This is a genomic window from Coprococcus eutactus (assembly GCF_001404675.1).
Classification (GTDB): domain Bacteria; phylum Bacillota; class Clostridia; order Lachnospirales; family Lachnospiraceae; genus Coprococcus; species Coprococcus aceti.
Genome location: NZ_CYXU01000001.1, coordinates 230,686 through 1,018,350 on the forward strand (window position 1 = coordinate 230,686; position 787,665 = coordinate 1,018,350).

General features: G+C 44.0%; 661 protein-coding genes, 10 tRNA genes, 1 other RNA gene, 5 pseudogenes, 1 CRISPR repeat array, 1 riboswitch and 1 other annotated feature (1 of these 680 only partly in view). Of the genes and pseudogenes, 390 read left to right on the top strand and 287 right to left on the bottom strand.

The window, feature by feature from the left end; genetic code table 11:
- The 23 genes from ARA78_RS01040 to ARA78_RS01145 all read left to right on the top strand — a co-directional run.
- Positions 1-311, top strand: partial view of an FtsW/RodA/SpoVE family cell cycle protein gene (locus ARA78_RS01040; protein WP_242849634.1) — the end only. 802 nt of this gene lie to the left of the window's left edge; only the last 311 of its 1,113 coding nucleotides appear in the window; the start codon falls outside the window, past its left edge; its stop codon occupies positions 309-311.
- A gap of 24 nt (positions 312-335) precedes the next feature.
- Entirely contained in the window at positions 336-1,787 is a 1,452-nt protein-coding gene (locus ARA78_RS01045; protein ID WP_055279855.1) for a cell division protein FtsQ/DivIB, read from the top strand.
- A gap of 125 nt (positions 1,788-1,912) precedes the next feature.
- Positions 1,913-3,202, top strand: a complete 1,290-nt coding sequence (gene ftsZ, locus ARA78_RS01050; protein WP_022217215.1) for a cell division protein FtsZ — start codon at positions 1,913-1,915, stop codon at positions 3,200-3,202.
- A gap of 88 nt (positions 3,203-3,290) precedes the next feature.
- Positions 3,291-4,811, top strand: a complete 1,521-nt coding sequence (locus ARA78_RS01055) for an NAD(P)H-hydrate dehydratase (protein WP_055279856.1) — start codon at positions 3,291-3,293, stop codon at positions 4,809-4,811.
- A complete protein-coding gene (alr, locus tag ARA78_RS01060; protein ID WP_242849635.1) occupies positions 4,795-5,967 on the top strand; it encodes an alanine racemase in 1,173 nt (390 codons plus the stop codon). The genes ARA78_RS01055 and alr overlap by 17 nt, the downstream gene beginning before the upstream one ends.
- Before the next feature lie 103 nt (positions 5,968-6,070).
- The gene (locus ARA78_RS01065) at positions 6,071-6,415 is read left to right on the top strand and encodes a type II toxin-antitoxin system PemK/MazF family toxin (RefSeq protein ID WP_055144003.1); all 345 of its coding nucleotides are present in this window, start codon (positions 6,071-6,073) and stop codon (positions 6,413-6,415) included.
- Between the two features lie 30 nt (positions 6,416-6,445).
- Positions 6,446-7,246 (top strand): hemolysin family protein, encoded by an 801-nt coding sequence (locus ARA78_RS01070; protein ID WP_055279857.1) that lies wholly within the window; start codon positions 6,446-6,448, stop codon positions 7,244-7,246.
- A gap of 46 nt (positions 7,247-7,292) precedes the next feature.
- Positions 7,293-8,042: a YebC/PmpR family DNA-binding transcriptional regulator gene (locus tag ARA78_RS01075; RefSeq protein ID WP_015533161.1), complete on the top strand. Its 750-nt coding sequence runs from the start codon at positions 7,293-7,295 to the stop codon at positions 8,040-8,042.
- A gap of 187 nt (positions 8,043-8,229) precedes the next feature.
- Positions 8,230-9,966 (top strand): ABC transporter ATP-binding protein, encoded by a 1,737-nt coding sequence (locus tag ARA78_RS01080; protein WP_055279858.1) that lies wholly within the window; start codon positions 8,230-8,232, stop codon positions 9,964-9,966.
- Positions 9,959-11,719, top strand: a complete 1,761-nt coding sequence (locus tag ARA78_RS01085; protein WP_055272689.1) for an ABC transporter ATP-binding protein — start codon at positions 9,959-9,961, stop codon at positions 11,717-11,719. Before ARA78_RS01080 ends, ARA78_RS01085 begins: the two co-directional genes overlap by 8 nt.
- A gap of 209 nt (positions 11,720-11,928) precedes the next feature.
- Positions 11,929-13,149, top strand: a complete 1,221-nt coding sequence (locus tag ARA78_RS01090; protein WP_022217221.1) for an aspartate aminotransferase family protein — start codon at positions 11,929-11,931, stop codon at positions 13,147-13,149.
- Positions 13,150-13,208: 59 nt separating this feature from the next.
- Positions 13,209-13,703 (top strand): preQ(1) synthase, encoded by a 495-nt coding sequence (queF, locus tag ARA78_RS01095; RefSeq protein ID WP_015533158.1) that lies wholly within the window; start codon positions 13,209-13,211, stop codon positions 13,701-13,703.
- A 41-nt stretch (positions 13,704-13,744) separates the two neighbouring features.
- Complete coding sequence (locus tag ARA78_RS01100; protein ID WP_015533157.1) at positions 13,745-15,043, top strand: bifunctional folylpolyglutamate synthase/dihydrofolate synthase; 1,299 nt, start codon at positions 13,745-13,747, stop codon at positions 15,041-15,043.
- Positions 15,030-15,176 carry a hypothetical protein gene (locus tag ARA78_RS13985; RefSeq protein WP_015533156.1) on the top strand — a complete coding sequence of 49 codons (147 nt, stop codon included), beginning with the start codon at positions 15,030-15,032 and terminating at the stop codon, positions 15,174-15,176. The genes ARA78_RS01100 and ARA78_RS13985 overlap by 14 nt, the downstream gene beginning before the upstream one ends.
- 29 nt (positions 15,177-15,205) lie before the next feature.
- Positions 15,206-16,798: a tetratricopeptide repeat protein gene (locus ARA78_RS01105; protein WP_055279859.1), complete on the top strand. Its 1,593-nt coding sequence runs from the start codon at positions 15,206-15,208 to the stop codon at positions 16,796-16,798.
- A 104-nt stretch (positions 16,799-16,902) separates the two neighbouring features.
- Positions 16,903-17,250 (top strand): anti-sigma factor antagonist, encoded by a 348-nt coding sequence (locus tag ARA78_RS01110; RefSeq protein ID WP_015533154.1) that lies wholly within the window; start codon positions 16,903-16,905, stop codon positions 17,248-17,250.
- A 17-nt stretch (positions 17,251-17,267) separates the two neighbouring features.
- A complete protein-coding gene (spoIIAB, locus tag ARA78_RS01115) occupies positions 17,268-17,705 on the top strand; it encodes an anti-sigma F factor (RefSeq protein ID WP_015533153.1) in 438 nt (145 codons plus the stop codon).
- Positions 17,705-18,388, top strand: a complete 684-nt coding sequence (locus ARA78_RS01120; protein WP_055223915.1) for a sigma-70 family RNA polymerase sigma factor — start codon at positions 17,705-17,707, stop codon at positions 18,386-18,388. The genes spoIIAB and ARA78_RS01120 overlap by 1 nt, the downstream gene beginning before the upstream one ends.
- Before the next feature lie 57 nt (positions 18,389-18,445).
- Complete coding sequence (locus ARA78_RS01125; RefSeq protein ID WP_015533150.1) at positions 18,446-19,069, top strand: stage V sporulation protein AA; 624 nt, start codon at positions 18,446-18,448, stop codon at positions 19,067-19,069.
- Positions 19,059-19,475, top strand: a complete 417-nt coding sequence (locus ARA78_RS01130) for a stage V sporulation protein AB (RefSeq protein ID WP_022217224.1) — start codon at positions 19,059-19,061, stop codon at positions 19,473-19,475. Before ARA78_RS01125 ends, ARA78_RS01130 begins: the two co-directional genes overlap by 11 nt.
- Positions 19,476-19,515: 40 nt before the next feature.
- Positions 19,516-19,965 (top strand): SpoVA/SpoVAEb family sporulation membrane protein, encoded by a 450-nt coding sequence (locus tag ARA78_RS01135; RefSeq protein ID WP_015533148.1) that lies wholly within the window; start codon positions 19,516-19,518, stop codon positions 19,963-19,965.
- Between the two features lie 119 nt (positions 19,966-20,084).
- On the top strand, positions 20,085-20,465 hold the full coding sequence (locus tag ARA78_RS01140) for a DUF3783 domain-containing protein (RefSeq protein ID WP_015533147.1): 381 nt from the start codon (positions 20,085-20,087) through the stop codon (positions 20,463-20,465).
- On the top strand, positions 20,466-22,199 hold the full coding sequence (locus tag ARA78_RS01145) for a VanW family protein (RefSeq protein WP_055279860.1): 1,734 nt from the start codon (positions 20,466-20,468) through the stop codon (positions 22,197-22,199).
- 7 nt (positions 22,200-22,206) lie between these two features.
- Here the strand turns inward: ARA78_RS01145 and ARA78_RS01150 are convergent, their stop codons facing one another.
- Complete coding sequence (locus ARA78_RS01150) at positions 22,207-23,562, bottom strand: chloride channel protein (protein WP_330375965.1); 1,356 nt, start codon at positions 23,560-23,562, stop codon at positions 22,207-22,209.
- 165 nt (positions 23,563-23,727) lie between these two features.
- Here ARA78_RS01150 and spoVAD point away from each other — a divergent pair, with 165 nt between their 5' ends.
- Both spoVAD and spoVAE read left to right on the top strand, forming a co-directional pair.
- Complete coding sequence (gene spoVAD / locus ARA78_RS01155) at positions 23,728-24,753, top strand: stage V sporulation protein AD (protein WP_015533144.1); 1,026 nt, start codon at positions 23,728-23,730, stop codon at positions 24,751-24,753.
- Positions 24,754-24,759: 6 nt separating this feature from the next.
- On the top strand, positions 24,760-25,116 hold the full coding sequence (spoVAE, locus tag ARA78_RS01160) for a stage V sporulation protein AE (protein WP_015533143.1): 357 nt from the start codon (positions 24,760-24,762) through the stop codon (positions 25,114-25,116).
- Positions 25,117-25,180: 64 nt separating this feature from the next.
- Here spoVAE and ARA78_RS01165 read toward each other — a convergent pair whose 3' ends face one another.
- Positions 25,181-27,904: a transglycosylase domain-containing protein gene (locus tag ARA78_RS01165; RefSeq protein WP_055279861.1), complete on the bottom strand. Its 2,724-nt coding sequence runs from the start codon at positions 27,902-27,904 to the stop codon at positions 25,181-25,183.
- A 261-nt stretch (positions 27,905-28,165) separates the two neighbouring features.
- Here ARA78_RS01165 and ARA78_RS01170 point away from each other — a divergent pair, with 261 nt between their 5' ends.
- From ARA78_RS01170 to thiI, 13 genes are all read left to right on the top strand, one after another.
- Entirely contained in the window at positions 28,166-28,477 is a 312-nt protein-coding gene (locus ARA78_RS01170; RefSeq protein ID WP_015533142.1) for a hypothetical protein, read from the top strand.
- A gap of 92 nt (positions 28,478-28,569) precedes the next feature.
- The gene (gpr, locus tag ARA78_RS01175; RefSeq protein WP_015533141.1) at positions 28,570-29,472 is read left to right on the top strand and encodes a GPR endopeptidase; all 903 of its coding nucleotides are present in this window, start codon (positions 28,570-28,572) and stop codon (positions 29,470-29,472) included.
- A 92-nt stretch (positions 29,473-29,564) separates the two neighbouring features.
- Complete coding sequence (locus ARA78_RS01180; RefSeq protein ID WP_055279862.1) at positions 29,565-30,725, top strand: stage II sporulation protein P; 1,161 nt, start codon at positions 29,565-29,567, stop codon at positions 30,723-30,725.
- A 135-nt stretch (positions 30,726-30,860) separates the two neighbouring features.
- Positions 30,861-32,675 carry a translation elongation factor 4 gene (gene lepA, locus ARA78_RS01185; protein WP_015533139.1) on the top strand — a complete coding sequence of 605 codons (1,815 nt, stop codon included), beginning with the start codon at positions 30,861-30,863 and terminating at the stop codon, positions 32,673-32,675.
- Positions 32,676-32,826: 151 nt separating this feature from the next.
- Positions 32,827-34,125 (top strand): radical SAM family heme chaperone HemW, encoded by a 1,299-nt coding sequence (gene hemW, locus ARA78_RS01190; RefSeq protein WP_015533138.1) that lies wholly within the window; start codon positions 32,827-32,829, stop codon positions 34,123-34,125.
- Positions 34,126-34,278: 153 nt separating this feature from the next.
- The gene (gene hrcA / locus ARA78_RS01195; protein ID WP_015533137.1) at positions 34,279-35,319 is read left to right on the top strand and encodes a heat-inducible transcriptional repressor HrcA; all 1,041 of its coding nucleotides are present in this window, start codon (positions 34,279-34,281) and stop codon (positions 35,317-35,319) included.
- A 37-nt stretch (positions 35,320-35,356) separates the two neighbouring features.
- Positions 35,357-36,022: a nucleotide exchange factor GrpE gene (gene grpE / locus ARA78_RS01200; protein ID WP_015533136.1), complete on the top strand. Its 666-nt coding sequence runs from the start codon at positions 35,357-35,359 to the stop codon at positions 36,020-36,022.
- A gap of 72 nt (positions 36,023-36,094) precedes the next feature.
- Entirely contained in the window at positions 36,095-37,942 is a 1,848-nt protein-coding gene (gene dnaK, locus ARA78_RS01205) for a molecular chaperone DnaK (RefSeq protein WP_015533135.1), read from the top strand.
- A 26-nt stretch (positions 37,943-37,968) separates the two neighbouring features.
- Complete coding sequence (gene dnaJ, locus ARA78_RS01210) at positions 37,969-39,126, top strand: molecular chaperone DnaJ (protein ID WP_022217232.1); 1,158 nt, start codon at positions 37,969-37,971, stop codon at positions 39,124-39,126.
- Positions 39,127-39,137: 11 nt separating this feature from the next.
- The gene (gene prmA / locus ARA78_RS01215) at positions 39,138-40,100 is read left to right on the top strand and encodes a 50S ribosomal protein L11 methyltransferase (protein WP_015533134.1); all 963 of its coding nucleotides are present in this window, start codon (positions 39,138-39,140) and stop codon (positions 40,098-40,100) included.
- Positions 40,101-40,128: 28 nt separating this feature from the next.
- Positions 40,129-40,887, top strand: coding sequence for a 16S rRNA (uracil(1498)-N(3))-methyltransferase (locus ARA78_RS01220; protein WP_015533133.1), 759 nt, complete (start codon positions 40,129-40,131; stop codon positions 40,885-40,887).
- 77 nt (positions 40,888-40,964) lie between these two features.
- Positions 40,965-42,110, top strand: coding sequence for a cysteine desulfurase family protein (locus ARA78_RS01225; protein ID WP_015533132.1), 1,146 nt, complete (start codon positions 40,965-40,967; stop codon positions 42,108-42,110).
- An 8-nt stretch (positions 42,111-42,118) separates the two neighbouring features.
- Positions 42,119-43,306, top strand: coding sequence for a tRNA uracil 4-sulfurtransferase ThiI (gene thiI, locus ARA78_RS01230; RefSeq protein WP_015533131.1), 1,188 nt, complete (start codon positions 42,119-42,121; stop codon positions 43,304-43,306).
- 101 nt (positions 43,307-43,407) lie between these two features.
- Here thiI and ARA78_RS01235 read toward each other — a convergent pair whose 3' ends face one another.
- Positions 43,408-43,641: an HPr family phosphocarrier protein gene (locus tag ARA78_RS01235; protein ID WP_015533130.1), complete on the bottom strand. Its 234-nt coding sequence runs from the start codon at positions 43,639-43,641 to the stop codon at positions 43,408-43,410.
- 92 nt (positions 43,642-43,733) lie between these two features.
- Between ARA78_RS01235 and mtaB the strand changes: the two genes are divergently transcribed.
- From mtaB to ARA78_RS01280, 9 genes are all read left to right on the top strand, one after another.
- Positions 43,734-45,092: a tRNA (N(6)-L-threonylcarbamoyladenosine(37)-C(2))-methylthiotransferase MtaB gene (gene mtaB, locus ARA78_RS01240; protein WP_015533129.1), complete on the top strand. Its 1,359-nt coding sequence runs from the start codon at positions 43,734-43,736 to the stop codon at positions 45,090-45,092.
- Between the two features lie 66 nt (positions 45,093-45,158).
- A complete protein-coding gene (locus ARA78_RS01245) occupies positions 45,159-45,416 on the top strand; it encodes an IreB family regulatory phosphoprotein (protein ID WP_015533128.1) in 258 nt (85 codons plus the stop codon).
- A gap of 14 nt (positions 45,417-45,430) precedes the next feature.
- Positions 45,431-45,880, top strand: coding sequence for a Holliday junction resolvase RuvX (gene ruvX, locus ARA78_RS01250; RefSeq protein WP_015533127.1), 450 nt, complete (start codon positions 45,431-45,433; stop codon positions 45,878-45,880).
- A 59-nt stretch (positions 45,881-45,939) separates the two neighbouring features.
- Positions 45,940-46,218: a DUF1292 domain-containing protein gene (locus ARA78_RS01255; protein ID WP_015533126.1), complete on the top strand. Its 279-nt coding sequence runs from the start codon at positions 45,940-45,942 to the stop codon at positions 46,216-46,218.
- A 5-nt stretch (positions 46,219-46,223) separates the two neighbouring features.
- Positions 46,224-47,888: a ribonuclease J gene (locus tag ARA78_RS01260; protein WP_022217240.1), complete on the top strand. Its 1,665-nt coding sequence runs from the start codon at positions 46,224-46,226 to the stop codon at positions 47,886-47,888.
- A gap of 12 nt (positions 47,889-47,900) precedes the next feature.
- Positions 47,901-48,248, top strand: a complete 348-nt coding sequence (locus tag ARA78_RS01265; RefSeq protein WP_015533125.1) for a YlbF family regulator — start codon at positions 47,901-47,903, stop codon at positions 48,246-48,248.
- A gap of 45 nt (positions 48,249-48,293) precedes the next feature.
- Positions 48,294-48,734, top strand: coding sequence for an endolytic transglycosylase MltG (locus ARA78_RS01270; RefSeq protein ID WP_156327922.1), 441 nt, complete (start codon positions 48,294-48,296; stop codon positions 48,732-48,734).
- Positions 48,735-48,749: 15 nt separating this feature from the next.
- Positions 48,750-49,391: an O-methyltransferase gene (locus tag ARA78_RS01275; protein WP_015533124.1), complete on the top strand. Its 642-nt coding sequence runs from the start codon at positions 48,750-48,752 to the stop codon at positions 49,389-49,391.
- Between the two features lie 25 nt (positions 49,392-49,416).
- Positions 49,417-50,646, top strand: coding sequence for a peptidase U32 family protein (locus ARA78_RS01280; RefSeq protein ID WP_055144916.1), 1,230 nt, complete (start codon positions 49,417-49,419; stop codon positions 50,644-50,646).
- Between the two features lie 19 nt (positions 50,647-50,665).
- Here ARA78_RS01280 and sigK read toward each other — a convergent pair whose 3' ends face one another.
- Positions 50,666-51,286: an RNA polymerase sporulation sigma factor SigK gene (gene sigK, locus ARA78_RS01285; protein WP_015533122.1), complete on the bottom strand. Its 621-nt coding sequence runs from the start codon at positions 51,284-51,286 to the stop codon at positions 50,666-50,668.
- Positions 51,287-51,570: 284 nt separating this feature from the next.
- On the opposite strand from sigK, the gene ARA78_RS01290 reads away from it, so the two are divergent.
- The 43 genes from ARA78_RS01290 to ARA78_RS01500 all read left to right on the top strand — a co-directional run bounded on the left by ARA78_RS01290 (position 51,571) and on the right by ARA78_RS01500 (position 108,197).
- Positions 51,571-53,313, top strand: a complete 1,743-nt coding sequence (locus ARA78_RS01290) for a GspE/PulE family protein (protein WP_055279863.1) — start codon at positions 51,571-51,573, stop codon at positions 53,311-53,313.
- A gap of 74 nt (positions 53,314-53,387) precedes the next feature.
- Complete coding sequence (locus tag ARA78_RS01295; RefSeq protein ID WP_022217246.1) at positions 53,388-54,449, top strand: type IV pilus twitching motility protein PilT; 1,062 nt, start codon at positions 53,388-53,390, stop codon at positions 54,447-54,449.
- A 220-nt stretch (positions 54,450-54,669) separates the two neighbouring features.
- A complete protein-coding gene (locus tag ARA78_RS01300) occupies positions 54,670-55,878 on the top strand; it encodes a type II secretion system F family protein (RefSeq protein ID WP_055144038.1) in 1,209 nt (402 codons plus the stop codon).
- Between the two features lie 17 nt (positions 55,879-55,895).
- On the top strand, positions 55,896-56,312 hold the full coding sequence (locus tag ARA78_RS01305; protein WP_055144040.1) for a type II secretion system protein: 417 nt from the start codon (positions 55,896-55,898) through the stop codon (positions 56,310-56,312).
- A 145-nt stretch (positions 56,313-56,457) separates the two neighbouring features.
- On the top strand, positions 56,458-56,883 hold the full coding sequence (locus ARA78_RS01310; RefSeq protein ID WP_015533118.1) for a type II secretion system protein: 426 nt from the start codon (positions 56,458-56,460) through the stop codon (positions 56,881-56,883).
- A 560-nt stretch (positions 56,884-57,443) separates the two neighbouring features.
- On the top strand, positions 57,444-59,057 hold the full coding sequence (pilM, locus tag ARA78_RS01315) for a type IV pilus assembly protein PilM (protein ID WP_055279864.1): 1,614 nt from the start codon (positions 57,444-57,446) through the stop codon (positions 59,055-59,057).
- Positions 59,058-59,069: 12 nt separating this feature from the next.
- Positions 59,070-59,834: a hypothetical protein gene (locus tag ARA78_RS01320; RefSeq protein WP_055144044.1), complete on the top strand. Its 765-nt coding sequence runs from the start codon at positions 59,070-59,072 to the stop codon at positions 59,832-59,834.
- Positions 59,835-59,865: 31 nt separating this feature from the next.
- Entirely contained in the window at positions 59,866-61,188 is a 1,323-nt protein-coding gene (locus tag ARA78_RS01325; protein WP_055223930.1) for a prepilin-type N-terminal cleavage/methylation domain-containing protein, read from the top strand.
- A 3-nt stretch (positions 61,189-61,191) separates the two neighbouring features.
- Complete coding sequence (locus tag ARA78_RS01330) at positions 61,192-64,008, top strand: hypothetical protein (protein ID WP_055223932.1); 2,817 nt, start codon at positions 61,192-61,194, stop codon at positions 64,006-64,008.
- Between the two features lie 12 nt (positions 64,009-64,020).
- Positions 64,021-64,542: a prepilin-type N-terminal cleavage/methylation domain-containing protein gene (locus ARA78_RS01335; RefSeq protein ID WP_022216705.1), complete on the top strand. Its 522-nt coding sequence runs from the start codon at positions 64,021-64,023 to the stop codon at positions 64,540-64,542.
- A 12-nt stretch (positions 64,543-64,554) separates the two neighbouring features.
- On the top strand, positions 64,555-65,427 hold the full coding sequence (locus tag ARA78_RS01340) for a prepilin-type N-terminal cleavage/methylation domain-containing protein (RefSeq protein ID WP_022216704.1): 873 nt from the start codon (positions 64,555-64,557) through the stop codon (positions 65,425-65,427).
- A 17-nt stretch (positions 65,428-65,444) separates the two neighbouring features.
- Entirely contained in the window at positions 65,445-71,738 is a 6,294-nt protein-coding gene (locus ARA78_RS01345; RefSeq protein WP_055279865.1) for a DUF5057 domain-containing protein, read from the top strand.
- A gap of 119 nt (positions 71,739-71,857) precedes the next feature.
- On the top strand, positions 71,858-73,243 hold the full coding sequence (locus tag ARA78_RS01350; protein WP_015533569.1) for a shikimate kinase: 1,386 nt from the start codon (positions 71,858-71,860) through the stop codon (positions 73,241-73,243).
- Complete coding sequence (locus ARA78_RS01355; protein WP_055279866.1) at positions 73,243-74,334, top strand: M24 family metallopeptidase; 1,092 nt, start codon at positions 73,243-73,245, stop codon at positions 74,332-74,334. Before ARA78_RS01350 ends, ARA78_RS01355 begins: the two co-directional genes overlap by 1 nt.
- Before the next feature lie 251 nt (positions 74,335-74,585).
- Positions 74,586-75,143: an elongation factor P gene (gene efp / locus ARA78_RS01360; protein ID WP_055144922.1), complete on the top strand. Its 558-nt coding sequence runs from the start codon at positions 74,586-74,588 to the stop codon at positions 75,141-75,143.
- A gap of 195 nt (positions 75,144-75,338) precedes the next feature.
- Positions 75,339-76,271: a stage III sporulation protein AA gene (gene spoIIIAA / locus ARA78_RS01365; protein WP_022216699.1), complete on the top strand. Its 933-nt coding sequence runs from the start codon at positions 75,339-75,341 to the stop codon at positions 76,269-76,271.
- Between the two features lie 14 nt (positions 76,272-76,285).
- Positions 76,286-76,804, top strand: a complete 519-nt coding sequence (locus tag ARA78_RS01370; protein ID WP_015533565.1) for a stage III sporulation protein AB — start codon at positions 76,286-76,288, stop codon at positions 76,802-76,804.
- A gap of 17 nt (positions 76,805-76,821) precedes the next feature.
- Positions 76,822-77,022, top strand: coding sequence for a stage III sporulation protein AC (gene spoIIIAC / locus ARA78_RS01375; protein ID WP_015533564.1), 201 nt, complete (start codon positions 76,822-76,824; stop codon positions 77,020-77,022).
- 22 nt (positions 77,023-77,044) lie between these two features.
- On the top strand, positions 77,045-77,437 hold the full coding sequence (gene spoIIIAD / locus ARA78_RS01380; protein WP_082418022.1) for a stage III sporulation protein AD: 393 nt from the start codon (positions 77,045-77,047) through the stop codon (positions 77,435-77,437).
- Positions 77,427-78,635 (top strand): stage III sporulation protein AE, encoded by a 1,209-nt coding sequence (locus ARA78_RS01385; RefSeq protein ID WP_156329343.1) that lies wholly within the window; start codon positions 77,427-77,429, stop codon positions 78,633-78,635. The genes spoIIIAD and ARA78_RS01385 overlap by 11 nt, the downstream gene beginning before the upstream one ends.
- An 18-nt stretch (positions 78,636-78,653) precedes the next feature.
- Positions 78,654-79,127 (top strand): stage III sporulation protein AF, encoded by a 474-nt coding sequence (locus ARA78_RS01390; protein ID WP_015533562.1) that lies wholly within the window; start codon positions 78,654-78,656, stop codon positions 79,125-79,127.
- Complete coding sequence (locus tag ARA78_RS01395; RefSeq protein WP_022216696.1) at positions 79,127-79,735, top strand: stage III sporulation protein AG; 609 nt, start codon at positions 79,127-79,129, stop codon at positions 79,733-79,735. Before ARA78_RS01390 ends, ARA78_RS01395 begins: the two co-directional genes overlap by 1 nt.
- 12 nt (positions 79,736-79,747) lie before the next feature.
- Positions 79,748-80,380 carry a SpoIIIAH-like family protein gene (locus tag ARA78_RS01400; protein ID WP_015533561.1) on the top strand — a complete coding sequence of 211 codons (633 nt, stop codon included), beginning with the start codon at positions 79,748-79,750 and terminating at the stop codon, positions 80,378-80,380.
- A gap of 100 nt (positions 80,381-80,480) precedes the next feature.
- Entirely contained in the window at positions 80,481-80,900 is a 420-nt protein-coding gene (locus tag ARA78_RS01405; RefSeq protein ID WP_015533560.1) for an Asp23/Gls24 family envelope stress response protein, read from the top strand.
- Positions 80,901-80,936: 36 nt separating this feature from the next.
- The gene (gene nusB / locus ARA78_RS01410; RefSeq protein ID WP_015533559.1) at positions 80,937-81,416 is read left to right on the top strand and encodes a transcription antitermination factor NusB; all 480 of its coding nucleotides are present in this window, start codon (positions 80,937-80,939) and stop codon (positions 81,414-81,416) included.
- Entirely contained in the window at positions 81,400-82,680 is a 1,281-nt protein-coding gene (xseA, locus tag ARA78_RS01415) for an exodeoxyribonuclease VII large subunit (protein ID WP_022216695.1), read from the top strand. Before nusB ends, xseA begins: the two co-directional genes overlap by 17 nt.
- Positions 82,681-82,682: 2 nt before the next feature.
- Positions 82,683-82,916, top strand: coding sequence for an exodeoxyribonuclease VII small subunit (gene xseB, locus ARA78_RS01420; protein ID WP_015533558.1), 234 nt, complete (start codon positions 82,683-82,685; stop codon positions 82,914-82,916).
- Positions 82,913-83,797 carry a polyprenyl synthetase family protein gene (locus ARA78_RS01425; protein ID WP_022216694.1) on the top strand — a complete coding sequence of 295 codons (885 nt, stop codon included), beginning with the start codon at positions 82,913-82,915 and terminating at the stop codon, positions 83,795-83,797. Before xseB ends, ARA78_RS01425 begins: the two co-directional genes overlap by 4 nt.
- Before the next feature lie 21 nt (positions 83,798-83,818).
- Positions 83,819-85,696 (top strand): 1-deoxy-D-xylulose-5-phosphate synthase, encoded by a 1,878-nt coding sequence (gene dxs, locus ARA78_RS01430; protein WP_055144058.1) that lies wholly within the window; start codon positions 83,819-83,821, stop codon positions 85,694-85,696.
- Between the two features lie 11 nt (positions 85,697-85,707).
- Positions 85,708-86,511, top strand: coding sequence for a TlyA family RNA methyltransferase (locus ARA78_RS01435; protein WP_022216691.1), 804 nt, complete (start codon positions 85,708-85,710; stop codon positions 86,509-86,511).
- A gap of 10 nt (positions 86,512-86,521) precedes the next feature.
- Positions 86,522-87,376, top strand: a complete 855-nt coding sequence (locus ARA78_RS01440; RefSeq protein ID WP_022216690.1) for an NAD(+)/NADH kinase — start codon at positions 86,522-86,524, stop codon at positions 87,374-87,376.
- A gap of 1 nt (position 87,377) precedes the next feature.
- Positions 87,378-87,827 (top strand): arginine repressor, encoded by a 450-nt coding sequence (locus tag ARA78_RS01445; RefSeq protein ID WP_015533554.1) that lies wholly within the window; start codon positions 87,378-87,380, stop codon positions 87,825-87,827.
- 57 nt (positions 87,828-87,884) lie between these two features.
- Positions 87,885-89,570 (top strand): DNA repair protein RecN, encoded by a 1,686-nt coding sequence (gene recN, locus ARA78_RS01450; RefSeq protein WP_055279867.1) that lies wholly within the window; start codon positions 87,885-87,887, stop codon positions 89,568-89,570.
- 105 nt (positions 89,571-89,675) lie between these two features.
- Positions 89,676-90,788: a SpoIVB peptidase S55 domain-containing protein gene (locus ARA78_RS01455; RefSeq protein WP_055279868.1), complete on the top strand. Its 1,113-nt coding sequence runs from the start codon at positions 89,676-89,678 to the stop codon at positions 90,786-90,788.
- Positions 90,789-90,898: 110 nt separating this feature from the next.
- Entirely contained in the window at positions 90,899-93,016 is a 2,118-nt protein-coding gene (locus tag ARA78_RS01460) for a SulP family inorganic anion transporter (RefSeq protein ID WP_055279869.1), read from the top strand.
- A gap of 245 nt (positions 93,017-93,261) precedes the next feature.
- Entirely contained in the window at positions 93,262-94,065 is an 804-nt protein-coding gene (gene spo0A, locus ARA78_RS01465) for a sporulation transcription factor Spo0A (RefSeq protein ID WP_015533551.1), read from the top strand.
- A gap of 143 nt (positions 94,066-94,208) precedes the next feature.
- On the top strand, positions 94,209-95,021 hold the full coding sequence (gene spo0A, locus ARA78_RS01470; RefSeq protein WP_015533550.1) for a sporulation transcription factor Spo0A: 813 nt from the start codon (positions 94,209-94,211) through the stop codon (positions 95,019-95,021).
- Between the two features lie 160 nt (positions 95,022-95,181).
- Positions 95,182-96,120: a M14 family metallopeptidase gene (locus ARA78_RS01475; RefSeq protein WP_022216686.1), complete on the top strand. Its 939-nt coding sequence runs from the start codon at positions 95,182-95,184 to the stop codon at positions 96,118-96,120.
- Complete coding sequence (locus tag ARA78_RS01480) at positions 96,113-97,051, top strand: M14 family metallopeptidase (RefSeq protein WP_015533548.1); 939 nt, start codon at positions 96,113-96,115, stop codon at positions 97,049-97,051. The genes ARA78_RS01475 and ARA78_RS01480 overlap by 8 nt, the downstream gene beginning before the upstream one ends.
- Positions 97,052-97,220: 169 nt before the next feature.
- Positions 97,221-100,973, top strand: a complete 3,753-nt coding sequence (locus tag ARA78_RS01485) for a phosphoribosylformylglycinamidine synthase (protein ID WP_055279870.1) — start codon at positions 97,221-97,223, stop codon at positions 100,971-100,973.
- Positions 100,974-101,181: 208 nt separating this feature from the next.
- Entirely contained in the window at positions 101,182-102,846 is a 1,665-nt protein-coding gene (locus tag ARA78_RS01490; protein ID WP_055279871.1) for a DUF6541 family protein, read from the top strand.
- 10 nt (positions 102,847-102,856) lie between these two features.
- Positions 102,857-105,547: a YfhO family protein gene (locus ARA78_RS01495; protein WP_055279872.1), complete on the top strand. Its 2,691-nt coding sequence runs from the start codon at positions 102,857-102,859 to the stop codon at positions 105,545-105,547.
- Positions 105,548-105,581: 34 nt separating this feature from the next.
- Positions 105,582-108,197 carry a YfhO family protein gene (locus ARA78_RS01500; RefSeq protein ID WP_055279873.1) on the top strand — a complete coding sequence of 872 codons (2,616 nt, stop codon included), beginning with the start codon at positions 105,582-105,584 and terminating at the stop codon, positions 108,195-108,197.
- Here the strand turns inward: ARA78_RS01500 and ARA78_RS01505 are convergent.
- A complete protein-coding gene (locus ARA78_RS01505; RefSeq protein ID WP_055279874.1) occupies positions 108,175-109,272 on the bottom strand; it encodes a LysR family transcriptional regulator in 1,098 nt (365 codons plus the stop codon). The two genes, ARA78_RS01500 and ARA78_RS01505, sit on opposite strands and share 23 nt — an antisense overlap.
- Before the next feature lie 118 nt (positions 109,273-109,390).
- On the opposite strand from ARA78_RS01505, the gene leuC reads away from it, so the two are divergent.
- From leuC to ARA78_RS01670, 33 genes are all read left to right on the top strand, one after another.
- Positions 109,391-110,656: a 3-isopropylmalate dehydratase large subunit gene (gene leuC / locus ARA78_RS01510; RefSeq protein WP_022216079.1), complete on the top strand. Its 1,266-nt coding sequence runs from the start codon at positions 109,391-109,393 to the stop codon at positions 110,654-110,656.
- Between the two features lie 21 nt (positions 110,657-110,677).
- Positions 110,678-111,169: a 3-isopropylmalate dehydratase small subunit gene (gene leuD, locus ARA78_RS01515; protein WP_022216080.1), complete on the top strand. Its 492-nt coding sequence runs from the start codon at positions 110,678-110,680 to the stop codon at positions 111,167-111,169.
- A 64-nt stretch (positions 111,170-111,233) separates the two neighbouring features.
- Positions 111,234-112,316: a 3-isopropylmalate dehydrogenase gene (leuB, locus tag ARA78_RS01520; protein ID WP_055279875.1), complete on the top strand. Its 1,083-nt coding sequence runs from the start codon at positions 111,234-111,236 to the stop codon at positions 112,314-112,316.
- Positions 112,317-112,343: 27 nt separating this feature from the next.
- A complete protein-coding gene (ilvD, locus tag ARA78_RS01525; RefSeq protein WP_015533540.1) occupies positions 112,344-114,014 on the top strand; it encodes a dihydroxy-acid dehydratase in 1,671 nt (556 codons plus the stop codon).
- Positions 114,015-114,047: 33 nt separating this feature from the next.
- The gene (gene ilvB, locus ARA78_RS01530) at positions 114,048-115,721 is read left to right on the top strand and encodes a biosynthetic-type acetolactate synthase large subunit (protein ID WP_055279876.1); all 1,674 of its coding nucleotides are present in this window, start codon (positions 114,048-114,050) and stop codon (positions 115,719-115,721) included.
- 517 nt (positions 115,722-116,238) lie between these two features.
- Positions 116,239-117,321 (top strand): 3-phosphoserine/phosphohydroxythreonine transaminase, encoded by a 1,083-nt coding sequence (serC, locus tag ARA78_RS01535; RefSeq protein ID WP_015533539.1) that lies wholly within the window; start codon positions 116,239-116,241, stop codon positions 117,319-117,321.
- A 30-nt stretch (positions 117,322-117,351) separates the two neighbouring features.
- The gene (locus ARA78_RS01540; RefSeq protein ID WP_015533538.1) at positions 117,352-118,518 is read left to right on the top strand and encodes a phosphoglycerate dehydrogenase; all 1,167 of its coding nucleotides are present in this window, start codon (positions 117,352-117,354) and stop codon (positions 118,516-118,518) included.
- A gap of 26 nt (positions 118,519-118,544) precedes the next feature.
- The gene (gene asd / locus ARA78_RS01545; protein WP_055279877.1) at positions 118,545-119,636 is read left to right on the top strand and encodes an aspartate-semialdehyde dehydrogenase; all 1,092 of its coding nucleotides are present in this window, start codon (positions 118,545-118,547) and stop codon (positions 119,634-119,636) included.
- Between the two features lie 221 nt (positions 119,637-119,857).
- A complete protein-coding gene (locus ARA78_RS01550; protein WP_055279878.1) occupies positions 119,858-124,117 on the top strand; it encodes an Ig-like domain-containing protein in 4,260 nt (1,419 codons plus the stop codon).
- Between the two features lie 192 nt (positions 124,118-124,309).
- Positions 124,310-124,876 carry an AAA family ATPase gene (locus ARA78_RS01555; RefSeq protein WP_015533536.1) on the top strand — a complete coding sequence of 189 codons (567 nt, stop codon included), beginning with the start codon at positions 124,310-124,312 and terminating at the stop codon, positions 124,874-124,876.
- Positions 124,877-124,917: 41 nt separating this feature from the next.
- Positions 124,918-126,153 (top strand): DUF1015 domain-containing protein, encoded by a 1,236-nt coding sequence (locus ARA78_RS01560; protein ID WP_055279879.1) that lies wholly within the window; start codon positions 124,918-124,920, stop codon positions 126,151-126,153.
- A 19-nt stretch (positions 126,154-126,172) separates the two neighbouring features.
- A complete protein-coding gene (locus ARA78_RS01565; protein ID WP_022216085.1) occupies positions 126,173-128,056 on the top strand; it encodes a GlgB N-terminal domain-containing protein in 1,884 nt (627 codons plus the stop codon).
- Between the two features lie 15 nt (positions 128,057-128,071).
- Positions 128,072-128,980 carry a mechanosensitive ion channel family protein gene (locus ARA78_RS01570; protein ID WP_015533533.1) on the top strand — a complete coding sequence of 303 codons (909 nt, stop codon included), beginning with the start codon at positions 128,072-128,074 and terminating at the stop codon, positions 128,978-128,980.
- Between the two features lie 139 nt (positions 128,981-129,119).
- Positions 129,120-130,247 (top strand): CobW family GTP-binding protein, encoded by a 1,128-nt coding sequence (locus tag ARA78_RS01575; RefSeq protein ID WP_055223953.1) that lies wholly within the window; start codon positions 129,120-129,122, stop codon positions 130,245-130,247.
- Positions 130,248-130,278: 31 nt separating this feature from the next.
- On the top strand, positions 130,279-131,238 hold the full coding sequence (locus tag ARA78_RS01580; RefSeq protein ID WP_015533531.1) for a GTP-binding protein: 960 nt from the start codon (positions 130,279-130,281) through the stop codon (positions 131,236-131,238).
- A gap of 180 nt (positions 131,239-131,418) precedes the next feature.
- Positions 131,419-133,728 (top strand): hypothetical protein, encoded by a 2,310-nt coding sequence (locus tag ARA78_RS01585; protein ID WP_055279880.1) that lies wholly within the window; start codon positions 131,419-131,421, stop codon positions 133,726-133,728.
- A complete protein-coding gene (locus ARA78_RS01590) occupies positions 133,728-134,693 on the top strand; it encodes an ABC transporter ATP-binding protein (RefSeq protein WP_022216089.1) in 966 nt (321 codons plus the stop codon). The genes ARA78_RS01585 and ARA78_RS01590 overlap by 1 nt, the downstream gene beginning before the upstream one ends.
- The gene (locus ARA78_RS01595; RefSeq protein ID WP_055279881.1) at positions 134,671-135,561 is read left to right on the top strand and encodes an ABC transporter permease; all 891 of its coding nucleotides are present in this window, start codon (positions 134,671-134,673) and stop codon (positions 135,559-135,561) included. Before ARA78_RS01590 ends, ARA78_RS01595 begins: the two co-directional genes overlap by 23 nt.
- 120 nt (positions 135,562-135,681) lie before the next feature.
- Positions 135,682-137,214 (top strand): YifB family Mg chelatase-like AAA ATPase, encoded by a 1,533-nt coding sequence (locus tag ARA78_RS01600; RefSeq protein ID WP_055279882.1) that lies wholly within the window; start codon positions 135,682-135,684, stop codon positions 137,212-137,214.
- Between the two features lies 1 nt (position 137,215).
- The gene (gene dprA / locus ARA78_RS01605; RefSeq protein ID WP_055279883.1) at positions 137,216-138,295 is read left to right on the top strand and encodes a DNA-processing protein DprA; all 1,080 of its coding nucleotides are present in this window, start codon (positions 137,216-137,218) and stop codon (positions 138,293-138,295) included.
- Positions 138,296-138,372: 77 nt separating this feature from the next.
- Complete coding sequence (gene topA / locus ARA78_RS01610; RefSeq protein WP_055280059.1) at positions 138,373-140,457, top strand: type I DNA topoisomerase; 2,085 nt, start codon at positions 138,373-138,375, stop codon at positions 140,455-140,457.
- A gap of 321 nt (positions 140,458-140,778) precedes the next feature.
- A complete protein-coding gene (gene codY, locus ARA78_RS01615) occupies positions 140,779-141,543 on the top strand; it encodes a GTP-sensing pleiotropic transcriptional regulator CodY (RefSeq protein WP_022216094.1) in 765 nt (254 codons plus the stop codon).
- 38 nt (positions 141,544-141,581) lie between these two features.
- Positions 141,582-142,793 (top strand): DUF6115 domain-containing protein, encoded by a 1,212-nt coding sequence (locus tag ARA78_RS01620; RefSeq protein ID WP_055279884.1) that lies wholly within the window; start codon positions 141,582-141,584, stop codon positions 142,791-142,793.
- A 22-nt stretch (positions 142,794-142,815) separates the two neighbouring features.
- Positions 142,816-143,562, top strand: coding sequence for a hypothetical protein (locus tag ARA78_RS01625; RefSeq protein WP_015533522.1), 747 nt, complete (start codon positions 142,816-142,818; stop codon positions 143,560-143,562).
- Between the two features lie 30 nt (positions 143,563-143,592).
- Positions 143,593-144,408 (top strand): hypothetical protein, encoded by an 816-nt coding sequence (locus tag ARA78_RS01630; RefSeq protein ID WP_022216096.1) that lies wholly within the window; start codon positions 143,593-143,595, stop codon positions 144,406-144,408.
- 208 nt (positions 144,409-144,616) lie between these two features.
- Complete coding sequence (gene rpsB / locus ARA78_RS01635) at positions 144,617-145,351, top strand: 30S ribosomal protein S2 (RefSeq protein ID WP_015533520.1); 735 nt, start codon at positions 144,617-144,619, stop codon at positions 145,349-145,351.
- 182 nt (positions 145,352-145,533) lie between these two features.
- Positions 145,534-146,613, top strand: coding sequence for a translation elongation factor Ts (tsf, locus tag ARA78_RS01640; RefSeq protein ID WP_022216097.1), 1,080 nt, complete (start codon positions 145,534-145,536; stop codon positions 146,611-146,613).
- 402 nt (positions 146,614-147,015) lie between these two features.
- On the top strand, positions 147,016-147,702 hold the full coding sequence (locus tag ARA78_RS01645; protein WP_055279885.1) for a response regulator transcription factor: 687 nt from the start codon (positions 147,016-147,018) through the stop codon (positions 147,700-147,702).
- A complete protein-coding gene (locus ARA78_RS01650) occupies positions 147,699-148,958 on the top strand; it encodes a sensor histidine kinase (RefSeq protein ID WP_022216099.1) in 1,260 nt (419 codons plus the stop codon). The genes ARA78_RS01645 and ARA78_RS01650 overlap by 4 nt, the downstream gene beginning before the upstream one ends.
- A 400-nt stretch (positions 148,959-149,358) precedes the next feature.
- Positions 149,359-152,592, top strand: a complete 3,234-nt coding sequence (locus tag ARA78_RS14360; RefSeq protein WP_055279886.1) for a glycosyl hydrolase 53 family protein — start codon at positions 149,359-149,361, stop codon at positions 152,590-152,592.
- 198 nt (positions 152,593-152,790) lie between these two features.
- Entirely contained in the window at positions 152,791-154,248 is a 1,458-nt protein-coding gene (locus tag ARA78_RS01660) for an NCS2 family permease (protein ID WP_055144107.1), read from the top strand.
- 101 nt (positions 154,249-154,349) lie between these two features.
- Positions 154,350-154,421: transfer RNA gene (locus ARA78_RS01665), tRNA-Arg, on the top strand.
- A gap of 47 nt (positions 154,422-154,468) precedes the next feature.
- Complete coding sequence (locus ARA78_RS01670; RefSeq protein WP_055279887.1) at positions 154,469-155,521, top strand: hypothetical protein; 1,053 nt, start codon at positions 154,469-154,471, stop codon at positions 155,519-155,521.
- A 48-nt stretch (positions 155,522-155,569) separates the two neighbouring features.
- Here ARA78_RS01670 and ARA78_RS01675 read toward each other — a convergent pair whose 3' ends face one another.
- Positions 155,570-156,034, bottom strand: coding sequence for an Lrp/AsnC family transcriptional regulator (locus ARA78_RS01675; protein ID WP_055144111.1), 465 nt, complete (start codon positions 156,032-156,034; stop codon positions 155,570-155,572).
- Positions 156,035-156,348: 314 nt separating this feature from the next.
- On the opposite strand from ARA78_RS01675, the gene ARA78_RS01680 reads away from it, so the two are divergent.
- From ARA78_RS01680 to ARA78_RS01715, 10 genes and pseudogenes are all read left to right on the top strand, one after another.
- Positions 156,349-157,053, top strand: a complete 705-nt coding sequence (locus tag ARA78_RS01680) for a pseudouridine synthase (protein WP_055279888.1) — start codon at positions 156,349-156,351, stop codon at positions 157,051-157,053.
- A 35-nt stretch (positions 157,054-157,088) separates the two neighbouring features.
- On the top strand, positions 157,089-159,125 hold the full coding sequence (gene ligA / locus ARA78_RS01685) for an NAD-dependent DNA ligase LigA (protein ID WP_055279889.1): 2,037 nt from the start codon (positions 157,089-157,091) through the stop codon (positions 159,123-159,125).
- A 35-nt stretch (positions 159,126-159,160) separates the two neighbouring features.
- Positions 159,161-160,069: a homoserine O-acetyltransferase MetA gene (gene metA / locus ARA78_RS01690; RefSeq protein WP_022216104.1), complete on the top strand. Its 909-nt coding sequence runs from the start codon at positions 159,161-159,163 to the stop codon at positions 160,067-160,069.
- Positions 160,070-160,513: 444 nt separating this feature from the next.
- Complete coding sequence (locus ARA78_RS01695) at positions 160,514-160,687, top strand: TnpV protein (RefSeq protein ID WP_242849656.1); 174 nt, start codon at positions 160,514-160,516, stop codon at positions 160,685-160,687.
- Between the two features lie 175 nt (positions 160,688-160,862).
- Positions 160,863-161,525, top strand: a complete 663-nt coding sequence (locus ARA78_RS01700; protein ID WP_242849657.1) for a TetR/AcrR family transcriptional regulator — start codon at positions 160,863-160,865, stop codon at positions 161,523-161,525.
- Positions 161,522-163,033, top strand: coding sequence for a hypothetical protein (locus ARA78_RS01705; protein ID WP_055144119.1), 1,512 nt, complete (start codon positions 161,522-161,524; stop codon positions 163,031-163,033). Before ARA78_RS01700 ends, ARA78_RS01705 begins: the two co-directional genes overlap by 4 nt.
- Before the next feature lie 251 nt (positions 163,034-163,284).
- The gene (locus tag ARA78_RS14625) at positions 163,285-163,464 is read left to right on the top strand and encodes a hypothetical protein (protein WP_071849446.1); all 180 of its coding nucleotides are present in this window, start codon (positions 163,285-163,287) and stop codon (positions 163,462-163,464) included.
- Positions 163,439-163,576 (top strand): hypothetical protein, encoded by a 138-nt coding sequence (locus ARA78_RS14630; protein WP_420314938.1) that lies wholly within the window; start codon positions 163,439-163,441, stop codon positions 163,574-163,576. Before ARA78_RS14625 ends, ARA78_RS14630 begins: the two co-directional genes overlap by 26 nt.
- A 280-nt stretch (positions 163,577-163,856) precedes the next feature.
- Positions 163,857-164,015, top strand: coding sequence for a hypothetical protein (locus ARA78_RS13995; RefSeq protein ID WP_167530871.1), 159 nt, complete (start codon positions 163,857-163,859; stop codon positions 164,013-164,015).
- Positions 164,012-164,507: pseudogene (locus ARA78_RS01715) on the top strand (type IV secretory system conjugative DNA transfer family protein); the annotation flags it as partial. The gene ARA78_RS13995 and the pseudogene ARA78_RS01715, both read left to right, overlap by 4 nt.
- 205 nt (positions 164,508-164,712) lie before the next feature.
- Here the strand turns inward: ARA78_RS01715 and ARA78_RS01720 are convergent.
- Entirely contained in the window at positions 164,713-165,507 is a 795-nt protein-coding gene (locus ARA78_RS01720; protein WP_015533505.1) for a helix-turn-helix domain-containing protein, read from the bottom strand.
- 115 nt (positions 165,508-165,622) lie between these two features.
- Here ARA78_RS01720 and ARA78_RS01725 point away from each other — a divergent pair, with 115 nt between their 5' ends.
- Complete coding sequence (locus ARA78_RS01725) at positions 165,623-167,092, top strand: alpha-N-arabinofuranosidase (RefSeq protein WP_004853264.1); 1,470 nt, start codon at positions 165,623-165,625, stop codon at positions 167,090-167,092.
- Between the two features lie 144 nt (positions 167,093-167,236).
- On the opposite strand, the gene ARA78_RS01730 is transcribed toward ARA78_RS01725, so the two are convergent.
- The 4 genes from ARA78_RS01730 to ARA78_RS01745 all read right to left on the bottom strand — a co-directional run bounded on the left by ARA78_RS01730 (position 167,237) and on the right by ARA78_RS01745 (position 171,240).
- Positions 167,237-167,863 (bottom strand): TetR/AcrR family transcriptional regulator, encoded by a 627-nt coding sequence (locus tag ARA78_RS01730; protein WP_055279891.1) that lies wholly within the window; start codon positions 167,861-167,863, stop codon positions 167,237-167,239.
- A gap of 46 nt (positions 167,864-167,909) precedes the next feature.
- Positions 167,910-169,469, bottom strand: a complete 1,560-nt coding sequence (locus ARA78_RS01735; RefSeq protein ID WP_055279892.1) for an AMP-binding protein — start codon at positions 169,467-169,469, stop codon at positions 167,910-167,912.
- A gap of 68 nt (positions 169,470-169,537) precedes the next feature.
- A complete protein-coding gene (locus tag ARA78_RS01740; RefSeq protein WP_055222831.1) occupies positions 169,538-169,786 on the bottom strand; it encodes an acyl carrier protein in 249 nt (82 codons plus the stop codon).
- Between the two features lie 62 nt (positions 169,787-169,848).
- The gene (locus tag ARA78_RS01745; protein WP_055279893.1) at positions 169,849-171,240 is read right to left on the bottom strand and encodes a condensation domain-containing protein; all 1,392 of its coding nucleotides are present in this window, start codon (positions 171,238-171,240) and stop codon (positions 169,849-169,851) included.
- Positions 171,241-171,774: 534 nt separating this feature from the next.
- Between ARA78_RS01745 and ARA78_RS01750 the strand changes: the two genes are divergently transcribed.
- From ARA78_RS01750 to ARA78_RS01770, 5 genes are all read left to right on the top strand, one after another.
- Positions 171,775-172,221, top strand: a complete 447-nt coding sequence (locus ARA78_RS01750; protein ID WP_055279894.1) for a LytTR family DNA-binding domain-containing protein — start codon at positions 171,775-171,777, stop codon at positions 172,219-172,221.
- 11 nt (positions 172,222-172,232) lie between these two features.
- The gene (locus ARA78_RS01755) at positions 172,233-172,688 is read left to right on the top strand and encodes a DUF3021 domain-containing protein (RefSeq protein WP_004853253.1); all 456 of its coding nucleotides are present in this window, start codon (positions 172,233-172,235) and stop codon (positions 172,686-172,688) included.
- Between the two features lie 261 nt (positions 172,689-172,949).
- On the top strand, positions 172,950-173,180 hold the full coding sequence (locus tag ARA78_RS14510; RefSeq protein ID WP_015534180.1) for a type III toxin-antitoxin system ToxN/AbiQ family toxin: 231 nt from the start codon (positions 172,950-172,952) through the stop codon (positions 173,178-173,180).
- A gap of 185 nt (positions 173,181-173,365) precedes the next feature.
- Positions 173,366-173,926: an RNA polymerase sigma factor gene (locus ARA78_RS01765; RefSeq protein WP_044998344.1), complete on the top strand. Its 561-nt coding sequence runs from the start codon at positions 173,366-173,368 to the stop codon at positions 173,924-173,926.
- Positions 173,923-174,615 carry a hypothetical protein gene (locus tag ARA78_RS01770; RefSeq protein ID WP_004853247.1) on the top strand — a complete coding sequence of 231 codons (693 nt, stop codon included), beginning with the start codon at positions 173,923-173,925 and terminating at the stop codon, positions 174,613-174,615. The genes ARA78_RS01765 and ARA78_RS01770 overlap by 4 nt, the downstream gene beginning before the upstream one ends.
- A gap of 84 nt (positions 174,616-174,699) precedes the next feature.
- Here ARA78_RS01770 and ARA78_RS01775 read toward each other — a convergent pair whose 3' ends face one another.
- From ARA78_RS01775 to ARA78_RS01795, 5 genes are read right to left on the bottom strand one after another with little or no spacing between them, the layout of a single operon-like run.
- On the bottom strand, positions 174,700-175,782 hold the full coding sequence (locus ARA78_RS01775; RefSeq protein ID WP_242849636.1) for a nucleotidyltransferase family protein: 1,083 nt from the start codon (positions 175,780-175,782) through the stop codon (positions 174,700-174,702).
- A complete protein-coding gene (locus ARA78_RS01780) occupies positions 175,715-176,050 on the bottom strand; it encodes a winged helix-turn-helix domain-containing protein (RefSeq protein WP_055279896.1) in 336 nt (111 codons plus the stop codon). The genes ARA78_RS01775 and ARA78_RS01780 overlap by 68 nt, the downstream gene beginning before the upstream one ends.
- Complete coding sequence (locus ARA78_RS01785; protein ID WP_055279897.1) at positions 176,047-176,871, bottom strand: ABC transporter ATP-binding protein; 825 nt, start codon at positions 176,869-176,871, stop codon at positions 176,047-176,049. Before ARA78_RS01785 ends, ARA78_RS01780 begins: the two co-directional genes overlap by 4 nt.
- Entirely contained in the window at positions 176,868-177,881 is a 1,014-nt protein-coding gene (locus tag ARA78_RS01790) for a FecCD family ABC transporter permease (protein WP_242849637.1), read from the bottom strand. Before ARA78_RS01790 ends, ARA78_RS01785 begins: the two co-directional genes overlap by 4 nt.
- On the bottom strand, positions 177,853-178,938 hold the full coding sequence (locus ARA78_RS01795) for an ABC transporter substrate-binding protein (protein WP_242849638.1): 1,086 nt from the start codon (positions 178,936-178,938) through the stop codon (positions 177,853-177,855). Before ARA78_RS01795 ends, ARA78_RS01790 begins: the two co-directional genes overlap by 29 nt.
- Before the next feature lie 177 nt (positions 178,939-179,115).
- Here ARA78_RS01795 and ARA78_RS01800 point away from each other — a divergent pair, with 177 nt between their 5' ends.
- The 24 genes from ARA78_RS01800 to yihA all read left to right on the top strand — a co-directional run bounded on the left by ARA78_RS01800 (position 179,116) and on the right by yihA (position 209,873).
- On the top strand, positions 179,116-179,916 hold the full coding sequence (locus tag ARA78_RS01800; RefSeq protein WP_055279900.1) for an FAD binding domain-containing protein: 801 nt from the start codon (positions 179,116-179,118) through the stop codon (positions 179,914-179,916).
- Positions 179,907-180,377 (top strand): (2Fe-2S)-binding protein, encoded by a 471-nt coding sequence (locus ARA78_RS01805; RefSeq protein ID WP_055144146.1) that lies wholly within the window; start codon positions 179,907-179,909, stop codon positions 180,375-180,377. The genes ARA78_RS01800 and ARA78_RS01805 overlap by 10 nt, the downstream gene beginning before the upstream one ends.
- Before the next feature lie 12 nt (positions 180,378-180,389).
- The gene (locus ARA78_RS01810) at positions 180,390-182,684 is read left to right on the top strand and encodes a xanthine dehydrogenase family protein molybdopterin-binding subunit (protein WP_055279901.1); all 2,295 of its coding nucleotides are present in this window, start codon (positions 180,390-180,392) and stop codon (positions 182,682-182,684) included.
- Positions 182,685-182,751: 67 nt separating this feature from the next.
- Entirely contained in the window at positions 182,752-184,143 is a 1,392-nt protein-coding gene (locus tag ARA78_RS01815) for a uracil-xanthine permease family protein (protein ID WP_022216044.1), read from the top strand.
- A gap of 210 nt (positions 184,144-184,353) precedes the next feature.
- Positions 184,354-185,349, top strand: a complete 996-nt coding sequence (locus ARA78_RS01820; protein ID WP_055279902.1) for an ROK family protein — start codon at positions 184,354-184,356, stop codon at positions 185,347-185,349.
- Between the two features lie 25 nt (positions 185,350-185,374).
- Complete coding sequence (locus ARA78_RS01825; RefSeq protein ID WP_242849639.1) at positions 185,375-186,928, top strand: MATE family efflux transporter; 1,554 nt, start codon at positions 185,375-185,377, stop codon at positions 186,926-186,928.
- A 73-nt stretch (positions 186,929-187,001) separates the two neighbouring features.
- A complete protein-coding gene (locus ARA78_RS01830; RefSeq protein WP_055144162.1) occupies positions 187,002-188,537 on the top strand; it encodes a DNA methylase in 1,536 nt (511 codons plus the stop codon).
- A gap of 9 nt (positions 188,538-188,546) precedes the next feature.
- Entirely contained in the window at positions 188,547-188,975 is a 429-nt protein-coding gene (locus ARA78_RS01835; protein ID WP_055144164.1) for a hypothetical protein, read from the top strand.
- Positions 188,968-189,660 (top strand): glycerophosphodiester phosphodiesterase, encoded by a 693-nt coding sequence (locus tag ARA78_RS01840; protein WP_055279903.1) that lies wholly within the window; start codon positions 188,968-188,970, stop codon positions 189,658-189,660. Before ARA78_RS01835 ends, ARA78_RS01840 begins: the two co-directional genes overlap by 8 nt.
- 62 nt (positions 189,661-189,722) lie before the next feature.
- A complete protein-coding gene (locus ARA78_RS01845; protein ID WP_055279904.1) occupies positions 189,723-191,651 on the top strand; it encodes an EAL domain-containing protein in 1,929 nt (642 codons plus the stop codon).
- 15 nt (positions 191,652-191,666) lie between these two features.
- Complete coding sequence (locus ARA78_RS01850; RefSeq protein WP_022216037.1) at positions 191,667-192,593, top strand: AAA family ATPase; 927 nt, start codon at positions 191,667-191,669, stop codon at positions 192,591-192,593.
- A gap of 41 nt (positions 192,594-192,634) precedes the next feature.
- Positions 192,635-193,696 (top strand): DUF58 domain-containing protein, encoded by a 1,062-nt coding sequence (locus ARA78_RS01855; protein WP_055279905.1) that lies wholly within the window; start codon positions 192,635-192,637, stop codon positions 193,694-193,696.
- Entirely contained in the window at positions 193,689-196,049 is a 2,361-nt protein-coding gene (locus ARA78_RS01860) for a transglutaminase-like domain-containing protein (protein ID WP_055279906.1), read from the top strand. The genes ARA78_RS01855 and ARA78_RS01860 overlap by 8 nt, the downstream gene beginning before the upstream one ends.
- A gap of 40 nt (positions 196,050-196,089) precedes the next feature.
- The gene (locus ARA78_RS01865) at positions 196,090-196,791 is read left to right on the top strand and encodes a 5'-methylthioadenosine/adenosylhomocysteine nucleosidase (protein WP_022216034.1); all 702 of its coding nucleotides are present in this window, start codon (positions 196,090-196,092) and stop codon (positions 196,789-196,791) included.
- Between the two features lie 2 nt (positions 196,792-196,793).
- Positions 196,794-197,276 carry an S-ribosylhomocysteine lyase gene (locus ARA78_RS01870; protein WP_015534167.1) on the top strand — a complete coding sequence of 161 codons (483 nt, stop codon included), beginning with the start codon at positions 196,794-196,796 and terminating at the stop codon, positions 197,274-197,276.
- Between the two features lie 235 nt (positions 197,277-197,511).
- Complete coding sequence (locus ARA78_RS01875) at positions 197,512-200,751, top strand: SpaA isopeptide-forming pilin-related protein (protein ID WP_055279907.1); 3,240 nt, start codon at positions 197,512-197,514, stop codon at positions 200,749-200,751.
- Positions 200,752-200,854: 103 nt separating this feature from the next.
- A complete protein-coding gene (gene ptb / locus ARA78_RS01880; RefSeq protein ID WP_022216032.1) occupies positions 200,855-201,775 on the top strand; it encodes a phosphate butyryltransferase in 921 nt (306 codons plus the stop codon).
- Between the two features lie 33 nt (positions 201,776-201,808).
- Positions 201,809-202,876 (top strand): butyrate kinase, encoded by a 1,068-nt coding sequence (buk, locus tag ARA78_RS01885; protein WP_055279908.1) that lies wholly within the window; start codon positions 201,809-201,811, stop codon positions 202,874-202,876.
- A 132-nt stretch (positions 202,877-203,008) separates the two neighbouring features.
- The gene (locus ARA78_RS01890) at positions 203,009-203,215 is read left to right on the top strand and encodes an alpha/beta-type small acid-soluble spore protein (protein WP_015534165.1); all 207 of its coding nucleotides are present in this window, start codon (positions 203,009-203,011) and stop codon (positions 203,213-203,215) included.
- Positions 203,216-203,482: 267 nt separating this feature from the next.
- Positions 203,483-204,769, top strand: a complete 1,287-nt coding sequence (tig, locus tag ARA78_RS01895) for a trigger factor (protein WP_015534164.1) — start codon at positions 203,483-203,485, stop codon at positions 204,767-204,769.
- Positions 204,770-204,815: 46 nt separating this feature from the next.
- The gene (gene clpP, locus ARA78_RS01900; protein WP_015534163.1) at positions 204,816-205,397 is read left to right on the top strand and encodes an ATP-dependent Clp endopeptidase proteolytic subunit ClpP; all 582 of its coding nucleotides are present in this window, start codon (positions 204,816-204,818) and stop codon (positions 205,395-205,397) included.
- Between the two features lie 136 nt (positions 205,398-205,533).
- A complete protein-coding gene (clpX, locus tag ARA78_RS01905; RefSeq protein WP_022216030.1) occupies positions 205,534-206,844 on the top strand; it encodes an ATP-dependent Clp protease ATP-binding subunit ClpX in 1,311 nt (436 codons plus the stop codon).
- Between the two features lie 118 nt (positions 206,845-206,962).
- On the top strand, positions 206,963-209,266 hold the full coding sequence (lon, locus tag ARA78_RS01910; RefSeq protein ID WP_055279909.1) for an endopeptidase La: 2,304 nt from the start codon (positions 206,963-206,965) through the stop codon (positions 209,264-209,266).
- A gap of 10 nt (positions 209,267-209,276) precedes the next feature.
- Positions 209,277-209,873: a ribosome biogenesis GTP-binding protein YihA/YsxC gene (gene yihA, locus ARA78_RS01915; RefSeq protein WP_015534161.1), complete on the top strand. Its 597-nt coding sequence runs from the start codon at positions 209,277-209,279 to the stop codon at positions 209,871-209,873.
- A 100-nt stretch (positions 209,874-209,973) separates the two neighbouring features.
- On the opposite strand, the gene ARA78_RS01920 is transcribed toward yihA, so the two are convergent.
- Complete coding sequence (locus ARA78_RS01920; protein ID WP_015534160.1) at positions 209,974-210,507, bottom strand: DUF4364 family protein; 534 nt, start codon at positions 210,505-210,507, stop codon at positions 209,974-209,976.
- A gap of 276 nt (positions 210,508-210,783) precedes the next feature.
- On the opposite strand from ARA78_RS01920, the gene rho reads away from it, so the two are divergent.
- From rho to ARA78_RS01985, 13 genes are all read left to right on the top strand, one after another.
- Positions 210,784-212,364, top strand: a complete 1,581-nt coding sequence (gene rho, locus ARA78_RS01925; RefSeq protein WP_055279910.1) for a transcription termination factor Rho — start codon at positions 210,784-210,786, stop codon at positions 212,362-212,364.
- Between the two features lie 153 nt (positions 212,365-212,517).
- The gene (gene rpmE / locus ARA78_RS01930; protein WP_004853176.1) at positions 212,518-212,724 is read left to right on the top strand and encodes a 50S ribosomal protein L31; all 207 of its coding nucleotides are present in this window, start codon (positions 212,518-212,520) and stop codon (positions 212,722-212,724) included.
- 87 nt (positions 212,725-212,811) lie between these two features.
- On the top strand, positions 212,812-213,768 hold the full coding sequence (locus ARA78_RS01935) for a DUF1385 domain-containing protein (RefSeq protein WP_022216026.1): 957 nt from the start codon (positions 212,812-212,814) through the stop codon (positions 213,766-213,768).
- A gap of 39 nt (positions 213,769-213,807) precedes the next feature.
- Positions 213,808-214,647 (top strand): peptide chain release factor N(5)-glutamine methyltransferase, encoded by an 840-nt coding sequence (prmC, locus tag ARA78_RS01940; RefSeq protein WP_242849640.1) that lies wholly within the window; start codon positions 213,808-213,810, stop codon positions 214,645-214,647.
- Between the two features lie 52 nt (positions 214,648-214,699).
- The gene (gene prfA / locus ARA78_RS01945; RefSeq protein WP_015534158.1) at positions 214,700-215,776 is read left to right on the top strand and encodes a peptide chain release factor 1; all 1,077 of its coding nucleotides are present in this window, start codon (positions 214,700-214,702) and stop codon (positions 215,774-215,776) included.
- 1 nt (position 215,777) lies between these two features.
- Entirely contained in the window at positions 215,778-216,833 is a 1,056-nt protein-coding gene (hisC, locus tag ARA78_RS01950) for a histidinol-phosphate transaminase (protein ID WP_022216024.1), read from the top strand.
- A gap of 213 nt (positions 216,834-217,046) precedes the next feature.
- The gene (locus ARA78_RS01955; protein ID WP_015534156.1) at positions 217,047-217,946 is read left to right on the top strand and encodes a DUF5688 family protein; all 900 of its coding nucleotides are present in this window, start codon (positions 217,047-217,049) and stop codon (positions 217,944-217,946) included.
- A gap of 82 nt (positions 217,947-218,028) precedes the next feature.
- Complete coding sequence (locus tag ARA78_RS01960; RefSeq protein WP_022216022.1) at positions 218,029-218,616, top strand: TetR/AcrR family transcriptional regulator; 588 nt, start codon at positions 218,029-218,031, stop codon at positions 218,614-218,616.
- Positions 218,617-218,634: 18 nt separating this feature from the next.
- Positions 218,635-219,030: a response regulator gene (locus tag ARA78_RS01965; RefSeq protein WP_015534155.1), complete on the top strand. Its 396-nt coding sequence runs from the start codon at positions 218,635-218,637 to the stop codon at positions 219,028-219,030.
- Between the two features lie 96 nt (positions 219,031-219,126).
- Positions 219,127-220,443: a replication-associated recombination protein A gene (locus ARA78_RS01970; protein WP_055144185.1), complete on the top strand. Its 1,317-nt coding sequence runs from the start codon at positions 219,127-219,129 to the stop codon at positions 220,441-220,443.
- A gap of 1 nt (position 220,444) precedes the next feature.
- Positions 220,445-220,657: a hypothetical protein gene (locus tag ARA78_RS01975; RefSeq protein ID WP_015534154.1), complete on the top strand. Its 213-nt coding sequence runs from the start codon at positions 220,445-220,447 to the stop codon at positions 220,655-220,657.
- Positions 220,658-220,737: 80 nt separating this feature from the next.
- The gene (locus ARA78_RS01980) at positions 220,738-221,241 is read left to right on the top strand and encodes an SEC-C metal-binding domain-containing protein (protein WP_055144187.1); all 504 of its coding nucleotides are present in this window, start codon (positions 220,738-220,740) and stop codon (positions 221,239-221,241) included.
- Between the two features lie 96 nt (positions 221,242-221,337).
- On the top strand, positions 221,338-223,335 hold the full coding sequence (locus ARA78_RS01985; RefSeq protein ID WP_055279911.1) for an ATP-dependent helicase: 1,998 nt from the start codon (positions 221,338-221,340) through the stop codon (positions 223,333-223,335).
- Positions 223,336-223,346: 11 nt separating this feature from the next.
- Here the strand turns inward: ARA78_RS01985 and ARA78_RS01990 are convergent, their stop codons facing one another.
- A complete protein-coding gene (locus ARA78_RS01990; RefSeq protein ID WP_015534151.1) occupies positions 223,347-223,649 on the bottom strand; it encodes a DUF1292 domain-containing protein in 303 nt (100 codons plus the stop codon).
- A gap of 276 nt (positions 223,650-223,925) precedes the next feature.
- Here ARA78_RS01990 and cysS point away from each other — a divergent pair, with 276 nt between their 5' ends.
- The 5 genes from cysS to ARA78_RS02015 all read left to right on the top strand — a co-directional run bounded on the left by cysS (position 223,926) and on the right by ARA78_RS02015 (position 227,685).
- On the top strand, positions 223,926-225,317 hold the full coding sequence (gene cysS, locus ARA78_RS01995) for a cysteine--tRNA ligase (protein ID WP_015534150.1): 1,392 nt from the start codon (positions 223,926-223,928) through the stop codon (positions 225,315-225,317).
- The gene (locus tag ARA78_RS02000; protein ID WP_055144191.1) at positions 225,302-225,859 is read left to right on the top strand and encodes a Mini-ribonuclease 3; all 558 of its coding nucleotides are present in this window, start codon (positions 225,302-225,304) and stop codon (positions 225,857-225,859) included. The genes cysS and ARA78_RS02000 overlap by 16 nt, the downstream gene beginning before the upstream one ends.
- Positions 225,849-226,631: a 23S rRNA (guanosine(2251)-2'-O)-methyltransferase RlmB gene (gene rlmB, locus ARA78_RS02005; protein ID WP_015534148.1), complete on the top strand. Its 783-nt coding sequence runs from the start codon at positions 225,849-225,851 to the stop codon at positions 226,629-226,631. The genes ARA78_RS02000 and rlmB overlap by 11 nt, the downstream gene beginning before the upstream one ends.
- Before the next feature lie 11 nt (positions 226,632-226,642).
- Positions 226,643-227,233 carry a sigma-70 family RNA polymerase sigma factor gene (locus ARA78_RS02010; protein ID WP_055144193.1) on the top strand — a complete coding sequence of 197 codons (591 nt, stop codon included), beginning with the start codon at positions 226,643-226,645 and terminating at the stop codon, positions 227,231-227,233.
- 200 nt (positions 227,234-227,433) lie between these two features.
- Complete coding sequence (locus ARA78_RS02015; RefSeq protein WP_055144195.1) at positions 227,434-227,685, top strand: sugar ABC transporter permease; 252 nt, start codon at positions 227,434-227,436, stop codon at positions 227,683-227,685.
- A 283-nt stretch (positions 227,686-227,968) separates the two neighbouring features.
- On the opposite strand, the gene ARA78_RS02020 is transcribed toward ARA78_RS02015, so the two are convergent.
- A tRNA-Thr gene (locus tag ARA78_RS02020) sits at positions 227,969-228,041 on the bottom strand.
- Positions 228,042-228,242: 201 nt separating this feature from the next.
- On the opposite strand from ARA78_RS02020, the gene ARA78_RS02025 reads away from it, so the two are divergent.
- Positions 228,243-229,919: a glutamine--tRNA ligase/YqeY domain fusion protein gene (locus tag ARA78_RS02025; RefSeq protein WP_055144198.1), complete on the top strand. Its 1,677-nt coding sequence runs from the start codon at positions 228,243-228,245 to the stop codon at positions 229,917-229,919.
- A gap of 96 nt (positions 229,920-230,015) precedes the next feature.
- Positions 230,016-230,663 (top strand): hypothetical protein, encoded by a 648-nt coding sequence (locus ARA78_RS02030; protein ID WP_055144201.1) that lies wholly within the window; start codon positions 230,016-230,018, stop codon positions 230,661-230,663.
- Positions 230,664-230,717: 54 nt separating this feature from the next.
- On the opposite strand, the gene ARA78_RS02035 is transcribed toward ARA78_RS02030, so the two are convergent.
- Positions 230,718-231,437: a DUF6062 family protein gene (locus ARA78_RS02035; RefSeq protein ID WP_015534143.1), complete on the bottom strand. Its 720-nt coding sequence runs from the start codon at positions 231,435-231,437 to the stop codon at positions 230,718-230,720.
- Between the two features lie 147 nt (positions 231,438-231,584).
- Between ARA78_RS02035 and ARA78_RS02040 the strand changes: the two genes are divergently transcribed.
- From ARA78_RS02040 to recO, 8 genes are all read left to right on the top strand, one after another.
- Positions 231,585-232,460 carry a DNA-3-methyladenine glycosylase family protein gene (locus ARA78_RS02040; RefSeq protein ID WP_022216012.1) on the top strand — a complete coding sequence of 292 codons (876 nt, stop codon included), beginning with the start codon at positions 231,585-231,587 and terminating at the stop codon, positions 232,458-232,460.
- 170 nt (positions 232,461-232,630) lie between these two features.
- Positions 232,631-232,918, top strand: a complete 288-nt coding sequence (locus ARA78_RS02045; protein WP_015534141.1) for a co-chaperone GroES — start codon at positions 232,631-232,633, stop codon at positions 232,916-232,918.
- An 80-nt stretch (positions 232,919-232,998) separates the two neighbouring features.
- The gene (groL, locus tag ARA78_RS02050) at positions 232,999-234,630 is read left to right on the top strand and encodes a chaperonin GroEL (RefSeq protein ID WP_004853959.1); all 1,632 of its coding nucleotides are present in this window, start codon (positions 232,999-233,001) and stop codon (positions 234,628-234,630) included.
- A gap of 165 nt (positions 234,631-234,795) precedes the next feature.
- Complete coding sequence (locus tag ARA78_RS02055; protein ID WP_242849641.1) at positions 234,796-235,530, top strand: DUF4190 domain-containing protein; 735 nt, start codon at positions 234,796-234,798, stop codon at positions 235,528-235,530.
- A gap of 185 nt (positions 235,531-235,715) precedes the next feature.
- Positions 235,716-236,219, top strand: coding sequence for a cytidine deaminase (locus ARA78_RS02060; protein ID WP_015534138.1), 504 nt, complete (start codon positions 235,716-235,718; stop codon positions 236,217-236,219).
- A gap of 36 nt (positions 236,220-236,255) precedes the next feature.
- Positions 236,256-239,165, top strand: a complete 2,910-nt coding sequence (locus ARA78_RS02065; RefSeq protein WP_055279913.1) for an insulinase family protein — start codon at positions 236,256-236,258, stop codon at positions 239,163-239,165.
- A 140-nt stretch (positions 239,166-239,305) separates the two neighbouring features.
- On the top strand, positions 239,306-240,205 hold the full coding sequence (era, locus tag ARA78_RS02070) for a GTPase Era (protein WP_055279914.1): 900 nt from the start codon (positions 239,306-239,308) through the stop codon (positions 240,203-240,205).
- A 30-nt stretch (positions 240,206-240,235) separates the two neighbouring features.
- Entirely contained in the window at positions 240,236-240,979 is a 744-nt protein-coding gene (gene recO, locus ARA78_RS02075; RefSeq protein WP_022216007.1) for a DNA repair protein RecO, read from the top strand.
- A 69-nt stretch (positions 240,980-241,048) separates the two neighbouring features.
- On the opposite strand, the gene ARA78_RS02080 is transcribed toward recO, so the two are convergent.
- Positions 241,049-242,506, bottom strand: a complete 1,458-nt coding sequence (locus ARA78_RS02080; protein ID WP_055222783.1) for a PLP-dependent aminotransferase family protein — start codon at positions 242,504-242,506, stop codon at positions 241,049-241,051.
- Positions 242,507-242,801: 295 nt separating this feature from the next.
- On the opposite strand from ARA78_RS02080, the gene ARA78_RS02085 reads away from it, so the two are divergent.
- The 6 genes from ARA78_RS02085 (at position 242,802) to ARA78_RS02110 (ending at position 251,166) form a co-directional block, all read left to right on the top strand.
- A complete protein-coding gene (locus tag ARA78_RS02085; protein WP_022057995.1) occupies positions 242,802-244,199 on the top strand; it encodes a glycine--tRNA ligase in 1,398 nt (465 codons plus the stop codon).
- Positions 244,200-244,252: 53 nt separating this feature from the next.
- Positions 244,253-245,497: an aspartate aminotransferase family protein gene (locus ARA78_RS02090; protein ID WP_022216005.1), complete on the top strand. Its 1,245-nt coding sequence runs from the start codon at positions 244,253-244,255 to the stop codon at positions 245,495-245,497.
- A gap of 436 nt (positions 245,498-245,933) precedes the next feature.
- Positions 245,934-248,570 carry a pyruvate, phosphate dikinase gene (gene ppdK, locus ARA78_RS02095; RefSeq protein WP_015534133.1) on the top strand — a complete coding sequence of 879 codons (2,637 nt, stop codon included), beginning with the start codon at positions 245,934-245,936 and terminating at the stop codon, positions 248,568-248,570.
- A gap of 198 nt (positions 248,571-248,768) precedes the next feature.
- Entirely contained in the window at positions 248,769-249,716 is a 948-nt protein-coding gene (locus ARA78_RS02100; protein ID WP_055144244.1) for a cation diffusion facilitator family transporter, read from the top strand.
- Between the two features lie 49 nt (positions 249,717-249,765).
- Positions 249,766-250,533, top strand: a complete 768-nt coding sequence (locus ARA78_RS02105) for an alpha/beta fold hydrolase (RefSeq protein WP_055222776.1) — start codon at positions 249,766-249,768, stop codon at positions 250,531-250,533.
- A gap of 75 nt (positions 250,534-250,608) precedes the next feature.
- A complete protein-coding gene (locus tag ARA78_RS02110; RefSeq protein ID WP_055279915.1) occupies positions 250,609-251,166 on the top strand; it encodes an HD domain-containing protein in 558 nt (185 codons plus the stop codon).
- Positions 251,167-251,275: 109 nt separating this feature from the next.
- Here the strand turns inward: ARA78_RS02110 and ARA78_RS02115 are convergent, their stop codons facing one another.
- Entirely contained in the window at positions 251,276-252,529 is a 1,254-nt protein-coding gene (locus tag ARA78_RS02115) for a deoxyguanosinetriphosphate triphosphohydrolase family protein (RefSeq protein ID WP_055272807.1), read from the bottom strand.
- Positions 252,530-253,075: 546 nt separating this feature from the next.
- On the opposite strand from ARA78_RS02115, the gene ARA78_RS02120 reads away from it, so the two are divergent.
- The 9 genes and pseudogenes from ARA78_RS02120 (at position 253,076) to ftsH (ending at position 259,782) form a co-directional block, all read left to right on the top strand.
- Entirely contained in the window at positions 253,076-254,008 is a 933-nt protein-coding gene (locus ARA78_RS02120; RefSeq protein ID WP_242849643.1) for an RNA ligase family protein, read from the top strand.
- 149 nt (positions 254,009-254,157) lie between these two features.
- The gene (locus tag ARA78_RS14515) at positions 254,158-254,274 is read left to right on the top strand and encodes a tRNA(His) guanylyltransferase Thg1 family protein (RefSeq protein ID WP_238050312.1); all 117 of its coding nucleotides are present in this window, start codon (positions 254,158-254,160) and stop codon (positions 254,272-254,274) included.
- Positions 254,275-254,338: 64 nt separating this feature from the next.
- Positions 254,339-254,716 (top strand): hypothetical protein, encoded by a 378-nt coding sequence (locus ARA78_RS14160; protein WP_015535051.1) that lies wholly within the window; start codon positions 254,339-254,341, stop codon positions 254,714-254,716.
- A gap of 87 nt (positions 254,717-254,803) precedes the next feature.
- Positions 254,804-255,646, top strand: coding sequence for a TIGR02452 family protein (locus tag ARA78_RS02130; RefSeq protein ID WP_015535050.1), 843 nt, complete (start codon positions 254,804-254,806; stop codon positions 255,644-255,646).
- 102 nt (positions 255,647-255,748) lie between these two features.
- Positions 255,749-256,531, top strand: coding sequence for a metallophosphoesterase (locus tag ARA78_RS02135; protein ID WP_055279917.1), 783 nt, complete (start codon positions 255,749-255,751; stop codon positions 256,529-256,531).
- 126 nt (positions 256,532-256,657) lie between these two features.
- Positions 256,658-257,308, top strand: coding sequence for a hypothetical protein (locus ARA78_RS02140; protein WP_004854102.1), 651 nt, complete (start codon positions 256,658-256,660; stop codon positions 257,306-257,308).
- Between the two features lie 97 nt (positions 257,309-257,405).
- A pseudogene (locus ARA78_RS02145) lies at positions 257,406-257,496 on the top strand.
- A gap of 5 nt (positions 257,497-257,501) precedes the next feature.
- Positions 257,502-257,575: transfer RNA gene (locus tag ARA78_RS02150), tRNA-Cys, on the top strand.
- Between the two features lie 386 nt (positions 257,576-257,961).
- Positions 257,962-259,782 carry an ATP-dependent zinc metalloprotease FtsH gene (ftsH, locus tag ARA78_RS02155; RefSeq protein ID WP_015535048.1) on the top strand — a complete coding sequence of 607 codons (1,821 nt, stop codon included), beginning with the start codon at positions 257,962-257,964 and terminating at the stop codon, positions 259,780-259,782.
- A 98-nt stretch (positions 259,783-259,880) separates the two neighbouring features.
- Here the strand turns inward: ftsH and ARA78_RS02160 are convergent, their stop codons facing one another.
- On the bottom strand, positions 259,881-260,576 hold the full coding sequence (locus ARA78_RS02160; RefSeq protein ID WP_004854105.1) for a Crp/Fnr family transcriptional regulator: 696 nt from the start codon (positions 260,574-260,576) through the stop codon (positions 259,881-259,883).
- 402 nt (positions 260,577-260,978) lie between these two features.
- On the opposite strand from ARA78_RS02160, the gene pflB reads away from it, so the two are divergent.
- The 10 genes from pflB to ARA78_RS02210 all read left to right on the top strand — a co-directional run bounded on the left by pflB (position 260,979) and on the right by ARA78_RS02210 (position 274,449).
- Positions 260,979-263,255 carry a formate C-acetyltransferase gene (gene pflB / locus ARA78_RS02165; RefSeq protein ID WP_022216338.1) on the top strand — a complete coding sequence of 759 codons (2,277 nt, stop codon included), beginning with the start codon at positions 260,979-260,981 and terminating at the stop codon, positions 263,253-263,255.
- A gap of 210 nt (positions 263,256-263,465) precedes the next feature.
- Positions 263,466-264,308 (top strand): radical SAM protein, encoded by an 843-nt coding sequence (locus ARA78_RS02170; RefSeq protein ID WP_015535046.1) that lies wholly within the window; start codon positions 263,466-263,468, stop codon positions 264,306-264,308.
- Between the two features lie 286 nt (positions 264,309-264,594).
- Positions 264,595-265,812, top strand: a complete 1,218-nt coding sequence (locus ARA78_RS02175) for a 2-hydroxyacyl-CoA dehydratase (RefSeq protein ID WP_015535045.1) — start codon at positions 264,595-264,597, stop codon at positions 265,810-265,812.
- A gap of 235 nt (positions 265,813-266,047) precedes the next feature.
- On the top strand, positions 266,048-266,710 hold the full coding sequence (locus tag ARA78_RS02180) for a response regulator transcription factor (protein WP_015535044.1): 663 nt from the start codon (positions 266,048-266,050) through the stop codon (positions 266,708-266,710).
- 58 nt (positions 266,711-266,768) lie between these two features.
- Positions 266,769-267,785 carry a sensor histidine kinase gene (locus tag ARA78_RS02185; RefSeq protein ID WP_055279918.1) on the top strand — a complete coding sequence of 339 codons (1,017 nt, stop codon included), beginning with the start codon at positions 266,769-266,771 and terminating at the stop codon, positions 267,783-267,785.
- A gap of 198 nt (positions 267,786-267,983) precedes the next feature.
- On the top strand, positions 267,984-268,751 hold the full coding sequence (locus ARA78_RS02190) for an ABC transporter ATP-binding protein (protein WP_055280061.1): 768 nt from the start codon (positions 267,984-267,986) through the stop codon (positions 268,749-268,751).
- Positions 268,738-270,828 carry an FtsX-like permease family protein gene (locus tag ARA78_RS02195; RefSeq protein WP_015535042.1) on the top strand — a complete coding sequence of 697 codons (2,091 nt, stop codon included), beginning with the start codon at positions 268,738-268,740 and terminating at the stop codon, positions 270,826-270,828. Before ARA78_RS02190 ends, ARA78_RS02195 begins: the two co-directional genes overlap by 14 nt.
- A gap of 240 nt (positions 270,829-271,068) precedes the next feature.
- The gene (locus ARA78_RS02200) at positions 271,069-271,464 is read left to right on the top strand and encodes a C-GCAxxG-C-C family protein (protein ID WP_004854122.1); all 396 of its coding nucleotides are present in this window, start codon (positions 271,069-271,071) and stop codon (positions 271,462-271,464) included.
- Between the two features lie 69 nt (positions 271,465-271,533).
- Positions 271,534-271,986, top strand: coding sequence for a GNAT family N-acetyltransferase (locus tag ARA78_RS02205; RefSeq protein ID WP_015535041.1), 453 nt, complete (start codon positions 271,534-271,536; stop codon positions 271,984-271,986).
- Positions 271,987-272,259: 273 nt separating this feature from the next.
- Positions 272,260-274,449, top strand: coding sequence for a DUF6070 family protein (locus tag ARA78_RS02210; protein ID WP_156329348.1), 2,190 nt, complete (start codon positions 272,260-272,262; stop codon positions 274,447-274,449).
- On the opposite strand, the gene ARA78_RS02215 is transcribed toward ARA78_RS02210, so the two are convergent.
- Both ARA78_RS02215 and ARA78_RS02220 read right to left on the bottom strand, forming a co-directional pair.
- Entirely contained in the window at positions 274,437-276,275 is a 1,839-nt protein-coding gene (locus ARA78_RS02215; RefSeq protein ID WP_022216346.1) for a BlaR1 family beta-lactam sensor/signal transducer, read from the bottom strand. The genes ARA78_RS02210 and ARA78_RS02215 overlap by 13 nt on opposite strands.
- 3 nt (positions 276,276-276,278) lie before the next feature.
- The gene (locus ARA78_RS02220; protein ID WP_055279920.1) at positions 276,279-276,662 is read right to left on the bottom strand and encodes a BlaI/MecI/CopY family transcriptional regulator; all 384 of its coding nucleotides are present in this window, start codon (positions 276,660-276,662) and stop codon (positions 276,279-276,281) included.
- 173 nt (positions 276,663-276,835) lie between these two features.
- On the opposite strand from ARA78_RS02220, the gene ARA78_RS02225 reads away from it, so the two are divergent.
- From ARA78_RS02225 to ARA78_RS02260, 9 genes are all read left to right on the top strand, one after another.
- On the top strand, positions 276,836-277,270 hold the full coding sequence (locus ARA78_RS02225; protein ID WP_015535037.1) for a hypothetical protein: 435 nt from the start codon (positions 276,836-276,838) through the stop codon (positions 277,268-277,270).
- Between the two features lie 138 nt (positions 277,271-277,408).
- Positions 277,409-278,998 carry a family 43 glycosylhydrolase gene (locus ARA78_RS02230; protein ID WP_022216348.1) on the top strand — a complete coding sequence of 530 codons (1,590 nt, stop codon included), beginning with the start codon at positions 277,409-277,411 and terminating at the stop codon, positions 278,996-278,998.
- Positions 278,999-279,022: 24 nt separating this feature from the next.
- Positions 279,023-280,351, top strand: a complete 1,329-nt coding sequence (locus ARA78_RS02235) for a Na+/H+ antiporter NhaC family protein (RefSeq protein ID WP_022216349.1) — start codon at positions 279,023-279,025, stop codon at positions 280,349-280,351.
- Positions 280,352-280,516: 165 nt separating this feature from the next.
- Positions 280,517-281,932, top strand: a complete 1,416-nt coding sequence (locus ARA78_RS02240) for an alanine/glycine:cation symporter family protein (RefSeq protein WP_022216350.1) — start codon at positions 280,517-280,519, stop codon at positions 281,930-281,932.
- Positions 281,933-282,119: 187 nt separating this feature from the next.
- Positions 282,120-282,269, top strand: a complete 150-nt coding sequence (locus ARA78_RS14000) for a hypothetical protein (protein ID WP_015535036.1) — start codon at positions 282,120-282,122, stop codon at positions 282,267-282,269.
- Complete coding sequence (locus tag ARA78_RS02245; RefSeq protein ID WP_070097443.1) at positions 282,251-283,195, top strand: acyl-CoA thioester hydrolase/BAAT C-terminal domain-containing protein; 945 nt, start codon at positions 282,251-282,253, stop codon at positions 283,193-283,195. Before ARA78_RS14000 ends, ARA78_RS02245 begins: the two co-directional genes overlap by 19 nt.
- 18 nt (positions 283,196-283,213) lie before the next feature.
- Entirely contained in the window at positions 283,214-283,831 is a 618-nt protein-coding gene (locus tag ARA78_RS02250; RefSeq protein WP_022216354.1) for an L-2-amino-thiazoline-4-carboxylic acid hydrolase, read from the top strand.
- 134 nt (positions 283,832-283,965) lie between these two features.
- Complete coding sequence (locus tag ARA78_RS02255) at positions 283,966-284,235, top strand: hypothetical protein (RefSeq protein ID WP_055144294.1); 270 nt, start codon at positions 283,966-283,968, stop codon at positions 284,233-284,235.
- Between the two features lie 171 nt (positions 284,236-284,406).
- Positions 284,407-285,159, top strand: a complete 753-nt coding sequence (locus ARA78_RS02260; protein ID WP_004853039.1) for an alpha/beta fold hydrolase — start codon at positions 284,407-284,409, stop codon at positions 285,157-285,159.
- Between the two features lie 584 nt (positions 285,160-285,743).
- Here ARA78_RS02260 and carB (ARA78_RS02265) read toward each other — a convergent pair.
- From carB (ARA78_RS02265) to ARA78_RS02280, 4 genes are all read right to left on the bottom strand, one after another.
- A complete protein-coding gene (carB, locus tag ARA78_RS02265) occupies positions 285,744-288,971 on the bottom strand; it encodes a carbamoyl-phosphate synthase large subunit (RefSeq protein ID WP_055144296.1) in 3,228 nt (1,075 codons plus the stop codon).
- Between the two features lie 344 nt (positions 288,972-289,315).
- The gene (locus ARA78_RS02270; protein ID WP_004853032.1) at positions 289,316-290,140 is read right to left on the bottom strand and encodes an amino acid ABC transporter ATP-binding protein; all 825 of its coding nucleotides are present in this window, start codon (positions 290,138-290,140) and stop codon (positions 289,316-289,318) included.
- The gene (locus ARA78_RS02275; RefSeq protein ID WP_004853031.1) at positions 290,124-290,834 is read right to left on the bottom strand and encodes an amino acid ABC transporter permease; all 711 of its coding nucleotides are present in this window, start codon (positions 290,832-290,834) and stop codon (positions 290,124-290,126) included. Before ARA78_RS02275 ends, ARA78_RS02270 begins: the two co-directional genes overlap by 17 nt.
- 60 nt (positions 290,835-290,894) lie before the next feature.
- Positions 290,895-291,782, bottom strand: a complete 888-nt coding sequence (locus ARA78_RS02280) for a transporter substrate-binding domain-containing protein (RefSeq protein WP_055144298.1) — start codon at positions 291,780-291,782, stop codon at positions 290,895-290,897.
- A 246-nt stretch (positions 291,783-292,028) separates the two neighbouring features.
- Between ARA78_RS02280 and ARA78_RS02285 the strand changes: the two genes are divergently transcribed.
- From ARA78_RS02285 to sigG, 21 genes are all read left to right on the top strand, one after another.
- Positions 292,029-292,706, top strand: coding sequence for a TIGR00266 family protein (locus ARA78_RS02285; RefSeq protein WP_022216357.1), 678 nt, complete (start codon positions 292,029-292,031; stop codon positions 292,704-292,706).
- 311 nt (positions 292,707-293,017) lie between these two features.
- Entirely contained in the window at positions 293,018-294,301 is a 1,284-nt protein-coding gene (locus ARA78_RS02290; protein WP_055144300.1) for an aminotransferase class I/II-fold pyridoxal phosphate-dependent enzyme, read from the top strand.
- Between the two features lie 326 nt (positions 294,302-294,627).
- Entirely contained in the window at positions 294,628-295,080 is a 453-nt protein-coding gene (locus tag ARA78_RS02295; protein ID WP_055272840.1) for a 6-carboxytetrahydropterin synthase, read from the top strand.
- 69 nt (positions 295,081-295,149) lie between these two features.
- The gene (locus ARA78_RS02300) at positions 295,150-295,923 is read left to right on the top strand and encodes a Firmicu-CTERM sorting domain-containing protein (protein ID WP_015535029.1); all 774 of its coding nucleotides are present in this window, start codon (positions 295,150-295,152) and stop codon (positions 295,921-295,923) included.
- 47 nt (positions 295,924-295,970) lie between these two features.
- Complete coding sequence (gene xrtG / locus ARA78_RS02305) at positions 295,971-296,576, top strand: exosortase family protein XrtG (protein ID WP_015535028.1); 606 nt, start codon at positions 295,971-295,973, stop codon at positions 296,574-296,576.
- Entirely contained in the window at positions 296,548-297,954 is a 1,407-nt protein-coding gene (locus tag ARA78_RS02310; protein ID WP_022216359.1) for a TIGR03111 family XrtG-associated glycosyltransferase, read from the top strand. The genes xrtG and ARA78_RS02310 overlap by 29 nt, the downstream gene beginning before the upstream one ends.
- Positions 297,954-299,060, top strand: coding sequence for a hypothetical protein (locus tag ARA78_RS02315; protein ID WP_055222731.1), 1,107 nt, complete (start codon positions 297,954-297,956; stop codon positions 299,058-299,060). The genes ARA78_RS02310 and ARA78_RS02315 overlap by 1 nt, the downstream gene beginning before the upstream one ends.
- A 64-nt stretch (positions 299,061-299,124) precedes the next feature.
- Complete coding sequence (locus ARA78_RS02320; RefSeq protein ID WP_015535025.1) at positions 299,125-299,574, top strand: 6-carboxytetrahydropterin synthase; 450 nt, start codon at positions 299,125-299,127, stop codon at positions 299,572-299,574.
- Positions 299,571-302,042 (top strand): 6-pyruvoyl-tetrahydropterin synthase-related protein, encoded by a 2,472-nt coding sequence (locus ARA78_RS02325; protein WP_055279922.1) that lies wholly within the window; start codon positions 299,571-299,573, stop codon positions 302,040-302,042. The genes ARA78_RS02320 and ARA78_RS02325 overlap by 4 nt, the downstream gene beginning before the upstream one ends.
- Positions 302,043-302,102: 60 nt before the next feature.
- The gene (locus ARA78_RS02330; protein WP_022216363.1) at positions 302,103-303,596 is read left to right on the top strand and encodes a GGDEF domain-containing protein; all 1,494 of its coding nucleotides are present in this window, start codon (positions 302,103-302,105) and stop codon (positions 303,594-303,596) included.
- Between the two features lie 15 nt (positions 303,597-303,611).
- Positions 303,612-304,883: an ABC transporter substrate-binding protein gene (locus tag ARA78_RS02335; protein WP_082418034.1), complete on the top strand. Its 1,272-nt coding sequence runs from the start codon at positions 303,612-303,614 to the stop codon at positions 304,881-304,883.
- 97 nt (positions 304,884-304,980) lie between these two features.
- Positions 304,981-305,622, top strand: coding sequence for a TetR/AcrR family transcriptional regulator (locus tag ARA78_RS02340; protein ID WP_055279923.1), 642 nt, complete (start codon positions 304,981-304,983; stop codon positions 305,620-305,622).
- Positions 305,623-305,867: 245 nt separating this feature from the next.
- The gene (locus ARA78_RS02345) at positions 305,868-306,569 is read left to right on the top strand and encodes an ABC transporter ATP-binding protein (RefSeq protein ID WP_055279924.1); all 702 of its coding nucleotides are present in this window, start codon (positions 305,868-305,870) and stop codon (positions 306,567-306,569) included.
- Between the two features lies 1 nt (position 306,570).
- Complete coding sequence (locus tag ARA78_RS02350; RefSeq protein ID WP_055279925.1) at positions 306,571-309,294, top strand: FtsX-like permease family protein; 2,724 nt, start codon at positions 306,571-306,573, stop codon at positions 309,292-309,294.
- A gap of 235 nt (positions 309,295-309,529) precedes the next feature.
- On the top strand, positions 309,530-310,960 hold the full coding sequence (locus ARA78_RS02355; RefSeq protein ID WP_055279926.1) for an alanine/glycine:cation symporter family protein: 1,431 nt from the start codon (positions 309,530-309,532) through the stop codon (positions 310,958-310,960).
- Positions 310,961-310,980: 20 nt separating this feature from the next.
- Entirely contained in the window at positions 310,981-311,943 is a 963-nt protein-coding gene (locus ARA78_RS02360; protein ID WP_015535019.1) for an NYN domain-containing protein, read from the top strand.
- A gap of 171 nt (positions 311,944-312,114) precedes the next feature.
- Positions 312,115-314,685: a tubulin-like doman-containing protein gene (locus tag ARA78_RS02365; protein ID WP_055279927.1), complete on the top strand. Its 2,571-nt coding sequence runs from the start codon at positions 312,115-312,117 to the stop codon at positions 314,683-314,685.
- A 93-nt stretch (positions 314,686-314,778) separates the two neighbouring features.
- On the top strand, positions 314,779-315,525 hold the full coding sequence (locus tag ARA78_RS02370) for a 4'-phosphopantetheinyl transferase family protein (protein WP_172674879.1): 747 nt from the start codon (positions 314,779-314,781) through the stop codon (positions 315,523-315,525).
- 37 nt (positions 315,526-315,562) lie between these two features.
- Positions 315,563-316,063, top strand: a complete 501-nt coding sequence (locus ARA78_RS02375) for a helix-turn-helix transcriptional regulator (RefSeq protein WP_015535018.1) — start codon at positions 315,563-315,565, stop codon at positions 316,061-316,063.
- Between the two features lie 21 nt (positions 316,064-316,084).
- Positions 316,085-317,680 carry a peptide chain release factor 3 gene (locus ARA78_RS02380; RefSeq protein ID WP_055222719.1) on the top strand — a complete coding sequence of 532 codons (1,596 nt, stop codon included), beginning with the start codon at positions 316,085-316,087 and terminating at the stop codon, positions 317,678-317,680.
- 168 nt (positions 317,681-317,848) lie between these two features.
- Positions 317,849-318,631, top strand: a complete 783-nt coding sequence (sigG, locus tag ARA78_RS02385; RefSeq protein WP_022216377.1) for an RNA polymerase sporulation sigma factor SigG — start codon at positions 317,849-317,851, stop codon at positions 318,629-318,631.
- A gap of 86 nt (positions 318,632-318,717) precedes the next feature.
- Here the strand turns inward: sigG and ARA78_RS02390 are convergent, their stop codons facing one another.
- The gene (locus ARA78_RS02390; RefSeq protein ID WP_015535016.1) at positions 318,718-318,915 is read right to left on the bottom strand and encodes a hypothetical protein; all 198 of its coding nucleotides are present in this window, start codon (positions 318,913-318,915) and stop codon (positions 318,718-318,720) included.
- A gap of 5 nt (positions 318,916-318,920) precedes the next feature.
- Positions 318,921-320,330, bottom strand: coding sequence for an argininosuccinate lyase (argH, locus tag ARA78_RS02395; RefSeq protein WP_055222718.1), 1,410 nt, complete (start codon positions 320,328-320,330; stop codon positions 318,921-318,923).
- A 173-nt stretch (positions 320,331-320,503) separates the two neighbouring features.
- On the opposite strand from argH, the gene ARA78_RS02400 reads away from it, so the two are divergent.
- The 7 genes from ARA78_RS02400 to ARA78_RS02430 all read left to right on the top strand — a co-directional run bounded on the left by ARA78_RS02400 (position 320,504) and on the right by ARA78_RS02430 (position 324,128).
- A complete protein-coding gene (locus ARA78_RS02400) occupies positions 320,504-321,631 on the top strand; it encodes a transglutaminase domain-containing protein (protein ID WP_055222716.1) in 1,128 nt (375 codons plus the stop codon).
- 37 nt (positions 321,632-321,668) lie between these two features.
- A complete protein-coding gene (locus tag ARA78_RS02405) occupies positions 321,669-322,202 on the top strand; it encodes a DUF1700 domain-containing protein (protein ID WP_022216381.1) in 534 nt (177 codons plus the stop codon).
- Between the two features lie 92 nt (positions 322,203-322,294).
- Positions 322,295-322,367: transfer RNA gene (locus ARA78_RS02410), tRNA-Val, on the top strand.
- A 12-nt stretch (positions 322,368-322,379) separates the two neighbouring features.
- Positions 322,380-322,453 (top strand) — tRNA-Met (locus tag ARA78_RS02415).
- A gap of 59 nt (positions 322,454-322,512) precedes the next feature.
- The gene (gene ispF / locus ARA78_RS02420; RefSeq protein WP_022216382.1) at positions 322,513-323,067 is read left to right on the top strand and encodes a 2-C-methyl-D-erythritol 2,4-cyclodiphosphate synthase; all 555 of its coding nucleotides are present in this window, start codon (positions 322,513-322,515) and stop codon (positions 323,065-323,067) included.
- Positions 323,068-323,134: 67 nt separating this feature from the next.
- Positions 323,135-323,656 carry a DUF6106 family protein gene (locus ARA78_RS02425; protein WP_022216383.1) on the top strand — a complete coding sequence of 174 codons (522 nt, stop codon included), beginning with the start codon at positions 323,135-323,137 and terminating at the stop codon, positions 323,654-323,656.
- Between the two features lie 55 nt (positions 323,657-323,711).
- On the top strand, positions 323,712-324,128 hold the full coding sequence (locus ARA78_RS02430) for a putative ABC transporter permease (protein WP_022216384.1): 417 nt from the start codon (positions 323,712-323,714) through the stop codon (positions 324,126-324,128).
- A gap of 98 nt (positions 324,129-324,226) precedes the next feature.
- Here ARA78_RS02430 and ARA78_RS02435 read toward each other — a convergent pair whose 3' ends face one another.
- The gene (locus tag ARA78_RS02435; RefSeq protein WP_022216385.1) at positions 324,227-324,457 is read right to left on the bottom strand and encodes a hypothetical protein; all 231 of its coding nucleotides are present in this window, start codon (positions 324,455-324,457) and stop codon (positions 324,227-324,229) included.
- A gap of 164 nt (positions 324,458-324,621) precedes the next feature.
- Between ARA78_RS02435 and ARA78_RS02440 the strand changes: the two genes are divergently transcribed.
- The 5 genes from ARA78_RS02440 to ARA78_RS02460 all read left to right on the top strand — a co-directional run bounded on the left by ARA78_RS02440 (position 324,622) and on the right by ARA78_RS02460 (position 332,476).
- Positions 324,622-325,281, top strand: coding sequence for an epoxyqueuosine reductase QueH (locus ARA78_RS02440; protein WP_082418038.1), 660 nt, complete (start codon positions 324,622-324,624; stop codon positions 325,279-325,281).
- 192 nt (positions 325,282-325,473) lie between these two features.
- Entirely contained in the window at positions 325,474-326,547 is a 1,074-nt protein-coding gene (locus tag ARA78_RS02445) for a carbamoyl phosphate synthase small subunit (RefSeq protein WP_022216387.1), read from the top strand.
- Positions 326,547-329,753 carry a carbamoyl-phosphate synthase large subunit gene (gene carB, locus ARA78_RS02450; RefSeq protein ID WP_055144327.1) on the top strand — a complete coding sequence of 1,069 codons (3,207 nt, stop codon included), beginning with the start codon at positions 326,547-326,549 and terminating at the stop codon, positions 329,751-329,753. The genes ARA78_RS02445 and carB (ARA78_RS02450) overlap by 1 nt, the downstream gene beginning before the upstream one ends.
- A gap of 170 nt (positions 329,754-329,923) precedes the next feature.
- Positions 329,924-331,570, top strand: coding sequence for a putative manganese-dependent inorganic diphosphatase (locus tag ARA78_RS02455; protein ID WP_055279928.1), 1,647 nt, complete (start codon positions 329,924-329,926; stop codon positions 331,568-331,570).
- A 27-nt stretch (positions 331,571-331,597) separates the two neighbouring features.
- Positions 331,598-332,476, top strand: a complete 879-nt coding sequence (locus ARA78_RS02460; protein WP_022216388.1) for a TIGR01212 family radical SAM protein — start codon at positions 331,598-331,600, stop codon at positions 332,474-332,476.
- 5 nt (positions 332,477-332,481) lie between these two features.
- Here ARA78_RS02460 and ARA78_RS02465 read toward each other — a convergent pair whose 3' ends face one another.
- Both ARA78_RS02465 and ARA78_RS02470 read right to left on the bottom strand, forming a co-directional pair.
- Complete coding sequence (locus tag ARA78_RS02465; protein WP_015535008.1) at positions 332,482-332,925, bottom strand: helix-turn-helix domain-containing protein; 444 nt, start codon at positions 332,923-332,925, stop codon at positions 332,482-332,484.
- A gap of 60 nt (positions 332,926-332,985) precedes the next feature.
- Positions 332,986-333,387 (bottom strand): helix-turn-helix domain-containing protein, encoded by a 402-nt coding sequence (locus ARA78_RS02470; RefSeq protein ID WP_015535007.1) that lies wholly within the window; start codon positions 333,385-333,387, stop codon positions 332,986-332,988.
- Between the two features lie 155 nt (positions 333,388-333,542).
- On the opposite strand from ARA78_RS02470, the gene thyA reads away from it, so the two are divergent.
- The 18 genes from thyA (at position 333,543) to ARA78_RS13820 (ending at position 357,753) form a co-directional block, all read left to right on the top strand.
- A complete protein-coding gene (gene thyA, locus ARA78_RS02475; RefSeq protein WP_022216389.1) occupies positions 333,543-334,373 on the top strand; it encodes a thymidylate synthase in 831 nt (276 codons plus the stop codon).
- Positions 334,374-334,415: 42 nt separating this feature from the next.
- Positions 334,416-334,916, top strand: coding sequence for a dihydrofolate reductase (locus tag ARA78_RS02480; RefSeq protein ID WP_055279929.1), 501 nt, complete (start codon positions 334,416-334,418; stop codon positions 334,914-334,916).
- Positions 334,917-335,037: 121 nt separating this feature from the next.
- Positions 335,038-336,147 carry a heavy metal-binding domain-containing protein gene (locus tag ARA78_RS02485; protein WP_022216390.1) on the top strand — a complete coding sequence of 370 codons (1,110 nt, stop codon included), beginning with the start codon at positions 335,038-335,040 and terminating at the stop codon, positions 336,145-336,147.
- Between the two features lie 27 nt (positions 336,148-336,174).
- Positions 336,175-337,164 carry a rhomboid family intramembrane serine protease gene (locus ARA78_RS02490; protein ID WP_238050297.1) on the top strand — a complete coding sequence of 330 codons (990 nt, stop codon included), beginning with the start codon at positions 336,175-336,177 and terminating at the stop codon, positions 337,162-337,164.
- Positions 337,165-337,202: 38 nt separating this feature from the next.
- Positions 337,203-339,539, top strand: a complete 2,337-nt coding sequence (locus ARA78_RS02495; protein ID WP_055272910.1) for a tetratricopeptide repeat protein — start codon at positions 337,203-337,205, stop codon at positions 339,537-339,539.
- A 79-nt stretch (positions 339,540-339,618) separates the two neighbouring features.
- The gene (locus tag ARA78_RS02500; protein WP_242849645.1) at positions 339,619-343,128 is read left to right on the top strand and encodes a hypothetical protein; all 3,510 of its coding nucleotides are present in this window, start codon (positions 339,619-339,621) and stop codon (positions 343,126-343,128) included.
- 112 nt (positions 343,129-343,240) lie between these two features.
- Entirely contained in the window at positions 343,241-344,233 is a 993-nt protein-coding gene (locus ARA78_RS02505) for a rod shape-determining protein (protein ID WP_015535004.1), read from the top strand.
- Positions 344,234-344,237: 4 nt separating this feature from the next.
- Positions 344,238-346,217 carry a YgiQ family radical SAM protein gene (locus ARA78_RS02510; RefSeq protein WP_055272911.1) on the top strand — a complete coding sequence of 660 codons (1,980 nt, stop codon included), beginning with the start codon at positions 344,238-344,240 and terminating at the stop codon, positions 346,215-346,217.
- A gap of 140 nt (positions 346,218-346,357) precedes the next feature.
- Positions 346,358-347,542: an acetyl-CoA C-acetyltransferase gene (locus ARA78_RS02515; protein ID WP_055279930.1), complete on the top strand. Its 1,185-nt coding sequence runs from the start codon at positions 346,358-346,360 to the stop codon at positions 347,540-347,542.
- Between the two features lie 25 nt (positions 347,543-347,567).
- Positions 347,568-348,359 (top strand): enoyl-CoA hydratase-related protein, encoded by a 792-nt coding sequence (locus ARA78_RS02520; protein WP_004852940.1) that lies wholly within the window; start codon positions 347,568-347,570, stop codon positions 348,357-348,359.
- A gap of 154 nt (positions 348,360-348,513) precedes the next feature.
- Positions 348,514-349,386 carry a 3-hydroxyacyl-CoA dehydrogenase family protein gene (locus ARA78_RS02525; RefSeq protein WP_055279931.1) on the top strand — a complete coding sequence of 291 codons (873 nt, stop codon included), beginning with the start codon at positions 348,514-348,516 and terminating at the stop codon, positions 349,384-349,386.
- 42 nt (positions 349,387-349,428) lie between these two features.
- The gene (locus tag ARA78_RS02530; RefSeq protein WP_004852934.1) at positions 349,429-350,595 is read left to right on the top strand and encodes an acyl-CoA dehydrogenase; all 1,167 of its coding nucleotides are present in this window, start codon (positions 349,429-349,431) and stop codon (positions 350,593-350,595) included.
- 17 nt (positions 350,596-350,612) lie between these two features.
- A complete protein-coding gene (locus tag ARA78_RS02535) occupies positions 350,613-351,398 on the top strand; it encodes an electron transfer flavoprotein subunit beta/FixA family protein (protein ID WP_022058361.1) in 786 nt (261 codons plus the stop codon).
- A 27-nt stretch (positions 351,399-351,425) separates the two neighbouring features.
- Positions 351,426-352,487 carry an electron transfer flavoprotein subunit alpha/FixB family protein gene (locus ARA78_RS02540; RefSeq protein ID WP_015535002.1) on the top strand — a complete coding sequence of 354 codons (1,062 nt, stop codon included), beginning with the start codon at positions 351,426-351,428 and terminating at the stop codon, positions 352,485-352,487.
- A 600-nt stretch (positions 352,488-353,087) separates the two neighbouring features.
- A complete protein-coding gene (locus ARA78_RS02545; protein ID WP_055272913.1) occupies positions 353,088-354,575 on the top strand; it encodes an MATE family efflux transporter in 1,488 nt (495 codons plus the stop codon).
- Positions 354,576-354,739: 164 nt separating this feature from the next.
- Positions 354,740-355,921 carry a cysteine desulfurase NifS gene (nifS, locus tag ARA78_RS02550; RefSeq protein WP_055144345.1) on the top strand — a complete coding sequence of 394 codons (1,182 nt, stop codon included), beginning with the start codon at positions 354,740-354,742 and terminating at the stop codon, positions 355,919-355,921.
- A gap of 18 nt (positions 355,922-355,939) precedes the next feature.
- Positions 355,940-357,046 (top strand): tRNA 2-thiouridine(34) synthase MnmA, encoded by a 1,107-nt coding sequence (gene mnmA, locus ARA78_RS02555; RefSeq protein ID WP_055144347.1) that lies wholly within the window; start codon positions 355,940-355,942, stop codon positions 357,044-357,046.
- 317 nt (positions 357,047-357,363) lie between these two features.
- Complete coding sequence (locus ARA78_RS13820; RefSeq protein WP_055272917.1) at positions 357,364-357,753, top strand: hypothetical protein; 390 nt, start codon at positions 357,364-357,366, stop codon at positions 357,751-357,753.
- A gap of 149 nt (positions 357,754-357,902) precedes the next feature.
- Here ARA78_RS13820 and ARA78_RS02565 read toward each other — a convergent pair whose 3' ends face one another.
- On the bottom strand, positions 357,903-358,724 hold the full coding sequence (locus ARA78_RS02565) for a histidinol-phosphatase HisJ family protein (RefSeq protein ID WP_022216403.1): 822 nt from the start codon (positions 358,722-358,724) through the stop codon (positions 357,903-357,905).
- A 334-nt stretch (positions 358,725-359,058) separates the two neighbouring features.
- Between ARA78_RS02565 and gap the strand changes: the two genes are divergently transcribed.
- From gap to tpiA, 3 genes are all read left to right on the top strand, one after another.
- Positions 359,059-360,096 carry a type I glyceraldehyde-3-phosphate dehydrogenase gene (gene gap / locus ARA78_RS02570; protein WP_004852921.1) on the top strand — a complete coding sequence of 346 codons (1,038 nt, stop codon included), beginning with the start codon at positions 359,059-359,061 and terminating at the stop codon, positions 360,094-360,096.
- Between the two features lie 214 nt (positions 360,097-360,310).
- The gene (locus tag ARA78_RS02575; RefSeq protein WP_022216404.1) at positions 360,311-361,525 is read left to right on the top strand and encodes a phosphoglycerate kinase; all 1,215 of its coding nucleotides are present in this window, start codon (positions 360,311-360,313) and stop codon (positions 361,523-361,525) included.
- Between the two features lie 92 nt (positions 361,526-361,617).
- A complete protein-coding gene (gene tpiA / locus ARA78_RS02580; RefSeq protein WP_004852916.1) occupies positions 361,618-362,370 on the top strand; it encodes a triose-phosphate isomerase in 753 nt (250 codons plus the stop codon).
- Between the two features lie 133 nt (positions 362,371-362,503).
- Here the strand turns inward: tpiA and ARA78_RS02585 are convergent, their stop codons facing one another.
- On the bottom strand, positions 362,504-363,262 hold the full coding sequence (locus tag ARA78_RS02585) for a helix-turn-helix domain-containing protein (RefSeq protein ID WP_055279933.1): 759 nt from the start codon (positions 363,260-363,262) through the stop codon (positions 362,504-362,506).
- A gap of 224 nt (positions 363,263-363,486) precedes the next feature.
- Here ARA78_RS02585 and ARA78_RS02590 point away from each other — a divergent pair, with 224 nt between their 5' ends.
- The 36 genes from ARA78_RS02590 (at position 363,487) to ARA78_RS02760 (ending at position 414,072) form a co-directional block, all read left to right on the top strand.
- On the top strand, positions 363,487-367,122 hold the full coding sequence (locus tag ARA78_RS02590) for a carbohydrate binding domain-containing protein (protein ID WP_055144352.1): 3,636 nt from the start codon (positions 363,487-363,489) through the stop codon (positions 367,120-367,122).
- A gap of 266 nt (positions 367,123-367,388) precedes the next feature.
- On the top strand, positions 367,389-368,147 hold the full coding sequence (locus ARA78_RS02595; RefSeq protein WP_055144946.1) for an exodeoxyribonuclease III: 759 nt from the start codon (positions 367,389-367,391) through the stop codon (positions 368,145-368,147).
- A gap of 109 nt (positions 368,148-368,256) precedes the next feature.
- Entirely contained in the window at positions 368,257-369,801 is a 1,545-nt protein-coding gene (gene gpmI / locus ARA78_RS02600) for a 2,3-bisphosphoglycerate-independent phosphoglycerate mutase (protein ID WP_015534994.1), read from the top strand.
- Between the two features lie 145 nt (positions 369,802-369,946).
- Positions 369,947-370,366: a large conductance mechanosensitive channel protein MscL gene (gene mscL, locus ARA78_RS02605; protein WP_015534993.1), complete on the top strand. Its 420-nt coding sequence runs from the start codon at positions 369,947-369,949 to the stop codon at positions 370,364-370,366.
- 140 nt (positions 370,367-370,506) lie between these two features.
- Positions 370,507-371,328 (top strand): hydroxyethylthiazole kinase, encoded by an 822-nt coding sequence (thiM, locus tag ARA78_RS02610; protein ID WP_055144359.1) that lies wholly within the window; start codon positions 370,507-370,509, stop codon positions 371,326-371,328.
- 71 nt (positions 371,329-371,399) lie between these two features.
- A complete protein-coding gene (gene thiE, locus ARA78_RS02615) occupies positions 371,400-372,044 on the top strand; it encodes a thiamine phosphate synthase (RefSeq protein ID WP_201858981.1) in 645 nt (214 codons plus the stop codon).
- Between the two features lie 25 nt (positions 372,045-372,069).
- Complete coding sequence (thiD, locus tag ARA78_RS14430) at positions 372,070-373,551, top strand: bifunctional hydroxymethylpyrimidine kinase/phosphomethylpyrimidine kinase (RefSeq protein ID WP_082423590.1); 1,482 nt, start codon at positions 372,070-372,072, stop codon at positions 373,549-373,551.
- 110 nt (positions 373,552-373,661) lie between these two features.
- Complete coding sequence (locus ARA78_RS02625) at positions 373,662-376,322, top strand: YfhO family protein (RefSeq protein ID WP_055279934.1); 2,661 nt, start codon at positions 373,662-373,664, stop codon at positions 376,320-376,322.
- Positions 376,323-376,413: 91 nt separating this feature from the next.
- Positions 376,414-376,665 carry a preprotein translocase subunit SecG gene (gene secG, locus ARA78_RS02630; protein ID WP_015534991.1) on the top strand — a complete coding sequence of 84 codons (252 nt, stop codon included), beginning with the start codon at positions 376,414-376,416 and terminating at the stop codon, positions 376,663-376,665.
- 116 nt (positions 376,666-376,781) lie between these two features.
- Positions 376,782-378,965, top strand: a complete 2,184-nt coding sequence (gene rnr, locus ARA78_RS02635) for a ribonuclease R (RefSeq protein ID WP_055279935.1) — start codon at positions 376,782-376,784, stop codon at positions 378,963-378,965.
- Positions 378,928-379,401 carry an SsrA-binding protein SmpB gene (smpB, locus tag ARA78_RS02640; RefSeq protein ID WP_022216414.1) on the top strand — a complete coding sequence of 158 codons (474 nt, stop codon included), beginning with the start codon at positions 378,928-378,930 and terminating at the stop codon, positions 379,399-379,401. Before rnr ends, smpB begins: the two co-directional genes overlap by 38 nt.
- A gap of 154 nt (positions 379,402-379,555) precedes the next feature.
- Positions 379,556-379,903, top strand: coding sequence for a hypothetical protein (locus ARA78_RS02645; protein ID WP_015534988.1), 348 nt, complete (start codon positions 379,556-379,558; stop codon positions 379,901-379,903).
- A gap of 94 nt (positions 379,904-379,997) precedes the next feature.
- Positions 379,998-380,339: a transfer-messenger RNA gene (ssrA, locus tag ARA78_RS13505) on the top strand.
- Positions 380,340-380,714: 375 nt separating this feature from the next.
- Entirely contained in the window at positions 380,715-381,062 is a 348-nt protein-coding gene (gene rplS, locus ARA78_RS02650; protein ID WP_055144373.1) for a 50S ribosomal protein L19, read from the top strand.
- 110 nt (positions 381,063-381,172) lie between these two features.
- Positions 381,173-381,745 (top strand): signal peptidase I, encoded by a 573-nt coding sequence (lepB, locus tag ARA78_RS02655; protein WP_082418040.1) that lies wholly within the window; start codon positions 381,173-381,175, stop codon positions 381,743-381,745.
- A 10-nt stretch (positions 381,746-381,755) separates the two neighbouring features.
- Positions 381,756-382,604 carry a ribosome biogenesis GTPase YlqF gene (gene ylqF, locus ARA78_RS02660; RefSeq protein ID WP_015534986.1) on the top strand — a complete coding sequence of 283 codons (849 nt, stop codon included), beginning with the start codon at positions 381,756-381,758 and terminating at the stop codon, positions 382,602-382,604.
- Complete coding sequence (gene lepB, locus ARA78_RS14435) at positions 382,605-383,630, top strand: signal peptidase I (RefSeq protein WP_055144379.1); 1,026 nt, start codon at positions 382,605-382,607, stop codon at positions 383,628-383,630. It abuts the gene before it with no gap.
- A 64-nt stretch (positions 383,631-383,694) separates the two neighbouring features.
- Positions 383,695-384,450 carry a ribonuclease HII gene (locus tag ARA78_RS02670; protein ID WP_055279936.1) on the top strand — a complete coding sequence of 252 codons (756 nt, stop codon included), beginning with the start codon at positions 383,695-383,697 and terminating at the stop codon, positions 384,448-384,450.
- A gap of 37 nt (positions 384,451-384,487) precedes the next feature.
- Positions 384,488-384,850: a YraN family protein gene (locus ARA78_RS02675; protein ID WP_330375968.1), complete on the top strand. Its 363-nt coding sequence runs from the start codon at positions 384,488-384,490 to the stop codon at positions 384,848-384,850.
- 13 nt (positions 384,851-384,863) lie between these two features.
- Positions 384,864-385,712 (top strand): peptidoglycan editing factor PgeF, encoded by an 849-nt coding sequence (gene pgeF, locus ARA78_RS02680; protein ID WP_022216419.1) that lies wholly within the window; start codon positions 384,864-384,866, stop codon positions 385,710-385,712.
- Between the two features lie 59 nt (positions 385,713-385,771).
- Positions 385,772-387,082: a DUF512 domain-containing protein gene (locus ARA78_RS02685; RefSeq protein WP_015534981.1), complete on the top strand. Its 1,311-nt coding sequence runs from the start codon at positions 385,772-385,774 to the stop codon at positions 387,080-387,082.
- A 25-nt stretch (positions 387,083-387,107) separates the two neighbouring features.
- On the top strand, positions 387,108-388,430 hold the full coding sequence (der, locus tag ARA78_RS02690; protein ID WP_022216420.1) for a ribosome biogenesis GTPase Der: 1,323 nt from the start codon (positions 387,108-387,110) through the stop codon (positions 388,428-388,430).
- A 2-nt stretch (positions 388,431-388,432) separates the two neighbouring features.
- A complete protein-coding gene (plsY, locus tag ARA78_RS02695; protein ID WP_015534979.1) occupies positions 388,433-389,092 on the top strand; it encodes a glycerol-3-phosphate 1-O-acyltransferase PlsY in 660 nt (219 codons plus the stop codon).
- A gap of 375 nt (positions 389,093-389,467) precedes the next feature.
- Positions 389,468-390,457 carry an NAD(P)H-dependent glycerol-3-phosphate dehydrogenase gene (locus ARA78_RS02700; RefSeq protein WP_022216421.1) on the top strand — a complete coding sequence of 330 codons (990 nt, stop codon included), beginning with the start codon at positions 389,468-389,470 and terminating at the stop codon, positions 390,455-390,457.
- A gap of 217 nt (positions 390,458-390,674) precedes the next feature.
- Positions 390,675-401,330 (top strand): Cna B-type domain-containing protein, encoded by a 10,656-nt coding sequence (locus ARA78_RS02705; RefSeq protein WP_055279937.1) that lies wholly within the window; start codon positions 390,675-390,677, stop codon positions 401,328-401,330.
- A gap of 174 nt (positions 401,331-401,504) precedes the next feature.
- Entirely contained in the window at positions 401,505-402,971 is a 1,467-nt protein-coding gene (gene spoIVA / locus ARA78_RS02710) for a stage IV sporulation protein A (RefSeq protein WP_055279938.1), read from the top strand.
- Between the two features lie 122 nt (positions 402,972-403,093).
- The gene (locus ARA78_RS02715; RefSeq protein ID WP_022216424.1) at positions 403,094-403,852 is read left to right on the top strand and encodes a segregation and condensation protein A; all 759 of its coding nucleotides are present in this window, start codon (positions 403,094-403,096) and stop codon (positions 403,850-403,852) included.
- Positions 403,853-403,865: 13 nt separating this feature from the next.
- Complete coding sequence (gene scpB, locus ARA78_RS02720; protein ID WP_015534975.1) at positions 403,866-404,540, top strand: SMC-Scp complex subunit ScpB; 675 nt, start codon at positions 403,866-403,868, stop codon at positions 404,538-404,540.
- A 101-nt stretch (positions 404,541-404,641) separates the two neighbouring features.
- The gene (locus tag ARA78_RS02725) at positions 404,642-405,829 is read left to right on the top strand and encodes a D-alanyl-D-alanine carboxypeptidase family protein (protein ID WP_055144391.1); all 1,188 of its coding nucleotides are present in this window, start codon (positions 404,642-404,644) and stop codon (positions 405,827-405,829) included.
- Positions 405,830-405,889: 60 nt separating this feature from the next.
- A complete protein-coding gene (locus ARA78_RS02730; protein WP_055144393.1) occupies positions 405,890-406,807 on the top strand; it encodes a dipicolinate synthase subunit DpsA in 918 nt (305 codons plus the stop codon).
- A gap of 47 nt (positions 406,808-406,854) precedes the next feature.
- Positions 406,855-407,436 carry a dipicolinate synthase subunit B gene (locus ARA78_RS02735; protein WP_015534973.1) on the top strand — a complete coding sequence of 194 codons (582 nt, stop codon included), beginning with the start codon at positions 406,855-406,857 and terminating at the stop codon, positions 407,434-407,436.
- A gap of 232 nt (positions 407,437-407,668) precedes the next feature.
- Complete coding sequence (locus ARA78_RS02740) at positions 407,669-407,869, top strand: type II toxin-antitoxin system Y4mF family antitoxin (RefSeq protein WP_015534972.1); 201 nt, start codon at positions 407,669-407,671, stop codon at positions 407,867-407,869.
- Entirely contained in the window at positions 407,869-408,204 is a 336-nt protein-coding gene (locus ARA78_RS02745) for a HipA N-terminal domain-containing protein (protein ID WP_082418041.1), read from the top strand. The genes ARA78_RS02740 and ARA78_RS02745 overlap by 1 nt, the downstream gene beginning before the upstream one ends.
- On the top strand, positions 408,201-409,154 hold the full coding sequence (locus ARA78_RS02750) for a HipA domain-containing protein (protein ID WP_055279939.1): 954 nt from the start codon (positions 408,201-408,203) through the stop codon (positions 409,152-409,154). Before ARA78_RS02745 ends, ARA78_RS02750 begins: the two co-directional genes overlap by 4 nt.
- 160 nt (positions 409,155-409,314) lie before the next feature.
- A complete protein-coding gene (locus ARA78_RS02755) occupies positions 409,315-409,968 on the top strand; it encodes a TetR/AcrR family transcriptional regulator (protein ID WP_055279940.1) in 654 nt (217 codons plus the stop codon).
- A gap of 42 nt (positions 409,969-410,010) precedes the next feature.
- On the top strand, positions 410,011-414,072 hold the full coding sequence (locus ARA78_RS02760) for a leucine-rich repeat protein (RefSeq protein ID WP_055279941.1): 4,062 nt from the start codon (positions 410,011-410,013) through the stop codon (positions 414,070-414,072).
- A gap of 106 nt (positions 414,073-414,178) precedes the next feature.
- Here ARA78_RS02760 and asnB read toward each other — a convergent pair whose 3' ends face one another.
- The gene (gene asnB / locus ARA78_RS02765) at positions 414,179-416,035 is read right to left on the bottom strand and encodes an asparagine synthase (glutamine-hydrolyzing) (protein ID WP_055144402.1); all 1,857 of its coding nucleotides are present in this window, start codon (positions 416,033-416,035) and stop codon (positions 414,179-414,181) included.
- 210 nt (positions 416,036-416,245) lie between these two features.
- Between asnB and ARA78_RS02770 the strand changes: the two genes are divergently transcribed.
- The 7 genes from ARA78_RS02770 (at position 416,246) to ARA78_RS02805 (ending at position 423,499) form a co-directional block, all read left to right on the top strand.
- Positions 416,246-417,601: an MATE family efflux transporter gene (locus ARA78_RS02770; RefSeq protein WP_055144404.1), complete on the top strand. Its 1,356-nt coding sequence runs from the start codon at positions 416,246-416,248 to the stop codon at positions 417,599-417,601.
- Positions 417,602-417,710: 109 nt separating this feature from the next.
- Complete coding sequence (locus ARA78_RS14180; protein WP_082423592.1) at positions 417,711-419,021, top strand: GNAT family N-acetyltransferase; 1,311 nt, start codon at positions 417,711-417,713, stop codon at positions 419,019-419,021.
- Positions 419,022-419,095: 74 nt separating this feature from the next.
- Positions 419,096-419,384, top strand: a binding site (T-box leader).
- Positions 419,385-419,485: 101 nt separating this feature from the next.
- Positions 419,486-421,210: a biosynthetic-type acetolactate synthase large subunit gene (ilvB, locus tag ARA78_RS02785; RefSeq protein ID WP_055222683.1), complete on the top strand. Its 1,725-nt coding sequence runs from the start codon at positions 419,486-419,488 to the stop codon at positions 421,208-421,210.
- Positions 421,211-421,273: 63 nt separating this feature from the next.
- The gene (gene ilvN / locus ARA78_RS02790; protein ID WP_082418044.1) at positions 421,274-421,798 is read left to right on the top strand and encodes an acetolactate synthase small subunit; all 525 of its coding nucleotides are present in this window, start codon (positions 421,274-421,276) and stop codon (positions 421,796-421,798) included.
- Positions 421,799-421,879: 81 nt separating this feature from the next.
- On the top strand, positions 421,880-422,326 hold the full coding sequence (gene dtd / locus ARA78_RS02795) for a D-aminoacyl-tRNA deacylase (RefSeq protein WP_022216435.1): 447 nt from the start codon (positions 421,880-421,882) through the stop codon (positions 422,324-422,326).
- Positions 422,327-422,492: 166 nt separating this feature from the next.
- Entirely contained in the window at positions 422,493-423,155 is a 663-nt protein-coding gene (locus ARA78_RS02800) for a DivIVA domain-containing protein (protein ID WP_055279942.1), read from the top strand.
- Between the two features lie 14 nt (positions 423,156-423,169).
- On the top strand, positions 423,170-423,499 hold the full coding sequence (locus ARA78_RS02805; RefSeq protein WP_055144410.1) for a hypothetical protein: 330 nt from the start codon (positions 423,170-423,172) through the stop codon (positions 423,497-423,499).
- A gap of 109 nt (positions 423,500-423,608) precedes the next feature.
- Here ARA78_RS02805 and ARA78_RS02810 read toward each other — a convergent pair whose 3' ends face one another.
- Positions 423,609-424,637, bottom strand: a complete 1,029-nt coding sequence (locus ARA78_RS02810; protein WP_022216437.1) for a 3-deoxy-7-phosphoheptulonate synthase — start codon at positions 424,635-424,637, stop codon at positions 423,609-423,611.
- A 176-nt stretch (positions 424,638-424,813) separates the two neighbouring features.
- On the opposite strand from ARA78_RS02810, the gene ARA78_RS02815 reads away from it, so the two are divergent.
- The 38 genes from ARA78_RS02815 (at position 424,814) to ARA78_RS03000 (ending at position 463,647) form a co-directional block, all read left to right on the top strand.
- The gene (locus ARA78_RS02815) at positions 424,814-426,034 is read left to right on the top strand and encodes a D-alanyl-D-alanine carboxypeptidase family protein (RefSeq protein ID WP_242849646.1); all 1,221 of its coding nucleotides are present in this window, start codon (positions 424,814-424,816) and stop codon (positions 426,032-426,034) included.
- Positions 426,035-426,044: 10 nt separating this feature from the next.
- Entirely contained in the window at positions 426,045-426,899 is an 855-nt protein-coding gene (locus tag ARA78_RS02820; protein WP_055222678.1) for a metallophosphoesterase, read from the top strand.
- Positions 426,900-427,025: 126 nt separating this feature from the next.
- Positions 427,026-428,630 carry a L,D-transpeptidase family protein gene (locus tag ARA78_RS02825; protein ID WP_055279944.1) on the top strand — a complete coding sequence of 535 codons (1,605 nt, stop codon included), beginning with the start codon at positions 427,026-427,028 and terminating at the stop codon, positions 428,628-428,630.
- Positions 428,631-428,639: 9 nt separating this feature from the next.
- Positions 428,640-428,727 (top strand) — tRNA-Ser (locus ARA78_RS02830).
- Between the two features lie 68 nt (positions 428,728-428,795).
- Positions 428,796-429,611 (top strand): purine-nucleoside phosphorylase, encoded by an 816-nt coding sequence (locus ARA78_RS02835; RefSeq protein ID WP_242849647.1) that lies wholly within the window; start codon positions 428,796-428,798, stop codon positions 429,609-429,611.
- A 15-nt stretch (positions 429,612-429,626) separates the two neighbouring features.
- Positions 429,627-430,109 carry a ribonuclease HI gene (gene rnhA, locus ARA78_RS02840; RefSeq protein ID WP_022216442.1) on the top strand — a complete coding sequence of 161 codons (483 nt, stop codon included), beginning with the start codon at positions 429,627-429,629 and terminating at the stop codon, positions 430,107-430,109.
- Positions 430,110-430,126: 17 nt separating this feature from the next.
- Entirely contained in the window at positions 430,127-432,553 is a 2,427-nt protein-coding gene (locus tag ARA78_RS02845) for a homocysteine S-methyltransferase family protein (protein WP_022216443.1), read from the top strand.
- 186 nt (positions 432,554-432,739) lie between these two features.
- Entirely contained in the window at positions 432,740-433,216 is a 477-nt protein-coding gene (gene ilvN, locus ARA78_RS02850; RefSeq protein WP_015534958.1) for an acetolactate synthase small subunit, read from the top strand.
- Positions 433,217-433,286: 70 nt separating this feature from the next.
- Positions 433,287-434,312: a ketol-acid reductoisomerase gene (gene ilvC / locus ARA78_RS02855; RefSeq protein WP_015534957.1), complete on the top strand. Its 1,026-nt coding sequence runs from the start codon at positions 433,287-433,289 to the stop codon at positions 434,310-434,312.
- A 203-nt stretch (positions 434,313-434,515) separates the two neighbouring features.
- On the top strand, positions 434,516-435,013 hold the full coding sequence (gene greA / locus ARA78_RS02860) for a transcription elongation factor GreA (RefSeq protein ID WP_015534956.1): 498 nt from the start codon (positions 434,516-434,518) through the stop codon (positions 435,011-435,013).
- 9 nt (positions 435,014-435,022) lie between these two features.
- Positions 435,023-435,562 (top strand): anti-sigma factor family protein, encoded by a 540-nt coding sequence (locus ARA78_RS02865; RefSeq protein WP_022216444.1) that lies wholly within the window; start codon positions 435,023-435,025, stop codon positions 435,560-435,562.
- Positions 435,563-435,604: 42 nt separating this feature from the next.
- Entirely contained in the window at positions 435,605-438,250 is a 2,646-nt protein-coding gene (gene polA, locus ARA78_RS02870) for a DNA polymerase I (RefSeq protein ID WP_055279945.1), read from the top strand.
- 1 nt (position 438,251) lies between these two features.
- Positions 438,252-438,845, top strand: coding sequence for a dephospho-CoA kinase (gene coaE, locus ARA78_RS02875; RefSeq protein WP_055279946.1), 594 nt, complete (start codon positions 438,252-438,254; stop codon positions 438,843-438,845).
- Between the two features lie 132 nt (positions 438,846-438,977).
- The gene (gene pta / locus ARA78_RS02880; protein ID WP_015534954.1) at positions 438,978-440,009 is read left to right on the top strand and encodes a phosphate acetyltransferase; all 1,032 of its coding nucleotides are present in this window, start codon (positions 438,978-438,980) and stop codon (positions 440,007-440,009) included.
- Positions 440,010-440,066: 57 nt separating this feature from the next.
- Positions 440,067-441,260 carry an acetate/propionate family kinase gene (locus ARA78_RS02885; RefSeq protein WP_055279947.1) on the top strand — a complete coding sequence of 398 codons (1,194 nt, stop codon included), beginning with the start codon at positions 440,067-440,069 and terminating at the stop codon, positions 441,258-441,260.
- Positions 441,261-441,378: 118 nt separating this feature from the next.
- Entirely contained in the window at positions 441,379-441,894 is a 516-nt protein-coding gene (locus tag ARA78_RS02890; RefSeq protein WP_015534953.1) for a YceD family protein, read from the top strand.
- Between the two features lie 13 nt (positions 441,895-441,907).
- Entirely contained in the window at positions 441,908-442,090 is a 183-nt protein-coding gene (gene rpmF / locus ARA78_RS02895; protein ID WP_004850916.1) for a 50S ribosomal protein L32, read from the top strand.
- Positions 442,091-442,319: 229 nt separating this feature from the next.
- A complete protein-coding gene (plsX, locus tag ARA78_RS02900) occupies positions 442,320-443,330 on the top strand; it encodes a phosphate acyltransferase PlsX (RefSeq protein ID WP_055279948.1) in 1,011 nt (336 codons plus the stop codon).
- A complete protein-coding gene (rnc, locus tag ARA78_RS02905; RefSeq protein WP_022216448.1) occupies positions 443,330-444,019 on the top strand; it encodes a ribonuclease III in 690 nt (229 codons plus the stop codon). Before plsX ends, rnc begins: the two co-directional genes overlap by 1 nt.
- Before the next feature lie 3 nt (positions 444,020-444,022).
- Positions 444,023-447,580: a chromosome segregation protein SMC gene (gene smc, locus ARA78_RS02910; RefSeq protein ID WP_055279949.1), complete on the top strand. Its 3,558-nt coding sequence runs from the start codon at positions 444,023-444,025 to the stop codon at positions 447,578-447,580.
- A gap of 30 nt (positions 447,581-447,610) precedes the next feature.
- A complete protein-coding gene (ftsY, locus tag ARA78_RS02915; RefSeq protein ID WP_022216450.1) occupies positions 447,611-448,588 on the top strand; it encodes a signal recognition particle-docking protein FtsY in 978 nt (325 codons plus the stop codon).
- 103 nt (positions 448,589-448,691) lie between these two features.
- Positions 448,692-449,936, top strand: a complete 1,245-nt coding sequence (gene ilvA / locus ARA78_RS02920; protein WP_015534949.1) for a threonine ammonia-lyase — start codon at positions 448,692-448,694, stop codon at positions 449,934-449,936.
- A 15-nt stretch (positions 449,937-449,951) separates the two neighbouring features.
- Positions 449,952-451,391, top strand: a complete 1,440-nt coding sequence (locus ARA78_RS02925) for an ASKHA domain-containing protein (RefSeq protein ID WP_055280065.1) — start codon at positions 449,952-449,954, stop codon at positions 451,389-451,391.
- On the top strand, positions 451,388-452,185 hold the full coding sequence (locus tag ARA78_RS02930) for an MBL fold metallo-hydrolase (RefSeq protein WP_055222661.1): 798 nt from the start codon (positions 451,388-451,390) through the stop codon (positions 452,183-452,185). Before ARA78_RS02925 ends, ARA78_RS02930 begins: the two co-directional genes overlap by 4 nt.
- 73 nt (positions 452,186-452,258) lie before the next feature.
- Entirely contained in the window at positions 452,259-452,531 is a 273-nt protein-coding gene (locus tag ARA78_RS02935) for an ACT domain-containing protein (RefSeq protein WP_015534945.1), read from the top strand.
- Between the two features lie 36 nt (positions 452,532-452,567).
- A complete protein-coding gene (locus tag ARA78_RS02940) occupies positions 452,568-453,932 on the top strand; it encodes a PFL family protein (RefSeq protein WP_022216453.1) in 1,365 nt (454 codons plus the stop codon).
- A gap of 169 nt (positions 453,933-454,101) precedes the next feature.
- Positions 454,102-455,970: a TIGR03960 family B12-binding radical SAM protein gene (locus tag ARA78_RS02945; RefSeq protein WP_055144429.1), complete on the top strand. Its 1,869-nt coding sequence runs from the start codon at positions 454,102-454,104 to the stop codon at positions 455,968-455,970.
- On the top strand, positions 455,945-456,652 hold the full coding sequence (locus tag ARA78_RS02950; protein ID WP_242849658.1) for a TIGR03936 family radical SAM-associated protein: 708 nt from the start codon (positions 455,945-455,947) through the stop codon (positions 456,650-456,652). The genes ARA78_RS02945 and ARA78_RS02950 overlap by 26 nt, the downstream gene beginning before the upstream one ends.
- Positions 456,653-456,698: 46 nt before the next feature.
- Positions 456,699-457,865, top strand: a complete 1,167-nt coding sequence (locus ARA78_RS02955; protein WP_055144434.1) for a ribonuclease E/G — start codon at positions 456,699-456,701, stop codon at positions 457,863-457,865.
- A 156-nt stretch (positions 457,866-458,021) separates the two neighbouring features.
- Entirely contained in the window at positions 458,022-458,330 is a 309-nt protein-coding gene (gene rplU, locus ARA78_RS02960; RefSeq protein ID WP_004850943.1) for a 50S ribosomal protein L21, read from the top strand.
- A 28-nt stretch (positions 458,331-458,358) separates the two neighbouring features.
- The gene (locus ARA78_RS02965) at positions 458,359-458,685 is read left to right on the top strand and encodes a ribosomal-processing cysteine protease Prp (protein ID WP_015534943.1); all 327 of its coding nucleotides are present in this window, start codon (positions 458,359-458,361) and stop codon (positions 458,683-458,685) included.
- Between the two features lie 5 nt (positions 458,686-458,690).
- Entirely contained in the window at positions 458,691-458,978 is a 288-nt protein-coding gene (rpmA, locus tag ARA78_RS02970) for a 50S ribosomal protein L27 (RefSeq protein ID WP_004850948.1), read from the top strand.
- Between the two features lie 193 nt (positions 458,979-459,171).
- Entirely contained in the window at positions 459,172-460,467 is a 1,296-nt protein-coding gene (obgE, locus tag ARA78_RS02975; protein WP_055144437.1) for a GTPase ObgE, read from the top strand.
- Between the two features lie 14 nt (positions 460,468-460,481).
- A complete protein-coding gene (yhbY, locus tag ARA78_RS02980) occupies positions 460,482-460,769 on the top strand; it encodes a ribosome assembly RNA-binding protein YhbY (RefSeq protein WP_022216458.1) in 288 nt (95 codons plus the stop codon).
- Positions 460,770-460,781: 12 nt separating this feature from the next.
- Positions 460,782-461,405 (top strand): nicotinate (nicotinamide) nucleotide adenylyltransferase, encoded by a 624-nt coding sequence (nadD, locus tag ARA78_RS02985; protein WP_055222654.1) that lies wholly within the window; start codon positions 460,782-460,784, stop codon positions 461,403-461,405.
- Positions 461,406-461,474: 69 nt separating this feature from the next.
- The gene (gene yqeK, locus ARA78_RS02990; protein WP_082419750.1) at positions 461,475-462,053 is read left to right on the top strand and encodes a bis(5'-nucleosyl)-tetraphosphatase (symmetrical) YqeK; all 579 of its coding nucleotides are present in this window, start codon (positions 461,475-461,477) and stop codon (positions 462,051-462,053) included.
- 1 nt (position 462,054) lies between these two features.
- A complete protein-coding gene (gene rsfS / locus ARA78_RS02995) occupies positions 462,055-462,405 on the top strand; it encodes a ribosome silencing factor (RefSeq protein WP_022216461.1) in 351 nt (116 codons plus the stop codon).
- A 54-nt stretch (positions 462,406-462,459) separates the two neighbouring features.
- A complete protein-coding gene (locus ARA78_RS03000; protein WP_055222651.1) occupies positions 462,460-463,647 on the top strand; it encodes an HD-GYP domain-containing protein in 1,188 nt (395 codons plus the stop codon).
- 294 nt (positions 463,648-463,941) lie between these two features.
- Here ARA78_RS03000 and lexA read toward each other — a convergent pair whose 3' ends face one another.
- Positions 463,942-464,562, bottom strand: a complete 621-nt coding sequence (lexA, locus tag ARA78_RS03005; protein ID WP_055272991.1) for a transcriptional repressor LexA — start codon at positions 464,560-464,562, stop codon at positions 463,942-463,944.
- Between the two features lie 312 nt (positions 464,563-464,874).
- Here lexA and yneA point away from each other — a divergent pair, with 312 nt between their 5' ends.
- The 3 genes from yneA (at position 464,875) to ARA78_RS03020 (ending at position 467,292) form a co-directional block, all read left to right on the top strand.
- On the top strand, positions 464,875-465,204 hold the full coding sequence (yneA, locus tag ARA78_RS03010; protein ID WP_055279950.1) for a cell division suppressor protein YneA: 330 nt from the start codon (positions 464,875-464,877) through the stop codon (positions 465,202-465,204).
- Between the two features lie 273 nt (positions 465,205-465,477).
- A complete protein-coding gene (locus ARA78_RS03015) occupies positions 465,478-466,542 on the top strand; it encodes a tyrosine-type recombinase/integrase (RefSeq protein ID WP_055144446.1) in 1,065 nt (354 codons plus the stop codon).
- Positions 466,543-466,572: 30 nt separating this feature from the next.
- Positions 466,573-467,292 (top strand): tRNA 2-thiocytidine biosynthesis TtcA family protein, encoded by a 720-nt coding sequence (locus ARA78_RS03020; protein WP_055279951.1) that lies wholly within the window; start codon positions 466,573-466,575, stop codon positions 467,290-467,292.
- A 157-nt stretch (positions 467,293-467,449) separates the two neighbouring features.
- On the opposite strand, the gene ARA78_RS03025 is transcribed toward ARA78_RS03020, so the two are convergent.
- From ARA78_RS03025 to ARA78_RS03300, 56 genes are all read right to left on the bottom strand, one after another.
- Complete coding sequence (locus ARA78_RS03025; RefSeq protein ID WP_238050269.1) at positions 467,450-468,064, bottom strand: AAA family ATPase; 615 nt, start codon at positions 468,062-468,064, stop codon at positions 467,450-467,452.
- A 183-nt stretch (positions 468,065-468,247) separates the two neighbouring features.
- A complete protein-coding gene (locus tag ARA78_RS03030) occupies positions 468,248-469,171 on the bottom strand; it encodes an RluA family pseudouridine synthase (RefSeq protein WP_055279952.1) in 924 nt (307 codons plus the stop codon).
- Between the two features lie 3 nt (positions 469,172-469,174).
- Positions 469,175-469,693, bottom strand: coding sequence for a signal peptidase II (gene lspA, locus ARA78_RS03035; protein ID WP_015534938.1), 519 nt, complete (start codon positions 469,691-469,693; stop codon positions 469,175-469,177).
- Between the two features lie 23 nt (positions 469,694-469,716).
- Positions 469,717-470,802: a 3-dehydroquinate synthase gene (aroB, locus tag ARA78_RS03040; RefSeq protein ID WP_015534937.1), complete on the bottom strand. Its 1,086-nt coding sequence runs from the start codon at positions 470,800-470,802 to the stop codon at positions 469,717-469,719.
- 32 nt (positions 470,803-470,834) lie between these two features.
- Positions 470,835-471,551 carry a DivIVA domain-containing protein gene (locus ARA78_RS03045; RefSeq protein WP_015534936.1) on the bottom strand — a complete coding sequence of 239 codons (717 nt, stop codon included), beginning with the start codon at positions 471,549-471,551 and terminating at the stop codon, positions 470,835-470,837.
- A gap of 25 nt (positions 471,552-471,576) precedes the next feature.
- Positions 471,577-472,230 carry a cell division protein SepF gene (locus ARA78_RS03050; protein ID WP_015534935.1) on the bottom strand — a complete coding sequence of 218 codons (654 nt, stop codon included), beginning with the start codon at positions 472,228-472,230 and terminating at the stop codon, positions 471,577-471,579.
- Positions 472,231-472,242: 12 nt separating this feature from the next.
- Complete coding sequence (locus ARA78_RS03055) at positions 472,243-472,938, bottom strand: YggS family pyridoxal phosphate-dependent enzyme (RefSeq protein WP_055279953.1); 696 nt, start codon at positions 472,936-472,938, stop codon at positions 472,243-472,245.
- 22 nt (positions 472,939-472,960) lie between these two features.
- Positions 472,961-474,367: an HlyD family efflux transporter periplasmic adaptor subunit gene (locus ARA78_RS13830; protein ID WP_118649142.1), complete on the bottom strand. Its 1,407-nt coding sequence runs from the start codon at positions 474,365-474,367 to the stop codon at positions 472,961-472,963.
- 94 nt (positions 474,368-474,461) lie between these two features.
- Positions 474,462-474,881 (bottom strand): hypothetical protein, encoded by a 420-nt coding sequence (locus ARA78_RS03065; RefSeq protein ID WP_015534931.1) that lies wholly within the window; start codon positions 474,879-474,881, stop codon positions 474,462-474,464.
- A 73-nt stretch (positions 474,882-474,954) separates the two neighbouring features.
- Positions 474,955-475,950, bottom strand: coding sequence for a D-alanyl-D-alanine carboxypeptidase family protein (locus tag ARA78_RS03070; protein ID WP_242849648.1), 996 nt, complete (start codon positions 475,948-475,950; stop codon positions 474,955-474,957).
- Positions 475,951-476,002: 52 nt separating this feature from the next.
- Positions 476,003-476,398, bottom strand: coding sequence for a methylglyoxal synthase (locus ARA78_RS03075; protein ID WP_022216472.1), 396 nt, complete (start codon positions 476,396-476,398; stop codon positions 476,003-476,005).
- Between the two features lie 10 nt (positions 476,399-476,408).
- Positions 476,409-477,572, bottom strand: coding sequence for an FtsW/RodA/SpoVE family cell cycle protein (locus ARA78_RS03080; RefSeq protein WP_055279954.1), 1,164 nt, complete (start codon positions 477,570-477,572; stop codon positions 476,409-476,411).
- The gene (locus ARA78_RS03085; protein WP_015534928.1) at positions 477,523-477,852 is read right to left on the bottom strand and encodes a cell division topological specificity factor MinE; all 330 of its coding nucleotides are present in this window, start codon (positions 477,850-477,852) and stop codon (positions 477,523-477,525) included. Before ARA78_RS03085 ends, ARA78_RS03080 begins: the two co-directional genes overlap by 50 nt.
- Positions 477,853-477,868: 16 nt before the next feature.
- On the bottom strand, positions 477,869-478,660 hold the full coding sequence (gene minD / locus ARA78_RS03090; RefSeq protein WP_022216474.1) for a septum site-determining protein MinD: 792 nt from the start codon (positions 478,658-478,660) through the stop codon (positions 477,869-477,871).
- 25 nt (positions 478,661-478,685) lie between these two features.
- Complete coding sequence (locus tag ARA78_RS03095) at positions 478,686-479,390, bottom strand: septum site-determining protein MinC (RefSeq protein ID WP_055279955.1); 705 nt, start codon at positions 479,388-479,390, stop codon at positions 478,686-478,688.
- 46 nt (positions 479,391-479,436) lie between these two features.
- The gene (locus ARA78_RS03100) at positions 479,437-482,274 is read right to left on the bottom strand and encodes a penicillin-binding transpeptidase domain-containing protein (RefSeq protein ID WP_055279956.1); all 2,838 of its coding nucleotides are present in this window, start codon (positions 482,272-482,274) and stop codon (positions 479,437-479,439) included.
- The gene (gene mreD / locus ARA78_RS03105; protein ID WP_022216476.1) at positions 482,274-482,783 is read right to left on the bottom strand and encodes a rod shape-determining protein MreD; all 510 of its coding nucleotides are present in this window, start codon (positions 482,781-482,783) and stop codon (positions 482,274-482,276) included. Before mreD ends, ARA78_RS03100 begins: the two co-directional genes overlap by 1 nt.
- 22 nt (positions 482,784-482,805) lie before the next feature.
- A complete protein-coding gene (gene mreC, locus ARA78_RS03110; RefSeq protein ID WP_022216477.1) occupies positions 482,806-483,672 on the bottom strand; it encodes a rod shape-determining protein MreC in 867 nt (288 codons plus the stop codon).
- Complete coding sequence (gene radC / locus ARA78_RS03115) at positions 483,672-484,400, bottom strand: RadC family protein (RefSeq protein ID WP_015534923.1); 729 nt, start codon at positions 484,398-484,400, stop codon at positions 483,672-483,674. Before radC ends, mreC begins: the two co-directional genes overlap by 1 nt.
- A 59-nt stretch (positions 484,401-484,459) precedes the next feature.
- The gene (locus tag ARA78_RS03120; RefSeq protein ID WP_055279957.1) at positions 484,460-485,746 is read right to left on the bottom strand and encodes an aminotransferase class I/II-fold pyridoxal phosphate-dependent enzyme; all 1,287 of its coding nucleotides are present in this window, start codon (positions 485,744-485,746) and stop codon (positions 484,460-484,462) included.
- A gap of 2 nt (positions 485,747-485,748) precedes the next feature.
- On the bottom strand, positions 485,749-486,699 hold the full coding sequence (gene miaA / locus ARA78_RS03125) for a tRNA (adenosine(37)-N6)-dimethylallyltransferase MiaA (RefSeq protein WP_172674880.1): 951 nt from the start codon (positions 486,697-486,699) through the stop codon (positions 485,749-485,751).
- An 11-nt stretch (positions 486,700-486,710) separates the two neighbouring features.
- Positions 486,711-488,864, bottom strand: a complete 2,154-nt coding sequence (gene mutL, locus ARA78_RS03130; protein ID WP_055279958.1) for a DNA mismatch repair endonuclease MutL — start codon at positions 488,862-488,864, stop codon at positions 486,711-486,713.
- Positions 488,865-488,880: 16 nt separating this feature from the next.
- Entirely contained in the window at positions 488,881-491,478 is a 2,598-nt protein-coding gene (gene mutS / locus ARA78_RS03135; protein ID WP_082419759.1) for a DNA mismatch repair protein MutS, read from the bottom strand.
- 29 nt (positions 491,479-491,507) lie between these two features.
- Positions 491,508-492,959 carry a tRNA (N6-isopentenyl adenosine(37)-C2)-methylthiotransferase MiaB gene (miaB, locus tag ARA78_RS03140; RefSeq protein ID WP_055144470.1) on the bottom strand — a complete coding sequence of 484 codons (1,452 nt, stop codon included), beginning with the start codon at positions 492,957-492,959 and terminating at the stop codon, positions 491,508-491,510.
- Between the two features lie 53 nt (positions 492,960-493,012).
- Positions 493,013-494,044, bottom strand: a complete 1,032-nt coding sequence (locus ARA78_RS03145) for a patatin-like phospholipase family protein (protein ID WP_055279959.1) — start codon at positions 494,042-494,044, stop codon at positions 493,013-493,015.
- A 10-nt stretch (positions 494,045-494,054) separates the two neighbouring features.
- Positions 494,055-494,627 (bottom strand): 5-formyltetrahydrofolate cyclo-ligase, encoded by a 573-nt coding sequence (locus tag ARA78_RS03150; RefSeq protein ID WP_055279960.1) that lies wholly within the window; start codon positions 494,625-494,627, stop codon positions 494,055-494,057.
- A 13-nt stretch (positions 494,628-494,640) separates the two neighbouring features.
- Entirely contained in the window at positions 494,641-494,874 is a 234-nt protein-coding gene (locus ARA78_RS03155) for a DUF896 domain-containing protein (protein ID WP_015534916.1), read from the bottom strand.
- Between the two features lie 2 nt (positions 494,875-494,876).
- A complete protein-coding gene (gene proB, locus ARA78_RS03160; RefSeq protein WP_022216486.1) occupies positions 494,877-495,737 on the bottom strand; it encodes a glutamate 5-kinase in 861 nt (286 codons plus the stop codon).
- Complete coding sequence (locus ARA78_RS03165; RefSeq protein ID WP_055279961.1) at positions 495,730-497,373, bottom strand: NAD(P)/FAD-dependent oxidoreductase; 1,644 nt, start codon at positions 497,371-497,373, stop codon at positions 495,730-495,732. The genes proB and ARA78_RS03165 overlap by 8 nt, the downstream gene beginning before the upstream one ends.
- Positions 497,360-498,604 (bottom strand): aminoacetone oxidase family FAD-binding enzyme, encoded by a 1,245-nt coding sequence (locus ARA78_RS03170; RefSeq protein ID WP_055279962.1) that lies wholly within the window; start codon positions 498,602-498,604, stop codon positions 497,360-497,362. The genes ARA78_RS03165 and ARA78_RS03170 overlap by 14 nt, the downstream gene beginning before the upstream one ends.
- Before the next feature lie 37 nt (positions 498,605-498,641).
- Positions 498,642-499,034, bottom strand: a complete 393-nt coding sequence (locus tag ARA78_RS03175; RefSeq protein ID WP_156329354.1) for a hypothetical protein — start codon at positions 499,032-499,034, stop codon at positions 498,642-498,644.
- A 104-nt stretch (positions 499,035-499,138) separates the two neighbouring features.
- The gene (locus ARA78_RS03180; protein WP_015534912.1) at positions 499,139-500,236 is read right to left on the bottom strand and encodes a DUF3048 domain-containing protein; all 1,098 of its coding nucleotides are present in this window, start codon (positions 500,234-500,236) and stop codon (positions 499,139-499,141) included.
- Positions 500,223-500,735, bottom strand: coding sequence for an rRNA maturation RNase YbeY (gene ybeY / locus ARA78_RS03185; protein ID WP_015534911.1), 513 nt, complete (start codon positions 500,733-500,735; stop codon positions 500,223-500,225). Before ybeY ends, ARA78_RS03180 begins: the two co-directional genes overlap by 14 nt.
- 1 nt (position 500,736) lies before the next feature.
- Complete coding sequence (locus ARA78_RS03190; protein ID WP_022216489.1) at positions 500,737-501,759, bottom strand: PhoH family protein; 1,023 nt, start codon at positions 501,757-501,759, stop codon at positions 500,737-500,739.
- Positions 501,760-501,787: 28 nt separating this feature from the next.
- Positions 501,788-503,059: a sporulation protein YqfD gene (locus ARA78_RS03195; RefSeq protein ID WP_082423595.1), complete on the bottom strand. Its 1,272-nt coding sequence runs from the start codon at positions 503,057-503,059 to the stop codon at positions 501,788-501,790.
- A 4-nt stretch (positions 503,060-503,063) separates the two neighbouring features.
- Positions 503,064-503,339 (bottom strand): YabP/YqfC family sporulation protein, encoded by a 276-nt coding sequence (locus tag ARA78_RS03200; RefSeq protein ID WP_055279965.1) that lies wholly within the window; start codon positions 503,337-503,339, stop codon positions 503,064-503,066.
- Positions 503,340-503,451: 112 nt separating this feature from the next.
- Positions 503,452-503,628, bottom strand: a complete 177-nt coding sequence (gene rpsU / locus ARA78_RS03205) for a 30S ribosomal protein S21 (RefSeq protein WP_004851031.1) — start codon at positions 503,626-503,628, stop codon at positions 503,452-503,454.
- Between the two features lie 148 nt (positions 503,629-503,776).
- Positions 503,777-506,440: an alanine--tRNA ligase gene (gene alaS, locus ARA78_RS03210; RefSeq protein WP_055279966.1), complete on the bottom strand. Its 2,664-nt coding sequence runs from the start codon at positions 506,438-506,440 to the stop codon at positions 503,777-503,779.
- Positions 506,441-506,458: 18 nt separating this feature from the next.
- Positions 506,459-507,733, bottom strand: a complete 1,275-nt coding sequence (hisIE, locus tag ARA78_RS13580) for a bifunctional phosphoribosyl-AMP cyclohydrolase/phosphoribosyl-ATP diphosphatase HisIE (protein WP_082419752.1) — start codon at positions 507,731-507,733, stop codon at positions 506,459-506,461.
- Positions 507,734-507,750: 17 nt separating this feature from the next.
- Entirely contained in the window at positions 507,751-508,353 is a 603-nt protein-coding gene (gene hisB, locus ARA78_RS03220) for an imidazoleglycerol-phosphate dehydratase HisB (RefSeq protein WP_015534907.1), read from the bottom strand.
- A gap of 37 nt (positions 508,354-508,390) precedes the next feature.
- On the bottom strand, positions 508,391-509,683 hold the full coding sequence (hisD, locus tag ARA78_RS03225) for a histidinol dehydrogenase (RefSeq protein ID WP_055144485.1): 1,293 nt from the start codon (positions 509,681-509,683) through the stop codon (positions 508,391-508,393).
- Positions 509,684-509,897: 214 nt separating this feature from the next.
- Positions 509,898-510,548 carry an ATP phosphoribosyltransferase gene (hisG, locus tag ARA78_RS03230; protein WP_022216493.1) on the bottom strand — a complete coding sequence of 217 codons (651 nt, stop codon included), beginning with the start codon at positions 510,546-510,548 and terminating at the stop codon, positions 509,898-509,900.
- A gap of 58 nt (positions 510,549-510,606) precedes the next feature.
- Positions 510,607-511,857, bottom strand: coding sequence for an ATP phosphoribosyltransferase regulatory subunit (hisZ, locus tag ARA78_RS03235; protein ID WP_022216494.1), 1,251 nt, complete (start codon positions 511,855-511,857; stop codon positions 510,607-510,609).
- Between the two features lie 132 nt (positions 511,858-511,989).
- Positions 511,990-512,523, bottom strand: a complete 534-nt coding sequence (locus tag ARA78_RS03240) for a Holliday junction resolvase RecU (RefSeq protein WP_055279967.1) — start codon at positions 512,521-512,523, stop codon at positions 511,990-511,992.
- A complete protein-coding gene (locus tag ARA78_RS03245) occupies positions 512,524-513,528 on the bottom strand; it encodes an RluA family pseudouridine synthase (RefSeq protein WP_022216496.1) in 1,005 nt (334 codons plus the stop codon).
- Between the two features lie 6 nt (positions 513,529-513,534).
- Entirely contained in the window at positions 513,535-514,104 is a 570-nt protein-coding gene (locus ARA78_RS03250; RefSeq protein ID WP_015534904.1) for a hypothetical protein, read from the bottom strand.
- 60 nt (positions 514,105-514,164) lie between these two features.
- Positions 514,165-514,932 (bottom strand): SDR family NAD(P)-dependent oxidoreductase, encoded by a 768-nt coding sequence (locus ARA78_RS03255; RefSeq protein WP_055279968.1) that lies wholly within the window; start codon positions 514,930-514,932, stop codon positions 514,165-514,167.
- Positions 514,929-516,314 (bottom strand): RsmF rRNA methyltransferase first C-terminal domain-containing protein, encoded by a 1,386-nt coding sequence (locus tag ARA78_RS03260; RefSeq protein ID WP_055279969.1) that lies wholly within the window; start codon positions 516,312-516,314, stop codon positions 514,929-514,931. Before ARA78_RS03260 ends, ARA78_RS03255 begins: the two co-directional genes overlap by 4 nt.
- Before the next feature lie 11 nt (positions 516,315-516,325).
- On the bottom strand, positions 516,326-517,129 hold the full coding sequence (locus ARA78_RS03265; protein WP_055279970.1) for a GTP pyrophosphokinase: 804 nt from the start codon (positions 517,127-517,129) through the stop codon (positions 516,326-516,328).
- A gap of 27 nt (positions 517,130-517,156) precedes the next feature.
- Positions 517,157-517,975 carry a tetratricopeptide repeat protein gene (locus tag ARA78_RS03270; RefSeq protein WP_055279971.1) on the bottom strand — a complete coding sequence of 273 codons (819 nt, stop codon included), beginning with the start codon at positions 517,973-517,975 and terminating at the stop codon, positions 517,157-517,159.
- A gap of 186 nt (positions 517,976-518,161) precedes the next feature.
- Positions 518,162-519,340, bottom strand: a complete 1,179-nt coding sequence (locus ARA78_RS03275) for a phosphoribosylaminoimidazolecarboxamide formyltransferase (protein ID WP_015534899.1) — start codon at positions 519,338-519,340, stop codon at positions 518,162-518,164.
- 26 nt (positions 519,341-519,366) lie between these two features.
- On the bottom strand, positions 519,367-520,080 hold the full coding sequence (locus ARA78_RS03280; RefSeq protein ID WP_022216500.1) for an IMP cyclohydrolase: 714 nt from the start codon (positions 520,078-520,080) through the stop codon (positions 519,367-519,369).
- A gap of 112 nt (positions 520,081-520,192) precedes the next feature.
- A riboswitch (ZMP/ZTP riboswitch) is annotated at positions 520,193-520,288 on the bottom strand.
- 107 nt (positions 520,289-520,395) lie between these two features.
- Positions 520,396-520,551 (bottom strand): FeoB-associated Cys-rich membrane protein, encoded by a 156-nt coding sequence (locus ARA78_RS03285; RefSeq protein WP_004851061.1) that lies wholly within the window; start codon positions 520,549-520,551, stop codon positions 520,396-520,398.
- A 116-nt stretch (positions 520,552-520,667) separates the two neighbouring features.
- The gene (feoB, locus tag ARA78_RS03290) at positions 520,668-523,157 is read right to left on the bottom strand and encodes a ferrous iron transporter B (RefSeq protein ID WP_055279972.1); all 2,490 of its coding nucleotides are present in this window, start codon (positions 523,155-523,157) and stop codon (positions 520,668-520,670) included.
- A 131-nt stretch (positions 523,158-523,288) separates the two neighbouring features.
- Positions 523,289-523,510: a FeoA family protein gene (locus ARA78_RS03295; RefSeq protein ID WP_022216503.1), complete on the bottom strand. Its 222-nt coding sequence runs from the start codon at positions 523,508-523,510 to the stop codon at positions 523,289-523,291.
- 53 nt (positions 523,511-523,563) lie between these two features.
- Positions 523,564-523,773, bottom strand: coding sequence for a FeoA family protein (locus ARA78_RS03300; protein WP_004851067.1), 210 nt, complete (start codon positions 523,771-523,773; stop codon positions 523,564-523,566).
- 267 nt (positions 523,774-524,040) lie between these two features.
- On the opposite strand from ARA78_RS03300, the gene ARA78_RS03305 reads away from it, so the two are divergent.
- A complete protein-coding gene (locus ARA78_RS03305; RefSeq protein WP_022216504.1) occupies positions 524,041-524,415 on the top strand; it encodes a metal-dependent transcriptional regulator in 375 nt (124 codons plus the stop codon).
- A 115-nt stretch (positions 524,416-524,530) separates the two neighbouring features.
- On the opposite strand, the gene ARA78_RS03310 is transcribed toward ARA78_RS03305, so the two are convergent.
- The 3 genes from ARA78_RS03310 to ARA78_RS03320 form a co-directional block, all read right to left on the bottom strand.
- Positions 524,531-525,415 carry a phosphatidylserine decarboxylase gene (locus tag ARA78_RS03310; RefSeq protein WP_055279973.1) on the bottom strand — a complete coding sequence of 295 codons (885 nt, stop codon included), beginning with the start codon at positions 525,413-525,415 and terminating at the stop codon, positions 524,531-524,533.
- A 94-nt stretch (positions 525,416-525,509) separates the two neighbouring features.
- Complete coding sequence (locus tag ARA78_RS03315; protein ID WP_055144505.1) at positions 525,510-526,202, bottom strand: CDP-alcohol phosphatidyltransferase family protein; 693 nt, start codon at positions 526,200-526,202, stop codon at positions 525,510-525,512.
- A gap of 102 nt (positions 526,203-526,304) precedes the next feature.
- Complete coding sequence (locus ARA78_RS03320; protein ID WP_055279974.1) at positions 526,305-527,999, bottom strand: S8 family peptidase; 1,695 nt, start codon at positions 527,997-527,999, stop codon at positions 526,305-526,307.
- A gap of 283 nt (positions 528,000-528,282) precedes the next feature.
- On the opposite strand from ARA78_RS03320, the gene ARA78_RS03325 reads away from it, so the two are divergent.
- Positions 528,283-528,747, top strand: coding sequence for a sigma-E processing peptidase SpoIIGA (locus tag ARA78_RS03325; protein ID WP_082418048.1), 465 nt, complete (start codon positions 528,283-528,285; stop codon positions 528,745-528,747).
- Positions 528,725-529,462 (top strand): RNA polymerase sporulation sigma factor SigE, encoded by a 738-nt coding sequence (gene sigE / locus ARA78_RS03330; RefSeq protein WP_015534897.1) that lies wholly within the window; start codon positions 528,725-528,727, stop codon positions 529,460-529,462. Before ARA78_RS03325 ends, sigE begins: the two co-directional genes overlap by 23 nt.
- 102 nt (positions 529,463-529,564) lie before the next feature.
- On the opposite strand, the gene ARA78_RS03335 is transcribed toward sigE, so the two are convergent.
- From ARA78_RS03335 to ruvA, 10 genes are all read right to left on the bottom strand, one after another.
- A complete protein-coding gene (locus ARA78_RS03335; protein WP_015534896.1) occupies positions 529,565-529,786 on the bottom strand; it encodes a hypothetical protein in 222 nt (73 codons plus the stop codon).
- A 96-nt stretch (positions 529,787-529,882) separates the two neighbouring features.
- A tRNA-Leu gene (locus tag ARA78_RS03340) sits at positions 529,883-529,966 on the bottom strand.
- 45 nt (positions 529,967-530,011) lie between these two features.
- Positions 530,012-530,866, bottom strand: coding sequence for a class B sortase (locus tag ARA78_RS03345; RefSeq protein WP_022216508.1), 855 nt, complete (start codon positions 530,864-530,866; stop codon positions 530,012-530,014).
- A gap of 63 nt (positions 530,867-530,929) precedes the next feature.
- On the bottom strand, positions 530,930-531,382 hold the full coding sequence (locus ARA78_RS03350; RefSeq protein ID WP_022216509.1) for an NUDIX hydrolase: 453 nt from the start codon (positions 531,380-531,382) through the stop codon (positions 530,930-530,932).
- Positions 531,383-531,503: 121 nt separating this feature from the next.
- A complete protein-coding gene (locus ARA78_RS03355) occupies positions 531,504-532,955 on the bottom strand; it encodes a peptidoglycan D,D-transpeptidase FtsI family protein (protein WP_071849453.1) in 1,452 nt (483 codons plus the stop codon).
- Complete coding sequence (locus ARA78_RS03360; RefSeq protein ID WP_055279976.1) at positions 532,936-534,435, bottom strand: FtsW/RodA/SpoVE family cell cycle protein; 1,500 nt, start codon at positions 534,433-534,435, stop codon at positions 532,936-532,938. Before ARA78_RS03360 ends, ARA78_RS03355 begins: the two co-directional genes overlap by 20 nt.
- A gap of 23 nt (positions 534,436-534,458) precedes the next feature.
- Positions 534,459-536,813 (bottom strand): peptidase U32 family protein, encoded by a 2,355-nt coding sequence (locus tag ARA78_RS03365; RefSeq protein WP_055279977.1) that lies wholly within the window; start codon positions 536,811-536,813, stop codon positions 534,459-534,461.
- Complete coding sequence (locus ARA78_RS03370) at positions 536,803-537,204, bottom strand: cell division protein ZapA (RefSeq protein ID WP_015534892.1); 402 nt, start codon at positions 537,202-537,204, stop codon at positions 536,803-536,805. Before ARA78_RS03370 ends, ARA78_RS03365 begins: the two co-directional genes overlap by 11 nt.
- 13 nt (positions 537,205-537,217) lie before the next feature.
- On the bottom strand, positions 537,218-538,225 hold the full coding sequence (gene ruvB, locus ARA78_RS03375) for a Holliday junction branch migration DNA helicase RuvB (RefSeq protein ID WP_022216513.1): 1,008 nt from the start codon (positions 538,223-538,225) through the stop codon (positions 537,218-537,220).
- Positions 538,226-538,250: 25 nt separating this feature from the next.
- Complete coding sequence (ruvA, locus tag ARA78_RS03380) at positions 538,251-538,853, bottom strand: Holliday junction branch migration protein RuvA (protein WP_055279978.1); 603 nt, start codon at positions 538,851-538,853, stop codon at positions 538,251-538,253.
- A gap of 202 nt (positions 538,854-539,055) precedes the next feature.
- On the opposite strand from ruvA, the gene ARA78_RS03385 reads away from it, so the two are divergent.
- The gene (locus tag ARA78_RS03385; protein WP_055144524.1) at positions 539,056-540,114 is read left to right on the top strand and encodes a ribonuclease H-like domain-containing protein; all 1,059 of its coding nucleotides are present in this window, start codon (positions 539,056-539,058) and stop codon (positions 540,112-540,114) included.
- A gap of 71 nt (positions 540,115-540,185) precedes the next feature.
- On the opposite strand, the gene ARA78_RS03390 is transcribed toward ARA78_RS03385, so the two are convergent.
- From ARA78_RS03390 to ARA78_RS03480, 19 genes are all read right to left on the bottom strand, one after another.
- Entirely contained in the window at positions 540,186-542,135 is a 1,950-nt protein-coding gene (locus tag ARA78_RS03390) for a bifunctional 4-hydroxy-3-methylbut-2-enyl diphosphate reductase/30S ribosomal protein S1 (protein ID WP_022216516.1), read from the bottom strand.
- Between the two features lie 16 nt (positions 542,136-542,151).
- Positions 542,152-542,814: a (d)CMP kinase gene (gene cmk / locus ARA78_RS03395; protein ID WP_022216517.1), complete on the bottom strand. Its 663-nt coding sequence runs from the start codon at positions 542,812-542,814 to the stop codon at positions 542,152-542,154.
- 40 nt (positions 542,815-542,854) lie between these two features.
- Positions 542,855-544,114, bottom strand: a complete 1,260-nt coding sequence (locus ARA78_RS03400; protein ID WP_022216518.1) for an NAD(P)/FAD-dependent oxidoreductase — start codon at positions 544,112-544,114, stop codon at positions 542,855-542,857.
- A 98-nt stretch (positions 544,115-544,212) separates the two neighbouring features.
- The gene (locus ARA78_RS03405; protein ID WP_015534888.1) at positions 544,213-545,619 is read right to left on the bottom strand and encodes an oxaloacetate decarboxylase subunit alpha; all 1,407 of its coding nucleotides are present in this window, start codon (positions 545,617-545,619) and stop codon (positions 544,213-544,215) included.
- Positions 545,620-545,652: 33 nt separating this feature from the next.
- Positions 545,653-546,783 carry a sodium ion-translocating decarboxylase subunit beta gene (locus tag ARA78_RS03410; RefSeq protein WP_022216519.1) on the bottom strand — a complete coding sequence of 377 codons (1,131 nt, stop codon included), beginning with the start codon at positions 546,781-546,783 and terminating at the stop codon, positions 545,653-545,655.
- A gap of 41 nt (positions 546,784-546,824) precedes the next feature.
- The gene (locus ARA78_RS03415) at positions 546,825-547,205 is read right to left on the bottom strand and encodes a biotin/lipoyl-containing protein (protein WP_015534886.1); all 381 of its coding nucleotides are present in this window, start codon (positions 547,203-547,205) and stop codon (positions 546,825-546,827) included.
- 19 nt (positions 547,206-547,224) lie between these two features.
- The gene (locus ARA78_RS03420; RefSeq protein WP_022216521.1) at positions 547,225-548,202 is read right to left on the bottom strand and encodes an OadG family protein; all 978 of its coding nucleotides are present in this window, start codon (positions 548,200-548,202) and stop codon (positions 547,225-547,227) included.
- Positions 548,203-548,217: 15 nt separating this feature from the next.
- Entirely contained in the window at positions 548,218-549,633 is a 1,416-nt protein-coding gene (locus ARA78_RS03425; RefSeq protein WP_055273023.1) for an acyl-CoA carboxylase subunit beta, read from the bottom strand.
- A gap of 240 nt (positions 549,634-549,873) precedes the next feature.
- The gene (gene pgsA, locus ARA78_RS03430; RefSeq protein ID WP_015534884.1) at positions 549,874-550,398 is read right to left on the bottom strand and encodes a CDP-diacylglycerol--glycerol-3-phosphate 3-phosphatidyltransferase; all 525 of its coding nucleotides are present in this window, start codon (positions 550,396-550,398) and stop codon (positions 549,874-549,876) included.
- Positions 550,395-551,708: a 30S ribosomal protein S12 methylthiotransferase RimO gene (rimO, locus tag ARA78_RS03435; protein WP_055273025.1), complete on the bottom strand. Its 1,314-nt coding sequence runs from the start codon at positions 551,706-551,708 to the stop codon at positions 550,395-550,397. Before rimO ends, pgsA begins: the two co-directional genes overlap by 4 nt.
- A gap of 28 nt (positions 551,709-551,736) precedes the next feature.
- Positions 551,737-552,579, bottom strand: coding sequence for a bifunctional methylenetetrahydrofolate dehydrogenase/methenyltetrahydrofolate cyclohydrolase FolD (gene folD, locus ARA78_RS03440; protein ID WP_015534883.1), 843 nt, complete (start codon positions 552,577-552,579; stop codon positions 551,737-551,739).
- A 12-nt stretch (positions 552,580-552,591) separates the two neighbouring features.
- Positions 552,592-554,262 (bottom strand): formate--tetrahydrofolate ligase, encoded by a 1,671-nt coding sequence (locus ARA78_RS03445; RefSeq protein ID WP_055273027.1) that lies wholly within the window; start codon positions 554,260-554,262, stop codon positions 552,592-552,594.
- A gap of 19 nt (positions 554,263-554,281) precedes the next feature.
- A complete protein-coding gene (locus ARA78_RS03450) occupies positions 554,282-557,179 on the bottom strand; it encodes an FtsK/SpoIIIE family DNA translocase (RefSeq protein ID WP_055273029.1) in 2,898 nt (965 codons plus the stop codon).
- A gap of 21 nt (positions 557,180-557,200) precedes the next feature.
- A complete protein-coding gene (locus ARA78_RS03455) occupies positions 557,201-558,082 on the bottom strand; it encodes an undecaprenyl-diphosphate phosphatase (RefSeq protein WP_055222578.1) in 882 nt (293 codons plus the stop codon).
- 59 nt (positions 558,083-558,141) lie between these two features.
- Complete coding sequence (locus ARA78_RS03460) at positions 558,142-558,834, bottom strand: ClpP family protease (RefSeq protein WP_055144542.1); 693 nt, start codon at positions 558,832-558,834, stop codon at positions 558,142-558,144.
- A gap of 76 nt (positions 558,835-558,910) precedes the next feature.
- Positions 558,911-561,313, bottom strand: a complete 2,403-nt coding sequence (locus ARA78_RS03465; RefSeq protein WP_055222577.1) for a GH36-type glycosyl hydrolase domain-containing protein — start codon at positions 561,311-561,313, stop codon at positions 558,911-558,913.
- A gap of 158 nt (positions 561,314-561,471) precedes the next feature.
- Positions 561,472-563,568 carry a polyribonucleotide nucleotidyltransferase gene (locus ARA78_RS03470; protein WP_022216529.1) on the bottom strand — a complete coding sequence of 699 codons (2,097 nt, stop codon included), beginning with the start codon at positions 563,566-563,568 and terminating at the stop codon, positions 561,472-561,474.
- 305 nt (positions 563,569-563,873) lie between these two features.
- A complete protein-coding gene (gene rpsO, locus ARA78_RS03475) occupies positions 563,874-564,140 on the bottom strand; it encodes a 30S ribosomal protein S15 (protein WP_004851136.1) in 267 nt (88 codons plus the stop codon).
- A gap of 128 nt (positions 564,141-564,268) precedes the next feature.
- Positions 564,269-564,439, bottom strand: a complete 171-nt coding sequence (locus ARA78_RS03480; RefSeq protein ID WP_055144551.1) for a hypothetical protein — start codon at positions 564,437-564,439, stop codon at positions 564,269-564,271.
- 294 nt (positions 564,440-564,733) lie between these two features.
- Here ARA78_RS03480 and aroC point away from each other — a divergent pair, with 294 nt between their 5' ends.
- A complete protein-coding gene (gene aroC, locus ARA78_RS03485) occupies positions 564,734-565,831 on the top strand; it encodes a chorismate synthase (RefSeq protein ID WP_022216531.1) in 1,098 nt (365 codons plus the stop codon).
- A 196-nt stretch (positions 565,832-566,027) separates the two neighbouring features.
- Here aroC and ARA78_RS03490 read toward each other — a convergent pair whose 3' ends face one another.
- The 6 genes from ARA78_RS03490 to recA form a co-directional block, all read right to left on the bottom strand.
- Positions 566,028-566,876 carry a formate/nitrite transporter family protein gene (locus ARA78_RS03490; protein ID WP_055144554.1) on the bottom strand — a complete coding sequence of 283 codons (849 nt, stop codon included), beginning with the start codon at positions 566,874-566,876 and terminating at the stop codon, positions 566,028-566,030.
- Positions 566,877-566,910: 34 nt separating this feature from the next.
- Positions 566,911-567,789 (bottom strand): site-specific tyrosine recombinase XerD, encoded by an 879-nt coding sequence (xerD, locus tag ARA78_RS03495; RefSeq protein ID WP_055279979.1) that lies wholly within the window; start codon positions 567,787-567,789, stop codon positions 566,911-566,913.
- Between the two features lie 225 nt (positions 567,790-568,014).
- Entirely contained in the window at positions 568,015-568,569 is a 555-nt protein-coding gene (locus ARA78_RS03500) for an NUDIX hydrolase (RefSeq protein ID WP_055279980.1), read from the bottom strand.
- Positions 568,570-568,676: 107 nt separating this feature from the next.
- Entirely contained in the window at positions 568,677-570,230 is a 1,554-nt protein-coding gene (rny, locus tag ARA78_RS03505; RefSeq protein WP_022216535.1) for a ribonuclease Y, read from the bottom strand.
- 74 nt (positions 570,231-570,304) lie between these two features.
- Positions 570,305-570,934: a regulatory protein RecX gene (locus tag ARA78_RS03510; RefSeq protein ID WP_242849649.1), complete on the bottom strand. Its 630-nt coding sequence runs from the start codon at positions 570,932-570,934 to the stop codon at positions 570,305-570,307.
- Entirely contained in the window at positions 570,918-571,976 is a 1,059-nt protein-coding gene (gene recA, locus ARA78_RS03515; RefSeq protein ID WP_022216537.1) for a recombinase RecA, read from the bottom strand. Before recA ends, ARA78_RS03510 begins: the two co-directional genes overlap by 17 nt.
- 290 nt (positions 571,977-572,266) lie before the next feature.
- On the opposite strand from recA, the gene ARA78_RS03520 reads away from it, so the two are divergent.
- Positions 572,267-573,511: a nucleotidyltransferase family protein gene (locus ARA78_RS03520; RefSeq protein ID WP_055279981.1), complete on the top strand. Its 1,245-nt coding sequence runs from the start codon at positions 572,267-572,269 to the stop codon at positions 573,509-573,511.
- A gap of 63 nt (positions 573,512-573,574) precedes the next feature.
- On the opposite strand, the gene ARA78_RS03525 is transcribed toward ARA78_RS03520, so the two are convergent.
- Positions 573,575-573,820 (bottom strand): hypothetical protein, encoded by a 246-nt coding sequence (locus ARA78_RS03525; protein ID WP_133302885.1) that lies wholly within the window; start codon positions 573,818-573,820, stop codon positions 573,575-573,577.
- Positions 573,821-573,935: 115 nt separating this feature from the next.
- On the opposite strand from ARA78_RS03525, the gene ARA78_RS03530 reads away from it, so the two are divergent.
- Positions 573,936-574,478, top strand: coding sequence for a hypothetical protein (locus ARA78_RS03530; protein WP_156329360.1), 543 nt, complete (start codon positions 573,936-573,938; stop codon positions 574,476-574,478).
- A gap of 25 nt (positions 574,479-574,503) precedes the next feature.
- Here ARA78_RS03530 and ARA78_RS03535 read toward each other — a convergent pair whose 3' ends face one another.
- From ARA78_RS03535 to ARA78_RS03565, 7 genes are all read right to left on the bottom strand, one after another.
- Positions 574,504-575,250 (bottom strand): hypothetical protein, encoded by a 747-nt coding sequence (locus ARA78_RS03535; RefSeq protein ID WP_055279982.1) that lies wholly within the window; start codon positions 575,248-575,250, stop codon positions 574,504-574,506.
- 46 nt (positions 575,251-575,296) lie between these two features.
- Positions 575,297-575,785, bottom strand: a complete 489-nt coding sequence (coaD, locus tag ARA78_RS03540) for a pantetheine-phosphate adenylyltransferase (RefSeq protein ID WP_022216541.1) — start codon at positions 575,783-575,785, stop codon at positions 575,297-575,299.
- Positions 575,778-576,344 (bottom strand): 16S rRNA (guanine(966)-N(2))-methyltransferase RsmD, encoded by a 567-nt coding sequence (gene rsmD, locus ARA78_RS03545; RefSeq protein ID WP_055144569.1) that lies wholly within the window; start codon positions 576,342-576,344, stop codon positions 575,778-575,780. Before rsmD ends, coaD begins: the two co-directional genes overlap by 8 nt.
- Positions 576,345-576,448: 104 nt before the next feature.
- Positions 576,449-578,041: a cellulase family glycosylhydrolase gene (locus tag ARA78_RS03550; RefSeq protein ID WP_055279983.1), complete on the bottom strand. Its 1,593-nt coding sequence runs from the start codon at positions 578,039-578,041 to the stop codon at positions 576,449-576,451.
- 20 nt (positions 578,042-578,061) lie between these two features.
- Complete coding sequence (gene recG / locus ARA78_RS03555; protein WP_055279984.1) at positions 578,062-580,098, bottom strand: ATP-dependent DNA helicase RecG; 2,037 nt, start codon at positions 580,096-580,098, stop codon at positions 578,062-578,064.
- 42 nt (positions 580,099-580,140) lie between these two features.
- The gene (locus tag ARA78_RS03560) at positions 580,141-581,832 is read right to left on the bottom strand and encodes a DAK2 domain-containing protein (protein ID WP_055144575.1); all 1,692 of its coding nucleotides are present in this window, start codon (positions 581,830-581,832) and stop codon (positions 580,141-580,143) included.
- 18 nt (positions 581,833-581,850) lie between these two features.
- Positions 581,851-582,210 carry an Asp23/Gls24 family envelope stress response protein gene (locus ARA78_RS03565; RefSeq protein WP_015534873.1) on the bottom strand — a complete coding sequence of 120 codons (360 nt, stop codon included), beginning with the start codon at positions 582,208-582,210 and terminating at the stop codon, positions 581,851-581,853.
- Between the two features lie 224 nt (positions 582,211-582,434).
- Here ARA78_RS03565 and rpmB point away from each other — a divergent pair, with 224 nt between their 5' ends.
- Positions 582,435-582,620, top strand: coding sequence for a 50S ribosomal protein L28 (rpmB, locus tag ARA78_RS03570; protein WP_022059057.1), 186 nt, complete (start codon positions 582,435-582,437; stop codon positions 582,618-582,620).
- 320 nt (positions 582,621-582,940) lie between these two features.
- On the opposite strand, the gene ARA78_RS03575 is transcribed toward rpmB, so the two are convergent.
- From ARA78_RS03575 to ARA78_RS03600, 6 genes are all read right to left on the bottom strand, one after another.
- Complete coding sequence (locus ARA78_RS03575; protein ID WP_022216546.1) at positions 582,941-583,357, bottom strand: GerW family sporulation protein; 417 nt, start codon at positions 583,355-583,357, stop codon at positions 582,941-582,943.
- Position 583,358: 1 nt separating this feature from the next.
- A complete protein-coding gene (locus ARA78_RS03580) occupies positions 583,359-584,255 on the bottom strand; it encodes a DUF2953 domain-containing protein (protein ID WP_055279985.1) in 897 nt (298 codons plus the stop codon).
- 32 nt (positions 584,256-584,287) lie between these two features.
- Positions 584,288-584,611 (bottom strand): hypothetical protein, encoded by a 324-nt coding sequence (locus tag ARA78_RS03585; RefSeq protein ID WP_015534869.1) that lies wholly within the window; start codon positions 584,609-584,611, stop codon positions 584,288-584,290.
- 24 nt (positions 584,612-584,635) lie between these two features.
- A complete protein-coding gene (locus ARA78_RS03590; protein WP_055273441.1) occupies positions 584,636-586,063 on the bottom strand; it encodes a hypothetical protein in 1,428 nt (475 codons plus the stop codon).
- A gap of 47 nt (positions 586,064-586,110) precedes the next feature.
- Entirely contained in the window at positions 586,111-586,956 is an 846-nt protein-coding gene (locus ARA78_RS03595; RefSeq protein ID WP_022216549.1) for a hypothetical protein, read from the bottom strand.
- A 173-nt stretch (positions 586,957-587,129) separates the two neighbouring features.
- Complete coding sequence (locus ARA78_RS03600) at positions 587,130-587,465, bottom strand: LysM peptidoglycan-binding domain-containing protein (protein WP_022216550.1); 336 nt, start codon at positions 587,463-587,465, stop codon at positions 587,130-587,132.
- Between the two features lie 214 nt (positions 587,466-587,679).
- Here ARA78_RS03600 and ARA78_RS03605 point away from each other — a divergent pair, with 214 nt between their 5' ends.
- Positions 587,680-591,900, top strand: coding sequence for a 2-hydroxyacyl-CoA dehydratase (locus tag ARA78_RS03605; RefSeq protein WP_055279986.1), 4,221 nt, complete (start codon positions 587,680-587,682; stop codon positions 591,898-591,900).
- A 170-nt stretch (positions 591,901-592,070) separates the two neighbouring features.
- On the opposite strand, the gene ARA78_RS03610 is transcribed toward ARA78_RS03605, so the two are convergent.
- The 6 genes from ARA78_RS03610 to ARA78_RS03635 all read right to left on the bottom strand — a co-directional run bounded on the left by ARA78_RS03610 (position 592,071) and on the right by ARA78_RS03635 (position 600,114).
- Positions 592,071-593,435: an AAA family ATPase gene (locus ARA78_RS03610; RefSeq protein ID WP_055279987.1), complete on the bottom strand. Its 1,365-nt coding sequence runs from the start codon at positions 593,433-593,435 to the stop codon at positions 592,071-592,073.
- A 174-nt stretch (positions 593,436-593,609) separates the two neighbouring features.
- Entirely contained in the window at positions 593,610-595,208 is a 1,599-nt protein-coding gene (locus ARA78_RS03615) for a hypothetical protein (RefSeq protein ID WP_055279988.1), read from the bottom strand.
- Positions 595,209-595,211: 3 nt separating this feature from the next.
- On the bottom strand, positions 595,212-596,306 hold the full coding sequence (locus ARA78_RS03620) for a hypothetical protein (RefSeq protein ID WP_055279989.1): 1,095 nt from the start codon (positions 596,304-596,306) through the stop codon (positions 595,212-595,214).
- An 89-nt stretch (positions 596,307-596,395) separates the two neighbouring features.
- Positions 596,396-597,346, bottom strand: a complete 951-nt coding sequence (locus ARA78_RS03625) for a DUF1848 domain-containing protein (RefSeq protein ID WP_055279990.1) — start codon at positions 597,344-597,346, stop codon at positions 596,396-596,398.
- Positions 597,343-598,962, bottom strand: a complete 1,620-nt coding sequence (locus tag ARA78_RS03630; RefSeq protein WP_147360127.1) for a hypothetical protein — start codon at positions 598,960-598,962, stop codon at positions 597,343-597,345. The genes ARA78_RS03625 and ARA78_RS03630 overlap by 4 nt, the downstream gene beginning before the upstream one ends.
- Positions 598,963-599,064: 102 nt before the next feature.
- Positions 599,065-600,114, bottom strand: coding sequence for a hypothetical protein (locus ARA78_RS03635; RefSeq protein WP_055279992.1), 1,050 nt, complete (start codon positions 600,112-600,114; stop codon positions 599,065-599,067).
- A 284-nt stretch (positions 600,115-600,398) separates the two neighbouring features.
- Between ARA78_RS03635 and ARA78_RS03640 the strand changes: the two genes are divergently transcribed.
- Positions 600,399-600,872, top strand: coding sequence for an RNA polymerase sigma factor (locus tag ARA78_RS03640; RefSeq protein ID WP_004851201.1), 474 nt, complete (start codon positions 600,399-600,401; stop codon positions 600,870-600,872).
- A gap of 3 nt (positions 600,873-600,875) precedes the next feature.
- Entirely contained in the window at positions 600,876-601,640 is a 765-nt protein-coding gene (locus tag ARA78_RS03645; protein ID WP_055279993.1) for a hypothetical protein, read from the top strand.
- Between the two features lie 243 nt (positions 601,641-601,883).
- Here ARA78_RS03645 and hisF read toward each other — a convergent pair whose 3' ends face one another.
- From hisF to ARA78_RS03840, 39 genes are all read right to left on the bottom strand, one after another.
- Positions 601,884-602,645, bottom strand: a complete 762-nt coding sequence (gene hisF, locus ARA78_RS03650) for an imidazole glycerol phosphate synthase subunit HisF (RefSeq protein WP_055222526.1) — start codon at positions 602,643-602,645, stop codon at positions 601,884-601,886.
- Between the two features lie 3 nt (positions 602,646-602,648).
- Entirely contained in the window at positions 602,649-603,260 is a 612-nt protein-coding gene (gene hisH / locus ARA78_RS03655; protein ID WP_055222847.1) for an imidazole glycerol phosphate synthase subunit HisH, read from the bottom strand.
- Between the two features lie 69 nt (positions 603,261-603,329).
- The gene (locus ARA78_RS03660; RefSeq protein WP_055273462.1) at positions 603,330-603,593 is read right to left on the bottom strand and encodes a Txe/YoeB family addiction module toxin; all 264 of its coding nucleotides are present in this window, start codon (positions 603,591-603,593) and stop codon (positions 603,330-603,332) included.
- Positions 603,586-603,852, bottom strand: a complete 267-nt coding sequence (locus tag ARA78_RS03665) for a type II toxin-antitoxin system Phd/YefM family antitoxin (RefSeq protein ID WP_055279994.1) — start codon at positions 603,850-603,852, stop codon at positions 603,586-603,588. Before ARA78_RS03665 ends, ARA78_RS03660 begins: the two co-directional genes overlap by 8 nt.
- Before the next feature lie 130 nt (positions 603,853-603,982).
- Positions 603,983-606,259, bottom strand: coding sequence for a DNA gyrase/topoisomerase IV subunit A (locus ARA78_RS03670; protein ID WP_055279995.1), 2,277 nt, complete (start codon positions 606,257-606,259; stop codon positions 603,983-603,985).
- A 63-nt stretch (positions 606,260-606,322) separates the two neighbouring features.
- On the bottom strand, positions 606,323-608,224 hold the full coding sequence (locus tag ARA78_RS03675) for a DNA gyrase/topoisomerase IV subunit B (RefSeq protein ID WP_055273466.1): 1,902 nt from the start codon (positions 608,222-608,224) through the stop codon (positions 606,323-606,325).
- A 101-nt stretch (positions 608,225-608,325) separates the two neighbouring features.
- A complete protein-coding gene (locus ARA78_RS03680; RefSeq protein ID WP_055279996.1) occupies positions 608,326-609,936 on the bottom strand; it encodes a sensor histidine kinase in 1,611 nt (536 codons plus the stop codon).
- Positions 609,936-610,613: a response regulator transcription factor gene (locus tag ARA78_RS03685; RefSeq protein ID WP_022216567.1), complete on the bottom strand. Its 678-nt coding sequence runs from the start codon at positions 610,611-610,613 to the stop codon at positions 609,936-609,938. The genes ARA78_RS03680 and ARA78_RS03685 overlap by 1 nt, the downstream gene beginning before the upstream one ends.
- Positions 610,614-610,778: 165 nt before the next feature.
- Entirely contained in the window at positions 610,779-611,423 is a 645-nt protein-coding gene (locus tag ARA78_RS03690) for a hypothetical protein (protein WP_022216568.1), read from the bottom strand.
- A 138-nt stretch (positions 611,424-611,561) separates the two neighbouring features.
- Positions 611,562-612,287, bottom strand: a complete 726-nt coding sequence (gene trmD, locus ARA78_RS03695; RefSeq protein WP_015534852.1) for a tRNA (guanosine(37)-N1)-methyltransferase TrmD — start codon at positions 612,285-612,287, stop codon at positions 611,562-611,564.
- 49 nt (positions 612,288-612,336) lie between these two features.
- Entirely contained in the window at positions 612,337-612,879 is a 543-nt protein-coding gene (gene rimM / locus ARA78_RS03700; protein WP_015534851.1) for a ribosome maturation factor RimM, read from the bottom strand.
- Between the two features lie 168 nt (positions 612,880-613,047).
- Positions 613,048-613,275 carry a KH domain-containing protein gene (locus ARA78_RS03705; protein WP_004851223.1) on the bottom strand — a complete coding sequence of 76 codons (228 nt, stop codon included), beginning with the start codon at positions 613,273-613,275 and terminating at the stop codon, positions 613,048-613,050.
- Positions 613,276-613,377: 102 nt separating this feature from the next.
- Entirely contained in the window at positions 613,378-613,623 is a 246-nt protein-coding gene (gene rpsP, locus ARA78_RS03710; protein WP_004851225.1) for a 30S ribosomal protein S16, read from the bottom strand.
- Positions 613,624-613,648: 25 nt separating this feature from the next.
- Positions 613,649-614,995, bottom strand: a complete 1,347-nt coding sequence (gene ffh, locus ARA78_RS03715; RefSeq protein ID WP_055279997.1) for a signal recognition particle protein — start codon at positions 614,993-614,995, stop codon at positions 613,649-613,651.
- Positions 614,996-615,025: 30 nt separating this feature from the next.
- Positions 615,026-615,382, bottom strand: a complete 357-nt coding sequence (ylxM, locus tag ARA78_RS03720) for a YlxM family DNA-binding protein (RefSeq protein ID WP_022059475.1) — start codon at positions 615,380-615,382, stop codon at positions 615,026-615,028.
- Between the two features lie 199 nt (positions 615,383-615,581).
- On the bottom strand, positions 615,582-615,770 hold the full coding sequence (locus ARA78_RS03725) for a hypothetical protein (RefSeq protein ID WP_055144626.1): 189 nt from the start codon (positions 615,768-615,770) through the stop codon (positions 615,582-615,584).
- Positions 615,771-615,905: 135 nt separating this feature from the next.
- Positions 615,906-621,446 carry a DUF4132 domain-containing protein gene (locus tag ARA78_RS03730; protein WP_055279998.1) on the bottom strand — a complete coding sequence of 1,847 codons (5,541 nt, stop codon included), beginning with the start codon at positions 621,444-621,446 and terminating at the stop codon, positions 615,906-615,908.
- A 21-nt stretch (positions 621,447-621,467) separates the two neighbouring features.
- Complete coding sequence (locus tag ARA78_RS03735; RefSeq protein WP_156329363.1) at positions 621,468-621,869, bottom strand: hypothetical protein; 402 nt, start codon at positions 621,867-621,869, stop codon at positions 621,468-621,470.
- A gap of 50 nt (positions 621,870-621,919) precedes the next feature.
- Positions 621,920-623,986 (bottom strand): DUF262 and DUF1524 domain-containing protein, encoded by a 2,067-nt coding sequence (locus ARA78_RS03740; protein ID WP_055279999.1) that lies wholly within the window; start codon positions 623,984-623,986, stop codon positions 621,920-621,922.
- 13 nt (positions 623,987-623,999) lie between these two features.
- A complete protein-coding gene (locus tag ARA78_RS03745) occupies positions 624,000-627,176 on the bottom strand; it encodes a type I restriction endonuclease subunit R (protein ID WP_055280000.1) in 3,177 nt (1,058 codons plus the stop codon).
- Between the two features lie 78 nt (positions 627,177-627,254).
- Entirely contained in the window at positions 627,255-628,115 is an 861-nt protein-coding gene (locus ARA78_RS03750) for an FRG domain-containing protein (protein WP_055280001.1), read from the bottom strand.
- 38 nt (positions 628,116-628,153) lie between these two features.
- Complete coding sequence (locus ARA78_RS13585; RefSeq protein ID WP_082423598.1) at positions 628,154-629,365, bottom strand: restriction endonuclease subunit S; 1,212 nt, start codon at positions 629,363-629,365, stop codon at positions 628,154-628,156.
- A 7-nt stretch (positions 629,366-629,372) separates the two neighbouring features.
- A complete protein-coding gene (gene xerA / locus ARA78_RS03760) occupies positions 629,373-630,341 on the bottom strand; it encodes a site-specific tyrosine recombinase/integron integrase (protein ID WP_055280002.1) in 969 nt (322 codons plus the stop codon).
- 507 nt (positions 630,342-630,848) lie between these two features.
- Positions 630,849-631,418, bottom strand: a complete 570-nt coding sequence (locus ARA78_RS03765) for a restriction endonuclease subunit S (RefSeq protein WP_156329366.1) — start codon at positions 631,416-631,418, stop codon at positions 630,849-630,851.
- A gap of 8 nt (positions 631,419-631,426) precedes the next feature.
- Positions 631,427-631,903: a restriction endonuclease subunit S gene (locus tag ARA78_RS03770; protein WP_055280004.1), complete on the bottom strand. Its 477-nt coding sequence runs from the start codon at positions 631,901-631,903 to the stop codon at positions 631,427-631,429.
- The gene (locus ARA78_RS03775) at positions 631,893-633,395 is read right to left on the bottom strand and encodes a type I restriction-modification system subunit M (protein WP_055280005.1); all 1,503 of its coding nucleotides are present in this window, start codon (positions 633,393-633,395) and stop codon (positions 631,893-631,895) included. Before ARA78_RS03775 ends, ARA78_RS03770 begins: the two co-directional genes overlap by 11 nt.
- A 301-nt stretch (positions 633,396-633,696) precedes the next feature.
- Complete coding sequence (locus tag ARA78_RS03780) at positions 633,697-634,392, bottom strand: YczE/YyaS/YitT family protein (protein WP_055280006.1); 696 nt, start codon at positions 634,390-634,392, stop codon at positions 633,697-633,699.
- Positions 634,389-634,850, bottom strand: coding sequence for a MarR family winged helix-turn-helix transcriptional regulator (locus ARA78_RS03785; protein ID WP_055273486.1), 462 nt, complete (start codon positions 634,848-634,850; stop codon positions 634,389-634,391). Before ARA78_RS03785 ends, ARA78_RS03780 begins: the two co-directional genes overlap by 4 nt.
- A gap of 173 nt (positions 634,851-635,023) precedes the next feature.
- Positions 635,024-640,363, bottom strand: coding sequence for a glycoside hydrolase family 9 protein (locus ARA78_RS03790; RefSeq protein ID WP_055280007.1), 5,340 nt, complete (start codon positions 640,361-640,363; stop codon positions 635,024-635,026).
- 134 nt (positions 640,364-640,497) lie between these two features.
- Positions 640,498-641,469: a bifunctional riboflavin kinase/FAD synthetase gene (locus ARA78_RS03795; RefSeq protein ID WP_055273490.1), complete on the bottom strand. Its 972-nt coding sequence runs from the start codon at positions 641,467-641,469 to the stop codon at positions 640,498-640,500.
- A gap of 12 nt (positions 641,470-641,481) precedes the next feature.
- Positions 641,482-642,384, bottom strand: a complete 903-nt coding sequence (gene truB, locus ARA78_RS03800; protein WP_055280008.1) for a tRNA pseudouridine(55) synthase TruB — start codon at positions 642,382-642,384, stop codon at positions 641,482-641,484.
- Between the two features lie 84 nt (positions 642,385-642,468).
- A complete protein-coding gene (locus ARA78_RS03805) occupies positions 642,469-643,416 on the bottom strand; it encodes a DHH family phosphoesterase (RefSeq protein WP_015534839.1) in 948 nt (315 codons plus the stop codon).
- 33 nt (positions 643,417-643,449) lie between these two features.
- The gene (rbfA, locus tag ARA78_RS03810) at positions 643,450-643,863 is read right to left on the bottom strand and encodes a 30S ribosome-binding factor RbfA (protein ID WP_015534838.1); all 414 of its coding nucleotides are present in this window, start codon (positions 643,861-643,863) and stop codon (positions 643,450-643,452) included.
- A gap of 8 nt (positions 643,864-643,871) precedes the next feature.
- Complete coding sequence (infB, locus tag ARA78_RS03815) at positions 643,872-646,757, bottom strand: translation initiation factor IF-2 (RefSeq protein ID WP_055280009.1); 2,886 nt, start codon at positions 646,755-646,757, stop codon at positions 643,872-643,874.
- 3 nt (positions 646,758-646,760) lie between these two features.
- Positions 646,761-647,090: a L7Ae/L30e/S12e/Gadd45 family ribosomal protein gene (locus ARA78_RS03820; protein ID WP_082418050.1), complete on the bottom strand. Its 330-nt coding sequence runs from the start codon at positions 647,088-647,090 to the stop codon at positions 646,761-646,763.
- Positions 647,074-647,343 carry an RNase P modulator RnpM gene (gene rnpM, locus ARA78_RS03825; RefSeq protein ID WP_055144672.1) on the bottom strand — a complete coding sequence of 90 codons (270 nt, stop codon included), beginning with the start codon at positions 647,341-647,343 and terminating at the stop codon, positions 647,074-647,076. The genes ARA78_RS03820 and rnpM overlap by 17 nt, the downstream gene beginning before the upstream one ends.
- 49 nt (positions 647,344-647,392) lie before the next feature.
- Complete coding sequence (gene nusA, locus ARA78_RS03830; protein ID WP_055144675.1) at positions 647,393-648,574, bottom strand: transcription termination factor NusA; 1,182 nt, start codon at positions 648,572-648,574, stop codon at positions 647,393-647,395.
- A gap of 12 nt (positions 648,575-648,586) precedes the next feature.
- A complete protein-coding gene (gene rimP / locus ARA78_RS03835) occupies positions 648,587-649,009 on the bottom strand; it encodes a ribosome maturation factor RimP (protein ID WP_055144996.1) in 423 nt (140 codons plus the stop codon).
- Positions 649,010-649,193: 184 nt separating this feature from the next.
- The gene (locus ARA78_RS03840) at positions 649,194-649,832 is read right to left on the bottom strand and encodes a precorrin-2 dehydrogenase/sirohydrochlorin ferrochelatase family protein (RefSeq protein ID WP_055280010.1); all 639 of its coding nucleotides are present in this window, start codon (positions 649,830-649,832) and stop codon (positions 649,194-649,196) included.
- A gap of 99 nt (positions 649,833-649,931) precedes the next feature.
- Here ARA78_RS03840 and ARA78_RS03845 point away from each other — a divergent pair, with 99 nt between their 5' ends.
- Positions 649,932-651,164 carry a peptidoglycan-binding domain-containing protein gene (locus tag ARA78_RS03845; protein WP_055280011.1) on the top strand — a complete coding sequence of 411 codons (1,233 nt, stop codon included), beginning with the start codon at positions 649,932-649,934 and terminating at the stop codon, positions 651,162-651,164.
- Positions 651,165-651,230: 66 nt separating this feature from the next.
- On the opposite strand, the gene ARA78_RS03850 is transcribed toward ARA78_RS03845, so the two are convergent.
- From ARA78_RS03850 to ARA78_RS03905, 12 genes are all read right to left on the bottom strand, one after another.
- Positions 651,231-651,302: transfer RNA gene (locus tag ARA78_RS03850), tRNA-Glu, on the bottom strand.
- A gap of 41 nt (positions 651,303-651,343) precedes the next feature.
- Positions 651,344-651,415, bottom strand: a tRNA-Glu gene (locus tag ARA78_RS03855).
- A 130-nt stretch (positions 651,416-651,545) separates the two neighbouring features.
- Positions 651,546-656,363, bottom strand: a complete 4,818-nt coding sequence (locus ARA78_RS03860; RefSeq protein WP_082423599.1) for a PolC-type DNA polymerase III — start codon at positions 656,361-656,363, stop codon at positions 651,546-651,548.
- Between the two features lie 47 nt (positions 656,364-656,410).
- A complete protein-coding gene (gene ispG / locus ARA78_RS03865) occupies positions 656,411-657,460 on the bottom strand; it encodes a flavodoxin-dependent (E)-4-hydroxy-3-methylbut-2-enyl-diphosphate synthase (protein ID WP_022216771.1) in 1,050 nt (349 codons plus the stop codon).
- 58 nt (positions 657,461-657,518) lie between these two features.
- Positions 657,519-658,616, bottom strand: a complete 1,098-nt coding sequence (locus ARA78_RS03870) for a M50 family metallopeptidase (protein WP_055144682.1) — start codon at positions 658,614-658,616, stop codon at positions 657,519-657,521.
- Between the two features lies 1 nt (position 658,617).
- A complete protein-coding gene (gene dxr, locus ARA78_RS03875) occupies positions 658,618-659,760 on the bottom strand; it encodes a 1-deoxy-D-xylulose-5-phosphate reductoisomerase (RefSeq protein ID WP_055280012.1) in 1,143 nt (380 codons plus the stop codon).
- Between the two features lie 92 nt (positions 659,761-659,852).
- Entirely contained in the window at positions 659,853-660,650 is a 798-nt protein-coding gene (locus ARA78_RS03880; RefSeq protein ID WP_022216774.1) for a phosphatidate cytidylyltransferase, read from the bottom strand.
- 21 nt (positions 660,651-660,671) lie between these two features.
- Positions 660,672-661,400: an isoprenyl transferase gene (locus tag ARA78_RS03885; RefSeq protein WP_022216775.1), complete on the bottom strand. Its 729-nt coding sequence runs from the start codon at positions 661,398-661,400 to the stop codon at positions 660,672-660,674.
- A gap of 45 nt (positions 661,401-661,445) precedes the next feature.
- Positions 661,446-661,991 carry a ribosome recycling factor gene (frr, locus tag ARA78_RS03890; protein WP_015534829.1) on the bottom strand — a complete coding sequence of 182 codons (546 nt, stop codon included), beginning with the start codon at positions 661,989-661,991 and terminating at the stop codon, positions 661,446-661,448.
- A 45-nt stretch (positions 661,992-662,036) separates the two neighbouring features.
- On the bottom strand, positions 662,037-662,735 hold the full coding sequence (gene pyrH, locus ARA78_RS03895; RefSeq protein ID WP_055145001.1) for a UMP kinase: 699 nt from the start codon (positions 662,733-662,735) through the stop codon (positions 662,037-662,039).
- A gap of 250 nt (positions 662,736-662,985) precedes the next feature.
- Complete coding sequence (locus ARA78_RS03900) at positions 662,986-664,398, bottom strand: LCP family protein (protein WP_022216776.1); 1,413 nt, start codon at positions 664,396-664,398, stop codon at positions 662,986-662,988.
- Between the two features lie 120 nt (positions 664,399-664,518).
- Positions 664,519-665,331 carry a Cof-type HAD-IIB family hydrolase gene (locus ARA78_RS03905; RefSeq protein ID WP_055280013.1) on the bottom strand — a complete coding sequence of 271 codons (813 nt, stop codon included), beginning with the start codon at positions 665,329-665,331 and terminating at the stop codon, positions 664,519-664,521.
- Positions 665,332-665,453: 122 nt separating this feature from the next.
- On the opposite strand from ARA78_RS03905, the gene ARA78_RS03910 reads away from it, so the two are divergent.
- Positions 665,454-665,852, top strand: a complete 399-nt coding sequence (locus ARA78_RS03910) for a 23S rRNA (pseudouridine(1915)-N(3))-methyltransferase RlmH (protein ID WP_015534825.1) — start codon at positions 665,454-665,456, stop codon at positions 665,850-665,852.
- Between the two features lie 6 nt (positions 665,853-665,858).
- Here ARA78_RS03910 and ARA78_RS03915 read toward each other — a convergent pair whose 3' ends face one another.
- Together ARA78_RS03915 and ARA78_RS03920 are read right to left on the bottom strand one after the other, a co-directional pair.
- Positions 665,859-666,314 carry a 23S rRNA (pseudouridine(1915)-N(3))-methyltransferase RlmH gene (locus tag ARA78_RS03915; protein WP_015534824.1) on the bottom strand — a complete coding sequence of 152 codons (456 nt, stop codon included), beginning with the start codon at positions 666,312-666,314 and terminating at the stop codon, positions 665,859-665,861.
- A 15-nt stretch (positions 666,315-666,329) separates the two neighbouring features.
- Complete coding sequence (locus tag ARA78_RS03920; protein ID WP_015534823.1) at positions 666,330-667,778, bottom strand: hypothetical protein; 1,449 nt, start codon at positions 667,776-667,778, stop codon at positions 666,330-666,332.
- 272 nt (positions 667,779-668,050) lie between these two features.
- Between ARA78_RS03920 and ARA78_RS03925 the strand changes: the two genes are divergently transcribed.
- Positions 668,051-670,075, top strand: coding sequence for a Na/Pi cotransporter family protein (locus ARA78_RS03925; RefSeq protein WP_238050233.1), 2,025 nt, complete (start codon positions 668,051-668,053; stop codon positions 670,073-670,075).
- A 110-nt stretch (positions 670,076-670,185) separates the two neighbouring features.
- Here ARA78_RS03925 and ARA78_RS03930 read toward each other — a convergent pair whose 3' ends face one another.
- From ARA78_RS03930 to glgA, 16 genes are all read right to left on the bottom strand, one after another.
- Positions 670,186-670,848, bottom strand: a complete 663-nt coding sequence (locus tag ARA78_RS03930; protein ID WP_055280014.1) for a thiamine diphosphokinase — start codon at positions 670,846-670,848, stop codon at positions 670,186-670,188.
- Positions 670,849-670,870: 22 nt separating this feature from the next.
- Positions 670,871-671,533 (bottom strand): ribulose-phosphate 3-epimerase, encoded by a 663-nt coding sequence (rpe, locus tag ARA78_RS03935; protein ID WP_055144695.1) that lies wholly within the window; start codon positions 671,531-671,533, stop codon positions 670,871-670,873.
- The gene (gene rsgA / locus ARA78_RS03940; RefSeq protein WP_055145007.1) at positions 671,533-672,405 is read right to left on the bottom strand and encodes a ribosome small subunit-dependent GTPase A; all 873 of its coding nucleotides are present in this window, start codon (positions 672,403-672,405) and stop codon (positions 671,533-671,535) included. The genes rpe and rsgA overlap by 1 nt, the downstream gene beginning before the upstream one ends.
- A gap of 14 nt (positions 672,406-672,419) precedes the next feature.
- Entirely contained in the window at positions 672,420-674,630 is a 2,211-nt protein-coding gene (pknB, locus tag ARA78_RS03945; protein WP_055144698.1) for a Stk1 family PASTA domain-containing Ser/Thr kinase, read from the bottom strand.
- Positions 674,631-674,636: 6 nt separating this feature from the next.
- Positions 674,637-675,371 carry a Stp1/IreP family PP2C-type Ser/Thr phosphatase gene (locus ARA78_RS03950; protein ID WP_015534819.1) on the bottom strand — a complete coding sequence of 245 codons (735 nt, stop codon included), beginning with the start codon at positions 675,369-675,371 and terminating at the stop codon, positions 674,637-674,639.
- A gap of 83 nt (positions 675,372-675,454) precedes the next feature.
- Complete coding sequence (gene rlmN / locus ARA78_RS03955) at positions 675,455-676,531, bottom strand: 23S rRNA (adenine(2503)-C(2))-methyltransferase RlmN (protein WP_055144700.1); 1,077 nt, start codon at positions 676,529-676,531, stop codon at positions 675,455-675,457.
- Between the two features lie 30 nt (positions 676,532-676,561).
- A complete protein-coding gene (rsmB, locus tag ARA78_RS03960) occupies positions 676,562-677,899 on the bottom strand; it encodes a 16S rRNA (cytosine(967)-C(5))-methyltransferase RsmB (RefSeq protein WP_055280071.1) in 1,338 nt (445 codons plus the stop codon).
- A 35-nt stretch (positions 677,900-677,934) separates the two neighbouring features.
- Positions 677,935-678,861, bottom strand: a complete 927-nt coding sequence (gene fmt / locus ARA78_RS03965; RefSeq protein WP_055280015.1) for a methionyl-tRNA formyltransferase — start codon at positions 678,859-678,861, stop codon at positions 677,935-677,937.
- A 34-nt stretch (positions 678,862-678,895) separates the two neighbouring features.
- Positions 678,896-679,363 carry a peptide deformylase gene (def, locus tag ARA78_RS03970; protein ID WP_015534815.1) on the bottom strand — a complete coding sequence of 156 codons (468 nt, stop codon included), beginning with the start codon at positions 679,361-679,363 and terminating at the stop codon, positions 678,896-678,898.
- Between the two features lie 20 nt (positions 679,364-679,383).
- Entirely contained in the window at positions 679,384-681,642 is a 2,259-nt protein-coding gene (priA, locus tag ARA78_RS03975) for a replication restart helicase PriA (RefSeq protein ID WP_055280016.1), read from the bottom strand.
- Positions 681,611-683,164 (bottom strand): UDP-N-acetylmuramoyl-L-alanyl-D-glutamate--2,6-diaminopimelate ligase, encoded by a 1,554-nt coding sequence (locus ARA78_RS03980; RefSeq protein WP_070097445.1) that lies wholly within the window; start codon positions 683,162-683,164, stop codon positions 681,611-681,613. The genes priA and ARA78_RS03980 overlap by 32 nt, the downstream gene beginning before the upstream one ends.
- Positions 683,165-683,301: 137 nt before the next feature.
- Positions 683,302-683,541, bottom strand: coding sequence for a DNA-directed RNA polymerase subunit omega (rpoZ, locus tag ARA78_RS03985; RefSeq protein ID WP_015534811.1), 240 nt, complete (start codon positions 683,539-683,541; stop codon positions 683,302-683,304).
- Between the two features lie 77 nt (positions 683,542-683,618).
- Positions 683,619-684,257, bottom strand: a complete 639-nt coding sequence (gene gmk, locus ARA78_RS03990; RefSeq protein WP_015534810.1) for a guanylate kinase — start codon at positions 684,255-684,257, stop codon at positions 683,619-683,621.
- A gap of 27 nt (positions 684,258-684,284) precedes the next feature.
- Positions 684,285-685,163 (bottom strand): YicC/YloC family endoribonuclease, encoded by an 879-nt coding sequence (locus ARA78_RS03995; protein WP_055280017.1) that lies wholly within the window; start codon positions 685,161-685,163, stop codon positions 684,285-684,287.
- A gap of 95 nt (positions 685,164-685,258) precedes the next feature.
- Positions 685,259-687,004 carry an Rqc2 family fibronectin-binding protein gene (locus tag ARA78_RS04000; RefSeq protein ID WP_055280072.1) on the bottom strand — a complete coding sequence of 582 codons (1,746 nt, stop codon included), beginning with the start codon at positions 687,002-687,004 and terminating at the stop codon, positions 685,259-685,261.
- 94 nt (positions 687,005-687,098) lie between these two features.
- Positions 687,099-688,535 (bottom strand): glycogen synthase GlgA, encoded by a 1,437-nt coding sequence (gene glgA / locus ARA78_RS04005; protein ID WP_015534807.1) that lies wholly within the window; start codon positions 688,533-688,535, stop codon positions 687,099-687,101.
- Positions 688,536-688,717: 182 nt separating this feature from the next.
- On the opposite strand from glgA, the gene ARA78_RS04010 reads away from it, so the two are divergent.
- Positions 688,718-689,215 (top strand): DUF5721 family protein, encoded by a 498-nt coding sequence (locus ARA78_RS04010; RefSeq protein WP_055144706.1) that lies wholly within the window; start codon positions 688,718-688,720, stop codon positions 689,213-689,215.
- Between the two features lie 250 nt (positions 689,216-689,465).
- Positions 689,466-691,424: a molecular chaperone HtpG gene (gene htpG / locus ARA78_RS04015; RefSeq protein WP_055280018.1), complete on the top strand. Its 1,959-nt coding sequence runs from the start codon at positions 689,466-689,468 to the stop codon at positions 691,422-691,424.
- A gap of 122 nt (positions 691,425-691,546) precedes the next feature.
- Here htpG and ARA78_RS04020 read toward each other — a convergent pair whose 3' ends face one another.
- The 9 genes from ARA78_RS04020 to ARA78_RS04060 form a co-directional block, all read right to left on the bottom strand.
- Complete coding sequence (locus tag ARA78_RS04020; protein ID WP_055273503.1) at positions 691,547-692,419, bottom strand: methionyl aminopeptidase; 873 nt, start codon at positions 692,417-692,419, stop codon at positions 691,547-691,549.
- Positions 692,420-692,532: 113 nt separating this feature from the next.
- Entirely contained in the window at positions 692,533-694,638 is a 2,106-nt protein-coding gene (locus ARA78_RS04025) for an LTA synthase family protein (protein ID WP_055280019.1), read from the bottom strand.
- Positions 694,639-694,750: 112 nt separating this feature from the next.
- Complete coding sequence (pyrE, locus tag ARA78_RS04030) at positions 694,751-695,425, bottom strand: orotate phosphoribosyltransferase (RefSeq protein WP_055224141.1); 675 nt, start codon at positions 695,423-695,425, stop codon at positions 694,751-694,753.
- Positions 695,426-695,504: 79 nt separating this feature from the next.
- On the bottom strand, positions 695,505-699,041 hold the full coding sequence (locus tag ARA78_RS04035; protein WP_055280020.1) for an EAL domain-containing protein: 3,537 nt from the start codon (positions 699,039-699,041) through the stop codon (positions 695,505-695,507).
- 43 nt (positions 699,042-699,084) lie between these two features.
- Complete coding sequence (locus ARA78_RS04040) at positions 699,085-699,999, bottom strand: dihydroorotate dehydrogenase (RefSeq protein WP_022058307.1); 915 nt, start codon at positions 699,997-699,999, stop codon at positions 699,085-699,087.
- Positions 699,999-700,763 carry a dihydroorotate dehydrogenase electron transfer subunit gene (locus tag ARA78_RS04045; protein ID WP_055144778.1) on the bottom strand — a complete coding sequence of 255 codons (765 nt, stop codon included), beginning with the start codon at positions 700,761-700,763 and terminating at the stop codon, positions 699,999-700,001. The genes ARA78_RS04040 and ARA78_RS04045 overlap by 1 nt, the downstream gene beginning before the upstream one ends.
- A gap of 74 nt (positions 700,764-700,837) precedes the next feature.
- A complete protein-coding gene (gene pyrF, locus ARA78_RS04050) occupies positions 700,838-701,764 on the bottom strand; it encodes an orotidine-5'-phosphate decarboxylase (RefSeq protein ID WP_055280021.1) in 927 nt (308 codons plus the stop codon).
- Between the two features lie 30 nt (positions 701,765-701,794).
- Positions 701,795-702,658, bottom strand: a complete 864-nt coding sequence (locus ARA78_RS04055; RefSeq protein ID WP_055280022.1) for a chorismate mutase — start codon at positions 702,656-702,658, stop codon at positions 701,795-701,797.
- Positions 702,659-702,758: 100 nt separating this feature from the next.
- On the bottom strand, positions 702,759-703,310 hold the full coding sequence (locus ARA78_RS04060; RefSeq protein ID WP_015534779.1) for a VanZ family protein: 552 nt from the start codon (positions 703,308-703,310) through the stop codon (positions 702,759-702,761).
- Between the two features lie 161 nt (positions 703,311-703,471).
- Here ARA78_RS04060 and ARA78_RS04065 point away from each other — a divergent pair, with 161 nt between their 5' ends.
- Positions 703,472-704,467 (top strand): DUF6709 family protein, encoded by a 996-nt coding sequence (locus ARA78_RS04065; protein ID WP_055280023.1) that lies wholly within the window; start codon positions 703,472-703,474, stop codon positions 704,465-704,467.
- A 127-nt stretch (positions 704,468-704,594) separates the two neighbouring features.
- Here ARA78_RS04065 and ARA78_RS04070 read toward each other — a convergent pair whose 3' ends face one another.
- Positions 704,595-705,185: an NADH peroxidase gene (locus ARA78_RS04070; protein ID WP_015534780.1), complete on the bottom strand. Its 591-nt coding sequence runs from the start codon at positions 705,183-705,185 to the stop codon at positions 704,595-704,597.
- Positions 705,186-705,527: 342 nt separating this feature from the next.
- The gene (locus tag ARA78_RS04075; RefSeq protein WP_055224154.1) at positions 705,528-707,357 is read right to left on the bottom strand and encodes a GGDEF domain-containing phosphodiesterase; all 1,830 of its coding nucleotides are present in this window, start codon (positions 707,355-707,357) and stop codon (positions 705,528-705,530) included.
- 214 nt (positions 707,358-707,571) lie between these two features.
- Between ARA78_RS04075 and ARA78_RS04080 the strand changes: the two genes are divergently transcribed.
- Complete coding sequence (locus ARA78_RS04080) at positions 707,572-709,017, top strand: sodium:proton antiporter (protein ID WP_055280024.1); 1,446 nt, start codon at positions 707,572-707,574, stop codon at positions 709,015-709,017.
- A gap of 18 nt (positions 709,018-709,035) precedes the next feature.
- A complete protein-coding gene (locus ARA78_RS04085) occupies positions 709,036-709,653 on the top strand; it encodes a TerD family protein (protein WP_055280025.1) in 618 nt (205 codons plus the stop codon).
- An 89-nt stretch (positions 709,654-709,742) separates the two neighbouring features.
- Here the strand turns inward: ARA78_RS04085 and ARA78_RS04090 are convergent, their stop codons facing one another.
- The 26 genes from ARA78_RS04090 to ARA78_RS04215 all read right to left on the bottom strand — a co-directional run bounded on the left by ARA78_RS04090 (position 709,743) and on the right by ARA78_RS04215 (position 741,327).
- Positions 709,743-711,533, bottom strand: coding sequence for a DUF4153 domain-containing protein (locus ARA78_RS04090; RefSeq protein WP_156329369.1), 1,791 nt, complete (start codon positions 711,531-711,533; stop codon positions 709,743-709,745).
- Between the two features lie 38 nt (positions 711,534-711,571).
- Entirely contained in the window at positions 711,572-713,428 is a 1,857-nt protein-coding gene (locus ARA78_RS04095) for a hypothetical protein (RefSeq protein ID WP_242849651.1), read from the bottom strand.
- Positions 713,421-714,353, bottom strand: a complete 933-nt coding sequence (locus tag ARA78_RS04100) for a GTP-binding protein (RefSeq protein ID WP_015534783.1) — start codon at positions 714,351-714,353, stop codon at positions 713,421-713,423. Before ARA78_RS04100 ends, ARA78_RS04095 begins: the two co-directional genes overlap by 8 nt.
- Positions 714,354-714,382: 29 nt before the next feature.
- A complete protein-coding gene (locus tag ARA78_RS04105; RefSeq protein ID WP_015534784.1) occupies positions 714,383-714,676 on the bottom strand; it encodes an acylphosphatase in 294 nt (97 codons plus the stop codon).
- Positions 714,677-714,727: 51 nt separating this feature from the next.
- Positions 714,728-716,017: a dihydroorotase gene (locus ARA78_RS04110; RefSeq protein WP_055280028.1), complete on the bottom strand. Its 1,290-nt coding sequence runs from the start codon at positions 716,015-716,017 to the stop codon at positions 714,728-714,730.
- Positions 716,018-716,047: 30 nt separating this feature from the next.
- Complete coding sequence (locus tag ARA78_RS04115) at positions 716,048-717,229, bottom strand: PrsW family intramembrane metalloprotease (protein ID WP_055280029.1); 1,182 nt, start codon at positions 717,227-717,229, stop codon at positions 716,048-716,050.
- 208 nt (positions 717,230-717,437) lie between these two features.
- The gene (locus ARA78_RS04120) at positions 717,438-718,382 is read right to left on the bottom strand and encodes a DUF4097 family beta strand repeat-containing protein (protein ID WP_055144804.1); all 945 of its coding nucleotides are present in this window, start codon (positions 718,380-718,382) and stop codon (positions 717,438-717,440) included.
- Positions 718,383-718,384: 2 nt separating this feature from the next.
- Positions 718,385-718,978: a DUF1700 domain-containing protein gene (locus tag ARA78_RS04125; protein ID WP_055280030.1), complete on the bottom strand. Its 594-nt coding sequence runs from the start codon at positions 718,976-718,978 to the stop codon at positions 718,385-718,387.
- On the bottom strand, positions 718,956-719,291 hold the full coding sequence (locus tag ARA78_RS04130; RefSeq protein WP_022216808.1) for a PadR family transcriptional regulator: 336 nt from the start codon (positions 719,289-719,291) through the stop codon (positions 718,956-718,958). Before ARA78_RS04130 ends, ARA78_RS04125 begins: the two co-directional genes overlap by 23 nt.
- A 234-nt stretch (positions 719,292-719,525) precedes the next feature.
- Complete coding sequence (locus ARA78_RS04135; protein WP_055280031.1) at positions 719,526-720,398, bottom strand: aldose 1-epimerase family protein; 873 nt, start codon at positions 720,396-720,398, stop codon at positions 719,526-719,528.
- 135 nt (positions 720,399-720,533) lie between these two features.
- Complete coding sequence (locus ARA78_RS04140) at positions 720,534-720,758, bottom strand: beta-galactosidase (protein ID WP_070097446.1); 225 nt, start codon at positions 720,756-720,758, stop codon at positions 720,534-720,536.
- Positions 720,759-720,764: 6 nt separating this feature from the next.
- Positions 720,765-721,679, bottom strand: coding sequence for a quinolinate synthase NadA (gene nadA, locus ARA78_RS04145; protein WP_055280032.1), 915 nt, complete (start codon positions 721,677-721,679; stop codon positions 720,765-720,767).
- Between the two features lie 25 nt (positions 721,680-721,704).
- A complete protein-coding gene (locus tag ARA78_RS04150) occupies positions 721,705-722,229 on the bottom strand; it encodes a transcription repressor NadR (RefSeq protein ID WP_022058290.1) in 525 nt (174 codons plus the stop codon).
- A gap of 1 nt (position 722,230) precedes the next feature.
- Positions 722,231-723,085, bottom strand: coding sequence for a carboxylating nicotinate-nucleotide diphosphorylase (nadC, locus tag ARA78_RS04155; RefSeq protein WP_055280033.1), 855 nt, complete (start codon positions 723,083-723,085; stop codon positions 722,231-722,233).
- A 2-nt stretch (positions 723,086-723,087) separates the two neighbouring features.
- The gene (locus ARA78_RS04160) at positions 723,088-724,368 is read right to left on the bottom strand and encodes an L-aspartate oxidase (protein ID WP_055144816.1); all 1,281 of its coding nucleotides are present in this window, start codon (positions 724,366-724,368) and stop codon (positions 723,088-723,090) included.
- 150 nt (positions 724,369-724,518) lie between these two features.
- A complete protein-coding gene (locus tag ARA78_RS04165; protein ID WP_055280034.1) occupies positions 724,519-725,301 on the bottom strand; it encodes a hypothetical protein in 783 nt (260 codons plus the stop codon).
- A gap of 8 nt (positions 725,302-725,309) precedes the next feature.
- Positions 725,310-725,720, bottom strand: a complete 411-nt coding sequence (locus ARA78_RS04170; RefSeq protein WP_004853880.1) for a peptide deformylase — start codon at positions 725,718-725,720, stop codon at positions 725,310-725,312.
- 20 nt (positions 725,721-725,740) lie between these two features.
- On the bottom strand, positions 725,741-726,934 hold the full coding sequence (locus tag ARA78_RS04175) for a class I SAM-dependent methyltransferase (RefSeq protein ID WP_055280035.1): 1,194 nt from the start codon (positions 726,932-726,934) through the stop codon (positions 725,741-725,743).
- A gap of 66 nt (positions 726,935-727,000) precedes the next feature.
- On the bottom strand, positions 727,001-727,450 hold the full coding sequence (locus tag ARA78_RS04180; protein ID WP_055280073.1) for a YaiI/YqxD family protein: 450 nt from the start codon (positions 727,448-727,450) through the stop codon (positions 727,001-727,003).
- Between the two features lie 316 nt (positions 727,451-727,766).
- Positions 727,767-733,490: direct repeats of the CRISPR family, unit length 32 nt; unit sequence ATTTCAATCCACGCTCCGACGAACGGAGCGAC.
- 175 nt (positions 733,491-733,665) lie between these two features.
- Entirely contained in the window at positions 733,666-733,956 is a 291-nt protein-coding gene (cas2, locus tag ARA78_RS04185) for a CRISPR-associated endonuclease Cas2 (protein ID WP_055145032.1), read from the bottom strand.
- A gap of 10 nt (positions 733,957-733,966) precedes the next feature.
- Positions 733,967-734,998, bottom strand: coding sequence for a type I-C CRISPR-associated endonuclease Cas1c (gene cas1c / locus ARA78_RS04190; RefSeq protein ID WP_055280036.1), 1,032 nt, complete (start codon positions 734,996-734,998; stop codon positions 733,967-733,969).
- Positions 734,995-735,660, bottom strand: a complete 666-nt coding sequence (gene cas4 / locus ARA78_RS04195) for a CRISPR-associated protein Cas4 (protein ID WP_055144828.1) — start codon at positions 735,658-735,660, stop codon at positions 734,995-734,997. Before cas4 ends, cas1c begins: the two co-directional genes overlap by 4 nt.
- Entirely contained in the window at positions 735,660-736,571 is a 912-nt protein-coding gene (cas7c, locus tag ARA78_RS04200; RefSeq protein ID WP_055144831.1) for a type I-C CRISPR-associated protein Cas7/Csd2, read from the bottom strand. The genes cas4 and cas7c overlap by 1 nt, the downstream gene beginning before the upstream one ends.
- Positions 736,572-738,317: a type I-C CRISPR-associated protein Cas8c/Csd1 gene (gene cas8c / locus ARA78_RS04205; RefSeq protein WP_055280037.1), complete on the bottom strand. Its 1,746-nt coding sequence runs from the start codon at positions 738,315-738,317 to the stop codon at positions 736,572-736,574. It abuts the gene before it with no gap.
- A complete protein-coding gene (gene cas5c, locus ARA78_RS04210) occupies positions 738,314-738,976 on the bottom strand; it encodes a type I-C CRISPR-associated protein Cas5c (protein ID WP_055144837.1) in 663 nt (220 codons plus the stop codon). Before cas5c ends, cas8c begins: the two co-directional genes overlap by 4 nt.
- A gap of 209 nt (positions 738,977-739,185) precedes the next feature.
- On the bottom strand, positions 739,186-741,327 hold the full coding sequence (locus ARA78_RS04215; protein WP_055280074.1) for a CRISPR-associated helicase/endonuclease Cas3: 2,142 nt from the start codon (positions 741,325-741,327) through the stop codon (positions 739,186-739,188).
- A gap of 288 nt (positions 741,328-741,615) precedes the next feature.
- On the opposite strand from ARA78_RS04215, the gene ARA78_RS14185 reads away from it, so the two are divergent.
- The gene (locus tag ARA78_RS14185) at positions 741,616-742,047 is read left to right on the top strand and encodes an IS110 family transposase (protein ID WP_242849652.1); all 432 of its coding nucleotides are present in this window, start codon (positions 741,616-741,618) and stop codon (positions 742,045-742,047) included.
- A gap of 110 nt (positions 742,048-742,157) precedes the next feature.
- A complete protein-coding gene (locus ARA78_RS14190) occupies positions 742,158-742,790 on the top strand; it encodes a transposase (protein ID WP_242849653.1) in 633 nt (210 codons plus the stop codon).
- Between the two features lie 562 nt (positions 742,791-743,352).
- Here ARA78_RS14190 and ARA78_RS04225 read toward each other — a convergent pair.
- The 9 genes and pseudogenes from ARA78_RS04225 to ARA78_RS04270 all read right to left on the bottom strand — a co-directional run.
- Positions 743,353-744,075 (bottom strand): annotated as a pseudogene (locus ARA78_RS04225) (hypothetical protein); the annotation flags it as partial.
- A gap of 466 nt (positions 744,076-744,541) precedes the next feature.
- Positions 744,542-746,683: an ATP-dependent helicase gene (locus ARA78_RS04230; RefSeq protein WP_055280039.1), complete on the bottom strand. Its 2,142-nt coding sequence runs from the start codon at positions 746,681-746,683 to the stop codon at positions 744,542-744,544.
- A gap of 156 nt (positions 746,684-746,839) precedes the next feature.
- On the bottom strand, positions 746,840-755,143 hold the full coding sequence (locus ARA78_RS04235) for a leucine-rich repeat protein (protein ID WP_156329372.1): 8,304 nt from the start codon (positions 755,141-755,143) through the stop codon (positions 746,840-746,842).
- A gap of 187 nt (positions 755,144-755,330) precedes the next feature.
- Complete coding sequence (locus ARA78_RS04240; protein WP_015533113.1) at positions 755,331-756,029, bottom strand: zinc metallopeptidase; 699 nt, start codon at positions 756,027-756,029, stop codon at positions 755,331-755,333.
- A gap of 177 nt (positions 756,030-756,206) precedes the next feature.
- Positions 756,207-757,199: a GH25 family lysozyme gene (locus ARA78_RS04245; protein WP_015533112.1), complete on the bottom strand. Its 993-nt coding sequence runs from the start codon at positions 757,197-757,199 to the stop codon at positions 756,207-756,209.
- Positions 757,200-757,329: 130 nt separating this feature from the next.
- Positions 757,330-757,653, bottom strand: coding sequence for a hypothetical protein (locus ARA78_RS04250; protein ID WP_055144852.1), 324 nt, complete (start codon positions 757,651-757,653; stop codon positions 757,330-757,332).
- Between the two features lie 376 nt (positions 757,654-758,029).
- On the bottom strand, positions 758,030-758,314 hold the full coding sequence (locus tag ARA78_RS04255) for a hypothetical protein (RefSeq protein ID WP_055280041.1): 285 nt from the start codon (positions 758,312-758,314) through the stop codon (positions 758,030-758,032).
- Between the two features lie 761 nt (positions 758,315-759,075).
- The gene (locus tag ARA78_RS04265) at positions 759,076-760,086 is read right to left on the bottom strand and encodes a GGGtGRT protein (RefSeq protein WP_004853826.1); all 1,011 of its coding nucleotides are present in this window, start codon (positions 760,084-760,086) and stop codon (positions 759,076-759,078) included.
- Between the two features lie 29 nt (positions 760,087-760,115).
- Entirely contained in the window at positions 760,116-760,817 is a 702-nt protein-coding gene (locus ARA78_RS04270; protein WP_004853825.1) for an iron-sulfur cluster assembly scaffold protein, read from the bottom strand.
- 356 nt (positions 760,818-761,173) lie between these two features.
- On the opposite strand from ARA78_RS04270, the gene ARA78_RS04275 reads away from it, so the two are divergent.
- A complete protein-coding gene (locus tag ARA78_RS04275; RefSeq protein WP_022216212.1) occupies positions 761,174-762,091 on the top strand; it encodes a PHP domain-containing protein in 918 nt (305 codons plus the stop codon).
- 35 nt (positions 762,092-762,126) lie between these two features.
- Here the strand turns inward: ARA78_RS04275 and yajC are convergent, their stop codons facing one another.
- The 3 genes from yajC to ARA78_RS04290 form a co-directional block, all read right to left on the bottom strand.
- A complete protein-coding gene (gene yajC / locus ARA78_RS04280; RefSeq protein ID WP_015533108.1) occupies positions 762,127-762,501 on the bottom strand; it encodes a preprotein translocase subunit YajC in 375 nt (124 codons plus the stop codon).
- A gap of 22 nt (positions 762,502-762,523) precedes the next feature.
- Entirely contained in the window at positions 762,524-763,654 is a 1,131-nt protein-coding gene (gene tgt, locus ARA78_RS04285; protein ID WP_055280043.1) for a tRNA guanosine(34) transglycosylase Tgt, read from the bottom strand.
- A gap of 309 nt (positions 763,655-763,963) precedes the next feature.
- Positions 763,964-765,610, bottom strand: a complete 1,647-nt coding sequence (locus ARA78_RS04290) for a S1C family serine protease (RefSeq protein WP_242849654.1) — start codon at positions 765,608-765,610, stop codon at positions 763,964-763,966.
- Positions 765,611-765,791: 181 nt separating this feature from the next.
- Between ARA78_RS04290 and ARA78_RS04295 the strand changes: the two genes are divergently transcribed.
- From ARA78_RS04295 to ARA78_RS04310, 4 genes are read left to right on the top strand one after another with little or no spacing between them, the layout of a single operon-like run.
- The gene (locus tag ARA78_RS04295) at positions 765,792-766,064 is read left to right on the top strand and encodes a hypothetical protein (protein ID WP_015533105.1); all 273 of its coding nucleotides are present in this window, start codon (positions 765,792-765,794) and stop codon (positions 766,062-766,064) included.
- Entirely contained in the window at positions 766,065-766,730 is a 666-nt protein-coding gene (locus ARA78_RS04300; RefSeq protein ID WP_055224210.1) for an ATP-binding cassette domain-containing protein, read from the top strand.
- Between the two features lie 19 nt (positions 766,731-766,749).
- Positions 766,750-767,865 (top strand): ABC transporter permease, encoded by a 1,116-nt coding sequence (locus tag ARA78_RS04305; protein ID WP_082423601.1) that lies wholly within the window; start codon positions 766,750-766,752, stop codon positions 767,863-767,865.
- A gap of 18 nt (positions 767,866-767,883) precedes the next feature.
- A complete protein-coding gene (locus tag ARA78_RS04310; RefSeq protein WP_055280046.1) occupies positions 767,884-768,873 on the top strand; it encodes an ABC transporter permease in 990 nt (329 codons plus the stop codon).
- Here the strand turns inward: ARA78_RS04310 and ARA78_RS04315 are convergent.
- From ARA78_RS04315 to ARA78_RS04365, 12 genes and pseudogenes are all read right to left on the bottom strand, one after another.
- Positions 768,824-769,444 carry a YigZ family protein gene (locus tag ARA78_RS04315; protein ID WP_015533102.1) on the bottom strand — a complete coding sequence of 207 codons (621 nt, stop codon included), beginning with the start codon at positions 769,442-769,444 and terminating at the stop codon, positions 768,824-768,826. The two genes, ARA78_RS04310 and ARA78_RS04315, sit on opposite strands and share 50 nt — an antisense overlap.
- Positions 769,441-769,908: a transcriptional regulator NrdR gene (gene nrdR, locus ARA78_RS04320; protein WP_015533101.1), complete on the bottom strand. Its 468-nt coding sequence runs from the start codon at positions 769,906-769,908 to the stop codon at positions 769,441-769,443. The genes ARA78_RS04315 and nrdR overlap by 4 nt, the downstream gene beginning before the upstream one ends.
- 41 nt (positions 769,909-769,949) lie before the next feature.
- The gene (locus tag ARA78_RS04325; protein WP_055280047.1) at positions 769,950-770,735 is read right to left on the bottom strand and encodes an RnfABCDGE type electron transport complex subunit B; all 786 of its coding nucleotides are present in this window, start codon (positions 770,733-770,735) and stop codon (positions 769,950-769,952) included.
- 13 nt (positions 770,736-770,748) lie between these two features.
- The gene (locus tag ARA78_RS04330) at positions 770,749-771,321 is read right to left on the bottom strand and encodes an electron transport complex protein RnfA (protein ID WP_015533099.1); all 573 of its coding nucleotides are present in this window, start codon (positions 771,319-771,321) and stop codon (positions 770,749-770,751) included.
- Positions 771,322-771,866: 545 nt separating this feature from the next.
- Positions 771,867-772,613 (bottom strand): annotated as a pseudogene (rsxE, locus tag ARA78_RS14520) (electron transport complex subunit RsxE); the annotation flags it as partial.
- Complete coding sequence (locus tag ARA78_RS14525) at positions 772,613-773,257, bottom strand: RnfABCDGE type electron transport complex subunit G (protein ID WP_334291737.1); 645 nt, start codon at positions 773,255-773,257, stop codon at positions 772,613-772,615. The gene ARA78_RS14525 and the pseudogene rsxE, both read right to left, overlap by 1 nt.
- Positions 773,258-773,305: 48 nt before the next feature.
- Positions 773,306-774,238, bottom strand: a pseudogene (locus ARA78_RS14530) (RnfABCDGE type electron transport complex subunit D); the annotation flags it as partial.
- A 12-nt stretch (positions 774,239-774,250) separates the two neighbouring features.
- A complete protein-coding gene (rsxC, locus tag ARA78_RS04345; RefSeq protein ID WP_015533097.1) occupies positions 774,251-775,576 on the bottom strand; it encodes an electron transport complex subunit RsxC in 1,326 nt (441 codons plus the stop codon).
- A gap of 219 nt (positions 775,577-775,795) precedes the next feature.
- Complete coding sequence (locus ARA78_RS04350; protein WP_082423603.1) at positions 775,796-776,353, bottom strand: Gx transporter family protein; 558 nt, start codon at positions 776,351-776,353, stop codon at positions 775,796-775,798.
- Complete coding sequence (locus ARA78_RS04355; RefSeq protein WP_055280049.1) at positions 776,343-776,711, bottom strand: NusG domain II-containing protein; 369 nt, start codon at positions 776,709-776,711, stop codon at positions 776,343-776,345. The genes ARA78_RS04350 and ARA78_RS04355 overlap by 11 nt, the downstream gene beginning before the upstream one ends.
- Before the next feature lie 9 nt (positions 776,712-776,720).
- On the bottom strand, positions 776,721-777,770 hold the full coding sequence (locus ARA78_RS04360; RefSeq protein WP_022216222.1) for an FAD:protein FMN transferase: 1,050 nt from the start codon (positions 777,768-777,770) through the stop codon (positions 776,721-776,723).
- A gap of 18 nt (positions 777,771-777,788) precedes the next feature.
- Positions 777,789-779,585 (bottom strand): hypothetical protein, encoded by a 1,797-nt coding sequence (locus ARA78_RS04365; RefSeq protein WP_055280050.1) that lies wholly within the window; start codon positions 779,583-779,585, stop codon positions 777,789-777,791.
- A 238-nt stretch (positions 779,586-779,823) separates the two neighbouring features.
- Here ARA78_RS04365 and ARA78_RS04370 point away from each other — a divergent pair, with 238 nt between their 5' ends.
- Positions 779,824-781,761 (top strand): ABC-F family ATP-binding cassette domain-containing protein, encoded by a 1,938-nt coding sequence (locus ARA78_RS04370; protein WP_055280051.1) that lies wholly within the window; start codon positions 779,824-779,826, stop codon positions 781,759-781,761.
- Between the two features lie 218 nt (positions 781,762-781,979).
- On the opposite strand, the gene ARA78_RS04375 is transcribed toward ARA78_RS04370, so the two are convergent.
- The 4 genes from ARA78_RS04375 to ARA78_RS04390 form a co-directional block, all read right to left on the bottom strand.
- Positions 781,980-784,427 carry a hypothetical protein gene (locus tag ARA78_RS04375; protein ID WP_055280052.1) on the bottom strand — a complete coding sequence of 816 codons (2,448 nt, stop codon included), beginning with the start codon at positions 784,425-784,427 and terminating at the stop codon, positions 781,980-781,982.
- Between the two features lie 27 nt (positions 784,428-784,454).
- The gene (locus ARA78_RS04380; RefSeq protein ID WP_055280053.1) at positions 784,455-786,128 is read right to left on the bottom strand and encodes an ATP-binding protein; all 1,674 of its coding nucleotides are present in this window, start codon (positions 786,126-786,128) and stop codon (positions 784,455-784,457) included.
- Positions 786,129-786,130: 2 nt separating this feature from the next.
- Positions 786,131-787,243 carry a metallophosphoesterase family protein gene (locus ARA78_RS04385; protein ID WP_055280054.1) on the bottom strand — a complete coding sequence of 371 codons (1,113 nt, stop codon included), beginning with the start codon at positions 787,241-787,243 and terminating at the stop codon, positions 786,131-786,133.
- 301 nt (positions 787,244-787,544) lie between these two features.
- Positions 787,545-787,615: transfer RNA gene (locus ARA78_RS04390), tRNA-Trp, on the bottom strand.
- Positions 787,616-787,665: the final 50 nt, after the last annotated feature.

The window sequence follows — 787,665 nt, forward strand, 5'->3', positions numbered from 1 at the left end:
TGTGTGAGGAGCTCGGAATTGTTGGAGCGGCATTTATACTTATCATTTTTCTTATATTACTTAGGCGGATGGCTGTGACGGCCATGAATGCCAGAGACAGATTTGGAAGCATGCTCACAGCGGGAGTGATGGCACATGTGGCGGTCCAACTGCTGATAAATGTGAGTGTTGTCACGAATACCATTCCGCCGACAGGTGTGCCGATGCCATTTGTCAGTTATGGCGGAAGTTCGATAATTTTCATTCTGATGGAGATGGGGATAGTGATGTCCGTATCCAGAGGAATTTCGTATGACGAAACAGACATATGACAGATCCTTTAAAGGAAGATTTGAATGGAAAACAACAATAGACGAAATGTTAATAAAAATAGAATGAGCAGAAATGTTGATGTTGCGCAAACCAGACGTGAAAGCGGCTATGTGGATGTCATGACCGGAAAACGCCTCGACGGAAGGGTCAAGGTTCCGGTTGATAAGAGAAGACAGCAGACAGATAGCCGCAATGGACAGCGGAGAGCAGACGGAGATATGCGCCGCAGGACGGATGAGCAGACACGAAGAAGGCCTGATGGGGAGCACCGCAGAACAGGCGAACAGGCGCGCAGAAGGCCTGATGGGGAGCACCGCAGAACAGGCGAACAGGCGCGCAGAAGACCAGACGCAGAGCGTCGCAGATCTGACGAGCGGGTGCGCAGAAGACCAGACGGAGAGCGCCGCAGATCTGACGAACAGGTGCGCAGGAGACCAGATGGAGAGCACCGCAGATCTGATGAGCAGGTGCGCAGGAGACAGGATGGAGAGCGTCGCAGATCTGATGAGCAGGTGCGCAGGAGACAGGATGGAGAGCGTCGCAGACCGGATGACCGGATGCGCAGAGAGGATGCAGAAAAACGCAGATCCGAGGAGAGACGCAGGCGTAAGCAAGATCAGGCGGTTGCTGCAAAAAAGAAGAACAAGAAAAAACGCAAAAAAGAGCGCAGAAAGCTTACCCCGGAGGAGATAGAGAGAAAGAAGAAGCTGCAGGCGGAGAAACTTGCCAGAAGAAAGGCGAGACGTGAGAAGGCAGCAAGGATATTCAAGATAGTTCTCAAGATACTTCTCATTCTGGTGGTGCTGTGTGCTATAGCGTTTGTATACATACGTACATGTTATAAATTGAAGTCCATAAAAGTGACCGGAACTGATCACTACACTGACCAACAGATGGTCGATATCGTGACCGGCGGTAAGAATTATGGCAATACGCTGCTGTTTATACTTGAGAGCAGACTGAATCCTGCCCAGGATGTAACCTTTATAGATAAGATAGACGTCACATATGTGAACAGGAATTCAGTAGAGATCACGGTGTACGAGAAGGCCATGGCGGGCTGCATAAAGTACAACGATCAGTATGCATATTTTGATGGCGACGGTATCGTGCTCGAGATATCCGATGCAAAGCTTGATGATGTTCCTTGTATAGAGGGACTTACAAGTGACAGCGTGGAGCAGGGAAAGAAGCTTGATGTCGGCGATTCGGGATTCTTCCAGGAGATACTGACTATGACACAGCTCATTTACAAGAGCGGAATACAGATAGACAAGATTACTTATGACACAGATCAGAATCTCATACTTCACAAGGATGGAATAAAGATCAGGATCGGCGACGGTGAAAACCTGGAGACGAAATTCATGAATCTTGAGAGCATACTTGAGAGCGTGAAGGGTAAAAAGGGAACTCTTGATATGTCGAATTACAGTGAATCGCAGAGGAACGTTATCTTTAAAGAAAATAAATAAAAAATTTCTTGCGTAATGATATAAAAAATCGTATTATATAGGTACTAATGCGATAAAACGGTCAGCTTTTGAGCAGATGACAATGATTGATGGATAAAGAATAAGTATATAAGGAGGATGCAACCGTGCTTGAGATAAAATCAAATGACGAGAGAACACCGGCAAGGATTCTTGTAATTGGTGTCGGCGGTGCAGGTAACAATGCTGTTAACAGAATGATCGATGAGAATGTTGAGGGAGTGGAACTTATCGCTATCAATACAGATAAGCAGGCTCTTTCACTCAGCAGAGCTACAACAAAGATCCAGATAGGTGAGAAACTTACCAAGGGTCTTGGTGCTGGTGCAAAGCCTGAGATCGGTGCCAGCGCTGTAGAGGAGAATAGAGAAGAGATCGTAGACATCATCAAGGACGCCAACATGGTATTCGTAACATGTGGTATGGGTGGTGGAACAGGAACAGGCGCTGCCCCTGTCGTTGCAGAGATGGCACGTAACCTTGGTATCCTCACAGTCGGAGTTGTCACAAAGCCATTTGGTTTTGAGGGTAAGCCTCGTATGAGAAACGCGATCGAAGGTATAGAGAGACTTAAGGAGAATGTGGATACACTTATTGTTATCCCTAACGACAAGCTCCTTCAGATCTGTGATAAGAGAACAAGTATTCCTGATGCGCTGAAGAAGGCAGATCAGGTACTTCAGCAGGGTGTTCAGGGTGTTACAGACCTTATCAATAAGCCGGGTCTTATTAACCTTGACTTTGCAGATATACAGACAGTTATGAGAGATAAGGGTATCGCTCATATCGGTATAGGTTCAGCAAGCGGAGAGAACAAGGCTGTTGACGCCATCAAGGAGGCTATGGATTCACCACTTCTTGAGACAACCGTTTCAGGTGCAACAGATATCATCGTAAACTTCTCAGGTAACATTGGTATCGTTGAGGCTTATGATGCTGTTACATATCTTACAGAGCAGGCTGGAGATGGAGTCAACATCATCTTCGGTACAGTTGACAATGACAACATGGGTGAGGATATAAGCATCACGATCATTGCTACAGGTCTTGAGAGATCAGGCGAGAGCGATGTCACCGCAAGATATGCAGGTACTGCATCTCCTATGGGAACAATGACCACACCTAAGCCAGCAGTTACAACAACACCTGCTGCAGAGCCAAAGACTGCTACATATGCAGGCCAGAGTCTTGGAACACACAGCACTCAGACAAGCACAAGACCATCGTTCCTCGGCGGTCAGACAACTGAGACTGCTCCGGCAGCAAAGCCAGCATACACAGCACCTGTGACACCAGCACAGCAGACACCTGTAACATCAACACCAGTTGAGCCGGCACATGTGTCAAGACCAAAGACAGAGAGTATCAAGATTCCTGATTTCCTCAAGAAGAGATAAGGAAGAGATCGGAAGATTTTTATAGGTAAGTATAAAACGGGTAATTTCGAGAGAAATTATCCGTTTTCTTCAATAAGGAGGCAGAAATATGTTTTATGTTGCAGACCGAACAGAGATGCAGGAGATAGACAGGCTGACCATAGAGGAAAATGGTGTGCCAGGGATCCTGCTTATGGAGAGAGCTGCGATCACCGTGCTGGAGGAGATAAATTCCAGACTGAAGTCTATAAACGCGGACAGAAAATTAAAGTGCCTTGTGGTTGTTGAAGGCGGCAATAACGGCGGGGACGGACTGGCTCTTGCGAGACTCCTGTACCAGCAGGGAGATATTGTCCATGTCTGTTATATAAATGGAATATCGAGAGTAAGCGACAGCTTTTCATATCAGCTTGAAATAGCGAAAAAAATCGGCATACAGGTGACGGATCACATCATTGACAGTGATTACGATGTGGTTGTGGACGGAATATTTGGCGTCGGACTCAAGCGTGATGTGGCGGGAATATGGAGAGAGACCATAGAGACGATGAACGGACTTGGCGGCTTTAAGGTTGCCATAGATACCCCGTCAGGTGTGGATGCCAGCACGGGGCAGATCATGGGATGTGCATTCAAGGCAGGTATGACGGTCACATTTGGACTGAATAAAAGAGGGCTGATATTTTATCCCGGCTGCGAGATAAGCGGAGAGGTCGTTGTGAGAGACATAGGATTTGCACAGGCTGAAGTGGACAGAGTACACCCGGTGGCATATTCCTACAACAGAGACGATCTGTGCATGCTTCCGGGACGGAGTGATTCATCAAATAAGGGAACATATGGAAAGCTTGCGGTGATAGCTGGAAGTAGAGACATGTCTGGTGCCATGACATTTGCGGCGGAGGCTGCATACAGGATGGGAACAGGGCTTGTGAAGATATACACACATATCGACAACAAGGAGATAGCAGGAGTAAGAATTCCTGAGGCAGTGCTTATGTGCTATAGCAACAAAGATGAAGCGGAGCAGTGTGCAAGGGATGCCGTGGAGTGGTCGGATGCCATACTGATCGGTCCTGGTATAGGAAAAGGCGATGCGGCAAGGAGCATGGTGGAATATATTATGTGCGAGGCCGTGCAGACCGTGATCGCGGATGCGGATGCCTTGAACATAATATCCGAAAAGCCCGATATTCTTGGAAGACACAGAGGACCGGTGATCGTAACGCCACATATAGGAGAGATGTCAAGACTTACAGGCGCCGCCATACCGGATATAAAAAAGAATATATTAGAGGTGTGCAAAGACTTTTCGATGGAGTATAATGTTGTAAGTGCGCTGAAAGATGCCAGAACATGCGTAAGTGACGGCAGGGATGTGTACATAAACACATCCGGTAATAACGGTATGTCAACTGCGGGGGCAGGGGATGTGCTTGCCGGGATAATAGCTGGGCTTGTCTGCACCGGACTTGGTGCGTATGAGGCTGCGAAGCTGGGAGTATATATACATGGGTTGGCAGGAGATATGGCGGCAGAGCACAGAGGAAGAAATGCAATGATAGCCGGGGATATAGTGAGCGCTATATCGGAGGTTATAAAAGGAGCAGAACATGATGGACAACAGTAACTTTAACAGAGTGCAGGCTGTGATAAATCTTGACAATATAAGGGATAATATCACGGCTATGAAGAGGCTTATAGACGGTGATAAGAAGATGCTGGCGGTCATAAAGGCAGACGCCTATGGACACGGCGCTGTCGAGGTGGCAGAGGCACTTGATGATCTGGTGGATTTCTTTGCAGTGGCATTCATCGATGAGGCTTTGGAGCTCAGAAGAGCAAATATAGATAAGCCCATATTGATACTGGGCTACACAGATCCCTCGGATTACGAACTGATTCTCAGATATGATGTTAGACCTGCCATGTATGAGGTGGACGATGCACAGAAGCTCTCGGATCTGGCGGTGAGCATGAATACAAAGGCAAAGATCCATATCAAGGTCGATACAGGCATGGGAAGAATCGGATTCACATGTGATGAAGATGGCGTGAAGAACATAGAAAAGATCAGTCAGATGCCGGGCATAGAGATAGAGGGGATATTTACCCATTACGCAAAGGCTGATGAACTCGACAAGACCGCTGCAAATGGTCAGCTTGAGAAGTTCAGGTGGATAAACAGCCAGCTTGAGGCACTTGGAATACACATACCTGTAAGGCATATATCTAACAGTGCGGGTATCATGGAGATGGACAATTCGGATTTTGATATGGTCAGATCGGGAATAGTCACATACGGACTTTATCCATCAGATGAGGTAGATAAGAATATAGCGGCTTTGAAACCTGCTATGAGACTTATGTCCAAGGTTATATTTGTGAAGGACGTAAAAGCCGGAACAGGTATAGGATATGGATGGTCCTATATAGCGGATCATGATATAAAGGTTGCGACGGTGTCGGCAGGATATGCCGATGGATACCCAAGAGCACAGTCCAATATAGGCAGAGTTATCATCCATGGAGAGTATGCTCCGATCATCGGAAGGGTGTGCATGGATCAGTTCATGGTTGACGTGAGCCACATTGATGGTGTAAAAGTAAGAGATGACGTAACTCTCATCGGACAGGATGGAGACAGAGAGGTAACTGTCGAGGAGGTGGCAGCGCCTGCCAACAGCTTTAATTACGAGCTGGTATGTAACATATCAAGACGAGTTCCGAGAACATACATAAGGGACGGCAGAGAGCTTGGACAGGTAAACTATCTTCTGGATTAACGAATAACCGGTACTGTCATGGGCAATACTTTTTTTAGAGTGGAATACATACTATATAAGTATATAGCCACATTCAATGAAAGTATTTGTGGGGTGAACAGAATTGGTGATCAGACGTGGAGATATTTATTACGCGGATCTAAGACCGGTGGTTGGATCGGAGCAGGGAGGCATACGACCTGTTATAGTAGTTCAGAATGAGGCTGGGAACAGACACAGTTCCACGGTCATAATAGCTGCGATAACCAGCAAGATGAAGAGGCCAAAACTTCCAACACATATCATGCTTGATTCTTCAAGCTGTGATATAGCGAAGGATTCCGTCATATTGTTGGAACAGCTCAGGACTATAGACAAACAGCGCCTGAAAGAAAAGGTGTGTCACGTTGACGCTGATGTGCTGAGGCGCGTTGATGAAGCTCTGAAGATAAGTCTTGAACTGGCATAAAATAATATATGAGGTGATACAGACTATTATATGAAGATTTTTAACAAAAAATCAGAAGAGGAAAAGGTAGAAGAAGAGATCATATCCATGGTGAACGAGGGAAATGAGCAGGGACTTATAGAGGACGCTGAGGCCCAGTTTATTACAAACATATTTGAGTTCACTGACAAGGAGAGCAGAGATGTGATGACGGCCAGATTGAACGTCATGGCTATAGACAAGAACTCTGATCTGGACGAAGTCATGGAGATAATGATAGAGAATAACTATTCAAGATATCCGGTGTATGACGGTGATCTTGACAACATAGTTGGAATAATCTATTTCAAGGATTTTGTGAAGGAATATCTGCGCGATAAGACGAAATCACTGGCTGAGATCATGGTTGAGGCTACATTTGTACATCCTACGTACAACATAGCAAAATTGTTCCGCAGGATGCAGACAGCAAAGATACATATGGTCATAGTTGTGGATGAGTATGGTCAGACAGAGGGAATCGTGACCATGGAGGATATTCTGGAAGAGATAGTCGGCAACATACTTGACGAGTACGATGACGCCAGCGAGGATATCAAGAAGCGTGGCGATATGTACATAGTCAGTGGTAAGGCTGAACTGGATGAGCTGAGTGACGTTCTGGGGATAGAATTCCCGGATGAGGACTTCCAGACGCTGAACGGATTTCTGCTGTATGAGCTGGGGAGACTTCCATATGCGGATGAGGAGATAGAGATAGTGTATCAGAACTACAGATTCACTTCCCTGTCGGTAAATAACAACATGATCGGTGAGGTAAAGATCACAAAGGTTGAAAAAACACCGCAATAGTGTTAATATACGTAACTAGTAATCAAGAGAAAGAGGAGAATTAACGATGTCAGGACATTCAAAATTTGCAAACATCAAGCACAAGAAGGAAAAGAACGATGCAGCAAAGGGTAAGATCTTCACAATCATTGGTAAGGAGATCGTGGTAGCAGTAAAGGAAGGCGGAGCAAATCCTGAGAACAACAGTAAGCTTCGTGATGTAATCGCCAAGGCAAAGGCAAACAACATGCCTAACGATACTATCAAGCGTGGTATCGAGAGAGCGGCAGGAGATGCAAACTCAGTAAACTATGTAGTGAATACATATGAAGGCTACGGTCCTAACGGTACCGCCATCATAGTAGACACTCTTACGGACAATAAGAACAGAACAGCAGCCAATGTGCGTAACTGCTTCACAAAGGGTGGCGGTAACGTAGGTACAACAGGCTGTGTATCATATATGTTTGATCACAAGGGACAGATCATCATTGCAAAGGAAGACTGTGATATAGATGCAGACGACCTCATGATGATGGCACTGGATGCAGGAGCTGAGGATTTCTCAGACGAGGATGACAGCTACGAGATCATCACAGCACCTGAGGATTTCTCGCAGGTAAGAGAGAGCCTTGAGAAGGAAGGCATAAAGATGGCTGAGGCTGAGCTCACAATGATACCTCAGAACTATGTTGATATAGACGATCCTGAGGTTGTCAAGAAGTTCACAAGGATTATAGATATGCTTGAGGAGGACGATGACGTTCAGGCAGTATATCACAATGCAAATCTTCCGGAAGAGGACGATGAGGACTGATATATAATTGCAAGGGATATGATAACATTGGTAACAGACAATTACGCAGATAATCAGCGCCATTGCAGCATAGCTTGAAATAGAACTTCCGCACCTTATATATGGTGTGGAAGTTCTATTTGAGTAATGACGACATGGATGGTATCTGTGTCTGTTATATACGGAATGAGTATTGTTAGGAGAAGAGATGAAGGGAATACTTAGATATCTTAAGGGCTATAAGAAAGAGTCCATACTTGCCCCGCTTTTTAAGATGTTGGAGGCAACATTTGAATTGCTTATCCCGATCGTCATGGCGAATGTAATCGATGTCGGTATAGCAGGGCGTGACATAAGCTACGTTGTGAAGATGTGTCTCGTCATGATACTTTTGGGAATTATCGGTCTGGTGTGTTCTATCACCGCCCAGTATTTTTCGGCAAAGGCTGCTACAGGATTTGGAACAGCACTTCGAAATGATCTGTTCAGGCATATTACATCACTTTCATACACAGAGATCGACAGCATAGGAACATCCACACTGCTCACGAGAATGACCAGTGACACGAACCAGGTACAGACAGGAGTCAACATGGTGCTCAGACTGTTCCTCCGTTCACCGTTCATAGTGTTCGGTGCCATGATCATGTCATTCACCATCGACGTGAAGTCGGCCATGACATTTGTGGTGACCATACCGGCACTTTCAATTGTTGTGTTCGGTGTTATGGCACTCAGTATACCTCTGTTCAAGAAGGTGCAGAACAGACTGGACAGAGTCACACTGCTCACCCGTGAGGGACTTGAGGGCGCGAGAGTTATCAGAGCCTTCAACAGACAGGACAAGGAATTTGAGGAGTTTGACAAGTCCACGGATGACCTGATGAAGTTCCAGCTCCTTGCAGGACGTATATCAGCGTTCATGAATCCTGTCACTTATGTGATAATCAATCTCTCAACCGCAGCTATAATCTGGATTGCAGCGGGACAGACAGATGCGGGAATCATCACACAGGGAAAGGTCGTCGCACTTGTCAACTATATGTCACAGATACTCGTCGAGCTCATCAAGCTCGCAAACCTCATCGTGACGATCACCAAGGCTGTTGCCTGCGCAAAGAGAATAAATGCGGTCATGGATCAGCAGCCATCCATAACGGATGGATCAGGCAAGGCAACAGGATCACCGGCAAATGCTGTAAAGGTAAGCTTCAGGGATGCAAATCTCAGATATGCTGGGGCCGGAGCAGATTCCCTGTCAGATATAACATTTGACGTGGCACCGGGCGAGACTGTGGGAATCATAGGCGGTACGGGTTCAGGAAAGAGTTCTCTTGTAAACATGATCCCAAGATTTTACGATGCCAGCCAGGGAAGCGTGTGCATAGACGGAGTTGACGTAAAGGACTACACCCTGGACGAGCTCAGGCATAAGGTCGGAGTGGTACCGCAGAAGGCTGTATTGTTTGCCGGAACAATAGCAGACAATATCAGGTGGGGCAAGCAGGATGCGACTGAAGCAGAGATAGACGAGGCGCTTGAGATAGCCCAGGCCAAGGAGTTTGTAGACGGCAAGGAGAATGGAATATACTTCAAGATCACCCAGGGGGGCAAGAACCTGTCGGGTGGACAGAAGCAGAGGCTTACCATAGCCAGAGCGGTCGTCAGAAAGCCTGAGATACTGATACTGGATGACAGCGCATCGGCGCTAGATTTTGCAACTGATGCGGCTCTCAGAAAAGCGATCAGGGAGAAGACAAAGGGCATGACTGTATTCCTTGTGTCACAGAGAGCGTCGACCATCATGAATTCGGATAAGATCATCGTCATGGATGATGGTCAGATAGCCGGGATAGGAACCCATCGGCAGCTGCTTTCTAACTGTGAGATATACAGGGAGATATGTCAGTCACAGCTTTCGGAGGAGGAACTGTCTCATGAGTAAAGATAAAGGGAATAAATCAGTAAATAAAAAGACGATACTCAGAATACTGAAGTATATCAAGAGATACAGGTTCCTCGTGGTTCTGTCTCTCATATGTGCAGCCATATCGGTCGTGCTCACACTGTATGCACCTATCATCATGGGACATGCAGTTGACAGGGTCGTTGGACCGGGAAAAGTAGATTTTACAGGACTTAAGGGAATGCTTGCAAAGCTTGTGATTGTGGTCGTTATAACGGCTGTTGCACAGTGGGTCATGAACGTGCTCAACAACATGATCACATACAGGGTGGTTAATGATGTAAGAACAAAGGCATATGAGAAGCTTGGCAGCCTGCCGCTCTCATATGTGGATTCACATACACACGGAGACATAGTCAGCAGGATCATAGCTGACGTAGACCAGTTCTCAGACGGACTTCTGATGGGATTTACACAGCTATTCACAGGAGTTATGACTATAGTAGGAACACTGTGCTTCATGCTGTCGATCAACTGGATCATAGCCATTGTGGTCGTATGTATCACTCCGGTATCACTCTTTGTTGCGTCATTCATAGCAAAGAGAACATACAGTATGTTCAGGAAGCAGGCTGAGATCAAGGGGGAGCTCACATCCCTTGTAAATGAGATGGTTGAGAACCAGAAGGTAGTCACAGCATTCTCCATGGAGGATGAGACCTGCGACAGATTCCAGGAGGTCAATGGAAGACTTAATGTGGCAGGACTTCAGGCTACATTCTTCTCATCGATAACAAATCCTAGTACAAGATTTGTCAACAGCCTTGTGTACACAGGCGTTGGAATCATAGGTGCCATAACAGCTATAAAGGGCTTTATATCAGTTGGACAGCTCACAAGTTTCCTGAGCTATGCAAATCAGTACACAAAGCCGTTCAATGAGATATCAGGCGTTGTCACAGAGCTTCAGAACGCGCTGGCATCCGCTGCCAGAGTGTTTGAGCTTATAGACGAGGACCCAGAGGCTGCAGAGCCTGCTGGCGCACACGAGCTCACAGACGTTCACGGTGAGGTGGACCTTAAGAATGTTGACTTCTCATACAACAAAGATGTGGAGCTCATCAAGAACCTCAATCTGAACGTGAAGAACGGACAGAGAATAGCAATAGTGGGACCTACAGGCTGTGGTAAGAGTACAGTCATCAACCTGCTCATGAGATTCTACGATGTGGATGCCGGAAGCATATCCGTGGATGGATATGACATAAGAGAGGTCACAAGAAAGAGCCTCCGCGGCAATTACGGAATGGTACTTCAGGAGACCTGGCTTAAGAGTGGCACGATAAGGGACAATATAGCATACGGAAGACCGGACGCAACGGATGAGGAGATCGTCGAGGCTGCAAAGCAGTCACATGCACACAGCTTTATCAAGAGACTTCCTGATGGCTATAACACATATATAACAGAGGACGGAGGCAATCTGTCACAGGGACAGAAGCAGCTCCTATGTATCACAAGGGTTATGCTTGATCTTCCACCTATGCTCATACTGGATGAGGCAACATCATCCATAGATACAAGAACTGAGATAAGGATACAGAGGGCGTTTGCCAAGATGATGAAGGGCAGAACAAGCTTCGTGGTTGCACACAGACTGTCAACCATCAAGGAGTCGGATGTCATCCTCGTCATGAAGGACGGACACATCATCGAACAGGGAAATCACGAGACACTGCTTGCAAAGGGCGGCTTCTACACGAATCTGTACAATTCCCAGTTTGCAAGATAATACAGAGAAATGCATAAATATAAAAGGGCTGTGCTTTGAGGTATACCTCATGGTACAGTCCTTTTTAACGGTGGTTAAAGCATTTATCTGTTATATTTCACGAACGCTTGCCAGTGGCGGGCTTTGTGTATATAATGTATGCGGAATGCCTGTTATAATATGGGCGGATATTTGCAGATATACCGGAGAGTATACAAAAGGAGAGAAAGATGAAGGTTAGTGAATCAGGTTATACAAGAGAAGAACTTTTAGAGATAGTAGATACATATCTGGCAGAGCAGTCCAGAAGATGGGAATTCATAGAGGAGAAGGGCGATGGCATGTATGTGTACGCTGAGAACGGCGACAGATACCTCGACTTCTTCGCAGGAATAGCGGTAAGCAGCGCGGGAAATGCCAACAAGAAGGTTGCAAAGGCCATAGCTGACCAGGCGGCAAATGTAATACATGCATCAAACTATGCATATACACTTCCAATGATCCTCCTTGCAAAGAAGGTGTGCGACACCATAGGCATGGAGAAGATCGTGTTCCAGAACTCAGGAACAGAGGCAAATGAAGCCATGATCAAGATGGCTAGAAAGTACGGCGTGGACAATTACGGACCGGACAGATATAAGATCGTGACAGCGAAGAACAGCTTCCACGGAAGAACATACGGTGCACTGTCGGCAACAGGCCAGCCTGATTCGGCCTGCCACAAGGGATTTGCACCACTCCTTCCGGGATTCACATATGCAGAGTATAACAACCTTGAGGACTTCAAGAGCAAATGCGATGAGAACACCATAGGAATCATGGTAGAGCCTGTACAGGGCGAGGGTGGTGTATACCCTGCAGACCCTGAGTTCCTTAAAGGACTTCGTGAGTTCTGTGATGAGAAGAACATGCTCCTCATGTTCGACGAGGTTCAGACCGGATGGGGAAGAACCGGAGACATCATGGCATATATGACATATGGCGTAAAGCCTGACATGGTATCCATGGCAAAGGCCATCGGGGGCGGTATGCCTATAGGCGCGATGTGTACAAGCACCAAGATAGCAGCAGCATTTACACCTGGTGCCCACGGTTCAACATACGCAGCCAACCCTGTGTGCTGTGCAGCGGCGCTTGCAGAGATAGATGAGATACTGGATAACAAGCTCTACGAGAATGCAAAGGAAGTAGGAGCATACTTCATGGAGGAACTCAAGGCACTTCCTTGTGTCAAGGAGATCAGAGGACGTGGTCTTCTTATAGGCGTTGAGTTCAACAAGCCTATCGCATTTGAAGTAAAGCACAGAGCGTTTGAGAACAAGCTCCTCATAACAGCGGTAAGAGACAGCATCATAAGGATCGCACCTCCACTTATCGTTAAGAAGGAGCAATGTGACGAGGCTGTTAAGCTGCTCATCAAGTCTGTGACAGAAGCACTGCAGGAGCAGTAATACAGCGTGATCATATAGCAGAATAAGCATGAATCATAAAAGTAATATAGGAGACCATAATGGGAAGAAGTAAAGAAGAGATGGAGGGTGTGACCCTCCTTGGAAATAAAGACGTAAAGTACAGCATGGACTATGCACCAGAGATGCTCCAGACATTTGACAACAAGCATCCGGACAACGACTACTTTGTAAAGTTCAACTGTCCTGAGTTCACAAGCCTCTGTCCGATCACCGGACAGCCTGACTTCGCAACGGTGTACATATCATATGTGCCGGGCGAGAAGATGGTGGAGAGCAAGTCGCTGAAACTGTATCTGTTCAGCTTCAGAAATCACGGAGACTTCCATGAGGACTGTATGAACATCATCATGAAGGATCTCATAAAACTGATGGATCCAAAGTACATCGAGGTGTGGGGCAAGTTCACACCGAGGGGAGGAATCTCCATAGACCCGTACTGCAATTACGGCAGACCGGGAACAAAGTGGGAGGAGGTTGCCTGGAACCGTCTGGCAAACCACGACCTCTACCCTGAGAAAGTTGACAATAGATAATTGGGTCTGAGCAGCACGCACGGACGGATAGGAGAATCATAATGGCGGATTACAGAGAGACTGTGGATTATATATTGGGTATTCCGCTTTTTGCACAGAAGATTGGCAAGGAGAACCTTTCCAGTCTTTTGTGCCGTTTGGGGAACCCTGAGAAGGCTGTTCCTGCGATACATGTGGCGGGAACCAACGGCAAGGGCAGCACATGCCGCGCTCTGGCGCAGATGCTTGCAGCCCGGGGATACAGAGTGGGATTGTTCATATCACCCCATCTCGTGTCCATAAACGAGAGAATACAGATAAATGGTACAAATATATCCGATGACGATTTTGTGTCGGCATTTGAGACCGTAAAGGGGCAGTTCATGGAGCACCCTTCGTTCTTCGAGGTCATGTTTGCCATGGCGGCGGTGTATTTCAGACAGCAGAAGTGTGACTTTGCCGTATACGAGACAGGAATGGGCGGAAGACTGGATGCGACAAATGTCCTGACGCCGGAGCTTACGATCATCACGTCGGTGGGAATGGATCACATGGAGTATCTTGGCGACACGATAGAGAAGATAGCTTATGAGAAGGCAGGCATCATCAAGCCGGGTGTTCCGGTGATATATTTCAGGCGGGATGAGGCGGCTGCGCGGGTCATAGAAGATACTGCCAAAGAGCGTGGAGCGGACATAATTCCGGTCGAAAAATCAGATTATATAATAAATCATTTGGGGAACAAAACCATTGATTTTTCATTGCATAATCGGTATTATAGTTATTGCAATTTACAGATACAGAAGACATCACTGTACCAGGTGGAGAATGTCAGCCTTGCCGTGACAGCATTCAGGATGCTCATGGAGAGGCGGAATGTACCGGAACAGGATATAGAGAAGACCGTGAGGAATGCACTCCTGCAGTTCTACTGGGAGGGCAGGATGGAGGAGATAGCTCCCCATATATATGTGGATGGTGCCCACAATGTGGAGGCTGTAAATGCATATATAGAGACCATGAACAGGCTTCATGGGGAATATGACAAGATACTGGTATTTGCGGCGGTGAAGGATAAGGAGTATGACTCCATGATACATTTGCTTGCCGGAAATATTACGTTTGGCAGGATAATAGTCACAAGCGTTGACAGCAGCAGAAAGGCGGATTCCGCAAAGCTGGCGGAGATATTCTCGGCGTGTACGGATACTCCGGTCATGGTCAGCGATGAGATTGACGATGCCATGGATATGGCAGTGGAGCTCAGAGGAGACAGAGAGAATACCAACATATACTGCGTTGGTTCCCTGTATCTGGTGGGCGGTGTCAAGAGATGGAGGAACAGACATGATCAATTTTGATGAAGAGATAAAGAGGTTTAAGCCGGCACTTGAACTTGACCAGGCAGAGGATGCAATATACAACAATGATCTCAAGGACATCATGGATGTCATGCAGGAGATGATGAGGGTTGCAAAGGAAGCAGAGAAGTAAAGAACACAGATTGGTCGGGAGATTAAGATATGGCAGATGTACTGAATTGTAAGCACTGCGGTGGAGCGATAGCCGTCACAGGCTACTGTACCAGGTGCGGACTGAAGATAGATTACGTGAACAAGGCTCTCAACTCGTCAAAGTACTATTACAACATAGGGCTTGATAAGGCGAGGGTCAGGGATATGTCAGGTGCGGAGGAGGCGCTCAAGCTGTCTCTGAAGTATGACAAGATGAATATAGATGCCCGGAACCTTCTTGGACTGGTGTACTATGAGACCGGAGAGATAGTTCAGGCGCTCAGCCACTGGGTAGTGAGCGTGAATTATTTTGACGGCAAGAATGTCGCCAAGAGATACATCAAGGAGATAAAATCCAACCCACACAGGCTGGAGGCGGTGAACAATGTAACCAGAAAGTATAATCAGGCGCTGGTATATGCGAAGCAGGGCAGCAAGGATCTTGCCTTTATACAGCTCAGAAAGGTACTTTCCGACAACAGCAGATTTATACAGGGGTACCTGCTCCTTGCACTTCTGTTCATCGACGAGGGAAGATATGACAAGGCTCGCAAGGCACTCAAGCGTGTCATCAAGATAGACAGGACAAATCCAGTGGCGGTCAGATATTTCAATGAGATGGGCCACACTGATGAGGAGATCATGAACTTCAGGGATTATCCGCAGGAGGACTACGATGTGGATTCTCTGTTCGTGGATGACCAGAAGAAGCTCATAGCCGGCAACAGCGAGGTGGATTTTGATGGGGATCCGATTCCGGTTGGAAGATACAAGGACATCAATTTCTACAAATATTCCATCGCTTATATCATAGCGGGAGTTGTTCTGGGACTTGCGGCCATGTGGACGCTCATCATCCCGCACAGGGATAAGGCGGCTGACAATTCAGAGAGAGACCTGAAGGTTACATTCAGTCAGGAGATAGCGGATAAGAACGTGGCCATATCGGAGCTCCAGTCACAGGTGGACAGCATGACCACCAAGCTCACAAATGCTGAGACTGAGGCGAAAAACCTTCAGACACAGATAGATAAGTATGGCGATTACGCTTCACAGGTTCTGTCGGATGACAATAAGGCAAGGGTACAGTCAGCGATCTATAAGTACGAGACCATGACATATGAGGCTGCCATAGATGATCTGAACAGAGTCCTTCAGGATACACCTAACAGCGATGTGGCACTGTTCTACAAGGCGATGTGTTATCTGAAGCTTTCTGATGATAACAATGCCACACTGGTATTTAACCAGCTTGTTGAGAACTGTCCGAACTCCGTATACTACACGGTTGCGTGTGATTATGCGGATGAAGATGCCATACAGGCGGGACTTGAAAAGAAGAATTCTGCAAGTACAGCCAGCACGAACACGGGCGACGGAACAGATACAACCGACAGATCAAGCACAGGTGACGAAACAGGTACGACCGACAGCACGGACACAGGTGACGGAACAGATACAACCGACAGCTCGTATACAGGTGATGGAACGGATACGGATGATGGAACAGGCACCATCGACAATACGTATACAGGTGACGGAACAGACACGACCGACAGTTCGTATACAGGCGATGGAACAGATACAACTGACGGACAGTAACGAAAGACATATAAAAAGATTATAATTTATAGAAGGCACAAAAGAGACGGATAAGGATTAACCGTTTCTTTTGTGCCTTTTATTTTGTGACAGGGGGATTGAAGATGAATATCTACGAGAAAATGGGGGATACTATAATCGTATATATGCCCAGAGAGGTGGATGATTATGCGGCGGTGAAGATGACCGCAGGGATAGACGGAGTATTTGCCGAGGAGGTGGTGAGACATGCCATATTTGATTTTGGCAGGACAACGTTCATGGACAGCTCGGGGATAGGACTTATAACGAGAAGGTACAGACAGCTCCACGACAGAGGGGGAAGCGTTGGGGTGATAAATGTAAATGCGAGAATGGACAGGATACTGCTCATGTCCGGTATATACAGGATCGCGACAAGGCTGGACAGCGGTGTCCGGGATGAGGCTGAGGATTGGACAGATAAAATATAGATAACGAGGAGAATGGTATGGATAAGAACAGATTGATCATGGAATTTGGCTGTGATGCCCGGAATGAGGCTGTGGCGAGAGTCGTGGTGGCGGCTATGCTGACGAGGACAAATCCGACACTCAGTGAGGTGGAGGATGTCAAGACGGCGGTGTCGGAGGCTGTCACGAATTCGATAATACACGGATATGGATCCGGGGAGGGAAGCATAATCCTGGAGGCATACATAGAGGAGCGCACCCTGTACATAACGATCACAGATCACGGCTGCGGCATAGAGAATGTCGACAGGGCAATGGAGCCGCTTTACACCACTGTCACGGACGGAAGCAGATCGGGCATGGGATTTTCATTTATGGAGGCTTTCATGGATGAGCTAAAGGTAGAATCCCGCGTGGGTGAGGGAACCGTGGTAAATATGAAGAAGATAATAGGAAAAAGTCAGGAGATATATTGATGGCGGATAATCATCGTTTGCTTGAACTTGCAAAAGATGGAGACAGAGATGCCAGAGATAAACTTGTGACGGACAATATGGGACTGGTGGTCAGCGTTGCCAGAAGATATGTGGGGAGAGGACAGGAACTTGAGGATCTTATACAGATAGGGCTTATAGGCCTTGTAAAGGCCATAGACAGGTTTGATATGGACTATGAGGTAAAACTGTCCACGTATGCGGTTCCACTCATTCAGGGGGAGATTAGACGCTTTCTCAGGGATGACGGAATGGTGAAGGTCAGCAGAAATCTTAAAACGATATACTACAGGGCAGACAGATACAGACATGAGGTCGAAAAAAACAGAGGGACTGAGCCGGGAATGGAGGAGATATGTGAGGCTATAGGAGCGACTCCTGAAGAGCTTGTGATGGCGATGGACGCGGCATCGGATGTGACATGCATAGATGATCTTCACGCGGAGATGTGCGGCACGGAAGATGGAGACCGCATCGTGGACAGGCTGTGTGTATCGCAGCTTCTGGACACGCTCACGCCGGATGAGAGAAAACTTGTGGTGCTGAGGTATTTTCAGGACAAGACGCAGGGACAGACAGGGCAGATCCTTGGCATGAGCCAGGTGCAGGTGAGCCGGCTTGAGAAAAAGATACTCGGAAGACTCAGATGGAAAATATTGGAGTAATATCAGCCATATACATGGACAGACTATTCTTAGAATATAAGAACAGGGGACATGTATATGGCTGAACTTTTGTATTTGAAACTGTCGGAGAGCTGTCTGGCGGAGAAGCGAAAAGTCAAAATAAAAGATGTGGCGACGGTGCTGAGCCCGAATCCCGATATAAAATACGGCGTGGAGAAGCTGGAGCTCATGAGCTTTTCCGGAAGCAAGGAGCAGCAGGTCATATCGGTGATGTACATTCTGCAGGTGATACAGGAGCACTACCCGGACTGCCAGACACAGACCATAGGGGCAACGGACGTGGTTGTGTATTACAGGACATATGACACCAGCGACAAAGTAAAGCAGTTCTTCAAATTCCTGATGATATGCTTCATCGCATTTTTCGGAGCAGGCTTTTCCATCATGTCGTACAACTCGGATGTCAATATGGTTGGACAGCTTGACGTCATGCACAACATATTTGTGGGGCAGGGCAGGGATGCCTATCCTGTGGCGGGAATAGCATATTCCCTGGGGCTCTTCATCGGTATAATCGTATTTTTCAATCACGGTGCAAAGAAAAAATTCTCTGATGATCCTACACCGCTTCAGGTTCAGATGAGACAGTATGAACAGGAGGTCAACCAGACAGTCATAACGGATGCCTCCAGAAAGAAGGCGGAGAGAGATGCTGATTAGATACGCTATGCTTGCCATAGCCTGCTTTGCCAGCGGTGTGGCCATATCGGGCGGGTATTTTGCATTTATATCCATGATAGGAATATTCCCCAAGCTCCTTGAGAAGGTAAAGGGGGCAAGGTATTATCTGCTCATAGAGTGTCTGCTGGCATATGGTGCGGCGCTGGCAAATCTGATATATGTATTCAAAATATCGGTTCCGGTGACATGGGTGGGATATACCATCATATGTCTGTTCGGAGGGATATTTGTGGGATGCCTGGCGGGGGCGCTTACGGAGGTGTTGAATGTCATACCGATCGCGGCCAGAAGATTCAGTGTGAGAAGAAATCTCCCTTATGTCATATACGGCCTTGCCGCGGGAAAACTGGTGGGCTCGGTGCTGAGTGTCGTTCTGGGCATGTGATAAAGTCAAAATTATTTTGTGTGAAATGGAGGTATTTGTTATGAAGTTTGAACCTACAGAGAGTGATTACAATGAATATGTGGAGCTTGTGACACCAACATCAAGTGTGCCAAGAAACTGCCTGTGGGCGTTTCTTGTGGGCGGTGTGATCTGCACGATAGGGCAGGGGATATTTGACCTGCTGGTACACTTCGATGTGAAGGAAGACGAGGCGTATGCGTATGTATCGCTGATACTCGTTCTCGTAAGTGTCATCCTCACAAGTCTGAATCTCTACAAGAAGATAGCAAAGTACGGCGGTGCCGGAGCACTTGTGCCGATCACAGGATTTGCAAATGGTGTGTGTGCGCCCATAGTGGAATTCCAGACTGAGGGTGAGGTGTTCGGAAAGGGCGTGAAAGCGTTCACCATAGCGGGGCCTGTTATACTGTACGGTATATTTACAAGCTGGCTGCTCGGTGTTATATATTGGATAGTCTCAATATGGTGAAATGGGGTTTATTAAATTAAAAATCAACATATTTTCCCCACATCGGTTGACAATATTTGAAAAAATAACATAATGGGTATAGATTTGGACAAAAGAAGAAAGACAGGAGAAATGCTGACATGAAGAGGCTAATGACAGTCAATCTGGCACCTGAGCAGAAGAGTGCAGTACAGGATATATGCAGTGACATAGGTGCGGAGTGCGTTGACATTCAGAGAAAGCATTATGGTATGAAGGTCGGAAGTCTGTGCGACACGGCTGACATATCTGGCTGTGGAGATGAGACCGGACAGACGGAAGATCTCAGTATGGATATGCTCATATTTGACGGAGTGAGCAGCAAAGAACTTGATATATTTCTTGAAAGGTATAAGAAGACCGGGCTTCCGGCAGTAAGGCTGAAGTCGGTAGTGACACGGAGCAACAGGGAGTGGACTGTACAGCAGCTCTACTCGGAGCTTGCAAAGGAATATCTATTCTACAGGATGAGGGGAATGTAGATGGCAGACGAAAGAAGAAACGGACATACAACTGAAAATAGACTTGCGCAGAACAGGCAGAGAGCTTCAGGACGTTCAGGACGGCGTGCATCTGAGCAGTGGAGGAAGAGACAGCAGCGATACAGAGTGATAAGCTGGATACTCACGGCGGTGTTCATGGTGATATTTTATGCGCTAATATGTGCGTGTGTGGGCAACAGAAAGCTGTACAAAAAGACCACCATAAACGGATTAGACGTTGGCGGAATGAAATCTGCGGAGGCGGCAAAGAGCATAAATGACCAGTTCAGACGCGATTACAGCAGTGTGGGCATACAGGTGAAGCTGGATGACAAGACTTACACCCTGGATGTGTCGGCGGCGCTGGATATGGATTCTGAGAAGTCTGTGCAGAAGATACAGGATGACTCACACAGCTTCTGGAGAAGAGGCTATGGGCTTCTGGAATCATGGACACTTGGAAGCAGCTATGATATTTATCCATATATAGGCGACAGCGGCATCATAACGACCGCCATCGAGAGCAGTGATATGATGAAGGTCGATCTGGATATAGAGGATGGATACAGGATAGAGGACAAGAACCTCATTGTGACAAAGGGAAAGGGCAGCTACAGGATAGACACAGACAAGCTGGTAACCCGCATAAAGAAGCAGATAGCAAAAGGAGACTATGGCACTGTGGTGGAATGTCCTGTCGTGTCTGCTGACGTGGATCTGGACGAGGTATACAAAAAGGTACATTGTGAGCCGCAGAATCCAACGCTTGACCCTGACAAGAACTACGAGGTAGTTGAGGCCAAGGACGGTGTGGACTTTGATCTGGAGGCGGCAAAGAAGAGCCTTGAATCTGCCAAGAAGGGAACGGATGTGAGCATCCCGCTCACATACACCCCGGCGGATATGAGTACGGAAGGATACAGGAAGATGCTGTTCAGAGACGAGATGAGTTCATACAGCACAGAGGTTGAGGGTTCAGAGAACAGAAAGACAAATGTCAAGCTGGCGGCGCAGTATTGCGATGGAACCATACTCATGCCGGGAGAGTCATTTTCATATAACCTCGGAGTCGGAGAGCTCACCGAGGAGAGAGGCTTCCTTCCGGGCCCATCATATGCTGACGGACAGTCAGTCATGGACATGGGCGGTGGAATATGTCAGGTGTCATCCACCATGTACATGGCGTGCCTGTATGCGAATCTCGAGATAGATGAGAGACATTGTCATCCATACCCTTCATCGTATGTTCCTGCGGGACTTGACGCCACTGTGGCGTGGGGCGGATGTGACTTTGTATTTACAAATGACACGGATTACCCGATAAAGATAAGCACAAGCTACGATGGATATTCCACATCATGTACGATATGGGGCACCATCACGGAGCCGTTCAGCGTGGAGCTCTACACGGAGACCGTTGAGACAGAGCCATATGAGACCAAGTATGAGCTGGACAAGAGTCTTGGCAAGGATGAGCAGGTGCTTGACACAGTGGGAATAGAGGGCCTTACAGTGCAGTCCTACAGAAGAGTGTATGACGGCGATGGAAATGTCATATCGGACAATCCTGAGGCGACAAGCGTGTACTCTAAGCGTGACGAGGTGTACAAGGTAGGAAAGCTTCCAAAGGACAAGGATAAAGACAAAGATAAGGATCAGAACAAAGATAAGAGTGACAGCTCAGACACAGATAAGAAGACGACTGAGTCTGAGTCAGATACTCAGGAAGAGTAGCTGCCGGCTACTCCTCAATGTCGTCTGAGTCGTCCTCCCTGATCCTTATAAGGCCTTCCAGGAATCCCGGTTCCTTGGTCTTTATCTCCTGGTTGGTGTAGAGATTGACATAGTGAGGGCGGAGCTTTGAGTAGATGATCTTCTGCTCGTTGTACAGGCTGTAATAGCCGGACAGCATGTAGCTGACGGCACATCCTATGGTGAACAGAAGTATTCCGTGTGCTCCGAACAGCTCTATGCTCAGGAACAGAGATGTAAGAGGACAGTTTACCACGCCACAGAAGAAGCACACCATTCCGAGGGCAGCGGCAAAGCCCGGGTCGAGTCCCATGAGTCCACCCATGGCGCATCCAAATGTGGCACCGACGAAGAACGATGGAACGATCTCACCGCCTCGGAATCCACAGCCTATTGTTATGGCGGTGAACAGCGCCTTGAGAAGGAAAGCCGTTGGTTTTGCCTCTCCGTTGAGCGCCTGGGCGATGATGTTCATACCGGTTCCGTTGTAGTCGGTGGTGTTGAGTATTATGTTGAGCAGGACGAGCATCACGCCTCCTGCGAATACGCGCACATACTGGTTCTTGAAATATTTGCGGAAAAGCTTGTGCACAACGTTCATGAATATACAGAACAGACTGCTGAGCACTGCGCACAGGATAGCCAGACCGATGACCTTGATCACCAAAGGCACATCCACGGATGTCGGCATGCCGGCTATATTGTAGTGGTCGTGTACAACGTGAAGCTTTTTCGTTATTGCGTATGCGATGACTGACGAGAACAGACAAGGCACAAATGCGCAGTAGTAGAGGATGCCGATACTTATGACCTCCATACTGAAAAGTGCAGCCGTTATTGGCGTTCCAAACAGTGCCGAAAAGACAGCGCTCATACCGCACAGTGTGAGTATGTGCTTGTCGCTGTCATCCAGCTTGAATAGCTTGCCTATAGAGACACCGATGCTTCCACCTATCTGAAGGGCGGCACCCTCCCGGCCGGATGAACCTCCAAAGAGGTGTGTAATGACCGTCGATATGAAGATCAGCGGAGCCATACGGGAAGGAATCTCGTCCTCCACACTTCTTATGGAACCGATGACAAGATTGGTTCCCTTGGAATGTCTTATTCCACAGATCCTGTATATAAATACGATCACGATTCCCGCAAGCGGCAGAAAATATATTATCATATGATTGTTCTCACGGAAGCCGGTGGCGTACTCTACGCATATATGAAAAGCTGTTCCGACAAGCCCGCATATTGTTCCCATTATCAGTGAAAAAACTATCCATTTGAAAAAAGTCGTAGCATATCTGACACATCTGCTAAAACAGTTTACCCAGTATTCCTTTGTAAATTCCACGGCGATTCTCCATTCCTTTTTCTTTGTAAAGCAACTTTAGTAATGTTAAAGCAAATAAATGAATTTGTCCAGTGCTGAGATTAACAAAAACTACCATTATAATCTGCAGTGCATAAGGGAATTATAGTAACAGTTACATTTATCCATATAAGGGAGTTGCATGATATGAATGAGAAAAAAGGAAAACAGAGCATAAAATTTGGCAATCCCCCATATATACTGGGGGCAGCAGCGGTGGCGGGGCCGAAGGAGATAGACGGCCCCATGGCGAGATATTTTGACAGAGTGAGCGAGGATGCAACATTTGGCAAAGATTCCTGGGAGGAAGGCGAGAGCGAGATGGTGCGTCAGGCGGTGACCCTTGCCATACAGAAGGCGGGAATAGTCAAGCAGGATATAAGGTATATATTTGCCGGGGATCTGCTGGGACAGCTCATAGCGTCGACATTTGGAATCAAGGATATGGAGATACCGGTGTTCGGTCTGTATGGTGCGTGCTCGACGTGCGGGGAGGCACTGTCGCTTGCGTCCATGACTGTGGCGGCGGGGTATGCGGACAACGTCATTGCGGAGGCGTCAAGCCACTATGGAAGTGCGGAGAAGCAGTTCCGTTTTCCCTTGGAATATGGAAATCAGCGTCCCCTGTCAGCTACCTGGACGGTCACGGGAAGTGGTGCCTTTGTGGTGTCAGACAGAGAGTCAGATGTGTGTATCCAGGGCGTAACCACAGGGCAGATAGTGGACTATGGTGTGAAGGATTCCCTCAACATGGGAGCGTGCATGGCACCAGCGGCGGCTGCCGTTATATATCAGAATCTTCAGGACTTTGGAATAAAGCCCACATACTACGACAGGATAATAACCGGTGATCTCGGTAAGGTCGGCAAGACGATACTTGAGGATCTTCTGAGCATGAACAATGTGGATATATCGGCAAATCATATGGACTGCGGTATAGAGATATTTGAAAACGAGGAACAGGATACCCACTCTGGCGGATCGGGCTGTGGCTGCTCGGCGACCGTCCTCGCCGGATATATATTGAAGAAGGTGAGCTCCGGGGAGTGGAAGAGAGTTTTGTTTGTTCCGACGGGAGCCCTGCTTTCCACGGTGAGCTATAACGAGGGGCAGACCATACCGGGGATCGCCCATGCGGTCATGATAGAGCATCACGAAAAGAAAGGTGAGTAGATGTAAATGGATTATGTAAAAGCGTTTGTGGTTGGCGGAATAATATGTGTTCTTGCCCAGATATTGATGGACAAGACCAAGCTTCTTCCGGGAAGGATAATGGTCATACTCGTCTGTACGGGAGTTGTGCTTGGAGCGCTTGGAATATACAAGCCGCTTCTGGAATTTGCACAGTGCGGGGCATCGGTGCCGCTCACGGGATTTGGATATAATCTGTGGAAGGGCATAACTGAGGCGGTTGATAAGGATGGATTTATCGGACTGTTCCGCGGAGGCTTCCAGATGGCGGCGGTTGGAAGCTCGGCCGCACTGATATTTGGATATCTTGCATCGTTGATATTCAAGCCGAAGATGACAAAATAGAATAGAAGACAGGCAGGATATAAAAAGCCCCATCATACATTGAATTGTATGATGGGGCTTTCCGTCATTGAGTTGTATCGGTTGAATCATCCGAGCTTGGTTCCTCGGTTGTGGTTATCTCCGTTGAAGAGGTAGGTTCCTCTGACGTTGGTTCCTCAGTTGTAGGTTCCTCAGTCGTTGTAGGCTCCTCCGTTGTTGTATCCTCCGTTGTATCCTCCGATGTATCCTCGGTGGTCGTGGTTGCCTTGGTAGTTTTCTTTGTATCCTTCTTCTTGCCGTGGATGTTACAGTGCTCCTTGAGGAGTGATTCATCCCATGTGTAACCCTCAAGAACATATTCACCATCATCATTCAGCTTGTAGATGAAGGTTGTAGTCTCAGGACATTCCTTGTTGGCAAGCATGTGTGATTCGTTACATACGACAACCTTCTTGACACCTGGACAGTACTTTGTAGGAATCTTGGATGCGTCAAAGTAATCTGTTACGGTAGGACATCCATTCGATGGAAGAAGTCCTGTATCCGAACATACAGTGGCCTGTACGATTCCGTCCGGCATCTCAAATGTAGCTGATGTATCAAGTCCCTTCTTCTCAATGACCTGATCCATGATATCTCTCCACATATAGCACTTGATAGAACCAGGGCTGTATGTGATGTTCTCATCATTTCCAAGCCATATAGAAGCTGTGTAGTATGGGTTATAACCACAGAACCAGTTATCAAAGTCTCCTGATGTGGTACCTGTCTTACCTGCTGTATACATACCTGTGTAAGAGTTGGCACCTGAACCGGTACCTCCTGTTACAACGTCGTGCATGGCACTTGTGAGAAGCCATGCTGTCTGCTCTGATATGACACGTGTCTTCTCAGGCTCCCTGTTGTCTATCAGAAGATTGCCTTCATGGTCGTAAACCTCTGAGTAGAACACAGGCTTTATATAATTACCACCGTTGGCGATGGTTGCATATGCAGCTGTGATCTCCAGGTTGGTAATACCATTTGTCAGACCACCAAGTGCAAGTGACTGGTTGATATCTGACAGGATGAGACCATCGCTGTCAGTCTTTCTCTCAACAAGAGTTGTAAATCCAAGCTTCAGCAGATAGTCATATGCGAGCTGTGGAGTTACGTCTGTGATACACTTTACAGCTATGATATTCATAGACTCCATGATAGCATATCTTATAGTTTTAGGTCCCCAGTATCCGCCGTACCAGTTAAATACCTGATTACCATTCTCATAGTAGTAAGGTGCATCATCGTATACGGTGGCAAGAGACATGTTGCACGCGTCCAGTGCAGGAAGGTATGTGGCAACTATCTTGAAGCAAGAACCAGGCTGTCTGGTCGCCTCAGTTGCACGGTTGAATGATCTGTTCTCAGTTTTCTCTCCACGGCCTCCGACAAGTGCCTTGACCTGACCGGTGTTCTGGTTCATGAGAGTGAATGATACCTGTGGCTGTATGACAAGCTTGAATGTCTCCATGAAGACTTCGTCGCCGGTCTCGGCAACCATCGCATCCTTGAACTCGTCAGCCGCTGCACGGGCTTCATCCTCACTGTAATATCTTGCACTATAATCGTAGCCCTGCTGTTCAGCAAACCAGCTCTCGAGATTCTCTACACTGTAGTTTGTCTGGACCTTTGTCTCCTTGTCAGCAAGAGTGAGAGCGTAGTTGAGCTGATATACAGGCTCAGGCCAGTAGGATGTATCATTTACAACTGAGTCAGCGATCTCCTGGATCTCAGGATCCTGACAAACGATGACCTTGAGTCCGCCTGACCAGATCAGTGACTCTGCCTCGTCCTCTGAGTAGCCCTTGGCAACCAGATCATTCTGAAGCTGCTTGATGACCTCGTCAGTGTAGTAGGAGTTGACCTCTGTCTTCTGCTGCTTTTCTTCCTTCTTAGATACGGAAGCGATACGCTTGTAAACGTTATCGTTTATAGCCTCGTCATACTGCGCCTGTGTTATATACTCAAGATCCAGCATGTATTTAAGAACCTGGGTCCTTCTGGTCTTGTTGTCGTCAGGCGACAGGAGAGGATCGTATTTGGTAGGGTTCTGCGGAATTGCTGCGAGCACGGCACACTCAGATACCGATAACTGGCTGAGCCCCTTGCCGAAGTAAGTCTTGGCAGCGGTCTCAACACCGTAGCAGCCTTCTCCGAGATATATGGTGTTCAGATAATACTCGACTATCGACTTCTTGTCGATCTTCTTCTCCATATCCACAGCCAGGTACTGCTCCTGAACCTTACGCTCAAGCTTATCCAGGAAAGTTGACTCATTCAGTCCGACGTTGAACACGTTGTTCTTGATGAGCTGCTGTGTAAGAGTGGAAGCACCCTCATCGAAGTCTCCGCTTTTGAGACCCTTTATAAATGCTCTGGCGATACCCTGTACATCGATTCCGTTGTGCTCCCAGAAACGTCTGTCCTCTATAGCGACAAATGCATTCACAAGATCCTCAGGAATAGAGTCGTAATACACATACTCTCGGTTGGAGTTGGAATTGGCAAGTGTCGTGATCTCCTTTCCATTCTGGTATACAAGAGTTGTCTTGTATCCCTTAGGTATGAGAGCGTCAGCGTTGATGTTCGGCGTATCATCCAGAATACCCTTGAGGGCACCAAATCCGGCTCCGACACCGACTATCACAATGGCGAGCACCAGCACCAGTATAATCTTAAACACAGAAATGTTAAGCTTACGCCGGTTTCTTGGAAGCTTGGATACCAGCTCCTTCTGAGCCTTCACCGCTCCCTTCTTAGTAAAATCCATAAAAAGACCTCCTTAAAACCTGGGGGATAGATCCCCGCTATTTAATTGTAAAAGTAAATTCTAAATAAGGGCAGACTACTGCCGTTAATATACACTTCAAATTAGTATATCAAATAACAGTATAATAATAAAGAAAAAAATATTGCAACAAAACAAAAATTAATAAACGTGAACGAAAAAATCAGAAAGAGTAAATTGACAACGGTATGATTCAAAAGCATAATAAATATAAAAAAGTGCAGAATAAACAGGAGAAGATATATGTTTGCATCAATAGACGAAGCGGTTGAATACTGGAAGGACGAGCTGTCATATGTGGACGACGCAAAGGTGACAGGATATGTGGGAGGCTACCCGGTGGTGGAATTTACCATCAACAAAGCCGCCTGGGGACTTGTTAAGGACAAGAAGAAATTTGGAAGGATCGTAAGATCATCGGAGATGGAGGGCGGAATAGAAGTCGGTGTGTCGACATGCTTTTATCAGACGGCATCCCTGGAGTGGGAGCCACCTGTCCTCAGGGTGTGCGGATATCCTGAAGTGATCAACAGAATACTTGGCAAGGTAATGTAAGATTTACCGTGGAATGCCCCGGCGGATACATAAAAATGCATCCGCCGGGGTATTTTATTATACATGTAATGGGTTATGTAAGGAGGACGCATATGAACAGGGAGATACGTACGGATCTTGCGATAGAGCTCAGAGAAAATGTAGCCGACAGGAGAAATATGCCTGGGGTCAAGGTGAAGACGGTGGTGAATGAGGACAGGAGCATCAAGACCACCACCATAACGGTGCTGGATGAGATAGGGGAGAAAAATCTGGGAAAGGCAAAGGGACAATATATAACGATAGAGTGTTCCAAGCTTAAGGAATATGAGGAGTCCATACATGAACCTCTGAGGGCGGAGCTTGAGGGCAGACTCAGGGAGCTCATGGGGCATGCGGGAAATATACTGGTGGTCGGACTTGGCAACAGGCAGGTCACCCCGGATTCCATAGGCCCGCTGGTCATAGACAATCTGTATGTGACAAGGCACCTGGACACTCCGGGAAAGCCAGATCTGGTCATGAGTGCCATATGTCCGGGAGTCATGGCACAGACCGGAATAGAGACTGTGGATATAGTCAGGGGAATATGCGATGAGATAGACGTGGAGATCGTGGTTGCAATAGACGCCCTGGCGGCCAGAAGCAGCAAGAGACTCGGATGCACCATCCAGCTCACGGATACAGGTATAAGCCCCGGCTCCGGTGTCGGCAACAACAGAAAGACACTGAGCTCAGACAACCTTGGCAGACGCGTGATCGCAGTCGGTGTTCCGACAGTCATCTCCGTTCCATCCATCATAGACGATTCGCTGGATGAGGTGGCTGATGCATTTAACGAGACCTACGGGCGCAGGATCATGAGGGAGTTCACGGAGAAGCAGAGATACCAGATAGCGTGCAATCTTCTGGACGAGGATATGGCGGATATGTTCGTGACCCCGAAAAATATAGACGAGCTAGTGCGCCGCATCAGCTTTACGATATCTGAGGCGATAAATGCCATAGCGATGTAGAGAAAAATACAGGGAATCATTTGGCACGTACACTCATATATTTGAATAATGGATAACAGAGGCCATAGCATATTCAAAAGGGGTGGAAATATATGTCGGACAGAAAGCTTCATACGAAGACTGTGTATATACTTGCGTGGGTGATTCTGGTGTGCGCGGGGATATTGATAAGGACAGGGATAGCTGATGATGTGTGGAAGCTGGTGTACCGTGGGATATATGGCAGCTCTTCAGGAGATGCAGGCGGGAGCATATACAGCCCCGGTGCGGCTGAGCCGGATGTGTACTGTTACATGGATTACTGGGAATCCCAGGTCAGGGAGGTGTGCGAGGAGGGCAGGACATACCAGACGGAGGATGCGGATTCCGAAGGCGAGGCATCATCGCAGGCGGAGACTTCAGAGACTTCTGCGCCTGCCAGCACTGAGACCACAGAAGCTACGCAGAGATCCGCTGATGCCAGGACAGTGTCGGCCATGGCGGATATAACGAGCTCTTATATAGGTATGGACGCAGATACACTCCTTTCATATTGTTATAACGCCACATACCCTAAGTGCGTCAAAAAAGACGAGCTGGATGCGGAAAATCTGCTCGGCAAAGATCTGTCGCTGGATATGGACACGGGCGGATACAAGGTTCTGATATATCACACCCACGGCTCTGAGGCATTTGCGGACTCAAGACCGGGCGAGGTTGACGACACGGTGATAGGACTTGGCAACCGCCTGGCGGAGATACTCACGGATACATATGGCATACCGGTGTACCACGACACCATGGCATATGACATGATGACAGGGGTTCTTGACAGGAACGCTTCCTATGATTATTCGAGGGAAGGTGTGTCACAGATACTTAAGGACAATCCTGAGATAGAGGTCATCATAGATCTCCACAGGGATGGTGTGCCGGATGACACACATCTGGTTACAGATGTGGATGGAAAGCCCACAGCACAGATCATGCTGTTAAATGGTATGTGCCGTGACGAGGATGGCAACGATGTGGACTATTGGAGCAATGACAACAAGGTCGACAACATGGCATTTGCACTTCAGACCTATCTGGCGGGCAGGGCAAATTACGGCGACATGATGCGCAAGATATACATAAGTACGAGCCGGTACAACATGGATCTCATGCCGCACGCCATGCTGGCTGAGATAGGCGCACAGACTAACACGGTGGAGGAGGAATACAACGCCATCGAACCATTTGCCGCAATGCTTGCAAAGGTGCTCCTGAAGTGAGGATTAAGTGGCATATTGCCACTTGCAGTTATATGCTCATACATGTTATATTAACGTCAAATGCGAGTAAGACAAGTATAAGAATAAAAGAGCCTGCGCATACAAGGCGCGGGACATAGATAAGGATGTGAAGACATGGAGCATTTAGACCAGTCAAAGATAAGAAATTTCTGTATAATAGCGCATATAGACCACGGTAAATCAACACTTGCCGACAGGATCATAGAGAAGACCGGAACTCTGACCAGCAGGGAGATGCAGAATCAGGTTCTTGACAATATGGATCTTGAGAGGGAGCGTGGAATCACCATCAAGGCACAGTGTGTCAGGATCGTGTACAATGCCAATGATGGACAGGAGTACATATTCAATCTCATAGACACTCCGGGACATGTGGATTTCAATTATGAGGTATCTCGAAGTCTGGCAGCCTGTGAGGGAGCCATACTTGTGGTTGATGCCGCACAGGGCATAGAGGCGCAGACCCTGGCGAATGTATACCTGGCGCTGGATCATGACCTTGATGTCATGCCGGTCATCAACAAGATAGACCTTCCGTCAGCAGATCCGGAGAGGGTCGTGAACGAGATCGAGGATGTCATTGGAATAGAGGCACAGGATGCCCCAAGGATATCGGCAAAGAATGGAATTAATATAGAAGAAGTGCTTGAACAGGTCGTGAAGAAGGTGCCGGCACCGCACGGTGACCCTGAGGCTCCACTCAAGGCACTTATATTCGACAGTCTGTATGACTCCTACAAGGGAGTTATCATATTCTGCCGATTATTTGACGGCTGCGTGAAGAAGGGAACCACCATAAGGATGATGGCCACCGGAGCTGAGGCTGAGGTGGTTGAGGTCGGAATATTTGGAGCGGGAAGATTTGTCCCATGTGATGAGCTGTCAGCCGGTATGGTTGGTTACATAACAGCCAGCCTTAAGAATGTACAGGATACCACAGTGGGAGATACAGTCACACAGGCGGACAGGCCATGTGACGAGGCACTTCCTGGATACAAGAAGGCACAGCCTATGGTATACTGCGGACTCTATCCTGCGGATGGAGCAAAGTATCCGGATCTCAGGGATGCCCTTGAGAAACTTCAGTTAAATGATGCGGCGCTCAGCTTTGAGCCGGAGACATCCATAGCACTGGGCTTTGGTTTCCGATGTGGTTTCCTTGGACTGCTTCACCTTGAGATAGTTCAGGAGCGACTGGAGAGGGAGTTCAATCTTGATCTGGTAACCACAGCGCCAGGCGTTGTATATAAGGTACATACCACAGATGGGAATGTGATAGAGCTCACCAATCCGTCGAATCTGCCGGATCCATCCACCATAGAGTACATGGAGGAGCCATTTGTCGATGCGGAGATCATGGTCACAACAGAGTATGTGGGTGCCATCATGCAGCTCTGCCAGGAGAGACGAGGCGTGTACAAGAGCATGGAGTACATGGAGGAGACAAGAGCGCTTCTCAAGTACGACCTCCCACTGAACGAGATCATATACGATTTCTTTGATGCACTTAAGTCGCGTTCAAGGGGCTATGCTTCATTTGACTATGAGATGAAGGGCTATGTCCGCTCAGAGCTTGTGAAGCTGGACATCCTTATCAATAAGGAAGAGGTCGATGCACTCTCATTTATCATACACAAGGATACAGCGTATGAAAGGGGCAGAAAGATGTGCGAGAAGCTCAAGGACGAGATCCCGAGACATCTGTTCGAGATCCCGATCCAGGCGGCCATAGGCGGCAAGGTAATAGCCCGCGAGACAGTCAAGGCCATGAGAAAGGATGTCCTTGCCAAGTGCTACGGCGGAGATATATCCAGAAAGAGAAAGCTCCTTGAAAAGCAGAAGGAAGGAAAGAAGCGAATGAGACAGGTGGGCAATGTGGAGATACCACAGAAGGCATTTATGTCTGTCCTGAAGCTTGATGAGGAATAGAAAAGACCGGGAACACAGTGACACGGTTATATTAAATAAGAAATAATAGAATCGTAGAAAAGCCGTTAATGAGAGCATTCTGACAGGAGCATTCTTAGTAGCGGCTTTTTTCATGCGGTGACGATATTTGAAATAAAAAGGAAGGATACTAATGATAGATATAATAAATACCGAAAATTCAGATCGGGATTTCGGCGATGCAAATAATGACGAAGTTTTAGAGTCATATGAGAAGAAGCCGCTCAGCATATACATACATATCCCATTCTGTGTGAAGAAATGTGCATACTGCGACTTCCTGTCATTTCCGGTGGGGGCAGCCTGCATGTCGGGATATGGAGTGTACCGTGAGAAATACATCGAAGCCCTGTGCGAGGAGCTGAAAAGCTACTCGTATTTGGCGGAGACCCACAAGGTCAGGACAATATACATAGGAGGCGGAACCCCATCCATACTGGAGCCGGACGAGATCACACTTGTAATGACGACGGTGAGGAAGCTGTTCGATGTCGCAGAGGATGCGGAGATAAGCATAGAGGTAAATCCGGGCACCCTGACCAGCCGTAAGGCAGCAGAATATATAGCAAATGGCATAAACAGGATGAGCATAGGCCTTCAGTCCGCACAGAAAAATGAGCTGGAAGCTCTGGGCAGGATACACAATTATGACCAGTTCCTCGCCGCATTTGACATGGCTAGGGAGGCCGGATTTCGCAATATAAATATAGACCTGATGTCAGACATACCGGGACAGACCATGAGGTCATATCTGGACACCCTTGACAAGGTATTAAGGTGTAAGCCGGAGCACATATCGTCCTACAGCCTCATAGTGGAGGACGGAACTCCTCTGGCAGCAGATGAGAACCTGCTGTCACAGATCCCGGATGAGGACGTGGACAGGCAGATGTACGACATAACAAATAAGCTCTTAGGCACCGGCGGCTACCACAGATACGAGATATCCAATTACGCCAAAGCTGGCTACGAGTGCAGACATAACATAGTCTACTGGACCCTCGGGGAATACATAGGAATCGGAATCGGAGCAGCGTCCTTCCTGTACGGCAGACGCTACACCAACACATCCAGTCTGGAAGACTACATAGACGGCATGGCAAGACACAGGGAGCTCATGACATTCGGAGATCACGTCGCAAATTCGGGTAAGGCAAGAGATATAATAGAACACATGCGCAATGTGGAAGAAGAACTTGACGCAGACAGGCTGATGGAGGAATATATGTTCCTCGGCCTGCGTATGATATCCGGTGTGAGTGCAGAAAAATTCAACGACTACTTTGGACACTCCATCTACGACATATACGGCTCCGTCATAGATAAATACAAGTCCACCGGCCACCTCGAAGATGACCACGGCCTGATCCGCCTCACAAAAAAAGGCATCGACGTAAGCAACACGATCCTGGCGGACTTCTTAATAGAATAATACTGGCACGACCGTCCTTCAAAACATAAAAAAAACACAAAAACATTCGTTATTTTGTTGACAAAAGGGGGCGGCAGTGTTAGATTATGTTTAGTGGTTAGCACTCGGATATGTTGAGTGCTAATAAGACTAAAAGCAAAAAGGAATGAGAGTATGGAACTTGACGAGAGAAAAGTCAGAATTCTAAAAGCGATCGTTTCGAATTACCTGGAGACTGGAGAGCCCGTTGGATCGAGAACCATTTCCAAGCTGGCCGACATGAATGTCAGCCCGGCTACCATAAGAAATGAGATGTCAGATCTTGAGGACATGGGTTTTATATGCCAGCCACATGCATCGGCAGGAAGAGTTCCGACGGATGCAGGTTACAGGTTTTATGTTGACAGCATCATGGCAGACAGGAATGAAGAGAAAGCAGAGAATCAGACAGAGAGAGAGAATCTGCTGCAGAGAGTTGATAAGCTTGAGAAGCTTCTCAAGCAGGTGGCAAAGGTGCTTGCGACTAACACTCAGTACGCAACACTGGTTACGATGCCACAGTACAACAACACAGTAAAGTTCATCCAGTTGTCACAGGTTGATGAGACCACATTGCTGGCGGTCATCATGGTTGATGGCAATATAGTCAAGAATAAGCTGATCAAGACGACGTACAGCCTGAAGAATGAAGATATTTTAAAATTTAATATTCTGCTAAATACCTTCCTTCAGGGCGCGGCACTTCAGGATATCAATCTTGAACTTATACAGACCATGAAGGTTCAGGCAGGTGAATATGCAGAGATCCTTGAGACGATATTCCAGGGAATCATGGAGGCGATCCATGAGGCCGATGATCTCAAGGTTTATACCAGTGGAGCAACGAATGTACTCAAGTACCCTGAGTTGGCGAACACGTCATCCGCAGAGAAGCTGCTCGGAACACTGGAAGACATAGAGGACAAAGAAGAATTTGCAAAACATGTGGAGGATGTGATCCAGCAGGACAGCGACATACAGATCCTGATAGGACAGGAGAACAGCGATGAAAACCTGAAGGACTGCTCCCTTGTAACAGCAACATACAAGATGCCGGAGGGCGCAAAAGGAACGATAGGAATAATCGGACCGAAGAGGATGGATTACAAGAAAGTTGTGAGCATGCTCAAGGAACTCACCGGAGAGCTTGATGACATATTTAACAACAATGGATAGACAGATAAGATTATAACGATGAATAGGAGGATATGTAATGGCTGATAGCAATAACAGTACTGCATCCGACAAGAAGGTTAAGACAGAGCAGACAGCAGCCGAGACCATAGTTGGAGATGCTTCAGCAGAGATAAAGGATGGCGTTGAGTCAGAAGTCAAGGTCGATGAGACCGTTGACGTTCCGGAGGAGCAGGCAGAGGCTGCAAAGCCACAGCATGTTGCAAAGGAGAACAGACGTGGAGGCAAGGCTCTCCGTGAGGAGAACGAGAAGCTCAAGGAACGCTGCAAGGATGCAGAGACAAAGTACACAAGACTTCTTGCGGAGTGTGAGAACATCCGCCAGAGAAATGAAAAAGAGTCAGGCAAATTGTACGACATAGGTGCAAAGGGAGTTCTTGAGAAGCTCCTTCCTGTGGTAGACAATTTTGAGAGAGCAATGGCAGCCATTCCTGATGAGGATAAGGACAGACCATTCGAGTCGGGAGTTGCAAATATATATAAGCAGCTTATGACGTCATTGGAAAGCATAGGTGTAAAGCCTATGGATTGCGCCGGGGAACAGTTTGATCCTACATTCCACAATGCAGTGATGCATGTAGAGGATGACAACTACGAAGAGAATGTAATCGTTGAAGAGATGCAGAAGGGTTACATGTACAAGGATCAGGTGCTCAGATTTAGCATGGTAAAGGTAGCAAATTAAACTTCATAAGAAGGACCCACGGAGTGGGAGATTTCTTAATATTGTAAATTTTTTTTCTAGGAGGAAAAGACAATGGGTAAGATTATAGGTATTGACTTAGGTACAACAAATTCATGTGTAGCAGTTATGGAAGGTGGTAAGCCTGTAGTTATAGCTAACTCAGAGGGTATGAGAACAACACCTTCAGTAGTAGGTTTCCTGAAGACAGGAGAGAGAGTAGTAGGTGAGCCTGCAAAGCGTCAGGCAGTTACAAATGCAGATAAGACAATTTCATCTATCAAGCGTCACATGGGATCAGATTACAGAGTAGAGATAGATGGCAAGAAGTATTCACCACAGGAGATTTCAGCAATGATCCTTCAGAAGCTGAAGTCAGATGCAGAGGGATACTTAGGAGAGAAGGTTACAGAGGCAGTTATCACAGTTCCTGCTTACTTCTCAGATGGACAGAGACAGGCAACAAAGGATGCCGGTAAGATCGCAGGTCTTGATGTAAAGCGTATCATCAACGAGCCTACAGCAGCAGCTCTTTCATATGGTCTTGACAACGAGCAGGAGCAGAGAATCATGGTTTACGATTTAGGTGGTGGTACATTCGATGTATCTATCATTGAGATCGGTGAGGGTGTCATCGAGGTTCTTGCAACAGCCGGCGATAACAAGCTCGGTGGTGATGACTTCGATAACGCAATTACACAGTATATGCTTGATGAATTCAAGAAGGCAGAGGGCATCGACCTTTCAGGCGATAAGATGGCTATGCAGAGATTAAAGGAAGCAGCAGAGAAGGCAAAGAAGGAGCTGTCATCAGCTACAACAACCAACATCAACCTTCCTTTCATCACAGCAAACCAGGATGGACCAAAGCATTTCGATATGAACCTTACAAGAGCTAAGTTCGATGAGCTTACAGCAGATCTTGTAGACAGAACAAAGGGCCCTGTTAACACAGCACTTGCTGATGCAGGACTTACAGCAGCAGACCTTGACAAGGTACTTCTTGTCGGTGGTTCAACCCGTATCATAGCAGTACAGGAAGAGGTTAAGAGACTTACAGGTAAGGAGCCATTCAAGGGAATCAACCCTGATGAGTGTGTTGCTATCGGTGCTTGTATCCAGGGTGGTAAGCTTGCCGGAGATGCCGGTGCAGGCGAGATCCTTCTTCTGGATGTTACACCACTTACACTTTCAATCGAGACAATGGGTGGTATAGCTACTCACCTTATCGAGAGAAATACAACAATCCCTACAAAGAAGAGCCAGATCTTCTCAACAGCACAGGATAATCAGGATGCCGTTGATATCAACGTAGTACAGGGTGAGAGACAGTTCGCAAAGGACAACAAGAGTCTTGGCAGATTCAGACTTGATGGTATCGCTCCAGCAAGACGTGGAGTTCCACAGATCGAGGTTACATTCGATATCGATGCAAATGGTATCGTAAATGTATCAGCAAAGGATCTCGGAACAGGAAGAGAGCAGCACATTACTATCACATCAGGAACATCACTTTCAGATGATGATATCGATAGAGCAGTTAAGGAAGCAGCAGAGTACGAGGCTCAGGATAAGAAGCGTAAGGAAGGCATCGAGGCAAGAAATGAGGCAGATGCACTTGCATTCCAGACAGAGAAGGCACTCGGCGAGGTAGGAGATAAGCTTTCAGATTCTGACAAGGCTGGCGTAAAGGCAGATCTTGACTCCTTAAGAGCAGCAATAGACAGCACAGATGCAGAGAATATGAGCGATGCAGATGTAGATAAGATCAAGGCTGCAAAGGATAAGCTGATGGAGAGCGCACAGAACCTGTTCTCAAAGCTCTATGAGCAGAACGGTCCTGGAGCAAACGCAGGAACAGGTGCAGGCACACCTGATTACTCAGATGGCGATGTTGTAGATGGAGATTTCACAGAGGTTTAATATATAGAGGATGAAAGGTAAAGGCTATGGCAGAGACAAAGACCGATTATTATGAAGTCCTTGGTGTAACCAAGGGAGCCTCTGAAGCCGAGATCAAAAGGGCATACCGAGTGGTAGCAAAAAAATACCACCCGGATATGAACCCTGGTGATGAAGAGGCTGCAGAGAAATTCAAAGAAGCAGCTGAAGCTTATTCAGTCCTCAGTGACCCTGAGAAACGTGCAAAGTATGATCAGTTTGGCCATGCAGCATTCGACCAGAACGGCGGCGGTGCCGACGGATTTGGTGGATTTGACTTCGCAGACATGGGAGATATCTTTGGAGATATATTCGGAGATATGTTCGGTGGCGCAAGCCGTCAGAGAAATACAAATGGCCCTATGAAGGGCGCAAACATCAAGACCACCATCAGAGTAGCCTTTGAGGAGGCTATATTCGGAACCCAGAAGGAGCTTGAGCTCCCACTGAAGGATGAGTGTGATGTATGTAAGGGAACCGGTTCACAGCCGGGACACCAGCCGGAGGTCTGCGGCAAGTGCGGCGGTAAGGGCCAGATAGTGACAACACAGCAGTCACTTTTTGGAGTTGTACGTAATGTTCAGACATGTCCTGATTGTAGTGGATCTGGTAAGATCATCAGATACAAGTGCAGCAACTGTGCAGGAACAGGATATGTAAAGAGCAGAAAGAAGATACAGATAGCTATTCCACCAGGAGTAGACAATGGTACTAACATCCGAATCAAAGGAAAGGGTGAGCCTGGTATCAACGGTGGTGAGAGAGGAGATCTTACAGTTACCATACTTGTTGATCGTCATCCAAACTTCCAGAGACAGGAGTACAATCTGTATTCATCAGAGCCTATCACATTTACACAGGCAGCACTTGGTGGAGTTATCAAGATCAACACCATCGAAGGAGAGGTTGATTACACCATACCACCAGGAACACAGACAGATACACGTATAAAGCTGAAGGGCAAAGGAGTACCTAACCTCAAGAACCCAACTCAGCGAGGCGATCACTATGTAACACTTGTTGTACAGGTGCCGGAGAAGCTCACAGAGGAGCAGAAGAAGATCCTAAATCAGTATGAGCAGGCAACACTTGTAGAGACAAGACCTGCAACAGATTCAGCAGGACCATTTACATTTGGCGATCACAAGAGAAGAAAGAAAAAGTAGGTATAAAATATATGAAATGGACGAAGCTCACAATAGATACAACATGTGAAGCTGAAGACCTCATAAGCGCCTTCCTCGAAGAGGAAGGCGTTTTGGGTGTTCAGATAGAAGATAATATTCCCCTCACTGAGGAGGAGATGGAGACGATGTTTGTCGATCTCCTGCCGGATGATATGCCGGAAAATGATGGAACTGCAAAGGTGTCCTGTTTCCTTGACGATACATTTGACGTGCAGGAGATAAAGGATAAGGTGGCTGCAGAGATCAGGAGACTGTCAGAGTTCCTTCCTGTCGGAACAGGTGAGATAACCGAGAGTGAGACGAAGGAAGAGGACTGGAGAGACAACTGGAAGGCCTACTTCAAGCCATTCAGACTGTATGACAATATCATCATCAAGCCAACCTGGGAGGAAGTGCCGGAGGATGCAACGGATGAGGATATAGTAATTGAGATAGATCCCGGAACAGCATTTGGAACAGGTTCCCATGAGACGACGAGACTGTGCATAGGCCAGCTCAAGAAGTACATGAAGGATGGAGATGAGATACTCGATGCCGGAAGCGGAAGCGGTATCCTGTCATTTGTTTGCAATAAGCTGGGTGCAAAGCATGTTCTCGGTATAGACATAGATCCGATCGCTGTTGATGTGGCGGGAGAGAACAGAGATGTGAACCATATTCCTGCCGAGGCTGTGGAATTCAAGTGCGGAAATGTCCTTGAGGACCAGAAACTGGTAGAGTCAATAGGCGCAAATTATGATATAGTAGTTGCAAATATCCTTGCAGACGTTATAATTCCAATGTCGGCTGTAGTTCAGAAGTTTATGAAGGATGATGGTATTTTTATATCATCGGGCATTATAAACATAAAAGAGGATGAGGTCAGACAGGCTCTTCTTGACAATAACTTTGATATCGTAGATACTGTCTACATGAATGACTGGGTAAGCTTTGTCGCAAAAAAGCATGTATGAACCAGCGTGTGAGAGGAAATAATCAAATATGAACAGATTCTTTGTAGACGTAGATGGCAGAGATATAGGAACAGATATAAGTATAACAGGCGGAGACGTTAACCATATAAAGAACGTTCTCCGCCTTAAAGTGGGTCAGGAGATAACTGTCAGTAACGGCAGAGGAAGAGATTATACGTGCAGTATATCGGAGCTTGGCAGAGACGAGGTTCTGTGCCACGTCGAGGATGTGAATGATAACTTTGCAGAGCTTCCGGTGGAGGTTACCCTGTTTCAGGGATATCCAAAGTCGGATAAGATGGATCTTATAGTACAGAAGATGGTGGAGCTCGGTGTCTGCCGGATAGTTCCGGTATTCACTGCGCGCACCATAGTGAAGCTTGATGCAAAGAAGGCTGCAAAGAAGACTGAGAGATGCCGGATCATAGCGGAGTCTGCTGCAAAACAGTCCGGAAGGGGAATCGTCCCTGAGATCACGGAGCCGGTAACATTTGCACAGGCGATAGAGATGGCGAAGACTCTTGATATGAATATAATTCCATATGAGGAGGCGGAGGGACTTGCAAAGTCCAGACAGATCATCGCTGATGTGACAGCACCGTCCTCTGCCCGCAGAAGTCTGGGGGTATTCATAGGCCCGGAGGGTGGCTTTGCCAGGGAAGAAGTGGAACAGGCAATGGCGGCCGGGGCGGAATGTATAACTCTTGGACACAGGATACTGCGCACTGAGACGGCCGGACTGGCGGTTATGTCGATCATCATGTTCAGTGCCGACAGGGACAATTAGAACAATATTGTAGAGATTAGTGAAAGAAAGAAGCTTGAAGCCGGACGTATATCGGTTTCGGAATGGTGGAAGACAACATGGAAGCATATTTTGACAATTCAGCGACCACCCCGGTTTATCCAGAGGTGAGAGATCTTGTGGTAAAGTTAATGGAACAGGACTATGGCAATCCGTCATCACTGCACCAGAAGGGTGTGGATGCGGCCAGATACGTGAGCGATGCCAGGGATAAGATAGCCAGGCTGCTCAAGGTTCAGGCGAAGGAGATCGTGTTCACATCGGGAGGAACAGAATCCAACAACATGGCTCTGATAGGAGGCGCACTTGCCAACAGGAGAGCGGGCAACAAGATCATAACAACAGCAGTTGAGCATGCCTCAGTCGGCAGTCCGCTGACATTCCTTGAGGATATGGGATTTGATGTTGTCAGGATTCCGACTGGAAACGATGGTGTGGTCGATGTTGACCGGTTGGTAGATGAGGTCGACGACGACACGATCATAGTGTCAGTCATGTACGTCAACAATGAGATAGGAGCTGTCATGCCGGTGGAGGACATTGCCAGACGTATAAAGGAGAAGAATCCGAGTGTGCTCTTCCATGTGGATGCCATACAGGCATTTGGCAAATATGTGATATACCCGAAGCGTATGGGAATAGACATGATGTCCATAAGCAGCCATAAATTCCACGGACCAAAGGGCGTTGGAGCACTGTTCATAAAGGACAGAGTCAAGGTCAAGCCTGTGATATACGGTGGAGGCCAGCAGGGCGGAATGCGGTCAGGAACAGAGAATGTACCGGGAATAGCCGGAATGGCACTGGCTGCCGAGATGACCTACAGAGATCTCGATGCAAATGTAGCGCACATGAGAGAACTCAAGGAACATCTTATAGATGAACTCACACAGATAGACGATGTGTACAGTAATTCCGGGGATGCGCCCCATATAGCCAGCATAACCTTCAAGGGAGTGCGAAGTGAGGTCATGCTTCATGCTCTGGAAGAGAAGGGCATATATGTCTCATCCGGTTCAGCATGTTCGTCGAATAAACATTCCACAAGCAGCACGCTGAAGGCCATAGGTCTGCCACCTGAGAAGCTTGAGTCCACACTGAGATTCAGTTTTTCACCGGAGAATACAATGGAACAGATAGATTATGCAGTCGAGTGCTGCAAGGAACTTTTACCGATACTCAGAAGATATGTGAGGAAGAAATAGGAGGAAATATGCAGTACAAGGCATTTATGATAAAGTATGCCGAGATAGGCACAAAGGGAAAGAACAGATATATATTTGAAGACATACTCTGTAAGAACATCAACAGAAAGCTGAAGCCTTACGGAGATTTCTATATCCGCAAGGAGCAGGGAAGAATATTCGTTGAGTGCAAGTCGGATTACGACTATGAGGATGTGGTAAATGCCCTTGGAAAAGTATTTGGTATCGTTGGAATATGCCCTGTTGTGGTTGAGGAGAACACAGAGTTTGAAAACCTCAAGCAGAAGGTAATAGATTATGTTGAAAAGGCATACGACAGAAAGAACTTCACATTCAAGGTGTTCACCAGAAGAAATGACAAGACATATCCTATGACTTCCATGGAGGTAAGCGCCGAGCTTGGACATTTCCTCCTTGAGGCGTTCCCTGATCTTACAGTGGATGTGCACTCACCTCAGGAGATAATCAATGTGGAGATTAGAAAGGTAGCATATATCTATTCGATCACCATACCTGGCCCGGGAGGACTGCCGGTTGGAACGAACGGCAGAGGAATGGCACTTCTGTCAGGCGGTATAGACAGCCCTGTTGCGGCATATATGATAGCCAAGAGAGGAGTTGTTGTGGAGGCAGTATATTTCCACGCACCTCCGTTCACAAGCGAGAGAGCAAAGCAGAAGGTTATAGATCTGGCATGTCTTGTGGCCAACTACTCAGGAGCCATCAGACTCCATGTTGTCAACTTTGCCGATGTACAGATGGCAATATACGACAACTGTCCTCATGAGGAGCTCACGATCATCATGAAGAGATACATGATCAAGATAGCGGAGGAGCTGGCTGAGAAGAATGACTGTCAGTGTACGATAACAGGAGAGAGCATAGGCCAGGTTTCAAGCCAGACTGTGTTCAGCCTGAACGTTATCAACCAGGTCAGCACCATGCCGGTGTTCAGACCATGTATAGGCATGGATAAGCAGGAGATAGTAGACATATCAGAGAAGATCGGAACATACGAGACATCTATACTGCCATACGAGGATTGCTGTACGACATTTGTTGCAAAGCATCCGGTTACACATCCGGTTCTCTCTGCGATAGAGAAGTCGGAGGCAAAGCTCACAGGAATTATCGAGCCATTGTACCGCAAGGCTGTAGATACGGCAGAGGTCGTTATGTGTCGCGCAAAGCAGTAAAACAATATAAAACAGTGATAAAAGACAACAAAAAAGAGATGCTTCATAATAAGCATCTCTTTGATTATCAGATCCATATAACATACGGGGCAGAATAAATACTATTCTGCAAGGTATGGCTTCAGAGTAGCCATGATCTCATCGATACCGCTCTCTGCATGAATGTTAAGTTCGATAGGCTTTGAGATATCAAGACTGAAAATACCCATGATTGACTTTGCATCAATTACGTAACGTCCTGATACGAGGTCGAATTCTGCGTCAAATTTCGCAATGTCATTGCAAAAGCTCTTGACCTTATCGATTGAGTTTAAAGAAATCTTAACTGCTGTCATAAATAGTCCTCCTAACCCTTGTAAGTTTTTTATGTACTGTCATTATTATATTTTTATAGAATACAAAAGTCAATATAAGGAGTGTAAAATACATGCTAAAAGGAATGTCTGTGGCTGCCACAACACTTGGCTGCAAAGTCAATCAGGCGGAGACTGACAGCATGCTCGACATGCTGAAGGCTGCCGGTGCAAATATAGTGGAATTTGACGAAAAAGCAGATATATATATAGTAAATACCTGTTCTGTGACCAATATTGCGGACAAAAAATCAAGGCAGATGCTTCACAGAGCCAGAAAGATGAATCCTGATGGAATAGTGATAGCCGCAGGATGCTATGTGCAGTCAGCCAGAGAGATTCTCGAGCAGGATGAAGCTATAGATATAGTAATAAGCAACAATAAGAAGAAAAGTATCACAGAAATAGTTAATGATTATATTAATGTGAGAAACAATGAAAAAAATGCCCCGGGTAAAGATCATGAAGCCATGGAATACTTCGTGGATATATCCAGAGAGACTGAGTACGAGGAGATGGGCGGCCATGTCCCTGTGGGACACACAAGGGCATATGTCAAGATCCAGGACGGCTGCAATCAGTTCTGCTCATACTGCATAATCCCGTATGTAAGAGGAAGGATAAGAAGCAGAAGCCAGGAGGCGATCCTTGCAGAAGTATCAGAGCTTGCGGAGGCAGGAATAAAAGAAGTTGTGCTTACCGGTATACACATATCGTCATATGGCAAAGATAAGAATAATGAGGGAGCACTTATAGAGCTTATAGAGGCTATCTCAAAAATCAAAGGAATCAAGAGAATAAGGCTTGGTTCACTTGAGCCGGGGATAATAACAGAGGAGTTTGTGGAGAGGATTTCATCCAATTCGAAAGTATGTCCACACTTCCATCTGAGCCTGCAGAGCGGCTGTGATTCAGTGCTCAAGAGAATGAACAGAAAGTACACTTGCGAGCAATACTTTGAAAAATGTGACATGCTGAGAAAGGCGTATAAGTCCCCTGCGCTCACCACGGATGTGATAGTGGGCTTCCCGGGAGAGACTGAGGAAGAATTTGCAGAGACTGTCAGATATCTGACGGAGCTCAATCTGTATGAGATGCATATATTCAAGTATTCTCCGAGAAAGGGAACAGTCGCTGCCGCCATGAAAGAGCAGGTTGCCCCTGAGATAAAGAATGAGCGAAGCGATGTGCTGCTTAAGCTTGCCCATGACAACAAGACCGCATATGAAGCCCAGTTTGAGGGCTGTGAGCTTGAAGTCCTGGTGGAAGAGGTTGTAAAGAAGGACAATAAGACATATCTCAGAGGACATACGGAGAGATACATGGATATACTCATAGATGTGGGCGACATATCCATGCCGGAGAGTTTTGTGAACAGCTTTGTGTATGTGACATATACCCAAAATGGGGGAAACCTTCCTTTACTTTTGTAGTTTTTTATATTAGAATAGGAATGTTAATTGGCTCATGAGATAATAACAAGATGAGGACGTGATTTGATGAATAACGAAAGTACACAGAATATTGTTCCAATCAAGGACGCGACATTGGACGTACGCGAGATAATTGGAGAAGTATACGATGCACTTACCGAGAAAGGATATAATCCGGTAAGCCAGGTTGTTGGGTACATAATGAGCGGTGACCCGACATATATCACAAGCTACAAGAACGCGCGAAGCCTGATCATGAAGGTGGAGAGAGACGAGATCATTGAGGTTTTACTTGAGGACTACATCAAGAATAACCTCGTGTAAAGGAAAAGAATAGTATGAGAATATTGGGACTTGACTATGGAACCAAGACGGTGGGAGTTGCCGTGAGCGATCCGCTCAAGATGACTGCCCAGCCGCTGGAGACGATAGAGAGAAAGTCGGCGAACAAGCTGAGACAGACACTTGCCCGCATAGAGGCCATACTTGAAGAGTATGGAGCGGCAGGAGAGCGCGACCGCATAGAGCTGATAGTGCTTGGCTACCCGAAGAACATGAACAATTCAGAGGGAGACAGATGCGAGGCCACCCAGGCATTCAAGGAGGATCTTGAGCGCAGAACAGGACTTGAGGTTGTTCTGTGGGATGAGCGCCTTACCACTGTGGAGGCAGAGCGGATCCTTATGGACAGCGGAGTGAGAAGAGAGAACAGGAAGACGTACATAGACAAGATGGCGGCTGCGGTCATACTGCAGAACTATCTTGATGCGAAGTGCAGCAGTCTGTGATAGACACAGACCTTCTGCCTTTGTTTTGTGTACGCCTGAAGAAGTATTAAGAGGTTTATATGGCAGAGAACAGGAAGACGGACAACAGTATCATATTTGAAGCAGAAGATGGAACAGAAGTGGAATTCTCGGTTGTGGAGCAGACCACACTTGGCGGCGTGAATTATCTGTTCGTTATAGACAAGGCGGATGATGAATCATTCCTTATCCTTCGCGAGAACAACGGAGCTGATACGGAAGAGATGGCAGCATACGATATTGTGGAAGATGAAAATGAATTAGAGGCGGTCATCAAGATATTTGACGAGCTGCTTGAGGACGTAAATTTGGAGGTATAAGAAAATTGAATAAGAATAATAAAGAGACAGTGAAGATCATTCCTTTGGGCGGTCTGGAACAGATTGGAATGAATATCACTGCGATAGAGTATGAGGACTCTATCATAGTCATTGACTGCGGACTGGCATTCCCTGAGGACGACATGTTAGGAATCGATCTGGTAATTCCTGATGTCACCTATCTCAAGGAAAACGCGGACAAGGTCAGGGGACTCGTGGTTACCCATGGACATGAGGATCACATAGGAGCCATACCGTACATTGAGAAAGAATTAAACATGCCGATCTATGCGACCAAGCTGACCATGGGTCTTATAGAGAACAAACTGAAGGAACACAACCTTATGAACAACACCAGAAGAAAGGTTGTAAAGTATGGTCAGAATATAAATCTTGGGGCATTTAGAGTGGAATTTATCAGAACAAACCACTCCATAGCAGATTCGGCGGCCCTTGCCATATACACACCGGCCGGACTTATTGTCCACACCGGAGATTTCAAGATAGACTACACACCGGTATTTGGTGGAACCATAGATCTTCAGAGATTTGCTGAGCTCGGCAAGAAGGGTGTGCTTGCACTCATGGCTGACTCGACAAATGCTGAGAAGGAGGGCTTCACACAGTCAGAGAAGACAGTGGGAAGAACATTTGACAACCTGTTCAACGACAACAAGGATCACAGGATCATCATAGCGACATTTGCATCCAACGTTGACAGAGTACAGCAGATCATCAATTCAGCTTACAAGTATGGCAGAAAGGCTGTCATAGAGGGACGAAGCATGGTGAACATCATCACCACGGCGTCCGAGCTTGGATATATCAACATACCGGATAACACACTCATAGATATAAGCGAGATGAAGAACTACCCGGATGAGAAGGTTGTTCTCATCACCACGGGAAGTCAGGGAGAGAACATGGCTGCGCTGTCACGTATAGCTGCATCCATACACAATAAAGTAGCCATAAAGCCTGGTGATGTGGTCATTTTCAGCTCACATCCTATACCGGGAAATGAAAAGGCGGTATTCAAGGTTATAAATGAGCTCGAGGCGAAGGGTGCACACGTTATATTTGAGGATACACATGTATCCGGCCATGCCTGCCGTGAGGAGCTCAAGCTTATATATGCGCTCACAAGACCGAAATATGCAATACCTGTCCACGGTGAGTACAGACACCTCAAGAGACATGCAGAGCTTGCAGTTGAGATGGGAATCCCTAAGGAGAATGTCAAGATCATGACCACAGGCGATGTTCTTGAGATCGGCGAGGAGAAGTTCGACGTTGTCGGCAAGGTTCCTGCACAGGGAGTATTTGTGGATGGACTTGGAGTTGGAGATGTTGGAAATATTGTCCTCAGAGACAGACAGCTTCTGTCACAGAATGGTCTCATAATCATAGTTGTGACCCTGGACAGATACAGCAACCAGCTTGTTGCAGGACCGGATATAGTGTCAAGAGGCTTCGTGTACGTCAGGGAGTCTGAGACACTTATGGAAGACTGCAGGATCACATGTCAGGAGGCTCTCGACAGATGCCTGAGCCGCGGCGTGACAGACTGGGGTAAGATCAAATCCGTGATAAAGGATGACATGGGAGAGTTCCTCTGGAAGAGGACAAAGAGAAGCCCTATGATCCTTCCTATAATCACAGAGGTGTAGAAGGGTGAGAAAATGACAGATACATTGGAACTTAGCAGACAATTGAATGCGTGCATCAAGGATTCTGATGTCTACAAGAATTATCAGTATTGCAAGGATAAACTTAGACAGAAACCAGAAAAACTTCAGCAGCTCATGGAATTTCGTAAGAAAAATTATGAAATACAGAATAACGAAATGCTTGACAATCCATATGATGAAGTTAATAATCTATTCATGGAATATGACTCCATAGTCCATGATACTATAGTCAATGACTTTATCAGGGCGGAGCAGAAGCTGGTGAGAATGATGAAGCTTGTATATGAACAGATAGCGGACGATCTTGATTTCGATATCATAGATGAGGACGCCCGGTGATTCGCGCTGGCTGAGATGTATTTGTGAACAAGGAGAATAACGATTATGGCTTTAGATAGTGCTAGAAGTATGAAGAAGATTCTGAGATTCCTTTTTGGACTATTCATCAATGTATGTATTTTATTTATATTGGTAAAGGCTTTCTCATACTCGTATGATTTTGCGTATCAGGTGTTTGCCACAAGGGCTGCGGATCCGGGCAGCAACCGTAAGGCAACTATACAGATAACTCAGGACGAGCCGCTTCTTGATGTGGCGGATTCCCTTAAGACGGCGGAGGTCATCAAGGACAAATACGCTTTTATACTGAAGGTCAGAATAGGCGGATATGCAGATGATATCCAGCCTGGTACATATCAGATAGCACCGAGCGATACAAATCAGGAGATAATAGAGATCATAACGGGAAATGGCAAGAGTTCCTCGGGGGATAGCAACGGAGACAGCAGTGATGATTCCTCCGGTGAGGACAGTGCCGAGGAATAGACAGAGAGGATAATTATGGTATGTGATGAAAGACTTGCGTCATTTATCAATTCCTTCAATACAGACTACGATGAGGTTGTGACCTCGATCAGAAGAGAGGCAGAAGAGAACAGGGTACCTATCATAAGACGAGAGGCCGGAGAGTTCATCAAGATGTTGATTCTTATGAACAGGCCGAAGAAGATTCTTGAGATAGGTTCAGCCGTTGGCTTTTCTGCCATTTTTATGAGTAGATTTCTGGATGATGACGCACATATAACAACTATAGAGAATTATCAGCCGAGAATAGAAGAGGCGAAGAAGAATATAGTCAGAGCCGGGGCTTCAGACAAGATCACCCTGCTTGAGGGCGATGCACTGGAGATATTACCGGGTATGACAGAAAACTATGATATGGTGTTCATGGATGCAGCTAAGGGTCAGTATGGCAATTTTTTCACGGAGGCTATACGGCTGCTAGCTCCGAAGGGGGTATTGCTCTGCGACAACGTGCTTCAGGACGGAGATGTCCTTGAGAGCAGATTTGCAGTTACCAGAAGAAACAGAACGATACATTCAAGGATGAGAGAATACCTGTACGAGCTCACCCACAATGAACATTTGGAGACGGCCATACTCAATATAGGGGATGGAATGAGCCTTAGTATCAGGAAATAAACGAAAAATGGTTGGAGGAAACGATATGAGAGATAAGAAACCAGAGCTTCTTGTCCCGGCGGGCGGACTGGACACGCTCAAGGTGGCCGTGGACTATGGAGCTGACGCAGTGTATATAGGCGGACAGGCATTTGGCCTCAGAGCGAAAGCAGACAACTTTTCCATAGAAGAGATGAAACAGGGCGTGGAATATGCCCATGCACATAATGCTAAGGTGTATGTGACAGCCAATATATTTGCACACAACTATGATCTGGATGGAATAAGAGCTTATTTTGGCGAGCTGAAAGATACAGGTGTGGACGCTGTTCTTGTATCCGATCCGGGTGTGTTTACCATAGCTCGGGAGACTATGCCGGATATGGAATTACACATAAGCACACAGGCTAACAACACGAACTACATGACATACAAGTTCTGGTATGACCACGGCATAAAGCGGGTTGTGTCTGCCAGAGAACTGTCCCTTGCGGAGATATCACAGATAAGAGCAAACATACCGGACGATATGGAGATAGAGTCATTTATCCATGGCGCTATGTGCATATCATATTCAGGAAGATGCCTTCTCAGCAACTACTTCACAGGCAGGGATGCGAATCATGGTGCGTGCACCCATCCGTGCAGATGGAAGTATTCCATCGTCGAGGAGACCAGACCGGGAGAGTATATGACTGTCAACGAGGACGACAGAGGAACATATATATTTAACTCCAAGGATCTGTGCATGATAGAGTACATCCCGGAGATGATGGAAGCCGGAATAGACAGCTTCAAGATAGAGGGACGTATGAAGACGGCTCTGTATGTGGCGACCGTTGCCAGAACCTACAGAAAAGCCATAGATGATTATATGGAGTCAGAAGAGAAGTACAGAGCAAACATGGAATACTACAAGAGAGAGATAGCCAAATGCACATACAGGCAGTTCACAACGGGATTTTATTTCGGGAAGACAGACTCAGAATCACAGATATATGATAGCAACACATATGTAAAAAACTATACGTATATTGGAACTGTGAGAGAGGTTACCCCGGATGGCTGTGTATGCTTTGAGCAGAAGAATAAGTTCCTGGTGGGAGAGAAGCTTGAAGCCATGGGCTTTGATGGAACAAATATAGAGTGCGAGGTTCAGGCGATATACGACGAGAAAGAAAACAGCATGGACTCTGCGCCACATCCAAAGCAGAAATTGAGGGTGAAGCTTGATAAGGAGCTTGAGACCGGTATTATACTGAGAAGAAAAGAGTGATCATAAGGATGTCTGGATGTCAATCCAGGCATCCTCTTAATTTGCCAAGAGCCTTTTTCTCTATGCGCGATACATATGACCTGGAGATTCCGAGCATCCTGGCTACCTCCTTTTGGGTGAGAGGTGACTGCCCGTCAAGACCGTAGCGCATACATATGATCTCCCTCTCCCTGGATGAGAGGAGCGATGATATGCAGGAGGGAAGCAGGCACAGGTGGTCGTCCTGTATCATTTTGTCCAGAACGTTGACGTTCTCCGAACCTATGATGTCAAGGATGACGATCTCGTTACCCTCTTTATCAGTGCCGATGGGATCGTAGATCGAGACCTCACGCGCCTTCTTCTTCTCGTGGCGGAGAGTCATGAGAAGCTCGTTTTCGATACATTTGGCGGCATAACCTGACAGCTTACAGCCTTTGTCGGGCTTGTAGCTGTCTATGGCTTTGATGAGACCTATCGTGCCTATGGACAGAAGATCCTCGGGATCCCTCACGGCGGAATTGTACTTTCTGGATATGTGGGCGACCAGACGGAGATTGTACTCTATCAGAATGCTGCGGGCAGCCTTGTCGCCGGACAGGCACAGCGCAATATATTTTTTCTCTTCTTCGGGAGTTAGTGGGTTTTTAAACGCTTCCATATATGAACTGCTCCCGTAAATTGATTGTACCGGCTGTACATTTGCTGGACGGGCTATTTTACAATTAGTACAGTCAGCTTGCTTATATAATATGTTTATTGTGCAGAAATAGTGCCTATCCACCCTGTAAAAAAGCAAAAATCCGATAAAAGTGCAAAAAAATGTATCTAAATATGTACAAAATGTTTAAAATGTGAAAATACTGTGATATAATACGCTTTAGGTATTTGGATAATTCTGCCTGTGCGTAGAATTGCGAGAGACGTGAGGAGGGTATTTAGAGAATGCGATTAAGCGTGGGACGTAAGAAGATCAGAATTGGAGATGTCCTTGTAGCAGCGGGGGCTATCACGGAGGAACAGCTTCAGGAAGGACTTGCAAAGCAGAAGGAGACCGGCAGAAAGCTTGGTAACGCCCTGGTTGATCTGGGATTTATAAGTAACGACATGCTGATTACGGTACTTACAACCCAGTTGGGAATTGACTACATAGAGCTCAAGGGAGCTAAGATCGAGGAGAAGGTTATACACATGGTGCCTGAGAACATGGTCACCAAGTATCAGGCCATACCTATAGAGATAGATCCTGATAACCCGAACATCCTCAAGGTAGCCATGGCAGATCCAATGGATATCATGGCCATGGACGATATTGGTCTTGTGACAAATCTTCAGGTAGAGCCGATGCTCGCATCTGAGGAGGGAATCAGGAAAGCCATAGACAAGTATTACGGAAGCGCTCAGGCTATGGAGGCTGCTGAGGCCTACAGACAGGAGCAGCAGAATGTGCTCGGCGGAGGCGACGAGGAAGAGGGCAACGAAGAAATCGATAATTCCCCTATCGTACTTCTGGTTAAGCAGATCATCGAAGGCGGAGTAAGACAGAGAGCGTCAGATATACATATAGAGGCTCTGGAGAATAGCGTCAGAGTCAGATACAGAATAGATGGTGCACTTAAGCAGGTTATGTCATACGACCTCAGCATACTGGCAGGTATCACAGCCCGTATCAAGATCATAGGCGGTATGGATATAGCAGAGAAGAGAAAACCACAGGATGGTCGTATCACCATCATGGTTGACAGAAGAGAGTTTGATGTCCGTGTTTCTATCCTTCCAACAGTTTTCGGAGAGAAGACGGTTATGAGACTTACATCCAAGGACGGTCTGACAAAACCGAAGAGTGCCCTTGGTTTCGATGCAGAGCAGGAGAAGGTTTTCGATAATATCCTCAGCAACCCACATGGTATCATCCTTGTAACGGGACCTACAGGATCAGGAAAATCAACTACACTGTACACATCACTCAGTGAGCTTAACACAGAGGATGTTAATATCATCACCGTTGAGGACCCTGTCGAGGCGAACATCAACGGTATCAATCAGGTGCAGGTTAATAACAAAGCGGACATGACTTTCGCGGCAGCCCTCAGATCTATCCTTCGTCAGGATCCGGATATCATCATGATAGGAGAGATCCGAGACGGTGAGACAGCAGGAATCGCCGTACAGGCCGCTATCACAGGACATTTGGTTGTATCGACACTGCATACTAACTCAGCGGCTTCGACCATCACCCGTCTTATCGATATGGGTATTGAGTCATACATCGCCGGTGATGCTGTTGTTGGAGTTATTGCACAGAGACTTGTGCGAAGACTTTGTACCACATGTAAGCAGCCAAGACTTGTGGAGGATGATGAGAGAGTTCAGCTCGGTGTTCCGGCTGACGAGGAGGATGTCATCATCTACGAGCCACAGGGATGCCCACTGTGTAACGACACAGGCTATTCAGGACGAATCGGTGTATACGAGATGATGCCTGTATCAAGAGAGCTTCAGGCTGTTATCGCTTCCGGAGCTACAGCGGATGTCATTGAGAAGCAGGCCCTCAAGGAAGGAATGCTCACACTGAAGATGGGAGCTGCCAAGCACGTTCTTGATGGTATCACATCCATAGCAGAGATGAACAAGATTGTTCACAGTACAGTGACCGTGGCCGAGGGAGTGGACATGGGAGAGCTGTAAGATATAAGAGATATATAATGAGATTATATATAAATTGTAATTATTAATGCAAAAGGGAAAGGAAGGGACAAGTTATGTTAGACATGAAGGAATTACTTGCCTTCTCTGTAGAAGCAAAGGCGTCAGATGTTCATATAGCTGTAGGTATACCACCTAAGCTCAGAATCAACGGTAAGCTCACCGAGGTTGAGGTTCCGGCACTGTCACCTGCTGATGCGGCAGAGGCAATTGGATCTACTATGAAGGACAGGCATAAGGCCATACTTCAGGACAGAGGAGAGGTCGATTTCTCATTCGATTCACCTGAGACCGGACGTTTCCGTGTCAATGTATTCATGGACAAGGGAAACATGGCAGCAGCGTACAGACGAGTTGAGACACAGATCCCAAGACCTGACCAGCTTGGTATTCCAAGGGAGGTTGTTGAGCTCTACAAGAGAAAGAGAGGTCTGGTTCTCGTAACAGGACCTACAGGTTCTGGTAAGTCAACCACACTTGCATCTATTATAAACAAGGCGAATGAGAACCTTACGGATCACATCATCACACTTGAGGATCCTATAGAGTACATTCACCATCACAATAAGGCAATAGTTAACCAGCGAGAGGTTGGTATGGATACACTCAGCTATGCAAATGCACTTCGTGCAGCACTCCGTGAGGATCCTGATATCATCCTCGTAGGAGAGATGCGAGATCTTGAGACTATCTCCACAGCCATAACCGCTGCCGAGACAGGACACTTGGTATTCTCCACACTGCATACAATCGGTGCGGCAAGTACCATCGATCGTATCATAGATATCTTCCCTACAAACCAGCAGCAGCAGGTAAGAGTTCAGCTCGCGATGGTTCTTGAGGGAGTTATCTCACAGTCGCTTCTTCCTATAGCGAGCGGCAACGGACGAGTTGCAGCCTTCGAGGTAATGCTTGCATCACCTGCTATACGAAGTCTGATACGAGAAGCCAAGACTCATCAGATCCAGTCAACTATCCAGACAAGCAGAGCCTTAGGTATGATCACTATGGACGATGCATTGTATGAGCTGTATGCTTCAGGGACCGTCACAAGAGAGGTTGCCATGACATACGCACAGGATCAGCAGTACCTGAGAAAGAAGATCAACGGACAGTAAGATATATGGAATAATCGATTGCCATATGGAAAAATGTGGTATAATAACCAAGCCGCATTGTGCACATTGTCTAAAAAATAACGTGCAAATAATTAAATGTTGATTAAATCTGTGTGGTATAGTAAGATATTTTACATATAATTTATGTTGCATTATTGCGCTTTTAAAGTGCAGATACATGAAAACGTAAGAATATTAAGATTGGGTCGGAGGAGAGACAATGGCAGTATTTAATTACAAGGTTGTTGACAGAGATGGTAAGAATAAAAAAGGTACCATCGAGGCCCCTAACAGAGACGGTGCTGAGAAGAAGCTGAAGTCAGAAGGCTACTCGATCATGAGTCTGACGGAGCAGAGCAGCCCGCTCGGGGGTATAGGATTTAAGAAGAAGGTCAAGTCAAGAGACCTGGGTGTATTCTGTAAACAGTTCTCGGCGGTCATCAAGGCCGGTGTTACCATCATATCCGCACTGGAGCTGATGGGGGATCAGATTGAGAACAAGACACTGAGAAAGGCCATAGCAGATGCGCGTACATATGTAGAGAAAGGTGGAACTCTGGCGGATGCGCTCAGAGTTAACCCGGATGTATTCCCGCCTATCATGATCAACATGGTGTCGGCTGGTGAGATGTCTGGTAATCTTGAGATTTGCTTGGACAGACTGGTAGAGCATTTCGAGAAGGACAATGCATTGTCATCCAAGATCAAGGGTGCCATGACATATCCTATAGTAGTTCTCTGTGTTATGGTTATAGTTATCATAGTAGTGTTGGTAGCGGTTATACCAAACTTCTCAAGTATGTTTGAAGAGATGGGAACTCAGCTTCCACTCGCAACTCGTATGATGATGGCGGCGGCAGATTTCGTTATGTATAAGTGGTGGCTGCTCATAATCATAGTGGCAGCTATAGTGTTCGGTGTTAAGTTCTTCAAGAAGACACCGTTTGGCGAACAGCTCTTTGCGAACATAGGACTTAAGGCTCCAATATTCGGAAATCTGAATGTTAAGACAGCCTGTGCAAGATTTGCAAGAACCATGAGTACATTGATGGCGTCAGGTATATCGATGATAGATGCTGTTGAGCAGGTTGCAAAGATGATGGATAACAAGATTATCAGAGACGGCCTGATGGATGCTAAGGTTCAGGTGTCCAAGGGTGTACCGCTTTCAAAACCACTTAAGGATATGACGATGCTTCCACCGATGCTCTCAGCCATGACAAAGATTGGTGAGGAGACAGGAGATATAGAGGAGATGCTCAGCAAGGTTGCTGACTACTATGACGAAGAAGTTGAGGCGGCAACAAATGCGCTTACAGCAGCTATGGAACCTATGATTATGGTTCTTCTTGCAGGTGTTGTTGGCATGATAGTTGCAGCGGTATATGGACCTATCATGAGTATGTACGATGCTATGGATAATGTATAAACAAAAGAGGAAATTAGATGAATAGAAATAAAGGCTTTTCACTGGTGGAGCTTATCATAGTCATAGCTATCATGGCTATTCTCGCCGGAGCACTTGCACCGGCGCTCATAAAGTACATAGCAAAGTCAAGAAGATCGACCGATGTGTCGAACGCCCAGACTATAGCGACGGCAGTCGCCAATGCCTTATCGGTAGAGAAGGCATATGATGATGCCACACCTGGTGATTACCCGGTGAATACCGATGGCACACAGCTTGGCACATCGAATGCGTTCACATCAGAAGTCACAAGTCAGCTTGGGACAAGTACATTCAAGCCAAAGTATGACAAGGACAAGCAGTTCACTATCACAGTCAATAGTGATAAGGCTACATTCACCGTAAAGGTGGACAGCTCAGAGCTGTATCCGGATGTGTGTGATGCTTACAAGTAACATACGTCTGGTAGCTATTTGATATATCATGTATGACCTGCATGATAACTAAAAAGGTTAAACCCGGTAGAACGAGGATGCCGGTTTGATATAGTGCAAAGCACATAACAACACACAATAAACAACTAAAAAGGAGAGTAATATTATGAAGAAAAACAACAAAGGTTTCTCATTAGTAGAGTTAATTATCGTTATTGCTATCATGGCAATCCTTGCTGGAGCTCTTGCACCGGCACTTATCAAGTACATCGCTAAGTCAAGAAGATCAACAGATGTATCAAATGCACAGACAATCGCAACAGCAGTTACAAACGCACTTTCAGTAGAGGCAGCTTACGATGCAGCAGAAGCTGGTGATTATACATTATCAACAACAAAGCCTGTTGCAGTAAATGGAACTGGCGCTGCATTTACAAGCGAGGTTGTATCACAGCTTGGTTCAGCTGCATACAAGCCAAAGTATGATAAGGATCAGTCATTTATGTTTACACTTAGCTCAGATAAGTCTACTTTCACTGTAACAGTTAATGGTTCAGAGCTTTATCCAGATGTATGTGCAGAATACAAGTAAGATTCTGACAGACTTGTGTAAACTTACGGATTGTTCATGAGAACATGATTGATGTTACATAAGTGTAGCACAGACGGTGATTATACCTGTTGCAACCTCGTACAGGCAGTGAGTGTGATCATCGTCAGGTGCTGACACATTATCTACTATTTATATTTATAGTAGCTGGGGATTTTCCCCGGTTGCTATATCTTTACACAGAGCTGAATATGAAGGAAAGAATGTTATATAGAGTGTTATATAGTCTGATCCTTTATACTCACTCTTTCTTTGCAGTCAGCGGTTTTTTGTATATGTGACATGTCACATAGCATGACTTATGGCGGCAACTGGCTTACCTAGGTAGAGCTGGTACTTATTTTTCAGTGAGTTTCTTCTATATAAAAGGGTCATTATGTGGATGAGATGAGCTATTAAAAGGGTGACAGAATGTTGACCTTTATCCGGAAAGCACTTATCCGGAACAATTATATGAATGGGGTGAACAGCGGTAAGCTGGTACTCAAAGCAATGTGGAATTTTCCATACAAAACTACTGATTAGCGAGGGAGGCTATAAAAATGGCGAGTAATAATAAAGTCTTAACAATCGACATTACAAATGAAAGTATTACTATCGTTGAAGTTACACCTTCAAACAAGAAGCAGTCAACGATACACAACGCTATCATCTTCGAGACACCGGAAGATGCCTATGAGGATGGCGTGATCAGAGACAAAGAGAGAATAGCAGAGGCAATCAAGTCTCAGCTCTCAGCAAATGGAATAACAAACAAGAACGCGATATTCGTTCTTACCTCTACAAAGATCATTAACAGAGAGGTTCTTGTACCTTTCGTTAAGGAGAACAAAATTAAAGGAATTATTAATGCGAACTCATCAGAGTATTTCCCTGTTAATATAGAGGATTACGTAGTGTCTCATACAGTTCTTGAGACAGTTACTGATGAAGAGAATAACAAGCAGCTCAGAGTTCTTGCAGTCGCTGCACCAGAGAACATGGTAAGATCATACTATGATCTCGCAGCTATGGCTGGACTGAAAGTAGTAGCACTTGATTATATTGGTAATGCAATGCTTCAGTTGATCAAGACTCAGACAACAGAGGCAATGACAACTATGGTAATCCAGTTGGGCAGTGAATCAACAGTGCTCAACATCGTAAAAGGAGATACACTTCTCCTTCAGAGAACAGTTCCATACGGAACAAATGTTGTTGTGAATGAAGTTATGGATGCGAAGGGCGTGGATGCAACAACAGCCATGACATTACTTCAGAATGAAAGACTTCTCACGGTAGATTTCGACGACAACGCAATAACAGGAGCGTTCAGATATCTCATCAACAACATCGGTCGAGTTATGGACTTCTTCACATCAAAGAATCCTGATAAGCCTATTGATGATGTATTCCTCACAGGTGATGGAGCCCTTATCAAGGGAATCGACGGCTTGTTCAAGGTTCAGCTCAATGTATCAACCAGAGTAATGGATACATTGTATAACATCAAATTTGACCCAAAGATTGATCTTAAGATTTATAATCCTGTATATCTCATGGTTCCTATCGGAGCTGCCTTTGACCCTATGGGCTTCGAGCTTGGTGAGACTGGCAGCAAGGGCGGTGCAAGCAGTGTTGACACAACACCACTGGTTATAGCATTTATCATCATAGCAGTCATAGTTGCAGGTGGTGTTACAGCGTACTCGTTCATAGCTAAGAACAAGGCTCAGTCAAAGCTTGACCAGGTGAACAGAGATATTGATTCTATCAAGGATATAGAGCAGATCGTACAGGACTATGAGGATGCAGAGTCTGTATACATGGATGCTCAGAATATGTACAGCTACACAGAGAACCTCAATGAGAATGTTGGAACACTTATTGCGGAGCTTGAGGACAAGATGCCAAAGGGAATCAGTCTTACAGCGTTTGATTCATCTTCAACAGAGGTTAGTTTCACAGGTAACACGAAGTCGTACGAGGATATAGCTGCATTTGCAATAAACCTCAAGGATATAGAGTGCATAGACAATTCATTCGTTCAGTCTGTCACTGAGAATGTGGATAAGCAGAGCGGGGATACAACATACGACTTTACAGTTACATGTATCTACAAGGATGTAAATGCAGATGACACCGAGACTTCAACAGATGAAGTATCAGTTAATTAAGGAGGGACTATCATGGATTCAATCACAAAGGGCCAGAGAAATCTATTATTATTCATATTGGGAATTGCTATCTTAGTGCTTCCTATAAGATTCCTTGCCATGAGCAATTTTGATGACAAGAAGAGTATTGAAAGTCAGTACAACGAGAGACAGACATATTATAACAGCCTGCTTGAGAAGGATGCGAACAGACAGCAGTACATAGCTGACACTGAGAAGTACAAGGCAGACTATGAGGCTGTTCTTGCAGAATTTCCATCAGAGCTGTATCAGGATAACACAATCATGTATTTACAGGGTGTAAAGGATAAGTATAAGTTCAACTTTCCTAGTGTAACAATGGGTGAGGAGACACTTTTCTATACACTTGGCGCAGGCGCTGTGGGCGACGTTACCGTTGCTGATAATTCAAGTGCTTCAACAGATGCAGCAGCATCTGACGTGACTATAGATGATTCAGCAGCTACAGCATCAGGTTACAACTGCTATTCAGCATCATTCCCTGTCACATACGAGGGAGACTACAAGGATATCAAGGATGTCATCGACTACATCAAGAATGGTGATTACAGAATGACTCTTGACGATGTCACTATAGCATTCAACGAACAGACAGGAAAGTATGAGGGAGATATGACTATAACCTCATATGCAGTAAACGGTGATGACAGAACTACAGATCACGCAGATGTGAATGTACAGACAGGTACAAACAACATCTTTGGAAACCCAACAGTAAAGTCTACTACGACTACGACCACAACAACAGCCCAGTAGATGCATACACTTAAATGGAGTGAACAAATAAATGGTTAAATCAAACAATAAAGGATTTAGTTTAGTAGAGATTATAATCGCTGCTGCCATATTTGCCATTCTGATCTATCCGATAACCAATGCATTGATCACAGCCACGAAGACGGGTACTACATCGACGAAGAAGCAGTATGCAGTCGAGAAGGCTGAGGAGATCATGGAGATCTTTAAGACCGCTGATCTGTCAGGAAATGTGAATATTCCTGATGGCAATGGAACAAAGACATATTCCTTTACAAAGGGAACACCATCGGGAAAGTCTATTACATTGCCGAATTCTAAAACGGCGGAATATTCGGACACAACCTATACCTGCAACGATGTATCCATAGGAAAATCTTATGAGACCTACACCTGTCAGGTGGATGTGAATGATGCGGCATATCAGGTTCTTAAGAATGGATATGTGCTTGCAGGTCTTGATGGTGGTGCGACATTCAAGAGCGATGAAAGTGGCGCCATACAGACTAATGCTACGGAATCGGGAACTATCAGAAATCTGGACAGCAAACAGTCGGCTATCATTATAGGTGCCACCTATAATGTAGCCGCAACAGGCAGCAATCTTGATAATCTCGCATATCAGTATTTCCTGGATGCGAAGCTTGACGTGCTGAGAAAGTATGATGTGCAGTACAACCATTATCTTTCCGGTGGTGGAACATTCGATGAGGATCATTTCCAGAAGAATACCAAGATCAAGATATCAAAGCTGGGATCCACATATACAGTTGAGTGTTATGTGGAATACACAGATTATACAACGGTCTCAGTTATCAGATCACAGTATGAGAGCTCAGGCAAAAATGTATACAAGCCTACCACCTTATATGGTGATGGAATAGTATACAAGCAGGAGTTTACGAATGGTCTGCCACCTGTGTATCTTCTCTATGTTCCGGCGATATACAATGGTTCATACTGTACGACAGATACCATAACGGTGGATAATTCAGGAATATCTGAGAAGGCGGATGTGTATGTATTCGAGACGACAGCAGAGCTCAGCGATACATACAAGAAGATCATACGTGAGCAGTTCAATGTGGCGAACGTTGATGATCTTACATATACGAATGCAGGAAAGAACACCAAGATGTCAGATGTCAAGGTGAGACTTAAGCTGGCAGCGGGAGCAAAGTCGTCAGATCTTAATGTATATGCCAACTTTGATTTTGACAATGTTAATTCTGACTATCCTGTAGCTCGTTTGACAGAGGATCAGAGTGACAGTGTATATATGTACGATATAACAGTTACTTTGACAGATAGTAAAGGAAACAAGACGACGGTTACTGGAACAAGGGGGAAGTAACAGATGATTGAGAGATTAAAGCGAAAGCTTAGGCATAACGATGATCACGGTTCAAGTTTCGTCCTTGTAATAGTCGCAACCACATTTATGTGCATTCTTGCTTCAGCGATACTTATGGGAGCTATGATGACATACAAGCTCAAGTTTTATAAGCTGAATTCCCTGAATAACTTTTATGAGGTAGAAACTGCACTTGATGAGATGTATGCGGGGGTAGGCGCAGCGACCAATGAGCACCTTTATTCGGCGTACACAACTACGGCTGAATTGGTTGTTGTGTATGATACTAAGGCTCAGGCGTTTACTACCCTTGACAATAAATCGGCAAATGAGCTTTTCAAAAAGCTTTTCATGACAGGCTTTGTTGCAGATACAAACTATAAGAGCCTTAAGAACGTGACAGATACACTTCAGTCTTTCATATCTAATGAGTATGATGCGGTGGACAATCCGGATGGTGTCAGACTTGATACATCGAACATGAAGCTTATATATACTGATGTTAATAACAAGACAACAACTCAGTATTATAAGAATAATGGAGGAATTAAGACGGAGAAGCAGTCGGGTTACGAAAATGACAAGGTTCAGTCTGTCACATTCAAGAATGTGTGTGTTAAGAGAAGTGTGAATCTGCAAGGATCAACAGCAGGAACCTATGAGCAGTCTATCACTACGGACATTGTTCTCACGGAGCCTGAGTACAATGTTTCATTTGATACAAGCAGTGTATCAAACAATACATTGTATGAATATGCGATACTTGCGGATATGGGTGTCGAGGTAGGAGAGGACAACGACAACCGGACAACCGACGCACAGGTTAAGGGTAACATCTACGCAGCAAGCGATTATTACAATAAGGATTATAATGATGTAGCCGAGACAAAGGTTACGAACAAATATGAGAGTAAGCCTACCACAATGTGGGGTACAAAGGAAAGCAGTGCATACTCAGGAATATTTGTAAATGGTAAGAATTCCACACTTACACTCAACTCAGATGTGGTTGTGTGTTCAGGTTCTCTTGCCGCATATAACGGAGCTGAGATAAATCTGTCAGGTCGTACACAGACTTTATCAGAGCTTTGGGCAGATAATATCGTCATTGGAGGAAAAGACGGAGGCTCACTGAAAGCTTCTGCAGATGCGTATATCTTTGATGATACAGAGCTTAATGCAGAGAAAGCAAGCTTGAAATTTACTCAGGGAAGTTATTTTGGATATAGCTACAATGCACAGGATACAAGAAGTCTGAATTATCTCAGACAAAAAGGATATCTTGCAACAGGATATAAGCTCAGATCACACTTTAGTGATAGTGCAATTATTGTAAATGGTAAGAATTCAACACTTGACTTACAGGATCTTAATTCACTGTATATAGCAGGTAAGTCATATATCGAATTCTCAAAGATTGCTGCTTCAAGTGTTCCTGAGGACGATGAGAATATAACAGTTGATGAGAATGCAGATTACGCATTCACAACACTGAAGGATTATTCTACAGGACAGTCTCTTGATGTGAAGACAAATCAGCTTATGTTCCTTACCCAGTGGTCTGTAGTGAACAACACTGAGAAGGTTGACCCTGACACAGGAATCACTACAGTTACACTTCAGTTCCCAAAGACATTTGAGGCAGATGCGAACATACTTGATCTGTATGATGATTTCCTCAAGGATCTTGCTACAGAAGGAGAAAAGGGCGTAACAGCTATTAAGCAGACTGTTTCAGGACATGATTATTATTATCTGTATATTGAGGATGGAAAGGATTCATCCAATGTAAGCAATGCAGAGAAATTTGCTGAGAAATATTATAAGCTTCTCCAGGATTATGGCGATGAGATAAGCAGCAAGCTTTATAATGTACAGAAGTACGAGCAGTTCCAGGTTAAGCTGGTTCTTCCGGCAGAGGGCAAGATAAATGCAAGTGGTGCTGTCACAGATCAGAATAACGATGATTCGCTGTTCCTGAGAGCATCCACAACTACCACAATGGATGTGGCTACAGCTCTTGATAATGTTTCAACAGGCAAGGTGTTTACTAATATTCTTGGAAACAAGGGCACAGACAACAATAAAAAGGCATTTAATGATCTCAAGGCGGATGCACTTAAGCTTGCTGGTTCAGGAACTGCAAGTGACGAAGAACAGACAAGCACATTCCTTTCATATATGTATATTAATATGAAGGATCATCTGTCGGTTCTTAACAATGTGGATGATAAAACAAAGCGTACACAGAATGCGTGGGAAATAGCTAATTACACTTCCTCATCGGTAGGATATTTAAGCTCATATGATAAGGATAGAGATACATATTCATATGATTACAGTATCACTCCTTTAAACCACTACGTTGATTTGGCGTATGTGTTCAGCAAAAACCTTTCAATTGAGAAGACAATTGGAAATGCAACAGATAATGAGGCTAAAACCATAGTTATCAATTCTGGTGATGTTAAGCTCCAGCCAAACAATGGAGATGGATCATTCCAGGGAATTATAATTGCCGGTGGTAATGTAAGATTTGATGAGAATGTTAAGAGCTTCCGAGGTATGATAATCACTGGATCAAAGCTTATAATTGACCATAATATGTCAATATCAGCAGACGCTGCATTTGTTGCAAATCTTCTTGAACAGTGTTCAGAGAGCACAGACGAAAAGCTCAATACGCTTACAACAAAGGTGCTGAAGAACTATACATCATCCAAGAGCGAAGGTAACACAGAGGTAACAGGAGCATCAATATCAGACATCTCATACGAAGATATTCTTGTATTCCAGAACTGGAAGAAGAATGTTGAATAGGGGGTGTAGCTGATGAAGAATGGTATAAAATCAAATAATGGATACACGCTTATAGAGATGATAATTGTTATTGCTATAATTGCAGTAATGTCAGGCGTGGGCTTTCTCACTATATCATCAATAAGAGCGTCTCAGGCAACTGCTTCACTGCAGAAGTTTGACAGTGAATTGTCGGCGCTTGAGATGAGAACTAGGACGCAAAAAAGTGGAGAGGCGGTAAGGATAGTCCAGAATGGTGCTAATTACGATATTTTCTATGGTATATGCGCTGATGGAAGGGCGGAGTCATTTACTGCTAATTCATCTGCACCTGACAAGGTGCTGGAGAGAGTTACGATATATTATGCTGACGATTACGATGCAGATTCAGTGACTACTCCTCTTTCAGAGCAGGTTATTATTATCAGGAAATCTGACAGTCAGGTGCTGACTGGATATGGAGAGTATCGTTTCTGCAAGTATAACAGCAACAATACTGTTGGAAGGGTCAACCTGAACCAGTATACAGGCGGTCATACATATGGAAAGAATTAGGGGGTGTGAAGAATGATATGTAGAAATAAAGACAAGGGCTTCACATTCATAGAGCTTATACTGTATATGGCAATCTTGGGAATATTCATGGTTGCTGTCATGTCCCTTATATCTACAACTGTTGCGTCACATAAGAAGCAGTCGTCCAGACAGAAGCTTCAGTCTCAGGCGACTGAGACATATGATGCGATAGCAGACATACTGATGGGGGCAAGTGATATCAAGATTGATGGAACTGCTTACGTACAGACTGGAACATCATTCACTCAGGTTACAGGAAGCTTTATTGTTCCTGAGGATACGTATGTGAAATCCGCAGGATCGGGAAGCACACTCCGTAAGCAGGGAGGCGTTGCTGATGTAATCCAGGATATAGTGTCAGATAGCGGTGTGATAAAGAAAAAAAGCAATAGCTATGATATAGCGGATGTTAAGCCTTTTGGCGGCGCTGGTGCTTCAGAGGATGTGCACACATTTATAGATGCTGATTATCTGTGGGTTCAGTATTCATCTGAGCTAGATAAGACTGCATTCTGTACGATTACCTACAGCAAGACAGACAAGAAATTGTATGTTTTCAGACAGGAGATGAGTGATGAAACGCTTAATCAGGCAAAGCAGGATCTCAAGAGCAGCGATTCAGCAAAGGTAAATCAGGCACAGGCGGTGCTTTCATCGTGTACAAAGTATGTGGATGCAAGCTCCAAGAAAGGTACAGTGCTTGCTAACAACGTGAAAAGCTTTCAGCTTCAGGTCAATCCTGCAGACAATAGTGTTGCAGTGATTATTGGATTTGAAGACACAAAAACAAAAGAGACATATAAAGTAACAAGTGTAGTTGGACTCAGAAATTCATTCGTGCTCAAGAAGCATGAGTGGGATTAATAGAGGAGGAAAATACAGTGTTTAAGAATAAAAAAATAGTCTTATCATCTATAGCTATTATATTCGCACTTGTAGTCAGCTCTATATTTGTGAATTATACACTGGCTAACTCCGATTCTCAGGCTTCCCTGAGTGATGCGAACGGCAGCGGAAGCAAATCTACAAGTCTGACAGGATTGTCCAATATCGATCTGGCAGTCAAGAACTCCAACGATGCTGGCAAGAAACAGACAGGAGAGGACAAATTCAGAATCGTCCAGATAGTACCTGATTCATATAGTGGTAATGCAGATATGGATGAGAAGCTGAAGGAAACCGTCACTGATAGCAAGTTTTCAGGTGATGCGAAGAAGCTGACAGGATACGATTCAACAACATATCTCTGGAGATATGTGTATGCAGGTGAGTATTTTAGACTTGCAGTGTTCAATGGATATAAGACGATAAGCGATAACATGGCTGCCGGTGCGGTGACTCTTACAACTTGTACAGTCAGCGAGCTGAACAGCATGGATACAACAGCCCAGGGAATCCTCAATCAGGCGGATTTCATATATATTTGGGCGAATGGTGCCAGCGATTATGCCAGCAAAGCAAATGATATAAGCGAGGATCTGTATAACTGGTTGGATGCGTATGCTACAGCAAACTCACATCCTATAGCATTGTGTACAGGAACTCTGTGTACATCAGAGCCAGAGCTTATAACAGGAAATAATGATGATTACAGAATGGGTGCACTTGCATACAAGCTGATCACTAAGGGTGCTGTGGCAAGATATGATAATGTCCTTGTTACAGAGCCGGATTTCTTTAAGACACTTTATCAGGAGGCAGATGATAACAAGACGACTCCTGATATAAACAAGACAACAAAGACGATCTCTGACTTTATTCTTCAGGCAGAGAGAAAAGCCAGCGAGGGTGGTAGCGATTACCTTAACTATGGAACATACTATAAGTGGTATGAGGGTGTATCAATACTTGATTTCCTTGATGGTAACATACCGGATAATATCAAGGATTCCACATATGATAAGGCTGGTTCAAGATCAGGTCTTACAGGAGACAGAAAGTCGTGGAACTTTGATAATGCCAAGATACTTGTGATTTCAGAGGACGGAGCCGGCAGTGCAATGTTCAGTGAAATCACAGAGAAGAATAGCAGTGCTACACGTGGAGACATGGCTTCTGCTGATTACACATTCAATGCGAAGACAAATACATGGGAATCTGTACAGAAGGCTCCAAACAGCGATCTGACAGGACATATGTATGCGAATGGTACTTCAAGCAGTGGTACAGGTCTTTCAAGATATGTGCCAAGTGGTGCTGATGTTTATCTCATTGACAGTGCCGATCTTGTAGAGGCGATGACCAATGGCGGTAAGGCATTTAAGAATGACAACTTTGCAACATCATACTATAAGGATGTCAAGACAAAGTCAGTTTCCGGTACAGTGAGATGTACTGATGATGCAGGTGATGCAGTGGATCCAGCAGCAGATATGTATGCATATCTTGTAGTAGAAAATGGAACACAGCTTAATCTGGCAGGAACATCAGTAGATATTCTTATGAAGGCTCCTCTTGAGATGAAAGAGGTTCCGAAACTTGACGAGAATGGTCAGGAGATAAAGGATGCTGATGGCAACACAGTTATGGAGACTGTATACACATACAGCTTTGACAGACTCAGCCCTGAATATAGCTACAAGGTTGTAGTTGGAGGAGATGTCAGTGATGACCAGTTCTCTTATGATGATCTTGTGGTTGGAGTAGCTGATAATTCCGGTCTTGTTGACGGAAGTGATACTGATTATCAGTATGATTTCAATATTAAGACAGTTGACGAGGACAATGTATCAGGATACACATACAGAATAGACGCAGCAGGAACAGAAGATGAGAATGTTGTAGTTACATATCAGGATTTCCAGGAGAATGTTGGTAATGCAGATCTCAATTATGAGTATAAGAGTGATCTTGTATATACTAATCTGGATTTCTCAGATGCGGCAAAGGTTGTTTCGTATGTTACTGGTCTGCATGACAAATATCTCGAAACCCAGGCAGTATTCATGAATGGTACTTATGATAAGCTTGATCTCTCAGAGTATGACTTTGTATTTATTGACAAGGGTACATATAACAAGGAGATAGGCACAGCGGTATTCAAGGATCTGTGCAGTGCAGTCGAGAGTGGACAGTATTTTATAGTTTCTTCTAAGGCCGGTGACGGAAAGGGCTCAGGAGATGGCAGTGGCGATGATTCAGATCCAACCATTCCGGTAGTTGATTCACCATCGGCAAAGGCAGTGGCTGATGTTATCAATGCCAGTGTGTATCGCGATGGTTCTGATAACAAGTTCAAGGTACTTGAGATTCAGCCGGATTATCCGATTGATCTTGAGGTGGCAGCACTTCAGGATACCGTAAGTACAGCTTATACAACAAGAAGTGATGGAACAACTAAAATAACAGGAAACTATTATACAGTTCCATCTGATGTAGTAAGTGGTAAGTCTAAACAGGAGCTTGCGGCCAGAACAGAGTATTATGATTTTGATCTTACCAAGGCGAAGATAGCGTATGCTATCGATGGAATATCCATTGGAGATATTCAGCTCACTCAGGTTTCGACCGAGCAGCTCATTGGTATGAAGGAAGATATAGCAGCGACATACGATCTGGTATATATCGGTGGCGATATAAGTGCTATGGATAGAAATCCAGCGGAGATGTACAAAGGACAGAATGATATCGGTAATGCTACGCCGGGTTACACATATCAGATATTCCCAACATTCATCATGTATTACCACACAGGTACACTCAGTCAGTTGATGAATGCATCTACATATAGCCCAGATACAGCACCTATATCAGGATCAACAAATATGCTTGCATCACCAAAGGTTGGTGACAAGTATTACACAACAACATATCTTGCAGAGAATGGTAACGACCTGACAAATACAAAGTATCAGGAGCTTCTCACATACATGGCATCAGGCAGACCGATGATCATAAGTGATGAGCTTACCAGCGTATATGAGAATATGCAGGGTACAAATGCAAATGGTGATAAGCTTTCACAGGCTGAGCTCCTTCAGGGATATTGGTATAAAGATGGAAAGCTTGAGAGAAAGAATTATTATCTCGATCCATCATCAAGAATGTATCAGTTGGTAGATACCCTCTATGCAAGACATACAGGAGCAAATGGATCAAATATTCTGTGGGGATTCGATAAGGATGCAACACAGTATATAAGTGATAAGGATGGAATATACGGTAACAGTTTATGGACAAAGCGTGTTCAGTCACTTGCTGGAGGTAAGTTCAAGGAAACTGATTATATGGACTCAGACGTACAGGATCAGTCATGGTATAAGCGTCCGGGAACAGATACTGTATATTATAATTACAAGGTAGTCTATGATGATGCAACTTCAGCATCTCTTAACAGACTGGTGACAGGAAGTGCACATAGAACAAGACTTACTATCACTACAAAACCAGTTACATATCAGCAGGGAATACAGCAGACTTATATCAAGTCCAACAGACTACAGTTTACATTCCAGGTTGATGGTGACAAGTCAGTATATAACTACAAGTTGTTTGTAGATGTTGATAAGAATACAAAGTTCGAGAAGGGCGGCGGTGATTATTGTCTTGAGGACAAGATCACAAATGGTCAGGAGAAATCACTGACAGTAGCGCTTGACTCAGAATTCTTTGGATCAGCAGCATGGTATCTTGAGATAACAGATGAGGATGGCAATATAGTTGCTTCTTCTACAGGTCTCAGCAAGATAGTAAACAATAATGTATCAAAGAGTGAGATAAATGTTCTTCAGGTTCAGACAATGGCAGAGGGACAGACGGCAACCTCATGGGGAGCAACTGATACACTTTACTTTGATATTGAGTCACAGACAGCTCACAAGATTGCAAAGTACAATGTATTTGCAAACATGGCAGAGCTTGATAACGCTTCAACTACTCAGTATGCAGTTCTTGGAAGACATGAAAACAGATTCGGCGTATATGAGTTTGATACAAACACAGATGCGGATGATTATTATTCGAATCTTGCAGATGAGCTTTCAGAGGATTATGACATAAATCTTGATCTTGTGGTTGCTTCAAGTGATAGAGCTTCATTCAAGACAGGAGATGGAGTAGATGCTCAGTATGATTGCCTTGATACTATGGTAGAAGAGGCTGAGAAGCTTGCCAAGGGTGAGAAGGTTGATGGACATAGTCAGGAAGAGTACGAGAGCCTTGCCGCTGTTGCACTTACAGAATATTCAGCAGCGTCAGCAAAGGTTGCAACGCCAAAGAAGATTCTTGATAACTATCTCAAGAATGCAATAAACTATATTGATGGTAAATACACAGGAACTACAAATTACAGTACATTTATCAATAATTTCAGGACAAGCAATGCAGAGACAAAGAAAGTCCTTCAGTATATGCAGGATACAGGCGATTATTATCTGATATTCTGGCCAAAGTACAACACAATGAATCACTGTGAGGGTGACTTCAAAGCAGGAAAGATGTCAGATGATTTCGGAGCTGATTTTGCTAAGTATTATTCAGATTATGTGACAGCAAAGAACGCAGAGCTTGAGGCAAAGGATAAGTACAATACTTACCTCAGACGTTCATATGGTAAGAGCTTTATGAAGAACATGTACTCAATACTTGTTCTTGGACCATCGGATTCATTTGGTGGATTTAAGGTTGACTTCAAGAAGGAAACATGTCAGTACATACTTGACTATGTATCAGCAGGAGGAGATTTGTTCTTCTTCCACGATTCAATGTCACCATATGCAAATGCAGGTGCAGTTAATCTTACAAAGTCACTTATATCAGTAGTAGGAATGAACAGATTCCATGTTGATGTAACAGACAATGTTGTCAAGTATGACAATCCGCTTAAGCTTGGTAAGTATAACGTTAAGAGTGTTTCTTACAGCAAGGCTTCTGTTAATACAAGTACATTGGATGTTACATACACAGCAGATGGAACAGTCGATGATGTGACATATACATCACCGGATAGCAGCTTGTATTACCTGACACCATATGCAAATAATCCTACAGCGGGCGAAGGATTACTGAACAGTATGAATTCTAACATTATGGATGTATTTGTTGAGAAGAATGCATACTGGCAGCCATATCTTGGAAAAGATAAGAAGGTATATGTAAGTGCACTTGCAATGACAGCACTTTACTACAATGGTAATATGGCCGGTGCAACAACTACACTTCCATATGTATATGCACAGGAGTCATATAAGGCAGCAACAGCCTGGTCACAGGCAGCAAATCAGGATCAGTCAGCTTGTGCTGAGACAGTTAAGGCTACACAGCTTAACTCAGGTCTTGTAACATTGTATCCATACAACATAAGTTCATCACTGAACATATCGGGTACACATCAGCAGGCATTTGCACTTGATCTTGAGAGTGACAACATAACAGTATGGTATACTCTTGCAGGTTCAAATAACTCATCGAACAGTAAGATGCGTTCATCAAAGTATGCAGCGGATCCTGGAGATGCAATGGAGGCTTACTTCATCTACACTACAGCTTATGGCAGTGGTGCGATCACATATTGTGGTGCCGGACATTCATCAGTTACAGGTAGACGTACAAGAAACAATGATGAGAGAAAGCTGTTCATCAATGTTATTGTAAACAGTGCATCAGCAGTACCAGAGATGCCAACTATTAAGTGTTACGATCCAAAGCAGACATGGGCTGCAGAGGATGAGCTTCCAAAGGATGCAGAGGCACTTGCTTCGTCAGGAAAGACAGTATATGTTAAGGAAGTTGATTCAAAGACTGACGATCCTGACTTTGATTACAAGATTGGTATTCCAGAGAAGACAAAGGTAACAAAGGTTAACATTTACTATGATCTGGATTATGATGATTCCGATTACTCGATCAGACCAAGCTACACAGAGGATACTGATAGAATGATCAAGTCATACACAAAGATTGGTACAGCAAAGTTAACATCTATATCAGGCGACATAAAGGATATTGTGAGAAATGGTGATGATTCAGCTCTTACACCTGATGATTCGTGTTATGCACCATATGGTGGAAATTACACATACATCGTTGTGGAGGTATATTACCAGGGCAAGACAGTTCCTGTATATACAATGATCAAGGTTAAGGCCGCAGATCCATTGTTTGACCTGACAGACAATACTATAGACGTTCCGGCACTTGGAGATTTCATCGCCGAGAAGAAGAATGTATTTGCATAATGCGTATATAGTATAAATAATAGCAATAAACATAGAAACCGGGGTGGTTATATACTCCGGTTTCTTTTTGTGTTATACTAACTCTGTTTAAAATAACAGACTGAAGGATGGAGATACATATGGAGATAAATGGAAAGACAAGATTATTGGGTTTGCTTGGTGATCCGGTTCAGCACACCTTGTCACCGCTTATACACAACACACTCAGCGATATATTGGGGATAAATGAGGTGTATGTACCGTTCCACACCCATAAGGAGGGACTGGCGGATGCTGTAAAGGGTGCATTTGAACTGAATATACTGGGAATGAATGCCACTGTGCCTCACAAGAATGAGATAATGGCTTCACTTGTGGATATAGATGAGGGGGCAGCGGCAATAGGTGCGGTCAACACTCTTGTCAGGACTGCAAACGGTTATAAGGGATATAACACAGATATGATGGGGCTGTCCAGAGAACTGGAGTCCTACGGAGTGGAACTGGACAGTAAGAGGGTAATCATACTTGGCGCAGGCGGTGCAGCGAGAGCTGTGGCATATATGTGCATGAATAAGGGTGCGGATAAGGTATATATTCTTAACAGAACGATCGAGAAGGCACAGACGATAGCAGAGGACATGAATGGTCATTTTGGCAGAGAGACAATGACTGCCATGAGACTTGGTGATTATGGACAGTTACTGCAGGAGAATGTAGATGATAAGTTCGTGGTATTCCAGTCCACATCGATAGGTCTGGCACCGAACAATGAGGCTGTAGTCATCGATGATCCACATTTTTACGACAGAGTCAGTGTGGGAATCGATCTCATATATAATCCGTTTGAGACAAAGTTTATGAAGCTTTGCAGACAGGCTGGAGCATTGGCGTACAATGGTTTGCGTATGCTCCTTTATCAGGGAATAATTGCATATGAGCTCTGGAATGATATATCCATATCGGAGGATGTTGCTGATATTGTGTACGACAGGTTGCTGCAGTCAATCAGAGAAAATGTGATCCTCATAGGATTTATGGGATGTGGTAAGACAACTGTCGGAGAAGCTCTTGCGAGAAAGCTGAACTTTGATCTGCTGGATGTGGATTCTTATATAGAGGACAAGGCTGGTTGCAGCATAAAGCAGATATTTGCCGACAAGGGGGAAGAGTATTTCAGACAGCTTGAGACAGATACTCTTAAGGAATTGAACAGCCGGCTGTCACATACGGTTATATCCACTGGAGGTGGACTTCCTATGAGACAGGCGAATGTGGATGAACTCAGGCGAATGGGCAGGATCATATATCTGGATGTTAAGCCTGAGGAGGTAGTAAGGCGACTTGCGGGAGATACGACCAGACCTCTTCTGCAGGGAGAAAATGTAGATCAGAGAGTGAGGAAACTTATGGGACAGCGAGGACCGGTGTATGAAGCTGCCGCTGATATCATAGTTCCGGTTACAGGAATTGAAATAGATGAGATAGTACAGGAAATAAGTTCTTATATAGAAGGTGGGAGATGATGGTTATGGACACAGCAATTGCTTATGAAAAGGTCAGAAGGATAATAGATGAGATGAATCTTGATGCGATATTGATCACTGACAGGTACAACATGAGATATATAGCATCGTACCGCGGCGAGGGCGTTATAGTTCTGGCAGGATCAGGTAAGACAGTCATAACGGATTCAAGATATACGGAGCAGGTCCAGCGCGAGTGCGAAGGATATGAATGTGCGGATATTGCTGGAAAAGGATATGTTGCGTGTATTTCATCTATTCTTGATGGACAGAGAAAAAATTCTGGAAATCTGAGAGTTGGATTTGAGAATCTTAGCATCAGCTATAGAGAGTATTCGGAATATTCGACAGGAATATTCGGTGTGGAATGGATAAGCCTTGATGGTAAGCTGGATTCCTTAAGAGAGATAAAGACAGATGAGGAGATCGAGAATATCCATACAGCGGAGTCAATAGGAGACAAGGCATTTTCACATATACTGGAATATCTCAGACCTGGCATTACAGAGAAGGATGTTGCGCTTGAACTGGAGTATCATATGAAGAAAAATGGTGCGGAAGGCTTGAGTTTTGACACCATAGCTGCATCTGGAATGAATTCATCCATGCCGCATGCTATTCCTACGGATAAGACTCTGAATAAGGGGGACTTTCTCACTATGGATTTTGGCTGTATATATGAGGGATATTGTTCAGATATGACCAGAACCGTAGCAATAGGAAAGGCATCTGATTCAATGAAATATGTGTATGATACGGTACTCAAGGCTCAGACGGAGTCTATGAATATGATAAAACCAGGAGTCAGATGTAACGATGTTGATGCTGTTGCTAGACGTATAATAGCCGATGCCGGATATGGAGATTGCTTTGGACATGGACTTGGACATTCGGTGGGATTGTTTATACACGAGAATCCGAGATTTTCACCTAAGTGTGATGACATATTGAAACCTGGCATGGTCATAACGGTCGAACCGGGAATCTATATTCCTGGACAGTTTGGTGTCAGGATTGAGGATCTGGTTGCTGTGACGGAGGATGGTTATAGGAATCTTACAGGATCAGAGAAGAAGTTGATAGAGATTTAGTAGTGGCAGGCTATCACGATATAGAACTCAGGTATCATACCGCAGGTCTTATACCGGGAGCCATCATGAGTGCCGTGGGAGTATGTGCGTTTGTATTGCTGTGTATATACGACAGTAGAAAGCGCAGAAACGTAGACTTACCTGATAAAGGTTGGTGGTATGGTAAAAAATAGTTGAAAATTTATTTCATATATTATAAAATGTGACAAGAAGTTTATATCTTTAAGGAGGATAAGATAGTTATGGCAGAGATGATCTCAGCAGGCGATTTTAGAAACGGCGTTACAATCGAATTCGAAGGAAATATTTATCAGATTATAGAGTTCCAGCACGTTAAGCCAGGAAAGGGTGCAGCTTTCGTTAGAACAAAGCTTAAGAACATCAAGAGTGGCGGTGTTGTAGAGAAGTCATTCCGTCCAACAGAGAAGTGTGAGAAGGCTCACATCGAGAGAAAGGACATGCAGTATCTGTACAATGACGGAGATCTTTATTACTTCATGGATCCAGAGACATATGATCAGATTCCTATCAGCTCAGCAGCTATAGGTGATTCACTTAAGTTCGTTAAGGAGAACGAGATGTGTAAGATCTGTTCACACAATGGCAACGTATTTGCTGTAGAGCCACCTCTCTTCGTTGAGCTTGTTATCACAGAGTGCGAGCCAGGTGTTAAGGGTGATACAGCTACAGGTGCAACAAAGCCATGTACAGTTGAGACAGGTGCACAGGTATCAGTACCTCTCTTCGTTAACGAGGGTGACACGATCAAGATCGATACACGTACTGGCGAGTATCTTTCAAGAGTATAATAATTGTTACCAGCATTAGGATATAACTACCTACGATAACATATAAGAAGAATAAGAGTCCCGGTGATTCAGGATATTTGAATCGCCGGGACTTTTTTGCGCTGTAAGCAACCAAAGGTTCTAACCTCCCCACCCTCTGAATATACTTTTTATGTAGCTGTACAGACAGTGTTATATAGAAGAAGGACGATACATATGTGTGGAGAAGATATATTGCATCTGCTTCCCGTCAGGATCAGGTGCATGGTTGAGAAGCTGAGGCTTGATTATGGGAGACTGTGGGAGATACGTCTGAGGGTGAATAGTCCCTTTATACTTAGATACGAGGACTCGGAGATATATGTTGATTCCTGCGGATCAAGAACCTGTAATATGAAGGATGCGTACATAGTGACTGCCAGGGATGTGAACGACACTCTGGAATGTATCTGCAATCATTCCCTGTATGCCTATGAGGATGAGATACGTCAGGGCTTTATCACCGTGTGCGGTGGACACAGGGTAGGAGTTGCGGGCAAGATCATACTCGATGGAACAAGGATCAAATGCATCAGACACATATCATTTCTAAATATCAGGGTGGCACATGAGATCAAGGGATGCAGCGGTGATGTCCTGCCATACATATACGGTGATGGCAAGCTGATGAACACGCTCATAGTGTCCGCTCCGTGTCACGGCAAGACCACACTGCTCAGGGACATCATAAGAGTAGTGTCAGACGGAGGAATGACAGTTGGTGTGGTTGATGAGAGATCGGAGATAGCGGCGTGCTACAAGGGTGTTCCGCAGAATGATGTCGGCATGAGGACTGATGTTCTTGACTGCTGTCCAAAAGCTTCAGGAATGATGATGCTGGTTCGAACCATGGCGCCTGATCTCATAGCGGTCGATGAGATAGGAGGGCAGCAGGATGTCGATGCCATTTTCGGCGTGATAAACTGCGGATGCCGTCTGCTTGCTACTGCACATGGCTATTCTATGGATGATGTGAGAGACAGGGCAGGGATAAGGCGTCTTGTGGAGAATAGGGTTTTTGAGAGGTATGTCGTGCTTGGAGGCGACAAGGCGGGACAGATCTCTGATATATTTGACGTCCAGGGCAACCGGCTGTGCTGGTACGATTAGATGGGAGGCAGGACATGGTTAAGGCGATAGGAGGCTGTCTGATCGTATATGCCTCATTTATGGTGGGACATGCCATAGGGCAGTTGCATGGGTGCATGGTGAAGGAGATGGAGGAAATGCTGCTCTTCATACAACTGTTCAAGGGGCAGATCATGTATGCCGGATCGGAGCTCCCGGAGATACTCGCCGACAGTGCAAAGCGTCTCAAGGGAAATGTTGGTAAATGGGTGAACGGTCTGGCGGAGATGTCTGAGAAGAACAGGGACAGGCCATTTGCAGAATTGTGGACAGACTCACTGGCGATGCTGAGGCGGGACAGTGCCTTGAGCTTGGAGGTGCTGGCGGATGTGGACAGGCTTGGAAAGATAATGGGAGATATGGACGTTGAGGCACAGCTCTCAAGGATAAATCTTGTGGAAGATATAATTACGGACAGATACCAGCGGGAACGCGCCAGAAGTTCCGGGATAAAGAGGCTTGCCAATTCACTTGGGCTGCTTGGAGGCGTATTCATAGTTATATTGCTCATGTAGGTTAAGAGGGAGAGACGATGACGATCCAGATACTTCTAAAAATAGGTGCAGTGGGAATTCTGGTGGCACTGCTCAACCAGATACTAAAACATTCAGGCAAGGAGGAGCACGCCTATCTGCTCAATCTGGCGGGACTCATCATTGTGCTTTCCTGGGTTATCCCGTACATAAGTGACCTGTTCAACGAGATCATGGATATTGTAAATATAGGACAATAAATGAGAGTAGATGTGGGGGTAAATGATGAATCTCATGGCGGTTTCTCTGGCTGCGGTGATCGTGGTTCTGATAGCGGTGAAGATAAAAGAACTGGATTCCGGGTATGGGATCGTGTTGTCCATAGCCGGGTGTGTGATGCTCATGTATTTTGTGGTGAGCAGGTTCAGACTTATAGCTTCGTACATAGACAGGCTGACTGCGTACGTGTCGGTGAATATTTCATATATAGACGTGATCCTGAAAATGATAGGTATAGCGTATATATGCCGATTTTCATCAGATATCTGCAAAGATGCCGGCTGCAATGCCATGGCATCCCAGGTGGAGATGGCGGGAAAGATAACTCTTATTCTGCTCAGTATGCCCATACTCATGGGAGTTATAGATCTGGTGGTGACCATAGTTGAGGGGTAATTTGATAGTGGTGGTGCTGATGCTCTTTATGGGGGTGTCAGTGCCTGATGCGGCAAATGTGTGTAATGAGAGTAAAGTTGAATCATATGATACAGATATCAAATATTGTCCAGAATTTTATGCTGAGAATGAAAAGGAAAATACCACGGAAAGTGACTCTGATATTAACTCAGACATATTGGATGACGACTCCGTCATCGGAAGCCTCAATGAGATCACAAAAGACAAATCCGACGTGACATTCTACGACATATACGAGTCCCTAAAGAGTGGTGACGTGGATTCCACCATAGACATGGCACTAAAAGTGTTTTCCGACAGTGTCATATACGAGGTCAGGACAAGCAGGGGGCTGGCGCTGCAGATCATGGCTGTGATCGTGCTCGGAAGTACATTTGCCCAGCTTGCGGGAAATATGGGCGAGTATGTATCCGCCCATGGTTTCATGGTTACATACATGGTGTTGTTATCGCTGCTGCTGGGGGATTTCGTTCTAGTGCAGTCCATCGTGCAGGACACCATAGGAGATGTCACGGAGTTCATGAAAGCGTTCTATCCCATGTATGCCTCGTCTGTGTTATATGTGAGCGGTCCGGAGAGTGCCGGATATTCACAGTCGGTCATAATCCTGGTGATATACATTTGCCAGAATGTGATAATAAAGTTCATACTCCCCCTCATCAAATGCGGCGGGCTCATAGCACTCATAAATAATCTTGGAAGCGAGGATTATTTCTCCCGGATGGCGGGGCTTATGAAGAGCCTGGCGGTGTGGGGAATGCGGACAATGTTTGCGGTGGTAACCGGGATAAATGTGGTCAAGAGCATGATAGCACCGTCCATGGACAGGCTTTCAAGAAATGGCATACTCAGGACATTGGGAAAAGGTGCAGGTATGTCCACGGTGAGCGCTGTCATCAGTGTGATGGTGAGCACAGGAGAGTTTATCAGAAACTGTATGGGGATGGCGTGTACGATCATGATAGTCATACTGGCCGCAGTGCCAATGATCAAGATAATCGTCATCATGTTCATATTAAGGTTCATCGCCGCGGTGGTGCAGCCGGTCGGAGACAAAAGATATGCCGAGGCAGCAGGCATCATGGCGGAGACAGTGGAGCTGATGCTGAGGGCGTGCGGAATAAGCGTGATGATGTTCATCATAAGCATAGCCCTGATGTCGGTGAACATATCATAGAACGGATGGAGGATGTGCATGCTTGCTGAGTGGCTGAAAAATATAGTTGTGTGCAGTATACTTTTTTCTGTCGTGCTGTATATTGCCCCGGATCCGAAGATGCGCAGATATGTCCAGTCGGCTGTGGGATTTGTCATGATGATGGTCGTGATAAATCCTGTCATAGGCTGGCTTGGGTATGCGGACAGGATAGAGTTCAATACATACAGTGAATCGCTTGGAATGGACGTGGCCGAGGGCGATGATGAGATGTATGTCAGGGCCATGGAGGAGGTAGTGGAGCGGTTTATATCTGACAATTGTAATGCCGATGCGGTGGTGCGTATAGTCACCGGGGAGGAGCTTGGGATAGACAGCATGGAGATATACATACAGTCTGATAAAGTAGACACAGACGGACTGAGATCCGCAGTGTCAGAGGAATATGGTGTTGATGAGAACAGGATTACCATCAGGAGGGGCAATACAGATCATATGCAGGAGGGACTGTAGTGGAGGATTCTAAGAAAAAGGGAATATCGGGGATCATGAATATATTGAAGAGCAGCAACAACAGATTATACAAGTTGCTGCTCATTTTGCTGTCAGGGATTTGTCTGATGATAGTTGTGTGGCCGGCAAATAACAGCAAGACTGATAAAAATGACCTAAAGAGCGGATGGACCGGACAGTCCGATGAGACAGACGCGGATGTGACCGGCGGAAATGACCGGAATATGTCAGGGGATACCACGGATTATGTGGAGTATATGGAGGAGAGACTCACATCAGTGCTTGAGCAGGTGGACGGAATATCGGATGTGAGAGTGATGATAACGGTCAAGGACAGCGGTGAGAACATAGCACTCAAGGACTCCGGAAGCAGTTCCAGTGAGAACGGCGACAGCAGCCAGAGAAGCGTGTCGGAGGAGACGGTCATGGTGAGTGAGGGCAGTGGGAGCTCGCCGTATGTGGTCAGGTACAGGGAGCCGGAGACCGAGGGTGTGGTTATCATTTGCAAGGGGGCGGAAAATGGCGATACAACGCTGAAGATAACGAATGCAGTGCAGGCATTATTTGACGTGCCGACGCATAAGATTGTGATATTAGAAGCAAATTAATGTGGAGGGACTATGAAGAAATTCAGTGGAAAGAACAGACTGGCGGTCATCGCACTTGCAGTTATGATAGGGGTGGCCGGTTACATGAGCTTTGCGGATGCAGGAAAGGACAAGAAGAAGGAAAAAACTGACAAAAAACAGGTGGAGGTGATCAACTATGAGGATCTCTCGTCCATGGCGGAAAATGAGAACTCACAGGCGGTGAAGGATGAGAATGGCCAGACCGAGGATGTGGAGCTCAATGGCCAGGAGGATGAGATCGGTGACGCTGTACTCACCAGTGCACAGGTGACAAGCAATATGGCCGCGGCAAAGTTGAACCGTGAGCAGAGCAGATCAAGGAGCAAGGAAGCTCTGATGGATGTGATAGGTGATGAGGCACTCAGCGATTCGGCAAAGAAGGAGGCGACAGATACATATGTGAAGCTGAACGATACCATAGAGAAGGAGACAGATGTCGAGACAGTTCTGGCGGCAAAGGGGTATAGCGATGCCATAGTGACGATAAGTGATGAGGCTGTTGACGTGTCGCTGAATGTGGAATCGCTGTCGGATACCGAGAGAGCACAGATAGAGGACATAGTTATCCGAAAAACAGGGTATGATATAAGCAGTGTTGCAATATCTGTCATGGGTGGCAAATAGACAGCGGAAGGATAAGCCGTGAATCGCATATACTTGCAAAATAGCTGCCTTCAGATTATAATAAGATTCAAATAACCCATACGAAACGGGAGGTATGACCATGAGTGATAAGTTGAATGATGATATCGTGATTGAAGGCAGCGCGGTTCAGGATAATTCTTACAATATAGAAGAGAGCAATTCTCTGGGCAAAGTTCAGATAGCGGATGACGTAGTGGCTATCATAGCAGGGCTTGCAGCCGGAGAGGTTGAAGGTGTATACAGACTTACAGGCAACCTTCCAAATGAGCTTGCCTCAAAGTTCGGAAAGAAGAACCCTGCAAAGGGCGTTAAGGTAGAGCTTCTTCCTGGCAAGGTAAAGGTTGATATTGCGATAGAGGTTCTGTACGAGTACAGCATACCATCAGTATCAGGTCAGGTTCAGGATAAGGTCAAGCAGGCTATAGAGACCATGACAGGACTGAGCGTTGAGGAAGTCAACATAAGGATAGCCGGTGTACGTGTTGGAGATGGCAGATAGGATACAGATAAAGCTTTATATAGTGGAGAGGAAGATATGACTAGAAGAGATATAAGAGACAGGATATTCAAGATAGTATTTACACTGGAGTTCAATGACGCTGAGGGCATGCAGGATCAGCTTGATTTTGCATTTGACCCTGAGATGCCGGGAGATGAGGAGGACGATCCGCTTCTGTACGGAATAGTCAGCAATGAGGACAGAGATTATATAACCACCAAGGTTAAGAATATCATCTCTAAGAAAGCAGAGATAGATGAGATCATTTCACAGATATCAGAAGGCTGGAAGCTTCCTCGTATAGGCAAGGAGGAGCTGGCTATATTAAGGCTTGGTGTCTATGAAGTGAAGTACGATGAGAGCATACCGGAGAAGGTCGCCATCAATGAGGCGGTTGAGCTGGCAAAGAAGTATTGTGATGCATCGGCGAGCAAGTTCGTGAATGCACTTCTTGCAAAGCTTGTATCCGGTGATAAGGACAAGAAGGAGAGTGGCGCAGATGCCACAGCAGAATAACATATATACAGTCAAGGAACTCAATGAGAGGATACAGGAGTTGGTCAGCGGCGAGCCGTGGCTTGGCAGTCTGGGAGTTGAGGGAGAGATCACAGGACTCGGAACAGACAAGAGAGGTCATATGTATTTCAGTCTCAAGGATCCCAGCGGAGTTCTGGCGGCTGTTATGTTTGCGGGAAAACAGGTATATGGACTCAAGTTTGCTCCGAAGAACGGAGACAAGGTTCATGCATTTGGTCATATTGATGTCTTCGTGAGAGACGGAAAGTATCAGCTCTATGTAGACAGGCTGGTGCGTGTGGGTGACGGCGAGGTGAATGCCAAGCTGGAGAGACTCATAGCCAGACTGGACGGCATGGGGCTGTTTTCGCAGGAATACAAGAAGCCTATTCCCGCCTATCCGAGGCGTATTGGTATAGTGACGGCGGGGGCAAAGGCTGCGATAAGCGATATCCGTGCAGTGGCAAAACGGAGGGATCCGTATGCCCAGCTCTATTGTTATCCTGCGACCGTGCAGGGACAGTATGCGGCGGCGGATATATCCAGAGGAATCGAGATACTTGATTCCATGGGGCTCGACCTCATCATCGTCGGAAGAGGCGGAGGTTCCAAGGAGGATCTGTGGGCGTTCAATGAGGAGCAGGTGGCATGGGCCATATTCAATGCGGAGACACCTATCATATCGGCTACGGGGCATGAGATAGACACCACAGTTGCGGACATGGTTGCGGACAGGAGAGAATCCAATCCGTCCACGGCTGTCATGCATGCGCTTCCGGTGGTGGCAGAGACAGTTGCCGGATTTGACAGGAGACTTGAACAGCTCACCATGCTGATATCCGGCAGGATAGACAGACTTGCGAGGAGTCTGGATGGATATGACAGGCAGCTCAGACTCTTAAGTCCATCCGGAAGAATGGACAGTCAGAGGCAGCAGCTTGACAGAATAGAGAAACAGATAAATGAGCTGATGGCGGATAAGATAGAGGACAGATCTATGCGCTGCGACAGACTTCATGATAGGATGAAGAGCGCGATGGTCAGAAAGTACGACATGACAAGGAATGCCCTTGCGGTCATGACGGAGAGAATACATGGCCTTTCGCCTACAGCTAAGCTCATAAATGGATTTGGATATATTTCATCGGATGGTGAGCCTGTCAGATCTGTGGTAGGGATCACACCTGGGGATGATATAGAGATAACTCTTCATGATGGAAGAATACAGGCGGTCGTGGCTGACGTGACCGGGCAGGAGGAATAGATATGGCAGAAGATACACAGAATATGGATACAGCGGACACTCTTCAGGATGTGTCCATAGAGGAGGCTCTTGCCAGACTTGATGAGATAGCGGCTGCGCTTGAGAATACTGATACGGGGCTCAAGGAGTCCATGGAGCTTTATTCTGAGGGCGTCCAGCTCATAAACAGATGCAGGAATTACCTGTGCGATGTTGAGAAAGAGATGATAACACTTTCGGGTCAGGAGGAAGCATGATAGATAAACTTATAGCGGAGAAGGCGGTAAGGATCAACGATATAGTTGAGAGCTATCTGCCACCTGCAGACGGATTTAACAGGACAGTGTGTGAGGCCATGGCGTACTCGGTAGAGGCGGGTGGAAAGAGGCTTCGTCCAATGCTCATGGAGGAGACATACAGGCTGTTCGGTGGCAAATCAGAGGTTATAAAGCCGTTCATGGCTGCGATAGAGATGATACATACATATTCACTCATACATGACGATCTTCCGGCTCTGGACAATGACGATTACAGGCGCGGAAGAAAGACATCCCATGTGGTATTTGGCGAGGCGATGGCCATTCTTGCGGGGGATGCGCTGCTCAATTATGCATATGAGACCGCATGTAAGGCATTTGGCATGGGTGAGGATATACATGCTGTGGCGTCTGCGATGTGTGTGCTTGCGCAGAAGCCGGGTATAAACGGCATGATAGGCGGTCAGGTCGTCGATGTGGAGATGACCGGCAAGGAGCTCTCAAAGGAGCAGCTTGAATATGTGTATGAGAACAAGACCGGAGCCCTCATAGAGGCATCCATGATGATAGGCGCGATACTTGCGGGGGCAGACGAGGCTAAGGTTGCGGCGGTACACAAGATAGCATCGGACGTCGGCATGGCATTCCAGATCCAGGACGATATTCTGGATGTCTGTGGAGACAGTGCGCTCCTTGGAAAGCCGACGCTGAGTGATGAGGAGAATGGCAAGGTTACATATGTCACGATACATGGAATTGATGAATCCAGACGTTATGTGACTGAGCTGTCGGAGAGAGCAGTAAGAGAATTGGAAGAGATAGGCGGGGACAATGAGTTTCTGAAGGAATTGGTCATCTGGCTGATAAACAGGGATAAATAGGACTCCTCTCGTGGTGTGCATATGAATATACTGGATAGAATAAATAAACCAAACGATATAAAGGATATAGACAGGGAAGATCTGCCGGAGCTGGCGGATGAGATCAGAGAATTTCTGGTGTCGCATGTGAGCGAGACCGGTGGACATTTGGCTCCGAATCTTGGATGCGTGGAACTTACAATGGCACTTCACAGGGTTCTGGATTTCCCTGAGGATAAGCTTATATGGGATGTGGGACATCAGTCCTATGTCCACAAGATACTGACGGGCAGGAAGAATGAGATGGGCACTCTCAGACAGTTTGGAGGAATGAGCGGTTTCCCGAAGACCAGTGAGAGCCCGTGCGATGCGTTCAATACAGGACACAGCTCAACATCCATTTCTGCTGCGCTCGGAATGGCGTGCGCCAGAAGTATCAAGGGTACAAATGAGAAGATTGCCGCAGTGATCGGAGATGGCTCCTTCACAGGTGGTATGGTATATGAGGCCATGAATAATATGGCGGATATCAAGACCGGTTGCCTTGTTGTGCTGAACGATAACAATATGTCCATCGATCGGAATGTTGGCGGCATGTCCACATATCTCAGCAAGATACGTGTTGGGCAGCAGTACAATGATTTTAAGGGTAACGTGGAGAAGATCCTCATGAAGATTCCTGTGGCTGGAGAGCATCTTGCCAGAGGGCTGAAGAAGTCAAAGGATTCCATCAAGCAGATATTTGTGCCGGGTATGTTCTTCGAGGAGCTGGGTGTCACATATATAGGACCTATAGACGGACACGATATAGATGTGATGGAGGCCACTTTCCGCAAAGCGCTTAAGCTCAACAGACCGATCCTTGTGCATGTGAAGACTGTGAAGGGCAAGGGTTATACCCATGCCGAGAGACACCCGAGCTATTTCCACGGCATTGATCCGTTTGATATACAGACAGGAAAGGTCATGAAGGACAGGAAGGTCATGACAAACACAGGAGTGTTTGCCAGAAAGCTGGTGGAGCTTGGTAAGGCTGATCCAAGGATAACAGCCATAACGGCTGCCATGGGCAAGGGAACAGGAGTGGCGGCATTTGCCGCGGAGTTCCCGGACAGGGCTTTTGACGTGGGCATTGCGGAGGAACATGCGGTGACGTTTGCCGCGGGACTTGCTACGTCGGGACTGGTGCCTGTGGTTGCGATATACTCGTCATTTTTGCAGAGGGCATATGATCAGATCTTACACGATGTGTGCCTGCAGAAGCTGCATGTCATATTTGCCATTGACAGGTCAGGGCTTGTCGGTGCAGATGGCGATACACATCAGGGCATATTTGACACTGCGTTTCTGTCACATATTCCGAACATGACCATCATTGCGCCGAAGAACAGATATGAGCTCACCAGAGCGATGGAGTGGGCTGTTGCTTACGATGGTCCGGTTGCGCTCAAGTATTCCAGAGGAGAGGCTTATTACGGACTTAAGGAATACAATGTGGATATTGAGTATGGCAGGAGCGAGATGATCCACAGGGGACAGAAGCTTGCCATAGTGGCTGTTGGAAACATGGTCCAGGAGGCCGAGAAGGTGTATGACAGACTGCTGGCCGATGGAACAAATGTCACATTTGTCAATGCAAGATTCCTGAAGCCGATAGATACTGATATGATAGATGAGCTCAGCAAGGATCATAAACATATAGTGGTTATTGAAGAAGAGATAAAGCATGGCGGATACGGATCTCTGGTCGAGGAGTATGTCATGGACAGACATCTTGATGTGGATGTGACAGTGTGTGCCATTGAGGATACATTTGTACAGCATGGAAGCGTGGAGGAGCTCAGGAGGATGCTGAAGCTTGACGCGGATTCGCTGTATGACAGGATAAAACATATAATATCGACAGATTGTACAGAATAAGAGGAAGACAGATGAAGAAGAGACTTGATGTTCTCCTTGTAGAACAGGGACTGGCAGATTCACGAGAGAAGGCGAAAGCCATCATCATGTCAGGAATAGTGTATGTTGACAATAACAAAGAGGATAAGGCCGGCACGACATTTGACGAGACTGCTAAGATAGAGGTCAGGGGCAACACCCTCAAATACGTGAGCCGTGGAGGCCTGAAGCTTGAGAAGGCTATGGATCATTTCGGCGTGGAACTTGCGGGTAAGGTGTGCATGGATGTAGGTGCTTCCACTGGTGGTTTTACCGACTGTATGCTGCAGAATGGTGCGGTGAAGGTGTATTCCGTTGACGTGGGTCATGGACAGCTTGCATGGAAGCTCAGAAATGACGAGAGAGTTGTCTGTATGGAGAAAACAAATATACGATATGTCACACCTGAGGATATTGACGATAAGATTGAATTTGCTTCGATAGATGTGTCATTTATATCTCTTACAAAGGTGCTTCCAGCGGTAAAGGAGCTGCTTACGGATAGTGGAGAGATCGTGTGCCTTATCAAGCCGCAGTTCGAGGCGGGAAGAGAGAAGGTTGGCAAGAAGGGCGTTGTCAGAGAGCTTTCAACCCATATTGAGGTTGTGGAGATGATAGTCGGTTATGCCAGAAGTATAGGATTCCGCACACTGCACCTCAGCTATTCACCTATAAAAGGACCTGAGGGCAACATAGAATATCTGCTCCACATATCAAAGGACGAGTCGAAGACGGATGAGGAATTCGACATAAAGGCTCTGGTGGAGGAGTCCCACAACGAACTGAACAAGTCATAGAGGATACGATATGAAGAATTTTTATATAGTATATAACCCGGATAAGGATGAGGATAATCGTATAACGTCGGAGCTCACAGCGTATATTGAATCGCAAAATGGTGCGTGTAAAGCCATGGACTGCTACAGCTTCAGTGCATGTGACAAGCAGCAGGTTACGGATGAGCTTGAGAGCTTTGACTGTATACTTGTTCTTGGAGGGGATGGAACACTCCTCAATGTGGCATCCAGTGCCAGCCATGTGGAGATTCCTCTGTTCGGGATAAATCTTGGAACGGTGGGATTCCTCACTGAGGGGGAGATCACCAACTGGCAGACCATCATAGACAGACTGCTTGCGGATGATTATTCCATGCAGGACAGAATGATGATCAGGGGAACAGTCAGAACAGGAGACGGCAAGGAGTGCAGGAAGAGGGCACTCAATGATATAGTTATCAGCAGGGCAGGATTTTCAAGACTTATAGGCCTTGATGTCTATGTAAATGGAAGCTTTCTGAATGCCTATGAGGGAGATGGAATCATCATATCGACCCCTACTGGCTCCACGGGTTACAATCTATCAGCCGGAGGTCCGATCGTGGATCCTATGGCAAGACTGATGATCATCACTCCGGTATGTCCACATTCGCTGACTTCGAAGAGTATTGTGCTTCCTAGTGACGCAAAGGTTTCAATAGAGATCGCCAAGAAGCGGAAGACGCAGGACACCGAGGCGATAGTTTCATTTGACGGTGGAAATGATTTCGAACTGGCAGCAGGCGATGTCCTTGATATATGCGTGTCACAGAGAACCACGCAGCTCGTAAAGGCGAGTGACGTGAATTTCTACGAGATACTTAGAAACAAGCTTGGGGGAAAGTGATATGAAACAGAAGCGACAGGCGATGATTTTGTCGATAATCGAACAATATGATATAGAGACCCAAGATGAACTGCTGGAGAAGCTGGCCGAGGCGGGTTTCAATACGACCCAGGCCACCATATCGAGAGATATAAGAGAGATCAACCTCACCAAGGTTGCCGTGGCGGGTGGCAGGCAGAAGTACACTCTGGGAAAGTCGGCAACACATGAGTCCATAGAGTCGTACAGAAAGGTTCTCGGGGCTGGCATATTATCCATGGTGCCGGCGGAGAATCTGATAGTGATCAAGACAGTGTCGGGCATGGCTATGGCAGTTGCCGCAGCACTTGACAATGTGGAGATAAATGGACTCCTCGGAAGTATAGCCGGGGACGACACCATATTCCTGGCGGTCAGAAGCCGGGAGATGACCGATTCGGTCATGAAGACGATAGATAAGATGCAGAGATGACAGCTCTCTGTAATATGTTATGTGTAATAAAGTCTGTGCGTCAACAGGAGGATACAAATGTTACTTAATGTACATATCAAGAATATTGCACTCATAGACGATGCAAATGTTAATTTTACCGATAATCTCAACATACTTACCGGTGAGACCGGTGCAGGTAAGTCCATAATCATGGGAGCCCTGAAGATTGGTATGGGAGATAAGCTTCCGAAGGATATAGTCAGGGAGCCTGACAAGGAGGGCTTCTGTCAACTGCTTTTCCTGGTGGATGATCCCCAGGTGATTGAGCAGATCAGAGATCTGGGAGTGGAGCCATCGGAGGATGGCGAGATACTCATCACGCGGAGAATAAATAATTCCAGAACCATCAACACTATAAATGATATGGCGGTGACCGCCGCAAAGCTCAGGGAGGTATCTGCGCTTCTCATAGATATGCACACGCAGCACCAGCAGCAGACGCTCCTTAAGAAAGCGGAGCATATGAAGCTTCTGGATAAATATGGCAGAGCATCCATAGATCCCCTGAAGCAGAAGGTTGCAGAGTGTCACAGAGAGTACGTCACACTCAGGCGTGAGATGGACGAGCTCTCGATGGATGAGGCGGAGCGGAGCAGAAAGGTAGAATTCCTCAAGTATCAGATCGCGGAGATCGAGTCAGCAAATATAAAGACTGGTGAGGACGAAGATGTTGAGCATCAGTACAACAGGATGGTCAATTCACGCGATATAGTTGCGGCAGCTTCGGATGTATACAGCGTTACAGGTTATGAATCTTCTTCATCTGCGGGAAATGAGATCGGCAGAGCTCTGGCATCGATGAAGGGTATAAAGGATCTCGACGGAGAGATAGACGGTCTGTATAGCCAGTTGGAAAATATTGACGCGCTGCTGAATGATTTTAACGTTGAATTAAATGATTACATGCAGAGCATGGACTTTGACGATTCTGAGTTTAGAAGTGTTGAGTCCAGGCTTGACGTCATCAATGATATAAAGGGAAAATATGGAAGCACCGTGGAAGAGGTGTTCAAATATCTGGAGGACAGCAGGAAGGAATATGAAAGGCTGTCTGAATATGACGAATATATAGCAGGACTTTCAGACAAAATAAAAAAGGCGGAGAAAGCCATGCTCAAGGCAGCAGATGCGCTTACTGCTGAGAGACAGAAGCAGGCTGAGAATCTGTGCAGAGACATCAGAGATGCACTTGCTGATCTGAGTTTCATGGAGGTTCGGTTCGACATGGTATTTGACAGGCTTCCGGAGTGTACGGCAAATGGAATCGATGACTGCTATTTTGTCATTTCGACAAATGTCGGCGAGAAGATGAGACCGTTATATGACGTGGCTTCAGGCGGTGAGCTCTCAAGGATCATGCTGGCGATCAAATCCTGCATGGCGTCCGAGGACAATATCGGCACTCTTGTATTCGATGAGATCGATGTGGGAATAAGCGGCCGTGCAGCTCAGAAGGTTGCTGAAAAAATGGCAGTTATTTCCAGAAGCCATCAGGTTATAAGCATAACCCATCTTCCGCAGATCGCAGCGATGGCAGACAGTCATTATCTCATAGAAAAGTCTGCCGACGAGGGCAAGACAGTGACAAGGATCGTCCGTCTGAACGACGAGGAATCAACAGAGGAGATCGCAAGACTTCTCGGCGGCGTGACCATAACTGAGGCAGTCATGAGCAATGCCCGCGAGATGAAACAAATGGCAGAAAAGACAAAAAAATACTGATATAAAGTTATTCCTAACACAACATACTAAGAGTAACAGCCAAGGCTGTTACTCTTTTTTTATAAGCTATTAGTTGTTTTTAAGTATATGTAGGAGGAATAGATTATGAGGCGATATAAGAAGGTGATCATATGGGTGGCTGTGGCGGATCTGTTGCTCCTTGCAGCACTATTGGTTTTATGTGTGTTGGTGGACAGACGAGTGGATGTTGGAAGGTCAGAGAAGACAAGCTCAACACTTGATGGGGTAGTGTCAAGGGCGACCACGAAGGATGCGGAGTTTGGAAGAGATATATTTGACCGGCCTGTAGTTCCGTCCGGCGAGGCGATGGGAATCTATATGAAGACGGAGGGAGTCTTGGTGGTGGATGTGTGCAGCTTTAAAAATGAAAATGGCGAGTCCTGTTGCCCTGCTGATGGAAAGGTCTGTACAGGGGATTATATTGTGAGTGTAGACGGTATGGAGATATCTAAGAGGTTGGAGCTGCTTGATATTGTTGCTGAAAGCCAGGGTGATAGCTTGTCCGTGAGATATATAAGGGATGGGGAGGAGAAGGTCTGTAGCATCACGCCGGAAAAAAACGAGAATGGCGCTTATCTGCTGGGCGCGTGGGTGAAGGATGATGTGTCGGGAATAGGCACGGTTACATTTGTCGACGGAACAAATTTCATGGCTCTTGGACACAGTGTGTCGGATATAGATACGGGAGTTATGATGCGGTGCAGCACCGGTGGAGTGTACACAACGGATATTACAAATATAAGCAAGTCATACTCCTCGGAACCGGGAAGACTTCAGGGAAGCATCGCATATAGAAGATCTTTGGTCGGTATTATTGATGGCAACAGTGCCAGTGGAATATATGGACATCTGGACACCAGCTATTGCCAGGCGAAATACGGCGATGCGGAGCGTATGTATATAGCCAGAGGTCATGAAGTCCGCAAGGGGCAGGCTTATATATATTCCAGAATGAGCGGCGAGCTTGAGAAGTATGAGATAGACATAGAGTATGTGGACAGGAATTCATCCGACAAGAATATAGAATTCCACGTGACCGATGATGCCCTCATAGACCTGACGGGCGGAGTGGTACAGGGAATGTCCGGTTCCCCGATCATCCAGGATGGCAAGATAATCGGCGCCGTCACCCACGTATTCGTAGACAATCCAACCAGGGGGTATGGGATTTTTATTGAAAATATGCTGGAGGAGTGAAATTAATCCTGTTTAGTGATAAAATTAAGAACAGAAGTGCCGGACTTTAGCATAAGGCAGACCGGCACACACAAACATCCCAGGAGGGCAAGAAAATCAAGGTTTCAAAAATTTCATTATGTCATACACTAAAGAATTATAAAAAAGAGAATTTGCTTTCTGATCTTTTGACAGGAATTATCATAGCGGCGGTGTCCATACCGATATCGATGGGGTATGCACAGATAGCCGGGCTGCCGGCGGTATATGGATTGTATGGGTCGGTGTTCCCGATCATAATATTTGGATTGCTGTCCACGTCGAGGCAGTTCGTGTTCGGTGTGGATGCCGCGCCTGCGGCGCTGGTCGGAGCGGCACTGGTGACGCTGGGGGTTACGCCGGGAACAGAGCAGGCGATGCAGGTCGTTCCTGTGATAACATTCTTTACGGCGCTGTGGCTGCTGGTATTCTTCCTGTTCAAGGCGGGCAAGCTTGTAAATTACATATCGACTCCGGTCATGGGCGGATTCATATCAGGAATATGCACCACCATCATACTCATGCAGGTGCCGAAGCTCTATGGAGCCGGAGCGGGAACAGGAGAACTGTTCGAGCTTGTGGAACACATAGCAGAGACGATAGGAGATGTAAATGTGCCGTCGATAATCATGGGACTTACGGCTCTTGCGGTACTGCTTGTTTCAAGAAGATTCATACCAAAGTTTCCGATGGCGATATGCGTCATGGCAGCGGGAGCGTTGCTGTCCTGCGTGATAGATATGGATGAATACGGAATAGTATGTCTGTCGGAGGTGAGCAGAGGACTTCCACAGATCGTTGTACCACAGATAGATGAGAGGATGCTTCCAAATATCATGACGGTCAGTCTGTCGATAGCAGTAGTAATCATGGCGGAGACGCTTCTGGCTGAGAACAATTTCGCCCAGAAGAACAGATATAAGATAGACGATAATCAGGAGCTTCTGGCATTTGGAACGGCAAATCTTGCAGCGGCATTCACAGGCTGCTGTCCGATAAACGGTTCCGTGTCCAGAACCACAATGAGTGAGCAGTATGGAGGCAGGACACAGCTCACTGGAATATTTGCAGGAGTAGTGATGATCGTGATCCTCGTGTGTGGAACGGGATTTATAGGTTATCTGCCGGTTCCGGTGCTCACGGCAATCGTCATCTCCGCACTCTACAGTGCTCTGGAATTTGATCTGGCGGCAAAGCTGTGGAAGGTGAGTAAGGTGGAATTCTACATATTCTGCGGAGCTTTCCTAGGTGTGCTGGTACTTGGAACGATAAATGGAGTTCTTATAGGAATCATACTCTCATTTGCCGCAGTCATAAGGAAGGCTGCGGACCCTCCGAGAAGCTTCCTTGGACTGGTACCTGGACATGAGGAATTCCTTGCGCTCGAGAGGTTCAAGCATGCATACCCGATACAGAATATAGTTATTTACAGATTCAGCAGTAACCTGTTTTTTGCAAATATAGCCATATTCCAGAAGGATATCATGGATGCGGTGCAGGATGACACAAAGGCTGTAATAGTGGATGCGTCCGCCATGGGAAGCGTGGATGTGACGGCTGCCAAGACCCTCAGGATCATGTATGATACGCTGAAAGAGAAGGGGGTGAAGCTCTATATCACGGAGCATATAGGCCAGCTCAACGTCCAGCTCAGAAAGCTTGGACTTGGCGACATGATAGAGGTAGGATGCGTGAGACAGACCATGGAGAGAGCACTGTCAGACTGCGGCCTTGAGAGTCCATATCCATTGGTTGGTGTACATAACAGTTATCATGACATCAGGAGAAAGAGAGCGGAGCACATGGCTCAGGAGCTTGTGTGGGCATTTGGCGATGATGCGGAAGATGTCATAGAGAAGCACATCCGTGAATCCATAGGCAGTATGAAGAACGGAACCGGGGTTGAACAGCTCATGACCGGTTTCTGGAAGCGGATGGATATACAGGATGAGGAAGAATGGCTTGAGCATATGGAGGCCCACATAGAGGAGATCGTGAGGGCCACAGGCGAGGATGAGGACTCTGTTGCAGAGCGTATCGAGCGCAGGCGGAGCCAGCTTCTTCACAGGCTTGAGAGCGAGCATCCTGAATTTGTCGACAGATATAAGGCGAGAAGAAAACGAATGGATGAGCACCTGAAGGAGCACAATCCGGCGGCCTATGATGCGATCATAAGACTCAGAGAAAAAGAACATACAAAAGAGAAGTGATCATGCGCGGCATATCGACCCGAAAAGGGAAGATATGCCGCATTTTTTCATTAAATGTGCGTATGTGGTCTGCTGGTGTCAGTCGCAGTAGAAAAAATGTTTTCCGGAAGCTGATGCTGTCGTAACTTGCGAAGTTCTATATATTCCCAAGAAAACTACATTTATATATAATGTTCGTAGTGGAATAACAGGAATAAAAAAGTAAATATTGTTATTCCGTCACTATACTTGGGAAGGAGTATAACATGAGTCATGTTAAAGTTATGATGGTAAAACATGACAAAAGAGAAATTGAACAGCTAAAGCACGTATTTGAGGATATGCCTGATTATGAGTACATTGGATGTTGTGAGAAGGGTGACGAAGCTGTTAAGAAAATTGCAGAAGATAAGCCAGACATAGTGATCGCGGACGAGGTTATACCCGGTACGGATATCACGGATATGGTCGAGGGCGTATCTGGAAATAAGAACCTGAGAAATGTCAAATTTGTGCTCTGTTCATCGAAGCAGCACAGAAATTATCTGGACTTTGTATTTTCGACGATAGGTGACAAGGCAGTGGTGAGACTGCTTGAACAGCCATACGATGAGAAAAAGGTCAGAGGTGTGCTTGATGATGCATGTAAAGGACGCGGAAGCAATACAACCCAGCTTCTGAAGATGGATGAAAATGAGCAGAAGACGGACGAGCTGGAGGCGGTGGTGACCAGGATAATCCACGAGATAGGAGTCCCGGCGCACATCAAAGGCTACCAGTATCTCAGAAGCGCGATAGTCATAGCTGTGGGGGATATGGATATTTTGAATTCTATAACAAAGCAGCTTTATCCGACGATCGCCCAGATGTACGGCACAACTGCATCAAGGGTGGAGAGAGCCATAAGACATGCCATAGAGGTGGCCTGGAGCAGAGGAAAGATAGAGACTATCAACGAACTGTTTGGTTACACCATAAGTGCGGGCAAAGGAAAGCCTACGAACTCAGAATTTGTCGCTCTCATTGCCGACAAGATAAGACTGGAAGCGAAGATGAGAAATGCAGGGTAATTTGTAGTAAAATGTTGTCATAATATGTGATATTAAAAACGATATTAAAAGCACTTGACAAATTATATCATATTTAATATTATTATAAAGCAGTTGGGATAAGCGCTTAATCCTGTAAATTTATACATAACAAGGGAGATACTATGGGAAACAAAGGGATCGAAATTGTAATTGCTGATGGCGACAGCACACAGATAGCAAAACAGATCGCCACATATGCATCAAAGGACGAGATGAGAGTAGTTGATATGGTCAGCACCGGGGATGAAGCGGTGGAATCAATAAAGCTCTACAAGCCGGATATAGTGATACTAGACATTTGCCTTTCGGGAATGGATGGCCTGGGAGTGATGGAGCATATGAGTGAACTGCCTGAATATCAGAATACGATATTTGTGGTACTCACATCGGTGTCATCACAGAGACTTATAAGATGTGCATTTGAGATGGGTGCGACATATTATATCCTGAAGCCGTACAATCCGGTGCAGCTTGTGACAAGACTCAGACAGATGTATATGAAGAAGAAGGAGCTTGAGTCAGGGCTGAACGACAAGCTTACATGTCTCACAGAGAAGAGTATGGCACACAAGATAGAGAATACTATAGAGAGCGATGTGACGGATATCATCAGGGATATAGGTATTCCTGCAAATATAAAGGGCTACCAGTACATCCGTGAGGGCATCATCATGGCGGTCAACGATGTGAACATGCTGAACTACATAACAAAGCTTCTCTATCCGACGATAGCGAAGAAATATAAGACCACATCCTCCAGCGTGGAGAGAGCCATAAGGCATGCCATAGAGGTGGCGTGGAACAGAGGTCAGATAGACACCATCAACGATTTGTTTGGATATACAGTGAATGCGGGAAAAGGCAAACCGACAAATTCCGAGTTTATCGCACTCATAGCGGACAAGCTCAGAATAGAGTATAAGAAAAGGGCATAACAGGCTCACAGAGTAGGCAACATACCTTGAAGAACTGACAGTTATCATGTATAATAACTTAGGTACAAGAAGCAGGATACGGCAAGTACCCTGCTTTTCTTTATGTACCGGGATAATTTGCAAAATTACTAACGAATAAATAATACAAGGTGGACAAAATATGATAGAAACTGTAGTATCAGCTAACATGCTGATCGGGGAAGTCATGAGGGTGAAGAAGAACCATCTGGCTCCGGATTTCCCAACCGGAAATGAAAAGAGGCTGTGTATTGTGTCCGGTATACATGGGGATGAGGTCGCCGGTCAGTACATATGCTATGAACTTATCAGAAGGATCAAGAAGGATTTTGACAAGCTTACTGGAATCGTGGATGTATATCCATTTATCAATCCGATGGGACTTGAGGCGCAGTACAGGGATGTGCCGGTATTTGACATTGATATGAACACTCTGTTCCCGGGTTCCAAGGACGGAACTGTGGGAGAGTACACAGCGGCAAAGGTCATGAAGGACATAGAGGGGGCGGACATTTGTGTTGATGTCCATTCCAGCAGTGTGTACATCAAGGAGATCCCACAGGTCAGGGTTAATTCTGACGTGGCATCGGATCTTGCTCCGTATGTTGCGTGCATGAATGTGGATGTTGTATGGATACATCCGTCGTCTACGGTCATGGAGGGAAGTCTTGCACATGCCCTCAACGAGATCGGAGTCAAGAGTATGGTAGTGGAGTCCGGCGTTGCCCTCAAGATAGATTACGATTACTCGAACCAGATAGTGGACGGACTGTTCTCTCTTATGAAGAAGATGGGAATATGGCAGGGCGAAGTCGAGACTGCACATAAGCCTAAATTTGCAAAAGACAAGGATGTTGTATTTGTAAATGCTGAGAGCAGCGGAATCTTCCTTCCTGTGGCAAAGCACTCAGAATATATACAGCAGGGAGAGATCATAGGAAGAATTGTAAATGTGCTCACGGGCTCGGTGGAGGAGACCATCAGGTCGCCGAGAAGCGGCATTGTGTTCTCACTGAGAGAATATCCGGTTATAGAAGAGGGGTCACTTGTGGCCAGAATTTTCGGAGGTGGCCATGAATAAAGAGATCATATATTCCATGAATACAGCCTACAGAGGAGAGTACGAGATACAGGGATTTTCCTATGGCAGCGGAGACAAGGCTGCATGCATAGTTGGTGCCATGAGAGGAAATGAATTTCAGCAGCTCTACATAAGCTCACTTCTGGCAAAGAAGCTTGGGGAGCTGGAGGCGAGGGGCGCCATAGTATCGGGCAAGAAGATACTTCTGATACCATCAATCAATTACAGCTCGTTCAATGTGGGCAAGAAATACTGGATAACAGACAATTCAGATATAAACAGATCATTCCCGGGCAATCCTGAAGGTCAGGCGACAAGCCGTATTGCAGCGGCGGTGATGGAGAAGGTCACCGGCTACGCATACGGAATACAGTTTGCGAGCTTCTATATGGATGGTGAGTTTATACCACACGTCAGGATGATAGAGACAGGCAAGCAGAGCAATAGCCTTGCCAGCCAGTTCGGTATGCCGTATGTATTGACAGCGGAGCCTAGATCATATGATAAGGCAACGCTCAACTACAACTGGCAGATGCGCGGCACGGAGGCTTTCTCGGTATATTCGGGAGTTACCGACACCATCAATGGTGAGAGTGCCAATCAGGCGGTGTCCTCAGTGCTCAGATTCCTGACACGTATGGGCGTTATAAGATACAACTGCCATGCGGGATACATTTCCACCATCATGGATGAGGAGGATCTGCTCAGCATAAGGTCCGAGCATGCCGCCGGCTTCTTCAAGAAGCTTGTCCAGCCGGGAGATGAGGTTGTCCGAGGCGACATAATTGCAAATATCATCAATCCGATGACGGGCGAGAATACGACGGACATATACGCACCGACGGACGGAATCATATTCTACTGTCAGAATTCACCTATGATATACCAGAATTCGGTGATATTTAAGATGATACGAAGACTGCATAACTAGCATGGAAAAGTTATGACATATTTGGTGAAAATGCAGGGTTAAGATACAATTTTATGCTTAAATAAGCTGAAAATCGGTAAAAAGATAAAAACTACTACAAAAAAAACATGATAAATGCTATTATTAAAGAATTGAAATAACAAAAACGCTTTTACTATGGAGGTATGACATGAGTAAGGTCAAGAGAGTGTATGTTGAGAAAAAGCCTGACTATGCGGTCAAGGCGAAGGAACTTCACGAAGAGATTAAGAACTATCTGGGTATCAAGGCTGAGTATGTGAGAGTGCTTGTCAGATATGATATTGAGAACATATCAGATGAGACATATGCAAAGGCTCTTGAGACAGTATTTGCTGAGCCGCCTGTAGATGTGATCTATGAGGGTGAGCCTGAGCTTGCTGCCACAGATAAGGTGTTCTCAGTAGAGGCACTTCCAGGTCAGTTCGATCAGAGAGCCGATTCAGCAGAGCAGTGTGTAAAGCTTCTTGCAGAGGATGAGGAGCCTGTTATCAAGACTGCCACAACATATGTACTTTCGGGCGACGTGACAGACGAGCAGATGAAGGCTGTCATGGACTACTGTGTAAACCCTGTTGATTCAAGAATATGCGGTATGGAGATTCCTGAGACTCTGGTTACAGAGTTCCCTGAGCCAGCCGATGTTCATATATTTGACGGATTCAAGGACATGGCAGAGGCAGATCTTAAGGAGCTTTATGACTCACTTGGACTTGCCATGACATTCAAGGATTTCCTTCACATCCAGAACTATTTCAAGGGTGAGGAGAAGAGAGATCCATCCATGACCGAGATCAGAGTTCTCGATACATACTGGTCAGATCACTGCCGTCATACAACATTCTCAACAGAGCTCACAGATGTAGAGTTCGACGATGGAGATTACAAGGATCTTCTTGAGAAGACATTTGACGCATACAGAGCAGAGATGAAGGAGATGTACAAGGACAGAGATGACAAGTTTGTATGTCTCATGGATATAGCCCTTATGGGCATGAAGCAGCTCAAGGCAGCAGGCAAGCTCGATGATATGGAAGTGTCAGACGAGATCAATGCTTGTTCTATAGTTGTTCCTGTAGTTGTGGACGGAGTAGAGGAAGAGTGGCTCGTATTCTTCAAGAACGAGACACACAACCATCCTACAGAGATCGAGCCATTCGGTGGTGCTGCTACATGTCTTGGCGGTGCTATCAGAGATCCGCTCTCAGGAAGAGGTTACGTATACCAGGCTATGAGAGTTACCGGTGCAGCTGATCCTACAAAGTCTCTCAAGGACACAATGGAGGGCAAGCTTCCACAGCGTAAGATCGTGACAACAGCAGCCCACGGTTACAGCTCATATGGTAACCAGATCGGTCTTGCAACAGGTCTTGTAAATGAGATATATCATCCAGATTATGTTGCAAAGAGAATGGAGATCGGAGCAGTTATGGGTGCAGCTCCAAGACGTGCTGTAAAGCGTCTCACATCTGATCCGGGAGATGTAATCATCCTGCTCGGCGGACGTACAGGCCGTGATGGCTGTGGTGGAGCAACAGGTTCATCCAAGGCTCACACATCACACTCACTCGAGACATGTGGTGCTGAGGTTCAGAAGGGTAACCCACCTACAGAGAGAAAGATCCAGAGACTCTTCAGAAGAGAAGAGGTTTCATCTATTATAAAGAAGTGTAACGATTTTGGTGCCGGCGGTGTGTCAGTTGCCATCGGAGAGCTGGCAGACGGACTTGTGGTAGATCTTGACAAGGTGCCAAAGAAGTACGCAGGTCTTGACGGTACAGAGCTTGCAATATCAGAGTCCCAGGAGCGTATGGCTATAGTTGTCGATCCTAAGGATGTTGACACTATGCTCGGATACGCTGAGGAGGAGAACCTTGAGGCTGTAGTAGTTGCAAAGGTTACAGAGGAGCCTAGACTTATCCTCAAGTGGAGAGGCAAGGACATCGTGAACATCTCACGTGCATTCCTCAACACAAATGGTGCTCATCAGGAGACTCAGGTCAAGGTTGAAGTTCCAAGCAAGGCTGACAATTACTTTGATTCAGTTAAGGAGCCTGAGGATGTCAAGAAGACATGGCTCGATACACTGTCAGATCTGAATGTGTGCTCACAGAAAGGACTTGTGGAGATGTTCGACAGCTCTATCGGAGCAGGAACAGTCACAATGCCTTACGGTGGAAAGTATCAGCTCACACCTACACAGACAATGATCGCAAAGCTGCCTGTACTCAAGGGTAAGACAGACACTATCACCATGATGAGCTACGGATTTGACCCATATCTGTCAAGCTGGAGCCCATATCACGGTTCAGTATATGCGGTTGTTACATCAGCAGCCAAGATAGCTGCAGCAGGTGGAGATGTAAGCAAGATCAGACTTACATTCCAGGAATATTTCAAGAGACTTGGAACAGACCCATACAGATGGGGACAGCCACTGGCAGCACTCCTCGGAGCATATGATGTTCAGATAGGACTTGGACTTCCGTCTATCGGTGGAAAGGACAGTATGTCAGGTACATTCAATGATATAGATGTACCTCCAACACTTGTATCATTTGCAGTTGACGTGGCAAGCTACATGGACGTTGTGACACCTGAGCTCAAGAAGGCAGGCAATGTTCTTGTGGAGATGGATATAGAGAAAGACGAGAACGACATACCTGTATATGAGAATGTTCTGTACATGTATGACCTCCTGAACAAGAAGATCAAGGAGGGCAAGATCCAGTCTGCATACGCAGTTGGATTTGGCGGTATCATAGAGGCTGTCAGCAAGATGGCATTTGGAAATAAGCTCGGTGTTGAGCTTGAGGATACAGTCAGCAAGAAGGATCTTGTTGCCAAGAACTATGGCGCTATCATTCTTGAGGTTAAGGCAGCAGATCTTGATCAGCTCGGAATTCCTGTCAAGAAGATAGGTAAGGTTACAAAGGAGCCTGTATTTACATACAAGGATGTCACAATCACTATGGACGAGGCTCTTGCAGCATGGACAAAGACTCTTGAGAAGGTATTCCCAACAGAGTCAAATGTTCCACAGACAGAGATCAAGACAGGTCTCTTCGACGCCAAGACAGTTTACACGTCAAGGAACAAGGTTGCAAAGCCAAAGGTATTCATACCTGTATTCCCTGGTACAAACTGTGAGTACGACTCAGCAAAGGCATTTGAGAGAGCTGGCGCAGACGTACAGACGATAGTATTCAGAAATATGACAGCACAGGGAATCAGAGATTCAGTTGACGCATTTGCAAAGGCAATCAGCGATTCACAGATCATCATGTTCCCAGGTGGATTCTCAGCCGGTGATGAGCCAGACGGATCAGGTAAGTTCATCGCAACTGCGTTCCGTAATGCAAAGATCTCCGAGGAGGTCATGAAGCTCCTGAACGAGAGAGACGGACTTGCACTTGGTATCTGTAACGGATTCCAGGCACTCATCAAGCTCGGTCTTGTGCCTTACGGCGAGATCAGACCACAGACGGATGATTCACCTACACTGACAATGAACAGCATCGGACGTCATCAGTCCAAGATGGTATACACCAAGGTTGTAACAAACAAGAGCCCATGGCTGAAGAAGGCAGAGCTCGGCGGAGTATACACAATTCCTATCTCACACGGTGAGGGACGTTTCGTTGCAAGCAAGGAATGGTGCGAGAAGCTCTTTGCAAATGGACAGGTTGCAACACAGTATGTCGACATGAACGGCAACCCAACCATGGACGAGTACTACAACGTCAACGGTTCATACTATGCGATCGAGGGTATCACAAGCCCAGACGGACGTGTCCTTGGTAAGATGGGTCACTCAGAGCGTATCGGACAGGCTGTAGCTGTAAACGTATACGGCGACCAGAACCAGAAGATATTCGAGAGTGGTGTGGAGTATTTTAAGTAAGATGAAATCATGTCACACGGATTATATCCGGTGATATACCAATAAAAATAGCACAGATGTGCAGGAGTCATAAACAGTTTTAGATGACTGAGAATACGGGGACAGGTGAGAGTAGATTCCATACCTGTCCCCGTTTGTCTTTATATTTATGCGTACTGACTGCCGGGGATGATGTGGCAGAGCTTTGACGACCGGGAGGAGATTCTGCGTGAGAGAAAAAAAGAAAAACAGAATAGAGATTCTGGGAATTGCAATGCTGGTGCTTCTGATAAGTGGTGTATGTATGATCCCTTGTTTTAAGACAGGCCTGCCATACGGTGATGACCAGCAGGTTCATATGCTCAGGGTGGAGAGTATCCTCAAAGCGCTAAAGTCAGGGCAGGGATACCCTGTATATATATATCAGACTATGTTGGAAGGGTATGGCTACGGTATGGGAATATTTTACCCTGATTTGTTCTTGCTGCCAGCCGTTCTCTTCAGACTTCTGGGGGCATCACCGGAGATTGCAATGAAGATATATATATATGTACTGATGATATGTACGGGACTTACTGCGTATTATACAGGGCGGAGCATTGGCAGAAGCCGTTGCGCGGGTGTTGTCACTATGGTGCTTTACACAATGGGACATTATCATCTTGAGGATGTATATACCAGATTTGCACTTGGCGAAATTGCTGCCATGGTATTTATTCCACTGGCGTTTCTTGCTCTTTACGACCTGACTGAGATGGGACACAGTAGAAAAGGCCTTTTATGTGTATCATATTCGTGTCTTATGCTTTCACACACGATAAGCTTTGTATTATGTGTAGTAATGGGAATAATCTGGGTGTGTGCGAGATGGAAAAGAATTGCGGCTTGCAGAAGACTTATTGGGGCTGTGTGTATGGAAGCTCTTGCGTGTGCAGTACTTACATGTTATTATTGGCTTCCTGTACTTGAACAATTTGCAGATGGAAGGTTCTATGTAAGCAATGAACCGGCATTTTACACACATGAGGAGACTCAGACACTGCTCGCGATAGTGAGTGGAAAGTATTCGGTTGCATTCATTGAGATTGGAATACTGGCACTTATGGTATTTGTCAGTATATATAAAAAAGTATATAATAAAAAGGCTTTGATGTGCCTTGTGACAGCGGCGGTGCTTCTTGTATGCGAGACAAAGATTTTTCCATGGAAACTTATCGACAGAACTCCATTTGTCAGTATACAGTTTCCGTGGAGACTGAATATGTTCACAGAATTCTTTGTGGCGCTTGGTCTTGCACTTCAGTCAGTGGATATAATAAAGCTGTTGCCATCATACAGAAGAAATGCGTGTTTATGTGCGGCTGGAAGCATACTTATCGGTATTTTTAGCCTGAATATGGTATGGAATATAGAACTTGGTGGCTATGTGAACTATCCGGAAGGTTATGCGGATAATGCAGGAAGTACAGACAGCATAGGGTTCTGGGAGTGGCTTCCAGCAGAAGGGGATCTTGCAACATCTGTCGGAGCAGAAAGCAGCGGGATGGTAAAGTGTGAAGATACTTACATACGGGGGCGCTATGGATCAGACGGAAGCTATGAGTTTGATGCGGGTAAAACTGCGGGGGAGTGCATAGTTCCAAAGTATTATTATAAGGGATATGAAGCAATAATGGCTGATGGACGGAAACTGACGGTAAGCAAATGTCTAAATGATGGATTGGTAGAAATATCAGTTTTGCCAGAGGCAGGTAAAGTTGTTGTAAAATATAAGGGGACAAAGATTCAGCATTGGTCATGGAGAATAAGTATATCAGCGGTCTTGCTTATGTTATTGATACTTATAATGCAACATGCTGTCGAAAAAGGAAAAATACAAAGTTATATGGAGTGATGGAGTAATTATGGAAAAAAAGAAAATCAGGTCAAGAAAAATTGTTAAGTATGGAATGGCATTTCTGATTCCTATCATATGTATAGTGATACATATGATGATGACGGACTGTTATCCATTTGGAAAGAATACTATACTGCTTGGAGATTCTAATACCCAGTATTATGCGTTTTTTGTGGAATTATCAGGCAGGATAAGACAGGAAAAATCAATTTTTTTCAGTTGGGACATGGGACTAGGATATGATTTCTATACTAATTTCTTTTATTATCTGGCAAGTCCTGTCAATCTAATAGCAGTTTTGTTCGGCGGTTCACATATGGAGCTGGGAATGATCGTCAGTATGTGTATTCAGGTTGGACTTTGCGGAGTTACTATGACCTATTTCTTATCGCATACCAGCAGAAATAAAATGCAGCACGGATGGCTGAATGACATACTCTGTGTTGTGATGGGAATGGCTTATTCCATGTGCGATTATATGCTTGCATATCAGTATAATCTCATTTGGCTTATATGCCTTCTTCTCGTGCCTGTTATGATGCTTGGCGTTGAGAGACTTATTGAGGGCGGTGATGTGAGACTTTATTTTGTGATGCTTTTCATGTCATTTGTATTCAACTTCTATTTTTCGTGGTTTGTGGCTATGATAGCTGTGATATGGTTTATCGATGTGAAAAAGGATAGCTGGAAAATGTTTTGGAAGCGTGGAGTGAAGTTTGCACTCACATCTATGACGGCTGCACTCAGTGCATGTGTTGTACTTGTGCCGTGTTTCCTTGCGATAGTTGGAAGAGAAGGTGCAAGTTCACTCACAGAAGATATACCATTTAGCAAGTTTGGTAATTTTGCAAATTTGTTCCAGAGCTTTTTCTGGGGACATGATATAGATATAGCTGGAAGAACTCTGTATGCAAGGAATATGTATATGGGACTGTCTCTGCTTTTCCTTGCGGTTGTATATGTGTTTAACAGGAATATACAGCTTCGGGCAAGAGTTAAGAGACTGGTGGAGATAGCGCTGCTTGTTGCCTGTCTGAATCTGACAGGGGCACTGTATGTTCTTCATGGGTTCACATATCCACATCTATATTCTTACAGATATGCTTTTATTCTTGTCATACTTCTTATTGTTTCAGCTTTTGAGTGTGCTGTGAACTGGACGAAGCCGGGGATTCGGGAAGGGATACTGACCGGAGTTGTATTTCTGGTTTTCCTTGGGGGCGTTTTTCTGGCAAACAATGAGGTGCAAAATGTAGTCTGCTATATGGTCACGATTCTGCTTATTATATATTTGTTTATGGTATTTGTATTGCAGGCCAGAAACAGCATAAAGATAAATTCTCTGATTGTGAATTTTATAGTAATACTTTTTGTGGAACTGATATCCAATGCCGTATATGTGAATACGGATGCATATACTACGGGCAAGGAGCATCTAGGCGGGACTGACGGATGGAGAGCCATATATAATGAAAAGGACAACAGTGATCTTAATAGAAAGACATCCTGGATTTTGTCACAAAATAATACAGTCTATTCAGACACTAATATATTCTCTTCAATCATAAATACAAAAGTGACATGGCTTTTTGATGCGCTTGGAATGGTGTATCAGGAACACGGCGCTACATATGCATACAGAAATACTACACCGGTAACTGCGCTTATGTTCAATGTAAGAAATGTATTATCGGATGCAGATGCATATTATGGTGGATATACAAAGGAGCAAAGTTATAATCTGAAAAACGATGTGTACGATATAGATGATGAGATTGCATGGTATACAACAGACTATGCTGTGGGAGCGGGCTTTTCTACAGATGGCAGTATAAAAGATTGGAATGTGTCAGACGTAGTTCCGTTTGAGGTGCAGAATGAATTCGTGAAAGATGTGTCGGGAGTTGAAGGAGTGTTCACTCATGTTTCACCGGATGAACTGACTGATTTTGATGTGAAATATAGAGGATGCACTCCGGATAGACAGGTCTTGCCGGATGGAGTAACTTTGGAGAGAAAGACTGATAAAAATGCTTATACATATATGAATGTGTCGCTCGATGAAGATTACCATGCCACACAGATTTATACGTTTACAGCTCCGAGGGATATGCATTTGTATGTGAGCCTTGAGGATGCAAATAAGCTGTGTAATATTGTAACTGTAGACGGAAATGTGATAGCGGATATAAATGAGTATGACGCTTATCCCTCACCAAAGGATGTACTTGATCTCGGCGAGCTGAAGAGTGGGCAGAAGGTCGAGATACAGGCAGTCAATCTGTCCACAGTCCTTAAAAAAGGAGTAACGTGTATAGATTTCTATGAATATCACGATGACAAGATGCAGGAATGCAAGGAATCAATTAAGGATAGGACACTTTCACTTGACACAGTGACATCTACATATGTAAAGGGTACGGTGACAGCAAAGGAGGATGGTATATTGTATACATCAATTCCTTATTACAGAGGCTTTACAGCGTATGTTGATGGAAATAAGACCGATATAACACCGTTGGCAAACGGTGCGCTTGTGGGTCTGGAGCTGACAGCAGGAACACATACAATAGAATTCAGGTATGTAACATATGGCTTTAAGCTAGGGCTTATGTTATCTGCAGCAGGATGGCTCATAGTTGTATTATACATGGTGAATCTCAGACGCAGCAGGAAAAAGAAGGTACAGGCTGCATAGAACAGATAGCGCAATAAATTAAGTGGGGATTGATATGGGTACAAAGCAAGGAGAAGTAAACAAACATAAAAAGAGCGGGATTCTGTATGCGGCTGTATTCTTAGTTACATTTCTGATATATACAGTAATTCTGATTCTGCAGAAAGCATATCCGTTCGGAGATAAAAGTTTTCTGACGTATGATGCATATGTGCAGTATAAGAATATGTTTCATATGTTATTTGAATGGATTTCGGGAGGTGGCAAAGGAAGCTTTATCTGGTCGATGGGAATGGGAATCGATGCTGTACAGGAGTCACTGTATTACTGCCTGAGCCCGTTCAATATCATCGTTCTGATGTTGGGAGAGAGCAGGCTGGAACTTTCCATGGTATTGCTTATCATCATAAAATCCGCCTGCCTGCCGGTCACGGCGCTTTACTTTTTCAGACATACCAATAAGAAAAATATAGAGAATGGGTACAGCCAGACAGTTGCAACGTTCATAGAGCTGGCATGCAGTATGGCATATGGACTGTCCGGGTATGTCCTTGCATATGGACATAATATTATATGGCTTGATGGGCTTATTCTGCTTCCGATAGTGGCACTTGGCATAGAGCATCTGTCAGATGGAAAAGGATGGATGTTATACACGCTGTCTTTGGCAGCGTCTATCATATGCAATTTCTATTTTTCATTCTATATATGTGTGTTTGCCGTGATATATTTCTTGCTGGAAAAACGGGAAAATGTCAGAGATTTCCTATGCAGAGGACTTTCGTTTGCTGGCTGCTCGGTGCTATCTGCTCTACTCGCAGGAGTGGTTCTGATCCCTGCCGGACTGGTGGTCATGAGAGCTGCGTCTTCGGTGACTGATATGGGACTTGAAGGAACACAGATGTGGGGGCAGTTTGGAGCGTATATATCCTCGTTCTATCCACTGAAGGATCTGGAATGTGTATCTATGTTCAGCAATAACAGTTATTGTGGAAGTATTGTTGTATTTGCTGCCTGCCTTTTTCTTTTGTCTTATGTGAGTGACTGGAAGACGAGGGTGAAATACTGTATAGCCATGGCCGTGCTTGTGCTCGCCCTGAACTATCTCCCGCTTAATTATGTGTTCCATGGCATGACGATCACACATGGACTTGGAAACAGGTTTGCATTCATATTAACATTTATATTAATTGTTGCAACATATCGAATTCTCATGAATCTTGCTAAGTTGAGACTGAGGTATATTGCTGTAAGTACTGCGGTGGCAGGCGTAATATTTGTGGCAAGTCTTATTGACAGCAGAGAGATGAGTACCCCGCTTGGCTATGTTATATTTATGCTTATGCTGGCATTTGCAGCCATTCTGTGCGTGCTTTGCAGAAGAGGAAGCATAAAGCCGGGAGTGGCTGTGTGCATTATCTGTGGCTGCTGGATAGCTGAGATTATGGGAAATGCATTATATGTAATGCCGGGCAAGACGGAGGACTGTCTTCTGACAGATGCTGTAAGACTAGATCAGTGGGAATCAGTATACAATTCCCTGGATACAGAAAATGGCACCAGAAAGAGCGCTATGGTTTATGAGAATTATGCGCCATATTCTCAGACAAACTGGTATTCATCCATGGCAAATGGAAATACGATCAGAGCGTTTTCCAGTATGGGACTTGCCCACTTTGACAATGTTGAATATATATATTCGGGAACTACACCGCTTACAGCGCTCATGTACAATGTCAGATATGTGCTGAGTCCGGAGAATGGTACTTACGCAGGGTATAACCTTGTTGCTGAGAATGACGTATACAATCTGTATGAAGCAGAAACTCCTGAGATGATGGGATTTATGTTGGATGATGGTATCGTAGACTGGAAAGCAGACAGGACACCTCTTGAAAATCAGAATGATTTTATGAAGAGTGGCTGTGGTCTGTCGTCAGATGTATTTACAGAGATTGATATATCGGATTGGAGTACTTCTTATCTCAATCAGGACACACTTAGGGAATCAGTGGGTTATTGCATATACAGAACGTCAAATGCATTTGTGCCGATGACCCGGTATGAGTTTGATGCTGAATCTGATATGGATATGTATGTCTACAGTAAGGATAGCCGCGATCACTATGTGGAGATGATCGTGGACGGAGATCTCAGGGTATCGAATGGGTCATATGTTACAGAACAGTTGTCACATGTCGGCCTCGTAAAGAAAGGACAACATGTCAGGATAACTATAGGAGGTGCGACCAGCTCTAAAACAGGAAGTGTTGGAGAGCGATTTGTAAAGGTATACAATTACAATGCAGATGAATTTGAGAAAGCAGAAGAGAAGATACTTGATAGTCCGCTTGAGTGTACAGGATTTGTAAAGAATACTTTCTATGGAAGTGTGGATGTGAAAAATCCAGGTATCCTGTATATCGCATATCCATATGATGATGGGTTTAAGATATATGTGGATGGAGAGCCGGCAGAAAAAATTCGCCTTGGTAGAGGCAATATGGGGGTCCAGATATATGCGGGCAGTCACGATATAGAAATTGCATACAGAACACCTGGGCTTATGGCTGGCGCACTGGTTTCGCTGTTTGGAATATGCATCATGCTGTTTATGCTGAGGTGGGACAGTAAACAGAAGCATGTAATCACACCCCTACCCACTCCATAAATTTCTTCATAGCCGTGCTCTGATTCTTCATTCCTGAGTAAGCGAAGCCGACACTCCTGCTCGGAATAGGAGTGTCAAGCGGAAGTTCGGTTATAACACCGGATGAGAGCTGTTCCTGCGTGAATTCGCGAACCACGCTTGCGACGCCCATTCCTATGGCAGCGAAGTCGATGAGGAGATCCATGTTGTTGATTTCAAGTACCTGGCTGCAGCTTATGCCCTGTGAGCGGAGATACTCGTCCACGTGGGTACGGGTTACATTTGCCTCCTCAAGAACCATGAGGTTGGAGCCTTCAAGGATGTCAACTGTTGATATATTGGACATACCTGAGTTACTTGAGTTATGAATAGTGGTAGAAGCAGAGATGCCGGATGAATGTCCGGTATCTCTGCTTTTTTTATCCGCACTTTGATCTGTTGCATCGCCGTGTGTGGCAGAGGCTAAGCCTGAGTTTAGCAGCGGTATAATGTTACCCTTGATATTGCCTGAAAGCTCATCGGCAAAGCTGTATTGATCTCTGCCATTTGCGCGCTCGTAGAAATTATCCAGATATTCAGGGCTTGCCACAAATACGTCATGTATCTCCTTGACAGGAGAGTAGACTATCCCCTTTGGAAGCTCTGTGTTGCAAATCAGGCCTATATCTATATTTTCGTTTCTGAGAAGCTTGATGGTGTTCACGGTTGAGTGGCAGTCTATGCTGAACTTGATGTTTGGATTCTCCCTGATGAAGTCCTTCAGATAGTCCAGGAGTATGTGCTTGCACAGGGATGTGCTCACGCCGATTCTTATGTGACCGATTCCAAGCTCCTTGTAATTCTTCAGATTTTCCTCACCCATATTCAGAGAGTCAAATGCCCTCTCAACATATTCATAGAGAACCTGTCCCTCTTCAGTCAGAGTTACCCCTCTGGAACTTCTGTTAAAAAGCGCAGTGCCGAGTTCTTCTTCAAGTTTGGAAATAGCCTTGCTTATCGCGGGCTGACTGATGTAGAGCTGATTTGCGGCCTTGCTGATGTTGCCGGCTTTGGCAACTGTATGAAAAATAACGTAATTGTTCAGATTACTTATCATGATATTCCCCCAGGTTATAATAACTATTCTTTTTATATATTGTAATTATACCTAGATGAGTGATATTATCAAGAGTAAGAATTTGTATTTAGAAACAAATGATAGGAGGACTATAAATATGGGTATGACCATGACTCAGAAGATTTTAGCTGCTCATGCAGGACTGCCATCAGTTGAAGCAGGACAGCTTATCGAGGCAGATTTGGATTTAGTATTAGGAAATGACGTAACAACTCCGGTCGCAATTCACGAGATGGAGAAGTTCAACAAGAAGGAAGTATTTGACAAGAAGAAGATAGCACTTGTCATGGATCACTTCACACCTAACAAGGATATCAAGAGTGCAGAGCACTGTAAGTGTGTAAGACAGTTCTCAGCGGCAAATGAGATCGAGAACTATTTCGATGTCGGAGCAATGGGTATCGAGCATGCGCTCCTTCCGGAGAAAGGACTTATCGTGGCTGGTGAGACATGTATCGGAGCAGACTCACATACATGTACATACGGAGCACTCGGTGCATTCTCAACAGGTGTCGGAAGTACAGATATGGCAGCAGGAATGGTGACAGGCAAGGCCTGGTTCAAGGTTCCATCAGCCATCAAGTTCAACATCGTTGGAGAGAAGGCAAAGTGGATCAGTGGTAAGGACGTCATCCTTCACATCATCGGTATGATCGGTGTTGACGGTGCGCTTTATAAGTCTATGGAGTTTGTTGGAGAGGGAATCAAGAACCTCACAATGGACGATAGATTTACAATTGCGAACATGGCCATCGAGGCAGGTGCCAAGAATGGTATCTTCCCTGTCGATGAGCTTACAGAGGAGTACATGAAGGAGCACAGCACAAAGTCATATACAAAGTATGAGGCAGACGAGGACGCTGTATACGATGCAGAGTACACCATCGACCTGTCACAGCTTAAGCCGACAGTTGCTTTCCCTCATCTCCCAGAGAATACAAAGACTATCGATGAGGTCGGAGATATCAAGATCGATCAGGTAGTCATCGGTTCATGTACAAATGGACGTATATCAGATATGAGAATTGCGGCAGATATCATCAAGGGAAGAAAGGTTGCTGACGGTGTCAGAGTTATCGTCATCCCTGGAACACAGGATATCTACCTTCAGTGTATTGAGGAAGGCCTCATGACTATATTTGTCAAGGCCGGAGCAGTGGTTTCAACTCCTACATGCGGACCATGTCTTGGAGGACATATGGGCGTTATGGCAGCAGGAGAGAGAGCTGTATCAACAACCAATCGTAACTTCGTAGGACGTATGGGTCATGTAGACTCAGAGGTGTATCTTGCCAGTCCTGCTGTTGCAGCAGCTTCAGCTATCACAGGTAAGATCAGCAGTCCTGACGAACTTGGATTATAAAAGAGATAAAGGAGATAGACTATGAAAGCACATGGAACAGTACACAAATACGGTGACAACGTAGATACAGATGTAATCATCCCTGCAAGATACCTGAATTCATCAGACCCTGCAGAGCTCGCAAAGAGCTGTATGGAAGATATAGATAAGGATTTCGTAAAGCGCGTAAAGCCGGGCGATATCATGGTGGCAAGAAAGAACTTCGGCTGTGGATCTTCAAGAGAGCATGCACCTATAGCCATCAAGGCTTCAGGAATAAGCTGCGTAATCGCAGAGACATTTGCCAGAATCTTCTATAGGAATGCCATCAATATTGGACTTCCGATCATCGAGTGCCCTGAGGCAGCAGAGGCTATCCAGGCAGGCGATGACGTGGAGATCGATTTCGACAGCGGTATGATCTATGACAGAACCCAGGGAACAGAATTTAAGGGACAGGCATTCCCTCCATTCATGCAGGAGATCATCAAGAGCGAGGGACTCATCAACTATATCAATAATAAAAATAAATAGAGTATGAGCATGTTTGGCCAGAGTGAAGATATATCATGAAAGGCAAAACAGGAAGGAGACAAAAATGCAGTGTAATTTAGCCGTAATAAAAGGTGACGGTATCGGCCCTGAGGTAGTTACAGAGGCTATGAAGGTTCTCGATACAGTTGGAGAGAAGTTCGGACATACATTTGACTATGAGCAGATCCTCATGGGCGGATGTTCAATAGATGCGACAGGCGTGCCACTCACAGACGAGGCAGTGGCAGTTGCAAAGTCAAAGGATGCGGTTCTTCTCGGTTCAATCGGAGGAAATACATCCACATCACCATGGTATAAGCTCCCTCCAAATCTCCGCCCGGAGGCAGGACTTCTGAAGATCAGAAAAGAGCTTGGCCTCTTCGCAAACCTTCGTCCAGCCAATCTCTACGATGAGCTGAAGGAGGCATGTCCACTTAAGGCTGAGATCGCAGAGCGCGGATTCGATATGATGATGATGAGAGAGCTCACCGGTGGTCTCTACTTCGGCGAGAGACACACAGAGGAGGTTGACGGAGTTATGACAGCCGTTGATACCCTCACATACAATGAGAACGAGATCAGAAGAATAGCCATCAAGGCATTTGACATAGCTATGAAGAGAAGAAAGAAAGTCACATCCGTTGACAAGGCCAATGTCCTTGACTCATCAAGACTCTGGAGAAAGGTCGTTGAGGAAGTGGCAAGGGATTACCCTGAGGTTGAGCTTGAACACATGCTCGTCGACAACTGTGCGATGCAGCTTGTGAAGGATCCTGCACAGTTCGATGTGGTTCTCACAGAGAACATGTTCGGAGACATCCTCTCAGACGAGGCGTCCATGATCTCAGGTTCTATAGGAATGCTTTCATCTGCATCACTTAACGAGACAAAGTTCGGTATGTATGAGCCATCAGGCGGATCGGCACCTGACATAGCAGGCCAGAACAAGGCGAATCCGATAGCAACCATCCTGTCTGCGGCAATGATGCTCAGATACACATTTGACCTCGACAAGGAGGCAGATGCAGTTGAGAACGCTGTAAAGACGGTTCTCAAGGACGGATACAGAACAATAGATATCCACTCAGAGGGAACACAGCTCGTAAGCTGTTCCGAGATGGGTGATCTTATCTGCGAGAGAATATAGAAAGGACCATTATTGGAGGAGAATAAGATGAAGAGTGATAATGTTAGGGTTGGAATGCAGCAGGCACCACACAGATCTCTGTTCAACGCACTGGGCATGACAAAGGAAGAGATGGAGAGACCTTTAGTAGGTATCGTATGTTCATACAATGAGATAGTTCCAGGTCACATGAACCTGGACAAGATAGCACAGGCAGTAAAGATGGGAGTTGCCATGGCAGGTGGCACACCTGTTATGTTCCCGGCGATCGCTGTGTGTGATGGTATAGCAATGGGACACATCGGAATGAAGTATTCACTGGTTACAAGAGATCTGATCGCAGACTCAACAGAGGCTATGGCTATAGCACATCAGTTTGACGCGCTCGTCATGATCCCCAACTGTGACAAGAACGTTCCAGGACTTCTCATGGCAGCAGCCAGAGTAAATGTCCCAACAGTATTTGTATCTGGCGGTCCTATGCTTGCCGGACACGTAAAGGGAAATAAGACAAGTCTTTCAAGTATGTTCGAGGCTGTAGGTTCATACGCAGCCGGAACCATGACTGAGGAGGATGTATACGAGTATGAGTGCAAGACATGTCCTACATGCGGATCATGTTCAGGTATGTACACAGCAAACTCTATGAACTGTCTGACAGAGGCTCTTGGAATGGGACTTCCTGGAAATGGAACAATCCCTGCAGTATATTCAGAGAGACTTAAGCTTGCAAAGCATGCAGGAATGGCAGTTATGGATATGTACAGAAAGGGCATCAAGCCTAGAGACATCATCACAAAGGAGTCAATCATCAACGCTCTTACAGTTGATATGGCACTTGGATGTTCAACCAACTCTATGCTCCACCTTCCAGCCATCGCACATGAGATCGGTTTCGACTTTGATATCTCATTTGCAAATGAGATCAGCGCAAAGACACCTAACCTGTGTCACCTTGCTCCTGCAGGTCACACATACATGGAGGATCTCAATGAGGCCGGTGGTGTGTATGCGGTTATCAAGCAGCTTGCAGATGCAGGACTCATCAACAAGGACTGCATGACAGTTACAGGCAAGACAATAGGTGAGGCTGTTGCCAATAGTGTAAACAAGAATCCTGAGGTCATCAGACCTATGGACAATCCATATACAGTTACAGGTGGTCTGGCTGTACTCAAGGGTAACCTTGCACCAGACGGCTCTGTAGTAAAGCGTTCAGCAGTTGTGCCTGAGATGCTGGCTCACAAGGGCCCTGCAAGGGTATTTGACTGTGAGGAGGACGCAATCGCAGCTATCAAGGGCGGCAAGATCGTAGAGGGTGACGTGGTAGTCATCAGATACGAGGGACCAAAGGGAGGCCCTGGTATGAGAGAGATGCTCAACCCTACATCAGCCATCGCTGGTATGGGACTTGGCTCATCAGTTGCCCTTATCACAGACGGAAGATTCTCAGGAGCAAGCCGTGGAGCGTCCATCGGACATGTATCACCTGAAGCTGCTGTGGGCGGACCTATCGCTCTTGTTGAGGAAGGCGATATGATCGAGATCGATATCAACAACCTCAGCATCAAGCTCGATGTCTCAGACGAGGAGCTTGCAAAGAGAAAGGCTGCATGGAAGCCAAGACAGCCAAAGGTTACAACAGGCTATCTTGCAAGATACGCAGCTATGGTTACATCAGGCAACAGAGGTGCTGTTCTTGAGGTGCCAAAGAATTAATTGATCACAATTAAGGGAAAAGGAGAAAGTAAGATGTCAAAGATATCAGGTTCTGAAATTGTTATAGAGTGCCTTAAAGAACAGGGCGTTGACACCGTGTTCGGTTATCCGGGAGGAACTATCCTCAACGTATATGATGCCCTCTACAAGCACCAGGATGAGATCAACCATGTGCTCACATCACATGAGCAGGGGGCTGCCCATGCGGCAGATGGATATGCCAGAGCTACAGGCAAGGTCGGAGTATGTATGGCCACATCAGGTCCGGGTGCCACCAACCTTGTAACAGGTATAGCTACAGCATACATGGATTCCATTCCTGTTGTGGCAATAACAGCAAATGTAGGTGTAAATATGCTCGGTAAGGACAGCTTCCAGGAGGTAGACATTGCAGGTGTTGTTATGCCTATCACCAAGCACAGCTTTATCGTGAAGCACATAGATGATCTTGCACCGACCATCAGACGTGCGTTCAAGATCGCAAAGAGCGGCAGACCTGGCCCGGTGCTTGTGGATATAACAAAGGATGTAACCGCAGCGGAGACAGAGTATATACCAGAGACACCGGAGGTCATCGAGAGAAAGACAGACACCATCCGCGAGGAGGATGTGAACAAAGTCCTTGAGATGATCAAGGTTTCAAGAAGACCATTTATCATGGCAGGTGGCGGATGTATCATCTCTGACGCATCAGCAGAGCTTGCAGAATTTGCAGATAAGGTGGATGCACCAGTGTGCGATACACTTATGGGCAAGGGCGCATTTGACGGAAGAAGCGAGAGATATACAGGCATGATCGGTATGCACGGAACAAAGGTGTCCAACCTCGGTGTGTCAAGGGCAGATCTTGTGATCGTTGTTGGTGCCAGATTCTCAGACCGAGTTATCGGAAATGCATCCAAGTTCGCGCCAAATGCAAAGATCATACATATAGATATAGATGCAGCCGAGATAGACAAGAACATCCCTACAAATGCCAGCATAGTCGGCGACGCAAAGGAGGTCCTGAAGCTCCTCAACAGCAAGCTTGCCGCCCAGTCCAACAAGACATGGATGTCTGAGATCGAAGACCTCAAGAAGCAGAATCCTGACGTGTACAGCTTTGACACACTGAACGGACCTGCAGCTATCAAGAAAATCTACGAGCTTACAGATGGTGATGCGATCATCACAACAGATGTCGGACAGCATCAGATGTGGGCAGCCCAGAACTATATATTCAAGGAGCCTAGGACATTCCTGTCATCAGGCGGACTTGGAACCATGGGTTACGGTGTTGGCGCAGCTATCGGAGCAAAGTACGGCAGACCTGATAAGACAGTCATCAACATAGCCGGTGACGGATGCTTCAGAATGAATCTGAACGAGATAGCGACAGCTGCGAGATACAACGTGCCTATCATCCAGGTAGTCCTGAACAACCACGTACTTGGAATGGTAAGACAGTGGCAGACACTGTTCTATGACCACAGATATTCCAACACCGTGCTTGACGATTCGGTAGATTTCGTCAAGGTAGCAGAGGGACTTGGTGCCATGGGAATCAGAGCCAACACCCTTGATGAGTTCGAGGCAGCAATGAAGACAGCCCTGACAGCAGGCAGACCTGTGGTAATAGATGTAACAATAGCGGGAGACGACAAGGTATGGCCAATGGTAGCTCCGGGAGCAGCCATCGATACCTGTTTCTCAGAGGACGATATGTAATATATGTCAATATAAGCTCGGAAAGGCACCATATTTGTGCGCGTACAAAACATAGATATGGTGCTTATATATATAATCCCTACTTGCCGACAGGCGAAAAGAGTGCTATAGTACAGGGATATAAGCGATAATAAAGTTGTTTTACTTGATAATATAAGAATTTAGTAAAAATAACTTGTTAATCGCAAGCGAGATACACCAAAAGAACAAAGATAAGTCAGAATTTTCATATAAATGGGAACGAAGGACATTTTTGTTAAGTAAAATATCTCGCACACATTTTATTAGGTCATAAACAGATGATTTCGTCTTGAGCGAAGAACAAGATTGGAAATTGCTGTATTCCTTTCGCGGGGCATTTGAGGTCGCCGGTACTTGGCGATACAAAGTGAGCCTTAGTACCGCTGCAGACCGAAACGAGCGAGAGCGTCCCCAGAAAGGAATACAAGCATTGACAATCTGTTCGTCAGGAAGGAAAAATCATCGTCACAACTAAAAAGAAGGAGAGATAACAAAAATGGCAAGAGTGTACAACTTTTCAGCAGGCCCTTCAGTTCTTCCTGAGGTGGTATTAAAAGAGGCAGCAGAAGAAATGCTTGATTACAAGGGAACAGGCATGAGCGTAATGGAGATGAGCCATCGATCTAAAGCCTTCGACAATATCATCAAAGAGGCAGAGAAGGATCTCAGAGATCTCATGAACATACCTGACAACTACAAGGTGCTTTTCCTTCAGGGAGGAGCTTCACAGCAGTTCGCAGCAATTCCAATGAATCTCATGAAGAATGGCGTAGCTGACTACATCATCACAGGTCAGTGGGCAAAGAAAGCATACGAAGAAGCAAAGAAATATGGAAAGGCAGTTGCAGTTGCATCATCAGCAGACAAGACTTTCTCATATATCCCAGATTGTTCAGATCTTCCAATAGATGACGATGCTGATTATGTATACATTTGTCATAACAATACTATATATGGAACAACATACCACACACTTCCTAACACAAAGGGCAAGATACTTGTTGCAGATATGTCATCAGACATTCTCTCACAGCCTGTAAATGTTGAGGATTACGGTATGATCTACTTCGGAGTTCAGAAGAACGTTGGTCCTGCAGGCGTAGTAGTGGCTATCATCCGTGAGGATCTTATCAGAGATGACGTAATGCCATTTACACCAACCATGCTCAAGTACAAGACTCAGGCAGATGCAGACTCACTCTACAACACACCTCCATGCTACGGCATCTATATCTGTGGCAAGGTATTCAAGTGGGTTAAGGAGATGGGCGGCCTTGAGGCTATGAAGGCTCACAACGAGAAGAAGGCCAAGATCCTCTATGATTTCCTCGACAGCTCAGAGCTCTTCAAGGGAACTGTAGTAAAGGAAGACCGTTCACTCATGAACGTACCATTTGTAACTGGTGACGCAGACCTTGATGCAAAGTTCGTCAAGGAGGCTACAGAGGCTGGATTTGTCAACCTCAAGGGGCACAGAACAGTAGGTGGTATGAGAGCATCTATCTACAACGCAATGCCTATCGAGGGTGTTGAGAAGCTTGTAGAGTTCATGAAGAAGTTCGAGGCAGAGAACAAGTAATATATAGTAACAGAAAAGGGAGAAAAAGACATGTCAGTAAAGATTAATTGCTTAAACCCTATCGCCAAGTGCGGTATGGAGCTTTTACCTGATACATATGAAGTAACAGACAATTTCGCAGATGCAGATGCAGTTCTGGTCAGAAGTGCATCCATGCATGATCTTGAGCTGTCAGACAACCTTCTGGCAGTAGCCCGTGCAGGTGCAGGTGTCAACAACATTCCACTTGATAAGTGCGCTGAGAAGGGTATCGTAGTATTTAACACACCAGGAGCAAATGCAAATGGTGTTAAGGAGCTTGTAGTAGCAGCACTCCTCATGGCTTCAAGAGACCTCGTTGGCGGTTACAACTGGGTCAAGGACAATGCCGCTGAGGCAGATATCGCCAAGATGGTGGAGAAGCAGAAGAAGAACTACGCAGGCAATGAGATCCTTGGCAAGAAGCTCGGTGTAATCGGACTTGGTGCCATTGGAGCAAAGGTTGCAAATGTTGCACTTAAGCTCGGCATGCAGGTATACGGATATGATCCATATGTGTCAGTAGATGCAGCATGGGGACTTTCAAAGGATGTAAAGCACATCACAAATGTAGAGGATATCTACAGAGACTGTGATTATATAACAGTTCATGTTCCAGCTCTTGACAGCACAAAGGGAATGATCAATGCAGATGCATTTGCACTGATGAAGGACGGCGTGAAGATCCTCAACTTCGCAAGAGACGTACTGGTCAACGATGAGGATATGAAGGCAGCACTCGACTCAGGCAAGGTTGCAAAGTATATGACAGACTTCCCTAACCCAGCTATAGCAGGTTACAAGAACGTGGTAGCATTCCCACATCTTGGAGCTTCAACAGCAGAGTCAGAGGACAATTGTGCAGTTATGGCTTGTAAGGAGATCAAGGCATACATCAACGATGGAAACATCAAGAACTCTGTAAACTATCCAAACGTAAACATGGGACAGTGCAGTGATGTAGCCAGAGTTACTATCTGCCACAAGAACATCCCTAACATGCTCACCCAGTTCACAGGAGTATTCTCCAAGAAGGGCGGCAATGTATCAGGAATGATCAGCAAGGCAAAGGGCGATTACGCATATTCTATCCTTGATATCGGTGTAGAGCCAACAGCAGACGACATCGCAGAACTCTCAGCAATCGAGGGAGTTGTTAAGGTAAGAGTCATAAAGTAATAAAAGATAAATAGGAGAGAAGAAAAATGAGTGACAAGTTAAAGGTAGGTATCCTTGGCGCAACAGGTATGGTAGGTCAGAGATTTATCTCACTTCTTGAGAACCATCCTTGGTTCGAGGTCGTTACAGTTGCAGCCAGCCCAAGAAGCGCAGGCAAGACATACGAAGAGGCAGTTGGTGACAGATGGAAGATGGATACACCGATGCCAGAGGCAGTTAAGAAGCTTGTAGTATACAATGTCAATGAGGTAGAGAAGGTTGCTGCCACAGTTGATTTTGTATTCTCAGCAGTAGATATGACAAAGGATGAGATCAAAGCTATAGAGGAGGCTTATGCCAAGACAGAGACTCCTGTAGTTTCAAACAACTCAGCTCACAGATGGACTCCAGACGTTCCTATGATGGTTCCAGAGATCAATGCAGATCATGCAGAGGTTATCAAGTTCCAGAAGAAGAGACTTGGAACAGAGAGAGGATTTGTTGCAGTTAAGCCTAACTGCTCTATCCAGAGTTACGCACCTGTACTTACAGCATGGATGCCATTTGAGCCATACGAGGTGATCGTGAGCACATATCAGGCAATTTCAGGAGCAGGCAAGACATTCAAGGATTGGCCTGAGATGCTTGGCAACATCATCCCATATATCGGTGGTGAGGAAGAGAAGTCAGAGAAGGAGCCACTCAGAATCTGGGGTAAGGTAGACAAGGAGAATGGTGTGATCGTTCCTGCAGAGGGAATCACTATCACAAGCCAGTGTATCAGAGTCCCAGTTCTCAACGGACATACAGCAACTGTATTCGTAAAGTTCAGAAAGAACCCTACAAAGGAGCAGCTTATCGAGGCTATGACAAGCTTCAAGGGCGCGCCTCAGGAGCTTGGTCTTCCAAGTGCACCAAAGCAGTTTATCCAGTACCTTGAGGAGGACAACAGACCACAGGTTGCTCTGGACGTTGACTTCGAGAAAGGTATGGGTATCAGCGTTGGACGTCTCCGTGAGGATTCAGTATATGACTGGAAGTTCGTTGGCCTTTCACACAACACTGTAAGAGGTGCTGCAGGTGGTGCAGTTCTCTGTGCAGAGCTTCTGAAGGCTAAGGGATATATCACAAAGAAGTAATAAATTATATGGATATTTGAAGTGTCTGTGCTAACAATATCATAAAGATTTGCCGGGATAATGTTGCTGCTATGAAATGAGCATGTTCCGGCAATTTTTTTGTTTTGCATGGCGTTATATTATGCAGTATTATTGATAACATTATGTTGACATTGCACAAACAGGTATACTAAAATTAGATTAATTGTAAATAAACCATGAATTACTAAGGGAGGTATTTTATGAGAAAAGGGAAGAGATGGCTGGCAGCGGCTGTGAGTGCAGCGATGATTGTCCAGTCACTGGCCAGTGTTGGCCCGGTTTATGCAGCGGATGATGGCGTATCCATAGCTGACACGTTTACGGATTCGTCGTTTAGAAGCTATGTGTCGAGTAATTTCGATACAGACAGTAATGGTTATCTGTCAGATGCGGAGATCTCGAATGTAACATCTATAGATGTTTCGAAGTGTTCTCCTGCTATATCAAGTTTGAATGGCGTAGAATTGTTCACCAATCTGTCAAAGCTGGATTGTAATGAGCAGTCTATAAGGAATCTTGATATAGAGAATCTTGAGAATCTTGAATATATAGATGTCTCAAGTAACAGAATAGACAGTCTGACATTGCCGGTAAGTGCAGAGAAACTTACATATCTTGATATAAGTGGAAACAAGATCACAAGCCTTACATCTCTGGCTGATTACAATAATCTTGTACTGCTCAATGCCAATTCAACAAACCTTTCATCGATAGATGTCAGCAATATGAAGGGGCTTAAGGTGCTTGGCGTAAGTGGAACCACCATATCAACACTTGATCTTGGCTCAAACATGGAGCTTACAACACTTTATTGTGACAGCATGCGTTCACTGCCTGTCCTTGATGTGTCAGGTCATGAGAAGCTTAAGAATCTTTATTGTGCTGGAGCAAAGAGCGACAGTGGAGTTGTTGTTCGTTCGTCAATTACCAAGCTTGACGTATCCGGTGATATAGTCCTTGGTTCGCTTGATTGTTCAAATAGCTATGTGGCTGAGCTGAACATAGACAATACCCCGGCGCTTACAACACTTGATTGTTCTAACACGAGACTTACATCAATAGATGTGTCAAAGAACACAAGTCTTAGCTACCTTGATGTCAGCAGCAATGTTCTGGGTGCGGTGGATTTTACTGCGAATACAGCACTTAGAGAGCTTTATGTCAAGGATACTGGCATAAATAAGCTTGATGTATCTACTCTCACCAATCTGGTTAATCTTGACGCATCATCAAATTCTCTTGCAGAGCTTGATATAGCATCAAACAGTTTATTGGAGAAGCTTTATATTTCAGACAATAATATCCAGGGTATAAAGCTTGATGGTCATCCTGACCTTAAAGAACTTGAGATTGACAACAACAATCTTGTGGCCATAGATATATCAGTGTGTCCTAAACTTTATGGCGATGATGGTGTGTTCAGTTGCAGTGGGAATAGCAGGGATATAACACTTGATACTACGAACTATGATTATGATTTTAGCGATTTTTCAAAAGTCTATGGTTTGCATAAGGCGTGGTATGACTATGAACTTCCTGTTGCTGTAGATAACAACGGCAAGCCTTTAACGGATGATAATGGGGTTGAAATTCATAAACGAAACAGGAATACTACAGGATACGCAGGAATACAGGGCATAGATGCCAGCAATGAGGCGTCATCCGTGACTGGAGGACAGCTTGATGGATATATATTTACAGCGGAGCCGGATGCGGAGAAGATTACATACAATTACTATACAGGAGCAGGAATGGGGAAGGTCAAGTTCACACTCAACATTCTTAACCCGCTCAAGGTCACAGTATGGTATACAACTGATGGAAATGTTGTAAAGTCAGACAGTTCTACACTCAGCTTCAGAGTTGGTGATACGACTACACTTACAGCTACGGATGACGAAAAGAATCCACACAAGAACATAACATGGAGTTCGTCAAATGAAAGAGTTGCACAGATAGACAGGGAGACAGGAGAACTGACCTGTGTTTCGGCGGGAACAGCTCAGATTAACATTCTGCTGAATGATCGTGCTATAGGATATGTGAATATGGAGTGTCACAAGCCTGTTACCGGACTTTATCTTGTAGATCAGAACGAGAAGGATGATGCAGGCAACCAGATAACATACGAGAATGGCGCAGTCATCAACATGGACTGTGGAACATATCCAAGAAATGGCTCTAAGAAGCTGGATGTAAAGTGTGTTACCGAGGATGGTCTTGCGTCCAAAGAGATATCAGGATTCACTTGTAAGGTGACTGATGCGTATGGCAAAGAAAACAATAAGGTTTTGTCGTTTAATACATCAAGTAAGACTATAACAACAAGAGGTGCAGGAATCGCATTCCTTCATTTTACATCAACTGATAATCCTGATGTAGAGACAGTAATTCAGGTAAATGTTGAACAGAGAGTAAACAGCGTGACACTTTCACAGTCTAGAATGACGATCATTGCAGGTGGAAGCAGTAATCTCGTTGCTACGATTTCTCCAAATACTGCAGTGGAGCAGAGCGTTGTATGGTCATCATCAAATGAGAGCATTGCTACGGTCGATGCCGAGGGAAATGTGAAGGCTGTCAATCCGGGAGAAGCTGATATCATATGTACATCTGTTGATACTGAGCAGGTGTACGGCAAGTGTCATGTGACTGTACAGCCTCCTGTAAAAGGTTTGACTCTCAATATGAACAGTGCAGAATTGTTGCTCGGAGCAGATACGGAAAGCAGAACAGTATCACTTGAGGCTGTTATCGATGCGGATGATGCAAGTATTTACAAGAATTTGAAGTGGACATCGTCAGATACAAACGTTGCTTCGGTGTCATATAGTTCAACAGATAAGACAAAGGCTACAGTTACTGCCAGATCAGCAGGAACTGCTGTTATCAGATTTTCAATTTCAGATGATGAGTATGTGGATTGCAACATTACAGTAAAGCAGAGAGTTACAAGCCTTAGAATAAACAGAGACAAGACAACAATATATGCTGGTGATACACTGCAGGTAACAAGCACTGCATCCCCTGCAACTGCATCGAATCAGGAAGTCATCTGGGCATCATCAGACGAGAGTGTTGCAAGCATTGACAAGGATGGTTTGATAACAGCCCTCGACAGAGGAACCACAGTTATCACAGCTACAGCAGTTGATGGAAGTGAGAAAACAACATCATTCACTCTTACAGTAAAGAAGTATGTAAGTGCTATAACACTTGACAAGGAGAAGCTCACTCTGTATGTGGGTGAACGAGGAACTGTTAAGCAGACCGTACTTCCAGAAGATGCAAATGACAGAAATGTTATATGGCAGTCAAGTGATCCGGGTGTTGCAACAGTATCAAACGGAACAATAACAGGTGTTAAAGCCGGAACAACAAACATAACATGTACAGCTAGAGATGGCAGTGGAGTATCAAAAACATGTGAAGTTACAGTAGTCCAGCAGATATCATCAATAGTATTGGGTGAGAGCACTAAGACTGTGAATGTAGGTGATAAGTTTACCCCGAATGTGACTCTCAATCCGGAGAATGCTTCAAAAACAGAGCTGAAGTGGACAAGCTCGAGTGAAGCAGTAGCATCTGTAGATCAGAATGGAGAGGTAACAGCAAAATCCCGAGGTACAGCGACAATCACATGCGAGGCTGTCGAAGGCATTGAAGGAAGAAAGGCCAAGGCAGCTCTCAGACTTACAGTTAACCAGCCGGTTACAGGAATAAAACTTAATCAGACAAAACTGAATCTGTTTGTGGGTAAACAGGGCAGAATAACATCGACTGTAGCTCCTGCTAACGCAAATAACAGAAATGTTGAGTGGACAACTTCTAACAGCAAGGTAGCAACTGTAAACAATGGTACTATCACAGCAGTATCAAAGGGAACAGCAGTTATCACATGTAAGGCTAAGGATGGAAGCGGCAAGCTTGCAAAGTGTACTGTTACGGTTTCACAGCCTGTAACATCCATCAAGCTCAATGCAACAAACAAGACTATCAAGAAGGGTGCGACATTCACACTCAAGGCAACTGTAGGTCCTGCAGCGGCAAACAATAAGGCGGTTACATGGTCATCATCGAACACCAAGGTTGCAACAGTTTCGTCAACAGGAGTTGTCAAGGCTGTTGGAAAGGGTTCGGCAGTTATCACATGTAAATCAAAGGACGGAAGCAATATTACTGCCAAGTGTACAATCAATTCAGTTATTATGGTTTCTTCAATCAAGTTAAACAAGAAGACAGCAACCATAAAGAGAAAGGGAAAGATAACACTCAGGGCAACAGTAGGTCCTGCAACTGCAAACAACAAGGCAGTTACCTGGGTTTCTTCAAATAAGAAGATCGCCACTGTAACAACAAGAGGAACAGTAGTAGGTAAGAAGAAGGGGCGTGCGGTAATTAAATGTAAGGCTAAGGATGGCAGTGGTAAGTACGCAAAGTGTACAATCATAGTAAAATAAAATATAACAACATATAGTTGGAATATATGATCTTAATCGTCAGGCCTGCAAAACAGGTCTGACGGTTTTTTACGTATATTGTTCTTTGCTGTTCTTTATTTTTATTTAACGTTAAAAAATGTTGTAAGCAAATAGCAATTGTGATAAACTATTAGAAAAATTGATTTCATTTACATGGAGGCATTTATAGATATGAAGAAGCTTATTTTAGTTACATCACCACCAGCATGTGGAAAGACATTTATTTCAAAGCAGGTTGCAAAGGCACTTCACAATTGTGTATACCTTGACAAGGATACACTTATCGTGCTTTCAAAGCAGATATTTGTAGTTGCCGGACAGGAGTACAACCGTTCATCAGACTTCTTCCAGAAGGAGATCAGAGATTACGAGTATTACTGTGTGTTGGATCTTGCATTTGAGGCATTGGATTACAATGATACAGTTCTCATCAATGCTCCGTTCACAGAGGAGATCAGAGATGATGAGTATCTTGACAATCTTCGCGCTAAGCTTGCAGAGAAAGATGCAGAGCTCTTCGTTATCTGGGTAAATACAAGAAAAGATGTATGTCATGAGAGAATGATCAAGAGAGCTTCAGACAGAGATACATGGAAGCTTGAGCACTGGGATGAGTACATCAACAGCCAGAACTTCAATCCGCCTACAAACATCAAGGATCTCTTCATATTCGAGAACTCATCAGAGGAGGAATATGAGGATTCGATCAAAAAGGTTGTCAAGGCTGTGAGAGGTTAATTGGCACATACAATAAAATATTTATGACAGGAGTAGAGAATATGGCAACAATCAGAAGTTTTAGAGCCTATAGACCGAGACCAGATGTTGCAGGCAGAGTAGCTGCCTTGCCATACGATGTGTATAACCGTCAGGAAGCAGAGATAGAGGTCAAGCGCGAACCATTATCATTTTTGAAAGTGGACAGAGCAGAGACATCCTTTGGACCAGATGTGGATACATATGCTCCATGTGTATATGATAAGGCTGGTCAGCTGCTTCAGGGCATGATAGATGATGGAACATATATCATGGAGCGCAGACCAGTCTATTATATTTATGAGCTTATCATGGATGGCAGGCATCAGACAGGACTCGTGGCATGTCCTTCTATAGATGACTATATGAATGGAGTCATCAAGAAGCATGAGAATACCAGAGAGGACAAGGAGATAGACAGAATAAAGCATGTCGAGGCATGCGGAGCGCAGACGGGACCTATATTCCTTGCGTACAGAGCGATAGATAAGGTTGACGAGATCATCGATAGAGTGAAGAAGGGTGATAAGTTGTACGGCTTCACATCACCTGACGGGATCACTCACAACGTATGGATAATAGATGGCCAGGAAGATATAGACACCATCAGAGCTGCATTTGAAGGAGTGGACGATATCTATATAGCGGATGGACACCACAGGGCGGCATCGGCCGTCAAGGCGGGAATCCATATGAGAGAGAAGAATCCGGGATATACCGGGGATGAGGAATTCAATTATTTCCTCTCTGTACTTTTCCCTCATGACCAGCTTATGATCATGCCGTACAACAGAGTGGTAAAGGATCTCAACGGACATGACAAGCAGGAATTCATGGATGAGGTTTCAAAGATATTTGATGTGACAGCCAGTGATGTTCCGGTGGAACCACAGGTCAAAGGACAGGTGGGAATGTACATGGATGGAAGCTGGTACAGACTGGATGTCAGAGAAGGTATTGTTCCGGATGATGTCGTGGGCAGACTTGACGTATCGGTACTTCAGGACAATGTGCTTGCACCGATACTTGGAATACAGGATCCGAGAACCGATCAGAGGATCATGTTCGTAGGTGGAATCAGAGGACTTGCAGAGCTTGAGCGTCTGGTGGATGGAGGAATGGCGGTTGCATTCTCGATGTATCCGACATCCATCACTGAACTGTTCGACATTGCAGATGCGGGACTTCTCATGCCTCCAAAGTCAACGTGGTTTGAGCCAAAGCTCAGAAGCGGAATATTTATACACAAGATAGACTAACATTAGGAGAAGGGGTTTTATGGAGATATTTGTATTGAAATCAGATGAGGTTGCAGCGATAACAAGGGGTACGCATGGCAACCCTCATCATATTCTTGGTATGCACCAGTGTCTTAATGACTGCTATGTAAATGCATACCTTCCGAGGGCTACGGCTGCGTTTGTTCTCAGGATAAATGAAGAAACGGGCGAGCCGATATTTAAATATCCTATGACCGAGATAGGTTCACAGGGATTTTTTACAGTGAAGATCGAGGATAGCGGGGCATTTGCATATAAGCTCATAACAGAAGGCGAGCAGGCGGCTGAATTCTATGATCCGTATTCATTCGGATACAGCGTGGATCCGGTCAATGTCATGAAGGTGGTAAATGGAGACGATGGAATATTGTCGGATTTCCATGTAAAGGATCTGTTTGGAGCAAGACAGATCACGCTCGATGGTGTACAGGGTGTATCGTTCTGCATGAATATGCCGGGGGCAACCAGGGTCAGTGTGGTCGGAGATTTCAACGGATGGGATGGACGCGTGAATCCTATGAGAAGGATTGACTACACTGATATGTTTGAGCTGTTCATTCCGGGCGATCTCATGAATACCAGATACAAATTCGAGGCATTATACAGAGATGGAAATACAGATATATTTGCAGACCCTTACGCTGAGGTGTATGAGGTGGCACCGGGAAATGCATCGGTACTTGCAAAGCTTGAGTATAGCTGGTTAGACTCTTCATATATGAAGAAGAGAGGCAGTGTATCTGCCCCGGTAAATATATATGAGGTCCACATGCCGACATGGAAGAGAAACTCAGATGGATATCCTCTTAACTATCTCGAATTTGGCAAAGAGGCTGCCATGTACGTGAAGAATATGGGATACAACTACATACAGTTTATGCCACTTATGGAATATAGAGATGACAATGGCTGGGGCTATGATACCGTGGGAATGTTCGCTCCGACATCGAGATTTGGAACACCTACGGAGTTCATGGCTATGGTCGACCATTTCCACAGCAAGGGAATAGGCGTTATCATGGATATGGTATCTGTGAGGGATGTGGATTGCATCGCATATTGGATAGACACATATCATCTGGACGGAGTAAGGCTGGAGGACGAGGAACTTATCAGAGCATTGAGAACAACCCTCGGCACTGCAGGCGATGCTGTCATGACAGATCTCAGGTGGAATAATGAGGCTGTGTCCAGAGTGACAGATTTCATGATGATACCTCCAGTGAACAGAGGAAGCTTTACGGATTATACATGTGGTATACCATTTGACGAGAATGATGATACCGTATGGGCGCTCAGCCATGATGAGGTTGCATATGAGCGTGGAAGTTACGCATCCAAGATGTCGGGTGGCTATGAGGACAAGTATGCTGATCTCAGACTTCTGTTTGGTCTCACCATGTCACTACCGGGAAGAAAGCTGACGTTTATGGGACAGGAATTAGGCGGATTTGCCGGGTTTGACGGAAGAACCCAGATCGACTGGTCGGTTCTTGAGTTCGATGCAAACAGCTATTTTCAGAAATATATAAAGGAACTCAACAAATTATACGATACAAAGAATGCTCTGTGCGGTGATGGCAGGGACCTTGCCGGCAGTGCACTTGATATACAGGAGAAGGGACAGGTAATATCATTTGTAAGACATGGTTTGGATGTCGCAGATGATGTGTATATTGTCTGCAACTTCGGACTTAAAAATGTGACAGGATATAAGCTTCCGGTTGAGACGGATGGAAAGTACAGAGAGATCTTCTCAAGTGATAACCTGAAATACGGAGGCGAGGGCAACAATAACAAAGGATATGAGACTGCTGCGGATGGCGTGATAGAAGTGAGTGCTCCTGCACTGTCATTTGCAGTGTTTGCCCATGTAAAATAGGAGGAATAGACATTTATGCTATTGATTGGTGATCTGTATAACATGGCGGCTGATACTGCGACCACAGAGAGTGTGGTCGGGGATGCGGTGAAGGAGGCCACGGATCAGGTAAGTATCGTAGGGCAGTATATCCAGAAGCTTACAGACTGGTGTATGTCCAAGCTTGGCAGTATAGTTGTGGCTGTCATATTCATGGTCGTCTGCTTCAAGCTGGTGAAGTTGCTGCTCAGGATACTCAGGAAGAGTTTTGAGAGGTCAAAGTTGGATCCAAGCGTTGCTGGTTTTTTCATATCTGCGGTCAAGATTGTTCTGAATGTGTTGATCGTGCTCACTGCGGCGAGCATTGTGGGATTTCAGATCACTTCATTTATAACTATACTAGGCACAGCGGGGGTTACCCTCGGACTTGCACTTCAGGGAAGTCTGTCGAATCTTGCGGGCGGCTTGTTGATTCTCATATTAAAACCATTCAGGGTCGGTGACTATATTGTGGAGAACAATACCCACTGCGAAGGAACAGTCGTGTCCATAGACATATTCTATACAAGGCTGATAACTTTCGACAACAAATCAGTCGTCATACCGAATGGCAACATATCCAACACATCCCTTGTGAATGTGACAGAGCATGATATGAGGAGGGTGGATATACCATTTTCTGTTGCGTATGATTCTGATATGGAGAAGGTCAAGAGGGTTACCATTGAGACCATTAAGGATGTGGATGGTTATCTTCCGGATGAGCAGATTCTGTTCTATATAGATGAATTTGCAGACAGTGGGATCAATATGTATGTGAAGTTCTATGCGACGATAGAGAAGTTCTTTGATGCCAAGTGGGATGCCATGTGGAAGCTGAAAAAGGCATTTGACGAGAATGACATAGAGATTCCATTTAATCAGATGGATGTACACATGAAATAAATACTCAATAATCCACATATGATGTCTGATTTCTTGCAAAAATAAAAGCAATCGAGTATAATCATGTGGATGTAGATATCAAAGACCGTGTATTTAGTATACATGGTCTTAATATAAATTTGTTTAAGGAGTGATTGATATGACAAAGATTGATATTATCTCAGGCTTCCTTGGAGCTGGCAAGACAACGTTGATCAAGAAACTTATTGAGCAGGCATTTAAGGGAGAGAAGCTGGTTCTCATAGAGAACGAGTTTGGTGAGATAGGAATCGATGGCGGTTTCCTGAAGGATGCCGGCGTTCAGATCACAGAGATGAACTCAGGTTGTATCTGTTGTTCACTGGTCGGAGATTTCGGTACTGCACTTAAGCAGGTTATCACAGATTACACACCTGACAGGATCATCATTGAGCCATCAGGAGTTGGCAAGCTGTCTGACGTTATCAAGGCAGTAAAGGATGTATCAGGAGATCTTGATGTAGAGCTCGACAGCTACACAACAGTTGCCGATGTGTCAAAGGTTAAGATTTATATGAAGAACTTTGGCGAGTTCTTCAACAACCAGATCGAAAGTGCTAACACTATCATCTTGAGCAGAACACAGACTACTACACAGGACAAGATAGAGAAGGCTGTAGCCATGATCAGAGAGAAGAACGATCATGCAACCATCATTACAACTCCATGGGATGAGATCGATGGAGCAGCCATCAGAGAGGCTATGCAGAACTACAAGTCTCTTGAGGAGACAATGATGGATGAGGCTAAGAAGGGACATGATCATGACCACGACCACGGCGATGAGTGCACATGTGGCTGTCACGACCATGACCATCATCACGACCATGATGACGACCATGAGCATCATCACGACCACGATGAGCACGAGCATCACCACGACCACGATGACCACGATCATCATCATGATCACGACCATGGCGATGAGTGTACATGTGGCTGCCATGACCATGATCACCACCATCATCATGCAGATGAGGTATTTACAAGCTGGGGCAAGGAGACACCACACAAGTACAATGAGGACAAACTCAGAGAGATCCTTGACACTCTGGCTGACACAGAGAAGTACGGTGTTATCCTCAGAGCAAAGGGTATCGTACCTAGCGATGCAGGTGAGTGGCTGTACTTTGATCTTGTACCAGGCGAGTTTGAGGTCAGAAAGGGCAAGGCTGACATCACTGGTAAGCTTTGCGTAATAGGAAGCAAGCTTAAGGAGGACGACCTTGCAGAACTGTTCGAGGTTTAAGCAGGTTGTTCTATGATAAGGAGTTAATATGATGGGACGTCAGAATAAAGAGATACCTGTATATGTGTTCATGGGATTCCTTGAGAGCGGTAAGACAACATTTGCCAAGGAGACCCTGATGGACAGAGGCTTTACAGGTGGAGCCAAGACACTTCTTCTCGTCTGTGAGGACGGAGAGGAGGAGTATGATCTTGAGGCTCTGAAGAAGGCTAATATATATACAGAGTTCATAGAGGAAGATCAGCTCACCACAGACCATCTCCTTGACCTTCAGGACAAATACAATCCGGAACAGGTCATGATCGAGTACAATGGTATGTGGAAGCTCGATAAGATATTTGAGATAAGGGTTCCAAAGGGATGGACGGTTGTCCAGGTTATCTCATTTGTGAATGCGGAGACATACGATGTGTACTCACAGAACATGAAGGCAACCATGGTTGAGCAGTTCAACAGTGCGGACATGGTCATCTTCAACAGATGTGATGAGAATTCCAAGATCCCTGAGTGGAGAAGATCCATCAAGGCGGTGAACAGAAGAGCGCAGATCATCTTTGAGATGAAAGATGGCTCCATTGCACCTGAGACAAATGAACCTGAGGATCTGCCATACGATGTGAGCGCAGATGTGATAGAACTGCCGGATGACGATTTCGGTATCTGGTATGTGGATGCATCTGACATGAAAGAGAGATACGACGGCAAGAAGATCCACTTCAAGGCCATGGTATTTAGACCAAAGCAGTACGGCAGCAATGCATTTGTTCCTGGAAGATTCGCCATGACATGTTGTGTTGAGGATATCCAGTTTGTCGGATTCAAGTGCTATTATCAGGGTGCTAAGAATCTTGTGGACAGACAGTGGGTTGATGTCACAGCCAAGATAGGCTACGAGTATTACCCAGATTTTGAAGGTGAAGGACCTGTTCTCACAGCAGAGAAGGTCACACTCACAAGTGCACCTGATGAAGAGGTAGTATATTTCAGTTAAGAGTTGAGCAGCTCCCTGAATACATGATATTTGATGTATCCGGGGAGCTTTTTTTGCGCGGACGGGGAATGCCGGAAGAGCTTTGACGTGTCCTTACGAAAGTGTAAGTTGCGTTATTTACCGGCAGAATTTATTATAAGTTTAGTGTAAAAAATAAAGTCAAATTGGAAGGAAAGACTTATGATCAGATCGGCGAAACTTGCGTGTGGCGGTGCGGTTGCACTTATGCTGCTTGGAGGTATGATCTGTCCAGCTATGGCGGAAACGAACACAGATAGTGCATATGGACGGGTTGAACAGAGGATAATTGAAAATAACCCTGATTTTGATATACAGCTAAAGTATGGACTCAATGGATATGCGGTAAATGACAGAGGCAGTGTTATCAGGCTGGATATTGTGTGCGACACAGATTTTGCGGGAAATGTGTCTGTACAGACGAGCTATTCCGAAGGCTTTGGCACGAAGAATATGACATATGCCAGAGATGTGGAATTAAAGGCAGGAGAAAATACAGAGCTGGAATTCTGTGTCGATAATATGGGCTCCGGTATAGCAAAGGTTGAGATCAAGGACAGTGACGGAGAGCTGGTGTACTCAGAGCGGGATTCACTGAGTATAGAGGGCAATGATATGGTAGTTGCGGTGGGCGTGATGAGTGATAGACAGGATGCCATGTCTTATATAGAGGATGTCTCCATGGACAATGTGTATGATAATGCAAAGGTAGAGACTGTTGCATTATCACCCTCAGACATTCCTGAGTCCGAGGAGGGACTGGAGGCTATAGAGTACCTGTTGGTGGATGATTATGATCTGTCGGGATTGTTAGAGAAGCAGAGTGCTGCCATAAAACAATGGGTGTACAGTGGTGGAGCTATGATACTGGCCAAGTCGTCAGATGAAAATGAACTCAGCAGCTTTGACGGCGATTTTGTCTCCGCTGTGAATGACACACAGAAGGTACATGAGCTGGACGGCTCAGATGGGTACTATCTGAATATGGGATATGGCAGGATCGTGGTGCTCCCGTATTCGCTTGCACAGACGGATGAGAAGGATAAGACTGCCCAGGCGCAGGCTGCTCTGGAGGCAGGCTTTACGGATATGACACAGAACTGGATCGATGGAGGCTGGTATTATGGTGGCACATATTATGGATATGATGTGGCAAATGCAGCCAACAAGAGAAGCACCCCGTCACCTGTTGTCATTATGCTCGTGCTGATCATATATATCATTGTGTGTGGTCCTGTGGCGTACATCGTCCTCAGCAGGCTCAAAAAGAAGGAGCTCATATGGGGAGTTATCCCGGTATGTGCAATTATCGGTACAGGTGCCATATATATGGTAAGCCTCAAGTACAGAGTTACAAAGCCTATCGGACTTACATTTGTGGCTGCGGATATAAGCGGTGATACCAAGCGGGAGGATGCATATTCATATATAATAGGCGGCAGATCAGGCCAATACAAGATAGACATCAACAGCAAATATTCCAACATCGAGATGGATGATTCCATGGAATCCAGCTTTTATGACAATCTCAATGCGGTAAAAAATGATGGAAAAGATGGCGTTACACTGAATTATTACAGCAATCGTTCATTTGGCACTATATCAGCTAATGCAAGCTTTGCTGGAAGCAACGATATTGGAAGAATTCGGAAGAATTTGACATTATATACAGATGGCTTTGAGGGAACATTGACAAATGACACCTCGTACGATGTGGAGAATCTTGTGGTCATGTCCGAGGGATATTATTATGTTGCTGATGTCCTGAGAGCGGGAGATACCATACGGATAAGCAGGAAGAATACCCACAAATTTGACGGCGGCTCCATACTTGACGGAATGAGATCATATTACACGAAGAAGTATGGTGAGGATTATTTCGGAGATGATGAATCGTCGGCGGAATGGTCCAGAAATTATTACATGCAGCTCCGGCTTGCCCAGTACAGTAGACTCGCTGCAGATGACGGCGTTGTGGCTGTGTGGGGAACCATACAGCGGGATCCGGATATGATGAGTGATGCCGATACGGAAAATTATGGCAGCTATATGGTATACGACATAGATACCCTTAAATATGAGGATGTGGATGGAGTTTATTATTACAGCATTTATGACAGGGATGAGAATGGAATCGGCGGATCAGATTATGGTGATGACGATCTGTTGATGTATTCTGAAACCGTGGACGTTAACATCAGATTTGGCAAGAATGATGATATAACGGAACTGATATACGATAAGACCCAGGCGGGAAGCGGCAAGAACAAGGTCGTAGTGCAGATGCTCAACAGAGAGACCGGCGAATATGACACGGTATTTGCCGATGGACAGACGATCATAAAGGGGCAGGAACTTGACAAATATATGTCGGACGGATGCCTGGCTATGAGATTTATATCTCCTCAGCAGGGAGATTATTATGTGGACAGTTACCTTCCACATATCAGTGCGAGGGGAGGTGTCCGGTAATGGTTGATATAGAAGAACTCACCAAGAGATATGGAAAGTTTGTTGCGCTCGATCATATGAACCTTCATATTGATAAGGGCGAGATATTCGGATTTGTCGGACCAAATGGTGCCGGTAAGACGACAACCATGAGGATCATGTGCGGACTCCTTAAAGCCACATCGGGAAAGGTCACCATAGACGGTGTAGACGCACTTGGCAGACCTGCGGATGTGAAACGGAAGATAGGATATGTTCCTGACTTTTTCGGTGTGTACGACAATCTGAAGGTCATGGAGTACATGGATTTTTATGGCTCCATGTACGGCATGAGCAAGCGGGAAGTGGAGAAGGTCGCAGATAAATATCTGGAGCTTGTCGCCCTTCAGGATAAAAAGGACGAGTTCGTCGACAGCCTTTCAAGAGGTATGAAGCAGAGACTCTGTGTAGCAAGAGCGCTCATACATGATCCCGAGCTTCTGGTGCTCGATGAGCCGAGTTCGGGTCTGGATCCAAGGTCAAGACATGATATGAAGAATATACTGCGTGATCTGAAGGAGATGGGCAAGACCATCGTGATAAGCTCGCATATTTTGCCGGAGCTTTCAGAGATGTGTACGAGTATAGGTGTCATAGACCACGGAAAGATAGTGGCCAGCGGAAGCGTGGATGAGATTGTAAATGGTGATAAGAACATGCCTCCTGTAAGGATAAAGGGATATATGTTGGGACTTGATGCGGAGGCCTCAGCCAACAGGATATCTGTCATTGTGAAGGAAAGATTCAATGTGGATCGCATAAGTATACAAGATGGAGAAATTCTTGTCTATTATTCAGGCACGAGGGAGTCTGACGCCGAGCTTCTCAGAAGTCTTGTGGACAACGGTGTGCACGTTCATCAGTTTTTCAGGGAGAAGGAAGATCTGGAATCCCTGTTCCTTAAGATTACGGGAGGTGAGAATCGTGGCGCGAAGAACAATTATTAATCCCATATTGAAGAAGGATATTCTGGTAAATGCGAGAAGTGCCAGAATGGTCGTGACGATAACAGTCATCAACTGCCTGTTTGCGCTGGTTGTCGGAATGCTCTTCATGACGAGCAGAGGCTCAGCATATCAGGTATATTATTCAAATATTGCACAGATGTTTCCTGTGCTTGCGGTGTGTGAGCTGTGCATAATAGGACTCATAGTTCCGATAATCACATCCACCTCGATATCCGGTGAGAGGGAGAGACAGACGCTTGAGATCATGCTGACGACTCCGGTAAGACCTATATCGATAGTTGCCGGAAAGCTCTTGTCGGCAGTTGCCACCACGGCAATGTATGTCATAGCAACTCTTCCGTTTATGGCGGTTGCATTCATAGTTGGAGGAATGGGCTGGGACGAACTGTTCAAATACCTTGGAATGGTTCTCTTTATAGATATATACGTTGGTAGTATCGGAATATTTTACTCCTGCGTGAAGAGAACTTCTGTGTCGGCGGCCATATCAACCATAGTGACTATAGCGGCTGTTGTGTTTTTATCATATGCGATAGGAGAAGTTTTTGAATCCATGATGTATATGTCGGACGGTTCAAGAAGCAGTTATGCTGCTTATATGATGGGAAAGGCAGTGTGCTATGCAGTCAATCCTGCCATATGGATAGCAGAAAATTTCATCAGATTGCTCAAGGATGAATCTGTGGTGGAAACCATGACGGGATACGGTAAATACACGAATTTCGTGGTGGATCATATGGCCGTGATCTCAGTGTGTGTGAATCTTGCAGCATCATTTGTGCTGCTTAAGGTGGCTTCGGTGAAGCTGGTTAAGGGCAGTAGAAAAAGGGAAAAGTCAAGGATATGATATTCCAAACAGGTATACAAAATGGAGTTTGACTTGTGTTTGATTATGGGATATCCTTTTTAGTGTAATATGTGCTCCGATGGAGAGGCTGCTCGGCAGAGCAGGAAGGAGCACTTGCTTATGTATAGTAAAGTATTAAGTGGACTTGTACAGGGAATCGACGGGACGCTCATATCAGTGGAGACGGATATACACGATGGGCTTCCCGTTATGAATATGGTCGGATACCTGTCCTCCTGCGTGAAGGAAGCAGGAGAACGGGTCCGGACTGCACTGCGCAATTCCGGTTTCAACATTCCTCCGAAGAGAATAACGATCAATCTCTTTCCGGCGGATATCAGAAAGGAAGGCACTGCCTTCGATCTGCCCATCGCAGCGGGTATGCTGGCGTCCATGGGCGTTATTCCAACAGACAATATAAAGAACATACTTATCCTTGGAGAGCTGGGGCTTGACGGACATGTGAATACGGTGAGCGGTGTGCTGTCCATAGTTCACTCTGCGTACAGCGAAGGTGTGAGGAGCTGTATAGTGCCGGCGGGAAATTCCAGGGAGGCCGCCATTATACGTGGGATGACTGTTATACCGGTCACAAGTATAGGAGAGCTGGTCGATCACTTGAGTGGTATACAGACCATAGAGCCTGAATATGTTGATGTAGAAGCCATGCTGGATACGTCAGGGGATGAAGCTGAAGTGGATTTCTCTGAGGTAATGGGGCATGAATCCCTTAAACGTGGAGTGGAGATAGCCGCGGCGGGAATGCACAACATACTCATGACAGGCCCCGCCGGGGCAGGCAAATCCATGATAGCCAGACGTATCCCGACGATACTTCCGAGACTCAGCCTTGAGGAGAGTATAGAGATAACGAAGGTGTACAGTGTGGCGGGGCTTCTGGATGAATCCTGTCATATAATAAACCGCCGTCCATTCCGGGCACCTCATCATACGATATCCCTGCATGCCCTGTCCGGCGGCGGGCATAATCCGAGACCAGGAGAGATAAGTCTTGCACACGGTGGTGTGCTGTTTCTCGATGAGCTGCCGGAGTTTAACCGGAACGTGCTCGAGGTCATGAGACAGCCCCTTGAGGACGGTGAGGTCAGTATATCAAGGCTTGGTGGAATATACAGATTTCCTGCGGACTTCATGCTGGTTGCGGCGAGAAATCCATGCCCCTGCGGACAGTACCCGGATATGAACAGGTGTACATGCACGGTCAGGCAGATCAGGAATTATAATGCCAGGATAAGCAAGCCTCTGCTTGACAGGATAGATATAAATGTGGATGTTAGGAAGGTGGACTGCAGACAGTTATTTGGTGGCCGGACAGGGAAGAATTCAGCAGAAATGAGGGAGAGTGTGCTGAGAGCCCAGAGGATACAGAGTGAAAGGTTCAGCGGTGAAAATATACGGTTCAATTCCCAGATGGATTCGGCATTATGCAGTAAATATGTAGTGCTTGACGGCGAGGCAAAGAATTTCATGGAGGACTGTTTTGCCGATATGGATATGACTGCGAGAGGAGCATACAGGGTACTCAAGATAGCCAGGACTATTGCGGATCTCGATGGAGATCCTGAGGTCGGGATAAAACACCTGAGAGAAGCGGTGTTCTTCAGAAATGCGGACATTCAGGGAGGTGTGTGACATGACGGAGGAATTACTTTATCTCTGGTTTGGGATGATAAGCAGGATGACTCACACTGTGAAGATGAACGTTGCCATGAAATACGGAGGTATAAGAGGACTGTGGAACACTTCTGAGGAACAGCTTCGGGATGAACTCACACAGGCTCAGGCTGACGGATTCCTTGAACACAGGGATGCCGGGAAAGTTGCGGCATATGCAGAGGAGCTTCGAAGAAATGACATTACATATATTTATCCGGGACATAAGCTGTATCCCGGGAAGCTGTATGATATACCGGATCCCCCAATGCTTCTGTTTGCAGCAGGGGATGTGGATGTGCTGGCGGATCTGGACCCTGCGGTTGCGGTGGTAGGGGCAAGAAAGGCCTCTGTGTACGGAAGGGAAGCTGCCGACAGGCTGTCGGGGGAGCTTGCAGCATCAGGGGTTACTATAGTCAGTGGAATGGCACTGGGAATAGATGGCGCTGCGCACAGAGCTGCCATGAAGGCCGGAGGAAAGACTGTGGCTGTGCTCGGAAGTGGTATAAATGTTCCGTATCCGAGGGAGAACTATGATATATATCACGACATAAGAAATGGCGGCGGAGTAGTGCTGTCGGAATGTGGGCTTGACATAAGACCGGATGCTTTCAGATTCCCGTACAGGAACAGGATAATCAGTGGACTTTCGTCCGGTGTGCTCATCGTTGAGGCGAGGGAAAAAAGCGGTTCTCTGATCACTGCGGACCAGGCGCTGGAGCAGGGGCGGGAAGTGTATGCTGTTCCCGGGAGGATCACGGATTCGGGCAGCAGAGGCTGTAACGGACTTATCAGAATGGGGGCGGTGTGTGTCACACAGGTGGAGGATATACTTGATGAAATGGGCATAAACCGAGCTGAATCAAAGGCGTTTAACAAAAATTTACTTGCGCCTGCAGAGAAAAAAGTGTATAGTTGTGTACGTTTGGAATCAAGGCATATAGATGATATATGCTTCGAGACTGGGATTTCAGTGTCTGAGGTGACTCAGATATTGTATGAATTAGAACAGAAAAGATTAATAAAACAGTTGGTAAGAAATTATTATGTCAGAGCCTGACCATGAAAATGAACACTGCCGGAAGATGCTCTGGGATGATAAGAATTACAGGAAACCTACAGAAAGGACAGATAGCTATGGCAAAAAATCTTGTTATTGTTGAGTCTCCAGCTAAAGCTAAGACAATAAAAAAGTTTCTTGGATCAAACTATGAGGTGATTGCTTCGAATGGCCATGTGAGAGATCTGCCAAAGAGTCAGATGGGAATAGACGTTGATAATGATTTCGAGCCCAAATATATCACTATAAGGGGTAAAGGTGATATCCTTGCCGCTCTGAGAAAAGCGGTTAAGAAGGCTGACAAGATCTATCTCGCAACTGACCCGGACCGTGAGGGAGAGGCTATATCCTATCATTTGATGAAAGCACTTAAGCTGGAGAATAAGGATTACAAGAGAATTACGTTCAATGAGATTACAAAGAATGCGGTAAAGAATTCTATAAAGCAGGCAAGGGACATAGACATGAACCTTGTGGATGCCCAGCAGGCGAGACGAGTGCTCGACAGACTTGTTGGTTACAAGATCAGCCCGGTTCTCTGGGCAAAGATCAAGAGAGGTCTTTCTGCCGGACGTGTACAGTCTGTTGCACTCAAGCTCGTGTGTGACAGGGAGAAGGAGATAAATGATTTTATCCCACAGGAATACTGGACACTGGACGCGAATCTGACCGGCGGCAAGCTCAAGAAGCCTATCACGTTCAAGTTTACCGGAGATGGTAAGAATAAGGAAGAGATATCAGGCAGAGCGGCACTCGATGAGATACTCAGCGGTCTTCAAGATGGAGAGTACGTTGTAAAGTCCATAAAAGAGAGTGAGAGAAACAAGAAGGCACCGCTGCCATTTACAACAAGTACGCTGCAGCAGGAGGCTTCATCGAAGCTCAATTTTGCGACATCCAAGACGATGAGGATCGCACAGCAGCTCTATGAGGGAGTTGATATCAAGGGCCGTGGAACGATAGGTCTCATAACATACCTGAGAACAGATTCCACTAGAATATCAGAGGAAGCAGTTGCTGCTGCTGACAAATATATAACGGACAATTTCGGTGATATATATATTGGCGATTCAAATGGACGCGCCAAGACAGATAAGAAGATACAGGATGCTCATGAGGCTATCAGACCTACAGATGTGACTCTGTCACCGGTCATGGTAAAGGAACAGCTCTCAAGGGATCAGTTCAGACTGTATCAGCTCATATATAATCGTTTCCTTGCAAGCCAGATGGCGGGGGCGGTATATTCTGTCAAGAGTGTAAAGGTAAGCTGCGGCGATGCGACATTCCAGACATCCGCATCAAAGATAGCATTTGACGGATTCCTTGCTGTATACAATCTGGACAATGACAGAGGAGAGACAGTTGCGGGAATCAACAATCTTGCTGAGGGCGATGTGCTGGAGCTTGACGGCCTTGAGGAGAAACAGCATTTTACACAGCCGCCTGCAAGATATACAGAGGCATTGCTTGTCAAGACATTGGAGGAGCTTGGAATTGGAAGACCAAGTACCTATGCTCCAACCATATCGACCATACTTGCGAGAAGATATATAACGAAGGAACAGAAGAAGTTATATGTGACAGCCATAGGTGATGCGGTTAACCAGAGCATGGAGCAGGCGTTCCCGGTTATCATAGATGTGAATTTCACGGCTAACATGGAGTCCCTTCTCGATAAGATAGGAGAGGGAACCGTGGACTGGAAAGTGGTTGTCCGCAATTTCTATCCGGATCTCGACGAGGCGGTGAAGAAGGCGGAGGCAGAACTTGAGTCCATCAAGATAGAGGATGAGGTGTCCGAGGAAGTGTGTGACGTGTGCGGACGAAACATGGTCATCAAGTATGGTCCTCACGGCAAATTCCTGGCGTGTCCTGGATTCCCTGAGTGCAGATTTACAAAGCCGTTCTACGAGAAGATAGGTGTTACCTGTCCTAAGTGTGGCGGAGACGTGGTCATCAAGACGACGAGAAAGGGTAGAAGATACTATGGATGTATCAATGCACCTGAGTGTGATTTCATGTCATGGGCAATGCCAAGCAATGAGAAATGTCCTGAATGTGGAAAGTACATGATAGTAAAGGGCAATAAGCTGGTATGCTCAGATCAGGAGTGTGGTTATACCTGCAACAACAAGGCGGCGGAGACTGCTGATAAATAATTAAGATATAAGATATGTGACAGACAGATTCCTAATTGGAGACAATTAGTGAATTTGTCTGTTTTTTTGTTGAATTGTAGAAAAATTAAAAGAAGTGTATGGTTGTCATAATTATTAAAATTGTGTCGAAAAAAAGACTGACCACTATATGTTGTGGCTGAAAAATCCAGTAAAATCAACACTTTCTTAAATCTTTGTTTTTAGGACAACTTTACATAAAATATGGTTGTTATGTTAATCTTGTTGTGGTAGAATCACAAATAGTCATAATATTTCGAGCAAAAGATACTTTTTGTTACATAAAAAAATGGAGGATAACTTATGAGTGTACAATTGTTAGATAAAACACGAAAAATCAACAAGTTATTGCACAATAACAATTCACATAAGGTTGTTTTTAATGACATTTGTGATGTGCTCAGCGACATTCTTGCTTCAAACGTGATGGTAATAAGCAAGAAGGGCAAGATACTCGGACTCAAGAACAGAGAGGATATTCCGGAGATCCATGAGCTCATTGAGGGTAAGGTAGGAAGTCTCATAGACAACATGCTCAACGAGCGTCTTCTTCTCGTCCTGTCCACTAAGGAGAATGTTAATCTGACGACACTTGGATTTGATGGAAAGGATATAGACAAGTATCATGGTCTGCTCCTTCCTATTGATATAGCAGGAGAGAGACTTGGAACTCTGTTTCTGTACAGACTTCAGACTGAGTACGATATAGATGACATCATTCTTGGCGAATATGGAACCACCGTTGTGGGACTTGAGATGATGCGGGCGCTCAATGAGGAGAATGCTGAGGAGAACCGCAAGCTGGCCATAGTGAGATCAGCGATCAACACTCTGTCGTTTTCAGAGCTGCAGGCGATCAAACACATTTTTTCCGAGCTTGACGGCGAAGAGGGAATACTGGTGGCAAGCAAGGTCGCAGACAGGGTAGGCATAACAAGATCGGTTATAGTGAATGCACTCAGAAAGTTTGAGAGCGCAGGTGTTATCGAGGCGAGATCATCGGGAATGAAGGGCACGTACATAAAAGTGCTGAATGATGTGGTGTTTGATGAACTGAAGAATGCCTGAGAACAGAATTATAAATACATCGAAAAGGAGAGACGTATATGATACCGGCAATAGTGACATTGATAGTAGGTGTAGCGATAGTGATAGTAAGCTTTTTCTTCACTGACGGTCCAAAAGAGAATACAGAGAATTCTGTGATGGATGAGAGCAGGGAGAATCTGGAGAAGAAGCTTGATGAGTATTGTGACAGCCTTGTAGAGAAGAAGAAGAATGAGCTGAAGAAACAGGGCGAAGCTGTGAAATCAGACATGAAAAAGGGCCTTGATGAGGTCAGGGAGTCATCGAAAAAAGAGCTTGCTGAGATGAGAGAGAGTTCAAAGAAGGAAATGAGTGAGCTCATGGACAGCACAAGGAAGGAGCTGGATGAGTTCAGAGCCGGCACAGTCAAGGCAAATGAGACAGCCCAGGCTGATACCCAGAAGAAGATAGATGATGCAGTCAAGGCATACGAGGAGGGTATAGAGGCTGCAAAGAAGAAGATGCAGACAGAGCTTGAGGCTTGTGAGAAACAGTTGTCAGAGAAGGCCAAGAAGCAGATGATAGATTACATCAACCAGAGCCTTAAGGATGCATACGAGGCATATGATCCGGATGATACCAGCGAGAAAGAGCCTGTGACATACGATGAGCCTGAGACTGTAGATACTTCCGAGTCAGAGCCTGCGGAGGCAGATAACGGATCAGAGAAGACTGAGCCGGATGTAGAGAAAGCTCAGTCAGAAAATGATTCTCAGGCAGCAGATAAGACAGAGACAGCAGATGGAGCTGAGACTAAAGCTGATGCTGAAGCAGAAGCAGAAGATGACGTAAAGACATACGGTATCGCTGACAATGATAAGTCGGAGACATCCGAGGGTGAAGCGCAGAAAGAGAATACCGAGTCAGAGAGCAGCACTGAGGCTGCTGCAGATGCAGAGGCTGCCGAGAAAGCAGTCAGTGTGGAGGATGCACCGGTAACAGACAGTGCATTTACAGTGGTAGAGGCTGAAAATCCTGAGAAGGCAGCCGCAGCGATCGCTGAGAATAACAATGCTGCCAGATCTAGAAACAATCGTTCAAAGAAGAGAAAAAAGAAGAAAGCCGCTCAGAACAAGGTTGTTGATATATGGGATGAAGGCACAGATGTAGAGTCACAGGTTGCAGATCTGCACAAGAAGGGACTCAGCATCATGGAGATCGCAAACAAACTTGGAATAGGAGTTGGAGAGGCTAAGGTTATGATAGACAAGATCAATGAGGCTGACAAATAGTAATCAGTCCGGGAGGTAAGCTATGTATAAAAAAAGTTATTTCAGAGGCCTTGGTACAGGGCTGGTGATAGGAGCACTTACCATGACTGTTGCGTTTAATTTTGGAAATGCCGGAAAAACTGATTCAGGTCAGGGCAAGACGGCGGTCGTAAGTCAGCAGCAGGATAAGAGCACAGAGGATTCTTCCACAGAGACGACAACAGAGAAGAAGACTGAGGATAAGACGACAGAAAAGACAACGACACAGAAAGTAACCACGGAAAAGAATGCCAATGCTGATAAGACTACAACAGAGACAGGCAAGTCAGAAAATGGCAAGAGCGATGCAGAGAGCGGCAGCGGAAGCAACAGTGGTACGACCGGAAGCTCCGACAAGTCAAATGGAACCGGCACAACAGATAACAACGGAGGTCTTTCTGATAAGACAGAGAGAGTTCCATCTGCCAAGGACAACGGCTATACAGAGGATAAGAATTCGCAGACCGGTTCAGGAAGCAGCACAAATAAGACTACCGAGGCGGCGACAGAGGCTGTGAAAGCGAGTGCCATCAAGTATGACAATGGCGGCGGAGAGATCACATTTGGATCTGGAACATCTGCATACGAGATATGTCAGCTCCTGGCACAGATAGGGATAAGGGATGCGGATGAGTATTATGACTGGCTGCTCAGGTCAGGATATTCAGGCAGTCTTGTGCCTGGAACATATACATTCACCGGCAATGAGACAAATGGCGGAATAGTATGGATACTATTAGGTAATCAGTAAAGATACGAGAAAAGGGAGGAGTAATCAATTATGGGAGACAATATGAATAATGAGGAGATGGGATATCCGGGACAGCGTTTCAGTGCGGGTAGTGGTAGTAGTAGTATGGATCCGTTTGCGCCAAATCCGGCAGCCTTGCAGTATGTACCGAATGAATTTGGAATAACTCACAGTGAGACCAGTCCTATGTACCGGTATAACAATCCGGCTGAACCGGATAGTGGAGCTGCCTCACAGACGGACAACTATTATCCGGGACAGCAGTACGGTCAGAATCATCAGTATGGCCAGAACCAGATGTATGGTCAGAATCCACAGTATGGCCAGAACCAGATGTATGGACAGAGTCAGCCATATGGCCAGGGCTACGATCAGGAGACTATGAATCCACAGGGGAAAAAAGCAAAGAGTTCCGGATCAAATGTTCTGGCAGGACTGGTAGGAGCGTTTCTTGGATCACTGGTCGGAGTTGTGCTCTGGCTTGTTGTGTATAAGCTTGGTTATATCGCAGGCATATCAGGAGCGGTTATGGTCATATGTGCCATGATGGGGTACAACAAGTTTGGAAAGAAACTTGACCTGAAGGGCATAATAATCTGCGTAGTGTTGTGTATAGGAATGATATACATTTCAGAGAGACTGAGTGTCAGCATGGAATTATATCAGGAATTTAGTGATTATGGATATGATGTGAGCTTCTTTGACTGTTATAAGAGTATGTATGATGTGCTGGATGCTGCAGATACTATGAGTTCATTCTGGGGTGAGCTTGCGGTCGGTTATCTTCTGTTTGTTGTAGCCAGTGTTTCATATATAATAAACAGCATCAGGACAAGAGCAAAATAGAACACGGACCGGCAGACAGAATACTTCTTATAAAACATATATTTTCAGAAAAAAGTGCTTGAATGCACTTTTTTTTTGTGTTACAATGTCGATTGCGTGAGTGCGCATAACAAATATACATGCTGGTTGATAGTTGGCGTGGTGCCTGTGCTCGGGTGGTCCAAAGAGTTGATGCCGGCAGAAGATTTTAACCATGGAGGTAGAAAAAATGAGCGTTATTTCAATGAAGCAGTTATTAGAGGCAGGTGTACATTTCGGACACCAGACAAGAAGATGGAACCCTAAGATGAAGCCATACATCTACACAGAGCGTAATGGTATCTACATCATCGATCTTCAGAAGTCAGTAGGAATGGTTGACGATGCTTACAATGCAATCGGTGATTGTGTTGCAAACGGTGGAACAATCCTTTTCGTTGGTACAAAGAAGCAGGCTCAGGACTCAATCAAGAGCGAGGCAGAGCGTTGCGGTATGTACTATGTAAATGAGAGATGGCTTGGAGGTATGCTTACAAACTTCAAGACAATCCAGACAAGAATCGCTACTCTCAAGAAGTACGAGGAGATGGAGCAGGACGGTACATTTGACGTTCTTCCTAAGAAGGAAGTTATCCAGATCAAGAAGGAGATGGAGAAGCTCGAGAAGAATCTTGGCGGTATCAAGAACATGAAGAGAATCCCAGACATGATCTTCGTTGTTGATCCTAAGAAGGAGAGAATATGTATCCAGGAGGCTCAGTCACTTGGAATTAAGCTTGTTGGTATCGCTGATACAAACTGTGATCCAGAGGAGCTTGATTATGTAATCCCTGGTAACGACGATGCTATCAGAGCTGTAAAGCTTATCGTTTCAAAGATGGCAGACGCTGTTATCGAGGCTCAGCAGGGTGTTGATGCTGATTCAGTAGATGAGGCAGAGGCTGAGGAGGCTGCAGAGGAGTAATCTGTAGTTGATATTGATCATCATTGATTATAATTAATAAATGATTATAAAAGGTAACGGGGTAATATAAAAAGTATTATCCCGTGACTTTTAAAGAGACATATACAGGCTGAAAAAGCTTTAATAAAACGACATAACCATTATTATGATATGTCAATATTCAAATTTGGAGGTAAAATAAGATGGCAATCACAGCAGCTCAGGTTAAAGAGTTAAGAGAGCTCACAGGTGCCGGTATGATGGATTGCAAGAAGGCACTTGCAGAGACTGATGGTAATATGGAAGCAGCAGTAGATGTACTTCGTAAGAGCGGTGCAGTTAAGGCTGAGAAGAAGGCAAGCAGAATCGCAGCAGAGGGTATCTGCCGTGCAGCAGTTAATGGTACAACAGGTGTTGTTGTAGAGGTTAACTCAGAGACAGACTTCGTTGCTAAGAACGAGATATTCCAGACATTTGTTCAGCAGATCGCTGATCAGGCACTTGCTTCATCACTTGTTGGTGGCAAGGATGGCGAGGATGTTGAGGCACTTCTCGGAGAGAATGGTCTTAAGGAAGCCCTTGTTGACAAGACAGCAACAATCGGAGAGAAGTTATCATTCCGTAGATTCCAGAAGCTTTCAGGCGATGTAGTAGTTGACTACTTACACGGCAATGGAAGAATCGGTGTTATCGTAGCTGGTAACGGCGCAAGCGATGACGCTGCTAAGGAAGCACTCAAGAACGTAGCTATGCAGATCGCAGCTATGAACCCACAGTACATCAGCAGAGCTGATATCTCAGCAGACGCTATGGCTAAGCTTAAGGAGATCACAGTTGACAGTGCACTTAATGCACCTGATACACTTCCAAAGCCAATCCTTAACAAGCTTATCGCAAAGGCTGTTGACGGCGTATGGAGCGCAGAGGATGTAGCTATCTACGAAGAGAAGAAGAGCAACATGAACTTCTTATTCAACTTCCTTTCAAAGGAAGCAAAGGCACAGCTTGCAGAGCTTGCTATTGCTGATAAGGATGTTATCGTTGCAGATAAGATCTTCAATGGTCTTGTTGAGGGACGTATCTCAAAGCAGGTTAAGGAGATCAGCCTTCTTGATCAGGTATACGTTAAGGCTGAGGATGGCAAGCAGACAGTTGCCAAGTACCTTGAGTCAGTTAACAAGGATCTCAAGATCGCCAGCTTCGTTCGTTTCGAGGTTGGAGAGGGAATGGAGAAGAAGAACGAGGACTTCGCAGCTGAGGTTGCTAAGCAGATGAACGTTTAATCATATCCCGTATCTGAATATATGAATAATTGCCTTGCGGTTGGCTTTTGAGCTGGCCGTGGGGCTTTTTTATTGTCTGTTTCTGTTGATATCCGGCACTGTATAAAATATAATCTATGTAATTGCGGTTCAGATGATTGCAAACGAGCTGAGTAACGAGCAGGGACACATAGAATCGGCATCCGGGCTTTTGGTCGACCTTATGCTTGACGGTGTGGAGGCAGGGAAGCGGGTATGAATGCCCATCTTGCCAAGCCTATAGATATAGACAGACTTGTCCAGACAATTGTTGATGTCATGAAGGTTTAAGCTTTATTTAAGCTTGAGGGGTATAATACGAATTATAGATGGTTTGCGTGATATCTGGTGGAGACCATAATAATATGAGACGGAGATAAGATTATGAGATTGCTTCTTGCGGAGGATGAGAAAGCGCTTTCAAGCGCGCTTCAGGTTATATTGAAGCACAACAATTACTCAGTGGACGCTGTGTATAACGGACAGGATGCCTATGACTACATTATGGCAGGGGTGTATGACGGAGTCATACTTGATGTCATGATGCCAAAGATGGATGGCTTTACCGTGCTGTCAAAGATCAGGGCTGAGGGCTGCGATGTTCCGGTCATTATGCTCACGGCCAAGGCTGAGACTGATGACAAGATCAACGGCCTTGATCTGGGGGCGGACGATTATCTTGCAAAGCCATTTGAGACAAAGGAACTCCTGGCAAGGATACGCGCGATAACCAGAAGAAAGAGTGAGGCGGTCAGCACGGAGATGAAGTATGGCGACTGCACGTTAAACAGCCTGAATTATGAGCTCAGTTCATCTGGTGGAAGCGTAAAGCTGCAGAACAAGGAATATCAGATCATGGAACTGCTGATGGCAAATCAGAATGCGATAATATCAGCAGAGCTTATGATGGAGAAGATATGGGGCTATGACACGGATACGGAGATCAGTGTTGTGTGGGTCAATATCTCGTATCTCAGGAAGAAACTCAGTCAGATAGGCTCAGGGGTGTCCATTAAGGCAGTAAGAAATCAGGGATACACACTTGAGTATAAGGAAGCGGATAGAACATGATAAAGAATCTGAGAAAAAGATTTATATTTGCGGCAATGGCATCCACATTTGGAGTGCTGTTTGTCATAATGAGCATTCTCAACATAGCAAATTATGCCCGCATGGTTTCAAGGGCGGATGATACCTTAAGTGAACTGGTGGATAATAATGGACAGTTTGACCGCAGGGATTTTCTGAAAGAGAAGGTTAAGACCAATGCGGATTCCCAGCCACCTGATAAGCCTGATGGCAAGAGCAATGATAAGTTCTCACCGGAGACACCATTTCAGACAAGATATTTCTCCGTGGTCGTAAGTGATGGGGCTGTTGAGTCCTACAGCCTTGACAATATAGCTGCTGTTGATGAATCGGAAGCCGAGTCGTATGCTTTGAAGATACTTGGGGACGGTTCAGACAGTGGATTTACGGATATATACAGATACAGGGTAGCGGACTGTGAGGATGGAACCAGGATAATATTTGTCGACTGCCGTCAGGAGCTGGAGTCGTTCAGAAATACATTGGTATACAGTGTAGGAGTGTCACTTCTTGGATTCCTTGCGGTGTTCATGCTGGTGCTGTTCTGGTCAAAGAAGATATTCAAGCCGGTGGCTGAGAGTTATGCCAAGCAGAAGCGGTTTATCACCGATGCAAGCCATGAGATCAAGACACCCCTAACCATCATAGATGCAAATACCGAGGTCATAGAGATGGTGAACGGTGAGAGTGAATGGACGAAAAACACCAGGGATCAGGTCAAGAGACTGACAGCTCTCACAAATCAGATGGTGGCTCTCTCCAGACTGGATGAGAATCCTGAACCGAAGGAGAAGGCAAAGTTTGATCTGTCTGATGTGGCGTATGAGGTGATAGATCATTTCTCGTCTCTGTCGGAGGTTCGAGGCAAGAAGATCAGCGCGGATATCGAAGATGGAATAAAGTATGTCGGAGATGAGAATTCCATCAGGCAGCTCATAAGCATACTGGTGGATAACGCTATGAAGTATGCTGTTGAATCAGCGGATATAAGTATATCCTTGAAGCGTGATGGCAGAAAGGTGAAGTTTGTTCTCAAAAACCTCACAGATGGCATGGAAGAGGGCTCTCAGGATATATTGTTTGAGAGATTCTATAGACCTGACAGCTCAAGAAATTCGGAGACCGGAGGTTCGGGAATAGGACTTTCTCTCGCCAAATCGATAGTTGAGTCTCACAAGGGCAGGATAACAGCAAGATGTGACGGGGATGGATACATCACATTCCAAGTTACATTATAGAATAATACAGTGTGTATACGTTAAAACGCTCTGTTCATGATATGAAGTTTACATAACATATCATGGACAGGGCGTTTTCTTTGTATAAGCGTTGGGATTTATTGTGCATATTTGAAAATACATAACATAATATCATTCTGTTGCGCACAAAATTGCACACAAATTGCGCTTAAGTTGCGCTTTGACATATACAAAATACACAAATAATTCTTAAAAACATTGTCTACAAGCGACATGGTAACCAGAACTCAAATATGTTAATATATCAATATGAGGACAAACGGTTGCGCAACTGTTGATCAACATTATTATTGCAAGGAGGAATCCTTGTGATAATGCAGACGCCGCGCGGAGCGCATTGGGATGCGTCTGCGTAATAATACTTATTAGGAGGGCATATATGAGAAGAAAGAGAATTGTAAAGCAGATTGGCTGTGCAGTTCTTGCAGGAGCGCTTATGGTAGGGCAGATCTTTGGATCGGGAGCTTCACTGATAACAGCGAAGGCTGCGGAGAGCTGGGTGGACACACTCAAGGTTGCAAATGGTGATTTTGAAACAGGTGACAGCAGTAACTGGACTATAGAGAGTGGATCGGGAGCTGAGCTTGTTGTAAAAAACGGTGGAAGTAATGTAAACTCCACATATTATCTTAATATCTGGGCTTCAGATGCGGCTGATGTCAGCATCACACAGACTGTAGAGGCTGTTCCTGCGGGAACATACAAGCTGGAGTATGATGTCGAGGGCGATGCCCAGGATACAGGGCTCACAGTATCTGTCGCTGATAAGTCACAGGCTGTTGGAGCCACGACCGGATGGGATGCATGGGCGACAAATGAGACAGAAGAGTTCGTTCTTGAGGATACAACTGATGTCAGCATTTCATTCAAGGGCAGTCTTGCCAAGGGATATTGGGGCAAGATAGACAATGTAAAGCTCTGCAAGCTTACAGACGAGGAAGATGTAGTTGAGCCTGTGGAGGCTGGAATATATGTAGACCGCGTGAGTGATCTCATATACACAGATCTTAACGGAGAGAAGCAGTCATTTATCGAGGGTGTAGACGTATCATCCTATGTGTCACTGAAGAACAGTGGAGTTAAGTATTATGACTTCGATGGCAATGAGCTTGACGATATCGGATACTTCAAGTTCCTTGCTTCATGTGGAATAAATTATGTTCGTGTCCGTGTATGGAATGATCCATATGATGCAGACAAAAACGGTTACGGCGGCGGTAACAATGATTTGGAGACAGCCAAGAAGATCGGACAGTATGCAACAGCAGCCGGAATAAAGCTTCTTGTGGATTTCCATTATTCGGATTTCTGGGCTGATCCTGGCAAACAGCAGGTGCCTAAGGCTTGGGCTGACTTCACTCTTGACGAGAAGGTAGCTGCAGTTAAGTCATACACATCAGAGAGCCTTAAGACTCTGCTCGATGCTGGCGTTGATGTCGGCATGGTTCAGATCGGTAACGAGACGACCAACGGAATATGTGGTGAGACTTCAAAGAACTGGGAAAACATGGCAAAGATCTTCAGCGCCGGAAGTGAGGCAGTGAGAGCCATCGACAAGAATATCCTTGTTGCCATCCATTTCACCAATCCTGAGAGAAGTGGCAATTACGCAAATTTTGCAAAGAGACTTAATACATACAACGTAGACTACGATGTATTTGCATCATCATACTATCCTGTATGGCATGGCTCAACAGACAATCTCACATCGGTTCTCAAGAATGTGGCAGACACATATGGCAAGCTTGTCATGGTGGCAGAGACATCATGGGCATATACACTGGATGATGGTGATGGACATGAAAATACTGTCAGAAAAGGTAAAGATGATTCTACAACTTATGATTTATCAGTTCAGGGACAGGCCAATGAGATAAGCTCCGTTATAAAAGCAGTAAAGAATACAGGTTCTTCAGGAATCGGTGTATTCTACTGGGAGCCTGCATGGCTTCCTGTAAATGTGTATGATTCATCTGCAGAGAATGCAGCAGACGTCCTTGCAGCCAACAAGGAGGCATGGGAGAAGTACGGTTCAGGCTGGGCTTCATCATACGCAGGAGAGTACGACGCAGCAGACGCCGGCAAGTGGTACGGCGGTTCAGCAGTTGACAACCAGGCACTGTTTGACTTCACAGGACACCCACTTGAGTCACTCAAGACATTTGCCTATGTTCACACAGGAACAAAGACAAAGAGAGAGGTAGTCTCAATAACAGTTGATGATGTTGAGATCGAGATAACAGATATTGCAAATGTAGCTCTGCCGACTGCAGCAATAGTAGCTTACAATGATGGCAATTCAGAGAGCGCAGACATCACCTGGGAGGATGGAGCACTTGAGAAGGTAAAGAACTACGGTGCAGGAACATGTACTGTAAAGGGAACTGTGACAGTAAATGATGAGACTGTCGAGGTTCAGTGCAATGTAACAATATTAAAGGAGAACATCCTTGTAAATCCTGGATTTGAGTCAGGAAACGAGGGATGGACCATCGCTGATACAAGCAAGGGATTTGCAATCAAGACAAAGGAAGATTTTAGAAACGGTGCATATTGTGGTCACTACTACAATTCATCAGATTTTGCATATGATGTATATCAGACCATCACACTTGAGCCGGGCGAGTATGTGTTCAGCGCATATATTCAGGGCGGTGCAAATGGAGACAATGATGTATACGAGGTATATGCAAAGGCAGGAGACACAGAGCTTGCATCAGCTTCAGCAGCTCCACAGGGATGGAAGATATGGCAGCATCCTGAGATTAGATTTACAGTGGAAGAGACAACAGAGGTTGTTGTCGGAATGAGAGCAACCGCATCAGGTAAGGCATGGGGAACATGGGATGACGCATATCTCTACAAGGATGCGGATATCACACCGACACCAGATCCAAATCCAGATCCAACACCGGATCCAGATCCAACACCGGACCCATATCCAACACCAGACCCAGATCCGACACCGGACCCGGATCCAACACCAGATCCAATACCAACACCGGATCCAGATCCAACACCAGACCCAACTCCTTCTATTGATACAAGCAAGAATGGTCTTGTGAAGGAGAATGGAAAGACCTACTTCTATAAGAAGGGCGTGGTTCAGGAGAATTACACAGGATTTGTCAGGAGTGCCGGAGTCAACTACTATGTTGTAAATGGCGTGGTAAAGACAGGATACAAGGGACTTGTAAGGAGCCCTAAGACGGGAAAAACATATCTTGTAAAGAATGGCAAGATTTATACAGCATACACAGGTTTCTACAGAAATTCAAAGGGACAGCAGTGTCTCATAATAAAGGGCAAATTTGCAGAGAGCAAGACAGCCCTTGTCAGAAGCACTAAGAATAAGAAGTATTACTATGTAAAGAAAGGTATAATCCAGTCAGGTTATACAGGCTTCTTCAAGAGTACCACAACAGGTGCTAAATGCTATATCTACAAGGGTGTATTCCAGTCAGGCAAGACGGGAATAGTAAAGAGTCCTAAGAATCACAAGAACTACTATGTGAAGAAGGGCAAGATCGCCACAGAAGTTACCGGTATAGTTAAGATATCAGGTTCAAGATATAAAGTAGTGAGAGGTCTTGTTGTCAAAAAAGTAAAATAGTACAGAGTAATACATATATACGATAGTCCGATTGGGGAATACCCGGCCGGACTATTTTATTATTTGTTTATATGTTATTTAATTTTTGTAAGGAACATTAAGAAATTATTTGAAAGTAGTTGAAAAAGTATCATTAAGTGATATAGAATGGATAAGTATTTGTTTATATTATACTAAAACGAGAAAAGGAGAGTAATCATGGACAAATTCTTCAAAATCTCAGAGCGTGGGTCTACAATCAAGACCGAGATCATGGCAGGACTTACAACATTCTTCGCCATGGCATACATCGTTCTGGTCAATCCAAATCAGGTTGCAGGAGAAGGCAGCAATGGCTGGCTGGCAGGGGCAGTTCCAGACATGGCTGGTGAGCTTGGTACAGTATGGAATGCTGTATTCATCGCATCTATTCTTGTTGCAATAGTGGGAACACTTCTCATGGCGTTCCTCGCGGACATGCCATTTGCACAGGCCTGCGGAATGGGACTTAACTCATTCTTCTGTACTATCTTCGTAGCTGGTGCAGCATTTGCAGGTGTGAGTGTTATCAGAGGTTATCAGGCAGGTCTGGTAATAGTATTGATATCAGGTCTCGTATTCCTGATCCTTTCAGTGACAGGACTCAGAAAGTACATTGCAGTTGCAATGCCTGAGTGCCTTAAGAAGTCAATTCCGGCAGGTATTGGTCTGTTCATAGCTCTTATCGGACTGAAGAATGCAACACTTATCCAGGACAACCCATATACATTTGTTCAGTTCTTTGATTTCCACGGTGTGATCACAAGCGCTGGTAGCACAAAGGAGGCTATTGCACAGATCGCACCTCCTATAGTAGCATTTGTAGGATTTATAATAATTGCGATCCTTGCAAAGCTTAATGTAAAGGGTAACATTATCATAGGTATCCTTGCATCTACAGTATTATATTATGTTATGATGCTTCAGGCACCTAACTTTGATTTCTCATCGATCGGACAGTCATTCAAGGATTTCGGTTCAGTCGGATTCCTCGGAGTGTTCCAGGGACAGGCATGGAAGGATGCATTCTCTGCTGAGTATATCGGCGGTGTGTTCTCAGCAATCATGCTTGTTGTCAGCTTCTGTCTGGTAGATATGTTTGATACCATCGGAACTCTCTATGGTGCAGCTTCCCAGGCTAATATGCTTGACGAGAAGGGTGACCCAATGAAGCTTGACGAGTGTATGATGTGTGACTCTATAGGTACTGTATCAGGAGCTATTCTCGGTACATCAACATGTACAACATTTGTAGAGTCAGCTTCAGGTATCGCTGCAGGTGGTAGAACAGGTCTTACAAGTTTGGTTACAGCAATCTGCTTTGCAGTATGTCTGTTCCTCAGCCCTGTTGCCAACATCATTCCATCATGTGCAACAGCACCAGCACTTATCTTCGTAGGTGTACTTATGGCTAAGAACTTTGCAAAGGTTGATATGGAGGATATGCGCTCAGCAGTTCCTGCATTCGTGACATTCCTTATGATGCCACTGACATACTCTATTTCAAATGGTATCGGTCTTGGCGCTATCACATATGTTCTTATCACACTGTTCACAGGCAAGTATAAGAAGCAGGATATCGTAGTGACGATTATTGCACTCTTATTTATAGTAAAATTCGTTTCGGTAACTATGTAATTATTTAGTGACACAAGAGAATTCAAAGCGTTCCCGCATATAAGTGCGGGGACGTTTTTTTATTTGCCAAAGTGAGTTTTTTGTAGTATCATACCAACTGTGTACCAGTAGCCAATCGGATACGGCAATGGCCTCCGGAGCCATGACGGGCGGTTCGACTCCGCCCTGGTACGCTTTTTTATACTCTGATATTTATTTCGTAAAAGGATGATATGCAGTGATGAAGAAGAAAAAGAATTTGGAAGCGGAAGAACAGAATATAGAAAATGAAGAGCCGGAGTTGGATGGGAAATCAGAGATCGGTGGAGATTCAGAGACAGATGATGACTTAGATGACGGTGAAGAGCCGGAGTCAGACGATGAATCGGATGACAGTGGAGACTCGGGATTAGATGATGACTTAGATGACAGTGAAGATTCGGAGCTGGCTGATAACTCAGAGCTCGGCGGAGCTTCAGAGGTTGAGGAGACCCCGGCGAGACAGAAAAGGCCGTATGAGGATTATGTCATAGAAGATCCTGAGGATATGGATGATGCACCGGATACCGGAGATATGTTCGATGATGAAGAGCTGTATGGCGATGACGATTATTTTGCCGAAGAGAAGGCAAAGACGCGGAAAGGCCGAAGAAGATCCAGACATGGTGGGATCTCTGGTGGTGTTCTTGCCTTGCTGTGGGCGGTATTTCTGATACTTGTCGGAGTCTATGTGTATGTATTTTTTATAAACGATAAGCTGTTCACAGAGAACATAACCGGAAGAGATAACACGGTGAGACTGGAGATACCAGACGGAGCAAATTACAGGCTGTGTACGATCGATGAGATAAATCAGCTAGTGAACAATTATCTTTTGGCGAGAACAAAGGCAGATCAGACGACACTTCAGAGACTGGTCACAGATCCGTCGGAATTTGACGACATGAAGAGCATTGAGATAGCAGCGGAGTATATAACGGCGTACAACAAGACCACCTGTTATATAGCCAACGGATATACCGCAGATTCGTATATCGTGTACGAATTATCCAATCTGATGATAAAGGATGTCAACTCGGAACCGCTCGATATAAGGTCGTTATATGTGACGAAACAGTCAGATGGAAGCTACAAGATCAACAATTCGGCTTTGTCTGACAAGGAGAGCTCGTATATCAACACCATCAACTCATCTGGTGATATACAGGCGATATATGAACATGTAAAAGAAAACAATGATTATCTGCTTAGAACGGATGAGACATTTAGAAAGTTCCAGAATATGTATAATTAAAGAAAACGCAGGCTTTATGCCTGCGTTTTCTGCTGAACAGCTATTTTGTTACATAGCCTCTGAAGAGTCTACAGTATCTGTGTCGATCAAAATCCCTCTGGTAGGAACCGGTGTGGAGAATACTATCTGTGTCTCTGTGCTGCCAAATCTCTGGAGCTGTCCGATAAATGAGTCGAGATCCATGGTATTAGGAAAGCAGACTTTCATGAGCATGGAGTGCGCGCCGGTCACACAGTTGCATTCCAGTACATTTGGACATGCTTCAACAAATGGATAGAAGGTTGGCTTCTGTTTTGGATCAAGAGCCATGTGTATAAATGCTGTGATGTGATATCCGAGAGCCTCATGGTTGATGCTTGCGTGATACCCGGTCAGTATTCCTGCTTTTTCAAGCCTCTCTATTCTTGCTGAAACTGCCGGCGAAGAAAGGAAGACTTTGCTGGCCAGATACTTGAGTGGCGTTCTGGCGTTGCCCTGTAAAAGATGAATGATTTTTCTGTCGATGTTATCCATAATATGCACTTCCTTTTCCTAAAATAAAAAAAGGTGCGTTTCCGAAGAAACACACCTTTGCGTTTGTTTAAATATACATTAATTGATAAAAAAAATCAAGGACTTTTACAAAATTAATTTAACTGAATCTTTGCTGTGGGTTATACATGGTGTGATGAATGGTTCACAAAATGAAAAATAAATGGTATGATGGTTCTGCATATTGGTTAGAATTTACTGGCCTTGGTCTGGCTGATACATGGTGTATGCTGACCAGAAATTAGAATGTGAGATATGTATTAACAATATAGGAAAATAATAACAGAGGAAAGATTATGGCGGATGGAATAAGACTTAACAAATATCTCAGTGAGGCGGGCGTGTGCTCAAGGCGCGCTGCGGATACACATATAGAGAATGGAAAGGTTACGATCAACGGAGAGACTGCAGTCATGGGTCAGAAGGTCATGCTCGGGGATGTGGTGACATTCATGGGCAGGAAGGTTCAGCAGAAGGATAGGACAGTGATCCTGGCATATAATAAGCCGATAGGACTTACCTGTACAGCGAGTAAGGCTGATCCAGACAATATATTTGATCACATAGATTATCCGATCAGACTTCAGTACGTGGGAAGGCTGGACAAGGACTCCCAGGGTCTGCTTCTTCTGACAAATGATGGTGACCTGTCAAATGCCATCCAGAAGTCGGTGAACAACCACGAGAAGGAATACAGAGTGCGGGTGAACCGTGAGATAACAGAGGACTTCATCAGGAAGATGTCGGATGGAGTGCCTATACTTGATACAGTGACAAAGAAATGTAAGGTGCGAAAGATAGATGACAGGTCATTCATGATAGTGCTGACACAGGGCCTCAACAGGCAGATCAGACGAATGTGTGATGCATTGGGCTACAGGGTAGTGAACCTGAAGAGAGTCAGGGTCTGCAACGTGAAGCTTGGCAATATGAGACCTGGAGAGTTAAGGGAGCTCAGCCGCGAGGAAGAGGCAGAGCTGAGACGGATAGTGGGGATGTAGTAGAGAGTGTATATAGGATTTTTTGTGGGGTGTGTATGGAAGAGATTAGTAGAAATACCAGTGAAAATATTAAAGAAAATAATGACATCAGTGGCAATAACGATAATGGTAAGATAGCCAGAATTAAAGAACTTGTAAAGCAGCTCAACGATGCTGCAAAGAAATATTATATGGAAGATACAGAGATCATGAGCAATCTGGAATATGATGCTCTGTACGATGAGCTGAGTGCCCTGGAGAAAGAGACCGGGATGGTCATGAGCAACAGCCCGACGGTCAAGGTAGGATATGAGGTCGTCAGTGAGCTGCCGAAGGAGGCTCACGAGCATCCAATGCTTTCTCTTGACAAGACAAAGGATGTAGGTGCTCTTGTGTCATGGCTTGGCGGTCAGAAAGGCGTAATATCCTGGAAGATGGACGGACTCACAGTTGTTCTCACATATGAGAACGGAGAGATGATAAAAGCGGTTACCCGTGGAAATGGTGAGATAGGCGAGGTCATCACGAACAATGCGAAGGTATTTGCAAATGTACCTCATCACATCCCGTACAAGGGCAAGCTGACGATCAGAGGCGAGGCGGTCATCAAATACTCGGATTTCAATGCGATAAATGAGAAGATAACGGATGCGGAATCTAAGTACAAGAACCCGCGAAATCTGTGCAGCGGCTCAGTGAGACAGCTCGATAACAAGATAACAAAAGAGAGAAATGTACATTTCTTCGCTTTTAATTTAGTGGACGGTGAGGATGTGGACTTCCACAATTCATTCAAATATCAGCTTGACTGGTTGGAGCAGCAGGGATTTACCGTGGTAGAACACTACCTGACAGACTCGGCGGCACTTCCTGATAAGGTGAGGGAATTTTCAGAGAAGATAACGGAGAATGACTTCCCATCGGATGGTCTGGTACTCATGCTGGATGATTTGGCATACGGAAGGAGCCTGGGAACCACAGCCAAGTTCCCGCGAAATGCCATGGCGTTCAAATGGGCGGATGAGGAGGCAATCACCCACCTCCGCTATGTGGAGTGGAGTCCATCAAGAACTGGACTCATCAACCCGGTTGCTGTATTTGAACCGGTGGAGCTCGAGGGAACAACAGTAAGCCGTGCCAGCATACACAACGTAAGCATACTTAAGTCATTGGCGCTTGGCGAAGGTGATGAGATTGCAGTGTACAAGGCGAATATGATCATTCCGCAGATTGCAAGGAATCTAACCATGAGCGGTAACGTGATCATACCGGCTGCGTGTCCTGCATGCGGAGGAGAGACTGAGATAGTGAGGGAGGAAGGCGGTGCAGTGTCAGGAGTTGAGACTCTGTACTGCACAAACCAGTTCTGCCCTGCGAAGAAACTTAAGTCATTTTCACACTATGTGTCCAGAAATGCGTTGAATATAGATGGACTCTCAGAGGCGACCATAGAGAAGTTCATAGATGAGAAGATCCTCGAGGAGCTTCCTGATCTGTATAAGCTTGCGGCTCACAGAGAACATATAGTTGAACTTGAGGGATTTGGCGAGAAGTCGTACAACAAGCTTGTGGCTGCGGTGGACGCATCCAGACAGACGAACATGTGGCGTCTTGTCAATGGTCTCGGCATTGCAAATGTCGGAGAGGCGACAGCCAAGCTCATGGCAAAGCATTTTGCAAATGATATGGATGCCATGAAGAAGGCAGATGTGTCAGCATACGTTGAGATAGACGGAATCGGTCAGGTTATAGCAGAGGATATAGTCAGATACTTTGAAAATGAGAAGAATTGTGCTATCATAGATAGGTTGATGGTTGAGCTTACGTTTGTGGATGAGGTTTTTGATACGGAGCAGGATCTGGCGGGCAAGGTGTTCGTCATAACCGGTTCGCTCACCCATTTTGACAACAGAAATCAGCTCAAGGAACTGATAGAGAGCAGAGGAGGTCAGGTTACAGGTTCTGTATCTGCCAAGACCTCATATCTTATAAATAACGATGTGAATTCTACATCATCCAAGAACAAGAAGGCAAAAAGCCTTGATGTGCCTATCATATCTGAGGAGGATTTCTTAGAATTGATTGGACAGTAGGAGTAACTGTAGTAAATGGAAAGGAATGAATAGAGATGCCGATAAGAATAGATGATGATCTGCCGGTTAAGAAAACATTGGAGGACGAGAACATATTTGTCATGGGAACAGGAAGGGCGCACAGCCAGGACATAAGACCCCTTGACATCCTGATACTCAACCTCATGCCGCTGAAGGAGGATACAGAGCTGCAGCTCATGCGAAGCCTGTCAAACACCCCACTTCAGGTGAACATCACGCTTCTTAGAACCATGTCCTACGAGTCCAAGAACGTGACAAAGGGACACCTTGACAGATTCTACGAGGATTTTGACAGCGTAAAGAACCGCAAATGGGACGGTTTCATCATAACCGGAGCACCTGTTGAAAAGATGGAATTTGAGAATGTTGACTACTGGGATGAACTCCGCGAGATCATGGACTGGTCCGAGACAAATGTCACATCGACCATGCACATTTGCTGGGGCGCCCAGGCGGGACTCTACTACAGATACGGTGTGCAGAAGTTCGACCTTCCGCAGAAACTGTCAGGCATATACGAACATCACACCTTCCACAAGAGAACACCGCTAGTCCGCGGTTTCGACGATGTATTTTACGTGCCACATTCAAGATACACGGGCGTATCCAAGGAGGATATTGTAAACAATGAGCACCTTGAGATCGTAGCCGAGTCAGATGTGGCTGGCCCGTACCTCATAATCGGTGACGGCGGCAAGAACATATTTGTCACAGGACATCCTGAGTACGACGTGCTGACCCTTGACCAGGAGTACCACAGAGACCTCGCCAAGGGACTTAATCCACAGATTCCGGTGAACTATTACCCAGACAACGATCCTGAAAAGAAACCAGTGAAGAAGTGGAGATGCCACGCGAATACTTTGTATGCGAATTGGCTCAATTATTACGTTTATCAGCTCACACCTTATAAGTGGGATTGATAAAGCCCTTCAGACCGCATAAAACCTGAGGTTTTAAGCCAAATGCGTTACATATCAATAAAATCATAAATGTATGTAAAATGATGTGATTTTCTGTAATTTTATGATTTGGTGACGATTAATTGGTGTTTTTTCAAAATGCAGATGGTGTTTTTTTAAACGGCGTTAGGCAGGGAAGATATTATATACAAAATTAAAACACAGCACTATGTAGATGAGTGGTAGTTATCTATGTAGTGCTGTGTTTTTCGTTGTAATTTCTTAATCTATAGTATTTAGAAAGGCGAGTAATGCCTCTCTTTGTACAGAGTTGAGTCTATATATTCTGGTTGACAGTGGATCATTGATTAGAACCTTATTATCATCATCAAAAAAATCCCTTAATGAAATGTCAAGAGCTTTGCACAATTGGAAAAGAACTTCTATTATCACCGCAAGCAATCCGTGCAGAAAGCCGGAGAAGCAATATTTTCTCGGCTGGTAAAGCAGCTTTCCGAAAAAGAGGGTGTAACGGAAGCCCTCAAAGCGGAAAATCAAATGCTGTGGGTGCAGAGGATGAACAACAGACGGCGGCTTTTCCTTTTCAGGCAGTATTCAATAAGTCATAAAGTTCCGTGAGTAATGGAAGAAGCCAGCGTTTGCGGAAATGTCACAATTTACGGAGGTAAAGTTTCAAATTCCACTTGCCTTTTTGCACTTGTTATGATATTATTAGTATGCGTACTAGGATGCTCAAAGAGAGGTGATATATTTGCGGAGAGACAGCAGTGAAACAAAGAGGAAAATACTGACCGTGTGCGTCCGTCTCTTTTTGGAGCAGGGGTATAAAAACACCTCTGTCAGTCAGATTGTGGATGAAGCAGGTGTTGCAAGAGGAAGCTATTTGAATTTGTTTCCTACCAAGGACAGAATTTTGCTGGAATTGACCGAAACGATGTTCGGCGGACAGTTCGGCGTGGCAAGAAGCATTGCAGACAGCAAGCTGCCGCCGGTTTACGCTTATGCGGTGGAAACGGCGATTCAACTGACACTGACCGAGTTGAACGAGAACCTGCGGGAAATCTACATCGAAGCCTACTCCCTGCCCGAAACATCGGAATATATTTACCTGCATACCACAGCAGAGCTGAAACAGATTTTTGGTGAAAAATTTCCCGATGATACCGAGAGCGACTTTTACGAGATGGAAATCGGCACGGCGGGACTGATGCGCAGCTATATGGCGAGAAAATGTGATATTCATTTTCCGTTGGAACGCAAGCTCAGCCGCTTTTTGACGGCGGCTATGCGGGTGTATCGGGTACCGGAGGCAGAGCAGGCAAAGGTGCTTGCCTTTATTCAATCACTGGATATCAAGGCAATCGCCACCGAGGTAATGTATAAGCTGTTCGCCATGTTGGAAATGAAATATGACTTTAAGCTGTCAAAGGACAGCAAAGGAGAGGAGACTATATGAATAAGAAAATTTTGAGCGTTGTGCTCATACTGTGCCTGATGCTGGCTGTTATGCCTATGACGGCATATGCGGCGGATATTGCGTTATGTACTAAATGCGGCCAGAGACAAACGGTAAGGGTGACTCGTCAATACGCAAATGATAAATGGCATCGATGCGATCTTACATGCACGGTGTGTGATAATACATGGGATTACTGGGAGTCACACATATGGAGCGGAACGGCGACTTGCACAAGCGGAAGGACATGCACGCTTTGCGGCGGATCTTCCGAACCGCTTGGGCACGACTGGGGCGCTTGGACGCAGAACAGCGATGAAAAGACCCACACTCGAATCTGTAAGCGTGACACCAGCCATACGGAAACCGAGAATTGCCACGGCGGCACGGCGACCTGCATCGCCAAGGCTGTCTGCACGGTCTGCGGCGGCGAATACGGCGAGATGGCGGCACACAGCTTCACTGCCGAAAAAGCAGAGGCGCAGTATTTGAAGTCTGCTGCAACCTGTACCAAAAAGGCGGTCTACTACAAGTCCTGCGCAGTCTGCGGTCTGAGCTCAGAGGGCACGGCGGATGAGGCGACCTTCTTCTCCGGCAATGCGCTGGATCACGACTGGGGCGCTTGGACGCAGAACAGCGATGAAGAGACCCACACCCGAATCTGTAAGCGTGACACCAGCCATACGGAAACCGAGAATTGCCATGGCGGCACGGCGACCTGCACTGCCAAGGCTGTCTGCACGGTCTGCGGCGGCGAATACGGCGAGATGGCGGCACACAGCTTCACTGCCGAAAAAGCAGAGGCGCAGTATTTGAAGTCTGCTGCAACCTGTACCGAAAAGGCAATCTATTACAAGTCCTGCGCAGTCTGCGGTCTGAGCTCCGAGGGTACGGCGGATGAGGCGACCTTCTTCTCCGGCAATGCGCTGGACCACAACTGGGGCGCTTGGACGTCCAACGAAGACGGCGCCCATACCCGCACCTGCACCGTTGACGGATGCTCTGCAGGCACGCAAACGGAGAATTGCATCGATGCAAACAAAGACCACAAATGTGATATCTGCGATTATATAATCAGCGAGTGTGCAGACGATAACAAAGACCACAAGTGTGATTATTGCGGCAAGAAGCTGACTGAGCACACCGGCGGGAAAGCGACCTGCAAGGACAAGGCAAAGTGCGAAGTCTGCGGTGCGGAATACGGTGAGCTTGATGCGAAGAACCACACCAACTTAAAGCACTTCCAGGCAACTGCGGCGACCAAGACCACCGAGGGCAATATCGAGTACTGGTACTGCGAAGGCTGTGGTAAATATTACAGCGACAAGGACGGTACAAAGGAAATCAAAAAAGCCGACACCGTAACGGCGAAGCTGAAGGACGATTCCAAATCTCCGCAGACCGGCGATACAAGCAACCTTGCTTTGTGGATTGCCTTGCTGTTTGTCAGCGGCGGTGCAGCCATTGGCACAACGGTTGTCAGCAGAAAGAAAATGTACAACAGATAATTGAATAGCGTTCCCTTGCTCCATCTTCCGAGCAAGACAAAAGCGTCGTAGCGATACGGCGCTTTTTTGTTACCCGGAAGCGACAAACAGCGGCTTTTGAATGGTTGGCGGTAAAGGATACCGCCGCTAAAACAAAGCCGCTCATATCGAAAGAAAACGCCCAAAATCGCCCAGAAAAATGACAGTTCGGAGAGGTTTTGGGCATTTCTGCGTTTCGGGAGCAAATCGGCAGTGAAAAGGAGGTGCTCGCTATGCCCCGTATGCCGAAATACCTCAAGGAAGAATTGGCGTTCTTTCTTGATGAGCGTGGCAGGAAGAAATACAACGAGCTTTGCAGGAAATGCGAAAGGAGCTGCAAGCAGCGTTTCATACTATCAAAGACAGTATTTCAATGCGTCCTCTGTCGTGGAACGATTGCAGGAACGGTATGACCGGCTCAAAGAAAAATGCCAGCCGTTTTTGCAGGCACTGGAACACTTTCCAAAGCTGGTGGAGGTCTTTGTGAAGAAGGTCAAGGAGCTTTTCAGTATCAAGGAAGCGTAGGAGCGCAAGGAACGGGAGGACAGAGCAGCCGCCCGAAAAGAACAATCCAAACATCGTCGGGGCAGAAATGATTGGGAACGGCAATGCCGCCAAGCTGGACATTCAAGAGTAGCATCCGAACCACGAGCGCTGCGGGAAGGGTATCACGCTCACGGAGGACGAGGGCAGAAATCTTTACGCAGCACTCAAGGCAATCTATGAAAAGGAATAATCCTTTTTCGGCTGGTAACGGGGCGTTCGGAAACGGACGCCCCTATTTTTACGGAGGGAGGTGATGACCGTGGAGGATATGAAAACCGGCTTTGTAGAGAGAATCGGCGGCACCATTTTCGTTGTCAACGCAATGCCCGCAGAGAACGCAAAGCATACGCAGGAGGAGCTTGTAAAGGCTCTGATTGCAAGAGAAGCAATGGCTTTGCAGGAAGCAGATGTTGCCTGATTGCCAACACGACACCTAAAGGTGCCACCCCATCTGATCCGTTCTGGGAGAAAGCAGGGTAAGCCGTCAAAACTGGATACAAGAATGAAGTTTTTACAGGAGAACAATCCTCTTGGAGCTAATCATCCGGCGGTAAAGCAGTATAACAAATGTATGAGAGGTGCCGGAGATACCGTTCGTTCTATTATTATCAGTGCAAATTCCAGACTGGCATTTCTTGAAAATAAACAGGTACTCAGGCTGCTTTCAAAGGATGATCTTAATCTGCCTGAAATAGGGATAGGAGTAAATGGGGATGGTGAAACAAAGACAGCTCTGTTCTGTGTAATTCCAGATAGTGATAAATCATATAACTTCATTATCGGAATGTTATATACACAGATATTCCAGGAGTTATATTATCAGGCAGATTTCAATTGCGGTGGCAGATTACCGATTCATGTGACATTCATGCTTGATGAATTTGCAAATGTTGCATTGCCGGATGATTATATCCTTGACGAGATTGCCAAGTTTGTTGCTGTGCCACATAATTCCTGTCGGAGCTTTTCGGGGACAGCCGCTGTACGCCCAAGTCTTAATATCTGCAGGAGAGCCGACGATATATGTTTCCGTATCTTCCGTAAAGTCAACAATTATGCCAACCGAAGCAATATCCGCGCAATGTTCAAAAAAATTCATCATAAAAGTTTATTCCTTACCATATAAAGTTGTTTTTCAAATTATCATTCTTGGAAATTTTCCTGTACTCACTCGGTGTGATCCCTGTTCTTTTTTTGAATATCTTCATAAAGCATATCTCATTTCCGTATCCGCAGAGGTCGGATATTTCCTTAACGGTCATATCGGTGGTCGAAAGATAATATTGTCCTGTCTTGATCTTTGCGGATAAAATATCTTCATAGCAGCTTATCCCGAATTTCCGTTTGTATATTGCCTGAAGATATGACGGACTCAGATTCATTTTTTCAGCAAGCTGATATATATTGCTGTAGCTCCCTGCATTGCTGTAAATATCGGTGCGGAGCATTTCAAGAGCGGAAATGCGGCTTTTATCGCTGTCAGGATTTATGCTGCTTTCGGATATTTTCATAAGTATCATCTGCATAAGCATATTTTCGTACTGTTTCCTGTTGGTCGAACCGGCTACATTTTCACGGCATAATATCGTAAGCAACTCTTCAATTGCAGGAATATCCGCCGAGGTGATAAGCGTGTCAGTTTTTATCCCATTCATAAGCTCGGTATCGTCCGTATCAAAATGGACAAAGTGATTAACATAACTTCCGCACAGAGTTTTGTAATGCTGCATTGTTCCCTTGCTGTATAAAATGAGACTGTCGGGAGAAACGGTTATTTCTTCACCGTTTTGTATCAGAACAGCGGAGGTCTTGAAGATAACAAGAAGATTATCTCCCGAACCATCCGGTCTGCATATTTCAAAATTCCCTTTGTGTCTTACGTTCTGACAGACTGTGTTTATACTTATCATATCATCACCTCAAAGTACGAACGGTTAGTATAATAATATTATAAGTCATTGCAATACCAAAGTCAATGACTTATATATGATAATATAATAATTCAGTATGCGGCGGAGGTATAATATGAAAAAAATATCAATAGTAATAAATGCAGACGACAGGCTCGGACATATCTCTCCCGAGATATACGGACATTTTTCCGAGCATCTCGGAAGATGTATCTACAACGGTATATATGTGGGTGAAAATTCACCTATTCCGAATACAGACGGAATAAGGAATGATATCATCGAGGCGTTCAGAAATATAAAAGCTCCAGTTTTCCGCTGGCCCGGCGGCTGCTTTGCGGAAGAATATCACTGGCAGGACGGTATCGGTGAAAAAGCCTTGCGCCGAAAGATCGTGAACACGAACTGGGGCGGAGTTACGGAGGATAATTCTTTCGGTACACACGAATTTATGCGCTTCTGTGAGCTTGTTGGCTGCAAGCCTTATATAAACGTCAATGTTGGCAGCGGCAGTGTTCGTGAAATGTCCGAATGGATAGAATATATGACCTCAGATGCGGAATCGCCTCTCACAGAGCAGAGAAAGAAGAACGGCAGAGCCGAGCCGTGGAAACTCGAATACCTCGGTGTCGGCAATGAAAACTGGGGCTGCGGAGGAAATATGCGTCCCGAATATTACGCCGACGTTTATAAAAGGTATCAGACGTTTTGCCACAATTATTCGGGAAACAGACTTTACAGAATAGCCTGCGGTCCAAGCTCTGCCGACTATAACTGGACAGAAGTCATGATGAAAAATCTTGACAGCAATAATGTTGATGCTATCGACCTGCATTATTATACGATGCCCGTATGGCCCGAAATGGAATCAGCCACCGATTTTGACGATGAGCTTTATTATAAAACTATCGCTGCAGCGAACTTTTCCGATGAGCTTATCACAAGACATTCGGAGATAATGAATCGCTATGATCCCGAAAAGAAAATAGGACTTGTAATAGGCGAGTGGGGCTGTTGGCATAAGGTAGAAGAGGGTACGAACCCGGGATTTTTATATCAGCAGAATACTATGCGTGATGCTATCGTTGCTGCAATAGAGCTGAATGTTTTTAACAGACACAGCGACCGTGTTGTAATGGCAAACCTTGCACAGGCGGTGAATGTTCTCCAATCGGTCATTCTTACAGAGGACGATAAGATGATAAAAACGCCTACATATCACGTTTTCGACCTTTTTAAAACACACCAAAACAACGAGGCAGTTTACTGCTATACGCAGAACGAAAATATGTCGGAAGGCAAAAATGCTCCGATGATCTCGGTTTCCGCATCGGTGAACGAAAAGAGTATGACCGTTACCGCCGCAAACTGTTCGCTTACGGAAGAGGCTGCTGTTGAATGTAGCATTTTCGGATTTAAAGCATCATCGGTTTCGTGCAGGATACTTACAAACGAGGCGCACAGCTATAACGACTTCGACTGTCCCGACAGGGTGAGCATTACCGAGCATACGGCAGTCATCAAGGATAATGTTTTAAAGCTGAATATTCCGCCTTGTGCTGTTGTGGAATGTGTTGTTGACTAAATATTGGGGCATATTCACAGTGCATTTCGTCTTTATAATAAAAATATAAGCATAAGAGCTGCGTTTCATTAAAGAAGCGCAGCTCTTTATGTGAGAATGTATAAAAAACACATCTCCCCAACACCACTAGATGAAGAGATGTGCCTACACCCCCAAATACGGTCTCATACCATCCAGAAATGCTTCTGTCAGGAAAGCAGACACCTTGTCGCTGCTTTCCTGACAGTTATCCACCGCAAACTTGTGCAGGATACCAACCACGCCGCCTATTGCGTATGCTACGGCGTATGAGTATTTCTCCTGGGCCAGGCCTGTCTTGCTGGATTTTTCCAGAATTAATCGCACGTATCTATGGAACATTGTCAGTGCCTTTTCCACGAAATCATAAGCCTCAGGTGTGGCAAGGATGATCATGAGAAATTTATTTGCTTTCATGTATTCGCATAGAGACCTGAAGAACTGGTGGCAGATCTCAAGATTGCCTTCTGGTTTGAAGCTATTCATGATCTGAAATATTTCATCGACGATGCGGTCTTCCATGGCATTGATGAAAGCAGGCATGTCTTCGTAGTGGTTGTAAAATGTGCTTCTGGTCACACCTGTGAGTTTGGTTATCTCGGACACGCTTATTTTGTTCAGAGTCTTTTGACCTGCAAGTATCTTGAATGCATCTAGAAGGTCACTTTCAGTTCTATCATATCGGGAATCGGTTGAGTTGATCATGGCTGTCTCCTTTATCTGCTGCCTGGCTTGGTGCTGCAGTTTTGTCATTATCTAATACAGCAATGTTACAACAATAATGCGTGTGAGTCTATTGTTATACGAGATTTCTTTTGATCTTTTTAGTCGAACTTTTTTCAAATGGCTCTTTTCTTATATCCAGTGCCGAGATCCTTTTGTATGTTGGCTGGTTTTTGTTGAAGGTATCAATAATTTTTTGCAATTTTTCAGAAGTCCTGGCTACATCCATATGTTTCTTATCTACAAAATCCTGATCTGGATATATGTGAGCAGTGAGATGGTTGCCGTCGCCGGTAATGACTATTTCTGAAATAAGGGGCTCTACAGAAAGCTTTCCTTCCAGTTCCTCAGGGGATATGTTTTCACCATTTGCCAGAATGATTAGGTTCTTTTTCCTTCCGGTTATATACATGAAACCATCGGAGTCGAGATAACCAAGATCTCCGGTGCAGAGCCAGCCGTCTTGAAAAGCTTCTGCGGTCTCGTCTGGCATGTCGTAGTATCCGGACATGACGCTTGTGCCTTTTACCTGAATTTCCTCATCGACAAAACGAACAGCACAGTTGTCCAGGAGTTTGCCAACGGATCCGGGTCTGTTGTATCTGTGATTGTTGGAGCAAATTACAGGGGAGCATTCAGTCATGCCGTATCCCTGGAGTATGTCTATTCCGTATTTTTTGAATTCGGTAACATACATAGGATCCAGATATGCCCCTCCGCAGAATATATATTCCAGTTTACCGCCAAATGCTTCCTTTGCAACCAGCTTTTTAGGAAGGAGAGGGTTGACGTCTTTGAGTTTTTTGTAGATGGTTTCTACCATGAGAGGAACCATCAGCATGCCAACGGGCTGAAACCGTTTCATGTTTTTCAGCATGTGGAGCAACGAGTCATTGATGCAGATAGTGGCGCCCAGTGAAATGCCCTTCATCCATTCCATTGTCAGGCAGAAGGCGTGATGTATAGGAAGAACGCTCAGAATAGTTACACCAGGTTCCAGATTTACATATACATTTTCAACATTTTGTGCGAGATTGAATTGAGACAGCATGACGCCCTTGCTTTTACCTGTTGTTCCAGAGGTATACATAAGCGTACACATTTTATCCTTATCCTGATCGGCAAATGCAAAGTCAGCCGGTATGGTAATTTCGCTGCGGAGCTGTTCAAATGACAAAATTGCTAATTGTGGATTTGAATCTGCACCCTCCAGATGCTCTATATCGACTTTCTTTTCCATGGTGAATACAATATTCATTTCGGGACAATCGTCTGTCAGTTCTGTTATCACATCCTTTCTGGATGCTCCGCAGAATAATGCAATTGATCCTGACCGATTCAGAAGTTCATGTAATTCTGAAACTGACAGGTTTGCATCCAGCGGTACAGCAGTATTTCCCGTGAAAAGTATAGCCATGTAGGCGCAGATCCATTCATAAGAGCTGCTTCCCACCAGTGCAATATGTGTTCCGCAGAGTCCTTTATTCCGCAAAATGATAGCAGTTTTGCGAATGTCATCCCACAGATCTCCGTAGCTCTTTTCGACAATCTCTCTGTGAGACAGATATTTAACAGCTATTACATCTCTATGTATCCGACAGCTTTTTTCAACAATTTCCAGAATATTTTCTTCCATATATCATATCTCCATTTCTTTTATGTGAGGCAAAATGGGACATACTCCGTCGTCCCAGATTTTTAATGTTAAACCGATGCAGAAGAGCTTGTCAGGTTGTCAAGGTACTTGATGGCGTCTTCTATAGTGTGAATATTGATGATCTCATCTTCATCGATTTCCACGTCAAATGTATCTTCAAGGTCGCCGAGGAAAGTCATGAAATCAAGGGAGCTAAAGCCCAAATCTTCTATGAATCGCATATCATTAGTGATCTCATCAGCTGGTGTATTGCAGTATTCGGCAACAATGTTTAAAAATGTTATATTGTTATTCATATTAAAAATCTCCTTATTGAATTAATTAAATGGGGTCAGGCACCTCCGCCCCCAAAAAATAGTTAGATGCATTCGATGATTTCGCCCACGGTCATTTCTGGTTCGGCAATGCCTTTGAAGATTATCTTCATAAGGTAGTAGTAGAACAGTTCAATGTCCTGTTCGGAGAGACTTGCGGTCTGGTATCTGAAATAGAAATTCAAACCCAGATCATTTGCACTGTGCATGACGGTGAGATAGATCTTTTGTTTTGATGTACCATTTGGAATCCACATGCTCCTTACGGAAATGTTTTCGAGATGCGGATTTTTAAGCCTGATAGGAAGAGGCTGGTAAGTAAGCCCCACGCTCTCATAAGTAGTGTGTGGAGGAGTGTGGAACATTTCTTTCATCTGGTCAGACAAAAGTTCCGGGTCATAATTGCAGTGTCGGTATACATGATTCTGAACATCCTGAATCATGAAAACTGCATCCAGAAACTCTGTGTCCGGATCAATGATGGTTCTGCAAGGGTATGCCATTGCGCGAGAGCCACCTGATACCCACTCAGCATGGGTGGAACGTCTTGAAACATAATTCCTTATGGAGATGTCAGTCTGTCCGCCATTTGCCTTGGAGAGATAAGTTCGTATTCCCATGAGAATGAGGTTGGTCATGGATATGTGATTGTTCATACAAAAATCCAGGAGATTCTGGGTTGGCTCAGCATCCAGATGATAGTTCTTTGTAGCGACAGACAGGTTGTTAATCTCCTGATCTGCAGCGCGGAGTGACTTGTCATTGTGAAGGCGCCTGCTTTCCTGAAGTATCCGTTGTCCCTGTATATCGGAGTAAATAGGTTCTCCATTTTCCTCCAGCACATTTTGCCAGTACATGCGGTCTTTTGAGACACGTTTTTCGTCTGTGCTTTTTTTTAGATCACGTTCGACCATGTCAGTGAAACTTGCCATGTCCTCGGGATAAGGCGTGCCAAATTTGTAATGACAGTACAGTTCCATGATGTCATTCACCATGACGATAGCTCCACATGAATCCATGAGTCTGTGATCGATTTTGATGTACAGCCCATTGTAGCCACCCGGAAGCGAGATCATTTTTATCACATTCATTGGAATATTGTCCCCGTCAAATGGAATTCTGGACCATTCTTCCATGCGGTGATAAGCGTCATCACCGGAAAGCCATGAAAGGTTTTCGTAATCAATATCTCTGTCATCGTGAGAAACAACATATTGCCGTACCTCTCCATTTGGGTCAACTTTTGTAAAACGGATTCGCAGGCATTCGTATCTCTCGTATTCCAGTTGTATGCATTTTTTCAGCAAACCAAAATCAAGCGGCGCCTGCAGAGTCATACAAATGCTTATATTTGCGACTTGCTGAGTGCCAAATTCAATAATTGGTTTGAAATGTATCTTTTGTGAAGGTGTTAATGGATAATATTTTCTTGGCATAATTTACTCCTCCTGATGTTCTGATACGCTGTGGGAAAAGTTATCACAAGAAAAATAAGGATTCAATATGCCGGATCCGCTAATGGACACTTTAGATGAAATTGACCGGAAATCGGGGAAATCGGGGACGTTCCTTCTGTCACCAAGAGTGTCCCCCTGTAACGAATAAGACAGAGGGACACTCTTGGTGACAGAAGGAACGTCCCTACATGTATTAAAAATCAGAGCGATAAATTTGAAGTCTCACTTGAGGTATTTTAAGAAATTTAATAACTGTTATATTTGGTTATAGAAATCTCGGCAAACCCTTGAAAATACTAAAATTTTCGTGGGTGTCCTCCCCGTCACATCTTGTATTGTGTTATATCGTTTTACCCTTGTTTATGAACCCTCATAAGGGAAAAAACAAGGGAAAGAATCAACTGAGAAAACATTGTTTTTGACCAGTTAGGTAGAAAAAATGACCACCTATTGATAAAGTATAGATAATAATCCTAATTCAGATATACTATAAAGCAAGAAAGGAGGAAAATCATGAAACTGAATATTAATATCGATGCGGAAGCTAAAGAACCTGAAATTATGATTACAACAGCACAGATGACGGAAGAAGTTAACAGAGTTGTTGATTTTGTAAGCAGATTAGATGATGCTCCAACAATTATTTCCGGTATCAGAGAGGATAAGGTCGCACTATTAGATCCGGATCACATAGTAAAGATTTATGCAGAAGACAGTAATGTTTTTACCCAAACTGACAATGGTACGTATCAAATTAGATTGAGACTATATGAAGCGGAAGAAAGATTGGATAACAGTAAGTTTGTAAGGATATCAAATTCAGAAATTGTGAATCTTAAGAAGGTTAAAAGCCTTGATTTAAGCTTTGTAGGAACAATTTGTATGGAATTATCGAATGGGACTGTAAGTTATGTTTCCAGAAGATATGTTTCAAAGATCAAAAAAGTATTAGGATTATGAGGTGACTAAAAATGAAAAAAGAATTATTTTCTAGAATATTTGTTGGATTATTGGGTGGAATTGTAATTAGTTATTTGATTACAATTGGAATTTCACTTGCAATCGGTGATGGTAGTTACTATTCATGTGTTCCGAGTTTGATTGAACGATTTGGCAATGAGGTAACAGCGATTATCATACAGACTGTTTTAAGTGCCGTTCTTGGAGCAGGATTTGCAGGAGCATCTGTTATCTGGGAAATAGATAAGTGGAGTTTATTAAAACAAACAAGCATTTATTTTGGAATTGTATCTGTACTTATGATGACAGTTGCATATATTTGCGAATGGATGGAGCATTCTGTTAAAGGTGTATTAAGCTATTTTGCTATTTTTGTTGCAATATTTGTTGTAGTTTGGATAGTACAATATTTGATTTGGAAGATACGTATTTATAAGATAAAAGAAGGCATTCAAAAGAATAATTAGTCGAAATACACAGAGTACAAATCGAAGATTTGTGCGGTGGGTGTATTTCGCTCTACGAGGCTGAAAAATGATTTGTGCTAAATATAAAAAGATTATGAATTTTTAGAAATTCATTGACAAAAGAATGGCATTTGGTTCAATAATATTGAAGGAGGGTCCTGCCGATAAGTGGACGTTCAAAAAGCGTTAGGGTCGCTACGGTGACACTACATTCAAGGACTATGGAAACATAGTCCTTGAAATATTTTAAAGAAGAAATGAATGATTCAAGCACCATTAGAAGTATATCGTATTGATATGAAATACATCAGAAACTTACATAATATAGATGACAGAGTTTTATCGGTATCTCCTCAGATTGGTAAGGACGAGCGACCTTTTCTTGGAGTGCTTGTTATTTGTAATGAACATAAGTATTGTGTTCCCTTATCTAAGCCAAAGGAAAAGCATGAAAAAATGAGGGATAAAATTGATTTCAAAAAGATTGTATGAATTGTAATTTTCCGCATTGAATATTAAGAGACTTGTTGGTGTATGTCTTTTGCTGTTTTATTATATTCTTTCAAAAAATGAAAGCTAATCTTTGAATAAATATCTTTTGAATTTAAGTGACGCTTGACACATTTTCCCCGTCTATTAGAGTGAAAGGCCTTAATACAAAGGAGGAGGAGAAGCCTATGGATGATAAGCAGATATTAGATTTATATTGGGAGCGCTCCGAAGCTGCTATATCCGAAACTTCAAAAAAATACGGAAAGTATTGCAGATACATAGCCTTTAATATTCTTCACAATGACGAAGACAGCGAGGAATGTGTAAATGATACTTATTTAAGAGCTTGGAACAGCATACCGCCTAACCGTCCATCTGTCCTAAAAACTTTTTTAGGGAAGATTACTCGCAACTTATCTTTGGACAGGTACGAACTGCTCAATGCAAAGAAACGTAATGGCGGGCAAATGCCATTGATTCTTGATGAAATACAAGAGTGCATACCATCGTTGGATAGTACAGAAAACATTGTTGAAGAAATTGCTCTAACGGATATTCTCAACCGCTTTCTTTCTTCCCTGTCATTAGAACAGCGAAAAATCTTTATGAGAAGATATTGGTACTTATCGCCCATTAAAGAAATTGCAACGGAATATGATATGAGCGAGAGCAAAATCAAGATGTCATTATTTCGTTCAAGGAACGAACTTAAAAAATTGTTAGAGAAAGAAGGTATCTCTGTATGAAAGAAAAGAAACTTTTAAGGGCATTGGGAAATGTCGATAATCAGTATATTAAGGAGGCTGAACCTATGAAAAAAACAAGTAAAATAACTAATCGGCAAAAATGGGTGTCTGTTGCTGCTTGCTTCGTACTCGTTGCTGTGATTGGAGTGGGAGTTTTTCAAAGCAATCTGTTTGGTACAAAAAACGATATTGCCACGCTGGATGGTGGAGAAACAATTACTTTTGTTAAAAATGACTTATCACAATCTTCAATTAACTTAAATGTAACAACAAGGCCCTTGAGCGATGCTGAGATTGAAATGCTTTTTGCAGACTTGCCTGTTACCGCAGATGCTTACTTTGATGCTGACAATCATAATATTCTGGGTCTTGAGGGAAAAATTGGTGATACAAGAATGGTAGTATCTAAACAGGGTGTAAATCTATTAGATACTATCATTGATGGAAATACAATCACTTCAAGTGTAGACGGCGTTGATATCAATGCAGGATATTTCGTAACAAAGTCAAATAGTCAAGGTATCAAAACCGTAATATATTATGCAACCTTTGATATGGGAGAGAACACTATTTATGTAGAGTATTCTGGCGTTGAAAATGAAAGTGAAACTGTAAAAAACAACTTGGTAGACACAATTTTGAAGTTGATTGAGAACGGTGCATTTGATTTGAGTCAAATCCAAGAATAATCAGGGACGTTCCTTCAGTCACCAAGAGTGTCCCCCTGTAACGAATAAGACAGAGGGACACTCTTGGTGACAGAAGGAACGTCCCTACAGCCGCGCCATATCTGCTGGTGTGTCAATGTCCATCAATTCAGTCTTGCTGGTGACAGGTAGCTGCCTTACCTGAGATTCGTGACTGTGGACAACGACATTTCCGCCTTTTCCTTGTGGGAGAGACATAAGCTCATCAAAATATTCTTTTGGAAATATCACAGGTGCTCCTGGTGTTTTGTCATAACACGTTCTCCATATATATGATGGCTCATTTTTAGAACATAATAATAGTGATGCTATAGATTCCGTCTTTATGAGTGGCTGATCGGAAGGAATAAAAGCACAGCGGTCAATATAAGAACCAATTGTATCCAGACCAAGACGGATCATATCATTCCGATATGGAGAGGAGTGAAGGATTACCGGTATACTATATTCTGTGCAAAGCTTTTCAATATCCTGGTGTATGGTGACAACAAGTCGTCTGGCAAACAAATCTTTTGTTATATCAAGTATCCACTTTATGAGTGGCTGTCCGTGATATTCAGCCATGAGCTTATTGCTGCCAAAGCGCTTTCCCTGTCCTGAAGCCATGATGATACATCCGGAATTGCCAAATGGTCTGTCAAGGTCAACAAGGAACACATCTTTATGGCTGCACAGCCAGTTTAGAAATGAGAGATCTTGTTTTCGAACGACCATAATGATCCGCTTTTTATTCATGAGCCTTTCGAAAGCTTTTTGATAATCGTATGATGTGTTTTCAAGATATCCAATTTCGTCTACAGTAATCCATGGTGCTGTTGTGTCTGCTAGGCTTTCTAAAAAAGCAATACATGTGCTGTTAAAGGCATCTTTAATGGGCTGCATGAGGTTCTCGCAACCTGTGGCATCAGAGCAGAATCTGCCTATACGTACAACTTCACCGCTAGAGTTGTTTTTCATGTATACGCCTTCTTTTGGAACGGCCCATGATGTAACTCCGGGCATTTGTCTGTCGAAAAGTGAAGAGAGAAGTGTTGATTTGCCACTTTTCCTGTCACCGGTAATAACGATATGTTTCTTTTGACTAGTCAGAAAAGATCTCCATATACAATTGGCTTCCAGCCTGAATACAGGCTTCTCTGTATTGTTCATATTTTTTCAGCCATTCCTTTCCCTCTGGTGTTATCGTGCTTCCCCCACCTGACCTGCCACCTGTTGTGCGGCTTGTAAGTGAAAATCCCAGCGCTTCTTCAGCATTTTTTATCATGCGGAATGCTTTGCTGTAGGCAAGTCCCATGGACTGGGATGCGGAGCGGAGAGAACCGGTTTTTTCTATAGCCAAAAGAAGGCGGTATGGGCCTTCACCAAAGAATTTCTCATCATTATCATCAAAAAATGTTATTTTAATAGCAGCTCTCAATGCATATCATCCTCCTTCATCATGACAAGCTGGCGCTTTCCCTGACGGTTGCAAAGTTCTCTGATACTGATTGTACCATAAACTTTGGACAGAAGCATTTCCATTTCCTCAATGGGTGTTTTATCGGGATATATTTCACCGATCAGCTTGGATTCAGATAAAACCAGAAGAGTGTTGCAGTAATTTAATGCAAGTGATGAATCGTGAAGCGTTACCAGAGACACCGCGCGGTTTTGTTCAACATAGCTGCACAGAAGTTTCATGATCTGGTAGCGCAGTCTGAAGTCCAGTGCACTTTCCGGTTCGTCCAGGAGTAAAAGCTTCCGTTTGGCCACAAATGTACGTGCCAGCAGGGCAAGCTGTTTTTGCCCCTCGCTCAATGTCTGGAAATTATCGTTTATCCGTGAATCAAGGCCGACCATTGCAAGAACTTCATGAGCTTTTCCTTTCATGGTATCAGTAGGGGGCTGAAGCAGCTTAAGCTCTGGGTTAAATCCCATCATGACAACATCCAAGAGAGATATGTCTATGGATATGCCGCTTTTTTGAGGGATATATCCACATAGCTGTGCTAGTTTTTTGTGAGGAATATGTTCCAGCTGGAGATTATCTAACTCGCAGCAGCCACTATGTGGAATCAAATTGGCAATAGCTTTGATAAGGGTTGTCTTGCCACAGCCATTCTCGCCAAGTATACCAACAATTGTACCTTCTTCTGCAGAAAAGCTGATATTATTTATCACATTTTGCACATCTGGGGTGTTGGTGCGGCTGCTGTGGTGGTAGCCGGCTGACAGATCGCATATGTTTAATATACTCATTTTACAGGTTTCCTCCTTATGCATAGATAGATAAGAAACGGTGCTCCTACGATACTTGTGAATATACTGACCGGCAGTTCTGTGGAACATACACTGCGGGCAAGGATATCGCCGAAAGTGAGAAGACATCCACCTATAAGACCACTCAGAAGCATAGTTGATAAGCGGTTATTTTTGAGCAGCATTCTGGCTCCGTGCGGAGCAAGCAAAGAAATAAAGCTGATAAGTCCTGTCATGCTGATCACACTTGAAGTTGCCAGGGTTGCGATCAAAAGAACCAGCATTCGCATCTGGTTAACATGCACTCCAAGCATTTGGCCCTCTGCGTCATCAAGGGAGAGCATTATGATCTGCCTGTACAACAGGAACATTATCAGCAGACAGACAGCGCACAGTATTACATTTGAACCAATGGAATATATGCTTATGCCATTAAGACTTCCCATGATCCAGTATTCAATTGATGCTAATTGTTTTTCAGGGTCGGCAGTCAGCTTCAGACACACAAGAGCGGTCTGGGCAAGACTGTGTACTGCTATGCCTGCCAGTACTATGCTTTTTCCATCACGTTCATATGTCAGCGATGACAGAAGCAGAACCAGTATCACACAGCATATGGCTCCGGCAAAAGCAGATATGGTTACAGACATTGTTCCGGACAAAAACAGAATGCCAAATGCGGCACCTGCGCTTGCACCTGAGGATACACCTATGATGTCTGGAGAAGCCAATGGGTTCTTAAAGACAGTCTGATATACAAATCCTGCTATGCCGAGAACAAATCCCCCTATACAGCCGATGATTCCGCGGCTTGCGCGAAGCGTGAGAAATACACGCCACTGCATGTCATCACCTTGCAGCAATCCATTCAGTGTAAGAGGATATCTTCCGACAAAAAAAGAAAATATACTAAGAGCTGCCAGAATGACAGCTCCCAGTATAATAGTTATTGTTGCTTTGTTTTTATTTTTACGCTTGTTATTAGTTGTTGATTCCATAGAATGTTTCATAATAATTTGTCATTTCAGTTGTATATGTGTCAGTTGATACCTGATCAGGATGAAGGATCCCTGCAAGCCATACAGATGCCAGGATTCCTGCAGGTACCGGGCTGTCCAATGCTTCCATGTCTCCAGGAATAGCATATACGTGGCTGCTTTTTACAGCAGTGCATTCTGCAAGGTTTGGATCGTTCATTATGTCATCTACTGTATATTCGGCATCCGATGCGATTATTATATAAGAAGGATCCCATGCAAGAAGCTGCTCATAGCTTATCTCGGCCCAGTAGGTGTCTGTGATAGAATCAGCTGCATTTTTTCCACCGGCAAGCTCGATGATGCTTGACTGATACATAGAAGGACCGGCAGTAGACAAGAATGATGAGTTGCCGGCAAGGTATACACTTTCAGGTTCTACGCCAGACAGAGCTGAAGTAAGCATATCCTTCTGAGAATCTATATATGCGAGCAGCTTTGCAGCCTCTGAGTTGGTGTTAGTTGCCGTAGCTATGGTGTTGATCATTTCTGTCAGAAGATCCTGACTTTCAGGATTGACGAGCAGTACTGTGATACCGAGGTCTGTCAGGCTCTGGGCTGCATCCTTAAGCTTCATTGGCAGAATAACCAGATCAGGTGAAAGAGCAGCGCATGTCTCAAGGTTGAACTCTTTGGCAGTTCCAACATTCGGCAGCTCAGTCAGTTCTGGTGCAGCAAGCTTATAAATAGGGCGCTTGTCTGCTTTTGCTTCAATACCGACAACCTTATCCTTAAGACCAAGAGCGATCAAAAGGCTTGAAGAAATATAGTAGCCGCTCACGATAGAAGATGGCTCTTTTTCAATTGTAACTTCACGGCCAGCCTGGTCGGTAACTGTTACAGGGTAGACAGTCTGTTCAGCATCTGCTTCAGTGGAAGATTCTTCGGAAGATAATTCTTCAGATGATATTTCTTCTGATGCTTCTTCACTGGAAGCTGATTCGGATACTGAAGCAGCTGTGGTGCTTTCCGTAGTACTCTGTGTTGTTGTAGCACTGTCTGTACCACAGGCTGTAAGTACTGCCAGCATAGTACAGATAAGTATGATAGATAGTTGCTTTTTAAAAGTTGTTTTCATGAATTCAATGTTCCTTTCGTTATTCTTGAAATAATACAACGGTATTGTAACAAAGCATCTTTTCAAAGACAAGCTGTTTTAATATAATATATTTTGAAAAATTATGTTTATATGTTAAAAGGAGCTTTTATGGTAACAATACAGAATTATGTACGCGCACAAAGTATTGATGAGGCATATGAACTGAATCAGAAAAAGGGAAGCTGTATTATCGGAGGAATGCTCTGGACAAAAATGCAGGATCGCCTGATACAGACAGCCATAGATATGTGTGATCTGGGACTTGATAAGATTGAAGAAAAAGATGACGAATTCATTATTGGTGCAATGGCATCACTCCGTCAGATAGAGCTGCATGACGGATTAAACAAATATACACATGGTGCAGTATGTGAAGCTGTGAAGGATATTGTGGGGGTTCAGTTTCGGAATCTCGCCACGATTGGCGGAAGTATATGGGGACGTTTCGGATTTTCGGACATTCTGACAGTTTTTTTAGCTATGGATGCATTTGTGGAGCTTTATCATGGTGGTATGATTCCTCTCAGGGAATTTGTCAACATGAAGCAGGACAGGGATGTGATTGTACATCTGATCATCAGGAAAACTCCCGGGGTTTTTGCTTATGCATCAGTCCGCAATCAGAGAACAGATTTCCCTGTCATTGCCTGTTCAGCATCATGCGTGGATGGAGAATACCGTCTGGCTGTGGGCGCAAGGCCTGGAAGGGCGATACTTGTTCTGGATGAAGAAGGCTTGCTCACAGGGGGACTTTCAGATGATACAGAGAAAGCATTTGCCAATTGGGTTTCTGACAAGGTTCCGGTTGGAAGCAATCATCGTGCTGGCGCAGAATACAGAAGCCGCCTGATACGTGTGCTTGGACAGAGATTATTGAAAAAAATTGAGGAGGAGCAGCAGTGGAAATAAAAGTTAAATTAAATGGGAAATTTGTCTCGGGAAATATAGCTCCTGATATGCTCCTTATAGATTTCCTGCGAGATCATGGCTGTTATAGTGTGAAACGCGGCTGTGAGACGTCAAATTGCGGCCTGTGTACAGTGCTTATGGATCAGACTCCTGTCCTTTCCTGTTCGATGCTTGCTGCTAGGGCAGATGGACACGAGGTGCAGACCCTTGAGGGCCTTCAGGATGAGGCGGCAGAATTTGCCGGATTCATTGCTGATCAGGGTGCTGATCAATGTGGTTTCTGCAACCCGGGTTTTGTGATGAATACAATAGCTCTTCTCAGAGAAAATCCTGACCCATCGGATGATGAGATCAGGGCATATCTTGCCGGGAATCTGTGCAGATGTTCCGGATATGAGGGACAACTGAGAGGAATCCGGAATTACTTAGACAGTAGAATTCCTGCAGATGACAGACAGTAAAGGGGTGAACTCATGGAACATAAAAAATATAATGTAGTTAATAAATCCGTTAGAAAAAAAGATTCTATGCAGTTACTTCTTGGCAAACCGGTATATGTGGATGATATCACTCCCGGTGATGCACTTGTTGTGAAACTGCTTCGCAGTCCACATGCGAATGCCATTGTGGAGGATATAAATGTCTCCATAGCAAAAAAAATACCCGGAATAGTAGATATTTACACATGGCAGGATGTGCCAAATAGCCGGTTTGCAATAGCAGGACAGACATATCCTGAGCCGTCACCGTATGACAGACTCATTATGGACCGCCATGTGAGGTGTGTGGGCGATGTGGTTGCAATCATAGCAGCTGAGGATGAAAAGTCAGCAATCAAGGCTATGAAACTCATAAAGGTAAAATATAAAATCTTAGAGCCTGTTCTGGATTTCCGCAAGGCAAAGGATAATGATATATTGGTTCATCCTGAGGACGACTGGTTCCCACCGGTTCAGGTAGGAGGCGATCCGAAACGCAACCTGATAGCAAGCGATATAGGCGGTGATGGCGATGTTGATGCTGTTATAGCTGACTGTGATGAGGTGCTGGAGAACAGATATCATATGAGAGCCTTTAACCAGGCTATGATGGAGACTTTTCGAACGTATACACACCTTGACCGTTATGGAAGGCTTCATGTAATTTCTTCTACACAGATCGTGTTTCATGTACGTCGTATTTTGTCAAGAGCGCTTGGCATTCCAAAGAGCAGGATCAGAGTGGAAAAACCACGTATAGGAGGCGGATTTGGAGCAAAGCAGACAGCGGTAAGTGAGGTGTATCCTGCATTTGTGACCATGAAGACAGGACGTGCGGCCAAGATCATATTTACGAGACAGGAAAGTCAGATCGCAGGCTCGCCGCGCCATGAGATGGAGGTGAGAGTCCGTCTGGGAGCAGACCGCGATGGACATATAAGGGGACTTGATCTGTATACGCTGTCCAACACAGGAGCGTATGGGGAGCATGGACCTACAACAGTCGGACTTAGCGGGCATAAGTCAATTCCATTATATACGGGAGGTCTTGAGGCATATAGGTTTGGATATGATGTTGTATATACGAACACTATGGCGGCTGGTGCATACAGAGGCTATGGGGCTACACAGGGAATCTTCGCACTTGAGTCTGCGGTGAATGAACTTGCGGAGAAACTGGGGATAGATCCGACCGTGATCCGTGAGCAGAATATGCTGCGCGAGGGAATGAAGATGCCTGCGTATTATGGTGAAACGGCAAATGCGTGTGCTCTTGACAGATGTATGGCCAGATGCAAGGAGATATTTAACTGGGATGATAAATACCCTGTCAGGGACATGGGAAACGGAAAAGTCAGGGCTGCAGGAGTAGCAATGGCCATGCAGGGTTCTTGTATATCGAATGTGGATGTGGGATCTGCAACGGTCAAGCTTGCGGATGATGGTACATTTAACCTGATAATCGGTGCTGCAGATATGGGAACCGGATGTGATACTATCCTTGCACAGATGGTTGCGGAGTGCATGGACTGCTCGGTTGATGACGTGGCGGTATTTGGAGCAGACACAGATGCTTCACCGTATGATTCCGGCTCATATGCTTCATCCACTACGTATGTAACAGGAAAGGCTGTGGAGCTTGCATGTGATAAATTGAAAAAGAAGCTGTGCGCAATTGCAGCAGGAATGCTTGGATGTGAGCAGGATGAAATGTATTTCGAAAATGGCAGGGCATATCGGACAGGAACAGATCAAAGCGTTTCTTTGGCTGATATAAGTGTTAAGGATCAGGTCGCAAATGATATTGCTGCTGTAGCCACAGTCTCTCATTCATCTCCGGTTTCACCTCCTCCATATATGGTCGGAATGGTTGAGATAGAACTTGACAGATATACAGGAGAAGTGAAGATACTGGATTATGCTGCAGTCGTGGATTGTGGCATAGCCATAAACCCGGCACTGGCACGTGTTCAGGCAGAGGGAGGCATAGTCCAGGGAATAGGACACACTCTGTTTGAGAACATCACCTACAATGCGAAGGGATGCCCGATAGAGTCGAGTTTCATGCAATACAAGATACCAACCCGTCTGGATATGGGACATTTGAGAGTGGAATTTGAAAACAGCTATGAGCCTACAGGTCCTTTTGGAGCCAAATCGATAGGAGAAATAGTTATCAACACTCCGGCACCTGCTATTGCACATGCCATATACAGGGCGACAGGTGTATGGCACAGAGAACTGCCGATCACACCGGAGAAGATTCTTATGTCCATGCCGGAAGAGTGATTGGAGATAACATAAGCAGAATAACAGAATCTGTAATATGAAAAAAATATACAGGAGAAAACAACAGATGAAAAATAAGTTTAAACTTTCAGAAACAGCATTCCAGCTTGATGGAAGGATGCCTCTTTCCCAGGCGATACCTCTTGGACTTCAGCATGTCCTTGCAATGTTTGTCGGAAATTTGACACCATTATTGATTATCACAGGAGCATGCGGACTGGTCGGTGGTGAATTTGCTGATCTTCAGCTTTCACTGCTTCAGAACGCAATGCTCATCGCGGGAGTTGTCACCCTGATACAGCTTTTCTCAATAGGACCTGTTGGAGGAAAGGTGCCGATCATTATGGGTACATCTTCAGGTTTTATAGGAGTATTCAACAGCGTGGCGGCAACCATGGGCGGTGGAGTGCTTGCGTATGGTGCGATTATGGGCGCATCCATTATCGGTGGCTTATTTGAGACTGTGCTTGGTTTTTTCCTGAAACCTCTGCGCAGGTTTTTCCCGGCTGTTGTAACAGGTACAGTGGTTTTATCCATTGGACTCAGCCTTATATCGGTGGGAATAAATTCATTTGGAGGTGGAAATAATGCTGCAGACTTTGGCTCCATGGAGAACCTTCTGCTCGCATTATTTGTCCTTGTGGTCATCCTTTTCTTTAAGCACTGGACAAAAGGATTTTTAAGTTCGTCATCTATTCTTTTTGGAATAATCGCAGGTTATATCGCAGCGATCATAATGGGACTTGTTCTTCCGAGAACAGGTATAACTGCTGATGGTGTGGAATATACAAAAGCCTGGGTGCTGAACTGGGACAAGGTGAAAGATGCTTCCTGGTTTGCGATTCCACAGCTCATGCCTGTAAAACCGGTGTTTGATGTGCGAGCAATCCTTCCGGTGCTCATAATGTTTATTGTAACAGCGGTGGAAACTGTCGGTGATATATCAGGTGTTATGGAAGGTGGCCTTGGAAGGGAAGCCACAGATAAGGAACTTTCAGGTGGTGTGATGTGTGACGGTCTGGGTTCATCTCTTGCAGCGGTGTTTGGAGTCCTTCCAAATACATCGTTCAGCCAGAATGTGGGACTTGTAGCCATGACTAAGGTCGTCAACAGATTTGCGCTTGCAACAGGAGCGATATTCCTGATATTATGTGGTCTTTGCCCTAAACTTGCAGCACTGGTATCAATCATGCCTCAGTCAGTGCTTGGTGGAGCTGCAGTTATGATGTTTTCTTCGATAGTTATCAGTGGTATTCAGCTCATAACAAAGGAACCATTAAGCGCACGCAACCTGTCCATAGTTTCGGTAGCACTGGGCGTGGGCTATGGAATGGGAGCCAATCCTGGTATTCTAGCAAATGCCCCTCAGCTGCTCCAGCTTGTTTTTGGAGGCTCAGGAATTGTTCCTGCGGCAATGGTTGCAATTCTGCTTAATATTATACTGCCTAAAGAAAAGTAGTAATAAGGAACGTCCCTGTTATATATAACAAAAAGTTGCGCTACAAAAGTAGTTGTTGATAACAAAAAAATATGCTAACATAAAAATAGTAGTTTCCGAATGTATGTTCGACATAGTATAATATATACTGTATATACATTTGAGACTGCTATTTTTTAGCTTGAAGAAAAATATATAGTAATAAAACATATTCGGTATGGAGGAGAAGTTATGTACCTTGTGATAGACGTAGGCGGAACATTTATAAAGCATTGTGTGATGGACAGAGATGCTGAGATAATGGAGAAGAATAAATTCCCTACACCTGGAAGATTTGGGAATGGACTGGAGAACATACAACAGGGGCTGGATGCATTCCTTGATGCACTTCAGTCGATATATGATGGATATAAGAAAAGATATGATATACAAGGAATAGCTATATCACTTCCTGGACAGGTGGATGTGGACAACGGGATATGTTATGCCGGCGGAGCCTTGCCTTACCTTGACAAAGCGCATATAGGCGAGCTTGTAAGCGAGAGATGCGATGGACTTAAGGTGGCTCTTGAGAACGATGGCAAATGTGCCGCATTGTCGGAGATATGGCAGGGAAATGCAAAGGACTACAACAGTGCTGTTGTATTGGTATTTGGCACAGGTGTCGGTGGAGGAATAGTCATAGACAGAAAGATACTTCACGGCAGAGGTATGGTTGCCGGTGAGATGTCGTACCTGTTTGAGGATGTGAACAGGGATAATATAGACAAACTTGTACCGCTTGAGGCGAATCTCAAGAATACAAAGAAACATGTAAAACTTCCGGACAATGTCACCTGGACGATGCAGGCATCGGTAAGCTCACTCAGAAGAGAGGTGGCAGCAGTCAAGGGCATGAGGGAAGATGAAGTGTCAGGTGAGATGATATATGAGTGGGAGACTGCCGGTGATAAGGCGGTCATAGATGTGCTTGAGGACTGGTATCTGAACATCGCGAAGCACTGCATGAATATACATGTCATTCTTGCACCGGACATCATACTCCTTGGAGGTGGAATCAGTGCGGAACCGAGGTTCATACAGGGCGTGAAGAAGTACGTGGATAAGCTTGCAAAATTTTCAGTGATCTATAATGAGATGCAGGTTGGACTGTGCAAATTTGGCAACGATTCCAATCTCATAGGAGCACTTTTCAACTATCTTCAGAAGTATGAGGGTGCCCACTAGATAAGAAAACGGAGATCATATCAGGATGAAACACAATGACGGAAAAGAGACGGACATCAGAATGAAGCACAATGACGAAAAAGAGACTGACATCAGAATGAGCGCAGAAAAGAGTAAAGAAAGAAGCATAGAAAAAAGCATAGAAAAAGGCAAAGAAAAAGGCAAAGAAACGAATACAGAAAAGAACACCGATTATAGAAAAAAATCGCACGAGATGGATATGTTAAATGGTTCACTGGCGCTTAAGATGCTTATATTTGCCATGCCACTTGCCGCCAGCAGTATACTGCAGCAGCTTTTCAATTCGGCAGATGTAGCTGTGGCAGGAAGATTTGCAGGAAGTGATGCCCTGGCGGCCGTTGGAAGCAATGCGGCGGTTGTTGCCCTGTTTGTGAATGTGTTCGTGGGGCTTTCAGTGGGTGTGAATGTTCTTGTGGCCCATTATATAGGCCAGAACAAAAAAGATTCCATAAGCAGGTGTGTGCATACCAGCGTGAAGTTTGCCCTTATATGCGGAATAGTTATGCTTGTTGCGGGAATGTTTGTGGCAAGACCGATTCTTGAGGCCATAGATACCCCTGAGAGGGTGCTGGATCAGGCTGTACTTTATTTGAGGATATACTTTGTGGGAATGCCGTTTATCATACTTTATAATTTTGGAGCGGCTGTGCTCAGAGCTATAGGTGATACAAGGCGTCCGCTTTACTGCCTGATAGTTTCAGGTGTACTCAATGTTGTACTCAACCTGTTCTTCGTGTGTGTGTGTAAACTTGGAGTGGCAGGCGTCGGCATGGCAACGGTCATATCAAATGTTGTCAGTACGGGAATAGTCATGTATATATTGATGCATGAGGAAGGTCCACTCAGACTCGATATAAAGAATATACGAATAGATAAAGTGTGCCTGGGAAAGATACTCAGGATAGGAGCTCCATCAGCGATACAGACGGCAGTTTTCTCATTGTCAAATGTGCTGATACAGGGCGGAATCAACAGCTTTGGTCCTGATGCTGTGGCAGGCTCATCCACGGGTCTTAATTTTGAATATTTTGCATATTTTGTCATATCCGCATACGCACAGGCAGCAGTGACATTTGTGAGCCAGAATTATGGTGCAGGTGAGAAGGAGAGATGCAGAAAAGCTCTCAGGATTGCCATGTTAGAGGGCATGCTTATGACGGCTGTGTTCAGCAGTGCCATGATGCTTTCAGGGGATTTTCTTGTGAGATTTTATACAACAGATACAGAGGTTATAAAGTATGCACTTATAAGAATGAAGCATGTCATGCTCCTTGAGGCGATGACAGGAACATATGAGATGACAGCTGCGGCACTCAGAGGCCTTGGCAGATCCATGCTGCCGGCTATTATAACAGTTGTGGGTTCAGTAGTGTTCAGGATCATATGGATATATACGGTGTTTGCGCGATATCATTCTTTTGGCATGCTTTTGAACGTGTATATAGTTTCATGGATAATAACAGGTACGGCGATGATAATCGCCTACATACTCGTATCGAGGAAAGTGCTGGGGCATACACGGGCCGGCGGGAAAGCTGCTGAGACGGCTGCTGTATAGTATGTGACCCAAGGCACATAAGCATCAGAAAGAGAAGATTAAGACTGAGCAAGAAGTGACAGGGGGATTGGCTGTGGATAGGGATAAGAAAGATAGAACGTATATTGCGATAGATCTGAAATCCTTCTTTGCATCGGTTGAATGTGTTGAGCGCGGACTTGATCCACTGACCACCAATCTGGTAGTGGCAGATGCGTCGAGAACAGAGAAGACCATATGTCTTGCTGTTTCCCCGTCGCTGAAGAGCTATGGTATACCTGGAAGAGCCAGACTGTTCGAGGTGGTGCAGAGGCTTAAGGAGGTCAATGCCAGCAGGAGAACACTTTCACCCGGTGGAAACTTTTCCGGGGAGAGCTGCGATTCCAATGAGCTTGCGGAGCATAATGAATTTGCGGTTTCGTATATAGCCGCTCCGCCACGTATGGCATATTACATGAAGTACAGTACGGATATATATAACATCTATCTGAAGTATGTAGCACCAGAGGATATGCATGTGTATTCCATAGATGAGGTGTTCATGGATGTGACGGATTATCTTGGGATATATAAGATGAGTCCGCACGATCTTGCCATGACGATCATACAGGATGTGCTTGCACAGACCGGTATAACAGCAACAGCAGGGATAGGAACGAACCTCTACCTGTGTAAGATAGCGATGGATGTTGAGGCAAAGCATATAGCCCCGGATAAGGATGGAGTCAGGATAGCAAGTCTTGATGAAATGTCGTACAGACAGAAGCTGTGGAATCACAGACCGCTCACAGATTTCTGGAGAGTGGGAAAAGGATATGCGAGAAAACTTGAGAGTCATGGACTTTATACAATGGGTGATATCGCCAGATGCTCACTGGGACATGACGATGAGTATTACAACGAAGATCTGCTGTACAGATTATTTGGTATAAATGCAGAGCTGCTCATAGATCATGCATGGGGCTGGGAGCCTTGTACCATTGCAGATATCAAGGCTTACAAGCCGGAGAGGAACAGCATAGGTTCAGGACAGGTGTTGTCATGCCCATACGAATATGAAAAAGCCAGACTTATTATCCGTGAGATGACGGATCTGCTCGTGCTGGATCTTGTGGATAAGAATGTCAAGACAGATCAGATGGTCATAACAGTGGGGTATGATATAGATAATCTCAAAAAGAACGCTGCGGGAGCGAAATTTTCCGGAGAGATACAGACAGATATGTATGGGAGAAAGATACCGAAAAGTGCCCATGGAACGGTGAATCTTGGAGAGTATACATCATCTACAAAGGTCATCATGGATGCGGTGACCGGATTGTTTGAAGAGATCGTAGATCCTTTATTGTATGTCAGAAGGATATATGTCACGGCGAACAATATCATATCGAATACTGCGGCACATGAGAAACAGTCAGCAAGGCAGCTCAGTCTGTTTGATGATTTTGGAGACGGGGCAGCAGAGACGGAGAAAAAGCAGCAGGATATGAAGCGGGAGCAGAGCATGCAGAAAGCGATGATAGAGCTCAAGAAGAAATTTGGCAAAAATGCAGTCCTTAAGGGAATGAATCTTGAGGAGGGCGGTACGACGATAGAGAGGAACGGACAGATAGGCGGTCACAAGGCTTAGGAGGGGCTTATGGAAGATAATTACGATGACATAATACAGCTTCCACATCACGTGTCCTCTGTTCATCCGCACATGTCTATCCATGACAGAGCAGCACAGTTTGCCCCGTTTGCCGCACTCACAGGACATGGAGCAGCCATAGCGGAGACTGCAAGGCTCACCGATGAGAAGTTGGAGCTGGATGAGAGTCAGAAAATGGTTCTTGATCAGAAACTGTTGAATATAATGCATAATGCAGACAAAAAATGTGTGAGTATAGAGTATTTTGTAAAGGATGACAGAAAAGCTGGTGGAAGATACGAACATGTGTCGGGATATATACGCAATGTTGACGTATATGGGAAAAAGATAGTTATGGAAGACAGAACCGAGATACCGATAGATGATATATATGATTTAAATATTGATCAGAATGGAGATGTATATTTGCATGAATAGAGAGACTATGGTGATAGCACACAGAGGAGCGAGTGCCCTTGCGCCTCATGAGAATACACTTGAAGCGTTTCAGATAGCTATAGATCTGAAGGCGGATATGGTGGAGTTCGATGTGAGGAAAACCAGTGATAATATACTCATAGTATTTCATGATGGAACTATAGACGGCAGAAAGATAGGAGATATGACATACAACAGGATCAACGATATTGCATCAAAAGAAGGCTACAGAGTGCCTACGCTTGACGAAGTCCTGGAACTCTGCAGCGGAAAGATATGTCTTGATATAGAATTAAAGGAGAGCGGATACGAGAGGCGTGTCATAGATCTTGTCAAGGGGAGATTTGGATACGGTGAGTTCTCGATAAAATCCTTCAAGGACAAAGTGTCGTACAATGTGAAGGCCATAGACCCGAGGATAAAGACCGGACTGCTCGTCGGTAAGAAAAAGGCTAAGCTCGGTGTCAGATTGAATGAGTATTTTCCTGAGAGAAGAATGAGACGGTGTAAAGCGGATTTTATATCGCCGAATTATCTTCTCTGCACGAAGAAATTTGTGAAGAGAATGAAGCGCAAGCACATACCGGTATATGTGTGGACTGTGAATGATCCACACTGGATGAGACGTATGTGCAGACTGGGCGTAGATGCAGTGATAACAGACCGCCCGGATATAATGCGTTGAAAGACCTAGAAATATTTGTTATATTATTCTATAGGTGGAGGAGTTGTACATAGGAGGATAATATGAGCAAAGTACTATACTTTGATTACGCGGCATTCTGCGTGTTTACTCTTATCATGGTCTCAGTCATCATGAAGAAGATGACCAGAGGCAAATTAAACAGGCAGTTTCAATTTGTTCTGACCATTGCAATGGTTGCCACAGCGTTTGATATAGGCGCCATCGCATTTGACAATATGGGTGAAAGGCATGTAGTCACCCAATACATATTCCATACGGGATATCTCTTTTTCCATGTCGTTTCATCGGCTATGTATGCCGCTTATGTGGTGAACATAGTGGATGCCATACATATATTCAGAGGTAAAGTGAAGAGTTTCATACTGGCACTTCCAACGTTGCTGTGCATGATCATGCTCGGAGTTAATTTTTTCACTCCGTGTGTATTCAGTATAGGCGGACAGGGAGAGTACAGAAGAGAGTTTTTCATGACATTTCTGTATGCTGCCGGAATATTTTATATGATTCTGGGCTTCATGGTTGTTACGAGATATCACAGGAGACTTACAAGAGGAAGATTTGTATCAACCATAGCGATATTCCCATTGGTTGTTGTTGCGGCCGTATTTCAGATGTTTAACCCGGATATTCCGATTGAGATGTTTGCAAATGCGATTGGATTACTGTTCGTTGCGTTGCTGATACAGAGTCCGGAGCAGGTTATAAGCAGTGCCACGGGCCTGAACAAGATCACAAGATACATGGACGACGTGAGAAATTCTCTGGATAATGGCCTTGATATAACGGTAGTTATGATAACTATGGAGAATGACAAGACTCTTCGCGGGATTCTGGGAGTTGAGGAATATCATAAGCTGCTCAGGGAGATCTCTGAAGACTTTTTAGAGTGGAGCAGACCATACGGATATGATGTTGAGTGGTATTATCTGGGAACCGGAATGTTCAGATGTGTCATGAACCAGCGTATCAAGGATCAGGCTGAGGATTTTGCGGAGCGGATAAACGAGAAGCTGAAGAAGGGATATAAGTATAATGATATGTTTATAAATCTATTGCCGATAATATGTATCACCAGATGTCCTCAGGATATAGAGGATGTTGACAGTGTGATGCGGTTTGGCGGTGAGCTTGCTGAGCACGAGTATACAGGCCGTGTTCTCTATGCCAGAGATATCTATAACAAGGAAAGATATGATCTGATGCGGGACATGGACATGATACTTGATAAGGCATTTGCCGAGAACAGGTTTGAGGTTTACTATCAGCCGATATACAGCATAGATTCTGGAAAGTATAACAGTGCTGAGGCACTTCTGAGATTAAATGATGATATGTATGGATACATTTCGCCGGAGATATTTATCCCTGCTGCGGAGGAGAATGGAATGATCCATAAGATAGGTAAGTTCGTTCTTGAAGAGGTGTGCCGTTTCATAGCTGGAGAGAAATTCAAGAATCTCGGACTGGAATATGTTGAGGTGAATCTGTCGGTCATCCAGTGCATGAGCAGTGAGTTATCAGAAGACGTGCGGGCGGTGATGGAGCGTTACGGAGTCAGCAATGAGCAGATAAATCTTGAGATTACTGAGACTGCGGCTGCCTATGCTCAGACGACAATAATGGACAATATCAACAGTCTCACAGATTATGGTATTGCATTCTCACTTGACGATTTTGGAACAGGTTATTCCAATATGAAGAGGATAGCATCCATGCCGTTTGCGATAGTTAAGCTGGACAAGACATTTGCGGATATAGACACAGATGACAAGATGATGAAGGTTGTCAAGAACACCATAAGCATGGTTAAGGATATGAATATGAAGATCGTAGTGGAAGGCGTGGAGACGGAGGAATCCCTCAGGGAGTTCAGCAATCTTGGAGTGAATTACATTCAGGGCTATTATTTCTCAAGACCATTGCCACAGGATAAGTTCATATCAGAGGTGAAGAGAGTTAACCAGAGCTAAGAGAAAGGACGGCGTATGACAGATATAGAGAACCGGGTCGTTGATGAGGTAGAGAAGGTCGTAAAGGGAAAAAGAGATATAATAATCAAGGTCTATGCTGCCATACTTGCGGGTGGACATATACTGCTTGAGGATATCCCGGGTGTGGGCAAGACCACTCTTGCAACGGCATTTGCCAGAACTCTGGATATGAAATATAACAGAGTCCAGTTTACACCGGATGTTCTGCCGAGTGACATAATGGGATTTTCCATGTACAATGCAAAAAGCGGTGAGTTTGAGTACAGAGAGGGTTCAGCGTTCTGTAATCTGTTCCTTGCGGATGAGATAAACCGAACATCGCCTAAGACTCAGTCGGCACTCCTTGAGATCATGGAGGAAAAACATGTGACAGTCGATGCTGTTACAAGGGAACTTCCGCAGCCTTTCACGGTCATGGCAACCCAGAATCCGGTTGGTTCGTCGGGAACGCAGATGCTTCCGGAGTCCCAGCTTGACAGATTCATGGTGAGACTTTCCATGGGATACCCATCCCACGAGGCTGCGGTGCAGATACTTAAAGGTCAGGAATTTGTACCTATGGACAGTGTAGAGAGAATAGTGACGAGAGATGAACTGATAGGTCTTCAGGATAAGGCGAGAACTTTGAGTGTGCATGATTCAATATTTGATTACATAGTGACTCTGGTTGAGGCTACCAGGGAGAGTGAGCTCTTCTCGATGGGAGCAAGTCCGCGAGGCGCAAATGCACTTCTGCGGATGAGCAGAGCAATGGCGGTGCTCTCTGGAAGAGAATATGTTGTGCCGGGAGACATAGCAGAGGTGTTCAACGACGTGCTTGGGCACAGGGTAAAGCTTGCAGCCCGTGCCAGAGCTAATGGAATGACTGTCGCAGAGGCTCTGGATGAAGTGAGAAGTCAGGTTAAGGTTCCAAGGACTTAGAACTGAGAACATAAGAGATATAAGTAAAGGAGGATCAGCGGATGAAGTACGCATGGCATGTATTCAAATACATTCTCGTGTTTGTTATAAATCTGTTGATCCTTCTTTTTGTGCATTCATATTTTAATTTCATAGTTATGATACTGATGATAGTTCTGCCGGTCGTGTCAATAGTATGCACCTTTGTGCTTTCAAGGCATTTGACTGTAAAGTTTGGCGGCGGGGAGCAGAACCTTACGGTGGACTCGCCATTTCTCGTATCGGTTGTGCTCGACAACAGCAGCATTATTCCGAATATGAACACAGAGATAGAGATAAGCATGGAGAATGATCTTTTCCATACAAATGGCAGGCATACGCTGTGCATACCTGCATATTCGCGCAGTGCGAATGTGGTGGATTACCAGATAGCCCAGTCGTATGTAGGTGCACTGGAGGTGAAAGCGGACAGAATATGCGTTACTGACTGGCTTGGATTTGTGAGGATAAAGAGCAAATGCAACTCGGTAAAAGAGTACAAGGTTTTCCCTTCCGGAAAGGTTGATGTGAAGGCGGATATGACCGCGGTTTCACAGGGGATGAACGAGGCTGAGGAGAGCCGGAAAAAAGGTCATGATTTCTCCGAGGTTGTGGATGTGAGAGAATACCAGCCGGGGGATAAGCTTCAGAATATACATTGGAAGCTGTCAGCAAAAAAAGACGTGCTGATGGTAAAGGACAGAGAGAGCATGTCGTCAAGCCAGCTCATGATATTGGTAGAGCTTGCCGATGATGAGACACATATATTGAATGATGTACTGAAATCCGCCTACGGCATGGCTGTAAGTTTGTTGGATGAACAACTGCCGTTTACATTCTATTACTGGAGCGGCGCGCAGGGCGATATAGTCAGGACTTCGATAGACAGCAGGGATGATCTCGCTGAATGGATGGAGAAGATCTTTTATGAGCAGGCGTATGCAGATTTTGGCTATGGGTTATCGATGCTTGAGAAGAATCTGGATTCTGACAGAAGGATCATAGTTGTTTCCGGCGATATGAGAGCGGATGGCAATGTAGTGTTTACATATGGAGATCGTGTGAAAGGATACATAATTGGGTAGAATCTTTGGTAAAAAAAAGAAAACTGAAGACAGGAAAGCGGTAGAATTCTGTGAAGGTGTAAGGCTGCTCAACGATCCGGAGATCACAGATGGAGGCAGAGAAGGCGCGGATTACAGAAAAAGAAAGCTGCGCAGAAGAAAATCGGACAGCAGAGGTATTGCTGCAAAATGCCTGCTGGAGATATTTATCATAGGTGGTTCAATGTGCGGCTTTTTGTCGTGTATAGATATGGCGTACGGTGTTCCCGTTATATTTCTGGCGTATGCGCTGCTGGCCATGTACTTCTGTGGTCTGTTCAAATCAGGCAAGGTGTGGGTGAGAGATGTTGGATATGTCATATTTCTTGTCGCTTTTGTCCTGTTCATCATGCTTCTCAGACGTTATATAAACAGTGGATTTTATGCTATCGTAAATGAGTTTCTGGATCATGTGACTGATTATTATGGAGCCCAGGAGGTTAAGGTATTCTCCGAGACTTTGTCCAACAGGATGCTCACTGTTCCTGTGGCAGCCATCGCTATAGGCTGTGTAGAGATAATAATCCTCAACATTTTCCTTAACACGAATATGAGTGTGTTCTGGGCAGTGTGGTTTTCACTTCCTGTGTTTATATTACCATTGTTTTTCAGGCTTGAGCCGGATGTTATTTACATGTTCATGGTATCCACAGGACTTTTGGGAGTTATCTGCCTTAAGGGAAATGGTCACTTCCGTATAACTGACAAGGACAGTACGTTTGAATATGATGAGAAGAAGCGAAGATTCAGTTACAGGCATAGTGACAGGGCGTCTCTGCAGCTTGCGGTCGGTGTGGCGGCTGTATGTATATTGGTGGGAAGTGCGGTTATTCTTGTCAAGCCGCAGCAGACTTATCTGTACAGGTATCGTGATAGCTCGGCGAAGAACAAAATCGAAGGCCCGCTTGGAAACCTCATCATGTATGGATTTGAATCCCTAAGGAATTCGGCGAATACCGGAGGCCTGGCGAATGGAAAACTTGGTGGCGTGTCGGATGTCACACTTGATGGACAGACGGATCTGGTAATCACATTTGCACCATATAGCACAAACAGGATCTATCTGAAAGCGTTCGTTGGTGATGAGTATAGCTGGGATCATTGGGACAGAGATAAGGATGGCGACTATCCGTCACCGGTCAATTCTGAAGGACATGCCAGAGGACGAATGGATATACAGAACATAGATGGCGCCGGAGATCTAAAATATTACCCTTACTACACTGATATAGAAGCCATGAATACTTACAAAGAGGGCGATTCATTGTACAGTGTGGAGTACAGTCCATCCGCTTTGGCTGAGCCGGTTATGTCGTCGGTGGATGACAAGTATCTTGAGATTCCAGAGGAGAATATGGATTCAATACGAAGATTCTGTGAGAGCGCAGGAATCACGGAAAAAGACAGTGTGGATAATGTGCTGCAGAAGGTGTATATATACTTCCTGGAGAATTATCCGTACACACTGCATCCGGGAGCCACGCCGAGGGATGAGGATTATGTCAATTATTTCCTTGATACCACGAAGAAGGGCCTGTGTGCCAATTATGCCACTGCGGGGGCGCTGATCCTGAGATACATGGGGATACCCACAAGATATGTGGAGGGGTATGCCGTGGATTACACCGAGGTCCTTGACGGAACAATGCTCGATGAAGAACAGTTCAGTTACGATGATTATTATTCAGGCTCATCAGAGCTTGGAAGAACGGCTGTTGTTCAGGTGGATGTGGACGATGGCGGAGCTCATGCGTGGATAGAGGCGTTCATACGTGGCAGATGGCAGGTCGTGGAGCTGACACCTCCGTCGAGTGAAGATGAGGATGAGACCCAGGATGATTTCTGGTCCAGATTTGGAAGATGGCTCGTAGGTGATGACAGCGGAGATACCGGAACAGATACGACCGGTACAGCATTTTCACTTGGAAATGCCGTGTGGATAATATATGTTCTGGCGGGATGTATAGCATTTGCAGTGCTCTTGTTTGTGGGGCGTATAGCAGTCAGGAAGATAGTTCGTTTTGTGGGTTATCACAGGAGAGATAAGACTGGAAATGTGATAGCTTACTATAGGTATATGTGTGATTATGCAAGACTTGCGTCGGATGATTTTTCGAAGGCGGGAAATCACAGGCAGCAGCTTGAATATTTCTGTAAGGGCGCAGATCCGGCGGAGACTGAGGACCTTGCGACATATATGGAAGGCATAAGCTATGGCGGCGAGGTGTCCGGGGACGAATATGTACAGCGTATGGGAGAACTTCGGGTGCTGTTCAGGAGATTTAGGAGACAGGTTCCTTTTATGAAGAGGATATACATATTCCGAATGTTGTAGTATAGTTGACAGGTAGCAATGGATAATGGAGGTATAAGAGATGCTTGGAATCATAGGTGCGATGGACGAGGAAGTCGCAAGACTGAAAGAGATGATAGATGGGCTCCAGGTCACAGACAAGTGTGGCATGAGCTTCTACAAAGGACAGATAGAAGGAACGGATGTCGTGGTCGTAAAGTGCGGTGTCGGCAAGGTCAATGCGGCCATGTGTACCCAGTCGCTGATCGACATGTATGGAGTGTCAGCTATCATCAACACCGGAATAGCCGGATCACTGGATGCTGACATAGATATAGGAGACATCGTTCTGGCTACGGATACCGTGGAGCACGATATGGATGTATCCGCCCTTGGATATGAGCCGGGTGTGATCCCTGATACAGAGCTGAGCGTGTTCAAGACCAGCGATGAGCTGCTTAAGATAGCACAGGACTCAGTGGATGCAGCAAATATAGGAGTCAAGGTGTTCACTGGAAGAGTGGTGAGCGGCGATCAGTTTATCTGGAGCAAGGACAAGAAGAAATGGCTTGTGGAGACATTTGGTGGAAGATGTGCAGAGATGGAGGGCGCGGCCATAGGACATGTTGCAGTGCTGAATAAGGTTCCGTATCTTGTTGTCCGGGCCATATCGGACAAGGCTGATGACAGTGCAGAGATGGATTATCCTACATTTGCGGCAAAGGCTATAGAGAACAGTGTAAACATGATGACAGAGATAATAAAGAGATATGAGGTGAAGTAGACATGGATAAGATAGCAAGTTTTCAGATAAATCATCTTCTTCTGAATCCGGGCATTTATGTGTCGAGAAAGGATAAGGCAGGGGATCAGATCCTCACAACATTTGACATAAGGATGACAAAGCCGAATTATGAGCCGGTTATGAACACTGCGGAGGTTCATACCATAGAGCATCTCGGTGCGACATTCTTGAGAAATAATGAAGAGTATAAGGACAGGGTCATATACTTTGGACCTATGGGCTGCAGGACGGGATTTTATCTCATACTCGCAGGCGATTATGAGTCGAAGGATATAGTGGAGCTTATGATATCAATGTTCGAATTCATAAGACATTATCACGATCCGATCCCTGGAGCAAATCCAAGAGAGTGCGGCAATTACCTGGATATGAATCTCGGTATGGCGAACTATCTTGCAGAGAAATTCCTGTCACAGGTTCTGTATGATATAGATGACAGCAGACTTAATTATCCAGAGGGTTAAATTCCAATTTACAAATGGGATCAAAATATACAGACCATGTAAAAAACGGGTGATTTTCAGTGGAAATTCGCTTTGTTGAGGAATGTTTGCCATTCTATTGACAATGAAGCTTGCGTGCTTTTTAATGCACGTAAGCTTTTTTTGTGCACATAAAACAGCTAAACAGATTCATGAAGACGGCTCTTACCGGATACGGTTACGAATGGGCTGAAACTCAAACAGAAAGGAAGAGATTATGAAAAGATTGTATGTATATAAGATTCTGCTGGCTGTTCTTCTGGCCGTATGTGTGGCCGGTGTGGTTTTTTATCATAGGTTCAGTACAAGGTCAAGTGCTGACGAATTGTATGCCGGGGAGAAAAGCAGGCATACTGATGTTATGGCCACCTCAACGGATGGAATTGCGGCTATGGCCGGATATGAGATAAGTTATGAAGATGTGGACTGCATCCTAAGCGGCGATGTGGTGTTTTACAATGAGATGCCATACACGAGGCATTACACGGTGCATAAGGATGGTGTAGAGTACAGGGCATACTGCGGCGATCATAAGAAAAATGAAGTTAAGAGCACGGACAAGGTGGCATTTTCCGTGACAAATAACAGACTGCTTCAGAAAGCGTTTCTGTATGGACCGGGAAGTGAATATGCGTGGTCTGGTTTTAAGGGGGTGTCCGCAGATCACAGACAGCTCATCATGACATTGACTTTGAATTATATAAGACATGGACAGTATTTTGACATTATAGACGAATTCTATAAATACATATCGGAGACAAAGCGAGATGAGATCGTCCTTCAGGGAGATCAGGCAGATATAGAGATAATAGATGATGGAAGCAAAGAGAATTACGGTAATTATGTAAGTCTTAAGGATTATACCGGTTATGTGGACAAGAAGACTGGTGAGAAGAGAAGAAGAACCAGGATAATGAGGTGTAAGGCAGATGCTGAGAATGGAGTGAGGATCTCGGTACCGGCGGATACATGGCTCCATATCAGGAAAAGCGGAGAAAAGGAGTTCACCATCCACAAGACAGGTAAGGTAACTATAATGGGAGGCGACAGATTCTTTTTCAGTGCTGAGAAGGCTTATAAGGGAACGGGCACAGTAAAGTCTGGTAAAGGGATCCCCGGAGTTACAGTGTATACTGTAGATTCCACTCAGGTAGATGATGACCAGCAGTTGTTATTTGGAACGGTAGCTTCAAGCAGTATTTCTATGGATATTGAATGGACGGGAGAGAAGCCTGTTCTTGGAAAGTTCAGTCTGCACAAGACCGACAGAGATTCCGGCGCCGGTGTGGGAGAAGCTCTGTACAATATTGAGATGGAAGTGAAAAACGGCACACAGAGTCTGCGCACTCTGGTGGCTCAGATAGAGACTGATGAGAATGGACATGGTATAGTTGTGATGTCAGAATATGGCGGACTTGGAACCTATGAGATCACAGATATGCCGTTCGGAACATACAGGATATATGAGGAAAGGGCTCCGTACAACTATGAGAGAAACAGTGCTGTGGCACAGCTCGTTATAAACGAAGAAGGAGAATTCCTGTCCGTGGATGGCAAGGAGGTCAGTACATCCACGGAGCTTGAAATAAGCTGGGAGACTTGGGACAAGGTGATCTCAGGCAAGATTGATCTGAGCATATACAAACAGGATGCGGAGACGGGAGATAAATCTCAGGGAGATGCTGTCTTGTCAGGGGCTGAGTTTACAGTCAATTATTACAGGAATTTTTATAATTCCGTGGACGAGCTCCCAGAGAAGCCGGATCAGAGCTGGACGCTTAAGACGGATGACAGCGGTAAGTGCGGCCTTGAGGATGTGGTTTTGCAGACGGGAACAATCACGGTTCAGGAGACAAAAGCCCCAAAAGGGTACACGCTTGTGAATTCAATATTTAAAAGCGCAAAGGATGGCAATATTATAAAGGATAGTTCAGATGGAATATATCTGGACAGAATAGAACAGGATGGCGACACTGTTCGTCTGGTAAATGGCTACGAGCTTGTGGTCGGGAACCATGTCGTAAGAGGTGACTTCAAATTCAAAAAAGTGGATGCCGAGGATGGGACAGCGATCGCAAATGTGAGATTCTTCGTCGAGAACTCCGATGGCACCCAGTCTGCGGAGATAACAACTGATGCCAATGGCGAATACTCCAGTTCTGCGGATGATATCTGGTTTGGGGATGGAAAGCCGGACAAGACCAAAGGGTCACTGCCGTACGGAGAGTACACATTGACAGAGCTTCGTTGTGATGCAAATAAGGGAAAGTATAAGAGCATTGCTCCGATAAAATTCAAAATAGATTCAGATGAGTGCGTGCTTGATCTTGGGGACATAGTTGATGAGAGGATGCCGGAGATAGAATCTGTAGCGAAGAACAGTGAAGACGGATCGAAGTTCATTGATCCGGATGCGGAAACTGTAGATATCACGGACACGGTGAGTATGAAAGGGCTGGATATCGGGCACAGATACAAACTGAGCGGAAGCGTTGTCTCACAGGAGTCGGGCAGACCGCTTGGGGCAGATGGATCAACGTCAGAGAAATGTTTTACCGCAGATGCAGAGGAGATGACGGTGGATGTGAATTTCAGGTTTTCGACTGACAGCATAAGTGGTTCGGCTCTTGTCTGCTATGAGGTGCTTACGGATGAGGATTATGAGGGAGAGGTCGTAGCTTCACATGAGGATGTGAACCTTGCTTCACAGACAGTTTATACAAAAGAAAAAGAGAAGATCAGAGGGAGCATAAGTGTCCACAAGACGGATGATATTCTGGAGACACCTCTTGCGGATGCGGAGTTCACATTGTACAGGGCATCTGATCATGAAAAGCTCATGACAAAAAAGACTGACAAAGCCGGCAGTGTAGAATTCACCGGACTCGAGCCGGGAGAGTATTATATAAAGGAGACCAGAACTCCCAAGGGTTATATTGCCGACCCGGGGGTAAATTCCATACCGGTGAGCGTGCCGGAGAGTGCAGATGAGCCACCGGTGATAAATGTCAAAAATCACTATGGCATGGTGCATATACTCAAGACGGATCAGGAGGATGGCAGTCCGCTTGCCGGGGCTGTGTTTGGCATATATGATGACCGGGGGGCTCTGATCGCAAAAGCTGAATCGGAAGAAAATGGACAGGCTGTATTTTACGGACTTGCCAGAGGCACGTATAGCATAGAGGAGTTAGCTGCCCCGGAGGGTTACGAAAAAACAGACAAAAAAATTCAGATAGACACATCAAAAAGTGAATATACCATGGATGATCCGGTGATCATAACAAATCAGAAAATAAAAGAACATCCATCACCCGACACACCAAACACTCCTGATACGCCGGACACCGGAGATCGGGATCCTGTTTCGAAGGTCATACTGCTTATGTGCTTTGCCGTAGTTTCGGTTGCGGGAATCGTATTTTACAGGAAAAAATTTACCGGAGAATCAAAATGACAGTAATAATAACATGGGACAATGTGGTTGACCTTTAGATTTATAAGTGATAACATACAAAATGGACTTGTATAAATAATAAATATCACGTGAGGTGCGAAAGATGAGTAAAAGTTTTGATGATTTATTGGCAAAGGTTTCACAGTGCAGCAGAAAGACAGTTTCAGTTGCAGTAGCACAGGATGCGCCTATTCTTGAGGCTGTAAAGGCAGCAAAGGAGAAGGGAATCGCAGATGCTATACTTGTGGGTGACGAGGCAAAGATCAGAGAGGTCGCAGATCAGATCGGTATGGATCTTACAGGTTATGAGATCGTAAATGAGCCAGATGATATAGAGGCTTCACTTAAGGCAGTGAAACTTGTTCATGATCATAAGGCTGACATGTATATGAAGGGACTTCTCTCAACAAAGGATTTCCTGAAGAGTGTCCTCAACAAAGAGGTTGGTCTCAGAAATGGTAAGCCACTTTCACATGTATGTGTATTTGAGATCCCTGGTATTGACAGACTCCTGTACCTTACAGATGTTGCGTTCATGACTTATCCTTCACTTGAGGAGAAGAAGTCGATCATAGAGAACTCTGTAGAGGTTGCTCATGCGTGCGGAATACCTTGTCCAAAGGTTGCTCCACTTGCAGCAGTAGAGGTTGTAAATCCTAAGATGCCTGTAACAGTAGAGGCTGCTGAGCTCACAAAGATGAACGAGAACGGTGAGATCACAGGCTGTATCGTTGACGGACCTCTTTCAATGGATCTTGCGATCGAGCCAGAGGCAGCTATCCATAAGGGAGCTACAGACAGAAAGATCGTTGGAGATGCCGATATCCTTCTGTTCCCAGACATACATGCAGGTAACCTTGTATACAAGACACTTGTTCATACAACAAAGTGTAAGAACGGATGTATCATAACAGGTACAGATGCTCCTGTAATCCTTACATCAAGATCAGATACATTTGAGGTTAAGCTCAACTCAATAGCACTTGCAGCAGTTGTTGCAGAGTCACTTAAGGCAAACAAATAAGCCATACATAAAAAACATTTGGAGGTTTAAAAAATGTCATATAAGATTCTTATAATAAACCCAGGTTCAACATCGACAAAGATCGGTGTGTTCGAGGACGAGACACTTCTGTTTGAGGAGACACTCAGACATACAACAGAGGAGCTTGCAGGCTTCAATATGATAGTAGATCAGAAGGACTTCAGAAAGAAGGTTATTCTTGATGTCCTTGCTGAGAAGAACTTTGACATCAAGACACTTGATGTATGTGTAGGACGTGGCGGAATGCTCAAGCCAATCCCAGGCGGTACATACGCAGTAAGCGATGACCTTCTTGAGGATCTTAAGATCGGTAAGCAGGGCCAGCATGCATCAAACCTTGGTGGTATCCTCGCAAGAGAGATCGGTGATGAGCTCGGAGTTCCTTCATACATCGTAGATCCAGTCGTTGTTGATGAGCTTATGCCATCATCAAGACTTTCAGGAGTACCTGAGCTTCCAAGAATAAGCGTGTTCCATGCACTCAACCAGAAGGCAGTAGCCAAGAGATATGCAAAGGAAGTTGGCAAGAAGTACACAGACCTGAACCTCATCGTAGTACATATGGGTGGCGGTGTATCAGTTGGTGCCCATGATCACGGTAAGGTAGTAGATGTATACAACGCACTTGACGGTGACGGTGCATTCTCACCAGAGAGAGCAGGTGGCGTTCCTTCAGGAGCACTTGTAAAGATGTGCTTCTCAGGCAAGTATACACAGGCTGAGGTTATGAAGAAGCTCGTTGGAAAGGGCGGCTTCAACGCTTACATCGGAAGCAACGATGCAAGAGATCTTGAGAAACTTGTCAATGAGGGCGATGAGCATGCAAAGCTTGTTCAGGATGCATTCTATCAGCAGGTTGCCAAGGATATAGGTGGTATGGCAACAGTTCTCAGAGGAAAGGTTGATCAGATCATCCTCACAGGTGGAATCGCATATTCAAAGCACACATGCGAAGAGCTTGAGAAGAGAGCAGGATTTATTGCTCCATTTACAGTATATGCAGGAGAGGATGAGCTCCTTGCACTTGCTCAGGGCGCACTCAGAGTCATGAATGGCGAAGAGGAGCCAATGAAGTATTAAGAGAAAAGTGATTTTCAGATAAAAAGTGCATGGCACATAACAGAAATTGCCATTATAACATAAGCCATATTGTTAATAATACTAACAAGACGAAAGTCTTAAATAATTATTTCAATATGGAGGTACAGGGTTATGGCAAGTTCAAACTCTAACAAGACAAGTGTTCCAGAGGCAAAGAGTGCTATGAACAAGTTCAAGATGGAGGTAGCCAAGGAGATCGGTGTTGATCTTAAGGATGGCTACAATGGAGATTTAACATCAGCTCAGTCAGGTTCAATCGGTGGCGAGATGGTTCGTCAGATGATCAAGAGACAGGAAGAGCAGATGTCAGGAAGATAAGCCTGGCTTATAATCTCCGTTAGATCTACGAACAAAAAGAAGACCTGGTGTATGATCCATACATCAGGTCTTTTGTGTCGTGAAAACTTTCTATTATAATAATAGTATAATGGACTGGACAATCATTTGCACATTATGATATAATCGATGATTGATGTGGACTTTGTCCACACATATAAACAAGAAAAAGATAAATGGATGCTATCTGAGTGCCTTAATTGTAGGGCTTAAGGCACCATTTGCACATTTCAAGGAGGAAATAAAAAGATGAGTTTCACAGTAGAAAAGCTTGAGCACAGCATGGCAAAGCTTACAATCACAGTACCTGCAGCAGATTTTGACAAGGCAATGACAGCAGCTTACAACAAGACAAAGAACAGATTTAATGTTCCAGGCTTCCGTAAGGGCAAGGTGCCAATGGCATTCATCGAGAAGATGTATGGCCCGGAAGTATTCTATGAGGATGCTGCAAATGCAATGATCAACGAGTATTATCCAAAAGAGGCTGTAGCTTCAGAGCTTGAGATCGCATCACAGCCAGTTATTGACGTAATAGAGATGGGCAAGGGCAAGGATTTCGTATTCACAGCAGAGGTTGCTGTAAAGCCTGAGGTTACACTTGGCGATTACAAGGGAATCGAAGTTGAGAAGATCGACGTTGAAGTAACAGATGATGAGGTTCTTGAGGACATCAAGAAGGAGCAGCTTCAGAACGCAAGAAAGGTACTCGTAGAGGGAAGAGCAGCACAGCTTGACGACGAGGTTACTCTTGACTTCGAGGGTTTTGTTGATGGTGTTCCATTTGATGGTGGAAAGGGTGAGAACTACAAGCTCGTTCTTGGCTCACATTCATTCATCGATACATTTGAGGATCAGCTTGTTGGTAAGAACATCGGAGAGGATGTTGAGGTTAACGTAACATTCCCAGAGGATTACCAGGCTGAGGAGCTTGCAGGAAAGCCGGCAGTATTCAAGTGCAAGATCAACTCTATCACAGAGTCACAGCTTCCAGAGCTCAATGATGAGTTCGCAAGCGAGGTAGGCGGATGCGATACACTTGACCAGTACAAGGAAGAGGTAAAGCAGAAGATACTTGCAAAGAAGAACAGAGACGCTGCAAACGAGAAGGAAGCAAAGGTTCTTGACAAGGTTATCGAGAACGCAACTATGGATATTGCAGATGCACAGGTTGAGGATATGCAGAAGAGAATGAAGGATGAGTTCGCTCAGACACTTCAGTATCAGGGAATCAGCCTTGAGCAGTATATGCAGATCGTAAACGTTACAGAGGAGTCTCTCATGGAGAGAATCAAGCCGGACGCACTCAAGAGAATCCAGCAGAGAGCAGTTCTTGAGGCTGTAGTAAAGGCTGAGAACATTGAGGCTACTGACGAGGAAGTTGACGAGGAGCTTTCAAAGATGGCAGCTCAGTACCAGATGAAGCTTGAGGATATCAAGGGATTCATGGGCGACGCAGAGAAGGACAGCATCAAGAAGGATGTAGCAGTTAAGAAGGCTGCAAAGCTTCTTGTAGATGAGTCAAAGGAAGTTTAATATTTTAACAGACAGATTGGCTTGATATGTATTGGAGGTAGATAACATGGCATTGGTACCATACGTTGTAGAACAGACTAGCCGCGGAGAGCGAACATACGATATTTATTCTAGATTGCTGAAAGACAGAATCATCTTTCTTGGAGATGAGGTAAATGATGCAACTGCAAGCCTTGTTATAGCACAGTTGTTATTCCTTGAGTCAGAGGATCCTTCAAAGGATATCTCGTTATATATCAACAGCCCGGGTGGATCAGTTACAGCCGGAATGGGAATATATGACACAATGAGATATATCAAGTGTGATGTTTCAACAATATGCTGTGGAATGGCAGCGAGCATGGGAGCATTCCTTCTTGCAGGAGGAACAAAGGGCAAGAGATATGCGCTTCCAAACTCGGAGATCATGATACATCAGCCACTTGGTGGAACTCAGGGGCAGGCAACAGAGATAGAGATCGCAGCCAGACATATATTAAAGACAAAAGAGAAACTCAACAAAATGCTGAGTGAGAATACAGGAAAACCACTTGATGTTATCGCGGCAGATACAGATCGTGATAACTGGATGACTGCTGAGGAGGCTTGTGCATACGGCCTTATCGACAGCGTTATAACAAACAGATAATACAGATAGAGATATCTGATATGTAGAAGATGTATCAGTTGGTTGGAGCCAGCCTGCAGAACCGGCGGTGTATTCGCAGATTCTGGAAAAGACTGGCTCCAGACAATTATAAATAGTGAATAATCGAGGTATTGTAATGGCAGATCGTAGTGACGAGAGAAAACAGCTCAGATGTTCTTTCTGTAATAAGACACAGGATCAGGTTAGAAAACTCATAGCCGGACCTGGGGCTTACATATGTGATGAATGCGTAGAGATATGCTCAGAGATAATAGAAGAAGAACTGGTTGACGCAGGACTTGATTCAGATGGTGATATCAATCTGTTAAAGCCAAAGGAAATAAAAGAATTTCTTGATGAGTATGTAATAGGTCAGGAAGAGGCAAAAAAGGTACTGGCGGTTGCCGTGTACAACCATTATAAGAGAATACTTGCGCAGAAGGATTTTGAGGTTGAATTACAGAAGAGTAATATCCTCATGGTTGGCCCAACGGGATCAGGTAAGACATATCTTGCCCAGACCCTTGCAAAATTGTTAAACGTTCCTTTTGCAATAGCAGATGCTACAACTCTCACAGAGGCTGGATATGTAGGAGAGGATGTTGAGAACATTCTCCTGAAGCTTATACAGGCCGCTGATTATGACATAGAGAGAGCTGAGCATGGAATAATCTATATTGATGAGATAGACAAGATCACAAAGAAGAGCGAGAACGTATCCATAACCAGAGACGTGTCGGGTGAGGGCGTTCAGCAGGCTTTGTTAAAGATAATAGAGGGCACTGTGGCTTCAGTTCCACCTCAGGGTGGAAGAAAGCATCCGCATCAGGAGCTTATCCAGATCGATACGACCAACATATTATTCATATGTGGTGGTGCGTTCGAGGGACTGGAGAAGATCATAGAGAACAGAGTTGGCCAGAAATCAATTGGCTTTAATGCAGAGGTTATAGAGCAGTCAGAGCAGGACGTTGGACAGCTCCTCAAGCAGGTTATGCCACATGACTTTGTAAAGTATGGACTTATCCCTGAATTTGTGGGAAGAGTTCCTGTTGCAGTGACTCTGGATCTTCTGGATGAGGATGCACTTGTGAGAATACTGACAGAGCCAAAGAGTGCAATATGCAAGCAGTATAAGAAGCTTTTTGAGCTTGATGGAGTTCAGCTTGAGATAGAGGATGATGCACTCAGAGAGATAGCAAAGGAAGCTATGGAGCGTAAGACCGGAGCTAGAGGACTTCGAGCTATCATGGAGAATGCTACACTTAATCTTATGTACGAGATCCCTTCAGATCCAACTATAGAGAAGTGTGTTATTACCAAGGGTGTCATAACAGGCGATGAAGAACCTGTACTGACTTACAGAGATCCATCAGAGGATACAGACCTTCCTAAGAAAAAGGTAAGGAAGAAAAAGGCAAATACAGATAACGGCGAGAGTGCATAGTCATTATTGCCGAAATGAGACGTTACAACGCTGACATACATTTGCGCCCTTATAAGCCTTTAAATGTGCAGTGTTGATAACGTCTTATTTTTTAATGATATATACGGAGATAACAGGTATGAATGAGAAAATGTTAGAGATGACAATGATTAGTCTTGACGATGGCGTGGTTATGCCGGAATTGTCCTTCTATCTTGATGCGACAACGCGTGAAGCCTGCGAGGCGGTGGGACATGCAGTCAAGAATGAGGAATGTATATTTCTGGCAAATCCTGTTCATAAGAACGGCGATAAGACAGTTTCGTTTTATGAGATAGGTGTCATAGCCAGGATAAAGCAGTTTGTCAGACTTCAGAACAAGGGCATGAGAGTTCTCATACAGACTGAGAAGAGAGCGCGCCTTGTGGATTACAGCAAGGATAAATATTATGTGTGCCACGTGACAGATGTGGAGGAGACTAACGACATCAGCGAGGATGAGGAGAAGGCTATACAGAGCATACTCAAGGAAAAGCTTAAGGAAGCATTTGACGAGGGTATAGTGAAGAACAACGTTCTGTACAGGGAGATACGTTCATTCAAGTCTGTCAGAAAGCTGGTTGACAGCATGGCCGACTATGTGAATATATCTGATGACAACAGGCAGGAGCTTCTGGAGATGTTAGATGTCAGAAGCCGCGCTATGAGGTTGATACAGATAATGGAGGAAGTTCTCGGAATCGGCAAGATCAAGAAAGAGATCATGGAAAAGGTCAATCAGGAGACCGCTGAGAATCAAAGAAAGTATGTGCTCAGAGAGCAGATGTCCGTTATCCGTAAGGAGCTTGGTGACGACGGCGTAGATGCAAATGTCAGAGAATTCCAGAAGAGACTCGATGAGGCGGGCTGCAGCCAGGAAGTATACGATAAGATAGAAAAAGAGATAAATTACTATAAGGGCATACCTCAGAATGCAGTGGAGAGCAGTGTGTCGGCAAACTATATCGATGTGATGCTCAGCTATCCGTGGAATGTGTCAACGGAAGATAATAATGATCTGCAGTCAGCCATAGACATACTTGACAAAGATCACTATGGCCTTGAGGAGGTCAAAGAGAGGATCATTGATTATATTGCTGTTCATATATTGAGCAATAAGGGGAACCTTCCGATCATTTGTCTTGTGGGATCTCCGGGAACAGGAAAGACATCCATAGCAAGGTCGATAGCCCGTGCAACATCGAGGAAATATGTCCGCTTATCACTGGGCGGAGTCCACGATGAGGCGGAGATCCGAGGTCACAGGAAAACATATGTGGGAGCTATGCCTGGAAAGATTGTACAATCCATGATAAAGGCAAAGACGAACAACCCGCTCATGCTTCTCGATGAGATAGACAAGGTGAGCAGTGATTACAAGGGAGACGTGTCATCGGCACTTCTCGAGGTGCTTGATGGTGAGCAGAACAAAGAGTTCAATGATCACTATTTTGGAGTACCGGTGGATCTGAGCAATGTACTGTTCATAGCAACGGCGAACGACCTCTCCGGTATACCGGGGCCGCTCCTCGACAGAATGGAAGTTATAAATATATCGGGATACACGGAGAATGAGAAGTATCATATAGCAAAGCTGTACCTTGTGGAGAAGACCCGTGAGAAGAACGGACTGACAAAATCTCAGTTCAAGATAGATGCCGGTGCCATAAGGGAGATCATAAGCCACTACACGAGAGAGGCGGGAGTCAGAAGTCTTGAGAGAAATATAGACAAGGTGTGTCGGAAGGCCTGCCGCAAGATACTCACCGGTGAGATGGATGTGGTCAAAGTCACAAAGAAGAATATCCAGGATTTTCTTGGCCCATACAAATATAAAGATGAGAATGGAAATCTGAAGAATAAAATTGGCGCTGTCAGAGGCCTTGCTTGGACGGCGGTTGGCGGTGTCACTCTGGAGATAGAGGTCAATGTGCTTCCGGGGACAGGAACTCTTCAGCTCACAGGTAAGATGGGCGATGTTATGAAGGAATCCGCTTATGCGGGAATGAGTTATATCAGATCCCTCAAGGAATCACTGGCGCTTGGAGACGATTACTTTGCAAAGCACGATTTCCATATCCATATACCGGAGGGGGCAGTTCCAAAGGATGGTCCGTCTGCCGGAATAACCATGGCGACAGCGTTGTATTCAGCCATATTTAACGTGCCGGTTAATGGCAGAATAGCTATGACAGGAGAGATAACTCTCAGAGGAGAGGTGCTTCCTATTGGAGGCCTGAAGGAGAAGCTCCTTGCAGCCAAGATGATCGGTGTTAAAGATATACTGATACCGTCGAAAAATGAGAGCGATTATCTGGAGCTGGATGAAGAGATAACATCGGGAGTCAATATTCATTTAGTGGAAGACATGAGGCAGGTGCTTGACCTTGCCCTTGTCAGATAAGGAGAAGTATATGATAGTAAAGAGCGCTGAGCTTGAGACTGTGTGTGGAATTACAAGTAAATTACCTGATAACGATCTCCCGGAGATCGCATTTGCCGGCAAGTCAAATGTAGGAAAATCATCTCTGATAAATGGATTGCTTAACAGGAAGTCGCTTGCCAGAACATCCGCGCAGCCAGGTAAGACACAGACGATCAATTTCTATAATGTAAATAAAAATCTGTACTTTGTGGATCTGCCGGGATATGGATATGCAAAAGTATCGGTGGAGATAAGAGCAAAATGGGGCAAGATGATCGAGAGATACCTTCACGGTTCTCCGCAGCTCAAAAAGGTATTCCTGCTGATAGACATAAGACATGTGCCATCGGAGAATGACTGCATGATGTATGACTGGATCGTGGACAATGGCTATGAGCCGGTGATCATTTGCACAAAACTGGACAAGATCAAGAGAAGCCAGGTTCAGAAGAACTTGAAGCTCATACGTGAGAAACTGGATCTTGTTCCTGGAACAACGATGATACCGTTCTCCGCACAGACAAAGCAGGGAAGAGATGAGATCTGGAATCTCATAGAGGAGACACTGGCACAGGAGCAGCAGTAAAGTAATATGAACATATAGTCAGATAAATAGACAAAAAAATGACTGAGAATATCGAGGAGTATAATTCTTTTCGGTATTCTCAGTCATTTTTATGCTGATATTAGCTGGATGTGTTGGATGCCCATAACTGTTTTACGAGTATATCATATATCTCAGTGCTTTTCTGACGCCAGTTGTCACATATGGCAACAGCCACGGCCTGGGTAGGCACGCTGAACTTTATATCCAGCAGCGGCTCGTTCCTGTCGTTGATGACGCAGGAGACGGTATATTCATTGGAATCGTTGAGGTAGTAGTCAGACTGTATCTCAGTTTCCTTTTTGAGGTTGATCTGCTGTTTCTCAAAGAAATCCAGTATATCCTGTTTGATGGCATATGGGATCCTGTTCTCGAACATGCTCAGGGCTTCCTCACCTTTGTAGGTTATCTTATAATGGGATGCGCCTCTTATGCTTGATACATATACAAATTCGCTTTCTATAAGTCCGTTTATGGCTTCCTGAAGAGTGAAATAATTGGTGTAGCCCTTCTCCAGAACAAAGTCTGAAATCTGTGAATTGGTCAGAGTGAAGTTAACTCTGTCAAGCATATAGAGCACTATGAGTTTATATAATACAATAGATTCGGTTCCCATATCGTGTATCCTTTGTTAAAATGTTTGTCCGTGCTGATGAACGGACAACATTCATATGATAACATTAGTAAAATTTAAAATCAATATATTTACAATTGTTCTATTTATGTTATAATGAGCGGGAATAATATGCGTGCTTAGCGCATTTTTATTTTTTACCGTAATTGAATTTGATGTATCATTGAGAGACACTACTTATTTCTTAGAGTGTTTATATTCCCATAATACTTAATTTATTTGTTGATCATTGGTTTCAGTGAAAGGAGACAATTATATATGGATTTTAGTAAAGCTTCTCTTGCAGAGCTGCGTCAGTTTACCAAGGATAATGGTATAAAAGGCTGCTCGGGAATGAAGAAGGCGGAGCTTGCGCAGTTCCTCATAAAATATGTGGAGGAGCATGTGACAGCGGTTTCAGTGGAAAATAAGAAAAATGTGTCAGAGCCTAAGACCGAGCATGTGGTCAGAGAGACAGCCGGAGACACAGAATACAGAAAAACCAGGATAGTACATCACTCTGAGGGCTCGAGAGGTGATGATTCCAGGGAGAACAATGGACAGAGACGTATGAGAAGAATGGCTACATATCAGGATCACAGCCAGAATCAGGAGAGATACCAGGATAGAGGTCAGAATCAGGACAGAGGTCAGAGCCAGGAGAGATACCAGGACAGAGTCCAGTCAAATCAGACGGCACAGAACGTGAACGAGTATCTGCCGGAGCTCGACAGTGGAAGACAGGCTCACGGAATACTTGAGGTCATGCCTGAGGGATATGGCTTCATAAGAAGTGCAAACTATCTTCCGGGAGATCAGGATATATATGTGTCACCGGCACAGATCAGAAGATTTGGTCTCAAGACAGGAGATATAGTCACAGGTAATATAAGAAACAAGACACAGGGAGAAAAGTTCAGTGCCCTTTTATATGTGGCAAGCGTGAACGATGAGGATCCTGCGGTCATAGCGGCCCGCAAGAGCTTTGAGGAGATGACCCCTATCTTCCCTAATGAGAGGATAGAGCTTGACGGAGACGGTGCTCCTATCCCTATCAGGATGATCAATCTTCTTGCCCCTATAGGTAAGGGACAGAGAGGCATGATCGTTTCACCACCTAAGACAGGAAAGACGACTCTTCTCAAGCAGATCGCAAAGCAGATCAGCAGAAGATATGAGGATATGCACCTGCTCGTCCTTCTCATAGATGAGAGACCTGAGGAGGTAACAGACATAAGAGAGTCCATAGAGGGCCCTAATGTGGAGGTTATCTATTCAACATTTGATGAGCTTCCAGAGCATCATAAGAGAGTGTCAGAGATGGTCATTGAGAGAGCAAAGAGACTTGTGGAGTCCAAGAAGGATGTCGTGATCCTGCTCGACAGTATCACACGTCTGGCAAGAGCGTATAACCTCACGGTCGCTCCTAGCGGAAGAACTCTGTCAGGTGGTCTTGATCCTGCAGCGCTTCACATGCCAAAGAGATTCTTTGGCGCCGCCAGAAACATGCGTGAGGGAGGAAGCCTTACGATCCTTGCCACAGCGCTGGTCGACACGGGCAGCAAGATGGATGACGTTGTATTTGAGGAGTTCAAGGGAACCGGTAACATGGAGCTTGTGCTTGACAGAAAGCTCTCAGAGAAGAGGATATTCCCTGCCATAGATATAGCAAAATCCGGCACCAGAAGAGATGATCTTCTCCTCAACAAGGAAGAGCAGGAGGTTGTCACAGCCATTCACAAGGAGCTCATGGGAAGTAAATCAGAGGATATTCTTGAGGATGTCAGAAAGCTGTTTGTTCGTACCAGAAACAACAAAGAATTTATCCACTATGTAAAGCAGTCACTTCTCAGAAAATAACAGCAGGATTGTTGAGATGATTTTGTCAAAAAAATCAAAAAACTGCTTGCATTGTACTGGTCACTATGTTAGAATACAGAAGTTGTGTTATGAAGAACCTTGGCTTTATGCCTGTTCTCATATATAAATATATATGTAAAGAGGTGAAAAAGAATGCGTAAAGGAATACATCCAGATTACTATCAGGCAAAGGTTGTATGTAACTGTGGTAACGAGTTCGTTACAGGATCAACAAAGGAAGAGATTCACGTAGAAATTTGCTCAAAGTGTCATTCATTCTACACAGGTCAGCAGAAGGCAATCAAAGCACGTGGTAGAATTGATATGTTTAATAAGAAGTATGGCGTTCAGGCCAACTAATAAAAACGTTGATAGCTTGAGGTTATTTTACAATAATCTCAAGCTGTTTTTTTATTATCCAGTTAAATATACCGATAGGAGATTGGCGTGAAGAGAGTAAGAATAGGCGGTCAGGCTGTCATGGAAGGTGTCATGATGAAAAATGGCGACAGATATGCGGTGGCAGTCAGAAAACCGGATAAAGATATAGAAGTGAAAGTTGTGGATTATGTGTCCATGGCATCGAGAAGTGTATTTTTCAGAGTTCCTATAATCAGGGGAGTTGTCAATTTCGTGGAATCCCTCGTGATAGGAGTGAAGACCCTCACATACTCAGCATCGTTTTACGATGACGAGGAGCCTGAGAAGGCGGAGAAAGAGAAAAAAGAAAAGAAAAAAGAGAGGACACCTGAGCAGCAGAAAAGAGCGGACGATGCGGCGATGATAGGTACAGTGTTATTTTCACTTGTATTTGCCATCGCGTTATTCATGATGCTTCCTGCATTTATCGGGGAACTCATAGACAAGGTTATAGATAACAGGATCATCATGTCTGCCATAGAGGGAGTTATAAGACTTGGAATATTCCTGGGATATGTGGCACTTATATCGCTTATGAAGGATATACAGAGAGTGTTCATGTACCATGGGGCAGAGCACAAGACGATCAACTGTTTTGAGGCTGGGGTGCCACTGACTCCGGAGAACGTGAAGAAGTATTCAAGATATCATAAGAGATGCGGAACAAGCTTTCTGTTCATCGTAATGATAATAAGCATAATTGTTTTCATGTTTATAAGCGCAGATACGGCATGGCTCAGACTTGTCATAAGACTGCTGCTGGTTCCGGTAATCGCCGGTATATCATACGAATTTATAATGTTTGCTGGCAAGAGTGATTCAAAGCTTGCAAATGCGCTGTCAGTTCCGGGAATGTGGGTTCAGAGACTCACCACAAGGGAGCCGGATCTTGACATGATAGCAGTTGCGATAAAGTCCGTGGAGGCAGTTATAGACTGGGAGGCATACCAGGACGCCATGCACAAGGGCGAGATAGAAGATTAAAGGATTTCGATAGAGATGAAGCTGTGTGAACTTTTGAGAATGGGACGGGACAGGCTGGAGAAAAGTGATGTTCCTGATGCGGATATAGACGCTGATATATTGTGGCAGTACCTGTCGGGTATGAACCGTATGGATATGATCATGGCCAGAGAAGATGATGTGGATGATGATAAATCGGAAGCCTACATGAAGCTCATAGAAAAGAGGAGCACAAGGATTCCGCTTCAGTATATCACAGGTGAGCAGAATTTCATGGGATATGATTTTGATACTGCAGAAGATGTGCTCATTCCAAGGATGGACACAGAGACTCTTGTTGAGACGGCATTGAAGCTTGTAAAGGACGCTGACCATAACGTTGATGTTCTGGACATGTGCTGCGGTTCGGGCTGCATAGGAGTATCGTTTGGACTCTGGAACAAGAACAGCAGGATCGTACTTGCCGATGTATCTGAGGCAGCGATCGGTCTTGCGAGGAGAAATGTAGCGAAACTGTGTGCAGGGGATGATAGATTTGAAGTGGTCAGGACGGATCTCTTTGAGCAGATATCCGGGAAATATGACCTCATACTGTCGAATCCTCCATATATAAGAAGTGATGTCATAGAGACACTCATGCCGGAGGTCAGGGAGCATGAACCACATCTGGCACTTGACGGAACGGCGGATGGATTGTATTTTTATAGAATAATAGCCGATAAGGCGAGAGAATATATAAAGGATGAAGGATATGTTGTATTCGAGATTGGCAATGATCAGGCAGAAGATGTACAGTACCTCCTTGTAGATTCAGGTTATGACGATATACATGTTGTACAGGATCTGAGTGGTAATGACCGGGTGGTGTACGGCAGATATGACAGAGAAGATAACCGGTAGATTTAACGCTGCAGGAGACAGCGTGACAGAATGAATATAGAGAGGTATAGATATGTTTGACAGATTAGAAGAACTTGTAGATAAGCTTGATACGATAAATAATCAGCTCACCGATCCTGATGTTGTGTCAGATCAGAACAAATTCAGAAAGCTCATGAAGGAGCAGAGCGATCTCTCACCTATAGTTGAGAAGTACCATGAGTACAAGGATGCAAAGACTACCATAGAGGACAGTCTTGAGATTCTTGAGGAGGAGAGCGACGAGGAGCTCCGCGAGATGGCAAAGGAAGAGATGAATGAGGCAAAGGCGAATCTCGAGACCATAGAGCAGGAACTCAAGATTCTTCTGCTTCCAAAGGATCCTAACGATTCCAAGAACGTAATCGTGGAGATCCGTGCCGGTGCAGGCGGAGATGAGGCTGCTCTGTTCGCATATGAGGTGTACAGAATGTACCAGAAATATGTTGACCAGTTTAAGTGGAAGGTTGAACTTATGAGTGTCAACGAGAACGGTATCGGAGGATTCAAGGAGGCTGTGTTCATGATCACCGGAGACGGTGCGTACTCCAAGATGAAGTACGAGAGTGGTGTACACAGAGTACAGCGTATACCTAAGACAGAGTCAGGCGGAAGAATCCATACATCGACCATAACAGTTGCGGTTATGCCTGAGGCTGAGGAAGTTGATGTAGAGATAAATGAGAATGATATAAGGATAGATGTAATGCGAGCATCCGGAAACGGTGGACAGTGTGTCAATACAACCGATTCGGCAGTACGTCTTACACATATACCTACAGGAATAGTGATCTACAGCCAGACAGAGAAATCACAGCTCCAGAACAAGGCAAAGGCATTTGCCCTTCTGAGATCAAAGCTGTACGACATGGAGCTCCAGAAGCAGCATGACGCAGAGGCTGCGGACAGAAGAAGCCAGATAGGAACAGGAGACAGATCAGAGAAGATCAGAACATACAATTTCCCTGAGGGAAGAGTTACAGATCACAGGATCAAGCTCACATTATACAAGCTTGACCAGATCATGAACGGAGATCTGAATGAACTTATAGACAGTCTTATAGCGGCTGACCAGACAGCAAAGCTGGCACAGGTGAATGAGGAGGAATAATATGGCAGCGTGGAGCGACAATATAAGAAAAGTAGAACCTTATGTTCCGGGTGAACAGCCTAAGGATACAGATGTGATAAAGCTCAATACGAATGAGAATCCGTACGGCCCGTCACAGAGAGTGAAGAATGCAATAGTGGATATCGATACACTCAGATTATATCCGGATCCAACAGCATCGGCACTTGTCGATGTGCTTGCAGAGTATCACGGAGTTGATCCTTCACAGGTATTTGTGGGAGTGGGTTCGGATGATGTGCTTGCCATGTCGTTTCTTACATTTTTCAACTCTGACAAACCAATATTGTTCCCTGACATTACATATTCCTTCTATGATGTGTGGGCAGAGCTTTTCAGTATCCCTTACGAGAGACCGGCACTTGACGAAAACTTCAGGCTGGTGAAGGAGAATTACTACAGAGAGAACGGGGGAATCGTATTCCCTAATCCAAATGCCCCTACAGGAATATACGAGGACATAAAGAATGTGGAGGATATAGTCAGCCACAACAAAGATTCGATAGTCATAGTAGACGAGGCGTATATAGATTTCGGCGGCGAGTCGGCACTTGGCCTTATAGACAAATATGACAATCTTGTGGTTGTAAGAACGTTCTCAAAGTCGAGATCCATGGCGGGACTCAGGATAGGATATGCAATAAGCAACCCGGTTCTGATAAAGGCCCTCAATGACGTAAAGTATTCATACAACTCATATACAATGAACAGACCATCACTGATAATGGGAACAGAGTCAGTTAAGGACGATGAGTATTTTAAGGAGACTGTTTCAAAGGTGGTCGCCACGAGAGAGAGATTCGTGGAAGCTATAAAGCCACTTGATTTTACATGCCTTCCTTCGTCTGCAAACTTTGTATTTGCAACGCATAAGGATATTCCGGCAAAGGAGATATTCCAGGCTGCGAAGGATGCCCATATATATGTCAGATATTTTGACAAACCACGTATAGACAATTATCTGAGGATATCCATTGGTACGGATGAAGAGATGGATAAATTCACAGAGTTCCTTACAAATTATATACAGGAGAGATAATAAACAGACCGCTGTGCCGAAGGCATGGCGGTTTTTTCTTGATATGGCGGCAACAACTGTGCCAGGATTCCAATATAAAGCGCAGGATTCCACTATAAAGCGCACCAAAACTATTGAATTTGGCAGAGTTTTTCTATAGAATTCACCCATGAAATATTTCAGGAAAAAATATCGGGACGTTTCGTTTGATTTTGTTTGTAAAAGGAGAATTGAATGAATTTTGATGAATTTATAGCCAGAGTAGTGGATGAAATGAGAAGCAGACTTCTCAGACAGGGAGATGGATCAGACATCCGGGTCAATAAGGTTTTGAAGAATAATGGGGTGGAGCTCACTGCGATGAATGTGTGCAAGAGCTCTGAAGAGGTGTGTCCTACGATATATCTTGATCCGTTTTACAGGGATTATGAGCAGGGGATGGATTTTGATGTTGTTATGGAAGATATATGCAGGCTCAGAGAGGCGAACTGCAGGTGCAGGAAGCTTGATATACGCGATGTGGTGGATGAGACGAAGGTTATGGACAACATAATATTGCGGCTTGTCAACAGGGAGCGAAATAGCCGGCTGCTTGAGAGTGCACCATTTATAGAGTTTAATGATCTTGCGATAACTTTCAGAAGGGTGCTGAGTCTGGATAACGACGGCCTGGCAACCACGATAGTCAACAATAATGATGTGAAGAGGTGGAGAGTCAGTCTGGATACATTGTATAAGAATGCACTTAAGAACACCCAGAGAATGTTTCCGTGTGTAAGGCAGAACCTTTTTGATGCGCTGAAGGGCAGATATGAAGGGATAGATTTCGATGACGACTGTGACAATGTGGACGAACTGTACATGTTGTCAAACACGCACGGTATCAATGGGGCCACGGCCGTACTGTATGATGGAATGCTTGAGGAGTGTGCGAATATGGTGGGTGATGACATATATATCCTGCCATCCAGTGTGCATGAGCTGCTGTTTATCAGGGCAAGTGCGGATTACACAGAGGATTATTACAAGGATCTCATAAGAGAGGCGAACAAGGTAACAGTGTCTGCCATGGATTATCTGTCTGACAGTCTGTATATGTACAGCAGGGAAAAAGGAAAACTCTTGATAGTCTAAAATGTTGACAAAATATATCCCATGACATAGAATAAAATCAGTGTTCTAAGGGCAAAATTATGTGTAATGGGAGGAACAGACATTGGAGGATAGTTATATTTCGCGCAGAGATAAAATTGTCGCTTCAGCTATCGAACTAATTGGAGATTTGGGATTACATGCTCTTACACCGAAGAACCTTGCACGAAAGCAGAATATATCTGATACACTGATATATAAGTATTTTGGGGGTATAGATGAGGTACTTATAGCGGTTGTGAACGAATATGCGGCATTTGATGTCAATATCCAGAGGACTGTTGAGAGACTTGACGGGACATACCTGGATAAGATCAAGTATTATGCAGATACATATGCAACATATTATGATAACTATATTGGTATGGGTGCGATAATGCTGCATTATGAAGAATTGCTTCACATGTCAGAGACGAGAGAGATCATCTCTGAGTGTATGTTGAAGCGTAATGATTTTGTATGCACATTGTTTCAGAGTGCGATTGACAGCAAGGAGATACGAGCGGTTTTCTCACCGAAGGAACTTACGCTCATGTTCAACGGAATTTTTACAGAGGGATTGCTTGAACGGAGAAACCAATACTCAAGGAAGAGTTTCAGGGGTGAGATCAAGGAGATGCTCAGTCATCTTGAGAAAGTACTTAGGTTGTAAAATTAGGGAGGAATTGTCATGAAGATATTAATAGCTGAGGATGATGTTGCAAATGCAAAATTTTTATCCAAGTATTTGAGTAAGTTTGGTGATGTGGTCATAACACCTGATGGAATCGCAGCGGTTGATGAATTTGTAAATGCTCTTGAGAAGGGCGAACTGTTCGAGCTGGTGTGTCTTGATATCATGATGCCAAAGATAGATGGGTATAAAGTTCTGGCATCCATAAGAAGTGCAGAGAGAAAGCACGGAGTGTCAAGGATGCTCAGATCGAAGGTCATAATGACCAGCGCACTTGACGAGGCAAGCTTTGACAGTAATCTCGCCAGCGACGATTATGATGATTACATATGTAAGCCGATTGATATCATGAAGTTTAATGACATGCTGAAGAAACTGGACATTATCAAGTAGATGATATGATATTGATACATGCGAAGCCCGTTATTGTAAGATATCGGGCTTCGAAGTGTCTTATGACACTGAATATTAGATGGCAGGGACATAAAGATGGATTTATTTGAGTATATGAGGGAGAATTTCTCGGAGGATGATTCTCCTCTGGCAAAAAGAATGAGACCGACCAGCCTTGATGACGTGGTTGGACAGGAACATATTATAGGCAAGGACAAGCTTTTGTACAGGGCGATAAAAGCGGATAAGATAAGTTCGCTTATATTTTATGGCCCTCCGGGGACTGGCAAGACTACGCTTGCCATGGTCATAGCCAATACAACCAAAGCGGAGTTCAGACAGCTCAACGCCACAACGGCGGGCAAGAAGGACATGGAAAAGGTTGTGGAAGAGGCGAAGAATACCAAGGCTATGTATGGCAGACGGACTATACTGTTCATCGATGAGATCCACAGATTCAACAAGTCACAGCAGGATTATCTCCTGCCATTTGTTGAGGATGGAACGGTGGTACTCATAGGAGCGACCACGGAGAATCCTTATTTTGAGGTTAACGGGGCTCTTATATCCAGATCCCATATATTCCAGCTCAATCCATTGTCCAGGGAGGACATCAAGAAGCTCATCCACAAGGCAGTGTACTCAGAAAATGGCATGGGTGCATTTGATGCAGACATTGATGAGGATGCCGAGGACTTTCTTGCAGACATGGCGTCGGGAGATGCGAGAAGTGCGTTAAATGCCATAGAGCTCGGAGTTCTGTCGACGGAGAGAAGCGAGGATGGCAGGATACACATAACGCTTGAAGTGGCGGAGGAATGTATCCAGAAGAGAGCTATAAGATATGACAAGGACGGAGATAATCATTATGATATAATATCCGCATTTATAAAGAGCATGCGTGGATCAGATCCTGATGCGGCGATATTCTACCTTGCAAAGATGCTTTACGGAGGTGAGGATATAAAGTTTATTGCCAGAAGGATCATGATATGTGCCAGTGAGGATGTGGGCAATGCTGATCCGAATGCTATCGTGGTGGCGTCGGCATGTGCACAGGCTGTGGAGAGAGTCGGAATGCCTGAGGCACAGATAATACTTGCCCATGCGGCTTCCTACGTTGCGTGTGCACCGAAGAGCAATTCTGTGGTGAATGCGATATTTGCGGCTATGGATGCGGTAAAGCATGAGGACACGGGTCAGGTTCCGGTGTATCTCAGAGATGCACATTACGGCGGTGCAGCAAAGCTTGGACACTCAGGATACAAATACGCTCATGATTATCCGAATAATTACGTTGACCAGCAGTATCTTCCTGATAAGATTGCAGGCAGGGTATTCTATGAGCCGTCGGACAATGGTTATGAGAGAGATATCAAGGCGTATTTTGATAAGATAAAGAAGAGAGACTGATATGGATATATTGAAGAGAATTGGAGCTATAGTGCTTGTACTTGTGCTCATCGGAATGTATGTTGCGACATTTATAATGGGAATAACCGGAAGTGATAATCTGATGGGTATGATATTCCTTGATGTGGTCATTCCTGTTGTGTGCTGGGGAATATGGCTCATCGCCAGGGTGCTCAGACGCAAGGGCGAAGATATGAGAGATCAGAACAAGTAGAACAGTACAAATGTGTTGAAAAAAATTACATAATTTGATATACTCTTTAAAGTTCAAAAAATACTTAAGAGGTAGATGAAATGAGTTTATTAAAAGAATGGCGTGATTACGCATACGGATTAGATGACAGAACACCTGAGGGAAAGGAATTCTGGGTTAGTTATTTCCAGGCAGAGAAGGGCGTATATGAGCAGCTTCTTGCTAATCCTCTTGCAGACCCTGTACATGGAACTGTAAAAGAGCTTGCTGAGAAGTACGGACTCACTATTCAGTATATGATCGGATTCCTCGACGGAATAGATGACAGTCTTGCAGAATCAAACAATCTTGATGATGTGACAGAGGACTCAGAGGTTAAGCTTCCTATAGATTATGAGAAGCTTTATATGAACATGGTTGAGTGCAATGCAGAGTGGCTCTACACTCTTCCTCAGTGGGATGGAATATTCTCCAAGGCAAAGAGAGACGAGCTCTACAAGATACAGAAGTCATCTAAGACTATCATCAAGGCACCAAAGGTTGGAAGAAACGATCCATGTCCATGTGGAAGCGGACTTAAGTACAAGAAGTGCTGCGGTAAGTAATGATATATATCATGCTGATATAACTGGCAGATATGAGAAGGCGGTTAAAGGGTAAACTTTTGACCGCCTTTTATATTTGCGTGAAAGGATATACAGATGGAATTTAATGAATCCCAGAAGAGAGCGGTGAGACACTGCGATGGGCCGATGCTGCTGCTAGCGGGGCCTGGTTCAGGTAAGACTACGGTCATCACCCACAGGATAAAATACATTACAGAAGAACATGGTGTGAGACCTGACAATATTCTGGTCATAACCTTCACGAAGGCTGCGGCAAATGAGATGAAGGGGCGGTTTCAGGAGCTGTGTCCGGGCGTCCGCGGGGTAACCTTTGGCACGTTTCACTCTGTATTTTTCTGGATGCTCAGAAATGCATATAATTACACAGCAGCGAATATCGTCACGGATTCAGAAAAGTATGGAGTCATAAGGGACAGCATAGACAGGCACGGCTTTAGGTATGACAGTCAGGAGGATTTTGCCAAGAATGTTGTCGGGGAGATAGGCAATGTCAAGAGCGGGAGAGTGAGTCTTGAGAACTATGAGAGCACAACGATGAAGCCTGAGGATTTCCGAGTTGTGTACGATGAGTATGAGAATTTCCTGAGAAGATGCGGGAAGATAGATTTTGACGATATGCTGGTGTTCACATATGAGCTATTGTCGGAGAGACCAGACATACTTAAGATGTGGCAGAACAAGTTTCGGTATATACTCATAGATGAGTTCCAGGATATAAATATGATCCAGTATGACATTGTGAAGCTGCTGGCCGGAGAGAGACAGAACGTATTTTCCGTGGGTGACGATGATCAGTCGGTGTATGGCTTCAGGGGGGCTGCTCCGGCTATAATGAAGAAGTTCCCGGAGGATTTCCATGGTACGGTTATAGAATACCTGAATGTCAATTACCGCTGCAGCTACGATATAGTTGAGTGCTCGAAGCGGATAATACAGAACAACCGGGACAGATATGAGAAGCAGCTCAGGTCGGCATTTGCCGCGGGACAGAGCGACAGAGTCCATATAGTTAAGACGGACAGCATGACGGAGCAGAATAAGAAGATCATAGACAGGATAACAGAGCTTAACCGGGCTGGTATTCCATACCGTGAAATGGCGATCATATTCAGGACGAATACCGAGCCGAGGGCGCTGGCTTCAAAGCTCATGGAAAATGGCATACCATTTTTGATGAAGGATAACATACCAAATATCTTCACGCATTTTCTTGCTGAGAACATATTTGACTATATAAGGCTTGCAAGGGGTAACAGGGACAGGAGAACAGTTCTCAGAATCATCAACAAGCCGAACAGGTATATAAGCAGGGATGCATTTGACTCGCCGGTGGTGAACTTTGAGGAGCTGAGGCAGCATTATAAGGATAAGTACAGAATAGTCAACAACATAAATGTCCTTGAGAACGATCTGGAGAGGATAAGCAGACTTGCGCCGTACGCGGCCGTGAATTATATAAGGAAAGCGGTTGGACTGGATGCGTATGTGAGGGAATATGCTGAGTACAGGGGCGTGAGTGAGGATGATTATATTGATATCCTGGAGGAGATACAGGACAGTGCAAAAGACTTCCTGAGCTTCGACGGCTGGATGGAGTATATAGACGAATACACAAAACAGCTCAGAGAGCAGAGCAGGCAGGGCAGTGTGGCAGGTGATACAGTCACACTTTCGACTATGCACTGTTCAAAGGGACTTGAGTATTCATATGTATTCATAATGGATGCTGTTGAGGACATAACGCCTCATAAGAAATCGGTCGGAGATGGAAATATAGAGGAGGAACGCAGGCTGTTCTATGTGGCAGTCACGAGGGCTAAGTATGGACTGTATGTGTATGTTCCCCAGAAAATGTATGGAAGAAAAGCGGTGACCTCGAGATTTGTCCAGGAAATGCTTGTGGACAGGTCTCTGATAAAAACAGGAAACACCATAATCCACAAGCGGTATGGACGTGGAGTCATCACATATGTAGATGACAGAAAGCTGTGTGTCCACTTCGATGATATACATGAAACAAAGACGCTCAGCCTTGAATATACGATAAATAACGAGCTTATAGAAAACGCATAGATGTACGGATATTATTCCTCGTCATCTGAATTGAATTCCAGATCGTCCAGGATCTCGTCGAGGGCGTCAGCGACATCGTTGAACTCAGCCTCGTCGGTGATCTCGTCGAGGGTGACATCGTCTCCCTGCTCGCTGTATCTGTACACGATGATATCGGCATCCTCGTCATCTGCAGGAAGCAGAGCGGCATAAGAGATGTCATTTACCTCGAATTTGGCAATGATCTCACATGTGCAGGATGTTCCATCCTCGTATGTTATATCGATCATCTCGATATCCATTTCGTCGGTTTCGTTATTGTTTATATCTGACATATAGGTATCCTCCTGATTGTTTTATTCAGTTTATTCTAGTAAATAATCGGTGCTATGTCCAGTACAATTATAAAATGAAATTATTGACAAAGCCTGCACCCGCACATATACTAGACACAAAAGGCGAAGAACAGGAATTGTAGTATTTAATACAATCAGAGTGGAACCGCGGAGATAATACTTCGTCTCTATATGCATATCATATGTATATTGGGACGAAGTTTTTTGTTTGCTTACAGATATATTATCGACCAATATAGAAAGGACATTATATTTATGAAGATTTTAAACACGCTCACAAGAAGAAAAGAAGAGTTTGTGCCTATCAACGAGGGTAAGGTGGGAATATATGTATGTGGTCCTACTGTATATGATTATATCCATATAGGAAATGCCAGACCAATGATAGTATTTGATACGCTCAGAAGATATCTGGAGTACAAGGGCTATGATGTCAATTATGTATCGAATTTTACTGATGTCGATGACAAGATCATAAAGCGTGCAAATGAGGAGGGTGTGGATGCCAGCGTTATATCAGAGCGATATATCGCAGAGGTCAAGAAGGATATGGCGGCTCTCAATGTGCGTGAGGCGACAACACATCCAAAGGCAACAGAAGAGATACCGGATATGATTGAGATGGTAAAGACTCTTATAGAGAAGGGATACGCTTACGAGGTGAATGGAACCGTATACTTCAGAACCAGAAAGTTCAAGGACTACGGCAAGCTGTCCAAGAAGAATATCGATGACCTCCGTTCAGGTAACAGAGACCTTCTTGTATCAGGTGTTGATGAGAAGGAGGATCCGCTTGATTTCGTTCTCTGGAAGCCAAAGAAGGAGGGCGAGCCATCATGGCCATCACCATGGGGCGATGGAAGACCAGGCTGGCATCTTGAGTGCTCGGTTATGTCCAAGAAATATATCGGAGATGTAATAGATATACATGCGGGTGGAGAGGATCTTGTATTCCCACACCATGAGAACGAGATAGCACAGAGTGAGGCTGCAAATGGCACAGAGTTCGCAAGATACTGGATGCACAACGGCTTCCTCAAGATCAACAATGAGAAGATGTCCAAGTCACTTGGCAACTTCTTCACAGTCAGAGAGATAGCAGAGAAGTACCCTCTTCAGGTCATTAGATTCTTCATGCTGTCAGCCCATTACAGAAGTCCGCTCAACTTCTCAGCAGACCTTGTTGAGGCTTCAAAGAACGGCCTTGAGAGAATCCTTACAGCAGTTGACAGACTGAAGTCTATAAGCGGAACAGAAGGAGAAGTAGATAAGGCAGTTGCAGACGAGATGGATGCATTTGTGAAGAAATATGAGGCAGCCATGGATGACGACCTCAACACTGCAGATGCGATCTCAGTTATATTTGAGCTCGTAAAATATGCAAATGTAAATGTGACAGAGGAGTCAACAAAGGCTACTGTGGAGCTTGTGCTCAATACAGTGACAAAGCTCTGCGACATACTTGGAATCATCACAGAGAAGAAGAAAGAGATACTTGATTCAGATATAGAGGCTCTTATCGAGGAGAGACAGGCTGCAAGAAAGGCAAAGAACTTTGCTAGGGCAGATGAGATCCGTGACCAGCTCAGTGATATGGGAATTATCCTTGAGGATACCAGAGAGGGCGTAAAATGGAAAAGAGCATAGACAGTTACTTTACTGAGATACTCGGGGTGACATACACTAATCCAAGGGAGTATTCGCCGCTTTCACTTGCATATATAGGTGACAGCGTGTTTGATCTTCTCATAAAGACCCTTGCTGTCACAAAGGATAACAAGCAGGCATACAAATACCACAAAGAGGTGAGCCAGCTTGTGAAGGCGGAGGCTCAGGCGGGATATATAATGTATCTTCTGGACAACGGACTGCTCACCGAGGAGGAAGAGTGGATATACAAGAGAGGCAGGAACACCAAGACTCATTCAACAGCCAAGAATGCGACTGTGGGACATTACCGAATGGCAACGGGCTTTGAGTGCCTTATAGGCTTTCTGTATCTTGATAAGCAGTATGACAGGATGTTTGAGATCACGAGGATCATACTGAACCATGATCCAGTTGAAACGGACAGGGCAGAACAGCAGCACAAGGATCCGGGCAAAGCAGCACAGGAAGATACAATAGAGGATACCTCAACACTTGAAAAGAGTACAGAGAGTACAGATGGAGAAAAAGATGCAGAATAGAGAATTTGAGAATAACATTAAGACAGAGAGCGATGAGGAAGCATTTGTCATAGAGGGAAGAAATGCAGTCCTCGAGGCTTTCAGATCAGGCAAGACCATAGATAAGCTGTATGTCCTTGACGGATGCAGGGATGGAATCGTGAACAGCATAGTCAGGGAGGCGAAGAAGCAGGATACAGTGATAAACTACCTCTCAAAGGAAAAGTTAAACCAGATGTCACAGGCTGGCAAGCATCAGGGAGTGATTGCACATGCAGCGGCATATAAGTACGCAGAGATAGAGGATATGTTTGCACTGGCTGAGAGCAGAGGAGAGGATCCATTTTTCTTCATACTTGATGAGATAGAGGATCCACACAATCTTGGTGCGATCATCAGAACAGCGAATCTCTGTGGTGCCCACGGTGTGATCATACCTAAGAGGCGTGCAGTCGGAATCACAGCTACAGTTGTAAAGGCATCAGCGGGAGCTATCAATTATACACCTGTTGCAAAGGTGACAAATATCAGCAAGACCATAGAGGAGCTGAAAGATAGAGGCATGTGGTTCGCCTGTGCGGATATGGACGGAGAACTCATGTACAAGTGTAACCTCACAGGTTCCCTTGGACTTGTCATAGGTAATGAGGGAAGCGGCGTCAGCAGACTGGTCAAGGAGAAGTGTGATTATGTCGTATCTGTTCCTATGAAGGGAGACATAGACTCACTCAACGCGTCAGTTGCTGCCGGAGTTCTGGCTTATGAGGTCGTAAGACAGAGGATGAACAAGTAAAGGTAGAGTATATGTATTCGGAATTATCAGATAATGAACTGCTGGAGCTTATAAATGAACAAAAGGATAACGATGCTATGGAGACACTTATCAAGCGCTATGGCCCAATGATAACGGGACAGAGCAGAAGCCTTTATATCATAGGTGCTGATGAGGAGGATCTTATACAGGAGGGCATGATCGGACTGGTCAAGGCTGTGAATAATTACAGACCTGACAAGGGCGCGACATTCAAGACCTTTGCGTTCATGTGCGTGAGAAGGCAGCTCATTACCGCGGTGAACAATTCAAACAACAAGAAAAACGGACCGTTGAACTACTATATATCGATCTATGGCGATGGCGGGGGAGATTACTCCAGCCCGCTTGATGAGATAGATTCGGGTGTCATAACTAATCCTGAGGATATCATGATGGCGAAGCTGCGTGAGTCAGATCTTATAAAGCTCATCGACAGTAAGCTTTCTAAGCTTGAGAAGCGTGTTCTTGACGAATATCTAACAGGCGCTTCTTATGAAGTGATAGGGGAGAGACTCTGCAAACCGGCAAAATCCATAGACAATGCGGTTCAGAGGATCAGAGCTAAGCTCAGGGATGTGTAATTAGAATAATAAAATTTTAAGTTGTTTAATCAAAGACAGGAAGTGGCAATATGCCGCTTCCTTTTTTGCAAAGAATTTGCTAATAAGCCTGCATATTAGCTTGAAATAAACTAAAATAAATGTATAGCCAACCTTAATCGAAAGTAACAAAAGGTAAAAATGATTATTTTTTATTGATCATCAGATTAAGGAGTGGTGGCATGAGAGCGGAGAGCAAAGCTAAAAAAGGTAAAGGTAAGGTGGGAACGATCGTATTGTTCCTGGCTTTGCCGGTATTGCTTCTTATCGTATTCACTTATATACCATTTGTGTATATGTTTAAGAACAGTTTGACGGACTGGGATGGAATAAGCGAGACATCCAATTTTGTTGGTCTTAAGAATTTGAGAGCATTGACCTCATTGCAAACAATGCAGCAAGCGTCGACAATAAGGGAAAATGGACTAATGTAAATAAAGCTTCTGAGCTCGATCTTGACAAGGGTTCACAGTATCAGGTCGATCTGATCGACACAGCACTTGGACAGTTACACCGCGGACATAAGTCACTGAACGATGTCATGAGTGAGTGGAATAAGAAGTGGGCTGATGGAATATACGAAGTTGAGACGGCGAGTGGAAAGTAAGTGATCCGCCTGATATAATGTTCAGAGAAAAAAGCACCTAAGTGGGGCGCTTTTTTCTTGCAAAAAAATAAAGCCGCTCAAGGCGGCGTAAATATGGACAAAAAAATAAAAGCTACTAACGGGAGTCGGACCCGTGACCTCAACATTACCAATGTTGCGCTCTACCACCTGAGCTATAGTAGCTTGCTTTTCAAAAGCAATAATAACTATAACAAAATGGACATCAAAAATCAAGTAAAATATTTACATTTGTGCGAAAAATAATGACAAATCAAAAGATAATTGTGGTACAAGCAGTAAAAGTATGGTAAACTAACTGTAATCGTGTGCAAATTCGGTTGCAGACATTTAGAATTATCAAAAAAAGCGGGAGGCAGTTTGGAAATGGCTGAAGAGATGACAGGTAAGAATTTCATTGAACAGATAATTGAGAAAGATATCGCAGAGGGTAAGGTGCCGAAGATCGTTACCAGATTCCCACCAGAGCCAAATGGATATTTACATATAGGACATGCCAAGTCAATACTTTTGAATTACGGACTGGCACAGCAGTATGGCGGACAGTTTAATCTCAGATTTGACGATACCAACCCTACAAAGGAGAAGACAGAGTTCGTAGAGTCAATACTTGCAGATGTCAAGTGGCTGGGAGCAGACTTTGGAGACAGAGTGTTCTTTGCATCAAATTACTTTGACCAGATGTACGAGGCTGCCATAAAGCTCATCAAGAAGGGCAAGGCATATGTGTGTGACCTCACAGCAGATGAAATCAGAGAGTACAGAGGAACTCTCACTGAGCCGGGCAAGAACAGCCCATACAGAGACAGAAGCATAGAGGAGAATCTTGATCTGTTCGAGAGAATGAAGAACGGTGAGTTCCCTGACGGAAGTAAGGTACTCCGTGCAAAGATAGATATGGCAAGCCCTAACATCAACATGAGAGATCCTATTATCTACAGAATAGCGAGAATGAACCACCACAACACAGGTGACAAGTGGTGCATTTACCCTATGTATGACTTTGCACATCCTATCGAGGATGCCATCGAGGGTGTTACACATTCTATATGTACACTTGAGTTTGAGGATCACAGACCTCTGTATGACTGGGTGGTTATGGAGCTCGGTTACAAGGATTCACCTGAGGGCACACCAAAGCAGATAGAGTTCGCAAAGCTTTACCTGACAAATGTCATAACAGGTAAGAGATACATCAAGAAGCTTGTCGAGGACGGAATAGTAGACGGATGGGATGACCCACGTCTTGTAAGTATTGCAGCCCTCAGAAGAAGAGGCTTCACACCATCAGCTATTAAGAAGTTCATGGAGCTGGTTGGAATATCCAAGAGCCAGTCGTCTGTTGATTACGCTATGCTTGAGTATTGCGTGAGAGACGACCTGAAGCTCACAGCCAAGAGATACATGGCAGTTGTTGATCCTGTAAAGCTTGTCATCGACAACTATCCTGAGGATCAGGTTGAGTACCTCGATGTCGAGAACAATCAGGAGAACGAGGAGCTCGGAAGCAGAAAGGTAGCATTCAGCAAGTATCTGTATATAGAGAGAGAGGACTTCATGGAGGAGCCTCCTAAGAAGTATTTCAGACTGTTCCCTGGCAACGAGGTTCGTCTTAAGAATGCATATTTCGTAAAGTGCGTGGGATTTGAGAAGGACGAGGACGGCAATGTCACAACAGTACATTGTACATATGACCCAGAGACAAGAAGCGGTTCAGGCTTTGAGGGACGCAAGGTCAAGGGAACCATTCACTGGGTATCGGCAGAGAGCGCAATAGATGCAGAGGTTCGTCTGTATGAGAATATCATCGATGAGGAGAAGGGGAAGCTCAACGACGATGGTACATTGAATCTCAATCCAAACTCACTTGTTATCAAACAGGGATGTAAGCTTGAGAAGGCATTTGAGGAGGCTCAGCCGGGAGAGGCATTCCAGTTCCTGAGAAATGGTTTCTTCTGTGTTGACTCAAAGGATTCTACAGCGGAGCATCCTGTATACAACAGGATCGTGTCACTCAAGAGTTCTTACAAGCCGGGCAAGTAATTACCGGGGATGCGTTTATAATTTATGATGTGGGGATTGGCGCTTATCCTGTGGGGGGATATGCGTACATCAAAATAGGTGATTGGAAACAAAAATATGAAAGATGAGAGTAAGAAGGTATACATACTTTTGTCAAAGACAAAAACAGTTCCTTCAAATCTCATAAAGCTTATGACCAGAGAGCCGTATTGTCACACATCTCTGGCACTGGACATAAGTCTTGATGAGATGTACAGTTTTGCAAGGAAAGGTGTATACAATCCATTTAACAGTGGATTTATCAGTGAGAACATAGAAAAGGGAATATTTGGAAAGCACAAGGGAACCAGATGCGCTGTGTATGAGCTGAAGGTCACGAGTAAGCAGTATGACAGGATACAGCAGGAGCTCGCCAGATTCAAGAAGCATCCGGACAGATACGGATATAACTTCATGGGTGTATTCAGCGTATTTTTCCATCTTGCGTATGAGAGGGAATACAGTTTCTTCTGTTCACAGTTCGTGGCATCGGTGTTGAAAAATGCCGGTGTGGATATATTCCACAAGAAACCGGGACTTGTCAAGCCGGGGGATTTCAGAAGGTGCCCTGAGCTCAGACCGATATTTACCGGGCTTCTCACAGAATACAGAGCATATCTCCATGAGAGAATGAAACAGGCTCATGGCATAGAGAACACAGGCAGAAGGCTTGGCATGATAAAGCCGGCGCTTCCGGATGGTCTCATTGCATGGAGAGTCAGTTAAAATAAGCCGCTTTACAGATATGTAAGGCGGCTTTTATTTATTGTCATGTGTTTATTATTCTACAAATGTGTGGCCAATCTTGATGATCCCTCTCGGGAGGGCGTCCTTGGAATTCTTCCATGGCTCGTTCTTGTATCTGTAGTCAAACTTGTCTATGAACCAGCTCAGGTCACCATTGACACGTTCCATATTGTCAAAGTATACCTTGTTGAGGATTTCGATGAACTGCGCATACTGTTCCTTGCTCAGTTTGTTCTGGCCTGTCTTGTACAGTATTCCGTAGTGGTATGTACAGAAGCCTTTGCTCGTAGCAAATTTGTCCCTGAACTCGGAATCTCTTTTCCACATATGGAAGATAGTGTCTACATAGCGTACGAACATGTCATCCATACGTCCACAAATGAAGCAGCTTTTCTCCATATTCTCTATATAATCGACAACAGGTGCATTTGGTGTGTTCTTGCCGAACAGACCGGCTTTGGCGGCGGGACCTTTGGCAGCCAGCGCCCTCATATCTTGTATAGTCTTATTCATATGGGTGTTCATCATGAGTGCCAGACCCAGACGATTCTTTTCCTGATAGAGCATTCTCAGATGATGACTGCAAAAACCAAGCTTGTCAGTCATGGCACGGTTGTCGTCCTCCATGTAGCTTGGCCCCATCGTATATTCAATTGCATTTCGTTCAAGATCCTTCTGCATCTGGCACATAGGGCATTCGCAGCCGCTGTCAAATGCATCGTTTACTGGTATAGTGTATATCTGTTCAGCCATAGATCCTCCTGTTTGTGATAGTGTCAGTTTTTGCCACACTGCTTATGTGACATTGAAAATAATATACAGGTATTATACAATAGCCTGGAGAAATTTATAAGACAAAAAGCACAATTATACAAATATGAAATGGCAGGTGTACGGAAGATGAATGTAAGTTGTGATGGCAATATAGTTACGGTAGACGGAGTGAAGGATTTCAGACTTTCTCAGATACTTGAGTGTGGTCAGTGCTTTCATTTTGACAAGCTTGATGATGAAGTGTATGAGGTCATAGCATTTGGCAGGGCTGTGAAGATGGAACAGTCAGGCGGCGTGCTCAGGATATATGGTTCATCCATGGAAGACTATGAAGGAATATGGCGTCCTTATCTGGATATGGACAACGATTACGGGCTCATCAAGGAGAGTGTCATAAAGGCGGACAGCGCACTTCAGACGGCTGTGAATGAGAAGGATGGAATACGTATACTCAATCAGGACTTCTTTGAGACGCTTATATCATTTATCATATCCCAGAACAAGAATATCCCTCAGATAAAACAGTGTGTGAAAAATATATCGCATAGATTTGGTGATGAGGTCATAGGATATAATGGCGAGGCATTTTATGTGTTCCCTGATGTAGACAGACTTCATGAGGTCACAGAGGATGAGCTCAGGGAGTGCAAGGTCGGATTCCGTGCTCCATACATAATGAATGCGACGGAGGCGGTGTACTCGGGAAATGTCACAAAGGAGAAGCTTGACGCACTTGACATAGAACAGGCAAGGGAACTTCTCATGACTATAAAGGGAGTAGGAGAGAAAGTTGCCAACTGTGTCCTGCTCTTTGGACTTGGAAGACGTGAGGCTTTCCCTGTGGATGTGTGGATGAAGAGGATCATGGAGAGCATGTACTTTGATGGCAAGGACACAAAAAAACTGGAGATAGAGGCATTTGCCGTGAAAAAGTTCGGAAATCTCGGGGGATATGCGCAGCAGTATCTGTTTGACTATGCAAGAACGACTCTTTTTAAGTGATATGTATTACTGTAGATGACAGACATATTTTTATATATTTTTTAGAAAATAAGGGTTGATTTTTTTATAGAAATGGATAGAATATAAAACAGTGTTAGCACTCACATAAATTGAGTGCTAAGAACGAAGATGAGAAAATAAAAGAAAAAATAAATCAGGAGGTATATATCATGAAGTTAAGACCACTTGGAGACAGAGTAGTATTAAAGCAGTCAGTAGCAGAGGAGACAACAAAGTCAGGAATCGTATTACCAGGCCAGGCAAAGGAGAAGCCACAGTATGCAGAGGTTATAGAGGTTGGCCCTGGAGCAGTTGTTGATGGCAAGCTGGTTCCTATGGACGTTAAGGTTGGAGATACAGTTATATATCAGAAGTTCGCTGGTTCAGAGGTTAAGCTTGACGACGAAGAGTACATAGTTATCAAGCAGGACAGCATCCTTGCAATCGTTGAGAAGTAAAAGCATATATCCAGACAGCGTGAGCTGTGGGAGACATATGCGGATGATATATATGTAATATAACATGGAGGTAGATAGAAATGGCAAAGGAAATTAAGTACGGTGCTGAGGCTAGAAAGGCACTTGAGGCAGGAGTTAATCAGTTAGCAGATACAGTAAGAGTTACACTTGGACCTAAAGGAAGAAACGTTGTACTTGCAAAGTCATACGGTTCACCACTCATCACAAATGATGGTGTTACAATAGCAAAGGACATCGAGCTTGAGGATGCATTTGAGAACATGGGTGCTCAGATCGTCAAGGAAGTTGCAACAAAGACAAACGATGTTGCAGGTGATGGTACTACAACAGCTACAGTTCTTGCACAGGCTATGATCAATGAAGGAATGAAGAATCTGGCAGCAGGTGCTAATCCTATCGTTCTCAGAAAGGGAATGAAGAAGGCTTGCGACAAGGCAGTTGAGGCTATTCTTGATATGAGTGAGACTATCAGCGGAAAGGATCAGATCGCAAGAGTTGCATCTATCTCAGCTGGTGACGATGAGGTTGGACAGATGGTTGCCGACGCTATGGAGAAAGTGTCAAAGGATGGAGTCATCACAATCGAAGAGTCAAAGTCAATGAAGACAGAGCTCGACCTTGTAGAAGGTATGCAGTTCGATAGAGGTTATATTTCAGCTTACATGGCAACAGATATGGAGAAGATGGTTGCAGAGCTTGATAACCCATATATACTTATTACAGATAAGAAGATCTCAAATATCCAGGAGATCCTTCCACTTCTTGAGCAGATCGTTCAGAGCGGATCAAAGCTACTGATCATCGCTGAGGATATCGAGGGTGAGGCTCTCACAACACTTATCGTCAACAAGCTGCGTGGTACATTCCAGGTAGTAGCTGTAAAGGCTCCTGGTTATGGCGACAGAAGAAAAGAGATGCTTCAGGATATCGCTATTCTTACAGGCGGTAAGGTAATCTCAGAGGAGCTTGGATATGAGCTCAAGGATGCTACTCTTGATGACCTTGGACGTGCAAAGAGTGCTAAGATCACAAAGGAGAACACAGTTATCGTTGATGGTATGGGCGCTAAGGAAGACATCGCAGGTCGTGTAAATGTCATCAAGGCTCAGCTTGAGGAGACAACATCAGAGTTTGATAAAGAGAAGCTTCAGGAGAGACTCGCAAAGCTTGCCGGTGGAGTTGCAGTTATCAGAGTCGGCGCAGCTACAGAGACAGAGATGAAGGAAGCTAAGCTCCGTATGGAGGATGCCCTTAATGCCACAAGAGCTGCAGTTGAAGAGGGAATCATCTCAGGTGGTGGTTCAGCATACATCCACGCTGCAAAGAAGGTTGCAGAGCTTGTAAAGGATCTTGAGGGCGATGAGAAGACAGGCGCTAAGGTAGTTCTCAAGGCTATGGAGGCTCCACTGTTCCACATCGCAGCCAATGCAGGACTTGAGGGATCAGTCATCATCAACAAGATCAAAGAGTCTGAGGTTGGTGTGGGCTTTGATGCATACAATGAGACATATGTCAACATGATCGAGGCAGGAATCATTGATCCTGTTAAGGTTACAAGAAGTGCACTTCAGAACGCTACATCAGTTGCTTCAACAATGCTCACAACAGAGTCAGTTGTAGCTGATATCAAGGAAGACGCTCCAGCAATGCCAGCAGGCGGAGCAGGAATGGGCGGCGGAATGGGCTTCTAAGGAATAGAGTCAGACACGATTTCGCAGTAAAATACAAAGACTAAGATAAAAAAGGATCACATCATTCGTAATCGGGTGATGTGTTTCTTTTTTTATGTAGGTTAATTGACACTAACCGGCATGTGTGAGATAATCAGAACAGATATTTTTCGACTAAGGGAAAGTATGGGTTACAAAAAAGTTATAAATGAAAGGCAGGAAGAGATGGGAGAAGATAACAACAGCTTTGGCGGCTATCAGCCAACAGAAGACAACAGACAGGCGGGACAGCAGAATCCATATGCCGGTGCGCCTCAGTATGGACAGAACGACCAGAACTATGGTCAGTCAGACGGCCAGTATGGACAGAACGACCAGAACTATGGTCAGTCAGACGGCCAGTATGGACAGAATTATGGTCAGCCAGGTGGACAGTATGATCAGAATTATGGTCAGCCAGGCGGCCAGTATGGACAGAATTATGGCCAGCCAGGTGGCCAGTACGGACAGGGATATGGTCAGTATGGTCAGGGCTACGGACAGCCGGGAGATCCATACGGACAGAATTATGCTAACCAGGACATGAATATGGGCGGAGGTCCGGCATATCCACAGAATAATATGCAGCCACAGGAGAGCAAAGGCGTATCCATAGCATCTATGGTGCTTGGTATCTTTTCTCTTACATTTGGATGTTGTATCACATATGTGGGAATTGCCACAGCCATTGCGGGACTGATAACAGGTATCATAAGTCTTAAGGATAAGAAGCCTGGCAAGGGAATGGCTATCGCAGGTATTATAATGAGCGCAATAGCACTTGTGTTCCTGGTGTTCTGTATTATCCTGGTTCTTACATCGGACACATATCAGGATATGGTGGACGAAATACTCAGACAGATACAGTCAGGAAGCTATTAAAAATGTAATAAATTGAATAAAGAGAAGTGATCGAGAGGCCGCCGGATTTCGGGCGGCCTCTTGTTATGTGCACCAAGCTGATAATATTTGAACGTTTAATACTGTGTGGGTGATTGAATCTAAAGGTGGATTAGTGTTATTATTATGGAAGTGCGTAGAAGGTATCAGAAAGGAGGTCCTGTATTATGGAGAGTGATTATATTATTGAAGATACAGACATCAGGCGTCTTATTGTGAAAGCGGTAGAGGCGAGAGAAATGGCATATGCCAGGTACTCACAGTTTAAGGTTGGGGCAGCACTCCTGGCTGGCCGGGAGAATTCTTCGGATGCAGATGAAGTCGTTGGCAGAGAGACAGACAGCCGCGATAGAAATGCGAATGAATACAGAGTGTTCACGGGCTGTAATATAGAAAATTCCTCGTATGGTGCAACTATATGCGCAGAACGTGCAGCGGTGTGTAATGCAGTGAGTAGTGGCTATAAAGATTTCAAAGCGATTGCTATTGTCGGTGGCCTGAATAGTACAGGGATAAATGGAATAACATATCCATGTGGGATATGCAGACAGGTGCTCTCGGAATTTTCTGCGGATATGTATGTTATCGCAGCACATTCAGAGGATGATTACGACATGAGAAGATTGTCAGAGTTTCTTCCGGCTTCGTTTGGTGCCGGACAGATGGAATAGTGAGCGTTGAAAATTTATATAGAAGGAGAATATGAATTGGGAAATATCAAAGATTTAAAGGCTTACAGAATAGTTGAGGAGAAGGATCTACCGGAGGTACATGGCAAGGGATATGTGCTGGAGCATATAAAGACAAAGGCAAGGGTCCTCATCATTGAGAATGACGATGTGAATAAGGTATTCAATATAGGCTTCAGGACACCTCCATATGATGATTCAGGAATACCTCATATAATTGAGCACTCAGTGCTTTGTGGTTCAAAGAAATATCCGGTAAAGGATCCATTTGTTGAGCTGGCAAAAGGTTCTCTGAACACCTTTCTGAACGCCATGACTTATTCAGACAAGACGGTATATCCTATAGCGAGCTTCAATCAGAAGGACTTTGAGAACATCATGAGTGTGTATCTGGATGCAGTGTTCTATCCGGATATCTATATACATGATGAGATCATGAAGCAGGAGGGCTGGCACTACGAGCTTGACTCTATGGACGGAGACCTGAAGTACAACGGAGTTGTGTATAATGAGATGAAGGGCGTGTACTCAAGTCCTGAGTCGATTATGTACAGAGAGATAGAGTCATCACTCATGCCGGACACTCCATATGGCAATGATTCAGGCGGTGATCCGGTATCCATACCTACACTCACCCTTGAGAGATTCAGAGATTTCCACAGGACATATTATCATCCATCGAACAGTTATATTTATCTGTATGGTGACTGTGATATGGCGAAGGAGCTGGAATTTATAGATGAGGAGTATCTGTCACATTACGATTACAAGGAGATAGATTCAGCGATCCCTCTTCAGAAGCCATTTGACGAGATGAAGGATATCACTAAGGAGTACTCCATAGCTGATACTGATCCAGAGGAGAACAATTCCATACTCACATACAGCAAGATAACAGGGCTCAGCACCGAAAAGAAGAAGGTTACAGCCCTTGAAATACTTGAGTACGTGCTCATGGATGCGCCGGGAGCTGTCCTGAAGAAAGCTCTGACTGATGCGGGTATAGGCGAGGAGGTCTACAGCTCATTTGACAATGGCTGTCAGCAGACCACATTCTCTATCATAGCAAGAGGCGCGGATAAGAACGATAAGGACAGATTCATAAAGATAATAGATGGTACATTTGAAGAACTCAGCCATGGTATAGATAAGGATGCGGTTGAGGCTGCAATCAACAAGTTTGAGTTCAAGCACAAGGAGGCCAATTTTGGAAGGTTTCCTAAGGGACTTATGTACGGACTGGATGCATTTAACAGCTGGCTGTATGACGATACCAAGGCACTCATGTTTTTTGAGATGAATGATGTGTATAAGGAGCTGAGAGAGGATCTTCAGAATGGATACTTTGAGCAGCTTATAAAGGAATGTTTCATTGATAATACATTTGGCTTGTATCTCACCATGAACCCTAAGAAGGGTCTTGACCAGGAGAATGAGAAGAAGATCGCTGATGAGCTTGCGGCATACAAGGCTACGCTCAGCCGTGAGGAGCTTGAGAAGATCGTGGAGGATACAAAGGCGCTCAAGGAGTATCAGGCGACTCCTTCATCAGCCGAAGATCTTGCCAAGGTTCCGCTTCTGGCGATAGATGACATTGACAAAGAGGCTGAGAAGCTCAAGAATGTTGAGTCTGAGATCGGCGGACTTCCGGTTGTAAGCCACGATATATTTACAAACGGTATAGGATATCTGAGGTTCTATTTCAATATAAATGATATAGATAATGACCTTGTGCCATATCTTGCTGTGCTGTCATGCCTGTTTAAATATATTGACACAGAGAAGCATACCTATGGACAGCTTTCAAATGAGATAGACAGTAATATAGGTGGAATAGAATTTGATATGGTTGGATATGCCAGTGACACGGATATCAAGAAGTTCTTTTACGTGTCAATGAAGGCACTCTATGAGAAGCTTCCATATGCCGTTGAACTGATGAAGGAGATTATGTTCTCATCTAAGATCGATGACAGGAAGAGACTGAAGGAGCTCCTGACGGAGGAGAAGTCCAGCATGAAGAATGGCATGGCTGCATCGGGACATGTGACCGCATACACCAGAGCCATGTCCTATATAGATGAGGGAGCAAGATTCACGGATGAGACCTGTGGAATCGCTTATTATGAATTCCTGTGTGACATAGTGGATCACTTCGATGAGAAGTACGATGACTTCATTGAGAAGCTTCAGTATGCCCTTGCAGAGGTACTCAGAAAGGGGGCACTTACGGTTTCATATACAGGAAATGAGGACGTGACAGATCTGCTTGAGGAATCATTTGCGGACTTTGGCATGGCACTCTCTACAAAACCTGCACATAAGGATGTGAAGCCTTTTGAGAAGGATCTCAAGAATGAGGGCTTCAAGACAGCCAGCCAGGTTCAGTATGTTGCCATAGCGGGTAATTTTGAGGATGCGGGATACAAGTACGACAGCTCACTGAGCGTTCTCAAAATCATATTCTCATATGGTTATCTGTGGGAAAATGTCCGTGTGAAGGGCGGCGCATATGGTGCCATGTGCTCATTCCTCAGGAATGGAACCTGCTATATGAGCTCATACAGAGATCCAAACCTCATGGAGACATATGACATATTCAAGAATGCATATAAGTTCGTGGAGAACTTTGAGTGCTCAGACAGAGATATGACCAAGTATATCATTGGAACCATGGCTCAGATAGATGCACCGACGACTCCTGTTGCGGAGGGTATAAGCCATATGGCGAGATACTTTATGGGAGTTACAGATGAACAGATCCAGAGAGAGCGTGATAAGATCCTCTCCACCGACAGAGATGCCATCAGAGCCCTTGCACCACTTGTGAAGGCTGTTACGGATTCAGGAATCATCTGCGCCATCGGCGGAGAGAGCAAGATAGAGGAGAATAAGGACAACTTCAAGGATGTACTTGCGATTTTCTAGGTATAGCCGACAGTCGATATAATGAGCGCAAGTGAGTGGGCGTGCTTGCATGACTTGCGAGCGGCGAATTAGGGTCATGACATAGTAAAGCTAGATGCGTATGCGTAGGTTAGCCTGCGCATGCAGGATGAAGGAGATATATGAATAAAGAATACAAATCAGGCTTCGTGTCCATCATAGGCAGACCAAACGTTGGAAAGTCGACACTTATGAACAGACTGATAGGACAGAAGATAGCGATAACAAGCAACAAGGCGCAGACCACGAGAAACAGGATACAGACCGTGTATACCAGCGATAAGGGACAGGTTATCTTCCTGGACACACCGGGAATAAACAGGGCGAAGAACAAGCTTGGAGAGTACATGCTCAAGGTTGCTGAGAGTACGCTGGATGAGGTCGATGTGGTTCTCTGGATAGTTGAGGCCACAACATTTATCGGTGCAGGAGAGCGGTATATCATAGAACAGCTCCAGCATGTAAAGACACCTATAATTGTGGTTGTGAACAAGATAGACAACGTGGAGGAGAGCAAGGTATTTGAGGCGATAAATACCTATAAAGATGCCTGTGACTTTGCGGAAATAGTTCCTGTGTCGGCATTAAAGGGCAAGAACACAGATGAGCTCATAGATACCATTATGAAGTATCTTCCGTATGGACCACAGTATTATGATGAGGACACGATCACTGACCAGCCGGAGAGACAGATAGTTGCCGAACTCATCAGGGAGCAGGCGCTCCGTCAGCTTGATAAAGAGGTTCCCCATGGTATTGCAGTTGTGATTGATTCCATGAAAGAGAGACCGGATGGCGGCCTGATCGATATCGATGCGACAATCATATGTGAGAGGGACTCCCACAAGGGAATCATCATAGGAAAGCAGGGCGTCATGCTGAAGAAGATCGGTACTCATGCGAGATATGGAATAGAGAGACTTCTTGACACCAAGGTCAATCTGAAGCTTTGGGTAAAGGTCAAGAAGGACTGGAGAGATACAGATACATTGCTAAGGAACTTTGGGTTTAGGGACGAGTAGGATTTTGATTATGGAGGTGGACGTACAATTATGAGAGAAGAAGTTACACTGCATGGAATTGTACTGTCCAGCAGCCTCCAGAGCGAATATGACAGGAGAATGGTGGTCCTCACCAAAGAACGGGGCAGGATCACAGTATTTGCAACAGGTGTGAGGAGAGGAACGAATCCGCTCCAGTCCAAGACACAGATGTTTGTCATGGGAAGTTTTACATTGATCCCGGCGCGGGATTCATACAGGCTTGTGAATATAGATGTGGATGAATATTTCCATCAGCTCACCATGGACATAGATGCATACTGTTATGCATCGTATTTCTGCGAGGTCATGGGCTTCATGACCCATGAGGGAGACAGGGCAGCAGATTACCTCAATCTTCTGTATGTGAGTCTTAAGGCTCTGGAGAAGGGGCAGATGCCAGCAAAGCTCATCAGGTGCGTGTACGAGATAAAGCTTATGGATGTGTTCGGACAGGGAATACAGAGCTTCCACTGTCCGGTATGTGGCAAGGCTGAGGTGTCAAATGTATTCGATGCAGCATCGGGTGGACTGCTCTGCGATGGATGCAAAGGCCGGGCAAAACATCCGCTTCATCTATCGGATGACGCAGTATACACGATACAATACATAAATGGTGCACCGCTTGGCAAGATGTACAACTTCAATGTGTCAGATCCTGTACTGGCGGAGATACAGCTAGTGTCGAAGCAGTTCATGGATATGTATGTGGACAGGAAGTTCAAATCGGTGGAGATCATAGACTCGCTGCCATGAAAAAAAGAAGAGAATCCTACATGACGTGAGATTCTCTTCTTTTTGTATATTACCTGTCTAAAATACAAATCACAGAGAGTGTATTATTTTAGAGAACGCCTTCATCGCGCCGGGAAGTTTTTCATATGGTATGGCGCTGAAACCAAACAGAAGCTGGTTCTCAGGACAGAGATTCTTTCTTATCCAGAATGGTTCTGTGGAGAAGATTCGTATGCCTTTCTGTTCAAAAGCTGATATGAGCTCTGTCTGGGTAAGCTTTGAGTTCTTAACCTCTGCCACAAAGTGGAGACCGGCTCCGGCACCATACATGATCACATCATCTTCAAGATTCTGTTTCACATAATTCAATATATAATCATGCTTCTTTTTATAGTGATTCTTCATGGCGCCTATGTGGCGCTGATAATTACCACTCTGTATAAATTCAATAAGTGCAAGCTGCAGAACCGTTGGAACTGTGCAGTTGGTGTGTGAATATCTGGATTCATATGCCTTCATCAGATCTGCTGGAAGCACCATATATGATATTCGAAGATCCGGTGACATGGATTTGGAAAATGTCCCGAGATATATAGTGTGGTCGCTGTTATCGATGGATTGCAGGGATGGAATTGGTCTGCTTTGGTATCTGAGCTCGCTGTCGTAATCATCCTCGATGATATAACTTCCCGATTGAGCCGCCCACTCTATGAGCTCTAGCCTCTTGCTGATAGGCAATATGCTTCCCATAGGGAATTGGTGGGATGGGGTCACATATAACAGCGTGTCTCTGAGCCTCTGTATATGGTCTATTGATACACCGTCATTCTCAAGAGGTATGGGGATGATCCTGAACGGACTCTGGCTGACGATCTCCCATGTTCCGTTGTAGCCAGGGTCCTCTATGGCAAATGAATAGTCTGACGGACTGAATATATGCGTGATTATATCTATTGATCTCTGGTGGCCGCTCGTGAGAATGATCTGCTCCGGTGTGCAGTTTACACCTCTGGACATGTACAGATATTCGGTGATAAGACTGCGGAGGGTGTAACTTCCCTGTGACATCTGGTAGGAGGCGGTATCGGCCATGGATATCATGTCCCAGGCGTTCATAAGGCATTTGCGCCATGCCCTGGAGTGATAGCAGTTGTAGTCCAGATTGCCGTAGCTGAACGTGTAGTCAAATGTCTTTCCTGATTGTCTGGAAGAATGCTGTATATTGTGGCTTTGTCTTGGCTTTTTGTCCGGAGAAAATGCAGAGATGTTCTCAACATAGTAGCCTGAGCCTGTCACGGAGCGTATATATCCTTCAAGTTCAAGCTGGTTGTAAGCAGATACTACTGTGTTGCGGCTCAGTTTATGTTCGGCGGCTAGCTGCCTTGTTGCAGGGAGCTTTTCACCTGCAGCATAGTGCTCATTAAGTATCTCGGATTTCATTTGTTCATATAATTGTTCGTATAGAGACTTATCGGAGGCCTTGTCTATTGATATCATTTCCGTGTTCCTTTCCTGCATATTATAAGCGTTAAAAATACCTTGTATCATTGGATATTTGCGTATTACTTGATTTGTTCATATTCCAATACTGCAAATTGGAACTATAAAAATACTTGAAATTGGAACTTTAGAAAGAACCAATCTGGTGCTATTATACAAGAGTCATAGCGAGTAAGCAATAAGAAGAAGTCATAAGGTGATGTCTGACGGCACAAATTATAGTAGCTTTGTATAAATAATATTACAAAATATGCCGTGAACCTTGCAAAAATATTTGAATGAGTATAAAATAAGGCGGATAGAGTGAAAAAATGCAAATTCGAATATGATTTGGAGGATTACAATGGAAAAGACATTAGACAAGATCGTTGCATTGGCAAAGAGCAGAGGATTTGTTTATCCAGGTTCAGAGATTTACGGTGGTCTCGCAAATACATGGGACTATGGTAATCTCGGAGTTGAACTCAAGAACAATGTTAAGAGAGCATGGTGGAAGAAATTCATCCAGGAGAACCCTTACAATGTAGGAGTTGACTGTGCTATCCTTATGAACCCACAGACATGGGTTGCTTCAGGCCACCTTGGAGGATTTGCTGATCCTCTTATGGATTGCAAAGAGTGTCATGAGAGATTCCGTGCAGATAAACTTATAGAGGACTTTATGGCTGAAAACGGAGTTGTTCCAGAGGGCGCAGTAGACGGATGGAGCAACGAGCAGATGGAAGAGTACGTTGAGAAGAACAATATCTGCTGTCCAACATGTGGTAAGCACAACTTCACAGGCATCAGACAGTTCAACCTTATGTTCAAGACATTCCAGGGTGTAACTGAGGATGCCAAGAACACTGTATACCTGAGACCGGAGACTGCACAGGGTATATTTGTCAACTTCAAGAATGTACAGAGAACTTCAAGAAAGAAGGTTCCATTTGGAATTGGCCAGATAGGAAAGTCATTCAGAAATGAGATAACACCTGGTAACTTCACATTCAGAACAAGAGAGTTCGAGCAGATGGAGCTTGAGTTCTTCTGCAAGCCGGGTACAGATATGGAGTGGTTTGAGTACTGGAGAAGCTTCTGTATCAACTGGCTCAAGGATCTCGGAATCAAGGATGATGAGATGAGAGCCCGTGACCATTCACCTGAGGAGCTTTGTTTCTACTCCAAGGGAACAACAGATATCGAGTATTTATTCCCATTTGGATGGGGTGAGCTCTGGGGAATCGCTGACAGAACAGATTACGATCTGACACAGCACCAGAATACATCAGGAGAGTCCATGGAGTACTTCGATGACGAGACAAAGGAGAAGTACATTCCATATGTAATCGAGCCATCACTTGGTGCTGACCGTGTTACACTGGCATTCCTGTGTGCTGCATATGACGAGGAGAACATCGGAACAGAGGAGAAGCCAGACATCCGTACAGTCCTTCATTTCCACCCACAGCTTGCACCGGTTAAGATCGGTGTGCTTCCACTTTCCAAGAAGCTCAACGAGGGTGCAGAGAAGATTTATGCAGAGCTTTCAAAGTACTACAACTGTGAGTTCGATGACAGAGGCAACATAGGTAAGAGATATAGAAGACAGGATGAGATAGGAACACCGTTCTGTGTAACATATGATTTCGATTCTGTTGAGGATGGAGCAGTCACAGTTCGTGACAGAGATACCATGGAGCAGGAGAGAGTCAAGATTGAAGATCTGAAGGCTTACTTTGAGAAGAAATTTGAATATTAATTGATGGTGTGACCGGAGATAATACGGGACACTGAATTACAGGAGGCATTAAGATGCATAGTAAAGAGTTATTTTCAGAATACGAGGCAAATGTAAGATCGTACAGCAGAAGTTTCCCAGAGATATTTACAAAGGCCAAGGGAGCCAAGATGTATGACGAGAATGGTAAGGAGTATATAGACTTCTTCGCAGGAGCAGGCGCGCTGAACTATGGTCATAACAATGATTATATAAAGGAGAAGGTTATCGATTACATCCAGAGCGATGGAATCATGCATTCTCTTGACATGATGACAGCACCAAAGGCTGAATTCATCGAGTTTTTTGAGAAAAAGGTCCTTGAGCCTAGAGGACTTGATTACAAGATCATGTTCGCAGGTCCTACAGGAACAAATGCAGTTGAGTCACTCTTAAAGCTTGCACGTAAGGTCAAGAAGAGAGAGATGATCTGGGCATATATGGGTTGTTTCCATGGTATGACACTTGGCTCAATATCACTTACAAGTGATGCTGCAAGCCGTGCAGGAGCAGGCGTTGGACTTGACAACGTATACCACATTCCAGCTCCTTACATGTTCCCAGAGCTTGATACGATCAAGTTCATGCAGACACTTCTTGATGACGATCACTCAGGTGTTGAGAAGCCTGCAGCAATCTTTATCGAGACAGTACAGGCAGATGGTGGTGTAAATGTATTCTCAGTAGAGTACCTCAAGGCACTCCGTGAGTTCTGTGATAAGAACGATATCCTTATGGTTGTTGATGACGTACAGGTAGGCTGTGCAAGAACAGGTACATTCTTCTCATTTGAGAGAGCAGGAATCAAGCCTGATATGTTCTCACTTTCAAAGTCAATCGGCGGATACCCATTCCCTATGGGACTTGCAATGTTCAAGCCGGAGTATGATCTCTGGAAGCCGGGTGAGCATTCAGGTACATTCCGTGGAATCCAGCTCTCAATGGTAGCTGCAAAGGCAGGACTTGAGTTCATGCTTGACAACAACATCGAGGCAGAGACAAGACGTAAGGGCGAGATAGTTAGAGAGTATCTTGAGAAGAATATAGACGGCGATCCAAATGTAATTGCAACACGTGGTATCGGACTCCTCTGGGGCGTAGAGGTTAAGGACGATGCAACAGCAGGTGCCATCACAGCAAGAGCTTTCAAGAAGGGTCTTGTAATAGAGAGAGCTGGCCGTGACAACGCGGTCATCAAGATCATGCCACCACTTATCATCTCAGATGAGGATCTTATTGCAGGTCTTGATATTCTCAAGGCAGCTATTGATGGTGAGTAATTTGTAATTTAATGAGCATTGTGACAGTTGTAATTGCGCAAGACTGATATAATGCGAATATCCACATGAAGCCGATAGGCGACATGATATAAAGTTAAACATAGGCTGCGGAGTTTTCCGCAGCCTATGTTTTTGGTGGGATGAATAGGGCTGTGCGGGCAGTTTGCCAATTTGGAAATTTTTGAATACTGGTCAGCGAAGATCAGTTGCCGGTCTGTTTCAGGTCGGCACACAAATGTTGCTGTAATTAAGCGTAATATAATGGAATATACATATAATTCAACTATATGTAAAAATGGACTGGTTTATACACAAAATATAGAAAAAAGAGTTTGCTAATGTTGACATATATGTTATAATCAGTCTAGCGCGTGTGGAGACTTCACGGGGACTTCACACCATGAAATATAAAGTTTACGTAGGAGGTAACAAACAAATGGCAAACAAGTGGGTTTATATGTTTAGCGAAGGCGACATGACCATGCGTAATCTTCTCGGTGGTAAGGGTGCAAACCTTGCAGAGATGACAGCAATTGGTCTTCCAGTTCCACAGGGTTTCACAATTACAACAGAGGCTTGTACTCAGTACTATGAGGATGGCCGTAAGATCAATGACGAGATCATGGCTCAGGCTATGGATGGCGTTAAGAAGATGGAGGAGATCAACGGCAAGAAGTTCGGAGATCTTGAGAATCCATTACTTGTATCAGTTCGTTCAGGTGCAAGAGCATCTATGCCAGGTATGATGGATACAATCCTTAACCTTGGTCTTAACGATGACGTTGTTGCAGCTATGATAGCACACAACCCAGATCCAGCATTCGAGCGTTTCGTATACGATTCATACAGACGTTTCATCCAGATGTTCTCAGACGTTGTTATGGAAGTTGGTAAGAAGTACTTCGAGCAGCTCATCGACAAGATGAAGGAAGAGAAGGGTGTTAAGTTCGATGTAGAGCTTACAGCACAGGATCTCAAGACACTTGCTGAGCAGTTCAAGGCAGAGTACAAGAACCAGTTAGGAACAGATTTCCCTTCAGACCCAGTTGAGCAGTTAAAGTTAGCTATCGAGGCTGTATTCCGTTCATGGGATAACCCACGTGCGAACGTATACAGAAGAGACAACGATATCCCTTATTCATGGGGTACAGCAGTTAACGTAATGCCTATGGTATTCGGTAACCTGAACAATGAGTCTGGTACAGGTGTTGCATTTACTCGTGACCCTGCAACAGGTGAGAAGAAGCTTATGGGTGAGTTCCTTATCAATGCACAGGGCGAGGACGTTGTTGCCGGTGTTCGTACACCAATGCCAATCGCTCAGATGGAGCAGGAGTTCCCAGATGCTTATGCAGAGTTCATCAAGGTTTGTGAGACTCTTGAGAATCACTACCATGATATGCAGGATATGGAGTTCACAGTTGAGAACAAGAAGCTTTACATGCTTCAGTGTAGAAATGGTAAGAGAACAGCTCAGGCAGCTCTTCAGATCGCTTGTGACCTTGTTGATGAGGGACATAAGACAGAGGAAGAGGCAGTTGCAATGATCGATCCTCGTAACCTTGATACACTTCTTCACCCACAGTTTGATGCAGCAGCTCTTAAGGCAGCTACACCAATGGGCAAGGGACTTGGCGCTTCACCAGGTGCTGCTTGTGGTAAGATCGTATTCACAGCTGACGATGCTGAGGCATGGGCAGCTAGAGGCGAGAAGGTAGTTCTTGTACGTCTTGAGACATCACCAGAGGATATCACAGGTATGAAGTCAGCACAGGGTATTCTTACAGTTCGTGGTGGTATGACATCACACGCTGCAGTTGTTGCCCGTGGTATGGGTACATGCTGTGTATCAGGTTGTGGCGATATCGTTATGGACGAGGAGAACAAGAAGTTCACACTCGCTGGCAAGGAATTCCATGAGGGAGATTACATCTCAATCGATGGTACAACAGGTAACATTTACGATGGAGTTATCAAGACAGTTGATGCTCAGATCGCAGGAACATTCGGCCGTGTTATGGCATGGGCTGATAAGTATAGAACACTTAAGGTTAGAACAAATGCAGATACACCAGCAGATGCTAAGAAGGCACGTGAGCTTGGTGCAGAGGGTATCGGTCTTTGCCGTACAGAGCATATGTTCTTTGATCCAGAGAGAATCGCAGCATTCCGTGAGATGATCTGCTCTGATACAGTAGAAGAGAGAGAGGAAGCTCTTAATAAGATCCTTCCATATCAGCAGGGAGACTTCAAGGCTCTTTATGAGGCACTTGAGGGTAACCCAGTTACTATCAGATTCCTGGATCCACCTCTTCATGAGTTCGTTCCAACAGAGGAGGCTGACATTGAGAAGCTTGCTGCTGCTAAGAACAAGAGCGTTGAGGAGATTAAGGCACTTTGCAACTCACTCCATGAGTTCAACCCTATGATGGGTCACAGAGGATGCCGTCTTGCTGTAACATATCCAGAGATCGCTAAGATGCAGACAAAGGCTGTTATCCGTGCAGCAATCGAGGTTCAGAAGGAGCATCCAGATTGGACAGTTGAGCCAGAGATCATGATCCCACTTGTATGTGAGGTTAAGGAGCTTAAGTACGTTAAGAAGGTAGTTGTTGAGACAGCTGACGCTGAGATCGCTGCTGCTGGCGTAGATCTTAAGTATGAGGTTGGTACAATGATCGAGATCCCAAGAGCAGCTCTTACAGCTGATGAGATCGCTAAGGAAGCTGACTTCTTCTGCTTCGGTACAAACGACCTTACACAGATGACATTCGGATTCTCAAGAGATGATGCTGGTAAGTTCTTAAATGCTTACTATGATGCTAAGATCTTCGAGAACGATCCATTTGCTAAGCTTGATCAGACAGGTGTTGGTAAGCTCATGGATATGGCAGTTAAGCTTGGTAAGCCAGTTAATCCAAAGCTTCACATCGGTATCTGTGGTGAGCACGGTGGAGATCCTTCATCAGTTGAGTTCTGCCACAAGATTGGTCTTGATTATGTATCATGTTCACCATTCAGAGTACCTATCGCTAGACTTGCTGCTGCTCAGGCTGCAATCGCTAACAAGTAGGATTCGGACGAACAGAACTTGTAAGTAATTAGCTTAATAAAGACAATATGAGTCCCTGTAATTGCCATGAGGTGGTTACAGGGACTTTTTTGTAAAAAATATGCATATCAAAAAGGAGAAATCAATAGCCGATACTTGATTATATTATGTACTGATGATATTGTGGTCTATGGAAATTAAACATAGGAAGAATATATAATGAATGAAAGAGATGTAGAAATTAGTAAAAGAGAAGCTAAGAAGAAGGAACGTAGGTCGAGAAAGGACAAGCTTGCAATAGAGAAGAGAATACTTCGTCTGTCTTTTATGGGAAGTGTCTTCTTCATACTTGCGGAGGGCGTGATGGCATGGTATACCCATTCACATTCGCTTTGGACGGACTGCCTGTTCGACTCCGCAGATCTGGTCATGATAGGACCATTTATGGTGCTGGTTCCGCTTCTGTATAAACCTGTGACAGAGAAACATCCATATGGCTATGCCCAGGTGGAATCACTTTTCCTCCTTGTGAAGTACAGTGTATTACTTGCACTCACATGTAATCTCATGGTTGAGAATATAAAGCTGTTGTTTCATGGTGGACATGAGGTAGATGCGGGGAGCATAGCGGTATTCGAATTTCTTGTATGTGTATGTTGTGCGGTTATGTATGCGATACTCGGTCATTACAGTAAGAAATATGAGTCTACAACTATTAAAGCGGAGTTGTATATGTGGAAGCTTGACGTAATAAGCAGTATGGGAGTTGCTGTAGCATTTGCGGTACAGACTGCTCTGTTGCATACAAACCTGCGTTTTATTACCCCTTATATTGATCCGGCTGTAGCGGTGGTTATGGCACTTCTTCTTATAAAAGAGCCGGTGTGCGAGATATTTCAGAGTATCAAGAATCTTATTCTTTTTGCTCCGGAGGAAGAGACGCTTAGTCAGATACGAGCCATAGTGGATCAGCATATGAAGGATTACCCATATGAGGTCACTTTTCTGGATGTCATCCAGACCGGGCGGAAGCTGTGGGTTGAGGTATATATAGGAAATCAGACGGATGTGATACATATAAGTATCATTCATAAGGTGAGAGACGAGATAAAACAGGAGCTAAGGGATAAGTATGATCAGGTGTATATAGAGGTCATACCAGATTGATAGTAAAGCTGTAATACAAAATACAAATGATCAAGGGGATGCAAGGATATTGTTACATTATGAAGTTTTTGAAAGTTCATGTGATACCGATAGATATATAGTTCTGCTTCATGGATTTGGAGGAAACAACAGGGTATGGAAGAAGCAGATTCCCTTGCTTCAGAAGAAGTTTAATGTTCTGGCGATAACTTTGCCAAGTCATGGAGACAGTGAACTAAAATTGTCCAAGATGGGAAGTACGCTGGATGTTGTCGTGGGTGAGATAACACAGGTGCTTGATGAGCGGGGGATACAGCGAGCTGTTTTTATGGGCGTATCACTTGGAACTATATTTATCAAATATATGGAGATGAGATGCGGAAGTTACATAGATAAAGCAATACTTGTGGGTGCGCTGGGCACGGTTGGAAAACCACTCAGGCGTGCTGTCAATGTCTTTGCTAAGATAGGTGACAAACTTCCATTTCCTGTCGTCTACAGAATAATGGCAAAGTTATTTATGCCATGGAAAGTCAGCAAGACAAGCAGGAAGGTGTTCTGCAAATGTGCCAAGGCATTAAACAGTCAGGAATTTAAGGCGTATATGAATATTTTTATTGAGCATTTTTCACTTTGTGACGAGTTCGTGAGCAGATTACACGAGGAGAATGTATATATTTCCGGGCGTGGTGATCTGTGTTTTATAAATGGAATCGTGGAGGAAGCTGATCTGACAGATGCGGAGCTGATAATAATAGAGCATTGTGGTCACGTGTGCAACATAGATCAGAGCAGACAATTCAATGATATTATTTCTGAATTGCTAGACATTGAATGAATTAAAAGTGGAATATGATACGACAAGGATATACTATCTTAAAATGCTGATAAATAAGGATAAGGAGACTGTGATATGGCAACGATGAACACGTATACGGGAAACAAAATAGATCCGATGAATATGGCAGTTGCTGACATATCAATACAGGATATAGCGCATGCGTTAAGCCTCACGTGCCGCGGTGGAGGGCATGTGTCCTATTTCTTTTCTGTGGCACAGCACTCCATCAACTGTATGAATGAGGCGAAGGCAAGGGGATGGTCAGAGCGGTTACAGCTTGCCTGCCTGTTGCACGATGCCAGCGAGGCGTATATATCAGACATAATCAGACCGGTAAAAGCGCATTTGTCCAATTATCTTGAGATAGAGAGTTCGATCATGAACGTTATACTTGAGCGATTTGGACTTGCTGATCTGAGCGAAGAAGAGAATGCGATGTGGAAACAGATAGATGATGATATGATGAACTTCGAACTTAAGAATCTGATGAAAGGCGAGGAGTACAGGAATACGGACAACCTTAGTTCAGTCCCTGCTGAGGCCGAAAGACCATGGCGAGAAGTGGAAGATGAATTTGAGGCTGAATGTAAGAAACTTATAGAGAAAATGTCAGATCAGACCGGCAAGTAGTCGATAGTGAATAGTTATTTTTAATTACAAAAATGTATGATAATACCTCCCAGGCGGATGATGGAAATATAACAATCTGCCTGGGAGGTATTTGTTTTGACAATTATGATCAGATGTTGTCAAAGTATCCGACATAGTCGACCTTGTATGGTCCATCTGGGAAAAGGTATTCATATAGATCTATGAAATAGTCGTCGGTCATGCTGGCGATGAAGTCTACTACGATTTCGTTTGGATCCTGACTGAGATAATTGTTGATGAATTCTTTTTTACCAAAATAATTGCTATACCGGTTTGCATCTTTTATGTAGTTGACATGGTGTTTATACAGTATGGAATCAGTGTCTTTGCTCTTAGCCTGCCTCAGTAATTCTTCGTATATACAATAGAACATTGGCTTTATGTTGTCATTATACATTGTGTTGAGGCTGTCATTGTTATATATGTTCTGGTAATTCTCAGTCTTGGCTTTGGAGAAGGTCTCATATACATCCGGATCCATGCTTATATAAGGTTTTCCGTAGCTATTTTCTATGATATTGACAGTCATATTGTGAATTATCTGGGCGTTGGAGGATCCAAGGCTGCCTGCAGAGAAAGAATCATCATTTGGAATGAGACCGATCTTTATTGCATCCTGCCTGTCTTTTCCGAGGTAGGCTATGATATCGCTGATCCTCATGATACAGCCTTCAAGTGTACCTGGGATCTGTTTTTTATTTGCAGAAGGATCTGTGTAGCAGTCCTCCACCGACCTGTCAAATTCCCCCCATGGATCGTCAGTGTTAAATGTCTTAGGTGTATAGCATTGCTGTTCCATTTCACCGTTGTGACATATAACACCATCAAGCACCTGGAGGCTGATATTTCGGAATATAAGTTTGTCAAGGACTTTGGCGCTGTGGATGTTGTGGTTGAAGAGCCTTCCGGTATGCTCGTTGTAGATCTCATTCAGATAACGCTCTCCGGCATGACCAAATGGAGTATGTCCTATGTCATGTCCAAGGGAGATCGCCTCTATTAGATCAAGATTGAGTCCAAGAGTCATTCCGATAGTCCTTGCAATTCTGGATACAAGCTGGACGTGGAGTGCACGTCTTGATATGTCATCGTTCTTGTAGCATGAGATAACTTGTGTCTTATCAGAATAGCGATTGTAATAGTTGTTGTGAAGTATCTTTTCCACATCCATGACAAATGCAGGTCTCCACAGATGTGGGGCATCATGGTCTGGTTGACGCCTTATAATGTCAGAGTCATTGCATGCATATGGGTTTATCTTGCCGTGTTCACGGTCGCCTAAGATCTGTTCATAAACTTCTTTTGATAAAGAATGGTATTTTGAATCTTTATTTACACTCATTAAAAATCTCCTGTTCAGTAAAATGTGATAGTCAACATATGCAGCCTGCTTAGACCATATATATCAGAATGCATATGAATTATTATAAATATTCTTGAGATCATAAGTCAAATGTGCTGAAAGTTATTTATTACTAAATCGGTATATTTGAGGACCATATGACAGTGATTATAAATTATATTTTATCATAAACTTTAAAAATACTATATTTTGTGAGACTATTAAACCTTGGGGAAACAATTCATTATGTGCCTGGGAAGCTTCGGGCATGTCGTTTTCTTGCCCGTTTTTGTGCATGGGGTAAAATCGGTTATCTTATGTTCTACATTTTATTTGTCTATGGGGTAGAAATTCACCTTATGTTCCAGCTTAAGTTTTGTGCAGGGGTAACAAATTTTTTATCCCTGAAAATGCCCACAAATGGCTGAAAATCAGCGTTTGACTGAAAATGCAGAAGTTGCTTGAAATGCGTTGAAAACGGCAGAAACACTAGCTATAATGCGTTGCAAGCAGATCTGTTAAATGTCAAAAATTTGGAGGTCGATTGTGAAGAAATATATAGATATCCAGGTGGTAAGGGAAAGAGAAACAATGCTCGATGACATCACATTCCCGGTAAACACAGGGGCATTTCAGGTTGGAGATATCATCAGTATCACGGAAAAAGTGGATGGGGCCAATGCAAGTATACGGTATGACGAAAAAGAGGATGTCCTCAGAGCGTTCAGCCGTAATAATGAGCTGAGTAAGGACCAGAACTTAAGAGGATTCTGGGAATATGTTCAGAAAATGGACAAGGAACCATTTGCAAGGTATCCACATTACATATTTTTCGGAGAGTGGCTTGTGAAACATACGGTGATATATGAAAAAGATAACTATGACAAATTTTATCTGTTCAGCATATTCGATGGAGATGCTGATCAGTGGCTGTCTCAGGACTCTGTGAAATCTATTGCAGATGAATGTGGCATTCCATATGTACATGAACTCTATTATGGGAAATTTATAAGCTGGGAACACTGTAAACAGTTTGCAAATGATCCTGCCTATGGAAAAAAGCAGGAGGGAATTGTCATAAAGAACCAGACGGCTCTTTTGGAGGGACGTGAGCCACATGTTTTGAAGTATGTAAATCCAGAATTTTATGAGATAAAGGTGGATAACCGCAGGCAGAATATGAGGAAAAGGGATGATCAACAGAAAAAAGCAGACATGGATGAGGCAGAAAGATATGCTCGAACGATCGTCACCGAGGCCAGGGTGCGGAAAATAGTAAATAAGCTTGTGGATGAAGGAATAATTCCCGAAAAAATTGAGAGGAAGGATTTGCAGATTATTTATAAGAATCTTCCAAAGAGAATTTATGAAGACTGCCTGAAAGAAGAACCCGAAATCATTCAGAAGGCGGGAAACTATGCCGGAAAGATGTGTATGAAGGTTGGGATAGAGATATTCAGAAAAGAATGGAAAATTTGATACACGGCTATAAGCGTAAAGAGGAACATTTAGATTTTTAAACTACGGGTTCATAGCCAATCAGCCGGATGTGATATAAACTAGGGCATATCAATAAATGAATATGCGGAAGATTTGAAAGATATGAGCAGATACCGAAGACAAAGCTTATGAGACGTTGTCCGGTTGCGATACGAATAGACGGCAAGGCATTTCATACATATACAAGGAATTTTAAGAGACCGTTTGATTCTGTTTTTATGAGAGCTATGCAGGCAGGCGGTTAAAGAAGAGGGTACGGAGGATCCCAAATATATCAAAGTCCTTGATAAGGCCTGTGAGACTGGGGCGATGTTTGATTCAAGATGCTTCAATATACCGAAGGAAGAGGTGACGAATCTCATATATTGGAGGCAGCTCGACGCATCCCGCAATTCGATACAGATGGTTGGACATGCCAATTTCTCACAGAAGCAGATGCATGGCAAGTCCACCGGTGATATACAGGATATGCTGATGCTTGAGAAGAATATAAACTGGAATGACTTTTCGGTGACATGCAAGAGAGGAAGCTGCTGCATCAGGGGACAGGCAGATGAAGTCCCGTCATGTACAGGAGACAGCAGCAACGAAAATTCCAGAGGATGGATGATAGACAATGATATACCGATATTCAAGGGCGAGGAAAGAGAGTATGTTGACCATCTTATATATATTGGAGAGCAGTAAAAACAGAGAGTATTGGAATAGCAGGTTAAAAAACTAACAGGATAATAGAGTAATGTAATAGCATAATATCAAAGGGGTGTAAAAAATATGGATCGCAGAGAGATGAACAGAAGTATATTTCAGGATACAGAGCGCATGTGCAAGACGGATGCTGAGCTTTCAGCTGTCACAAAGATATCGGTGGCAAATCAGCGCTTTATAGCAGAGGCGGAGGTTATACCAACGCCTGAACTGAATATTTACAAAAAGGCAAATGTGGTTGTCTCAAAGAAGAGAACCTATGAGGCGGCAAAGGCCTATAAAGGGAATCATGTAGCAGTGCATAACTTTGCATCAGCGACAAATCCAGGCGGCGGAGTTGTAAATGGTGCGGGGGCGCAGGAGGAATGTCTCTGCAGATGTTCCAATCTGTATTTCTGTCTGAACACCCCTGATATGTGGGGAATGTTCTACACACCGCACAGAGCGGCGCATGATCCAATACATAACGATGACATCATATACACTCCAGATATCGTTGTGTTCAAGACTGATACAGATCGTCCGGAACTAATGGAGCGTGATGACTGGTATATAGTTGATGTGATCACATGTGCGGCGCCAAATCTCAGGGAAACCCCCAGCAATAGATATAATTCCGGAGATGGAACGAGAGCGGTGACACCCAGCAATAGAGAACTTCAGGTCATCCATGAGAAAAGACTCAGAAGAATACTTGACAGCGCGGTTATAAATCATGCAGACACAGTAATACTCGGGGCGTTTGGTTGCGGAGCATTCTGTAACGAACCGCAGGTCGTGGCAACTGCTGCGGCAAATGTGGTGAGGGATTATATGTACGCATTTAAGAATATCGAGTTTGCTGTATACTGCAGACCAAGCGACGATTCCAATTACAGAGTGTTTAATAGCGTATTAAGTTCATTGTAAAAAACAAACTGGTACGAGAGAAGACTTGAGTATGCAAAGGCGAACATAAGTCTGCCGGATGAGCCGGATTACAAGGCAATTAAATAAAGGAGTGATTTTGAAATGATTTATATTACAGGCGACTGTCACGGGAGGTTTGGGAGATTTATGTCAGGAGGATTTTCCTGCTGCCCGGATCTAACTGAAAATGATACAGTGATCGTATGCGGGGATCTTGGTTTGCTCTGGACAAAAGGAGAGTCCTTTGAACAGGACTGTGAATTCTTCGCAAAGCAGTCATTTACACTTCTATGGGTTCAGGGAAATCATGAGAATTACAATATGATAGATGAATACCCGGTGGAGAAGTGGCATGGTGGCAAAGTGCGGCATATAGTCCGTGATAAGGTGATACTTCTTGAGCGCGGACAGGTATTCGATATAGAGGGAAAAAGATATTTTACGTTCGGAGGAGCACAGAGCCACGATATAAGCGGTGGCGTGCTTGATAAGGATGATCCTTTGTTCGAGCATAAATATAATTTGGCAATGGGGAGTGGCAGACCGTTCAGAATATTGAACACATCATGGTGGAAACAGGAGCTTCCGACAGATACAGAGATAGAGGAAGCAAGGGTAAATCTTGAGAGCTGTGATTACAAGGTCGACTATGTCATAACCCATTGCGCATCAAACACTATACAGCTGAAGCTTGAAGATATAAAGAGGATGCATGGACGCCTGCATGAATTGTACGCTCAGAATATACTGACGGATTTCTTTGAGGAACTTGAAGGAAAACTTGAATATTCCATGTGGTACTTCGGACATTATCACGAGGATATGTACGTGGATACGAAGCACAGACTTATATATTATGATATGGTGCCTGTGGTATGGAATTAGTTCGTTAGAGATAGCAAATATCGTGATGAACAGATCATATTTGAAGAGCCAGATGTTAAAAATCACCTGAAATAAAAGGGGATAACATATAAATGTAATTATTAAAATAAGGAGGATACGAATATTATGGAGAAAATGATAGTGACAAGAGCTCTGGATGAGAGAGACCTTCTGATAAAGAAGATCAATGATGCCATAGACAGAGCCAGTTTTGTGACAGTGAAAAAGACATCAGATGATATCGTTATCGGTGGTAAGAAGAGCGTGCAGGAGTTTGATGACGAGGCGAGGGCGGATCTTCAGAGTATAAGGGATCTCATAAGCAGATACAACAGGCTTGATGCAGCGATCCTGCTTGCAAATGCCACTACGGATATAGAGGTGGCAGGGGTGACCATGACGAGGGCAGCGGCAATCAATCTCAGAAAGACTTTACTTGGAAGAAGTTTCTCAAATACTAACTTTGATGACGCTCTTATCAGAAAGATAAATAACGATTTCACCAAGGCCAAGATGGCTATCAATAAGTCACAGGAGAATGCCGACAGACAGAAGGAGGCCATGAGTACAGCGCTTGCTTCAAGTGATAAGAAGGTTCTCAGTGACGACAGTCTGAAAAGCATATCTGCCTACTGCGATAATCTTGTATACAGCATGGTGGATCCAATTGACGCTGAAAAGGTTGTTGGAGACTTACAGGGCAGACAGGATGAGCTTAAAGCTAATCTTGAGAGCGCTATAAGAATATCGAACGCGACTACATATGTAGAGTTCTGATATTTCAGAACGGACAGGTAAATTCTTCATAAGTATTGCTTACAGTACGAATAGCTTCTATTCAGTCCGCAGCACACGGCGATAAGTGTGTACTTAAGCGTTTATACCCAAGTGGTTTAAGGGAATGGCTAAACAGTCATAGGGCAAAAATATTTGCCGCGAGGGTTCGACTCCCTCTAATCGCGCCAAAATTATCTTGTTGGTCAAATGGTAAGACAATGCTCTGCAACAGCATGAATACAGGTTCGATCCCTGTACAAGAACCCAAATGGTATTCTTCTTTAAGGAAGGCGGGCTTGAACTGTTAATAGTCACCGGTTAATAGATAATGGGTATTGGTTAACTTATAAGAGTGTTGAATAGATATCAGATATATAATAATTGTTCTTTAGGCATCAGAATATGATGCTGAAATCCATGAGAATGGTTAATGGAGGTGCTGACTGATCAGCCCGAAGCTGCCCACATGGCTGTACTGTAAGCAATATTTATAATTTTGCCTGTATTTTCAAAAGTGTTATACAAATTTTAGAAATAATTAATTGAATAAATCCTCCTTGTGATATAAGGTTAGAATAATATATATGATAATGGCGTTTCTGTATTGTGTCAGACATATATATCCTAAAAAATATCACAAGGAGGATTTTTATATGAAAGAAGTAAAACAGCCAAAGAAGCCGCTGATATTTTATTATCTGATAGTGCTTATCATAATAATGGTTCTCAATTTCATATTTGTCCCATGGTTTGCTGAGAGAAGTATAGAGGAGGTGGACTATGGTACGTTCATATCCATGACAGATGACAAGAAGATCGATGAGGTAGACATTGAGGCACAGTCAAATGTCATCTATTTTACAGGCAAAGATGACAAGAAGGTGTATAAGACTGCTATGGTGAGTGATGAGAACTTAACCGAGCGACTTTACAAGTCGGGAGCCAAGTTCTCAGGTCAGGAGATCAAGCAGACATCACCGATACTCAGTTTTATACTCAGTTGGATCGTGCCTATACTTATATTCACATTACTTGGAAGAATGCTTGCCAATCAGATGATGAAGCACGCCGGAGGCGGCAAGAATTCCATGATGTTTGGAATGGGCAAGAGTAATGCGAAGATATATGTTAATTCCACAGAGGGAATAAAGTTTACAGATGTCGCCGGAGAGGATGAGGCGAAGGAGAATTTGACTGAGATAGTTGAGTATCTTCACAATCCTGGAAAGTACAAGGAGATCGGCGCTTCCATGCCAAAGGGTATTCTTCTTGTGGGTCCTCCGGGAACAGGTAAGACCATGCTTGCCAAGGCTGTAGCCGGAGAGGCGAATGTACCTTTCTTCTCAATGTCCGGTTCAGAGTTCGTTGAGATGTTCGTAGGTATGGGTGCTTCAAAGGTAAGGGATTTGTTCCAGCAGGCAAAGGAAAAGGCTCCATGTATAGTGTTCATCGATGAGATAGATGCCATAGGTAAGAAGAGAGATGGACAGATAGGCGGCAATGATGAGCGAGAGCAGACACTTAACCAGCTTCTAACCGAGATGGATGGATTCGAGGGCAACAATGGTGTCATCATCCTTGCAGCAACCAACAGACCGGATTCACTTGATCCTGCACTGCTCAGACCGGGAAGATTTGACAGACGAGTACCTGTGGAACTTCCGGATCTCAAGGGACGTGAGGATATACTTAAGGTTCACGCCAAGAAGGTCAAGATAGGAGACAATGTAGACTTCAATAAGATAGCCAGAATGGCATCAGGAGCATCAGGTGCCGAGCTCGCAAATATTGTAAATGAGGCGGCGCTCAGGGCTGTCAGAGCCGGCAGAGGCTTCGTGACACAGGCCGATATGGAAGAGAGCATAGAGGTCGTAATTGCAGGTTACCAGAGAAAGAATGCGATACTTACAGACAAGGAGAAGCTTGTCGTGTCATACCATGAGATCGGACATGCGCTTGTAGCTGCCAAGCAGACTGATTCAGCGCCTGTCCAGAAGATAACCATAGTTCCGAGAACATCAGGAGCTCTTGGTTACACCATGCAGGTGGATGAGGGTAATCACTATCTTATGACCAAGGAAGAGATTGAGAATAAGATAGCGACACTCACAGGCGGAAGAGCTGCAGAGGAGATAGTATTTGGATCTATTACAACGGGAGCCTCCAACGATATAGAACAGGCAACAAAGCTTGCAAGAGCTATGATCACCAAATACGGAATGAGCAAAGATTTTGATATGGTAGCCATGGAGGTAGAAACTAACAAATACCTTGGCGGTGATTCATCACTTTCGTGCTCGGCAGAGACGCAGACACTCATAGACAAGAAGGTTGTGGAGCTTATAAGAAAGCAGCATGAGAAGGCGGCAACCATTATCCTCGAGAACAGAGCGAAGCTTGATGAGCTTTCCAATTATCTGTATCAGAAGGAGACGATCACAGGCGAGGAGTTTATGAAGATATTGAATTCATGATTCTCTTAGATATAATTTCAGTTACCGGGTGCTGGCATTTTACAATTCCGCACCCGGTAACCATAAGATAGACTTGTACTGGATTCAGAATAGTAGTATTACGTCAATTCCTCGTGGTCAAGCTCCAACAGTTTGAAATGATTCTTTTTGAACTCTATAAGTCCTTCACTCTGCATGTTGGACAGCTCCTTTGACAGTGCGGTTCTGTCGACATTCAGGTAGTCGGCAAACTGTTCCCTGTTAAATGGGATATCGAACTCAGTTGTTCCAAGAGAGCTGGCAAGTCCTGAGAGATAATAGCTGACACGCTCACGTATCTTCTTTGGCTTTATATAGAAGATATGAAGAGAGAGTGTGAGACTTCTTCTCGATGATAGGAGAAGAAGATTCTTCAGCATTTGCAGATGCCACGGATAACTGTTGTATTTGCCGGACATGATATCCTGTGCGTTGAGCAGGAATACGATAGTAGGCTCTGTTGCTCTTGCGTCGATCATGAGTTTGTGTCCGGACAGGGCGTATGTTTCACCGAACACCTTTCCAGGAAGTGCTGAACTCAGGATACTTTTGGAGCCCCAGTAGTCAACATTCTCAACAATCACCCGGCCTTTGATGACTATTCCAAGCTCCTCGGTTATTTCGCCGGCTTTGAATATAGTGGAGTTGTATCTGTAATAGTGTTCGCGCAGGATCCTGAGATCCATCATGGTTTTGATATCGGCTTCAGAGATTCCTTTAAATGCCATCATGTTGAGTACTTCAGACAATTGATATTGAGGAATTTTAAGTTTCATACATAACCTCCATCTTATTATTTATTTCTATGCAGAGCAGCAGTCTGCAGCGTAGTATATTATAGTGACAAGGTGTCATGATGCAGGGGTGCGATCAGGCTTTCAGCTATAGGATGTATATTTTTTCAAAACACAGTATATTGTATATGTGTAATAAATTATCCCTTGTCCATACACAATATATATTATTCATATATTTTCTCAAATTTTTTCAAAAAAAGTTGTTTAAATCTTCATTACGTGGTTATAACAACCGAATTTATGAGTAAAGTATAATATACTTACAAATGAAAAGCAAGGAATGTGATAAGCATTATTGAATTATAGAAGATTATTCTGTATAATAAGTAAATAGTGTGTCACATTTTCACATATTAAAACACTGAAAGGAGAAATTTTATCATGTTACAGAACCAGGAATGGGAATCATTCACAGGTAGACTCTGGAAGGAAGAGTGTAATGTAAGAGACTTCATCCAGAACAACTACACACAGTACGATGGAGACGAGAGTTTCCTTGCAGCCCCAACAGATGCTACTAACAAGCTTTGGGATAAGCTTCAGGCACTTCAGAAGGCTGAGAGAGATAACGGTGGAGTTTTAAAGGAGGATGCTGATGTTGTATCAAGCATCACATCTTATGGCCCAGGCTACATTGATCCAGAGACAAAGGATCTTGAGCAGATTGTAGGTCTTCAGACAGATGAGCCACTTAAGAGAGCATTTATGCCTTATGGTGGTATCAAGATGGCTGAGGAGGCTCTTCAGATGTATGGATATACTCCAAACGAGAACTTCCACAAGATCTTCACTGAGTATCACAAGACACACAACCAGGCAGTATTTGATGCTTACACACCAGAGATGCTGGCAGCTCGTCATACACATATCGTAACAGGACTTCCTGACACATATGGTCGTGGACGTATCGTAGGTGACTACAGAAGAGTTGCTCTTTACGGTATTGATCAGCTTATCGCTTGGAAGGAAGAGGATAAGGCTAACTGTGGCGATGGCAACATGTTTGATGATGTCATCCGTCAGAGAGAAGAGCTTTCAGAGCAGATTAAGCGTCTCAAAGAGATGAAGGTTATGGCTCAGTCATACGGATATGACATTTCAAAGCCAGCTTCAAACGCTAAAGAGGCTGTTCAGTGGTTATACTTCGGATACCTTGCAGCTATCAAGACTCAGAACGGTGCAGCTATGTCAGTTGGACGTGTATCTACATTCCTTGATATCTACATTGAGAGAGATATTAAGGCTGGTAAGCTTACAGAGGCTGAGGCTCAGGAGCTTATCGATCATTTCACAATGAAGCTTCGTATGGTTAAGTTCGCAAGAATTAAGTCATACAACGAGCTGTTCTCAGGAGATCCTGTATGGGCTACTCTTGAGGTTGGTGGTATCGGTGTTGACGGACGTTCAATGGTTACAAAGAACGATTACAGATTCCTTCATACACTTGAGAATATGGGACCAGCTCCAGAGCCAAACCTTACAGTTCTTTACTCATCAGCTCTTCAGGATACATTCAAGAAGTATGCTGCTAAGATTTCTGTAAGAACAAGCTCAATCCAGTATGAGAACGATGATGTAATGAAGCCAATCTGGGGCGATGATTACTCAATCTGCTGCTGTGTATCAGCTACACAGACTGGTAAGGAGATGCAGTTCTTCGGAGCTCGTGCAAACCTTGCTAAGTGTCTTCTTTACGCTATCAATGGTGGTAAGGATGAGAAGTTCCTTGACAAGAAGACTGGTAAGCCAATGCAGGTAGGTCCAGAGTACTCACCTATCACATCAGAGTACCTTGACTATGATGAAGTACTTGCTAAGTACAAGAAGATGCTTGACTGGTTAGCAGGACTTTATGTAAATATTCTTAACCTCATCCAGTACATGCATGACAAGTACTACTATGAGTCAGCTGAGATGGCACTTATCGATACAGATGTACGTCGTACATTTGCAACAGGTATCGCTGGATTCTCACACGTAATCGACTCACTGTCAGCAATCAAGTACGCTAAGGTTAAGGTTATCCGTAACGCAGAGACAGGACTTGCAGAGGACTTCGAGATCGAAGGCGAGTTCCCTAAGTATGGTAACGATGACGACAGAGCTGATAACATCGGTGTATGGCTTCTTCATGAGTTCCTTACAGACATCAAGAAGAGACACACATATCGTAATTCAGAGCCTACAACATCTATCCTTACAATCACATCTAACGTAGTTTATGGTAAGTACACAGGTAACCTTCCAGATGGAAGACGTGCTTGGACACCATTTGCACCAGGTGCTAACCCAAGCTACGGCGCTGAGACATCAGGACTTCTTGCATCACTTAACTCTGTTGCAAAGATTCCTTATGAGTGGTCACTGGATGGTATCTCAAATACACAGACAATGAACCCATCAGCACTTGGACATGATGAGGAAGAGAGAGCTACAAAGCTTGTAAGCGCAATGGATGGATACTTCGATCAGGGCGCTCATCATCTGAACGTAAACGTATTTGGTAAGGATAAGCTCCTTGATGCTATGGAGAATCCAGATAAGCCAGAGTACGCTAACTTCACAATCCGTGTATCAGGATATGCTGTTAAGTTCATATCACTTACACGTGAGCAGCAGCTCGATGTTATCAACAGAACATTCCATGACTCACTTTAATTCTTAGCTGACGCTGGATTTTCAGTGAAGTTATAGATGCTTTGTCAGATATAACAAGAACCATGGTCCCGGGGATAACCTCTCCGGGACTTTTTTTAAGAATATGTATTTATATCATTTTTATAAGAGATAATAGACATGTAGTTTTGTTTGTAATTACTTTCATTAATTGAGAGTTGTATTTGAATAGGAAGAACTTAGAGGTGAAATATGTCTGAAAAGAAACAGGTTTTAGGATATGTCCATTCGACAGAGAGCTTTGGAGCAGTAGATGGTCCAGGCATAAGATTTGTAGTTTTTTTACAGGGCTGCAAGATGAGATGTAAATATTGTCACAACCCAGAGACATGGAATCTTGTGACAGACTATAGTAAGCTTTACTCAGATGAAACAAGCGATGCTGAGAGAGAAGAACTTGAGAAGAAGATAGAAGAGAATACAAAGCTGCTGAAGGATAAGGGCGTCAAGATCGAGGCGAGGACCCCTGAGGATCTGTTAAAGCAGGCGCTCCGCTATAAGCCATATTGGAAAAACGGCGGTGGTATAACAGTGAGCGGTGGTGAGGCGCTGCTTCAGATGGATTTCCTCATCGAGTTTTTCAAGCTTGCAAAGGCTGAGGGTATTCATACAACAATAGATACAGCCGGCAATCCATTTACAAGGGAGGAGCCATTCTTCTCCAAGTTCAATGAGCTGATGAACCTCACAGATCTGTTCCTGCTCGATATCAAGCAGATCAATGATGACAAGCATAGAGATCTCACAGGATTCTCCAACAGCAATATACTTGATCTTGCACAGTATCTGTCAGATCAGGGTAAGCATATGTGGATCAGACACGTACTGGTACCAACCATCACAACTGATGAGGATGATCTGAAGAAGACAAAGGAGTTCATAGATACTCTCAAGACTGTCGATAAAGTTGAGGTACTTCCATATCACAAGCTCGGAATCACTGAGTGGGAGAGACTTGGAATACCATATAAGCTTGAGGGAATCGACCCGCCTACTGATGAGGAGCAGAAGCTTGCAAAGAGTATTCTGGAATAAATTTAAGAACAAGAACCGGGAAAATCATCGATAGTTCAATTCCCAGTCGATGCTGTAGCAGTGTATAAAAATATTTGTATTGAGACACAGGTGCTATATAAGATGTTAAAACCGTTGTAACGGGTGTGACATTTTATATAGTACCTGTGTCTTTGTTATATCAACAAATAAGTTTAACATAATTAATTAGTAAACAGTGGCTATGTGCATGCAAAAGAAGTTATAATATATAATTAAAGTGCTACAAACACGTTATATCACTGCAAAGTATATGGGGGAGTAAATTATGTATAAGATAGACGAGAACGCATGGGATGAAAAATATGTACTGCTGATCCCTGCCATGCTGGATGCGCATTTTCCTCTGATAAAATACGCCTTTTATTCAAGGGATTATCATCCGGTCATACTGTCAAATGAGGATCATATCACGGATGTGGGACTTAAGTACGTGAACAATGATATGTGCTATCCGATAGTGTTAAATGCCGGGCAGATGATAGATGCACTGCAGTCAGGCAAATATGATATCATACGGACAAGACTTCTCATGCCGACGGCGGGGGATGCATGCAGGGGAGCCAACTACTTACATGTGTTAAAGGAGTCGGTGAGAAAGGCTGGATTTGACAGGGCAAAGATACTATCCCTGAATGTTAAGGGGTTGGAGAAGAATTGTCAGATGCGTGTGCAGCCATTCATGGTGTGGAGAGCACTGTTCGGACTTTTCTACGGAGATATACTCATGCTGCTCCTCAATCAGACAAGGCCAAATGAGGTGAAAAAGGGGCAGTCGCAAAAGGTTTGGCAGAAGTGGATAGATATCCTGTCCAGAGATCTGAAAGAGGGAAAGAATCTGACACTTGGAAAGATGAAGAAAAATTTCGACAGGATAGCCAGGGATTTTTCAAGGATAAGGCTGAATGATAAAAGAAAACAGCGTGTTGGGATAGTTGGGGAACTGTACATAAAATATTGCCACTTGGGAAACTGGAATATGATAAAGTTCCTTGAGTCAAATGGATGTGAGAGTCATACAAATGGACTTTCATGGTATGCCATGTACTATATGGATTCACACCTCACGGACAATATGACATTTGAATCTCTGCTTTACAAGGCGGGGCTGAAGTTCTTCGGCAGCCTGCAGAGAGCAATGATAGAGGCGCTTAGAAAATATGGGTTCTATACCATGGAGGATTTCTTCACGATGAAGCGTGAGGCTGAAGGGTATGTGAGCTGGGGATACAAAACCGGGGATGGTTGGCTCATCGGCGCGGAGATTACGGGACACATACTCCATGAGTGTCCAAAGGTTTTGGCGGTTCAGCCATTTGGCTGTATGCCTAATCACACATGTGGAAGAGGTTTGTACCCTTCACTTCAGAAGAAACTGCCGCAGGGCATGATAGTGAGCTGTGATGTGGATTCCAGTGGTTCAAAGCTGAATGTTTACAACAGGGCGAGGATGCTGGTGGACATGCCACTTAAAATGGGGAAATAGGCAATTGCGAAACTTAAATACGCTGAATGTGCAAGAGATGTTTTAGCATACCAATCAGGGGTCGCTCTCGCTTAACTCAGTCTGCAACGGTACTAAAGATGTCACTAACGTGCCATCTAAGTACCGGCGACTTCGTATTCCCCTGATTTGGTAATGCTAAACATCTTCTTGCATGTTGAATAGATTAAGGGTTTCGTAATTGCCTAAATGGAAAATAGAAAATGGAGAAATAAAGATGAAAAAGATATTTGTTGTTGAAGATGACGAGAGCATATGTGATGAGCTAGTGCAGATACTTGAGAATGAGGGCTATGAGGCTGAGAGTCTTAAGAACTTTGACAATACAAAGAACGATATATTGAAAGCGGCACCGAATCTGGTGCTCATGGATATCAATATTCCGGGGATAAACGGCAGAAACCTAGTGAAGGAGATACGAAAGGAATCTGATGTGCCTATCATCATGGTTACAAGCAGGACTTCCGAGATGGATGAGGTGCTGTCCATGAGTTATGGCGCGGATGATTATATAACAAAGCCGTACAATCCGACGATACTTCTGCTTAGGATAGCGGCGGTGCTCAAGCGCATGGAGGGCAGCCAGAATACAGCATCATACAGAGATGCGGAGGTCAACTTCAGCAAGGGGACAATCAGCAAAGGTGATCAGGAGATGGTTCTCACCAAGAATGAGATGATCATATTCCAGCTGCTGCTTGCCAACAGGGAAAAGATAGTGTCGAGGGATGAGATCATGACAGACCTGTGGGACAATGACGAGTTTGTAAATGACAATGCGCTCACAGTAAATATAAGCAGGCTCAGGGGGAAACTGGCGGATCTTGGATATGATGATGCCATAGAGACCAGGAAGAAGCAGGGATACCGACTTGTATGACAGGTAAGTGGGATTATATATCATTTACAGCGACAAAAGATTGGAGTAATTTGGCAAAATGAAATTTGGCTTGTATATAAAGGATAAACTTGGAATAATTGCGGGATATGCGGGATTTGTGATATTCACATATCTGCTCATGATGGCATTTCACTCACAGTTACAGATGAGAATTATGTTCGTGATCGTGGCTGTGATATTTGTCGTCTCGGTTATCGCTTTCGATTATCTGAGAAAATATAAGTTCTACAACAGTCTGGTCGGACATCTGGATGAACTGGATCAGAAGTATCTCATACTTGACACTTTGGACGAGCCTGACTTCTACGAGGGCAAGCTGGTGTATTCAGCTATGTACGACATCAACAAGTCTATGACTGAGAATGTGAGAAAGTACAGGGACAGCGTGGAAGATTTCAAGGACTTTATAGAGATCTGGGTTCACGAGATCAAGCTTCCGATAGCCAGTCTGGTGCTCATGTGCCACAACAACAGGGATGTGATCCCGAGAAAATACGAGGAACAGGTCGCAAGGCTTGACGCGTATGCGGATCAGGTTCTCTACTATGTGAGGGCGGAGCATGCATCGGCAGATTACAGATTTGCCGAGACAAATCTTAAGAGTGTCATCGGAAGGGTGGCTGTGAAGAACAAGGATGTGCTGCTTGATGGTGACATATCGCTGAATGTTCATGATGTGGATGAATGTGTTGTGACGGATTCAAAATGGCTTGAGTTTATGGTAAATCAGATCGTGAGCAACAGTATCAAGTATATAGACCGAGGACAGGAGAAGACTATAGAGATCTGGACTGAACCGTTGGGTGACGGCAAGGCTCTGCACATAAAGGACAATGGAATAGGTATACCACAGTCTGATATTCCACTTGTGTGCAGGAAATCATTTACCGGGGAAAATGGGCGGAAACATGCGAAATCCACAGGTATGGGCCTTTATATAATAGACAATCTGTGCAGGCAGCTGGGACATAAGCTGGATATAACGTCAAAGGTGGATGAATACACAGATGTGAGTATAGTATTTGGACATAATGATATATACAAGATTGGATGATATAAAAATTGAGTTTTGCGATAGTGGGATACCAGATCGGGTGAGCGTCCCAATGTTACAGAATTGTAATGTTAGGTAATAATGGAAAAAGGACAATTGCTTTCAAAATGTGTAAACTGCAAATATGTTCAATGGTGAGAGCAGTAATAATCAAACATTTGAGGAGGCATTTCAATGGAAAATCCAATGGGAAATTCAATGGAAACAATATTAAAGATTGACAACATTGAGAAGTATTATGGAAACAAATCCAATATGACAAAGGCCATAGATGGAATATCATTCGATGTGGAGGCAGGAGAGTTCGTCGCTATCATGGGTGCATCGGGAAGCGGTAAGACGACACTGCTTAACTGCGTTTCAACTATAGATAAGGTTAGCAGCGGCCATATCTATGTGGGCGGCAAGGATATCACAACACTCAAAGGCAATAAGCTCAACGAATTCAGGAGAGAGGAGCTGGGATTTATATTTCAGGATTTCAACCTTCTTGACACACTCACGGCGTATGAGAATGTCGCACTGGCACTTTCAATACAGAATGTGCCTGCAAAACAGATAGATGCGAAGGTCAGAGCTGTTGCAAAGGAGCTTGAGATCGAGAGTGTTCTGAAGAAGTATCCGTACCAGATGTCGGGCGGTCAGAAGCAGAGAGTCGCATCTGCAAGAGCCATCATCACTGACCCAAAGCTTGTGCTTGCAGATGAGCCTACAGGAGCACTCGATTCCAAGTCGGCAAAGCTGTTGCTTGAGAGATTTAAGCATCTGAATGAGGATCTCATGACAACGATACTCATGGTAACACACGATTCATTTACAGCCAGCTATGCAGGCAGGATCCTTTTCATCAAGGATGGCAAGGTGTTTCATGAGCTCAGAAGAGGCGGAGATACCAGAAAAGAATTCTTCAATAAGATCATAGATGTCGTGACACTGCTTGGAGGTGATCTGAATGACGCTCTTTAAGCTTTCCGCATCAAATATGAAGAAGAGTATAAAGGACTATGCCATATATTTCTTCACTCTGGTACTCGGTGTTGCAATCTTCTATGTGTTCAATGCCATAGAGACGCAGACCGCCATGCTCCGGATATCGGCTGACACAAGACAGGTCGTGCAGCTCATGAGCAAGATGATCGCGGGTGTCAGTGTGTTCATCGCATTTGTGCTCGGATTCCTCATCATATATGCAAGCCGTTTCCTGATGAAGAGGCGTAACAAAGAATTTGGTCTGTACCTCATCCTTGGAATGGGAAAACGCAAGGTGTCCACAATGCTTTTCATAGAGACACTTATCATCGGACTTGTATCACTTGTGGTAGGACTTCTTGTCGGAATAGGAATCTCACAGATAACAAGTGTACTCGTTGCAAACATGTTCGATGTAGATATGTCATCATACAGCTTTGTGTTCTCGGGCAGCGCATTTGTCAAGACATGTTTGTATTTTGCAATCATATATGTGGTGGTTATAATCTTCAACACATTTATCATCAGCAAATGTAAGCTCATCGACCTTTTCCAGAATGGAAGAAAATCTGAGAATGTCAAGATCAAGAATCCGTGGGTATCAGTTATCGTGTTCCTGATATCAGTTGTATCACTTGGATATGCTTATCATGCGGTGATTACCGATATAAATGACATGTACATGAACGATCTCTACAAGTGGATCGTGGTCGGATGCGTTGCAACGGTGCTCTTCTTCTGGTCGGTATCCGGAATGCTCTTCAGGATCGTGTCGTCCATGAAGAATGTGTACTATAAGGGACTCAATTCATTTGTCGTCAGACAGATGAGCAGCCGTGTAAATACAAATGTACTTTCAATATCAGTCATCTGTCTGATGCTTTTTGTGACAATATGTGTGCTTTCATCAGCGCTTGCAGTGAAGAATTCCTTAAATGAGGGCATTGCAAAGTACGCAAGAGCGGATGTGAGTATATCGAAAACCCAGAGCAGTGATTCAATCTATTATGACGAGGACGAGATGGGTAATGACAGCGAGACAAATGATCTTTTGAAGAAACTTGAGGTGACTGATGGAAAGAGCATAGAAGATGTATATAGTGAAAATAATGTGGATCTTGGATCATACTTCTCAGATTACGTTGACGTACACACATATACATGTCCTGCACTTACAATCAGAAACTATCTGGGAGATGAGGCTCTGATTGATTCTCTTGGAATAGATGTAAACGCTTTGTCTAGTTATGAGGGAACGGAGGAGATCATATCACAGTCCGACTATAACAAGGTTGCAAAGATTTATGACAATGCTGAGCTCCAGCTTGCCGATGACGAGTATGCCATCCTTGCAAATTATAGAATATTCGTTAAGATCCGTGATGAGAGACTTCAGGAGGGAAAAGAGATAGAGGTATATGGCAACAAGCTTAAACCGGTTATCTCGTATTGTATAGATGGTGATATAGAGCTTGCCACTCAGCCCCTCAACACAGGTGTGTTTATCGTGCCGGATTCAGCCATTGAAGGTGCACAGTTCGCGAAAGAGTATTTCATCGGAAAGTATGCCAATCAGGACAGGGATGTCATACAGGATAGTGATACGATCATAAGGAATGTATCAAAGAAGGATGAACTTGGTGGACTTATCACAGTAAATACCAAGGACAACGTGAAAGCAGCCAGCGTGGGAGTTGGAGCCATCGCTTCATTTATAGGTATGTATATCGGACTCATATTCCTCATATCCGGTGCAGCCATCCTTGCACTCAAAGAGCTCTCAGAGAGCACAGACAACATAGAGAGATACAAGATGCTCAGGAAACTTGGGGTGGATCAGCACATGATCAACAAGGCTCTTTTCTCACAGATGGGACTATTCTTCATATTCCCACTTGCTCTTGCCATAGTCCATTCGGTATTTGGAATGATGGTCAGCACGAAGATTCTTGACACTATGGGAGCGTATGATATAGCAGGTGCTATCGGAATCACGGCTGCCATTGTGGTAATCATATATGGCGGATATTTCCTTATAACGTATCTGTGCAGCAGGAAGATTATCAGTGAGTGAGGGAAATGAAAAATTTTTCAGGAATAATTGATCCAGGGAGGATATATGTCTTTCCTGGATTTCTTTTGTATAACTAAAAATTTTTATTTAAGGAAGAGATTTTACAATTGAAAGATACAATATTGTCACTAATAGAATAGATTTGGATGAAATAAATACAAGCATCAAAAACTTGATATTATCACAAATAATGTATAATGATATAATAGGAATTAGGTTCATGGATTGGAGGAAACAGCAATGAATAAACACGTAGAAAAAGCTATGGAGATAAGAAACGAGACACCGATGGTCAATAACTGTGCGCAGACCATTCTGCGGGCTTACGCGGACGAGCTCGGAATAACAGGAGATATGGCGGCAAAGCTCAGTGCTAATTTCGGTGGTGGCATGAAGTGTGGTTCAACCTGCGGTGCGATCACAGGAGGACTTATGGTACTTGGCGCTCTGGGCGTTGAGAATCCATACGTGATAAATCAGTTCAGGCGCAGGATAGCAGATAACCACAATGGCATGACCGATTGTGCTGATCTGTTAAAGGCAAATGCCCAAAAGGGTGGAATCAAGAAAGTGCACTGTGACGGCATGATCAGGGAGGCTATAGAGCTGATAGATGAACTGGTGAAGAGTGAATAAATATAACAAGAACAACGTGTTTAACTATCCTGGAGGAAAAAGGGATTCTGGAATGGAGGATGCAAGTAAATGAAAATAGACTACAGAAGACTTACAGAAAATGAACTTGATACATTTATAAATATGAGAATAAATCAGCTCAGGGAAGAGGGCGCAAAAGAAGAGATAGACCTGGTGCCAGCGCTTAAGGATTATTATACCCGGCATATGGCAGACGGAACGTTTGTATCATGGCTGGCTTTTGACGGGGATGATATTATAGGGACAAGCGGTATGTCATTTGTGGAGAAACCGCCTTATTTTGGATGTCCAAGTGGAAGAATAGGGTTGCTCTCCAGTATGTTTACCAACCCTAATTATAGAAGAAAGGGCATTGCAAAGGAACTGTTATCCCGTGTTGTAAATGATGCAAGGGATTATGGATGTGGAACGATACAGATCACGGCATCTGACATGGGTGTTAAATTGTATACGGATTTCGGATTTGTTCATAATGGTAATTTCATGCAGTATAAGCTGTAGTATATATGATGATGGAGCAAAAGTTACATTTAGAGATTGCCCTGCCTATCACAGTGGGAGATAACGTCTGGATCGGAACGAATGTTTCGGTGCTGCCGGGAGTTACTTATTTTAGGGCGAAGTTATAAGTAATTAGTATTGACACAGCAATAAACTCCTTTATAATAAATACTACAAATGTAATATTTATTATAAAGGAGTTTTGATATGATGAACTTATATTTTTTTATCTTGAAATACTACGTGTGTAATATATACAAGAAGTTATATTGTATGCTACTTTTGGTTGGCATAGCCATATTGTTATGCAGTTGTTCCAATAAAAATGCAGTGGCAGACGCAGAGCGGACAGTTATTGATTTTAGTATATCTGATGAAAATCAGTTTATTGCAGATTTGGATGATATATATTCATCCTGTCAGGATATGAAATGCAAGACCGAGGAAGAAAAACTGAATCAGACTAGGACCGTAATAGAATCGATGGGAAGTAAGGGGTACATAGCTGTGGATGTGGAGAATCAGATCAATATGGCAAATGCAGAGAATGCGGAGATGTTTTTATCAGAGGTGGCTGAAAACAGAGATGCGGGATGTACAATACTGCAGGTCATGTATGATAAGTCCTTTGTAAGGTTTGATTTTAAATCAGGCAGTAACAATGTGATGATAACCAGGCGATTCTATGTGTGGGAGAATAACTGTTTTGTTGAGAAAAATGAAGAAAACTATAAGGCCTATACATGGAAATACACAGACGGATATCTATTTTTTGAGAGGTACAGGATGGGAGGATATGACGGAGATTCTGCGTATACGGCATTACGAGTTGAGCCTCTGGATGAGAAGTTAAGGGTACTTAACAGAAAGTATATCAAGACGATTGGATATGATTCGAATAATTTATTTACCACAAACTGGGATGAATCAGATATGAACAAAATAAATTATTACGATATCTATGAAGCACTTTACAAAATGAAATATGGTATGTCTAGTCCCTATTCGGACGAGGGGGTTACATATATGATAGAAGGGAAGTTATACGAGAAGGTGTTTCAGGAGTATTTGCCTGTGTCTACAGATGTACTTCAGCATGTCAATGTATATGATGTGTCCAGACAAATGTATCAGTACAGAACGAGGGGGATGTTTGATCACAGTGTGACACCATTGGTTCCATTTCCAGAGGTAGTGGATGCTGAGTATAATGCTGACGGAACAATAACCCTCATAGTAAATGCTGTTTCGGAGAAGGATGAGAGTGGCAGATTATTTACACATAAAGTTACAATAAAGGAGAAAGAAAATGATGGATTTGAGTATGTGTCAAATGATGTTCTGACGATGGGCAAAGAGGGGATATATTGGTACAGAGACAGGCTTTCTGATAAAGAGTGGCAGGAGCACTACGGAGATAAGACCATCACAATAAATCAGAATGGAAATGTTATTGATGATAGTCTGTTATCCGATGACGAAATGGAGAATGTAAAAGTAAATATAATAGGAATATTGCAGTCAGATGCCATAAGAAAGTTGTATGAGGATGAAGATATTTCGGATAATAGTGATTTAATATATGGTGCAGTAGATATCTTAGGAAGCAGTGGACTGATTTGTTTTTCTGATGATACCAATATGTATAATTATCAGCTATTTCAGTCTTTTTATAGAAATTATACAGATGGTGGAGAGCGAGATTACATTTGCGTATATAGGGTAAACAGGGATGCAAGCGTGACGGAGATGACATTTGTGTATGATGACAGCCGGATACAGATGATTTTCAACACAGCAAAGTACGAGAATCGTGACTGGAAGTTTATAGCGACTGGCATACGGGATTTAAAAGATATGAAACTCACAGAAAAAGGCTACTTTATATATACATACTCAAATATAATAGCCCATGGTGGGCTGAAGGAGTATTTCAGAGTCAGTCCGTTGACGGATGAATGCAGGAAATTGACAAGAAAATATGTGTATGGGCTTAGTTATGTGAATTACAATATGCTTGTTATCGATTGGGATGAGTCAAATGCATCAGATATACTTGTGCCGTGTATGTTTGATGATATATACAGACTGTACACTGGTGAAAATCTGAAACCTGATGGTGGATGGATAGATGCAGACAAATATGAGTCTGTTATGTTGTCAATGTTCCCTGTCACTGTAACGGAGCTGAGGGATAATTGTGATTACAATTCAGAAAAAAATTCGTACAGATATCAGGTCATTCTAGGAAAACAGTATCCACCATTCGGAGAGGTTGTGGACTATATCTACAACGATGATGGAACTGTTTCGCTTATTGTTGATGCGGTGTGGGCTGACAAGGGATCGGACATTGCATTTAGAAATACACTTACAGTAAAACCGGAAGAAGATGGTACTTTCAAATATATGTCAAATCATATAGAGAAGATGGAATGTGACATACCGGTTTATTCTGACTGATATTCATAGGCATATATTCCAAGATCACGCAGTATTGACAGAGAGATCTTCGATGCGGAAAGTCCGTCCGCTGATAAAAACTGATTGTCATTTTCAGAAAGTGATATATTCGTGGCGAAAAAGTAATCATTATCATTAGATGTAATGAATCCGACGAACCAGCCGTTTATATTTATATCATCAACTCTGCCGGTACCTGTCTTGCCATACAGACTTTTTCCATCTGAGTTTGCAATAAACATGGACTCTATGACTGTATCCACATTTGTCTTAGACAGCTTCCAATCATTATTTTTCAGGTGACATAGCAGTTCTACCTGCTCTACCGGGGATATAGTCAGAGAGGATTCCAGCCAGTAACAGTTCTGAGCTGAATTGATATTCTGATTTCCATATTCAATAAGACCGAGAAAATTTTTCGCATCTGTGTGGTCCATAGCTGCATCCAGATTGTCAAAATACCAGTTTACAGATCCGGTCATGGCAGATCGAAGTGTCTGGTCTGTGTTCCAGGCATCAAAAGGGTAAGAGCTCCCATCCCAGCGCATAAATGAGTTGTCGGAAGTTATGATGCCATGTTCAAGAGCCATCACTGCGTCATATATTTTATATGTAGAATCCGGTGAAGTGCGGCATAGAGCTTTGTCCTGGTTATAGATATACCATTTATCATTTCCCTTGTCGTACAGAGCAAAACAGCCGTTGTAGTCAGAAAAGTAGCTGGATAGATCCAAGGATTCCAGATTCACCGGGGCAAAATCCTTGTATTGTGTATCATCCAGAGCATATACAGATAATGGCGCACATACAGTCATCAGCAATATGATAATTGAAAATGCATATATACATTTCCGTTTTTCTCTGTTGGTGACAGGGTTGAAATTAACAATAAGCTGAAGCCTTGTTTTAAGTAATTTTTTCCTGCTTTTGCTCTTGAATGATACCGATGATGAATTACTGGATCTGCTTGCAGCCGCACGGAGGATGGTCTGTCCATACTTCACAGCATAGCTTTGACCAAGGTACTGCAATACATCATTGTCACATGCTTTTTCTCTGTCATGTCTTGCTGTATGTAATGTGTATATAACAACAGGATTGAACCAATACAGTATGCAGAATATGCAGATAAACATATTTACGGCATTGTCTCTGCGTTTAAAATGTTGTAGTTCATGTAACAAAATATGTCTCAGGTCGGTTATTGTGTAATCGGATATGCAGTCGTTGATTTGGCGTGGAATATATATAACAGGGCGGAATACACCTACAATGACCGCTCCAGATAAAGCAGAGGAGGAATATAATTTCGGTTTGTATCTGCGCACATTGCAGAGCTCAAGGCATTCCGAATATATATTCAATATGACAGTATCGTCGGTGACTGGAACAGCAGATTTTTTCAGCTTGTATAGTGATATGCCTGACACTATTAAACGGATGGAAAATATGTAAACTCCGGCAAGCCAGATAATAAAAAGGAGCTTTGGATATATTGTAGATGTACTGTTTACAGATACAGCAAAGTCGTTCATCCAGTTCCCATTTGATGAAGGGCTGGTATTGATAGGCACAGGAGTAACTGTATTTGCGGCAGAAGTACTTCTGTTAAATAATGATCGTATGAAACCTATGGCCTGGAATATAAATGAATTATTTACAGGGATAAATGGAATTACGAGAAGAAACAGCACAATATATATGGTGTTGTATCTGCCGTTACATGTTAGCTGTTTTCTGAACATAAATCGAACAAATATCATTAGCAGCAGAGCGAAACTTATGGATATATTGCTGATAAAAAAATGTGTGAAAAATTCAGTCAAGCCTTATTTCCTCCCGGTGCCTTTTACATTTAATATGTCTTGAAGTTCCTTTATATCATCAGCACTAAGCTCATCACTATCCACAAACGCAGAAACCATGTCGGATATGTGTCCATTGAAAAACTTCTTTAGAAAAGATGAGCTTTCATGTTTTCGATATTCCTCCTGACTGATGACAGGGGAGTAGACGAACATGCGGCCCTTTTTCTCATAGGAGATGGCAGACTTATCAGAAAGTCTTTTGATGAGAGTTTGGATAGTCCTAGGATTCCATGAAGTGGTCTGCAACAGTTTGTCAGTAATGTCATTTGTGCTTATAGGGGCATAGTTCCATATAACCTTCATAACTTCATATTCAGCTTCGGAAATCTGGGGAATGTGTTTCATAGATTATACTCCTTTAATACTACACTTGTAATAACAGTATAAAGATTATCGGGTGGGGTGTCAACCTTTGTCTATACATATGAGGAAACTCTCCAAAAAGGATTGTTTAGCAGAGTATATAATTTTCAAACACCGGGTAACATACTCATATACAGGCTAAGGAGGTATATGGGATGATATCACCAGACACAATAAAGCTGCTCAGGGAATGTGATGCCGGGATCAAGATGGGTGTTTCGTCTATTGATGAGGTGCTTGGGTATGTGCATGCGGCGAAAATGAAGAAGATACTTATAGAATGTAAGGAGGAGCACAACGCAATAAAACAGGAGATACAGAAACTACTGGATGAGTACCATGACGATGGCAAGGATCCAAATCCAATAGCAAAGGGCATGTCATGGATCAAGACAAATGTGAAACTCATAGTGGATGAGTCGGACAATACCATAGCGGAGCTTATGACGGATGGCTGCAATATGGGTGTGAAGTCGCTGAATAAATATCTAAACGAATATAAGGCGGCGGATGACAGGGCGAAGGATAAGACGAAGAGACTCATAGAGCTTGAGAAGAAACTCTGCGAGCAGATGCATCCTTTTTTATAAGTGCTTGTTGACTAAAAAAGTTTTATTAAATATACTTGTAAATATGAGAACCCAACATGTCTGTAGATGACGCGGATCATGTTGGGGATTTATTGTTTTAGGGGAACAGAAAAAATTGATACAAGAAGGAGAAGATATATGAACAGGCAGGTTTACAACCCTTTTTTGCCGTTGAATGAGTACATACCTGACGGCGAGCCGCATGTATGGGGCGACAGGGTTTATCATTATGGATCTCACGATAAGGAGGGCGGTTACACGTTCTGTATGCAGGATTATGTGGTGTACTCCGCGCCGGTAAAAGATCTGACAAGCTGGCGATGCGAGGGCATTACATACAGGGCGAGCCAGGATCCGGCATACCCGGAGCTGAAGTATATGTACGCGCCAGATGTTGTGAGGGGGAATGATGGCAGATATTATCTGTATTACTGTATGGGCGGTGACTACGGTTACGGCGGATACACAGGTCCGATCAGTGTGGCTGTGTGCGATACGCCGGCGGGCAAATACGAATATCTTGGCCATGTGCATTACAAGGACGGCACTGTGATGAAGAAGTACATTTGCTTTGATCCGGCAGCCATGAATGATGACGGAACCATCAGGATATTCTACGGAACCCAGTACGGATACGAGGAGGAGCCTGATTTTCTGACAAATGGCAGGCTGGATGATGAGGTATCTATGTTTGGAAGAACAAAGGAGGAGATACTTGGCTACAAGGACAGCATCATGGGACCAATCATGGTGGTGCTTGAGGACGATATGCTGACGGTCAAGGAAGAACCGAGGCACATCATTCCTTACGCTGTGAAGGGCACATCATTTGAGGAGCATCCATTTTTTGAGGGTTCATCCATGAGAAAGGTGGGAGACAAATACTACTTTGTTTATTCGTCATGGCAGAACCATGAGCTGTGCTATGCGGTGAGCGATTATCCGGATCACGGATTTACATTTGGTGGCACTATAGTGTCAAATGGCGATGTGGGATATAAGGGAAGAAGTTTCGAGAACAAGCTGAATATGACCGGAACCACGCACGGAAGTATAGAGTGCATAGATGGTCAGTGGTACGTGTTCTATCACAGGCTCACACATAAGTCGGACTACAGCAGACAGGCCTGTGCCGAGAAGATCTATATAGCTGCGGATGGACACATAGACCAGGTGGAGGTTACGAGCTGCGGACTGAACAATGGACCGCTTGTGGCAAATGGCACGTATCCAGCGGTGATAGCATGCAACCTGACAAATGGACATATGCCGCACGGCTCCAACAGTATATACACGATAGAATTCCCAAATGTGACGAACAAGGGTGAGGATAGATTTATTGCGGAGATAGAGGATGGAACACTCATAGGGTATAAGTATTTTGCGCTTGGGGGCAGCAGTACATTTGGCGTGAATGTCAGATATGAGACGGATGCCAACAAGGTGGTGTATGAGGGACCTGTCAGGGTAGACGAGAGATGCGAGAATCAGGAGCAGCTCAAGGATGCAAACGATCTGGCAGAGAATGTAGAAGGATACTTTGACATATGTGTGACAGAAGATAGTGAGAGTATCGGAAGAATAGATATACCTGTATCTGAAGATATCTCAGAGACAGAGTGGAGATGGTGCGAGAACAAAGTGGATTTCCCAGAGGGAGTCCACGCGGTGTATCTTGTATACCATGGCAGAATAAAGGTTCAATTAAAAGATATACGATTTAGGTAAAATATTGAAAGAAGAGGGAGAATTATGAAGAAGTCAAATGGTGCGGCACTGATACCGATATACGTCTTTCTTGTCCTGTATCTGGGACTTGGAATACTGTTTGAGTACGTGCTGAAGATCCCGATGGGATTTTACAATATTCCAATAGTGGTTGCCTTTATGGTGGCGATATTTGTGGCATGTCTGCAGAACAGAAAGGTAAGCTTTGATGAGAAGCTTCAGATCATGGCAAATGGACTTACAGACAAAAATATTATAACCATGCTGCTCATATTCCTGACGGCGGGAATATTTGTGGGAGTCGTGGGGCGGAGCAGTGCCGAGAGTGTGGCATACTTTATGCTGAGTATCATTCCGGCGAGATTTTCCGTGGCAGTTTTGTTCGTTGTAGCGTGCTTTGTCTCAACAGCTATGGGAACGTCTGTTGGAACAATAACACTTCTGACGCCTATAGGAGTTGCAGTTGCCGATGCGTCAGGATTTAATCTGCCGCTCTGTGTGGCGTCCATCATGGGCGGTGCGATGTTCGGAGATAACCTGTCGTTCATATCGGATACGACCATAGCAGCATGTAATGGTCAGGGGTGTGCCATGAAAGATAAGTTCAGGGCAAACTTCTGGATAGCATTTCCTGCAGCGATTGTGACGCTCATAGTAATCTTGGTTAAGTCATTCAATACTGAGATAGGCGGAGTAGTACAACATGATTATAATATGATACAGATCATACCTTATGTTCTGGTACTCATAGGAGGAATAGTGGGATTTAATGTGTTTGTAGTCCTGATAGTTGGAATCGTGTCAGGCTCCATCATCATGCTTGCCACAGGGCAGACGGCAGCAGTGGATCTCCTGACGAATATGGGAAGCGGTGCAGCGGGAATGTTCGAGACGAGTATGGTAGCTGTACTTGTGGCTGCCATGTGTTCACTCATCAGAGAGTATGGCGGATTTGAGGCGCTGCTTTCGGCTATAAAGAAGGTGTTCAAGGGTGACAAGGGAGGTCAGCTCGGAATCGGACTTCTGGTTGGAGCCATGGACATAGCCACAGCCAACAATACGGTCGCGATAGTCATGGCAAATCCGATAGCAAAGGAGATGGCAGAGGATTATGGTATATCCCCGAAGAGATCAGCGTCGCTGCTTGATACATTTTCATGCATATTCCAGGGAATCATTCCTTACGGTGCCCAGATGCTGGTTGCAATATCAGCGGTGTCGGAGCTGGGACATGAGATATCAGCATTCCAGATAATCCCAAATTTGTTTTATCCAATACTCCTTCTTGTCAGTTCGCTTGTGTGGATGCTTATAAGAAGTAATGACAAACCACATATGGCAAAGAGACGGTAAAGAATATAGATGGACGAGATTTCGTAATATAATAAATAAATATTCGAAAAAACATGCAAAAAACCAAGAAAAATCTTGAAAATGCGTGTTTTTTCGTTTTTATTTAAGAATTTTTATGCTATAATTTACACTTGTGAATTATAAATAAAAAATAGGAGGAGTAACATGGACGCATTCACAAACTTTTTAGGCAAAGTTGATGATATTGTCTGGGGCTTGCCACTCATAATACTCATCATCGTCTGCGGAATCTATCTGACGATCAGACTTAAGTTCCTTCAGATAGTTCATCTGCCAAAGGCACTGAGATTCATGATCAAGAATGAGGAAGACGGTACAGGAGAGGTGACGAGCTTTGGCGCGTTATGTACAGCACTTTCAGCAACTATCGGTACAGGTAATATCGTAGGAGTAGCAACAGCTATAGGTATCCTTGCCGGTGGTCCCGGAGCACTTTTCTGGATGTGGATCGCAGCGCTTTTTGGAATGGCAACAAAGTATTCAGAGGGACTGCTTGCTGTAAAGTACAGAAAGATTGACGAGGATGGACACGTTCTCGGAGGACCTTTCTATTACATTGAGAGCGGTATGGGTCACAAGTGGAGGTGGCTTGCAAAGATATTTGCATTCTTCGGAGCATGCGTAGGTCTTATGGGTATCGGTACATTTACACAGGTAAATGGTATTGCTTCTGCAGTTCAGGCTTTCTTTGATCCTGACAAGGCAAATACAGTATCAATCTTTGGAAATGACTACTCAATAGCCATCGTCATCTCAGCATTTATTCTTGCAATCCTTGTAGGACTTGTTGTAATCGGTGGAATCCAGAGAATATCAAAGGTTTCTCAGATTATAGTACCATTCATGGCAGTTCTCTACATCGTGGTGTGTCTGGTTCTTATCATAGTTAATATAAATAAAGTTCCAGCTGCATTTGAAACAATAGTCAAGTGCGCATTTAAGCCTATGTCATTTGCAGGTGGTGTTACAGCAAGTCTTGCAATAGCCATGCAGAAGGGTGTTGCACGTGGTATCTTCTCGAATGAGGCTGGCCTTGGTTCTGCACCTATCGCAGCAGCAGCAGCTCAGACAAAGGAGCCTGTTCGTCAGGGACTTGTAACAATGACAGGTACATTTATTGATACTATCATCGTATGTACAATGACAGGTCTTTCAATCGTTATGATGGGAAGCTGGCAGGATGGCAGCCTTGAGGGAATCGCAGTCACAACTGATGCATTCCAGAAGGGACTTTTCTTTATGCCAGGTCAGGTTGCAGCATTCATCCTGATGATCTGCCTTGTATTCTTCGCATTTACAACTATCCTTGGTTGGGACTATTATGGTGAGAGGTGTCTTGAGTACCTCACAAACGGCAGCAAGGTCTCAGTTCAGATCTATCGTTGGTTATACATACTTTGCGTATTTATCGGACCATACATGACAGTTAAGGCTGTATGGACTATCGCTGATATATTTAACGGACTTATGGCGATTCCGAATATCATAGCACTGCTTGCACTCAGCAGTGTGGTTGTGGCAGAGACAAAGGATTACTTTGCACGCCACAAGGAACTGTAGGGTTCGATTGAAGTAAATATTTATAATAATTGGGTGAGCATCTACCAGCAGTCAGGCAAAATTTTGTCTGGCTGCTTTTTTATTTGCGGGAGTTTTTTTGATTTATAAAGCAATAACAGTTGACAATAAAGTTAGTAGCGGCTAACATTGTGGTTGTTAAGAGAATTGGATCAGGGGGATGTAACAAATGAAAGGTTCTGAAACTATAAAAGAAACGCTGCACAAGGCGGATTGTGTCTTATATCCGGTTGGTGACAGAAGAGATAAAGTTGTCATTGTGTTATCAGGCAGCGAGGGCGGTCTGGAGTATACAGGAAAATGGAGGAAAAAGTTGTGAAAAAACAGTTTTTTGAAATCGAGAAGGATGGGTTCTACGGAACATACTACGAGAATCCAAATGGGGCTGACTGTGCATTCATAGGACTGTTTGGAGATGATCCGAATGATTTTATGGCGAAGTGCGGAGCAAAGTGGCTGCACAAAAATGGTGTGAACGCACTCTGTGTATCTCCCGGAAGAAAGAATTACAGCCATGTAAATAATCCGCTGGAGAGAATAGAGTCGGCTATTGCATGGCTGAAAAGTCATGGAAACCGGAAAATAGGAATCATGGGAATGAGCACGGCTGGAATGGATTCCCTTGTTGCGGCGTCGTATTTTCCTGATATCACATTGACATTTGGACTTACGGCAAGTGACTTTGTATGGCAGGGATTTGAACAGGGCAAAAAAGACGGATGCAAGGAATGGCCGATACCGGGTGCATCGACTCTTTCGTGGAGAGGCGAGCCTCTTGCTTATATGCCATTTGTGTATGAGCATCCTGTGTACTGGCAGAAAATCGAGGAGGAGACAAAGGGCTCCGGCGACATTGAGCGCAGTACCTGCCTGTTCATCGACTCGGAGAAGGCAAGGGAACATACGGAAGAGGAAATGATCAAGGTCGAGAACATAAAGGGAAAGCTGTTTCTTATTGGTGCAGATGACGACTCATTCTGGGAGGCGGGCAAATACATCCGCAGAATGGATCAGCGACTGAAAGAATGTCCGCATACATGTGAGTATGTGCCGCTTGTGTATGAGCATGGAACTCATTTTGTTCTGCCGGAATCGATGCTTCGTATGGCACTTCCGGTTGGACTGAAATTCGTCATGAAGTTTATATTCAAGGCTGCAAAGGATTATCCAAATGAGTGCGAGGCGACGAGAAAGGATATAGACAGAAGACTCTCAGCCGCACTTAAGGAATGGATACAGGAATAAAAAGGGCAGGCGATTAAAATGTTGAAATATGGAATGTATGCAAAAGCTGTGGAACTGCTGTGTTTTAAGCAGGCACTTGCAAGGCTTGCGCAGATATATCCTGATATGGACATGAAGAGATATAAAAGATCCGTGAAGAGAGAGTACAAGGAGATGCTTCTCAGAACTCCCGATATAGGTGGAAGCTCACTGGAGATGAACCTGTATATCGCAGCATTTGTATTTTCACTGCACAAGGCAGAGCCGGATAGGATCACACCTGAAGTTGTGGATGAGATGGTCACTGCGGTGTTCGATTCGCCTTTCATGGTGAAGGCGCATGAGAACAAGAAGTGTACGCTCTTCACTGACAATGTTCAGGACAAAAAGGTGCAGGAGAGCATAGCAAGCCAGACATCAAAGTATGAGCTTGACTGGAAATTCCACTACGAGAAAGGTGTAGACGAATTCTATAACACTTATACGGAATGTGGAATATGCAAACTGGGCAAGAGGGAAAACTGCTTTGAATTCGTTCCGTGCCTGTGCAATATGGATGAGAGAAATTACAGAAATGAAGGAGGCCAGCTTCAGCGTACCAAGACCCTTGGTCAGGGTGATGAATGCTGTGATTTCCATGTCACACTGATAAAATGACGTTAAAATGGACTAGAGTCCAATGTTCACAATGTTAACCCGTGGATTTACGAGGAGTCATTTTAACAGCGTTTCCTTGATCTGATTGCGGCATTTGATAAATGCGGCAAATATTTTGTATGGGGGAGCTTGAAATGGTAAATACAATAGCATTTTTACTTATAGTATTTGGGATTATGTTTCTGATTGGTATTGCAATGGCAATACTTGCTTTATATTTCAATATCAAGATGAAGCATCCCATATTTTCAATTATATTTTCAATAATACTTATACCTCTGATTTGTATTCCGATACAATTCACTGGTGGAATCTTGATTTCACGATGCATGCTGATAATTGCTTTGATATATAGTGTGGCAATGATTGTAATGGCGGTGAAAAATATCAGAGACAATTGTTGAATATGCACTCTTTATGCGAATGCCCTCATTGAGCCGGCAGGCGGCATGATGGGGACAAGTGTATCAGCATGATGCGTAATTGTTGAGCGTTGAATTGGATCATGATGGCAAGAGTTTAATATTTTCATCATGATCTAAAGAAAGAATATGGTATGAGGAAGGAAAAATACAATGACTATCCATGAGTTCGGAAAAGAGAATAAAGAAACGATAATATTGATACATCCATCTGTTGTGAAGTGGGATTACTTTGAGAATGTAATTCCTCTGTTAGAAAAGAATTATCATCTGCTGGTTCCGGCACTTCCGGGTTATGATTTTGACAATGACAATGACTTTACAAGCGTGGAGCAGATTGCATCAGACTTAAATAACTGGATCAAGGCGAAGGGATTCACGGAGATATATGCTGTATATGGCTGTTCTATGGGCGGTTCCGTTGCGCTTATGGTTGCGCTGGGACAGAAGGTTAGAATACAGCATTGTGTAATAGACGGCGGAATCACACCGTATCAGTTGCCATGGATCGTGACACGCTTTATTGCGCTCAAGGATTATCTAATGATGATGATAGGCAGAGCAGGCGGTGTGGCTTTGCTGGAAAAGGCATTTGCTACAGACGACTATTCCAAGGAAGATCTGCAGTATGTTGCGGATGTTCTGAGACATTGCAGCAGCAAAACACTGTGGCGAACATTTGAATCGTGCAATAACTATAAGGTGCCGGATCCTGTTCCGAAGATTGATACGCACATCCATTATTGGTACGCAAAGAATGAAGAAAAAGAGCGGAAAAATGATATAGCGTATATCAGGCGCAGGCTACCTCAGACGGAGTTTGAAGTATTACCGGAACTCGGACACGGCGGACTTGTCTTACTCAGGCCTGAGTTGTTTGAGGAAATGATGAGCAAGTTTCAGTGAGATATGGAAAATATGAGTTAATATACGTTTGACATGAAGGGGGTGGAGAATGCTAATATAATATCAAAAGGTGCAACCGATAGACGGTTAGCCCTGATATTATTGGATACAAAAGTAACCGCTAAAGTTTGTTAGGACTGGGCGGTTATTTTTGTGTCTTATCATTGCTCTTAGAGCCAACGGCATAATCAAGAGCAAAGCAAGTGATGCATAAAGCTGATTATGGCTATAAACTCCTGTGATGAAGGCTAACCGCCTACCGAATAGGGTAGCACCGCATATATCACATCAAACAAATGTTCGACTCTCAGTGTAGGTAGTTTGGCGAGAAGGGTAGCTTGGAGAGAAGTGTAATCAATAAAAAGCGCATAATATTTTCGCAAATTAAAATAAAACCGGGAAAAGGATACAAAGACATTAGAAATTGTATCCTTTTCCTGGTTTTTGTCATTTTAGATAAAATTTTATGCACTTTTGAATGCTGAGAGGTCTTGCTGGCCAACAAATTGTAAACTAGAGCAAGCCTCTAGTCCTTTAACTGGCAATCCGGGCCACCTGAGCGGCAAAGCCGCTCGCGCCCGATATTACTCAGCGTCCTTTATCTCACTGTGAAGCTCCTGCAGTGACTTCACATCGCTGTCGCCATGCGCCTGAACGTACAGGATACCCTTTGCGGTTGCTCTTGCGCCTGCAATTGTAGTCACATAAGGAATCTTTGCCTTGATGGCAGCCTTTCTGAGGTAACTGTCGTCGTGGGCACTTTCCTTACCGCTCGGAGAATTGATTATCAGGTCTATAGAGCCATTTGTTATAAGGTCATTGATGTTTGGTCTGCCCTCCTGGAGCTTTTTGACTTTCTCAGCTTTTACTCCGGCAGCCGTAATTATGGCATATGTTCCGCTTGTAGCAAGGATCTTGAAACCAGCTTTCTCGAAGAGCTGAGCGATCTCGATAACCTCATCCTTGTCCTTTCTGTTTACAGAGATCAGGACAGTTCCGCTTGTAGGAAGGAGAGTCTGTGTAGCCTCCTGAGCCTTGTAGAATGCCTCTCCGTAGTAGGTTGAAAGTCCGAGAACCTCACCTGTAGATCTCATCTCAGGTCCTAAGATCGGGTCAACCTCTGGGAACATGTTGAATGGGAATACAGCCTCCTTAACTCCGTAATATGGTATGTGCTGCTCCTTGAGAGCTGGAACAGGAGATGGTCTTCCTGTGAGCTCTGATGTGATGATATCAGTAGCGATAGGAACCATGCGCACGTTACATACCTTTGATACGAGAGGCACTGTACGGGATGCTCTAGGATTTGCCTCAAGAACATATACCTTGCCTTTCTCAATAGCGTACTGCATGTTCATAAGACCTACGACATGCATCTCCTCAGCGATCTTCTTTGTATATTCTTTGATAGTAGCAACATTCTCAGCAGTGATGTGTACTGAAGGAATGATGCAGGCTGAATCACCTGAGTGAACTCCGGCAAGCTCGATGTGCTCCATAACGGCAGGAACAAATGCGTGAGTTCCGTCGCTTATGGCATCTGCCTCACACTCAAGGGCGTGATTCAGGAATCTGTCTATAAGTATAGGTCTGTCAGGTGTGACACCAACGGCAGCTCTCATATATCCGTCAAGGCTCTCGTCATCGTATACGACCTCCATACCACGTCCACCGAGAACGTATGATGGACGGACCATGACTGGATAGCCAATCTTGTGAGCGATCTCAAGTGCCTCGTCAACAGTAGTAGCCATACCAGATTCTGGCATAGGTATCTCAAGTTTATCCATCATCTCACGGAAGAGATCTCTGTCCTCTGCAAGATCGATGACAGCAGGAGATGTACCGAGGATCTTTACGCCGTTCTTCTCAAGGTCAGAAGCAAGGTTAAGAGGTGTCTGACCGCCGAACTGTGCGATGACGCCCACTGGCTTTTCCTTGTTGTAAATGCTGAGAACATCCTCAAGTGTAAGTGGCTCAAAGTAGAGCTTATCTGATGTATCATAGTCAGTTGAAACAGTCTCTGGATTACAGTTTACTATGATAGTCTCAAATCCGAGCTTCTTAAGTGCCAGTGATGCATGTACGCAACAGTAGTCAAACTCGATACCCTGACCGATTCTGTTAGGACCTCCGCCGAGGATCATAACCTTTGGCTTGTTCTCATTTATCGGATTGCTGTCAGGTGCATTGTATGTGGAGTAGTAGTAAGCACTGTCCTTTGTTCCACTTACGTGTACGCCTTCCCATGCCTCAGTAACTCCGAGCTCGATTCTCTTATTTCTGATGTCCTCCTCAGGAATCTCAAGGATCTGGCTGAGGTATCTGTCTGAGAAACCGTCCTTCTTTGCAGTGGTAAGAGCCTCGTCGGATGGGAGAGAGCCCTTGTGTGCTGCGAGTGCTTCCTCTTCCTCAACGAGTTCCTTCATCTGCTCAACAAAGTAGTGCTTAACCTTTGTTATATCGAAAATCTCATCTACTGTAGCACCCTTTCTGAGCGCCTCGTACATGATGAAATGTCTGTCGCTTGATGGATGTGCAAGCATGCGCAATAGTTCATCCTTGCTCTTTGTATTGTAGTCCTTGGCGTAGCCGAGGCCGTATCTTCCTGTCTCAAGGCTTCGGATAGCCTTCTGGAATGCCTCCTTGTAGGTCTTACCGATACTCATGACCTCACCTACGGCACGCATCTGGGTTCCGAGCTTGTCCTCAACACCCTTGAACTTCTCGAATGCCCAACGTGCGAACTTGATAACCACATAGTCACCGTCCGGAACGTATTTGTCCAGTGTGCCATACTTACCGCACTCGATATCCTTGAGGGTAAGTCCTGTTGCCAGCATGGCTGACACAAGGGCAATAGGGAATCCTGTAGCCTTTGATGCCAGAGCAGAAGAACGGGATGTTCTAGGGTTGATCTCGATTACGATGATTCTGTCAGATACAGGGTCATGTGCGAACTGTACATTTGTTCCACCGATGACCTCAACAGAGTCAACGATCTTGTATGCCTGCTCCTGAAGTCTCTTCTGAACGTCCTCAGAGATTGTGAGCATAGGAGCGGAGCAGAATGAATCACCTGTGTGTACGCCGAGAGGATCGATGTTCTCGATGAAACATACAGTGATCATATTGCCTTCGCAGTCACGTACAACTTCAAGCTCAAGCTCCTCCCATCCGAGGATTGACTCCTCAACGAGGACCTGACCTACAAGGCTGGCCTGGAGACCTCTTGCACAGACAGTTTTGAGCTCCTCCTTGTTGTATACGAGTCCGCCGCCGGCACCGCCCATGGTGTATGCAGGACGAAGAACAACAGGGTATCCGAGCTGATCTGCGATGGCGAGAGCCTCATCTACAGAGTAGGCAACCTCGCTTCTTGCCATTTCTATTCCGATTGCGTTCATGGATTTCTTGAATTCGATTCTGTCCTCACCGCGCTCAATGGCATCTACCTGAACACCGATGACCTTGACATTGTATTTGTCTAAGATGCCTTCTTTTGCAAGTTCAGCACAAAGGTTAAGTCCTGACTGTCCTCCAAGATTTGGAAGAAGAGCGTCAGGTCTCTCTTTTGCAATTATCTGCTCAAGTCTCTTGACATTGAGCGGCTCAATGTATGTGACATCAGCTGTCTCAGGATCTGTCATGATGGTAGCAGGGTTGGAATTGACCAATACGATCTCGTAACCAAGCTTCTTAAGGGCCTTGCACGCCTGAGTACCTGAGTAGTCGAACTCACATGCCTGACCGATGATGATTGGACCAGATCCTATTATCAGAACTTTGTTAATGTCTTCTCTTTTTGGCATATCTTTCTCCTTATTGTAAAATGATTCTTGTTCAGAGCGAGAGCACTGAAAACTACATGAAATCACACAAAATAAAGAAGTATTTTAATGTGATTTTAAACATTGCCGGACATCGTTTATTTTCTTTTATAAAAATGCCCAAATTATTGATATTATAAAGTATAAGAGCCCAAAAGTACATAGCTAATAAGGAAATAAATTGAAAAAATGAACTGAAATATGAAATGGATCAAGAATTGAATTGGAAAGTACGTATGAATATATAGTAAAAATTATGAATGGCATGGAATTTTTTATAAAAAATCCGGCACATATGAAAAAACACACATGCCGGATAAAATGTCTTATAACACTTTTGAAAGGAAATCCTTAAGTCTAGGATTCTTAGGGTTGCCGAAGAATTCCTCCGGTGTACCGGATTCTAGAATCTGTCCGTCGTCAATAAATACAACCTTATTGGCAACCTCTCTGGCGAATCCCATCTCATGGGTAACAATGATCATTGTCATGCCTTCGTCTGCAAGAGCCTTCATAAGATCAAGAACCTCGCCGACCATCTCGGGGTCAAGAGCGGAGGTTGGCTCATCAAACAGAATGACATCAGGATTCATGGCAAGCGCACGGACGATGGCAACACGCTGTTTCTGACCGCCTGAGAGAGTAGATGGATATACATCCGCCTTGTCCTCCAGACCGATCCTCTTCAGGAGTTCCTCCGCCTTTGCATGTGCCTCGGCAATGATCTCTGATTTTGTTGTTGTTATTTCCTGCTTTGTCTGCTTTTCCTTGCGGAAGAGATTGGTGACAGGAAGCAGAAGATTATGCCGCTTTGCCTTTTTCAGATCCTGACATCTGACATAGACAGGAGCAAGCATGATATTCTGTATAACAGTCTTGTTGTTATACAGATTGAAATGCTGGAAAACCATACCCATATGACGGCGGTGTATGTTGATATCAACCTTAGGGTCTGCTATATCAACACCATTGAATATAATCTGGCCGCCGGTAGGATCTTCCATACAGTTCAAACAGCGAAGAAATGTACTTTTACCAGAACCTGAAGGGCCGATAACAACCATTATATCGCCTTTGTCTATGGTGATATTGATGCCGTTTAAGACTTTGTTATCACCGAAGCTTTTTTCAAGATTAATGACGTCTATCACTCTTTCTCAGGCTCCTTTCCATTAATTTGATTCCCAGGCTGATGAGAAGCACCATCACGATGTAGATAAGTGCCATGACCAGATAAGGGACCATGAATTCGTAGCTGTTACTTCCGATGTAGTTGAATGCAACGTAGAGATCAGTTGCTCCGACAAAACTTACAACTGAAGTCTCCTTTATTAAAGAAATAAATTCATTTCCAAGGGTTGGCAGAATATTCTTGACTGCCTGAGGTATAACGATTTTGAGCATGGTAGTCGAAAAACTGAGTCCCATGGCACGTCCACCTTCCATCTGACCTGGATCAACGGAGAGTATACCACCACGCATGATCTCTGAGATGTAGGCACCGCTGTTGAGTCCGAATACAAGCATAGCCACCTGAACTCCTGTCATGTGTCCTCCCACTATAGGAAGAAGAACATAGTAGAAGAGAAGAAGCTGTACAACCATAGGTGTTCCACGGAAGAAACCTACATATACACTGCAGATCGCATCCAGAACCCTAGGCAGACGCTTGTACTTTGGAATTACCCTGACGGTAGCAATGAGGGTACCGATTATTATACCGATGATAAGACCGGCAATGGCTATTATCACAGTATTCTTCAGACCCTCGACTACCTTAACATACCCGTTGTTGTCGATGAATATTTCTATGAACTTTTGTATTTTTGTAGAAATGTCTCCCATGAAATATCCTTTCAAACATAATTGGCGTTAATACTAAAATTACTAAATTCGAATTAAAATTTACTGCATTGCGTTAAGAGCAGCAGTGATGCTGGCTGCAGGAGCAGCATCGATGATAACATAGTTGAGGTTACCATTTAAAAGATCCTGAACTGCAAGAGAACCGTTCTTGTAGCCTGTTGAAGTCATAGCAAGCTTTGTGAATCCCCAGTCTGCGTCACCCTCGCAGTAGAACTGTCCGGTAGTACCTGTCTGGAAACCAATCTTCATGTCTGAGCCTTTAGCCTGAAGGATCTTGTTGACATCATCAGCTGTCTTGCAATCATCAAACTCTGTATTGTCTGATGTAACGATAAGCTTCTGAGAAGCCTTGTAGTATGAATCTGAGAAGCTTACATACTCCTCACGATCTGGCTTTATAGTAAGACCTGCCATAGCGATATCACACTTGTGCTGACCAACTGAGAGACATACAGCATCGAAATCCATGTTCTGGATAACGAGCTCCTTGCCAAGCTTGTCTGCGAGAGCCTTAGCTATCTCCATATCGACACCATAGTAGTTCTCTCCCTTTGTATACTCAAATGGCTCGAATGCAGCATTGGTTGCAACTACAAGCTGATCCTTGTTTGCATCGAGTGTTGCTGACTCAACTGCAACAGGCTCGCCATCGCCGAAGTAGTGATTGCAGATCTCTTCAAATGTTCCGTCTTCGTTCATTGACTTGATGAAATCGTTAACCTGTGTTAAGAGCTCAGGCTGTTCCTTGTCAACACCGAAAGCATACTGCTCGTCTGTAAGGTCAATCTCGATGACCTTTGCAGTCTTCTTTGATGAAGCACTCCCTGAACCTGCCTCCGAAGAATCATCCTTGCTTCCACATGCAGTAAGAGCTGTCATAGCCAGAACTGCTGACATTGAAATTGCTAATAATTTTTTGAGTTTCATTTTTACATCTTCCTTTCATATTTTATCTGAATAAATATACCATTGTGTTTCAAAAAAAGCAATTAATATATGAAAAAACTCGTTCCAAAAGTGGGAAAAAGTGATATGCCTAATAAAAACAGGCTTTTATTCATGATTTATAAATAAACATTGTTATATGAATAGTATTTACTATATAATACATTTGTACCAATTAAAAAAATGAAACTCATATTAAATATGGAGAATACAGGGAGGTCAGATTATATGAGATACGAGATCAAAGGCGGCATGATGCCTGTGGTAGAAATCATTCTGGAGGCAGGGGAATCTATAAACTGCGAAAAAGGTGCAATGGTATGGATGTCTCCGAATATGCAGATGCAGACATCAGGTGGCGGAGTAGGCAAGATGTTCACCAGGGCCATATCCGGTGAATCGATGTTCCGAAATACATATACGGCTCAGGGGGGACCTGGACTGATAGCATTCGGTTCAAGCTTTGTGGGGAATATAATGGCGGTTGAGATAGGACCTGGCAAGGAGATCATTTGTCAGAAGTCAGCATACCTTGCATCGACACCGGGAATCAATCTGGAGATAGCTTTTCAAAAGAAGATAGCCGGTGGGTTCTTCGGAGGTGAGGGATTTATTATGCAGAGGATTACAGGTCAGGGAATAGTGTTCCTTGAAATCGATGGTTCTGTTGTGGATTACATGCTTGCACCGGGACAGCAGATGGTCATTGACACAGGTTATCTTGCAATGATGGATGCAACATGTTCCTTAAACGCAGAGACAGTAAAGGGTGGTGCCATGAATATGTTCTTTGGAGGAGAGGGATTCTTCAATACAGTGGTAACTGGTCCTGGCAAGATAACACTTCAGACCATGCCGAAGTCGCAGCTTGCCGCTGAGATAGCATCCATGATACCATCTAAATAACCAATAGAGCCATATATTTAAGCCGACCCCAAAAGAACACTGCAGCATCTTTCAATGTCGGCTAACTTGAAAATAAAAAGTTAAATATGAAATTTTGACGAAAATATAGTCGAATACAGTGATTAAACTTAGATTTTTCAACCAAAATTTGCAAAATACTGCAAACTTATGCGATTAAGGTCTAGACAACCGGAGAAATAAATTATATGATACAAGGGTTGAACGTTAGGATAGTCTATTTGATGTAGAATATTTTGACGTGCAACCTGGACATATAACTATAACATTGTTAGGTAGCAAGGGAGACTTTTATGAAAGCGTACAGTGAATTATCAAGAGAAGAGTTAATGGAACTTAGAGAGCAGCTGCTTGCGGCATATGAAGAGAAGAAGGCTCTTGGCCTGAACCTTGATATGTCAAGAGGTAAGCCATCACCAACCCAGCTTGGAGTATCTGTTGGTCTTATGGATGTTATCAACAGTGATTCTGATATGAAGTCAGAGTGTGGCATAGACTGCAGAAACTATGGGTGCCTTGATGGAATTCCAGAGGTCAAGAGACTTATGGCTGAGATGATGGGAACCACTGAGGATCATATCTTCATCGGTGGTAACGCAAGTCTCACTCTTATGTTTGACACTGTATCAAGAGCATATACACATGGAATAATGGGAGAGACACCTTGGTGCAAGCTAGATAAGGTGAAGTTCCTCTGTCCTGTTCCAGGATATGACAGACATTTTGCCATCACAGAGCATTTTGGAATAGAGATGATCAACATACCTATGTCAGAGACAGGTCCAGACATGGATATGGTTGAAGAACTTGTAAATTCAGATCCAACAGTAAAGGGCATATGGTGCGTGCCAAAGTACTCAAACCCACAGGGAATCTGTTACAGCGATGAGACAGTAAGAAGATTTGCAAATCTAAGACCAGCAGCTAAGGACTTCAGAATCTTCTGGGACAATGCATATGTCATCCATCATCTGTATGAGGACAATCAGGTAGAGATACTTGATATCATCGGAGAGTGTGAAAAGGCCGGCAATCCGGATATGGTATTTGAGTTTGCTTCAACATCAAAGGTAAGCTTCCCTGGTTCAGGAGTTTCAGCTATGGCTACATCACATGCAAATCTTGAGGATGCCAAGAAGCATTACACAATACAGACCATAGGAAACGATAAGGTAAATCAGCTCAGACATGCAAGATACTTCAAGAACCTTGACGGACTCAAGGAGCATATGAAGAAGCATGCTGATTTCATGAGACCAAAGTTTGAAACAACTCTCAAAGTTCTTGAGGAGGAGCTTGATGGACTTGGAATTGGTTCATGGATCAAGCCTCTCGGCGGATATTTCATATCATTTGACGCTATGGAAGGCTGTGCAAAGGCTATAGTTGCAAAGTGCAAGGAGGCAGGAGTTATCCTCACAGGCGCAGGAGCAACATTCCCATACCACAACGATCCAAAGGACAGCAACATCAGAATCGCACCTTCATTCCCTACACCGGAGGAGATGCAGCAGGCAACAGAGATATTTGTTCTCTGCGTAAAGCTTGTAAGTGTTCAGAAACTGCTTGAGTCATAAATGGCAATGTCGGGGCAATAATGCAGATATAGATAAAAAGATCTCATTCATATGGATGGGATCTTTTTTTGACTCTTCACATCATGACTGTTTGACTGATTCTGTGACTATTCAATCAATAACACTCAAACAGATAATAAAATGTGAACAGCGCAATCGGTTGAAACGTTCTGACTATACATAAAGTTACAAAATGTTCATAAAACAGACATTATTTTGGCAATTTTTCATCATTGATATATCACAATGATGTACTTATAATTTAGAGATGATAAGAATGAGTCTTATTAAGTTGAAATAGAAGTTTATGGTCGGGAGGGGTATGGTTGTTTAACTACTATATATACAGAACCTACTTTAATGCAAAACATAGTTTTAATGGCGACATAACGAAGATACATGGACACTCATTTACAGTTGTCACTTATATAGGTATGAAGGATAGTAAAGAGGATATTCCCTTTTTTAAGTTGGAAGCAATCATCTCGTCATTTATAGATCAGTATAGGGGACGGTATCTTAATGAACTTCCTGAGTTTGAGGGATGTGGTAATACCCTTGAGACAATAGGCGACTACTTCTACGAGAAATTGCGAAAACAGTTTATGAAAAGTGGTATGGAGTTATACCAGCTTGATATATCTGAGAATCCGCTATGTGTGTATCAGGTATCTGACAGGATGCTGCTGCCGACCATGAACATGGATACAAGCAACAGAAATTATCAGAAGATATTTGATGATATATTGAAACTTGAGAGTATGACAGGACTTAGCTGATATAGATGAAATATATACATATATAAATTGAGCAATGAAAATATACTACAGAGATGAGGCGTGATGAGTATGAAGAAAAGAGAATCGTATAAGAAACATTTGAACAGAGGCGTTATGGCTGTTTCTTTCGCTGTTATTTTTATAGTTTTTTCTATTATGGGCGGCAGAATACAGGCATTTGCGGATGATGCAGTTGCAACCCAGACAGATGCGGCAAAGAGCAATTCAAGTGGACCTGTCACAACAGGGCTTGCCATAGATGGATATTACGGTGAATGGAGTCAGTATCCATCTGCTGATATAACATATAACAGCAACAATGGCTATTCGGTTCACAAGGGACAGATTGCGATAGATGGCGACAGGCTGTATGTGCATTTTTCCATGAATGACCTGTACACATCACAGATGCAGTTCCAGTTCTGGAACATTACAGTAGATGGTAAACAGTGTGTGCTCAATGTATTACCTGTGAATTCAGATGGTTCGATCAACTGGTCGGGACAGATGTATAATCTAGGTGAGGGAATATACAGGAATTTTGGTGTGTTCGCAGGTTACTATACAGATATAGATGGCGATGTGGCATTTACGGTTTATGATGCAGCACACACTGAGACGGGAAAGGGTGATGAGATAGAGTTTTCAATATCAATGAAGAAACTGGCTGATTATCTGGGTATAAACATTGATCAGGGGGCGACTATCACAGTGTCCAACCCTAATATCGGCGCGCAGGGCGTAACTATAACCGGAACTCCGACAGGTCCGTGGGCAGGGGCAGCTATGGCGATGGCACTTGCAACAGGCGGAGTGTTTGTGTGCAGAAGAAAGAAGAGGTAAACCCTCGTATAATAAAATTACTATGTGAAAAGGAGACAGAACACAGGATGAACATACTGTTGATCGTAACGTTTATTATATGGATATATGTGCTTACGGTTCTAAAACGTGGCAAACTCGAATTCTGGTATTTCATTGCAGGCAGTGTGGGTCTCTTTATATACATGCTTATACTGGTTGAGCCGGTCATTCTTGCCCCACTGCAAAAAGCAGTATCCGCAGTGGCAGGGATGTTTGGGGATATGACTGGAATATACGAGTCTTATTTCAACAAAAATGTAATATTTATATCCACAGGGGATACAAACCTTTCAATGTATATAGACTATGAGTGCTCAGGCATCATAGAGATACTGGCATTTTTGGCGCTCCTGTGGTTTTTTCCTTTGTATCACACATATGAGAAAAGCGTGCTCAGCGTAGTGGGAGGATTTGCGATATTTGTGTCAAATGTACTCAGGATATTTGTGATCTGCCTCATAATATATATGTTTGGAGAAAGTTCATACTTCATTGCCCATACGATAATAGGGCGTCTTGTGTTCTATGCATGCACGGTTGCACTATATTTCTTTGTATTTACAAAGTCGCAGATAATAAGACAGAAGGTTGGAGGTTTTAAGTTTGACGCACATAATGCAGATATTTCATAGTTCTATTATATTCTGGGCAGCCTGGGTCATCATACCTATAGTTATGGAGATCATTCCGACCATAGGCAACTTTGTGATACTGATAAAGAAAAAGATAGTGTCACATAAGGAGAAGGCAGTAAACTTTTCACCTGAGATAACCATGATAATACCGGTGTACAATCAAGAGCACAGTCTTAGACGGTGTATCAAGTCAATTAATGATTCAAGTTACCCAAATGATAAGATATATATACTTGTCGTCAACAACATGAGTACAGACAGAAGCTTTGAAGTGTTCTGCGAGTGTCAGGAGGAGTTTCCGGAACTTACCATGAACTGGGTAAATTCAAAGCAGGGCAAGTCTAAGGCACTGAACCTTGGGCTTTTCAACAGCTTTGGCAAATATGTGATCCATATAGACAGTGACGGTGTTCTGCAGAGGGATGCCATAAGAAATATGGTCGTAAAGTTTGAGAGAAACGCTGATATTGACTGTATGACGGGTACAATCATGACAAATCCTGAGATGATAGACGAGACAAAGGGATTCGGACTTCGCCTGCTCAGAAAACTTGAGTTTTTTGAGTATGCCCAGGCTTTTCTTGCCGGAAGAAACTTTCAGTCAGAATTCAACAACATATTTACACTTTCCGGTGCTTTTTCAGCGTTCAGACGTTCCACCATCATGAGAACCAATATGTACAATACGGATACAGTGTGCGAGGACACACACGTAACATTTCAGATAAGAGATGTGCTTGGTGAAAGTGTGGTTCTCTGCAGTGAGGCGATATTTTACGTTGATCCGATAGAAGACGTGAACAGATTGTATATCCAGAGGCAGAGATGGCAGCGTGGGGAGATAGAGGTTGTCCATATGTTCATGAAGAACAGAATGAATGTGGTCAGGGGATTTTTCTCGGATTTCATAGTTAGACTTGTCATGTTTGATCATACATTTGCATTTCCGCGAATGATATGGTACTTCGCACTAATATGTCTGGGATTTGTGAATTACCCATTTAGTCTTATCATACAGTCGGTCATCATTATGTACATGCTGTATGTTTTTACCACAGCACTTCTTTATATATGTATAAGCCTGTTTTTAAAGCCCTTTAAAAAGCTTAGAAGATACTATGTGCGAAAAATTTATCTGATATTTCTGCTGCCACTTTACAATTTTGTTGTATTCTGGTTCAGGTTTGCCGGAATAATAAATTCCATGAAGTCAAAGGGCAGCTGGAAGATGCAGACTTTTTCAGATGAAAGGGATACGGCAGTGGGCGTAGTAAGGAGCGATTTTCTGCGGTTTACACACGGACTAGATAAGGTACGCAGATTTGTCAACTATCCTGAGGATGAGCTGGCAGGTGCACATGAGGAGACCAGATGATGGACAGATCTACAGATAAAAATACAGAGAAGAGAAAAGAAAATAAAAAAACGTACAGGGGAAGACTGGTGGCAGCATTTGTAGTTGTTTTGGTCACCACTTTGCTTGAGATCATATATTATGGATACCATATCATGGACAACAGGGACAATGTTGTACATTCGTTTAAGAATGAACAGGACAGCACAGCGCAGATTATTGCAGATGGGCTGGCTGGGAAATCGGAGGATGCGATGATACATTTCATAAGACATTCTGTGCCGGTATCCGGAACTACGTGGGGATTCATTCTCAAAGATGGCAGAGTGCTGTATATGAAGGATGATGATACAACAAAGAATCTGGAGAATATATCATCTAAGGCGGAATTTGAACTCTATATGGAAGATTTGGGCGGAATAGTCAGTGAGGCGTCTGTGTCTGGAACAGAGTATGTGTGTGGTGTATTTACAGACAAAGATTATGTTCTTGAGGAGTATGGAACCTCAAATATGGAATTCTACATTGTGACAGCCGTTATAGCTACGATACTGGTGTTTGGATGTATATTAATTGAATTTGCAGGGAGGATTGGACATGAGGGAAGAAAAGTTATTGCGCTGCAGTCCGATCTTACAGAGCGGAATGAAAAGTTTGATGAGTATGAAAGACTGACAGACCAGTACGAGGAAGAACTCAGAAACAGGGATTTCGATAAGACGGAGATAAAGAGGGAAGGTTACTATGATTTGGAGATAGTTGACACGCTGTTGTCGAAATCTTCGGATACTGAACTTTTTCCGATCACTTTTATGTTCATTCGCGTCAGGATGGGAGACAGGTATTTCTCACGGGATGCCATTTTCAGGATCATGGACTTTATAAAGGGTTCCATGGGAAAAAATCATGTTACAGCGGAACTTTCAAAGGGATATTTCGTGGTGATCATGTACAAGACGGATCTTGCAGCAGCTGAAAAGACGAGAGAGGAAATGCTGTCCAAATGGGAGGCGTTTTCTAAAGGAGCGGAGCTGGAGACTGTACTCAGAGAAGTTGTATCCACGGAAAATCCAAGAAATACATTTTACCATGAGAAGGACAGATTGCTGGACCTTGCGAACTGGTAAGGCGGCTGCAGATGAGAACAAATTCAAATGATGTTGAGTTCAAATGTTTTGAGAGGTGAATTATATGAGGTTCAGACAGTATAAATTCAAATTCTATCTGAATGCCAGACATGGCATATACAAAAATGGAGTCATGGGAGAAATACATCCCCACACATGGGAGATTGTGATAAATGTTGTCAAGGGACGTGATGAGACTGTCAAGTTTCACCATCTTGAACACAGGGTTGAGGAGTTTTTAAGTGCATACCAGGACAAGACGTTAAACGATGTTCCGCCGTTTGATATGATCAATCCGACACTTGAGAATATATGTGAGTATTTCAAGGAAGAACTAACGAAGATATTGAACAGAAACGGTTGGATATTTCTCATGATGGAGATCAGCGAGTCCCCATCGATGTCGTATGTGGTAAGTCTTATCGACGATAGTTACACGGAGGAGATGCAGACGATAAACTCCATAACTGACAGGATACTCAAAGATATAAAGGAAAATGACGAGACCAAATGACAGAAAAGGATAAACTCAGCAGGAGAAAACTTAATATTTATTTCGCTCTTGGTGTGGTTGTCCTTGCCGCACTGGCAGCGGTTGGAGTCATACACTTTAAGAACGTAGTGACTGAACCATCGGGAAATGATGTATGGGGGCATATGTACAAGTCGGAGTATCTCTATAAGGCACTGAAACGTGGACAGATATATCCTCTGTATGACGAGACATGGTATAACGGAATCCAGTTATACAGGTACTGGCCGCCTCTTTCATATTATATAACAGCACTTCTCATGTGTTTCACAGGGGGAAATGTGATAAATGCATATTACCTCTTGTTCGGCGTGTATATATTCTTCGGCGGACTGGCATTTCTGCTCATCGGCAGAAGAATCGGAAGGCCTGTATTTGGAACAGCACTTGCTGTGCTGTGGTTCTTCATGCCTGAAAATGCGAGAATGTACATTGATGAGGGCAATATGCCGAGAATGGTCGTGTCCTTCCTTCTCCCATATCTCATATATTTTATCTGGGTGTATCTCAGGGAAGAGAAGAGATGGGCACTTGCCGGGATTCTCATATTTACAATGCTCATAACCGTTACCCATATCATGATGATAGCTATGATCGGAATAGGAACTTTCTTGTTTTTGTTGTTCGATCATCACAGGAAAATGGGTATAAGACGTCAGGTGATCATCCTGCTCACGATGATATGTGGCATACTCATCATGGGAGTGTGGCTTGTGCCATCACTTTCGGGCGGAATATCATCCATGGATTCCGAGGCAGCATCAGATGTAATGACGATGTGGATGTCTGATCTTTCTTCATCGCTCAATCCGTTAAACCGTATAAATGGAGATATCGGCGCATTTTATTTTGGAATATCCGTTGTCCTGCTCTCCATAGCGGGAATTTTGCTTGCAGATAACAAGAAAAAATCAGGATTTATCCTGGCTCTTGTAATCCTTGTGCTCACGACACCGGATGTTCTGCCGATACTTCGAAAGATGCCGATGAGTCAGGCACTCTGGATGACGCGATTTACAGTTATAGCATATGGATTTTTCTTCCTGTCGCTCATAGAGTGGGAGCGGCTCAGAAAGCCATTTGTGATTGCCTCGGTGATCATACTTGTGGTGGATGCGATACCGTCATTCACATTTGAGAGGTACAGCGTTCCGGCAAATGATGACGGTGTGGCTGTGGCGGGCCTTTTGAGGGATAACACAAGTCAGAGGGCATCGCTCATGGATCTTTCAAGTCTCGGTTCCTATCCATCGTACGGAGTGTGTACAGATGGGGGGGCGTCATATACATTTGGATGGGCATGGCAGGGGGCTGCGACCGCTGACAACATAATGCTGCTCAACCAGGCACTTGAGAATGAACAGTATGATTATCTGTTTGACAGATCGGTCGAGCTTGGAGACGATACAGTTGCAATTGACAGAAAGTATATAGGTGCAAAGGGAAAGACTCTCGATGATGTCACTGCAAGCGCAAAGAAGAGTGGCTACACGTTGACATATGAGTCGGATAAGGTGTGCCTGTTTAAGCTTGATGGTCCGGAGAAGTTCGGTGTTGTCACGCAGTATGATGGCATTGTCATAGGTGACTATGCGGATGGGATAACCCTTGCATTTCCTTCTTTTAAGGCAGGAATGTCCTCAAATATAGAGGATTATTCTACGGACGAACTGAAAAGCTACCATACTGTAATTTTGACCGGATTCTCATATGACACCAGACAGAAGGCTGAGGAGATGGTGAGATCTCTTGCGGATTCTGGTGTAAATGTTGTCATAGACATGACACATGTCCCAGCGGACAGCGCAACGAGGCAGCATGTATTTCTTGGAGTTACGGATATGTCTGTATCATTAAAGTCCAGCTATCCGATTTTTAGCTATGACGGTGAGCAGATATCTACTACAGGATTTCCTGATGATATGTCAGAGTGGAATACCGGATATATAACCGGAGCCATGAACGTGACAGGTACATTCGCTTATGAGATGGAACAGCTTGCATTTGCAGCCACGGACGAGAACAGTCAGAATATCAAATATGTGGGACTGAATCTTTTGTACTATTATAGTGTGACAGGGGACAGCGGTGCAGAGAAGATAGTTGAGGATATTCTTGGCGTGAGCCCGGAGGATCTTCCTGAGAGAACGCTGATTCCTATAAGTAGTGAGATAACGGACGGTGGAATGGTGATAACAGTAAATGATGCTCCGGCAGATATTGCTGATGGAGCCGTGATAAATACTACTCTTGCATATCAGGATATTTTCGTATCTGATTCGGAGATAATGGATGAAAATAATATGCTGTGTGTTGGAACAGGAGTGACAAACATAAAGTTTAAATATCCATTATTTTGGCCAGGAGTGTTGGTGAGTATAGTAGGATTTTGTGGAATGAGTGCAATATGGATACTAGCGTGTAAAGATTACGGAAAGAAAAAAGATTGACAATTTACAAATAATAGTTGTTATATAATAGCTATGTATATAACACGGGGGAAGAAAGATATGTCAGCAAACAGCAGGAACAGAACTGAATATGAGATAAGCAAAGCCAGGAGGAGATTCGCTATCATCTTCCTGGCTGCTGTTGTTGCCACAGCAGGTATGATATCTTTTATCATAACAAAACAGGCAGTTGATAATATGAGAAGCAAGATAGTGAATCTTATATCGTCTAACAACCAACAGCTTGGATACAACGTCGACAATTATCTTGTCGGTATAGAAGATACAGTGGCTCTTTTTTTCTCCGATGATCAGCTGTGTGAGTATGATGCCACAGATGATAGTCTGGATGAATTTACCAGAATACAGCAGGAAGCGGCGATTCAGAATAGGATAAGTGACCTTGGTGTGTTTGACAACTTTACAGATTTTGGTGTCGTATATTCCAATGACAAGAGCGTGGGATGGATTTCCAACACAACACTTCAGGCTTTTCCGGATGGAGGAATATATACATATTTTACTGGACATATAAATGACGAGAAGACAATGTCCGGTTGGTTTTTTGATTATTTAAACAGTCCAGACAGGCTTTTCTACGTCAAGAAACTTAATGAAAATGCTGTGATCGTAACTTCTTTCTATAGCAGGGAACTAAGTTCAGTGGTGAATTTAAGTCATGAACTCAAGGATATGAGGGTGTGTCTTGTAAATGATTCCGAGGAAGTTGCGTATTCAAATAATGCAAAATGCGTTGGAGAAAAAATTGAAGTGAACCTTCCAAAGGAAAATGACGACTTCGAATATCAGACAAATTCGGATGGATATGTTATATCCGTAGCACAATGTTCAAATGGCTGGAGAGTAGTGTCTTACATAGGTGAATCTGAGATATTCAAAGAAGTAGGGAGATTGAAATTGTATTCATTTGTAGCAACTCTTGTGCTGGCTTTATTGGTTGTTGTGACAGGAAGCATTGTATTGAAAAGAATATATACACCTGTTTCCGGAGCTATTGAGGAATTAAAGCAAAAGGCTGAATATGACCAGCTTACAGGACTTATGAATAAAGCTTCGTTTGGAGAAGTTGTTGGATCCTGTCTTGAGGAAAAGTCAGAAACAGTCACACATGTGTTTATAATGATAGATATGGACAATTTTAAAAAGGTAAATGATACTTTGGGTCATGGAGAAGGGGATGTGGTTCTGTCTAAAACTGCTGAACTCTTCACAAAAATGCTTGGAGCAGATTCCGTGATCGGACGGGTAGGTGGTGATGAGTTTGCAGTGTACAGGAAGTTTACTGGATGGACTTTGGAAAGTGTTAGAAAGAAAATGGAATTTGAGCTGAGACTGTTGGCTGAAGATTTTACCAGAACGATTTCGAAACAATATACTGAATGTAATCTTTCGTTATCAGCAGGTGTTTACATAGTAGATGGAGAGAACTCATCTGATTATGAAAGCATGATGAAGAAGGCTGATACCGCTTTGTATAAATCAAAGAGAAACGGAAAAAGTCAGTATAGCTGGTTCGTTGAAAATCAGGATTGATCAGAGGTGAAACAGATGAAACATATAATTAAAAATCACAAAAGAGGATTATCGGTTTTGATGATGCTTTTTTTGCTTTTTGTAATTAGTGGTTGCGGAGAGCAAAAAACAGATATGGCTGTCGGGGATACGATAACTATAGAATATTCCTGGTGGGGCGATGATAGTAGAAACCAGTACACACTGGATGCTGTTGATATATTTGAAAAAGAAAATCCAGAAATAAACGTCAAATGCAAATATGGTGTGTGGAATGGATACGAGAAAAGACAGCATATATATATGAAATCACAGGAGACTCCGGATGTTATGCTCATAAATTATGGCTGGCTTGATACATATTCTTCTGACGGATCTGGCTTTTATGATCTTAATACGCTTTCGGATTATATTGATTTTGAAAACTATACTGAAGAAGAGCTTGCCTTTGGAACAAAAAATGGAAAATTAAATGCTGTTCCTATCGCGTTCAATACGGAGACTTTTTATTATAATGAGACTCTTTGGAACTCATATGGACTTAGTATTCCCAGAACATGGGATGACTTGTTTGATGCAGCCAGAATCATGAGCAAAGATGGGGTATATCCTCTGGGCATGACAAAAAAATCATTATTTTTTATGCTGCTTTCACATTATATACAGACAACCGGAAATGATCCGGTCAAATCTGATGGCACATTGAATCTGAATAAGGAACAGATAGGTGACATGTTGGATTTTTATAAGGAACTACTTGATAAAAAAGTCTTAATGTCTGTAGATTCATTTAACAGGAATGCTTTTGCCAGCGGTGAGGTTGGCGGCACTCTTGCGTGGGTAAGTGATGCAGGAGGATATTGTGATCCTTTGAAGGAAAATGGATATGATGTAAAAATAGGAGAATACATATGTGAGCCGGGGGCAAAATCTTTAGGCTGGTTTGTTAAACCTGCAACAATGTATGCGATAAGTAATAATACTGAACACCCAGAAGCGGCCGCAAAGCTGTTGAATTATCTGTTGAATGGTGAGGAAATGACTTTAAGACAGGGAACAGAAAAGGGTGTTCCGATCAGCAGTTCGGCACTTGCTGTTCTTGATGAGCATGATATGCTGACTGGATTTGAGGTACAGGCAGATGCTATGAGAAAAGAAAACAGCGACAAATTGTCGATTATGGCACCGATATTGGAATCTGAGGATGTGTATGGATCATTTAAATCAGATTCTGACTATTATCTGTACGATAAGTTGAGTCGTGATGAGACTATAGACAGAATTTATAGCGATATGTATAAGAAATAAAATAGTTGACAAAATGATCGATATGTTTTAACATAACGGTGTTATCAAGCGTAACACTGTTATGTTATTTTATATTATAATTAAATGGGTGAGGATTATGGCAAAGAAAATACAACATGACAGCGAGACGAGGAAAGAACTTCTAAAGTGTGCCAAGGAAGAGTTCATGGATAAGGGATTTATGGGTGCGTCACTTAGAAATATATGTCAGAAGGCAGGAGTGACAACCGGAGCTTTATATTTCTTTTTTAAGGATAAGGACGATCTGTTCTGCAATGTTGTGGGACACATGATGGACAGACTCAATGCTGTGTTAACCGAGCATTTTTCCGTTGAGGTGGACGAGATGAACAATGGCATGGCATCAGACCACAATGAGGACAGTGATTTTGAGTCGGCCAGGAACATAGTGCATGAGATTTATATGCATAGAGAAGAAGTGCTTCTTGTTCTTACGAAGTCACAGGGATCCAGTATGGAGAGCATGCCAGACAATATAGTGGATCAGATGGATGCACACAATGCATTTATATGTGAGGCGATGTGCAAGGCTTATGGAACACCGATGGTTGACAGGAATGTGGTACATTGGATGTCTCATTCACAGATTGATATGTTTATATTCATGGTGACACATATTGACAATGAGAAGGATGCCTTGAAGTTCGTTGAGACAGGTATGAAATATCTGATCTCAGGCTGGTATGGCCTGGTTAAGCCGTGGCAGGATCCAGAATAAGATTTGACCGGAATAGAAAATTGAAAACAGTAAAATGAAAAATGTGGTACAGGGGAATCAAATTCCCATTATGTCTTATTACAGGTCTTCCGAATTACAGGGAAGACCTAAAAAAAGGCTTAAACCATAACAGCGTTATGTATGCAAATGAACATTTGAATAGCTGCTAAAGTGTAATGGATTGCTATAAAAAATAAAGTAAATGAAAATTAGAACAACGAGGATATCATAAAGGAGGAAAAATTATGTATTTGGAAGTGTCAGGAGTAAAGAAGAGCTATGGAGAGGGTGGAAGCTATGTGCAGGTGCTTAAAGGTATAAACACAGGTGTTGAAAAAGGACAGATGTGTGTTATACAGGGAACGTCAGGTTCAGGTAAGTCAACACTTCTGAACTGTATAGGTGGTCTTGACACCATGGATTCAGGTTCGATAAAGGTTGATGGAACAGAGATATTTGGTATGAACAGCGACCAGCTCGCGGACTACAGACGTGATAATCTGGGATTTATATTCCAGTTCTATAACCTTGTTCCAAACCTCACTGTAAGGGAGAACATACAGGTGTGTGAGTATCTGACTTATGATCCGCTTCCTGTGGATGATCTGATCGAGACTCTGGGACTTACTGAGCATCAGAACAAGTTTCCTTCACAGCTCTCAGGTGGACAGCAGCAGAGATGTGCTATAGCGAGGGCTCTTGTGAAGAATCCAAAACTCCTTCTCTGTGATGAACCGACAGGAGCTCTTGACTCCAAGACATCCAGAGATATTCTTGTTCTTCTCGAGGAGATAAATGCGAAGTATGGGACGACCATGCTGATAGTAACACATAACAATTCCATCAAGAATATGGTGCACAAGGTTATCTTCATAAAGGATGGCCTTATAAGCAGGGAGTATGAGAACGAAGTGAGAGTTCCAGCGTCAGAATTGGAGGATTTGTAATATGCAGAAGGTTTTGAGAAAAAGGGTTCTGAGGGATCTGAAGGAGAATCTGTTCAGATACATAGCACTTGCATTTCTTATCATCATGGGTATGTATGTCATTGTCTCACTGATAGGAGCCGGATATACGATCATTGACAATGGCGAGACACATGACGAGGCAAATAAGATAGAGGATGGTCAGTTTTCCGTATTCGTTCCACTGAGCGATGAAGAGATATCCCGGCTTGAGGATGTGGGTACTGAGGTTGAGCAGATGTTCTACGAGGACTACGATGTCATGGATGGCAAGACTCTCAGGGTATTTGCCAACAGGAAGAATATAGATCTTGTGGAATGTGATGAGGGAAATCTTGCGGAGGCTGATGATGAGATAGTTGTTGAGAAGAGATTCAGTCAGGTAAATGATATTTCTGTCGGAGATATAATACAGATAGCAGGAAATGAATTCAAGGTGACAGGAATAGGGACATCACCTGATTATAATGCTCTTTTCAAGGAGATGTCAGATACTGTAGTTGACAGTAAGGTGTTTGGAACGGTATTCGTTACAGAGGGGGCGTATGATAAGCTCAATGCAACAGGCGAGAGTGTCAAGACTGAGACATATCTGTATGCGTTCAGACTCGAGGGCAAGACCACCTGTGATGACGTGAAGGATGCACTTGAAGACATCAAGGTCGACACAGACAGCATAGATGATGAGTATTTCCAGGAGTATTGGGATAGAACTGGCGCAGCCATAAACGATTTCAAGGATGGCATAAAGGATCTTAAGTCAGGTGCAAATGAGCTTGCAGATGGACTTGGAGAACTCACTGATAACAACAGGAAGCTCAACAATGCGGCACAGGAGCTGTTTGACGCATACCTTGAACAGGCGTCATCATCTCTCTCAGCGTATGGTTTGGATACAGAGCTCACAGAGGATAATTACAATGACGAGATGACTAAGATTGCCGACAGTCAGGGCGGAGTTTTGGCGATGAGCATTGAAAGTGCCCTGAGTGACATTGACAGCATCAAGGCATTCAAGGACGGTATTAAGGAGTATACCGACGGAGCTACAGAGGCAAAGGATGGCTCGGATGAGCTTGCGGATGGAGTGGCAGAACTCAAGAAGGAGACGGATTCATTCCTCAAGGATTACGACACAGATCTTGCAAATATTACATCATTTGTGACAAGTGATGATAATCCGAGAACAGGCGGAGCCGCTGATGACCAGCAGATCAATGTACAGGCGGGATATTTCTTCGGTGTGCTGCTCATGTTCCTGTTCACATATGTAATATCAGTATTCGTTGTACATGGAATAGAGAAGGAGAGCAGCGTCATAGGTGCACTTTATGCCCTGGGGGTCAAGAGAAGAGATCTCATGATGCATTATCTGACACTTCCGGTCATAGTCACAACAGTTGCAGGCATAATCGGTTTCCTGATCGGAATAAGCAATGTTGGAATCCCTGTTCAGATGGCAGATGCATATGCGTATTATTCCATCCCTGCTATGGATGTGAAGATCCCGCCGATTCTTATAGTGTATGGTATCGTGATGCCGCCACTGGTAGCGATAGTTGTGAACTACTTCGTTATCAGAAAGAAGCTCTCACAGACAGCTCTTTCACTTATAAAGAATGAGGTCAAGCAACCAAAGGGCAGCAATGTCAATCTCGGAGACATGGGATTTGTCGGAAGATTCAGAGTCAGACAGATGCTCAGAGAGATGAGAACAGGCTTAACGGTTGTGATCGGAATGTTCATAGCCCTCATATGCCTGATGTTAAGCCTTAACACTGCAACTTTCTGTTCAAAGGTCAAGAAGCAGAATGTGGAGGATACCCACTATGAATATATGTATACATACAAGTATCCTACAGAGAATCCCCCTGAGGGCGGTGAGGCAGCGTATGCTAAGACTTTGAAGAAAGAGGTATATGGTTACAACTGGGATGTGACAGTTCTTGGACTTTCAAAGAATACTAAGTATTTTGATGTTGACCTTAAGGATGGCAAGAACAGAGTTACCATATCATCATCATTTGCTGAGAAATATGGTTATGGTGTGGGTGACGAAATCGTGCTCCACGACGAGGAGAATGATATAGATTATGGTTTTACAGTGGACAGTGTGACACAGTATACTCCGGCATTTTATGTTTTCATGACTATAGATGATGCAAGGGAGCTGTTCGGAGCTGGAAGTGATGAGTACAATGTAGTATTTTCAGACAAGGATCTGGAGGTTGATCCTGCAAGACTTTACGCAACCACAACAAAGGCCGATATAGAGTCGGCTGCTGGAATATTTGCAGATCAGATGAGAAGTATGGTTATTATGATAGTTATTATCTCGACACTTATATTCGTAGTGGTAATGTATTTGATGATGAAGGTTATGATTGACAGATCAGCATTCTCGATTTCATTGATAAAGGTGTTTGGCTTCAGAACGAAGGAGATCAGAAAGCTATATCTGGATGGCAATTTCTTCATAATCGCAATCGGAGCAGCCATATGCCTGCCACTTGCAAAGCTTATAATGAGTGCAGTGTATCCTTCTCTGGTGTCAAATGTAAACTGCGGCGTCAAGCTGACATTTGCCCCATGGCTCTGGGCTGTGCTTTACGACGGAATACTTGTCCTGTATTTCATAATCAACAGAGCTCTTGTTGGCAGACTGAACAAGATCGTGCCGGCTGAGGTGCTGAAGAACAGAGAGTAAAGATAGTGGCAGTATGATATAAAAGTACCTTAAAATAATATATGATTGCGGAGGCGGTATAAATAATCGTCTCCGTTATTTTGTGTGCAAAATTTGTCTGAAAAGCGGATAGGTATTGTGATTGTTGGCGGGACTATACGGGATATATACGCGTTTTTTCTTGCACAATGTGCAGTTTATATTGTAAAATCATATATGATATGCAAAAAAGTAATAGGAAAAGAGAAGTACAGATATGGAGAAATTACTTAAGATCATTGCCGATGTGAATTCATCGGTGAACAATTTTATATGGGGAGTGCCATCCATGATATGTATCGTGGGCGTGGGACTGTGGCTCCTCATAAGAAACAGGGGGGTTCAGTTTACAAAGTTTGGATACGCGTTCAAGCATACGTTTGGAAGGATATTCAACAAGAAGGAGACTTCAGATGGTGCAATCAGTCCTTTTCAGGCCATGTGTACGGCGTTGGCGGGAACGGTTGGAACGGGAAATATAGCCGGTGTTGCTGGAGCCATCGCCATAGGCGGTCCTGGTGCGGTATTCTGGATGTGGATCTCAGCACTTCTCGGAATGGGAACAAAGTTTGCAGAGGTCGTACTTGCAGTGTTCTACCGTGAGAAGGATGTGAATGGTGACTGGGTCGGCGGACCAATGTATTACATCAAGAATGGCCTAGGCAAGAATGCTTACTTCCTGGCTATAGCATATTCAGTCCTCGGTATACTCACAGTGTTCGGAACAGGAAATGCAACACAGGTCAATACCATCACAACAGCTATAGATTCAGCACTTTTTAATTATAATCTGGCTGACAAGAGCAATACATTTACAATCAATCTTGTGATAGGAATCATAATAGCTATTCTTGTTGGTCTCATACTTATAGGAGGAATCAAGAGAATAGGAAGCGTGACAGAGAAGCTGGTGCCATTCATGGCTGCTATGTATATCATCATGGCTATAATTCTTGTAATAATCAATATCAAGAGTGTGCCGGGAGTGTTCGCTTCTATATTTGAAGGTGCATTCAATCCGAAGTCCGTGACCGGTGGAATAGTTGGAAGTCTGTTCCTCAGCATGAGAAAGGGTGTATCGAGAGGTATTTTCTCCAATGAGGCAGGTCTTGGTACAGGATCCATAGCCCATGCATGTTCTGATGTAAAGCATCCGGTGCAGCAGGGACTCTGGGGAATATTCGAGGTATTTATCGATACTATAGTTATATGTACGCTTACGGCACTTGTAATACTGTGCAGTGGAACTGAGGTAGCCTACGGACAGGCTGCAGGAGCCGATCTCACGATCAACGGCTTTGTTGCAACCTACGGCAACTGGATATCGATATTCACAGCGGTGGCTTTGTGCTGTTTCGCGTTCTCAACCATACTCGGATGGGGACTTTACGGTTCAAGATGTGTCGGATTCCTGTTTGGAAGTAAGCTTATCAAGCCGTTCATGGTTGTGTATGCATTTGTCGCAATCATCGGTGCGACCATGGATCTCGGACTTCTCTGGGATATAGCGGACACCTTCAACGGACTTATGATCATACCTAATCTGATCGCAGTATTCATGCTGTCAGGTACAGTTGTGAAGCTTACCCGTGAGTATTTTCAGGATGGACCGGGCAAGTTTGGGGTTGAGACCGGCAAAGAGAACTGATAAATGAAAGGGACTTTTATATGGAAGAAATATCAAGTGAGATTTCTAACAAGTATGCGATACTTATCGATTCAGAGAATGTATCGGCAAAATATATTGAGAGTATATTTGATGAGCTGTCAAGGCTCGGCTCAATAACGGTGCGGAAGATATATGGGGATTGGTCAAAGAATAACAATGGCTGGGACAAGGATTGTCTGCTGTCATATTCTATACAGCCTGTACAGCAGTTTTCATACACGGCGGGAAAGAATTCAACGGATTCGGCCATGATAATAGATGCGATGGATCTTCTCTATACGAGCAATATAGATGGATTCTGTCTGGTGACAAGCGACAGCGATTTCACTAGGCTTGCATCAAGACTCAGGGAGGCTGGCAAGCAGGTCATCGGAATGGGAGAACGCAAGACTCCGAAAGCGTTCGTGAGTGCGTGTACAAGCTTCAAGATCCTTGATTCACTGGTGACAGAGGATCTCAACAAGCCGGCATCGAAGAATGCCATGCTTGAGGCTGCGGCTGTGGACGAGTCATATATCACAAGCATAAGGGACATAAAGAAGACGGTCTACAATATAATAGATGAGAACGATGACAAGGATAAGAAGACTCATATGGGTGAGATCGGAAGCCGCCTTGTGAACAAATATCCTGACTTTGACGTGAGAAATTATGGATATTCCAAGCTGTCAACATTCCTCAGTGAGGAGTTTGACGATCTGGATATAGACAGCGGCAGGCAGAAATTTGTGTCCATCAAGAACCATATCGATCCTAAGAGTGCTGTCAAGCTGCGCATAGTGAGACTTCTCACGGAGAATTCTGACACTATGTACAATATGGGACTGCTGAATACAGAACTTAAGAATATTATACCCAGCTTCAGCATAAAGAAATATGGATACAGTAAGTTTTCAAGCTTTCTCAAAAGCTTCGGTTGTTTTGAGATCGTGGGAGACAGGGTAAAATTGACAGATAAGTAGAAAGTGTTTAATGCTTAAATATGTCAAAATTTAGAAAAAATGCCAAATAAATTAACGCTTTTTGTTGAAAATCAATAAGAATAGTGATAAATTGAAAATGTGGGTTTTCAGGTACAGAAAATTCACTATGGGGGAAGAAGTGTACGTGCATATTAAGGAGAGGCATAATCTATGATACTTATTGATACTCAAAAAGAGGAGTTTAGCAAATTAAAAGACATACGTGTTTTTGGACGTATAAGTCATGAGAACAGATTCAACAAGAATCTGCTCGTAATAGGTCTTGGGGGACTTGGAGGCAGGACCGTTTGCGCGCTTAAGGGTATGCTGATGGATAACATCACACCCGAGGATAACATTAATTTCCTCATGATAGATTCAGATATAGCAGAGATGGAGGCTACCATAGATGATAGCAAGGAGGGTGTCGGTTTCAATGCCCTTGAGGTTATCAGTATATACAGACCGGACATTGAGAATGTTCTGGAGAATGGAATCCAGAAGAATCCGATCCATGAGAATCTTGCAAACTGGATGGATCCTGAATTCCCGGCTATCACGATAGGAAGAGACGGAGCAAAGGGGAACAGACAGATTGGACGTCTGATGTTCTCGAATGCATATACGGATGTCAGAATGCTCCTTTTTGACAAGCTTCAGGATGTATACGACAAGACGACGGAGGGAACAGTCGATGTCCTGATCGTATCCGGAATCGCCGGAGGAACCGGAAGTGGAATCCTCTCAGATGTCGCATATAACATACGTGCGTATGGCAAGGCGAAGAAGTGGAACAATCTGAGGATTGGCGGTTGCCTGCTCACACCGGATGTACTGTTCGGTCATAAGGCTGTATATGAAGATACAGAGCTTGTGGCGAGACTCAATGCAAATGGATGTGCGACCCTCAAGGAAGTTGATTATTATATGAAGCTCTCCGAGAAGGATGACAACTATACATTTATCAGTAAGTCAAACAAGATGGTCATCAGGGAGAATCTCTTTGATGCCTGCATGCTTGTATCAGGTAGAAAGGACGAACAGGGCTACATACCTGAGGGATACATCACAAGGGATACAGCAAGCTTCCTCTACAGGCTAGCCAGCAACAAGTTCATTGGCAACAATGACGTGGAGAACGACAGGAAGCTTCTCAGGGATGTATTTTTTGAGAATGAGGGATATTCCATCACGAACTGGAAGATGGAGCACAGTGACGAGAATATCAAGAAGTCAAACTGCTATTACAAGGTAGTAAGCGAGGCTGACTACCATATTCCTATCAAAGAGATAGAGAATATGTGTGAGAATGATCTGTTTTCCCAGGCATATAAGGGATTGTTCAGATCTCCGTTCAAGGAGGGCAATGCCGAGGAGGATATCAAGAATGTACTCGCAGAGCTCACTGTATTCTTGCAGGAGGAGCAGGGTGAGAATATCAAACTTGCCGTGAACGGTCTCATACAGTACGGTCAGATCACCAAGCCTACATATAAGATGATAAAGAAGAATACGGACGGTCTTCGAGAGGGCTTTGCCAAGAAGATGGAGAACTTTGAGAAGGAACTTCCGGTTATCATAAAGTCGATGAAGAACAAGCTTTGGAGTTCACTTGATGATGTGATATCCAAATATATGAATGAGTTTGGCCCATATGGCGCAATAGATGTCATAGGTGCACCGAGTGCCGGTGTAACAGATTCTACAAAGGGTATGATGGCTGAAGTCAGAAAGCTTGAGAAGATGATGAAGGATTATACACCGTCGGGTGAATATACCAGAATCATTGATTCCATCAAGACCATTGTTGCGAAGAGATTCTTCACTTTCCCTTCAGCGAAGAGGGAGACTGAGAATGGTTATTTCGATGCATGCATCAAGGAAGCACTTGCTGCGGAGAGAACAAAGCTTATAGATGAACTCGATGCACAGGATCTGTTTGGAGATACACTTAGATGGCTTCAGCAGAGGGCAGAGAGACTTGACGAAATATATTCACAGTTTGGAGAGGATCTGAAGAATTCCATCGAGGATCTTGCGAATAACGGTGATAAGGCTGTTGGCAATATACTCAAGAAAGCCAAGAGACATGAATTCCTTCCGACTGATTATGTAACATCCAGAAGGATAAAAGAGATGGAGACAGGGATCATCAAGCTCATGCTGGACAACGAGTCCAATATAGACAGTGGAAGAGTTGTTCCTGTCAAGGATGAGATGGAGAAGATATACAGAGAGCTGTTTTCCGGTGTGGGAGCATATGGTCCTGAGAAGATGTTCACAGTGGCATTTGCTGATAAGAAGCTAACGGAGCAGGATCTCAACGTTATGTATGGATCTCCGATCAACGACAGGAGAACATCCATCATGGAGGAGGCTGCCAGGGCGTTTGTGGATGATATATCAGAGGAACAGCCTCTGTGTGTTCTTGCTGACGGATATAAGGAGAAGCTTCTTGCAAAGAAATATATATCGGTTCCAAATGTGATGCCGTATTTCAGCAAGGCAGTCAAAGCTATACTGATGGCTCCACCTTACAATGAGAAGGAGGATTCAATAACGCTCAATCCGGGTGAGATAGAGATCTCGATCGATGATATATTTGTCGGTGTTCCGGTATCCATGATGCAGTGTGCGATGGAGATGCAGATGGCTTACAATGCAGTATATGATTACAAGGGACTTCATATTGATGAGGTGAACAAGGATATGAAGAGCTTCCCTGATTTTGTCACAATATAGGTTAGTTTATACAGCCCTTTAATATGCGAGTATTAAGGGGCTGTATTGTTGTTATGACCATGGCGTATTTGGTAGAAAGAGATGGAATTGGATTTGAATAAATCTTTTAACGGATACAGAGCATATATAATGGATACGGGGGCATTTGCTGACGATGGGATATATGGCAGATGTCTGGATGCAGTATCGGAATACAGAAGGTGTAAGGTGGAACGTCTCAGGAGGCGGGATGACAGGAATGCCAGTCTTGCAGCGGGAATCCTGCTTGCACATGCTCTCAGGGAATGTGCCGGAATTGATGAACGGCTGGTCACGTATGAGAAGAATAAGGCGGGAAAGCCGTTTATAAAGGACATTCAGTTTTCGATAAGCCATACCGAGGGTTGTGTGGCGGCTGCGATAGGCGGTGAGCCTTGTGGTATAGACGTTGAGAGAGTCAGAAGGATATCGGACAGCATAGTTAACCGCCTGTATTCGGATGAGGACAAAAAATGTGTGATGTCGTGTGCACACCCGGAAATATACAGCACATGTGTGTGGACAAGGCGCGAGGCGTACAGCAAGATGACCGGAACAGGCATACTTATGAAGGATGAGGAACAGAAAATGGTCATGGACAATGCACATATGGAGAAGAAGAATATCTGGCTGGGCAATTATGCCGTATGCAGGGCTGAGTGTGACGGCCGTATGCATATGGATGAAATAGCGGATCCTGCGCATGCAGAGGGAGATATGAATATAGACTTTATAGCTGCATTTTGCGCAGCTTCTGATGGAACTTTTTCACCGGATATTAAGATGATTGATTCGGCTGATATTGTGTGTTATTATGTTTAATTAGGTGTATTAGGAAGAACTACATAAGGAGAAAAAAATGAGTAAAAAAGCTACAAAGGCGCTTAACAATAAATATTATGTCGCAAGATATAATGCGTCTAAGGTGAACGATAACCTTACAAGCAGGGAGAAGAGTGCAGAGGTGCTCAATATAGACAGGACAAGGCTTTCAAGAATAGAGCTTGGCACAGTAGTTCCGTACCCTGAGGAGGTACTTTCCATGTCAAAGGCGTATGACATACCCGAGCTCTGTAACAGCTATTGTTCAGGCGACTGCCCTATAGGAAAAGAGACGGTGAAGCCGATAAATGCGGACAGCCTTGACAGGCTCATACTTCAGTTCCTCGGATCCTCCAAGAAGATGGAAGATATATCTGAGCAGCTTATAGAGATCACCGCTGATGGAATAGTCGACGAGACCGAGGTTGCAGCTTTTGATGCTGTCCTTGAGGAGCTGGAGAAGATGTCTGTGAATATACAGTCGCTTATGCTCTGGGCTCAGAAGAACAGGGACATTTTGAAGAATAAGAATCAATAAATTGTATATGAGGAAAAGATAATGGATGACAAGTTAAGAGAAGAGATCAACAGAAGAAGGACATTTGCTATAATTTCACATCCTGATGCAGGTAAGACTACACTCACAGAGAAGTTTCTGCTCTTTGGCGGCGCAATAAACACAGCGGGATCTGTAAAGGGAAAGGCAAATTCCAAATATGCAGTGTCGGACTGGATGGATATAGAGAAGGAGAGAGGTATCTCGGTAACCTCGTCTGTTCTGCAGTTCAATTATGACGGATATTGCATAAACATACTTGACACACCTGGACATCAGGATTTCTCGGAGGATACCTACCGTACACTTATGGCTGCGGATTCTGCGGTCATGGTGATCGATGCATCCAAGGGTGTTGAGGCTCAGACCATAAAGCTCTTCAAGGTATGTGTCATGAGACATATACCTATATTCACATTTATAAATAAGATGGACAGAGATGCAAGGGATACATTTGAGCTTCTCGATGATATAGAGACTGTTCTCGGTATCAAGACATGCCCTGTCAACTGGCCTATAGGTTCAGGAAAAGAGTTCAAGGGTGTATATGACAGAAAGACCAAGATAGTGTCCACGTTCCAGGCTATATCGACAGGTGGAGCCAAGAAGGCGGAGGAAACAGATTATCATATAGACGATGAGGCTCTCAAGGAGCTTGTCGGCCCATACCTCTTTGACCAGTTCAATGAGGAGATAGAGCTTATAGATGGTGCCACAGAGGAGATGGATATAGAGAAGGTCAGAGCCGGAGAGCTCTCCCCTGTATTTTTCGGTTCTGCGCTGAATACATTTGGTATCGAGCAGTTCCTGAACTATTTCCTTAAGATGACGACACCTCCTATCGGACGTAATTCATCAGAGGGGATCATAGATCCTGTAACAGAGCCGTTCTCAGCTTTTGTGTTCAAGATTCAGGCAAATATGAACAAGGCTCACAGAGACAGAATCGCATTTATGAGAATCTGCTCTGGTAAGTTTGAGGCAGGCATGGAGGTATATCATGCTGCCAGCAAGAGAAAGATCAAGCTTTCCCAGCCACAGCAGCTTATGGCTCAGGACAGGAAGATCGTCGACGAGGCGTATGCCGGTGACGTTATAGGTGTATTTGATCCTGATCTGTTCTCGATTGGAGATACGCTCACAACAGGCGGAAAGAAGTTTGAGTATGAGGGTATCCCTACATTTGCACCGGAGCACTTCTGCAGGGTTGTTCAGCTCAACAGCATGAAGCGTAAGCAGTTTGTCAAGGGTGTTACCCAGATTGCCCAGGAGGGTGCTATACAGATATTCCAGGAGTACACTGCGGGTCTTTCAGAGATCATAGTCGGAGTTGTCGGCGTACTTCAGTTTGATGTACTTAAGTACAGACTTGAGAATGAGTACGGCTGTGAGATAAGACTTGAGCCGATACCATATAACTATATCAGATGGGTGAAGGATCCTACCATAGACGTGACAAAGCTCAAGCGTGTGAGCGATGTCAAGAAGGTTAAGGACATGAAGGGTAATCCGCTTCTCCTGTTTGCAAATGAGTGGGTCATCGATCAGGTTCTCCAGCACAATGAGGGACTTGAACTTGAGGAGTTCAGAAAGAACTAGATATACGAAGATAAGAGACCATGAAGATGATGAGTGACTTAGGGCACAAATTGGTTTTCATGGTCTTTTTGCGTGCATATATATCAGTAAAAGTGGTGCAAATATGAATAAATTGGCATGTATCTGACAATCCTAGTGTTAGACAGATAACACGTGGAGGGACATGATATGGCGCTGAACAGAGTGGTTATATGTGGTGTAAATACATCGAAATTACCATATCTTACAGAGGATGAGAAGAACATGCTGTTTGACAGGATGGAGCAGGGAGACAGCTCTGCCCGGGAGGAGTTTATAGAGGGGAATCTCCGCCTTGTGCTCAGCGTGATCCAGAGATTTGGCAGTTCAAATGAGAATCCGGATGATCTGTTCCAGGTTGGCTGTATAGGGCTTATCAAGGCGTTGGATAATTTTGACAGAAGTCTCAATGTCAAATTCAGTACGTACGCTGTGCCTATGATCATAGGTGAGTGTAGAAGGTATCTCAGAGATAACAATGCTATAAGAGTATCAAGGTCATTGCGTGATATAGCCTACAAGGCGATATATGCCAAGGAAAATCTCCAGAAGACAAAGGATAAGGAGCCGACGATAGAGGAGATAGCGGAGGAGATAAGTATACCGAAGGAAGATATAGTCATGTCGCTTGATGCCATATCGGCACCGCTGTCCCTGTATGAGCCGGTGTATCAGGAGGGTGGAGACACCTTGTACATCATGGATCAGATAAGAGACAGAAAGAATAAGGAGGAGATGTGGGTTGAAAACCTTGATCTCAGAGAGGCTATGGACAGGCTGTGCGACAGGGAGAAGAATATAGTGAGGCTGAGATTTTTTGAGGGAAAGACCCAGACGGAGGTGGCAGAGGAGATATGCATATCCCAGGCGCAGGTCAGCCGCCTCGAGAAGAATGCGATAAAAAGTCTTAGAAGGTATCTTGAGGACAAATAAACCGGAATGTTGTACACATATAAATATCCCCGCTGGGCCATAGTGAGAACAGCGGGGATATTTATTATACGGTATGTGGATTAAGCTTAGATAAGGTAGCCTGAATCGAGATCGACATCCTTCACGTCGTGTCTTGTGACGAGTCCGTCTTTCTGGATGTCATGCTGTATTTTTTTCAGGGTTTCCATTGGAAGCTCAGTCATGAGAGCAACCTCCTCAAGAGAGATATCGACCTTGAGCATCTTTTCTGCCATATCGTATTTGGCTTTTGTTGTATTGTTCATAAAAATCACTCCTTGGTGTGCTTGGTTAAATCCTGCTCAGCCCATGCTAAGAACTTGTCGTTTGCATCGATCACCTTCTGCATTGCAGCGTGTCCCGGAGCACCGATTGTGTTACGCTTCTGAACACATTCTTCCATGCTGATGGCTGTATATATGTCATCTTCAAATACAGGACAGATGGCCTTGTACTCGTCGAGACTAAGCTGGTCGAGGGAGATGTTCTCCTCTATGCACTTCAGAACGAGCTGGCCGACGATGCCGTGTGCATCACGGAAAGGTACACCGTGATTTACAAGGTAATCTGCGGCATCTGTTGCGTTGGTGAATCCGTTCTTGGCTGATGCTTCCATTCTAGGCTTGTTGACTGTCATGGTGGCTATCATGCCTGTGAACAGTGCGAGACATCCCTTTACAGTGTCTATCGCGTCAAATGTGAGCTCCTTATCCTCCTGCATGTCCTTGTTGTATGCGAGAGGGATTCCCTTCATGGTTGTGAGAAGGGAGGTGAGAGCACCGTAAACCCTGCCTGTCTTACCTCTTACGAGCTCGGCTATATCCGGGTTCTTCTTCTGTGGCATGATAGAGCTTCCTGTGCTGTATGAATCATCGAGCTCAACAAACTGATATTCATTTGAGTTCCAGATGATGATCTCCTCGGAGAAACGTGAGAGATGCATCATGATGGTAGACATGGCGGATAAAAGCTCTATGCAGTAATCCCTGTCGGCAACTGAATCCATGCTGTTGAGAGTCGGACCGTAGAAGTCCAGCAGAGAAGCGGTGAGCTCTCTGTCGAGCGGATATGTGGTTCCTGCGAGGGCACCTGATCCGAGAGGACAGTAGTTCATTCTGTCATATATATCGTTCATTCTGTCGTAGTCACGCTTGAACATCTCCATGTATGCTCCAAAGTGATGTGCCAGAGTTATTGGCTGTGCCTTCTGGAGGTGAGTAAATCCAGGCATGTATGTGTCGATGTGCTCATTCATAAGTCTGTGAAGAGTAGTCAGAAGCTTGTAAATAAGCTCCTTGAGCTCGATGATCTCGTCTCTTACATAGAGCTTCATGTCCAATGCAACCTGGTCGTTCCTGCTTCGTCCGGTGTGAAGCTTTTTGCCCACATCGCCGATCCTGTCTATGAGATTTGCCTCGACAAAGCTGTGTATATCTTCGTATTCTGAAGTGATCTGCAGAGAACCGTTCTCCACATCGTTCAGTATGCCCTTAAGTCCCGCTATGATCTGATCTCTTTCCTCGTCAGTGAGAATACCGGATGAAGCGAGCATGGTTACATGCGCGATACTTCCGCGGATATCCTGTCTGTAGAATTTCTGATCAAATGAAATAGATGCGTTAAAGTTATATACTAATTTGTCTGTTTCTTTTGTGAAGCGTCCGCCCCAGAGCTGAGCCATATTAAATCCTCTTTTCTGTTATTTTTTTGTTTTAGGTTGAAAACTGAGTAAATTATAAGGTAGTTTTCAAACAACGTACATTTTACAACATAAAAGTTCGCATATCAACACAAATAAGGTTTATTTATAACCACAGGAAATGCGTGGTTGGTGCTTGCGGCGCAAAAGTACAGATGATAAAATATACAGGCGGATCACCGCAGCAAAGCAGGGATGGAGGATTGACAGGAAGTTTGGGTACAAAAAAGAAGATTCTTGGAGTTATAAGTATTGTAGTTGTTCTCTCGCTGATGATGGTGGGAGTGCGGTGGTTGTTCTTCAATGTGATCAAGAGCAGCCAGATGCTTGATGGCCTGGTGGAGTTCCGGGCGGCCGTTGTCCAGGATATGGAGGACGGAGACGAGTCGGGCATGTATTATGTAAGTAATGTGGCGAAAAGTGATGTGCACAACATCAACAAATATATAGATTCGGCATACGGCTCAGTGGATACGTACAGGATAATAATCGAGACGGGAAGATATCTGGCAATACAGCTCAACTATGAACTGTCGGATAATTATTATGCTGTCAGGAAATATATAGAAGGAACGGATATCCCGGAGGACAACATAAGGGCGAAGCAGATATATGAGGTGATCGACAGCTTTATAAATGACAACATTTCAGATGGCATGAGCGACCTTGACAAGGAGATCGCCGTGCACGATTATATAGTGGAAAACTGTGTCTATGGATATCCCGACAATAATGATGATGCATATACGGCATATGGAGCGCTGGTGCTTCACCAGAGCGTGTGCGACGGCTACGCTGAGGCGTTCTTCATAATCATGTCCTGTCTGGGCGTCAAATGTGACATAGTAGTCGGAAGCACGGAGGAAGGACTTCATGCATGGAATCAGATAGAGCTCGGCGGAGAATGGTATAATGTGGATCTGACATGGGATGACTCGCTGCCGGATATGGGCAGCTATCTGAAGCACACCTATGTGAATGTCGATGACAGCACACTGGAACTGACTCACTCATGGGAAAAGCAATTCTACAGAGAGTGTGCCGACACAGCGTATAATTTCTATAAAAAGAGGTTTTATACCTATGACTCGTTCGATGAGTATAAAAAAGGCATAAGGATACAGATGGGCGGCAGTAATGTGCTGGAAGCTGCTATATATACAGATGACGAAACATTTGACTTGTCATTTCTGTACAATTATGGCAATATAAGGTCTATAAATTATGTGGTGGAAGATATGGGCGGCTACAAAGTTGTCGTCGTATATCTTAATATGAAGTGATAAAAATAGAATTGACATAATGGCGCGGAGGTGCGATATGCGAAAAAGAGAGTTTATGGATGAGCTGAAGAAAGCTCTTGATGGAAATGTCTCAACGCAGACATATTATGACACGATAAATTATTATGAGGATTATTTTAAGAAGCAGAAAGAAGCAGGCAAGTCAGAGGAGGAGATATGTTCATCTCTGGGATCTGCAAGACTGATCGCCAAGACGATCATTGACACAGAGGGACAGGGCGCAAGCGGAAGATATTATGATACAGAATCCTCTTCGTATGATGGCAGCTACAACACCCGCAAAGCCAGCGGAAGCAGTCAGAAGGGCTGGCATGTAAATGTGGACGACGAGGGCAATACAAGCTTTGCTTATGGCAAGCTTGATTTCAGTTCACCGATAGGCAAGGTGCTGACAGCGATAATACTCATTCTTGTGGCTGCACTTGTTATAGGTATAGTGCTTGGAGTTATCTGGCTGGGATTTAAGATAGTGTGGTATATCGTGATACCTGTTGTCATCATTCTGTTCATAGTGAATCTCATTATTTACCTGTTTGGTGGAGGCCGATAAAAAATAAAATAAAAAAAGTGAAAAAAGTTGTTGACAAAACATGGTCACTTGAGTATACTAACAAAGGTGTCAGCGATGACACGAAGTAATATGGGATCTTAGCTCAGCTGGGAGAGCATCTGCCTTACAAGCAGAGGGTCATAGGTTCGAGCCCTATAGGTCCCATTTACAAGACATGGCGAGATAGCTCAGTTGGCTAGAGCATGCGGTTCATACCCGCAGTGTCGAGGGTTCGAATCCCCCTCTCGCTACTATTTGATGAGACGGAAGACATTCCGTCTTTTTTTTATTCATATAAGGAGGATATCACATGAGAGTTGGAATGGGATACGATGTCCACAGACTAGTTGAGGGACGAAAACTTATAATCGGAGGAGTTGAGATTCCATATGAGAAAGGACTCCTTGGACACAGCGATGCGGATGTACTTCTTCATGCGATAATGGATGCGCTTCTCGGTGCTGCGGCGTTGGGGGATATTGGAAAGCATTTCCCTGATACTGATGAGAGGTATAAGGGAGCGGACAGCATGAAGCTCCTGTCAGAAGTGAAGAGACTTCTCGAGGAGAAGCTCTACATCATCGAGAACATAGATGCGACCGTAATTGCCCAGAGCCCTAAGATGGCGCCGTACATTGATCAGATGAGGGAGAATATCTGTAATTGCCTGTGTATAGACAAGGATCAGGTCAATATCAAGGCGACAACGGAGGAGAAGCTTGGGTTTACCGGAGGGGGACTTGGAATAAGCTCCCAGGCGGTGTGCCTCATAGAGTCGGCATTTAATTACGCCGGAGATGATGCCGGAGCTGTCAGAACGGCAGGCTGTGGCGGATGCGGTGGATGTCCAGCGGGAATAAGATGACAAAACAGCCCATGTATGCTAGAATATAAGGGCTTAGAATTTTAAAGAACTTAAGGAGAAAAAAGGTATGTTAAATGATGGTTATGCAGAACATATAGTTAAGGCGAAGACACCTGCGAGTGTTACCTGCGGTATGGCTGCCGGAATCGTGCTGATGATCGCCGGACTTGGCGCAGCGATGTTCGTTCAGGGCTTTGGCAGTATTGGATTCTTAGTTGCGATTGCAGGTGCTGTTGTATTTGGTATTTTTGTTTCCAGAAGAGAGACGGAGTATGAATATATAATGGTGAATGAGGATATAGACATCGCAAGGATCATTGCAAAGAAGAGCAGAAAAAAGATCATGAGCTTCAGCAACGCCGATGTAAAGTTCATTGCGAAAGAGGGATGCATTTACCTCGACAATGAGCTTCAGCAGGACAGCTCAATAAAGACCAGGGATTTCACATCCGGCAATAAGCAGAATCAGGATGGTGTGTATGTGTTCGTCCTCAACAAGAACGGCAAGGCTGAATTCGTGAAGCTTGAGCTCTCAGACAGAACTATTGATCATGTAAATAACTTTTTCAGAGGAAAGTATAAAGAATAAATAATATTGACCCTCACGGTTGATACTAAACTGTATATATACAGGAGGTGTCGCTGTGAGGGTCTTTGTGTGTAAGTGCTTTACTATATTTATGACGGGTGGGATGATATATTATTTCCTGGAGATATCAGCCAGGCATTATTCCCATTATTCCATGATAATTTGTGGAGGTCTTGCTACGCTTTTGTGCGGCGGACTGAACCAGATGTTTCCGAAGATGGGGATACTTGCGCAGATGCTGGTTTCCTCTGTGATAATATCTGAGCTGGAGTTCCTGACCGGGTATGTTGTGAATATAAGACTAGGACTTAACGTGTGGGATTACTCTGATATGCCGTTAAATCTTGCGGGGCAGATATGTGTGCCTTATTCTATCCTGTGGATGTTCCTGTCGCTGATCATAATATATGTGGATGATGAGATACGGTGTCATATGTATAATGAAGAAAGGCCTGAGTACAGATTAATATAAAATATGGGAAAAAGCTCTTGATTCCATAGGGGAGTGGAGTAACAGCTTTTTCCCATATTCCATGTGTGTGCATATTTAATAAATTCCGTGTGAAAATATTATGATTCAAGGGGAGTAATCTTTAAACCCTTATAAAGCTTAGTATAAAGATTGCGCTCATCAGAGTACAACATTATACCACGTGAATCGCGTACGATATACGCATATTTGTTCTTCTGCACATTCATGTAAAGAACTTCATCAACGTTGAGCTCCTTGGCTTTGACCTTGGCAACGCTGACGCTGAGCGGCTCTAACTTGTACTTTTTAATTGCCTGCTGAACTGTCATAATCTACACCTCCATTGATAAATGATCATAACGTGCTTTAGTAACTATCTACAGTATATTGTAAAGATATAACAAAGTCAACTAGTAAACATGCACAAATGTGCAAAAGATAATCGAATGTTGTAAAATGTGGTGTGAAATATCGACAAAAAAAGGAGAAAACAATGATGCAAAATGCAAATTATTATCAAATGATGGAGAGACAGATAGCTGAATTTGATAGTGAAAATACACAATGCGGCAGAAAAAAACTGTTGCTGCACTGCTGTTGTGCGCCATGTTCCAGCCATTGTCTGTCGGTCCTTGCGGAGCATTTTGACATAACAGCTTATTTTTACAATCCAAATATAACGGATTACGATGAGTACATAAAAAGATTCCGTGAGCTTGACAGATTTGTACATGAAGTATATGTGGAAGGAGTGGATGTCGAACTGGCGGAGCATGAGCCGCAGGTGTTTCTGGATATGGCTAAGGGCAGGGAGGATCTTCCTGAGAGAGGACTCAGGTGCTATGACTGCTATAAGCTGAGACTTGAGAAGAGCGCGATCCATGCGAAGAAAAATGAATATGACGTATTTACGACCACATTGTCGATAAGCCCCCACAAGAATGCGGACTGGCTGAACGAGATAGGTGCAGAGATGAGCAGGAAATACGACATAGATTATCTGTTCAGTGATTTCAAGAAGAAAAATGGATATAAGCACTCGATAGAGCTGTCAAAGGAATATGGATTATACAGACAGAATTTCTGTGGATGTGAATTTAGCAGACGGGCTGCTGAGCTCAGAGATGAAAAAATTAATAAAAATATTGAATAAAAAACAAGATTTTTGCCGTGAACACAAAAATAAAAAATATATCGAAAAAAATATTGTACCGCCTTGTCAAATGTGGTAGTATTTATTAAATTAAGAAAAAAGAGGCCAATAAATGTGGGTTATCTCAAGCGTTTCCCCCGTTTTCACTCTTTTTTTTTGAGCAAAAATAGAAAAAACGAAAGGAATACGATTATGAAAGCTTTTTTGATACTTGAAGACGGACACGTGTTTGAAGGTAAAAGTATTGGCTCTACTGATGAGATAATCAGTGAGATAGTATTCAATACTTCGATGACCGGCTATCTGGAAATTCTTACAGATCCATCATATGCAGGGCAGTCAGTATGTATGACATATCCGCTTATAGGCAACTACGGTGTATGCAGAGAGGATATGGAGGCTGGCAGACCTTGGCAGTCAGGATTCATTGTTAGAGAGCTCTGCAAGACTCCTAGTAATTTCAGAAGCGAGATGACCATAAACGAATTTCTTGTTGAGAATAATATAACTGGTATAGAAGGAATAGATACCAGAACACTTACCAAGATCCTCAGGAAAGATGGTACCATGAGAGGTATGATCACAACTGATGAGAATTATGATTTTGATGAGTGCATGAAGCGTATTAAGGCATGGAAGATGGGACATGTTGTTCTCGATGTTACATGTAAGGAGAAAATATTCTATCCTGGTGACGGATTCAAGGTTGCAGTCATCGATCTCGGTGTTAAAAAGAACATCGTCAAGTCCCTCCTTGCAAGAGGTTGTCAGGTTACTGTATATCCTGCAGAGACACCTGCTGAGGAGATCATCGCAGACGCTCCGGACGGAATCATGCTTACAAATGGTCCTGGAGATCCAAAGGAGTGTAAGGTCACAATAGCTCAGGTAAAGAAGCTTTTCGATACAGATATTCCAATTTTTGCTATATGTCTTGGACATCAGCTCATGGCGCTTGCCAACGGCGGTGATACAGAGAAGATGAAGTACGGACACAGAGGTGCAAACCATCCTGTAAGAGATATGAAGACCGGCAAGGTATATATTTCAACACAGAATCACGGATATATGGTCAAGGAAGACAGCCTCGACAGAAAGATCGCAGAGGTCAGCTTCGTCAATGTAAATGACGGAACAGTAGAGGGAGTTCACTATCTTGGAAAGAATGCACAGACAGTTCAGTTCCATCCGGAGGCATGTGCAGGTCCGCTGGATACAGATTCACTGTTTGATACATTTATGAATATGATGGAGGTGTCAAAGTAATGCCAAAGAATCCTAATATAAAAAAGGTTGTAGTTATCGGATCAGGTCCTATAGTCATCGGTCAGGCTGCTGAGTTTGATTACGCCGGAACACAGGCGTGCCGTTCTCTTAAGGAAGAGGGACTGTGCGTTGTCCTCATCAACTCAAACCCTGCAACCATCATGACGGACAAGGATATAGCAGATAAGGTATATATTGAGCCTCTTACGGTTGATGTTGTAAAGGCTATCATTGAGAAGGAGAAGCCGGACAGCCTTCTGCCGACACTCGGCGGTCAGGCAGCCCTCAACATCGCCATGGAGCTTGATGAGTCAGGTTTCCTCAGAGAGCATGACGTGCTTCTCATAGGAACATCATCAACGACCATCAAGAAGGCCGAGGACAGACTTGAGTTCAAGAAGACTATGGAGAAGATCCATGAGCCTGTAGCACCTTCAGAGGTCGTTACAACAGTTCAGGGCGGTCTTAACTTTGTCAAGAAGATTGGATACCCTGTAGTTCTCCGTCCTGCATATACACTTGGAGGTTCAGGTGGTGGTATCGCTGAGAATGAGGAAGAGTTCAAGGAGATCCTCATGAACGGTCTGAGACTTTCACGTGTAGGACAGGTTCTTGTCGAGAGATGTATCGCAGGATGGAAGGAGATCGAGTACGAGGTTATGCGTGATGCAAATGGTACATGTATAACCGTATGTAACATGGAGAACCTTGATCCTGTCGGAGTACACACTGGAGACTCTATAGTCGTGGCTCCATCACAGACACTTGGTGACAAGGAGTACCAGATGCTCAGAAGCTCAGCACTGAACATTATCTCAGAGCTCAACATCAAGGGTGGATGTAACGTTCAGTTTGCTCTGAATCCTAATTCATTTGAGTATTGTGTTATCGAGGTAAACCCAAGAGTTTCAAGATCATCAGCACTTGCATCAAAGGCAACCGGATATCCTATTGCAAAGGTATCTGCCAAGATAGCCCTTGGATACAACTTGGATGAGATCAAGAACGCTATTACAAAGAAGACATATGCCAGCTTTGAGCCGGCACTTGATTACGTGGTTGTCAAGATCCCTAGACTTCCATTTGATAAATTCATCGCCGCTGACCATGATCTGACAACACAGATGAAGGCAACCGGTGAGGTTATGAGTATCTGTACAAACTTTGAGGGTGCACTTATGAAGGCTCTCCGTTCACTGGAGCAGCATGTAGACAGTCTCTGGTCAAGCAGATACAAGGATATGACAGACGAAGAGGTTATAAAGCTTCTCGGACATGTTGATGACAGACGTATCTATGTCATAGCTGAGGCTATCAGACGTGGAATATCATACGATCAGATCTATGACATCACCAAGATCGACAGATGGTTCATAGACAAGATCCACAACCTTGTTAAGGCTGAGAGAAAGATAATCGAGTCCAAGGGAGATATCTCCAAGGAGCTAATGAAGGAGATCAAGAGAGTTGAGTTCCCTGACAAGGTTATCGCGAGACTCACAGGCAAGACAGAGAAAGAGATCAGACAGATGCGTTACGACTACGGTGTAACAGCACACTTCAAGATGGTTGATACATGTGCAGCAGAGTTTGATGCCATGACTCCATATTACTATTCATGCTTTGATTCTCTGGAGAACGAGGTCGCTGAGGATAACTCAAAGAAGAAAGTAATGGTACTTGGTTCAGGCCCGATCAGAATCGGACAGGGTATCGAGTTCGATTACTGTTCAGTTCACAGCACATGGGCATTTGAGAGAAAGGGTTACGAGACAATCATCGTCAACAACAACCCTGAGACAGTCAGTACAGACTTTGATATAGCAAACAAGCTTTACTTTGAGCCTCTTACAGCGGAGGATGTTGAGGCTATAGTAAATCTGGAGCATCCGGATGGAGCTGTTGTACAGTTCGGTGGACAGACCGCTATCAAGCTCACAGAGGCACTCATGGAGATGGGGGTACCAATCCTTGGAACAAGTGCAGAGAATGTAGATGCAGCAGAGGACAGAGAGCTCTTCGATGAGATCCTTGAGAAGTGCTGTATACCAAGACCTGCTGGTAAGACGGTATTTACAAGAGAGCAGGCGCTTGAGGCTGCAAATGAGCTGGGTTATCCGGTACTTGTAAGACCTTCATACGTTCTCGGTGGACAGGGAATGCAGATCGCAATCTCTGATAAGGATATCATAGAGTTCATGGATATCATCAACAGACATACCCAGGAGCACCCAATACTTGTAGATAAGTACATCATGGGTAAAGAGGTCGAAGTCGATGCTGTATGTGATGGAGATGACATACTTATCCCTGGTATCATGGAGCATGTTGAGAGAGCCGGAATACATTCAGGAGACAGTATCTCGGTATATCCTGCACAGACACTCTCACCAAAGACAAAGAGAGTCATCGCTGATTACACCAAGAAGCTTGCAAACAGCCTGCACGTAATCGGACTTATAAATATACAGTTTATTGCATACAATGATGAGGTATATGTAATAGAGGTAAATCCTCGTTCAAGCCGTACAGTTCCATATATAAGCAAGGTAACAGGAATACCTATCGTAGATCTTGCAACACGTGTTATCACAGGTGAGAAGATCAAGGATATGGGTTACACACCTGGTCTTCAGCCGGAGTCAGAGTATTTCGCAATCAAGAAGCCTGTATTCTCATTTGAGAAGATCAGAGGCGCTGAGATAAGCCTTGGACCTGAGATGAAGTCAACAGGAGAGTGCCTTGGTATATCCAAGAACTACAATGAGGCTCTGTACAAGGCATTCCTTGGAGCCGGAATCAATCTTCCAAAAACCAAGAAGATGATCCTCACAGTCAAGGACTCAGATAAGATGGATGCTATAAATATCGGTAAGAGATTTGCTGCTCTTGGATATGAGATATATTCAACAAGAAGCACATGCAGAGTTCTCAATGAGAATGGTGTTCCTGCAAAGCTCATCAACAAGGTTGAGGAGCCATCACCAAATCTGCTTGACCTGATACTGAGCCATGAGATCGATCTGATAATCGACACTCCATCACAGGGTGTTGATAGAAGCAAGGATGGATTTATTATCAGACGTCACGCAGTTGAGACAGGTGTTACATGTCTTACAAGCCTTGATACAGCCGATGCGCTGCTCACAAGCCTTGAGACCGCTGATACCACAAAGCTTTCACTCGTGGATATAAGCGAGATATAAGTTCTGATTAAACAGATAAAAAATGGGGCAAAATGATAAACAACGTTAAAAGGGGTTGTCATTTTGCCTCATTCAATTTATGCTTGTTAGCATGTGGGATGTCACAAGGCATCTTCCCTGCGTGGCATAGAAATGAATACATTATAATTGATAGAAATAAGAGGTGAAATATGCATAATGTTCCTACAGATGAGGTGTTTGTCATAGGACATAAGAATCCGGATACGGATTCTATATGTTCAGCGATTGCGTACGCCCATCTGAAAAATCAGCATGAGAACAAATACATTCCAAAGAGAGCTGGAAATATAAATAAAGAGACACAGTTTGTCCTTGATTATTTTGGTGTGCAGGCGCCGGCACTTGTGAGCAATGTAAATGTACAGGTGAAGGATATAGCATACAGAATAGTTGATGGTGTGTCGGGAGACATCACCATGAAGAGAGCATTTGAGATAATGCAGGATAACGACGCCACGACACTTCCGGTCGTCAATAACGGCAAGATAAAAGGAATCATAACTGTTGGAGATATCGCTGAGGCATATATGCTTGAGAAGGATGATAATTCCCTGTTCATAGCTGGTACAAAGTTCTCACACATAATAGATACTATAAATGGCGAGCTTGTGTACGGTGACGCCGACGGATATGTTAAGGATGGAAGAGTGATCGTGGGAGCTGCCCAGGTCGACATTCTCGAGAGACATGTCAAGGAAAATGACATAGTCATAGTGAGTGACAGAGTCGAAGCCCAGCTTGCAGCCATAAACTGCGGGGCGAGCATGCTCATAGTCTGTCTTGTGAACAGCATATCTGATGTCGTCCTGGAATTTGCTAAGAACAAGGGCTGTGCGGTTGTCGTAACACCGACTGACACCTATGCTGTTGCCAGACTTATCGGACAGAGCATGCCTATCGGATTCTTCATGATAAGAGACCGTATCATGACATTCTATGAGGATGACGATATAGATACACTTAAGACGACCATGGCAAAGACCAGAGTGAGATACTTTCCGGTTACGGACGGCTATGGCAACTACAAGGGACTTGTATCAAGGCGTAACTACATCAATGCGAGAAAGAAACAGCTCATACTTGTTGATCACAATGAGAGAACCCAGTCTGTTGACGGCGTGGAGAATGCCGAGATACTCGAGATAATCGACCACCACAGGATCGCGAATATAGAGACCATGAATCCTGTGTATTTCAGAAATCAGCCACTTGGATGTACTGCTACGATCATCTATCAGATGTATAAAGAGCAGAATGTCAAGATAGATAAGCCGATAGCTGGACTTCTCTGCGCAGCGATACTTTCCGATACACTGGCATTCAAGTCTCCGACGTGTACATTCATAGACGAGGCTGCTGCAAAGGAGCTTGCAAGGCTTGCAGAGATAGACATATATGAATTTGCCATGGAGATGTTCGACGCGGGAAGCAACCTCAAGGACAAGACCATGGATGAGATACTTCATCAGGATTTCAAGAAATTCGACATTGGAGATATGGTTGTTGCTGTTGGACAGATCAATTCCGTCAACGAGAAAGAGATAGACAGAATAAGAAACGGTATGCGTGAATTCCTCGGTGGATATATGGAGCCTGGCTGTGATGTGGTCCTGTTTGCAATGACCAATATTCTTCAGGAGGGCTCAGGTATCATATGCGTGGGAGAGAATGCACAGGAACTGTGCAGCAAAGCATTTGATGTGCAGCTTGAGGATAGCTATGCATATCTTCCCGGTGTTGTATCAAGAAAGAAACAGATAGTTCCTGCTCTTGTAAAGGCGACACATCAGATATAGACAGGATCGTATATAGAAGGTAACAGTATGGATATATATACAACAAATGCGTATATAAGAGATACATTTGGAGAGAAATTATATAAGATATCATTGAATGCAGGAACCACCTGTCCCAATCGTGATGGTAAAGCCGGGACAGGTGGCTGTATTTTTTGCAGTGCCAGCGGCTCGGGAGATTTCTCTGAGGATGCAGTCATGAGCATAGATGAACAGATAGAACTGGCAAAAAAGAGGATATCAGGCAAATGCAAATGCGACAGATATATAGCGTATTTCCAGTCATATACAAATACATACGGTGACGTCGATGCTTTGCGCGAAAAGTTTCTGGCGGCTGCAAGAAGGGATGACATTGCGGCTGTATCGATAGCCTCCAGACCGGACTGCTTTGGCCCGGAGGTCATAGATATGATAAAAGATATAATAGCTGTTAAACCTGTGTGGATAGAACTTGGCCTCCAGACAGCAAATGACAGGACAGCACAGCTCATCAACAGGTGTTATGACATAAGTGTGTATGATGAGACGATGAACAGACTCAGAGAACTGGGAGTTCACATTATAGTTCATATGATAATAGGCCTGCCCGGTGAGACGAAGGAGGATATGATTGATACGGTAAGGTACATAGTGCGAAGCGGCGCAAATGGTATAAAGCTCCAACTGCTTCATGTCCTCAGGGGAACTGTTCTTGAAAAAATGTATGAGGAAGGAGTGTTCCGTGCACTGACATTTGCTGAATACGCAGATATTTTGTGTGATTGTCTTAAAGAGCTTCCTCCTGATATGGTTGTTCACAGGTTCACCGGGGATGGGCCTAAGAATATTCTTGTTGCGCCTCTGTGGAGTGCTGATAAGAAGAGAGTTATAAACGATTTGAACCGTATTATTTCGAAATTGTGAGTCTGCTAGCAGCTCAGTGCAGACTTTAAAAACAGCCTGAGATTTTCCCTGCCGTTGTCGTCAAGCTGATCACAGTCGGACATTATTCCTGTCGCTTCCGGTGGAAGAGTCCTGCCGTGGCTGTAGGCGAGGAACACTTCGCTGATGTCCATCTTATTTTTCTTTGCTATATCGATGCAGGTGAGCAGCACCAGATGACTCATATTAATACTGTATAAATTGGATATTCTGATAAGATTTATGAGATCCGGGATTCGCTCTCCACATTCATAGTGCGAGTAGGCGGAGACGGACACCTTCAAGATGGCGGCTATTTCCTGCTGCCTTTTTCCGTGGCTGCGCCTTAGAGACTTCAGTGCGCCGCCTATCACTGCACAGTTAAAATCCTGATCGGATGAATCGTCTTCATACACCGACGGATCAATGTTGCGTTCTTTTCTTTTTTTCATATTTTCCTGTTTTCTCCTTAAAAATAATATTTACTGTAATTGGTGGGTATAATACTGGATCTACAGTCTGGAATTTTTAGATGCTAGATTTGCCACAAATGTGTCTATAAGTTGACGGTCGCTGTCGCTGAGAGATCTGTAATTGCCCAGCATGTCTGCTGTGCTCTGGTTAGATTCTATGGCGGTCATGTATGAATTGTCCTCCATGACGATCTGTAGTGGCTTTGGATGCCCCTGCATGTATCTTGATGACAGGGTGTATGCATATAGAAAATCGTGGTTGAGAAGCTCTGACAGCTTTATGGCCTGTTCTATATTAGGGATGTTTCTCCCTTCCTCGTAGTTGGCATATCCGGATCTGGAAATAGATAGCGCTGCTGCGACATCCTGCTGTGTGAGTCCTGCCTTCTGTCTGAAATATCTGAGAAGGGCAGGTAGTGGATTGGATGAATGTGGTTTCATGTTTCACCTCCTTTGAATGTTTTTCTGCATTGTACACAAAAATAGTCCGTTGTAAATCAAAATGTAATAAAAGTGTTGTTTGATGTAATAATTAATCACATGTGGGATGGAGAGTATGATATAATTATCTGAAAAAACAATCGGAGGTTACCAAAATGAGTCTTGCAGATGATCTCTTTATAAACATGTGTAAAGATATAATCGATAATGGATATAGTACGGAGGGGGAGAAGGTCAGACCAAAGTGGGAAGATGGAACATATGCCTACACCATAAAGCGTTTTGGTGTTGTCAACAGGTATGATCTGTCAAAGGAATTTCCTGCGATAACACTTAGAAAGACGTATGTGAAGTCGGCTATTGATGAGCTGCTCTGGATCTGGCAGAAAAAGTCAAATAATGTTCATGATCTCAAAAGCCATATATGGGACAGTTGGGCAGATGAGAACGGTTCCATAGGAAAAGCATATGGATATCAGCTTGGTGTAAAGCATAAATATAAAGAGGGCATGATGGATCAGGTGGACAGACTGATATATGACCTTAAGAATAACCCATACAGCAGAAGAATGCTCACTAACATATATGTTCATCAGGACTTGAGTGAGATGAATCTGTATCCGTGCGCGTACAGCATGACATTCAATGTAACAGGGGACAGGCTCAACGCTATACTGAATCAGAGATCCCAGGATGTGCTTGCGGCCAACAACTGGAATGTTGTCCAGTATGCGGTACTGGTACATATGCTTGCCCAGGTCACGGGCTTTAAGCCGGGAGAACTGGTACATGTGATCGCGGATGCACACATATATGACAGACATATACCGATAGTCAAGGAGCTGATAACAAGACCTACACATCCTGCTCCAAAGTTCTATATGAATCCGGATGTCAAAGATTTCTATGACTTTACTCTGGATGATTTCAGGATAGAAGACTATGAGACAGGACCACAGATTAAGAATATTCCTATTGCGATATAAGACTATGAAGCATGGGACGGGAATTATACAGATGGAGGACATATGAAGTTTATTGCAGCGGTAGATAAGAATTGGGCCATTGGAAATAAAGGCAGATTACTGATAAGGATATCGGAGGATCAGAGAAATTTCAGACAGACCACGATGGGGCATGTCGTTGTTCTCGGAAGGAAGACTCTGGAGGAGTTTCCGGGCGGAAGACCACTCAAGGGAAGGGCAAATATAATTCTCAGCAGGAATCCTGAATATGCAGTTGAGGATGCGGTGGTTGTCCACTCTATGGACGAACTGTTTACAGAACTGGCAAAATATGATACGGATGACATTTTTGTCATAGGCGGACAGACTATCTACGATGAGCTCATACCATATTGTGATGAGGCAGTAATCACCAAAATAGACAGGGAATTTGAGGCCGATGCCTTCATTTCGAATCTCGACAAACTGGACAACTGGGATGTGACGGATGAGAGACCGGGTGAGGATGTGTCAGAGGTGAATTTCACATTTGTCACATATAAAAATAGTGACCTGAAGAAATAAATTATAATTATTTTTATAATATTCACAAAAAAGCACCTTTTTTTGATTAAAAATTCACAAAAAACATTTGTTAAATGAAGATTATTGTGATACAATTTTTTTATATTTGGGAGGTGCGCTAATGAAGGAAGTATTAATTACATCGGGAACAAGCTTTGAGGGATATGATATCGTTGGCTATGGAACATACAAGTTCACACAGACGATACTTAATTCCAACTTTTTGAAGGATTTCGGAACATCTATTGCGGATATTGCCACGGATAGAAGAGATATCTATCAGGAGAAGATCGATGAGATCCTCAATGAAACAATCAATAATTTCACAGATATGGTCCGTGAGACGAAGTACAATGCTGTAGTTGGATTCAGAACAGGTGTTGAGGAATACACCAACAACGTAACTGCTGTTGTTGCCAGTGGAACTCTGGTAAACATAAAGGAGCAGTACAAGTCGGAATTTGACAAGAGCAGCTTCATCAGAAACGAGATATATGTAAGAAACTATTACGACCTGCTCGTGCCAAGAGCATCAAAGGTGGTGCTTGCATCAGAGGGCAAGGGAACAAAGATTTCCGTGTGGTTCAACAACTACAATAACGACGATATAAAGGCACTTAAGGCAGAGCTTCAGTTCACCAATATCTATGGTGACAATATAACACTGCCGGATGTTGATTTTACATTTGATAAGACCAACCTCAAGCTCCTCAAGTCGGATTATGTGGAGTGTAAGCTTCCGGACAAGTATATAAAGATGATATCCTCCGTCAAGGTATACATCAAGAAGTATGTCAAGGCCAGCGGAGTATACGAGATAGATGCGGATTCTATCGGAATTGAGATGTCTGACGTTAAGTTTAAGGCACTCAAGCTCAAAAAGGGAATTGATGCAGTTGCAAACTACAAGTCAGACGGACTTGTGTGGACATGTAACTGTGGACACGTAAACGAAGGCGGCGCAGAGGAATGTGTGATCTGTGGAAGAAAGCAGGATGAGATGAAGAACTCTATCACATTCAACTACGAGCCTATGCTTGAAGAGATGAAGACAAAAGAGTATGTAATAGAGATCAAGGATGTACTCATGAAGTACATCAAGGACATTGATACAGGAATGAGAATGCAGCTTCTTGAGATCATGGAGTCCGGTCTTAATTACGAGAAGAGCAGAGGATCCATGAAGGACTCTGTTATCGAGAAAGTTGAGAATCTCTTCCTTGGATTATAGGGATTATAAGACGATATGCAACAGTACATGGTACAGATAATAAAAAATCTTAAGGAGAAGGGTTACAGACAACTCAATCCGGAAAGTAACAATGTATACGGCAGAGCAGACAGCGATGCCGTATATATTGTTGTTATAGGCAGTAATCATAATCTTGATTCTGAGACTCTGAAAAAGTTCAATAATAAAATATTGCTTGATGTTTCTTCGGATTCGCATATAAAAGTCAATCTTCTCAATATACTCATCACTCCAAACGGAATGTTTGATGATATGACAAAAAAGATAGTTGAAGAACTGGACAATGTCTGGCTGTTCGCGGAGGATTACGGAAAGCTGTATATATTTGAGAATCAGCCCACTGACTTTGACTCACTCTATGATGTGATCGATAAAAAAACGGTGGTGGATAACCGCAGATCCCAGCACAATCTGATAAGAATGTTCGGTGTTGTAACACCGATATTACTGTTGATAAATATTCTGGTGTACGTTGCATGTATCTTTGTATATCAACCTACGGAACTGGCTGTGGAAGTGCTTGCGATATCAGAAAAAGGACAATATTACAGATTCCTGACATCAATGTTTACACATTTTGGAATAGCACATCTGGTTGGAAATATGGTGATTTTGATCGCACTCGGTGCGAGGGTTGAGAATATAATAGGCAGATTCAATTATATCATAGTTTATATTGCCACGGGTCTTACTGCGTCATTTGCATCATACATAGATTGTTTTTATAATAATACATATGCTTACTCGGCTGGTGCATCCGGAGCGATATTTGGTCTTCTGGGAGTGCTGGTTGTCATAGCATTTTATAATAAGGGCCGGGTGAAGGATCTGTCACTTATTAATATGCTTATATTATTTATTCTGACACTGGTTAACGGAAAGATGTCAGAAGGTATTGATAATGTTGCCCATGTGGCGGGATTTGCGGCCGGGTTAGTGGCCGGGATAGTCCTTTTGCTGACCAATCAAAAGGTTGTAAAGAATAGCCGTTTATGATAAAATAATACGATGATAAAAAAGTGGGAGGCTGGGTTATGAGTACTGGAATCAGTATGTCAAGTGTAAACAAAATAAAGGAACTTGCAGACAATGGCGATTACAGTCTCGCTCTCGATATACTTGAACATCAGGATCTGTCGAAGTCACTTAGTCCACAGTTTATTAGAATATGCGGCGAGGTGTATTACGAGAACAAAAGATATCCTGAGGCCAGAGCGGCGCTTGTCAAGGCACATGCCATGGCTCCGGCTGGTAACAAGATAATATATTCTTTGATAAAACTGTATTTATCCATGGGATTTACACAGCTTGCAGAGCATTATTTTGAGATATATACATTTAATCAGGCCAATAAGGATGCAGGTACATACAGACTTGAATATATGATAGCCAAGGCACACAGGAAGCCAGTGAATGAACTTTACAGCATACTGGTGTCGGCGAATGATGTTGAGACGGATGAAGAGTGGGATTTTGAGATGCTTCTGCTTCATGCGTACATAAGAAACAGGGAGAAGTTTGACAGCGCCTGTGTTGAATTCAGAGCGCATTACAAGAACTCTTCACATTTGTATATGCTGGACAAGCTCATGGGCGGCGATGTGGATCTTGAATCCATGATCTATTGTTATCCTGACACGGAGATGTCGGATGATGATCCTGAGCAGGCAGATACAAGAGCAAATGAAAATAAGATATTGGAAGAAGACGATCTGAGAATGCATCCAAAGGATGCTAAGATCATGATCATGGTCGAGGATGACGCACCTGTGACGAGTTCCATGAAATTCAAGCAGATGTGGATTAGATCGAAGGATAAAAAAGAGCAGAAAAAGGAAGCTCGTCAGGAAGAAGAGAATTCTGAGCCGAAGAAGAAATCCAGAGGTTTATTTGGATTGATGTCAAGGAAAGAGGAAGAGCTTGTCGAGCAGGAGATGGAATCTCTGAAGAACGAGAATCTTGACAAGGAACAACTGCTCGAGGAAGTTATTTCCGATACTGCTGATGATGCCGGGAATACGGCAAAGCCTGAGCTCAAGGCGATGAGCAGTGACAGTGAGAAAGCTCCTGAGGGAAAGTCACAGGATATGACTGAGATAAGCGGGGAGCTGACTCCTGAGGATGCAGCGGTGTATAACAAAGATAACGACAATGAGTATGAGGATTCCGAACCGGTGGAGGAAGATAACTATGTTATCGAAGAAGAGCCGGAGGAAGTAGTCATGGTTGAAGTTGATGGTGACGATTCTGATGACGTATCTGACAGTGCGTCAGATCGCGATTCTGAAGACGATACTGTTGTGGAGACCTTTGATCCTGAGTTCGAGGGAGACTTTGAGGATGGATTTGAGGCGGATGCAGAGCCGGAGACTTTGCCTGATGAACCGGTTGAATCAGAAACGTTTGATTTTGATAAAGCCTTTGAATCTCTTGAGGAGTTCGAGGTTGACGATGAGAATCTCGAGGATCTGATGGAAGATGCGGAGTCTCAGAATGATGTGGAAGAAACTGCTGTTGAGCCGGGTGTAGAGCAGAATGAACCGGAAGTTGATGAAGTTTCAGTTGAGATCGAACCGGAGATCGAAGAAGAATTCGAGGTAGATGCAGATTCTGAGCCTGAATTCGAAAAAGAACTTGAGGTTGGCGCAGAATTCACGATCGAGGCAGAGCCAGAGGCTGAGGAAGAATTCACAGTCGAGGCAGAGCCGGAGGTTGAGGAAGAATTCACAATCGATGCCGAAGCGGAGATTGAAGATGAATTTGAGACTGAAGCTGAGCCAGAGTTAGAAGAATTTACAATCGATGCGGAATCTAAGGAATCTGAGATGGAAGAAGTTCCAGTGGAAGTCGAACCAGAGGTGGAAGAATTTGAAGCTGAGGCTGAACTGGAGATCGAAGAAACTGAGGCTGAAGCTGAATCAGAGGTCGAAGAGGAATTCACAATGGAAGCAGAGGATAAGTCAGAAGAGAAAATTGCGGTGGAGACAGAACCGGAAAAGCCAAAGAATAATGGCTTCCCGGTGTTTAAGAGCAGTCTGTTCCCTGACTACAACACAGAGAATGCAGCACTGTATGATCTGTCGGCAGAGAAAGATATAAATGCAGAGATAGAGGCTGATGAAGCCAAGATATCGGAAAGTCTTAAGAAAGAGGAGGATCTTATCGGTGAAACAGACAGACTCCTTGCAAGACTTGGAATTAAATTCAACACGGAATTCAATTCTATATTGAATTTTGATGATGAAGATAAAGAGGATGATGTGGCAGCTCCCGACGAGGAGAAGACAGATGAGCAGGAATCCCCACAACAGGAAACGGTTGACGCTGAACCAGAGCAACCGAAGAAAAAGCCGTTCAGACTGAAGGGCTGATCAAAGAAGAAATAAAGTAGCATGATCATACATATAGTGTATTGCTTTTTATTTGAACAAACGGAAGGAGGCGAGGGAATTGGCTGTAGATCAGACAGAAGCAATGATTGCGGCGATCAAGGCACAGCTTGAAAAGGAAAGAGCTGCAGAAGCTGCCAAGAAAAAGAGGGAAGAAGAGGAAGAACTTCTCAAGAGCGGCAGCAAGAAGAAAGATGCTGAGACTGCTAAAAGCCAACACAAAACTTTGTCCAAGGAGGAGTTAGAACGAATCGAGGCTAAGAAACGCCGTAAGAGAGAAGAGGCTCTTGGAATTGTTCATGAGGATGAACCGGAAACTTCAACTGAGGATGAAAAGCAGGACGATGTTCCAAAAGAGGGAGAGGGACTGAAGCCTGAAGATAAAAAAGAAGATAAAAAACCAGAGGGAGCTGCACCTAAGCTCAGTCTTAACCTTGGAGGCATCGCTGATGATATGTCGGGCGGTGGTCTCGGAGGAGGCCTTGGCGGCGGATTAGGTGAAGGCGGTCTTGGAGGACTCGGAGGCGGCCTTGGCGGAGGACTCGGAAGTACACCTAAGACAGAGGGAGGCCTTGGATCAGGCGGCCTTGGCGGCGGTCTTGGAAAAACACCTAAAACAGAAGGCGGTCTTGGTGGCGGATTTAAGTTCGGCGCCGGAACTGAAGGTACAGTTAAGTCAACAGGTGGAAGCAATATTGTTCTCACTGATGATGATGAAAATGCTGAGGATGAAGAGACACTTGAGTGGGTAACTGATAAGAATGCAAAGGTGAATAAAGTTAAGTCACCTAAGGGAGGCAGTGATGCGAACGGAGATCTGTTCAGCATTCTCCCAGATAGAAACAAGCAGGCTGCGGCTGGAGAGTCATTGTATGATTTTGATGATGATGATGACGATGATGACGATTTCCTTGGAGCAGGAATAAAGAACCTGTCCAATATAGACGAGGAGAGTCCTGAGGAGATAGCCAAGAAGAAGGCTGAAGAGGAGGCTAGGAAGAAAGCTGAGGAGGAAGCCAAGAAGAAGGCTGAGGAAGAAGCTAAGAAGAAGGCCGAGGAAGAGGCTAAGCGTAAGGCTGAAGAGGAGAAGAAGCGCAAAGAGGCAGAAGAGGCAAGAAAGAAGGCTGCCGCTGAAAAGGCTAAGGCTGAGGCTGAGGCAAAGAAGCAGCAGGCGATCGACGATGCCAGAAAGAATGCTGAAGAGGCAAAGAAACATGCTGAGACCTCGAAGAAGACCATCGAGGAATGCGAGAAGACAGAGAAGGATCTCGAAAAGCAGCTTGAAGAATTTGCTGCCAAGAAGCAGAACTATGATGCAAAGATGGCACAGGAGGCTGAGGCAAAGAAGAAGAATGATGCTGAACTGCTTGAGCGAGAGGAGAAAGAGCTTGATGCCAATATTGCAAAGCTCAAGAAAGAGATATCAGATACAAATGAATCTGCTAAGAAAGAGTCAGACAGAATCCTCAAGGAGAGTGATCCTGATACATATAAGAACAATATGATCAATGAGGCTCAGGCTGCTGCCGACAAGGCTATAAAGGCACTTGCAGACACCAAGAAGACTAATGTGGATAAGGGTGTTGCTGAGTACAACAAGGCTGTTGATGCTGATAAGAAGAAATTGGCAGACATAGATGCGGATAAGAAGAAGTCTATAGAGACGGCCAAGAAGAAGCGCACAGATGAGGAAGCAAGAGCAGCCAAGATCATGAAGACTGCCGAGGCAGACAAGACAAAGGCTGGTGCAATATTCAGCGAGTCTAAGAAGGCTGAGGAAGAGGCTGATGCTAATCTTAAGAATACCACTGAGATGGAGAGTCAGTCACAGAAGACTCTTGATGAGCTCCAGAAGAAGCTTGAGGAGTCAGAGAAGGCTGTTAAGAATGCAAAGAACAGCAGAAATGATGCAAACACAAAGCTTGCAATACAGAAGGAAGAACTGAAGAAGGCAGAGAAGGTTGAGGAGGAGGCTGCAAAGGCTCTTGAGGCAGCAAAGAAAGCCAAGGAAGAGGTTCAGAAGAAGATTTCAGACAGCGAAGAGTTCATAAAGAAGGTTGCTGATCAGATTACAACTGCTGAGAACGACAACAAGAAGATCAGTGAGGATGTTGCCGCTGCAAAGAAGGAGAATGACTCATTCAAGGCTGCGAAGGCAGAGGCTCAGGAAGCTCTCGATTCAGCTAAGAAGTCTCTTGTTGAGGCTGAGGATCTTCTGGCAAAGGCAGAGGCTGCTGCCGAGGAAGCGGAGCAGGTAGTCGAAGAGGCTAAGATCGCAGAAGAGGTTGAGATCCAGAATGCGGAAGCTGCTGCCAAGGAAAAGACAGATAAGCTTACGGCAGAAGGAAAAGATAGAGAGACCAAGCATGAGGTGTTCCTTGCTGCTGAGGAAGAGAAGTATGCTACGGCAGAGGCAAGTGAGCTCGAGAAGGTTCAGACTGCAGCTATGAAGGCTGAGAAGGAAGCCTCAGATATGAAGACAAAGGCTGAAGCTGATGCTAAGAAGCTTCTCGATGATGCAAAGAAGAAAGAAGAAGAGTTAAAGAACAAGATCGCTGAGCTCAAGACAAAACAGGCTGAGCGCGTTGTTGCAAGAAAAGAGGCTGCTGATCAGGCCAAGACCGAGGCTGAGGAGAAGAAGAAGAAAGATCTCTCAGCAATAGACAAGGCCGAGGCTGATGTCAAGAAACAGCTCGAGGATATAAGAAGCAAGGCTACTGCTGCTGCAAAGGTACTTGAAAAGGCTATAAAGCGTGAGGAAGAGTACAAGAAGCAGGAAGAGCTTCTGAAGGAAGGCAAGGTTGAGGAAGCTGCACAGGTTATCACACAGGATGAAGAAGCAACTATGGCTGCTTCAGTAAGTGAGGCTGTTGCTGCGAGACGTAAATCACTGCCTAAGGAGGCAAAGTACCTCTACAAGTATCTCGGAGTCGAGCCTGCTGGTGCACAGATCGTTAACGTTCTCCAGACTCTCAAGGTAGATCCTAAGAGATCTAAGAATGTTGTTATTCTTGGACAGCACGGGTTTGGACTTACCATGGTCGGTGAGGATTTTGCAAAGTTCTATTATGATATGGGAATCTGCAAGTCTGAGGCAAAGGCAAAGGTTAAGGCAAAGGTTATAAACAGCGGTAAGCTTGCAGGAGCAGTTGGCAAGCTCAAGGGCGGATGTCTTATCATTGAGAGTGCAGGACTTATAACACCTGAGAGATTCAAAGAGATGGTTGATATGTGTTCACCTGAGAAGAATGATGTTAAGATCATCCTCACAGGAGAGAAGACAGCTCTCAGCAATATGCTTGCAGCAAATATGACTCAGGCAAGATCGTTCAACAACAGAGTATACTTTGACCAGATCAATGAGAGTGGAATGATCAATGTGGCAGAGTGCTACGCTGATGAGAAGGGCTTCAAGCTTGAGAGCGGAGCAGATACAGCTATAAAGAATGCTTTGATGGCGATGGAGTCAGGAAATATCGACAGACTTCTCGGTGCTATGGATGATGCCATGAAGGCTGCTGAGACCAGAGATCCTATCGACAAGAAGATTCTTAAAAAAGAGATAAAATAAGTTTTGTGACGGATATACCGTTGTAGAATTTTGTTGAAAAAAACAATACCAGTGCTTATAATATCTGTGTTATAGCACTGGTATTATTTTGTTGTGATAAAGGAGAATTTATATGCTTTCAACTGATATTGGAGTAGATTTAGGAACGTCAAATGTATTGATCAGCGTAAGAGGTAAGGGAATTGTTGTAAACCAGCCGTCTGTTGTCGCATATGAAGTATCTACAAAAAAAGTAATAGCAATAGGAACAAAAGCCAAGAAAATGATAGGAAAGACTCCGGAGAATATAGAGGTCGTCAGACCTCTCAATAAGGGAGTTATATCTGATTATACAATAGCGGAGATAATGCTTAAGGCATTTATCAGAAGCGCAATGGAGAAACGTTCGGGAGTTGGAAGACCAAGGATATGCGTGTGTGTTCCAAGCGGTGTTACCGAGGTGCAGAGAAGAGCTGTTGAGGAAGCAGTGTACAAGACCGGTGCCAAGACTGTGTATGTCATGGAGGAACCTTTGGCTGCTGCTGTAGGAGCAAATGTAGATATCTATGAGGCAAAGGGTAATATGGTGGTCGACATAGGCGGTGGAACCACGGATATTGCGGTCGTATCCCTTGGTGGTGCAGTGGAGAGCAGCTCCATAAAATACGCCGGAGATGACTATAATAATGCACTCATCAAGTATGCCAGAAGAAAATACAACCTGCTTATAGGTTATCAGACAGCGGAGAATGCGAAGATCGCTGTTGGCTCAGTCGTAAAGCGTGATGAAGATATTGAGTATGTGATCAAGGGCCGTGATCTTATCAAGGGACTTCCAAAGGCTGTAACAATAACTGCGAATGAAACGGTGGATGCATTTGAGGAGACTACAGAGCATATTCTTGGAGCAATACACAATGTTCTTGAGACTGCACCGCCGGAGCTGGTGGCTGACATTGCGGTATCAGGCATTGTGCTTACCGGAGGAGGAAGTCTTATATACGGAATGGACAGAATAATCAAAGAGCGCACAGGGATAGAGGCATATGTATCGGAAAAAGCACTTGAGGCAGTGGCTCTCGGCGCTGGAATGTCTGTCAACCTCAGCGATAAGAAAGAAGATTAAATGTATGGAAAGAGATTATTTGCCGATCTGCATGGAGGACATGAAGAAGAGAGGGTGGATACAGGCGGACTTTGTGTTTGTCATAGGTGATGCCTATGTTGACCATTCCTCATTTGGCCCTGCCATCATAAGCAGATTGCTTGAGAGATATGGATATAAGGTGTGTATGATTGCCCAGCCTGATTGGAAGAATGACAAGAGCATTGATGTTTTTGGCAGACCAAGACTGGGCTTTTTGGTATGCGGAGGCAATATGGATTCCATGGTGAACCATTATTCCGTGTCCAAGAAGAGAAGGCAGAAGGATTCATTTTCGCCCGGCGGAGAGATGGGACTCAGACCTGATTATGCCACCACGGTTTACTGCAATCTGATAAGGAGAACATACAAGGATGTTCCGATCATAATCGGAGGTATAGAGGCCAGCCTCAGACGTATGGCACACTATGATTATTGGTCTGATAAATTGAAACATTCCATTCTGGTGGATTCATCCGCCGATATACTTTCGTATGGCATGGGTGAGCACAGCATGATAGAGATAGCGGAGGCGCTCGACAGCGGAATAGATGTGAAAGATATCACATTTGTCAGGGGTACATGCTACAGGACAAAGGATATATCCGGTGTGCCCGAGGATTCCATTATACTGCCGGATTATGACAGTCTTTCAAAGGATAGACTGGAATATGCAAGAAGCTTTTATACACAGTATATAAATACAGATCCATACTCGGCTAAAACGCTGGTTGAGGGATACGGAAACAGAGGATATGTTGTTCAGAATCCTCCGGCTTATCCGCTCACCCAGATGGAGATGGACGATGTGTATGATCTGCCATATATGAATAACTACCATCCGATATATGAGGAGGCGGGCGGTATCCCGGCTATATCAGAGATAAAATTCAGTCTGACGAGCAACCGGGGCTGCTTCGGAGGATGCAGCTTCTGCGCACTGACATTTCACCAGGGCAGGATCATACAGACAAGAAGCCACGAGTCACTGATAAAGGAAGCGGAGCGCATGACGCATGATCCTGATTTCAAAGGCTATATACATGATGTCGGAGGGCCGACTGCGAATTTCAGGCATAAATCATGCGCAAAGCAGGATAAATATGGTGTATGCACCAACAAGCAGTGTCTGTTCCCGGAACCGTGCAGGAATTTGAAGGTTGACCACAAGGATTATGTTGAGCTTCTGCGGAAGCTGGAAGCGGTTCCAGGTGTGAAAAAAGTATTTATCAGATCGGGAATACGATTCGATTATGTGATGGCGGACAGCAACGATGAATTTCTGAAAGAGCTTTGCGAGAAGCACATAAGCGGACAGCTCAGAGTTGCGCCGGAGCATGTATCGGATAATGTTCTCAGGATGATGGGCAAGCCACAGAACAGTGTATATGAGAAATTCATTGATAGATACAAAAGGGTAAATGCAAAGACTGGAAAGCAGCAGTATGTTGTTCCGTACCTGATGTCATCACATCCCGGATCTACGCTGAAGGAGGCGGTGGAGCTTGCCGAATATGTAAGGGATATAGGCTATATGCCTGAACAGGTGCAGGATTTCTATCCTACGCCGTCCACGATATCCACATGTATGTACTACACCGGAGTCGATCCTAGAACCATGAAACCGGTATATGTACCTCATAATCCACATGAAAAGGCAATGCAGAAGGCTCTTATGATGTATAGAAAACCGGAGAATTATGATCTGGTCAAAGAGGCGCTCATAAAGGCCGGCAGACAGGATCTTATCGGTTTTGATAAAAAATGTCTGATAGCGCCGAGAAAGATGGACAGGAAAGGTGAACACCAGGGACAACGTTCGTATGGCAAAAATGATAAAAGTAAGAACAATTCAATCAATAATGGTAAAAACAGCAAAAATAATAAAGTTGTTCCACAGAAAAACACAAAATCATCCGGGCAGAAGAATGCTAAAAATGGCAAAAACAGGAATAAAAGGAAATAGCTCCTTCGCGGAGTCGTTCATTTTTGGTTGCGTGGCACATGCTTTTGTGCTAGAATTATGGCAGATTGTGTGAACCTTTAAGGTTTTTTTATATGTAGTCTTATGTCACACTAATATTTTTTTAAATGGAGGATTTGAAAATGGCAAAGAAGATTGTTTTAGCAGGCGCATGTCGTACAGCTATCGGAACAATGGGTGGATCACTCAGCACAACACCAGCAGCAGAGCTTGGTTCAATCGTTATCAAGGAGGCTATCAACAGAGCAGGAGTTCCTGCAGATCAGGTAGACCACGTATACATGGGATGTGTTATCCAGGCTGGTCAGGGACAGAACGTTGCACGTCAGGCTTCAATCAAGGCAGGACTTCCAATCGAGACAACTGCTGTTACAGTTAACGTTGTCTGTGGTTCAGGTCTTAACTGTGTCAACATGGCTGCTCAGATGATCGAGGCAGGAGACGCTGATATCGTAGTTGCAGGTGGTATGGAGAACATGTCTATGGCTCCTTACGCTATGATGAAGGGTCGTTTCGGTTACAGAATGAACAATGGTGTACTCGTAGATACAATGGTAAACGATGCTCTGTGGGATGCATTCAATGACTATCACATGATCAAGACAGCTGACAATATCTGTGAGCAGTGGGGTCTTACACGTGAGGAGCTTGATGAGTTTGCAGCTAAGAGCCAGCAGAAGGCAGTTGCAGCTCAGGAGTCAGGCGCATTTGACGCTGAGATCGTACCAGTTATGGTAAAGAAGAAGAAAGAGATGGTTGAGTTCAAGAAGGATGAGGGACCAAGACCTGGTACTACAGTTGAGACTCTTTCAAGACTCAGAACAATCAATCCTAACGGATTTGTTACAGCTGGTAACGCTTCAGGTATCAATGATGGTGCTGCAGCTATCGTTGTTATGAGCGAGGAGAAGGCTAAGGAGCTTGGTGTTAAGCCTATGGCTACATGGGTAGCTGGAGCACTTGGCGGAGTTGATCCTTCAATCATGGGTATTGGACCTGTAGCTTCAACCAAGAAGGTTATGGCTAAGACTGGTCTCAAGATCGAGGACTTCGATGTTATCGAGGCAAACGAGGCATTCGCTGCACAGTCAGTAGCAGTTGCTAAGGATCTTGGATTTGACGTTGACAAGCAGGTTAACCCTAACGGTGGTGCAATCGCTCTTGGACATCCAGTAGGAGCTTCAGGATGCCGTATTCTTGTTACACTGCTTCATGAGATGCAGGCAAAGGGTGCTAAGACAGGTCTTGCTACTCTCTGTATCGGTGGTGGAATGGGCTGCTCAACAGTCGTTAAGATCGAGGACTAATTTTAGATAATAAAGGAGATACATCATGGAGTTTGTTACATACGAACAGGATGGATATGTAGGAATTATCACAATCAACCGTCCAAAGGCTCTGAACGCACTCAACAGTGCAGTTCTTGAAGAGCTTGATGCAACATTCAAGGCAGTTGATCTTGATACAACAAGATGTCTTATTCTTACAGGTGCCGGTGAGAAGTCATTTGTTGCCGGAGCTGATATAGGTGAGATGTCAACACTCACAAAGGCAGAGGGAGAGGCCTTCGGTAAGAAGGGTAATGATGTGTTCAGAGCTATTGAGACATTCCCTATCCCAGTCATCGCAGCAGTGAATGGATTTGCTCTTGGCGGCGGATGCGAGATCTCAATGAGCTGTGATATCAGAATCTGCTCAGAGAATGCAATATTCGGTCAGCCAGAGGCTGGTCTTGGTATCACACCTGGTTTTGGTGGAACACAGAGACTTGCGCGTCTTGTAGGCGCAGGCATGGCTAAGCAGCTTATCTATACAGCAAGAAACATCAAGGCTGACGAGGCTTACAGAATCGGTCTTGTGAATGCTGTTTATCCACTTGAGGAGCTCCTTCCAGCAGCTAAGAAGATGGCAGCCGGAATCGCAGCGAACGCTCCTATTGCAGTGAGAAACTGCAAGAAGGCTATCAACGATGGCTTACAGGTAGATATGGATCAGGCAATTGTTATTGAGGAGAAGCTTTTTGGTGACTGTTTCGAGACAGAGGATCAAAAGGCAGGAATGGGCAACTTCCTTGAGAAGGACAAGGAAAAGAAGCTTAAGGTTGTTCCTTTCCAGAACAAGTAATAATTAACAGTTCTGATATTAACATTTAGGGTGGGGAATCTGATAAGGGTAAACCATCCTAAATGTGTGATATAAGTATTATGGTAGCATGTTAAACGAAACGTATATGAATTTCTCATGTTTACCGGAAAAAAAGATTTAGGAGGACATAAAAATGAAGGTTGGCGTAATTGGTGCAGGAACCATGGGTCAGGGCATTGCTAAGGCATTTGCTCAGGTTGACGGATACGAGGTTGCACTCTGCGATATCAAGCAGGAGTGGGCTGAAGGCGGTAAGGACAAGATCGCTAAGGGTTATGCAAGACTCGTAGAAAAAGGAAAGATGACACAGGAGAAGGTTGATGGTATTCTTGCCAGCATCACTCCAGGCCTTAAGGAAGACTTATGTGCAGACTGCGACCTTATAGTTGAGGCTGCTTTCGAGAACATGGAAGTAAAGAAGACAACATTTGCTGAGCTTGATAAGATCTGCAAGCCAGAGTGTGTATTCGCTTCAAACACATCATCACTTTCTATCACAGAGATTGGAAATGGTCTTACACGTCCTATGATCGGTATGCATTTCTTCAATCCAGCTGACAGAATGAAGCTTATCGAGGTTATCGCAGGTGTTAATACACCAGCTGAGACTGTAGAGAAGATCGTTAAGATCTCAGAGGAGATCGGTAAGACTCCAGTACAGGTTAACGAGGCTGCTGGATTCGTAGTAAACAGAATCCTCATCCCAATGATCAACGAAGCTGCATTCATCAAGATGGAAGGTGTATCAGACATAGCTGGTATTGACGCTGCTATGAAGCTTGGTGCTAACCATCCAATGGGACCACTTGAGTTAGGTGATTTCGTAGGCCTTGATATCTGTCTTGCAATCATGGACGTTCTGTACAATGAGACAGGTGACAGCAAGTATCGTGCATGTCCATTACTTCGTAAGATGGTACGTGGCGGCAACCTTGGTGTTAAGAGCGGCAGAGGATTCTATGTATACAATGCTGATCGTACAAAGACACCAGTTGATGCTCAGTAATAGTGCTAAGTAATATAATATATTCATGGAGGAATAATTAGAATGGATTTCGCTTTAGACAAGAAGTATGAAATGGCGCAGAATTTATTCAGAGAGTTCGCGCAGAATGAAGTAAAGCCTCTTGCTCAGGAAATTGACGAACAGCACAGATTTCCTAGAGAGACTGTAGAGAAGATGGCAAAGTATGGTTTCTTAGGAATCCCTGTTTCTAAGGAGTTAGGCGGACAGGGCTGTGATATTCTCACATATGCTATGTGCGTTGAGGAACTTTCAAAGGTTTGTGGTACTACAGGTGTTATCGTATCAGCACACACATCACTCTGTGTTGATCCTATCGTAACATTTGGTACACCAGCTCAGAAGGAGAAGTATGTTCCTGATCTTGCTTCAGGCAGAAAACTTGGTGCTTTCGGTCTTACTGAGCCAGGTGCTGGTACAGATGCTCAGGGACAGCAGACAAAGGCTGTACTTGACGGAGACGAGTGGGTACTTAACGGATCAAAGTGCTTCATCACAAACGGTAAAGAGGCTGACGTATATATCGTTATCGCAGTTACTGGTATCGTTGAGAAGCGTGGCAGAAAGATGAAGGAGATCTCAGCATTCATCGTAGAGAAGGGTACACCTGGATTTACATTTGGTACAAAGGAGAACAAGATGGGTATCTGTGGTTCTTCAACATACGAGCTTATCTTCACAGACTGCCGTATTCCAAAGGATGCACTTCTTGGCCAGAAGGGTAAGGGATTCAATATCGCTATGCATACACTTGACGGTGGACGTATCGGTATCGCTGCTCAGGCTCTCGGCATTGCAGAGGGCGCTCTCGAGACAACAGTTAACTATGTTAAGGAGAGAAAGCAGTTCGGCAGATCAATCGCTCAGTTCCAGAATACACAGTTCGTTCTTGCAGACCTTGCAACAAAGATCGAGGCAGCTAAGCTTCTCGTATACAAGGCAGCAAGAAAGAAGGATGAGTACCAGAGCGGTGCTAAGGTTTCTTACTCAGTAGAGGCAGCTATGGCTAAGCTTTACGCTGCTGAGGTTGCTATGGAAGTTACTACAAAGTGTGTTCAGTTACACGGTGGTTACGGTTACATCAAGGAGTACGATGTTGAGCGTATGATGCGTGATGCTAAGATTACAGAGATCTACGAGGGAACTTCAGAGGTTCAGCGTATGGTTATTTCTGCAAACTTATTAAAGTAATATAGGAGGTACTTAACGTGAAGGTTATAGTTTGTATAAAGCAGGTACCTGATACAAAGGGTGGAGTACAGTTCAACCCAGACGGTACATTAAACAGAGCAGCAATGCTTACAATCATGAACCCTGATGATAAGGCAGGACTTGAGGCTGCGCTTAGATTAAAGGATCAGTATGGTGCAGAGGTAACAGTTCTTACAATGGGTCTTCCAAAGGCTGCTGACGTTCTTCAGGAAGCAATCGCTATGGGAGCTGACAAGGGTGTTCTTGTAACAGACCGTGTTCTTGGTGGAGCTGATACATGGGCTACATCAACAACAATCGCTGGAGCTCTCAGAAAGCTTGATTATGATCTGATCATAACAGGTCGTCAGGCTATCGATGGAGATACAGCTCAGGTTGGACCACAGATCGCTGAGCATCTTGGAATTCCTGTAATTTCATATGCACAGGAGATCAAGGTTGACGGAGACGCAGTTATCGTTAAGCGTCAGTATGATGACGGATATCATATGTTAAAGGCTAAGATGCCTTGCCTTGTAACAGCACTTTCTGAGTTAAATGAGCCAAGATACATGACTCCAGGTGGAATCTTCGATGCAGTTAATGCAGAGATCACAACACTTGGCAGAGCAGACCTCGTTGATGTTGATGATTCTAACATCGGTCTTAAGGGCTCACCTACAAAGATCGCTAAGGCTTCAGATAAGGTAAGAAAGGGTGCAGGCGAGAAGGTTGTTCCTGATTCTCCAGATGAGGCAGTTAGCTATATTGTTGGCAAGTTAAAGGATAAGCATGTAATCTAATATAGTAAAGGAAAAGTGGTGAATAAAATGGGCGCAATGAACGCAGAAGAAATGAAGAACTACAAAGGCGTATTTGTCTTTGCACAGCAGGTAGATAATAAGTTAAGTGGTATTTCTTTCGAGCTTATCGGCGAAGGAAAGAGACTGGCAGAGAAGCTTGATGAGCAGGTAACTGCAGTCCTTATCGGTTCAGACGTTAAGGGTCTTGTAGATGAGCTTGCAGAGTACGGCGCAGATAGAGTTATCGTTGTTGACGATCCAGAGCTCAAGGAGTACAGAACTGAGCCATATGCACACGCACTTGCATCAGTTATCAATGAGTACAAGCCAGAGATCGTTTTAGTTGGTGCTACAGCAATCGGTAGAGATCTTGGTCCAACAGTTTCAGCAAGAGTTGCTACAGGTCTTACAGCAGACTGTACATTACTTGAGATCGGTGATTTCCCTCTTGTTGCACTTCCAAATCAGGAGCAGAAGCACAATCAGCTTCTTATGACACGTCCTGCATTCGGTGGTAACACAATCGCTACAATCGCATGTCCTGACAACCGCCCACAGATGGCTACAGTTCGTCCAGGTGTTATGCAGAAGCTTGACAAGGTAGCTGGTAAGAAGGCAGAGGTTATCGAGTACAATCCAGGATTCGTACCTAACAACAAGTATGTTGAGATTCTTGAGATCTCAAAGGCTATCTCAGATATCAAGGATATCATGGATGCTAAAATCCTTGTTTCAGGTGGTCGTGGAGTTGGTTCAGCAGAGAACTTCAAGCTCCTTGATGATCTTGCAGAGGTACTTGGTGGACAGGTATCATGCTCACGTGCAGTTGTAGATTCAGGCTGGAAGCCAAAGGAGCTTCAGGTTGGTCAGACTGGTAAGACAGTTCGTCCACAGGTATACTTCGCAATCGGTATTTCAGGTGCTATCCAGCACGTAGCTGGTATGGAAGAGTCAGACATCATCGTTGCTATCAACAAGGATGAGGATGCTCCTATCTTTGATGTAGCTGACTATGGTGTAGTTGGAGATCTCAACAAGATCGTTCCAGCTCTTACAGAGGCTATCAAAGCAGAGCTTGCTAATAAGTAATTAACAGCTTGTTTGTCATATAGATAATTTTAGATTATCAATTATAAGTTCCCCTCTTGGATTTGATATTCAAGAGGGGGATTTTTTGAGCTGTATGGTGGTCTGAATTGTAGAATCGTTTGAATTGCATAGGGCTGTTGCAGGATGAATTCAGGTACGGAATGATTTGTGTGCGGCTACGTGAGGGTTGTGTTGAGGATATACTTGCGAAAAATTATGTGCTGTTTTTTATTGAGTGTCCGTTTTCATTACTAGGGATACTCTGCTCGATGATGAGTGAATAGCATTATTAGTGAGCTATAAATGAATTGATGATTGTAAATGTGAATATATGGGTCCAATATACGAGTCGGTGAATTGAGTCGATGAGAAATCGATAAATCGAAAATTAGAAATCAGAAAATAGAGATCGAAAATCAAAATACAAGTGTATTGTAAATAATACAAAAATAATGTAATATTAATTAGTTTGAGTATAGTAGATAAAGAGAGTATGCATGTGAGGATAAGTGCAAGTGAAGATAAGTGTGTGTGAGGATAAGCACAAATGGCAGGTATAGTACATTATGCACAGCAGGAGCATGCAGAGGAGAGGTACATATGAAAGAGAAAGACAGCGTCGAAAATAATGAAAAATCACCTGATAACAGAAAAAAATCTGGTGAGAAAATAATATCTGATAATAAAACAATATCTGCTAATGGAAAGGCGTTCGCAGGTGAGAGCAGAGAAAATAAGATGGGTGTGATGTCTGAGGGAAAGCTTCTGATGTCAATGTCACTTCCTATGATAATTTCCATGCTGTTCCAGGCTATGTACAATGTTGTGGACAGTGTGTTTGTGTCAAGATTCAGCATGGACGGACTTACGGCTGTGTCCACGGCATTTCCGATACAGAATCTGATGATAGGAGTTTTCTCGGGACTGGGAGTTGGCTTTAATGCGTTTATATCCAAGGCACTTGGAGAGAAGAAATTTGACAGGGCAAATGAAGTTGCCAGACAGGGAATATTCCTTGAGGCGATAGGATATGTGATATTCCTGATAATAGGTTTATTCTTTGCAAGGACATTCATGGAAAGTCAGACGGGGGATGCACGGGTAATCCAATATGGAACAGAGTATCTCAAGGTGTGCTGCTGTTGTGCTTTCGGTATAGCTTTCCAGATGACATTTGAGAGATTGCTGCAGTCCACGGGACGTACAATGTACAGTATGATAACCCAGATACTCGGTGCTGTCATCAATCTTATACTTGATCCTATAATGATATTTGGTCTTCTCGGATGTCCACAAATGGGAGTAAAGGGTGCTGCCATTGCAACTGTATGTGGACAGTGTATAGCCGGAACTCTTGCTATGATATTTAATATCAAGAAGAATCCGGATCTCCATATAACACTCAGAAGATTCAGGCCACATGGCGAGATAATTGGTAAGATTCTCAGCGTAGGTGTGCCGTCGGTTATCATGGTTGCAATAGGTTCTGTGATGAATTATTTCCTGAATCTGATACTGTACTCATTCTCGAAATTGGCCGTTGCAGTGTTCGGAGCGTATTTCAAGGTGCAGAGTATGGCATTTATGCCTGTATTCGGATTGAACAACGGAATGATACCGATAATTTCATACAACTACGGAGCGCAGAAACCTGACAGAATGAAACGCACCATGAAGCTTGGTGTGATGGTCGGTTGTTCCATTATGGTATTCTGTCTTGCTATCATGCAGGTATTTCCGGGACAGATACTTAAAATATTTGATGCCACAGATGAGATGCTGTTGATGGGTATACCAGCGGTCAGGATCATGAGTACAGCGTTTATATTTGCGGGATTTTCTGTCACATGTTCGGGAATGTTTCAGGCTGTAGGAAAGGGCGTGTACAGTATGATAGTGTCTATGGCGAGACAGCTTTTTGTCATACTTCCTGTGGCATATTTCCTGTCGAAAGCAATGAACAGTGTGAATGGTGTGTGGGCAGCGTTCCCTATCGCAGAGGTTTTCAGTGTGATCATATCGACGATCTTTCTTCTCAGGGTCTATAAGAAAATAGTAAAGCCTATGGAAAGCGTCCAAAGAGATTAAGAGACGAAGATAATGAGATATGATGAGAGCATAATAATATATACATAGCACGTGGCATTTGTATAGTGGTAGAATACTATATAGTAATATAGTTTCGTGTGATGAATGCAGTGTTGCATTTGTCATTGACAAGTGACAGAAAAGGTAATGGAAAGAGAGCGAAAATGGGAAAGTTAATATATATGGATCATGCAGCGACGACGGCGGTGAGACCTGAAGTGCTCGACGCCATGTTGCCTTATTTTACAGAAAAGTTTGGAAACCCTTCAGGCGTATATACATTTGCATCGAGAAATAAGGATGTGATAAATGTGGCGAGGGATATAATTGCTGATTCGCTTGGCGCAAAGCCTGAGGAGATCTATTTCACGGGCGGTGGTTCGGAATCGGATAACTGGGCTTTAAAGGCTGTAGCGGAAGCCTTTCAGGATAAGGGAAAACATATAATTACGACCAGGATAGAGCACCATGCCATTCTTCACACATGTCAGTATCTGGAGAAGAGGGGCTTTGACGTGACATATCTGGATGTGGATGAGAAGGGGATGGTTGATCCTGACAGGCTGGAGTCGGCGATAAGACCGGATACGATCCTCATCTCGGTTATGGCTGCAAACAATGAGATAGGAACCATAGAGCCGATAAGCAGGATAGGAGCTATTGCGCATGAACATGGCATTCTATTCCACACGGATGCGGTTCAGGCGTATGGACAGATACCACTGGATGTAAATGCCATGAACATAGATATGCTCAGCAGCAGCGGACATAAGCTTAATGGCCCGAAGGGAATCGGGTTTCTGTATATACGGAGCGGAATAAAGCTTGGAAGCTTTATCCACGGAGGCCAGCAGGAGCGAGGAAGACGTGCCGGAACAGAGAATGTACCGGGGATTGTAGGAATGGGCAAAGCTGCGGAGCTTGCGATGCTCTCAATGGAAGATCGGATGAAGCAGGAGACAGATATCAGAGATCATATGATACACAGAATTTTATCGGAGATTCCTTATTCCAGACTGAACGGACATGACAAAGACAGACTTCCGAACAATGTAAATGTCAGCTTCCAGTTCGTTGAGGGCGAGACGATCCTCATCATGCTCGATATGGCGGGCATATGTGCTTCTGCCGGTTCCGCATGTACATCGGGTTCTGTTGATCCCTCCCATGTGCTGACAGCTATAGGGCTTCCGAAGGAGATATCCCATGGTGCGGTCAGACTGACTCTGGGATATGAGAACACCATGGATGAGGCGGATGCGGTGGTAGATAATCTCAAGAGAATCGTGGAAAATCTCAGAAAAATGTCACCTGCGTATCAGGATTTTGCCAGGAGAAACATGTAAATTACACAAGATATAACTATGTATAAAGAGGGAAAAAATTTGGTCGATACAGATAAGAAGACAGTGTGTGTTGGTATGTCAGGCGGAGTCGACTCGTCGGTTGCCGCACTTTTGCTCAAGGAGCAGGGCTACAATGTAATAGGAGTTACCATGCAGATATGGCAGGATGAGGACAGGGACGTGGTGAGTGCCCATGCCGGATGCTGCGGACTTTCTGCTGTGGATGATGCCAGGCGTGTGGCATCGCAGCTCGATATTCCGTATTACGTTATGAATTTCAAGGAAGAATTCAAGAAGTACGTAATAGACTATTTTGTGGACGAATACAAATGCGGAAGAACTCCGAATCCATGTATTGCATGCAACAGATATGTAAAATGGGAGTCTCTGCTTACGAGATGCATGGCCATCGGGGGCGATTATATTGCTACGGGACACTATGCAAGGATCATACAGCTTCCAAATGGCAGATATACTCTCCAGGAGGCCAGGGGAATAGAGAAGGATCAGACATATGCTCTCTACAATCTCACCCAGGAGCAGCTCGCCAGGACACTCATGCCGGTTGGAGAGTACAGCAAGCCTGAGATCAGAAAAATTGCAGAGGACCACAGACTTATGGTGGCTCACAAGCCGGATAGCCAGGATATATGCTTTGTGCCAGATGGAGATTACGCCGGTTATCTTGAGAATGAAGCAGGACTTAAGGCGGTTCCGGGAGATTTTGTAGACATACATGGCAATGCGATCGGAAGACATAAGGGAATCATACACTACACCATAGGACAGAGAAAAGGACTTGGACTTGCGATGGGGCATCCGGTATTTGTGGTGGACATCATACCTGAGACAAATCAGGTTGTTATAGGAGAGAACGGAGATGTATTTTCAGAAAGGCTGATATGCAACAGACTGAACTTTATGTCCATAGAGGATCTCACGGAGCCAATGCATGTCAAGGCGAAGATCAGATACAATCATAAGGGAAGTATGTGTACCATCAGAAAGATAGATGAAGATCTGGTAGAAGCAGTATTTGACGAGCCGGTAAGAGCTGTGACAAAGGGACAGGCTGTAGTGTTCTATGAAGATGATCATGTGCTTGGCGGAGGAAGCATCTGTTGACAGGGTTTTACAAAGGGTGATGGTCTGACATAAGGAGATTTCGTATGGGTGATACAGGCAGAGAAGTTTTGCGCAAAGACGTCAAAGTGCGTGGATGGATATTGTTTGGTATCTTTTCAGTGATTTTTGTTTTTATGATAATCACTATATGCTCCATGATACATAATGGAGAGTTTGAATTGAATAGTTTCACAGGGCCATTGATTTTTCTGACTGTAATTTCGGTTATATGCATATGGGATGGCATTAGGATTATACGGACTCCGGAGAAGTTGCTCAACCGAGAGAATAAAAATCATGGTGGCAGTGTGTTTGAAATGGCAGACAAATTGTATGGTGATATTATCTATGAGAATAAATACATTATGGCTTCACATGAGGTTATCGCATCAAAGACAATGAGATACAACCTTGCGTACAGATGGGATGTGTATCTTATAACATATGTATATACGAGTATGCGAAGAGGCAAATTGGAATATTACTGTATGTATACTGGAAATCATGAAAATAATGTATATATTAATTTAAGAGGACTTGTGACCGGAAAGAGAAAAAAGAAAGTCCTTGACATGCTCCTCAGTTATTGCCCAAATGCGATATATGGTGATCTGGATGGCGCCGGAGGCGATTATCTTGAAAAAATGAGAAAAACAGACATTCATGATATACCACATAGTCCGTACTATACAGGAAACAATACATAATGAGATATGAAACAAATAGAGCAGTCAGGTGACTGCCGGAATTGAATTTACGGTATAAAAAAGATGGAACATATAAGCCATTGAACTGGCGTATGTGTTCCATCTTTTTATATTTATAAGTATATAAATTGATATTTTGCAATTTTTTTTTACAGCGGATTGAATTCTGGCTTTCTGTTCTTGAATGTACAGTAGTATCTGTAGCCGAGTGATGTGAGGGCATCCCTTGCATATGTCTCAAAATCATAGCACAGATATTCGGGCTTGTGTGCATCAGATCCCACTGTGATGATCTCGCCACCCATATCCTTGTAGAGTTTCAGGATATCCATGTGAGGATGTGCGTAACTCATATTCTTGTACAGGCTTCCGGTATTGATCTCTATACCTTTTCCCTTTGGGATGATTATTTTGAAAATCTGTTCAAGCACATCATTATAATCTGCCATCCTAAAGATCTTCTCGCCTGATGGGCAGTATCTTACTACGTAGTCAAGATGACCATATACGTCAAAGTCATCTATCAGAGTCACATTCTCAAGAATGGACTCAAAGTAATCACGTATACCTTCTATCTCTGTACGTCCCTCATAGTAAGCTGGATAGTATGGGTCGAGGCCCCTGACAAGGTGTGATGATCCTATGATAAAGTCCAGTTCATTTTTGTATTTATCAGCAATGTCCCTTGCCTTGCCGGCAACCGTATTCATGAGACCGAGTTCCACGCCGCTTCTCACGTCAATCCGATCTCCGTATCTGTGTCGTATTTCGTCTATCGCAGCAAAGTACGAATCGAAATCAAGTTGGAAGTCAAAACCGTCCTCCGGATTGATAGGAAAGTCTATATCGTGGTGATCTGTCAGACAGATCTTTGGAATTCCAAGTTGTATTGCCTTCTGGATTATACTGTCCAGTGGAGCGGAAGAGTCGCTTGAGAACTCCGAATGTATATGCGAATCACAGATGATCATTTTCTGTATACCTCCGTTTATAATCATTGCGTTTCATATTATAACATAAAACACTGAAAAAAATATATAAAGTAAAGCTGTTGAGTAATCTTATTATTATCAAATTGTAGTAGAAACATTTTTTCTATAGCCTCAGCCCATTAGTATAATTTGTAAAAACAAATTTGTCTATTTTGGATAGATGATAACTAAAAAAATGAGATTAAGGCTTGAAATTTATACCTAAAGAATGTATGATTAGCTTGTGTATTTAACACGATTTATTTGCTACGTTCCCGCGTAGCAGATTGATAAATACTTTTATTATATTTCAAAAACCTAGGAGGAATAAAAAATGGCAGTAAAAGTAGCAATTAACGGTTTTGGACGTATTGGTCGTCTTGCATTCAGACAGATGTTCGGTGCAGAGGGTTATGAAGTTGTTGCAATCAACGATTTAACAAAGCCTTCAATGCTTGCAGATCTTCTCAAGTACGATACAGCACAGGGTGGATACTGTGGCAAGATCGGTGAGAACCTTCACACAGTTTCAGCTGATGATGAGGCTAACACAATCACAGTTGATGGTAAGACTCTTACAATCTACAAGGAGGCAGATGCAAACAACCTTCCTTGGGGTAAGATCGGTGTTGATGTAGTTCTTGAGTGTACTGGTTTCTACTGCTCAAAGGAGAAGTCAATGGCTCATATCAACGCAGGTGCTAAGAAGGTTGTTATCTCAGCTCCAGCTGGTAATGATCTTAAGACTATCGTATTCTCAGTTAACCAGGATACATTAACAGCTGATGATCAGATCATCTCAGCAGCTTCATGTACAACTAACTGTCTTGCACCAATGGCTAAGGCTCTTAATGACTATGCTCCAATCCAGTCTGGTATCATGTCAACAATCCACGCTTACACAGGTGATCAGATGATACTTGACGGACCACACAGAAAGGGCGATTTAAGAAGAGCTAGAGCAGGTGCTGCTAATATCGTTCCTAACTCAACAGGTGCTGCTAAGGCTATCGGTCTTGTTATCCCAGAGTTAAATGGCAAGCTTATCGGATCAGCTCAGAGAGTTCCAGTTCCAACAGGTTCAACAACAATCCTTACAGCAGTTGTTAAGGGTGCTGATGTAACAGTTGATGGAATCAACGCTGCAATGAAGGCTGCTGCTTCAGAGTCATTCGGTTACAACACAGATCCAATCGTTTCATCAGATGTTATCGGTATGAGATATGGTTCATTATTTGATTCAACTCAGACAATGGTATCAAAGATCGCTGATGATTTATATGAGGTTCAGGTTGTTTCATGGTATGACAATGAGAACTCATACACAAGCCAGATGGTTAGAACAATCAAGTACTTCGCAGAGTTAGCATAAGTTATTTCAAGCTATAATTAGCTTTTATAATGTAAGCTCATTTAAAAGTATTTATTAGACCTAATAGAGGGTCCGGTCTCCAAGGACCGGGCCCTTTTTTCTTCGTAGGAAGCAATTATGCGTTTCTATGTTCCCGCATAAGAGCGGGTAGGTAGCTGGGCAGAGGACAACTTATAGTTTTCTGTTCTATAACATTATTTAGGAGGAATTAGAAATGTCATTAAACAAGAAATCAGTAGATGATATCAATGTTAAGGGCAAGCGCGTGCTTTGCAGATGCGACTTCAATGTACCATTAAAGAACGGAGAGATCACAGACGAGAACAGACTCGTTGCAGCTCTTCCTACTATCAAGAAGCTTATCGCTGACGGTGGAAAGGTTATCCTTTGTTCACACCTTGGAAAGGTTAAGACTGAGGAGGACAAGCAGACTAAGACCCTTGCACCAGTTGCTAAGAGACTTACAGAGCTCCTTGGACAGGAGGTTAAGTTTGTACCAAGCCTTGAGGTTGTTGACGACACAGTTAAGGCTGCAGTTGACGCTATGAAGGACGGAGATGTAATCCTTCTTGAGAATACACGTTTCAGAGCTGAAGAGACAAAGAACGGAGAGGCTTTCTCTAAGGATCTTGCAAGCATCTGTGATGTATTTGTAAATGATGCATTCGGAACAGCTCACAGAGCTCACTGCTCAAACGTTGGTGTTGCTGGACTTGTTGACACAGCAGTAGTTGGTTACTTAATGCAGAAGGAGATCGACTTCCTTGGCAATGCAGTAGAGAACCCAGTTAGACCATTTGTAGCTATCCTCGGTGGTGCTAAGGTTGCTGACAAGCTCAATGTTATTTCAAACCTTCTTGAGAAGTGTGATACACTTATCATCGGTGGTGGTATGGCTTACACATTCCTTAAGGCTAAGGGATATGAGATCGGTAAGTCACTTGTAGACGATTCTAAGATCGATTACTGCAAGGAGATGATGGCAAAGGCAGAGAGCCTTGGCAAGAAGCTTCTTCTTCCAGTTGATACAGTTATGATCGAGGATTTCCCTAACCCTATCGACGATCCAAGCATCAAGACAGAGGTATTTGACGCTGACAAGATGCCTGCAGACAAGGAAGGCTGCGATATCGGACCTAAGACTATCGAGCTTTACTCAGACGCAGTTAAGACAGCTAAGACAGTTGTTTGGAATGGACCTATGGGTGTATTCGAGAACCCTGTACTTGCAGCCGGTACAAAGGCAGTTGCAGCAGCACTTGCTGATACAGATGCTACAACAATCATCGGTGGTGGAGATTCAGCAGCAGCAGTTAACCAGCTTGGTTACGGTTCAAAGATGAGCCACATCTCAACAGGTGGTGGAGCTTCACTTGAGTTCCTTGAGGGTAAGGAGCTTCCGGGCGTAGCAGCAGCTAACGACAAGTAATTTGTATATCACTGAGATATAAAGATTATACTGGTGGGTGCCGGTTCAGGCCGGTACTCATCAAAAAATACAAATATAAGAGGTAGATTACAATGGCAAGAAAGAAGATTATTGCAGGTAACTGGAAGATGAACAAGACTCCTAGCGAGGCTGTTGAGCTTGTTAACCTGTTAAAGGACTTAGTAAAGAATGATGACGTAGATGTAGTATACTGTGTACCAGCTATCGATATCGTACCAGTTGTTGAGGCAACAAAGGGAACAAACGTAGCTGTAGGTGCAGAGAACATGTACTTCGAGGAGAGCGGAGCTTACACAGGCGAGATCTCAGCAGCAATGCTTGTTGATGCTGGTGTTAAGTACGTTATCATCGGACATTCAGAGCGTCGTGATTACTTTAAGGAGGATGATGTTCTTCTCAACAAGAAGGTTAAGAAGGCATTTGAGGCTGGTATCACCCCTATTCTTTGCTGTGGTGAGTCACTTGAGCAGAGAGAGCTCGGTGTTACTATGGACTGGATCCGTCTTCAGATCAAGTCAGATCTCGCTGGCGTAACAGCAGATCAGGTTAAGTCAATGGTTATCGCTTACGAGCCAATCTGGGCTATCGGAACAGGTAAGACAGCTACATCAGATCAGGCACAGGAAGTATGTAAGGGAATCCGTGATCTCATCGCTGAGATCTACGATACAGATACAGCTGAGGCGGTAAGAATTCAGTACGGCGGTTCTATGAACGCTGGCAACGCTGCTGAGCTCCTTGCAAAGCCAGACATCGACGGTGGTCTTATCGGCGGTGCTTCACTCAAGGCTGATTTCGGTCAGGTTGTAAATGCCGGAAAGTAATTTTAAACAGGCCAAAATATATTAGTTTTAGATTAAATCTGATATAGAATATTGAAAGGGATTATCAAGTGCTTTATCACAAGGTAATCCCTTTTGTTTACGCTTAGAAAAACAAGGAGGTATATTTCAGGAACTAAGTATTGTTTTTATGAAATGGGGTTTGCCTTAAATTTATATTTCTATAGCTCGCAGGTGTTAGACCAGTATGTAATCTGAACTGTTCGGTAAAATAACTCTGACTTGGAAATGCGAGAGTCTGTGCTATCTGGGCAGGGCTATAATCAGAGTATATGAGCATGTTCCTTGCAGTATCAAGTTTTAGCATTTTTATATAATGTCCGATATTATCTCCGGTCTCTTTTTTGAACAGCCTTGACAGGTATGACGGGGTGAGATTGACACGTTTTGCCAGAAGTTCAACAGTGATCCTAGTATGCAGATGATCGTATATGTAGTCTATGCACTCTGCGACCGGTTTGGAGCATATGGAATTTTTCTTAAGGTTTCGCATTTTTTTTGCATAGTCGATGCACATGAACGCATGTAATTCAGATATATCCTCCACAGACTTCATTGTATCTGACTTTTTTATATAAAAATCACTGAGATTGTAAGCAGTTGCCACATCGAGACCACCTTCAATACAGTATCTTGCAACAAGGGCTGTTGTTATGACAAAATGATATCTTATGTTGTTGACCGGCTTTTCAGATAGTAAGCCGAGTCCTTTTTTATCCTTAAGTGGTGAGGCTTTACACAATTCTTTAACCTGTTCTATATCTCCATTTTGTATTATTGAGTAAAATTCAAGTTCAGGGTTATAGGGCGCTCTATTGGTTGAATCTTCGCGTCTTATAAATTCCTGGTAGAATATTTCCTTTGAGTATTTCATATGTGTATAAATCCTTTCCAGTAAATTGTGTCAGGGTAAAAATTTATATGTTATCAAAAGTTTATAAAAGTCTTACTTTACAACTCCTCTATAATATATCATGTAAACTATATAAAAAGCAATAAAACGATATATGGCAAATGTATAAGATGTTATTATCAAAATACTTTATAAAGATGCGACGTCGTAAATATTATTATTTTATTTTTGGAGAGGAGTATTTTATGAGAAGGTTAAAACAGCTTGTGGCTATGATACTTGTAGTTTGTATGTTGATCACTCTGTGTCCATCAGACGTTAGTGCTAGAACATCAAAAGCTGCGGTAAAGTCTGTAACTGTGACAAATCTTGTCACAAATAAACTTGTACTAAAAAAGGGTACAAAGTTTCGGGTGAAACCTAGAGTTGTAGTTACAGGTAAGATCAGCAAAAAAGTAACATATGTATCATCAAATAAGAAGATAGTTACAGTAGATAACAAGGGTGTTGTCAAAGCGGTAAAATCAGGAAAAGCGGTTGTAGCAGTGAAGAGTGCTGCAAACCCAAAGGTAATGTATAGGTTTAATGTTTATGTTGGGGTTCCTACGAAGACTGTTAAATTGTCTGCAAAGGCTGTGAACATGTTTAAAGGAACCAGCAGGACGTTAAAAGCTTCAATTGCTCCAAAGAATGCCACATATAAGAGAATTCAGTGGTCATCATCAGATAAAAGAATAGCAACAGTTTCCTCGAAAGGTGTTGTAAAAGCAGTTAAGGTTGGAAGAGTATATATAACTGCGAAGGCTATGGATGGAAGTGGCAAATATGCAAGATGTAAGATTACAGTAAAACAGCCAGTTACTTCTATCAAGCTTTCAGCGGCAACACTCACTATCACAGAGGGAAGCAGTAAAACTCTTACAGCTACTGTCGCTCCTGCATCGGCAACCAACAAGACGTTAAGTTGGACATCGAGCAATAAAAAGATTGCAACGGTTTCAGCAAAAGGCGTTGTGAAGGCTATAGCACCAGGTACAGCTACAATCACAGCAAAAGCTGCTGACGGTTCAGGAAAGAAAGCAACATGTAAAGTGACTGTAAATAAGAAGGTGACTGTAGAAAATAAATACGAGTCGCAGGGGTATAAACTTTTATGGCATGATGAATTTGACGGAACAGAGCTCAACCGTGATATTTGGAATGTTGAACTCCATGAGCCTGGCTGGGTCAATAATGAGCTTCAGTCATATGTTGATTCTGAAGATAATATAAAAGTCAAGAATGGCACACTTATTATAAGCTCAAAGAAAAAAGTGAATGAGGATGGTTCTATATCATATACATCGGGAAGAGTAAACACACAGAATAAGCAGGATTTCAAGTATGGCAGAGTACAGTTCAGAGCAAAGGTACCTACAGGTAAGGGCTATCTTCCTGCAGCATGGATGATGCCTACAAATGAGAGTCTGTATGGACAGTGGCCTAGATGTGGTGAGATAGATGTGATGGAGGTTCTTGGAGACAATACATATACAACCTATGGAACGATTCACTATGGCAATCCGCATTCAGAGTCACAGGGAAAATATACACTTTCAAATGGAAAGTCATTTGCGGACAGCTATCATGTATTTACATGCGACTGGGAGCCTGGAAAAATTACGTGGTATGTAGATGGAGTTAAGATGCATGAGGAAAATGACTGGTATTCTACAACTGCCGGAAAAGGTACAGTTACTTATCCGGCACCGTTTGATCAGCCATTCTATGTAATACTCAATCTTGCAGTTGGCGGCAATTGGCCAGGAAATCCGGATGCAGATGCAGATTATATTAACAGTGAGAGCTTATATGTTGATTATGTGAGAGTATACCAGAAGGAGTCTTATGACGAAAATGTGACAAAGCCAGAGCGTGAAGTTATAATTCGTGATCCGGATGAAAATGGCAATTATGTAATAAATGGTGATTTTAGTGAGACCGAGGATCTGGGAGATGCAGAAAACTGGATTTTTATGGCGCAGAATGGCGGCGAAGGAACAGCGGTCATCGAGAACAATACAATCAACATAAATACAATTGATGCAGGAACGGTTGATTACAGCATACAGTTGGTACAGCCTGATATTCCTGTAGAAAAAGGTGCCACATACAAGCTTTCATTTGATGCGTGGGCGGATGAGGCGAGAACAGGCATAATTGATGTCTCAGCGCCAACCAGATCATGGGGAAGATATCTTAAGGATACAAAATTTGATATGACAACAGAGAAACAGACATTTGAGTATGAGTATACGATGACTGATTCATCTGATGACAAGGGAAGAATAGAATTCAACTTCGGCAATCAGGGAAGCGTGGCTGGTGTACATATTGCAAATGTAAAGCTGGTAAAGACAAATCAGACTGAGATAGTTGACAAGAAGACGATCCTCGCTGATGGAAACCTAGTTTACAATGGAGAATTTCAGGAAGGAACAGGAAGACTTGGATATTGGACAGTCAGCAACAATTGCGGTGCTGAGTATAAGGTGACAGGTCTGTCTGACGGAAGAAGATTTTCATACAAGTCATTGGATGAGAGTATAGATGGCAACTTCGTATTATCACAGGATGAGCTTGCGTATGCCCCAAATACAAAGTATGTACTTAAATTTGATGCTGAGACTGCAACTGAGGGAAAGAATATAATTATCACTACAGGAGATTCAAAGTTTGCTGTAACTCTGGATAAAGGAATTAAGAATTATGTTTACAAGTTTGAGACCGGAGAAGAAGTGACTGACAGTTCAATCAGCATTGATTTTGGTAACAGCGGGGAAGTTCTGTTAGACAATGTGAAGATAATGCAGGATTCACTTCTTCTCAATGGGAACTTTTCAGCAGATTTTGCTGGATATGATGTGTATATAGACAGCAGTGCGGATGCAGAGTCTGTTGTGGACAGCCAGAAGGAGGACAATGCTGCTGACTTCACAATAAAGAATTCAGGTGACCAGAACTGGAAGATACAGCTCAAGCAGAATAATATCAAGCTTGAGAAAGGACAGTGGTACAAGCTTTCATTTGATATAAAGAGCTCTGTGTCGAGAACTGTTCAGTATGCGATACAGAGGGATGGAAGTACACATAAGGATAGTACAGGTGCAGAGGACTGGACACCGTATGTTCAGGAGACAGTAAAGCTTGATGCATACGATCAGGCTGATCAGAAATATATGACTGTTTCAAACACATTCCAGATGGCCTGTGACACAGACGAAGAGAGTATTTTCAATATTGCACTTGGCGCAGGCGGAGAAAATGGTTCGGCAATTACTGATCAGCATAGAATCTGTATTGACAATATTGTCCTTGAAAAGACTTCAGCTCCAGAGATAGATGTGCCTGTAGGCAAGAATCTTATCACAAATTCAGAATTTGAGATGAGTGAGGATGGTAGCCTTGCTGGTTGGGAAAATGCAGTAACTGCTCCTGGAGATGCCACATTTGAGGCTGGAGATGGAAAGATCACATACAGTGTTGAAAACGTGGGTGAGGCAGACTGGAACATCCAGCTTAAGCAGATGGGATTATCTCTTGAGCAGGGCGAGTCATATACTCTTAAATGTACATTGGTTTCTGATGTTGATAGAGTTGTGAAGGTTGCTGTTATGACTCCTTCAGCCGGATATGCATGGCATGGCGGTGAAGATGTAGTTCTTACAGCTGGTGAGGCTAAGGATGTAACACTCACAATTACACCTAAGGAAGAAGTTTTCACAGATGGTATCACTGTTGATACAGGTGCCGGATTATTCTTCTCAATGGGATATGTTGAAGGATACACACTTGGAGCACATACAGTTTCTATATCAAATGTATCATTTGTAAAAAATTAAATTTGACCCCTAAAAATAATATATACCCTTAGGCAGCGGCGGATCGTCGCTGCCTTTTTCATTGTGGCCATAGCAGGATTTTGGTGAATTTTTAAATGATTTGACAGTCAGAATGGGTGTTTGTATGATATAATGAGCATTGCGACGGATGCGCTTGCGCAAGCCGTCATAATGCGAATGCCTGCATGGAGCCGGTAGGCGACATGTTAAAATAAAACATGATTTTCCCCAAATAATAATGAAAGGATAAAATGGTATATAAATTTATGAAAAAACTTATCTCATGGAACGTAAATGGAATAAGGGCATGCGCCGGTAAAGGCTTCATGGACTTTTTTAACAGCATAGATGCAGACATATTCTGTATACAGGAGTCCAAGATGCAGGAGGGACAGCTCACACTTGATATGCCAGGATATTATCAGTATTGGAACTATGCGGATAAGAAGGGATATTCAGGTACGGCTATTTTCACAAAAGAGAAACCTTTGAGTGAAACAAAAGGTATAGGCATAGATGAACACGACCATGAGGGTCGTGTCATAACACTTGAATATGAGAACTTCTACATGGTGACTGTATATACACCAAATTCACAGAACGAGCTTGCAAGGCTTGATTACCGGATGAAGTGGGAGGATGATTTCAGAGCATATCTGAAAAAGCTTGAGGAGAATAAGCCTGTTATAGTGTGCGGCGATATGAACGTGGCTCACAATGAGATAGATCTGAAAAATCCAAAGACAAACAGGAAGAATGCGGGATTTACTGATGAGGAAAGAGAGAAGATGACGGTGCTTCTAGATGATGGCTTCATCGACACATTCAGATATTTTTATCCGGATCAGGAAAATATCTACTCATGGTGGTCGTACAGATTCAAGGCAAGGGAGAAGAATGCAGGTTGGCGTATCGACTATTTTCTCACATCTGAGAGTTTGAAGGACAAGCTTGTCGATGCCAAGATACACACTGATATCATGGGATCTGATCACTGCCCGGTTGAACTGGATATTGACCTGTGATTTGAGTTGGATTTGAACTTGAAAAATAGGCATTATATAAGTATAATCTCAAATGAGTGAATTATGATTAAGAGGCATTTAGCCGGAATAAATAAAAAGGAGAAAAATTATGAGTAAGAAACCAGTAGTTTTAATGGTCCTCGACGGATATGGTCTCAGTGACAAGACAGAGGGTAATGCAGTAGCACTTGCAAAGACACCTGTTATGGACAAACTTATGGCTACAGCACCATTTGTGCAGGGCGCAGCTTCAGGACTTCCTGTAGGACTTCCAGACGGTCAGATGGGCAATTCAGAGGTAGGTCATATGAATATCGGCGCAGGCCGTATCATATATCAGGAGCTTACAAGAATCACAAAGGCAATCGCTGATGGAGATTTTTTTGAGAACGAGGAGATGCTTGCTGCAATAGAAAACTGCAAGAAGAACAATTCAGATCTTCATCTCTGGGGACTTCTCTCAGATGGTGGTGTTCACAGCCACAATACACACCTTTATGCGATCCTTGAGCTCTGCAAGAAGCAGAACTTTGAGAACGTATACGTTCATCCATTCTTCGATGGAAGAGATACACCGCCTGCATCAGGTAAGGGATACCTTGAGGAGCTTATCGCAAAGATGAAGGAGATTGGTGTAGGTAAGGTTGCATCTATGTCAGGCCGTTACTACGCAATGGACAGAGATAACAGATGGGACAGAGTAGAGCTTGCATACAAGTCACTTGTAACAGGTGAGGGCGTTCAGGCTGAGGACCCGGTTGCAGCTATGCAGGAGTCATATGACAAGGAAGTATATGATGAGTTCGTTCTTCCTACAGTAATCACAGAGAATGGTAAGCCTGTATCACTTGTTAAGCCAAATGATTCAGTTATATTCTTTAACTTCAGACCAGACAGAGCCCGCGAGATCACCAGAGCATTCTGCTGTGATGATTTTGATGGATTTGAGAGAGCAAATGGCCGCATGCCACTCACATATGTATGTTTCAAGGACTACGACGAGTCAATACCTAACAAGCTTGTAGCATTCAAGAAGGAAGAGATTGACAACACATTCGGTGAGTACCTTGCAGCTAAGGGCCTCAAGCAGCTCAGACTTGCTGAGACAGAGAAGTATGCTCATGTAACGTTCTTCTTCAACGGCGGTGTTGAGGAGCCTAACAAGAACGAGGACAGAATCCTTGTAAAGTCACCTGCTGTAGCAACATATGACCTTCAGCCAGAGATGAGTGCTCCAGAGGTAAGCGAGAAGCTCAATGCAGCTATCCTTGGTGGCGAGTATGATGTGATCATCATCAACTTTGCAAACCCTGATATGGTTGGTCATACAGGTATTATCCCAGCAGCTATCCAGGCTGTAGAGACAGTTGACAAGTGCGTTGGCGCTGCTGTAGAGGCAATTGATAAGGTTGATGGTGTTCTCTTTATCTGTGCTGATCATGGTAACGCAGAGCAGATGATCAACTATGAGACCGGTGCTCCACATACAGCTCATACAACTAACCCTGTACCATTTATCCTTTACAACTATGGTGAAGATGTAGAGCTTCGTGAGGGCGGATGTCTTGCAGATATCGCACCTACACTTCTTGAGGTTATGGGACTTCCTCAGCCTAAGGAGATGACAGGTAAGTCACTTATCGTAAGAAAGTAATAAAAGATGATGTGCGATGAGCGATGACAGCAAATGTAGATATATGTCATATCAATCATGCGAGAAACAATAAATAAAAGATACGGCACCGAATTATAATATAAGTTTGTTATGATCGGTGCTGTATTCAGTTGGGAGGATACATATGAAGAAGTTTTTGGAAGAGTTTAAGGAGTTTGCCCTTAAGGGAAATGTGATGAGTCTTGCAATCGGTGTTATCATTGGTGGAGCGTTCCAGTCATTGGTTACATCTTTTACAGACTGTTTCATCACACCAATAATCAACAGTATCGGTGGAGCAGAGATTGGTGGACATTTTCAGATATTCCATACAGGACAGTATATCGAGTATGGAGCGTTTATTTCAGCAGTTATCAACTTCATAATCATGGCATTTGTTATATTTGTCATCATGAAGGGAATCAATGCGATCATGGATCTTGGTAAGAAGAAAGAGGAGGCAGCTCCTCTCACAAGAAAGTGCCCATACTGTATGGGGGAGATAGATATCAAAGCAACAAAGTGTATGCATTGTACATCTGATGTACCTCCTGCCCAGGAGTAGATCAGGTCTGACCTGGATCAGTGCCGGCGTAGGGATACATACAGCATAAAAAAAGCGGCTGTGCCTTATGGTATGGCCGCTTTTCGTCAAAAAAGATTAGCAGATAAACAACAGAGTATATATAAAGGAGATAGAAAAACATGATAAAAGAGTGCCTTGAAAATGTGAGAAAGAATGTACCTCTGGTACACAATATAACAAACTATGTAACTGTAAATGATGTGGCAAATGTCATTCTGGCGTGCGGTGGAAGTCCTATCATGTCGGATGATGAGGGTGACGTGGAGGATATCACAAGTATATGTGGTGGTCTGAATATCAACATAGGAACACTTAACAAGAACACTATTCCATCAATGTACCTGGCAGGGAAGAAGGCAAATGAACTTGGACATGTTGTACTTCTCGATCCTGTTGGAGCAGGAGCAAGTAAGCTCAGAACTGATACGGCTGTTGGACTTATGAAGGAGATTAGATTTGATGTTATAAGGGGAAATATCTCTGAGATCAAAACTCTGGCATATGGTTCCGGCAGCACAAAGGGTGTTGATGCCGATGTGGCAGATGCGGTTACGGAGGATACGCTTGATAATGCAGTGGCATTTGTCAAGAAGCTATCTGCTGAAACGGGATCTATCATAGCTGTAACAGGCGCAATAGACCTTGTTGCGGACAGCGAGAAATGTTATGTAATCAGAAACGGCCGTCCTGAGATGGGTAAGATCACTGGAACAGGCTGCCAGCTCTCAGGAATGATGACAGCATATGTTGTGGCAAATCAGGACAACAAGCTTGAGGCTGCTGCAGTGGCTGTCATGGTCATGGGACTTGCTGGGGAGATCGGTTATTCCCATCTGCAGGCATTTGAGGGAAATTCAACATACAGGAACAGGATAATCGACGCCATATACAATATGGACGGGGATACACTTGAACAGGGCGCAAAGTTTGAAATCAGATAATTGACGGAAGTCTAATAATTGCCTGGATCTGCATCAGATCGGGATCGAAACATATAGGAAGGACGGATAGTATGATAAATTGCAGTGAGAAAGAGCTCTTGCTCTACGCAGTAACTGACAGACACTGGCTTGGTGAAGAGACTCTGTATGATCAGGTAAAGAAGGCACTTGACGGCGGTGCAACATTTGTACAGCTCAGGGAGAAGAAGCTCGACAGAGAAGACTTCCTCGCTGAGGCGAAGGAGATACAGAAGCTTTGTAAGGAATATGGAGTTCCATTTGTCATCAATGACGAGGTTAGCATAGCAAAGGATATAGATGCTGACGGTGTACACGTGGGACAGAGTGATATGGAGGCCATGGACGTCAGAAAGATACTCGGCCCTGACAAGATACTTGGAGTGTCTGCACAGACTGTCGAGCAGGCGATTATAGCGGAAAAGCACGGCGCAGATTATCTTGGTGTAGGAGCAGTGTTTACAACAGGTTCAAAGGATGACGCGGACGATGTGAGCCATGAAACTCTCAAGGCTATTTGTGAGGCGGTGTCCATACCGGTCATTGCAATAGGCGGCATAACAAAGGATAATGTGGCCGAGCTTGCGGGCTCCGGAATATGCGGTGTGGCAGTTATAAGTGCCATATTCGGACAGAAGGACATACAGAAGGCCACAGAGGAGCTCAAGTTTTCTGTAGAGAATATGCTTGATGCCTGACTAAATATATGATATAGAGGTGTACATGAAAAAAATAGTTATCAGTGATATAAAAGGTGCGATATTTGATATGGATGGGGTTCTGCTTGACTCTATGCCTATGTGGGATCATGCCGGAGAGATGTATCTGGCGGGGCAGGGGATACAGGCAGAACCTGATCTTGAGAAGGTGCTTTTCACCATGACCATGATGAAGGGCGCAGAATATATGCAGGAACACTATGGACTTGAACTCAGCGCGAAGGAGATTATAGACGGTATCAATGAGACTGTGCGCGATTTCTATGCAAATAAAGTTGAGCCGAAGTCAGGTGTGCCTGAACTGCTGAGGTTCTTAAAGAGATATGATATCCCGGTCACTGTTGCAACATCCACAGACAGATGCCATGTTGAGGCAGCACTTGTGCGGACAGGACTTATGAAGTATGTTGACAGGATATTTACATGTTCTGAGGTGGGCGTGGGCAAGGCAGCCTCACCTAAGATATATGAGATGGCGGCTGAGTTTATGGGAACTCCGGCTTCGAATACATTTGTATTCGAGGACGCATATCATGCGGCGGAGACAGCACAGAACGGAGGATTTGTTGTGGTCGGTCTCTTTGACGAATCCAGCAGGGACAGACAGGGAGATCTTATAGCACATTGTGATCATTATTTTAAGAGTATGGATGACATGCTGCGCAGTATAAATTCTGACAGAAGCCGTCTTGTGCCGGTCCTCACCATAGCCGGAAGCGATTCCTCAGGTGGCGCAGGTGTACAGGCGGATCTCAAGACCATGCAGGCAAATGGCGTATTTGGTATGAGTGCGATCACAGCCCTCACGGCTCAGAATACCACAGGAGTGACTGCTATCATGAACGTTATCCCTGATGTACTTGGCGCTCAGATAGATGCGGTGTTTACCGATATACGGCCGAAAGCGGTCAAGATAGGAATGGTATCTGTTCCTGAACTTATTGATGTGATAGCTGACAGACTTGCCAGATACAATGCGGAGAATGTCGTGCTTGACCCTGTGATGGTGGCGACCAGTGGTGCTAAGCTTATAAGCGATGATGCGGTGGAGGTCATGACCGGTAAACTGTTCCCACTTGCAAAGCTCATAACGCCAAACATACCTGAGACTGAGGCGCTCACTGGGATATCGGTGAAGAGCGTAGCTGATATGGAGAATGCCGCCAGATGTATATACGGAAAGTATGGCTGCGCTGTCCTTGTAAAGGGTGGACACAGCATAAATGATGCAAATGATATGCTTTTTGACGGAGAGAATATCACCTGGTTTTCGGGTAAGCGTATTGATAATCCGAATACACATGGCACAGGATGTACGCTTTCAAGTGCGATCGCTTCAAATCTCGCAAAGGAATATGATGTAAGTGATTCAGTCAGAATGGCCAAACAATATATATCCGGTGCCCTGGCGGCCATGCTGGATCTGGGATCGGGCAGTGGACCGCTGAATCATGGTTTCGATATACGAAGTAGGTATATGTTATAAATCAGTATGTAAAAGTTAGAAATTCTTTCATTAAAAATTTTTAATCTATATAGTATTTTCACAGATTGTGTAGTATTATATTAAAACTAAATAATCTGGAGAAGAATACGATGGAGAAAAAACAGAGAAAACAGCTCGTTATTCAGATGCTTACAGCGGGCATTATCACATTCTGCCTGCTGTGGCTTCTGTTTTATATAAAAAAGTATGTGCCGTTCGGAGTACATTCACTCGCATCCAAGGATGCTGATTTTCAGTATCTTGATTTTCTGGCATATCTGAAGGATGTATTTGACGGCAAAAATAATATAGATTATTCTTTCAGCAAATCTATAGGAGGGGCCTGCATAGGAGTATTCAGTTACTATCTTTCCAGCCCGTTCAATTTATTGCTGTTGTTATTCGACAAATCCCAGCTTGTATTGTTCGTACATGTGATCATAACGTTAAAGCTTGCCTGTGCGGCGGCGACATTTGCATTTTATCTCAACAGGAGATTTGAAGAGTGGAATGATGGTTCTGTGAAAAAGCAGGCACTTATCATTTTTCTGGCGGTGAGCTATGCAGTGAGTCAGTATGGAATCGCCCAGGCATGTAATATAATGTGGCTTGACGGCTTCTATATGTTACCGCTCATAATGCTGGGCGTGTACAGAGTGGTTAACGGTGGCAGGCCTGTTATGCTTTCCGTATCAGTTGCATTGGCAGTTCTGTTCAACTGGTATATGGGCGGAATCAACTGTGTATTTGCCTGTTTCTGGTTTTTGTTTGAATTTGCATATTTAAGATTGTACAGTGGGGATACTAAGGCTGAGAAGACTGTCATAAAGGATTTTGCCGGAAAACTTGGACGGTTTATATATTCAATGCTGGCGGGAGTTCTGATCAGCGGGGTGTTGTTCCTTCCGACGATAGGTGCGATGCGTTACAGTGTAAGAGGAAGTCTTGATTTCGGCTCTCTGCTCGACATGTCATTTATCGGTGATGTTTCATCTGTGATAGACGGATATTCGCTTGGCGCACAGAGTCAGAAGGGAAGCGTGTCTCTGTACTGCGGATGTCTGGCGCTGATAGGATTTATTGGAATCTTCATCGGTAAGAAACACAATGTAAAGCAGAAGATATTAGCATTTGTCACGCTTGTGGTAATGCTGCTCATGTTTTACTGGAATCCATTGTGCATGGCATTTTCTCTGTTCAAAGAGGTTGGATCATATTGGTACAGATATTCACATGTTGGAATATTCTGCATATTATTCTTTGCCGCTGAATTTTTCCTCTCGGAGGATCTGAATGCTGTAAAATGGCGGGTTATCATTGCAAGTGTGATATTCAGTGCGGCTATGCTTTGTGTAAACTATCTGCATGGAGTCCAGGATAACAAACTTGTATGGCTGACCGATGCGCTTATTGTAGGGGTAGCCGTTTTGATAGCACTCATAAGCAGGCTTTCGAAAAACGTAGGAGCCGGAAGAGTGTTCGGAATTATATTTACGGTCATTCTGTGTGCAGTGCTGACTGTTGAGACAGGATACAGCGTGATGTTGCAAATGGACAATATCCATATCGACAACGGTGAGAGTTTTGTTGAGTATGAGACGGCTATGGAAGGCCTTATAAATGATCTGAAAGAATATGATTCCGATACATACAGGATCAGCCAGACCAGATCAAGGGCGACAAGATCACTCGAAAAAAAGAAAAACAATAATGGCAAAGATACGGATGATAATTTTAAATATAAGAACAATGTCAGAGCAAATTATGACGAGTCGTTTGGTTATGGGTATTGGGCGATAGGATCGTATGTGTCAACCGCTGACAGCACAGTGCTGAACTTCCTTGTGGACACGGGATACAGGAGCGAAGGCGATAACCTAAGTGTTGTCAACATGCCGGTGCTTGGAACTGATTCACTGCTGGGAGTCAGATACATCGTATCTGATTATGCTCTGGAGGGCATGAATAAAGTAGAGGATATTGCAGACAATGCAAATGGAGCCGGTGTATACGAGAACCCATACAGCCTGCCTATGGCATTTGTATATGATTCAGGCAAATATACAGCGGCAAAATATAATGGCAATCCATTTGAATATCAAAATGAGCTCTACAGCGAGCTGCTCGGCAGAAAGGTTGAGATCTATAAGCCTTTAAAGTACGAGACGGTTGTAAGTAAAGCGAAGAAGCGTGTATACAAGATGGAGATCCCGGAAGGTAATTACATCGCTTATGGCAATATCCCATGGAACAGTCTGTTTAATGCAAAGCTGAATGTCAATGGAATATACAGGATCGGATATGCCAGATGGCTTTCGCCGTCAGTGTTCAATATTCCTGTAAATGAGGATCGTGATTACTACAAGGTTGTGCTTCACTCAAAGCAGAAGCTAGATCTGGATGATGGAGCAGAGCAGTTTTATGTTCTTGATCTGGATTTGCTGAAAAGCATAGCAGAGGAGCTTGAGAAATATACCCCTGATGTGATGGATATAGAAAATGGCAGCGCAGAAATTGTTGTAAATGCCAAGGAAGGACAGAGTTTATTCACATCTATTCCTTACTGTGATGGTTGGACAGTCAAAGTTAACGGCCAGAAGGTACAGCCGGATAAGGTGGTAGACAGCCTGTATTCTATAAGTCTTGTTGAGGGTGAGAATGTTGTTGAGATGAAATTCCATGTGAAATATGCAGGCGCAGGTATTGCCTGTTCGATAATAGGTATCGCAATGCTGGTATTTGCGGAGTTTTACAGAAAACGAAGAAAATAGTTATTGAATATATTATTTTGTTGTGTTATTATGTTTCAAGTTGGTGTTAAAATTATACACACACCATTTTTTCGGAAACGGAGGTGTTAAGATGCTGAAGACAATATTAATGGTAATTTATGTTATAGTATGTATAGTATTAGCAATAGTGGTTCTTTCACAGGAAGGAAAGGATGCGAGCCTTACAAGTTCCATATCAGGAGCAGGCGGCGGATTTGACAATTCCTACTGGAGCAAGAATAAGGGAAGCTCAAAGCAGGAGATACTTAAGAAGATAACAGCAGTTCTCACAGTTCTCTTCTTTGTACTTGCATTACTGCTTGACTCAAAGCTTTTCAACTAATAATGATTTCTGATGCTTACATATATTAACTGATATATGTAAGCATTTTTTTGCTCATTATGCAATGTATTTGTGCGGTAGGGATGCGGGCATAATGTATATAGAAAGGGTTTGTTATGGATAATAAGGATTTGGAGTTATACAACAGAAGAAAACAGACGGTATATGAATTTATATGCGATGATGATTATCCGCCTATGAAGTTCAAGGAGATGTGTACATTCCTTCAGGTCCCGGGAGATGAGAGACAGACATTTCTCGATATACTGAATGACCTCACAGAGGAGGGACTGATCATCAGATCGGCAAAAGGACGATATCAGAAGGTCGGAGAAGGGACATACAAGGGAACATTTATCGGCAATCAGAGAGGTTTTGGATTTGTCCGCGTTGAGGGCATGAAGGAGGATTTCTTTGTCCCTGAGAAGAATACCATGGGAGCGTTCCACGGTGATACAGTCCTCATACGTGCGGAGGACAGACCGAAGGGAATGAAGCAGGAAGCATCGGTTATAAAGGTACTTGAGCGTGGACTAAAGAAGGTTGTCGGAGTCTATCAGAAGAATAAGAACTTTGGATTTGTCATACCTGACAATCTGAAAATAGATGGAGACATATTTATATCCAAGGCAAATTCCATGGGCGCCATGGCTGGACATAAGGTTGTGGCGGAGATCATCAGTTATGGAGACAAAGTGAAGTCTCCGGAGGGAAAGATTATAGAGATACTTGGACATATAAATGATCCGGAGAGTGACGTGCTGTCTGTGGTCAGAGCTCTGGACATTCCAGTCGATTTTTCTGACGAGGTCATGGACAGCCTTTCACAGATCCCTGATTTTGTCAGCGCATCGGAGATGGCAGGCAGAACGGATCTCCGACATCTTCAGACAGTGACGATAGATGGCGAGGATGCAAAAGACCTGGACGATGCCATAACACTCTATGAGGCGGACGGAATGTACAAGCTTGGTGTGCACATAGCTGACGTGACCCACTATGTAAAGGAGAATTCCCCTCTGGATAAAGAGGCACTTAACAGAGGTACAAGCTGTTATCTCGTGGACAGGGTAATACCTATGCTTCCGCACAAGCTGTCAAATGGTATCTGTTCGCTGAATGAAGGGCAGGACAGATTGGCGCTGAGCTGCCTTATGGACATAGATCAGAAGGGCCACATAGTAGGACATAAGATATGTGAGACTGTGATCAATGTGGACCGTAGAATGTCATATACAAGTGTGTCTGCAATTGTCGAGGATCACGATCCAGGGGAGACCAGAAAATATGAGGAGCTTGTGCCTATGTTCGAGATGATGCTTCATGTGTCGGATCTTCTCAGAGCTAACAGAAGAAAGCGAGGCTCAATAGATTTTGATTTTGACGAATCGAAGATCAAGATAGACTCCGACGGCAAAGTTGTATCAATAGGTGTATATGAGAGACGCAGATCCAATGAGATCATTGAAGATTTTATGCTTGCTGCAAATGAGACGATTGCTGAGGATTATTTCTGGCAGGATATACCATTTGAGTACAGAGTCCATGAGACACCTGATGCAGACAGGGTTGAGCAGCTGGCGCTCCTTATAAGTAATTTTGGAATGTACTTTAAGGCATCAAAGGAGAATATACATCCGAAAGAATTCCAGAAGCTGCTTGACAGGATAAAGGGTGAGCCTTATGAGAATCTTGTGAGCAGGATGGCGCTGAGGACCATGAAACAGGCGAAGTATTCAACGGAGTGCACAGGACATTTTGGACTTTCGTGTAAGTATTACTGTCATTTTACTTCTCCTATAAGGAGATATCCAGATCTGCAGATACATCGTATAATAAAGGAAAATATACATGGCAGACTTGACTCGAGGAGAATAGAACATTACAGCATGATACTTGACAGGGTGGCTGATGACAATTCGCGCAAGGAGAGAAGAGCTGAGGAAGCTGAGCGTGATGTGGAGAAGCTCAAGAAGGTGGAATATATGTCAGCTCACATTGGCGAGGTCTATGACGGATTTGTCTCAGGAGTTACAAACCGGGGAATGTTCGTGGAACTGCCGAATACGGTGGAAGGCTTTGTGAACGTGGCAGATATGCGCGACGATTATTACTATTTTTCTCAGGAAGATTATGCTATGATAGGTGAGGACACGGGCAAACAATATGCCATCGGTGATCCTATACAGATAAAGGTGAAGAATACAGACAAGATGACGAAGTCGATAGATTTCAGTATTGTATATAAAGGAGAGGATACATTTGTCAAAGGAAAGAGGAAACACTCTCATCGCAAATAACAAAAAGGCATATCACGAGTATTTTATAGAAGAGAAGTTTGAGGCCGGAATAGAGCTTGTGGGAACCGAGGTAAAGTCCATAAGACAGGGACACTGCAGTATCAAGGAAGCATTTGTCGGAATAGACCACGGCGAGGTGTATGTGTACAGAATGAATATCAACCCATATGAGAGGGGGAATATATTCAATAAAGATCCGCTCAGGACGAGAAAGTTGCTGCTCCACAGGTACGAGATCAACAAGCTTATCGGACAGCAGAAGGTGAAGGGTTATACCATTATGCCGCTCAAGGTATATATCAGAGATGGACTTGTCAAGATGGAGATAGGTCTGGCAAGAGGTAAGAAGCTCTACGACAAACGTGAGGATATCGCCAAGAAGGATATGAAGCGCGAGATGGAGAGAGATCTTAAGAGCAGGAGCAAGGACTTCTGATCGTGAGCGTTTGTGGAATTTCTGTGAAATCAAACTTATTATTGGAATTATAATGCAGCTTGTGTTATACTAGCAAGGTGTTGAATAAGATAAGCTGGTTCAGATATAATGTGTGTATCGGAATCAAATAAACGATAGTCTGGAGAAGGGCGTTATGAGTCAGAGTAAAGTAGATAAGAAGAAATATGAGAAAAAGCACCGCAAGGAGATACTTAGGAAGCAGAAGATCAAGAAGATTATTGCTATAACAGTTACGATCGTTGTTATCGCTGCTATAGTTGGAAGCGTTGCGGGTGTGAAGATATATAAGGCGATACCTAAGTATGTTGATGCTTCAGGCTTGTCAGAATATGTAGACAAGACTTGGAAGGACAGCGGTTATGACACTCTGTTTTCTGCTACAGCTTCCGATGCTGAGGACACAGCAGACACAACTGAAAATGCAGAAGATACAGCAGAGGCGACAGATGCAGAGGAAGATACAACTGCTGACGCTGAGTAAGAGCATCTGATAAATTAAGATATATAGGCGCAGGTATTATTTTGATATTTGCTGCATATATTATAAATGATTGGTTATCACTGATCTATGATCAGGGGTTGACTGGTTTCGACAGGGGTTTTGAAGCTATGGAAGCCATCCGTGGACCAGAGCCACGCTAAAAGCTGGAAAAAAAATAAACGCTAACGATAATTTAGCATACGCTGCCTAAGGGCAGTCGTCATCCTTTAGGAACGCCGAGCCTTTAGGAATGGCGTCGATTTTCGGCAAACTCCTGCATCTAAGCTTTGCGATGTAGGAAAATCCATGAAGCTACTAAGGTCTATAGCATGTTAGTGGGCGATAGGCTGAGGGAATGTTAAAGCACTGACTGTGATGGAAGAAACTGTAGTGAATGAGCTTTTGGACGCGGGTTCGACTCCCGCCAGCTCCACTAATTTTCATAAGGAGGGGCCCGCCGTAGGTGGGAGGAATCCTTCAGAGGAAGCGCACTGATGTGCGCGTAGGTCATCAAGCTACGCTTGACGACAAGTTGTGAAGCACGCAGACGCCTGCGAACGAAGTTCGCCTTCTAATGCGTCTGCTCCACTTGACTGAATTAAGTCGAACAAGATATTTAATGCAACAGGGCATATAGAAATCAATCTATATGCCCTGTTTGCTAAAAAACGGATAAAATCCGAAAATTCTTCTTGCATCTACAATTTCAGTATGTTATATTAAATGAGTTGTGAAAAGAGTGATGGTCCTCTGTGCCCATATATCCGGTGGATATGGTAGTAAGAACATCAGAATATTAAGGAGGAACACAATGAACGATTACATTAAGAATCTTGAAGCTTCACAGATGAAGGAGAGCGTTGATGAGTTCAACGTAGGAGACACTGTTAAGGTACACAACAGAATCAAAGAGGGTAACAAGGAGAGAATCCAGATCTTCGAGGGTACTGTAGTAAAGAGACAGGGCGGAAGCAACAGAGAGACATTCACAGTTAGAAAGATCTCTGGCGGATGCGGTGTTGAGAAGACATGGCCTGTACACTCACCTTTCGTTGAGAAGATTGAAGTTGTAAGAAAAGGTAAAGTTAGAAGAGCTAAGATTTACTACTTACGTTCAAGAATTGGTAAGGCAGCAAAGGTTAAGGAGCTTGTTAAATAATAAAGCTTGTAACATGAAAGTAAAAGTGGCTGGAGTATTTCTACTCCAGCCATTTTTAGAATGGATGAAATGAACTGAACAAATATATTGATGATTGAAGGATAGAATTCATGAGTGAGAGATATGACAGACTCCGAAGGATAAGGAGAGAAAAAAGGCGTCAGAGAAGACAACAGAGATCATTGAAAAAGACTATGAAGAGCGCACTTGGCTGGTTCATATCGATACTGACAGCGGCTATACTTGGTTATGGTTTTGTTGCATTTGGATTCCAGACGGTATATATGGTAGGACCATCCATGGAGCCGACACTGACGGATGGAGAATCGTATCTGGTCAATAAGGCTGTTTATCTGGTGACATCCCCGGAAAGATACGATGTGGTAGCGTATCGTATAGTTGAGAATCAGGACGAATACTATTCCATCAAGAGAGTGGTAGGCCTGCCGGGTGAGACTGTGCTTATCCAGAATGGTCAGGTATATATAAATGGCAATCCGCTTGCAGATTATCCCGTCGACTGTGAGATAAAAACAGCCGGAATAGCGGAATCTGCGATCACACTTGGAGAGAATGAATACTTCCTGCTCGGAGACAATCCGGACAACAGCCAGGATTCAAGATTTCAGGCGGTTGGCAATGTACAAAAGAGCGAGATGCTGGGCAGAGTAAAGATAAAATAGAGGTAGAGATATGAATATACAGTGGTATCCCGGACATATGACAAAAGCAAGACGAATGATGCAGGAGGATATAAAACTTATAGATATCGTCATAGAGCTGGTGGATTCAAGAATCCCATTCAGTAGTAAGAATCCTGATATAGACGAGCTTGCAAAGAACAAATACAGACTCATACTCCTCAACAAATCAGATCTTGCGGATGATGCAGTCACAACAAAGTGGGAAAACTATTATAAGAATAAAGACTTTGCCGTTGCAAAGATAAATGCCCGTGACGGTATGGGGATGAAGAGTATCAACAATATCGTGCAGGAGGCCTGCAAAGAGAAGATAGAGAGGGATAGAAAAAGGGGAATCATAAACCGTCCGATAAGGGCGATGATAGTCGGTATCCCGAATGTCGGCAAATCCACGTTTATCAATTCCTATGCGAGAAAGGCCTGCACCAAGGTTGGAAATAAGCCTGGTGTCACAAAAGGCAAGCAGTGGATAAGACTTGGAAAGAATATTGAGCTTCTGGACACTCCCGGTATTTTATGGCCGAAATTCGATGATGAGGCCGTTGGTCTCAGACTTGCGTTCATAGGTTCGATCAATGATGAGATACTCAGCATAACGGATATAGCGGTTGAATTAATTAAATTTTTACAGGCAAACTATTGTAATACCCTTGTTCAAAGGTATAATATTGAAAGTGTTGATGATCCTGTACAGATGCTGACAGGTATCGCAGAGAAGAGACAATGCATTAAGAAGGGCGGGGAGCTCGATTATGACAAGGCTGCGGCTCTGCTGATCGATGATTTCAGATCGGGAAAGCTGGGGCGTATTACATTGGAGACCCCGAAGGAAGACTAGATGAGTGAAGAAAACAAGAATGTTGCTGATGCGTTAAACGATATATTTGAGGATGACCCTGCGAAGAAGGAAAGGGACAAAGAGATCGCCAAATATGAGAAGAAGCGTCAGAAAGCGATAGATAAAGAACAGAAGAAGGCTGCAAAAAAGGCTGCGAATGAAGCAAAGGAAGCTGAAAAGAAAACTGCCGACGATGAGCAGGAAAATAAGGAGAAGTCCTCCTGGTCATGGGACAAAGCAGTCGCTGAGAGTTCGGCTGATGCAAAGGCGGAGACAGCAGATAAATCGGAAGAAGCATCTCAGAAGGAGACATCGGAAGAAGTTGCAGGAGCAGCTAAATCTGAGAGCTCAGATAAAACTGCAGAAGCGGTTAATACAGACTCTTCTGAAGAAGTGTACAATGAGGATGGAGAACTTGACGAGAAGGCTTTAAAGAAGCAGCTCAGGAAAGAGAAGAAAGAGGCAAAAAAGAAAGAAAAGGCCGAAAAGGAAGTCAATATTGTCAAGGATCTCATATTTCTGTGTATTTATATAATAATAGTAATTGGCATATGCTGGGCTGTGCTCACATTTGTCGGACAGCGAACAGAGGTCAGTGGAGAGTCCATGAGCAATACTCTTCACAGCGGAGATACATTATGGATTGACAAGCTTGAGTATGAATTTGGCTCGCCGAAGAGATTTGATGTGGTTGTATTCCCGTATGGAGACGATGATGAGACCTTCTTCATCAAGCGTATAATCGGACTTCCGGGTGAGACAGTGTATATAGACGAAGATGGTGTTATCTATATAAATGACGAGCCTCTGGAGGGCGATGTGTATGGCAGAGAGGCTATAGCCAGCGACAAGCGCGGAGTTGCAGCCGAGGAGATCACACTGGGTGATGACGAGTACTTTGTTCTGGGAGATAACAGAAACAACAGCCGTGACAGCCGTGTGGAGGATGTTGGCAATATACACAAGAAAGATATCATTGGCAGGGCTGTATTCAGATTTACAGGCGGTTTTGGCAAGATAGAATAGGATAAGATATCAGGGGCTGTTGCCTAAAAAGTGGCAATGGTCCTTGTTTTTAGGTGGAGGACATATGGAAAGTATAGCGGAGATAAAAAAAGTATTTGCTGATGCTGATATAAGTGAATATTCGGGGCTTATCGAGAAGTATGGCGACGATGAGAGAGATGGGGTAAAGAAGATCATAGCGTCCGCTCAGAAAAAGATCAATGCTCTTGAAAAGGAAAAAGCCCGCAGCTATAAAATGTTTGAATTTGAGAGAAAATACGCTGATAAGGGATATATATGCGGTATAGATGAGGTCGGAAGAGGCCCGCTTGCAGGCCCTGTAGTGGCTGCTGCAGTCATTCTTTCAAAGGACTGTGATATTTTATACCTCAACGACTCCAAGCAGCTCACACCGAAGAAGAGGGAGGCTCTATACGATGAGATCATGGCGAAGGCTGTAGCTGTAGGCGTGGGTATGGCAAACGAGAAAGTAATTGACGAGATAAATGTTCTCAATGCAGATTACGAGGCGATGAAGCAGGCTATATCGAAGCTTCAGGTTAAACCACAGCTCCTGTTAAACGATGCGGTTAATATTCCGGGTGTTGATATCGAGCAGGTAGGCATAATAAAAGGTGATACGCTGTCTGCGTCGATTGCGGCAGCAAGTATAATTGCAAAGGTTACAAGGGACAGGCTTATGGTTGAGTATGACAGTCTGTATCCGGGTTATGGATTTGCAAAAAACATGGGATATGGTACGGCAGAGCACATTGATGCGCTCAAGAAGATCGGTCCGTGCGCAATACACAGAAGGACGTTTATCAAGAACTTTGTATAACAATTGTTCATCACACATATATTCATGGAAAGGTGAAATGATGTATAACAGCAGAGCAACCGGTAATGAAAAGGAAGCTTTAGCTGCTGATCATCTGGCTGGCAGGGGCTATGAGATCCTGTACAGGAATTTCAGGGTGGCCAGCGGTGAGATAGATATAGTGGCAAAACACGATGGATATATAGTGTTTATCGAGGTGAAGTATAGGTCCGGAGTACATAAGGGCTTGCCGGAGGAGGCTGTCGATGTGCGCAAGCAGAGACAGATATGTAGGACTGCATTATTCTTCCTGAACAAATATGGATATGGAATGGACACCCCGGTTAGATTTGATGTGATAACCATACTTGGTGAGGATATACATCATATAGAAAATGCATTTGAGTATTCGGGATATTGATAGGATGGCGGATATGGATATAAAGTATATTAGGAAAGACAATTCAACACATGTCCACACGGTGGATGGCGTGGATTATATATCATTTGACAAATTGGACAGAGCCGGAGTTGTAAATGCATTCTCCACCAGGATCGGCGGAGTGAGTGAGGGATATCTGGGTTCCATGAACCTGAGCTTCCACAGAGGCGATGATGCGGATCTGGTAATGGAGAATCACCGCAGATTTGCCACTGCAGTGGGGTATGATTACGAAAAGCTTGTGTTCTCAGATCAGGTGCATAAGACAGACATATATAAAGTTACAGAGAAGGATGCCGGAAAGGGAATAATCAGAGAGTCGGATATTCTGGAGATCGATGGACTTATGACGGATGTTCCGGGGATACCACTTATGACATTTTATGCGGACTGTGTCCCTGTATTGTTCTATGATCCGGTGAAAAAGGTTGTTGCGGCGAATCACTCCGGGTGGAAGGGAACCGTCAGCAAGATAAGCGGACATATGATAAACAGATTGAAGTCTGAATATGGAACATCTCCAGAGAATCTCATTTGCGCCATAGGACCTTCTATATGCAAGAATTGCTATGAGGTGAGTGAAGATGTAGCTGAACGCTTTATGGCGGCATATACGGAAGCAGAGACGGCTCAGATCGTATTTAGCAAGGGTAATGGCAAATATCTGCTTGATCTCCACAAGGCCAACTATTACAATCTTGTTGATTCAGGTGTAAAACCTGAGAATATTGACGTGACAAATATATGTACATGCTGTAACAGCGAATGGCTTTTTTCACACAGGGCGAGCAAAGGCCTGCGGGGTAATCTTGCAGCGGTGATCATGCTCCCTGAATTATAGGGCGTTATTCATTTGCTGCAGCTTTTGATCCGTAGACAATTAATATAAAAGAGGAAATTATGGAACATATTGTAAAGGAAATACTTGAGGGAAGTATAGCCCAGGAGATGGAGATCGAACCGGGAGATAATATTCTGGCGGTCAATGACCATCCTATAGAGGATATATTTGACTATCAGTATCTCATAAATGACGAATATATAGAACTTCTCGTGAGGAAGTCTGACGGCGAGGAGTGGCTTCTGGAGATAGATAAGGATTATGACGAGGATCTAGGGATTGTTTTTGAAAATTCCCTGATGGATAATTACAAGTCTTGCTATAACAAGTGCATATTCTGCTTTATCGATCAGAACCCGAAAGGTATGAGAGACACTATATATTTCAAGGACGATGATTCCAGACTGTCATTTCTTCAGGGAAATTATATTACCCTTACTAATATGAAGGAAAAGGATATTGACAGAATAATCAATTATCACCTTGCTCCGATAAATATATCGGTGCACACTACCAATCCCAAGCTGCGCTGCAGTATGCTGAACAACAGATTTGCCGGTGCCATACTTGACTATATAAGGAAATTTTATGAAGCTGGTATTCCTATGAATGGACAGATAGTTTTGTGCAAGGGGATAAATGATGGGGAGGAATTGTGGCGTACGATCTCTGATCTTATGGAGTTTGTTCCTGTTATGGAGAGCTTATCCGTGGTCCCTGTCGGTTTGTCAGATTACAGAGATGGCTTGTTCCATCTTGAACCGTTCAACAGAGAGGACGCCTGCGAGGTTATTGATATAATAGAACATTTTCAGAAAAAGGCATTTGAAAAGCATGGCACACATTTTGTCCAGGCAAGTGATGAATGGTATATAAATGCTGGCAGGGATTTCCCTGAGGCTGATAGGTATGATGGCTTTATCCAGCTTGAAAATGGTGTGGGCATGGTGAGACTGCTCATAGATGAGTTTGATGAAGAGTGGAGCTGCGTAGAGGGCGATGACAGAGAGTATGAGGTGTCCATGGTTACTGGAGTGCTCGTATATGATTCCATAAAGCTCCTTGCTAACAGGATCCCTGAGAAGTTCCCTAATGTGAAGGTGCATCTGTATAAGATCATTAATGATTTTTTTGGACATAGAATAACCGTGACAGGATTGCTTACGGGTGGAGATATAAGAAAGCAGCTCACAGGAAAGCCTCTTGGGCAGCGGCTTATACTGCCTTCCAATACTCTTATGGCGGATGAGCCAAAATTCCTTGATGATGTGACGCTTGCAGAGCTCACAGATGCTTTACAAGTCGATGTTTGTATTGTAGAATCAAGTGGTGCTGATTTTATTCATGCAGTAATTGGCGATGATATGTAATTAATTATATATGGAGGAAGATAGAATGAGTAAACCTATAGTTGCCATAGTGGGCAGACCCAATGTAGGTAAATCAACTCTGTTCAATGTGCTTGCCGGAGAAAAGATATCCATAGTTCAGGATACACCGGGAGTTACGCGAGACAGAATTTATGCTGATATCAACTGGCTGGATTACAATTTCACTCTGATAGACACAGGAGGAATTGAGCCGGAGTCAGACAATATTATACTTAAGAGCATGAGAGAACAGGCAGAGATAGCCATAGAGACAGCGGACGTCATCCTGTTCATGACGGATGTCAGACAGGGAATGGTTGATGATGATGCCAAGGTTGCCGATATGCTCAGAAGATCCAAGAAACCTATAGTTCTCGTTGTCAACAAGGTAGACAGCTTTGAAAAGTTCATGCCGGATGTGTATGAGTTCTATAATCTTGGACTTGGAGATCCACATCCTATATCAGGTTCATCTAGACTTGGAATAGGAGATATGCTCGATGAGGTGGTATCACACTTCAATGAGTCTGCAAAGGATGACACGGAGGATGAGAGACCTAGAATCGCCATCATAGGAAAGCCAAACGTAGGAAAATCTTCTATAATTAATAAGCTTCTCGGTGAGGACAGGGTTATTGTATCAGATATAGCCGGAACCACAAGAGATGCCGTGGATACAGAGATCGTCAGAAATGGCAGAGAATATGTATTCATAGACACAGCGGGACTCAGACGAAAGAGCAAGATTAAAGAGGATATAGAGAGATACAGTATCATAAGAACAGTATCAGCGGTTGAGAGATGTAATGTTGCAGTCCTCGTAATAGACGCAACGGAGGGAATAACCGATCAGGATGCCAAGATCGCGGGAATCGCACATGATCGTGGCAAGGGAATGATAATAGCTGTGAACAAATGGGATGCTATCGAGAAGAATGACAAGACCATATATAAGTTTACAGAGGAGATCAGAAACAAGCTTTCATACATGCCGTATGCGGAGCTGCTCTTCATATCAGCCCAGACCGGACAGAGACTTCCAAAGCTGTTCGAGACCATAGATGCTGTTATAGAGAATCATTCACTCCGCATAGCTACTGGTGTTCTGAATGAGATTATGAGTGAGGCGGTTGCTATGCAGCAGCCACCATCAGATAAGGGTAAGAGACTTAAGCTCTATTATATTACCCAGGTGTCAGTTAAACCTCCTACATTTGTCATATTTGTAAATGACAAGGAGCTTATGCATTTCTCATATACACGTTATATAGAGAACAGGATAAGAGAATCCTTTGGATTCAGAGGTACACCTCTAAAATTCATAATCAGGGAGAGGAAAGAGAAGTAGTCATGGAGATGTTGATTAGGGCTATATGTCTGGTTGGGGGCTATGGAGTAGGACTCATTCAGACAGCGTATATTTACGGCAGGATAAAAGGTGTTGATATAAGAAAGTATGGAAGTGGAAATGCGGGAACGACAAATGCACTGAGAGTTCTTGGAAAGAAAGCTGGACTGATAGTTTTCCTGGGGGATTTCCTCAAAGGAATAATCGCCTGCTCACTGACACATATCATACTTGGCCAGCTAGGTATAGGTAATGCATACATGTTCGTACTGTATACAGGACTTGGAGTTGTGCTTGGTCATAACTTCCCATTCTATATGCAGTTCAAGGGCGGCAAGGGAATTGCTGCCAGCGGCGGAATGATAGTAGGTCTGTGGGACTGGAGATTGGTAGTGATACTCCTTGCAGCGTTCGTTATAAGTGTTGTGATAACAAGATATGTATCGGTTGGATCACTTACGATCATGATCGGATTCTTCATATTATACACAGTATTTGCAATTCATGGAGATTATAATTTCACATCGAATGCAAAAATGATCGAAGGAATAATCATGGCGGGAATCATAGCCGGAATGGCCGTGATAAGACATTGGCAGAATATCAAGAGACTGATAGCGGGAACGGAGAATAAGTTGTCGTTTGGTTCTAAGAAGGCTTGATGGAAAGCGGAAGCGAATAGAGAGTTATTGAATCCCCTCCTTACTGGATAAAACAGGAAGGAGGGGATTTTTTGTAGTGAGCAACGTTTTATAGATGTCTGGATAAAACAAAATCAGATAACATAATGAGTATACATAAAACCGAGATTATGGTTATGTGATATTTATACGCAGTGAAATGTGTATTAAAAACTGTTGATTAGAATAATGTGAGTTTACATAACTAGCCCAAAATCTAAAAATACAGTAAAAATTTGCAAAAACATCCATGTATTGTCACTATAGACTGGATTAAATGATGAAAAAAAGTTAAAATAGAAAAAAATGATTCAAGGATTGAAAAAAGAAATATAAATATTTTGGAGGTATTTTACGATGAAAATAGGTGTTCTCGGAGCAGGTGGATGGGGTTCTGCACTTGCTAATCTGCTGGCAGGAAATGGACACGAGGTTATAGTGTGGTCTATAGATGAGAGAGAGGTTGCCATGCTCAAGGAATTTCATGAGCAGAGAGACAGACTTCCGGGCGTTATACTTAACAGCAGTATTGAATATACAACAGATGCGTCAAAGGCTGTTATTGGTCAGAAGATGATAGTGTGCGCAGTGCCTTCTCCGTTTGTCAGAAGCACAGCAAAGAACATCGCTGACAAGGTGAGCAACGGACAGCTTATCGTGAATGTCAGCAAGGGAATAGAAGAGTCCACACTCAAGGCTCTCGTGGAGATCATTGAGGAAGAAATCCCACAGGCTAAGGTGGCTGTCCTTTCGGGTCCGTCACATGCAGAGGAAGTAGGCCGCGGAATACCTACAACGGTAGTTGCCGGTGCCCGTGATATAGAGATTGCAAAGACAATCCAGAACGCATTTATGAACGATTATTTCAGGGTATATACAAGCACTGATGTGACTGGTATTGAGCTGGGTGGTTCAGTGAAGAATGTAATAGCTCTGGCAGCCGGAATATCAGATGGACTTGGACTTGGCGACAACACGAAGGCTGCTCTTATGACCAGAGGAATGGCGGAGATCATGAGACTTGGACTTGCCATGGGCGCAGATGTCAAGACGCTGTCAGGACTTTCAGGAATGGGAGATCTTATAGTTACATGTACATCCAAGCACAGCCGTAACAGGAATGCCGGATATCTCATCGGTCAGGGTAAGACCTATGAGGAAGCTATGGCGGAGGTCAAGATGGTTGTTGAGGGTGTTTATTCTGCCAAGGCAACACTGGCACTTGCCAGGGAGCATGGGGTTGAGATGCCTATCGTTGAAGCAGTCAATAACGTATTATTTAATGGCATGACGGCAAAAGAGGCTCTCACAGAGCTTCTCAACAGAGACAGAAAGAGTGAATTGTAATCGATTATATTTTATATGTTTGATATATTTCGATAGATTATGCTGCCGAAGAATAGTAGTACAAAATCACCTAATAATTAAACGATAAAGTAAATGTGAACAAAAAAGCAACAGAAAACTGTTCTTTTTGTTCACAAACTGTTTACAATTACCATGTGTTATGATAAATTTAAAGCAAGTGTGTAAGTCGAAAAATAATTAGAAAAGAGGTATTACAATGGCAAAAACTACGAAAAAGCTTATAGCACTGCTGCTGGCGGTAGTTATGATAACTACGTTGATTTCGCCTTCTAATTATAGTTGGTCCAATGCGGCCGAGACGAGAGGGGGAGACGCATACGCCACGGCTACTGATTCGATAGCAATGCTGTCGAGTGCAGCAGTAACCGGAAATCTTGAAGATTATATTACTGGAGCTACGATTGCTGATAAAGCAGGTAATATATATGGTAGCAGTTCCAGACCGTCCACAACGCCGCTTCCTGTAGATCCAAATGATCCTACAAAAGCCGGTGTAGATATCCAGATGTCTATGGATATAGTGTTTCCGGAAAATGTTGTTAATAGCATAGTGGAGTCTGGTGAAGATGCAACATTTACTTATACGATGCCGGATACCATAAAGTTTAATTCCGATATTCTGAATGAGAATATAACTGATGGAAGTGGTAACAGGATCGGTTCGTATTCAGTTGTGAACGGAGTCCTTACTGCGACGATCGATCATACAGCACTCGAGGGGGGAGCCCAGCTCAAGGCTTTCTTCAAGGCGTGGATCGATATGGATCTCACAAAGTACAATGAGAAAAACCAGGTCGAGAACAAATTCACAAGCACTGTGATTGTGACTGTGGATGTGGATTTCAAGCCTGATGTGGATGTGAAGAAGACCGCATCCGAGGGTAGAGTTACAGATCCTAAGGATGGATATGTATACTTTGACTATACCGTAGAAGTTTCATCCAATCATGGAAGTGCCAGTGAGGATCTGAACTTTAGTGATGTTATAGCCAACGACATAGCAGGTGTCATACCTGAAGTTACAGATATAAAGGTGATCAAGTCTGACAACACAGACTGCAGCTCATCACTCACATATAACAGTAGTACCTCTAGTATAGAAGGAACTCTTCCTGCACTCGGAGCAAAGGAGTCATATAAGATAACCTATACAGTAAAGAGTAAAGTCGATGATCTTTCTCAGGACGTGATCAATCTGAACCAGAGCAATATTGCAGAGGCTAAGAATTCAAAGGTTGATGATAAGGATCAGACCAACAAGGGCTACAAATATGTGAAGGATGGTGCCACAGATCTCAAGGTTACAAAATCCTCAGATGGTGTGAGCATTGATCCTGACGATCACAAGATAGTTTACAAATACAAGGTTATAGTAAGTTCTGAGTATGGAAGCGATGGTGATATTACACTTGATGATATTCTTGCAAATGAACTTGACTCAAAACTTGGATCTGATGCCAAGAGAACAGTACAGAATGTTACATGCAAGCTCAAGGACAGCAACGGACAGTACACGGATGTCACAGCAAATGGATATGTGACTCCTGCAACAGGAACCATAGGAAATGGTGAAACAGTTATAAATGGAAAGCTTCCGAAGCTTGACGCTAATTCACAGTATGAGATCACATACGAGGTTATTGTCTCAGATATTGCCGATGACATCGGAAGCATAAATGTACACAATAAGAATTGTGTAGACGTGTCAGATGATTCACATGACGAGCATACTGATAACGACAGCAGTACATGGTACAATGCCGGCAAGTCTACAGCATCCATAAGTAAGACCGGTTCACTGTCAGGTGACAAGTCAACCATAACATGGACAGTAACCGTGAATGCGGATAAGAAGAAGAATCTGACAGGAATGTCAGTATCGGATATACTCACAAAGAATGGGACAGAGCTCACAGACGAAAAGACGTGCAGCGTATCCATAAATGACACAGATGTTTCAACCACTATCAATCTTCCTGCAAGCTTTGTGGAAGAGAATGGTAAACTTTATTTGACGGATGGAACTTCAAGGGTTGATGTGACAGAGAACAAATCCAAGATCGTGTTCACCTACACAACAGATTCATCCAAGCTTGATAAGCTGACTGATGTTTATAAGAATGTAGCGACAATAGAGAAGAACGGAGTTACGGACAGCGCCGAGGCGACTGTAGAGGTGGCCGGTGATTCAGTAAAGAAGGAATTCGTATCAGAGACGGAGAACGATGATACATATACCCTTGCATGGAAGTCTACAATATCTGGCGTTGACAAGCTCAATGCGAATGATACATATACTGACTCTGTAACATATGATAATGGAGCACTTCCAAAGCATTACTTTACGGCAGATCAGATAAACGGACTTATCGTATCTGGTCTCACAGAGGGCGTTGACTACAACGTAAAGGTAACATACACCAATTTCTCTAATGTATGGGGACCATACAGCACAACAGTTGACAGCGTTGCAGATATTCCGGCATCATCTGACAACTACATAACAGGATATACAATAGAATTCCTCAGAGATATAACAGGCACGGAGGAGACCCCGATAGATTATGTTATCACATATAATACGACAGTAAAGTCTGACAGCAAGTATACGGCAGTCAACAAGGGTACTCTTACTATTGATGGTTCATCCAAGACATCACAGGATTCGCATCCTGTATCTGGAATAACTCAGGGTTCTATAGTAGAGAAGTACAGCTACACCAATGGTACTGACGAGAAGGAGAGCATTGTAGGATATGACAAGGCTAACAATGTGTTCGTATATAAGGTAGTTCTCAACGGTGACTTTGCGTATGGAGATGGAGACAGACTTTCCTTTACAGATACACTTCCTGCAGGAACTGAGCTTGATACCACATACCTCAAGAAAGATATGCTCCCAGAGGGGGTTGGAGAGACTGTTGGTCAGGACGGAATATATTTTGTGTCTTATTACTCAGACAATAAGACTAGACCTCAGACAGGCGCATCTAGTTTTGTAGAAAACTTTAATGTGGCAAGCAACAGTATCAGTTTTGACATAAAGTCACTTCAGTTTTATGGCAAAAATGTCAAGGTTGTTGTCTACTATGCAGTCAAGGTCACAAAGGATATATCATCCGTTGTCGGTGGCAGTGACGTGGAATTCACCAACAATTGTTCGGCAACAGTTGTCAGAACCGACGGTTCAACTAAGACCAAGGATGACAGCGCAAAAGTTACTGTGACTGGACCGAATATTACCAAAACTGCAGGAAACTATGATAATGACACCAACAGTATTGAATATACTGTGTATATCAATGAGAAGGGTGAGGCTCTAGGCAATACAGGATCCATAACTGTAGTTGACAAGTATGACTACAGCAATGCGGCTGCAGTAAAGAGAGTATTTATCAAGGATGGTTCGCTTAAGCTTCTGTACGCAGATACAGGCGCTGAAGTTCCGGCGTACAAATACAGCTATACATATGCAGATGATACGACAGCTAAGATGTCTACACTGACACTCACCATGCCGGATGAGACAAAGTTTATCCTGAAGTATACATATACTCTTGTATATACAGGTAAGCTTACAGCGGATGTTAAGAACAGCGTTGGTATTCTTGGATCTACAAGTTCGGCAGATTCGTCATCGACGGACACGAACATCAATGATCAGGATTCATCAATGGGAACTGATACAGAGCAGTTTAATCTTTCGATAATAAAAACTGACTCTATAATGACAGGAATCAAGCTTGCTGGTGCGAAGTTTGAGCTTTACAGATATGGTGATCCAAACAACAGTGCAGACACTAACTGGAATCTCATGGTACCTGGAAGCGATGAGGAAAGAGTAACTAACGAACAGGGAAGACTTACATTATCAAGTTTGTATTATAATTACTATTACAAGCTTATAGAGGTGGAAGCACCTGAGGGTTATAAGAAGCTCACAGATCCTATATACATATATGAGAACAATATCTCATCCAGCCTGACAGGACCGAAACCTGCTGAGGTGACAACTGATTCTATTTCAGACATAGTCCTTGACAGCAAAGGTTCACAGGATTATACACTGCCAGTAGATAACACTCCTGAGAACAGAAAGATAACTGTTAAAAAGGTATGGAAGGATGCCGCAGGTGGAACACTGAATGATATTCCGGTTGACAGCATAACAGTTAAGATCTATGCATCAACTAATCCATCAAGTTACGACAAGAATACAGATCCTGTTGTAAAGACAATTACCTTAAATAGTGCAAATAAGTGGACAAGCGATGAGATAGAGCTTGATGTAGCTGATGCAAATGGCAACTACCTCTACTACTTTGCAGAAGAGGATTTCGATAATGCTGATTACCAGGTCACAATAAGTAATAATGGAACAGCAACCGGAACGATTACCATCACGAACACCAACACAAAGGTGACAAATGAGACGATCGATATTCCTGTAACCAAGAAGTGGGATGACAGCGACAACATTCTGTCAGCAAGACCAAAGAACATCAAAGTTACACTTGCCACAGAGGATGCGGCGGGCAATATAACAAAGATTGTTGACAAGACACTTACACTCAATGATTCAAATAACTGGAGTGGAACATTTACAAACCTTGATAAGAAGGATGCCGATGGCAATCTTATCAACTACACTGTAGTTGAGGATGACGTAGAAGGATATACAAGCGATGTTCAGCTCACAAAGGATGAGAACGATGTAGTTACCGCTGCAACGATCACAAACAAGCTGAATGTTGGAAGCCTTGTTATCACGAAGTTCTTCAGCGGAGACCTCGATGATACAAAGCTTACAGATGCACAGAAGAAGCAGATCACATTTACAATATCAGGCCCTGAGGGATACAAGGGACCTACAATCGTAACATATGATCAGTTTTACTTAGGAAGCTACGTTATCAATAATGCTCCATATGGAAAATACACTGTAACAGAGACAGGTGCAGCGTTTGATGGATATACACATAAAGTTACATATACTGTAGGTTCATCAACAGGCAATACGGCTGCGGATGTTGTTATTTCATCATCGTCATCATCACTTGTGACTGTGGCGAATGAATACAAGGCATTTATCACGGTAAGTGGAACCAAGGTTTGGGATGACAATAATAATCAGGATGGCAAGAGAGCTGAGGATATTAAAGTCCGTCTTATGAATGGAACGACTGAGGTCGCAAGTAAGACGGTTACCCCTGATGCGTCAGGTAACTGGAATTTCAGCTTTGCTGATCTTCCAAAGTACGATGATAACGGCAATGAGATAGCTTATACCGTTAAAGAGGATGCGGTTGCGGGTTATGATACCAAGATAACCGGCGACGTGAAGACTGGATTTGTCATCACCAACAGTCATACACCTGAGACAATTGATATCAGCGGAACAAAGACATGGAATGATGCAGATAACCAGGACGGAAAGAGAGCTTCTGAGATTACAGTAAGACTTCTTGCAAATGGCAATGAGGTTACTTCAAAGAAGGTTTCAAAGAATGATAACTGGAAGTACAGTTTCACAGATCTTCCTAAGTATGACAACGGATCAGAGATCATGTATACAATAACAGAGGATGCTGTTAAAGATTATACAACTTTGATAGATGGATATAACATCACCAACAGCTACACACCTGGTAAGACAAGCATTTCAGTGACAAAGGTTTGGGATGATAACAATAATCAGGATGGCAAGAGAGAAACCAGTGTTAAGGTCAAGCTCCTTGCTGATGGATCAGATGTTGCAGATTCAGAAGTAACACTGAATGCCGATAACAACTGGACAAACACATGGAACGATATTCCACTTAAGTCCGGCGGTAAGGATATAACATATACTGTTGAAGAGACAAGCAATGTGCCAGGATATAAGGCTGAAGTTACAGGAGATGTCAAGACAGGTTTCACTGTTACCAATAGTCATACACCTGAGACGATAGATATCGATGGAATAAAGACCTGGAATGATGCAAATGATCAGGATGGTAAGAGACCTAAGAGCATCACAGTAAATCTCCTTGCAAATGGTCAGACTTACAAGACAAAGTCTGTTACAGAGGCAGAAGGTTGGAAGTACAGCTTTACAGGTCTTCCAAAGTACAGCAATGGTCAGGAGATAAAGTATACCATCACAGAGGACAGTGTGGAGGGATATACAGCAGCTCCAAATGGTTATGATATTACAAACACACATGTTCCAGAGACTACAGATGTCAATGTCACGAAGATCTGGGATGACGCTGGAAATCAGGACGGCAAGAGGGCAAAAGAAATCACTGTCAAATTATTTGCTGATGGCACAGAGGTTGCCGGCTCAGAGGTAACTCTTAAAGAGGACAACAACTGGACGTATACATGGAAAGATCTTGCGGTATATAAGAATGGAAAGTCCATCGACTATACAGTAGATGAGATCACCACAACAGCCGGATATACAAAGAAGGTTACCGGTGATGCCAAGACAGGATTTGTAATAACCAACAGCTACACACCAGAGACCATCAATATAGCTGGTACAAAGACATGGGATGATGCAAACAATCAGGATAGAAAGAGACCTGAGAGCATAACTGTAAATCTTCTTGCGGATGGTCAGTTATACAAGACAAAGACTGTTACAGCTGAGGAAGACTGGAAGTATAGTTTCAAAGATCTTCCAAAGTATAGCAGTGGCAACAAGATAGTTTATACCATTACAGAGGATGCGGTCGGTGATTATGCTACTGTAATAGACGGATATAACATTACAAACACATATACACCGGCAAAGACAAGTGTATCAGTCACAAAGAGCTGGGATGATGCAAACAATCAGGACAGAAAGAGACCTACGAGTGTAAAGGTTCAGCTGCTTGCGAACGGAATAGCAGTAGATGGCTCAGAGACTATATTAAAAGCAGATAACAACTGGACACATACATGGACAGATCTTGATGTGAACAAGGATGGAGCTGCGATAGCTTACACTGTAGAAGAAACAGATATTACTGAAGGATATACTCCAGTGATAACCGGAGATATGACAACAGGATACACAGTTACGAACAGCTACACACCAGAGACGACATCAGTAAAGGGCGTTAAGATCTGGGACGACGGTGAGAATCAGGATGGTATCAGACCTCCAAGTATCACAGTCAACCTGATTGCAAACGGAACAAAGATCAAGAGTCTTGAAGTCACAGCAGCAAATGACTGGAAGTTTAGTTTTACAGACCTTCCTAAATATGCAGATGGATCAGAGATAACATACGAAGTAACTGAGGATGCTGTTTCCGAATACACTACAGCTGTGACAGGAGACGCAGAAAACGGATATACATTTACCAATAGTCACACGCCTGAAACGATCAATATAGAAGGAACAAAGACCTGGAACGATGCAAACGATCAGGATGGCAAGAGACCAGGAAAGATTACGGTAAATCTTCTTGCAGATGGAGACATATATGCTACGAAGGAAGTAACTGAGGCAGATGGTTGGAAGTACAATTTCACGGATCTTCCAAAGTACAAAAATGGCAATAAAATCACGTACACCATCACAGAGGATACTGTTGAGGACTATCAGACACTTGTCAACGGATATGATATCACGAACAGTTATACGCCAGGAAAGACAAGTGTATCAGTTACAAAGGCCTGGGATGATGCTGATAACCAGGATGGCAAGAGAGCTAGAAATATAAAAGTAAGACTTCTTGCCGACGGAAACGTAGTTGCAGATTCTGAGGTGGATCTCAGTGATGCCAACAACTGGAGTCATACATGGAGTGATCTTGATATCAACAAGAATGGATCACCTATTGAATATACTGTTGAAGAGATTACATCGGTTGAAGGATATGCAACAGTTATCACAGGATCTGCGAAGACCGGTTATATCATCAAGAACAGTTACACACCAGAGACAACTTCAATAAGTGGTAAGAAGATATGGAATGATGCAAATGATCAGGATGGTAAGAGACCAGGAAAGATCACAGTAAATCTTCTTGCAAACGGAGTGAAGGTGGCTGATAAGGAAGTTACAGCTGCGAACGGCTGGAAGTACAGCTTTACAGATCTTCCAAAGTACGCAGGTGGCAACGAGATCACATACGGTATCACAGAAAATGCTGTTGAGGATTATCAGACACTTGTAAATGGATATGATATCACGAACAGTTACACACCAGGAAAGACAAGTGTATCAGTTACAAAGGCTTGGGATGATGCCGACAATCAGGACGGCAAGAGAGAGAGTTCAGTAAAGGTTGAACTCCTTGCTGATGGAACTCCTGTTGTTGGATCAGAAACAACTCTCAGTGCTGACAACAACTGGACATATACATGGGCAGGACTTGATGTCAAGAAGAGTGGTGTGAATATCGTCTACAGTGTAAGAGAGATAACCGCAATTGATGGATATACAACCACAGTCACAGGCGATGCTGAGACAGGATTCACAATAAAGAACAGCTATACACCAGAGACGACATCAGTGAGCGGCAGCAAGTCATGGGATGATGCGGACGATCAGGATGGCAAGAGACCTGGAAATATCAAGGTAAACCTTCTTGCAGATGGCAGCGTATATGCTACAAAGACGGTAACCGAGGCAGAAAACTGGGAGTATAGTTTTACAAATCTTCCAAAGTATAGAGATGGTGGAATTCAGATCAAGTATTCTGTATCTGAGGTTGATGTACCAGAATATACAGGTGAGGTTACAGGTTATAATATCACGAACAGTTACACACCGGGAAAGACAAGTGTATCAGTTACAAAGAAGTGGAGTGATAATGATAACCAGGACGGCAAGAGAACACCTAGCGTAATGGTTCGTCTTCTGGCTGATGGACAGGTTGTAGCTGGCTCTGGGGTAACACTCAGCAAGGCAAATAACTGGACACATACATGGAATGCTCTTGACGAGAAGAAAAATGGACAGACCATCGACTACACAGTTGAGGAGACTACAACTATAGATGGTTACACAACAGTCATAACAGGAAATGCAGCTGATGGATATGTGGTTGACAATCAGCACACACCTGAGACGATCAATGTATCAGGTACTAAGACGTGGGTTGATGACGATGATCACGATGGTCAGAGACCAGATTCAATAACAGTTAAGCTTCTTGCAGATGGTACTGTTATAAAGAGCCTCGTGGTTACAGCAGATACTGACTGGAATTACAGCTTTACAGATTTACCAAAGTACAAAGATAATGGAACCCTGATCAAGTATTCTGTATCAGAGAATGCTGTTTCGGGATACAAGGCATCTGTTACTGGATATGACATAACAAACACATACAAGCCAAATGTTATAAAACTTACCAAGACCATAAATGGAGATATTACAGCAGATGATGCAGCGACAAATGTAAAGTTCAATGTTACAAACAATGCAGGCTACAGTAAGATCATAAAGCTTACAGACTCTGAGGTTGCAAAGCTTGGAAATGGCAAGTATGAGATAACTCTTGTAAATGTGCCGGATGGTACATATACAGTTGAGGAAACATCATATGCATATGATGGAGCAGCGGTAACAGTCAGCTATACTGTGGATGGAATAGACGGTGAAGGAACAGAGGCATCCGGAATAACACTTATTGGTGGAAATACAGCCGATGTAGAGTTCGTTGATACCTACAAGCTTGGCACTGTCAAGTTCACTAAGGCTGGACTTTATAAGGAGTCATGTGCTGAAGACCCTGATGATGTAAAAATGCTTGATGGTGTAGAGTTTGCGCTCTATGAGGGTACAGATACAGAGTGTGAGAATCCTGTAATGACAGCAACAAGTGTAAATGGTGTTGTGACATTCAAGGATCTTAAGATTGGTACGTATCTTGTAAAAGAGAGTAAGACTATCGGAGATTATATTATCGATAACACAGTCTACACAGCAGAGGTAACAGAGGCAAACATTGACACTTATGCAGTGTTAAATGGTGTTCAGGATAACACACTGATAAATGATCTTCCTAGAACAGATCTCAAGATAGAGAAGGTTGCAGAGGAGAACAATGGCATAAAGCTTCCAAATTCAGTATACGGACTCTACAAGGAGAACGAAAATGGTGAGGAAGAGCTTGTCGCTAAGGCTACAACAGACAGCAACGGAGTTCTCAAGTTTGACGGTATTTTGATCGGCACAGAGTATACGATCAGAGAGATACAGGCGCCGGATGGATACTATGTATCTGAACAGCCAATATCAATCAAGTTCAAGAAAGATGAGAACGGAAAGATTACAGTTGAATCATTTGACGGTGGTTTTAATACTGACACAGGTAAAGTCACAGCCAGAGTTGATGAGAATGGAAACATTACATGGCTTGAACCTTCAGTAAAATACAGCTTTGAGAAAGTAGATGAGGATGGTGTTCCTGTAAAGGGCGCAACACTTCGACTCGAGGATGTTGATGGAAAACTCATTGATGAGTGGGTAACAGATGGCAGTGCGCATGAAGTCAACAATGTACTTGTAATTGGCAAGATCTATGCACTCATAGAGGTTAAGGCTCCTTCGGGCTATGACAAGGCTGATGATATACTGTTCACAGTTTCTGATGATAAGGTTGCAGCCGGTGAGGATATTGTAGTGACTATCACAATGGTTGATAAGAAGACAACAACGACCGAGACTACGGAAACCACAGAGACAACCGAAACCACAGAGACAACACAGACAACTGAAATAACAACAGAGGACAAGAACAAGCCGGATACTGGTGACAGAGCTCCTGTTGTACCAATAGCAGTTGTGCTCTTAATAAGTCTTGCCGGATGCGGTGTTATTGTGGCATCTAAAAAGAGAAAAGATAATCAGAGCAGCAAGTAATACAAAGCTGTGACATGTCCCCCGGGAATATCACCTTATATGGTGGTATTCTGGGGGATTTTTTTGTTCATAAAACAGCAGTTACATTCATATGCTATATATAGAAAATGACCGTAGATCTATTGTGTTTACAGTAATATAATTATGTAAATAAATAGCATGTCAGGAGGATGTATGGAGGAGTATCAGGTATATCAGGATATCAAGGCGAGAACAAACGGAGAAATATACATCGGCGTAGTTGGACCGGTAAGAACAGGAAAATCAACATTCATAAAAAGATTTATGAACCAGATGGTTATTCCTAACATTTCAGGGGAAAATGACAGGCAGCTTGCACAGGATGAACTGCCGCAGTCGGCATCAGGAAAGACCATAATGACGACTGAGCCAAAATTTATACCAAAGGAAGCTGTATCAATCAATGTTGCTGACAATCTGGATATGAAGGTAAAGATGATCGATTGCGTGGGATATGTCGTCAAGGATGCCGAGGGTCAGTTTGAGGATGGCAAGGAGAGAATGGTGAGAACGCCGTGGTTTGACTATGACATTCCGTTTTCCAAGGCGGCGGAGATAGGCACAAACAAGGTTATAAATAACCATTCAACTGTTGGGATTGTTGTGACCACGGATGGCAGCTTTGGTGAGCTTCCGAGGGAGAGCTATCTTGAAGCTGAGCAGAAGACTGTTGATGAGCTGAAGGCCATTGGGAAGCCATTTGTCATTCTTCTCAACACCGACAAACCATCCAGCAGTCAGACGGCCGCGCTCTCGGCAGAAATGAGCGATACATATGGTGCAAGTGTTATTCCGGTAAACGTGGAGCAGCTCAGAGAATCGGATATTACATATATTTTTACAGAACTTCTTATGAGCTTCCCTGTCACATCTATATATTTTGAGATACCGAAATGGCTTGAGGTTGTCGATGATGACAATGAGATCAAGAGCAGCGTTATATGTGATGCAGTCCAGATAATGGTGGCTGCAGACAGCCTGAGGGATATCGATCATATGGACTACCCTGAGAATGAATATGTCAAGAGATATAAGTGTTCCAGCATAAATATGGCGGATGGATGTGTGAATATAGACGTCGATATCTACGATAATTATTATTACGCAATGCTGTCAGATATGATGGGCGCAGATATAACAAACGAGTACGATTTTATCACTGAGCTCAAATCCATGGCAGATAATCGTAAGTATTGTGTGAGTGTCATGGGAGCGCTTGAGCAGGTGAACAATGGAGGTTATGGCCTCGTTATGCCGGATAAGTCGAATGTCCAGCTCGGAAGTCCTGAGGTTATAAAGACCGGAGGAAAATTTGGAGTGAAGATATCGGCAAGCGCGCCATCGGTACATATGATCAAGGCGAATATCACCACCGAGATCATGCCGCTTGTGGGAAGCAAGGAGCAGGCGGATGATCTTGTCACATACATATCTGACAACAGCGATGATGGAGATATGTGGGGAGTTAATATATTTGGCAAGACCATAGAACAACTCGTTGACGATGGACTTAACAACAAGGTCAGCAAGATAGGTGCGGAGAGTCAGCAGAAGCTTCAGAATACCATGGAGAAGATCGTAAATGACGGAAATGGCGGAATGGTGTGCATAATAATATAAGATTGCATATTTATGGCAGGCTATGTTAAAATGTCTAAGGTGTTCTGGTGGATGCCTTAGACATTTGATTGTCCGGGCATGGAACATTATGGTGGTTATCAATTCAGGATGGAGACGTACATATGTCTGCGATAGATGTAAAGCTTAATGTATTTGAGGGCCCACTGGATCTTCTTTTGCATTTGATAGAGAAAAACAAAGTCAATATATACGATATTCCGATCGTCACTATCACAGAGCAGTATCTGGAATATGTGAACAACATGGAGGAAGAAGATCTTGACGTCATGAGCGAATTTCTGGTCATGGCGGCGACTCTGATCAAGATCAAGTCCAAGATGCTCCTGCCGAAGGATGAGGAGGATCCTGAGGATGAAGAGGATCCTAGAGAAGAGCTCGTCAGACGACTGCTTGAGTACAAGATGTACAAGTATGCTGCCGGTGAACTGAAGGATCTGGAGATTGAGGGAAACAAGGCATTTTTCAAGAAGGCGACCATACCGGCTGAGGTGAAGAATGTCAAGCAGGAGGTCGATCCTTATGAGTTGATCTCCAAGGCTGATGTGGATCTCCAGAAGCTCAATGAGATATTCAAATCGGTTATGCGTAAGCAGGTCGACAAGGTAGATCCGATACGAAGCAAATTCAAAGAGATCGAGAGGGAGGAGATTTCCCTTGAGGAGAAGATGGCGGAGGTAAGAGAAGAAGTCAGAGGACTGGAGGGCATAAACTTCAGGACACTGCTTGAGATGCAGGCATCAAAGATGAATATCATAGTCACATTCCTTGCCATACTTGAGCTTATGAAGATAGGCGCAATAGCGATCAGACAGGAAGATATATTCGGAGAGATAATCATTGATTCTCTGGATACTATATAGAGACGAGGTAACGATGAATAACGAAGATTTACAGAATGAGGAAATAGATGAAGTAAATACCCCTTCAGAAGAGAATGAGGAGGCCAGGACGGACAAGGAGTACAGTGACGATTATCTCACATCCGCCATCGAGGCTATACTTTTCTCAGTGGGTGAGTCTGTATCGATCGACAGACTTGCCTCAGCTCTTGAGATGGACAAGAGGAAGCTTACAAAGCAGCTTGAGGGTATCATATATAATTACAACAACAGCGACAGGGGTATCAGGATCATAGATCTTGACGGTTCGCTTCAGCTCTGTACGCGCAACGAATACTATGGAATTCTCGCCAAGGTTGTCAATACACCGAAGAAGCTTTCCCTCACGGATGTTGTTCTTGAGACTTTGTCTATAATTGCATACAAACAGCCGATAACAAGGCCCGAGATCGAGGCTATAAGAGGAGTTTCATGTGTACATGCCATAAACAAGCTCATAGAGTACAATCTCGTGCAGGAGGTTGGAAGACTTGATGCTCCTGGACGACCTATCATGTTTGGAACAACAGAGGAATTCCTCAGATGCTTTGGAGTGTCATCGACAAATGATCTTCCGATGATAAGCCCTGATAAGATAGAGGACTTCAAGAAAGAAGCGCTGGAGGAAGCAGATTTCACGCTCAGTGTAGATACGACATCCGAAGAATAACAGACATGTTCCTGTAATATAATATCATGACCAATATTATGAGGATATGACGGTATATGCATATGTTTTCTACAGGAAAAAGATCACGCATAAGGCGGTTTATGTTGCTTGTTGCAGCCTGGACTGCAGCAAGTCTGGTAATACAGTTTCTCGTTGGTAACAATATATTTATAAAAGCGTATGCTGAGGAAGACAATACAGCGGATGTACAGCTATTTGCCAGAAATGCGATTCTGCTGGATGGGGAGACTGGAGATATACTATATGACAAATGTAGTGATGAGCACAGACCCAACGCCAGCACGACCAAGATACTTACATGTATACTTGCAATCGAGTGCGGGAATCTGGCGGATGATGTGACAGCTTCATCCTATGCATCCAAGATGCCTGAGGTCAGACTTGGGGTTCGTGACGGCGAGAAGTACACACTTGAAGACATGTTGTACGCCATGATGCTCGAGAGCTACAACGACGCCGCTGTAGTCATAGCGGAACATATCGGTGGCAGTGTACAGCACTTTGCGGAGATGATGAACGCAAAGGCTGAGGAGATAGGCTGCCATTCTACATATTTTATCACGCCAAATGGTCTGGATGCCCAGGACGAAAATGGCGTCCATGGCACCTCTGCGGAGGATCTTGTCAGGATCATGAGGTATTGTATTCTTATTTCACCCCAAAAGGATGAATTTCTGAAGATTACCCGAACAAAATCATACACATTCACTGATAATACCGGAAATAGAACATTTGCATGCATTAATCACAATGCATTTCTCGATATGATGCCATGCGCATTGTCAGGAAAGACCGGCTTTACCTGCGATGCTGGATATTGCTATATAGGAGCTGCGGAGGTTGAGGGACATACATATATATGGGCTCTCCTTGGCTGCGGATGGCCGAATAATAAGACTTATAAATGGAAAGATTCCAGGGCACTTGTGGCATTTGCGCAGGAACACACCATATACACGGAGCTTAAGGCGCCTGCTTCGCCTGACATCAGGATAACATATTCATCGGGGTCGTCGGCAGATGGAAGCACAGCGACAAAATGCAGGCTGAACAGGACTGTGACAGCATCTGAAGGTAGTATACAGTATGTATACAAAGTCGCGGATACATTAAAGGCACCTGTGCATAAAGGCGCTGTGGCCGGTTCGCTTGAAGTGTACCTGGACGATGAACTTATAGATGTTGAGAATGTTATTGTGTCCGAGGAGATAGCAGATGTGACATTTAAAGATGAGATAATAAAAGTTTTATATCGTGCTGCAATGTAACATTTGCCTGGCACAGGCATATCCTAAATTATCAATAATATAAGGGCGGTGCACTGAGGTATGGATATGGATTGTGTATACTACGTGGTAGGCGGTGACAGGAGAAGCTGCTATATGTCTCTCAGTCTGGCGGAGAAAGGCAGTAATGTGTTTCATTTCGATCCATATGATGCCGATCTGCTGAGACATTCGCCGGTCACCATTATTTCGGGGGCTTCAGGAGTGGGCTTTCGCAGACTGATAGAGGGCGAATGTGCGTCTCCATCTGTAGAAATGCTGAAAGCTATCATTCTTCCTGTGCCTGTTACGAGGGATGGTGAATTTGTCAACGGCAGAACCCTTCTCACCGTGAACAGCATTCTGGAATGCAGCAAGGAATTTGACATTGTGTTTGGAGGCGGGATAGGCAAATATATGTCTGATACAAACGAAAATAGTCCTTATGTATTTGATTTTCTTGCAGATGATGTTGTGGCCGAGAGAAATGCAGTTGCAACCGCGGAGGGGGCAGTCTGCGATGCGGAGGAGCTGTCTGATATTAATATAGACGGAAGCGTATGTCTGGTGACGGGATTTGGCAAATGTGCCAGGGTTCTTGCCGAAAGGCTTGCATCCTGGGGAGCAGATGTAATAGTTATGGCAAGACGTCCAAAGCAGAGGAGTGATGCGGCGCTCATAGGCTACAAGGTTATGTCATTTGAGGATATTCCGATATATAAGCATATACTGTCAGAAGTGGATTTTTGCTTCAATACAGTACCTGCGAGAGTTGTATGTGAAGATATCCTGTCTCTGCTCAGCAGACATGCGGTTGTAATAGATATAGCATCTATGCCGGGAGGGGTGGATTTTGATTATTGCAAGGAACATGATATTCCTTATAAACACAGCCTGGGAATCCCGGGTAAGCTGTCTCCAAAGACCTCGGGGATGATTCTTGCCGATGCAGTGATAGAGGCAGTGTCGGCTCACCGTTGAAATGGATTTGTATGAACTGACGCTTAATAAATAGGAGTGTATATAACATGGATTTATCAAAGTGCAATGTAGGTATGGCTATAACCGGTTCATTTTGTACCTTTGATAAGATTAAGATAGAAATAAAGAAAATGGTTGAGATGGGAATAAATGTGTATCCGATATTCTCGCCTCACTCCGCAGAGTACGACACAAGATTTGGAAAAGCTGACAAATTCGTAAATGACGTTGAGACGATAGCAGGGCGAAAGGGTATTTACACTATACAGGAGGCTGAGCCTATAGGTCCCAAGGCCTATCTTGATGCGCTGGTCATAGCACCTTGTACCGGAAACACCATCGCCAAGCTGACAAATGGAATAACAGACACATCGGTTCTCATGGCTGCGAAGGCACATCTGAGGAACAACAAGCCGCTCATCATATCTGTTTCGACAAATGATGCCATGGGCATGAACTTCAAGAACATCGGTCAGCTCATGAATATGAAAAATATTTATTTTGTTCCATTTGAACAGGATAACTGTGTGAAGAAGCCAAATTCGCTCATAAGCAGACTTGATCTCATCCCAGCCACCATAGAGGAGGCTCTTGAGGGAAGACAGATACAGCCTGTGCTCATAAAATAGTTTTACTGCACCCGATAGGGTATAAGTTTGTTGCTTATTGCGGCTATTATACCCCATCGGGTGTAGTTTTGCTTTATATAATATTTTTTATACCCGTTATGGTATAAAAAATATTATATTTGATTGAAATTATACCTTATCGGGTGTAATATATAAGGAGAATAGCGTATAAGAAGAATCACGTGTAAGAGGAATCACGTGTAGGAGGAATCACATATAAGAGGTAATAACGATGAATAAGATAGCTGAATTTATAAAGACTAACAGAAAAGAAGCGGGTCTTACACAGGAAGAATTCGCAATAAGATCAGGACTTGGGCTTAGATTTGTCCGCGAACTAGAACAGGGGAAAGAAACTGTGCGTATGGACAAGGTCAATGAAGCTCTTGCAATGTTCGGCATGGAGGCGGTTCCAGGGAGAAAGGATGATTGATGGTGGATAATACTTTTAGAACGGCTTATGTATATATAAGAAATGAATTTGCGGGAATTTTATGTGAGACCGACGAGGGATATACATTTTCTTACGATGAAGAATATCTTGAGAGAGAAAATGCCAGTGCTGTATCACTTACCATGCCATTGTCGAAGGACATGTATCGATCCAAGACTTTATTTTCTTTTTTTGATGGACTAATCCCCGAGGGGTGGCTGCTTGATGTTGTCAGCAGAAACTGGAAAATAGATGTAAGGGACAGGTTTGGATTGCTGCTTGTTGCATGCCGCGATGCGATAGGCAATGTAAGTGTCATGGAGGATCGCGTATGAATTGTTTGTGCTGTGGAAAAACTTTGAAAAATGACGACGGAACAGGCTGGCATAAAGCTTGTGTGAAGAGATTTTTTACGACGACTAAGCTGCCAGATATAGATATAGATGATCAGAAACTAAAAGTTCTTGCAGAGGAAAGTATAAACAAGGGGTATACGGTCCCGGGTGTGCAGAAGAAACTGTCGTTACACCTGCTTTCTGAACTAGGTAATCCAAGACTTACATTGGTAAACTACCCAACAGGATATATACTTAAACCTCAGGTTGATCAGTTTAAAGCGATGCCTGAAGCGGAGCAGCTTGTGATGTCTATGGCTGATATGATAGGAATTTCAACGGTGCCGCATGCATTGATCAAAGGAAATGGGCAGATGGCATATATTACTAAAAGAGTGGATAGGATATTCGAGAAAACAACTGTTGAAATGCTTGCAATGGAAGATTTCTGTCAGTTGGACTATCGTCTTACACAGGACAAATATAAAGGTTCATACGAGCGATGTGCAAAGATCATAGAAAAATATTCAAGTCGTGTAGGTCTGGATATGGCAGAATTCTATATGAGAATTGTATTTTCTTTCGTGACTGGCAATTCCGATATGCATTTGAAGAATTTTTCGCTTATTGAAACAGAGGTGGGAAGCGGAGATTATGTTCTCTCACCAGCCTATGATCTGCTGCCGGTAAATGTTATCATGCCTGAGGATACAGAGCAATTGGCGATACCGATGAATGGGAAAAAGAGAAATGTGAGAAGAAAAGATTTCCTTATATTTGCTGATGTATGTGGTTTAAGTCGGATATCAGCGGAGAAGATGATAAGTTTGGTAGTTAAAAATAAGGATAAAATGAAAAAGATGTGTGACGAATCTTATATACCTGAAAAAATGAAATCAGACTTCAATCATTTGATTGAGGAAAGAATGCTGATTTTGGCAGATTTATAAAAATTTAATATAATACGAAATCCCAGAAGTTACTTACTATCGAAATGTGATTCGAAATGTGACTTCTGGGATTTTTGTTGACTGACATAAGATAGTCCTGTAAAATATTTATTGTGAGACAGGGAGTATCATAATGTAATTTTGGAGTGTAAAGTAATATATGAGAGATCCGGAAAAACTAAAAGAGGAAATGGATGAGCGCAATAGAAAGATCCTTGATGTTGCATTTGAGCTGTTCGTAGACAAGAAGATAGAGGCGGTGAGTATGGGAGATATCGCAAGGGCTACCGACGTGGGAAGGGCTACATTGTTCAGGTACTATCCAAGTAAGCTTGAGCTGGTCATAGCGGTATGTGCTGATCAGTGGAAAAGATATCTGGATGGCCTGGACGAGAGAAGGCCTATATCGTCTGTACATGACATACCTGCTATAGACAGACTGATATTTACCATGGACAGTTACATAGACATGTATCAGAACCACAAGGCGTTGCTGAAGTACAACGATAACTTCAACTACTATGTGACACATGAGGGCAAGAACAATGATCAGCTTGTTGATTTCCACAGTTCACTGTATTCGGTGGACACCAGACTTCACATGATGTACGAGAAGGCGAAGGTGGACAGAACTATACGGACTGACATACCGGAAGCAGAATTCATGCGTGTCACCGTCCACTCCATGATGACGGCCTGCGCCCACTATGCGGAGGGCTTCATATGGGGATCGGACGACAACAAGGATTACACGGACGAGCTTATAATGATCAAGGAGATGATACTTGATTACGCAACTAAAGGGATAAAATAACAGAGTTTATAGGATAGAATGTTATGGAAATGGAGGTATGGAATGAGAAAAGAAATACTATTTAAGAAGGGAATTATAACAGCACTTACGGTGGCGATGGTTACGTCGCTGGCGCCTGCGATCGGGGCAGGTGGCTTAAAAACAATCACTGCGAAAGCTGAAGAAACAGAATCGCACAACTATAATTCACAGGGTTTTTGTACAGAATGTGATGCTTACCAGTCGGCGGTGCTCACTACAGACAAGTATGATATTGACGATGATAATAGCAAGGACGATGTGTACGAGATTGGAAATGCAGGTCAGCTTTTCTGGTTTGCAGGACTTGTAAACGGCACTCTTGATGGAGTTAAACAAAACAAATTAGCCAATGCAGTTCTGACAGCCAACATCACAGTAAATGAAAATCTTCTTGATTCCTTACAATACGATGCAGAGGGCAACGTTTCCAACGGAAGTGATTTTATAAGCTGGACTCCGATTGCAGATTGGATGGGAAATCGTACAACACAGTATTCAGGAACGTTTGACGGAAATAATAAAACCGTAAGTGGTTTGTACTTTAATGGTGATTCAACATGTATTGGATTATTCGAAAGTTCAGAATCCGATGGCAACATAAAAAATGTTGGAGTCGTTGATTCCTATTTCAAAGGGAATGATCATGTGGGCGGTGTGTGCGGAAACAATGCTGGCACAATCACAAACTGTTATAATGCAGGGAATCTTACCGCTATTGAGTCATCTGCTACTATAGGCGGTATATGTGGATATAATAATGGTGGCACAGTCACAAACTGTTATAACACAGGAACTGTTACTGCTACCGGCTCAGCAGCTTCTGTAGGTGGTGTGTGTGGTTGTAGTATTGAACTAATTTTAAACTGTTATAACATAGGAACTGTTACTGCTACTGGCTCAGATGCTGATATAAGCGGTATATGTGGATACAATTTTGGGCCAATCAAAAATTGCTATTACCTCGCAGACACAGAAGATGAAAATGGCGGCAAAACCGCCGCACAATTCGCCAGCGGTGAAATTGCGTATCTCCTGTCACAGGGCTGCTCAACCGGAGAAGGTGATAACACTGTGACTTACGATGGCTCCATCTGGGGACAGACCATCGGAACAGACACATATCCTGTATTACGCGGTGCAAAGGTATATAAGAACATAACTTATTTTGGCTGTAACGATTCGTCTGACGTTGTCTCGGTTGCGTATAGCAATGAAGATAAGACAACTTATGGAGACCATGACTATGTTGACGGGGTGTGCAGATACTGTGACGAAGAAGCCTTGGCATCTGTTACAAGTGGTGAGATTATCACATACTATTCATCATTTCAGGATGCGATAGATTATGCCGAAAATATACCTGGCAGTGTTGTCGCTGTGATGTCATATACGGGATATAAAACTTGCTATGTAAATAATCCTGATTCCGATTTTACCATTGATATAAACGGAAATAATGTAAATGGGGTTACAGTAAACAATGGGAAAATAACAATAATTGATTCCAAAGCGAACGGTGAAATGCAGGGCAGCTTAGTAGTAAGTAGTGATTCAATAGTAACGCTTGGCGATGTGAAGATATCAGAGTTAATAAAAGTCCATGGACAACTGGTATTAAATGGCGGAGATTTAGAAAGAATAAATTTATATGAAAACAGTGCGAAAGTATTCTTTAACAACAGTGATATAAAAATCAACAATTGTATATATTGGTGGGATGAATATTTTGAAGGACTGATTATAAATGCCGAACTTCACAATATTATTCCTATTATTCCAAATTGGTCTAGACTTGAAGCAAATACTCCACTTGTCGGGGCAGGAAATAATATTACATTGGATGTAAATTGGTTCAATATATTGTCAGGGGTTACGGAACGTGATATGACATCCAGCATAAAGGATAATAAACTTATAATTGGAGCATTGATCAATGAAAAAGTGAAGACCGAATTTGAGGAAGGCGCAACGTTTACTTATTCTGGCGCTGAATTAAAACCAACTGTTAAAGTATATATTAATAAAGTTTTACAGGATGATGAACAGTTAATAGAAAACACGGATTACATCGTATCATATTCTGACAACATCAATGCCGGCACAGCAACTGTAACCATAACAGGAATCGGCGCTTACTCAGGATCAAAGAATGTCACATTTACCATCGAGCCAAAGAAGATTGACAGTCCAATATTTGACGGACTTAAGTCTGAGTACACATACACAGGACAGAAGGTAGAGCCTGAGTTTGCTCTCATGGACGGTGATACAGTCATTCCTTCAAGCGAATATGAAGTATCTTACAGTGACAACACAGAAGTTGGAACAGCTACAGTAACCATCAAAGATGCCTCCGGTGGAAATTACGAGGTGAATTGTAAGGCTGAATTCAATATAGTTAAAATTGATACAGTTATTATAAATGAACTTCCAGTGGCAGATGCTGTAAGCTATGATCCAAATAAAACTTTAGGAGCTATAAACATTTCTGGTGGAAATGTACTTGACCCTTCAGGGAAAAACGTACCAGGAAGCTGGAGCTGGGCAGATACCTCAGTAGTACCGACAGTGGACAATTCAGGTTATGATGTTGTATTTACCCCTGATGAACAGGAACATTACAATCCGGTCAGTGGAACTGTTCAGGTAAATGTCTCAAAGGCTGATGTAAACGTAGTTGATTTGCCAGTGGCAAGCGCAATAACATATGGCGACGATCTTGCAAAAGCTGTTATATCTGGAGGAAGAGTGTCCTTTGATGGTATTGATCAGGTTGAGATACCGGGAACATTTGCATGGAAAGATGAATCCATAAAGCCATTTGTATCTGACAGCGATAAGACACTATACACCGTTGTATTTACTCCGGCTGACAGTGTGAATTACAACACTGCAGAAGCTGAGATTACGGTAAATGTGAGCAAGGCTACAATGCCGAATCTGCTTTTAAGTGTAGATAATACAAATAAGACAGTTGGAAGTATTGCACTTCCGGGAGACTGGACATGGCTTGATGCGGATGATAAGACTGCGATAAAGGCAGGCGGATCAGTGGAGGCAACCGCTGTATACGTTGGCGATGACAAGGAAAATTATGATAGCACAGAGCTGAAGATAACCATCTACAGAGCGGCATGTTCAGAGGGCAAGACTGTAAAGTATACACTAAAAGGAGAGAAGGCACCAACCTGCACAAAGGCAGGAACTGGACATACAGAGTGTTCAATCTGCGGCGATGTAATGAGCACAGGTGTATATGTAAAGGAACTTGGACATAAGTGGAATTCCGGCAGGGTGACAAGGAAACCTACATACACGGCGACAGGTGTGAAGACATTCACATGTACCGTGTGCAAAGCAACTAAAACCGGAAGTATTGCCAAACTTGCAACCACAGACATAAGCAAGAATACAAGCAAGATCACTGTTTCCGGAATAGAAAACAAGATCTACAATGGAAAGGTACATACCCAGAAGTCTCTTGTTGTAAAGGCTGGTGCAAAGACACTTAGACTGAACAAGGATTACACTGTCACCTACAGCAAGAACAAAGCGGTGGGCAAGGCTAGTGTGATAATACGTGGTAAGAATGCATATTCAGGAAAGATAACAAAGACATTTGCCATAGTAAAGGCTGCCAAGGGAAAGACATATACAGTTGGAAAATTCAAATACACTATAACCGGAGCAAAGACAGACGGCACCGGAACAGTTGCAATTGCCGGTACAACGTACTCAAGGTCAGATAAGAAATTTGCATCACTGACCATCGCAGATACTGTCATTATAGGAGATGTAAGGTTTAAGATAACATCTGTAAGCGCAAATGCATTCAGCAGGTATACGGCTCTAAAGAATGCCACTATAGGTAACAATGTGACAAGCATAGGGTCAAACGCATTTTTATCATGCAAAAACCTTAAGAAGATGACGATAAAGTCAGCTAAGCTCAAGAGCGTTGGCGCAAAAGCCTTCAGTGGAACATACAGCAAAATTACATTTGCAGTACCTAGGAATAAGGCCACAGCATACAAGAAACTGATAAAGAAGGGCAGTCCTTCTGCGAAAGCAATCTATAAATAACAAATATATAAATTGCCTGTAAAAACAAGACTTTCAGAACTCTTGTACATGCAGCGTATTCGCCATTTTCGATACGCCGCATGTATACAGAAGTCTGGAAGTCTTTTTATATGTCAAGGACAATAGCATATTTTCTCAGCCAGTGATCAATCTGAAGAAGATATGCCATCATCTGAGGTCCTGCCATGAGCTGACCGAACCACGGCCTGCCGTAATCCTTTGGCGCGTTTATGAAGTTTTTCACATATTCTCTGTCGATGAGAGGCAGAAGAGGACTTTCCGGATCATTTAGCACGCAGAGAAGCCTCTTTGCAAGCTCCTGCTCATAATGAGGGTCATATGACTTTGGATAAGGGCTTTTCTTTCTGTACATGATTTCGTGCGGAACATAATCCTTCATGGCCTCTCTGAGAAGCTTTTTCTCACAGCCTTCGGAATATTTGTACTCCCATGGAACATTGAACACATAATCAAGTATTCGTGGATCTGCAAATGGAACTCTCGCCTCAAGTCCGCTTGCCATGCTTGTTCTGTCCATTCGGTCAAGCAATGTCTGCATGAACATCCTGATATTCAGATAAGATATCTGCCTGCGCCGCTTTTCTGTATCGGATTCCCCCGGAAGAAGATTGATCTCGGACAGGAGAGAATTGTATAGTGATGACACATATCCCGGTATATCAAGACTATCTATGATGTCCGGCGACAGTACTGAGAGCCTTGGCGACAGATCCTTCATCCATGGGAATGTATCAGATGAAAGCAGTTCTTCTCTGTAGAACCATGGGTATCCTCCAAATATCTCATCCGCGCATTCCCCTGTTAGTACAACTTTGTATTCCTTTGCCACCAATGAACAGAAGTACAGAAGTGATGAATCCACGTCCGCCATGGTCGGCATATCCCTTGATTCCACGGAAGTATACAGATAGTCTGCAAGATCACTGTAATTGCAGGTGAGATATGTGTGGTCTGAACCTATGTGGGCTACCATCATATCTACATATGGTCGATCCTGCTCCGGCTGGAATGCATTTGACTTGAAATATTTAGAATTATCTTTGAAATCAAATGAGAAAGTGTGCAGCTTTTTCCCTTGCTCCCTGAGTTTTGCGGCGCATACGCTGCTGACGATTGATGAGTCGATGCCCCCCGAGAGAAATGTACATACAGGCACATCCGATACGATCTGTCTCTCTATACTGTCCTTGACAAGATAACGGACTTTTTCCACAGTGTCTTCATAGCTGTCAGTGTGAGGATTGCTGGTTATGCGGTAATATGTGAAGTCTGTCATTCCGTAGGGTGAGAATTTCATGAAATGTCCCGGCTTTACTTCGTCTATATTCTGAAATACTCCACAGCCTGGAGTCTTGGACGGCCCGATTCCGAACACCTCACATAGTCCCCGTGCATCAATGACAGGCCTTATACCTGGATAGTAGAGCAGTCCTTTGATCTCTGAGGCGAAGACAAGTGTTCCGTCATCAGTTACTGAGTAGTACAGCGGCTTCACACCGAAGTGATCCCTGTACAGATATATGGTCTGGATATGTTCGTCATATATCGCAAATGCAAATATTCCGTTCAGCCTGTGAACAAAATCGGGACCGAAGTGAAGAAAACAGTTGAGAATAACCTCTGTGTCCGAAGTTGTATCAAATGTATATCCAAGGGCGAGCAGCTCCGATTTCAGTTCCTTTGTGTTGTAGATCTCGCCGTTGTACACTATGTATATAGTATTTTCGCCGATGACCTTTTTCATAGGCTGTTCGCCTCTTGCTACGTCACGTATGGAAAGTCTTGTGTGTGCCATTCCACAGTGCGATGACAGCACTGTATTTTGTGCATCCGGACCTCTGTGAGCAAGTGCCTTATTCATGTCGTTCAATATGTATGAGTATCGTTCATGTTCGGTATTGAAAATCCTGTTGGAGTTATAGAATCCTGCGATGGAACACATATATTTACCTCTTTTTGTGGTATCTATATATTATATTGGGGAGTTGATTTTATAGAACTTTTATATAATACTATAAGTTTGATGCAAGATATGTTAAGTATTGATATAATGTATCATATTTGTTTTCGGTGAGTATGAACACAAAATCGGCAATAAACATCATGACATTTGAACCTACAAAATATTGATAAAAGAAAGAGAAATACTGCAATGAAAAACACTTTAATAAAGACTAACAAAAAATACCTTCCGGGACTGTTAAATATTGCGGTTCCGATCATGCTGAGCAATCTGATATCACAGCTTCAGATGCTTATAGATAGAATATTTTTAGGACACGTAAACAGCATGTACATGAGCGCACTTGGCAATGTGACTTCACCGATGTGGACCACCATGTCGTTCTGTTTCTCCATCGTGACAGGAGCGTCTATACTGATAAGTCAGGGTGTTGGTGCAGGAGATACCGAACACATAGAGGAATACTCCGGTGCCATGGTGAAATACAATAATATCATACCGATACTGTTATTTTTCTTCTGGACATTCTGCGCTGAATTTGTATTCAGACTCATGGGTGTGTCAGATGGCCTGATGCCGATGTGTCTTGATTATTCCAGGTATTATGCGCCCGTATTTTTGATAACAGGACTGGGCGGTGCATTCAGCGTCATACTCCAGACATCAAACTATACCAAACCACTTGTTGTATATGGAATATTAAGATCTGGTGTAAATATACTCCTTGACTGGGTTATGATATTTGGAAGATTTGGGTTTCCAGCCATGGGGATAAAGGGTGCAGCCATAGCGACGACAATAGCGGAGTACTCTGGACTTATATTTGCAGTGATATTCGTGGTATCAAGCAAGAAACTTAACACTAAACCATCTATGAAATGGGTAGTAAAGGCACATATAAAGCCGTATCTTTTGTCGGCAAAGCTGGGAGTGAACACAGCTCTTGAGGATTTTGCATGGAATCTTGGCAATCTGCTGCTTATAAGGATTCTCAACGCCATAAATGAGATGGCTGCCGGAATTTATTCCATCATATTCAGTGTTGAAGTTCTGGCGGTTGTCATCATTGGAGCGATAGGAAACGGTACAATGACACTAACCGGTGAGGCAAAAGGAAACAATGATCTGGGTAAATACAAGGGTGTATGTGTCTGTGCGTATGGCTTGTGTATAGTAGTTGGAATCATCACACTCGGTGTCTGTCTTGCGTTTCCACAGCAGATCATATCACTTTTCACCAACGACAAGAGTATAATTGCATCGTGTGGGATATATCTGATCTTTATCAGCATCAATCTTTTCGCAAAATCAGCAAACATAGTTGTTGGCAATGCGATCAGGGGCAGTGGCAACACGATATGGATGCTCATAACACAGTTGTTTGGCACGTTGTGGGTGGTTTCTGTGGCACTTTTGTTCGTGTTTGTCCTTAAGCTTGGAATAGCAGGTGTCTTTCTTGCAGTCATAGTGGACGAGATCGTTAGATCTTTTATCAATCTCGGCAAATATCTGAGGATAGTGAAAAACTGGGAAAGCACAGACTGAGGTAAAAAGGCTGAATTAGCTAAACAGTGGGTGCGACATTCAGTGGCATATATAATTTAGAATAGACGTATCAGAAAAAGAAAGTCTTATATGAAAGGGGATATATGATTTGATTTTAGAAACTAATAGGTTAATATTACGTCACTGGCAGGAGAGTGACGCAGATATATTATTTGAATATGCAAGTGCCCCTGATGTGGGACCTATAGCTGGCTGGCCAGTGCATGAGAGCAGGGAGTACAGCCTTGATGTGATACGGAATGTATTTAATGGGCCGGAGTGTTATGCTGTGTGTCTGAAGGACAGCGGCCTGGTTGTCGGAGCCATTGAATTACTGTTAAACGGAAGGACAGATATGACAGACCGCGATGACGAATGTGAACTCGGATACTGGATAGGAAAGCCTCACTGGGGCAACGAATACGCACCGGAGGCGGCCAGGAGACTCATAGAACATGGATTTCTTGATCTGGGCATGAGAACAATATGGTGCGGTTACTACGATGGCAATTCCAAGTCCCGCATAGTACAGGAAAAGCTTGGATTTGTGTTTCATCATACCTGTGATGAAGTGGATGTGCCTCTTTTGAATGAAATCCGGATAGGACATACGAATATTATGACGAGAAAACATTGGCTGTGTGGAAAGATGAAGAATTCACTGTATGATCAGCTGGCCAGGGATTACTGCTGTGATGCGGCTGATATATATTCCAGTGACAATATATTTTCTGAATACAGACAGATAGAAGGACAAAGACGGTTCAAAGGACAGGAAAAGTGCCCACTCAAAATAGCTGTGGTAAATGGCAAGCTGTTATTTACCGGTCGTAGAGAGATTGTAGATGAATGCAGAAAACGCTATGAGAATGCATCTGGCAAATGGTTCATGGATATAGAGAAATTTCGTGAGCTTGACAGTATTCTTTCCAGCTACGGATGTAAATTGAAATCTGCCCACCCATTTTACCTTCCGACGGAACTGAGCGAACAGGCAGTGAGAAAAGATACTACAGATAAACTGATTGATTCGAAGTTTAAAGAAGATTTTAACCTTGTCAGGTATACGGGGGATGAGATCCTGCAATTCAAAGGAGATGACAGATGGAATGAAGCATTTTGCTTTGATGATAACACTCCTGATGTGCTGGCTGTGGCTGCTGTATCAGATGGTGAGATTATTGGTATGGCTGGCGCAAGCGCTGACAGTGACGACTTCTGGCAGATTGGTATAAATGTTGTTCAAGATGCTGAGGGAAGGCATGTGGGTACATCGCTGGTATCTGAACTCACTATGGATATACTCAGAAGTGGCAGGATACCATATTATGGAACTGGCATGTCCCATATAGCCTCCCAGAGAGTTGCCGCTGCGGCAGGTTATGATGTGTTCTGGTTTGAACTGCTGGCGGGCAAGTAAAAGAATCGTTGACACATCTTCATGTTAATGATAAAATAATCACATCTAAGGGTCGTAAAACGACCGGGAAATAGTCAAATGCTATGACGAGGAGGAGTACATGCATCCCCCCGATCAACAGAGAGAAGACGGTGGTGAGAGTCTTCATCAGGAATGTGTGGAAGGTAGCCTTCGAGCAGTGGATTGAAAGATTGCAGCATACATATTTGTCGGCTGTTGTCGAGTAGGTTTCAACGGTTTTCCCCGTTACAGGAATAAGATATTAATAATGATTACAGTGATAATTTATTATAGTATCTGATGAGTGCAGACATTTGTCTGAATTTAGGTGGTACCACGGATATGAACATATTCGCCCTAAGCGTAAAACAGTTGCGCTTAGGGCTTTTTCTATGCAAGGGGTGCATATATACATTCCGAGGCGTAAGTTTAGATTATCATGAACTTTACAGGAGGTATAAGATATGGAGATCAATGGAGCAAAGATGTTTGTAAAAGCGTTGCAGGAAGAGGGAGTAGACACTCTGTTCGCATACCCTGGTGGAACAGCGATAGACCTGTTTGATGCGTTGTATGATGCAGAAGGTATTGATATGATACTTCCAAGACACGAGCAGGCACTTGTTCATGCAGCGGACGGATATGCACGTTCAACAGGAAGAGTTGGAGTGTGTCTGGTAACAAGCGGTCCGGGTGCGACAAACCTTGTAACAGGAATTGCCACAGCCAACTACGACAGTGTGCCACTGGTATGTTTTACAGGACAGGTTCCGTTGAACCTTATTGGAAATGATGCTTTTCAGGAGGTTGACATAGTAGGGATCACAAGAAGCATATGCAAGTACGCAGTCACAGTAAGAAAGAGAGAGGATCTTGCAAGGATCATTAAAAATGCTTTTTACATAGCAAGAACCGGAAAGCCGGGTCCTGTAGTTGTTGATATTCCTAAGGATATACAGCTTGCCATGGGAAGTGACGAGTATCCATCAGAGGTAAATATCAGAGGTTACAAGCCTTCAGAGGGCGTACATGTCGGACAGATCAAGAGAGCCCTTGCGGAGCTTAAGAATGCAAAGAAGCCTGTGTTCCTTTGTGGCGGTGGTGTAAATATCGCCCATGCAAGAAAAGAGATGCAGCAGCTTGCGGAGAAGACAGGTATCCCTGTAGTCACAACCATCATGGGAAAAGGTGCGATACCTACAGATCATCCACTGTATGTAGGTAACATCGGTATGCATGGTAACTTGGCATCCAACAAAGCTATCATGGAGAGCGATGTACTTTTCTCCATCGGATGTAGATTTAACGACCGAATAACAGGTACTATAGATACATTTGCCAAGAATGCCAAGATCATACATGTTGATATAGATGCAGCGTCCATATCAAGAAATATAAAGGTAGATATACCTATCGTTGCTGATGCCAAGGTTGCCATATCCAAGATGCTTGAATATGCAGAACCTCTTGATATCAAAGGCTGGGTGGATGACATTATGAATGTCAAGGCTGAGTATCCTATCAACATGAACAGATATGATGGTGTGACCCCTGAGGCTATCATCAGAACCATAAACGATATGTACAGCAATCTCATCGTTACAACTGATGTTGGACAGAATCAGCTCTGGACAACGCAGTACATTGATATAGACGAGAACAAACAGCTCTTAACTTCTGGAGGTCTTGGAACCATGGGTTATGGATTTCCTGCTGCCATAGGCGCAAAGCTTGGCAACATGGATAAAGATGTTATCTGTATATCCGGAGACGGCGGAGTCCAGATGAACATTCAGGAGATGGCTACAGCTGTTGCGCTTGAGCTTCCTGTTACCCTCTGTATACTGAACAACGGCTATCTCGGCAATGTACGCCAGTGGCAGGAGCTGTTCTTCAATAAGAGATACAGCAGTACATGTCTCAGATACAGAAGAAGATGCAACAGAGACTGTCAGAATCCGGATAAATGCTGTCCAAAGTATTCTCCTGACTTTGTAAAACTGGCAGAGAGCTATGATGCAAAGGGCATCAGAGTTACAAAGCCTGAGGAAATCAGGCCGGCATTTGAGGCTGCCAGGGCAAATACAAACGGACCTACAGTTATAGAATTCTTCATCGATCCTACGGCCAACGTATTTCCTATGGTTCCGGGTGGAAAGTCACTGAATGACATGATACTTGACTGCTGATATTGATAAATTGATTTTATATTGGTAATAGAATGTACATATATAGATTTGTATATTATCCAGATGAAAGGGGTATATAGAATGAGCGTAAAGAAGAGATGGATATGCCTGTTCGTAGAGAATGAGGTAGGTGTACTTGCAAGAATTTCAGGTTTGTTTTCAAGCAAATCATACAATATAGATACTATAACCGTTGGAGTAACCGAGGATGAGACAATATCCAGAATGACCATCGGTTTCACCAGTGATGACAGGACATTTGAGCAGGTGAAAAAGCAGCTCAATAGAAGTGTTGAGGTTATCAAGGTCGTCGACTACACAGATATTGCAATCCACAACAACGAGATCTTATATGTCAAGGTCAATAGCTGCTCAAATGAAGATAAGGACGAGGTGTTCCGAATTGCAAATGCATTTGGCTACAAGATCACTGACTACAATAAGAAATCAGTGCTTGTTGAGTGTGTTCAGACTGATGCAAAGAACGACAATGCCATAAAGCTGTTCAAGGAGAGCTTCCCTAACAGGATAGAGGTTGTAAGAGGTGGCAGCGTTGCAGTTGAAGCGATAAGCATGTCGGACAGATAGTACAACCGGCAAATAGCTGTCAAAATGATATTGCTGGTAAAATAGTCTGTAAAAAGATTATGAAAGGATCCGTAAAATAAAATGAAATTTGTAATACAGCGTGTAAATCACGCATCAGTAGAGGTGGATGGCAAAGTGATCGGCAGCATACAGAAAGGTTTTCTGGTTTTTGTCGGAGTATACGATTCGGATACCAAAGAGATTGCTGACAAGATGATAAACAAGCTTGTGAAGATGAGGATATTTGCCGACGAAAATGGCAAGACAAATCTTGACATAAACAGTGTAAACGGCCAACTCCTGATCGTTTCACAGTTTACCTTGTGCGCAGACTGCAGGAAGGGCAACAGACCATCATTTACTGGTGCAGGAGCGCCTGATATGGCCAATGAGATGTATGAGTATATAATTGAAAGATGCCGTGAGTTTGTTCCTGTGGTGGAACATGGAGAATTTGGCGCAGATATGAAAGTGGATCTGTCCAATGATGGGCCATTTACCATATTACTTGACAGTAATGAATTGTAATATATCCATGATTTGCCGAAAAAATTGTAATATATTGGGAAAATTTTATAAAATCCAACAATATTGTTGAAAAAATGAATATTTGTTAATATAATTACAAGTGGAGTTTCTATATGCAAAGGATAATATTATAGAGAGAACTAATACTGAAAAGGAGAACTATACAATGACAAAGGATCAGATTGAATCTAAAACCTTTAAAAAAGGACTTTTTGGATATAATAAGGATGAGGTTAACAGCTTCCTGCGCTCAGTTGCAGAAGATTATGCAGAACTTGAGACAAAGTATGCAGCTCTTGAGTCAGAGAACGAAGTGTCAAAGAAGAACCTTATGGAGAACAGCGTAAAGATTTATGAGCTTGAGAAGCAGCTCGAGCAGGCTGCTCCTGGTTCCAAGAAGGAAGCCAACGCAGCAAATGCTGAGGCTAACAAGATAATAAACGACGCTAAGAAGAAGGCTAACGAGGTTATCGCAAATGCAAAGGCTGAGCTTGCCAAGCTCAAGGAAGAGATGGAGACACTCAAGAGCGGATCAAGTGCAAAGGTTGCTGAGGCTGCAAATAAGGTTGAAGCTGCAGTTGAGGCGGATCCTATAACAAAGCTTAAGATGAAGTCGCAGGGCGGAGATGCACCTCAGAAGCTCAAGATGACACCAAAGGCTGCTCCAGAGGCAGAGCCAAAGCCGGCAGCATTCACAGGTAAGAGTGCTCAGGTTGCTCAGGAGGAAGAGGAAGAAGAGCTTATCGTCGGAGAAGTTGAAGAGGGTGTTAAGCGTAATCAGGCACTTATCGGCGATGGCGATGAGGATGCAGATTTCGAGTTCTTATAAGATTGGGTGTTTATATGACGTATAAAGAATGCGTGGAGTGTATCGACGGCGTTCTCAGTTCTTTGGAATTGGCGGATATTGATGATTGTTGTCTTCAGTTCAATGTTATCGGCAATGATAGTGGGGTGTTCTACATAGATATAAGGGATCATGTTGCCAGATTAACAGAGGATTCGGACAGGGAGTATAAGGTTAAATATGTATTTACAGTTCCAGTTCTTTCGAGACTTTTGAGAAGAGTTGTCGATCCGATGTATGCGTATACTACAAGTAAATATAAGATGATGGGAGATGTGTCTTTGGGAAGATGCATACTCGTCAAACTCTGCGAGGCTTCGGCCTGACAGATAAATAAAGAAAACCGGTGGTATCATGATAGATCCGCCGGTTTTCTTTTGTTGTATAAGCACAGCACGTGTAATTGTATAAGCGCGCAGGCTTAAAATGTATTTTTTACAGAAGATCAGCAACTTCTTTGAGAAGTCTCTCTGTCTTATCCCATCCAAGACAAGGATCTGTGATAGACTTACCATAGCATCCACCATCTACTGGCTGGTTGCCATCCTCAATATAACTCTCAACCATAACACCCTTTACAAGATTCTTGATCTCAGAATCGTAATTCCTGCTGTGGATTATCTCTTTGACAATTCTTGGCTGTTCAATAAATTTCTTGCCAGAATTATTGTGGTTGGCATCAACTATACATGCATGATTTACGAGGTTGAACTTCTTGTATGTGTCAGCAAGGAGCCTGAGATCCTCATAGTGATAATTGGATATAGACTGTCCATGCTTATTCAGTGCACCTCTCAATATACAATGTGTCAAAGGATTTCCGTCTGTATGTGCCTCCCATCCAGAATAGAGGAATGTGTGGTGATGCTGTCCTGCTATACAGGAATTCATCATAACGTTGTAGTCACCACTTGTAGGATTCTTCATACCTACAGGAACATCCATTCCACTTGCGGTAAGTCTGTGCTGCTGATCCTCAACAGAACGTGCGCCTATGGCAACGTAAGAGAGGATATCATCTACATACTGCCAGTTTTCTGAATAAAGCATCTCATCAGCAGCGGTGAGTCCTGTCTCCCTGATAGCTCTTATATGCATTTTTCTGATGGCGTAAAGGCCCTCGAGCATGTCTGATGCCTTTGTAGGATCAGGCTGATGGAGCATTCCTTTGTAACCATCACCAGTAGTTCTTGGCTTGTTAGTATATATACGTGGAATGACCAGTATCTTATCCTTAACTTCATCTGCAACCTTTGCAAGACGATTCTGATAATCGCAAACAGCATCCTCATTATCTGCTGAACAAGGTCCGATGATAAATATAAATCGGTCATCATCGCCTACGAAAATTTTTCTGATCTCTTCATCTCTTCTGGCTTTGATGGCTTTCAACTCGCTTGAAAGAGGGTATAGTTCCTTGATCTCATCGCCAGTTGGTACTCGTTTAACTAATTTCATACTCATGAAACATGTCCTCCTTTTTTCTAGCCATTGATTATATCAGAAAAACTTTACAAAATAAAGAAAATAATACTATATTGGTGGGATAAAAAGTCATATTGCCGGATAAATGCATAATATAATATATAAACAGAAACTGAAAGAGGAGTTGTATGCTGCATTTTCCGGATAGAAAAAAGATGGGCAGGAAGAAAAATATCAGAAGATTATCTGTTATAACGGTACTCATCTTTATCATATTTGCAAACACAAATGGTACGAATCTTATGGTATATGCAGAGGAACAGACAGAGACTCAGGCGGCAGACCAGACAGAAGTTCTGGAGGTGGAATCTCCAAGCTGTATACTCGTTGAGGCATCCACAGGTCAGGTGTTATTTGAAAAAAACTGTGATGAAGCCATGGCTCCGGCTTCGGTTACAAAGGTTATGACGCTTCTTCTGGCTTTTGAGGCGATAGGGGCCGGACAAATGACTCTTGATGATATTGTAACTGTGAGTGAACATGCTGCGTCCATGGGCGGATCGCAATGCTTCTTTGAGGCAGGAGAAGAACAGACTGTTGAAGATATGATAAAGTGTATTATAATTGCATCCGGAAACGATGCGGCTGTTGCCATGGCGGAAAAGGTTGCCGGAAGCGAAGAAGCGTTTGTGAAAAAGATGAATGAGAGGGCTGCTGAGCTGGGGATGACAAATGCAAGTTTCAAAAATGCGTGTGGCTTGGATGCGGATGGACATAAAATGTCAGCACGGGATATCTCCATAATGTCCAGAGAACTCATAACAAAATATCCTGCCATATTTGATTATTCAGGCATATGGATGGATTCGATCATACATAAAACACGAAGGGGCGAGAGTCAGTTTGATCTCGTCAACACAAATAAATTTTTGAATATGTATACAGGAGCAACCGGCCTTAAGACAGGTTTCACAAATACCGCAAAATATTGCATGTCGGCGACTGCTGAGAGGGACGGCATACAGCTTATTGCTGTCATCATGGGAGCTGATACAAAGGATATCAGAAACAAAGACGCCTGCAGGCTGCTTGATTATGGATATTCGATGTGCCAGAAATATACAGATCTGAATATTCTTCAGGAAAAAGAGATTTCCATAGACAATGGCACCGAAAGTTGTGTTACAATTAAGACCGACTCACAATTCACCGGGATCTTGCTTGCGGGAGAACACGCGGAGGATGTGAAGAAGAAACTGGAGATGAGAGATCCACTGACTGCCCCGGTTGACAGTGGTGAAGAGCTTGGAAAGATGAGCTATTATATTGGCGAGAGGTGCATCGGTTCAGTGCCGATATATGCGGCGGAGAAGGTTAATTCCATGAGTATGAAGTACGCTTTCGTTAAAGTGCTCAAGTTACAATTTACATATTGAGGTTAAATACATGAAGATTTTTTTAGTTGTAGTTATCGTACTATGCATTATAACGCTTGTTAATGTTTTGATAGAGAGTTACCGCGAAAACAGAAGAATCTCGTTTTCAAATTATCAACTGCATGACAGGAGAATAAGAAAAAAAGCCCGGATAGTCATGATATCAGATCTCCACAATGCGGAATTTGGAAAGGACAACGAGAAGCTTATAAGCTGTATAGAAAAGATCAATCCGGATTTCATACTGGTGGCGGGGGATATAATAGTCGGAAAGCCGGGACTTACAGTAGATATAGGTATACATTTTCTGAATGAACTTGGCAAGCGTTTTCCTGTGTATATGGGAAAAGGAAATCATGAGATGCGCGTATCCATATATGAAAAATATGGTGATATGTGGAACAGGTTATATGAAGGAACAAAAGATAACATCACCTGGCTTATAAATGAAAGTGTTCATCTTGATGAATACAATGTCACGATATACGGACTTGACATGAAGACGGAATATTACAGAAGATTCAAAAAGCTCGATATGGATGAAGAGTATCTGCTGAATGAACTTCCACCGATAAGCAGATCCGATTACAATATACTTATAGGACATGATCCCGATTATTTTGAAGAATATTCCCGATGGGGCGCTGATCTTACTGTATCCGGCCATGTACATGGTGGACTTGTGATTCTGCCATTTCTCGGAGGCGTGATATCGCCTATGATCAGACTGTTTCCAAAGTACTATAAGGGGTTATATTCCTGCGATGGACATAATATGATAGTCTGTGCAGGACTCGGACTTCACACTATCCGAATCAGAGTTAATAACGAACCGGATCTGGTGACCATCAATTTGTCCAGATAACAGTGCGTTAGCCTCTTATATTTAAACATAATTAAGTGTTGAATTATAGTAATATAGCATATAATATTATGTATGTTGGATGTAAGTTCGCATGGAATTATGTGTGAAGGGGAAGAGCGTGATTTTATGAACAATAACACAGATGATAACAATATAGATAAAGATAATGTGAACACTGATGCCGCTGAAGAGATAGTTGCTGAAGAGACAATATTCGGGGGGACAGAGACCAAACCGGAGACTGCGGCATCGGATGCAGCCATTCCCGATGGAGCAGGGATACCGATATTCCCAGATAATGAAGCTTCTGATGAAGCGGACGAACCGGATGACAAGTCTGCAAAAAAGACTCATAGAGCTTTGAAGATCACAGCGGCTATATTTGGAGCGGTGGTCGTATGTACATATATAGTTATATCGATATGGTTCATGTTCCATTACAACTACAAGACATACATCAATGATATAGACTATTCGTTTTACTCACTTGATGATGTCGATGCATACATAGAGAGTTACATACAGGATTATTCCCTCACACTCAAGCTCAGGGGCGGTGAGGAACATGTCATAAAACCAGAAGATATATCGCTTGATATAAAGCCGAATATAACAGCCAAGAAGATCATAAGCGAACAAAATGGTTTTCTCTGGCCTTATTACATGCTAAAGAGAAAAGATTATGACCTTTACTATTCAGCGTCGTATGACAAGGATGCTCTCGAGAAGCTTTTGAAGAGCTATGACAGTCTTGACGAGTCCAAGATGGAGAAACCGGAAGATGCCTATGTTACGATCAAGGATGGAGAATCAACAATTATTCCTGATTCTGAAGGAAATTATCTTGATTTTGACAGATTATGCTGTATAATAGATGAGGCGATTGTTAAAGGTGAATCCGTGCTTGATGTATCGGAAAGTGACGCATACGAGAGTCCTGAGCTCACAGCCGACAGTGAAGAGATAGTAAATGAGCAGAAGGATCTTGCAAAGATCCTTGAGATGACCATTACATATGAGATTGATCAGGTGTCATGGAAGCTTACCAGCAAGGAATATGGCGACTGGATCAGCAACGTAAAAGGGAAATGGAAATTCTCAGAAGACAAGGTGCGTGAGTATGTCGAGAATATCGCAAGCAGATACGATACATACGGTGTGCCGAGGAATTTCAGAACTCATAATGGTGATGTCATCACTCTGGCGAATACCTGGTATGGCTGGATGATCGATGTGGACGGTGAGACAGAAGAGCTCATGAAGCTTCTTGAAGCCGGAGAGTCCACAACACATACACCGCCGTTTGACTGCTACGCTGCAGTTTATCACGATGGCGGCGATGATATCGGTGATTCATATATCGAATGTGATTTTGGCCAGCAGCATGTATATGCATATGTAGACGGCAATCTTGTGTGGGATTCCGACTGCGTAACCGGAAGCCTTGCAAACAATGGCAAATACAGAACACCTGAAGGTGTATATACGATCCTGTATAAGAAGACACCTGCTGTGCTTATCGGCGATGACTATGAGACTCCTGTAACATACTGGATGCCATTCATAGGCGAGCTGGGAATCGGATTCCATGATGCATCGTGGAGAAGTTCATTCGGCGGTGATATATACAAGAACAGCGGATCCCATGGATGTGTAAATCTTCCTGTATCCGCGGCAGAACAGTTGTTTAATATAGTATATGACGGAATGCCTGTCATCTGCTATTATTAAAGTGTAATTGGAGACGTACCCAAGAGGTTGAAGGGTCCGCACTCGAAATGCGGTAGGTCGGGCAACCGGCGCGAGGGTTCAAATCCCTCCGTCTCCGTTATAACTTATATAGATCCTGGTCAGGAATAATATCCTGACCTTGTTTTGTATTATGGGGGTGATGATTTGGTAACATACGATCAGTTGACGGAGGCTGCCTCGTATTTGAGACATGCGATAGGAGATGTTCCTGATATAGCCTTTATCCTGGGCAGTGGTCTGGGACATATGGCGGACGTTATTGAGAACCCTGTGTATGTGGATTACGGAGATATTCCACATTTTCCTGTATCTACAGTAGCAGGACACAGAGGCCGCTTCGTATACGGATGTATCCACGGGAAAAAGGTCCTTATCATGCAGGGACGGGTCCATTATTATGAAGGATACGATATGAGCCAGGTTGTCATGCCTGTCCGTGTAATAGGGCTGCTTGGTGTAGATAAGCTTCTGCTCACAAATGCTGCAGGCGGAATATCTGAGAAGCTTGAGCCGGGCGATATCATGATGATAAGTGATCACATTTCAACATTTGTACCATCGCCACTCATTTGCAGTTACTATAATAAATTGGGTGTGAGATTTCCCGATATGACACATGTCTACGATGTGGAGCTGAATAGCTATATCAGAGAAGCATTTGCTGAAAATGATATTGATTTCAGGTCGGGTGTATATATTCAGGTCACCGGTCCTCAGTATGAGACTCCTGCAGAGATAAGAATGTTTGCGGGAATGGGGGCAGATGCAGTTGGAATGAGCACTGTATGTGAAGCCATAGCTGCAAGACATATGGGAATGCGTGTCGCAGGTCTTTCCTCAATATGCAACAAAGCTGCAGGCCTCGGCGGAGAGCTTTCGCACGAGGAGATCATTGCGGCGGGCGATGAAGCGTCAGGAAGACTTGTTCGTATCATAGACTCATTTATACAGAAAATATAATTATGGAGATCATATATGGATGTAATATTGTACACTGATGGATCTGCCAGAGGCAATCCAAATGGACCTGGTGGATATGGTGCTGTTCTTCAGTTTATCGATGCAAAGGGACAGCTTCATGAGAGAGAATACAGCCAGGGATATATAAAGACAACAAACAATAGAATGGAGCTTATGGCGGCGATAGTCGGGCTTGAGGCTCTTATAAAGCCATGTAATGTGAAATTGTATTCAGATTCACAGTATCTGTGCAACGCATTTAACCAGCACTGGATAGAGGGCTGGATCAAAAAAGGCTGGAAGCGCGGCAAGAATGAACCGGTCAAAAACCGGGATCTGTGGGAACGTCTGCTTGCAGCAAAAGCACCACACAACGTGGAATTCCTGTGGGTCAAAGGTCATGCCGGCAACCCTGGAAATGAGAGATGTGACATGCTGGCAACAGCAGCCGCAGACGGCGATGGAAAAATAACTGATGAAGGTCTGGATCAGGCCTGAGTACGAGGAGATAAGACATGAAAAAGGCAGATTTCAGAAAACTGTTTGATGATAAGATACTTATACTTGATGGAGCCACAGGAACAAATCTTATGAATGCAGGCATGCCTCTTGGCGTGTGCCCCGAGAAATGGATACTTGAACGTCCACAGATAATGTTTGACCTCCAGGTTGCATATCTGAACGCCGGCACAGATATTCTGTATGCTCCAACCTTTACATGTAACAGGATAAAACTCAACGAGTATGGGCTTGCCGATGATCTTGAGGACATGAACAGAAGACTTGTAGAATTGTCTAAGGAAGCGGTCAAGGCTGCAGGCCATGGCCTCGTGGCGGGCGATATCACCATGACCGGCGAGATGCTCTATCCTATGGGAAAACTGAAGTTTGAAGAGCTGGTCGACGTGTATAAGGAACAGATAAAGGTCATAGACGAGAGTGGTTGTGACCTGCTTGTGGTCGAGACCATGATGAGCCTCGCTGAGACCAGAGCTGCGGTTATTGCGGCAAATGAAGTGTCAGATCTCCCTATAATCGCCAGCCTTACATTCAACGAGGATGGACGTACCCTGTATGGAACCGATCCTGTGACAGCAGTAAATGTTCTTCAGAATCTTGGAGTGGCAGCTATAGGTGTAAACTGTTCCACAGGCCCTGATAAGATGGTCGAGCTTGTTAGACAGATGAAGAGCATCGCATTTATCCCTGTATTTGCAAAGCCGAACGCCGGAATGCCGGAGCTTGTAAATGATAAAAGCGTATATCGGATGACCCCTGAGGAATTTGCTGAAGATATGAAGATGATAATCGAGGCCGGGGCCGGAATGGTTGGTGGCTGTTGCGGTACGAGACCTGAACACATAAAGGCTCTTGCTGATATGGCTTCCAAGATGCCTGTTCCTGAGATAAGTTCAGAGCATGTCAGATGTATATCATCTGAGCGTTCATCTCTCATAATAGATCTGGATGCTCCGTTTAAGGTTGTTGGAGAGAGAATCAACCCGACTGGAAAGAAGAAGCTTCAGGCTGAGCTCAGGGAGGGATCTCTTGAGCTTGTCATGAATATGGCCGAAGAGCAGGTAGATAAAGGCGCTTCAATACTTGATATCAATGTCGGTATGAATGGTATCGATGAGAGAGATATGATGCTTAAGGTAGTATATCAGGTATCGCAGGCTGTAAACCTTCCGTTATGCCTTGATTCCAGCTCACCAGAGGTACTTGAGGCGGCACTTCGTATCTATCCGGGACGTGCGCTTGTCAATTCAGTATCCCTTGAGAAGGTGAAGATGGAAGAGATACTGCCTCTTGTAAAGAAGTACGGAGCTATGTTTATTCTTCTTCCTCTGTCGGATAAGGGGCTTCCGGAGAGTCCACAGGAGAAGGAGGACATAATCAACACGGTGCTTGGCACTGCGTATGAGATGGGATTTACGAAGAATGATGTGGTTGTGGACGGACTTGTTGCAACGGTCGGTGCCCAGAAGGACGCTGCCATCAACTGCCTGAAAACCATAAACTACTGTTATAACAACGGACTTGCAACCATCTGTGGTCTGTCCAACATTTCATTTGGACTTCCTGAGAGAATGTTTGTAAATACAGCATTCCTCACCATGGCTATCTCTCGTGGACTTACGATGGCTATAGCAAATCCTTCCCAGACCATGCTCATGAATGCTGCATTTGCTTCTGATATGCTGCTTTTCAAGGAGGAGAGCGATGTCCGTTATATTGAGAATGTCAAACCTCTTGAGCTTGCCTCACCGGGAGCGGGTGCATCCGGCGGCAAAGCAGGATCTGATCTGGAGGGAAAAAGCCAGATATACATAGATGTTCTCAAGGGAAATAAGAGATCAATACTTGACGATGTACACGCTGTGCTTGACAGCGGAGCTGATCCCCAGTCCATCATAGATAACGATCTGATAGGTGCGATAAATGAGGTTGGACGACTCTTCGAGAAGAAAAAATATTTCCTGCCACAGCTCATATCAAGTGCTGAGACCATGGAGATGGCGATAGGTGTTATAAGTCCACTTGTTCTGAAGGACAAGGACAGCTCTGATATGCCTACCATAGTCGTGGCGACAGTTGAGGGCGATATACATGATATAGGTAAGAACCTCGTGGTTCTTATGCTCAGAAACTATGGATTTAATGTTATAGATCTCGGCAAGGATGTTCCTTGTGATGTGATAATACAAGCGGCAAAGGATAATAACGCCAGCATAATCGGACTGTCAGCCCTCATGACAACCACCATGGTCAAGATGAAGGATGTTGTTGAAGCTGTGAAGGAGAATGGCCTGGACAGTAAAGTTGTTATAGGCGGTGCAGTTATAACCGAGAGCTACGCCGAGGAGATCGGTGCGGATGGATATTCCGAGGATGCGGCAAACTGCGTGGTTGTAGTCAAGAATCTTCTGGGCATAGAGTAAATATTTGGAAAAATCCGGATATCTCACTATAAGTTTTGGGGTATTTGTAAATACACAACAAAAATTATCAGAAATAACAGATAAAAATAATTACAAAATTCACGTTATAAATTGACATTAAAGTGGTTTATAACTATAATAATTTAGTACATTTTAAAGAGACGAGTTGAAAGGTGGTACATATAGATGGGTAATATTGTTTTGTCACTGCTTGTTGACAACACATCAGGAGTTTTGAGCAGAGTGTCAGGACTGTTCAGTAGAAGAGGCTATAACATTGACAGTGTGACAGTAGGAGAGACTGAGAATCCTGCTTATTCCAGAATGACTGTTGCGGTTAGTGGCGATGAAGCCAGTCTCATCCAGATTAAAAAGCAGCTCAACAAACTTGAGGATGTAGTAGATATCGTAGAACTTGAGCCGGGCAAGTCTGTGTGCAGAGAGCTTGTACTTGTCAAGGTCAAGGCAAATCCATCTGAGAGAAAGGATATTATCTCAGTTGCAGATATTTTCAGAGCGAATATAGTTGACGTTTCCAAAGATTCGGTTATTATAGAACTTACGGGAACAACAACCAAGTGTGAGGCGTTCCTCAGACTGCTCGATGGACATGAGATAGTTGAGCTTGTACGCACAGGTCTCACAGGTCTCATCAGAGGTTAACACGTTTTTAATTATCCAAGTGGTAGTTAATATATAAGTCATTTTATACATATTTAGGAGGATTAAAGAAATGGCAGAAGCAAAGATTTATTATCAGCAGGATTGCAATCTTTCATTACTTGATGGAAAGACAATCGCAATCATAGGATATGGTAGTCAGGGTCATGCACATGCCCTCAACGCTAAGGAGTCAGGATGCAATGTCATCATCGGTCTTTACGAGGGAAGCAAGTCATGGGCTAAGGCTGAGGCACAGGGATTTAAGGTATACACAGCCGCTGAGGCTGCAAAGCAGGCTGATATAATTATGATTCTTATCAACGATGAGTTACAGGCAGATATGTACAAGAAGGATATCGAGCCAAACCTTGAGCCAGGTAACATGCTTATGTTCGCTCATGGTTTCAACATTCACTTCGGTTGTATCAAGCCACCAAAGGATGTTGACGTAACAATGATCGCTCCAAAGGCACCTGGACACACAGTACGTTCAGAGTACCAGGCAGGAAAGGGTACACCTTGTCTTGTTGCTGTAGAGCAGGATGCTACAGGTAAGGCACTTGACCTTGCACTTGCATATGCACTTGCAATCGGTGGAGCAAGAGCCGGCGTTCTTGAGACAACATTCAGAACAGAGACAGAGACAGACCTCTTCGGTGAGCAGGCAGTCCTTTGTGGTGGTGTTTGTGCACTTATGCAGGCTGGTTTCGAGACACTTTGCGAGGCTGGTTATGATCCAAGAAACGCATACTTCGAGTGTATCCATGAGATGAAGCTTATCGTAGACCTTATCTACCAGTCAGGATTCGCTGGAATGAGATATTCAATCTCTAACACAGCAGAGTACGGTGACTATATAACAGGTCCTAAGATCGTTACAGCAGAGACAAAGAAGGCTATGAAGCAGATCCTTAAGGACATCCAGGATGGTTCATTTGCTAAGGAGTTCCTCCTTGACATGTCGCCAGCAGGACGTCAGGTTCACTTCAAGGCTATGAGAAAGCTTGCTTCAGAGCATCCATCAGAGAAGGTTGGAGAGCAGATCAGAGCACTTTATAGCTGGAACAACGAGTCAGACAAGCTTATCAACAACTAATTTCTGGTTATATATTTAAACGTATACACTTTACCCGGTAATTACTGCATGCAGTGGTTGCCGGGTATTTTTTATGAGGGCTGTATCCGCACTGGATACAGGCAGCCGCCATGATAACTAGTGCAGCAACACCTCATTTTACTTTGAATGGATTTTGTGATAGTATATATAAAGTATTGCGTTAGATTTGGAGGCGTATCGATATGGGTAAGCAGCTTACAAAAAAAGACATCGAAAAGATGGAACAGGAGATCGAATATAGAAAATGTGTAGTCAGGAAGGAGAAGCTTGAAGCCGTAAAGGAGGCAAGAGCTCAGGGGGATCTCAGTGAGAATTTTGAATATTATGCAGCAAAGAAAGACAAGAATGCCAATGAGCGAAGGATCAGATATCTGGACAGGCTTGTCAGGACTGCAGATATAATAGATGATACCTCAGCAGACGATGAGGTTGGAATTGATAACACGGTAACCGTTTATTTTGAGGATGACGACGAGGAGGAAACATACAGAGTTGTCACAAGCGTTCGTGCTGATGTGCTTGACGGAAGGGTGAGCAACGTATCACCTATAGGCAGGGCGATCATGGGACACAAGGTTGGCGACAGAGTCCAGGTCGTTCCAGAGAAGGGTGAGCCGTATTATCTGGTCATAAGAAAGATTGAAAACACACAGGATGATGGATCATTTGAGATTAACTAGGTGGATCATATGAATTGTTTGGAAGCACAGTCAAAGATAATGGCGTTTATTGAGAATAAACTCCCTGACGATGAACTCAGAGAGTTTATTAAGCATGTCAGATCATGCAAAAACTGCTATGAAGAGCTGGATATCTATTACACGCTTATAGTTGGTATGAAACAACTGGACGAGTCTGATAATATATCTACAGATTTTAAGAATGCCCTGGATAAGCATCTTGAGGAAGAGATGAACAGACTTACCACGGTAAAGAGAATAGCAAATTCCACGATACTGGTCGGAATTGCAGCCGTTGTTGCCGGACTTATATGGCTGTACAGCGGTGCTCTTGACAAGGTCTACAACTATGAACAGAATTCCAAACTCAGTGAGCAACCTGAATACTATTATGCTGAATTCTTTGGCTCAAGACTTTTGGACGATTCCCGCTATGATCTCAGTGATATCGACAGATATTACGAAGAACAAAACAAAGTCAGGGATGAAAGTACGGAATTTATGCAGAATATCAAAAAATATAATGCGAATCATAAGGGTATCGAATAGTCAGAATACTCTATGGCGAGCGGTAAATAAGAGGAGGTTTTCATGCCAGATACAGGTAAAAAGATATTGATAATAGATGGACACAGCATACTTAACAGAGCTTTTTACGGGCTTCCGGATCTCACCAACTATGAGGGACTTCACACGAATGCTGTCCTCGGTTTTCTTAATATTATATTCAAGATAATCGACGAAGAGAATCCGACAAATGTATGTGTGGCATTTGACGTTAAACAGCCTACATTCAGACATCTTATGTACAAAGAGTATAAGGGCACAAGAAAGCCTATGCCGGATGAACTGCGGGAGCAGGTACCACTCATAAAAGAAGTCTTGACAGCAATGAACGTCACCATAGTTGAGAAAGGTGGTTATGAGGCTGATGACATCATAGGCACATTGTCAAGAGTTGCAGATTCTGCCGGATACAAGGTTGTGATAGTATCGGGTGACAGGGATCTTCTGCAGCTTGCAACAGACAATATCCTTGTCCGTATTCCGAAGACAAAAGCAGGCGGAACCACGATAGAGAACTATTACGCAGACGATGTGAAGGATCTCTATGGAGTTACCCCAGTCCAGTTTATAGATATGAAGGGACTTATGGGTGATACGTCAGATAACATCCCGGGGGTTCCTGGAATAGGTGAAAAGACCGCCTCAAAGATCATTCAGCAGTGGGGATCTGTGGCAGGAGCTCTTGAACATATAGACGAGATCAAGCCTCCTAAAGCCCAGAAAAATCTTGCGGAGTTCTCAGAACAGGCAATAATGTCCAGAGAGCTTGCAGCGATCAAGCTTGACTGTGAACTGGATTTCAAGCTTGAGGATACCACATATGAGAATGCGTTTAATGACAATTCATACAACATTTTCAAAAGACTGGAATTCAAGAGTCTCTTAAAGAAGTTTGACAACCAGCAGACTGTAAGTGAACTGAAACCGGATATAACAGTGGTAAATTCTACAGCCGACTTTGCTCATATCGAGGATGCTGCAAAGAAATCAGGAGCTGTCGGTGTATACGTTGCCCACAGTGATGACATGATGCTCGGCATAGCCGTTGCCTGTGATTCAAAGGATGTGTACGTGATAAACTGTTCATCGGGTATAGATCCTGATGAGGCAGTCAAATTCATATACGATCTGAAGAATGCCGGAATCATCATATGCATGGAGGATCTTAAGAGCGCGCTGAAATATGTAGATTTTCATGAATGTGACACAAATGTACTTGATATAGGAGTGGCAGCATATCTCCTCAATCCGATGGAGGATTCATACGATTACGATGATGTCGCAAAGGAATATCTTGGCAACATACTTCCTTCTGAGAAGGAACTCATCGGCAAAGATGAATTGAATATATTTACATTTATAAGTGATAATTTTCTTGAAGTATTTTCGTACAAGGCGGTCGTTCCGCTCCTTGCAAAGGATATCGTCATGGATAAGCTTGCCAAAGAAGGCATGCTTGAATTGTACAATAAGGTTGAGCTCCCTACCGTTTACACCTTATACGACATGGAAAAACGCGGAATAAGAGTCGATAAGGCAGAGCTTGAGGAATACAGCAAAAAGCTTGAGAAGAGGATTCAGGAGCTTCACGATTCGATAATCGGTTACGCAGGAAAAGAGTTCAATATCAATTCTCCGAAGCAGCTTGGACCTATCCTTTTTGAAGATATGGGCATACCGGGCGGCAAAAAGACCAAGACGGGCTACTCAACAAGTGTGGATGTACTTGAAAAGGTCAAAAACGAACATCCTATCATCGGAGATATTCTGGAATACAGACAGCTCACAAAACTCAATTCCACATACGCAGTGGGACTTGTGAACTATATATCGGATGACGGACGTATTCACGGAACCTTTAACCAGACTATCACGGCAACCGGAAGAATAAGCTCAACAGAGCCTAACCTTCAGAATATACCTATGAAGCTGGAACTCGGAAGACTTATCAGAAAGGCATTTATCCCTAAGGAGGGATATATATTTGTAGATGCCGATTACTCACAGGTAGAGCTTCGTGTACTTGCCCATCTGTCGGGAGATGAGGTTATGAAGAACGCTTTCCTTAACAACGTGGACATACACGCCACAACCGCATCCGAAGTGTTTGAGGTTCCTATCGATGAGGTTACATCTCTTCAGAGACGGCATGCAAAGGCTGTCAACTTCGGAATCGTGTACGGAATCAGCGCATTTGGTCTGAGTGAGGATCTGGGTATATCCAGAAAAGAGGCTTCAGATTTCATTGCAAAGTATTATGACACCTATAAGAGTATAAAAGCGTATTTGGATGAACAGGTAGCCCACGCAAAGGAAAAAGGTTATGTGACGACCATGTTCGGAAGGATCAGGCCTATCCCTGAGCTGAAGTCATCCAACTTTATGCAGAGGAGTTTTGGCGAGAGGGTTGCCATGAATTCGCCTATACAGGGAACCGCTGCGGACATAATCAAGATCGCCATGGTGAGAGTTAACATGAAGCTCAAGGAGCTCGGACTGAAGTCACAGCTTATCCTGCAGATACACGATGAGCTTCTTATAGAGGCTGCCGAGGATGAAGTGGACATAGTGAAGAAGCTTCTCGTTGATGAGATGATGCATGCCGCAGATATGACCGTACCTCTTGAGGTGGGCGTTGCATCAGGAAATAACTGGTATGAGGCAAAATAATATGAAGATCATAGGAATAACTGGTGGTATCGGTTCTGGAAAAACTGCTGTGCTTGATATAATGCAGCGAGACTACGGAGCATTCATTATGGAGGCCGACGCCCTGGCTCACAGACTCATGGAACCGGGACAGATATCATACAATGACATAGTGGAACACTTTGGAAGAGATATTCTTGATGAAGACAGCAGGATCGACAGAGCAAAGCTTTCAGCGGTCGTTTTCAGCGATCAGAAGCAGCTCGATATCCTCAATTCCATAACCCATCCAAATGTAAAAAAGGCCATTCTTGAATCCATGGAGGAGCAGAAAAAGTCAGGATGCAGACTATACGTTCTTGAAGCTGCACTGCTTATCCAGGATGGGTATTTGGACATCTGCGATGAGATGTGGTATGTCTATGCAGACGTTTCAAAACGAATTGAACGTTTGTGTGCTTATCGCGGATTTACCGATGAAAAAGCAAGAAAAGTCATCGCTTCGCAGGATCCTGACAGCTATTATGAGGAAAATTGTTCAAAAAAGATAGACAATTCAGGTAATTTAGAAAAATTGAGAAACCAGCTTAAGCTGGCGATGGGAATTGAGTGTTAGATTTTTTTAGTTATTATCACGGATTGTACGGATAAAAAGACAATTTTTTTGGCTATTTCTATTGAGAATAATGGGGCAATGAGTTAAACTTTAACTATGTGTGTTTTCATTATTTCAAAGGGGGAAATAAACATGAAGTTTATTGATCAGTTAAAAGAAAAAGCCAAACAGAATAAGAAAACTATCGTACTGCCTGAGACATCAGACATGAGAACAATCGAGGCAGCCGGCAAGGTATTGGCAGAGGGCATTGCGAACATTATCCTGGTTGGAGACAAGGAAGATATCATGAGCAGAGCTGGTGATATCGATCTCAGCGGAGCATCATTTGTTGACCCTAAGAATTATGAGAAATTTGATGAATACGTGGATGCTTTTGTAGAGATGAGAAGAAAGAAGGGCATGACCGAGGCAAGAGCCAAGGAACTGCTTTTAACAAACCCATTATATTTTGGATGTATGATGGTTAAGCAGGATGATGCAGACGGTATGGTTGCCGGTGCGATCAATGCATCAGCAGATGTGCTCCGTGCAGCACTTCAGACACTGAAGACTGCTCCGGGAACAAGAATCGTATCAGCATTCTTCCTGGTTGTAGTTCCAGATTGTCAGTATGGTGCCAACGGAACATTTGTATTTGCAGATGCAGGACTCAATCAGAGCCCGTCAGCGTCAGAGCTTGCAGATATCGCAGAGCAGTCAGCGAAGTCATTTGAACTTCTGGTTGATGAGACACCTGTTGTGGCTATGCTGTCACATTCAACAAAGGGAAGCGCAAAGCATCCTGACGTTGACAAGGTTATTGAAGCTACAGAGATCGTTAACGCTGAGTTTCCTGACCTTCTGTGTGATGGTGAGCTTCAGTCAGATGCAGCACTCGTTCCTGAGGTTGCAGCATCAAAGGCACCTGGAAGCAAGGTCGCAGGACAAGCGAATGTTCTTGTGTTCCCTGATCTTGATGCAGCGAACATCGGATACAAGCTTGTACAGAGACTCGCAAAGGCTGATGCATATGGTCCTGTTACACAGGGTATTGCAAAGCCTGTAAACGACCTGTCAAGAGGCTGTGTTGCAGACGATATAGTTGGAGTTGTTGCCATAACAGCTATCCAGGCTCAGGCTCAGGAGGACGGCAGAATGAAGGTAACTCCAAAAGAGAGATAGTAAAAGATAATTTTTAAAGATGATTTATTTACACATAAGTTGTGCAGGAGGATTGAAATGAAGGTTCTTGTAATTAATTGTGGTAGTTCATCACTGAAGTATCAGCTTATTGATTCTGATACAGAGGCTGTTATAGCAAAAGGACTGTGTGAGAGGATCGGTATCGACGGAAAGCTCACACATCAGACCATGGGTAAGGATAAGTATACAGTGGATGCCGCTATGCCGGATCACAATGCTGCTGTAAAATTTGTTCTTGACGCTCTTCTTGATACAGATAAGGGAGCTATCGCTTCACTGTCAGAGATCGATGCTGTTGGACACAGAATAGTTCACGGCGGTGAGAAGTTTGCGAATTCAGTAGTTATAACAGACGAAGTAATGGCGGCCATAGAAGAGTGTAATGATCTTGCACCACTTCACAACCCTGCCAACCTCATTGGAATCAGAGCATGTCAGGCACATATGCCGGGTGTTCCTATGGTTGCGGTATTTGATACAGCGTTCCACCAGACCATGCCTGATAAAGCATATACATATGCAATACCTTACGAATATTACAAGAATTATAAGATAAGAAGATACGGTTTCCACGGAACAAGCCACAGCTTTGTATCCAAGAGACTGGCAGAGCTTATAGGCAGGGATATCAAAGATACCAAGCTTATCGTATGCCACCTTGGAAACGGATCAAGTATCACAGCAGTTGACGGCGGTAAGTCAGTGGACACTTCCATGGGACTCACACCTCTTGCAGGTCTTCCTATGGGCACAAGAAGCGGTGATATAGATCCTGCGATTCTTGAGTTCATTGCCGGCAAAGAGGGCAAGAGCGTTGAGGAGATAACAACTATTCTTAATAAGAAGTCAGGTGTATCAGGACTTTCAGGCGTATCAAGTGATTTCAGAGATCTTGACGCCGGCATGAAGGATGGCAATGACAGATGCCGTCTTGCTCTCGATGTATTCTGCTACAGTGTCAAGAAATATATTGGAGCATATGCAGCCGCAATGGGAGGCCTTGATGCGATAGCGTTTACGGCAGGAATCGGAGAGAACAATCCATATGTAAGAAGAGTATCAACAATGGATCTTTCATTCATGGGTATCGATATAGATGAGACTAAGAACGAGATCCGCGGCGAAGAGCAGAAGATATCCACTGACGCTTCAAAGGTTCAGGTATGGGTAGTTCCTACAAACGAAGAGCTTGCCATTGCAAGAGAGACTGTAGAGCTTGTTACAAAATAAGTCTTCTGTATAACGACAGGATTCAGTTGACGGAATTGTATAAAAATTTTGCAATATTTTGTTGACAATAAATATCTGTATATGTATAATAGCAGATGTGCGATTTTTAGGAGATATTATGTTAATTGATTTATCTGAGATTTTATCCACTGAGGGATTGACTAAAAGCGTTGAAGTACATGTAGACTTTGATAGTTTCCAGTTTAAGGGAATGGACTACCGGATTGGACAGGCAGATGATTTTCAACTGAATCTGTCGAATGACGGCAAGAACAGAGTCAAGGTTACCGGAAGCACTGATGTTGTCATGGAGCTTGTGTGTGACAGATGTCTGGAGGAGTTTGAGAGAACTTTCCATATAGATATCGACACAGTTATTGATACTTCCGTTTTGGATTCTGATAAGGTAGATGAGATAGATGAGTTAAGCTATTTTGAAGACTGTAATATCGATATGGACGCACTGTTGAAAAAGGAACTGATGGGTTTAGTTCCAATACAGATTCTGTGCAGGGATGACTGCAAGGGACTCTGTAAGGTGTGTGGAACGAATCTGAATCATGGTACATGTAACTGTGATGATTTTGTTCCTGATCCGAGATTATCAGTTTTTAATGACATCTTAAAGAATTGAGGAGGTGTGAATAATGTCAATTTGTCCAAAGAATAAGAGCTCAAAGGCTAGAAGAGATAAGAGAAGAGCTAACTGGAAGATGTCTGCACCAGCATTAGTTAAGTGCAGCAAGTGTGGCGAGTTAATGGTTCCACACAGAGTTTGTAAGAACTGCGGTTCATACAACAAGAAAGAGATTATCTCAGTTGCTGAGTAATTTCCAGTTCTCACTCGGTATTTGAGTAGTAGAATAAACAAGACCTTTCTTATTTTTATAATAAGGAAGGTCTTTTTTCGTGCACATATATACATGGCGGTTTGTATATTTGTACTGAAATATTTGACTTTGACAATTCAGAAATATATAATGACCTTGTGCGTTTGCACCTAAAAATAATTATATGGTGGGATATCCCATAATACACGTAAGATAGGAGAGTTTTGATATGGGCGATACAAGAATTGTAGTAGATGCTATGGGCGGAGATTATGCACCGGAGTGGATCATAAGAGGTGCTGTAGAAGCTGTGAACGAAGGGGCAAAGGCTCATATAATTCTCACTGGAAAAGAGGCTGTCATAAAGGGTGAGCTTGCCAAATACACATATGACACCTCCAAGATAGAGATAAAGAACTGTACTGAGGAGATCACATGTCACGATGCACCTGTTCAGGCAATCAGAAGCAAGAAAGACTCATCACTTACAGTTGGAATGAATATGGTAAAAAGTGGAGAGGCTGACGCAATAATCTCAGCCGGAAGCTCAGGAGCCATCCTTGCAGGAGGACAGCTTATCGTCGGAAGATCCAAAGGTGTGAAGAGATCACCTCTGGCACCACTCATCCCTACGACTAAGGGATATTCGCTTCTTATTGACTGCGGTGCTAATGTCGATGCGAGACCTGAGCATCTGCTTCAGTTTGCAAAGATGGGTTCCATATATATGGAGAACATCGAGAAGATCGAGAAGCCAAGAGTAGCCATCGTCAATATTGGTGACGAGGAGGAGAAGGGTAACGCCCTCGTAAAGGAGACATACCCACTGCTCAAGGAATGTAAGGACATCAATTTTGTTGGAAGTATAGAAGCTCGTGAGATTCCAAATGGTGCTGCAGATGTCATCGTATGTGAAGCATTTGTGGGAAATGTTATCCTCAAGCTGTACGAGGGACTTGCAAAAATGCTGCTTGGAGAGATCAAGAAAGCGGTTATGTCTTCATTCAAGTCAAAGATCGGCGGTGCACTTATAAAGGATTCCCTCGGAGAGCTCAAGGAGAGATTCAACGCCAAGACAAAGGGTGGAGCACCTCTTCTTGGACTTAAGGGACTCGTGGTAAAGATCCACGGCAACTCACACAACGAAGAAGTTGAGAGTGCAATATTCCAGTGCATCAACTTCAGTGAGACCGGAGTAAACGCCAAGATTGCTGAAAAGCTGAGTGAGGAGCAGGCATAATGAAGAAGGATTATGGTGAGCTTGAAAAAAGAATAGGATACGAATTCAAGGATATAAGACTTCTGATAACAGCTCTGACACACACGTCATTTGCAAATGAGCTTAAGGTTAATAAAACTGAGTCATATGAGAGACTTGAGTTTCTCGGGGATGCCATCCTTGAGTATATTGTGAGTGACTATCTCTTCCGCAAGAAGAGAGAATATGAGGAGGGAAAACTCACAAAGCTGAGGGCAAGTCTCGTATGCGAATTTACTCTTTCACAGATATCCGAGAGTCTTGGATATGGCAAATTTGTCCTTCTTAGCAAGGGTGAAGCCCAGACAGGCGGAAGGACAAGGAAATCCATTCTGTGTGATCTCTTTGAATCCGTTCTCGGTGCGATGTATCTTGATGGCGGAATGGATGTCGCCAAGAAGTTTGTCCATCAGTTCCTGCTGGATGACGTTGAGACAAAATCATTGTTCTACGATGCAAAGTCAACCCTTCAGGAATTCTGCCAGAAGAATGGAAAAGAATTAAAGTATGAGCTCATAGAGGAGAAGGGGCCTGAACATAACAAGATATTTGTATCGGATGCCATGATAGATGGCCAGGCTACAGCCAGAGGTGAGGGTTCAAACAGAAAAAACTCCGAACAGATGGCTGCATACAAAACATTGTTACAATTAAGAAAAAAGCAGGATTAATTTATGTATTTAAAGAGTATAGAGGTAAATGGCTTCAAGTCATTTGCAAACAAGATAGTATTCAAATTCAATCACGGAATAACCTGTATCGTTGGACCTAATGGTTCGGGTAAGAGCAATGTAGCGGATGCAGTGAGATGGGTTCTGGGTGAACAGAGTGCCAAGAGTCTCCGTGGTTCCAAGATGGAGGATGTCATTTTCTCGGGAACACAGCTCAGAAAGCCGCAGGGCTCCGCATATGTTGCCATAACTCTTGACAACAGCGATCACAGCCTTCCTATAGATTATAATGAAGTCACAGTTGCAAGACGAGTATACAGATCAGGAGAGTCTGAATATCTGATTAACGGTACTGTCAGCAGACTGAAGGATGTATATTCTCTCTTCTTTGACACTGGTATCGGTAAGGAGGGTTATTCAATCATCGGACAGGGCCAGATCGAGAAGATCCTCAATGGTAAACCTGAGGAGAGACGAGAGCTTTTTGACGAGGCTGCCGGGATCGTAAAGTTCAAGAAGAACAAGGCTGCTGCGGAGAAATCACTTGAAGCAGAGAGGGACAATCTCAGCCGTGTCAACGACATTCTCAAGGAGCTTGAAAAACAGGTCGGACCACTCAAGGAGCAGTCTGAGACCGCAAGGAAATATCTGGCATTTAAAAATGAATTAAAAAAACTCGATGTGAATGCATTCCTTCTTGAGACAGAGAAACTTAAAACAGCTCTCGAGGAAGATCAGAACAGGCTCACTATCGTAAACGATGATATAGATGAGAGCAAGCAGGCGTATGAACAGACAAAGGAAGAATACGACCAGATAGAGACTGCTATAGAGCAGCTCAATTCCATAATTGAGTCATCTAAAAACGAGATTCATGAGAACAGGCTTGCAAAAGAGCGTGCTGAAGGTGAGATAAATGTTATCAACCAGCAGATAATCACACTCAAAATGAACGATCAGAACATACATGATCAGATAGACCGAATCAACAGCCAGATCGAGTCCGGCGAGAAAGAACTCGCAGATTACACATCCCAGAAAGATGAACTGGATGACTCTATCTCAGAAGTTGAACAGGCACTTAAAACAGCCCAGAAGGAAAGCTCCGACATGACCTCCTACATAGAGGCCTGCCAGCAGGAGATTGAGAGCTGCAAGGCTGACATCATAGAATATATGCATGAGAGCGGTAATCTCCAGGCAAAGGTCGGAAGATATGACGCCATGCTGGAGAATATCAACTTTAGAAAGACACAGCTCAACCAGAGACTTCTGCAGTTTAAGAGCGACGATGCCGGGGACAAGAAGGAATATGAGTCACTGTCATCACAGCTTGCCGAACTTGAGGCGGGATCAAAGGTCATTCTCGCGGGATTGGACAGTGCAACCGATCAGCTTGCCCAGAATCAGAATAGAAACAAAACTAACCGTGAGCTGATCCACAACACCAACGAGAAGCTTTCGGCCACAGAGTCCAAGATGGAGGCTCTCAGAAATATAACTGAGAGATACGACGGATACGGCAACAGTATCAGACGAGTCATGGAACAGAAGCAGTGGAATCCGGGCATAATAGGCGTTGTTGCGGACATAATCACGGTAAATCAGAAGTACGAGGTCGCTGTGGAGACTGCCCTTGGCGGAAGTATACAGAACATTGTCACTGAGGACGATGCCACTGCCAAGAGAATGATCTCATATCTGAAGACCAACAGACTCGGACGTGCAACATTTCTTCCGCTTAACACCATAACAGACCGCGGTTCCGTCAGAAATGATGTGCTCAGGGAAAAAGGAGTCATAGGAGTTGCATCAGATCTTGTTGAGGTCGATTCCAAATTCAACACGCTGGTAAAGAACCTTTTAGGCAAGATCATAGTTGTCGACAATATCGATAATGCCCTGGCGGTAGCGCGTAAGAACAATCAGTCGCTCAGACTTGTCACCATAGAGGGAGAACTGATAAATCCGGGCGGATCAATGACCGGAGGTGCATTCAGGAATTCCAGTAACCTTCTCGGAAGGAAGAGGGAGCTGGATGAACTCAAGGAGCAGATCGATAACCTGAAATCAACAGCGTCAAAGGCTGCGGCTCTCGACGCACAACTTAAGACTTCAAGAGATCAGCTCAGACAGGATATAGACAAATACAACTCCGAACTGCAGCAGGCATATCTGAAAAAGAATACTCTGACCATGAGTATTGACCAGGTCAAAGAAAAACTTGCCGAATCTGAAAGAGTATTTGTCTCGATCGAGAAAGAGGTAGCAGAGCTCAATAATCAGATAACGGAGATAAACAACAATAAGAATTCTCTTGCCGACAACAACAAAAAGCATGAAGCCATGAGGCTTGAAGCTGAGGCAAGAGTGGAAGAACTTGAGGGACAGGGACAGGAGAACAAGGATAAGCTCACCGCTGCAAACGCAAGGGTATCTGAGCTTATGATTAAGTTTAATTCCGTCAAGCAGAAAGAGAACTTCATTGTAGAAAATATCCGAAGAATAAATATGGATATCGAAAAATACAAGGAAGAACTTGAGGGCTTTACAAGCCGCGTGGAGTCATCATTCAGTGAGATCACAGAGCTGGAAGACAGGATAGCTGCTATAAAGACAGATATCGCAAGCAGAACCGGCAGTATCGCTGACAACGAGGACAAGGTAAACGAATTCTCAGTCAAGAGAGAGGAATTACAGCAGAGCCACAAGGAATTCTTTGCCAGACGAGAAGAACTTTCCGAAAAGATTGCAGGACTCGAGAAGGACTCATACAAGCTCACATCGGTAATCGAGAAGAACACTGAGAAAGCAGACGAACTCAGCAACTATATGTGGGAGGAGTATGAGCTTACATACAGCAGTGCCCAGGAACTCAAGGACGATAATCTTCCTGAACTGCCGGCACTAAAGAAGGAGATCGTTGCAGTAAAGGCCAAGATCAAATCCCTTGGAGATGTCAACGTCAATGCCATAGATGACTACAAGGAAGTCTCTGAGAGATACGAATTTCTCAAGGGACAGCATGACGATATAGTCAGTGCGGAGACCAACCTTGTAAATATCATTGCGGAGCTTGAAAAATCAATGCAGGAGCAGTTTGCCGAGAAGTTCAAGGAGATACAGGTCATGTTCGACAAGGTATTCAAGGAGCTGTTCGGTGGTGGACGTGGTGCACTTGAGCTGGTTGATACCGAGGATCTTCTTGAAACAGGTATCAGGATCATAGCACAGCCACCTGGAAAGAAGCTCCAGAATATGATGCAGTTGTCAGGTGGAGAGAAGTCCCTCACCGCCATAGCACTGTTATTTGCAATTCAGAGTCTGAAGCCATCACCTTTCTGTCTGCTGGACGAGATAGAGGCGGCTCTTGACGACTCGAATGTAAGAAGATTTGCACAGTATCTCAACAGGCTTACAAAGGATACGCAGTTCATAGTTATATCACACAGAAAGGGAACCATGGAGGCTGCTGATATCCTGTACGGTATAACCATGCAGGAGAAGGGTGTATCTACCCTCGTATCAGTCAACCTTATTGAGAACGATCTGGATAAATAACAATAGAAGATATTAAACAGGAGGTATGTCATGGCAGAGGAAAAAGAGAAAAAAGGATTTTTTGCGAGACTTAAGGCAGGTCTTGCAAAGACAAGAGATAATATAGTAGAAAGCTTTACAGATGTATTCGGTGCATCCCATATAGATGATGATTTCTATGAGAATCTTGAAGAGACATTTATCATGGCTGATATGGGATATGAGACGACTGAGAAGGTTATAGAGGGACTTAAGCAGAAGGTTGAGGATTCACACATCAAAGAACCTGCTGCCTGCAAGGAACTTGTGATCAATATAATCAAGAACCAGATGTCTGTGGACGATTCAGCGTACGACTTCGAGAATAAGAAGTCCGTTGTGCTGGTCATCGGGGTAAATGGTGTCGGCAAGACAACGACCATCGGAAAGCTTGCTGCCCAGTACCGCCAGAGAGGCAAGAAGGTTCTCATGGCTGCTGCCGATACATTCAGAGCTGCCGCCATAGATCAGTTAAAGACCTGGGCTGACAGGGCACAGGTTGATATAATTTCACACAATGAGGGCGCTGATCCCGCTGCAGTTGTATACGACGCAGTGGCTGCCGCCAAGGCAAGAGATACGGATATCCTTCTCGTTGATACAGCGGGAAGACTTCACAACAAGAAGAATCTCATGGACGAGCTTGCAAAGATGAGAAGGATCATCACAAGGGATTATCCGGAGGCAAATGTTGAGGCGCTCATAGTTCTGGACGGAACAACAGGTCAGAATGCCCTTGAACAGGCAAGACAGTTCAGCAATGTAACTGAGCTTGACGGTATAGTTATCACCAAGCTTGACGGAACTGCCAAGGGTGGTATTGCGATAGCGATCCAGGCAGAGCTTGACGTACCGGTCAAGTTTATCGGAGTTGGTGAGAAGATCGGTGATCTCCAGAGATTTGACCCTCAGGAATATGTCAACGCATTGTTCGCAGATTTTGACGAGGACAGATCCGAGATCGATATGCTCATCGGCGATGACATGTAATACTACGGCATATATAATGATCATATGTATGTCAATATACTTATATCTGTGCACAACCATATATGATTTTCAAAAGGATTTTTACATAAGGAGACATTAACAAATGGCAGAACAGAACACAACAGACAAACTGACACTTGCGAAATTTGAGGAGGCCTACGACATTGTACATAAGGTGGTTCTCCCTACAAAGCTCATATACAGTGACTATTTCAGTGGGATAACAGGCAACAAGGTATACTTCAAACCTGAGAACCTTCAGAAGACCGGTGCATACAAGATCAGGGGTGCATATTACAAGATAAGCACTCTTTCAGATGAAGAGAGACAGAAGGGACTGATAACAGCTTCGGCTGGAAATCATGCCCAGGGTGTGGCATATGCTGCAAAAGCATATGGAGTAAAGGCGACCATCGTTATGCCTTCATCTACACCTCTCATCAAGGTTAACAGAACTAAGGCATACGGCGCAGAGGTTATACTGTATGGAGACGTATATGATGAATCATGTGCATACGCTCTTGAGCTTGCAGAGGACAAGGGTTATACATTCATTCATCCGTTCGATGATCTCGATGTCGCCACAGGACAGGGCTCGGTTGCGATGGAGATCATAAAGGAGCTTCCTTTCGTTGACTATATCCTTGTTCCTATCGGAGGTGGCGGTCTGGCAACAGGTGTGTCCACACTTGCCAAGATGATGAATCCGAACATCAAGGTCATAGGTGTTGAGCCTGCCGGAGCAAACTGTATGCAGGTCTCACTGAAGAACAAGAAGGTTACAACACTTCCATATGTAGACACCATTGCAGATGGAACTGCAGTCAAGACACCTGGAAGCAAGATATTCCCATATATACAGAAAAATATAGACGATATTATAACTGTAGAGGATAACGAACTCATCGTTTCATTCCTTGATATGCTTGAAAACCACAAGCTGCTTGTTGAAAACTCAGGTCTTCTAACAGTGGCAGCACTTAAGCATCTCGATGTGAAAGGCGCCAAGGTCGTAAGCATACTGTCGGGCGGCAATATGGATATGATAACATTTGCCTCACTTGTACAGCACGGACTTATCGCAAGAAGCAGGATCTTCACAGTTTCAACACTTCTTCCTGACAAGCCGGGTGCGCTCATGAACATTTCAAAGGTTATCGCTGATCTCCAGGGAAATGTTATCAAGCTTGAGCACAACCAGTTCGTATCCATCAACAGGAATTCGGCAGTTGAGCTTGTTATCACTATGGAGGCATTTGGCCCTGAGCACAAGCAGCTCATCATCAACACACTTGCTGATAAGGGCTACAAGCCAAAGGAAGTCATGACAAAGGGAATATACAATTAATTGTAGTTGATATCGATGATTAACGATGAACTCACTTTAACCGTAAATGACAACAAAATAATCGCCTGCAGACGCGGTGACAATCTGTTCAAGGTGCTGTGCAGCGCCGGATATGTGTTCAGTGGAAACTGCGGAGGTCTTGGAAGGTGTCAGAGATGTCTGGTGGATGTAAAAGGTGCGGGCACGGTAAAAAGCTGTACCTACACTATCACTGATAACATACAGGTAACCATAGTTGAGGATAACATGTCAGTCCTTGCTTCGTACAAGGGTGCTGCTGAATCCAACAACGTATATAATGGCGATGGTCGTGATATAGGCATAGCTATAGATTTAGGCACCACCACCATCGCCATAGAACAGATAGATATGTCTGATGGAAGTGTCACGGACAGATGTGGATTTATGAATCCGCAAATTGAATATGGCAGCGATGTCATATCAAGGATCCGAACAGGCTCCACAGAAGATGGACTGGCAAAGCTCAGAAGCTCAGTAGTCACAAGGATTTCCTCAGAGTTGGCCGGAATGGGGTATGCCCCTGCAGATATATCAAGGATAATTATTTCCGGAAACACCACCATGAATGCAATACTGGAGCGGCTGCTTCTGGACAATCTCGGGCATGCACCATTTGAGATCAGGAATCCTGACAGTATAACAGTATCAGGGAAGGATTTCTTTGATGATGAAAGATTTTGCAGTGCGGAAGTCACATGTCTTCCTAACCTCAGCGCATTTGTTGGAGCTGACGCATTGTGCGGTGCAGTCGTCTGTAACATTGACAGGTCTGACAAATATCAGTTGTTTGCAGATCTCGGAACAAATGGAGAGCTTATACTTGCAAAGCAGGGCATCGGTTATGCCACCTCATGTGCATGTGGTCCGGCATTTGAGGGAATGCTGAGGAGAGGTGTTGCAGCTCCAACCACAGCCTTTGATCTGCTGAACAGACTTAATTTGCTACACATAGTGAATGACGATGGAGTCCTGGTTGATCAGTATATAGACGGAGGCTACAGACTTGCAGGTGGAGTGACAATTGACATGGATATGATCAGAAGCTTTCTCCTTGCAAAGGCAGCCATATGTGCAGGTATAGAATCCCTCATGGATATGGCGGGGATAACGGCAGAGGACGTATCACGTGTATATCTGGCAGGAGGCTTCGGGTGCAGTCTTAATATATCAAGTGCGGTAAGCCTTGGACTTTTTCCGGACAGTTTTCAGGGAAAATCAGAATTTGTAGGAAATACATCCCTGCACGGAGCACATAAGTGCTTGATTGATAAGAGTTTTATTGATAGAATATATGCGTTTAAAGAGACCCTGACTGCTGTGAATCTCGGTGAGCTTGAGGGCTTTGACAGAAGATATTACAGTCATATGGATCTCAGACCATGGACCGCACAGTCACATGGTACAAATAAATTACAACAGAAGAGTAGATTATGAAATTACTAAGTATAGCAAGCGGTAGCAGCGGTAACTGCTATTACGTCGGCAATAGCGCTACCCATCTTCTTGTGGATGTAGGCATAAGCTGCAAGAGGGTTGAAAACGCCCTTAAGGATGAGGGAATAAAGCCGTCTGAACTCGATGGTGTTCTTGTAACGCATGAGCATATAGATCATGTGAAGGGCATAGGTGTTCTGGCAAGAAAGCACGGTGTTCCTATATATGCCACTGCAGGAACCATAGCTGAGATGAAGAAGATGACCTCCCTTGGCAGTATCGATGAGGGACTGTTTCATGAGATTCGTCCTGATGAAAAGATACTGATAAAGGATATAACCGTTGATCCGTCATCCATCTGGCATGACGCAGCGGATCCGGTATGCTACAGCCTGTATGGAGATGGCAAAAAAGTGTCCATAGCGACTGATATGGGCAATTATAATGATTATATTGTAGATAAGCTTGACAACTCAGATATAATGGTAGTTGAGGCCAATCATGATGTCAGAATGCTTGAGGCGGGACCATATCCTTATTATCTCAAGAGACGAATCCTTGGCAACTATGGTCATCTGTCCAACGAATTGTCAGGGCAGCTCATATACAAACTTCTGAATGACCATGTGAAGGGTATCCTTCTGGGACATCTGAGCAAGGAGAACAATTTTGAAGAGCTGGCATACGAGACAGTCAAGCTGGAGCTTGAAAATAATTCATACGCCAACGATGTAAGGGAATTTGGGCTGGCAGTAGCCAGAAGAGACATGCCTATGGCTTCCATAGAGGCGTAGGCTGATTTTTAGGAGTGAATAAAGATGGGTTCTGTATGTACAGGCTCCATCATCAACAAGGAGGATAAATAAAATGAAAAAGAGAATCATAACTGTAGTAGGTAAGGACAGCGTGGGAATCACAGCTAAGGTATGTGTATATCTGGCAAACAACCAGATCAATATACTTGACATATCACAGACTATAGTTGCAGGGTACTTCAACATGATGATGGTGGTTGATACACAGGAGTCATCCAAATCAACAGAGCTCATCGCATCAGAGCTCGGACAGATTGGAGAAGAGATTGGAGTACAGATAAAGGTACAGCACGAGAAGATCTTTGAGACAATGCACAGAATCTAATAATATACAGTCTGACAGACAGAAAAGAGGATATACATGATTAGCATAAATGAAGTAATCGAGACCAATAAGATGATCTCAGACATGAATCTGGATGTTCGTACCATCACAATGGGAATCAGTCTTTTGGATTGTGTAGGCACAGATGTGGATGATACATGTACAAAGATATATAACAAGATAACAACATATGCCAAGGATCTTGTATCAACAGGTCAGGAGATATCAAGAAGATATGGTATACCAATCGTCAACAAGAGAGTTTCTGTAACACCTATAGCACTGGTTGGTGGTTCCGTATGTAAGACCACCGGAGATTTTGTAAAGATAGCAAAGGCTCTTGACAAGGCTGCAGACACCATAGGAGTCAACTTCATCGGAGGATATTCAGCACTTGTAAATAAGGGCATGACTCCTGCCGATGAGCTTCTTATCCGTTCAATTCCTGAAGCACTCTCAAGCACAGGAAAGGTGTGCAGCTCCATAAATGTAGGTTCAACCAAAACCGGTATAGATATGGATGCAGTCAAGATTCTCGGAGAGATGATCAAAGACACTGCCGAGCTCACCAAGGAAGCAGATTCCATCGGTTGTGCAAAGCTTGTAGTATTCTGTAACGCACCTGATGACAACCCATTTATGGCCGGTGCATTCCACGGTGTTACCGAGGGAGACTGTGTCATCAATGTTGGAGTCAGCGGCCCTGGTGTTGTAAAGAAAGCCCTTGAGAAGGTAAGAGGAGAAAACTTTGAGGAACTCTGCGAGACCATCAAGAAGACAGCTTTCAAGGTAACCAGAGTTGGACAGCTCGTTGCAAAAGAGGCATCCAAGATGCTCGGCGTACCATTTGGTATAGTTGACCTGTCACTTGCCCCTACTCCTGCAGTCGGAGACAGTGTAGGTGAGATTCTCGAGGAGATCGGTCTTGAATACGCCGGAGCTCCTGGTACAACAGCAGCACTTGCGCTCCTCAACGATCAGGTTAAGAAGGGTGGAGTTATGGCTTCATCATACGTCGGAGGACTCTCCGGTGCATTCATCCCTGTATCTGAGGACCAGAGAATGATCGATGCAGTTTCCGCAGGAGCATTAACTCTTGAGAAACTTGAGGCCATGACATGTGTATGTTCAGTAGGTCTTGATATGATAGCAATTCCTGGTGATACATCACCTGCAACCATATCAGGAATTATCGCTGATGAGATGGCTCTTGGTATGATCAACCAGAAGACAACCGCTGTAAGACTTATCCCTGTTATCGGTAAGACGGTTGGAGATCAGGCTGAATTTGGCGGACTTCTCGGATACGCACCTATCATGCCTGTCAACAGATTTGCATGTGATAAGTTTGTCAACAGAGGTGGACGTATTCCAGCCCCTATCCATAGTTTCAAAAACTAATATTGGATAATGCGGTATAGGATCACAGTTCCTGATACGATATAGATATATAGAGGATGCGCACTGAATACGGAAATTCCGTGCGCATCTCTTTTGCTGTAATTGAATATTTCCATTTGGAGATATCAGATAATATGATCACAAGAAAATTATTTAAGGATATTATTTTATGAGAAGATTAGCTTTACCGGATGAAATACTGATGAAGGTTGAAAAGCCCGCCAGATATATAGGTGGAGAATACAACAGTGTTATGAAGGACAAGGACAAGGTTGATGTGCGTTTCTGCATGTGTTTTCCTGATGTATACGAGATAGGTATGTCCCATCTCGGAATTCAGATACTGTACGATATGTTCAACAGGAGAGAGGACACATGGTGTGAAAGAGTTTATTCGCCATGGCCTGATCTGGACGCGGAGATGAGAGAACATGACATCCCTCTGTTCGCGCTGGAATCCCAGGATCCTATAAAGGATTTTGATTTCCTTGGAATAACACTCCAGTACGAGATGTGTTACACCAATATTCTTCAGGTGCTTGATCTGGCAGGGATCCCACTCCGTACAAGAGACAGAAAAAAGGGAGACACACTTGTTATAGGCGGAGGCCCATGCTCATACAATCCTGAGCCTATAGCAGACTTCTTTGACATATTCTATATGGGTGAGGGCGAAGTATCATATGATGCACTTCTGGAGCTTTACAAGGTGTATAAGCACTCTGATATGACCAGGGAAGAATTTCTCATAAAGGTGTCCAACATTCCGGGATTATACGTTCCTGAGCTCTATGAAGTCACATACAAGGAAGATGGCACGATAGCTTCATTTGCTCCTAGATTTGAAGATGTGCCTGCCACGATAACCAAGACGGTCGTCATGGATCACAGCAAAGTCACATACCCAGAGAAGCCTGTTGTGTCATTCATGAAGCTCACTCAGGACAGAGTTGTTCTTGAGATCATGCGCGGATGTATAAGAGGCTGCAGATTCTGCCAGGCTGGAATGATTTACAGACCAACCAGACCTAAGGATGTCAATCTGTTAAAGGGCTATGCTGAGAAAATGCTGGCAAGTACAGGACACGAGGAGATAACCTTCAGCAGTCTGTCGTCGAGTGATTACGAGGAGCTTCCGGAGCTCACAGACTGCCTGATCGAGAAGATGGACAATGAGCATGTAAATATCTCTCTGCCATCGCTCCGTATAGACGCCTTTTCTCTGGATGTCATGAGCAAGATCCAGGATGTGAAGAAGAGTTCACTTACATTTGCCCCTGAGGCAGGAACGCAGAGACTCAGAAATGTTATAAACAAGGGTCTCACAAAGGAGAACATAATGGATGGTGCCTTGAAGGCCTTCAAAGGCGGCTGGGATAAGGTGAAGCTGTACTTCATGATGGGCCTTCCTACTGAGACATATGACGATATTGCCGGGATTGCAGACCTGTCGGAGGAGATCACTGAGCTTTTCTTTGCAAATATCCCAAGAGAAGAACGAAATGGACGTGTCATGGTCACCGCATCGGCATCATATTTTGTGCCAAAGCCATTTACTCCGTTCCAGTGGGCTCCGATGATAAGGCCTGAGGAATTTGTCAAGCGTGCATACTTTGTGAAGGACAGATTCCGCGCAGAGAAAAACCATAAGAGTCTTAAGTTCCAGTACCACGAAGCAGATATCACCATACTTGAGGGACTGCTTGCTCGAGGCGACAGGAAGCTCTGCGATGTAATATATGATGTCTATAAGGCCGGTCAGATATTTGACGCATGGACAGAGTTCTTCAAAAAAGAAAACTGGGACAACGCCATGGCAAAGCACGGTCTGGATATAGATTTCTACACATACAGGGACAGAAATGTTGATGAGATACTTCCGTGGGATTTCATTGATATAGGAGTCACAAGAAAGTTCCTTGAGAGAGAGTGGGAGAACGCCCAGAACGAAAAGGTAACCCCTAACTGCAGACAGCAGTGTTCCGGCTGTGGTGCCGCAAGATTTGGAGGAGGTGTATGTTTTGAAAATAAGAATTAAATACTCCAAGCTCGGTAACCTCAGATTTATAGGACACCTTGACGTTATGAGATATTTCCAGAAGGAGATAAGACGTGCCGGTCTGGATGTGAGCTATTCCAAGGGATATTCGCCTCACCAGATCATCTCGTTTGCCGCTCCGCTGGCCATGGGGATCACTTCTGATGGCGAATACTTTGACGGAGAATTTGAATCCGTTACAACATCCAGAGAGATGATCGACGCATTGAATGCCGTATCGGTTGATGAGATGAAGGTCACTGAGTGTGTACTTCTTCCCGATGATGCAAAGAACTCCATGTCAGTTGTGTCAGCATCGGACTATGTCATCTCATTCCTTGACAAAGCAGGAACTGAAGAACGTCATAATATACTGGACAGTGTGGAATCCTTCATGTCGCAGGATCAGATCATCATTCTGAAAAAGACAAAGAAGAGCGAACGCGAGGAGAATATAAAACCTGGTATCATGACCTGCGAGCTGAGGGACGATCAGATATATATGCTGCTGTCAACCGGAAGTGAATACAACCTCAAGCCGGAGCTCGTCATGCAGGCTCTCTGCGCGTATGCGGATGTCAGTCACAACCAGTTCCATTATCATATTCACAGACTGGAGACGTACATGGATGGCCCTGATGGCAATATAATACCTCTATACAAGGCCGGTTCACCATTCTAAGAGTCTGCCTGACCGTATATTTGAAAGATTATAAGGGGAATATCACATGAGAAAGCTGGTAGTTACACACTACGACAACAAAATATTACAGGCTGTTATACAGGATGGCAAAGTCACAGATCTTAACCTGTCAGAGGGCAGTACAGTCCTCGGCAATATCTATGTGGGCAAGGTGGCCAACATCGTAAACAATATAAATGCCTGCTTCGTGGATTACGGTGACAGACTTCCCTGCTACTACAGTCTGGATGACAATGATATTATATACGCCGATGGCAGGGAGCACACAAAGCTCAGGATCGGCGATGAGATAGTCGTTCAGATCAGCCGTGACGCAGTCAAGACCAAGAACCCTGTTGGTTCATCGGAGCTCACCCTCCGCGGGGATTACTGTGTGGTCCACACCGGGGAACAGATCGGTGTATCGAACAAGATAAGCAGCAGAAAGCTCCGGGACGAGCTTAAGGACATCGCGCGAAATACCCTCCCGGCGGGTATAGGTTGTATCATTAGGACAAATGCTGTGGATGCGGACCCTGAACTCATAAAACGTGAACTGAATGAGCTGGGCGGTCGTCTCACACAGATCCTGAAGGCCGCAGCAACCAGAAAATGCTTTTCCTGTCTGTACCGGAATCCACCGGAATATATAGAAAACATAACTTTCATGGGAAGTAATAAGCTAGATTCACTGGTAACCGATGATGAAGAAATATTCCACGTATTTGAGGATTACATAGAGAAAAAACAGCCTGGAACAATAGACTTAACGCTTCATACCGATACAGAATGTCCGCTTACGGCAATCTACAATCTCAATAAAGAAGTGGAGGGAGCTCTAAAGGAGAGAGTATGGCTTAAGTCAGGTGCCTACCTTATAATCCAGCAGACTGAGGCCATGGTAGTTGTGGATGTGAATACAGGCAAGGCTATATCAGGCAGAGATATGGAACAGCACATGCTGAAGGTCAACACCGAGGCGGCCATCGAAACCTGCCGTCAGTTAAGACTCCGCAATCTGTCAGGGATAGTAGTCATAGACTTTATAAACATGAAGAATCCCGATGATATTCTCAGGATACGTGATACCCTGATAAGAGAGCTGGCAGACGATCCTGTACCAGCCAAATTCGTAGATATCACCAAGCTTGGACTTATAGAGCTGACCAGAAAGAAGTTAAAGAGACCGCTTCACGAAATGGTTAAGCTTTGATGAAAATAAATCAAAAAATATTGTAAAAATATATCAGAAAATTATTGACAAATAATCATCTCAATGGTAGATTATATGAGTATGCCGCACAGTTAGGTATAAGTGTGTCAACAGACACCACCAAAACTGGCGAGTTTGATTAAGGAGGTATTAACCATGTACGCAATTATAGCAACAGGCGGTAAGCAGTACAAGGTAGCTGAAGGAGACGTGATCAAGGTTGAGAAGCTCGCAGCAGAGGCTGGAAGCGAAGTAACATTTGATGATGTTATCTTAGTAAGCACTGATTCAGACGTTAAGTGTGGAGATGCAGTTGCTAATGCATCTGTAACAGCATCAGTAGTTGGTGAAGGCAAGTCTAAGAAAGTTATTGTTTACAAGTACAAGAGAAAGACTGGCTATCACAAGAAGAATGGTCACAGACAGTCATATACTAAGGTTGAGATCAAGAAGATCAACGCTTAATTGGTATTGATTGTATCGATTATAAGACATGATTGATGTAGTTATTTATCAGAACAGCAATTCGGAATATATAGGATTTAAGACAGATGGACATGCGGAATATGATGATCCTGGACAAGATATCGTCTGTAGCGCAGTTTCAGCGATCACGATAACCATCCTGAACTCTGTTGAGAAGCTTTCAGATGTGAATTTCACACTTGACTGCGATCAGGAGAGTGGACATATGGATTTCATATTCACAGAGGAGCCGGATATCAAGGCACAGACTTTGATGCAGGCGCTTGTGATCGGTATATCCGGAATCGAAGAATCCTATGGCGATTATATTTGTATGACCTTTAAGGAGGTGTAATTGACATGATGAAGATGGAACTTCAGTTTTTCGCTCATAAGAAAGGTGTAGGTTCTACAAAGAACGGCAGAGACTCAGAGTCCAAGAGACTTGGCGCTAAGAGAGCTGACGGTCAGTTCGTAAAGGCTGGTAACATCCTTTACAGACAGCGTGGAACAAAGATTCATCCAGGTCTTAACGTTGGTATCGGCGGAGATGACACACTGTTCGCTACAGCTGATGGTATCGTTAGATTTGAGAGAAAGGGTAGAGACAAGAAGCAGGTTTCTATCTATCCAGTAGTTAACGAGTAATATTGGATATATATAAGTAATACTATCAAGAGACTGGAGTAATTATTATTATTCCAGTCTTTTTTTACAGACAAAAGTGCAGATATGGGGTATACTATGAAATAGTGTGCAGATGTATCTGCAGAACTTGACACAGGTAGTTTAGACATTGAATATTCGGTATAGAATATCTGACATAGAAAGGCGGTATATTATGTTTGCCGATAGAGCCAGAATATATGTGAGATCAGGCAAGGGCGGTGACGGACATGTATCCTTCAGAAGAGAGAAATATGTTCCAAACGGCGGTCCTGACGGCGGTGACGGAGGTAATGGCGGTGACGTTATCTTTGTTGTCGACGAGGGAATGAACACGCTCACTAACTATAGACATGTGACAAAATACAAAGCCGGAGACGGTGAAGAGGGCGGCAAGAAGAACTGCCATGGCAGCAATGGTGCCGATATCGTGCTCAAGGTTCCACCTGGAACTGTTGTCAAAGATTCAGAGACAGGTAAGGTTATTCTCGATATGGCCTACAAGAAGGAACCTGTTGTTTTCCTTAAAGGAGGCCGTGGTGGCCGTGGCAACAGAACATATGTAACTTCGACCATGCAGGCGCCAAAGTATGCACAGCCTGGTCAGCCAGCCAAGGAGCTTACAGTAGATCTTGAACTCAAGTGTATAGCTGACGTAGGACTTGTCGGATACCCAAGTGTAGGTAAATCAACCTTCCTTGCAAGAGTTACGAATGCCCGTCCTAAGATCGCGGCATATCATTTTACCACTTTAGTTCCGAACCTGGGTGTGGTGGATCTCGGGGATAAGAACGGCTTCGTGATCGCAGACATTCCAGGCATAATTGAAGGTGCGTCAGAAGGAACAGGTCTTGGACTTCAGTTCTTAAGACATATAGAGCGTACAAAGGTTATAATCCACATCGTGGATGCAGCCTCGGTGGATGGAAGAGATCCGATCAATGATATCCACGTAATCAATGAAGAGCTCAAGAAGTACAATAAAGACATCGAGAACCGTCCACAGGTTATAGCAGCCAACAAGGTCGATCTTCTGGATGATATGGGCTATGAGACTGTCATAGAGATGCTTAAGGAGGAATTCCCGGAGGATGAAGGATATAAGATATTCCCTATATCTGCAGTATCAGGAAAGGGTATCAATGAACTTCTCTGGTATGTCAATGACCTTGTAAAGCAGTCTCCAAGGGAGATCATCGAATTTGAACCTGAGATAGATCTGTCCATGCAGGATGATCCTGAGCTTCCATTTGAAGTCAGAAAGTCAGACGAGGAGGAGGGTGTATATATCGTCGAGGGTCCACGAATCGAGAAGATGCTCGGATATACGAACCTTGAATCTGAGAAGGGCTTTGATTTCTTCCAGAAGTTCCTCAGAGACAATGGAATACTTGCACAGCTTGAGGAGCTTGGCTGTGTAGACGGAGATACTGTAAGAATGTATTTCCTTGAATTTGATTATTATAAGTAAAGGAATAAACACGTATGAATAGCAAACAGAGAGCATATTTAAAGGGGCTGGCACAGACCATCCAGCCTATACTCAACATAGGCAAATCATCACTCACACCTGAGTTCACAGAATCTGTTGCAGAGGCTCTTGAGGCGAGAGAACTAATCAAGATCTCTGTTCTCAAGAACTGTCTTGACGATCCTCGTGAGATAGCAGCTATGCTCGGTGAGAGAACCCACTCACAGGTAGTTCAGGTGATCGGCAGAAAGATCGTTCTGTACAAGGAGTCAAAGGAACATAAGAAGATTGAACTTCCATAGGGGGAATACGCCATGCTGGCACAAAAAGCAGGACATGTAGGTATACTCGGCGGAACATTCAATCCTATACACTATGGACATATAGAGCTTGGCGTACAGGCATTGGAACAGTTTAGACTGGATAAAGTGCTTGTGATGCCCAACAATAAGCCTGGTTATAAAGATATTTCCAACGAAGTTACAACAGATCACCGGGTCAACATGATAAAACTTGCCATAGATGGCATAAAAGGGTTGGAGTATTCTGATTTTGAGCTCAGACGTCCCGGGATCACATACACCTCAGATACGCTTGAGGCCCTTCATGAGTTATATCCTGACGTTCACTGGTATTTTATCATGGGCGGGGATTCCATTATGTATTTTGACCACTGGCACAGACCTGACATCATATCAAGGCATGCAACGCTGCTTGTCACAACAAGAAGTGGAGCTTCTGAGGATATGATCAACGACAAGATAGCAAGCCTGCACAGTCTGTTTCCGGCTTCTGATATCCGCCGGGAATACATCCACCAGCACGATATATCCTCAAGTGATATAAGAGCTGCTGTGCGGTCAGGAGAAGATATCAGGGATATGGTTCCCGATAGCGTGATAACATATATCAGGGACAATGGTCTATATCACGTTTGATCTGGCAGGTATAACAACATATATTGAATATTACTTATACTTGAACATTTGCAACAGATAGGAGATAAGATGAACAGATTTGAGATGCGTGAGCGCCTTGAAAACAAGCTCACAAAGAAAAGATTTGAACATTCACTTGGTGTGGAATATGTATCAGGCTGCCTGGCCATGGTTCACGGAGCAGATGTGAACAAAGCTTTGACTGCCGGACTTCTACATGACTGCGCCAAATGTCTGCCTGCAGACGAGAAGATAGCAAGATGCCAAAAACACGGACTTCCAATAAGCCAGGTCGAATTTGCTAACCCTGAGCTTTTACACGCAAAGCTGGGAGCATATTACGCAAGAGAAAAATACGGAGTTGACGATGAGGACATCCGATCGGCTATAGAATTCCATACCACTGGAAGACCGGCTATGTCGCTTCTGGAAAAGATTGTTTTTGTGGCTGACTATATAGAGCCGAACCGTAAGCCTTTGCCGGAGATAGATGAAATAAGAAATGAGGCATTCTCCGATATTGACGCTTCGGTGGCCCACATATTAAAGAATACTTTAACTTATCTGGACAGTGGCAGCTGTGGAGACACGGACGAAATGTCTGTCCGGACATATAAATATTATACATCATTGAACAGTGAGGACTAATATGGCAGATTCCAGAGAGATGCTCAAGATAGCATGTGCTGCTCTTGAGGATAAAAAAGCATTTGACATTAAGATCATAGACATAAGCAGAATTTCAACCTTATGTGATTATATAGTGATAGCTGACGGAACAAATAAAAAACAGGTTCAGGCACTCAGCGATAATGTTGAGGACAATATGCACGAAGCTGGATATTCCCACAAGGGAGTGGAGGGATATTCTGAAGGTGGATGGATTTTGCTGGATTATTATGATATAATAATCCATATATTTTCTGAAGAATCAAGAAGATTCTATAACATAGAGAAGATATGGAGTGACGGAGATATTGTATCTCTGGACAGCATATAAGATATTCAGTTTAAAATAAGATTGGGTTGCAAGTAAGAATTTGGGGATTAAAACATGGAGAGTAACAGGCTATTAAGCGACAATTATATCAAGATCAATCATATTGCCTCCAAATGTATGAGGCTTTTTGCTATATTGATACTTTTGTACTGGGTATTTACATATATTGGAGGGCAGTGCAATATAGTGCTCCTGTGTTCCTGCATGGGAGTATGCTGTATTCTGACCCTTATACCTACGATTTTTATTGATCTACTTAAGAACAATGAGGGCAAATGTATAAAATATGTGGTAATTGCATTGGCTGTACTCATATGCTCCATACTCAATACAACTTTATCGTACACAGCTATGATCGTCTGGATATTTCCTATGCTTGTAGCTTCCCTTTATTATAACAAGACAATGGTTCTCTATACTGCGCTTTTATCTACAGTCGGTGTATTCGCTGCAGATATAGTCAATTACAGATTATGTGATCTTGTTATTCCACCCGCACATGATGATTTTGCTGACAATATGATACTGGTCATAGCGCCATGTGTTATAGCCATTTTTATCATGTCATTTGTATCATATTTCATAGTATCAAGAAACTCAACAATGCTCAATAATGTTATAGACCATGCTGAAGAGGTCAAGACTAATCAGAAGGAACTCATATATGCGTTTGCCGAGCTCTCTGAGAGCAAGTCAAAATCAACAGGTGAGCACATCAAGAGAGTTGCAAAATACATGGAGGTTCTTGGAAAGGCATCCGGTTTTGATGACGATTATGTTGACATGCTTTCAACCGCAGCCATGATGCACGATATCGGCAAACTGATGATCAGCGAAGAAATACTCAACAAACCTTCCCGTCTTACAGATGAGGAGTTCGCCATTATGAAGAGTCATGTATTATATGGCGACGCACTTCTCTCAAAATGTCCGGGACAGATCCTTCAGATTGCAAGAACGATCGCCAAGGAACATCATGAGAAGTGGGATGGCTCTGGATATCTGCATATGAAGGGAGAAGAGATCGCATATATCAGTAGGCTTATGGCTGTATGTGATGTATTCGATGCCCTTACATCAGCAAGATACTACAAGAAAGGCTGGTCTATGGAGGAGGCTTATACCGAGATAGTAAGCCAGAGTGGTAAACAGTTTGATCCAAAGGTGGTATTATTATTCCAGGCTCATTTCAAGGAATTCAAACAGATAGCAGAACAGAATGCTGATAAGCACATATACTAAAATGTGATTACTTAAAAATAGGCTAAATATACATTAAGCTAATAGGCTAAAAAACTGCTTTATGGTTTTTTAGCCTATTTTTGTTGGATTTAGACTTGAAATAAGCTAATTAATTGGTATAATGTAATTAACAAGTTGATATAAATTAACTATTTTTGAAGTTAATTTACTTTTAATAAGCCCCCTCTTAAAAAATATGACATAAATTGATCCCCAGGTCATATACGTAAATGTTGCTGACGTATGTTGACCTGGGGATCTCTTTCTTAATGGATTTATTATATTATATTGTAATTACATCTGCCTAAATAATCCGATAACCTTTCCGAGTATATCGCAGTGGCCTACGATAATTGGATCCATATAATCATTCTCCGGCTGAAGTCTTATATGACCATTCTCCTTAAAATATCTCTTTACTGTAGCCCCGTCATCGATAAGTGCAACCACAATATCACGATTGGAAGCAGAAGAGCATTGTTCAACAATAAGGAGATCACCATCGTTGATTCCGATGTTGATCATACTTTCGCCCTTAACGCGAAGCATGAATGTCTGATTATTGGTGTTATGTAAATATTCCGGTGGAATAGGAAAATAATCCATAATATTCTGTGTGGCAAGGATAGGAAGTCCAGCTGCAACCTGTCCAACAACAGGTATATTAATAACCTCACGCCTTGACAATGCAAAATCATCATCTATTATCTCTATAGCCCTTGGTTTTGTTGGATCACGCCTTATATATCCGTTCTCCTCAAGAGATGCGAGATGAGCATGTACTGATGATGTAGACTTGAGTCCAACAGCCTTGCAGATCTCTCTTACTGAAGGTGGATAGCCCTTCTTAAGCTGTTCTTCCTTGATATATTCCAAAATCTCTGTCTGCTTATCAGATATCTTTCCTTTTCCCATGTATATTGAACCTCCACAAATAAATTCTATTTAACATAATCTGTTATATACAAAATATGATAGCACATATGTTCTGATATTGCAAACGAATGTTCTGTTTTAATTTTGCTTTGTTTTGAATATTCTTGACCGGATCTATTCTTTCGTGGGAATAAAAATGGACACTTGATAGTGCATAATATAGGAGTATTAAGGATTCAGAGTTACAATACGAACTGCAGTCGTACAAGTGTTCGAAAACCACTTGACAACAAAACATCTGTTCGATATAATACGAACATAGTAACAAACATACGTTCAGGAGGGATAGAGATGAATAGATTATTTAATTTCATTAGCAATAAAAAGGTGACAATAATTGTAGCCATAATCATAGCAGCAGTATTATATGTTTCGATCACACACATGGATGCATCCGAAGCTGATGCCACCAATGCCAGCACCAAGTATTACACATGTATATCCGTTGAGTCTGGCGATTCACTTTGGGATATAGCCCAGAAGTATATGACTGATGAATATACATCAACCCAGGATTATATCGATGAAGTTGTCTCGATCAACAATCTGAACAACGATTCATCGATAGTAGCCGGAACCAACCTGGTAATACCATATTATGAAGTGACTAATCTCAATTAAACAAGGAATTAGATGTTCTTGATAAACGCATATAGATTCTATTAAATGATAGATTCTATATGCGTTTTCTGTTTAGATTTTTGCTTAGAGAGTCGTAAGAATCAGTGAAAGCAGTGCAGTTGGAATGTATTTTAGTCTATATATTTCTATTCGCTAAACTCAGGTTTTACGAAAAAATATAGCATATTTTATTAGATTATGCTATAATCCATTTAGTCATATACATGAATATGCCCACAAATTAACATATATCAGGAGGTTTCAAATATAACGATGCCAGCCAAGCCATACAACAAACAGGTCGATGAGAATAATATATTATTGCTCAGAGATATTCTTTCCGAGTTACCACAATACGCAACGATCGCTTTTCGTGGAATTGAGAATACTACATCCACAAGAACACGCCTTGGTTACGCCAGGGATATAAAAACATTCTACGAGTATTTATGTGAAAATAACCCATTCTTTCGTGATAAAACTCCACTTGATATTACTACTGAGGATCTCAGCAGACTTGAGGCCGAGGACATCGAGGAGTTCCTGCATGCCATGAAGCTTTACACTAAAAACGGACGTACATACACCAACGGTGAACAGGCGTTAAAACGCAAATTATCTGCACTCCGGGTATTTTTTGCATACCTGTATAAAAACGACCGTATAAGCTCAAACGCTGCAGAAAAGGTCGACATGCCAAAGATACACGATAAGAAAATTATACGAATGGAGCCAAACGAGGTTGCAGATTTTCTTGATAATGTTGAGTATGGCAGCGGCCTGACTGAACGCCAGAAAAAATATCATGAGAAAAATAAAGTCCGTGACCTAGCGCTTTTATCACTTATGCTCAGCACCGGCATGCGTGTATCCGAATGCGTTGGAATTGATATACGTGACGTTGATTTCGATAATATGCGGATTAAGATCGTTCGAAAAGGTGGCAAGGAGGCATACGTATACTTCAGTGATGAGGCAAGTGAAGCTTTGCTTGAATATCTTGATGAAAGGAAAAAACTGATACCGGAAAAAGGCCATGAGGATGCGTTATTTCTGTCCGGTCAATTAAAAAGAATATCTGTCAGATCAGTTGAGAATATTGTAAAAAAATACTCTCTTACCTCCGTTCCTTTAAAGCATATAACACCTCACAAACTCAGGAGTACGTTTGGCACTGAGCTTTATAGGGCTACAGACGACATATACCTGGTGGCGGACGTATTAGGCCACTCGGATGTAAATACAACAAGAAAACACTACGCTGATATGGATGAGGACAGAAAACGTCGTTTCAGGAACGAAGTACAGCTTCGTGAAAAACGCACAATTAAACCATAATAATATTATGTTAACTTAAGGAGTATTTTTATGAAATCACAAAAGCTTTTATCATATACAAGACGAGCTATAAATGATTACGATATGATCAGTCCCGGTGACAAGATAGCCATAGGAATATCCGGAGGCAAAGACAGTCTGACACTTTTATATGCAATGTCCAAACTGAAAAAGTTTTATCCCATACCATTTGAAATTGAAGCTATAACCGTAGATCTAGGATTTAAGGATTTTGACACGTCCAGACTTAAGGAATATTGCGAGTCACTTGGAGTCAATTACACGGTTTGCAAAACTCATATAGGCGAGATCGTTTTCGATTACAGGAAGGAACCTAATCCATGTTCACTCTGCAGCCGTATGCGTAAAGGAGCCTTCAATGATTGTGCTGCAGAACTTGGCTGCAACAAGATCGCATATGCCCATCACAAGGATGACGTTATAGACAGCTTCCTGATGTCCATGCTGTATGAGGGGCGCATTCACACCTTCTCTCCTGTCACTCATCTGGAGAAATCAGGTGTCACACTCATAAGACCTCTTTTATACGTCCTGGAAGGCGAAATAAGAGCATTTGCACGCGCCAACGATCTTCCAGTCTGCAAGAACCCTTGTCCCGCTGACGGCGTCACAAAACGTCAGGAAAGCAAAGACATTATAGACGAACTCAAAGTACGCGTGCCTGATGTAAAAGATCGTATATTTTCCTCCATCGAGGGTGCCGGAATAGACGGATGGTCAAGGCACTGATTAATAGCTTATGGATATAAAAAATGAATCCAATCACAAAACAAAAATGACAGTAAGCGTTTAACAAACAACCTACTGTCATTTTTTATATACAAGATTTTATAATAACATTATTATGATGATATATTACAATTTTCAATAATAATCATGACTGAGATCAATAATTATTTACAATGTCATATAACAGATCTATCGTCTTATCTATGCCGTACTTCGAAGTATTGATACATATGTCGTATCCCTTCATCTCGCCCCATCTCTTGGATGTATAATAGTTGTAATATGAAGCTCTGGCCTTGTCTTCCTTCTTGATCATATCCTTGGCCTTCGATTCACTTATGTTGTACTTCTTGGCGATTCTGGCTGTTCTGTCATCCATGTCTGCATACAGGAATATATTCACCACGTTGTCCAGATCCCTGAGTGCGTAATCAGCACATCTGCCGACAAATACACATGAACCATCTTTCTCTGCAAGATTCTTGATGGTGTCAAATGCCGCAAGGAAAACTTTGTGGTTGAGAGGAAGCTCTGTTGAACTGCCAAATCCCAGTGAATATGGATCCATCACCAGTGAGTAAAGAAAGCTATTCGTAGGCTTTTCGTCAAAGCTGTCAAAAATCTCTTCACATATTCCACTGTTCTTTGCTGCCTCTTTAAGTAACTCCTTGTCGTAAAATGGTATGTTCATCTTTTCTGCAAGAGCTTCTCCGATCTGCTTGCCTCCACTTCCGAACTGTCTACCTATAGTAATAATCTTCTTCTCTGCCATAGTAACCACTCCCATCTTCTCGTATTCTCCATGTAAAAAATATCAAAATATATTACTTATGTACAAAATACTTAAATTCCTATATGGGTTATTATAACATTTATACAATAAACTGTAAATAAAAAAGTATAGACAATTGCACGTAATTTGTGACAATTGTCTATACTCGTTTGTTACATTATATTAATTTAACAGTTTTAACTTCTTTATAAGATCTTCAAAATATTCCGGCAGATCAGCCTTGAACTCAACGTATTCCCCGGTTGAGGGATGACCAAAACCGAGAATACCAGCATGCAGCGTCTGTCCCTGCAGCTTAAACGGACATTTCTTCGGTCCATAAACTTCATCCCCAAGTATGGGATGTCCAATGGATGCCATATGAACTCGGATCTGATGTGTCCTGCCGGTCTCAAGCTGACACTCAATAAAGGTATACTTTCCTCCAAAACGCTCCAGAACCCTGTAATGTGTGACGGCATGTCTGCCATTTCTGGTATTGATCGCCATCTTCTTCCGATCCTTAGGACTTCTTCCGATCGGCGCATCCACAGTACCATCATCCTGTGCGATATTTCCATGGACTATGGCATAATACTTTCTGGTTATACTATGCTCGTGAAGCTGCTCAGACAATGATCTATGGGCATTATCGTTCTTACACACCACAAGTACACCTGTTGTATCCATATCTATCCTGTGAACGATTCCCGGCCTGAATTCTCCATTTATACCGGAAAGGGAATCCTTAAAATGGTACATCAGTCCGTTGACCAGAGTCCCACTGTAGTGTCCCGGTGCCGGATGAACCACCATTCCCTTTGGTTTATTCACAAGTATCACGTCATCATCCTCATATATGATGTCGAGCGGTATATTCTCAGGCTCAATGTCAATGCTGACCGGATCCGGCACAGATATATCAAAAATATCTCCGGTACGTACACTGTAGCTCGGCTTTGAAGCCTTACCGTTGACCTGAATATATCCGTCATCAAATAACTTCTTTATGAAAGATCTCGAATAATCGCTGAAATACCCGCTGAGAACCTTGTCTATTCTTTTCCCTGCCCAGTCGCCGCTGGCTTCGATGTTATATTCTTCCATATACTATTCCTGTCCATCTGTCTGTTTTTGGTGTATGATCTCTGAGAGCTCATCATCCTTATACTTGAACAGCACCAGAATAACTATAACAATAAAACTGCATGTGACAAATATATCTGCGACATTGAATACCGGGAAGTTAATAAGGCAGAAGTCAAACATGTCAACCACATATCCACGGGCAACTCTGTCGATCATATTGCCGACAGCTCCCGATATGAGAAATACCAGTGATATCCTGAGCGGTGTATATTTCTTTTCCTGATTGCCTGCAAGCCTGATGTATACATATATAGCCGCAAGCAGGATAACAAATGTTATCGCAAGCAGGAAAACGATCTTACCTGAGAAACTTCCCCAGGCCGCACCTCTGTTCTGAACATAGTTGAGCTGGAAAACTCCATCGATTATTTTCCTTGTCTGTCCAACCTGAAAGTTGGTTGATATGAGATGTTTCACCAGTTGATCTAAAGCTGTAAGAATAATAATGGCAAGTATAGCCATCGGTATTCTCTTTTTCATAATATCCGTTCCTCCTTTGAATATCAATGCCACTCAAATGCCTTTTTCATATCATCAGGAACGACATTGGTATTGATATATGCATCGCCAATAGTGTGAAGAAGGATAAATTTTATCTTGTCCCCAACCATCTTCTTATCGTTCTTAGTGTACTCTATGACAGCATCTGCATCGACAGGGTAGTCCTTGAGAGTAGGGAAACCAAACATATCAAATGCATGTATGATCTTATGAAGCTCGTCCTCTGTGATGTCACCCCTATTGTATGAGATAACAGACGCAAGGCAGCATCCGATGCCGACACATGCCCCATGACTCAGCTTAAGGTCGAGGTATCTCTCTATGGCATGTCCAAGAGTATGTCCAAAATTGAGCAGAGCTCTGTCGCCCTTCTCCGTAGGATCGTTCTCCACAACAACTCTCTTGATGTTGCAGCTCACCCTGATCATCTCCATCAGGACATCCTTATCCCTTGCAAGTATTCTGTCGTGGTTTTCTATAAGCCAGTCAAAATATGCAGAATCCTTTATGAGTCCATGTTTTATGATCTCACCCATTCCCGAAATAAACTGCTCATCGGATAACGTGGTGAGTGTTGACACATTGATATACACAAGCTTTGGCATGTGAAAGGCTCCGACCATGTTCTTATATGAATCAAAGTCAACGCCTGTCTTTCCACCAATACTGCTGTCCACCTGTGCCAGAAGACTTGTAGGTATCTGTACAAAGTCTATGCCTCTGAGATACGTTGCAGCAGTAAATCCGGTTATATCGCCCGTCACGCCGCCTCCAAGAGCCACCAGAAGATCTTTTCTGTCAAACTTTGCAAGAATAAGCTTCTCGTAGATCATCTTTACTGTATCAAGATTCTTCTGAGACTCACCGGCCTCAAATATAATAGATATCAATTCTTTGCATTTTCCATCAAGCTGATTCCTGATCTCATCGAGATAAAGAGGCGCAACATTACTCTCTGTAACGATACATACCCTTCTATCAGCAATTCCCTGTCCGGCTAAAAGCTCAGGCAGGGAATTAAAATCGTTTGCAAAGAAAATGTCATAGATTGGTTCATCATTCAGATGAACTGTGAGTGCATTACACATATAAACATTCTCCATTAGTATAAAATATATTGTTAGTTTCCAAATGGATTAACAAATGACTTACCGCCAAGATTCTTTGTGTATACAGACGAATCACTTGTAACACTTCCGCCACCGGCACCGCCAAGTGTTGAATCACCCATGGCTGAGCCGCCTCCTGATCCGAGAGTTGATTCCTCACGGCCCTGTGGATCGCCGTCATAGGAGTTCATAAACGAATTCATGGCTGCGCTCTGTGTCGACTGTGAATAAGAAGCATTTGAACTGCCCTCGCTTAATACATCGTCGAAATTAAGCCCCATCTCCTCATTGATAGGATTCTGGGCAAGGTAATTCATATGGGCTTCCATCAGAGCCTTGAATGCACATACATAGTCCTTGTACTGCTGTTTTATTCCATCAATACTTCCCTCTATGCGCTCAAGCTCCTCCCTGGCCTCCTGCACTATATTATTAGCCTTGATCTTGGCATCATTCTCTATCAGTCTCGCCTTATCAGTGGCGTTCTTTGTAGACTCCTCAGCATTCTTCTCTGCTAGCATGAGAGATTTCTGAAGCTTTGACTCGGTTGTTCTGTAATGTACTAAACTGTCAGTCAGAGTTTTCACCTGATTGGTAAGATCTGCATTGGACTTATACAGTTCTGTGTAGCTGAGCACAACTATGTCAAAAAATGCATCTACATCTTTTCGCGCATATCCCATTCCATGCGTGAACTTCTTCTGTTGTAAATCAACTGGTGTAAGCATATGTAATCCCCCGTAAAAACATATATTAATAAGTTGCCTTACTTGAAAGAGTTTCCCCCTGAAGAGATCCTCCAGCCAATTCCTCCCTTAAATCACCAGATACGTAGGTTCCATTAGGTGTGGCAAGGAATATGTTGCCCGAAATAGCCTGAAACAGACCATCCACAGCATAACTTGCTCCTCCAATGAAATCCGCTATTCTCTGTGCAGTTGGAAGATCAAGATCCTCCATGTTTATTACGATTATCTGTCCTCGATTGAGATGATCGATTATCATCTGCGCATCGTCAAACTCGTCCGGCTTGATAACAAATACTTCACTGTCATCCATTGCTCTGGATCTGCTGTTGATCGATACGAGCTTTCCATTACCTGCTCCTGACTGCTGACCATGAGAAGATCTTGCAGCTTTTGATCTGGCCGATCCATTGTCAGATGATGCAGAACCTTTGTACTTATTAAAGGACTTGAGCGGTGAAGCCTTCACTCTGGACTCTGTCTGAGGCGCATCGTAATCATCCTCATCATCGTACTCATCGTCTAAGCGATCGTCCATATCGTCTTCATCTTCATAGTCATCTTCATCTTCATCAAACAAATCATCATCAAAGTCATCGTCGCTTGAATCACTTAATTTGAAATAATCAAGAAAACTTTTCTTTGTATTTCCCTTTGCCATGATTGTTCTCCTTTAAATATTATAATTTCTGGCACCGAATATTCCCGTGCCAACTCTAACCAACGTTGCACCTTCTTCAACTGCAACTTCATAGTCGTTTGTCATACCCATCGACAAGACGCTCATATCGATATTATCAATGCTTTTAGATTGTATGTCAAGTGATAAATCTTTCAATTTGCGGAAATAGACCCTGTTGTCCTCGGGATCATCCACAAATGGAGCGATAGTCATAAGACCCTTAACCCTGATATGAGGGAAATCTTTTATCTCCTGGATAAGCGGAAGTACCTCGTCGCATGACAGTCCAAATTTTGTTTCTTCCTGTGCAACATTTACCTCAATGAGAATATTGACTGTGACATCATGCTTTGCAGCCTCCTTCTCAATGGTTCTGGCAAGATTTAACGAATCAACGGAGTGTATCATACACACCTTATCTACAATGTATTTTACCTTGTTCGTCTGCAGGTGACCTATCATATGCCAGTTTACAGGTCTTGAGACATTCTCGTATTTGTCCACAAGCTCCTGAACCTTATTCTCACCAAAATCAACGGCATTCGTATCACTGAGCAATTCCTCTATATCTGACAAAGGCTTTGTCTTGCTAACGGCGATCAGAGTGACATCCTCCGGTGATCTGCCGGCCTTTTCACATGCCCTGACTATGTTCTCTTTTACTTTTTCGTAATTTTCTTTAAGCATATTATCATCTCCTGTGTCTGTACTATTGATATATAAGCTCTCCCTCTTTCATGGAATGTCCGTCCAGTAATATTCTGTCATATCTGGATATTCCATATGAAAGATCCGGCTTGATGATCGAGTAATCATCGCCCGATACGATAACCTCTATTCTTCTGAATTCCGCAGTTCCTCTTGATACACACAGAACACCATCCATCGTATACTTGGCGGCTGTGGCAACGGAAAATGTCTCCTTGGAATTATTCTTCTGCAGTACCGCATCCGAATCTATACTTGACGGATCAACATAACAGAATCTCTTGTCGGTAAAATATATTATCGGTGATATCTGTTTTATTGAAGTGCTTCCCGAATTGCCATATGTTACCTGATTAAAATGAGTCAGATCTGAATCACCACTGCCTCCTGTCAGGTAATCCACAGGTATCATATATACATCCTTTGTTATTACGGATGAAGCCGGTATCTTCAGACCGCTGGATTCCTCGAACATGAAGTTGATGTCCAGAAATCTTTCATTTACATACTGCGCGATATATTTGTTGAATGATACCACTATATAATAATGACCATCTTTTTCGATCTTATCGTATGTCGATCTGATCTTTCTGCTCGAATTATTGATGGTAAATGAAGCGTATTCATTCTGTGTAACCTTCTCAAATTCATCCTTGCTGAGCGATATGGCAATATTCCATTCCTCATCGTTGATAAGCTTACATACAGCGCTGCCCGCAGAAACCTGGCCATCTGACTTGAGTGACTGTTTTGTATACACAGTTTTATCAAAAAGCTCAGGTGTCAGATTCTTCACATCGACGCTCTCATATCCATCCTGATAGTATGTGACAAGTCCGCTGAACGGCGCCTTCTGGGCATCAAGTGAAAATGATGAAGAACCATTGCTGACCTGCTCAAGAGCAAGCTCCTCATAGAGCTCTAAAAGCTTGTTGTCGATGCTTGTCTTGAAATTATATACATTACCAAAATTGGATGCCGAAAATCCATTTTTGAACATCTTTATCTGATTGTTCAGACTTGTGTAATCTGCGCTCGTGAGAAGTGCTGAACCATTCTCCTGCATGTCGCTCATTGCTGCCTGCATGGAGCCCGAGCTGTCAATGGCATATATATTTGCACCCTTGGATACCTTCTCGCCATCTCTTATATAGTAGCATGGTGTTCCCGTCGCCGAGGCGGTTATGACAGTCTCACTTCTTACCGCAAGCCCTGTAGCCGTGAAATCAGTATCGTACGTACTCTGCTCAACCGTGAATATTATCGGATCAGAATCATTAACATACGCAACGACCCTGATGAGTATATATATGAATACGAGTGCAAAAAGGAATGTTCCAAAGCCCGGCATTTTAAGCTTTGGAAGTTCGATCTTTGTCTTTTGTTTTTTTCGTTTTATTGTCGCCATAATATGTCTCCCGTAATTTACTCTGGCACAGAAAATGGCTGGCAACATACATATGCCAACCACATTCTATCTGAAATATAAGGCGGCATCCAGCTTATAATGCCGCAATAACGCAGTCCTTGAAATCCTCTGGTACGTCATTGACATCTGTTGCCAGACAGATCACTATATCAACATTGAACATATCGGATATGTTCTTTATCTCGTCCAATGCCTCAACGATATGTGACTCTCCAACGTATGCAACCGTCTTAAAATTATCTATATAAATCTTCTCAATATCACTGTTCTGGGAGATTATTCCTCGCACGAATCCGGTGAACGAATCCAGCTTGCTAATTCCATAGCTTGTACAGTTGATCATCTTGACTCTGTTGCTGAGCTCGTAGAGATGCTTGTTGTTATTATCAAGAAATACTACCGTACCGGAAACAACCTTTACTTCATTGTTGACCTTATCTATCAGTGCCTTTGTCTTTCCCTTACCCTTATCTCCTGCAATAATGTGAATCATTTTTCATGCCTCCTGAATCTTGATGTAAAATTTATACAAATAATGTCCGTATCATATATGTCAGATACACACATCACTTTGCCTTATTTATAAGTTCAGTCATGGCGCTGTACAGTGCCTCTTTTCCATCTGCTCCGGCTACAAGAGCTATATACTCTTCACCGGTGGAATCGTTCTTAAGCTCCATGATAAGACAGTTGAGTGCCTCCTCTGTGGTTCCGGTCTTCCACGAACCTATCGAGTATCCATCTGGAAAATTTACCTCACCAGTTAAGAATTCATTTGTCGGCTCTATGGTTACCACCTGTTCATTGCCATCTGCATCCGTGTATGTGAAATCATATGTATCAAGTGAATCTATCACATACGCAAGGTCATGCTTTGAAAATTCCTTTATTATAAGATACAGATCATACGCTGTAGTGTAATGGTCATCGTCGTGAAGTCCATGACAGTTGACAAAGTGGGTATTTGTAGCACCGATCTCCTTCGCCTTTTCATTCATCATGTCACAAAATGCTGATTCGCTGCCGGCTATCAGCTCTGCAAGTATAACACCACAGTCATTATATGATGTTATCATGAGACCGTACAGCAGGTTCTTGACCGTCAGGCTGCAGCCTCCGACCAGGTCACTGGCCATGGCATCCCAATCGTCAAATGTGACCTTTCTGTTGAGAGTTACCACATCGTCAAGGGATATATCTCCCTTTTCTATGCTCTCCATAACGAGTATACCTGTCATGATCTTGGTCATACTTGCCGGATATATCTTTCCATGTACATTATGAGCCACTATGGTATCCTTGGTCGTCTCATCGACAAGCATAGCGGCATAACATCCGTTGTAGTTTGCGGCATCTATCTCCTCGCCCTGTGCTATCACAGCGTTATCGTATGCCATTCCGAGCTCCCCATACACCGGAAGATCAGGCAACACACCTATGTCGAGCTGTTTTCCAGCTTTGTAGGTCTTGCTTCCGCAGCCGGTCAGAAGAACCATCGACAACACAAGTATCAAAGAGATACTTCTTCGCATGTATTTTCCTATTCTGCTTTGATTAAACATAATATAACCTCCGAAATATATTCAACAGCCTGATAACGGTGCTGAAATATATTTACTTGTAGAATTCACGCCAGTCAAGATCTCCTCTGTCAAGTGCCAGTATAAGAAGCTCGGCAGTTGCCAGATTAGTCGCAAGCGGAATATTATGTGTATCACACAATGTAAATATGTTGTTTATATCAGGTTCATGATTCTTTGGATGAAGCGGATCTCTCAGAAAGATGACCATATCGATGTCATTGTTCTCTATCTGTGATCCGAGCTGCTGCTCACCGCCAAGATGTCCTGCAATATATTTGTGAACTGTAAGATTGGTAACCTCCTCAATAAGTCTTCCGGTAGTTCCTGTTGCGTAAAGCTCATGCTTATTAAGAATTCCTCTATATGCTATACAGAAGTTCTGCATCAGTTTTTTCTTAGCATCATGTGCTATCAAACCAATATTCATGAAAATCCTCCTAATACTTTTTCTTTTGCAAATTTATATTGAGAACCATGCCCATTCCGGCACACAAACTGACGAGTGAACTCAGTCCGTAACTTATGAATGGCAAAGGTAATCCCGTGTTCGGAAGTATGGATGTGGCAACACCAATATTGATAAATGACTGGATGCTGACCAGTGCTGCCATACCTGTTGCTATATACATTCCCTTTTTATCACCGGAACGCCTAGCAACCCTAATACATTGTAACACTATGAGCAGTAAAATTGCAATAATAATAACACTTCCGATGAAACCTAATTCTTCTCCCACTGCCGAGAATATAAAGTCTGTCTGCTGCTCAGATATGAGATTTGTATCTTTTACGGTTGCCACATCAGAGCTGTTGATCCCCTTACCGGTCAACTGTCCCGATCCTATGGCCATGATCGAGTTGTTCTGCTGATCCTGGGTGGATCCGCCTCCATACATATGTCCAAGTATACGCTGTCTCTGATATCCGTTCAGAAACTGAGGCAGGTTGTCCTGCTGGATATACCAGAAGAAGCCTCCAAAGAATGGTATGAGTATCAGTACCGCAATACCTATTATCTTGAGTGAGAGCCCCGCTATAAATATGACTATAAACAATGTTGCACATATACATATCGTGGTTGAAAGATCCGGCTCGGCAAATATAAGTCCGATCGGTATTGCAAGGAAAGCTGCAAGCTTCAGCAGCGTCTTTGCCGTGTTCAGATCATCCGCATGTTTTTCAAGAAAAACAGCCGTGCATATTATCAGTATTATCTTGGCAAACTCTGATGGCTGTATGGTAAATGAATCGGATATCTGGAACCATCTGCTGGCTCCATGGGAATCCGCACCTGATCCTACCACCAGTACAAGTCCCAGCAGCACTATATTTGCAGCGTATAGTACCATATAGTATTTGCATATGAAATTATAGTCTATGAGTGATACTATTATCATTCCCAGTATACACACCCCGGCACCGATCAACTGCTTTGTGAGTTTTGTCTCATCTACGCTCACTATGATCACAGTACCCATGGCCATGGCTGCTATTATCAGGAAAAACAATTTGAAATTGTAATCCAGTATATTGTATTTTTTTTGATCCTGATCAAGACTGAATTGTTTTAAGTTCAGTTGATCCTTCTTGAATAAGTTCATAATTCACTGATCCTCGTCCTGTTGTTCTGTATGTATATTCGTTATCCTTCTTCTCTGTATCCACGCTTAACAATGGAATATATGCCACTAGCATACGCTCCTTGACCTGGATATCGATATCTGATTCCTTTACATTGATGTATCTGTCTATCTCCTGCTTTATGGTATGCTTCATATCGTCCAGGAAATCCGGATTACACCCTATCCTGTCTGAAGCCAACATGCTTATAAGCCTTTCTTTGGCATAACTTCCTGTGTTATATAAATATATCTTATTCATCCCCATATTCCTCCCTTCAGGCTCTTTTACGTCTGAAAAGCGAACGCAGTGAGCGGTTCTTCCCTGAATAATAATCTTCAACTTCAAGAGAATCATCCACTATCTTTCTGCATATATTCATATATGCATGTCCCGATTTCGTGTTGCTGCACACGACCGGTTCTCCTTTGTTTGTCGATATGACTATGTCCTCATCGTCGGCGATCACTCCAAGCAGATCCACTGCAAGTATATCAACCACATCATCGACGGACATCATATTGCCCTTTTTGACCATATCATATCTTATCCTGTTGATTATGAGGTGCTGTTTTTCAATTCCATACGCCTCGAGCAGACCGATTATCCTGTCTGCATCCCTTATGGCCGAGACCTCGGGAGTTGTCACTATGACAGCCCTGTCAGCAGCAGCTATGGCGTTCTTAAAGCCCTGTTCTATACCAGCCGGGCAGTCAATGATTATGTAGTCATACTCGTCTCTTATCTCGTCTATGAGCTTGATGATCTGTTCCGGGCTGACCGCTGTCTTATCCCTGGTCTGCGCGCAAGGCAGCAGGTACAGATTGTTGTAGTTCCTCGCCTTTATAAGAGCCTGCTTATATCTGCAGTTTCCCTCTATTACATCTATCAGATTATAGACTATGCGGTTTTCCAGGCCAAGCACAACATCCAGGTTTCTGAGACCTATATCTGTATCTATCATCACCACTCTGTTCCCGAGGGACGCAAGACCGGTTCCTATGTTCGCCGATGTGGTCGTCTTGCCAACTCCGCCTTTTCCTGATGTAACAACAATAACTTCACACATAATAAAAATCCTCCTAAATTTACTATCATATGTAGGTTATATTTATAATCCCTTCATCATTCGTAGCTATCATTGGCATTCTTTTTGCACCCGGAAGTCTGATTTCTGTACTTTTCGCTTTTCCTATCTGCAAAAGCTGTGGGCACATTCTCATCGCTATTATGAAATTGTTTCCAGCCGCCAGCTTACCCGCTATGGCAGTTCCCGCCAGTTCCCCAACGACCACGATATTCTTACCGGATACAACCCTGGCATCCCTGGCAACATCTCCGAGGATAATGACATTTCCCCTGATCTCAAGGGTCTGCTTTCTCCCTATGTCACCGCGGAAGATATATGGTCTTTCATTGTCACTGTGCGTTTTAGTCATATCCGGCAAAGCCATACTGACTTTTGCCTGTTGTGGTTCACGATCCCCATCATCCCGGACACCGGAACCTGTATATTGATCTATGTCAGGTTTAGCTGCAAATCTGACATGAATCTTATCAATGCTGTTTAAAAAACTGATTATCTCCTCCGTGTCTCCACGCTCCAGGGTACATCCCCTGAAAGATATACATACAGTTCCTTTTTTCTGGAAGGCACTTATATTATCGAGGATCCTGCAATACAGATCGCAGCAGATATCATTTACAGACATAGCCGCCGGTACATAGACAACTATGCCTGATCTGTCTGCCTTGATTGATAATCTGTCCATACCATCCATATCATCTGCTCCTGTCATATTATTTCCTACACACAGGTTCTGTGATATATCTTTGGTATCTCAATTAATCTGACATCTGGTTATTTCCTGTTATGTCAAGCGTATCAAGCTTGTCAGGGTCATACATATATGCGTACACCATTCCGGCAAGCTCCTCTGCGTTACCCGATGTATATCCATGTGGAATAACACATGTTACACTGACCTCAGGGTTCTCATAAGGCGCAAATGACACAAACAATGCGTGATCCGGCCTTGTGGTATCCTCCTCTGCTGTTCCCGTCTTGCCGGCAACATTGACATTTATCTGATTTATAAGAGCCGATGGACTTGTGTGGTCACTTACCATCTGACGCATTCCCTGTTTTATGACCGCCCACTGGCTGTCCGTCAGATCAACTGTATTCTTAGGAACGTTGTCACTCTTATACACTGTTCTTCCATCTATATTTTTTATCTCGTTCACCAGTGTCAGGTCATAACAGTTGCCCTCATTGGCGATGGTTGTCACATATCTGGCAAGCTGGACAGGCGCATAGTTATTTGTACCCTGTCCGATAGAAGAACGTACCGCATCAGTATCTGACACATGCGGATCCATCTCTTCTATCTCCACACCTGACTTCTGGTCAAGTCCAAATAACGAAGCGTACTTCTGTATCTTATCTATACCCTGTGCATCCTGATATACTCCCTTGCTGTCTGTGGCAAGGCGGTATCCAACCTCATAGAAGAAACCGTTACACGATACCTCTATGGCGTCAGCGAGACCAAGTGTTCCGTGTCCGCTTCTGAGCCAGCAGGCCGGTGAAGGAACAACCTTTGAGAATGTACCGTAATCAGTTATAACTGATCCAACGTCTATAACGCCCTCCTGCAGACCAGCTGCAGCAATGAGCATCTTGTATGTGGAACCCGGTGCAGTTCTCTGCATGGTTGCACGATTGTACATAGGGGTCGTCTTATCTTCTGTTATCTTGGCATAATAGTCAGGATCGATCACATTTGTGAGCTTGTTGTTGTCGTAGCTTGGGTAGCTTACCATAGCCCTTACAGTTCCTGTCGCCGGATCGACCACCACGATGGATCCCGAGCATGGGTCAAGAGCAAGCATGGCAGGTGTTATCTCAAGCTTTTTGATCTTTCTGTAAATAAATTCAAAATTGCTGAGGACACCTGACGTAAATTCCTCGTAATCTTCGTCTGTTGTACTATTAAGGATTCCCTGGTCGTATAACAGGTATATTACCTGGGAACCTGTTATTTCACCTGATAATATCATATATTTGAAGACTCGTTTGTCGAAATCGGAGTCATCCTCAAATTCTTTGAGTACATAATCGACAATAACATTGTATATCTCATCCGTATCATAATAATCACTGCTTGTCTGAATGCCGGTTATGTCTATTACTCCCTGGCTTATGCAGTATTTCAGATACTCATATAATGATATCTTGTCATTTACATAGTTGTTATATGTGTCACTGTCCTTATCCACTGCACTGCTGTCATATATGCCGTTTGAGCTCAGCGTCTCGCATATAAACTCCATATAATCCTTGTACTGATCCGAAAGATTATACAGTTCCGTGTGACTGCTCTTCAGAATGTCCGAAAGCGCATTGAGTGTGTACTGCTTGCTTGATACAAATGTGTTGTACACATTCTTTTCATTGTCAGTTGCATTCGCAGCATTAAGGGCCTTTATGTCTATAATGTTGTTGTCAAAGAATGCCGAGTACACATCCGTTATAGGTATATCCTCTTTCTCCTTGGATGTCGTCACGTTCTTGAGATTTGCAAGGAGAATATACGACAATTCCTTTTCAAGTGCGTTGTAGCAGTATTTCTGAAGATCAGAGTCAAGTGTGAGGTAAATATCGTTTCCTGCAACAGAATCAGTCTTTTCTATAATCTCAAGGACTTTTCCCATGTTGTCAACGTACATCTTCTGGGAACCGTCAACACCACGAAGCTGATCCTCGTACGACTGTTCCAAACCAAGCTTTCCAACCATATCATTGGAATCATACTGCTGATCCTCGTCAAGCTTCGCATTGTACTCCTCGAGCTCCTCATTTGAAATGTTGCCGATATATCCGATTATATGCGAAAAATATATTGCATCATTGTATACTCTGTTTGATTCAATACTCACATCCATTCCGAGCAGTGTATCCATATTCTCAGTTATCGCAGCATAGCTCTGCTGACTTATATTGTTGGCGATATCCACTGTCATGTACTGCTGGTATCTGTTGAGCCATACCTCATATCTCACGGCAAGGATCTTGAGCACATAGGCATCCGAATAATCACCCGAGATATTGAAAAGTTCATCACTTCTCATATAGTCAAATACTTCCCTTGCTGTAGCATTCTTCTGTGCATCGGTGAGGGCATCAACTGAGCTTGCACCATAAACATTCATATAAAATGTATTGAGCTGTGAGCCGCTTATCGTGAATTTCATGTTGCCATTTGCATCCAGCTTGATCGGAAGCTCCACGGACAGACTGTCTCCATTCTGCTCAAGTATAAGTATCGTCTTATAAACTATCTCATTTCTTAGCTCATTGACCGACATATTCTTCTTGTCTGCCGCCTCAGTGAGGTCTGCATTGCTGGTGAAACTCAGATTGTATGAAGATTCGTTATATGCAAGCAGTTTTCCGTTGCAGTCGAAAATCTTTCCTCTGGTGGCCTTGACCGACACCGTCTTAAGTGATTTGTACTGGAAGCTGGACTGATATTTTTCTCCATTTATGATCTGAAGATTAAACAATCTGTACACAAGCACGCCTGACAGGCACAAAAAAAACAGAGTGACATAAAAAATACGGCTCTTTAACTTTTCTACTATAAAATCTTTGATTATCTCTAATATATCTCTGATCACTATGTCTCACTTCCTTTTTCAGCGCGCTTCAGCCGCTTGTTTATAAAGACAAACAGCTTGAATACTATCATCGTAAGTATGGCTGTGTATATCATATCCGGCAAAATAATATCCTTCATGTACAGCCCAAAACTTAGTCTGTTACGCATTACAAAGAATATTATAAATGTTATGAAATTAAATATGAAATCATCAAGTGTTATGATGATGATAGGCAGCAGTACATCCTCCACGAGGTACAGTCTGTGGAAAAATCCGTTACAGTATCCAATGAGCATATATATGATCATAAAAGGGCCTATGGCAAAGCCAAAGTACAGATCATATAAAAAGCCACAGAAAAATCCCACCAGCATTCCCTCTTTTCGACCTCTCATAAGTCCAAAGGACACCGTGAGGATGAGCATCAGATTGGGAGTCGCACCCGCAACTGAAATATATGGAAAAAGTGCTGACTGAAGCACAAAACATATTATGATTAATAATCCAAGTGTGATAACTCTTCTCAATGTCTGTTTAACCTCTTTACTTCTACTCCGAAACAGTTTTCTTGGTCTGGAGGACTATGAGTACCTCCTGTATCTTTGAAAAATCACATGCCGGAGTGATATATGCAGTCTTTGTAAGATTGTTGGAATCTTCCTCTATTTTTGTTACATACCCTATGTTAATTCCCGACAGATATTTGCTTGACACATAGGATGTGACGACCTGATCGCCGACTCCGACCTCTGCGTCCTTGTCAATGTTTTCAGCGATAAGATAGCCATTCTCATAATTGCTGGCGCTTCCCTCAACATTACAAATAGCCTCTGACGGTAATATCATTCCGTTTACATTTGATGTATCGTCTATGATGGCTCTTACCTTGGCATAATCCTTTCCGGCCTCTGTGACTATTCCACACAGGCCGTTGCCATACATGACATTGCAGCCCTCGACAACACCATCATCTGTTCCCTTGTCGACATAGAACACCTGAAACCATCCGCCGGTATCCTTTGATATGACTCTGGCAGCAGTCTTCTTATAATCGTAATACTGGAGATCAAGCTCATAAAGTGCCTGAAGACGTTCGAGCTCATACGAATTCTGCTGGTACTGTGCCACCTGCTTCTGACTCTGTTCAAGCTGATCCTTGAGTGTTTCATTCTCCTTTAACAGTGCGTCGTAATTCTGGAATGCCTCAGTTTTGCTCTGAACCCATCTGCCTATGGTATTTACCCCTTTCTGCATGGGCTGGACAAATATGTTGGTAAAATTCCTCACCGGTGCAAATATTCCCCCCGCAAAGAGAGATACAAGCATGAGCACAACGCAAAAGCCTGTGAGTCCAAGCAAAAAATATCTCGGTGTGATCTCTATTCTTTTTCTGTTCCTATTTCGTCTTCGTTTCATTATAAAATACCTCGCTCAGCTAAGCTGACATAGCAGTTATTTCCTAAAATAATATGATCTGAAAGCTCTATCCCTATCAGTTCCCCGGCTCTGTCCATCTCTCTGGTGATATCTATATCCTGACCGCTCGGAGTCGGATCTCCGGATGGGTGGTTATGCACAAGTATGATATAGACAGCATCGTATCTGAGAGCCTCCACAAACACCTCTCTCGGAGATAACATCGAACTGTTCACTGTTCCCTCTGAAATGCGGACATCCTTTATGAGCTTATGCTTCGCATCAAACATGAGGAGATACACGTATTCCTTTTCGAGATATCTTGTGTTCTCCATGAAATAATCCGCAATGCTCTGTGGGGACTGAAACGACAAAAACGGCTTAAATGAAGCCCTGGCCATTCTCCTGGATATCTCAGCCAGACATTTCATCTGTATCGCTTTTACCTTTCCAACTCCGCTTATCTCTTCAAGTTCACTCACAGTCAGGTAATTAAGCCCCACTATCCCCTTGTGGACCGGATGGGCATCCAATATCCTGTAGGCTGTGGACAGCGCATTTGCCTTCCTGCTTCCGGTTCTGAGGATGACTGCCAGAAGTTCAGCATCTGTGAGAACCTCAACTCCATACTTAAAGCTCTTCTCATACGGTCTCTCAGTCTCCGACATTTCTTTCATGGAGACCGAAAGTCCTCCTGCAAAATTCTCTTTGCAATAATTTTTATCCATATTTCCTCCTTCCGCCTCTCCAAGCTCCAGAGAAAATTTTATATGGCCGACTAATTAATCTACCATACTATAAGGTTTTTTTCTACCATTTTCTGTAATGACATTATTATGCCGTACTTGGCATGGGGATATGTAAGTCCCCCCTGAAAATATACCGCGTAAGGTGAGCGCATAGGTGCATCCGCTGAGAGCTCAATGGATGAACCAGACACAAATGCTCCAGCGGCCATGATGACCGGTGAATCATAGCCCGGCATGTCCCAAGGCTCAGGTCTTACATAACTGTCAACCGGCGCTGCAGCCTGGATTCCTTCACAGAATGCCACGACCCTCTCAGGAGTCTGAAGCTCAACAGCCTGAATAATATCGTATCTGTCCTCTGTGCTGTCAGGAACAGCCTTAAAGCCCAGTCCCTCGTATACATTTGCTGCAAATATCGCACCCTTAAGCGCACTTGCAGTAACTGTAGGTGCCATGAAAAGTCCCTGAGTGAGAGCCTTTGTATTGCCAAGTGAGGCTCCAACCTCCTTGCCGAGTCCCGGAGTTGTGAGTCTGTATGAAGCATTCTCCACGTACTCCTTCTTTCCGCATATATAACCTCCTATCGGTGCAAGACCGCCACCCGGATTCTTGATGAGAGAACCGACCACAAGATCGGCACCCACATCCGACGGCTCTATATCCTGTACGAATTCTCCGTAACAGTTGTCTACCATGCATATGATGTCAGGATTTACACTCTTGACCGCTTTTATGGCCTCACCGATCTGCTGTACAGACAGCGTCTTTCTGACCGCATATCCCTTGGATCTCTGTATCTCCACAAGCCTTGTGCGGCTATTGATCGCATTCTTTATTCCATCAATGTCAAAGTCTCCGTTCGGCAACAGATCCACCTGGGCATATGTGACACCATACTCTGCAAGTGAGCCCCTTGACTCCCTGATACCAATGATCTCATCCAATGTGTCGTACGGCTTTCCCGATATGGCAATGATCTCATCTCCCGGGCGCAGATTACCGAACATGGCCGTGCAGAGTGCATGGGTTCCGCACACTATCTGTGTCCTGACAAGGGCATCCTCCGTGTGAAATACGTCTGCATATATCCTCTCAAGGGCATCTCTTCCGTCATCCGTATAACCATAACCCGAAGAGCCTGCAAAATGTGCCTCAGACAATCTGTTGTCCTGCATGGCCTTAAGGACCTTGAGCTGGTTGAGCTCACTCACAGCATCGATGGCTGCAAATCTATCCTTAAGTTTCTCCTCCACACTGTTGCAGTATTCAAACACCTTTTCATCCACATTCAGTGATCTGTAGTAATCCTTTAACATATCTTTCATTTCTATATAATCTCCTTTTCGTGAAGCCTGTCCAGCATAAATGACAATATTTCAGACTCGCTGTCGTACTCACTTTTATCAACCCAGGTCACATGTTTTTCCCTCTTGAACCATGTGATCTGTCTCTTGGCAAAATGCCTTGTATCTCTCTTTAGCGTATATACTGCCTCATCCAGAGTGCATCTGCCCTGAATATAATCGATTATCTCCTTGTAGCCAAGCCCCTGCATTGACACCAGCTCCCTGCTGTAACCCTCGCTCACAAGCAGTTTTACCTCGTCCAGAAGCCCTGCCTCAAGCATGATATCTATCCGTCTGTCTATTCTATCATATAATTTCTGTCTGTCATCATTTAACACAAAATATTCAAAATTATATGGTGACTTCTTCTGCGACTCAGTCTCGTTGTGTTCAGATATCTTCATACCTGTTTTTTTATAAAATTCAAGAGCCCGTACCACTCTTTTTACATTGTTCTCATGTATCTTTTCAGCGGATTCAGGGTCGACCTCCGCTAGCATGTCATGAAGAAATGTCTTGCCGTGGGTATCTGCAAGGTTCTGCAGCTTTTCCCTGTATGACATATCATTGTCATTTTCCTCAAAATCTATATCATACAAAAGCGCCTGGATATAGAAGCCAGTACCACCTACTATGATTGGAATTTTTCCACGGGAATATATATCCTCCATAGCACGAAGAGCATATTTCTTGAAAAGCACAACGTTGAACTCTTCTGCCGGATCCAGAATATCTATCAGATGATGCCTTACCCCCTGCATCTCCTCCGGCTCTATCTTCGCCGTTCCAATATTCATCTTTCTATATACCTGCATGGAATCTGCGGATATGATCTCGCCGTCCACCGCCTTTGCCAGTCCTATGGACAGCGACGTCTTGCCAACAGCCGTTGGGCCTGTCAGGATTATCAGTGGTTTCATATTCTTATCCATCCTGTTATCTCCTATACTATACGCTTAAATTTCTTCTCGATCTCCGACTCAGTCATGGATATAACTGTTGGACGGCCATGAGGACATGTATAAGGGTTTTCTAGTTTTAAGAGCTGGTCTATAAGTGCATCAGCCTCCTTGAAACTTATCTCCGTATTGCCCTTTATCGCAGCCTTACACGCCATAGTGGAAAGCTTGTGTATAAATGTGTCTATAGTCACCTTTTTAGCACTGCTGCTCGCATCAGCTATGAAGTCTATAAAAAGCTCTCTGCCATCAAGGCCAAACAGGTTGTCAGGTACAGCGTTAAGTTTGAACTCCCTGCCTCCAAAGTTCTCGATCTGATATCCAAGTGCCTCGAACATCTCCATATTTTCATGAAGAAACTCTATCTCTGCGGCACTGAGTGTAACAACCGCTGGAGGCATAAGATACTGTGAGTATATCTTCTTATTCTTGTAATTCTCCATAAGCTCTTCGTACTTAACCTTCTCATGGGCGGCATGCTGATCCATTATGAAGAACTTACCATCGTACTCTATGAGCCAGTATGTCTTGAAAAGCTGTCCTATGAGTCTGTGCTTCGCACGGGCCTCCTTTGTCAGGAATTTCTCCTGGAACATATCCTGCTGTACATATTTTTTTCCGGCTTTCTCAATATAAGCTGCATCTGAAGCTGCAGATACTGTTGAGTCTTGTGTCGCCGCTGTGACCGAAGGTCTAGCTGGTGCCGGAGCTGTATATGCCGGACTCTCGTTTACCACATTCCTGTTTTGTACTATAGCTCTCTCAAGATCATTATTCCTATCCGCATATATGTAGTTTCCTGCCGGCTTCTCCGTCTTGTTATTATCTATGACGTCTGATCCTTTATTGTTTGAGCTGCTAGTCTCATCTATGATTTCTATAACCGGGCGGACCGGCTGTGATGATGTCTGTGGTTCAATCGGGCAAAGCTGCTGTGGTGATGTCTGTGTCTCCGCCGAGCGAAGCTGCTCAGGCTGACTCTGCGGTTCTGCCGGACGAAGCTGCTCAGGCTGACTCTGCGGTACAGTCTGCTCCTCTGCCCTGACTATCTCCTCACGCCTTTTATTCTCGAATGCCTCCGGTGCATTTCCAACATCCCTCTGCTTGAAGGTCTCCGGCTTTGGATCCTTCCCCGGCGCCACATCAGGAATGAGCTCTTTGTGTAACAGAGTCTCCCTTATGGCATTGTATGTGAAGCTGTATATATCCTGACTGTTTGCAAATTTCAACTCCATCTTGGTTGGATGTACATTTATATCGAGAAGATCAGGCCTAACCTGAAAATTGATCTCGGTAAACGGAAATTTGTGAATCATGACAAACGTTCTGAATGCATCCTCAATTGCTTTGGTGAGCACCGCACTCTTAATATATCTGTGATTTACATAATAACCCTCAAAAGATCTGTTGCTCCTTGATATACAAGGCCTTGCTATATATCCGGAAATCTTCATATAGTCATTCTCAGCATTTATCTCAAGAAGATTGGAAGTGATATCTCTTCCATAGATATGGTAGATTATATCCCTCAGTTTTCCATTGCCGGATGTGAACAGCTTGTCTGTTCCATTTGCAATGAACTTAAATGAGATCTCCGGGTGTGACATGCATATACGGCACATCAAATCGTAGATATAGCTTGTCTCCGTGGCATCAGTCTTCATGAACTTCTTTCTCGCCGGTGTATTGTAGAAAAGATTTCTGACAATTATGGTTGTTCCACCCGGAGCACCTATCTCCTCGCTGGATATCTCCTTACCGCCATGTATCTGGTATCTGAGACCGGTCACATCATCAGCGGTCTTGGTTATCATCTCCACCTGGGCAACCGCCGCTATACTTGCAAGTGCCTCACCACGGAAACCAAGAGAAGAGATACTCAGGAGATCCTCGACTGTCACAAGCTTACTTGTGGCATGTCTGAGAAATGCAAGCTTGACCTCATCCTTCTTTATACCTGCTCCGTTGTCGGTGACTCTGAGAAATGACAGTCCGCCTCTCTTTACCTCGACGGTTACCGCTGTGGCACCTGAGTCTATGGAATTTTCCACAAGCTCCTTGATGACCGAGCTCGGCTTCTCTATAACCTCACCGGCTGCTATCTTGTTAATCGTATTTTGGTCTAATACTTTTATCATTACTTATCGCTCCTTATTATTTAAGTCGCTCCTGCAATTCATTTAAATAAAGCAACGCCTTCATAGGTGTCATGTTGGACAGATCAACACACTTTATGTCCTCGATCACCTGTGATTCGGCAAGTGAGCCGAACATTGACATCTGGGTGTCTTCTTTCTTCGGCTTGAAATCATTTGTAACCTTTATCTCCTTCAGCTTGGTGGTTATGTCCTTGTCTATAAGCTGATTACATATCTCATTTGCTCTCGCTATAACGACATCCGGCACACCGGCAAGCTTTGCAACCTGTATACCGTAGCTTCTGTCGGCACCGCCCTTGACGATCTTTCTGAGGAACACTATGTCGTCTCCGTCTTCCTTGACCGCTATACAGTAGTTGTTGACTGCCGACAGCTTACCCTCAAGCTCCGTGAGCTCATGGTAATGTGTCGCAAACAGAGTTTTTGCTCCGAGCAGTTCACTGTTGCTTATATACTCAACGACAGCCCAGGCGATCGCCAGACCGTCATATGTGCTTGTTCCTCGACCTATCTCATCAAGGATGAGAAGGCTGTTCTTCGTGGCATTTCTGAGTATATTTGCGACCTCGCTCATCTCCACCATAAATGTGGACTGTCCTGATGCAAGGTCGTCGGAAGCTCCCACTCTTGTAAATATCCTGTCGCATATGCCTATATTGGCAGATGCCGCAGGGACAAAGCTTCCAACCTGAGCCATGAGAACTATGAGCGCAGTCTGTCTCATATATGTGGATTTACCAGCCATGTTAGGACCAGTGATGATAGATATCCTGCTCTCATGGTTGTTCAGATATGTGTCGTTTGTGATGAACATATCGTTGTTCAGCATCTTCTCAACGACCGGATGACGTCCGTCCTTTATGTCGATGACTCCATCTGTATTGATCTCAGGTCTAACATACCCATTTGCAACAGCCACATATGAGAGTGAACACAGAGCATCGAGCATGGCTATGCTGTGTGCTGTTCTCTGTACCCTTGTGAGCTCTGCAGCAAGGGTGTCCCTGAGCTCAACATATGTGTTGTACTCCAGCGCAACAAGCTTGTCGGATGATCCGAGTATAACTCCAGCCAGTCTGTCAAGCTCCTCGGTTGTGTATCTCTCAGAATTGGCAAGTGTCTGCTTTCTGATGAAATAATCCGGCACAAGACTCTTATATGAATTGGTTACATCAAAATAATATCCGAACACCTTATTAAACTTTATCTTGAGATTCTTGATTCCGGTCTTTTCCTTCTCTCTGGCCTCAAGCTCTGCGATCCAGTTCTTGCCATCAGTTGTGGCATTCTTCAGAGTGTCTATGTCCTCAAGATAGCCATCTTTGAATATTCCGCCCTCTCTGATAAGTATAGGCGGCTCATCAACTATGGCACGGTCAAGAAGGTCATAGAGATCCTGCAGATCATCTATTCCATCCCTGATCTCGGTGAGCTCATCCGAATGGAATTCACCGAGAAGCTGTATTATAAATGGAAGAAGCTGTATGGACGTCTTAAATGCCAGAAGATCTCTCGGATTCGCTGTTCTTAACGATATCCTCGTCATAAGTCTCTCGAGATCGTATATGGTATTCATGTACTCACGGAGTTCGTCTCTGGTTATGACAGAGTCGTTGAGCTCTGTTATCGCGTCAAGTCTGGCTTCTATATCATCTTTGTGGATAAGGGGCTGCTCTATCATATTTCTGAGCATTCTCGCTCCCATGGCCGTTTTGGTCTTGTCAAGCACCCAGAGTAGTGAGCCTCTCTTCTGCTTATCCCTGAGTGTCTCTGTCAGCTCCAGATTTCTTCTGGATGAGCTGTCTATGATCATGAAGTCCTCTATGGAATATATATCTATCCTGTTGATATGATCCAGTGAGTTCTTCTGTGTCTCATGTAGATACTGGAGAAGTGCGCCCGCTGACAGCAGCATATCCTCCTGCTCATCTATGCCGAGACCATCTATTGATCCGACCTTAAACTGTCTTTTAATGAAATCCTCACAGGTGTCATCGTTAAAATAATGAGACGGAGCCTCCGATATCGTTATCTTCATCTTCTCCTTCATGTAATCAAAGTTCAGGCCACATGACAGAAAAACCTCATTTCCTATGATCTCCGTCGGTGAATATTTGTTGATCTCATCGTACAGCTTGGATGTGGATGAGATATGACATGATCTGAACTCTCCGGTAGTGATATCACACACTGCCACGCCATACTCATCATTACAGCCAAATATACACATGAGATAGTTATTCCTCGTCTCATCAAGAATAGCCTGGGACATATTTGTACCAGGCGTAACTATACGTATAACTTCTCTTTTTACTATACCCTTTGCGAGCTTCGGATCTTCCATCTGCTCACATATGGCTACCTTGTAGCCCTTCTCTATCAGCTTGTTCAGGTATATGTCACAAGCATGATACGGAACACCGCACATTGGTGCGCGCTCCTCCTGACCACAGTCCCTGCCGGTCAGTGTTATCTCAAGTTCCCTGGATGCCGTCAGGGCATCGTCGAAGAACATCTCGTAGAAATCTCCCAGTCTGTAGAAGAGAATACAGTCCTTATACTGATTCTTAACTTCCATATACTGAGCCATCATTGGTGTTAATGCTGCCACTTCAACTACTCCTATTCTGCTAATTCACCCATGTAATAAAATCCCTTACACTCAACAAGCTTTACATTCAGGATCTTTCCAACCATCTCCGCACACCCAGGGAAATGGACAAGTATGTTGTTGGAGAGTCTTCCGGTCAGAAGGCCGTCGCCCTTCTCGTCAAAGCCCTCAACCAGAACCGGCTGTGTCTGTCCCTTTATCGCAATGGTCTTCACATCACTTATCTCCTGCACACGCCTTAAAAGCCTGTTGTATCTATCCTGTATCTCTTCCTTTGTGGAACCATTCTCCATTCCGGCGGCAGGAGTTCCTGTTCTCTTTGAATATATAAATGTAAATGCGGTGTCATACTGTACTTTCTCAACCACGTCCATGGTCTCAAGGAAATCCTCCTCGGTCTCACCAGGGAATCCCACGATTATATCAGTGGTGAGTGATATCTCCGGAACCTTTGCCCTTATGCGGTCAACCAGTGCAAGATATGACTCCTTTGTGTACCGTCTGTTCATCGCATTCAGTATCTTTGTCGAGCCCGACTGTACCGGCAGATGGAGATGTCTGCAGATCTTTTGATTCTCCGCGATGACATCTATCAGTTCATCCGACAGATCCTTTGGATGTGAGGTCATGAATCTTACTCTCTGTATCTTCTCTATGGCACACACACGCCTCAACAGTTCCGCAAATGTGATCGGATGCTCAAGATTCTTGCCATATGAATTGACATTCTGCCCGAGGAGCATGATCTCCACCACTCCGTCGTCAGCAAGCCTCTCACACTCAGCTATGATATCCTCCGGATTTCTGCTTCGCTCCCTTCCCCTTACATATGGAACTATACAGTAGGTACAGAAATTGTTGCATCCAAACATGATATTTACACCTGATTTGAATGGAAATTCCCTCACCGCAGGAAGATCCTCCACGACCTCCTTGGCATCCTTCCAGATATCTATGACCATGCTTCCGGATTCTATCCTGCTCACAAATATCTCAGCAAGCTTATATACATTGTGTGTTCCAAATACCATATCGACAAACCTATAGCTCTTGCTTATGGTTGTCACCACATGCTGCTCCTGCATCATGCATCCGCACAGAGCTATCTTCATCTCAGGATTTTTCTCCTTGAGGTGCTTCATGAGACCAAGGTGACCATAAACCTTTCTGTTGGCATTCTCCCTCACCGTACATGTGTTATATATTATAAAGTCCGCATGTTCGGACTCGGTCCTAACATATCCCATCTGCTCAAGTATTCCGGCAAGCTTCTCAGAATCCCGGACATTCATCTGACAGCCAAATGTCTGTATGGAACAGGTAAGGTCACGTCCCAGCTCTTTGCTTCTTGCTGTGACATACTCCCTGCCCTTTTTTATAAAATAATACTGCCTCTCCGGTTCCTCAAACGGAGCTGGAAGCCCCAGATCTATGCCGTCAATAACTTTTTCCAAATCATTCATAATCTCTATGTATCCTTATCTATTTCTTTAAAGCTGCGTAAATCCGACTGGAGTTATTCCTCTATGCCCAGCTTACCAAGTATCCTGCCTATGTTATCCATAGTATTTTTCACGCTGGAATCCGCGGCATCCATCCTCATCTGAGTCTGTATATCCGCAAGATCAATATCCCTGTAATGATCCAGCGCCGCGATGTAATCAGGATCATTCTCAAAATGAACCTTAAGTGCCCTCATGGCATCCTTATAACCGAGCAGGCTTCTGAATTTTACTGAATTTGCAGAGAAATTCAAGGTTCCATCTATCAGATCTCCCAGGCTTACACTTGGATATATCTCTATGATATCCGCATCTGTATATGCAGATATGTCTTTCTTTGAGTCGGGATTAAGGCCGCACACAACTATATTTCTGTATCCCATATCATACAGAGGTTTCACCGGAACATTGTCGGCGAGACCACCATCACAATACTCCTTACCGTTATAAGTCACAGACTCATAGAGCATAGGCAGGGTGGATGATGCCATGACGACTGTCCTGATCTCCTCCGCATCCATTCCTGCAAGGCTTATATACTCAGCCTGTCTTTCACCTTCCTGCGCGCACTCAGCTATGGCTGCATACACGGTGACCTGCCCATCAGACAGCTTTCCGTAATCCACATAGCTGTCCATGAGCTTTATCATCTCCCTGCGCGACATGAATCCCGATTTGTCGTTGAACATCAGATCAGGATCAACGTCAAACACCGTCTCAAAATGTATCTTCTTCCATGCCTCCTCGCTCCTGTCAGGATCATTGCACGCGAAAAGCATGGCATTTATCGCACCTATGGAAGTTCCTGATATGGCTGTGACCTTGTCCATAAGTCCATACTCTGCAAGTGCTCTGTACACCCCGAGCTGGTACGCTCCTTTACCGCCGCCACCGCCAAGGCACAGCGCATAGCTGTCAGCCATATCACCGGACTGAGTGCGTCCTGCAACTTTTCCGGCATCATCCGCCCCGGCATTTTGCAGCTTATCCATCTGTATCTTCTTTTCAAGTTCAGCGATCTTTGCTGTTATCTCGTCTCTGTTCATTGACCCTCCATTATGATATAACTTCCGATTCTGTTACTATGATATGCGGTCTGATATCTGTAGGTTCACTGTCTATCTTATCAACTATCTGGAATTCATACGCCAGTGCCACCGTGACAAGCCCTGCATGCCTCGCCAGATATCTGTCGTAATACCCTCCGCCAAAGCCTATGCGGTTGCGGCTGTGATCAAATGCAATCCCGGGCATGAACATAAGCCCATCTTCGATCTCCTCAAAATCATCAGAAACCGGTTCGAGTATCCCAAAGTTTCCGGATGCAAGTTCCTCGTAGTCTGTGATCTCAATAAACTCCATGTCTTGTCCATAAACCTTTGGAACATATACATGCTTTCCATCCGCCCACGCCCTCTCAACTATGAGCTTTGTATCCACTTCATTCCCTTTGGAGATATATGCACATATATTGAGAGCATTCTCGTATTCAGGAAGCTCAGACAGACGTCTGCATATAAGTTCAGATCTCCATGCACACTCACCCCTGTCCATGGCATTTCTGACCGCTTTTATTGTTTTCCTTATATCGGCTTTGCTGCCGGGTTTTACACTGTCTTCGCTATTCATAATACAGTCGTGCCTACGCCTTTCTTGTAGGATCAAGGTCCTGAAGTCTGGTTATGGAGCCGTCCTTCTCTTTGATATCTATATTGTTGAGCGTGCTCCTGAGATTATTCTTCACAGCAAATATATATTCCTGCCTTAACTGCTGCTGTTCCTTCTTCTCAGCGTCGGTGAGCCCCTCAGCCTTGGACTTGTGATATAACTCATTTATACGTGCGATCTTTGCCGCATCGATTATCGTCTCTTTCATAACTATATAAGATACTCCTTATTCAAAATAAATCTGACAACGTCAAAGTCATGATCCTTATATTCTGTGAACAGAGTTCCTATACTTTCTCCGTTCATTACCTTAACAATATTGTCCATATCCGCTCCGGATACTATGACCATATCCGAGTTGGAGTTGGTTGCTATCCTGGCGGCTGCGATCTTGGTCGTCATTCCGCCGGTTCCGTACTTGGAGCCTGCACCTTTACCCATATCCATTATATGGTCGTCTATACAGTTCACCTCTGGTATAAGCTTTGCATCAGGGTTATTGTGTGGATCATCAGTGTACAGACCGTCTATATCCGTGAGAAGTATCAGGAGATCTGCATGGATCATGGATGCAACTATGGCAGACAGTGTATCATTGTCGCCAAATGCCACGCTGTCATCCAGCTCATCGATGGCAACCGTATCGTTCTCATTGACGATCGGTACGACACCGAGCTGAAGAAGCTCGTTGAATGTGTTGATGGCATTCTTTCTCCTCTCATCCGACGATATAACATCAAATGTTAGCAGAACCTGAGCTGCTGTGCTGTGATACTCTTGAAAAAGCTTCTGATATATCATCATTAGCTGTCCCTGTCCCACTGCAGCACACGCCTGTCTGAGCGAGGTCGTCTTAGGTCTTCTGGCAAGTCCCAGCGCCTGTACTCCGACTCCGATGGCTCCCGATGATACGAGGACCACATCCTTGTCCTGATTTCTCAGATCACATATGATGCGCACCAGCTTCTCAAGCTTTGTATAGTCAAGTCCACCCGTCTCCTCGTGAATAAGTGAAGATGAACCAATCTTTATTACTATCTTTTTCTTGTCTTTCAAATACTCTCTATCCATTTATATTCTCCTGTGTACCGTCTGTTATTGCCTCATTGCTGAATCTGGATGCTATGGCCTCGGCCACCTTCATACCATCGACAGCGGCTGAGGTTATTCCCCCTGCATAGCCCGCGCCTTCCCCGCACGGGTATATACATGTCCCCTCACAGCGCAGCTCATCGCCTCGTATCATACGAACAGGTGATGAGGTTCTGGCCTCGATTCCTGAGAGAACTGCATCGTCAGATGAATATCCCGGCATCCTCTTATCAAAGGACACAACTCCTTCTATTATAGCATCCTTTATATACTCTGGCAAACAGCATTTGAGGCTTGTAAGCCTGTACTTACCCTTAATCTGAGGCTTAACACCGCCCAGCTTTTCCGTAGGAATGTCCCTTCTGTAATCTCCGAAGAGCTGCACCGGAACAGCCCCCTGTCCGGCCTCGTATGCGGCCTTCTCCCATCTTCTCTGAAACTTCATTCCCGCAAGAGGATGATCTGACCCGTAATCCTCCGGGGTAACATTTACCACAATGGCGCTGTTGGAATTCTCACCATCCCTGCCGCTGTAGCTCATACCATTCACACACGTCTCACCGTGCTCGGATGATGCATTCACCACGTAACCTCCAGGGCACATACAGAATGAATATACAGCCCTGCCATTTGACGCCTGATGCGTCATCTTGTAGTCTGCCGCCGGCAGCAGCTTTGCATACGCCGGATCATCGCCATACTTCATGACATCTATATCTGCTCGCTTGTGTTCGATACGAAGTCCCATGGCAAATGGCTTTGGCTCCATCGGAACACCTTTTTTGTAAAGCATCTCCACAGTATCCCTTGAGCTGTGTCCAAGTGCCAGAACAAGGGCATTTGTCCTGTATTTCTTCTCACTGCCATCTGAAAGGTTCTTTATATGTACACACACCTCATCCTGTGTGATCTGATCATAACCGGTAAAAAGTGAATCAAAATGTACCTCTCCGCCAAGTCTCTTTATATCCTCACGCATATTCCTTACAATACCAGACAGCACATCAGTGCCCACATGTGGCTTATTTATATACATTATGGACGGATCTGCACCATACTCCACAAATGTCCGCATGACCTCAGTGCGTCTGCCCGAGCCATCCTTTATGACCGTATTCAGCTTGCCGTCCGAAAAGGTTCCTGCGCCGCCCTCTCCAAACTGTACATTACAATTTGGATCAAGTCCTTCCTCACCCTTCCAGAATCTCTCTATATGCTCCATTCTCCTGTCAACATCCATGCCGCGCTCAAAAACAACCGGTCTGTATCCGGCTCTGGCAAGATACAGTGCAGCAAATAAGCCACCCGGTCCTGTTCCTATCACCACAGGCCTATAGGTCATTTTGACATTTCCCGGCTCCGGAAATCTATATTGGGTAGCATTTGTTAACATAACATTATTATTGTGAAGTCTTTTCAATAATTTTTCCGGATTCGGAACATCCACATCTATGGATGCAATATATTTCACCTGGTTTCTCCGCCTGTCATCAAGAGACAGCTTGAAAAAAATATACTCAAACTCCTTATCTGTCTTCAGCGTCTTTTTGATAACACTTCTAACATCTGCCTCTGTAAATCCAAGCTGCAGTTTTACATTGTTAATTCTGATCATCTTTTATTCTCTTTCCTGCAGACTCCCCGGCTCTCATGCCGCTTATAACAGCCCACATTATATTATATCCACCACATTTGCCGGTCACATCGACATACTCTCCAGCGGCGTATAAGCCTCTGTGTCCATCAAGTTCCAGGTTATCTGCCCTGAGCTGCAATGTGTCAACTCCACCGCTTGCCGCCTGGCTGTCCTCATAGCTGCCGAATCCATCTATGTTGAATCTCATATGTTTGAGCATATCACATATGGATGTTATATCAGCCGCGTCAAGTCCGGCCGCTTCAGAAGCTTTGATACCAAGACTTTTTATAATATACCCGGCGATCTTCTCGTTGACAATACCATTGAGCATCGCCTCGACTCTCCGTCTGCCATTTACCTCGGCAAATCGTCTCATCCTGTCCGCCAACATATCATCACTGATGTCCGGAACAAGTTCAAGTTCTATGTATGGCTTTTTGCCAGTCTCCATCAGATTTATACACTGTATACTCATATTAAAAACCGCTATACCCGAAAGATATCCCGATGCAAACTGAACCTCGCCTCTCTCGTGGTCATACTCCTCGCCATCACACATTAGGCGGACAACAGCCTTTGCACGTACCCCTGACATATCAGATATATATTCATGGCATTTTAATTTACACAGAGCCGGATGCGGTTTCACAAACCGTACATTCAGATCATCCAGAAGTCTGTATACTCTATCAGATCCGCCAAGCTTTGGCGCAGCCGCACCTCCGGGTGCAAGTATCACCTGGGTCGTCCTATACCCGCCTTTGTCTGTGTCTACAATATATGTACCATCTTTTCCCTGTTTTATACTCAGGACTTCCTCCGATGTGCTGTTTTCTATACCAAGAATTTTGAGCCTGTCCGTCAGTGCCCACACTATGGTAGATGCCTGCAGCGATGCAGGATATATATATCCATTATCATCATAGCTGGAAACACCAAGGCTTTCAAAAAAATCCATGACATCATTATGACTGTCCGTTGTTACGAACTGAAATGGGAAAAATTCATTTGCACTGGAATAGCATGACAGATCAAGCTTCGTATTTGCAATGTTACATTTGCCATTTCCCGTCGCATACAGCTTCTTTCCGAGTTTTTTGTTTTTATCTATAAGCTTTACCGAAGCCGATGGTGCTGTCTCTTTTGCTTTTATTGCGGCTGTCATCCCAGCCGGGCCACCGCCGATAACTATAATATCATAAATCATTCCGATACCCCTTTCCCATAATCATTTATCATACGTTTTACAGGCTGTCAATAAACCTGTTCATGTCATCTATATCATTGAAATACACGTGCTTGTGGATCAGTTCTCTTATACGTTTGTCCAATGAATCCACTGTACAAGTCGTCTCCCTGCAAAGACTGCCAAATCTGTTGTACACCGCCACATGTCCATTATAAGTGCTCACATAGAAATTGCCATGTGGTGTTCCACCCTCAGCAGCAATCACGAGCCCTCCGTAAAGCTCCGGTTCACTCTCATTTGATATGGGTAATATATGCCCGCTATCCATACCGTCAAATTCTCTATACACACTTTTACTGTCTCCGGATCTGCACGCCGTGCTCACCACGATCTCTCTAGTTATAAAAGATAACACAAATACCGCTATAATGATAACAAAAAAATACATAATTCTTTTAAACATTACCACACCTTCTCTTCATAACAAAAACAGAAGACAGGATATTCCATCCCATCTTCTGTCCTTGTTAATATATGTGGTTTATGTCTGTATTATTCCCATACAACTCCGGCCTTATTATCACTCTCAAATACTGTGACATAGGTCTTGCCCGGATTGAGCTGAAGTTCTTTTCCATCTGCTGTTGAATACTTTGTCACGGAGTCATCGGTTGACTTTGTCCATGTGATAGGAACGATCTTTCCATCTGAAACATAGTATCCGTCTCCTGTGCCAACGAGATCGATCATCTGTCTGTCGTGATCATCAATGCTGGTGTAGTGAGCAAACTGTATGATGATATTCTTGAATGTGAGCTGCTTTCCTGTGAGGTCATCGATCTGCTTGTCACCATACTGGAATCTGTTATATACCTTATTCTTTGAATCATATTCAAACCAAGGCTGTGTGTAAACTGACATGTTGAGTGTGAGCTTGTTTACAGACTCGCCCTCAGGAACCGTATCTTCCTCATTGAACTCAAACTTGCTCTTGTATCCCTTGTTGTGGGTAGTTGAGCATCCAAGATAATCAAGACCAGCCTTGATCATATCGCTGTTTGTGTACACATTGTGTGGAGCCTCACGGTCTGATGATCTGTAGAAAGATACAGATCCTTCTCCACCAAGTCCGCTTATATGATCTATTCCTGTCCTGTCAAGCTCCTCCTGTCCCTGTGGAGACTGACCATAATGCATGTATATAGCATCAAACTCCATGGCAGTTGTAACATAGTAAGGTCTGCAGCTTCTGATCGAACCGACCTTCTCAAGATTGTCATAGTCGTTGAATATTGCAAGCATTCTTGTTATTCCGCCCTCAACGACAAACTCATATAAAACATCAGCCTGGCCTATGCCTGACTGAGGAATCGCATTCTCAATATTGTTGATCATTATAGCGATCGGTCTTCCGTACTCTTCCTTTCTGTCGGTGTTCCACTCGCCTGTAAGATCATTATATACTCCCTCATGGTAAGTCTCATCAACCGCTGTGGCAGACTTCATCATATCGGCCTGTGATACATCCACCTCTGCCTTAGCCTCCGTTGTAGTGACATTCTCCTCCGTTTTCTTCGAGCCGCATCCAAAAAGTGATAATCCCATCACAAGAGCGGTTGCCAGAACTAATCCCGTCTTAATTCTCCTCATAGTCTCTTGTATATCCTTTCATTGTAAGTATTTTTTCCTGCATCTCTTCCATGACCCTGCGCTCATCGTCCTCCATATGGTCATATCCTGACAAATGGAGCATGCTGTGGGCTACAAGAAAAGCCAGCTCTCTCGTCTTTGAGTGATTGTACTCAGTTGCCTGCTCATACACCTTATCAATAGATATAACGATATCTCCCAATAGCAGTTCATCTGTAGTAAGATCAAAGTAGTCACACCGGCTATCCTCGAGACCATCAAAGTTTCCAGGAATTGTATAATCAATCAGTGGAAATGACAGAACATCTGTCGCCCTGTCTATATTCCTCTGCTGGTTATTGATTTCATGTATGGAGTCATTGTCCGTGAGCAGCACGTTCACCTCGCAGGGATATGGACACCCAACGAATTCCAGCGAAGCCTGGACGATACTTGTTATGACATCCTCATAATTCTTAATATCAATATCTCCATACTCATTCTCAATATTAACTGACATATTATTTTCCTCTGTTTTTCTGAGCAGTTGTGGTTTTTCTAGGCTTTGCCTGTCTGCTCCTCTTATCCTCATATTTCTCATACGCATTTACGATCTTCTGCACCAAAGGATGTCTCACAACATCAAGACTCGTCAGATGGCAAATGCTTATGTCATCAATATCCTTTAACACCTTGAGTGCAACATCAAGACCTGACTGCGCGTCGTGTGGAAGATCCTTCTGTGAAAGGTCTCCTGTTATTATGGCCTTTGAGCCAAATCCTATTCTGGTAAGGAACATCTTCATCTGGGCAGGAGTGGTATTCTGGGCCTCATCCAGCACAATATACGCATTATCAAGAGTTCTTCCTCTCATGTAGGCAAGAGGAGCGACCTCGATCAGTCCCTTTTCCATATTCTTCATAAATGCATCAGCACCCATTATCTCATACAATGCATCATAGAGCGGCCTAAGATAAGGATCAACCTTGCTCTGAAGGTCACCCGGAAGAAATCCCAGTTTCTCACCGGCCTCTATGGCCGGCCTTGTAAGTATGATCCTTCCAACCTCATTATTCTTAAATGCCGTTATGGCTTTTGCCATGGCAAGATAAGTCTTTCCTGTTCCGGCAGGGCCCACTCCGAATACTATCATGGACTTTTCTATTGAATTGACATATGTTCTCTGTCCGACAGTCTTCGGTTTGATCGGCTTGCCGCTCATCGTGTGACAGATTATGTCCCTGTCAAGCTCAGCAAGACTCTCCTTAGCCTCCTGCGGGTGTTCATTGACTATCGATATAGTGTAGTCTACCTTCTGTTCATCGATGGACGAGCCACGGTCTGCCATCTGGAAGAGCTGTTCTATAACCTGAATAGACTTCTTCACGCCTTCCTCGGAGCCGCTGACCTTAAGCTTGTCATCGCGAAGTATCATTGACACACTGTATTCTTTCTCAATCTTTTTTATATTGGCATCAAACTGTCCAAACACAGTCTGTATATAGTTTGATGCAACAGTTACGGATTCTGAATATTCGCTCAATACTTGTATCCCCTGTCATTATTATTTGTCAGTCAGGCTCCACCTCTTCGCTTCCCGATGTATTGTTTACGTCAATATATCTCGGCACAGCAACCGGGAGTCTGATACTGATATCGCCTTCAGCCGAAGCCTCACCGCGTTCATTAGTAATAATAACATTTTTTCGGACAATTTGCACCCCTTTTTCTTGCATTTTGCCAATATAAACATGCAGATGCTGGTTAAGTCTGTCTTTCTGCTCCTTATCCGTAAGCTTACGTGTATTTACTTTATAGAACACTTTTCGCTCTATATTCACGGATAACGGAAAATACATATCGCCGATATGCAGCCGTTTTTCCTCGGCGGAAAGGTCGTATGAGCCGTCGGAGGCAGCAGTTTTATACGGAGTAAATACCCGGCGTCCAATTTTTATATCTACTTTGTTTACCTTCCTGTCTGTAGTCTCCTTTTCCTGGAGCTCACTCTCAACCACATCTCTGTACTCTACATCACAAAGACCATATATCTCTCCGGAAGCAGGTACAAACACCGTATCCACAACCTCACTGTCATCATTGTATATGTTAACTGTTCCCGATATAAGAGTATCCCCTTTTTTTACTTCATCTCCAACCGATGCAACAGGCGTCCCCGCCGATGCAACAAGGGAATAGATCGTACAATCCATTGTGGCCACGAGATCACACGGTCTGCCATCTTCCGGAACTGTAAATACATCCACGGACTCCTTGAGCGCAACTGTAAGCTTTGTCCCACTGATGCTGCAGGATGCCCAACATATCTCCCCAAGATTATCCGTCAGCATGTCTGTCAGTTCGCTCAGATCAATACTCTTTTTTCTATGTCCATAGCACGGATACTCCATCTCGATAAGATCTGCAATTTCCTCACTTGTATAATCCTCACATCCGTCAATTTCTATGTACCATACATACCCTGATTCCCAGTATACAAACAGCAAAAATAATAAAACTCCGAGTAATATCGAGATCCTCTTCCTATTGCCCAGCAAACCGGTTCTTAGAGTCTTCTTCTCAGCTATTCGGATATCTATCATACATTTGTCCGCTATCTCTTCAAGTCTTTTTCTGTCATCGGAGTATATGCAGAAGTTTTCTGCCTTGCCATTCCATTTACTGTCATTCTGTTTACTGCCGTTCTTTTTTCTGTTCTTCTTTACATCCCTCTCGCACCATGTACGTATTCCTTTATGGCTGCATATATTCATCAGGCGCAGAGCTGCGCGGCTGTCACAGCTCACATAGCACACACCTCTTATTTCCCTTCTAATATTCATGCAGTCACACTGTCAGCCAATCTACACTGTTTATCGAACCGCATATTTTCACTTCATAGGATGCGTAGTAAGCGATCTGTAATCTTTCCCCATATATATTCAATATCCCTTTCCGGGTCTTAACAGACACTCTCTCGTCGTCAGAGTAGATCACATGTCTGAAATTCTCTATCACCAGCTCATCATTGTTGAACATGGTGAGTCTGGAGGTCGTTCCCGCCGAGTCCGGACACCAGCACGGAGGTTCAAATGCTATAACGTTTTTCGCTCTGTCTTTCATGAATACCACCATAACGCTTTTGGAACATTATATGAATACACATAAAAAAAGAGTACCGAATAAACTCGGTACTCTTAGAAATCAATTTAAAATCAAATATATATACTATGATTTATTTGTACTTGCGCTTTCTAGCTGCCTCTGACTTCTTCTTACGCTTTACACTAGGCTTTTCGTAATGCTCTCTCTTACGAATCTCCTGCTGAATACCAGCCTTCGCACAATTTCTCTTAAATCTGCGAAGAGCGCTATCTAAGTTTTCGTTCTCTTTAACTATTACACTTGACATTCTCTCACCTGACCTCCCTCCAGTTGTAAAATTATGCTACCAAATAACAACTGATTGGGTATTTTTAAGCACAAAATGTATTATATACATAAAATTCCTAATCGTCAACAGGAAAATGACAAATTAATAAAATATCTGTCACGAAACCTTAAGCTATCTGATTCTGAGCCTCTGTAACCGCCTGGGCAAGAGCTGCATCGATTCCGTCAGGATTCTTTCCACCGGCCTGAGCCATGTTAGGACGACCACCGCCGCCACCACCTACAAGGCCAGCCACGGCCTTGATGATATTACCGGCATGGGCTCCCTTAGCAACTGCGCCGTCTGTAGCCATGGCAATGAGATTTACCTTGCCATCCTTTGCAGATGCAAGAACAACAACGCTGTCACCAAGCTTGCTCTTGAAGTCATCTCCGAGGTTTCTCAGTGAATTCATATCTGTATCCGGGATAGCCGCTGTGAGGATCTTGATTCCGTCCTTGTCTATAGCACTTGAAAGAACGTCTCCAGCTGCCTCCTTTGCCATCTTATCCTTGAGCTTCTTATTCTCATTCGTAAGTTCCTTAACCTCTGCAAGAAGCTGTTCTATTCTTGATGCCACACCATAGATATCAGTCTTAGCTGCCTTTGCAGCATCCATGAGCTCCTGCTCTACATTTCTGTAGTAATCAAGTGCTCCGACAGATGTAAGTGCCTCGATACGTCTTGTACCTGCGGCCACACCGGCCTCTGATATGATCTTGAATGTTTTTATAGCTCCTGTGCTGGCAACATGTGTACCACCGCAGAGCTCCTTTGAGAAGTCTCCCATTGATACCACACGGACCTTCTCACCATACTTCTCACCAAACAGAGCCATGGCTCCGGTCTCCTTAGCCTCATCTACAGACATTACATCCGTGCATACAGGTATATCGAGCTGGATCTGCTCATTTACAATATCCTCAACCTTCTTGATCTCTTCCTTAGTCATCGCCTGATCATGTGAGAAGTCAAATCTCAGTCTTCCCGGCTCAACGAGTGAACCTGCCTGCTCTACATGATCTCCGAGAACCATCTTGAGTGCTCTCTGAAGAAGATGTGTTGCGGAATGGTTGTTACATATGAGTGCTCTGTTCTCAGCATCAACTGTGAGTTCTGCCTCATCACCAACATTGAGTTCACCTGACTCAACATAACCGATATGTGCGATCTTGCCGCCTACAACCTTGACAGTATCCTCAACAACGAATGTACCGTTCTCTGTCTTGATGATTCCCTTATCACCGATCTGACCACCCATGGTAGCGTAGAAAGGTGTCTCAGGAACTATAACTGAAGCCTGTGCTCCCTCAGATACAGTATCTGCAAGAACTGACTTCTTATCATCACCCTCACCAACCTCTGTTGTGATGGCTGATATAGTTGACTTGTATGTCAGCTTGTCATATCCGACAAACTCAGATGTCATGTCAACAGGAAGCTGCTCATATACGGTTGCGTCTGCACCCATGTATGTTGTGGTCTTTCTGGCCTTTCTTGCAGTCTCCTTCTGGATATTCATGCACTCGGTGAATCTGTCCTCATCAACCTCGATCCCCTCCTCCTCGAGGATCTCCTTTGTGAGATCAAGAGGGAATCCATAGGTGTCATAGAGCTTGAATGCCTTGTCACCTGAGAGAACCTTCTCACCTGCAGCCTTAGTCTCGTCTATATAATCCTTGAGGATCGCAAGACCTGTATCTATGGTCTTATTGAAGCTCTCCTCTTCCTTGTCTATCTTATTGAAGATATATTCCTTCTTCTCACTGAGCTCAGGATATGCATCCTCTGACACCTCGATAACTGTCTTTGCAAGCTCTGACAGGAACTTGCCCTTGATGCCGAGAAGTCTTCCGTGTCTTGCAGCACGTCTGAGAAGACGTCTAAGAACATAACCACGGCCCTCGTTCGATGGAACGATACCATCTGATGTCATGAATGTAACTGAACGGATATGATCAGTTATAAGTCTGATCGATACATCCTTCTCATGATCTGTCTCATATTCCACGCCTGCCATCTCACATACCTTGTCGCGGAGAGCCTTGATCGTATCAACATCAAATATAGAATCAACATCCTGAACAACAACTGCGAGTCTCTCAAGACCCATACCTGTATCTATGTTCTTCTGCTCAAGCTCTGTGTAGTTGTTGTGTCCGTCATTGTTGAACTGTGTAAATACGTTGTTCCAAACCTCCATGTATCTGTCACAGTCACAGCCTACAGTACAGCCAGGCTTACCGCAGCCATACTTCTCGCCTCTGTCATAGTAAACCTCTGAACAAGGACCACAAGGACCAGCTCCGTGCTCCCAGAAGTTGTCCTCCTTGCCGAATCTGAATATACGGTCAGCATCGACACCGATCTCCTTATTCCATATATCAAATGCCTCATCGTCATCCTGATAAACCGATGGATAGAGTCTGTTCTTGTCAAGTCCTACAACCTCTGTGAGGAACTCCCATGTCCATGATATAGCCTCATGCTTGAAATAATCGCCAAATGAGAAATTACCCAGCATCTCAAAGAATGTACCATGACGGGCTGTCTTACCTACATTCTCGATATCTCCTGTTCTGATACACTTCTGGCATGTTGTCACACGTCTTCTAGGTGGTACCTCCTGACCTGTAAAGTAAGGCTTAAGTGGTGCCATACCTGAATTGATCAGCAGTAAGCTGTTGTCATTGTGTGGAATAAGTGAAAAGCTCTTCATTCTAAGATGACCCTTGCTCTCCATGAATTCCAGGAACATTTTTCTCAGTTCGTTCACGCCATAATTTTGCATTGTCTAATATCCTCCACTCTATCTTCTGTCAGCCAGTTCTTCTGTAATATCTTTCCAGCTGATTCCTCTCTCTACCATCAGACACATGAGATGATAAAGGAAGTCAGATATTTCATATTTTATATCCTCTGAATCAGGATTCTTGGCAGCTATGACTATCTCCGTAGCTCCCTCACCGACCTTCTTCAGGATCTTGTCAATACCCTTGCCGAACAGATAATTGGTATAAGAATCATCTCCTGGCTGATCCTTTCTGTCGCGTATGGTATTGTATACCTCCTCGAATACCTTCATAGGATTGGTATCATTGTACTCCTTTCTCACCAGATCTGTAAAGAAACAAGTACGGCTGCCTGTATGACACGCAGCTCCTATCTGTGACACCTTGGCAAGTATGGTGTCCTTGTCACAGTCTATCGTAAGAGATTTGACAAACTGATAATGACCGGATGTATCACCCTTGGTCCACAGCTCATTGCGGCTGCGGCTCCAGTATGTCATGCGCCCTGTTCTGATGGTCTTCTCATACGACTCCTTGTTCATATAAGCGACCATGAGCACTTCACCGGTCTTATAGTGCTGTGTAACACATGGAATAAGTCCATCCGAATTGAGTTTGAACGCCTCAAAAGGCATGGACGATTCAAACAGATCCACATCTATATTTGCCTCACGGCAATGCTGTTTAATCTCCATTATATCCATCTTCTGGAGATTGTACAGAGAAATTGATTCAGCATTTGTCTCATTGAGCATCTCTGCCACAGCTTCCCCGTTAGTGGAATAGGTAGAAACTATAACAGGAAGTGCAACATTTTCTCTTATGGATTTTACTATATCCAGATATTCCGGCACCATGTTGTTGTGAAGCAGCAGAAGTTCTCCCGCTCCAAGCGCCTTCAGTTTTCTGGCATATCCGACAGGATCATCACACTCACTAAGATCTATAGTACAGATTATTCGCTCTGAACCAAATCTGTCAGAAGCCTCAGTGACAAGCTCCGGCGTGTTCAGCGCCGCAGATTTCATACATACCTTGGATGCACCTGCATACAGAAGCTTCTTGACATCTTCAAGCTCCCTCACACCGCCACAGGCAATAAGTGGAATATCAACACTGTCACATATCTGTCTTATAATGGCAACATTGGGTTCTCTGCCATCTTTTGTTGCCTTGCTGTCAAAATAAGCTATCTCATCAGCTCCGGCATCATTGTAATATTTTGCCATCTCGACCGCATTGTTCAGATCCAGACATGGAATTATCTTTTTGCAGATCATATCATTATCCATAGTGAACCAGCACCTCCTTAAAGTGTGCCCTTGGTAGAAAGCACCTTTCCGTTTAATCTTCTGTCATAAGTTGTCGCCTCATCAAGAGCCTTCGCAAATGCCTTGAATGCGGCCTCTATGATGTGGTGATCGTTCTCCCCTGAGAACTGCTTAATATTGAGATTCATCTCAGCAGCGTATGATACTGCATAGAAGAATTCCTTGACCATCTGTGTGTCGAAGTATCCAACCCTCTCTGTGCGGAGGTTCAGATCATAGACAAGATATGGTCTTCCCGACAGATCTATGGCACACATTACGAGAGTCTCGTCCATCGGCAGGAAGAAATTGCCAAATCTCTTGATGGCCTTCTTGTCTCCAAGAGCCTCCTTGATGGCCTTGCCCAGCACAATTCCCACATCCTCAATGGTATGGTGACAATCCACATACAGATCTCCCTTGACTGTAACGTTGAGATCAAAGAAACCATGCTTCGCAAAACTTGTGAGCATGTGGTCAAAGAAACCGATTCCTGTGTCGATCTTTGACTGTCCTTTTCCATCTATATTAAACTCGAGGGTTATGTCTGTCTCGTTTGTCGTTCTTGTACATTTGGCGATTCTAGCTGCTTTCTCTGCCATATCCCTGTCTCCTTCCCATATTCTATATCATTATGTCTTATTTTTCAAATCTTACTGCTATTGAATTGGCATGTGCTGTGAGCTGCTCAGCCTTGGCAAATGCTTCAATGTCAGTGTGAACTGCCTCAAGTGCCTCTCTTGAATAGTAGATTATGCTGGATTTCTTGATGAAATCGTCTACTGAAAGCGGTGAGAAGAACTTTGCTGTACCGTTTGTTGGAAGTACATGGTTAGGGCCTGCAAAGTAATCTCCAAGAGGCTCTGATGAGTATTCTCCGATAAATATAGCTCCAGCATTCTTCACTCTTGTCATCACGTCAAATGGATTGGCTGTGACGATCTCGAGATGCTCTGATGCAATGTCGTTGACAGCATCTATGGCATCGCTCATGTTGTCTGCAAGAAGAATATATCCATAATTGTCTATAGACTTTCTCATTATCTCTTTTCTTGAAAGCTCATCGATGAACTTGTCAACCTGAACTGATACCTTCTCGGCAAGCTCCTCTGATGTGGTCACAAGTATGGCTGATGCCATCTCGTCATGCTCTGCCTGTGACAGCAGATCTGCAGCCACGTATCTAGAATTGGCAGTCTCATCGGCAAGTACCATTACCTCTGATGGGCCGGCTATGGAATCTATGCTGACATGTCCGTATACGGCACGCTTTGCAAGAGCGACAAATATGTTTCCAGGGCCAACTATCTTGTCAACCTTAGGTACTGACTCTGTTCCGTATGCAAGGGCAGCTATGGCCTGCGCGCCGCCTGCCTTGTATATCTCATCCACTCCTGCTTCCTTTGCTGCAACGAGTGTTGTGGCGTACACCTCACCCTCAGCATTACATGGAGTTGTCATGACTATCTTCTCAACGCCTGCAACCTTTGCCGGCATAACATTCATCAGAACTGATGAAGGGTAAACAGCCTTTCCACCCGGAACATAGACACCTACAGATGCAAGTGCTGTAACCTTCTGTCCGAGAAGAGTTCCATTTGGCTTGGAGTCAAACCAGCTATACTGCTTCTGCTTCTCATGGTACTCCCAAATGTTCTTCTTGGCTTTTCTGATAACGTCAAGGAGCTCAGGGCTGACCTGTGTATATGCGTAGTCTATCTCTTTCTGTGTAACCTTGACATTTTCTGCTGTTATATCTGCCTTGTCGAACTTCTTTGTGTATGAGAAGAGTGCGGCATCGCCGTTATCTCTCACATCGTCAACTATTTCCTGTACAGTCTCTGCATAGTTACCGAAATTACTTGGACTTCTCTTCAGAAGATTCTTCAGAAGATCCTTCTTTGTCTCTGCATTAAGCTTTACGATTCTCATCTCTGTTATGCCTCCGTGTGATTATCAATTTGTTATATTATAGGTCGTCGTGCGTGAGCGCGATGACCTGCGCATGCCTCAGCGTGCTTCATTATATCATGATTCGCACCTACGGTGCTTTCCGTTGCTTTCGCAACTATCATGATCCAATTCGCCGCTCGCCAATCATGCAAGCATGTTGGCTCACTTGCGCTCATTATATCATCTATATATGCTACTTGTTCTCTTCCTTTATAAGTCTGTTGAGATCTTCCAACAGCTTGTGTATCCTCTCATTCTCCATCTTGAGACTTACCTGGTTCACAACCATGCGGGCTGAGAGTGGACAAATTTCCTCAAGCACCTCAAGTCCGTTCTCCCTGAGTGTGCTTCCTGTCTCAACTATATCTACGATCACCTCTGAAAGTCCAACTATAGGAGCGAGCTCCACTGAACCATTGAGCTTGATTATCTCAACTGTCTGGTGCTTACGGTTGTTGAAGTAATCCTTTGCGATCACCGGATACTTACTTGCAACTCTTATGATCTCATTCTTCTTGAGAAGCTCTCTGGCAGATGCCGGTCCACATACACACATGCGGCACTTTCCGAAACCGAGATCCATGACCTCATACAGGTTTCTTCCCTCCTCAAGTATTGTGTCCTTACCTACAACGCCTATATCGGCCGCACCATATTCTACATAAGTAGGAACATCTGTGGCCTTTGACAGGAAGAACTTCATCTTAAGCTCCTCGTTCACAAATATAAGCTTTCTTGTGTCGGGATCCTTCATCTCCTCACATGTTATACCTATCTGTTCAAGCAGCGCAAGTGTCTTTTTTGCAAGTCGCCCCTTAGCAAGGGCAAATGTTAAATATCTCATCTCTCCATAACCTTTCATCTAATTCAATCTATTCTCAATCAAGCCGTAAAAGTTTCTTCTATAAATTGCCATCCCACTTGGAGTGTGATCGGCTTATCAGATCGTATGCCACCGCATCGCCTGACTGTTCAAAATATATAAGGCCTGAGAAATGCTCTCTACCCGCATACTCGATATAGTCATCAACCGATTTCTTCTGTGACTTTCTTATGAGCTCTATCTTGCGTCCCTCACTTCTAAGCTTCATACCAGCCTTGATAGCCTTGCCCTGATTCTCTATATCATAGAGGATGATCGTGTTTGAATAATCCACATCTATGTCTATATTCTGTCTGTTCATGGCCATTATGAGCTCCTCAACAGTGAAGGCAAAACCGATAGACGGTGCATCCTTTCCAAACTGCTTGAGAAGATTATTGTAACGGCCGCCCTTGACAACAGCATCACCGGTTCCATAAGTATATCCGCGGAATATGATTCCTGTATAATAGTTGTATCCGTCAAGCATACCGAGATCAAAGCTTATGTGATCCTGATATCCATAGCACTCAAGGGCTGCATATACTCTTCTGAGCCTCTTCACAGCCTCAAGTGATGTCTCATTTGACACATATCCCTCAGCCTTGTCAAGCATGGATATTCCGCCGAACAGAGAATCAAATGCAACAAATGCTTTCTTAAGAGAGTCACTTATATCAAGTGCATCCACATACTCCTCAAGTCCGAAAAAGTTCTTGATATGGATGTACTCTTTTATCTGATCCTCCTCGTCCTCACTGATACCAGATTCAGCAACCAGACCCTTGAAGTAGTCTATCTGGCCTATCTCTATCTGGAAATCACTGATCCCGATCTCGTTGAAGCAGTCTATCACAGTTGCGATTATCTCAGCGTCAGCAGCGGATGAATCATCATTTACAAGCTCGGCACCGATCTGTGTGACCTCCTTGAGTTTTCCCTGAAGCTTGAGTGTGTTTGTATAGGTATTGCCTGTATAGCAGAGTCTGACAGGAAGTTCCTCATCTGCATAATACTTTGCAACACATCTCGCTATTGAAGGTGTTATATCCGGCCTGAGCACCAAAGTATTGTTGTCCCTGTCAAAGAACTTGTACATCTCATTGGAAGGTGCTGAACCCTTATCTCTGTTAAATATATCAAAAAACTCAAATGTAGGTGTCTCTATATCGTGATAGCTGTATAACTCCAGAATATGATGGAGTTCATGCATAACCTTTCTCTTCTTCTTACATTCTACATCGTAGGTGTCTCTCACTCCATCTGGGGTCTGTAACAGTTTGTCCTGCATAATCATATCTCCTTGTCAATTAAACTTTGCCATGCTTCACGTTCTTTATTATTGCTTTATCGCATTAAAGTGATAATTTGCTACTTTGGTAGCATGTCAACGTGCACATTATATTAAAGCGGATTGTATTTGTCAACCTCTATCATCAAGATCCCTGCTTAGAGGTTCAAGATAATGTACCAATGCACCACCCTTGGCTCTTATAAAGAAATTGGGATCAAGTTCATTGTACTTGAAGTTGTTGGCATGCCCATTCTGGACTCTCTCAAGATACCCCTTAAGCTCCTCGAATCTCATATAATACAGTTCATTTCGTCCGGAGAACATTATGATAAGAAAGCTTACACCGTTCTGTCTCTCGAAATTCTCCATGAACCTTATCTGATGCTCATGAATGTTACGCATTGTAAATGTATCAGTGGCACATTCCTTTGCATCGAAACATACCGGAACTCCCTGGACAACACCTATATAGTCGACGGTTGAATCCTTCTCGAAATACGCCAGGGTGATCTGGCTGCTGTCCTTGTCAATCTTTATCGGCGTGATAGGTGTCGGGATCTTCTGGACCAGCGCGAGGTTCTTCTGTCTGTAATATTCATTTGTGTTGTTTATCATATCCTCCAGTGTGGAGCCACGAAGCCCTCGCGAATTCCATGTAGCCATCTATTCAAACAAATCCTTTTCTATTCTTTTATACATATCAGGCTTGAATGCTGAGAAGCTCTTGCCCGTCAGATAATCCAGTCCACCGACAACATCGGTAAACTCCACCTCGCCGCAGTGCAGAATCTGGTTTCTAAGCTTGTATGTCTGTCTGAAATGTATGTTTGTCTCCCTGTCACCATACTTCTGGTCACCGATCACCGGATACCCCATGTGCTGGAGCTGTGCCCTTATCTGGTGAGTCTTACCCGTTATGAGCTTTACCTTAAGCTCTGTATATTTTCCATTTGTTCTGACCGGCTGGAATATGGTGTGGATCTTATCATAGCCCAAGTCCCCGGCAGCCCTGCGTATCTCCTCCACGCTGTCACGTATTGTCACAGTGTTCTTCTTATCATCCTTCACGAGATATGCCGTAATATCCTGCGTCTCTGTCATATTTCCCTTGACTATGGTGTAGTAATATTTGTCTATGCGTCTCTCCCTTATGATCCTCGAAAGCTCCTGACTTCCCATAAGTGACACTCCACACAGAACAAGGCCGGAGGTATTCCTGTCCAGCCTGTTGCATACAGAAGGCTTGAAGGTTCTGAGCTGAGTCTCAGTTATATACTCATTGTCAAGCAGATAATCGATGACACTCTCATTGATCGAGTAATCGTCCTTCGATGCCTTCTGTGACAATACACCCGCCGGTTTATTGACTATAAGTATGTTGTGGTCGTGATATATGATCTCCGGTTTAAACCTGTTTCCACCTGTGAAAGCACCGGCTCTCACGCTGTCATCCCTGAATGATTCTATGGTCTCATCCGACAGATAGAGCTGTATCACATCCCCAACATACACGATCTCATTTCCAACCGCCTTGCCGTTATTAAGTTTTATGTTTTTCTTTCTTATCATCCTGTAGACGAAGCTTGAAGGAGCCTTGTTAAGGTACTTCATGACCAGCTTGTTAAGCCTCTGGCCGGCTTCGTTCTTTGAAATAACTATCTCTCTCATTTTTGTCTATATTCCCAGCTCATATAATCTGTTTCTGATCTTCTCATCGGCACCGACAAATTCATCTGAAGGTGCTTTGATCTTCTCGGCCTTTGCCACAAAACCATCAATGTCTGTGGCTATGATCACAACATATTTTTTCTGGTCTGCCAGAGCCTCTGTAATGATCTTCTTGAGCGCTGCCTCATCAGGTATCTTTTTGCCATATCCACCATTGTAGTAAAACAGCATTCTGCCATCTCTTATGACCGCAGCAGGGAAATACACTATTCCCTCGTACCTGCTTATCGACACATCATATACAAGTGACGGATCTCCAAAGTATGATAACTTCTCAAGTTTAGCGTACTCATCCTTCGTGAGTTCCTTGAACCCTGCACACATTATGTATGCCACAAGCTGTTTTGCAAGCGGCAGGGCGACGAGTATCGGTATGACTATAAATACAGTCTTTCTTGTGTCAAACATAGCCACAGTAAAGAATACTCCGGCTATAACAAACAATCCAAGTACAATGATACTTATAAGAACATTTCTCTTATGCCTGTTCATGTATCCGTGTTGTCCTTTTTCCATATCATCCTCCATTTATCTCTGGTCTGGCTGTAGAGCTATGTCCGCCTGCAGCCCATATATCTACTTCATAAATCTGATCAGCAAACTGTGAGGCAGGTACTTGCTCACAAGTCTGAATGCCTTCATGAGCGGTGAATAAACTGATATATCACTCATGTAATATGCGTCAAATAATGCCCTTTTTACGACCTTGACAGGATCAGCTCTTAGAATCATCTTATACGGCTTGGACTTTGTGTACTTCTGCGCAACATCGAAGAACTCTGTCTTGACAGGTCCCGGGCAGACAGCCGTAACAGTTATCCCCTTTTCCTCAAGTTCTCTGTTAAGTGCTCTTGAAAAGCTCAGCACCATTGATTTGGATGCTGCATATATAGCAAATGATGGCTGAGGCAGAAAAGCTGCAGATGAAGCAAGATTGATTATATTTGAAGGGCCTGACATATATGGCAGAGATATATGTGTTATGGCAGCCAGCGCCCTGCAGTTGAGATTCAACATTCCAGTCACGTCGTCCACTGTCATATTCTCAAAATGGCCTGCTATTCCGTATCCAGCTGCATTTACAAGTACTCTTATTGATGGAGCCTGTCTCTCAAGAAGATTTCTGTAGAACTTGATATCAGTCTCATCGGTTAGGTCAAGCGCAAGTATCCTTACAAGCTTTCCACTTACCGCGTTTATCTCGGTCTTAACCTCAGCAAGCCTGTCTTTTCTCCTTGCTATAAGCCATATCTCGTCGATTGTCCTGTATCGCTGTGCTATCTGAAGTGCAAATTCTCTTCCAATCCCTGAAGATGCTCCTGTGATTATCGCTACCTTTCTCATGACATCATCCTCCATCCCGATAAATATTTGTTTTTTAATACTCCTCTGTTGTTCTTGGCCCACCCGAGCGGATATCCATCCACGCAGACAAGCACATACCCATTCTCTATATCCTGATCATCTTCCAGCTCGACGGTCTCTCCCTTTAAATACTTTATGACCCTTATGTCATCCGCCAAAAAACTCACAACATTGTCAAACTGATCTGACTTGAGATACATCGCAAGTGACTGACTCGGTTCAAATCTGTTCTTCTTGACCTCACCGAGGAACAGTCCATGCCTCAAAAGCCTGAGTCCCTTAACATCAGGCATTCCCTCTGATATATAATAAAGTCTTCCCTTATTTTCCTCTATCCTGTCTGTCTTTATACCCGCAGACTCAGATACATGCTTTATAAATGCGATGAAATCCTCATCCGGCCTGTACGACTTGAACGAGTATGTTGAGTTTCCTCTATATGAGTCATCCTGATCCTTTTCAAACAGAGCTATGAAATGACCTTCGCCCTTCACGTGATGAGGCCACAGTCTTGAACATTTCACAAGCTCAGGATTGCCGGTCTCTCCCCAGGCCGGATTGCCGTCATCAAATTTCTCATATTTAGGAAAATCCACAAGATGCATACTGTCATCTATCGACAGCAGATACTCCACCGACCTCTCATCCTCCTCGGGGGAAAATGTACATGTGGAATAAAGCAGCTTTCCGCCCGGTTTCAGCATCTTGCACGCTTCATTTAATATTCCTCTCTGCAGTCCGGCAAAAAGTTCAGTTCCGTTGTTCTCCCATGCAGTCATCATCGATGAAGATTTTCTGAACATGCCCTCTCCGGAACACGGTGCATCTATAAGTATCTTATCGAATGTACCCTCAAATGCCTTTGACAGATTATTTGGAGGTTCACTTACCACACACATGTTTCCTATTCCGAAAAGTTCCAGGTTCTTCAGAAGCGCCTTGGCTCTCGAGTTGCTTATATCATTGGATATAAGTATTCCCGTGCCATTAAGCTTCGCCGCAAGCTCGGTGGATTTGCCTCCCGGTGCCGCGCATATATCTAGCACCACATCTCCATCCTCTATATCCAGAACGCTGGCAGGTGTCATGGCACTTGGCTCCTGTATATAATAGAGCCCCGCATAATAGTATGGATGCTTGGACGGCGTATACTTCCTGTGATCATAGTAAAAACCATTCTTAGTCCACGGCACAGGCTCCAGCTCGAAAGGACTTATCTTCAGAAAGTCCTCCACGGATATCTTGGATGTATTCACCCTGATTCCATGATACATATCACTGTCAAAACACTTTATATAATCCTCGTATTCATCGCCAAGCTGTATTCTGATCCTCTCGTCAAACGCCTTTGGTAAAGCCATAACAAACTCCTTTATCTTACGCTCTGGGCCTTGTAACCCTCAGCTATTATGTCAAGCTGCTTTGCAAAATTCTCAAGCAGCTCCATATCATCCTTCTTATATATAGAATAAAACTCATCCTGAATCTTCTGAATCTCTCTTGGATTTCCCACCTTGTACAGATTCTGGATATTAACAATGATCTCCGAAACTATATTCGCCTTGATATTGAACGAATTCTGTGCATCCATGATCTCTCCGCGGACATATGACATCTCCCTGTCAAGTGCAACGGTGGCATCCGCAGCGTTCCTAAGCTTCGCCCTTATGTCATCAGGAATTCCCTTCCTATACTTGTACTGCAATGAATGTTCTATGGTTGCCCAGAAGTTCATCGCCATTGTCCTTATCTGGATCTCCGCCTGTATGGTGGTGCATCCATTTACCGTATATACATCGTAATCAAGTATGATGTGATAGCTCTGATAGCCGCTGGCCTTGGCATTTGCTATATAATCCTTCTCCTCACGTATTCTCATGTCCTGTCTGCCACGTATAATCTCAACCACCTTGCTGATATCCTCGGTGAACTGGCACATGATCCTGATTCCGGCTATGTCATCCATCTCCTCAACGATCCGGTCCATAGGAATATTCTTCTTCTGAAGCTTATCGATAATACTGGAGACCGTTTTCACCCTTCCGGTCACACTCTCTATAGGTGAGTACTTTCCCATACTCTTGTACTGCATTATTATGTGGTTGAACTTCACGAGAAGCTCATCAACCGCCTGCTCGTAAGGAGACAGTATCTCCTTCCAAAGCTGAATCTCCATATAAAATAACTCCTCCCAATACAAATACTACTGTGACACTCTTGTGCTCAGGAATGTATACTCCTTCTGTCCTTTCTCATAATCCGGATACTCAGACACAAGCTGTCCCGCTATCTCATAAGCCTTATCGTAATCCTCGTCCTTCTCATAATATGTTATCTCAAGCATCAGGAGCTCTTTTCTGTATATCTTGTCTCCACTGTCAAGTCCATTTGTAATATATGCGATCGCAGACTCCATATCACCGTTATTCAGATAATATGAACCGTACATGGCATATACATACGAGTTAAATCCAAATGTCTGGACATATTTTTCATAGCTCTCAAACATCTTATCGGACTCATCAGTAACTGCGTAGCATGTTCCTATGTACATATAAAGCTCCGGATATGTCTCCGCCTGCTTCAGAAGCACATCGAGAGCACCGCCATAATTTCCCTGTGAGAAATCACTGAGTGCAGTTGCCAGTTCCTTCAGATCTTTTACATTTGATCCGGTAAATGAATCCTGTATCAATTCGTTGTATGTATTTGCGGCCTCTGTGTACTGCGCGCTCTTGAGATACGCATCAGCCAGATACAGCTTTATATTCTGATCCTTTTTCTTTGAGAACAACTGATTCTCTGCCAAGGCATTGTCAAATGAATCTATTGCCTCCTGATACGAACCTGACTTGTAATATTTTACGCCCTGATCGTAAAGTTCATCCTTCTGTGACACTATTGCCGATATAGCGTATGAGATCAGCAATACAGCCACACACGCAAGTATCACCAATGCAAAAATTAGTTTATAGTTGATCTTTCTTCTCTCTTTAAATATGCTGCGTTTACGTCTAGACATATGTTATCTCCTTTGAATCACAGTATTTTTATTACACGGCATAGCTACCGCAGTTTATACATCATTTTATATTAGCACAATCCAACAAATATATAAAGTAAAAAAGCGGTTTTGCTGATTTTCATCAGCAAAACCGCTCTCAATTCTTCTATAAATACAATATCTGACGCCGACAGGTCTGGCAGATTAGTGATGGAATAATCTGATTCCTGTAAATACCATGACCATATCGTACTTGTCAGCACACTCGATAACAAGATCGTCACGAACTGATCCGCCAGGCTGTGCAATGTACTTGACACCGCTCTTGTGAGCTCTCTCTATATTGTCTGAGAATGGGAAGAATGCATCTGATCCAAGGACAACATCTGTGTTCTGCGCAAGCCATGCCTTCTTCTGCTCTGCTGTGAACACCTCAGGCTTAACCTTGAATCTCTTCTGCCACTCGCCTTCCTTAAGAACGTCCTCATACTCATCACCCATGTATACGTCGATGGCATTGTCTCTGTCGGCTCTTCCAAGTCCGTCAACAAACTGAAGTCCCATAACCTGTGGTGACTGACGAAGGAACCAGTTGTCTGCCTTCTGTCCTGCAAGTCTTGTACAGTGGATTCTTGACTGCTGTCCGGCTCCGATACCTATAGCCTGTCCGCCCTTTACATAGCATACTGAGTTGGACTGTGTATACTTGAGTGTGATGAGCGCGATCTTCATATCGATCTCAGCCTGCTCTGGAAGATCCTTGTTCTTTGTAACAAAGTTTGACAGAAGATCCTTGTCGATCTTGAGCTCATTTCTTCCCTGCTCAAATGTAACACCGTATACCTGCTTTCTCTCGATCTCAGCAGGAACATAGTTCTCATCTATCTGGATGATGTTGTAATTTCCCTTCTTCTTTGCAAGAAGAAGTTCCATAGCCTCATCTGTGTATCCAGGAGCGATAACACCATCTGATACCTCTCTCTTGATAAGGCGTGCTGTGTCTGCGTCACATACATCTGAAAGTGCGATGAAATCGCCGAATGATGACATTCTGTCAGCACCTCTTGCTCTTGCATATGCGCATGCAAGTGGTGAGAGCTCTCCGAGATCATCTACCCAGTAGATCTTTGCAAGTGTATCTGTAAGTGGAAGTCCAACTGCAGCGCCTGCTGGTGAAACATGCTTGAATGATGTTGCTGCTGGAAGTCCTGTTGCCGCCTTGAGTTCCTTTACGAGCTGCCATCCGTTAAATGCATCAAGGAAGTTGATGTATCCAGGCTTGCCGTTTAAAACCTTAACAGGAAGATCACTGCCATCCTCCATATATATTCTTGATGGCTTCTGATTTGGATTACAACCGTACTTTAACTGAATCTCGTTCATGATCAAATATCTCCTTTATTCTTTAATTACTTATTCTTGTTCACGATCTTTGTCTCATACTCACCTGTTGCGATGTCAATATATCTGACGAACAGTGACACCTTGTTGTCCTCATTGAGGCTGTTCCATACCTTGTCTGTGAACTCATCGATATCACCGGATATCTTAACCCACTTTGGCTCACCCTCAAAGCTTGGGAGCGGATTACCATCATGCATATATGTGTGAATGAAATGTCCCTCACCGGCTACAGGGTTCTCGTATGAGAATGTGTATCTGTTATTTGCAGCAGGGTTGCCGTTGTTGCTCTTAAGTATGGACATTGAATAGTCGAACACACCATTCTTTATGTGCATGACACCTGAGATTCTAGGTGTGTAGTTAGGGCCGTCAGGCTCAAACTGTCTGCTTCTGAGTGACTGCTCAAATGTGAGCTCATCGTCAAGTCCGTCATATATAGTGTCTGTCTGATCGCCATTTGTAACTATAGTCTTGTTGCCAAGAACTCTTACAGGTGCATAGATGATAAGGCTTGGATCCTCAAGCTTTGAAGGATCAAATGCCTCTGTTCTGATGCCCTCACCCTCTGTCACAAATACTCTGTTACGGCTGTTTGAGCTTCTTCCCATGATGAAATAAGCTGTCACTGCCTTCTTACCATCCTCGGACACACCGATAACGATTCCGCGTCCTGGATATGCATTTTCGCTAAGTTCCTTCTCAAGTGATAACATTTCCATTTTCTGTTGTACCTCCATGTGTTTTCTCGTACCTGTGAGCTGATGTTATGCTGCAAAGCATCCTACAAAAGAAAGCCGGCCACCTGCGCACACAAATACATGTCTTGATATATTTGCTTGCCCAGGCGGTCGGCTTGTCTTAACAGTACACTCCCTGTAGGTAATTCCTACCAGCCATCGGCTGTCTCCGCCAGTCGTGTACCAACATGTTTTTATAATATAGTAAATTCTTTCTTAATGCAAGCACATTGTAAATAAATGTGCGCCGTAATTTTTTACGACGCACATTCATTTTATACTACAACTATTATTTTTTTAGAGCTTGTGACTACATCCGCCATGACAGCTCGAACAGTCACCGCCACATATGTGTTTGCCCTTTTTTCTATCCTTAACCATACCTCTGACAATGAAGAACACCATCAGAACGATTATGGCTGCCACAATGATTGTACCAAGATACTCTGACATAAGTCACCACTCCTTTTATATTATATGGAGCAGACGCATTTAAATGCGCTTACGCGCGGCGTCTGCGTGCTTCATAAGGATTCCTCCCACTTACGTGGGTCCCTCCTTATGAAAAGTTAAGCGTTGAGGAACTCCTTGCTTGTCTTTACCTTCTTGTTTGGATCCGGACGGAACAGCATGAAGAAGAACAGAACAACAAGTGCAATTGCTACTACTGACCATACACCGAATGTACAAGCTCCTGTGAAGAGACCTGCGATTCTGTATACAACAAGTGCTACAAGGTAAGCAAATCCACACTGATATCCGATTGCAAACCAGAACCACTTAGCACTATTCATCTCTCTCTTGATAGCACCCATAGCTGCGAAACATGGTGCGCAGAGAAGGTTGAATACAAGGAATGAGAATCCGCTTGCTGTTGTGAATGCACCTGCAAGTGCCTGGTAAACTGTACCGTCTCCACCACCGTAGAGGATACCCATTGTACCAACGATGTTCTCCTTGGCAACAAGACCTGTGATAGATGCTACAGTTGCCTGCCAGTTGCCCCAGCCCTGTGGAACGAAAATCCATGCTATCGCATTACCGATCTTTGCAAGAATACTGTAATCGATCTGGCTCTCATCAAGCATCTGGAATGAACCATCAACAAATCCGAAGTATGTTGTGAACCATACAGCGATTGTTGAAAGTGTGATTATCGTACCAGCCTTCTTGATGAATGACCAGCCACGCTCCCACATGCTTCTGAGTACAGAACCTACTGTTGGGATATGATAAGGTGGAAGCTCCATAACGAATGGTGATGGATCTCCGGCGAACATCTTTGTCTTTTTAAGTATTATACCAGAACATATAATTGCTGCAATACCAATAAAGTAAGCACTTGTTGCAACTATTGATGAACCACCGAATATAGCACCGGCGATCATGGCGATAAATGGAACCTTAGCACCACATGGTATAAATGTTGTTGTCATGACTGTCATACGACGGTCTTTCTCATTCTCAATTGTACGTGAAGCCATGATACCTGGCACACCACAACCTGTACCTACAAGGATAGGTATGAATGACTTTCCTGAGAGACCGAACTTTCTGAAGATACGGTCCATGATGAAGGCGATACGTGCCATATATCCACAGTACTCAAGGATTGCAAGTAAGATGAACAGTACGAGCATCTGAGGTACGAAACCAAGTACAGCACCAACACCGGCTACAATACCATCGATGATAAGTCCATGTAACCAGTCTGCACATCCAATCTTGTCAAGTCCTGCAGAGATGAGATCTGGGATTGAAGGAACAAATACACCATAATCAGCAGGATCAATCTCTGCCATCTGTGTCTCGTTGAAGTAATCAACTGCATCAAGATATGACATTGCGTTTGTTGTCTCTTCGTCAGCATTTGCTGGAACCTCTGAGTAGTATACATCGATATCGTATGTATCGAGTGTCTCCTCATCTTCCATCTCATACTTAACGCTTGCCTCTGTGTTTGTGTTTGCCTCGATAGCTGCCTTTGTGGCATCTACATCAACAGCATCCTCGTCATCTGTTACGAGTACGCCGTATGCATCGAGTGCTGTTGTTGCTGCATCATAGTCACCTGATGCATCTTCATAAGCTGAGCTTCCGATGCCGAAGAGATGGAAACCATCGCCGAACAGGTTATCATTTGTCCAGTCTGTGCACCATGCACCTACTGTTGACATTGCTATATAATATACGAGCCACATGATGAGAACGAATATAGGAAGTGCAAGGATACGGTTTGTTACAACACGGTCGATCTTATCTGATATTGTAAGCTTCTGTCCATTTGCAGCCTTCTTTACACACTTGTCAATGATTGATGAAATGTATGAATATCTCTCACTTGTGATAATACTCTCTGTGTCATCATCGAAGTCATCCTCAAGCTTCTTGATCTCTGCTGAGCAATCTGGAGCATTCTTCATCTGCTCTATGATCTTGCTATCCTTCTCGATGAGCTTGATCGCGAAGAATCTCTTTCTGTTCTCCTCCATGTCAAGCTTAGTGCTTACGCTCTCGATTGCAGCCTCAACAGCCTCATCAAAGTTGTGAACTCTTGCATTTGCTGTCTTGGACTTTGCTGCTGCGATAGCCTTCTCTTTAACCTCGTCAATACCGGTACCCTTAAGAGCTGAGATCTCAACGACCTCACATCCAAGAGCTTCCTTCAGGTTCCTGATGTTGATGGAGTCTCCGTTCTTCTTTACAAGATCCATCATGTTAACAGCCATGACAACAGGGATTCCGAGCTCAATAAGCTGTGTTGAGAGATAAAGGTTTCTCTCTATGTTAGTACCATCGATAATGTTGATGATGGCATCAGGATATTCCTGAATAAGATAATTTCTGGCAACAACTTCCTCAAGAGTGTACGGAGAAAGTGAATAGATACCAGGAAGGTCAGTTATGATAACATCCTTGTTACCCTTAAGCTTACCCTCTTTCTTCTCAACTGTAACACCTGGCCAGTTACCTACGTACTGGTTAGCGCCAGTTAAAGCATTGAATAATGTTGTTTTACCGCAGTTAGGATTTCCTGCAAGTGCAATCTTTACTGACATTGTTTACCCTCTTTCCTATTGTATTGTGCAGACGCATTTAAAGGGGCTTACGCACGGCGTCTGCGTACTTCATATTAGCCTTTTCTATCATATGTTAGCATATACTAACGTATGAACAAAAAAATAAGCTGTTACTCTACCTCTATGATCTCAGCATCAGCTTTACGTATTGATAACTCATAGCCTCTTACAGTAACCTCTACAGGATCACCGAGAGGGGCAACCTTACGAACATAAACCTGTACACCCTTTGTGATGCCCATGTCCATGATACGTCTCTTTACAGGACCCTCGCCTGCAATCTTCTTGACAGTGACAGTACTGCCAACCTTGACATCTTTTAATGTGCTCATGATCTTACTCCTTTTACATACTTTTGTCGTCAGTCAGATACATGTAATCGTACCTATACAAGTATCTTGCTGGCCATATCTTTATCAATGGCAACACGGGAATCTTTGATATTAACTATAAGATTTCCTGCATTCTCTGCCACGACAGTTACAACACTGCCTTCAACAAAGCCCAGCTTTTCAAGAAACAATCGTGTTTTCTCTCTCCCGCCAACCTTTTTGATCACATTGGCTTCTCCCGGTTTTGCAAATGTTAATGGCATAATTGCACCTCCTTAACTAGCAACTTAAACCACTGATTTTCATATCGTGGTTAGTATATACTAACATTAATTAGATGTCAATAATATTAATCATTTTGGACTAATTGAACAAAACACGGCTCTTTTATTGATAAAAAGTGCCTATTTGTCGAAATTCGTATTTCAATTATAAAATTGAATAAAAAATTCATTTATGATATATTATTTATAATTGCTACATTGATACAGATACATTTATAATGTTAAATATAAGGGGGATATATAATAATGTTGACCACGAATGAATCAGTAGAGAATTATCTTGAAACCATTCTCGTTCTCAGCCAGAAGCTTCCGGTCGTCCGAAGCGTTGATGTTGCCAACGAGACTGGCTATAAGAAATCAAGTGTAAGCGTTGCTATGAAGAATCTCCGGGAGATGTGTTATATAGAAGTAAGCGATTCAGGATACATAACTCTCACAGCAGCCGGTAAAAAAATTGCAGAGATGATATATGAGAGGCACCAGCTTCTGTCTTCATGGTTCACAAGTCTCGGCGTTGCAAAAGAGACCGCAGCCGAGGATGCCTGCAAGATCGAACACGTTATAAGCCAGGAGACTTTTGAGGCCATCAAGAGGCATGTGAATTCTACAAATGAATAAAACATAGAATATAAGTTCTGACACAGACTGGATAAACAACAAAACAGGAACAGCGTATAGCTCCATAGCAAGCTATACGCTGTTCTTGTTTTATATGGAATATATAATATTGCTCTTAACGTACATATCCAACCAGCTCGCCCTGTCTGACTCTGGTCTCAATATCTTTTCTAGAATTTTCAACTATTCTGTCTAAAGGAGCGACTTTGTCCTTCTGGATGAGAAGAATGATTGTTGAGCCACCAAACTCAAAATAGCCCTTTTCCTCTCCTCTTCTGACATCCGTGGAATCCACATACCTGTTAACTATACGACCAACCAGAAGTGCTCCAACCTCCATATCAATGATGGTTCCCGCATCCTGCGTCCTTATAAGACAATACTCTCTGGTATTTTCTTTGTAAATGTCGTAATATTCACTGGCTATAGGGTTAACTGTGTGATATAAGCCTTCTATACGTCTGACATCAGACTGCTTTCCAGACACATTATATATGTATCTGTGATAATCATCGACACACAGTCTGAACAGCCACAATTTTCCACCTCTGTAGTGTCTCGCAAGCTTTTTGTCCCTGAGGAGAGATGCCACCGTGTACTCTGAATCCTTTATATTGAAAGTCTGTCGTTCTGTGTCTTCTATATCATATACCGTAAGCCTGCTGTCACATGGACTCACAAAACCTTCATCGGTCATATCTATGGCCCTTGCTCCCGGCACCAGCTTTCTCTTGAAGAAATCGTTATACGAGTCAAACTCATTCTTCTGACACACAGATATATCAATATCATTTTTCTTAATGAATGGATTGATCATGATTCTGGATAATCCAGTGTCCATGAATCTTCCCACAAGCTTTGACACCTCTGGTCTGATCAGCCATCCCAGCACCATACGACCCGCTCTGTTGCCATATAACAGGCGCAGGACTCTGTCCTGTGTCGATACACACTCATTATGTTTTGATCTTTTGTATATTGCATATTTGTTCTTTATCATATCTTATACATCATCCTTCATCGCTTCTGTATATCCGGTTTAGCCAAATTACTTCTATATCTTTTATTTTTCATAGCTCCTATACACTTATAACTTATAATAGAAGGGATATAAAATAAGGAATAGTTATGATATGACGTCTGACCATGTATCTTATCATAAGCCAAACTACGGCAACTGCCACAATGACAATTATCACCATAAGTTCCTTTGTGGTTGGCTTAGGGAATCTGAAATCTGTTATGAAAAGTATCATTGCAAGTATCATGATTCCATGAAGCAGAATTGGGAAAGAGGACCCAAGCAAAGGTGACGTAACGTATATTATAGGAAGCCCCACCGATATTGCGGTGATCGGCATTCCATGGAAATACTTTCTTCCATCTGGCTGCTCTATGACCTCAGCATCATCATCATCATTGTTCTTCTTCTCCTCGAGCACGTTATAGTATGCAAGTCTTATCATTCCAGCCAGACAGTACAGTGCAAGAATAACCATTCCAAACGGCGTGTTCATTCCTGAATACCAGCACAATACAACAGGAAAAACTCCAAAACTCACCAGGTCACAGAGAGAATCTATCTGGATACCAAATCTCTTCTCATCCATAGTCCTATCCTTCTTGCTCCTTGCGACTTTTCCGTCAAATGCATCAAACAGACCGGAAAGTGCAAGACACAATATTCCTATGCTAAGGTGTCCGGTAAATGTAAAGAACATGCCTGTGATAGATGACACCAGGCTCATATATGTCAAAATAACTGTATAATTATAAAATCCTACCATATGTGAAATACCCCGTTTTTTTCTTTTATACTTGCAAAAAGCACGTATGAATCAAATTATACACAATTACTTGACATAAAACCACATCTTTTTGCAAATCTTTCATACAATTAATCCTTTGAAGCTGTTTTCCATACACACGGTCCCCCAGCCTGTATATCTGTTCGGGTAACTGCCCAGTGAACCGAGAGGCTTTGCTCCCCTTATAAGCTGAGCCTTAACCCTCTCTCCGTACATAAATGGATCGTTCCCCAGGACTATCCCCCATTCCATGATAAGTGCCGCACAGCCAGACACAAATGCCGCCGCCAGCGATGTGCCATCGGCATTTCCGTATCCATACTCACCATAGCTGACAGTCACTCCGACACCCGGAGCTGCAATATCCGGTTTTATGGCATTATCCGACGTAAAACCCCTGCCTGAAAATCCCGTTATGGATGCATTTACCTGATCATAGGCAGCCACCGTTATTATATTTGATGCCGTACCCGGGATCGTGAGGGTTCCATACACCGAAGGATTCTCAAATGCAACCTGCCCCGTCACATAACTGTCACCGGGTAGATACGCATTGAATATCCCATTTGCAATGCTCTTCGGTGCAATCCTCACATGCCATATCCCCTGCTCTATATCCCCGGTCTCAGACTGGAAAAATACATATATGAGCTGCTTGACATTGTAAGGTGAAGGTCCCTGGAATATCCCAAGCAACTCCGTACTCCCATAATACGCCCCGGATACTATCTGTCCCTCCGTGAGATACGCCACAAGGTCGTAGGACGGCGAATAGACAAGCACATCGAAGCTGTCGATATAGTTTTTCCATATCTGCAGGCCAAAGTTTTTCACACCGGCCGCCACCGCAATGTCAATACTCGCATAGCTTACATTTCCAAGCATACCGCTGGTATGCAGTTGTCTTCCACCGTCATTTCCTGAACCCGTGACAACACACACCTTAGCCATCTGGGCCACAGAATTAACAAACAGCTCAAGTGTCGACGTGCCATCATGGGCTCCAAAGTTATTTCCATATGAAAGATTTATCACTACCGGAGTTCCAGTCTCCATGCTGTATCTCACAAGCAGATCTATCCCCATCATTATACCTATCGTGTCCGGCAGCGCGCGTTCAAGCGACTGTTCAACGACAATGATCCGGGCTTTTCCCGCCACTCCTATATTGCTCCCGGCGGCCACAGATGCAACCTCCGTGCCGTGCTGCTCTCCCATGACACCGGGCAGCCGCCTGTCCTCATACATTTGCCCGATCTCACTTTGATCATATATCCGTCCAAGACCATAGCGGTTTGGGTAAGTCCTTTCATAATCTGTATTCTGGTTCCAATACATGACTATCCTGGAGCCGGCGTCATCTGCAAATTCCCGGTTGAGGATATTCACGCCGCTATCTATAATTCCGATACATACGCCTTCGCCTGTGAGCCCATACTTCGACATGAAATTTTCCGTTATGCAGGATCTGTATCTGTCATAGGCGACACCCGCACCATAACTGTAATATTGAGCTTTATCGATATAAAGTACCCTCGGCTCTTCCTGAAGCCTTTTTATATTGTAGGAATACACGTTCACTATGGCATATCCCCCGAGCAGATAAACGCAGCTATTCAGAATATCTCCCTCAAGATCATCTATGTCACCGGAATGTCTGATTATCAGCATCCACGAATCATCGGATGCGTTATATCCAAGATAAAGACTGCTGTACGGCATGTAACCATCCGCATCCATGGCAAGTTTAAGTTCAGGGCTTATTTTGTCATCCATACATATACATTTCTCATTTTTTATCATTATATTGCACAAAATATCGCTCTATGTCGCAAATTGTTTGCTTATTTCGCACTTTTTAGGATGTTTTAGCACTTTTCCACATTATCCACAGATTTATACACATTTTTCAAATATATAGTCGTATATTGAAAAACTTAACCACATTTCCATCAACAAATTAAAAATTCAATCGAAATATCGATGCTTCATTTATTGTAATACGACCATTTTCTTACCGGCCCACATATATAATTCCAATTGCACTACATGAAAAGAAGTGAATTATTTGAACTTTCTGACAAATGTATTACTAGGCAGACATTCAAGGATCACCAATGCTATCGGTTACCTGGACACAGGTAACACGCTAAGATGCAATCTCACAGGACGCAACGTCGCCGTGACTACATACGCCGTAGCCATCGAACTGGCTCCACCGGAACTGACTCCACTGCTCGATGACTACATCAAAAAACCGTCTTCCATATATGAATATGATTACCGTGATGACATTCCGGCCGGAATACACATAATTCCCTACAATACGATATGCTCCGGAAATCAGCTTATGCTCGCCATGGACATTGACTACATGTTCATCGACAGCTCATACATGGAACACAGACCACTGATCGGTATCAGCCCAAATACATTTAATATACTTCACACAGACAAATGTATTCTTTTAAGCAAATATTATATGAAAAGAGGCAAAAGACATGTTAAACACAATAAGGGGTAACGACTTCAAATTTACTGTTGCCAGCAATATTTCACTGCGCTCCCTGAAAAGCGGCAAAGATATATATTATATTGGAGGAACCGAGGTACTTCCCGCCCCGCTGGAACCCCACGAGGAGGCCGTGGTCATAAACGAACTCACAAACAACCAGTCGGATTCCGCAAAGAAAATGCTGATAGAGCGAAATCTGCGACTTGTCGTATACATTGCTAAAAAATTTGACAACACGGGTGTCGGAATTGAGGATCTGATATCCATAGGCACGATCGGTCTCATCAAGGCCATAAACACCTTCAAAAATGACAAAAACATAAAGCTTGCTACCTACGCATCAAGATGTATTGAAAATGAGATACTCATGTTTCTCCGTCGCAACAGCAAGCTCAGAACAGAGGTGTCCATCGATGAACCGCTGAATGTTGACTGGGACGGCAACGAACTGCTTCTGTCCGACATTCTGGGAACGGATGAGGACGTAGTCTACCGTGATCTGGAGACAGAGGTAGACTACAATCTCCTCGACAATGCCATATCAAAGCTCTGTGAAAAGGAACGCACCATCATAGAACTGCGGTATGGAATAAACACCATAGGTGGGGTAGAAAAGACTCAGAAGGAGGTGGCTGATCTCCTGGGAATATCCCAGTCCTACATATCCAGGCTGGAAAAAAGAATAATCAAGAAGCTTCGCAGAGAGATAATGAAGCAATACTGATACACACAGACAAATATGACCGGGAAGCTACATACATCCGTTGTTCTGCAGTCTCCCGGTCATAATCTTTCAGTGACGATATTATGTCATTATGACATACTGTCAGTGATGATATCCCGCCATACGTCTCTTGTAATCATCCACTTTATCCCTCAGTTTGGTGTAGTCCTTTTCCTTGAGCTGCCCCTCCTCATTAAGCTTCGTAACCAGCTCATCAAGTTCCTTCAAGGCTTTATGCGCCAGATCCTTGTAGTTGTTCGCCAGATTCATATCCAACTCATTCACAGCCGAATTCACCTGCTGTTTTACTTTTCTACTCATCATAATATATCACCTCCCATTCATTTCAAGATCTTATTCCCACGTATACCAAAAGAGCCTGAAACCCTTGATTCTACTCAGGTTTCAGGCTCAATATAATGCCGGCTGCGGGACTTGAACCCGCACGATGTTGCCACCAACAGATTTTGAGTCTGCCTCGTCTGCCAATTCCGACAAGCCGGCGCTTGCGACATTTGTTATATTAACACATGCCCCATTTAGTGTCAACTACTTATCATCCCCTGTTATCCTTCGCGCAACCACGACAAATCTGCCATCCTCAGTGTGTGAAGCGCATGTTGAAAGTGTGATGAGTTCATCACCGTACTCAGCCGTAACACCGCTGTCATATGATGTGTTTGACTTGACAAAATCAATATATTCATCAAATTCCGCCTTATCCGCAGCGTTAAAGAACTCATAATAATGATAGTGCTCCGTGTCATCGTCAGGATATATCTCCGATCGGAATGCACCGATGACCTCGTATGTTCCGGTCTCATACAACGTGTCAAACTTGATATTCTTATGCTTCTTATAAAAGCTCTCATCCTCATACTGAAGCAGCTCTCTGAACATTATTCCCGACTTCATGTTATGTCCGTATATGAGAACATTGTCCGTTCTGTCATCAAACGGTCTGCAGTTCATATCTATGAACGGTGTACCCGGATCACTCCAGTTCTTATCGAAGTCCAGATGCAGATAATAATCGTTGTCATCGGGAGTGTACATGACCGGATAATCTATGGTCGTGCCATCGATCGTGAGCCATCCTGCAATATCACTATTCTTCTCGTATAACTTCTCGAACTTCTTGAGTATCTTCTTCTCGCCATTGTCCTTACTTTTATCCGAGACCTCCACCGTAACCTTTTCGGTATCATCCCCATCGGTATCGAGCATTCCTTTAAGATCATTGAAGTTATTCTGCGCATTCTTCGCAATATAATAATACCTTCCAAGATACGCACCGCTCCCAACTGCTATAAGTAAAAAAACGACCAACAGTATGTCCAGAACTATATCCTTTGCTGTTCTCTTTTTCTTTTGTTTTGATCTGTCTGCATTCTTTCTGTTCATGTCTTACCCTCAAAAGAAAACTAAAAAGGCTTCTGTACCTGCATACAGAAGTCCTTTTGTTGATTAATAATACTTCTTGTTTCCCCACAGATTCTTTTTCTTAAGATCAACATACTCTGAATATGCCTGTTCAAGTATCTGCTTCTCGTTAGGAAATTTCAGAAGGTGGTAGGCTTCATGGTATTTGTAGTAACCGGAATCCACGAAATACTCTTCTCTCTGTGGCTTGCTGTAATAGCTGTCAGACATCATGAGATACCAATGAACATCCTTATTTACCACATCAAATGCCGTGTTAAAAGTGTAATTGCTCTTTCCCACGTATTTGATTATAGATGCGCTTACACCTGTCTCCTCTTTCACTTCTCGCAAGGCGGTCTCATCGTGCTCCTCGCCCTTTTCAACAGTTCCCTTGGGGAGAACCCATCCTTCGTATTTGTTCTTGTAGTTCTTATACAACAACAATACTTTTCCTCTGAAGATTACCACCCCTCCACAGCTTGTTGCTTCTATCACTGCAATTCCTCCTGTTTCTTCCGGGTGTGTAAATAAAACTTGAAGTCAGTATATCATATGTCAAATTATTTTTAAAGTAAATATGATCACGTATTAATGGCATACGCATCATTTTGTGCAATTATTTCACATAATTATAGTATGCGTCAAAGAGCTGTCTGGCAATATACTTTGCTGAAGCTCCAGTTGAGCTTGCATTCTCAACTATGACACATACGACTATATCCGGATCATCAACATTTGAGAATCCAACAAACCACGAATGTGAATCCATGTTGTCGTTGAACTCCGCAGTACCTGTCTTTCCGGCTATGGTATATGAGCAATCTGCAAATGCATCCGATGCCGTACCATATGATGTTACGCCAAGCATCAGATCCTTCAGAAGTCTTGCGTCAGATGCAGATATGATCTTACCGTAGGTGTTCGGCTTGAATGTCTTTACAAGATTGCCATCGCATGTCTCTATCCTGTCGATAAGATATGGGGACATCATGACTCCTCCGTTTGCTATGGTGCTCATGATCATGGCACTGTGCAGAGGTGTTATAAGTGTGTCGCCCTGTCCTATGGCTGTCTGCGGTATCTCCGAATCATCTGAGGTTGCATTTAACTCGAATACTGATTTTCTGTAATATCCGTCATAAGGAAGATCCTTGTTAAACAGGAACTTCTCACACAGATCCTTGTACGACTGCTTGTTGAGCTTCATTCCTATATTGGCAAATGAAGTGTTACAAGATTTCGCCAGTGAGTCCGCCAGATCCACAGTTCCATGAACCGCATAATCTGAGCAGTGTATCTGTACTCCGTCAAATATATCCTCGCCCTCGCACTCATACGAATATTTCTGATAATTGCTGTTCTCATGAATATACTCCAGAGCCGTGAGTACCTTGAAGGTTGAACCAGGTGGATACAGACCCTGTGTTGCACGATTCAACAGATAAGAGCTGTCAGAATCCTGTGAATCCTCTATCACACTGTCTATATAGTTCGGATCAAAATCAGGCTTTGAGACCATGGCAAGGATCTTTCCAGTATCCGGTTCCATAACCACAACAGCGCCGTCATTATATCCCAGTGCATCGTAAGCCGTGCTCTGCAGCGTGGTATTCAGTGTACTTATGACATTGTTTCCCAGACTCTTCTCATTCCTGAGCTTGTTGTATGTCTGCGTGATTATGTTCTGGTTTGATGTCAGGAGATAGTACGCGGAGCTCATCTCAAGTCCCGCCTGTCCGTTGCTGTCATATCCGACAACATGTGCGAACACATTGGAATATGGATAATTTCTGTACTCATTTCCATCATCATCCGTCAATGTCTCCGCAAGGACATTTCCATCGCTGGATATGATGCTTCCCTTCTTTATCTTCTCCGCATAGAGAGACTGTCTCCCATTGTATGAATTGGCGATGAATGTTCTTGAATCCCTCACCATAAACACGATAATATATGCAAACATACAGATAAAGATTATGACAACAAAATATGTTATAACCAGAACAGGCACATTCTTTTTGTCATTTGTCTTCTTGTCCAGAATGTCACTATTCTCCCCAGAATTCATCTGAGTTCGTCTCTTTCCTGTCGTATCCTGTCTTTGCTTTGCGCTGGACTGGCTTTTTCTGTTTGCGTTGTTTTTCACCGCTGTTTGACTGGCCCCTGACCGCAACTGGGGTCTCTGTCCACTCTTCCCTGCTGATACTTTCCTGTCTGACATTTTTATCAACTCCTCTGTTCTCTAATACACATATACCCTGAATTATTCCAAATATAATGAGTGTGCTGACAACCGAACTCACTCCATAGCTCACAAGTGGCAGCGTCACACCCGTAGATGGTATGAACTTCACAACACCGCCAACGTTCAGGAATATCTGGAATATGAAGCATATTGTAAAACCAAAGGCTACATTCTTATAAAAAGCATCTCTTATCTTCATCGATATATTGATGAAATATATGAAGCAGCTCAGATACATAAGAAGCAGGCAGAGTCCAAATATAACTCCAAGCTCCTCACATATCGCAGCAAATATAAAATCACTGGACACGACCGGTATCGATGTCGGAAGTCCCTGGCACAGACCCGTTCCCTCGAATCCGCCCGAGCCTATCGCAAACAGACTCTGTGCAACCTGATATCCACTTCCATCTATATATTCGATCGGGTTAAGCCATGCATCGATTCTCATGGTGACATGGCTGAAATGATTCTTCAAAAGCATATATCCAACCACAGCAAGAACCGAACCTCCGAGGCCTCCGCCTATAAGTATGCTGTGCTTACCAGTGGCAAGGTACAGCATCATGACAAATACCATGAAGAAGATCACCGCACCACCGAGATCCGTCTCAGCCACCAGAACCAGCATGAAAAGTCCTGCTACACAGATCGTTTTCATCATATCCTTAAAGTTCTTTGCCTTTTCAAATGAGCTGGCAAGGAAGAATACGAATATGATCTTGACGATCTCCATAGGCTGCATCGATATTCCGCCTATGCTTATCCAGTTGTTTGAACCATATTTATCAACTCCCACATGCGGGATGAACACCGTGCACAGGAAGCCTATACCAAACACCGCATAGAATATATTCCATTTCTTTATCTGCGGGAACTTTACCACGAACAACGGCACAAATGCCGTCACCACCAACATGATCGTGGCAAATATAAACTGCTTCTTCGCCAGGTCAAAATCAAGTCTTGTCAGCATGACATAACCTATGAGAAGAAGGAATGACATATTGTTCGTTATAAGTCTCGATGAGCCCTTATAAATGGCATGATATGAAACCATATATGTTATGGATACTATCATCTGTAGCAGATAAAATATAAGTATGCTCTTCTTCTCATAATGCAGATATAATGTCAGATAGCAAAGAAAATGTATCATGAACACATAAAATATCTGCACATTAAGCGCCCGCCGTTTCTTATCGGCAGGCACAGGCTTTAAAACCGTAAAGCATTTTACGGTGTATAAAACCATAAAAAATATGATCAAATACTTCGCTATCTCCGTTACTATTGTTATCATGTTTCCACCTTTATCAAAAAATCTTAATCGATTCCATTGTAATAATGTCCCCTGGTATACTGATCTACAGACATGGATACTGCTTTTTCCCCTGACATGACAAGCTCCAGACTGTCCATTATATCCTTTACTTTATTAGTATCCTCAATTGTAAATTCAATATAACAGTCTTTACCTGAAATACCGGTTTCAGCCAGTCTGTCTATCATATTTGTAGGAACACCATTATATATAATGTTATAGCAGTGCGCACAGTCATTTCTGACATAGAATCTGTTTCCCCTGTCATCCGTCAGGACATTCCGGGACATCTTCCTTGAGGCACAGCCGTTCATGTAATTGCCTGCTATACAGTTTGCAGTGATCATAACCTTCTGATGACCATAGAGCTTTATGAGTGTATCATATGAAAGACCATGTATCTCATCAAGTGTGAGCTCGTTTGAGCACATAAAGCACACATCACCCATATTCTCTCTATAGAAATCAAACGCATTATCATTATACGCATAGAGACTGGCATCTGCGATCACGAGTCCCTTATAGTCCAACTTCTTTAGAATTCCCAGCTCATCATAATTTCTGATCATCACACCGTCAAATGAACCAAGTTCACCGGAAAGGCCTGAATATCTGTCAAGCTCTCTCTGCCGCAATACCTCAGGCAGAGCAAGGATCACTCTGAATCCGGCCTGCTTCAATTCATCTGCATATTTTCTGACATTATAATCTACTATTACATTGCTGACCCATTTATAATTCTTAACAATATTTACATGGTCAGCGTCCGACACTCCAACTGTAACACCGTGAACAGTGTTGTTTTTCACATTTTCAAGAGGTCTTTCAGCGCTAGGCAGGCCAGTTCTTACTGCACCGCCATCCCGCCTGTAACTCTGTGAGATCTGCAGTCCAAGCTGTTCAAGCGCCTCCCGCCTCAGGTTGTTCACTGCGCTTATCTGTACAAACAGGTTGTCAGATACATCAGCAGCTATATCCACGAGCACATAATCTGTACCGCCTGTCTTTTTGATCTTGTCAACTATCTGTGACTCTGTGACAGGCTTGTTAAGTGCCTGTGTACACACAGGCCCCTCGACTGAGACAGAACACTTTCCTTCTACAGTTGAAAGCTTAAGCTCTAATGGCTGATCCGCATACGCACTGACATGTGCAACGAGCTCTATCTTCCTGTCGGCATTTATTATATTATTCTGTATATCTTCCAGAAGCTTACCGTTTCTTGTACGGTATACATCATTGAACTTTGCAATGCTCCTGAATGACTTCGCCTTAAGTCTGACATTCTTTCCCGCTTTTGCCGCCACATTGCATGTGAGCTCCACATCACCATTTCTGCCTCTTATCTCAAGGACATCGCCTGCGGATACATTCTCGTCAAGTTTTATATCCACATATGGCTTTTCTACCGCATTCACACGCCCAACCTTAATTCCTGTGTGGTTCGGTCTGCTGTTCGCAAGCATCTTTTTGCCATTGGATGTGTAATAATAACCTGAGTAGAATCCGCCCCTGTTATATATGTCGAGAAGCTTCTTCTCCTGCTCCTCTGCCAGTTTCTCCACTGATTCGCCCGCCAGATAAGCATCTCTGACCTCACGGTACGCAGTCACGGTTGCAGCCACATACTCTGGCTTTTTCATTCTTCCCTCTATCTTGAAAGAATCAATTCCCGCATCTATGAGCCTGCTCAGACTCTTCAACATGCACATATCCTTCAGGCTGAGCATATACTCATTTACATCATTTGAGGCATACTGCTTTCTGCACGGCTGGGCACACCTTCCCCTGTTACCGCTTCTTCCTCCGGCAAAGCTGCTCATCAGGCACCTTCCGGAATAGCTGTAACACATCGCTCCGTGGACAAATGTCTCCACCTCTATATCAACATTTTTCTTGATCTCTGTGATTTCTGACAATGACAATTCTCTCGATGGCACAAATCTGGTCATGCCTATGCTTTTCAGAAACGCAGCGCCCTGTGAACTGGACACGCTGAGCTGTGTACTTCCGTGCAATGGAAGGTCTGGAAACGACTTGCCCAGAACGGAGACAACTCCCATATCCTGTACAATTATCCCATCCACGCCCTGCCTGTAATAAGGCTCCACATATGATGGGAGCCTTTGTATCTCTTCATTCTTAAGCAGTGTGTTGATCGCCATATAGACCTTCACTCCGAATCTGTGACAATAGTCTATGGTATCAAGCAATTCTTTTTCATCAAAATTACCGGCAAATGCCCGGGCACTGAACATACTGCCTCCAAGATATACCGCGTCTGCATATGCATTGACTGCAGCTCTCACCGCCTCCGTGTTGCCCGCCGGCGCCAAAATTTCAGTCTTATTTAACATTTTTCTCCGCTTCAAGTTTTATGATCTGTCTCTGAAGTTCACTTATCTTCTCTTTGTATTCCTCTATCATCTTCTGTGCAGACTCATACTTTATCTGCACCTCGATAACCTCATGTCTCAGATCATATATCTGCTTATCCTTGTCGTCATCCTCGGTGAGCATCTGATTGACCTGATCCTTTGCCTTAAAGTAGTCATCGGCTATATTCAGTGCAAGCAGAACATTCTGATACTCTGCGTTAAATCTCCTGTACGCCTCAGATGACTGACATTCTGCTATCTTGCCATTGATATATGTCGCCACATTCTGGAGATAGTCCTCGCTCTCCTGGCCGCTCAATGTATATACTTTATTGTTGATTACCACCTTGATATCATTCTTCTGTGCCATATCCCATTCTCCTTTACTTATCCTTTATAAATGCATCCAGTCCAAAATGTCTGTAACATAGATCAGTGACAACTCTTCCCCGGGGAGTTCTGTTTATGAATCCATTCATTATGAAATACGGCTCATACACATCCTCTATCGTGCCCGGATCCTCACCAACGGCAGCCGCCAGTGTATCCAGACCGACAGGCCCTCCTGCAAATTTCTCTATCATTGTCATTAATATATTTCTATCGTTCACGTCCAGTCCCATGGAATCGACCTGAAGCTTGTCCAGAGCGGCCTTAGCAACATCGTGATCTATATGGCCGTCATGACACACCTCAGCATAATCCCTGCAGCGCTTGAGAAGTCTGTTCGCAAGTCTCGGTGTACCTCTTGATCTTCTTGCGATCTCAAGTGCACCCTCCTCGTCTATGTCAACTCCAAGAACCTCCGCTGACCTCATCACTATCTCTCTCAGATCGTCATGGGTATAAAATTCCAGCTTGTCCACCATTCCAAATCTGTCCCTTAGGGGAGCCGACAACATTCCGACCCTCGTCGTTGCACCTATCAGGGTAAATCTTGGCAAATCAAGTCTGATCGACCTTGCACCTGCGCCCTTGCCTATCACAACATCTATTGCGTAATCCTCCATAGCCGGATAGAGCACCTCCTCAACCTGTGTGCTGAGTCTGTGTATCTCATCGATAAACAAAATGTCGTTGTCCGACAGATTGTTGAGTATCGCGGCAAGCTCACCGGGCTTTTCTATGGCAGGTCCCGAGGTGATCTTGATATTTACCCCCATCTCATTTGCCACAATGGTCGACAGCGTCGTCTTACCAAGTCCCGGCGGTCCATACAGAAGCAGATGATCCAGTGGCTCATTTCTCTTCTTCGCCGCCTCTATGAATATGTGCAGATTATCCTTGACCTTTTTCTGTCCAATATACTCCGACAGATACTGAGGTCTGAGATTATATTCACTTTTCTGTTCTTCTATGTCCAAGCTTTCTGTTGAAATAATTCTGCCCATTTTTTCTACCTATCTGATCAATATTCTATATCATAAATCTGAGTGCCGCCTTAAGAAGCTGCTCCTCATCCATATCCGCTGAACCATCTACACGCGAAACAGCACGTCCCGCCTCAACACCTGAATATCCAAGTGCTGTGAGAGCCGATATGACATTTGTTCTCACATCGCCTGCAGCGGTCTGCACAGCAACCGAATCATTGTATGCTGCATCTATCATATCCTCCATACTCAGCTTATCCTTGAGCTCCAGAATGATCCTCGAAGCGCCCTTTGCCCCGATTCCATTAGCCTTTGATATGGCCTTTACATCCTCAGATATGACCGCAAGCCTGAGCTCATTCACGGTGAGTGTTGACAGAAGAGACATGGCTACCTTTGGCCCCACACCGCTCACTCCCAGCAGTATCTTGAACACATTGAGTTCATCTGCATTCTCAAAGCCAAACAGACATATCTCATCCTCGCGTATATACATGTATGTGCTTACTTTTATCTCTGAATGTACCGGTGGAAGCTTCTCCATAAACTTTCCGGATACCATGAGCTGATACCCTATTCCACCACACTCAATCACTATATAATTGTCACCCTTTATTTCAAGTGCTCCTCGAATATATGAAATCATCCGTTAACTTTTCCTGTCCTGTAATATATGACGGTATCTCAAAATCGCATAGAAACCGACACTAAATCTTCGTAATTATATCATATTATTTATCAATTGTGAATATATGTTTGCTTTTTTTAAAAACGACAGCTACTATATATATTGCAGAACAATGCATGTTCTATAATGTACCTTACGCAAGGAACCAAAAGGAGCCATTATGAAAATTTTTGAATATACTGAAGACATAAATGTAGATACAGCTCACATATCGGACGAGCTGTCGGATATACTCTATTTTGATATAGAAACAACCGGCCTCAGCGCCAAACGTTCGGATCTCTATCTGATCGGATGTTCATATTTCTCAGACAGTGCATTTCGCACCCAGTTGATATTCAATGACAACGGAACTTCAGAGCCTGAAATGCTGTCCCATTTTGAACAGATCCTAAAGAATCACAAAATACTGGTGTCATACAACGGCGATACCTTTGACATCCCCTACTTGCTGAAAAAGATGGAGCAATTCGACGTGGACTCTACGCTTGACAATATACAGAGCGTGGATATATATAGAACAACCAGAAAATACAAAAAGCTTCTGCGTCTGGACTCGGCTAAACAGTTTGACATAGAGCATCTGATTGACTTCCAGAGAAATACTTTTATATCAGGAGGCGATCTTATATCCGCCTACAAGCATTATCTGAATTCTCACGACGAATCTCTGCTTGACGATATGCTCACCCATAACCATGACGATATAAGAGGGCTTATATCTATATCTGAATTTGTGAATATCCCTCATATTCCTGATGACTTTCAGATAGATGATATATCCGATACCATCGATTCAATAACATACAACTGTTCCATTCCAAAGCTTCCATGCCGCATAACGGAATCCCTGAATGGAATTCTTGTAAATGCATGTAACACACATATGCATGTGGTCGTTCCAAAGACCCGGGACACCGAAATGAAATACTTCTTCAAGGACTACAAAAATTATTACTATCTACCTATGGAGCACATGGCCATACACAAATCAATGGCGGCTTATGTGGACGATGCCCACAAGGAAAAAGCGACAAAGGACAATGCTTTCACCACCAAGACCGGCAGCTTCATACCCTGTCCACCAGGATTTCACGGAGAGATATTCTATGATACAGATCTTAAAGGAAACCGTTTTCTTTCGGACAGCACCGAATTACACGAAAAATGTGAGCAATCCCACGCCTATATCCTTGCAGTCCTGAACAAACTATTCTGATATAAATATTCTGGCATAAAAAAACCGTAGTCATTATCGACTACGGTTTTCTTAACTGTCTATATATCAGATTACTCCTCTGTGTCCTCTGCTACATCATCTGTATACTCTGGAGCTGGAAGTAATTCCTTTACGCTGAGACTGATCTTCTTGTCTTCTGCATTGCACTCAACAACAACTGCCTCAACCTCATCGCCTACCTTGTATACATCCTCTGGCTTGTTAACATGCTCATATGAGATCTGTGATACATGGAGAAGTGCGTCAACACCTGGCTCAAGCTCGATAAATGCACCGAAATCAGCCATTCTTGCTACCTTACCTGTAACTACTGTTCCAGGAGCATACTTCTCTGCTGCGTTAAGCCATGGGTTTGTATCATCAAACTTAAGGCTGAGAGCGATCTTCTCGCCGTCAATGTTCTTGATGAATGCCTTAACAGTATCACCAACCTTGAGAACTGACTTAGGATCGTCAACTCTTCCCCATGACATCTCTGAGATGTGAAGAAGTCCGTCTGCTCCACCGAGATCTATGAATGCACCGAAGCTTGTAACGTTCTTTACAACACCCTCAACTATCATTCCAACTTCTATTCTATCAAACAGAGCCTTTGCAGCCTCTGCCTTTCTTGCTGCAACGATCTGCTTTCTGTTACCAATTATTCTTCTCTTCTTTGGCTGGTACTCTGTGAGTACAAACTCGATATCCTGATCAAGGTACTTGTCAAGATTCTTCTCGTATGTATCTGAAACAAGACTAGCAGGGATAAATACTCTTGTCTCATCGTACATAACGTTAAGTCCACCGCTTACAACCTGAACAACCTTACCCGTAAGGATCTCTCCTGACTCAAGAGCAGCCTCAAGCTTCTCATTAGCCTTCTCTGCAGCAACTCTCTTGTATGAGAGAAGAACTGATCCCTCGCCATCGTTTGTCTTAACAACCTTGGCTGTTATCGGATCATCAACATGTACAAGCTCTGTCAGATCTGCATTAGGTGTGTTGGTATACTCGCTTCTAGGAATAATACCATCTGACTTGTAGCTGATGTCTACCAGAATCTCATCAGGCTTAACATCGATAACTCTACCTTCTACTATCTCTCCTGTCTTGATTGAGACTCTGCTCTCATCATTCTTTAATAATTCTTCAAAATTCATCTCGTCCATCCTACCATGAACCTCCTTAATAATTTTGTTTGGGGTAGATGCCCCAGCTGTAATACCTACCCTACTAACGGATTCAAAAGTAGTCAAATCCAAATCAACGAGTGTCTGTATATAGTAAGTATTCTCACATTCTTTTTTACTAATCTCATATAACTTCTGAGTATTAGAGCTGTTCCGACCACCTATAACAATCATGGCATCTACCTTTGATGCAATCTCCTGCGCCTCCCTTTGACGCACAGACGTAGCATTACAGATAGTCTTATAAGCAGTAACATTATACAATTTATTTCGAATAATATCAACAATATAATTAAATTTTCTGTAATTAAAAGTTGTCTGACTAACTATCGATATATTATCCGCTGTTTTGACCTCTCCGTCAATACATTTTCTTACAAAAGCCTCAGCCTCCTCCTCGGAACCTATGACTACCGGAGGCTCTACACACCAGCCCACGATTCCTTTCACCTCGGGATGGCTTGAGTCGCCTATGATGACGACTGTATTTCCTTTCTGTCCTTCCTCGCGCACTATGTTGTGTATCTTCTTGACAAATGGACAGGTCGCATCTATCACCGTATTCCCACCAGCCTCCAGAATGTCATATATCCTTTTCTCAGCGCCATGGGATCTGATTATGACCTTGCTGTCTTTTATCTCAAGCAATTCGTCATCACTGTCGATCACCTGCACTCCGTGCTTTGTAAGGTCACCAACCACCTCTTCATTGTGTATTATCTGACCATAAGTATACACATTTTCCTCGTCAGCATGTTCGTATGCTGTATCCACCGCACGCTGAACGCCAAAGCAGAATCCGGCACTCTTTGCAAGTAATATCTCCATATCTAAACCACCTGTATTACATTCTCTCTCTTGCAAGTCCGACTATAGTGTCTGTAACCTGCTCTATCGTCATATCTGAGCTGTCGATAAGAACCGCGTCATCAGCCCTCTTTAAAGGAGCTGTTTTTCTCTCCATATCCTGCTTATCCCTCTGGATTATATCCTGCTCTATCTTCTCTATATCAATATTCTCAGCGCCCTTTGCGACAAGCTCGTCATATCTTCTTTTGGCCCTCACTGCCGAAGAGGCGGTAAGGTATACCTTGAGCTCTGCTGAAGGAAGTATATTTGTTCCTATATCCCTTCCATCCATGACAACATCATTTGAAGCAGCGAGATCCCGCTGGAGTGACAAAAGCTTTTCCCTGACGCATGGAAGTGCAGATGCCTTTGAAGCCATATTACCGGCAGCCTCAGTTCTCAGCTTTCCTGTTACATTCTCGCCGTTAAGGTAGACCTGCTGTGCTCCATCCTCATATTTTATCTCCACGGAAATGTCCGCTATGCTTTTCTCCACCAGGTCTTCATCGCTGGCAGATATATCGCTTTCTGTGAGATATACAGCCACCGCCCTGTACATGGCACCTGTATCCACATATATAAAACCAAGCTCGCCTGCCGCCTTTTTTGCTATCGTGCTTTTGCCTGCACCTGCAGGTCCATCTATTGCTATATTCATATCTTCGTCTCCCTGTAATTAAATTGACTGTCGTCCACGCCTATTGTAAACTCTCGGAAGCAGAAAGTCCAGCCAGATATCCAGTCGACCACGCCACCTGCAGGTTAAATCCACCTGTCAGCGCATCGATATCCAGCAGTTCTCCGGCAAAATACACGCCCCCCACAAGCTTAGACTCCATGGTGGAAGGATTTACCTCTTTTACGCTCACTCCGCCTCTTGTGATTATAGCCTCATCATATCCCCGAAGCCCCACAAATGTAAGTCTGAATTCCTTCAGCACATCTATAAGTCTCTGTCTTTCTTCCCTGGTCACTGAGTTGACCTTCTTATACGGATCGATACCGGATCTCTCCACAACCACATCTATCATCTTGATCGGAAGCAGATCTCCAAGAGAATTCTTGAAGTCTTTGTTTGCATATTTCTTGAAATCCTTGAGGAGTCTGGCATCAAGCATATCTCTGTCCATAGCCGGCTTCAGATCTATGTACATGTCTATATCTTTTCCAATATACCTGTGTATATATGCGGAGGCCTTGATCACCAGCGGCCCACTTATGCCAAAGTGGGTAAACAGCATCTCCCCCTGTTCGTCAAATATTTTCTTCTTTCCACTGCTTATGTGAAGTGCCACGTTTTTAAGCGACAGTCCCATCATCATGGAGCAGCATTTCTCTTCTATCTCAAACGGAACCAGTGATGGACTTAACGGCTTTATCGTATGACCCATATGTTCTGCCAGTCTGTATCCGTCTCCGGTAGATCCCGTGAGTGGATACGATCTTCCGCCGGTACAAATTATAACAGCATCACAGTATATCCTGTCATTGCCTGTCCCGCCGTTATCTCCTGATACGTCAACACTCTTTATCCTGCCATCCTCTATATTGATTCCTGTAACCTTCGTATTCAAATACAGACTTATATTTTTATTTCTGTTTATAAGAGTTTTGAATGCTCCTATAACGTCTGAAGAATGATCGCTTGTCGGGAACACTCTTCCTCCGCGTTCTATCTTGAGCGGACATCCGGCCTTCTCCAGATAGTCCATTATCATATTGTTGTCAAATGTATAAAAGGAGCTGTACATAAACTTGCTGTTTGTGACCACTGAATTAAAAAATCCGTCAGCGTCACATGCATTTGTCACATTACAACGTCCCTTACCTGTTATAAATAACTTTTTTCCGATCCTGTCATTCTTTTCAATGAGAATGACCTTATTCTTCTGTGCCGCTGTCAGTGCAGCCATTACCCCTGCAGCTCCTGCTCCTATAACCACTATTTTTCCTGTCATATTATCTCCATATATTAAACAAAAGGACAGAGACTCCGCTCGCGGAGCTCCGTCCCTTTTTATGATCATTTATATATCTGACCTTATGAATTCAGTTATTAAACTGGATAAGCTGTGCTGTCCTTGTCAGCAAGTGTGACATCGACCTTCTTATCCTGAGCCTCTCTGTACTTGAAGAAGTCAGTTGCAACCTGTGGGAACAGTGCATATGTGAGTACATCCTCATCCTGCTTCTTGTACTGGATCATCTCCTTCTCAATCTTGTCGAGCTCGTTCTCAAGAAGATCTGCTGGACGGCATGTGATCTGCTTCTCATCGCCGATAACCTTCTTCTTAACCTCTGGATCAACAGGCTTTACTGACTGACCATACTCGCCACGTACAAGTGCCTTTGACTCCTTTGTACACATCTTGTATCTCTCGCCTGTTACGACGTTGAGAACTGCCTGCGTGCCAACGATCTGGCTTGAAGGAGTAACAAGTGGTGGCTCACCATAGTCCTTACGAACTCTTGGAACCTCCTCAAGAACTGCCTCGAACTTATCCTCAGCACCCATCTCCTTGAGCTGTGATACGAGGTTTGAAAGCATTCCACCAGGTACCTGGTAGAGAAGTGTCTTAACGTTAACGCCAAGAACCTTTGGATTTAAGAGACCACTTGCGATCCACTCTTCTCTGAGTGGTCTGAAGTAGTCTGCTATCTCAGCCAGAAGCTTCTGATCCAGACCTGGATCAAACTCTGTTCCCTCAAATGTCTTGGCCATAACCTCTGTTGCAGGCTGTGATGTACCAAGCGCAAGAGGTGAGATTGCTGTATCGATGACATCACATCCAGCCTCTACAGCCTTGAGATATGTCATTGAAGCTACACCTGATGTGTAATGTGTATGAAGCTGAATTGGAAGGCTTGAACCATCCTTGAGTGCCTGTACAAGCTCTGTAGCCTTATTTGGAACAAGAAGTCCAGCCATATCCTTGATACAGATTGAATCTGCTCCCATATCCTCGATTCTCTTTGCCATATCCTTCCAGTAATCCAGAGTATATGCATCACCGAGTGTATATGAAAGAGCTACCTGGGCATGTCCACCCTCTTTGTTACAAGCCTTAACTGATGTCTGAAGGTTTCTAAGATCGTTCAGACAGTCAAATATTCTGATGATATCAATACCATTTGCGATTGACTTCTGTACGAAATACTCTACAACATCATCTGCATAATGACGGTATCCGAGGATATTCTGTCCTCTGAAGAGCATCTGCAGCTTTGTATTCTTGAATCCATCTCTGAGCTTTCTGAGTCTCTCCCATGGATCCTCCTTAAGGAATCTGAGTGATGCATCAAATGTTGCACCGCCCCAGCACTCTACTGAATGATAACCAACCTTATCCATCTTGTCGATGATAGGAAGCATCTGCTCGGTTGTCATACGAGTAGCTATAAGTGACTGATGCGCATCACGCAGTACAGTTTCCGTAATCTTTATCGGTTTCTTATCTGCCATTTTATCGTCCTCCTATAATTATATAAATTCTGATTAAATTCCAAATATTGCAAGGAATGTACCTGCAGCTACGGCTGTACCGATAACACCTGCAACGTTTGGTCCCATAGCGTTCATCAGAAGGAAGTTTGTAGGATCATACTGTGATCCAACCTTCTGTGAAACTCTGGCTGCCATTGGAACGGCTGATACACCAGCTGAACCGATAAGCGGATTAACCTTACCCTTTGTCGCCCAACACATGAGCTTACCGAAGAGAACTCCGGCTGCTGTACCAAATGCGAATGCGACAAGACCAAGGAATACTATCTTAAGTGTACTCATCTTAAGGAATGCCTCTGCACTTGTAGATGCACCTACTGAAGTACCAAGTAAGATAACAACGATATACATAAGAGCGTTTGAAGCTGTCTCTGTGAGCTGCTTTACAACGCCGCACTCCCTGAAGAGGTTACCAAGCATCAGCATACCTACAAGTGGAGCTGTTGTTGGAAGTATAAGAACTACCACAAGTGTAACAATGATAGGGAAGAGAATCTTCTCGATCTTGGTTACAGGTCTGAGCTGTGGCATTCTAACAAGTCTCTCCTTCTTTGTTGTGAGAGCCTTCATGATAGGTGGCTGGATAACTGGAACCAGTGACATATATGAATATGCCGCAACTGCTATAGGTCCGAGAAGTGTTCCACCCATACCGAGCTTACCGGCAAGGTAGATAGATGTAGGACCATCAGCACCACCGATGATTGATATAGCTGCAGCCTCTTTACCATTGAATCCCATAAGGAATGCAAGGAAGTAAGCTGCATAAATACCGAACTGAGCTGCAGCGCCAAGCAGGAAGCTCTTTGGATTTGCAATAAGCGGACCAAAGTCTGTCATGGCACCTACACCCATGAATATAAGCGAAGGTAAGATACTCCACTCATCAAGCAGGTAAAAATAATGTAACAAGCCGCCCTCTGCCATAATATCTGGGAACATGTTTACAAGAAACATACCAAATGAGATAGGGACAAGAAGAAGTGGCTCAAAGCCCTTTCCGATTGCAAGGTACATGAATACAAACGCTATAAGGATCATAACGTAGTTCTTCCAGTCAAGACTTGCAAAACCGGTCTGATTAGCTAAATTTGTCAAAACGTCAACTATTGTGCTGCCCATTTAGTTGTTTCCTCCTATAAGATTTATTCTAATTCAAGCAATTAGTTGAGTGTTGCAAGTGTATCGCCTGACTCAACACTAGCGCCTACTGTAACGTCTATGCTTGCGATTGTACCATCTTCTGGAGCAACAACTTCGTTTTCCATCTTCATAGCCTCAAGGATAAGGATTACCTGACCCTTCTTTACTGAATCGCCAACATTAGCCTTTACTGCAAGGATCTTACCAGGCATAGGTGATGAAACCTTAACGCTTCCTGCGCCGCCTGCTGCTGGTGCTGGAGCTGCAGGAGCTGCTGCTGGTGCAGGTGCTGCCACTGGAGCTGCTGCTACAGGTGCTGCTACTGGAGCTGCGCCACCTGATAATTCTTCAACTGATACATCGTATGATGTGCCATTAACTGTGATTCTATAATTCTTCATAACAATTATCCTCCTATAATTATCTCTTATTCTTTTTTCTTGGTCTTACAACCAACTTATCGTTACTTGGATAGTTTACACGAACTCTTGTCTTTCCGCCCTGTGCCGCCATAACCGCTGCTGATATAACCGCAACAAGCTCTGAGTCGTTCATAACGCTCTCACCGGTCGCTGTGTTGACAATGTCTACTATTCCAGCCGGAGCAGGTGCGTTTCCTGCAGGAGTCTCATCCTCCTTGTCAACATTTAATGTTGCAACGCTTCCAAGAGCCTTCTTTGCCTTCTCAGCCTTTCTCTTCTCTCTTGTCTCCTTGTCCAAAAGAGCCGGAACATACTTGAGAAGTGAAATTATGAATGATATGAAGATAAGTGCTATAAACACGATACCCATACCTATGAGGGTATTTGCTCCCGCATCCTTCATCTTGTCCTTAAGTGTCTGATTAGCAGCAACTTCAAATTCGGAAATCTTGTATGGATAAACACCATTTGATGCAAGCATCTGATCAGCCTCTTCTTCTGAATACTGATTCTGAGCCATCACTGAATACTTCTGGAAATTGTAAGTTACCGAATTGTCTACAAATGTTGCCTTTACTATAGCTTCTTTTTCTGCACATTCTGCATATAATGTAACAACAACCTTGTCATCAACTTCTTGTATTGTTTTATCATCTTCATCTTCGAGATTGACCGGCTTAAACTGCTGGAATTTACCATAGTCAGACTCAATCGTTGAAAAAACCTTTAATGCATCAGCAGTCGTTTCATCTACCTGACCGCCATTTGCCTCTTCATCCACATAGAAATTATATACATCTTCAACCTGCGCAACCTGCATGTAATTCGTAGCCTGTGTTTCTGCTATCTGAACCAATGTGTTTCCGTCATAGTCAAATTCTACTTTCTTGTCTGAAGACGAACATCCGGCAAGTGCAAATGTAACAGCTAACATAGAAACTATCAATAATAACTTTTTCTTTATTATCTTTTCCATTAAGTTGTCACTCCTTTATATTGTTCCATGCTTCTTGAATGGTCTGTCCTCACTCTTTGAAAAAAGCATATCGAGTGCTGCTATAACTCTCTTTCTTGTTGCATCAGGCTCGATAATGTCATCCACATATCCTCTTCTTGCTGCTGAGAGAGCTCCTGAAAGCGCCTCTGTGTACTCTGCCTTCTTATCATTGATATAAGCAAGCTTGTCACCTGCTGCTGCTATCTCATCCTCATACATGATCTTTACAGCCATCTCTGGATCCATTGTTCCGATAACTGACTTAGGCCAAGCAAATACAACGTCAGCTCCGATAGCCTTTGAACACATAACTGTGTAAGCTGTACCATATGCCTTGTCAAGCATAACTGTTACCTTTGGCACTGTTGCATTGGCATAAGCGTAAGTAAGCTTTGCAACAGCCTTTGAGATAGTCTTCTCTTCCTTTACAGTTGCTGCAAATCCCTTGATGTTTACAAGTGTGACAACTGGGATGTTGAATGAATCACAAAGCTTTACGAAATCCTCTGCCTTATATGCACCGGCTGTTGTCATGACATCCTTCTGGTTTCCAACAACACCGACTGTCTCACCGTTAAGTCTGATAAATGCAGTAACAACGTCATCTGCAAAATCCTTCTTGAGCTCGAATACAAACTCATCATCAGTGATATCTGCTATAACAGCCTTCACATCCCCTGCCTTTGTAGCAAGATCTGGGATGATTCTGTTCACATCATCCTCACATACTGCGCAGTCGCCATCATCCTCATTGTTTGATGGAAGAAGACCTACCATAGTTCTCACTGCACCGAGAAGCTCTGCCTCTGTGTCGTATACTGCGTCAACATTTGCTGTGTTCTCTGCAACATAATCTGCTGCTGCAGTGTCAAGCTTCTCTGCACGGTTCTCATCCAGTGCATTTGGACTGTTAACAAAGAGCTTAGCTCCTTCCTTAGTCATGAATGTTACGTCTGTGAGATTAGGTATAAGTGCTGCACCACCACCGCATGTACCAAATATAGCTGTGATCTGTGGTATTACACCTGATGCAAGAGTCTGCTTCATGAATACCTCTCCAAATGCATTAAGAGCATCTGTAGCCTCCTGAAGTCTGAGTCCGGCACAATCGATCAGCCCGATAACAGGTGCACCCATCTTCATTGCCATGTCGTAAAGGTTTGCGATCTTCTTGGCATGCATCTCGCCTATAGAACCGCCGAGCACCTTTGCATCCTGGCTGTAAACATAAACTAAATTGCCATCGATCACTCCGTAACCGGTTATTACGCCGTCTTTTGGAGTATCCTTGTCCTGAATGTTGAAATCTGTATTTCTAGCAGTTACATATGCGCCGATTTCAACAAAACTTGAGTCATCAAGTAACATTGAAATTCTGTCACTTGCTGACAAGCTTGGTGTGTTGCTCATTTTTAGCCCTCCGTTTAATTTATTTTAGGACTATATATAGTCCAATTTTCGCCGAGTATAATTGTAAAGCCTTTGTCGTCATATTTCAAGTAAAATCGAAAAAACCACCAAAGGTTTATCGGCGTTGTAAGCGATTATTTTTCAAAATAAAACAGGGAATCTGTGTAAAATATACCCTCAAACAAAAGTATACCCCAAATTCCCCGTTGAATTATAAAATCTGTTTTATTTTTTACTGTTTTAGTCCTTGAGGACTTCTCTGTTGTGATACAGATAATCTCCAAGAGATATAAGTGTCAGTGCAAGTGCAAGGTAGATGAGCACCTGATCAAAGATGTAGAACACCTTGAGATCAGCTATCAGAAATCCTACCATGATCATCTGAACCGTTGTCTTGATCTTTCCCCACCATCCGGCAGCAATAACAATTCCCTTTTCTGCCGCAATAAGTCTGAATCCGCTTATTATGAAATCACGCGCTATGATCACTATAACGATCCATGCTGGGATCCTGTTCAGATCCGACAGTGCTATGAGTGCCGAACATACCAGCAGCTTATCTGCCAGAGGATCCATGAATTTTCCAAAATTGGTGACCAGATTGTATTTTCTTGCAATCTTTCCGTCAAGCATATCTGTAAGTGATGCGGCTATGAATATTCCAAGTGCCACCCACTTCGACCATCCCGGTGACATATATAAAAACACGAGAAAGAATGGAATCATTATAGCTCTTAGTATTGTCAATTTGTTTGGTAAATTCATTCTACTATCACTCCTGTCAAGTCATATTCATTTGCCTCGGTTATCTTCACATCCACAAATGAACCGGATATCAATTCATATGGTGCGCTGACGAACACTATTCCGTCAACCCCCGGAGCATCTCTGTAGGTTCTTCCCACATATACATCATCGTCGACCAGATATCCCTCAATGAGAACCTTCTGGGTGCTTCCGATCATCTGCTGGTTCTTCTCATAGGAAATCTCCTGCTGAAGCTCCATGATCTCATCGCGCCACTTTGCAGCCAGCTCTCCATCCACCTGATCCTCGTACTCCGCAGCCGGAGTGCCCTCCTCAGGCGAATAAGTGAATACTCCAAGCCTGTCAAACTCGCACTCGTCAACAAAGTCGACCAGACCATCGTGCAGTTCCTGTGTCTCACCTGGGAAACCAGATATGAGCGTGGTTCTGATGGCTATATCCGGCATGGCTGTCCTCAGTCTGCCGACAAGCTCCACAATGTCCTCTCTGCTGGTTCGTCTGCCCATTCTCTTAAGTATCGCATTCTCAGAATGCTGGATAGGTATATCGACATAATGGCAGATCTTCGGATTCGTGGCCATAACCTCTATTAGTTCATCTGTTATCTCCTCCGGATAACAGTACAGAAGTCTTATCCACTCTATGCCTTCTATCTCACTGAGTTTTGTGAGAAGCTCTGGAAGCTTCTTCTCACCATACAGATCAACTCCGTACAGCGTAGTCTCCTGTGCCACAAGGACAAGCTCCTTTATACCATCAGACGCAAGCTTTTCAGCGGATGCGATCAGGCTGTCCATCGGCATGCTTCTGTATCTGCCTCGTATGTGAGGTATTATACAATAAGTGCACAGTTTATTACAACCTTCTGCGATCTTAAAATACGCCATCGACGCATTTGTCGTTACTATTCTCTCGGCAATCGGCCTTGGAGTATAATTTATATCATCTACGATCGACTCCTCGTCGGTTCCTATTGCCTCAACTATCTTATCGTAATTGGTCGCACCAATAATGACATCGATCTCCGGAAGCTCCTTCATTATCTCGTCCTTGTATCTCTGGGACAGACATCCCGCAACGATAAGCTTTTTTAGTTTTCCTGTTTTCTTCAGTTCTCCCATCTCGATGATGGTGTTGATGCTTTCCTCTTTCGCATCGCTGATGAACGCACAGGTATTTACAACTACTACATCTGCCTCTGTCTCATCATTTGTAAGCTGGTGGCCGGCTTTGTTCAGCAAACCGAGCATGACCTCGCTGTCCACCAGATTTTTATCACAGCCTAGTGATATGAGTAATACTTTCATCTGTTCTCCAATAATTTTGCACTTGTTCTTAGTTTATATTTATTGATTCCACGCAGTTTGACATGAGCATGGCTATGGTCATAGGGCCGACTCCGCCAGGTACAGGAGTTATCGCTCCGGCAACCTCCTTGGCTGATTCAAAATCCACATCACCGCAGAGCTTATTATTCTCATCCCTGTGGATTCCCACATCTATAACTGTTGCGCCTTCCTTGATGTAAGATGCATCGATCATTTCTGGCTTTCCTATTGCCACCACAAGTATATCAGCACGTCTGCACACTTCCTTGAGATTCTTTGTTCTGGAATGGCACACGGTTACGGTTCCGTTCTCACGGAGCAGTAGCATGCTCATAGGCTTGCCTACTATATTGCTTCTGCCGAGTACCACGCACTCCTTACCCTCTATCTCTATTCCTGATCTCTTGATGAGCTGGATAACTCCGGCTGGTGTACATGACACAAAGCCCGGCTGTCCTATGCTGAGTGCACCAACACTCATCGGATGGAAGCCGTCCACATCCTTCTTTGGAGATATGGTCTTTATGACCTTATCCTCATCTATATGCTTTGGAAGCGGGAGCTGTACAAGTATTCCGTTCACCTTGTCGTCAGAGTTGAGCTTCTCTATAAGTGCAAGAAGCTCCTCCTCAGTTGTCTCCTCTGGGAGCTCATATGACAGTGAACCTATTCCTATATACTCACATGCCTTCTTCTTATTTCCAACATATACTGACGATGCAGGATCATTTCCGACCTGAATGACAGCAAGGCATATCTCTACGCCTTCTGCCTTGAGTCCCGCAACCTTCTCCTTGAGCTCATCCTTTATCTGTTTTGATATAACCTTACCATCTATAAGCTTATACATTTATTTGTCCTCCTAGAATAATCCGACGATCTTGCCGTCATCATCAACATAAATCCTTTCTGCCGCCGGGGATTTTGGAAGTCCAGGCATGGTCATGATCGTTCCGGTAATCGCTACTACAAATCCTGCTCCTGCACTGACATAAACCTCACGGATATTTATATCGAATCCTGTAGGTCTTCCAAGCTTCTTTGGATCATCTGACAGAGAATACTGGTTCTTTGCCATACATACAGGGAAGTTACCAAATCCCATCTCCTCGATCTTGGCGATGGCCTTGCTGGCCTCTGCGCTGTATGTAACACCATCCGCGCCATATATCTCTGTAGCGATACAATTTATCTTATCCTTTATTGAAAGGCTGTCATCGTAGAGCACCTTGAAGTTGCTCTTCTTGTTCTCCAGCGTGTTGAGCACTGCATTTGCAAGGTCTATACCACCCTTGCCTCCCTGCTCCCATACATTTGCAAGGGCAAAATCACAGTCTCTGTCCTCGCAGAACTTCTTGACAAAGTCAAGCTCTGCCTGACTGTCTGTGACAAATCTATTCAGAGTTACAACAACAGGAACACCATACTTCTGAAGATTCTCAATATGCTTCTCAAGATTTACTATACCAGCCTTAAGCGCGTCAAGATTCTCCTCTCCGAGATCTGCCTTTGCAACTCCGCCATTGTACTTGAGGGCTCTTACTGTAGCAACCAGAACCACCGCATCCGGCTTAAGGTTGTTCATACGGCACTTGATATCGAAGAACTTCTCAGCTCCGAGATCTGCGCCAAATCCTGCCTCTGTTATTACATAATCTGCAAGCTTTAATGCTGTCTTTGTAGCCATTACACTGTTACATCCATGTGCTATATTTGCAAATGGTCCGCCGTGTACGATTGCCGGTGTATGCTCAAGTGTCTGGATAAGGTTTGGCTTGATGGCATCCTTTAAGAGCGCTGCCATAGCTCCTACAGCCTTGAGATCAGCCGCTGTCACAGGCTCATTGTCCATGTTGTATGCAACGATTATTCTGCCAAGTCTCTCCTGAAGATCCTTCATGTCACTTGCAAGACAGAGAATAGCCATGATCTCCGATGCAACTGTGATGACAAATCCGTCCTCTCTAGGCACTCCGTCGACACGCTTTCCAAGTCCGACAACTGTGTGTCTGAGAACTCTGTCGTTCATATCCATACATCTCTTGAACACTATTCTGTTCACATCTATTCTCAGTGCATTACCCTGATGGATATGGTTATCCATCATGGCTGCAAGGAGATTGTTTGCAGATGTTATAGCATGAAAATCTCCTGTAAAGTGGAGGTTGAGATCCTCCATAGGTACTACCTGTGCATATCCGCCGCCGGCTGCACCACCCTTGATTCCAAAACATGGTCCAAGTGATGGCTCACGAAGTGCGATAACCGCCTTCTTTCCAAGCTGTCCCATAGCCTCACCAAGTCCTACAGTGATTGTCGTCTTTCCCTCTCCTGCAGGTGTTGGATTGATGGCTGTAACGAGGATAAGCTTTCCGTTCTCGTTGCCCTCAACCTTCTTTATAAGCTCATCTGAGAGCTTTGCCTTATACTTTCCATAGAGATCGAGGTCATCCTCTGATATTCCGAGCTTTGCAGCAACCTCCCTTATGTGCTTCATCTCAGCCTTCTGTGCAATTTCAATGTCTGTCATCATAGCTCTTATCCTCCGCTTTTTATAAATTAGTGTCTATATATTCATCAAACTGTTCCTGAGTCATCAGGATCTTTCTGGCCTTTGTGCCCTCCTCCGGGCCAACTACTCCCGCGGTCATCAACTGATCCATGATCCTTGCGGCTCTGTTAAAGCCTATCTTGAACGTTCTCTGAAGCATACCTATAGAAGCTTTTTCTTTCTCTATAATGAATCTTCCCGCTTCCACGAAATATTCATCCTTATCACTGGCTGAAGCCCCACCTATCGCTGTGGCGCCTGATCCACCATTTCCGGATATTGATTTGGATATCTCCTCATCATATGTTCCCACGCCATTGTTCTTCTTGAGGAAATCAACAACCGCTGTAACCTCATCATCCGACACAAATGCGCCCTGTACTCTGACCGGCTTAGGATAGCCTGTCGGATAGAACAGCATATCTCCCTTTCCAAGAAGTTTCTCTGCTCCTACCATATCAAGTATGGTTCTGGAATCAACTCCCGACGAAACTGCAAATGCTATTCTCGATGGAACATTTGCCTTTATGAGACCTGTTATGACATCAACCGACGGTCTCTGTGTTGCTATGACAAGATGTATACCCGCTGCTCTGGCAAGCTGTGAAAGTCTCACTATAGCATCCTCGACTTCGCCGTGTGCAACCATCATAAGATCTGCAAGCTCATCCACTATGACCACTATCTGTGGCATCTTGGTCAGCTTTTCTCCATCAGCTCCCGCTATAACGGCATTTTCAACCTTGTCATTATATCCCTGTATATTACGTACACTGTGCTCAGCAAAAAGCTGGTATCTTCTTGTCATCTCCATGACAGCCCAGTTGAGTGCCCCTGCCGCCTTCTTTGGATCTGTTACGACCGGTATCAGAAGGTGTGGTATGCCATTGTAGCATGCAAGCTCAACCATCTTAGGATCTATCATTATGAGCTTTACCTCCTCCGGTGTGGCTTTGTACAGTATACTCATTATAAGTGTATTGATACACACTGATTTACCCGAACCTGTGGCTCCGGCGATCAGAAGATGCGGCATCTTGGCAATATCCGTTGCGATGACCTGTCCACTTATATCCTTACCAACCGCAAATGCCACTTTGGACTTGAGGTTCTTGAAATTATCTGATTCTATAAGCTCCCGGAACGCCACAATTGAGTTCTCCTTGTTAGGGACCTCTATTCCTATGGCTGCCTTGCCAGGTATCGGTGCCTCTATACGTATATCCGCAGCCGCAAGGTTGAGCTTTATGTCGTCCGCAAGGTTCAGTATCTTGCTGACCTTGACACCCTGCTCCGGCTGCATCTCAAATCTCGTTACAGCAGGACCGCAGCTATAGTTTGTTATGGTTACATTGACGCCAAATGTCTCGAGGGTATTCTTAAGCTTGATGGCTGTCTCCCTGACATGGGCATCCCTGTTGGAATTGTTCGTCTTTTTAGGCTGGGACAGCAGATCTGCCGTTGGGAATTTATATTTTCTTCCCTCCTGATACTGCTTTGAGCTCTCAGTCTGTACCGCCGGCTTCTTTTTGCTTTGAGCCGCGGTATCCGTCTTCTCCTCCTCCGCAAATGCAGAGTCGTAGAGCGGATTGTAATCTGACACACTCTCTGGATGCATATTGCCATTTACCGCTCCCGCAAGGACATCCTCCGCATCATCAGTAAATGAAAGTATCTCTGCATCCTCCATATCTGTGTCCACAGCAGCCAGCTTTGGTTCTTCAGGAGTTACGACCACTGGCTTTCTTCTCTTCACAGGTGCAGGCTTCCGCACCGGTTTATGCACAGGATCCTCTCTGTCTATCTGAACTGGATTGACGATCTCCTCTCTGTCGGTCATGACGATCTTCTCTATGTCATTGTTAAATTCATCATAGGACATATCCACAGCGCCATCTCCAGGAGTGAGCTCGTGGACATCCTCCATGGCAAAGAAATCCCTGGCAGGCTCCCTCTCTACATCCTTCTGTATCTTAGTCTTCCTTGGCTTGACCTGCGTTGCAGCAGTCCTGTCGGAAGCTCTGTCATCCTTGGACTTATCGCTGCTGTACACATTGAGATTTGCCATCGATGGTCTCACTCTGCGAACCGGAGTATCATTTACATCATGTGAGTAATAACCATCGTCATATCTGTCACTTTGATACTCCTCATCTTCATACTGTTCGTCATCATCACTTTCTCTGCGCTCACGGATAGATGCTATGAAAAGTTTGATCTCGTCTATAACTGATATCTCCGTTATGAGAATGAACATGATAACCGCAGCTATAAATATTACTATGCACGCACCCGGAACTCCAAGCAGTGTCCTTATCGCAAAGAATATTCCTCCGCATATAACTCCTCCGCCCGATCTGTCCTTATACCCATCCATGTACAGAACCTTGACCGACTCAAAGGTCGATGAATATATAGCCTGAAATACCATGGACAACAGGATGAGCACAACGCCAAAATATACAACCTTTTTGACAATCTTCCCCCTGAAATCATTTGATATAAGATAGGCAGCCGACACAAACAGATATACCGGGAATATGTACTCGCTGAAACCGATTATTCCAAAGAAAAATCCCGATACTGTATCTCCCACTATTCCGCAGATCCTGAAGTTTGCAAGTAGCAGAAATACTGAAAATGCAAAGAGAACTATGAGTATGATCTCACTTCTCATCTGCTTCTGCCTTGCCAGTTCCTCTTCCCGGGCTTTGCGTTCTATGGCAGCCTTTGATCTGGCAGATGTTTTTTTCGATGCAGTATTCTTCTTCGCAGATGTCCTGTTATTTGATCCACCTTTTGAAGAGTTCTTTGCCACAGTCTTTTTAGACGCAGCGTTTTTGGACGTGCCATTCTTTGATGTATTGTTCTTGTATGACTTTTTATTACCAGCAGCCATTTTCTACCTCTATTCTAAATCTTAAGCAACAAAATACCATATTACAGACACGATTCCCGCGATCATACAATATATGGAAAAGCCCTTAAAATTCTTTTTCTTGACCGTATAAAGCATAAATTTTATACATAAATATCCAACAACACCTGCAACTACCATTCCAACTATGTAATTTACAACATCAGTTCCTGAAATAGATGACTTAAACAGATCAGGTATCTCCAGTATGACTGCTCCCAGAACAGCCGGTATCGACATTATAAATGAATACTTTACCGTGAATTTTCTTGTGTAGCCGCATGCCAGGCCTGCAGTTATCGTACTTCCGGATCTTGATATTCCCGGAAGCGTAGCAACAGCCTGTGCCAGACCTACAAATATGGCGTTTCTGTATGTAGCCTTTGCCGCACTTTTCTTACCAGCCGGCAGTCTGTCCGCAAAATACAGGATAACAGATGTTATACACAGACAGATACCCGGTATCAAAAGTGTATCTCCCGCATGTCCTATAGCTTTGTCAAATGGGACTGCGATCACCGTCGTCGTAAGAGTTGACACGAGTATGAGCATAACAAACTTTCTGTATGCCGTACACACAATCTTCCTATACGGATATATCTGTCCCTCCTTCGAGGTCTTGTTCTTTATGAAATTTACCAGATTGACACAGCAGTCTCCAACTATCTTGAGTCCCTCTATAACAAGCTTCTTTATATCTGCCCAGTAGACTATAAATATGGCAACCAGCGTGCCAAAATGGAGCAGTATGTCAAATAATATACCCGTATCGGTCTCCACTCCAAAAATATTCTTGAAAATAGCCAGATGTCCCGAACTGCTGACTGGAAGAAATTCTGTAGCTCCCTGTATTATTCCCATCAAAATTGCCTGTAATAAGCTCATGACCAACCTCCCTTGATCGATGTTTATACAATATCCTATGGAATTTTACTATCATTTTCTTAATTAATCAAGTCATACAGCGTTTTTAAAGCCGCCGACATACCACCGATCCTGTCTATAACCCTTTTTTCGACAGCCTGTTTTCCTATCAGAACCGAGCCCACATCCTTGGTCAGCTCTGTCGTGTTAAACATAAGTTTCTCCAGTTCTTTCCTGTCTATAGATGAGTGATCCACTGTGAACTGTATGATCCTCTCCTGCATCTTCTCTATATATTCAAAGTTCTGCTTAACTCCAAGCACCGCCGTATTTGTCCTTATTGGATGAACTATCATCGTTGCGGTCGGCACTATAAAAGACACATTTCCCGACACCGCCAGAGGAACTCCTATGGAATGTCCGCCGCCAAGCACAATATTGACGACCGGCTTTGACAGGCTGGACAACATCTCAGATATGGCAAGTCCGGACTCAACATCGCCTCCGACCGTATTTATCAGAGTCAGGACTCCCTTTACATCTCCGCAGTTTTCTGCCTGGGCTATCACCGGAAGCAGCTTCTCGTAGCTTGTACTCTTCATACCGGCAGGAAGCTTGTCATGCCCCTCAATCTCTCCATATATTCCACATAACAGGATATAACCTCCACCTGGAACATCCATAACATGTATGTTGTCAGTGAGTTTTAACCTCTCAGCGATCGATACCGATTCCACTTCGCCTGCACCACCTTCCAACCCCAATCCACTCATTCCACATCAGGGCAAAAATTAAGAAGGGCTGAGCCCTTCTTAACTTAATATGGTATAAATAATGTATTTATATTCATTACATTACAAGCACGATATCGTTTGTATCAGCAAGCTTGTCAGCAGGGATATAATTGGCCTCAAGTTTCTCACCATTTAATGTGAGGCTCTGGAAACCGCTCTCATGTCCATCAGGATTCTGAACCTTGATTGAGAGCTTCTTACCCCTGAACATCTTCTCGATCTCAAACTCCTTCCAGTCTGATGGGACTGAAGGCGCGATCTTGATTCCGCCAAAGTCTGGTCTCATACCCATGATACCCTCAACGCAGCCAACCATACATGTGGATGCTGTACCTGTAAGCCAGTGTACATGAGCGCGACCCTCAAATGGACTTCCAACAGACTCTGTGAACTGTCCATGGCAGTATGGCTCAAGCTTTCTGATCTCTGCCTTATCATTCATGGATGCAGGAGAGCTCTCGTTGAAATACTCAAACGCTCTGTTTCCATGTCCCATGAGCGCCTCGGCAAGTATTATCCAGCCCTGTGGCTGTGAGAATATACCCGCATTCTCCTTTGTTCCTGCATTGAACAGAAGCATGAGTGCTCCGTCAAATGCATGCTCTCTGTATGGTGGGAACATAAGTCTCACACCGTACTCTGTGTTAAGCTCCCTGTGAACAGACTCAAGGGCGATCTCAGACTGCTTTCTTGTGGCAAGTCCGCTTATAACTGCCCATGACTGAGGATTCAGCCACATGCTTGCCTCAGGATCATTCTTTGAACCGATGACCTGTCCGCCTTCCTTGTATCCACGGATGAATCTGTCATCCTCCCAGCACTTCTCCTGAATGGTCTCACCCATCTTGTACTGAATGCTGTTGATGTAATCTATGTACTCTGCATCATCCTTCATCTCAGCAAAATACTTGATAACTGTCATCGCATAGTAGAGCTGCATTGCAACAAATGTTGACTCGCCTCTCTTTCCAAGTCTCAGACAGTCATTCCAGTCTGCCCAGAGTCCTGCCGGCATACCATTATCTCCAAGTCTGTTCATGGAGAAATCTATCGCTCTCTTAAGATGCTCATAAACTGTACCCTCATCCTTGTTGGCAAATGGAATAACCTCGTCTATGAAGTCAAGGTTGCCTGACTCAGCAATATACTTATATACAGTTGGGAACAGCCAGAGTGCGTCGTCTGCACGGTATGCAGGATGTCCTGTCTCCTGTACATATGATGGATCATCCGGTGTATCCTCATGACCTGCGTTATGTGTGAACTTTACAAGTGGAAGTCCACCGCCGTTGTCAACCTGTGCTGACAGCATGAATCTGATCTTCTCAAGAGCCATCTCAGGTGCAAGGTGGATAACGCCCTGGATATCCTGAACTGTATCTCTGTATCCATATCCGTTTCTCAGACCACAGTATGAGAATGATGCAGCTCTTGACCATATGAATGTCATGAAACACTGGTATGCATTCCATGTATTTACCATGTTGTTGAATGAATCACTAGGTGTGTGCACCTGGAAGTTGTTGAGCTTTGAATGCCAATACTCGATCAGCTCGTCAAGCTCCTTCTGACATGCTGCGGCAGGATCTGCGTATCCGGCTATGACAGCATTTGCAGCGTCATTGTCCTTCATTCCGACTATGAATGCAAAATCCTTTGACTCACCCGGAGCAAGTGTGAACTTTGTCTGGAGTCCACCGCAGGCATTGCTGTTGTAGTTGAGCTTGTTGCCAAGATCTCCATTTATAACTCCGATCGGATTGCCGTAGCCGTGATATCTTCCAAGGAACTCCTCCTTGTCACCACAGTATGATGCAACATCACTTCCGGCAAGTGCAAAGAATCTTTTGTTTGCCTTACTTCCATTGATCTCAGCCTTCTCAACATTCTCATTGATGACCTGAAGGATCTTGTTGTTGTCCATGAAATATGTTCTGGTTATGAACAGTGTATACTGGAGATTTACCTGATCCTGCTCATAATTGCAGTCATTTGTAAACTCACAGTATCCGATAGCTGAAAGGTTACGAGGCTTATCAGAGTTGTTGGTAACTCTCACCTTCCACACTTCATGTGTCTTGTTAAGTGGAACATAATACATCACCTCTGACTTGATATCAGAATACTCTGCATACATCTTTGTATATGCCGTTCCATGGTGACATTCACTCTTATACACATCAAGACTCTTGCCTACCGGCTGCCATGATGCTGACCAGTAATCCTTTGTGTCATCATCGCGAAGATATACATATCTTCCAGGCTGATCAAAGCTGTTAAATATGTATCTCAGTATTCTTCCGTTTGCTCCTGACTTCTCAAAGCTGTAGCCTCCTGCGTTGTTGGAGATTATAGCTCCGTATTCCGGTGAACCAAGGTAGTTTGCCCAAGGTGCCGGGGTGTCTGGTCTGTCAATTACATACTCTTTGTTCTGTTCGTCAAAATAACCGTATCTCATATGTTCCCCCTTAAATCTACATTTATTTTTTAGTTTGTTTATGTATGCCTTTATTTACTACAATGCCCCGGAACCGGCCATATGACAGACCGGCTTCGAGACATCAAATTTACCCTTATAAAAAATATCCTTATTATAGTTTAGCTCAGAACTGTTATTTACTGTACATCCTTGAGACTCAGGCTTATTCTTCCTGCTCTCTCGTCGATCTTGATGACCTTAACGTCAACCTCATCACCTACATTTACAACATCCTCAACCTTTGCAACTCTCTTGTCTGAAAGCTTTGAGATGTGGATGAGTCCATCCTTGTTAGGTGCAAGCGATACGATAGCTCCACAGTCGATAACTTTTACAACCTTACCATGGTAGTTCTTGCCAACCTCAAGAGGCTCTACGATCATGTTGATCATCTCGATAGCCTTGTCCATACCTGCCTGCTCTACGCCACAGATAGAGATTCTTCCCTCATCATCGATATCGATCTTAACACCTGTCTCCTCTATGATAGTGTTGATAGTCTTACCTCTCTGTCCGATAACCTCACCGATCTTCTCTGGATCTATCTTGATCTGCTTGATCTTTGGCGCGAACTCATTGACCGTTGGTCTTGGAGCAGCGATGGCCGGCTTCATACATGTCTCCATGATGAAGAGTCTTGCCTCACGTGTTCTTGCGATAGCCTCCTCAACGATAGGTCTTGTAAGTCCGTGAATCTTGATATCCATCTGGATAGCTGTGATACCCTCTGTTGTACCTGTTACCTTGAAGTCCATATCTCCGAAGAAGTCCTCAAGTCCCTGGATATCTGTGAGTACGATGTAATCGTCGTCTGTATCACCTGTTACAAGTCCGCATGAGATTCCGGCAACCATAGCCTTGATAGGAACACCGGCAGCCATGAGTGACATACACGATGAACATGTTGATGCCATTGATGTTGAACCATTTGACTCAAATGTCTCTGATACGGTTCTGATCGCATATGGGAACTCTTCCTCACTTGGAAGTACAGGAAGAAGTGCTCTCTCAGCAAGTGCACCGTGTCCAATCTCTCTACGTCCAGGTCCTCTTGAAACCTTTGTCTCTCCTACTGAGTATGAAGGGAAGTTGTAGTGGTGCATATATCTCTTGGATGTAACGTTCTCGTCAAGTCCGTCAACTCTCTGGATCTCAGAAAGTGGAGCAAGTGTACATACGTTACAGATCTGTGTCTGTCCTCTTGTAAACATAGCTGAGCCGTGGACTCTAGGAATGATGTCAACCTCAGCAGCAAGTGGTCTGATCTGGTTGATAGCTCGTCCATCAGGTCTCTTGTGATCCTTGAGGATCATCTTTCTTACTGTCTTCTTCTGATACTGGTATATAGCGTCTGGAAGGACTGCAAGCCACTCTTCGTTGTCTGCAAATGCCTCCTCAAGCTTCTCTGTGATCTGTCTGATGTTCTCCTCACGAACCTGCTTCTCGTCTGAGAATACAGCCTCCTCCATAGCCTCTGGAGGAACGATCTCCTTAATCGCTGCAAAGAGCTCCTCTGGAACTGCACAGCTTACATATGAATGCTTTGGCTTTCCAACCTCAGCTACTATCTCATTGATAAATGCGATGATGTCCTGGTTGATATCATGAGCCATGTAGATAGCTTCGATCATCTTAGCCTCAGGTACAATATTTGCACCGGCCTCGATCATGATAACCTTCTGTGATGTAGATGCAACTGTGAGTTTCAGATCACCCTCATCCCACTGCTTCTGTGTTGGGTTGATGATGAACTCTCCGTCGATGAGACCTACCTGTGTCATGGCACATGGTCCGTCAAATGGAACGTCTGATATACATGTTGCGATAGATGATCCAAGCATTGCAACCAGCTCCGGTCTGCACTCTGGATCTACTGACATAACAAGGTTGTTGAGTGTTACGTCATTTCTATAATCCTTAGGGAAAAGAGGTCTCATAGGTCTGTCGATTACTCGTGATGTGAGGACAGCGTTCTCTGATGCCTTACCCTCTCTCTTATTGAATCCTCCAGGTATCTTTCCTACTGAATATAACTTCTCCTCATACTCTACTGAAAGTGGGAAGAAATCGATTCCGTCTCTTGGCTTCTCTGAAGCTGTACATGTTGAAAGCACTGTTGTGTCACCGTACTTGATAAATGCAGCACCATTTGCCTGTGCAGCTACTCTGTTGATATCAACAGTGAGCATTCTGCCAGCGATCTCTTTCTGGTATCTCTTGAATTCCTTACTCATCTCAAAATCTCCTTGATTTAATATTTATTTGTATTGTGGAAGACGTCGAAACAACTATAAAAAACACCATGTCTTATAACCTTTTTGCCATCTTTCAGCGATGATCCATGATATTCTTTATAGAAGTCTCGATATGTCATTCCACAATCTTTTAAATTTTATCATACGAATATAAAAAATACAATATCCAAACACCTCTGTTTACACTATTTGATACCATAAAAATGTGTCCGGGCAAATAAAAAGGAATCATGCGTGTACACATGATTCCCATAATTGTTATTGTATTAAGGCTCGAATAGAAATTACTTTCTAAGTCCAAGGCTCTCGATGAGCTTTCTGTATGCCTCGATATCCTTGCTCTTGAGGTATGCAAGAAGGTTTCTTCTCTGACCAACCATCTTAAGAAGACCACGGTTTGAGTGATGATCCTTTGGATTAGCCTTGAAATGTCCGTTGAGATCGTTGATTCTTGCTGTAAGAAGTGCGATCTGAACCTCTGTTGAACCTGTGTCGTTTGCGTCCTTGCCGTACTTAGCTACGATTTCCTGCTTCTGCTCTTTTGTTATCATAATAACAATCCTCCTATAAAATAATATACATGACTGACACCGGGCAAAAGGCCTAGAGGTGTCCTCAAACTAAGTGTCAGTTGACCTTGTGTAGGATAACATATGTGTCTGGTTTTGTAAAGAGGAAATTAATCCGCAATTTCATACTGCAAAAATGCATAGTGCAGCCTTGTTCCTTCCGCTATACTTTCCGGAAGCAGCGCCCTTGCAACGAGCTTTGTCTCACCGCCAAGATCATTCTCATCAACAAGATTTGCGTAATCTCCGTCTATCGATTTTACTATATAATATTTCTCCATTTTCTTGACCACCTTATGTCCGGCTGTGCTTTCAGCCGTGTCCTTTCGTTCTTTCATTCATTTCATAGATATTTTAATATATAACATATTTCATTACAACCCTGGCTGGTAATATTCCCGGTTTGACATTCGCCTTACACGCTTTCACACTTTACAGCATCCCAACTTATTTCTTGTTATCACAAACTTATCTATGCTATAATAGTTCGCGCGGACATTTGCGCGGCAGGTTTCTGCAGTTCATTTGCCGAATAGAGAGCGGCAGGTTTCGCCGCATTTGAAAGGAGATATATTATGGCAGGTTCCACCATAGGAAATAAATTTACCATCACCACATGGGGAGAATCCCACGGAAAGGCTCTGGGAGTTGTCGTTGACGGCTGCCCTGCCGGTCTTCCACTGTGTGAGGAAGATATACAGGTATTTCTGGATCGCAGAAAACCCGGATTTTCACAGTTCTCAACGCCTAGAAAGGAATCCGATACCATAGAGATACTGTCAGGAATTTTCGAGGGAAAGACAACCGGAACTCCTATATCCATGATGGTGAGAAATACATCCCAGCGCTCCGGGGATTACGGAGATATCGCCACATATTACAGACCAGGCCACGCAGATTATACATTTGATGAAAAATATGGCTTCAGGGATTACAGAGGCGGCGGCCGTTCATCGGGACGAGAGACCATCGGCAGAGTTGCAGCCGGTGCGATCGCCTCAAAGATACTGAAGGAACTCGGTATCACCATAACTACCTACGTATCTTCCATCGGTGATGTACATATAGACAGGAACAATTTTGACGCTGACTATATACTTAAGAACGACCTCAATATGCCGGACCCGGATGCCTACGAGAAGGCATCAATCCTTCTTCAAGACTGCATGGCGGAGAACGATTCCATAGGCTCTGGTGTTGAATGTATCGTGCATGGAATGCCGGCAGGTATCGGTGAACCGGTATTTGACAAACTGGATGCATGCCTCGCAAAGGCAGTTATGTCCATCGGAGCTGTGAAAGCTGTCGAGATTGGCGACGGCACCGAGGTATCCACTGCAAGAGGTTCATATAACAATGATGCATTTGTCATGAACGGTTATAACGTAGACAAGGAGACCAATCACGCCGGAGGTATTCTCGGCGGAATGAGCGATGGTTCAGACATAATCATCAAGGCGCATTTCAAGCCGACCCCATCCATCGCATCCACACAGAAAACCGTTAACAAGTCCAGGGATAACATAGAGGTCTCGATCAGAGGCCGCCACGATCCTATCATTGGGCCGAGAGCTGTTGTGGTCGTCGAGGCCATGACCGCCCTGACGATCCTTGATCTTATATTTGAGAATATGTCATCCAGAATGGACAAGATAATTGACTTTTATAAGTAATTGTCAAACAAACTGAAAATTGCGACAAACAATAATGCGATAAAATGTAAATAATAAAAAACAGATGTGATATGATCCAGGGGTGATTCCTCAAATCATGACACATCTGTTTTTTATTTATCTATCTTATTTTTCATTCCATCATTTATTCAGTCCATCATTCTGACCTTGTTGCCTATAAGTCTGGCGCCAGATTCTACTCTTCCACCTTTTTAGGCTTGTTGATGATGTAAAGTCCAATTCCCACTATCAGACCACCGCCGATGATATTACCAAGCGTTACAGGGAGGAGATTTTTACTGAAGAAATGTCCCACTGTGAGCTGGTCACTTATCTGCTGTGCGGTATATCCATAGAGCTCGCATGCCTTGTCCACGTACTTGCTGTTTGATGCAGCCATCAGACCTGCAGGTATATAGTACATATTTGCAACGCAGTGCTCAAAACCTGACACGACGAATACCATTATCGGGAAGAAGCATGCAAACAGCTTTCCAATTATATCCTTAGCCGAAGATGACATGAGAACCGCGATACACACGAGAACATTACACATTATTCCCGACATGAACGCATTGCAAAAATCAAGGCCTGTCTTACCCATAGCCACCTTGATGGTATAAGCGCCAAGGCCGCCTGCTGAATTATCAAACTGACCGCTTCCATATATAAGAGCTGCAGTCACAACTGATCCAAGCATATTGCTGAGATATACAACAACCCAATTCTTGAGCATCTGCACAAGCTTTATCCTACCATCAATAACCGCTGTTATCATCATACAGTTTCCGGTAAACAGCTCTGCACCGATAATCGATAACATCATGAGTCCTACAGGGAATATGCATCCTGCAAGAGTCTTCGCAAGTCCGAAATTGTCCACCGTATGCACCGCAAGGTTTGATCCCTCAGCTCCTATCGCAATGAACATTCCTGCAAAGAATCCCATCATGATCATCTTGTACAGCTTGAGATTTGCCTTTCCAACAGCACCCTTGAGATTATTCTCAATGATCTGTGCCGGAACGTAGTAATTGTTTTCCATGATTTAATTGTCTCCTTAGTTTATAAGTTATTTGTTAGGCCCTCGGATATGCCTTTGCATATTCTTCCTTGAGCTTACTCTGCTTATTTGTAAGATATATCTGGGTTGTCGCAATATCCACATGTCCAAGCATCTCTTGAACAGACTTTATATCCGCTCCATTCCCCAACATATGTGAGGCAAATGAATGCCTTATCATATGAGGTGTTATATCCTTATCTATGCCGGCCTTAGCCGCATAATACTTTATTATCTTCCAGAATCCCTGTCTCGTCATAGGTGCACCCTTGCAGTTGAAGAACAGATAATCACTGCCTCCACTCATATCATCGCGCACCTCAGTAATATATCTGCTGAGGGCTCTCTGAGCAACCTCCGCAACCGGAACAGTCCTCACCCTGTCGCCGTCGTGGCACTCAATGAACCCAAGCTTTATGTTGACATCCGTGAGTTTCAATGTCACAAGCTCTGTAACACGTATTCCTGTAGCATACAACAGCTCCAGCATCGCCTTATCCCTGATCTCCTTTGGAGTCTTGTTGGTAGGCTGGTCGAGAAGTTTGTTCACCTCACTTATGGTAAGCGTCTCAGGAACCTTCTTCACGATCTTCGGAGGCTTGATATTCTCCGTTGGATCATCATTCACTATCCTCTCCCTCATGAGATAGGCATAGAATGACTTTATGGATGCAATGTTACGTGACACCGTAGCCATGGACATCCCCTGTTTCTCCATTTCCAACACATACGAAGTGATATAAGTTTCATTAATATCATCAATCCTCATTATGCCCTTCTCGTCAAAATACCTGTAGAATTTTATCAGATCTCTCCGATATGATGCAACAGTATTCTCACTGGATTTTTTTACATTTCTTAAATAATCAACATATCTGTCTATGTATTGTTCCACTAATTTATCCCCTTAGTTATGTAGACTGCATTATATTATAAATACAAATGTAAATAAAATCAAACACTATTTTAACAAGTAAAATCAAGGCTTCACGGCATTTTTAATAAAAGTACAAAATGCGGTGCACGATCAAATTATGTATACTAGATATTGACATAATTCTTTTCAAAAATATTTCACATTTTTCAATTCCGACAATGTTTCAGTTGAATTTTCTATGTTTCAAATTATGTGATTGCTTGTTTGGGAGCATTTCTTACCCCAATATGCGTAGATTGCAATTATTGTTTTGGAATCCACTATCCTGCCATCTCTTATCATATTGAGTGCATCATCAAGACCTATCTCCTCGGTCTCTATAAATTCATTCTCGTCCAATGCACATATTCCTCTGGTAAGTTCCCTGCCTATATACACGTAAGTCTGTTCATCACTTGTACCGATAGCCAGAACTGTTCTAGTCACATACTCCACAACCTTCGCGGTAAACCCTGTCTCTTCCCTGAGTTCTCTTCTGGCTGCATCTTCAGGAGACTCTCCCTCATCGATAAAACCAGCCGGAACCTCGTAGGTTATATCATCAATAGAATTCCTGTATTGCTTTATCAGTATGAACGATCCATCGTCTTTCACTGGAAGAATGCACGCTCCCGGGTGATGCTTTATCAGATCATATACAACATCTCTGCCGTCAGGCAGTTCAAGATAGTCGTTATATACATCAAACACATGCGCTCTGTATGCCACTTCCGTCTTTATCCTCTTGAATTTTTCCATCTTTTAATCTCACCTCCCGTTTTATAGTTCATCATGCATAAGAATGGTAAACTGTATGTGACAAATCATAAAAAGGGTTTGTAGATCATCTCTACAAACCCTAATTTTTATTTTGCGTAATCTGTCACGCGTGACTCTCTTATAATATTTACCTTAATCTGTCCAGGATACTCAAGCTCGTCTTCGATCTGCTTTGCAATATCTCTAGCCAGCAATACCATATCAGAATCGCTTACATGCTCAGGAACTACCATTACACGAATTTCTCTACCTGCCTGAATAGCAAATGTCTTATCTACACCCTTATGAGAATTAGCAATATCCTCTAACTTCTTAAGTCTTGTAGTATAAGTCTCCAAGGTCTCTCTTCTTGCTCCCGGTCTTGCAGCAGAAATTGTATCTGCAGCCTGTACCAGAAGTGCTATCAATGACTCAGGCTCAACATCACCGTGATGTGACTCTACCGCATTGACAACAAGCGCTGACTCTTTGTACTTTCTACAAAGATCTGCACCGATCTGAACATGTGAACCCTCCATCTCATGATCAAGTGATTTACCTATATCATGGAGTAATCCAGCACGCTTTGCAACCTTGATATCGACACCTATCTCTCCGGCCAACAAACCACACAACTGAGCTACCTCAACAGAGTGCTTCAATGCGTTCTGTCCGTAGCTTGTTCTAAATTTCAACTTTCCAAGAAGTCTTACCAGCTCTGGATGGATTCCGTGAATTCCTACCTCAAGAGTAGCAGCTTCACCTTCCTCACGCATCATGTTTTCAACTTCCTTCTGCGCTTTCTCAACCATCTCTTCGATTCTGGCTGGATGGATTCTACCATCCACGATGAGTTTCTCAAGTGCAATTCTTGCTACCTCACGTCTTACCGGATCAAAGCTTGATAAGATAACTGCCTCAGGAGTATCGTCTATGATAAGATCTACGCCTGTGAGAGTTTCAAGGGTACGAATATTTCTACCCTCTCTACCAATTATCCTACCCTTCATCTCGTCGTTAGGTAACTGAACTAATGAGATCGTTGTCTCTGAGATATGATCAACCGCACATCTCTGTATTGCATTGACAACATACTCCTTCGCCTTCTTGTTCGCTTCTTCTTTAGCTCTGGTTTCTAATTCCTTGACCATAACTGCTGTTTCATGCTTTACTTCATCTTCAACAGTCTTTAATAAGTATTCTTTTGCTTGTTCAGAGGTCAAACCTGAAATTCTTTCAAGTTCCTGTAAACGTTTCGCCTGTAACTCTTCAACCTTAGCCTTCTGCTTGTCCAGCGCGCTTTCCTTGTTAGCTAAACTAGCTTCCTTCTTCTCAACTGCCTCAGTCTTCTTATCAAGATTCTCTTCACGTGCAAGAATTCTCTTCTCCATACGTGAAAGTTCTCCACGTCTGTCCTTTACTTCCTTTTCAAGGTCATTACGTGTCTTAAGGGAATCTTCCTTTGCCTCAAGCAGTATCTCGCGCTTCTTAGCCTCGGCGGTCTTCTGAGCTTCGTCAATAATCTCTCTTGCCTGTGACTCTGCTCTTCCTATCTTGGTCTCTACTATGTTCTTGCGATATGCAATAGCGATAAACCATGTAGCAACAAGCAGTGCAACTACAACAACAGCGATTATTCCCCATACTATTGGTGAATTCACAGGAGCACCTCCTTATTAAGTTTTCATTGTACAAGAATACAACTATTTAAGTTTAATATTTTTAAGATGTTATGTCAAGTAATATCAGAGACAATATTTCGTATACACTCAGAAACCTTACGCCTGTCAAAGCCCTTGCTGTACATGTATGCATAGACTTTATCACGCTTTTCAGTCAGTTCTTCCACAGTGTATTTTTTTTGTAAAATATATGTTATCCTGTCGCTTTCATCTGATATGTCTGAGTCTTCCACAGCCAGATCGATAATATCCTGGCCTATATGCTTTGCCTGCAATTCAAATCGTATGACACGAATGCCTTTTTTAGCGGAGTTTCTGCGTACATATCCACATGCATACCTGTAATCATCTATATATCCATACGACTTCAGTTTGTCGATGGTCTGATCCACGATCTCTTCGTCGTAATACAGATCCTTAAGCTTCTGCCTGATATCGTATTCACACTTGTCCGAAAACTTTATGGAGTTCACAGCCTTGTTCATGGCACGTTTGAACAGATAGTCCCGTCTGAATTCCTCAAGTTTACTCCATTCTATCTCACCGTCACAGGCAAGATGTAATCTTCGTATATCCGATGCATAGACCGATGAAAAAGGCTCATAGTCCACAAACAGACAAAACCTTTTATCATCGATTTTCCTGATATCAGTGACAGTTGCGATCCTACTCATCTGCTCCATCATCTACAGTGTTCTCGGCAGACTCTCCGGCAACACCAACCGCCTCTCTTACCTTCTGCTCTATCTCATCACAGATAGCTGTATTGTTCTCAAGATATGCCTTCGCATTCTCTCTTCCCTGACCTATCTTATTGCCGTTGTATGCGTACCATGCACCGGACTTATCCACTATGTCGTTCGCAACAGCAAGATCAAGAATATCTCCGACCTTAGATATACCCTTGCCGAACACGATATCGAACTCAGCCTCCTTGAATGGAGGAGCCACCTTGTTCTTAACTATCTTAACTCTTGTTCTGTTACCTACGATCTCACCGCCCTGTCTGAGCGTATCAATTCTTCTTACGTCAAGTCTTACGGAAGCATAGAACTTAAGTGCACGACCACCTGTTGTAACCTCAGGGTTACCGAACACAACTCCAACCTTCTCTCTGAGCTGATTGATAAATATGACAACACAGTTGGTCTTGCTGACAACAGCAGTGAGCTTTCTGAGCGCCTGTGACATAAGTCTGGCATGAAGTCCCATATGCGAATCGCCCATCTCTCCGTCTATCTCTGCCTTTGGTACAAGTGCAGCAACAGAGTCCACGATAACGACATCAACCGCTCCCGATCTGACCATGGTCTCTGTGATCTCAAGAGCCTGCTCTCCGCAGTCAGGCTGTGATATGTAAAGATTGTCTATATCTACACCTATGTTCTTGGCGTATGTCGGATCAAGCGCATGCTCGGCATCTATAAAGCCTGCGATTCCGCCTCTCTTCTGTATCTCAGCAACAATGTGAAGAGCTACCGTCGTCTTACCACTCGACTCAGGTCCGAACACCTCTATGATTCTTCCTCTAGGCACACCGCCAAGTCCAAGTGCTATATCAAGGCTGAGAGATCCTGTAGGGATCACATCTATATTCATATTCGCATTGGAATCGCCAAGCTTCATCACCGAACCCTTACCATACTGCTTCTCTATCTGTGCTATAGCGGCATCCAATGCCTTTCTCTTATCATCAATATTTACATTACCGGAATTATTCGCCATTATATTTTCCTCCTAAACATATGTTCGATTATCTTTTAATATAGTATTAGATTATTGCCACTTTGTCAACCATAAATTGGCTGCCTTCACTTAATTAATCAATATCTGTCTGGTATGTGGGGATCATCGGCATCAGAACAATGCCGCATCTTGAATTTTTCACTTAACATCTTTATGTCCGTCATTATAACACACTTTACAGCCATTAATTATTAAGATAGAATAAACTTTACCGACAAAGGCATTATAAATCGTGACAGGTTATAAAACACGCATTTCAAGGAGGAGCCATGAGCACAGTAGGCATAGTTTGCGAATACAATCCATTTCACAAGGGACACGAATATCAGATACAGCAGGCGAAGCTTCTAACTGGTGTCGAACATGTCATATGCTTTATGAGCGGCAATTTTCTTCAGAGAGGCGTTCCTGCCATAGCAGATAAGCACACAAGAACCGAGATTGCTTTGAGATGCGGTGTAGACGCTGTGTTCGAGATTCCATTTGTATACGCATCATCAAGTGCCAGAGACTATGCACATGCCGCAGTCTGCATGATGAACGCTCTTGATGGCATAGACTATATCTCATTCGGCGCAGAATGTGATGACATGGATCTTCTGCAAAAAATTGCCGAACTCACCGTCAATGAACCGCCACAGGTATCGGAATTCATAAAAAAATCCGTATCTTCGGGCATCTCATATGGATCAGCCAGAGCAGCCGCCATCTCCGAGTATCTGCAGAACCAGAACCTTACCGGTTATACCAGCGCTGATCTTGACCGTATCCTGGCAAGCCCGAACAACATTCTGGCCATAGAGTATATTGCTGCTCTTATACAGACAGACTCCAGGATCAAACCTGTCCCGATCAGAAGGATCTTATCAGAATACAACAGCACTGCCACCGACAACGACATCTGTTCGGCCTCAGCCATACGTGAGCTGCTCCGGTCAGGTGATGTTGAAAGCTTAAGGCGCCACATTCCTGACAGTTGCTACAACATCCTGCAAAACGCGTACAGAAAGTCATTTCCGATGTTCGACGACGACCTGTCTCATCTCCTGTCAGCACGAAGGCTACTTGCTCCGTGCACGGATGACATCGTTGACATGGATAGAGATCTCTGCAACCGTCTCTCCAGGCTTGACACAAGTCTATCCTTTACTGAGACCACAACAGCACTTAAATGCAGGAATTATACTCTCACGCACATTCAGAGAGGTCTGCTGCACACCATCACAGACCTGAGATGTGATGACTATTCCCATTTTAAAGAAAACGGCTGGATAGCCTACATCAAGCTTCTTGGACTAAAAAAAGATGCAGGTGCCGTGATAAAAAGCATGAAAAAGGCTTCGCAGGTACCGATCATAACCCGTTCAGCCGAGATATACAAAAGTACAGATTCCACAGGTCTGTCCATGTTCTCATACGACATAAAAGCCACAGACATATACAGAAACATGGTATACAACAAATACAAAATCAGTATAAAGACCGATTTTGAACAACCTGTCATAGTTATATGACATATTCTTATTTATCATATTTGCTCTATAAAATGAATACAATTGGCATATGAAGAACGTATGTTATATAATTCTAACAGCTTCAATTATAATATTTGCATGTTTAAATTCAGACATCATCAGATCCGGATGCACCCAGGGGTTACAGCTATGGTACTCATCCATTGTACCTATCCTGCTCCCCTTTATGCTGCTGACCGGTGTTATAACCAGCTTTCTCAGATCGATACAAGTATCAAAATGCTGCGCATATGCGATCATCTTTATAATAGGCCTGCTATGCGGTTTTCCCACAGGCACGATCATCATAGCTTTCTTTTACCGAAAGAGGGTCATCTCTGAAAACGTATGTCAGAGCCTACTCCCGATGTGCAACAATATAAGTCCGATGTTTCTTTACAATTACATATACAGGGATCATTTGATGGAATATATATCGTTTGCACGGCTGATCGAGGCTGTATATCTTCCACAGATCATTTATACTGTAATAGCGCTTACTCTGTCATGTATGTCATCCCACCGCTCCAGCACTTCCACGGAGCTGCTTACTGCCGCAACAGTCCAAGTATCATCAGACAACCAGAGCCCCAATTCAGGGAAGCCAGAAAATACGTATTCTGACATAATAAGCAGCTCGGTACACAATATAACTGTGATCGGTGTGTACATGGTCATATTTGCTATTGCAGGAAATCTTATGTGCAGCTACTTTTCAGGCGATGCATGCACCATAATATCCACATATCTGGAGATAGGCGGCGGTGTACCAGTATTATACAGCATGGATATTTCCACAAAAATAAAGACAGCCCTCATTCTCTCACTCACTGCCTTTGGAGGGCTATCCGCCTTGTTCCAAAGCCGTGATATGATAAGAATATCCGGGCTGTCTTTCATCAAATACACAACAGGGAAAATAGTATGTGCCTTCCTGTGTTTCATTTTCTATATGATGTGTCTGTAAATACATCCTGTATCATCTGGCGTGATTACTCGTCGAGGAACTCCTCATCATCCTCATCCTCGTCGTCATATTCTTCATCGTAATCCTCGTCATCATAATCCTCATCGTCAGAGTCGTCTGATGAATACTCTGTCTTGCCGTATACATTGTAATCTGTGTTGTCATCATCAGCAAATGCTGAATCGTCAGCACTTGGCTGTACCTGCTCAGGAACACCGTTGATCTGAGCTATACTTGAATCAAGCTCTGCCATATTGTCTGTAACTCTTGCCGCATTGTCCTCAAGAGACTTAATGAGGTTCTCATAGTTCGCTCTCTCTGCCTGAAGTGTTGCATTTATATACTGGCTTATCTCTGTGAGCTTGTCCTTTGAATAGTACATGGAACCTGCTCTGACTTCCTTGGCATCCGCATTCGCCTCAGCGATGATCTGCTCAGCCTGGCTTCTCGCCATGTCTGTTATCTCATTCGCTCTGATGTTGGCAAGCTCAACTATCTGGCTCTGATCAACCAGTCTGTTTGCCTCTGCAACAGACTCTGTGATGATAGAATCAGCTCTGGCTCTTGCATCCGCAAGTATAGCCTCCTTGTTTCTCATGATCTTCTTACATCTCTCTATCTCATTAGGAAGCTTGAGCTTGAGTTCGCCCACCATCTGCTCCAGATCTTCCTTTGGCACAATAATCTTACTGGATGACAATGGCTGATACTTACAATTGTCAATAAATATCTCTATCTCACTGATCATCTCTTCAATACCTTTTCTTGCCATGTTTTTCTCCTCCTAATAATCTATCCAAAAATTCTTCCTTCGCCTGTCAATCTCTGTCTATCGAATATCGATCTCTCAATGTATCCCTGATCTCCTCCGGGATAAAATCATGTACATCCACACCAAAGCTCGCATATTCCTTGACTACGCTTGAGCTCAGGTACGAATACTCAATACTGGTCGCAAGAAAAACCGTGTCAATATCCGGGGCAACCTTCCTGTTGCTCTGGGCAATCTGTAATTCATACTCAAAATCCGACACAGCCCGAAGACCTCTCACTATGACCTTCACGTCGTTCTGTCTTGCAAAATCCACCAGCAGTCCTCCAAAACCCATAACTTTCACGTTTGGGATATCTGAGACTACATTCTTTAACATATTAACACGTTCTTCCAAAGAAAACAATGGAGATTTTGCGGTATTATTGAGCACCCCGACTATCAGCTCATCAAACATTTCCGCAGATCTCTTAATTATATCCAAATGGCCAAGTGTCACCGGATCAAAACTTCCCGGATAAATAGCTCTACTCATCTTCCAGTCTCCTATATATAAATGTATGTTTATTGGTCTTATATTTCTTCGTCTTATAAAGCTCCAGTCCCAGATCATCAAGATAATCAAAATTCGTGTCAAGATCAGACTCCACAATGACCATTGTGTCATCATCCATCAGAGGTGAACCTGCAAGTCTTTCAAGCACAGCCTTTTCCAGAAGCTTTCCATATGGTGGATCCATAAATATTACGTCAAATGCTTGTCCCTGTCTCTCCAGCATCCCCACTGCCTGAACTGCATCCGCTGACAAGACCTGTGCCCTGTCGGCAAGCTTCGTAAACGCAAGGTTTTTATTGATACACTCCACTGCTTTTCTGCTGTTCTCGACAAATACCGCCATGGCTGCCCCACGGCTGAGCGCCTCTATTCCAATAGCTCCGCTTCCGCTGAACACATCAAGGAACCGGCATCCCGGAATATCATTTGAGAGCATATTAAATAAGGTTTCTTTTATCCTGTCCGTTGTCGGTCTGGTGTCCATCGAATCAATCGTCACCAGCTTCAGACTTCTTGCACTGCCGGCAATAACCCTCATATTCTTCTCCTATCTATATGTACTGTATATCATAAACTTTTCCTGCCAGACATTCTTATACCATGCCTTTTGCCAAATTACAAGAAAAGCTTCCAATCTTCACACTATTTTCCCATTATTCTGTCTCTCACGTATTTTCCGGTGTCAGACAGATCTCCATCGGATAAGCTGCCCGTGGCTGTTGAATCGGACTTTATAAGTGCCGATGTCTCATTCTTGTTACACAGACTCCATGATGAATAGCTGAGATTATTCTCGTTTATAAGCTTGAACCACTCGTCAGATGAATCGTAATCAATACCTCCATTGCCCGATGCATCGCACAGGCTGAACTCACTCACAAATACAGGAAGTCCGTTGTCCAGAGCCGTCTTAACCTTATTTCTCAGGTCATCCTTGTGGGTAGCCGCATAAAAATGCACTGCGTACATGATGTTGTCATAACCGGTTATCGGATCCTGTGACGCAATATCGACATCCTGGCTCCAGTTTGGAGTTCCCACGATTATCAGAGCATCTTTGTCGTTTGCCCTGATGACCGGTATTATGGTCTCGGCATATGACTTGACACTGCTCCACTGGGTTCCACCATTCGGCTCGTTGCAGATCTCATATATGACATTTTCCTGTGCCGCATATTTCTTAGATACCTTGTCAAAGAATTCTTTTGCATCATCTATATGATTATTCGGATCACTATCGCTTAGTATGTGCCAGTCAACTATGACATACATGCCAAGCTCAGTCGCTGCACTAACTCCTTTGTCGACAAGAGCAAGTATCTCGTCCTTATCTCCGCCACTGCAGTATCCGTAGCTGTCTCCTGTATCCGTATACATCGCAAGTCTTATAAGATTTGCACCCCAATCATCCCGCAGAGTCTCAAAGGCTTCCTTATTCACATAATCAGGGAACCATGTGATTCCATGGGTGCTGACACCCTTAAGCTGATATTTGTCTCCATTCATGTCCACTATATCCGTTCCTTTTACCGAAAGTTTTCCATGTGTTTCAAATGGGATCTCTCCCGGAACATTTGTATTGTTTTTCTTCTCAGTGGCAGCGGATTCTGTATTTTTCCCGCCTCCGCTTGTTTCATTGCTGTCGGTCTTCTCAGGCGCTGAAGCTACCATCTTAAGACCATCTCCGCTGTACTGTGTGTCATTTACATACAGCACGTATTTCTCAACGGCGAGGTCATCTGAAGAGAAATTATATCCGAGGTTGATACTGCCCTTAGCCGGTATCTCCTGGGTGTAATCCACGGCCTTTATTGACACTGTTTTGCCTGATATCTTGTACTCTCCGCCCCATATCTGATCTACAGCCGGAGTTCCCTTATATGTAATCTCAAGCTTCCAATCCTTTGCAGACGCAGATGTGTTGTTATATATGTTGATGCTCTCTGTAGCACACTTTTTGCCATCTGCCTCCCACGTTGTATCATGTCCTATCTCAGCATAGAAATCGCCTGCAATATCCAAGGATTGGTCATCCTGTTTTTCTGACGGCTCAGTTGTATCGCCCGTATTGTCAGCACTTTTCACTTCTTCTGTGCCTGCAGAAGTCTCCTGCAGCGTTTCTTTCTTAACGGAATCACCTTTCTTTCCCGAAGCGATCACATATCCCATAACCGCTATAATTATCAGCAAAATGCCAATAATTATTCCCATAACTATCGTTTTCTTATTTTTCATGGTATACCCCCTTTTTTTATTTATAATACAGGCATAGTGTACAGCCTGTCATCCCCTTTATTTATCAGTTTCGCATCTATCTCCTGTCCATAGCGGTCGTATACGTCCTGCGCCGCCCTAAGCATGTCAGCATGATTGTATATATCCCCAACCTTGAACATCAGCTCCCCGCTCTGTCTTATTCCAAAGAAATCGCCCGGGCCCCTCATCTTGAGATCCTCACCGGCTATATAGAAGCCGTCATTTGACTTCTCCAGAACATTCAGTCTCTCCATAGTATCCTTGTCCTTTTTTCCGCTCATGAAAATGCAGTACGACTGGAGATTTCCTCTTCCTACACGTCCCCTGAGCTGATGGAGCTGCGCAAGGCCAAAACGCTCTGCATTCTCCACCATCATAACTGTGGCATTTGGATTGTTTATTCCAACCTCTATGACCGTAGTTGAGACAAGAATGCTTATCTTACCATCTGCAAAATCCTGGAGTATCCTGTTCTTTTCCTCCGCCTTCATCTTACCGTGCAAACATACCACCGAAGTGTCAGCGCCATATCCATCCCTGATGGACTTCTTCAGCTCCTCCGTATACTCGGTCACATTTGCAACATCGTCCAGAACTTCGCTGGCCTCCACCATCGGGCAGACTATATATATCTGATGCCCCTGTGAGACCTCCTTCATGATAAAGCCGAGAGCCGTCTTCCTGTAGCTCTCATCCACAACGCAGTTCTTGATCGGGATTCTTCCCGCCGGGAGCTCATCTATAACTGAAATGTCAAGATCGCCATACATGATGATCGCAAGGGTTCTCGGAATAGGTGTGGCACTCATAACAAGCGTGTGCGGAGCTTCTCCCTTTGACGCAAGTCTCTCGCGCTGCTTTACACCAAATCTGTGCTGCTCATCAGTTACAACGAGCGCCAGCCTTCCATACTCCACCTTGTCCTGTATGAGGGCATGTGTTCCGACCACAACCTGCACATCCATATTCTTGATGCGGCTGTACATCTCTCTTTTCTCTTTCGCTGTCATGGAACCCGTCAGAAGTCCCACAGATATTCCGTATGGCTCAAACAGTGAACTGAGCTCCTTGTAATGCTGAACCGCCAGAACCTCAGTCGGTGCCATGATCACTCCCTGATAGCCACTTGCAGCCACTGCGTATAATCCGGCTGCTGCAACTATGGTTTTTCCTGATCCGACATCCCCCTGAACCAGCCTGTTCATGACATGTTCAGAGCGCATATCGTCAAGCATATCACGCACCGCATTCATCTGCGCCCCAGTAAGCTTGAACCTCAAGTTCTCAATAAACGTCCTGACCTCCTCATCACAGTTTATTATACATGTATTTTCTGCATACACATTGTCGTCTTTTATCCTGTGAAGGTTTGATATAAAGCTGTAAAATTCATCAAATGCCATCCTCTTCACAGCCCCCTTGAGCTTCTGCTCATCCTGAGGAAAATGAATCGAGTGGATAGCCTTTTGTATACCCATAATATGGTACTCATCAAGCACATTGTCATGCAGGTAATCCTCAAGCCTGTCTATGGCTTCCTCTGCGCCTCTCACAGCCTTCTGTATGGTCTTCGAGGTTATACCGGGCGTTACCGTGTACACCGGCTGCCAAACATGCGTAAGTTCGCCGTATTTATCATCAGTGTAGTATTCCGGCTGCGTCATGGTCATCATACCGCCCTTATAAGCCACATTTCCTACAAACACAAACTCCTGACCTATATGAAAGAAATTACGCAAAAAAGGACAATTAAACCAGGTAAGTTTAATTGTCCCAGAGAAATCCTTTGCGTACAATATTACTACGGTCAGTCCATGTACTTTTCTGACCTCCGCACGGCTGTTCACAACAGCCCTCACGGACTGCCTGCTTCCCGCCTGCAGATCTGATATATCCACCGGATCCTCATAGGTGACATATGTCCTGGGGTAATTGAGAAGCAGATCGTTCACCGTCTCTATCCCAAGCCGGGCAAATGCCGACGCAGTCTTGTCACCTATGCCTTTTATTGTCTTTATGGAGTCATTCAATTCCATACATACACCTCTTCACAACGGATCTCACAGATACACAGAAAGTTATTCCACAGATACTATATAATAGTATATCGGCTGTCCGCCATAGTAGCACTGCACATCAACGTCCGGATATGCCTCCTCCACTCTGCCAGCAAGCTTCTGCGCATCCTCCTCAGACACATCAGCACCATTATATATGCTTATAACCTCTGAATCCTCATCGACCGCATCTGCGATCAGTTCAAATGTTACATTCTCTATATCATTTCCAACACTGACAAGCCCCTTATCGCCGATACCCATGATATCGCCCTCCTTGATGGCCTTTCCATCGATTGAGGTATCTCTTACGGAATAAGTTACCTGTCCGCTTTTGACATTCTTGACAGCCGACTTCATGGCAGATCTGTTCTCGTCCACATCGACTGTACTGTCGAATGCGATCATGGCGCTTATGCCCTGAGGAGCATTCGCGGTTGGAATCACAATTATATTCTTATCTTCACACAGAGTTGCCGCCTGATTAGCCGCAAGAACAACATTCTTATTGTTCGGGAGTATAAATATATTCTCGGCATTCACATCATCGATCGCATTGAGCATATCCTCAGTGCTTGGATTCATGGTCTGTCCGCCTTCTATAACACGGTCTGCTCCAAGCTCTTCAAAAAGAGTCTTGAGACCATCACCCATGGATACCGTAATAAATCCATACTTCTTACGAGGCTCCTTATGCTCCTGCTTTCTGTGCTGCCTCTCTTCCTCCTGCTTCTCGGCCTCATCGCGCTCTGCCTGACCGATAACACGCTCATGATGCTCTATCCTCATGTTGTCTATCTTCATATTAGTAAGGTATCCAAGTGTAAGACCCTTTTCAAATGCCTGACCAGGATGGTTGGTATGCACATGTATCTTAACTATATCATCAAGAGATACACATACTATCGAGTCACCTATAGACTCGAGGAAGCTCTTCAGATCATCCTCCTCAGCCTCGCCATATGGCTTCTCAAGATTGATAATAAACTCTGTACAATATCCAAACTTTATATCCGCTGTGGATATGGAATCGTTGCCTGCGCCTGTGGATGTTCTTGCCACATTCACTGTTCCTGTGTTCTTGCTGAGTTCAACTGTAACTCTGCCCATGAGACAGTCGACAGCACCCTTGAGCACCACCATGAGTCCCTGTCCACCTGAATCGACCACGCCGGCTTCCTTCAGAACCGGAAGCATCTCAGGAGTGGAATCAAGAACGGCATCTCCATATTCAATAACCTCGTCACAGAACTGTGCAAGGGACATATCTGCATCAGCACACTCCCTTGCCTTGGACGCCACGCCCTTGGCAACTGTGAGAATCGTTCCCTCCTTAGGCTTCATGACAGCCTTATATGCAGTCTCCACAGCCTTCTGAAAAGCGTCTGCTATAACGTGAACATCTATGGTCCTTGCGTCCTGCACTTTCTTGCTGAAGCCTCTCAAAAGCTGTGACAAAATTACACCTGAGTTACCTCTGGCGCCTCTGAGCGAACCTGTGGACATGGCCTTTGCTATGGACTTCATATCATCAGGTGCCGCCTCAACCTCCTTCACTGCAGACAGGATTGTCAGCGTCATATTAGTTCCTGTATCTCCGTCAGGCACAGGGAACACATTAAGTTCATTGATATATTCCTTGTTCTTATCAAGATTATTGGCACCGGCAATAAATGCTTTCTTCAGTGCAAGCGCATCAATCGTATTACTCACTTTACTCTATCCTCCAAACTAATCAAGTACTTTAACATCTTCAACATAGACATTGATATGGCTGACCTTAAACGACGTAAAATCCTCTACCTTGTACTTTACCGACTGCATAAGATTGTCTGTGACAGCCTTTATACTAACGCCATAAGCAACAACTATGTGCAGCTCAATGACTATATCACCATTCTCATCAAAACGTACATTTACACCCTTAGAAACATTGTCTCTGCGGAGCTGCTTTACAATTCCGTCCTTGACACTGACTATTCCCATTCCTACTATTCCAAAACAGTCAAGGGCTGTAAGTCCTGCAACCTGTGCAACAACACTCTCATCTATACTTACTTTACCGTTATCGCTATTAATATATTCCTTCATACACGACTCCTTTCTAACAAAGTCACCAGTGTTCATCATATCTACCGACTTATAAACACAATTACTCATCAATTATAGCATAAATCTAATTTTATTCTATAGTATTTCTTCATTTCCAATAAAAAATAAATATTTTGCTTGCATATGGAAAAATAATCTGCTATTATATGTCTTGTTGTGAACTTAGGAAGAAAGTTAGTTTATTCATTGAAGGAGGTGCTATTATGGCAAAATGTTCAATTTGTGATAAAGGTGCTCATTTCGGTATCAAAGTGAGCCACTCTCATAGAAGAGCAAACAAGATGTGGAAGTCAAATGTTAAGGCTGTTAAGGCTGTAGTTGATGGTACACCAAAGAAGATCTATGTTTGTACATCTTGCTTAAGATCTGGTAAGGTCGAGCGTGCATAATATTTGCATAATATCACCGATTCAGTTCTGGTATAAATAAGAGTGATGATCCTCAAGGATCATCACTCTTATTTTTTTATCTGCAGGAGAATATATAAGATAACAGCAATAATATAACGATTATGAGAAATTCCACAAATCCACTTATGAAATATCCTATAACCACTCCCACCGCTGTGAAGAAAAACGCAAATCCTGTGAATTTTTTCCAGATAAAAAATCACCACCATAATGATTTATTATCATTATATGTGGTGACTTTTTAATAATGCATTTCCCAACGCACTGAATCTTACTTATATTATATATTCTGATATTTATTATTCTGTGACAGATTCCTCTGACTGTGCGACATCATTTATCGCCTTGTCAACATTCTTCTCTTCCTCTGTCTTGTCCTTCTTGAACAGACCCAAGACCTTATCTACGACCTCTGGGGCCATGTCTATGATCTTTGTTACGGCATCCTGGTTCTTGAGATTTACAAGTCTCGTATTTCCTCCTGAGACGACAAGAACAGCAGACGGGCTCATCTTTGCTCCGATTCCTCCGGCAGCTTTGTTGCCGTCCTGCTTATTGAACGCTCCGGCTGCCATACCAAAATTGACATCTACAAGAGGAATAATGATCGTATCACCGACATACACAGGCTCTCCCACCACCGATTTCGATGATATAAAGCCATCCATTCCCTTAAACATAGAACCAAGTGTTCCCTCAATATTCATATTTGCCATATCAATTTCCTCCTGATATCTTTTTTAATCGAGCAATAGTTATCTTGACATTCTTGTTCCAGATCACCTTCAGCGCGCTCCAGCCGATTGTTCCAAGTCTTATCCTGCCCTTCATGAACAGGTCTCCCTCCAGCCGGGCTTCAGAGAAATCCGGTGTTATATCTATATTATCATAGTATAGCGGGAAAAGCAGGCTCATATACCCCAGGCGCTCACCTGTTGTTGCCGGGTCATCCGCACCATATATGATCTGCCCCTTAAGCTTTGTGGGCTTAAGATGCTTTAACACCTTTATCAGTTCAACCTTGAAAACTCTCATGGCTTCCTTTGTTCTGACATTGTGTACAAGCTTAGTATAGCCATCTTTTTTCTTTTTCAGACTGGCAAACTTCTCTGACAGATCTTTGAACTTCGATACAACCGTCTTTGCCATACTGTCTATCCTTCTGCCCAGCCTGATGAGCGGCCCCGGTACGGGCTCCTCAAATTCGCTGTCCTCAAGAAGAAACTGCCTGTCCTCCGGCTCCACCGATGGATAGTCTTCATATCCCGGACTGTCAGAAGCTTCTTCCTCTGTCTCAGCCCGACTGTATTCCCCGGGTTCAGAATATACCTCTCCTTCCGACTCCGGTATGGCACTTTTTTCGCTGCCCATGATGGTTCCGCCAAACAGCCTCAGCCTGTACCGAAGGCCGTCCGAATCATACAAAACCTTAAAACACAGGACAAAACCAAGCCATCTGGCAGAGAGCTTCGCAAATATGTCATCATCCTTCTTCACATACGCCCTGTATCTCACCGGCGCAAACAATACGAGAAGTGCAAGAAGCACTACCAGTCCCACCAGCGACAGGATAACTATGAGCAGTATCTTCAATATCAACCAAACAATATGCATGCTCCATCCCCTTAGACCCAGAGACTATCTGGTCACGATGCAAAAAATCTCTCCACATCAACATCCCCGGTCTTCTTATATATATCATCTATTATATCCCTGACAAGCAGTACAGCCTGGAATCTGCTTGGAGCTGCACCGACAATATGTATAGCATCGCCCATGTCAGTGTAGATCTTCTGCCTGAGTTCATTCAACTCATATATCTCCAGAATCCCATCTCCAAACAACGGAAGTGTGATAACGAACACTCCAGGCACATATTTTACTCTATGGAAGCGCCTTATTCCTCTGACCATCCTTATGATCTGCCGGTCCCGGGCTCCACCAACATAAAACTTATCATCAATGACCATATTCAATCACCTGTAATAAACAGTTTATTCTTCCATCATCTGCTTTATAACAATATAGTCCGCAAGAAGTTCACTCTTTTCCCTGCATCTCGAAAGAGATCCGTTTACATATTCCCTGATCTCATCAGTGGTGTTGAAGAAAACAGGTATGTTGGAGAGTATCTTTGCCATGATGGCTCTGTTGACTGTCATTGAGTTAGCCGCAAACAGATCTGCAAACTCATTTGTCAGCTTCTCCTTACATGCAGCTATATAATCAGTATCCACATTGAGTACGCCCATCACAGCTATATTGTCTATATCCACAAACATACTTCCCGAGAGAAGCTTATCCATAATCTCCAGATCTCTGTATGTATCCTGAAGCTCATTTGCGGCAATATCATCGGTGTAACCGGTTGAGATGTCGTACACAGCGGACTCAAGCATTACCTTATGCTCTCCTGCCAGCTCCTGTTCTCCGACGATATCGTCAAGGAGTGCATATACATCCTCAAGATGCTCTCCGTCGTCAGCGACAGCCTTCTCTATGACGGTCATCGCTTTCTTACAGCTCTCAGATACGCCTTCCTTTGAATCCAGCGCAAGCATCATAACATAGAGATCGTTTACAAGCTCTATGATGAGCATATATTCAGTCACAACCGAATTCAGGAATGCTGCACTTCTGTCCAGCACATCAGTGAGCTTTCTGTAACCATCGTAATCAAGAGCAGTGTAATCACCGGCTTTTAAGACCTCAAGCGCCTCATGTAGTTCAGGGTACTCTGTCTCAAATCCCTCTGGAAGTCTTATGAGAGCAGTATTCTCGATCATCTCAATAAACTGGTCAAGAGACTCCTTCTCCACTCCATTATATATATCAAGAGTTTCTCCCAGAATGTCATAGAATCTGTTCTTTGTCATACGTATCGGGAGCTGTCCTATGATGGACTGCAGTTTGGAGTTGATGGCAACCTTGTCCTGATCTGCGAACACAAATCTGTATATCTCTTCTGCAAAGTCACTGACGCCCGCCTCATCGAGCTCCTTAAGCTCCTTCTGTATCTCCTCGTCAACATTCTCCGGATAACTGTATTCTTTCCTGTTTAAAATATACTCATACATCTCAAATGCATCCGTGTATGATGTGAGCACCTTCATCTTGGCTGTTATGGTGTTCCTGACATCCGAGATAAGCTTCATGTCAGCATCCTCGCACACCGTCTTATCTCCCACAACAAAGTCGCCTATCATCTTGTCGATCACAGCCTGGCACTGAGCGATATATGGATCATCAGGGACATCCCCATCCATATGCATGTCCTTGAGTGTCAGGTAATTCAAGGTGAATTTGTGGCATGCATATTCATAATTTGCTTTCGATGCCACCCCTGCAAACAGTGCAAGATTCCTGTCCAGATCCTTCTTTCTCTGTATATCGGTTATAAGCTTCTTCTCTTCATTATACATAATAAACTTCCTCTTTTATCTTCTTTATAAATCTTTGATCATATATCCTAGTTGTGTGTATGGGTAAACAGATGATCCTGACAATACTCCTTGTTACCTGTACACTTTGAGCAGTACCTGAACTGCAGATCAGGATAATCTTTGTCCGTTCTTCCACACACAACGCATCTGTGTCCGATATTCTCCTGTTTTGCTGTCCGCACCTGCCTGTTATAATTCCGCCGCCTCTTCATCTGCTTTGGCGAAAACTTTCTGAAGTTCTTCGTGCTCAGATAGAATATCACAAAGCTCACAAGTGACATGGCTATGTTCACTCTTCCCATAAATGTCTCATTGATGAAGTAATACGCTATAATGACGATATACAGTATCGAGAGATACTTCATCTTGATTGGTATGATCATGGCGTATAACACGCTCATGTCAGGATAGCATACCGCTATGGCAAGGAATATGGACATCAATATATAATATGTCGATGCATATGCGAAATAACCAGTCGAGCTCGCGTAATCATACCTTATGATATAGGTACAGAATATGTGTGCAAGCATTATACCGATCATGGTAAACAGCATGGAGCTGAACATGTACAGATTATAAAGGAATGTTCCGATAGTACGTTCCAGCAGAGATCCCAGACTGTAGTAAAATATCAGCATGATTATCGTGAATATATCGACACCGAATACCGGTGGTGTGATTATCCATGTGAAAAGTCTCCACACCTGTCCATGCATTACCGCCGCCGGATCAAGTGTCAACATGAACAGTATCTTTGGCTGGAACATGAACAACAGATATCCTATACCGTAGCCTATGATGAGGTATAATGTGAGGTTTCGAATGGAGTATCTGCCAAACTTCTTCTCGATCTTACTTATTATATTCATAGAAAAACTCCTGTCATACTTTTTTAAACTACACCTTTTGAATTATATAATATAAAAAATGAGTTTACAACAGTAGAATAATTAAGTTTTTCTAACCTGGCGGATAACAGCAAAATAGCTGCCAGCTATAAACCGGCAGCCAGGACAGATATCATACAGCCATGTGCATCCATCTACTTCTGAAAGTCCACATACTTTATCTCCATGTCCGCGGCAAGGGCCATCTTGTAGAGATCCGGATTGAATTTGAACAGATCATCCGGAGATACTCCGGTATTCTTAAGGACATCCTCAAATGTATCTCCATCCTGCACTGTATATATAAGAAAATCTTCCTCCATGATCACGGGAATACACACTTCATCCCCCGGCTGCATATTGTATACGTTGATGTACGGGTTTGCTGATATGATGTCGCTGAGCTTTACCTTGTATATCCTGGACAGCTTATACAGTGTGTCCCCTCTCTTCACTACATGGATAACTCCGTTACAGGTATCAAAATTCATAGCTTACCCCTGAAAGGCTTTTTTATAATATATTCACCTCCGATGATATAGTTACCTGCAAAAAACTTTTATTTTTACATTTTCTGGTAATGGTTAAGTTTTTATAAAGTCATTGTATTTTTTTAAACCCTACACTATAATAAAGTAGCTTTATCGGCAGAAATGTCGAAATCAAACACATTCAACACACAAAAGAAATTGGAAGGGTTGTTTTATGTACACATTAGGAATTGATATTGGATCAACAACAGTTAAGGTTGCTGTCCTTGACAAGGACAACAAGATACTTTTCTCCGATTACAAAAGACATTTTGCAAATATCAAAGAAACACTTAAAGATCTTGTACAGGAAGCAAAGGATGCCCTCGGCGAGAACGAGGTCAATCCATGTATCACCGGTTCTGGTGGACTGGCACTCGCCCAGCTCATCGGTGTGCCATTTACCCAGGAGGTAGTCTGTGTATCAGAGGCACTGCAGGACTATGCACCACAGACCGACGTGGCAATAGAGCTCGGCGGTGAGGATGCCAAGATCATATATTTTACAAACGGAATCGAACAGCGTATGAACGGCGTATGTGCCGGAGGTACCGGTTCTTTCATCGACCAGATGGCTACTCTTCTTCAGACTGACGCATCAGGTCTTAACGACTATGCAAAGGACTATGATACCATCTATCCTATCGCTGCAAGATGTGGTGTATTCGCTAAGACAGATATCCAGCCACTCATCAACGAAGGAGCTACAAAGCCAAACCTGGCCGCATCCATATTCCAGGCCGTTGTCAATCAGACTATATCAGGTCTTGCATGTGGTAAACCAATCAAGGGAAATGTTGCATTTCTTGGTGGTCCTCTTCATTTCCTTCCGGAACTGAAGAATGCATTTATCCGAACACTCAATCTTACAGGCGACGCCATCATAGATCCAGGACACTCACATCTGTTCGCCGCAGTAGGTGCTGCCATGAACTCCAAACCTGAGGTGTCCATGACGCTTTCAGAGCTCATCCACGCTCTCTCCCAGGAGCTCAATCTCTCCTCTGGTGTGGAGAGACTTGCACCTCTTTTTGAAAGTGATGAGGATTACGAGAAATTCAAGGCAGATCACAACAAATACGCTGTAAAGCGCGGTGATCTCGCTACATATAAAGGAAACTGTTTCATCGGTGTCGACGCAGGTTCAACCACAACCAAGGTTGCCCTCGTCGGAGCTGACGGCGAACTTCTCTACGACTTCTACAGCAGCAACAACGGAAGTCCACTTAACACCACCATCAGAGCTATAAAGGATATATACAGCAAGCTTCCTGATGGCGCAGTGATCGCAGGCTCATGTTCTACTGGTTACGGTGAGGCTCTTATCAAGCAGGCTCTCTCTCTGGATTTCGGCGAGGTTGAGACAATAGCCCACTACACAGCCGCAGCATTCTTCGACCCTGAGGTCGACTGCATTCTTGATATCGGCGGTCAGGATATGAAGTGTATCAAGATCAAGAACGGCGTTGTAGATAACGTTATGCTGAACGAGGCCTGTTCATCAGGATGTGGATCATTCATAGAGACATTTGCGAAGTCACTGAACTATGACATAGCAGATTTTGCGCACATCGCCATCACAGCGAGAACACCTATAGACCTCGGTTCAAGATGTACCGTTTTCATGAATTCAAAGGTTAAGCAGGCGCAGAAGGAGGGCGCATCCGTGGCTGATATATCAGCCGGACTTGCATACTCTGTTATCAAGAACGCCCTGCTCAAGGTTATAAAGCTCACAGATCCTAAGGATCTCGGCAAGAACATTGTGGTACAGGGTGGTACCTTCTACAACGATGCTGTCTTAAAGAGCTTTGAGGTCATATCAGGAAGAACAGCCATAAGACCTGACATCTCAGGTATCATGGGTGCTTTTGGTGCTGCCCTCATCGCTAGGAACAAGTACAAAGAGGGATTTGTCACGACCATGCTCCCTATCGAGGAGATAAGAAAGCTCACATATGAGAGCTCCATGACAAGATGTAAAGGATGTACAAACAACTGTCTCCTTACAATAAACAAATTCTCAAACGGCAAGAGGTTCATCACCGGAAACAGATGTGAGAAGGGTGTCGGTCTGAAGAAGAACGCAGACAACATTCCTAACCTCTTTGAATATAAGCTTGGAAGAATATTTGGCTATGAGTCACTTAAACCTGAGGAGGCAAAGCGTGGCGTGATAGGTGTTCCTCGTGTACTCAACATGTACGAGAACTATCCTTTCTGGCACACATTTCTCACAAAGCTTGGATTCTCAGTTGTACTGTCTCCAAAGTCATCGAGAAACATATACAGCCTGGGTATCGAATCCATACCTAGTGAGTCAGAGTGTTACCCTGCCAAGATCTCACACGGACACGTTATGTGGCTGCTGAAAAATGGAATCAAGTCCATCTTCTACCCATGTGTACCATATGAAATGAACGAGACTCCTGAGGCAAACAATCACTACAACTGTCCTATCGTTGCTTCTTATGCAGAGAACATCAAGAACAACATGGAGGAACTCAAGGCTGACGACATAACATTCATCAGACCATTTGTGGCCCTGGACAACGAGGAAGCTCTCGTAAAACGTATGTACCGTGAGATGTCCAAGTACTATGATGTGACAATGGACGAGATTGGAAGCGCCATACATGCGGCGTACGCAGAGGCAGAGAAGGTCAAGGAGGATGTGCGTGCTAAGGGCGAAGAAACTCTCAGATACATTGATGAACACGATATGCTCGGCATAGTTCTGGCTGGTCGTCCATATCATCTGGACCCTGAGATCAACCATGGTCTCCCAGAGCTCATCAACTCATACAAGATTGCTGTATTTACCGAGGATTCAGTCGCACACCTTGGCAAGGTCGAGAGACCTCTTATTGTCTCCGACCAGTGGATGTACCACTCAAGACTGTACAAGGCAGCCAACTACGTCAAGACCTGTGACAACTTAGAGCTCATACAGCTCAACTCATTCGGCTGTGGTCTGGACGCTGTAACAACTGACTGTGTCAACGATATACTTACCAAGTCAGGCAAGATATACACTGTCCTCAAGATCGATGAGGTCAGCAACTTAGGTGCAGCAAGGATCAGAATCAGATCCCTCATAAGCGCGGTCAACTCAAGACATGAACAGCACTACAAGACATGTCCGTCAAGCAGTGCCATCAACAGAATAGAATTTACCAAGGAGATGAAGAAGGACTATACAGTTCTTGCACCTCAGATGTCTCCTATCCATTTCGATCTTCTTGCACCTGCATTCAAGTGCATGGGAATCAACATTGAGATCCTGCCGGATGCAACCAAGGAGACGATAGATGTTGGTCTGAAATATGTAAACAACGACGCATGTTATCCATCTCTGATCGTTGTCGGACAGATGATGAGCGCCATCACTTCAGGAAAGTACGATGTGAACAAGCTGGCTGTCATCATGAGCCAGACAGGAGGCGGATGCCGTGCAACAAACTATGTAGGATTTATCAGACGTGCCCTCTCCAAGGCAGGCTACGGTCAGATACCTGTAATAGCACTGTCAGCCCAGGGCTTTGAGAAGAACTCAGGTTTCAAGATAAGCTACAAGGTCGTAAAGCGTGCAATGCAGGCTCTGATATACGGTGATGTATTCATGAGATGTCTGTACAGGACAAGACCTTACGAGAAGGAAAAGGGTTCGGCAAATGCACTCCATGAGAAATGGAAGAAGGTTTGTCTGGAGAGCCTTACAAAGACCGGAAGCAACGCAGTATTCAAGAAGAATATACAGGGAATCGTCCACGACTTCGATACTCTTCCACTCCTTGATATCAAGAAGCCTAGAGTCGGAATTGTTGGAGAGATACTTGTAAAGTTCCTTCCATCAGCCAACAACCACTTAGTTGACCTGCTGGAAGCAGAGGGAGCAGAGGCTGTTATGCCAGATCTCCTGGACTTCTTCATGTACTGCTTCTACAACAACAATTACAACTATGAGTTCCTTGGCAAGACCAAGAAGGGAGCCATAGTCAGCAACACTGTTATAAAGGTTCTGGAATCCTTCAGAAAACCTGCAAGGGATGCTCTTGAAAAGAGTAAGCGATTCGAGGCTCCTGCCCATATCGAAAAGCTTGCTGCCTATGCAAGACCAATCGTATCCATAGGAAACCAGAACGGTGAGGGATGGTTCCTTACAGGTGAGATGATAGAGCTCATAAAGAGCGGTGCTCCGAACATCGTGTGCGCACAGCCATTTGCATGTCTTCCAAACCACATCGTGGGCAAGGGTGTTATCAAGCATCTGCGTGAGGCTTATCCTGAGGCAAACATCGTGGCAGTCGACTATGATCCTGGTGCATCTGAGGTCAATCAGGTAAACAGAATCAAGCTCATGCTTGCAGCGGCAAATAAGAATATGAAGAAATAAAATATCTATATATAACAATTTAAACACATTAAAAAAGAACCTGAAGCAGTCAATATCTTACTGCTTCAGGTTTTTTTTATATTTTATTTATTTATGATTTTTCCGGCTATCGCAACAATTTACTCGGAGTCTTTTGGTGCTACCATATACTTTTATTTATGACTCAATGGTCAGGCTATGACATATTCCTTTCTGTCACAATTCTCGAAAAGCTCATAATCAAGTCTTCTCTGTATCTGTGAATGAATAAATCGAACTCCCATCCCATTCTCCGCAGCTTCCTTTGCCAGCTTATGTTTTGCTGTCTCTGACATCTTAAGCTTAACGCCATAGTAATCAGAAAGCTTTCTGACAGGACTTATTCTTTTGTCATTTAATATGGCGTAGAAGTCATCCTCAGTCATCTCCCTGAGCTGAACTATATTCCCTATGCGCCCCGCTATTTCACATCTCACATTTGCATACTGTACAAGATCTTCCTGAGTGAATGTACTCCTGTATCCGTCAAATGACTCGTCAGACGATACTGCACCAAAACCTATAGCCCTGCTCTTATTCACAGCCACCGCCTTCGCTCTGACCATGGAATCGAAGGAACCCAGGAACACAAAACTTACATTTGATGTATCTATATCAAGAGCTGGTTCACTGTTCGACGGATTGCCATCAAAATGAACCATGTCCCCCTCCAGAACCTTCAGCAGTTCATTCTGGACTATGTAGCTGTAATGTCTGTCGTCCGCGTCCTCAAACATCTTGTCGGCCTCATCGAGAACGATGACCAGATGGCTCATCTTATCCTGATCCACACCGTCGAACAGGTTTCGAACCTTCGTATTGCCCTTCCAGCCCGCGCCCGTCAGAGAGGTGGCATTGTGGATCACTATGTTCGGATATAGCTTTGCGAGCTGCCTGAATATCTCTGTCTTGCCACAGCCGGTAGGGCCTGCAAAGAGTACATTCTGCCTCCTGCCATTCACATGGTTCCAGAGGAGCATGGCAGCGGCGTGCTTTGCCTCCTTCTGGCCGTACACTCTGCGGTCAAGATATTCATATATCTTCGCCGGCGAGCTCAATATTCCTTTTGCATCAGTGCTTCTTTTATCAGACTGTGTCTTTGTTTTGGATGGATTATCGCTGTCTATCTCCTTGGAAGCAGCATATCCGGCTGTTCTTTCATTTCTATCCGCCGCTTTTGCATCACAGGGGATATGCTCTTTACTTGAACGCTCATAAGCACAAAGCAATGTCGCTGCCATGTCCTCCACGTCACTGTCGCTAAGTGTAAGATTCTCAAGTGCAGTAAAAAGCAGTTCACCAATCTGACCGCTTGGCCGATGCTGCCATACATCATTTAATTCATTTACTTTATCAAGCGCCTGGTAATACTCTTCGTCGGACATCTCATCAAAGTCCCCGGCCTTTGCTTTCTTTGTGAAATCTACTGCCGGATTTGCAATGCTTCTGTTTCTGTATCCATTTGATGTTGCTCTAAGTAATTCCTCGTAAAGTTCTCTCATATTGTCGATCTTCATATGCATTTTCTCCTTTCGTCTTGCTCCACGAAACAGCTCACTGTCTGTGCCACATGGGATATTCTTTATTTGATAAACACAGTATAACTACAGCAATATTTAAGCTCGTAAAATTTACGAAGAAAAGCCACCAATCTGTGCCAATACAGATTGATGGCCTATAAACCAATGCAGCTATTTTATTTTTGGGCTTTGAAATGTCATTCTCAGCCGTTTTTTTCTTTCTTTCTCCTCCTGTTCCCTGTCGAACGCTTCAAGCGTATCTCTTATATCTGACTCATCAACATCTCCATATAATGCAGAGTTTCCTGTCACTTCGCCAGATATATCTGCCACCTCTGCTTTTACATTGTCATAGCCTTTGAAATACTTAAGGAAAACCTCCGGACAGCCTGCCGGGGCATCCCCATTATACCGCCTGTACTCCTCCATAGAGTCAGCCTTATAATCATAATTTCTAAACCAACTCACCGCCTCTGACATACCAGGGAACACATTTTCATCAAAGGTGCCTTCCTGAAACGCCGAAAATTCAAATGCACTTCCGCCATCTGTTCCGTAGAAATATACCACGCCGAACTCACAGTTGCTGGCAAGTCTCACATCAGCATTCTCCGCAAACTGCCTTTTGCCTATTAGGAATATTCCGCCGCCTGTATCATTATCAATCCACATCGGCATAAAGACATTCTGATAAGCAGATGCTCTCTTATCCGAATTCAGTCTGTCGCGGACATTATCACACGCATTGTAATATTCATCCCATGTCGTATAACCGCCGGGGATTTCAACATAGCCTGTACCGCCAGAAAATGGATTATCCCCCACATATCTGAAATACGCATCCATTATGTCCATACTTTTATCCTTCTTGCGGGGCTTGCCTCCATTTGAAAAGCCTGCGTCATAAAGCAATGTATTCACATCAATGGTTAATATGTCTCTCTGCAGGTTCTCCGTGAGCTTATCAAGAAATTCTGTATCAAAGAACATATCCGCTGCCATGTCAAATCCTGCACGATCTGTCTTTCCAATCTGCCGCAGTTTTTCAAGCCTTACCGCAGCCCGCCCGCAGCCATCAAATACATCTTTCCCAAATGTTCTCTTACCAAATTCTATAAAATGCGACAGCGCTTTCTTGTCAGGAATATATTTGCTGCTTCCTGACCAGAATTCCAGCAATCTTCTGACGTATCCTGAGGCCGATATAATACCATAATAAAAATCCAGGTAAGACGACATGAGCTCCACATACGGATTCTTCTTCTCACCATCAAACTCGAATGAGTCGAGCAGTTCGGATGAGATATGTCTAAGACTCTCTATATCTGCATCTATACCTATAACTGACTCTGATGCCTGGCATTTGTCCATATACTTATCAAGCATCCTCAGTCTGTCTCCACACGACCTGTCCTCCGCATGCTTTACCGCTTCCAGCTCTGTTTCAAGTTCTGACCTCATCGCAAGTCTGGATGCTTCATCCAACCCCTCTGCCGCAAATGATATGCTGTCCAGCAGTTTCTGGAGGCTGTTTATCTTCTCCAATGAAGCTGAAAGGCTTTTATCAGAAAGCAGCGCTTTCACAAGGAAACGGACATACTTTTTTCTGCTTGCCGCAGTGTCTGCCAGACAGTAATATTTCTCCTTCAAGCAAAGTCTTAGATTGTTCTCTCTTTTAGTTTTTACATATCCGTATAAGAAAGAATTCTCCATATTCTCATGGTAATCACGTCCTATCCTGGCATAAAATTCTTCTCTGAAACCAGCCACTTCCTATGCCTCCTCCCGAAGCTTCTTTATCGCATCTATCTGCTTCTTTATACTGATGTATGCCCTTGCGCAATTATCTGCATCAGTATACAGAGTCATCCCACGTCTGCCAAGGAATACATCCAGCATGCCCTCCACCAGGATATCAAATATCGTAAGCGGATACCTGATATCCCTGGATTCATCCGTATAAAAAAGCTCACGGAGCTTCATATATCTGGCACAGAACCCTTCAGTGTCAGGAAATTCCTGCCTGAACCGCTTCTCGCTTTCATCCCATCTGACTGCCAGCTCATCGAAATATCTGTTAAGCTCTGCCATATCCGTATCTTCTTCAACATCCACATATTCACTAATAGCCTCTTCTATCTCTTCGTCGGTCATAGCATTATCTTCAGCCTCATCCAGAAACTCATCATACATCTGCATCTGTTCCTGACAGTACGTATCAAGTCCATCCTTCATGCTCTGTGTAAGGCTGTCTCCGATATCTTTCCCGGTAATCGACTCATATGCCATGCTGAATATTTCAAACAGACCAGATGCTCCTCTGACGCCAAAATAAGTCTCCCCCCAGAGCTCATCATATCTTTTCTCGATTGGTCTTACAGAAAACTCTCTCACTCTTTTTGCATGAAGGTAAAGCTGCTGAAATGAATCGGCATACGGTTCAGCATAGATCTGTTCAACCCACTCCATCTCGCTTGTCATGAGCAGTATCATGCAGTAGAGATAATCATGTATAAATTCTTTGAATCTTGTCGGCATACATGGAATTTTCTCTTCCGAAGCTTTTTCTTCTGTCGCTTTCATTTTGCAAAAGTCATCATCCGAAAGCCCATTATCTTTTATCGTTTCGTCACTCTCTATCCACAGTCTGTTTCTTATACCATAGCTGTCCATGGATTTTACCAGCTCATTTACAAGTTTTTCCACAGCCGCAGCTTTTCCCGTTTCTCCATCTGCCAGACACCCCAACAGAAATGATGAGACTTTGTTGTCTCTTCCGCTTACAGCCTGATCCAGAGCCGATTCCAGCTCCCGAAACTTATTCTTGCGGAATTCTATATTTTTCCACTCTTTGTCCGATATTCTCAAAGCGATCACGACCTCTTCTTTCTATATAATAATAGGCAAATTCTCTATCAACCTAACTATTAAACTAATCTTTTGAAATGATTGCGAGATTAATCTACGTCATCAAACCTTAAGCTCATCTGCGTCTCCTTAAGGGATTTCACTTTGCGCTCTGTGATCTTGTCTAACTCACCAACAGTTCCGCACAGGAGAGGCGATCTTGGATCGTAGCATGCACAGTTTGATTTCACCGCAGCCTCAGAATAGTTGGCATAACAGTATCTGCAGCCGTTTAAACACGTGTTGTATGAGCCTATCTCCACGCTCTCCATACATCCACACTCCGGGCGCTGCACCTTATCCTTTGACACCTTTATATCACAGCCTATGATCTCCTCGATGAGCTTCTTATCTATGCAGCAGTTATGCTCAATTCCGCATTTTTCAAGGTCTATGACCTCCGCACATGTCGCAACCACCATACCGTGGCTCCTTGCTATGTCGGCGATGGTCTTTGCAAATGCCTCAAGCTCATCATGACTCATCTCATATCTGTCCACTGCTTCCATGTTCTTCTTGTTCTTGGTATATATGTCGACAAAGCTTATGACACACTTCTCAGTACATCCGTCAAGCGCCTCTGCGATCTGGGTAAATGCTTTTATGTGATACTCCGGCGTGTACTTGTGTGTTAATACGATAGGATCGTACCTCCATATGACGCGCTTTTTTCCAATCTTTGCCGAAAGCTGCCGAAAAGCCGGAATGAGCTTTTGCTTCTTATCCGGAAGATTAGCCTCCATGTCTTTGCCATATCCTGTCAGAGTAAACTGGAAGTAATATTTGTATGCCTCAAGCTCATCAAGTCTTGGAAGCATCGGTATCGGATTCTTTGTCCAGAACACAATGCAGTCCACCACATCCGGTGACAGATCAATCCTGCTTATCTGATGAGCGTTCATGGGATTCCTGACATACAGGAATCCCTCCTTTATTCTGTTGTAGAACCATTCCGAATAAAATGTCGGAATATCTGTTCTTCTGCTGGCACTAACTATCATAATTTTAAAATTCCCCTTGTATCTTCCATCGTTATCTGCTTCTTGATTCCTTCAAATTTGACATATCTTCCACAGATCATATTTGCAAATATCATTCTTCTCGCAAATGACTTGGCCATTATCCTGCCATCCTTGTCATAGAGTCCACAATTTTCGCCATTTGGAGTTATGCCATACCGCAGTCTTCCGTCAGCTTCCTCAACCTGCTCTATACAGCCATCGGCTATCAGTCCCTTAAAGATATTATCAATACTGAATACCTCCTGAAGCCCACGTACACTGTCAGGTACATATCCGGTCGTATCGGCAATAAGCTTGATAGCTTTTTCATGAACAGTCCACGGATACATATACATATTTTTTGCAAATTTATAAATATCCTGCGAGAATCCACTCCAGAATGTAAACCCTCTCATGGTTTCTTCAAGTATATCCAGGACTAGATTTTTATCGGTAAGTTCCCTGTTGTCAGCATTCCCTCTTGTTATCTTAAAAACCTGATAGCATATTCCATTTGTGCTGTCCATCGGATAATTGTGTATCTTATCACTGACATTTGTAAGCTCGTTCCATCTGTCTCTGTCGCATATCTTTTTACTGCCATAAAATATACTGTCAAATGAGTCATCATCGTCACGTCCAAAAAGCCATATCTTGTCCGGGGTATCCGGTGCCCCCACATAACTATGAAACTCGTCATATGTAAAATAACAGCCTCTGTTACTCTCCGGGCTCTCACAGATTTCCAGATCGTGTCCATACCTCTGCTCACAGTGCATTGGCTGCAGCAGCTCCACGTTCATTCCTCTCTCAATGAGACAGGTTCTAAGGTATGTTCCATAGCGGATATCATATGATTCATTCTGCTCTCTGCACACTCCATCGTCAGTTGGGACCTGTCTGTATGTGAATGCAACGTATACCGGCTTGTCCTTTATCCTTGAGTGTATTATGTGGGCAAATCTTGACATAGCCTGATATGTATTGTATAGCGACCTGTCCTCCACCTCATTGGGCACAGTGTGAATACATACCTCCTTCGTGGAATGAGGGAAGAAATAAATATCGCTTAGAGGTTCTCCTGGTCTGTTTTCCATATAACCCAGATACTCATTAAAGTCCGTGCATGATTTTATTTCATCCGCCGGCTCATGAAACAAATCTGGATGACCTGATCCTTTTGCATCATGTATACCAGATGCAATCTCATTGTATCTCACCATGTCCTGCTCCGGCATGTCAGCCGCTTCCGTGATCCTGTACGGCCAGCATACCGGGTCAATTCCGGTGTAATCAAGCTTACTTTCCGGGGCTTCGCCCAGCACTCTCGCCGCATAGGACATTCCCCAATAGTCAATGCCTGTGCCACAGCCTATGCTTACCGCCTTTATACTTTCAGGGTTATTCATATCTGCAAATATATCTGCGTAGGCTCTTGAAAACTGGAATCCATATGCTCTTGCATACTTCATAACATATAATGCGGTTATATGCTCATCATCATAATCCGCAGTTCCCGAATCGAACATATCATGGAACTCTGTAACAAATCTGACTCTCTCCTCTTCGGAAAGTCCTTCTATGTAATTTTCTAATTCAGTATATACTCTTTTCATGTACTCTCTTAAATTTATAACCGACATGGCAGACTCCTTTCTCCTACATCATGTAAAGTATAATATATATTCACTTAATGTTTCAATAACATCATATAGTTATCATAGCCGGTTTTTTCTCTGTGCATTGAGATACGCAGTCTTCTCGGCTGCTTTTTCCAGATAAAGCTTCGATCTTTTTAGACTATCCATACTGCTGTATATCGACAGCCCATGATCCCACATGTACGTGTCAAGCATTCCCTCCACAGCTTTTCTCATCTGTGACAGATAACTATACGGCACCTCATCGGAATATATCATATCCAAAAAACTGGCAAAACAACTGCAAACCTTATCCGAATCTTCCATCTGATCACACACAGAGACGATGGTTTTACTTTCATCCGCATCATGACCATCCTGTAAAAATCCCTCATCCACAAACTCGTCAGCATCCAGATTATCATATATCGGCTCCACAATATCAATATCATCAATATCGAAGTCATCCATATCACCCAAGTCCTCCATGTCCTCCATGTCCTCCATGTCATTCAGTTCTTCCATATCATTCGAATCCAAGTCTTCAAGCATTTCTTCTTCAATCTCCTGCATCCTTTTATAAACCTTATCGGACATCCAGTCAGGCTTATTGTCAGGATGCGAGTAGTCAAATGCAAAAACACACCATGATATAATACCTGCATCACCTATCCAGCCATCCACAATATACTCAAAAAGCAGCGTATCCTTATCATTATTTGATTCAAAATCAATACAGCCTGAGAGCAGATTATCAAATGAACCATTTGGAATGTTATCCATCAGGAATCCGTATTGGGAAAAATCCAATAAAGACATTTTTATCGCAAGATACAGATACATTCTCACATATCTGCAAAAGCTCTTCTGTTCCGGGAGTGCATTTTCCGCTGTTATGTGCCCCAACCACATCTTGTACCTATATCCATATCGGTCCATGTCTTCCACGAGCTCTGTTATCAGCTTCTCCGCTTTTTTCTCATCAAATCTGCCATTCTCATCAGTCACCAGCGGTCTGATCAAATTACTTTTTCCACTTGCCTCACAGTCAAATTCCTTCATGAGCTTCCTGATATTTTCCTTATTATTTTTTAAGCTGCAATACTCTTTACAATTTTCAAATTTCATTTTCATGCCTCCTTGTTTTTGAACACCAGCCATGCAAATGGCAGGCGATGCATGTCTGATAAACTTTTTTCTGCTTCACTGTTTCTTATTATAGCTATGTATATATTTGTCTCGTAATATTTACGACATGTTTTCAGATGATTATAAATGTTTGTGGATTTTTCCAAACCTGTGTGCTATTTTGATGTTCTGGATTGTTTTATATATGAGATCTCAAATGAGAGAATTGCAGAAATTCATTTCTCACGTATTCTCATATAAACAAACTACGGAGGTGATAAATCTTGAAACAGCAGCAGCTGCTGGAGTTATATGATACATACTCGAACAACGTATTCCGTCTCGCTATGAGCTTTTTAGGCAACACAGCGGACTCTGAGGACATTGTTCAGAATGTATATACAAAACTTATAGAAAAAAGCCCACATATATCAAAGGGCAAAGAAAAATCATATCTGCTCACGATGACGGCAAATATGTGCAGGAATCATCTAAAATCCGCAGCGAACCGTCTAAGCAGCAGCTACGAGGAACTGAGCAGCGACTCTATCGTCAGCGGATTCAATATTGAAGAGCAATCCATGTACGAGGCTCTGGGGAAACTCCCTGACTCATACCGCACTGTTCTTTATCTGCACTACTATGAGGGATATACATTTGGAGAAATTGCAAAGATACTTCACCTGTCACCATCTGCAGTTTCAATGAGAGTATCCCGGGGACGAAAAGAATTAAAAGAAATATTGAAGGAGGAATAACATATGACAAACAAAGACAAGATCAGCAATATTGATGATTTCCAAAACTCAAATACATATAACACGTCTGATGATTCTGATGACAGCAAATTTACAGACTTGTACACTAAAACTATGGATAATGTGACTATGTCTCAGGAAAACAAGGATGTTATACGCGCAAAGCTTGCTGAGCAGTCCCAGACTGGCAGATCTGGACGAAAGCTCATCCGCATAGGAAAGTATTCAGCCATTGCCGCCACTGTGTGCGCAGTCCTACTGTGCATCCCGGCGACAAGGACAACCGTCTCAGCAGCCATCGACTACATAAAGCAGACATTCCACCTGGCAAATGGCACCGAGGTGACATACGAGGAAAACAGCGAGGGAAACTCCATACAGTTCACAATATCTACAGATGATGTCAACGGTTACACGAAAGTTGAAAATGGTCGTCTCTACCTTGTTCTCGGAAATACAAAAAAAGATATCACCGACCAGTGCGGTCCTGACAAATATTTCCGTCATGAGATCAAGAATGCAGACGGCTCACACAGCGTCATCCTCATAGGCGGTACACCTGAGAGCTGCGGATGGGCAGAGCTCTTCTTTGACAAGAATGGGAAATATGTATTTAACAACATGAACGTTGAAGACTACAGCGACCCATGGCTTAATGACGCCCTGCATGCTGAGGGTGTTGACACAGGCAATCCTTACCTGGATGATGACCTTTCAGATTCATCCGGCAGCGCCGCTGACGGAAATGCAACATATATCGAACAGTAATTTTTCCTAATAAGCCATATTAAAAAGCAAAAGATACAAAATTTTCCTAAACAAGCCTTTTTCGATCAAAAAGGGATAAATCATCAAATATTTACCTCATATTTCTCCCTTTTTGATGATTTAACCTTGTCTTAGGAAAATTTTGTATCTTTATTTCTTCTATCATATATATTTTTAGGAAAATAATCTCTGAATAGGTATCCATTCCGATCATTCTGTGTCGTGAGATTGATATAGAAATCGCTACAGTCTCATCGGAATTCCCTTATCCTGAAGGTATCTCTTCAGATCTCCTATCTCAAGCTCTTTATAGTGGAACAGCGAAGCCGCAAGAGCTGCATCAGCTCCGCCCTCTGTCAGGGCATCGTAGAAATGATCCTTAGTTCCTGCGCCGCCGGAAGCTATCACTGGAATATTCACATTGTCTGCTATGGTTCTGGTGAGTTCTATGTCATATCCCGCCTTTGTTCCATCGCAGTCCATGCTGGTAAGTAATATCTCTCCAGCTCCAAGCTCTGCGGCCTTCATGGCCCACTCAACTGCATCTATTCCACAGTCGATTCTGCCGCCGTGCTTGTATATGTTCCAGCCTGAACCATCATCACGTCTCTTGGCATCTATTGCTAAGACTACGCACTGGCTGCCAAACTTGTCAGCGGCATCAGCTATAAGCGTCGGATTGTCTATGGCTGCCGAGTTCACGGATATCTTGTCTGCGCCCTCACGGAGTATTGCCTTAATGTCATCGACAGTTCTTATTCCGCCGCCGACTGTAAACGGAATGAAGATAGTCTCAGCAACTCTTCTTACCATGTCGACAACTATATTTCTCTGGTCTGATGAAGCTGTTATGTCAAGGAAAACAAGCTCATCAGCGCCCGCCTTGTCATACGCTGCACCGACGGCAACCGGATCCCCGGCATCTATAAGATTTACGAAATTTACGCCCTTTACAACTCGTCCGTTCTTCACATCAAGACAAGGTATTATTCTCTTTGTATGCATGTCCTACACCTCCAGCTCTATAAAATTCTTCAGTATCTTAAGTCCAACCTCTGAGCTCTTCTCAGGATGGAACTGACATGCAAATACATTGCCGTGCTCCACGGAGGCATGGATCTGAGTTGAGTAGAATGTGGACGCTGCTACATCCTCCGGATTCTTAGCCTTCAGATAATATGAATGAACGAAGTAGACATATGGGTTCTCTGGAAGTCCCTTGAAAAGTCTTGCATTTGGATTTATCTCAAGATTATTCCATCCTATCTGCGGTATCTTAAGTCCCGGCGCATCCGGTATACGGAGTATCTCACCGTCCAGGATTCCAAGTCCTGTTGCCTCCGGTGACTCCTCGCTGGTCTTGAAGAGGAGCTGAAGACCAAGGCATATTCCGAGGAATGGCTTGTCTGCATCCACAACATCATAGATGACGTTCTCAAGACCATACTCCCTGATCTTATTCATGGCATCTCCGAAACTACCAACTCCCGGAAGTATCACCTTGTCGCTCGCCATGATCACATCTCTGTCTCTTGTGATGACAGCCTCCTCACCCAGATACTGCACTGCCTTCTCAACACTCTTTATGTTACCTGCATCGTAATCCAAAATTGAAATCATCTGTCTCTGTCCTTTCAAGTCTAACATATTTTGATCTATATTATATCTCTTCCCACTGGCACAAAACTTCTATCTGTCACTGTAGTGATATCTGCAAGCAAGAATATATACGTTATCATCATCGATCTTATATATTATTCTGTCTTTATCATTTACTCGTCTGCTCCAGAAACCAGTCAGATTTCCAGTTAATGGTTCAGGCTTGCCAATGCCTTCATTTCCATTTCTGCATATATCTTCTATAAGACTATTTATTTTCTTTAATGTCTTTCTGTCTTCCGTCTGCCAATAAACATAGTCTTTCCAACCATTATCAGTAAAGACCTTATTCATCCGCAGATACCTCCGTCAGATCATGAACAGCAAAGTTTCCTTTTTCAAGCTGTGCTTTTGATTCCATTAACCAATCATAATTGGCTTTATTTTCCATTACATACACATTTTCCATCAGGTTATTATATGCCTCTTCAGACAGCATAACAACATTTTTATTATCCTTACGAGTTACAATCATTGTTTCATAATCATCTGTAACTTTATCCATATACTTTTTCATATTATCGCGTAAGTTTGTATAATTAACAGCTAACATAAGAACACCTCCTCAGATTCACGTACAGCTTTCTGTACTTATATTGTACCGTACAGAAAACCGTACGTCAAGTATCTGTATTATCTTATGCCTATATTATAATAGATATTCTGCTCATGCATGCAATGTATTAGAACCTCAGCTTACTTCCCTTGCCGCCGCGCTTACCCGGCTTAACTCTGGTGAAGATTATCTCGTTGTCGCCAACCTTGAAGTTATCCTTCGTGCTTCCCACAAATACCGACTCAAGGACATCGTCACCCTCTAAGTTGATGAGCTTGACTCCCGCTGCGCCCTTGCCCTTTTCAGGAATCTCGGAGATATCAACTCTTATGTAATATCCTTTTTCTGACTGTGCAATAATAAAATCTCCATCAGAGAATTTACCTATGTAAATTATATCATCACCGACTTTTGAAGCATTTGCAGCACGCCTTGTGGTGTCAAATGCGGAGCCGTCAACAACCTTGGCAAGGCCCTGCCTGCTGACGAACAGCAACTTGTCAGTCACAAAATGCTCTATGCAGTCCATGAACAGGATATTCTCGTCACCGTTCATGTTGCAGAACTCGAACACCTGGATTCCCTTGTCGGCAAGACGTCCTATGAGGCTTCCGCCGCCCTTCTTGCTGGTGTTCTTCTTCGCCTGAAGCTTGATGATGTCGGCGACCTTGATGGTATACACCTGATTATTGTCGGCAAATACCGCTATCCTGTCAAGATTCTGACACTTAACCGCGAATCTGTAGTCCTTCGTGATCTGCTCTATGTTCTTCTCGTATACATTTGCATCTACGACCTTGATGTAATAGAATCTATCAAGAAGTACAGCCACATCTGTAGCCACAACCTCAGCCTTCTTCACAACAACAGTTCCATAGTCATGGATCTGTGTTCTTCTAGGTATAGCATACTTGGCCTTGATCTCAAGCATGTCATCTATCATCTGCTGCTTCATGGCATCCCTGGACTCCATGAGCCTTGTATACTTCTTGATGAGCTTCTCTGCGTCTGCCAGCTCTTTCTTGAGAGCATTGATCTCCAGACCTATGAGCTTCTGAAGTCTCATGGCAAGTATCGCATCCGCCTGTTTCTCTGTGAAACACAGGAACTTTGCATCCGCCTCTGAGCCCTTGAATCTGAACTTAACGTTTGATGTATCGCCGTGCATGAGACACGCCTTGGCATCTGCAACCTTTGTACTTCCGCGGAGTATCTCTATGATCAGGTCTATGCAATCGACAGCTGTGAGGAGTCCCATCTTGATCTCTCTGATCTCCTCCTGCTGTGCAAGAAGCTTTCTGTACTTCGTGTCATACAGACCGTACTTGAAATCTGTGTACACCTTCAGTATCTTCTTGAGTCCCATTACCTCCGGCTTGCCGTTGTTGATGCAGTTGATATTCACGCCAAATGTATCCTCAAGGGCTGCCTTCTTATATAATATATTGATAATGTTCTGTATCTCCTCATCAGAAGTTCCCTTCTTCACATCGATACACAGACATTCACCGTTCTTGTCTCCTCTGTCCGCAATATCCACGACAGCTGGAAGTTCTCTGTTCCTGACAAGCTCTGCAACAGTATCGAGGAACTTGGCGGTGCCTCCGATCATGGTATATGGAAGCTCTGTGACACAGATACTCTTTCTTCCGTATCCGATATCCCTGACCTCTACCTTACCGCGCACCTTGATCTTGCCAAGTCCTGTGGCATACACATTGTACAGTTCCTCAGGTGTGGCATTGATGATTCCACCTGTGGCAAAATCAGGTCCCGGCATGAGTTTTAACAGGTCCTCAAGCTCTATCTCAGGATCATTCAGATATGCAACAGTTGCGTCTATGACCTCACCGAGATTATGTGTAGGAATATTTGTCGCCATACCTACGGCGATACCGGTTGAACCGCTCACCAGGATATTGGGTACCTGGAAAGGCAGGAAAGTCGGTTCTGTCTCCGTTCCGTCAAAGTTCGGTATGAACTGATCCTTGAAAAACGGAAGATCCTTCATGCACACATCCTCTGTGTACTTAGATATACGCGCCTCAGTGTATCGCATGGCAGCCGCACCGGAACCGTCCACCGCACCAAAGTTGCCGTGTGGATCAACAAGTGGTATCGGCAGCTTCCAGTTCTGTGCCATATTTACAAGTCCTTCATATATGGAGCTGTCTCCGTGTGGGTGGTATTTACCCATTGTATCTCCGACTATTCTCGCACATTTTCTGTGTGGCTTGTCGGAACCTGCAAGACCATCCAGTGAGTAAAGTATTCTTCTCTGGACAGGCTTTAATCCATCCCTTACATCCGGGAGCGCTCTCTCTGTTATAACCGACATGGAATAATCCACATAGGACTGTCCCATCTCGCTCTCATAATCTACATTTAATATCTTTTCCGACATGATCTATCCCTTTCATAATACAAACTGTGAAAACGCGCTGCTAAGCATTCCAAAATATCACTTTTATATATCTAGCACCGCATCCGCACTGTGTGTCTCTATGTACTCTCTTCTAGGCGCAACCTCAGTTCCCATGAGCGTCTGTGTGAGCTGATTTGCCTCAACACGGCTGTTCACTGATACCTGCTTTAAAAGTCTTGTCTCAGGGTTCATGGTCGTCTCATAGAGCTGGTCTGCATCCATCTCACCGAGTCCCTTGTATCTCTGGATCGTGAACTTGTTCGTGTGTGTCTTTCTGTACTTTGCAAGCTCATCATCTGAGTACAGATATTTGATGTTCTTGCCCTCGCCAACTCTGTAGAGAGGCGGAATAGCTATGTATATATGTCCCTCGCTGATAAGGTCAGGATAAAATCTATAAAAGAATGTAAGCAGAAGTGTCGCTATGTGGGCACCATCCACATCGGCATCAGTCATGATGATTATCTTGTCGTAATTCAGCTTGCTTATATCGAAATCATTGCCGTATCCCTGCATGAAGCCACAGCCAAATGCATTGATGAGTGCTTTGATCTCGGCATTCTCAAGCACCTTTGCAACAGGCTTCTTCTCCACGTTGAGTATCTTACCTCTAAGTGGAAGTATTGCCTGATACTTTCTGTTTCTCGCGGTCTTGGCTGAGCCTCCCGCCGAATCTCCCTCGACTATGAATATCTCGCATTTAGACGAATCTGAGGACTCCTGCTTTGCAAGCTTGCCATTTCCCTCAAATGAAAACTTGTTTATATTGATCTTGGACTTCTCAAGCGCCTTTCTCTTGGAGAGAGCCACCGCCCTGTCCACTATATCCTTCAGCACATCATAATTTCTGTCAAAATAAACTGTGAGCTGTTCCTTCACGATATCGTCGACGGCCTTTGACACGTCCGTGTTGGAAAGCTTTGTCTTAGTCTGTCCCTCGAACTGCGGATCCGGATGCTTCACGGATATGATAGCCTGCATGCCAGATCTTATATCTGCACCTGTCAGATTGGAATCCTTCTCTTTCAGAGTTCCAAGCTCATTTCTCGCATAATTATTGATAAGCTTGGCAAATGCTGACTTGAATCCTGTCACATGGGTTCCACCTTCAGGATTCGTGATATTGTTGGTAAATCCTATGATATTCTCCTCGCCGTCCTCCGTCATCAGAAATACTATATCTGCGGCGATTCCGTCCTTCTCCCCCGATATGGCGACAACCGGTGATGTATGTGTGAGTCCCTGGGATATATCCTCAACAAATGCTGCAAGTCCCCCTGGCTGATGGAACACTATAGGCTCCTCGCCATCCCTCTTGTTCTGGAATGTGATCGTAAGATTCGGATTCAGATATGCTGTCTCTTTAATCCTCTGCTTGATGGCGTCCGCCTTGAACTTTACTGTCTCAAATATTGTATCATCAGGATAGAGTGTTACCGTCGTACCTGTTCTCTTTTCCTTGAGTTTTGTCTTTGGAAGCATACCGTCAACAAGTTCAGTTGTCGGTATTCCCTTCTCGTATGTATCGTGATAGAGGTAGCCATCCCTGGCAACATCTACTATAAGCTTGTTAGACAGTGCATTTACAACTGCAGAACCTACTCCGTGAAGTCCGCCGCTTATCTTGTAGGTGGAGCTGTTAAACTTGCCACCTGCATGCAACACTGTGTATACAACACGCTCCGCAGGAATTCCCTCCTGCTCATGTATATCGACAGGAACGCCTCGTCCATCGTCAGACACGGTTGCCGAGCCATCCTCGTTGATGCTCACCCATATATTGTTGCAATACCCAGCCAGATGCTCATCCACCGAGTTGTCTATAAGCTCCTGTATGAGGTGGTTCAGTCCGCTTCGCCCTGTGTTGCCGATGTACATTCCCGGTCTCAATCTTACCGGCTCAAGGCCCTTTAACACCTCAATGTTTTTTGCACTATATGACATAATCTTCTCCCATTTTATAAATATATTTGCAGATGCCAGAATCCAACAGAAAAAGGAAACCCTTAGAATTATAGCCTAAAAGTTTCCTCCTTGCAAAGTATTTATTGTTCTGACGTGTTATCTGCGCTATTCTCCGGTATCATTTCCGGTCCGCCATCATCCTGCTGTATGATATCAAGGTCGAAGTAGAATACCACTCCATTCTCCACATTGTAAACACCATAGTTCTTGTTGTGAGCCGCCATGGACGCCGCAACTATAGAAAGTCCAATACCGCTTCCACCATACTCTCTCGTCCTCGCCTTGTCCACCTTGTAGAACTTAATGAATACCTTATCAAGCTCATCGTCAGGAATGTTCGGTCCCTCATCATATACAAATACTCTCAAGTTGCCTGTGACGAGTCCATCCTCAGTCCTTCTCGGCTGATCATAGTCCTTATTCGCCGTCCACACTCTGACCTTGCCTCCATCGTTGCAGTAATGAAGTGCATTTGTAAAATAATTGGTGAATACCTGCTCTATCATGAACTCATCTGCATATACGTTGCACACATCATTCAGCTCATCCGCCAGCTCAACTTCCGCATGGTTCTGCTCCACCAGAATGGATGATGAATCCACTACATTCTTTATGAGTGCATCTATGTCAAATACCACAGGATGAACCCTGTCCACTCCAAATTCAAGCTCATTCAGATCAAGTAACTGTCTGACAAGCTTATTCATCTTGCCAGCTTCGTCCAGAATGACATCACAGTAAAACTCCTTGCTCTCATCATCCTCTATAACATTGTCCTTAAGGCCCTCGGCGTATCCCTGTATGAGAGCTATAGGAGTCTTGAGTTCATGGGACACATGGGACAGGAACTCCTTCCTCATCTCATCTATCTGTACCTTCTCATCAATATCCGTCTGCAGCTTAGCATTTGCCTGTTGAAGCTCTGTCAGCGTGTTTCTCAGCTGATATGACATCTCGTTCATACTGTCCGCCAGCTCACCAATCTCATCGTTGGATGCGTGATCCACCTTCACATCGAGATCAAGCTGTGCCATACGATTGGCAACCGACGCAAGATTCTTTATCGGCTTTGCAACCGCATTGCTTATAAAATAAACCATCACAAATCCAAGCAGTGCCACCACTGAGAACACCAATAAAAAGAACTTCAAAGATGTAACTATCGTTGAGTCCACACTGGAAATAGGTTTTCTGATGATGACAACAAAACCATTGTCAAGGAATCCGACAACGTCATAATAGCTGTTGCCTGTATTCCTGTCATTTGTGATCTGTATATCATATTTATCTGTCTTCTCAATCTGCTTTCTCTTTATCTTCGGATTGTCCGGATTCTTTCCACCGCTGTAATTGAAGTAGTCTGCTATAAATGACAGATTGTTATATACCGCAGCTTCCTCGTTCACCGTCGTGTACACATGCATATTCACACTGTCAAAGATAAATATCATCGCACCTGACTGATTGATCACATCATTCGCCAGCTCTTTACTGTCTATATCCTCATCCCGTCCGAACAGTTCATTGCAGGAATTGTATGTATCCAGCAGCATCTGTTCCATGCTGTGATAGAAATACTTCTTGATAAAGATCATGGTTATAGCACACGACATAACCACCATGATAAGTATGGTCGCAGCCAGAGACAACGTTATCTTGGTCCTGATCGATGTCCTTTTTGATTTCTTCATCACTCTACCTCGAATTTATAGCCCATTCCCCATATAGTCTTGATATATTCGCCCTTATCTCCCATCTTGCTTCTGAGCTTCTTGACATGCGTGTCTATGGTTCTGGCATCGCCAAAGTAATCATAGTTCCATACATTGTTGAGTATCTTCTCTCTCGACAATGCCACGCCCTTGTTCGTGATAAAATACTGAAGCAGCTCGAACTCCTTGAAGCTGAGCTCAACCGGCTTGCCATCTATCGTCACCACATGAGCCGACAGATTCATCTCAATACCTCCGGCTACAAGCTTCTCATCTGAAGCGGCATCAGTTGTTCTTCTGAGTATCGCTGCAACTCTGGCAACAAGTATCTTGGGACTGAACGGCTTCGTTATGTACTCATCTACTCCCAGATCAAAGCCCTGGAGCTCATCGCGCTCATCTGCCTTCGCGGTAAGCATGATAACCGGAACCTGTGAGAACTTTCTTATCTCCTTAAGAGTCTCCCATCCGTCCATCTTAGGCATCATGACATCAAGTATTACAAGAGATATATTCTTGTCATTCATGAATATATCCAGGGCCTGTTCACCATCTCCGGCCTCAAGAACCATATACCCCTCTCTTGTGAGGAAGTCCTTGACAAGCTTCCTCATTCTGCTCTCATCATCAACCATAAGAACCTTTATTGAATCCATATCGTACCTCCACATATAGAATAATATCCAATTTATCTCAATATAACATTGATATTTGTAAAAAATGTGAACTGAGCATATTTTTTACAGTATACCACAGCAAAAAAGCAGTGAACACACTCATGTATCCACTGCTTTTCAAAATATTCTTCTATATCTTAAATACTACTGCGCTGCCTCTGTTGTCTCAACCTCATCTGTCATGGCCTCGCTTGGATCTATAGCCTCTGTGTTGGCCTCTGTTGTGCTTCCTGCCTCACTGGTTGCAGTTGTTGCTATCTCGCCGTTCAACGTTACATTCTCCTTCTGGGCAAGTGCATATACCGCGTCATTGTATGCTGTATACTTGCTCTGGGCGTCTGAGAGAAGCTTCTGTGCCTCTGTCTGGATGTCCTTGTTCTTATCCTTGACAGCAGCCTCAACCTTCTGCATAGCCTCATACTGTGCATTCATGGCATCATAATACTGATCCTTGAGCGCCTTCACCTCGTCGGTCTTGACTTCTATAGCCTGTACGTCGTCAAGAAATGTCTTATAATTTGGAAGCAGATTGTCTGTCAAATCCTTGAGCAGAGCATCTGTATCAACAGCAGTTCCCTCAGCAAAATATGAGTTGAACTTCTTCATGATCTCCGCTTCCTCTGTATCCATCTTAGGGATATCTGTTCCAACAAACTTGATGAACTCATCCTTCACCTCTGATGCAGCCTCTGTGGTTGCCGTCGTCTCGTCTGCCTTCTTGTTTCCACATCCTGTAAATGAGAATGCAAGAACCATAGCCATCATAGTCATAAGTAATCTGCGTTTCATAATCTTTTGTCTCCTTGTTCTTCCTTGTATTTGTGTATGCCCTGCAGTCGCGTCTCCACAAGGTTATGGCAGAATTCGAATAACCTCGAATTCTGCCATCTCTTAGTATACCACCTTAAGACCACAGGTGGCAACCTGCTATTTTCTTCGTTTCTTTTTCTCCTTAGGAGGATTCTCGATCATATACTTCTCGTACATGTCCGGCCTGTGCTCCTTCGTCCTGGTGATAGACTGTTCAAGTCGCCACTCATTTATGAGCTTATGGTTGCCCGAAAGCAGTACATCCGGAACCTTCTTCCCCATGAATTCAGGAGGTCTGGTGTACTGCGGATACTCAAGCAGATTGTTATAAAATGTCTCTATCTCAGCACTGTCCTCATTGTTCAGCACACCTGGAACAAGTCTGGATACAGCATCCACGATAGCCATGGCTGGAAGTTCTCCGCCAGTCAGCACAAAATCGCCTATGGACATATAGTCATCGACTATCATCTCAAGGACCCTCTCATCTATTCCCTCGTAATGGCCACACAGAAGAACTATGTCCTCCTTCTCCGAGAGCTCCTGTGCAATACCCTGATTGAAGGTTCTTCCCTGCGGAGTCATATATATGACCCATGGTTTTCTGCCAAGCTTCTCCACCAGTGCCGTGTATGCATCATACACAGGCTGCGCCTGCATGACCATGCCTGCACCTCCCCCATATGGGTAATCATCCACATGATTGTGTTTATCCTGGGTGTAATCTCTTATATTTATAGCTTCTATATGAAGTTTTCCCGACTCTATGGCCCTTCCCGTGATACTCGTTGAAAGTCCATTCATAACCATCTCGGGGAAAAGTGTCAAAATATAAAAATTCATAGTCCGCTCCTAGTATATGTTCATCATCTCACCAAACGTCTGTATGCGATCAATCCTCGTCATCTGAATCATCTGCTTCTACCATCTCAAATGTTCTGACCTTGACCTTCTTATTCTCTGTGTCAACATCGAACACGAAATCCGGTACTACAGGTATAAGGATCTCGCTGCCATCATCCTTCTTAACGACAAATACATCATTTGCCGGAGTCTCCAGCACGTCGTCAAGGATTCCTATGTGCTCGTCATTCTGATCATATACATCAGCGTCAAGGACATCACAGATGAAGAACTCTCCATCCATGAGAGGAACTGCATCCTCCCTGTCAACAAGTATGTCATAGTTCTTAAAACGCTCTATATCATTTATGTTATCGTATTCTTTGAACTTAAGAATAACCATATTTTTCAAAAATTTGCAAGATGTACAATTAACCTCCAAAGTCTCTCTTCCATTTGACAGATAGCACTTCTTCAAGGTCTTGAAACGATCATTGTCATCCGTTGTCGGATATACCTTAACCTCACCCTTTATACCATGGCTTGAGGTTATCACTCCTACTCTGAGTCTGTCTTCTGTGTTATGTTCCATGCTCTCTCCTATATAAATATGGTAGCGCGCTTAAGCGCGCGCAGGTCATCAGGCCTACGCCTATGACATATAATATAAGGGGGAGTATAAACTCCCCCTCTTAACTCGGTAATAAAATCCTCTGTCATATGAAGATTAAGAAATACCACTTATCCTGCTTATGCAGTTCTACTTAATATCAACGACAACCTTCTTATCACCCTTTGAAGCAGCTGCCTTGACAACTGTACGGATGGATTTGGCTATTCTGCCCTGCTTGCCGATTACCTTACCCATGTCCTCTGGTGCGACAGTAAGGTCTATCTTTATTATGCCGTCTTCTTCAGTCTCGGTTACAGCTATCTGCTCAGGATGATCTACTAGGGACTTTGCAATGATTTCTACTAAATCTTTCATCTCTATACCTCCCAAATGGAACACCAGCCACGCAAAATCGACTTCGTCGATGGCTGGCGCTGCATATCAGCTTTTCATAGAAAAGCTGATACATCCGTAAAATTACTTCTCGATACCTGCCTGCTTTAATAACTTTGCAACTGACTCAGTTGGCTGTGCTCCTGTAGCTAACCACTTCTTAGCAGCCTCCTCGTCGATCTTTACTACAGATGGCTCCTGGTTAGGATCATATGTTCCGATTTCCTCGATGAATCTACCATCTCTTGGTGATCTTGAATCTGCTACGATTACTCTGTAGAAAGGATGCTTCTTATAACCCATTCTTCTTAATCTAATCTTTACTGCCATTGTTCTTGTTCCTCCTAAATATTAATTATCTTAAGCCAAAAGGCATTTTAAAACCACCGCGTCTTCTCTTTCCGCCCATCATGCCTGACATCTGCTTCATCATCTTCTTAGACTGTTCAAACTGTTTAAGGAAGCGATTCACATCTGCTATCTGGACACCTGCTCCATCTGCGATACGCTTCTTTCTGGATGGCGATATCGGATCCTGAAGTGAACGCTCTCTCGGTGTCATGGACTGAATGATTGCTTTTGGTGTTTTAGCAGCGTTCTCATCTATCTCAACATTCTTCATCTGACTTGCCATGCCTGGCATCATCGAAAGGATCTCCTGCATGCCGCCCATCTGATCAAGCTGAGCCATCTGATCAAGAAAATCGTTGAAATCAAAACTTGCTTTGCGGAACTTCTGTTCCATCTCTTTGGCCTTCTCCTCGTCGATGGCCGACTGGGCTTTCTCAATAAGTGACTCTACATCACCCATTCCGAGGATTCGGCTCGCCATACGATCCGGGTAAAATGGCTCCAGATCGGTAAGCTTCTCTCCCATACCTGAGTACAGGATTGGCTTGCCCGTTACTGCCTTGATCGACAGTGCGGCACCGCCTCTGGTATCACCATCCAGCTTTGTGAGGATGACACCATCTATACCTATCTTATCATTGAATGATGTCGCAACATTTACCGCATCCTGACCTGTCATGGAATCGACGGTGAGTATCGTGTATGCAACATCTATATTCGCCTTTATCTCTGCAAGCTCATTCATCATGTCTTCATCAACATGAAGTCGGCCTGCTGTATCGAGAAATACGAGATTGATATTGTTCTTGGCCGCATGCTGTATAGCAGCCTTCGCAATATCCAATGGCTTGTTGTTGTCTCCCATGGCAAATACGGGAACGCCAACCTTCTCACCATTCACCTGCAACTGTTTGATAGCCGCTGGTCTATATACATCACATGCCACAAGAAGTGGCTTCTTGCCTTTGTTCTTGAACTGATATGCAAGCTTTGCCGCTGTGGTGGTCTTACCTGCACCCTGAAGTCCACACATCATGATGATCGTGATCTCATTCGATGGCCTGAGCTTGATCTCTGTCATCTCAGAGCCCATGAGCTTATCCATCTCTTCCTTAACGATCTTGATGACCATGTGTCCAGGATTCAGACCCTTGAGAACTTCCTCTCCTACAGCTCTGTCACTCACCGACTTGACAAATGACTTGACAACTTTGAAGTTAACGTCGGCCTCAAGAAGTGCTCTTTTAACTTCCTTCATAGCCTCCTTGACATCATCTTCTGTAAGTACGCCCTTGCTTCTCAGCTTCTTAAATACGTTCTGCAGTTTATCTGATAAACTGTCAAATGCCATAGACATTCTCCCTTCTGATATTATCTATCATCAGAAATCTTCGAGTATCTTATCTGAATAATTCACTATATCTTCAATTCTGCCCGCAAGCCGTTCATCCGAGTTCATCGCCTTGAGCTCATCCGCACATTCCTTGATCTTCTGAACCTGTTCCTGTGCCTTCATGAACTTATGTACCAGCATAAGCTTCTCCTCATACTCCTCGAGAATCTTGTCACAGCGCCTTACCATATCATATACGCCCTGTCTGCTTATGTTGTTGAGTCTCGCTATCTCTGAGTAAGACATGTCATTGTTCACAACATCCTCGTACACGCTCTTCTGATGCTCTGTGAGCAGCTCACCATAAAAATCATATAACATAGACTGTCTGACTATCTTCTCCATAACAAACTCTCCGTAACGCACTTGCATGTAAAGTGTTTTTGCTTTACCATGGGCTATTCTAATACAGGCAGGGTGGGTTGTCAAGTGTTTTTTCTTGACAAAGTGAATTATATTTATATTTGCAGCAAATCCTCCGTCTTACAACACAAAACCCTGTATGTTTGTTATATCGCTACAGCGATAGTTTTACAAACTGTATTCAATATATCTTCTTCACATCATCCACCCGGTAAAGTCTCTTAAAATTCTCAAGATCCTTCTCCGACTGTATCACCATCACACCCACAAAGCTCCCGTCCTCTCTGCTCCTGAATCCGGCGACCTGTTCTCCGGTGCAGATAGAACATCTGATGACAGCCTCATGCTTTGCCTCATCATAGGGGAACAACTTTGCGTTCCCCTTGTGTTTTAACTTTAATTTAGAAATAAAACTTTTTCCAGTCACTATATTCCACCTCTATACATGCCATGTAAACAACCGACAAGATACATTCTGAACCATCATCTTATCATTATGCTGACATTACGCCTCGATCTGCTCCAGTATATATGGATCCTTGATCTTATTGTCCTCCGCAAAGAACAGTATCTTCGTGAGCACCTCCGAGGTCTTTGGATCATCATCCACGAATGGCAGGAATATTCTGCCCCGCCTCTGGGAGTGTACAGGAAGTACATTTATCATAGGGCCTGCCTCCTGATGCACCACTCCGCTTCCAAGGTGGACTGTATAATTGGCACGCTTGCCCTCTATCACTGCATGGTTCTTTGTAAATGTGACATTTGTCAGCTTGAAAAGTGGCATAGTGAATTCTGCTATCGCCTTTCGCATCTCAACAGTTGAGTGTGAGGTCTCAGGATCCACGCCTCCTGCATGCGCCACGGAAACAGCCATGTCCACATCCCTCATGACCTCAGAGAATATGATATCTGGGATATCCTTGATCTTGAGATCCTTTCCTGTCTTTCTATCCGAAAATACCACCCATTCAAGCGTCGGTGATTCTATATCTGCAGGTGAGAACCAGTCTGCAAGAGCGTAGATCCGCGCTACTATATTCTCCTTGTAGTACACCTTCTGAAGTCCATCCTCTATATCAGCCACCCAGTGTCTTGACTTCAGGCAGCCTAGTGTCTTCTTCGGCTGGATCTGATTGCCCGCGTATCTGAGGGAATGTTCCATGTTCATTTCCTCTTCGGTCTTCACATAGAGCTCTCTGAACACCTGCTTGAACGGCTGGACGATCTTGTTGTCAAATACATATTTCTGTATATCATGCCATTTGCCAGCCATGTACATGTGGAATGGATGTGCTACTGTGAGTCTGGTGTCGTCTGACAGCTCTATGTGCCTTACAGTCTGAGCACAATTCTCTGATGGCTGTACAATATCGCCGTCAGTAGATTTCTGCCCACCCGATGTCTGATCACATTCATCACCAATAGACGTTGCCACAAATGTATTGAATCCATCCTCAGCAGCAAATCCCAGCACAACATTCTTGCTATCATCAAGTTCATTTGCCCCTGACATAATACTGTCAGCCGCATTATCAAACTCTGCCTTCACGCCATCCGGCTCCGCCACCTTGAACACCAAAGCAGCCACTATGTCATGTATAACAGGATTCTCCAGCATGCCCCTGATCTCAGCCCAGGTGTATTCCTCCTGACTCTCCATCGCATCCTCAAGCATCGCCTTTGTACGCCTTGACTGCTCCGCCATCTGCTTCTTGGCATCCATCAGAGCCAATACATACTCATCCTTCTTGATCTTTGCCGGAACGGACTTTAACTGTTTGCCGTTCTTCTCACAGATGACAGCGCATTTGCCGCCGTTCTCCATCTCAAGCCATACGGTCACTTCTCCGACCTCATGCGGCTGAAAATATTCTGTCATGCCCTGAACCACAAGGCTTTCCATACGTAGGGTAAGTCTCGTCACGTCCTGATATCCGGCATTGATCGCCATATTGCGCATAGCTGTAGAAACTGCTGCCGCCTCGCTGGCTCTCCTCTGTGCTCCGAACTGCCTGCTCTCCTTCTTGAACTTCTGAAGGAACATGTATCTGTCCTTTATCTGCTCCTCATTCTCTATCGGCAGGATTCCCACCGCCATGAGCAGATCTTTGTTTCTCTTTGCCTCGATCTCAGCCATCAGCTCGGGCTCATCATATTTGCCAAGTGCCGCATCCGCGTATTTTCTCGCCCTGGTATGCTTTGCACCGTCCGAAATGTATTTCGCCGCCTTGTATATGAGCTGGAAACGTTTGTCACCCAACCTTTCATAGACTTCGGTAAACCACGTCCTGTCAAATGCCCCGTCGTTCAGCTCATCCACCTCAAGCGGTGTAAATCTCGCTATCATAGCCTTTCTCTTGTCATCAAATGACTCGTTCATGTGCGCCATGAAGTAATAGCATCCCGCAGTAAATCCATCCCATCCAAGATACTCTCCAACTATATCTATCCACTCCGGAGAATACATAGCTGCCTCTATAAGCCTGGCATCACTTATATCCGTACCTGTAAGATAGGCCTTCAGAGTCTCCGCACTGTCATTTGCATCAGGCACACACGCCTGAAGAAGATGCGACATACTATTCTTCTTGCTGACCTTCTGACGGTTATAGTAATAACTGGTATTGAAATACGTTGATCTCTCCAGGGTCTCCTTGCCGAGGGCTGACAGTATCCTGACAAAATACTCCGCACCGAATATTCTTGTAAGCCCGTATATATATGGAGAGAATTCTGTCTCTGTATCTCCCCTTGTGAGCTCTGCAGAAAGCACAAGCTCGGACATATCAGTGTACAACTTCTTAGCTATATCCAGCCTTTTCTCGTCCGTCTCCGAGAACTCTCCTTCCGGACTGTGAAGAAGTATCTGCCTCACACTCCTCAGCCTTTCACGCTCCGTATATCCCCACTCATAGCCTCTGGTCTGCACCTTCCTGTTGCGCTCCGTTATAAAACGCATCACGTCAGATACACATTTGAGGCTCCTATCCAAGGAATTCCCCTCAAATGCCATCTTGTACATATAATCCCTGGATATAATACCACGGCTGTATGCGGCAATATAGTTCAGGAGACCAGGAACCGGCATGACACTTCCTGTGTGTACCCAGTAATATGAATTTCTATCATTTACAACGTCTGAAGGTATATTAAAGTTATGACACTTTGCAAGGGCATAGTTGTATGGAAACAAATGCCTGAAATTCTCTTCATTCTGCCTTGCCTCGTCAGAATCCTCTTTTACATCTAATATATCGCTGTCACCATCGATCGCAAGCCACCTTGTTATTATCATGATCTGCTCATTTGTGAGCACACTTCTGTGATATACCTTTGAATCATCACCAGATATACTGCTGCCACCTTTATTCCCGCCAAATGTATATATGAGCTCATCACTTCTTCCAAGCAGATAGTCTGCTGCCACAACGGCAAGTCTCATCTTGTCACTATCCATCACATATCTTCTATACAGGAATCCAATTACAGCTCTGACAATGGCAAGATATCCGAATGCCGGACATTCTTCTATATATATATTTCCAAACATATCCAACATAAAGCTCTCGCAGTACTTTTTGAAATCCTGTTTGTCACTGTTGTAGCCATTCAGATACACATAGAGCTGCATGCACATATACGGAGTCTGAATATTTTTCTCGTAGAAATCTACCCACAATTCCTCACATACCACCTTGTCACGGCTCACATATATGTTCCCACCTGACTCACCAAGCAAGCCGATCTCTCCGTCGGCCATCTCATACTCATCATTTTTGTGCTCATCCACAAATGCATCAAATTTTCTTAATATATTTATAACTTCTGAATCAGATGTCGTGTCTTTCTTTTTAGGCACAATCTTTGATTTGAGTTTTGCAAATGCACCATCGCTCTTGGCAGTCTTGCACAGATTATCATTTGCAATCCCGCTTTCAGGGAAATACTTTTTGTACAGCTCAAGGCACTCAGCCAGATAACTCTTGTCAAATATCGGCTCATAGTACGTATTTACATCATAAAGTCCATATCCCTCATCTGCACCAGCCCGGTCTGTGCCAACATTTTTAATCTCACGTATAAGAATCTGCTCCTTAGTTGTAACACTGGATCTTCCATTCGCAGACTCCCTCTGCATAGCGTCTATATGACCAACACAATCTGCAAAAAGTTTCTGCCTGTTCTCATCATTTTTGAGCTGGAGCAGCAGATCAAGTCCCGCTGTTCTCTTCTCCTCCTTGGAATCTGTGAGAAGTCTTCCGATGAGATCGTACATGTCATCACCGTCAAGCTTATAAAGTATAGACAGTACAGTCTCCCTTATGTCTGACTTCTTGTACTTGAGCATATTCTCAAGCTGTACATAATTCTCCGGCGAAAGTTTCATATCCTTAACGATCATCGCCGCCTTGTTTCTGGTATATGTCTCCTTGTCGGCAACCGCATCCACCAGTATGGCACGCTGTCTGTCATTTGCCGGCTGCCTTACAAGCAGAAGCAGAAGCGCATCTCTGCTGTACCTTGCGGAATCTATCTCAGGAACCATCTCCGCTATGTAAGTGATCTTGTCCTCATCCCTGAGAGCACTTGCACAGACCGCAAGTCTCATGATGATTGCGGATCTGTCCAGATATTCGGCATTCCATGGAAATACACACGGATCAAACTCAAGCCTCTTCTTTGGCATGCGCTCAAGTATGCCCATGAGGATATCGTACATCTCCTGACATTCTTTCCTGCTGTCAAAATATTTGTCCACCTCGGCAAATGTCATTTTCTTAAGTTCATTGTTGTACGATCTGCCGTCTTTATATATGAGACTATTCATATAAGGCTGGTAATCCGACATAAAGCTTGGCATGATGACCGCCATGGTGTCCATCTCGTCTGGGAATCTCTTGATAAATTCCTTTGCAACGCTGTGTGTGTACACCTTTCCCAGACTCATTGCCCTGATATATGTGCCAAATACCAGTCTTTGGTGTCTGCTGCCATCAAGCGCCAGCTTGTTCATCACATGGCATGCCTCGTCCACATCAAAGAAACCATAGCTCCACAGCGCAAGATAGATCTGCATGGCATCCTCGCCGGATAAAGCTTCACGCCTTGCATTTTCATCATTCAGATATGTATCTATAAGAAGCAGCTGTTTCTTCTGTATACGGTCAAGCTTGCTCTCCTCGTCAGCCACAAGTCCCGTCCAGGTGGCTACAGCCCTCATGACAGATGAGAATCTCAGAAGATCATTCTCCTTTATCACATGGAACAGGGTCATAAATGCACCTGCCGTTCCATAATCCATGTTCTCACAGATCGCCTGCCTGAGTCCCTCCTGAAGCTTTGCCGCAACGAGCAGCTTGCCTACAGCCTCATGGAGTCTTGTGTTGGAACTCATATATATTCCCCTGAGGATATTTGTCGTGAGCCTTGCCTGCGCACTCTCACCGAACATGATGTCCATGAGCACTTCCTCAAGTTCTGCATTCCCCCTGTCGAGCTCCGCCTGTATCCAATATTCAGATACTATTCTATACCCATTGCTGTTGCCATCCCTGTAATAGCACAATATATCCTGCGGTAATTTCTCCTTGTAGAGAGATACTATGTCACATCCGTATATCCCCATGGAGTGATATTCATTCATGATCCTGAAATATCTGTCAAGAAATGCCCCATACCTCTTCGTACGCATGGTTCTTCTGTAATAATACTGGCTTGTCTGCCACTTGATTATGCTGTCTATAGAAGTGTAGAAATCTTCCATCAGATGATCTGGCACCCACCCCGGCAAATGCTTCAGCTCGTTCCTGAAGAATTCCGAAGGAACATTCTTTTCATTCTCAAGAAATGTCTCAAGTCTCTTGCCGATCGTTGACTCTTTTACATCTCCATAGTAATTATCCATCTCCTTAAGAAGCTTCTGCGCATCCGCACTGTAGCTCTTTCTGAGCTTCGTGGAATTCTCGTCAAATGCCTCTCTCACTTCATCTGCGATCTTCTTCTGCTCCTCAAGCTCAAACCTTGTCTTCTTGTCCACCGCCATTGTAACCCCTTTCTTTATGTTCTACCACATTCTGCCCGCCAGCATTGTGAGGCGGATAAATGTGATCTCATCCCCTTCGTTAAACTTCTCTTCCCTGTCCAGCTCCGTTAATTCATCCATACCGCGGAACACTCTGAACAGCCCATCCTCAAATCCTTGAATGGCTGTCTTCACTGCTTCATCCACATCCGGTTTCTTCTCCCCATAGACGATCCCGAACGCTATCTTTCCTATTCTTCCCATATCATCGATCTGTTCATCTGTCAGCACTGCATCGCCGCGATCCATGCGGGATATGTACTGTGCCACGCAGATCTTTACTGTCTCTGTTATGAGTTCCCGCAGCGTGCTCGGTGCTGTGTCATATTCAAATGGGACCTTGTGCACTGTGTTCTTCCGCTTGCCAAGCTGTTTTATGTTCATGTATAAAGTCATGTGATTCCCCCGAAAGTTATTATTTTTGTACATTTATCTCATTCTGCTTGAGCATTATAAGATTGCTCTATGATTTCCATAACCGTGTCGAGCTCATCATTATGTTCCATGAACAACTCAACATCTCCATTTCCCCATCTTCCCAGTCCAGTAACATCCTTGCAGATTCCTTCTGGATCTACTATATCTGAGAATTTCATATTTATACTTATACGAAGTCGTTGTTTCTGAAATACAATGTCTACAAAATTTGTATCAAGTTTATACGCTACATACAATTTCTTATACTCTCTTTTTACCGCTGGAGAAAGATTCATTATTCTTTTATCTAAAGCTGTAAACAATATCTTAGTGAATGCATTTGTATCGTATGTATCTAAACTATATTTCTGAGGAACTTTTTCCTCTATCTTATATGGGGCGAGCTCATGATCATTCATTGAAGGATACGGCCATATCTTCTCCGCTTTTTCAGCCAACAACCTTGCCCTTTCCTGGATATGAGATTCGTTCCATTCAGTTAACCCTAAAATATATTTATTTAATCTAAGTGCGCTTTCTTTAAAACCACCCTCCATATTCATTTTTTCTATGAACGATTTATCACTCATTTCTGAATTGTAAGCAGTTAATGTTAAGTTTCCAATTGTGTGAAGATATCTTTTTTGAATACTCTCCCAATTATCTCCTAAATCACGCTGCCACTCTGTAGAAAGTTTCCTATTCTGTGGCATAATATGCTCTATAGTATAGTTCTCAATAACAATCGGTGCCTTATTGTCATAATTCTCAAGTCTGGTTAGAATATAGTTTCTAACACGCATATTATATATATCTCTACTAACAAACGCAGCTCCAAACTTGCCATCATCTGGAAATTCTTTATATGTGTCCTGCAAAATAAAATGAGCCTTGACGGAATTAAGATAATCATCCTGTCTAATGAAATTTTTGAATGTTGCAAAAGTCTTATTCATAGAATTTGTTGGTATGTCACAAATTCCTCTTCTAAGAACATAACTTATACACAGTCTCAAAATTTCTTTAAGTTCATCTTTTGATATAACTTTTTCACAACAATCATGATGTAATTTTAATAAGAATGGATAAGATACTTCCATCCTCAAATCAACAATATCTCCATATAGCTTTCTTAACTCTACGTCATCGTTTCTCTTAAATACTATATCTGTATAATATTTCGCATAATCCAACAAATCATGACACAATTCTGAAATAGTACCAAATTCGCAATTTAAGTGATATAATTTAAACTCTTCATACACTCTCCCTTGTTTCGGTATACGGGTTATCTTCATCGTTAAATAATGTCTGAAAAAAGCATCCATGACAGTCTCTTGTGTATCATATATAAACAAATTCTCCATAGGTCTCCACAAATGTTCATATACATATGTCTGTTCTGAAGGTTCTAACCCCATAAGAACATAATTTCGTATAAGATCAGATTCTGACAATTCTTTTCCTGTAGAGTTTAGACTTTCAAATATTGCCTGAGCATCATCAATTGCACGATCCAATGTAATATTCACAATCTGCAATTTACCAATAGAGTCCCATATTTCATCAAGCATTAGAATTTTTTCCGAAACCTTGTCCTTAAAATACATATAGTTATCTAATATACGTGATTTAACATTTGAATTAATTGGCTTATTTTCTACAAGACTGATTAATATTTCTCTATCATTTTCTGTAAGCAGTAACTTGTATTGATCTATGCCACTCTCATATTCATTTTTTAAAAGCATACCATCAATACGTTTCGCATTTATTGAATTATCATCTGGATGCATCAGAACATAATTTCTAAGCGCTATAAGCAACAAAGTTAATGTCGTCATACGCTGTTGTCCATCTATAATCATATATTTTTGAACGCCTGTTGGCATTGCCTGTTCAGCAATATTAACTATTGAACCAACAAAATGTCCAGGCTTGCCATTTTTCTGCATATTTACAATATCATCCCATAATCTTTTACACTGCTCTTCTCCCCAGCTATAATATCTCTGATATACAGGTATTATAAATTGCTTATTGCCATTCAAAATTTCAAAAATATTACCCTTTCGTGCATCCATTAACAATCCCCTCCTAACTATTTTTACTTATTGTGTACATTGTTTTCCCCTCAGCAACATTAGCAAGTTTTGCCTCTTCACTATATCTAAAAGTACTGTCATGCTTTTCCATATAAGGCGCATCGCTATTATCCGTCCACAGCTCGCACTGACTTATTACTGTATTTATGGCAAAATCATAATCCTCTGGTGGGTAATCATGTTTCTTAAGCAGTCTCTTAACCATCTTTCGCATAGTTGCCCTTGCAGTTTCCTTCTTCTGCCAGTCTATGGTTCTATTCTTTCTGAGCATTTCCGTCAGTTCCTTGGTAAGCGCAATCAATTCATCATTTTTATAAAAATCTTTTATATGTTCCGGCTTTGTCAGCGCATCATAGAATGCCAATTCCTCCTGGGAAAGTCCAAGCTTCTGTCCATTCTTATACAGATTTGCAATCTCTTCAGCAGTCTCAAGAAGCTCTTTTATTACTTCCTCATTTGTTATAAGTCCGTTGTAATACGAATTCATAAGCTGCGCTATCTTCTCTGAAAACTTCTGCGACTGAACAACATTTGTTCTTTTGTATAAAGATACCTGCTCTGCCATGAGTTTTTTCAATATTTCCACAGCAATGTTCTTTTCTTTCATTTTGGATATTTCATCCAATACAGCCGGATCAAATAAGCTGAAGTTCTCTCCACCAGTCTTGCTACTGTCAAACAGATTGATTACACCCTCACTTTGAACTGCTGCCTTGAGCAGATCATTTATCTGGTTGTTTATCTCCTTAAGTGATAGTGTCTTTCCATCTGCACCGCCATATGTAATCTTTATAACTGTTGAACGAACCGCCTCCATATAGGCTGCCTCATGGCGTTCTTTCTCAGTAGTCATACTTGAACAGAGAGACTGGGACTGTCTTAACAGCATAGCCTCCTTCAAGAACAAATCCTTTCTGTCAGGTACCCTCGCATCAAGGACAAAATTCACTCCCTTGGTTATAAGTTTTGCCATAACAAGCGGCGAGCCATCTATAAATCCACTGAAATCAAATCCATGTAGCAGATCCTTGCACACCTGTAGTTTTTCCTGGAACTTAGGATATGCCACTTTAGCAATATTCATATCCCCATATGTGTTTTTATCCCTCTCAGTATATTCCTTCATGGCAGCCTTAAGCGCAGAAGCTATACCTACATAGTCAACAATAAGACCACCTTCTTTGTCCTTAAACACACGATTAACACGCGCTATCGCTTGCATAAGATTATACCCATGCATAGGCTTATATACATACATAGTCGCAAGTGACGGAACATCAAACCCTGTCAGCCACATATCCACTACTATTGCAATCTTCATTGGATCGTCATTATCTTTGAATTTTCTTGCAAGTTCTTCCTTATGTGCCTTGGTACCAATTATCTCCTTCCAATCCTCTGGATCATTGTTGCCACCAGTCATTACTACTCCAACCTTCTCTTTCCAATCAGGTCGTATCTCAAGAATTCTTCTGTATATCTTCATGGCTATTGTACGAGAATAGGCAACTATCATAGCCTTACCTGTAAGCAGATTAGCCCTGTACTTCTCGTAATGTTCCACAATATCATCGCATAATGACGCAATAGTTGAATCAGCGCCGAGGACACTCTCCATTTGTCCCAGCATCTTCTTGCTCTTCTCTATCGTTGCTTTATCGGATTGCTGCTCAAGAATATCATAAGTCGAATCAATAAGTGCAAGCGTATTCTCATCAAGTTTCAGATGAACAACTCTGCTCTCATAATACACAGGTCTGGTCGCCCCATCTTCAACCGCCTGCGTCATATCATAAATATCTATATAATCGCCAAATACCTCCCTGGTATTTCTATCTTTCGCTGATATTGGAGTTCCGGTAAATCCTATAAACGTAGCGTTCGGCAGGGCATCATGTATGACTCTTGCATTTCCTACAACAGTATGTGCCTCTTTCTCTCCTGCCTGATTCTCGGATACTACAATCTTCTCCTCAAATCCATACTGACCACGATGGGCCTCATCCGCCATAACCACAATGTTTCTGCGTTCTGAAAGAGGTTTCTCACCTCGCTCAAACTTGAACATAGTTGTGAAAATAATACCATTTGCACTTCTGCCATCAAGGAGTGACTTAAGATGTTCCTTACTCTCCGCCTGAACAGGAGTCTGTCTGAGGAAATCTGCACACTGAGAAAACTGTGCATAGAGCTGATCGTCCAGATCAATACGATCTGTCATTACGACTATGGTAGGGCTATCAAGTGCCTCCTGCAGCAAATGCGCATAAAATACCATAGAGAGTGACTTACCTGAACCCTGTGTATGCCAGAACACACCACCTTTTCCGTCCGTTCTTGTTGCAATCTTTGCCCTCTCTATAGCTTTTCTAACTGCGAAATACTGATGATATCCCGCAAGCACCTTAAATCTACCAGTACCCGTTCCTGAAAAAAGTATAAAGTTCTTCAGTATATCAAGCAGTCTTTTCTTCTGAAACATTCCCTCATAGAATGTCTCAAATTCCGCAAACCCGCTCTCTTCCTTACTTCCATCCTTGCATTTCCAATCCATAAATCTATCAAGCCCGGATGTTATAGTTCCCGCTTTATTCGATGAAAGATCACTGATTACACATATTGCATTGTAATAAAACAGAGATGGTATGTCCTTGATGTAATTACGAATCTGCTTATATGCATTCTCTACTCCTACCTCATCCTTAGAAGGACTCTTAAGCTCCATCAACACAAGTGGCATGCCATTTATAAACAGAATAATATCCGGCCGCCTGTTATTGCCATTCTCAACAAATGTATACTGATTTACCACATAGAACGTATTGTTGTCTATCTTCTCATAGTCAACCAATTTCACTATAGTTGCCTGTTCCTCGCCATTCACAAAGAACTTCACTGTAATTCCATTCTGCAGATAGTCCATAAATGTCATATTTTTCTGCAACAAGCTTCCAGTATCAAATGTCCTAAGCTTATTAATAGCTTCTTCTATGGCATCTACAGGCAATCCCCGATTGACACGCACCAAACTATCCCTAAGTACCGAATCCATCAACGGGCTGGTGTAATCCCTGTCAAAATCCGGCGCATAGATATGGTCATATCCCATATTCTCGAACAGCTCTATTATCGCTTGTTCATATGTATCTTCTGTAAATAAACCCGGCATTTATTCCCCTCCCCTTTGTGTTGTGTTTTGTAGAGCAAATAAAAATTTAATTAACCAACTATTAAATATAATCACCACTCAATCCGTTAAAATCTGTATTGAACCAAATTCATTCACTGTATGTTGTTTATTTTCCGGATATGTTTTCAATAACATTTTATATCCAGAATCAAAATAGGCGGCAGGAAATAAACTATTCAAAGTTAAGAATTCATTTTGACCTAACCATTTTAACCCTAATCTCGTTGGAATCTTGGCAATTCCAACTATCAAATCGCTATAATCTCCTGGATATTGATCGTTCTTTCTAAGCATATATGCATGCTGTGCATGTGGTCTTAAAAAAAATGATGGTGTAGCTTTTCTTAAATCAACCAATGTCGTGTTCTTTCCCTGGTATATTCCTGACTTACTTGTTTCTTGTAAAGCATCAGATATCATTAAAACTATATACGAATACTCTTCTTTTGAATCATAGTAATATACATATTCATGAGAATTGATAGCAACAACTTTTGCTTGATGAAGAGCAAACCACAATGCTACCCAAACATTGTCTACTAAATCAATATACGGAGTTTTAACTCCATAATGTTGTACCAACGGTTCAAAAACGCTCCTATCATACGAATTAAATAGCTTATTACTCGAAATAACATTTTTTATTCTCTTATTATATTTCATTGTAATACTATCCAATTTAGTCTTTCCCCTATATAATGATGGTATCATTTTTCCATCATATAATGATGTTTGACCTCTGAAATATACATTTCCAATTTTATTATTTATATACTTTCCAAAACCAATAAATTGAACTAAATCATGAACAGTCTCGATTTGGAATGTCTTTATATCAATTCCACAATTCAATTTCACAATATTAACATTAACTTCCGATGGAGTTTTTTTATCAAAATTATCAATAATATTATACATGTAATTTACATCCCTTCAGCTTTACTTTTCCGAAGATTTCACCTCTTTAATAATTCTATATCTGAAAGATCAATATCTCCCACCATTAGCTTTGGTAGTAATTCATCTCTCAACAACAATAATTCTTTATTTTCAATTTGATTCGATAAAATTTCTTTAAACATAGGCTCAACGATTTCATCAAAATCAGACATTGCAGCCACTGACGGTATCATCACTTCCATCTTACCAAATTGTGTCTTATTTAAATTAACAATTGTACTTCCTGCCTGTCCAAGCTTATTTATCGTCTCTGCCATTGTATCCATCATTAAATATATATAGTACGGTGAATAATTGGCTTTAGGAACAATTGTATTTATCTGCTGATTAGTTTGACTTGGTTCTGACAATAATACCACAAGTCCAGCAGTTCCAATGCAACTTACACAAATACTATTCTTAGGAAGTGTCTTTTTACTTTGTGAATCTGCTCCCAATACAGACAGTTTTCGCTCTGTATGAACTGTGTAAATGCATCCATGCATATCAGGAATAGTTACAAACGGTACATCTTTGCCATAGTATTCTTCTTTCTTTGTTGAAGGCGTCTTACCACAAACAATTTCATTGGCTAAATCGCCAACTGTACCATCATTCCAATCATCTGGTTTTTCTCCTTCGAAAGGTTCAAAATCCACAAACCAAGATTTATATAATGCGGCAGCCTGCTCCGACAAATTCCTATTTATTCTAGTATTTAAAGCTATTTTATCATCAAGCAATTTTAATATGCGAACTATGTTTTCCTGTACATGCAAATCTGGTATATCTACTTCTATCTCCTTAAATGCTTTTAAAATTATTCTTGGCAAAGCAGATCCTGAAACACAATTTGAAGATATATAATTATATATATTAGGTGATTTTAGTAAATAACATAAAAAATAGGAATTAACTATTTTCTGATTAGGTCTAAATATTGCAATAGATGAGAGCACTGCTTCCTTTTTTGTTTCTGTACACACAAATATTTCCTTTAGATAGCTGCCATCCTTAGCAACTAAAACATCACCTGCTTGTGGTACGCACCCACTTTTTAACATCTTTTCAAAATCCTCTTTACATATTCTTTTGCAATTTGAATAGTCAAAGCCATATGTTAACATATCTTTTACAGAAAACATGGGATATCCATTTGTTTTAGCCTTCGGACTAAAATGAGATCCATCTGTTATTCTAATACATATATCTTTTAATTTATAAATCATAACCAAACTACCCTATATACTTTCTATGTGCATTCTTAACATTACTCTGTTTCACCATCGCATAATGCAATGTTGTATCTATCTTTTCATGCCCCAACAGCTTCTGAACCTGTTCAATCGGCATACCTTTATCTATTGCTGTCGTTGCCATTGTTCTTCTAAATTTATGCGGATGTACCTTCTCAACCTGAATAGCATTTCCCATTCTCTTAAGTCTCGATTCTACGCCGCCTATTTTCAACCTATTATATGGTTGTTTCAAGCCAACAAACAACGCTGGGTTATTATCTATTCTATCATCCAAGTAATTCTGCAGATGTATCTTCGTCCTTGCATCAAAATAAACGATTCGTTCCTTATCTCCCTTTCCAAAAACAACACATTCTCTTTCATTAAAATTGATGTCTACGCGATTAAGTCTTACTAACTCCCCAACTCTCATCCCTGTTGATGCCAATATATCAATCAACGCCAAATCCCTCAACTCCGTACAGTTATCCCTTAACCGTTCCAAGTCTTCATCAGTATACGTTTCCTTTACAGAAGTCGTAGCTTTAACCCTATGTATACGTCTTACCGGGCTTTTAAGTATATAATTTTCATCCTCAAGCCAAGAAAAGAAACTTGACAGATTCCTTCGTATATTATCTATTGTAACCTTACTAACCATATTACTGTTTTGGTACTCTGAAAGATATCCTCGCAAATCATCTGTCGTAATGGCTTTAATATTCTTTCCAATTGAGGTTAACATTTTATCTATTGTATTCCTATAAAATACCAGTGTTCTATCCGAGCATCCCTCAAGACGTTTTGCAGCAATAAAACTATCAACCAACACTTCATCAGATTGATCCGAACCCGTTCCACTCTTCAGCATTGCTCCCTCTAACACATTCTTTAACAGCACTATCTGATCATTAGATAAATGCGGTATCATCTGACAAAGCACTTCATTTATTATCTCTTGATTCATATTGAAATCCTCCTTTACTCCTTACATTATCAAGAGAATATAATAAAAATACAAAATAAATAAAAATTTATCTTTTCATGTATATTGATTATCGAACATATGTTTGTTATAATATAAGAGGTGCTACCCTATTCGGTAGGCGGTTAGCCTTCGCCACAGGAGTTTATAGCCTGTGTTTACATAGATACATCCATTTACGGAAATCTATTACGGAGGTTTGTGCTTATGCTTACAACGGAACTTTTTATAGCCATCATCAGCTTATGCATAACATGCTTTGCTCTTGGTTATGCCGTTGGCTCTAAGAGCAATGATAAGAAATAAGACAAAAAAATAACCGCCCGGTCCTGAGAAAACTTGGCGGTTATTTCTTGTCAACAATATCAGGGCTAACCGTCTATCGGTAGCACCTCTTTACACTTATATTAGCATTTAACCGCTTTTATGTCAAATATATCGTTTTTATTATTTAAGTATAATCATAACAATTACCATTTGTCGGAGTAACTAAATATTCAAATCAGATACATCAAGTTCTCCCGACATAAGTTTTGGAAGTAAAGTATCTCTTAATTCAGATAACCTTTTATTCTCTATTGTATTCATATCTATTAGTTTTTGAATATCATTAGCTTTCTTGCAAAAAGAAATAATACCTTCTTCACTAGGGCATGTAAAAGGAATTGCATTTAATATTCCCTGTGTTAATAGTGGCTGACTCGTACCTATATGTCTATTCGATAAAGCCAGCTCCTGTAATAAATAGTATATAAACATCTGTGATTTACTATTTTTTGCTTCTGCCTTAATTGCATTATCACTTATCCAGCATGGTTCAATTGATAAGTACAAACTACCACAATAAGCACCTACTCGTCCAATAATCACACAGTTCTCAGCGTTTGATTTGTCTGTATAAGAAAGAATCCCATTCCCACCATATACTGGCACTTTTCCCTCTGTATCAGGTCTCTTTTTACCATTTGAAAAAGAGATGATTTCTTCTAATGTATTACTACCGTTATCAGCAATAGTTGGAAACATCTTTGAAAAAATAACTTTCAACTGTTCCGACAAATTCCTATTTATGCAACCAGTGCTAAATTCCTATTTATCCTAGAATTAATATCTATTTTTTCTTCAATTGGCTCTATAAAAGACAGAATTTTTTTCTGTTCACTTAATGGCGGTATATATAATTCCAGCCTATTTAAAGTCTCTGTTCTTAGACTAGGTATTGATGTTCCTTCATTGTATTTTCTCAAGTCTAATAAAGATAAAACATAATACAGAAAATGGGGTAAAACTATCGCATCATTTATTTCTGTATAAAAAAGTGTATCTACGGTCCAAAACGGGTGCGTAACATATCTAACTTTATCTATTGTTCCTTTCCTGCCAATTAATACAGATGGCTTATCATATAGATATTTACTTGCATACCCCATCAAGCCTCCTGTACCATATATCGGAAAAGATCCGTCTAACGAAACAACATTCTTTTGATTCTTTCCATACCGGATAGTTGCAAGCTCTTTCAATGTGTATTTATTATATATCATACCCAATCGCCCTCAACTTCCTACGAATCTCATCCTCCAACTCACGACTCTTATCAAACAATTCAGACAGTTCCGATGTAAGCCTTGTCATCTTCTCCTCGAACGGCTCTCCATCATCCTCCTGTTCTTCTATTCCTACATATCTGCCCGGAGTGAGTATGAAATCCTGTTTTTCAATCTCTGCAATATCTGCAACTGCACAGAATCCCTTCACATCTTCAAGAGTTCCATCGACAAATGCTGTATATGCATCTGCTATTTTCTGAATATCTTCATCTGTGAGCTCTCTGAGCTTGCGGCTAACCATCGTCCCCATCTTACGAGCATCTATGAACAAAGTTTTGCCAGACTGTTTTTTCTGTTTATTAAGGAACCACAATGATACCGGGATCTGAGTTGTGTAGAATAACTGAGTTGGCATAGCAACGATGCACTCTACCAAATCAGCATTTATTATGTTCTTACGAATTTCTCCCTCTCCGCCAGACTGTGATGACAGAGAGCCATTTGCAAGAACCATACCTATCTTTCCTGACGGCGCAAGATGATATATCATATGCTCCAACCATGCAAAGTTTGCATTTCCTGCCGGTGGCATTCCATACTTCCAACGTACATCATCTTTTAACTTATCAGCTCCCCAGTTTGAAAGGTTAAATGGCGGATTTGCCATGATGTAATCCGCGCGCAATGTTGGATGGCGATCTTCAAGGAATGTATCCGCTGCATAAGATCCCAAATCAGGCTCTATTCCTCGTATAGCAAGGTTCATCTGAGCCATCTTCCATGTCGTTGGATTGGAATCCTGACCATATATTGATATATCACTTATATTTCCACTATGCTTTTCTATGAATTTCGCCGACTGAACAAACATACCACCTGATCCACATGCCGGATCATACACACGGCCTTTGAATGGTTTGAGAACTTCCACGAGAGTACGCACAACACATGACGGAGTAAAGAATTCTCCTCCACGCTTGCCTTCCTGCTCGGCAAACATTGACAGACAATATTCATATGTTCGACCAAGAATGTCCTTCTCATTCCCATGTTCAATCATCTGAATATTTGTAAATAAGTCCACTACATCCCCAAGACGCCTCTTATCAAGCTCTGGTCTGGCAAAATTCTTAGGAAGAATATCCTTAAGTCTCTTATTTTCTTTCTCTATAGCTCGCATTGCATTATCTATTATTGTTCCTATCTCCGGAGTATGCGCATTTGCTGCTATATCATTCCAACGTGCTCCTGCAGGTACAAAGAAGATACCTTCTGATGTATATTCATCTACATCTTCCTCAAATCCGTCTCCTTCTTCCACAAGTTCATTATATTTCTCATCGAATCTATCCGATATGTATTTCAAGAAAATCAGACCAAGCACAACACTTTTATACTCTGATGCATCCAGATTTCCACGAAGTACACATGCCGCATCCCAAATCTGTTTTTCAAAGCCTATTTCAGCAGTATTCTTATCAGCCATCTTCCCTCTCCTCCTATGCGCAAATTTTTATTTATCATGCTATAAATTATACACCACGGAATATCAAAAGCAAACAAATAAAACTCCCCAGGCTAGCCATTTATGAAGGGAAAATAACAGATATGGAACATCATATAAATGCAAATGAGCCATATGACAGTCAGGCACACATAGACGAACTCTCACGGATACCCGATGATTTCGACGACTTCAAATACAGTGCAGGCAGATTGCAGTTCTAATTGGTAATTTTGATTACCATTATAAAATAGTTTATACGATACAATTTTATCCAAAAGTCCTAATGCAATTGCTCCATTCTCTCCCTGAGCACTTCCTCCTCAGTGTATGTGTGCTTTCCAAGAAGTTTATCTCGTTTTCCGCCAAATGCCTTATTCAACTTGCCAAGATTGAATCCAACAAGGAATGCGGCAATAACCGTACCGGCTCCCACACTTCCAAGACTATGTATGCAGATCAGACATGTTACGACCGACACAGCCACCATAGAACAGTCAAATCCGATCTTTACCTTTGAAAATTCAATGTGTGTGACCTCTGATACAGCCTGCATGACACCCTCTCCGGCAAGCGGAATAAGATTGGCCGGCAGATAGAAAAAGATTCCAACCGCTATGAATACAGTACTCACAAGCATAAGCACAATTCTCATCGCTATATTATCAGTGCTCGGCAGAAATGTAGCCAGGTAATTGCAGAATGTTGTAAAATATCCGAACACGATTCCCACGACCACCTGAAGCAGATTGATCGGCTTGAACCGCTTCCTGAGTAATAGGATCTGTATAAGCACAAGTGCCGCATGGAATATGATCGTAGCCTTTCCCATCTCTATTCCCCATACACAGGTCATGGTATATGGTATGGAACTCACCGGCGACACACCGAGATTGGATTTTACCGACAGTGCAATTCCTATAGTCATAATAAACAATCCAACGAAATACATTGGAATTCTTACCTTCATGTTCTTCATCTCTTACGTTCCTCTTTTCTGTTGTCTTTTTCGCTGCCCTTCATATTATCGTACACCCTTACAAGAAGTGACTGCAATTCTTCCGTCTCTTCCGTTGTAAATCCCCTCAGCGCCACAGATTCAACTAAGTCAAACTTCTTATTGAGCATCTCCACATACTCTCTGCCCTTATCTGTCAAATACACGTACAGGGATCTTCTGTCCCCTGACTTTGTACTTCTCTGTATATATCCTTTATTCTCCATGCCACTCAACACAGCGGTTATCGATGCCGGCTCTATATGACATCCCGCTGCAATATCCTTCTGGCACGCCCCATCATGATCCTTCAGATAGTCCAGCACCTTGGGCTGTCCCATGGTGAGCTCTGTATCCTTTATCTGACTCAGCAATGCCTTCTGCACCATGAAATGATCCGCCATCAGCAGATAATGTATGGATTTTGTATGTTCGTCCATATGGATTCTCCTCTCCAGATAGTTATAATTCTAATTATTAGAATGCTAACGATATTATACACATATTTTTACCCATGTCAAATCGAACTTCGGTCACCTCCATACGCACAAAAAAGATCCGGGATCATATGAACCACCCCGGATCTCCAATTATTCTTTATTTTATTGAGCCTTTATTTCTTTATGACTGCTTTCTTTGACACTCCTCTTTTCAGAAGGATTGTCTTATAACTCTTAAGCTTCTTCGACGGAACCTTGACGGTCATCTTGGCGTATGTCCCTGTAAATGCACCAGATCCAACTGTTTTTCCTGTCATCTGTGTATTCTTTATCACTACTGTCCTGAGCTTCTTACATCCATAGAACGCCTTGGCACCTATAGTCTTGACGTTTTTGCCCAAGGTCACCTTTGTAACCTTTACATTCTTCTTGAACGCCGCTTTTCCTATCGCTGTGACCTTAAATGTCTTGCCACCAAGCTTTATAGTGTCAGGAACCACAACTGTCTTGGTCTTCTTGACAACAGATACGAGAGTTACCGTTCCCTTGCCATTCAGGGATGCATTTGTGATCTTGTACTTGTAATTTCCATTTGCATAGATCTTACCCACAGCCGCAGTTATGTCAAAATACTTTGTCTGTGTTCCACTGTAATTACCGATTCCCATTATCACAACTTTTGCCTTGCCAAAGTCTTTATTTGACGAATATGCAACTCTGTAATCCTTGCCCGCTGTGAGTGTCCGCTTGCCGCAGGTAACCTTCACCGCTGGTGTTATTGCTTTGCCTGTATATACAGCCGACTTTGTGATTGTCACAGAGGCTTTACTTATCGCCTGCTTGTTTATTGCAAATGTAAAAGTCTTCGAGCCCTTATATCTGCCCTGACCTTTGACAACTACCTTTGCTGTACCGGCATTGGTATTGCTGCTATATGAAACTATGTAGTCAGTTCCCGCATCAAGTGTTCTTCCACGTGATACAACCTTTACGGCCGGTCTTATCGCTGCGCCTGTATATGTAGTCTTGTACGAAGCATTTCCAGTTGCCGCAAATGTAATATTTGCATCAACGCTTATATCCACAACTATCCATGTCCATACAGCCTTAAATGTTATATCCTCTGATACAGCGCCGTATGCAGAATCAGCATTATAGCTTGTTCCGGCTTCATCCTGCCATGCCAGCGCATATCCAGCCCTCGATGTCTTGTAATCAGTACCATCAGACATGGTGATATTTATTTTCGACAGATCAAGAGTTGATCCCTTGTTTACAGATGACGCATACAACTGGTTGCCATTCTCATCTGTGAACACAACCTTTACCATGGTTACACTGTCGCCCTTGCTGTCTACCGGATCCTTGGAATAAATTGGATCTCCACCTATTGACACATCGCCATCAACAATGATCGTTCCATCATCTGACTTTACGCCAAATGAATTTCCACCGGTTGATCCGGATGCATCCGCCGTAACACTTCCACCAACCAGTTTGATAGAATTGTCTGCTGAGATTACCGACTCCCCATCGCCAAGTCCTGATGACTTTGCATCAACAGAGCCTCCTGTGATCTCCACATCCGATGCCGATATTGCCGAAGATACAGAATCTATGCTGTTGCTTCCACCTGCTATCTTCACAGTTCCCGCAGATTCGATTCCCTTACCATCGGACTTTATCTGTATGTTGTCTATCTCAAGATTTCCATCTGTCTTGATCGCAGACGCACCCGGGGTTGTCGCTGATATCTTGGAAGATGTATCCTTTCCAGATACCTTTACATCCGCTGCGTTACTGTTATCGCTGACGCATGTTATACCATCAGCAATCTTATTTTCTCCGCTTACCTTTATGACAAATGTTTCAGAATTGCCCGGACGAACCGTGATCTTCTTTACAGTAGCATTGTCCACGGTTATTCCGCTTGCATTTCCGGTATCAACAATTACATCCTCACCATTTCCTGTGATCGTGTAATCCTTATTCTCGGTAAATGAAACTGATATGATTCCACCAGACTGTGATACCTTTACAGTTGGATTTTCCTCACTGTCTGTGAATGCTCCAACATATCTGCTGTCATTCAGTCTTCCGATGTCAATTACGAAAGGATCTGATAAAGGTGTAGTCACCTCAAGTGCCTGGCTGATCTGACCAGCCTTGACATTTGCAGTTTCTTTTACCCTGCCATATACATAATATGTAGTAAATTCCTTGAGTCCGGTAAACTGAGCACCATTCTGCCATGTAAGCTTTGATGCATCAACATCCTTCTCACTGGATATTGCATACTCGATCTCACCTGCTGCTCCTGACACCTGACCGCTGACGGCCACCGAATCAGATGTTACTGAAGTTTTTGTCAGAGTGACAACTGCGGTATTTTCTCCCTTTGCCACTGTCGCCTTGAGAGTTATGCTCGCTGAGCCGTTTGCCGTTGATATTACCAGTGTATCGCTGTAGCTTCCGGCACCAAGTCCATTTACCGGTTTTACAACTACTGTTGTTTTCTGACCTGCAGAAATCTGACCTGCCGGTGATGAAACGATCTGGAATGCCGTTCCATCCTTAAGCTCGGCCTTTACATCTGAAAGGGTTGTCTCCCCGGAGTTTGTCAGTTCTATTGCTGCCTGATCAGCATTCGAATAGCCATATACGAGGTCTGTCCATGCCTTGTCAGCACTGCTGCATGACAGCTTTCCAGGAGTGCGCACTTTGACAACACACGCCGCCTTTATTCCCGAGCCATCCTTAGCCATAGCTGTGATAGTCGCCGTTCCGGCTGCGAGGGCTGTTATCTTGCCATTCTGTACGGATACCTTAGCCTTGTCTGAACTTGACCACACAAGGGATGTATCTTTTGCATCAGCAGGTGTTATCGTTGCCTTGATCTCATCACTGTCGCCCACATTAAGTGTTATGTATGTCTTGTCAAATGAGATTCCTGTAACCTTTACGGCCGGTGTCTCTGACGGAGTCTCTGTGTCTTTCTCAGACGTTGAACCCGTTGTTGATCCAGTTGAGCCAGTCGATCCGGTTGAGCCGGTTGAGCCAGTTGAAGGATCCTTCGTGTCGTCCTCTGTTGTCATGCCTCCACCTGACTCCCCGCTTATCGTCCTGAGCTCTGACGACACCTCGCTCTTAGGAACTACCTTCTGTGCTGCCTTCTCCTCATCTGTTCCGCTGTTCTTCACATACAGATAAAGTCCGGCTGCTGCACCCACAAGGCTTGCATTATAATCCAGTGCAACCTCGTTCTGGTTATAATCTTCTGAGCTATCTACATAGGATGTACTCGAACCCGCCGGGCCGCCAACCAAAGCACCGACTAGTACATGTGCCTGCTTTGTATATGCATTTCCAGTTACAGAACCCTGATATCCGCTTGAGGCTCTGTGATGAGGGTACTTTGATGAATACTTGTTGTAACCGACAACAAAACACTTTGAACCTGCATTGTTGCCAAGTATGTACCTCATCTGACCATTTGCCCATGATGAATAATCATTCTTTCCATATATAGTATCATACAGAAGACCTGTCATCTGATGAGCAGTGTTATATCTCGCCGATCCCCAGCTGTCTATCAGGCAGAAGTTGTTATCTCCTGACTGTGTCTTGCTTGCTATAAGTCCTGACTGGTTCTCCACGAACACACTCTTCTTTGATGAATTAGGACTGTAGAGCAGAGCCGCCTGAGCCACGTTATTCCAGCAAAGAGCCCAGTTAGGATTTGTTCTGCCACCATATACATTATTGTATTTTGTTGCATATGCTGATTTACCTGTAGCCTTGTACAGAAGAGCCGCCGCAAGGGCATAGTCATCTTCCCATGAATCTGAGCTATAGAAAGTTGATGCCGGACCCGAGCTGTTCTTCTTAGCCTTAGTATCCGCATATGTGAAAAGCTTCTCCGCATAGGAAAGCGCTTTCTTATCCTTGTAATTTATATAATATGCCGCAAGTGCCGCCGCTGTCTCTGAAACGATATCTGTACACGTATCCAAATCAGATGTGAATGTTGCCTGTCCACTTCTTGATGACTGCTTTTCCGGAGCTCCCCAGTATCCATGATCGACATTTCCATCACCGACCTGATAACAGAAAGCCTGAACCGAGCCATCACTTCCAAGGACTGTGCATCTCTCGAAATAAGCAACGAATCTGTCCATGATCCTCTTATAGTGTGCCTCTGTAGCAGTATCCGCAAATGCCTCGGCAAACTCCATGTGCGCAAGTCCTAGAACTGTAGCCGAATATGCCTGTGGCAGACCAAACTTGGCATGATCTCCCGCATCATGGTATCCACCGCTGACATCCACAGTCTTTCCATTATATGTTGTTTTTGCATCCTCAGTATGGCAGTTTGATCTCCAAGAAAACTCACTCTTTGCAGATACATCACTTCCGCACATATTCGCATCATAAAGATACAATGACTCCTGAAGAAGCTTCGCATAGTTGTACTCAACATCCGTATTGATCTCACCTGTATTGTCCCCGGCTCCGCCAGATGATGATGAAAGTGAACCGATAAATGAGTCAAATGCACCTGACTGTGAGCTGTAGTACACCTTGACACCTGTTATAGACACACCGTTTGCCGTACCTGTGTAGCCAAGCTTTGAATAGCTCACGCTCGAACCTGCATTTACTGCACCTGACTTCTTGGATGTGTTTGGATATATGTACAGCTTTCCATCACTGAATACACCCTTGAGGGCTGACCAGCTGCTGTAATCCTTAACTGCAGTTACAGAGCCACTCACATCAGCCACCGCTATCCAGTCTGCTATGTATGAATTGCTCTTGTTATTTATCGTTATCTCTGTCTCGTAGTAGCCGTCTCCCTTGGCTGTTCCATCTCCATCAGCAAGACTTGCGGTTACGCTTGAACTTGTGTTTCCAATTGAATCAAGGTCCGCACTGCCTGATCCGCTGTCGCCTGAACCGCCTGACTCCCCTGATGAACCACCAGAGGTGCTCTTTGTTCCTGAGAGGACCGCTGACACGATCCTGAACTTGATCGTGCTGTTTTCCTGAAGATTGGCAACCTGTATACCAAATGCCACCTTCTCCGTGCTTGTTGTGCTGATAGATGACAGATCAAGTACGGTCTCAAACTGACCGCTCTTGGACAGATCTATCCACTTGTCATTATTCGACCATGAAGAACCATATGACGCAAATGGCATAACTCCCGCATTCTGTCCACTTGCAGCGGTAAATGTGTCAACCGCATATGTGATCTTGAGCGTCTTATATCCCGCATCCGCAATAGCCTTCATGGATGCCAGATCTGATGAAGGCGAAAATCTGATCTCCGCCTTTCCATAATCACTCCACTCATCTGTTGCCGCAGTCACCGTCTTCCAGCCGGTGTCCGGTTTCAGATCCTTTGTGATGCTCTCCGCCTTAGCTGTGATCTCCGGCCAGGTTATACTGCCGATGATCATGCATAAGGTGAGAACATATGCCAGGATCCTGATCGCTGCTTTCTTTCTCATTTTACTTTTCCTCCTTGTACTTCCTTTTTCCTCCTAAAAAATACCCTATTATTAAAAATATAGCACAGAAAACATCTTCATGCGACCCAATAATCCGTCATTATTTATGCGCATAATTACCAATGTTTTCTGTGCTATTTTACCAATACTTTATTAGCAAGTATTCTTTTTGAAGTTTCTATGTCATTTGCCATCTGAGCCTTGAGCTCATCCAGGCTTCCAAATTTCTTCTCACCTCGGATCTGCTCGATAAGCTCCACCTTGATGACCTGTCCATATATGTTCCTGTCAAAGTCGAAGATATTCGTCTCTATGGTGATATTTCCCTTGTCGTTAACTGTAGGATTGTCTCCTATGTTGGTGATTCCCATATAGACTCTGAAAGGATCCTCATGTCCCGTATGCTTCCCCCGGATTATCCTGATCCTTGAAGCATACACACCAGCCGGCGGGTACAGCTTGCGCTCCTCCGGCAGCATATTCGCAGTCGGTATTCCTATTGTCCTTCCAAGCTGTTTACCGGACACCACTTCACCTGTCATACTGTACGGTCTGCCGAGCATCGGAATGACCGACCTCACATCTCCCTCAGAAATATTCTTCCTGATGACAGTTGAGCTGACCACCTCGTCATCCTGTTCCAGCTTGTCTATGACTATGACCTTATATCCATACTCGTCCGCATAGCTTCTGAGGGTATCCACATCGCCCTTTCTGTCTCTGCCGAATCTGTAATCGCTTCCAACCACGACATATCCGGCCCGCATCATGTCCACCAGAACATCTCTGATGAACGCCTTCGGCTCTGTAGCCGCAAATGCATCGTCAAACGGATATTCAACCAGGACGTCAACTCCGGTATCCGATACCACCTGTGCCTTCTCGTCAGATGTGTATATGGTCTTCATATTGCTCACATCAAACACATGATTCTCCCTCATGTCAAATGTGAACACAACGCCCATATATCCCTGTCTCTGAAGCTTCAACACCTGCTCTATCAACAGCATGTGTCCCTGATGGATACCATCAAACTTGCCCAGGGCAACCGCCGTGCGCTCTGTGCTATTCAGTTTTACCTTCTTCGTGTCCTTTATATGAATCATAACTGTCTGTCCTTAATTACTCACCGGAAACATCTTAAATGGCACATACTGCCTCTTCTCATCGCTGTATTCATACAGTGCCGCAAATCTTCCATTCTCATCGAACACCTTGACATAGGTATCCCTGTGTATCTTATTCTCTGCAAATGCATCCGCACTGAGCTTATTTCCATTTGCCAGAAGCTTAACACCCTTCTCAGCTATATGAAGCTCCGGTATATTCGGCATGAGCTTATCCGTTGTTAATATATGCTGCATGAGTGTCCCGTCATCCCTTGCCTTCTCCACCTCATCAAGCGTCAGACTTTCTTCTATAGTAAAGCCCTTCACCTCGGTTCTGACAAGCTTCTCCATCACCGCACCGCAGCCAAGCTTCTCTCCTATATCCCTGCACAGGCTTCTGATATATGTTCCCTTGGAACAGCTCACATCGAATGTCACCCTCGGAAGTTCTACCGACTGTATGGTGATACCATGTATCGTGACCAGTCTCGGCTCTCTCTCTATAACCTGTCCGGCTCTCGCCAGCTCATAGAGCTTCTTACCATTTACCTTGATGGCTGAATACATAGGCGGGATCTGCATGTAATCGCCTACAAAACTCATCACCGCAGCCCTGACTGTCTTCTCATCAGGATATACATCTGTCACGTCTGTCATGACTCCTGTCACGTCTTCGGTGTCGCTGGTCTTTCCGAGAAGCATGGAACATGTGTATGTCTTGTTCTTCTCAGTGAGCAGATCGCACATCTTCGTAGCACTTCCCAGACACACAAGAAGAACTCCCTCCGCCATGGGATCGAGAGTTCCGGTATGACCTATCTTTTTCTGTTTTAATATACCACGGAGCTTTGCCACCACATCAAATGACGTGAACCCCTGCTCCTTATATATATTGATAAATCCATCTATCATAACTATTTCAAATCCAATCCAAAGTCTTTTACATCAGTCCGCTGTATCAGTACCTGTTCCAGATCACATCTTTTCTGCAATTTATCAGCCAAGCTGTTTCTCTATATCCGCAACTATCTCCGCAACTATCTTTTCCGGATCACCTGACATATTGCATCCCGCAGCCTTCACATGGCCGCCACCGCCGTGGCTACACGCGATCTCACTCACGTTCACGATATCATTTGCCCTGAGGGATATCTTGTAATTATCCTCACCAGCCTGATACATGAAGAAAGCAACCTCAGTACCTGATGTCAGTCTGAGCTGATCCACGATTCCATCCGTATCCATCTTGCTGGCACCAAATCTGTCAAAGTCCTCCTTTGTCAGAAGTGTATGGGTTATCTTTCCATCTGCAAACTGCTTCATGTTGAGAAGCGCATAGCCCAGAAGCTTATTCTGTGTGAGCGTCTTCTTGTAAAATGTCTCATCTATGACAAAGCTTGGTCTCGCTCCCTTCTCTATCAGGATTCCCGCTATGGTCATGGACTCTCTGGTGGTATTGCTGTGCTTAAACACTCCTGTGTCGTGGACTATACCGGTATACAGACACTCTGCGCACTGCTGGTTGATCTTTTTCTCATCCAGGAGCTTGAATATAGCCTCCGCAGCGGAGCATGCATCACTTTCCACATAGCACACATCACCAAAGCCTTTGTTAGACACATGGTGGTCTATGCAAAGAGTTCTCTTCGCAGTCTCATAATATCTGACAAATGGTGTGAATCTATCCATATCTCCGCAGTCAAGCGACATAAACAGATCATAGGTCTCGTCATCTGCCTCATGCTTTACAGTAGATGCACCATTCAGGAACATGAATACATCCGGGAATTCCTGAAGATATACCTGAACCCTCTTGTCAGGGTAATTGCTTGTAATATAGTTATACATTCCAAGTGTTGAACCTATACAATCACCATCAGGATTGATATGTCCTGTTATGGCTATGCTGTCTGCGTTCTCTATCTCCCTTATAAGATCGTTCATGATATACCTCCTTTTAAATTCTCATATTATATCCTACTCTTCAAACTCATCTTCACTCTCTGAGTTTTCATCTGTACTCTCGTCAGCATCGCCATGCTTTCCGAGAGCCTCATCTATCTTGTGGGACATACTGACACCATACTCTATGGACTGGTCCATGATAAATGTTATCTCCGGTGTATTGCGCAGATTTACAGAATGAGCAAGCTCTCTTCTGATATATCCCATTGCGCTGTTCAACCCTGCAAATGTGGAATCAACAGCATCCTGGTCACCCAGGACACTGATATATGCCTTACAGAACTTGAGATCAGGTGTGACAACCACATCAACGACCGAAGTCATAGGTGATATTCTCGGATCCTTGATCTCGCGGCTGATGATCCTGCTGAGTTCTCTCTGGACCTCACCGTTGATCCTATTATTCTTTACACTGTTTTTTCTCATATCTATTACTACTTTCTAGGCACCTCTACCATCTCGTATGCCTCTATCTGATCTTCCTCTGCAACGTCCTGGAAGTTCTCGAATACCATACCACACTCAAAGCCGGACTTAACTTCCTTGACATCATCCTTGAATCTCTTGAGTGAAGCAAGCTTTCCTTCAAATATAAGATTGCCCTCTCTGGTGATTCTTACGCTGCAGTTTCTGTTGATTGTTCCGTCGAGAACATATGAACCGGCAATGACACCGATACCAGAAGCCTTGTACGTCTGTCTGATCTCTGCGTGTCCGATGACCTTCTCCTCATATATAGGATCAAGCATACCCTTCATTGCTGAATCAATATCCTCTATTGCATTGTAGATGACTCTGTACAGACGAACATCTACGCCCTCGCTGTCAGCCATATCCTTTGCTCTCGCATCCGGTCTGATGTTGAAACCGATTACGATGGCATTTGATGCTGATGCAAGGATTATATCTGACTCGTTGATAGCACCTACACCTGCATGTATGCACTTGATAACGACCTCGTCATTTGAGAGCTTTAAAAGGCTCTGCTTAACGGCCTCAACCGAACCCTGTACATCTGCCTTGATGATGATCTTGAGCTCCTTGAGGTTGCCGGCCTGGATCTGGCTGTACAGATCGTCAAGCGACATTCTCTGCTTTGTATCTGCAAGAAGCTTCTCCTTACCCTGTGAGATGTATGTCTCTGATATGGTTCTGGCTTCCTTCTCATTGTCAACTGCCATGAATATCTCACCTGCGTCAGGAACTGTATTAAGCCCCTGAATCTGTACAGGTGTTGATGGAAGAGCCTCTGTAACTCTCTCACCTCTTGAGTTGGTCATGGCACGTACCTTACCATGTGATGCTCCTACAGCGATGTAATCTCCAACGTGGAGAGTTCCCTTCTGTACAAGCATTGTTGCAACAGGTCCACGTCCCTTGTCAAGCTCAGCCTCGATGACGATACCTCTTGCCTTTCTGTTAGGATTTGCCTTGAGTTCAAGCACATCTGCTGTGAGGAGGATCATCTCAAGGAGATTGTCGATACCTTCCTTAGTATGTGCAGATACAGGACAGAATATTGTTGAACCGCCCCAATCCTCTGGGATCAGCTCGTACTCTGTGAGCTCCTGCTTAACTCTCTCTATATTCGCACTTTCCTTATCGATCTTGTTGATCGCTACTATGATCTCGATTCCGGCAGCCTTTGCATGGTTGATAGCCTCGATTGTCTGTGGCATAACACCATCATCGGCAGCTACAACAAGGATAGCGATATCTGTACTCTGTGCACCACGCATACGCATCGCTGTGAACGCCTCATGTCCAGGAGTATCAAGGAATGTGATAGTCTGGCCATTTACATCGACAACAGATGCACCGATCGCCTGTGTGATTCCACCAGCCTCGCCCGATGTAACCTTTGTCTGTCTGATCGCATCAAGGAGTGATGTCTTACCGTGATCAACGTGTCCCATAACGCAGACTACTGGAGGTCTTGGAACCATGTCCTTCTCGTCCTCTTCGTCCTCCTTCAGGAGTTCCTCGATCACATCTACCTTCTCCTCTTCCTCAGCTATACAGTTGTACTCAAGTGCGATCTCTGAAGCCTCGTCAAATGGAAGCTCTGAGTTCACATTGACCATCTTACCTGCGAGGAACAACTTCTTGATAAGTGCTGTTACAGGAGTCTTTACCGCATCAGCCAGCTCCTTGAGTGTTACAACCTCAGGAAGTGTGATGGTTCTGATTGCATCCGGATCCTCCTGTGGTGCCTGCTGCTTCTTCTGTGGCTTGTTCTTCACATTCTTCGCAAGTCTGCTGATATCAGCCTCGACCTCCTCAGGTGATCTTCTGTTGCCCTTACGTGGCTTGTTCTTATCTCTGTTGTAGTTATCTCTGTTCTGGCTCTTTAAATCCTTACCCGGCATCTCCTTCGCATCGAAGTCCTTGCGGTCTCTCTTGAATGGTGCTCTCTTCTGAGCTGGGCTGTCATCCTCGTCATCCTTGCCAAATGGCATATTGATACGGTTGCTGAAACGGTTGCCACCATCTCTGTTAAAGCCTCTTCCGCCCTGGTTTCTATCGCCATTGCCGAAGCGTCCGCCACCCTGGTTTCTGTCTCCGTCTCTGTTAAACCTTGGTCTGTCACCCTGGCCGTCCCTGTTAAATCTTGGTCTGTCACCCTGGTTTCTATCACCATCTCTGTTAAACCTTGGTCTGTCATTCTGGCCGTCTCTGTTAAATCTTGGTCTGTCACCCTGGTTTCTGTCACCATCTCTGTTAAACCTTGGTCTGTCGCCCTGACCGTCTCTGCCTACTCTTGGTCTGTCACTCTGATTTCTGTCGCCCTGGCCATCTCTGCCGAATCTTGGTCTGTCACCCTGATTTCTGTCGCCCTGGTTCCTGTCGTTGCTGAATCTGGCTCTGTCTGAACCGCCCTGTCTGTCGTTGTTAAATCTGACTCTGTTACCGTTGTTATTCATCTTGCCGCCGTTTCTGTCCTCCCTGGCAAATCTTACATGATTGCCAGAACCCTGTCTGGCTGCTGAATTGTCATTCCTTGAAGGATTCTGCTTCTGCGCGTCCGCCTTTGGCGCTGCAGCAGGCTTTGCTGTCTCAGGCTTTGGCTGCTCTGTCTTAGGCGCTGCCTTTGGAGCCTCCTGCTTTGGTGCTGCAGGCTTTGGGGTCTCAGCCTTTGGAGCCTCGGCCTTTGGCGCAGTCTTTGCTCCAAACTTAGCTTTAATTATTCCAACCATCGAATCGTCCAGATTGGACATATGACTCTTGATCTCTATTCCCTTTGCGCCAAGTGTATCTATGATATCTTTATTTGAAATGTTTAACTGTTTTGATAATTCGTGTACTCTGATTTTAGCCAAATGTTACACCTCCATGTTTTCATTTACATTCATGTACTTTATGATCTGATTTCCGAATCCCTCGTCAAGTATCGCAATGGATGTTCTCATCTCATTGCCACTGTACTTGCCAAGCTCATCCTTTGTCCCGTACTCATAATAAGGAATCCCATAATAATTACATTTCTGGTCGAAAAGTTTCTTCGTATTGTCAGAAGCGTCCTTTGCCACAATGACCACGTACGCGCTCTGATTCTTAACTGCTTTCTCTACTGAGAAATTGCCACTGCACAGCCTTCTGGCTCTGGCACACAGAGAAATTAACGAGTAGATCTTGTTATTCTTCAATGTCACGCAGCTCCTTGTCTAATTGTTCATACACCTCAGCAGGTATGCTGACCTTGAAAGCCTTCTCAAGTGCTTTGCTTCCAACCGCCTTCTTAAGGCACTCGGATTTCTTGCATATATAAGCGCCTCTTCCGTTGAGCTTGCCGGTTGCATCAACTGCGAACTGCCCGTCATTGCTTCGGACTATCCTTATCAGCTCACTCTTCGGCATCATCTCACGGCATCCAAGGCATTGCCTCAGAGGTACCTTCTTTGCCATCTCATCACTCCCTATTCTCTATCATGTGCCACTACATCAATGCAAATGATTACTCTTCGTCGTTTGTGTCTACTGTTTCATCTATGTCAAATGAAGCAGCATCGGCATCTTTATCTTCGCTTACTTCATCATAATATTCATCTTCGTTATAAGGATCAAAGTTCTCATCCTCTGGCTGCTCATCAAAGTAACCCATCTCCTCGGCCTTTGAATGGCTCTTAATATCGATCTTGTATCCTGTCAGCTTGGCTGCAAGGCGGGCATTCTGACCCTTCTTACCGATTGCAAGTGAAAGCTGTGTATCAGGTACTACGACAAATGCTGTCTTCTCATCAAGATCAACTGATACGTCCTCAACATCTGAAGGACTGAGCGCATTGTAAATAAACTCAGCAGGGTTCTCACTCCAAGGAATGATGTCGATCTTTTCACCGTTCAGATCTGCAACGACAGCATTTACTCTGTCACCATTGATTCCTACGCATGCTCCAACTGCATCGACGTTCTCATCGTTTGACCATACTGCGATCTTAGATCTTGATCCTGCCTCTCTGCAGAAGCTCTTGATCTCAACTGTTCCGTCTGCGATCTCTGTTACTTCCTTCTCAAAAAGTCTCTTGACGAGCTCTGGATGAGTTCTTGATACAGTGATCCTTGGTCCTCTGTTTGTCTTCTTGACCTCTGTGATATAAAGCTTTATTCTGTCGCCTCTCTCGTAGCTCTCTCCCTCGATCATCTCTGACGGCTTTAAGAGTGCCTCTGTCTTGTCATCAAGGCTCACATTCACGCTGTCTCCAACCTGTCTCTGAACGATTCCTGTTACGATATCCTTCTCCTTCATATGGAAGTGATCGTATATAGCTGCTCTCTCATTCTCATTGATAGCCTGAACGATGACATTTCTCGCACGCTGGGCTGCTATTCTTCCAAAGTTCTTAGTTGTGATCTCTATATTTACTGTATCACCTATCTCGTACTTGCTGCTTATCATCTTGGCCTGCTCCAGTGTTATCTGGCATGCAGGATTCTCAACTTCCTCAACAACCTCTTTGGCTGCATATACATGGCACTCACCAGTCTCTCTGTCCAGTGAAACTGTAATGTTCTCGTCTGTATTGAAATCCTTCTTGCAGGCTGTCTTGAGTGATCTCTCTATAGCCTCAAGCAGAACATCCTTGCTAATGTTTCTCTCCTTCTCAAGCTGATTCAATGCTTCAATGATCTCTGACACCTTTTTATCCTCCTAATATATAAATGCTAATCGTATCATGGAAATATCTTTTCTCGTTATCGTTATCTCTGTCTCATCCTCAAGCTCAATGGTGACTGTATTCTCATCATATGCCTTGAGCACACCCTCGAATTCCTTTGCACCATTCACCTTGGCAAATGTCTTGATCTCCACGACCTTACCTATGCTTCTCTTGAAATCCTTCTCTTTCTTCAGTGGTCTCGTAAGCCCCGGTGAGCTGACCTCCAGTATATAGGCATCTCCTATATAATCATCCTGGTCAAGCAGGTCTCCAAGTGCTCTGTTCACTATCTCGCAATCACCGATCGTGATGCCACCTTCCTTGTCCGCATACACTCTGAGGTAATAATCACTGCCTTCCTTGACGTACTCCACATCAACAAGCTCCAGATTGTTCGCCTCAATGATCGGCATCACAAGTGCCTCCGTCTTTGCTTCAATATCCGCTCTCTTCGTAAATACGACCACCTTTCTGTAAAATATTATCCCCACAACAATTGAGAGTGGGCCAAGGCCCACTCTCATGCTGTAATCTATAACAATCTCACTTATTGTATCATAATTATCAAATAATTCAAGTACAAATATTAACAAATATTTATGCGTTTCTTCTGGCTGCGTCCTCACGGTAATATTTGTCAAGCACCTTGTTCGCCTTCTTGTCGTCAAGAACGCATTTGTTGGACAGTGCAACCTTGACGAGTTCATCCAGTGCTTCCTCCCTAAGTGCCGTGCTCTTGATGTTGACATTTGCAAGCTCTGTGTACGCTCCCATCTTTCTTGTGAGCGTCTCGTACTCCTCTGGAAGCATCCTGTCTATCATATTCCTGATCTGCTTGGATACCGCCTGGCTGTTGCCGCCTGTTGTGACTCCCACCACAAGATCTCCGCGGACGATAACGCCTGGAAACAGGAAGCTGCTGAGCTCCTTGTTATCAGCCACATTTACCATGATGCCCCTGTCATTACAATATGTACCTATCTTGGCATTGATCTCCGGGCGCCTGGTTGCCGCCACAACAATGTCTGCATTCTGCAGTATGTCAAGTGCCACGTTGCTCTCATGTACATTTATTCCCTTTATCGCTTTTATATCATCGCACACCTTCGGCGCAATGACCGCTATCTTCGCTCCGAAATACAGCAGCGAATTGATCTTTCTAAGTGCTGCCTTACCTCCACCTACAACTATTACTTTCTTGCCCTCAAGATCGATGTACATTGGAAAGTATGCCATATCTTATCTCCTCCGAATATTCTATAAATCTAGTCATATACTTACTGTGAAAGCTGCTTAAAAAACTTTCACAGCAAATTATAAATGAGGAATTAAGAAATGGCAATTACAAATAACGTTGGTTCACTAAAAATTCAGATAACGAACAACAATTTCTTTCCCGTCGAGGGTGCTTCCGTATACATAAGCCCTACGGGAATGCCCGATTCCACCTCAGAGGAATTTGTCACCGATGAAAATGGTATCGTCATCGACGAAGAGCTTCCCGCCCCCGATGTCGCCTACAGTCTGGAGCCTGGCGACAACCAGCCATACTCGGAATACAACGTGCTTGTGAACGCTCCCGGATACAACGAGCGCTTCATCTCCGGGGTTCAGATATTCTCCGGTGAGAACGGGATCCAGAACATAGAGCTGACGCCATCCGATGGAAGCGATACGAACCCTACCGTTCTCGACGCCCACACCCTCTGGGAGCAGTATCCACCCAAGATCGCCGAGGACATGATAAAACCGGTGAATCCATCAGGCGGCATAGTGTTGAGCCGCGTCGTTGTACCTGAGACCATAGTTGTCCATGACGGCGCCCCGGCGGACTCCACCGCCAGGGACTACTATGTTCCATATAAGGATTACATAAAGAATGTTGCCTGCAACGAGATATATTCCACCTGGCCTGATGCAGCCATCCGTGCAAATGTACTGGCGATACAGTCATTTACCCTTAATAGAGTCTATACCGAGTGGTATAGGGGAAAAGGATACGACTTTACTATCACGAGCAATACTGCGTTCGACCAGAAGTGGGTCTACAATGCAACCATATTTGAAAATGTCTCCCAGATCGTCGATGAGATGTTCGCCAACTATCTCTCAAAGCCCAACGTTACACAGCCACTGTTCACCCAATACTGCGACGGCAGACGTGTATCCTGTCCGGGCTGGATGACACAGTGGGGATCAAAATCCCTGGCAGACGACGGTCTTACCGCCATCCAGATTCTCAGATACTATTATGGGGATACAATATACATCAACACCTCGGAGACTATATCCGGTATACCTTCTTCTTATCCGGGCTACGAGCTGACCATCGGCTCAAGCGGTGACAAGGTCTCCCAGCTCCAGAGACAGCTCGCCAGGATCGCACTCAACTATCCTGCCATCGGTACCGTAACCGTCGATGGCGTATATGGTCAGAACACCGCTGATGCTGTGAGAAAGTTCCAGCAGATATTCAATCTTCCGGTTACCGGAGTCACCGACTATAAAACGTGGTATAAAATTTCACAGATATATGTGGGAGTTACGAAGATTGCGGAGAATGTGTAGCACCGCTTCACACACTATGGCATGAAAACACAAAAAAGCTGAAATCATAATGATTTCAGCTTTTAGCAGTTCGTAGGGGAATCGAACCCCTGTTTTCGCCGTGAGAGGGCGACGTCTTAGCCGCTTGACCAACGAACCATAGGTCTTGTTATCTAATTATTGAATCTTTCGATTCTTAGCAGTTCGTAGGGGAATCGAACCCCTGTTTTCGCCGTGAGAGGGCGACGTCTTAGCCGCTTGACCAACGAACCATAAGTGCTTGTATCCTGCCGCTTCGCTTGCGACCTGTTTAATATAACAGAAACGAAAGCAGAATGCAAGCACTTTTTTTATAAAATTGCAAACTTTTTTCAGATTATTGACTTAATTTGTTCCGCCAGCCTACATAAAGTCAAACAGCGAAAGCTGATTTGTCTCCGGCATTCCGTCCAGGATTCCAAGTTCACTCATCTTCTCGATGGTTCCCTTGCCGATCTTTGCACGCTCATTGATCTCCTCCTTGGAGAGGAACGGCCCCTTCTGGGCGGCATCGTAGAGCTGCTGTGCAGCCTTCTCTCCCATTCCTTCTATGGATGCGAAGGATGGCATGATCTTGCCGTCTATTATCTGGAACCTGTCAGCCTTTGCCTTGTATATATCTATTGGAACAAAGTCGTAGCCTCTTGCGTACATCTCGAGAACTATCTTCAGATCCTTGAGCTTGCCCTCGTCCTTGGCTGATCTCTTGTTCTTGTCCACCTTGCTTATCTCATTGATATGGAAGAGAACTCTCTCCTTGCCAAAGCACATCATCTCATAGCTGAAGTCATCAGCTCTGATACTGAAGAATGCTGTATAGTATTCAAGCGGATAATTGACCTTGAACCAGGCAATTCTCCACGCCATCATGACATAGGCCGCCGCATGGGCCTTCGGGAACATGTACTTGATCTTCTGACATGACCATACGTACCAGTCCGGTACTCCGTGGGCAGCCATCTCCGCCTTCCAGTCATCCCATTTGTCACATTTGCCCTTGGCAACTATTCCCTTACGAACCTTCTCCATGATGTTGAAGGCAAGTCCGGCATCAAGTCCCATGTGTATCAGATAAACCATAATATCGTCACGACAACAAATGGCTGTCGATATGGTACACTTGCCCGACTTGATGAGCTCCTGCGCGTTGCCCAGCCATACATCGGTTCCATGCGCCAGACCCGCTATTCGCACAAGATCTGAGAAACATGTCGGCTTGGCATCTATAAGCATCTGCATAGCAAAGTCCGTTCCGAACTCCGGCACCCCCAGGCTTCCAAGAGGTATCCCATTGATATCCTCCGGTGTGATCCCCAGAGACTTCGTGCTGTGGAAAAGCTCCATGACATCCTTGTCGTCAAGTCTTATCTTCGTGGCATCAAGTCCCGTCAGATCCTCAAGTCGCCTGATCATGGTCGGATCATCGTGTCCAAGAATATCGAGCTTCAGCAGGTTATGATCGATTGAATGGTACTCAAAATGTGACGTTATGATATCCGATGTCACATCATTTGCCGGGTGCTGTATAGGTGTAAATGAATATATCTCCTCGTGTCTCGGGAGAACTATCATACCACCCGGATGCTGACCCGTAGTTCTTCTGACACCAGTACATCCAAGAGCCAGACGCTCCATCTCACACCTTCTCTTTGTAACTGTTGCATTCTCCTCAGCGTACTTCTTCGCGGATTTCTCATCCATTCCGGATGCCTTGGCCTCCGCCATAAGCTCCTCTTTGGAGTGATCCTTGAAATAATTGTACACATATCCAAATGCTGTCTTTTCCGCAACACCACCTACGGTTCCCGCCTTGAATGCCTTGCCCTTGCCGAAGAGTACCTCGGTGTATGCATGTGCCTTCGACTGATACTCACCCGAGAAGTTCAGATCGATATCAGGCTCCTTGTCTCCGTTGAATCCAAGGAATGTCTCGAATGGTATATCGTGTCCTTCCTTTATAAGCGGTGTTCCACAATTCGGACAGTCTCTGTCCGGCATATCACATCCGCTCATTCCCGAATACGACTTTACAAGCTCTGAATCAAAATCCACAAAGTGGCATTTCGGACAGATATAGTGAGCCGACAGCGGATTTACCTCCGTGATACCGGCCATTGTTGCGACAAATGAAGATCCAACCGAACCTCGAGAACCAACCAGATATCCGTGGTCATTGGAATCCCACACAAGCTTCTGTGCGATGATGTACATAACCGCAAATCCATTTGAAATGATGGAGTGCAGCTCCCTGTCAAGTCTCTCCTGAACCTGAGGTGGCAGGTCTGGGCCATATATCTCATGTGCCTTGGTATAACATATATCCGTAAGTGTCTGATCCGAATTCTCGATGATAGGAGGCGCCTTGTCCGGTCTGACCGGCTCTATCCTCTCTATCATGTCCGCTATCATATTCGTGTTTGTGATGACGACCTCCTTGGCCTTGTCACTTCCAAGATACTGGAACTCTGCCAGCATCTCCTCCGTGGTACGGAAATACAGCGGTGGCTGCATATCAGCATCGTCAAAGCCCTTGCTCTTCATGATGATCGCCCTGTATATATAATCCTCAGGATCAAGGAAATGCACATCACAGGTTGCGACCACTGGCTTGTTGAACATCTCTCCGAGCTCCACGATCCTCTTGTTGTATCCGATCAGATCGTCCATGGTCTTTGGATTCCTTGTATCCCTCGTCATGAATTCATTGTTGCCAAGCGGCTGTATCTCAAGGTAGTCAAACCAGTTGACCAGTCTCACTATCTCCTCATCCGACGCATCATCAACTATGGCACGGAACAGCTCTCCCGCCTCACAGGCAGAGCCTATTATCAGACCCTCTCTGTATTTGTTGATGAGACTCATCGGCATACGCGGCCTTCGCGCAAAATATGTAAGATGAGACTCAGATATGAGCCTGTACAGATTGACTCTTCCTATCTCGTTCTTTGCCAGGATGATTCCGTGATATGTCTTATCCTTTTTGATCGCATCAGGTGAGGTGCTTCCAAGGACATTTAGATCATCCATGGTCTTAACATCTCTCTCCTTCAGCATGTCGAGCAGCTTGAAGAATACTTTCGCCGTGGCCTCCGCATCGTCTATGGCTCTGTGGTGATGCGCATTCACGACTTTGAGTTCCTTACACACTCTGTCCAGAGTGAATTTTCCAAGCTCCGGCAGCAGTATATGGCTGAGCGTCATGGTATCCAGAACCGTGTTGTCGAACTTAAGTCCAAGCTCCTCCGCATTCATTCTCACAAATCCCGTATCAAATGACGCATTGTGGGCAACCACGATATCGTCACCGCAGAACTCCACAAATCTCGGAACGATCACATCGAACATCGGCGCATCCTTTACCATATCATCATTTATGGATGTGAGCTGTTCTATCTGGTATGGGATAGGCACACCCGGATTTATAAACTCCGAGAATGTATCTACGACCTCTCCGTCCTTCACCTTGACCGCACCGATCTCTATGATCTTGTTGTGCTTCTTGGAAAGTCCCGTTGTCTCTATATCAAATACCACGTATTCCGAATCAAGGCTCTGATTCCTTGAGTTCTTAACCAGATCCTTCAGGTCATCGACAAAGTAACCCTCGACACCATATATGATCTTGAAATCTTTTCTGAGTCCCTTTGTATGGTTTGCTATAGGGAAAGCCTGAACAACACCGTGATCCGTGATCGCTATGGCAGGGTGTCCCCAGTCGCTGGCACGCTTCACGATGGTCTCTATATCGACCACGCTGTCCATCTCGCTCATCTTGGTATGCATGTGAAGCTCGACACGCTTCTCAGGATATGTATCCATACGAGGTACACGGAAGTCCTGAATGTGCTTCATACCGAGCACTCGGCATATCATAACCTCCTTGGCATACGAGTCGAACTCGGCAAGGCCCTTCATCCTATAGAACTTACCCTTCTGTATCTCCTCGCGGTAGACCTCCATATCCTCAGGACTGCAGAACATCTTGAAGCCTATGGTGTCTGTGAAATCTGTTATATATCCCGTCAGTATGATCTTGCCATTTCGGAGCTCTCTCTCCTCAGTGCTCATGATCTGTCCGTGGATGACGACCTCTCCGATACCATCGTTGATGCTGGATATCTCAAGCAGCTTGCCCTCCACATCTCTTCCTATGAACACCTCTGGATCATCTGAATATCTTCGCCTTCTTCCGAACTTCTCCTTTTCACCGCCATTTTTCTGGCCTGAATCGCCGCCGGAGGATGCAGGAGCAGCCTTATTCTCATCAGGCTTGTGTCCCTCGCTCTTCTTATTCTTATCTTCCTTCTTCGACACTCCGAGCTTATCCTTGTCCACGGCCTTTCCATCCACGATGATGTCGCCATGATCCCTGAGGTTGTTCAATATGGCATCTATCTTCTGCTGCTCAACAAGTGCACTGGCTCTCCTCAGCTTCTCCTTGTCCGCCTCACTGTACTCAAATGCAACATTGACATTCAGGTCAAATCTCTCCTGGAACATCTCCTCCATATACGCCTTTATTTTCTCAGCGTGTATATGCGCTATCTTACTGTCCTCTATAGCTATGGTTATCGCGTCTCCGTCACAGTACAGTTCTCCTATCGATCTGGATATAAGCCTGTAGCCCACATTGCTGAATGATCTTATATCGTAAAGTATGCTGTCCTGATATGCTTTGACTATTGCTTCGAGATTGTACTGTGTAGAAAGTGTATAGTGTTCCCGTATCTGGACCGTATACCTTTTATTGCCAAATACAAACTTACGGATACACTCCTCCGCCTTTTCTATATTCGGTCTGCTTATTATATGTCTCGATCTTATGTCAACCTGCAGGATATTTTTACTGTCATATATCGTGACTTTTGTCACATACACCTCGGTGAACAGACCTGCAAGCTCCTTAGTCATCTCCACTCCGGGGAACACCGTCATGAAGAGCTCCGCCTGCTCATTTCCGGCATCTGAAACCGCCGTTGCAGAGCCATCACTGACCACGTCTTCGTCCTCGGCATCTTCCTCCATATCATCTGCGATATGCCAGTCCGAGTCGTGAACATCCGCCTGGGTGTACGATGCGCTCTCCTGCTGCATATCAGCATACATCTGGCTCTCATACATCTCCTGTTCAGCCATCTGGGCTTCATAATCCATCTGAGTCTGCATCTCATCGGCATACATCTGATCTATATTCTCTTGTTCCCAAATACGATCTTCGTTGTTCAATCCTATTCACTCCAATTATCTAACTCGCGCTTCAGCGCCGGTATAAATTCATCCTCACTGAGTTTGCCAACTATCTCACCCTTTTTGATGAGCAGTCCGCAGCCCTTGCCTCCTGCAATACCAAGGTCTGCCTCCTTAGCCTCTCCCGGGCCGTTCACCACACACCCCATAACTGCGACTTTAATATTGAGATGGTCATAGTCTGACACAAGCTTTTCAACCTTGTTTGCAAGTCCGATAAGGTCAATCTCAGTACGTCCACAGGTCGGACATGACACAAGCTCTACTCCGCCCTTTCTGAGTCCAAGAGCCTTGAGAATAAGCTTTGCCGACAGGATCTCATCCACCGGATCTCCTGTCAGGGACACTCTTATCGTATCGCCTATTCCCTCATGGAGTATGATTCCAAGTCCCACCGATGATTTGATATTTCCTCTTGTGACGGTTCCTGACTCTGTGATTCCCACATGCAGAGGGTAATCTGTCTTGTCCGCGATGAGCTCATGGGCTCTCACGCACATCATAACATCAGACGACTTGATGCTTATGACTATGTTGTGATAGTCAAGCTCCTCGATCATGCGCACCTTGTCAAGAGCGCTCTCAACTATTCCCTCTGCGGTCACTCCGCCGTACTTCTCCACGAGATTCTTCTCCAGAGAACCACTGTTTACACCGACCCTTATAGGAATATTTCTCTTTCTGGCAGCCTCGACTACCTTTGCCAGCTTCTCCTGTCCTCCGATATTTCCCGGATTTATCCTGATCTTGTCCACACCATTTTCTATGGCCTTTATGGCAAGCCTGTAGTCAAAATGTATGTCGCCCACAAGCGGAATGTGGATCTGTTTCTTTATAGCCGGGATTGCATCTGCTGCAGCCTCATCGTTTATCGTACATCTGATTATGTCACATCCGGCCTTCTCAAGCTGGAGTATCTGTGCAACCGTAGCCTCCACATCGCTCGTCTTTGTGTTGGTCATGGACTGTATAAGTATCGGATTGCCTCCGCCTATAACCCTGTCACCTATGTGGATCTCTCTTGTCTTCATATATACTCACAGCGCCAGTACATAAGCACTGGCGCCTTTCCTCCTTCTTTAATTGTCTTTAACTGAAAAATACATTCTTTATATCATTGAACAATATTACGACCATGAGGATCATGACCAGCACAAATCCCACAAATGTGACTATGTTTTCCTTGTCCTTCGGAACCTTCCGCCTGGTTATAAGCTCGATCAGCAGGAACAGGAAACGTCCTCCGTCAAGTCCCGGTATCGGAAGCATATTCATGATTCCAAGGTTGGCCGAGAGAAGCACTATATAGTTCATCCAGTTGAGGAGAACCGTAAGGACATCGACCTTTGCAGCCTCATTGAACGTATCGTTCATGGACTTTGCCACACCCACAGGGCCGGACACCTCATCTGAGCTGACCTGTCTGGTGACTATGAGCTTAAGGCTCAGGAACGTGGCCTTGACCCAGTATCTGACCTCATAGGCAGAATACTTCATCAGCTCGCCAAAATTCTGTGGCAAGACATAACCGCAGCTTACGATTCCCACCTTATAACCTGCACTTGTCTCCACCGGATATACAGTCGTATCGTACACCGTGCCATCCTTCTTCTGCATCTTGAGGTCTATAGGAGAACCGTCCCCGTATATCTCAAGATATATCTGAAGCTCCCTGAAATTCTTGATCTTGCTTCCGCCGATCTCAAGGACGGTATCTCCATCCTCTATCCCGGCCTGCTCCGCAGGATAAACTCCATTGAACTCCTTGACAACATCCGCATACTCGCTTTCCTTCGCCATCTCGCTGTCGTACACCCTGCCGATAGTCGCAGGATCTGTACCACAGAAGTGGATTATGACCGCTGAAAAGATAAATGCTATAACTATGTTCATGAACGGACCGGCAAGAACCTCCGCCATACGCACCCATATAGACTTCTTCTCAAATGCGTTCTCGTCATCCTCATGACCTTCCTCGCCTTCGCTTAGCAGCATACAATAACCGCCCAGAGGTATGAGTCTCAGTGAATACTGTGTATCCTTCTTGGTAAACGAGAAGAGTTTTGGGCCAAGTCCCATGGAAAACTCAATTACCGATATATGATTGATCTTTGCGACAATAAAATGTCCAAGCTCATGAAAAAATATTATCACACCAAATACTAGAATTATGAGAATTATGTTCAATCTACCACCTGCTTTCTACAAAATCATATACCCAGCGCTCAGTGTCAAGTATCTGTGACACGTCAGGGTTTTCTATAACTGTATGACTCGCCATACACTCCTCTATTATCCTGTATATATCGAGGAAGCGTATCTTCCTGTCAAGGAATTTTGACACTGCGCACTCATTTGCCGCATTGAATACCGTCGGCATTGAACCGCCATCTGCTATGGCAGAATACGCATACTTTAATCCCTTAAATGTATCCATGTCCGGCTTCTCAAGAAGAATCGAGTTCATAGTCCAGAAGTTCAGTCTGTCACCGGCCATGTATCTTCTCTCCGGATAACACAAAGCGTACTGTATCGGAAGCTTCATGTCCGGAGTTCCAAGCTGTGCTATGACTGCGCCATCCCTGTACTCAACCATCGAGTGGATTATGCTCTGTGGCTGGACTACCACCTGGATATTCTCCGGCTTCACATCAAAGAGCCACTTTGCCTCTATAACCTCAAGTCCCTTGTTGACCATGGTTGCTGAATCTATTGTTATCTTTCTTCCCATACTCCAGTTTGGATGCTTGAGCGCATCCTCCACCTGAACATTCTCAAGAAATGCGGTATCCTTTCCCCTGAAAGGCCCACCTGACGCTGTGAGCAGTATCTTCTCCACATCGCCGTGCACATTTCCCTGAAGGGACTGGAATATAGCGGAATGTTCGCTGTCAACAGGCAGTATCGCTACATTCTTCTCCGCCGCCAGCGGCATGATGATATGTCCCGCTGTCACCAGAGTCTCTTTATTGGCAAGTGCTATGTCCTTTCCCGCATTTATGGCTGCTATAGTCGGTCTTATTCCGATCATGCCAACTATTGCCGTGACAAGGATGTCTGATGACGAAAGCTCTGCTATCTCTATCAATCCGTCCATGCCCGCAACAACTCTTATGTCAGTGTCCGCAAGGCACTCTCTGAGTCTCGCAGCATTCTCTTCGCTCCATATTCCAACAACCTCAGGCGAAAACTCCCTCGCCTGTTTTTCCAGGAGCTCTATATTACTTCCGGCGGCAAGCGCCACTATATTCAGATCTTCCTGAACCCTAACTATCTCAAGGGTCTGTGTTCCAATTGAACCTGTAGAGCCAATTATCGCTACATTCTTCATGTTATCCTCCTGTATCCGGATTTACCGGATCATCTATCCGAATATAATAGGCAGTATCCAGTGAACCCACTGGGCACTGCCCATCATGTATCCTACAGCAGATATACAAGCAGATAATAAATTATCGGTGCTGTAAATATTATGCTGTCAAATCTGTCCAATATTCCTCCGTGACCCGGAATCAGCTTTCCGTAGTCCTTGATGTCGTTATTTCTCTTTATCGCAGATGCTGCCAGATCTCCAATAACCGCCGGAAGTGCACCGACAGCGCCGACAACTGCAAAAAGTAATGGCGCATAGTTCATGGTGTCTACATACTTATCAAACAGTATGCCAAACACTGCTCCGAATACACCTGCTCCAACGATACCGCCGATAAGACCCTCTATGCTCTTCTTAGGGCTGAGCACAGGTGCCATCTTGTGCTTTCCGAGGGCTCTTCCCACGAAGTAAGCACATGTATCATTTATCCATGAGCTGACAAATATCAGCAGGACAAGTACCAGTCCATGCTCCATGTTCCTTATGAGATATACAAATGACAGCATGACACTTACATAGAAGAAATCCATAAATGCCGCCATGATCTGTTTATCACTGTATGTTGGGAATGTCAGCACATACACAGCAAGCATAACCAATAAATATATGACCATCATAGGAACAATAATGTCCATACGATCCAGGTATATGGCTATATAATACAGAACTGTCGCCAGGTAACACACGATTCCCGGAGTCTTCTTGTTCACTCCGTATACTCTGAGCAGCTCCATATTGCCCACAAGGGATACCAGAGCCATAAGGCCGCATGTTACTATCCCTCCAAAATATAATGTGATGGCCAGTATCACTACCAGAACCGCACCACTTATCACTCTCTGTTTCATTAACTAATATCCTCCGGATAACTATTTTGCATCTCCGAATCTTCTCTCTCTCTTATTGTAGTACCTCACGGCTTCTATCAGAGAATCCATGTCAAAATCAGGCCACAGTGTATCTGTGAAATAAAACTCAGAATATGCAAGCTGCCATGGGAGGAAGTTGGATGTTCTCTCCTCACCGCTTGTCCTTATTAGCAGATCAGGATCAGGCACACCCTTTGTATCGAGATATTCCGCAAACAGGCTCTCGTCAATGTCATCCGCACTGATCTTTCCCGCATCGGCATCCTTCATGATCTTCTTCACCGCCCTGACAATCTCATCACGTCCACCGTAGTTTATCGCTATATGGAACTGAAGTCCTGTATTCCCCGCAGTCTCCCTCTCCAGATCATCCATCTTCTGAACTATATCCTCCGGGAGGCCCTCTCGCTTACCTATGAGGTTAACCTTCATGTTGGAGTTGTTAGATCTCTCTATACTGTCAACCAGGTACTTTCTGAAAAGATTCATGATACCTGTGACTTCCTCAACAGACCTCTTCCAGTTCTCCGTGGAAAAAGCATACACTGTAAGATACTTTATTCCAAGCTTATCGCAATTTTCACATATAGCCTCAAGAGCCTTCGCGCCCTCTGCGTGTCCATAGTTTCTGGGAAGAAATCTCTTCTTTGCCCATCTGCCATTTCCATCCATGATCACAGCCACATGCTCCGGCACATTAAGTAATTCTCCGTTAATCTCTCTCTTCATATTCTCTCCGCATTCCATTTGAGGGATACATCATATCCATGATTATTATACTGTCATGATCTCCTTGGATTTTGACTCAACAGCCTTGTCGATCTGACCAACGTACTTATCTGTGAGCTTCTGGATCTTGTCCTCGTTGTCCTTGAGCTCGTCCTCGCTTATGTCTCCGTTCTTCTCCATCTTCTTGATGGCATCGTTGGCATCACGTCTGATGTTTCTTATAGCGACCTTTGCGCCCTCACCCTTCTTCTTGATATCCTTGACGAGCTCTTTTCTTCTGTCCTCTGTGAGCTCTGGGAAGTTGAGGATGATGTTTCTTCCATCGTTGTTAGGTGTGATTCCAAGATCAGAATTCATGATAGCCTTCTCTATCTCCTTGACAAGTGATGGCTCCCATGGTGCGATGACCAGTGTTCTGGCCTCTGGAACAGTTATATTTGCAAGCTGCTGCATAGGTGTTGGAACTCCATAATACTCAACCTTGATCTTGTTGAGGATGTTAGGGTTCGCTCTTCCTGCTCTGATGGTAGCATACTCAGCCTCAAGATTCTCAACTGACTTCTGCATCTTCTCTTCGTACTGTGTTAACATGATTCATTCCTCCTGGATTATATATTTTTCTTATTATTTTCCCTTTTATTCCGCATTCACATATGTTCCGGTGAAACCGCCTGTAACGGCTTTCACTATGCTGTTCTCATCATTCAGGCCAAACAGCATCATAGGCATCTTGTTCTCCATGGCAAGAACTGCTGAGGCAAGATCTATTACTCCGAGCTTGTTGTCTACTATATCGCTCATCTTCATGCTGTCATACTTCTTAGCGTTCGGATTGGTCTTAGGATCACTGTCATATACTCCATCGATGGCCTTACCTGAAAGAATGACATCTGCCTGAACCTCTATTGCCATAAGCACTGTCGCCATATCTGTTGAGAAATATGGATGGCCGATTCCACCTGCAAAAAATACGACATCTCCCTGCTCCATATATGCGATTGCCTTGTCCTTGTCAAAAAGCTCAGTCATATTACCACATACAAATGGTGTCATGATGTGTGTCTTTATTCCGCAGCTTCTGAAGCTGTCCGCTGTGTAGATACAGTTCATGACAGTTGCCAACATTCCTATGGAATCCGCCTTAACTCTGTCCATGTTGTCTGAGGTTCTTCCTCTCCAGAAGTTTCCTCCTCCTATTACTACACATACCTGTATTCCCTTGTCTACTATCTGCTTTACCTGATTGGACACATCTCTGACTGTCTCCTCGTCAAAACCATGTTTCTTATCACCGGCAAGAGCTTCACCGCTCATCTTGAGCAGAATTCTGTCCATCTTCATATCGCGATCCATCCTTTGTGTTCATATTTTATTATTCATATTATATATCGTCATATCCTGGCTTGATAACCCATGCAGACATCTGCCTGACGACCTGATTCATTATAGCACATACCCTTTACATTTCAAAGTAAAAAAGAAAGGCACATATCACTGTGTACACGTGCATATGATATGTGCCTTGCTGTTATGCTTATTTCTGTTATATGTCACCCGACATCCTGCTTTCAGATCCCAGATATCATCAATAGCCATCAGAATAATCTGACTCCGTCGATACAATGGAATCCACATCATCCTGAACTGTAAATGTATCAAGATCGAGCTGATTCTCACAGCCTGAATCATTGATGATGTTGTAGCTTATATTCTGTACGGTAGCTGACGGTGTATAATTCATGTCGTCGAACAGGAATCTGTGAAGTGCTGTGGCATTCGTTGCGAGATCACAGGCAACGACATAGCTCACCTCATCCATGGTAGGACTGGCGATGGTAAACGGGAATCCTGTTGTAGTAGACAGCTTGTAGTTGAAGCAGGATTTTGCCATATCAATGATCTCTTCCTCTGTAAGGCTTGATGCAACATCATCCACAACCACGTTGATACAATCAAGCAGCTTGGAGATTCCTGCTGTCTTTGCCGCCTCTATCATCTTGGAAATAACTGTTCTCTGTCTCCATGTTCTTGTTATATCACCCTCATCTGTACTTCTGATTCTGGAGTAGGCTGTAGCCTGCACACCGTTCAGATGAACGACACCTGTGTCATATACATAATCTGAATAAATACCATTTACACCCATCTGCTCGTCAATACACTGGTTGAGCTTATAAAGCTCCTCCTCCTTCAGCTCTATATCAATTCCACCCAGGGCATCGATGGCTTCTGTGAGGGCTGTGAAATTGACTGCAACGTAATCTGTTATATTCAGGTCAAGGTTCTTATTTATCATATTGACAGCGCCCTGTGCTCCGCCGTATGCGTATGCATGAGCTGCCTTCTCGTATGACTGGCTGTCATTACAGAGCTCAAGGTAAGTATCTCTGTACAGTGAGAGAAGCTTGACCTCCTGTGTATCATTGTTGATGCTGCAGATGATTATACTGTCTGAACGCACTCCTTCGTCAACCATGCCTGCATCTCTGGTATCTATACCAAACAATGCGATGTTGGTGTATCCTGTCATCTTCTTGACTGTTTCTTCATCCAGATCCTCATTTATATGAGTGTCCTTCAGCTCTTTGTACTGCATCTTGTTATATGTGTTGTTGATGTACGCCTTCACAAACAGAACTCCTATGACTATGGCTGCAACAACCTCGATTGCAAGTATGATTCCCCATACTCTGTTCTTTTTCTTTCTCTTCTGATCCTTCATATCCTGCTCTTCTTCCGCATATTCATCTTCATAATATTCATCATCCGATGTATAAGCTTCCTCTTCTGATGCCGCATCCTCTTCATCATCTGCGCCCGGTCCAAATGCGCTGTCGGAATAATCATCCTTTGCAATACCGGTTCTGCCATGATCATCTGAATAATCGTCGGCATCGTCATCATAATCATCTTCATCGTCAAAAAGCATCTCTCCGGCATATCTGCCCTTAACACGCTTCATATCATCGTCATCATGACCACTCATTTTATTTCCCATATTTTTCTCCTAAATATCGAATGTATCTGTCAAAATTTAACTCATATAACAATACATTTTACTACAAATATCTCATCAATTCAACGGGATACACATAATTCACACATTTTTTATACTTGATCAGTCAGCCAGGATAAACTTGTCCACCACCGGCACAAGTCCGTCCTCGTCATTTGACAATGTTATATAATTGGCATGTTCCTTCACTATGTCCTGTGCATTTGCCATGGCGACTCCCACACCGGCATACTCTATCATCGTGAGGTCATTATATCCGTCACCGCACGCCACAAGATCCTTTCTGTCCATATCAAGGACCTCAAGAAGCTTCTCAAGGGATGTTGCCTTGTGAACATTTGGCGGCATGATCTCCACAAAATATGGCTCCGAGCGGAATATGTTAATCTGATCACCGAACTTTTCTGCAAGCTCCTGCTCTATCTTCTCCGCCTTGTCAGGATCTGCGGTAAGAAGACATTTGTTGAGAGGGAAATCGATATATTCCCTGAAGTTATCTATCCTCATGATCTCCATATGATTGATACTTGCCTCAAATGTCATGTATCCGTCTATATCAGTTCCGGTTATAACTCGGTCTCCATCGTATGTCACCATTCCGCAGCCCGCTTTCAGACAGTAATCATATATATCCCTCACCACATCATTGTCAAGCACAGCCTGATATACCACCTCACCGGTACTGTAATCGACGATCCTTCCGCCGTTGAAAGCAAGCACATATCCGCCAAATCTGTCAAGCTCTATGGTGTCTGCTATCTTCCTTATTCCAGGCAGTGGACGTCCCGATGCTATCGCAACGATATTCCCCTTCTCCTGTGCCTCTATTATTTTCTCCAGCGTTGCCGGAGTAATATCCTTCTGAGTATTTGTCAGCGTTCCGTCAATATCAAGTGCCAGTAATTTTTTACTCATTTTATCCTCCATAATGTTATAACATAATTTGCTATATATTTTCTCCTTGATGCTATATAATGTCAGAGTTAGGATGCCGTTATGCCATCCTGCCGCCCATTTCTGACTTTAGGAGAAATCACATGGATATAAACATATACGTTAATCAGAAAAAAATCAACCCTTTGTATCAGAAAGCCATCGCCGAGTACGTCAAGAGACTTTCTCCATACTGTACTCTGTCTATAGTATGTGTTGCAGGGAAAATTAAATGCACCTCAGGGAAAAACACCACAAACTACTGCATATCCGGCTCCGATACCATCTCATCTGAGGACTACGCAGCCCGCATCAACAGTCTGACTTCAAGCGGTACCTCAAAGATAAACTTCTACATAGGGTACGATGAATCACTCACGGCTGATATGGAAAATTTCTCTCTCTGTTCAGTACAGCCGTCCGCCGAGATGACTGCCCTCCTGCTGTCCGAGCAGACCTACAGGGCATACACTATCCTGAACAACATAACCTACCACAAATAATCCCTGTCAGCTCCGGCTTATGATCGCAAGCTGCTCCGCCAGCGTCACCCTTATGAGCTGATGCGGAAATGTCATATCCGACACGCTCATCCTGTAATCAGCCCTCCTCACTATATCTGCAGCAAGTCCAAGAGATCCCCCTATCACAAATGTAACCGTGTCATGTCCGCGCTCCGATGCCCTGCGGACCTGATCGGCAAGTCCTTCCGTGGTCGTCTTCTTTCCTTCTATACACAGTGCTATAACATAGTCGTCTCTCCCGATCACATGTCTCAGCCTGTCCGCCTCGGCCTCAATGATCATGGCATTTACCTTGTCGCCAGCCTTCTGAGGTATCCTCTCGTCAGGAACCTCGCATATCTCCAGACGCCCTCTCTTGTCGATCTCCTTCTTATATTCATTTAACATCTGCGTAAAATGCTGTTCCTTTATCCTGCCGACGCAGGCAATCCTGTATATCATATGAACTCCTTCAGATCAGGCCTGATCAGCCCTCATCCTGTCAAATATCTTCAGTTCTTCCTCTGTATTTTTCTGCGTGCACACACTTACTCCAATGGTGAACAGCAGACTCACTGCAAATCCAACCACGTCACCGCTGATACCCGAGTATGCCGCCAGGCTGCCTCCGTTCACAAACGGGAGATATTTCCACATAACAAATGTGAGTATTCCTGCTATTATTCCGGCATACATGCCTTTTCCGGTCGCATGCCTGTACGTCAGTGTACAGAAAAGAGGAGCCGCAAGTGCCGCCGCACACAATCCCCAGTTGTCGGCGATCATATGCTCTCTGTTGAATTCAACAAACTCTGCCACCAGGAAAATGCAGCATCCGGTCAGCACAACAACACCTATATCTATAAGAAGCTTTGCGATTCCACCGGCTCTTGAGATTGCAGGAACAAGCCCTCTTATATGTTCGCATATATTTCTCATGAACGATTCCAGCATTACGACAACCGCCGCTATAAACACCATAAGCGCGGCAAATCTGAACACATACGCATAGGTTCCCGTTCCAAGCAGCTTCTTGAGCATCAGGTTGTACACCTGGAATGAGTTCATATTTGCCCATGCCTTCTCAGGATAGAGCACCGGTACGACCAGAAGTGCCAGTATACAGCTTGAAAGTATTGTGAACCCTTCAAAGATTACAGCCCATATTCTTCCGACATCGAGCTCCTTGATATCCCGGATATTTAAGACACCCTTGTACATCAGCGGCATGGCTATACATCCAAGTCCTACTCCCGTCATGGATATCGCACTTCCTATATCCACTGTTTTGCCATCGTAATACAGTATATTCAGATAAATGCTGGTTCCCCCTGCAAGCCTTGATCTCCTGTAATTGTCAAGTATCTCCCTCGCATCCATCCTGTAAAATACCAGTCCGATCATCGTCAGACATACGATTATAACCATTATGAACACTATTGTCTTGATTATTCCCATCAGCTTATTGTCAACCAGTATGGTGGCAAGGATGAGAAATGACACTATGATGGCAAGGCTTATGCTCTCCGGCATGTCCATAAAATAGGCGACAACCGATACGATAACCTTGAGAACAGACACCAGTATCAGGCCAAGCGTCACTATCCATATGACGGACACCAGATCTTTCAACTTCCATGACCCATATCTTGCTGCGAACAGCTCCGGAGCATTGTGTATCTTTTTAGGTGATATCTCAGCATACGAATTCATACGCTTTGACAGAAATATCCATCCGACAACATTGCCCACGAACAATCCCATGGCCACAAGGCACTGTCCTGCACCATGTATTACTATATTAATAGGCAGCAGAAATATGACCCACAATATTACATCATTGGCGCATACCTGCCCTGCGGTGGACACACCGCCACAGTTCTGCCTTTTGATTCCAAATACTCTCTTATCACTAAAAACAGACATGTATCAGCCACTCCATTCTTTTATCTGAATCTTCGTTATCATTTTTATATAATATACCTTGCTCATTCTACCACAGTTGAAGTTTTGCCGCCACCATCATATTTATTGTGACATTTGCCGAAATGTTACCATCAATTGCATTATTTTTTCAATAGTACAAAAACTAGTGATGTGTTATAATTTGAATCGTATGGGCTTTTACATATTTATTACATATTTTTTACCTGTCAGAAACACAGGTAAAATTCATTTTACTCAGGAGGGCTATAATTTTGGATTTATTTTCTATTTTAACATTGCTCGGAGGCGTAGGTTTATTTCTGTTCGGAATGAATCTCATGGGTGCCTCGCTGAAGAATCTCGCCGGTGGCAGTCTGGAAAAGGTTCTTGAGAAACTTACAACCGGAAAAAATCAGTTCACGGGAACTATCAAGGGGTTTACACTCGGTACAGCCGTAACAGCCATCATTCAGAGTTCGGCAGCAACGACCATCATGCTCATCGGCTTTGTAAATGCCGGAATCATGAAGCTTGGGCAGGCCATACCTGTCGTGTTTGGTGCCAACATCGGTAGTACCGCGACCGCACAGATCCTTCGTCTCGGAGATCTTGCGGAGACTAATATTCTTCTTAAACTTTTAAAACCGTCATCATTTGCTCCTATCCTTATATGTATAGGTGCATTTATCATACTATTTACAAATAACAACAAGAAACGTGATATTGCAAGTATTCTTGTTGGTCTTGGAATCCTCTTCCTCGGCATGAATACCATGGAGGGTGTATTTGCGCCACTTAAGGAATCAGAGAGCTTCCAGAATCTGTTCACATCGTTTAATAACCCATTACTTGGTATTTTAATAGGACTTGTGCTCACAGCCATCATACAGAGTTCATCTGCATCAGTAGGTATACTCCAGGCCATTTCGTCCACAGGCGTCGTTACATACGGAACAGCCATTCCTATCATTATCGGTCAGAACATCGGTAAGTGTATGACCATTATCCTCGGGGGAATCGGTGCGAACAAGAAGGCAAAGAGAGTTTCTCTCTCATATCTTCTCTTTAACATATTCGGAGCTGTGTTCTTTGTTATTGTCATATATGGACTTCAGCTTTTCATAGACATGCCTTTCATGGACAAGGTCGTAAACCGTGGTAACATTGCAAACGTCCACTTCCTGTTCAACTTTATCATAAGCCTGATACTTCTGCCATTCTCCAATCAGGTGGCAAAACTTACAGGAAAGATCATCAGGGACGACGAGGAGTCCAAGATCGACAAAGAGCTCGCCACACTGGATCCGAGACTTATCGCTACCCCTTCCATCGCTATTTCACAGGCAAGAAATGTCATGTTTGCCATGGCTGACTGCATAAGAGAGAACTTTGCAATAGCATGCAGACTCATCAGTGATTTCAATGAAGAAGATGCCGCCAAACTCGAGGAGAATGAGGATTTCATAGACAAATGTGAGAGCTCACTCAACAACTTCCTCCTCAAGGTAACATCACAGAACAACATGTCCAGATCCGAACGACTTGATGTGTCTGAGCTTCTGAACAGTCTGAGTGATATGGAAAGGATTGGTGACCACTGTGAGAATCTTCTCGTTGTATCGAGAAATATAATAGATCAGAAGATAAACTTCTCAGATCAGGGAATGAATGAGATCCAGACAGCGCTCAAGGCGACTAACAATATTATTGATATGACTCTGAACGCCTTCAAGGAGGACGATCTTCAGGCAATATCAAGAATAGAGCCACTTGCACAGACCATCAGCGAGATAACAGAGCTTATAAAGGATCACCACGTTGTGAGACTTCAGATGGGCGAATGTGGTATCCCTGGAGGATTTGCACTGGTTGACATTCTCACAAGTCTTGACAGGATCGGAAGCCACTGTAAGAACATCGGCCTTCACATTGCCAAGAAGATCAGGGGTATCCATATGGACGAGATGCACGGACACATCTACATCACCGGATACAAGACATCTGAGGAATACAAGGCTCTGTATGCATATTATTCATCCATGTATGCCGATCCGATAACAGAAGGCTTTGATGCCAGCATCCGCGAACTCCGTGAATTAACAACACCTGATGAACCTGATAACAAAGCTAAGGTTTCCGGCGAGGAGCAAAAGAATGAGTCAAAGAACGACCAGAAGTCCGACCAGAAGAAAAAGTCATCAGCAAAAAACAAAGTAGCCGACAGGCACGAAAAGATAAAAGAAAAGATAAACGAGAAATATCCTGAAAAGGGTAAAAAGAACTCCAAGAAAAAGTAAAGGAATATAACAAACTGCTATGCGAAAAAGCTCTGCACAGATAATACACTGTGCAGAGCTTTTTCGTTATATTTATATTGTAGTTTATATGCCTGGTCTTTTAAAACATATCAGTCACGGCTGTAATTGACGATCATATAGCCATCTTCTATCTCTATCCTTGCATCCTCCGATACAACCCGGTTGCTCACTCCAAGGCTGTCTCCTATCTCAAATGTACGATTCTCCACGTTGTATTCAAACCCTGTAAGTGTTACCCCCGTGACGCATCCACCGTACGGTATAAAAGATATATAATCGTATCCCTCCAGCCGGCTTATTCCGGCACTGGAATTTATCATGGTTATTACATTATGGTCATCCTCTATATACGCATTTATGCCTTTATCCGCACATTCCTTGAGTAGCCCTATGTTTGCCATTGTGTGATCAAGTCTTGTTCCTGTGGCCCCCGATATATAAATATCCGTAGCACCTTCCTCCATGGCATGCATGATGGCTACATGAGTATCCGTGAAGTCCTTGTGTGTGTCCAGATCAACAAACTGTATGGAGTGCATCTTTTTAGCCATCTTCCTGTACACGCCCACAGTCACCTTGCTGGCTGAATCGAAGTCACCCACGATCACATCCGGTACTATTCCTATCTTATTGCAGGTCTCTATACCCTTGTCCACAGCTATCACTCTGCTGCTTTCAAGGTGTCTGTCCATGATTTCCTGAAGTGAATACAGATCAACTCTGCCTCCGGATATTATAATATAACTCTTCATATCACTATTTGCCCTTTATTATCTATGCCTCATATTTCTCAAATACTTTGAGAAAGCTGCAGCTGTTCTCATAAGCATCACCGCCGAATACCGCAGAACCGGCAACTATGACATTTGCACCGGCTTCTATGACGTCACCCACATTCTTCAAATTGACTCCACCATCCACCTCTATATCGAGCTCAAGGCCTCTGTCATCTGCCATTTTTCTGACCTCAGCCACCTTTCTGAGTGCTGAAGGAATAAATGACTGTCCGCCGAATCCCGGATTGACACTCATAACAAGTACCATATCCAGATCGTCTATCACATAGTCAAGCACTGATACAGGAGTTGCCGGATTGAGTGCCACTCCGGCCTTCATTCCAAGCTCATGTATCCTGGCAACGGTTCTGTGCAGATGCTTACAGCTCTCTGCATGTACGGTTACCCAGTCAGCACCTGCCTTCTTGAAATCCTCAAGATATCTGTCCGGCTCCTCTATCATGAGATGCACGTCAAATATCATGTTCGTCTCTTTTCTGAGACACTTTATGACAGGCGCACCAAATGATATGTTCGGAACAAACGCACCGTCCATAACGTCAAGGTGCAGCGCAGGAACTTTCGCTCTGTCAAGCTCCGCAATGCCGTCCGCAATATGTGCAAAATCAACTGACAATAATGAAGGTGAAAGAATTATCATTACCATTTCCTCTTTTCTTTTAAGTCGTTATATATCATTACATAATCTTCGTATCTTATACAGCTTATCTCTCCGTCCGCAACCGCCTGCTTTACCAGACAATCCGGCTCACTGACATGATTGCACATGTTGAATCTGCACTTTCCCGTATATGCCGCAATATCCGGGAAATACTCCTTGAGATCCTCCGCCTCTATGGAATCAACATAGAGCGATGAAAAGCCCGGTGTGTCCATAATATATGTCCTGCCGCCAATGTGCATGAGCTCAGAATGTCTCGTGGTGTGCTTGCCACGCTTTATCTTGTCACTTATAGCGCCTGTCTGGGCCTCCGCCTCTGGCTTGATCGCATTGAGAGTAGACGACTTGCCGACTCCCGATGGCCCCGCAAACACCGTTGTGCGGTCTTTTATGATCTCCCTGAGCCTGTCTATGCCCTCGCCTTCCCTGGCGCTTATGAAGATTGTCTCATACCCGCTCTTGCTGTATGATCTGCAAGCCTCCATATTGTCCGGCGAAAGATCCGTCTTGTTAAAACAAATGATAGTCTCAACACCGCTTTTCTCCATGCTGACAAGGAATCTGTCAAGCAGGTTAAAGTTCGGCTCAGGCTCGCTCACGGCAAATATTATGATCGTCTGATCCACATTTGCCACAGCAGGTCTTATTAAAGAGTTAAATCTAGGCAATATCTCAACGATATTACCTAGATTGTTCTCAGGATCAAGTATCTCTATATTCACATTATCTCCGACAAGGGGCTTGATCTTTTTGTTTCTGAAGATGCCCTTCGCCTTACATTCGTACAAATGTCCATCCTCGGCGTCTATATAATAGAATCCACCGATTCCTTTGATTATCTTTCCTGATATGATATCTGCCACTACTAATTACTCTCCTGTGTAAATGTAGCGGACAAACCGCCCGTGTTAAAGCTTGATGTGACATCTATTCCCTCTGAATCCGTGATGGTCACAGAGAATGATCCCTGGTTGCTCTCAAGTCCTGTAGGACCCTCAACTCCATCTATATTGATAGGGAAGTCTCCTGCACCAGCCTTGCCGCTGTATACAGAGAATGTCTGTCTGCCTATTGTGTATGAGATGTCAACTGTCACACTTCCAAATGTATCAAAATCAAACTCTATATTCGATATTGAACCGCTGAAAGATACAGAGTATGTAACCTTCTGAGGTCCCTTACTGACAACATATGACACGGTAGTTCCCTCGTCAACCTCAGTGTTGACCTCAGGATCCTGTGATATTACCTGGCCTTCCTTCACATCATCGCTGTACTCATAGCTTGGATTGCCTACCAGGTTGACCTCCTGAAGCTTAGCTGCTGCATCTGCCTCAGACCTACCCTTGAGGTTAGGAACTGCGATCTTCTTAGTCTCCTTACCGTTACTGATGATTATCTTGACTGTTGAGCCCTCCTCAACCTCTGTTCCGGCAACAGGATCTGAGGATATTACATGATCCTTCTCAACATTATCATCGTACGCATAGCCATGTGTTACCTTAAGTCCTGCCTCCTCGAGCAATGTTGTGGCCTGACTGTCCTCATATCCGAGAACATTCGGCACCTTGGTCTTTTCCTTGCCAGATGACACGTAAATAGTTATCTGTGTATCCTTTGTTATGGATGTTCCATCATCTATACTCTGTGATATTACATAGCCCTTCTCAACTGTGGCATCTGTCTTCTCCACAAATGTATAGTTGGTGAAGCCATTCTTCTTCATCTGCTCCTCAGCCGCAGTCTTATACAGACCTACTACATTGACCATAGGTACTGTCTCCTGTGCAGTTGTGTCGTTCGATCCCTCTGTGGTTATGACATCGGTGCTTTCCTCCGTCTTACCCTTACCGCCCAGAATATTCCAGCCGGCTATCTTGCCTATGAGAAGTATGGCAAGTATGGCAAGAACCACCGCGATGGCAATACTTGATACCATGATTATCTTCTTAAGTCTTGGATCAAGCTCCTCTTCTCCATCGTATTCCTGCTCCTGTTCTCCATCATCTGCCACTGACTCGTCCGTATCATCCTCTTCATCGTCGTCATCTGGGAACAGATCGTCGAACTGTGACGGCGGCATAACTGGCACGTTAGCCTTGATCTCTGACGTTCTCGGACTTACAGGTGGAACCTCCGTAGTATCTGCCTTATCGACCTGTCTTCCGGTCTTGATCATCTCCATCTCCTGCTTTGTCATCTCAATGGTAGGGGATGTAGGAACGCTGGTCTTAGGCACTACTATACAATCTATATTAGGATTCTCTTTTACTCTGTTGAGATCAGCTATAAGCGCATTTGCTGTGAGATATCGTCTCTCCGGCTTCTTCTGTGTACACTTTCTTATGATCTTCTCAAGGCTTGTAGGTATATCCGGGTAATACTCCCTAGGTGATACCATCTCGCCCTGAATGTGCATCAGCGCTATAGCCACATTGTTCTCGCCTTCAAATGGAACATGTCCTGTGAGCATCTCATACATGGTGATACCGAGTGAATAAATATCACTTCTCTCATCTGAGAATCCGCCCCTTGCCTGCTCCGGTGATATGTAGTGAACACTGCCCATCGCATTTGTCGTGGTCGTGCTTGACGATGCGGCTCTTGCGATTCCGAAATCAGTAACCTTCAGCGTGCCGTTGTTCGACATGATGATGTTCTGAGGCTTTATATCTCTGTGTATCGTGTGATGCTCATGGGCTGCCTGAAGTCCCTGGGCTATCTGTATGGCAAAATCAATCGCCTGCATAGGCTCTATTCTACCGTGGGCCTGTATATATTCCTTGAGGGTGGTTCCCTCCACAAGCTCCATTACTATATAATATATTCCGTTGTCCTCACCGACATCGTATACATTCACAATATTAGGATGTGACAGCCCCGCCGCAGACTGGGCCTCTATCCTGAACTTTGTAACAAAATTAACGTCTGAGCTGAACTCAGGCTTAAGCACCTTTATGGCAACATATCTGTTTAACACATGACATTTTGCCTTATATACCTCTGACATACCGCCAGATCCAACCAATTCTATGATCTCATAACGACCGCTGAGCATCGTTCCCGGATTTAACATACCAATTTATTCCTCCCAATCTATCGCAGCTACAACGGCAGATATATTGTCCTTGCCGCCGTAGTAATTCGCTCTCTCCACCAGCTTCTCACCGACTGTCTTAAGATCATCCGACTCTGATACAATGTCCCGAATCTCGTCGTCCTCTATCATGTTCGACAAACCATCAGAACATAGAAGGATCTTATCATCCGCTGAAAGTTCTACTTCAAAGAAATCCGGAACCACATCATCACCTATTCCAAGTGCTCGGGTTATAATGTTCTTCTCTGGATGATTCCGTCCCTTATTCCTGTCGAGCTGACCATTCCTTATCAGCTCCTCAACCAATGAGTGATCAAGTGTGACCTGTCTTATCTCATTGTTAACTATATATAATCTGCTGTCACCTATATTCGCGACATACATGATTCCATCATCGATCACTGCAGCTACAAATGTCGTTCCCATACCTGCGTAATCCTCCGGATTGCTGAGCGCAAGCTTATACACCTTGTCATTGGCATATATTATCGCCCTCTTGAGCAGCGATACAGGATTGCTTATCTCGCTTTCACTTATATATTCAACTGCGGCTTCAATCGCCGTTCTGGATGCAACGTCCCCGGCCTTATGACCGCCCATGCCATCCGCAACTATGTACAGATTGCTGATAGCCCCTATTGGCTCATCTGTATAAAATATGCTGTCCTGATTCATGGAACGCTTTTTTCCAACATCTGTTATTCCAAATGATTTCATATATTCTCTCCATCAGCCTAAAATATTATCTGATACGCCACCTTGCCTATTTTAGCACAACACATAAAAAAGAACAAGACGAACTATTTATCCGTCTTGTTCTCCTCCTCATATTTACGGCGGAGCTGTCCGCACGCTGCGTCTATGTCACGCCCCATGCTTCTTCGCACCGTAGCTGTTATCTGGTTTCTTTCCAGAATATTTTTGAAATTCTCAATGGCGCTGTTATCCGCCCTCTCGTAATCCCTCTCCTTGATCGGATTTACGGGAATGAGGTTCACATGGCAGTTTCTTCCCCTTATGAGACGCGCCAGCTCGCATGCCTTCTCAGGGCTGTCATTCTGCCCTTTTACAAGAGAATACTCAAATGTTATCCTCCTGCCCGTCCTGTCAAAGTAATAATCACAGGCGTCCAGAACCTCTGCAATGCTGTATCTGTTGGCTATCGGCATGAGTGCCCTTCTGTCCTCGTCATTTGGCGCGTGAAGCGACAATGCAAATGTAATGGAAAGCCCCATATCCGCAAGCCTCTTTATCTCAGGCACTAAACCGCAGCTCGACACTGTGACATTTCTCTGGCTTATGTTCAGTCCATTCTCGTCCGTCAGCATCTCTATGAACCTGACAAGATTGTCAAAGTTATCCAGCGGCTCTCCTGTTCCCATCACGACCACATTTGACACACGCTCACCTGTTATCTTCTGGATGCTGTATATCTGTGACAGCATCTCAGACGCTGTGAGATTCCTCACCAGCCCGCCTATGGTCGATGCACAGAACCTGCAGCCCATACGGCAGCCCACCTGGGATGATATGCACACGGAATTGCCATGCTTGTACTTCATGAGCACGCTCTCTATGACATTCCCATCATGGAGTCTGAACAGGAATTTATTTGTGCCGTCATCCTCTGAAATGAGTCTGGTGACAACGCTCACACCATATATTCCATATTCATCCATCTTCTCTCTGAGGCTTTTCGGCAGATTGGTCATCTCCTCCGTTCCGTCCGCAAGCTTCACATGAAACCACTGATATATCTGCTTCGCCCTGAATGCCGGCTGACCGGCACCGATGACCCAGTTCCTGAGTTCTTCCATATTCATTGATTTCAGATCCGGCTGTCTAATATCCTTATCTTCTCTATCCTTTACTTCCATACTCTGTCCAATCTTTTATACATGTTCTATCTATTTTGTACGCACGAACTTCGATATGAAAAATCCATCACACTCATCTACTCCCTGTAACAGAGTTACATATCCTTTATCGCCGCCGTGCCCCGGTACGATCTCATCTATACTCACAGTCTCAAAATCATGATTTTCCACAAACCACTTAACATTGTTCTGATTCTCCCTGCTGTCTATAGTACATGTCGAATACACCAGTGTTCCACCCGTTTTCACATATCTGGATACAGTGTCAAGAATATCCCTTTGAAGCTGTGCCAGCTCGTCTATGCTGTCACCTGTCACATTGTACTTGATATCGTTCTTCCTGCCCATTATGCCAAGTCCCGAACACGGAAGGTCTGCTATTACCACATCAGCCTTTCCGACAAGGTTCTCATCAAGTTCTCTCGCATCCCATGCCTCGACAGTGACATTTGTCAGTCCAAGTCTGTCCACGTTCTCCTCTATGAGCTCCGTCTTGTTCTCGGTGAGATCCCTTGAGATCACCCTTCCTGTCTGTCCCACAAGACTTGCGGCATACATGGTTTTGCCGCCCGGTGCTGCACACACATCCACCACCAGATCTCCATTCTGTATACCTGCTGCCCTTACAGCCAGACACGAACTCTGATCCTGTACAACAAATTCTCCATCCATGAATCCTGGGATCCTTCTGACATAATCATATCCCTTTATAAGAAGTGATGTGTCATTCAGGTTTCCTCGCACTGTCTCTATTCCAGCGGTCTCCAGCTTCCTCTCGACTTCATCAACGCTTATCCTGTCTGTATTCACCCTTATGGATGTCGGACGCATTTCGTAGCTGCTTCCGAGTATCCTGTCCACCGTTTCGCTGCCATAGTCCTGCAGCAGTATCTCCACAAGCTCCACAGGAACTGAATATTCAACCGAATAGTATTCCAAAGGTGATGTGTTCTTATCAGGGTATTTTATACCATCCCTGTTTCTTGCGATATTTCTGAGCACTCCGTTGACAAAGCCTCTGAGGCTTCCAAATCCATGATCCACCGCCAGCTTCACCGACAGGTTGCAGGCAGCCGAATCCGGAACAGAGTCCATAAAGAACAGCTCGTAAGTTCCCATCCTGAGGACGCATCTTATGAGCGGCTTGCACTTGTTCACCTTTGTTTTGGAGAACTGGTTTATTATGTAGTCCAGCTTTATCCTCTGCTCTGTGACTCCCTCGACCATTCTCGTGATGTACGCCCTGTCCTGTTTGCTCATGAACTGGTTGGCGCGGAGTGCCGTTCCAAGTGCTATATTTGAAAATGTATGATTTTTCTCTATGTCCAGTAATGTGGTCAGAACCACCTCTCGAGTCTTTGTATCCATTCTACCTCTGTCCATTCTTCATCAGATATATTTGATCAGATGTGCTCTCCGGCTGTGAGTTTATTGCCCGCAAGGAACGCCGCCGCATCCATAGGCTTCTTGCCCTCAGGCTGCAATCTTGTTATCTGGAGTGCATCCTGTCCACACGCTATGGCAAATGTCTTCTTGGTCACCATGGTTATCTCACCCGGTGCAATGCCATCCTCACGGCTCACTACCTTTGCCCCATATATCTTGACATTCTTGCCGCCTATCCTTGTGTATGCACAAGGCCATGGCTGAAGGCCTCTCACAAGTCTCTCTATCTTCTCTGCCGGCTCACTGAAATCTATATCTCCCATACCCTTGTTCAACATGGAAGCGTAACAGCTCAGGCTGTCATCCTGAGGTGTCCGGACCGCAGTTCCATTCTCAAGCTTTTCAAGGGTTGACAGTATAAGCTGCGCACCGCTTGCCGCAAGCTTGTCCGTCAATGTCTCTCCAGTGTCATCGTCACCGATAGACACAATCGAATGTTCTATCATATCTCCGGTATCAAGTCCCTTTGCCATGTACATGGTGGTGACTCCGGTCTCCTGCTCGCCGTCAATGATCGCCCACTCGATAGGCGCCGCACCGCGGTACTTCGGGAGCAGCGATGCATGGATATTGACACATCCGTACTTCGGAATATTGAGTATGCTCTCAGGAAGTATCTGGCCATATGCTGCCACAACTATCACATCAGGTGCATACGCTCTGATGATGTCCACGTTCTCCTGCTCACGGAGCTTCACCGGCTGATATACCGGAATATCATATTCCATTGCCTGTACCTTCACCGGTGTCGGTTGAAGCTTTTTGCTTCTTCCCTTTGCCTTGTCCGGCTGCGTAAAGCATGCCACAACGTCATGTCCCGCTTCCACTATGGATACAAGTGCGTGCACGGCAAAACCAGGGGTTCCCATATATATAACTCTCATCTGCATGTCCTCCTTGTTATAGGTTAAGTATCTCTTAATTCTGCTCTACCTCGTGAAGGCCATCCTCGACAAGATCCTTGTAGAGCTTTCCGTCAAGATGATCAAGCTCGTGGCAGATAGCTCTCGCCAGAAGTCCCTCTCCCTCGACTGTAAACTCCTCCATATTCTCGTCAAATGCCTTGCATATTACATGCATAGGTCTTGTAACTGTTCCAAATTTTCCAGGAAGGCTGAGGCATCCCTCCTCACCTGTCTGCTCTCCGTCTGATTCTGTTATCACAGGATTTATAAGACAGAGTGGATTGTCATCGCCGACATCAATAACAACTATCCTCTTGAGGATTCCAACCTGAGGTGCGGCAAGTCCAACTCCATTTGCCTCATACATGGTATCAAACATGTCATCTATGAGTGTAAGTGTTCTGTCATCCATCTTCTCAACCGGTCTGCACACCTTTCTGAGTATGTCATCTCCGTCATATCTTATATTTCTTATCGCCATGTCCACAAATCTCCTTTTCACTAATACATATTTACCGGATTCAGGTCAAAGAATACGCTCACATCGTTCTCTCCGTTCTCCTTAAGCCATTCCTCGACATAATCCTTGACATCCACCAGCATCCTGTAATCCCGGTGTTTTATATACAACACCCGCCTGTACACATCCTTTATCTTTGATATGGCCGGTTCCGAAGGACCGATCACAGACAGATGTCCTGCATTTATATATTTTCCCCTTATAAGAGAATACATCCTATCCATTATATTGGCAAGCTGTTCTTCGTCCATGCCCGTTCCCATTATGACCATCATATTCCACTCCGGCGGATACCTCATGAGTGATCTGTACGCCTCCTCGATATCGTAGAATGCCCTGTAATCCTGGGACGCTGCCGCAGTTATGGCGTAGTTGTCCGGCTTGTAGGTCTGTATCACAACCTTTCCGGGCACATCACCTCTTCCGGCTCTTCCCGCAGCCTGGGTCAGCAGGTCAAATGTCCTCTCACCGGCTCTGTAGTCTCCGCTGAACAGTGTGAGATCCGCCAGCAGCACACCCACAAGTGTCACTCTGGAAAAGTCATGTCCCTTGACTATCATCTGGGTTCCTATGAGTATGTCCGCATCGCCTCTTCCGAAGCTCTCAAGTATCTGCTCATGAGAATTCTTCTTCGAGGTCGTATCCCTGTCCATCCTTAAGGTCCTGGCCTCCGGGAACAACCTGTGTACCTCCTGCTCGACCTTCTCGGTTCCGACTCCATAGCCTCCTATGAGCTTTGAACCGCACGCCGGACATTTGTCCGGCTCCGGCATTCTGAATCCGCAGTAGTGGCACACAAGCACGCCCTTCTGTGTATTATTTCCAGAGTGCAGTGCCATGGACACGTCACAGTGCGGGCATTTCACTGCCTCTCCGCAGCTCCTGCAGGATACAAAGCTGTTATATCCCCGCTTGTTGATGAACAGCATGATCTGTTCCCGCTTGCTGAGCCTGTCCGCTATATCATTTGCAAGCTCGTCGCTTATTATGGATCTGTTGCCCCGGTGGAGTTCATCCCTGAGATCTACTATGCTTGTCTCTGCCATGGCTCTGCCCTCAATACGGCTGTCCATGGTCCACAGCCTGTACTCACCCGCCAGTGCACGCTTGTAGCTCTCCACAGAAGGAGTTGCGGAACCGAGTATGACACTCGCCCCCTCAAGCCTTGCACGTTCTATGGCAGTCTCCCTTGCGTGATATTTTGGCGGGCTGTCACTCTTATAGCTGCTCTCATGCTCCTCATCTATTATTATAAGTCCCAGCTTCTCAAATGGGGTAAACAGCGCAGACCTCGGGCCTATCACCACATCCACATCGCCCTTCCTTGCGCGCTCAAACTGATCATACTTCTCCCCGCTGCTGAGCTTTGAGTTGACCATGGTCACACGGTCACCAAAGTATCTGGAGAAATATGTAAGTGTCTGATACGTGAGTGCTATCTCAGGTATCAGCACGATCGCCTGTCTGCCCGCGCGGACGACTTCACGGATACACCTCACATACACCTCAGTCTTGCCGCTTCCCGTCACGCCATGAAGAAGATATGTCCTGTGTATACCCTGATCTGCATCACTTACGAAATCATCGACTATCCTCTGCTGGTCACTGTTAAGCTCTATATCAGGAGCCTCAAATGCCTGCTGCCTCACCGCGTCAGACACCACATCCCGGTATCTGCTGTCCTCAACGATACGAACGACACCTTCGTCCTCCATGGCCTTAACCGCCTGATGTGACACATTCAAAGCCCCGGTGGCCTCCGTCATTGGGAGCTCATGTCTCACCATAAGCTCGCGGAGGAGCCTGAGCTTTGCCCTGGCATTCTTCTTCATATATCTGTATTCCCATGTGTCCACATCCTCGCATGAAAGGACAACATATCTGACCACCACGGACTTAACCGTTTTTTTCACCGGCATCACCGTCTGGATGGCATTTATCATGGTGGAGCCGTAGTTCTCCTTTATCCACGCCGCAAGGGCAAGGAGCCTTCCCGGAGCTGCCACGCCATCCTCGCACAGAGAATCTATAGACTTTATCCTGCTCTCATCATATTCCGTGGAATCCGATATCCCTATGACATAGCCTTTTCTCCGATTATTTCCCTTGCCAAATGGAATGTTGACCTGACTTCCTATCTGTATCCTGCCGGCAATATCGTCAGGAATAGCATATTGAAATGTTCTGTCTATCGCCTCATGGGATATATCAATTATCACATCTGCGTACAATCCCCGCATTTTTCTCCTCCAATATCTGCCGTATCATTTCTCTCTCGTCCATTTGTGTCCTGCGTCCCTCTATATCCTGATATGTCTCATGGCCTTTGCCGGCCAGAAGGACTATATCATCCCTGTCCGAAATCTCCAGAGCGTATCTTATAGCATCCAGACGGCTGCATATCTTTACATATTCTCCTCCGCCCTCGAGAACCCCGGTCTCAATATCCGTCATTATCGCCTCCGGGGATTCAAACCTCGGGTTATCACTTGTTATGACCGTCATATCCGCCAGCCTGCCCGACACAAATCCCATGCCTTTTCTGCGCCCGGCTGATCTGTTGCCGCCGCATCCGAACAGACATATAAGCCTCTTCGGCCTGTACTGTCTGAGGGTGGTCAGTACATTTTCCAGGCTCACGGCATTGTGGGCATAATCGATGAATATCCTTGCGTATCCCGGAATCTCCACCGGCTCGAGTCTGCCCCTCACCTTCATATCCGACTGCGAATCCTGCATTACCTCCATCGGTATCCCGATGATCCCGCAAGTGGTTACCGCAGCAAGAGAATTGTACACATTGAACTCTCCCGGTATGCCAACAGTCATGTAAGTGCTCTCCCCGTCCGTTCTCTCACACTCATAGCCTATACCCATAACTCTATGGAGAATGAGCCTGTGTATCGCTCCCGCCATACACACATTGCCATCCCCGGCTGCAGTGTGATTCCTCACACCATAATATACCACTTCAGCCCCTGCATTCACAGCCTCGGCAGCAATACACCCAGAATACATGTCATCTGCATTTATCACCGCAGTCTTACACTTTGAGAACAGGCTTCTCTTCCATCTCCCATACTCGGCAAATGTGCGGTGTTCATTCCGCCCAATGTGATCCGGAGCAAGATTTGTATATACGCATATATCAAATTCTACCCCCGACACACGGCTGTGCATAAGCCCCTGTGACGATACCTCCATGACGCAGTATTCCGCACCATTTGCCACCATGTCTGCAAGCTTGCGATGGAGATATATCGTTCCCGGAGTGGTGTTCACAGATGGTATCTTCCGAATACAGTCATCGATCTCTATGGTTCCCACAAGACCGGTTCTACGCCCCCATCTGTCCAGCATAGACTTTATCATACATGCGACCGTGGTCTTTCCCTTTGTCCCGGTCACACCTATAACCTTCATACTTCGTGACGGAAAATTCCAGAAATTATTACATATCATTCCTATACCGTGGCGATAGTCATACAGTCTCACGATCAGTACACCATCGGTATCCCCCCAGCGTCCGGCTGACCGCTCCGCAGGTATGCCGATATCATCTGTCATGACTATACACGCTGCGCCCCTTGCCACGGCATCATCTATATAGCGATGTCCATCTGTTCTCGCACCTCTCCGGCACACAAAAAGAGTTCCCTGTGTGACATCTCTGGAATCATCTGCCAGATCCGTAATCTGACAGTCAATGTCCCCTGCCAGGATCTCATAGACCGTGCCTTTTAGAACATCTGACGCCCTCATGATACACCTCCCGTCGACATATTCCTGTTTATTTAGAATATGCCACATCCGGCACAGTTGTGTATCAGAAAAATAGGAGGCTGTGCTAAAAGCTCCAACCTCCATTCTTCTCACTTACCGCTATATATTCCGGTCTGTTAATCCTCGTCTGCTCCGACGATCTTTACCTTTCCATGGTAAACTTCATCTACAGCGATGGATAATGGCTTCTTCTTTGGGTCTGCTGCCACCATAGGCTCCTGACCATCAATGATCTCTCTTGCTCTCTTTGCTGTTGCAAGAACGATTGAATATCTGCTGTTTACTACAGGCTGCTCACCTGGCTCAACCTCTGCATTTACTACTGACATTAAGTCTGTGTATGATGGATGTAACATGATATTATATCCCCTTTCTTATATGATTATTGAAATATTCTTCTAAACTGCTGTCCACTGTTATCCAGTCTAATTTATCAGAGTTTCTTTATCTCTGCAAGCTCTTCTTTTATTCCGGCTATATATCCAAGCTGATTATCTCTTCTGCAGCCATAGCTTCTGATGACTGAATCCACGGTGTGTATACACTCGTCCAGATCATCGTTGACTATGATGTAGTCGTACTTGTCCATGTCCTCAGCTTCCTCTGTGGCCTTTCGGAGTCTCTTGATTATGGTCTCCTCCGACTCTGTTCCTCTTCCTGCCAGTCTGCTCTTAAGCTCGCTTATGCTTGGAGCTGATATAAATATGAGAAGCGCATCAGGGAACTGCTTCTTGACATTGAGTGCGCCCATGACCTCTATCTCGAGTATGACGTCCTTGCCATCAGCAAGCTTCTCCTCAACATACTTCTTTGGAGTTCCATAATAATTCTCTACATACTGTGTCCACTCGATAAATCCGCCGTAGTCAATGAGATTCTCAAAATCCTTGCGATCCATGAAATAATACTCTCTTCCATCGACCTCACCCTCTCTCGGTGATCTTGTCGTCGCCGACACTGAAAGGTTATATCCAAAATCCGACACAAGTCTCTTGACAACTGTGCCCTTTCCAACTCCTGAAAAACCGGATATGACTATGAGCGATCCACGCTTTGTATTCTTATCTGCCATCATCATTACCTCTAAAAATTATGTACTCTATTCCAGATTCTGTATCTGCTCTCTGACCTTCTCTATGTCAGTCTTGAGCTGTATCGCCTTGTCTGACACATCAAGTGAATTGGCCTTTGAAAGTATCGTGTTCGCCTCTCTGTTCATCTCCTGTGCGATGAAGTCCAGCTTCCTGCCGACGCTTCCGCCATCCTCCAGAATCTTCTTCGTGCTGCTGATATGGCTCTTAAGCCTTACAGTCTCCTCGTCCACACATATCTTGTCCGCATATATAACGACCTCTGTGGCGATCCTGTTCTCATCTATAACAGGATTGTCAAGAACCTCTGTGATCTTGTCCGTGAGCTTGCGTCTGTACTCCTCCACAAGTTCAGGTGATATCTCCTCTATATAATCAACGGTAGCTCTCATTCCGTCAAGCTTGTCGATCATGTCCTTCTTAAGGTTCTCTCCCTCTGTTATCCTCGACTGCACGAACATCTTCGCAGCCTCGTCAAGGGATGTCTCTATTATCTTCCACAGCTCATCCTGGTCGACCGCCTGCTCCTCAACCGTGAACACGTCAGGGAAGCCTCCAAGCTGTGCAGGTGTTATGCTGTTCTCAATTCCAAAATCCTTGGACATCTCCTCGAAATATCCCATGTACTTCTCGGCAACGTCCTTGTTGTACTTCAGCTTGACATTGTCATCCGAGAAATCCTCGTATGTGATGAACACGTCAACCTTTCCTCTCTCAATATATTTTTTGAGATATGTTCTTATGTTTGTCTCAAAGAAGCTTATCTTCTTCGGGAGCTTTATATTGATGTCGCAGAATCTGTGATTGACTGACTTCATCTCTACAACTATCTTGTATGCATCAGTCACCCTCTCGCTGCGGCCAAATCCTGTCATGCTTTTTACCATATCTGTCTCCTAATATTCCCAGGTTATATGTTGTTTTCAATTACCTGATAACAGATAATATATTATACTTCACACCTGTTTAAAAATCAAATTATTTATTGTACTTCCTCTATTCCCGCAATCCTCGGCTCTGCAATCATCGAGTAATTCGTATGATATATTACAAATCCAGGCTTTGCCCCCGCAGGCTTTTTGATATTTCTGCGCTCGGTATAGTCTATCTCCACCTTCGGTGCCGTCCTTCCAGACGAATAATACGCTGCAAGTCTTGCCGCCTCCTCATATGTAGAATCAGGAAGTTCTCCCGCACCCTCAAGTCTCACGATGACATGGGAACCCGGCATCTTCTTAGCATGGAACCACATATCCCCACCATTTGCGAATTTAAATGTGAGCTCATCGTTCTGGATATTATTCTTGCCCACATACATATGGAATCCATCGCTGGATATGTAGTGCAGCGGTTTTGACTTTGCCTTTTTCCTGTCGCCCTTGCGTCCGTAATGTCCCTTTACATATCCGCAGGCTACGAGCTCCTCCTTGACCTGTGCCAGTGAATTCTCATCTATCGCCATATCAAGGAACGTCTGTACCGACTGAAGATGCTCCAGCTCACTCTTCGTCTCGACAGTGAGCTGTGTAAGTGCCTCATAAGTCCTCTTGAGCTTGTTGTATCTCGCAAAATATCTCTTGGAGTTGTCCATAACAGATATGGTCTTGTCAAGCGGGATCTTTATCATCTCGTTAGTATAGTAGTTGAGAGCCTCAAAACTGTCCGCTCCCTGTTCTATATTGTAACCATATGTGTTGATCAGTTCTCCGTACACACGGTACTTTTCCCTGGATTCAGTGTCCTTTAACTGAGCGAGCTGCAGGTCGTACTTCTTGCTCGTTCTCTCAATGGCATTCGAGACGATCTTTCTGAGATCCGATGACTTCTGTCTTATCCTTGTGACCGCACTCTTTCTGTAGAAATACTCATCAAGCACCTTTGAAATGTCATCCCTTGATTCTATGGTCTTGTCGCTGTACATCGACAGATGCACCGACGAGAACTCCACTGGAGTGTAACCGTCCAGTATGATCTCAGGAGTATAGTCCCCGTTCCTTATATCAGATACTATCCCGGCAAATTCATCATAAAGCCTTGCGACATCCGCCTCGCTCATGCTGTCCACAGGCATGTTGCCGTCAAGTCCTGCCCTGTAGGTTATCTCACTCGCCACAACCGGTGAAAATCCGGTTATGTTCTGGTATATCGCCTTTATGATATTCGTAGGGCTCGAGCTCACACGCTCTATGAAGTCCCCGCGCTCTATCTCAAGCGGGGATACCTTTCCTCCCGCCGGAGGATACTCATAAGTCCTGCCCGGAAGAACCTCCCTCACTGAGCTCACCATATGGGATATATGCTTTATGCTGTCGATGATGACATTCTCATCCGTGGCAAATATGATATTGCTGTGCTTACCCATGATCTCTATGATGAGTTTCTTTCTCTTTAGATCTCCAAGCTCGTCCAGATGCTCGATGACCATGACAACTATTCTCTCAAAGCCCGGCTGATACACATCAACTATCCTTCCGTTGTTGATATGCTTCCTGAGGAGCATACAGAAATTCGGCGCTGTCATAGGATTCTCCTTGGCGGACTGCTGAAAGTATATAAGCGGGAGGCTTGCATCCGCAGACATGAGCAACCTGTAATTCTCCCTGTTATTCTTTATTACTATGTTGAGCTCGTCCTTCTCCGGCTGATATATCTTATATATCCTTCCGTCGATGAGTTTCTCCTTCATGTCTCTTACCACATTGGATATCACTATTCCGTCAAACGCCATATCTGTCTCTCCTATATCCCTGAAAAAAGGCAGAAAATGCAAATTCATTCTCTGCCTCTTCCATATCTACTACCACATTACTGCTATCCTGATCCTACAGTGAATTGTAGAGATCCTTATATATATTCGCTGAGTTATACCATGAGTAATCCTGTCTCATGCCACGCTCCTGGATTCCATACCATGCCTCTTTGTTGTTATAGTACACTTCCTTTGCATAGTTTATGGCATTGAGGAGCTCATATGCATCATAATTAGCAAATGAGAATCCTGTTCCTGTACCCTCGAACTGATTATAAGCCTCAACTGTATCTGCAAGACCACCTGTCTCTCTTACTACTGGAACTGTGCCATATCTGAGTGCCATGAGCTGTGTGAGTCCACATGGCTCAAATCTTGAAGGCACGAGCATCACATCGCAGCCTGCATACATCTTATGAGATCTCTCATCTGAATAATAGATGTTCGCTGATACCTTTGCAGGATGTATTCCCTGATAATACTTGAACATGTTCTCGTACTTGCCGTCACCGGTTCCGAGGACGATGAACTGTACTCCGTCACAGCATATATCGTTCATGATCCTGTCAACCAGATCAAGACCCTTCTGGTCTGTGAGTCTGGATATGATTCCTATTACAAACTGATTCTCATCCTGAGGAAGTCCACATTCCTTCTGCAGTTCGATCTTGTTGATCTTCTTGAGCTGTCTGAAGTTATCCACGCTGTAGTTCTTATATACCTGTGGATCTGTTGCAGGATTCCATACCTCGTAATCTATACCGTTGACAATGCCCCAGAGTGACTGCCATCTGGCACTTAAGAGCCCGTCAAGTCCCTCTCCATAATATGGAGTCTGTATCTCCTTGGCATATGTGTTACTTACCGTTGTTATCTTATCTGCATATACAAGTCCGCCCTTAAGCATGGAAGCATCCTTCTGGATCTCCAGCTTGTCCGGTGTAAATACATAATCAGGGAGTCCTGAATACTCCTGAATGGTCTTTATATCCCACTTGCCCTGGAACTGGAGATTATGAATAGTCATAACAGACTTCATGCTTGTATAGAACATATCTCCTGCAAACAGAGTCTTGAGATATACAGGCACAAGTCCTGCCTGCCAGTCATGACAGTGAAGTATATCCGGCTGGAAACCGATCGATGGAAGGATCGAAAGCGCTGCCTTTGAGAAATAACAGAACTTCTCGATATCCCACTTTACATCACCATAAGGTGTAAATCCGTTAAAGTAATACTCGTTATCTATGAAATATACCTTGACACCCTCATACTCCAGATACATAACGCCAACATAATCATTCTTGTAACCGATGTCCATATAAAAATGCGTTATATACTGCATCTTCTCCCTGTACTTGTTCGGAATACAGAGATAATTCGGCATGATGACTCTCACATCATACTCGTTCTTATCAAATATCTTTGGCAGTGTTCCAACTACATCCGCAAGACCACCCGTCTTTATAAATGGCACACACTCTGATGCTATATATGCAACCTTCTTCATCAAATAAACCCTCCATAACATTTAGACATTAAATCCTTGTACATTATATCACACGGGTATCCATAATTCAATAAATCAGTGTATCTATATTGTTGCATTTGCCACATTCCGCTGATATACTTTTAGCATGCAGCCGCACGCAGATACGGCTGGATCACAATCCAGAAAACAGGAGATTTTCAATGTTAGACATCACCATCACCGAGACCAGGGACTTCGTGAAGAAGCTTCTGATGGACAATACATTTGACCGTTTTCTCGCCATGGAGGCATTTGTAAAAAGCGGGATAACATACAGCTTTGACGGAAGGGTAAACAAGGATTTCTATGACAAGGAGGAGCTGGAGCTCATGGCTTCCACATCCTACGCCTCATGGGAGTCCATAAAACCACATGTATATAATGTTATAAGAGGAAAGAAGCTGCCACTGAGCTTCAAGATAGTGCTCGTGCTCTCCCAGCCGGACATCATGGATATGCTTGAGAAGAACCATCTCACCATACCTGTATCTGATGTGGCAAATCTCACCTTGAACGTCTACTATGACGGCATGAGCATACAACTCACATCCATGGCGACCCAGAACATATTCACCATGGATAAGACCCTTGAGCATGTGTGGGATGCGGAGATCAGGGATTTCCTGAAGACTGCCGGAATATATTTCACCGAAAGCTGATTTTTTGAAGAAATTTAATATGATTTTTGAAGATCCGGCACCTCATCTGATGCCGGATTTTTTTACGCGCCGCCCCTGTTAGCACTCATTTTGTCTGAGTGCTAATTTTTTCTTGACTTTAGTTCCCAGCTGATTTATCATACCTTTTAGCCTGATGTGTCAGTGTACATTTCTATTAAGATTGAACACAGATCGGGGATGACACATCTTTCATTGAAAACCATTATATTTTAAGGAGATGTATACAATTATGAAGAACGGAAATTTATCGATCAACAGTGAAAACATTTTCCCTGTCATCAAGAAGTGGCTGTATTCAGACCACGATATATTTGTCAGGGAGCTTATATCAAACGGCTGTGATGCCGTTACAAAGCTTAAGAAGCTGTCTCTTATGGGCGAATTTGACGAGCCGGATGAGCCATATCGTATAGATGTGACCACAAGTGCCAACGACAAGACCATCACATTTACCGATAACGGTATCGGTATGACTGAGGAGGAGGTTGAGAAATATATCAACCAGATCGCTTTCTCAGGAGCCGAGGCATTCCTTGAGCAGTACAAGGACAAGGCAACAGAGGAACAGATCATCGGCCACTTCGGACTGGGCTTCTACTCCGCATTCATGGTTGCCGACAAGGTCACCATCGAGACAAAGTCATACAAGGACGGCGAGGACGCTGTATACTGGGAGTGCGAGGACGGCCTTGAATACTCCATGAAGAAGTGCATTAAGGCTGACCGAGGTACTACCATCACCCTTTATCTGAACGAGGACAGCTATGAATTTGCAAATGAATACAGGATCAAGGAGGTCATCGACAAGTATTGTTCGTTCATGCCTGTTGAGATCTACTACACCAACGCAGACGAGCCACAGGAAGATCCTAAGGATGCTACTGTAGACGTGGATGCAAAGGAAGTCAGCGACACAGCAGATAATGCTGAGGACAGCAAGGGCCCAGACGCAGACGATACAAAGACCGAGGAGAAGAAGCCTGAAGCTCCTAAGCCACTCAACACCACTACCCCACTGTGGGCAAAGCATCCAAACGACTGCACCGACGAGGAATACAAGGAGTTCTACAGAAAGGTATTCCACGACTACAAGGAGCCTCTGTTCTGGATACACCTGAACATGGACTACCCATTCAACCTGAAAGGTATCCTGTACTTCCCTAAGATCAATACACAGTATGACAACCTTGAGGGAACGATCAAGCTGTACAACAACCAGGTATTCGTCGCCGACAATATCAAGGAAGTAATTCCTGAGTTTCTCATGCTCTTAAAGGGATGTATCGACTGTCCTGATCTTCCACTGAACGTATCACGTAGTGCGCTCCAGAATGACGGATTTGTCAAGAAGATTTCAGACTACATCACCAAGAAGGTTGCAGACAAGCTGTCCGGCATGTACAAGACACACAGAGAGGACTACGAGAAGTATTGGGACGACATCAACCCATTTATCAAGTTTGGTTGTCTGAAGGATCTCAAGTTTCTTGACAAGATGAAGGACTTCTGCATCTACAAGAATCTTGATGGCAAGTATATAACTCTCCCTGAGTATCTTGAGGCAGGAAAAGAGAAATACGAGAACAAGGTATTCTATGTAACCGACGAGCAGGCTCAGTCACAGTACATCAATATGTTCAAGGCTGAGGGCATGGACGCGCTGATCATGACACAGACCATCGACAGCCCATTCATCACACTGCTTGAGCAGAAGAATGAGAATGTTCACTTCTACAGAATAGACGCTGAGCTCTCTGACAACTTTGTCGGCGAGGAGCTCTCCGAGGAGACTGCAAAGGAATACAAGGATAAGCTCACAGCTACATTTGAGAAGGCTCTCGACATGAAGAACCTGAATGTAAAGGTTGAATCCCTGAAGGATGAGAATACATCTTCTATCCTCACCCAGCCTGAGGAGACAAGACGTATGCAGGAAATGATGAAGATGTACGGCATGGCCGGTATGGATCCATCAATGTTCGGTCAGGGCGAGGGAGAGACACTCATCCTGAACAGCAACAACAAGCTTGTTAAATACGTTCTGGACAACCCTGACAGCGACAACACAGCTACGATCTGCTGCCAGTTATATGATCTGGCCGTACTTGCCAACCGTCCACTGTCAGCAGAGGCAATGACCAAGTTCATCGCAAGAAGCAACGAAATCCTTGGAATACTTACAAAGTAATATAATCTGTCTGCCGGTTTACGGCAGCAGATCCTAATGGATAACTAACACAACAAAAAGCAGCAGCCCGATATGTCTTTGATAGCATATCAGGCTGCTGCTCTTTTATTCTATTCCACTCCCTAGTGGGCAAGTATCTCCACTCCATGTTCTGTCATAACCAGTGTGTACTCCCACTGTGCCGATGGTGAGCCATCCTCCGTGTAGATAGTCCAGCCGTCATCTGCATCCTGATATACATCAGGGCCGCCCATGTTGATCATAGGCTCAATGGTAAACACCATTCCCGGAGCAAGCACATAATCCTTGCCAGGCTGTCCTATATGACTTACATAAGGCTCCTCATGAATTGCAAGACCTACTCCATGGCCGCCTATCTCACGGACAACCGAATAGCCCTGCTCCTGTGCAAATTTGTTGATGGCATATCCTATATCTCCTATGGTCACATATGGCTTGCTGCACACCTCAACACCTATATCAAGAGCCTTCTTTGTATCCTCTACAAGCTTCTTCCATGCGGGATCAACATTTCCCAGCATGAACATTCTTGATGAGTCTCCGAAATATCCCTTGTACTCTGTTGTACAGTCGATATTAACTATATCTCCATCCTGGAGAATAATGTCATCACTTGGAATGCCGTGGCATACCACATCATTTACCGATATACACACACTCTTAGGATATCCCTCATATCCAAGACATGCAGGAATAGCGTCTATGGACTTTGTATAGTTATAGATAAGGTCATCCAGCTCTCTGGTAGACACTCCTATCTTGACAAATGGAGTTATGTAGTCGAGCACAGATGTGTTGACCTTTGAAGCCTCCCTGATTCCCTCGATCTGCTCTGCGTTCTTGATCATCGCATGTGTAGGGATCTTGAATCCTCTGTTCTTCATATCCTCAAGCTTATCGTCAAGAGCCAGGTGACAGGCCTTGTATTTCTTACCACTTCCGCACCAGCACATATCATTTCTACCAAGTTTCATAATTAACCTCTTTCTTTATTGCATAATATTTTCATTACATACCTATGGTATTAGCCACAAATACTATAATACGTTTTTGAGAATAATTCCACATTTTAATATGATAAATATTGTCAATTATCCTCGTCTATCCCCAGATACCTGGCAACATATGTATAATACCCCGACTCTGTTATGTTGTCAGCTGCTGTAAATTTATCCGCGACATATAGCTGCATCGCAATGAAACTGTCATCCGATACCTCCGCACCCGTGTGGGATGTCAGCGTGTCCGTGACTGCGTTATATTCAAATGCATCCGTTATAAAGCTTCTGTCCGGGAACAGCACCAGTCCTGTACTGTCTGACAGGATATCCCTTCCTATGATGAGCCTCGAATCATAATCCACTCCCATGAAATTGAGCATGGTCGGCAGGATATCTATACTGCTGCACACCTTGTCAACTCTCACCGGCTTCTCCATCGACGCCGACCATATGACAAGTCTGCTCCTGTACGCCTCAAGACTGTTTCCAAAGTTCTCCCCTGCCAGTTCATCCACAACGTCCATATTGTCATACGGTACATGATCCCCCGCCAGGACGATAACAGTATTGTCCAGCAGCCCCTTCTTCTCAAGTCTATTCATCATATATTCAAGCATCTTTTCCATTTCGTACTGGGATGCCAGATATGCCTTTGTCGTATCCAGGACATAGTTAAGGTCACTGACCACAGCCTTGTTCTTCTCCGCCATGGAATTTGCCGCACCGTATCCATATGGCACATGACCGCTGACCGTCAGGTAGTACAGGTGGAACGGCTGCGTCTCTGTATACTTGTCAAATGTCTCCTCCATCATGACAAGATCCGACTGAGGCCACATGTCCTGCCCGTTCTCGTCAGTCTGGTACTCAAGCCCATTACCGCTGGCTATCCACTCGTATCCCAGCGCCGGATGGGTGATATTCCTGTCATAATATGTATAGTCGTTGTCATGGAATCCGTAACAGCTATAGCCGAGTCTCTTGAGCGTATTTGCCATGGAAAACAGCATGCCATTCTCATTGTCGGCAGCCCTGCACATACTGAGGTATGAACCGTTCTTAGTCGGGCTTCCCATCAGGTTTGCATACTCTCCGCCTAATGTTGAACCGTACCATAGCGGCTGATAGTAATTTTCAAAGACAAAGCCCTCGTCCGCAAGTTTTGACAGTGTAGGGAACAGACCGGAATCAAGCGCATAGCCTGAGAACCCCTCCGCAGTTATCCATATGACATTATAGCCCTCGAACATACCTGTATATTCATTCTTATTTGTCGGGGGTATATTTGCAAAATATTCGCTGAGCGATGAAACCGCATCATTTCCCGCAAGGTCATTTATGGCATCAAAATCCAGATCCAGGACATTCGGGGATGTGTCGATCACAACCTCCTCTGTGGTCGCTTCCGCGACATCCACCGTCTCGGTGGTAATCTCCTGCATCGTTGTGCTCTCTGTGGAGGCAAGTGAGTCGATATCGACCTCACCCCCCGAGGCAAAGTTTATCCTGCTCTGTGCTGAGCTCTTGCCTGCGATACCCTCTCTGACATCCACCACCAAACTCTCCATGACGCCGAGCTTTTCAATAGAGAGATCAACCGATGTATATTCCTTGTATAAATTGTACGGACTGTACACATCCGAGTCCACAGCCCACATCACAAACAGTGTTGTGGCATACACCAGAGCTGTTCCGGCGGCACCTATGAGGTTCACCCACCACCTTCTCCTGTCAAATGCCATAAATGTCCATATGCACACGATCATTATGAGCACCGGGACAGCCAGAAGAATAACGTCCACTATCTGTGCCTTTATATTGGATATGACCGTGTCCGCATTGTCCACAGCCTGATTGCCGAATTTTATGGTTCCAATAACAGACAGATAGTTGTTGAAGACCGAATGATATACGTACTGGGCGATGAAGATCACACCCGTAAACAACGTGAACAGCGTTGCAAGTATCTTATTGATGACCGGCGGAAAAAATCCTGTCAGCACGCCGAACACGCCTCCAGCCACCACCGCAAATGCTATTATAGCGGCTATGTTTCCATCATCCAGGCTGAAATTCATGCCGTGAAACAGCAATTCATAATACAGGATCAACACAGTGAACAGTATCCACCCCGACCATTTTCTGAAATATTCCCTTACATCCCCAAACATCGCCTTAAAAAACTTTATCATACGTTGAAATCTCCCATATAAACAAAAAAAATAAAGATATGGCCCTTAACTCCATATCTTTATTTTATATAATATTTTAAGACTTTTTACAATATTTTAAGATATATTATATCTACTTTACACCGTACTGATCGTAGTAAGCGTCGATAGCGGCCTTAAGGGTGTCATCTATGATAACTCTTCCCTTATACTCTCTGTTGTAAAGATGCTCCACTACCTCTGCCATTGTTACGATAGCTGTTGTCTTGATTCCGTAGTTCTCCTCGATCTCTGTCAGCGCACTCTTCTCGCCCTGGCCTCTCTCCATTCTGTCTACTGAAACCACAAGACCCATGACATCCACGTCGCCCTGTGCCTTGATGATAGGAAGTGTCTCCTGAATAGATGTTCCGGCTGTTGTGACATCCTCGATGATGACAACCTTATCGCCATCCTCTATAGGACTTCCAAGGAGTATTCCCTTGTCGCCGTGATCCTTTACCTCTTTTCTGTTTGAGCAATACTTGATGTCCTCATCGTACATCTCTGCTATGGACATAGTTGTCGCAACTGTGAGAGGTATTCCCTTGTATGCAGGACCAAATAACACATCAAAATCCAGACCAAACTCTGCATTTATAGCCTCAGCATAATACTCGCCAAGCCTCTTGAGCTGGGCACCTGTTCTGTAAAAGCCTGTATTGACAAAAAATGGTGTCTTTCTTCCACTCTTTGTAACGAAATCTCCAAACTTGAGTACGTTACAGTCAATCATAAATTCGATAAATTCCTTCTTGTACTGTTCCATGTCTCTGCGAATCCTCCTGTTTTCAGGCTTTTTTGCCCTTTTTCCTACACATACTACCATAATCCATATAAAGATTCAATTATTTATTGGTGTACGGCTGTGATATGCCTCTTTCCCTGCACATCTCCACATACTTTTCTTTCTCCAGCGGCCTGCTGCACAGATACCCCTGTATACAAGCCAGTCCCATGCTGCTGAGCGCATCCGCCTGATCCTCGGTCTCCACACCCTCAGCTATACAGAACATTCCCAGTTCATTGCACATGTTTATGAGATGACACATAACCGTGCGATCCACCGGATTGACAGTTATGTCATTTATCATGCTCTTGTCGAACTTGATAATGTCAAATCCCATATGGGCAAGCATGGCGACATTTGAGTATTTTGTTCCAAAATCGTCCATCGCGATCCTGAAGCCAAGTTCATGTATATTGTTCGAAATGTTCACCAGAGTATCATGCTCCTGCTCACTGACCGACTCCGTTATCTCTATCTCGACCACATCATGCGGTATTCCATACCTGTCAACCACTGCTGCTATCTGCTTGGCCACATTGCTCTCTATAAGCGACATTCTGGAAAAGTTACAGGATACCGGGATGTATGGCATTCCCTCTTCATGCCATTTTGCCAGATCTCTGCACACATTCTCAAGCACGTAAAAATCCACATATTTTACAGTCCTGCTCTTCTCAAGTCTGTCGATAACATCCGCCAAGTCATCATTTCCGGAATATCTTACAAGGGCCTCTGCCCCGCATATCTTTCCTGACGGATACAGCATCTTCGGCTGATAAAGGACATAGAACAGTCCTTCCTCAAGCTCCTTCTTCACCATATCCTTTTTCAGCGTATTCCACTTCACCGAATGACAGTCCTGCTGTTCATACCACCGCTGCTTCTCGGAATACAGGAGATTTGCCGCATGATCCTCCATCCTGCGGACATCAATATTGCAATCTGTCCAGACATAGCCACAGCATGCCGTGAACTCACCGTAGAGCAGATTTTCCCTGAGTCTTGAAGCGTATACATTGAACTTCAACTGCTCAATATTTTCACATATGATGATAAAGCTTTCATAGCCCATGCGGAACACCCTGTCGTCCGGGAACGTCTTCCTTATCCTTCCGACAAACTGCAGAATCACATCGTCCGCATAATCCGGTCCGAACATCTCCGCGATGCCCCTTATCTCATTGATATCCACAGCAACCAGTCCCAGACTGCTCAAATTCTTTCTGCTTCTTATATAGTCTATGTAACTGTTCCTGTTAAAGCATTTTGTCTGCTTATCATGGGTGAACTCAAACTGCTGATCCTCCTTCAGATGTCTCTGATATATCTCACTTCCGATAAAGGCAGCAAAGTTCTTCATGAGTCTTATGTTTCCATTATGCTTCTCCGGATTGAACACAAATACCCTGCCGAGCAGTTCATCGTCCACTATGATCGGAACCGCATACAGTGACCATATCCTGCTGTCACTCAGCATCCGTGCAAATCCTGTTTCAGGATTCCTTAATGGATGGGAACGGTTCACTATGAGAACCTCGTCCCTGAGGACTTCCTTCTCCAGTTCATCCCTCATTTTCTGTGTGACAAGAGCCTTCAGACCATTCTCTATCGACTCCTCGTCTGATGATTTCCAGTAATAAAGCTCCCCTGTGCCATCCTGTCCATACTCCACAAGGCAGGCGTTCTTGGAATTGTAGAAAGTTCCAATCACCTCGAGCAGACTGGTATATTTCTCCTCACTGCTCTGCTTTGAAGTTATATTCGCCATGAAATTGACAAGGGCATCCTCTATGTCATAGCTGTCCGCCAGAACCTGTGTTGTCTTATCTATATCAGACACGTCAACTGCAATCTCAAGCCGGCTCTTTCTTCCGTGCCAGTCAACTATCTTATCCTTCACCACATACAGTCCCTTTGCCTTGCTGTTGTAGTGATTCCATACATAACTCTGTCCGGGAACCAGTATCTCATTAGAACAAAATGGGCACTGGTCATCACCGCCCTGGGTTATCTCAAAGCACTTTTTACCCTTGTAAGAATCGTCGTTCTCCGCAATTCCAAGGCTTCTCTTCGCCGCCTTGTTGATGAAATACATCTCGTGGGTCTTCATGTCCGCAACATATGCTATATCAGATATCTCATCCAGCATAAGACCTTCGTCATCATTGTATGTATATCCGCGGTGATGCGAATCACATGAATGCATATCCGCTGAGTCGGCATAGTCACAGTAACGGTTCTTGCCGCCCCTCTTTGCCGCGTACAACGCCTGATCCGACTCGCTGTACAACAAATCAAATTCTATCCCATCCTCTATCCTGTGAACGCTTATTCCCACGGACATAGTGTGCGGAAGACTGCAGTTGATGGTGGTGAGTCTGGACTGTATATCATCAGCAAGCTTATACACATCCTCCCTTCTGTCGACGATCGGGATGAACAGTGCAAATTCATCGCCTCCCAGTCGTCCTGAGAATCCTCCGGCCGCCGAGGCAACTTCCTCAAGAGTCACAGCAACATCACACAGGAGATCATCCCCCGCATAGTGTCCAAATGCGTCATTTATATGTTTGAAGTCGTCAATATCCATGATATAAAAAGCGCAGAGCTCACCTGGGAATGACTCAAGCATATCTGTCACCTTGTGCTGAAATGTGACATGATTGTAAAGTCCCGTCAGAGAATCCCTCTCCGCCCTGAGTTGAAGCTCCTGACTTCTTATCTTCTCATCGTTTATGGAGTAATATTTTCCGAATATCTTGCAAACCTTTTTCTTGGAGTCCCTGAGAGGAACAAAGAGCACTCTGTACCACTCACATTTGCCTCCGCCATTCAGATCAAGGCGCAGATCACCCATCAGCCTGTCACAGCTATCCGCATCCGCATCAAGGATCTTTCTGAACATGCCGGTCACGGCGTCTCTGTCGTCAGCGTGGACTATCCTGTTAGTGTCGATGCCCTTATAGAAATTCTCATATTTCATGGTGGTGACCATCTCGCCATCCACGACCTTCTTATTTATCAGAGTATCCGTTGGGACATCGTACACGATTATGGACTCTCCGCTTCCCTGAAGTATCAGCCTGAGCATCTCAGACTGCGCCTTGTTCTCCAGCTCCGCTTCCATCTTGCTTGTCACATCGATAAACACCGCACACAGTGCGATGATTCCCTTTTTTATGGACATGACAGAAAGGCAGACCTGTATCCACAAATATCCCCCGGTATTCACATCCGTAAAGCGGATGTCATGCACCGTGGTCTTGTTACTCGTTATGGTCTCCAGGATCTGCTTCTTAAGGACAGACCGATCCTCTGGAATAGCCAGCATCACGTAGTCACTGGCATATCCACTCATCTGATCCTCGGTCACATTGAACAGCTTGTAAAAGCTTTTGCTCATGTACCTGACAGCCGGCTTATTCCCGTGAAGTTCAAATATACCCACACCGCCTGCCAGATTGTCAAGAGTCTTCTCCAGCATCCTTGCGTGATCAGATATCTCCTCGCTGAGCTCCTCATTTCTGCCAAGCGCCTCATCCAGTTCCATGCGGAGTTTTTGTGCATATTTTTCAATATCTATGTTATCTTCCATAACCCAACACCCCTTAAAACTCTTACAGAAGACTTATATCGTTCTATTTTACACAGCCTATCAGCTCATGGATATCGCTGATGGAATTCTTCTTCATATACTCCTCAATACCCTTTATGATCTCCACTGTTGCATAAGGATTGTGGAAGTTGGCCGTTCCAACTGCCACCGCACTTGCGCCAACCATAATCATCTCAAGGGCATCTTCTGTGGTAGCCACGCCGCCCATTCCGATGATAGGAAGCTTTATTGCATTTGCCACCTGGTATACCATTCTGACTGCTATCGGATGGATTGCAGGGCCTGACACACCTGCAGTCTTATTTGCCACTGCAAATGTTCTTCTGTTCACATCTATCTTCATACCTGTCAGTGTATTGATGAGTGATACCGCATCAGCACCGCCAGCCTCTGCAGCTCTGGCCATCTCTGTTATGTCTGTGACATTCGGACTCAGCTTCATGATGATAGGCTGCTTTGCCGCTGCCTTGACTGCCTTTGTTATATCGTAGAGCGCATCCGGCTGCTGGCCAAATGCGATTCCGCCCTCTTTTACGTTCGGACATGACACGTTGATCTCAAGCAGATCCACATCACAATCGCCAAGCTTCTCAACGCAGTCAACATAGTCCTCCTTGGACTTTCCACACACATTTACGATGATCTTTGTATCATAATCCCTGAGGAATGGTATATCTCTCTTCTTGAACACATCGATTCCAGGATTCTGAAGTCCTATGGCATTCATCATGCCGCCGTAAGTCTCAGCTATACGTGGTGTCGGATTGCCCGGCCATGGCACATTTGCCACGCCCTTGGTGGTTACTGCACCGAGCTGTGAAAGATCCACGAACTCGCTGTACTCCATGCCTGAGCCAAATGTTCCTGAAGCTACTGTTATTGGATTCTTGAGAGTCACACCCGCTATATCCACTGACATATTGATCTTATCTGACATTACAGCTCCACCTCCTCAGCGTAGAATACAGGTCCATCCTTACAGATCCTTCTGTTGTGCACCTGTGAGTGTTCATCTATATCCTTTGTCTTGCATACGCAGGCAAGACATGCGCCCACGCCGCACGCCATCTTCTCCTCCATGGATATCTGGCACTCGATGCCCTTCTCCATGGCGTATGCCTTGATTCCCCGAAGCATAGGAGTAGGGCCACATGCATATATGACAGCACCGTCCACGCCGTATTCCTTTATGGCATCTATTACGTTGCCCTTCACACCGTGCTGTCCATCCTCAGATGACATATACACCTGTGCGTATGGCTCAAATTCCTCGTTCAGGAATATCTCATCCCTGTAGCCGAGCACGACTGACTTCTCACAGTCAAGCTCTTTTGCAAGCTGTAACATAGGTGGGATTCCTATACCTCCGCCTATCAGGATCGCCTTCTTGTCCGACTTCATGAAGCCGTTTCCGAGAGGCCCCAATATATCGACCGTATCTCCAGCCGCAAGCTGTGAAAATTCCTTTGTTCCAAATCCAACCACTCTGTATACAAGGCGGAGTGTTCCCGCCTCCCTGTCTATTCCGCAGAGGCTGATAGGTCTCGGGAGCATCTTGCTGCCATCGTGAGTATATACAGACACGAACTGTCCTGCTATAGCCTGTGAAGCTATCTCTGGAGCTTCAAGCACCAGACTGTATACATCAGTGGCAAGAGTCTCCTGACTGACCACCTTTGCTGTCATCTTAAGTTTGCCCATAGTCTTCCTCCATCATCATTCTATTATCAGTGTACGGCGGATAAGCCCGGCTCGCCGCACACATTCCGGCTTAATTACGCATCAAGTGCGCCGTTGATATCCTCGATCATGTCAACTACTGCCTGTCTTGAGGCATCTGCATAGTTCTCAGCACCAAACTGTGCATACTTGTCCTGCTTGTAAGCAGCTATGATTCCTCTTGATGAATTGACGATCGCACCGAGTCTGTCCTCATTGAAGTAGTGTACAAGGTCTGCAGCCTTACCCCCCTGTGCTCCGTAACCCGGAACAAGGATAAATGACTTTGGCATAACCTTTCTCAGCACCTTGCCCATCTCAGGGTATGTGGCACCGACAACAGCTCCAACCGCTGAATATCCTGATTCACCTACAACATCGCTGCCCCATTTGTCAACCATATCTCCGACTATCTCATAGAGTGGACGTCCATCCACAAGTCTGTCCTGGAACTCACCTGATGATGGATTGGATGTCTTGACGAGAACGAATATACCCTTGTTCTCCTCCTTGCACACATCCACAAATGGCTTGATTCCGTCTGTTCCAAGATACGGGTTTACTGTGATGAAATCCTCATCAAATCCAGCATATGTCTTGCTTCCCACCTGTACCTTTCCGATATGACCAACCGCATATGCTGTTGATGTTGAACCTATATCGCCTCTTTTTATATCTCCGATAACGACAAGTCCCTTCTCCTTGCAATAGTCAACTGTCTTCTTGAATACCTTGAGTCCCTCGATTCCGAACTGCTCATACATGGCTATCTGTGGCTTAACTGCAGGTATAAGATCATATGTAGCGTCAACTATTCCCTTGTTGAACTGCCATATAGCCTCACCAGCGCCCTCAAGTGTCTCGCCATACTCTGCAAATGCAGCTTTCTGGATATGCTCCGGTACATAGTTGAGCATTGGATCAAGTCCAACTACTATAGGTGCATTTGTCTTCTGGATATTCTTTACTAACTTGTCTATCATGATATTTTCTCCTTAAAAATTATTTTTTCTCTAAAACTGTTTCTCGTCACAGGCATAGCTTCCGAGGATCGTAAACTCCTCCGTCTCGTTCATGAGCTGGAACACTAAAGCCTGTATATCCTTCTTCAGTAAATTGGCAGACAGCTCCACATAGAATCTGTAATTCCAATGCTCCTGCCTGTTTGGTGCCGAGTGTATCTCTGTGAGGTTCACCCCGTAATCAGAGATCATGGACAGTATGCTGCTGAGACTTCCGCTCTTATTCTTACATACGAACATCACCTTCAGCCTGTTGTGGTTCTCCTCCACTATGAGGTGGTCTGCAAATGTGACAACCTTCTTGTTGTGTCCATTCTCATTTACAATGTTACATCTGTATATATACAGCTTGTTGTTGGTGAGCACCTCGTGAAGCGCATCCGAAACTCCGTAGCTTATGTCCTCAAGTATTCCCATTCCGACGTCTACCTTGCCAGTCTTTATGAGCTCATACACCTCATCGTATGAGTCCACCGCAATGACCTTGTCCCTCGAGCATCCCTGACAAATGTACAGCTCCGGCTTTATCATCGCCACCGCATCTATGTCAGGCTCCTTCACATCATACTCCACATCTAGGCAGTTCCTGAGCTCCAGAGTCCTTCCATACTGGTACTTTCTGCTTATCTCCATGATTCTCTTGATAAGCGCCGTATACTCCATCTTGATGTTATCATCCACATCCCCTGTGAGATTGGATATGATGGTCTCCTCGCGGTCTGGCTTATATATGTCATCCTCGGTCTCTGCCTTGACCTGAGCAACATTGTCCGCAAGAACCATTCTCTCCTTGAAGAGCTGCTTGATCTCCTTGTCGACCCGATCTATGTTCTTTCTAACATCTGCTAATGTCATTCTGCATCCTCCAGTCAGCATCGGTAATGTGATGCTCATAGTCTTTTTTAATATACCATCTGCCCCACTCTAATTCAAGGCTGCCAATACTAAATGCGCTCTAAAAAGGCCACAGGAAAAGGAACATAACCGCTGCCACCAGCACTATCCCTATCACAAAGCCCATTATTATCCTTCCCCTTGTGCTCTTTGAGCCCCATATAATAAGAAGAGCTGCCAGTGCGCCGCACATATCTATAAGCACATCCGTGCCCCTGCCTGCCCTGTCAGCGACAAAGAGCTGATGAATCTCATCGGAGCACGCATAGACAAATGTTATCACAACTGACCATATATACACGCCAGCCGAAGCCATCCTTCCGCCGGCCTTTCTGACCGCCAGGGCCAGCAGAGCCAGAAGGATTCCATATTCCGTCATGTGTGCACCCTTTCTGACCATGATCTCCACCACTCCCGTCATCCTGTCAACCACGGGCGCGGAATCATTTCTCACCTTCTGGAACAAACCCACTATAAAGTCTGTCATGGGGTTGCTCACCGCCGACGAGTCATCTCCTGTTCTGGACGACATGTAAAATATGAATATCATCCACAGCACTGCCGGAATTATATATATGTACTTTTTCTCATTCTTTTTTGTTTTCTTTGCCATAAAATCACCACCATGAATGAGTATACCATAAAAAATGTCTAATTTTTTTTGATTTTGCCTTTTTTACTTGAAATATTAGTTTTTTACCTGTACTGTAGAAAAGTGAGGTATGGAAGTGGTTATGTATAATTCATAACAAATAAAAAAAGTGAGGTAACATTATGGCAAGAACAAGAAAAAAGGGGAATCCCATCGTATCAGCAGTTGTTTTCGGTATATTCGGAATAGTTCTTTTATTCCTGGGTATACGAACATTTATCGGTTTACACGGAAAGCTTCTAAACGTTACTACATGTGACGAATCGGAAGTTAAACCGGGAGTGTATGTGGAGGGAACACTCACCTACGGATACGGAGCTTACATTGAGAAGACTACAACGTACAATCACACGGTCACCAAGACCGACGGATACTACTATCTCGTTGATATCTGCGACAAGAATGAAGACGGCTCAAAAAGAGACACATCCAAGTGGATTGGAATATCGATCTCCAAGAGTGATGACGCCAAATTTGACGCGATCTCATCTGCTGACGATGCAGAACCAATCTACATAACAGGAGTCATCCGCAAGAACAGCGACAAGGTGCAGGGCTTCCTTGACGACTACATCACCAAGTATGTCGACGCATACGCACAATATTATGGATACACTCCTACAAGTGAGGACTATGCGACCGCAAAGGCAGAAGCTTTTCCTTACTATATAGAGATGGTTGACTCTTCAGATTACATATTCAAGCTTGTCCTCGGAGCTGTATTCCTACTGGCAGCAGTGATCATGATCCTGAAGGCAACAAGAAGCAAGAACACCATCAGCGCATCTGCACAGCCAGCAGGCACAGGTTACTATGACGGTACAGGCGATTTCAACGGCGTGTACACTCCGGGCAGCACAGGCAGCCCAAATAACGGCAACTATACACAGCAGTATGGCAGTACAGACAGTGGCAGCTATACACAGCAGTACGGCACTACAAACAGTGGCAGCTACGGCACTGCAGAACAGACACAGGCACCGCAGACGTCTTACAGTGATCCGTTCTACTCACAGCAGCCGGCAGCTTCAGAGCAGGATGCCCACGCATCTAATCCTTATACAACAACAAGCTCAACTACATCTTCCTCTTCCTTCAGTCTCAAGAAAGATGAGTAACAATTAAATAGCACACATAAATCTAAAAAAGGTATATACGGATCGCAGCCTGACTGCTTTCCGCATATACCTTTTTTAGATTTATGTGTAAGACTGACTATCCTTATGAATAATCTTTACCTTCTTCTTACTTACCGAAGTATCTGTCAAGAAGTCCCTTGAGAGCCTTGCCGTGTCTTGCCTCGTCTCTTGCCATCTCATGAACTGTATCATGGATTGCATCCAGATTGTTCTTCTTAGCGCACTTTGCAAGATCTACCTTTCCTGCTGTTGCACCGAACTCGCAGTCAACTCTCCATGCAAGATTCTTCTCTGTTGAAGCTGTCATGTTCTGCTCAAGGTCTGATCCAAGCATCTCTGCGAACTTAGCTGCATGCTCAGCCTCCTCGTACGCTGCCTTCTCCCAGTAGAGACCGATCTCAGGATAGCCCTCGCGATGTGCTACACGAGCCATGCAGAGATACATTCCAACCTCTGAGCACTCTCCCTCGAAGTTAGCCTTGAGCTGCTCGTAGATATACTTCTTGTCCTCATCGCTGATCTCTGGATTGTTCTTAACTGTCTCAGCATATACGCCAAACTCATGCTCTGCTGCAAGTGTGAGCTCTCCCTCTACCTTCTTGAACTTATCTGCTCCTGCGTGACAGATAGGACACTCTGCTGGTGCCTGCTCTCCCTCATAGATATAACCGCATACTGTACATACAAACTTTGCCATAACTTAATTCTCCTTTTCTCTTTTAAATAATCTAATCAATATCCATCATTGATTGTTAAAATATATTCTGTCTTCTTTGTTGATGTTTATTTATCAACTATGTCTTATTATACCTATTTTTTGATCAAAGTCAACCCCTATTGGGAATGATTCTTAATTATTTTTTTAGTAGGTTGTTGATTATATATACAAGACTTGTAAATTATATACATTACATTATTGGGATTACATCCTGTTAAGGTCCAATATAAATAGAAAAAGAGGATCGATACATTCATATATCAATCCTCTTATACTCTTCTGTATATTCTCTATATGTCGCTATATAGCATCACTATCCGGCTAGCTCTGTCCCAGCATTATCTTCTTGAGAAGATATTCATATCCCGTGATAGGTATAGGCTTGCTGTAGTAATAACCCTGAATGTAGTGGCATCCCCACTCTCTCAGGTATTCCTTCTGCTCAAATGTCTCAACACCCTCCGCAAGACTTCTGATTCCCAGATGCCTTGACATGGCAAGGATATCCTGTGTCATGAGCATGTCCTTGTTGTTCGGCTCGCCGGTGGCTATTCCGTCAATAAAGCTCTTGTCTATCTTGATTATATCCAGCGGCATATCCTTAAGAAGTGCCATACTGGAGTATCCTGTTCCAAAATCGTCCATGGATATCTTGAAGCCCTCAGCCTTCAGATCCTTGAGCACCTTTATCAGATACTGCACGTCAGCGAAATCTGCACTCTCAGTTATCTCAAAGTCTATAAGCGAGTGATCCACTCCGTATTCATCGACTATATCACACAGTATATATATAAGATCCGGTCTCGATATCTGGTGTCTCGAGAGGTTACAGGATATCGGGTAGAGCGGGTAGCCAAGCTCCTTCCACTCCTTGAACTTCTTGCACACCTGTCTCAGCACATATCTGTCTATGATGTCTATAGTTCCGTCAGTCTCAAACTGCGGCACGAAATACTTCGGCAAGAGAATATCTCCGCCCTTGTAGAACCATCTTATCAGAGCCTCAGCACCGGTCAGGGTGTCGTTCTGTGGATTGTACTTCGGCTGAAGATATACCATGAGATCCTCATTCTCTATGGCATCCGGAAGCTCCAGCTTGTACTGCTGTGCCATGATGTATTCCTTCTTCATCTCCGATGTGTATATCTTTATCTCATTTACATTGGTCTTGATACACTGGAGGTGTGCCATCTGCGCCATGTCCTCAATGCGCATTGACATGCTGAGTTTCTCGAATTCATCATAGAATACGATACCACAGCTATAGAATATCTTATACTTCCTGTTCGACGGAAGCTGTCCTATCTCCTCAAAGAATGTATATAGCCGGTTCATTATCTCATCCTCCGGCATATACTTTATAATCATGGCAAAATCGTCACTCTCACACTTTGCAGAGTACAATATCCAGTCCTGCTTGGTCATAGCGTCACATATATATCTGAACAGATCCTTCGCCACCTCACGACCCATAACGTTGTTGATGAGCCTGAAGCCCTTTATGTCGAATCTGGCAAATATAAACTGATCCAGTCCTATATATTCACACTGCTCAAGCTTCTCCTTGAGCCATGTCCAGTTGTAATGTCCGGTGGCAGGCTCCCTGTATGCTATCTCATAGAGATCTCTCTTACTCATGTTGTCAAGAGTCAGCATCTCCTCCGTCTTGGTCTTCTTGGACCATACCGGAATCTCCACGCACAGACTGTCTGCGCTCTCCATGTAACATATATATGGAAGCTTGTGGTTAGAAACAATGTGCAGCTTCTCCGTCTCTATATACAACTTGGCATATGAATACGCCATGGTCATGAGTCTCGGTATATCCTCTATCAGAGATATATCAAATCCCTTTATATCCACAACGTCGAATCCCGGAACCGTGATGCTCACACAGTTCTGAGGAACCACCTCCATATCACTGTATCCTATCTCCACTCCTCCACACAAACGCGAATATCCGGCGTCCATCATCTTCTCAGGCATATAAAACAAAGCCCTGTTTGCCAGCGGCCTGTATATGTTGCTAAAGCACTTGTACCAGTCATAGCCATTCTCCTGACAAAAATCGTCAAATCCCTCTGACTCTCTGGACCTCAGCACGTAAAGTTTTCTCTTTGGTTTGTATGCCTTTGACCATTGATGTTCCATAATATATCAATTACCTCTGTTCTGCCCTAAGGCCATAGTATTGCATTTTTCAACCTTTTTCATTCTATCACAGATCCATCATTTGGGCTATACTTATTATTTTTTTGTTCTGGAAAATAAATGGTTAAGTTTCGATTTTTTTCGTTGAATTTTTACCATATATTTGTTAGCATAGATAAGGTTTTTCAATTATAATTAATAGGAGGCAAAAACGATGAAAAACAGGTTATTTCTAGGTCTCGGCACAGTCATCTCAGTTCTTGGGCTGTCACAGGTAAGTGCCCTGGCGGCAGACAGCGAATCCGGTACTGAAACACTCGGTGCTACGCTTCCACTTACATGGTGTATACCATTTGTGTGTATGCTTCTGTGCATAGCTGTTATGCCCCTTATCGCCGGTGAGTGGTGGGAAAAGCACAAACAGTGGGCTGTTGCAGGCTGGTCTCTTTTATTTTTAATTCCATTTGCCATATTCCATGGCTTTGGTACGATGGGCGAACAATTGCTCGAGGTAATGATCGGTGACTATCTCACCTTCATTGTATTGCTTTTTGCCCTGTTCTGTGTGGCAGGCAATATATCTCTTGAAGGCGACCTGGTGGGAACACCGAAACTCAATGTTCTGCTTCTACTGATAGGTACTCTGCTGTCAAGCTGGATCGGTACTACCGGTGCAAGTATGCTGATGATCAGACCTATCATAAAGGCAAATAAATGGAGACGAAGAAAGGTTCAGATCATTGTATTCTTCATCTTCCTCGTTTCAAATATTGGTGGCTGTCTCACCCCTGTCGGTGATCCTCCACTTCTGATGGGATTCATGAATGGTGTTGACTTCTTCTGGAGTCTCAGACTTGCAAAGGTCATGGTTGTCAATCTCATCATCCTGCTGACTGTATTCTTCTTTCTCGACACAAGAGCATACAAGAAGGATATCGCAGACGGCAGACAGAAGCCGGTATTCGATGCAGATACGAAAAAGCCAGTCAAACTTAAAGGTGCTCACAACATTATATTCCTTATAATGATCGTAGGTGCAGTTATACTCAGCGGAGTTCTTCCTATGAAGTTCCCTGCATTTGCAAAGGGTATCAATTTCTGTGAGGGCGTAACACTCTCATGGGCTGCTATCATCGAGATTGTGATCATGCTAGCAGCGGCTTTCCTCTCATTCAAGACAACGAGCAAGAAAGTCCGTAAGGCCAACAACTTTACATGGGATGCTATACAGGAGGTTGCCATACTGTTCATAGGTATATTCATCACTATGATCCCTGCACTCCTGATCCTCAAGGCACGTGGTTCTGAGCTCGGACTTACACATCCGGCACAGTTCTTCTGGACGACAGGACTTTTATCAAGCTTCCTTGACAATACACCTACCTACCTTGTATTCTTCACCACCGCTGCTTCAAGTGGATTTACAGAGGGTATAAGCACTGCTATGGGTGTAGTTCCTCAGGTCATGCTGATGGCTATCTCCTGCGGTGCCGTATTCATGGGAGCCAACACTTATATAGGAAACGCACCTAACTTTATGGTACGTTCAATAGCCGAAGAAAATGGTATCAAGATGCCTTCATTTGTAGGCTACCTCGTATGGTCAGTTTCTATTCTTGTACCTACATTCTTCATAGACACATTATTATTCTTCTTGTAATCTAAGGGGGTTTTTAATATGAACGAATATGTTGTAAAAGGTGATAATAAACTTACGGTCGGCATTGGCTGGGATGCCAAGAAGGTCGACCTCAAGAAAAAGATTAAGATTGCCATAGACAATATCATGAGCGCTACATCCGAGGACACATATGACCTCAACCTTGCAGCGATCGTTGAGCACAATGACGGCTCTGATCCCGAACTGGTATTCTGGGGTCACAAGTACAGCAGAAGCGATTCTGTAGTCCTGAAGGGCGATGACAGAACAGGACAGAAGGAAGGTATCGACGAGGAGATGCGCATCTACCTCGACAGAGGTGCGAACGTTGGAAGGATCATCCTCTTCCTCTACATCTACAACGGCAACCTTCACAAGCAATGCCTGGCAGAGGTGGACAACGTATTTGCACTGATCAAATGTAAGCATACCGAAAAGGTATATGTACGTGAGGACGCAATATTCAAGGCATGTGAGGATGCCAAGCACAACAACTGCTATGTATTCGGTGAAGTTCTCCACAACGGAGACGAGTGGGTTGTAAGAGAGAGATCCCAGTTCCTCCCATACGACAAGTCCGAGGATATATTTGAGTATTACACATCAAGACATTATGTTCCTGAAGATGACGACTAATATTTAACATGGCGAAAAGCCCCAGTCTCCGGTTTATTTGCACCGGAGACTGGGGCTTTCTTTATTATGATCTATAATTCTATATTACACTACTTTATATAATCCTCTATAGTCTTTGAAGCTCTGTATCTGGAGAAGTTAAAGCTTCTGATATAGCCCTTGTCATCATTCTCCTCAAGCATCTTCTCAAGCCTCTCTCCCACCGTGTCGTCTCTCCAGTAGTAGGTGTCCTCGCTATATTTCGACATCACTTCCTCCATGACCATTTCGGGCGTAATGTCTTTTGTCCTGAAATAATCGATCAGATATGGAACTCCGTCATTACCTATATCCATCACATACTCAAGATCTATCTTCTTTCCACTGTGCGCCTGACTGATATTGTACCTCGTTATCACTGCGCCAGGTCTGATAAATGCATACAGCGTGAACATCACCAGAACCGTCATAAATATGTATCTGAACAGCGGCATATTTCTCCAGAACAGGCTTATGATAACACCGAGCATCACTATAGACGTGACTATCAGCGCCCATATGGTATTTATTCTGAGGTATGTAAGATCATATTCCGCAATGTACATGGACAGCCTCACAGCTGATGAGGCAATCATTATATATGTACATATGCACATCATGAGCAGTGACACGTTGAGCACCAGACTCTTTCTGAATATAGCACTAAATATCAGCACCATACACACATTTACAACCGCTACAAAGAGCAGCTGGAAGAAGCCCTGTCTTGCATACTCTGCGTATGTCATATCGTCCGGAAGTCCTGCACTGTTCATGAACAGATACACTATCTGAACAACGGCAAATATCAGATAAAAAGCTGTGAGCACTATCGTTATAGTTATACCTGTCACTGCATTGTACTGCCCCTCCTTCGGAGCATTTGCACCGAGATCTCTGCGGCCCGCCTTGACAATAAATCCATATACAAACAGGAATATCACAGCGGCAAACAGAACTATCTTCACTATATCCCACGAGAAGAACAGTTTGCCAAATATGTCCTTTATGACCTTTGCAAACACAGGATCTGCCGAAGACAGCAGATTGAGCACGATCACCAGTATCGGAAGTGCTATCACACATCCAAGAAGTATGTACATCAGCTTGGAATTTCTCTTTTTGCCGGTTATCTCACGCTCCGCCTTTCTATCGGCAAATGGCATGTTTACATACCCTATCGATCCAAAGAACATCTCGAAAAATGAGAATATTCCCTTGAATATCCCATGCTTTTCAGTGTCATTGAAGTATGTCATAACCGCATACATCTCTGTAACGATTATTCCCACATTACATCCAAATATGATATATCCCTCGTCTGTGAGACTCAGGGCAACCGACATCATGAACACAAGAATATAATATGGGATCAGTATACTCTGTTTCGACAACGCAGCTCCAGTGGTCATGGCCTCACGGTCTGCACCAATGTTCTTCTCATATCGTACCATGCATGTACTGATAAACACTATTGATACTATCGAAAGCACAGCCGACAATATACTCGACCAGTTGCTGTACAGACATGCCGCACATATGATCGCATATACCAGTACCGGAATACCAAACATCCTGAATCTGTTCGGAGACACCGCAGGATTTCTCCTCTGCGGCGGTCTGGCATTCATATTCATATAACCCTGAGGTGGCGGCGGGGGCATCCCCGGGCCTCCATTCATGTTCATATACCCTTGCGGTGGTGGCGGGGGCATCCCCGGGCCTCCATTCATGTTCATATACCCTTGCGGTGGCGGCGGGGGCATTCCCGGGCCTCCATTCATGTTCATATACCCTTGCGGTGGCGGCGGGGGCATCCCCGGGCCTCCATTCATTCCATTGTTAATATTCTGTTCGTTCATCCCAAACCCTCCATTTTTTCACCTTGAACCACTTTGAGCTACTCTACAAGTGCCATCTCATCAAGCCCCACGATCCTGTCCATACACACCGGTGCTGTCAGCCTGTAGGCAAAACTTGCAGACTCGAACAGGCAGTATAATTTGCCATTATACGAATATATCTGCTCCAGCTTCTGCGGGAGCTTAACCACCTGTCTCGGTGTCTCTGTTCCGTAATTCACACTGGACAGCTTGCCTGTATCTGTATCGTATACCTCTATCCTGGATTCATCTATACCATAGGATATAGAGAATATTATCTCATTTTTGTACACCTGAAGCCCCTGCACCCTTCCTGGTATATAGAAAGCCTCGTCCTCCTCCGAGGATATTGCAGTTCCTCCATTTACTATCTCATAGCTGGCAGCCATGCTGTAACTGTTCTTATCCTTTCGCCAGTAGCCCGCATATATATGTCCGTCATATATCGTGATAAATGACGTTGCAGGGAACATGACGCTACATGTGTTCCTGTATTTTATCGGCTTTCCCTGAGCCACATCGTATTTCTCTATGGAGTCCAGCGTAAGACATGATATGGATGCCTTCCTGCTCCTGTCCTCATCCTCATCAATCATATACGAGGAAACCCACAGCACATTATTCTTCGTATCATACGCAAGTCCTCCGGCATGTGTCGTGTCCTTGAGAACCAGTGTCTTAATATATTTCCCGGTCTGTGTATCAAGAACAAATATCACAGATTTGTGTTTCTTCGTCTTGCAGTAAGCACTGACAAATGTATACTCCTTCGTAACTGCCAGCCCCTGTGGCGTCATGGACGTGCAGTTCTCTATCTTCCTCGACTCACTGCCTATCGTATCAGCATACGCAAGTCCCGGAATGATCATCATGCCATAATCGGTATCCCTGTTCTGGGCATACATACCCATATGATAGAATTCCGGTTCAGTCGACATCTCCCATATCTGCGAAAAATTCGACTTGTTGTCAACCGCATAGGTGCTGGTTCCGGAATCATTTCCCGATATCTCGAAGTTTCTGCAGTACACTCCGCCATACAGCCATATCACGCAGATTCCCCCGACATAGCACCATGCAAATATCTTCACAAGTATCCTTCTCGACTGGACCGTCGACAAAAGTGCCGCCATGACCATCTGACTGATAATCGTTATAAGCATCATGGCATTTGTCAGCATATCTCCATGGCTGACTATCTGAAGCGGTACGCCTATCATCATAATCCAGTAGGCCTTCTGTTTCACCTTAATTCTTATTACACCATTCCAGCCTTCCCGCTTCATGCCCCACACCTGCAGTGACTGCCATACAACCACAAGGCCATATACGATGCACGCCACAAGCAGGAGCTGCCTGAGCACAGCAACAGCCGTTATCTCAAGGGCCTCACCATTTCTGTAAAATGCCATATAGTACACACCCTGTGCGAGCTGCCATATCCTCCACGCCATCATGGCGAACATCGCAAGCGCTGCAACAAATGCAAATGTGTTGGTAACAGTTCTTCGTCTGACACCCTCACGGTGTTCTTTCATCTGTTTGCGCAGACGTTTCTTTGCCCTTCCCAGCTCCTTTATGTGCTTTTTACACTTTCTGATCCTTCTGCGTTTATAGAACAGCACCTTGTACGGTGCGCGTCTGTTCTTCAGCTCTTCATATTCTTCCCTGAGTCTGTCATACCGTTCCGACTCCTCATGAAGATCCGTTCTGGTCGCCCTGAGTGCAGAACGACACATAACGTATCCCTCAAGATCTATCTGTGCCTGTTCTTTCAGCTTTTCAGCCTGAAGTTGAAGCTTCTCTTCTCTGTTCAATTTCTTAGCCCTGTCTGTCATGAAAATCCGCTCCTGTCCATCAGCCTCTTTACTCAAAGTACCGTTTTATTTTGTCCTCCACCAAATTCGAACCGATCACAATTATGATCTCCTGCCCGTTCTCTATAGGTCTCACCTCGGTCTTTTTTACCGTGGCGTTGAGCTCTATCCATCCGGTGTCATTTACAGGGAGAAAACCCTTGATTCTAAAGACATCTCCGCATTCCTTATCCGCAAATATATCCCTGACTATCGTCTCAAGCCGCTCCTGAGGCATGACCTTATTCATGATATATACCGAGTTAAACACATCACTTTGTTTGAACCATAATTTTACATAGTCGTTTAATTTGTATCCGGTTGACATAAAACCTTCAAAGTCATCGTCCGTGAAATCATCCCAGTTCTTCTCCAGAACATCATCGCCGAACTGACGCTTACACTGGAATTCGGTGAGCACTTCATTGATATATTCTATTGTGCTCCTCTTCTCATCCTCCGATGCATCCTGAACCTTGCTCATCACCAGAGTTCCACAGTTCGCAACCTCAGACGCAAGCACATATCTGGACTGTCTGCTCATGTCCCGGTCAAGTCCGGCATCGACTATGGAAATGATGCTTCCCACCTCATACCATCTGTCAAGTGGCTCCTCGTGGAGGACGTCAAAGAATTCATCCACATCAAATATTCCGGACGGCTCAACAATGACTCTGTCATAGCCGCTCATCCCCATCGCTATGAGCTTTGTCTTGAACCTTCTCTTGTGACAGTCCTCGCCGCAGCCACCTGCCACCATCTCAGCATGACAGTTCTCGCCCATCACATCCTGAAGAAGCATCATGTCCACGTTGACTGCACCATAATCATTTTCAAGGATTCCGACATTATATCCTTTGCCAACAAGGTAGCTCACATACTTCTTAATAAATGTCGTCTTGCCTGAGCCCAGAAAGCCCGTTATCAAATCTATCTTTACCATATGTCCACTCTCCTTATTATCTACGCGCGTTACCAGCTTGATCTCACATGAAATCCGCTGTCATTCTCCAGAGGTATCTCCCTGACATCCATATCCTCTATAAATATATATCTGTCATTTCTGAGAACTGCTATCACCTTGTCTATAGCCTCAGGCAGCCCCTGAGCCTCCATCTCAACAGAATCATCATATCTGTTGCACACCCAGCCGGTGACTCCGTACATGGATGCAGCATAGCTCGCCCTGTATCTGAAGCCAACTCCCTGCACTCTTCCTCTGAATGTATAATGTCGTCTTATCTTGTCCATATCTATATGTCCCATCTCTGTTATGATCTTCTCATATCTTACATTTTATATCCTGCTGCCCGCATCTTACACATCATGTTCAGCATCGTACTTTTCTGCGTCATACACGATATTTCCACCACAGATTGTATAGTGAACCCTTCCCGGGAGAGTCCATCCGGCAAATGGACTGTTGGATGCCTTTGACGCAAAGCTGTTCACTGTCCACTGCTCATTCTCGCCAAATATGACTATATCCGCAGGAGCTCCCTCTGCTATCTTGCCCGGTTCCATGCGGTAAAATTCTGCAGGATTCCTGCTCATTAGTTCCATGAGCTTCATGAGTGAGATATATCCAGGCTGTACAAGGGAATATATTCCAAGGGCAAGAGATGTCTCAAGCCCTGTTATTCCACTTGGCGCCTTGTCAAGCGGTCTCGCCTTCTCCTCACTGCTGTGCGGGGCGTGATCCGTCACTATCATATCTATTGTGCCATCCTGTATTCCCTCTATGATCTGTCTTCTGTCTTTCTCGGTTCTGAGTGGAGGATTCATACGCGCCATGGTTCCGTACTTCAGCACAGCATCCTCTATAAGGGTGAAATGATGTGGAGTTGCCTCCGCATGTACGTCCGCTCCAAGCTTCTTTGCAGTTCTCACTATATCCACGGAATTGCCTGAGCTTATATGCTGTATGCACACTGATGCACCTGTGTGAAGTGCAAGGACGCAGTCCCTTGCAACCATAATATCCTCCGCTGTGCGGGATGCACCGCCGTATCCAAGCTTTTCTGATACTTTTCCCTGATTCACTCCCGGCTGTACAATGAACAGCGGATCCTCTTCATGAAGACTCACCGGAAGATCAAGATCCCTTGCCTTATCCATAGCCTCAAGAAGAAGCTTCTCATCCATGATTGGGATTCCGTCATCGGTAAATCCTGATGCACCTGCAGCCGCAAGACTGTCCATGTCCACGAGTTCCTTGCCAGCAAGGCCCTTTGTGACTGTGGCTGTCTGAACTACATGTATTCCGGTCTTTGCACCTTTATCCTGTATATACTTGAGAGTCTCAAGGTTATCCACCGCCGGCTTTGTATTCGCCATACATACCACCATCGTGAAGCCCCCTCTTGCAGCGGCGGCGGCACCTGTCTCGATGTCTTCCTTGTACGTAAATCCCGGATCGCGGAAGTGTACATGTGTGTCTACCAGTCCCGGTGCAACTACAAGTCCATCTGCATCGATGACCTCCGCACCCTCTGCCTCCAGATCGTATCCTGTCTTAACTATGTGATTGCCGTCGATGAGCACATCCATGACCTCGTCTGTATGGGTGACCGGATCAATGACTCTTCCATTCTTTATCAATAACATTTGCCTGTTCTCCTCTATATAAATATTTTATTACTGTCTGTATGTGTTCTGCGGATCATACTGTGATGACTGACCGTAATGTGGCGGCTGACCGTAGCCGCTATACTGATTATTCTGCTGTGACTGCCGGCCATACTGGGTCTGCTGGCTGTAGCCATTCTGCTGATCGTACCGCTGTGGCTGACCATAGCCACTTGACGGCTGATTGTACTGTCCTGGCTGTTGAGTATAGCTGCCCGGCTGGTTGTACTGCCCCGGCCGCTGACCGTAACCATTCTGCTGACCATACCGAGGCTGCTGGCCATAGCCACTCTGCTGACCATACCGAGGCTGCCGGCCATAGCCACTCTGCTGATTATTGTACTGATCCGTCTGGCCGTATGCATTTGGCTGGAAGGTGTTCTGCCGCTTGCCATATACATTTGGCTGATTGTACTGCATGTTCTGTCCGTACATATTTGGCTGATTATATCCACACATAGGTATATATCTGAAGTTATACGGATTCACCCATATAGGATTTACCGCTATGATATGATCGTTCTTTGCCGCATGGGATATGAGCAGGAACATCAAAACCACAGACAGGATCAGAACCAGTATGCACAGGATCACGCTGGTGTCATCAATCGACAACACAAAATCATACAGTCCGTGTATTCCCATGGCGCTAAAATACGCTATCAGCATATTGCCTGCGGCACCCTCGCCCTTGTTCGCATTCTCTCTCGCCTTTGAGTAGAAATATCCCATGATAACGCCGCATGAGCAGTGAAGTGGGATTGCTGTCACAGCCCTCAGAATTCCGAGTCCTATTCCACCCTGGAATACATACAGGATATTCTCCAGTGTTGCAAATCCGAGCGACGAGCACACGCCATATATAACGCCGTCATAGCTGTGGTCAAAGTTCTTATTTTTCCATGTAAGTATTAACATTCCAAGGAATTTGCCCAGTTCCTCGATCATCGCCACTATAAAGAAGCAGTTGACCAGCTCATAAACCGCCGTTCCGGATTCCAATCCCATGTAGTATAACAATACGCCCCCAACCAGCTCCACGACTACTGCCGGTATCGTGCTGACAGCTCCCAGAACCGCAAGCCATACTAGCAGGCTCATTGGATCCCTGCTATTCTTATTTCTTCTGACTACAAATAACAGCAGTAACACCGAAGGTAATACTGCAAGTCTCAATGCAAATGCACTCATCCTTTACTCTCCCTGATATTTTCTTCCGTATAAATATATATACATATTAAAGATACCATTTTTAGCGTGAATCCACAATAAGCAGAGGCCTTTACCGACATTTTATTTCATTAATTAACTTTAATTTAGCCTAAATACAACTCAAGGCAGGTCATTCCATTTCAGAAAACCTGCCTTGAACCAATTTTCAAATGTATTCAATTACGACTTACTGTGTGACATCAATATCTCCGCTACTAGTCTCGATATTGCACTTTCCATCTGCTCCCTCAACCGAGTCCGGTACATTTACATCACCGCTGGATGTCTTTGTATTGTATTCATACTTCATTTCTGAGCCAATACCGATCGATACATCACCACTGGTTGTCACGACATTGATCTCAGAAGCATCACAGTCTCTAATCATTACGTCACCACTTGACGCACGACCGTTTATACGTTTTGCCTTTATACTGCCAGATGTGATATTGCCACTGGAGGTCTTCAGATCAATATTATCCATAACCACATCACCAAGACTGACGTCACCACTGTTTGCTGATATTCTTGTATCCTTTGACGATACACTGTCAAGCTTAATGTCACCACTGCTGGTCGCCACCGTCAGAGCATCTGCATTTGCACCATTTACGATCACATCGCCGCTGGCGGCCTCTATATCGATATTACCTATTGCCAGATAATATTCCATATCCACGTCACCACTGCTGGTCACAATCTTCAGATCATCGTACTCCGTACCAGCCAGATACACCGTCACGGATGGCCATGCTCCAGCGTACACACCGATGGAAATGTTAAATGCCGCGTTTCTACTGTCGTCTGCGGTTATCCTGAGCACGCCATCTGATATATCTACATGATGTGTCAGATTCTCGCAGTCGTAATACTCCACATAACTTGTATCTCCACTCGCCTTCTTCACGGCAACATCCACATCTGATGCGCTTTTTACATCAATTGCAGTGAATTTATCTTTTATATCAACAGTCTTCTTTACGTAGTTCACCGGCTCCGATGTCATGTGGGCCAGATTAACTGTCACATTCGGCCATCTGAATCCATTTACAGCAAGTGCTGAGATCACAGTGATAATGCCTGCCACGATCATGACCGATGCAACAATAACAGCTTTCTTTGTTCTACTCATGACTATTTCTCCTTTACAAACATTCTCTTTATACCATTCACACTGGCCTTGCAGACCTTAAATATACCAACCGTAACAGGCTTAACCGATACAACAAACAATATCGCTATACCAACTCCTATGAGTGCTGCTCCGAGCATGAGAACTGCTGTGTATGGGCTGTTGGCTATGAACAGCGGTATGGTACATATCAATCCGCCGATTCCCGCCACCGCAAAGCTGAGCACCACAGCATAGAATGATATAAGAAGTGCAAATGCAACTATCCACAGTGTGAGCAACAATACCGCCGCTGTAATGAGAAGTGGTATCCACACCGGAGAACCAAGTACTATGAGTACGACCTCCCATGCCTTGAGCTCGTGCTTTGGCTTGATCTTCTCCTTCACAAGCTTTGTAAGCGGCATATCTTCAAGTATCTGCTCCACTGCTGCATCAGGTGATCCCATATCTGCCACAGCCTCCTCCTCGGAAAGGCCGTCCTCCACGCGGTCATCTATCATCTCGCTATAGTAATCCATAAACCTGTTCACATCATCAGCCGGCATCGCACTGATCCTGTTTCTTATCGACTCAAGATATTCCTGTTTGTTCATCTCTGACTTCCTCCTTCACAATAAATCTGTATATGGATTCCAGTTCCTTCCACTCTTCCTTGAACTCTTCTATCCTGGCTCTTCCGGCATCCGTAATATGATAATACTTTCTGAGTCTTCCGTTGTGCTCCACGGAATGAACCGTGAGCAGCGCTCCCGCCTCAAGTCTTCTGAGGATAGGATAGAGTGTGGACTCTGATATCGTCACATACGGCTTCATATCTTTGATGATCTGATATCCATAGGAATCCTCGTCCTTGATGGCCGCAAGCACACACACGTCGAGCATCCCTCTCTTCAATTGTATATCCATCGCTATACCTCCTTACGGAGTATACTATACGTCGCATAGTATCATATGTCAAGTAGTATTTTCAGCACTCTACAAAAAGGAACAACAATGGGGTCAGGCATCTTTTACATAGATTTTACATTAATGTATATGAAACATAACAAACAGGGCGGGACATCTCACCAATGGGATGTCCCGCCCTGCTTACAAATTATATTCTGCTATATCTTAATCTGACACATGATATGTTTTCCATTATAGTATGTCGATGACATACTCCTTGCTGAACGAATGGCCAGCCTCAAGACTGTTTGAATACTCACGGTCCGCCAGATCTCCGTCATATCCCTCGCGGTCACACCTGCCAAACCAAGGCTCTATGCAGACAAATGGCGCATGTTTCTTTGCAGGAGACCATATGCCTATCTGCGGCACATCAAATCTCAACTGCAAAACCGGCGCATCAGATGAGTTCCTTAATGTAATCGTATTTATACCCTTACCATCCATGATCAGGGCATCCTCATCAAACATCTCATCACGAAGCTTTAAGACTCCATCTGTCAGTCTGTGCGTAACTGTTCTATCTCCAAGAACTCCATTTGCTGTCAAAAGACCACATTCAATCTCGTTCTTACCTGTGTGCATATCCAGAGAATAACCGCCGATGCCTCCCTCACATGCAAATGCAGGATGGGCACCGATAGAAAAATGAATCGTGTCAGTTCCCTCATTCACAACGGTCCACATAACATGTACAGATGAACCTTCAAGTCTGTATCCTATACAAAGACTGAAATCAAACGGATAGCTCTTCTGCCATGTATCATTCTTCTCAAGCACAAACAGCAGTGTATCACCAGTCTGGCCACCCACTACAAACTCGCTGTCCCTTGCAAATCCGTGCTGAGGTATATTCTCATAAACAACCCCGTTATGTCTGTAACGCTGTCCTTCAAGCTTTCCCACAAATGGAAACAGCACAGGAGAAACTCTTCCCCAATATGCCGCATCTCCGCACCACATATACTCTCTATCCGTCTCGTTACTCTTCAGGCTCACAAGCTCTGCACCGTGAGTATTCACCTTTATAGCAATCTTATCATTTTTTAATTCAACAATACCCATCATGTCCTCCTATACTCCAGCCAGTCTGGCTGATCATAATTTGCAAATAATATTATACACTTTTATAGCATTATAACACAGGTACAAAAAAATACGGTCGCTTAATGAACTAATAAGCAACCGTATTTTATATAATTAAGCAATAGTCGCTGTCGGGGTTCCAAGTATCACATGAAGACCCTTCTCCTTTGCCTTGCTGATGACATGATCGAAGAACGAAAAGTCATACTGCCCCTCCGTTTTTTCCATGATATGCCATGCAAACTCCGCTATACGAATGACATTGCATCCAAGCTCTACGATATTGTCCATATCCTCATCGATCATGGATATATCCCACTGCTCTGGATAATAATCCACACCTCGTTATCCAAGCGCGATCATTCTGTTGATGCAGCGGGAAGCTCCCTCCATCACCTCATCAGAAAGGACTATCTCTTCGCCACCTGTGCCCTTTAGTACATTCAATATGTCAACCATGGTAGTAAGCTTCATATTATGGCACATCAGCTTTGAAGAAATTGGATAGAACATTTTGTCAGGGCACTCATACTGAAGATGCTCCACAATACTGTGCTCTGTACCGATGATGAACTCTTTTTTCTCTGACTTTCTGGCATATGCCATGATTCCTGTAGTTGAACCTACATAATCAGCCTCTGCAACTACATCAGGTCTGCACTCAGGATGGACAAGAAGTTCCGCATGTGGATGTAACTCTTTTGCCTTCAAAGCATCATCTAGGGTAACCGCAAGATGTCTAGGACATCCGCCGTTAAAAAATGCAAATTCCTTTTCCGGCATCTGCTTTTGAACATAGTTTCCAAGATTCGGATCTGGAATAAAAAGAATCTTGTCGTTATCAAGCTTGCTGCATATCTGAACTGCAGATGAGGATGTCACACATACATCACAGGCAGTTTTCAATTCAGATGTCGTATTTATATAGGCGACAACCGCATATCCCGGATACTTCTTCTTCATCTCATCCAGCATTTCAAGATTCATCTGCTCAGCCATCGGACATCCGGCTTCAGGGTTAGGCAGGTACACATTCTTATCAGGGGACAATATCTTACATGTCTCCGCCATAAAACGCACACCACACATTATTATATTTTTGCGGGAATCCTTGCTCGCCTCCACGCTAAGTCCATATGAATCTCCCATATAATCTGCAACTTCAAGAATCTCATGTCCCTGATAAGCATGTGCCAGTATACAGAAATCTTTCTCTTTCTTCAGTCTGATTATCTCTTCCTGTATCTCTTTTATCGTCATTTTATTCTCTCCAAATCATTTTGTATTATTTCTCCCACTCCTGCCACGGAACAAGGAAGCCTGTCTCATCAAGTTTCTGCTCTATGTTGTCCAGGATCTCTTCACTTGGAGCCTCTATCAGATGGTAATGATATCCGTTCGTAGCATTTCCAAGCAGGGACGACTGGCTGTTTTCCAATTTTTTCATAAATTTTGCCACGTCGTATCTGGAAGCAATATTCATCTTTGCAGTAACACGATTGTACACCGTATGACTTATACTTACATTCTTTACAACACCGCCATAATCAACTATGATCGTGAGTTCTTCCTCAGTCCTGTCATAACCGTGTTTTACTTTAAACTCTCTCTGACATTTTGATTCATTCTTGTATATATAACCCCTGTTAGTTGCAATTATACCATCATCAGCCGCCCTGATCACTGCAATGTCCTGCACTATTATCTGTCTACTGACATCGAATTCTGACGCAAGCTTATTTGCCGGAACAGGAACATCTGAATTCTTCACAATGTCAAGTATCCTTTCCCTTCTCTCTTTTGCCTTCACTTTATTCCTCCGCATGAAGATTTTTCATCGATATATCCATTATAGGTGAACTGTGTGTAAGCGCACCGCTTGATATATAATCCACTCCCAATGATACCAGTCTCTCTATGTTCTCTTTTGTAACATTGCCTGAACATTCTGTCTCCGCACGTCCATCGATCAAATCGATCGCAGCCCTCATCTGATCCGTTGTCATATTGTCAAGCATAATGATATCGGCTCCCGCTTCAACAGCCTCTTTTACCTGATCCAGTGTCTCAACTTCAACCTCTATCTTGCGGACAAATGGTGCATACTCCTTTGCCATTCTCACTGCATTGGTTATACTTCCCGCAGCGCCTATATGATTATCCTTAAGTAATACTCCATCCGACAAATTGTATCTGTGATTGCTGCCTCCGCCGACTCTGACTGCATACTTCTCAAATATACGGCAATTAGGTGTGGTCTTTCTGGTATCCAGCAGAGTAGTCTTGCTTCCTTTAAGAAGTTCTGCAACCTCATGGGTATATGTAGCTATACCACTCATACGCTGCAGGTAATTAAGCGCAACCCTCTCTCCAGAGAGAAGAACCCTGATATCACCAGTCACAATTCCCATAAGCTGGCCAGCCTTCACCTCATCGCCATCTTTGCAGAAGAACTCAGCCTCAGTGCTGTCATCTAAGAGGGTAAATACTCTTGCATATACATCAAGTCCTGCAATGATTCCATCCTGCTTGCATATCAGGTCTACTTTTCCTTTCTGTGCCTTTGGCATCACCGCATTTGTGGATACATCCTCACTTGTGATATCCTCCTGTAAAGCCATCATTATAAGCTTGTCCGCATTCAATTTCATTGTTATCTGATTCATTCTCAGCCTCTTCTTTCCGTTTCTGTCAAAACTATATTCTTATATTCTCTAAACAAACCGTCTATATCTTCATATTCAGACAGATCTATGTTGTCTTCTCCACAGCCTCTGTGCTCTCTGCTGAACATGATATCATCTGCCGCCCTCTGTGCAAAAACAAGCGACTCAAGTAACGAATTGCTTGCCAGTCTGTTTCTGCCATGCACTCCATTACATCCGGCTTCTCCTACCGCGTACAATCCTTCCATGGATGTCCTTCCGGCAAGATCTGCCTTCACTCCGCCCATGTGGTAATGCTGAGCCGGCACAACCGGTATCGGTTCAACAAGCACATCATATCCTTCATCCTTGCACTGCTTGTATATATGTGGAAAATGCTGCAAGATCACATCTCTTCCAAGCGGTCTCAGATCTTCCCACACATGCTCCGTTCCATCTATCTCCATCTGTTTCCATATTGCATGGCTGACTACATCACGAGGCTGCAGTTCATCTGTAAACCTTTCGCCCGCCTTGTTAAGAAGCCATGCGCCTTCGCCTCTCACAGATTCAGATATCAAAAATCTTCTTCCCTTATTCCGGCTAAACAGTGTCGTCGGGTGGATCTGTACATAATTCAGATTCTCTACCTCTACACCATGTTTTAAGGCAATTGCTATGGCATCACCTGTTATATGGGCAAAATTCGTTGAGTTCTTATATATACCTCCGATTCCACCACACGCCAATACAACATTGTTGGATCTAAGTATGCTTATGTTCTTGGCCTCATCAGCTATAACCACTCCACCACAGGCATTGTCATTGCAGATGATGTCGAGCATAGTCGTATACTCATATATCTCGATATTGGATTTTTTCTTTGCACACTCCAGCAAAGTGGATGTAATCTCTTTGCCGGTAATGTCCTCGTGGAACAATATTCTGGGCTGGCTGTGAGCTCCCTCCTTGGTGAAGGCAAGCTTTCCGCTCTCATCTCTTTCAAATCTAACTCCAAGCCTTATCAATTCTCTGATAACAAGATTAGATGATCTGATCATCAGATCGACTGTCTTTTTATTATTCTCATAATGGCCGGCTCTCATGGTGTCTTCAAAATAATCTTCGTAGTCTTCCTCACCCCGCAGCATACATATGCCCCCCTGGGCCAAAAAAGAATCGGACTCATCAGCCCGCCTTTTTGTGATAATACAGACCTTTTTTGTCTCTGGAAAATTCAACGCACAGAACAAACCTGCAGCGCCAGTTCCCACAATAATAACATCATATACAGTGTTCATCATTTCTCCTCTTCAAGTAGGCATCATATTATTCTTTATAACCTGACTTGCATATAAACATAACATATGTAAACACATATGTAAAGATATATGTAATGTTATGTGTAAACTTTTGATGTAAACTTTTGAATTAGAGTTTTCTGTATACCGTCTCTACTTTAAGACTTTCTTTATCTGTTTCTCTGTAGCTATCGGGTAAATATCATCCATATGCTTCACTATCCTCTTCCACGATTCCTCAGGGCTCTCACCATATGCGGACGTCACATGATCATATCCCCACAGCTTCTCCGGCATGGAATACACAGCCACATTCCAGCCGTATTCCGCGCCCTTCTTGTTCAACCGTTTTCTGAAGTCACATGCACACAGATAGGTCTGCATCTGAAGCTGTGTCATCGTACCCTCAAAGCCTTTCTCTCCGCCCTTGCCAAATCCGGCAAGCTTCTTTATATCGAATGAAAAAAGTTCTGTATTGTACATACTATCCAGCTTTTCTGCTGCAAATTCCACATCGCTCTCCTCGTCTATACGGTCATCCATGAACAAGTCCATAATCTTCTTCTGCCTGAATGACGCAAGCTCATCATCCCATCTGGCATCGAAATCATATCCAGCTCTTCTATAATTTGCAAAATACGGGAACCATTTCTTTGAGATAAATCCCGCCTTATTGTGGAAAAATTTGCCGTATGCGATATCGCCTCTTCTGGCTATGATCTCACGCCACACCCAAGGATCCCTCTGCGGGTCTTCACTCCACCAATACTTCTCCGTGGTTCGCTCTTCCACCGAAAATCCAGGTATCTCATTGCGGAAAAGAGGAAGAAATCCCACTTCCTCTATATATCCGATAAGTTCGTCCACCGTATGCAGGCACTCCGGATCATCCTCCGAAACTCCATACATGATCCATGCTCCATCTTTTGATTCCATAAACTCTCCTAAATTATTCGCCCCTCAAGGTGATCCATCTCATGGAGCACTATCTGGGCTATATATCCGTTGAACTTCATACGCTTTTTTGCAAATGATGCATCCTGAAACTCTACCTCTATGTCTCTATACCTTGTCACCTTTCTCGTGCCGTCCAGAGACAGACATCCCTCCTCTGTCTCGTAAGCCCCCGACTTTGACAGAAGAACCGGATTCAGCATGACAACATTGGCAAATCCCATGCTGACGATGATTATCCTCTTCTTATACCCGATCATGTTGCCCGCCATGCCGACGCACCTCGCCTGATTTGCCGCTAATGTGTCCTGCATATCTGCAATGATCCCCGCATCCATAGGAGTCATCGGAGATGACTTCTGGCTGAGAAACATCTGGTCTCTCACTATCTGTTTTACCATGGTCTATTACCTTTCCTTATCTACTCACCATTCTTCGCATACAGGAATATTTTTGACTTGAGAAGCCTCTTCGGCGTTGCCGAGATCTCGCATATCTCCTCATATATACGGTTGCACACGATAAAATACGCTGCCATCGCCGTCAGCACATTCTTCTGATTTGCGCTCTGGAAATTGTACTTTCCTGTCTTCTCATTCTTCTCGCTTCTGGCATGTTTTACCAGGTTATAGTCATTCCACCAATCCGCGATCCTGCCATCCACAAATGCGCTGAACGGCTTCAACTCGATATCTTCAAATGTGTCTATCGTCCTAACTGCGTCAAGCCTGATAGCCGGGAATTTCCTAAGCACAGGAGTAAGCCTGTCATGTATATTGTACTTCTTCCTGTAATCGTCCTCCTCTACCATCTTGCAATATATCTCAATCAGAGAATCAATATTGCTGCAGATGTTCAGAAACATATTTATGTATCTGCTTGAAAATGTCGGGAAGTTGCTCTTGTGAATGTCCACATACTCCGAACTGATCCTGACATCCTTCTCAATGATCTGGTATTGCTTCCAGAAAATGTTCAGAAATTCCTTCTCAGTTATGACAACTCTGGTCTTCTTCACCAGAACATTTACCCACAAATGTCCCTGACCTATCCTGTCAAGCCTGACGTCCTGACTCGTCCATACATCCTCAAGCGATGCGCCCGAAACCAACGCCACCATATCGCAAACCCGGGCCTCAGTATAATTGGCAAATGTCCTTCCATCATCCCGCGTCCGTTCACTCTTGCCGTACTTCCACGAAGCATACAATACCCCGCCGACCCTGAGCGCCTTCATAGCCTTCTCAAGGATCTTGTGCATATCGCTCTTGGCAACATGGAGCAGCGAAGCACATGCCCACACAGCGTCAAATTCATTCTCATAGTTCATGTCCTCAATGCGCATATGCACAGCCGCTTTTCCCGTCAGCTCCTGAGTTTTCCTGCACATAGCCTCAGACGCATCCAGAGATACAACCTTGTATCCCTTGTCCAGAAAATATTTGCTGTCACGGCCACTGCCGCAGCCAAGATCAAGTATCCTGCAGCCCGGCTTGAGATGTTCCTCAAAGCGCTTGTATATGTCCGACATGTCAGCATTTCTGGTTACCTCGGAATATCTGTCAGCATGTGTATTGTAGTATTCTATTGTTCTGTTTGTATTTTTATCATCCATTAAAATCTGACCTCTTCCGGTTCATTGGTGGTGAGGGTTCGAATCCTTCAACACCTTCATATGTATCTACAGATTATTTGCCTTTCGCAGCAGCTTCTCAAAAGACTCCGCAAATCTCTGGTCATCCTCATCGGTTCTCTTCCTTGGACCCTTCATGTGATTCCTGCTCGATGCCCTTCTTGCCTTTTTATTCAAATGTCTCTCCATAAGCATCTGATCGATATTCTCATTTGTATACCACTTTCCCGATTGGTGTATCACAAATGAACCTTTTCCCAGTGCCATCGCAGCCACGCCGTAATCCTGCGTAACCACTATGTCGCCCCTGTGACAAATGCTTATCAGCTTGTAATCCACGGCATCCGCCCCGGCCCCAACCACGATAACCTCACTGTAATCAGATGTGAGGACATGGTTCGTATCGCAGAGAAGCGTTACCGGGATGTTGTATTTTGTTGCTATGTCTTCTGCTATGCCTACTACGGGGCAGGCGTCGGCGTCTATGTATATGTGCATCATAGATAAATCATCCTTTCACCCAATTACATTAACTGCCCAATTAAATATTCAGACATTTTAAGTGTATACTTTTGCTACTAAAATTCAACAGTTCTTTTTGAATTCTATCCTAACTATACCATCCAAACCATAAACCTACAAATGAATAGGTTTCAACACGAGTTGGTTGATATATATGATATTAATCTCTGTTTTCTTCTACGAATGGGATTATAATATACAATTTGTAACTTTTTAACAATCGGAGGTTTTAATCCGTTCTCCAACACACGGAGCGAGTTACGCTTGAGGCACTTCCTCTGTATGCAATTTTATTTCAATCCACGCTCCAGCGTACGGAGCGACAGATGTTCACTGAAAGCGAAACTAAGTTCTACGTATTTCAATCCACGCTCCGACGAACGGAGCGACATCCTGTTTGAGGGTTCTGCCAAGTCCTTCAAGTATTTCAATCCACGCTCCGACGAACGGAGCGACATGGAGATTAGAGTCGGTAGAATTTAACCCTGTTATTTCAATCCACGCTCCGACGAACGGAGCGACCTCTTTGCCAACCGTTAGATTTGAGCATTCCACTATTTCAATCCACGCTCCGACGAACGGAGCGACGTATCATCCGGTCAGCAGGGACCGCCGGTTACAGATTTCAATCCATGCTCCGACGAACGGAGCGACCATCTATAAGTGGTTTGACAGGCTTAAGACTTGAATTTCAATCCACGCTCCGACGAACGGAGCGACACAGGTCGACAGCTCCATTGGTAACGACCTGATAATTTCAATCCACGCTCCGACGAACGGAGCGACCATTTCTCGCCTCCTTCACCCTGCAGATGTGCTATTTCAATCCACGCTCCGACGAACGGAGCGACTTGACGCAACACCTTGCCATGCTGTAATCTCCGTATTTCAATCCACGCTCCGACGAACGGAGCGACTTAAAACTTTTTCCAGACAGTGTTTACACACCTATTTCAATCCACGCTCCGACGAACGGAGCGACGGGCAATCAGTAATGTACAAACCTAGCACAGCTTATTTCAATCCACGCTCCGACGAACGGAGCGACATGGTAAAGAGTAATCAACAGTCGCATTATAACCATTTCAATCCACGCTCCGACGAACGGAGCGACAGAGTTGTCTGCAGCTACCGACTTTTACTTTTGATTTCAATCCACGCTCCGACGAACGGAGCGACCATAATGCTAGCTAACACTATAAACCGTCGTTCCATTTCAATCCACGCTCCGACGAACGGAGCGACAAGCTCTCCACATTCGCCTGTGATTATTGCATGTCATTTCAATCCACGCTCCGACGAACGGAGCGACCTTACTCGGATTGTCGTTTTTCCGGAGGAAAAGAATATTTCAATCCACGCTCCGACGAACGGAGCGACAGTAAGTGGCTGTTTGATTTTGATGAAGACAATGAAATTTCAATCCACGCTCCGACGAACGGAGCGACCAGATCAAGGACGCAAAGGCAGACAAGGCCAATCTATTTCAATCCACGCTCCGACGAACGGAGCGACGTTGACGCAATACCCTGCCATGATGTAATTTCGGTATTTCAATCCACGCTCCGACGAACGGAGCGACATTTTCAAGAAATGGTGAGCGGGACATTTTAAATATTTCAATCCACGCTCCGACGAACGGAGCGACATCATCATCCACGTTCCATTCTAAATCTTCCAACATTTCAATCCACGCTCCGACGAACGGAGCGACTGTATCATCCACAGTTTTGCCATCAATCATACGGCATTTCAATCCACGCTCCGACGAACGGAGCGACGTCGCCCACCTGAGGACAACATCATCGCCCCAGTATTTCAATCCACGCTCCGACGAACGGAGCGACCATAAGCTTCATAGTCTTTGTTGAACACAAATTTATTTCAATCCACGCTCCGACGAACGGAGCGACACTGTATACTTGACCCTTACTGCCTTGAGCTCATCATTTCAATCCACGCTCCGACGAACGGAGCGACACGATAGCTTCAAAAGGTTCTCCAATTCGTTTAATTTCAATCCACGCTCCGACGAACGGAGCGACTTGACGCCTTTGTAAACGAGAATCCGAATGGTGCATTTCAATCCACGCTCCGACGAACGGAGCGACCCTGTGGGATGGTGGTATACCGTAGCTTTTATAAATTTCAATCCACGCTCCGACGAACGGAGCGACGATACACTGTACGGACAACATTCCACATAATCCAATTTCAATCCACGCTCCGACGAACGGAGCGACCAGATCCAATCTGAATAATCAGCTATATCTGTACTATTTCAATCCACGCTCCGACGAACGGAGCGACACGTTGATTTTCCGTTGTTTCCCATGCCGTATAAATTTCAATCCACGCTCCGACGAACGGAGCGACATACCTGCTGTGTATGTGGTCGCATTTGGATAGCATTTCAATCCACGCTCCGACGAACGGAGCGACTCCTGCGCTGTCTCCTGCTTTAATTCCTCAAATCTATTTCAATCCACGCTCCGACGAACGGAGCGACGGTATTTCTTGGTGGATCCCACAGGGCTGGTATATTTCAATCCACGCTCCGACGAACGGAGCGACTAAAAGGTATCACAAAAACTACACGTTAATTAAAATTTCAATCCACGCTCCGACGAACGGAGCGACATTTGTTCAGTGGATACTAGAAAAAGTTTCACGTATTTCAATCCACGCTCCGACGAACGGAGCGACCACAACATCTACAAGAGTTATTATCGTTGACTTATTTCAATCCACGCTCCGACGAACGGAGCGACCCTCATGCGCCGCCCGCTTAGTCTCGCCGACCTTTATTTCAATCCACGCTCCGACGAACGGAGCGACTGAGTTGTGCAGCAACAATCAGCAACCTGCTGCTATTTCAATCCACGCTCCGACGAACGGAGCGACAGTCCAAGTGGCTCAACATAGCGGACGGACTGTTATTTCAATCCACGCTCCGACGAACGGAGCGACGCTGAGTTGTGCAGCAACAATCAGCAACCTGCTGCTATTTCAATCCACGCTCCGACGAACGGAGCGACGATGTATATAAAAATGTTTGCGTCACCAATTTTTATTTCAATCCACGCTCCGACGAACGGAGCGACTATAATATCCTGATGACTTATTTTGCGCTGTTTATTATTTCAATCCACGCTCCGACGAACGGAGCGACCTGTCCTCTAATACGTCCTCTGACTCACAAAGTATTTCAATCCACGCTCCGACGAACGGAGCGACTACATTGTTACGCCAAGACTGTTCCAGTTCCTTATTTCAATCCACGCTCCGACGAACGGAGCGACGAAACTGCCATATCTACCTCCCACTAATCAACGATATTTCAATCCACGCTCCGACGAACGGAGCGACATCCTCTGACCATACAGGCAGACCATCGTACTTGTATTTCAATCCACGCTCCGACGAACGGAGCGACTCTTCACTAAGATCAAATAAATCAAATGCAAAAATTTCAATCCACGCTCCGACGAACGGAGCGACGTTGGAGTATTGACAATGTACCGCACATCACTAATTTCAATCCACGCTCCGACGAACGGAGCGACCCAGCCGGATATTGACTTTGCTACAGGCATTAAATTTCAATCCACGCTCCGACGAACGGAGCGACGATGACGAGTTATCGGATAGAACAACTTGAAAAATTTCAATCCACGCTCCGACGAACGGAGCGACGTTAATTCGTTTATGAGCTGCCTCAGGGTTAATACAATTTCAATCCACGCTCCGACGAACGGAGCGACAAAGAATATCAGAATGTAACGGACACCACGACAATTTCAATCCACGCTCCGACGAACGGAGCGACAATCATAAACAACCGATATTTAAGAAAGATGAAAATTTCAATCCACGCTCCGACGAACGGAGCGACTAATTCGTTTATGCGCCTGCTCAGGGTTAACACAATTTCAATCCACGCTCCGACGAACGGAGCGACATAAGTTCCCTTATCAAGTCAACAGCTATAGCTATTTCAATCCACGCTCCGACGAACGGAGCGACAGATCATTTTCAGATGAACAGCTTGAGGCTATAAAAATTTCAATCCACGCTCCGACGAACGGAGCGACATAACTGGCAATCAGAAATTAGTATTCATTCAGACATTTCAATCCACGCTCCGACGAACGGAGCGACCAGCATATATCATCAAAAGCACTGTATAAAGGCATTTCAATCCACGCTCCGACGAACGGAGCGACTGGATGGACAGGTGTTATATCAGATACAGTTCAAATTTCAATCCACGCTCCGACGAACGGAGCGACATATATACCCTTACATTTATCCCTCAATGAGCGTATTTCAATCCACGCTCCGACGAACGGAGCGACGTGCCCTTTTCAATGTCACCACCAAGCTTAATTGAATTTCAATCCACGCTCCGACGAACGGAGCGACTGTGTTTCGTATACCTCTAGTGATAGTTATAATAATTTCAATCCACGCTCCGACGAACGGAGCGACGATGTTGTCATAGTGTATTGAGATATTAAGTTGATTTCAATCCACGCTCCGACGAACGGAGCGACATTTAGGATAAAGATATTCAAGCATTATATTCTTATTTCAATCCACGCTCCGACGAACGGAGCGACCTTGAGGTTACTGCGGATGTATCAGGTTCATAGGATTTCAATCCACGCTCCGACGAACGGAGCGACCGATAAAGCTAAACCGGTTTGAATTGCTAGAAAGATTTCAATCCACGCTCCGACGAACGGAGCGACTCATTACTGATGTGAGATATTCCATTACTTCCTATTTCAATCCACGCTCCGACGAACGGAGCGACATTTTCTGTGGTTTTACACACAGTATAATTGCCTATTTCAATCCACGCTCCGACGAACGGAGCGACTACATCGTCGGTATCAGTCAAAGTAAGAACAAGCTATTTCAATCCACGCTCCGACGAACGGAGCGACCTTGTAAGCCATGCCATCAAAATTCTTGTACCAATTTCAATCCACGCTCCGACGAACGGAGCGACCTATCATCCAATTTAGTTCCTACAATTTCAATATATTTCAATCCACGCTCCGACGAACGGAGCGACTATATATGACACAATCAAACGTTATGACTATATAACATTTCAATCCACGCTCCGACGAACGGAGCGACCAGTTTTATAATACTTAATCAATTTTTTTATAAGATTTCAATCCACGCTCCGACGAACGGAGCGACAAAAGCTCATTCTGGCCCTTTGAAGCCACTGGAAAAGATTTCAATCCACGCTCCGACGAACGGAGCGACAGCGATAGTATCAAGCACTGTACCCATTACCGTAATTTCAATCCACGCTCCGACGAACGGAGCGACCTCATACTCGCCTCTTATGTCGTCCACAAGGCAATTTCAATCCACGCTCCGACGAACGGAGCGACTTTTACTGTCATACATATAGCCCCACAACCACTTAATTTCAATCCACGCTCCGACGAACGGAGCGACACACCGTTTGCAAGTATAGATTCTAATTTGTCCATTTCAATCCACGCTCCGACGAACGGAGCGACAGTATCTTTTCCGTTGATTTCATCAATTAGTGATATTTCAATCCACGCTCCGACGAACGGAGCGACTCATTCTGCTTGTATATGTTATACCGCCAAGGCATTTCAATCCACGCTCCGACGAACGGAGCGACCTGTTCAACATTCTTCAACTGCTCAGCGGAAATATTTCAATCCACGCTCCGACGAACGGAGCGACGATACGTCATATAATACTAACCTCATCAACACCGATATTTCAATCCACGCTCCGACGAACGGAGCGACCCACCAGCACCGCTTACACCAGTGCCTCCACCAATTTCAATCCACGCTCCGACGAACGGAGCGACATAGTCTGGGCAATAATCAATTACCACACCATTTGAATCATTTCAATCCACGCTCCGACGAACGGAGCGACTAAGTTATTTTGTCACCCTGTTCGGCTGTTTCGATATTTCAATCCACGCTCCGACGAACGGAGCGACTGCAATTTTGCACAAAAAAATGAAAAAAACTATACAAAACCGCTTAATAATATTATTGTTTTCTACTAATTCATTACGCTTATTATGCTCATGTACACAATATAGCTTTTTCTTGTTTATTTTTCATGGTGCGAATGACCTTGTAATTCTATGTTCACTATCATTTCGCACAACATCAAAAAATTAATGGCTGATCAACATCTATTCCCTTATCACATCCTACATGATCAACTTTTGTTTGATATTTGTTTCCCAAATAATAGAACCTAAGACTATCTACTTTTTCATCAATTATTCCAGACAACATAGCTTTCAATTTAACACTTTGCGCCTGATCCACTATACATTCAAAAACTGAATTCTGTACTCGTCGACCATAATTTTCACATTGCTTTGCAACTTTCCTTAATCTATTTTTTCCTGCAGTTGTTTCTGTATTAACATCATAGGTTATCAATAACAACATTATTATCACCTCATTTCCATAAAAAGACTGGATACCCATCAATATCCCCTCGGAGATATCTTGCCAAAAGCATTGACTGAACATACGGCACCATTCCCCATTCAACTTTCTCCTTCAGATATGGGTGTGTTATTACTTCTTTCTTTTTATTTTGCCACTCAACCAATACCTTTTTTCTAGCATTATCACTTAATAACACTGCTCCATTTTCTTTTTTAGAGAAATCCTTTCCCGTTATTATTCTTTTATTTATAAGTGACAAAACAAACCTATCTGCATAAACCGATCTAAATTCCTCAATTAAGTCTAATGCCAACGATGCCCTACCAGGCCTATCCGTATGTAAATATCCTATATATGGATCTAATCCTACAACTTCCAAGGCCGACGCAATTTGGTTAGTCAATAATGTATAAACAAATGACAGCATAGCATTTATATTATCTTGAGGAGGGCGTTTATTTCTTACTTGAAACACAAAATCCTTTTTCTGTTGCAATATAAGCTCATTGAACACACCAAAATAAATACTTGCCGCTTCTCCCTCGTATCCTCTTAATTCATCTTTTGACTTAGCATTTCTTATTAATTCCAAGGAATTCTTTAAATGTAATGATGCTCGTTTCACCCGTTCCACGTCTATCTGCATTGCATGATCTCTAATGGCTCTCTCCAAAACCCATCGTGCATTATATACCTTACCCAATATACAATTTTTTGAAATTTCCAGGCTTTTTTCTGCATCTAATGAGCTATAATATTGTTGTCTCCGTAAAATAATATTTCCCTTTACTTTTCCAGTTACACGAGCTAGAAATTTCCCCTGAGAAGTTACATAACATAGCGAAATATTCCGGTCTACGCATGCGCCCATAAGTGCAGGACTTGTTCCTTTATATCCAAATACAACTATCCCATCCAAATTATGCAAAGGCAACCGACCAACCTCTTGACTATCTTGATATACTACAACAGTTTCTCCTTCTAACCCCAAATAACCATTTTCAGATGTTACATAAAGTGTATTTAATAGTTTTTTCATTCAACATTCTCTCCTAACATCTGTGATATATAATTTTTCACTGAACCAGCTTTATTTAATTTCGGTAAACATATATCTTTCAAAGAGCAAGAATTACACGCCTTACTTTGTTTTACCTGAGGAGTATACCCCCTCTTAAAATAATCATGCATCTCTCCAAACATTTTAGTTGCCATATCCCTTAATTCCTGAGATACCTGTACAACTTCCCTTCTTCTTGTTTCTCCGTAATATATTGCGCCTTCTTCTATTTGTGTAGAGAACATTTCCTCAAGGGCCATTGCCTGTACGACTAATTGCAGTTTATCCTCCTCTGACACTTTAGGCTTTCCTTTTTTATACTCAATTGGATATATGCTATATACGCCCCTATGGCCACGTAGAGACACTCCATCATCACACTTATGAAATTCAACAATATCGCACTCCCCTACTGCACCCATTTTCCTGGATGCAATGGGAAGTGCTCTTACTATCAGCACATCTTTTCTCTTCTCCGTAATATATGGATCATGCGCTTTCTTATGCATAAGCTCTCCTACTGCAGTATGATAATTTTCAGCCCACTGTTGCTCTATATGTATGAGTGCCCATTGTCGTCTGCAAAACTTAAAATGCTGTATACCAGATATCATCAAATACTCTTCTTCTGTGTACTCCATTAAACCATCCTTTTTACCTCTACTGAGTCTGGAATATTATCATTATGTATCTCTACAATATAATCCTGATATCTTCTTGGATATTCAACACCATCAATCTTCTTAACTTCAACAGAATCAAACAATTTATATGCTGGACAATCACCAAGTTCTTTACTGTGCTTAAATACTATTAACTCACGCACAGCCATCTTTCCTCTAGCTGCAGAATGATCATTTTCAAACATATTGATAATTGCATCCCATAGTAACTCAAGATCCTCTTCTGAAAATCCCGTTACCTTTCTTGCAAGATTTGCTGATATATATCCCTCCAAACGATATAACCCATATGGTACAATACTTTTTCTTCCCATCTCTGTACTCTTGTTTTCAGCATCCTTTTCAGTTGTAATTGCAACTCTGGTAATTGTAACTTCCTGACTGATAATTGGATCTATGCTCCTAGCAAACCCTAACTGTACTGGTCCCCTGACCTGTCCACAATTCAATGAGGCTTTAACAAACGTAGTCATAACTGCCCCAAATGTCCTAATATCATAAAAATTCTCGCACATATAATCTCTCAATTTTCTATCAACATCTGGATCTGACTTTTTTAATTTTTTTAATTCTTCCGTAAGTTTTTTGTCTTCAGTCTCCTCAACCCCTAAACTTTTACAAGCATTTCTATCACTCTTATTTAACGGGACATCCTCTTTTATGTATATTCCATATCCCTTTTCATCTTCCTTAACAGTTTCAACATAATTACGAATTTTTCGTTTTATACAAACATCTGTAACCAAACCCAATCCACTCTCTGGATCAATCCTTGGCATATTGCCAGCATCAGGATCTCCATTTGGATTTCCATTCTCAACATCGAATAACACTACAAATTCATATCTGTTTTTTATTACATCGCCCATTTATTTATCCTCCTTTTTTTCGTACCTTTTCTGAATCTGATGATAATATCCAAGCATGAATTTTCCCTGTTCTTCTAGAGATAATCGTCTTGGAAATCCTATCTGCGTTTCAGCCATGTTTAATTTTCCCATTAACTCTGTTATGATTTTCTCGTACTGAATTCTTAGTCCTGTTGAATTTCTTTCGAGTTTCTTCAGATGACTATTTTTTAACTTAATCAAAATTGGAAAAACGGATGCTGGTGTTGCACATGCTGAATTAAAATATCGATCTTTGATAGTTGAATTAATTCCTGGATTCGCATCCTTTTGAATTAATTCAAGTATGGCAAACAACCTTCCTAATACATATGCCTGTTCATTACAATTTTCATTCAATCCCATGTACTTTTCTCCCTCCTTCATATTATAATTTTTTATTAAATACGCTTTTACAATAGCTGCCCTTCCGTAAGTTATACCACCTTGCTCTGCTCGTATTCTTGTCAACACTCCGGTATATAGACTTGTTGGATACCTGTCATCCACCAATATATCCCTTAACACCAACGTTGCCATGTTTGATACAGGTTTTTTATCTTTTGATTTCTTGTTGACTGTTTCCATCAACATCTCTTGAATACTCAGATAATCTTTTTCCCATTCTGGTTTAACTATTGACATTCTTTCATAATGCCTTGATAAATTCTCCAATATATTACCAAATGAATTCTCGTAAAAAAATCGAATTGACAATCTCGCCGCATTAGGTGCAAGACATAAAATATAAAACCTTTGATTTAAATCAATCTTTACATAATCTATATCCACTTCTAGTCCATTCTTCAAATTTCCAAAAACTTTTTCTAATTCCTTTTGATTATCTATGCTAGAGTTAAAAAAGTTTTTAAATATGTCCTGATACTGGGTTTGAGCCGATTCAGCCCAGTATATAACCATTGAGTCTCCCAATTGAAAAGTGTATTTTTTTTCAGAAAGAAGGTAATTTAGTGCTGTTGTATATGCAAATTCAGCATTCTTGCCTACTGGCGCATTATAACTCTGTTCCTTTCCATAGGATTCAAAAGCTGGAGCATTAAATGAAACCAAAGCCGCGCCACTGGACTGTGCTCCTGGTACGCCTTTTATGCCTCTATGAATCCTTGATATTTCTGCCTTTTCCCCTGTTACAAGGCATATACCATCGACTAAGCCTGAATTATACTCTTGATATATATGCCATATCTTTTTTATCTCTTCGTCTTCCTGGGCATACTCATTTTTCATACAAAATATCAAGTTTCCACCATCGGTCAAATCTTCCCAATGTGCTTTAATAACCGGATTAACATCTGCATTATCAGGATTCCATTGTTCAAAATACCTGATAATTGCTTTTGCCATTCTTCCATTTGAATCCTGCAATATGCTACAATGTTTATCCCTCGCAGCCATAAAACATTCTTTTATCCTTTGACTTGTACCTGTACTGTCTATTCCCAACATATATTTTGAATTGTCGCACAAAAAATTCGCCGATATACCTGAAGACCTTACCACCATCTGCGGAACATTCATCTGTTGTGGAACCAGTACTTCTTTTTTTCCAAACATTTCGGATACTTTTAACGGAATAATAGCTTTTACTTGTCCATCTTCATCCAGTTCTATAGCACACGATACTTTTGCATGACACCACCCCATACGTGGAACTTTTTCTTTTTCTACCAAACTCTCGTAATATTGCATTAGAGACTGTAATATCATCTGATCACCTCACAATCCCTCAAATCTAATACTCCTCTCTTCATGATAGCCCTATAAAACATAGGCTGTATATTGTTTCTATCGCTATAATCAAGATCGTATAACATAAACCCTAAATCTTTCTCTGGAACCTCGTCATATATGGTGTGTACTTCCTCCTCATCACAGATGCTAAAATTGACTGGAAATTCCCTACATCCAAAATATGGCATATGATAGCATTCGCCTCTTTTTAATCGTCTCATTATAATATCTTTAAATTTACCCGGATTATCAGAATCATTTGCATTTTCTGTAATCTCAAAATGTGCCTCTATCACATAACACACATCTCTTAAGATCAAAGAAGCTCTTTGCACTATATCCTCCTTTGTGCTAATGTATAAAGGCTTATCTGCTCCATTGTATGCTTGCAATACATTATTTGCAGATATTTTACTCTTTACTTCATTTCGTCTTACACTCGTAAATCTTATTGGATTCTTAACATATATCTTGTCTATTACCCATTTCATTCCGGGATGCCAATATATTGCTTCCAATATCCCTCTTGCAGCCGATGGTGTTATCACATCATATGAACACCTCTCAACTTTCATCTCAGGTCTGGAAAACAATGCATAATCTCCCCAAACCTTTACTTTTACTCCTTTCCCCATTTTCTCACCTCCATCATATTAGATATATTGTATTTCTATAATAACGCATTGTGATACGTATGACAATACCATATTTAAAACGTTATTGAATTTTATTAGATTTTTATATATACTAAACGTGTCTGTTTTACAGTGGATTGAAATAATAAGGTTTTCAATATGATTACCTGATGCGGTGGATATTTATATACCCACCGCATTTCATTTATTTATAAAAATATCGCCTCCCCCTCATCTACCAAGCAAACTAAACCATATTCTTCTGAGTAATATTCCATTGATGTCAATTCATAAAAATCTCGCACATCATCTGAAACGAGGCGTATTATTCCTGCATCATACAATTTTTGAAATTCTGATTTTTCACCACAATAAACCTGAACACAAAACTGTCCTGCTTTTCGCATTCTTTCTTTTGATATGCCTTTTAGCTTTATCTCATCCATCAACTCTTTTGCCTCATCTGTATTACCGACAAAAATTGTTGCCATATCCTGCTCAATTATTTTAAACTCTTTTCCAACCTTTGCATAATTATACTCAGGATGAACAAATTCACCTAAAATTCTCTTCTTATCAAGACCATCTCCCCTGAAATGATACAATCTCTTAAAATATTCTGATATACACTCTGGACTATCTACTATTTCATAATCACATAATACAGACTTAGCAACCTCAATCTGTTGTTTTTGATTTAACGGAATCCTGCAATTCTCAATATCAAAAATATTAACTATACTCTCAGCTTGATTTCTTTTTCCCTCTCTATTACATCTACCTGCAGCTTGTATAATAGAATCTATTCCTGCAATCTGACGATACACATGCTTAAAGTCTAAATCCACCCCTGCCTCGACTAAACTTGTTGATACTACGACACATTTTTCTCCATTCTGCAAACACTTTCTTATTTTTTTCAAAACAATTTTTCTATGCAATGGGTACATATTTGTTGATAGATGAAACACTCCTATTCCACATAGTTCCATATAAATATCTTGAGCCATTCTCTTCGTATTTACGATACACAAAGCGCAATCTTCATCTTTTAGCATACTTGACAATTTATCTCTCGATATTGTTCCGATGTTATTGTATTTAACTCTCTTAAAATATCCAAATTGTTCATGCATCCTTGGACATAGTTCCATAAATTGTGTGTTTTCTGGAAATAATGAACCTAACGCTGGCTGTGTCGCCGTGCATAGTACTATACTTGATCTATATCTAATTACTAGTTCGCTAATCATATAAATACAAGGTTTCAGATAATCAGTCGGCAACATCTGTGCCTCATCAAATATAATGACACTATTTGCTATATTATGTAATTTCCTGCATTTTGAAGATTTATTTGAGAATAACGACTCAAAAAACTGAACATTCGTTGTAACTACAATGGGTTTATCCCAGTTTTCGCTCGCCAATTGCATCGGCACAAAATCTTCTCGTCCATCATAATCTACATTACAATGATTTTCCAAAACGTTCTGTTCTCCAAGTATGTCCCTGAACACCTGCGCATTCTGCTCTATAATACTGGTATATGGAATTACATATATTACACGATCCATATCATTTTCTACTGCATGTTTTAGTGCAAATGCAAGTGATGCAATAGTCTTTCCTCCCCCGGTTGGAACTGTTAGTCTAAAATAGCCTTTTTTATTCCGTCCTTCATTTAAACAATGTTTTAATATTTCTGTTCTGCGTCCATTTATTGATTTTGTATTATCATTTTTCAACCACTCACTAATATGGTTCTCCAGTTTATTCAGTAATATCTCTACATTTTCCCCTGAGCTTCTATTAACATCCCCGTTTTTCATAAAATATTCTGTATCCAGGAAATCAGCATCAACCAAACAGGAATATATCATCCTGAGAAAAACACTTAATGGAAAATCAGCATCTGAAAGATTACGTAACATAATTGGTTCCGTGTTCAATTCAGGAATCTCTATGTCATATTTGTATGAACTATAATCACATATCTTTTTCTTCTCACATCTGTATCTTAAACTTGAATGAATACCTGTATTGCCATAATCTGGCATCCCAGCATGATGTCCTGCAATACAGTAGCTTAGCAGTTGATAATATCCACCCAATTCTATGCAAAGTTTTGCCCCCGCTGTGGAATGATCTACTTTATCATCCGTATCGTTAATTATTTTATTTTGAAACTCCTTTGAATATTTACCTATATCATGCAACAATCCACAACAATATCCCCAGTCTGCTTTTCCGAACTTATCTGCAAACTCTGCAGCTTTATCCGCAGTTCCATATAAATGTTCCTTTACACTCTGTTCCCTATAATTATCCTTATGTGCAATATATTTCAAATTTTTATTCATTTTTATCTTGTATGATAATTAGGAAGTTAATTATCACACGTTTCCTTCCTTTTAATATCGTGGTTCAATACAATTCAGATACTATGGACTTTTGATTTTTTCCTGTAGCTTGACTACTCAACTGGAGTGTATTACCGCTACCTTTATCTGAATTGTTTATCAGCTGGATGTTGCCGGAGTGTTTTTCACTCAGAGTACTTATTTCTATCAAGTCTACGATGATAATCGATGGTGGACATCATGGTATCAGACTTTAGGAAAGGGAGGTACAACCTCATGAAAATTTATGTAGGCATTGATATTGCCAAACCCAACCATTTCGCCGCTGCGATTTCTCAAGGCGGTGAAATAATTCTTGAGCCGTTCAAATTCACAAACGACGCTGATGGCTTCCAACTGCAGGTCTCTAAGCTCGAATCATTCGACAAGAACAGCATCATCATCGGTCCCCCGTCAACGGCACACTACGGTGACAACCTTGTTCGATACCTTGTTGCTGAGTTTTACCAAGTGTGTGTGTTGAACCCCATCAAAACCTGTCAGATGCGTAAAAACAACATTCGCAAAACTAAGACAGACAAGGTCGACACATATGTGATTGCTAAAACTCTTATGATGCAGGATGACCTCAGATTCATCGGTTTCTATGACCTCGATATGATGGATCTGATCTTAAGGCCTTGGGGCGTTTTCGTCAGAAAACCATAAAGCAACGCACCAGTTTGAAAATCCAACTGACAACCTATGTTGATCAGGTTTTCCCGGAAATCCAATACTTTTTTTAATCCGGTCTGCATCAGAATGCTGTCTATGCTCTTTTGAAAGAAGCACCTTCTCCAAAGGGGATTACTTCCATGCATATGACTCATCTGGCAAATCTGCTCAAAGTGAACTCGCACGGACACTTTACTAAAGAGCAGGCCAAGGAATTAAGAATTCTCGCACAGAAGTCTGTCGGTGCTAACTACAGCGCTATATCTATTCAGATAACTCAAACCATTCAACAAATCGAGTTACTGGATAGCCAATTAGATAAGATTGAAGCTGAGATGACGGATACCATGAAATTCAATGATTCTGTCATCATGACCATTCCTGGTATCGGTTATATCAATGGTGGAATGATCCTTGGTGAAATAGGCGATATTCACCGTTTCTCCAATCCAAACAAGCTGCTTGCTTTTGCTGGTCTGGATCCTTCTGTTTATCAGTCTGGTAACTTTCAGGCTAAGACAACAAGGATGTCCAAACGTGGCTCTCGTGTTTTACGATATGCCCTTGTAAATGTAGCTTGGAACGTTGTTAGGAACAACGCAACCTTCAAGGCTTATTACGATGCCAAGAGGGCTGAAGGCCGGTCTCACTACAATGCACTTGGGCACTGTGCCGGCAAGCTTGTCAGAGTCATCTGGAAGATGCTCACTGACGAAGTAGAATTTAACCTCGAATAAGAGGTCTGTATACCAATATCAATAGATTTTGAAAAAGCACCCCTAAGGGAGCTCTATTAAAGTTCCCCTTTTTTACCACCGATATGAAAAAGAAATTTTCTGCTAATTTATGATTGACTTTTCATAGCTGGTCTCTTATCTCTTAATTTTTTATTATCAAACATTATATTACTTTTTATTATATATCATTCGTTTTTCTATGCATAGTTTTATTAGGCATACATTTTATGTTTTTCATCAAAATAGCTATTTATTTACCATATCTTTACCTTCTTCTATCCCCTCCTATTCCTACATCCCATAACTACATCCTTGAATGAAAAACTAAAACTCAACTGAAATATCGTCTGATTACACAAAATCGATTTTTGACTCCAATTTCGACTTATATTGTCGTGCCTTCTTTCTAAAAAGATGCTATAACTAGCATATTCTATACTGCGGGTATATCAAAAATTGTATAGCAAACAGACGGCTGGCTAATTCTTATGCAAAAGTAAACACGACCCGTCTGATAACACCTATTGACAAATCGATTACTACCTGCATTTAAGTCTTTTAGTTACTTTTCAACAAATAAGTCTGGCATCAAATGCACTTCATCGGGTGGGATGAGGTGCATTTTTAATAGCCTCATTAGCTCGTGAAAATCTTCATCATCTGTTGTATGCTCTAACTCATCCACTTTCTTGAATTCACTGCCATTGTCGGTCAATATAACCGGAAATAATCTCCGAAATACTTCTATTCCAAGTCCTGCCTCAAGATAGTCAAACACCCTTTTTACAGATTCTGCTTTCCCATCTGGCATAAGAAAAAGTAGCATTACATTGTTCTTCCTGAATATCATAGTAAGAAGTCTTTTCCCTTGTTCTCTCACACCTTTTACAGTATCCATTTCTACCACTTCATCTTCTGTATACTTGACTTTCATCGCATACTCAAAATCAGTGTAAGTTCTGCCTTGACGAAACTCCATATTTGCAAATCCAAGAGATGGTTGATGACCTTTTCCTCGTCTCTTATACCTGGTTTTTCTACGTAAGTCTATGTTTTTTATTGTCAATTCACCATCATCTATGTAGTTATAGAGAGTTCGCAAACATACCGGCATTTCACTTTCATGCTCAGCATATATATGCGTAAGAGGCTGTCCCTTTTTAACAAGTCTGGTAATCAATTCATCCATTTCAGATTTCTTTTTATCAGAAATACGAATCCCTCGTCTGCTTTCACTCCGTCTTCGTGTAACAGATGCATCAGCATGCCTTGCACTATAAATATATGCTAATTCCAGTTTCTATCGCAATCCTGTCAGACAGGTCCATCTGTCCTTCTTTTTTGTAATAAGCCATATCACGAAGACACTGATGGTACAGCTTGCTGCATACGGTCCATCTGTCCTTCTTTTTTGTAATAAGCCATATCTGCTCCTTCCTAGCAGATAGTAATCGATATCTTAACTATATCACGTCTGCCAGAAAGCCATTGCAAAAGTAAATTAGACTTTTTTAGCCATTTTCAGTTGTCAAAGTACAGGTTTAATTTTTCATTTTACTCCCATAATTACATAATTCTACACCTATCAATGTCCAATTTTCTCCACACAAGCCAATCTCCTTAATCCCCCCATCCACCTTCGCCCCACATAAAAGGCCGGCAACAGACGCCTCCATCGTCCACTGCCGGCCCACGCTTTCATCAACCCTGTTTATACAGGCTTTCACAACTCTATGTCTAATCCAATACCATCACACTCGCTCCAGTCCCGTCCCAATCTTCAAGTTCCTCTCCGTCTCCACCCTATCAAACTTAACCACATAGCACCCTATATCTCCCCTGATACCGGTTATAGTGCCCTCGCCGAACACCTTATGTCTCACCCGGTCGCCGGGCTTTAGCTCGGTGTCCAGCGGCATATAGCGGCTTTCATTTGCGGCTATGTAGCTCTTGGTGTCGTCGACAAGGCGCTGCGGAAGCTCGTTCACGTAATCGATGGCTTCCCGGTCTATGTTGAAGATGAACCGGGACGGGTATCTGAAAGAATCATCGTAGTTCAGCCCCTCGGCATCGCTGATGTACAGACCGCGCTCCGCTCTGGTACATGCCACGTATGCCATGCGTCGTTCCTCCTCGAGCATCGCCTCAGTGTCCACGTGCTTGCTTGGGAATATGCCTTCATTTACACCGCACACGAACACATATGGGAACTCCAGACCCTTTGCGGTGTGTATGGTCATCATCGTCACAGAATCCTTGTCCTTCTCCCTGTCATTGTTCGTGTAGAGAGCTATGCTCTGCAGATATTCCTCCAGCGTATTCTCCTCACCGGAGGTCTTCTCATATTCGTCTATCGACTGCTTCAGCTCTGCCAGGTTGTCCAGCCTTTCCTGTTCGCCCGCCTGTCTGAGCATCGCCTCGTAGCCCGTGGCGGCCATGAGCTCCGTCACAAGATCAGACAGACTTTTCTCCTTGTATGTCTTCCTGAAATTTTCTATGATATCGACAAAGGCTGAAGCACCTGTCGACTTAACAGTCTTCTCCTCCAGAAGATCCTGAAGACCGCTGTACAGTGAGCATCTGTGAGTCTCACAGTACGACTTCAGCATCGACATTCTCTTTTTGCCAAAGTTCCGCTTTGGTTCATTTATCACCCTGCGGAATGACAGATCATCCGCGTATGCCACCATCCTGAGATATGCCAGCACATCCTTTATCTCCTTGCGTTTGTAGAACTCCGTTCCGCTGTAGAGGATATACGGGATCTTTGTCTTGATAAATGCTTCCTCTATGCTTCTCGACACGAAATGTGACCTGTACAAAACGGCTATATCACTGTACTTTGTGCCCGCCTCAACCAGTCTTTTTATCTCGTTTGTCACCCACTGGGCTTCATCCCCGGTGGTTCTGGAATGTACGTACAGAGGGCGTGCCTCAGACGGCTTCACAGCCACAAGCCTGTGGGGCAGTCTGTTCCTGTTCTTCTCGATCAGTGAGTTGGACACCGCCAGTATGTCAGGAGTTGAACGATAATTCGTGTCGAGGAATATGGTCTGTGTATTCTCATGGTTCTTGTCGAATTCCAGTATGTACTCTATCCTTGCCCCGCGCCACGTATATATAGTCTGATCCGGATCGCCCACGATGAACAGATTCCTGTGATAACCGCTGAGTATCTCCGCCAGCGCATACTGGTTACCGCTGACATCCTGAAACTCGTCCACCATGACATACATCATGCGTTCCTGCCATTTGCGGCATTTCTCCGCATCGGTTCTGAGGATGTGGAGCGCAATGGTTATGAGATCATCATAGTCAAGTCCATACACCTTCTTCTGTTCGTACAGGTATCCCAGAAATACTTTTTCAGGTATGTCTGAAGCCTTCTCATAATCCGCCAGCAGTCTGTCGTTGCTTATGTCCGCCAGATATGCAATGTGCTGCATCTCGTTCTTCATCGCCGATATGTGATCCCTCGCCATGTCAAATGTATATGTTCTCGACTGTATATGGGCATTCTCGTACACCGTTTTGAGTATATCCTCCGTGTCCTCGCTGTCCATCACCACAAAGTTCTGGGGATAATTGATGGCATGGATATCCTCCCTCAGAAGCTTCACACAGAAGCCGTGAAATGTGCAGATGTATCCCGTATCACTGTCCCCGATCATCTGTCTGATACGCTTGCTCATCTCCCTCGCCGCTTTATTTGTAAATGTGACACACAGTATATTCGATGTGGATATTCCAAGCTCATCCACCAGATACGCATACCTGTATGTGAGCGCCTTTGTCTTGCCGGTTCCCGCTCCCGCAATTATGCGCACATACCCTTCTGTGGTGGTCACTGCCTCCTTTTGCTGTTCATTCAGTTCATCTATAAAATTATCCATACAGTCCTCCATATATTCGCAAACATATGTTCAGTATAGCAGATTATATCTTTCCTGTCACTACACTCATGGTTCTACACCAGAACGATCTTCACATAAAAAACAGGACAGCCACATAACCTGTGACTGTCCCGCCAACACATCAACGCATTTCATTTATTTTGACTTTTTGTATACCGCTTTCTTAGGAGTGTTCATTCCCTTCGCCTTGAGCTTCTTTGCATATGCGTCATATTTCTTCTTAGGAAGATATATCTTCACATTGCTCTTGACACCCTGGAAAGCATTCTTACCGATAGTCGTTATCCTTGTAGACTTTATGGTAACTTTTCCAAGCTTTCCACACTTGCTGAATGCTGCACCGCCTATGGTCTTAACGTTTCCTCCGATCACAACCGTGGTGAGATATTTGCGTCCTGTAAATGCTTTCGCTCCTACAGCCGTAACATTGAAGTTCACTCCACCGATCTTGACACTGGATGCAACCGTGAGTGACTTGAACTTCTTGTCGCTCTTCTTGCTTGTACTTCCAACAAGTGTCACTGTTCCCTTGCCATTTGAAGCGGCATTTGTCACCTTATATTTCAGATAGCCAGGCACGCCCTTCTGCGCAACTTTATATATCTTGCCCTTGCCAGCCTTGATAGCAAATGTCTTGCTGACGGAGCCTCTGTAATTACCCTTACCAGTGATCTTTACTGTCGCTGTACCGATATTCTTGTTGTTCTTGTACTGTACGGTGTAATCCACACCATTCTTCAGTGTTGTTTTGCCTCTCCTCAGCGCAAGCGATTTAACAGTGATAGATGATCCTGTGTATGTATATCCATTCTTTTCTATACCGCTTACGACCACATTGTTCTTGGAATTTCCTATGTCTATTCCAAGAGCAGCTACTGACTCATAACGCTTGTACCCACACTTGGTACAGGTAAATGTCTTCTTACCTGCCGCTGTGTCTGTAGGCTTGGTCGTTATCGCGCCCTTGTCCCATGTGTGATTTGCCAGGCCTGACTTCTCTCCACATAAGCACTGATACCAGTGAGATCTGCTGTCGCTCTTGTACTTATTGCCGTAATCGTGTACATGCTGCTCCGGCTCTTTCTCGATGGTGATCTTTACATTGAATACAACTCCATTGTAAGCCCTGTTCCATCCTGTAACTGATGTCCAGTCATAATTTACTGTGTCTGCAGGCTTGAAGCAAAGCTTGTATGTATTGCCATCCTCAACCTTTGTCGTTCTGTCTGTATACCATGTGTATACTCCATCCTCGCGCTCTGGAAGCTCTATGTCTGCAAGAGTCATATTCTCCTTAGCACTCAGTGAATCTATCGCCTGAGTAAATACTGCATTTGCAGGAAGAATCTGAACAGTTATCTCCACATGCTCTGCTCTCTCGTATACATCCTCATCTTCAGGTACAAATGTTGCAAGGAAAGTCTTTGTTCCAACCTCTCCCACAGATTCATCTGCATTCTCCCAGATGAACATTCCACCTGCTGTCTCAGGCAGGAGTATCTTGCCAACAGTGTCTCCGTATGTAGCTGTGACATTCTCCGGAACTGTAAATACAGGATCCTGCTTTCTCACATACACTGAAAGCTTCACTGCAATTCTCACACTTCCGTCTTCCAGTTTCTCATATGTTCCCTCTGCTGCATCGATCTTGCTCCAGTCATAGTTTGCTGTGTCGTCTGGAACAAAGTATGCATCGTAAGTCTCGCTTGTTCCGGCCTTGCCTACCTGCTGTGTTCCATCTGCCCACATGTACTTTCCTGCTGCCGATGTTGGAAGCTCCACATCCGCAAGGGTCTTGCCGGCATATGCGTCGCCCGCCTTTCCGGCAGTAAATGAAGGTATTCCCTTCTCCACGCTGGATATGATCAGTGTGAACTCAGCCACTGTCTGATTCTGTCCTCTCACCGTGAACTTGACTGTCTGTGCCTCAGCACTTGCAGTCTTCGGCGTTCCATATACCTTTCCATCGTATATCACAAGTCCTGCCGGAAGTGTCTGTCCCTTTGCAAGGGAGTATGACACATATCCGTTGTCCACAGCTTCATCATTCTGAATCTCTATGGCTGTCAGATCATATAAAGGCTCATCCTTTGTGGTAGTCTTTCCAACCTGCGCCTTAACTGTATCCTCTGTCTTTGCAAGAGTTATATTTACGGCCTCCTGCTTTGCCATATTTACCGTAACTGTTGCCGGCTCATATGTCATGACGCCGCTCCAGAGACGGTTGTTACTTGTAGTCATGGCTGTGTCATCCGGTCCAAATACAACTGAATCCACCGCCATTCCATCTATCGGCTCACCGTCTATTGTGATGTAGAACGACTTGCCACCCTGTATATAGAGTGCATCGTCACCGTCAACACCTGACTTCTTCTGACATCTTGTTGCCGATGAACTCTTCTCTATCTTTGCATCGCCATCCTTGAAGCAATATGCAGGATAATCCACATCAAGCTTGTAGAAAATGACGCTGTAATTTTTCAGTGCGTACACCATATCCGGGATCACTGTGGTAAGTATGCTTCCGCTTCCAAGGCTTGACGTATTTGCTAGCTGCTTCATATTACCATAGTTTACGATCATTGCACTGTTTGTGAGGTTGCCAAATGTCCACTGTGCATCTGCTCTGTTGATGAGCTTTGCACTTGTATTCAGCGTGAGTCTCTCACTATTTGTGGCTGTGATCTCTCCGTAGTTATCTACTGTTGCTGAAGCCTGAACATTTCCTTTCAGATTCCATGCACCTCTGTTGACCAGTGATCCTGTCATAGTCAGAGCGCCGTCCACATTCCATGTGCCAAGGTTCTCAACATCACCGGTAACTGTCGCTGTCGATGTATTTGTAAGAACTGCGCCATCGGCGATGGTCAGCTTTGAATCCTTGAGGATCTCAAGCTGTTTTACCTCCACCTCTCTGTCAAGTGTGTAGTCTCCGCCTATAGTTAATTTGCCGGCGAGAGACATATACAGTGAACCCAGACTCTCAACCTGGTAATTGTCAGCGGTGCCCTTTACAGTAGCTGTGGACTTTGCATTCTCGTCTACATACTCTACCTTGCCAACCTTACCGCCTGCCGCAAGTACAAAGTCACCTGTGACAGCGCCCTCTGTTCCTGCCTTGACGTATATATTTCCAATGCTGTGACCATAGTTAAATACCAATGCCTTGCTATGCTCATTGTTGACGTCATTTTTTCTGAGTTCTCCTGACTTTATCTCGGCATACAGATCTCCCTTCACATTTGACTGCTGGACAAAGTTGTTGCACTTCTCAGCGCACCATCTTCCATCAACCACACAGTTTACATTTCCGGATACGACTGTTCCCGACACTCCATTGAAGTATGAGCGCTTGTTCATATAATCCGCACCGTATATAAATGTATTGTAATGATCAGTTATACCAACTCTTACATCCACATCACCTGATACTGATCCACCTGATGTAACATACATATTCTCAGACTTGGTTGATTCCGGTGTGTACATCTGTGCAGACTTTGCAAATGTGAAGTCTACCTTCTCCGCATTTGTATTGTACGCACCGTATACCACGCTTCCTGCTCTTCCGTCCTCTGCCGTGAAGGTCACTGTCTTGACATCAGCGTTTCCTGCCGCAGCTACAGTGCCTGACACATAACCGCTCATGATCGTCATGGTTACATTTCCATCTATCGTCACTCGGTCTGCCTTGCTGTCAGTTGAACCCGCAGCACATATATTGCCGACATTTCCGCTTCTGAGTGTCACCGATATGTCACCAGTGTATTTATTTGCTGTGTCCGTATAGCCTGATATGCTGTAGCCTGACAGATCATATGTAACCTCTCCGTCTATTCTGAGTGGTCTGTTGTCGTCTGCCACTCCGTTGTGATCAGCATCCAGATATACTGAGCTCTTGCTGCTGTCCGATGGATCAACTATTATCACTGCCGAATTTCCACCGAGATCAATGATCTTATCCTCTGTGTTCACAGATACACCAAGCTTGTTGATATCAGGTATCTCCGTGCCTGCCGGCAGTACCTTGAATACCACTGGGAAATCAACCGATGTTCCATTTCGTCCTGTTATGACAAATGTTACTGTGCTTTCACCTGCATTCTTGGCTGTTCCTATTATCTTACCCGACTCAAGCACAAGTCCTGATGGAAGTGTCGAACCGCTCTTCAGTCTGTACTGCATGTCAGTTCCATAATCCTTTGTGGTATCTCCTGTAACCTTGAGGATCGTGAGATCGTACGCTGGTGAATCCGCTGTGTACTTGGTCTCCGCCGCCAGAATCGGATCTGCGTATTCCTTACTGATGTCTATCTGGTCTGCCACATAATCCACTACAATAGACATAGATGAATCCGGGCCTTTCACTTTTGCACTTCCGTTGCTTCCCTGTACCGGCTCGCCGCCATTTGCCGACACATAGGCTGTGTAACCCGGCACATCGGTATAGCTAACTGTGATCGCCTGTTTGCAGGCAACATATTTGACATTCTCATATTCAACTACATATGACTGTGCAGCCAATTTTGCTGATGTGTTGTCCATGTTTGTTGTGGCGCCTGCATAGCTGTAATACACTCCTGTCCAGCCGCTGGCATCTATATCATCTGCAAATTTTCCTGCTGCCACCCACACACCTGTGTTGCTGAACTGGTCTGAAGGACACTTGAGCGTACCCTTTTGATATACTCTTGCCCAGCCTGATGTCATGTTGACCTTGCCCACATCAAACAGCGCATCCTCGCCTATTGTGAGTGTCGTGTCATACTGTGTCATATTGAGAGCCGCAAGCTTCGTATCTCCATTCACAACTGCCTTGGCATACTTTGAATAACCAAGCCGGTCAGCGGTCAGCGTATCGTTAAATACTGCGGATGATCTCTCGTTCAGTGACACATAATCAGTTACCTCAACCGGAGCATTTACATCAACTGCCGCACTGTCATAGATTATCAGAGCCGTTGCCGTGAGCTTCTTATTCACAACATAGGTTCCTCTGATAGTTACGATATCCTTGCTGTTTCTCATGAATGCACCGGTATATTTTGATGTTGTATCCGCTGCAAATCCACCCTTATCTACAGTGTTCTTTGCGATCTCATATGCGATGGTTCCATCCACGGTTGAATTCGACAGAACATACATAGTTGCTGCCTTACCACCACGGATATTTATACTCACCGCATCGCCGCCTTCATATGAAAGCTCTGAATCCTTTGCACCGTATATTGCTTTTACATTTCCCCCCGTCATGGTGATCCTGATGCTTCGTCTTATGGCGTTGTCCTCGACACCTGTTATCGTGTACTCCGACAGATCTCCGGTGTACAGAGGTGTCTTGCCATCTGCCTGTCCATCCTGATTGTCGTCCACGTATATCTCTGTATCTGTGTCGTCCTTTGCCTGGATGACCACCGATGTTCCGTTGAGACATATAGTCTTCTCATCCTCATCAACTACGATTCGGCCATCCTGGTTGTCCTGTTTCTTCTCCTCATTTGAGACAATCACGTTCAATGAGAGCTGTGCCTTTGAACCGTTTCTTCCTGTCACATGGACTATGACATTTTTTCCGTCTTCATAAAGCTTTCTTGCCGTTCCGACGATCTTGCCATCGGTCAATGTGAGTCCCTCAGGAAGACCATTTGTCTCGTCGATCTCGTATGTAACCTCGCCCTCTCTTGCGTCGTTTGATATGACAAGATCTGCCATGTCATAGAGAGGTGAAGCTGCTGTGTATTCTTTTCCAAGCAGTGCCGATGGATCAACAGTTGTCTTGGATACCACGATCTGCTTTCCTGTCGTTGCGATCGTCACTGTACAAGGCTCGTTCGGCATGCTGAACGTGTACACGCCATTTGCTTCAACCGCTGAATTTTCCGCTGTGTCGCTCTGACCTCTGAAGGTCACCTTGTCAAGTATATATCCCTTGTTCACTGTCGGTGTTATCTTGACATCTGCGCCGCCCTTGACATATGTACCATCAGGATCAATATACTGTGACGTCTTGCCTGTCATGGTGTACGTTGCGGCCTTCTCGTTGGACACAACATCTAATGAATAATTTACATTTGCAACATTCCCTACAGCCGAGTCCTCTATTACGCCCCCCTTTGAGAATATATTTGGCAGATACCCATCAGTCGCCTTAAATGTTCCCTTGAGGATTCCACTGTGGAGTATATTTGAACCGCCTGCTGCATATATACCCTCTTTTGCAGTTAACGTTACCCCCTTGTTGATAACGATCACGGCATTGCCCTGGCTTCCGTTCTCTGTGAAGTTACCAAAGTAAATATTGTCAGCAGTTACATCCTTGTCTATCACAAGATTCTGTCCGCCATAATATATATTCTGTCCATAGGTTATGACAGATGAGCCGGTGGTATTCATGCTTGGAGCCATATAATACTTCTCCGGCATACTGCACTTGTCATCAAATGTAACTTTTGCATCCTTGTTATTACCTATATACATCTGGAAGCTTATTCCGTCTGCATTTGTAAAATCTGTGTTGTTGATCTTTATATCAACAGGAACTGTATTCTCGGTTGAACCGGAATAGCTCTCATTTGCCAGATAGAAAATATTATTTCCCGCCAGTCCATTTATACTGCTGTCTGACAACGTTATGTCAACCTTTGTTCCGATATTTCCGCAACTGTAATCACCTCCGGCGAGTCCACATTTTGCAAAATGTATCTTTGCTATATCCGCCTTGAGTTCCCCTGCCAGTGCAAAGTTGCCCATCATGGTAAACATGTCGCTGCCCGCGTATTCATACGAGTTCACAAGCGGATCACCATTTTCGTCTACTATGGATTCATCATTCATGCCATCCACATTGACCGTCATATTTCCCAGACAGCTACCGCCATATACAAACCGTGCTGAACTGCTGATAACGTTGCTGACGCTTATGTTAAGATCCTTACTGATGCTTCCGCCCTGCTCTACATTCAGAGATCTCGTAATGCTGCAGCCCGAAACTATGGCATCTACAGAACCATTTACCGTCACATTTGACAGCTCCAGAGCATTTACATAGGCTGCATTACAGTTGTAAAGTTCTGCCTTTATATCACCTTTTACACCTGTGCTCAGATACATGCCATTTAATGTATCTGTTGTTGCCACAGCCTTCATTACAACGCTGGCAGAAGTGATACCGGAACAATTTGAAATTCCATATACCCTGCCGCTGGCACCAGTGATATTCTCCATGTTCACAGTATACGTATATGTTCCTTCTTCCTCCGGCTGAGTCTGACTGAACGAAACCGAATTCATGCCACATGTTGTGTAACCGGCAGCGCAGTTCTTTATATCTATATCAGCCCTTCCGCCCAGCATACCGCCATACATTCCATATATGGTGTTGAACTTTGCTCCTGAGCCATCAACGCTGACATTTACATTTCCCTTTATATTTGTATTATTGGTGCCATACACAGACATCTCTGATCCAGACTGGCTTTTCAGCTTAAGGTCCAGATTTCCAAGGATAGCCGCACTTGACGCACCATATACACTGGCACTGCTTCCATCCTTTACGGCTGATATTCCGTCAAATGTAAGGCTCACGTCACCATCAACCTTTGCGCTCTGGGAAACTCCGCACAGATTGTCTACCTTGGAGTCAGTCACCTTGGCCGTCAGTGTCTTGCTGAGCACAGCTCCGTTCTGCACAATATACACGGAACTGATGCCGGCACCGTTCATATTGAACACTGCATCGCCATTTATCGTATAAGCCTTTCCTGTGTAATATCCATCTGTAGCCAGTGTGACAAATGTGTTGCCATCACAGTTGTAATTGATATTCTCCGTGATGTCTCCATCCATGGTCGAAGATCTTAGACCATAGAGCGACTTTATTGTCACGGACTCTTCCGTGTCTATCAGTACGCCACCTGTACAATATGTCCTGAAAAGTCCATACAGACTTTCAACTGCCGCGTCGCCCTTCACACTGATAGTTACCGCAGTCATGTTCTCCGGAGTCTCAACAGTGCTCTCAAATGCTCCATATACAGCAGGCAGTTCAGCACCGTCTATGGTTATGGAGATCGGCGAACTGCCCTTACCATGATAGATTCCATATATATTGCCATATTGTATGTCCGTGCTTCCATCCAATGTGAAAGCTTCCTCGCCCTCATCAAGGATTCCATCCCTGTCTTTGTCATTGTAAATATTGAATAACTGCTCGCTGTCAGTGGAATTCGGCGACTGCTTTATGATTACCGAATTGCCGTTGAGCGTGACACCTGATGGTGTAGAGCCTGACGACTCATATACATACTCCAGTCCCTTTCCCGTATCCACAGCTTCAGACTGTGTGTCATCCGCCGCAAATGCCGTTATTCCCGATGCCATGCCAATAGCAGCAAGCACCGACAAGGCCGTTATACCTCCTCGTAGCCTTCTCTTCCTCATCAATTACCCTCCCTTAATTAATTGTTATGCAGACTTTCCTGTTATAATTGTGCACAATAACAGAAAAAGTCTTGCAAATATGTAGATTTTTGCCACTTTAACCATTTTACCATAGCAAAGTTGCAAATACTATCAACAAATTCACAAGACTTTTTTATGCATTTTTATATTTTCTGTTATAATTCCGCTATCTTCTCCTGTTGCCAAACAATAATACAAGTCTGAGCAACTGAAGTGATGCTGATACCATGGCTGCCACATATGTCATAGCTGCCGCTGTGAGTACACTTCTTGCACCCTTGAGTTCATCCGGATAGAGATATCCGCTGCCCTCCAGTATCGCCATTGCTCTTCTCGATGCATTGAACTCCACCGGAAGTGTCACAAACTGTAGGACAACAACCAGTGAGAACAGTATGATTCCGAGTGTTATAAGGTAATCAACCCTCGGAATGAGAAGTCCTATAAGTATGAGCGGCCATGATATGGCTGAGCCTATATTTGCCGCTGGAATGATGGCTGACCTGATGGTGAGCGGTGCATATGCATTTGCATGCTGTATGGCATGTCCGCACTCATGGGCTGCCACGCCTATCGCTGCGATGGATCTGGAACCATACACGCTGTCCGACAGATTGAGCGTATGCTCCTTAGGATTGTAATTATCAGTCAGATCTCCTGAGATGTGATGTATTGACACATCCGTTATCCCCGCATTCCTGAGTATCATGTATGCGACCTGGTCCGCTGTGTAGCCTGACCGCGATCCCACCTTCTCATACTTCTTGTATGTGGTCTTGACTCTTGCCGATGCTATCATGCAGAGCACCACGCCTATGAGAACCAACAGATATGTTGGGTCAAAATAAAATCCATAATATGGCATATATATCACCTTTCCCTTTCATGTATCCCTGACGGGGGCTTTTGTTTTCCACTATCCTATAGTATATATTGCGCTTCGTCAACAGGTATGGATGATACTTCATATAAATTTCATTTTTGCCGGAACTAATTTTATACTTCGTTCTCCTGCCATTTTTCTTATGTCATTTACCTGCAGCTATCTGCCAAGCATCTCATTTACCTTATTCTGCACCTTGACATGATCATACCCTGCCTTCTTCAGCCTGTTCTTTCTGTCATCGCCATTTCCCCAGTCGCCGGCTATGACCTCTCTGGCTATCACATCTATCGATTTCTTCTGTGAGAATTTCACTATAGCGTTCACCTTCTCCTGAACTTTATCGTAATCATATCCCGCCGTTTTTAATCTCTTTTTTCGATCCTCGCCGTTCCCCCATCTGCCCGCTATGACTTCTTTCGCGATCACATCTATGCTTTTCTTTTTTCTATTCTTATAATTACTTTTCCCGCTATTGCTGTCAGAGCCTTTCCCTTTCGTTTTTCCCTTATCACTGCCAGTCTTTATCGCAGCACATTTTCTCCATGTCGCTTTGTCTATATAAGACTTGTTCAGGTCAAGATTTCCTTCATACCCCGGAAGCCGGCCTACAGAAGTGTATTGCCTGATAGAACAATCATACTGCCCCTCATTCCACGGATGCTCCTGATATCCAGTCTGCTCATAATCAGGATACTGAGCGACCCACAGCCTGTAGCCAAGATTTTTGACATTTTCCATGGCACTCTTCTGAATATATATCAGCGGTTTTACCCTGGTTTTTCTGTACACATAATCACACCACTCCTTGCACCATGCCCTGTCACTTCTGCCAAACTGTGGGTTGTTCTGCCCCTCCCAGTCAAGCACGAGTATGGCTTTGCCCACATATTTCTTACTGTATGCAAGGAAATACTCAGCCTCACTGTGGGGATCGCCACCATTTGCATAATGGAATGCCCCCAGGAGTTTTCCCGCTTTCATCGCCTGGTCACAGTGCTTTGCAAAATACCTGTTCTTGTAGTCCGTGCCCTCCGTAGCTTTCACTATCACAAAGTCACAAGGCACCTTGGTTATATCTATAGTATCCTGCCACGCTGATATATCTATACCATCCATGTAGCCCTTTAATGGAACCTTATTAGAAGCCATAAAATTGTCTCCTGAATTTCTTTGTCTGTATATAATATTCCAGACATTGAATCAGGAGACAATCTTAGGATCATTATTCCGAACTTATACTTATCTGTCTCGTATTACATGTGCCACTGTCATGACGCCTTTATTCATGCCACTTTTCCTTATCTCCGCCATTGTAAAACCGCTTGAATATCGATATCAGGTAGTCCCATCCCCGGGTACATAAAATCGCAATGACAAATGCCCCGAAAAACGCAGCCACAGGATAATACCACACAAATGCTATGTGATAAAATGATAGTCCAACAAAAAGTCCCACCTCACACACAATGACACTGGTGATCAGAACCTGAAAAGAGGTAGGGATCTTCTTCAGCACTCCTACCTCTTTCGTAAATTCCGTTATTATCGATATCAAAGTACAAAGAACAGCCACCATCACTAGACAAACCGCAAATCTGTCCATGCGTATTCACCTCCTTGTCCATGATATAGTTTAATGTATTCCGGAAGGTGGTATGTGGTTATAAAATATTATTGTGTTCTTAAATCTCTTTTTAAATCCAACCTCGCGTTAATGCGAGGTGTTTTACGTTATATAGGAATCTCCAAAATGTATATATATCAAAATTACTTCTGTATGAAAATAGAATAATGTATTTAACCGGGCAGCCGAGGGGTGTTACACCATATCCGTTCGAGTCTTGGAAGGGAGTGGTGCCTTATGAGTACATATGAGGAATTCATGGTTATATTAACCGTTGCGATACTTATTGTGACAATTCTGAATCATAGAAAATAAGAAAAACACCTCAGCCGACTAAGCTATGAGGTGTTTCATCTTAAAATGGTTTTTGCCGGACGGATAGGACGTATCTATCGCTCGGCTGTCTTGTTAAGTATATTATACAATATTTTTGACGTTTGTCAAAAATAAAATTCTGAAGTGCACGATCAAATGCCGCATGGGACTTACCAAATCGTCTGGCATGACTGACACTGATACAATTAGCATTTGTACATATAACTCTGTTCAGATATTCAAGCAGACCTGTCTTATCAAGATACAATTCACTATTCTTGTCCTTTGTAAAACTGTCATTACTTGGATTAAAATAAATGCCCATCTCATGCCCTCCTTGTTTATTTCAAATGTCTTATATATAATTCTCAGAATTCATTGATATAGGCCTTTTCTCTGAAATCGGGATATTAATTCAACCTCTTTCCGAGTTGCCATAAAGCTGTGCCCATCCTCAAGTGTTATATTTCCAAGTTCAATATTCTTATCTATGCTACCCATTATATCTGTTTTTATGAGGCTTTTCAACGACGCTATATTCTCAGGAGTGCGTAAGTATCTTTTTAAATGTGCTGTCAAATATTTTATGTGTCAATCTATATTGCTGCCTACTGTTTTTTCTTCCGATTGGTAGCCACACTTTAGCCCTAAATCAACCATAAGTCAATAGATTTTCACAAATGCGCGTATAAGGCAATTTTTCGCGAGATTATTTTAAAATTATAACTTTTTTTACTTTCTTCTCGCCATCAAAATATTCTACTACTATAGTTCTATCCATTTTAATCACCCCTTCCATTTGATATGTAAGGCAATTATAATACCGAATAAATATAAAACAAGTCTTGACAAAATAAAACAAAAGAGTTGCTGTAAAATTCCTTAGCAACTCCCGTTTTCCAACTAATGCTGAATATCAAAGCAATATTTCATATGTATGGCTGTCATCATCATAATATACAAGCATGCCAAATTTGTATTCATCAAAATTGATTTCAACCTTCAAAGAATTTAAAAATCAAAAAAATAGAGAGCCTTTAGATCTCTCTAAAAGCCCTCTAAATCGTTTAAATACTAGGTTTTTATTTAGAACTTACCAGCGTTAGCAGCTTCCTCTACGGAAACAGCTACAGCAACTGTAGCACCAACCATAGGGTTGTTACCCATACCGATAAGTCCCATCATCTCTACGTGTGCAGGAACTGATGATGAACCAGCGAACTGTGCATCACTGTGCATACGTCCGAGAGTATCTGTCATACCGTATGAAGCAGGACCTGCTGCCATGTTATCTGGGTGAAGTGTACGTCCTGTACCACCGCCTGATGCTACTGAGAAGTACTTCTTACCCTGCTCGATACACTCCTTCTTGTATGTACCTGCAACTGGATGCTGGAAACGTGTAGGGTTTGTTGAGTTACCTGTAATAGATACACCAACGTTCTCCTTGTGCATGATAGCAACACCTTCCTGAACATCGTCAGCGCCGTAGCACTTAACTGTTGCACGGATACCATCTGAATATGCCTTCTCGTATACTACATTGAGCTCAGCCTTCTTGTAGTCATACTTTGTCTCAACATATGTAAATCCATTGATTCTTGAGATGATCTGAGCTGCATCCTTACCAAGACCGTTAAGGATAACTCTAAGAGGTTTTTTACGAACCTTGTTAGCCTTCTCAGCGATACCGATAGCACCCTCAGCTGCTGCAAATGACTCATGACCTGCTAAGAAACAGAAGCACTCTGTCTCCTCCTCAAGTAACATCTTACCAAGGTTACCATGTCCAAGACCAACCTTACGATGATCTGCAACAGAACCTGGTATACAGAATGCCTGAAGACCCTCGCCGATAGCTGCTGCTGCGTCTGCTGCCTTTCTGCATCCCTTCTTGATTGCGATTGCTGCACCTACTGTATATGCCCAGCAAGCATTCTCAAAACAAATTGGCTGAATACCCTTTACCTGATTGTAAACGTCAAGTCCAGCGTCCTTTGTGATCTTCTCAGCTTCTTCGATTGAGCTGATTCCATAGCTGTTAAGTACAGCGTTTATCTGGTCTATTCTTCTTTCATATGATTCAAATAATGCCATTGTCTCGTTCTCCTTTCCTCTATTTCCGACTACTCTTTACGTGGATCGATGATCTTAACAGCGCCCTGCTCTGGCTTAACACGTCCGTATGAACCTGAAGCCTTCTCCCAAGCTGTGTTAGGGTCATCACCCTTCTTGATAAAGTCAGTCATCTTTCCAAGAGAAACGAACTGATATCCGATAACTTCGTCATCTGCATCAAGTGCTATTCCTGTTACATAGCCCTCTGCCATCTCAAGGTAACGAACACCCTTAGCCTTTGTTGCATACATTGTACCAACCTGTGAACGAAGACCCTTTCCAAGATCCTCAAGTCCGGCACCAACTGCAAGTCCGTCATCTGAGAATGCACTCTGTGTACGTCCGTATACGATCTGAAGGAATAACTCTCTCATTGCTGTATTGATAGCATCGCACACAAGGTCAGTGTTGAGAGCCTCAAGGATTGTCTTACCCTGAAGAATCTCAGCTGCCATAGCTGCTGAATGTGTCATACCTGAACATCCAATAGTCTCGACAAGAGCCTCCTCGATAACACCCTCTTTTACGTTAAGTGAAAGCTTGCAGGCACCCTGCTGTGGTGCACACCAGCCTACACCATGTGTAAAACCAGAGATGTCTTTGATTTCCTTTGAGTAAACCCACTTTCCTTCTTCTGGGATAGGAGCTGGCTCATGCTTTGCACCCTTTGCTACAGGGCACATGTTTTCAACTTCCTTAGTGTAAATCATTGTGAAACTCCTTTCAAAATATGAATTCTTAAAAGCGGTTCCGAATTCTCTAATTCAAACCATCAGTGGTATTTTCTCACAAAACAGTTATGAAGTCCATAGCTTATTGAAAATTTTTGTCGCATTTGCGTGTACTTTATCAAGTACAGCGCGCCTTATTGAGAAAGTTTTTAACAAGGCACAGTTGTCAGGGTTCATATGTCCGCTTATATCATTTGACCGTAACCATATTCACTTGAATATATGTATTTATCTGATATACAATACTTCTGTCAGAGCACATTCAACCCAGACATGCGCCGCTTCAGGCGCTGCTCAGATACATGATATAAAAAATAAAAACGGAGGTTTTCAACATGAGATTTATAGATATGCACCTTCACACCACCGCTTCCGACGGCTCCTGCACCCCATCAGAGGTGTGCCAGCTTGCCATTGACAGGAATCTTGCAGCGATCGCCATAACCGACCACGACACAGTGGATGGCGTAGCAGATGCAATCACATATGCAGATAACTGGAACAGCACTCTTCCGCCGATCCAGAACAGTGATTCCACCAACTGCTCTGGCTTTTCTGACAGCAGTGACCATCATATCGAGGTAGTTCCCGGCATAGAGATGTCCGCCATCTACAACGGTGTGGAGATCCACATTCTGGGCTTCTATATGGACTACAAGAACCCTGAGCTCATCTCCCGTCTTGCCGCCATCAAACAGGCCAGATACGACCGAAACGAGCAGATGTGTGAGAGATTCCGCGCCGACGGAATAGACATGACCATGGAGAAGCTGCAGCATGGCAATCCTGATACTGTCGTCACAAGAGCTCATTTTGCCAGAATTCTCATAGCCGAAGGCGTATGCAGGGACATGAACCAGGCGTTCAAAAAGTATCTGGGCAAGAAATGCAAATATTACATTCCAACACCAGACATACCGGCCGCCGATGCCATAAGACTCATAAGAACCTACGGCAAGGCTGCCTTCATCGCCCATCCCCTCATATACGGATTTGGATATAAACAGATAGAGGACATGCTTGAAGAACTGAAGCCATATGGCCTTTCAGGGCTTGAGGTCTACCACTCTTCCAACAATGCCTATGAATCCGGAAGGCTTAGGGAGATCGCCAGAAAACACGGGCTCCTCATATCAGGAGGTTCCGACTTCCACGGCGCAGCCAAACCCGACATATCCGTAGGAACCGGAAGGGGCGGCCTTCGGATCACGGAAGCTGTATTTCAGGATATAAAAAAAGCGGTCACTGTATAATGACCGCTTTTTTATTTACTCTGATGATACCTTTATTATATCTTTGACTTCTTATCCTTATCATCATCTGTGACTGTTGATGATCCCTGCTTCTCAAGCTCTGCAACAGCGCTCTTGTGCATCGGTATACGACAGTTCTTGTTGTTACCAAACTCTACGATGATAGTTGAATCATCAACCACATCAAGGATGGTTCCGTAGAAACCACTGGTTGTCATGATATTATCACCAGGCTCCATCTGTGAAAGCATCTGGTCTGTCTTGGCCTTCTGCTTCTTCTGTGGTCTGATCATCATGAAGTAAATGATTGCAGCAAATATGGCAATATATACAACAATAAACATAACTGATGAACCGCCACTGGCCTGTGTTCCTGTTGACGATGATAAAATTGTTGAAAGTGAATTCATTCTCTGATCTCCTTTTTGATTACTATTCTCCACCAGCAAGGCTCTCAAGCATCGATTTCTTATATGACTGATATCTTCCTTCTTCTATAGCCTCTCTGATGTCTTTCATCATATTATTATAAAAATACAAATTATGCAAGACGCAAAATCTCATACCGAGCATTTCATTTGCCTTGAGCAGGTGTCTGATGTACGCTCTGCTGTAGTGCTGGCATGCAGGGCATCCGCAGCCCTCCTCTATAGGTCTGTCGTCTGTCTCAAATCTCGCATTCTTGAGATTCATCTTGCCATGCTTCGTGTACACATGGGCGTGTCGTCCATTTCTGGATGGATATACGCAATCGAAGAAATCAACACCTCTGTCGACCGCCTCAAGTATATTTGCAGGGGTTCCAACACCCATGAGGTATGTCGGTCTGTCCTCAGGCAGATACGGAACGGTCACATCGAGTATGTGGTACATCTGCTCTGCTGTCTCTCCTACTGCAAGTCCTCCTATGGCATATCCCGGAAGATCAAGCTCGCTGATTCTCTTGGCGTGATCTATTCTGATATCCTCGTATATGGCACCCTGATTGATTCCAAACAATAGCTGATTCTTGTTGATCGTATCCGGCAGACTGTTAAGTCTCTCCATCTCATTCTTACATCTGACAAGCCATCTGGCTGTTCTCGCAACAGAATTCTCCACGTACTGTCTGTCAGCCAGTGCAGGGGCACACTCGTCAAATGCCATGGCTATTGTCGATGCCAGATTCGACTGTATCTGCATGCTCTCCTCAGGTCCCATGAATATCTTGCGTCCATCGACATGGGAATTGAAGGTTACGCCCTCCTCCTTGATCTTCCTGAGTCCCGCCAGGGAGAATACCTGGAATCCGCCTGAATCAGTGAGTATCGGTCTGTCCCAGTACATAAACTTATGTAAACCGCCCATCTGCTTGACTATCTTATCCCCAGGTCTCACATGGAGATGATATGTATTTGACAGCTCGATCTGACATCCTATGTCCTTGAGATCCGTTGTTGCCACAGCTCCCTTTATGGCTGCTGCCGTTCCAACATTCATGAACAGAGGTGTCTGCACTGTTCCGTGAACAGTCTGAAATTCAGCTCTCTTTGCCCTTCCATCCTTACAAAGTATTTTGTACATTGTTATGTAAACCTTTCTTTTTCATTCTTCCGAATCTTACGCTATACTTAAGCGCACTCTTTATAATGCACCATTTAAAGTATATTTGCAAGCAAATTTACAATCCACAGGCATTTCCGCCGAACTTGACCGCATACCGGATGAATACGAGGACTTCCGATACAATGCAGGCAGATTACAATTTTGACAGCCACATATCTTACATACAAAACGGCACCTGTAATTTCACTTACAGGTGCCATTATATCAATCTATAGGCTTTCAGTTCTGTTAGCTCCGTGCTAAATCACCACTGAATTATCTGACTTATCACTGCTTCTCCTTCAGCGTAGCTGTAGCAGTCTGCTTCTCGTAGTTACCATTGTTGTTTCTGTAGTATACGATAGTTACCTTATCGCCAGGATTGCAGGCCACGATCTTGTCGTGGAATGTCTCCATATCTGCTATGTCCTCACCGTCAAGGCTGCAAATGATATCTCCTGACTGGAGTCCACACTCCTCTGCTGCTGAACCCTGCTCAACTGATGAGATATATACACCCTCAGGCATGTTCAGGAGTTGTGCGTACTGGCTTGTGATGGTCTGGGCAGATATACCGAGGTAAGCCTGTCCTGATGTTGTTCCATCATTTGACACATTCTTGCCTGCTATCAGATCATTGATTATATCCTGTACATCTGATATAGGAAGTGCATAGCCCATACCCTCAACGCTTGTATCTGAATACTTGGCTGTGTTGATACCGATCAGCTCGCCCTGCATGTTGACAAGGGCACCACCACTGTTACCAGGGTTGATGGCTGCATCTGTCTGAAGTACCTTTACTGTCTCATCTGAAGCACTTATCTCTCTGTTAAGTGCGCTTATATATCCAACTGTAACTGACTGTCCATATCCAAGTGCATTTCCGATTGCCACGCACGGATCACCAACTGCAAGATCATCCGATGAACCTACCTGAATCTCCTTTATCTCATTCAAAGTGTCATCCGATATGTCCGAAAGCTTAACTGTGACAACTGCTATATCATTGTTCTCAACGTATCCCTTTACCACCGCATCTGCACTCTTGTCATCGACAAATGTAACTGACAGTGACTTAGCATTCTGTACCACATGATAATTAGTTGCAAGATACAGGTACTGGTCATCCTTGCCGATGATGATACCTGAACCGGCTCCTGTTGACTCCTGCTGATATGAATTGAACCAGTAATCATATGTTGTTACGTATGTTCCTGTGATCGATACGATGGAAGGCATAACCTTCTTGGCAACCGTTGACACATCGTACACTGTACTTGTCGTGTCTGATGATGCCTGCTTGAGCTGTGGTGCATTGTTCTCTGTTGAACCCTCAGCACTCTGCTCTGTTGTGGTCTGCGAATCTTTGCCGAGAAGCTTATCCGATCCATATCTGACCCCCTGGAATACAACGCCTGCCACAAGTCCGAATACAACAGCCGCTGCAACCACACCTGCTGCCTTCTTGCCAAATCCGCTCTTCCTGTTCTTTGGCTTCTTATCTTTTGCCTTCTTCTGTCTCATATTGTTATCTGAAGGCTTTCCTGTTCCCATATTGTTCATTGGATTGCCTGCCTGATTCTGATAACCCTGATTCATTCTCTGGCTGTCATACCATGCTTCCATGCCATTTACATTTCTCTGAAAACCTGAATATGAAGCGTTCTGTGTACCGACTGTTTGAGCATTCTGCGATGAACTCTGTGCGCCGGCAGTCTGAGCGTTCTGTGCTGAGCCATGTACACCGGCTGTCTGATTGTTCTGCGCTGACTGTGCGTCCTGAACATTCTGTGTCTGCTGTGAAGCATTTGTTGAAGGTCTGTCAAATCTTGAATCTCCTCTATTGTTCATATAGCTGTAATGATACAGACCATCCTGCTGTGGTGCCTGACCACTATTTCCATTCATCTGGTTCTTGTTTTCCTGTTCCATCTCTATCATCCTTTCGCATCTTTATTATCTTAATTCCTGTAATCGGTACCTTTCTCTTTCTTACAGTTGTTACTATACGCAGTAAATGTGTCATATTTGTGTCTTTATTGTTTTAATTCTGTGCACAAATGTTATATACTAGTCAGGTACGATCTCAAATAACCCTTATGGAGGATAATATATGTTTAGAGTATGGGGAAAACTTATAAAAGATAACCACCTCATGAAGGATACCGTGATATGCATATCCGACTACGAGATGACGCGTACCCACAAGGTATACAAGGCCCTTGAGGATATGTGCTACGAGTTTGACCTGGCAAAGCCGGTGTGGCTTAAGAAGAATAAGGATGAGTTTATCCACCACGCCAGAACCAGATTCACAGCGGATAACTTTGTGGAGGATATAGATTTTGACTACCTTGATTTTCAGGTAATAGAGGAGGAATACTAGATGTTTTCTGTCTCTTCAGTGAGCAAAAGCTACGGCAAAAATAAAGTTCTGACAGATGTGTCACTGTCCGTATCCCCGGGTGAATGCATCGCCCTTCTGGGAATCAACGGATCGGGTAAATCCACCCTGCTGGGAATACTATCCAGAAACATAAAGCCAGACTCAGGGTGCTTCGGTTTCGACTGTCAGGCAAATGCTGCTCTGCTCCCACAGGACAATCCACTCATACCGGAACTCACAGCCATTGACAACATCAGACTGTGGCACCCCGGAAGCAGGAAAACAGTCATGAACTCCCACAATATGAGCATATGTCAGTCTCTCGGTGTGGATTCATTTCTGGACAAACGAGTCTCAAAGCTCTCCGGTGGAATGAAGAAGAGGCTAAGCCTTGCCATCACGATGATGTCTGACCCGGATCTGCTTCTTCTCGATGAACCTCTGGCCTCGCTTGATCTTCTATGCAAGAACGGGATACTGAGCTATCTCCAGAATTACATATCACATGGAGGAAGTGTCATAATCGCCACACATGAGACATCTGCGCTGGATATATGCAACAAGATATACACACTGAAAAATGGACACATCCAACTGGCCATAGACAGAAATATCTCACCCGGATACACCTCACCTGAAACCTACATCAATCTGATCAGATCATAGCTTTATCTAAAGGAGTTTTATGTTTTACCGACTTATACGAACTGATTTGAAAAGAATAGCTCATTATGGAATATACATGGTAGTCGCAGCATTTGTCATGATGACGGTTTTCCTGTGTCTTGCGTTAAACGCGAACTCTTTTATCTACTCTGATGACCGCTCCGAACCACTTTCAATCGGAATCGTGATGAGTGCAGATTCAAAATTCGCACAAATGGCATACAACACGATATCTGATATGGACAGCTACCGCTCATCATGTGTATTCACAGAATTTTCAGACAAGGATACAGCCCTTTCAAGGCTCTCTGACGGAGACCTGTTCGCTGTGATCTATGTCCCTGACAATATCATAAGCGACATCATGGACGGAACGAACACACCTGTCGAGGTATACTATTCTGACAACCGGTCCATCGATACATTTGTGCTGAATGACCTCTTCCGCTCCACATCCTCCATGCTTGGCATATCCCAGGCGGCCATATATTCGGTTCAGGCGATAGGAAGGAACATGGAGCTTCCCGAGGATATTCAGGACACGCTCAGCAACGATGTAAATGCCATGTTCATGACTAAGGTTCTTGACAGGACTGCCAACTTCACCGTCGACAAAATAAATGCAACCAGAGCAGCAAATACCACCGACTTCTACACAAGTGCGGCGGTTCTTCTCATGATGATGCTGTGCAGCGTTGTTTTCTTCCCATTCCTGCTCGACCTCCCAGCCTCTTACATAACAAAGCTCAGGTCACAGGGAATTGGCAAAGTCAGACGCAATGTCAGCAATTTCATATCCATGTTCATATGGCTGTATATCCTTTATATAACTGTATACATGGCTCTCGCCCTGGCATCACTGTTTATCGATGAACTGCATGTAAATATCCACATGAGCGGGATACTGTTCGGAATCGTCATAGCTACATGTGTCGCGGTATATACACTGCTCATAAGTCTGCTTCCCGCAGGGATACACGGCTGCACACTGCTTCTCACTGTAGTCACTGTCATACTGGCCTATGTGAGCGGCTTATTCATACCGGAAGCCATGCTTCCAAACTTTGCAAAGTATATATGCCATGGATCGCTGCTCAATAAGCTTGTGCAGACACTGTGCATATATTTATCATAAATTTACGGAGATACATCTATGAACCATATAAGACAGATAAACTTACTTATAAAAAGAATACTGTGCCGTCCCGCCATGATCGTCGTTCTGCTGGTCATCCCCGCTGTGCTGATCGCTGTGAGCCTTCTGCCAGCCAGAAAGCAAAGCACCGAGATCGTGTCCGGCGTGTATATTGAAAGTTCTGACGAACACACGGATGCTTTCCTGTCGTATCTCACATCGACATCCACGGGATTTACCTTCAGGCACTATGAATCCCTGAAAGACATGAAGGATGATGTAGCATCCGGCAGGATCGACTCCGCGTACATGGTTCCTGATGGTTTCAGTGAATCAATGATCCACTCTGACGGGAAGCGCCACATAACCGTGTATACAACCGATGGAAGCTCATTCCAGTCTGTGTCCGAAGAATCCGTGTATGCCGCCCTCCTGTATGCATATGCGGCAGACATGTCTGTATGTATGCTCCAGGATCGTTATCTGGCAAATGTCCCATACGACGAGACCCAGATGTCAGAATACATCAGTGATAGATTTAAGGGATATATCGAAAATGAGGACATTTTCACCATCGAGAGCGGACTCACCGGAAAATACACGGCATCGACAGATATTGCGCCAAACAATTTTCCTGTGGAAATATTGGTTTACATAACTTTGTTCGTGTGTTCTCTCATGGGACTTCAGAACTATCTCCGGGATCTGGACTGTGGGGCTTACTCTATCCTCTCCTCCAGAAAAAAAGCCGGATTCTGTGTAAAAAATATAGCAGCGGGAATTATTCCCGCTGCCATTATCAGCTTTATATCCTTGATCATATATTCCGGCACCAATGGCTGTCTCAATGTCCTGCTGCATATCGCCGCAGTGTCAGTCATCAGCCTTGCTGCTGCACTCATATTCAGAGTGATATTCAGGCGCTATAAGATATTTACTATAGCTCTGCCATTCATCATCATCTGTACTCTTCTCCTGAGTCTTCTATCAATGCTCTCGCAGATGTAGACTCTGTGATCTGCTTTACCAGACATCCATAGCTGTCAGCCGGCACCGCCACATTGAAGCACACATCTGCAGTGTAATCCGTACTGTCTATCAGTGCATCACTGTTGCTGAGAAGATATTGTACCTTACCCGAATCGTTGTAGTTCGTGGTTATCTTCACCAGCTTCATAAGCTGCATCTTATGTATACCCGCATCAGACAGTGCAAGCTTGGCTGCCTCGGTGTATGCTCTCACAAGACCACCTGTTCCGAGCAGTGTTCCACCAAAATACCTTGTGACCACTATACATATATTAACCACCGCATTCCCCGTGATAACCTCCAGGATGGGTTTTCCAGCCGTTCCCTGCGGTTCTCCGTCATCAGAGAATCTTAGCAATGTATTCTCGCTGCCTATGGCAAATGCATAGCAGTTGTGCCTTGCATCATAGTGCTGCTTCCTGATCTTCTCGACAAAGGCATATGCCTCTTCCTCCGAGGACACAGGGACTGCATAGCCGATGAATCGTGATTTCTTCTCGACTATCTCGTCCTGCCCCTCCTGTAATATCGTGTTGTATGTCTCTATCATCGCTTCTCCGAATTGCTGGTGAGCAGCTTGCCCAGCTCATCCATAAATGTATTCACATCCTTGAACTCTCTGTACACTGATGCAAATCTTACATAGGCTACCTGATCAAGATCCTTGATCTTATCCATGACTATCTCACCTATGGTCGTGCTCTCTATCTCTCTCACTTCCATGTTGAAGATGGTGTTCTCTATGTCATCTATGCACTTTGTGACTGCTTCCGCTGAAACCGGACGCTTATGGCATGACTTTATGACACCTGACTCTATCTTGGAACGGTCATAAGTCTCTCTGTTCTTGTCCTTCTTGATGACTATGAGAGGTATGGTCTCCACCTTCTCATATGTGGTAAATCTCTTACCACAGGCGTCACACTGTCTTCTTCTTCTGATCGCACTTCCATCCTCCGCTGGTCTGGAATCGATAACCTTTGTATCATCTGCTGAGCAAAATGGACATCTCATATAATTTTCTCCTTATATCTCCCACCTTCGGAGGAACCTTCTTACGATATTATCTTTACTGGGCACTTGGCCTTACATGCACCACAATTTGTACACTTCTCCGGATCTATGTGAGCAAGGTTTCTGTCTATCGTGATGGCTCCAGCCTCACAGTTCCTTGCACACAGTGTACATCCGATACATCCTGTGCTGCAGGCTGCCTTGACCTGAAGACCCTTGTCATGGGAATTACATCTGACAAGTCTCTCTGCATCATATGGAACCAGCTCTATCAAGTGTCTCGGGCACTCTGTGACACATTTGCCGCATGCCTTACACTTCTCCTTATTAATTACCGCAATTCCATCTATAATGTCAATAGCCCCGAACTCACATACTGCCTTACATGAGCCATAACCTGTACATCCATATGTACATGCCTTAGGACCGCTGTTTGGATTGTTCTGTGCCAGCTTACAGTCCCTTGGTCCAACATACTCGTATACATCCTTCGCCTTCTCGCAGTCTCCTGCACACTTGACAAATGCCACATACCTTGTATTTTCAGCGTTTTCCACGCCCATGACCTCACTGATCTTCGCTGCCACTGCCTCGCCTCCAACAGGACACGCTGATGGCGGCATCTCACCTTTGGCGATGGCCGCTGCCAGTCCGTCACATCCCGGATAACCACATCCACCGCAGTTATTTCCCGGAAGGAGCTCTCTTACTGCTATTTCTTTCTCATCTACTTCTACCTTAAATTTCTCTCCTGCGACACCCAGAAGGATACCTATCACAATACCTACGCCTGCGACGACTGCCACAGCTATCAATATTCCTGTCATATCCGCACCCTCCTTATATCAATCCTGAGAAACCGAAGAACGCAATCGCCATAAGACCTGATGTGATGAGAACTATAGGGGTTCCCTTGAACGCCTCAGGTATAGGGCTGTGCTCAAGTCTCTCTCTGATTCCTGCAAGTATCACTATGGCTATAGTAAATCCGACTGCAGAGCCACATCCGTTGATGGTACTCTCAAGTATACCGTAACCGCTCTGTACATTTGAGAGAGCGATACCAAGCACGGCACAGTTGGTCGTGATCAGTGGAAGGTAAACTCCAAGTGATTCATACAATGACTTGACCTTCTTCTTGAGGAACATCTCAACAAACTGTACAAGTGCTGCGATCACAAGGATGAACACTATGGTGTTGAGGTACTCAAGTCCGAATCTTCTCAGTATGCCGTAATACACAACGCTGGTGACAAATGAAGCTATGGTCATGACGAACACAACCGCTGCTCCCATTCCGGTTGCTGTGTTGACACTCTTGGACACTCCAAGGAAAGGACACAGTCCAAGGAACTGGCTGAGGATAACATTATTTACAAGTGCCGCTCCGATGGCTAACAATAAAATATTCATTATCTCTTACCTCCCTTTCCTTTTTTCTTCTTTATATGAGCCATTGTCTCCTTGAGCTTTATGTCGGAATCTGCTGGCTCGTTCTCTGCAGAGTGTTCTGGCTGCTCTGCTTCCGTCGGCTGATCCGTTGATGGCTGCTCTGCTGCTACTTTGTCTGCTACTTCCTGTTCTGCTGCTGGCTGCTCTGTTGACTTCTCATTCTGGAGATTGTCCTGACTGTCTGACTGAGTCTCTGTAACAGTCTGCTGCTCCTCATCTGGCGTCTTTTCCTGCTGAACTTCCTCAGCATGCTCCTTAAGCATCTTTCCTGTCGCATTCGGAACAAGCTTTATGTCGGCGAGGACTGACTCTCTGGTCGGTGCATATGGGCTGAGTCTTGGCTCATCCTTCTTCGCCTCATCTGGCTTGTCAGCCTCTGGCGCTGTATTCTTTGCTGCATCCTTATCTGCCGCTGCAGGTGTCTCTTCCTGCTTCTTAACCTGTTTTGCATCCGCTGAAGGTTTCGCCGGAGCCTCTGCTGCCTTTACAGGAGCCGGAGTCTCTGAAACCAGCTTGCCACAACATGCTGCATTGATACAGCCTGCACATGAGTCCGGTCTGCATGCTGCCGGGATCTCCTCTCCATTTGCCAGTGCCTCGGCTACCTTCTTTGCATTTCTCTTGTTGATAAATGCTATGATGAATGCAAGCACGAAGAATGCACCAGGTGCAAGTACGAATATTGTTATAGGTGTGTACAGGCTGAGTGCATTGCCTATACCCTTTATAATTCCCGATGAGTTCTGAAGTAAGTTGCCATCTCCAAGTATCTGGAATCCAAATACACAGCCCTTTCCGACAAGCTCTCTGAACATTCCTATAAGTGTAAGGCCAACTGTAAATCCAAGGCCCATTCCAAGTCCATCAAATATAGATGGAAGTACCTTGTTCTTGGAAGCATATGCCTCGGCACGACCAAGGATGATACAGTTTACAACTATAAGTGGTATATACAGTCCCAGGCTGCTGTTGAGTGATGGCAGGTACGCCTGCAGCAGAAACTGTATGATAGTAACAAACGAAGCTATGATAACTATAAATGATGGTATTCTGACCTTATCAGGTATAACCTTTCTGAGTGCTGAGATCATGAAGTTGCTGAGCACCAGAATACATGTGGTCGTAAGTCCCATTCCTGCGCCATTGATGGCTGATGATGTAACCGCAAGTGTCGGACACATTCCAAGCATCTGTACGAAGGTCGGGTTCTCTTTCACAATACCATTATATAAACGCTCTGTACATTTTCCCATTACTTGTCACCTCCGTTCGACGCTGCAGATGAATCAGCAGCACCGCCATTTATGGACTTCACATACTCAAGTCCCGCATTCACCGCATTGGTAACCGCATTTGTTGTGATGGTAGCTCCTGACAGGGCATCTATCTCCTCGTCCACTGTGGCACCTGACTTGGTGTACTGGAACTTGTCGACCTTCTTGCCTGCGAACTGTGACTTGAAGCTGTCTGTGTCAGCCTCCATACCAAGTCCTGCAGTCTCTGAGAGTGACAGGAATGAAATTCCATTTGTCGTTCCATCCGCTCTGACTCCCATGGCAAGCTGAAGGTCTCCACTATACGCCTCATGTGATGTGACAGTCACAACATATCCAAGTACTGAACCATCGCTGCCCTTTGCTTCCACGATCTCATCTATATCTGCGTTATATCCGGCATCTGACAGGATCTTTGCAGCCGCATCGGCATCAAAGTCAGCATAGCTGTCAAACGAATCCGCATCATCGAATACCGCCTTATATGCCTCTTCCTTTGCTTTCTGCTCTGTAACTGCTATAGGATCCTTTGTGATCTTATATACATAAGCCAGTGCAAATCCTGCTATGACTGTGATTATCATGATTGCTATAGTTGCTATAACAATCGACTTTGTATCCATCTTAGACTTTGTTCCGGCTGTGTCACCCTGGGCTGCAAGCTCTGCGCCCTCTCCGAAGCTCTTCGGCTGTGTCCATCTCTCAATGAGTGGCACAAGCAGGTTGGAGAATATGATTGCATATGATACGCCCTCTGCTGATCCTCCGTATATTCTGAAACAGAATGTAAGTATACCAAGTATCACACCAAACACAACCTTACCCGCAGGTGTGATAGGTGATGTAACATAGTCAGTTGCCATAAAGAATGCTCCAAGCATCAGACCACCACCGCACAGGTGTGCTGCGAGGAATGTAAGATCAAAACCTCTACCCGATGCAACCGCATATATCATAATGAGCACCGCAAATGTTCCTATATATGTAAATGGAATAACCGGCTTTATAACTCTTCTGATCAGAAGATAAGCCGCACCAACAAGTAAACATACAACTGATGTCTCACCTATGGTTCCCGGTATATTTCCAAGAAACATATTGAGTACATTGACATTTGCCAGATCCCCTGTGTTCTTGAGTACTGCAAGAGGTGTAGCAGTTGTCACACCATCATACGAGAATGATGTCATTCTTCCTGCAAATGATATGAGAAGGAAACATCTTGCGCCCAGCGCTGGATTCATGAAGTTGAATCCCAGTCCTCCAAAGAGCTGTTTAACTATTATAATGGCAAATGCACTTCCGAGTATCGCCATCCACACCGGTACATCCGGTGAGAGGTTCAGTGCAAGAAGAAGTCCTGTTACAACTGCACTGAGATCGCCTATGGTTACTTTTCTGTTCATCATCTTCTGGTACAGCCACTCAAACAGCACGCATGAGACCACGCATGTGAGTATAAGTATCATAGCGTTCAGCTCGAAGTTGATGATTCCAAATACGGTTGCCGGAAGCAAAGCAATGATCACATCCAGCATAATGCTCTGTGTACTTCGTTTATCTCTGACATGTGGAGATGACGAAATCTTAAATGTATTATCCAATGTGTACACCTCCTACTTCTTTTTATTCGCAATGATGGATTTTCTTGTTCCCGCAATGGTCTGTGTCAGATGTCTCTTCGCCGGACACACATACGAACAGCATCCACACTCACAACACTCCATTCCGTTGTGAGCAAGGAATCCCTCTGTATCCCCATGCTCAGCCAGTGAAGCAAGCATCGAAGGAACAATACGTCCCGGACACACATCAACACAGCGTCCGCATCTGATACAGTTGCTCGGTTCAAGGTCTGCCACCTCGTCATGTGTCATACACAGCAGTGCCGACACTCCCTTGGTTGCAGGAACATCCAATGAGAAAAGTGCCTTTCCCATCATAGGACCACCTGAGATCACCTTCTCAGGAACCACACCATCCTTAAATCCACCCGCAGCCTCTATAAGCTCCTGACAGTTTGTTCCTATCCTTACCATAAGATTGCATGGATTCTCTATGGCATCACCTGTTATGGTGACTATCCTTGTGTAGAGTGGTCTTCCCTCTATAACTGCCTCATATATGGACACGATGGTATCAACATTGTGAACTATACATCCAGCATCCGCTGGAAGCATCTTGGAGTTGACATATCTTCCAGTGTTAGCATATATGAGCTGACGCTCGGCACCCTGAGGGTACTTGGTCTTCATCACATGGACTTCGATCTTGTCATTGTCCTTTACCTTATCCCTGAGAAGTTCTATTGCCTCAGGCTTATTATCCTCTATAGCGATGATTCCCTTTGCATGATCAAACAGATTGATACATATCTCAAGTCCCAGTATCAGCTTGTCCGGTTCCTCCATCATCCTTCTGTAATCCGAAGTAAGATATGGCTCACACTCTGCGCCATTTACTATTATGTAGTCGATCGCATCCTCGTTCTTCGGGGACAGCTTGACATTTGCAGGGAAACCGGCGCCGCCCATTCCTACTATTCCGGCCTCCTTTATGATCTCCTTCACATCCTCTCTATACAGAGTGGACAGATCTTTTACATTTGCTGCAAAGTCGATCTCCTCAAACAGGCCATCATTCTCTACAACTATTGATTCAACCTTTGATCCACCAGGCACATATCTCGGCTCGATTGCCTTGACCTTTCCCGATATGGATGAATGTATATTTGCTGACACGAAGCCACTGGTCTCCGCAATCTTCTGACCAACCAGGACTCTGTCGCCCTTCTTCACTATAGGTGTGGCCGGTGCCCCTATATGCTGACTCAGCGGGTACACGCAGTCACCTTTTGGAAGGTATTCTCTGACAGGCTTTTCCATTGACAATTCTTTGCCTTCATATGGATGAATTCCGCCCAGAAATGTTAACAAACCCATGTTCTACCTCTTTTCCTTATATATTTTTATTAAAAAAATCTCCCTATATAATAACGCTTTAAGCCCTCAAAAACAACCTAAATGGGGATATATTATCATTTTAAAATATGGAAATTCTTCTGCTTATCCGCAAAAAAAACGATCACATATAAGATATAGACACTTATGTCTTTTCTGTATCTTACATGTGATCATTTATAAATTCATTCGGATATCATTCTAATATTCTATGGACGGAAGCTTTCTGACAAGCATGGTTCCCGCCAGGCCTATGCACACACCGGCTATAGTTCCCGATATGCACAGCACCGGCATATACAACATGATATTTCCACTCTTCATGAGAAGTGCTGCCATTGCTATTTGCCCTGCGTTGTGGCTCACTCCGCCTAGTATGCTCGTTCCAAGGAGACCAAACAGATCCTTTTTCCTGCAAAGCGTCATGACCAGAAGTGACAACACCGCTCCCGCCATGCTGTATACCATAACCATCATATTGCCAAACAACAGCGACGACAGCACCACTCTCACCAGTGACACTATCCACGCATCTGATATCCTCAGCCTGTACATGACAACTATGGTGACCATATTTGCAAGTCCCAGCTTGATTCCCGGAACAGCTATATTCACCGGGATCATGGATTCAAGATAGGAAAATACCATGGCTATGGCCACGAACATACCTGTGTATGTGATCCTTTTTGTACTCCAGCCATGCATTCTATCCACCGCCGTCTCTGAACTTTTCTGATCATTTTTATCTCTACTGCACATCTATATCTCTTTCCCTGCCACCTTGTATCTCTATGACAAGCTTGTGCGGAAGACAGGTTATAGTCTCTCCTCTCCTGCTCTTCCAGCCCATATTCACACACACCTTATCCGGGCAGTCCGCATCACTGACACTGATCTTCCCAGATTCAACCACAACAGTGTTGCTTCCCCTGTCCGTGTTGAACTCATAGGTATCGTCGACTGTCATGTCTATGGTCTGCACCAGTTTGTCATCTATATACACATCCGCGGTATTGCCCGTCGGAAGCACAAGCCGCATGACAAGCCAGCATATAATTCCCGCTACTAAAAGGACTACACACAATATCAGATCTTTTTTTCTAAACCATCCTGCCATATCTTCACATCACTCTGCCAATTTATAGTCTTCTGCCGTTATGGTGAATCGGTCCTTCAGGCCTTCACTGACATACACATTCTTATCCTCATCTATGATGACGGCCTCCGCACCATACTCCTGAATGGTCTTCATAGCCTTATCCTTATCCATCAGCATACACAGTGTGGACAAGGCGTCACTGGTCAGTCCGTTATCACACACTACCGTGGCCGCTATAGTGCCATTCCATGCCGGATATCCTGTCCGGGGATCAAGTATGTGGTGGTATCTCCTGCCATCCTGCTCAAAATACTTTTCATAATCTCCCGATGTGGATACAAATGCCGTCTCCCCATCGCCAAAGCTTATGACACCCATGGTCGTTCCCTCTCCAGCTCTCGGATCCTTGACACCGACCTTCCAGGCTGTACCATCAGGCTTGCTTCCATACACAACTATACTTCCGCCCAGGGCCACACATGCACCGGCCGCATCAGTACCCTTGAGATACTCTGCTGCCATGTCGCAGCCATATCCCTTGCCGACTGCTCCCAGATCAAGCATCATACCAGGCTCTGATATCCTTAACGTATCGCCATCCACACTTACCTTTGACACATCCACCAGCCTCAGTGCACTGTCTATATCCGCCTGTGATGGAATCTCTGTCCTGCCATCTTCTATCCCCCACACATCCGCCAAAGGCCGTATGGTGATATCCAACAGATCGTCATGAGCCCTCGATATGTCAAGCGTCTGCTTCAGCACACCCGCAAGTCCGCTGCTCACCGTGATATCCTCATCAGGCTTATATGTGTTGTTCACCCTGTATATCTCAGAGTCCGCTGAGCGCCATGACAGCACATCCTTGTCCAGGCTGTCTATGAGCTTCAGCATCCCGTCTATATTCTCACTGCCATGGCTTCCATACACTGTAAATGACGCAGCCGTTCCCATGGTGATCGTGTTCCTTGTATATTCACTTTCACCTGACCGTCTCACGCCTGATATGATGACCATAGCAATCACAGCCACCATGACAACCACTACGGCTGCTATCCTGTACCATTTCTTCATGGTCTGCCTACCTCTGTGTTATTTCAGATATTCGTCGTGAACCTGTTCTCTCAGCGAATATCTGAAGGATTTCTCGTACTCCACATTCTCATTGATGCTGTGGTTTACCTCCTCGAAGAAGCTCTGGTTGATGATATCCATGGAGTAGAATATCGGGTAGTTACTGTTCTTCTCCCACATCATAACTCCACCATCCACGGATTCCTTACCGTACTCCTCCTCGTAGCGCTTCTTGCAGTCTCCACTGCACAGATATACATGACACAAACCGTTGAGGGTCTTCTTCAGCATATCCGTTCTGAGTATATATCCATCACAGTCTATCGCCCAGTCCGGTATCTCATCCGGCTTCACTATGACTATGATCGGCATATATCTGTCAGGGCTCTCAACAATCGCATTCAGCTTGTCATAGCTGATCTCCTCAGGGCTTGATCCCTCCTCCATGACTATCCCGGCGTCTACAAAGCCAACCTGATTGAACATATCCTTCATAAACTTTGGCCTGCTGTATCTTCTCTCCTTGACGTTGATGGTCTCACATATGTTCTCCACATTCACATCATATATATCCCCGGCACTCACCATATCCACTGTCACATGCCATATAACACCAGCCTCTGAATTGCTTATGTGCTGGAAATCCATATGAAACTCACCGGCCTCATATGTTATATATACCTTATATCCTATGGTGGAATAATCCACACTCGTGAGTTCCTCGGGCATCTGTGGGAACACCATACTGATGTGCTCTCTGACCCATTTGTATATGATCTCACACGCCTTGTCATAACCCGCCGCAGGTATTCCTACCCTGTGGCTGTACACAACATTCGGAACCATAGGCTTTATCTCAGTCTTCACCTCTGGTCTGACCGCTGGAACGAACTGCTCCTTGTCAAGCAGCCTTGATATATACTCGTTGTGGACTATCTCCTTGTTGATCAGATAAATAACTCTGTCAGGAGTCAGCTCCTTGTGATACTTCTTGTTGAGCAGTATCTCAACCAGTTCGCGCTTGCTCACAGTGTGGAACTGCGCCACGATGTCCGGATTGTTGTCCAGATATTCCCTGAGTTCAGACTTAAGCGGATCCTGCGTGATCCTGAGCCTGTATTTGCTTCTTATGGCATTCTCCCAGTTCTTCTCCTTGTACTGTGAGTCGTGAATACTGTTGAAAATCTGCATGATAGACCAGTCGCACAGCTCCAGATTGGCTATGATACTGTTCATGACTCTGGACAGATCCTCATGTCCAGTCCACAGATCGGTCTCCTTGGAATCAGAACCCAGCTTATACTTATATCTCATCTCATGCTCTATCTCATGCCAACCCTCGAAGAGCACCGTCCTGAGCTGTACCTCAAATGTCTGGTCAAATGGCTTGTTCCACACACTTGCAGGTATGTTTCGCAGATATTTGCTCGGTATCCTGAACACACCGTTACATTTCTGTGCCTCAAATTTGTTCTCCTCATTCTTCGTCTTGGACCAGTTGTCCAGAAGAAACGTCTCCTCAAGTATCTTCTCACATATATCCATGTCCTCCAGATAGAACAGGTTGATTCGTATACCTATGATATCCTGAATCTTTCTTCCACCTTCCTGCATGGAGTATTTACCAGTCTCCAGCTTGTGCAGAAGTGACGATTCTGACTTGATTCTCGATGTACTGTTAAAATATATTCCCGCATTGTTCAGCTTCGTGACAAGAGTGTTGAGCAGACTCATCTTCACATTGTTGATCTCCTCTATCTCCTGTTCCTGAAGAAGCTTCTCGTCACTATTATAGTCATAGATGCTATAATCCATTCCATCATTCCTTTTCTGTAATTATATATCAATCCGCTCTGCGGCGTCTTTCCTATATCCACGCATATCTTTATCTAGTATATCACAATAATTGTGTATTTTGCTTAAAATAATATGAACATTTTATAAAAAACAGTGCAATTCCACCCTTATAGTATAAAATCCACTCCATTTTCTTGCGAAAGTAAAGGCTTGTATATATAATTAAAAGGCTAGAACACAAATGAGAGGTTAAATTATGATTTTAGACTGTCAGAACATCTGCAAAGCATTTGGCACAGATGTTATATTGGACAATATTTCTTTTCATCTTGAGGAAAAGGAGAAAATGGCTATAGTCGGCATAAACGGCGCCGGCAAGACCACTCTTCTCAAGATAATAATGGGTGAGGAAAGTGCTGACTCCGGTCAGGTCATAGTGTCAAAGGACAGGACCATCGGCTATCTGTCCCAGTATCAGGAGAGCAATTACAACACTACTGTCCGCGGTGTCATGATGGATGCGCTAAAGCCTATCCTTGAGCTTCAGGACAGGATGCGCGAACTGGAACACACCATGGCTGAACAGACCGGTGAGGAGCTTGAGAGATCTCTGGAGCTCTACAACCGCTACACCCACGAATTCGAATATAAGAACGGCTATAGCTGTGAGAGCGAGGCAAATGGAGTTCTCAAAGGACTAGGTTTCTCCAAGGAGGATTATGACCGCCACACGAACTCTCTGTCCGGTGGCCAGAGGACAAGACTTGCACTCGGCAGACTACTCATGGTGAAGCCGGATATCATCATCCTCGATGAGCCGACAAACCATCTGGACATGGAATCCATCTCATGGCTTGAGGGCTTCCTGTCATCCTACCAGGGAAGCGTCATCATCGTCTCCCACGACCGTTATTTCCTCGACAAGATCGTGACCAAGATAGTCGAGCTCGACAATGGCCACAGCCAGGTATACAATGGCAACTACACCTACTTCGCACAAAAGCGTGCAGAGATCCGTGAGAACATGATGAAGGCATATCTCAACCAGCAACAGGAGATCAAGCATCAGGAGGAGGTCATCACGAAGCTCAAGCAGTTCAACCGTGAGAAGTCCATCAAACGTGCAGAGAGCCGTGAGAAGATGCTCTCACGTATAGAACGTCTCGACAAGCCAACCGAGGTTGCATCCGAGATGAGGATCACTCTTGAGCCAAATGTCTTAAGCGGCGAGGATGTTCTTACGATCGAAGGACTCTCCAAATCATTTGGCGACAATAATCTGTTCTCAGGAATAGATATGGATATCAAACGTGGCGAACACGTCGCCCTGATAGGTGGAAATGGAACCGGAAAGACAACCATACTGAAGATGATCAACAGGCTTGTATCCAAAGATGCCGGAGCTATCATCCTTGGATCACGCGTCAAGATCGGTTACTACGATCAGGAACATCAGGTACTCACGATGTCCAACACCATATTCGATGAGATAAGCGACGCCTACCCTGATCTGTCCAACACCAGAATCCGTAATGTCCTTGCGGCATTCCTCTTCACAGGTGAGGACGTGTTCAAGAGGATACAGGATCTGTCAGGTGGCGAGCGTGGACGTGTGTCCCTTGCCAAACTGATGCTCTCTTCAGCCAACTTTCTTATTCTGGATGAGCCGACGAACCACCTGGATATCACATCAAAAGAGATACTGGAGAATGCCATAAGGAACTACACCGGCACTGTCCTGTATGTATCTCACGACAGATACTTCATCAACCAGACGGCCACAAGGATCATCGAGTTAAGGGACAAACAGCTCACAAGCTATATAGGCAATTACGATTACTACGAGACCCACAGAACGTATTCCACAGATTTAGTAAGTCCATTCACTCCAATAAGCGGAGTCTCTGACGCACCGGCCCAGACCGCTCCCGCTGTCTCACAGGCCAAGCTCTCATGGCAGGAAAGCAAAGCTGAGGCGGCAAGGCAGCGCAAGAAGGCAAATGACCTGAAGAAGCTTGAGGCATCCATCGAGGAACTTGAGAACAGGATCGCAGAGATCGATGAACAGTTTCTTCTTCCTGAGAACGCCACAAATGTCGGTCTGCTGAACGACCTCACAAAGCAGAGGAACGAAGCCGACACAGAACTCAACGAGCTCTACACGAAATGGGAGGAACTGTCCGAGGATGACTGATGGCGGGATCGCTCATGTCAAACCTGCAGGCTTAACTATATCAACAAATACCAAAAACACCATATACGACTACAGCAAAGAGGATCCATATAAGGTATCCACTCACCGTATTCATATATGGTGTTTTCTTTGTTATCATGCACAGTCTCCTGTACATCTATTGTTCATACATGTCTCATGCACAGTTCCCTATACATTTATGTCAATCTCTCTACATTCTAATGTCTCACATGAATTATCTTCATGGCATACTGTCCCGACAGATCATATGCAGAATTGCTTATATAGACCTGATCGCTGCTGCCCATTCCACCCTGAATGATCCAGTATTCAGGCTTATTTCCGCTGTTAGAACCCCAGTCATGCACATATGCCTCACATGCCGAAGCCGGAACTCCAAGCTTTCTCAGATACTGCTTAAGTGCAGTCGCTGAAGAGAACTTTCCAAAATAGATTCCGACATGGGTCGGCTCTCCATTCGTATAGTAGACAACTATATCACCAGGCAGGAGCACATCGTATGAGAAGTCCTCCCTGTCCGCTGTGAGCTCGTAATCCGTCGCCTCACCCCAGCTTCCATTCTGCGCCAGAATCGCCTTGGCGATGACCTTGCGGAGTGCCCAGTCTGAGCATATATTTGATGAACTGATCACGAATCCGCCATTTGCAAAGTCAGTGTACTTGACTGACATATCACTTCCCGGAGTGCTGCTGCCTGCGTATCTAAGCGCATTTGCCACAAATACATTGCAGTAGATTCCTGTCTTGCCCAGATATTCATTGACAACCCTCTTCATCCATTCATCAAAATCCCAGCTTATCGAATCTGTCTTGAAGCATCTTCCCCAACTGTCAAATTCATACTCCACATCACCCACTACTATCTTCGTGAGTTTACTGCAGCGTCCATTTGCATCGCTGAAATAATACACCTTCTTGTTGTTGATCTTGGCGTTCTTAAGACCCTCAGACTTGTCGTTGAGCAGCTTGCCACTTCTGTACTCGGAATATCCTGTACTCTCGTCATAATACACATATTCAGTTACAGTTCCCTCATCGCCTACATAAGCCGCACTGTAATCACTAATCGTCTGCCAGCCCTTTGTTCTGACAGCCTTACCTGTTTTACCAAAGTAACTGCAGTTGTCCTGCAGTCTCACCACAGAATTCTTCTTTACTATCCATCTGTTATTCGAGAATACTCTGTACGTGTCTGCATATCCCGATACAGTATGTGTCGATCTGTAATATATCGCATCAGATATTCCCGTGCTGTCCGTGTGGAGCACAACATGTCCAAATGAAGGTATCCACGCATTCACCGCAGCCGTCCAGCCGCCCTCGCTCGCCACCTTCTGACATCTGTATCTTATGCCGTCCACCTGTACAAAATAGGTTGCCTCTCCGTTTCTTATGTAATACTTCTTATCCCTTGAGATCTCATACCACTTCGTGACGTTGCTCTTCGCACCGTTCACAAAGTAATAATATCTTCTGTTTACCTCGTATACACCGGTTGCCGTACTGGTCCATTTTCCCGACGAATACTGGTACAGTCTTCCCGACTGCATCCGCCTTACTGCCTTGCCGTCCACCGCAAAATAATACACGCAGTTTCCTGATGTGATCCAGGTCGATCTCACCGCAGCGCCGTCACTTCCAAAGTAATAATAGTCTTCTCCAAACTGCTTCACCACGTTCTTGACCGGAATACCCGCTTCGTAGTAGTACACTCTGGAATTTTCTGTTCTGAGTCCCTTGTACGCATTTCCATTCTTGTCAAACAGGACTTTTATATTATTTACCATGATCGCCTTATTCTTGACGGTGATCCTGACTGTTCCATTATAGCTGTAGAAATAATTGCCGTGATAAGCGCTCACAACATGCCCATCAAAAAGCTGGATATACTTCACATCATTTCCAGACATGCTTCCGGATATATCCGCGTCGACAAGCTCCCCTGCCGGTGAACTGCTGCCATATTTGTACCAGCCATCTCCCACAACAGCCTTGCCACTCACAAAGTAATCACAGTACCCAGATCTTGTGAACAGTCCTGTCGCCGGACTGCCCTCGCTATAATACACTCCATTGTAATATCCTGTCAGAGCTACAGAATAGTCCCTGGCAAATGTAAACTTTTTGAGCTCTATGGTATTGCCGCTCTTAACGCTCATGTTGACATATCTGCTTGAAGAATTATAATTCGCTGACTTCAGCATCTCAAAGCTGGTGTCTGTGTAGCTTCCGTTATACTGCACATTTGCATCGCTGTCATCCGCTGCGACAAGATAAAACTTGGAGTTATATCTTATCAGTGCATATGTGATAAGTGTATCACTGTCCTCACCTGAACCAATGAAGTAACTCTCGCCCTCCGCAAAGCTGAGTCTGAACATGCCATCGGTGGAGTTCGTAAACACATATGTACTGCTGTTCATCTTAAGTGCTGTTTTCTCCACCACGCTGGTAGGCGTCGCCACCCCCGGAGCCTCCGTATCCGCATATACAGATGCAGCCACATCCCCTGCAGTCTCCGCTTTGGCCGTCATGTTCCCCACACACGCCATCTCCGTCAGCAGAACAAATGCCACAGCGATGAGCAGAGCAAGAAATCTTACGTTATTCGACTTATACAATCCCTTCCTTATTGTTCGCAACATACTTCCTCCTGAGTATTTATTATGTATCTATAGTACACGATTTTGGCTGCATGTGAAATACAATATCTGATATTTTTCCGATATCTTCTCCACAAATTTCTTCGCCCCCGCCATATTTCTGTCATCAAGATTGACAAATGGATCATCCATTATGAGCATCGGCTTTTCATCCTGATACATGCTGTCCACTATTGCAACTCTTACACACACTCCGAGGATATCCGCCAGTCCCGAGCTCAAGGTCTGAGAATCCCTGTACATTCCCTGCTCTCTGTACCTGATTGTCATATCCGGGGCCGCCTGTACATTTCCTGCATGCTCTCCTGTAACGCACTCATAATACCTGTCAAATGCCTCCATGACCGGCACCGAATGTCCCACTGCAAATGTATCCCTGGCCTCCCCCAGCAGCTCGTACGCCTTTACGTTGAGCTCGTATCTGTGCAGATCGTCTTCCAAAGCCTTTTTCTTATCCGCCAACGATGCCGTCACAGCAGCTATCTCCTGTCTTCGAAGCTTGAGCTCCGCCAGTTCCCTGGCATACTCACCAAGTCTCATGTTTTCTGCCATATAGACCGACATCTCCTCATCCATATCGGATTCGTCATCGGCTGTATATATATCATCTGATCCGTCCGATCTGGTATCATCAGCGGCATCCCCCGGCTCTTCCACCTTATTCTTCCTGTGCCAAATCTTTTCATTTATCCCGCGTATAATGTAGTAGATTCCGAGTACACAAAGCATACCTGCACATACAACAAATATAATCATAGCCATATCGTCAGGTTCTTCTATTCCAAGCATAAATTTCCACATCCCCAGAGATAAAAGTGCTGCGATCAACGCACAAAATCCTGTCATGATATATTTACTGCCACGTTTTTTATTATTTATGCTACTTCCAATGCTTTCTAGTTTTTCTGCATTATCTGCCTCTGGCTTCGCTGATTCCGGCTTCAACGGTTCATGCTTTACAACGGCTTTCTGTCTCTGCCGCCTCATCCGGTTCTGATTCTGCATTTCTATCTCACGGATATTTTTATTCAGCTCATTTATACTTCTGTCTATTCCATCAAGCTCCCTGACCTGCTCACGCATCCCATCAAGCTCATATTTTCTCCTGTACAGTTCCCCCGTCCGCTTGGTTGGCGACTGCCTGTTTATAACATTCTTCAGTATCTGTCTGGCATTCTCATAATTGCTTATATCATCCGTGCTGTCAGCGATATTACCAAGCTTAGCACTTATCCCATCCGTCGCCCAGGTCCGGCAGTCATCCTGCCCTATGTACATACTTCTCACAAATGACGCAGAATCCACATGAAACAGCTCCTCCCCAAGCTTATCCGTGAACATTCCTGTCACAGCATGAGTCGCCCCGTCGTATATCACGCATTTGTCATCGCTCTTCTTCGCGCCAAATGTCCTCTGAACCCTGTAGTTTCTGCCCCTGCTCTCAAATACCAGTTCTCCGCCATAGGCAGCCCCCGACCACGGGCGATATCTTTTTCTTTCATTCTCAATGTCATTTCTCTTCGTCTCACCGTCGAAGCCATACAGCATGACCCGGATAAAAGCAGCAAGAGTCGACTTGCCCCAGCCATTATCCTGGACAAATTTATTTATCCCCTCCTTGAACTGGACTTCCATGTTATTCAATTTGCCAAATCCATCTATATAACAAGATATCAATCTCATACTTAAAATATCTCCTCGCCCGCAAGAGCCCTGAGTCCTGTCTGGATCACATATGCCTTGTCATTTTCACTCATATCCTGCCCCATGACCTTCCTCACGAATTCGCCCTTGAGGGACGCATCATTCATATACCTCGTGTAATCCACCTGAAAATCCGTGTGATCCAATATCTCTATATAGTAGAACGAATCCTGAAACTGCTTAGTCAGATAATCCGTGTTTATCTCGCTCTCAACATTTACCGCGCCTGTGAGGGATACCCTCACCATGTCCCTGGACTCATCTTCCATGGTCCCCGGCAGTTCCTGATACAGTCTGTCTGCGATCATGTCCGCCGCATCAGAGCTTGACTCTGCCCCTGTCACGTCCACTTCCACATCGAACAGCCTTCTATATGCAAATGACACAAATTCGGTCTCAACCGTATGCCTCCTCTCATCCACATCAAGCATCATAAAGCCGTGCTCACCACACTCGTCAAAGCCCCTGCCCTCCAGACATCCCGGATAGCAGTAGAATCCCCTGTGATCAAGGCTTTCCAGCTTTCTTCCGTGCACATGTCCCAGTGCCAGATAATCTATGCCTCTTCCCCTGAGTTTCTTCAGGCATACATCATTCATGTTGCGAGCCCTGCCATATTCCTGCTCCTGTCCGTGGAGTGTGACAATATTTATATCGTTCTCATCCAGTTCGAGTTCATCATATATGCTGTTGCAGTTTTCGTCATTCAGCACAGCGCCCGCGATCACTATACGTGATCCCTTAAGCTGATACTGCGTCCACTCATCTCCGAATAAATACAGATTCTCTGGGAGTCTCCGCCCAGCAAATAAGCTTTCATCCGGGTCATGATTTCCCCTCAGATAGAACACATCTATTTCAGCATACTTCGCTATCTCCCCCAGAACAACATTTATCGTCGTGGCAGACACTGTCTCTGAATCAAAGAGATCCCCCGCTATTATTACCGCCTGCACGTCATTCTCTGCAGCATACCCGAATATTTTCCTGAATGTGTTAAGTATCTCATTTCTTCTGCCTCTGGCTCTTTCTCTTCCAAGATGTGCACTCAGGGCTGAATCAAGATGGATATCCGCACAGTGTATTATTCTCATAGTTCCTCAACCTCAGTCATCTCTATTCTTTTTCTATATTAACATATTACGTTAAAATTTGCTCATAAAGAATAAAGTCCACGGCATATGCCGCGGACCCTGTCTACATCATATCATATACCTCCTGTCTGATACACATGTGTTTTCTCTCTGTATTCAACAGTAGAAAACTGTCTCTTAAGTTCATACATGAAGTATATTGCTCCTTGATTTTCGTTCCGTAATTATTACGGATTTTGTTTTTTCACAAACAAAAAGCGCCAGAAGCCTTGGTTTTACAAGGTTTCTGACGCCTGTCTAGCAGGGGATGAGAGAATCGAACTCCCACCAAAAGTTTTGGAGACTCCTATCATACCATTTGACCAATCCCCTATATACAGAAAAAATTTAACACCTGCTGCAGCGTTAAATTTTCCCGGTAC

Bases quoted from the DNA above. Each gene is read 5' to 3' on its own strand.
- ARA78_RS01045 (WP_055279855.1), top strand. From the start codon at position 336: ATGGAAAACAACAATAGACGAAATGTTAATAAAAATAGAATGAGCAGA.
- ARA78_RS01055 (WP_055279856.1), top strand. From the start codon at position 3,291: ATGTTTTATGTTGCAGACCGAACAGAGATGCAGGAGATAGACAGGCTG.
- alr (WP_242849635.1), top strand. From the start codon at position 4,795: ATGATGGACAACAGTAACTTTAACAGAGTGCAGGCTGTGATAAATCTT.
- ARA78_RS01070 (WP_055279857.1), top strand. From the start codon at position 6,446: ATGAAGATTTTTAACAAAAAATCAGAAGAGGAAAAGGTAGAAGAAGAG.
- ARA78_RS01075 (WP_015533161.1), top strand. From the start codon at position 7,293: ATGTCAGGACATTCAAAATTTGCAAACATCAAGCACAAGAAGGAAAAG.
- ARA78_RS01080 (WP_055279858.1), top strand. From the start codon at position 8,230: ATGAAGGGAATACTTAGATATCTTAAGGGCTATAAGAAAGAGTCCATA.
- ARA78_RS01085 (WP_055272689.1), top strand. From the start codon at position 9,959: ATGAGTAAAGATAAAGGGAATAAATCAGTAAATAAAAAGACGATACTC.
- ARA78_RS01090 (WP_022217221.1), top strand. From the start codon at position 11,929: ATGAAGGTTAGTGAATCAGGTTATACAAGAGAAGAACTTTTAGAGATA.
- queF (WP_015533158.1), top strand. From the start codon at position 13,209: ATGGGAAGAAGTAAAGAAGAGATGGAGGGTGTGACCCTCCTTGGAAAT.
- ARA78_RS01100 (WP_015533157.1), top strand. From the start codon at position 13,745: ATGGCGGATTACAGAGAGACTGTGGATTATATATTGGGTATTCCGCTT.
- ARA78_RS13985 (WP_015533156.1), top strand. From the start codon at position 15,030: ATGATCAATTTTGATGAAGAGATAAAGAGGTTTAAGCCGGCACTTGAA.
- ARA78_RS01105 (WP_055279859.1), top strand. From the start codon at position 15,206: ATGGCAGATGTACTGAATTGTAAGCACTGCGGTGGAGCGATAGCCGTC.
- ARA78_RS01110 (WP_015533154.1), top strand. From the start codon at position 16,903: ATGAATATCTACGAGAAAATGGGGGATACTATAATCGTATATATGCCC.
- spoIIAB (WP_015533153.1), top strand. From the start codon at position 17,268: ATGGATAAGAACAGATTGATCATGGAATTTGGCTGTGATGCCCGGAAT.
- ARA78_RS01120 (WP_055223915.1), top strand. From the start codon at position 17,705: ATGGCGGATAATCATCGTTTGCTTGAACTTGCAAAAGATGGAGACAGA.
- ARA78_RS01125 (WP_015533150.1), top strand. From the start codon at position 18,446: ATGGCTGAACTTTTGTATTTGAAACTGTCGGAGAGCTGTCTGGCGGAG.
- ARA78_RS01130 (WP_022217224.1), top strand. From the start codon at position 19,059: ATGCTGATTAGATACGCTATGCTTGCCATAGCCTGCTTTGCCAGCGGT.
- ARA78_RS01135 (WP_015533148.1), top strand. From the start codon at position 19,516: ATGAAGTTTGAACCTACAGAGAGTGATTACAATGAATATGTGGAGCTT.
- ARA78_RS01140 (WP_015533147.1), top strand. From the start codon at position 20,085: ATGAAGAGGCTAATGACAGTCAATCTGGCACCTGAGCAGAAGAGTGCA.
- ARA78_RS01145 (WP_055279860.1), top strand. From the start codon at position 20,466: ATGGCAGACGAAAGAAGAAACGGACATACAACTGAAAATAGACTTGCG.
- spoVAD (WP_015533144.1), top strand. From the start codon at position 23,728: ATGAATGAGAAAAAAGGAAAACAGAGCATAAAATTTGGCAATCCCCCA.
- spoVAE (WP_015533143.1), top strand. From the start codon at position 24,760: ATGGATTATGTAAAAGCGTTTGTGGTTGGCGGAATAATATGTGTTCTT.
- ARA78_RS01165 (WP_055279861.1), bottom strand. From the start codon at position 27,904: ATGGATTTTACTAAGAAGGGAGCGGTGAAGGCTCAGAAGGAGCTGGTA.
- ARA78_RS01170 (WP_015533142.1), top strand. From the start codon at position 28,166: ATGTTTGCATCAATAGACGAAGCGGTTGAATACTGGAAGGACGAGCTG.
- gpr (WP_015533141.1), top strand. From the start codon at position 28,570: ATGAACAGGGAGATACGTACGGATCTTGCGATAGAGCTCAGAGAAAAT.
- ARA78_RS01180 (WP_055279862.1), top strand. From the start codon at position 29,565: ATGTCGGACAGAAAGCTTCATACGAAGACTGTGTATATACTTGCGTGG.
- lepA (WP_015533139.1), top strand. From the start codon at position 30,861: ATGGAGCATTTAGACCAGTCAAAGATAAGAAATTTCTGTATAATAGCG.
- hemW (WP_015533138.1), top strand. From the start codon at position 32,827: ATGATAGATATAATAAATACCGAAAATTCAGATCGGGATTTCGGCGAT.
- hrcA (WP_015533137.1), top strand. From the start codon at position 34,279: ATGGAACTTGACGAGAGAAAAGTCAGAATTCTAAAAGCGATCGTTTCG.
- grpE (WP_015533136.1), top strand. From the start codon at position 35,357: ATGGCTGATAGCAATAACAGTACTGCATCCGACAAGAAGGTTAAGACA.
- dnaK (WP_015533135.1), top strand. From the start codon at position 36,095: ATGGGTAAGATTATAGGTATTGACTTAGGTACAACAAATTCATGTGTA.
- dnaJ (WP_022217232.1), top strand. From the start codon at position 37,969: ATGGCAGAGACAAAGACCGATTATTATGAAGTCCTTGGTGTAACCAAG.
- prmA (WP_015533134.1), top strand. From the start codon at position 39,138: ATGAAATGGACGAAGCTCACAATAGATACAACATGTGAAGCTGAAGAC.
- ARA78_RS01220 (WP_015533133.1), top strand. From the start codon at position 40,129: ATGAACAGATTCTTTGTAGACGTAGATGGCAGAGATATAGGAACAGAT.
- ARA78_RS01225 (WP_015533132.1), top strand. From the start codon at position 40,965: ATGGAAGCATATTTTGACAATTCAGCGACCACCCCGGTTTATCCAGAG.
- thiI (WP_015533131.1), top strand. From the start codon at position 42,119: ATGCAGTACAAGGCATTTATGATAAAGTATGCCGAGATAGGCACAAAG.
- ARA78_RS01235 (WP_015533130.1), bottom strand. From the start codon at position 43,641: ATGACAGCAGTTAAGATTTCTTTAAACTCAATCGATAAGGTCAAGAGC.
- mtaB (WP_015533129.1), top strand. From the start codon at position 43,734: ATGCTAAAAGGAATGTCTGTGGCTGCCACAACACTTGGCTGCAAAGTC.
- ARA78_RS01245 (WP_015533128.1), top strand. From the start codon at position 45,159: ATGAATAACGAAAGTACACAGAATATTGTTCCAATCAAGGACGCGACA.
- ruvX (WP_015533127.1), top strand. From the start codon at position 45,431: ATGAGAATATTGGGACTTGACTATGGAACCAAGACGGTGGGAGTTGCC.
- ARA78_RS01255 (WP_015533126.1), top strand. From the start codon at position 45,940: ATGGCAGAGAACAGGAAGACGGACAACAGTATCATATTTGAAGCAGAA.
- ARA78_RS01265 (WP_015533125.1), top strand. From the start codon at position 47,901: ATGACAGATACATTGGAACTTAGCAGACAATTGAATGCGTGCATCAAG.
- ARA78_RS01270 (WP_156327922.1), top strand. From the start codon at position 48,294: ATGGCTTTAGATAGTGCTAGAAGTATGAAGAAGATTCTGAGATTCCTT.
- ARA78_RS01275 (WP_015533124.1), top strand. From the start codon at position 48,750: ATGGTATGTGATGAAAGACTTGCGTCATTTATCAATTCCTTCAATACA.
- ARA78_RS01280 (WP_055144916.1), top strand. From the start codon at position 49,417: ATGAGAGATAAGAAACCAGAGCTTCTTGTCCCGGCGGGCGGACTGGAC.
- sigK (WP_015533122.1), bottom strand. From the start codon at position 51,286: ATGGAAGCGTTTAAAAACCCACTAACTCCCGAAGAAGAGAAAAAATAT.
- ARA78_RS01290 (WP_055279863.1), top strand. From the start codon at position 51,571: ATGCGATTAAGCGTGGGACGTAAGAAGATCAGAATTGGAGATGTCCTT.
- ARA78_RS01295 (WP_022217246.1), top strand. From the start codon at position 53,388: ATGTTAGACATGAAGGAATTACTTGCCTTCTCTGTAGAAGCAAAGGCG.
- ARA78_RS01300 (WP_055144038.1), top strand. From the start codon at position 54,670: ATGGCAGTATTTAATTACAAGGTTGTTGACAGAGATGGTAAGAATAAA.
- ARA78_RS01305 (WP_055144040.1), top strand. From the start codon at position 55,896: ATGAATAGAAATAAAGGCTTTTCACTGGTGGAGCTTATCATAGTCATA.
- ARA78_RS01310 (WP_015533118.1), top strand. From the start codon at position 56,458: ATGAAGAAAAACAACAAAGGTTTCTCATTAGTAGAGTTAATTATCGTT.
- pilM (WP_055279864.1), top strand. From the start codon at position 57,444: ATGGCGAGTAATAATAAAGTCTTAACAATCGACATTACAAATGAAAGT.
- ARA78_RS01320 (WP_055144044.1), top strand. From the start codon at position 59,070: ATGGATTCAATCACAAAGGGCCAGAGAAATCTATTATTATTCATATTG.
- ARA78_RS01325 (WP_055223930.1), top strand. From the start codon at position 59,866: ATGGTTAAATCAAACAATAAAGGATTTAGTTTAGTAGAGATTATAATC.
- ARA78_RS01330 (WP_055223932.1), top strand. From the start codon at position 61,192: ATGATTGAGAGATTAAAGCGAAAGCTTAGGCATAACGATGATCACGGT.
- ARA78_RS01335 (WP_022216705.1), top strand. From the start codon at position 64,021: ATGAAGAATGGTATAAAATCAAATAATGGATACACGCTTATAGAGATG.
- ARA78_RS01340 (WP_022216704.1), top strand. From the start codon at position 64,555: ATGATATGTAGAAATAAAGACAAGGGCTTCACATTCATAGAGCTTATA.
- ARA78_RS01350 (WP_015533569.1), top strand. From the start codon at position 71,858: ATGGAGATAAATGGAAAGACAAGATTATTGGGTTTGCTTGGTGATCCG.
- ARA78_RS01355 (WP_055279866.1), top strand. From the start codon at position 73,243: ATGGTTATGGACACAGCAATTGCTTATGAAAAGGTCAGAAGGATAATA.
- efp (WP_055144922.1), top strand. From the start codon at position 74,586: ATGATCTCAGCAGGCGATTTTAGAAACGGCGTTACAATCGAATTCGAA.
- spoIIIAA (WP_022216699.1), top strand. From the start codon at position 75,339: ATGTGTGGAGAAGATATATTGCATCTGCTTCCCGTCAGGATCAGGTGC.
- ARA78_RS01370 (WP_015533565.1), top strand. From the start codon at position 76,286: ATGGTTAAGGCGATAGGAGGCTGTCTGATCGTATATGCCTCATTTATG.
- spoIIIAC (WP_015533564.1), top strand. From the start codon at position 76,822: ATGACGATCCAGATACTTCTAAAAATAGGTGCAGTGGGAATTCTGGTG.
- spoIIIAD (WP_082418022.1), top strand. From the start codon at position 77,045: ATGATGAATCTCATGGCGGTTTCTCTGGCTGCGGTGATCGTGGTTCTG.
- ARA78_RS01390 (WP_015533562.1), top strand. From the start codon at position 78,654: ATGCTTGCTGAGTGGCTGAAAAATATAGTTGTGTGCAGTATACTTTTT.
- ARA78_RS01400 (WP_015533561.1), top strand. From the start codon at position 79,748: ATGAAGAAATTCAGTGGAAAGAACAGACTGGCGGTCATCGCACTTGCA.
- ARA78_RS01405 (WP_015533560.1), top strand. From the start codon at position 80,481: ATGAGTGATAAGTTGAATGATGATATCGTGATTGAAGGCAGCGCGGTT.
- nusB (WP_015533559.1), top strand. From the start codon at position 80,937: ATGACTAGAAGAGATATAAGAGACAGGATATTCAAGATAGTATTTACA.
- xseA (WP_022216695.1), top strand. From the start codon at position 81,400: ATGCCACAGCAGAATAACATATATACAGTCAAGGAACTCAATGAGAGG.
- xseB (WP_015533558.1), top strand. From the start codon at position 82,683: ATGGCAGAAGATACACAGAATATGGATACAGCGGACACTCTTCAGGAT.
- ARA78_RS01425 (WP_022216694.1), top strand. From the start codon at position 82,913: ATGATAGATAAACTTATAGCGGAGAAGGCGGTAAGGATCAACGATATA.
- dxs (WP_055144058.1), top strand. From the start codon at position 83,819: ATGAATATACTGGATAGAATAAATAAACCAAACGATATAAAGGATATA.
- ARA78_RS01435 (WP_022216691.1), top strand. From the start codon at position 85,708: ATGAAGAAGAGACTTGATGTTCTCCTTGTAGAACAGGGACTGGCAGAT.
- ARA78_RS01440 (WP_022216690.1), top strand. From the start codon at position 86,522: ATGAAGAATTTTTATATAGTATATAACCCGGATAAGGATGAGGATAAT.
- ARA78_RS01445 (WP_015533554.1), top strand. From the start codon at position 87,378: ATGAAACAGAAGCGACAGGCGATGATTTTGTCGATAATCGAACAATAT.
- recN (WP_055279867.1), top strand. From the start codon at position 87,885: ATGTTACTTAATGTACATATCAAGAATATTGCACTCATAGACGATGCA.
- ARA78_RS01455 (WP_055279868.1), top strand. From the start codon at position 89,676: ATGAGGCGATATAAGAAGGTGATCATATGGGTGGCTGTGGCGGATCTG.
- spo0A (WP_015533551.1), top strand. From the start codon at position 93,262: ATGAGTCATGTTAAAGTTATGATGGTAAAACATGACAAAAGAGAAATT.
- spo0A (WP_015533550.1), top strand. From the start codon at position 94,209: ATGGGAAACAAAGGGATCGAAATTGTAATTGCTGATGGCGACAGCACA.
- ARA78_RS01475 (WP_022216686.1), top strand. From the start codon at position 95,182: ATGATAGAAACTGTAGTATCAGCTAACATGCTGATCGGGGAAGTCATG.
- ARA78_RS01480 (WP_015533548.1), top strand. From the start codon at position 96,113: ATGAATAAAGAGATCATATATTCCATGAATACAGCCTACAGAGGAGAG.
- ARA78_RS01485 (WP_055279870.1), top strand. From the start codon at position 97,221: ATGAGTAAGGTCAAGAGAGTGTATGTTGAGAAAAAGCCTGACTATGCG.
- ARA78_RS01495 (WP_055279872.1), top strand. From the start codon at position 102,857: ATGGAAAAAAAGAAAATCAGGTCAAGAAAAATTGTTAAGTATGGAATG.
- ARA78_RS01500 (WP_055279873.1), top strand. From the start codon at position 105,582: ATGGGTACAAAGCAAGGAGAAGTAAACAAACATAAAAAGAGCGGGATT.
- ARA78_RS01505 (WP_055279874.1), bottom strand. From the start codon at position 109,272: ATGATAAGTAATCTGAACAATTACGTTATTTTTCATACAGTTGCCAAA.
- leuC (WP_022216079.1), top strand. From the start codon at position 109,391: ATGGGTATGACCATGACTCAGAAGATTTTAGCTGCTCATGCAGGACTG.
- leuD (WP_022216080.1), top strand. From the start codon at position 110,678: ATGAAAGCACATGGAACAGTACACAAATACGGTGACAACGTAGATACA.
- leuB (WP_055279875.1), top strand. From the start codon at position 111,234: ATGCAGTGTAATTTAGCCGTAATAAAAGGTGACGGTATCGGCCCTGAG.
- ilvD (WP_015533540.1), top strand. From the start codon at position 112,344: ATGAAGAGTGATAATGTTAGGGTTGGAATGCAGCAGGCACCACACAGA.
- ilvB (WP_055279876.1), top strand. From the start codon at position 114,048: ATGTCAAAGATATCAGGTTCTGAAATTGTTATAGAGTGCCTTAAAGAA.
- serC (WP_015533539.1), top strand. From the start codon at position 116,239: ATGGCAAGAGTGTACAACTTTTCAGCAGGCCCTTCAGTTCTTCCTGAG.
- ARA78_RS01540 (WP_015533538.1), top strand. From the start codon at position 117,352: ATGTCAGTAAAGATTAATTGCTTAAACCCTATCGCCAAGTGCGGTATG.
- asd (WP_055279877.1), top strand. From the start codon at position 118,545: ATGAGTGACAAGTTAAAGGTAGGTATCCTTGGCGCAACAGGTATGGTA.
- ARA78_RS01550 (WP_055279878.1), top strand. From the start codon at position 119,858: ATGAGAAAAGGGAAGAGATGGCTGGCAGCGGCTGTGAGTGCAGCGATG.
- ARA78_RS01555 (WP_015533536.1), top strand. From the start codon at position 124,310: ATGAAGAAGCTTATTTTAGTTACATCACCACCAGCATGTGGAAAGACA.
- ARA78_RS01560 (WP_055279879.1), top strand. From the start codon at position 124,918: ATGGCAACAATCAGAAGTTTTAGAGCCTATAGACCGAGACCAGATGTT.
- ARA78_RS01565 (WP_022216085.1), top strand. From the start codon at position 126,173: ATGGAGATATTTGTATTGAAATCAGATGAGGTTGCAGCGATAACAAGG.
- ARA78_RS01570 (WP_015533533.1), top strand. From the start codon at position 128,072: ATGCTATTGATTGGTGATCTGTATAACATGGCGGCTGATACTGCGACC.
- ARA78_RS01575 (WP_055223953.1), top strand. From the start codon at position 129,120: ATGACAAAGATTGATATTATCTCAGGCTTCCTTGGAGCTGGCAAGACA.
- ARA78_RS01580 (WP_015533531.1), top strand. From the start codon at position 130,279: ATGGGACGTCAGAATAAAGAGATACCTGTATATGTGTTCATGGGATTC.
- ARA78_RS01585 (WP_055279880.1), top strand. From the start codon at position 131,419: ATGATCAGATCGGCGAAACTTGCGTGTGGCGGTGCGGTTGCACTTATG.
- ARA78_RS01590 (WP_022216089.1), top strand. From the start codon at position 133,728: ATGGTTGATATAGAAGAACTCACCAAGAGATATGGAAAGTTTGTTGCG.
- ARA78_RS01600 (WP_055279882.1), top strand. From the start codon at position 135,682: ATGTATAGTAAAGTATTAAGTGGACTTGTACAGGGAATCGACGGGACG.
- dprA (WP_055279883.1), top strand. From the start codon at position 137,216: ATGACGGAGGAATTACTTTATCTCTGGTTTGGGATGATAAGCAGGATG.
- topA (WP_055280059.1), top strand. From the start codon at position 138,373: ATGGCAAAAAATCTTGTTATTGTTGAGTCTCCAGCTAAAGCTAAGACA.
- codY (WP_022216094.1), top strand. From the start codon at position 140,779: ATGAGTGTACAATTGTTAGATAAAACACGAAAAATCAACAAGTTATTG.
- ARA78_RS01620 (WP_055279884.1), top strand. From the start codon at position 141,582: ATGATACCGGCAATAGTGACATTGATAGTAGGTGTAGCGATAGTGATA.
- ARA78_RS01625 (WP_015533522.1), top strand. From the start codon at position 142,816: ATGTATAAAAAAAGTTATTTCAGAGGCCTTGGTACAGGGCTGGTGATA.
- ARA78_RS01630 (WP_022216096.1), top strand. From the start codon at position 143,593: ATGGGAGACAATATGAATAATGAGGAGATGGGATATCCGGGACAGCGT.
- rpsB (WP_015533520.1), top strand. From the start codon at position 144,617: ATGAGCGTTATTTCAATGAAGCAGTTATTAGAGGCAGGTGTACATTTC.
- tsf (WP_022216097.1), top strand. From the start codon at position 145,534: ATGGCAATCACAGCAGCTCAGGTTAAAGAGTTAAGAGAGCTCACAGGT.
- ARA78_RS01645 (WP_055279885.1), top strand. From the start codon at position 147,016: ATGAGATTGCTTCTTGCGGAGGATGAGAAAGCGCTTTCAAGCGCGCTT.
- ARA78_RS01650 (WP_022216099.1), top strand. From the start codon at position 147,699: ATGATAAAGAATCTGAGAAAAAGATTTATATTTGCGGCAATGGCATCC.
- ARA78_RS14360 (WP_055279886.1), top strand. From the start codon at position 149,359: ATGAGAAGAAAGAGAATTGTAAAGCAGATTGGCTGTGCAGTTCTTGCA.
- ARA78_RS01660 (WP_055144107.1), top strand. From the start codon at position 152,791: ATGGACAAATTCTTCAAAATCTCAGAGCGTGGGTCTACAATCAAGACC.
- ARA78_RS01670 (WP_055279887.1), top strand. From the start codon at position 154,469: ATGAAGAAGAAAAAGAATTTGGAAGCGGAAGAACAGAATATAGAAAAT.
- ARA78_RS01675 (WP_055144111.1), bottom strand. From the start codon at position 156,034: ATGGATAACATCGACAGAAAAATCATTCATCTTTTACAGGGCAACGCC.
- ARA78_RS01680 (WP_055279888.1), top strand. From the start codon at position 156,349: ATGGCGGATGGAATAAGACTTAACAAATATCTCAGTGAGGCGGGCGTG.
- ligA (WP_055279889.1), top strand. From the start codon at position 157,089: ATGGAAGAGATTAGTAGAAATACCAGTGAAAATATTAAAGAAAATAAT.
- metA (WP_022216104.1), top strand. From the start codon at position 159,161: ATGCCGATAAGAATAGATGATGATCTGCCGGTTAAGAAAACATTGGAG.
- ARA78_RS01705 (WP_055144119.1), top strand. From the start codon at position 161,522: ATGAATAAGAAAATTTTGAGCGTTGTGCTCATACTGTGCCTGATGCTG.
- ARA78_RS14625 (WP_071849446.1), top strand. From the start codon at position 163,285: ATGCCCCGTATGCCGAAATACCTCAAGGAAGAATTGGCGTTCTTTCTT.
- ARA78_RS01720 (WP_015533505.1), bottom strand. From the start codon at position 165,507: ATGATAAGTATAAACACAGTCTGTCAGAACGTAAGACACAAAGGGAAT.
- ARA78_RS01725 (WP_004853264.1), top strand. From the start codon at position 165,623: ATGAAAAAAATATCAATAGTAATAAATGCAGACGACAGGCTCGGACAT.
- ARA78_RS01730 (WP_055279891.1), bottom strand. From the start codon at position 167,863: ATGACAAAACTGCAGCACCAAGCCAGGCAGCAGATAAAGGAGACAGCC.
- ARA78_RS01735 (WP_055279892.1), bottom strand. From the start codon at position 169,469: ATGGAAGAAAATATTCTGGAAATTGTTGAAAAAAGCTGTCGGATACAT.
- ARA78_RS01740 (WP_055222831.1), bottom strand. From the start codon at position 169,786: ATGAATAACAATATAACATTTTTAAACATTGTTGCCGAATACTGCAAT.
- ARA78_RS01745 (WP_055279893.1), bottom strand. From the start codon at position 171,240: ATGCCAAGAAAATATTATCCATTAACACCTTCACAAAAGATACATTTC.
- ARA78_RS01750 (WP_055279894.1), top strand. From the start codon at position 171,775: ATGAAACTGAATATTAATATCGATGCGGAAGCTAAAGAACCTGAAATT.
- ARA78_RS01755 (WP_004853253.1), top strand. From the start codon at position 172,233: ATGAAAAAAGAATTATTTTCTAGAATATTTGTTGGATTATTGGGTGGA.
- ARA78_RS14510 (WP_015534180.1), top strand. From the start codon at position 172,950: ATGATTCAAGCACCATTAGAAGTATATCGTATTGATATGAAATACATC.
- ARA78_RS01765 (WP_044998344.1), top strand. From the start codon at position 173,366: ATGGATGATAAGCAGATATTAGATTTATATTGGGAGCGCTCCGAAGCT.
- ARA78_RS01770 (WP_004853247.1), top strand. From the start codon at position 173,923: ATGAAAGAAAAGAAACTTTTAAGGGCATTGGGAAATGTCGATAATCAG.
- ARA78_RS01775 (WP_242849636.1), bottom strand. From the start codon at position 175,782: ATGAACAATACAGAGAAGCCTGTATTCAGGCTGGAAGCCAATTGTATA.
- ARA78_RS01785 (WP_055279897.1), bottom strand. From the start codon at position 176,871: ATGAGTATATTAAACATATGCGATCTGTCAGCCGGCTACCACCACAGC.
- ARA78_RS01790 (WP_242849637.1), bottom strand. From the start codon at position 177,881: ATGAAACATTCTATGGAATCAACAACTAATAACAAGCGTAAAAATAAA.
- ARA78_RS01795 (WP_242849638.1), bottom strand. From the start codon at position 178,938: ATGCTGGCAGTACTTACAGCCTGTGGTACAGACAGTGCTACAACAACA.
- ARA78_RS01800 (WP_055279900.1), top strand. From the start codon at position 179,116: ATGGTAACAATACAGAATTATGTACGCGCACAAAGTATTGATGAGGCA.
- ARA78_RS01810 (WP_055279901.1), top strand. From the start codon at position 180,390: ATGGAACATAAAAAATATAATGTAGTTAATAAATCCGTTAGAAAAAAA.
- ARA78_RS01815 (WP_022216044.1), top strand. From the start codon at position 182,752: ATGAAAAATAAGTTTAAACTTTCAGAAACAGCATTCCAGCTTGATGGA.
- ARA78_RS01820 (WP_055279902.1), top strand. From the start codon at position 184,354: ATGTACCTTGTGATAGACGTAGGCGGAACATTTATAAAGCATTGTGTG.
- ARA78_RS01825 (WP_242849639.1), top strand. From the start codon at position 185,375: ATGAAACACAATGACGGAAAAGAGACGGACATCAGAATGAAGCACAAT.
- ARA78_RS01835 (WP_055144164.1), top strand. From the start codon at position 188,547: ATGGAAGATAATTACGATGACATAATACAGCTTCCACATCACGTGTCC.
- ARA78_RS01840 (WP_055279903.1), top strand. From the start codon at position 188,968: ATGAATAGAGAGACTATGGTGATAGCACACAGAGGAGCGAGTGCCCTT.
- ARA78_RS01845 (WP_055279904.1), top strand. From the start codon at position 189,723: ATGAGCAAAGTACTATACTTTGATTACGCGGCATTCTGCGTGTTTACT.
- ARA78_RS01850 (WP_022216037.1), top strand. From the start codon at position 191,667: ATGACAGATATAGAGAACCGGGTCGTTGATGAGGTAGAGAAGGTCGTA.
- ARA78_RS01855 (WP_055279905.1), top strand. From the start codon at position 192,635: ATGAAGTACGCATGGCATGTATTCAAATACATTCTCGTGTTTGTTATA.
- ARA78_RS01865 (WP_022216034.1), top strand. From the start codon at position 196,090: ATGCTTGGAATCATAGGTGCGATGGACGAGGAAGTCGCAAGACTGAAA.
- ARA78_RS01870 (WP_015534167.1), top strand. From the start codon at position 196,794: ATGGATAAGATAGCAAGTTTTCAGATAAATCATCTTCTTCTGAATCCG.
- ARA78_RS01875 (WP_055279907.1), top strand. From the start codon at position 197,512: ATGAAAAGATTGTATGTATATAAGATTCTGCTGGCTGTTCTTCTGGCC.
- ptb (WP_022216032.1), top strand. From the start codon at position 200,855: ATGAGTAAAAGTTTTGATGATTTATTGGCAAAGGTTTCACAGTGCAGC.
- buk (WP_055279908.1), top strand. From the start codon at position 201,809: ATGTCATATAAGATTCTTATAATAAACCCAGGTTCAACATCGACAAAG.
- ARA78_RS01890 (WP_015534165.1), top strand. From the start codon at position 203,009: ATGGCAAGTTCAAACTCTAACAAGACAAGTGTTCCAGAGGCAAAGAGT.
- tig (WP_015534164.1), top strand. From the start codon at position 203,483: ATGAGTTTCACAGTAGAAAAGCTTGAGCACAGCATGGCAAAGCTTACA.
- clpP (WP_015534163.1), top strand. From the start codon at position 204,816: ATGGCATTGGTACCATACGTTGTAGAACAGACTAGCCGCGGAGAGCGA.
- clpX (WP_022216030.1), top strand. From the start codon at position 205,534: ATGGCAGATCGTAGTGACGAGAGAAAACAGCTCAGATGTTCTTTCTGT.
- lon (WP_055279909.1), top strand. From the start codon at position 206,963: ATGAATGAGAAAATGTTAGAGATGACAATGATTAGTCTTGACGATGGC.
- yihA (WP_015534161.1), top strand. From the start codon at position 209,277: ATGATAGTAAAGAGCGCTGAGCTTGAGACTGTGTGTGGAATTACAAGT.
- ARA78_RS01920 (WP_015534160.1), bottom strand. From the start codon at position 210,507: ATGGGAACCGAATCTATTGTATTATATAAACTCATAGTGCTCTATATG.
- rho (WP_055279910.1), top strand. From the start codon at position 210,784: ATGGATTTTAGTAAAGCTTCTCTTGCAGAGCTGCGTCAGTTTACCAAG.
- rpmE (WP_004853176.1), top strand. From the start codon at position 212,518: ATGCGTAAAGGAATACATCCAGATTACTATCAGGCAAAGGTTGTATGT.
- prmC (WP_242849640.1), top strand. From the start codon at position 213,808: ATGGGACGGGACAGGCTGGAGAAAAGTGATGTTCCTGATGCGGATATA.
- prfA (WP_015534158.1), top strand. From the start codon at position 214,700: ATGTTTGACAGATTAGAAGAACTTGTAGATAAGCTTGATACGATAAAT.
- hisC (WP_022216024.1), top strand. From the start codon at position 215,778: ATGGCAGCGTGGAGCGACAATATAAGAAAAGTAGAACCTTATGTTCCG.
- ARA78_RS01955 (WP_015534156.1), top strand. From the start codon at position 217,047: ATGAATTTTGATGAATTTATAGCCAGAGTAGTGGATGAAATGAGAAGC.
- ARA78_RS01965 (WP_015534155.1), top strand. From the start codon at position 218,635: ATGAAGATATTAATAGCTGAGGATGATGTTGCAAATGCAAAATTTTTA.
- ARA78_RS01970 (WP_055144185.1), top strand. From the start codon at position 219,127: ATGGATTTATTTGAGTATATGAGGGAGAATTTCTCGGAGGATGATTCT.
- ARA78_RS01975 (WP_015534154.1), top strand. From the start codon at position 220,445: ATGGATATATTGAAGAGAATTGGAGCTATAGTGCTTGTACTTGTGCTC.
- ARA78_RS01980 (WP_055144187.1), top strand. From the start codon at position 220,738: ATGAGTTTATTAAAAGAATGGCGTGATTACGCATACGGATTAGATGAC.
- ARA78_RS01985 (WP_055279911.1), top strand. From the start codon at position 221,338: ATGGAATTTAATGAATCCCAGAAGAGAGCGGTGAGACACTGCGATGGG.
- ARA78_RS01990 (WP_015534151.1), bottom strand. From the start codon at position 223,649: ATGTCAGATATAAACAATAACGAAACCGACGAAATGGATATCGAGATG.
- cysS (WP_015534150.1), top strand. From the start codon at position 223,926: ATGAAGATTTTAAACACGCTCACAAGAAGAAAAGAAGAGTTTGTGCCT.
- ARA78_RS02000 (WP_055144191.1), top strand. From the start codon at position 225,302: ATGGAAAAGAGCATAGACAGTTACTTTACTGAGATACTCGGGGTGACA.
- rlmB (WP_015534148.1), top strand. From the start codon at position 225,849: ATGCAGAATAGAGAATTTGAGAATAACATTAAGACAGAGAGCGATGAG.
- ARA78_RS02010 (WP_055144193.1), top strand. From the start codon at position 226,643: ATGTATTCGGAATTATCAGATAATGAACTGCTGGAGCTTATAAATGAA.
- ARA78_RS02015 (WP_055144195.1), top strand. From the start codon at position 227,434: ATGAGAGCGGAGAGCAAAGCTAAAAAAGGTAAAGGTAAGGTGGGAACG.
- ARA78_RS02025 (WP_055144198.1), top strand. From the start codon at position 228,243: ATGGCTGAAGAGATGACAGGTAAGAATTTCATTGAACAGATAATTGAG.
- ARA78_RS02030 (WP_055144201.1), top strand. From the start codon at position 230,016: ATGAAAGATGAGAGTAAGAAGGTATACATACTTTTGTCAAAGACAAAA.
- ARA78_RS02035 (WP_015534143.1), bottom strand. From the start codon at position 231,437: ATGGCTGAACAGATATACACTATACCAGTAAACGATGCATTTGACAGC.
- ARA78_RS02040 (WP_022216012.1), top strand. From the start codon at position 231,585: ATGAATGTAAGTTGTGATGGCAATATAGTTACGGTAGACGGAGTGAAG.
- ARA78_RS02045 (WP_015534141.1), top strand. From the start codon at position 232,631: ATGAAGTTAAGACCACTTGGAGACAGAGTAGTATTAAAGCAGTCAGTA.
- groL (WP_004853959.1), top strand. From the start codon at position 232,999: ATGGCAAAGGAAATTAAGTACGGTGCTGAGGCTAGAAAGGCACTTGAG.
- ARA78_RS02055 (WP_242849641.1), top strand. From the start codon at position 234,796: ATGGGTTACAAAAAAGTTATAAATGAAAGGCAGGAAGAGATGGGAGAA.
- ARA78_RS02060 (WP_015534138.1), top strand. From the start codon at position 235,716: ATGGAGAGTGATTATATTATTGAAGATACAGACATCAGGCGTCTTATT.
- era (WP_055279914.1), top strand. From the start codon at position 239,306: ATGAATAAAGAATACAAATCAGGCTTCGTGTCCATCATAGGCAGACCA.
- recO (WP_022216007.1), top strand. From the start codon at position 240,236: ATGAGAGAAGAAGTTACACTGCATGGAATTGTACTGTCCAGCAGCCTC.
- ARA78_RS02080 (WP_055222783.1), bottom strand. From the start codon at position 242,506: ATGATACAAGGTATTTTTAACGCTTATAATATGCAGGAAAGGAACACG.
- ARA78_RS02085 (WP_022057995.1), top strand. From the start codon at position 242,802: ATGGAAAAGACATTAGACAAGATCGTTGCATTGGCAAAGAGCAGAGGA.
- ARA78_RS02090 (WP_022216005.1), top strand. From the start codon at position 244,253: ATGCATAGTAAAGAGTTATTTTCAGAATACGAGGCAAATGTAAGATCG.
- ppdK (WP_015534133.1), top strand. From the start codon at position 245,934: ATGGCAAACAAGTGGGTTTATATGTTTAGCGAAGGCGACATGACCATG.
- ARA78_RS02100 (WP_055144244.1), top strand. From the start codon at position 248,769: ATGAATGAAAGAGATGTAGAAATTAGTAAAAGAGAAGCTAAGAAGAAG.
- ARA78_RS02110 (WP_055279915.1), top strand. From the start codon at position 250,609: ATGGCAACGATGAACACGTATACGGGAAACAAAATAGATCCGATGAAT.
- ARA78_RS02115 (WP_055272807.1), bottom strand. From the start codon at position 252,529: ATGAGTGTAAATAAAGATTCAAAATACCATTCTTTATCAAAAGAAGTT.
- ARA78_RS14515 (WP_238050312.1), top strand. From the start codon at position 254,158: ATGAGACGTTGTCCGGTTGCGATACGAATAGACGGCAAGGCATTTCAT.
- ARA78_RS14160 (WP_015535051.1), top strand. From the start codon at position 254,339: ATGTTTGATTCAAGATGCTTCAATATACCGAAGGAAGAGGTGACGAAT.
- ARA78_RS02130 (WP_015535050.1), top strand. From the start codon at position 254,804: ATGGATCGCAGAGAGATGAACAGAAGTATATTTCAGGATACAGAGCGC.
- ARA78_RS02135 (WP_055279917.1), top strand. From the start codon at position 255,749: ATGATTTATATTACAGGCGACTGTCACGGGAGGTTTGGGAGATTTATG.
- ARA78_RS02140 (WP_004854102.1), top strand. From the start codon at position 256,658: ATGGAGAAAATGATAGTGACAAGAGCTCTGGATGAGAGAGACCTTCTG.
- ftsH (WP_015535048.1), top strand. From the start codon at position 257,962: ATGAAAGAAGTAAAACAGCCAAAGAAGCCGCTGATATTTTATTATCTG.
- ARA78_RS02160 (WP_004854105.1), bottom strand. From the start codon at position 260,576: ATGAAACTTAAAATTCCTCAATATCAATTGTCTGAAGTACTCAACATG.
- pflB (WP_022216338.1), top strand. From the start codon at position 260,979: ATGTTACAGAACCAGGAATGGGAATCATTCACAGGTAGACTCTGGAAG.
- ARA78_RS02170 (WP_015535046.1), top strand. From the start codon at position 263,466: ATGTCTGAAAAGAAACAGGTTTTAGGATATGTCCATTCGACAGAGAGC.
- ARA78_RS02175 (WP_015535045.1), top strand. From the start codon at position 264,595: ATGTATAAGATAGACGAGAACGCATGGGATGAAAAATATGTACTGCTG.
- ARA78_RS02180 (WP_015535044.1), top strand. From the start codon at position 266,048: ATGAAAAAGATATTTGTTGTTGAAGATGACGAGAGCATATGTGATGAG.
- ARA78_RS02185 (WP_055279918.1), top strand. From the start codon at position 266,769: ATGAAATTTGGCTTGTATATAAAGGATAAACTTGGAATAATTGCGGGA.
- ARA78_RS02190 (WP_055280061.1), top strand. From the start codon at position 267,984: ATGGAAACAATATTAAAGATTGACAACATTGAGAAGTATTATGGAAAC.
- ARA78_RS02195 (WP_015535042.1), top strand. From the start codon at position 268,738: ATGACGCTCTTTAAGCTTTCCGCATCAAATATGAAGAAGAGTATAAAG.
- ARA78_RS02200 (WP_004854122.1), top strand. From the start codon at position 271,069: ATGAATAAACACGTAGAAAAAGCTATGGAGATAAGAAACGAGACACCG.
- ARA78_RS02205 (WP_015535041.1), top strand. From the start codon at position 271,534: ATGAAAATAGACTACAGAAGACTTACAGAAAATGAACTTGATACATTT.
- ARA78_RS02210 (WP_156329348.1), top strand. From the start codon at position 272,260: ATGCTACTTTTGGTTGGCATAGCCATATTGTTATGCAGTTGTTCCAAT.
- ARA78_RS02220 (WP_055279920.1), bottom strand. From the start codon at position 276,662: ATGAAACACATTCCCCAGATTTCCGAAGCTGAATATGAAGTTATGAAG.
- ARA78_RS02225 (WP_015535037.1), top strand. From the start codon at position 276,836: ATGATATCACCAGACACAATAAAGCTGCTCAGGGAATGTGATGCCGGG.
- ARA78_RS02230 (WP_022216348.1), top strand. From the start codon at position 277,409: ATGAACAGGCAGGTTTACAACCCTTTTTTGCCGTTGAATGAGTACATA.
- ARA78_RS02235 (WP_022216349.1), top strand. From the start codon at position 279,023: ATGAAGAAGTCAAATGGTGCGGCACTGATACCGATATACGTCTTTCTT.
- ARA78_RS02240 (WP_022216350.1), top strand. From the start codon at position 280,517: ATGGACGCATTCACAAACTTTTTAGGCAAAGTTGATGATATTGTCTGG.
- ARA78_RS14000 (WP_015535036.1), top strand. From the start codon at position 282,120: ATGAAAGGTTCTGAAACTATAAAAGAAACGCTGCACAAGGCGGATTGT.
- ARA78_RS02245 (WP_070097443.1), top strand. From the start codon at position 282,251: ATGGAGGAAAAAGTTGTGAAAAAACAGTTTTTTGAAATCGAGAAGGAT.
- ARA78_RS02250 (WP_022216354.1), top strand. From the start codon at position 283,214: ATGTTGAAATATGGAATGTATGCAAAAGCTGTGGAACTGCTGTGTTTT.
- ARA78_RS02255 (WP_055144294.1), top strand. From the start codon at position 283,966: ATGGTAAATACAATAGCATTTTTACTTATAGTATTTGGGATTATGTTT.
- ARA78_RS02260 (WP_004853039.1), top strand. From the start codon at position 284,407: ATGACTATCCATGAGTTCGGAAAAGAGAATAAAGAAACGATAATATTG.
- carB (WP_055144296.1), bottom strand. From the start codon at position 288,971: ATGCCAAAAAGAGAAGACATTAACAAAGTTCTGATAATAGGATCTGGT.
- ARA78_RS02275 (WP_004853031.1), bottom strand. From the start codon at position 290,834: ATGGGAGACATTTCTACAAAAATACAAAAGTTCATAGAAATATTCATC.
- ARA78_RS02280 (WP_055144298.1), bottom strand. From the start codon at position 291,782: ATGAAACTCAAAAAATTATTAGCAATTTCAATGTCAGCAGTTCTGGCT.
- ARA78_RS02285 (WP_022216357.1), top strand. From the start codon at position 292,029: ATGAGATACGAGATCAAAGGCGGCATGATGCCTGTGGTAGAAATCATT.
- ARA78_RS02290 (WP_055144300.1), top strand. From the start codon at position 293,018: ATGAAAGCGTACAGTGAATTATCAAGAGAAGAGTTAATGGAACTTAGA.
- ARA78_RS02300 (WP_015535029.1), top strand. From the start codon at position 295,150: ATGAAGAAAAGAGAATCGTATAAGAAACATTTGAACAGAGGCGTTATG.
- xrtG (WP_015535028.1), top strand. From the start codon at position 295,971: ATGAACATACTGTTGATCGTAACGTTTATTATATGGATATATGTGCTT.
- ARA78_RS02315 (WP_055222731.1), top strand. From the start codon at position 297,954: ATGGACAGATCTACAGATAAAAATACAGAGAAGAGAAAAGAAAATAAA.
- ARA78_RS02320 (WP_015535025.1), top strand. From the start codon at position 299,125: ATGAGGTTCAGACAGTATAAATTCAAATTCTATCTGAATGCCAGACAT.
- ARA78_RS02325 (WP_055279922.1), top strand. From the start codon at position 299,571: ATGACAGAAAAGGATAAACTCAGCAGGAGAAAACTTAATATTTATTTC.
- ARA78_RS02330 (WP_022216363.1), top strand. From the start codon at position 302,103: ATGTCAGCAAACAGCAGGAACAGAACTGAATATGAGATAAGCAAAGCC.
- ARA78_RS02335 (WP_082418034.1), top strand. From the start codon at position 303,612: ATGAAACATATAATTAAAAATCACAAAAGAGGATTATCGGTTTTGATG.
- ARA78_RS02340 (WP_055279923.1), top strand. From the start codon at position 304,981: ATGGCAAAGAAAATACAACATGACAGCGAGACGAGGAAAGAACTTCTA.
- ARA78_RS02345 (WP_055279924.1), top strand. From the start codon at position 305,868: ATGTATTTGGAAGTGTCAGGAGTAAAGAAGAGCTATGGAGAGGGTGGA.
- ARA78_RS02350 (WP_055279925.1), top strand. From the start codon at position 306,571: ATGCAGAAGGTTTTGAGAAAAAGGGTTCTGAGGGATCTGAAGGAGAAT.
- ARA78_RS02355 (WP_055279926.1), top strand. From the start codon at position 309,530: ATGGAGAAATTACTTAAGATCATTGCCGATGTGAATTCATCGGTGAAC.
- ARA78_RS02360 (WP_015535019.1), top strand. From the start codon at position 310,981: ATGGAAGAAATATCAAGTGAGATTTCTAACAAGTATGCGATACTTATC.
- ARA78_RS02365 (WP_055279927.1), top strand. From the start codon at position 312,115: ATGATACTTATTGATACTCAAAAAGAGGAGTTTAGCAAATTAAAAGAC.
- ARA78_RS02375 (WP_015535018.1), top strand. From the start codon at position 315,563: ATGAGTAAAAAAGCTACAAAGGCGCTTAACAATAAATATTATGTCGCA.
- ARA78_RS02380 (WP_055222719.1), top strand. From the start codon at position 316,085: ATGGATGACAAGTTAAGAGAAGAGATCAACAGAAGAAGGACATTTGCT.
- sigG (WP_022216377.1), top strand. From the start codon at position 317,849: ATGGCGCTGAACAGAGTGGTTATATGTGGTGTAAATACATCGAAATTA.
- ARA78_RS02390 (WP_015535016.1), bottom strand. From the start codon at position 318,915: ATGAACAATACAACAAAAGCCAAATACGATATGGCAGAAAAGATGCTC.
- argH (WP_055222718.1), bottom strand. From the start codon at position 320,330: ATGGCTCAGCTCTGGGGCGGACGCTTCACAAAAGAAACAGACAAATTA.
- ARA78_RS02400 (WP_055222716.1), top strand. From the start codon at position 320,504: ATGATAAAATATACAGGCGGATCACCGCAGCAAAGCAGGGATGGAGGA.
- ARA78_RS02405 (WP_022216381.1), top strand. From the start codon at position 321,669: ATGCGAAAAAGAGAGTTTATGGATGAGCTGAAGAAAGCTCTTGATGGA.
- ispF (WP_022216382.1), top strand. From the start codon at position 322,513: ATGAGAGTTGGAATGGGATACGATGTCCACAGACTAGTTGAGGGACGA.
- ARA78_RS02425 (WP_022216383.1), top strand. From the start codon at position 323,135: ATGTTAAATGATGGTTATGCAGAACATATAGTTAAGGCGAAGACACCT.
- ARA78_RS02435 (WP_022216385.1), bottom strand. From the start codon at position 324,457: ATGACAGTTCAGCAGGCAATTAAAAAGTACAAGTTAGAGCCGCTCAGC.
- ARA78_RS02440 (WP_082418038.1), top strand. From the start codon at position 324,622: ATGATGCAAAATGCAAATTATTATCAAATGATGGAGAGACAGATAGCT.
- ARA78_RS02445 (WP_022216387.1), top strand. From the start codon at position 325,474: ATGAAAGCTTTTTTGATACTTGAAGACGGACACGTGTTTGAAGGTAAA.
- carB (WP_055144327.1), top strand. From the start codon at position 326,547: ATGCCAAAGAATCCTAATATAAAAAAGGTTGTAGTTATCGGATCAGGT.
- ARA78_RS02455 (WP_055279928.1), top strand. From the start codon at position 329,924: ATGCATAATGTTCCTACAGATGAGGTGTTTGTCATAGGACATAAGAAT.
- ARA78_RS02460 (WP_022216388.1), top strand. From the start codon at position 331,598: ATGGATATATATACAACAAATGCGTATATAAGAGATACATTTGGAGAG.
- ARA78_RS02465 (WP_015535008.1), bottom strand. From the start codon at position 332,925: ATGAAAAAAAGAAAAGAACGCAACATTGATCCGTCGGTGTATGAAGAC.
- ARA78_RS02470 (WP_015535007.1), bottom strand. From the start codon at position 333,387: ATGAAACCACATTCATCCAATCCACTACCTGCCCTTCTCAGATATTTC.
- thyA (WP_022216389.1), top strand. From the start codon at position 333,543: ATGAGTCTTGCAGATGATCTCTTTATAAACATGTGTAAAGATATAATC.
- ARA78_RS02480 (WP_055279929.1), top strand. From the start codon at position 334,416: ATGAAGTTTATTGCAGCGGTAGATAAGAATTGGGCCATTGGAAATAAA.
- ARA78_RS02485 (WP_022216390.1), top strand. From the start codon at position 335,038: ATGAAGGAAGTATTAATTACATCGGGAACAAGCTTTGAGGGATATGAT.
- ARA78_RS02490 (WP_238050297.1), top strand. From the start codon at position 336,175: ATGGTACAGATAATAAAAAATCTTAAGGAGAAGGGTTACAGACAACTC.
- ARA78_RS02495 (WP_055272910.1), top strand. From the start codon at position 337,203: ATGAGTACTGGAATCAGTATGTCAAGTGTAAACAAAATAAAGGAACTT.
- ARA78_RS02505 (WP_015535004.1), top strand. From the start codon at position 343,241: ATGCTTTCAACTGATATTGGAGTAGATTTAGGAACGTCAAATGTATTG.
- ARA78_RS02510 (WP_055272911.1), top strand. From the start codon at position 344,238: ATGGAAAGAGATTATTTGCCGATCTGCATGGAGGACATGAAGAAGAGA.
- ARA78_RS02515 (WP_055279930.1), top strand. From the start codon at position 346,358: ATGGCAAAGAAGATTGTTTTAGCAGGCGCATGTCGTACAGCTATCGGA.
- ARA78_RS02520 (WP_004852940.1), top strand. From the start codon at position 347,568: ATGGAGTTTGTTACATACGAACAGGATGGATATGTAGGAATTATCACA.
- ARA78_RS02525 (WP_055279931.1), top strand. From the start codon at position 348,514: ATGAAGGTTGGCGTAATTGGTGCAGGAACCATGGGTCAGGGCATTGCT.
- ARA78_RS02530 (WP_004852934.1), top strand. From the start codon at position 349,429: ATGGATTTCGCTTTAGACAAGAAGTATGAAATGGCGCAGAATTTATTC.
- ARA78_RS02540 (WP_015535002.1), top strand. From the start codon at position 351,426: ATGGGCGCAATGAACGCAGAAGAAATGAAGAACTACAAAGGCGTATTT.
- ARA78_RS02545 (WP_055272913.1), top strand. From the start codon at position 353,088: ATGAAAGAGAAAGACAGCGTCGAAAATAATGAAAAATCACCTGATAAC.
- nifS (WP_055144345.1), top strand. From the start codon at position 354,740: ATGGGAAAGTTAATATATATGGATCATGCAGCGACGACGGCGGTGAGA.
- mnmA (WP_055144347.1), top strand. From the start codon at position 355,940: ATGTATAAAGAGGGAAAAAATTTGGTCGATACAGATAAGAAGACAGTG.
- ARA78_RS13820 (WP_055272917.1), top strand. From the start codon at position 357,364: ATGGCAGACAAATTGTATGGTGATATTATCTATGAGAATAAATACATT.
- ARA78_RS02565 (WP_022216403.1), bottom strand. From the start codon at position 358,724: ATGATCATCTGTGATTCGCATATACATTCGGAGTTCTCAAGCGACTCT.
- gap (WP_004852921.1), top strand. From the start codon at position 359,059: ATGGCAGTAAAAGTAGCAATTAACGGTTTTGGACGTATTGGTCGTCTT.
- ARA78_RS02575 (WP_022216404.1), top strand. From the start codon at position 360,311: ATGTCATTAAACAAGAAATCAGTAGATGATATCAATGTTAAGGGCAAG.
- tpiA (WP_004852916.1), top strand. From the start codon at position 361,618: ATGGCAAGAAAGAAGATTATTGCAGGTAACTGGAAGATGAACAAGACT.
- ARA78_RS02585 (WP_055279933.1), bottom strand. From the start codon at position 363,262: ATGAAATACTCAAAGGAAATATTCTACCAGGAATTTATAAGACGCGAA.
- ARA78_RS02590 (WP_055144352.1), top strand. From the start codon at position 363,487: ATGAGAAGGTTAAAACAGCTTGTGGCTATGATACTTGTAGTTTGTATG.
- ARA78_RS02595 (WP_055144946.1), top strand. From the start codon at position 367,389: ATGAAAAAACTTATCTCATGGAACGTAAATGGAATAAGGGCATGCGCC.
- gpmI (WP_015534994.1), top strand. From the start codon at position 368,257: ATGAGTAAGAAACCAGTAGTTTTAATGGTCCTCGACGGATATGGTCTC.
- mscL (WP_015534993.1), top strand. From the start codon at position 369,947: ATGAAGAAGTTTTTGGAAGAGTTTAAGGAGTTTGCCCTTAAGGGAAAT.
- thiM (WP_055144359.1), top strand. From the start codon at position 370,507: ATGATAAAAGAGTGCCTTGAAAATGTGAGAAAGAATGTACCTCTGGTA.
- thiE (WP_201858981.1), top strand. From the start codon at position 371,400: ATGATAAATTGCAGTGAGAAAGAGCTCTTGCTCTACGCAGTAACTGAC.
- thiD (WP_082423590.1), top strand. From the start codon at position 372,070: ATGAAAAAAATAGTTATCAGTGATATAAAAGGTGCGATATTTGATATG.
- ARA78_RS02625 (WP_055279934.1), top strand. From the start codon at position 373,662: ATGGAGAAAAAACAGAGAAAACAGCTCGTTATTCAGATGCTTACAGCG.
- secG (WP_015534991.1), top strand. From the start codon at position 376,414: ATGCTGAAGACAATATTAATGGTAATTTATGTTATAGTATGTATAGTA.
- rnr (WP_055279935.1), top strand. From the start codon at position 376,782: ATGGATAATAAGGATTTGGAGTTATACAACAGAAGAAAACAGACGGTA.
- ARA78_RS02645 (WP_015534988.1), top strand. From the start codon at position 379,556: ATGAGTCAGAGTAAAGTAGATAAGAAGAAATATGAGAAAAAGCACCGC.
- rplS (WP_055144373.1), top strand. From the start codon at position 380,715: ATGAACGATTACATTAAGAATCTTGAAGCTTCACAGATGAAGGAGAGC.
- lepB (WP_082418040.1), top strand. From the start codon at position 381,173: ATGAGTGAGAGATATGACAGACTCCGAAGGATAAGGAGAGAAAAAAGG.
- ylqF (WP_015534986.1), top strand. From the start codon at position 381,756: ATGAATATACAGTGGTATCCCGGACATATGACAAAAGCAAGACGAATG.
- lepB (WP_055144379.1), top strand. From the start codon at position 382,605: ATGAGTGAAGAAAACAAGAATGTTGCTGATGCGTTAAACGATATATTT.
- ARA78_RS02670 (WP_055279936.1), top strand. From the start codon at position 383,695: ATGGAAAGTATAGCGGAGATAAAAAAAGTATTTGCTGATGCTGATATA.
- ARA78_RS02675 (WP_330375968.1), top strand. From the start codon at position 384,488: ATGATGTATAACAGCAGAGCAACCGGTAATGAAAAGGAAGCTTTAGCT.
- pgeF (WP_022216419.1), top strand. From the start codon at position 384,864: ATGGATATAAAGTATATTAGGAAAGACAATTCAACACATGTCCACACG.
- ARA78_RS02685 (WP_015534981.1), top strand. From the start codon at position 385,772: ATGGAACATATTGTAAAGGAAATACTTGAGGGAAGTATAGCCCAGGAG.
- der (WP_022216420.1), top strand. From the start codon at position 387,108: ATGAGTAAACCTATAGTTGCCATAGTGGGCAGACCCAATGTAGGTAAA.
- plsY (WP_015534979.1), top strand. From the start codon at position 388,433: ATGGAGATGTTGATTAGGGCTATATGTCTGGTTGGGGGCTATGGAGTA.
- ARA78_RS02700 (WP_022216421.1), top strand. From the start codon at position 389,468: ATGAAAATAGGTGTTCTCGGAGCAGGTGGATGGGGTTCTGCACTTGCT.
- ARA78_RS02705 (WP_055279937.1), top strand. From the start codon at position 390,675: ATGGCAAAAACTACGAAAAAGCTTATAGCACTGCTGCTGGCGGTAGTT.
- spoIVA (WP_055279938.1), top strand. From the start codon at position 401,505: ATGGAGGAGTATCAGGTATATCAGGATATCAAGGCGAGAACAAACGGA.
- ARA78_RS02715 (WP_022216424.1), top strand. From the start codon at position 403,094: ATGTCTGCGATAGATGTAAAGCTTAATGTATTTGAGGGCCCACTGGAT.
- scpB (WP_015534975.1), top strand. From the start codon at position 403,866: ATGAATAACGAAGATTTACAGAATGAGGAAATAGATGAAGTAAATACC.
- ARA78_RS02725 (WP_055144391.1), top strand. From the start codon at position 404,642: ATGTTGCTTGTTGCAGCCTGGACTGCAGCAAGTCTGGTAATACAGTTT.
- ARA78_RS02730 (WP_055144393.1), top strand. From the start codon at position 405,890: ATGGATATGGATTGTGTATACTACGTGGTAGGCGGTGACAGGAGAAGC.
- ARA78_RS02735 (WP_015534973.1), top strand. From the start codon at position 406,855: ATGGATTTATCAAAGTGCAATGTAGGTATGGCTATAACCGGTTCATTT.
- ARA78_RS02740 (WP_015534972.1), top strand. From the start codon at position 407,669: ATGAATAAGATAGCTGAATTTATAAAGACTAACAGAAAAGAAGCGGGT.
- ARA78_RS02745 (WP_082418041.1), top strand. From the start codon at position 407,869: ATGGTGGATAATACTTTTAGAACGGCTTATGTATATATAAGAAATGAA.
- ARA78_RS02750 (WP_055279939.1), top strand. From the start codon at position 408,201: ATGAATTGTTTGTGCTGTGGAAAAACTTTGAAAAATGACGACGGAACA.
- ARA78_RS02755 (WP_055279940.1), top strand. From the start codon at position 409,315: ATGAGAGATCCGGAAAAACTAAAAGAGGAAATGGATGAGCGCAATAGA.
- ARA78_RS02760 (WP_055279941.1), top strand. From the start codon at position 410,011: ATGAGAAAAGAAATACTATTTAAGAAGGGAATTATAACAGCACTTACG.
- asnB (WP_055144402.1), bottom strand. From the start codon at position 416,035: ATGTGTTCCATCGCAGGATTCTATAACTCCAACAGGATTTTCAATACC.
- ARA78_RS02770 (WP_055144404.1), top strand. From the start codon at position 416,246: ATGAAAAACACTTTAATAAAGACTAACAAAAAATACCTTCCGGGACTG.
- ilvB (WP_055222683.1), top strand. From the start codon at position 419,486: ATGGAGATCAATGGAGCAAAGATGTTTGTAAAAGCGTTGCAGGAAGAG.
- ilvN (WP_082418044.1), top strand. From the start codon at position 421,274: ATGAAAGGGGTATATAGAATGAGCGTAAAGAAGAGATGGATATGCCTG.
- dtd (WP_022216435.1), top strand. From the start codon at position 421,880: ATGAAATTTGTAATACAGCGTGTAAATCACGCATCAGTAGAGGTGGAT.
- ARA78_RS02800 (WP_055279942.1), top strand. From the start codon at position 422,493: ATGACAAAGGATCAGATTGAATCTAAAACCTTTAAAAAAGGACTTTTT.
- ARA78_RS02805 (WP_055144410.1), top strand. From the start codon at position 423,170: ATGACGTATAAAGAATGCGTGGAGTGTATCGACGGCGTTCTCAGTTCT.
- ARA78_RS02810 (WP_022216437.1), bottom strand. From the start codon at position 424,637: ATGAGTATGAAATTAGTTAAACGAGTACCAACTGGCGATGAGATCAAG.
- ARA78_RS02815 (WP_242849646.1), top strand. From the start codon at position 424,814: ATGGGCAGGAAGAAAAATATCAGAAGATTATCTGTTATAACGGTACTC.
- ARA78_RS02820 (WP_055222678.1), top strand. From the start codon at position 426,045: ATGAAGATTTTTTTAGTTGTAGTTATCGTACTATGCATTATAACGCTT.
- ARA78_RS02825 (WP_055279944.1), top strand. From the start codon at position 427,026: ATGAACAATAACACAGATGATAACAATATAGATAAAGATAATGTGAAC.
- rnhA (WP_022216442.1), top strand. From the start codon at position 429,627: ATGGATGTAATATTGTACACTGATGGATCTGCCAGAGGCAATCCAAAT.
- ARA78_RS02845 (WP_022216443.1), top strand. From the start codon at position 430,127: ATGAAAAAGGCAGATTTCAGAAAACTGTTTGATGATAAGATACTTATA.
- ilvN (WP_015534958.1), top strand. From the start codon at position 432,740: ATGGGTAATATTGTTTTGTCACTGCTTGTTGACAACACATCAGGAGTT.
- ilvC (WP_015534957.1), top strand. From the start codon at position 433,287: ATGGCAGAAGCAAAGATTTATTATCAGCAGGATTGCAATCTTTCATTA.
- greA (WP_015534956.1), top strand. From the start codon at position 434,516: ATGGGTAAGCAGCTTACAAAAAAAGACATCGAAAAGATGGAACAGGAG.
- ARA78_RS02865 (WP_022216444.1), top strand. From the start codon at position 435,023: ATGAATTGTTTGGAAGCACAGTCAAAGATAATGGCGTTTATTGAGAAT.
- polA (WP_055279945.1), top strand. From the start codon at position 435,605: ATGCCAGATACAGGTAAAAAGATATTGATAATAGATGGACACAGCATA.
- coaE (WP_055279946.1), top strand. From the start codon at position 438,252: ATGAAGATCATAGGAATAACTGGTGGTATCGGTTCTGGAAAAACTGCT.
- pta (WP_015534954.1), top strand. From the start codon at position 438,978: ATGAAGTTTATTGATCAGTTAAAAGAAAAAGCCAAACAGAATAAGAAA.
- ARA78_RS02885 (WP_055279947.1), top strand. From the start codon at position 440,067: ATGAAGGTTCTTGTAATTAATTGTGGTAGTTCATCACTGAAGTATCAG.
- ARA78_RS02890 (WP_015534953.1), top strand. From the start codon at position 441,379: ATGTTAATTGATTTATCTGAGATTTTATCCACTGAGGGATTGACTAAA.
- rpmF (WP_004850916.1), top strand. From the start codon at position 441,908: ATGTCAATTTGTCCAAAGAATAAGAGCTCAAAGGCTAGAAGAGATAAG.
- plsX (WP_055279948.1), top strand. From the start codon at position 442,320: ATGGGCGATACAAGAATTGTAGTAGATGCTATGGGCGGAGATTATGCA.
- rnc (WP_022216448.1), top strand. From the start codon at position 443,330: ATGAAGAAGGATTATGGTGAGCTTGAAAAAAGAATAGGATACGAATTC.
- smc (WP_055279949.1), top strand. From the start codon at position 444,023: ATGTATTTAAAGAGTATAGAGGTAAATGGCTTCAAGTCATTTGCAAAC.
- ftsY (WP_022216450.1), top strand. From the start codon at position 447,611: ATGGCAGAGGAAAAAGAGAAAAAAGGATTTTTTGCGAGACTTAAGGCA.
- ilvA (WP_015534949.1), top strand. From the start codon at position 448,692: ATGGCAGAACAGAACACAACAGACAAACTGACACTTGCGAAATTTGAG.
- ARA78_RS02925 (WP_055280065.1), top strand. From the start codon at position 449,952: ATGATTAACGATGAACTCACTTTAACCGTAAATGACAACAAAATAATC.
- ARA78_RS02930 (WP_055222661.1), top strand. From the start codon at position 451,388: ATGAAATTACTAAGTATAGCAAGCGGTAGCAGCGGTAACTGCTATTAC.
- ARA78_RS02935 (WP_015534945.1), top strand. From the start codon at position 452,259: ATGAAAAAGAGAATCATAACTGTAGTAGGTAAGGACAGCGTGGGAATC.
- ARA78_RS02940 (WP_022216453.1), top strand. From the start codon at position 452,568: ATGATTAGCATAAATGAAGTAATCGAGACCAATAAGATGATCTCAGAC.
- ARA78_RS02945 (WP_055144429.1), top strand. From the start codon at position 454,102: ATGAGAAGATTAGCTTTACCGGATGAAATACTGATGAAGGTTGAAAAG.
- ARA78_RS02955 (WP_055144434.1), top strand. From the start codon at position 456,699: ATGAGAAAGCTGGTAGTTACACACTACGACAACAAAATATTACAGGCT.
- rplU (WP_004850943.1), top strand. From the start codon at position 458,022: ATGTACGCAATTATAGCAACAGGCGGTAAGCAGTACAAGGTAGCTGAA.
- ARA78_RS02965 (WP_015534943.1), top strand. From the start codon at position 458,359: ATGATTGATGTAGTTATTTATCAGAACAGCAATTCGGAATATATAGGA.
- rpmA (WP_004850948.1), top strand. From the start codon at position 458,691: ATGATGAAGATGGAACTTCAGTTTTTCGCTCATAAGAAAGGTGTAGGT.
- obgE (WP_055144437.1), top strand. From the start codon at position 459,172: ATGTTTGCCGATAGAGCCAGAATATATGTGAGATCAGGCAAGGGCGGT.
- yhbY (WP_022216458.1), top strand. From the start codon at position 460,482: ATGAATAGCAAACAGAGAGCATATTTAAAGGGGCTGGCACAGACCATC.
- nadD (WP_055222654.1), top strand. From the start codon at position 460,782: ATGCTGGCACAAAAAGCAGGACATGTAGGTATACTCGGCGGAACATTC.
- yqeK (WP_082419750.1), top strand. From the start codon at position 461,475: ATGAACAGATTTGAGATGCGTGAGCGCCTTGAAAACAAGCTCACAAAG.
- rsfS (WP_022216461.1), top strand. From the start codon at position 462,055: ATGGCAGATTCCAGAGAGATGCTCAAGATAGCATGTGCTGCTCTTGAG.
- ARA78_RS03000 (WP_055222651.1), top strand. From the start codon at position 462,460: ATGGAGAGTAACAGGCTATTAAGCGACAATTATATCAAGATCAATCAT.
- lexA (WP_055272991.1), bottom strand. From the start codon at position 464,562: ATGGGAAAAGGAAAGATATCTGATAAGCAGACAGAGATTTTGGAATAT.
- yneA (WP_055279950.1), top strand. From the start codon at position 464,875: ATGAATAGATTATTTAATTTCATTAGCAATAAAAAGGTGACAATAATT.
- ARA78_RS03015 (WP_055144446.1), top strand. From the start codon at position 465,478: ATGCCAGCCAAGCCATACAACAAACAGGTCGATGAGAATAATATATTA.
- ARA78_RS03020 (WP_055279951.1), top strand. From the start codon at position 466,573: ATGAAATCACAAAAGCTTTTATCATATACAAGACGAGCTATAAATGAT.
- ARA78_RS03025 (WP_238050269.1), bottom strand. From the start codon at position 468,064: ATGGCAGAGAAGAAGATTATTACTATAGGTAGACAGTTCGGAAGTGGA.
- ARA78_RS03030 (WP_055279952.1), bottom strand. From the start codon at position 469,171: ATGGAAGAATATAACATCGAAGCCAGCGGCGACTGGGCAGGGAAAAGA.
- lspA (WP_015534938.1), bottom strand. From the start codon at position 469,693: ATGAAAAAGAGAATACCGATGGCTATACTTGCCATTATTATTCTTACA.
- aroB (WP_015534937.1), bottom strand. From the start codon at position 470,802: ATGTGTAATGCACTCACAGTTCATCTGAATGATGAACCAATCTATGAC.
- ARA78_RS03045 (WP_015534936.1), bottom strand. From the start codon at position 471,551: ATGCTTACACCAGTTGATTTACAACAGAAGAAGTTCACGCATGGAATG.
- ARA78_RS03050 (WP_015534935.1), bottom strand. From the start codon at position 472,230: ATGGCAAAGGGAAATACAAAGAAAAGTTTTCTTGATTATTTCAAATTA.
- ARA78_RS03055 (WP_055279953.1), bottom strand. From the start codon at position 472,938: ATGCTTAAAGAAAATTACGAAAAAGTAAAAGAGAACATAGTCAGGGCA.
- ARA78_RS13830 (WP_118649142.1), bottom strand. From the start codon at position 474,367: ATGGCGACAATAAAACGAAAAAAACAAAAGACAAAGATCGAACTTCCA.
- ARA78_RS03065 (WP_015534931.1), bottom strand. From the start codon at position 474,881: ATGATTCACATTATTGCAGGAGATAAGGGTAAGGGAAAGACAAAGGCA.
- ARA78_RS03070 (WP_242849648.1), bottom strand. From the start codon at position 475,950: ATGTTTAATCAAAGCAGAATAGGAAAATACATGCGAAGAAGTATCTCT.
- ARA78_RS03075 (WP_022216472.1), bottom strand. From the start codon at position 476,398: ATGAATATTGGTTTGATAGCACATGATGCTAAGAAAAAACTGATGCAG.
- ARA78_RS03080 (WP_055279954.1), bottom strand. From the start codon at position 477,572: ATGAACTTATTCAAGAAGGATCAACTGAACTTAAAACAATTCAGTCTT.
- ARA78_RS03085 (WP_015534928.1), bottom strand. From the start codon at position 477,852: ATGAATAAGATATATTTATATAACACAGGAAGTTATGCCAAAGAAAGG.
- minD (WP_022216474.1), bottom strand. From the start codon at position 478,660: ATGTGTGAAGTTATTGTTGTTACATCAGGAAAAGGCGGAGTTGGCAAG.
- ARA78_RS03095 (WP_055279955.1), bottom strand. From the start codon at position 479,390: ATGACAGGAGCAGATGATATGGATGGTATGGACAGATTATCAATCAAG.
- mreC (WP_022216477.1), bottom strand. From the start codon at position 483,672: ATGAAACGAAGACGAAATAGGAACAGAAAAAGAATAGAGATCACACCG.
- radC (WP_015534923.1), bottom strand. From the start codon at position 484,400: ATGGATAAAAATTATTGCAAAGAGAATTTTGCAGGAGGACTTTCGGTC.
- ARA78_RS03120 (WP_055279957.1), bottom strand. From the start codon at position 485,746: ATGAAAGATATGTTAAAGGATTACTACAGATCACTGAATGTGGATGAA.
- miaA (WP_172674880.1), bottom strand. From the start codon at position 486,699: ATGGATAAGAATATGAAACCACTGATAATCCTGACAGGCCCAACGGCT.
- mutL (WP_055279958.1), bottom strand. From the start codon at position 488,864: ATGATAAAAGTATTAGACCAAAATACGATTAACAAGATAGCAGCCGGT.
- mutS (WP_082419759.1), bottom strand. From the start codon at position 491,478: ATGATGGCTCAGTATATGGAAGTTAAGAATCAGTATAAGGACTGTATT.
- miaB (WP_055144470.1), bottom strand. From the start codon at position 492,959: ATGAATGATTTGGAAAAAGTTATTGACGGCATAGATCTGGGGCTTCCA.
- ARA78_RS03145 (WP_055279959.1), bottom strand. From the start codon at position 494,044: ATGAACAGAGACGAGATAACAGCAAAGATCGCTGAACTTGAAAAGAAG.
- ARA78_RS03150 (WP_055279960.1), bottom strand. From the start codon at position 494,627: ATGAATAGCGAAGACAGTGTAAAACCCGGCAGCAAAGCCGATATAAGG.
- ARA78_RS03155 (WP_015534916.1), bottom strand. From the start codon at position 494,874: ATGAAAGAGACGATAATCGATGCGGCAAAGATCGCACGTATAAATGAG.
- proB (WP_022216486.1), bottom strand. From the start codon at position 495,737: ATGGATAGAGAGTATTTGAAAGACAAGAAAAAGATAGTAATAAAGATT.
- ARA78_RS03165 (WP_055279961.1), bottom strand. From the start codon at position 497,373: ATGATCAGAATTAACAATGTAAAACTGCAGCTTGGATTTACAGAGGCA.
- ARA78_RS03170 (WP_055279962.1), bottom strand. From the start codon at position 498,604: ATGATTTATGATATTATAGTTATCGGCGGTGGCCCGGCTGGGATGACA.
- ARA78_RS03175 (WP_156329354.1), bottom strand. From the start codon at position 499,034: ATGTATTTTTTTGTTATCATTATAGCGGTATTTGTGTTATCTTTTATA.
- ARA78_RS03180 (WP_015534912.1), bottom strand. From the start codon at position 500,236: ATGAGGAGAATTAAGACGGGATTAGTTCTGGCAACCGCTCTTGTGATG.
- ybeY (WP_015534911.1), bottom strand. From the start codon at position 500,735: ATGTCAGTTAATATTGAGAATGAGTATGGAGATATTGATATTAAGAAT.
- ARA78_RS03195 (WP_082423595.1), bottom strand. From the start codon at position 503,059: ATGAATATTAGAAGGGAAATAAGAGGTGTGTGCTATGTGAGCTGTGAC.
- ARA78_RS03200 (WP_055279965.1), bottom strand. From the start codon at position 503,339: ATGAAAGACAGAGCGAAAAACGTTATAGCATTTGAACCTCCGTGCTGG.
- rpsU (WP_004851031.1), bottom strand. From the start codon at position 503,628: ATGTCAAGTGTAATAGTTAAAGAGAACGAAAACTTAGATAGCGCTCTT.
- alaS (WP_055279966.1), bottom strand. From the start codon at position 506,440: ATGCAAAATTATGGCGTGAACGAACTGAGAAAAATGTTCCTGGAATTC.
- hisIE (WP_082419752.1), bottom strand. From the start codon at position 507,733: ATGGATAATGATATGATCTGCAAAAAGATAATTCCATGTCTGGATCTG.
- hisB (WP_015534907.1), bottom strand. From the start codon at position 508,353: ATGGCAGAGAAAGCAGCTAGAATCGCCAAATGTACAAGAACGACAAAC.
- hisD (WP_055144485.1), bottom strand. From the start codon at position 509,683: ATGAGAATCGTAAAGCTTAATGCAGAGACAAAGAAGGATCTTCTGAAG.
- hisG (WP_022216493.1), bottom strand. From the start codon at position 510,548: ATGAGATATTTAACATTTGCCCTTGCTAAGGGGCGACTTGCAAAAAAG.
- hisZ (WP_022216494.1), bottom strand. From the start codon at position 511,857: ATGCAGGACAAACTGTTACAGACCCCAGATGGAGTGAGAGACACCTAC.
- ARA78_RS03240 (WP_055279967.1), bottom strand. From the start codon at position 512,523: ATGGCTACATGGAATTCGCGAGGGCTTCGTGGCTCCACACTGGAGGAT.
- ARA78_RS03245 (WP_022216496.1), bottom strand. From the start codon at position 513,528: ATGAGAGAGATAGTTATTTCAAAGAACGAAGCCGGCCAGAGGCTTAAC.
- ARA78_RS03250 (WP_015534904.1), bottom strand. From the start codon at position 514,104: ATGGAAAAAGGACAACACGGATACATGAACAGGCATAAGAGAAATGTT.
- ARA78_RS03255 (WP_055279968.1), bottom strand. From the start codon at position 514,932: ATGAGAAAGGTAGCGATAATCACAGGAGCATCTTCAGGGATTGGAAGA.
- ARA78_RS03260 (WP_055279969.1), bottom strand. From the start codon at position 516,314: ATGGCTTTACCAAAGGCGTTTGACGAGAGGATCAGAATACAGCTTGGC.
- ARA78_RS03265 (WP_055279970.1), bottom strand. From the start codon at position 517,129: ATGGAGATTCAGCTTTGGAAGGAGATACTGTCTCCTTACGAGCAGGCG.
- ARA78_RS03270 (WP_055279971.1), bottom strand. From the start codon at position 517,975: ATGTCTAGACGTAAACGCAGCATATTTAAAGAGAGAAGAAAGATCAAC.
- ARA78_RS03275 (WP_015534899.1), bottom strand. From the start codon at position 519,340: ATGAACGAGATTCAGTTAAAGTACGGTTGTAATCCAAATCAGAAGCCA.
- ARA78_RS03280 (WP_022216500.1), bottom strand. From the start codon at position 520,080: ATGGAAATGTTATCACTTGAGAAGGAACTTAGCGAAAATGCATATCCA.
- ARA78_RS03285 (WP_004851061.1), bottom strand. From the start codon at position 520,551: ATGTCAGAGTATCTTGGTACAATCATTGTGGCAGCCATAATCGTTCTG.
- feoB (WP_055279972.1), bottom strand. From the start codon at position 523,157: ATGTCAGTAAAGATTGCACTTGCAGGAAATCCTAACTGCGGTAAAACA.
- ARA78_RS03295 (WP_022216503.1), bottom strand. From the start codon at position 523,510: ATGAGCACATTAAAAGATGTCAAGGTTGGCAGTACTGTCACTGTCAAG.
- ARA78_RS03300 (WP_004851067.1), bottom strand. From the start codon at position 523,773: ATGCCATTAACATTTGCAAAACCGGGAGAAGCCAATGTGATCAAAAAG.
- ARA78_RS03305 (WP_022216504.1), top strand. From the start codon at position 524,041: ATGTTGACCACGAATGAATCAGTAGAGAATTATCTTGAAACCATTCTC.
- ARA78_RS03310 (WP_055279973.1), bottom strand. From the start codon at position 525,415: ATGATAAAGAACAAATATGCAATATACAAAAGATCAAAACATAATGAG.
- ARA78_RS03315 (WP_055144505.1), bottom strand. From the start codon at position 526,202: ATGGTAGGATTTTATAATTATACAGTTATTTTGACATATATGAGCCTG.
- ARA78_RS03320 (WP_055279974.1), bottom strand. From the start codon at position 527,999: ATGGATGACAAAATAAGCCCTGAACTTAAACTTGCCATGGATGCGGAT.
- sigE (WP_015534897.1), top strand. From the start codon at position 528,725: ATGTTAAACACAATAAGGGGTAACGACTTCAAATTTACTGTTGCCAGC.
- ARA78_RS03335 (WP_015534896.1), bottom strand. From the start codon at position 529,786: ATGATGAGTAGAAAAGTAAAACAGCAGGTGAATTCGGCTGTGAATGAG.
- ARA78_RS03345 (WP_022216508.1), bottom strand. From the start codon at position 530,866: ATGAACAGAAAGAATGCAGACAGATCAAAACAAAAGAAAAAGAGAACA.
- ARA78_RS03355 (WP_071849453.1), bottom strand. From the start codon at position 532,955: ATGAATTCTGGGGAGAATAGTGACATTCTGGACAAGAAGACAAATGAC.
- ARA78_RS03360 (WP_055279976.1), bottom strand. From the start codon at position 534,435: ATGATAACAATAGTAACGGAGATAGCGAAGTATTTGATCATATTTTTT.
- ARA78_RS03365 (WP_055279977.1), bottom strand. From the start codon at position 536,813: ATGTTAAATAAGACTGAAATTTTGGCGCCGGCGGGCAACACGGAGGCG.
- ARA78_RS03370 (WP_015534892.1), bottom strand. From the start codon at position 537,204: ATGGCACAGAAGAATGATATCAAGGTGGTAATCAACAATAAAGTATAT.
- ruvB (WP_022216513.1), bottom strand. From the start codon at position 538,225: ATGGGCAGAATTATTTCAACAGAAAGCTTGGACATAGAAGAACAGAAA.
- ruvA (WP_055279978.1), bottom strand. From the start codon at position 538,853: ATGATTTCATATATTCGAGGAGCACTTGAAATAAAGGGTGACAATTAT.
- ARA78_RS03385 (WP_055144524.1), top strand. From the start codon at position 539,056: ATGAAAATTTTTGAATATACTGAAGACATAAATGTAGATACAGCTCAC.
- ARA78_RS03390 (WP_022216516.1), bottom strand. From the start codon at position 542,135: ATGGAGATATTACTTGCAAAGAGTGCCGGATTCTGCTTTGGCGTTCAG.
- cmk (WP_022216517.1), bottom strand. From the start codon at position 542,814: ATGAATATAGCAATAGATGGACCTGCAGGTGCAGGCAAAAGCACGATA.
- ARA78_RS03400 (WP_022216518.1), bottom strand. From the start codon at position 544,114: ATGACAGGAAAAATAGTGGTTATAGGAGCAGGAGCTGCAGGGGTAATG.
- ARA78_RS03405 (WP_015534888.1), bottom strand. From the start codon at position 545,619: ATGGCAGATAAGAAACCGATAAAGATTACGGAAACTGTACTGCGTGAT.
- ARA78_RS03410 (WP_022216519.1), bottom strand. From the start codon at position 546,783: ATGGGCAGCACAATAGTTGACGTTTTGACAAATTTAGCTAATCAGACC.
- ARA78_RS03415 (WP_015534886.1), bottom strand. From the start codon at position 547,205: ATGAAGAATTATAGAATCACAGTTAATGGCACATCATACGATGTATCA.
- ARA78_RS03420 (WP_022216521.1), bottom strand. From the start codon at position 548,202: ATGGAAAAGATAATAAAGAAAAAGTTATTATTGATAGTTTCTATGTTA.
- ARA78_RS03425 (WP_055273023.1), bottom strand. From the start codon at position 549,633: ATGAGCAACACACCAAGCTTGTCAGCAAGTGACAGAATTTCAATGTTA.
- pgsA (WP_015534884.1), bottom strand. From the start codon at position 550,398: ATGAATTTACCAAACAAATTGACAATACTAAGAGCTATAATGATTCCA.
- rimO (WP_055273025.1), bottom strand. From the start codon at position 551,708: ATGAAAGTATTACTCATATCACTAGGCTGTGATAAAAATCTGGTGGAC.
- folD (WP_015534883.1), bottom strand. From the start codon at position 552,579: ATGTATAAGCTTATAGATGGTAAGGTTATATCAAAACAGATAAAGGAT.
- ARA78_RS03445 (WP_055273027.1), bottom strand. From the start codon at position 554,262: ATGATGACAGACATTGAAATTGCACAGAAGGCTGAGATGAAGCACATA.
- ARA78_RS03450 (WP_055273029.1), bottom strand. From the start codon at position 557,179: ATGGCTGCTGGTAATAAAAAGTCATACAAGAACAATACATCAAAGAAT.
- ARA78_RS03455 (WP_055222578.1), bottom strand. From the start codon at position 558,082: ATGAGCTTATTACAGGCAATTTTGATGGGAATAATACAGGGAGCTACA.
- ARA78_RS03460 (WP_055144542.1), bottom strand. From the start codon at position 558,834: ATGAGTGGATTGGGGTTGGAAGGTGGTGCAGGCGAAGTGGAATCGGTA.
- ARA78_RS03465 (WP_055222577.1), bottom strand. From the start codon at position 561,313: ATGAGATACGGTTATTTTGACGAACAGAACAAAGAGTATGTAATTGAC.
- ARA78_RS03470 (WP_022216529.1), bottom strand. From the start codon at position 563,568: ATGAGTAAGGAATTCAAGAGATACCAGAAAGAGATCGCTGGCAGAATG.
- rpsO (WP_004851136.1), bottom strand. From the start codon at position 564,140: ATGATAACAAAAGAGCAGAAGCAGGAAATCGTAGCTAAGTACGGCAAG.
- ARA78_RS03480 (WP_055144551.1), bottom strand. From the start codon at position 564,439: ATGGAGAAATATTATATAGTAAAATCGATAGACGGAGATTACGCAAAT.
- aroC (WP_022216531.1), top strand. From the start codon at position 564,734: ATGGCAGGTTCCACCATAGGAAATAAATTTACCATCACCACATGGGGA.
- ARA78_RS03490 (WP_055144554.1), bottom strand. From the start codon at position 566,876: ATGGAAAACAATTACTACGTTCCGGCACAGATCATTGAGAATAATCTC.
- ARA78_RS03500 (WP_055279980.1), bottom strand. From the start codon at position 568,569: ATGGAAAAATTCAAGAGGATAAAGACGGAAGTGGCATACAGAGCGCAT.
- ARA78_RS03510 (WP_242849649.1), bottom strand. From the start codon at position 570,934: ATGGAGCAGATGAGTAGGATCGCAACTGTCACTGATATCAGGAAAATC.
- recA (WP_022216537.1), bottom strand. From the start codon at position 571,976: ATGGCGAATAATTCCGGTAATGTAAATATTGATGATAAGAGAAAGGCA.
- ARA78_RS03520 (WP_055279981.1), top strand. From the start codon at position 572,267: ATGAGCACAGTAGGCATAGTTTGCGAATACAATCCATTTCACAAGGGA.
- ARA78_RS03525 (WP_133302885.1), bottom strand. From the start codon at position 573,820: ATGATGATCGTGCCTGTGGGAAAACCGCATAGCAGGCCTATTATAAAG.
- ARA78_RS03530 (WP_156329360.1), top strand. From the start codon at position 573,936: ATGGAATATATATCGTTTGCACGGCTGATCGAGGCTGTATATCTTCCA.
- ARA78_RS03535 (WP_055279982.1), bottom strand. From the start codon at position 575,250: ATGGCAAGAAAAGGTATTGAAGAGATGATCAGTGAGATAGAGATATTT.
- coaD (WP_022216541.1), bottom strand. From the start codon at position 575,785: ATGAGTAGAGCTATTTATCCGGGAAGTTTTGATCCGGTGACACTTGGC.
- rsmD (WP_055144569.1), bottom strand. From the start codon at position 576,344: ATGAGGGTTATTGCCGGCAGTGCAAGAAGTCTGAAGCTGGTGACGATT.
- ARA78_RS03550 (WP_055279983.1), bottom strand. From the start codon at position 578,041: ATGAAAAATAAGAAAACGATAGTTATGGGAATAATTATTGGCATTTTG.
- recG (WP_055279984.1), bottom strand. From the start codon at position 580,098: ATGGAATTGAATGACTCCATAAAGACAATAAAAGGCATAGGTGACAAG.
- ARA78_RS03565 (WP_015534873.1), bottom strand. From the start codon at position 582,210: ATGAAGGAATATATTAATAGCGATAACGGTAAAGTAAGTATAGATGAG.
- rpmB (WP_022059057.1), top strand. From the start codon at position 582,435: ATGGCAAAATGTTCAATTTGTGATAAAGGTGCTCATTTCGGTATCAAA.
- ARA78_RS03575 (WP_022216546.1), bottom strand. From the start codon at position 583,357: ATGGCAAATATGAATATTGAGGGAACACTTGGTTCTATGTTTAAGGGA.
- ARA78_RS03580 (WP_055279985.1), bottom strand. From the start codon at position 584,255: ATGCATATTGTTTGGTTGATATTGAAGATACTGCTCATAGTTATCCTG.
- ARA78_RS03585 (WP_015534869.1), bottom strand. From the start codon at position 584,611: ATGGTCATTGATGATAAGTTTTATGTTGGTGGAGCCCGGGACCGGCAG.
- ARA78_RS03590 (WP_055273441.1), bottom strand. From the start codon at position 586,063: ATGTATAATGAAGAGAAGAAGCTTATAACCGATATACAGAGAAAGAAG.
- ARA78_RS03595 (WP_022216549.1), bottom strand. From the start codon at position 586,956: ATGAATATAATAAGTAAGATCGAGAAGAAGTTTGGCAGATACTCCATT.
- ARA78_RS03600 (WP_022216550.1), bottom strand. From the start codon at position 587,465: ATGAATTTTGATACCTGTAACGGAGTTATCCATGTAGTGAAGAGAGGG.
- ARA78_RS03605 (WP_055279986.1), top strand. From the start codon at position 587,680: ATGTACACATTAGGAATTGATATTGGATCAACAACAGTTAAGGTTGCT.
- ARA78_RS03610 (WP_055279987.1), bottom strand. From the start codon at position 593,435: ATGAAGATCGACAATATGAGAGAACTTTACGAGGAATTACTTAGAGCA.
- ARA78_RS03625 (WP_055279990.1), bottom strand. From the start codon at position 597,346: ATGATAGTTAGTGCCAGCAGAAGAACAGATATTCCGACATTTTATTCG.
- ARA78_RS03630 (WP_147360127.1), bottom strand. From the start codon at position 598,962: ATGAAAAGAGTATATACTGAATTAGAAAATTACATAGAAGGACTTTCC.
- ARA78_RS03635 (WP_055279992.1), bottom strand. From the start codon at position 600,114: ATGAAATTTGAAAATTGTAAAGAGTATTGCAGCTTAAAAAATAATAAG.
- ARA78_RS03645 (WP_055279993.1), top strand. From the start codon at position 600,876: ATGACAAACAAAGACAAGATCAGCAATATTGATGATTTCCAAAACTCA.
- hisF (WP_055222526.1), bottom strand. From the start codon at position 602,645: ATGCATACAAAGAGAATAATACCTTGTCTTGATGTGAAGAACGGACGA.
- hisH (WP_055222847.1), bottom strand. From the start codon at position 603,260: ATGATTTCAATTTTGGATTACGATGCAGGTAACATAAAGAGTGTTGAG.
- ARA78_RS03660 (WP_055273462.1), bottom strand. From the start codon at position 603,593: ATGAATAAGGTCTTTACTGATAATGGTTGGAAAGACTATGTTTATTGG.
- ARA78_RS03665 (WP_055279994.1), bottom strand. From the start codon at position 603,852: ATGTTAGCTGTTAATTATACAAACTTACGCGATAATATGAAAAAGTAT.
- ARA78_RS03670 (WP_055279995.1), bottom strand. From the start codon at position 606,259: ATGTCGGAAAAGATATTAAATGTAGATTATGAGAGCGAGATGGGACAG.
- ARA78_RS03675 (WP_055273466.1), bottom strand. From the start codon at position 608,224: ATGTCATATAGTGCAAAAAACATTGAGGTGTTAAAGGGCCTTGAGCCG.
- ARA78_RS03680 (WP_055279996.1), bottom strand. From the start codon at position 609,936: ATGAAGAAATCAAAAAGGACATCGATCAGGACCAAGATAACGTTGTCT.
- ARA78_RS03685 (WP_022216567.1), bottom strand. From the start codon at position 610,613: ATGGATTCAATAAAGGTTCTTATGGTTGATGATGAGAGCAGAATGAGG.
- ARA78_RS03690 (WP_022216568.1), bottom strand. From the start codon at position 611,423: ATGAAACGCAGATTACTTATGACTATGATGGCTATGGTTCTTGCATTC.
- trmD (WP_015534852.1), bottom strand. From the start codon at position 612,287: ATGAATTTTTATATTTTGACACTTTTCCCCGAGATGGTTATGAATGGA.
- rimM (WP_015534851.1), bottom strand. From the start codon at position 612,879: ATGGAACATAACACAGAAGACAGACTCAGAGTAGGAGTGATAACCTCA.
- ARA78_RS03705 (WP_004851223.1), bottom strand. From the start codon at position 613,275: ATGAAAGATTTAGTAGAAATCATTGCAAAGTCCCTAGTAGATCATCCT.
- rpsP (WP_004851225.1), bottom strand. From the start codon at position 613,623: ATGGCAGTAAAGATTAGATTAAGAAGAATGGGTTATAAGAAGCATCCT.
- ffh (WP_055279997.1), bottom strand. From the start codon at position 614,995: ATGGCATTTGACAGTTTATCAGATAAACTGCAGAACGTATTTAAGAAG.
- ylxM (WP_022059475.1), bottom strand. From the start codon at position 615,382: ATGGAGAAGATAGTCAGACAGTCTATGTTATATGATTTTTATGGTGAG.
- ARA78_RS03730 (WP_055279998.1), bottom strand. From the start codon at position 621,446: ATGGCGGTGGACAAGAAGACAAGGTTTGAGCTTGAGGAGCAGAAGAAG.
- ARA78_RS03735 (WP_156329363.1), bottom strand. From the start codon at position 621,869: ATGAACATAAAACAGCTTGGCAAGCGGAAGAACACAGTGCACAAGGTC.
- ARA78_RS03740 (WP_055279999.1), bottom strand. From the start codon at position 623,986: ATGGATGCACGAAAGGGTAATATTTTTGAAATTTTGAATGGCAATAAG.
- ARA78_RS03745 (WP_055280000.1), bottom strand. From the start codon at position 627,176: ATGCCGGGTTTATTTACAGAAGATACATATGAACAAGCGATAATAGAG.
- ARA78_RS03750 (WP_055280001.1), bottom strand. From the start codon at position 628,115: ATGTATAATATTATTGATAATTTTGATAAAAAAACTCCATCGGAAGTT.
- ARA78_RS13585 (WP_082423598.1), bottom strand. From the start codon at position 629,365: ATGATTTATAAATTAAAAGATATATGTATTAGAATAACAGATGGATCT.
- xerA (WP_055280002.1), bottom strand. From the start codon at position 630,341: ATGAATCAAGAGATAATAAATGAAGTGCTTTGTCAGATGATACCGCAT.
- ARA78_RS03770 (WP_055280004.1), bottom strand. From the start codon at position 631,903: ATGATATATAATAAATACACATTGAAAGAGCTTGCAACTATCCGGTAT.
- ARA78_RS03775 (WP_055280005.1), bottom strand. From the start codon at position 633,395: ATGGCTGATAAGAATACTGCTGAAATAGGCTTTGAAAAACAGATTTGG.
- ARA78_RS03780 (WP_055280006.1), bottom strand. From the start codon at position 634,392: ATGAAGAACATGAAGGTAAGAATTCCAATGTATTTCGTTGGATTGTTT.
- ARA78_RS03785 (WP_055273486.1), bottom strand. From the start codon at position 634,850: ATGGACGAACATACAAAATCCATACATTATCTGCTGATGGCGGATCAT.
- ARA78_RS03790 (WP_055280007.1), bottom strand. From the start codon at position 640,363: ATGAGAAAGAAAGCAGCGATCAGGATCCTGGCATATGTTCTCACCTTA.
- ARA78_RS03795 (WP_055273490.1), bottom strand. From the start codon at position 641,469: ATGATTCATATAAAGGACACGAAGAAGGTAAAACTGAATAGCACAGAG.
- truB (WP_055280008.1), bottom strand. From the start codon at position 642,384: ATGATAGATGGATTTATCAATATATATAAGGAGCAGGGGTTCACGTCA.
- ARA78_RS03805 (WP_015534839.1), bottom strand. From the start codon at position 643,416: ATGAACGATCTTATAAGGGAGATAGAGAACGCAGACAGCATAGCCATA.
- rbfA (WP_015534838.1), bottom strand. From the start codon at position 643,863: ATGAGAAAAAACAGTGTAAAGAATAATAGGATCAACGGTGAGGTCCAG.
- rnpM (WP_055144672.1), bottom strand. From the start codon at position 647,343: ATGGCAAAGAAGGTACCTCTGAGGCAATGCCTTGGATGCCGTGAGATG.
- rimP (WP_055144996.1), bottom strand. From the start codon at position 649,009: ATGCCGATCATTGAGGCGAACAATCTGGAGCTTGTTGATGTGGAGTAC.
- ARA78_RS03840 (WP_055280010.1), bottom strand. From the start codon at position 649,832: ATGGCATACTTTCCAATGTACATCGATCTTGAGGGCAAGAAAGTAATA.
- ARA78_RS03845 (WP_055280011.1), top strand. From the start codon at position 649,932: ATGGCAATTACAAATAACGTTGGTTCACTAAAAATTCAGATAACGAAC.
- ARA78_RS03860 (WP_082423599.1), bottom strand. From the start codon at position 656,363: ATGTATGCCGATGAGATGCAGACTCAGATGGATTATGAAGCCCAGATG.
- ispG (WP_022216771.1), bottom strand. From the start codon at position 657,460: ATGAAGACAAGAGAGATCCACATAGGTGACAGGGTTATAGGCGGAGGC.
- dxr (WP_055280012.1), bottom strand. From the start codon at position 659,760: ATGAAGAATGTAGCGATAATTGGCTCTACAGGTTCAATTGGAACACAG.
- ARA78_RS03880 (WP_022216774.1), bottom strand. From the start codon at position 660,650: ATGAAACAGAGAGTGATAAGTGGTGCGGTTCTGGTAGTGATACTGGCC.
- ARA78_RS03885 (WP_022216775.1), bottom strand. From the start codon at position 661,400: ATGAAGAGAGAGATTAACGGAGAATTACTTAATGTGCCGGAGCATGTG.
- frr (WP_015534829.1), bottom strand. From the start codon at position 661,991: ATGTTAACACAGTACGAAGAGAAGATGCAGAAGTCAGTTGAGAATCTT.
- pyrH (WP_055145001.1), bottom strand. From the start codon at position 662,735: ATGGACAGAATTCTGCTCAAGATGAGCGGTGAAGCTCTTGCCGGTGAT.
- ARA78_RS03900 (WP_022216776.1), bottom strand. From the start codon at position 664,398: ATGGGAAATAAAATGAGTGGTCATGATGACGATGATATGAAGCGTGTT.
- ARA78_RS03905 (WP_055280013.1), bottom strand. From the start codon at position 665,331: ATGAGTAAAAAATTACTGGCACTTGATATTGACGGAACGCTGACAAAT.
- ARA78_RS03910 (WP_015534825.1), top strand. From the start codon at position 665,454: ATGGATATAAACATATACGTTAATCAGAAAAAAATCAACCCTTTGTAT.
- ARA78_RS03915 (WP_015534824.1), bottom strand. From the start codon at position 666,314: ATGATATACAGGATTGCCTGCGTCGGCAGGATAAAGGAACAGCATTTT.
- ARA78_RS03920 (WP_015534823.1), bottom strand. From the start codon at position 667,778: ATGTCTGTTTTTAGTGATAAGAGAGTATTTGGAATCAAAAGGCAGAAC.
- ARA78_RS03930 (WP_055280014.1), bottom strand. From the start codon at position 670,848: ATGAAGAGTTATATTATAATATCCGGAGGCAGAGTTGATCTGTATTCA.
- rpe (WP_055144695.1), bottom strand. From the start codon at position 671,533: ATGATAATTCTTTCACCTTCATTATTGTCAGTTGATTTTGCACATATT.
- pknB (WP_055144698.1), bottom strand. From the start codon at position 674,630: ATGTTAAATCCGGGAACGATGCTCAGCGGTCGTTATGAGATCATAGAA.
- ARA78_RS03950 (WP_015534819.1), bottom strand. From the start codon at position 675,371: ATGAAATCATTTGGAATAACAGATGTTGGAAAAAAGCGTTCCATGAAT.
- rlmN (WP_055144700.1), bottom strand. From the start codon at position 676,531: ATGGAAGTAAAGGATAGAGAAGATAAGGATATTAGACAGCCGGATCTG.
- rsmB (WP_055280071.1), bottom strand. From the start codon at position 677,899: ATGGATACAAAGACTCGAGAGGTGGTTCTGACCACATTACTGGACATA.
- fmt (WP_055280015.1), bottom strand. From the start codon at position 678,861: ATGAGAGTTATATATATGGGAACCCCTGGTTTTGCCGTGCACGCACTT.
- def (WP_015534815.1), bottom strand. From the start codon at position 679,363: ATGGCGATAAGAAATATAAGATATGACGGAGATGACATACTCAGAAAG.
- priA (WP_055280016.1), bottom strand. From the start codon at position 681,642: ATGCGGGGATTGTACGCAGATGTGATAATTGATATATCCCATGAGGCG.
- ARA78_RS03980 (WP_070097445.1), bottom strand. From the start codon at position 683,164: ATGAGGGCGTCAGATGTTCTAAAAGGCACGGTCTATGAGATCCTGGCA.
- rpoZ (WP_015534811.1), bottom strand. From the start codon at position 683,541: ATGTTACATCCATCATACACAGACTTAATGTCAGTAGTAAATGCAGAG.
- gmk (WP_015534810.1), bottom strand. From the start codon at position 684,257: ATGGCAGATAAGAATACAAAGCGTGGATCGCTCATAGTCATATCCGGT.
- ARA78_RS03995 (WP_055280017.1), bottom strand. From the start codon at position 685,163: ATGGTAAAAAGCATGACAGGATTTGGCCGCAGCGAGAGGGTGACTGAT.
- ARA78_RS04000 (WP_055280072.1), bottom strand. From the start codon at position 687,004: ATGGCGTTTGACGGAATAGTGATATCCAATGTGGTAAGAGACATGAAG.
- glgA (WP_015534807.1), bottom strand. From the start codon at position 688,535: ATGAAGAAGGTTGCATATATAGCATCAGAGTGTGTGCCATTTATAAAG.
- ARA78_RS04010 (WP_055144706.1), top strand. From the start codon at position 688,718: ATGTTAGACATCACCATCACCGAGACCAGGGACTTCGTGAAGAAGCTT.
- htpG (WP_055280018.1), top strand. From the start codon at position 689,466: ATGAAGAACGGAAATTTATCGATCAACAGTGAAAACATTTTCCCTGTC.
- ARA78_RS04020 (WP_055273503.1), bottom strand. From the start codon at position 692,419: ATGAAACTTGGTAGAAATGATATGTGCTGGTGCGGAAGTGGTAAGAAA.
- ARA78_RS04025 (WP_055280019.1), bottom strand. From the start codon at position 694,638: ATGATAAAGTTTTTTAAGGCGATGTTTGGGGATGTAAGGGAATATTTC.
- pyrE (WP_055224141.1), bottom strand. From the start codon at position 695,425: ATGGAACAGTACAAGAAGGAATTTATCGAATTTATGATTGACTGTAAC.
- ARA78_RS04035 (WP_055280020.1), bottom strand. From the start codon at position 699,041: ATGGAAGATAACATAGATATTGAAAAATATGCACAAAAACTCCGCATG.
- ARA78_RS04040 (WP_022058307.1), bottom strand. From the start codon at position 699,999: ATGTCAGATAAGATCAATATGTCAGTGGATATAGCGGGTGTGACTCTC.
- ARA78_RS04045 (WP_055144778.1), bottom strand. From the start codon at position 700,763: ATGGGCAAACTTAAGATGACAGCAAAGGTGGTCAGTCAGGAGACTCTT.
- pyrF (WP_055280021.1), bottom strand. From the start codon at position 701,764: ATGATAGACAAGTTAGTAAAGAATATCCAGAAGACAAATGCACCTATA.
- ARA78_RS04055 (WP_055280022.1), bottom strand. From the start codon at position 702,658: ATGACATTAGCAGATGTTAGAAAGAACATAGATCGGGTCGACAAGGAG.
- ARA78_RS04060 (WP_015534779.1), bottom strand. From the start codon at position 703,310: ATGGCAAAGAAAACAAAAAAGAATGAGAAAAAGTACATATATATAATT.
- ARA78_RS04065 (WP_055280023.1), top strand. From the start codon at position 703,472: ATGGCAAGAACAAGAAAAAAGGGGAATCCCATCGTATCAGCAGTTGTT.
- ARA78_RS04070 (WP_015534780.1), bottom strand. From the start codon at position 705,185: ATGGCAAAGTTTGTATGTACAGTATGCGGTTATATCTATGAGGGAGAG.
- ARA78_RS04075 (WP_055224154.1), bottom strand. From the start codon at position 707,357: ATGGAACATCAATGGTCAAAGGCATACAAACCAAAGAGAAAACTTTAC.
- ARA78_RS04080 (WP_055280024.1), top strand. From the start codon at position 707,572: ATGAAAAACAGGTTATTTCTAGGTCTCGGCACAGTCATCTCAGTTCTT.
- ARA78_RS04085 (WP_055280025.1), top strand. From the start codon at position 709,036: ATGAACGAATATGTTGTAAAAGGTGATAATAAACTTACGGTCGGCATT.
- ARA78_RS04090 (WP_156329369.1), bottom strand. From the start codon at position 711,533: ATGAACGAACAGAATATTAACAATGGAATGAATGGAGGCCCGGGGATG.
- ARA78_RS04100 (WP_015534783.1), bottom strand. From the start codon at position 714,353: ATGGTAAAGATAGATTTGATAACGGGCTTTCTGGGCTCAGGCAAGACG.
- ARA78_RS04105 (WP_015534784.1), bottom strand. From the start codon at position 714,676: ATGGGACATATAGATATGGACAAGATAAGACGACATTATACATTCAGA.
- ARA78_RS04110 (WP_055280028.1), bottom strand. From the start codon at position 716,017: ATGTTATTGATAAAGAATGGAAGAGTCATTGATCCGGTCACCCATACA.
- ARA78_RS04115 (WP_055280029.1), bottom strand. From the start codon at position 717,229: ATGAGTGCATTTGCATTGAGACTTGCAGTATTACCTTCGGTGTTACTG.
- ARA78_RS04120 (WP_055144804.1), bottom strand. From the start codon at position 718,382: ATGAGTAGAACAAAGAAAGCTGTTATTGTTGCATCGGTCATGATCGTG.
- ARA78_RS04125 (WP_055280030.1), bottom strand. From the start codon at position 718,978: ATGAACAAACAGGAATATCTTGAGTCGATAAGAAACAGGATCAGTGCG.
- ARA78_RS04130 (WP_022216808.1), bottom strand. From the start codon at position 719,291: ATGGATATACAATTGAAGAGAGGGATGCTCGACGTGTGTGTGCTTGCG.
- ARA78_RS04135 (WP_055280031.1), bottom strand. From the start codon at position 720,398: ATGGGTATTGTTGAATTAAAAAATGATAAGATTGCTATAAAGGTGAAT.
- nadA (WP_055280032.1), bottom strand. From the start codon at position 721,679: ATGACGATAAAAGAGATACAGGAAGAGATAATCAGACTGAAGAAAGAG.
- nadC (WP_055280033.1), bottom strand. From the start codon at position 723,085: ATGAATCAGATAACAATGAAATTGAATGCGGACAAGCTTATAATGATG.
- ARA78_RS04160 (WP_055144816.1), bottom strand. From the start codon at position 724,368: ATGATGAACACTGTATATGATGTTATTATTGTGGGAACTGGCGCTGCA.
- ARA78_RS04165 (WP_055280034.1), bottom strand. From the start codon at position 725,301: ATGGAATCAAAAGATGGAGCATGGATCATGTATGGAGTTTCGGAGGAT.
- ARA78_RS04170 (WP_004853880.1), bottom strand. From the start codon at position 725,720: ATGGTAAAACAGATAGTGAGAGACCAGATGTTTCTCAGCCAGAAGTCA.
- ARA78_RS04175 (WP_055280035.1), bottom strand. From the start codon at position 726,934: ATGGATGATAAAAATACAAACAGAACAATAGAATACTACAATACACAT.
- ARA78_RS04180 (WP_055280073.1), bottom strand. From the start codon at position 727,450: ATGCACATATACATAGACGCCGACGCCTGCCCCGTAGTAGGCATAGCA.
- cas2 (WP_055145032.1), bottom strand. From the start codon at position 733,956: ATGTTGTTATTGATAACCTATGATGTTAATACAGAAACAACTGCAGGA.
- cas1c (WP_055280036.1), bottom strand. From the start codon at position 734,998: ATGAAAAAACTATTAAATACACTTTATGTAACATCTGAAAATGGTTAT.
- cas4 (WP_055144828.1), bottom strand. From the start codon at position 735,660: ATGGAGTACACAGAAGAAGAGTATTTGATGATATCTGGTATACAGCAT.
- cas7c (WP_055144831.1), bottom strand. From the start codon at position 736,571: ATGGGCGATGTAATAAAAAACAGATATGAATTTGTAGTGTTATTCGAT.
- cas8c (WP_055280037.1), bottom strand. From the start codon at position 738,317: ATGATATTACAGTCTCTAATGCAATATTACGAGAGTTTGGTAGAAAAA.
- cas5c (WP_055144837.1), bottom strand. From the start codon at position 738,976: ATGGGGAAAGGAGTAAAAGTAAAGGTTTGGGGAGATTATGCATTGTTT.
- ARA78_RS14185 (WP_242849652.1), top strand. From the start codon at position 741,616: ATGAAAATTTATGTAGGCATTGATATTGCCAAACCCAACCATTTCGCC.
- ARA78_RS04230 (WP_055280039.1), bottom strand. From the start codon at position 746,683: ATGGATAATTTTATAGATGAACTGAATGAACAGCAAAAGGAGGCAGTG.
- ARA78_RS04235 (WP_156329372.1), bottom strand. From the start codon at position 755,143: ATGAGGAAGAGAAGGCTACGAGGAGGTATAACGGCCTTGTCGGTGCTT.
- ARA78_RS04240 (WP_015533113.1), bottom strand. From the start codon at position 756,029: ATGCCATATTATGGATTTTATTTTGACCCAACATATCTGTTGGTTCTC.
- ARA78_RS04245 (WP_015533112.1), bottom strand. From the start codon at position 757,199: ATGGCTTCTAATAAGGTTCCATTAAAGGGCTACATGGATGGTATAGAT.
- ARA78_RS04250 (WP_055144852.1), bottom strand. From the start codon at position 757,653: ATGGACAGATTTGCGGTTTGTCTAGTGATGGTGGCTGTTCTTTGTACT.
- ARA78_RS04255 (WP_055280041.1), bottom strand. From the start codon at position 758,314: ATGGGCATTTATTTTAATCCAAGTAATGACAGTTTTACAAAGGACAAG.
- ARA78_RS04265 (WP_004853826.1), bottom strand. From the start codon at position 760,086: ATGGCATTATTTGAATCATATGAAAGAAGAATAGACCAGATAAACGCT.
- ARA78_RS04270 (WP_004853825.1), bottom strand. From the start codon at position 760,817: ATGATTTACACTAAGGAAGTTGAAAACATGTGCCCTGTAGCAAAGGGT.
- ARA78_RS04275 (WP_022216212.1), top strand. From the start codon at position 761,174: ATGAGATTTATAGATATGCACCTTCACACCACCGCTTCCGACGGCTCC.
- yajC (WP_015533108.1), bottom strand. From the start codon at position 762,501: ATGAATTCACTTTCAACAATTTTATCATCGTCAACAGGAACACAGGCC.
- tgt (WP_055280043.1), bottom strand. From the start codon at position 763,654: ATGTACAAAATACTTTGTAAGGATGGAAGGGCAAAGAGAGCTGAATTT.
- ARA78_RS04290 (WP_242849654.1), bottom strand. From the start codon at position 765,610: ATGGAACAGGAAAACAAGAACCAGATGAATGGAAATAGTGGTCAGGCA.
- ARA78_RS04295 (WP_015533105.1), top strand. From the start codon at position 765,792: ATGTTTAGAGTATGGGGAAAACTTATAAAAGATAACCACCTCATGAAG.
- ARA78_RS04300 (WP_055224210.1), top strand. From the start codon at position 766,065: ATGTTTTCTGTCTCTTCAGTGAGCAAAAGCTACGGCAAAAATAAAGTT.
- ARA78_RS04305 (WP_082423601.1), top strand. From the start codon at position 766,750: ATGTTTTACCGACTTATACGAACTGATTTGAAAAGAATAGCTCATTAT.
- ARA78_RS04310 (WP_055280046.1), top strand. From the start codon at position 767,884: ATGAACCATATAAGACAGATAAACTTACTTATAAAAAGAATACTGTGC.
- ARA78_RS04315 (WP_015533102.1), bottom strand. From the start codon at position 769,444: ATGATAGAGACATACAACACGATATTACAGGAGGGGCAGGACGAGATA.
- nrdR (WP_015533101.1), bottom strand. From the start codon at position 769,908: ATGAGATGTCCATTTTGCTCAGCAGATGATACAAAGGTTATCGATTCC.
- ARA78_RS04325 (WP_055280047.1), bottom strand. From the start codon at position 770,735: ATGACAGGAATATTGATAGCTGTGGCAGTCGTCGCAGGCGTAGGTATT.
- ARA78_RS04330 (WP_015533099.1), bottom strand. From the start codon at position 771,321: ATGAATATTTTATTGTTAGCCATCGGAGCGGCACTTGTAAATAATGTT.
- ARA78_RS14525 (WP_334291737.1), bottom strand. From the start codon at position 773,257: ATGGATACAAAGTCGATTGTTATAGCAACTATAGCAATCATGATAATC.
- rsxC (WP_015533097.1), bottom strand. From the start codon at position 775,576: ATGGGTTTGTTAACATTTCTGGGCGGAATTCATCCATATGAAGGCAAA.
- ARA78_RS04350 (WP_082423603.1), bottom strand. From the start codon at position 776,353: ATGTGCAGTAGAGATAAAAATGATCAGAAAAGTTCAGAGACGGCGGTG.
- ARA78_RS04355 (WP_055280049.1), bottom strand. From the start codon at position 776,711: ATGGCAGGATGGTTTAGAAAAAAAGATCTGATATTGTGTGTAGTCCTT.
- ARA78_RS04360 (WP_022216222.1), bottom strand. From the start codon at position 777,770: ATGAAGAAATGGTACAGGATAGCAGCCGTAGTGGTTGTCATGGTGGCT.
- ARA78_RS04365 (WP_055280050.1), bottom strand. From the start codon at position 779,585: ATGGATTATAGCATCTATGACTATAATAGTGACGAGAAGCTTCTTCAG.
- ARA78_RS04370 (WP_055280051.1), top strand. From the start codon at position 779,824: ATGATTTTAGACTGTCAGAACATCTGCAAAGCATTTGGCACAGATGTT.
- ARA78_RS04375 (WP_055280052.1), bottom strand. From the start codon at position 784,427: ATGTTGCGAACAATAAGGAAGGGATTGTATAAGTCGAATAACGTAAGA.
- ARA78_RS04380 (WP_055280053.1), bottom strand. From the start codon at position 786,128: ATGAGATTGATATCTTGTTATATAGATGGATTTGGCAAATTGAATAAC.
- ARA78_RS04385 (WP_055280054.1), bottom strand. From the start codon at position 787,243: ATGAGAATAATACACTGTGCGGATATCCATCTTGATTCAGCCCTGAGT.